At 71.6% G+C, this 895,325-nt stretch carries 796 protein-coding genes, 9 tRNA genes, 3 other RNA genes, 50 pseudogenes and 1 riboswitch (2 of these 859 running past the window's edge); of the genes and pseudogenes, 387 read left to right on the top strand and 471 right to left on the bottom strand.

Translation table 11 applies throughout. The features are described 5' to 3' along the window. Positions 1-233, bottom strand: the 5' portion of a protein-coding gene (locus LRS07_RS11845) for a hypothetical protein (protein WP_260498242.1). Its footprint begins 19 nt before the window's first position; 233 of the gene's 252 nt are visible here — the first part of the coding sequence; it begins with the start codon at positions 231-233; its stop codon lies beyond the left edge, outside the window. A 257-nt stretch (positions 234-490) separates the two neighbouring features. Here LRS07_RS11845 and LRS07_RS11840 point away from each other — a divergent pair, with 257 nt between their 5' ends. Next, positions 491-922 carry a hypothetical protein gene (locus LRS07_RS11840; protein WP_260498241.1) on the top strand — a complete coding sequence of 144 codons (432 nt, stop codon included), beginning with the start codon at positions 491-493 and terminating at the stop codon, positions 920-922. A gap of 205 nt (positions 923-1,127) precedes the next feature. Here the strand turns inward: LRS07_RS11840 and LRS07_RS11835 are convergent, their stop codons facing one another. Together LRS07_RS11835 and LRS07_RS11830 are read right to left on the bottom strand one after the other, a co-directional pair. Beyond that, positions 1,128-3,848, bottom strand: coding sequence for a hybrid sensor histidine kinase/response regulator (locus tag LRS07_RS11835; RefSeq protein ID WP_260498240.1), 2,721 nt, complete (start codon positions 3,846-3,848; stop codon positions 1,128-1,130). A 200-nt stretch (positions 3,849-4,048) separates the two neighbouring features. After that, on the bottom strand, positions 4,049-4,267 hold the full coding sequence (locus LRS07_RS11830) for a DUF3606 domain-containing protein (protein WP_260498239.1): 219 nt from the start codon (positions 4,265-4,267) through the stop codon (positions 4,049-4,051). 155 nt (positions 4,268-4,422) lie between these two features. On the opposite strand from LRS07_RS11830, the gene LRS07_RS11825 reads away from it, so the two are divergent. Both LRS07_RS11825 and LRS07_RS11820 read left to right on the top strand, forming a co-directional pair. Then, complete coding sequence (locus LRS07_RS11825) at positions 4,423-5,139, top strand: response regulator (protein WP_260498238.1); 717 nt, start codon at positions 4,423-4,425, stop codon at positions 5,137-5,139. After that, positions 5,136-6,968 carry an ATP-binding protein gene (locus LRS07_RS11820; protein WP_260498237.1) on the top strand — a complete coding sequence of 611 codons (1,833 nt, stop codon included), beginning with the start codon at positions 5,136-5,138 and terminating at the stop codon, positions 6,966-6,968. Before LRS07_RS11825 ends, LRS07_RS11820 begins: the two co-directional genes overlap by 4 nt. Positions 6,969-7,067: 99 nt before the next feature. Here LRS07_RS11820 and LRS07_RS11815 read toward each other — a convergent pair whose 3' ends face one another. Both LRS07_RS11815 and tsaE read right to left on the bottom strand, forming a co-directional pair. After that, positions 7,068-8,399, bottom strand: a complete 1,332-nt coding sequence (locus tag LRS07_RS11815; protein WP_260498236.1) for an N-acetylmuramoyl-L-alanine amidase — start codon at positions 8,397-8,399, stop codon at positions 7,068-7,070. After that, positions 8,396-8,893, bottom strand: a complete 498-nt coding sequence (gene tsaE, locus LRS07_RS11810; RefSeq protein ID WP_260498235.1) for a tRNA (adenosine(37)-N6)-threonylcarbamoyltransferase complex ATPase subunit type 1 TsaE — start codon at positions 8,891-8,893, stop codon at positions 8,396-8,398. The genes LRS07_RS11815 and tsaE overlap by 4 nt, the downstream gene beginning before the upstream one ends. Positions 8,894-8,935: 42 nt before the next feature. On the opposite strand from tsaE, the gene queG reads away from it, so the two are divergent. Next, on the top strand, positions 8,936-10,147 hold the full coding sequence (gene queG / locus LRS07_RS11805) for a tRNA epoxyqueuosine(34) reductase QueG (protein ID WP_260498234.1): 1,212 nt from the start codon (positions 8,936-8,938) through the stop codon (positions 10,145-10,147). Here the strand turns inward: queG and LRS07_RS11800 are convergent. Beyond that, a pseudogene (locus tag LRS07_RS11800) lies at positions 10,036-10,926 on the bottom strand (AEC family transporter); the annotation flags it as partial. The gene queG and the pseudogene LRS07_RS11800 sit on opposite strands and share 112 nt — an antisense overlap. A 119-nt stretch (positions 10,927-11,045) precedes the next feature. On the opposite strand from LRS07_RS11800, the gene LRS07_RS11795 reads away from it, so the two are divergent. Together LRS07_RS11795 and xerD are read left to right on the top strand one after the other, a co-directional pair. Then, a complete protein-coding gene (locus LRS07_RS11795) occupies positions 11,046-12,023 on the top strand; it encodes a tripartite tricarboxylate transporter substrate binding protein BugE (RefSeq protein WP_260498233.1) in 978 nt (325 codons plus the stop codon). Continuing rightward, positions 12,020-12,925: a site-specific tyrosine recombinase XerD gene (gene xerD / locus LRS07_RS11790; protein WP_260498232.1), complete on the top strand. Its 906-nt coding sequence runs from the start codon at positions 12,020-12,022 to the stop codon at positions 12,923-12,925. The genes LRS07_RS11795 and xerD overlap by 4 nt, the downstream gene beginning before the upstream one ends. Positions 12,926-12,931: 6 nt before the next feature. Here the strand turns inward: xerD and LRS07_RS11785 are convergent, their stop codons facing one another. The 7 genes from LRS07_RS11785 to aceE all read right to left on the bottom strand — a co-directional run bounded on the left by LRS07_RS11785 (position 12,932) and on the right by aceE (position 23,422). After that, positions 12,932-14,872 carry a bifunctional diguanylate cyclase/phosphodiesterase gene (locus LRS07_RS11785; RefSeq protein WP_260498231.1) on the bottom strand — a complete coding sequence of 647 codons (1,941 nt, stop codon included), beginning with the start codon at positions 14,870-14,872 and terminating at the stop codon, positions 12,932-12,934. A gap of 34 nt (positions 14,873-14,906) precedes the next feature. Next, entirely contained in the window at positions 14,907-15,530 is a 624-nt protein-coding gene (locus LRS07_RS11780; protein ID WP_260498230.1) for a transglutaminase-like cysteine peptidase, read from the bottom strand. Between the two features lie 153 nt (positions 15,531-15,683). Next, a complete protein-coding gene (locus LRS07_RS11775) occupies positions 15,684-16,364 on the bottom strand; it encodes a class I SAM-dependent methyltransferase (RefSeq protein ID WP_260498229.1) in 681 nt (226 codons plus the stop codon). A 151-nt stretch (positions 16,365-16,515) separates the two neighbouring features. Next, positions 16,516-18,336: a dihydrolipoyl dehydrogenase gene (gene lpdA, locus LRS07_RS11770; protein WP_260498228.1), complete on the bottom strand. Its 1,821-nt coding sequence runs from the start codon at positions 18,334-18,336 to the stop codon at positions 16,516-16,518. Between the two features lie 69 nt (positions 18,337-18,405). Further along, positions 18,406-18,990 (bottom strand): Ntn hydrolase family protein, encoded by a 585-nt coding sequence (locus tag LRS07_RS11765; RefSeq protein ID WP_260498227.1) that lies wholly within the window; start codon positions 18,988-18,990, stop codon positions 18,406-18,408. Between the two features lie 13 nt (positions 18,991-19,003). After that, a complete protein-coding gene (gene aceF / locus LRS07_RS11760) occupies positions 19,004-20,668 on the bottom strand; it encodes a dihydrolipoyllysine-residue acetyltransferase (RefSeq protein ID WP_260498226.1) in 1,665 nt (554 codons plus the stop codon). Between the two features lie 39 nt (positions 20,669-20,707). Continuing rightward, positions 20,708-23,422 carry a pyruvate dehydrogenase (acetyl-transferring), homodimeric type gene (aceE, locus tag LRS07_RS11755; protein ID WP_260498225.1) on the bottom strand — a complete coding sequence of 905 codons (2,715 nt, stop codon included), beginning with the start codon at positions 23,420-23,422 and terminating at the stop codon, positions 20,708-20,710. 191 nt (positions 23,423-23,613) lie between these two features. Here aceE and LRS07_RS22265 point away from each other — a divergent pair. The 5 genes and pseudogenes from LRS07_RS22265 to LRS07_RS11715 all read left to right on the top strand — a co-directional run bounded on the left by LRS07_RS22265 (position 23,614) and on the right by LRS07_RS11715 (position 30,545). Beyond that, a pseudogene (locus LRS07_RS22265) lies at positions 23,614-26,184 on the top strand (PAS domain-containing sensor histidine kinase). Next, positions 26,181-26,804: a response regulator transcription factor gene (locus tag LRS07_RS11730; protein WP_260502102.1), complete on the top strand. Its 624-nt coding sequence runs from the start codon at positions 26,181-26,183 to the stop codon at positions 26,802-26,804. The pseudogene LRS07_RS22265 and the gene LRS07_RS11730 overlap by 4 nt, the downstream one beginning before the upstream one ends. 64 nt (positions 26,805-26,868) lie before the next feature. Then, positions 26,869-27,729, top strand: coding sequence for a bifunctional methylenetetrahydrofolate dehydrogenase/methenyltetrahydrofolate cyclohydrolase FolD (folD, locus tag LRS07_RS11725; protein ID WP_260498222.1), 861 nt, complete (start codon positions 26,869-26,871; stop codon positions 27,727-27,729). A 148-nt stretch (positions 27,730-27,877) separates the two neighbouring features. Then, a pseudogene (locus LRS07_RS11720) lies at positions 27,878-29,919 on the top strand (M3 family metallopeptidase). Next, a complete protein-coding gene (locus LRS07_RS11715) occupies positions 29,919-30,545 on the top strand; it encodes a glutaredoxin family protein (RefSeq protein ID WP_260498221.1) in 627 nt (208 codons plus the stop codon). The pseudogene LRS07_RS11720 and the gene LRS07_RS11715 overlap by 1 nt, the downstream one beginning before the upstream one ends. A 71-nt stretch (positions 30,546-30,616) precedes the next feature. Here the strand turns inward: LRS07_RS11715 and LRS07_RS11710 are convergent, their stop codons facing one another. The 6 genes and pseudogenes from LRS07_RS11710 to imuA form a co-directional block, all read right to left on the bottom strand. Then, positions 30,617-31,120 (bottom strand): porin, encoded by a 504-nt coding sequence (locus tag LRS07_RS11710; RefSeq protein ID WP_260498220.1) that lies wholly within the window; start codon positions 31,118-31,120, stop codon positions 30,617-30,619. Positions 31,121-31,151: 31 nt separating this feature from the next. Next, positions 31,152-31,682 (bottom strand): annotated as a pseudogene (locus tag LRS07_RS22260) (porin); the annotation flags it as partial. A 328-nt stretch (positions 31,683-32,010) separates the two neighbouring features. Further along, the gene (locus LRS07_RS11705; RefSeq protein WP_260498219.1) at positions 32,011-35,220 is read right to left on the bottom strand and encodes an error-prone DNA polymerase; all 3,210 of its coding nucleotides are present in this window, start codon (positions 35,218-35,220) and stop codon (positions 32,011-32,013) included. A gap of 22 nt (positions 35,221-35,242) precedes the next feature. Then, positions 35,243-35,818: a hypothetical protein gene (locus LRS07_RS11700; RefSeq protein ID WP_260498218.1), complete on the bottom strand. Its 576-nt coding sequence runs from the start codon at positions 35,816-35,818 to the stop codon at positions 35,243-35,245. A 507-nt stretch (positions 35,819-36,325) separates the two neighbouring features. Next, complete coding sequence (locus LRS07_RS11695; RefSeq protein ID WP_260498217.1) at positions 36,326-36,853, bottom strand: DNA polymerase Y subunit UmuC family protein; 528 nt, start codon at positions 36,851-36,853, stop codon at positions 36,326-36,328. Between the two features lie 7 nt (positions 36,854-36,860). Then, complete coding sequence (gene imuA, locus LRS07_RS11690) at positions 36,861-37,610, bottom strand: translesion DNA synthesis-associated protein ImuA (protein ID WP_260498216.1); 750 nt, start codon at positions 37,608-37,610, stop codon at positions 36,861-36,863. A 327-nt stretch (positions 37,611-37,937) separates the two neighbouring features. On the opposite strand from imuA, the gene epsE reads away from it, so the two are divergent. Beyond that, positions 37,938-39,209 (top strand): exopolysaccharide biosynthesis GT4 family glycosyltransferase EpsE, encoded by a 1,272-nt coding sequence (gene epsE, locus LRS07_RS11685; protein WP_260498215.1) that lies wholly within the window; start codon positions 37,938-37,940, stop codon positions 39,207-39,209. A 31-nt stretch (positions 39,210-39,240) separates the two neighbouring features. Here epsE and LRS07_RS11680 read toward each other — a convergent pair whose 3' ends face one another. The 3 genes from LRS07_RS11680 to LRS07_RS11670 are packed head-to-tail and all read right to left on the bottom strand — an operon-like array spanning position 39,241 to position 42,227. Next, positions 39,241-40,992, bottom strand: a complete 1,752-nt coding sequence (locus LRS07_RS11680) for an acyl-CoA dehydrogenase family protein (RefSeq protein ID WP_260498214.1) — start codon at positions 40,990-40,992, stop codon at positions 39,241-39,243. 54 nt (positions 40,993-41,046) lie between these two features. Then, positions 41,047-41,460, bottom strand: coding sequence for an acyl-CoA thioesterase (locus LRS07_RS11675; protein ID WP_260498213.1), 414 nt, complete (start codon positions 41,458-41,460; stop codon positions 41,047-41,049). Positions 41,461-41,465: 5 nt separating this feature from the next. Next, positions 41,466-42,227, bottom strand: coding sequence for an SDR family NAD(P)-dependent oxidoreductase (locus LRS07_RS11670; RefSeq protein WP_260498212.1), 762 nt, complete (start codon positions 42,225-42,227; stop codon positions 41,466-41,468). Between the two features lie 109 nt (positions 42,228-42,336). Between LRS07_RS11670 and LRS07_RS11665 the strand changes: the two genes are divergently transcribed. Continuing rightward, positions 42,337-42,960 (top strand): TetR/AcrR family transcriptional regulator, encoded by a 624-nt coding sequence (locus LRS07_RS11665; protein WP_260498211.1) that lies wholly within the window; start codon positions 42,337-42,339, stop codon positions 42,958-42,960. A gap of 118 nt (positions 42,961-43,078) precedes the next feature. Continuing rightward, on the top strand, positions 43,079-43,933 hold the full coding sequence (locus LRS07_RS11660) for a peptidase associated/transthyretin-like domain-containing protein (protein ID WP_260498210.1): 855 nt from the start codon (positions 43,079-43,081) through the stop codon (positions 43,931-43,933). Positions 43,934-44,046: 113 nt separating this feature from the next. On the opposite strand, the gene LRS07_RS11655 is transcribed toward LRS07_RS11660, so the two are convergent. The 4 genes from LRS07_RS11655 to LRS07_RS22255 form a co-directional block, all read right to left on the bottom strand. Next, on the bottom strand, positions 44,047-45,111 hold the full coding sequence (locus tag LRS07_RS11655) for a tripartite tricarboxylate transporter substrate-binding protein (RefSeq protein WP_260498209.1): 1,065 nt from the start codon (positions 45,109-45,111) through the stop codon (positions 44,047-44,049). 34 nt (positions 45,112-45,145) lie between these two features. Continuing rightward, on the bottom strand, positions 45,146-46,138 hold the full coding sequence (locus LRS07_RS11650) for a ketopantoate reductase family protein (protein ID WP_260498208.1): 993 nt from the start codon (positions 46,136-46,138) through the stop codon (positions 45,146-45,148). Positions 46,139-46,140: 2 nt separating this feature from the next. Then, the gene (locus LRS07_RS11645) at positions 46,141-46,824 is read right to left on the bottom strand and encodes a GntR family transcriptional regulator (protein ID WP_260498207.1); all 684 of its coding nucleotides are present in this window, start codon (positions 46,822-46,824) and stop codon (positions 46,141-46,143) included. 222 nt (positions 46,825-47,046) lie between these two features. Then, on the bottom strand, positions 47,047-47,301 hold the full coding sequence (locus LRS07_RS22255) for a helix-turn-helix transcriptional regulator (RefSeq protein WP_409450642.1): 255 nt from the start codon (positions 47,299-47,301) through the stop codon (positions 47,047-47,049). Between the two features lie 911 nt (positions 47,302-48,212). On the opposite strand from LRS07_RS22255, the gene LRS07_RS11635 reads away from it, so the two are divergent. Next, positions 48,213-49,400, top strand: a complete 1,188-nt coding sequence (locus LRS07_RS11635; RefSeq protein WP_260498205.1) for an L-lactate dehydrogenase — start codon at positions 48,213-48,215, stop codon at positions 49,398-49,400. 78 nt (positions 49,401-49,478) lie between these two features. On the opposite strand, the gene LRS07_RS11630 is transcribed toward LRS07_RS11635, so the two are convergent. Beyond that, the gene (locus LRS07_RS11630) at positions 49,479-50,324 is read right to left on the bottom strand and encodes a tripartite tricarboxylate transporter substrate-binding protein (RefSeq protein WP_260498204.1); all 846 of its coding nucleotides are present in this window, start codon (positions 50,322-50,324) and stop codon (positions 49,479-49,481) included. 360 nt (positions 50,325-50,684) lie between these two features. Here LRS07_RS11630 and LRS07_RS11625 point away from each other — a divergent pair, with 360 nt between their 5' ends. From LRS07_RS11625 to LRS07_RS11615, 3 genes are all read left to right on the top strand, one after another. Beyond that, entirely contained in the window at positions 50,685-52,076 is a 1,392-nt protein-coding gene (locus LRS07_RS11625; protein WP_260498203.1) for an FAD-binding oxidoreductase, read from the top strand. Between the two features lie 29 nt (positions 52,077-52,105). After that, positions 52,106-52,966, top strand: coding sequence for a fumarylacetoacetate hydrolase family protein (locus LRS07_RS11620; RefSeq protein ID WP_260498202.1), 861 nt, complete (start codon positions 52,106-52,108; stop codon positions 52,964-52,966). 77 nt (positions 52,967-53,043) lie between these two features. Then, complete coding sequence (locus tag LRS07_RS11615; RefSeq protein WP_260498201.1) at positions 53,044-53,865, top strand: amidohydrolase family protein; 822 nt, start codon at positions 53,044-53,046, stop codon at positions 53,863-53,865. Between the two features lie 63 nt (positions 53,866-53,928). On the opposite strand, the gene LRS07_RS11610 is transcribed toward LRS07_RS11615, so the two are convergent. The 4 genes and pseudogenes from LRS07_RS11610 to LRS07_RS11595 form a co-directional block, all read right to left on the bottom strand. Beyond that, complete coding sequence (locus tag LRS07_RS11610) at positions 53,929-54,915, bottom strand: Bug family tripartite tricarboxylate transporter substrate binding protein (protein WP_260498200.1); 987 nt, start codon at positions 54,913-54,915, stop codon at positions 53,929-53,931. Positions 54,916-54,965: 50 nt separating this feature from the next. After that, positions 54,966-56,625: pseudogene (locus LRS07_RS11605) on the bottom strand (acyl-CoA dehydrogenase family protein). Positions 56,626-56,698: 73 nt separating this feature from the next. Continuing rightward, a complete protein-coding gene (locus LRS07_RS11600) occupies positions 56,699-57,106 on the bottom strand; it encodes a VOC family protein (protein ID WP_260498199.1) in 408 nt (135 codons plus the stop codon). 25 nt (positions 57,107-57,131) lie between these two features. After that, positions 57,132-58,271: a CaiB/BaiF CoA transferase family protein gene (locus LRS07_RS11595; protein ID WP_260502101.1), complete on the bottom strand. Its 1,140-nt coding sequence runs from the start codon at positions 58,269-58,271 to the stop codon at positions 57,132-57,134. A 124-nt stretch (positions 58,272-58,395) separates the two neighbouring features. Between LRS07_RS11595 and LRS07_RS11590 the strand changes: the two genes are divergently transcribed. Together LRS07_RS11590 and LRS07_RS11585 are read left to right on the top strand one after the other, a co-directional pair. Beyond that, positions 58,396-59,352, top strand: a complete 957-nt coding sequence (locus LRS07_RS11590) for a LysR family transcriptional regulator (RefSeq protein ID WP_260498198.1) — start codon at positions 58,396-58,398, stop codon at positions 59,350-59,352. Positions 59,353-59,480: 128 nt separating this feature from the next. After that, a pseudogene (locus tag LRS07_RS11585) lies at positions 59,481-59,636 on the top strand (antibiotic biosynthesis monooxygenase); the annotation flags it as partial. Positions 59,637-59,669: 33 nt separating this feature from the next. Here LRS07_RS11585 and LRS07_RS11580 read toward each other — a convergent pair. The 4 genes from LRS07_RS11580 to LRS07_RS11565 all read right to left on the bottom strand — a co-directional run bounded on the left by LRS07_RS11580 (position 59,670) and on the right by LRS07_RS11565 (position 64,410). Beyond that, a complete protein-coding gene (locus tag LRS07_RS11580) occupies positions 59,670-60,602 on the bottom strand; it encodes a LysR family transcriptional regulator (protein WP_260498197.1) in 933 nt (310 codons plus the stop codon). A gap of 24 nt (positions 60,603-60,626) precedes the next feature. Beyond that, positions 60,627-61,580 (bottom strand): Bug family tripartite tricarboxylate transporter substrate binding protein, encoded by a 954-nt coding sequence (locus LRS07_RS11575; RefSeq protein WP_260498196.1) that lies wholly within the window; start codon positions 61,578-61,580, stop codon positions 60,627-60,629. A gap of 58 nt (positions 61,581-61,638) precedes the next feature. After that, positions 61,639-63,318 (bottom strand): FAD-dependent oxidoreductase, encoded by a 1,680-nt coding sequence (locus tag LRS07_RS11570; protein ID WP_260498195.1) that lies wholly within the window; start codon positions 63,316-63,318, stop codon positions 61,639-61,641. 192 nt (positions 63,319-63,510) lie between these two features. Next, positions 63,511-64,410 carry a LysR family transcriptional regulator gene (locus LRS07_RS11565; RefSeq protein ID WP_260498194.1) on the bottom strand — a complete coding sequence of 300 codons (900 nt, stop codon included), beginning with the start codon at positions 64,408-64,410 and terminating at the stop codon, positions 63,511-63,513. Between the two features lie 111 nt (positions 64,411-64,521). Between LRS07_RS11565 and LRS07_RS11560 the strand changes: the two genes are divergently transcribed. The 8 genes from LRS07_RS11560 to LRS07_RS11525 are packed head-to-tail and all read left to right on the top strand — an operon-like array spanning position 64,522 to position 72,064. Then, positions 64,522-65,490 (top strand): Bug family tripartite tricarboxylate transporter substrate binding protein, encoded by a 969-nt coding sequence (locus LRS07_RS11560; RefSeq protein WP_260498193.1) that lies wholly within the window; start codon positions 64,522-64,524, stop codon positions 65,488-65,490. A 57-nt stretch (positions 65,491-65,547) separates the two neighbouring features. Then, complete coding sequence (locus LRS07_RS11555) at positions 65,548-66,246, top strand: RraA family protein (RefSeq protein ID WP_260498192.1); 699 nt, start codon at positions 65,548-65,550, stop codon at positions 66,244-66,246. A 17-nt stretch (positions 66,247-66,263) separates the two neighbouring features. Then, complete coding sequence (locus LRS07_RS11550) at positions 66,264-67,166, top strand: NAD(P)-dependent oxidoreductase (protein WP_260502100.1); 903 nt, start codon at positions 66,264-66,266, stop codon at positions 67,164-67,166. A gap of 21 nt (positions 67,167-67,187) precedes the next feature. Further along, positions 67,188-68,153: a Bug family tripartite tricarboxylate transporter substrate binding protein gene (locus tag LRS07_RS11545; RefSeq protein WP_260498191.1), complete on the top strand. Its 966-nt coding sequence runs from the start codon at positions 67,188-67,190 to the stop codon at positions 68,151-68,153. Beyond that, positions 68,153-69,094, top strand: coding sequence for an SMP-30/gluconolactonase/LRE family protein (locus LRS07_RS11540; RefSeq protein WP_260498190.1), 942 nt, complete (start codon positions 68,153-68,155; stop codon positions 69,092-69,094). Before LRS07_RS11545 ends, LRS07_RS11540 begins: the two co-directional genes overlap by 1 nt. 24 nt (positions 69,095-69,118) lie before the next feature. Beyond that, entirely contained in the window at positions 69,119-70,090 is a 972-nt protein-coding gene (locus LRS07_RS11535; RefSeq protein ID WP_260498189.1) for a Bug family tripartite tricarboxylate transporter substrate binding protein, read from the top strand. Positions 70,091-70,097: 7 nt separating this feature from the next. Continuing rightward, positions 70,098-70,991: an amidohydrolase family protein gene (locus LRS07_RS11530; protein WP_260498188.1), complete on the top strand. Its 894-nt coding sequence runs from the start codon at positions 70,098-70,100 to the stop codon at positions 70,989-70,991. Then, the gene (locus LRS07_RS11525; protein ID WP_260498187.1) at positions 70,988-72,064 is read left to right on the top strand and encodes a porin; all 1,077 of its coding nucleotides are present in this window, start codon (positions 70,988-70,990) and stop codon (positions 72,062-72,064) included. The genes LRS07_RS11530 and LRS07_RS11525 overlap by 4 nt, the downstream gene beginning before the upstream one ends. Before the next feature lie 73 nt (positions 72,065-72,137). Here the strand turns inward: LRS07_RS11525 and guaA are convergent, their stop codons facing one another. The 3 genes from guaA to guaB form a co-directional block, all read right to left on the bottom strand. Next, positions 72,138-73,721: a glutamine-hydrolyzing GMP synthase gene (gene guaA / locus LRS07_RS11520; protein WP_260498186.1), complete on the bottom strand. Its 1,584-nt coding sequence runs from the start codon at positions 73,719-73,721 to the stop codon at positions 72,138-72,140. A gap of 20 nt (positions 73,722-73,741) precedes the next feature. Beyond that, positions 73,742-74,965 carry an MFS transporter gene (locus LRS07_RS11515; RefSeq protein ID WP_260498185.1) on the bottom strand — a complete coding sequence of 408 codons (1,224 nt, stop codon included), beginning with the start codon at positions 74,963-74,965 and terminating at the stop codon, positions 73,742-73,744. 188 nt (positions 74,966-75,153) lie between these two features. Next, the gene (gene guaB, locus LRS07_RS11510) at positions 75,154-76,623 is read right to left on the bottom strand and encodes an IMP dehydrogenase (protein WP_260498184.1); all 1,470 of its coding nucleotides are present in this window, start codon (positions 76,621-76,623) and stop codon (positions 75,154-75,156) included. Positions 76,624-76,779: 156 nt separating this feature from the next. On the opposite strand from guaB, the gene LRS07_RS11505 reads away from it, so the two are divergent. Next, positions 76,780-77,319: a DUF4124 domain-containing protein gene (locus LRS07_RS11505; RefSeq protein WP_260498183.1), complete on the top strand. Its 540-nt coding sequence runs from the start codon at positions 76,780-76,782 to the stop codon at positions 77,317-77,319. A 23-nt stretch (positions 77,320-77,342) separates the two neighbouring features. Here LRS07_RS11505 and LRS07_RS11500 read toward each other — a convergent pair whose 3' ends face one another. Both LRS07_RS11500 and LRS07_RS11495 read right to left on the bottom strand, forming a co-directional pair. Continuing rightward, positions 77,343-77,675 carry an RnfH family protein gene (locus LRS07_RS11500; protein ID WP_260498182.1) on the bottom strand — a complete coding sequence of 111 codons (333 nt, stop codon included), beginning with the start codon at positions 77,673-77,675 and terminating at the stop codon, positions 77,343-77,345. Position 77,676: 1 nt separating this feature from the next. Next, the gene (locus LRS07_RS11495) at positions 77,677-78,129 is read right to left on the bottom strand and encodes a type II toxin-antitoxin system RatA family toxin (RefSeq protein ID WP_260498181.1); all 453 of its coding nucleotides are present in this window, start codon (positions 78,127-78,129) and stop codon (positions 77,677-77,679) included. A gap of 48 nt (positions 78,130-78,177) precedes the next feature. Between LRS07_RS11495 and smpB the strand changes: the two genes are divergently transcribed. Next, the gene (gene smpB / locus LRS07_RS11490) at positions 78,178-78,657 is read left to right on the top strand and encodes an SsrA-binding protein SmpB (protein WP_260498180.1); all 480 of its coding nucleotides are present in this window, start codon (positions 78,178-78,180) and stop codon (positions 78,655-78,657) included. A 30-nt stretch (positions 78,658-78,687) separates the two neighbouring features. On the opposite strand, the gene LRS07_RS11485 is transcribed toward smpB, so the two are convergent. From LRS07_RS11485 to LRS07_RS11460, 6 genes are all read right to left on the bottom strand, one after another. Beyond that, complete coding sequence (locus LRS07_RS11485) at positions 78,688-79,803, bottom strand: acyltransferase family protein (RefSeq protein WP_260498179.1); 1,116 nt, start codon at positions 79,801-79,803, stop codon at positions 78,688-78,690. After that, entirely contained in the window at positions 79,800-81,011 is a 1,212-nt protein-coding gene (locus tag LRS07_RS11480; protein ID WP_260502099.1) for a PLP-dependent transferase, read from the bottom strand. The genes LRS07_RS11485 and LRS07_RS11480 overlap by 4 nt, the downstream gene beginning before the upstream one ends. Then, complete coding sequence (locus tag LRS07_RS11475) at positions 81,008-81,907, bottom strand: NAD(P)-dependent oxidoreductase (RefSeq protein WP_260498178.1); 900 nt, start codon at positions 81,905-81,907, stop codon at positions 81,008-81,010. The genes LRS07_RS11480 and LRS07_RS11475 overlap by 4 nt, the downstream gene beginning before the upstream one ends. 7 nt (positions 81,908-81,914) lie before the next feature. Then, complete coding sequence (rimO, locus tag LRS07_RS11470; RefSeq protein WP_260498177.1) at positions 81,915-83,342, bottom strand: 30S ribosomal protein S12 methylthiotransferase RimO; 1,428 nt, start codon at positions 83,340-83,342, stop codon at positions 81,915-81,917. A 74-nt stretch (positions 83,343-83,416) separates the two neighbouring features. Then, positions 83,417-83,956 (bottom strand): polyhydroxyalkanoate synthesis repressor PhaR, encoded by a 540-nt coding sequence (gene phaR / locus LRS07_RS11465; protein ID WP_260498176.1) that lies wholly within the window; start codon positions 83,954-83,956, stop codon positions 83,417-83,419. A 133-nt stretch (positions 83,957-84,089) separates the two neighbouring features. Then, the gene (locus LRS07_RS11460; RefSeq protein WP_260498175.1) at positions 84,090-84,323 is read right to left on the bottom strand and encodes a DUF3606 domain-containing protein; all 234 of its coding nucleotides are present in this window, start codon (positions 84,321-84,323) and stop codon (positions 84,090-84,092) included. A gap of 167 nt (positions 84,324-84,490) precedes the next feature. Here LRS07_RS11460 and LRS07_RS11455 point away from each other — a divergent pair, with 167 nt between their 5' ends. From LRS07_RS11455 to LRS07_RS11445, 3 genes and pseudogenes are all read left to right on the top strand, one after another. Beyond that, entirely contained in the window at positions 84,491-85,255 is a 765-nt protein-coding gene (locus LRS07_RS11455; protein WP_260498174.1) for an SDR family oxidoreductase, read from the top strand. Between the two features lie 46 nt (positions 85,256-85,301). Continuing rightward, complete coding sequence (locus LRS07_RS11450) at positions 85,302-86,903, top strand: MFS transporter (RefSeq protein ID WP_260498173.1); 1,602 nt, start codon at positions 85,302-85,304, stop codon at positions 86,901-86,903. After that, positions 86,900-87,337, top strand: a pseudogene (locus LRS07_RS11445) (nucleotidyltransferase family protein); the annotation flags it as partial. The gene LRS07_RS11450 and the pseudogene LRS07_RS11445, both read left to right, overlap by 4 nt. A gap of 209 nt (positions 87,338-87,546) precedes the next feature. On the opposite strand, the gene LRS07_RS22005 reads toward LRS07_RS11445, so the two are convergent. After that, the gene (locus LRS07_RS22005) at positions 87,547-88,749 is read right to left on the bottom strand and encodes a glycosyltransferase (protein WP_312028293.1); all 1,203 of its coding nucleotides are present in this window, start codon (positions 88,747-88,749) and stop codon (positions 87,547-87,549) included. 96 nt (positions 88,750-88,845) lie between these two features. On the opposite strand from LRS07_RS22005, the gene LRS07_RS11430 reads away from it, so the two are divergent. Beyond that, positions 88,846-89,454, top strand: a complete 609-nt coding sequence (locus LRS07_RS11430; protein WP_260498172.1) for a peroxiredoxin — start codon at positions 88,846-88,848, stop codon at positions 89,452-89,454. Then, positions 89,451-90,098 (top strand): DUF938 domain-containing protein, encoded by a 648-nt coding sequence (locus LRS07_RS11425; RefSeq protein ID WP_260498171.1) that lies wholly within the window; start codon positions 89,451-89,453, stop codon positions 90,096-90,098. The genes LRS07_RS11430 and LRS07_RS11425 overlap by 4 nt, the downstream gene beginning before the upstream one ends. Before the next feature lie 10 nt (positions 90,099-90,108). On the opposite strand, the gene LRS07_RS11420 is transcribed toward LRS07_RS11425, so the two are convergent. Together LRS07_RS11420 and LRS07_RS11415 are read right to left on the bottom strand one after the other, a co-directional pair. Then, complete coding sequence (locus LRS07_RS11420) at positions 90,109-90,483, bottom strand: hypothetical protein (RefSeq protein ID WP_260498170.1); 375 nt, start codon at positions 90,481-90,483, stop codon at positions 90,109-90,111. A 64-nt stretch (positions 90,484-90,547) separates the two neighbouring features. Next, on the bottom strand, positions 90,548-91,351 hold the full coding sequence (locus LRS07_RS11415) for a DUF2520 domain-containing protein (RefSeq protein ID WP_260498169.1): 804 nt from the start codon (positions 91,349-91,351) through the stop codon (positions 90,548-90,550). 137 nt (positions 91,352-91,488) lie between these two features. On the opposite strand from LRS07_RS11415, the gene LRS07_RS11410 reads away from it, so the two are divergent. Together LRS07_RS11410 and LRS07_RS11405 are read left to right on the top strand one after the other, a co-directional pair. Continuing rightward, positions 91,489-91,758: an RNA-binding S4 domain-containing protein gene (locus tag LRS07_RS11410; protein WP_260498168.1), complete on the top strand. Its 270-nt coding sequence runs from the start codon at positions 91,489-91,491 to the stop codon at positions 91,756-91,758. A 133-nt stretch (positions 91,759-91,891) separates the two neighbouring features. After that, entirely contained in the window at positions 91,892-92,287 is a 396-nt protein-coding gene (locus tag LRS07_RS11405; RefSeq protein WP_260498167.1) for a hypothetical protein, read from the top strand. Positions 92,288-92,320: 33 nt separating this feature from the next. Here the strand turns inward: LRS07_RS11405 and LRS07_RS11400 are convergent, their stop codons facing one another. Beyond that, positions 92,321-94,570 (bottom strand): TonB-dependent receptor plug domain-containing protein, encoded by a 2,250-nt coding sequence (locus tag LRS07_RS11400; RefSeq protein WP_260498166.1) that lies wholly within the window; start codon positions 94,568-94,570, stop codon positions 92,321-92,323. Positions 94,571-94,726: 156 nt separating this feature from the next. On the opposite strand from LRS07_RS11400, the gene LRS07_RS11395 reads away from it, so the two are divergent. The 5 genes and pseudogenes from LRS07_RS11395 to LRS07_RS11380 all read left to right on the top strand — a co-directional run bounded on the left by LRS07_RS11395 (position 94,727) and on the right by LRS07_RS11380 (position 100,813). Then, positions 94,727-95,383, top strand: a complete 657-nt coding sequence (locus LRS07_RS11395) for an RluA family pseudouridine synthase (protein ID WP_260498165.1) — start codon at positions 94,727-94,729, stop codon at positions 95,381-95,383. Between the two features lie 503 nt (positions 95,384-95,886). Next, positions 95,887-97,920 carry a hypothetical protein gene (locus tag LRS07_RS11390; RefSeq protein ID WP_260498164.1) on the top strand — a complete coding sequence of 678 codons (2,034 nt, stop codon included), beginning with the start codon at positions 95,887-95,889 and terminating at the stop codon, positions 97,918-97,920. Between the two features lie 112 nt (positions 97,921-98,032). Continuing rightward, positions 98,033-99,109: a hypothetical protein gene (locus LRS07_RS11385; protein WP_260498163.1), complete on the top strand. Its 1,077-nt coding sequence runs from the start codon at positions 98,033-98,035 to the stop codon at positions 99,107-99,109. Positions 99,110-99,168: 59 nt separating this feature from the next. Beyond that, a pseudogene (locus LRS07_RS22250) lies at positions 99,169-99,846 on the top strand (serine/threonine protein kinase); the annotation flags it as partial. Between the two features lie 385 nt (positions 99,847-100,231). Beyond that, a complete protein-coding gene (locus LRS07_RS11380) occupies positions 100,232-100,813 on the top strand; it encodes a hypothetical protein (RefSeq protein ID WP_260498162.1) in 582 nt (193 codons plus the stop codon). Here the strand turns inward: LRS07_RS11380 and selD are convergent. Continuing rightward, positions 100,810-101,886, bottom strand: a complete 1,077-nt coding sequence (selD, locus tag LRS07_RS11375) for a selenide, water dikinase SelD (RefSeq protein ID WP_260498161.1) — start codon at positions 101,884-101,886, stop codon at positions 100,810-100,812. The genes LRS07_RS11380 and selD overlap by 4 nt on opposite strands. Positions 101,887-101,988: 102 nt before the next feature. On the opposite strand from selD, the gene mnmH (LRS07_RS11370) reads away from it, so the two are divergent. Continuing rightward, positions 101,989-103,035 (top strand): tRNA 2-selenouridine(34) synthase MnmH, encoded by a 1,047-nt coding sequence (mnmH, locus tag LRS07_RS11370; RefSeq protein WP_260498160.1) that lies wholly within the window; start codon positions 101,989-101,991, stop codon positions 103,033-103,035. 152 nt (positions 103,036-103,187) lie between these two features. After that, a complete protein-coding gene (locus LRS07_RS11365; protein ID WP_260498159.1) occupies positions 103,188-103,409 on the top strand; it encodes a glycine zipper 2TM domain-containing protein in 222 nt (73 codons plus the stop codon). A 19-nt stretch (positions 103,410-103,428) separates the two neighbouring features. On the opposite strand, the gene thpR is transcribed toward LRS07_RS11365, so the two are convergent. Continuing rightward, complete coding sequence (gene thpR, locus LRS07_RS11360) at positions 103,429-103,953, bottom strand: RNA 2',3'-cyclic phosphodiesterase (RefSeq protein WP_260498158.1); 525 nt, start codon at positions 103,951-103,953, stop codon at positions 103,429-103,431. A 93-nt stretch (positions 103,954-104,046) separates the two neighbouring features. Here thpR and LRS07_RS11355 point away from each other — a divergent pair, with 93 nt between their 5' ends. Next, a complete protein-coding gene (locus tag LRS07_RS11355) occupies positions 104,047-104,634 on the top strand; it encodes a lipocalin family protein (protein ID WP_260498157.1) in 588 nt (195 codons plus the stop codon). On the opposite strand, the pseudogene nadB reads toward LRS07_RS11355, so the two are convergent. From nadB to LRS07_RS11335, 4 genes and pseudogenes are all read right to left on the bottom strand, one after another. Further along, positions 104,612-106,244: pseudogene (gene nadB / locus LRS07_RS11350) on the bottom strand (L-aspartate oxidase). The gene LRS07_RS11355 and the pseudogene nadB sit on opposite strands and share 23 nt — an antisense overlap. 104 nt (positions 106,245-106,348) lie before the next feature. Then, positions 106,349-108,936, bottom strand: a pseudogene (clpB, locus tag LRS07_RS11345) (ATP-dependent chaperone ClpB). Positions 108,937-109,011: 75 nt separating this feature from the next. Next, positions 109,012-109,485: a flavin reductase family protein gene (locus LRS07_RS11340; RefSeq protein ID WP_260498156.1), complete on the bottom strand. Its 474-nt coding sequence runs from the start codon at positions 109,483-109,485 to the stop codon at positions 109,012-109,014. Positions 109,486-109,510: 25 nt separating this feature from the next. Further along, positions 109,511-110,014, bottom strand: a complete 504-nt coding sequence (locus LRS07_RS11335) for a molybdenum cofactor biosynthesis protein MoaE (RefSeq protein WP_260498155.1) — start codon at positions 110,012-110,014, stop codon at positions 109,511-109,513. A gap of 235 nt (positions 110,015-110,249) precedes the next feature. Here LRS07_RS11335 and LRS07_RS11330 point away from each other — a divergent pair, with 235 nt between their 5' ends. Continuing rightward, positions 110,250-111,101, top strand: a complete 852-nt coding sequence (locus LRS07_RS11330) for an alpha/beta hydrolase (protein WP_260498154.1) — start codon at positions 110,250-110,252, stop codon at positions 111,099-111,101. A 21-nt stretch (positions 111,102-111,122) separates the two neighbouring features. Here LRS07_RS11330 and moaD read toward each other — a convergent pair whose 3' ends face one another. From moaD to LRS07_RS11300, 6 genes are all read right to left on the bottom strand, one after another. Then, positions 111,123-111,377: a molybdopterin converting factor subunit 1 gene (gene moaD / locus LRS07_RS11325; protein WP_260498153.1), complete on the bottom strand. Its 255-nt coding sequence runs from the start codon at positions 111,375-111,377 to the stop codon at positions 111,123-111,125. Positions 111,378-111,466: 89 nt separating this feature from the next. Further along, positions 111,467-112,741 carry a molybdopterin molybdotransferase MoeA gene (locus LRS07_RS11320; RefSeq protein ID WP_260498152.1) on the bottom strand — a complete coding sequence of 425 codons (1,275 nt, stop codon included), beginning with the start codon at positions 112,739-112,741 and terminating at the stop codon, positions 111,467-111,469. After that, positions 112,741-113,268: a molybdopterin-guanine dinucleotide biosynthesis protein B gene (gene mobB, locus LRS07_RS11315; protein ID WP_260498151.1), complete on the bottom strand. Its 528-nt coding sequence runs from the start codon at positions 113,266-113,268 to the stop codon at positions 112,741-112,743. Before mobB ends, LRS07_RS11320 begins: the two co-directional genes overlap by 1 nt. A gap of 4 nt (positions 113,269-113,272) precedes the next feature. Further along, on the bottom strand, positions 113,273-114,721 hold the full coding sequence (gene thrC / locus LRS07_RS11310; protein ID WP_260498150.1) for a threonine synthase: 1,449 nt from the start codon (positions 114,719-114,721) through the stop codon (positions 113,273-113,275). Positions 114,722-114,734: 13 nt separating this feature from the next. Next, positions 114,735-116,063, bottom strand: coding sequence for a homoserine dehydrogenase (locus LRS07_RS11305; RefSeq protein ID WP_260498149.1), 1,329 nt, complete (start codon positions 116,061-116,063; stop codon positions 114,735-114,737). Between the two features lie 16 nt (positions 116,064-116,079). Continuing rightward, positions 116,080-117,306 carry a pyridoxal phosphate-dependent aminotransferase gene (locus LRS07_RS11300; RefSeq protein WP_260498148.1) on the bottom strand — a complete coding sequence of 409 codons (1,227 nt, stop codon included), beginning with the start codon at positions 117,304-117,306 and terminating at the stop codon, positions 116,080-116,082. A 94-nt stretch (positions 117,307-117,400) separates the two neighbouring features. Between LRS07_RS11300 and LRS07_RS11295 the strand changes: the two genes are divergently transcribed. The 3 genes from LRS07_RS11295 to LRS07_RS11285 all read left to right on the top strand — a co-directional run bounded on the left by LRS07_RS11295 (position 117,401) and on the right by LRS07_RS11285 (position 120,276). Beyond that, positions 117,401-117,790: an Mth938-like domain-containing protein gene (locus LRS07_RS11295; protein WP_260498147.1), complete on the top strand. Its 390-nt coding sequence runs from the start codon at positions 117,401-117,403 to the stop codon at positions 117,788-117,790. A gap of 138 nt (positions 117,791-117,928) precedes the next feature. Continuing rightward, complete coding sequence (locus LRS07_RS11290; RefSeq protein WP_260498146.1) at positions 117,929-118,405, top strand: peroxiredoxin; 477 nt, start codon at positions 117,929-117,931, stop codon at positions 118,403-118,405. A 197-nt stretch (positions 118,406-118,602) separates the two neighbouring features. After that, positions 118,603-120,276: a PhoH family protein gene (locus LRS07_RS11285; RefSeq protein WP_260498145.1), complete on the top strand. Its 1,674-nt coding sequence runs from the start codon at positions 118,603-118,605 to the stop codon at positions 120,274-120,276. Here the strand turns inward: LRS07_RS11285 and LRS07_RS11280 are convergent, their stop codons facing one another. Next, positions 120,277-122,184: a propionate--CoA ligase gene (locus LRS07_RS11280; RefSeq protein WP_260498144.1), complete on the bottom strand. Its 1,908-nt coding sequence runs from the start codon at positions 122,182-122,184 to the stop codon at positions 120,277-120,279. Positions 122,185-122,591: 407 nt separating this feature from the next. Between LRS07_RS11280 and LRS07_RS11275 the strand changes: the two genes are divergently transcribed. From LRS07_RS11275 to mobA, 3 genes are all read left to right on the top strand, one after another. Next, the gene (locus LRS07_RS11275; protein ID WP_409450536.1) at positions 122,592-122,993 is read left to right on the top strand and encodes a C40 family peptidase; all 402 of its coding nucleotides are present in this window, start codon (positions 122,592-122,594) and stop codon (positions 122,991-122,993) included. Positions 122,994-123,108: 115 nt separating this feature from the next. Then, on the top strand, positions 123,109-124,233 hold the full coding sequence (gene moaA, locus LRS07_RS11270; RefSeq protein WP_260498143.1) for a GTP 3',8-cyclase MoaA: 1,125 nt from the start codon (positions 123,109-123,111) through the stop codon (positions 124,231-124,233). A 70-nt stretch (positions 124,234-124,303) separates the two neighbouring features. Beyond that, positions 124,304-124,837, top strand: coding sequence for a molybdenum cofactor guanylyltransferase MobA (gene mobA / locus LRS07_RS11265; protein WP_260502097.1), 534 nt, complete (start codon positions 124,304-124,306; stop codon positions 124,835-124,837). Positions 124,838-124,853: 16 nt separating this feature from the next. Here the strand turns inward: mobA and LRS07_RS11260 are convergent, their stop codons facing one another. From LRS07_RS11260 to LRS07_RS11245, 4 genes are all read right to left on the bottom strand, one after another. Beyond that, positions 124,854-127,967: an efflux RND transporter permease subunit gene (locus LRS07_RS11260; protein WP_260501990.1), complete on the bottom strand. Its 3,114-nt coding sequence runs from the start codon at positions 127,965-127,967 to the stop codon at positions 124,854-124,856. Positions 127,968-128,011: 44 nt separating this feature from the next. After that, positions 128,012-129,274, bottom strand: a complete 1,263-nt coding sequence (locus LRS07_RS11255; protein ID WP_260501989.1) for an efflux RND transporter periplasmic adaptor subunit — start codon at positions 129,272-129,274, stop codon at positions 128,012-128,014. 126 nt (positions 129,275-129,400) lie between these two features. Next, on the bottom strand, positions 129,401-129,862 hold the full coding sequence (gene rnhA, locus LRS07_RS11250; protein WP_260501988.1) for a ribonuclease HI: 462 nt from the start codon (positions 129,860-129,862) through the stop codon (positions 129,401-129,403). Continuing rightward, complete coding sequence (locus LRS07_RS11245; protein ID WP_260501987.1) at positions 129,859-130,698, bottom strand: class I SAM-dependent methyltransferase; 840 nt, start codon at positions 130,696-130,698, stop codon at positions 129,859-129,861. Before LRS07_RS11245 ends, rnhA begins: the two co-directional genes overlap by 4 nt. A gap of 119 nt (positions 130,699-130,817) precedes the next feature. On the opposite strand from LRS07_RS11245, the pseudogene gloB reads away from it, so the two are divergent. After that, positions 130,818-131,590: pseudogene (gloB, locus tag LRS07_RS11240) on the top strand (hydroxyacylglutathione hydrolase). Then, positions 131,587-133,257, top strand: a complete 1,671-nt coding sequence (locus tag LRS07_RS11235; RefSeq protein WP_260501986.1) for a transglycosylase SLT domain-containing protein — start codon at positions 131,587-131,589, stop codon at positions 133,255-133,257. The pseudogene gloB and the gene LRS07_RS11235 overlap by 4 nt, the downstream one beginning before the upstream one ends. A 41-nt stretch (positions 133,258-133,298) precedes the next feature. On the opposite strand, the gene recR is transcribed toward LRS07_RS11235, so the two are convergent. The 3 genes and pseudogenes from recR to dnaX all read right to left on the bottom strand — a co-directional run bounded on the left by recR (position 133,299) and on the right by dnaX (position 136,208). Then, positions 133,299-133,892 carry a recombination mediator RecR gene (gene recR / locus LRS07_RS11230; RefSeq protein WP_260501985.1) on the bottom strand — a complete coding sequence of 198 codons (594 nt, stop codon included), beginning with the start codon at positions 133,890-133,892 and terminating at the stop codon, positions 133,299-133,301. A 14-nt stretch (positions 133,893-133,906) separates the two neighbouring features. Continuing rightward, a complete protein-coding gene (locus tag LRS07_RS11225) occupies positions 133,907-134,233 on the bottom strand; it encodes a YbaB/EbfC family nucleoid-associated protein (RefSeq protein ID WP_260501984.1) in 327 nt (108 codons plus the stop codon). A 27-nt stretch (positions 134,234-134,260) separates the two neighbouring features. Continuing rightward, a pseudogene (dnaX, locus tag LRS07_RS11220) lies at positions 134,261-136,208 on the bottom strand (DNA polymerase III subunit gamma/tau). A 102-nt stretch (positions 136,209-136,310) separates the two neighbouring features. Here dnaX and LRS07_RS11215 point away from each other — a divergent pair. Next, positions 136,311-137,450 (top strand): AIR synthase-related protein, encoded by a 1,140-nt coding sequence (locus LRS07_RS11215; protein ID WP_260501983.1) that lies wholly within the window; start codon positions 136,311-136,313, stop codon positions 137,448-137,450. 49 nt (positions 137,451-137,499) lie between these two features. After that, positions 137,500-137,596: signal recognition particle sRNA small type (gene ffs / locus LRS07_RS11210), an RNA gene on the top strand. Here the strand turns inward: ffs and LRS07_RS11205 are convergent. Together LRS07_RS11205 and LRS07_RS11200 are read right to left on the bottom strand one after the other, a co-directional pair. Beyond that, positions 137,592-140,033 carry a serine/threonine protein kinase gene (locus LRS07_RS11205; RefSeq protein ID WP_260501982.1) on the bottom strand — a complete coding sequence of 814 codons (2,442 nt, stop codon included), beginning with the start codon at positions 140,031-140,033 and terminating at the stop codon, positions 137,592-137,594. The two genes, ffs and LRS07_RS11205, sit on opposite strands and share 5 nt — an antisense overlap. Positions 140,034-140,090: 57 nt before the next feature. Beyond that, positions 140,091-141,359, bottom strand: coding sequence for an HDOD domain-containing protein (locus LRS07_RS11200; RefSeq protein ID WP_260501981.1), 1,269 nt, complete (start codon positions 141,357-141,359; stop codon positions 140,091-140,093). Here LRS07_RS11200 and LRS07_RS11195 point away from each other — a divergent pair. The 5 genes from LRS07_RS11195 to LRS07_RS11175 all read left to right on the top strand — a co-directional run bounded on the left by LRS07_RS11195 (position 141,358) and on the right by LRS07_RS11175 (position 146,189). Next, positions 141,358-141,996 carry a hypothetical protein gene (locus tag LRS07_RS11195; protein WP_260501980.1) on the top strand — a complete coding sequence of 213 codons (639 nt, stop codon included), beginning with the start codon at positions 141,358-141,360 and terminating at the stop codon, positions 141,994-141,996. The genes LRS07_RS11200 and LRS07_RS11195 overlap by 2 nt on opposite strands. Positions 141,997-142,158: 162 nt before the next feature. Beyond that, on the top strand, positions 142,159-142,488 hold the full coding sequence (gene trxA / locus LRS07_RS11190; RefSeq protein ID WP_260501979.1) for a thioredoxin TrxA: 330 nt from the start codon (positions 142,159-142,161) through the stop codon (positions 142,486-142,488). 289 nt (positions 142,489-142,777) lie between these two features. Further along, positions 142,778-144,043: a transcription termination factor Rho gene (gene rho, locus LRS07_RS11185; protein ID WP_260501978.1), complete on the top strand. Its 1,266-nt coding sequence runs from the start codon at positions 142,778-142,780 to the stop codon at positions 144,041-144,043. Between the two features lie 117 nt (positions 144,044-144,160). Then, positions 144,161-144,415, top strand: a complete 255-nt coding sequence (locus tag LRS07_RS11180) for a type B 50S ribosomal protein L31 (protein ID WP_260501977.1) — start codon at positions 144,161-144,163, stop codon at positions 144,413-144,415. Positions 144,416-144,512: 97 nt separating this feature from the next. Continuing rightward, the gene (locus tag LRS07_RS11175) at positions 144,513-146,189 is read left to right on the top strand and encodes a glycosyltransferase family protein (protein WP_260501976.1); all 1,677 of its coding nucleotides are present in this window, start codon (positions 144,513-144,515) and stop codon (positions 146,187-146,189) included. 22 nt (positions 146,190-146,211) lie between these two features. On the opposite strand, the gene phoR is transcribed toward LRS07_RS11175, so the two are convergent. The 7 genes from phoR to pstS all read right to left on the bottom strand — a co-directional run bounded on the left by phoR (position 146,212) and on the right by pstS (position 153,041). Next, positions 146,212-147,612: a phosphate regulon sensor histidine kinase PhoR gene (gene phoR, locus LRS07_RS11170; RefSeq protein WP_312028372.1), complete on the bottom strand. Its 1,401-nt coding sequence runs from the start codon at positions 147,610-147,612 to the stop codon at positions 146,212-146,214. A 111-nt stretch (positions 147,613-147,723) separates the two neighbouring features. Then, on the bottom strand, positions 147,724-148,425 hold the full coding sequence (gene phoB / locus LRS07_RS11165) for a phosphate regulon transcriptional regulator PhoB (protein WP_260501975.1): 702 nt from the start codon (positions 148,423-148,425) through the stop codon (positions 147,724-147,726). Positions 148,426-148,471: 46 nt separating this feature from the next. Beyond that, complete coding sequence (gene phoU / locus LRS07_RS11160) at positions 148,472-149,179, bottom strand: phosphate signaling complex protein PhoU (RefSeq protein WP_260501974.1); 708 nt, start codon at positions 149,177-149,179, stop codon at positions 148,472-148,474. 16 nt (positions 149,180-149,195) lie between these two features. Further along, a complete protein-coding gene (gene pstB, locus LRS07_RS11155) occupies positions 149,196-149,981 on the bottom strand; it encodes a phosphate ABC transporter ATP-binding protein PstB (protein WP_260501973.1) in 786 nt (261 codons plus the stop codon). Positions 149,982-150,007: 26 nt separating this feature from the next. Continuing rightward, positions 150,008-150,859 (bottom strand): phosphate ABC transporter permease PstA, encoded by an 852-nt coding sequence (gene pstA / locus LRS07_RS11150; protein ID WP_260502095.1) that lies wholly within the window; start codon positions 150,857-150,859, stop codon positions 150,008-150,010. Between the two features lie 38 nt (positions 150,860-150,897). Beyond that, the gene (pstC, locus tag LRS07_RS11145) at positions 150,898-151,875 is read right to left on the bottom strand and encodes a phosphate ABC transporter permease PstC (protein ID WP_260502094.1); all 978 of its coding nucleotides are present in this window, start codon (positions 151,873-151,875) and stop codon (positions 150,898-150,900) included. 125 nt (positions 151,876-152,000) lie between these two features. After that, a complete protein-coding gene (gene pstS, locus LRS07_RS11140) occupies positions 152,001-153,041 on the bottom strand; it encodes a phosphate ABC transporter substrate-binding protein PstS (RefSeq protein WP_260501972.1) in 1,041 nt (346 codons plus the stop codon). Between the two features lie 209 nt (positions 153,042-153,250). On the opposite strand from pstS, the gene LRS07_RS11135 reads away from it, so the two are divergent. Beyond that, entirely contained in the window at positions 153,251-153,730 is a 480-nt protein-coding gene (locus tag LRS07_RS11135) for a fasciclin domain-containing protein (RefSeq protein ID WP_260501971.1), read from the top strand. A 45-nt stretch (positions 153,731-153,775) separates the two neighbouring features. On the opposite strand, the gene glmM is transcribed toward LRS07_RS11135, so the two are convergent. From glmM to LRS07_RS11115, 4 genes are all read right to left on the bottom strand, one after another. Further along, the gene (gene glmM, locus LRS07_RS11130) at positions 153,776-155,107 is read right to left on the bottom strand and encodes a phosphoglucosamine mutase (protein ID WP_260501970.1); all 1,332 of its coding nucleotides are present in this window, start codon (positions 155,105-155,107) and stop codon (positions 153,776-153,778) included. Next, positions 155,104-155,919, bottom strand: a complete 816-nt coding sequence (gene folP / locus LRS07_RS11125; RefSeq protein ID WP_260501969.1) for a dihydropteroate synthase — start codon at positions 155,917-155,919, stop codon at positions 155,104-155,106. Before folP ends, glmM begins: the two co-directional genes overlap by 4 nt. A 137-nt stretch (positions 155,920-156,056) precedes the next feature. Then, positions 156,057-157,955: an ATP-dependent zinc metalloprotease FtsH gene (gene ftsH / locus LRS07_RS11120; RefSeq protein WP_260501968.1), complete on the bottom strand. Its 1,899-nt coding sequence runs from the start codon at positions 157,953-157,955 to the stop codon at positions 156,057-156,059. Between the two features lie 188 nt (positions 157,956-158,143). Next, positions 158,144-158,818 carry an RlmE family RNA methyltransferase gene (locus LRS07_RS11115; protein ID WP_260501967.1) on the bottom strand — a complete coding sequence of 225 codons (675 nt, stop codon included), beginning with the start codon at positions 158,816-158,818 and terminating at the stop codon, positions 158,144-158,146. Positions 158,819-158,917: 99 nt separating this feature from the next. Between LRS07_RS11115 and LRS07_RS11110 the strand changes: the two genes are divergently transcribed. Further along, entirely contained in the window at positions 158,918-159,394 is a 477-nt protein-coding gene (locus LRS07_RS11110) for a YhbY family RNA-binding protein (RefSeq protein WP_260501966.1), read from the top strand. On the opposite strand, the gene LRS07_RS11105 is transcribed toward LRS07_RS11110, so the two are convergent. The 5 genes and pseudogenes from LRS07_RS11105 to LRS07_RS11085 all read right to left on the bottom strand — a co-directional run bounded on the left by LRS07_RS11105 (position 159,372) and on the right by LRS07_RS11085 (position 165,583). Then, positions 159,372-159,860, bottom strand: a complete 489-nt coding sequence (locus LRS07_RS11105) for a DUF4149 domain-containing protein (RefSeq protein ID WP_260501965.1) — start codon at positions 159,858-159,860, stop codon at positions 159,372-159,374. The genes LRS07_RS11110 and LRS07_RS11105 overlap by 23 nt on opposite strands. A gap of 13 nt (positions 159,861-159,873) precedes the next feature. Next, complete coding sequence (gene greA / locus LRS07_RS11100) at positions 159,874-160,335, bottom strand: transcription elongation factor GreA (RefSeq protein ID WP_260502093.1); 462 nt, start codon at positions 160,333-160,335, stop codon at positions 159,874-159,876. A gap of 116 nt (positions 160,336-160,451) precedes the next feature. Then, positions 160,452-163,716 (bottom strand): annotated as a pseudogene (carB, locus tag LRS07_RS11095) (carbamoyl-phosphate synthase large subunit). Further along, positions 163,709-164,911, bottom strand: coding sequence for a glutamine-hydrolyzing carbamoyl-phosphate synthase small subunit (gene carA, locus LRS07_RS11090; protein WP_260501964.1), 1,203 nt, complete (start codon positions 164,909-164,911; stop codon positions 163,709-163,711). Before carA ends, carB begins: the two are co-directional and overlap by 8 nt. Positions 164,912-165,181: 270 nt before the next feature. Further along, on the bottom strand, positions 165,182-165,583 hold the full coding sequence (locus LRS07_RS11085) for a GlcG/HbpS family heme-binding protein (RefSeq protein WP_260501963.1): 402 nt from the start codon (positions 165,581-165,583) through the stop codon (positions 165,182-165,184). Positions 165,584-165,746: 163 nt separating this feature from the next. Between LRS07_RS11085 and LRS07_RS11080 the strand changes: the two genes are divergently transcribed. Continuing rightward, positions 165,747-166,445, top strand: coding sequence for a Bax inhibitor-1/YccA family protein (locus tag LRS07_RS11080; RefSeq protein ID WP_260501962.1), 699 nt, complete (start codon positions 165,747-165,749; stop codon positions 166,443-166,445). A 75-nt stretch (positions 166,446-166,520) separates the two neighbouring features. On the opposite strand, the gene rlmD is transcribed toward LRS07_RS11080, so the two are convergent. From rlmD to surE, 4 genes are all read right to left on the bottom strand, one after another. Then, positions 166,521-167,888 (bottom strand): 23S rRNA (uracil(1939)-C(5))-methyltransferase RlmD, encoded by a 1,368-nt coding sequence (gene rlmD / locus LRS07_RS11075; RefSeq protein ID WP_260501961.1) that lies wholly within the window; start codon positions 167,886-167,888, stop codon positions 166,521-166,523. Between the two features lies 1 nt (position 167,889). Next, on the bottom strand, positions 167,890-168,909 hold the full coding sequence (locus LRS07_RS11070) for a peptidoglycan DD-metalloendopeptidase family protein (protein WP_260501960.1): 1,020 nt from the start codon (positions 168,907-168,909) through the stop codon (positions 167,890-167,892). Between the two features lie 24 nt (positions 168,910-168,933). Then, positions 168,934-169,749: a protein-L-isoaspartate(D-aspartate) O-methyltransferase gene (locus LRS07_RS11065; RefSeq protein WP_409450622.1), complete on the bottom strand. Its 816-nt coding sequence runs from the start codon at positions 169,747-169,749 to the stop codon at positions 168,934-168,936. A 76-nt stretch (positions 169,750-169,825) separates the two neighbouring features. Beyond that, positions 169,826-170,578, bottom strand: coding sequence for a 5'/3'-nucleotidase SurE (gene surE / locus LRS07_RS11060; protein ID WP_260501959.1), 753 nt, complete (start codon positions 170,576-170,578; stop codon positions 169,826-169,828). 128 nt (positions 170,579-170,706) lie between these two features. On the opposite strand from surE, the gene LRS07_RS11055 reads away from it, so the two are divergent. The 3 genes from LRS07_RS11055 (at position 170,707) to LRS07_RS11045 (ending at position 174,811) form a co-directional block, all read left to right on the top strand. After that, entirely contained in the window at positions 170,707-171,684 is a 978-nt protein-coding gene (locus LRS07_RS11055; protein ID WP_260501958.1) for an NADPH:quinone oxidoreductase family protein, read from the top strand. Positions 171,685-171,804: 120 nt separating this feature from the next. Further along, complete coding sequence (locus LRS07_RS11050; protein ID WP_260501957.1) at positions 171,805-172,530, top strand: LuxR C-terminal-related transcriptional regulator; 726 nt, start codon at positions 171,805-171,807, stop codon at positions 172,528-172,530. Between the two features lie 43 nt (positions 172,531-172,573). After that, on the top strand, positions 172,574-174,811 hold the full coding sequence (locus tag LRS07_RS11045; RefSeq protein ID WP_260501956.1) for a sensor histidine kinase: 2,238 nt from the start codon (positions 172,574-172,576) through the stop codon (positions 174,809-174,811). Positions 174,812-174,829: 18 nt separating this feature from the next. On the opposite strand, the gene LRS07_RS11040 is transcribed toward LRS07_RS11045, so the two are convergent. Then, entirely contained in the window at positions 174,830-175,612 is a 783-nt protein-coding gene (locus tag LRS07_RS11040; RefSeq protein WP_260501955.1) for a ParA family protein, read from the bottom strand. 84 nt (positions 175,613-175,696) lie between these two features. On the opposite strand from LRS07_RS11040, the gene LRS07_RS11035 reads away from it, so the two are divergent. Further along, on the top strand, positions 175,697-177,757 hold the full coding sequence (locus LRS07_RS11035) for an NAD(+) synthase (protein ID WP_260501954.1): 2,061 nt from the start codon (positions 175,697-175,699) through the stop codon (positions 177,755-177,757). On the opposite strand, the gene LRS07_RS11030 is transcribed toward LRS07_RS11035, so the two are convergent. After that, a complete protein-coding gene (locus tag LRS07_RS11030; RefSeq protein ID WP_260501953.1) occupies positions 177,754-178,587 on the bottom strand; it encodes an exodeoxyribonuclease III in 834 nt (277 codons plus the stop codon). The genes LRS07_RS11035 and LRS07_RS11030 overlap by 4 nt on opposite strands. A gap of 643 nt (positions 178,588-179,230) precedes the next feature. Between LRS07_RS11030 and LRS07_RS11025 the strand changes: the two genes are divergently transcribed. Then, on the top strand, positions 179,231-179,464 hold the full coding sequence (locus LRS07_RS11025; protein WP_260501952.1) for a hypothetical protein: 234 nt from the start codon (positions 179,231-179,233) through the stop codon (positions 179,462-179,464). Positions 179,465-179,604: 140 nt separating this feature from the next. Here the strand turns inward: LRS07_RS11025 and LRS07_RS11020 are convergent, their stop codons facing one another. The 3 genes from LRS07_RS11020 to LRS07_RS11010 all read right to left on the bottom strand — a co-directional run bounded on the left by LRS07_RS11020 (position 179,605) and on the right by LRS07_RS11010 (position 182,768). Beyond that, entirely contained in the window at positions 179,605-180,039 is a 435-nt protein-coding gene (locus LRS07_RS11020) for a hypothetical protein (protein WP_260501951.1), read from the bottom strand. A gap of 124 nt (positions 180,040-180,163) precedes the next feature. Beyond that, a complete protein-coding gene (locus tag LRS07_RS11015) occupies positions 180,164-181,345 on the bottom strand; it encodes a helix-turn-helix transcriptional regulator (protein ID WP_260501949.1) in 1,182 nt (393 codons plus the stop codon). 439 nt (positions 181,346-181,784) lie between these two features. After that, a complete protein-coding gene (locus LRS07_RS11010; RefSeq protein WP_260501948.1) occupies positions 181,785-182,768 on the bottom strand; it encodes an NAD-dependent epimerase/dehydratase family protein in 984 nt (327 codons plus the stop codon). Between the two features lie 75 nt (positions 182,769-182,843). Between LRS07_RS11010 and LRS07_RS11005 the strand changes: the two genes are divergently transcribed. From LRS07_RS11005 to LRS07_RS10965, 9 genes are all read left to right on the top strand, one after another. After that, entirely contained in the window at positions 182,844-183,398 is a 555-nt protein-coding gene (locus LRS07_RS11005) for a TetR/AcrR family transcriptional regulator (RefSeq protein ID WP_260501947.1), read from the top strand. 86 nt (positions 183,399-183,484) lie between these two features. Next, positions 183,485-184,414: an EamA family transporter gene (locus LRS07_RS11000; RefSeq protein ID WP_260501946.1), complete on the top strand. Its 930-nt coding sequence runs from the start codon at positions 183,485-183,487 to the stop codon at positions 184,412-184,414. A gap of 79 nt (positions 184,415-184,493) precedes the next feature. Continuing rightward, positions 184,494-185,297 carry an SDR family NAD(P)-dependent oxidoreductase gene (locus LRS07_RS10995; protein WP_260501945.1) on the top strand — a complete coding sequence of 268 codons (804 nt, stop codon included), beginning with the start codon at positions 184,494-184,496 and terminating at the stop codon, positions 185,295-185,297. Between the two features lie 125 nt (positions 185,298-185,422). After that, the gene (locus LRS07_RS10990) at positions 185,423-185,728 is read left to right on the top strand and encodes a hypothetical protein (protein WP_260501944.1); all 306 of its coding nucleotides are present in this window, start codon (positions 185,423-185,425) and stop codon (positions 185,726-185,728) included. Positions 185,729-185,890: 162 nt separating this feature from the next. Then, entirely contained in the window at positions 185,891-186,811 is a 921-nt protein-coding gene (locus LRS07_RS10985; protein ID WP_260501943.1) for a TauD/TfdA dioxygenase family protein, read from the top strand. A 19-nt stretch (positions 186,812-186,830) separates the two neighbouring features. Further along, on the top strand, positions 186,831-187,847 hold the full coding sequence (locus LRS07_RS10980) for an ABC transporter substrate-binding protein (RefSeq protein ID WP_260501942.1): 1,017 nt from the start codon (positions 186,831-186,833) through the stop codon (positions 187,845-187,847). 80 nt (positions 187,848-187,927) lie between these two features. Beyond that, on the top strand, positions 187,928-188,710 hold the full coding sequence (locus tag LRS07_RS10975; RefSeq protein WP_260502091.1) for an ABC transporter ATP-binding protein: 783 nt from the start codon (positions 187,928-187,930) through the stop codon (positions 188,708-188,710). Positions 188,711-188,792: 82 nt separating this feature from the next. Then, the gene (locus LRS07_RS10970; protein WP_260501941.1) at positions 188,793-189,668 is read left to right on the top strand and encodes an ABC transporter permease; all 876 of its coding nucleotides are present in this window, start codon (positions 188,793-188,795) and stop codon (positions 189,666-189,668) included. A 16-nt stretch (positions 189,669-189,684) separates the two neighbouring features. After that, on the top strand, positions 189,685-190,551 hold the full coding sequence (locus tag LRS07_RS10965) for a class I SAM-dependent methyltransferase (RefSeq protein ID WP_260501940.1): 867 nt from the start codon (positions 189,685-189,687) through the stop codon (positions 190,549-190,551). 9 nt (positions 190,552-190,560) lie between these two features. Here LRS07_RS10965 and LRS07_RS10960 read toward each other — a convergent pair whose 3' ends face one another. Continuing rightward, positions 190,561-190,977 carry a DOPA 4,5-dioxygenase family protein gene (locus tag LRS07_RS10960; protein ID WP_260501939.1) on the bottom strand — a complete coding sequence of 139 codons (417 nt, stop codon included), beginning with the start codon at positions 190,975-190,977 and terminating at the stop codon, positions 190,561-190,563. A gap of 199 nt (positions 190,978-191,176) precedes the next feature. Between LRS07_RS10960 and LRS07_RS10955 the strand changes: the two genes are divergently transcribed. The 4 genes from LRS07_RS10955 to LRS07_RS10940 are packed head-to-tail and all read left to right on the top strand — an operon-like array spanning position 191,177 to position 195,331. Beyond that, on the top strand, positions 191,177-191,707 hold the full coding sequence (locus tag LRS07_RS10955; RefSeq protein WP_260501938.1) for a Csu type fimbrial protein: 531 nt from the start codon (positions 191,177-191,179) through the stop codon (positions 191,705-191,707). Between the two features lie 9 nt (positions 191,708-191,716). After that, positions 191,717-192,424, top strand: coding sequence for a fimbrial biogenesis chaperone (locus tag LRS07_RS10950; protein WP_260501937.1), 708 nt, complete (start codon positions 191,717-191,719; stop codon positions 192,422-192,424). Beyond that, the gene (locus LRS07_RS10945; RefSeq protein ID WP_260501936.1) at positions 192,396-194,786 is read left to right on the top strand and encodes a fimbria/pilus outer membrane usher protein; all 2,391 of its coding nucleotides are present in this window, start codon (positions 192,396-192,398) and stop codon (positions 194,784-194,786) included. The genes LRS07_RS10950 and LRS07_RS10945 overlap by 29 nt, the downstream gene beginning before the upstream one ends. Next, positions 194,783-195,331 (top strand): Csu type fimbrial protein, encoded by a 549-nt coding sequence (locus LRS07_RS10940; protein ID WP_260501935.1) that lies wholly within the window; start codon positions 194,783-194,785, stop codon positions 195,329-195,331. The genes LRS07_RS10945 and LRS07_RS10940 overlap by 4 nt, the downstream gene beginning before the upstream one ends. Positions 195,332-195,401: 70 nt before the next feature. On the opposite strand, the gene LRS07_RS10935 is transcribed toward LRS07_RS10940, so the two are convergent. The 5 genes from LRS07_RS10935 to LRS07_RS10915 all read right to left on the bottom strand — a co-directional run bounded on the left by LRS07_RS10935 (position 195,402) and on the right by LRS07_RS10915 (position 199,295). Then, positions 195,402-196,448, bottom strand: a complete 1,047-nt coding sequence (locus LRS07_RS10935; RefSeq protein WP_260501934.1) for an NADP(H)-dependent aldo-keto reductase — start codon at positions 196,446-196,448, stop codon at positions 195,402-195,404. A 149-nt stretch (positions 196,449-196,597) separates the two neighbouring features. Continuing rightward, positions 196,598-197,698 (bottom strand): amidohydrolase family protein, encoded by a 1,101-nt coding sequence (locus LRS07_RS10930; protein ID WP_260501933.1) that lies wholly within the window; start codon positions 197,696-197,698, stop codon positions 196,598-196,600. Between the two features lie 137 nt (positions 197,699-197,835). Then, positions 197,836-198,195 carry a glutaredoxin family protein gene (locus LRS07_RS10925; protein WP_260501932.1) on the bottom strand — a complete coding sequence of 120 codons (360 nt, stop codon included), beginning with the start codon at positions 198,193-198,195 and terminating at the stop codon, positions 197,836-197,838. Between the two features lie 5 nt (positions 198,196-198,200). Continuing rightward, positions 198,201-198,839, bottom strand: a complete 639-nt coding sequence (gene plsY / locus LRS07_RS10920; RefSeq protein ID WP_260501931.1) for a glycerol-3-phosphate 1-O-acyltransferase PlsY — start codon at positions 198,837-198,839, stop codon at positions 198,201-198,203. A gap of 87 nt (positions 198,840-198,926) precedes the next feature. Further along, entirely contained in the window at positions 198,927-199,295 is a 369-nt protein-coding gene (locus LRS07_RS10915) for a hypothetical protein (protein ID WP_260501930.1), read from the bottom strand. 201 nt (positions 199,296-199,496) lie between these two features. Between LRS07_RS10915 and LRS07_RS10910 the strand changes: the two genes are divergently transcribed. Further along, positions 199,497-200,336: a helix-turn-helix domain-containing protein gene (locus LRS07_RS10910; protein WP_260501929.1), complete on the top strand. Its 840-nt coding sequence runs from the start codon at positions 199,497-199,499 to the stop codon at positions 200,334-200,336. A gap of 29 nt (positions 200,337-200,365) precedes the next feature. Then, positions 200,366-202,609 (top strand): molybdopterin-dependent oxidoreductase, encoded by a 2,244-nt coding sequence (locus tag LRS07_RS10905; RefSeq protein WP_260501928.1) that lies wholly within the window; start codon positions 200,366-200,368, stop codon positions 202,607-202,609. 21 nt (positions 202,610-202,630) lie between these two features. On the opposite strand, the gene LRS07_RS10900 is transcribed toward LRS07_RS10905, so the two are convergent. Further along, positions 202,631-203,479 (bottom strand): GGDEF domain-containing protein, encoded by an 849-nt coding sequence (locus LRS07_RS10900; protein WP_260501927.1) that lies wholly within the window; start codon positions 203,477-203,479, stop codon positions 202,631-202,633. 332 nt (positions 203,480-203,811) lie between these two features. On the opposite strand from LRS07_RS10900, the gene LRS07_RS10895 reads away from it, so the two are divergent. Both LRS07_RS10895 and LRS07_RS10890 read left to right on the top strand, forming a co-directional pair. Then, on the top strand, positions 203,812-205,575 hold the full coding sequence (locus tag LRS07_RS10895) for an ABC transporter transmembrane domain-containing protein (RefSeq protein ID WP_260502090.1): 1,764 nt from the start codon (positions 203,812-203,814) through the stop codon (positions 205,573-205,575). Positions 205,576-205,709: 134 nt separating this feature from the next. Next, the gene (locus LRS07_RS10890) at positions 205,710-206,825 is read left to right on the top strand and encodes an MFS transporter (protein WP_260502089.1); all 1,116 of its coding nucleotides are present in this window, start codon (positions 205,710-205,712) and stop codon (positions 206,823-206,825) included. Here the strand turns inward: LRS07_RS10890 and LRS07_RS10885 are convergent. Continuing rightward, on the bottom strand, positions 206,795-207,334 hold the full coding sequence (locus tag LRS07_RS10885; RefSeq protein WP_260501926.1) for an MgtC/SapB family protein: 540 nt from the start codon (positions 207,332-207,334) through the stop codon (positions 206,795-206,797). The genes LRS07_RS10890 and LRS07_RS10885 overlap by 31 nt on opposite strands. A 100-nt stretch (positions 207,335-207,434) precedes the next feature. Between LRS07_RS10885 and thyA the strand changes: the two genes are divergently transcribed. Both thyA and LRS07_RS10875 read left to right on the top strand, forming a co-directional pair. After that, positions 207,435-208,331, top strand: a complete 897-nt coding sequence (gene thyA / locus LRS07_RS10880; protein ID WP_260501925.1) for a thymidylate synthase — start codon at positions 207,435-207,437, stop codon at positions 208,329-208,331. Next, on the top strand, positions 208,331-208,840 hold the full coding sequence (locus LRS07_RS10875) for a dihydrofolate reductase (protein ID WP_260501924.1): 510 nt from the start codon (positions 208,331-208,333) through the stop codon (positions 208,838-208,840). Before thyA ends, LRS07_RS10875 begins: the two co-directional genes overlap by 1 nt. An 85-nt stretch (positions 208,841-208,925) precedes the next feature. Here LRS07_RS10875 and LRS07_RS10870 read toward each other — a convergent pair whose 3' ends face one another. Next, positions 208,926-209,375, bottom strand: coding sequence for an acyl-CoA thioesterase (locus LRS07_RS10870; RefSeq protein ID WP_260501923.1), 450 nt, complete (start codon positions 209,373-209,375; stop codon positions 208,926-208,928). Continuing rightward, positions 209,372-210,523 (bottom strand): iron-containing alcohol dehydrogenase, encoded by a 1,152-nt coding sequence (locus LRS07_RS10865; protein WP_260501922.1) that lies wholly within the window; start codon positions 210,521-210,523, stop codon positions 209,372-209,374. Before LRS07_RS10865 ends, LRS07_RS10870 begins: the two co-directional genes overlap by 4 nt. Before the next feature lie 123 nt (positions 210,524-210,646). Here LRS07_RS10865 and LRS07_RS10860 point away from each other — a divergent pair, with 123 nt between their 5' ends. From LRS07_RS10860 to xth, 4 genes are all read left to right on the top strand, one after another. After that, positions 210,647-211,894: a TIGR03862 family flavoprotein gene (locus tag LRS07_RS10860; protein ID WP_260501921.1), complete on the top strand. Its 1,248-nt coding sequence runs from the start codon at positions 210,647-210,649 to the stop codon at positions 211,892-211,894. 71 nt (positions 211,895-211,965) lie between these two features. Then, positions 211,966-212,133, top strand: a complete 168-nt coding sequence (locus tag LRS07_RS10855) for a hypothetical protein (RefSeq protein WP_260501920.1) — start codon at positions 211,966-211,968, stop codon at positions 212,131-212,133. Positions 212,134-212,224: 91 nt separating this feature from the next. Continuing rightward, the gene (locus tag LRS07_RS10850) at positions 212,225-213,886 is read left to right on the top strand and encodes an NAD(P)/FAD-dependent oxidoreductase (RefSeq protein WP_260502088.1); all 1,662 of its coding nucleotides are present in this window, start codon (positions 212,225-212,227) and stop codon (positions 213,884-213,886) included. Then, on the top strand, positions 213,883-214,659 hold the full coding sequence (gene xth, locus LRS07_RS10845) for an exodeoxyribonuclease III (RefSeq protein WP_260501919.1): 777 nt from the start codon (positions 213,883-213,885) through the stop codon (positions 214,657-214,659). The genes LRS07_RS10850 and xth overlap by 4 nt, the downstream gene beginning before the upstream one ends. Before the next feature lie 10 nt (positions 214,660-214,669). On the opposite strand, the gene LRS07_RS10840 is transcribed toward xth, so the two are convergent. From LRS07_RS10840 to rpsP, 6 genes are all read right to left on the bottom strand, one after another. Beyond that, on the bottom strand, positions 214,670-215,656 hold the full coding sequence (locus LRS07_RS10840; RefSeq protein ID WP_260501918.1) for a CobD/CbiB family protein: 987 nt from the start codon (positions 215,654-215,656) through the stop codon (positions 214,670-214,672). A gap of 62 nt (positions 215,657-215,718) precedes the next feature. Beyond that, a complete protein-coding gene (locus LRS07_RS10835) occupies positions 215,719-216,396 on the bottom strand; it encodes a CoA pyrophosphatase (protein WP_260501917.1) in 678 nt (225 codons plus the stop codon). Between the two features lie 86 nt (positions 216,397-216,482). After that, positions 216,483-216,836: a 50S ribosomal protein L19 gene (gene rplS / locus LRS07_RS10830; RefSeq protein ID WP_260501916.1), complete on the bottom strand. Its 354-nt coding sequence runs from the start codon at positions 216,834-216,836 to the stop codon at positions 216,483-216,485. A 113-nt stretch (positions 216,837-216,949) separates the two neighbouring features. Then, a complete protein-coding gene (gene trmD, locus LRS07_RS10825) occupies positions 216,950-217,708 on the bottom strand; it encodes a tRNA (guanosine(37)-N1)-methyltransferase TrmD (protein WP_260501915.1) in 759 nt (252 codons plus the stop codon). Positions 217,709-217,731: 23 nt separating this feature from the next. Beyond that, positions 217,732-218,349: a ribosome maturation factor RimM gene (rimM, locus tag LRS07_RS10820; protein WP_260501914.1), complete on the bottom strand. Its 618-nt coding sequence runs from the start codon at positions 218,347-218,349 to the stop codon at positions 217,732-217,734. An 8-nt stretch (positions 218,350-218,357) separates the two neighbouring features. Continuing rightward, positions 218,358-218,624 (bottom strand): 30S ribosomal protein S16, encoded by a 267-nt coding sequence (gene rpsP / locus LRS07_RS10815; protein ID WP_260501913.1) that lies wholly within the window; start codon positions 218,622-218,624, stop codon positions 218,358-218,360. A gap of 253 nt (positions 218,625-218,877) precedes the next feature. Between rpsP and LRS07_RS10810 the strand changes: the two genes are divergently transcribed. The 3 genes and pseudogenes from LRS07_RS10810 to LRS07_RS22245 form a co-directional block, all read left to right on the top strand. Then, positions 218,878-219,420, top strand: a complete 543-nt coding sequence (locus LRS07_RS10810; protein WP_260501912.1) for a GNAT family N-acetyltransferase — start codon at positions 218,878-218,880, stop codon at positions 219,418-219,420. Beyond that, complete coding sequence (locus tag LRS07_RS10805) at positions 219,417-219,875, top strand: TM2 domain-containing protein (RefSeq protein ID WP_260501911.1); 459 nt, start codon at positions 219,417-219,419, stop codon at positions 219,873-219,875. The genes LRS07_RS10810 and LRS07_RS10805 overlap by 4 nt, the downstream gene beginning before the upstream one ends. 73 nt (positions 219,876-219,948) lie before the next feature. Then, positions 219,949-220,407 (top strand): annotated as a pseudogene (locus LRS07_RS22245) (glycosyltransferase); the annotation flags it as partial. A gap of 594 nt (positions 220,408-221,001) precedes the next feature. Here the strand turns inward: LRS07_RS22245 and LRS07_RS10795 are convergent. The 9 genes and pseudogenes from LRS07_RS10795 to murJ form a co-directional block, all read right to left on the bottom strand. Beyond that, entirely contained in the window at positions 221,002-222,018 is a 1,017-nt protein-coding gene (locus LRS07_RS10795) for an inorganic phosphate transporter (protein WP_260501909.1), read from the bottom strand. After that, the gene (locus tag LRS07_RS10790) at positions 222,018-222,665 is read right to left on the bottom strand and encodes a DUF47 domain-containing protein (RefSeq protein WP_260501908.1); all 648 of its coding nucleotides are present in this window, start codon (positions 222,663-222,665) and stop codon (positions 222,018-222,020) included. Before LRS07_RS10790 ends, LRS07_RS10795 begins: the two co-directional genes overlap by 1 nt. A gap of 120 nt (positions 222,666-222,785) precedes the next feature. Then, a complete protein-coding gene (locus LRS07_RS10785; RefSeq protein ID WP_260501907.1) occupies positions 222,786-223,139 on the bottom strand; it encodes a DMT family protein in 354 nt (117 codons plus the stop codon). Positions 223,140-223,280: 141 nt separating this feature from the next. Beyond that, positions 223,281-223,631: pseudogene (gene folK / locus LRS07_RS10780) on the bottom strand (2-amino-4-hydroxy-6-hydroxymethyldihydropteridine diphosphokinase); the annotation flags it as partial. Then, positions 223,628-225,226, bottom strand: a complete 1,599-nt coding sequence (gene pcnB / locus LRS07_RS10775; protein ID WP_260501906.1) for a polynucleotide adenylyltransferase PcnB — start codon at positions 225,224-225,226, stop codon at positions 223,628-223,630. The gene pcnB and the pseudogene folK, both read right to left, overlap by 4 nt. Further along, positions 225,223-225,891 (bottom strand): histidinol-phosphatase, encoded by a 669-nt coding sequence (locus LRS07_RS10770; protein ID WP_260501905.1) that lies wholly within the window; start codon positions 225,889-225,891, stop codon positions 225,223-225,225. Before LRS07_RS10770 ends, pcnB begins: the two co-directional genes overlap by 4 nt. Then, positions 225,888-226,556 carry a DnaA regulatory inactivator Hda gene (hda, locus tag LRS07_RS10765; protein WP_260501904.1) on the bottom strand — a complete coding sequence of 223 codons (669 nt, stop codon included), beginning with the start codon at positions 226,554-226,556 and terminating at the stop codon, positions 225,888-225,890. Before hda ends, LRS07_RS10770 begins: the two co-directional genes overlap by 4 nt. Before the next feature lie 74 nt (positions 226,557-226,630). Next, on the bottom strand, positions 226,631-227,500 hold the full coding sequence (locus LRS07_RS10760) for a SirB1 family protein (protein WP_260501903.1): 870 nt from the start codon (positions 227,498-227,500) through the stop codon (positions 226,631-226,633). A gap of 57 nt (positions 227,501-227,557) precedes the next feature. Then, positions 227,558-229,129, bottom strand: coding sequence for a murein biosynthesis integral membrane protein MurJ (murJ, locus tag LRS07_RS10755; protein ID WP_260501902.1), 1,572 nt, complete (start codon positions 229,127-229,129; stop codon positions 227,558-227,560). Positions 229,130-229,197: 68 nt separating this feature from the next. On the opposite strand from murJ, the gene rpsT reads away from it, so the two are divergent. Continuing rightward, positions 229,198-229,500, top strand: a complete 303-nt coding sequence (rpsT, locus tag LRS07_RS10750) for a 30S ribosomal protein S20 (RefSeq protein ID WP_260501901.1) — start codon at positions 229,198-229,200, stop codon at positions 229,498-229,500. Between the two features lie 109 nt (positions 229,501-229,609). Here the strand turns inward: rpsT and LRS07_RS10745 are convergent, their stop codons facing one another. Next, on the bottom strand, positions 229,610-229,957 hold the full coding sequence (locus tag LRS07_RS10745) for a DUF3579 domain-containing protein (protein WP_260501900.1): 348 nt from the start codon (positions 229,955-229,957) through the stop codon (positions 229,610-229,612). A gap of 140 nt (positions 229,958-230,097) precedes the next feature. On the opposite strand from LRS07_RS10745, the gene LRS07_RS10740 reads away from it, so the two are divergent. Both LRS07_RS10740 and argF read left to right on the top strand, forming a co-directional pair. Next, a complete protein-coding gene (locus LRS07_RS10740) occupies positions 230,098-231,300 on the top strand; it encodes an aspartate aminotransferase family protein (RefSeq protein WP_260501899.1) in 1,203 nt (400 codons plus the stop codon). Between the two features lie 19 nt (positions 231,301-231,319). Beyond that, positions 231,320-232,255: an ornithine carbamoyltransferase gene (gene argF / locus LRS07_RS10735; protein WP_260501898.1), complete on the top strand. Its 936-nt coding sequence runs from the start codon at positions 231,320-231,322 to the stop codon at positions 232,253-232,255. Between the two features lie 15 nt (positions 232,256-232,270). On the opposite strand, the gene fdx is transcribed toward argF, so the two are convergent. The 8 genes and pseudogenes from fdx to uvrB form a co-directional block, all read right to left on the bottom strand. Beyond that, a complete protein-coding gene (gene fdx, locus LRS07_RS10730) occupies positions 232,271-232,609 on the bottom strand; it encodes an ISC system 2Fe-2S type ferredoxin (RefSeq protein WP_260501897.1) in 339 nt (112 codons plus the stop codon). A 41-nt stretch (positions 232,610-232,650) separates the two neighbouring features. After that, positions 232,651-234,507: a Fe-S protein assembly chaperone HscA gene (hscA, locus tag LRS07_RS10725; RefSeq protein WP_260501896.1), complete on the bottom strand. Its 1,857-nt coding sequence runs from the start codon at positions 234,505-234,507 to the stop codon at positions 232,651-232,653. 6 nt (positions 234,508-234,513) lie between these two features. After that, positions 234,514-235,044 (bottom strand): Fe-S protein assembly co-chaperone HscB, encoded by a 531-nt coding sequence (gene hscB, locus LRS07_RS10720; protein WP_260501895.1) that lies wholly within the window; start codon positions 235,042-235,044, stop codon positions 234,514-234,516. 83 nt (positions 235,045-235,127) lie between these two features. Beyond that, positions 235,128-235,451: an iron-sulfur cluster assembly protein IscA gene (iscA, locus tag LRS07_RS10715; RefSeq protein WP_260501894.1), complete on the bottom strand. Its 324-nt coding sequence runs from the start codon at positions 235,449-235,451 to the stop codon at positions 235,128-235,130. Positions 235,452-235,456: 5 nt separating this feature from the next. Then, positions 235,457-235,864 carry a Fe-S cluster assembly scaffold IscU gene (iscU, locus tag LRS07_RS10710; RefSeq protein WP_260501893.1) on the bottom strand — a complete coding sequence of 136 codons (408 nt, stop codon included), beginning with the start codon at positions 235,862-235,864 and terminating at the stop codon, positions 235,457-235,459. Between the two features lie 30 nt (positions 235,865-235,894). Next, positions 235,895-237,116, bottom strand: a pseudogene (locus LRS07_RS10705) (IscS subfamily cysteine desulfurase). Between the two features lie 78 nt (positions 237,117-237,194). Then, positions 237,195-237,728 (bottom strand): Fe-S cluster assembly transcriptional regulator IscR, encoded by a 534-nt coding sequence (gene iscR, locus LRS07_RS10700; protein WP_260501892.1) that lies wholly within the window; start codon positions 237,726-237,728, stop codon positions 237,195-237,197. 190 nt (positions 237,729-237,918) lie between these two features. Beyond that, positions 237,919-240,042, bottom strand: a complete 2,124-nt coding sequence (gene uvrB / locus LRS07_RS10695; protein ID WP_260501891.1) for an excinuclease ABC subunit UvrB — start codon at positions 240,040-240,042, stop codon at positions 237,919-237,921. A gap of 151 nt (positions 240,043-240,193) precedes the next feature. On the opposite strand from uvrB, the gene LRS07_RS10690 reads away from it, so the two are divergent. The 7 genes from LRS07_RS10690 to ssrS all read left to right on the top strand — a co-directional run bounded on the left by LRS07_RS10690 (position 240,194) and on the right by ssrS (position 245,136). Beyond that, positions 240,194-241,390: an amino acid aminotransferase gene (locus LRS07_RS10690; RefSeq protein ID WP_260501890.1), complete on the top strand. Its 1,197-nt coding sequence runs from the start codon at positions 240,194-240,196 to the stop codon at positions 241,388-241,390. A 175-nt stretch (positions 241,391-241,565) separates the two neighbouring features. Beyond that, positions 241,566-242,876, top strand: a complete 1,311-nt coding sequence (locus LRS07_RS10685) for a polyhydroxyalkanoate depolymerase (protein WP_260501889.1) — start codon at positions 241,566-241,568, stop codon at positions 242,874-242,876. A gap of 25 nt (positions 242,877-242,901) precedes the next feature. Beyond that, on the top strand, positions 242,902-243,597 hold the full coding sequence (locus LRS07_RS10680) for an RnfABCDGE type electron transport complex subunit B (protein WP_260501888.1): 696 nt from the start codon (positions 242,902-242,904) through the stop codon (positions 243,595-243,597). Between the two features lie 25 nt (positions 243,598-243,622). Beyond that, positions 243,623-244,270 (top strand): endonuclease III, encoded by a 648-nt coding sequence (gene nth, locus LRS07_RS10675; protein ID WP_260501887.1) that lies wholly within the window; start codon positions 243,623-243,625, stop codon positions 244,268-244,270. A 70-nt stretch (positions 244,271-244,340) separates the two neighbouring features. Continuing rightward, positions 244,341-244,601, top strand: coding sequence for a DUF904 domain-containing protein (locus LRS07_RS10670; protein ID WP_260501886.1), 261 nt, complete (start codon positions 244,341-244,343; stop codon positions 244,599-244,601). Beyond that, positions 244,598-244,912: a cell division protein ZapA gene (locus LRS07_RS10665; protein ID WP_260501885.1), complete on the top strand. Its 315-nt coding sequence runs from the start codon at positions 244,598-244,600 to the stop codon at positions 244,910-244,912. Before LRS07_RS10670 ends, LRS07_RS10665 begins: the two co-directional genes overlap by 4 nt. Before the next feature lie 46 nt (positions 244,913-244,958). Then, positions 244,959-245,136, top strand: a non-coding RNA gene (gene ssrS / locus LRS07_RS10660) — 6S RNA. A 43-nt stretch (positions 245,137-245,179) separates the two neighbouring features. On the opposite strand, the gene LRS07_RS10655 is transcribed toward ssrS, so the two are convergent. Further along, the gene (locus tag LRS07_RS10655) at positions 245,180-246,136 is read right to left on the bottom strand and encodes a GGDEF domain-containing protein (RefSeq protein ID WP_260501884.1); all 957 of its coding nucleotides are present in this window, start codon (positions 246,134-246,136) and stop codon (positions 245,180-245,182) included. Between the two features lie 657 nt (positions 246,137-246,793). Here LRS07_RS10655 and nirB point away from each other — a divergent pair. From nirB to LRS07_RS10585, 14 genes are all read left to right on the top strand, one after another. Continuing rightward, a complete protein-coding gene (gene nirB / locus LRS07_RS10650) occupies positions 246,794-249,229 on the top strand; it encodes a nitrite reductase large subunit NirB (protein WP_260501883.1) in 2,436 nt (811 codons plus the stop codon). Positions 249,230-249,237: 8 nt separating this feature from the next. Next, positions 249,238-249,660, top strand: coding sequence for a nitrite reductase small subunit NirD (gene nirD / locus LRS07_RS10645; RefSeq protein ID WP_260501882.1), 423 nt, complete (start codon positions 249,238-249,240; stop codon positions 249,658-249,660). A 22-nt stretch (positions 249,661-249,682) separates the two neighbouring features. Continuing rightward, on the top strand, positions 249,683-252,487 hold the full coding sequence (locus tag LRS07_RS10640) for a nitrate reductase (protein ID WP_260501881.1): 2,805 nt from the start codon (positions 249,683-249,685) through the stop codon (positions 252,485-252,487). Between the two features lie 49 nt (positions 252,488-252,536). Continuing rightward, positions 252,537-253,493: a DNA-binding protein YbiB gene (gene ybiB, locus LRS07_RS10635; protein ID WP_260501880.1), complete on the top strand. Its 957-nt coding sequence runs from the start codon at positions 252,537-252,539 to the stop codon at positions 253,491-253,493. After that, on the top strand, positions 253,490-254,272 hold the full coding sequence (gene cobA / locus LRS07_RS10630) for a uroporphyrinogen-III C-methyltransferase (protein WP_260501879.1): 783 nt from the start codon (positions 253,490-253,492) through the stop codon (positions 254,270-254,272). The genes ybiB and cobA (LRS07_RS10630) overlap by 4 nt, the downstream gene beginning before the upstream one ends. Positions 254,273-254,303: 31 nt before the next feature. Next, the gene (locus LRS07_RS10625) at positions 254,304-255,524 is read left to right on the top strand and encodes a BaiN/RdsA family NAD(P)/FAD-dependent oxidoreductase (protein WP_260501878.1); all 1,221 of its coding nucleotides are present in this window, start codon (positions 254,304-254,306) and stop codon (positions 255,522-255,524) included. A 180-nt stretch (positions 255,525-255,704) separates the two neighbouring features. Further along, positions 255,705-255,917, top strand: coding sequence for a 30S ribosomal protein S21 (gene rpsU / locus LRS07_RS10620; RefSeq protein WP_104301834.1), 213 nt, complete (start codon positions 255,705-255,707; stop codon positions 255,915-255,917). Positions 255,918-256,002: 85 nt separating this feature from the next. Beyond that, the gene (locus LRS07_RS10615) at positions 256,003-256,464 is read left to right on the top strand and encodes a GatB/YqeY domain-containing protein (protein ID WP_260501877.1); all 462 of its coding nucleotides are present in this window, start codon (positions 256,003-256,005) and stop codon (positions 256,462-256,464) included. 90 nt (positions 256,465-256,554) lie between these two features. Continuing rightward, positions 256,555-256,905: a protein tyrosine phosphatase family protein gene (locus tag LRS07_RS10610; protein ID WP_260501876.1), complete on the top strand. Its 351-nt coding sequence runs from the start codon at positions 256,555-256,557 to the stop codon at positions 256,903-256,905. 37 nt (positions 256,906-256,942) lie between these two features. Then, complete coding sequence (locus LRS07_RS10605; protein WP_260501875.1) at positions 256,943-258,118, top strand: ABC transporter substrate-binding protein; 1,176 nt, start codon at positions 256,943-256,945, stop codon at positions 258,116-258,118. A 65-nt stretch (positions 258,119-258,183) separates the two neighbouring features. After that, the gene (locus LRS07_RS10600) at positions 258,184-259,065 is read left to right on the top strand and encodes a branched-chain amino acid ABC transporter permease (RefSeq protein WP_260501874.1); all 882 of its coding nucleotides are present in this window, start codon (positions 258,184-258,186) and stop codon (positions 259,063-259,065) included. Between the two features lie 2 nt (positions 259,066-259,067). Further along, positions 259,068-259,925 carry a branched-chain amino acid ABC transporter permease gene (locus tag LRS07_RS10595; RefSeq protein ID WP_260501873.1) on the top strand — a complete coding sequence of 286 codons (858 nt, stop codon included), beginning with the start codon at positions 259,068-259,070 and terminating at the stop codon, positions 259,923-259,925. Between the two features lie 13 nt (positions 259,926-259,938). Further along, the gene (locus LRS07_RS10590) at positions 259,939-260,718 is read left to right on the top strand and encodes an ABC transporter ATP-binding protein (protein ID WP_260501872.1); all 780 of its coding nucleotides are present in this window, start codon (positions 259,939-259,941) and stop codon (positions 260,716-260,718) included. After that, positions 260,715-261,434, top strand: a complete 720-nt coding sequence (locus LRS07_RS10585; RefSeq protein ID WP_260501871.1) for an ABC transporter ATP-binding protein — start codon at positions 260,715-260,717, stop codon at positions 261,432-261,434. Before LRS07_RS10590 ends, LRS07_RS10585 begins: the two co-directional genes overlap by 4 nt. 11 nt (positions 261,435-261,445) lie before the next feature. Here LRS07_RS10585 and pmbA read toward each other — a convergent pair whose 3' ends face one another. Then, on the bottom strand, positions 261,446-262,813 hold the full coding sequence (pmbA, locus tag LRS07_RS10580; protein WP_260501870.1) for a metalloprotease PmbA: 1,368 nt from the start codon (positions 262,811-262,813) through the stop codon (positions 261,446-261,448). A 116-nt stretch (positions 262,814-262,929) separates the two neighbouring features. On the opposite strand from pmbA, the gene yjgA reads away from it, so the two are divergent. Together yjgA and mog are read left to right on the top strand one after the other, a co-directional pair. After that, positions 262,930-263,532 carry a ribosome biogenesis factor YjgA gene (gene yjgA / locus LRS07_RS10575; RefSeq protein ID WP_260501869.1) on the top strand — a complete coding sequence of 201 codons (603 nt, stop codon included), beginning with the start codon at positions 262,930-262,932 and terminating at the stop codon, positions 263,530-263,532. Then, positions 263,501-264,153: pseudogene (mog, locus tag LRS07_RS10570) on the top strand (molybdopterin adenylyltransferase). Before yjgA ends, mog begins: the two are co-directional and overlap by 32 nt. Here mog and cysE read toward each other — a convergent pair. From cysE to LRS07_RS10555, 3 genes and pseudogenes are all read right to left on the bottom strand, one after another. Beyond that, the gene (cysE, locus tag LRS07_RS10565) at positions 264,146-264,925 is read right to left on the bottom strand and encodes a serine O-acetyltransferase (protein ID WP_260501868.1); all 780 of its coding nucleotides are present in this window, start codon (positions 264,923-264,925) and stop codon (positions 264,146-264,148) included. The pseudogene mog and the gene cysE overlap by 8 nt on opposite strands. A 180-nt stretch (positions 264,926-265,105) precedes the next feature. Continuing rightward, on the bottom strand, positions 265,106-265,762 hold the full coding sequence (locus tag LRS07_RS10560; RefSeq protein ID WP_260501867.1) for an Npun_F0296 family exosortase-dependent surface protein: 657 nt from the start codon (positions 265,760-265,762) through the stop codon (positions 265,106-265,108). A 123-nt stretch (positions 265,763-265,885) separates the two neighbouring features. After that, a pseudogene (locus LRS07_RS10555) lies at positions 265,886-266,576 on the bottom strand (RNA methyltransferase). A gap of 224 nt (positions 266,577-266,800) precedes the next feature. Between LRS07_RS10555 and LRS07_RS10550 the strand changes: the two are divergent. From LRS07_RS10550 to LRS07_RS10500, 11 genes and pseudogenes are all read left to right on the top strand, one after another. Further along, positions 266,801-267,838, top strand: a complete 1,038-nt coding sequence (locus tag LRS07_RS10550) for an inositol monophosphatase family protein (RefSeq protein WP_260501866.1) — start codon at positions 266,801-266,803, stop codon at positions 267,836-267,838. A gap of 118 nt (positions 267,839-267,956) precedes the next feature. Further along, a complete protein-coding gene (gene mutS / locus LRS07_RS10545; protein ID WP_260501865.1) occupies positions 267,957-270,509 on the top strand; it encodes a DNA mismatch repair protein MutS in 2,553 nt (850 codons plus the stop codon). Positions 270,510-270,537: 28 nt separating this feature from the next. Continuing rightward, positions 270,538-271,365: a proteasome-type protease gene (locus LRS07_RS10540; protein ID WP_260501864.1), complete on the top strand. Its 828-nt coding sequence runs from the start codon at positions 270,538-270,540 to the stop codon at positions 271,363-271,365. Positions 271,366-271,462: 97 nt separating this feature from the next. Then, positions 271,463-272,332: an alpha/beta fold hydrolase gene (locus tag LRS07_RS10535; RefSeq protein WP_260501863.1), complete on the top strand. Its 870-nt coding sequence runs from the start codon at positions 271,463-271,465 to the stop codon at positions 272,330-272,332. Positions 272,333-272,426: 94 nt separating this feature from the next. After that, positions 272,427-274,085, top strand: a complete 1,659-nt coding sequence (gene pyrG / locus LRS07_RS10530) for a CTP synthase (protein ID WP_260501862.1) — start codon at positions 272,427-272,429, stop codon at positions 274,083-274,085. Continuing rightward, positions 274,082-274,939, top strand: a complete 858-nt coding sequence (gene kdsA, locus LRS07_RS10525) for a 3-deoxy-8-phosphooctulonate synthase (protein ID WP_260501861.1) — start codon at positions 274,082-274,084, stop codon at positions 274,937-274,939. The genes pyrG and kdsA overlap by 4 nt, the downstream gene beginning before the upstream one ends. 1 nt (position 274,940) lies before the next feature. After that, positions 274,941-275,234, top strand: coding sequence for a DUF1330 domain-containing protein (locus LRS07_RS10520; RefSeq protein ID WP_260501860.1), 294 nt, complete (start codon positions 274,941-274,943; stop codon positions 275,232-275,234). 43 nt (positions 275,235-275,277) lie between these two features. Then, positions 275,278-276,564, top strand: a complete 1,287-nt coding sequence (eno, locus tag LRS07_RS10515; protein WP_260501859.1) for a phosphopyruvate hydratase — start codon at positions 275,278-275,280, stop codon at positions 276,562-276,564. 12 nt (positions 276,565-276,576) lie between these two features. Then, a complete protein-coding gene (gene ftsB / locus LRS07_RS10510) occupies positions 276,577-276,858 on the top strand; it encodes a cell division protein FtsB (protein WP_260501858.1) in 282 nt (93 codons plus the stop codon). Next, a complete protein-coding gene (pnuC, locus tag LRS07_RS10505; RefSeq protein WP_260501857.1) occupies positions 276,855-277,499 on the top strand; it encodes a nicotinamide riboside transporter PnuC in 645 nt (214 codons plus the stop codon). The genes ftsB and pnuC overlap by 4 nt, the downstream gene beginning before the upstream one ends. Next, positions 277,448-277,909, top strand: a pseudogene (locus tag LRS07_RS10500) (AAA family ATPase); the annotation flags it as partial. The gene pnuC and the pseudogene LRS07_RS10500, both read left to right, overlap by 52 nt. Before the next feature lie 263 nt (positions 277,910-278,172). Here the strand turns inward: LRS07_RS10500 and hslO are convergent. Next, positions 278,173-279,117: pseudogene (gene hslO, locus LRS07_RS10495) on the bottom strand (Hsp33 family molecular chaperone HslO); the annotation flags it as partial. Positions 279,118-279,133: 16 nt separating this feature from the next. Continuing rightward, on the bottom strand, positions 279,134-279,658 hold the full coding sequence (locus LRS07_RS10490) for a gamma carbonic anhydrase family protein (protein ID WP_260501856.1): 525 nt from the start codon (positions 279,656-279,658) through the stop codon (positions 279,134-279,136). 66 nt (positions 279,659-279,724) lie between these two features. Here LRS07_RS10490 and LRS07_RS10485 point away from each other — a divergent pair, with 66 nt between their 5' ends. Continuing rightward, positions 279,725-280,519 carry a ferritin-like domain-containing protein gene (locus LRS07_RS10485; protein WP_260501855.1) on the top strand — a complete coding sequence of 265 codons (795 nt, stop codon included), beginning with the start codon at positions 279,725-279,727 and terminating at the stop codon, positions 280,517-280,519. 148 nt (positions 280,520-280,667) lie between these two features. Here the strand turns inward: LRS07_RS10485 and phbB are convergent, their stop codons facing one another. From phbB to phaC, 3 genes are all read right to left on the bottom strand, one after another. Further along, positions 280,668-281,405, bottom strand: coding sequence for an acetoacetyl-CoA reductase (gene phbB, locus LRS07_RS10480; protein WP_260501854.1), 738 nt, complete (start codon positions 281,403-281,405; stop codon positions 280,668-280,670). A gap of 185 nt (positions 281,406-281,590) precedes the next feature. Next, positions 281,591-282,775, bottom strand: coding sequence for an acetyl-CoA C-acetyltransferase (locus LRS07_RS10475; protein WP_260501853.1), 1,185 nt, complete (start codon positions 282,773-282,775; stop codon positions 281,591-281,593). A gap of 59 nt (positions 282,776-282,834) precedes the next feature. Continuing rightward, positions 282,835-284,541, bottom strand: a complete 1,707-nt coding sequence (phaC, locus tag LRS07_RS10470; protein WP_409450621.1) for a class I poly(R)-hydroxyalkanoic acid synthase — start codon at positions 284,539-284,541, stop codon at positions 282,835-282,837. Positions 284,542-284,628: 87 nt separating this feature from the next. Here phaC and LRS07_RS10465 point away from each other — a divergent pair, with 87 nt between their 5' ends. Further along, positions 284,629-284,904, top strand: coding sequence for a hypothetical protein (locus LRS07_RS10465; protein WP_260501852.1), 276 nt, complete (start codon positions 284,629-284,631; stop codon positions 284,902-284,904). Here the strand turns inward: LRS07_RS10465 and pgeF are convergent. The 3 genes from pgeF to LRS07_RS10450 are packed head-to-tail and all read right to left on the bottom strand — an operon-like array spanning position 284,836 to position 286,986. Then, on the bottom strand, positions 284,836-285,642 hold the full coding sequence (pgeF, locus tag LRS07_RS10460; RefSeq protein WP_260501851.1) for a peptidoglycan editing factor PgeF: 807 nt from the start codon (positions 285,640-285,642) through the stop codon (positions 284,836-284,838). The two genes, LRS07_RS10465 and pgeF, sit on opposite strands and share 69 nt — an antisense overlap. Then, positions 285,632-286,267, bottom strand: a complete 636-nt coding sequence (gene maiA, locus LRS07_RS10455) for a maleylacetoacetate isomerase (protein WP_260501850.1) — start codon at positions 286,265-286,267, stop codon at positions 285,632-285,634. The genes pgeF and maiA overlap by 11 nt, the downstream gene beginning before the upstream one ends. Before the next feature lie 20 nt (positions 286,268-286,287). Continuing rightward, complete coding sequence (locus tag LRS07_RS10450; protein WP_260501849.1) at positions 286,288-286,986, bottom strand: fumarylacetoacetate hydrolase family protein; 699 nt, start codon at positions 286,984-286,986, stop codon at positions 286,288-286,290. Positions 286,987-287,087: 101 nt separating this feature from the next. On the opposite strand from LRS07_RS10450, the gene LRS07_RS10445 reads away from it, so the two are divergent. Then, a complete protein-coding gene (locus LRS07_RS10445; RefSeq protein ID WP_260501848.1) occupies positions 287,088-287,636 on the top strand; it encodes an NUDIX hydrolase in 549 nt (182 codons plus the stop codon). Between the two features lie 6 nt (positions 287,637-287,642). On the opposite strand, the gene LRS07_RS10440 is transcribed toward LRS07_RS10445, so the two are convergent. Further along, complete coding sequence (locus LRS07_RS10440) at positions 287,643-289,298, bottom strand: RecQ family ATP-dependent DNA helicase (protein WP_260501847.1); 1,656 nt, start codon at positions 289,296-289,298, stop codon at positions 287,643-287,645. Between the two features lie 130 nt (positions 289,299-289,428). On the opposite strand from LRS07_RS10440, the gene LRS07_RS10435 reads away from it, so the two are divergent. From LRS07_RS10435 to LRS07_RS10425, 3 genes are all read left to right on the top strand, one after another. Then, positions 289,429-289,941 carry a MarR family winged helix-turn-helix transcriptional regulator gene (locus LRS07_RS10435; protein WP_260501846.1) on the top strand — a complete coding sequence of 171 codons (513 nt, stop codon included), beginning with the start codon at positions 289,429-289,431 and terminating at the stop codon, positions 289,939-289,941. Between the two features lie 45 nt (positions 289,942-289,986). Then, the gene (locus LRS07_RS10430; RefSeq protein ID WP_260501845.1) at positions 289,987-290,412 is read left to right on the top strand and encodes an organic hydroperoxide resistance protein; all 426 of its coding nucleotides are present in this window, start codon (positions 289,987-289,989) and stop codon (positions 290,410-290,412) included. Positions 290,413-290,543: 131 nt separating this feature from the next. Next, the gene (locus LRS07_RS10425; RefSeq protein WP_260501844.1) at positions 290,544-292,082 is read left to right on the top strand and encodes a choice-of-anchor I family protein; all 1,539 of its coding nucleotides are present in this window, start codon (positions 290,544-290,546) and stop codon (positions 292,080-292,082) included. Here the strand turns inward: LRS07_RS10425 and LRS07_RS10415 are convergent. Further along, on the bottom strand, positions 292,016-292,981 hold the full coding sequence (locus tag LRS07_RS10415; RefSeq protein WP_312028371.1) for an asparaginase domain-containing protein: 966 nt from the start codon (positions 292,979-292,981) through the stop codon (positions 292,016-292,018). The two genes, LRS07_RS10425 and LRS07_RS10415, sit on opposite strands and share 67 nt — an antisense overlap. Before the next feature lie 72 nt (positions 292,982-293,053). Between LRS07_RS10415 and lexA the strand changes: the two genes are divergently transcribed. Further along, positions 293,054-293,809: a transcriptional repressor LexA gene (lexA, locus tag LRS07_RS10410; RefSeq protein WP_260501843.1), complete on the top strand. Its 756-nt coding sequence runs from the start codon at positions 293,054-293,056 to the stop codon at positions 293,807-293,809. A gap of 273 nt (positions 293,810-294,082) precedes the next feature. Continuing rightward, the gene (locus LRS07_RS10405) at positions 294,083-294,508 is read left to right on the top strand and encodes a hypothetical protein (RefSeq protein WP_260501842.1); all 426 of its coding nucleotides are present in this window, start codon (positions 294,083-294,085) and stop codon (positions 294,506-294,508) included. A 42-nt stretch (positions 294,509-294,550) separates the two neighbouring features. On the opposite strand, the gene LRS07_RS10400 is transcribed toward LRS07_RS10405, so the two are convergent. After that, positions 294,551-295,060 (bottom strand): DUF1993 domain-containing protein, encoded by a 510-nt coding sequence (locus LRS07_RS10400; RefSeq protein ID WP_260501841.1) that lies wholly within the window; start codon positions 295,058-295,060, stop codon positions 294,551-294,553. 97 nt (positions 295,061-295,157) lie between these two features. Between LRS07_RS10400 and LRS07_RS10395 the strand changes: the two genes are divergently transcribed. Genes LRS07_RS10395 through LRS07_RS10380 form a run of 4 tightly spaced genes read left to right on the top strand, consistent with a single transcriptional unit; the run spans position 295,158 to position 298,564 of the window. After that, on the top strand, positions 295,158-296,165 hold the full coding sequence (locus LRS07_RS10395; RefSeq protein ID WP_260501840.1) for a D-2-hydroxyacid dehydrogenase family protein: 1,008 nt from the start codon (positions 295,158-295,160) through the stop codon (positions 296,163-296,165). Then, a complete protein-coding gene (locus LRS07_RS10390; RefSeq protein ID WP_260501839.1) occupies positions 296,165-297,358 on the top strand; it encodes an MFS transporter in 1,194 nt (397 codons plus the stop codon). Before LRS07_RS10395 ends, LRS07_RS10390 begins: the two co-directional genes overlap by 1 nt. Positions 297,359-297,378: 20 nt before the next feature. Next, the gene (locus LRS07_RS10385) at positions 297,379-297,978 is read left to right on the top strand and encodes a chromate transporter (protein ID WP_260501838.1); all 600 of its coding nucleotides are present in this window, start codon (positions 297,379-297,381) and stop codon (positions 297,976-297,978) included. 58 nt (positions 297,979-298,036) lie between these two features. Continuing rightward, a complete protein-coding gene (locus tag LRS07_RS10380; RefSeq protein ID WP_260501837.1) occupies positions 298,037-298,564 on the top strand; it encodes a chromate transporter in 528 nt (175 codons plus the stop codon). Between the two features lies 1 nt (position 298,565). On the opposite strand, the gene LRS07_RS10375 is transcribed toward LRS07_RS10380, so the two are convergent. From LRS07_RS10375 to LRS07_RS10350, 6 genes and pseudogenes are all read right to left on the bottom strand, one after another. Continuing rightward, positions 298,566-300,023: an aldehyde dehydrogenase gene (locus LRS07_RS10375; RefSeq protein WP_260502086.1), complete on the bottom strand. Its 1,458-nt coding sequence runs from the start codon at positions 300,021-300,023 to the stop codon at positions 298,566-298,568. Between the two features lie 276 nt (positions 300,024-300,299). Further along, positions 300,300-300,809: pseudogene (locus LRS07_RS10370) on the bottom strand (ABC transporter ATP-binding protein); the annotation flags it as partial. Positions 300,810-300,823: 14 nt separating this feature from the next. Further along, positions 300,824-301,579, bottom strand: coding sequence for an ABC transporter ATP-binding protein (locus LRS07_RS10365; RefSeq protein WP_260501836.1), 756 nt, complete (start codon positions 301,577-301,579; stop codon positions 300,824-300,826). Further along, positions 301,576-302,538, bottom strand: a complete 963-nt coding sequence (locus tag LRS07_RS10360) for a branched-chain amino acid ABC transporter permease (protein ID WP_260501835.1) — start codon at positions 302,536-302,538, stop codon at positions 301,576-301,578. The genes LRS07_RS10365 and LRS07_RS10360 overlap by 4 nt, the downstream gene beginning before the upstream one ends. Before the next feature lie 13 nt (positions 302,539-302,551). After that, complete coding sequence (locus LRS07_RS10355) at positions 302,552-303,430, bottom strand: branched-chain amino acid ABC transporter permease (protein ID WP_260501834.1); 879 nt, start codon at positions 303,428-303,430, stop codon at positions 302,552-302,554. A 7-nt stretch (positions 303,431-303,437) separates the two neighbouring features. Further along, positions 303,438-304,632: pseudogene (locus LRS07_RS10350) on the bottom strand (amino acid ABC transporter substrate-binding protein). A 189-nt stretch (positions 304,633-304,821) separates the two neighbouring features. Between LRS07_RS10350 and LRS07_RS10345 the strand changes: the two are divergent. After that, the gene (locus LRS07_RS10345) at positions 304,822-305,778 is read left to right on the top strand and encodes a helix-turn-helix domain-containing protein (protein ID WP_260501833.1); all 957 of its coding nucleotides are present in this window, start codon (positions 304,822-304,824) and stop codon (positions 305,776-305,778) included. On the opposite strand, the gene LRS07_RS10340 is transcribed toward LRS07_RS10345, so the two are convergent. The 6 genes and pseudogenes from LRS07_RS10340 to LRS07_RS10315 form a co-directional block, all read right to left on the bottom strand. Then, a complete protein-coding gene (locus tag LRS07_RS10340) occupies positions 305,775-307,058 on the bottom strand; it encodes a chloride channel protein (RefSeq protein ID WP_260501832.1) in 1,284 nt (427 codons plus the stop codon). The genes LRS07_RS10345 and LRS07_RS10340 overlap by 4 nt on opposite strands. Positions 307,059-307,167: 109 nt before the next feature. Beyond that, positions 307,168-308,002 (bottom strand): annotated as a pseudogene (locus LRS07_RS10335) (SIR2 family NAD-dependent protein deacylase). A 7-nt stretch (positions 308,003-308,009) separates the two neighbouring features. After that, the gene (gene rlmB / locus LRS07_RS10330) at positions 308,010-308,741 is read right to left on the bottom strand and encodes a 23S rRNA (guanosine(2251)-2'-O)-methyltransferase RlmB (RefSeq protein WP_260501831.1); all 732 of its coding nucleotides are present in this window, start codon (positions 308,739-308,741) and stop codon (positions 308,010-308,012) included. Between the two features lie 178 nt (positions 308,742-308,919). Next, positions 308,920-309,576 carry an acetyltransferase domain-containing protein gene (locus LRS07_RS10325; protein WP_409450641.1) on the bottom strand — a complete coding sequence of 219 codons (657 nt, stop codon included), beginning with the start codon at positions 309,574-309,576 and terminating at the stop codon, positions 308,920-308,922. Between the two features lie 77 nt (positions 309,577-309,653). After that, positions 309,654-310,493, bottom strand: a complete 840-nt coding sequence (locus LRS07_RS10320; protein WP_260501829.1) for a metal-dependent hydrolase — start codon at positions 310,491-310,493, stop codon at positions 309,654-309,656. A gap of 17 nt (positions 310,494-310,510) precedes the next feature. Further along, the gene (locus LRS07_RS10315) at positions 310,511-311,746 is read right to left on the bottom strand and encodes a flavin-dependent oxidoreductase (protein WP_260501828.1); all 1,236 of its coding nucleotides are present in this window, start codon (positions 311,744-311,746) and stop codon (positions 310,511-310,513) included. Between the two features lie 104 nt (positions 311,747-311,850). Between LRS07_RS10315 and LRS07_RS10310 the strand changes: the two genes are divergently transcribed. After that, positions 311,851-312,858 (top strand): SDR family oxidoreductase, encoded by a 1,008-nt coding sequence (locus LRS07_RS10310; RefSeq protein ID WP_260501827.1) that lies wholly within the window; start codon positions 311,851-311,853, stop codon positions 312,856-312,858. Positions 312,859-312,862: 4 nt separating this feature from the next. On the opposite strand, the gene purL is transcribed toward LRS07_RS10310, so the two are convergent. After that, on the bottom strand, positions 312,863-316,867 hold the full coding sequence (purL, locus tag LRS07_RS10305; RefSeq protein ID WP_260501826.1) for a phosphoribosylformylglycinamidine synthase: 4,005 nt from the start codon (positions 316,865-316,867) through the stop codon (positions 312,863-312,865). A gap of 114 nt (positions 316,868-316,981) precedes the next feature. Here purL and map point away from each other — a divergent pair, with 114 nt between their 5' ends. Continuing rightward, complete coding sequence (gene map / locus LRS07_RS10300) at positions 316,982-317,800, top strand: type I methionyl aminopeptidase (protein ID WP_260501825.1); 819 nt, start codon at positions 316,982-316,984, stop codon at positions 317,798-317,800. Positions 317,801-317,820: 20 nt separating this feature from the next. Beyond that, positions 317,821-320,421 carry a [protein-PII] uridylyltransferase gene (locus LRS07_RS10295; protein ID WP_260501824.1) on the top strand — a complete coding sequence of 867 codons (2,601 nt, stop codon included), beginning with the start codon at positions 317,821-317,823 and terminating at the stop codon, positions 320,419-320,421. 21 nt (positions 320,422-320,442) lie between these two features. Here LRS07_RS10295 and LRS07_RS10290 read toward each other — a convergent pair whose 3' ends face one another. The 3 genes from LRS07_RS10290 to LRS07_RS10280 form a co-directional block, all read right to left on the bottom strand. Next, entirely contained in the window at positions 320,443-320,874 is a 432-nt protein-coding gene (locus LRS07_RS10290; RefSeq protein ID WP_260501823.1) for a hypothetical protein, read from the bottom strand. Between the two features lie 2 nt (positions 320,875-320,876). Beyond that, the gene (locus tag LRS07_RS10285) at positions 320,877-322,448 is read right to left on the bottom strand and encodes a hypothetical protein (RefSeq protein WP_260501822.1); all 1,572 of its coding nucleotides are present in this window, start codon (positions 322,446-322,448) and stop codon (positions 320,877-320,879) included. Between the two features lie 84 nt (positions 322,449-322,532). Then, entirely contained in the window at positions 322,533-323,846 is a 1,314-nt protein-coding gene (locus LRS07_RS10280; protein WP_260501821.1) for a hemolysin family protein, read from the bottom strand. 80 nt (positions 323,847-323,926) lie between these two features. Here LRS07_RS10280 and LRS07_RS10275 point away from each other — a divergent pair, with 80 nt between their 5' ends. Then, positions 323,927-324,808, top strand: coding sequence for a symmetrical bis(5'-nucleosyl)-tetraphosphatase (locus tag LRS07_RS10275; RefSeq protein WP_260501820.1), 882 nt, complete (start codon positions 323,927-323,929; stop codon positions 324,806-324,808). Then, positions 324,772-324,859: transfer RNA gene (locus LRS07_RS10270), tRNA-Ser, on the top strand. Before LRS07_RS10275 ends, LRS07_RS10270 begins: the two co-directional genes overlap by 37 nt. 11 nt (positions 324,860-324,870) lie before the next feature. On the opposite strand, the gene LRS07_RS10265 is transcribed toward LRS07_RS10270, so the two are convergent. The 5 genes from LRS07_RS10265 to LRS07_RS10245 all read right to left on the bottom strand — a co-directional run bounded on the left by LRS07_RS10265 (position 324,871) and on the right by LRS07_RS10245 (position 330,815). Further along, positions 324,871-325,428, bottom strand: a complete 558-nt coding sequence (locus LRS07_RS10265) for a sugar O-acetyltransferase (RefSeq protein WP_260501819.1) — start codon at positions 325,426-325,428, stop codon at positions 324,871-324,873. 78 nt (positions 325,429-325,506) lie between these two features. Beyond that, complete coding sequence (gene tesB, locus LRS07_RS10260) at positions 325,507-326,379, bottom strand: acyl-CoA thioesterase II (RefSeq protein WP_260501818.1); 873 nt, start codon at positions 326,377-326,379, stop codon at positions 325,507-325,509. Positions 326,380-326,401: 22 nt separating this feature from the next. Next, positions 326,402-328,006, bottom strand: a complete 1,605-nt coding sequence (locus tag LRS07_RS10255; RefSeq protein ID WP_260501817.1) for a GGDEF domain-containing protein — start codon at positions 328,004-328,006, stop codon at positions 326,402-326,404. A gap of 101 nt (positions 328,007-328,107) precedes the next feature. After that, positions 328,108-330,372 (bottom strand): putative bifunctional diguanylate cyclase/phosphodiesterase, encoded by a 2,265-nt coding sequence (locus LRS07_RS10250; protein WP_260501816.1) that lies wholly within the window; start codon positions 330,370-330,372, stop codon positions 328,108-328,110. After that, positions 330,369-330,815: an Hpt domain-containing protein gene (locus tag LRS07_RS10245; RefSeq protein ID WP_260501815.1), complete on the bottom strand. Its 447-nt coding sequence runs from the start codon at positions 330,813-330,815 to the stop codon at positions 330,369-330,371. The genes LRS07_RS10250 and LRS07_RS10245 overlap by 4 nt, the downstream gene beginning before the upstream one ends. Before the next feature lie 186 nt (positions 330,816-331,001). Between LRS07_RS10245 and LRS07_RS10240 the strand changes: the two genes are divergently transcribed. The 3 genes and pseudogenes from LRS07_RS10240 to LRS07_RS22240 form a co-directional block, all read left to right on the top strand. After that, positions 331,002-332,153, top strand: coding sequence for a PAS domain-containing protein (locus LRS07_RS10240; protein ID WP_260501814.1), 1,152 nt, complete (start codon positions 331,002-331,004; stop codon positions 332,151-332,153). Positions 332,154-332,158: 5 nt separating this feature from the next. After that, on the top strand, positions 332,159-332,719 hold the full coding sequence (locus tag LRS07_RS10235; RefSeq protein WP_260501813.1) for a sensor histidine kinase: 561 nt from the start codon (positions 332,159-332,161) through the stop codon (positions 332,717-332,719). Positions 332,720-333,659: 940 nt separating this feature from the next. After that, positions 333,660-333,788 (top strand): annotated as a pseudogene (locus tag LRS07_RS22240) (PEP-CTERM sorting domain-containing protein); the annotation flags it as partial. A gap of 27 nt (positions 333,789-333,815) precedes the next feature. Here the strand turns inward: LRS07_RS22240 and LRS07_RS10225 are convergent. The 10 genes from LRS07_RS10225 to LRS07_RS10180 form a co-directional block, all read right to left on the bottom strand. Continuing rightward, complete coding sequence (locus LRS07_RS10225) at positions 333,816-334,433, bottom strand: response regulator (RefSeq protein ID WP_260501811.1); 618 nt, start codon at positions 334,431-334,433, stop codon at positions 333,816-333,818. Further along, positions 334,433-337,426 (bottom strand): PAS domain S-box protein, encoded by a 2,994-nt coding sequence (locus tag LRS07_RS10220; protein ID WP_260501810.1) that lies wholly within the window; start codon positions 337,424-337,426, stop codon positions 334,433-334,435. Before LRS07_RS10220 ends, LRS07_RS10225 begins: the two co-directional genes overlap by 1 nt. Before the next feature lie 7 nt (positions 337,427-337,433). After that, on the bottom strand, positions 337,434-338,633 hold the full coding sequence (locus LRS07_RS10215; RefSeq protein WP_260501809.1) for an EAL and HDOD domain-containing protein: 1,200 nt from the start codon (positions 338,631-338,633) through the stop codon (positions 337,434-337,436). Positions 338,634-338,678: 45 nt separating this feature from the next. Further along, positions 338,679-339,875 (bottom strand): flagellar hook-associated protein FlgL, encoded by a 1,197-nt coding sequence (flgL, locus tag LRS07_RS10210; protein ID WP_260501808.1) that lies wholly within the window; start codon positions 339,873-339,875, stop codon positions 338,679-338,681. A 6-nt stretch (positions 339,876-339,881) separates the two neighbouring features. Then, positions 339,882-341,813 (bottom strand): flagellar hook-associated protein FlgK, encoded by a 1,932-nt coding sequence (gene flgK / locus LRS07_RS10205; protein ID WP_260501807.1) that lies wholly within the window; start codon positions 341,811-341,813, stop codon positions 339,882-339,884. A 10-nt stretch (positions 341,814-341,823) separates the two neighbouring features. Next, positions 341,824-342,723 carry a flagellar assembly peptidoglycan hydrolase FlgJ gene (gene flgJ, locus LRS07_RS10200; protein ID WP_260501806.1) on the bottom strand — a complete coding sequence of 300 codons (900 nt, stop codon included), beginning with the start codon at positions 342,721-342,723 and terminating at the stop codon, positions 341,824-341,826. 9 nt (positions 342,724-342,732) lie between these two features. Continuing rightward, entirely contained in the window at positions 342,733-343,881 is a 1,149-nt protein-coding gene (locus LRS07_RS10195; protein ID WP_260501805.1) for a flagellar basal body P-ring protein FlgI, read from the bottom strand. Between the two features lie 46 nt (positions 343,882-343,927). After that, on the bottom strand, positions 343,928-344,617 hold the full coding sequence (locus LRS07_RS10190) for a flagellar basal body L-ring protein FlgH (RefSeq protein WP_260501804.1): 690 nt from the start codon (positions 344,615-344,617) through the stop codon (positions 343,928-343,930). Positions 344,618-344,708: 91 nt separating this feature from the next. After that, a complete protein-coding gene (gene flgG / locus LRS07_RS10185; protein WP_260501803.1) occupies positions 344,709-345,488 on the bottom strand; it encodes a flagellar basal-body rod protein FlgG in 780 nt (259 codons plus the stop codon). A gap of 78 nt (positions 345,489-345,566) precedes the next feature. Beyond that, positions 345,567-346,508 (bottom strand): LysR family transcriptional regulator, encoded by a 942-nt coding sequence (locus LRS07_RS10180; RefSeq protein ID WP_260501802.1) that lies wholly within the window; start codon positions 346,506-346,508, stop codon positions 345,567-345,569. A 125-nt stretch (positions 346,509-346,633) separates the two neighbouring features. Here LRS07_RS10180 and LRS07_RS10175 point away from each other — a divergent pair, with 125 nt between their 5' ends. Both LRS07_RS10175 and LRS07_RS10170 read left to right on the top strand, forming a co-directional pair. Continuing rightward, positions 346,634-350,158: an indolepyruvate ferredoxin oxidoreductase family protein gene (locus LRS07_RS10175; protein ID WP_260501801.1), complete on the top strand. Its 3,525-nt coding sequence runs from the start codon at positions 346,634-346,636 to the stop codon at positions 350,156-350,158. A gap of 28 nt (positions 350,159-350,186) precedes the next feature. Next, positions 350,187-351,161, top strand: coding sequence for a tripartite tricarboxylate transporter substrate-binding protein (locus LRS07_RS10170; protein ID WP_260501800.1), 975 nt, complete (start codon positions 350,187-350,189; stop codon positions 351,159-351,161). Between the two features lie 21 nt (positions 351,162-351,182). Here the strand turns inward: LRS07_RS10170 and flgF are convergent, their stop codons facing one another. From flgF to flgB, 5 genes are read right to left on the bottom strand one after another with little or no spacing between them, the layout of a single operon-like run. After that, positions 351,183-351,917, bottom strand: coding sequence for a flagellar basal-body rod protein FlgF (flgF, locus tag LRS07_RS10165; RefSeq protein WP_260501799.1), 735 nt, complete (start codon positions 351,915-351,917; stop codon positions 351,183-351,185). A 53-nt stretch (positions 351,918-351,970) separates the two neighbouring features. Further along, positions 351,971-353,206, bottom strand: coding sequence for a flagellar hook protein FlgE (flgE, locus tag LRS07_RS10160; protein ID WP_260501798.1), 1,236 nt, complete (start codon positions 353,204-353,206; stop codon positions 351,971-351,973). A gap of 46 nt (positions 353,207-353,252) precedes the next feature. Then, a complete protein-coding gene (locus LRS07_RS10155) occupies positions 353,253-353,933 on the bottom strand; it encodes a flagellar hook assembly protein FlgD (RefSeq protein WP_260501797.1) in 681 nt (226 codons plus the stop codon). Between the two features lie 23 nt (positions 353,934-353,956). After that, a complete protein-coding gene (flgC, locus tag LRS07_RS10150) occupies positions 353,957-354,364 on the bottom strand; it encodes a flagellar basal body rod protein FlgC (RefSeq protein ID WP_260501796.1) in 408 nt (135 codons plus the stop codon). Further along, complete coding sequence (gene flgB / locus LRS07_RS10145) at positions 354,364-354,768, bottom strand: flagellar basal body rod protein FlgB (RefSeq protein WP_260501795.1); 405 nt, start codon at positions 354,766-354,768, stop codon at positions 354,364-354,366. The genes flgC and flgB overlap by 1 nt, the downstream gene beginning before the upstream one ends. A gap of 131 nt (positions 354,769-354,899) precedes the next feature. Here flgB and flgA point away from each other — a divergent pair, with 131 nt between their 5' ends. The 3 genes from flgA to LRS07_RS10130 all read left to right on the top strand — a co-directional run bounded on the left by flgA (position 354,900) and on the right by LRS07_RS10130 (position 356,581). Beyond that, positions 354,900-355,688, top strand: a complete 789-nt coding sequence (gene flgA / locus LRS07_RS10140; RefSeq protein WP_260501794.1) for a flagellar basal body P-ring formation chaperone FlgA — start codon at positions 354,900-354,902, stop codon at positions 355,686-355,688. A gap of 160 nt (positions 355,689-355,848) precedes the next feature. After that, a complete protein-coding gene (gene flgM, locus LRS07_RS10135) occupies positions 355,849-356,145 on the top strand; it encodes a flagellar biosynthesis anti-sigma factor FlgM (protein ID WP_260501793.1) in 297 nt (98 codons plus the stop codon). Between the two features lie 46 nt (positions 356,146-356,191). Beyond that, positions 356,192-356,581, top strand: coding sequence for a hypothetical protein (locus LRS07_RS10130; RefSeq protein ID WP_260501792.1), 390 nt, complete (start codon positions 356,192-356,194; stop codon positions 356,579-356,581). Between the two features lie 148 nt (positions 356,582-356,729). On the opposite strand, the gene LRS07_RS10125 is transcribed toward LRS07_RS10130, so the two are convergent. From LRS07_RS10125 to LRS07_RS10105, 5 genes are read right to left on the bottom strand one after another with little or no spacing between them, the layout of a single operon-like run. After that, positions 356,730-357,224, bottom strand: coding sequence for an aminoacyl-tRNA deacylase (locus tag LRS07_RS10125; protein ID WP_260501791.1), 495 nt, complete (start codon positions 357,222-357,224; stop codon positions 356,730-356,732). A gap of 37 nt (positions 357,225-357,261) precedes the next feature. Then, positions 357,262-358,341, bottom strand: a complete 1,080-nt coding sequence (locus LRS07_RS10120) for an aldose epimerase family protein (protein ID WP_260501790.1) — start codon at positions 358,339-358,341, stop codon at positions 357,262-357,264. 16 nt (positions 358,342-358,357) lie between these two features. Then, positions 358,358-359,491: a galactokinase gene (gene galK, locus LRS07_RS10115; protein WP_260501789.1), complete on the bottom strand. Its 1,134-nt coding sequence runs from the start codon at positions 359,489-359,491 to the stop codon at positions 358,358-358,360. Continuing rightward, positions 359,488-360,576, bottom strand: a complete 1,089-nt coding sequence (galT, locus tag LRS07_RS10110) for a galactose-1-phosphate uridylyltransferase (RefSeq protein WP_260501788.1) — start codon at positions 360,574-360,576, stop codon at positions 359,488-359,490. Before galT ends, galK begins: the two co-directional genes overlap by 4 nt. Positions 360,577-360,589: 13 nt before the next feature. Further along, complete coding sequence (locus tag LRS07_RS10105) at positions 360,590-362,371, bottom strand: glycoside hydrolase family 2 protein (protein ID WP_260501787.1); 1,782 nt, start codon at positions 362,369-362,371, stop codon at positions 360,590-360,592. A 342-nt stretch (positions 362,372-362,713) separates the two neighbouring features. On the opposite strand from LRS07_RS10105, the gene glf reads away from it, so the two are divergent. Continuing rightward, positions 362,714-363,904 (top strand): UDP-galactopyranose mutase, encoded by a 1,191-nt coding sequence (gene glf, locus LRS07_RS10100; RefSeq protein WP_260501786.1) that lies wholly within the window; start codon positions 362,714-362,716, stop codon positions 363,902-363,904. A 45-nt stretch (positions 363,905-363,949) separates the two neighbouring features. On the opposite strand, the gene ntrC is transcribed toward glf, so the two are convergent. The 12 genes and pseudogenes from ntrC to LRS07_RS10040 all read right to left on the bottom strand — a co-directional run bounded on the left by ntrC (position 363,950) and on the right by LRS07_RS10040 (position 376,321). Then, positions 363,950-365,488, bottom strand: a complete 1,539-nt coding sequence (gene ntrC / locus LRS07_RS10095) for a nitrogen regulation protein NR(I) (protein WP_260501785.1) — start codon at positions 365,486-365,488, stop codon at positions 363,950-363,952. Positions 365,489-365,534: 46 nt separating this feature from the next. Next, complete coding sequence (glnL, locus tag LRS07_RS10090) at positions 365,535-366,626, bottom strand: nitrogen regulation protein NR(II) (protein WP_260501784.1); 1,092 nt, start codon at positions 366,624-366,626, stop codon at positions 365,535-365,537. 44 nt (positions 366,627-366,670) lie between these two features. Next, positions 366,671-367,150 (bottom strand): hypothetical protein, encoded by a 480-nt coding sequence (locus LRS07_RS10085; protein WP_260501783.1) that lies wholly within the window; start codon positions 367,148-367,150, stop codon positions 366,671-366,673. 217 nt (positions 367,151-367,367) lie between these two features. Further along, on the bottom strand, positions 367,368-368,783 hold the full coding sequence (gene glnA, locus LRS07_RS10080; RefSeq protein ID WP_260501782.1) for a type I glutamate--ammonia ligase: 1,416 nt from the start codon (positions 368,781-368,783) through the stop codon (positions 367,368-367,370). A 250-nt stretch (positions 368,784-369,033) separates the two neighbouring features. After that, positions 369,034-369,843: a competence/damage-inducible protein A gene (locus LRS07_RS10075; protein WP_260501781.1), complete on the bottom strand. Its 810-nt coding sequence runs from the start codon at positions 369,841-369,843 to the stop codon at positions 369,034-369,036. After that, positions 369,840-370,700, bottom strand: a complete 861-nt coding sequence (locus LRS07_RS10070) for an EI24 domain-containing protein (protein ID WP_260501780.1) — start codon at positions 370,698-370,700, stop codon at positions 369,840-369,842. Before LRS07_RS10070 ends, LRS07_RS10075 begins: the two co-directional genes overlap by 4 nt. A gap of 87 nt (positions 370,701-370,787) precedes the next feature. After that, on the bottom strand, positions 370,788-371,765 hold the full coding sequence (locus LRS07_RS10065; protein ID WP_260501779.1) for a sterol desaturase family protein: 978 nt from the start codon (positions 371,763-371,765) through the stop codon (positions 370,788-370,790). Positions 371,766-371,775: 10 nt separating this feature from the next. Further along, positions 371,776-372,551: pseudogene (locus tag LRS07_RS10060) on the bottom strand (polysaccharide deacetylase family protein). Then, on the bottom strand, positions 372,535-373,545 hold the full coding sequence (locus LRS07_RS10055; protein ID WP_409450640.1) for a YVTN family beta-propeller repeat protein: 1,011 nt from the start codon (positions 373,543-373,545) through the stop codon (positions 372,535-372,537). The pseudogene LRS07_RS10060 and the gene LRS07_RS10055 overlap by 17 nt, the downstream one beginning before the upstream one ends. 130 nt (positions 373,546-373,675) lie before the next feature. Continuing rightward, positions 373,676-374,494, bottom strand: a complete 819-nt coding sequence (locus tag LRS07_RS10050) for a TIGR00266 family protein (protein ID WP_260501778.1) — start codon at positions 374,492-374,494, stop codon at positions 373,676-373,678. Positions 374,495-374,580: 86 nt separating this feature from the next. Beyond that, the gene (locus tag LRS07_RS10045) at positions 374,581-375,690 is read right to left on the bottom strand and encodes a glycosyltransferase family 9 protein (protein ID WP_260501777.1); all 1,110 of its coding nucleotides are present in this window, start codon (positions 375,688-375,690) and stop codon (positions 374,581-374,583) included. A gap of 43 nt (positions 375,691-375,733) precedes the next feature. Further along, entirely contained in the window at positions 375,734-376,321 is a 588-nt protein-coding gene (locus LRS07_RS10040) for a DNA-3-methyladenine glycosylase (RefSeq protein WP_260501776.1), read from the bottom strand. Between LRS07_RS10040 and acuI the strand changes: the two genes are divergently transcribed. Then, positions 376,320-377,315: an acrylyl-CoA reductase (NADPH) gene (gene acuI / locus LRS07_RS10035; protein WP_260501775.1), complete on the top strand. Its 996-nt coding sequence runs from the start codon at positions 376,320-376,322 to the stop codon at positions 377,313-377,315. The genes LRS07_RS10040 and acuI overlap by 2 nt on opposite strands. A 350-nt stretch (positions 377,316-377,665) precedes the next feature. On the opposite strand, the gene ssrA is transcribed toward acuI, so the two are convergent. The 4 genes and pseudogenes from ssrA to ompA all read right to left on the bottom strand — a co-directional run bounded on the left by ssrA (position 377,666) and on the right by ompA (position 380,218). Continuing rightward, positions 377,666-378,039, bottom strand: a transfer-messenger RNA (tmRNA) gene (gene ssrA / locus LRS07_RS10030). A gap of 17 nt (positions 378,040-378,056) precedes the next feature. Next, positions 378,057-378,731 (bottom strand): phosphoglycolate phosphatase, encoded by a 675-nt coding sequence (gene gph, locus LRS07_RS10025; RefSeq protein WP_260501774.1) that lies wholly within the window; start codon positions 378,729-378,731, stop codon positions 378,057-378,059. A 5-nt stretch (positions 378,732-378,736) separates the two neighbouring features. Further along, positions 378,737-379,444: a bifunctional 2-polyprenyl-6-hydroxyphenol methylase/3-demethylubiquinol 3-O-methyltransferase UbiG gene (gene ubiG / locus LRS07_RS10020; protein ID WP_260501773.1), complete on the bottom strand. Its 708-nt coding sequence runs from the start codon at positions 379,442-379,444 to the stop codon at positions 378,737-378,739. 112 nt (positions 379,445-379,556) lie between these two features. Beyond that, positions 379,557-380,218: pseudogene (gene ompA / locus LRS07_RS10015) on the bottom strand (outer membrane protein OmpA). A 281-nt stretch (positions 380,219-380,499) separates the two neighbouring features. Between ompA and gyrA the strand changes: the two are divergent. The 11 genes and pseudogenes from gyrA (at position 380,500) to LRS07_RS09955 (ending at position 394,096) form a co-directional block, all read left to right on the top strand. Beyond that, positions 380,500-383,136 carry a DNA gyrase subunit A gene (gyrA, locus tag LRS07_RS10005; protein WP_260501772.1) on the top strand — a complete coding sequence of 879 codons (2,637 nt, stop codon included), beginning with the start codon at positions 380,500-380,502 and terminating at the stop codon, positions 383,134-383,136. 11 nt (positions 383,137-383,147) lie between these two features. Next, a complete protein-coding gene (locus tag LRS07_RS10000) occupies positions 383,148-383,762 on the top strand; it encodes a DUF2059 domain-containing protein (RefSeq protein ID WP_260501771.1) in 615 nt (204 codons plus the stop codon). A gap of 4 nt (positions 383,763-383,766) precedes the next feature. Then, positions 383,767-384,876 carry a 3-phosphoserine/phosphohydroxythreonine transaminase gene (gene serC / locus LRS07_RS09995; protein ID WP_260501770.1) on the top strand — a complete coding sequence of 370 codons (1,110 nt, stop codon included), beginning with the start codon at positions 383,767-383,769 and terminating at the stop codon, positions 384,874-384,876. After that, positions 384,869-385,963, top strand: coding sequence for a prephenate dehydratase (gene pheA / locus LRS07_RS09990; protein ID WP_260501769.1), 1,095 nt, complete (start codon positions 384,869-384,871; stop codon positions 385,961-385,963). Before serC ends, pheA begins: the two co-directional genes overlap by 8 nt. Before the next feature lie 92 nt (positions 385,964-386,055). Then, a complete protein-coding gene (locus tag LRS07_RS09985; RefSeq protein ID WP_260501768.1) occupies positions 386,056-386,940 on the top strand; it encodes a prephenate dehydrogenase in 885 nt (294 codons plus the stop codon). 24 nt (positions 386,941-386,964) lie between these two features. Further along, positions 386,965-388,982, top strand: a pseudogene (locus tag LRS07_RS09980) (bifunctional 3-phosphoshikimate 1-carboxyvinyltransferase/cytidylate kinase). A 201-nt stretch (positions 388,983-389,183) separates the two neighbouring features. Beyond that, positions 389,184-390,893, top strand: a complete 1,710-nt coding sequence (rpsA, locus tag LRS07_RS09975) for a 30S ribosomal protein S1 (RefSeq protein ID WP_260501766.1) — start codon at positions 389,184-389,186, stop codon at positions 390,891-390,893. A gap of 173 nt (positions 390,894-391,066) precedes the next feature. After that, positions 391,067-391,346, top strand: a pseudogene (locus LRS07_RS09970) (integration host factor subunit beta); the annotation flags it as partial. A 172-nt stretch (positions 391,347-391,518) separates the two neighbouring features. Then, positions 391,519-391,848, top strand: coding sequence for a LapA family protein (locus LRS07_RS09965; protein WP_260501765.1), 330 nt, complete (start codon positions 391,519-391,521; stop codon positions 391,846-391,848). A gap of 3 nt (positions 391,849-391,851) precedes the next feature. Then, positions 391,852-393,000, top strand: coding sequence for a lipopolysaccharide assembly protein LapB (lapB, locus tag LRS07_RS09960; protein ID WP_260501764.1), 1,149 nt, complete (start codon positions 391,852-391,854; stop codon positions 392,998-393,000). Between the two features lie 148 nt (positions 393,001-393,148). Then, positions 393,149-394,096 carry a UDP-glucuronic acid decarboxylase family protein gene (locus LRS07_RS09955; RefSeq protein WP_260501763.1) on the top strand — a complete coding sequence of 316 codons (948 nt, stop codon included), beginning with the start codon at positions 393,149-393,151 and terminating at the stop codon, positions 394,094-394,096. Here LRS07_RS09955 and waaC read toward each other — a convergent pair. From waaC to LRS07_RS09930, 5 genes are read right to left on the bottom strand one after another with little or no spacing between them, the layout of a single operon-like run. After that, positions 394,046-394,834 carry a lipopolysaccharide heptosyltransferase I gene (gene waaC, locus LRS07_RS09950; protein WP_260501762.1) on the bottom strand — a complete coding sequence of 263 codons (789 nt, stop codon included), beginning with the start codon at positions 394,832-394,834 and terminating at the stop codon, positions 394,046-394,048. The two genes, LRS07_RS09955 and waaC, sit on opposite strands and share 51 nt — an antisense overlap. Next, positions 394,765-395,055 carry a hypothetical protein gene (locus LRS07_RS09945; RefSeq protein WP_260501761.1) on the bottom strand — a complete coding sequence of 97 codons (291 nt, stop codon included), beginning with the start codon at positions 395,053-395,055 and terminating at the stop codon, positions 394,765-394,767. Before LRS07_RS09945 ends, waaC begins: the two co-directional genes overlap by 70 nt. Next, the gene (locus LRS07_RS09940) at positions 395,052-395,714 is read right to left on the bottom strand and encodes a DUF4254 domain-containing protein (RefSeq protein ID WP_260501760.1); all 663 of its coding nucleotides are present in this window, start codon (positions 395,712-395,714) and stop codon (positions 395,052-395,054) included. The genes LRS07_RS09945 and LRS07_RS09940 overlap by 4 nt, the downstream gene beginning before the upstream one ends. Before the next feature lie 14 nt (positions 395,715-395,728). Beyond that, a complete protein-coding gene (gene waaF, locus LRS07_RS09935; RefSeq protein WP_260501759.1) occupies positions 395,729-396,772 on the bottom strand; it encodes a lipopolysaccharide heptosyltransferase II in 1,044 nt (347 codons plus the stop codon). Continuing rightward, positions 396,769-397,605, bottom strand: a complete 837-nt coding sequence (locus tag LRS07_RS09930) for a glycosyltransferase family 2 protein (protein WP_260501758.1) — start codon at positions 397,603-397,605, stop codon at positions 396,769-396,771. Before LRS07_RS09930 ends, waaF begins: the two co-directional genes overlap by 4 nt. Positions 397,606-397,650: 45 nt before the next feature. Here LRS07_RS09930 and LRS07_RS09925 point away from each other — a divergent pair, with 45 nt between their 5' ends. Then, positions 397,651-398,790: a glycosyltransferase family 9 protein gene (locus LRS07_RS09925; RefSeq protein ID WP_260501757.1), complete on the top strand. Its 1,140-nt coding sequence runs from the start codon at positions 397,651-397,653 to the stop codon at positions 398,788-398,790. Here the strand turns inward: LRS07_RS09925 and LRS07_RS09920 are convergent. From LRS07_RS09920 to LRS07_RS09890, 7 genes are all read right to left on the bottom strand, one after another. After that, the gene (locus LRS07_RS09920; RefSeq protein WP_260501756.1) at positions 398,771-399,730 is read right to left on the bottom strand and encodes a glycosyltransferase family 2 protein; all 960 of its coding nucleotides are present in this window, start codon (positions 399,728-399,730) and stop codon (positions 398,771-398,773) included. The two genes, LRS07_RS09925 and LRS07_RS09920, sit on opposite strands and share 20 nt — an antisense overlap. Before the next feature lie 5 nt (positions 399,731-399,735). After that, entirely contained in the window at positions 399,736-400,599 is an 864-nt protein-coding gene (locus tag LRS07_RS09915; protein WP_260501755.1) for a glycosyltransferase family 2 protein, read from the bottom strand. After that, the gene (locus tag LRS07_RS09910; RefSeq protein WP_260501754.1) at positions 400,596-401,363 is read right to left on the bottom strand and encodes an FkbM family methyltransferase; all 768 of its coding nucleotides are present in this window, start codon (positions 401,361-401,363) and stop codon (positions 400,596-400,598) included. Before LRS07_RS09910 ends, LRS07_RS09915 begins: the two co-directional genes overlap by 4 nt. A gap of 8 nt (positions 401,364-401,371) precedes the next feature. Further along, positions 401,372-402,286, bottom strand: coding sequence for a class I SAM-dependent methyltransferase (locus LRS07_RS09905; protein WP_260501753.1), 915 nt, complete (start codon positions 402,284-402,286; stop codon positions 401,372-401,374). Then, entirely contained in the window at positions 402,286-403,092 is an 807-nt protein-coding gene (locus LRS07_RS09900; protein WP_260501752.1) for a glycosyltransferase family 2 protein, read from the bottom strand. Before LRS07_RS09900 ends, LRS07_RS09905 begins: the two co-directional genes overlap by 1 nt. Positions 403,093-403,208: 116 nt before the next feature. Next, positions 403,209-404,099, bottom strand: a complete 891-nt coding sequence (locus LRS07_RS09895) for a glycosyltransferase family protein (protein WP_260501751.1) — start codon at positions 404,097-404,099, stop codon at positions 403,209-403,211. 68 nt (positions 404,100-404,167) lie between these two features. Further along, positions 404,168-405,913, bottom strand: coding sequence for an ATP-binding cassette domain-containing protein (locus LRS07_RS09890; RefSeq protein ID WP_260501750.1), 1,746 nt, complete (start codon positions 405,911-405,913; stop codon positions 404,168-404,170). A 114-nt stretch (positions 405,914-406,027) separates the two neighbouring features. Between LRS07_RS09890 and LRS07_RS09885 the strand changes: the two genes are divergently transcribed. Next, a complete protein-coding gene (locus tag LRS07_RS09885; protein WP_260501749.1) occupies positions 406,028-406,372 on the top strand; it encodes a ComEA family DNA-binding protein in 345 nt (114 codons plus the stop codon). Here the strand turns inward: LRS07_RS09885 and LRS07_RS09880 are convergent. The 3 genes from LRS07_RS09880 to dnaE all read right to left on the bottom strand — a co-directional run bounded on the left by LRS07_RS09880 (position 406,347) and on the right by dnaE (position 411,869). Beyond that, complete coding sequence (locus LRS07_RS09880) at positions 406,347-407,612, bottom strand: patatin-like phospholipase family protein (RefSeq protein WP_260501748.1); 1,266 nt, start codon at positions 407,610-407,612, stop codon at positions 406,347-406,349. The genes LRS07_RS09885 and LRS07_RS09880 overlap by 26 nt on opposite strands. Before the next feature lie 79 nt (positions 407,613-407,691). Beyond that, complete coding sequence (locus tag LRS07_RS09875; protein WP_260501747.1) at positions 407,692-408,183, bottom strand: hypothetical protein; 492 nt, start codon at positions 408,181-408,183, stop codon at positions 407,692-407,694. 125 nt (positions 408,184-408,308) lie between these two features. Then, the gene (gene dnaE / locus LRS07_RS09870) at positions 408,309-411,869 is read right to left on the bottom strand and encodes a DNA polymerase III subunit alpha (RefSeq protein WP_260501746.1); all 3,561 of its coding nucleotides are present in this window, start codon (positions 411,867-411,869) and stop codon (positions 408,309-408,311) included. A gap of 122 nt (positions 411,870-411,991) precedes the next feature. Between dnaE and LRS07_RS09865 the strand changes: the two genes are divergently transcribed. The 4 genes from LRS07_RS09865 to LRS07_RS09850 all read left to right on the top strand — a co-directional run bounded on the left by LRS07_RS09865 (position 411,992) and on the right by LRS07_RS09850 (position 416,201). Further along, on the top strand, positions 411,992-412,810 hold the full coding sequence (locus tag LRS07_RS09865; protein WP_260501745.1) for an endonuclease/exonuclease/phosphatase family protein: 819 nt from the start codon (positions 411,992-411,994) through the stop codon (positions 412,808-412,810). A 67-nt stretch (positions 412,811-412,877) separates the two neighbouring features. Continuing rightward, positions 412,878-414,185, top strand: a complete 1,308-nt coding sequence (clsB, locus tag LRS07_RS09860) for a cardiolipin synthase ClsB (RefSeq protein WP_260501744.1) — start codon at positions 412,878-412,880, stop codon at positions 414,183-414,185. After that, complete coding sequence (locus tag LRS07_RS09855; protein ID WP_260501743.1) at positions 414,182-415,171, top strand: lysylphosphatidylglycerol synthase domain-containing protein; 990 nt, start codon at positions 414,182-414,184, stop codon at positions 415,169-415,171. Before clsB ends, LRS07_RS09855 begins: the two co-directional genes overlap by 4 nt. Before the next feature lie 61 nt (positions 415,172-415,232). After that, positions 415,233-416,201, top strand: a complete 969-nt coding sequence (locus LRS07_RS09850; RefSeq protein ID WP_260501742.1) for an alpha/beta fold hydrolase — start codon at positions 415,233-415,235, stop codon at positions 416,199-416,201. 16 nt (positions 416,202-416,217) lie between these two features. On the opposite strand, the gene LRS07_RS09845 is transcribed toward LRS07_RS09850, so the two are convergent. Then, complete coding sequence (locus LRS07_RS09845) at positions 416,218-416,916, bottom strand: DUF599 domain-containing protein (RefSeq protein ID WP_260501741.1); 699 nt, start codon at positions 416,914-416,916, stop codon at positions 416,218-416,220. 44 nt (positions 416,917-416,960) lie between these two features. Here LRS07_RS09845 and gluQRS point away from each other — a divergent pair, with 44 nt between their 5' ends. Both gluQRS and LRS07_RS09835 read left to right on the top strand, forming a co-directional pair. Then, positions 416,961-417,893, top strand: a complete 933-nt coding sequence (gene gluQRS, locus LRS07_RS09840; RefSeq protein WP_260501740.1) for a tRNA glutamyl-Q(34) synthetase GluQRS — start codon at positions 416,961-416,963, stop codon at positions 417,891-417,893. Beyond that, entirely contained in the window at positions 417,890-418,255 is a 366-nt protein-coding gene (locus LRS07_RS09835; protein WP_260501739.1) for an FKBP-type peptidyl-prolyl cis-trans isomerase, read from the top strand. Before gluQRS ends, LRS07_RS09835 begins: the two co-directional genes overlap by 4 nt. A gap of 46 nt (positions 418,256-418,301) precedes the next feature. Here the strand turns inward: LRS07_RS09835 and LRS07_RS09830 are convergent, their stop codons facing one another. Then, positions 418,302-419,285: a quinone oxidoreductase family protein gene (locus LRS07_RS09830; RefSeq protein ID WP_260501738.1), complete on the bottom strand. Its 984-nt coding sequence runs from the start codon at positions 419,283-419,285 to the stop codon at positions 418,302-418,304. Between the two features lie 121 nt (positions 419,286-419,406). Between LRS07_RS09830 and LRS07_RS09825 the strand changes: the two genes are divergently transcribed. Next, complete coding sequence (locus LRS07_RS09825; protein ID WP_312028370.1) at positions 419,407-420,336, top strand: DMT family transporter; 930 nt, start codon at positions 419,407-419,409, stop codon at positions 420,334-420,336. 9 nt (positions 420,337-420,345) lie between these two features. Here the strand turns inward: LRS07_RS09825 and LRS07_RS09820 are convergent, their stop codons facing one another. The 7 genes from LRS07_RS09820 to LRS07_RS09790 all read right to left on the bottom strand — a co-directional run bounded on the left by LRS07_RS09820 (position 420,346) and on the right by LRS07_RS09790 (position 427,966). Next, entirely contained in the window at positions 420,346-421,128 is a 783-nt protein-coding gene (locus LRS07_RS09820; protein WP_260501737.1) for an SDR family NAD(P)-dependent oxidoreductase, read from the bottom strand. 38 nt (positions 421,129-421,166) lie between these two features. Continuing rightward, on the bottom strand, positions 421,167-422,051 hold the full coding sequence (locus LRS07_RS09815) for a DMT family transporter (RefSeq protein WP_260501736.1): 885 nt from the start codon (positions 422,049-422,051) through the stop codon (positions 421,167-421,169). Positions 422,052-422,069: 18 nt separating this feature from the next. Then, positions 422,070-423,692 carry a gamma-glutamyltransferase family protein gene (locus LRS07_RS09810; protein ID WP_260501735.1) on the bottom strand — a complete coding sequence of 541 codons (1,623 nt, stop codon included), beginning with the start codon at positions 423,690-423,692 and terminating at the stop codon, positions 422,070-422,072. 141 nt (positions 423,693-423,833) lie between these two features. Beyond that, positions 423,834-425,339 carry a tripartite tricarboxylate transporter permease gene (locus LRS07_RS09805; RefSeq protein WP_260501734.1) on the bottom strand — a complete coding sequence of 502 codons (1,506 nt, stop codon included), beginning with the start codon at positions 425,337-425,339 and terminating at the stop codon, positions 423,834-423,836. A gap of 13 nt (positions 425,340-425,352) precedes the next feature. Then, a complete protein-coding gene (locus LRS07_RS09800) occupies positions 425,353-425,823 on the bottom strand; it encodes a tripartite tricarboxylate transporter TctB family protein (RefSeq protein ID WP_260501733.1) in 471 nt (156 codons plus the stop codon). A gap of 166 nt (positions 425,824-425,989) precedes the next feature. Further along, positions 425,990-426,988, bottom strand: coding sequence for a 2-hydroxyacid dehydrogenase (locus tag LRS07_RS09795; protein WP_260501732.1), 999 nt, complete (start codon positions 426,986-426,988; stop codon positions 425,990-425,992). 21 nt (positions 426,989-427,009) lie between these two features. Further along, positions 427,010-427,966 (bottom strand): histone deacetylase family protein, encoded by a 957-nt coding sequence (locus LRS07_RS09790; protein ID WP_260501731.1) that lies wholly within the window; start codon positions 427,964-427,966, stop codon positions 427,010-427,012. Between the two features lie 235 nt (positions 427,967-428,201). On the opposite strand from LRS07_RS09790, the gene phaP reads away from it, so the two are divergent. Continuing rightward, positions 428,202-428,777 carry a TIGR01841 family phasin gene (phaP, locus tag LRS07_RS09785; RefSeq protein ID WP_260502083.1) on the top strand — a complete coding sequence of 192 codons (576 nt, stop codon included), beginning with the start codon at positions 428,202-428,204 and terminating at the stop codon, positions 428,775-428,777. A 181-nt stretch (positions 428,778-428,958) separates the two neighbouring features. On the opposite strand, the gene LRS07_RS09780 is transcribed toward phaP, so the two are convergent. Next, positions 428,959-429,879 carry a patatin-like phospholipase family protein gene (locus tag LRS07_RS09780; RefSeq protein ID WP_260501730.1) on the bottom strand — a complete coding sequence of 307 codons (921 nt, stop codon included), beginning with the start codon at positions 429,877-429,879 and terminating at the stop codon, positions 428,959-428,961. 213 nt (positions 429,880-430,092) lie between these two features. Here LRS07_RS09780 and LRS07_RS09775 point away from each other — a divergent pair, with 213 nt between their 5' ends. The 9 genes and pseudogenes from LRS07_RS09775 to LRS07_RS09735 all read left to right on the top strand — a co-directional run bounded on the left by LRS07_RS09775 (position 430,093) and on the right by LRS07_RS09735 (position 440,003). After that, positions 430,093-431,787, top strand: coding sequence for a nitrite/sulfite reductase (locus LRS07_RS09775; RefSeq protein WP_260501729.1), 1,695 nt, complete (start codon positions 430,093-430,095; stop codon positions 431,785-431,787). An 11-nt stretch (positions 431,788-431,798) separates the two neighbouring features. Next, on the top strand, positions 431,799-432,323 hold the full coding sequence (locus LRS07_RS09770; protein ID WP_260501728.1) for a DUF934 domain-containing protein: 525 nt from the start codon (positions 431,799-431,801) through the stop codon (positions 432,321-432,323). A gap of 80 nt (positions 432,324-432,403) precedes the next feature. Next, a complete protein-coding gene (locus tag LRS07_RS09765) occupies positions 432,404-433,162 on the top strand; it encodes a phosphoadenylyl-sulfate reductase (RefSeq protein WP_260501727.1) in 759 nt (252 codons plus the stop codon). Then, positions 433,159-434,118 carry a sulfate adenylyltransferase subunit CysD gene (gene cysD, locus LRS07_RS09760; RefSeq protein WP_260501726.1) on the top strand — a complete coding sequence of 320 codons (960 nt, stop codon included), beginning with the start codon at positions 433,159-433,161 and terminating at the stop codon, positions 434,116-434,118. The genes LRS07_RS09765 and cysD overlap by 4 nt, the downstream gene beginning before the upstream one ends. After that, positions 434,118-435,425, top strand: a complete 1,308-nt coding sequence (locus LRS07_RS09755; protein ID WP_260501725.1) for a sulfate adenylyltransferase subunit 1 — start codon at positions 434,118-434,120, stop codon at positions 435,423-435,425. The genes cysD and LRS07_RS09755 overlap by 1 nt, the downstream gene beginning before the upstream one ends. A gap of 16 nt (positions 435,426-435,441) precedes the next feature. Further along, positions 435,442-436,149: a uroporphyrinogen-III C-methyltransferase gene (gene cobA, locus LRS07_RS09750; RefSeq protein WP_260501724.1), complete on the top strand. Its 708-nt coding sequence runs from the start codon at positions 435,442-435,444 to the stop codon at positions 436,147-436,149. A 70-nt stretch (positions 436,150-436,219) separates the two neighbouring features. Then, the gene (fdxA, locus tag LRS07_RS09745) at positions 436,220-436,543 is read left to right on the top strand and encodes a ferredoxin FdxA (protein WP_260501723.1); all 324 of its coding nucleotides are present in this window, start codon (positions 436,220-436,222) and stop codon (positions 436,541-436,543) included. A gap of 6 nt (positions 436,544-436,549) precedes the next feature. Continuing rightward, positions 436,550-437,587, top strand: coding sequence for an NAD(P)/FAD-dependent oxidoreductase (locus LRS07_RS09740; RefSeq protein ID WP_260501722.1), 1,038 nt, complete (start codon positions 436,550-436,552; stop codon positions 437,585-437,587). Positions 437,588-437,672: 85 nt separating this feature from the next. Next, positions 437,673-437,778: riboswitch (TPP riboswitch) on the top strand. Next, a pseudogene (locus tag LRS07_RS09735) lies at positions 437,773-440,003 on the top strand (TonB-dependent siderophore receptor). Its footprint overlaps the riboswitch before it by 6 nt. Here LRS07_RS09735 and LRS07_RS09730 read toward each other — a convergent pair. From LRS07_RS09730 to LRS07_RS09675, 12 genes and pseudogenes are all read right to left on the bottom strand, one after another. Next, positions 439,946-440,842: a class III extradiol dioxygenase family protein gene (locus tag LRS07_RS09730; RefSeq protein ID WP_260501721.1), complete on the bottom strand. Its 897-nt coding sequence runs from the start codon at positions 440,840-440,842 to the stop codon at positions 439,946-439,948. The pseudogene LRS07_RS09735 and the gene LRS07_RS09730 sit on opposite strands and share 58 nt — an antisense overlap. A gap of 4 nt (positions 440,843-440,846) precedes the next feature. Then, positions 440,847-441,206: a protocatechuate 4,5-dioxygenase subunit alpha gene (locus tag LRS07_RS09725; RefSeq protein ID WP_260501720.1), complete on the bottom strand. Its 360-nt coding sequence runs from the start codon at positions 441,204-441,206 to the stop codon at positions 440,847-440,849. Between the two features lie 86 nt (positions 441,207-441,292). After that, on the bottom strand, positions 441,293-442,300 hold the full coding sequence (locus LRS07_RS09720) for a Bug family tripartite tricarboxylate transporter substrate binding protein (protein WP_260501719.1): 1,008 nt from the start codon (positions 442,298-442,300) through the stop codon (positions 441,293-441,295). Then, positions 442,297-443,301, bottom strand: a complete 1,005-nt coding sequence (locus tag LRS07_RS09715) for an aldo/keto reductase (RefSeq protein WP_260501718.1) — start codon at positions 443,299-443,301, stop codon at positions 442,297-442,299. Before LRS07_RS09715 ends, LRS07_RS09720 begins: the two co-directional genes overlap by 4 nt. A 73-nt stretch (positions 443,302-443,374) precedes the next feature. Next, positions 443,375-444,329: pseudogene (locus tag LRS07_RS09710) on the bottom strand (Gfo/Idh/MocA family oxidoreductase). Then, positions 444,326-445,183, bottom strand: coding sequence for a class III extradiol dioxygenase subunit beta (locus tag LRS07_RS09705; protein ID WP_260501717.1), 858 nt, complete (start codon positions 445,181-445,183; stop codon positions 444,326-444,328). Before LRS07_RS09705 ends, LRS07_RS09710 begins: the two are co-directional and overlap by 4 nt. A gap of 2 nt (positions 445,184-445,185) precedes the next feature. After that, complete coding sequence (gene ligA / locus LRS07_RS09700) at positions 445,186-445,629, bottom strand: protocatechuate 4,5-dioxygenase subunit alpha (protein WP_260501716.1); 444 nt, start codon at positions 445,627-445,629, stop codon at positions 445,186-445,188. Between the two features lies 1 nt (position 445,630). Next, on the bottom strand, positions 445,631-446,569 hold the full coding sequence (locus tag LRS07_RS09695) for an amidohydrolase family protein (RefSeq protein ID WP_260501715.1): 939 nt from the start codon (positions 446,567-446,569) through the stop codon (positions 445,631-445,633). Positions 446,570-446,575: 6 nt separating this feature from the next. Continuing rightward, complete coding sequence (locus tag LRS07_RS09690; RefSeq protein WP_260501714.1) at positions 446,576-447,499, bottom strand: NAD(P)-dependent oxidoreductase; 924 nt, start codon at positions 447,497-447,499, stop codon at positions 446,576-446,578. 7 nt (positions 447,500-447,506) lie between these two features. Continuing rightward, positions 447,507-448,190: a 4-carboxy-4-hydroxy-2-oxoadipate aldolase/oxaloacetate decarboxylase gene (ligK, locus tag LRS07_RS09685; protein WP_260501713.1), complete on the bottom strand. Its 684-nt coding sequence runs from the start codon at positions 448,188-448,190 to the stop codon at positions 447,507-447,509. Between the two features lie 15 nt (positions 448,191-448,205). Beyond that, positions 448,206-449,240, bottom strand: a complete 1,035-nt coding sequence (locus LRS07_RS09680; protein ID WP_260501712.1) for an amidohydrolase family protein — start codon at positions 449,238-449,240, stop codon at positions 448,206-448,208. Between the two features lie 114 nt (positions 449,241-449,354). Continuing rightward, positions 449,355-450,311, bottom strand: coding sequence for a LysR family transcriptional regulator (locus tag LRS07_RS09675; RefSeq protein WP_260501711.1), 957 nt, complete (start codon positions 450,309-450,311; stop codon positions 449,355-449,357). 149 nt (positions 450,312-450,460) lie between these two features. Between LRS07_RS09675 and LRS07_RS09670 the strand changes: the two genes are divergently transcribed. From LRS07_RS09670 to LRS07_RS09660, 3 genes are all read left to right on the top strand, one after another. Next, positions 450,461-450,536: transfer RNA gene (locus LRS07_RS09670), tRNA-Asn, on the top strand. Between the two features lie 91 nt (positions 450,537-450,627). Further along, entirely contained in the window at positions 450,628-451,203 is a 576-nt protein-coding gene (locus LRS07_RS09665) for a hypothetical protein (protein ID WP_260501710.1), read from the top strand. A 418-nt stretch (positions 451,204-451,621) separates the two neighbouring features. Further along, positions 451,622-452,161: a S1 family serine peptidase gene (locus LRS07_RS09660; protein ID WP_260501709.1), complete on the top strand. Its 540-nt coding sequence runs from the start codon at positions 451,622-451,624 to the stop codon at positions 452,159-452,161. Positions 452,162-452,269: 108 nt separating this feature from the next. Here the strand turns inward: LRS07_RS09660 and LRS07_RS09655 are convergent, their stop codons facing one another. The 3 genes from LRS07_RS09655 to LRS07_RS09645 all read right to left on the bottom strand — a co-directional run bounded on the left by LRS07_RS09655 (position 452,270) and on the right by LRS07_RS09645 (position 454,421). Then, complete coding sequence (locus LRS07_RS09655) at positions 452,270-452,545, bottom strand: ATP-dependent DNA ligase (RefSeq protein WP_260501708.1); 276 nt, start codon at positions 452,543-452,545, stop codon at positions 452,270-452,272. Continuing rightward, positions 452,523-452,864: an ATP-dependent DNA ligase gene (locus tag LRS07_RS09650; RefSeq protein WP_260501707.1), complete on the bottom strand. Its 342-nt coding sequence runs from the start codon at positions 452,862-452,864 to the stop codon at positions 452,523-452,525. The genes LRS07_RS09655 and LRS07_RS09650 overlap by 23 nt, the downstream gene beginning before the upstream one ends. Before the next feature lie 81 nt (positions 452,865-452,945). Beyond that, positions 452,946-454,421, bottom strand: coding sequence for an ATP-dependent nuclease (locus LRS07_RS09645; protein ID WP_260501706.1), 1,476 nt, complete (start codon positions 454,419-454,421; stop codon positions 452,946-452,948). Between the two features lie 93 nt (positions 454,422-454,514). Here LRS07_RS09645 and LRS07_RS09640 point away from each other — a divergent pair, with 93 nt between their 5' ends. The 3 genes from LRS07_RS09640 to putA all read left to right on the top strand — a co-directional run bounded on the left by LRS07_RS09640 (position 454,515) and on the right by putA (position 459,335). After that, positions 454,515-454,892 carry a site-specific integrase gene (locus tag LRS07_RS09640; protein ID WP_260501705.1) on the top strand — a complete coding sequence of 126 codons (378 nt, stop codon included), beginning with the start codon at positions 454,515-454,517 and terminating at the stop codon, positions 454,890-454,892. A gap of 259 nt (positions 454,893-455,151) precedes the next feature. Next, complete coding sequence (locus LRS07_RS09635; protein WP_260501704.1) at positions 455,152-455,508, top strand: hypothetical protein; 357 nt, start codon at positions 455,152-455,154, stop codon at positions 455,506-455,508. 71 nt (positions 455,509-455,579) lie between these two features. Next, positions 455,580-459,335 carry a trifunctional transcriptional regulator/proline dehydrogenase/L-glutamate gamma-semialdehyde dehydrogenase gene (putA, locus tag LRS07_RS09630; protein ID WP_260501703.1) on the top strand — a complete coding sequence of 1,252 codons (3,756 nt, stop codon included), beginning with the start codon at positions 455,580-455,582 and terminating at the stop codon, positions 459,333-459,335. A 12-nt stretch (positions 459,336-459,347) separates the two neighbouring features. Here the strand turns inward: putA and LRS07_RS09625 are convergent, their stop codons facing one another. The 5 genes from LRS07_RS09625 to LRS07_RS09605 form a co-directional block, all read right to left on the bottom strand. After that, positions 459,348-459,650 carry a hypothetical protein gene (locus LRS07_RS09625; protein WP_260501702.1) on the bottom strand — a complete coding sequence of 101 codons (303 nt, stop codon included), beginning with the start codon at positions 459,648-459,650 and terminating at the stop codon, positions 459,348-459,350. 127 nt (positions 459,651-459,777) lie between these two features. Next, the gene (locus tag LRS07_RS09620; protein WP_260501701.1) at positions 459,778-460,977 is read right to left on the bottom strand and encodes an acetyl-CoA C-acyltransferase; all 1,200 of its coding nucleotides are present in this window, start codon (positions 460,975-460,977) and stop codon (positions 459,778-459,780) included. Between the two features lie 79 nt (positions 460,978-461,056). Next, on the bottom strand, positions 461,057-461,341 hold the full coding sequence (locus LRS07_RS09615; protein WP_260501700.1) for a hypothetical protein: 285 nt from the start codon (positions 461,339-461,341) through the stop codon (positions 461,057-461,059). A gap of 107 nt (positions 461,342-461,448) precedes the next feature. Next, positions 461,449-462,828 carry a TolC family outer membrane protein gene (locus tag LRS07_RS09610; RefSeq protein WP_260501699.1) on the bottom strand — a complete coding sequence of 460 codons (1,380 nt, stop codon included), beginning with the start codon at positions 462,826-462,828 and terminating at the stop codon, positions 461,449-461,451. A 75-nt stretch (positions 462,829-462,903) separates the two neighbouring features. Then, entirely contained in the window at positions 462,904-463,290 is a 387-nt protein-coding gene (locus tag LRS07_RS09605; RefSeq protein WP_260501698.1) for a response regulator, read from the bottom strand. A gap of 151 nt (positions 463,291-463,441) precedes the next feature. Here LRS07_RS09605 and aat point away from each other — a divergent pair, with 151 nt between their 5' ends. Together aat and LRS07_RS09595 are read left to right on the top strand one after the other, a co-directional pair. Further along, on the top strand, positions 463,442-464,221 hold the full coding sequence (gene aat, locus LRS07_RS09600) for a leucyl/phenylalanyl-tRNA--protein transferase (RefSeq protein ID WP_260501697.1): 780 nt from the start codon (positions 463,442-463,444) through the stop codon (positions 464,219-464,221). Positions 464,222-464,259: 38 nt separating this feature from the next. Then, positions 464,260-465,000 carry an arginyltransferase gene (locus tag LRS07_RS09595; RefSeq protein WP_260501696.1) on the top strand — a complete coding sequence of 247 codons (741 nt, stop codon included), beginning with the start codon at positions 464,260-464,262 and terminating at the stop codon, positions 464,998-465,000. Positions 465,001-465,004: 4 nt separating this feature from the next. On the opposite strand, the gene LRS07_RS09590 is transcribed toward LRS07_RS09595, so the two are convergent. Continuing rightward, positions 465,005-465,373: a YbaN family protein gene (locus LRS07_RS09590; RefSeq protein ID WP_260501695.1), complete on the bottom strand. Its 369-nt coding sequence runs from the start codon at positions 465,371-465,373 to the stop codon at positions 465,005-465,007. A gap of 111 nt (positions 465,374-465,484) precedes the next feature. Between LRS07_RS09590 and fghA the strand changes: the two genes are divergently transcribed. Beyond that, positions 465,485-466,336 (top strand): S-formylglutathione hydrolase, encoded by an 852-nt coding sequence (gene fghA, locus LRS07_RS09585; protein ID WP_260501694.1) that lies wholly within the window; start codon positions 465,485-465,487, stop codon positions 466,334-466,336. Between the two features lie 33 nt (positions 466,337-466,369). Next, positions 466,370-466,945, top strand: coding sequence for a DUF2878 domain-containing protein (locus LRS07_RS09580; protein ID WP_260501693.1), 576 nt, complete (start codon positions 466,370-466,372; stop codon positions 466,943-466,945). Here the strand turns inward: LRS07_RS09580 and ppk2 are convergent. Next, positions 466,935-467,735 carry a polyphosphate kinase 2 gene (ppk2, locus tag LRS07_RS09575; protein ID WP_260501692.1) on the bottom strand — a complete coding sequence of 267 codons (801 nt, stop codon included), beginning with the start codon at positions 467,733-467,735 and terminating at the stop codon, positions 466,935-466,937. The genes LRS07_RS09580 and ppk2 overlap by 11 nt on opposite strands. A gap of 86 nt (positions 467,736-467,821) precedes the next feature. On the opposite strand from ppk2, the gene LRS07_RS09570 reads away from it, so the two are divergent. The 5 genes from LRS07_RS09570 to LRS07_RS09550 all read left to right on the top strand — a co-directional run bounded on the left by LRS07_RS09570 (position 467,822) and on the right by LRS07_RS09550 (position 472,975). Next, positions 467,822-468,961, top strand: a complete 1,140-nt coding sequence (locus LRS07_RS09570) for a metallophosphoesterase (protein WP_260501691.1) — start codon at positions 467,822-467,824, stop codon at positions 468,959-468,961. 54 nt (positions 468,962-469,015) lie between these two features. Then, a complete protein-coding gene (locus LRS07_RS09565; protein WP_260501690.1) occupies positions 469,016-469,906 on the top strand; it encodes an IclR family transcriptional regulator in 891 nt (296 codons plus the stop codon). Then, positions 469,903-470,892, top strand: coding sequence for a tripartite tricarboxylate transporter substrate binding protein (locus tag LRS07_RS09560; protein ID WP_260501689.1), 990 nt, complete (start codon positions 469,903-469,905; stop codon positions 470,890-470,892). Before LRS07_RS09565 ends, LRS07_RS09560 begins: the two co-directional genes overlap by 4 nt. 38 nt (positions 470,893-470,930) lie before the next feature. After that, on the top strand, positions 470,931-471,818 hold the full coding sequence (locus LRS07_RS09555) for a TauD/TfdA dioxygenase family protein (protein ID WP_260501688.1): 888 nt from the start codon (positions 470,931-470,933) through the stop codon (positions 471,816-471,818). 125 nt (positions 471,819-471,943) lie between these two features. After that, positions 471,944-472,975 carry an endonuclease/exonuclease/phosphatase family protein gene (locus LRS07_RS09550; protein WP_260501687.1) on the top strand — a complete coding sequence of 344 codons (1,032 nt, stop codon included), beginning with the start codon at positions 471,944-471,946 and terminating at the stop codon, positions 472,973-472,975. Positions 472,976-473,071: 96 nt separating this feature from the next. Here LRS07_RS09550 and zapE read toward each other — a convergent pair whose 3' ends face one another. From zapE to LRS07_RS09530, 4 genes are all read right to left on the bottom strand, one after another. After that, positions 473,072-474,169: a cell division protein ZapE gene (zapE, locus tag LRS07_RS09545; protein ID WP_260501686.1), complete on the bottom strand. Its 1,098-nt coding sequence runs from the start codon at positions 474,167-474,169 to the stop codon at positions 473,072-473,074. A gap of 88 nt (positions 474,170-474,257) precedes the next feature. Next, positions 474,258-475,691 (bottom strand): dihydrolipoyl dehydrogenase, encoded by a 1,434-nt coding sequence (gene lpdA, locus LRS07_RS09540; protein ID WP_260501685.1) that lies wholly within the window; start codon positions 475,689-475,691, stop codon positions 474,258-474,260. Between the two features lie 154 nt (positions 475,692-475,845). Then, on the bottom strand, positions 475,846-477,120 hold the full coding sequence (gene odhB / locus LRS07_RS09535; protein ID WP_260501684.1) for a 2-oxoglutarate dehydrogenase complex dihydrolipoyllysine-residue succinyltransferase: 1,275 nt from the start codon (positions 477,118-477,120) through the stop codon (positions 475,846-475,848). A 20-nt stretch (positions 477,121-477,140) separates the two neighbouring features. Further along, on the bottom strand, positions 477,141-479,999 hold the full coding sequence (locus LRS07_RS09530) for a 2-oxoglutarate dehydrogenase E1 component (protein ID WP_260501683.1): 2,859 nt from the start codon (positions 479,997-479,999) through the stop codon (positions 477,141-477,143). Positions 480,000-480,276: 277 nt separating this feature from the next. Between LRS07_RS09530 and LRS07_RS09525 the strand changes: the two genes are divergently transcribed. After that, a complete protein-coding gene (locus LRS07_RS09525; protein WP_260501682.1) occupies positions 480,277-480,591 on the top strand; it encodes a hypothetical protein in 315 nt (104 codons plus the stop codon). A 28-nt stretch (positions 480,592-480,619) separates the two neighbouring features. Here LRS07_RS09525 and LRS07_RS09520 read toward each other — a convergent pair whose 3' ends face one another. The 4 genes from LRS07_RS09520 to LRS07_RS09505 form a co-directional block, all read right to left on the bottom strand. Further along, entirely contained in the window at positions 480,620-481,573 is a 954-nt protein-coding gene (locus LRS07_RS09520) for an NAD(P)H-dependent flavin oxidoreductase (RefSeq protein ID WP_260501681.1), read from the bottom strand. 24 nt (positions 481,574-481,597) lie between these two features. Beyond that, complete coding sequence (locus LRS07_RS09515; RefSeq protein WP_260501680.1) at positions 481,598-483,388, bottom strand: acyl-CoA dehydrogenase family protein; 1,791 nt, start codon at positions 483,386-483,388, stop codon at positions 481,598-481,600. An 80-nt stretch (positions 483,389-483,468) separates the two neighbouring features. Beyond that, positions 483,469-484,401: an electron transfer flavoprotein subunit alpha/FixB family protein gene (locus tag LRS07_RS09510; RefSeq protein WP_260501679.1), complete on the bottom strand. Its 933-nt coding sequence runs from the start codon at positions 484,399-484,401 to the stop codon at positions 483,469-483,471. Between the two features lie 2 nt (positions 484,402-484,403). After that, complete coding sequence (locus LRS07_RS09505) at positions 484,404-485,153, bottom strand: electron transfer flavoprotein subunit beta/FixA family protein (protein WP_260501678.1); 750 nt, start codon at positions 485,151-485,153, stop codon at positions 484,404-484,406. Between the two features lie 182 nt (positions 485,154-485,335). On the opposite strand from LRS07_RS09505, the gene murI reads away from it, so the two are divergent. Continuing rightward, complete coding sequence (gene murI / locus LRS07_RS09500; protein WP_260501677.1) at positions 485,336-486,157, top strand: glutamate racemase; 822 nt, start codon at positions 485,336-485,338, stop codon at positions 486,155-486,157. Between the two features lie 23 nt (positions 486,158-486,180). After that, positions 486,181-486,271, top strand: a tRNA-Leu gene (locus LRS07_RS09495). 94 nt (positions 486,272-486,365) lie between these two features. On the opposite strand, the gene LRS07_RS09490 is transcribed toward LRS07_RS09495, so the two are convergent. The 9 genes and pseudogenes from LRS07_RS09490 to LRS07_RS09450 all read right to left on the bottom strand — a co-directional run bounded on the left by LRS07_RS09490 (position 486,366) and on the right by LRS07_RS09450 (position 497,165). Beyond that, positions 486,366-486,439, bottom strand: a tRNA-Cys gene (locus tag LRS07_RS09490). A 124-nt stretch (positions 486,440-486,563) separates the two neighbouring features. Continuing rightward, positions 486,564-486,639, bottom strand: a tRNA-Gly gene (locus LRS07_RS09485). Between the two features lie 113 nt (positions 486,640-486,752). Beyond that, on the bottom strand, positions 486,753-489,185 hold the full coding sequence (lon, locus tag LRS07_RS09480) for an endopeptidase La (protein ID WP_260501676.1): 2,433 nt from the start codon (positions 489,183-489,185) through the stop codon (positions 486,753-486,755). Positions 489,186-489,283: 98 nt separating this feature from the next. After that, positions 489,284-490,552 carry an ATP-dependent Clp protease ATP-binding subunit ClpX gene (gene clpX, locus LRS07_RS09475; RefSeq protein ID WP_260501675.1) on the bottom strand — a complete coding sequence of 423 codons (1,269 nt, stop codon included), beginning with the start codon at positions 490,550-490,552 and terminating at the stop codon, positions 489,284-489,286. Between the two features lie 194 nt (positions 490,553-490,746). Continuing rightward, positions 490,747-491,355 carry an ATP-dependent Clp endopeptidase proteolytic subunit ClpP gene (clpP, locus tag LRS07_RS09470; RefSeq protein ID WP_260501674.1) on the bottom strand — a complete coding sequence of 203 codons (609 nt, stop codon included), beginning with the start codon at positions 491,353-491,355 and terminating at the stop codon, positions 490,747-490,749. A 77-nt stretch (positions 491,356-491,432) separates the two neighbouring features. Beyond that, on the bottom strand, positions 491,433-492,740 hold the full coding sequence (tig, locus tag LRS07_RS09465; protein ID WP_260501673.1) for a trigger factor: 1,308 nt from the start codon (positions 492,738-492,740) through the stop codon (positions 491,433-491,435). 28 nt (positions 492,741-492,768) lie between these two features. Further along, positions 492,769-492,856 (bottom strand) — tRNA-Leu (locus tag LRS07_RS09460). Positions 492,857-492,883: 27 nt separating this feature from the next. After that, a pseudogene (locus LRS07_RS09455) lies at positions 492,884-496,037 on the bottom strand (efflux RND transporter permease subunit). Between the two features lie 33 nt (positions 496,038-496,070). Beyond that, entirely contained in the window at positions 496,071-497,165 is a 1,095-nt protein-coding gene (locus LRS07_RS09450) for an efflux RND transporter periplasmic adaptor subunit (RefSeq protein WP_260501672.1), read from the bottom strand. Between the two features lie 126 nt (positions 497,166-497,291). Between LRS07_RS09450 and hpnC the strand changes: the two genes are divergently transcribed. From hpnC to hpnE, 3 genes are read left to right on the top strand one after another with little or no spacing between them, the layout of a single operon-like run. After that, entirely contained in the window at positions 497,292-498,134 is an 843-nt protein-coding gene (hpnC, locus tag LRS07_RS09445; protein WP_260501671.1) for a squalene synthase HpnC, read from the top strand. Further along, the gene (hpnD, locus tag LRS07_RS09440; protein ID WP_260501670.1) at positions 498,131-498,979 is read left to right on the top strand and encodes a presqualene diphosphate synthase HpnD; all 849 of its coding nucleotides are present in this window, start codon (positions 498,131-498,133) and stop codon (positions 498,977-498,979) included. The genes hpnC and hpnD overlap by 4 nt, the downstream gene beginning before the upstream one ends. A gap of 13 nt (positions 498,980-498,992) precedes the next feature. Further along, positions 498,993-500,285: a hydroxysqualene dehydroxylase HpnE gene (hpnE, locus tag LRS07_RS09435; RefSeq protein ID WP_260501669.1), complete on the top strand. Its 1,293-nt coding sequence runs from the start codon at positions 498,993-498,995 to the stop codon at positions 500,283-500,285. A 16-nt stretch (positions 500,286-500,301) separates the two neighbouring features. Here hpnE and LRS07_RS09430 read toward each other — a convergent pair whose 3' ends face one another. Further along, complete coding sequence (locus tag LRS07_RS09430) at positions 500,302-501,462, bottom strand: TIGR03790 family protein (protein ID WP_260501668.1); 1,161 nt, start codon at positions 501,460-501,462, stop codon at positions 500,302-500,304. Between the two features lie 34 nt (positions 501,463-501,496). On the opposite strand from LRS07_RS09430, the gene LRS07_RS09425 reads away from it, so the two are divergent. Continuing rightward, positions 501,497-502,348 (top strand): IclR family transcriptional regulator, encoded by an 852-nt coding sequence (locus LRS07_RS09425; protein ID WP_260501667.1) that lies wholly within the window; start codon positions 501,497-501,499, stop codon positions 502,346-502,348. A gap of 18 nt (positions 502,349-502,366) precedes the next feature. Here LRS07_RS09425 and LRS07_RS09420 read toward each other — a convergent pair whose 3' ends face one another. The 7 genes from LRS07_RS09420 to LRS07_RS09390 all read right to left on the bottom strand — a co-directional run bounded on the left by LRS07_RS09420 (position 502,367) and on the right by LRS07_RS09390 (position 510,465). Continuing rightward, positions 502,367-503,365 carry a serine hydrolase gene (locus LRS07_RS09420; protein WP_260501666.1) on the bottom strand — a complete coding sequence of 333 codons (999 nt, stop codon included), beginning with the start codon at positions 503,363-503,365 and terminating at the stop codon, positions 502,367-502,369. Between the two features lie 149 nt (positions 503,366-503,514). Next, positions 503,515-505,062 carry a 2-isopropylmalate synthase gene (locus LRS07_RS09415; protein WP_260501665.1) on the bottom strand — a complete coding sequence of 516 codons (1,548 nt, stop codon included), beginning with the start codon at positions 505,060-505,062 and terminating at the stop codon, positions 503,515-503,517. Between the two features lie 200 nt (positions 505,063-505,262). Next, complete coding sequence (pssA, locus tag LRS07_RS09410) at positions 505,263-506,099, bottom strand: CDP-diacylglycerol--serine O-phosphatidyltransferase (RefSeq protein ID WP_409450639.1); 837 nt, start codon at positions 506,097-506,099, stop codon at positions 505,263-505,265. A 67-nt stretch (positions 506,100-506,166) separates the two neighbouring features. Continuing rightward, entirely contained in the window at positions 506,167-506,811 is a 645-nt protein-coding gene (locus tag LRS07_RS09405; protein WP_260501664.1) for a phosphatidylserine decarboxylase, read from the bottom strand. A gap of 75 nt (positions 506,812-506,886) precedes the next feature. Further along, positions 506,887-507,903, bottom strand: a complete 1,017-nt coding sequence (gene ilvC, locus LRS07_RS09400) for a ketol-acid reductoisomerase (RefSeq protein ID WP_260501663.1) — start codon at positions 507,901-507,903, stop codon at positions 506,887-506,889. Between the two features lie 105 nt (positions 507,904-508,008). Further along, on the bottom strand, positions 508,009-508,500 hold the full coding sequence (gene ilvN / locus LRS07_RS09395; protein ID WP_260501662.1) for an acetolactate synthase small subunit: 492 nt from the start codon (positions 508,498-508,500) through the stop codon (positions 508,009-508,011). A 168-nt stretch (positions 508,501-508,668) separates the two neighbouring features. Continuing rightward, a complete protein-coding gene (locus LRS07_RS09390) occupies positions 508,669-510,465 on the bottom strand; it encodes an acetolactate synthase 3 catalytic subunit (RefSeq protein WP_260501661.1) in 1,797 nt (598 codons plus the stop codon). 256 nt (positions 510,466-510,721) lie between these two features. On the opposite strand from LRS07_RS09390, the gene LRS07_RS09385 reads away from it, so the two are divergent. The 6 genes and pseudogenes from LRS07_RS09385 to LRS07_RS09360 all read left to right on the top strand — a co-directional run bounded on the left by LRS07_RS09385 (position 510,722) and on the right by LRS07_RS09360 (position 514,173). Then, complete coding sequence (locus tag LRS07_RS09385; RefSeq protein WP_260501660.1) at positions 510,722-511,288, top strand: RNA polymerase sigma factor; 567 nt, start codon at positions 510,722-510,724, stop codon at positions 511,286-511,288. After that, positions 511,285-511,734 (top strand): DUF3619 family protein, encoded by a 450-nt coding sequence (locus tag LRS07_RS09380; RefSeq protein ID WP_260501659.1) that lies wholly within the window; start codon positions 511,285-511,287, stop codon positions 511,732-511,734. The genes LRS07_RS09385 and LRS07_RS09380 overlap by 4 nt, the downstream gene beginning before the upstream one ends. A 14-nt stretch (positions 511,735-511,748) precedes the next feature. Beyond that, positions 511,749-512,570 (top strand): DUF3106 domain-containing protein, encoded by an 822-nt coding sequence (locus LRS07_RS09375; protein WP_260501658.1) that lies wholly within the window; start codon positions 511,749-511,751, stop codon positions 512,568-512,570. Next, positions 512,567-513,130, top strand: a complete 564-nt coding sequence (locus tag LRS07_RS09370) for an RDD family protein (protein WP_409450620.1) — start codon at positions 512,567-512,569, stop codon at positions 513,128-513,130. Before LRS07_RS09375 ends, LRS07_RS09370 begins: the two co-directional genes overlap by 4 nt. Positions 513,131-513,185: 55 nt before the next feature. Next, a complete protein-coding gene (locus LRS07_RS09365; RefSeq protein WP_260501656.1) occupies positions 513,186-513,566 on the top strand; it encodes a diacylglycerol kinase in 381 nt (126 codons plus the stop codon). Positions 513,567-513,575: 9 nt separating this feature from the next. Continuing rightward, positions 513,576-514,173 (top strand): annotated as a pseudogene (locus LRS07_RS09360) (LOG family protein). A 42-nt stretch (positions 514,174-514,215) separates the two neighbouring features. Here LRS07_RS09360 and LRS07_RS09355 read toward each other — a convergent pair. After that, a complete protein-coding gene (locus LRS07_RS09355) occupies positions 514,216-514,554 on the bottom strand; it encodes a P-II family nitrogen regulator (protein WP_260501655.1) in 339 nt (112 codons plus the stop codon). Positions 514,555-514,690: 136 nt separating this feature from the next. Between LRS07_RS09355 and LRS07_RS09350 the strand changes: the two genes are divergently transcribed. Further along, positions 514,691-515,893 (top strand): GNAT family N-acetyltransferase, encoded by a 1,203-nt coding sequence (locus LRS07_RS09350; RefSeq protein WP_260501654.1) that lies wholly within the window; start codon positions 514,691-514,693, stop codon positions 515,891-515,893. Between the two features lie 3 nt (positions 515,894-515,896). Here the strand turns inward: LRS07_RS09350 and LRS07_RS09345 are convergent, their stop codons facing one another. Further along, positions 515,897-518,599, bottom strand: a complete 2,703-nt coding sequence (locus tag LRS07_RS09345) for a M16 family metallopeptidase (protein WP_409450638.1) — start codon at positions 518,597-518,599, stop codon at positions 515,897-515,899. 231 nt (positions 518,600-518,830) lie between these two features. Then, positions 518,831-519,373: an inorganic diphosphatase gene (gene ppa, locus LRS07_RS09340; protein WP_260501652.1), complete on the bottom strand. Its 543-nt coding sequence runs from the start codon at positions 519,371-519,373 to the stop codon at positions 518,831-518,833. Between the two features lie 257 nt (positions 519,374-519,630). Here ppa and LRS07_RS09335 point away from each other — a divergent pair, with 257 nt between their 5' ends. Beyond that, entirely contained in the window at positions 519,631-521,823 is a 2,193-nt protein-coding gene (locus LRS07_RS09335) for a sodium-translocating pyrophosphatase (RefSeq protein WP_260502081.1), read from the top strand. A 59-nt stretch (positions 521,824-521,882) separates the two neighbouring features. Here the strand turns inward: LRS07_RS09335 and LRS07_RS09330 are convergent, their stop codons facing one another. Both LRS07_RS09330 and LRS07_RS09325 read right to left on the bottom strand, forming a co-directional pair. Next, positions 521,883-522,605 carry an extensin-like domain-containing protein gene (locus LRS07_RS09330; RefSeq protein ID WP_260501651.1) on the bottom strand — a complete coding sequence of 241 codons (723 nt, stop codon included), beginning with the start codon at positions 522,603-522,605 and terminating at the stop codon, positions 521,883-521,885. A 12-nt stretch (positions 522,606-522,617) separates the two neighbouring features. Continuing rightward, a complete protein-coding gene (locus LRS07_RS09325; RefSeq protein ID WP_260501650.1) occupies positions 522,618-522,899 on the bottom strand; it encodes a DUF427 domain-containing protein in 282 nt (93 codons plus the stop codon). A 118-nt stretch (positions 522,900-523,017) separates the two neighbouring features. On the opposite strand from LRS07_RS09325, the gene LRS07_RS09320 reads away from it, so the two are divergent. Together LRS07_RS09320 and LRS07_RS09315 are read left to right on the top strand one after the other, a co-directional pair. Further along, complete coding sequence (locus tag LRS07_RS09320) at positions 523,018-523,740, top strand: winged helix-turn-helix domain-containing protein (protein ID WP_260501649.1); 723 nt, start codon at positions 523,018-523,020, stop codon at positions 523,738-523,740. Between the two features lie 58 nt (positions 523,741-523,798). Next, entirely contained in the window at positions 523,799-525,910 is a 2,112-nt protein-coding gene (locus tag LRS07_RS09315) for a PAS domain S-box protein (RefSeq protein ID WP_260501648.1), read from the top strand. Between the two features lie 13 nt (positions 525,911-525,923). Here LRS07_RS09315 and LRS07_RS09310 read toward each other — a convergent pair whose 3' ends face one another. Beyond that, positions 525,924-526,664 carry a Crp/Fnr family transcriptional regulator gene (locus tag LRS07_RS09310; RefSeq protein WP_260501647.1) on the bottom strand — a complete coding sequence of 247 codons (741 nt, stop codon included), beginning with the start codon at positions 526,662-526,664 and terminating at the stop codon, positions 525,924-525,926. Positions 526,665-526,903: 239 nt separating this feature from the next. Here LRS07_RS09310 and LRS07_RS09305 point away from each other — a divergent pair, with 239 nt between their 5' ends. Continuing rightward, positions 526,904-527,677: a Rossmann-fold NAD(P)-binding domain-containing protein gene (locus LRS07_RS09305; protein WP_260501646.1), complete on the top strand. Its 774-nt coding sequence runs from the start codon at positions 526,904-526,906 to the stop codon at positions 527,675-527,677. Between the two features lie 42 nt (positions 527,678-527,719). On the opposite strand, the gene LRS07_RS09300 is transcribed toward LRS07_RS09305, so the two are convergent. The 5 genes from LRS07_RS09300 to LRS07_RS09280 all read right to left on the bottom strand — a co-directional run bounded on the left by LRS07_RS09300 (position 527,720) and on the right by LRS07_RS09280 (position 530,941). Then, positions 527,720-528,142, bottom strand: a complete 423-nt coding sequence (locus tag LRS07_RS09300; protein WP_260501645.1) for a universal stress protein — start codon at positions 528,140-528,142, stop codon at positions 527,720-527,722. A gap of 232 nt (positions 528,143-528,374) precedes the next feature. Further along, on the bottom strand, positions 528,375-528,569 hold the full coding sequence (locus LRS07_RS09295) for a hypothetical protein (RefSeq protein ID WP_260501644.1): 195 nt from the start codon (positions 528,567-528,569) through the stop codon (positions 528,375-528,377). 141 nt (positions 528,570-528,710) lie between these two features. Beyond that, the gene (locus tag LRS07_RS09290; protein WP_260501643.1) at positions 528,711-529,157 is read right to left on the bottom strand and encodes a cupin domain-containing protein; all 447 of its coding nucleotides are present in this window, start codon (positions 529,155-529,157) and stop codon (positions 528,711-528,713) included. 94 nt (positions 529,158-529,251) lie between these two features. After that, positions 529,252-530,370 carry a GMC oxidoreductase gene (locus LRS07_RS09285; RefSeq protein ID WP_260501642.1) on the bottom strand — a complete coding sequence of 373 codons (1,119 nt, stop codon included), beginning with the start codon at positions 530,368-530,370 and terminating at the stop codon, positions 529,252-529,254. Then, positions 530,273-530,941, bottom strand: coding sequence for a GMC family oxidoreductase (locus LRS07_RS09280; protein WP_260501641.1), 669 nt, complete (start codon positions 530,939-530,941; stop codon positions 530,273-530,275). Before LRS07_RS09280 ends, LRS07_RS09285 begins: the two co-directional genes overlap by 98 nt. 529 nt (positions 530,942-531,470) lie before the next feature. On the opposite strand from LRS07_RS09280, the pseudogene LRS07_RS09275 reads away from it, so the two are divergent. The 5 genes and pseudogenes from LRS07_RS09275 to LRS07_RS09255 all read left to right on the top strand — a co-directional run. Beyond that, positions 531,471-531,718: pseudogene (locus LRS07_RS09275) on the top strand (OB-fold nucleic acid binding domain-containing protein); the annotation flags it as partial. Between the two features lie 197 nt (positions 531,719-531,915). After that, positions 531,916-532,884 carry an AAA family ATPase gene (locus tag LRS07_RS09270; RefSeq protein ID WP_260501640.1) on the top strand — a complete coding sequence of 323 codons (969 nt, stop codon included), beginning with the start codon at positions 531,916-531,918 and terminating at the stop codon, positions 532,882-532,884. After that, the gene (locus LRS07_RS09265) at positions 532,868-534,241 is read left to right on the top strand and encodes a VWA domain-containing protein (protein ID WP_260501639.1); all 1,374 of its coding nucleotides are present in this window, start codon (positions 532,868-532,870) and stop codon (positions 534,239-534,241) included. The genes LRS07_RS09270 and LRS07_RS09265 overlap by 17 nt, the downstream gene beginning before the upstream one ends. A gap of 9 nt (positions 534,242-534,250) precedes the next feature. Then, a complete protein-coding gene (locus tag LRS07_RS09260; protein ID WP_260501638.1) occupies positions 534,251-535,438 on the top strand; it encodes an MFS transporter in 1,188 nt (395 codons plus the stop codon). Positions 535,439-535,547: 109 nt separating this feature from the next. After that, positions 535,548-536,493: pseudogene (locus tag LRS07_RS09255) on the top strand (IS481 family transposase). Here the strand turns inward: LRS07_RS09255 and LRS07_RS09250 are convergent. From LRS07_RS09250 to LRS07_RS09205, 10 genes are all read right to left on the bottom strand, one after another. After that, positions 536,490-537,452 carry an NAD(P)H-dependent flavin oxidoreductase gene (locus LRS07_RS09250; RefSeq protein WP_260501637.1) on the bottom strand — a complete coding sequence of 321 codons (963 nt, stop codon included), beginning with the start codon at positions 537,450-537,452 and terminating at the stop codon, positions 536,490-536,492. The pseudogene LRS07_RS09255 and the gene LRS07_RS09250 sit on opposite strands and share 4 nt — an antisense overlap. 43 nt (positions 537,453-537,495) lie before the next feature. Next, entirely contained in the window at positions 537,496-538,647 is a 1,152-nt protein-coding gene (locus tag LRS07_RS09245) for an acyl-CoA dehydrogenase family protein (RefSeq protein ID WP_260501636.1), read from the bottom strand. A 1-nt stretch (position 538,648) separates the two neighbouring features. Beyond that, positions 538,649-539,419, bottom strand: a complete 771-nt coding sequence (locus LRS07_RS09240) for an enoyl-CoA hydratase/isomerase family protein (protein WP_260501635.1) — start codon at positions 539,417-539,419, stop codon at positions 538,649-538,651. Positions 539,420-539,436: 17 nt separating this feature from the next. Further along, positions 539,437-540,588 carry an acyl-CoA dehydrogenase family protein gene (locus LRS07_RS09235; RefSeq protein WP_260501634.1) on the bottom strand — a complete coding sequence of 384 codons (1,152 nt, stop codon included), beginning with the start codon at positions 540,586-540,588 and terminating at the stop codon, positions 539,437-539,439. 32 nt (positions 540,589-540,620) lie between these two features. After that, positions 540,621-541,808 (bottom strand): acyl-CoA dehydrogenase family protein, encoded by a 1,188-nt coding sequence (locus LRS07_RS09230; protein WP_260501633.1) that lies wholly within the window; start codon positions 541,806-541,808, stop codon positions 540,621-540,623. 58 nt (positions 541,809-541,866) lie between these two features. Beyond that, positions 541,867-542,862 (bottom strand): tripartite tricarboxylate transporter substrate binding protein, encoded by a 996-nt coding sequence (locus LRS07_RS09225; protein WP_260501632.1) that lies wholly within the window; start codon positions 542,860-542,862, stop codon positions 541,867-541,869. 52 nt (positions 542,863-542,914) lie between these two features. Next, on the bottom strand, positions 542,915-543,685 hold the full coding sequence (locus LRS07_RS09220) for an enoyl-CoA hydratase/isomerase family protein (protein WP_260501631.1): 771 nt from the start codon (positions 543,683-543,685) through the stop codon (positions 542,915-542,917). 151 nt (positions 543,686-543,836) lie between these two features. Further along, positions 543,837-545,015, bottom strand: a complete 1,179-nt coding sequence (locus LRS07_RS09215; RefSeq protein WP_260501630.1) for a lipid-transfer protein — start codon at positions 545,013-545,015, stop codon at positions 543,837-543,839. A 17-nt stretch (positions 545,016-545,032) separates the two neighbouring features. Beyond that, positions 545,033-545,824, bottom strand: a complete 792-nt coding sequence (locus LRS07_RS09210; RefSeq protein WP_260501629.1) for an enoyl-CoA hydratase/isomerase family protein — start codon at positions 545,822-545,824, stop codon at positions 545,033-545,035. A gap of 14 nt (positions 545,825-545,838) precedes the next feature. Further along, entirely contained in the window at positions 545,839-547,002 is a 1,164-nt protein-coding gene (locus LRS07_RS09205) for an acyl-CoA dehydrogenase family protein (protein WP_260501628.1), read from the bottom strand. A 150-nt stretch (positions 547,003-547,152) separates the two neighbouring features. Between LRS07_RS09205 and LRS07_RS09200 the strand changes: the two genes are divergently transcribed. Then, positions 547,153-548,202 carry an MBL fold metallo-hydrolase gene (locus tag LRS07_RS09200; RefSeq protein ID WP_260501627.1) on the top strand — a complete coding sequence of 350 codons (1,050 nt, stop codon included), beginning with the start codon at positions 547,153-547,155 and terminating at the stop codon, positions 548,200-548,202. A gap of 50 nt (positions 548,203-548,252) precedes the next feature. Here the strand turns inward: LRS07_RS09200 and LRS07_RS09195 are convergent, their stop codons facing one another. Next, positions 548,253-548,777: a MarR family winged helix-turn-helix transcriptional regulator gene (locus tag LRS07_RS09195; RefSeq protein WP_260501626.1), complete on the bottom strand. Its 525-nt coding sequence runs from the start codon at positions 548,775-548,777 to the stop codon at positions 548,253-548,255. Between the two features lie 105 nt (positions 548,778-548,882). Between LRS07_RS09195 and badH the strand changes: the two genes are divergently transcribed. The 5 genes from badH to LRS07_RS09170 are packed head-to-tail and all read left to right on the top strand — an operon-like array spanning position 548,883 to position 554,533. Then, positions 548,883-549,650, top strand: coding sequence for a 2-hydroxycyclohexanecarboxyl-CoA dehydrogenase (badH, locus tag LRS07_RS09190; RefSeq protein WP_260501625.1), 768 nt, complete (start codon positions 548,883-548,885; stop codon positions 549,648-549,650). A gap of 30 nt (positions 549,651-549,680) precedes the next feature. Further along, a complete protein-coding gene (gene badI / locus LRS07_RS09185) occupies positions 549,681-550,463 on the top strand; it encodes a 2-ketocyclohexanecarboxyl-CoA hydrolase (RefSeq protein ID WP_260501624.1) in 783 nt (260 codons plus the stop codon). A 16-nt stretch (positions 550,464-550,479) separates the two neighbouring features. Then, on the top strand, positions 550,480-551,640 hold the full coding sequence (locus LRS07_RS09180; RefSeq protein WP_260501623.1) for an acyl-CoA dehydrogenase family protein: 1,161 nt from the start codon (positions 550,480-550,482) through the stop codon (positions 551,638-551,640). An 8-nt stretch (positions 551,641-551,648) separates the two neighbouring features. After that, on the top strand, positions 551,649-553,334 hold the full coding sequence (locus LRS07_RS09175) for an electron transfer flavoprotein-ubiquinone oxidoreductase (RefSeq protein WP_260501622.1): 1,686 nt from the start codon (positions 551,649-551,651) through the stop codon (positions 553,332-553,334). A 17-nt stretch (positions 553,335-553,351) separates the two neighbouring features. Then, on the top strand, positions 553,352-554,533 hold the full coding sequence (locus LRS07_RS09170; protein ID WP_260501621.1) for an acyl-CoA dehydrogenase: 1,182 nt from the start codon (positions 553,352-553,354) through the stop codon (positions 554,531-554,533). A 48-nt stretch (positions 554,534-554,581) separates the two neighbouring features. On the opposite strand, the gene LRS07_RS09165 is transcribed toward LRS07_RS09170, so the two are convergent. Genes LRS07_RS09165 through LRS07_RS09155 form a run of 3 tightly spaced genes read right to left on the bottom strand, consistent with a single transcriptional unit; the run spans position 554,582 to position 557,069 of the window. After that, a complete protein-coding gene (locus tag LRS07_RS09165; RefSeq protein WP_260501620.1) occupies positions 554,582-555,379 on the bottom strand; it encodes an enoyl-CoA hydratase/isomerase family protein in 798 nt (265 codons plus the stop codon). Beyond that, the gene (locus LRS07_RS09160; RefSeq protein WP_260501619.1) at positions 555,379-556,320 is read right to left on the bottom strand and encodes an electron transfer flavoprotein subunit alpha/FixB family protein; all 942 of its coding nucleotides are present in this window, start codon (positions 556,318-556,320) and stop codon (positions 555,379-555,381) included. Before LRS07_RS09160 ends, LRS07_RS09165 begins: the two co-directional genes overlap by 1 nt. Then, positions 556,317-557,069 carry an electron transfer flavoprotein subunit beta/FixA family protein gene (locus tag LRS07_RS09155; protein ID WP_260501618.1) on the bottom strand — a complete coding sequence of 251 codons (753 nt, stop codon included), beginning with the start codon at positions 557,067-557,069 and terminating at the stop codon, positions 556,317-556,319. Before LRS07_RS09155 ends, LRS07_RS09160 begins: the two co-directional genes overlap by 4 nt. 58 nt (positions 557,070-557,127) lie before the next feature. Here LRS07_RS09155 and LRS07_RS09150 point away from each other — a divergent pair, with 58 nt between their 5' ends. Then, complete coding sequence (locus tag LRS07_RS09150) at positions 557,128-558,279, top strand: acyl-CoA dehydrogenase family protein (RefSeq protein ID WP_260501617.1); 1,152 nt, start codon at positions 557,128-557,130, stop codon at positions 558,277-558,279. Positions 558,280-558,297: 18 nt separating this feature from the next. Further along, positions 558,298-559,919 (top strand): annotated as a pseudogene (locus tag LRS07_RS09145) (MBL fold metallo-hydrolase). Position 559,920: 1 nt separating this feature from the next. On the opposite strand, the gene LRS07_RS09140 reads toward LRS07_RS09145, so the two are convergent. Continuing rightward, on the bottom strand, positions 559,921-561,078 hold the full coding sequence (locus tag LRS07_RS09140) for a CaiB/BaiF CoA transferase family protein (RefSeq protein WP_260501616.1): 1,158 nt from the start codon (positions 561,076-561,078) through the stop codon (positions 559,921-559,923). Positions 561,079-561,102: 24 nt separating this feature from the next. Continuing rightward, positions 561,103-562,347, bottom strand: coding sequence for a CaiB/BaiF CoA transferase family protein (locus LRS07_RS09135; RefSeq protein ID WP_260501615.1), 1,245 nt, complete (start codon positions 562,345-562,347; stop codon positions 561,103-561,105). A 167-nt stretch (positions 562,348-562,514) separates the two neighbouring features. Between LRS07_RS09135 and LRS07_RS09130 the strand changes: the two genes are divergently transcribed. From LRS07_RS09130 to LRS07_RS09120, 3 genes are read left to right on the top strand one after another with little or no spacing between them, the layout of a single operon-like run. After that, positions 562,515-562,946 carry a helix-turn-helix domain-containing protein gene (locus LRS07_RS09130; RefSeq protein WP_260501614.1) on the top strand — a complete coding sequence of 144 codons (432 nt, stop codon included), beginning with the start codon at positions 562,515-562,517 and terminating at the stop codon, positions 562,944-562,946. Continuing rightward, a complete protein-coding gene (locus LRS07_RS09125) occupies positions 562,943-563,704 on the top strand; it encodes an enoyl-CoA hydratase-related protein (protein WP_260501613.1) in 762 nt (253 codons plus the stop codon). The genes LRS07_RS09130 and LRS07_RS09125 overlap by 4 nt, the downstream gene beginning before the upstream one ends. Before the next feature lie 15 nt (positions 563,705-563,719). Further along, entirely contained in the window at positions 563,720-564,583 is an 864-nt protein-coding gene (locus LRS07_RS09120; RefSeq protein ID WP_260501612.1) for an MmgE/PrpD family protein, read from the top strand. 37 nt (positions 564,584-564,620) lie between these two features. On the opposite strand, the gene LRS07_RS09115 is transcribed toward LRS07_RS09120, so the two are convergent. The 8 genes from LRS07_RS09115 to LRS07_RS09080 are packed head-to-tail and all read right to left on the bottom strand — an operon-like array spanning position 564,621 to position 572,272. Next, positions 564,621-565,853, bottom strand: coding sequence for an acyl-CoA dehydrogenase family protein (locus LRS07_RS09115; RefSeq protein WP_260501611.1), 1,233 nt, complete (start codon positions 565,851-565,853; stop codon positions 564,621-564,623). 4 nt (positions 565,854-565,857) lie between these two features. Further along, a complete protein-coding gene (locus LRS07_RS09110; RefSeq protein WP_260501610.1) occupies positions 565,858-567,051 on the bottom strand; it encodes an aminotransferase-like domain-containing protein in 1,194 nt (397 codons plus the stop codon). Positions 567,052-567,075: 24 nt separating this feature from the next. Further along, complete coding sequence (locus tag LRS07_RS09105; RefSeq protein WP_260501609.1) at positions 567,076-567,756, bottom strand: transglutaminase domain-containing protein; 681 nt, start codon at positions 567,754-567,756, stop codon at positions 567,076-567,078. Positions 567,757-567,760: 4 nt separating this feature from the next. Then, positions 567,761-568,195, bottom strand: coding sequence for a PaaI family thioesterase (locus LRS07_RS09100; RefSeq protein ID WP_260501608.1), 435 nt, complete (start codon positions 568,193-568,195; stop codon positions 567,761-567,763). Then, complete coding sequence (locus LRS07_RS09095; protein ID WP_260501607.1) at positions 568,192-568,644, bottom strand: PaaI family thioesterase; 453 nt, start codon at positions 568,642-568,644, stop codon at positions 568,192-568,194. The genes LRS07_RS09100 and LRS07_RS09095 overlap by 4 nt, the downstream gene beginning before the upstream one ends. Further along, positions 568,644-569,135, bottom strand: a complete 492-nt coding sequence (locus LRS07_RS09090) for an acyl-CoA carboxylase biotin carboxyl carrier protein subunit (protein WP_260501606.1) — start codon at positions 569,133-569,135, stop codon at positions 568,644-568,646. Before LRS07_RS09090 ends, LRS07_RS09095 begins: the two co-directional genes overlap by 1 nt. Continuing rightward, complete coding sequence (locus LRS07_RS09085; protein WP_260501605.1) at positions 569,129-570,652, bottom strand: acetyl-CoA carboxylase biotin carboxylase subunit; 1,524 nt, start codon at positions 570,650-570,652, stop codon at positions 569,129-569,131. Before LRS07_RS09085 ends, LRS07_RS09090 begins: the two co-directional genes overlap by 7 nt. Before the next feature lie 12 nt (positions 570,653-570,664). Beyond that, positions 570,665-572,272 carry an acyl-CoA carboxylase subunit beta gene (locus tag LRS07_RS09080; protein WP_260501604.1) on the bottom strand — a complete coding sequence of 536 codons (1,608 nt, stop codon included), beginning with the start codon at positions 572,270-572,272 and terminating at the stop codon, positions 570,665-570,667. A 162-nt stretch (positions 572,273-572,434) separates the two neighbouring features. On the opposite strand from LRS07_RS09080, the gene LRS07_RS09075 reads away from it, so the two are divergent. The 3 genes from LRS07_RS09075 to LRS07_RS09065 are packed head-to-tail and all read left to right on the top strand — an operon-like array spanning position 572,435 to position 575,049. Further along, entirely contained in the window at positions 572,435-573,340 is a 906-nt protein-coding gene (locus tag LRS07_RS09075; protein ID WP_260502080.1) for an SDR family NAD(P)-dependent oxidoreductase, read from the top strand. Between the two features lie 11 nt (positions 573,341-573,351). Next, positions 573,352-574,209, top strand: coding sequence for a MaoC/PaaZ C-terminal domain-containing protein (locus LRS07_RS09070; protein WP_260501603.1), 858 nt, complete (start codon positions 573,352-573,354; stop codon positions 574,207-574,209). Positions 574,210-574,245: 36 nt separating this feature from the next. Next, positions 574,246-575,049 (top strand): enoyl-CoA hydratase/isomerase family protein, encoded by an 804-nt coding sequence (locus LRS07_RS09065; protein ID WP_260501602.1) that lies wholly within the window; start codon positions 574,246-574,248, stop codon positions 575,047-575,049. Positions 575,050-575,147: 98 nt separating this feature from the next. Here the strand turns inward: LRS07_RS09065 and LRS07_RS09060 are convergent, their stop codons facing one another. From LRS07_RS09060 to LRS07_RS09050, 3 genes and pseudogenes are all read right to left on the bottom strand, one after another. Then, positions 575,148-576,290, bottom strand: a complete 1,143-nt coding sequence (locus LRS07_RS09060) for an acyl-CoA dehydrogenase family protein (RefSeq protein WP_260501601.1) — start codon at positions 576,288-576,290, stop codon at positions 575,148-575,150. 56 nt (positions 576,291-576,346) lie between these two features. Continuing rightward, positions 576,347-576,850, bottom strand: coding sequence for an MFS transporter (locus LRS07_RS09055; RefSeq protein WP_260501600.1), 504 nt, complete (start codon positions 576,848-576,850; stop codon positions 576,347-576,349). Positions 576,851-576,938: 88 nt separating this feature from the next. Continuing rightward, a pseudogene (locus LRS07_RS09050) lies at positions 576,939-577,916 on the bottom strand (MFS transporter); the annotation flags it as partial. A 299-nt stretch (positions 577,917-578,215) separates the two neighbouring features. Between LRS07_RS09050 and LRS07_RS09045 the strand changes: the two are divergent. From LRS07_RS09045 to LRS07_RS09035, 3 genes are all read left to right on the top strand, one after another. Continuing rightward, the gene (locus LRS07_RS09045) at positions 578,216-579,187 is read left to right on the top strand and encodes a Bug family tripartite tricarboxylate transporter substrate binding protein (protein ID WP_260501599.1); all 972 of its coding nucleotides are present in this window, start codon (positions 578,216-578,218) and stop codon (positions 579,185-579,187) included. Positions 579,188-579,248: 61 nt separating this feature from the next. Further along, positions 579,249-580,508: a CaiB/BaiF CoA transferase family protein gene (locus tag LRS07_RS09040; RefSeq protein WP_260501598.1), complete on the top strand. Its 1,260-nt coding sequence runs from the start codon at positions 579,249-579,251 to the stop codon at positions 580,506-580,508. Positions 580,509-580,565: 57 nt separating this feature from the next. Further along, positions 580,566-581,357 carry a class II aldolase/adducin family protein gene (locus LRS07_RS09035; RefSeq protein ID WP_260501597.1) on the top strand — a complete coding sequence of 264 codons (792 nt, stop codon included), beginning with the start codon at positions 580,566-580,568 and terminating at the stop codon, positions 581,355-581,357. An 18-nt stretch (positions 581,358-581,375) separates the two neighbouring features. Here LRS07_RS09035 and LRS07_RS09030 read toward each other — a convergent pair whose 3' ends face one another. Further along, positions 581,376-581,876: a MaoC family dehydratase gene (locus LRS07_RS09030; RefSeq protein ID WP_260501596.1), complete on the bottom strand. Its 501-nt coding sequence runs from the start codon at positions 581,874-581,876 to the stop codon at positions 581,376-581,378. A 75-nt stretch (positions 581,877-581,951) separates the two neighbouring features. Between LRS07_RS09030 and LRS07_RS09025 the strand changes: the two genes are divergently transcribed. The 8 genes and pseudogenes from LRS07_RS09025 (at position 581,952) to LRS07_RS08990 (ending at position 589,063) form a co-directional block, all read left to right on the top strand. Next, positions 581,952-583,178 carry a CaiB/BaiF CoA transferase family protein gene (locus LRS07_RS09025; protein WP_260501595.1) on the top strand — a complete coding sequence of 409 codons (1,227 nt, stop codon included), beginning with the start codon at positions 581,952-581,954 and terminating at the stop codon, positions 583,176-583,178. Positions 583,179-583,208: 30 nt separating this feature from the next. Further along, a pseudogene (locus LRS07_RS09020) lies at positions 583,209-583,844 on the top strand (Bug family tripartite tricarboxylate transporter substrate binding protein); the annotation flags it as partial. After that, on the top strand, positions 583,735-584,187 hold the full coding sequence (locus tag LRS07_RS09015) for a tripartite tricarboxylate transporter substrate-binding protein (protein WP_260502079.1): 453 nt from the start codon (positions 583,735-583,737) through the stop codon (positions 584,185-584,187). The pseudogene LRS07_RS09020 and the gene LRS07_RS09015, both read left to right, overlap by 110 nt. Positions 584,188-584,227: 40 nt before the next feature. After that, the gene (locus LRS07_RS09010; protein ID WP_260501594.1) at positions 584,228-585,097 is read left to right on the top strand and encodes a TauD/TfdA dioxygenase family protein; all 870 of its coding nucleotides are present in this window, start codon (positions 584,228-584,230) and stop codon (positions 585,095-585,097) included. A 35-nt stretch (positions 585,098-585,132) separates the two neighbouring features. Then, positions 585,133-586,107 carry a Bug family tripartite tricarboxylate transporter substrate binding protein gene (locus tag LRS07_RS09005; protein WP_260501593.1) on the top strand — a complete coding sequence of 325 codons (975 nt, stop codon included), beginning with the start codon at positions 585,133-585,135 and terminating at the stop codon, positions 586,105-586,107. 46 nt (positions 586,108-586,153) lie between these two features. Next, positions 586,154-587,125 (top strand): tripartite tricarboxylate transporter substrate binding protein, encoded by a 972-nt coding sequence (locus LRS07_RS09000; RefSeq protein ID WP_260501592.1) that lies wholly within the window; start codon positions 586,154-586,156, stop codon positions 587,123-587,125. Between the two features lie 13 nt (positions 587,126-587,138). Then, positions 587,139-588,104 carry a tripartite tricarboxylate transporter substrate binding protein gene (locus LRS07_RS08995; protein WP_409450619.1) on the top strand — a complete coding sequence of 322 codons (966 nt, stop codon included), beginning with the start codon at positions 587,139-587,141 and terminating at the stop codon, positions 588,102-588,104. Positions 588,105-588,106: 2 nt separating this feature from the next. Continuing rightward, positions 588,107-589,063: a Bug family tripartite tricarboxylate transporter substrate binding protein gene (locus LRS07_RS08990; RefSeq protein ID WP_260501590.1), complete on the top strand. Its 957-nt coding sequence runs from the start codon at positions 588,107-588,109 to the stop codon at positions 589,061-589,063. A gap of 50 nt (positions 589,064-589,113) precedes the next feature. Here LRS07_RS08990 and LRS07_RS08985 read toward each other — a convergent pair whose 3' ends face one another. The 7 genes from LRS07_RS08985 to fabG all read right to left on the bottom strand — a co-directional run bounded on the left by LRS07_RS08985 (position 589,114) and on the right by fabG (position 597,397). Further along, positions 589,114-591,396, bottom strand: a complete 2,283-nt coding sequence (locus LRS07_RS08985) for an acyl-CoA dehydrogenase family protein (protein ID WP_260501589.1) — start codon at positions 591,394-591,396, stop codon at positions 589,114-589,116. Between the two features lie 13 nt (positions 591,397-591,409). Further along, positions 591,410-591,802, bottom strand: a complete 393-nt coding sequence (locus LRS07_RS22000) for an enoyl-CoA hydratase/isomerase family protein (protein ID WP_312028369.1) — start codon at positions 591,800-591,802, stop codon at positions 591,410-591,412. Then, positions 591,736-592,227, bottom strand: a complete 492-nt coding sequence (locus LRS07_RS21995; protein WP_312028368.1) for an enoyl-CoA hydratase/isomerase family protein — start codon at positions 592,225-592,227, stop codon at positions 591,736-591,738. The genes LRS07_RS22000 and LRS07_RS21995 overlap by 67 nt, the downstream gene beginning before the upstream one ends. A 9-nt stretch (positions 592,228-592,236) precedes the next feature. After that, positions 592,237-593,406, bottom strand: coding sequence for an acyl-CoA dehydrogenase family protein (locus LRS07_RS08975; RefSeq protein WP_260501588.1), 1,170 nt, complete (start codon positions 593,404-593,406; stop codon positions 592,237-592,239). Between the two features lie 17 nt (positions 593,407-593,423). After that, on the bottom strand, positions 593,424-594,398 hold the full coding sequence (locus LRS07_RS08970) for a Bug family tripartite tricarboxylate transporter substrate binding protein (RefSeq protein WP_260501587.1): 975 nt from the start codon (positions 594,396-594,398) through the stop codon (positions 593,424-593,426). Further along, positions 594,395-596,536: an acetate--CoA ligase family protein gene (locus LRS07_RS08965; RefSeq protein ID WP_260501586.1), complete on the bottom strand. Its 2,142-nt coding sequence runs from the start codon at positions 596,534-596,536 to the stop codon at positions 594,395-594,397. The genes LRS07_RS08970 and LRS07_RS08965 overlap by 4 nt, the downstream gene beginning before the upstream one ends. A gap of 102 nt (positions 596,537-596,638) precedes the next feature. After that, complete coding sequence (fabG, locus tag LRS07_RS08960) at positions 596,639-597,397, bottom strand: 3-oxoacyl-ACP reductase FabG (protein WP_260501585.1); 759 nt, start codon at positions 597,395-597,397, stop codon at positions 596,639-596,641. Between the two features lie 145 nt (positions 597,398-597,542). Between fabG and LRS07_RS08955 the strand changes: the two genes are divergently transcribed. The 4 genes and pseudogenes from LRS07_RS08955 to LRS07_RS22235 all read left to right on the top strand — a co-directional run bounded on the left by LRS07_RS08955 (position 597,543) and on the right by LRS07_RS22235 (position 601,128). Further along, a complete protein-coding gene (locus tag LRS07_RS08955) occupies positions 597,543-598,472 on the top strand; it encodes an IclR family transcriptional regulator (RefSeq protein ID WP_260501584.1) in 930 nt (309 codons plus the stop codon). A 107-nt stretch (positions 598,473-598,579) separates the two neighbouring features. Continuing rightward, on the top strand, positions 598,580-599,746 hold the full coding sequence (locus LRS07_RS08950; protein ID WP_260501583.1) for a thiolase family protein: 1,167 nt from the start codon (positions 598,580-598,582) through the stop codon (positions 599,744-599,746). A gap of 200 nt (positions 599,747-599,946) precedes the next feature. Beyond that, positions 599,947-600,144 carry a Zn-ribbon domain-containing OB-fold protein gene (locus LRS07_RS21990; protein WP_312028367.1) on the top strand — a complete coding sequence of 66 codons (198 nt, stop codon included), beginning with the start codon at positions 599,947-599,949 and terminating at the stop codon, positions 600,142-600,144. 19 nt (positions 600,145-600,163) lie between these two features. Further along, positions 600,164-601,128 (top strand): annotated as a pseudogene (locus LRS07_RS22235) (Bug family tripartite tricarboxylate transporter substrate binding protein). Between the two features lie 47 nt (positions 601,129-601,175). Here LRS07_RS22235 and LRS07_RS08930 read toward each other — a convergent pair. The 8 genes from LRS07_RS08930 to LRS07_RS08895 all read right to left on the bottom strand — a co-directional run bounded on the left by LRS07_RS08930 (position 601,176) and on the right by LRS07_RS08895 (position 609,827). Beyond that, the gene (locus tag LRS07_RS08930; protein ID WP_260501580.1) at positions 601,176-601,568 is read right to left on the bottom strand and encodes a VOC family protein; all 393 of its coding nucleotides are present in this window, start codon (positions 601,566-601,568) and stop codon (positions 601,176-601,178) included. A gap of 50 nt (positions 601,569-601,618) precedes the next feature. Further along, positions 601,619-602,773, bottom strand: coding sequence for an acyl-CoA dehydrogenase family protein (locus tag LRS07_RS08925; RefSeq protein ID WP_260501579.1), 1,155 nt, complete (start codon positions 602,771-602,773; stop codon positions 601,619-601,621). 15 nt (positions 602,774-602,788) lie between these two features. Continuing rightward, complete coding sequence (locus LRS07_RS08920; protein WP_260501578.1) at positions 602,789-603,928, bottom strand: acyl-CoA dehydrogenase family protein; 1,140 nt, start codon at positions 603,926-603,928, stop codon at positions 602,789-602,791. Then, positions 603,928-605,181 (bottom strand): CaiB/BaiF CoA transferase family protein, encoded by a 1,254-nt coding sequence (locus LRS07_RS08915; RefSeq protein WP_260501577.1) that lies wholly within the window; start codon positions 605,179-605,181, stop codon positions 603,928-603,930. The genes LRS07_RS08920 and LRS07_RS08915 overlap by 1 nt, the downstream gene beginning before the upstream one ends. Before the next feature lie 22 nt (positions 605,182-605,203). Beyond that, the gene (locus tag LRS07_RS08910) at positions 605,204-607,180 is read right to left on the bottom strand and encodes an AMP-binding protein (protein ID WP_260501576.1); all 1,977 of its coding nucleotides are present in this window, start codon (positions 607,178-607,180) and stop codon (positions 605,204-605,206) included. 73 nt (positions 607,181-607,253) lie between these two features. After that, positions 607,254-607,733, bottom strand: a complete 480-nt coding sequence (locus LRS07_RS08905; RefSeq protein WP_260501575.1) for a MaoC family dehydratase — start codon at positions 607,731-607,733, stop codon at positions 607,254-607,256. Between the two features lie 36 nt (positions 607,734-607,769). Then, the gene (locus tag LRS07_RS08900) at positions 607,770-608,651 is read right to left on the bottom strand and encodes an HpcH/HpaI aldolase/citrate lyase family protein (protein ID WP_260501574.1); all 882 of its coding nucleotides are present in this window, start codon (positions 608,649-608,651) and stop codon (positions 607,770-607,772) included. 9 nt (positions 608,652-608,660) lie between these two features. Then, positions 608,661-609,827 carry an acyl-CoA dehydrogenase family protein gene (locus LRS07_RS08895; protein ID WP_260501573.1) on the bottom strand — a complete coding sequence of 389 codons (1,167 nt, stop codon included), beginning with the start codon at positions 609,825-609,827 and terminating at the stop codon, positions 608,661-608,663. 175 nt (positions 609,828-610,002) lie between these two features. Between LRS07_RS08895 and LRS07_RS08890 the strand changes: the two genes are divergently transcribed. Then, entirely contained in the window at positions 610,003-610,797 is a 795-nt protein-coding gene (locus LRS07_RS08890; RefSeq protein WP_260501572.1) for a class II aldolase/adducin family protein, read from the top strand. After that, complete coding sequence (locus LRS07_RS08885; RefSeq protein ID WP_260501571.1) at positions 610,794-611,807, top strand: ketopantoate reductase family protein; 1,014 nt, start codon at positions 610,794-610,796, stop codon at positions 611,805-611,807. The genes LRS07_RS08890 and LRS07_RS08885 overlap by 4 nt, the downstream gene beginning before the upstream one ends. Positions 611,808-611,849: 42 nt before the next feature. Here LRS07_RS08885 and LRS07_RS08880 read toward each other — a convergent pair whose 3' ends face one another. Next, complete coding sequence (locus LRS07_RS08880; RefSeq protein ID WP_260501570.1) at positions 611,850-612,740, bottom strand: TauD/TfdA dioxygenase family protein; 891 nt, start codon at positions 612,738-612,740, stop codon at positions 611,850-611,852. A gap of 143 nt (positions 612,741-612,883) precedes the next feature. Here LRS07_RS08880 and LRS07_RS08875 point away from each other — a divergent pair, with 143 nt between their 5' ends. Continuing rightward, positions 612,884-613,798, top strand: coding sequence for a cupin domain-containing protein (locus tag LRS07_RS08875; protein ID WP_260501569.1), 915 nt, complete (start codon positions 612,884-612,886; stop codon positions 613,796-613,798). A gap of 57 nt (positions 613,799-613,855) precedes the next feature. Here LRS07_RS08875 and LRS07_RS08870 read toward each other — a convergent pair whose 3' ends face one another. Then, positions 613,856-614,827, bottom strand: a complete 972-nt coding sequence (locus LRS07_RS08870) for a Bug family tripartite tricarboxylate transporter substrate binding protein (RefSeq protein ID WP_260501568.1) — start codon at positions 614,825-614,827, stop codon at positions 613,856-613,858. A gap of 229 nt (positions 614,828-615,056) precedes the next feature. On the opposite strand from LRS07_RS08870, the gene LRS07_RS08865 reads away from it, so the two are divergent. Then, complete coding sequence (locus LRS07_RS08865) at positions 615,057-615,686, top strand: TetR/AcrR family transcriptional regulator (protein ID WP_260501567.1); 630 nt, start codon at positions 615,057-615,059, stop codon at positions 615,684-615,686. A gap of 12 nt (positions 615,687-615,698) precedes the next feature. Here LRS07_RS08865 and LRS07_RS08860 read toward each other — a convergent pair whose 3' ends face one another. Then, entirely contained in the window at positions 615,699-616,916 is a 1,218-nt protein-coding gene (locus LRS07_RS08860; protein ID WP_260501566.1) for a CaiB/BaiF CoA transferase family protein, read from the bottom strand. Between the two features lie 94 nt (positions 616,917-617,010). Here LRS07_RS08860 and LRS07_RS08855 point away from each other — a divergent pair, with 94 nt between their 5' ends. Beyond that, positions 617,011-618,204, top strand: coding sequence for an acyl-CoA dehydrogenase family protein (locus LRS07_RS08855; RefSeq protein WP_260501565.1), 1,194 nt, complete (start codon positions 617,011-617,013; stop codon positions 618,202-618,204). Beyond that, the gene (locus tag LRS07_RS08850) at positions 618,201-618,677 is read left to right on the top strand and encodes a MaoC family dehydratase (protein ID WP_260501564.1); all 477 of its coding nucleotides are present in this window, start codon (positions 618,201-618,203) and stop codon (positions 618,675-618,677) included. The genes LRS07_RS08855 and LRS07_RS08850 overlap by 4 nt, the downstream gene beginning before the upstream one ends. Before the next feature lie 59 nt (positions 618,678-618,736). On the opposite strand, the gene LRS07_RS08845 is transcribed toward LRS07_RS08850, so the two are convergent. The 3 genes from LRS07_RS08845 to LRS07_RS08835 form a co-directional block, all read right to left on the bottom strand. Beyond that, positions 618,737-619,828, bottom strand: a complete 1,092-nt coding sequence (locus tag LRS07_RS08845; protein WP_260501563.1) for a porin — start codon at positions 619,826-619,828, stop codon at positions 618,737-618,739. 103 nt (positions 619,829-619,931) lie between these two features. After that, entirely contained in the window at positions 619,932-620,360 is a 429-nt protein-coding gene (locus LRS07_RS08840; RefSeq protein WP_260501562.1) for a Zn-ribbon domain-containing OB-fold protein, read from the bottom strand. After that, on the bottom strand, positions 620,357-621,559 hold the full coding sequence (locus tag LRS07_RS08835; RefSeq protein WP_260501561.1) for a thiolase C-terminal domain-containing protein: 1,203 nt from the start codon (positions 621,557-621,559) through the stop codon (positions 620,357-620,359). Before LRS07_RS08835 ends, LRS07_RS08840 begins: the two co-directional genes overlap by 4 nt. A 212-nt stretch (positions 621,560-621,771) precedes the next feature. Between LRS07_RS08835 and LRS07_RS22230 the strand changes: the two are divergent. From LRS07_RS22230 to LRS07_RS08820, 4 genes and pseudogenes are all read left to right on the top strand, one after another. Further along, a pseudogene (locus LRS07_RS22230) lies at positions 621,772-621,840 on the top strand (hypothetical protein); the annotation flags it as partial. A 115-nt stretch (positions 621,841-621,955) separates the two neighbouring features. Next, positions 621,956-623,596, top strand: a complete 1,641-nt coding sequence (locus LRS07_RS08830) for an acetate--CoA ligase (protein WP_260501560.1) — start codon at positions 621,956-621,958, stop codon at positions 623,594-623,596. A 444-nt stretch (positions 623,597-624,040) separates the two neighbouring features. Next, a pseudogene (gene tnpC, locus LRS07_RS08825) lies at positions 624,041-624,739 on the top strand (IS66 family transposase); the annotation flags it as partial. Between the two features lie 176 nt (positions 624,740-624,915). After that, positions 624,916-626,487 carry a tyrosine-type recombinase/integrase gene (locus tag LRS07_RS08820; protein WP_260501559.1) on the top strand — a complete coding sequence of 524 codons (1,572 nt, stop codon included), beginning with the start codon at positions 624,916-624,918 and terminating at the stop codon, positions 626,485-626,487. 45 nt (positions 626,488-626,532) lie between these two features. On the opposite strand, the gene LRS07_RS22450 is transcribed toward LRS07_RS08820, so the two are convergent. Next, the gene (locus LRS07_RS22450; RefSeq protein WP_509909132.1) at positions 626,533-626,868 is read right to left on the bottom strand and encodes a tyrosine-type recombinase/integrase; all 336 of its coding nucleotides are present in this window, start codon (positions 626,866-626,868) and stop codon (positions 626,533-626,535) included. Positions 626,869-627,122: 254 nt separating this feature from the next. Continuing rightward, complete coding sequence (locus tag LRS07_RS22445) at positions 627,123-627,575, bottom strand: phage integrase N-terminal SAM-like domain-containing protein (RefSeq protein WP_509909131.1); 453 nt, start codon at positions 627,573-627,575, stop codon at positions 627,123-627,125. Between the two features lie 515 nt (positions 627,576-628,090). On the opposite strand from LRS07_RS22445, the gene LRS07_RS08810 reads away from it, so the two are divergent. The 4 genes from LRS07_RS08810 (at position 628,091) to LRS07_RS08795 (ending at position 631,666) form a co-directional block, all read left to right on the top strand. After that, positions 628,091-629,026, top strand: a complete 936-nt coding sequence (locus LRS07_RS08810) for a hypothetical protein (protein WP_260501558.1) — start codon at positions 628,091-628,093, stop codon at positions 629,024-629,026. Positions 629,027-629,216: 190 nt separating this feature from the next. Further along, positions 629,217-630,386, top strand: coding sequence for a hypothetical protein (locus LRS07_RS08805; RefSeq protein ID WP_260501557.1), 1,170 nt, complete (start codon positions 629,217-629,219; stop codon positions 630,384-630,386). A 118-nt stretch (positions 630,387-630,504) separates the two neighbouring features. Next, a complete protein-coding gene (locus tag LRS07_RS08800; RefSeq protein ID WP_260501556.1) occupies positions 630,505-631,098 on the top strand; it encodes a DUF6988 family protein in 594 nt (197 codons plus the stop codon). 337 nt (positions 631,099-631,435) lie between these two features. Continuing rightward, entirely contained in the window at positions 631,436-631,666 is a 231-nt protein-coding gene (locus LRS07_RS08795) for a helix-turn-helix transcriptional regulator (protein ID WP_260501555.1), read from the top strand. 12 nt (positions 631,667-631,678) lie between these two features. Here LRS07_RS08795 and LRS07_RS08790 read toward each other — a convergent pair whose 3' ends face one another. Together LRS07_RS08790 and LRS07_RS08785 are read right to left on the bottom strand one after the other, a co-directional pair. Then, positions 631,679-631,984 carry a hypothetical protein gene (locus tag LRS07_RS08790; protein WP_260501554.1) on the bottom strand — a complete coding sequence of 102 codons (306 nt, stop codon included), beginning with the start codon at positions 631,982-631,984 and terminating at the stop codon, positions 631,679-631,681. Between the two features lie 69 nt (positions 631,985-632,053). Next, entirely contained in the window at positions 632,054-632,419 is a 366-nt protein-coding gene (locus LRS07_RS08785) for a hypothetical protein (protein WP_260501553.1), read from the bottom strand. 803 nt (positions 632,420-633,222) lie between these two features. On the opposite strand from LRS07_RS08785, the gene LRS07_RS08780 reads away from it, so the two are divergent. The 4 genes from LRS07_RS08780 to LRS07_RS08765 are packed head-to-tail and all read left to right on the top strand — an operon-like array spanning position 633,223 to position 635,622. Then, positions 633,223-633,516, top strand: a complete 294-nt coding sequence (locus LRS07_RS08780; RefSeq protein ID WP_260501552.1) for a hypothetical protein — start codon at positions 633,223-633,225, stop codon at positions 633,514-633,516. Continuing rightward, a complete protein-coding gene (locus LRS07_RS08775; protein ID WP_260501551.1) occupies positions 633,482-633,808 on the top strand; it encodes a hypothetical protein in 327 nt (108 codons plus the stop codon). The genes LRS07_RS08780 and LRS07_RS08775 overlap by 35 nt, the downstream gene beginning before the upstream one ends. Further along, entirely contained in the window at positions 633,765-634,529 is a 765-nt protein-coding gene (locus LRS07_RS08770) for a helix-turn-helix transcriptional regulator (protein ID WP_260501550.1), read from the top strand. The genes LRS07_RS08775 and LRS07_RS08770 overlap by 44 nt, the downstream gene beginning before the upstream one ends. Positions 634,530-634,575: 46 nt before the next feature. Further along, on the top strand, positions 634,576-635,622 hold the full coding sequence (locus tag LRS07_RS08765; RefSeq protein WP_260501549.1) for a fatty acid desaturase: 1,047 nt from the start codon (positions 634,576-634,578) through the stop codon (positions 635,620-635,622). Here LRS07_RS08765 and mnmH (LRS07_RS08760) read toward each other — a convergent pair. Further along, the gene (gene mnmH / locus LRS07_RS08760; protein ID WP_260501548.1) at positions 635,578-636,690 is read right to left on the bottom strand and encodes a tRNA 2-selenouridine(34) synthase MnmH; all 1,113 of its coding nucleotides are present in this window, start codon (positions 636,688-636,690) and stop codon (positions 635,578-635,580) included. The genes LRS07_RS08765 and mnmH (LRS07_RS08760) overlap by 45 nt on opposite strands. Positions 636,691-636,869: 179 nt before the next feature. Between mnmH (LRS07_RS08760) and LRS07_RS08755 the strand changes: the two genes are divergently transcribed. From LRS07_RS08755 to LRS07_RS08680, 16 genes are all read left to right on the top strand, one after another. Continuing rightward, positions 636,870-637,430, top strand: coding sequence for a hypothetical protein (locus LRS07_RS08755; RefSeq protein ID WP_260501547.1), 561 nt, complete (start codon positions 636,870-636,872; stop codon positions 637,428-637,430). Between the two features lie 12 nt (positions 637,431-637,442). After that, positions 637,443-637,943, top strand: a complete 501-nt coding sequence (locus tag LRS07_RS08750) for a lytic transglycosylase domain-containing protein (protein ID WP_260501546.1) — start codon at positions 637,443-637,445, stop codon at positions 637,941-637,943. Then, positions 637,940-638,218, top strand: a complete 279-nt coding sequence (locus LRS07_RS08745) for a TrbC/VirB2 family protein (protein WP_260501545.1) — start codon at positions 637,940-637,942, stop codon at positions 638,216-638,218. The genes LRS07_RS08750 and LRS07_RS08745 overlap by 4 nt, the downstream gene beginning before the upstream one ends. Before the next feature lie 13 nt (positions 638,219-638,231). Further along, positions 638,232-638,564: a VirB3 family type IV secretion system protein gene (locus LRS07_RS08740; RefSeq protein WP_260501544.1), complete on the top strand. Its 333-nt coding sequence runs from the start codon at positions 638,232-638,234 to the stop codon at positions 638,562-638,564. Next, the gene (locus LRS07_RS08735) at positions 638,548-641,040 is read left to right on the top strand and encodes a VirB4 family type IV secretion/conjugal transfer ATPase (protein ID WP_260501543.1); all 2,493 of its coding nucleotides are present in this window, start codon (positions 638,548-638,550) and stop codon (positions 641,038-641,040) included. Before LRS07_RS08740 ends, LRS07_RS08735 begins: the two co-directional genes overlap by 17 nt. Further along, positions 641,037-641,465, top strand: coding sequence for a hypothetical protein (locus LRS07_RS08730; RefSeq protein WP_260501542.1), 429 nt, complete (start codon positions 641,037-641,039; stop codon positions 641,463-641,465). The genes LRS07_RS08735 and LRS07_RS08730 overlap by 4 nt, the downstream gene beginning before the upstream one ends. Positions 641,466-641,477: 12 nt before the next feature. Continuing rightward, positions 641,478-642,578, top strand: a complete 1,101-nt coding sequence (locus LRS07_RS08725; protein ID WP_260501541.1) for a TrbL/VirB6 family protein — start codon at positions 641,478-641,480, stop codon at positions 642,576-642,578. A gap of 24 nt (positions 642,579-642,602) precedes the next feature. Then, the gene (gene virB5, locus LRS07_RS08720; RefSeq protein WP_260501540.1) at positions 642,603-643,310 is read left to right on the top strand and encodes a P-type DNA transfer protein VirB5; all 708 of its coding nucleotides are present in this window, start codon (positions 642,603-642,605) and stop codon (positions 643,308-643,310) included. Positions 643,311-643,321: 11 nt separating this feature from the next. Next, positions 643,322-644,110 carry a VirB8 family type IV secretion system protein gene (locus tag LRS07_RS08715; protein WP_260501539.1) on the top strand — a complete coding sequence of 263 codons (789 nt, stop codon included), beginning with the start codon at positions 643,322-643,324 and terminating at the stop codon, positions 644,108-644,110. Then, positions 644,107-645,066 carry a TrbG/VirB9 family P-type conjugative transfer protein gene (locus LRS07_RS08710; protein WP_260501538.1) on the top strand — a complete coding sequence of 320 codons (960 nt, stop codon included), beginning with the start codon at positions 644,107-644,109 and terminating at the stop codon, positions 645,064-645,066. The genes LRS07_RS08715 and LRS07_RS08710 overlap by 4 nt, the downstream gene beginning before the upstream one ends. Beyond that, positions 645,063-646,499, top strand: a complete 1,437-nt coding sequence (gene virB10, locus LRS07_RS08705) for a type IV secretion system protein VirB10 (protein WP_260501537.1) — start codon at positions 645,063-645,065, stop codon at positions 646,497-646,499. The genes LRS07_RS08710 and virB10 overlap by 4 nt, the downstream gene beginning before the upstream one ends. Continuing rightward, positions 646,496-647,593, top strand: a complete 1,098-nt coding sequence (virB11, locus tag LRS07_RS08700) for a P-type DNA transfer ATPase VirB11 (RefSeq protein WP_260501536.1) — start codon at positions 646,496-646,498, stop codon at positions 647,591-647,593. Before virB10 ends, virB11 begins: the two co-directional genes overlap by 4 nt. After that, positions 647,590-649,563, top strand: coding sequence for a type IV secretory system conjugative DNA transfer family protein (locus tag LRS07_RS08695; protein ID WP_260501535.1), 1,974 nt, complete (start codon positions 647,590-647,592; stop codon positions 649,561-649,563). The genes virB11 and LRS07_RS08695 overlap by 4 nt, the downstream gene beginning before the upstream one ends. 52 nt (positions 649,564-649,615) lie before the next feature. Further along, positions 649,616-650,290, top strand: coding sequence for an OmpA family protein (locus LRS07_RS08690; RefSeq protein ID WP_260501534.1), 675 nt, complete (start codon positions 649,616-649,618; stop codon positions 650,288-650,290). Between the two features lie 24 nt (positions 650,291-650,314). Next, positions 650,315-651,430, top strand: a complete 1,116-nt coding sequence (locus tag LRS07_RS08685) for an LPD7 domain-containing protein (RefSeq protein WP_260501533.1) — start codon at positions 650,315-650,317, stop codon at positions 651,428-651,430. 112 nt (positions 651,431-651,542) lie between these two features. Beyond that, entirely contained in the window at positions 651,543-652,778 is a 1,236-nt protein-coding gene (locus LRS07_RS08680; RefSeq protein WP_260501532.1) for a DUF1173 domain-containing protein, read from the top strand. A gap of 448 nt (positions 652,779-653,226) precedes the next feature. Here LRS07_RS08680 and LRS07_RS08675 read toward each other — a convergent pair whose 3' ends face one another. The 23 genes and pseudogenes from LRS07_RS08675 to thrS form a co-directional block, all read right to left on the bottom strand. Next, the gene (locus tag LRS07_RS08675) at positions 653,227-654,990 is read right to left on the bottom strand and encodes a UvrD-helicase domain-containing protein (RefSeq protein ID WP_260501531.1); all 1,764 of its coding nucleotides are present in this window, start codon (positions 654,988-654,990) and stop codon (positions 653,227-653,229) included. Positions 654,991-654,998: 8 nt separating this feature from the next. Then, entirely contained in the window at positions 654,999-656,822 is a 1,824-nt protein-coding gene (locus LRS07_RS08670; RefSeq protein ID WP_260502078.1) for an ATP-dependent nuclease, read from the bottom strand. Between the two features lie 270 nt (positions 656,823-657,092). Continuing rightward, positions 657,093-657,266, bottom strand: a pseudogene (locus LRS07_RS08665) (JAB domain-containing protein); the annotation flags it as partial. Positions 657,267-657,476: 210 nt separating this feature from the next. After that, positions 657,477-657,719 (bottom strand): GIY-YIG nuclease family protein, encoded by a 243-nt coding sequence (locus LRS07_RS08660; protein ID WP_260501530.1) that lies wholly within the window; start codon positions 657,717-657,719, stop codon positions 657,477-657,479. Positions 657,720-657,886: 167 nt separating this feature from the next. Further along, complete coding sequence (locus tag LRS07_RS08655) at positions 657,887-658,183, bottom strand: hypothetical protein (protein ID WP_260501529.1); 297 nt, start codon at positions 658,181-658,183, stop codon at positions 657,887-657,889. A gap of 14 nt (positions 658,184-658,197) precedes the next feature. Next, positions 658,198-658,377, bottom strand: a complete 180-nt coding sequence (locus tag LRS07_RS08650) for a hypothetical protein (RefSeq protein WP_260501528.1) — start codon at positions 658,375-658,377, stop codon at positions 658,198-658,200. A gap of 111 nt (positions 658,378-658,488) precedes the next feature. Further along, a complete protein-coding gene (locus LRS07_RS08645; RefSeq protein ID WP_312028366.1) occupies positions 658,489-659,409 on the bottom strand; it encodes a relaxase/mobilization nuclease domain-containing protein in 921 nt (306 codons plus the stop codon). A gap of 54 nt (positions 659,410-659,463) precedes the next feature. Beyond that, positions 659,464-660,045, bottom strand: a complete 582-nt coding sequence (locus LRS07_RS08640; RefSeq protein ID WP_260501527.1) for a hypothetical protein — start codon at positions 660,043-660,045, stop codon at positions 659,464-659,466. A gap of 239 nt (positions 660,046-660,284) precedes the next feature. Next, on the bottom strand, positions 660,285-661,223 hold the full coding sequence (locus LRS07_RS08635) for a ParB/RepB/Spo0J family partition protein (RefSeq protein ID WP_260501526.1): 939 nt from the start codon (positions 661,221-661,223) through the stop codon (positions 660,285-660,287). Continuing rightward, complete coding sequence (locus tag LRS07_RS08630; protein ID WP_260501525.1) at positions 661,207-662,046, bottom strand: ParA family protein; 840 nt, start codon at positions 662,044-662,046, stop codon at positions 661,207-661,209. Before LRS07_RS08630 ends, LRS07_RS08635 begins: the two co-directional genes overlap by 17 nt. 250 nt (positions 662,047-662,296) lie before the next feature. Further along, positions 662,297-662,652: pseudogene (locus LRS07_RS22440) on the bottom strand (DUF7673 family protein). A gap of 106 nt (positions 662,653-662,758) precedes the next feature. After that, positions 662,759-663,643: a DUF932 domain-containing protein gene (locus LRS07_RS08620; RefSeq protein ID WP_260501523.1), complete on the bottom strand. Its 885-nt coding sequence runs from the start codon at positions 663,641-663,643 to the stop codon at positions 662,759-662,761. A gap of 71 nt (positions 663,644-663,714) precedes the next feature. Continuing rightward, positions 663,715-664,221: a single-stranded DNA-binding protein gene (locus LRS07_RS08615; RefSeq protein WP_260501522.1), complete on the bottom strand. Its 507-nt coding sequence runs from the start codon at positions 664,219-664,221 to the stop codon at positions 663,715-663,717. 679 nt (positions 664,222-664,900) lie between these two features. After that, a complete protein-coding gene (locus LRS07_RS08610) occupies positions 664,901-665,365 on the bottom strand; it encodes a hypothetical protein (protein ID WP_260501521.1) in 465 nt (154 codons plus the stop codon). Positions 665,366-666,319: 954 nt separating this feature from the next. Beyond that, positions 666,320-666,396: transfer RNA gene (locus tag LRS07_RS08605), tRNA-Pro, on the bottom strand. Between the two features lie 43 nt (positions 666,397-666,439). Continuing rightward, a complete protein-coding gene (locus LRS07_RS08600) occupies positions 666,440-666,952 on the bottom strand; it encodes a MerR family transcriptional regulator (RefSeq protein WP_260501520.1) in 513 nt (170 codons plus the stop codon). A gap of 34 nt (positions 666,953-666,986) precedes the next feature. Further along, entirely contained in the window at positions 666,987-667,355 is a 369-nt protein-coding gene (locus LRS07_RS08595; RefSeq protein WP_260501519.1) for an integration host factor subunit alpha, read from the bottom strand. Between the two features lie 30 nt (positions 667,356-667,385). Beyond that, positions 667,386-669,815: a phenylalanine--tRNA ligase subunit beta gene (pheT, locus tag LRS07_RS08590; RefSeq protein ID WP_260501518.1), complete on the bottom strand. Its 2,430-nt coding sequence runs from the start codon at positions 669,813-669,815 to the stop codon at positions 667,386-667,388. A gap of 21 nt (positions 669,816-669,836) precedes the next feature. Beyond that, positions 669,837-670,880 (bottom strand): phenylalanine--tRNA ligase subunit alpha, encoded by a 1,044-nt coding sequence (gene pheS, locus LRS07_RS08585; protein WP_260501517.1) that lies wholly within the window; start codon positions 670,878-670,880, stop codon positions 669,837-669,839. 170 nt (positions 670,881-671,050) lie between these two features. Further along, complete coding sequence (rplT, locus tag LRS07_RS08580; RefSeq protein ID WP_260501516.1) at positions 671,051-671,410, bottom strand: 50S ribosomal protein L20; 360 nt, start codon at positions 671,408-671,410, stop codon at positions 671,051-671,053. Between the two features lie 29 nt (positions 671,411-671,439). After that, entirely contained in the window at positions 671,440-671,643 is a 204-nt protein-coding gene (gene rpmI / locus LRS07_RS08575; RefSeq protein ID WP_260501515.1) for a 50S ribosomal protein L35, read from the bottom strand. Between the two features lie 130 nt (positions 671,644-671,773). After that, positions 671,774-672,322, bottom strand: coding sequence for a translation initiation factor IF-3 (infC, locus tag LRS07_RS08570; RefSeq protein WP_260502077.1), 549 nt, complete (start codon positions 672,320-672,322; stop codon positions 671,774-671,776). Between the two features lie 72 nt (positions 672,323-672,394). After that, positions 672,395-674,314 (bottom strand): threonine--tRNA ligase, encoded by a 1,920-nt coding sequence (thrS, locus tag LRS07_RS08565; protein ID WP_260501514.1) that lies wholly within the window; start codon positions 674,312-674,314, stop codon positions 672,395-672,397. A 516-nt stretch (positions 674,315-674,830) separates the two neighbouring features. On the opposite strand from thrS, the gene mdoH reads away from it, so the two are divergent. After that, a complete protein-coding gene (gene mdoH / locus LRS07_RS08560) occupies positions 674,831-677,176 on the top strand; it encodes a glucans biosynthesis glucosyltransferase MdoH (protein ID WP_260501513.1) in 2,346 nt (781 codons plus the stop codon). 183 nt (positions 677,177-677,359) lie between these two features. Then, the gene (locus LRS07_RS08555) at positions 677,360-678,355 is read left to right on the top strand and encodes a Bug family tripartite tricarboxylate transporter substrate binding protein (RefSeq protein ID WP_260501512.1); all 996 of its coding nucleotides are present in this window, start codon (positions 677,360-677,362) and stop codon (positions 678,353-678,355) included. A 302-nt stretch (positions 678,356-678,657) separates the two neighbouring features. Here the strand turns inward: LRS07_RS08555 and LRS07_RS08550 are convergent, their stop codons facing one another. Then, positions 678,658-680,256: a winged helix-turn-helix domain-containing protein gene (locus LRS07_RS08550; RefSeq protein ID WP_260501511.1), complete on the bottom strand. Its 1,599-nt coding sequence runs from the start codon at positions 680,254-680,256 to the stop codon at positions 678,658-678,660. Positions 680,257-680,339: 83 nt separating this feature from the next. On the opposite strand from LRS07_RS08550, the gene LRS07_RS08545 reads away from it, so the two are divergent. Then, positions 680,340-680,708, top strand: coding sequence for a VOC family protein (locus LRS07_RS08545; protein ID WP_260501510.1), 369 nt, complete (start codon positions 680,340-680,342; stop codon positions 680,706-680,708). Between the two features lie 141 nt (positions 680,709-680,849). Then, complete coding sequence (locus LRS07_RS08540) at positions 680,850-681,680, top strand: Bug family tripartite tricarboxylate transporter substrate binding protein (protein WP_260501509.1); 831 nt, start codon at positions 680,850-680,852, stop codon at positions 681,678-681,680. A gap of 12 nt (positions 681,681-681,692) precedes the next feature. Here LRS07_RS08540 and LRS07_RS08535 read toward each other — a convergent pair whose 3' ends face one another. From LRS07_RS08535 to LRS07_RS08525, 3 genes are read right to left on the bottom strand one after another with little or no spacing between them, the layout of a single operon-like run. Continuing rightward, entirely contained in the window at positions 681,693-684,059 is a 2,367-nt protein-coding gene (locus LRS07_RS08535; protein WP_260501508.1) for a Tex family protein, read from the bottom strand. Between the two features lie 33 nt (positions 684,060-684,092). Next, positions 684,093-684,971 carry an ethanolamine ammonia-lyase subunit EutC gene (gene eutC, locus LRS07_RS08530; protein ID WP_260501507.1) on the bottom strand — a complete coding sequence of 293 codons (879 nt, stop codon included), beginning with the start codon at positions 684,969-684,971 and terminating at the stop codon, positions 684,093-684,095. Then, positions 684,968-686,362 (bottom strand): ethanolamine ammonia-lyase subunit EutB, encoded by a 1,395-nt coding sequence (locus LRS07_RS08525; RefSeq protein ID WP_260501506.1) that lies wholly within the window; start codon positions 686,360-686,362, stop codon positions 684,968-684,970. Before LRS07_RS08525 ends, eutC begins: the two co-directional genes overlap by 4 nt. Positions 686,363-686,467: 105 nt before the next feature. Between LRS07_RS08525 and LRS07_RS08520 the strand changes: the two genes are divergently transcribed. After that, the gene (locus LRS07_RS08520) at positions 686,468-686,998 is read left to right on the top strand and encodes a MarR family winged helix-turn-helix transcriptional regulator (RefSeq protein WP_260501505.1); all 531 of its coding nucleotides are present in this window, start codon (positions 686,468-686,470) and stop codon (positions 686,996-686,998) included. Between the two features lie 279 nt (positions 686,999-687,277). Next, on the top strand, positions 687,278-688,999 hold the full coding sequence (locus tag LRS07_RS08515) for a tannase/feruloyl esterase family alpha/beta hydrolase (protein WP_260501504.1): 1,722 nt from the start codon (positions 687,278-687,280) through the stop codon (positions 688,997-688,999). 70 nt (positions 689,000-689,069) lie between these two features. Here LRS07_RS08515 and LRS07_RS08510 read toward each other — a convergent pair whose 3' ends face one another. The 11 genes from LRS07_RS08510 to LRS07_RS08460 form a co-directional block, all read right to left on the bottom strand. Continuing rightward, a complete protein-coding gene (locus tag LRS07_RS08510) occupies positions 689,070-689,738 on the bottom strand; it encodes a PEP-CTERM sorting domain-containing protein (RefSeq protein WP_260501503.1) in 669 nt (222 codons plus the stop codon). A 345-nt stretch (positions 689,739-690,083) separates the two neighbouring features. Next, positions 690,084-690,992 (bottom strand): SDR family oxidoreductase, encoded by a 909-nt coding sequence (locus tag LRS07_RS08505; protein WP_260501502.1) that lies wholly within the window; start codon positions 690,990-690,992, stop codon positions 690,084-690,086. Continuing rightward, a complete protein-coding gene (locus LRS07_RS08500; protein ID WP_260501501.1) occupies positions 690,992-691,924 on the bottom strand; it encodes a glutathione S-transferase family protein in 933 nt (310 codons plus the stop codon). Before LRS07_RS08500 ends, LRS07_RS08505 begins: the two co-directional genes overlap by 1 nt. A 13-nt stretch (positions 691,925-691,937) precedes the next feature. Next, positions 691,938-692,960 carry an NADP-dependent oxidoreductase gene (locus tag LRS07_RS08495; protein ID WP_260501500.1) on the bottom strand — a complete coding sequence of 341 codons (1,023 nt, stop codon included), beginning with the start codon at positions 692,958-692,960 and terminating at the stop codon, positions 691,938-691,940. 27 nt (positions 692,961-692,987) lie between these two features. Continuing rightward, positions 692,988-693,425 (bottom strand): PaaI family thioesterase, encoded by a 438-nt coding sequence (locus LRS07_RS08490; RefSeq protein WP_260501499.1) that lies wholly within the window; start codon positions 693,423-693,425, stop codon positions 692,988-692,990. Between the two features lie 9 nt (positions 693,426-693,434). After that, positions 693,435-693,734 carry a Dabb family protein gene (locus LRS07_RS08485; RefSeq protein WP_260501498.1) on the bottom strand — a complete coding sequence of 100 codons (300 nt, stop codon included), beginning with the start codon at positions 693,732-693,734 and terminating at the stop codon, positions 693,435-693,437. A 50-nt stretch (positions 693,735-693,784) separates the two neighbouring features. Then, the gene (locus LRS07_RS08480) at positions 693,785-693,967 is read right to left on the bottom strand and encodes a hypothetical protein (protein WP_260501497.1); all 183 of its coding nucleotides are present in this window, start codon (positions 693,965-693,967) and stop codon (positions 693,785-693,787) included. Between the two features lie 106 nt (positions 693,968-694,073). After that, a complete protein-coding gene (locus LRS07_RS08475) occupies positions 694,074-695,933 on the bottom strand; it encodes an acyl-CoA dehydrogenase (RefSeq protein WP_260501496.1) in 1,860 nt (619 codons plus the stop codon). A gap of 12 nt (positions 695,934-695,945) precedes the next feature. After that, entirely contained in the window at positions 695,946-697,121 is a 1,176-nt protein-coding gene (locus LRS07_RS08470) for an acetyl-CoA C-acyltransferase (protein ID WP_260501495.1), read from the bottom strand. 10 nt (positions 697,122-697,131) lie between these two features. After that, on the bottom strand, positions 697,132-699,240 hold the full coding sequence (locus tag LRS07_RS08465; protein ID WP_260501494.1) for a 3-hydroxyacyl-CoA dehydrogenase NAD-binding domain-containing protein: 2,109 nt from the start codon (positions 699,238-699,240) through the stop codon (positions 697,132-697,134). A 124-nt stretch (positions 699,241-699,364) separates the two neighbouring features. Further along, on the bottom strand, positions 699,365-701,014 hold the full coding sequence (locus LRS07_RS08460) for a 3-(methylthio)propionyl-CoA ligase (RefSeq protein ID WP_260501493.1): 1,650 nt from the start codon (positions 701,012-701,014) through the stop codon (positions 699,365-699,367). 155 nt (positions 701,015-701,169) lie between these two features. On the opposite strand from LRS07_RS08460, the gene msrB reads away from it, so the two are divergent. The 4 genes from msrB to LRS07_RS08440 all read left to right on the top strand — a co-directional run bounded on the left by msrB (position 701,170) and on the right by LRS07_RS08440 (position 703,469). Then, positions 701,170-701,601 (top strand): peptide-methionine (R)-S-oxide reductase MsrB, encoded by a 432-nt coding sequence (msrB, locus tag LRS07_RS08455; protein WP_260501492.1) that lies wholly within the window; start codon positions 701,170-701,172, stop codon positions 701,599-701,601. A 109-nt stretch (positions 701,602-701,710) separates the two neighbouring features. Beyond that, positions 701,711-702,244, top strand: coding sequence for a septation protein A (locus tag LRS07_RS08450; protein WP_312028365.1), 534 nt, complete (start codon positions 701,711-701,713; stop codon positions 702,242-702,244). Continuing rightward, on the top strand, positions 702,241-702,522 hold the full coding sequence (locus tag LRS07_RS08445; protein WP_260501491.1) for a BolA family protein: 282 nt from the start codon (positions 702,241-702,243) through the stop codon (positions 702,520-702,522). The genes LRS07_RS08450 and LRS07_RS08445 overlap by 4 nt, the downstream gene beginning before the upstream one ends. A gap of 131 nt (positions 702,523-702,653) precedes the next feature. Beyond that, positions 702,654-703,469, top strand: coding sequence for a peptidylprolyl isomerase (locus LRS07_RS08440; RefSeq protein WP_260501490.1), 816 nt, complete (start codon positions 702,654-702,656; stop codon positions 703,467-703,469). A gap of 34 nt (positions 703,470-703,503) precedes the next feature. Here the strand turns inward: LRS07_RS08440 and LRS07_RS08435 are convergent, their stop codons facing one another. The 3 genes from LRS07_RS08435 to LRS07_RS08425 all read right to left on the bottom strand — a co-directional run bounded on the left by LRS07_RS08435 (position 703,504) and on the right by LRS07_RS08425 (position 705,963). Then, the gene (locus LRS07_RS08435; protein WP_260501489.1) at positions 703,504-704,064 is read right to left on the bottom strand and encodes a cupin domain-containing protein; all 561 of its coding nucleotides are present in this window, start codon (positions 704,062-704,064) and stop codon (positions 703,504-703,506) included. A gap of 76 nt (positions 704,065-704,140) precedes the next feature. Further along, positions 704,141-705,109, bottom strand: a complete 969-nt coding sequence (locus tag LRS07_RS08430) for a Bug family tripartite tricarboxylate transporter substrate binding protein (protein ID WP_260501488.1) — start codon at positions 705,107-705,109, stop codon at positions 704,141-704,143. Then, positions 705,106-705,963: a fumarylacetoacetate hydrolase family protein gene (locus LRS07_RS08425; RefSeq protein ID WP_260501487.1), complete on the bottom strand. Its 858-nt coding sequence runs from the start codon at positions 705,961-705,963 to the stop codon at positions 705,106-705,108. Before LRS07_RS08425 ends, LRS07_RS08430 begins: the two co-directional genes overlap by 4 nt. A 139-nt stretch (positions 705,964-706,102) precedes the next feature. Between LRS07_RS08425 and LRS07_RS08420 the strand changes: the two genes are divergently transcribed. Beyond that, positions 706,103-706,750 (top strand): GntR family transcriptional regulator, encoded by a 648-nt coding sequence (locus LRS07_RS08420; RefSeq protein WP_260501486.1) that lies wholly within the window; start codon positions 706,103-706,105, stop codon positions 706,748-706,750. Positions 706,751-706,804: 54 nt separating this feature from the next. Here LRS07_RS08420 and LRS07_RS08415 read toward each other — a convergent pair whose 3' ends face one another. Further along, positions 706,805-707,479, bottom strand: a complete 675-nt coding sequence (locus tag LRS07_RS08415) for an ABC transporter ATP-binding protein (RefSeq protein ID WP_260501485.1) — start codon at positions 707,477-707,479, stop codon at positions 706,805-706,807. On the opposite strand from LRS07_RS08415, the gene LRS07_RS08410 reads away from it, so the two are divergent. Together LRS07_RS08410 and LRS07_RS08405 are read left to right on the top strand one after the other, a co-directional pair. Next, a complete protein-coding gene (locus LRS07_RS08410; protein WP_260501484.1) occupies positions 707,478-708,164 on the top strand; it encodes an arylesterase in 687 nt (228 codons plus the stop codon). The genes LRS07_RS08415 and LRS07_RS08410 overlap by 2 nt on opposite strands. Before the next feature lie 19 nt (positions 708,165-708,183). Beyond that, on the top strand, positions 708,184-709,185 hold the full coding sequence (locus LRS07_RS08405) for a 2-oxoadipate dioxygenase/decarboxylase family protein (RefSeq protein WP_260501483.1): 1,002 nt from the start codon (positions 708,184-708,186) through the stop codon (positions 709,183-709,185). Positions 709,186-709,205: 20 nt separating this feature from the next. Here the strand turns inward: LRS07_RS08405 and LRS07_RS08400 are convergent, their stop codons facing one another. From LRS07_RS08400 to LRS07_RS08355, 10 genes are all read right to left on the bottom strand, one after another. Further along, on the bottom strand, positions 709,206-709,394 hold the full coding sequence (locus tag LRS07_RS08400) for a DUF3606 domain-containing protein (protein WP_260501482.1): 189 nt from the start codon (positions 709,392-709,394) through the stop codon (positions 709,206-709,208). Between the two features lie 61 nt (positions 709,395-709,455). Then, on the bottom strand, positions 709,456-709,998 hold the full coding sequence (gene def / locus LRS07_RS08395; RefSeq protein ID WP_260501481.1) for a peptide deformylase: 543 nt from the start codon (positions 709,996-709,998) through the stop codon (positions 709,456-709,458). After that, on the bottom strand, positions 709,995-712,085 hold the full coding sequence (gene ligA, locus LRS07_RS08390; protein ID WP_260501480.1) for an NAD-dependent DNA ligase LigA: 2,091 nt from the start codon (positions 712,083-712,085) through the stop codon (positions 709,995-709,997). The genes def and ligA (LRS07_RS08390) overlap by 4 nt, the downstream gene beginning before the upstream one ends. A 30-nt stretch (positions 712,086-712,115) precedes the next feature. Further along, positions 712,116-712,601: a VOC family protein gene (locus tag LRS07_RS08385; RefSeq protein WP_260501479.1), complete on the bottom strand. Its 486-nt coding sequence runs from the start codon at positions 712,599-712,601 to the stop codon at positions 712,116-712,118. 31 nt (positions 712,602-712,632) lie between these two features. Further along, a complete protein-coding gene (locus LRS07_RS08380) occupies positions 712,633-713,805 on the bottom strand; it encodes an alpha-hydroxy acid oxidase (RefSeq protein WP_260501478.1) in 1,173 nt (390 codons plus the stop codon). Between the two features lie 11 nt (positions 713,806-713,816). Further along, positions 713,817-714,776 carry a tripartite tricarboxylate transporter substrate-binding protein gene (locus tag LRS07_RS08375; RefSeq protein WP_260501477.1) on the bottom strand — a complete coding sequence of 320 codons (960 nt, stop codon included), beginning with the start codon at positions 714,774-714,776 and terminating at the stop codon, positions 713,817-713,819. 116 nt (positions 714,777-714,892) lie between these two features. Next, positions 714,893-715,558 (bottom strand): tRNA-uridine aminocarboxypropyltransferase, encoded by a 666-nt coding sequence (locus LRS07_RS08370; RefSeq protein WP_260501476.1) that lies wholly within the window; start codon positions 715,556-715,558, stop codon positions 714,893-714,895. Positions 715,559-715,622: 64 nt separating this feature from the next. Further along, positions 715,623-716,366: a type 1 glutamine amidotransferase domain-containing protein gene (locus LRS07_RS08365; RefSeq protein WP_260501475.1), complete on the bottom strand. Its 744-nt coding sequence runs from the start codon at positions 716,364-716,366 to the stop codon at positions 715,623-715,625. Between the two features lie 31 nt (positions 716,367-716,397). After that, on the bottom strand, positions 716,398-716,958 hold the full coding sequence (locus LRS07_RS08360; RefSeq protein WP_260501474.1) for a hypothetical protein: 561 nt from the start codon (positions 716,956-716,958) through the stop codon (positions 716,398-716,400). 9 nt (positions 716,959-716,967) lie between these two features. Beyond that, positions 716,968-718,122 (bottom strand): zinc-dependent alcohol dehydrogenase, encoded by a 1,155-nt coding sequence (locus tag LRS07_RS08355; RefSeq protein WP_260501473.1) that lies wholly within the window; start codon positions 718,120-718,122, stop codon positions 716,968-716,970. Between the two features lie 204 nt (positions 718,123-718,326). On the opposite strand from LRS07_RS08355, the gene LRS07_RS08350 reads away from it, so the two are divergent. After that, entirely contained in the window at positions 718,327-718,752 is a 426-nt protein-coding gene (locus LRS07_RS08350) for a hypothetical protein (RefSeq protein ID WP_260501472.1), read from the top strand. 23 nt (positions 718,753-718,775) lie between these two features. Here LRS07_RS08350 and LRS07_RS08345 read toward each other — a convergent pair whose 3' ends face one another. The 3 genes from LRS07_RS08345 to LRS07_RS08335 all read right to left on the bottom strand — a co-directional run bounded on the left by LRS07_RS08345 (position 718,776) and on the right by LRS07_RS08335 (position 721,934). Further along, positions 718,776-719,078 carry a response regulator gene (locus LRS07_RS08345; protein ID WP_260502076.1) on the bottom strand — a complete coding sequence of 101 codons (303 nt, stop codon included), beginning with the start codon at positions 719,076-719,078 and terminating at the stop codon, positions 718,776-718,778. Continuing rightward, the gene (locus LRS07_RS08340; protein WP_260501471.1) at positions 718,979-721,633 is read right to left on the bottom strand and encodes a PAS domain-containing protein; all 2,655 of its coding nucleotides are present in this window, start codon (positions 721,631-721,633) and stop codon (positions 718,979-718,981) included. The genes LRS07_RS08345 and LRS07_RS08340 overlap by 100 nt, the downstream gene beginning before the upstream one ends. 106 nt (positions 721,634-721,739) lie before the next feature. Next, on the bottom strand, positions 721,740-721,934 hold the full coding sequence (locus LRS07_RS08335) for a hypothetical protein (RefSeq protein ID WP_260501470.1): 195 nt from the start codon (positions 721,932-721,934) through the stop codon (positions 721,740-721,742). A gap of 134 nt (positions 721,935-722,068) precedes the next feature. Between LRS07_RS08335 and LRS07_RS08330 the strand changes: the two genes are divergently transcribed. After that, the gene (locus tag LRS07_RS08330) at positions 722,069-723,454 is read left to right on the top strand and encodes an FAD-dependent oxidoreductase (RefSeq protein ID WP_260501469.1); all 1,386 of its coding nucleotides are present in this window, start codon (positions 722,069-722,071) and stop codon (positions 723,452-723,454) included. Positions 723,455-723,535: 81 nt separating this feature from the next. On the opposite strand, the gene LRS07_RS08325 is transcribed toward LRS07_RS08330, so the two are convergent. Together LRS07_RS08325 and LRS07_RS08320 are read right to left on the bottom strand one after the other, a co-directional pair. Then, entirely contained in the window at positions 723,536-724,144 is a 609-nt protein-coding gene (locus tag LRS07_RS08325) for a phosphatase PAP2 family protein (protein WP_260501468.1), read from the bottom strand. After that, positions 724,123-725,766, bottom strand: a complete 1,644-nt coding sequence (locus LRS07_RS08320; protein ID WP_260501467.1) for a phosphoethanolamine transferase — start codon at positions 725,764-725,766, stop codon at positions 724,123-724,125. Before LRS07_RS08320 ends, LRS07_RS08325 begins: the two co-directional genes overlap by 22 nt. A gap of 85 nt (positions 725,767-725,851) precedes the next feature. Here LRS07_RS08320 and LRS07_RS08315 point away from each other — a divergent pair, with 85 nt between their 5' ends. Further along, positions 725,852-726,508 carry a response regulator transcription factor gene (locus LRS07_RS08315; RefSeq protein ID WP_260501466.1) on the top strand — a complete coding sequence of 219 codons (657 nt, stop codon included), beginning with the start codon at positions 725,852-725,854 and terminating at the stop codon, positions 726,506-726,508. Next, complete coding sequence (locus LRS07_RS08310) at positions 726,505-727,761, top strand: sensor histidine kinase (RefSeq protein ID WP_260501465.1); 1,257 nt, start codon at positions 726,505-726,507, stop codon at positions 727,759-727,761. The genes LRS07_RS08315 and LRS07_RS08310 overlap by 4 nt, the downstream gene beginning before the upstream one ends. Before the next feature lie 14 nt (positions 727,762-727,775). Here the strand turns inward: LRS07_RS08310 and LRS07_RS08305 are convergent, their stop codons facing one another. Together LRS07_RS08305 and LRS07_RS08300 are read right to left on the bottom strand one after the other, a co-directional pair. Further along, positions 727,776-729,137 carry a sensor histidine kinase gene (locus tag LRS07_RS08305; protein ID WP_260501464.1) on the bottom strand — a complete coding sequence of 454 codons (1,362 nt, stop codon included), beginning with the start codon at positions 729,135-729,137 and terminating at the stop codon, positions 727,776-727,778. A 27-nt stretch (positions 729,138-729,164) separates the two neighbouring features. Then, on the bottom strand, positions 729,165-729,854 hold the full coding sequence (locus LRS07_RS08300) for a response regulator (RefSeq protein ID WP_260501463.1): 690 nt from the start codon (positions 729,852-729,854) through the stop codon (positions 729,165-729,167). 166 nt (positions 729,855-730,020) lie between these two features. Between LRS07_RS08300 and LRS07_RS08295 the strand changes: the two genes are divergently transcribed. From LRS07_RS08295 to LRS07_RS08285, 3 genes are read left to right on the top strand one after another with little or no spacing between them, the layout of a single operon-like run. Beyond that, entirely contained in the window at positions 730,021-731,352 is a 1,332-nt protein-coding gene (locus LRS07_RS08295) for a TolC family protein (protein ID WP_260501462.1), read from the top strand. Positions 731,353-731,362: 10 nt separating this feature from the next. After that, positions 731,363-732,508, top strand: coding sequence for an efflux RND transporter periplasmic adaptor subunit (locus LRS07_RS08290; RefSeq protein WP_260501461.1), 1,146 nt, complete (start codon positions 731,363-731,365; stop codon positions 732,506-732,508). 9 nt (positions 732,509-732,517) lie between these two features. Next, positions 732,518-735,634, top strand: a complete 3,117-nt coding sequence (locus tag LRS07_RS08285; protein ID WP_260501460.1) for an efflux RND transporter permease subunit — start codon at positions 732,518-732,520, stop codon at positions 735,632-735,634. Positions 735,635-735,656: 22 nt separating this feature from the next. Here the strand turns inward: LRS07_RS08285 and LRS07_RS08280 are convergent, their stop codons facing one another. After that, positions 735,657-736,793, bottom strand: a complete 1,137-nt coding sequence (locus LRS07_RS08280; RefSeq protein WP_260501459.1) for an App1 family protein phosphatidate phosphatase — start codon at positions 736,791-736,793, stop codon at positions 735,657-735,659. Next, a complete protein-coding gene (locus tag LRS07_RS08275) occupies positions 736,790-737,716 on the bottom strand; it encodes an oxygenase MpaB family protein (RefSeq protein ID WP_260501458.1) in 927 nt (308 codons plus the stop codon). Before LRS07_RS08275 ends, LRS07_RS08280 begins: the two co-directional genes overlap by 4 nt. Positions 737,717-737,806: 90 nt before the next feature. On the opposite strand from LRS07_RS08275, the gene LRS07_RS08270 reads away from it, so the two are divergent. Further along, entirely contained in the window at positions 737,807-737,953 is a 147-nt protein-coding gene (locus LRS07_RS08270) for a hypothetical protein (protein ID WP_260501457.1), read from the top strand. Between the two features lie 16 nt (positions 737,954-737,969). Here LRS07_RS08270 and LRS07_RS08265 read toward each other — a convergent pair whose 3' ends face one another. Continuing rightward, a complete protein-coding gene (locus LRS07_RS08265; RefSeq protein WP_260501456.1) occupies positions 737,970-739,013 on the bottom strand; it encodes a GlxA family transcriptional regulator in 1,044 nt (347 codons plus the stop codon). 90 nt (positions 739,014-739,103) lie between these two features. Between LRS07_RS08265 and LRS07_RS08260 the strand changes: the two genes are divergently transcribed. Next, the gene (locus LRS07_RS08260) at positions 739,104-740,504 is read left to right on the top strand and encodes a tetratricopeptide repeat protein (RefSeq protein ID WP_260501455.1); all 1,401 of its coding nucleotides are present in this window, start codon (positions 739,104-739,106) and stop codon (positions 740,502-740,504) included. A 10-nt stretch (positions 740,505-740,514) separates the two neighbouring features. Here LRS07_RS08260 and LRS07_RS08255 read toward each other — a convergent pair whose 3' ends face one another. Genes LRS07_RS08255 through smc form a run of 4 tightly spaced genes read right to left on the bottom strand, consistent with a single transcriptional unit; the run spans position 740,515 to position 745,902 of the window. Then, positions 740,515-740,955 (bottom strand): TA system VapC family ribonuclease toxin, encoded by a 441-nt coding sequence (locus LRS07_RS08255; RefSeq protein ID WP_260501454.1) that lies wholly within the window; start codon positions 740,953-740,955, stop codon positions 740,515-740,517. 16 nt (positions 740,956-740,971) lie between these two features. Continuing rightward, positions 740,972-741,250: a CopG family transcriptional regulator gene (locus LRS07_RS08250; RefSeq protein ID WP_260501453.1), complete on the bottom strand. Its 279-nt coding sequence runs from the start codon at positions 741,248-741,250 to the stop codon at positions 740,972-740,974. 42 nt (positions 741,251-741,292) lie between these two features. Beyond that, positions 741,293-742,378 (bottom strand): cell division protein ZipA C-terminal FtsZ-binding domain-containing protein, encoded by a 1,086-nt coding sequence (locus LRS07_RS08245; RefSeq protein ID WP_260501452.1) that lies wholly within the window; start codon positions 742,376-742,378, stop codon positions 741,293-741,295. After that, positions 742,375-745,902, bottom strand: a complete 3,528-nt coding sequence (smc, locus tag LRS07_RS08240; protein WP_260501451.1) for a chromosome segregation protein SMC — start codon at positions 745,900-745,902, stop codon at positions 742,375-742,377. The genes LRS07_RS08245 and smc overlap by 4 nt, the downstream gene beginning before the upstream one ends. A gap of 208 nt (positions 745,903-746,110) precedes the next feature. Here smc and LRS07_RS08235 point away from each other — a divergent pair, with 208 nt between their 5' ends. After that, positions 746,111-746,842: an SGNH/GDSL hydrolase family protein gene (locus LRS07_RS08235; RefSeq protein ID WP_260501450.1), complete on the top strand. Its 732-nt coding sequence runs from the start codon at positions 746,111-746,113 to the stop codon at positions 746,840-746,842. Here the strand turns inward: LRS07_RS08235 and opgC are convergent. After that, positions 746,772-747,929 (bottom strand): OpgC domain-containing protein, encoded by a 1,158-nt coding sequence (gene opgC / locus LRS07_RS08230; protein WP_260501449.1) that lies wholly within the window; start codon positions 747,927-747,929, stop codon positions 746,772-746,774. The genes LRS07_RS08235 and opgC overlap by 71 nt on opposite strands. A gap of 155 nt (positions 747,930-748,084) precedes the next feature. On the opposite strand from opgC, the gene queF reads away from it, so the two are divergent. Together queF and LRS07_RS08220 are read left to right on the top strand one after the other, a co-directional pair. Continuing rightward, positions 748,085-748,480: a preQ(1) synthase gene (gene queF / locus LRS07_RS08225; protein ID WP_260502075.1), complete on the top strand. Its 396-nt coding sequence runs from the start codon at positions 748,085-748,087 to the stop codon at positions 748,478-748,480. Positions 748,481-748,497: 17 nt separating this feature from the next. Beyond that, the gene (locus tag LRS07_RS08220; protein ID WP_260501448.1) at positions 748,498-748,926 is read left to right on the top strand and encodes an SET domain-containing protein; all 429 of its coding nucleotides are present in this window, start codon (positions 748,498-748,500) and stop codon (positions 748,924-748,926) included. A gap of 1 nt (position 748,927) precedes the next feature. Here the strand turns inward: LRS07_RS08220 and LRS07_RS08215 are convergent, their stop codons facing one another. Further along, positions 748,928-750,628 carry a GMC family oxidoreductase gene (locus LRS07_RS08215; protein WP_260501447.1) on the bottom strand — a complete coding sequence of 567 codons (1,701 nt, stop codon included), beginning with the start codon at positions 750,626-750,628 and terminating at the stop codon, positions 748,928-748,930. Positions 750,629-750,743: 115 nt separating this feature from the next. On the opposite strand from LRS07_RS08215, the gene LRS07_RS08210 reads away from it, so the two are divergent. Then, on the top strand, positions 750,744-752,384 hold the full coding sequence (locus LRS07_RS08210) for a tannase/feruloyl esterase family alpha/beta hydrolase (RefSeq protein ID WP_260501446.1): 1,641 nt from the start codon (positions 750,744-750,746) through the stop codon (positions 752,382-752,384). A gap of 21 nt (positions 752,385-752,405) precedes the next feature. On the opposite strand, the gene LRS07_RS08205 is transcribed toward LRS07_RS08210, so the two are convergent. Next, complete coding sequence (locus tag LRS07_RS08205) at positions 752,406-754,733, bottom strand: lipase family protein (RefSeq protein WP_260501445.1); 2,328 nt, start codon at positions 754,731-754,733, stop codon at positions 752,406-752,408. A gap of 72 nt (positions 754,734-754,805) precedes the next feature. Here LRS07_RS08205 and LRS07_RS08200 point away from each other — a divergent pair, with 72 nt between their 5' ends. The 6 genes from LRS07_RS08200 to prmB are packed head-to-tail and all read left to right on the top strand — an operon-like array spanning position 754,806 to position 761,236. After that, positions 754,806-755,807: a DUF72 domain-containing protein gene (locus LRS07_RS08200; protein WP_260502074.1), complete on the top strand. Its 1,002-nt coding sequence runs from the start codon at positions 754,806-754,808 to the stop codon at positions 755,805-755,807. Positions 755,808-755,814: 7 nt separating this feature from the next. Then, positions 755,815-757,035: a succinyldiaminopimelate transaminase gene (gene dapC / locus LRS07_RS08195; RefSeq protein WP_260501444.1), complete on the top strand. Its 1,221-nt coding sequence runs from the start codon at positions 755,815-755,817 to the stop codon at positions 757,033-757,035. Positions 757,036-757,064: 29 nt separating this feature from the next. Beyond that, positions 757,065-757,919, top strand: coding sequence for a 2,3,4,5-tetrahydropyridine-2,6-dicarboxylate N-succinyltransferase (gene dapD, locus LRS07_RS08190; RefSeq protein ID WP_260501443.1), 855 nt, complete (start codon positions 757,065-757,067; stop codon positions 757,917-757,919). Between the two features lie 26 nt (positions 757,920-757,945). Beyond that, positions 757,946-759,172 carry a PilT/PilU family type 4a pilus ATPase gene (locus LRS07_RS08185; RefSeq protein ID WP_260501442.1) on the top strand — a complete coding sequence of 409 codons (1,227 nt, stop codon included), beginning with the start codon at positions 757,946-757,948 and terminating at the stop codon, positions 759,170-759,172. Between the two features lie 35 nt (positions 759,173-759,207). Next, positions 759,208-760,353 carry a succinyl-diaminopimelate desuccinylase gene (dapE, locus tag LRS07_RS08180; protein WP_260501441.1) on the top strand — a complete coding sequence of 382 codons (1,146 nt, stop codon included), beginning with the start codon at positions 759,208-759,210 and terminating at the stop codon, positions 760,351-760,353. A 7-nt stretch (positions 760,354-760,360) separates the two neighbouring features. Then, a complete protein-coding gene (gene prmB, locus LRS07_RS08175) occupies positions 760,361-761,236 on the top strand; it encodes a 50S ribosomal protein L3 N(5)-glutamine methyltransferase (RefSeq protein WP_260501440.1) in 876 nt (291 codons plus the stop codon). A 6-nt stretch (positions 761,237-761,242) separates the two neighbouring features. Here the strand turns inward: prmB and budC are convergent, their stop codons facing one another. Together budC and LRS07_RS22435 are read right to left on the bottom strand one after the other, a co-directional pair. After that, complete coding sequence (budC, locus tag LRS07_RS08170; protein ID WP_260501439.1) at positions 761,243-762,010, bottom strand: meso-2,3-butanediol dehydrogenase; 768 nt, start codon at positions 762,008-762,010, stop codon at positions 761,243-761,245. A gap of 45 nt (positions 762,011-762,055) precedes the next feature. Further along, positions 762,056-763,526: pseudogene (locus LRS07_RS22435) on the bottom strand (S8 family peptidase). Here LRS07_RS22435 and LRS07_RS08155 point away from each other — a divergent pair. Further along, positions 763,407-764,117, top strand: a complete 711-nt coding sequence (locus LRS07_RS08155) for a hypothetical protein (RefSeq protein ID WP_260501437.1) — start codon at positions 763,407-763,409, stop codon at positions 764,115-764,117. The pseudogene LRS07_RS22435 and the gene LRS07_RS08155 sit on opposite strands and share 120 nt — an antisense overlap. Here LRS07_RS08155 and LRS07_RS08150 read toward each other — a convergent pair. Continuing rightward, positions 764,114-765,265, bottom strand: coding sequence for a substrate-binding domain-containing protein (locus LRS07_RS08150; RefSeq protein ID WP_260501436.1), 1,152 nt, complete (start codon positions 765,263-765,265; stop codon positions 764,114-764,116). The two genes, LRS07_RS08155 and LRS07_RS08150, sit on opposite strands and share 4 nt — an antisense overlap. 105 nt (positions 765,266-765,370) lie before the next feature. On the opposite strand from LRS07_RS08150, the gene LRS07_RS08145 reads away from it, so the two are divergent. Genes LRS07_RS08145 through LRS07_RS08125 form a run of 5 tightly spaced genes read left to right on the top strand, consistent with a single transcriptional unit; the run spans position 765,371 to position 771,425 of the window. Beyond that, positions 765,371-765,907 carry an NAD(P)H-dependent oxidoreductase subunit E gene (locus LRS07_RS08145; protein WP_260501435.1) on the top strand — a complete coding sequence of 179 codons (537 nt, stop codon included), beginning with the start codon at positions 765,371-765,373 and terminating at the stop codon, positions 765,905-765,907. Then, a complete protein-coding gene (locus LRS07_RS08140) occupies positions 765,904-767,457 on the top strand; it encodes a formate dehydrogenase beta subunit (RefSeq protein WP_260501434.1) in 1,554 nt (517 codons plus the stop codon). The genes LRS07_RS08145 and LRS07_RS08140 overlap by 4 nt, the downstream gene beginning before the upstream one ends. Positions 767,458-767,467: 10 nt before the next feature. Then, a complete protein-coding gene (gene fdhF, locus LRS07_RS08135) occupies positions 767,468-770,341 on the top strand; it encodes a formate dehydrogenase subunit alpha (protein WP_260501433.1) in 2,874 nt (957 codons plus the stop codon). Next, positions 770,338-771,159, top strand: a complete 822-nt coding sequence (gene fdhD, locus LRS07_RS08130) for a formate dehydrogenase accessory sulfurtransferase FdhD (protein WP_409450618.1) — start codon at positions 770,338-770,340, stop codon at positions 771,157-771,159. The genes fdhF and fdhD overlap by 4 nt, the downstream gene beginning before the upstream one ends. Beyond that, the gene (locus LRS07_RS08125) at positions 771,156-771,425 is read left to right on the top strand and encodes a formate dehydrogenase subunit delta (RefSeq protein ID WP_260501432.1); all 270 of its coding nucleotides are present in this window, start codon (positions 771,156-771,158) and stop codon (positions 771,423-771,425) included. The genes fdhD and LRS07_RS08125 overlap by 4 nt, the downstream gene beginning before the upstream one ends. A gap of 53 nt (positions 771,426-771,478) precedes the next feature. Here LRS07_RS08125 and LRS07_RS08120 read toward each other — a convergent pair whose 3' ends face one another. From LRS07_RS08120 to LRS07_RS08085, 9 genes and pseudogenes are all read right to left on the bottom strand, one after another. Further along, complete coding sequence (locus LRS07_RS08120; protein WP_260501431.1) at positions 771,479-772,120, bottom strand: response regulator; 642 nt, start codon at positions 772,118-772,120, stop codon at positions 771,479-771,481. Next, positions 772,117-774,165 (bottom strand): MASE1 domain-containing protein, encoded by a 2,049-nt coding sequence (locus tag LRS07_RS08115; RefSeq protein ID WP_260501430.1) that lies wholly within the window; start codon positions 774,163-774,165, stop codon positions 772,117-772,119. Before LRS07_RS08115 ends, LRS07_RS08120 begins: the two co-directional genes overlap by 4 nt. Positions 774,166-774,204: 39 nt before the next feature. Further along, the gene (locus LRS07_RS08110) at positions 774,205-774,678 is read right to left on the bottom strand and encodes a RidA family protein (RefSeq protein WP_260501429.1); all 474 of its coding nucleotides are present in this window, start codon (positions 774,676-774,678) and stop codon (positions 774,205-774,207) included. Further along, positions 774,675-775,436: a cysteine hydrolase family protein gene (locus LRS07_RS08105; protein ID WP_260501428.1), complete on the bottom strand. Its 762-nt coding sequence runs from the start codon at positions 775,434-775,436 to the stop codon at positions 774,675-774,677. Before LRS07_RS08105 ends, LRS07_RS08110 begins: the two co-directional genes overlap by 4 nt. Positions 775,437-775,447: 11 nt before the next feature. Then, on the bottom strand, positions 775,448-776,509 hold the full coding sequence (locus tag LRS07_RS08100) for a BMP family ABC transporter substrate-binding protein (protein WP_260501427.1): 1,062 nt from the start codon (positions 776,507-776,509) through the stop codon (positions 775,448-775,450). A gap of 39 nt (positions 776,510-776,548) precedes the next feature. Then, entirely contained in the window at positions 776,549-776,749 is a 201-nt protein-coding gene (locus LRS07_RS08095) for a hypothetical protein (protein WP_260501426.1), read from the bottom strand. A 34-nt stretch (positions 776,750-776,783) separates the two neighbouring features. Beyond that, positions 776,784-777,359, bottom strand: a pseudogene (locus LRS07_RS22225) (ABC transporter permease subunit); the annotation flags it as partial. Next, positions 777,338-778,429 (bottom strand): ABC transporter permease, encoded by a 1,092-nt coding sequence (locus LRS07_RS08090; RefSeq protein WP_260501425.1) that lies wholly within the window; start codon positions 778,427-778,429, stop codon positions 777,338-777,340. The gene LRS07_RS08090 and the pseudogene LRS07_RS22225, both read right to left, overlap by 22 nt. Next, positions 778,426-779,982 carry an ABC transporter ATP-binding protein gene (locus LRS07_RS08085; RefSeq protein WP_260501424.1) on the bottom strand — a complete coding sequence of 519 codons (1,557 nt, stop codon included), beginning with the start codon at positions 779,980-779,982 and terminating at the stop codon, positions 778,426-778,428. Before LRS07_RS08085 ends, LRS07_RS08090 begins: the two co-directional genes overlap by 4 nt. Positions 779,983-780,161: 179 nt before the next feature. Here LRS07_RS08085 and LRS07_RS08080 point away from each other — a divergent pair, with 179 nt between their 5' ends. Further along, positions 780,162-781,766: an FAD-dependent oxidoreductase gene (locus tag LRS07_RS08080; RefSeq protein ID WP_260501423.1), complete on the top strand. Its 1,605-nt coding sequence runs from the start codon at positions 780,162-780,164 to the stop codon at positions 781,764-781,766. A gap of 34 nt (positions 781,767-781,800) precedes the next feature. Here LRS07_RS08080 and LRS07_RS08075 read toward each other — a convergent pair whose 3' ends face one another. From LRS07_RS08075 to LRS07_RS08060, 4 genes are all read right to left on the bottom strand, one after another. Continuing rightward, positions 781,801-782,373, bottom strand: coding sequence for a c-type cytochrome (locus tag LRS07_RS08075; RefSeq protein WP_260501422.1), 573 nt, complete (start codon positions 782,371-782,373; stop codon positions 781,801-781,803). Then, positions 782,363-783,610 carry a PQQ-dependent sugar dehydrogenase gene (locus LRS07_RS08070; RefSeq protein WP_260501421.1) on the bottom strand — a complete coding sequence of 416 codons (1,248 nt, stop codon included), beginning with the start codon at positions 783,608-783,610 and terminating at the stop codon, positions 782,363-782,365. The genes LRS07_RS08075 and LRS07_RS08070 overlap by 11 nt, the downstream gene beginning before the upstream one ends. 145 nt (positions 783,611-783,755) lie before the next feature. Further along, positions 783,756-784,553: an alpha/beta fold hydrolase gene (locus LRS07_RS08065; RefSeq protein ID WP_260501420.1), complete on the bottom strand. Its 798-nt coding sequence runs from the start codon at positions 784,551-784,553 to the stop codon at positions 783,756-783,758. A gap of 56 nt (positions 784,554-784,609) precedes the next feature. After that, complete coding sequence (locus LRS07_RS08060) at positions 784,610-785,860, bottom strand: cystathionine gamma-synthase family protein (RefSeq protein ID WP_260501419.1); 1,251 nt, start codon at positions 785,858-785,860, stop codon at positions 784,610-784,612. A 98-nt stretch (positions 785,861-785,958) separates the two neighbouring features. Here LRS07_RS08060 and LRS07_RS08055 point away from each other — a divergent pair, with 98 nt between their 5' ends. From LRS07_RS08055 to LRS07_RS22220, 4 genes and pseudogenes are all read left to right on the top strand, one after another. Further along, positions 785,959-787,056: an endonuclease/exonuclease/phosphatase family protein gene (locus tag LRS07_RS08055; RefSeq protein ID WP_260501418.1), complete on the top strand. Its 1,098-nt coding sequence runs from the start codon at positions 785,959-785,961 to the stop codon at positions 787,054-787,056. Between the two features lie 92 nt (positions 787,057-787,148). Then, positions 787,149-787,412 carry an antitoxin gene (locus LRS07_RS08050; protein ID WP_260501417.1) on the top strand — a complete coding sequence of 88 codons (264 nt, stop codon included), beginning with the start codon at positions 787,149-787,151 and terminating at the stop codon, positions 787,410-787,412. Further along, entirely contained in the window at positions 787,409-787,816 is a 408-nt protein-coding gene (locus LRS07_RS08045; RefSeq protein WP_260501416.1) for a type II toxin-antitoxin system VapC family toxin, read from the top strand. Before LRS07_RS08050 ends, LRS07_RS08045 begins: the two co-directional genes overlap by 4 nt. Positions 787,817-787,823: 7 nt before the next feature. Continuing rightward, positions 787,824-788,159 (top strand): annotated as a pseudogene (locus LRS07_RS22220) (response regulator); the annotation flags it as partial. An 81-nt stretch (positions 788,160-788,240) separates the two neighbouring features. On the opposite strand, the gene LRS07_RS08040 reads toward LRS07_RS22220, so the two are convergent. From LRS07_RS08040 to LRS07_RS08030, 3 genes are read right to left on the bottom strand one after another with little or no spacing between them, the layout of a single operon-like run. Continuing rightward, positions 788,241-788,405: a hypothetical protein gene (locus tag LRS07_RS08040; RefSeq protein WP_260501415.1), complete on the bottom strand. Its 165-nt coding sequence runs from the start codon at positions 788,403-788,405 to the stop codon at positions 788,241-788,243. Between the two features lie 57 nt (positions 788,406-788,462). Next, positions 788,463-790,661 (bottom strand): ATP-binding response regulator, encoded by a 2,199-nt coding sequence (locus tag LRS07_RS08035; RefSeq protein WP_260501414.1) that lies wholly within the window; start codon positions 790,659-790,661, stop codon positions 788,463-788,465. Next, positions 790,648-791,652, bottom strand: coding sequence for an ABC transporter substrate-binding protein (locus tag LRS07_RS08030; RefSeq protein ID WP_260501413.1), 1,005 nt, complete (start codon positions 791,650-791,652; stop codon positions 790,648-790,650). The genes LRS07_RS08035 and LRS07_RS08030 overlap by 14 nt, the downstream gene beginning before the upstream one ends. A 140-nt stretch (positions 791,653-791,792) precedes the next feature. On the opposite strand from LRS07_RS08030, the gene LRS07_RS08025 reads away from it, so the two are divergent. The 5 genes from LRS07_RS08025 to LRS07_RS08005 all read left to right on the top strand — a co-directional run bounded on the left by LRS07_RS08025 (position 791,793) and on the right by LRS07_RS08005 (position 795,680). Beyond that, positions 791,793-792,920, top strand: coding sequence for a helix-turn-helix transcriptional regulator (locus tag LRS07_RS08025; RefSeq protein ID WP_260501412.1), 1,128 nt, complete (start codon positions 791,793-791,795; stop codon positions 792,918-792,920). Between the two features lie 8 nt (positions 792,921-792,928). Then, entirely contained in the window at positions 792,929-794,053 is a 1,125-nt protein-coding gene (locus LRS07_RS08020; protein ID WP_260501411.1) for a LuxR C-terminal-related transcriptional regulator, read from the top strand. 134 nt (positions 794,054-794,187) lie between these two features. After that, on the top strand, positions 794,188-795,003 hold the full coding sequence (locus LRS07_RS08015; protein ID WP_260501410.1) for a PEP-CTERM sorting domain-containing protein: 816 nt from the start codon (positions 794,188-794,190) through the stop codon (positions 795,001-795,003). Next, positions 794,987-795,490, top strand: a complete 504-nt coding sequence (locus LRS07_RS08010) for a hypothetical protein (protein WP_260501409.1) — start codon at positions 794,987-794,989, stop codon at positions 795,488-795,490. The genes LRS07_RS08015 and LRS07_RS08010 overlap by 17 nt, the downstream gene beginning before the upstream one ends. Continuing rightward, positions 795,474-795,680 carry a hypothetical protein gene (locus tag LRS07_RS08005; protein ID WP_260501408.1) on the top strand — a complete coding sequence of 69 codons (207 nt, stop codon included), beginning with the start codon at positions 795,474-795,476 and terminating at the stop codon, positions 795,678-795,680. Before LRS07_RS08010 ends, LRS07_RS08005 begins: the two co-directional genes overlap by 17 nt. Positions 795,681-795,704: 24 nt before the next feature. On the opposite strand, the gene LRS07_RS08000 is transcribed toward LRS07_RS08005, so the two are convergent. Then, positions 795,705-796,442, bottom strand: a complete 738-nt coding sequence (locus tag LRS07_RS08000) for a hypothetical protein (protein WP_260501407.1) — start codon at positions 796,440-796,442, stop codon at positions 795,705-795,707. Positions 796,443-796,564: 122 nt separating this feature from the next. Here LRS07_RS08000 and LRS07_RS07995 point away from each other — a divergent pair, with 122 nt between their 5' ends. The 6 genes from LRS07_RS07995 (at position 796,565) to LRS07_RS07970 (ending at position 805,137) form a co-directional block, all read left to right on the top strand. After that, the gene (locus tag LRS07_RS07995; RefSeq protein ID WP_260501406.1) at positions 796,565-798,520 is read left to right on the top strand and encodes an ABC-F family ATP-binding cassette domain-containing protein; all 1,956 of its coding nucleotides are present in this window, start codon (positions 796,565-796,567) and stop codon (positions 798,518-798,520) included. Positions 798,521-798,751: 231 nt separating this feature from the next. Further along, a complete protein-coding gene (locus tag LRS07_RS07990) occupies positions 798,752-801,364 on the top strand; it encodes a chemotaxis protein CheW (RefSeq protein ID WP_260501405.1) in 2,613 nt (870 codons plus the stop codon). Between the two features lie 9 nt (positions 801,365-801,373). Beyond that, complete coding sequence (locus tag LRS07_RS07985; protein WP_260501404.1) at positions 801,374-802,687, top strand: EAL domain-containing protein; 1,314 nt, start codon at positions 801,374-801,376, stop codon at positions 802,685-802,687. Positions 802,688-802,754: 67 nt separating this feature from the next. Next, positions 802,755-803,063, top strand: coding sequence for an antibiotic biosynthesis monooxygenase family protein (locus LRS07_RS07980; RefSeq protein ID WP_260501403.1), 309 nt, complete (start codon positions 802,755-802,757; stop codon positions 803,061-803,063). A 24-nt stretch (positions 803,064-803,087) separates the two neighbouring features. Beyond that, a complete protein-coding gene (lhpI, locus tag LRS07_RS07975; RefSeq protein WP_260501402.1) occupies positions 803,088-804,032 on the top strand; it encodes a bifunctional Delta(1)-pyrroline-2-carboxylate/Delta(1)-piperideine-2-carboxylate reductase in 945 nt (314 codons plus the stop codon). An 85-nt stretch (positions 804,033-804,117) separates the two neighbouring features. After that, on the top strand, positions 804,118-805,137 hold the full coding sequence (locus LRS07_RS07970; RefSeq protein ID WP_260501401.1) for an extracellular catalytic domain type 1 short-chain-length polyhydroxyalkanoate depolymerase: 1,020 nt from the start codon (positions 804,118-804,120) through the stop codon (positions 805,135-805,137). 6 nt (positions 805,138-805,143) lie between these two features. Here LRS07_RS07970 and LRS07_RS07965 read toward each other — a convergent pair whose 3' ends face one another. After that, positions 805,144-806,097, bottom strand: coding sequence for a pirin family protein (locus LRS07_RS07965; RefSeq protein ID WP_260501400.1), 954 nt, complete (start codon positions 806,095-806,097; stop codon positions 805,144-805,146). 25 nt (positions 806,098-806,122) lie between these two features. Beyond that, positions 806,123-806,452: a divalent-cation tolerance protein CutA gene (cutA, locus tag LRS07_RS07960; protein ID WP_260501399.1), complete on the bottom strand. Its 330-nt coding sequence runs from the start codon at positions 806,450-806,452 to the stop codon at positions 806,123-806,125. An 85-nt stretch (positions 806,453-806,537) separates the two neighbouring features. On the opposite strand from cutA, the gene LRS07_RS07955 reads away from it, so the two are divergent. Genes LRS07_RS07955 through LRS07_RS07940 form a run of 4 tightly spaced genes read left to right on the top strand, consistent with a single transcriptional unit; the run spans position 806,538 to position 810,313 of the window. Next, positions 806,538-808,031, top strand: coding sequence for an Ada metal-binding domain-containing protein (locus LRS07_RS07955; protein ID WP_260501398.1), 1,494 nt, complete (start codon positions 806,538-806,540; stop codon positions 808,029-808,031). Next, entirely contained in the window at positions 808,028-808,570 is a 543-nt protein-coding gene (locus LRS07_RS07950; protein WP_260501397.1) for a methylated-DNA--[protein]-cysteine S-methyltransferase, read from the top strand. The genes LRS07_RS07955 and LRS07_RS07950 overlap by 4 nt, the downstream gene beginning before the upstream one ends. Next, positions 808,567-809,457, top strand: coding sequence for a DMT family transporter (locus tag LRS07_RS07945; protein WP_260501396.1), 891 nt, complete (start codon positions 808,567-808,569; stop codon positions 809,455-809,457). Before LRS07_RS07950 ends, LRS07_RS07945 begins: the two co-directional genes overlap by 4 nt. A 58-nt stretch (positions 809,458-809,515) precedes the next feature. After that, complete coding sequence (locus tag LRS07_RS07940; protein ID WP_260501395.1) at positions 809,516-810,313, top strand: ChaN family lipoprotein; 798 nt, start codon at positions 809,516-809,518, stop codon at positions 810,311-810,313. A gap of 8 nt (positions 810,314-810,321) precedes the next feature. Here LRS07_RS07940 and LRS07_RS07935 read toward each other — a convergent pair. Together LRS07_RS07935 and LRS07_RS07930 are read right to left on the bottom strand one after the other, a co-directional pair. Further along, positions 810,322-811,632 (bottom strand): annotated as a pseudogene (locus LRS07_RS07935) (MFS transporter); the annotation flags it as partial. A 157-nt stretch (positions 811,633-811,789) separates the two neighbouring features. Continuing rightward, positions 811,790-813,406, bottom strand: coding sequence for an ATP-binding protein (locus LRS07_RS07930; protein WP_260501394.1), 1,617 nt, complete (start codon positions 813,404-813,406; stop codon positions 811,790-811,792). Between the two features lie 320 nt (positions 813,407-813,726). Here LRS07_RS07930 and LRS07_RS07925 point away from each other — a divergent pair, with 320 nt between their 5' ends. Further along, positions 813,727-814,443 carry an N-acyl amino acid synthase FeeM domain-containing protein gene (locus LRS07_RS07925; protein WP_260501393.1) on the top strand — a complete coding sequence of 239 codons (717 nt, stop codon included), beginning with the start codon at positions 813,727-813,729 and terminating at the stop codon, positions 814,441-814,443. Positions 814,444-814,587: 144 nt separating this feature from the next. After that, positions 814,588-815,127, top strand: coding sequence for a hypothetical protein (locus tag LRS07_RS07920; RefSeq protein WP_260501392.1), 540 nt, complete (start codon positions 814,588-814,590; stop codon positions 815,125-815,127). A gap of 124 nt (positions 815,128-815,251) precedes the next feature. Here the strand turns inward: LRS07_RS07920 and LRS07_RS07915 are convergent, their stop codons facing one another. Beyond that, entirely contained in the window at positions 815,252-816,934 is a 1,683-nt protein-coding gene (locus LRS07_RS07915) for an MBL fold metallo-hydrolase (protein WP_260501391.1), read from the bottom strand. Positions 816,935-817,053: 119 nt separating this feature from the next. Here LRS07_RS07915 and LRS07_RS07910 point away from each other — a divergent pair, with 119 nt between their 5' ends. Continuing rightward, positions 817,054-818,814, top strand: a complete 1,761-nt coding sequence (locus LRS07_RS07910) for a SulP family inorganic anion transporter (protein WP_409450617.1) — start codon at positions 817,054-817,056, stop codon at positions 818,812-818,814. Between the two features lie 9 nt (positions 818,815-818,823). Here LRS07_RS07910 and LRS07_RS07905 read toward each other — a convergent pair whose 3' ends face one another. The 3 genes from LRS07_RS07905 to LRS07_RS07895 form a co-directional block, all read right to left on the bottom strand. Continuing rightward, positions 818,824-819,459, bottom strand: coding sequence for a response regulator (locus tag LRS07_RS07905; RefSeq protein WP_260501390.1), 636 nt, complete (start codon positions 819,457-819,459; stop codon positions 818,824-818,826). Between the two features lie 64 nt (positions 819,460-819,523). Further along, a complete protein-coding gene (locus tag LRS07_RS07900) occupies positions 819,524-821,740 on the bottom strand; it encodes a sensor histidine kinase (protein ID WP_260501389.1) in 2,217 nt (738 codons plus the stop codon). A gap of 109 nt (positions 821,741-821,849) precedes the next feature. Further along, positions 821,850-823,391: a CoA-acylating methylmalonate-semialdehyde dehydrogenase gene (locus LRS07_RS07895; protein ID WP_260501388.1), complete on the bottom strand. Its 1,542-nt coding sequence runs from the start codon at positions 823,389-823,391 to the stop codon at positions 821,850-821,852. Between the two features lie 101 nt (positions 823,392-823,492). Between LRS07_RS07895 and LRS07_RS07890 the strand changes: the two genes are divergently transcribed. Continuing rightward, positions 823,493-824,527, top strand: a complete 1,035-nt coding sequence (locus tag LRS07_RS07890; protein WP_260501387.1) for a LysR family transcriptional regulator — start codon at positions 823,493-823,495, stop codon at positions 824,525-824,527. Positions 824,528-825,177: 650 nt separating this feature from the next. Here the strand turns inward: LRS07_RS07890 and LRS07_RS07885 are convergent. The 7 genes and pseudogenes from LRS07_RS07885 to LRS07_RS07855 all read right to left on the bottom strand — a co-directional run bounded on the left by LRS07_RS07885 (position 825,178) and on the right by LRS07_RS07855 (position 834,504). Next, positions 825,178-828,861 (bottom strand): annotated as a pseudogene (locus LRS07_RS07885) (hydantoinase B/oxoprolinase family protein). Positions 828,862-828,885: 24 nt separating this feature from the next. After that, entirely contained in the window at positions 828,886-830,196 is a 1,311-nt protein-coding gene (locus LRS07_RS07880) for a TRAP transporter large permease (protein ID WP_260501386.1), read from the bottom strand. Between the two features lie 122 nt (positions 830,197-830,318). Further along, entirely contained in the window at positions 830,319-830,939 is a 621-nt protein-coding gene (locus LRS07_RS07875) for a TRAP transporter small permease (protein WP_260501385.1), read from the bottom strand. Then, a complete protein-coding gene (locus LRS07_RS07870) occupies positions 830,936-831,907 on the bottom strand; it encodes a TRAP transporter substrate-binding protein (RefSeq protein WP_260501384.1) in 972 nt (323 codons plus the stop codon). Before LRS07_RS07870 ends, LRS07_RS07875 begins: the two co-directional genes overlap by 4 nt. Before the next feature lie 48 nt (positions 831,908-831,955). Further along, entirely contained in the window at positions 831,956-832,759 is an 804-nt protein-coding gene (locus LRS07_RS07865; protein ID WP_260501383.1) for a putative hydro-lyase, read from the bottom strand. Positions 832,760-832,856: 97 nt separating this feature from the next. Beyond that, entirely contained in the window at positions 832,857-833,756 is a 900-nt protein-coding gene (locus LRS07_RS07860; RefSeq protein ID WP_260501382.1) for a LysR family transcriptional regulator, read from the bottom strand. A 28-nt stretch (positions 833,757-833,784) separates the two neighbouring features. Beyond that, the gene (locus tag LRS07_RS07855) at positions 833,785-834,504 is read right to left on the bottom strand and encodes a dienelactone hydrolase family protein (protein ID WP_260501381.1); all 720 of its coding nucleotides are present in this window, start codon (positions 834,502-834,504) and stop codon (positions 833,785-833,787) included. A gap of 235 nt (positions 834,505-834,739) precedes the next feature. Between LRS07_RS07855 and LRS07_RS07850 the strand changes: the two genes are divergently transcribed. From LRS07_RS07850 to LRS07_RS07810, 9 genes are all read left to right on the top strand, one after another. Beyond that, on the top strand, positions 834,740-836,650 hold the full coding sequence (locus LRS07_RS07850; protein WP_260501380.1) for a methyl-accepting chemotaxis protein: 1,911 nt from the start codon (positions 834,740-834,742) through the stop codon (positions 836,648-836,650). A gap of 218 nt (positions 836,651-836,868) precedes the next feature. Then, positions 836,869-837,600, top strand: coding sequence for a FadR/GntR family transcriptional regulator (locus tag LRS07_RS07845; protein ID WP_260501379.1), 732 nt, complete (start codon positions 836,869-836,871; stop codon positions 837,598-837,600). 177 nt (positions 837,601-837,777) lie between these two features. Next, positions 837,778-838,689: a 5-dehydro-4-deoxyglucarate dehydratase gene (gene kdgD, locus LRS07_RS07840; RefSeq protein WP_260501378.1), complete on the top strand. Its 912-nt coding sequence runs from the start codon at positions 837,778-837,780 to the stop codon at positions 838,687-838,689. Positions 838,690-838,721: 32 nt separating this feature from the next. Then, the gene (locus LRS07_RS07835) at positions 838,722-839,738 is read left to right on the top strand and encodes a Bug family tripartite tricarboxylate transporter substrate binding protein (protein ID WP_260501377.1); all 1,017 of its coding nucleotides are present in this window, start codon (positions 838,722-838,724) and stop codon (positions 839,736-839,738) included. Between the two features lie 7 nt (positions 839,739-839,745). Then, positions 839,746-841,074 (top strand): enolase C-terminal domain-like protein, encoded by a 1,329-nt coding sequence (locus tag LRS07_RS07830; protein WP_260501376.1) that lies wholly within the window; start codon positions 839,746-839,748, stop codon positions 841,072-841,074. An 82-nt stretch (positions 841,075-841,156) separates the two neighbouring features. Beyond that, complete coding sequence (locus tag LRS07_RS07825; RefSeq protein ID WP_260501375.1) at positions 841,157-842,098, top strand: Bug family tripartite tricarboxylate transporter substrate binding protein; 942 nt, start codon at positions 841,157-841,159, stop codon at positions 842,096-842,098. Between the two features lie 15 nt (positions 842,099-842,113). After that, positions 842,114-843,070, top strand: coding sequence for a 2-hydroxyacid dehydrogenase (locus tag LRS07_RS07820; RefSeq protein ID WP_260501374.1), 957 nt, complete (start codon positions 842,114-842,116; stop codon positions 843,068-843,070). 34 nt (positions 843,071-843,104) lie between these two features. Continuing rightward, positions 843,105-844,556, top strand: coding sequence for an aldehyde dehydrogenase family protein (locus tag LRS07_RS07815; protein WP_260501373.1), 1,452 nt, complete (start codon positions 843,105-843,107; stop codon positions 844,554-844,556). A 31-nt stretch (positions 844,557-844,587) separates the two neighbouring features. Continuing rightward, entirely contained in the window at positions 844,588-845,466 is an 879-nt protein-coding gene (locus LRS07_RS07810; protein ID WP_260501372.1) for a TOBE domain-containing protein, read from the top strand. 12 nt (positions 845,467-845,478) lie between these two features. Here LRS07_RS07810 and modC read toward each other — a convergent pair. The 3 genes and pseudogenes from modC to modA form a co-directional block, all read right to left on the bottom strand. Beyond that, positions 845,479-846,539, bottom strand: a pseudogene (gene modC, locus LRS07_RS07805) (molybdenum ABC transporter ATP-binding protein). Continuing rightward, a complete protein-coding gene (gene modB, locus LRS07_RS07800) occupies positions 846,536-847,219 on the bottom strand; it encodes a molybdate ABC transporter permease subunit (RefSeq protein ID WP_260501371.1) in 684 nt (227 codons plus the stop codon). The pseudogene modC and the gene modB overlap by 4 nt, the downstream one beginning before the upstream one ends. Positions 847,220-847,307: 88 nt before the next feature. Further along, positions 847,308-848,060 (bottom strand): molybdate ABC transporter substrate-binding protein, encoded by a 753-nt coding sequence (gene modA, locus LRS07_RS07795; protein ID WP_260501370.1) that lies wholly within the window; start codon positions 848,058-848,060, stop codon positions 847,308-847,310. Between the two features lie 146 nt (positions 848,061-848,206). Between modA and LRS07_RS07790 the strand changes: the two genes are divergently transcribed. Further along, positions 848,207-848,632: a DUF3597 domain-containing protein gene (locus tag LRS07_RS07790; protein WP_260501369.1), complete on the top strand. Its 426-nt coding sequence runs from the start codon at positions 848,207-848,209 to the stop codon at positions 848,630-848,632. Between the two features lie 36 nt (positions 848,633-848,668). On the opposite strand, the gene LRS07_RS07785 is transcribed toward LRS07_RS07790, so the two are convergent. After that, positions 848,669-849,787, bottom strand: a complete 1,119-nt coding sequence (locus LRS07_RS07785) for a Rieske 2Fe-2S domain-containing protein (protein ID WP_260501368.1) — start codon at positions 849,785-849,787, stop codon at positions 848,669-848,671. A gap of 109 nt (positions 849,788-849,896) precedes the next feature. On the opposite strand from LRS07_RS07785, the gene LRS07_RS07780 reads away from it, so the two are divergent. From LRS07_RS07780 to LRS07_RS07770, 3 genes are all read left to right on the top strand, one after another. Further along, complete coding sequence (locus LRS07_RS07780; RefSeq protein ID WP_260501367.1) at positions 849,897-850,808, top strand: LysR family transcriptional regulator; 912 nt, start codon at positions 849,897-849,899, stop codon at positions 850,806-850,808. A gap of 107 nt (positions 850,809-850,915) precedes the next feature. After that, positions 850,916-852,346 carry an MATE family efflux transporter gene (locus tag LRS07_RS07775; RefSeq protein WP_260501366.1) on the top strand — a complete coding sequence of 477 codons (1,431 nt, stop codon included), beginning with the start codon at positions 850,916-850,918 and terminating at the stop codon, positions 852,344-852,346. Between the two features lie 53 nt (positions 852,347-852,399). Then, the gene (locus LRS07_RS07770; protein ID WP_260501365.1) at positions 852,400-852,984 is read left to right on the top strand and encodes a YbhB/YbcL family Raf kinase inhibitor-like protein; all 585 of its coding nucleotides are present in this window, start codon (positions 852,400-852,402) and stop codon (positions 852,982-852,984) included. Here LRS07_RS07770 and LRS07_RS07765 read toward each other — a convergent pair. Continuing rightward, positions 852,902-854,185, bottom strand: coding sequence for a porin (locus LRS07_RS07765; protein WP_260501364.1), 1,284 nt, complete (start codon positions 854,183-854,185; stop codon positions 852,902-852,904). The two genes, LRS07_RS07770 and LRS07_RS07765, sit on opposite strands and share 83 nt — an antisense overlap. A 124-nt stretch (positions 854,186-854,309) precedes the next feature. After that, positions 854,310-855,236, bottom strand: a complete 927-nt coding sequence (locus tag LRS07_RS07760) for a LysR family transcriptional regulator (RefSeq protein ID WP_260501363.1) — start codon at positions 855,234-855,236, stop codon at positions 854,310-854,312. A 101-nt stretch (positions 855,237-855,337) separates the two neighbouring features. Here LRS07_RS07760 and LRS07_RS07755 point away from each other — a divergent pair, with 101 nt between their 5' ends. The 7 genes from LRS07_RS07755 to LRS07_RS07725 all read left to right on the top strand — a co-directional run bounded on the left by LRS07_RS07755 (position 855,338) and on the right by LRS07_RS07725 (position 864,428). After that, positions 855,338-857,398: a 4-oxalomesaconate tautomerase gene (locus LRS07_RS07755; protein WP_260501362.1), complete on the top strand. Its 2,061-nt coding sequence runs from the start codon at positions 855,338-855,340 to the stop codon at positions 857,396-857,398. 29 nt (positions 857,399-857,427) lie between these two features. Continuing rightward, a complete protein-coding gene (locus LRS07_RS07750) occupies positions 857,428-858,354 on the top strand; it encodes an HTD2 family dehydratase (protein ID WP_260501361.1) in 927 nt (308 codons plus the stop codon). A 20-nt stretch (positions 858,355-858,374) separates the two neighbouring features. Next, complete coding sequence (locus LRS07_RS07745; RefSeq protein ID WP_260501360.1) at positions 858,375-859,553, top strand: CaiB/BaiF CoA transferase family protein; 1,179 nt, start codon at positions 858,375-858,377, stop codon at positions 859,551-859,553. Positions 859,554-859,590: 37 nt separating this feature from the next. After that, the gene (locus tag LRS07_RS07740; protein ID WP_260501359.1) at positions 859,591-860,952 is read left to right on the top strand and encodes a class-II fumarase/aspartase family protein; all 1,362 of its coding nucleotides are present in this window, start codon (positions 859,591-859,593) and stop codon (positions 860,950-860,952) included. A gap of 153 nt (positions 860,953-861,105) precedes the next feature. Next, positions 861,106-862,047 (top strand): LysR family transcriptional regulator, encoded by a 942-nt coding sequence (locus tag LRS07_RS07735; RefSeq protein ID WP_260501358.1) that lies wholly within the window; start codon positions 861,106-861,108, stop codon positions 862,045-862,047. Positions 862,048-862,381: 334 nt separating this feature from the next. Continuing rightward, entirely contained in the window at positions 862,382-863,503 is a 1,122-nt protein-coding gene (locus LRS07_RS07730; RefSeq protein ID WP_260501357.1) for a porin, read from the top strand. A gap of 103 nt (positions 863,504-863,606) precedes the next feature. Next, positions 863,607-864,428 carry an intradiol ring-cleavage dioxygenase gene (locus LRS07_RS07725; protein WP_260501356.1) on the top strand — a complete coding sequence of 274 codons (822 nt, stop codon included), beginning with the start codon at positions 863,607-863,609 and terminating at the stop codon, positions 864,426-864,428. 21 nt (positions 864,429-864,449) lie between these two features. Here LRS07_RS07725 and LRS07_RS07720 read toward each other — a convergent pair whose 3' ends face one another. After that, entirely contained in the window at positions 864,450-865,364 is a 915-nt protein-coding gene (locus LRS07_RS07720) for a LysR family transcriptional regulator (RefSeq protein ID WP_260501355.1), read from the bottom strand. 94 nt (positions 865,365-865,458) lie between these two features. Here LRS07_RS07720 and LRS07_RS07715 point away from each other — a divergent pair, with 94 nt between their 5' ends. Beyond that, positions 865,459-866,538: a Rieske 2Fe-2S domain-containing protein gene (locus tag LRS07_RS07715; RefSeq protein WP_260501354.1), complete on the top strand. Its 1,080-nt coding sequence runs from the start codon at positions 865,459-865,461 to the stop codon at positions 866,536-866,538. 28 nt (positions 866,539-866,566) lie between these two features. Here LRS07_RS07715 and hpaR read toward each other — a convergent pair whose 3' ends face one another. Next, the gene (gene hpaR, locus LRS07_RS07710; protein WP_260501353.1) at positions 866,567-867,052 is read right to left on the bottom strand and encodes a homoprotocatechuate degradation operon regulator HpaR; all 486 of its coding nucleotides are present in this window, start codon (positions 867,050-867,052) and stop codon (positions 866,567-866,569) included. Positions 867,053-867,119: 67 nt separating this feature from the next. On the opposite strand from hpaR, the gene LRS07_RS07705 reads away from it, so the two are divergent. The 11 genes and pseudogenes from LRS07_RS07705 to LRS07_RS07655 all read left to right on the top strand — a co-directional run bounded on the left by LRS07_RS07705 (position 867,120) and on the right by LRS07_RS07655 (position 875,770). Then, positions 867,120-867,836: a fumarylacetoacetate hydrolase family protein gene (locus LRS07_RS07705; RefSeq protein WP_260501352.1), complete on the top strand. Its 717-nt coding sequence runs from the start codon at positions 867,120-867,122 to the stop codon at positions 867,834-867,836. Further along, positions 867,833-868,600 carry a fumarylacetoacetate hydrolase family protein gene (locus LRS07_RS07700; RefSeq protein WP_260501351.1) on the top strand — a complete coding sequence of 256 codons (768 nt, stop codon included), beginning with the start codon at positions 867,833-867,835 and terminating at the stop codon, positions 868,598-868,600. The genes LRS07_RS07705 and LRS07_RS07700 overlap by 4 nt, the downstream gene beginning before the upstream one ends. A 10-nt stretch (positions 868,601-868,610) precedes the next feature. Beyond that, positions 868,611-870,068 carry a 5-carboxymethyl-2-hydroxymuconate semialdehyde dehydrogenase gene (gene hpaE / locus LRS07_RS07695; RefSeq protein ID WP_260501350.1) on the top strand — a complete coding sequence of 486 codons (1,458 nt, stop codon included), beginning with the start codon at positions 868,611-868,613 and terminating at the stop codon, positions 870,066-870,068. A 2-nt stretch (positions 870,069-870,070) separates the two neighbouring features. Beyond that, positions 870,071-870,397, top strand: coding sequence for an aromatic ring-opening dioxygenase subunit LigA (locus tag LRS07_RS07690; RefSeq protein ID WP_260501349.1), 327 nt, complete (start codon positions 870,071-870,073; stop codon positions 870,395-870,397). Continuing rightward, the gene (locus tag LRS07_RS07685; protein ID WP_260501348.1) at positions 870,394-871,212 is read left to right on the top strand and encodes a DODA-type extradiol aromatic ring-opening family dioxygenase; all 819 of its coding nucleotides are present in this window, start codon (positions 870,394-870,396) and stop codon (positions 871,210-871,212) included. Before LRS07_RS07690 ends, LRS07_RS07685 begins: the two co-directional genes overlap by 4 nt. Beyond that, complete coding sequence (locus LRS07_RS07680) at positions 871,212-871,616, top strand: 5-carboxymethyl-2-hydroxymuconate Delta-isomerase (RefSeq protein WP_260501347.1); 405 nt, start codon at positions 871,212-871,214, stop codon at positions 871,614-871,616. The genes LRS07_RS07685 and LRS07_RS07680 overlap by 1 nt, the downstream gene beginning before the upstream one ends. A gap of 2 nt (positions 871,617-871,618) precedes the next feature. Next, positions 871,619-872,422, top strand: coding sequence for a 2-oxo-hept-4-ene-1,7-dioate hydratase (hpaH, locus tag LRS07_RS07675; RefSeq protein WP_260501346.1), 804 nt, complete (start codon positions 871,619-871,621; stop codon positions 872,420-872,422). Next, positions 872,367-873,407 (top strand): annotated as a pseudogene (locus LRS07_RS07670) (aldehyde dehydrogenase family protein); the annotation flags it as partial. The gene hpaH and the pseudogene LRS07_RS07670, both read left to right, overlap by 56 nt. 7 nt (positions 873,408-873,414) lie before the next feature. Next, the gene (locus LRS07_RS07665) at positions 873,415-873,933 is read left to right on the top strand and encodes an aldehyde dehydrogenase family protein (RefSeq protein WP_260501345.1); all 519 of its coding nucleotides are present in this window, start codon (positions 873,415-873,417) and stop codon (positions 873,931-873,933) included. 16 nt (positions 873,934-873,949) lie between these two features. Next, positions 873,950-874,756 carry a 4-hydroxy-2-oxoheptanedioate aldolase gene (hpaI, locus tag LRS07_RS07660; RefSeq protein WP_260501344.1) on the top strand — a complete coding sequence of 269 codons (807 nt, stop codon included), beginning with the start codon at positions 873,950-873,952 and terminating at the stop codon, positions 874,754-874,756. A gap of 150 nt (positions 874,757-874,906) precedes the next feature. Continuing rightward, a complete protein-coding gene (locus LRS07_RS07655; RefSeq protein ID WP_260501343.1) occupies positions 874,907-875,770 on the top strand; it encodes a MaoC family dehydratase in 864 nt (287 codons plus the stop codon). A gap of 106 nt (positions 875,771-875,876) precedes the next feature. Here LRS07_RS07655 and LRS07_RS07650 read toward each other — a convergent pair whose 3' ends face one another. Both LRS07_RS07650 and LRS07_RS07645 read right to left on the bottom strand, forming a co-directional pair. Then, complete coding sequence (locus LRS07_RS07650; protein ID WP_260501342.1) at positions 875,877-876,863, bottom strand: Bug family tripartite tricarboxylate transporter substrate binding protein; 987 nt, start codon at positions 876,861-876,863, stop codon at positions 875,877-875,879. 32 nt (positions 876,864-876,895) lie between these two features. Continuing rightward, entirely contained in the window at positions 876,896-877,933 is a 1,038-nt protein-coding gene (locus tag LRS07_RS07645; RefSeq protein ID WP_260501341.1) for a tripartite tricarboxylate transporter substrate binding protein, read from the bottom strand. 274 nt (positions 877,934-878,207) lie between these two features. On the opposite strand from LRS07_RS07645, the gene LRS07_RS07640 reads away from it, so the two are divergent. Together LRS07_RS07640 and LRS07_RS07635 are read left to right on the top strand one after the other, a co-directional pair. Further along, positions 878,208-879,452, top strand: a complete 1,245-nt coding sequence (locus LRS07_RS07640; protein WP_260501340.1) for a CaiB/BaiF CoA transferase family protein — start codon at positions 878,208-878,210, stop codon at positions 879,450-879,452. A gap of 27 nt (positions 879,453-879,479) precedes the next feature. Continuing rightward, complete coding sequence (locus tag LRS07_RS07635) at positions 879,480-880,256, top strand: enoyl-CoA hydratase (RefSeq protein ID WP_260501339.1); 777 nt, start codon at positions 879,480-879,482, stop codon at positions 880,254-880,256. Between the two features lie 49 nt (positions 880,257-880,305). On the opposite strand, the gene LRS07_RS07630 is transcribed toward LRS07_RS07635, so the two are convergent. The 16 genes and pseudogenes from LRS07_RS07630 to uvrC all read right to left on the bottom strand — a co-directional run. Then, a complete protein-coding gene (locus LRS07_RS07630) occupies positions 880,306-880,722 on the bottom strand; it encodes a PaaI family thioesterase (RefSeq protein WP_260501338.1) in 417 nt (138 codons plus the stop codon). Beyond that, positions 880,719-882,827, bottom strand: a complete 2,109-nt coding sequence (locus LRS07_RS07625; RefSeq protein WP_260501337.1) for a 3-hydroxyacyl-CoA dehydrogenase NAD-binding domain-containing protein — start codon at positions 882,825-882,827, stop codon at positions 880,719-880,721. Before LRS07_RS07625 ends, LRS07_RS07630 begins: the two co-directional genes overlap by 4 nt. A 38-nt stretch (positions 882,828-882,865) precedes the next feature. Next, positions 882,866-883,924: an acyl-CoA dehydrogenase family protein gene (locus LRS07_RS07620; RefSeq protein ID WP_260501336.1), complete on the bottom strand. Its 1,059-nt coding sequence runs from the start codon at positions 883,922-883,924 to the stop codon at positions 882,866-882,868. A gap of 2 nt (positions 883,925-883,926) precedes the next feature. Next, positions 883,927-885,117: an acyl-CoA dehydrogenase family protein gene (locus LRS07_RS07615; protein ID WP_409450616.1), complete on the bottom strand. Its 1,191-nt coding sequence runs from the start codon at positions 885,115-885,117 to the stop codon at positions 883,927-883,929. Between the two features lie 10 nt (positions 885,118-885,127). Continuing rightward, positions 885,128-885,763 (bottom strand): 3-oxoacid CoA-transferase subunit B, encoded by a 636-nt coding sequence (locus LRS07_RS07610; protein WP_260502071.1) that lies wholly within the window; start codon positions 885,761-885,763, stop codon positions 885,128-885,130. After that, positions 885,760-886,456, bottom strand: a pseudogene (locus tag LRS07_RS07605) (3-oxoacid CoA-transferase subunit A). Before LRS07_RS07605 ends, LRS07_RS07610 begins: the two are co-directional and overlap by 4 nt. 16 nt (positions 886,457-886,472) lie before the next feature. Further along, entirely contained in the window at positions 886,473-887,579 is a 1,107-nt protein-coding gene (locus LRS07_RS07600) for a thiolase family protein (protein WP_409450636.1), read from the bottom strand. Between the two features lie 53 nt (positions 887,580-887,632). Next, positions 887,633-887,953 (bottom strand): Zn-ribbon domain-containing OB-fold protein, encoded by a 321-nt coding sequence (locus LRS07_RS07595; RefSeq protein ID WP_409450615.1) that lies wholly within the window; start codon positions 887,951-887,953, stop codon positions 887,633-887,635. Between the two features lie 205 nt (positions 887,954-888,158). Next, positions 888,159-889,097, bottom strand: coding sequence for a LysR family transcriptional regulator (locus tag LRS07_RS07590; protein WP_260501333.1), 939 nt, complete (start codon positions 889,095-889,097; stop codon positions 888,159-888,161). 211 nt (positions 889,098-889,308) lie between these two features. Continuing rightward, positions 889,309-889,384 (bottom strand) — tRNA-His (locus LRS07_RS07585). Positions 889,385-889,442: 58 nt separating this feature from the next. Further along, the gene (locus LRS07_RS07580) at positions 889,443-891,359 is read right to left on the bottom strand and encodes a SurA N-terminal domain-containing protein (protein ID WP_260501332.1); all 1,917 of its coding nucleotides are present in this window, start codon (positions 891,357-891,359) and stop codon (positions 889,443-889,445) included. A 33-nt stretch (positions 891,360-891,392) separates the two neighbouring features. Continuing rightward, positions 891,393-891,468: transfer RNA gene (locus LRS07_RS07575), tRNA-Val, on the bottom strand. A gap of 49 nt (positions 891,469-891,517) precedes the next feature. Continuing rightward, on the bottom strand, positions 891,518-892,384 hold the full coding sequence (locus LRS07_RS07570; RefSeq protein WP_260502069.1) for a DMT family transporter: 867 nt from the start codon (positions 892,382-892,384) through the stop codon (positions 891,518-891,520). Positions 892,385-892,450: 66 nt separating this feature from the next. Beyond that, complete coding sequence (pgsA, locus tag LRS07_RS07565; RefSeq protein ID WP_260501331.1) at positions 892,451-893,017, bottom strand: CDP-diacylglycerol--glycerol-3-phosphate 3-phosphatidyltransferase; 567 nt, start codon at positions 893,015-893,017, stop codon at positions 892,451-892,453. Between the two features lie 41 nt (positions 893,018-893,058). Continuing rightward, entirely contained in the window at positions 893,059-893,550 is a 492-nt protein-coding gene (locus LRS07_RS07560; protein ID WP_260501330.1) for a hypothetical protein, read from the bottom strand. 151 nt (positions 893,551-893,701) lie between these two features. Continuing rightward, positions 893,702-895,325: the 3' portion of an excinuclease ABC subunit UvrC gene (gene uvrC, locus LRS07_RS07555; protein ID WP_260501329.1), read on the bottom strand. The gene runs 404 nt beyond the window's last position; only the last 1,624 of its 2,028 coding nucleotides appear in the window; its start codon lies off the right edge, out of view — the gene reads right to left on this strand; its stop codon occupies positions 893,702-893,704.

Raw genomic sequence — 895,325 nt, 5'->3', positions numbered from 1 at the left:
GTGCGGCTGCGGATCATCGACCGGGCCTGCTCCATCGCGTAGGACAGCGCCTCCTGCGGCGAATCCCAGCGGTGGCCGCCGGCCAGCGCGGTGTCGCGGTAGGCCTCGCGCGGGGACTCGCGCCCCTGCATGCGGCTGATGACCAGCGCCGCGATGTAGCCATGGCCGTTCGGCGCTTCCAGGGCGCCGGCGTAGATCCGGTAGTCACCTTCGGTGCGTTCATCGAAATGCACGATGATGTCCTCTCAACTGCTCAGCCGCCCCGAGCCCCTTGCACCGGGACAGCGGACCGCATGGTGAACAGCGTCCGGCGGCGGCGCGTCGCCCAAAAGGGGGGAAATCCCCCCTCAGGGGGAGGCCTGCGACGCGCCGCGTCGCCAGCCCGTGCAAGGCACCGCCTTGTCGGGCTTGCCCGGCATGCGGACGAGGCGGACGCTGCTGCTGTCGCGGCGGCCGGCGACGCGATGATCACCGCTTCAGGAGAACCGACATGCCACACCACCCCCTTTCGACACGAGTTCTGCTGGCATTCGGCGTCGCCGCCGCCGGCCTGCTGACCAGTGGCGCCGCGGCGGCGCAGTCGGACGTCCAGCAGCGCTACCAGGCCGAACGCGCCGCCTGCCTCGAGGGCCGAAGCCAGCAGGACCGCGCCACCTGCCTGCGCGAGGCGGGCGCCGCCGCACAGGCCGCCCGGCAAGGCCAGTTGGCCACCGACCCGGCCGCCGAACGCAACCGCACGGCCCGCTGCGAGCGGGTGCCGGCAGAGGAGCGCAGCGCCTGTCTGGCCCGGCTCGAACGCGGCACGGTGTCCGGCAGCGTGGCCGAAGGCGGCGTGCTGCGGGAGTACCGCGAGATCGTGCCCGCGGCGCCGTCCCCCTCGAGCACCGCGCCCGCGGCCACCGGCCCCTCGACGGCGCGCTGACCGCGATGGCCTGAACAGGCACCCGGCCGCAGGCCTGATCGTCATACCGCAGTCATGCGGGGCGATCACAATGTCGTCATTGCCGGCATGCAACCGACCGCAGCACTGGGCGGAACCGGGGAACCCGTGACCCCTTGCCGGCAGAACCCCGTCGGACGTCGCATTGGCGCCGTCCGTCCGGTGAAAGAGCCCGTGAACCTGTCGGTCACGGGCTTTTTTCTTGGCGTGCCGCGGACTCGCGCAGCAAGTCAAGCACCTGTTCCGCATCCGCCGGCTTGACCAGCCGGTGGTCGAAGCCCGCCTCGCGCATGCGGCGGTCCTCGTCGTCGCCTGCGCGCCCCGTCAGGGCGATCAGGCGCAGCGTCGGCCGGCGTGAGCGCAACTGCACCGCCAGCTCGCAGCCGTCGAGGTCCGGCAGACCGATGTCCAGCACCGCCACCTCGGGCTCGAAATCGTCGGCCAGCGCCAGCGCCGCGCTGCCGCTGTAGGCCACCCTCGCACGGTGGCCGGCCAGGCCGAGCAGTTCGGCCATGCTGTCGGCCCCGTCCTGGTTGTCGTCGACGACCAGGACACGGCGCCCGGTGCCGCCGTCGGTCGATGACGCTTCGGTGCTCGTGGCAGGGCCGCCCCCAGGCGGTTCGGCCCGCGGCAGCCAGACGCTCAGCGTGGTGCCCCGGCCCAGCCCTTCGCTGTGCGCCTCCACCTGCCCGCCGTGGAGTTCCACCAGACGCCGCACCACCGCCAGGCCGATGCCCAGGCCGCCTTCGGCCCGGTGCAGCGTGCCCCGCACCTGCGTGAACGGGTCGAACAACGTGGGCAGGGCCTCGCGTGGCAGGCCCGAGCCGTTGTCCTCCACCGTGATGACGGCCCGCGGCCCCTCGCGCGCCAGCGTCAGACGGATCTTGCCGCCCTCGTCGGTGTACTTGGCGGCGTTGCCCAGCAGGTTGGCCACCACCTGCAGCAGGCGGGTGGCGTCGCCGCGCACGTGCAGCGGCGCGCTCGGGCCCTGCAGCACCAGGCGGTGCCCGCGCGAGTCGATGAGCGGCCGCACCGCCTCCACCGCCTCGCGCAGCACATCGGCCAGGTCCACCGGTGCCAGCCGCAGTTCGATCTTTCCCTGCGTGATGCGGCCGATGTCCAGCAGGTCGTCGATCAGGCGGGTCAGGTGACCGGCCTGGCGCTGCACGCGCTCGGCCGCGCGGGCGATGTCACAGCGTTCGCCGGCCAGTCGGCACAGCAGGTCGGCGCTGGCGCGGATCGGCGCCAGCGGGTTGCGCAGCTCGTGGCCCAGCATGGCCAGGAAGCGGTTCTTCTCCTGGTCGGCACGTTCGAGCGCGCGGCTGCGCTCCTGCAGCGCCTCGCGCAGCAGCCGCTGCTCGGTCACGTCCAGGTCCACGCCGAGCAGGGCCGTCGGCGGGGCGCCTTCCACGGCGGGCGGCGGCGCGTCGGCCTCGCAATGCAGCCAGCGCACCTCGCCGTCGAGCAGGATGCGGAACTCCAGCCGAAGGTGCTCACCGGCCGCCGCCCGACGCTGCGCGTCGAAGAAGGCGGCCCGATCGTCCGGGTGCACGCGCGACGCCAGCACGTCGGCGGGCAGCCGGTCGGGGCGGCCCGGCAGGCCCCAGAGCTGACGGTGGGTGGCGTCCGACGTCAGCTCGCGGCGCATCAGGTCGAGCCGCCAGAAGCCCATGCGGCCGGCCTCCAGGGCCAGCCGCAGCTGGGTCTCGCGCTCGCGGGAATCCTCGGCCGCCCGGCGGGCCAGGCGTTCACGCTCACGCGCCAACACCAGCTGCAGCGACTCCTCCTGGCGCAGCTGCTCGCCGTCGTCGGCCCGCTGCAGCGCCTGCTGCAGGATGGCGATCTCGCGCACCTCCACCGGCCGCTGCTGCGCGTGGCGCTGCACCCGACGCGCCTGCAGCGGTTGCATGGCGCTGCGCGCAAGCCGCAGCAGGGGACGCGACAGCTGGGCCGCGCGGCGTGCCGCCACCCAGGCGGTCGCCGCCACCACGGCCACCGTCGCCAGCAGCCAGCCCACCAACAGGCGACGGGCGTCCGCATAGGCCGCATCGGCGGCGCTCTCGATCACCAGCAGCCAGCCGGTGAGCGGCGAGACCGCCGCCACCGCCACCCGCGACGCGACGACGCGGTCGACCGTCTGCGTGCCGGCCGGCAGGTGCAGCACGCCGTCGCCGTGGCCGCGCAGGCGCTCCAGCAGCGCCACCGGCATCGGCCGGCCCACCGACTCCAGGCCGACCACCGTCGAGGCGATCAGGTTGCCGGCACGGTCCGCCATCCACACCTGCAGCACCCCGGGCGGTCGGTCCGTCTGCAACAGTCGCGACAGGTCTTCGGGAGAGAACGAGCAGGTCAGCGCATAGGCCGGGCGACCGGCGCGCCGCACCGGCACCACCACCGCGAGCGCGGGACGCTGCACGACCAGCCCGAAGTACAGGTTGCTGTACACCGGACGGTCCGCGGCCAGCGCTTCATGCACCGACTGCGGAGGCGACCTCGGCAGCGCATGCCCGTGCCAGTCGACCGGCGGCTCGTGGGCCTGCGGGCCGGGGTCCGTCGGCGCGGCATCGGCCGGTTGGGCGGTGTTGAAGAGGTTGCGGCCCTGACCGTCCACCAGCGCGAACAGCATGCCGTCGCGTCGCTGGGCCACCTGCATCGCCATGCCCCGCAGACCCACCCAGTCGCCGCGGTCGATCAGCGGCGAGGTGGCCAGCGTCTCGGTCGCCACCTGGTCCAGCATCAGTTCGCGATCGACCGCGCGCATGAGGGTGAGCGCGCCCTGGCGCAGCCCCGCTTCGGCCTGCGCCGCCTGGCTCGACCAGTGGTTCCACGCGACCAGGGTGCCGGCCCCCGTGAGCAGCACCAGCGGCGGCAGGACCAGCACGAGCAGCGTGCCGCGAAGCGAGCGCAACGCCCGGCCATCCGGTCCGACCGGAGGTGCCAGCGGCATCGGCGCCGACGCGCCACCGCCCGAGGCCCAACCTGCGGCCATCCCACCCCCCTGTGCCTGTCTGGCACCCATCCTGCATCAACTACGAGACGCAGGACAACCACCCGTCGCCCCGGGTTCGCCGTGGGTCGGCCCGGCTGGCCGCCGGGGCCCGAAGGCCGTCAGCCGCCGGCGCCCGGGACGCCGCCGGCACCGGCCGGCCGGCCTTCGCCGCCCGGCGTCGGCGGGTGGTCCTCCAGGTAGCGGCGCACCGCCGCCGCCTGCGGCCCGACCTGCTGCACGGCATGGCGCAGGTCACCCGGGGCCACGTGGAAGACACCGCACCAGAAATCGATGTCCAGTTGGGAGGCGAGGTCGATGCGGTTGGCGTCGGTGGGCATGGGACGGTGTCGAAGAATGGAAGTGGGGCGCCGTCGGCGGAAGTGGCAAGGTCCGTACCCTTGGCGCGGGCTCAGCCAATCAGGGGATGGGCCGGTTCTGCCTCGACCCCCTAGCATCGCGGCCCCGGGCGGCGTGGACACGAGGAGAAACGACGATGAAGGTGCTGCTGGTCGACGATCACCCGCTCATCCTGCAGGCCCTGCAGGTGCTCATCCGCACCATGGGCGACGACGTCACCATGGTCACCGCCGGCAGCGCCCGCGAGGCGCGGGCGGTGCTGGCCGAGGACGATGCCTTCGACCTGCTGCTGCTGGACCTGCAGCTGGGCGACATCAACGGTTTCACCCTGCTGGCCGAGCTGCGCGCCGCCCACCCCGCGCTGCCGGTGGTCGTGGTGTCGGCCTCGGACCGCGCGGCCGACGTGATCCGCGCCATCGACATGGGCGCCATGGGCTTCGTGCCCAAGCGCTCGTCCACCGAGACGCTGACCGATGCCCTGCAGACGGTGATGTCCGGCGGGATCTACGTGCCGTCGATGGTGCTCAGCGGCGGTGGCACACGCACCGACGACCCCGCCGAGCAGGACACCGTGCCGGACGTCATGCGGCCCCACCCGCGCCCGCCCGCCGGCCCGCCCACGCTGAACGGGCTCGGCCTGACGCCCCGTCAGCAGGACGTCATGCAGGGGTTGCTGCAGGGCAAGCCCAACAAGACCATCGCCCGTGAGCTCAACCTGTCGGTGGAGACGATCAAGGACCACGTCGCCGCCGTGCTGCGCGCGCTCAACGTCAGCAGCCGCACGCAGGCCGTGCTGGCCGTCGGCCAGATGCTGCAGCAGCAGCGCGGCGGCTGGCCGCCCTCCCGCCAGTGAGCGTCGGCCTGCCCCTGGCCGCAGCCCCCAGTCCCGAGGAACTGCTGGCCGAGCCGGCGCGTGCGCCCAGCGGCCGGGCCGACCTGGTGCGCAGCTTGTTCACCTACACGCCGGTGTCGCTGGCCAGCCACCTGCTCGGCGCCGCGGTGGTGGTGGTGGTCATGCGCGGGGTGGTGCCCGACGAGCGGCTGTGGTGGTGGTGTGCGGTCTTCGGCGTGCTGTGGGTCGCGCGGCTGGCGCTGGCGTTCGCCTTCTCCCGGCGCCGCCACCCGACGCCGCTGGACGCGTGGCCTCGCTGGCAGGCCGCCTGGAACACCCTCACCCTGCTGGCCGCCGGGCTGTGGGGCCTGGCCGCCTGGTGGTTCTACGGCTGGGGCGACGCGCTGCAGAAGACGGCGCTGCTGATGGTCATCTTCAGCTACTGCGCCGGGGCGGTGCCCTTGCTGGTCGGCCAGCAGCGCATCTTCCTGGCCTTCGCCTCCCTGTGCTTCCTGCCCAGCGTGGCCGTGATGCTGCTGCAGCCGTCGACCAGCGACCGCGGCCTGGCGCTGGTGATGGTGCTGATCTTCGGCCTCACCCTGCTGCTGGGACGCAACTACCAGCGCGCCTTCCACCGCGTGATCGAGCTGAAGGCGCGCACCGACCACCTGCTGGTGCGCCTGCAGCAGGAGAAGGCCACGGCCGATGCCGCCCGGCGCGCGGCCGAGGTGGCCAACCGGGCGAAGACGCAGTTCTTCGCCGCGGCCAGCCACGACCTGCGCCAGCCTCTGCATGCGCTGGGCCTGTTCGCCGAGGCGCTTCGCGGCAAAAGCCAGGACGAGGAGGTGGTGCAGCTCGTGGCCAGCATCAACGACTCGGTGGACGCGCTGGAGGGCCTGTTTTCCGAGCTGCTCGACATCACCCGCCTCGACAGCGGCGGGGTGCAGGTGTCGCCGCGCCATGTCGCCATGCAGGAGGTGTTCCGGCGCCTGCGGCTGCACTTCGAGCCCACCGCCTTCGAGAAGGGCCTGTCGCTTCGCTTTCGCGGCGGCCGGCATGCGGCGCATGCCGACCCGGTGCTGGTCGAACGCATCCTGCGCAACCTGCTCGCCAACGCCATCCGCTACACCGACGACGGCGGCGTGCTGGTCGCCGCGCGACCCCGCGGTGACCGCCTGCTGCTGCAGGTGTGGGACAGCGGCCGTGGCATTGCCGCCGCCGACCAGGACCGCATCTTCGAGGAGTTCTTCCAGGTCGAGCCGCACGAGGTGCCGGCGGACCAGCGCAAGGGCCTGGGACTCGGCCTGGCCATCGTGCAGCGGCTGGCGCGGCTGATCGAGGCGCCGCTGTCGCTGCGGTCGGCACCGGGCCGCGGCTCGGTGTTCGGCGTCAGCGTGCCGCTGGGTCGCATGGCGGCCGTCGACCCGCCGGCGGCCGTCCCGGCCCGGCGTGGCGGCCCCACGCTGGCCGGCCGCTGCATCGTGATGGTCGAGGACGACCTCGCGGTGCGCAGCGGGCTGGAGGTGCTGCTCAAGGGCTGGGGCGCGCAGCTGCACAGCTTCGACGGCCTGCCCGCGCTGCGCGCCTGGCTGGCCGACCGGGCGCCCGATGCGCCCGCACCCGACCTGCTGATCGCCGACTACCGGCTGGGCCAGCAGGACAGCGGCATCGACGCCATCCGCCTGCTGCGTGCCGCCGTCGGTGCGGCGCTGCCCGCGGTGGTGGTCACCGGCAGCGTCATGAGCCACCTCGAGCAGGAGGCGCAGGCCGAGGACTTCCACCTGCTGATGAAGCCGGTGGCGCCGAACCGGCTGCGGGCGATGATCAACTTCAAGCTGGCGCGCGGCTGACGTGGGTGGCGGGCGGGCTCAGCCGGCGCCGGGCCGCCCCAAGCCGGCTGAGCACCCACGAGGGGGTGGCGGCCGGTACCCCGGACGCCGGGGGCACCCTTACAGCGCCCGATGCCGCGCCAACGGCGGGTTCTTTGCGAAGTAGCGCTGCACGCCGTTGGCCAGCGCCTCGACCAGCTCGGCCTGGTAGTCGGCGTCGCGCAGCTTGGCCTCTTCCTCCGGGTTGGAGATGAAGGCGGTCTCGACCAGGATGGAGGGGATGTCGGGCGCCTTCAGCACCGCGAAGCCCGCCTGCTCCACCCGCGGCTTGTGCAGCCGGCCGACGCGGCCGATCTGGCCCAGCACCTCGTGGCCCAGGCGCAGGCTGTCCTTGATCTGCGCGGTGGTGCTCATGTCGAGCATGGCCCGCAGCACCTCGCTGTCGGCCACCTTGAGGTTCACGCCGCCCACCACGTCGGCCGCGTTCTCCTTGTTGGCCAGCCAGCGCGCCGCGCTGGAGCTGGCGCCCGAGGTGGAGAGCGCGAACACCGACGCGCCGCGCGCCTGCGGCGTGGTGAAGGCATCGGCATGGACCGAGATGAAGAGGTCGGCCTGCACCCGCCGCGCCTTGCGCACCCGTTCGTGCAGCGGCACGAAGTAGTCGCCGTCGCGGGTCAGCATCGCGCGCACGCCGCGCTGGGCGTTCAGGCGGTCGCGCAGCTGCAGCGCGATCTGCAGCACCACGTCCTTCTCGCGCAGGCCGCTGGGGCCGATGGCGCCCGGGTCCTCGCCGCCGTGGCCGGGGTCGATGGCGACCACGATCAGCCGGTCGATGCGCTGCTGCAGGTCGGGCGGCGCCGCCGGCGGCTTCGGCGTCTGCAGCGGCGGCCTGGACGCCGCCGGCGACGAGGGCTCGCCGGCCAGCACCGGCGGACGCTCCATGCGCCGCATGAACTCGCCCAGCGCGTCGTCCACCGCCTTGGCCGCCTGCTGCTCGGCCTGCAGCTTGTCGCGCACCAGCGCCAGCAGCGGGTCGGGCGCCTCGGTCGGATAGAGGTCGAACACCAGCCGGTGCTGGTAGGCCGCCACCGGCGCCAGCGTGAACTGCTGCGGCCGCACCACCTGCTTCAGGTCGACCACCAGCCGCACCACCCGCGGCCGGTACTGCGCCACCCGCACGCCGGCGATGTGCGGGTCGTCGGGCTGCACCTTGCCGACCAGCTCGCGCAGCGTCGGGTTCAGCTCGATCCCGTCGAGGTCGATCACCAGCCGCGGCGGTCCGTCGACCAGCTGGTGCTGCGCGGCCAGCGGCTGGTCCGCCTCCAGCGTCAGGCGGCTGTACTCCTCGGCTGGCCACAGCCGCACGCCGAGCACCGAGGCGCCGAAGGCCAGCTGCGGCCGGCCCAGCGACAGCACCAGGCCGCCCGCCAGCAGCGCCTGCCGGCGCTTCACGCCAGCGCCTCCAGCAGCGCCAGGCCGCGTGGGCTGTGGGCGTCGGCGACGACGGTCCGGCGCTGCTCGTCCAGCGCGGTCAGGCGCAGCGCCAGGTCGGCGGTGGGCAGCAGCGCGCCGGCCTGCTCCGGCCATTCCACCAGCTTGAGCGCCGGGGCGGCGAAGAGGTCGCGCAGGCCGGCGTCCTCCCATTCGCGCGGGTCGCCGAAGCGGTAGAAGTCGCAGTGGGTGGCGCTGCCGCCGCCCGGCAGGTCGTAGGTCTCGACCAGGGCGTAGCTCGGGCTCTTGATGCGGCCGCCGACGCCGAGCGCTCGCAGCAGGTGGCGCACGAAGGTGGTCTTGCCGGCGCCCAGGTCGCCGTGCAGGTTGACCTGGGCCTGTCGCACCGACGGCACCGCGGCCAGCGCCGCCGCGGCCTCGGCGCAAGCCCTTTCGTCGGGCCAGCGCAGGGCGCGGCTTCCTAGAATCTCGGGATGAGTGGCGTGGTGGTTCATCGGCAGGGCAACGACCCAGGGCCAGGCGCCGAGGTGCCGGCCATGGGTTCCGCGCAGGCCGTCCTGGCCGACCTGCGCCACTGGGGACAGGCGCTCGGATTCTCCCAGATCGGGGTGTCGGGCATCGACCTCTCCAGCGCCGAACCGGGCCTAGTGGCGTGGCTGCACAACGGTTGGCACGGGACCATGGACTACATGGCGGCGCACGGCCTGAAGCGCGCGCGGCCGGCCGAGCTGGTGCCCGGCACGCTGTCGGTGATCACCGCCCGCATGGACTACCTGCCGCCGGACACGCCGGCCGACTGGCGCGAGCGCGAGGCCGCGCGGCTGCAGCAGCCGGACCGGGCGGTGGTCAGTCTCTACGCCCGGGGACGCGACTACCACAAGGTGCTGCGCCAGCGCCTGCAGCGGCTGGCCGACCGCCTGGCGGAATCGGTCGGCCCCTTCGGCCACCGCGTCTTCACCGACTCGGCCCCGGTGCTGGAGGTGGAACTGGCCGGGCGCTCGGGCCTGGGCTGGCGCGGCAAGCACACCCTGGCGCTGGACCGCGACGCCGGCTCGATGTTCTTCCTCGGCGAGATCTTCACCGACCTGCCGCTGCCGCCCACGGCGCCGGTGGAGCCCCACTGCGGCCAGTGCAGCGCCTGCCTCGACGCCTGCCCGACGCAGGCCATCGTCGCGCCGGGGCGGCTCGACGCCCGGCGCTGCATCTCCTACCTCACCATCGAGCACGACGGGCCCATTCCCGAGGCGCTGCGCCCGGCACTCGGCAACCGCATCTACGGCTGCGACGACTGCCAGCGCGTGTGCCCGTGGAACAAGTACGCCAAGGTCAGCGCCCTGCCCGACTTCGCCGTGCGCGCCCCCTTCGCCGACCCTACGCTGCTGGCGCTGTGGCGATGGGACGAGGCCGAGTTCCTGCGCCGCACCGAAGGCAGTGCCATCCGTCGCATCGGCCATCAACGCTGGCGGCGCAACCTGGCCGTGGCGCTGGGCAATGCGCTCGGGCAGCGCGACTGGCCGGAGGCGCGGGCGGCGCTCGAAGCCGCCCTGCCCACCGCCTCGGCGCTGGTGGCCCAGCACATCGCCTGGGCGCTGGCGCCGCCGGGTCAGCGCGCCAGCAGCACCGGTGTCCCCGTGGCCGCCAAGGCCAGCAGCGCGAGCGGCACGCTGGCCAGCCCCAGCAGCGTGGACAGCGTCACCAGCCCGGCGACGAAGCCGCCGTCGCCGCCCAGCCGCGCCGCCAGCACGTAGCAGCTGGACGCGGTGGGCAGCGCCGAGAAGGCGACCACCATCACCTGCTCCAACGCCGACAGGCTCATGGCCTGAGCCAGGACCAGGGCGAGCGCCGGCAGCGCCGCGTGCCGGATGGCGAGCAGCGCGGCGGCCAGCCGCGGCGACGCGCGCAGCGCGCCGAAGCGCAGTCCGGCGCCCACCGCCATCAGGCCCAGCGGCAGGGCCGCCGAGCCGATGCGCAGCACCGTCGTCTCGACCGCGCCGCCCAGGCGCAGCCCGGCCAGGTTGGCCAGCAGGCCGCCGGCGGTGGCCAGGATGAGCGGGTTGCGCAGCAGCTCCATGCCGGGCCGCAGGCCGCCATGGCGGGCCAGCGGCCACACCGCCGCCACGTTGGCCAGCGGCACGCACACCGCCACCAGGACCGCCACCGTCGCCACCCCGGCGGCGCCGCCCAGCCGCTCGGCCAGCGCCAGCGCCACGTACGAGTTGAAGCGGAAGGCGACCTGGGCGCCGGAGGCGTGCAGCCGGCCGTCGACCCCGTGCACGCGGCCGAGGGCGTAGGCCAGGGCCACGCCGGTCGCCGTCACCACGGTGCCGGCAAGCGCCACCTGCGCCACCGTCGCGAGCGTGAAGGGATTGCGCACGATGGAGCCGAACAGCAGCACCGGGAAAAGCAGGTAGTACACCAGCCGCTCGGCGCCGTCCCACACACTGCGGTCCAGCGACGTCCAGCGGCACACTGCGAAGCCCAGTGCGATGAGCAGGAAGTCGGGCAGCAGCAGCAGGGCGATGGACATCGAAGGGGCGCCGCGGCCGGTGCCGCGTAATTTCCACACCCAGTATGCCCACCGACCTGGGGCAACATCGGCGGACCCACCGGCCGCCGAGCCGGGCCCACCCCAAGGAGAGCGACACGATGACCGACCGACGTCACGCACTGCAGTTGCTGGCCGCGCTGGCCGCGGCCACCGGGATGACCGCGGTGCACGCCCAGGCCTATCCCGCCAAGCCGGTGAAGCTGGTGGTGCCCTTCGCCCCCGGCGGCACCACCGACATCATCGCCCGCGTGGTGGCCGAGAAGATCAACCCGGCGCTGGGCCAGACCCTGGTGGTCGAGAACCGCGGCGGCGGCGGCGGCTCGATCGGCGCGATCGAGGTCGTCAAGGCGCCGGCCGACGGCTACACCCTCGGCATGGCGACCGTCTCCACCACCGCCTCCAACCCGGCGATCAACAAGAAGATCGGCTACGACCCGGTGACCGACTTCGCGCCGATCATCAACATCGCGGCCACGCCCAACGTGATCGCGGTGCACCCCAGCTTCCCGGCCAAGGACTACAAGAGCTTCGTCGAACTGGTGAAGAAGAACCCGGGCAAGTTCAGCTACGCCAGCTCCGGCACCGGCGGCATCGGCCACCTGCAGATGGAGCTGTACAAGAGCCTGTCGGGCACCTTCGTCACCCACATCCCGTACCGCGGCGCGGGCCCGGCGCTGAACGACACCGTCGCCGGGCAGGTGCCCATCATCTTCGACAACCTGCCCTCCGCCCTGCCCTTCATCAAGGACGGCCGGCTGGTCCCCATCGTCGTCGCCGCGCCGCAGCGGCTGGCGGTGCTGCCCAACGTGCCGACGTTCAAGGAAGTCGGCCTGGAGCCGGTCAACCGCATGGCCTACTACGGCATCCTGGGCCCGAAGGGGCTGCCGAAGGAGGTGACCGACAAGGTGGCCGCGGCGGTGAAGACCACCATCGCGCTGCCCGACGTGCGCAAGCGCATCGAGGACACCGGCTCGCTGATCATCGCCAACACCCCGGAGGAATTCGCGCAGCAGATCCGCGCCGAGTTCGACGTCTACAAGCAGGTGGTGGCCAAGCAGAAGCTGAGCCTGGATTGACCGACCGCCTGGCCGCCAGCCGGGAGGGCATCGCCCGCTTTCTCGAATCGCTGTGGCTGGAGGACGGGCTGGCGGAGAACACCCGCAGCGCCTACGGCCGCGACCTGGCCGCCTTCGCCACTTGGCTGGCGGCGGTGCCGGGCCGCGTGCTGGACCAGGCGCGCACCGAGGACCTGCAGGCCTACACCGGCGCCCGCCACGCGGCCAGCAAGGCCAGCACCGCCAACCGGCGGCTGGCCGTGCTGCGGCGCTACTACCGCTGGGCGCTGCGCGAGCGCCGCATCGCCCACGACCCCACGCTGCCGCTGGAGCGCGCCCACCAGGGCCAGCGGCTGCCGCGCACGCTCAGCGAGGCCCAGGTGGAGGCGCTGCTGCAGGCCCCCGACGCCACCCAGCCGCTGGGCCTGCGCGACCGCGCCATGCTGGAGCTGATGTACGCCAGCGGCCTGCGGGTGAGCGAGCTGGTCGGCCTCAGGGCCGTCGCGCTGTCGATGGCCGACGGCGTGCTGCGCGTCACCGGCAAGGGCGACAAGGAGCGACTGGTGCCCTTCGGCCAGGAGGCGCGCGACTGGCTGCAGCGCTGGTGGGCCGACGGCCGGCCGGCCCTGCTGGCGGGCCGCCAGAGCGAGGACCTGTTCGTCACCGTGCGCGGCGAGGCGATGACGCGGCAGATGTTCTGGCAGATCGTGAAGAAGCACGCCCGCGTCGCGGGCATCGTGGCGCCGCTGTCGCCGCACACGCTGCGCCATGCCTTCGCCACCCACCTGCTGAACCACGGCGCCGACCTGCGGGCGGTGCAGCTGCTGCTGGGCCACGCCGACATCTCGACCACCACCATCTACACCCACGTGGCGCGCGAACGGCTGCGCCAGTTGCACGCCCGGCACCACCCGCGCGGCTGACGGGGCTCAGGCCTCCGCGCGTTGCGCCGCCTCCCGGCTGACCCAGGGCCCGGTCATCGCGTCGACGCCGCACTGGCGCAGCGCCTGGGCGTCCGCCGCCTGGGCCACGCCTTCGGCGATGACCTTCAGCGACAGGGTGTGCAGCAGCGTGACGGTGCCGCGCAGGAACTCCCGTGCCGGCTCGTGCGAGGCGATGCCGCCGCACACGGCGGCATCGAGCTTCACGTAGTCGAGGCCGAGCTCGAACAGGCGGTCGATGCGGTGCAGCCGCTGCCCCGCGTGTTCGAGGCCGAAGCGCACGCCCAGCGGACGCACCAGCTGACCGAAAGCCTGCACCCGCTCGAAGTGCTCCACCGCCAGCCGTTCGTCGACCTCCAGCCAGAGGCGGCCGGCCAGGTGCGGCGTCTCCTGCAGCCGGTGGCGCACGCGGGCGGCGAAGCGGCCGTCGGCCAGCGAGGCCAGCGCGAGGTTGAGCCCGCGCGGCTGGCCGTCGGCCTCGATGGCCTGCAGTGCCAGCTCGAGCGCGCGGCCATCGACCTCGGGCACCAGCCGGCTGCGCACCGCCAGCGGCAGCCAGCGCGCCGCCGGTTCCCAGTCGCCGCCTTCGATCAGCTGCAGGCGCAGCGGGCATTCGAGGTGCAGCAGCCGGCCGCGGTCGTCCAGCACCGGGAAGGCGGCCAGGCGGGCGCGACCGTGGTCCAGCGCGTCGGTGACCTGCAGCCGCCAGTGCGATTCGCCGCCGCGCGGGTCGAGCAGGCCTTCGGCCCCCTGCTCGTCGGTGGCCACGGCGAAGGGGCCACAGGCCTCGGCCGCCGCCAGCGCCCGGTCGGCCTGCGCCAGCAGCTGCGACAGCGCCATGCCGCGTCGCCACTCCACCGCGCCGAGGTGCACGCGCACGTTGTGCCCCAGCGGCCCGAGCGTGGCCTGCAACGCGGTGCCCAGCGACTGCGCCGTCTCCACCGCCAGACCGGCGGCGGGCAGCCAGAGCGCGAAGTCGGCGCCGTTGAGCCGGCCGCCGAAGCAGTCGTGCACCCGGTCGGGGTAGGTGTGCAGGGCCTGCGAGATGAGCAGCAGTGCCTGGTCGCAGCGCTCGCGGCCCATCTGCAGGTTCAGCGCCGCCATGTCGGCCAGCCGCAGCAGCACGAAGCCCCCGGCGGTGAGCCCGTCCTCGCGCTCCATGGTCGCGCCCAGGCGTTCGAGGAAGTGCGCCCGGTGCGGCAGGCCGGTCAGGCCGTCGCAGAAGGCGGCCCGGCGCAGCGCCTCGTTCTGCACCTGCTGGGTCTCGAACAGGTCGCGCACGCGGCCGACCATGCGGTTGCCGGCCGACGCCAGCCGGCGCAGCTCGGTGGTCCGCGGCTCGTCGACCTGCAGGTAGCGACCCTCGGCCAGCGCCTCGGACTGCGTCACCGCGGCGCCGAGCGCGCGGTGCAGCCGGCCCAGCCACCAGGACGCCAGCGCGCCGGCGGCCAGGCCGAGGGCGGTCATCCACGCCAGCACCTGCCAGGCGGCGCGCCACAGTTGCCGGTGCGCGCCGCCGGCGTGGCTGTCCACCGTGACCCGGCCCAGGGCGCGCCAGCCGTCGGAGATCTGCGCCACCCCGGGCTCGGCGCGCAGCGGCAGCAGCCGCTCGAACCAGGCCGGCGTGCCGGCGGCGGACGGCGCCGGCCCCTGCAGGTCCAGCGCCACCCCGCCGTCGGCCTGCTGCCAGACGATGCGGCGGTAGTGGCCGGTGTCCGCCTGCGCCCGCATCAGCAGGCCGATGCGGGTGCCGTCGCCCTGCTGCTGCGAGGCGGCCAGCGCCAGCACCTGTGCGGCGTCCTGGTTCTTCAGGTGCAGCTGCTGCTGCACCAGGCGGTGGGTGGACGCCAGGTGCACGGTGACGGCCACCGCCACCGCCAGCAGCAGCAGGCCGACCAGCCAGGCGGTGAGTTGACGGGTCAGCGACATGCGGCGCTCCCCGCGGCCGCGACGGCCATCGCGCTCATCGGACGAAGCCCTCGTCGCGCGCGCGTTCGGCCACCTCGCGCCAGCGCGACAGCCGCCGCAGCGGGTCCCCGGCCGGCGTGCTGCCCTGCCACAGGCCCTCGCTGTTGAAGCTGAAGACCGGTTGCAGGTCGGGTCGGCGGGAGGCGGGCAGCAGGGCGTCCATCAGGTTGTCGAGCACCAGGGGTTCGGCATGGGCTTCCGGGGGATGGTAGGCGAGCACCATGTGCGGCTGAGGCGTGGTCTGCCCGGGCAGCATCACCTTGACGTAGACCAGCCGCAGCCGGGGCGCCGGCAGGCCGGCGGCCAGCAGCGAGAAATACTTGCCGATGGCGTAGTCCTCGCAGTCGCCCTCGCCGCGGCCCAGCGCCTGGAACGGGCTCGCCCAGTGGTCGGGCAGACCCCAGACCTGCGCGTCCTCGCGGAAGCGGATCTGGTGGTTGAAGAAGCGGTTGACCGCCTCGAGCCGGTCGAGCACCTCGCCCGCGGCCATCGGCTGCAGCAGCGGTTCGAGCGCGCGCTGCGCCTGAGCGGCCCGCGGGCCCAACCGGGCCGCGGCCTGCGCGCGCACCGATTCCTGGGCCACGGTCGGCAACGCCCCGGCCAGGCCGAGCCATGCCACCACGAGCGCCGCGCAGCCCCGACCGCGCCAGCGGCGTTGCCGGGTGGCGGGCGGGGGCAACGGGCGTGACCGGGAACACGACGACACGGCGGGGCAAAGCGCAGCGCCGGCCCCGACGGGACCGCCTTCGCGCCACAACCGGTTTTCGGCGCGTCAAGCCGCGACTTGAGCCGTTGCGGCCGGCTTGCGCGCCGCGGCGGTCACCAGCAGCGGGTAGCGGTCGTCGTGGTGGTCGAGTTCCTCGAGCGTCAGGTCCTCGCAGGCCAGGCCGTGCAGGAAGGCGACCGCCGCCAGCACGTTGCCGTGGGCGCGCACCTCGACGCCCTCGGACGGGAAGGTGGTCGCCAGCAGCCGCTGCACGGACTGCGGCGTGAAGCGCCAGTGCTCGCCCCAGCGGTCGCGGTCGTAGGGGCTGATCTGGCTGATGCCGGGCACGCTGAGCAGCCAGGTGCCGCCCGGCCGAAGCAGCCGCCAGGCGCTGCGCACCGCCGCTTCCAGCGGGTAGACGTACTGCAGCGTCTGCGTGCAGATGAAGCCGTCGAAGGCGGCCTCGGGCAGGCCGTCCCCGGTCGCGAGGTCGGCCACCCAGTCGGCCCGCGGGTTGCTGCGGTCGGCGTGCAGCACCTCGGCCGAGGTCACCCGTTCGCCGCCGTAGCGCCGGGTGTAGTGGTCCTCGCCCACCTCCAGCATGCGGCCGCGCACGTCGGCCGCATGGCGCTGCAGGAAGCCCTCGATGTAGTGCCGGTCCACCGGCTTGCCGCGGCCGCCGCCGAACATCGGATCGATGGGCGTGAGGCGGCGCAGATCGCCGAACTGGATGGATGAGCGGTCCATGGGCGGCCGTGCTGCAAAGACCGCTCCCAGGACCCCGGCAGGGGACAGCCCGCCAAAGGCGGTCACGGGAGCGGGCCCTCCTGCATCGCGCCAAAACCGATCCGGGTCCCCGGTCGGTTCTGGCAGCCCCCGCCCCCCTACGGCCAGGGGCTCACTTCCGTGCCGGAGGGAGGTCGGTGCAGGAGCCGTGCGCCACCTCGGCCGCCATGCCGATCGACTCGCCCAGCGTCGGGTGCGGGTGGATGGTCGAGCCGATGTCCACCGCGTCGGCGCCCATCTCGATGGCCAGCGCGATCTCGCCGATCATGTCGCCGGCGTGCGTGCCGACGATGCCGCCGCCGACGATGCGATGGGTCTCGGCGTCGAACAGCAGTTTGGTGAAGCCCTCGTCGCGGCCGTTGGCGATGGCGCGGCCGGAGGCGGTCCAGGGGAACAGGCCCTTCTCCACCTTGACGCCCTTGGCCTTGGCCTCGTCCTCGGTCAGGCCGACCCAGGCCACCTCGGGATCGGTGTAGGCCACGCTGGGGATGACGCGCGCGTCGAAGGCCGCCGCGGCCAGCTTCTGGTCGCCCTTCAGCTCGCCGGCGATGACCTCGGCCGCCACATGGCCCTCGTGCACCGCCTTGTGGGCCAGCATGGGCTGGCCGACGATGTCGCCGATGGCGAAGATGTGCGGCACGTTGGTGCGCAGCTGGTGGTCGACCGGGATGTAGCCGCGCTCGTTGACCGCGACGCCGGCCTGCTCCGCTCCGATCTTCTTGCCGTTGGGCGTTCGGCCCACCGCCTGCAGCACCAGGTCGTAGGTGCCCTCGCTCCTGGCGCCGTCCAGGCCTTCGAACCGGACCTTGATGCCCTCGGGCGTGGCCTCGGCGCCCACCGTCTTGGTCTTGAGCATCACCTTGTCGAAGCGCGGCCCGTTGAGCTTCTGCCAGACCTTGACCAGGTCACGGTCGGCGCCCTGCATCAGGCCGTCGAGCATCTCGACCACGTCGAGCCGGGCGCCGAGCGTCGAATACACCGTGCCCATCTCCAGGCCGATGATGCCGCCGCCGATGATGAGCATCTTCTTCGGCGTCTGCCGCAGCTCCAGCGCGCCGGTGGAGTCGACGATGCGCGGGTCGTCGGGCAGGAATGGCAGCCGCACCGCCTGCGAGCCGGCGGCCACGATGCAGCGCTTGAACTTCAGCACCTGGGCGGCGCCGCTCTTGGCCTGCGCCTCGCCCTCCGTGGTCTCGATCTTCAGGTGGTTGGGGTCGGCGAAGCTGGCCAGCCCGCGCACCACCTGCACCTTGCGCATCTTGGCCATCGCGGCCAGGCCACCGGTGAGCTTGCCCACCACCTTCTGCTTGTGCGTGCGCAGCTTGGCGACGTCGATCTTGGGCGTGCCGAACTCGATGCCGAGGTCGGCGAAGTGCGCCGCCTCGTCCATCACCGCGGCCACGTGCAGCAGCGCCTTGCTGGGGATGCAGCCGACGTTCAGGCACACGCCGCCGAGCGTGGCGTAACGCTCGACGATCACCGTCTTCAGCCCCAGGTCCGCGGCCCGGAAGGCGGCCGAGTAACCGCCCGGACCGCCGCCGATGACCACGACATCGCAGTCGATGTCCACGTGGCCGCCGTGGCTGCCGGCCGGCTGTGGCGCCGACACCGGCGCGGGTGCCGGGGCGGGGGCCTGCGCCTCGGCCTTCGGCGCCGCCGGCGGGGTCGGAGCGGGCGCCGCCGCGGCCGCTTCCGCACCGGCCTCGAGCTCGAGCAGGACGCTGCCCTCGTTGACCGTGTCGCCCACCTTCACGCGCAGCGCCTTGACCACGCCGGCATGCGACGACGGGATCTCCATCGACGCCTTGTCGGACTCGACCGTGACCAGGCTCTGGTCCACCGCCACCGTGTCGCCGACGGCGACCAGCAGCTCGATCACCGCCACGTCCTTGAAGTCGCCGATGTCCGGGACCTTCACTTCCACCTGCGCCATGCGCTTCTCCTCGTGGGCCGCCGCCTCGGTGAGGCGCTTCGCGGCGTGTGTCTGTCTGTGGGTTCGCCGTCAGTCCGCCGTCGGCGCACCGAGCCTGAGCGTTACCACCTTCACCGGGCCGGCGGAGTTCTTGTCGAACTCGCAGCCCGCCGTCACGCCCAGCTGGGCCAGCTCGTGCGCCGAGCCCAGCCGCTCATAGGCGGCGTACATCGCGCCCAGCGCGAAGCTGCGGCCGGAGCCGATCGCCCAGAAGCGGTCGAACTCGAACACCTCGCGGTACGAGTACACGCCGTAGATGCCGCTGGCGTTGGCCACCAGCAGCGTGAACTGGCTCGACTCGTAGGGGTCGGCGTCCTCCTCCTTGGTGTTGAGGAAGAACTGGTCCTTCAGCTTCGGGTGCAGGCGCAGGAAGGTCTCGAACACCTCGTCGCGGCTGCCCAGCTTCAGGTCCTCCGCGGCCAGCGTGCCGAGCGCCCGGCGCAGCACCGGGAAGTGCGCCGTCGTGCCGGACATGCCGATCACCGAATCGGCGATGCGGAACAGCTTGTCGTTGGCCTCGTAGCCATGGGCCAGCCGGGTGTCGCCGAAGGTGACGAGGCTGTCCGCCGCGATGGCCACCTCGCCGCCCTTCTTCACCACCGTGACGGTCGTCATCGCGGCCGCGCCTTTACAGCATGGTGCGTCGGAAGTCCGCCAGCAGCTGGCCCAGGTAGGCGTTGAAGCGCGCCGCCGCCGCGCCGTCGATGACGCGGTGGTCGTAGGACAGCGACAGCGGCAGCATCAGGCGGGGCTGGAAGGCCTTGCCGTCCCACACCGGCTTCATCGCGCCCTTGGACAGGCCGAGGATGGCGACCTCCGGCGCGTTGACGATGGGGGTGAAGTGGGTGCCGCCGATGCCGCCGAGCGAGCTGATCGAGAAGCAGCCGCCGGTCATGTCGGCGGGCCCCAGCTTGCCGTCGCGCGCCTTCTTGGCCAGCTCGCCCATCTCCTGGCTGATCTGCAGCACGCCCTTCTTGTCGGCGTCCTTGAGCACCGGCACCACCAGGCCGTTGGGCGTGTCCGCCGCGAAGCCGATGTGGAAGTACTTCTTGTAGACCAGGGCGTCGCCGTCCAGGCTGGCGTTGAAGTCGGGGAACTTCTTCAGCGCCGCCACCACGGCCTTGATCACGAAGGCCAGCATGGTCACCTTGATGCCGCTCTTCTCGTTCTCCTTGTTGGTGGAGACGCGGAAGGCTTCGAGCTCGGTGATGTCGGCCTCGTCGTTGTTGGTGACGTGCGGGATCAGCACCCAGTTGCGGTGCAGGTTGGCGCCGCTGATCTTCTTGATGCGCGACAGGTCCTTGCGCTCGATGGGGCCGAACTTGGCGAAGTCCACCTTCGGCCACGGCAGCAGGCCGGGGATGCCGCCGCCCTCGGCCGCGGCCGGTGCGGCCGCCGCCGGCTTGGACCGGTCGGCCACCACGCCCTGCACCCAGCGCTGCACGTCTTCCTGCGTGATGCGGCCCTTGGCGCCGCTGCCCTTGACCTCGGCCAGCGGCACGCCGAGCTCGCGCGCGAAGCGGCGCACCGACGGCGACGCGTGCGGCACGGACGACGGCACGGCCGGCGGGGCCGGCGGCAGGCCGGCGGTGGGCGGCACACGGGCCGGGGCCGGGGCCGGGGCGGACGCAGCCGGTGCCGCGGGCGGCGTCGCGGCGGCGGCCGGCGGCGGCGCCGACGCGGCGGGCGCTGCGGCGCCGCCTGCCGGCACCAGCAGGCCGATCACCGAGCCCTCGCTGACCTTGTCCCCCACCTTGATCGACAGCGACTGCAGCACGCCGGCGGCCGGCGACGGGATCTCCATCGACGCCTTGTCCGACTCCACCGTGATCAGGCTCTGCTCGGCCTTCACCGTGTCGCCGGCCTTGACCAGCAGCTCGATGACGGCGACTTCGGCGAAGTCACCGATGTCCGGCACCTTGATCTCGACCGGGCCGGACGCGGCCGCCGCCGCGGGGGCGGCGGCCGGCGCAGGCGCCGCCGGTGCTGCGGCCGGTGCCGCGGGGGCTGCGGCCGGCGCGGGCGAGGGCGCTGCGGCCGGCGCGGCGGCACCGCCCTCACCTTCCAGCAACAGCACCACCGAGCCCTCGCTCACCTTGTCGCCGAGCTTGACCTTCAGCTCCTTGACCACCCCGCCCACCGAGGACGGGATCTCCATCGAGGCCTTGTCGGACTCCACGGTGAGCAGGCTCTGCTCCGGCTTGATGGTGTCGCCCGGCTGGACGAGCACCTCGATGATCTGCACGTCCTGGAAGTCGCCGATGTCCGGGACCTTCACTTCGATAAGGGCCATGTCGTCCTCGATGCTTTCTGGTTCTTCTTGACGCGGCGGTCAGGCGTACAGCGGGTTGACCTTGTCGACGGCGACGCCGTATTTGGCAATCGCTTCGGCGACCTTGGCCACCGGCAGCTTGCCGTCCTCGGCCAGCGCCTTCAGCGCAGCGACGACGATGTAGTGGCGGTTGACCTCGAAGTGCTCGCGCAGCTTGTAGCGGAAGTCGCTGCGGCCGAAGCCGTCGGTGCCCAGCACCTTGTAGCGGCGGCCCGCCGGGATGAACGGCCGGATCTGCTCGGCATAGCTCTTCATGTAGTCGGTGGAGGCCACCACCGGGCCGTCGTGCGGCTGCAGCTGCTGGGCGACGAAGGGCACCCGCGGCGTCTCGGTCGGGTGCAGCAGGTTCCAGCGCTCGCAGTCCTGGCCGTCGCGGCCGAGCTCGTTGAAGCTCGGTGCGCTCCACACGTTGGCCGCCACGCCCCACTCCGACTCCAGCAGCTGCTTGGCCGCGATCGACTCGCGCAGGATGGTGCCGCTGCCCATCAGGTTGACCTGCAGCGTGTGGCCGCCGGCCGCCGGCTCCAGCAGGTACAGGCCCTTGATGATCTGCTCCTCGGTGCCGGGTTTCAGGCCGGGCATCGGGTAGTTCTCGTTGAGCAGGGTGATGTAGTAGAAGACGTTCTCCTGCCGCTCGACCATGCGCTTCAGGCCGTGCTGCATGATCACCGCCACCTCGTGCGCAAAGGTGGGGTCGTAGCTCACGCAGTTGGGGATGGTGCCGGCCAGGATGTGGCTGTGGCCGTCCTCGTGCTGCAGGCCTTCGCCGTTCAGCGTGGTGCGGCCGCTGGTGCCGCCGAGCAGGAAGCCGCGGGCCTGCATGTCGCCGGCGGCCCACGCCAGGTCGCCGATGCGCTGGAAGCCGAACATCGAGTAGTAGACGTAGAACGGCACCATGATGCGGTTGTTGGTGCTGTAGCTCGTCGCGGCGGCGATCCAGCTGGCCATGCCGCCGGCCTCGTTGATGCCCTCCTGCAGGATCTGCCCGGCCTTGTCCTCGCGGTAGTACATGACCTGGTCCTTGTCGACCGGCGTGTACTGCTGCCCCGCAGGGTTGTAGATGCCGATCTGGCGGAACAGGCCCTCCATGCCGAAGGTGCGCGCCTCGTCGACCAGGATGGGCACCACCCGCGGGCCGACCTGCTTGTCGCGCAGCAGCTGGGTCAGGAAGCGCACGTAGGCCTGGGTGGTGGAGATCTCGCGGCCCTCGGCCGTCGGCTCCAGCACCGCCTTGAAGGTGTCGAGGTCGGGCACCGGCAGCGACTCCTCGGCCTTCGGCCGGCGCTGCGGCAGGTAGCCGCCCAGCGCCTTGCGCCGCTCGTGCAGGTAGCGCATCTCCGGCAGGTCGTCGCCCGGCTTGAAGAAGGGGATGTTGCCGTCCTTCAGCTGGTCGTCGCCGATGGGGATGTTGAAGCGGTCGCGCATGCCGCGGATGTCGTCGTCCGTCAGCTTCTTGGCCTGGTGCGCGGTGTTCTTCCCCTCCGCGGCCTTGCCCATGCCGAAGCCCTTGACGGTCTTGACCAGCAGCACGGTCGGCTGGCCCTTGTGGTTGACCGCGCGGTGGTAGGCGGCGTAGACCTTCTGCGGGTCGTGGCCGCCGCGGTTCAGGCGCCAGATGTCCTCGTCGCTCATCTTGGCGACCATCTCCAGCAGCGCCGGATGGCGGCCGAAGAAGTTCTTGCGGATGAAGGCGCCGTCGTTGGCGCGGAAGGCCTGGTAGTCGCCGTCCACCGTCTCCATCATCACCTTGCGCAGGATGCCCTCGCGGTCGCGCGCCAGCAGCGGATCCCAGTAGCCGCCCCACAGCAGCTTGATGACGTTCCAGCCCGAGCCGCGGAACTCGCCCTCCAGCTCCTGCACGATCTTGCCGTTGCCGCGCACCGGGCCGTCCAGACGCTGGAGGTTGCAGTTGACGACGAAGATCAGGTTGTCCAGCTTCTCGCGGGCGGCCAGGCCGATGGCGCCCAGGCTCTCCGGCTCGTCCATTTCGCCGTCGCCGCAGAACACCCACACCTTGCGCTTGCTGGTGTCGGCGATGCCGCGGGCGTGCAGGTACTTCAGGAACCGCGCCTGGTAGATCGCCATCAAGGGCCCCAGGCCCATCGAGACGGTGGGGAACTGCCAGAACTCCGGCATCAGCTTGGGATGCGGGTAGCTCGACAGGCCCTTGCCGTCGACCTCCTGGCGGAAGTTCAACAGCTGCTGCTCGCTGATGCGGCCTTCAAGGAAGGCGCGGGCGTAGATGCCGGGCGCCGAATGGCCCTGGATGTAGAGCAGGTCGCCGCCGTGGTCGGGCGTGTCGGCATGCCAGAAGTGGTTGAAGCCGGCGCCGAACATCGTCGCCACCGAGGCGAAGCTGGAGATGTGGCCGCCCAGGTCGCCGCCGTCGGCGGGGTCCAGGCGGTTGGCCTTGACCACCATCGCCATCGCGTTCCAGCGCATGTAGGCGCGCAGCCGCTCCTCGAACTCGAGGTTGCCGGGGCAGTGTTCCTCCTGGTCCGGCGGGATGGTGTTGACGTAGGCCGTGGTGGCCGAGAACGGCATGTCGATGCCCGCCTGCCTCGCCTGGTCGAGCAATTGCTCCAGCAGGAAGTGCGCGCGGTCGGGGCCCTCGGCCGCGATGAGGCCGGACAGCGCGTCCAGCCACTCACGGGTTTCCTGGGCGTCGGTGTCGTTCGCGGCGGCGCCGGCAAAGGACTGCGGAAGGGCGGACATCAGGTTGTCTCCTTTTGGCGGTCCCCGCCGCAGGGCCGGGCGGGGTGTTTCGGCGCGAAGTGTGTCACAGGCGGCCAGTTTTTCAAATAGCGGTTATCGATTTTGTAATGTGAAAACGTGTCCGGGCCGCCGGCCTGACCGCGCCCCTTCTACGCGCCTCCCCGCAGCGGCTCATCCGGATAATCACGTGCATGGCAGCACCCCACCCTTCAGCCGGTCCGCCGGGACCTCGCAAGCCACCGCCCGGTGGACGCCGGCTGTTCGGCCTCTGGTGGCGCCGGCAATCGCCGGCCCGGCAGGACCGCTTCATGACGCTGGCGCCGCTGGTCTCGGTGCTGCTCTTCCTGGCCGCCATCGTTTCGGCCTTCTGGTACCTGCGCAACGAGGAGGTCGAGCGCGAAACCGAAAGCGTCAAGCGCGACACCGAGGTGGCACAGCAACAGATTCGCCTGCGGCTGGCCGACAACCAGGAACTGGTGCTGCGCCTGGCGCGCGACCTGCGCGCCGGTGACGCCACCACCGACGGTTTCGAAAAAGGCGCGCCCGCCCTGTCCCGTCAGCGGCTGGAGCTCACGCACCTGAGCTGGGTCGACGCCGAGGGCCGGCTGCGCGCCAGCGCCATCGGGCCGGTGGTGCTGGTGCAGCACGACGGCCTCGGCGTTTCCTCGCCGGCCGACCCCCGCAACGGCCCCCCACCGAAACCTTCCGCGCCCTGCGCGAGCAGCGCCAGCCGGCCCACACCGCGGCCTTCCTCGACGACCGCGGGCTGCTGGTGTTCCAGCTGCAGGTGCCGCTGGTGGAGAACGGGCTCTTCGCCGGCGCGCTCATCGCCGAGTACTCGGTGGAGGCGCTGCTGCGCCACATCGTGCCGGTGGAGCTGACGCAGCGGCACGCCTTCAGCGTCATCGACCCGGCGCGTGCGCTGTCGGCCGGCGCCTCGACCGCGGCCGCACCGGGCCAGGAACTGCGCCAGGCGGCCATCGTCTACGAGGTGCCGCTGGCGCCGGCCTTCAACGGGCTGGTGCTGCGCGGTCAGGGCTGGCGCACCTCCATCGGCCTCATCAGCAACACGCTGTTCTGGATGGTGGTGGCGCTGTCGGGGCTGACGGTGTGGATGCTACTGGCCACCTCGCGCCACATGCGCCGGCGGGCCCAGATCCAGGCGGCGCTGGTGTCGGAGACCAACTTCCGGCGGGCGATGGAGAACTCCATGCTGACCGGCATGCGGGCCATGGACCTGGAGGGCCGCATCAGCTACGTCAACCCGGCCTTCTGCGCGATGACGGGATTCTCGGAGGCCGAGCTGATCGGCCGCCTGCCGCCCTACCCCCCACTGGCCGCGCGACCGCATGGAGGAGAACGCACGGCTGCTGCAGCAGGAGCTGCAGGGCCGCAGCCCGCCCGGCGGCATCGAGGTCCGGGTGCAGCGGCGCGACGGCTCGATGTTCGACGCGCGCATGTACGTCTCGCCGCTCATCGACGGCCGTGGCCGGCAGACCGGCTGGGTCACCTCGATGACCAACATCACCGAGGCCAAGCGCATCCGCGACCAGCTCACGGCCTCGCACGAGCGCTTCACCACCGTGCTCGAGGGGCTCGAGGCGGCGGTGTCGGTGCTGTCGGTGCAGCAGGGCGAGCTGCTGTTCGCCAACCGGTCGTACCGGCTGTGGTTCGGCGGCGACGCCAAGGGCCACGGCCTGCTGGCCGGCGGCGAGGACGCGCCCCCCGCGGACGGCGACGACGCGGTCGACGGCCTGGGCGGACTGCCGACGCAGGAGCTGACCGAAGCGGGCAGCGCCTCGCGCGAGGTCTACGTGGCGTCGGTGCAGCGCTGGTTCGACGTGCGCTCGCGCTACCTGCAGTGGACCGACGGCCGGCTGGCGCAGATGCTCATCGCCACCGACATCACCGCCCGTCGCCGCGCCGACGAGCTCGCCGCGCAGCAGGCCGAAAAGGCCCAGATGACCAGCCGGCTGGTGACCATGGGGGAAATGGCGTCCTCGGTGGCGCACGAGCTGAACCAGCCGCTGACCGCGATCAACAACTACTGCAACGGCATGGTGTCGCGGGTCAAGGCCGGCCAGATCGGCCGCGACGACCTCGTCGCCGCGCTGGAGAAGACCGCGCGCCAGGCCGAGCGTGCCGGACAGATCATCCACCGCATCCGCAACTTCGTGAAGCGGCGCGAGGCCCAGCGCCAGCCGGCGCATGCCGCCGCCATCGTCGAGGACGCGGTGGAGCTGGTGAACATCGAGCTGAAGCGCCGCGGGGTGACGCTGCACACCTACGTCGCGCAGCGCCTGCCCATGCTGATGGTCGACCCCATCATGATCGAGCAGGTGGTGCTCAACCTGCTGAAGAACGCGGCCGAGGCCATCGACGGCGCCGGCCTGCCGCCTTCGCGCCGGCACATCGAGCTGCGCGTGGTGCCGCGCTACACGCCCGACGAGGGCGGCGTGATCGAATTCAGCGTCATCGACACCGGGCCCGGCATCTCCGACGAGGTGAGCCGGCGGCTCTACGAAGCCTTCTTCTCCACCAAGCCGGAAGGACTGGGCATCGGCCTCGGCCTGTGCCGCTCCATCGTCGAGGCGCACCGGGGCCGTATGCGCACCGAGAACCTCTACAATGGTCCGAGCGTGGTGGGATGCCGTTTCTCCTTCACCTTGCCGGTGGAGAACCTCCACCGGCCGGACGGCAGCGGCGCCACGCTGGCGCTCGTCTCCAGCCCCTCGGAGACCGCTACGCAACCGACGCCATGAGCCTGATCCCCAAGAAAGGTACCGTCTACGTGGTCGACGACGACGAGGCGGTCCGCGACTCGTTGCAGTGGCTGCTGGAGGGCAAGGACTACCGGGTCAAGTGCTTCGATTCGGCGGAGGCCTTCCTGTCGCGCTTCGACCCGCGCGAAGTGGCCTGCCTGATCGCCGACATCCGCATGGACGGCATGAGCGGCCTGGAACTCCAGGACCGGCTGATGGAGCGCAAGAGCCCGCTGCCCATCGTCTTCATCACCGGCCACGGCGACGTGCCGATGGCCGTCACCACGATGAAGAAGGGCGCGATGGACTTCATCGAGAAGCCGTTCAAGGAAGAGGAGCTGGTCAGCCTGGTCGAGCGCATGCTGGACCAGGCCCGCCAGGCCTTCAGCCAGCACCAGGAAGCGGCCAGCCGCGACGCCCTGCTGTCCCGCTTGACCACGCGCGAGGCGCAGGTGCTGGAGCGCATCGTCGCCGGCCGCCTGAACAAGCAGATCGCCGACGACCTGGGCATCAGCATCAAGACGGTGGAGGCGCACCGCGCCAACATCATGGAAAAGCTCAACGCCAACACCGTGGCCGACCTCCTGAAGATCGCCTTGGGTGCCCACGGCAAGCACTGAACGCCCGCGTCGTCCCCCCCTTTGGAGGCCGCCGTGTGGCGGCCTCTTTCATGGCCCTCTGCACATGCCCGCACAACTGATCGACGGCAACGCCCTCGCCCGCCAGCTGCGTGAACGGGTCGCCGTCCGCGCCGCCGAACTGACCGCGCGCGGCACCCAGCCCGGCCTGACGGTGGTGCTGGTCGGCGACGACCCGGCCTCGCAGGTCTACGTCAGCCACAAGGTGAAGGACTGCCAGGAGGCGGGCTTCGCCTCGGTGCTGGAACGGCACCCGGCCGGCCTGCCGGAGGCTGCGTTGCTGGCGCGCATCGCGGCGCTCAACGCCGACCCGGCGGTGCACGGCATTCTGGTGCAGCTGCCGCTGCCCGGCCACATTGACGCCCAGCGGGTGATCGAGGCCATCTCGCCGGCCAAGGACGTCGACGGCTTCCACGTCGCCAACGCCGGCGCATTGGTCGTCGGCCGGCCCGGCTTCGTGCCCTGCACGCCGGCGGGCTGCATGGAGATGCTCAAGTCCATCGGCTGCGACCCGCGCGGCAAGACGGCGGTGGTCATCGGTCGCAGCAACATCGTCGGCAAGCCGATGGCGCTGCTGCTGCTGCAGGCGAGCGCCACGGTGACGGTCTGCCACAGCGCGACGCCCGACCTGGCACGCCACACCCGCGACGCCGACATCGTGGTCGTCGCCGTCGGCCGCCGCAACGTGCTGACCGCCGACATGGTCAAGCCCGGCGCGGTGGTGATCGACGTCGGCATGAACCGCAACGACGAGGGCAAGCTCTGCGGCGACGTCGACTTCGCCGGCGTGCGCGAAGTGGCCGGCTGGATCACCCCGGTGCCCGGCGGCGTCGGCCCGATGACGCGGGCGCTGCTGCTGGCCAACACCCTTCGCGCCGCCGAACGGTCCGCCGGCCTCGCCGATTGACGCCGCGTCGCGGCCGGGGTGGCGTGGCGCACTGCCGCGATAGCCCCGTGTCATGGCGCGGATAGGCCGCCGCCGGTTGACGGGCGCGGTACCTGCCCACATCCTCGACGCCATGCTCGACACCACGTCCTCTGCCACTGCCACGCCGATGTCCGACCCGAACCCGCTGCTGCGCTTCGACGACCTGCCCGCCTTCGCCGACATCCGGCCGGATCACGTCACGCCCGCGCTGGACCGGCTGCTCGCCGATGCGTCGGCGGCGCTGGAGCGGGCGGTCGGTGCGGACGTGCCGGCCGACTACGACGCGGTGTCCGCGGTGCTCGACGTCGCCACCGAACGGCTGTCGCGCGCCTGGGGGGCGGTCGGGCACCTCAAGGGCGTGGCCGACAGCCCCGCCCTGCGCGCCGCCTACAACGAGAACCTGCCCAAGGTCACCGACTTCCGCACCCGCCTGGGCAGCGACGAGCGGCTGTACGCCAAGTACAAGGCCATGGCCGCGGCGCCGGGCTTCGGCCGCCTGCCCGCCGCCAAGCAGCAGGCGGTGCACAACGCGCTGCGCGACTTCCGGCTGTCGGGCGCCGAGCTGCAGGGGAGGCCAAGCGACGCTTCGCCGACATCCAGGAGCGGCTGGCCGGCCTGTCGCAGGCGTTCTCCGAACACGTGCTCGACGCCACCGACGGCTTCGCCTACTTCGCCACCGAGGACGAACTCGCCGGTGTGCCGGACGATGCCAAGGCCGCGGCCCGCGCGGCGGCGGAAGCGGACGGCAAACCCGGGTACAAGCTCACGCTGCACTTCCCCAGCTACTTCCCGGTGCTGCAGTACGGCAGCCGGCGCGAACTTCGCGAGCGGCTGTACCGCGCCTACGCGACGCGGGCCAGCGACCTCGGCCCCGCCCCGCTCGACAACGGGCCGGTGATGCGCGAGCTGCTGTCGCTGAGGCAGGAAGAGGCCCGGCTGCTCGGCCAGCCGAGCTACGCCGCGTTGTCGCTGGTGCCGAAGATGGCCGACAACGCCGAGCAGGTGATGTTCTTCCTGCGCGACCTGGCGACACGCGCCCGGCCGAGCGCCGAGCGCGACCTGGACGAACTGCGCGACTTCGCCGCCGATGAACTGGACCTGCCGGACCTGCAGGCCTGGGACGTGGCCTATGCCAGCGAGAAGCTGAAGGAGGCGCGCTACGCCTTCAGCGACCAGGAGGTGAAGCAGTACTTCACCGAGCCCACCGTGCTCAAGGGCCTGTTCGGCATCATCGAGACGCTGTTCGAGGTGGGCATCCGCGAGGACCGGGCGCCCGTCTGGCACGACAGCGTGCGCTTCTACCGCATCGAGCGCGAGGGCCGCCTGATCGGCCAGTTCTACCTTGACCCCTATGCCCGGCCCGGCAAGCGCCCCGGCGCCTGGATGGACGACGTGCGCGGCCGCTGGACGCGCCCCGACAACGGCCGGCTGCAGACCCCGGTGGCGCACCTGGTGTGCAACTTCGCCCCGCCGGTGGGCGACAAGCCGGCCTTGCTGACGCACGACGACGTCATCACCCTCTTCCACGAGTTCGGCCATGGCCTGCACCACCTGCTGACCCAGGTCGACGACCTGCCGGTGGCCGGCATCTCCGGCGTCGAATGGGACGCCGTGGAACTGCCCAGCCAGTTCATGGAGAACTTCTGCTGGGAGTGGGAGGTGCTGCAGCAGCTCACCGCCCACGTCGAGACCGGCCAGCCGCTGCCGCGGCCGCTGTACGAGCGGATGCTGTCCGCGAAGAACTTCCAGAGCGGCCTGCAGATGCTGCGGCAGATCGAGTTCTCGCTGTTCGACATGCGCATCCACGCGGAGCCGGCGGCGGCCGACCATGTGCAGCGGGTGCTCGACGAGGTGCGGGCCGAGGTGTCGGTGATGCCGCCGCCCGGCTTCAACCGCTTCCAGCATTCGTTCTCGCACATCTTCGCGGGCGGTTATGCCGCGGGCTACTACAGCTACAAGTGGGCCGAGGTGCTGTCGGCCGACGCCTGGAGCGCGTTCGAGGAGCGCGGTGTGCTCGACCGCGACACCGGCCGGCGCTACCGGCGCGAGATCCTGGAGGCCGGTGGCAGCCGCCCCGCAATGGCGAGCTTCAAGGCCTTCCGCGGCCGCGAGCCCAGCATCGAGGCGCTGCTGCGGCACCAGGGCATCGTGGCGCCGGTGCCGGCGTGATGCGCCGGCAGTCCTCGGCCGGTCGCGCCGCCTGCGTGGTGGCGCTGGCCCTTGTCGGCGGGCCGGTCCAGGCCCAGTACAAGGTGGTGGGCCCCGACGGCAAGGTCACCTACACCGACCGGCCGGCTGCACCGTCGGTTCCCCCCGTGCGACGCGAGAGCGCCGCCGCACCGTCGTCCAGCACCGGCGCCGACCCGGCTCTGCCCCTGGCCTTGCGCCAGCCGGCGAGCCGCTTTCCCGTGGCGCTGTACACGACGAAGGATTGCGCGCCCTGCGACCACGGCCGCGCACTGCTGCGCGAGCGCGGCATTCCCTACCGCGAATGGCAGGCCACGGCGGAGACCGACCGCGCGGCCTGGGCGCGGGTGGTCGGCAGCGACCAGGTGCCGACCTTGAGGGTCGGTCAGCAGGTGCTGAGCGGCTTCAACTTCGAATCCTGGAACGAGTACCTGACGACCGCCGGCTACCCGACGCAGTCGGTGCTGCCGGCCAGCTTCCCGGTGCCGGTGCCGCAACCGCTGCAGGCCGCGACACGCCAGGAGCCGCCTCCGCCCGCCGAGCCGCCACGCCCGGCGCCGCCGCCCGCGGAACCGCCACCGCCGGCCCCGGGCGGCTTCCGCTTCTGAAGGGACCCGCGCCGCCATGAAAAACGGCTGCCCATGGGCAGCCGTTTTCATGACGGGCCGAGCAGGCCCGATCAGAACTTGTGGCGCACGCCGACCATGAAGGTGTTGCCCGTGGACAGGTTGGTGTACTTGTCGTTCATGTACACCGCGTAGGCATCGGTGCGCTTGGACAGGTTGTAGTCGTAGCCCACCGTGGCGATCTTGCTCGTCGGACCGTTGGCCAGATCGTCGCGCTTCTTGTGGCTGTACTGGGCCAGGATCTTGCCGCCGCCGAGCGGCACCGCCGCGCCGATGCTGGCGATCTTCCATTCCGGGTTGGGGCCGGTGACCTTGGTTTCGACGACGCCGTACTGCGCGAACAGCTTGGCGACACCGAAGTCGTAGGCGCCGCCGACCAGGTAGGAGCGCTGGCCGTCGAAGCCGGGCGAGAACAGGCCGACCGCCGGGGTGCTGCCGTCCCCGATCGCCGACTTGCCGAAGGCGTTGTTGTTGGTCTCCTGCGCCGCCAGGCTGAGGCGACAGCGGGCCGCCGAAGTACATGAGGTTGCCGCTGAAGTTCTTGCCCGGCTGGCCACCGCCTTCGCCCAGGTTGCCCGCGAGGCTCAACGAGAAGCCGCTGATGGTCGGGCTGCTGTAGGCGATGGAGTTGGTGAAGCCGCTGTCGCCGATCAGCACGCCCTGGTCGCCGAAGTAATGGCGGATGACGGGCGAGAAGCCGAACGAGTCACCGAAGGCATTGAACACCAGCGAGGAGACGAAGAACGGGTTGGTGTTGCGGCCGAGGGTCACGGTGCCCAACGACGCGCTGGACAGGCCGACGTAGGCGGCGCGGGTCCAGAAGCCGTCGGCGCCGAAGCGGCCGGAACCGCCGACGTCGGCGCGCAGGAAGGTTTCGATGGCGAACACACCACGCAGGCCGCCGCCCAGGTCTTCCGAGCCTTTGAAGCCGAGGTAGCTGGTGCTCATGTTGCCGCTGTCGGCACGCCACACCTTCTGGGCACCGGCCAGTTGGTACTGGCCCGCCGACATGTCGATCAGGCCGTAGATCGAGACGCTGGATTGCGCTTGCGCAAGCGGCGACGCAGTGATGGCGGAGAGCGCAGCAGCGGCGAGCAGCGACTTCTTCAGTTGGTTCATCGGGGGCTCCGAATGTATGTAGGTGGGTCTTGCCTCATGGCTTGACTCGCTTTAGCGAGCAAATAATTCTCGCTTTGCAATTCGGACTTGCCCTGTTTTTTGTGAGTGCCTGTTGCCGCATTGCGACAGGACCGTGACACCTCGAGACAGGACACGGCAAAGCGGCCTGTGCGGCACTGCGCCTGGCGGGGTCGGCGAGGAGTTCGCAAGTTCTCTGCCAGCGGGAAGACGCTGGAACGACCTGCAGAGCGCACCATCGGATGGCACCTGCGCTCAACGCGGGCGCCGATCGGTGCATGGGGTGCAAGGGTGGTGCGGTGCCTGCGCCTCAGCGGAAGTCACGGCTGCGGCCGTCCCAGCCCTGGATCAGCGCCGAGTGGTCGACCAGGCGGCCGGCCACCACGTGCTGCACGTCCTTCTCGTCCTGCCACAGCCCGTGCACCGTCAGCACCTTGGCGGCCAGCAACGGCCGGCGCTGCGCCTCCGCCACCTTGGGCCAGACGATGAGGTTGAGGGCGCCGGTCTCGTCCTCGATGGTCACGAAGAGGGTGCCGTTGGCGGTCTCCGGCCGCTGCCGGTGGGTGACCAGGCCGCTGGCGCACACCGGCTGTCCGTGGCGGGCCCGGGCCTTGAGGTCGGCCACCGTGCGGATGCGCAGGGCCTGCAGCCGATCGCGGATCAGCGCCATGGGGTGCGACTTCAGCGACAGGCCGATGGCGCGGTAGTCGGCCAGCGTGTCCTCGGCCAGCAGCGGCGCCTGCAGTTCGACCACGGCTTCCTGCGTGCGCGTCTGCCGCAGCAGCGCGGTCGGCCGCGCGTCCAGGCCGGCCACCGCCCAGGCCGCCTGGTGGCGGTGGCCGGCCAGGCCGCTCAACGCATCGGCCTCGGCCAGCAGCCGCATCTGGTGCGCGTCCAGCGACGCCCGGCGGGCCAGGTCCTCGGCGCTGTCGAAGGCCTGGACGGCACGGGCCGCGACGATGCGCTCGGCGGCCTCGCGGCTGAAGCCGTTGATGCGGTTCAAGCCCAGCCGCACCGGGCGCAGCGGCGCATGCACCGCCTTCGGAGTCACCACCGCCGGCGAACCCTCCAGCGTGCTGTCCCAGTCGCTGCGGCGCACGTCCACCGGCCGCACCTCGACGTCATGCTCGCGCGCGTCGCGCACCAGCTGCGCCGGCGCATAGAAGCCCATCGGCTGGCTGTTCAGCAACGCGGCCAGGAACACGTCCGGGTGGTGGCACTTGACCCACGCGCTGGCGTAGACCAGCAGCGCGAAGCTCGCCGCATGACTTTCGGGGAAGCCGTATTCGCCGAAGCCCTCGATCTGTTTGAAGATGCTCTCGGCGTAGTCGCGGTCGTAGCCCTTGTCGACCATGCGGCCGACCAGCCGCTGGTGGAAGGGTCCGAGCCCGCCCTTGCGCTTCCAGGCCGCCATCGCACGGCGCAGCCGGTCGGCCTCGCCGGGGGTGAAGTCGGCGGCGATCATGGCGATCTGCATCACCTGTTCCTGGAAGATGGGCACGCCGAAGGTGCGGCCCAGTGCGGCGTCCAGGGCCGGGTAGGGCTGGGGCACGGGCTTGCCCTGCCGACGCAGCTCGCGGTTCGTCAGGTAGGGATGCACCATGCCGCCCTGGATGGGGCCCGGCCGCACGATGGCCACCTGCACCACCAGGTCGTAGTACTCGCGCGGCTTCAGCCGCGGCAGCATGCTCATCTGGGCCCGGCTCTCGACCTGGAACACGCCCACGGTGTCGGCCTTGCACAGCATGTCGTAGGTGTCGCGGTCCTCCTCATGGGGCACATGGGCCATGCCGAAAGGCCGGCCGAGCTTCAGCGACAGCAGGTCGAAGGCACGCCGCAACGCGCTCAACATGCCCAGCGCCAGCACGTCGACCTTGAGCAGGCCCAGGCTCTCGAGGTCGTCCTTGTCCCATTGGATGACGGTGCGATCGGCCATCGCGCAGTTCTCGATCGGCACCAGGTGCGCCACCTGTTCCCGGGCGATGACGAAGCCGCCGGGGTGCTGCGAGAGGTGCCGCGGCATGCCGATGAGCTGCATCGTCAACGCCATCCACTGCCGCACGACGGGCGAGGCCGGGTCGAGGCCGGCCTCGCGCAGCCGCTCGTCGTCGACCCGCCGGCCGTCGAACCAGTGCTGGCCCTTGGCCACCACGGCGATGCGGTCCTCGTCCAGCCCCAGCGCCCGGCCGACGTCGCGCAGCGCCGAACGGGTGCGGTAGAAGATCACCACCGCCGCCAACGCGGTGCGGTGACGGCCGTACTTGCCGTAGAGGTACTGGATCACCTCCTCGCGCCGCTGGTGCTCGAAGTCGACGTCGATGTCCGGCGGCTCGTCGCGCTCGCGGCTGACGAAGCGCTCGAACAACAGCGAGGCCCGCGCCGGGTTGACCTCGGTGATGTGCAGGCAGTAGCAGACGGTGGAGTTGGCGGCGCTGCCGCGGCCCTGGCAGAGGATGCCCTGCCCGCGGGCCCAGCGCACGATGTCGGCCACGGTGAGGAAGAAGCGCTCGTAGGCCTTCTCGGCGATGAGCTGCAGTTCCTTCTCGATGCGCTGCTCGACATCCTCCGGCGGCGCTTGCGGCGATTCCTTGCGCCGCCGTGCCAGGCCTTCGTAGGTGAGCTGCCGCAGCCAGCTGGCCGGCGTGTGGCCTTCGGGCACCAGCTCCTCGGGGTACTCGTACTGCAGTTCGTCGAGCTTGAATTTGCAAGCCTTCGCCCAGGCCACCGTGTTGTCCAGCCACTCGCGCTGTTCGTACAGCTCGTTCAGCCGGTCCAGGCCGCGCAGGTGCTGCTCGGCGTTGGACTGCAGCGCGTGGCCGCAGTCGGTCAGCGGCCGCTTCAGCCGGATGGCGGTCATCGTGTCCTGCAGCGGCTTGCGTTCGCGCACGTGCATCAGCACGTCGCCGGCGGCGACGATGGGCAGCCCGGTGTCGCGGGCGACGCGGCGCACGCTGGCCGTGAGCAGGTCGTCGTGCGGGCCGCCCAGCAGTTCCAGCGCCAGGCCGGCCCGGTCGGGCCCGACCCAGGACACCAGCCAGCGCGCCTGTTCCAGCAGGCGGTCGAGCGGCTGCCCGGGCTCGGGCACCAGCAGCAACCGGCATCGCGGCAGCCCGGCCAGCATGGCGGCCCTGGGCGTGCGGCCCTCCAGGTCGGCGCGCCAGGCGCGGTACTCACCCTTGGGCGCACGACGCCGCGCCACGGTGATCCAGTAGGACAGGTTGCCGTAGCCCCGGCGGTCCATCGCCAGGGCCACCAGCCGCATGTCCGGCTGCGGCGAAGCGCCCGCTTCCCCGGACGGCAGGGTCAGGCGCATCTCGGCCCCGATGACCAGGTGCAGGCCGACCTCCTTGGCGGCCATGTGCGCCCGCACCACGCCGGCCAGCGAGCATTCGTCCGTCAGCGCCAGCGCGTGGTAGCCGAGCTGGTGCGCGCGCGCGACCAGTTCGTCCGGCTGGGAGGCGCCGGTGAGGAAGCTGTAGCTGCTGCGGCAGTGCAGCTCGGCATAGGCCAGCGGCGTCATGGCGGGGCAACGGCACCCGGCCTCATGCGAAGTGCCCGTGCAGGTACCAGCCGCCGCGGCCACCGCCCTGCCCCTCGGCTTTCGCAAGCAGGTCGAAGAAGATCCACAGCAGGCGTCCGTCCTCCCCCTCGGCGACGTGGTAGTCGCGGCGCACCGGCAGCCCATCCCACCAACCGGCCTCGATGCGCTCGGGTGCGGACAGCAGGCGCAGCGGCCGACCGTGCCACAACGGTGCCGGCCGGCCGCCCATGCCGCCGGTGGCCACACGGACGGTGGCCAGGGGCTCGGGCTGCGGCAGCAGCCAGGCAGGGCGGCTGGGCGGCAGCCGTTCGGCCGACCCCGGCGCCGCCCCCATCGGCGGTCGCTGCGGCGCCGCGGGCTGCACCGGCTGCTGTCGGGTCTCGCACTCCACGCGGTGGTCGGGCCTCAGCACCAGCTGCACCACCTGCTCGGGCCCCAGCCGGGCCTGCAGCCGCTCGACCAGCCGGGTCAGTCCCTCGCGCTCGTCGGTCGGTGTGGGAAAGAGCTCCGCATTGGGTGGCGCGCCGGGAAGCGCGTGGTCGCAGTGCAGGCTCAGCTCCAGCGTGGGCGCGGCCAAGGGGGGTGCGCGCCAGCCGTTCCTTGAGCAGGAGCTGCAGGTGGGCGGCATCGGCGGAGGGTTGTGCCAACACGATGTCCAACGCGCTGTGGGCGGGCACCGCCCGGCCCTCGCGGTGCCTTGGCTCGTGGTGCATGCGCAGGACGAAGGCCGCCACCCGGGCATGCCGCCCCTGGGCCCAGGCGACGAGACGCTGCAGCAGCACGGCCGCGCCCTGCAGCACCTGATCGCTGGTGTCGGCACGGTGGAAGAGCTCCAGCCGATCGTCGAACACCGGCGGCAGCCGCAGCCAGTCTTCGGTCGGCATGGGCGCGCGGCCGTAGGCCTGGTCCAGTGTCTGCAGGAGGCCGGCGCCGAAGCGGCGCGCCAGGCCGGCGCGCGGCACGCCCGTCAGGTGCCCGAGGGTGTGCAGGCCCATGCCATGGAGCGCGGCCACCGCCTCGACCTCCAGGTCCAGCAGGTCCACCGGCAGGGGGTCCAGCCGTGCCGCCAGCGGCGATCCTCCGGTCACCATGCCGCCGACCCGAGCGTCGGCATCGGCTTGGGCCCGGACCGACCTGGCACCGTTCGGCGCCCGTGCCAGCAACGCCGCAGCCTGCGCGGTGGGCGCCGTGGCCCAGCGCAGCGCATGCCCCAGCGGCCGCAGCGCCTCCCGAAGCCGCCGGGCGAGCCGGTGCAGGCCCCCCAGTAGCGCAGGCAGGACTGCACCTCCAGCAGCACCAGGTGCTGCCGCGGCCGCCACAGCACCGACGGTGTGAAGGCCAGCGCCACATGCGCCACCGCCTGCAACGCCAGGGCGTCGCGTGACGGATCGGCCTCGCCCCATGTCAGCGTCGGCGCCAGCGACAGCGCGGTGGCACGCCGGTGACCGAGGCGGATGCCGGCCTGCGCCGCGGCGGCGTTGAGCACCGCCACGCGGTGCGCGGTCAGCAGGACGATGGGCTGCCCGTCGGGGACGGCCCCCGCCATGCCGGCGGTGAAGGACTCCAGCGACAGCAGCGGCAGGTGGGCGGCGATCCATTGCATGGCGAGCATCCATCGCTCAGCGTCCGGCCGGGGCGTCGGCGCTCGCCAGCCGCTGCAGCCGGGTCGGCAGCGGGGCCGGTCCCGGCGGCACCCGTGCCGGCTGCGGCGCATCGGCCGGCGGCGATGCCAGCGGCCGGTCGTCCAGCACCGGCACCACCGGCGGCAAATCCAGGTGCAGCGGTGCGGGCAGTGCCGGCCCCCGCCGCTTGAGCAGGTGCACCCCGAGGCGGTCGGCGCCTTCGGCTTGCAGCAGCAGGCGCAGGGGCGCCGGGCTCGGCCGGCCGGCGGCCGCCGCCTCCCGCATCAGGAAGACCGGACCGTCGTGACGCTGCGCCGCCAGTTGCAGGCGCCGCAGCGCATCGGCACGGACACGGGTCGGCAACCACGCCAGCACCGCCCCCGCATGGCCGCTCTTGAGCACCTGCTCCAAGGCCCACAGGCGATCCGTCTCATGGGCCACGGCGGCGGCGGCCGACGGCAGCGGGTGCACCACCAGCAACGCCGCGAGCGCCAGGCCGAGCCGCTGCCAACCCGAGCCGCACAGCGGCCAGGGGGGCGCCACCACCAGCAGGCAGCGCCCGCGCTGCTGCACCGCGCGCAGGGCAGGTGCCAGCAACCGCAACTCCCCCGTGCCGGCCTGCGGCAGGAGCAATTCGGTCACGGCGGCATGCGGCCAGCCGCCGCCCGGCAGCTGGGCATCCAGGACGGCATGGCCGGTGGGCAGCACCGCGCTGCGCTGCTGCCCCAGTTGATGGGCCCGCCACAACGCGGGGTGGCAGCGCTCCGGTGCCGCCAGCAGGTCGGCCCGCCCCGCCGCGCCCCCCGGCGGAGGAAACCGGCGAGGGCCTGGCCCGGGAACGGTGGCGAAGGACATGGGAGCCGGCAGACAAGGCTGTACAAAAAACCAGTATTCCACATTCGGCCGACCGCAGCATCACGCCCCTCATCCACGTGGGCGATCCAGCGCGACAAAGGTCGCAGCCCGTTCGCCTGTGTGAAGTTGCACCGCGCCAATCTCACTGCGACACCCGGGCGACGGCATACACTCGTCAGACACATGTTGTTGCCGTGTCGGCAGTGGATCGGGTTGCACATGAACCGCATCGGTTATCTGGTTCCGGAGTTCCCTTCCCAGACCCACGCCTTCTTCTGGCGCGAGATCTCCACCCTTCGGTCCCTGGGCCTGACCGTCCGCCTGCTGTCCACCAAACGTCCGGCGGCCGACAGTTGCCGCCATCCGTTCGCCGACGAGGCCCGCGCTCAGACCCACTACAGCTTCCCGCCGTCGTGGCCAGCGGCATTGGGCACGCTCCTGTCGCGGCCGATGGGGTTGGCGCGCTGCCTCATGTACCTGCTGTCGCTGAAGGAGACGCCCTGGTCCCAGCGGGCACGCCTGCTCGGCCTGCTGCTGGTGGCCGCCGACGTGGCGGCCTTCGCGCGGCGGGAGGGCCTGGAGCACCTGCATGTGCACTCCTGTGCCGACGCGGCCCACCTGGCCGCCCTCACCCGCCTGCTGGGTGGACCGCGCTACAGCCTGACCCTGCACGGTGACCTGCCGGTCTACGGGGTCGACCACGCCGCGAAGATGCGGCACGCGGCCTTCGTCTCCTGCGTCACGCGACCGCTGCAGCAGCAGGTGCGTGACCAGGTCGGTCTGCCGGTGTCGCGCTGCCCGGTGTTGTGGATGGGCGTGGACACCGCCCGCTTCGGCGAGCGCGGCGAACGACGCCGCATCGACAACCAGCTGCACCTGCTCACGGTCGCCCGCCTGAACTACCTCAAAGGGCACCGCCATGCCCTGGCGGCCCTGCGGCGCCTGGTGGCGGCGGGTGTCGACGCCCGCTACACCATCATCGGCGAGGGCCCCCACCGCGCCGAGATCGAGGCCGACATCCGGCAGATGGGCCTGCAGGACCGGGTGCACATGACCGGGTCGCTGGGCGAGGACGAGGTGCTGGAGGCCCTTCAGGCCGCCGACGTGCTGGTGCTGCCCAGCTTCGGCCTCGGTGAAGCGGCGCCGGTGGCGGTGATGGAGGCCATGGCCTGCGGCCTGCCCGTCGTCTGCTCCATCATCGGCGGCACTCCGGACATGATCGAAGACGGCGTCGACGGTTTCCTCGTGCCGCAGAAGGACGAGGACGCCCTGTTCGACCGGCTGCAGCGCCTGGCAGGCGACGTGTCGCTGCGCCAGCGCATCGGCGAGGCCGCGCGCCGCAAGGCGGTCACGGCCTTCGACAGCGCGGCGCTGGGCCGTCGCCTCCTGGCCCTGATGACCGATGCCCCGCCGGCACGGGACGAGGTCCTCGTCGAGCAGCCGACTCCGCAGGCCGGTGCCGGCACCGGTCAGGGCGGCACGGCCGCCTGACCCCGACGGCCTGCTCCCAGGCCGGAACGGCCTAGTCCGAGGCCACCCACCCCAGCGGCTGGCGGCACTGCCGCACCCGCTGCCAGAACGGCGCGGCATCGGCCATCAGCCATTGCGCGGCATGCCGCAGCGGTGCCCAGCGCGCATCGTCCTCGGGCACCGCCAGGCGCAGCAGCGCGCGGGCGCTGGCACACCATGCCCAGGCCAGCATCAGGTGGCCGATGCCCGCCAGCACGTCGTCGGCCACGCGCAGCGGCGCTTCCGGGTCCTCGACCGCGGCGGCGCGCAAGGCCGCCACCCCGTCGCGGGCCTGCTGCAGTTGCGCCGTCAGCGCCTCGGCCCAGGGACGCAGTGCCGGCGGCGCCTCCTCGGCCACCTCGGCCATCTGGACGAGCAGCCGTTCGAACGCCCGGCCGCCATCGGGCAACAGCTTGCGTTGCACCAGGTCGATGGCCTGGATCTCGTTGGTGCCTTCGTAGATCAGCGCGATGCGGGCATCGCGCACGACCTGTTCGATGCCGCAGTCGTGGGTGTAGCCGTAACCGCCCCAGACCTGCAGCGCGGCGCTGGCGCCGTCGAAACCCTGCTGCGTGCAGAAGGCCTTGACCACCGGCGTCAGCAACGCGGCCAGCGCCTGCGCCTCGCGCCGGCGGTCGGCATCGGGGTGGTGTTCGGCCTCGTCGATGAGTTGCGCCGCGCGGTAGGCGACGACGCGCAGGCCTTCGGTGAGCGCCTGCAGCCTGAGCAGCGTGCGCCGCATGGCGGGGTGGTGGACGATGAGGTCGGGGCCCTCGGCGGCAACACCGTCGGGCCGCGTCGGCGCACGAAGCTGGCGCCGTTCGTGGGCATAGCGCACCGCGTTCTGCGTGGCCATCTCCAGGTGGCCCAGGCCCTGCAGCCCGACGTGCAGCCGGGCGGCGTTCATCATCAGGAACATCGCCGCCAGGCCGCGGTGCGGCTCGCCGATCAGCCAGCCGGTGGCGCCTTCGTAGCGCATCTGGCAGGTGGCGCTGCCCTTGATGCCCATCTTCTTCTCGAGGCCGTCGCAGACGACGGCGTTGCGCCCGCCGTCGGGCAGCACCTTGGGCACCAGCGCCAGCGACAGCCCCTTGCTGCCGGCCGGCGCGTCGGGCAGGCGGCACAGCACCAGGTGCACGATGTTGTCGGTCAGGTCGTGCTCGCCGCCGGAGATGAAGATCTTGCTGCCGCTGACCTTCAGGCTGCCGTCGGCCTGCGGCTCGGCCCGGGTGCGCAACAGGCCCAGGTCGCTGCCCGCGGCCGGTTCGGTCAGCGCCATGGCGGCCAGCCATTCGCCGCTGACGATCTTCGGCAGGTAGCGCTCGCGCAGCTCGGGCGAGCCGTGCGACTTCAGCGTCTCGTAGGCGCCGTGCAGCAGGCCGGGGTACATGCTCCAGCCGTGGTTGGCCGACACCAGCATCTCGAACAGCACGGCGTTGAGCAGCTGCGGCAGGCCCTGGCCGCCGACCTCGGGGTCGCAGGCCAGCGCCGGCCAGCCGCCGTCGACGAAAGCCTGGTAGGCCCCGCGGTAGCCGGCGGGGACGCGCACCTCGCCCTGCTCGAGCCGGCAGCCCTCCAGGTCGCCGGGGCCGTTGGTCGGCTGCAGCACCTCGGCGGCGAAGCGACCGGCCTCACCGACCACCTGGGCCGCCATGTCGGCATCCAGGTCCGCGAACGCCGGAATGCCGGCCCATTGCGCCGGGGCCTGCAGCACCTCCTCGATGACGAAACGGATGGACTGCAGCGGGGGGATGTACTGCCACATGGGGCACCTCAAGAGTCGGGATGGAAACGGGCCGGCGCGGCGCGGCGGCGGTGATCAGTCGCAGAGCGCGCGCAGGTCGTCGGGCAGCGCCACCGATTTCAGGCGGCCCTCGGCGTCGCGCATGACGAAGGTGCGGGTCTCGGTGCCTTCGCAGATCAGCGTGTCGCCGCGCAGCACACGGTGCCGGTGGACGAACACGCGGCCGCGCCATTCGTCGATGCCGGTGTGCACCTGCAGCCGCTCACCGTAGGTCGCGCTCTGCACGAAGCGGGTGTGGATCTCCAGCAGCGGCGTGCCGACGAGGCCGCGCGTCTTCTCCAGCTCACGCCAGGGCGGCAGGCCGCAGCCCATGAAGAAGTGCAGCGAGGCCGCGTCCATCCAGCGCAGGAAGTTGGGGAAGAAGACGATGCCGGCCGGGTCGCAGTCGCCGAACTGCACCTGCACCTCGAAGACGCTGGTCTTGGCCATCGCCGTCAGCGCGGCGGCATGCGCAGCGCACCGTCGATGCGGATGGTCTCGCCGTTGAGGTAGGCGTTGGTGACGAGCTGCAGCGCCAGCGCCGCGAACTCCGCCGGGTCGCCCAGCCGCTTCGGGTGCGGAATGGAGGCGGACAGCGAGTCCTGCGACTCCTGCGGCAGCGCCGCCAGCAGCGGCGTGAGGAAGATGCCCGGCGCGATGGTGTTGACGCGGATGAGGTGCTGCGCCAGGTCGCGCGCCAGCGGCAGGGTCATCGACACGATGCCGCCCTTGCTCGCCGAGTAGGCCTGCTGGCCGACCTGGCCGTCGAAGGCCGCCACCGACGCCGTCATCACCATCACGCCGCGCTCACCGTCCACCGGGTCGAGCTTGGCGATGCGGGCCGCCGACAGGCGCAGCATGTTGTAGGTGCCGACGAGGTTGACGCGGATCGTCCGCTCGAACTCGTCGAGCGAGGTGGCCTGCCCGTCGCGGCCCACCACCCGCTTGGCGGTCCCGATGCCGGCGATGTTCATCACGATGCGCGCCGGGCCGTGCGCCGCGGCCGCGGCGTCCAGCGCCGACTCGATCTGCGCGGTGTCGGTGATGTCGCACCGCTGTGCGAGGCCGCCGATCTCCTTCGCCACCGCCTGGGCGCCGTCGAGGTTGACGTCCAGCACCGCCACCCGCGCGCCCTGCGCGGCCAGCGCACGCGCCACCGCCGCGCCCAGGCCCGAGCCGCCGCCGGTCACCAGCGCCGGCTGTCCATCGATCTTCATGGGGTCTCCTTCTCAAGTGGAACGGCGCCCAGCGCCAGACAGAAGTGTATGGAGTATGCCGTCTGCCGCACAATCGCCCCCAGCCCTCCTCTTCCTTTCCCTGACCCGCGTGAAGGCCGGTGCCAAGCCCCCAACCGTTGTCGAGGCCGACGCGCCGCCCCGCGCCCCGCTGACGCCGCAGGACTGGGTCGACGCCGCGCTCGACCTGATGGTCGACCATGGCATCGACGCCGTGCGGGTGGACGTGCTGGCCAAGCGCATCGGCGTCACCCGCGGCAGCTTCTACTGGCATTTCCGCGACCGCGACGACCTGCTGGCGGCCGTGCTGCGCCACTGGCAGCAGGTGACCACCGACCGCCTGATCGACCGCTGGGCGGCGGCGCTGGCCGCCGGGCAGACCGACGCGCAACAGGTGCGGGAGCTGATGACGCTGCCGCGCCGAGGCCGCACCGCCGCCCGGGCCGCGCGCATCGAGCTCGCCATGCGCGCCTGGGCCCGCCGCGACAGCGCGGCGCGCAAGGCGCTGGACGAGATCGACGGCCGGCGCATCGACTGGGGCACCGAGCGCTTCCGCGCGCTGGGCTTCGACGACAGCGAGGCCCGCGCGCGCAGCTTCCTGCTTTATGCGTACCAGGTGACCGAATCGCTGGTGCCCCCGCGCACCGGCGCCGCCGAACGCGACGAACGCGCCCGGCGCATCGAGCGGCTGCTGCTGGCGGGTCCGGTCGGCTGACGCCGGCCCTCGCCCCGAACCGCTCCGAGGGATCCCGCCGCGGAGTGATGCGAGACGCATAGCAGGCTTGCGGTCTGGGTGCTGTCGAAGGCCACGGGTTGGGCGATAGGCTGCCCCCATGGACGCTGTCCTGCGCAGCGGCACGCACAGGGACATACACATGAAGCATGAGTTCGAGCAGCAGACATCCCGCGGTGTCGTCGACATGAGCCGGCGCGCCGGATTGGGCAAGGTCACCGCGTTGGCGGCCGCGCTGATGTCGCATGGCAGGGTGTTCGCGCCCGGCGCACTGGGCCTTGGCGGCGGCGGCGTGGCGTCGGCGGCGCTGGCGAACTCATGCGTCCTCAGCCCGAATGGACGCACAGGTCCCTTCTACACCGCGCTCAACCTGGTGCGCAGCGACTTGCGCGAGGACAAGACCGGCGTCGTCCTCGACCTCGAACTGACGATCCGAAACACGGCCTGCTCGCCGGTCGTGGGCGCCGCCGTGGCCGTCTGGAGTTGCGACAGCCGCGGCATGTACTCGGAGTACCCGAACGTGAACCCGGACGTGCCTGGCTACACGCAGGTTCCCCTCGGTCAGGTGCCGCCGGAGGCACCGCACTATCCGGAACAGACGCTCGCGCAGCACTTCCTGCGGGGTGTCCAGGTCACCGACGCAATGGGATGCGCCCGATTCAGGATGCTCTATCCGTCGTGGTACGCCACCCGCACGCCGCATGTGCACGTCAAGGTCTACCCCGGCGCGGCGGTGGGCGACACGGCGTCCTACACCGGGCAGTTGTATTTCCCCGAGGCCATCAACAGCGTGGTGCTGAGCAGTCCGCTCTACACCGGCCGGACCGCGGCGCGCGACACGATGAACAACACGGATCGGCACTACGTCGCGATGGGTGGGTTGCAGAACGAGTTGCACCTGACGAGCATGCCGACCGGGTTCCACTCCAGCAAGCAGTTGGTCATCCCCGTCTGAGAGGGTGCCTGGCCGGGATGTGCCAGGGCCCCACGCTGGCCTGATCGGCATCGCCAATTGCGGATGAGCGGCAGGGTGGCGCGTCGCCGCCGCCGGGGCGGCGGCATTCGCCATCAGGACTCGGGGACGTAGCCGATGGTCTTGATCGCGGTGGCCCAGCGCGCGTTGTCGGCGCGCGCCATCCGCACCGCTTCGGCCGGTGTCGAACCGACCGGCTCGATGTACGCCTTGGCGAAGGCCGCGACCAGCGCCGGCGCCGTGAGTGCCTTGCGCACGGCCGACGAGATGTGCTCCTGCAGCGCCGGCGGCGTTCGTCCGTTGACGAACACGGCGTAGCTGTCGCCGCTGGTGAGTTGCGGAAAGCCCTGCTCGGCATAGGTGCCGACCTGTGGGGTGAGCTTGTTGCGCTCGGCGCCGCTGCTGGCCAGGATGCGGACCTTTCCGCCCGCGGTCTGCTGAACCAGGTCGTGCAGAGGCGCCGACAGGGCGGGCACCGTGCCGCCCATCAGATCGGGAAGGGCGGCCGCCGTGCCGCGGTAGTGCACCGGGTTCATCTCGACTTGGATGTCACGGCCCAGGAGCATCGGCAGAAAGTGCAGCGGCGTGCCCGCGCCCGGTGTGGCGAAGCTGGCGTTGCGCGGGTCGAGCCTGACCCACGTCACGTAGTCCCTGAGGTTCCGCACCTCGGCCGGTACCACGGGGCCCACCGCGAAGCCGAACTCCAACCGGTTGGTCAGGCTCACCGGCGCGATGTCGACGAAGGGGTCGTAGCCCAGCTGTTTGAAGGTGAAGGGGTACAGGCTCTGGATGCCGCTGGCATGCACCATCAGCGTCAGCCCGTCGGCCGGTGCCTGGCGCAGGGTGTCGATGGCGATGCGGCCCGCGGCGCCCGATTTGTTGTCGACCACGATGGTGTCGGCCAGATCGCCGCGCATGTGTTCGGCCAGCAGGCGGGCGATCTGGTCGAAGGTGCCTCCGGCCGAGAAGGGCACCAGGATCTTGACCAACTCGGGCCGCCTGCCTTGCGCGCGCAGCCAGCCGCTGCCCAGGGCGGCGGCGGACAGAACCGACAACTGGCGGCGATTCATGATGAGCGTCATGGGAGTCTCCTGTGCTTGCTTTTGTCGAATCACGCTGCGAGCGCCGGCAGCCTCGTGCCGCGGCGCGATCGGGTGCATGGGTGACCGTGGGGGGGTCATCGGTGCCTTGCTGTCAGGGCTGGTAGAGGCCGTGCTTGGCGGCGCGGTGCGCAGCCAGCGCGGTGATGACCTCCAGCGCCGGCGCGTCGATGCCGGCCGCGCGCGCGAAGGCCAGCGGAGCCTTCAGGATGGCCTCGATCTCCATCGGTCGCCGGCGCTCGTAGTCCTGGAAGATCGATGGCTTGTGCTGCGGCGGAAACTCATGCGGCGCGCCCGGCGGCACCGTGCCTTCGGCCACGTCGACGCCATGGGCCGCGGCCACGGCCGTTCCCTCTGCGGTCAGGCGGGCAAACAGCTGGCGGATCGCCGGGTCGGCCCGCGACGGACCGACCGGCTGCTCGATGATCGAGCTCACCACCGAGCCGGCGATGTTCACCAGCAGTCGCCGCCACAGCGTGGCGCGAATGTCGTGCGTGGCGGGCGAGGCCACGTCGGCGGCGGCCAGCGCGGCGCGCAGTCGTTGGACGCGCTCGCTTTGCGCGTCATCGGGCTCGCCGACGATCAACGTGTTGGCGGTGGCCGAGTCGTTCTCGATCACGCCCGGCGCCACCACTTCGTTGGAGGTGTAGATGGTGGCGCCGATCACCCGCTCCGGGGCGATGGCATGGGCCAGCTTGCCGCCCGGATCGAGTCGCGACAGATCGGGTGGCGAAGGGCGCGCGCTCGACAGGCCGTTGGCGTACCACCAGGGAATGCCGTTCTGCACGAACACCACCATCGTGTCGGGGCCCAGCAAGGGGCCGACGGCATCGGCGAAGTCGGGCAGCGCCGTGGCCTTGACCGTGGCGATCACCACGTCTTGCGGGCCGAAGTCGGCGGCGTTCTGGCTGGCCGTCAGCGGACCGAACAGGCGGCGCTCGCCGATGCGCAGCGTCAGGCCCCCATGGGCCCGGATGGCCGCCAGGTGGGTACCGCGCACGATCACGGAGGTGTCGTGTCCGGCGGCCGCAAGCTTGGTGGCGAGGTGGCCGCCGATGGCGCCAGCACCATAGACGCAGATTCGCATGCTCAGTCCTTGCCGGCCAGGAAGTGCTCGGTCGAGGCGCGCGTCAAGGTCAGGTGCTTGCAGATGACGGCCACCGCCGCGTCGGCGTCGCGCGACAGCAGAACCTCCATCAGATGGCGGTGTTCGCGCAGCACTTCCTGCGGCAGCAGCGGCTCGCGGTGCAGCGTCTTCCGGTAGCGGAAGGCCTGGTCGAACAGGTTGGCCTGAAGGCTGGCCAGACGTGGCGACACCACGCCTTGGTACATGGCGGTGTGAAAGCCGCGATGCACCACCTCGAATTGCGCAATGCCGTCGTCGTCGGCGCTGCCGAAGCGGCCGATCTGGAGCTCCAGACGGTGGAAGGCGGCCACGATGCGCGCTTCCCAGGCATCACCGCCGCGCTCCAAGGCCTGCCGCACGGCGGCTTCTTCGACCAAGGTGCGCAACGCGATGAGGTCTTCCAGATCGTCCAGGCTCAACGCGGGGACGGTGAATCCGCGCTGCCCGACGGTGTGCACGAAGCCTTCGCCCACCAGCCGATGCAAGGCTTCGCGAACCGGACTCAGTCCCACCTGGTAGCGGGCCATCAGGTCCTTCATCGCCAGCTTGGCGCGCGGGGCGATGGCGCCGTTGACGATGTCCGCGCGCAGCCTGTCGAAGACGTAATCGGAGTAAGTCAGTGGGGTCGATCCGGCGCCGTTGTCCATGCGTGTCGATGCCGCATATTTCGAAATTCAAGCGTAATTCGAAATTCGTACGGCACGCTAGGGACTAACGCGGGGCTCGAATGCGGGAGCCCGGCGGGATCAGGAACAGGTGCTCTCTTGGGGTCCGGAGGCTCTGCACACGCTGCCCGCTTGGCCAGGGCAGCCCATCGCCTCAAGGTCGCCGGTCGGGTGATGAAGCGACCGTCCTGCGTGCCATGGCCACTAGGCGTTGCGCATCCGGTGTCGCCGCGCCCGCGTCGACAGATAAGCCGCGGGATTTGCACCGAAGTGCTTCTTGAAGCTGCGAGAGAAGTGCGACGGGTTCGGGAATCCCACCTCGAGGGCTATTTCCGTGACCTTCATCGAGGAATTCGCCATCAGTGCAAGGGCGCGCTCCATCCGCCGCTCCGTCACATGCTGCAGTGGCGTCTTGCCGGTGGCGAGCTTGAAGCACCGCGCGAAATGCCACACGCTCATGTGCAGCACGTCGGCCAGGTCCTTCAGCGTCAGGCGCGCCCCCCAGGTTCGCATCGGTGAACGCACACACGCGACGCACCTGCGACGGGTCCAGCGCCCGCTTGCTCGCGCGCGGCGACAGGAAGCCCGTGTAGGCCCCCAGCAGGCGCGCGGCGATGGTCTGGCCCAGCGTGTCGATGAACAACGCGTCCGCGCCCTCGGGATTGCGCAGCAGCTCCAGCACCAGCGAGCCGAGGATCCGCATCCGTTCGTCGCGCACCGGGACACGGCTGCCCAGGCGCAGCGTCTGCTCGGTGGCGGTGGCGTGGACCGCGGCATAGCGCGCCAGCAGGCCGGGTTCGACATTGATGTGCAGGTTGTCGCTGTCGACTTCCCGGGAGTAGTAGGCCGCCTCGCCTGCGGGCACGATGCAGATGTCGCCGACGCCCCAGTACGCACGCTGGCACACCTCCGTGCCGTCGGCCGCCACGCGCATCTGCAGCGACTCTCCGGGGCCGTTGAGTTTGATGATGACCGTGTGCAGCAGCGCGGGCGGCACGTAGAGTTCCCCGGCCGGCCCGTGCTGCACCCAGGCCATCAGCCCCGGCCACTGCAGGCTCTTGCTGGAGGTCCACACCTGTTCGGGAAAACACGTCAGAACGTCCTGGGTGGGTGTCTCCGCCAGCTTTCGAAGTCGGTCAGGGTCAAGCGTCATCGATGCGCGAGCCGTGGCGAGCGGCGGACTCATTAAATCCATCGATGGTACGGCCGGCCGTGCAGCGCCTCCCTGCGCGGCCATGAGCGGCCGGGGCGACCCCGAGCGCACGATTGTCGTAATCGCGCGCAACGGCGTGCCAGCTGACGCGCCGGCCAGCACCTAGAGTCCATGTCCCCCACGCGCGCCGTTGCACGCGAGCCAGACCGGACCGCCCATGACGCTGACCACCATCCATGACCACCGTGACCGGGCGCGCCGGCGCCTGCCCCGCTACCTGTTCGACTACATCGAAGGCGGGGCCCACGAGGAGCAGACCCTGGAGGCCAACGTCGTCGACCTCCGACGGATCAGGTTCCGGCAGCGGGTGATGCGCGATGTCTCGCAGATCTCGACACGCACGGAGCTGTTCGGCGTGCCGATGTCGATGCCGCTGGTGCTGTCGCCGGTCGGCCTCGCCGGCATGTATGCGCGCCGGGGCGAGGCCCAGGCGGCCCGCGCGGCGCAGGCGGCCGACGTGCCGTTCTGCCTGTCCAGCGTGTCGGTGTGCAGCATCGGCGAGGTCAGCCGTGCAGCCACGCCGCCCTGGTTCCAGCTCTACATGATCAAGGATCGTGCGTACATGCGCGAACTGCTGCAGCACGCCGACGCGCAGGGCTGCGCGGTGCTGGTGTTCACGGTCGACCTGCCGGTCCCCGCACCAAGGCATCGCGACGTGCGCTCCGGCTTTTCCGCCGCGCCCGGTCTGCGGCGCTTCCTGAAACTCGCGCGGGACAGCGCCGCGCATCCGGCCTGGATGTGGGACGTGCTGCTGCGGGGCAAGCCCCATTCGTTCGGCAATTTCGCGCCGGGCATCGCCGAGGCCAGCGCCATGAAGAACTTCGGCGCCTGGGTCGGCCGGAACTACGAGCAGGGCCTGAGCTGGGACGACATCGCCTGGATCCGTTCCTGCTGGAAGCGCCCCATCGTCATCAAAGGCATCCTCGACCCTGACGACGCGGAACTGGCGATCGACGCGGGCGCGGACGGGTTGGTCGTCTCCAACCACGGCGGGCGGCAGCTCGACGGAGGCCCGTCCACCATCTCGGTGCTGCCGTCGATCGCGGCGCGCGTGGCGGGCCGGGTTCCCGTGCTGGTCGATGGCGGCATCCGCAGCGGCCCGGACATGCTGAAGGCGCTCGCACTCGGTGCCCAGGCCTGCATGATCGGCAGGGCATGGGCCTATGGGCTGGCGGGCGGCGGCGGCGGCGGCGTCGCCCATGTGCTGGAGTTGCTGCGCAAGGAACTGCGCACGGCCATGGCGTTGACCGGCTGCACCGACGTGCGGGCCGCGGGCCCGGACCTCATCGCTTCGTTCGGCGGCGAGACCGGGCCGTCGGGCCCCGATCACGCCGGGGGCCGATGAACAGGCGGTCCTGACCCGGGGGCCGCAGGCGCCAGCCCGCGTGCCGGCGCCGATGGACCGGCCTCGGCCGGTCGACGCTCACTCCGGCTGGATGCCGAGCTCCTTGACCACGCGGCCCCAGCGCTGCAGGTCTGCCTTCACCAAGTCGGCCACCACCGGCACCGTCGCCGACTGCGGCTTCAGGCCGAGGTTGGCGAAGGCCTCCACCACCGGCTTGGCGGCCAGCGCCCTGCCGACCTGCTCGCTCAGCCGCTGCTGGACGGCAGGCGGGGTGCCGCCGCGCACGAAGATGCCGTACCAGTCCTCGACCATCAGCTGCGGGTACCCCTGCTCCGCATAGGTGCCGGCCTCCGGCGCGTAGGGCGAACGGGTGGCGCCCGAGGTGGCCAGCACGCGCAGCCTGCCGCTCTTGAGATGCGGGGTGAGGTCCGGCAGCGGCGAGGAGATCGCGGCAACCTGCCCACCCATGGTCTCCTGCATCGCCGGCACGGAACCACGGTAGGCCACCGAGCGCAGCGGCACGCCGACGGCACGGCCCAGCAGCAGACCGATGAACTCCATCGGCGCGGACGGCGCCGTGGTGGCGAAGCTGTCGTTCTCCGGATTCGCCTTCACCCAGGCGAAGTAGTCCTTCAGGTTCTTCACCGAGGCCGGGACCATGGGCCCGACGGCCCAGGCGTACTCGATCCGGTTCGTCGTGCTGATCGGCACGAGGTCCTTGACCGGGTCGTAGTTGAGCTGCTTGACCGTGTACGGGTACAGCGTGAGGAGGCCGCCGGGCGCGACCAACAAGGTCTGCCCATCCGGTGCCGACGCCTTGATGTCGTTGACGGCCAGCCGCCCGCCGGCACCCGGCTTGTTCTCGACCACCACCGTCTCCGCCAGCGTGCCGCGCAGCTGCTCGGCCAGGGAGCGCGCGATCATGTCGGTCGCGCCGCCGGGCGGGAACGGGGCAATGATCCGGGCGAGGCTGGGAGCCTGTGCGGATGCGATGGCAGGCAGCGCCGCGGTGGCAAGAGCCAGCGAGAAATCGCGGCGAGACATGAGATTCATCAGTTGCTCCTAGGGGCCGAAGGCGGGCAGTCAATGTGGCCGGCAATGCTAGGAGGCGCACCGCCCCGCGGCTTGCACCTTCCTGCTCGGGACTTGGCTAAAGTTGCTGGACGGGATCGGCGTTTTCCCGGGGCCGTCGAGCACACGAAAGTGCAGGTCCGGCGCAGCATGCGACAAGCAGCGCACGGGCGCGGCGCCTACGATCGGCAGCGCCCCCAGACACCCGCCCTCATGCCTTTGCCCCCTCAGCTGATCGACCGACTTCAAGGCATCGTGGGCCGAGAGGGCTTGCTCCTCGACGGCGACGTGCATGCACGCACCACCCAAGGGATGCGGCCGGAGCCGCTGAGGGCCGGTGTCCTCGTGCGCCCCAAGACCACCGCCGACGTCTCGGCCGTTCTCAAGCTGTGCCACCAGGCCCGTGTCGCGGTCGTGCCCCAGGGGGGACTGACCGGCCTGGTCCATGGCACCGACGCTGAGGAAGGCGACGTCATCCTCTCGCTCGAGCGCATGAACGCCGTCGAGAACATCTCCGCCAGCCAGCGGGTGGCCGTCGTGCAGGCCGGCGTCTCGCTGCAGCGGCTGCAGGAGGCCGCCGAAGACGCCGGGCTGTTCTTTCCGGTCGACCTGGGCGCGCGCGGCACCGCCACCGTCGGCGGCGCCGTGGCCACCAACGCCGGCGGCAATCGGGTCATCCGCTGGGGAACGATGCGCGACTCGGTGCTCGGCCTGGAGGCCGTCCTGGCCGACGGCGCCGTGCTGTCGTCGATGAACCAGGTGCTCAAGAACAACACGGGCTACGACCTCAAGCAGCTCTTCATCGGTGCCGAAGGCACATTGGGCGTGGTCACCCGCATCGCCGTTCGCCTGCGCGAGGCACCGGTCGGCCGCGCCATGGGCCTGGCCGCGCTGGACAGCTTCGAGCATGTGATCGCGCTGCTCAAGCACATGGACCGCGGCTTGAACGGCACCCTCTCGGCCTTCGAGGTGCTGTGGGACGACTTCTACGAGCTGGTGACCACGGCACCGGCGCTGTCGCGTCCGCCGCTGCCGCACGGCCACAGCCACTACGTGCTGCTGGAATGCCTGGGCGGCGACCCCACCCGTGACCAGGAGCGCTTCGAATCCGCCCTCGGCGAAGCCATGGAGGCCGGGCTGGTGGCCGACGCCAGCATCGCCCAGACCGAGCGCGACTGCGCGGCCCTGTGGGCCATGCGCGACGACGTTCAGCAGATGGGCCGCTTCGGCCACCCGTTCGCCTACGACGTGTCGTTGCCGCTGGCGAACACCGAGGCCTACACCCACGCCCTGCGTGCCGGACTGCACGCAGCCTTCGGCGAGCACCGCTGCTGGTTCTACGGGCACCTGGGCGACGGCAACCTGCACGTCGTGGTGCAGGTGCCGCATCCCGACGCCGCCGCGCATGCCGTGGTCGATGCCCTGGTCTACGAGCCGCTGGCCGCACAAGGCGGCGCCATCTCGGCCGAGCACGGCATCGGCCTCGACAAGAAGGCCTGGCTCCATGTCTCGCGCAATCCGGTCGAGCTGACCGTGATGCGACGCCTCAAACAGGCCCTCGATCCCCTGGGCATCCTCAACCCGGGCAAGCTGCTGCCCGACTGAACAGCCATTCGAATGACGGAGATGGACACATGAAACTGCTGCGACACGGCATCCAAGGCGCTGAAAAACCCGGCCTCCTGGCCGGCGACGGCACGCTACGCGACCTCTCCGGCCTGCTGGCGGACCTCGGGCCGGACCAACTCGCGCTCGGCGCGCTGGCGGCCCTGCGCGCCATCGACCCGATGCGCCTTCCCGTCGTGGAGGGCACGCCCCGCCTGGGTCCGCCCATCGCCGGCACGCGCAAGTTCATCGCCATCGGGCTCAACTACCACGACCACGCCGAGGAGTCCGGCCAGAGCGTTCCGAACGAACCGGTGGTCTTCAGCAAGTGGACCAGCTGCATCGGCGGGCCCAACGACGACATCGTTCCGCCGCCCGGCTCCACCATGCTCGACTGGGAGGTGGAACTGGGCATCGTGATCGGCAGCACGGCCCGATCCGTCGGCGAGGCCGATGCACTGGCCCACGTGGCGGGTTACTGCGTGGTCAACGACGTCTCCGAACGCCACTTCCAGCTCAAGCGCGACGGCGGCCAGTGGGACAAGGGCAAGGGCTTCGACAGCTTCGGCCCGGTGGGGCCCTGGCTCGTCACGAGCGACGAGGTCGGCGACCCGCAGTCGCTGGACCTCTGGCTGAAGGTCAATGGCAAGACGATGCAGAACGGCACCACGTCCAAGATGATCTTCTCCTGCGCCCGGCTGGTCAGCTACTGCAGCGGGCTGATGACGCTGGAGCCGGGCGACATCATCGCGACCGGCACGCCGGCCGGCGTCGGCCTGGGCATGAAGCCGCCGGTGTTCCTGCAGCCGGGAGACGTCGTGGAACTGGGCATCCGCGGCCTGGGGACACAGCGTCAGCAGGTTGCCCGCCGGTCCGCGCCGAACGCCTGACCGCGGCAGACCGGCTCCATGACCCCCGGCGACCGTCGGCGATCGGCGCCGAGCCGCCGACGCAGCGAGACCCATCGATGATCATCGACGCCTGGAGCCAGCATCCCACCCTGCGGCACACCCGAGACCCGATCTTCGACTCGCTGCGGCGCTGGACCAAGGCCGCGGTGCCGACCGAGGAGCTGCCCGTCGCCATGACGGTCGCCGCCATGGACCAGGGCAACGTCGACCGGTCGCTGATCTGCGCCTGGGTCGGGCCACGCAACGTGATGATCTCGAACGACGAGGTGGCGGGTTTCGTCGCGCAGGCGCCCGACCGGCTGGTCGGTGTGGGCTCGGTGGACATCGGCAAACCCATGGCCGCGGTGCGCGAGGTCCGACGCTGCGTCGAGGAACTGGGCTTCCGCGCCATCCGCGTGTTGCCTTGGTTGTGGGAGTTGCCGCCCACCGATCGGCGCTTCTACCCGGTCTACACCGCCTGCGCGGAGCTCGGCGTCCCGTTCTGCACGCAGATCGGCCACACCGGTCCGCTGATGCCCAGCGAGGTGGGCCGCCCGATCTACCTGGACCAGGTCGCGCTCGACTTCCCCGAGCTCACCATCGTCGGCGGGCACATCGGCTACCCCTGGACGGACGAGGCCATCGCCGTGGCGACCAAGCACGAGAACGTCCACATCGACACCTCGGCCTACACCGTCAAGCGCTACCCCGCGGCGCTGGTCGACTTCATGCGCGGCCACGGCCGGCGCAAGGTGCTGTTCGGGACCAACTACCCGATGATCCTGCCGGCCAAGGCGCTCGACGGCATCGACACGTTGGAACTGGACGACGAGGCGAGATCGCTCTTCCTCGGCGGCAACGCGTTGCGCGTGTTCAAGCTGCCACCGGCTGGCGCCTGAAGGCCGGGCGCCCTGAACGCAGCGGCAGGCGAACGGCGTGAACCGGCCGCCCCCGATCCCGGTTCAGTCCGCGCTGGCGCCGGTCGCCCGCACCACTTCGCGCCATGTCTCCACCTGCTCGCGAAAGTAGTCGGCGTACTTCTGCGGCGTGTCGATGGCGGACGTCTCGACACCCAGGCGGGCGAAGGCGCTCTGCATGTCCGGCGCGCGCAGCGCCGCCTGCGCTGCGGCGCTGAGCCTGTCGACGACGTCCCGGGGCAGGCCGGCAGGACCGACCAGCCCGAAGGCGACCCCCTGGTCCATCAAGGGCACCCCCAACTCCCGGAACGTCGGCACCTCGGGAAGCACCTTGGAGCGACCGCTCGCGGCCACCGCCAACGGACGAAGCTTGCCGCTCTTGATGTGCGGCGCGGCGGTCAGGACGTCCAGGTACATCATCGTCACCTGGTTGCCGAGGAGGTCGTTCAACGCCGGCGCGGTGCCCTTGTACGGGACGTGCATGAGCTTGGCGCCCACGTTGCGGTTGAACATCTCCCCGGCGAGGTGGTTCGTGCTGCCGTTGCCGGACGAGGCGTAGGACAGCCCCTCGCGGCCTTTGGCGTAGGCGACCAGTTCGGTCAGCGTGCGAATGGGCGAGGCCGCGTTCACGACCAGCACGTTCGGGATCTCGCCGACGTAGGCGATGGGCGTGAAATCCTTCAGCGGATCGAAACCCGGATTCTTGTAGAGACTGGTGTTGATGAGCAGCGGCCCCGAGCTTCCGAACAGCAGCGTGTAGCCGTCGGCCGCCGACTTGACGACGTGCACCGTGCCGATGTTGCCGCCGGCGCCCGGCTTGTTGTCGACCACCAGCGGCTGGCCCAGCGACTGGCGCATGCCCTGCGCCAGCGCGCGCGCCAAGCCGTCGGTGGGCCCCGCCGCCGTGAAGGGCACCACCACCGTGACCGGCCGCGCCGGATAGCGACCTTCGGTTTGCGCCACGGCCGCCAGCACCGTGGTGCAGAGGGCGACCGCCGCGAGGCCGCGCCAAACACTCAGAAAACCGCTCATCTCCGTCTCCTTTGATTCTGTGGGTTCACGCCGCAACCAGGCGGCCCTGTTCAAGCGCCGGCCAGCAGGCCCAGCCGTCTCAACCGCGGGTCCAGTCGGTGCACCAGCACCTGGCGCGCGAAGTCCGCCCGATGGCCCAGCCCGGGTTGACCGGCTTCCCAGGCGAAGATCACCGCGCTGCCGATGTGGTACAGGGCCGACGCCACTTCGCGCGCCTCCTCGTCGCTGGACGCCGCCGCCGCCCGCTCCGCGTGGCGCAGCACGGTGTCCAACCGGTCCGACAGAAGACCGGTCAGCGAGGTCGGCGTCGAGGTGAGCAGGCCCCGCAGGTGCCGGCCGTACGCGTCGAGGGCGTTCTCCCGCACGATGGCGCGGTAGACGTCGAGGGCCACGATGTTGCTCGTGCCCTCCCAGATCGATCCGAGGTGGGCTTCGCGCAGCAGCCGCGGCTCCGTCCACTCTTCGATGTACCCGCAGCCACCACGAACCTCCATCGCGTCACCGGTCACCTGCCGGGCGTCGCGGCAGGCGCGGAACTTGATCAGCGGCGTCATGATGCGCACCAGCCTGCGCGCCTGTTCGTCGCCTGCGTCGGCCCGCTGCAGCGCCTGCGCGGTCTGGAAGCCAAAGGAGCGCGCCTGCTCGGTCGGCAGGGCCATCTTCTCCAGTTGCCTTCGCATGAGCGGCAGATCGACCAGGCGCTTGCCGAAGGCATGGCGGTGGGTGGCGACGAAGCGCGCCTCGGTCAGGGCTCGGCGCATGAGCGCGCCGGAGCGCACGCCGTTCGACAGGCGCGAGCTGTTGACCATCTCGGCCATCTGCTGGAAGCCCTTCCCTTCCCGGCCGACGAGGTACGCCTCCGCGCCCTCCAGGCGGATCTCGCCGCTGGCCATCGAGCGCGTCCCCATCTTGTCCTTGAGCCGCACGATGCGGTACTGGTTGGCGGTGCCATCCGCCTTCACCCGCGGCATGAGGAACAGGCTCACCCCCCCCCATGCCGGCTGGTGCCCCCTCGGGCCGCGCCAGCACCATCGCCAGGTCGGCGCTCGCGTTGGAGCAGAACCACTTGTCGCCGTGGAGCGTCCAGTGCGCGCCGGCTCGGCGGGCGACCGTCGTGGTGCGCGCGATGTCGGAGCCGGCGCTCTGCTCCGTCATGAACATGGCCCCCTGGACGTAGTTGTCGATGTCGAGCGACGTCAGGCGCGCGAAGAAGCGCTCGACCAGTTCCGGATGACCGTACTTCTTCAGCGTGCGGGTGAGCGAATCCGTCATGTTCACCGGGCAGGTCAGGCCGAACTCGGCCTGCGAGAAGAGGTAGAACAGCGTGTACTTCGCGACGGCCGGCAGCGGTGCAGGCCAGCCGAGCACCCCGGGCACATGCGAGGCCGCCGCCAGGCCGAAGGTCGAGAACGCCCACTTCTCCAGTTCCACGTATGCGGGGTTCTTGACGACTTCGTTGCAGTCATGGCCCTGCCGGGTGCGCACGACCAGCTCCGGCGGCTTCTTGTCCGCGATGGACGCCAGCACCTCGAACCTGCCGCCCGCCAGCTCGCCCAGCCGGTGCAGGTGCGGCGTCAGGTGGGCCAGCAGCGGTGCCTCCAGGTACAGCGCGAGCAGCGCCGGCAGATCGGCATCGGCGACGTACAGGTTCTGGCCCATGCTGTCGGGTATGGGATCCAGGGCCGCGACGGCCTCTGCAGGATGTGACATGTGAACCCTTTGCAGTTGGTGAGGAGAGGTGGGGCTGATCGGCCGCCCGTGGCCGCCATCCGGTGCGGCGCCTTCAGACGTAGTAGCCCGGCAGCGCGTCCCTGCGTTCCGACGCCGGCTCGAAGAGCTCGAGCAGCACGCCGTCGGGCGCTTCCACCATCAGGTACGCCCCGTCGGCCGAGCGCTTGACGGGTTGGCGCAGCGGCACGCCGTCGTCGCGCATCCGCTCGTACAGTGCATCCAGCGCGTCGACCTGGATGCCCAGGTGATGGAAGGCGTTCCTGCCCTCGCCTCGCGGCGGCTGGTCATAAAAGTGCAGCCTGCCGACGCCGATCTGGACGAAGACGTTGCGCGAGCCGGCATACGGTGCGTCCCAGACCACGCGGGCGCCGAACCACCTGGCATAGAACGCCAGGCTGAGGTCCAGGTTGGACGCGAAGACATGGACATGGTGGAGGTTGAAGGACGGGCGGTCGGACATGCGGTGCGCCGTGCGATGCGTTGGGTCAAGGCGCCTGGCCGAAGCCGGCCGGTGCGATGCGGTAGGTGGCCGGCGTGCGGGACAGCTTGATCGGTGAACCGAGGCCGGTGTAGGTGTCGCCGATCGCCACGACCATGCCGCGCTCCGCGGTCTGCGCGTGCGCCAACGCCTGGTCGACCGTCAGCACCGGCCCGCACGGAACGCCGGCCGCCATGAGGCCGAGGGCCAGCCGATGCCCGTCGCCGGGCAGGATGAGCGCGGCCAGCACCTCGCGCAGGGCGTCACGGTGCCTGGACCGGTCGCTGTTGGACCGGAATCGCGCGTCGTTCGCCAGTTCGCCCTGTCCCAGATGGGCGCACAGGCGGGCGAACTGCACGTCGTTGCCCACCGCCAGATACAAGGCGACCGACTGCGTCGGGAAGACGTCGTAGGGGTAGATGTTGGAGTGCGCGTTGCCGACCCGGGCGGGGGTGCGGCCGGACAGGAAGTAGTTGGCGGCGTAGGGATGCAGCATCGAAAGGCCGCTGTCGTACAGCGCCGATTCGACGAACTGGCCCTTTCCGCTGCGCTCACGCTCCTGCAGCGCGAACATCACGCCCAGCGCGGCGTTGAGCCCCGTCACCATGTCGATCACGGGAAAGCCGACCCGGCAAGGCTCGCCGTCCGCCGGACCGTTGAGGCTCATCAGGCCGACCATCGCCTGCACGGCCGTGTCGTACGCCGGAAGCCCGCCGAGCGGACCGGTGTCGCCGAAGCCGGTGACGCGGCAGTACACCAGTCGCGGGAACCGGCGCTGCAGCGACGCCGGGTCCAACCCCCACCGCTCCATCGTTCCGGCGCGGAAGTTCTCCACCAGCACGTCGCACTGCGCGATGAGCGCGAGCACCTCGGAGCGCCCCTCGGCCGTGGCGAGGTTCACCACCCGGTTCCGCTTGTTGCGGTTGATGCCGATGTAGTACGACGCCGTCCCGTCCTTGAACGGCGGACCCCATGTGCGGGTTTCGTCGCCGCTGGGCGGCTCCACCTTGACGACATCGGCACCGTGGTCGCCAAGGATCTGTGTGCAGAAGGGCCCGCCGAGGACACGCGACAGGTCGAGCACCCGAATGCCCGCAAGCGCACCCGGCTGCGGCGTGCCGCGGGGCAGGAAGTCAGTGGTCGCCATGTCGTCTGCGTGACCGTCCAGCGGGCCCTCTCGGTGGTCTGGTGGGATGCACTGTAGGAAGGGCGACTGATCCCGTCCAATTGAATGTTCGTCTCCATTGATACTCACGGAATATCATCGGCGAATGGAACTCCGGCAGCTCAAGTACTTCGTCGCCCTGGCGGAAGAACTGCACTTCCGACGCGCCGCCGCGCGACTCTCGATGTCGCAGCCGCCCTTGAGCAGCGCCATCAAGCAGGTCGAGGAGGAGCTGGGCACGCGGCTGTTCGAGCGCAACACCAAGGTGGTGTCCCTGACGCCCGCCGGTGCCGCGTTCTATCCGGAGGCGCTCAAGGTCCTTGCGCAGCTGGAACAGGCCTGCGCCACCACACGCGACGTCGGCGCCGGCAAGCGGGGCCAGCTGCGCATCGGCTTCGTCGGCGGGATGCTGCTGCGCGGCATCCCGGAGGCGGTGTCCCGCCATGACCAAGAGGCGAGGAACGTCACCATCTCCCTGCGCGAGATGAGCTCGGCCGAACAGCTCTACGCCATCGCGCACGGGCAGCTCGCCGCGGGCTTCCTGCACGCGGGCGTCCTGCCCGCGGACCTGGACAGCCTGGTCATCCGCAGCGAGCGTTTCGTCGCCTGCCTGCCGGCTGACCATCCTTGCGCCGCTCAACCCCATCTCGACCTGAAGCAGCTGTCAGGCGAGGACATGGTGCTGTTCGCCCGTGACGCGTCGCCCAGCTACTACGACAGCGTGGTCGCCCTCTGCGCGGCGGCCGGCTTCTCGCCGCGCGTGCGGCATGAGGTGACGCACTGGTTGACCGCACTGGTGCTCGTTTCCCGAGGCGCGGGCGTGGCCGTCGTGCCGGACGCCTTCGTCAACGCCGGCCTGCAAGGCGTCCGGTACGTCGCGCTGCGGCCATCGCAGACCAGGTCCATCGCCTACCTGGTCTGGAAGCGCGGCGGCACCGACCCCGCGCTGCTCGAATTCGTCGCCTACATGCAAGGATGGTGCAGAAAGCCCGCGGACGCCCTGACCGACCGCCGTCCGGCGACGGGCGCTCGGCCGGGCAGGCCCCCTCGCAGGAGGACGTAGCCCCCGAGCCCTCCGCGCCGGCGGGCGGCCGGGTCACGACGGCCGGACGATGCCCAGCTTCTGAAGCTTGTACTGAAGCGACGTGCGCTTCACGCGCAGCCTGGCCGCCGCGCCGGTCGGGCCGGCGATTCGACGCCTTCCTGGACGCCGGCCGGCAGGCGCACCTGTCCGGCAAGGTGGCGGCGGCCCTGATGGCACAGGCCGGCGAGTTGTTCTCCGAACCGCCGTCGATCGAGAAGGCCGACGTGCTGGCGGCGAAGCTGCCCGGCGACGCCACCCGCTAGGCGCCGGACCGGGTCGATCCGAAGCGGTGAGCCTCAGGCAGCGGGGTCGACGACGGCCGCCCTTCCCTTGTCGCCGATCGACTGCCGCAGCGCCTGCATGAACGCTTCCGCCTGGGGCGAGCAGGAGCGCCCGCGTCGCTTCACCACGCAGACGTTGCGCCGCACCTGCGGGTGCACCAGCGGGATCGACACCAGGCCGAAACGCTGCAAGTCATCGGTCATGATCGACGGAAGGATGGCCGCGCCGATGTCGGAGGCCACCATCCACAGGGCGGAGGGCAGGTAGGCGACCTCGCCCGCCAGCTCGAGCACGATCCCGGCCTGTGCGGCCGCCGAATCGATCAGCCTGCGGGCGCGGTTCCCCAGCCTGACGCCGATGATGGGCAGGCCGGCCAGCTGGGCCCAGCGGATCTCGTCCTGGCCCGCCAAAGGATGCTCGCGGCGGCAGACGAACTGCAGTCGGTCCTGCATCAAGGTTTCGAACTCGAGCTCCACGTGCTCGCCATCGAATCGGCCGACGCCGAAATCGAGTTCCTCCGCGGCGATGCGGTCGACGAAGTTCTGCGGCGGGCAGTCTTCTATGGCCAGCCGCACGTGGGGATGGTCGGCCCGGTAGCGCGCGATGACGTCCGGCAGCAGCGCATGGCCCAAGGTCGGCGTCACCGCGAAGCGGACCACGCCACCGGCGAGCACGTCTTCGGCGAAGCAGCGGGTCAACCATTCCGCGTCGCGCAGCATCCTCTCGATCGTCGGCCGGATGGACACGGCCAGCGCCGTGGGCGACACGGCGCGCGTCGTGCGGTCGAACAGCCGTCCGCCGATCACACCCTCGAGGTCCCGGATGTGGATGCTCACCGCCGAGGGCGTGATGAACATGCGTTCGGCGGCCGCATTGAGTTTCCGAAGCTCATAGACATGGACGAAGGCCTGCAGTTGCCGCAGGCTCAAGGCGTTCGGGACCGGCATGGTTCCATCATAGAACTCGTGCCGCTACGCCTTGATGTTCAGTTCCTTGATGAGGTCGGCGCGCGCGGCGCGCTGCCGTTCGATCAGGGCGCCGAACTCGGCGGCCTCGCCGCCGGTCACCACGCCTGCGCCGGTCTCCATGAGCGATCTGGCGTTGGCCGGGTCGTGAAGCACCTTGTTGATTGCGGACCCGAGCCGCGCGATCACCTCCGGGGGCGTGCCTCTGGCCGTCATGAGCCCCAGCGCGGCGGGCTGGTCGAAGCCGGGATAGGTTTCCCCGACCGTCGGCACCTGGGGCAGCAGCGGATAGCGCCGCCTGGAGGTGACCGCGATGTAGACGACCTTGCCGTCGGCCTGCGGCTTCATCTGCGCCGTGCCGACCATGATGTCCACCTGCCCGCCGAGCAGTGCCAACAGCGCAGGACCGGAGCCACTGTAGGGAATGTGGCGGACGCGAATGCCGGCCTGCTTCTTCAGCGTCTCGAAGGCGATGAAGTGAGTGCTCGAGGTGTTGTTGGCGGCGAACGTCAGCTGCTCTGGACGCGCCTTGGCCAGCCTGACCAGCTCGGGCAGGTCCGCCACGCCGAGGTCGGGCCGCACGGCAATGATCAGCGGCGTTTCCATCAGGTGCGTCACCGGCGCCAGGTCCCTGATGTGGTCCTTGCCGCCTGGCGGCAGCATGTGCGGAAGGATCGAGTACATGCCGTCCGTGACGATCACCAGCGTGCTGCCGTCCGGCGGACTCTGGGCGGCGTCCCGCGCGCCGATGGCGCCGTTGGCTCCCGGCCTGTTGTCGACGACGGTCGAGACGCCCAGCACGTCGCCCAGCGGCTTGGCGATCAGGCGCGCCAGGAGGTCGGCGCTGCCGCCCGGCGGGTACGGGACGACGATCCTCAGCGGCTTGCCCTGGGACCGGCTCGTGCCGGACCAGGCCAGTCCCATGGCGGCGGTGCCGACGAACCAGTGTCTGCGTTTCACTTCATCGTCTCCTTGTGAATGATGTTCGAGCGGCTCGGCGGCCGCAGGCAGGCCGCCCTCAGCCTGGGGGTGGACCGGCCGCATCGCCCCTCAGCGTGGCCACGACCTTCGCTGCGTCGAGCCGGGCCGGGCCGGATCGCCAGGCCACATGCTGGTCGGGCCTGCAGATGAGCAGGTCCGACGTGTAGACGTCCGGCACGCCGTCGCGACCGATGTGGAGCCGCGTCATGGGCATCCCCTGCCGCTCGGCCTCCTGCAGCAGCGCCGCGGCGGCCGCATCGGCCCGGCGGTCCAGCTGGACCAGGGTGTAGCCGTCGCCGAGCGCGTCATACACGGACCGACCGTCGGGCAGCCAGAAGTGCGGCATCCGGCACCCCGGCACGATGGACGGGGTGAAGGTGTCCATTCCGTAGGGGGGCGGCGCCTCGCCGTCGTACACGATGACGGGAGAAGCGTCGTAGTAGTAGCCGAAGTTCAGGCCGGCACAGCAGAACTGCCGCACATTCAGGTCGTACACCCGGCTGCCGACCTCCGCCCGCGCCAACGCGCCGGCCGGAGAGTCTTCCTCCAACGCGGGCGGCAGCGAGTGGCGCATCTTGATCTTCTGCAGCCCGTGGTTCATCGCGAAATGCGACGCCTGGTTCGTGATGGGCAGGCGCTCAGCCTCGTAGGCGTCCAGCAGGTCCGGCGATGCCCACCCTTGGAGGGTCGCAGCGAGCATCCACGACAGGTCCAGGCAATCGGCGATGCCGGCATTCATGCCATAGCCGGCCTGCGGAATCCAGAGGTGCGCGGCGTCGCCGCAGATGAACGCCCGACCGTTGCGGAACCTGTCGGCCACCAGGCGGCGAGCGATCCAGTCCTCGTGGCTCAGCACCTCGTACTGGAAGTCCTCGTCGACCCCGAGGATGGCGCGGATGGAGGCATGCCGATCGACGTTCCCGGCTTCCGCCTCCTCGACGTCGAGGTGGTTGTGGACCAGCCACTCCTGCGTCCCATCGATCGCGAAGACCGTGCCGCATCGGCGCGAGTTGAGCGAGTAGTAGGCCCACGCGGGCCGCTCGCCCAGCCGCCCCAGCAACGCCGGCGCCTTGATCAAGGTCGACTGGACATGTTGTATGACGGCGGTCCCTTCCAGCACCGCCCCGATGGCCCTGCGCAGGGTCGAGCGTGCACCGTCGCACCCCACGATGTAGCTGCCGGAGATCTCCAGCGCCTGCCCGCTCCCGAGAAGGTGTGCCTGCGCCACGATGCCCTGCGAGTTCTCCGTGAAGCCTGTGAACTCGCAGGCGTTGATCAGGGTGACTTCAGGCAGGCTCGCCGCGTGCCGGGCCAGCAGCGGCTCCAGGAACCGCTGGTTGATGCGGTGCGGCGGCTCCGGCGTGGGCCACCAGCCATCCGGGCCCGTGGTGTCGGTGTACCGGTCTGCGCGGCCCGGAATGTGGACCCGCGACAGTTCAACACCCGTCGTGGTCAGGCGGAACGCGATGTCGTTGGAGTGGTCCGTCGGCAACCCGGTGGACCGAACCGTCTCAGCCAGCCCCAAGCGGCGGAGCTGCTCCATGGTGCGCGCGGAGACGTGGTTGCATTTGACGCTGGGCGGTTCCATGAAGCCGCGCAGCTCCATGACGACGGTCCGGATCCCTCGCTTGGCCAAATCCGTCGCCAGCAACAGCCCGACCGGCCCCGCGCCGACGATGACGACCTGCGTGCGCAGCTGCTTCGCGCCTGCTCCCATGCCTGTGTCTCCGACGTCCACTGCCACGCCAGCATTGGATTCGACGGCCCCCACCGCAACAAGCGCGAAATACTGGACGGCTCCTAAGCGAACGCTCAGCAATCGGCACGCATCGGCGGGCGGCAGCGCAGAGGGCGGTTCGGCCGCCGTCCACGGTCATGGAGCCGCGGGGCTGCACCGCCCGCGGCGTCGTCACCCATCGGCCTTCCGCCCGGCCGACGCCTCGAACAGCACCAGCAGCCGGCGCGCCGCGGGCGACAGGAAGCTGTTGGCGCGATGGGTCACCACCAGCCGCCGGCGCATCGCCGCGGCCTTGACCGGCACCTCCTTCAGCCCCGGGATGTGGGCCTTGCCCTGCAGGTGCTGCCGGGAGATGAAGCTCAGGAGTTCCGTCTGCACGATGAGCCCGGGCAGCATCAGCAGCATCGTCGTCTCGACCTGAACCCGGGGCCTCGGCAGGCCGTGGCGGTCGAAGGTGTGATCGAGCCAGTCGCGCGTCGGGGCCCCGGGCGGCTGCAGCGCCCAGGCGTGCGCGCTCAGGTCCTTCAGCGTCGCCCGCGTGCCGAAGACCGGGTGCCGCTCGCTGGCGGCCACCACGATCACGTCCTCCGACAGCGTCTTCGACACCCAGCCGGGCTCGGCGGCGCTTTCGGTGCCCACCATGAGGTCGAGTTCGCCCGCGCGCAGCAAGGGCTGCAGCGTGTCGATCAGGCCCACCACCGTGCGCAGCGTGACGCCAGGCGCTTCGCGCAGCAGCTGCCGGGCCACGCCGGGCAGCAGGAACTGCGCGGCCGTCGGGACGATGCCGAGCCGCACATGGCCGGTGAGCCCGGCGCCGATGGACTGCAGTTCGCGCCTGGCGTCCTCCACGTCGAAGCGCATGCGCTGCGCCCACTTCAGCAGCACCCGGCCCGCTTCCGTCAGGCGGATGCCGCGGCCGGCCTTCTCGAACAGCGCCGCGCCGCACGCGGCCTCCAGCCGCCGCACGCTGCTGGTCAACGCCGGCTGGGTGCGATGCAGCCGGGCCGAGGCGCGGCCCAGGTGCTCCAGCTCGGCGATGGTCTCGAAGTAGCGCAGGTCTCGCAGGTCCATTGCGAAAGCTCCGTCGATGGATCCGAAGAAAGTATCGATTGGACTGTACGACGCACCCTCCCAATACTGGCGCCCAGATCCGGAGCACCGGGCCTTCACGGAGACGACGACATGCCCTTCCTTCAACGCACCACCGCCATGCTGGCCTTCGCCGCCCTCGCCGGCAGCGCCTCGGCCCAGGCCTGGCCGACCAAGCCGATCCGCATCGTGGTGCCGTTCCCGCCTGGCGGCGGCACGGACATCATCGCCCGCGAGACCAGCCAGCACGTGGCCAAGGCGACCGGCTGGACCTTCGTCATCGACAACCGGCCCGGCGCCGGCGGCAACCTCGGCGTGGACGCGGCGGCGAAGTCGGCCGCCGACGGCTACACCCTGGTGCTGGGCCAGACCAGCAACCTGGCCATCAACCCCACGCTCTACGCGAAGCTGCCGTACGACCCGCAGAAGGACCTGGCGCCGATCGTGCTGCTCGCCAACGCGCCGCTGGTGCTGGTCACCGGCGTCAACACGCCCTACAAGACGCTGGCCGACGCGGTGCAGGCGGCCAAGGCCAAGCCCGGCCAGGTGAACTTCGCGTCGCCCGGCAACGGCACCGTCGCGCACCTGACCAGCGAGATGTTCCAGAAGGCTGCCGGCGTGAAGACGCAGCACGTCCCGTACAAGGGCGCGTCGCAGGCCATGACGGACGTCGTCAGCGGGACGGTGGACCTGTACATGTCCTCGGTGCCGACGCTGCTCGGCCAGATCAAGCAGGGCAAGCTGCGGGCGCTGGCCGTGACGTCGGCCCGCCGCGTCGACGACCTGCCCGACGTGCCCACCATCAACGAGTCCGGCTACAAGGGCTTCGACGCCGTCACCTGGTTCGGCCTGCTCGCGCCGGCCGGCACCCCGAAGGACGTGATCGCGAAGGTCAACGCCGAATTCAACAAGGCCCTCAGGCAGGCCGAGCTCAGCAAGCGCCTCGGCGACGAAGGGGCCGACACCGCCGGCGGCACGCCCGAGGAGTTCGCGGCGCTGATCCGCAGCGACATCCCCCGCTGGGGCAAGGTCGTCAAGGACTCCGGCACCAAGCTGGACTGACACCAGCCCCGGCCGGGCAGTGCCCGGCCTCCCACCCAGTTTCACCAGGAGATTCTCATGAGTCGAGCCGCTGCATTGCCCGATGTGATCCGCGAGGTCGAACGCGTCTCGCCCGGCGTCGTCGAACAGGCCGCGCAGTTCCCTTCCTCCATCCTGGCCGACGTGGCCGGCCGCCGCGGCGCGCTGCACGGCCGCATCGCGCCGCTCTCGCCGTCGATGCGGTTCGCGGGCCCGGCGCTGACGGTGGAAGTGCGCCCCGGCGACAACCTGATGATCCATGCCGCGCTGGCCCTGGCGAAGCCGGGCGACGTGCTCGTGATCGACGGCAAGGGCGACCTCACCAGCGCGCTGATGGGCGAGATCATGAGCCAGCAGGCGGTGGCGCTGGGCGTGGCGGCGGTGGTGATGGACGGCGCCGTGCGCGACAGCGAGGCCATCCGGGCGCTGGGCTTCCCGATGTTCGCCGCGGGCCTCAACCCCAACGGCCCGACGAAGAGCGTGGCCGGCCGGCTCAACCACCCCGTCTCGGTCGGCGGCGTCACCGTGCACCCGGGCGACCTGGTGGTGGGCGATGCCGACGGCGTGACCGTGATCGAGCGCGACAAGGCCGCCGCCATGCTGCCGCTGGCGGCCGAGAAGCTGGCCGCCGAGACGAAGCGCATCGCCGACATCAAGAGCCGCAAGGCCCTGCGCCCGGGCTGGCTGGACGCCGCACTGCGCACCGCGGGTGTCATCGGCGAGGGGGAGTCGTTGTGAGCCCCCGCAAGCCGGCCATGCTGATCACCGGCGCCGACCTCGCCGCGCCCGCGCTGGCGCTGCTGGACGACTACGAGGTCGTCTTCGCCGGCAAGGCGCCCAGCCCCGACGACATCGTGGCGCTGTGCCGCCGGCACGACCCGGTGGCCATCATCGTGCGCTACGGCAAGGTGGGCGCGGCGGCGATGGACGCTGCGCCCAGCCTGCGGGTGATCTCCAAGCACGGCAGCGGCACCGACACCATCGACAAGGCCGCCGCCGCCGCCCGCGGCATCCAGGTGGTGGCCGCCGCCGGCGCCAATGCCGCGGCCGTGGCCGAGCATGCGATGGCCCTGCTGCTGGCCTGTGCCAAGTCGGTGGCCGTGCTCAACGAGCGCATGCACGCGGGGCACTGGGACAAGGCGACGCACAAGAGCATGGAGCTCGAAGGCCGCACCGTGGGCCTGGTCGGCCTGGGCGCCATCGGCCTGAGGGTCGCCCGCATGGCCGATGCCATGGGCATGCGCGTGCTGGCGTTCGACCCCTACGCGAAGGACGTGCCGCCTTTCGTGCAGCGGGTGGAGCTGGACGCCATCTGGCGCGAGTCGGACGTGATCTCGCTGCACTGCCCGCTCACGGCCGACAACGCCGGCCTGCTGAGCGCGGCCACGCTGGCGGCCTGCAAGCCCGGCGTGATCGTCGTCAACACGGCGCGCGGCGGGCTGATCGACGAGCCGGCGCTGCTGGCGGCCATCCGCAGCGGACAGGTCGCCGGCGCCGGCCTGGACAGCTTCGCGGAGGAGCCGATGACGCCGGCGCACCCGTTCCACGGCGAACCGCGCATCACGCTCAGCCCGCACGTCGCGGGCGTGACGGCAGACGCCTACGTGAAGATGGGCGTCGGCGCCGCCCGCAATGCCCTGGCCGTGCTGCACGGCTGACCCCCGGACCGGAGACACGCCATGCGGACCCGCCGCCTTCTGCTCACCGCCGTCCTCGCGCTGGCGACCTCGGCCGCCGCGCATGCGCAGGCCTGGCCGGCCAGGCCGGTGAAGATCGTCGTGCCCTACCCGCCCGGGGGCTCGGTGGACGTCGTCACGCGGAAGATGGCCGCCAAGCTGCAGGAGCAGACCGGCCAGACCTTCTTCGTGGAGAACAAGGCCGGCGCCACCGGCACCATCGGCCTGGCCTCAGTGGTGCAATCGCCGCCCGACGGCTACACGCTGGCGGCGAACGACACCACCTACGCGCTGCTGCCGCACATCTTCAAGAAGCTGCCCTTCGACCACGAGAAGGACCTGCTGCCGGTGGGCGCCTACGTGTTCGCGCCGATGGGCGTGGTGGTCAGGGCGGACTCCCGGCACCGGACGCTGGCCGACCTGCTGGCCGCCGCCAAGGGCCAGCCCGACAAGGTGACCTACGGCACCGGCGGCGCCGGCACCACGCCGCATTTCGTGAGCGAGGCGCTGGGCATCGCCGCCGGCGTCAACTTCATGCACGTGCCCTACAAGGGCGCCGGCGAGGCCACCATGGCGATGCTGTCCGGCACGATCGACTTCCAGGTCGCGTCGACCCCCGGCGTCATGGGCAACGTGCAGGGCGGCAAGGCACGCCTGCTGGCGGTCAGCGGCGGCCGGCGGCTGGCCGCACTGCCCGACGTGCCCACCTTCGGCGAAGCCGGCCTGAAGAACTTCGGCCTCATCAACTTCACCGGCCTGTGGGCGCCCAAGGGCACGCCGCAGGCCGTGATCGACCGGCTGCAGAAGGAACTGGCCACCGCCATGGCCTCGGCCGACATGAAGGCGTTCTCGGAGTCGATCGCGTCGGAGCCCGGGTTCTGGGATGCGGCCACCTTCGCGAAGGACCTGCACGAGCGCACCGCCGCCTGGGGCAAGGTGGTGGCCCACACCGCCTTCGAGCGGCAATGATGTGGCTGCTGCAGCCCCCGCAGGTGCGTGACACCGAGGTGTTCACGCGGCTGCCCGAGCGGTTCCGCCGCCGCGGCGTGCGCTCGGCCTGGGCCGACGCCAACCGCAGCGGGCAGCCCACCGACTCCTTCCTCGAAGGGCCGGTGTTCGACGAGGCGGGCAACCTGTACGTCACGGACATCCCGTTCGGGCGCATCTTCCGCATCGACCCGCAGGGTGAGTGGGACCAGGTGGCGCAGTGGGACGGCGAACCCAACGGCGCCACGTTCCTGAACGAGCGGGAGCTGCTGGTCACCGACTACCGCAATGGCCTGATGGCGGTGGACGTGCGCAGCGGTGCGGTGCGGCGGTTCCTGGAACGCCGCAACAGCGAGCGCTTCAAGGGCGTGAACGACCTGGTCTTCGACAGCCGCGGCAACCTGTACTTCACCGACCAGGGCCAGACCGGGCTGCACGACCCCACCGGCCGGCTGTACCGCCTGCGACCGGATGGGCAGCTCGACCTGCTGCTGGCCAACGTGCCCAGCCCGAACGGCGTCGCGCTGTCGCCCGACGAGCGCGTGCTGTACCTGGCCGTGACCCGCGGCAACCAGGTGTGGCGGGTGCCGCTGCTGGACGACGGCAGCGTCGCCAAGGTGGGGGCCTTCTTCACGTCGTACGGGCCGAGCGGACCCGACGGGCTGGCGGTGGACCGCTCGGGCCGCCTGGTCGTGGCCAACCCCGGGCTCGGGGTGGCGTGGGTGCTCAATCACCGTGCCGAGCCCGAGCTGGTGCTGCGCAGCGGCGCGGGCTCGTCGCTCACCAACGTGGCGTTCGGCGGCCCGGACCGCCGGACGCTGTACTGCACCGAGTCGGTCACCGGCACGGTGCTGCGCGCCGTCCTGGACGAGCCCGGCCTGCCGCTGTACCGCCCGGGCCGCGCGGACCCGCGCGCGAACTGACCGACAGGCCCGAAGGAGACACCCATGCTGAACACCCCCCGCCGCCGGCTGCTGGCGGCGCTGGTCGCACTGCCGCTGTCCGTGCCGGCCCAAGGCACGCCGCCCACCAAGCCGGTCCGCCTGGTGGTGCCGTTCCCACCGGGCGGCAACGTTGACCTCAGCGCCCGCATCCTGGCACCGGAGCTGTCCCGCGAACTCGGCCAGCCGGTGGTCGTGGAGAACAAGGCCGGCGCCGGCGGCACGTTGGGCCTGGACGCCGTGGCCAAGTCGGCGCCCGACGGCAGCACGATCGGCATCGCGTCGCCCGTCAACCACCTCGCGGCGCCGTCGCTGTACCCCCGGCTGCCCTACGACTCGGTCAAGGACTTCACCCCCGTCGGCCTGATCGCCAGCGTGCCGATGGTGCTGGTGGTCGGGTCGTCGTCGCCGGCGAAGTCGGTCGCGGAACTGCTGGCGCTGGCCCGCAGCCGCAAGGGGACGATGACGATGGCGTCCGCCGGCAGCGGCAGCGGCAACCACATCGTCGGCGAGCTGTTCCAGGACGCCACCGGCACGCAGCTCGTGCACGTGCCCTACAAGGGCAGCGCGCCGGCCAACACGGACCTGGCCGGGGGCCACGTCGACCTCCACTTCGACCAGCTCTCGTCGGTGCTGCCGCTGCTGCAGGGCGGCAAGCTGCGCGCGCTGGCCGTCACCACCGCCGGCCGCTCGCCGCTGCTGCCGGAGGTGCCCACGCTCGCCGAGGCCGGCGTGGCCCGGTTCGACGCCGCCACCACGCTCGGCCTGGTGCTGCCGGGCAAGGCGGCACCCGACCTGGTGGCGCGCCTGAACCAGGCGCTCGACAGGGTGCTGCGGCAGCCGGCCGTGAAGGAGCAGTTCGCACGGCTGGGCGCCGAGGTCCGGCCGGGCACGCCCGCCGAGTACGCCGAGTTCATCCGCAGCGAGATCGCGCGCACGGCCAAGATCGTGAGGGACGCGCGGATCACGCTGGACTGAGGCGGCCATGGACCACGTGGACTGCCATTTCCATGTCATCGCGCCGGTGGACCGGTTCCCGATGCACCCCGCGCGCAGCTACACGCCGGCGGCGGCATCGCTGGCCGCCTGGCGGGCGACGCTCGGGCCGCTGGGCATCACGCACGGCGTGGTGGTGCAGCCCAGCGTCTACGGCACCGACCACCGCGTGCTGCTGGCGGCCCTGGCGGAGGGCCGCGGCCGCCTCGTCGGTGTGGCGGCCGTCGACGCCGGCGTGACCGACGCCGAGCTCGACCGCCTGGCGCAGGCCGGGGTGCGCGGGGTGCGCATGGCGCATTTCGAGCCCGGCGACCCGCGTGCACGGGGCGGCTTCGTCCCGCTCGGGGCCTTCGACGCCCTGGAGCCGCGCCTGGCCGAGCGCGGCCTGCACCTGCAGCTGTTCACCGACAGCCGGCTGCTGCCGCCGCTGGCCGGGCGGCTCGCGCGGTCCAGGGTGCCCGTGGTCATCGACCACATGGGGCGGACGCCCGCTCGCCTGGGCGCCGACCACGAGGGCCTGCGGACGCTGTGCCGGCTGCTGCACGACGCGCCGCTGTGGGTGAAGTTGTCCGGCGCGGCCAACGTCTCCGACGCCGGCCCGGACTACGCGGACGTGCGGCCCATCCATGAGGCGCTGGTGGATGCCGCGCCGGACCGGTTGCTCTGGGGATCGGACTGGCCACACACCAAGCCGGCCGGCCCGCGTCCCGACACCGCGTCCCTGTGGCGGCAGTTCATCGAGTGGACGCCGCCGCCCTTGCGTGACCCCATCGCGTCGGTCAACGCGATGGGGTTGTACCGCTTCCCGATCGCCATCGATCGAGGAAGCCCTGGGGCCCGGCCGGACCCGGACCCCGATCGAAACGAGGAGACCCGACCATGAAGAAGCCATTCGCCCTTGCCTGCCTGGCGGCCATGACGTCCGCCGCATCGGCCCAGAGTTCGGTCAACGTGACCGGGATCCTCGACAGCGCGGCACGCCAGGTGCGCAACACCGGCACCGGCTCGGTCGCGTCGCTGGTCAGCGGCTCCAACGCGACGAGCCGTCTGGCCTTCATCGGCAAGGAAGACCTGGGCGGTGGGCTGTCGGCCGGGTTCCATCTCGAGCACGGCGTGCTGGTGGACAGCGGCAGCCAGGTCGACGCCAACAAGTTCTGGGACCGCCGCAGCACGGTGTCGCTCGTGTCGACCGGCATGGGCGAACTGCGCCTGGGCCGCGACTTCGTGCCCAGCTACGTCAGCTGGTCGCGCTTCGACCCCTTCAGCTACGTCGGCGTGGCGCGCAGCGCCAGCTTCTTCAGCGCCGGCGTGGCGGGCGCACCCAACCCGGTCCGCTCGACCTTCGGCACCAACGGCAATACGCTGGTGCGCAGCGACAACGCCGTGCAGTACCTCCTGCCGTCCCTGGCAGGGCTGCCAGGGTTGGAGGGCGCGCTCATGGTCGCCGCCGGCGAAGGCGGCGCCGTGGCTTCGGGCAACGCCAAGCTGATGGGCGGGCGCCTCGGCTGGTCCAGCGGTCCGGTCAGCCTGTCGGCCGCCTACACGACGAGCGAGAACGCGCAGACCACCGCCGGCAAGTTCAAGGACGGCACCGTGGGCGGCAGCTACCAATGGCAGAACGTGCGGCTGGCCGCCGCATGGCGGCGCCTGGACCAGGCGGCAGCGCGTCAGACGCTGACCATGCTGGCCGCCAGCGCGGTGTTCGGGCCGCATGAGGTGAAGGGCTCCTGGGTGCGGAACGACCTGTCGGGCCGTGTCGGCGCCACGGCGATCGGCGCCAACGACGCGAGCCAGCTCGGCCTCGGCTACGTCTACAACCTGTCCCCCCGCACGGCGCTGTACGCCACGGCGGCGCGCATCACCAACGACGCGGCCGCGGCCTACGCCATCGCCGGGACGGTGACCGCCGGCGGCCGCTCCAGCGGCTACGAAGCGGGCCTGCGGCACCGCTTCTGACGGCACCGGCCCGGCGGACGATGATGGCGAGTGAACGGGGGCCGGCCCAGGACGACCATGGCGGGCGCCTCGCTCACTCCCACTCGATCGTCGCCGGCGGCTTGCTGCTCACGTCGTAGGTCACACGGTTGATGCCGCGCACCTCGTTGATGATCCGGCCCGACACCTTCTTCAGCAGCGCATAGGGCAGTTCGGCCCAGTCGGCGGTCATGAAGTCGCTGGTCTGCACGGCGCGCAGCGCGACCACGTAGTCGTAGGTGCGGCCGTCGCCCATCACCCCGACGCTCTTGACCGGCAGGAAGACGGCGAAGGCCTGGCTGGTCAGGTCGTACCAGGTCTTGGTGCCGGTCGAGTCGAGCGTCTTGCGCAGCTCCTCGATGAAAATGGCGTCGGCCTTGCGCAGCAGGTCGGCGTATTCCTTCTTCACCTCGCCGAGGATGCGCACGCCCAGGCCAGGGCCGGGGAAGGGGTGGCGGTAGACCATCTCGTGCGGCAGGCCGAGCGCCACGCCGAGTTCTCGCACCTCGTCCTTGAACAGCTCGCGCAGCGGCTCCAGCAGCTTCAGGCCGAGCGTCTCGGGCAGGCCGCCGACGTTGTGGTGGCTCTTGATGGTGGTGGCCTTCTTGGTCTTGCCGCCGGCGGACTCGATGACGTCGGGGTAGATGGTGCCCTGGGCCAGCCACTTGGCCGACTTCAGCTTCTTCGCCTCGGCCTGGAACACCTCGACGAACTCGCGGCCGATGACCTTGCGCTTGGCCTCGGGGTCGCTCACGCCCTTGAGGTGCCCCATGAACTGCTCGGTGGCGTCGACGTGGATCACCTTCACGCCCAGGTTGCGGCCGAACATCTCCATCACCAGCTCGGCCTCGTTCAGCCGCAGCAGGCCGTGGTCGACGAAGACGCAGGTGAGCTGGTCGCCGATGGCGCGGTGGATGAGCGCCGCCGCCACGCTGGAATCGACCCCGCCGGACAGGCCGAGGATGACCTCCTCGTCGCCCACCTGCTCGCGGATGCGCGCCACCGCCTCCTCGATGTAGTCGCCCATCACCCAGTCCGGCCGGGCGCCGCAGATCTGCAGCACGAAGCGGTTGAGCAGGTCGCGTCCGCGCAGGGTGTGCGTCACCTCGGGGTGGAACTGCACGCCGTAGAAGCGGCGCTGCTCGTCGGCCATGCCGGCGATCTCGCAGCTCGGCGTGCTGGCCATGAGCTTGAAGCCGGGCGGCAGGCCGGTGACCTTGTCGCCGTGGCTCATCCACACCTTCAGCATGCCGTGGCCCTCCACCGTCGAGTAGTCCTCGATGGCGTTGAGCAGCTGGGTGTGGCCGTGCGCCCTCACCTCGGCGTAGCCGAACTCGCGGTGGTCGCTCCACTCCACCTTGCCGCCCAGCTGCTGCGCCATGGTCTGCATGCCGTAGCAGATGCCGAGCACCGGCACGCCGAGGTCGAACACCGCCTGCGGCGCGCGCAGGTCGTGGTCCTCGTAGGCGCTGGCGTGGCTGCCCGACAGGATGACGCCCTTGGGCGCATACGCCCGGATGAAGTCGTCCGACACGTCGTTCGGATGGATCTCGCAGTAGACATGCGCCTCCCGCACCCGCCGGGCGATGAGCTGCGTGACCTGCGAGCCGAAGTCGAGGATGAGGATCTTGTCGTGCATGGTGGTCGAAGGTCTCGGGGTCAGGTCGGCCGGCCGGCGGCCAGGGGCAGCAGCCCCTCGCGGCGCATGCGGCGGAAATGGCGGGCGGCCAGCAGCGCCGCCAGCGCCATCAGCGTCGCGCAGAAGTAGTACGGCGCGCCTAGGCGCCAGTCGTCGGGCGGCAGGTGCGACACCGAGGACAGCAGCGCCGGTCCGAACACCGGGCCGAGCACGGCCATCAGGCTGTTCAGCGAGCCGACGGCGCCCATCGCCTCGCCCTGCTGGCGGGCGTCCGCCGCGTTGGAGACGATGCTCTGCATCGACGCCTGCGCGGCGAAGCCCAGCACGTTGACGACGATGATGGCGTACATCATCCAGCCCTCGGTGGCCAGGCCCCAGCCGACGTAGGCCAGGGCCGACGAGCACAGCCCCAGCACGGCCAGCCGCTGGGCGCTGAAGCGCTTGAGCAGCCAGCCCAGCAGCCCCGCCTGCACGAGCACGGACATGACCCCGACGGCGAAGAGCGACCAGCCGTTCTCGCGCGGGCCCCAGCCGAAGCGCTGCTGGCCGTACAGCACCCAGGCGGTGTGCATGGTGAACTGGGCCAGCCCCGCCAGGCCGATCACCGCCACCAGCGGGCCGATGCCCTGCAGCCGGGCCAGGCCGCGCAGCGAGGCGATCGGGTTGGCGCGGCGCCAGTCCACCGGGCGCCGGCGCTCGGGCGGCAGCGATTCCGGCAGCACCAGCCAGCCGTAGAGGGCGTTGGCGACCGCCAGCGTGCCGGCGGCGTAGAACGGCAGGTGGATGTCGATCGAGCCGAGCAGCCCGCCCATCACCGGCCCGAGGATGAAGCCGAGGCCGAACATCGCGCCGATGAGGCCGAAGCGCTTGGCGCGCAACGCCGGCGGCGTGATGTCGGCGACGTAGGCGTTGGCCACCGCCGCGTTGGCCTGCAGCGCGCCGGAGACCAGGCGCACGGCGATCAACATCCACAGCGCGGTCGCCATGGCGGTGACGAAGAAGCTCAGCGCCAGCCCGAAGAAGCCGAGCAGCAGCACCGGCCGCCGGCCATGGCGGTCGGACAGCGCGCCGAGGATGGGCGAGCCGATGAAGTTGGCGACGCCGAAGGCGAACGAGATGACGCCGAACCACACCGCCTGTTCGGCCGGCGACGCCACGAACGGCCCGACGATCAGCGGCAGCACCGGCACGATGAGGCCGATCGACACCATGTCGATCAGCACCGTCACCATGATGAACGGCATGGCCGCCTGTCGCGGGGCTGGAACGGCGGGGGTTGACTGGTTCGTCATCGAAGGGACAGGTCCCAGGGGACAGACCGCGCAGCGGTCAGGGGAGCGACGGTGACAGGACGAGCGAACGCTGTACGGGTCCCCCGGACAGCGTTCGAGCCCCCACGGCGGGCGGCCGCCCGACGGCCGGGGGCTCACATTCAATCGGCCCGGTAGTTCGGCGCTTCCTTGGTGATCTGCACGTCGTGCACGTGGCTCTCGCGGATGCCGGCGGTGGTGATCTCGACGAACTCGGCGCGGTCGCGCATGTCGTCGATCGAGGCGCAGCCGCAGTAGCCCATCGACGCCCGCAGGCCGCCGGCCATCTGGAAGATGATGGCCACCAGCGAGCCCTTGTACGGCACGCGGCCCTCGATGCCCTCGGGCACCAGCTTGTCGGCGTTCGGGTTGTCGCCGCCGGTGTCCTGGAAGTAGCGGTCGGCGCTGCCCTGCTGCATGGCCCCCAGCGAGCCCATGCCGCGGTAGCTCTTGTAGCTGCGGCCCTGGAACAGCACGATCTCGCCCGGCGCTTCTTCGGTGCCGGCGAACATGCCGCCCATCATCACCGTGCAGGCGCCGGCCGCGATGGCCTTGGCGATGTCGCCCGAGTAGCGGATGCCGCCGTCGGCGATCAGCGGCACGCCGGTGCCCCGCAGCGCGGTGGCCACGTTGTCGATGGCGGTGACCTGCGGCACGCCGACGCCGGCGACGATGCGGGTGGTGCAGATCGAGCCCGGGCCGATGCCCACCTTCACCGCGTCGGCCCCCGCCTCCACCAGCGCCAGCGCGGCGGCGCCGGTGGCGATGTTGCCGCCGATGACGTCGACACCGGGGAAGTTCTTCTTCACCCAGCGCACCCGCTCCAGCACCCCGGCGGAGTGCCCGTGCGCGGTGTCGACGACCAGCGCGTCGACGCCGGCCTTGACCAGCGCCTCCACCCGCTCCTCGGTGCCGTCGCCCACCCCCACCGCGGCCCCGACGCGCAGCTTGCCCTGCGAGTCGCGCGCCGCGTTGGGGAAGCTGGTCTGCTTGGTGATGTCCTTGACCGTCATCAGCCCGCGCAGCTCGAAGGCGTCGTTGACCACCAGCACGCGCTCCAGCTTGTGCTGGTGCATCAGCGCCTTGCCCTCGCTCAGCGAAGCGCGCTCGCTGACGGTGACGAGCCGCTCGCGCGGCGTCATGATCTCGCGCACCGGCGCGTCCATGCGGGTCTCGAAGCGCAGGTCGCGGCCGGTGACGATGCCGACCACCGTTTTGCCTTCCAGCACCGGGAAGCCCGAGACGCCGTGCTGCTGCGACAGCGCCACCACCGCTCGCACCGGCATGTCGGGCGTGACGGTGATCGGGTCGCGAAGCACGCCGGATTCGTAGCGCTTGACCCGCGCCACCTCGGCCGCCTGCTGCTTCGGCGTCATGTTCTTGTGCACGATGCCGATGCCGCCCTCCTGCGCGATGGCGATCGCCAGGCGCGCCTCGGTCACGGTGTCCATCGCGGCGGAGACCAGCGGCAGGTTCAGCCGGATGTTGCGCGACAGCGACGTGGCCAGGCTGGTGTCGCGCGGCAGCACCTGCGAAAAGGCCGGCACCAGCAGCACGTCGTCGAAGGTGAGCGCTTTGCCAAGAAGGCGCATGACGAAAGTCTCCGGACGCAAATTCGGATTATAGGAAGGCCGCCTCGCCGGGCCGATCCGCGGGTCTGTGGCGCGCCGCAGACCGTCGTTCGGCAACACGTCACGAACCGCCGGTTACGGTGCGATCGGCCGAGGTGCGCTGGCTACACTGGCACGGTGCACGCATCCGCCACCTCCCCGATGCGGCCGCTGGGCCGCGCCGCCCTCGCACTGGCGCTGGCGCTCGTGACCGTCGGCGCCCAGGCCCAGTGGACCTGGCGCGACCGCAACGGTCAGCTGCACGCCAGCGACCGCCCGCCGCCGGCCGAGGTGCCCGAGCGCGACATCGTGCGGCGCCCGCACCAGCAGCGCGCCGCCACGCCGGCACCGCGGCCGGCGCCCGCGGCCTCGGCCGCCGACCCCAACGTCGGCAGCGGCCGCGAACCGGCCGCCGCGCCGAAGGGCGATCCCGAGCTCGAGGCCCGGCTCAAGCGCGCCAACGAGGAGAAGCAGGCCCAGGCCGAGCGTGAGAAGGCGCGTGTGGCCGCCCTGCGTGCCGACAACTGCCAGCGCGCGCAGGAAGCGCTGCGCACCTACGAAAGCGGCATCCGCCTGACCCGCGTCAACGAACGCGGCGAGCGCGAGTTCATCGACGACAACGCCCGCGCCGAGCAGATCGCCCGCGCCCAGCAGGTGGTGCAGGCCGACTGCCGCTGACCGGCCGCGGGGCGGTGCCCCGCTCAGCCCGTCGCCGCGGGGCCGCCCTTGCGCGGCGGCCGGCCCTTGCCGGCGGCCTGCCGCTTCTGCCGCGCACGCCGGGCCTCCATGGGGTCGACCTGAAGGGGGCGGTAGAGCTCCACCCGGTCCCCGTCGTTGAGCCGGTGGTCGGATGCGCAGGGCCGGCCCCACACGCCCACCGCCACCGCGTCACGCCCCAGCACCCCGGCGAGGCCCGCGGCCTGCAGGGCATCGCCCACGGTGGCGCCGGCCGGAAGCTGCAGCGTCCTCACGACGGCCTCGCCGTCGGCCGGGCAGAACACCGCCTCGATGCGAAGCGCCGTGTCGCCGACCACGTCAGCGCGGCCCGTAGACCTGCTCGGCCCGTTTGACGAAGGCGTCGACGAAGGTGTTGGCGATGCGGTCGAACACCGGGCTCACCACCAGTTCCAGCGCGCGGCTGGCGAAGGCATAGGCCAGGTCGAAGCCGATCTTGCAGGCCTGGCCTTCGGCCGACGGGCTCTTCAGGGGCTCGAAGCGCCAGGTGCCGTCCAGCCGCGAGAAGGGGCCGTCGACCAGGCTGACGATGACGCGCCGGTCGGGGTCGTGCTCGTTGCGGGTGGTGAAGGCGTGGCGCACGCCGGCGTAGGCCAGCGTCAGGCGGGCGGTCATGCCGCTGGCGCTGCGCTCGATGACCTCGGCCTTCTCGCACCAGGGCAGGAACTTGGGGTAGTCGTCGACCCGGGTCACCAGCTCGTACATCTCATGCGGCGAATACCACAGCAGGACGGATCGCTGGACGTGCTTCATACAATGCCCGAATTGTAGGGGCCGGTCTCGGCCCCATTTCCTTTGCACATGTCCGCACCTTCGTCCGCCATCGCCGAGAACCGCCGTGCCCGCTTCGAGTACCACATCGAGGAGCAGCACGAGGCCGGTGTCGTGCTGTCGGGCTGGGAGATCAAGGCCATCCGCGCCGGCCAGGTGCAGCTGACCGACGGCTACGTCGTCATCCGCGACGGCGAGTTGCAGCTCATCGGCTGCCGCATCAACGCGCTGCGCAGCGCGTCCACGCACGTGCTGCCCGAGCCGGACCGGACCAAGAAGCTGCTGATGCACAAGGAGGAGATCCGGCGCCTCATCGGCAAGGTCGAGCAGCGCGGCTTCACGCTGGTACCGCTGGACCTGCACTGGAAGGGCGGCCGGGTGAAGGCGCAGATCGCACTGGCCAAGGGCAAGGCGTCGCACGACAAGCGCGAGACCGAGAAGAAACGCGACTGGGAGCGCGAGAAGGGCCGGCTCATGCGCCACAAGGTGAGCGGGCCCGCCAAGGACTGAACCGCACGGACGGCCCGAGGCGGCCAGCGCTCAGCCCATGCCGAGCGCGGGCGCCGCGGCACGATGGCGCCGTGCGGCCAGCCAGCGCGCGGCCGGCACCTCCAACCAGCGGTGCAGCGCCACGGCGGCGAGCAGGCTCAGCACCACCGCGACCAGCAGGCCCAGGGCCTGCAGCGCCGGCGCATGCGGCACGAAGCGCTCGAAGGCCGCGTTGACGAAGAGGCACACCGGGTAGTGCACGAGAAAGAGCGCGTAGCTCAGCGTCGACAGCCGCGTCACCCCTTGGCGCAGCCAGGCCGGGCAGGCCGCCGGCGCGGGGCGGTGGCCCAGCCACGCCAGGGCCAGCGCCACCGCCAGGGCCAGCGCGAGCCGGTCGCGCCAGGCCCAGTGCAGTGACAGCGCGGCCGCCGCCAGCGCCAGCGACCACCACACGACGGCCGGCCGGCCGCGCCGCGGCGCCCAGGCGGCGAGCACGCCCGCGCCGTAGGCCGCGAAGAAGTACGGCGCCGCGATGTCGCCACCCGGCTGCAGGTTGAAGTGCAGCGCGGAGGCCAGCGCCACCAGCGCGACGGTGACGGCGGCCCGCCGGGCCGACCGGTCCGCTGCCCTGCCCGACACCGGCGGCACGCGATCGCAGGCCCACAACAGCAGTGCCAGCAGTGCGAACAGCTGCAGGTCGATGGCCAGGTACCAGATGCCGGCCGACAACGCCTCCAGCCCGAGCAGGTCCTGCAGCATCAGCAGGTGGGCGAGCACCTGCGGCAGGTCCGGCGCCGTCGGCGTGGCCCGGTGGTCCATCCAGTGCCGGGCCACGGCGGCGCTCAGCAGCGCCAGCCCCAGCGTGGCGGCATACGCCGGCAGCAGCCGCAACCAGCGTTCGCGCAGCAGGACCAGGGGGTTCAGGCCCGGTGCGACACCACCGCCCGGCGCCAGCTGGCGCGCCGCGAGGAAGCCCGCCACCACCAGGAAGACCTGCACCGCCAACCGGGCGTTGGAGAACAGCCAGTCGATCAGTGCCGGCGCCAGCTCGCGGGCATGGTCGGACATCGGGCCGTAGAAGGCCAGGTGGTGCAGCAGGATCAGCGGTGCGGCCAGCGCCTTCAGCAGGTCGACCCACCAGAGCCGGTCGCGACCGGTCGTGGTCATCCAGCAAGCACCGCCAGCGCCTGTTCCAGGTCGGCGCGCAGGTCCTCGGTGTCCTCCAGCCCGATGGCCAGGCGCACCAGGTGGCCGCCCTGCGGCAGGCCGGCGCGCGGCTTCAACTCGTAGGGCACCGCCAGACTGACCGGGCCGCCCCAGGAATAGCCGATGCGGAAGCGCCGCAGCGCGTCGACGAAGGCACGGCCCCGTGCGGGCGTGATGCCGGCGGCGAAGGTGATCGAGAACAGCCCCGCCGCCTGCGTGCACAGCGACGCCCATTGCGCATGGCCCGGCGCGCCGGGCAGTGCGGGATGGCGCACCTCGGCCACCTCGGGCCGTGCCGCCAGCCACTGCGCCAGCACCCGCGCGCTGCGGTCCTGCTCGGCATAACGCAGCGGCAGCGTGGGCAGCGAGCGCAGCACCAGTTCCGTGTCGTTGCCGGCCACGTGCAGGCCCAGGCGCATGTGCGTCATCTTCAGCCGCAGGTGCAGCGCCCGGTCGCGGGTGACCAGCGAGCCCATCAGCACGTCGCCGCCGCCGGAGGGGTACTTCGTCAGCGCCTGCATGACGATGTCGGCGCCCAGGCCCTGCCCGTCCAGGTCGAAGCCGCAGAAGGCCAGGCCGGCCCCCCAGGTGTTGTCCAGCGCGGTGGTGATGCCGCGCGCGCGGCAGGTCCGCAGCAGGCCGGCCAGGTCGGGGAACTCCATGGTCACCGAGCCGGGCGCCTCCACCCAGACCAGCTTCGTCGCCGGCGAGAGCATCGCCTCGAACGCCGCCACGTCCATCGGGTCGTAGAGCCGGTGGGTGATGCCCCACTGCGCCAGTTCGTGCTCGGCCAGCTCGCGGCTGGGGCCGTAGACGTTGGCCGGCAGCAGCACCTCGTCACCGCCCTTCAGCAACGAGGCGTTCACCAGCGCGATCGCCGCCAGCCCGCTGCCCACCAGCAGGCAGTCGGTGCCGCCCTCGAGCGTGGCGATGCGTTCTTCCAGCGTGAAGGTGGTCGGCGTGCCGTGCAGGCCGTAGGTGTAGCCGCTCTTGTCCTTCCACTGCCGGTTGCGCAGCGCGGTGGTGTCGGGGAAGAAGACGGTGGACGCCTTGTAGACGGCCGGCTGCGGCGACTCGAAGCCGCCGGGCGGCCGGTACGGGTGGTCGATCAGCTCGGTGGACGGCTTGCGGGGGGCTTGCGGGCCATGCGGTGGTCGCCGTCCTGTCAGTAGCCGGCGGCGCGGTCCACCTGCCGCGGCAGCGGCCGGCCGGCCTGCAGCGCCGCCAGCCCTTCGGCGAACTGCCGTGCCACCGTCTGCGGCGTGGCCTCGCCGGCGATGTGCGGCGTGATGGTGATGCCGTCCACCGCCCACAGCGCATGGTCGGCCGGCAGCGGCTCGCTGGACTGCACGTCGAGCGCGGCGCCGGCGAGGTGCCCGGAGCGCACGGCGTCGATCAGGTCGGCCTCCACCACGTGGGCGCCGCGGGCGATGTTGACGAGGTAGGCGCCGGGCTTCATCTGCGCCAGGCGGCCGGCGTCGAAGAAGCGTTCGGTCTGCGCGGTCAGCGGCAGGGCGCAGACGACGATGTCGGCCGCGGCCAGCAGCGGCCCGGCCTCGCCGCCGCGGCGGCGGCTCCAGCCCTGCACCTCGAAGCCGACGGCGGACAGCATCTGCGCGATGGCCGAGCCGGTGGCGCCGGTGCCGAGCACCAGGACGCGGTGGCGGGCGGCGAACGACGGCTCGCGCCGCCACACCCGTTCACGTTGCAGACCCTCGTGCCGCGGCAGCCGCCGGGCATGGCGCAGCGCCATCAGGGTGACGTACTGCGCGATGGCGAAGGCCTGGCCGGGATCGACCGTGCGCGACACCGCCACCGCGGCCGGCAGGTCGGGCACGAGCAGCTTTTCCACGCCGGCGGCCACCGAGCAGACCCAGCGCAGCCGGGGCATGCGCGGCGCCAGCCCGACGGGCAGCCGCCAGGCCAGCAGCACCTCGACCTGGGCCAGCGCCTCGTCGTCCATCGCCTTGTCCCAGACGCGCAGGTCCAGCCCGGGCGCCGCCTGCGCCAGCGCGTCGGCGAACGGCACGGGCGACATCGGATGGGTCAGCAGCAGGACCTTCATGCCGGGCTCAGACCGGCAGCCCGACCAGGTCGTGGCCCTCCGCGGCGACGATGCGCGCCTTGGTGAACTCGCCGGCCTTCAGCGTCTTCGACGCCTTCTGCGGCGGCAGCAGCCGAACGGTGCCGTCGATCTCCGGCGCATCGGCATAACTGCGGCCCACGCCGCCCTTGCGGCCCAGGCCGGGGGCGGAATCGACCAGCACCTGCATGGTGGCGCCGACGCGCCGCTGCAGCCGCTGGGCCGACACCCGCTCGGCGACGGCCATGAAGCGGGCCCGCCGCTCCTCGCGCAGCGCGGCCGGCAGCATGCCGGGGATGTCGTTCGCCGCCGCACCGGTCACCGGGGAATAGGCGAAGCAGCCGGCGCGGTCGATCTGCGCGGCCTCGACGAAATCGAGCAGGTGCTGGAATTCGGCCTCGGTCTCGCCCGGGAAGCCGGCGATGAAGGTGCTGCGCACGATCAGCTCGGGGCAGGCTGCACGCCACTGCTGGATGCGTTCCAGGTGGCGCTCGCCGCTGGCCGGCCGCTTCATGCGCCGCAGCACGTCGGGGTGCGAATGCTGCAGCGGGATGTCGAGGTAGGGCAGCACGCGGCCGGCCTGCATCAGCGGGATCAGCTCGTCGACGTGCGGGTACGGGTAGACGTAGTGCAGCCGCACCCAGGCGCCGTGCGGCGCGGCCAGTTCGCCCAGCTGCTCGCACAGCTCGGTCATGCGCGTCCTCACCGGCCGGCCGTCGAAGAAGCCGGTGCGGTACTTCAGGTCGACGCCGTAGGCCGAGGTGTCCTGGCTGACGACCAGCAACTCCTTCACGCCGGCCTCGAACAGCGCACGCGCCTCGCCCAGCACGTCGCCCACCGGCCGCGACACCAGGTCGCCGCGCATCGACGGGATGATGCAGAAGGTGCAGCGGTGGTTGCAGCCCTCGCTGATCTTGAGGTAGGCGTAGTGCTTGGGCGTGAGCTTGACGCCGACCTTGGGGTCGAAGCCCGCTGGCACCAGGTCGACGAAGGGATCGTGAGGCTTGGGCGCGTGGCGGTGCACCGCGTCCATCACCTCCTGCGTGGCGTGCGGCCCGGTGACCGCCAGCACCTTGGGGTGCACCTCGCGCACCAGGTTGCCGCCGTCGGCCCCGGCCTTGGCGCCGAGGCAGCCGGTGACGATGACCCGGCCGTTCTCGGCCAACGCCTCGCCGATGGTGTCCAGGCTCTCCTTCACCGCGTCGTCGATGAAGCCGCAGGTGTTGACGATCACCAGGTCGGCGCCGGCGAAGCTCTTGCTCGTCGTGTAGCCCTCGGCGCTGAGCTGGGTGAGGATGAGTTCGGAATCGGTCAGCGCCTTCGGGCAGCCGAGCGAGACGAACCCCACCTTGGGCGCGCGCTGCGGCACCGTGGACGGCAGGGGGGCGGAAGGGTCTTGAACCAGCACTTCGGACATCCGCCGATTGTCCCCGGAATGCGCGGGCCCGGGTGTCGCGCGGCCGCCGGCCGCGCCCGGTGCGGGGGCCGGCGCTACGGCTTCTTGGCGCCGAAGCCGGAGAACAGCGTCTCCGCCTGCTTGTGCATCTGCTCCTGCATCTGCGCCACCACCGCCTTGCTCTGCTCGAGGTACTGGCTGAATGCCTGCCCGCCCATCAACTGGGCCCACGCCTCGGGGCTGTAGCGCTGCGGGTCGACCAGCCCCTTGGCCTGCTCGGCCATGCGGGCCTGCAGGTCCGCCATGGCCTGCAGGTTCTTCTCCAGGTAGCTGCCCATCACGCCCTGCATGGCGTGGCCGTAGAAGCGGATGATGTTGGCCAGCATTTCGGACGAGAACATCGGCACGCCGCCGCTCTCTTCCTCCAGGATGATCTGCAGCAGGATGCTGCGCGTCAGGTCCTCGCCGGTCTTCGCGTCCCGCACTTCGAATCGCTCGGCCCCGAGCACCATCTGCTTGACGTCGGCGATGGTGATGTAGCTGCTGGTCTGCGTGTCGTACAGACGCCGGTTGGGGTACTTCTTGAGGACGCGGGGACCGTCGGCATCGGCCGCGGTCCGGCGGTGGGAGGACATGCGGCAAGGGCTCCTGGATCGGCTGGCCGATTCTAGGAGCGGCTCTCCACACCGCCGAAAGGGGTTTCCCGGGCCGCACCCGGAGGGATGGCCCCCGAGGTCACCGGGGCGGCGCCGGCGCCACCCGTTCGATTCAACTGGCCGTCAGGCGCTCGCGCTTGGGCGGCACCGTCAACGGCGGCGGCGCCGACCTGAGCAAGTATTGCTGCACCGCTTGCGGGTCGGAGCCGACGGCGGCCACCGCGTCGCGCAGCCGATGCTTAGCCACGCCGAAACGGTCGCACCACTCGCGGATCCCGTAGTAGTCATCGATGTCGATGCGCGGAGCGGGCAGCGTGGCATCGACCGGTTCTTCGGTGAACTGCATGGTGACGACGTCCAGGAGAGAGAGGGGTGCCGGCCGCGGGGCAAGCGGCGCGCCCAGCGCGCACCGCATCCCACGAGTTGCCGCCCCGCCTTGACACCGACGCGACAGCCGGTGCCTGCCGCGCTGCCGATACTGGCCGCCCTCCACTCCTCCCGCAGGCGACGCACATGGACCTGTTCAACCTGGCCGGCAAGGTGGCCATCGTCACCGGCTCTTCCCGCGGCATCGGCAAGGCCATCGCCGAACGGCTGGCCGAGCACGGCGCGCAGGTGGTCATCTCCTCGCGCAAGGCACCGCCCTGCGAGGCCGTGGCCGCGGGAATCAACGCCCGCCACGGCGCCGGGCGCGCGATCGCCGTGCCGGCCAACATCTCGTCGAAGGACGACCTGCGGCAACTGGTGGAGACGACGCGCCGGCACTTCGGCCGCATCGACATCCTGGTCTGCAACGCCGCCAGCAACCCGCACTACGGCCCGATGTCGACGCTGGAGGACGACCAGTTCCGCAAGGTGCTGGAGAACAACGTCGTCGCCAACCACTGGCTGGCGCAGATGGTGGCGCCGGAGATGGTCGAGCGGCGCGAGGGCTCGATCGTCATCGTCTCGTCCATCGGCGGGCTGCGCGGCTCGCCGGTGATCGGCGCCTACAACATCTCCAAGGCGGCCGACTTCCAGCTGGCGCGCAACCTCGCCGTGGAACTGGGGCCGCACAACGTGCGCGTCAACTGCATCGCCCCGGGCCTGGTGCGCACCGACTTCGCCCGCGCGCTGTGGGAGAACCCGGACACGCTGGCCAAGGCCACCTCCGGCGCACCGCTGCGCCGCATCGGCGAGCCGGACGAGATCGCCGGCGCGGCGGTGTTCCTCGCCTCGCGCGCCTCGTCGTTCATGACCGGTCAGGCCATCGTGGTGGACGGCGGCGTCACGATCTGAAGGTGGCCACAATGGGCTGCATGAGCCTGTCGCTCGTGCACGCCCGATGACCGTTTCCGCCTCCACCCGCCCTGCCCCGCCCACCGTCTGGGGCGTGCTGCGGCATCCGGGCTTCAAGGGCCTGTGGAGCGGCGGCAGCGTCTACTTCATCGGCAACGCCATGCTCACCATGGCGGCGGCCTGGCGCATGGTCGAGGTCGACGGCTCGTCCTTCCTCGCCGCGCTGGTGCAGACGGCCTCCTTCCTGCCGATGTTCCTGCTGGTCCTGCCCGCCGGCGTGCTGGCCGACATCAGCGACCGCCGCCGGCTCATCCAGCGGGCGCTCGGCGTGCAGGCGGTGCTGGTGGCGTTGCTGTCCGTGCTGACGATGGTCGGTGCGGCCCCGGCCCTGCTCATCCTGCTGCTGATCTTCGTCTCCGGCTGCTGCACGGCGCTGATGTCGCCGGCCTGGAACTCCAGCATCGCCGAGTCGGTGCCGCGCGACGAGCTGCCGCAGGCCATCACGCTGGTCGGCATCGCGTTCAACGCCGCCCGCGCCGTGGGGCCGGCCCTGGCCGGCGCGGCCTTCCTCTGGATCGGCGCCGGCGGGATCTTCTCGCTCGCCGTGGCCGGCACGCTGTGGTTCATGCACATGGTGCGGCGGCACCCGCCGGCACCGCACCCGCCCACCCGCCTGCCGCCGGAGCGGCTGTGGGGCGGCACGATGAGCGCCATCCGCTTCGCCCGACATTCGGAGGTGGTGCTGGCCCAGCTGGTGCGCACCGTGGCCTTCGGCGCGGCGGGCTCGGCGCTGTGGGCGCTGCTGCCGGCGGTGGGCCAGCAGCAGCTGGGCCAGGGCGCGGCCGGCTACGGCCTGCTCATGGGCTGCATGGGCGGCGGCGCGGTGCTGACCGGGCTGTGGGTCGGCCGGGCGCGGACCCGCATCGGGCTGGAGCGGCTGGTCGGCGGCGCCTGCATCGTCTACGCCACGGTGACGGTGGTGGCGGCCTTCTCGCGCCAGCCCGCGCTCACCTACCCGGCGCTGGTGGCGGCCGGCGGCGCCTGGATGGCGGCGATGTCCACCTTCAACACCGCCACCCAGACCAGCGTGCCGCCCTGGGTGCGCGCCCGCGCCAACGCGCTGCACACGCTGAGCGCGCTCGGCCCCTTCGCCATCGGCTCGGCGTTCTGGGGGGCGCTGGCGGTGCCGCTGGGCCTGTCGAACGCGCTCAGCCTGTCGGCGCTGGCGATGCTGACCGGCCTGGTGCTGATGCGGCGCTTCCCGCTGCGCGTGGGCGCGCTGCGGGAGGTCACGCCGGCGTCGGTGTTCGACGACTTCCACATCAGCGAACAGCCGCACCCCGACGCCGGGCCGGTGGCGGTGGAGATCGCCTACCAGGTGGACCCGGCGCACACCGCCGCCTTCCTGGAAGCCGTGGCCCTGCTGCGTGCGCCGCGCCAGCGCGACGGCGCCACCTTCTGGCGGCTGTACCGCGACCTGGGCGGCAGCGGCGCCTACGTCGAGCGCTTCATCGTCGATTCGTGGGCCGACTACCTGCACCAGCGCTCGCGCGCCACCCAGGCCGACGAGGCGCTGGAAGCGCAGGTGCGGGCCTTCCTCGTCGACGGCAGCACGGTGCAGGTCCGCCACTACATCGCCGAGCAATGAACGCCCTGACGCGCCGGATCGGTGGCGTGGTGCTGGCTGCCGGCGCCGGCAGCCGCATGGGCCACCGGCCGAAGGGCGCCCTGCGGCGAGACGGCGAGCCGCTGCTGCGCCGCGCCTGCACGGCGCTGCTGGACAGCGGCGTGGCGCCGGTGGTGGTGGTGCTCGGCCACCATGCCGAGGTGCTCGGCCCGCTGCTGCGCGGGCTGCCAGTGCAGCCGGTGCTGAACCCCGACCCGGCGGCCGGCGCCCCGGGCTCGCAGCGCCTGGGCCTGGCGTCGCTGCCCGACGACCTGGACGCGGTGGTGATGGCGCTGGCCGACCAGCCGCTGCTGGAGGCCGCCGACGTCGGCCAGGTGCTGGCCGCGTGGTCGGCGCGCGGGCCCGGGGTTCGCTGGCTGCAGCCGGAGGTCGACGGGGTGCCCGGCCACCCGGTGGTCTTCGACGCGGGGGTGCGGCAGGAGGTGCTGGCCGTCGCGGACGCGGGAGCACGGGCCGCGGCGCTGGCGGCAGGCGCATGCGGCCGCGGCGGCGGCCTTCCTCAGCGACGACCGTCGCTACGTCACCGACCTCGACAGCGAGGACGACCTGCGGCGGCTGGCCCGAGAGACCGGCGTCGAGCTCCGCTGGACCTGAACCCGACCCGTCACGCCGCCAGCCTCGGCCGCCACCAGGCCGACGGACGCAGCACCGCCGGGGCGTTGGGCGGCCGCTGCGGCCAGCTGCCCGCCTGCAGCAGGTCGGCCAGGATCTCCGGCACCTCGTGGAGCGCGCGATTCTCCTGCCGCGCCACCGCCGCGGCGAAGCGCCGGCGGTCGTCGAGCACGCGGCGCACCGCCGGCGCCACCTCGCGGAAGTTGTCCACCACCACACCCACGCCCTGGTCCTGCACCCAGTCGGCGTTGTAGCGCTCCTGCGGCATGGTCCAGGCGTTGCGCTCCACCACCACCGGCAGGCCGCGCTGCAGCGCCTCGCTGATCGAGCCCGGGCCCGGCTTGCCGACGAAGACGTCGGCCAGGTCCATCCAGTACGGCACGTCCTGCGTGTAGCCCAGCACCCGGCGCGGGGCGGACGTGGCGGGCAGCGCCTGCAGCGCCTGCGCCAGGGCGGCGTTGTGGCCGCAGACCAGGACCTGCTGCAGCCCGGCCTCGCCGAGGCGGCGGGCGATGTCCAGCATGCGCCGCGAGCCGTGGCCGCCGAACAGCACCAGCACCGTCGGCCGGAACGGATCCAGCCCCTGGCGCAGGCGCTCGCCGGCGCGGTCGGCCACCGGCGGAGCGTAGAAGCCGGGGCGGATCACCATGCCCGAGGTGCTGTGCAGCCGCTCCGGCGGATGGTCCAGCGCCCGCGCCTGCTGCAGCGCCCGCGGGCTGCCGCAGACCAGGTGCTGGACGCCGCCCGGCTCCATCCAGAACGCGGGCGGGTGGTCGGCGAGGTCGGTCATCACCGTCACCAGCGGCGCCGGCGGGTGGACCTGCGCCAGCGCCTCGGCCATGCAGCGGTTGAAGTTGGGCACCAGCGACACCACCAGGTCCGGCCGGTCGTCGCACCAATGCGCCACCAGCCGCTTGACCAGCAGCGGATGCGCCAGCCGGATGGCCTGCTGCAGCACCCGCAACTCCTGCGACAGGCCGAGCGTCCAACCCCGCGCCAGCCGCAGGTTGTAGAAGCGCTCCCCGGTGGGCGCGTCGAGCACCTTCAGCAGGTGCAGGGTGCGGACCCGCCAGGGCCTGCGCTGCTGATGCAGCACCTGCTGCAGCGCCTGCGCCGTCGCCCGGTGGCCGCCGCCGGCGTCGAAGTAGACGAGGTCGAGGGTGGGGCGTGGCGGGGGCGTCGCGCGGGTGGTCATCGGCGGGGCAGCATGGCCGAGCGGCATGACAGGCCCATGACGGGGTCGGAGATGCCGGCCCGCTACGATCGACGAGCCTCAATTGACCGCCGCCAGATGCCCAGCCTCATCACCCCTAGACCCCGCAGCCGCCGCGGCAGGCACCTGGCCGTCGCCGCCCTGCTGTCGGCCCTCGTCACGCCGCCGGCCGTGCGGACCGCCCAGGCCGCCCTGCCCGTGGGCGCCGACGCGCCGAACTTCAGCGCCGAAGCCGCCGTCGGCGGGCAGGCCTTCCGGTTCAGCCTGGCCGACGCGCTGAAGCAGGGCCCGGTGGTGCTGTACTTCTTCCCCAAGGCGTTCACCAGCGGCTGCACGGTGGAGGCGCACCAGTTCGCCGAGGCCACCGACCGCTTCAAGGCGCTCGGCGCCAGCGTCATCGGCATGTCGAACGACGGCATCGAGACGCTGAAGAAGTTCTCGGTCGAGGCCTGTCGCAACCGCTTCCCGGTGGCGGCCGACGCGGGCGCCAAGGTGATGAAGCAGTACGACGCCGCCCTGCGCATGGTGCCGGGCATGGCCGACCGGGTGAGCTACGTCATCTCGCCGCAGGGCCGCATCCTGCACAGCCACGTCAGCATGAACCCCGACGGGCACGTCGACGCCACGCTGAAGGCGGTGGAAGCCTGGCGGGCGCAGCAGCCATCGCCGCAGCCGACCGCACGGTGAGCGACGGTCCCTGGCGCCCGGCCGACGCGCCCCGGGTGCCGGGCGGTGCCCGCCTCGTCAGCCCGGCGGCCGAGCGCAACGGCCCCCCGCTGCAGGCGGCACTGTCCGAACGGCTCGGCGCCACCGGCCGCGCCCTGGAAATCGCCAGCGGCAGCGGGCAGCACAGTGCCCGCTTCGCGGCCGCCTTCGCCGGCTGGTGGTGGCAGCCCACCGACGTCAGCGACGAGGCGCTGGCCTCGATCGCGGCCTGGTGCGACGGCTTGCCCAACGTGGCGCCGCCGCAGCGGCTGGACCTGCTGGCGCCGGACGGCGCCGCCCCGCCGGCGTCGCCGGTGGACCTGGTGTTCTGCGCCAACCTGCTGCACATCGCGCCGTGGCCGGTGGTGCCGGCGCTGATGCGGCTGGCCGCGGCGGCGCTCACGCCCGGGGGGCGGCTGATGGTCTATGGCCCGTTCGAGGTCGACGGCGAGGCGCTGGCGCCGAGCAACGTCGCCTTCGACGCCTCGCTGCGGTCACGGGACGAGCGCTGGGGCCTGCGCCAGCTGGGCGCGGTGCAGGCCGAGGCGACGGCCGCCGGCCTGCGCTGGGTCGAGCGGGTGCCGATGCCCGCCCACAACCAGCTGCTGGTCTTCGACCGGTTCTGAGGGCGGCCGGTCAGCGGCCCGCGCGCTGCGCCCGGCCGATGACCTCGACGGCCTTCAGCTCGGCGTTCAGCGACGCTTCCAGCGGCGAGCGGCAGAGGCCCGCGTGCCGGTACTGCAGGTTTTCGTACAGCTCGGCGGTGGCCGGGTGGGCGTTGAGCAGCGCCTGCAAGGCGGCGTCCATCGGCTGATCGGCGAGGGCGGCCTCCAGCCGCTGCACCAGGTCGCGGTACTGGTCGGCGGACGCCGGACCCGCCGGCCGCGGCGTGCGCTCCAGGCGCTCCAGCAGGTGCGCCATCGCGGCCAGCGGCACCAGGCGCTCGGGCAGGCGCAGCGGGGCGGGCGTGCCGGGGTCGGACGGGGTGGTCGAAGGGGTCGAGGGGGTCATCGAGCGGTTCCTCTGCCGGCACGACACCGGCCTGCACCAGACGTGGGGACGCCCGGGTTCCGCTTCAAGGCCCGCGACCTGGCCCGTCCAGCACGGCGGCCAGGGCCGCCAGCGTCGCCGGGTCGAGCCGCCCGGCGTCGTGGGCCAGCCGCAGCTGCCGCCGGGCGAGCACACGGTAGAAGTCGCCATGGTCGCCGCCGAGGGCGTGCAGCGCCTGCAGGTGGCGCCGCACGACGCCGGCGTCGCCACGCGACAGCGGCCCGGACAAGGCGCCGGCCGGCCCGGCCGCGGCCGCCGCGTCCAGCGTGCCGCGGGCCAGGGGCAGCAGCGCGGCCAGGGCCGCCTGCGGGCCGACACCGAAGCGCGCCCACAGGTCGAGCGACTCCTGCAGCAGCGAGAGCAGGAAGCTGGCCGAATGGCTTGCCGCCGCGTGGTACAGGGCTCGGGCGCCCGCCGGCACGGTGATGACCTCCAGGCCCAGGTCCTGTGCCAGCGCGCCGAGCCAGTCCGCGGCCGACGGCGGACCGCCCCCGCCCACTTCAATGGCCACGCTGCTGCCGCGCAGGCGGGCCAGGCCGCGCCCGGGGTCGGAGAAGATCTGCAGCGGGTGGAAGCCGGCGACGCCGGCGCCGGCCGCACGGGCGGCGTCCAGCGCCGTCAGCTCGGTGGCGCCGCTGCAGTGCACCGCCAGCTGGCCGGGCCGCCAGGGCAGCGCCGCGCAGGCGGCGGCCAGCGCGTCGTCCGGCACGGTGAGGAAGACGATGTCGGCGGCCGCGCAGGCCGCCGCGGGCGCGACGGCCGGCGTGCCCGGAAGCCGCGCGGCCAGCGCGGCGGCCGCGTCTGCCGAGCGGCTCGCCACGGCCGTCACGGTGCGGCCCGCCTCCCCCAGCCGGTGGCGAGCACCCGCGCGACGCGGCCGGCGCCGATGAAGGCCAGGCGGGGGACGTGGGTGGGCGGCATGCGCGGGCGATCGGGGATGGGACGGCGGCACGGCATGATGCCGCGATGACCCGTCCCGCCGACACCACCGAGCCGATGGACTTCCCGCTGCGCGGCGACCACATCGCCCTCGACGCCCTGCTCAAGGCCACCGGCGCGGTGCCCAGCGGCGGCGCGGCCAAGCAGCTGATCGCCGACGGCGGGGTCAGCGTCGACGGCCGCCCGGAGCTGCGCCGCAGCGCCAAGCTGCGCGCCGGTCAGGTGGTGACGCTGGCCGGCTGGCGCATCCGGCTGACGCTCCCGGCCGCCGGCGGCCCCGCCCCGGCGCCGGCCTGACGCCGCACAGTTCGTCGCCCCCCGCCGCCCCAGGGCCGCGAGCAGTGCGGGCACGGCCGCTGCCATGGAAAGGGGCACATCCCCGGCACCACCGGCGCCGGGCCTCCCCCGACATCGCTGAAGGAGCCACGACATGAACCGATCGACTTCGCTGAGCCTGAAAACCCTGGCCGTCGCCCTGACCACCGCCCTGGCGCTGAGCGCCTGCGGACGCCCGGACAACAGCAGCGGCAGCACCACCGGCGGCACGGCGGCAACGCCGAGCAGCACCGACACGACCAGCGGCACCACGGGCGGCACCACCGGCACGACCCCGGGCGCCACCGGCGACACCACCACCGGCACCGGCAGCACCGGCAGCGCGGGCAGCACCGCCTCCACCACCGGCAGCACGGGCGCGGCCGGCAGCACCAGTGGCGACGTCAACAACAACAACGCCGCCGCGTCCGCGCCGATGGGCACCGGCGGCTCGATGGGTTCGGGGTCGACCGGCGGCACCACGGGTGGCACCACCGGCACCAGCCGCTGAAGCCGATGAAGCCGGCCGGCCCGGCAGGGCCGGCTAGAGCTTCATCTCCAGCCGCAGCTGCCAGCTCAGGTAGCTGCGCGAACTGGCGTCGACCGAGTCCCGCGTGGTCGCCGTGACGAAGCCGGTCTGCCCGGTGGCGTCCAGCGGCGACAGGTTGCTGGCGGTCAACCTCAGCTGGGTGGTGGGGTCCACCGTCCACAGCGCGTAGGCGTCGATCACCCGCTTGCGACCCGTGACCGCGTCCTGGTTGGCCGCCACCTGCACCCGGTAGCCCGGCACCACGCCGAGGTTGCCGCCCACGGTCAACGGCAGACCGCCGCGCAGCCGGTAGTCACCGCCGACGTTGAGGCTGGCCTTGGGCTGGCGGTCGAGCCGGTTGTCCGGCCCCGGCACGCCGTCCACCACCGAGCGGAAGACGCTGGCGTTGAAGCGCAGGTCCACCGCCGGGGCCGCCGTCCACCACTGGTCGAGGCGGAAACGGCTGTCGAACTCGACGCCCTGCACGGTCGCGTCGCCGACGTTCTGCGGCCGGGCGACGTAGCGCGGCACCGTGCTCCACGGCACGTTCTCCAGGCTGACCTGGGAGCGGATGACGTTGCTGATGCGGCGGTGGAAGACACCGGCACTGAGCACCCCGCCGGCCGCCGGGTAGCGCTCGAACGCCAGGTCCAGCCCGGTCGCGAGTTCCGGCTGCAGCGTGGCGTTGCCGATGCGGTCGGGGTCGGTGGGCGCGTTGGTCACGTCGGCGCCGCTGTTGCCGGCCAGCCGCGGCACGCCGATCAATTCGCGCAGCGTCGGCGACTTGTAGCTGCGCGTCAGGCTCAGGCGCACCTGGTCGCGGCCCTTGGGGTCCGGCTTCCACAGCGCATGCAGCAGCGGCGACCACACCGTGCTGCGGTTGCTCTGCGCGACACCGCTCGGCAGGTCGCCCCGCGTGAGGATGGTCTCGCCGCGCAGACCCGCGTGCAGCGCCCACTGCGGCGACAGGGACCACTCGTCCTGCAGGTACAGCGCCCAGCGCTGGTTCTGTGCGCCGAGGTCGTCGGCGATCGGCGACGGCTGCGTCGACGCGTTGGGGAAGGTGGTCTGCACGCGCCGGTTCTCGTCGCGCCAGTTCCATTCGGTCTCGACGCCGCCGACCAGGCTGTGGTCGTTGTCCAGCAGCTTGCTGCCCTTGACCGACAGGTTCAGGCCGCGCTCGCGGGTGCGCGAGCGGTCGTCCACCGTGCGCTGCAGGGCGCCGCCGCCGAAGTCTTGCCGCAGGCTGTCGTTGCGCGCCTGCCAGCTGTTGGCGCTGCCGCGGGTCTCCAGTCGCGTGCCGTCGGCCAGCCGGTGGCGCCACAGGCCCTGCAGCCGCGCCACGCTGAAGCGGCTCTCGTCGTCGCTGCGCACCCGGTCGAAGGTGCTGCCGTTGTAGCTGCCGGTGCTGGTGGTGTCGCGGTGGCCGCTGCCGCCGAGGGTGAACAGCGACGGCGTCAGCATCAGCGAGCGGCCCTCGCCCAGCCGCCACTGCAGGCGCGAGCTGGCCGACAGGCCGGTGCGCTCGTCCAGGCCCTGGTAGCGGTCGAACCGCTGCTGGGTGACGGCGCCGCTGGCCAGGTCGCGGCGGGTGGACGTGAAGCTGCCATCGGCCTCCTTGGCCGTCTGCCAGAGCGACACGGTGGTGTTGTGGCTGAAGTCGCCGAGGCTGCCGTTGCGCGACCAGGTGGCGCCCGGGCGCAGGTGCTGGTTCTCGCCGCCCAGGCCCAGCTTGAGGTCGTTGAGCCGGCGGGTGAATCCTTCGCGGGTGACGATGTTGATGGTGCCGGCGATGGCGCGGGCACCGGTCTCCGCGGTCGGCGCGCGCAGCACCTCGATGCGCTCCACCTGCTCCGGGCTCAACTGATCGAAGGAAAAGCCCGGCGGCACCCGTTCGCCGTCGATCAGCAGCTGGGTGTAGCCGCCGCCCAGGCCACGCATGCGCACCGCGCCGCCGCGGCCCGGGGCGCCGTCCAGCGTCACGCCCGGCAGGCGGCGCAGCGTCTCGCCGAGCGACTGGTCGCCGAAGCGCTCGATGTCCTCGCGGCCGATGACGATCTTGGCGGCGGTCGAATTGCGGCGCAGGTCGATGTCGGCGCTCTGCCGGGTGCCCCGGATCTCGACCTGCTGCGACGGCAGCGGCGCCGGCTCGCCGCCACCGGGCTGCGGCTGTGCGACCGCGGAGCCGAGCCCCACCAGACCGCAGGCGGCCAGCGGCCATGGCATGGGCAGGGCGAGGCGGAGACGGCGGGCGGGCATGCTCATCCAGCGATTGTCGTCGCCGGTCCTCGGCGACCCGGCGACGGCGTGTGGCGTCTGCTACGGTCTGCCGCCGCATGACGTCGCCGCCCCACCTGTCGCCGCCACCCCCGCCCGCACCGGGGCCGTCCGGGCGCCCCCCGCGCGACGCCCACCCCGACCGTGCCGCCGCCGGTCGTGCTCTGGCGCGACGCCCACCTGCTGGTGGCCGTCAAGCCGGCCGGCCTGCTGTCGGTGGCCGGCCGCGGGCCGGAGGGCCAGGACTGCCTGCACCACCGGCTGCTGCCCCGCTGGCCCGACGCGCGCGTGGTGCACCGGCTCGACATGGGCACCTCCGGGCTGATGCTCTTCGCCTGCAGCGACGCCGCGCAGCGTCGGCTGTCGATGGCCTTCGAACGGCGGCAGGTGGACAAGCGGTATGTGGCCGTGGCCGACGGCCACCTGGCCCCGGCGGACGGCGACGGCGGCTGGGGGCGCATCGAGCTGCCGCTGGGCGCCGACTGGCCGGCCCGGCCACGGCAGCGGGTCGACCACGCGCACGGCAAGCCCAGCCTCACCCGCTGGAAGGTGCTGGCACACGGCCACCTGCCCGACGGCCGGCCCGTCACCCGACTGCTGCTGGCGCCGGTGACCGGCCGCTCGCACCAGTTGCGGGTGCACCTGGCCGCCATCGGCCATCCGCTGCTGGGCGATCCGCTGTACGCCAGCCCGGCGGTCGAGGCGGCGGCGCCGCGGCTGATGCTGCACGCCAGCGCGCTGGCGCTGCCGCACCCGGCCGTCGCCCTGCGGCTGGCGCTCGACAGCCGGCCACCCTTCTAGGCCTTGTGGCGTCGCGAAGCGGCGGGACGGAAGCCGGAATAAGTACACGAAATGCAAGCCGTTTGACCGCTTCGGTGGTGGCACCGATGAAGAGAATTCGCGCACCCATTTAGGGCATGACGATTCACTTCGAGGGGGAACTGAAGCATGACGAAGAACATTCCGCTCGCCTGGGCCGCCATGGCGGCGGCCAGCCTGCTGACCGCCTGCGGCGGCGGCGGCGACGGTGCGGCGGTCGGCCAGGCCAGCAGCGTCAGCCTGAGCGGCACCGCGGCCAAGGGCCTGATGGCCAACGCGGACGTCGGTGTCTACGCCGTCAACCCCGACGGGACGCTGTCGACGACCGCGTTGAAGACCACCACCACCGACGCCCTCGGCCGGTACAGCCTGAGCTTCGACGGCACGGCCGGCCAGCCCTACGTGGTGCGGGTGACCGCCAACGCCGGCACCACGCACCTCGACGAGGCCGACGGCCAGTCAAGCCGCTGCCGGCGGGCTTCTCCATGCGGTCGGTGGTCGTGCCGGCCGCCTCCGGCACCGTCAGCACCAATGCCGCGATCACGCCCTTCAGCGAGATGGCGGTGGCCGCGGCCGCCAAGGCCAGCGGCGGCCTGTCCGCCGCCAACGTGAGCCAGGCCAAGGCCACGGTGCAGACGCTGCTGGGCTTCGACCCGATCGCGGTCGACGTCAAGCCGCTGGCCAACGCCACCACGCCGGAGCAGAAGCAGATGGCCGTGCTGCTGGGCAGCGTGGCCCAGCTGGCGGCCGCCGGCAGCCTGGGCTGCAACGCCGGCGCCGTCGACTGCGTGGTCAGCACCCTGGCCGCCGCCACCAGCACCACCACCCTCAAGCTGAGCACCGGCAGCACCGACGTGTCGGCCGCGCTGCAGGGCGCCGTCGCCACCGTGCTGGCCAAGCCCGAGGTGCAGGCCGTCGTGTCCAGCGCCGAACTGGGCGTGGCCGTCGCCAACCTGGGTTGCAGCGGCACCACCTGCGCCGCGCCCGCCGCGGTGGAAAGCGGCACCGCCACCGCCATCGCGTCGGCCAAGTCACTGTTCAACAACCTGCGCTCCGACTGGCTCGCGCTGTTCAGCGGCGGCGGGGCGACCGCCTCGGCCACCGGCGCGGTGAACCAGCAGGCGTTCAAGTTCCGCACGGCAATGCGCGACGTGCAGGTGCCGCTGGACGTGCTGGCCAAGGACACCAGCGCCATCATCGTCGGCATCGACCTGTACAACGACTACAAGGCCGGTCGGACGACCACCCCGAACCGGGGCAAGGGCTTCGGCGTCACGCCAAGCCAGTTGATCGCCGACCCGGACGCCATCAGCGCCGTCGGCTGCACGCTGTACCAGGACTCGGCGCTGACCACCCAGGCCAGCAACGCCGGCAACGCCAACTTCATCGGCTGCCGTGCGACCTACTTCGTCAGCCTGGCCGGCAACACGACGCAGCACTGGCGCCACGGCTTCACGCTGAACCCCGGCAGCGAGGCCGGCAGCTTCACCTACGCCACCCGGGCCCGTCGCACCGACTTCGTCAACGGCGCCCAGGTGGCCAACGTCGCCCTGCAGGCCGACGGCTACTCGGGCACGGTGACCAGCACGACGAACGGCGACGGCCACGTCACCGCCGTCACCATCAAGGGCGGCCTGCCCGGCGCCTTCGAGCAGGGCGGCTCGGCACTGGTCAACACGCGGCACACCATCGACATCAGCGGCACCCGCACCATCAGCGCGCCGAAGACGGAGGCGGTGACGATCAACGGCAGCCTGATCGCCTACAAGGCGGACGGCAACGTCGAAGGCACGCTGGAGGTGAAGTCGCTGACCGCCAACGAGTTCCCGGTGTCCCGCGACGCCAATGGCAACTTCGTGGCCCCGCAGTCGCCCAGCGCCGTGGCCCCGGCCGGCGGTGACCTGTTCACCGGTGGCGGGCAGATCGTCTGGACCACGCCGGGCGCGAAGTTCGACGGCTCGCTGCAGCTCACCGAGTCGGCCTGGGACAAGAGCCTGCGCTCGCACCTGCCGACCAAGCTGGTGGCCAGCGGTCGCTTCAGCACCCTCGACGGCAGCAACGTCACCGAGTTCCTGACCGGCACGCTCGAGCTGACCGTGACCGGCTACGGCAACTACGACGCGGGGCTGGCCGACAGCGCGTCCAACACCTTCACCACCGCCATGAGCTTCAAGGGCACGGTCACCGCGCCGCAGCGGCCGACGCTGGAGCTGACCCTCGGCACGTCGATCGGCAGCCACCAGGACAACGTGGCCTCGGTGAACGCGCAGTACCGCAGCTTCGCGGCCGGTGCCACGGCGCCGACCCGGGTGGTGACGCTCACCGGTTCCGCGCTCGACACCGCCTCGCCGGTGTACACGCTGACCGAGGCGGCCTCCGAGCTCACCCTGACCTGGGACGGCAGCGCGGCGACCATCCCGCTGCGCAAGGGCGGCACCACCATCGGCAGCCTGAACCGCGGCAACGGCCTGCTCACCTTCACCGACCAGACCTTCGTCTCGCTGGACCTGGGCTTCTGACGCTCGGACACCCTTCGACGGCCCCGGGGCCCGGTTCGCCGGGCCCCTTTTGCTCCAGGACGACCATGTTGTTCCCGCCCTTCCTCCGACGTCCCGCCGCCCGCGGCGCGCCGTGGCCGCCGTCGGGGTCGCCGCCTGGACCGCGCTCGCCGCTTGCATCGCCACGCCGGCCAGCGCGCAGACCTGGCAGCTGGAGCTCCATTCGGACCGCCACAGCGACGCGCTGCCGCTGGCCGACCTGGCCGACGAGGACCACCGGCGCCTGCGGCCGCGCGACGGCCGCAACCTGGCCTACCTCGACGAGGAGGTGCGCCTGGCCCGGTCCTCCGGGGCCTGGACCTTCGGCCTGCTCGCGCGCAGCCGGGCCACGCTGGTGCTCAACCGCGACGCGGTGGAACTGCTGGCGCAGGTCAACAAGGCCGCGCCCGCCGACGTCGACCGCCAGTGGCAGGTCGACGCCCGCCTGCGCGGCTTCGCCGGCGTCGGGGCGGACGCCGAGCGCCGCTTCGCGCTCGGCCCGTCGTGGACGCTGCGTCTGGGCGCCCAGGGCCTGCTGCTGACCCGCTGGCGCGAACGCCGCATCGACGGGCCGGTGGGCTACACCGCCGCCACCCGCGGCTACGCCTTCGACCTGCGCTCGGTGGAAACCTACGACCGCCTCGACGCGCCCTTCCTGCAGGGGTTCGAGGCGCATGGCATGGGCCTGCTGCTCAACGGCGAAGTGGCGTGGGCCGACCGCGGCTGGGACGCGGCGCTCGCCGTGCGCGACCTCGGCTGGCTGCACTGGCGCGGCATCCCGCAGCAGTCGGCCAGCCTGTCGACCAGCACCCAGTCCTACGACGCCGACGGCTTCCTGCTCTACCGGCCGCTGGTGCAGGGCCGCAACTCGCAGACGGGCCACACCGCGGCGGCGCCCCAGCGCTGGACCGCCCGGCTGGGCTGGGCGGTGCAACCCGCCCACCGGCTGGAACTGGCCACCGACTGGCTGACCGACTTCGGCCTGCTGCCCCGCCTGACCTGGGAGCACCGGGCCGGCGACCGGTTCAGCGCCATCGGCTGGCGCTTCCACGAGCGGCGCCTGGGCGTCGGCGTGGGCTGGCGCGGCTGGCGGCTGCACGCCGCCACCGACCGCCTGGGCAGCGGCGCCCACTCGAGGTCGCTGACGCTGGCCTGGCACGGCGGCTTCTAGGCCGACCGGCCGGCCGAACTTGCTATAACCCCACCCCGACGCCCTCGCCGACCCGACCCATGCACCAACGCCCTCCCCTGCCCGGCCGCGCGCCGTTCATGCCCGGCGAGGTGCTGGGCGGCTGCCGGCTGGAGCGGGTGGTCAGCGAGGGCGGCTGGGGCCATGTCTACTTCGGCACCGACCTGGCCTCGGGCGCCCGCGTCACGGTCAAGCACTTCCGGCCGCTGCCGGGTCCGCATGCCTCGCTGGTGCGCGCGCTGGAGGCCTTCGTCCACGGCGCCCGGCTGCTGGCACGGCTGGACCACCCCTGCCTGCTGCGCGTGGAGCGCTGGTGGGTGGGCGACGACGAGGGCGGCTGGGTCAGCGCCCGGCTCGAGGGCGAAAGCCTGGCCGCCTGGCGCGAGCGCCAGTCGCAGCCGCCGAGCGAGGACTGGCTGCGCGACGGGCTGCTGAAACCGCTGCTCGGCGCCGTGCAGTCGCTGCACGAGGCCGGCCGCCTGCACGGCGACATCGCCCCCGACAACGTGCTGCTGCGGCCCGACGGCCGGCCGCTGCTGCTGGACTTCGGCGCCTCGCGCCGGCTGCTGCAGCCTCGCGAGGCACCGCTGGAGCGGGTGGTCAACCCCGGTTATGCGCCGCTGGAACAGCACCGGCCCAGCCGGGCCAGCGGCTCGCCCGGCCCCTGGACCGACCTGCACGCGCTGGCGGCGCTGGCGCGCTTCGCCCTCACCGGCCGCACACCGCCGTCGGCGGTGCTGCGCGACGAGGACGAAGAGGCCTTCCTGCCGCTGGCCAGCCTGCCGCTGATCGAGACCGGCGGCTGCGACGAGCGCCTGCTGGCCGAGATCGACCGCGCGATGTCGCTGCACCCGGCCGGCCGGCCGGGCAGCGTCGAGGAATGGCGCCGTGCCCTGCGCGCGATCACCGCCGGCCATGGCGAGCCCCGGGTGGACGCGCTGATCCGCATGACGATGGGCGCCAAACCGGCCGACACTCCGGCCGCCCGCCCGGCCACCGTCGTGCCGCTGCACCCCGGCGTGCCGGCCGGCGGCGAGGCGCCGGCCGTGCCGCGCTGGGCGGGCGGCGGCCCCGGGGGGCGAGCCGCCGCCGGAGCTGCAGCCCGTGCCCCGCCGCGAGCCGCCGCGGCTGACCCCGGCCGAGGGCGCGCCCGCGGCCACGGCCGCCGCCACTGCCGCCGGCGGGCCGGCGTCTCGGCCGCCGCCCCCCGCCGCCGTCGCGTTCGCCGGTGTCGGCGCCCGCATCCCCCCGCCGAGCACCACCTTGCCGCCCTCGCGCTTCGAGGCGCTGCTCGACGACCCCGCCGACTCGCAGCCGGACGACGGCCTGGACGGGGCGGCGCCGCGCGCCGCGGTCGGCGTGCGCGGGCTGCTGCAACGCGCCGGGCTGGTCGCGGTGCTGGGCGCGCTGGCGCTGGCCGCCGGCGGCTACGTGCTCTACCAGCGCGACACCGCGCTGGCGCTGGAGGGTGTGTCCCGCATGCTGCCCGGCCAGGCGCTGGAGGCCGGCATCACGCCGGGCGCGGCCTGCGGCGCGCTCGAAGGCGAGGAACTGCGGCGCTGCCTGCGCGAGACCTGCACCGCGCCCGAACAGGCGGACCACCCGCTGTGCGTGCGGGCGAAGGCGGTGGCGGCGGCCGCCTCGGCGCCAGTCGCTGCCCCGCCGGCGTCGCCCGCCTCCCGCTAGACGAAGCCCAGCCGCGGCGCGCCGTCGGCCAGCGCGCCGATCTCCGCCGCCTCGGCGAAGCCGGCCGAACGAAAGCGCCCCAGCACCGCGTCGACCGCGTCGGCCGCGCACGCCACCAGGAGGCCGCCGCTGGTCTGCGGGTCGGTCACCAGCGTGCGCTGCCAGTCGGCCGCACCGGCCGGCCAGTCCACCTCGGCGCCGTAGCCGGCCCAGTTGCGCGCGGAGGCGCCCGTGGCCAGGCCATCGCGGGCGAAGTCAGCGGCGCGCTGGATCAGGGGCAGCGCGGACAGCCGCACCTGCGCCGCCAGGCGCGCCCCACGCGCCATCTCCAGCGCATGGCCGGCCAGGCCGAAGCCGGTGACGTCGGTCAGCGCGTGCACGCCCTCGAGCGCGGCCAGGTCGGCGCCGACGCGGTTGAGCCGTGTGGTGTGCTCGATCATCTCGGCATACCCCGCGGCGTCCAGCCGGCCCTTCTTCAAGGCCGCCGACAGCACGCCCACGCCCAGCGGCTTGCCCAGCACCAGCCGGTCGCCGGCCCGCGCGCCGGCGTTGCGCTTGATCCGGTCGGGGTGCACCAGGCCGATGGCGACCAGGCCGTAGATCGGCTCCAGCACGTCGATCGAATGGCCACCGGCGATCGGGATGCCGGCGTCGCGGCAGACCGAGGCGCCGCCGTCGAGGATGCGGCCGATCACCGCCAGCGGCAGCTTGTCCAGCGGCATGCCGACGATGGCCAGCGCCAGGATGGGTGTGCCGCCCATGGCGTAGACGTCGGACAGCGCGTTGGTCGCGGCGATGCGGCCGAAGTCGTGCGGGTCGTCGACAATCGGCGTGAAGAAGTCGGTCGTGGCGACCAGCGCCTGCTGGTCGTTGAGGCGGTAGACCGCCGCGTCGTCGGCGGTCTCGATGCCGACCAGCAGTTCGGGCGGCAGCACGCCGGCGGGCGTGCGCGACAGGATGTCGGCCAGCACCCCCGGCGCGATCTTGCAGCCGCAGCCGCCGCCGTGCGAGAAGGCGGTCAGACGAATGTCATCAGCAGTGGTCACTTCAATCCTTCTTGGCAAGGCCCGCATTGTCGCGAGCGGGACGCGGGCCCGGCGCCGGGCCGCCCCGAGCCGCCCCGCGATGCCCTCGGGGGATCGGCCGACGTCCCCGGCGGCCGAGGGGCCGACATCATGAGCGGCCGCCCGGTCGGCGTCGAGGAACGCCACGCCTTCGACGACATCATCGACGCCCGTTCGCCGTCCGAATTCGCGGAGGACCGCATCCCCGGCGCCCTCAGCTGCCCGGTGCTCGACGACGACCAGCGGCGCATCGTCGGCACCGTCTACAAGCAGCAGGGTGCGTTCGAGGCGCGGCGCATCGGCGGCGCGATGGTGGCGGCCAACCTGGCGCGCCACCTGGCCGAACGCTTCGCCGACAAGCCCAAGGGCTGGCGCCCGCTGGTCTACTGCTGGCGCGGCGGCCTGCGGTCGGGCTCGATGGTGCAGTGGCTGCGGCTGGTGGGCTGGGACGCGCAGCAGCTGGCCGGGGGCTACAAGAGCTGGCGCCGGCACGTCATCGCCCTGGTCGAGCAGCGGGCCCCGCGGCTGCAGTACCGGGTGCTGAGCGGCCCCACCGGCAGCGCCAAGACGGCGCTGCTGAAGGCGCTGGCCGAGCGCGGCGAACAGGTGCTGGACCTCGAAGGCGAGGCCCGGCACAAGGGCTCGGTGCTGGGCGCCCTGCCCGGCACGCCGCAGCCCTCGCAGAAGGCCTTCGAGACCGCGCTGGCCACGGTGCTGGAGCGGGCCGATCCGGCGCGGCCGCTGTACGTCGAGGCCGAGAGCAACCGCATCGGCCGGCTCAACGTGCCGCTGCCGCTGCTCGACGCGCTGCGCGCCAGCCCGTGCATCGAGATCGCGGCCACGGCCGAGGCCCGGCTGGCCTACCTGCTGCGCGACTACGCCTACCTCGGCGACGACGGCGAACGGCTGGCCGGCCAGATCGGCCTGCTGCGCGAACTGCACGCCCGCGAGACGCTGGACCGCTGGCAGGGCTGGGCCCGCGAAGGCGCCCTGGCGCCGCTGTTCGAGGCGCTGATGCGCGAGCACTACGACCCGCTGTACGCCCGCTCCCAACGCGCCCACTTGCAGCGGCTGGACCAGGCGCGGCGCGTGGTGGCGGAGGACCTCGGCGAGGCCGGCATCGCCGACCTGGCCGGACGCATCGCCGCGCTGCGCTGACCGGCCCGCCTGCCGTCGGCCTCGCCTGACACGGTGGGTGCAGGACGCGGACAGGACGACGGACGCGGGCCCGATGGCGCCCTCTTCCGGGCCGCACCAAAGTGACGGTACCGGGCCCGCCGCAGGCGGCCCTTCACACCCAGGAGATCGTCATGAACCTCACCCGCTCCCTCGTCGTGGCCGCCACCCTGGTCGGCGCCATCGCCACCACCGGCTGCAGCATGACCCCGCGCGAGCGCAACACCGCCATCGGCGCCGGTGTCGGCGGCGTGGCCGGCTCCGTCATCACCGGCGGCAGCACGTTGGGCACGGTCGGCGGCGCCATCGCCGGCGGTGTGGTCGGCAACGAAGTGTCCAAGCGCAAGGGCCAGTGAGGCCCGCGGCCGGCCCGGCTCAACCGGCGCGCCGGCCCCTCGCGTCCCACGCGGCGACCGGGCGATAGCCCCGCGCGCCCTCGGACGCGACCAGCACGAAGCCGTCGATCGGCCAGGCGATGCAGGGCGGTGACGCCGGCATCGCCGCACCGTCGGCCTGGCGGGCGAGCGTGACGTGCGGCCGGTAGCGCCGCGCCTGCGTGGGCAGGCCGACCGACGCCGCCGCCGTCTTCAGCCGCTCATGCAGCGCCTGCAGCGGCGCACACCGACGACCGGCTTCCAGCACTGCGAGGCCGCCGTGCCACAGCGCGCAGTTGTCGAGCGCCAGTTCCCCGTGCGCGAGGACGCCGCCGCGGTCGACGGCGTGCAGCAGCGGGTCGAACCGTTCCGCCGGCACCATGCCGAGGAACAGCAGCGTGACGTGAAGCCGTTCGCGGCGCGTGGGACGCGCGGTGGCGGGCCAGCGCCACGCCGCCTGCACCGCCAGGAGGGCGTCCCGCACCGGCGGCACAGGCCACAGCGCGAAGAACAGCCGCATGCCCATGCTGTCAGCCCCCGCCCTCAGCCTGACGCGCGACCGCCCGGCAGTGGCCCGCCGAACCGGCGCCTAGAGTCGGGGGCAACACTGGAGCACGCCATGGTCCGCCTGAGCACCGCCCTCATCCTGTCGTTGTGGCTGCCGCTGTTGCCCTTGGCCTGGGCGGCGCGGCAGGGCAGCGAGGTGCCACCGGTGCGCAGCGTGCCGGCAGTGGACCTCAAGCGCTACGCCGGCACCTGGTACGAACTCGCCCGGCTGCCGAACCGCTTCCAGTCCGACTGTGCCCGCGACGTGACGGCGCGCTACGAGCCGCTGGCCGACGGCGGCGTCCGGGTGACCAACCGCTGCCGCACGCTGGAGGGCGAGGTGAAGACGGCCGAGGGCCTGGCCGTGCCGACGGACCGCAGCAACGCCCGGCTGAAGGTGAGCTTCCTGCCGGGATGGCTGAAGCGCCTGCCCGGCGCCCGCGGCGACTACTGGGTGGTGCTGCTCGACCCGCAGTACCGCTGGGCGGTGGTGAGCGAGCCGCGACGCGAGAACCTGTGGGTGCTGGCCCGCTCGCCCGCCTTGCCGCCGCAGGAGCTGGCCCGCATCGTCGACACGCTGGCCGGCCGCGGTTACCCCACCGACCGGCTGCTGCTGACGCCGCACGACGCCGCCGACCTCAGCCACGCCGCTGGGTATTGATCAGCACCGTCGGGAAGCTGGCGGGCAGCGTGCCCGGGTAGTCGCGGCTGAAGTGCAGCCCGCGGCTTTCGTGCCGCAGCAGGGCCGAACGCACGATGAGCTCGGCGCAGTCGACCAAGTTGCGCAGCTCGAGCAGGTCGCGGTTGACGCGGAAGTTGGCGTAGTACTCGCCGATCTCGCGCTTGAGCAGGTCGATGCGGTGCAGCGCACGCTCCAGCCGCTTGGTCGTGCGCACGATGCCGACGTAGTTCCACATCATCAGCCGCAGCTCGTCCCAGTTGTGGGCGATGACCACCTGCTCGTCGGCGTCGTGCACCTGGCTCTCGTCCCAGGCGGGCAGCGGCGGCACGTCCGACGGCGCGATGGCGTCGATGGCCCGGGCGCAGGTGCGGCCCAGCACCACGCATTCCAGCAGCGAGTTGCTGGCCAGCCGGTTGGCGCCGTGCAGCCCGGTGTAGGTGGTCTCGCCCACCGCGTAGAGCCCGGGCAGGTCGCTGCGGCCGTGCAGGTCGGTGACCACGCCGCCGCAGGTGTAGTGCGCCGCCGGCACCACCGGGATGCAGTCCTTCGTGATGTCGATGCCCAGCCCGAGGCACCGTTCGTAGATGGTCGGGAAGTGCTCCTTGAGGAAGCCGGCGCCCAGGTGCGTGGCGTCCAGCCACACATGGTCCAGGCCGTGGCGCTTCATCTCGAAGTCGATGGCGCGGGCGACGATGTCGCGCGGCGCCAGCTCGCCGCGGTCGTCGTGCGCCGGCATGAAGCGCAGGCCGCCCGGGTCCGAAGGGCCGGTGGAGGGCAGCTTCAGCGTCGCGCCCTCGCCGCGCAGCGCCTCGGTGATGAGGAAGCTGCGCTCCTGCGGGTGGTAGAGGCAGGTCGGGTGGAACTGGATGAACTCCATGTTCCCCACCCGGCAGCCGGCCCGCCAGGCCATGGCGATGCCGTCGCCGGTGGCGGTGTCGGGGTTGCTGGTGTAGCGGTAGACCTTGCCCACGCCTCCGGTGGCCAGCACCACCGCGGCGGCGGGCAGCGTCTCCACCCGCTGGCGTTCGATGTCCAGCGCGTAGACGCCGTAGCAGCGCGCCGGCTCCTGCCGCTTCAGGTGGCGCGAGGTGATGACGTCCACCGCCATCCAGCGCTCGCGCAGCGTGATGTTGGGGTGCTCCTTCACCCGCGCCAGCAGCGCCTGGTGGATGGCGCGGCCGGTGGCGTCGGCGGCATGGGCGATGCGGCGCACCGCATGGCCGCCTTCGCGCGTCAGGTGCAGGCCCAGCGGGCCGGCGGGGTCGGGCGAGAAAGGCACGCCCTGCTCGACCAGCCAGGCCACCGCCTCGGCGCTGTGTTCGGCGATGAAGCGCGCGGTGTCCTCGTCGACCAGGCCGGCGCCGGCCTCCTGGGTGTCGCGCACATGGGATTCGACGCTGTCGTCGTCGCCCAGCACGCCGACGATGCCGCCCTGCGCCCAGGCGGTGGCGCCCTCGTCCAGCCCCCCGCTTGGCCAGCACCACCACCGGCCGGCTGGCCGCCAGGTGCAGCGCCACCGCCAGCCCCGCCAGGCCGGCACCGACGATGACGACGGGCGCGGCGGAGGATCGGGCGGGCTTGGCGGTCATGCGGCACGGGCCCTGAGCGGGCCGCTGCGGGACGGGAAGGCGCGGATTCTAGGAGCGGCTCCGGAGGACCCGGGGGGCGTGGTTTCCTGCGCGGCGCCGCGTCCTCAATGGACCACCCGCGAGAAGCTGAACGTCCCGCCCTCCACGTCCACCGGGATCACGTCCTTCGGCCCGAACCGGCCTTCCAGGATGAGCTTGGCCACCGGGTTCTCGATGCGCTGCTGGATGGCGCGCTTCAGCGGCCGGGCGCCGAACACCGGGTCGAAGCCGACCTTGGCCAGCTCGGCCAGCGCGGCGGGGCTGACGTCCAGCTTCATCTCCATCTTCTCCAGCCGCTGCTCCAGGCCCTTGAGCTGGATCTTCGCGATCGATTCGATGTGGCGCTGGTCCAGCGCATGGAACACCACCGTCTCGTCGATGCGGTTGAGGAACTCCGGCCGGAAGTGCGAGCGCACCTCGGCCCACACCGCGTCCTTGACCAGCTCGTACGGTTCGCCGGCCATGGCCATGATCTGGTGCGAGCCCAGGTTGCTGGTCATGACGATGACGGTGTTCTTGAAGTCGACCGTGCGGCCCTGGCCGTCGGTGAGCCGGCCGTCGTCGAGCACCTGCAGCAGCACGTTGAACACGTCGGGGTGGGCCTTCTCCACCTCGTCCAGCAGCACCACGCTGTAGGGCTTGCGGCGCACCGCCTCGGTCAGCGTGCCGCCCTCGTCGTAGCCGACGTAGCCGGGCGGCGCGCCGATCATGCGGCTGACCGAGTGCTTCTCCATGAACTCGCTCATGTCGATGCGGATGAGGTGGTCCTCGCTGTCGAACAGGAAGCCGGCCAGCGCCTTGCACAGCTCGGTCTTGCCCACGCCGGTGGGGCCGAGGAAGAGGAAGGAGCCGTACGGCCGGTTCGGGTCCGACAGCCCGGCGCGCGAACGGCGGATGGCGTCGCTCACCGCGGTGATGGCCTCGTCCTGGCTGACCACCCGCTCGTGCAGGCGCGCCTCCATCTGCAGCAGCTTGTCGCGCTCGCCCTGCATCAGCTTGGACACCGGGATGCCGGTGGCCCGCGCCACCACCTCGGCGATCTCCTCGGCGCCGACCAGCGTGCGCAGCAGCTGCGGCCGGCCCGCATCCTTCTTGCCGGCCTCGTCGGCCTGCGCCTCCTTCAGCCGCTTCTCCAGCTCGGGCAGCTTGCCGTACTGCAGCTCGGCGACCTTGTCAAAGTTGCCCTTGCGCTTGAACTCCTCGATCTGGAAGCGGATGCGGTCGATCTCCTCCTTGACGTGCGCCGAGCCCAGGGCCTGCGCCTTCTCGGCGGTCCAGATCTCCTCCAGGTCGTCGTACTCGCGCTGCAGGCGCGTCAGCTCGTCCTCGATCAGGCCAAGCCGGCGCTGCGAGGCCTCGTCCTTCTCCTTCTTCACCGCCTCGCGCTCGATCTTGAGCTGGATCATGCGGCGGTCGAGCCGGTCCATCGCCTCGGGCTTGGAGTCGATCTCGATCTTGATCTTGGCCGCGGCCTCGTCGATCAGGTCGATCGCCTTGTCGGGCAGGAAGCGGTCGGTGATGTAGCGGTGGCTCAGCTCGGCCGCGGCGACGATGGCCGGGTCGGTGATCTCCACGCCGTGGTGAACCTCGTACTTCTCCTGCAGGCCGCGCAGGATGGCGATGGTGGCCTCGACGCTGGGCTCGTCGACCAGCACCTTCTGGAAGCGGCGCTCCAGCGCGGCGTCCTTCTCGACGTGCTTGCGGTACTCGTCCAGCGTGGTGGCGCCGATGCAGTGCAGCTCGCCGCGCGCCAGCGCGGGCTTGAGCATGTTGCCGGCGTCGATGGCGCCCTCGGCCTTGCCGGCGCCGACCATGGTGTGCAGCTCGTCGATGAACAGGATGATGCGGCCCTCGTCCTGCGAGACCTCCTTCAGCACGGCCTTCAGCCGCTCCTCGAATTCGCCGCGGAACTTGGCGCCGGCCAGCAGGCCCGCCATGTCCAGCACCAGCACGCGCTTGTCCTTCAGCGTCTCCGGCACCTCGCCGTTGACGATGCGCTGCGCCAGCCCTTCGACGATGGCGGTCTTGCCGACGCCGGGCTCGCCGATCAGCACCGGGTTGTTCTTGCTGCGCCGCTGCAGCACCTGGATGGCGCGGCGGATCTCCTCGTCGCGGCCGATCACCGGGTCGAGCTTGCCCTGGCGGGCGCGCTCGGTGAGGTCGAGCGTGTACTTCTTCAGCGCCTCGCGCTGGCCCTCGGCGTCGGCCGAGTCGACCGGCGCGCCGCCGCGCACGGCCGTGATGGCGGCCTCCAGCGACTTGCGGTTCAGGCCATGGCCGCGCACCACGCCGCCGAGGTCGGTCTTCGCGTCGGCCAGGGCGAGCAGGAACATCTCGCTGGCGATGAACTGGTCGCCGCGCTTGCCGGCCTCCTTGTCGGCGGCCTGCAGCAGCTGCACCAGGTCGCGCCCGGGCTGCACCGGGCCGCCCCCTGCACCGTGGGCAGCGCCTGGATCGACGTCTCCATCGCCGTCTTCAGCGCCGCGGTGTTGGCACCGGCGCGGTCGAGCAGCGCCTTCGGGCCGTCCGGCTGCTGCAGCATGGCCAGCAGCACGTGCGCCGGCTCGATGTACGGGTTGTCGCGCGCGACCGCCAGGCTCTGGGCGTCGGCGAGGGCCTGCTGGAAGGCCGTGGTCAGCTTGTCGATGCGCATGGGAACTCCAGATCTACTGACGCGGAGTTGTGGGGCACCGGGCCCATTTCAAGGGCGGCGCCGGCCGACCGGCGGTCAGAGCGGCGGCCCCAGCGCGTGGTAGCGGCTGCCGTGGAAGACCAGCGGGGCGACCGCCTGCTGCTCGAAGTGCAGCACCTCGCCGATGAAGAGCAGGTGGTCGCCCGCCGGCTGGCAGGAGCGGGTCTCGCACTCGAAGGTCGCCGCCGCGCCGTTGAGCAGCGGCAGCCCTTCGTGGCCCAGGCGCCAGTGGCCCTCGGCGAAGCGGTCCAGGCCGGCGCCGGCAAACTGGCGCGACAGGTCCACCTGCGCCTCCGCCAGCACGTTGACCGCGAAGTGCGCGGCGCCCTGGAAGGCGGCCAGCAGCGTGCTCGCCCGGCGCAGCGACCACAACACCAGCGGCGGCTGCAGCGACAGCGCGGCGAAGGAGTTGACCGTCAACCCGGCGGCCTGGCCGTCGGCCGAACGGCAGCTGACGATGGCGACCCCGGTGGCGAAGCGGCCCAGCGCATGCCGCAACTCGACGTTCACGTCGGCGCCTCGCTCGGCCCGCGCTTCATCGACCCGCCACGCCGGCGTTGGGCGCCGGCGCCAGCCCCCAACGCGCCAGCGCCGCGTCGTCTTCCACCCGGGCATCGACCCAGCGGGCGCAGCCGTCGGCCGTCTCTTCCTTCTTCCAGAACGGGGCCTGGGTCTTCAGGTAGTCCATCAGGAACTCGCAGCCCTGGAAGGCGGCACGGCGGTGCGGCGCACTGACGGCCACGAGCACGATCTGCGCGCCCGGCGCCAGCCGGCCGACGCGGTGCACCACCCGCGCCGCGCGCAGGCCGAAGCGCCGCACCGCGTCGTCGACCATCGCCTCGATGGCCCGCTCGGTCATGCCGGGGTAGTGCTCGAGCTCGAGCGCGGCGAGCGCCGGCCCGCTCGCCGGCTGGCGCACCACGCCGACGAAGCTGGCGACGGCACCGGTGCCGCCATCGTCGACATGCAGGGCCGCCACCTCGGCGCCCAGGTCGAAATCCTCAGGGGTGATGTGCACCCGTTTCGGCGCCCGATTCATGACACGAATTGTGGCATCGGGCGTCCTGTCCAGCCGGTGCTTCCCCCCAGGCGCCTTTTCCGGCCGCGACTATCCAGAATCGCCCCCGTGTTGATATTCCGCATACGGCATGAATACCTCCCTCCGGTCACACGCTCGCTTTCTCGCCCTGGCCGTCGCGCTCGCGCTCGCAGGCTGCGCGTCGTCGCCCGGCCCTACCGGGGACGGCGCCCTTCTGTCGCAGGTGCCGCCGGCCATGGAGCAGGCGTTGCGCGTCATCGGCCCGGTCGTCGCGCCGCCAGCCACCGCGCCGCTCTATGCGCCGCTGCAAAAGAAGGAACCGTATGCCGGCGTGCGCGTGAGCCGTGGCATCGCCTACGGTCCGCAAGCTCGCCACCTGCTGGACCTGTTCGCGCCCGCCGCGGCCGGCGGCGCACCGCGGCCGGTGCTGGTCTTTGTGCATGGCGGCGCCTTCGTCGGCGGTGACCGACGCACGGGCGACAGCCCTTTCTACGACAACATCGCACTGTGGGCGCTGGGCCAGGGCATGGTGGCGGTGAACATCACCTACCGCCTGGCGCCGCACACGCAGTGGCCGGGCGCGCAGGAGGACCTGGCCGCCGCACTGCGATGGGTGAAGGCCAACGTCGCAGCGCAGGGCGGCGACCCGTCGCGCATCTGGCTGATGGGGCACTCGGCCGGGGCGGCGCATGTGGCGCAGTACGTCGGTCATCCGCGCTTCTGGGTGGCGCCCGACACCGGACTGGCCGGCGCCATCCTGCTGTCAGGGCTGTTCGACACCACGACCGCGGAGGTCAACCCGCCATTGAGGGCGTACTTCGGCGACGACCCGGCGCGTCATGCCGAGCGCTCGGCCCTGCCCGGCATGCTAAAGGCACCGGTACCGATGTTCATCGCCTTCGCCGAACTCGACCCGATGGACTTCCAGCGCCAGGCTGCGCAGGCGCGCCAGACCCTGTGCGCAGCCGGCCGGTGCCCGACCTTTGCCAAGCTGCTGGGCCACAGCCACATGTCGGAGGTCTACGCGATCAACACCGACGACCGGGCCCTGACCGACGCGCTGCGCCGGTTCATGGGTCTGCGCTGACGCAGGCTGCCGGCGGCCGGCTCAGCCGCCGGTCACCGGCGGGAAGAACGCGACTTCGGCGCCGTCGTGCAGCGGCGCGTCCTCGGCCACCATCGTCTGGTCGAGCGCACAGCGCAGCGCGCGGCCGGGGGCCAGCACGTCGGCATGGCGGGCGTCGCGCCCGGCGAGCCAGCGCCGCAGCGCGCCGACCGTGGCCACCTCGTCGGGCGGGATGACCGTCTCGCCGCGGCCGAGGGCCTCGCGCAGCGAGGCGAAGTAGCGCAGGTGGATCTGCATGACAGGAGCTCAGTCCGGCGCAGGGCCGCCCCAGGCGGCCTGAGCACCCCTCGGGGGTCGTGAGCGGAAGCGGGCGGGGGTCGACATGCCTAGCCGAGCAGTTGCGACAGCGGCAGGTAGACCACCGTGTCGCCACGTCGCACCGCGGTGCCGGCCGGCAGGTCGACCAGGCCGTCGGCCCAGACGGTGGAGGTGAGCACGCCGGAGCCCTGGCGGCCGAACAGGTCGAGCCCACCCGCGGCGTTCAGGCTGACGCGCAGGAACTCGCGCCGCTTGGGGTCCGGCTTCGGCCAGTCGAAGTCGGCGCGCAGCGGCAGGCCGCGCGGCAGCGCCGGGTCCATGCCCTGCAGCGCGTGCAGCAGCACCCGGCCGGCGAGCACGAAGGTGATGAAGCTGGACACCGGGTTGCCCGGCAGGCCGAGGAACAGCGCCTGGCCGCCGGCCCCTCCCGCCCCCTCCCCGCGGCGCACGCGGCCGAAGGCCAGCGGCTTGCCCGGCTTGATGGCGATCGACCACAGCGACAATTCGCCCTCGGCCTGCACCGCCGGCTTGAGGTGGTCTTCCTCGCCCACCGACACCCCGCCGGAGCTGACGATGAGGTCGTTGCCCGCGGCCGCCTCGCGCAGCGCGGCGCGGGTGGCGCCGAGGTCGTCGGGCACGATGCCCAGGTCCTGCACCTCGCAGCCGGCGGCCTGCAGCAGGCCGCGCAACAGGAAGCGGTTGGAGTTGTAGATGGCACCCGGCGGCAGCGGCTGGCCCGGCATCACCAGTTCGTCGCCGGTGGAGAACAGCGCCACGCGCGGGCGCCGCAGCACGGTCAACCGCGCGGTGCCCACCGCCGCGGCCACGCCCAGCGCCTGCGGGTTGAGGCGCCGGCCGGCGGCCAGCACCTCCGCGCCGCGCGGCACGTCCTCGCCGGCTCGGCGCACGGCCAGCCCCGCCGTCGGGACGGTGTCGATGCGCACCTGGCCGCCGTCCAGCGCGGTGCACTGCTCCTGCATGACCACCGCGTCGGCGCCCGCCGGCAGCGGTGCGCCGGTGAAGATGCGCGCCGCCGTGCCGGGCTGCAGCGTGGCGCCGACGCCGCCGGCCGCGATGCGCTGGCTCACCGGCAGCACGGTGCCGGCCACCGGCACGTCGGCCGCGCGCAGGGCGTAGCCGTCCATCGCGCTGTTGTCGTGCTGCGGCACGTCGATGGTCGAGGTGACCGGCGCCGCCAGCACCCGGCCGAGGGCGTCGAAGGTGCTGAGCGTCTCGGTCTCGGCGAGGCGGGCGGCCGCGGCGCCGGCGGCCAGCTGCGCCAGGGCGTCGTCCAGCGTCAGCAGCGGCGGCCGGGCGGCCTTGGGGTCGGCGGCAGAAGGCATCACCGGTTCTCCGGGTTCCAGCGCAGGTGGGGCGCCTGGTCGAGCAGCCAGGCGGCGATCGCCGGTGGGTCGTTGAGCGGCAGCACCGGCTGGCGCGGGCGCTGCGGCAGCGCCGCGGGGTCGTCGGTGGCCACCGCGATCACGGCCGCATCGTCGGGGTACAGCGGCGGTTCGCCCGGCGCCGTCCGCCAGACCTCCACCTTCGGCAGGTCGGACTGGCGGAAGCCCTCGGCCAGCACCCAGTCGCAGGGCGACAGTTCGGCGATCAGGTCGGCCGGCCGGTGCTCCAGCGGCTCGCGGTACTCGCGCAGCAGCGCCAGCCGGTGGCGCGAGGCGACGAGCACCTCGCCGGCGCCGGCCTGGCGGTGGCGCCACGAGTCCTTGCCCGGGTGGTCCATGTCGAAGCGGTGGTGGGCGTGCTTGATCACCGACACCGACCGCCCCTGCGCCCGCAGCGCCGCGATCACGCCTTCGAGCACGGTGGTCTTGCCCGAGCCCGACCAGCCGCAGAAGGCGACGACGTGCATCGCCTCAGCCGCCCGACGCGGCGGCCACGCCGGCCGACAGCTCGGGACAGTGGCGGGCGATGTGGTCCTTCACCGCCTGCACGTCGGCGGGCACGACCGTGAAGCGCTTGGGCGCCGCCTCGATGCCGTCCAGCGCCGCAGGCCGGTCCGGTTCACGACCCAGCGCCTCGCGGATCGTGGCCGCGAACTTCACCGGCAGCGCCGTCTCCAGCACGATCATCGGCACCTGCGGGTCGCGCCGCTCGAGCGCCACCTTCAAGCCGTCGGCGGTGTGGGTGTCGATCATCACGCCGTACCGATCGAAGCAGTGGCGGATGGTGGCCAGCCGGTCGGCATGGGTGCTGCGGCCGGAGACGAAACCGAAGTCGCGCGGCACGCGGGCGAAGTCCTCCGGCGCGAGCGTGAAGCGGCCGTCGCCCTCCACCGCGTCGCGGAACAGCGCGGCCGTGCGCTGGCCGTCGCGGCCGAGCAGGTCGTAGACGAAGCGCTCGAAGTTGGACGCCTTGGAGATGTCCATCGACGGGCTGGAGGTCTCGTGCGTCTCGGCGCTGGCGCGCACGCGGTAGGTGCCGGTGCGGAAGAACTCGTCGAGCACGTCGTTCTCGTTGGTGGCGCAGACCAGCCTGGCGATCGGCAGGCCCATCATGCGCGCCACGTGGCCGGCGCAGATGTTGCCGAAGTTGCCCGACGGCACGGTGAAGCTCACCGGCTGGCCGTCCTCTTCGGTGGCCTGGAAGTAGCCGGCGAAGTAGTAGACGACCTGGGCCAGCAACCGTGCCCAGTTGATCGAGTTGACGGTGCCGATGCGGTAGCGGCGCTTGAAGGCGAGGTCGTTGGACACCGCCTTCACGATGTCCTGGCAGTCGTCGAAGACGCCCTGCACCACCAGGTTGTGGATGTTCTCGTCCTGCAGGGAGAACATCTGCGCCTGCTGGAAGGGGCTCATGCGGCCGTGCGGCGACAGCATGAAGACGCGCACGCCACGTTTGCCGCGCATGGCGTACTCGGCGGCGCTGCCGGTGTCGCCCGAGGTGGCGCCGAGGATGTTCAGCGTCTGCCCGCGCCGGCCCAGCTCGTACTCGAAGAGCTGGCCGAGCAGCTGCATGGCCATGTCCTTGAAGGCCAGCGTCGGGCCGTTGGACAACGCCTCCAGGTGCAGCTTCGGCTGCAGCGTCTTCAACGGCACGATCTGCGGCGTGCCGAAGACGGCCTCGGTGTAGGTGCGGCGGCAGATGCCGTGCAGGTCGTCGGCCGGGATGTCGTCGATGTACAGCGACAGGATCTGGAAGGCCAGGTCGGCGTACGACAGCCGGCGCCAGGCCTTCAGGGTCGCGGTGTCGACCTGCGGATAGCGTTCCGGCAGGTACAGCCCGCCGTCGGGCGCCAGGCCCTCGAGCAGGATCTCGGAGAAGCCGCGGCGCTCGGCCGCGCCACGGGTGGAGATGTACTTCATGCGCTTGCGGCGGTCAGGCCAGCTCTTCCTTGCGCAGGCTGACCACCGGCGCCAGCACGGTCGCCAGCGCCTGCAGTTCGGCGATCGCCTCGCGCATGCGGCCTTCCATGGTGTCGTGGGTCAGGATGACGAGGTCGGTCTGCCGCGCGTCGTCGACGCCCTCGGGCTGGTTGGGCCGCTGCAGCACGGCGCTGATGGAGATGCCGCGGCCGGCCAGGATGCCGGTGACGCTGGCCAGCACGCCGGCCTCGTCGGCCACCGACAGCCGCAGGTAGAACGAGGTCACCACCTGCTCCACCGGCAGGATGGGCGTGTCGGCCATGTGGTCGGGCTGGAAGGCCAGGTGCGGCACGCGGTGGTCGGGGTCGGCGGTGTGCAGCCGGGTGATGTCGACCAGGTCGGCGATCACCGCGGAGGCGGTGGGCTCGCTGCCCGCGCCCTTGCCGTAGTACAGCGTCGTGCCCACCGCGTCGCCCTGCACCACCACCGCGTTCATCGCGCCCTCGACGTTGGCGATCAGCCGCTTGGCGGGCACCAGGGTCGGGTGCACGCGCAACTCGATGCCGCCGGCGTCGTCGCGCCGCTTGGTGATGCCCAGCAGCTTGATGCGGTAGCCGAGCTGCTCGGCGTAGCGCAGGTCGGCCGCCTGCAGGCCGGTGATGCCCTCGACATGGGCCTTGTCGAACTGCACCGGCACGCCGAAGGCGATGGCGCTCATCAGCGTCACCTTGTGCGCCGCGTCCACGCCTTCGATGTCGAAGGTGGGGTCGGCCTCGGCATAGCCCAGCGCCTGGGCCTGCTTCAGCACGGTGGCGAAGTCCAGGCCCTTGTCGCGCATCTCCGACAGGATGAAGTTGGTGGTGCCGTTGATGATGCCGGCGATCCACTGGATGCGGTTGGCCGTCAGGCCCTCGCGCAGCGCCTTGATGATGGGGATGCCGCCGGCCACCGCGGCCTCGAAGGCCACCATCACGCCCTTCTCGCGGGCGGCGGCGAAGATCTCGGTGCCGTGCACCGCCAGCAGCGCCTTGTTCGCGGTGACCACGTGCTTGCCGGCGGCGATGGCCTCCATCACCAGCGCCTTGGCGATGCCGTAGCCGCCGATCAGCTCGACCACGATGTCGATCGCCGGGTTGGCGATGACCTGGCGGGCGTCGCCCACCACCTCGGCCGCGTCGCCGACGACGGCACGGGCGCGGGCGGTGTCCAGGTCCGCCACCATGGTGATGCGGATCTCGCGGCCGGCGCGGCGGCGGATCTCCTCCTGGTTGCGGCGCAGCACCTCGAAGGTGCCGGAGCCGACGGTGCCGATGCCGAGAAGTCCGACTTGGATGGGTTTCATGGGGCGGTGGTCGTGGTCAGACGGCGTGGCGCTTGCGGTAGCCGTCGAGGAAGCGCGCGATGCGGCCGATGGCGTCGCGCAGGTCGTCGACGTTGGGCAGGAAGACCAGGCGGAAATGGTCCGGCCGCGGCCAGTTGAAGCCGGTGCCCTGCACGATCAGCACCTTCTCCTCGGCCAGCAGCTCGTAGGCGAACTGCTGGTCGTCGGCGATGGGGTACAGCTTGGGGTCGAGCCGGGGGAACATGTAGAGCGCGCCGGTGGGCTTGACCACGCTCACGCCGGGGATCTGGCTCAGCAGTTCGTGCGCCAGGTCGCGCTGGCGGGCCAGCCGGCCGCCGGGCATCACCAGGTCCTTGATGCTCTGGTAGCCGCCCAGCGCGGTCTGGATGGCCAGCTGGCCCGGCGTGTTGGCGCACAGCCGCATCGAGGCCAGCATGTTCAGCCCCTCGATGTAGTCGCGGGCGGCGCGCTTGTCGCCCGACACCACCATCCAGCCGGCGCGGTAGCCGCAAGAGCGGTAGTTCTTCGACAGGCCGTTGAAGGTCAGGAACAGCACGTCGTCGGCCAGCGAGGCGATGCTGGTGTGCTCGGCGCCGTCGTACAGCGTCTTGTCGTAGATCTCGTCGGCGAACACGATGAGCTGGTGCTGGCGGGCGATCTCCACCAGGCCCTTCAGCAGCTCCACCGGGTACAGGGCGCCAGTGGGGTTGTTCGGGTTGATCACCACCAGCGCCTTGGTGCGCGGCGTGATCTTGCGGCGCAGGTCGTCGAGGTCGGGCAGCCAGCCGGAAGGCTCGTCGCAGAGGTAGTGCACCGGCGTGCCGCCCGACAGCGCCACCACCGCGGTGTAGAGCGGGTAGTCGGGCGCGGGGATCAGCACCTCGTCGCCGTCGTCCAGCAGCGCGTTCATGCTGAACGAGATCAGCTCGGAGGCGCCATTGCCCAGGTAGACGTCGTCCACCGTCACGCCGGCGATGCCCTTCTCCTGGGTGTAGTGCACCACCGCCTTGCGCGGCGCGAACAGGCCCTTGGAGTCGGTGTAGCCGGCCGCCGACGACAGGTTGCGGATCATGTCCTGCACGATCTCGTCCGGCGGCTCGAGCCCGAACACGGCGAGGTTGCCGATGTTGAGCTTGATGATCTTGTGGCCGTCCTCTTCCATCTGCCGCGCCTTCTCCAGCACAGGGCCGCGGATGTCGTAGCAGACGTTGGCGAGCTTGCTGGATTTGGCGATGGGCTTCACGGCGGTCTCCGGCGCTGGGCAAAGGGCCCGCGCCGTCCGGGGACTGCAGGGCCGGGAGCGAGGTTTGCCGCCGCGCAAAACCTAGAATTTAACCATGAAGATCCAGCCAGACCGCCTTGAGGGCGTCAATGCGGTGAACCGCTTCGAGGCCGGCCGCGTCTGGGTCAACGGCCAGCCCCATGCGGCCAGCGTGCTGGTGCCGTGGCGCGGCGAGGTGCAGGCCTGGCCGGTGGGCGGCCTGCAGGCGCTGACAGCCGCCCACTTCGAGCAGGTACTGTCGCTGCGGCCCGAACTGGTGGTCTTCGGCAGCGGCGCGCGGCTGCGCTTCGTGGCACCGGCGCTGCTCAAGCCGCTGATCCAGGCGGGGGTCGGCGTCGAGACGATGGACACGCTGGCCGCCTGCCGCACCTACAACGTGCTGGCCATGGAAGGGCGCTCGGTGGTGGCGGCGCTGCTGCTGGAGGCGGACGCGCCGACGGGCTGAGGCACGGCCGCCCAACCGGGGCAGGAGGCCGCAACGCCTATAATCCGAGGGCTGAGCTGCAACCCGCAGCACGGCCTCAGCTTCGACGGTGCGGTCGCTCGGCGCTTTCGGGTCCGGGCGTCCAGCCTACAACACCTCATGACGCCTGCCCTCAACAAACCCCTGCCGGAATTCGAAGCCCTCGCCACCGGCGGCGTGAAGTTCACGCCGCACAGCTTCGCCGGCAAGGCCGTGGTCCTCTACTTCTACCCGAAGGACAACACACCCGGTTGTACCACCGAGGCGATGCAGTTCCGCGACCGTCACGATGACTTTCTCAAGGCCGGCGCGGTGGTGTTCGGCGTCTCGCGCGACAACATGGCGTCGCACGAGAAGTTCAAGGACAGCCTCGGCCTGCCGTTCGAGCTGATCGCCGACACGGAAGAGAAGCTCTGCCACATGTTCGGCGTGGTGAAGAACAAGATCATGTACGGCAAGAAGGTCAAGGGCATCGAGCGCAGCACCTTCCTGATCGACGGCAACGGCGTGCTGCGCGGCGAGTGGCGCGGCATCAAGGTCGCCGGCCACGTCGACGAGGTGCTGGAGGCGGTGAAGACGCTGAAGGCCCCCGCCTGATGCCGCGCTCCGGGCCATGCCCGGGGGCCGCCGTCGCCGGCGGTTCGCCGCCTCCGCTGTGCATAATGGGCGCATGCCCGTGAGTTGTCGTCTCGACGCGCATCACCCCACGCAAAAGCCGCCCGGTTCGCAGCCGGCGGCTTTTTTGCTTCCGGGGTGCTGAAACCCCTCACCGCCTCAACCAGGAACCACCGTCCATGCCGCTGCCCAAGCCGCCGTCCAAGCGCGCCGCCCTGCTGTCCACCGAGGACTACGAGAACCAGGCGCAGCCCAAACCGGCGCGGCGGATGACCAAGGCGCAAGCGCCGGCGGAAGCCGCGCTGCCCGCGGTGATGGAAACCTTCGACCCGCCCTCTCCCGGCGCCGCCGTGGCCGAACTGGCACCGCCGGCACCGGCGGGGGCGCGGCCCGCCGCGCCGACCGTCGCCACAGCGCCAGCGGCCCCGCAGGCGCGGCGGCGCGCCCGGCCGGCCGGTGACGGCCGACCCAAGCTCTTCGTGCTCGACACCAACGTGCTGATGCACGACCCGACGTCCCTCTTCCGCTTCGAGGAGCAGGACGTCTACCTGCCGATGATCACGCTCGAGGAGCTGGACAACCACAAGCGCGGCATGAGCGAGGTGTCGCGCAACGCGCGCCAGGTCAGCCGCGACCTCGATGCGCTGGTCGCCACCGAGAGCACCTTCAGCCCGAAGGAAGGCATCGCGCTGTCGGCCACCGGCCACAAGGGCGCTGGCGGCAAGCTGTTCTTCCAGACCGAGCTGATGGACGTGCAGCTGCCGGCCGGCCTGCCGGAGGGCAAGGCGGACAACCAGATCCTGGGCGTGGTGCGCGCGCTGCGCGACCAGCGGCAGGACCGCGAGGTGGTGCTGGTGTCCAAGGACATCAACATGCGCATCAAGGCCCGTGCGCTGGGCCTGCCCGCCGAGGACTACCAGAACGACAAGACGCTCGACGACGCCGACCTGCTCTACACCGGCGTGCTGCCCCTGCCGGCGGACTTCTGGGACCGCCACGGCAAGACGATGGAGAGCTGGCAGCAGGGCGGCCATACCTTCTACCGCATCAGCGGGCCGATGGTGCCGGCGCTGCTGATCAACCAGTTCGTCTACCTCGAGATCCCCGGCGCCGCCTCGCTGTACGCCCGCGTGACCGAGATCACCGGCCGCCACGCGGTGCTGAAGACGCTGCGCGAGTACACCCACCAGAAGAACGCGGTGTGGGGCGTGACCGCCCGCAACCGCGAGCAGAACTTCGCCCTCAACCTGCTGATGGACCCGGAGTGCGACTTCATCACGCTGACCGGCACCGCGGGCACCGGCAAGACGCTGATGACGCTGGCCGCCGGCCTGGCCCAGGTGATGGACGAGCGCCGCTACAGCGAGATCATCGTGACGCGGGTGACGGTGCCGGTGGGCGAGGACATCGGCTTCCTGCCCGGCACCGAGGAGGAAAAGATGAGCCCGTGGATGGGCGCGCTGGACGACAACCTGGAGGTGCTGGCGCGCAGCGACAACGCCGCCGGTGAATGGGGCCGCGCCGCCACCAACGACCTGGTGCGCTCGAAGATCAAGATCAAGAGCCTGAACTTCATGCGCGGGCGCACCTTCCTGAACAAGTACGTGATCATCGACGAGGCGCAGAACCTGACGCCCAAGCAGATGAAGACGCTGATCACCCGCGCCGGCCCGGGCACCAAGATCGTCTGCCTCGGCAACCTGGCGCAGATCGACACGCCCTACCTGACCGAGGGCTCGTCCGGCCTGACCTACGCCGTCGACCGCTTCAAGGGCTGGCCGCATTCGGGCCATGTGACGCTGGCGCGCGGCGAACGCTCCCGGCTCGCCGACTTCGCCAGCGACGTGCTGTAGTCAGCGGCTCAGCGCCGCCTGCACCTGCTGCAGCGCCGAAGGGTCCTCGATGGTGGTGAGGTCGCCCGGGTCGCGGCCTTCGCACACCGCCTGGATGGCCCGGCGCAGCAGCTTGCCCGACCGGGTCTTCGGCAGCGCGACGACGAAGCGCACGCGCGCCGGCCGCGCCACCGCGCCGAGCTGCCGGTCGACGCGCGCCATGACCTCGGCCTCCAGCCGGGCGCTGTCCGCGTCGGCCACCGCCGCCCTGGCGACGACGAAGGCCACCGCCACCTGCCCCTTCACCGCGTCGGCGATGCCGACCACCGCCACCTCGGCCACCGCCGGGTGGCCGCTGATGCACTCCTCCAGCTCGCGGGTGCCCAGCCGGTGGCCGGCGACGTTGATGACGTCGTCGGTGCGGCCCAGGATGAAGTAGTCGCCATCGGCGTCGCGCGTCGCGAAGTCGAAGGTGTTGTAGAGCAGGCGGTTGCCGGGCAGGCTTTTCCAGTAGGTGTCGACGAATCGCCGGTCGTCGCCCCAGACCGTCTGCATGCAGCCCGGCGGCAGCGGGCCGGCGATGGCCAGCACGCCCTTCTGCCCCGCCTGGGTCAGCGGTTCGCCGCTGACCTCGTCGAGCAGCTGCACGTCGTAGCCGGCCATGGGCACCCCGGGGCTGCCCGGCTTCGACGGCCGCGGCTCGACGCCGTTGGCGATGGACAGGATGGGCCAGCCCGTCTCGGTCTGCCAGTAGTTGTCGACCACCGGCTTGCCCAACGTCTGCGCCACCCAGGACGCGGTCGGCTCGTCCAGCGGCTCGCCGGCCAGGAACAGCCGCTGCAGCGAGGTCAGGTCGCGCGAGGGGATCAACGCCGGGTCGTGCTTCTTGAGCACCCGCACCGCCGTCGGCGAGCTGAACATCACCGAGACCTTGTGTTCCTCGACCAGCCGCCACCAGACGCCCGCATCGGGCCGCACCGGCAGCCCCTCGTACAGCAGCGTCGTCATGCCGTGGATCAGCGGGCCGTAGACGATGTAGCTGTGGCCCACCACCCAGCCGATGTCGCTGGTGCAGAAGAAGGTGCCGCCCGGCTCGCCGCAGAAGACGTCGCGCATGCTGGCCGCCAGCGCCACCGCATAACCGCCGGTGTCGCGCTGCACGCCCTTGGGCCGGCCGGTGGTGCCGCTGGTGTAGAGGATGTAGCTGGGGTGGGTGGCGTCCACCCACTCGCAGGGCACGTCCGCCTCGGCGTGGCGCTCACGCAGCGCCGCATGGTCCACGTCGCGACCGGCGACCCGCTGCATCGGGCTCAGACCGCGGTCCACCAGCAGCACATGGGCCGGCGCATGCGAGGACAGCCGCAGCGCCTCGTCCAGGAGCGGCTTGTACGGCACCACCTTGCCGCCGCGGCTGCCGGCGTCGGCGCTGACGATCACCGTGGGTTTCGCGTCGTCGATGCGGCTGGCCAGGCTGGCGCTGGCGAAACCGCCGAAGACCACCGAATGCAGCGCGCCGATGCGCACCGCGGCCAGCATGGCGAACACCGCCTCCGGCACCATCGGCATGTAGATCAGCACCCGGTCGCCCCGGCCCACGCCGAGCGACCGCAGCACCGCCGCCATCGACCGCACCTCGCGGTGCAGCTCGGCGTAGGTGCAGGAACGGGTCTGGTCGACCTCGGTCGACACCCAGACCAGCGCCGGCTGGTCCGCCCGCGCCGGCAGGTGGCGGTCGATGGCGTTGTGGCACAGGTTGGTCAACCCGCCGGGAAACCAGCGGGCGAAGGGCGGATGGCTGTGGTCGCAGACCGCGTCGAAGGACCGCTGCCAGTGGACGAGCGCGGCCTGCTCGCGCCAGAAGGCGTCGCGGTGTTCGATCGAGCGGCGGTGGTGCGCGGCGTAGCCGGCGCGGGCATCGGGCTGGGCCATGTCGTCTCCTCTTCGTCCGTCTTCGTCGTTGCGAAGGCGATGGTGGACCATCCTCTCCTCGAACCCAAACGGGAGGCTGACGACCCGGTCCGCCAACTTCGACCGGCACGGCAGATCCCGCGGGTAAGGGCTTGTTTCTGCTGGCTGATTTCGGGTTGACCCTGAAATTCACGCTGCTATCCTGCCGCCCGTGCGAACGTCCCCCGCCCTGCGGTGCGCGGCCGCCGGCCTGCTGATCGGCATGGCGCTGGGTCTCCCCCCTCGCCGCCCGGGCCGCGCCCGACACCGCCCCCACCACCGCCGCCGACCCCGTCTCCCGCCTGCTGGCGGAGCGGGGCCTGCTCGGCGCGGGCACGGACGGCAAGCCCAGCCTGGCCCAGCAGATCAGCGACAGCGCCACCGACCTGGTGCTGTCGGCCATGAACTTCCTGGGCGTGCCCTACCGCCGCGGCGGCGACTCGGAGCGCGAGGGCTTCGACTGCAGCGGCTTCACCCGCTACGTGTTCGAGCACAGCCTCGGCCTGGTGCTGCCCCGCCGCGCCGACGAACAGGCGCGCGCGCAGAACCTGGCGCCGATCGAGAAGACCGAGCTCAAGCCCGGCGACCTGGTGTTCTTCAACACCCTGCGCCGCACCTTCTCGCACGTGGGCATCTACATCGGCGAGGGCAAGTTCATCCACGCGCCGAAGCCCGGCGCGCAGGTGCGCATCGACGACATGCGCGCCGCCTACTGGGACAAGCGCTTCACCGGCGCCCGCCGGACGGCGCCGCTCAACGCGGCCGACCTGCCCGCGCCCACCGCCCGCTGACGCCGGCCGCGAGGCCGGACATCGCCTCACACGGCCGACCGCGCACGGCCCCGGGGTAGCACCCGATGCCCCCAGCCGGCACCCATGCCGCGGGCGGAACGACAATCGGTGCACCATGGCAGAACGCAGCATCCCCCTTGTCGACCTGCGCAAGCCGGGCGCCCGACCGCTGGTCTTGCCGCAGCAGCCGCAGGCGCCCGAGGGCCGGCTGCTCGACGCCCGCGGCCGTCCGCTGCGCGACCTGCGCATCTCGGTCACCGACCGGTGCAACTTCCGCTGCAGCTACTGCATGCCGAAGGAGGTGTTCGACCGCGACCACCGCTTCCTGCCGCAGAGCGAGCTGCTGAGCTTCGAGGAGATCACCCGCCTGGCCCGGCTGTTCGTCGCCCATGGCGTCACCAAGCTGCGGTTGACCGGCGGCGAGCCGCTGCTGCGCAAGGGCGTCGAGCGGCTGGTGGAGATGCTGGCGGCGCTGCGCACGCCGGACGGCCGGCCGCTGGACCTGACGCTGACCACCAACGCCTCGCTGCTCGCCCGCAAGGCGCGGGCGCTGAAGGACGCCGGGCTGCAGCGGGTGACCGTCAGCCTCGACGCCCTGGACGACGCGGTCTTCCGCCGCATGAACGACGTCGACTTTCCGGTCGCCGACGTGATGGACGGGCTGGCCGCCGCGCAGGCGGTGGGCCTGGGGCCGATCAAGGTCAACATGGTGGTCAAGCGCGGCGTCAACGACGGCGAGGTGGTGCCGATGGCCCGGCACTTCCGAGGCAGCGGCATGGTGCTGCGCTTCATCGAGTACATGGACGTCGGCGCCACCAACGGCTGGCGCATGGACGAGGTGCTGCCCTCGGCCCAGCTGCTGCAGCGCCTGCGCGGCGAGGTGGGCCCGCTGGTGCCGCTGCAGGCCGCGCAGCCGGGCGAGACCGCGGAGCGCTGGGCCTGGGCCGACGGCGCCGGCGAGATCGGCCTCATCAGCAGCGTCACCCAGGCCTTCTGCGGCGACTGCAACCGCGCCCGGCTGTCGACCTCGGGCCAGCTCTACCTGTGCCTCTTCGGGCACCAGGGCCACGACCTGCGCGGCCCGCTGCGCGCCGGGGTGGACGACGCCACGCTCAGCACCGCCATCGGCCAGGTGTGGCGCGGCCGGCAGGACCGCTACTCCGAGCTGCGCGGCCGTGCCCCGGCCGACGCGGGCGCGCCGGCCGCGCCGCGCGTCGAGATGCACTACATCGGTGGCTGAGCCGGTGACCGCCGGCCTCCTGCCGGCCGAGATCACCGGCCTGGTGCTGGCCGGCGGCGAGGGCCGGCGCATGGGCGGTCAGGACAAGGGCCTGCTGCCTTGGGGCACCACCACCCTCGCCGGCCATGCGCTGGCGCGGCTCGCGCCGCAGGTGGGGCGCTGCCTGCTCAGCGCCAACCGCCACCTCGACCGGCATGCGGCGCTCGGCGTGCCGGTGCTGGTGGACCTGCGGCCCGGCTTCGAGGGTCCGCTGGCCGGGCTGGAAGCGGCGCTGCACCACGGCACCACGCCCTGGCTGGCCTGCGTGCCCTGCGATGTGCCGGACTTCCCGCCCGACCTGGTGGCGCGGCTGACCGAAGCGGCCGTCGCCGAGGGTGTGGCCACCGCCTTCGCCGTCAGCGGCCCGCAGCGGCGCCCCCAGCCGCTGTGCTGCCTGGTCCACCGCGACCGGCTGGACGACCTGCGCGCCTGGCTGGACGCCGGTCAGCGCAAGGTGATGGCCTGGCTGCAGCAGCGGCCGCACGCGGCGGTGGCCTTCGACGACGCGGCCGCCTTCGCCAACGCCAACACCGCGGACGACCTGAGGTCGCTGGCCCGCGGCTGAGCGCGGGCGGGCCGCCTCAGGCCGTGCCGTGCGCCGGGGCCGGCGCTGCGCCGTGCGCCGGCGCGTCGTCCTCGGGCGTGGCGATCTCGCCCGGCACCTTGCGGCGGGCCAGCAGCGAATACACCGTCGGCACGACGAAGATGGTCAGCAGCGTGCCCAGGCTCATCCCGCCGACGATGACCCAGCCGATCTGCCGGCGGCTCTCGGCACCGGCACCCTCGGCCAGCGCCAGCGGCAGCGCGCCCAGCACCATGGCGCCGGTGGTCATCAGGATCGGCCGCAGCCGCAGCGACGACGCCTCCACCACCGCCTCCACCACGCTGCGGCCCTGCTGGCGCAGCTGGTTGGAGAACTCGACGATCAGGATGCCGTGCTTGGTGATCAGCCCCACCAGCGTGATGAGGCCGATCTGCGAGTAGACGTTGAGCGTGCCGCCCGACCACTGCAGCGCCGCCAGCGCGCCGACCATCGACAGCGGCACCGACAGCAGGATGATCAGCGGGTCGACGAAGCTTTCGAACTGCGCCGACAGCACCAGGAAGATGAACAGCAGCGCCAGCACGAACACCACGCCCAGCGCGCCGCTGGAGGCGCGGTACTCGCGCGACACGCCGTTCAGCTCCGACGCATAACCCGCCGGCATCACCTTGCGCGCCGTCGCATCCATGAATTCCAGCGCCTCGCCCAGCGCGTAGCCGGGTGCCAGGTTGGCGGTGATGGTGACCGACCGCCGCTGGTTGAAGTGGTTCAGCTCGCGCGGGCTCACCGATTCGCGCACCTTGACCAGCGAGGACAGCGGCACCATCGCCTCGCCGCGGCCGCGCACGAAGAGCTTGTCGATGTCCTCCGGCGTGGTGCGGCCGCGGTCGGCCGTCTGCACGATGACGTCGTACTGCTCGGCGTCGCGCTTGTAGCGGGTGACCTGCCGGCCGCCCAGCATGGTCTCCACGGTGCGCGCCACCGCGTCGACGCCGATGCCGGCATCGGCCGCCCGGTCGCGGTCGACCTCGATGAACAGTTCCGGCTTGTTCAGCCGCAGGTCGGTGTCCACCGAGACCAGGCCGGGGTTCTTCGCCATCTCCGCCTGCATGGCCTGCGCCACCCGGCCCAGCTTCTCGTAGCTGTCGTTGCTGACGATGACGAAGTTCACCGGCCGCTCGCGGAAGCCCTGGCCCAGGCTGGGCGGCGTGATGAGGAAGGCCTGCACGCCGGGCAGGCCCTGCACCTTGCCCTGCAGCTCACGCGCCATCTCCAGCGTGCTGCGGCTGCGGTCGTCCCAGTCCACCGTGCGCAGCACCGCCGAGCCCTGCGCCACCGACGGGTTGCCGGCCACCATGAAGAGCCGGTCGAACTCGGGGTACTGGCCGGCGATGCGTTCGATGGCCCGCAGGTAGCGCTGGGTGTAGTCCAGCGTCGAGCCGTCCGGTGCGTTGACCGTGGTGATGATGACCCCGCGGTCCTCCATCGGCGACAGCTCCGACTTCGCGCCCTTGAACAGCCACCAGCTCGCCGCGCCCGAGGCCAGCATCACCAGCACGATGAGCCAGCGGTGCACCAGGCAGAAGCGCAGCGCGCCGGTGTAGCGGTCGGTGACCCAGACCAGCCCGGCCTCCATCCCGCGGTCGAAGCGGTTGGGCTTCGGGTTGTGCTTGAGCAGCAGGCTGCACATCATCGGGCTCAGCGTCAGCGCGACGAAGCCCGAGACGATGACCGCGCCGGCCAGCGTCAGCGCGAACTCGACGAAGAGCCGCCCGGTGCGGCCGGGGGTGAACGCCAGCGGCGCGTAGACCGCCGCCAGCGTCAGCGTCATCGCCACCACCGCGAAGCCGATCTCCTTGGCGCCCTTCAACGCCGCCTGGAACGGCGCCATGCCGTCCTCGATGTGGCGGTAGATGTTCTCCAGCACGACGATGGCGTCGTCCACCACCAGGCCGATGGCCAGCACCAGCGCCAGCAGCGTCAGCGTGTTGACGGTGAAGCCCGCCGCCGCCATCAGCCCGAAGGCACCGATCAGGCTGACCGGGATGGTGACCAGCGGGATGATCGAAGCGCGGAACGTGCGCAGGAAGACGAACACCACCAGCGCCACCAGCACCACGGCCTCGGCCACCGTGCGGTAGACCGACTTCACCGACCGGTCGATGAACACCGCGTTGTCGTTGGCCACCTGCACCGTCACGCCGGGCGGCAGTTCCTCCTGCACGCGGGGCATGAGCTTGCGCACGCCGGCCGACACCTCCAGCGGGTTCGCCGTGGCCTGGCGGATGACACCCGCCGACACCGCCGGCACGCCGTTCAGCCGCACGCTGGAGCGCTCGCTCGCCGCCGCCTGCTCGATGCGGGCGACGTCCTTCAGCCGCACGGTGAAGGGACCGGTGCCGTTGTTCACCACCTTCACCGCCACCTCGGCGAACTGGCGCTCGGTGTTGAGGTCGGTGCGGGCGGTGACGTTGAACTCGCGCTGGCGGCTCTCGATGCGGCCGGCCGGCACCTCCAGGTTCTGCCGGCGCAGCGCGTCCTCGACGTCCTGCGTCGTCAGGCGGAAGGCGGCCAGCTTGTCCGGGTCCAGCCAGATGCGCATGGAGAACTTGCGCTCGCCGTTGATCTGCACGTCGGCCACGCCGGGCACGGTCTGCAGGCGCGGCTTGACCACCCGGTTGATGAGGTCGGTCACCTGCAGCGGCGTCAGCGTCTCGCTGCTGAAGGCCAGCCACACCGTCGGCGTGGCATCGGCCTCGACCTTGGCGATCACCGGCTCGTCGATGGCGTCGGGCAGCCGCGCGCGCACCCGCGACACCCGGTCCCGCACGTCGGCCGCCGCATCGTCGGGATCCTTCTCCAGCTTGAAGCGCACCGTGATCTGGCTCTGCTCGGTGCGCGAGATCGAGGTCAGCACGTCCACGCCGTCGATGCCGGCGATGGAGTCCTCCAACGGCTTACTGACCTGCGACTCGATCACCTCCGACGACGCGCCGACCAGCCGGGTGTTGACGGTGACCACCGGCTCGTCGATGCGCGGGTACTCGCGCACCTGCAGCCGGGTGAACGACACCGCGCCGATGAGCAGCAGCAGCAGCGACAGCACGGTGGCGAACACCGGCCGGCGGATGGAGGTCTCGGACAAGCGCATGGCGCCTCCTGGTCAGGACTGCAGCAGGGGTCGGGGCCTGTTCACTACACCGGTCGGCCGGCGCCCCTGTCGCCGCCGGGCGGGCCGTTGCCGCCGCCACCCGAGGCCGGCGCCGACGCCCCCGGCGCCCGGCCGGGCGCACCGCCGCGCGGGCCGGCGGACAGGTCGACCACCCGCACCGGCTGGCTGTCGCCGCGCAACAGCCGCTGGTGGCCGGCGGTGACCACCAGGTCGCCGGGCTTCAGGCCGTCGACGATCTCGACCTTGCCGGGCTGGCGCAGCCCCAGCCGCGCCTCCAGCCGCTGCGCCCGCTTGCCGTCGCCGGCATCGACCACGCGGAAGACGAACTGCTTGCCGGCCAGCGGCACCAGCGCCTCCTCCGGCACCATCGTCGCGTCGTCGCGCACGTTGAACACCACCCGCACCCGGGCGAACATGCCGGTGCGCAATGCGCCGCCGGGGTTGGTGACCTGCGCGCGCACGAGCAGCGACCGGCCGTTGGCGTCGACCTGCGAGTCCAGCGCCTCCACCTTGCCGGCCAGCCTGCGCCCCGGCAGCGCGTCCAGCGACAGCTCCACCGGCTGCGACTTGGCCAGCTTGGCCGCGTAGCGCTCGGGCAGCCGGAAGTCGACCCACACCGACGACAGGTCCTCGACGCCGACCAGGTCGGCGCCGTCCTTGACGTAGTCGCCGAGGTTGACGCTGCGGATGCCGGCCACGCCGTCGAACGGCGCGACGATGCGCATGCGCTGCACCTGCGCGCGGGCCAGGGCCACCTGGGCTTCGGCCACCTTCAGGGCGGCCTCGGTCTGGTCGACCGCACTCTGGCTGACGAAGTTCTGCCCGGCGAGCTCGCGGTTGCGCTGCAGGTTGGTCCGCGCGATGGCGGCCTGGGCCTCGGCCTGCTGCAGCTGCGCGGCCTGCAGCGCGTCGTCGAGCTGCACCACCACCTGGCCGCGGCGAACCGGCTGACCGTCGGTGAAGTTGAGGCGCTCGATGCGCCCGCTCACCTCGGGCCGCAGCATCACGCCCTGGCGGGCGCGCACCGAGCCGACGGCCTGCACGTCGTCCTCCAGGCGGACCGCCTCGACGCGCCCCACTTCCACCGGCACCGGCCCGGACGGCGCGGCGCCATTCGGGCCGCCTGGCGCCCCCGGCCCTGCGCCGGCGCCGGCGGGACGAGCCTCGGGGACGGCCGCCGCGACGGCGGCGGAGGACGCCGGCCGCTGCTGCCACCACCAGGCCGCCGCGCCCGCGACCACGATGCCCAGCACGGCCACCGTCAGATGAAGCTTTTTGAACGCCATGCTGGATCCCACGGACGAAGCCGGGACTGTAACGGTTGGTCGTTGGCCCTGCCGGTGACGCCACCGTCGTAATTGCACGTACAACCCCGCCGGCCGGGGGTGTGCGGCCCGACCCGGTGGGGCGGTTCAGCGCGGCACCGAAGCCGCGCCCCGGTTGGCGAGCGCATCGGCGCGCTCGTTGCCGGGATCGCCGGCATGGCCACGCACCCAGCGCCACTCGACCCGGTGGCGCTGCGCCAGCAGGTCCAGCTCGCGCCACAGCGCTTCGTTCTTGACCGGCTTCTTGTCCGCGGTCTTCCAGCCCCGCTGCTTCCAGCCGTGAATCCAGGTGGTGATGCCGTTGCGCACGTACTCGCTGTCGGTGAAGAGCTGCACGACGCATGGCCGCTTCAGCGCCGACAGCGCCTGGATCACCGCGGTCAGCTCCATGCGGTTGTTGGTGGTCTGCGCCTCGCCGCCCCACAGCTCGCGCTCGTGCCCGCCCCAGCGCAACCAGGCGCCCCAGCCGCCAGGGCCCGGGTTGCCCTTGCAGGCGCCGTCGGTGTAGATGACGACGGTCTCGCCCGGTGCCGGTGTGTCTTCGCTCATTCGATGTGTGCTTCTTGTCGGTCCATGTCGGGGGAGGTCCCCGGGGTCAATCGGTGGTGCCGGTGCGCCGCGACCGCCGGCGCCACCGCGGGCGCCCGCTTCTCGCGCTTGGCCAGGCCGACCAGCCGCATCGCCCGCACGCGCTTGACCGCGACCAGCAGGAAGGCGGCGCCGAACACCGGCCACCAGCGGTCGCCGGCCGGCTCCATCCAGCCGAAGCGCTGCAGCCAGCGCTGCGAATGCACCGGCGGCCGGTAACAGCCGAAGCGGCCGCCCTCCACCTCGAAGCCGAGCAGGCGCAGCCAGTCGCGCACGCGGCGGTAGCCCATGGTCTCGCTCGGCGGGCGGAACGGCGGCTGGCGCGCACCGAGCCGCAGGCGCAGCAGCCCGGCGCGCTGGCGCAGGCCCCACAGGCTGGCCGGGTTGAAGCCGAGTACCAGCACCCGGCCTTCCGGCACCAGCACGCGCTCGACCTCGCGCAACGTCTGGTGCGGGTCGGCCGCCAGTTCCAGCGCATGCGGCAGCACCACCAGGTCGACGCTGGCCGACGGAAAGGGCAGCGCCTCGAAGTCGCAGCACAGCGAGACGGTGCGGTGCGCGGCCTCCACCCCATCGTCCGGCGGTGAAGTGGACGGGCCGTCCTGCAGCGCCGCCGTCGCGGCCAGCCAGCGGTGCGGCATGCGGTTGTGGCGCAGCGCCTGCAGCGCCGGCAGGCCCAGCTGCAGCGCATGGAAGCCGAAGAGATCGGCCACCGCCCGGTCGAGTTGGGCCTGCTCCCACTCGAGCAGGTAGCGGCCGGCCGGCGTGGCGAGCCAGTCGTCGAAGGGGGCGGGCATCCGGTGGACCGAGGGCTCAGACAAGGGCGGCGCGACCGGACATCGACAATGTGTGGGAGTGCGTCGGAACGGGGTCGGCGGACAGGGGCCTTCCTATAATTGCGCCCGCCGTCGCCATGATGCAGCTCACGCCCCTTCCCGCCTTCGACGACAACTACATCTGGATGCTGGACGACGGGCGCGAGGCGCTGGTCGTCGATCCCGGTGACGCCGGGCCCGTGGTGGAGGCGCTGACGGCGCGGGGCCTGACGCTGGCGGGCATTCTAGTGACCCACCACCACGGCGATCACGTCGGCGGCCTGGCGGAACTGCTGCCCCGGTTGCGCGGCTCGCTCTTCGCCACCGCGCACGAACGCATGCCCGTGCCGGTGCAGGGGTGGCCGGTGGCGACCACGCCCGGCTGATGGGCCTGGACTTCGAGGTCCTGGACGTGCCCGGCCACACCGCCGGCCACGTGGCCTTCTACCTGCCCGCGCGCGGCGGCCAGCCGCCACTGCTGTTCTGCGGCGACACGCTGTTCTCCGCCGGCTGCGGCCGGCTGTTCGAAGGCACGCCGGCACAGATGCACGCCTCGCTGTCCACGCTGGCCGCGCTGCCGGGCGAGACCCGGGTCTGCTGCGCCCACGAGTACACCCTGTCGAACCTGAAGTTCGCCGCGGCGGTGGAGCCGGCCAACGCCGACGTCGCCGCCCGCACCGACTGGGGCCGGGCGCAGCGCGCCGAGGGCCGCCCCACCCTGCCCTCCACCCTGGCGGTGGAACGCCTCATCAACCCCTTCCTGCGCTGCGAGGCGCCGGCCGTCGTCGACGCCGCCGTCGCCCAAGGCGCGCAGGACCGCGGCCCGGTGGCCGTGCTGGCCGCGCTGCGCGAATGGAAGAACCGCTACCGATGACCGCTGCTGCCCGACTGCCCTCCCTTCGCCGCGGCGCCGCGCTGCTTGCAGCCGGCGCCGCTGTGCTGTGGCTCGGTGGCTGCGCCACCCCCGGCCTCACGACGCCGGCCGACGGCTCGGCGCAGGCCGGCGCCCGCACCGCGGCGGCGGCCACCGAGACCGCCGCGCCCCAGCCGGCACCTCCCCTGGTGCCGCTGCCCGCCACGCCGCCCGCACCGCCGCCCGCCGGTGCCCTCGACCCGTTGCAGGCCGACCTGCCGGTGGACCTGCAGGCCGAGGCCGCCAAGGCGGACCTCTGGGACCGGGTGCGCAAGGGGTTCGCCATGCCGGACCTCGACAGCGACCTGGTCCGCAACCGCGAGCAGTGGTACGTCACCAAGCCGGACTACGTTCGCCGCATGACCGAGCGCGGCAGCCGCTACCTGTTCCACATCGTCGAGGAACTCGAGCGCCGGCAGATGCCCACCGAGCTGGCGCTGCTGCCCTTCATCGAGAGCGCCTTCAACCCGCAGGCGCTGTCGTCGGCCAAGGCGTCCGGCATGTGGCAGTTCATGCCGGCCACCGGCCGCGACTACGAACTGAAGCAGAACCTCTTCCGCGACGACCGGCGCGACGTGCTGGAGTCCACCCGCGCCGCGCTGGACTACCTGCAGCGGCTGCACGGCCTGTTCGGCGACTGGCACCTGGCGCTGGCGGCCTACAACTGGGGCGAGGGCAGCGTGCAGCGCGCCATCGACCGCAACCAGCGCCAAGGCCTGCCCACCGACTACCAGAGCCTGCGCATGCCCGAGGAGACGCGCTGGTACGTGCCCAAGCTGCAGGCGGTGAAGAACATCGTGGCGCGGCCCGACACCTTCGGCGTCACCCTGGCGCCGCTGGCCAACCACCCGTACTTCGTCACCGTGCCGATCGAGCGCGACATCGACGTGGCGCTGGCCGCCCGGCTGGCCGGGCTGACGGCGGAGGAGTTCAAGCAGCTCAACCCGCAGATGAACAAGCCGCTGATCCTGGCCGCCGGGTCGGCCCGGCTGCTGCTGCCCTTCGACAACGCCGAGACCTTCCAGCGCAACCTGGCCCGCCACCGCGGGCCGCTGGCCAGCTGGACGGCCTGGGTGGCCACCCGCACGCTCAAGCCCGCCGACGCCGCCCGCGAACTGGGCGTGGCCGAGACCGAGCTGCGCGAGGTCAACCGCATCCCGCCGCGCATGCTGGTCAAGGCCGGCTCGACCCTGCTGGTGCCGCGCAAGGCGGCGGTGGCGGAGGACGTGGCCAGCCACATCGCCGACAACGCCGCCATCGCGCTGGCGCCCGACGTGCCGCCGTTCCGCCGGGTGACGGTCAAGGTCGGCCGCAAGGGCGAGAGCGTGGCCGCGCTCGCCCGCCGTCACCGGCTGGACGCGGCGCTGGTGGCGCAGTGGAACGGCGTGGGCGAGCGCTCGACGTTCAAGCCGGGCCAGTCGGTGGTGCTGCAGCTGCCGCTGTCCTCGCGCACCGCCGCCCGCCCCGCGGCCCGCACGACCGCGGCCACGGGCGGCCGGCGTGCGGTCACCGTCCAGGCGGCCAAGCCGGTGCGCAGCACCGTGGCCCGCGGTGGCGCCGGCCGCGGCGACAAGGCCCGTCCCGCCACCCCGGTGCGGGTGGCCCGCGGCAAGCCCCCGCTGAGCTGATCCGGCCGGCTCCCTCCCGCCAGTCGCTCAACGCCCGTCGTTCAGCGCCGGTCGTTCAATGCGTGGGCGATGGTGCCCAGGTCGACGTACTCCAGCTCGCTGCCCACCGGCACGCCGCGCGCCAGCCGCGTCACCCGCAGACCGCGTTCGCGCAGGCCCTCGCCCAGCACGTGCGCGGTGGCCTCGCCTTCGGCGGTGAAGCTGGTGGCGAGGATCACCTCCTCGACCGCGCTGTCGTCCTCGCCCAGCCGGGCCAGCAGCGGTCGCACGCCGATGTCGGACGCGCCGACGCCGTCGAGCGGGCTCAGCCGGCCCATCAGCACGAAGTACAGCCCGCGGTAGCTGCCGGTGCGCTCGAGCGCGGCCTGGTCGGCCGGCGTCTCGACCACGCACAGCAGCCGCGCATCACGTTCGCCGTCGGCGCAGATGTCGCACAGCGGCGACTCGCTGAAGGTGTGGCAGCGCCGGCAATGTCCCACCCGCTCCTGGGCGGCGTCCAGGGCCCGCGCCAGCTGCAGCGCCCCCTCGCGGTCGTGCTGCAGCAGGTGGAAGGCCATGCGCTGGGCCGACTTCTGCCCCACGCCGGGCAAGCGGCGCAGGGCGTCGATCAGGGCATCGAGCGCGCCGGCGGACATTCGCCAGCCGGTGTTCAGAACGGGAACTTCATGCCCGGCGGCAAGGGCATGCCGGCGGTCAGCTTGGACATCTTCTCCTGGCTCACCTGCTCGGCCCGGCGCACCGCGTCGTTGAAGGCGGCGGCCACCAGGTCCTCGAGCATGTCCTTGTCGTCGGCCAGCAGGCTGGGGTCGATGGCCACGCGCTTGACGTCGTGCTTGCAGGTCATGGTCACCTTCACCAGGCCGGCACCCGACTGGCCTTCGACCTCGACGGTGGCCAGTTCGTCCTGCGCGCGCTTCAGGTTGTCCTGCATGGCCTGCGCCTGCTTCATCAGGCCGGCCAGCTGGTTCTTCATCATGGTGATTTCCTTCGCTGTCGCCGCCCGTCAGGGCAGCGGTTTGATCGATCCCGGCACGATGCGCGCCGTGGCGAACTGCGCCATCAATTCGCGCACCACCGGGTCCTCCTGCACCGCCTGCTCGGCGGCGCGTTGGCGGCGCTGGCGGGCCTCGGCGTCGCGCCGTGCCGGCGTGTCCTGCGCCGGGCCGGCGTCGACCTGCAGTTGCACCGGCTGGTCGAGCAGGGCCTGCACCGCGGCCTGCAGCTTGTCGCGGTGGCCGGCCTGGCGCAGGCTCTCGCGCTCCACCTGCAGCCGCCACAGCGGCCGGCCCTCGGCATCGGCCTCGATGGCCGTCAGCTGCGACTGCAGCGCCAGCTCGCGCACCAGCGCCGCGACGGCGCCGCGCGCCTGCAGCTGGATCGTCACGTCCGCCCAGCGGTCGCCGAGGGGCGTCCGCTCGACGGCGAGCGCAATCGGCGCGGCCGGCCGTGCGACCGCCACCGGCACCGCCTCCGACGGCGGTTCAGCTGGCCGCGCGGCCGCGGCCGCCGGCACGTCGTCCTCGGCATCGAAGGGCGGCGCATCGAGCCACGGCGGCACGTCGTCGGCCGGGGCGGCCCTGGCGACCGGCGCCGGGGCGGGTGGCGTCTGCGGTCGCACCGGCGCAGCGGGGCGAGACACCGACGGCTCGCCGCGCGGTGGCGGCACCAGCCGGGCGCTGGCCACGGGCACCGGCGCACGCAGCGGCACGGGCGGCGTGGCCGGCTCACGGGCGGCGGGGCGGGACATGGGCGGCGACGGCGGCTCGGCGGCGACCGGCGCCGCCGACGCGCCCGACGCGCGAGCCGGACCCGACGCCGGGGCCGCGGGCCGCGACGCCGATCCACCACCGGCCGGCGCAAAGGCCAGGAAGCGCAGCAGCACCATGGTCAGCGTGCCGTGCTCGTCGCTCATCAGGCCGATCTCGCCACGGCCGTGCAGCACCATGCTGTAGAGCAGCTGCGTCTCGTCGGGGGGCCAGCGATGCGGCCAGCTCACCGACCGCGTCGGCGTCGTCCAGCCCCGCGGCCTGCGCGCTGCCCGGCACCGCCTGCTCCACCGCCATCTGCTGCAGCCGCCGGGCCATGGCGTCCAGCGTGCCGGTGGCCGACTGCCCGGCCTGGCGCAGTTCGTCGATGCGTTGCAGCAGCCCGGCGCCGTCGCGGGCCGCCAGCGCGGCGATCAGTCGGTCGGCCTGGCGGTCGTCGACGGCGCCCAGCATGCCGCGCACCACTGCCTCGTCGAAGCGGCCGCCGCCGTAGGCGATGGCCTGGTCGGTGAGCGACAGCGCGTCGCGCATCGAGCCGCGCGCCGCGCGCGACAGCAGGCGCAGTCCGGCTGCATCGTGTCCGACGCCCTCGGCCTGCAGCACCTGCTGCAGGTGCTCCTGCACCACCTCCGGCGCCATCGGCCGCAGGTTGAACTGCAGGCAGCGGCTGAGCACCGTCGGCAGCATCTTCTCCGGGTCGGTCGTGGCCAGCACGAACTTCAGGTACTCCGGCGGCTCCTCCAGCGTCTTCAGCAGCGCGTTGAACGACTCCTTGGTGAGCTGGTGCGCCTCGTCGATCATGAAGACCTTGAAGCGGCCGACGCTGGGCTTGTAGGCCGCCCGCTCCAGCAGGTCGCGGATCTCGTCGATGCCGCGGTTGCTGGCGGCGTCGAGCTCGATGTAGTCGATGTAGCGGTCGGCGTCGATTTCCGTGCAGGCGGTGCAGACGCCGCACGGCTCGGCGGTGATGCCGCCGGTGCCGGCGGGGCCGGTGCAGTTCAGGCTCTTGGCGAGGATGCGCGAGACGGTGGTCTTGCCGATGCCGCGGGTGCCGGTGAACAGGTAGGCGTGGTGCAGCCGGCCCTGCTGCAGGGCGTTGGTCAGCGCCTGCACCACATGCGCCTGGCCCACCATCTCGCCGAAGCGGCGGGGCCGGTACTTGCGCGCCAGGACGGTGGTGCTCATCGATCGAATTATGAGCCGGCCGGTGGCGGCCCCCCGGCCGTCGGGTGCGCCGGCCGATCCCCCAGGGCAGGCCAGGGCTCGGCAACGATAATCGGCCTCCACATGAGCGCCACTTCCCCCTCCTCCGCCGGCGGACCCGACGCCCCGCCGCTGACCTACGACCAGGCCGGCGTGCAGTACGACCTGATCGACCCGCTGAAGGTGGCCGCACAACGCGCCGCCGCGGCCACCGCGGTGCAGCTGCAGCGGCACGGCTTCAGCGAGGTGGCCGCGTCGCGCGGCGAGTCGGCCTACGTGATCGACGTCGGCCCGTTCTATCTGGCGTCCATCGTCGAGTGCCTGGGCTCGAAGGCGCTGGTCGCCGACGAGATGCAGCGGCTGACCGGCCGCAGCTTCTACGACGCCATCGCGCAGGACACCATCGCGATGGCCGTCAACGACCTCATCACCGTCGGCGCCACGCCGCTGGCCGTGCAGGCCTACTGGGCGGCCGGCGGCTCGGACTGGTTCTCCGACGGGCAGCGCGCGCAGGCGCTGGTGCAGGGCTGGCAGCGGGCCTGCGAGGCCTGCGGCGTGGCCTGGGGCGGCGGCGAGACGCCGGCGCTGGCCGGCATCGTCGAGGCCGGCCGCATCGACCTCGCCGCGTCCTGCACCGGCATCGTCAGCCCCAAGCAACGGCTGTCGCTGGGCGATGCGCTGGCCGCGGGCGACGCCATCGTGCTGCTGGCCTCCAGCGGCATCCACGCCAACGGCCTGAGCCTGGCGCGCAAGCTGGTCGAGCGGCTGCCGGCCGGCTACCTGACACCGCTGGCCGACGGCCTGTCGTACGGCGAAGGCCTGCTGGCGCCGACGCTGCTCTATTCGCCGGTGACCGAGGCACTGGCCGCCGCCGGCGTGTCGGTGCGCTACAGCGCCAACATCACCGGCCACGGCTGGCGCAAGCTGCTGCGCCATCCGGCGTCGTTCACCTACCGCATCACCGAGGTGCCCCCGGTGCCGCCGGTGCTGGCCTTCATCCAGCAGCACGCCGGGCTGGACGACCGCGAGGCCTACGGCACGCTGAACATGGGGGCGGGCTTTGCGCTCTTCGTGCCCGCGGCACAGGCGGACCAGGCGGTGCAGGTCGCCCGGGCCCAGGGCGTGGGCGCCTGGGTCGCCGGGCGGGTGGAGGCCGGCGACAAGCGGCTGGTCGTCGAACCGCTGGGCCTGACCTTCGGCGGCGAGGAACTCGCGCTGCGCTGAAGCACGTCCTGCGGCAGGGACATGGAGCCCGGCCCGTACAATGATCGGCGACGGGCCTCCTCGCATGGAAGCGCGGCCAACCGGGTCAGGTCGGGAACGAAGCAGCCCTAACCGTTGTGACCAGTGCCGAGATCAGGCTCGTCACCTTCTTTCAGCGAACGACCGGCCATGGGCCGGTCGCTTCGTTTTCAGCTGGCCTGCCGGAAGGCCATCACGGCCTGGTTGCGCAGGGTGCGCAGCAGCGACAGTTCCTTCTCGCCCACCGCCACACCGCCCGGGCTGGCCTTGTCGGCGTAGATGAGGCCCATCGGTGCGGACTTGATCTGCAGCGGCAGCAGGAGGAAGGACGGCGCCGCCAGCGGTGGCTGGTACCAGGCCGGCAGGCGCTGGGCGATGGCGGGCACCGAGGCGTCCGAGATCAGCGTGTCGACGTTCTTCAGGCACACCGCGGCGAAGAGGTCCGGGGGTGCGACCGGCGGTCGGGCGCAGGTCGATGCAGAAGGCCTTCGCCATCTCGGCCGCGCCGTCGCCCAGGCCGATGCGGCCCTGCAGCGCCTGGCCCTTGGCGTCGCGCAGGCAGAAGACGACACGACGGAACTGCAGCGCGCGGTAGATCGTCTCCAGGATCATGCGCAGCACCTCGTTGAGCCGGAAGTTCTCGGCCACCATGGTGTTGGTGATGTCCTGGATGCCGGCCGCCAGCACGGCGGCCACGTGCTGCGGGTCGAGCGCCGCGGCGGCGGCGGGCGCCAGGTCGGCGGTGGCCGCTTCTTCGCCCTGCCCCGGCAGCGGCAGCGTGGCCTGCAGGGCGTGGCCGGCCAGGGTGTCGGCCTCGGGCCGGGGCTGCACCACGGTCGCGTCGGGCAGCAGCCGGCGCGCCGGGGACTGCGTGCCGAACTGCAGCGAGAGGTTGAGCGCCAGCTCGCCCATGCGCTGTCGGCCCTTGTCCAGCGCTTCGAGGATCTGCTTGGTCGGCAGGCCGAGCACGCGGCCGTGGCGCTGCGCGAGTGCCGCCATCGCCTCGGGGGTGGCGTTGTCCAGCAGCGCGGCGGTCAGTTCGTTGGCCGCCAGCGCGGTCCAGCGCAGACGGTCGGCGGGCTTCAACGTGCCGCCCGCGGGCGGCGCATCGGTGGGCGGCCGCCGCAGCGCCTGCTGCAGCGCCTCCGGCAGGCCCCAGGTGCGGGTCACGCCGAGGGCCAGCTCCTCGTAGCCCAGACCGAGCACCTGGCGCGCGGCGCGCTCTTCGTCGGCCGCCGGCGCCGTGACCTTGCCCGGCTCCCGCGGCAGCCGCTGGACGATCTGCTGGGCCTCTTCCGGGAAGTAGTAGCCGGCCAGCAGCCGGCCGAGGTTCTGCAGCAGCGCGGCCAGGAAGGCCTCCTCGGCCTCGCGTGGGGTCGGGCTCAGCGAATCGGCCAGCGTGCCGGCCATCAGCGCCCGCAGGAACTCCTCCCGCAGCCGGCTGGCATGGGCCTTGTCCTGCATGTGCTCCAGCAGCACCAGCGACAGCGCCATGTTGCGGATGCCGGCGAAGCCGACCAGCGCGATGGCGCGCGACACCGTGCTCACGCCGTCGCCCACCTGCCGGTAGTGCGCGCTGTTGACCAGCCGCAGCAGCTTGTGGGTGAGCGCCACGTCCTTGAGGATCTCGTGCGACAGGCTGGCCACCGATTCGCTGTCGGAGGCGGCCACGCGCTGGATGCGCATCACCGCGTCGCTGAGCGCCGGGAAGTCGGTGCGGTGCTTCATGCGCCGCAGCAGGAACTCCAGCGTGCCGTTGCCGGCGTTGCCCGGCGCCGCGTCGTGCAGCGGCAGCGTGGCCGGTTCCAGCCACTGCTGCAGCGCCTGCCGCAGTTCGGCGGCGCTGGCGTGCCGCTGCTGCGGGTCGCGGGCGATGGCGCGCTGCACGATGGCGCGAAGCGCATCGTCCACCGGCACGCCGTCGGGACCGGGCAGCGACGGCAGCAGCAGGTCCTCCTGCTGGACGCGCTGGATGGCGCGGCGGATGTCGGGCTCGCTCAGCAGCCGGCGGCCGGTGAGCAGTTCGCCCAGCACCACGCCGGCGGAGAACACGTCCATCTGCGGCAGCGGCGCCATGCCACGCGCGGCCTCGGGCGACAGGTAACCCGGCGTGCCGACGATGCTGCCGTCGTTCAGGTCGGTGGTGCGGCCGGCGATGCCGAAGTCCATCACCCGCGGCCGGCCCTTGGCGTCGAGCAGGATGTTGGACGGCTTCAGGTCGCGGTGCACGACGCCGGCGTCGTGCGCGGCCTGCAGGCCCTCCAGCACGGCGAGCATCAGCGCCACCGCGTCGCGGGCGGGCAGCGCGCCCTGTCGCCGCAGGCGCTCCGACAGGGTGCCGCCGCTGACGTATTCGAAGACCAGGCAGGGCTGGCCGTCCAGGCTGTCGGCCTCGAACAGCGGCACGATGGCCGGATGGCTGAGGCCGCTGACGGCCCGCGCCTCGTGCAGCCAGTCGTCCCCCGCGGCTTCCTGGATCAGGCGCTTGAGCGCCACCTCGCGGTGCAGGCGCTCGTCCAGCGCCAGCCACACCACCGCCTGCGCCCCCTGCCCGAGCGGGCGCAACAGGCGGAAGCGGCCGAGCCGCCGTGGCGCGGCGGCGGCGGGCCTGCGGCACGGCGCTCATCGAGGCTCCGATCGGCGGAGGGTGTCGTCGGCGGCGCCGGGCGACCCGGGCGCCGACGCGCCCACCGTGATGTCCTCGCCGCCCGGCGTGGCGGCCAGTTGCAGCGCCTGCTGCAGGTCCTTCAACGTCAGGCCGAGGGCGCGGCCATAACGCTGCACCACCCGCTGCAGCGCGGGCACCACCTGCGCGGCGGGCAGCGCGCTGGCGTCCACCGTCTCGTTGGCGGCGCTGGCCAGGGCGCGCAGCAGGTCGTCGTCGCCGTCGGCCGCGCGTGCCGGCGCGCCGAGCGGCAGGCGCCGCACCATGTGCAGCACGCTGTCGTCCAGGCCCCACTGCCGCGCCACCGCCAGGCCCATGGCCTGCACGTCGGCGCCCAGCACGGCGAAGCTGGCCTGCTCTTCCGTCATCCCGGGTTCGTCCGGTTCGCCGGGCTTGTCGGACGGCGCGCTCTGCATCAGCTTGCGCAGCTGTACCGCCTCCTCCGGGAAATGGGCCTGCACGACGAGGCGGCCGAGGTTCTGCAGCAGGGTCACCAGGTGGACCACCTCCCGGTCGTAGCCCGGCGGCCGCAGTGCCTGCGCCACGCGGCCGGCGCGCTGCACGGTGGCGATGAGCGAGGCCAGCGCCTGCGCGGCCTCGGGCTGCAGGCTGCCGGGCCAGGGCCGCAGCGCCTGCGCGGCCCGCTGCACGCCCTGGAGGCCCAGCAGCGCGATGGCGCGGCGCAACGTCAGCACCGCGCCGCCGTTGGCCGACAGCTGCGCGTCGGCGGTGTTGACCAGCCGCAGCAGCTCGAAGGACAGGGCCAGGTCGCGCAGCACGATCTCGGCCAGTTCGTTGGTGCGTTCGCGCTCCATGCGCATCAGCTGCGAGACGCGCACCGAGCCGCCGGGTGCCGACGGCAGGGCCCCCTGCGCGCGCACCCGGTCGAGCAGCAGCGACAGCGCACCGCCGGCGTTGCTGGCCTCGGCGTCGAGCCAGCCCTGCAGCGCGCGCGACAGCGTGCGGGCGTTGCGGTACCGATGGCGTTCCTGGCGGTCGGTGCAGCGGTTGGCGATGGCGCGCAGCGCCTCGGGCACCGGCCGCGGCAGGCTCCACGGCAGCCGCACCAGTTCCGGCCCGGCGGGCGGCATGCGGGCGATCACACGGCCCAGGTCCTCTTCGTCGAGCGCCGGCTGATGGGCCAGCTGGCGGTGCAGGACGAGGCCCATGGCCAGCACGTCGCGCTCGGCCGACTGGCGCTGCGCCTGCAGCTCGATCGGGTCCATGGACAGGTTGCGCGCGGCGGCCGCGCCGTCGGCGGCGGGGGGCGGCGTCGGCGAGGGCGACCTCGAAGCCGAGCAGGCGCACCTGGCCGCTGTCGGCCACCAGCAGGTGAAAGGGCTGCAGGTCGCCATGGGCAACGCCCGCCTCGTGCGCGAAGGCCAGGCCGTCGAGCGCCTGCACGAGCTGACGCGCGACGTCGACCGGGGCCGGGGCATCGCGCCCGGCGCGCTCCACCAGCGTCGTGCCGAGGGCACGGTCGTAGGCCACGTAGGGCCAGCGCTCCTGCTCGCCGACCTCGACCACGGGCGCCAGGTGCGGGTGGCTCAGCCGTGCCGCCTTGCGCACCGCCTGCTGCCAGCGGTCCAGGGCCGACGCCTGGGCCGGCTGGACCCGCGGCAGCGCCAGCAGCAGTTCCTGCCCGGCGCGCGGGTCGTGCACCCGCCACAGCATGGTGCGCTCGCTCTTGCCCAGCAGTTGCAGCAGTTCGAAGCGACCCAGCCGTCGCACGGCGGGGCGGACGGGCGAGGCGGCGGCAGGGGCGGCGGCGGAGGTGGCCATGGAATGCGGGCGAATGCCGCCATTGGACCCGTGCCCGGTGCGGCCGGAAGCCTGGAACAAACGCCGAATCCGGCGGCATAACGTGGTCCGGCCGGCATTCATGCACAGCCGAAGGGGAGCCCTTCCGCGTCCAGGGCCAGCCGCCGCCCACCCCGTCGAAAAGGCGCTTTATGTCAGAATCTTTGTGACATGCCGCGATGGCAAGGCGAGCGTCGACCGGTGTGGCCGACGAGAGGACACCCGATGAGCAGCGAGCTGATCAAACACATTTCCGACGCGTCCTTCGAGAGCGACGTCCTGCAGTCCAACAAGCCGGTGCTGGTGGACTACTGGGCCGAGTGGTGCGGTCCCTGCAAGATGATTGCGCCCATCCTCGACGAGGTGGCCAAGGACTACGGCGGCCGGCTCCAGATCGCCAAGATGAACGTCGACGAGAACCGTGACGTGCCGGCCAAGTTCGGCATCCGCGGCATCCCGACGCTGATGCTGTTCAAGGACGGCCAGCACGCGGCGACCAAGGTCGGCGCGCTGTCGAAGGCGCAGTTGACCAGCTTCATCGACGCTCACCTATAATCTCGTCCCATCCGCGGGTGGCGTGATGGCCGCCCGGCCCTCGGCACCCGCGAGCGGACCTGCCGCCACGCCCAGTACGGCGCGTGGTTCCGGCCCCGAATCCAGCGTTTTCCTGTCGCGTTAACCACGCGTTTTCCGTTTGTGCGCGCCCGTTGTGGGCGTGCCGCGGTGAACGGCCGCAGCCAGCTGCAGCCCGTCGCCGCCCGCCTCGGCATGCACCTCGTTGGCTGCATGGCCGGCGGCCCGGCGCCCGCCCGATGGCGGCGCCCTTCCCTACCAGGACGTCCCAATGCACCTGTCCGAACTCAAAGCCCAGCACGTCTCCGAACTCATCAAGATGGGCGAGGCGCTGGAGATCGACAACGTCGCCCGCCTGCGCAAGCAGGAGCTGATGTTCGCGATCATGAAGAAGCGCGCCAAGGCCGGCGAGCAGGTCTTCGGCGACGGCGTGCTGGAAGTGCTGCCCGACGGCTTCGGCTTCCTGCGCTCGCCGGACACCAGCTACATGGCGAGCACCGACGACATCTACCTGTCGCCGAGCCAGATCCGGCGCTTCAACCTGCACACCGGCGACATGGTCGAGGGCGAGGTTCGGGTGCCCAAGGACGGCGAGCGCTACTTCGCGCTGGTCAAGGTCGATCGCGTGAACGGGCTCACCCCGGAGGAGAGCAAGCACAAGATCATGTTCGAGAACCTGACGCCCTTGTTCCCCAAGGAGCAGTTCAAGCTCGAACGCGAGCTCGTCAAGGGGGACGAGAACATCACCAGCCGCATCATCGACCTCATCTCGCCGATCGGCAAAGGCCAGCGCGCCCTGCTGGTGGCGCCGCCCAAGAGCGGCAAGACGGTGATGATGCAGCACCTCGCGCACGCCATCGTCGCCAACCACCCCGACATCTACCTCATCGTGCTGCTGGTCGACGAGCGGCCGGAGGAAGTGACGGAGATGCAGCGCACCGTGCGCGGCGAGGTCATCAGTTCCACCTTCGACGAGCCGGCGCAGCGCCACGTGCAGGTGGCCGAGATGGTGATCGAACGTGCCAAGCGCCTGGTCGAGCTGAAGAAGGACGTGGTCATCCTGCTCGACTCGATCACCCGCCTGGCCCGCGCCTACAACAACGTGCTGCCGAGCTCGGGCAAGGTGCTCACCGGCGGTGTCGACGCCAACGCCCTGCAGCGGCCGAAGCGCTTCTTCGGTGCGGCGCGCAACATCGAGGAAGGCGGCTCGCTGACCATCATCGGCACCGCCCTGGTGGACACCGGCTCGCGCATGGACGAGGTGATCTACGAGGAGTTCAAGGGCACCGGCAACTGCGAGATCCACCTCGACCGCCGCATGTCCGAGAAGCGCGTCTACCCGTCGATCCTGCTCAACAAGAGCGGCACCCGGCGCGAGGAACTGCTGCTCAAGCCGGAGATCCTGCAGAAGAGCTGGATCCTGCGCAAGCTGCTCTACCCGATGGACGAGATCGAGGCGATGGAGTTCATCCTCGACAAGATGAAGGCGACGAAGACCAACATCGACTTCTTCGACATGATGCGTCGAGGGGGCTGATCTATAATCCGCGGTTTTCCGCTTTGCGCAAGTGCGCCGTCAGGCCCCGAGATCAACTCGACCTTCCAGTTGACCGGGCGACGGGCGTGGCTGCCAACCACTCCAGCGAGGTTTCCCATGAAAGACGGCATCCACCCGAACTACCGCGACGTCTGCTTCGTCGACCTGTCCAACGGCTTCAAGTTCGTCACCCGGTCCTGCGCGCAGACCCGCGAGACCATCAAGCTGGACGACGGCCGCGAACTGCCGCTGATGAAGCTGGAGACCACCAGCGAGTCGCACCCCTTCTACACCGGCACGCAGAAGAGCGTGGACAACCTGGGCGGTCGGGTCGAGAAGTTCCGCAACAAGTTTGCGCACCTGAAGAAGTGATCGGTCGGTCCTCGCACCGTCTCCAGACGAAGGCAGCTCACGGGCTGCCTTTTTCTTTGTCGCCGCCGCCGCGACGGACCGCCTGGTCGCCCTGCGCGTGAACTCACCCAACCCCGCCCTCGTCAGCCAGCGCGCCGTCCAGCGGCTGCCGCGCCTGGCGCTGCTGGCCTTCTGCGCGGCCTACGTGCTGCCGGGGCTGTTCGGGCGCGACCCCTGGAAGGCAGCGGACCTCACCGCCTTCGGCTACATGGTGGAGATGGCGGCCGGCCGCACCGGCTGGCTGTCGCCGACGCTGGGCGGCCTGCCGGTGGACACCGCGGTGCTGCCGCACTGGCTGGGCGCGCTGGCCATCGCGCTGCTCTCGCCCTGGGTCGACCCGGCGCTGGCCGCGCGGCTGCCCTTCGGCCTGCTGCTGGTCGGCGTGCTGGCCCTGACCTGGTACAGCTGCTTCCACTTCGGCCGCACGCCCGCGGCGCAGCCGCTGCCCTTCGCCTTCGGCGGCGAGGCCCATCCCGTCGACTACGCGAGGGCGGTGGCCGACGGCGCCGTGCTGGCCTTGATCGCCTCGCTCGGTCTGCTGCAGCTCGGCCACGAGACGACGCCGGAGCTGGTGCAGCTGTTCGCGGTCGCCCTGCTGCTGTGGTCGCTGGCGGTGGACGGCGCCCGGCGCTGGCGGGCCCGGCTGGCGGTGCTGGTGGCGCTGCCGCTGCTGGCGACCAGCGGCGCGCCGAGCATGGCGCTGGCGATGGGCGCGCTCGCCACCGCGCTGTGCCTGAACCACCGGGCCGGTCCGACCCGACGCGCCTTCGCGCCCTGGGTCGGCGCTGCGACGCTGCTGGCGCTGGCCGCGGCCGCGCAGCTGCACACCTGGCAGCTCCGGTTGGCGTTGCCCGGTTCGGCCGACGACTGGCTGCGCACCGGCCGTCTGTTGCTGTGGTTCCTCTGGCCGCTGTGGCTGCTGGCGCTGTGGACGCTGTGGCAGTGGCGCCGCCGGCTGGGCGAACCCCACCTGGGGCTGCCGCTGGCCACGACCGGGGTCGGCCTGGTGTCCACCATCGCCATGGGCGGCAGCGACCGTGCCCTGATGCTCGCCCTGCCCGGCATGGCCGTGCTGGCCGCCTTCGCGCTGCCCACGCTCCGACGCAGCACGGCGGCGGCGATGGACTGGTTCTCGGTCTTCTTCTTCACCGCCTGCGCCATCACCATCTGGGTGATCTACGTGGCGCTGATGACCGGGGTGCCGGCCAAGCCGGCGGCCAACGTCGCCCGGCTGGCGCCCGACTTCGTCGCCCGCTTCTCGCCGCTGGAGCTGCTGGTGGCCCTGGTGGGAACGGCGGCCTGGCTGGCACTGGTGCGCTGGCGCACCGGCCGCCACCGCCAGGCGCTGTGGAAGAGCCTGGTGCTGCCGGCCGGCGGCGTGGGCCTGTGCTGGCTGCTGCTGCTGACGCTGTGGCTGCCGCTGCTGGACCATGCGCGCAGCCTGCGGCCCTGGGTGCAACGGCTGCAGCTGCACTGGCCTGCCGACGGCTGCCTCGCGGCGCCGGGGCTGGGCCGCCCGACCGTGGCCGCCCTGGTGCATTTCGGCCGGCGCGAGGTCGATGCCGTCACCCCGGCCGAGCGCACCGCCTGCCCGGTGCTGCTGCTGGCCCCCGGCCGGGCCGCGCCGCCAGGCTGGCGCCGGGTCGCTCAGGAACGACGGCCGACCGATCGCAACGACGTGCTGGTGGTGTACCGCCGCGCCGACGATCGCCGGCGCGCCGGCCCGGCGCGTTGAAGCACGGCGCTGCGCGGCGGCCCTAGGCCCGCTGCGACGCCGACGGCTGCGGCAGCGCCTTCGCCTCGGCGGCCATGTCCACCGCAGGCAGGCGGCGAAGTCGCGATGCCGGCAGCACCAGGCGGAAGCGCGAGCCCTTGCCCGGCTCGCTTTGGATGTCCAGCTCGCCTCCATGGCGCTGCACCGCGTGCTTGACGATGGACAGGCCCAGGCCGGTGCCGCCGGTGTCGCGGGAGCGGCTGCCGTCCACCCGGTAGAAGCGTTCGGTCAGCCGCGGCAGGTGCTCGCGGGCGATGCCGATGCCGGTGTCGGCCACGTCGATCTCGCCGCAGCCGTCGGGCCGCAGCCGCCACATCAGCTCCACCGTGCCGCCCGGCGGCGTGTAGCGCACGGCGTTGCTGACGAGGTTGGAGATCGCGCTGTACAGCTCGCTCTCGACGCCGGCGATCTCCCAGCCGCGCAGGCCCGTCAGCGACTCCTCGCTGCCGCCCGCCAGCCGCAGCAGGTGCCGGCCCGCCGACAGCGACGCCGCGTCGGCCGCCACCCGCTGCAGCACCGGCGCCAGCGCCACCCAACGATCGGCGGCGGGACGCGGGCTGCCTTCCAGCTGGGCCAGCGTCAGCAGGTCCGCCACCAGCGTCTGCATGCGGTCGGTCTGCTGCCGCATGAGGACCAGCACGCGGCGCCGTTCGCTCTCGGTCAACGGCAGGTCGGCCAGCGTCTCGACGAAGCCGGCCAGCACGGTGAGCGGCGTGCGGATCTCGTGCGAGACGTTGGCGACGAACTCGCGGCGCATGGCGTCGTGGCGCTCGCGCTCGGTGACGTCCTGCGTCAGCACGAAGGTCATGCCGGCGCCATAGCGCCGCACCAGCACCGACACCGTGCCGGCCCCGCCGGGACGCGGGAACTGCACGCCCTCCCCGTCCCGCGACGACTGCAGCAGCGCGACGAAGGACGGCGCGCGCACGAGGTTGGTCACGTGCTGCTGGCGGTCGCGCAGCGGGTCGAGCCCGAGGTGGTCGGCGGCCACGCTGCTGCACCATTCGATGCGGTCGTCGGCGCCCAGCAGCAGCACGCCGTTGGGAGAGGCCTCGATGCCCTGCAGGAACTGCTGCAGCCGGTGCTGCTCCTGCAGCAGGGCGCGCTCGCGCTGGCGCAGCGCGCGCTCGACCCGGTAGCCGGTCTCGCCCCAGAAGCCGCGGTCACGCGGCGCGGCGGCCTCCATGTCGCCGCGCAGCCAGCGCATCAGCTTGTGGGCGCGGGCCGCGTCGAAGACCACCACCGCCAGCACGCCGAGGCTGCCGCCCGCCAGGCTGCCGAGCACCGGCGCGTGCGCCAGGTCGCCGAACAGCCAACCGATGGCCGCCCCCAGCCAGAGGCACAGCATGGCGGCGGCGAGCCGCGGCAGCATCCAGAACCACACGTCGGGGCGTCCTTTGACGGCCGAAGGCGGTCAGCCCAGCGGCGGGCCGCCGCAAGCGGGCCGACCCTCCCGCGGGGGTCGTGAGCGCGGGCGAGCGGGCGAGGACATCGGTCAGGCCTGCGTGGCGCTGGCCTGCTGCGTGAGGCGGTAACCGGCGCCGCGCACGGTCTCGATCATCGAGGCGCACTGCACCGGCGTCAGCGCCTCGCGCAGCCGCTTGACGTGCACGTCCACCGTGCGCTCCTCGATGAAGACGTGGTCGCCCCACACCCGGTCGAGCAGCTGCGCCCGGCTGTGCACCCGTTCCGGATGGGTCATGAAGAAGTGCAGGAGCCGGAACTCGGTGGGGCCGATCTTGACCTCGCGGCCCTCGCAGCTCACCCGCCGGGTGGACGGGTCCAGGCGCAGGCCGGCCACCTGCACCGCCTCGTCCAGCGCCTCCGGCGCCTTGCGCCGCAGCACCGCCCGCATGCGGGCCAGCAGCTCCTGCGTCGAGAAGGGCTTGGCCAGGTAGTCGTCGGCACCGGCGTCCAGGCCGCTCACCTTGTCGGCCTCCTCCGACCGGGCCGTCAGCATGATGATGGGCAACTCTCGGGTGCGCGCTTCACCGCGCCAGCGGCGGGCGAGCGACAGGCCCGACTGGCCCGGCAGCATCCAGTCGAGGATCACCAGGTCGGGCAGCATGCGGTCCACCTCGCGCTGCGCCTGCTCGGCCGAGGGCGCGATCGTCACCTCGTAGCCCGCGTGGCGCAGGTTGATCGACACCAGCTCGGCGATCGCCGACTCGTCTTCCACCACCAGGACACGGCTCATCGCCTTGCTGCTCCCACTGCCTGAATTGCGTTGTCGGGCGCCGGTCTCAGCGCACCATCGACTCGACCGCCGCCACCGGGTTGTGGCGCACGTCGGTGCCCTTGACCACGTAGATGATCACCTCGGCCAGGTTCTTCGCGTGGTCGCCGATGCGCTCGATCGCCTTGGCGACGAAGACCAGGTCGATCGACGCCGAGATGGTGCGCGGGTCTTCCATCATGTAGGTGATGAGCTTGCGCATCAGGCCGTCGAACTCCTGGTCGATCTGGTCGTCCTGCTTGAGCACCTCCAGCGCGCGGTCGGTGTCGAGGCGGGCGAAGGCGTCGAGCGCCTTGCGCAGCTGGGCGGTGGCCAGTTCGGCCTCGAAGGCCAGGTCGCCCACCGGCAGGCGCAGTCGGCTGGACATGCCGCTGTTGAGCAGCCGCTGCACGGTGCGCGCCACGCGGGCCGCCTCGTCGCCCACCCGCTCCAGGTTGGCGATCGTCTTCGAGACGGCGATCAGCAGGCGCAGGTCGCGGGCGGTGGGCTGGCGGCGGGCGATGATGGTCGACAGGTCGCGGTCGATGTCGATCTCCATCTGGTTGACCCGCTCCTCCTGTACCAACACCTGGCTGGCGATCTCGCCGCTGAACTGGCTGAGCGCATAGACCGCCTGCGCGACCTGCGACTCGACCAGGCCGCCCATCTCCAGCACGCGGGTGGAGATGCCGCTCAGTTCGGCATCGAATTGGGTCGAGAGGTGCTTGTCGGTCATGGGAGCCCCTTGTCGATCAGCCGAAGCGGCCGGTGATGTAGTCCTCGGTCTCCTTCTTCCTCGGCTTCATGAAGAGGTCCGAAGTGGGGCCGAACTCGATCAGGTCGCCCAGGTACATGTAGGCGGTGTAGTCGGAGCAGCGGGCCGCCTGCTGCATGTTGTGCGTCACGATGACGACGGTGTAGTCGTTCTTCAGCTCGTGGATCAGCTCTTCGATCTTGCCGGTGGAGATCGGGTCGAGCGCCGAGCAAGGCTCGTCGAGCAGCAGCACCTCGGGTTTAATGGCGATGCCGCGGGCGATGCACAGCCGCTGCTGCTGGCCGCCGGACAGGCCCGAACCGCTCTGGTCCAGCTTGTCCTTGACCTCGTTCCACAGCGCCGCCTTGCGCAGCGCCCATTCCACCCGCTCGTCCATCTCCACCCGCGGCAGGTTCTCGAACAGCCGCACGCCGAAGGCGATGTTGTCGTAGATGGACATCGGGAACGGCGTCGGCTTCTGGAACACCATGCCGACCTTGGCCCGGATCAGGCTCACGTCCAGCTTCTTGTCCAGGATGTTGCTGCCGTCGAGCAGGATCTCGCCTTCGGCCCGCTGTTCGGGGTAGAGCTCGAACATGCGGTTGAAGGTGCGCAGCAGCGTGCTCTTGCCGCAGCCCGATGGACCGATGAACGCGGTGACCTTGCGCTCGGGAATCTGCAGGTTGATGTGCTTCAGCGCGTGAAAGCTGCCGTAATAGAAGTTGAGCCCGTTGACGGCGAGCTTCGCCTTCTCGGTGACCGGGATGTCGACTTTGGCGTCCATGGAATGGGGCTCCGGGCGGAAGGCGTTCAGTGCTTGTTGCGGAACAGCACGCGGGCGAGGATGTTCAGCAGCAGCACGCCGAGCGTGATCAGGAAGACGCCGGCCCAGGCCAGCTTCTGCCAGTTTTCGTAGGGGCTCATCGCGAACTTGAAGATGGTCACCGGCAGGCTGGCCATCGGCTGGGTCAGGTCGGCGGTCCAGAACTGGTTGGACAGCGCGGTGAACAGCAGTGGCGCCGTCTCGCCGGCGATGCGCGCCAGCGCCAGCAGGATGCCGGTGATGACGCCGGCCCGTGCCGACTTCAGCGTCACCGACGCGATGACCTTCCACTTCGGCGTGCCCAGCGCGTACGCCGCCTCGCGCAGCGCGTTGGGGATCAGCGTGAGCATGTTCTCGGTGGTCCGGATGACCACCGGAATGACGATGAGCGCCAACGCCAGCACCCCCGCGATGGCCGAGAAGCGGCGGAACTGCGCCACCACCACCGCGTAGATGAACAGGCCGATGACGATGGACGGTGCCGACAGCAGGATGTCGTTGATGAAGCGCGTGGCGCTGCCGAGCCAGGTCTTCTGGCCGTACTCGGCCAGGTAGACACCGGCCATGACGCCGATCGGCGTGCCGATGAAGGTGGCGAGCAGCACCATGATGGCCGAGCCGAAGATGGCGTTGGCCAGCCCCCCTACCTCGGCCTGCGGCGGCGGCGTCATCTCCGTGAACACCATCAGCGACATGCCACCCAGGCCCAGCCGCACCGTCTCGATGAGGATCCAGATCAGCCAGAACACACCGAAGGCCATGGCGGCAAGCGACAGCGTGAGCGCCAGCACGTTGACGCGCTTCCGAGACCGGTGCTTGGCCAGCTTCTGGTCGTCCATCAGCGGGCGCTGGCCCGCGGAATTGCCGATGACAGCGCTCATGACCGCGTCCCTTCGTTCTTCTTCAACTGCGCCAGCAGCACCTTGGAGAACGACAGCACGACGAAGGTGATGAAGAACAGCACCAGGCCGAGGTAGATCAGCGAGGCCTGGTGCAGTCCTTCACTCGCTTCGGCGAACTCGTTGGCCAGCGCCGAGGTGATGCTGTTGGCCGCCTCGAACAGCGACAGCGAGTCGAGCTGGTTGAAGTTGCCGATGACGAAGGTCACGGCCATCGTCTCGCCCAGCGCGCGACCGAGACCAAGCATGATGCCGCCGACGACGCCGGTCTTGGTGTAGGGCAGCACCACCTTCCACACGACCTCCCAGGTGGTGGAGCCGAGGCCGTAGGCAGATTCCTTCAGCAGCGGCGGAGTGACCTCGAAGACGTCCCGCATCACCGAAGCGATGAAGGGGATGATCATGATGGCCAGGATGATGCCGGCCGACAGGATGCCGATGCCCACCGGCGGGCCCGACACCAGGCCCTGCAGCACCGGCACGCCGGAGAAGGCGGCCTGCAGCGGCTGCTGGACGTAGGTGGCCAGGATGGGACCGAACACCAGCAGGCCCCACATGCCGTAGACGATGGACGGCACCGCGGCCAGCAGTTCGATGGCGGTACCCAGCGGGCGCTTGAGCCAACCAGGCGACATCTCGGTGAGGAACAGCGCGATGCCGAAGCTCACCGGCACGGCGATCAGCAGCGCGATGAACGAGGTCATCAGCGTGCCGTAGATCATCACCAGGCCGCCGAACCGTTCCTGCACCGGGTCCCATTCGCTGGTCCACAGGAAGGCGAGGCCGAAGCGCTCGATGGCCGGGGCGGCACCGACGATCAGCGAGCCGATGATGCCGGCCAGCAGGGCGAGGGTGAGCCAGGCCGCGCCATGCGCCAGCCAGGAAAAGATGGTGTCGGCCCAGGGCGCCACGGCCCGACGCTCGGGCGGCCGCCCGGCAGGAACAGATCGCTCCATGCTGCGGTCGGAGGGGTCGGGAAGGGCAGACAGTGTAGCGGTCAAGGAAGGCTCCCCAGGGCGGCCGAATGCGCGGCGCCACCCCGCTCCCCGGAGCAGCGCCGCGCCGCCATCGACGTTGAAGATCAGCGATAGGCCAGGGCCTTACCCGACCCGTCCTTGATCTGGTCTGCCCACTGCTTGCGGACCAGATCCTTCACCGCGGACGGAAGCGGCACATAGTCGAGGTCGTCCGCAGCCGCATCACCATTGGCATACACCCAATCGAAGAACTTCAGTGCCGCGGCCGCACCAGCGGCGCGATCCGGCTGCTTGTACATGAGGATGTAGGTCGGGTTGGTGATCGGCCACGCGTCCTTGCCGGGCTGATCGGTGGTGATCTGGTAGAACGTCTTGTTCCAGTCGGCCCCGGCGGCGGCGGCCTTGAACGCGGCGTCGCTGGGCGGCACGAACACGCCGTCCCGGTTCCTCAGCAGCGTGTACGTCATCTTGTTCTGCTTGACGTACGCGTATTCGACGTAACCGATCGAATTGGGCAGGCGCTGCACGAACGCGGCGACGCCCTCGTTGCCCTTGCCGCCGGCACCGGTCGGCCAGTTCACCGCGGTCCCGTCACCCACCTTCGCCTTCCATTCCTCGTTCACCTTGGACAGGTAGTTGGTGAAGATGAACGTGGTGCCCGAGCCGTCGGCACGCCGGACCACCGAGATGGCGGCGTCCGGCAGCGAGACGCCGGGGTTCAGGCTGGCGATCGCCGGGTCGTTCCACTTCGTGACCTTGCCGAGATAGATGTCACCGAGGACCTGCCCCGTGAGGCGCATCTGGCCCGGCGCCACGCCACGAATGTTGACCACGGGCACCACGCCGCCGATCACGGTGGGGAACTGCACCATGCCGTCCTTGGCGAGTTCGTCGTCCTTCAGCGGCATGTCGCTCGCACCGAAGTCGACCGTCTTGGCCTTGATCTGCCGGATGCCGGCACCGGACCCCACGGACTGGTAGTTGATGCGCACGCCGGTGGCCTTGTTGTAGGCGTCGGCCCATTTGGCATACAGCGGCGCCGGGAACGTGGCACCGGCGCCGGTGACGTCCTGCGCAAGGGCACCCGTGGCGCCCGCCAGCAGGGCCGAACCGAAGGCAAGGGAGCGAAGCAGTGACGAGGTCATGGACAGCCTTTCGGAAAGATTTGGCACTGCCGGCACTCTAGGGTGGGTTTGTGACAGCGCCATGAACACCCGGGACGGCGCCCGGGACGGCGATGAGCCCCGTCACCCGCATTTCACGCGCCTGTCATGGAGCCGTTCTAGCCTTCCCGGCGCCCATTCGGCCGGACCGCCCGCGTCCGACCCCGATCTCGCCACCACAAGGACACCCCATGCAACGACGCCCCTGGCTCCTGTCGATCTGCGCCGCCGGCGCCCTGGCCCTGGCCGGCTGCGCCACCTCCCCCGCCCCGGTCACCGACACGGCGGCGCGCACCGGGTCGCTGTCGACGCTCACCAAGCTGATCAACGACGCCGGACTGGCCGACACGCTGCGCGGCCCGGGCCCGGTGACCGTGTTCGCGCCGAACGACGAGGCCTTCAAGGCGGTGCCGCGGAAGACGCTGGACGAGCTGGCCGCCAACAAGGAGCTGCTGCGCAGCGTGCTGCAGTACCACGTCGTGGCCGGCAGCTTGCCGTCGGCGCAGGTGCCCAACGGCAAGCTGAAGTCGGTGCAGGGCGCCGACCTGGCGGTGTCCCGCGCCGGCACCTTCGTCACCGTCGAGGACGCGGTGGTGGTGCAGCCCGACGTGGCCGCCAGCAACGGCGTGGTCCACGTCATCGACCGGGTGCTGATGCCGCCGCGCCGCTGAGCCCGCGGCACCCGGGCGGACGACCCGGGCCGGCCGCCGTCGCCGTCAGCCGCGGGCGGCGGCGGCCAGCCGTTCGGCGGTGCTGCGGGCCAGGGCCTCGTCCTCGGCCTCGACCATGACGCGCAGCACCGGCTCGGTGCCGGACGGCCGGATCAGCAGTCGGCCGTGCTGGCCGAGCGCCGCCTCGGCGGCCTCGCGCTCGGCCGCCAGCGCGGCGTTGCGCGTCCAGTCCGCGCCGGCGGCGAGCCGCACGTTCAGCAGCACCTGCGGGTACAGCGGCGCGTCGTGCACCGCCTGCGCCAGGCTGACGCCGCGGCGCTGCAGCGCCTGCAGCACCTGCAGCGCGCTGACGATGCCGTCGCCGGTGGTGTGACGGTCCAGCACCAGCAGGTGGCCGGAGCCCTCACCGCCGAGCTGCCAGCCGCGCGCCTGCAGTTCCTCCAGCACGTAGCGGTCGCCCACCTTGGCGCGCACCAGCGGCACGCCGCGCCGCTGCAGCGCCAGTTCCACCGCCAGGTTGGTCATGAGCGTGCCGACCACGCCGGGCAGGTCCAGCCCGGCGTCCAGCCGGTCGCAGGCCATGAGGTAGAGCAGCTCGTCGCCGTTGTAGAGCCGCCCCTCGGCGTCGACCATCTGCAGCCGGTCGGCGTCGCCGTCGAGCGCGATGCCGTAATCGGCGCCCTGCTCGGCCACCGCCCGCACCAGCGCCTGCGGCGCGGTGGCACCGACGCCGGCGTTGATGTTGGTGCCGTCGGGCGAGCAGCCGATGCGCACCACCTCGGCACCGAGCTCGTGGAAGACGTCGGCGGCCACGTGGTAGGCCGCGCCGTGGGCGCCGTCGACCACCAGCTTCAGCCCGCGCAGCGACAGCTCGCCGCCCACCGTGCCCTTGCAGAACTCGATGTAGCGGCCGCTGGCGTCGTCGATGCGGCGGGCGCGGCCGAGGCCGGTGGAATCGGCCCATTGCGGCGGCTCCTCGAGCGCCGCCTCCACCGCCTGTTCCCACTCGTCGGGCAGCTTCTCGCCGCGGGCGGAGAAGAACTTGACGCCGTTGTCCTGGAAGGGGTTGTGCGAGGCGCTGATGACGACGCCCAGGTCCAGCCGCAGGGCCCGCGTCAGGTAGGCGACGCCGGGGGTGGGCAGCGGGCCGGTGAGGCGCACGTCGACCCCTGCCGATTCGAAGCCGGACTGCAGCGCCGACTCGATCATGTAGCCGGAGATGCGGGTGTCCTTGCCGATCAGCACCACCGGCCGTTCGCGGCCCCGGCGCAGCACCCGCCCCACCGCATGGCCCAGCCGGAGCATGAAGTCGGCGGTGATCGGCGCCTGCCCCACCGTGCCACGGATGCCGTCGGTGCCGAAGAAGCGTCTGCTCATGAATCCATCGTCCTCGTGTCGTTCGCCCCGCCGGGCAGCAGCCCCGCCGCCTGCCAGACCTTGATCGCGTCCACCGTGGGCGCCACGTCGTGCACCCGCACCACCGCCGCGCCCTGCTGCAAGGCGGCCAGCGCGGCCGCCACGCTGGCCACCTGGCGTTCGCCCACCGGCCGGCCGGTGACCACGCCGAGCGTCGACTTGCGGGACCAGCCCACCAGCAGCGGCCGGCCCAGTGCCGCGTGGAGCTCGCGCTGCCGCGCCAGCAGCGCCAGGTTGTGGGCCGGTGTCTTCGCGAAGCCGATGCCCGGGTCCGGCAGGATGCGCTCCGCGGCGATGCCCAGCGCAAGGGCGGCGGCCATGCGCGCCCTCAGGAAACCCGCCACCTCGCCGACGACGTCCTGGTACTCGGCTTGGGCCTGCATGCTGCCCGGCTCGCCGCGCATGTGCATCAGGCACAGCCCGGCGGTGGGATGGTCCGCCACCGCCGACAGCGCCCCCGGCCGGCGCAGCGCCCGCACGTCGTTGACGATGTCGACGCCGAGCTCCAGGGCGCGGCGGATGACCACCGGCTCGCTGGTGTCCACCGACACCGGCAGGCCCAGCCCGACCGCATGGCGCAGCACCGGCTCGACGCGGGCCAGTTCCTCCGCCGGCGACGGCGTCGCGGCGCCCGGCCGGGTGGATTCGCCGCCGATGTCGAGCAGGTCGGCCCCCTCGGCCCGCAACGCCTCGCAATGCGCGATCGCGTCGTCGGTGGCGGCGAACCGACCGCCGTCCGAGAACGAGTCGGGCGTCACGTTGACGATGCCCATCACCCACGGGCGGTCGAGCGACAGGCGAAAGCGGGTGGTCTGCCAGACCGGCGGGGGTTGCCGGCACCGTTCATGCGACCCTCGCCCAAAGGAAAGCGGGGCCGAAGCCCCGCTGCTCAATGCCCACCGGTTGCCGATCAGGCGGCCGCGGGGGCGCCGTCGGTCGTGACCGGCGGCGTGGGACCGCCGCTGCGCGGCACGCTGCCCAGGTCCTTCGGCGGACGCGGCGGACGGCCGGACATGATGTCGTCGATCTGATCGGCGTCGATGGTCTCCCATTCGAGCAGCGCCTTGGCCATGGCGTGCATCTTGTCCTGGTTGTCCTCGATCAACTTGCGCGCCGCGGCGTACTGCTCGTCGATGATGCGGCGGATCTGCTTGTCCACCTTCTGCATCGTCTCTTCCGAGACATTGACCTGCTTGGTGATCGAGCGGCCGAGGAAGACCTCGCCCTCGTTCTCGGCGTAGACCATCGGGCCGAGTTCGTCGGTCATGCCGTAGCGGGTGACCATGTCGCGGGCGATCTGGGTCGCACGCTCGAAGTCGTTGCTGGCGCCGGTGGTCATCTGGTTCATGAACACCTCTTCGGCGATGCGCCCGCCGAACAGCACCGAGATGGTCGAGAGCATGCGCTCCTTGTCCATGCTGTAGCGGTCGCCCTCGGGCAGCTGCATCGTCACGCCCAGCGCACGGCCGCGCGGGATGATGGTCACCTTGTGCACCGGGTCGGTCTTGGGCAGCAGCCGCGCCACCAGCGCATGGCCGGCCTCGTGGTAGGCGGTGTTGCGGCGCTCCTCCTCGGGCATGACCATGGACTTGCGCTCCGGCCCCATCATGATCTTGTCCTTGGCGCGCTCGAAGTCCTGCATCTCCACCACCCGGCCGTTGCGGCGGGCGGCGAAGAGCGCGGCCTCGTTGACCAGGTTGGCCAGGTCGGCGCCGGAGAAACCCGGCGTGCCGCGCGCGAGGATGTCGGCCCGGATGTCCTGGCCGATCGGCACCTTGCGCATGTGCACGTTGAGGATCTGCTCGCGGCCGCGCACGTCGGGCAGCGTCACGTAGACCTGGCGGTCGAAGCGGCCGGGGCGCAGCAGCGCGGGGTCGAGGATGTCGGGCCGGTTGGTGGCCGCCATCACGATGACGCCGAGGTTGGTCTCGAAGCCGTCCATCTCGACCAGCATCTGGTTCAGCGTCTGCTCGCGCTCGTCGTTGCCGCCGCCCAGGCCGGCACCACGGTGGCGGCCGACGGCGTCGATCTCGTCGACGAAGATGATGCAGGGCGCGCTCTTCTTCGCCTGCTCGAACATGTCGCGCACGCGGGCCGCGCCCACGCCGACGAACATCTCGACGAAGTCGGAGCCGGAGATGCTGAAGAACGGCACCTTGGCCTCGCCGGCGATGGCCTTGGCCAGCAGCGTCTTGCCGGTGCCCGGAGGGCCGACCATCAGCACGCCGCGCGGGATGCGCCCGCCCAGCTTCTGGAACTTCTGCGGGTCCTTGAGGAAGTCGACCAGTTCCTTGACCTCCTCCTTGGCCTCGTCGCAGCCGGCCACGTCGGCGAAGGTGATGGCGTTGTTGCTCTCGTCGAGCATGCGCGCCCGGCTCTTGCCGAAGCTGAACGCCCCGCCCTTGCCCCCGCCCTGCATCTGGCGCATGAAATAGACCCACACGCCGATGAGCAGCAGCATCGGGCCCCAGCTCACCAGGATGCTCATCAGCACCGACGGCTCCTCGCGGGGCCGCACGTCGAACTTGACGTTGTTGCTGATCAGGTCGCCGACCAGGCCCCGGTCGAGGTAGGTGGCGGTGGAGCGGATGCGCTTGTCGTCCGTCGTGACGGCCAGGATCTCGGTGCCGCCATTGCCTTCCTGCAGGGTGACGGACTTGATGCGCTTGGCGCGCACCTCTTCGAGGAAGTCCGAGTAGCCGATCTGGCTGCCCTGGGTGGCCCCGCGGTCGAACTGCTTGAACACGGTGAACAGCACGAGGGCGATCACCAGCCAGACAGCGACCTTGGAAAACCATTGATTGTTCACCGCGGCTCCTTCTTCATTTCCTACGGCACAGCACCTTCAACACCGGCCGAAACCTGCCTCTCGAACGCGCTGCCACGGTAAGTGGGGCCGATTCTAGAGCAAGCAAGATCGGCGCCCGCCGGGCCCGCCGGGCCCGGCGGGCAACCCATGACGCTGGGAGGCCCGCGCGCCACGTCGATTTCGTCGCATCACGACGACTTCTTGAGTCCCATTCCCACCAGGAAAGTTTCCGACGACCGGTCCCGGGACGCTTTCGGCTTGATCGGCTTGACCACCCGGAAGGTTTTTTTGAACAGTTCGACGAGCTGGCTGTAGCCCGGGCCGTGGAACACCTTGCACACCAGGGCGCCGTCGGGCCTGAGGTGGGTCTGCGCAAATTCCACCGACAGTTCCACCAGGTGCGCGATGCGGGCGGAATCGGCGCTTTCGATGCCCGACAGGTTGGGCGCCATGTCGGACACCACCAGGTCCGCCGGCTGTCCCTGCAGGGCCTCGGCCACCTGCGACGCCACCGCCTCCTCGCGGAAGTCGCCCTGGAGGAACAGCACGCCCTCGATCGGCTCCATCGGCAGCAGGTCGAGGGCGACGATGCGGCCGTTGAGTTCACCGCTGGCGGCGCCGCCGACGCCCGCCTCCTTCGGCGCGAAGCGGCGGCGCAGGTACTGGCTCCAGGCGCCGGGCGCGCTGCCGAGGTCGACCACCGTCTGGCCCGGGCGCACCAACTTCAGCGCCTCGTCGATCTCCTTGAGCTTGTAGGCGGCCCGGGCGCGGTAGCCCTCCTTCTGCGCCAGCTTGACGTAGGGGTCGTTCAGGTGATCGTGCAGCCACGCGCGGTTGACCTTCTTGCTCTTGACCTTGGTCATGGCCTCTTCTTCGGTTGGGACACCGCCCGGCGCGCGGCGGCGGACCGCAGCGGCCGCGTGCGGCCGGAAGACCGGGGGGCGGCGGCCATAATACGAACGATGCCCGCCATCGAACTGACCCCCGCCCAGCGCAAGGTGCACCGCGCCGAGGCGCACCACCTGCACCCCGTCGTCGCCATCGGCGCCGACGGCCTGACCCCGGCGGTGCTCAAGGAGGCCGACGCGGCCCTTGCCGCCCACGGGCTGATCAAGGTCCGCGTCTTCTCCGACGACCGCCTGGCCCGTGGCGCCTTGCTGGAGCAACTCGCCGAGCAGCTCGACGCCGCGCCCATCCAGCACATCGGCAAGCTGCTGGTGCTGTGGCGCCCGCTCACGGACAAGCCCAAGGCCGAGCGGGAGGAGCGCGGCGCCGGGCCACGGGTGGTCAAGCTGGTCAAGTTCTCGAAGAGCGGCAACCACCGGCCGACGGTGCAGAAGGTCAAGGTCTACGGCAACGAGCGGGTGACCGCCGGCGGCACCATCAAGCGCGCCAAGAAGCGCGTGGGCACCAGCATCAAGCGAAAGGTGGCGGAGTGACGTCGTGTCGCGCCGGCGGCCAGCCGGCACCGGTGCGGCGCCAGGCCAGCGCCAGCACCAGCAGGCCCTTCAGGCCGAACAGCGCGAACGACACGGCGTGCAACGCGCCGAAGGACCAGCGGCCCTGACCCACCCGTGCCGCCGCCATCATCGGCTGCAGCGCGAAATACCCCAGCACGGTGCAGAACAGCGCGCCGAGCACCAGCACCAGGTCGGCGCTGAACGCCGAGCCCTCCCCCACCGACGCGCGGCGGCGCGCCGCGGCCCGCTCGAGCAGGAAGAGCACCAGCGCGAGCGCCAGGCTGACATAGGCCTCCACCGCGAAGATGCGGCCCACCACCCGGCCGGCATCGGCCGTGGCCAGGGTGGCGAACGGCGCCGGCGTGGCGATGGTGGCGATGCACAGCAGCAGCCCGGCCCACAGGCCGGCCAGCAGCGCGGTCAGCCGGGTCGCCACCGGGGGCATGGCGTGCGACGGCTCAGACGTAGCGGACCTCGACAATCTCGTAGTGCTTGATGCCGCCGGGGGCCTGCACCTCGGCCACGTCGCCGGCTTCCTTCCCGATCAGCGCGCGGGCGATCGGCGAGCTGATGGAGATCAGGCCCTGCTTCAGGTCGGCTTCGTCGTCGCCCACCAGCTGGTAGGTGACCTGCGCGCCGCTGTCCTCCTCCTCCAGGTCGACGGTGGCACCGAAGACCACCTTGCCGCCGGCGTCCAGCGCCGACGGGTCGATCACCTGGGCGGCGGCCAGCTTGCCCTCCAGCTCCAGGATGCGGCCCTCGATGAAGCCCTGCTTGTCCTTGGCGGCGTCGTACTCGGCGTTCTCCGACAGGTCGCCCTGCGCGCGCGCCTCCGCAATCGCCTGGATCACCGCATGGCGCTCGACGGTCTTCAGACGGTGCAGCTCTTCCTTGAGCTTCTCGGCACCGCGCTTGGTCAGGGGGAATGGTCGCCATGGCGAAATCCGGTTCTCTTGGGGGTTCTCTTCCAGAAACGAAGCCGCCGCCGGACACCCGTGAGAACGGGCACAGCGGCGGCGGATGGAGTGCGGCCAGTTTAGTGCAGTTCCCGGTGCAGCTCCTGCAGGGAAAGCACCTGAAGTGCGTCCTGGTGCTTCAGCGCCTCGGTCGCCGCCTCGCAGCCGGCCATCGTGGTGTAGTAGGTGACCCGGTTGGCCAGCGCCGCGGTGCGGATGTAGCGCGAATCGGCGATCGCGGTGCGGGTCTCGTCCACGGTGATGAACACCAGCTGGATCTCGCCGCCCTTGACCATGTCCGCGATGTGCGGCCGGCCGTCCTTGACCTTGTTCACCACCCGCACCGGCACGCCCCCCGGCCGCCAGCGCGGCCGCCGTGCCCTTGGTCGCCACCACCGTGAAGCCGAGCTGCACCAGGTCGCGGCCGACCTGCACCGCGCGGTCCTTGTCGGCGTTCTTCACCGAGATCACCACCGTGCCCTTGGTCGGCAGGCGGGAGCCGGCGCCGAGCTGGCTCTTCAGCATCGCTTCGCCGAAGGTGTAGGCCACGCCCATCACCTCGCCGGTGGAGCGCATCTCGGGGCCGAGGATGGGGTCCACGCCGGGGAACTTGTTGAAGGGGAACACCGCCTCCTTCACGCTGAAGTACGGCGGCACCACCTCGCGCGGCGCCCGGCCCTGGATGCGCTGGTCGCCGAGGCCGCTGCCGGCCATGCAGCGCGCCGCGATCTTGGCCAGCGGCTGGCCGGTGGCCTTGCTGACGAAGGGCACCGTGCGCGAGGCGCGCGGGTTGACCTCCAGCACGTAGACCGTGGCCTTCGAGCCGTCGCCCGAGGTGTCGCCCTGGATGGCGAACTGCACGTTCATCAGGCCGATGACCTTCAGCGCCTTGGCCATCTGCGCGGTCTGCCGGCGCAGTTCGTCCTGCAGCGCGGCGGGCAGGGTGTAGGGCGGCAGCGAGCAGGCCGAGTCGCCGGAGTGCACCCCCGCCTGCTCGATGTGCTCCATGATGCCGCCGATCATCACCTCGCGGCCGTCGCTGATGCAGTCGACGTCGACCTCGATCGCGTCGTCGAGGAAGCGGTCGAGCAGCACCGGCGACTTCTCGCTGACCTTGACCGCCTCGCGCATGTAGCGCTCGAGGTCCTTGTCGCCGTGAACGATCTCCATCGCCCGGCCGCCCAGCACGTAGCTCGGCCGCACCACCAGCGGATAGCCGATCTCCTGCGCCAGCGCCAGCGCCTGGTCCTCGGTGCGGGCGGTGCGGTTGGGCGGCTGCTTCAGGCCGAGGTCCTTGAGCAGTTGCTGGAAGCGCTCGCGGTCCTCGGCGATGTCGATGGAGTCGGGGCTGGTGCCGATGATGGGGACGCCGTTGGCCTCCAGGTCGAGCGCCAGCTTCAGCGGCGTCTGCCCGCCGTACTGCACGATGACGCCGACCGGCTTTTCCTTGTCGACGATCTCCAGCACGTCCTCCAGCGTCACCGGTTCGAAGTACAGGCGGTCGCTGGTGTCGTAGTCGGTGGACACCGTCTCCGGGTTGCAGTTGACCATGATGGTCTCGTAGCCGTCCTCGCGCATGGCGAGGGCCGCGTGGACGCAGCAGTAGTCGAACTCGATGCCCTGGCCGATGCGGTTCGGGCCGCCGCCGAGCACCATGATCTTCTTCCGGTCGGTGGGCTCCGCCTCGCACTCCTCGTCGTAGCTGGAGTACATGTAGGCCGTCTGCGTCGCGAACTCCGCCGCGCAGGTGTCCACCCGCTTGTAGACCGGTCGGATGCCCTGGGCATGGCGCGCCTTGCGAACCGCGTGCTGGTCGGTCTTCAGCAGCTTGGCGAGGCGGCGGTCGGAGAAGCCCTTCTTCTTCAGGTAGCGCAGCTCGGGCGCCGACAGGCTGGCCAGCGTGCGGCCGGCCAGCTGCTGCTCTACCTGCACCAGCTGCTCGATCTGCGCCAGGAACCACAGGTCGATCGCCGTCTCCTCGTGCACCTCCTGCAGCGACATGCCGATGCGGAAGGCATCGCCGACGTAGAGGATCCGCTCCGGACCGGCGTTGCCGATCTCGTCGATGATCTCGTCGCGGTCGGTCGAGCGCTCGGACAGGCCGTCGATGCCGGTCTCCAGCCCGCGCAGCGCCTTCTGGAAGCTTTCCTGGAAGGTGCGGCCCATGGCCATCACCTCGCCCACCGACTTCATCTGCGTCGTCAGGTGCGGGTCGGCGGCCGGGAACTTCTCGAAGGCGAAGCGCGGGATCTTGGTGACGACGTAGTCGATCGACGGCTCGAACGAGGCCGGTGTGGCGCCGCCGGTGATGTCGTTGCGCAGTTCGTCCAGCGTGTAGCCCACGGCCAGCTTGGCCGCCACCTTGGCGATCGGGAAGCCGGTGGCCTTGGACGCCAGGGCCGACGAACGCGACACCCGAGGGTTCATCTCGATGACGATCATCCGGCCGGTCTGCGGGTTGATCGAGAACTGCACGTTGGAGCCGCCGGTGTCGACGCCGATCTCGCGCAGGATGGCGATCGAGGCGTTGCGCATCAGCTGGTATTCCTTGTCGGTCAGCGTCTGCGCCGGCGCCACCGTGATCGAGTCGCCGGTGTGGATGCCCATCGGGTCGAGGTTCTCGATCGAGCAGACGATGATGCAGTTGTCCGCCTTGTCGCGGACCACCTCCATCTCGTACTCCTTCCAGCCGATCAGCGACTCCTCGATCAGCAGCTCGTTGGTCGGCGACAGGTCGAGGCCGCGCTTGCAGATCTCCTCGAACTCCTCCGGGTTGTAGGCGATGCCGCCGCCGGTGCCGCCGAGCGTGAAGCTGGGCCGGATGACCATGGGGAAGCCGGAGCCGCCGATCTCGGCCTGGATGCGCTTCTGCACGCCCCAGGCCTCTTCCATCGAATGCGCGATGCCGGACTTGGCCGAGCCGAGCCCGATCTTGGTCATCGCGTCCTTGAACTTCAGCCGGTCCTCGGCCTTCTCGATGGCGTGCTCGTTGGCGCCGATCATCTCCACGCCGTACTTCGCCAGCACGCCGTGCTTGTGCAGGTCGAGCGCGCAGTTCAGCGCGGTCTGTCCGCCCATGGTGGGCAGCACCGCGTCCGGCCGCTCCTTGGCGATGATCTTCTCCACCACCTGCCAGGTGATGGGTTCGATGTAGGTCGCGTCCGCCATCTCCGGGTCGGTCATGATGGTCGCCGGGTTGCTGTTGACCAGGACGACGCGGTAGCCCTCCTCGCGCAGCGCCTTGCAGGCCTGGGCGCCGGAGTAGTCGAACTCGCAGGCCTGGCCGATGACGATCGGGCCGGCGCCGATGATGAGGATGCTCTTCAGGTCGTCGCGCTTAGGCATTGCGCTGCTCCTTCTTGTTGTTGTTCTGCTGGCTGTCCATCAGCGCGACGAAACGGTCGAACAGGTAGCTCACGTCGTGCGGGCCGGGTGAGGCCTCCGGGTGGCCCTGGAAGCAGAAGGCGGGCTTGTCGGTGCGCGCCAGGCCCTGCAGCGTGCCGTCGAAGAGGCTCACGTGCGTGGGCTTCAGGTTGGCCGGCAGCGTCTTCTCGTCCACCGCGAAGCCGTGGTTCTGGCTGGTGATGCAGACCCGGCCGGAGTCGAGGTCCTTCACCGGGTGGTTGGCGCCGTGGTGGCCGAACTTCATCTTGTAGGTCTTCGCGCCCGAGGCCAGCGCCATGATCTGGTGGCCCAGGCAGATGCCGAAGGTCGGCACGCCCGCGTCGATCACCTGCTGCGTGGCCTCGATGGCGTAGTCGCAGGGCTCCGGGTCGCCCGGACCGTTGGCGAGGAACACGCCGTCGGGACGGTGCTTCAGCACCTCCGCGGCCGGCGTCTTCGCCGGCACCACGGTGATGCGGCAGCCGCGCTCGGCCAGCATGCGCAGGATGTTGCGCTTGACGCCGTAGTCGAAGGCGACCACGTGGTACTTCGCATCCTGCAGCTGCGCGTAGCCGGGCTTGCCGTCGCCGTCGCGGGCCAGGCGCCACTCGGCCTCGGTCCAGTCGTAGGGCTCGGTCACCGTCACCTTCTGCGCCAGGTCGAGGCCGGCCATGTTCGGCGCCGAGCGGGCCTGGGCCACCGCCTCGGCGATGTCGTCCTCGCTCACCGCGGTGCCGGCCGGGAAGGCGACGATGCAGCCGTTCTGCGCCCCCTTGGACCGCAGCAGGCGGGTGAGCTTGCGGGTGTCGATGTCGGCGATGCCGACGGTGCCTTCGCGCTGCAGGTACTCGGACAGCGTCAGCGTCTGACGGAAGTTGCTGGTGAGGACCGGCAGGTCCTTGATCACCAGGCCGGCGGCATGGACGTTCGAGGCTTCGACGTCCTCACCGTTGACGCCGTAGTTGCCGATGTGCGGGTACGTCAGGGTGACGATCTGCCGCGCATAGCTGGGGTCGGTGAGGATCTCCTGGTAGCCGGTGAGCGCGGTGTTGAACACCACTTCGCCGACCGTTCGACCGGCGGCGCCGATCGAGGTGCCTTGAAAGACCGTGCCGTCTGCAAGGGCGAGGATGGCGGGGGGCAGAACGGGCAGCAAGGCGGACTCCGGTGGGTGCCCGCCCCAGCGGCGCGGGCGAAAGCCACGCGGCGATCGGGACGCCCGCGGGCCGCACCGAAGGTCACTGCACGGGTGCCGCAAGGCGGCGGTGCAGGCTCGGGGCCACGGGGGAAACGAAGCTCGTTTCGCTAGGACGGGATGTTGGCGGGTAAACCGCGGGATTATAGCCGCCGGTGCACCACCCGGGGGCCCTCCCCGCGGCGCCTAGGCGGCCGTCCGGGCCGCCCGTGCCGACCGCCGCGCCCGCAGCTACAGGGCCGCGATGCCGGCGCGGGCGATCTGCGCGTCCTCGTTCGACTTCACCCCGCTGACGCCCACCGCGCCGATGCACTGGCCCTCGACCAGGATGGGCACGCCGCCTTCGAGCAGACCGGCGACGCCCGGGGCGCTGAGGAACGAAGTGCGCCCGCCGTTGATCACGTCTTCGTAGACCTTCGACTCCCGCCGTCCGAGGGCGGCCGTGTGCGCCTTGGCGGGGGCGATCTGGGCCGAGATCGGCGGCGCGCCGTCCAGGCGCTGCAGCCACAGCAGGTGACCGCCGTCGTCCACGACCGCGATGGTCACCGGCCACTGGTGGGCCAGCGCTTCCGCCTCGGCGGCCTGGGCGATGCGGCGCACGTCGTCGGCGCCGAGCACGGGTTTGGTGTTCATGAGCGTTGGGTCAGGAGGTTGCAGACGCCGCACTGTAATGAAGACGGCGGAGGCGGCCCGCCGGCGCCGGGTTTGCGCGTGGCCGGAGGCGGCGTGTCGCGGAACTAGAATCGTCCGGTGGGGTCTATGGCCCTGGATGACCCATTTCAGGTACGGAGGACACATGGAAGACCGTCTGCAGACCCAATACGCCGGCTATGCCGGGGGCGGCGCGCTGGCCAGTCAGCGCAACAAGGTGCTGCGCAACACCTACTGGCTGCTCGCCCTGTCGCTGGTGCCCACCGTGCTGGGCGCCTGGATCGGCGTCAGCACCGGCATCATGGCCGCCATGGGCACCGGCATGAGCCTGGTGGTGTTCCTGGTCGGCGCCTTCGGCCTGATGTTCGCCGTCGAGAAGACCAAGCATTCGTCCACCGGCGTGGTCATGCTGCTGGCCTTCACCTTCTTCATGGGGCTGATGCTGTCCCGGCTGCTGGCCACCATCCTCGGCTTCTCCAACGGCGCGCAGCTCATCATGACCGCCTTCGGCGGCACCGCGGTGGTGTTCTTCGGCATGGCGTCGCTCGCCACGGTGGTCAAGCGCGACCTGAGCGGCATGGGCAAGTTCCTGTTCGTCGGCGTGCTGCTGCTGCTGGTCGCCGGCATCGTGAACGTGTTCCTGCAGTCGTCGGCGCTGATGATGACGCTGTCCGTGGTCGCCATCGCCATCTTCTCGGCCTTCATGCTGTACGACATCAAGCGCGTGATCGACGGCGGCGAGACGAACTACATCAGCGCCACGCTGGCGATCTACCTGGACATCTACAACGTGTTCCAGTCGTTGCTGGCCCTGCTGGGCATCTTCGGCGGCGAGCGCGACTGACGCCGCGACGTTGCCATCGACGAAGGGCCCCGCGAGGGGCCCTTCTTCTTTTCGTTGCGCGGCCGGCGTGGGGGGTCAGCCCGGCCGGTCGAACACCGCGATGCTCTCCACGTGCGCGGTGTGGGGGAACATGTTCACCACCCCGGCCGCGGTGCAGCGGTAGCCCGCCTGGTGCACCAGCAGGCCGGCGTCGCGGGCGAGCGTCGCCGGGTTGCAGCTGACGTAGACGATGCGGCCGGGCGCCACCCAGCCGGGGGCCGCCAGCCCGGGCGTCTGGGCCAGTTCGCCGAGCGCCTTGGCCAGGGCGAAGGCCCCCTCGCGCGGCGGGTCGACCAGCCAGCGGTCGGCCCGGCCGTCCGCGCACAGCTGCTGCGGCGTCATCTCGAAGAGGTTGCGGGCGACGAAGGCGGTCCTGGCCGCCAGGCCGTTGAGGCGCGCGTTGTCGCGGGCCCGCTCGACCAGCGTCTCGCTGCCCTCGATGCCCAGCACCTCGCCGGCCCGGGTGGCGATCGGCAGGGTGAAGTTGCCCAGCCCGCAGAACCAGTCGATCACCCGTTCGCCCGGCCGCGCGTCGAGCAGGCCGAGTGCCCGGGCCACGAGCACCGCGTTGATCTGCGGATTGACCTGGGTGAAGTCGGTGGGCCGGAAGGGCATGGTCACGCCGAATTCCGGCAGCGCGTAGGCCAGCGGCGCGGTGCCGTCGTCTTCGTCCAGCCGGTGCACCGTGTCCGGCCCCTTGGGCTGCAGCCACCACTGGAAGCCGTGCCGTCGCCCGAAGTCGCGCAGCCGTTCCAGGTCGGCGGCGGACAGCGGCTCCAGGTGGCGCAGCACCAGCGCCAGCGTCGCGTCGCCCATGGCCAGCTCGATCTGCGGCAGGCGGTCGCGCTGGTCCATGCCGCCGACCAGGTCGCGCAGCGGCAGCAGCAGCGCGCTCACCGCGGGCGGCACGACATGGCACTCGCGAATGTCGGCCACGTAGCGGGACTTGCGCTCGTGGAAGCCGACCAGCACGGTGCCCTTCTTGACCACGTGGCGCACCGAAAAGCGGGCGCGCTGCCGGTAGCCCCAGGCCGGGCCCTCGATCGGCCGCAGCAGCCGCTCGGGCCGGACCTTGCCCAGGTGCCACAGGCTGTCCTCCAGCGCGCGTTGCTTGACCGCCACCTGCGCCGCGGCGTCCAGGTGCTGCACCTTGCAGCCGCCGCAGGCGCCGTCGTGCAGGCCGAAGTGCGGGCAGCGCGGGCGCACCCGCTGCGCGCTCTCGCGGCCCAGCGACGTCAGGCTGGCCTGTTCCCACTGGTTCTTGCGGCGGTGCACCTGCACCTGCACCCGCTCGGTCGGCAGTGCACCGTCGATGAAGACGACCTTGCCTTCGGCATTGCGGGCAACGCCCTGCCCGTCGAGGTCGAGGGACTCGACCTCCAGCCACTCGCCGGCGCCGGTCACGTCAGCGCGGCGGCAGCAGGCGGACCGGGTCCACCGGCCGGCCCTGGCGGCGGATCTCGAAGTGCAGTTGCACCTTCTCCGCGTCGCTGGACCCCATCTCGGCGATCTTCTGCCCGCGGCGGACCGGCTGGTCTTCCTTGACCAGCAGCGTCTGGTTGTGGGCGTACGCGGTCAGGTAGCTGGCGTTGTGCTTGACGATCACCAGGTTGCCGTAGCCGCGCAGGCCGGAACCGGCGTAGATGACCCGCCCGTCGGCGGCCGCGACCACCGGGTCGCCCGCCTTGCCGGCGATGCCCACGCCCTTGGTGCGCGCTTCGTCGAAGCTGCTGGCCACCGGTCCGTTGGCCGGCCAGATCCACTGCGGCTCGTCCTCGTCGCGCGCCGGCGCGGCCACCATCGGCGCCGGCGCCGGTGCGGGGGCCGACGACGGCGACGGGGTGGTGGCCACCGGCGGGGTGGCCGGCGCCGACGGGGCTGCGCCAGGGGCCGATGCAGCGGCCGCGCTGGCACCCCCGGCGGCCGGCGGCGCCGCCGGCAGCGGCGCCGAGGCGCCCAGCGGCCGCGGCTCCACCCGGGCCACGGTGACCGGGCGGGTGATCGGCTGGGTCGGGTCCACGCCCGGTGGCACCACGCGCAGCACCTGGCCCACCTCGATCAGGTTCGGGTTGTCGAGGTTGTTCCAGCGGGCGATGTCACGCCAGCCCTGGCCGTTCTCCAGCGCGATGCGGATCAGGGTGTCGCCCTGGCGGACCTGGTAGTGCCCGGGCTTGCCCAGGTTCTCGATGCCGGGCGGCGGCGGCTTGGCGGGGTCGGTGCCCGGGGCGGGCGTCGCCGGCAAGGGCGTCGTGACAGGCGCCGCGGCGACCGGTGACGTGGCGGCCGGCCTGGGCGCCGACACCGGCCGGTCCTCCACCGGCGCACGATGGCGTGGCGATGCACAGCCCGCCAGCACGGCCACGATGGCGCCGGCCGACAGCCAGCGCCGCAGGCCGGAACCCGGTCCCGGCACCCTCGAACTCATCCACGCTCCCTGCGCATGCGCGCTTCAATCGGTACCGGATTTTAGAGGGACGAAATGCACCGCCTCGTGGCGCTGCTCGCGCAGGCCCTGCTCGTCGCGGTCGACCACCAGCAGCACCTGGCCGCCGCGTGGGCCGCCGGCCATCGGCGCCACCAGGCGGCCGCCGACGGCCAACTGGTCCAGCCAGGCCGGCGGCAGGTCCTCGCCGCCGGCGGCGGCGATGATGCTGTCGTACGGGGCCTGAGGCGCGTGGCCGAGCCGCCCGTCGCCGTAGACCAGCCGCAGGTTGTGGCGGCGCAGCGGCGCCAGCCGTTCGCGCGCCAGTTCGTGCAGGGCCTGCAGCCGCTCGATGCTCACCACGCTGCGGCCGAGTTCGCCCAGCAGCGCGGCCTGGTAACCGCAGCCGGTGCCGATCTCCAGCACCCGGCCCAGGTCGCGCCGGCCCACCGCCTCGGCGCGCTGCTGCAGCAGCGCCAGCATGCGGCCGACCACCGACGGCTTGGAGATGGTCTGGCCGAGCCCGATCGGCAGGCTGGTGTCCTCGTAGGCCTGGGCGACCAGCCCGCTGTCGACGAAGCAGTGGCGCGGCACCCGGGCCAACGCGGCGAGCACCGGTTCGCTGGTCAGGCCGTCGGTGCGCAGGCGCTCGACCATGCGCCGGCGCACCGCATCGCTGTCCAGGCCATGGCCGGTGGGCGGCCGCAGCCGCTGGGCGTCGGTGACGGCCGACTGCACCAGCCGCTGCGGCCTCAGCGTGCGGTCCGCAGGCCGAGCCGAGCCGCGGGCCACGCGGTCGAGCGCGAGCGGAAACTTCGGCGGGCGGCGGCTGTCGTCGGTCACTCTCGCACCCCGTCGCCCCGCGCTGCCCCGCCAGGCGGGGCGCAGCACGCCCTTCGAAGCGGCCGGGCGGACGCGCTCAAGCCGTGCCCTGGAGCCGGCGCCGCCAGTCGGCGAGCCTGGCGTGGTCGGTCAGGTCCACCTGCAGCGGGGTGATCGACACACAACCGCTGGCGGTGGCGTGGAAGTCGGTGCCCTCGCCGGCCTCGCGCGCGTCGCCGGCGGCGCCGATCCAGTAGATCGGGTCGCCGCGCGGGTTGGTCTGCTGGATCACCGGCTCACTGGCATGGCGGCGGCCGAGCCGGGTCACCACCCGGGGCAACAGGTGCGCATCCGGCCGGTTGGGGATGTTGACGTTGAGCAGGAAGGGCGCCGCCGGCAGCCCCTGCTCGATCAGGCCGCGCACGATGTCGCGGGCGGTGCGGCCGGCCGCCCCCACTTCGCCCCAGCCGCGCTCGACCTGCGAGAAGGCCACCGCCGGGATGCCGAACAGGAAGCCCTCCATCGCCGCGGCGACGGTGCCCGAGTACAGCGTGTCGTCGCCCATGTTCTGGCCGTTGTTGATGCCCGAGACCACCAGGTCCGGCCGCCACGGCAGCAGCCCGGTCAGGGCCAGGTGCACGCAGTCCGACGGCGTGCCGTTCACGTATCGGAAGCCGCTGGCCGAACGCCACACCGACAGCGGCCGGTGCAGCGTCAGCGAGTTGGAGGTGCCGCTGGCGTTCTGCTCCGGCGCGATGACCTCGAGCTCGCCGAGGCCCTCCATCGCCTGCGCCAGCGTCGCCAGTCCCGGGGCCAGGTAGCCGTCGTCGTTGGCGATGAGGATGCGCATCGGCGAATTGTAGGCAGACCGGTCTGCCGCACTTCCTGCGTCCCGACGGCGACAGAGCCGCCACCGGTCGGCGACCTATGATCGTTCGCAGACCCGTTCCACCCACACAGAACCGCAAGGAGACAAGCATGCAGGCCTGGTTGTGCGAGGACCCCACCGGTGTCGAATCGCTGCGCTGGACCGACCTGCCCGACCCAGAGCCGGGCCCGGGCGAGGTGCGCATCCGCGTGCAGGCGGCCAGCCTCAACTTCCCCGACCTGCTGATCGTGCAGAACAAGTACCAGGTCAAGCCGCCGCTTCCCTTCGTGCCCGGCGCGGAGTACTCGGGCATCGTCGACCACGTGGGTGCCGAGGTGCACCACCTGAAGCCGGGCGACCGCGTGGCCGCCCTGGGCAGCACCGGCGGCTTCGCCACGGTGGCCTGCGCGGACGCCCGCCGCGTGCTGGCGCTGCCGGACCACCTGCCGTTCGACCAGGCGGCCGCGTTCGCCTTCACCTACGGCACCTCGCACCATGCGCTGATGGACCGCGGCGCGCTGCAGCCGGGCGAGACGGTGCTGGTGCTCGGTGCCGCAGGCGGCGTCGGCAGCGCGGCGGTGCAGATCGCCAAGGCCGCCGGGGCCAGGGTCATCGCCGGTGCCTCCACCGATGAGAAGTGCGCCTTCTGCCGCGAGATCGGCGCCGACGCCACGATCAACTACGGCCGGGAGGACCTGCGCGAGGCGCTGAAGGCGCTGACCGACGGTCGCGGGCCCGATGTCGTGTACGACGCGGTGGGCGGCGACCTCGCGGAGCCGGCCTTCCGCTCCATCGCCTGGCGCGGCCGCTACCTGATGGTTGGCTTCGCCGCCGGCGGCATCCCCTCCCTGCCGCTGAACCTGCCGCTGCTCAAGGGCGCCGCCATCCTCGGCGTGTTCTGGGGCAGCTTCACGCAGCGCGAGCCGAAGGCCTTCGCGCGGTCGATCGCCGACCTCCTGCGCTGGCAGGCCGAGGGCAAGGTGCAGCCGCTGATCGACCGCCGGCTGCCGATGCGCGAGCTGCCGGCCGCCTACGCCCACATGGGTTCGCGCCAGGTGCGCGGCAAGGTGGTGCTGGTCAACGAGTGACATTCCGTTGCCGACGGCCGCCCCGTCTGGGGGATGCAAAAGGCGGGGCCGGCCCGCCGGCCTGCGCTAGCATTCCGCGGTGTCGCACCACCCGCCCACCCGCAGCGCTGAGGAACCGTCATGGCCGTGAAGGTGCTGATCCTCGAAGACAACCCGGTGGCGCGCAGTTTCCTCTGCCGCGTGGTGCGCGAGAGCTTCAGCGACGCCATCGCCATCACCGAGGCCGGTGACCTGGAAAGCGCCCGCCGCCAGGTCGACCAGGCCGGCGGCCGTCGCGGCAACGCCGGGGCCGAGCCGTTCAAGCTCATCCTCGTCGACCTCGAACTGCCCGACGGCAACGGCATGGAGCTGCTGTCCGACCTGGCCCAGTACCCGGCGCTGAAGATCGTCACCACCCTGTACTCGGACGACGACCACCTCTTCCCGGCCTTGCAGCGCGGCGCCGACGGCTACCTGCTCAAGGAAGACCGCTACGAGGTGCTGGTCGAGGAGCTGCAGAAGATCGTGCGCGGCCAGCCGCCGCTGTCGCCGGCCATCGCACGCCGGCTGCTCGGCCACTTCCGCGGCAGCGAGGGGGGCCAGGACTCGGGCTTCATGCCGATCACCGGCTTTTCCAGCAGCCGCCCGGTGGCCCTGGAGAAGCCGCTCGACCACGAGCGCCTGACGCCGCGCGAGAACGAGGTGCTGACCTACCTCAGCAAGGGCTTCACGATCAAGGAGATCGCGGCGCTGATGGGCATCAAGTGGTTCACCGTGAACGACCACATCAAGTCCATCTACAAGAAGCTCAACGTCTCCAGCCGCGCCGAGGCCGCGGTGCTGGCGAGCAAGCAGGGCCTGGTCTGACGGGCCTGCCGGGCGGCGCCGATCCAGGCCCTCCCGCCCGGCCATGAGCAGTGCCTTCCCATCGACGGCCGACGCGCTCGGCGACGACGGCGCCCCGTCCGCCGGCCGCGCCTCGCTCCAGCCCGTTCCGCCGCGTGCCGTCGGCCGGCGGCTGCAGGGCCTGCTGGCGGCCGCGCTGCTGGCCTGCCTGGGCCTCTTCCTGCTGACCCACTGGCTGGCTGGCCTGCCACGCCTGGACGCCGCCTGGCGCACCAAGAGCAGCGGACAGATCGAGCTGGTCGCCAGCCCGCTGCCGGCGCTGCAGCCCCATGTCGGCGACACGCTGCTGTCGCTGCACGACGGCATCGCCCATCGGGCCGCAGAGCCGCTGCTGCTGCTCACCTCGTCGCGCTGGCTGATCGGCGCCGACGAGCGCCGGCGCCAGACCGAGCAGCAGGCGCTGCTCGACCGCGCCTTCGCCTCGCCCCAGGTGACGCTGCTGCTGAGCGGCGGCACGGTCACGGTGGCGCCGCAGCCGCGTGGCTTCGCCGGGCTGGGCTCGCTGTACTGGCTGCTCTCCGCCCTGGCGCTGCTGGTGCTGCTGGCGGGGCTCACGGTGCCGATGGCGATGCCGGCGCCGGGCCACTGGATGTACGCGGTCATGGCCGCCTGCGTGGGCGGCAACCTGCTGCTCATCGCCATCGAATCGCTGCCCGGCCTGGGGCGGCCGGCGCTGCCACCGACGCTCGCCGTGCCGCTGAACGGGACGCTGGACCTGGCGACGACGGCCGCGGGCCTCACCGGCGCCAGCCTGCACCCGGTGCGGCTGGCCAGCGCCGGCCGGCTGGCGCTGGTCACCTGGTCGCTGGTGGCCCTGCTGTCGCTGGCGGTGCTGCGCTGGACGCTGCAGGCCTGGCCCGTTGCCGAGGTGGTGGCCATCGCCTTCGGCGCCGCCTCGCTGGTGCTGCTCGGGCGATCGTACCGGCGGCGGCCGCACCCGATCGCGCTGGTGTTGAGCCGGCTCGGCCTGGTGCTGCTGGCCACGCTGCTGCTGCTCGTCGTGGCGGTGATCGCCAGCGCCGAGGCGCCGTCCGGGCTGCGCCACACCATCGGCGCGGTCGGCACCGCGCTGTGGTTCGTGTTCTTCGCCTCGCTGCTGCTGCTCGTGCCCTTCCTGCTGCGTTCGCAGCGGCTGCTGCGCGAGTTCGCGCTGCTGGCCGGCATCAGCACCATCGCCACTTCGCTCGACCTGCTGTTCATCACCCTGTTCTCGGCCACCCCGCTGACCTCGCTGACGGTGGCGGTGTTCGCCTCGCTCGGCCTGTACGCCGGCGCCCGGCGCTGGCTGGTCAGCCACCTGCTGGGCCAGCACCTGCCCACCGCCGAGCGGGTGTTCGACCAGCTCTACCGCGTCGCGCGCCGGGTGGAGGCGCAGCCGCAACTGGCCACGGAGCTGTGCACCCGGCTGCTGCGCGAACTGTTCGAGCCGCTGGAATGGGAGCGCCGGGCCGAGGCGCCGGCGCGCAGCACCGTGCTCGACGACGGCTCGGCCCTGCTGGTGCCGCTGCCCGACCTGCAGCCCGACGCCCCCTTCGCCCACCAGGGCGCGCTGCTGCTGCGCTTCGCCCGCCACGGCCGTCGGCTCTTCACGCTGGAGGAAGCCCGCCTGGCCGACCGCGTCGTCGACCAGCTGCGCCAGGCGGTGGCCCACGACCGCGCGGTCGAGCAGGGCCGGCGCGAGGAGCGCATCCGCATCGCGCAGGACCTGCACGACGACATCGGCGCCCGCCTGCTGACCCTGATGTACAAGGCGCCGACGCCGGAGGTCGAGGACTACCTGCGCCACACCCTGCAGGACCTGAAGACGCTGACCCGCGGCCTGGCCGCCGAGGGCCACGGCCTGCACGAGGCGGCCGCCGACTGGAAGGCCGATGCGCTGGTGCGCCTGTCCGCCGCGCGCTGCGAGCTGCACTGGCGCTTCCAGGCCGACCGCGAGGTGCAGCTGACGGTGGTGCAGTGGTCCGCGCTGACCCGCCTGCTGCGCGAGCTGCTGACCAACGTGCTCAGCCACGCCCGTGCCAGCCAGGTGCTGGTGGAGGTGGTCTACCAGCAGGACGCGCTGACGGTCACCGTCGCCGACGACGGCATCGGCCGCGACCCGCAGGCCTGGGCCCATGGGCTCGGCCTGGGCGGCGTGCGCAAGCGCGCCCGCCTGCTCGGCGGCCAGGTGCGCTGGGAGGAACGGCCCGCCCGCGGCATCGTCTGCCGGGTGCACGTGCCGAAGCTGAGCGCCGCGGGCTGAACGGGGCGCCGCCGAGGCTCAAGCCGGCATCAGCGCTTGGTGCAGCGCCAGGTACTCCAGCGTCAGCTTGTGCTTCGGCTCCAGGTGGATCAGCGGCACCGCCCGCTGGTGCGACTCCTTCACCTTGACCGAGGCGCTGAGGTAGGGCTCCAGCACCGGCAGGCCTTCGTCGCGCAGCTCCTGCACCAGCCGTTGCGGCAGGCTGGCGCGCGGCTGGAACTGGTTGACCACGATGCCGCTGATGGCCAGCGTGCGGTTGTGGTCGGCGCGGATCTCCTGCACGTTCTCCAGCAGGGTGTAGAGCGCCCGCCGCGAGAAGTCGTCGCAGTCGAACGGGATGAGGCAGCCCTCGGCCGCGATCAGCGCCGAGCGGGTGTAGAAGTTCAACGCCGGCGGCGTGTCGATCACCACGTGGTCGTACTGCGCGGCCACCTCGTCCAGCGCCTCGCGCAGCTTGAAGATCTTGTGCCGGCTTTCCAGCTTGGTGTGCAGGTCGTCCAGCGACGGATGCGAGGGCATCAGGTGCAGCCCGTCCCAGGCGGTGGCGACGAGGAAGTCGGTGGTCTGCGGCGCCCGCATGCTGAACTTCAGCGTCGAGTCGAAGAAGCCGGCCACGCCCAGCGTCGCCTGCTCCTGGCCGGCCTCCAGGTCGTCGCCCATCAGGTAGCGGCTGGCGTTGCCCTGCACGTCCAGGTCGACCAGCAGCGTGCGCAGGCCCTGCGCGGCGCTGATGGCGGCCAGGTTGCAGGCGATGGTGGACTTGCCCACCCCGCCCTTCTGGTTGAAGACCACGTGTCGCATGAACGACCTTCCTCCTCGGTTGCCGGACCGGCACGTCGCACGCGCCTTGCCCTGTCGATTCTGCATTGCGCGATCATCCGGCCCATGACCGTTCCGCCGCCCGCCCACTTCCACAACCTGTACCGCCATGGCTATGCCCGGCTGGCGGTGGCGGTGCCGCACATCCGCGTGGCCGACCCGCTGCACAACGCGAAGCAGACCGCCGCCCTGCTGGTCGAGGCCGATGACGCCGGCGCGGCGCTGGTCGCCTTTCCCGAACTCGGCCTGGCCGCCTACACCTGCGACGACCTGTTCCACCAGCACGCGCTGCTGGCCGCGTGCGAGCAGGCGCTGGCCGAGCTGCTCGTGGCCAGCCAGGGCCGGCGCGCGGTGGCCGTCGTCGGCCTGCCGCTGGTGGTGGACCAGCGCCTCTTCAACTGCGCCGCGCTGCTGCAGGACGGCCGGCTGCTCGGCGTGGTGCCCAAGACCTACCTGCCCAACTACGGCGAGTTCTACGAGGCCCGGCAGTTCAACCCGGCCGACGCCGCGGTGTCGACCGAGACGGTGCTCTGCGGCCAGCGGGTGCCCTTCGGCGCCGACCTGCTGTTCGAGGCCGAGGACCTCGACCACTTCAAGGTGCACGTCGAGATCTGCGAGGACCTGTGGGTGCCCATCCCGCCGTCGTCCTACGCGGCGATGGCCGGCGCCACCGTGCTGGTGAACCTGTCGGCGTCCAACATCACCGTCGGCAAGTCGGGCTACCGGCACCAGCTGGTGGCCAACCAGTCGGCGCGCTGCCTGGCGGCCTACCTCTACTCGTCGGCGGGGCTGGGCGAGTCGACCACCGACCTGGCCTGGGACGGCCAGGGCCTGATCGCCGAGAACGGCGACATGCTCGTCGAGAGCGAGCGCTTCCGCGACGACTCGCACTGGGTCCAGGCCGACGCCGACCTCGAGCGGCTGGCCCACGAGCGCATGCGGCAGACGAGCTTCGGCCAGTCGGCGATGCGCCACCGCGAGGCCGCCGGCCGCTTCCGCACCGTCCGCTTCCGGCTGGACCGCGACCTGTCGGCCCCGCTGGCGCTGGAGCGCCGCGTCGAGCGCTTCCCCTACGTGCCGTCCGACCCGCGGCGGCGCGACGAGCGCTGCTCGGAGGTCTACAACATCCAGGTGCAGGCGCTGCTGCAGCGGCTGGCGGCCACCGGCATCGGCAAGCTGGTGATCGGCATCTCCGGCGGGCTGGACTCCACCCAGGCGCTGCTGGTCTGCGCCAAGGCGATGGACCGGCTGGGCCGGCCGCGCAGCGACATCCTGGCCTACACCATGCCCGGCTTCGCCACCGGCGAACGCACCAAGGACCAGGCCTGGCGGCTGATGAAGGCGATCGGCTGCACCGCGCAGGAGATCGACATCCGGCCGAGCTGCCTGCAGATGCTGAAGGACCTCGGCCACCCGGCCGCCGAGGGCGCGCCGCAGTACGACATCACCTTCGAGAACGTGCAGGCCGGCGAGCGCACCAGCCACCTCTTCCGCCTGGCCAACCACCACGGCGGCATCGTCGTCGGCACCGGCGACCTGTCCGAGCTGGCGCTGGGCTGGTGCACCTACGGCGTGGGCGACCACATGTCGCACTACAACGTCAACGCCAGCGTGCCCAAGACGCTGATCAAGCACCTGGTGCGCTGGGTGGCCGAGACCGGCCAGGTCGGCGCCGCCGGCAGCCAGGTGCTGATGGACATCCTCGGCACCGAGATCAGCCCCGAACTCGTGCCCGGGCAGGACGGCAGCCAGCCGGCGCAGAGCACCGAAAGCGCGGTCGGTCCCTACGAACTGCAGGACTTCCACCTCTTCCACATCCTGCGCCAGGGCATGCGGCCGTCGAAGCTGGCCTTCCTGGCGCTGCACGCCTGGGGCGACGCCCAGCGCGGCCGCTGGCCCGAAGGCCTGGACGAGCACAACGCCTACACCCTGCCCGACATCAAGCGGCACCTGCGCAACTTCCTGCACCGCTTCTTCCAGACCAGCCAGTTCAAGCGCAGCTGCGTTCCCAACTCGCCGAAGGTCGGCTCCGGCGGCTCGCTGTCGCCGCGCGGCGACTGGCGGGCGCCCAGCGATTCGGTGGCCACCGCCTGGCTGGCGGACCTGGACTCGGTGCCGGACGCCTAGCCGAGCTTCGCCAGGTCCAGCGTGATGCTCACCGGGCAGTGGTCGCTGCCCAGCACGTCGGCGTGGATGTCGGCGGCGATGACGGCGTCCTTCAGCGCGGGCGAGACCATCACGTAGTCGATCCTCCAGCCGATGTTCCTCGCCCGCGAATTGGCGAAGTGGCTCCACCAGGTGTAGTGGCCGTTGCCCTGCTTGAACAGCCGCAGCGTGTCGACGAAGCCGGCGTCGACGAAGTTCTGGAAGCCCTCCCGCTCCTCGGTGGTGAAGCCCTTCTTGCCGCGGTTGGGCTTGGGGTTGGCGAGGTCGAGCTCGGTGTGCGCCACGTTCAGGTCGCCGCAGAAGATCACCGGCTTCGTCTGCTGCAGGTGCAGGCACCACGCGAGGAAGGCCGGGTCCCAGTGGCGGTGGCGCAGGGCCAGCCGGCTCAGGTCGTCCTTGGCGTTGGGCGTGTAGACGGTGACGACGTAGAAGCGCTCGAACTCGGCGGTGATGACGCGGCCCTCGTCGGCGGCGTCGCGTTCCAACTCGTCGGCGAAGGTGAAGCGCTTGGCGAAGTCGTCGGGAAAGCCCAGCACCACCGACCGCGGCTCGGTGCGCGAGAAGATGGCCGTGCCCGAGTAGCCCTTCTTCGCCGCCGAGTTCCAGTGCTCGTGGTACCCCGGCACGTCGATCTCCACCTGGCCGCGCTCGGCCTTGGTCTCCTGCAGGCACAGCACGTCCGGCCGGTGCGCCGCCAGGAAGGGCTGGAACAGGTTCTTCTTGATCACGGCGCGGATGCCGTTGACGTTCCAGGAATAGACGGTGAACGTGCGGGGGTCGTGGGCGGGCATGGCGGAGGTCCTTCGCAGGCCGGCATTCTGGGCCCGGCGCACGATCGCCCTGGGTGCGCGATTTGCCCCGGGTGGGGCAGCACCTCCACCACGCACACCGCCATGACCGACCCCATCGCCGCCGTTGCCGATGCCCTCGTCACCGCCCGCCGCACCGGCCAGCCGGCGCCGTCGGCCGCGCATGCCGGGGCGATCACGTCGCCGGAGCAGGCGCTGCAGGTGCAGCGGCGGGTGGCCGAGGCGATGAACTGGTCGCTGCCGCCCGGCCGGCCCGGCCTGTGGAAGACCGGCGCCTCGTCGACCGAGGGGCCTTTCCTGCACGGCGAGCTGCCGCTGGCCGGCCTGCTCGAGAACCGCGCCACGCTGCCCATCCCGCCCGGCCAGCACTGGGCCGTCGAAGCGGAGATCGCCTTCCGCCTGCGCGACGACGTGCGCGCCGCGCAGGTCGCCGGGCTCACCGCACCGTCCGAGGCGGCCGACCTCTTCGCCGACCTGGCGCCGGCCATCGAGGTCGTCGGCTCACGCTGGGACGAGGGCCTGAAGGCGCCCGACCTGCTGCGCCTGGCCGACCTGCAATCGCACCAGGCGCTGCTGCTCGGCCACTGGTACCCCCTTCCGCAGCCTGGACTGGCAGCACATGGGCGTGACGGTGCAGATCGGCGACCGGCCGCTGGTCGAGGCCCGCGGCTCGCACCCGCTGCGCCATCCCACCATCGCCCTGCTGCACTGGCTCAAGGACAACACCGCCAATGGCCGGGTGCTGCCGGCGGGCACCATCGTCACCACCGGCAGCTGGGTGGGCGCCATCCCGGTGACCGCCGGCGAACGCGTGCGCGTGCACTTCGACGCCATCGGCGAGGTGGCGCTGGACCTGTAGGCCAGCGCGGTCCTCCACGCGGCATCGCCCGCGGCGAGGTGGGCCGCCATGCCGCCGACGGCCGGCGCCCACTCACGACATCAGGACGTCGCCGACCTCGGTCCGGCAGGTGGGCGAACAGGGCGGCGTGCCGTTGTGCTTCATCGCGGTGCGGAGGTCTGCGAAACCCCGGTTTCCGTGTTCACCAGTTGGATGCGGCCGTCATTCACATCGGCGGTGACGCGCAAGGCGATCGGCGTCGCCGTCGTGAACGGCAACACTGGGTCCGTCGTCTGGAAGGTCAAGACCAGTTGATCGCCCGCCAGCGTGGCGGTGCCCGACGAGGTGGCGGCGCGGGCGGTCAACGCGAAGGGCAGACGCCACTCGGCGTCGGCCGCCGTCGGGCCCAGGAAGGCCAGCCGTGTCGGCGTGCTGGACAGGGAGGCGTCGAAGACTGCGCCATAGCTGAAGTCGCGGAACTCGAAGGTCTGGTTCGCCAGATCGGTCGCGGTGGCGGGGCGCGGCTGGAACTCGTCCCAATGGTCAGCATCGCCTCCGCCGCAGGCGGACAGCGTCGTCAATGCGACCACGCTCATCACAACAGCGAGCAGCCCCAGTCGTCGGGAACACGTCATCTCGAACACTCCGTCTCGGCACCTCACATGAGGCGGACGGATGCTCGGCGCGGCGAAGCCCGGCGTCTGGCCGAAAGCCCGCCTTCTATGGTGCGGCCGACCTTTTGGCCAGCAGATTGGAGGTTTCGGCCAGCCTTTCGCCGCCGGGCGGGTCATCGCCGCGCCGAAACTCCGTCGGCGTGACGCCATAGGCCTCGCGGAAGGCCCGGTTGAACGGGCCGATGCTGCCGAACCCGGCCTCCAGCGCCAGCGTCAGGATCGGAAGGTGGGCATCCCGCGGGTCGCGCAGACGAGACGCGACTTCGGCCAGCCGGAACTGATTGACGAAGGCGTTGAAGTGCCGGAACCCGAGTTGTTCGTGGATGACCAGGCGCAGCCGGGCCTGCGGCATGCGCAGGTGCCCGGCCACGTCGGCCACGCTGAGGCGGGTGCGCCGGTAAAGGTGCTCGCCGGTCATGGCTGCGCAAATCAGTTCGGCCTGCCGGCGCCGCAGTGCTTGCGAAGGCGTTCCGGCCGCCGCCGGCTCGGCATCGGCATCTCCTGCTGTGGCCGGCCGGACCGTCGCGAGCAGATCGCCTCGGTGTGCCACGCCGGCGACAGACACCGCCGACCTGGGCGACAGGCTCAGCATCGCCAGCGGGCTGGGATGACCCGAGGCCATCGTCAACCAGGCGACCTTGATCGCAATCTGTCCAGAAACCTGCGCGACGCCATGCGCCGCCGTCCCGGCCCCGTCCCAGGGCAGGTTGTGGACGATCAGGACGGCAACGACATACAGGCCGGCCACCACCACCCACCACAGTCGAAGCCGGCGCCGCCCTTCGTCGAGATCCCCGGCGCGGCCGCGAAGCAGCATCCAGAACGTGTGCAACGCCAGGGCGCCCGCCACCACCGTGACACCGAGCGCCATGCCGCCGGGTCGCTTCAGCCACAGCGGGTTCGCCAGCACCGCGGCGGATGCGACGGCGGCTGCGATCGCGGGCGTCCGCCAGCCGCGCTCGTCGTTGAACAACACGCGCACCAGCTGCCACAAGGCCACCATGCCCAGCATGGCCGCCCAACGCAGCCCGATGCGGACGCCACCGCCCCAACCGGCCCAAGCGTCCGCCGTCGTGAGGCTGTAGGCCGCGCCGCCAAAAGCCAAGGCCGCAACGAGACCGCGCACCCGGGTCGGGAGTTGCCGGTCACGCACCACCGTCATCAGGATGCCCAGCGACAGGCCCAGCGACGTTCCGGTCAACATCAGATGAAGGTGCTCGAGCGTCATCGAACGGGTTTGGAGGTCGATCCACCTGGCGTCTGGCGCCCTCGGGGCTTTCGTCCGGCGACCCCTTGCGCCCCCGCGATCCTCGGCAGTCGCCCGAACCGGGTCCAGACGACGGGCGTCCGCACAGCGCGGCCAAGCCGTTGGCGATCCGGTCAGGCCGTGCGGCGCTCCGACCTGCCGTGGCCGGCAGCCGCATCCGGAGACCTCGAGAAGGCGCTTCTCCAGGCGCGGTCCCGTCTGGACAGGTTCGACGTCGGGGACCGGAGACGGCGTTGGTCCGGACTCCGCTTCGCTGCGGCGGTGGCGGTGCCGTTGCCCAGGCGCCACTGTACCAACGGCGGCATGGCGTCCCACGGATCCCGGCCATCGACTGCGAGCCTCGCTGCGCGCTCGGGCGGCGCCGGCCGACCGGTCGGGGGCTGCGCGTCGGCGTCGCGCGTCAACCGTTGCGCATCGCCGCCAGCCCCTGTTCCCATGACACGACCGGGCGATAGCCGAGTTCGCGCTCGGCCTTCGTGATGTCGAGGGTGAACGGCTGCCCGATGAGGCGCAGCATCTGCCGTGTGATCGGCGGCTCGCCGGCGCGGCCGAAGGTGCGCCAGACCCACTCCATCGCACGGGCCAGCGTCCACGCCACCGGCAACGGCGCCGAGCGCTTCGGCGGCGCGATGCCGCGCGTGGCCAGCAGGGCGGAGAAGACCTCGCGCAGGGTCCCGTCCCGGCCGTCGCTCACGAAGTAGGTCTCGCCGGGGCGTCCGCGCTCGAGCGCCAGGCCGGTGGCGTGGCACACGTTGTCGACGTGGGCCGTGGACATCGCCTGCGAGCCGTCGCCCACCCAGCGGAACTGCCCGCTGCGCACGGTCTGCGCCACGTGGTCCAGCGTCGGCATGCCGGCGCCCCAGACCATGGGCGGCCGGACCACCACCGTCTCGAACCTGCCCGGCACGTTGGCCGCGAGCACCAACGCTTCGCTTCGCGCCTTGGAGGCGCTGTAGGGCGCCCAGCGGCGCTCCTGTCGCGGCAGCCCTTCGCTCGCGCGTAGCATCGGCGCCATGTCACCCATGACGACCGCCGCGGCACCGACCTGCACGAAGCGACGCACCGTTCCCGCGGCACGGGCGGCCTCGAGCAGGCGGCGGGTGCCTTGCACGTTGGCCTGCTCGAACTCTCGGCGCTCGCCCCACAGCTTGAACAGCGCCGCCACGTGCACCACGGCGTCGCAGCCCCGTGCCGCGCGCTCCAGCGACGCCGCGTCGTCCAGATCGCCGGCGACGGCCTCGGCGCTCAGTCCTTCCACCCGGGCGAGGGCCTGCGCGGAGCGGCCCAGCGCGCGCACCATCCAGCCGTCGGCACGCAGCCGTTCGATGAGCCGGGCGCCGACGAAGCCGGAACCGCCGGTGACCAGCACTGTCTTTCCCGTCATGACCGCTCCTATATCAACGATATATTTTCAATGTATCGTCGATATAGATGCATGTCAACGTCCGATCGGGCCCCGGTGAGCAACGACACGGAGGAGGCCATCCTGGCCGCCGCGGCCGAGCTGCTGGAGCGCGGCGGTCCCGCGGCGTTGACCACCCGCGCCGTGTGCGATGCGGCCGGTGTGAAGTCGCCGACCCTCTACCACCACTTCGGCGACAAGGACGGCCTGGCGGCCGCGCTGGTGCGCCGCGGCCTGGCGCAGTTCATGGCGCGCAAGCGCTCGGTGCCGCAGACCGACGACCCCCTGCAGCAGCTGCGGGCGGGCTGGGACGAGGCCGTCGAGTTCGCCCTCAAGCGCCCGGCGCTGCACGCGCTGTACGTGGAGCAGCTGCGAAGCAGCCCGGACCTGGCCGCCGACGGCTACGCACTGATGCGCGCGCGCGTGCAGCGCCTGGTCGACCGCGGCGTGTTCCGCCTGGGCGTCGACGAGGCCGCGCGGGCCGTCTGGGCCGGCTGCAACGGCGTGCTGTCGCTCACCGCGCAGGGTGCGGGCCGGCGCGAGGTCGAGGCGACCAGCGACCTGATGTTCGACGCGGTGGTCTCCCGGCTGCAGCGCGGCGAGCCGGGCTGAAGGTTCCGTCCGGTCGGCACCTGGCTGCTGGACGCCGACAGCCGCCAGCACCGGCCCTGCCCGCAGTCGCCCCACGCAGGCCGACAATGCCGGCCTGCGCCACGGCCGACCGTCCGCCCCTGACCCCGTTCGTCCTCGCCCTCATCCTGTTGGCCGCGCTGGTCCACGCGGGTTGGAACCTGGTCGCCAAGACCACCGGCGGCGACCTGCGCTTCGCGCTGCTCACCGCGGCGGCGGTGGCGCTGGTCTGGTCGCCGGCCGGGGCCTGGGTCACCTGGCGCGAGGCCGGCGGCTACGGTCCGCTGCAATGGGGCCTGATCGTCGCCAGCGGGGCGGTTCACGTCCTCTACTACGGCGCGCTGCTCACCGGCTACCGTCGCGGCGACCTGTCGGTGGTCTACCCGCTGGCGAGGGGCACCGGGCCGCTGATCACCGCCATGGTCGCCACCACCTGGCTGGGCGAACGGCTGGGCCCGCACGGCTGGGCCGGGGTGGCCGGCATCGTCGCGGGCATCGTGCTGCTGGCCGGCGGGCCGGCGCTGTGGCAGCGGCTGCGCCATGGCCAGGCGGCCGACCCGCGCCTGCGCGCCGGCCTGCGCTGGGGCGCGCTGACCGGTCTCTTCATCGCCGGCTACAGCGTGGTCGACGGATACGCGGTCAAGCACGCCGGCGTGTCGCCGATCGCGGTCGACTACCTCGGCAACCTGGTGCGACTGCCGCTGACGCTGGCGCTGCTGTGGGCCTGGCCGCGGCGCGGGCCGATGGACCTGGCCGGCTGCCTGCGCCGCTGGTGGCGGCCGGCGCTGCTCATCGGCGCGCTGTCGCCGGTGAGCTACGTGCTGGTGCTGTACGCCGCCACGCTGGCCCCGCTGTCGCAGGTGGCGCCGGCACGCGAGGTGTCCATGCTCGTCGCCGCCTTCCTCGGCGGCCAGCTGCTGGGCGAGCGCGACCGCGGCTGGCGGCTGCTCGGCGCGGCCTGCATCGGCTTGGGGGTGGTGGTGCTGGCGACGGCCTGAGGGCCGAGCCCCGCCGGCGGGAAGGGCCTGCGGCGGCTGACTACAGTGGCCGCCCCCGCAACCCCCACACGAGGCCTGCATGGACCTTCAACTGAACGGCCGGCGCGCGCTGGTCACCGGCGGCAGCCGCGGCATCGGCAAGGCCATCGCGCGTGCGCTGGCCCGCGAAGGCGTGGACGTCGCGCTGCTCGCGCGTGGCGAGGCGGCCTTGCGCGCCGCCGCCGAGGAACTGGCGGCCGACACCGGCCGCCGCGTGGTGCCGGTGGTGGCCGACACCACCGACGGCGATGCCGTGCAGGCGGCCGCGGCACGGGCCGCGCAGGCCCTGGGCGGGCCGATCCACCTCCTGGTCAACGCGGCGGCCGAACCGGCCGGCGGCAACGCGCCGCCGACGCTGGCCGAAATCACCGCCGGCCATTTCCACGGCGAGATGGACACCAAGGTGATGGGCTACATCCGCACGGCGCAAGCCCTCGTCCCAGGCATGAAGGCCGAAGGCTTCGGCCGCATCGTGAACATCAGCGGCATGGCCGCGAGGACCACGGGCAACGCGGTCGGCAGCATCCGCAACGTGTCGGTGGTGGCGTTGACGAAGAACCTGGCCGAGGAACTGGGGCCGCACGGCATCCATGTGCACGTGGTGCACCCCGGCATGACGAACACCGAGCGCATGCCGGGCCTCATCGAACGCCGCGCCGCGGCACGCGGCGTGGCCCCCGACGTGATCGGCGCCGAGCTGGCGAACGCCAACACCATCCGCCACCTGGTCGACGCCGTCGAGGTGGCCGACGTGGTGGCCTTCCTCTGCTCGCCGCGCTCGCGGGCGCTCAATGGCGACGTCATCGCGGCCAACGGCGGCAGCCGCGGCTCGATCCACTACTGAAGGCGCGGGGTCACCGGCCGCATCCGTCGGCCCCCACCCAGGGAGAAGCCCCGGGTTGACCCGCAGGGGTACGGGGATTGCAGAACTTCTCCACCGGCATGCACGCCGGGCCTCAGGAGAAACAGATGGAACAGAACCGGAACCAGCAGAACCCGAACAACAACCAGCAACAGCAGGACAACCAGCGCGGCCAGGCCAACCAAGGTCAACAGGGCCAGCAGGACCGCGGCCTCAACCAGGCCGACCCGCAAGGCCAGCGCGGCCAGGCGCAGCAGGACCAGAGCGGCCAGCGCAGCCCGAACCAGAACCCGGGCCAGGGCTCGAACCAGCAGCACAGCCAGGCGCAGCCGGGCCAGGGCCGCACCGGCCAGCAGCCATCGCCGACGGACCGCAGCAGCGGCCAGAACCGAGACGACAACCAGCGCGGCTGATCGCGCGGGCCTGGGCGACTCGCGCGGCCCAGTCCGGCCGCCGCGGGCCGCCCAGGTGCCGCCCGCACGGCACCACAGTCACCGTTGTCACATGACGGCAGCGAGGATGCATGTGCGTTCTTCGTGCTTCCTCGGCATGAGCATGCTGCCTAGAGTGCCGGCATGCCCAACGCCGCTGCTGTTCAGGCGCCCGCTCGCGCGACCCCCACCCCAGACGTCACCGCGGACGCCGCACCCTTCCACATCCGCCCGCTGCCCGGCAGCTTCGCCGCCGAGGTGGTGGGGCTGGACCTGTCGCGCCCGCTGTCCGACGCCGACTTCCAGCGCCTTCACGCCGCCCACCTGCAGCACCATGTGCTGGTCTTCCGCGACCTGCGCATCACGCCGCAGCAGCAGATCGCCTTCAGCCGCCGCTTCGGGCCGCTGCAGATCCACGTGCTGCGCCAGTTCCAGCTGCCCGGCCACCCGGAGATCCTGGTCGTCTCCAACATCGTCGAGAACGGCCAGCCGATCGGCCTGGGCGACGCCGGCCACTACTGGCACTCCGACCTGTCCTACAAGGACAAGCCCAGCCTGGGCTCGATGCTGCACGCGCAGGAGCTGCCCAGCGAAGGCGGCGACACGCTGTTCGCAGACCAGCACGCCGCCTACGACGCGCTGCCCGACGACCTGAAGCAGCGGCTGCAGGGCCTGAGGGCCGAGCACTCCTACCTCGCCAAGTACGAGGAACTGCGCGCGCGCAGCCCCTGGCGGCCCCGACTCACCCAGGCGCAGATCGACGAGGTGCCGCCCGCCGTGCAGCCGGTGGTGCGCACGCACCCCGAGACCGGCCGCAAGGCGCTGTTCGTCAGCGAGCACTTCACCACCCGCATCGTCGGCCTGCCCGACGACCAAAGCCAGGCGCTGCTGCAGCGGCTGTTCGCGCACAGCACCCGGCCCGAGTTCGTCTACCGCCATCAATGGCAGCCGCACGACATGGTGTTCTGGGACAACCGCTCGGTGCTGCACCTGGCCGCCGGCTGCCCCGACCACCTGCGCCGCCGGCTCAACCGCACCACCATCGAAGGCGACGTGCCCTTCTGAGCGCTTGAAAAAGAAGACCATGACCCTGTTCTCTCGCCGCCGCCTCGCGGCGCTCGGCCTCGCCCTGTCCGCACCGCTCGCCCTGCACGGCACCGCCCACGCCGAAGGCCAGCTGCGCATCGCGCAGCAGTTCGGCATCGTCTACCTTCTGCTCGATGTGGCGGAGGACCAGCGCCTCATCGAGAAGCACGGCAAGGCTCAAGGGCTCGACGTGAAGGTGGAGTACGTGCAGCTCTCGGGCGGCGCCGCCGTCAACGACGCGCTGCTGTCCGGCGGCATCGACATCGCCGGGGCCGGCGTCGGCCCGCTGCTCACGCTGTGGGACCGCACCGTCGGCCGGCAGAACGTGAAGGGCGTGGCTTCGCTGGGCAACTTCCCCTACTACCTGACGACGAACAACCCGGCGGTGAAGACCATCGCCGACTTCACCGACAAGGACCGCATCGCCCTGCCCGCGGTGGGCGTGTCGGTGCAGTCGCGCATCCTGCAGATGGCCTCGGCCAAGCGGTGGGGCGACGCCCAGGCCACGCGGCTGGACAAGCTGCAGGTGGCGCTGCCGCACCCCGAGGCGACGGCCGCCATCATCAAGGGCGGCACCGAGATCACCGCCCACTTCGGCAACCCGCCCTTCCAGGAACAGGGCCTGGCCGGCAACCCGAACGCGCGCATCGTGCTCAAGAGCTACGACGTGCTGGGCGGCCCGTCGTCGGCCACCGTGCTGTACGCCACCGAGCGCTTCCGCCGCGACAACCCGAAGACCTATAAGGCCTTCGTCGACGGCCTGGCCGAGGCGGCGCAGTTCATCAAGGCGAACCCGGAGAAAGCGGCCGACATCTTTCTCAAGCAGAACAAGTCCGGCATCGACCGCGACCTGCTGCTGAAGATCATCAGGAGCCCCGAGGTCGACTTCAAGGTCACGCCGCAGAACACCCTGCCGCTGGCCGACTTCATGCACCGCACCGGCGCCATCAAGAACAAGCCGGCCTCGGTGAAGGACTACTTCTTCGACGACCCGCACAACGCCAGCGGAAGCTGATGGCCATGCTCGCCACCGCGCAAGCCACCGCCCGCGTTGCCCGCGGCTTCCCACCCGTGTCGGTGCCCCGCGCCGACGAGATGCCGGCGGCCACCACGGCCGAGGCCCTGCTGCAGGTCCGCGGCCTGACGCTGGAGTACGCGACCCCGCAGCGCACCGTGCGCGCCACCCACCGGGTGGACTTCGACGTGCACCGCGGCGACCGCTTCGTGCTGCTGGGGGCGTCGGGCTGCGGCAAGTCGTCGCTGCTGAAGGCGGTGGCGGGTTTCCTGCCGCCGCGCGACGGCGAGGTCCGGCTCGACGGCCAGGCGGTGCGGGGCCCGGGTCCCGACCGGATCGTCGTCTTCCAGGAGTTCGACCAGCTACCGCCGTGGAAGACGGTCCAAGCCAACGTCGCCTTCCCGCTGCTGGCGTCCAAGCGCTTCCCGAAAGCCGAGGCGCTGGACCGGGCCGCCGACGCGCTGCGCAAGGTGGGCCTGACGAAATTCGCCGACGCCTATCCGCACCAGCTGTCCGGCGGCATGAAGCAGCGCGTGGCCATCGCCCGCGCGCTGGCCATGGCGCCCAAGATGCTGCTGATGGACGAGCCCTTCGCCGCGCTCGACGCCCTGACCCGCCGTCGCATGCAGGAGGAGCTGCTGGCGCTGTGGGAGGAGCTGCGCTTCACGCTGCTGTTCGTCACCCACTCCATCGAGGAGGCGCTGATCGTCGGCAACCGCATCCTGGTGCTGTCGCCGCACCCGGGGCGGGTGCGCGCCGAACTCAACGCGCATCAGCACGGCCTGCACAGCACCGGCGGCGCCGAGTTCCAGGCGCAGGCGCAGCGCATCCACCGGTTGCTGTTCGAGGAGGCGTCGGCGTGAGGGCCGAGCGCCGGGCCGCTCCCAAGCCGGCCCTCATCCCCTCGGGGGATCGGACGGCGTACTCGACGGCCGAGGGGCTCACATGAGCGCCGTGCTGCCACCGATCCGCCCCGAGTTCGAACGCGCGCCGGTGTCCCTGGATGTCGGCGCTGTCGAGGCCTCACGTCCCCTGCCGCTGGCCCGACGGCTGTGGCAGCTCGCCCCGCTGCGCCAGGGCCTGCTGCTGGTGCTGCTGGCGCTGGTCTGGGAAGCCGCGGCCCGCTGGGCCGACAACGACCTGCTGCTGCCCACCTTCGTGCAGACCACGCAGGCCTTCGTCAAGGACTTCGCCAGCGGCGAGCTGCTGGACAAGACGCTCATCTCGCTGTCGCTGCTGCTGCAGGGCTACGCGCTGGGCGCAGCCGGCGCCCTGGCGTTGACGGCGCTGGCCGTGTCCACCCAGCTCGGCCGCGACCTGCTGGCCACGCTGACGGCCATGCTCAACCCGCTGCCGGCGATCGCGCTGCTGCCGCTGGCGCTGCTGTGGTTCGGCCTCGGCAAGGCCAGCCTGCTGTTCGTGCTGGTGCACTCGGTGATGTGGCCGCTGGCGCTGGCCACCTTCTCCGGCTTCCAGTCGGTGCCGGAGACGCTGCGCATGGCCGGGCGCAACTACGGCCTGTCGGGCCTGCGCTACGTGGCGCAGATCCTGGTGCCGTCGGCGCTGCCGGCCATCCTGTCCGGCCTGCGCATCGGCTGGGCCTTCGCCTGGCGCACGTTGATCGCGGCCGAGCTGTTCTTCGGCGCCTCCTCGGGCCGCGGCGGTCTCGGCTGGTTCATCTACCAGAACCGCAACGAGCTCTACACCGACCGCGTCTTCGCCGGCCTGGCCACCGTCATCCTGATCGGCCTGCTGGTCGAGCGGCTGGGCTTCGACACGCTGGAGCGCGTCACGGTGCGGCGCTGGGGCATGCAGCGCTGAGGTAACGTCCTTCGCCATGGACACCGCTGCCCGCCCCCGCCCTGTCACCCGCCGCCACCTGCTGACCACCGCCGCGCTGGCGCTCGGCCCCGGCGTGATGCGACGGGCGCAGGCCGACGAGCCCGACGCCGACGGCGCCCGGCTGCGCGAGGTGCTCGCGTCGCCCCACCGCAGCGCCGCCAACCGTGCGCGCGACGCGGCGCGCCGTCCCTTCGAGACGCTGCGCTTCTTCGGCCTCGAGCCGACACAGACCGTGGTCGAGGTGGCCCCCGGCGGCGGCTGGTACACCGAGATCCTGGCGCCCTACCTGCGCGAGCGCGGCACCCTGGTCGCGGCGCACCACCCGCGCGATGCAGCGAGCGAGTACGAACGCAACGGCCGCCTGCGCTTCGAGGACAAGCTGGCCGGCGCGCCGCAGCTCTACGACCGCACCCGGGTCGTCACCCAGCCCGGCCCTGGCCGCGGCTTCGTCGGCGACCTGCCGCCGGCCAGCGCCGATCGGGTGCTGACCTTCCGCAACCTGCACAACTGGCTGGAGGCCGGCCACCTCGACGGCAGCCTGCGCGCCTTCTTCGCGGTGCTCAAGCCGGGCGGCGTGCTCGGCGTCGAAGAGCACCGTGCGCCGGAGGGCGCCAGCGTCGAGCAGATGGTGCGCACCGGCTACGTGGCCCAGGGCTGGTTCGTCGAGCGCGCCAGGGCCGCGGGTTTCCGGCTCGACGCGGCCAGCGAGGTCAACGCCAACCCGCGCGACACCAAGGACCACCCGCACGGCGTGTGGTCGCTGCCGCCGACGCTGCGCGGCGGCGATGCCGACCGCGACCGCTTCCTCGCCATCGGCGAGTCCGACCGCATGACGCTGCGGCTGGTGAAACCGCCGGCGTGAGGGCCCTCTTCAGGGCGCCAGCGTCGGCCGGGTGTTCGGCACCACCGGCGAGATCGGGTCGGGACCGTCGTCCAGTTCGCCCAGCACCTCGCCCCGGATCGGCAACGCCGGACCGAGCCACAGGCCGTGCACCAGGTGGTCGTCGCGCGGGCGGCCGGTGTTGGGGTGCACCAGAACGCTCAAGCCCTGGCGGTTGAGCATCAGCCAGGGCACGAAGGTGGCGAAGGTCTCGACCGCGAAGGCCACCTGGTACATCGCGCTGGTGTGCGGTCCGACGAGCACGTCGTGCCAGCGGCCGAGCTGCACCGGGAAGCGCTCGCCGATCTGCTCTCGCAGCCGCTCGGCCACGGGCCGTGTCGTCGCCGGGTCGTAGTAGATGTGGGCGTGGTGGCTGGTGATGCGGCGGAGGGCGATGCTGTCGGTCACGTGGCGGGCCTTCCAACGACGGCTTCCAGGGTGCCACAGACCGTGTCGATTCGTTCGGGGTGTGCACCATTGCATGCCCACCCCGGGGTTTCCCCTTCTTCCTACAACCCGGGTCGAGAACCCCCTACGCGGTGCATCTCTCGCACCGGCCGATGTGGCCGAAAGTTGCGCCAGGTCAACCGATCGCGAGACGTTCCCGATGTCCCCCCACTTGTCGTCGTCCTGCCGCGGGCCATTGCAGCGCATCGTTCTCGCGGCATTGGCCGTGCTGCCGTGCATGCTGGCGCACGGCGGCACCACCAGCAGCACCTTCCAGGCCTCGGCCACGGTCATCAGCGCCTGCACGGTCACCGGCACCAACCTGAGCTTCGGCACCGCGCTGGACCCGCTGTCCTCGCCGGTGCCGGTGGACGCGTCGGCCACGCTGTCGGTCGTCTGCACCAACACGACACCGTACGCGGTGGCGCTGAGCGCCGGCGCCAATGCCGGCGGCCCCAGCACCTTCGGTGCGCGCGCCATGAAGAGCGGCTCGCAATTGCTGCCCTACCAGCTCTACACCGACGCGGCGCGTTCGGTGGTCTGGGGCGATGGCACCTCGGGCAGCAGCACGCAGAGCGGCGTGGGCACCGGCAGCAACCAGTCGATCACGGTGTACGGCCGCCTGCCGTCGCTGTCCGGCGTGGTGCCCGGCACCTACACCGACACCGTCACCGTCACCATCACGTACTGAGGCACGGTCATGCTGCGCGCGCTCCTGATGCTGACGTTGGCGCTGGCCGCCGGCGTGTCGACCGCGGCCGACGTCGGCCTGATGCCGGTGTCCGTCCACCTCGACGCCCTGCGGCCTCGCGCCACGGTGCAGGTGATGAACAACGGCGCGCAGCCGGTGGTCATGCAGGTCGACACCGTCGCCTGGCAGCGCGAGAACCAGCAGGACAGCGACGCGGCGACGACGGACCTGGTGGTCAACCCGCCGGTCTTCACGCTGGCGCCGGGCCGCACGCAGATCGTGCGGGTCGGCCTGCGTCGCGCGGCGCAGGGCGAACGGGAAGGCACCTACCGCATGGTGCTGCGCGAGGTGCCCGGTGCGGCCGACCTGCAGGGCCTGGTGTCGGGCCAGGTGCGGGTGCTGGTGGCGATGCGGGTGCCGGTGTACGTGGCGCCGAGCCGGGTGGTGCAGCAGGAGCGCTGGCAGGTCGAGCGCGACCCGGCGGGCCGCACGGTGGCCACCGTGCACAACGACGGCAACGTGCACCTCAAGGTGGGCCGCCTGAGCCTGCACCGCGGCGACACCGAGCCGCCGCTGGCCGAGCAGACGGTGGCCTCGCTGCTCTTCCCCGGCGAGTCCCAGCGCTTCGTGCTGCCGGCCGCGAGCCAGGCCCGTCGGATGGAAGTGGTGACCAACCGCGGCGTGCAGCATGTCGCCCTGGACGACACGCGCCGCTGACCGGCTGCGCCGCATCCTGCTGCTGTCCTGCCTGCTGGTCCACCCCCCCGTCGCGCTGGGCGCGCTGGGCCCGGGGCCGTCCGTGCCGGGCACCCCACCGGACGCCGCGCCGCAGCGGCACTGGCTGGCGTTGCGGCTCAACGGCGTGGCCCAGCCCGACGACGCCTCCGTGCTGCACTGGCGCGATCGGCTGTGGCTGCAGGCGTCGCGCTGGTCCGAGCTGCGCCTCAAGGCACCGACGGCCGACTGCGTGGACGACGACGGTGACCGCTACTGCGCGCTGGACACCGTCCCGGGCCTGGACGCCAGCCTCGAGGACGCGACGCAGACCCTCGTGCTGCAGGCCGGCGCCGGCGCCTTCACCGGCCAGCAGCTGTCCCTCGACCGCCGGCCCGCGCGGCTGGACGACGGCGCCGAGCGCGGCGGCTTCCTGAACTACGACGCCTTCGTGCAGCGCACCAGCCTGCACGGCGCCGGCAGCCGCCAGGTGGCCAGCCTGCTGGCGCAGGCCGGCACCTTCGCCGGTGCCAGCCGCCTGGAAGCCTCGAGCCTGGTGCGTGCGGACGACCGCGACGCCCGTGCGCTGCGGCTGGACACCACCTGGTCGATGGACCTGCCCGAGCGGATGCAGACCGTGCGGGTGGGCGACGCCATCGGGCACCCCGGCGGCTGGGGCCGGGCGGTGCGTTTCGGCGGCGTGCAATGGGGCACCAACCTGGCCACCGCGCCGCGCTTCCTCACCATCCCGCTGCCGGCGGTGCGTGGGGAAGCGGTGCTGCCGTCGTCGCTGGAGGTGTTCGTCAACGACGGCCGCCGCCTGCAGGGCCGCGTCGAGCCCGGCGCCTTCGAGCTGCAGAACGTGCCGCTGGTCACCGGCCGCGGCGAGATCCGCGTGGTCACCCGTGACCTGCTCGGCCGCGAACAGGTGGTGGTGCAGCCCTACTACGTCAGCCCGTCGCTGCTGCGGTCGGGCCTGCACACCCACAGCGTCGAGGTGGGCCTGCTGCGGCGCGACTACGGGCTGCGCAGCGATGCGTATGGCGAGGGCTTCGTCACCGGCACCGACCGCTGGGGCGTGAACGACCGGCTCACCGCCGAATGGCGCGGCGAGGTCCGGCGCGACACCGCCACCGCCGGCGCCTCGGCCACCTGGCTGTTGCCGGCGCTGGGCACCGTGTCGGGCACCGTGGCGGGCAGCCGCTCGCCGGCGGGCACCGGCGGGCTGGTCGGCGTGGCGGCCGAGCACCAGTCGCGCGACTGGAGCGGCAACGTCCAGTGGCGCCAGCGCAGCGCCGGCTTCGACCAGCTGGGCGCCGACCCGGGCTCGGCCGCCCGCCGCTTGCTGGGGGTCGGCTTCGGCACGCAGGTGGGCATCGCCTCGCTGAACCTGCTGCTGTCGCGGCAGGACTCGCCGCTGATGGGCCGGCAGCGGCTGTGGACCGCCTCCGCCGCCCTGCCGCTGACCGGCACCGGGCTGCTCGCCTTCACGCTGCTGGGCAGCGATGGCGACCGCGGCCGCCGCACCCTGTCGGCCGGCATCAGCCTGTCGTGGGCGCTGGACGACGGGACCACGCTGAGCGCCGGCTCCACCCGCTGGCGCGGCGACGACGGCCGCCACGGCCAGCACCTGGTGCAGGCACAGCGCAACGCGCCGATGGGCGACGGCACCGGCTGGCGGCTGGCGGCCGACGCCACCGACGGCCGGTCGCGCGCCGTGGCCGAAGGTGTGTGGCAGCACGCCGCGGCCAGCCTGCGCGCCGGCGTCGCCCGCAACGACCGCAGCGACGAGGCCCGAGCCGCGGCCACCGGCAGCGTGGCCTGGCTGGGCCGCGATGTCTTCTTCAGCCGCTGGCTGGACGGCAGCTTCGCCGTGGTCGACGTCGGCGACTACGAGGGCGTGCAGGTGCTGCTCGACCACCACCCCGTGGCCCGCACCGATGCACGGGGCCGCGCCATCGTGCCGGGCCTGCGCGCCTACGACGACAACCGACTCGGCCTGGAACTGAAGGACCTGCCGTTCGACGCCGAACTGGACGCCGCCGAGCTGCAGGCCCGGCCTCGCGCGCGGGCCGGCGTGCGGGTGCAGTTCCCGGTGCGCCGGGTGCGCGCCGCCAGCTTCCGCCTGGTGCAGGCGGATGGCAGCGCCGTGCCGCCGGGCAGCCGCGTGCGGGTGGTCGGCGACCACAGCGGCACCGAGTTCCCGGTCGGCCTGGACGGCCGGTCCTTCGTCTCCGGCGTGTCGTCGCACACGGTGCTGCAGGTGCAGTCGCCCGGCCGCCGCTGCGAGGTCACCATCGACCGACTGGCCGAACGCACGAACGCAGACGAACCCCCCGAACTGGGCACCCTGACATGTCGATGACGCCCTCCGCCCCGACCCGATGGCCGGCCGACGGCGCCGGTGTCCGCCGCCGCTTCGCCACCGCCGCCCGCGCCCTGCTCGCGGTCCTGGCCCTGTGGTGGTCGTTGCCGGCCGCTGCGGTGTGCCTGCCGGCGGTGTGCACCTGCAGCGTGTCGACCCAGGCGCTGTCGTTCGGCACCGTCAACCCGTTGGGCGGCGCGGTGGACAGCACCGGCAAGGTCACCGTGAACTGCGGCGGCGTGGTCGGACTGCTCATCCCGCTGGACGTGCAGTTCGGCGCCGGCTCCGGCAGCTTCGGCACCCGCATGATGAAGAGCGGTGCGCACCAGCTGGCCTACAACCTGTATGGCGACCCGGCCCGCACGGCCATCGTCGGCGACGGTACCGCCGGCACGCTGAAGATGACCAGCAGCATCCTGCTGGACGTGCTCAGGCTGGCGCCGCCGCTGGTGATGACGGTGTACGGGCGGATGCCGGGACCGCAGCCGCTGGTGGCGCCCGGTGTCTACACCGACACGCTGTCGGTCATGGTCACCTACTACTGAAGGCCGGGCGCCGTCGGCCGAGAAGGTTCAGCGGATCGTCACCCAAGATCGCGGCCGCGACACCGCCGCCTCACGGCGCCGGATCGCCGTAACGCCGGCGCAGCGCCTCGATGCCCTCGACCACCTCCGCCGGCAGCACCAGGTCGACGCTGGCGATGTCGGCCTTCAGTTGCTCCAGCGTCGTCGCGCCGATCAGGTTGCTGGCGACGAAGTCGCGGCCGTTGACCCAGGCCAGCGCGCCCTGCGCCGGGTCGATGCCGTGGCGGCGGAACAGGGCGACGTACTGCGCCGCGGCCTCGGTCGCCTCCGGCTTGGTGTAGCGGTCGAAGCGATCGAACCGCGTCAGCCGCGCGCCGGCCGGCCGCGCGCCGTCCAGGTACTTGCCCGACAGCACGCCCATGGCCAGCGGGGAGTAGGCCAGCAGCGGCACCCGCTCGCGCAGCGAGAACTCGGCCAGGCCGACCTCGAAGCTGCGGTTGAGCAGGTTGTACGGGTTCTGGATGCTGGCGATGCGCGGGCCCAGGCCGCGGTCGGCGCCGTGCAGGTAGCGGTGCAGGCCCCACGGCGTCTCGTTGGACACGCCGACCTGCCGCACCTTGCCCGACTGCACCAGCGCGGCCAGCGCCTCCAGCGTCTCTTCGATCGGCGTGTCCTGCGGGGCCGGTGCATGGCGGTAGGGCTGGCCGAAGGTGCTCGTCCGGCGGTCGGGCCAGTGCAGCTGGTACAGGTCGATGTGGTCGGTCTGCAGGCGCTGCAGGCTGTCGTCGACCGCTTCGAAGAGGTTGGCCTTGGTGAAATGGGTGCGCCCGCCGCGCACGTGCTGCGGGCGCTTCGGGTCGCTGGCCGGGCCGGCGGCCTTGGTCGCCAGCACGATGTCGTGGCGGCGGCCGGTCTTCTTCAGCCAGCTGCCGATGAAGGACTCGGTGCGGCCGCAGGTCTCCGCGCGCGGCGGCACCGGGTACATCTCGGCGGCGTCGACCAGGTTGACGCCGAGCGACAGCGCCAGGTCGAGCTGGGCATGGGCATCGGCTTCGCTGTTCTGCTCGCCCCAGGTCATGGTGCCCAGGCCGATCAGGCTCACCTTCAGGCCGGTGCGGCCGAGTTCGCGGTAGTGCATGCGGCGCAGGGTAGCGCGTCGCGTCGATGTCCACAGGGCCGGTCGACGAAGCGTCGTCTGGCCCGGTGCGCCCGAAAGTTCCGGCCGGAGACACGTGCCTGCGCGACGCCTTGCACGCCGCGCAAGCGTTGCTGAGGGTTCCGGTCGCGTCAGCCGCGCTGCGGCAGCAGCGACAGCGGCGTGGTGCGCTCGATCATCGCCAGGCTGGCCTCGTCGAACACCCCGGCCTTGCGCAGCCCCTCCACATGATCGAGGGAGGTGCGGAAGGGGTAGTCGGTGCCGAAGACGACCTGCTGCACCGGGACCACCTTCAGCAACGCCGACAGCGCCGCCGAGTTCGCCACCTGTGCGGTGTCGTAGTAGAAGCGGCTCAGTTCGGCCTGCACCCCTTGCGGGAACAGCGGTGCCGAGCTGGGCACCAGCGTCGGATGCCGCACGAAGCGCTCGATGAGGAAGGGCATGGTCCCGCCGGCATGCGAGAAGATCCACCGGATGTCGCGGAAGCGCCGTGCGTTGCCGTTGAACAGGATGGACGCGATGGTGCGCGTGGTGTCGGTGCCGAACTCGACCATCACCGGCGGCACGTTGGCCTGCAGGTTGACGCAGCAATTGGCCGCGGTGGGATGGGTGTAGACCACCGCGCGGCGCCGGTTCAGCTCCTCCATGATGGGCAGGAAGGCGGGATCGCCCAGCCACTTGTCGCCGTAGCTGGTGAGCAGGCCGATGCCGTCGGCCTTCAGCGTGTCCAGCGCGTAGGCCAGCTCCTGCAGCGCACCGTCGGTGTCGAGCATCGGTAGGGCGGCGAAGAAGCCGAACCGGCCGCGCTGGTCGGCCACCAGCCTGGCCTGCCACTCGTTGCACTCCCGCGCCAGACGGCGGCCGGCCGCCTGGTCCAGGTGCGGGAAGACGACCCCTGGCGTGGTGATCGAGGAGATGGCGGTCTGCACGCCGGCGCGGTCCATGTCGGCCAGCGACTTCTCCAAGGTCCAGCCAGCGGCCAGGCCGTCCGCGCCGCGGCCTCGGGCCACCGCCAGCCAGGCCGGCGGCGTGGTGTGGTGGTGCACGTCGATGCGGCGGGCGAGCGTCGTCGCCACCGTCCCGCCGGCGGAGGGCGGCGCAGGCGTCGAGCAGGCGGCGAGCGCCGCGCTGCCGAGCGCGCCCAGCAGCAGGCCGCGTCGGCGCGGTCCGGTGGCGGGCGCGCAGTCGGCGCAGCAGCGCCAGCGGGATGAGAGCCCGGTCGATAGGTCCATGGTGTCTCCTGGCATCGCGGGCCCACGGCCCGCTGTCTGCGACTCTAGAGGCCTGTCAGTCCGGCGCCGGACGCTGGAAGGGCCGGCCCTGACAGCGTTAACCCCAAGCCTCTCGCGTCGTTGCAGGATGTCGAGGCTCAGCCGCCCAGGGCACGCGCCACGCGCTCGGCGCTGAAGCCGCGCTGCGGCTGGCCGCGCACCAGCACCACCGGCGTGCCGGGCGCGCCACGGGCCTGGTACTCGGCCTCGCAGCGGGCGTCGCGTTCGATGAAGCACTCCTCGAACGGCACGCCATGCGCCGTCAGCCAGCGGCTGGCCTGCAGGCAGAAGACGCAGGTGTCGGACGAGATGAGCCGGATGTCGCCCGGCGCGGCCACCGCGGCCAGGCGCTGCGCCAGCGACCGCTCGCCCCAGCGCTGCCACAGCGTGCTGCCGCCGGCCACCGCGGCGACCAGCAGCACCAGGCCGGCGATGGCACGGGGCGAGGCGGCGGCCATGGGCGTCAGCGTCCCGGCCGGGCGCCGGGCGCGGCGGCCTTCTGGCCGATGCGCGATTCGGTGCCGGCCATCAGCTTCTGGATGTTGCCGGCGTGCCGCCACAGCAGCAGCAGGCTCATCACCGCCACCGCCAGCGCCGTCTCGCTGCCGCCCCAGATCAGCAGCTGGTAGAACGGCGCGAACAGCGCGGCCACGATGGAGGCCAGCGAGGAGTAGCGGAAGAAGAAGGCGATGATCAGCCAGGTCAGCAGCGTGGCGGCGCCCAGCCAGGGGTTCAGCGCCAGCAGCGCGCCGGCGGCGGTGGCCACGCCCTTGCCGCCCTGGAAACGGAAGAACACCGGCCACAGGTGGCCGAGGAAGGCGGCCAGCGCCACCGCCGCGGCGGTGCCTTCGCCCAACCCGACGCGCGGGCCCCAGACCACCACCGCCAGCACCGGCACGTAGCCCTTCAGCGCATCGAGCACCAGCGTGGCCAGCGCCGCGCCCCGCTTGCCCGAACGCAGCACATTGGTCGCGCCCGGGTTCTTCGAGCCGTAGCTGCGCGGATCGGACAGGCCCATCGCGCGGCTGACGATGACGGCGAAGGACAGCGAGCCGATCAGGTAGGCCGCCAGGACCGCCGCCACGCTCCACGCCAGGTTCATCGTCGTCCGTCCACGTTTGTCAGAGTGGTCAGTTTAAGGGCGGCCCCCGGCGTGCCAGGGCCGGGGCCTTCGAGGGCGACGGCCTGGTCAGGCCACGGCGGCACGGCGCGATCGCCGCAGGCCGATCACCTGCAGCTCGGCGAAGGCCAGCACGGTCAGCGCCTGCAGGCCGAGGAAGGCCAGCCCCGGCGGGGTCGGCTGGAAGCGGCCGCCGAAGGCGACCCAGGCGCAGTCCAACGCCCACACCAGGTTCACCGCCGCCAGCGCCCACAGCCCGGCCGCCGGCAGCCGTGGCTGGCGCGACAGCCAGGCCAGCAGCACCGCGTAGGGCAGCAGCGCCAGGCCGGCGGCGACGAGCAACGCGGGCGGCAGGCCGGTGAGCGGTGCCAGCGGCGTGGCCCCGGCGGCCATCAGCGCGCCGCAGGCGGCGCTGGTCGCGGCGTCGGCCTGCAGCACGCGGCGCAGGAAGGCGGTGGGGGGTGACGAGGGTCATGGTGATCTCCAGCAAAGGGGGTGAGGAACGCCGGCCGAGGCCGGCGGAGGGGCCCGCCGCGCGGACCACGACAGGCCCTGGCGATCGTGGTCGGCCGCACGACGGCGGTCGATGACCTCTCAGGTCATGGCCGTGCGGCGGGTCCGCCGGCTATCGTCCGCCCCATGCTTGACAGCCCTGCCCTCGCCCCGACCCGCCCTGCCGCCCTGCGCGAAGGCGCCGGCGACCTGCTGCGCCATTGGCGCGAACAGCGACGGCTGTCGCAGCTGTCGCTGGCGCTGAAGGCCGAGGTCTCGCCGCGCCACCTCAGCTGCCTGGAGACCGGCCGCGCCGCGCCCAGCCGCGCCATGCTGATGCGCTTGGCCACGGTGCTGGAGATGCCGCTGCGCGAACGCAACCGGTTGCTGGTGGCGGCCGGCTTCGCCCCGCTGTACCGCGAACGGCCGCTCGACGACCCCTCGCTGCACGCCGCGCGCGACGCGGTGCAGCGGCTGCTTGCCGCGCACGAGCCCTGCCCGGCGCTGGCGATCGACCGCCACTGGCAGCTGCTGGCGGCCAACGCCGCGGTGGCGCCGCTGCTGCAGGGCGTCGCCCCGGCGCTGCTGGCGCCGCCGGTCAACGTGCTGCGGCTGAGCCTGCACCCCGACGGCCTGGCGCCGCGCATCCTCAACCTCGGCACCTGGCGCGCCCACCTGCTGCACCGGCTGTCGCAGCAGATCGACGCCAGCGGCGACCCGGTGCTGATCGACCTGCTGCAGGAACTGCGCTCCCTGCCCGGGCCGACGGCGGACGACGATCCCCCCGGCCACGACGGCATCGCCGTCCTGCTGCGGCTGCAGGGCCCGGACGGGCCCTTGGCCTTCCTCAGCACCACCACCGTCTTCGGCACGCCGGTGGACATCACGCTGTCGGAGTTGGCGCTGGAGACCTTCTTCCCCGCCGACGACGCCACCGCCCGGGCGCTGCGTCACGCGAGCGACAGGGCCGCGGCCGTCGGCGGCTGACACTGCCGCCACCACAGCAGGAGACGGCCATGAACGGCGCCACCCCCACCCCCGACGCGGTCCGCAGCGTGCCGCGCATCTGCCCGCTGTGCGAGGCGGGCTGCGGCCTGATGGTGCAGGTGCAGGCCCACCGGGTGATCGGCATCCGAGGCGACGAGGCCGACCCCTTCAGCCGCGGCTACCTCTGCCCCAAGGCCGCCGCCCTGAAGGACCTGCACGACGACCCCGACCGCCTGCGCCAGCCGCTGGTGCGGCGCGACGGCCGGCTGCAGCCCGCCAGCTGGGAGGAGGCGCTGGCCGAGGTCCACCGCCGGCTGCCGCCGCTGATCGCCGCGCACGGCCGCGACGCGGTGGCCATCACGCTGGGCAACCCGATCGTGCACAAGCCGGCGCTGGCGCTGTCCGTCCCGGCGCTGGTCAAGGCGCTGGGCTCGCACAACGTGTTCAGCGCGTCGACGCTGGACCAGATGCCCAAGCAGCTGGCCAGCGGGTTGATGTTCGGCCACTGGCTGACGGTGGCGGTGCCCGACATCGACCGCACCGACCACCTGCTGATCCTGGGCGGCAACCCGGCGGTGAGCAACGGCAGCCTGTGGACGGTGCCCGACTTCCGCGGCCGGGCGAAGGCACTGCGCGAGCGCGGCGGCCGGCTGGTGGTGGTCGACCCGCGGCGCACCGAGACCGCCGCGCTGGCCGACCGACACCACTTCATCCGCCCCGGCGGCGACGTCTTCCTGCTGCTGGGCATGGTGCACACGCTGTTCGCCGAGGACCGCGTGCGCTTGGGCCGGCTGGCCGAACACGTCGAAGGGCTGGACGCGCTGCGCGACGCGGTGCGGCCCTTCGCGCCGGAACGCATGGCGGCGCACTGCGGGCTGGACGCCCCCACCGTGCGCCAGCTCGCCCGCGAACTGGCCGAGGCGCGCAGCGGCTGCGTCTACGGCCGCATGGGCACCTCGGTGCAGGCCTTCGGCACGCTGTGCGCCTGGCTGATCGACGTGCTCAACGTGCTCACCGGCCACCTCGACGCGCCCGGCGGCGCGATGTTCAACCGGGCCGCCGCCTTCGCCGCCAACACCCGCGGCAAGCCCGGCACCGGCAGGGGCGTGACCACCGGCCGCTGGGCCAGCCGCGTGAGCGGCGCGCCGGAGGTGATGGGCGAGCTGCCGATCACCTGCCTGGCCGAGGAGATCGAGACCCCCGGCGACCGCCAGGTGCGCGCGCTCGTCACCGTCGCCAGCAACCCGGTGCTGTCGGCCCCCGACGGCCCGCGGCTGGCGGGGGCGCTCGACGGGCTCGACTTCATGGTCAGCGTCGACCTCTACCTCAACGAGACCAGCCGCCACGCCGACGTGGTGCTGCCCGGCCGCTCGCCGCTGGAGGAGCCGCACTACGACGTGGCGCTGTCGCAGCTGGCGGTGCGGCGCCACGCGCGGTACAGCGCGCCGGTGCTGCCCACCGAGCAGCCGTCGGAATGGACGCTGCTGCTGCAACTGGGCGCCATCGCCCGCGGCGACCACGCCTGGCAGGACCCGGACACGTTGGACGACGCGCAGCTGCGCGACGAATTGCGCCGCAGCGCCGGCGACCATGCTGAGGCGGTGTTCCAGGCCCTGGCCGGCCGCCGCGGGCCCGACCGGCTGCTCGACCTGGCGCTGCGCACCGGGCCCGAGGGCGACGGCTTCGGTGCCCGCGCCGGCGGGCTGACGCTGGACCGGGTTTCCGCCGCGGCCCATGGCCTCGACCTCGGCCCGCTGACGCCGCGCATCCCCGAGGTGCTGCGCACGCCGTCCGGCCGCATCGAACTGGCGCCGCCCGCCCTGCTCGCCGACCTGCCCCGGGTTCAGGCGGTGCTCGACGCCCCGGCCGCCGCCGCCGACGACCGGCCGCTGCTCATCGGCCGCCGCGACGTGCGCTCCAACAACAGCTGGATGCACAACCTGCCGGTGCTGGCCAAGGGCCGCGACCGCTGCACCCTGCTGCTGCACCCGCAGGACGCGGCGCGCTGGGGGCTGGCCGACGGCGGCCTCGCCCGGCTGACCGGCGACACCGGCCATGCGGTGTTGGCGGTCGTCGAATGCAGCGACGCGATGATGCGGGGCGTGGTCAGCCTGCCCCATGGCTGGGGGCACGACCTGGCGGGCGCGGCGCTGTCGGTGGCCGCCGCGCGGCCGGGGGCCAACGTCAACGCGCTGGTGCCGGCGGGGGTGCGGGACCCGCTGTCGGGCAACGCGGTGCTGAACGGGGTCCGGGTGACGGTGGCGCCGGCCTAGGAGCGGTGCACCGGGCCGCCCTCAGCGCCAGGCGAACGTCCGGCTCTCGCCGCTGCGCCGCGGCTGGATCGGCGACGCGCGCACGCAGTTGCGCCCCGCCTCCTTGGCGGCGTACAGCGCCAGGTCGGCGTCGTGCACCAGCGCCTCGAGCGCCGGATGTTCACCCAGCGACGCGACGCCGATGCTCACCGTGGTCTGCACCTCGCGGCCCTGCCAGGCCAGCCGCAGCTCGCTCACCCGCTCGCGGATGCGCTCGGCCACGTCCAACGCGCCCAGCGGGTCGGTGTGGGGCAGGAAGACGATGAGCTCCTCGCCGCCGAAGCGGGCCAGCAGGTCGCCCGCGCGCAGCGAGGCGCCGGCGATGCGGGTCAGCTCGCGCAGCATCTGGTCGCCGCAGAGGTGGCCGTGCCGGTCGTTGATGTCCTTGAAGCGGTCGGCGTCGATGAGCAGCACCGCGGCCGGGATGTCGTAGCGGCGGCAGCGCGACCATTCGCGCTCGGCCAGGCCCATGAAGTGGCGGCGGTTGTGCACGCCGGTCAGGTCGTCCTGGGTGGCGAGCACGGCCAGCTGCTGCCGCGTGGCGTCGAGCTGGAAGAGCAGGCCGATCATGGTGCCGACGATGAAGGGCGCCGCCATCAGCGTGCTGGCGGCCGCGATGGCGGCGGCCAGCCACGGGTCGCCCCGGCCGACCAGCAGCACCAGCGCCACGGTGGTGAGCACCGCCGTGGCGACCACCACGGCGCTGACGACGGCCACCGCCCGCGCGCGCCCGAGGCGCAACAGCCAGCGGATCAGCCGGTCGCGCCAGGGCTCGGGGTCGCCGGGGGCCGGCGGCAGGGGGGTGGTGGGCGGCTCGTGCAGCACGGGCATGTCGGGCGGCACCGCGAAGGCGCGTCGGCGAAAAGGGCGGTCGGACGGCCACCGCCGGTGACCGTCGCCAAGGCATTCGACCACAAGCACCCGCCGCTGGCATCACCCTATGCACGGCGAAGTCGGGCTTTGTGGCGAATGCGCCGCGACCGCCGCGCCGGCCCCGCGGACAGAGGGTGCCGTCGAGGCGCCGTAGACTGCGGCCATGCCCCCCCGACGCCCCGGACCGGGCCGGCACGTCCACGCCGGCCGCGGCCCTCGCCTGGCCCGCCGATCCGACGACGAGCCCGGCCCCCCACCCTCCCCGACCCGACGACACCAACGCACCGGCCCTGCCGCGCGCACGGTCGCCGAAGGCCCTGGCCGCGCTGGCGCCCTTCGTCGCGCCCTACCGCGGCCGGGTCGTGCTGGCGCTGCTGTTCCTCGTGTGCGCGGCGCTGGCCACGCTGGCGCTGCCGGTGGCGCTGCGCAGCCTGATCGACCAGGGCCTGGCCCAGGGCGGCCCGGGCGAGCGGCTGATGGCGCTGCGAGAGCACTTCGGCGCGCTGTTCGCCGTCGGCGCCGCCATCGGCGTCTTCTCGGGCCTGCGCTTCTACAGCGTGAGCTGGCTGGGCGAGCGCATCACCGCCGACCTGCGCAGCGCGGTCTATGCCCATGTGCTGCGCATGAGCCCGGCCTTCTTCGAGACCACGCGGACCGGCGAGGTGCTGTCGCGGCTGACCGCTGACACGACGCTGGTGCAGACCGTCGTCGGCTCCAGCCTGTCGCTGGGGCTGCGCAACGCGCTGATGGGCGGCGGCGCGCTGGTCATGCTGGTGGCCACCAACCCGTGGGTGATGGCCCAGGTGCTGGCCATCCTGGTGGTCGTCGTGGCGCCGGCGCTGGTGTTCGGCCGGCGGGTGCGCAAGCTGTCGCGGGCCAGCCAGGACCGGGTGGCCGACGCCAGCGCCATCGCCGCCGAGGTGCTCAACGCCATCCCGGTGGTGCAGTCGTACGTCCAGGAGGGGCGCGAGGCGGCCCGCTTCCGCGCCGCCGCCGAGGACGCCTTCCGCACCGCGCAGCGGCGCACCCGGGTGCGGGCGGTGCTGGTGGCCTTCATCATCAGCGCCACCTTCGGCGCCCTGCTGTGGGGGCTTTACCTGGGCACGCAGGCGGTGCTGCGCGGTGAGATCTCGGCCGGCCACCTGGGGCAGACGGTGGTCTACGTCGCGCTGTTCGTCGGCTCGGTGGCGGCGCTGTCCGAGGTGTGGAGCGAGGTGCTGCGCGCCGCCGGCGCTATGGAGCGGCTGATGGAGCTGCTGGCCAGCAGCTCGCCGGTGGCCGCGCCGGCGGACCCGCTGCCCCTGCCCGCGGTGCACGGCGGCTCGTCGGTGGTGCTGGACCGGGTCACCTTCTGCTACCCGTCGCGGCCCGGGCAGCCGGCGCTGCAGGACGTCAGCCTCGAGGTGCGCCCGGGCGAGACGGTGGCCCTGGTCGGTCCCAGCGGCGCCGGCAAGAGCACGGTGTTCCAGCTGCTGCTGCGCTTCTACGACGCGCAGGCGGGCCGGGTGCTGCTGGACGGCGTGCCGGTCGACCGGCTGGCGCCCGACACCCTGCGCGAGCGCATCGGCCTGGTGCCGCAGGACAGCGTCATCTTCTCGGCCAGCGCGCTCGACAACATCCGCTACGGCCGGCCGGACGCCACCGATGCCGAGGTGCAGGCGGCCGCGGTCGCCGCGCACGCCGACGGCTTCGTCGCCGCGCTGCCCGAGGGCTGGGCCAGCCACCTGGGCGAGCGTGGCGTGCGGCTGTCCGGCGGACAGCGGCAGCGGCTGGCCATCGCCCGCGCCATGCTGAAGAACCCGCCGCTGCTGCTGCTCGACGAGGCCACCAGCGCGCTCGACGCCGAGAGCGAGCGCCATGTGCAGGCCGCGCTGGAGCAGGCGATGCAGGGTCGCACGACGCTGGTCATCGCCCACCGGCTGGCGACCGTGCAGCGTGCCGACCGCATCGTCGTGATGGACGGCGGTTGCATCGTCGACCAGGGCACGCATGCCGAACTGCTGGCCCGCGGCGGCCTGTACGCCCGGCTGGCGTCGCTGCAGTTCAGCGCCTGAGCCTTCCCCTCCCCTCTTTCTCGAAGCGGTTCCCTTGATCTCCCTCAGCGAAGGCCGCCGGCGCGCGGTGCTCGCCGGCGTGGCCGCCGGCGGCTTCCTCGGTCCCTTCACCCAGACCGTCTACACCCCCCAGCCTGGTCGAGATCGGCCAGGCCTTCGGCGTCGACGCGCTGTGGATCAACCTCACCCTGTCGGGCTTCGTCGCGATGCTGGCGGTGTGCGGGCTGTTCGTCGGCGGGCTGGCCGACCGGCTCGGCCGCCGGCGGGTGCTGCTGCCGGCGCTGCTGATCTTCACGCTCGGCTCGCTGATGTGCGGGCTGGCCCAGGGCTACGGGCTGTTCCTCGCCGGACGATTGGTGCAGGCGGTGGGCGTCAGCGCCGGCATCGCGATGTCGATGATCGTCATCGCCGACCTCTACCCGCCCGAGCGCCGGGCGCAGGCGATGAGCGTGGCGCAGACGCTCAGCTTCATGGGCCCGGTGGCGGGGCCGGTGGTCGGCGGGCTCATCGCCGGCCACGTGGCCTGGCAGTGGAGCTTCGCGCTGCTGGTGGTCGCCGGGCTGGCGGTGCTGGCCTACAACGCGGTGCTGATGCCCGAGACCCTGCCGCCGCGCACGCCCGGCGCGGCGAAGGCCGCCGGCGGGTCGCTGTCGCGCATCGTCGGCGAGCCCTCGGCCCGGGCGCTGATGGTGCTCGGCTTCAGCCAGTTCTACGGCTACTACAGCGTGCTGGTGCACCTGCCGGTGCTGCTGGACGAGCGCTACGGCCTGCCGGTGGCGCAGCGCGGCTTCGTCTTCGTGCCGCTGACGGTGGGGCTGCTGCTGGGCGTGGCCGGCGTCAAGCGCCTGCTCGGCCGCTGGACCCGCACCGGGCTGGTCAAGGCCGCGGGCTGGGGCTCGGCCGTGGTGCTGGCGCTGCTGGCGGCGGCGCTGGCGCTGGATGCGCTGCCGCTGTCGCTGCTGGTGGCGCTGCTCGCGGCCTACGGCCTGCTGCAGGGCCTGAGCCTGCCGCCGCAGACGGCCATCCTCACCAACCTCTTCGCCGCCGACAAGGGCCTGGCCATCGGCATCTACAACAGCGTGCGCTTCGCCGGCGCGGCCGCGGGGCCGCTGGTGGCGGCGGTGCTGGCCGGCCATGGCGGCACGCGGGCCGTGCTGGCCGGCATGGCGCTGCTGCTGACGGTGGGCGCCTGGCGGGTGGGCGCGCGCCTGCAGGACCCCTACGAACGGCGGTCGTCGGCGGGCGGCTGACCCCGTCGCTGGCGCAGCCCGCGCTGCCGGGCGTTGATGTACCGCTCCACCGGCATCAGGCCGCGCAGCACCGCCATGACCATCACCGCCGCCGCGATCGCCGTGGTGTGCAGCCCCATGCCCACCGTGATGCCGATGGCCGCCGAGGCCCAGATGCTGGCCGCCGTCGTCAGCCCGCGCACCTGGCCCAGGTTGTCGTGCTTGAGGATGGCGCCCGCGCCGAGAAAGCCGACCCCGGCGACGATGCCCTGGACCACCCGGCTCAGGCTGTCGTGGTCGGCGCCGCTCATCGCCGGCGCCAGCACCACGATGGCGGCGCCCAGGCCGACCAGGATGTGCGTGCGCAGCCCGGCCGTCTTGTCGCCGCGCTCGCGTTCCCAGCCGATGAGGCCGCACAGCAGCACCGCCATCAGCAGCCGGGCCAGCGCCCGGGTGGCATGCTCCACGTCGGCCAGGTCGGAGAATTCCGCCGCCAGCGTGGCGACCAATCGGGCGTGCACGTCGTCCATCGGGACGAGAAGTGCAACCCGGGTGCCTGGGGTCAGGGCGTCCGAGGCCGCCGCTTAGACTGCGCCCTCCGCCGCCTCCAGCCGCCTTTCTTCCCGCGCCATGCCCCATCCCGACGCCCAGTACCTGAGCCTGCTGTCGCAGATCCTGGAGGGCGGCGACCGCCGCATCGACCGCACCGGCGTGGGCACGCTGTCGGTGTTCGGCGCCATGGCGCGCTTCGACCTGGCCAAGGGCGAACTGCCGCTGCTGACGACCAAGCGCGTCTACTGGAAGACGGCGGTCAAGGAGATGCTCTGGTTCCTCACCGGCCAGACCAACATCCGCTCGCTGCTGCAGCAGAACGTGCGCATCTGGAGCGACTGGCCGCTGGCCCGCTATCGGCGCGAGACCGGCGAGGCGATCGCGCAGGCCGACTTCGAACGCCGCATCGTCGGCGACGAGGCCTTCGCCGCGCGCTGGGGCGAACTGGGCCCGGTGTACGGCAAGCAGTGGCGGCGCTGGCTGGGGGCCGACGGCCGGGAGCACGACCAGATCGCCACCCTGATCGAGACGCTGAAGGCCAACCCGAGCAGCCGCCGCATGCTCTTCCACGCCTGGAACGTGCCCGAGTTGGGCGACATGGCGCTGCCGCCCTGCCACCTGCTCTACCAGTACCACGTCAGCAGCGAGGGCCGGCTGAACTGCCTGATGTTCCAGCGCAGCGCCGACCTGCTGCTGGGCGTGCCCTTCAACTGGATCGGCACGGTGGCGCTGCAGCACATGCTGGCGCAGCAGGCCGGGCTGGAGGTCGGGCAGTTCGTCTGGATGGGCGGCGACGTGCACCTGTACCTCAACCACCTCGACCAGGCGCGGGAGCAGCTGCGGCGCGAGCCGCGGCCCACCGCGGCGCTGCGGCTGCTGCGCCGGCCGGCGACCATCGAGGGCTACACCATCGACGACTTCGAGGTGCAGGGCTACGAGCCGCACCCGCCGATCGCGGCCGAGGTCGCCGTCTGATGGTCAGGCCACAGCGCCTCTCCCTCATCGCCGCCGTGGCGCGCAACGGCGTCATCGGCCGCGACAACGCGCTGCCCTGGACCAAGGCGCAGCTGCCGCAGGACCTGCCCTTCTTCAAGCGCACCACGCTGGGCGCGCCGGTCATCATGGGCCGGCGCACCTGGGACTCGATCGGCCGCCCGCTGCCGGGCCGGCGCAACCTGGTGGTGACGCGGCAGCCCGGCTGGTCGGCCGCCGGCGCCGAGCGCTGCGGCTCGCTGGACGAGGCGCTGCAGGCGGCCGGCGACGTGCCGGAGGCCTTCGTCATCGGCGGCGTGGCGCTGTTCGAGGCCGTGCTGCCCATCGCCCAGCGGCTGGTGCTGACCGAGATCGACCACGACTTCGACGGCGACGTGCGCTTTCCCGCCTGGGACCGCGCGCGCTTCGTCGAGGCGGGCCGCGAGACGCACGCCAGCCCCGAGGGCTGGCGCTACGACTTCGTCGACTACCGGGTCGCGGACGGGCGCTGAACAGGCGGCCGCTGACCGAGGCCGCGCCGCACCTGGCAGCCCGGCCGCCCATCCGCAAGCAGTTCGCCGCCGGGGCTCGATAACCTCAACGCCGCTGCAGCGTCTGCAGCAGCGCGCGCACCGGCTCGGGCAGCGGCACCGGCCGCTGGCTGGCCCGGTCGACGTAGACGTGGACGAACTGCCCCACCGCCGCGGCGGTGTCGACGTCGTTGCGGAACAGGCCGATCTCGTAGCGCACGCTGCTGCGGCCGAGGTGGGTGACCTTCAGCCCGGCGTGCACCGTGTCGGGAAAGGCGATCGACGAGAAGAAGCGGCAGCGGGTCTCGACCACCAGGCCGATGACCGGGCTGCGCACCACGTCGAGCACGCCGTGCTCGATCAGGTGGCGGTTGACCGCGGTGTCGAAGAAGGCGTAGTAGACGACGTTGTTGACATGGCCGTAGGCGTCGTTGTCGCCCCAGCGGGTGTCCAGCGGCCGCAGGTGCGGGTAGTCGGCCCGGCGGGTCGGGGCCGCCTTGGCGTCGGCCTCGCTCACCACGCCTCCCGGTACAGCGCCAGTGCGTCGGCCTGGGTCACCTCGCGCGGGTTGTTGACCAGCAGCCGCGTCTGCAGCATGGCGTCGGCCGCCAGCTGCGGCAGGTCGGCGTCGCCGATGCCCACCTCGCGCAGCCGGCCGGGCAGGCCGACGCCGGCCGACAGGCCGCCCATCCACCGCACGAAGGCCTCGGCCCTGGCCGCCGTGTCGCCGCCGGTGCCCGGCTGCACGATGTCGCACAGCTCGGCGTAGCGGTCGGCGGCCTGCGGCAGGTTGAAGCGCAGCACCGGCCCGAGCATCAGCGCGTTGGACAGCCCGTGCGGCACGTGGAAGCGCGCGCCCACCGGGTAGGCCAGCGCGTGCACCGCCGCCACCGGCGCGTTCGCGAAGGCCATGCCGGCCAGGCTGGCGCCGAGCAGCATGTCCTCCCGCGCCGCCCTGTCGCGGCCGTCCCGGCAGGCGCGGTGCAGCGCGCCGGCGAGCAGGCGCAGCGCCTCGCGGGCCAGGCAGTCGGACAGCGGATTCTTCAGCCGCCGGGTGGTGTAGGCCTCGACCGCATGGACCATGGCGTCGATGCCGGTGGCGGCCGTGACGGGCGCGGGCAGGCCGACCGTGAGTTCGGCGTCCAGCAGCGCCAGGTCGGGCAGCAGCAGCGGCGAGACCACGCCCTTCTTCTCCCCGGGGCCGGTGGTGACGATGGCGATCGGCGTCACCTCCGACCCGGTGCCGGCGGTGGTGGGCACCAGCACCAGCGGCAGGCGCGGGCCGCGCGCCTGGCCGATGCCGTAGGCACCCGCCAGCGGCTCCCGGCTGCCCGCCAGCAGGGCGACCAGCTTGGCCACGTCCATCGCGCTGCCGCCGCCGAAGCCGAGCACCAGGTCGGCGCCGGCGCCGAGGGCGGCCTGCACCGCGGCTTCGATCACGTGCTCGGGCGGGTCGGCCTCGACCTCCGAGAAGACCCGGTGCGCCAGGCCCGCGGCCTGCAGCCCGGCCAACGGGGCCTGCAGCAGGCCGGCCGCCAGCACCCCGGGGTCGGTGATGACCAGCACGCGCGTGGCGCCCAGCGCCGCCAGCCGGTCGCCCAGCCGGCCCGCGCCGCCGCGCTGCACGCTCAGGCTGCGGGTGGTGTTGAAGTCGAAGTCGTTCATCGTGGTCTCCCTGGGTCGCCAGTGTCCGTCCGGCACGCCGCCGGGCCGTCACCCAGGCGACAGCGCGCCGGCATGAAGGTCGGCCGCAGCGCCATCCCGGCGCGACTAGACTGCGCCGCCGCCATGCCCGCCGACGCCCCGTCCCCCGCCCGCAGCGCCGCCGTGATCGGCGGCGGACCCGCCGGTCTGATGGCCGCCGAAGTGCTCGCCGCCGGCGGCATGCCGGTGGACCTGTTCGACGCCATGCCGTCGGTCGGACGCAAGTTCCTGCTGGCCGGGCGCGGCGGGCTCAACCTCACGCATTCGGAACCCACCGAGCGCCTGCTGTCGCGCTACGCCGAGCGCGAGGCGGCCCTGGCGCCGCACGTGGCCGCCTTCGACGGCGCGGCGCTGCGCGAGTGGGCGCAGGCGCTCGGCATCACCACCTTCGTCGGCAGCTCGGGCCGGGTGTTCCCCGCGGACCTGAAGGCGGCGCCGCTGCTGCGCGCCTGGCTGCACCGGCTGCGCGCGGCCGGCGTGCGGCTGCACGCGCGGCACCGCTGGACGGGGTGGCAGGCCGACGGCGCGCTGGCCTTCCAATCGCCCGCCGGCCCGGTGACCCATCGTGCCGACGCCACCGTGCTGGCGCTGGGCGGCGCAAGCTGGCCGCACCTGGGGTCGGACGGCGCCTGGGTCGACCTGCTGGCGGGCCGCGGCGCGGCGGTGGCGCCGCTGCGGCCGTCGAACTGCGGCTTCGACGTCGCCGGCTGGAGCGACCACCTGCGCCAGCGCTTCGCCGGCCAGCCGGTCAAGCCGGTGGCGGCGTTCATGGCCGACGGGCCGACCGCCGGCCAGCGTCAGCAGGGCGAATTCGTGCTCACCGACAGCGGCGTGGAGGGCAGCCTGGTCTATGCCTTCAGCGCGCGGCTGCGCGAGGCCATCGCGGCCCGCGGCCGGGCGACGTGGTGCCTCGACCTGCTGCCCGGCCACCGCTTCGAGCAGGTGCTGGCCGAGACACTGCGCCCGCGCGGCCCGCGCAGCCTTGCCACCCACCTGAAGAGCCGGCTCGGCCTGCACGGCGTGAAGACGGCGCTGCTGCACGAGGTGCTGGACCCGGCGCAACTGGCCGACCCGCACCGGCTGGCGCAGGCGATCAAGGCGCTGCCGCTGGTGCTGGTCGCGCCGCGTCCGCTGGACGAGGCCATCAGCACCGCCGGCGGCGTGCGCTTCGAATCGCTGGACGCGCAGCTGATGCTGCGCGCGGCGCCGGGCGTGTTCTGCGCCGGCGAGATGCTGGACTGGGAGGCGCCCACCGGGGGCTACCTGCTGACCGCCTGCTTCGCCACCGGCCGCGCGGCGGGCGACGGCGCATTGCGCTGGCTGCACCGTTGAGCCGGCCGGCCCAGCGACCGGCGTTTGTGGCCTAATCGCGGGTTCGCTCCACACCTCCCAACGAGCCAGCCATGGGCAACAAGATCGTCACCGAAGCGGACCGCCGCGCCACCCCGAGACCCGCCGCCCCCGGTGGCGTCACCTTCACCACCGGCAAGGGCCAGAAGCGCAGCCTGGAGCGCGGCTCCCACACCCGCAGCAAGAAGAACCCGGGCAAGCGGCCGCACAAGGGTGGCTGACCGGCGCGGCTGACCCCGGCCGCAGCCTTCTTCGTCGAAGGCTCCATCACACCGCCGCCTCCGGGCGGCGGTTTGCATGGCAGACCCCACCATGCTGCGCATCACCGAACTGCGACTGCCGCTGGACCACGCCGAACCCGCCCTGCGCGCGGCCATCGTGGCGCGACTGGGCGTGCGCGACGCCGACCTGTTCGGCTTCACCGTCTTCCGCCGGGCCTACGACGCCCGCCGCAAGAGCGCCATCGAGCTGGTCTACACCGTGGACTGCACCCTGGCCGACGAGGCCGGCGTGCTGCAGCGCCTGGCCGGCGATGCCAAGGTGGGCCCGTCGCCCGACACCGCCTACCGCTTCGTCGGCCACGCCCCGGCCGACGTCCGGGCCGACGACCGGCCGCGGCCGGTGGTGGTGGGCTTCGGTCCCTGCGGGCTGTTCGCCGCGCTGCTGCTGGCCCAGATGGGCCTCAAGCCGCTGGTGCTGGAGCGCGGCAAGCCGGTGCGCGAACGCACCAAGGACACCTGGGGCCTGTGGCGCCAGGGCGTGCTGCAGCCGGAATCGAACGTGCAGTTCGGCGAGGGTGGCGCCGGCACCTTCAGCGACGGCAAGCTGTGGAGCCAGATCAGCGACCCGCGGCACCTCACGCGCAAGGTGCTGACCGAGTTCGTCAAGGCCGGCGCGCCGGAGGAGATCCTCTACGTCAGCAAGCCGCACATCGGCACCTTCCGGCTGGTCAGCATGATCGAGAAGATGCGCGCCGAGATCGAGGCGCTGGGCGGCGAGATCCGCTTCCAGCAGAAGGTCGTCGACCTGGTGATCGAGGACGGTCATGTGCGCGGTCTCGTCCTGGCCTCCGGCGAGCAGCTGCGCGCCGACCAGGTGGTGCTGGCGCTGGGCCACAGCGCGCGAGACACCTTCCAGGTGCTGCACGCGCGCGGGGTCCACATGGAGGCCAAGCCGTTCTCCATCGGCTTTCGCGTCGAGCACCCGCAGGGTGTCATCGACCGGGCGCGCTTCGGTCCCAGTGCCGGCCATCCCATCCTCGGCGCGGCCGACTACAAGCTGGTGCACCACGCGCGCAACGGCCGCTCGGTCTACAGCTTCTGCATGTGCCCGGGCGGCACGGTGGTGGCGGCGACGTCGGAGCCCGAGCGCGTGGTGACCAACGGCATGAGCCAGTACTCGCGCAACGAACGCAACGCCAACGCCGGCATCGTGGTGGGCATCGCGCCGCAGGACTACCGGCAGGACGGCCGCGCCGACGGGCCGGTGAACCCGCTCGACGGCATGGCCTTCCAGCGCCTGTGGGAGTCGCGCGCCTACGAGCTCGGCGGCGGCGGCTACCGCGCACCCGGTCAGCTGGTGGGCGACTTCCTCAAGCGCCAGCGCAGCCGCGAGGTCGGCGACGTGCTGCCGTCGTACACCCCGGGCGTGACGATGACCGACCTGGCCGCGCCGGGGCGCGGCAGCCTGCCCGAGTACGCGCTGGACGCCATCCGCGAGGCGCTGCCGGCCTTCGAGCAGAAGATCCGCGGCTTCGCCATGCCCGACGCGGTGCTCACCGGCGTCGAGACCCGGACCTCGTCGCCGCTGCGCATCCCCCGCGGCCGCGACTTCCAGAGCCTCAACGTCCGCGGCCTGTACCCGGCCGGCGAGGGGGCGGGTTACGCCGGCGGCATCATGTCCGCCGGCGTCGACGGCATCGAGGTGGCGGAGGCGCTGGCCCGAGAACTCCTGCACCCGCCGCGCGCCTCATGAAACTCGCCACCTGGAACATCAACTCGCTGGGCGTGCGCCTGCCGCAGCTGCTGGACTGGCTGGCCGGCGCGCAGCCGGATGCGCTGGTGCTGCAGGAAACCAAGCTCACCGACGACAAGTTCCCCGCCGACGCGCTGCGCGAGGCCGGCTGGCAGGCGGTCTTCCACGGCCAGCGCACCTACAACGGCGTCGCGCTGCTGTCGCGCACCGGGGCGCAGGACGTGGTGCGCAACATCCCCGGCTTCGACGACGAGCAGGCGCGGGTGATCGCCGGCACCGTGGCCGGCCTGCGCATCGTCGGCGGCTACTTCCCCAACGGCCAGGCGCCGGGCAGCGACAAGTTCGCCTACAAGATGCGCTGGCTCGACGCGCTGCGCGAATGGCTGCGCGGCGAGCTGCAGCGCCATCCCGCGCTGGTGCTGATGGGCGACTACAACATCGCCCCCGAGGACCGCGACGTCTGCGACCCGGTGGCCTGGGCCGGGCAGATCCACTGCACCGACGAGGAACGCACGCACTTCAAGGCGCTGCAGGGGCTGGGGCTGGTGGACGCCTTCCGGCTCTTCGAGCAGCCGCCCAAGGTCTACAGCTGGTGGGACTACCGCATGCTAGCCTTCCGCCGCAACCAGGGGCTGCGCATCGACCACATCCTGGTCAGCGACGCCCTGAAGGGCGCCGTGAAGGGCTGCAGCGTGGACCGGGCGCCGCGCAAGAACGAGCGGCCCAGCGACCACGCGCCGGTGATCGCCGAGCTGGACTGGCCGCCGGCCTGACGCCCGGCGTTCAGCCGAGCAGGTTGGCCAGCACCAGCAGCGCCAGCAGCAGCATCCACAGCACCACCGAGCGCCAGACCAGCGCCACGATGTTCTGCAGGTGCGAGGGCAGCGGCGGCACGCCGGGGGTGGAGCCGTCGCTGGCCGGGTTGGCGCCCGCGCCGCCGACGAAGGTGCGCGAGCGGTCCGGCGTGATGCCCGGCGCCGCGATGCCGCCCAGCTGCAGGCCGACCGCGCCGGCCGCCGACGCCAGGATGATCCCCTCGTTGGCGTGGCGCCACAGCAGCGCATGCTGACGCCAGCCGTTGATCGCCTCCTCGAAGTTGCCGACCACCGCGAAGCCGAAGGCGGTCAGCCGGGCGGGCACGTGGTCGATCAGCGAGAACAGCCGCTGCGACAGCTGCATCGAGCGTTCGTTGGCCGGCGCCTGCAGCGCCTTGCTCTTGAACGACCAGTAGCGGCCGCAGAACTCGGCCATGCGGTAGAGGATGGCGCCGGCCGGGCCGAGCCCCACCGCCTGCAGCGCGACGAACCAGAAGAAGACGCCGAAGACGTGGCGGTGCGCCGCCAGCAGCGAGTGCTCGATGACGTGGCGCAGCAGCTCGTTGCGCGGCAGCTCGCTGGCGTCGAGGTGGCGCCATTCGGACAGCAGCCGCCGCGCTTCCGCCTCGTCGGCCCGGTCCAGCGCGTCGCGGATGTCGGTGAAGTAGTGGCTGAACTGCCGGAAGCCGAGCGTGAGGTAGAGCACCAGCACGTTGAAGGCCAGCGCCAGCGCCGTGCTGTAGGCGTTGATGGCCAGGTAGGCGGCGGCGACGATGACCGTGGGCACCAGCACCGAGACGCCCCAGACCACCCAGGCATGGTGCTCGCGGCCGGCGTCGAAGTTGCGACCGGCCCAGCCGGTCCAGCCGACCAGGGCGTCGTGGACCCGGTTGTCGCGCGGCAGGGGTTTGACCTGCTCGATCAACAGGGCCAGCAGGACGGCGAAAAAACTCACAGGTGCACCCTATCGCTTCGCTCCGCGGAAGCGCTCATCGGCCGCGATGATAGGGCCGCTGGTCAGGCGCTCAGGAAGCGGTAGAGGTTGCGCAGCATCGACGCGGTGGCGCCCCAGATGAAGTAGCGCCTGGCATGCTCGCCCTCCGGCGTCCACGGCATGGAGAGGAAACGGCGCTGCCGGCCCTCGAACTCGATGGCATGCCAGCGGTGGTGCGCCGGGTTCATCAGGAAGGCCAGCGGCACCTCGAAGACCTCGGCCACCTCGAAGGGGTCGGGCTTGAGCGGCAGGTCCGGCGCCACCAGGCCGACCACCGGCGTGACGACGAAGCCGGTGCCGGTGCGGTAGGGCGGCAGCTGGCCGATGACCTCCACCGCGGTCGGCGGCAGGCCCACCTCCTCCTCGGCCTCGCGCAGCGCGGTGGCCACCGCGTCCGCGTCGCCCGGGTCCACCTTGCCGCCGGGGAAGGCGATCTGGCCCGGATGGTCGTAGAGGTGCGGCGTGCGCTCGGTCAGCAGCACGGACAGTGATGCCCGCTGCACCAGCGGCACCAGCACGCTGGCCGGCGTGGGCCCGCGGTCGTTGAAGCGCGGTTCGCCTTCGATCTCCGGCTGCCAGGCGGGCGGCAGGCGGAAGCGCCGGCGCAGCGCCTCCGGCTGGAGCCGGTCCGGCGGCGGCGGCGCCAGGTGGCCGTCCGCCGACAGCACCGGCAGCGTCAGCGGGTCGAAGCTCAGGGCCATGGGGGTGCAGGGGCGATGGCAGCGGAAATGAAAAAGCCGCCCGGGGCGCTCGACCTCGGACGGCTCGTTCGGAGCAGCAAAGCCGCTTAGGCCAGCTTCTCCTTGATGCGCGCCGACTTGCCGCTGCGCTGGCGCAGGTAGTACAGCTTGGCGCGGCGCACGTCGCCGCGGCGCTTCACGTCGATGGAGGCGATCAGCGGGCTGTAGAGCTGGAAGGTGCGCTCGACGCCTTCGCCGCTGGAGATCTTGCGCACGATGAAGCTGCTGTTCAGCCCGCGGTTGCGCTTGGCGATGACCACGCCTTCGTAGGCCTGCACGCGCTTGCGGGTGCCTTCGACGACGTTGACGTTGACGATGACGGTGTCGCCGGGCGCGAAGGCCGGGATCGTCTTGTTCAGCCGAGCAATCTCTTCCTGCTCGAGGGTGCGGATCAGGTCCATGGTTTCTCCAGGTGATCGTGCCGGCGCGCCCGCGGATCGGGCCTGGGGGCGGTCTGCCCCGCTGGATGCGAAGGGTCAGCTGCCCGCCCGGCAGAGGATCGAAAAGCCCATGATTATAGCCCGAGGGATGCGAGGTACCGCTCGTCGGCGGGGCTCAGCCGGCCGGCGGCGCGCGCGGCGTCGATCAGGTCCGGCCGGCGGCGGGCGGTGCGCGCCAGCGCCTGCTCGCGCCGCCAGCGCTCAATCTGGGCGTGGTGGCCGGACAGCAGCACCGGCGGCACCGGCTGCGCGCCCTGCACGGTGTCGAGCACCTCGGGACGGCTGTAGTGGGGGCCTTCGAGCAGGCCGTCGGAAAAGCTGTCCTGCTGGTGCGACTGCTGGTCGTTCAGCACGCCGGGCTGCAGCCGGGCGACGGCGTCCAGCAGCGCCAGCGCCGGCAGTTCGCCGCCGGACAGCACAAAATCGCCCAGGCTCAGTTCCAGGTCCACCTGGTCGTCGATGAAGCGCTGGTCGACGCCCTCGTAGCGCCCGCACAGCAGCAGCGCCCCGGGACCGGCGGCGAGCCGCTCGACGAGCGCCTGGTCGAGGCGCCGGCCGGTGGGCGTGAAGTGGACGAGCGGCGCGCCGGCACGGTCCTGCCCCCGGTCGGCGCGGATGGCGGCCACCGCCCTCTGCAGCGGCTGCGCCAGCATCACCATGCCGGGACCGCCGCCGTAGGGGCGGTCGTCGACACGGCGGTAGGCGTCCTCGGCGAAGTCGCGCAGCGGCCACAGCCGCACCTGCACCGGGCCGTCGAAGGCGCGGCGTGTCACGCCGACCGCCAGGTGCGGCGCGAACAGTTCCGGGAACAGGGTGATGACGTCGAAGCGCATGGGCGCGCCGGGCGGTTGGCCGCTCAGTAGTCCGGCGACCAGTCGACGGTGATGCGCCGGCCCGGCAGGTCCACCGCGTCGACGTACGCGGCGACGAAGGGGATCAGCCGTTCGTCCGCGTCTTGCTCGGAGGGCTGGACCCGCAGCACCGCATGGGGACCGGTGTCCAGCAGGCCGGCGACCCTGCCGAGGGCGGCGCCGTCGCGGTTCACGACGTCGAGCCCGATCAGGTCGACCCAGTAGAACTCGCCGTCGTCCGGCGCCGGAAAGGTGGCACGGGAGACGAGCACGCGGGCGCCCTTCAGCGCCTCGGCCGCCGTGCGGTCGCGCACCTGGCTGGCGGTGGCCACCACGTTCTCGCCATGGCGGCGCGCCTGGACGATGTCCAGCACCGGCGGCAGCGGTGTTGACGCCACCGCGCCGGGCGGCGGCGCCGGGCGGTCTTCAGGCGGCAGGAGGAACCAATGGCCCGCCGTGAGCAGGGCCTGCGGCTGGTCGGCGTGCGGCGCGACCTTGAGCGCACCGCGCACCCCCCAGGCACCCGCGATGCGGCCGACCTCGACCGCATCGTCGGGACGGCTGGCGACCGCCGGGCCCGCCTGCGGCAGGGCCGCGGGCCGGCGTTCGGGCGCGGCCGCCATCGTGGACGTCAGGCCGCGGCGGCCGGCGCCGGCTGGGCCTTGGCCTGCTCGACCAGGCGTTCGACGGTGGGCGACAGCTGGGCGCCCACGCCCTTCCAGTAGGTCACGCGGTCCAGCGACATGCGCAGCCCTTCGGCGCTGCCGGCAGCCACCGGGTTGTAGAAGCCGACGCGTTCGATGAAGCGGCCGTCACGGCGCTCACGGGAATCGGCGACGACGACGTTGAAGAAGGGACGCTTCTTGGAGCCACCACGGGCCAGGCGAATCACGACCATGGAAATACCTCGGAACTCTTGCTTGGGGTGAACGCCGCACCAGGAGACACCGCAGGTGGACAGGCTGTTCTGACATTCGGTGGTGCTTGGCGAGCCTTGCTCACGGCCACGCCACCGATTCGGTCGGCCCCGTAGATACGCCGGCTCGCCCCCTGCACCTTGCACCGGCCGACCCGCCCTCCCGGGTGGTCGAGCCGAAGCCGCTCGAGGCGTCCGGCCGAGGCCGAAAACCGGGCATTATAGACCGTTGACCATGAGCCATGACCGCCTCGTCCTGCGCCCTGCCCACGCCGCCGATGGCGCCGCGATGGCCGAGGTGTACCGCCACCATGTCGAGCACGGGACCGGCACCTTCGAGACCGTCGCGCCGAGCGCCGACGAGATGGCCGCGCGGCTGGCCGACGTGCAGGCCCGGCGGGGCGTGTGGTGGGTGGCCGAACGCGACGGCGGGCTGCTCGGCTACGCCTATGCCCAGCCCTTCCGCCCGCGCCAGGCCTACGCCTGGTGCTTCGAGGACTCGGTCTACCTGGCGCCGGCGGCCTGTGGCCAGGGGCTCGGCCGCCTGCTGCTGGCCGAACTGATCGGCCAGTGCCGGGCGCGCGGCGTGCGCCAGTTGGTCGCCGTGATCGGCGACGCCGCGAACGCCCCCTCCATCGGGCTGCACCGTGCCCTGGGATTCGCCCCGGCCGGCGTGCTGACGGCGGCCGGCTGGAAGCACGGCCGCTGGCTGGACGTCGTGCTGATGCAGCGTTCGCTCGGGGCCGGCGCCGCCGCCGCGCCAGGGAGCGCCGCATGACCGCGGCGCCGCACCGTGCGCCGCGCCGCAAGGCGGTGGCGACCTGGCTGGCCGTGCTGGCCGGCGTCTTCGGCGCCCACCGGTTCTACCTGCACGGCTGGCGCGACGCCTGGGCCTGGGCCCACATCCCGGCCACCCTGCTGGGGCTGCAGGGCCTGGTGCGCATGCAGACGCTCGGACAGGACGACCGCCTGTCGTGGCTGCTGCTGCCGCTGCTCGGGCTGATGGTGGCGCAGGCCATGCTGACCGCCATCGTGCACGGCCTGACGGCCGACGAACGCTGGAACGCGCGGCACAACCCCGACCGGCCCGCGCCGCCCGCAGGGTGGCTGGCGGTGCTCGGCGTCATCCTCGCGCTGATGGTCGGCGCCACCGCGCTGCTGAGCACCATCGCGTTCTCGGGGCAGCGCTTCTTCGAATGGCAGATCGAGGAGGCACGGCGGATCAGCCAGTGAGGCGTGCACAAAACCCGGATGCGCGGACGGCCGCAACGGCAGAATTCGTCGGACCCAGCCGGCACCGCCTCCCATGACCGACATCCGATCCCCCCGTTGCTCCGTGGCGATGGCCACCTACAACGGTGCACGGCATCTGCAGGCGCAACTGGACAGCATCGCCGCGCAGACGGTGCTGCCCACCGAACTGGTGGTGTCGGACGACGGGTCCGGCGACGCCACGCTGGACATCGTCCGCCAGTTCGCGAGGACGGCACCGTTCCCCGTCGTCGTCCTGGAACGCGAGGGGGCCAACCTCGGCATCCTGCGCAACTTCATGCGCGCGTTCTCGGCCTGCGGCGGCGAGGTGATCGCCTATTGCGACCAGGACGACGTCTGGGATGCCCGCAAGCTCGAACTCTGCCTCGACCGGCTTCGCCAGCCGACCACGGCGCTGGTGATGCACTGCAGCCTCGTGGTCGATGCGGACCTCCATCCCACGGGGGCCACCATCCCGCCGCGCGACGGCGTGCAGCACCACCGGTTCCCGACCTTCCCCATCGTCTTCAACGGCTACGGACACCAGATGGTGTTCCGCCGCGAAGTGGCGCAGGCGATGGCCTGGGCCGTCGAGCACAAGTCGAACGAGCTCAGGCTGGCGTCCAACCTGGACGGCCTGATCTCCGCCGTGGCGGGCCTGCACGGCGACGTCGTCTGCCTGCCGGACCCGTTGATCCGCTTTCGCCGCCATGCCGCCGCCACCTCGCCGGTGGCCCGCGAAGCCGGAAAGTCCGGCATCCGCTCGCGCAGCAGCGCCAAGCTGAAGAACCTGCTGCTGGTGGCCGACCTGCTGCGGTCCGTCCGGCTGGGCTTCGCGGACTACGCGGCACAGCAGCCGCCGCTGCAGTCGCGCTGGGAGCGCTACAGCGCCTGGAGCGTCGCGACGGAGTTGTTCATGCGCTCGCGGGCCGGCCTGTACCAGCCGCCCTCGATGGCACGGCGGCTGACCCGTCTGGTCCTGCGGACCCCCGGCTGGCGCTGCTGCCGCAGGGCTACCGGGTGTACGGCGCGAAGGAGTGGCTGCACGACGCGGCCGGTTCGGTTCTGGGCGCCGACGCCGCCCGGGACACGACGGACCGCAGCGCGGCTACCTGAACAGGTAGAGGCTGACGCGGTAGCCGGCCCAGGCGATCAACGCCGACGCCGGGATGGTGAAGATCCACGCCCAGACGATGTTGCCGGCCACGCCCCAGCGCACGGCCGAGGCACGCTGCACCGACCCGACGCCGACGATGGCGCCGGTGATGGTGTGCGTGGTGGACACCGGGATGCCCAGCCCGGTGGCGAGGAACAGCGTGATGGCGCCGCCGGTCTCGGCGCAGAAGCCGCCCACCGGCTTGAGCTTGGTGATCTTCTGGCCCATGGTCTTGACGATGCGCCAGCCGCCGAACAGCGTGCCGAGCGCGATGGCGATGTAGCAGACCCAGATCGTCCACGCCGGCGGCATGCTGGCACCGGCGGCGACGTGGCCGGAGGCGATGAGCAGCATCCAGATGATGCCGATGGTCTTCTGCGCGTCGTTGCCGCCATGGCCCAGCGAATACAGGCCCGCCGACACGAGCTGCAGGCGCCGGAACCAGCGGTCGATGCGCAGCGGCGAGCGGCGGCGCATGACCCACGCCACCAGCACCATCAGCAGCGAGCCGAAGATGAAACCGAGCAGCGGCGACACCAGGATGAAGGCCACCGCCTTCCAGATGCCGGAGGCGATCAGCGGCTCGGTCCCCGCCTTGGCCACCACCGCACCGACGATGCCGCCGATCAGCGCGTGGGAGGAGCTCGACGGGATGCCGTAGAGCCAGGTGACGACGTTCCAGGCGATGGCCCCGACCAGGGCGCCGAAGATGACATGGTGGTCGACGACGCCGGGCTCGACGATGCCCTTGCCCACCGTGGCGGCCACCTTGAGGTGGAAGATGAAGATGGCCACGAAGTTGAACGCGGCGGCGAACACCACGGCCTGCTGGGGCCGCAGCACGCCGGTGGACACGACGGTGGCGATGGAGTTGGCCGCGTCGTGGAAGCCGTTCATGAAGTCGAACAGCACCGCCAGCACCACCAGCAGCACGACCACCCAGAAGCCGATCTGGACAGTGGCCGCCATCACGAGTTCTCGAGCACGATGCCTTCGATCAGGTTGGCCACGTCCTCGCAGCGGTCGGTGATCGACTCCAGTTGCTCGTAGATGGTCTTCAGCTTGATCAGTTCGCGGACGTCGGCCTGTTCCCTGAACAGGCGGGACATCGCCGAGCGCATGACCCGGTCCGCGTCCGACTCCAGGCGGTCGATCTCCTCGCAGGCCTTGAGCGCGCCTTCGGTCACCTCCTGGTGGTTCAGGCGCGACAGCAGCGACACCGCGTGCTGCACCCGTTCGCAGCACTTGGACGACAGCTCGGCCAGGCGCACCACCTCTTCGTCGATGCGCTTGACGTCGTACAGCGACATCGTCTCGCTGGTGTCCTGCAGCAGGTCGAGGATGTCGTCCATCGCGTTGATCAGGCCGTGGATCTGCTCGCGGTCGATCGGCGTGATGAAGGTCTTGTGCAGGAGGCGGTTGACCTCGGCGGTCACCTTGTCGGCCTGGCGCTCGGCGTCGTCGACGGTGGCGGCGTGCTGCTCGCGCGCGGCGACGTCGTCGTACTGCCGCACCATCTGCATGAACGCCCGGGCACCGCGGACGATCTGGTCTCCGTGCTGGTTGAACAGCTCGAAGAAATTGCCTTCGCGCGGCAACAGCTTGCCGAAGAGCATGGCGGTCTCCCCATCAGCCATGGCGGTTCCGGGAAGGCAACCGGCCACCATGTCATCGAATTGTCATCAACCCGACATTCTAGGGGGCGCACCGTGGGCCCCACCACCCGCGGGCCGCGGCTAGCTGCGGAAGATGAAGTACACCGCCCCGAGCAGGCAGAGGCCGGCCCACAGGTAGTCCCACTTCAGCGGCTGCTGCATGACGAACACGCTGAAGGGCACGAACACCGCCAGCGTGATGACCTCCTGGCCGATCTTCAGCTGGGCGAGGTTGATGCCACCCTCGAAGCCGATGCGGTTGGCCGGCACCTGCAGCAGGTACTCGAACAGCGCCACGCCCCAACTCAGCAGTGCGGCGATCCACCAGGGCCGGTCGCCCAGGGTCTTCAGGTGGCCGTACCAGGCCCAGGTCATGAAGACATTGGACAGCGTCAGCAGGCCGAAGGTCTGCACGGCCACGGGCAAGGAATTCATGGTGCAAGGCGCTCCAGGGGTTGATCGGTCACGGCGGGCAGCCAGGCGGCGAGCGGTCCGAGGCCCGGCAGCGACAGGTGGGGGGGCGAGTTCCAGCAGCGGCCGCAGCACGAAGGCGCGGCGGTGCAGCCGCGGGTGCGGCAACCGCAGGGGCTCGGTGTCGACGACCGACTCGCCGTGGGCCAGCAGGTCCAGGTCCAACGTGCGCGGCGCGTTGGGATAGGGCCGCTCGCGGCCGTGGCGCCGCTCGATGGCCTGCAGCGCCCGCAGCAGCGCCATCGGCTCGAGCGTGGTGTGCAATTCGGCCACCGCGTTGACGAAGTCGGGGCCGCTGGCCTCGACCGGTGCGCTGCGCCAGAGCGACGAGGCGCGGCTGGCGTCCACGCCGGGCAGCGCCGCCAACTCGGCCAGCGCCTGCCGCAAGGTGCCGCGCGCGTCGCCCAGGTTCGCGCCCAGGCCGACGTAGGCCGCACGGGCCGCCGGCACCGTCATTCGCCGCCCGCGGCCCCCGCCTCGGCGGGCGCGCCGGCGCCGGCCGGCTTGCGGCGGCGCCGGCGGCGCTTGCGCGCGGGGCCGGCGCCGCCCTCGCCCACGTCCCCGCCCTCGGCGCCGTCGTCCGATGCGGCGATGGCCATCGCCGGCTCGGTCGGCACGGCACCGTCTTCACGCGGGGCCCGGTGCACCCGTCCGCCGCCGCGCGCCGGCTTGCGGGACTGGGCCTGCGCCTCGCGGGCGGCCTGCACCAGGCCCTCCCGCTCCTCCGGCGTGCCGAGGGCGAAGTCCTCCCACCAGTCGGCCAGTTCGGTCGGCGCCTCGCCGGCGTCCGCGCGCAGCCGCAGGAAGTCGAAGCCGGCACGGAAGCGCGGCTGCTCGACCAGGCTGAACGGCGTCGCGCCGACGCGGCGCTCGAAGCGCGGCTGCATCATCCAGATCTCGCGCATGTCGGCGCCGAGCTTGCCGCGGCCGGAGATGTCGCCGATGCGGGCATCGAACACCTGGTCGATGGCCTGGGCCAGCGCCGGGGTCACCGATTCGCCGTCGGCCTTGAGCCGGTTCCAGCGTTCGAGCACCTCGTGCCACAGCAGGCAGGCGAGCAGGAAGCTCGGTGCCACCGGCCGGTCCTCCTCCACCCGCTTGTCGGTGTCGGTCAACGCCAGCCGCACGAAGTGGTCGCGCTGCGGGTTGGGCTTGCGATCGTCGAGCACCGCGTCGAGCACCGGGAAGACGCCGCGGTGCAGGCCATGCGCCTTGATCTGCTCCAGCGAGGCCAGCGCATGGCCGGTCTGCAGCAGCTTGACCATCTCGTCGAACAGCCGCGAGGCCGGCACGTTGGCCAGCAGCGGCAGCGTCTCGGCGATCGGCGCGCGGGTCTTCGGCTCGATGGAGAAGCCCAGCTTGGCGGCGAAGCGCACCACGCGCAGGATGCGTACCGGGTCTTCGCGGTAGCGGGTGGCGGGATCGCCGATCATGCGCAGCAGCTTGGCCTTCGCGTCCTTCAGCCCGCCGTGGTAGTCCACCACCGCCTGCGTGGTGGGGTCGTAGTACATGGCGTTGACGGTGAAGTCGCGCCGTGCGGCGTCCTCCACCTGCGGGCCCCAGACGTTGTCGCGCAGCACCCGGCCGCTGGCGTCGACGACGTGGCTCTTGCCGGCCAGTTCGGCCTTGCTGGTCTTCTCGTTGCCCTCCACCTGGTCGGCTGCGGTGGCGTCCAGGTAGGCGCGGAAGGTGGACACCTCGATCACCTCGTGATCGCGGCCGCGGCCATGCACCACGTGGACGATGCGGAAGCGCCGGCCGATGATGAAGGCGCGGCGGAACAGCGCCTTTACCTGCTCCGGCGTGGCGTCGGTGGCGACGTCGAAGTCCTTCGGCCGGCGACCGCAGAGCAGGTCGCGCACCGCGCCGCCGACGATGTAGGCCTGGTGCCCCGCCTCCTGCAGCGTGCGCACCACCTTCACCGCACGTTCGTCGACGAGGCCGGGGTCGATGCCGTGCTCCGCGGCCGCGACCTCGCGGCGCTTGCCCAGCGGCGGCTTCGGCGGGCCGGACGGCTTGCCGAGCAGGCGGTCGATGAATTTCTTGATCATGCAAAGAGCCTCAGGACGGGCCAGCCGCGCTCGCGCGCGATGGCCTCCAGTGCGGGCGTGGGGTTGGTGGCCACGGGTCGGTCGACGCGTTCCAGCAACGGCAGGTCGTTGGTGGAGTCGCTGTAGAACACGGTGTCGTCGAAGTCGTCCCAGCGCCGGCCCAGCGCGGCCAGCCACTGCTCGACGCGCACGATCTTGCCGGCCTGGTAACTGGGCACGCCGTCAATGGCGCCGGTGACCCGGCCATGGTGGTCGCGGGCGAGCTTCAGCGCGATCAGGTGCTCGACGCCGAAGGCGTCGGCGATCGGCCGCGTCACCACCTCGTTGGTGGCGGTGACGATGGCCACCAGGTCGCCGTCGTCCTGGTGGCGTCGGACCAGGTCACGTGCCGGCGGCAGCAGCTGCGGACCGATGGCCTCGCGGATGAAGTCGGCCTGCAGGGCCTGCAGCTCGGCCGCCGGGCGGTCGCGCCAGGCGGTGGTGCAGAAGGCGATGTAGGCGGGCACGTCGAGCCGCCCGGCCAGGTACTGGGCGTAGAACGCGTCGTTGCCGCGCTTGAAGTGCTCTGCATCGGCCCAGCCGCGCTGCACCAGGTAGTCGCCGAACGCATGGTCGGAGTCGATGGGCAGCAGCGTGCCGTCGAGGTCGAACAGCGCCAGCCTCACAGGCCCTCCTCGGCCAGCATGCGGCGCAGCAGCGGCACGGTGAGCGGCCGCTGCTGGGAGAGGGCGAAACGGTCCATCCGGTCGAGCAGCAGCATCAGGTGTTTCAGGTCGCGCGAGAAGCGCGTCAGCAGGTAGTCGATCACTTCGTCGGCCAGCAGGACGCCGCGGCGGTCGGCCTCGCGGCGCAGCGCCGCGCGGGCCTCGTCCTCCGCCAGCGGCGCCAGCGCGAAGACATGGCCCCAGCCGAGGCGGGTGCGCAGGTCGTCGCGCACCGGCAGGTCCACGGGCGGCAGCCGGCCCGCCGCCGCGATCAGCACCCCGGCCGGATGGGCCTGCACGAAGAGGCTGAACGCCGCCTGCTGCCGGTCGGCGTCGAAGGCGTCGCAGTCGTCCAGCAGCAAAGCCGCCCAGCCCTCGTCCAAGGTCCACGGCAAGGGCGTCCGGGCGTCGAAACTGCCGACCTGCGCACCGCGTCGGCGCTGCTCGGCGGCCAGCGCGTGCAGCAGGTGGGTCTTGCCGCTGCCCTCGGGCCCCCACAGGTAGACCGGCGCCGCGCCGGGCTGGAGCGCCAGCAGGTGCTGCAGCGCGGCGGCATTGGCGCCGACCAGGAAGTGGTCGAAGTCCGGCTGGGCCGGCTCCACGATGGCCAGGGGGATCTGCTTCATCCGGCGGCGGTCGCTCGGGCGGACCGCACAAAAGCGGCGATTCTAGGAGAGCGCCCCGGCGCGACGCCGGCCGGTCAATGCAGGCGCGGCCGGCCGAGCTGCCGCAGCGCCGCCAGCCGCTCGCGCAGCGCGCGCGCGTCCTCGGCGGCGGGCCGCTGCTCGAGGTAGTGCGCCAGGTCCTCCGCGGCCTCGGGGAACTCGCCCAGTTCGGCATGCGCCAGGCCGCGGTCGCGCCGCTCCTCGGGCGCATTGGGCAGCAGGATGACCAGCCGCCGCTGCACCGCCAAGAGCCGCGGCCAGTCGCCGGCCTGTCGGTGGATCTCCTTCAGGTTGCGCAGCAGCCGGGCGACGATGTCGCGGCCGCCGGCGGCCTGCAGGAAGAGGCCGAGCGGCACCTCGAAGTCGCCGGTGAGGCCGTGCCGCCGGCGGTAGGGCGCCAGGCGCTCGTCGAGCTGTTCGGACGACAGCGACTGGCCGCAGAACGGGTCCATCACCACCTCGCCGGCGCCGTCGCCCTGCCCCACCCGCAGCTTGACCAGGAAGTGCCCGGGGAAGGCCACGCCGCGGGCCGACAGGCCGACCTGCTGCGCCAGTTCCATGTACAGCAGCGCCAGCGTGATCGGGATGCCGCGGCGCCGGCGCAGGACCTCATGGAGGTAGCTGTTCGCCGGGTCGTAGTAGTCGTTGACGTTGCCGGCGAAGCCCAGCTCGTGGAAGAAGTAGCGGTTGAGCAGCCGCAGCCGGTGCAGCGCGGACGCGTCGGCCGGCAGGCGGCGTTTCAGGCGCAGCGCCAGGCCGTCGATCTCCTGCAGCACGGCCTGGGGGTCGAGATCCGGCGCCTCGTCCTGGGCCACCGCGATGGCCGCCTCCAGCACCGCGAGGCCCTCGTCCTGCGCGACCAGCAGCTCGAAGTACTGCAGCCGGCTCATCCTTGCGAAGCGCATGCGCCGAGTGTAGGCCGCGCCGGCATGCCGGTGCCGATCCCACCGGCGGCACCGTCGTCATTGGCGTCGCAGCAGCGCCGTCGCCCGAAGTCCGAGCAGCCACAGGCTGCCGAAGTAGATCACCGCCGCCGCGGCCAGCACCGCGGCCATCCAGCCGGCGCGCAGCAGCTCCTGCCGGCCGAGGCCCAGCCAGTCGATGTGCTGTGCGGCCCACCACAGCCCGGCGCCCATCACCGCGCTGCCGGCGGTGATGCGCGCGAGGAAGGCCGGCCAGCCCGGCGCCGGCCGCCATACCCCGCGCCGCCACAGCAGGTACAGCAGCAGGCCGGCGTTGACCAGGCCGCCGAGCCCGGTAGACAGCGCAAGCCCCGCGATGCCCCACTGCAGCCACAGCACGAAGACGGCGTTGAAGCACTGCGTCAGCACCAGCGCGGCGATGCCCACGCGCACCGGCGTGCGCGTGTCGCGCTGCGCGAAGTAGCCCGGCGCCAGGATGCGGATCGAGACGATGCCGATCAGGCCGACGCCATAACCCGCCACCGCCCAGGCCGCCGCCTGGGCCTGCTCGGCACCGAAGGCGCCGCGCTGGAACAGCGTGGCCACCAGCGGCAACGGGAACACCAGCAGCGCCACCGCGCACGGCACCGCCAGCAGCAGCAGCTGCCGCAGGCCCCATTCGATGAGCCCGGAATAGGCCTGGGCGTCGCCCCGGGCATTGGCGGCCGACAGCTGCGGCGTCAGCACCACGCCGAGCGCCACGCCGAGCAACGCGGACGGGAACTCCATCAGGCGGTCGGCATAGGTCAGCAGCGACACCGCACCGGCGCCGAGGTGGCTGGCGATCTGCGTGTTGATCAGCTGGGAGATCTGCGCCACCGACACCCCGATCAGCGCGGGCGCCATCTTGCGCAGCACCTCGTGCACGCCGGCGTGGGCCCAGGCCTCGCGGAAGGCGCGCCAGCGCAGGCCGAAGCGCGGCAGCGCGCCCACGCGCTTCAAGGCCGGCACCTGCACCGCCAGCTGCAGCACGCCACCGAGCATCACCCCGACGGCCAGGCTGTAGACCGGCTCGATGCCCCAGCGTGCGAACCACGGCGTGAGGAACAGCATGGCGCCGATCCACGCCAGGTTGAGCAGCACCGGCGTGGCCGCCGGCACCACGAAGCGCCGCCAGGTGTTCAGGATGCCGGCCGACAGCGCCACCAGCGACATGCAGGCGATGTAGGGGAACATCCAGCGCGTCATCACCACCGCGGGGTCGAACCCGCCGCTGCGCTCCAGGCCGCTGCCGATGAGCCAGACCAGCAGGGGTGCGCCGACGATGCCGGTCACGCACAGCCCCACCAGCACCCACAGCAGCACGGTGGCCACCGCGTCGATCAGGTGCCGGGTGGCGTCCTCGCCGTCGCGCTCGCGCGAGGCGGCCAGCAGCGGAACGAAGGCCTGCGAAAAGGCACCCTCGCCTACCAGCCGACGCAGCAGGTTGGGGATGCGGAAGGCGACCGTGAAGGCGTCGGTCAGCGCGTTGGCGCCGAAGATCGAGGCCTGCAGCATGTCCCGCAGCAACCCGGTGATCCGGGAGGCCAGCGTGAGCAGGGAGACGGTGGAAGCGGCCTTGAAGAGGTTCATGCGAGGGCGCGATGCTATACTCGCGGGCTTTTCCACCGGAACTCCATCAGCGGAGCGCCCATTCCAGCATGGCCACCTCGTCCAAAGCCAAGAAGAAGACCGTCCGCCTGGCGTCGGGCCGCAAGCGCGCCCGCCAGGACGTCAAGCTGAACGCCGCCAACAGCGCGCTGCGTTCTAAGTTCCGCACCGTCGTCAAGAACGTGCAGAAGGCCGTCGCCGCCGGCGACAAGGACCGCGCCGCGGACCTGTTCAAGACCGCCCAGAGCGTCATCGACTCGGTGGCCGACAAGGGCATCTTCCACAAGAACAAGGCCGCCCGTCACAAGAGCCGCCTGGCCGCCAAGGTCAAGGCGCTGCAAGCGGCCGCCTGACGGCGCCGCCCTCGCCGCACGACCGGGCCGGTCCCGGTGGAAAAGCAAAGAGCCCGCCGATGTGCGGGCTCTTCTGCTTGCGACCGCCCGGTGCGGCATCACGGGACGGCTAGGGCTTCCCGTCGCCCTGCGGCTCGAAGCGACAGGCTTCGCCCACCTGCAGACCGTTGTCCCTGGCGAAGTTCATGACGAAGTCCCAGGCCATGGGCTCGATCTCGCGCAGCGCCTCGCTCACGATCACGCACTTCACGCCGGCCACGGTGCTGGGGAAGCAGTAAGGGGAGTAGCCGATGTGGGCACCGTGTCCGCCGACATTGCCGCCGGGGCGGAAACTCGACATCGCGCCGGCCAGCCGCTCGGCCCAGTCGCTGGGGCGAAAAGGACGGCCCTCCTTCGTGATGCCCTGGATGAAGACTTCGCGCGGCGCTGCTGATGTCACCCTGAGATTGTGCCTCACGGCACCATGCAGGAACGCATTGCGGATGGTGCAACGGCAGTCTTCCGGTCCGTTGACCGACGCATAGAATCCGTGCCACGGGGCCGGTGCCCGCTTTGCACAGCGGGCCGGCCCTTCGCCTTTGCACCGGAGCCATGTCGATGAGCACGCCCACGTCCACCGCCGCGCCGAGCCACCTGATGAAGACCTACGGCCGGCTGCCTTTCGCCCTGTCGCATGGCCAGGGCTGCTGGGTGTGGGACACCGCCGGCAAGCGCTACCTCGACGGCCTGGGCGGCATCGCGGTGAACACGCTGGGCCACGCCCACCCGAAGCTGGTGCCGGCGCTGCAGGAGCAGGTCGCCAAGCTCATCCACTGCTCCAACTACTACCAGGTGCCGTTGCAGGAACAGCTGGCGGCCAAGCTGTGCGAGCTGTCCGGGCTGACCGCGGCCTTCTTCTGTTCCACAGGCCTCGAGGCCAACGAGGCGGCGATCAAGATCGCGCGCAAGTACGGCCACGACAAGGGCATCGACCGGCCGGAGATCATCGTCTACGAGAAGGCCTTCCACGGCCGATCGATCGCCACGCTGTCGGCCACCGGCAACCCCAAGGTGCAGGCAGGCTTCGGGCCGCTGGTGGAGGGTTTTGTCCGCGTGCCGCTGAACGACCTGGCCGCGCTGCAGGCCGAGGTGCAGGCGCGGCCCAACGTGGTCGCCGTCTTCCTCGAGACCATCCAGGGCGAAGGCGGCATCAACCCCACGCGCCTGGACTACCTGCAGAGCCTGCGCGCGCTGTGCGATCGCCACGGCCTGCTGCTGATGCTGGACGAAGTGCAGTGCGGCATCGGCCGCACCGGCAAGTGGTTCGCGCACCAGTGGGCCGGCATCGTGCCGGACGTGATGCCGCTGGCCAAGGGACTGGGCTCCGGCGTGCCCATCGGCGCGGTGGTCTGCGGGCCGAAGGCGGCCGATGTGTTCCAGCCCGGCAACCATGGCACCACCTTCGGCGGCAACCCGCTGTCGATGCGGGCCGGCGTGGAGACGCTGCGCATCATGGAAGAGGACGGGCTGCTCGCCCACGCGGCGAAGGTCGGCGAGGTGCTGCGCGGGGAACTGCAGCGCCAGCTCGGCAGCCTGCCCGGCGTGAAGGAGATCCGAGGCCAGGGCCTGATGCTGGGCATCGAGCTCGACCGGCCCTGCGGCGAGATCCTCAACCTGGCGGCCGACGCCGGCCTGCTGCTGAGCGTCACCGCCGACACCGTCATCCGGCTGGTGCCGCCGCTCATCCTCAGCGAGGACGAGGCCCGCCAGATCGTCGCCCTGCTGGCGCCGGTGGTGCGCCGCTTCCTCGGCGTGGCATGACGCGCCCGCCCGCTCTGCCATGAAGCCGGGACCCCGCCTCATGAAGCACTACCTGCAGTTCAAGGACCTGCGCGCGGAGGAGTACGCCTACCTGTTCGAGCGCGCGTCCATCATCAAGACGCGGTTCAAGAACTACGAGAAGTACCAGCCGCTGGCCGACCGCACGCTGGCCATGATCTTCGAGAAGGCCAGCACCCGCACGCGGGTGAGCTTCGAGGCCGGCATGTACCAGATGGGTGGCTCGGTGGTGCACCTGACCACCGGCGACAGCCAGCTCGGCCGCTCGGAGCCCATCGCCGACACGGCGCGGGTCATCAGCCGGATGGTCGACCTCGTCATGATCCGCACCTTCGAGCAGTCGCGCATCGAGCAGTTCGCCGCGCATTCGCGGGTGCCGGTGATCAACGGCCTGACCAACGAGTACCACCCCTGCCAGATCCTGGCCGACGTCTTCACCTACATCGAGCGGCGGGGCGCCATCGCCGGCCGCACGGTGGCCTGGGTGGGCGACGGCAACAACATGGCCAACACCTGGCTGCAGGCGGCCGAGGTGCTCGGCTTCACCGTGCACCTGAGCACGCCCAGCGGCTACGAGGTGGACCCGTCGGTGGTCGGCCTGCGCGGCGACGGCAGCTGCTACAAGGTCTTCGCCGACCCGATGGACGCCTGCCGCGGCGCCGACCTGGTGACCACCGACGTGTGGACCAGCATGGGCTTCGAGGCCGAGAACGAGCAGCGGCGCGCCGCCTTCGCCGACTGGTGCGTCGACGCCGAGATGATGGCCGTGGCCAAGCCCGACGCCCTCTTCATGCACTGCCTGCCCGCCCACCGCGGCGAGGAGGTCGCCGCCGAGGTCATCGACGGTCCGCAGTCGGTGGTCTGGGACGAGGCCGAGAACCGCATGCACGTGCAGAAGGCGCTGATGGAGTACCTGCTGCTCGGACGGATCGGCTGATCCGTCCGGCCACGCTCAGTGGTTTTCTCGAGCGTGGTTGATGGTGTACTTGGGGATCTCGATCGTCACGTCCTGCTGCGACAGGATGGCCTGGCACGACAGCCGCGAGTCCGGCTCCAGGCCCCAGGCCTTGTCCAGCAGGTCCTCTTCCGCCTCGTCGGGCTCGCCCAGCGACCGGTAACCCTCGCGCACCACCACATGGCAGGTGGTGCAGGCGCAGCTCATCTCGCAGGCGTGCTCGATCTCGATGCCGTGGTCGAGCAGCGCTTCGCAGATCGACGTGCCGGCGGGCGCCTCGACGGTGGTGCCCTCCGGGCAGTACTGGGCGTGGGGCAGGATCTTGATGACGGGCACGGGCGGTTCGCTCGGTTCTCGTTGTTCGTCGGCCTGGGGCCTCAGACGTCTTCGACGCTGCGGCCGGTCAGGGCCCGGCGGATGCCGCGGTTCATGCGCAGCGCGGCGAAGGCCTCGGTGCCGGCGGCCAGCGCCTTGGTGGCCGCCTCGATGGCAGCGGCGTCCCGCCCTTCCGCGGCCGACGCCGTCGCCGACAGCAGGGCCTCGACGTCGCGGCGCTGGCCGTCGGCGAGCAGGTCGCCGTCGGCCTGCAGCGCCGACCGGGTGGCCAGCACCAGGCGCTCGGCGTCGACCTGAGCCTCGCGCAGCGCGCGGGCCTGCAGGTCGTCCTCCGCGCGGGCGAAGCCGTCCTGCAGCATGCGGGCGATGTCCTCGTCGGCCAGGCCGTAGCTCGGCTTGATGGTGATGGCCGCCTCGACGCCCGAGCCCTGCTCGCGCGCGCGCACGTTGAGCAGCCCGTCGGCGTCGACCTCGAAGGTGACGCGGATGCGTGCGGCACCGGCGGCCATCGGTGGGATGCCGCGCAGCTCGAAGCGCGCCAGCGAGCGGCAGTCGCTGACCAGCTCGCGCTCGCCCTGCACCACGTGCAGCGCCATCGCCGTCTGGCCGTCCTTGAAGGTGGTGAAGTCCTGCGCCTTGGCGGTGGGGATGGTGGCGTTGCGCTCGATGATGCGTTCGACCAGCCCGCCCATCGTCTCCAGGCCCAGCGACAGCGGGATCACGTCCAGGAGCAGCAGGTCGTCGCCGTCGCCATGGCCAGCCAGCTGGTGGGCCTGCCGGGCGGCGCCGAGGGCCACCACCTGGTCGGGGTCGAGGTCGACCAACGGCGGCCGGCCGAAGAACTCGCCTACCGCGGTGCGCACGGCCGGCATGCGGGTGGCGCCGCCGACCAGCACCACGCCTTGAACGTCGTCACGGCCCACCCTGGCGTCGCGCAGCACGCGCTTGACGCTGGCCAGCGTGCGGTCGACCAGCGGCTTGGTGAGGGCATTGAAGCGCGCGCGGTCCACCGGCACCTGCAAGCTGCCGGCGGCCAGGTCGGCGGTCAGCACCACCCGCTCGGTGTCGGTCAGCGCCTCCTTGGCGGCGCGGGCCGCGACCAGCACGGCGCGCTTGTCGTGCGCGGCGTCGGCCCGCAGGCCGGCCTGGTCGAGCGCCCAGTCGGCCAGCGCCCGGTCGAAGTCGTCGCCGCCGAGCGCGGCATCCCCGCCGGTGGCGACCACCTCGAAGACACCGCGCGACAGGCGCAGCAGCGAGATGTCGAAGGTGCCGCCGCCCAGGTCGAAGATGGCGTACAGCCCCTCGCTGCCGTGGTCGAGGCCGTAGGCCACCGCCGCGGCCGTCGGCTCGTTGAGCAGCCGCAGCACCTTCAGCCCGGCCAGCTGCGCCGCGTCCTTGGTCGCCTGGCGCTGCGCGTCGTCAAAGTAGGCGGGCACGGTGATGACGGCACCGAACAGTTCGTCGTCGAAGCTGTCCTCGGCCCGCTGGCGCAGCGAGGCCAAGATCTCCGCCGACACCTCCACCGGGGACTTCTCGCCCTCGCGGGTGTGCAGGGCCAGCATGCCCGGCTTGTCGATGAAGCGGTACGGCAGCTTGCCGGCCTCGGCCACGTCGCCCAGGCCGCGGCCCATGAAGCGCTTGACCGAGACGATGGTGTTCTCGGGGTCGGCGGCCTGCTCGGCCTGGGCATCGAAGCCGATCTGCCGGCGACCGCCCTCCAGGTAGCGCACCACCGACGGCAGCAGCACCCGGCCCTCGGCGTCGGGCAGGCAGTCGGCCACGCCATGGCGCACCGCCGCCACCAGCGAATGCGTGGTGCCGAGGTCGATGCCGACCGCGATGCGGCGCTGGTGCGGGTCCGGCGCCTGGCCGGGCTCTGAAATCTGGAGTAGCGCCATGGGTCTCTATTGTCCCAGGGCGTCGAGGCGCTTCTCGACATCGGACCGAAAGCGCGCAACGAACATGAGGGCTCTGACCCGCTCGGCCGCCGCCCGCGCATCGCCCTGTTGGTCGAGCAGGCGGGCGATGTTGGCCTGCACCTCGCGCTCGAAGGCGGCCACCTGGTCGTCCAGCGCCTCCACCGCCGGGACGTCAGCGGCCTCCTCCAGCGCCTCACGCCAGGCCATCTGCTGCACCAGGAACTCGGCCGGCATGGCGGTGTTGCGTTCGGCGTCGATCGGCACGCCGGCCAGCTCGCACAGCAGCGCGGCGCGGGCCACCGGATCCTTCAGCCGCCGGTGCGCCTCGTTCACCCGCACGGCCCACTGCATGGCCACGCGTTGCGCCGCGGCGCCCTGCGAGGCGAAGCGGTCCGGGTGCGTCGCCGCCTGCAGCACGCGCCGCCGTTCTTCGAGCTGCGCCGGGTCCAGCGTGAAGCGCCGGGGCAGGCCGAACAGCGTGAAGTCGTCGTCGTCGAGCTTGAGGTCGTCGGTCATGGCCACCATGAAAAAGGCGCGGCCCCGGAAAGAGGCCGCGCCCGGTGATGAGGAGAAGGCCGTCGACGCGGTGTCGAACGCCTTCAGACCCGGAACGACTCGCCGCAGCCGCAGCGGTCCTTCTCACGGGGGTTGTGGAACTTGAAGCCCTCGTTCAGGCCTTCGCGCACGAAGTCGAGCTCGGTGCCGTCGATGTACGGCAGGCTCTTCGGGTCGACCAGGATCTTCACGCCATGCCCCTCGAACACATGGTCCTCGGGCGCGATCTCGTCGGCGTACTCCAGCTTGTAGGCCAGGCCCGAGCAGCCGGTGGTCTTCACGCCCAGCCGCACGCCGACGCCCTTGCCGCGCCGGGCGATGTAGCGGCTGACGTGGCGGGCGGCGGCTTCCGACAGGGTGACGGCCATCGCGCTCACTTGGCCGCGACCGCGGCGGCCACGCCGCTCTTCGCCTTGTAGTCGTCGACGGCGGCCTTGATCGCATCCTCGGCAAGGATGGAGCAGTGGATCTTCACCGGCGGCAGCGCCAGCTCTTCGGCGATGTGGGTGTTCTTGATGGTCAGCGCCTCGTCCAGGCTCTTGCCCTTGACCCATTCGGTCACCAGCGAGCTGGAGGCGATGGCCGAGCCGCAGCCGTAGGTCTTGAACTTGGCGTCCTCGATCAGGCCGGTGGTCGGGTTCACCTTGATCTGCAGTTTCATCACGTCGCCGCAGGCCGGCGCACCGACCATGCCGGTGCCCACCGTGTCGTCACCCTTGTCGAACGAGCCGACGTTGCGCGGGTTCTCGTAGTGGTCGATGACCTTGTCGCTGTAAGCCATGGTGTCTCTCCAAATCTTGTCGTGGTCCGGTCAGTGGGCCGACCACTGGATCGTGCTGATGTCGATGCCGTCCTTGTACATCTCCCACAGCGGCGACAGTTCGCGCAGCTTGGCGACGTTCTGGCGGATGGTGCTCACCGCGTAGTCGATCTCTTCCTCGCTGGTGAAGCGGCCGATGGTGATGCGCAGGCTGCTGTGGGCCAGTTCGTCGCTGCGGCCCAACGCCCGCAGCACGTAGCTCGGCTCCAGGCTGGCGGAGGTGCACGCCGAGCCCGATGAAACCGCCAGGCCCTTGATGCCCATGATCAGCGACTCGCCCTCGACGAAGTTGAACGACACGTTGAGGTTGTGCGGCACCCGGCGCTCGAGGTCGCCGTTGACGAAGACCTGCTCGATGTCCGACAGGCCGCGCAGCGAGGCGCTGCTGCAGCATGCGGATGCGCTCGCCCTCGGTGCCCATCTCGGCCTTGGCGATGCGGAAGGCCTCGCCCATGCCGACGATCTGGTGCGTGGGCAGCGTGCCGGAGCGCATGCCGCGCTCGTGGCCGCCGCCGTGCATCTGCGCCTCCAGCCGGACCCGGGGCTTGCGGCGGACGTACAGCGCGCCGATGCCCTTGGGACCGTAGGTCTTGTGCGAGGCCAGGCTCATCAGGTCGACCGGCAGCGTCTGCAGGTCGATGGCCACCTTGCCGGTGGCCTGGGCCGCGTCGACGTGGAAGACGACGCCGCGCTCCCGGCACAGCGCGCCGAGGGCGGGGATGTCCTGGATCACGCCGATCTCGTTGTTGACCAGCATCACCGACGCCAGGATGGTGTCCGGCCGCAGCGCGTCCTTGAAGCGGTCCAGGTCGAGCAGGCCGTTCTCCTGCACGTCGAGGTAGGTCACCTCGAAGCCCTGGCGCTCCAGTTCGCGCATCGGGTCGAGCACCGCCTTGTGCTCGGTCTTGACGGTGATCAGGTGCTTGCCGCGGCCCTTGTAGAACTGCGCCGCCCCCTTGATCGCCAGGTTGTTGGACTCGGTGGCGCCGGAGGTCCACACGATCTCGCGCGGGTCCGCGCCGATCAGGTCGGCGACATGGCGGCGGGCCGCTTCCACCGCCTCTTCCGCCTCCCAGCCCCAGGCGTGGCTGCGCGACGCCGGGTTGCCGAAGTGCTCCCGCAGCCAGGGCACCATCGCATCGACCACCCGCGGATCACAGGGCGTGGTCGCGCCGTAGTCCATGTAGATGGGGAAGTGCGGGGTCATGTCCATGATGGGGTGCTGGCAGAAGCTGGCGAGTTCGACGTGGGGAACGGGTCGGCACCCGGCGCGCGCAGGCGCCGGGCAGCCCTACTTCGAGAACGCGTTGCCGAGGGCGAAGACCGAGTTGGGCGCGGTCACCTTGATCGGCTTGACCACCGGCTGGCTGGAGATGGCGCGCTTGACCGGCGCCTCCTCCACCGAGATGCCTTTGGCCAACTGGTCGTCCACCAGCTTCTTCAGCGAGATGGAATCCAGGTACTCGATCATCTTGTTGTTCAGGCTGGTCCACAGGTCGTGCGTCATGCAGCGGCCGGCGTCGTCGCCCATGCAGTTTTCCTTGCCGCCGCAACCGGTGGCGTCCAGCGCCTCGTCCACGGCGACGATGATGTCAGCGACGGTGATGTCCTCCGCCTTGCGGCCTAGCGAGTAACCGCCGCCCGGCCCGCGGGTGCTTTCGACCAGCTCATGCCGGCGCAGCTTGCCGAACAGCTGCTCCAGGTAGGACAGCGAGATCTGCTGGCGCTGGCTGATGGCGGCAAGCGCCACGGGGCCGTTGTGCGACCTCAGCGCCAAATCGATCATCGCGGTGACCGCAAAGCGGCCTTTGGTGGTGAGACGCATCTCTTCTCCTTTGCCTCGCGGCGTGCCGAAACATGACGACCTCTGGTGATACGGCTGTCATTCCGGCTTGGATCCGGCGGTAACCGGGGAAAACCCTCGAATAATCCCGAGTGTTTCGCTCGATTATAGATGAAGCCGACTGATTCGGTCGGTCATCTGCGGAGAAGTTCCCCCGTGGCAGCGAGGGATTTCAAGCGGCCTTGCCTGACAGCGGCACCACGTTGTCATGGACCGCCGCGCCGAACGCTTGTTCCCGCAACAGCGCCAATTGGTCGCGCGTGCGCGCCGCCTTCTCGAATTCCAGGTTCTTGGCGTGCTCGAGCATCTGCCGCTCGAGCTGCTTGATGCGCTTGCCCAGGTCCTTCTCGGACAGCGCCTCCCCGGCCTCCGGCTCGTTCGAGCGCAGCTTGGCCCGGTCGTCCTGCTGGCTGACCACGCCATCGATCATCTCCCGGACCTGCTTCTTCACGCTGCGCGGCGTGATGCCTTCGGCCAGGTTGTGCGCGATCTGCTTGGCGCGCCGCCGCTCCGTCTCGTCGATGGCACGACGCATCGAGTCGGTCACCCTGTCGCCGTACAGGATGGCCTTGCCGTTGACGTTGCGGGCCGCCCGGCCGATGGTCTGCACCAGGCTGCGCTCGGCACGCAGGAAGCCCTCCTTGTCGGCGTCGAGGATGGCGACCAACGACACCTCCGGGATGTCGAGCCCCTCGCGCAGCAGGTTGATGCCCACCAGCACGTCGAACTGGCCCAGCCGGAGGTCGCGGATGATTTCCACCCGCTCCACGGTGTCGATGTCCGAGTGCAGGTAGCGCACCTTGACGCCGTTGTCGCTGAGGTAGTCGGTGAGCTGCTCGGCCATGCGCTTGGTCAGCGTGGTGATCAGCACCCGCTCGCCGACGTCCACCCGCTCGCGGATCTCCTGCAGCACGTCGTCCACCTGGTGGGCGGCGGGCCGCACCTCCACCTGCGGGTCGACCAGGCCGGTGGGCCGCACCACCTGCTCCACCACCTGGCCGGCGTGCTGCTTCTCGTAGTCGGCCGGCGTGGCGGTGACGAAGACGGCCTGCCGCATCTTGCGCTCGAACTCCTCGAACTTCAGCGGCCGGTTGTCCAGCGCCGACGGCAGGCGGAACCCGTACTCCACCAGCACCGTCTTGCGGGCGCGGTCGCCGTTGAACATGCCGCCCAACTGGCCGATGAGCACATGGCTCTCGTCCAGGAACATCAGCGCGTCGGCCGGCAGGTAGTCGACCAGCGTCGGCGGCGGATCGCCCGGCGCCGCGCCGGACAGGTGCCGGGTGTAGTTCTCGATGCCCTTGCAGTGGCCCACCTCCTGCAGCATCTCCAGGTCGAAGCGGGTGCGCTGCTCCAAGCGCTGGGCCTCGACCAGCTTGCCGGCCTTGACCAGTTCGTCCAGCCGCTCGCGCAGCTCGGTCTTGATGCCGTCGATGGCGCGCAGCACCTGCTCGCGCGGCGTCACGTAGTGGCTGGAAGGGTAGACCACGAACCGAGGCACCTTCTGCCGCACCCGGCCCGTCAGCGGGTCGAGCAGCGACAGGCTCTCGATCTCGTCGTCGAACAACTCAATGCGCAGCGCGAGTTCGGAGTGCTCGGCCGGAAAGACGTCGATGGTGTCGCCGCGCACGCGGAAACTGCCGCGGCCGAAGTCCACCTCGTTGCGGGTGTATTGCATGCGGACCAACTGCGCGATGAGGTCGCGCTGGCTCAGCTTGTCGCCGACGCGCACGATCAGCCGCATCTGGGTGTAGTCCTCCGGCTTGCCGATGCCGTAGATCGCGCTGACCGAAGCGACGATCACGACGTCGCGCCGCTCGAGGATGCTCTTGGTGGCCGACAGCCGCATCTGCTCGATGTGCTCGTTGATCGAGCTGTCCTTCTCGATGAACAGGTCTCGCTGCGGGACGTAGGCCTCGGGCTGGTAGTAGTCGTAGTAGCTGACGAAGTACTCGACCGCGTTCTTGGGGAAGAACTCGCGGAACTCGCTGTAGAGCTGCGCCGCCAGCGTCTTGTTCGGCGCGAAGACGATGGCCGGGCGGCCCAGCCGGGCGATGACGTTGGCCATGGTGAAGGTCTTGCCGGAGCCGGTGACGCCGAGCAGCGTCTGGTAGCTCAGGCCGTCCTGCACGCCCTCGACCAGCTGGTCGATCGCGGCGGGCTGGTCGCCCGCCGGCGGATAGGGCTGGAAAAGCTGGAACGGCGACCCGGGGAAGCCGACGAAGCTGCCCTCGACCGGTGTCGCGGCGCCCGCCTCTGCGGCAGGTGGGGAGATGGGGACGGGGTTCGACGACATGCCAGGGGTTGTGAAGTGACCACTTAGAATCCCGGCCCGGCCGGGTGCCGCCGTCGCGTCGCGATCGCGGCCAACCCTGCAGCGTACCCGAGCGCTGCCCGGTGCCTCGGACCGTTCCCCGGCCGCCCTCCCCGACTTCCCGGAAATGCCCATGTCGCTGTTCGACACCGTCCAACTCGCCCCGCGTGACCCCATCCTCGGCCTCAACGAGCAGTTCGCGGCCGACACCAACCCCAAGAAGGTCAACCTCGGCGTCGGCGTCTACTACGACGAGCAGGGTCGCCTGCCGCTGTTGAAGTGCGTGGCGACGGCCGAGCGTCAGTTGATGGAGGCGCCGAAGGCCCGTGGCTACCTGCCGATTGACGGCATCGCGGCCTATGACAAGGCGGTGCAGCGCCTGGTGTTCGGCGACGGCAGCGCCGTGTTGAAGGAAGGCCGAGTCGCCACCGTGCAGGCCATCGGCGGCACCGGCGGGCTGAAGATCGGCGCCGATTTCCTGAAGAAGCTGAACCCGGCCGCCAAGGTGCTGATCAGCGACCCGAGTTGGGAGAACCACCGGGCGCTGTTCACCAACGCCGGCTTCGAGGTGGGCACGTACCCCTACTACGACGCCGAGTCGAAGGGCATCCACTTCGACGGCCTGCTGGCCGCGCTGCGGGCGGCCCCTGCCGGCACCGTCGTCGTGCTGCACGCCTGCTGCCACAACCCCACGGGTTACGACCTGACGCCGGCCCAATGGACGGAGGTGGTGGCGGCGGTGACGTCGGGCCGCCTGGTGCCCTTCCTTGACATGGCCTACCAGGGCTTCGGTGTGGGGCTGGCCGAGGACGGCGCCGCGGTGCAGCAGTTCCTGGCGGCCGGCATCGACTTCTTCGTCTCCACCTCGTTCTCGAAGAGCTTCTCGCTGTACGGCGAACGCGTCGGCGCGCTGAGCGTCGTCTGCGCCAGCGCGGAAGAAGCCCAGCGCGTGCTGAGCCAGCTCAAGATCGTCATCCGCACCAACTACAGCAACCCGCCGACGCACGGGGCCCAAGTGGTGGCGACCGTGCTGGACACGCCGGCCCTGCGGGCGATGTGGGAGGAGGAACTGGCCGGGATGCGGCAGCGCATCCGCGCCATGCGGCAGGCGTTCGTCGCCAAGCTGACCGACGCGGGCGTCCCCGGCGATTTCGGCTTCATCACCCGGCAGCAGGGCATGTTCAGCTATTCAGGCCTGAGCGCCGCGCAGATGCAGCGCCTGCGCAGCGAGTTCGGTGTCTATGGGGTGGACTCCGGCCGCATCTGCGTGGCGGCGCTCAACGACCACAACATCGACCACGTGGTTCAGTCGATCGCCAAGGTCGTGTGACGTCCACACTGTCGCCAACGTGACAGATCGGCGACAGATCTGCATTTTTTCTGTGGTTTTTGCGGGTTGCTGGCGGGCACGCCCAGTGCACCATTGAGGATGTTGCGCCGCACCATGGGTGCGGCTTCACACGCCGGCTCGGCTGGCGTGTTCATCGCATTCCGAGGGCATGGCCATGCTTTACCAGATCTACGAGACCCAGCGTGCATTGACGGCCCCGTTCGCCGAGTTCGCCCGCGCCTCCGCCAAGCTGTACAGCCACCCCCTGTCGCCCTTCGCCCAAGCGCCGCTGGCCGACCGGATGTCGGCCGGCTTCGACCTGGTGCACCGGCTGGCGAAGGAATACGAGAAGCCGGAGTTCGGCATCCAGACCGCGCAATGCGGCGGCGTCGAGGTCGCGGTGCAGGAACAGGTGGCGCTGGAGAAGCCGTTCTGCCGCTTGTTGCGCTTCAAGCGCTTCACCGACGACCTGGACGCGCTGTCGCGCATGAAGCAGCAGCCCACCGTGCTGGTGGTGGCGCCGCTGTCCGGCCACCACGCCACGCTGCTGCGCGACACCGTGCGCAGCCTGCTGCAGGACCACAAGGTCTACATCACCGACTGGACCGATGCCCGCATGGTGCCGGTGAGCGCAGGGCCCTTCCACCTCAACGACTACGTGCGTTACGTGCAGGAGTTCATCCGCCACATCGGGCCCGATGTGCACGTCATGTCGGTGTGCCAGCCGACCGTGCCGGTGCTGGCCGCGGTCTCGCTGATGGCCAGTGCAGGCGAACCGCTGCCGCGCACGATGACCATGATGGGCGGCCCGATCGACGCCCGCCGGTCGCCCACCGCGGTCAACAACCTGGCGATGAACAAGAGCTACGAGTGGTTCGAGAACAACGTCATCTACCGCGTGCCGCAGAACTACCCGGGCTCCGGTCGCGCGGTGTACCCCGGCTTCCTGCAGCACACCGGTTTCGTGGCGATGAACCCCGACCGGCACCTCAGCTCGCACTACGACTACTTCCTCGACCTGGTGAGGGGTGACGAAGAAAGCGTCGAAGCCCACCGTCAGTTCTACGACGAGTACAACGCGGTGCTCGACATGCCGGCCGAGTACTACCTGGACACCATCAAGACCGTCTTCCAGGACTTCGCGCTGGTCAACGGCACCTGGCAGGTCGACGGCCAGCTGGTGCGGCCACAGGACATCCGCCAGACGGCGCTGCTGACCATCGAAGGCGAACTGGACGACATCTCGGGCGCCGGCCAGACGAAGGCCGCGCACGGCCTGTGCACCGGCATCCCGCCGGAGCGTCAGTTCCACTACGACGTCGAGGGCGCCGGCCACTACGGGATCTTCTCCGGCCGCCGCTGGCGCGAGAAGGTCTACCCCGAGGTGCGCCAGTTCATCGCCCGTTTCGACGGTACCGTCGCCGAGCGCCACGGCCGGGCCACCGGCGCCAGCGCGGAAGCGGTGGCGGCGCGGCCGGCACGCTGACGCGCCACGCCAGCCGCAGGGTCGGATGCCACCGCCGCTCGCCGATTCGCTCGCCGACGCGCTCGACGCCAGCCTGCCGCAGACGCAGTGCACGCGCTGCGGCTACCCGGACTGCCGCCGTTATGCCGAGGCCATGGCGCACGGCTCGGCGGCGATCAACCGCTGTCCTCCCGGGGGCGCGGAAGGCGTCGCGCGGCTGGCAGCCCTGACCGGCCGCTCCGTGCTGCCGCTTGACCCCGACTGCGGGGACGAGGGCCCGCTGCGCGTCGCCCGCATCGCCGAGGCCGACTGCATCGGCTGCACGCTGTGCCTTGACGCCTGTCCGGTGGACGCCATCGTCGGCGCGCCGAAGCGCATGCACCAGGTCGTCGCCGCCCATTGCACCGGCTGCGCGCTGTGCCTGCCGCCGTGCCCGGTGGACTGCATCCGGCTCGACACCACCGAACCCGCGCGCACCGGCTGGGCCGCCTGGCAACCCTGGCAGGCGGAACAGGCCCGGCAGCGCTACCGCGCGCACCAGGCCCGGCGGGAGGGGATCGCCGGCATGGCGGCCACAGCGGGTGACGCGCCGCCCGACGCGGCCACGCCGGCGGATGCCGCCTCGGGCGTGCCAACGGTCACCCCCTCGCCGGCACCGGCCGGCGGCGCCGACCATCGCCCGCAGCGCCTGCTGGCCCAGGCGCTGGCGAACGCCCGCGCCCGGCGGACGCAGGCCGTCTGAGCCCGCCCCGGGCCCACCTCCGCCGGTGCGCGACCAGGACGTCGACCCCTTTTTCGCCGCGCTTCGGGCGGCCAACCCCGAGCCACGGGCCGAGCTCGAGTACAGCAGCGTCTTCGAGCTGCTGGTCGCGGTGCTGCTGTCGGCGCAGGCCACCGATGCCGGGGTGAACAAGGCAACCCGCCGGCTGTTCCCCGTGGCCAACACGCCGGCCGGGCTGATCGCCCTCGGCGAGGCCGCGATCGCCGAACACATCCGCACCATCGGGCTGTACCGCACCAAGGCGAAGAACCTGCTCGCCACCTGCCGCCTCCTGCTCGAGCAGCACGGCGGCGAGGTGCCGCGCCATCGCGAGGCGCTGGAAGCGCTGCCCGGCGTCGGCCGCAAGACGGCCAACGTGGTGCTCAACGTCGCGTTCGGCGAGCCGACGATGGCGGTGGACACGCACATCTTCCGCGTCGCCAACCGCACCGGCCTGGCGCCCGGCCGCACGCCGCTGGCGGTGGAACTGCGCCTGCTCGACCGCGTGCCGCAGGCCTACCGGCAGGACGCCCACCACTGGCTCATCCTGCACGGCCGCTACGTCTGCCAGGCCCGCCGACCGCGTTGCCTGGACTGCGCCGTCAGCCGCTGGTGCGACAGCTTTCCGCTGGTGGAAGCGCCGCCGACGCCCTGAGCCGCCACGGCGGCCGCCGCAGGACCGCGGCCTACAATCCGCCGACCTCGTCGGACGACCGCCACCCAGCATGTCGAAGATCGAAGACCTTGCCGAGCGGGTGGAGCGGCTGCTGCTGCGCCATGCCGAATTGCGGCGCACCAACGTCCTGCTGGCCCAGCAGTTGGAGAGCGTGAGCGCCGAACGCGAAAGCCTGCGCTCCCGGCTGGCCGCCGCCCGCGCCCGCATCGACGCGCTGCTCGAGCGGCTGCCCCCCGATGCCGAACCGCGCATCGCGGCCGCGCTGCAGACGCCGCCCACGCCGACGCCCGACGACGAGGCCCGCCGATGAAGCAGATCGAAGTGACCATCATGGGCCAGAGCTACCTGCTCGGCTGCCCGGATGGCGGCGAGACTTCGCTGCAGGCCGCCGTGGCGTCGGTGGACCGCGAGATGTGCGCCATCCGCGATGCCGGCCGGGTCAAAGCCCGCGAGCGCATCGCCGTGCTGGCCGCGCTCAACCTCGCGTTCCAACTGGCGGAGAAGGGGCGCGAAACCACCCAGCGCGCCCCGGCGCTCGGCGGCGAGGCGGGCGAGGCCAGGCTGGCCCAGCTGGTTCAGCGCCTCGACGAGGCGTTGAACGACGACGGCCGCCTGTTGTGACCTTTGCAAGCACAAGGATGTGCAGGCCCGGCCTTAAAATCACATCCGTTCGCCGCGTTCGCGCGGGTTTTTATTTCCTTGAACCGATGCTCTTTGAGCAAGGGCTTGGAACATTGCCGGGCTGGTGCGATCGTCTCGCGTCAGATGAACCCGATGCCCGGCTGACCTCGCCCACCTGAATCCACCTGGGTTCAGGAATGCGGCCCGCGGCTCGCGGCGAACACCTTCTTCAAGCGGCCTGCCCCTCTCCGGGTCCAGGCCGCTTCTTCATTCCGCGTCGAAGCGGATGCTGGCCAGCGTCACCTGGTTCCCACCCCGGCGGCGGGCTTCGGTCAGCGCGGTCTCGCAGGCGTCGACCAGGTCGGCCTGGGACACGGCGGTGTGCGGGAAGCTGGCCACGCCCATCGACACGGTGAAGCCGAGGTCCTCGCCGTCGAGCACGACGATCTGTGTGGCGCACTGCCGGCGCAGGCCTTCCATGCGGGCATGCGCGGTGGCCAGCCCGACACCCGACAGCAGCACCGCGAAGCGCTGCTCGTCGATGCGGCTGGACGCGTCCATCGCCCGGGTGTTGCTGCGCAGGAGCCGGCCCACCGCCTCGAGCACACGCTCCTGGGCCTGTTCGCCGCGGTCGCGCACCCGGTCGGTGGGCGGGTCCAGGCCGATCAGCACCATCGAGAACTCGCGGTGCTCGCGGGTCGAAAGGTCGACCTCCCGGCGCAGCTGGTCGTCGAAATGGCCGCGCGAGTACAGCCCGGTGACGCGGTCGCGCACCGACTGCTCCTGCAGCTCCCGCCGCAGCTGTTCGTTGGCGCGCTGCTGCTGCTCGAGCTGCTCGAGCGCCGTGCGCAACTGCGCCTCGCGGCCGCGGTGGGCGCGCTGGTCGGTCCACAGGCTGCACAGCCAGCGCCGACCGTCCTCGCCCCGGGTCACCGCACGCAGCACCGACAGCTCCTGCCGCACCCCGTGCCAGTCGAACTTGTGCTCGCTGGCGAACACGCCTTCGCCGTGCGACAGCGCCGTCTGGTCGGCGGCGCGCAGGCTGGCGGCCACCGCACCTTCGAAGATCTCGACGTCGGTGCGGCCGCGCACCTGATCGGCGGGCAGGCCGAGCCAGGCGACCATGGCCGGGCTCACCCAGACGTAACGACCGCTGCCCACGTCCTTCAGCAGCAGCATCGCCCCCTGGCGCTCGAGCAGCGCCGGGAGCAAGGCGCCCAGCACGCCCTGGCTGGCATCGGCGTCGGCGGGGGAGAAAGCGAATCGGGCATCCGAGAAGGCGTCAGCGGAGGCGGGGCCGGCGCCGCGCGTCGGTCTCCGCGCATGGTCGGCGGGTGGTCGGTGCGAGGCAAGTGCAGGCCCGCGCACATTCAAAGCGATCCCTAGCTTGAACTTGGGAAAGCATCGTATCAGCCCCCTGTTTCGGCCAACGCCACCGCAAGTGGACCCCCTGGTCTCGGGGGCTTGCGCCGTCGGCCAACGCGGGCGTCACGTGTCGCGCTGGTGCAGTCCGCGCACCGGATGACAGCGGCCGCACCACCGCCGCGCATTCGCCACAGCGGCCCCGTCGCCCTTGCCGAGGCAAGGCCGGGTGGCATGGATGCTGCATTGCAATGCGCGGGCGCAGCGTCGCGCCCGGATTGGGCACCGCAACGCCGGTCCTGCGCACACCGCAGTGCGCAGCCGATGTGCCTCCTTGAACCGCCATGCGGCCTCTGGCCCCGGCGGGTTTCGTGCAAGCGAAACGGAGCGCCACGTGAGCCCGACTGTCCCCCTCCCTGTTCCCTCCCACTGCCGGTCGCCATGGACCGGGCCGCACCGTTGCGCGTGCGCCCGTCCTGCCGTGCAGCGCCCCTGGTGTGACCCGAAGCGAGCGACGCCATGAAGAAGATGAAGCTGGTGATGGTGGGCAACGGCATGGCCGGTGTCCGCACGATCGAGGAGCTGTTGAAGATCGCGCCCGATCTGTACGAGGTGACGATCTTCGGTGCCGAGCCGCACCCGAACTACAACCGCATCCTGCTGTCGCCGGTGCTCGCCGGTGAGCAGACGATCGACGAGATCATCCTCAACCCGCTGGCGTGGTACGAGGAGCACGGCATCACCCTGCACCGCGGCAAGAAGGTGGTGCAGATCGACCGCCGGCGCCGCGTCGTGCGGGCGGAGGACGGCACCGAGGCGGAGTACGACCGCCTGCTGCTGGCCACCGGCTCCAACCCCTTCATCCTGCCGGTGCCGGGCAAGGACCTGCCGGGCGTCATCGCGTACCGCGACATCGCCGACACCGACACAATGATCGAGACGGCGAAGACGCACCGGCACGCGGTGGTCATCGGCGGCGGCCTGCTCGGCCTGGAGGCGGCCAACGGCCTGATGTTGCGCGGCATGGACGTGACGGTGGTCCACATCTCGCCCTGGCTGATGGAACGGCAGCTCGACGAGACCGCCGGACGCCTGCTGCAGAAGTCGCTGGAAGCGCGCGGGCTCAAGTTCCGCCTCTCGGCCCACACCGAAGCGCTGCTGCCCGCCGAGGACGGGCGCGTCGGCTCCGTCCGCTTCAAGGACGGCAGCGCCATCCCGGCCGACCTGGTGGTGATGGCCGCGGGCATCCGGCCGAACACCGAGCTGGCCGAAAAGAGCGGCCTGCACTGCAACCGCGGCATCGTCGTCACCGACACCCTGCAGACCGTGACCGACGCGCGCATCTATGCGGTGGGCGAATGCGCCGCCCACCGGGGCATCGCCTACGGCCTGGTGGCGCCGCTGTTCGAGCAGGGCCGGGTCTGCGCCACCCACCTGGCCGAGTTCGGCATCGGCCTGTACACCGGCAGCCAGGTCTCGACCAAGCTCAAGGTCACCGGCATCGACCTGTTCTCGGCCGGCAACTTTACCGGCGGCCCCGACTGCGAGGAGGTGGTGCTGAGCGACGCCGCCGGCGGCGTCTACAAGAAGCTGGTGCTGAAGGACGACAAGCTCATCGGCGCCTGCCTGTACGGCGACACGGTGGACGGCTCCTGGTACTTCAAGCTGCTGCGCGAGGGCCGCGCGGTGCACGACATCCGCGACAAGCTGATGTTCGGCGAATCCAACATCGGCGACGTCGGCCACGAAGGCCACAGCAAGGCCGCGGCGATGGCCGACACCGACGAGGTCTGCGGCTGCAACGGCGTCAACAAGGGCGCCATCTGCAAGGCCATCAAGGAGAAGGGCCTGTTCACGCTGGATGAGGTGCGCAAGCACACCAAGGCCAGCGCCAGCTGCGGCTCCTGCACCGGCCTGGTCGAGCAGCTGCTGATGTTCACCGCCGGCGGCGACTACTCCAAGCCGCCGACCAAGAAGGCGATGTGCGGCTGCACCGACGCCAGCCACCAGGACGCCCGCGAGGCCATCCGCGCCGACCACCTGCTGACCATCGCCGAGGTGCACAAGCGCCTGGGCTGGCGCACGCCCAACGGCTGCGCCACCTGCCGTCCGGCGCTGAACTACTACCTGATCAGCACCTGGCCGAAGGAAGCGCAGGACGACCCGCAGAGCCGCTTCATCAACGAGCGCAGCCACGCCAACATCCAGAAGGACGGCACCTACAGCGTGGTGCCGCGCATGTGGGGCGGCGAGACCACCGCCGACGAACTGCGCCGCATCGCCGACGCGGTGGACAAGTACAAGATCCCCACCGTCAAGGTGACCGGCGGCCAGCGCATCGACCTGCTGGGCGTGAAGAAGGAGGACCTGGTCAACGTCTGGAAGGACATCGGCATGGCCTCGGGGCACGCCTACGCCAAGGCGCTGCGCACGGTGAAGACCTGCGTGGGCAGCGAGTGGTGCCGCTTCGGCACCCAGGACTCCACCCAGATGGGCAAGGACCTGGAGCGTGCGCTGTGGCGCATGTACGCGCCGCACAAGGTCAAGCTCGCCGTCAGCGGCTGCCCGCGCAACTGCGCGGAGTCCGGCATCAAGGACGTCGGCGTGATCGGCGTCGATTCGGGCTGGGAGATCTACGTCGGCGGCAACGGCGGCATCAAGACCGAGGTGGCGCACTTCTTCGTCAAGCTGAAGACGCCGGCGGAGGTGCTGGAGTACTCCGGCGCCTTCCTCCAGCTCTACCGCGAGGAGGGCTGGTACCTGGAGCGCACCTGCCACTACATCAACCGCGTCGGCCTGGACTACGTGAAGAAGAAGATCCTCGAGGACGACGACCTGCGCCGCCAGCTCTGGGCCAAGCTGCAGTTCTCGCTCGACGGCGAACCCGACCCCTGGTTCGAGTTCGACAAGGCCGCGGTGGACACCCGCCAGTTCATCCCCCTGCAACCCGCCTGAAGCCCACCATGAGCGACTGGAAGACCATCTGCCGCGTCGAGGACATCCCCGTGCTCGGGGCGCGCCGCGTGGCGCGGCCCCGAGGCATGGCCGTGGCCGTGTTCCGCAACGCCGAGGACAAGGTGTTCGCCCTGCTCGACCGCTGCCCGCACAGGGGCGGGCCGCTGAGCCAGGGCATCGTCTTCGGCGAATCGGTGGCCTGCCCGCTGCACAACTGGAGCATCGGGCTGGACAGCGGCTGCGCCGCGGCGCCGGACGAGGGCTGCACGCCGCGCTTCGCCGTCAAGGTCGAGGCCGGCCAGGTGATGCTGGACGGCCACGAGCTGGCCACCCACGCGCTGGACCTGCCGGCGCCGGTGGCCGGCCCGGGCGCCACCACCGGCGCGGTGGGCGACCAGACCTTCGACGTGCAGGCGCCGCATTCGGCGTGATCGCGGCCTGAGCACTGCGGCCATGCGCGAGACGAAGTCCACCTGCCCTTACTGTGGCGTCGGCTGCGGCGTCGTCATCGAGAGCGACGGCGACGCCATCACCGGCGTGCGCGGCGACCCCGACCATCCGGCCAACTTCGGCCGCCTGTGCACCAAGGGCAGCACGCTGCACCTGACCGCGTCGCCGGTGCTGGTGCAGGGCCACCGGCTGCTGGCGCCGCAGCACCGGCCGCAACGCGGCGGGCCGCTGCAGCCCCTCGGCTGGGACGCCGCGATGGACCTTGCCGCACAGCGCCTGGCCGGCATCGTCGAACGCGACGGGCCCGACGCGGTGGGCCTGTACCTCTCCGGCCAGCTGCTGACCGAGGACTACTACGTCTTCAACAAGCTGGCCAAGGGGCTGCTGGGCACCAACAACGTCGACACCAACTCGCGGCTGTGCATGAGCTCGGCGGTGGCCGGCTACAAGGCCACGCTGGGCGCCGACGCGCCGCCGGCCTGCTACGACGACGTGCGCCACGCCGCCACGGTGTTCATCACCGGCAGCAACACCGCCTGGGCACACCCGGTGCTCTTCCGCCGCATCGAGGACGCCAAGCGCGACAACCCCGGCCTGAAGATCGTCGTCGCCGACCCGCGGCGCACCGAGACGGCCGAGATGGCCGACCTGCACCTGCCGCTGCTGCCCGGCAGCGACGTGGCGCTGTACCACGGCCTGCTGCACCTGATGCTGTGGGAGGGCTGGGTCGACGCCGCCTTCATCGAGGCCCACACCACCGGCTTCGACGCGCTGAAGGCGCGCGTGCGCAACGCCACGCCGGCGCTCACGGCGCAGCTCACCGGGCTGGACGAGGCGGCGCTGGTGCAGGCGGCGCGCTGGTTCGCCGGCGTCGAGCCCGGGGTGGCGGGGCGCCGGCCGACGCTGTCGCTCTACTGCCAGGGCCTTAACCAGAGCGCCGACGGCACCGCCAAGAACGCCGCGCTGATCAACCTGCACCTGGCCTGCGGCCAGATCGGCAGGCCGGGTGCCGGTCCCTTCTCGCTCACCGGCCAGCCCAACGCCATGGGCGGGCGCGAGGTCGGCGGCCTGGCCAACCTGCTGTCGGCCCACCGCGACCTGGCGAACCCGGCCCACCGCGCAGAAGTGGCCGGGCTGTGGGGCGTCGATGACGTGCCGGCCACGCCCGGCAAGACCGCCGTCGAGCTGTTCCAGGCCGCCGCCGACGGCGAGGTGAAGGCGCTGTGGATCGCCTGCACCAACCCCGCCCAGTCGATGCCCGACCAGGCCACCGTGCGCCGCGCCCTGCAGCGCGCCGAGTTCGTGATCCTGCAGGAGGCCTACGCCACCACCGCCACCGCGCCCTACGCCGACCTGCTGCTGCCGGCCAGCAGCTGGGGCGAGAAGGACGGCACGGTGACCAACAGCGAGCGCCGCATCAGCCGCGTGCGCGCCGCGGTGCCGCCGCCCGGCGAGGCACGCGACGACTGGCGCATCGCCCGCGACATCGCGCGCCGGCTGGAGCTGCGGCTGCGCCCCGGCCGGCCGACGCTGTTCCCCTACGACAGCGCGCAGGCGGTGTGGCGCGAGCACCGCGAATCGACCCGGGGCCGCGACCTCGACATCACCGGCCTCGACTGGCTGGTGCTGGAGCGCCAGGGGCCGCAGTGCTGGCCCATGCCGCAGGGCGCCGAACAGGGCGCCGAACGGCTCTACACCGACTTCCACTTCGCCACCGACGACGGCCGCGCCAAGTTCTTCGACGCGCCCTTCGTGCCGCTGGCCGAGCCGCGCGACGCCCGCTTCCCGTTCAGCCTGACCACCGGCCGCCTGCGCGACCAGTGGCACGGCATGAGCCGCACCGGCACGCTGGGCCGCCTCTTCGGCCATGTGCCGGAACCCACGGTCGAGCTGCACCCGTCGGACGCCGCCCGCCTCGGCCTGGCGGACGGCGCGCTGGCGCAGGTCACCTCGCGCCGCGGCACGCTGCTGCTGCCCGTGCAGACCACCACGGCGGTGGCACCGGCCCAGGCCTTCATCGCGATGCACTGGGGCGAGGAGTTCGTCAGCGGCCAGAACGGCCACGGCGATCCGCTGCCGGGCGTCAACGCGCTGACCACCGGGGCCTTCTGCCCCACGTCGAAGCAGCCGGAACTGAAGCACGCTGCGGTGAAGGTGGTGCGCGCCGAGCTGCCGTGGCGGCTGGTCGCCGCCGCCTGGTTGCCCGATGACCGTGCGCCCCAGGCGCTGACCGCGTTGCGCGCGCTGCTGCCGCGCTTCGGCTTCGCCACCTGCGTGCCGTTCGGCCGCGACCGCAGCGGCGTGCTGTTCCGGGCCGCGGCCTACGAGCCGCCGCCGGCCGCGCTGCTCGACGCCGTGCAGGCGGCGCTCGACCTCACCGACGGCGAGCGCCTGCTGCGCTACGACGACCCGCGCCGAGGCCAGCGCCGGCGCCTGCGGCTGGTGCCCGACGGCGCCGGCGACTGGCGGCTGACCGGCCTGCTCCTGGCCGGCGACACCAGCGCCGAGGCCTGGATCCGCGGCCTGCTCGACGAGGGAAGCCCGGCCGGCCGCTTCGGCCGCCAGCTGCTGCAGGCGGGCGCCACGCCGCCGGTGGCGGTGGTCGACCGCGGGCGGCAGGTCTGCGCCTGCCTGGACGTGCGGGAGCCGCAGATCCTCGAGGCCCTGGCGGCCATGGACGAACGCGGCGAGGCCGCCCGCGTCGCCGCGCTGCAGCAGCGGCTGCGCTGCGGCACGCAATGCGGGTCCTGCCTGCCGACGCTCAAGCGCATGGCCGCGCAGCCGGTGGGCCTGCCCGCCGCCGCATGAGGGTCTCCCCAAAGGCCTGAAACTTGCGAATCCGGCGCAGGGGTTTCGAATGAGCATTGCCCACCACATCAGGGAGATCGGCCGCGGCGCCGCCGGCGCCAGGTCGCTGGACCGCGAACAGGCGCTGGACCTGATGCGCCAGGTGCTGGACCGGCAGGTCACGGACCTGGAGATCGGCGCCTTCGCGCTGGCCATGCGGGTCAAGGGCGAATCGCTGGACGAGCTGATCGGCTTCCTCGACGCCACCCACGAACGCTGCGCGCCGCTGCCCGAGGCCGGTGCGCCGGTGGTGCTGCTGCCGTCCTACAACGGCGCCCGCCGCCTGCCCAACCTCACGCCCCTGCTGGCGCTGCGGCTGGCGCAGGAAGGGCTGAAGGTGGTGGTGCACGGCCCGCTGCAGGACCCGGCGCGGGTCACCACCGCCGACGTCTTCCACAGCCTCGGCCTCGCCATCGCCCGGCAGGTGGAGGAGGCCGAGCAGGCCTGGTCGCGCCAGGAGCCGGCCTTCGTGCGCACCGACCTGATGTGCCCGCCGCTGGCCGCCCTGCTCGACGTGCGCCGCGTGGTCGGCGTGCGCAACTCGGGCCACACCGTGGCCAAGATGCTCAAGCCGCTGGCCGGCCGCGCGCTGCGGGTGGTCAACCACACCCACCCCGAGTTCGGCGAACTGATGCGGCAGTACGCCGCGGCGACGCACGCCGACATGCTGCTGCTGCGCGGCACCGAGGGCGAGCCGGTCGCCGATCCGCGCCGGCAGCCCCGCATGGACGTGGTCATCGGCGGCCTGCGGCGCGAGGACCTCAGCCTGGCGCCGCAGGAGGGCGTGCTGGCCGAATTGCCGGTGCTGCCCCGCCAGCACGACGCCACCACCACCGCGCTGTACATCCAGTCGGTGCTGAGCGGCGAGAAGCCGGCCCCGGGCCCGCTGGAGCAGCAGGTGCAGGCCATCGTGGCGGCGGTGCGGGCGATCGAGCGCGGCGAGGCGCTCAAGGAGAGGACGGCGTGAGCCGGCCCTGGTGCGCCCTGGTCGGCGCCGGGCCCGGCGACCCCGAACTGCTGACGCTGAAGGCGGTGAAGACGATCCGCCGCGCCACGGTGCTGCTGGTCGACGACCTGGTCGGACCCGACGTGCTGGCCACCGCGCTGGCCGGCGTCGACGCGCCGCCGCGCATCGTCCACGTCGGCAAACGCGGCGGCTGTGCCAGCACGCCGCAGGCCTTCATCGAGCGGCTGATGGTGGCCGAGGCGCTGGCCGGCGAGCGCGTGGTGCGGCTCAAGGGCGGCGACCCCTTCGTCTTCGGCCGCGGCGGGGAGGAGGCCGAGGTGCTGCGCGCGGCGGGCATCGAGGTCGAGGTGGTGAACGGCATCACCGCGGGGCTGGCCGCCGGCACCTCGCTCGGCGTGCCGCTGACCCACCGCGACCATGCGCGGGGGGTCATCCTGGTCACCGGCCATGCCCGCGAGGGCGGCCAGCCGCCGGACTGGGCGGCGCTCGGGCACGCGGCGGCGCAGGGGCTGACGCTGGTCGTCTACATGGGCATCGCGCAGCTGCCCGCGCTGTCGGCCGGGCTGCTGCAGGCACTGCCCGGCGACACGCCGGCCGCCGCCGTGCAGCACGCGACGCTGCCGCAGCAACGCCAGGTGGTCGCCACGCTCGGCACGCTGCCGGCGGCGGTGACCGCGGCCGGGCTCGGCAGCCCGGCGGTGTTGATCGTCGGCGACGTGCTGCTCGGGCTGGCGCGAGCGGGCGAGGCGCCGGCCGACCCGGTCCGCCTCACGGCCTGACGGGCCGGCCCGGCCGGGATAATCCGGCCGCATGCCCCCTGTCTTCGACGCCGTCGTCATCGGCGCCGGCGCCGCCGGGCTGTTCTGCGCGGGCATCGCAGGGCAGCGCGGTCTGACGGTGCTGCTGCTCGACCACTCGCCCAAGGTGGCGGAAAAGGTCCGCATCTCCGGCGGCGGCCGCTGCAACTTCACCAACCGCGACGCCGGGCCGGCGCACTTCCTGTCCGAGAACCCGCGCTTCGCCCGCTCGGCGCTGGCGCGCTACTCCGCGGCCGACTTCATCGCGCTGGTGCAACGCCACCGCATCCCCTTCCACGAGAAGCACAAGGGGCAGCTGTTCTGCGACGACAGCAGCCAGCAGGTCATCGACCTGCTGCTGCGCGAATGCGACGCCGGCGGCGTGGTGCGCCGCCAGCCGTGCGCCGTGGGCGAGGTCCGGCCGTCCGACCGCGGCTTCGAAGTCGACACGGCGGCCGGCCCGGTGCGCGCTGCCCAGGTGGTGGTCGCCACCGGCGGCCTGCCGGTGCCCGCCATCGGCGCCACCGACTTCGGCCTGCGCCTGGCACGGCGCTTCGGCCATGCGGTGGTCGAGCCGCGGCCGGCGCTGGTGCCGCTGACCTTCGACGCCGCGGCGTGGGCGCCATTCGCCGGCCTGGCCGGGGTGGCGCTGCCGGTGCACATCCGCGCCGGCGACCGGCCGGCGCCCACCTTCGACGAGGACCTGCTGTTCACCCACCGGGGCCTGAGCGGCCCGGGCGTCCTGCAGGCGTCCAGCCACTGGCGAGCCGGCCAGCCGCTGGACATCGACCTCCTGGCAGGACGGCCGCTGGCCGACGAACTGCTCGCCGACAAGGCGGCCGGCGCGCGACGCCAGCTCGGCAACCGCCTGGCGCAGGTGCTGCCGCAGCGGCTGGCCGAGCAGTGGCTGGCGGCGCACGACCTCGAGGCGCACAAGCCCGTGGCCGAGTTGCGCGACCGCGACATCGCCCGCCTCGCGGAGGGCCTGCGGCGCTGGCAACCGCGGCCCAGCGGCACCGAGGGCTGGAAGAAGGCCGAAGTGATGGCCGGCGGCGTCGACACCCGGGAGCTCAGCTCGCAAAGCCTGGAAAGCCGCCGCGTGCCGGGCCTGCATTTCATCGGCGAGGTGGTCGACGTCACCGGCTGGCTGGGCGGCTACAACTTCCAGTGGGCCTGGGCCAGTGCGGCGGCCTGTGGGCGGGCCTTGCGGACGTACAGCGTCGCCGGGCTATAATCGTCGTCTTTGCTAGCAAGAACCGCGTGTTCGATCGGCCGGGCGCCGAGGGCAGCCCAGGCGACGAGTCTGGCGCCGCTGGTGGCCTGGGTGGGGATTCCGGAACCTTCCGCACCCCTGGCCGCCGCTTGAGGCCCGCCGCCGACACCGAGCGCACCTCCCCCAAGGACTTTCCGTTACATGACCACCATTCGCGTCAAAGAAAACGAGCCGTTCGACGTGGCCCTGCGCCGCTTCAAGCGCACGATCGAGAAGCTGGGCCTGCTGACCGAACTGCGCGCACGCGAGTTCTACGAGAAGCCCACGGCCGAGCGCAAGCGCAAGAAGGCTGCGGCGGTGAAGCGCCACTTCAAGCGCGTGCGCAGCATGCAGCTGCCGAAGAAGCTGTACTGAGCACCCGGCGCCTCGGCCACCAGGAAGCCCGCGCGGGACGCCGCCGCGGGCTTCTTTGTTTTTCCGACCTCCACCGCCCCGCACCATGAGCTTGAAAGAACGCATCCAGGACGACATGAAGGCCGCCATGCGCGCCAAGGACAGCGACCGGCTGTCCACCGTGCGCCTGCTGCTGGCCGCCATCAAGCAGCGCGAGGTCGACGAACGCATCACGCTGGACGACGCGGCCGTCGTCGGCGTGGTCGACAAGATGGTCAAGCAGCGCCGCGACTCGGTGGCCGCCTACCAGGCCGGCGGCCGGCAGGACCTGGCGGACAAGGAAGCGGCCGAGATCACCGTGCTGCAGGCCTACCTGCCGCAGCGCCTGGGCGAGGCCGAGCTGGCCACCGCCGTGGCCGCCCTGGTGCAGCAGGTGGCCGCCGAACTCGGCCGCCCGCCAGCCGCGGGCGACATGGGCAAGCTGATGGCGCTGGCGAAGGCCGAGCTGTCGGGAAAGGCGGAGATGTCCGCAGTCTCCGCAGCGGTCAAGCGCGCGCTGCAGGGTTAAGCTCGCGCCCCTGCAAACCGCTTGTTGCAGTCCACGGACCGCTTCCCTGCCCGGGCCGTCCGTGTCCGTTCCGCCCCGCCAGGAGTCGAGATGAGCAGCCTTCCCCTGCAGCGCATCGCCCCCGATGTCTGCGTCGCCCCGCAGCTGGAGCCGGCCGCCATGGCCGTGGCCGCCGCGCAGGGCTTCAAGAGCGTGGTCAACAACCGGCCCGACTTCGAGGGCGGCCCGGACCAGCCCACCAGCGCGGCCATCGAGGCCGCGGCCAACGAGGCGGGCCTGGTCTATGCGCACCTGCCGGTGCAGGGCGGCTGGCAGTCGCCGGACGAGATCGCGCGCTTCGCCGAACTGCTGGCGGAGCTGCCGCGGCCGCTGCTGGCCTTCTGCCGCTCGGGCGCCCGTTCGACGCGGCTGTACCAGCAGGCGATCGCGATGGACCGGTGACGTCCCTTTCCCCACACAACGACGAGAGACAGACGACATGACCCAGCCCCGTTTCCACCGCCGGCACCTGATCGCCGGTGTCGCGCTGGCCGCCGCGGCCGGCCTGCCCACCCTGACCTTGGCCCAGGCGCAGGACCTCAAGATCGGCGTGGCCGAAGCCCTGTCCGGCGGCGCCGCGCAGTACGGCGTGGCCATCCGCAACGGCTTCCAGCTGGCCGTCGACGAGATCAACGCCGCCGGTGGCGTCAATGGCCGCAAGATCAGCCTGGTCGTCGAGGACGAGCAGGGCAAGAAGGAAGAGGCGATCAACGTCTTCAAGAAGCTGATCTTCCAGGACCAGGTGCTGATGGTGTTCGGCCCGACGCTGTCGAATTCCGCGCAGGCGGCGGACCCGATCGCCCAGGCCGCCAAGACGGTGGCCTTCGGCACGTCGAACACCGCCGACGGCATCACCTCGATCGGCGACTACGTCTTCCGCAACTCGGTCACCGAGGCCGACGTGCTGCCCGAGACGCTGAAGATGGCGGTGAAGAAGGCCGGCGTGAAGAAGGTGGCCGTGCTCTACGGCAACGACGACGTCTTCACCAAGAGCGGCTACGACAACTTCAAGAGGGCGCTCGACGACCTGAAGATCCCGGTCACCACCACCGAGACCTTCGCCAAGGGCGACGTCGACTTCAAGGCCCAGCTCACCAAGATCAAGGCCACCAACCCCGACGCGCTGGTGCTGTCGGCGCTCATCGCCGAAGGCGCCCCGATCATGGTGCAGGCGCGCCAGCTCGGCCTGAACGTGCCGGTCATCGGCGGCAACGGCATGAACTCGGTGCGGGTCTTCGACCTCGCCAAGGAGCGCGCCGACAACCTGTGGGTGGGCAGCCCCTGGTCGATCGAGAACCAGACCGACGCCAACCGCAAGTTCATCGTCGCCTACACCAGCAAGTACAAGTCGGCGCCGGACCAGTTCGCGGCCCAGGCCTACGACGCGATGTACATCGCCACCCAGGCGATGAAGAAGGTGAAGTTCAGCGGCAACCTGGCCGCCGACCGGACCGCGTTGCGTGACGCCCTGCCGACGGTGAAGTGGACCGGCGCCACCGGTGCCTTCGAGTTCACCCGCGCCAGCGACCGCTCGGGCAAGCCCGCCGGCTACGACGCCAAGCAGACCGCCATCGTCAGCGTGACGAAGAACGGCAAGTTCGTCCTCGAGAAGTAAGCCGCGCGCCAGCGCAACCGGGGCGTCGGTGACGACGCCCCGTTTTTTTGACCGGGATCACCACCGTGCTGGAACAACAGCTGATCAACGGCCTGTCGCTGGGCTGCGTCTACGCGCTCTTCGCGCTGGGCTTCACGCTCATCTTCGGCGTGCTGGGCGTCATCAACCTCTCGCACGGCGCGGTGTTCATGGTCGGCGCCTACGCCGCCCTGCAGGCGGTGCTGCTGTGGTCGCTGCCGTGGTGGGCGGCGCTGGTCGTCGGCTTCGTCGTCAGCGGCCTGCTCGGCGTGGCGATCGACGTGCTGGTGCTGCGGCCGCTGCGCAAGCGCAATGCGCCGCACCTGATCCCGATGATCGCCACCATCGGCGTCGGCATCGCGCTGAACAGCACGGTGCAGGGCCTCTTCGGCGCCGAGAACCTGCGCTTCCCGCCCGAGGTGCTGTCCGACCAGTCGCTGGACATCGGCGAACTGCACCTCACCTCGCTGGAGCTGGGCATCATCCTCGGCTCCTTCGCGCTGATGGCGGCGCTGCTGCTGGTCATCCGCCGCACGCAGACGGGCCGCGCCCTGCGGGCCATCGCCGAATCACCGAAGGCCGCCTACCTGCTCGGCATCCACGTCGAGAAGCTGTTCATCCTCACCTCCTTCATCGCCGCCGGCCTGGGCGGCGTGGCCGGGGTGCTGATCGGGCTGTACTCCAACGCCGTCTTCCCGCTGATGGGCCAGCCGATGCTGCACAAGGGCATCGCGGTGATCATCCTCGGCGGCATGGGCGACATCCGCGGCGCCATGCTGGGCGGCCTCTTCCTCGGCTTCGCCGAGGTGCTGTCGGTGGCCTACGTCGGCTCGACCATGCGCGACGCCGTGGCCTTCGGCCTGCTGTTCCTCATCCTGCTGGTCAAGCCGACGGGGCTGTTCGGCCGGCAGCAAGAGCGCAAGGTTTGATCGTGGGCAGCTTCGAGAACTTCTGGGCCATCTACAGCAACCTGGTGCTCACGCTGGGCACCAACGCGCTGCTGGCGCTGTCGATCTACCTCACGCTGTCCTGCGGGCTGCTGGCCATGGCCAACGCCGCCTTCATGGGCATCGGCGCCTACACCTCGGCGCTGCTGACCATGCTGGTCGGTGCGCCCTTCCCCGTCGCGCTGGCGGGCGGCATGGCGGCACCGGCGCTGATGGCGCTGGTCATCGGCACGCCGACGCTGCGCCTGTCGGGCGTCTACCTGGCGATGGCGACGCTGGGCTTCGGCGAGGTGGTGCGGGTGACCATCCTCAACACCGATCAGTGGACCGGCGGCGCGCTGGGCCTGAACGGCATCCCGCCGCTGACCCAGTGGTGGCATGTGGCGCTGGCCGTCGCGATCACGCTCTTCGTGCTGTGGCGGCTGCGCCGCTCGAAGGTGGGCCGCGCTTTCGAGGCCATCAAGGAGGACGAGACCGCCGCCGGCCTGATGGGCGTGGACGTCAACCGCTTCAAGCTGCTGGCCTTCGTGCTGGGCGCGGTCATCGCCGGGCTGGCCGGCGCGCTGAACGCGCACCTGACCTTCTTCATCGGCCCCAACGAGTACGGCTTCGACCGCGGGGTGGAGATCCTGACCATGGCCATCCTCGGCGGCATCGGCGGGCTGACCGGTCCGGTGCTGGGCAGCACCATCCTCACCCTGCTGCCCGAACTGCTGCGCGGCCTGAAGGACTTCCGGCTGGTGGTCAACGGCCTGATCCTGGTCGTGATCACCCTCTTCCTGCCCAAGGGGCTGTGGGACCCGCTGCGCTTCAAGCGCTGGTTCGGCCGGCGCGCGGCCTGAGGGGGGACGGGACATGCTCAAGCTCTCCCACCTGTCGAAGAACTTCGGCGGCCTGCAGGTGCTGCAGGACGTCAGCTTCGAGGTGCCCGCCGGCACCATCTTCGGCCTCATCGGCCCCAACGGCGCCGGCAAGACCACCGTCTTCAACCTCATCACCGGCCTGCAGCAGCCGTCGGGCGGCGACATCCTGTTCGAAGGCCGTTCGCTGCCCGGTCACAAGCCGCACCAGGTCACCCAGCTCGGCATCGCGCGCACCTTCCAGAACATCCGCGTCTTCAAGGAGATGACGCTGCTGCAGAACGTCACCGTCGGCGCGCACCGCCACCTCGGCTACGGCACCGCCGGCCTGCTGTTCTCGCTGAAGGCGTTCCGCGAGCAGGAGCAGCGCGCGCGCGACCATGCGATGGAACTGCTGTCCTGGGTCAAGCTGGACCACAAGCACGGCGAGCTGGCCGACAACCTGTCCTACGGCGACCAGCGCAAGCTGGAGCTGGCGCGGGCGCTGGCCACGCAGCCGAAGCTGCTGATGCTGGACGAGCCGGTGGCCGGCATGAACAGCGCGGAGAAGACCGAGCTGATGCGCGTCATCGAGGGCATCAAGGCCCGGGGCTTCACCATCTTCCTGATCGAGCACGACATGCGCTTCGTCATGGGCCTGTGCGAACGCATCGCGGTGCTCAACTTCGGCCGCATCATCAGCGAGGGCGGCCCCGAGCAGGTGCGCCACGACCCGCAGGTGATCGAGGCCTACCTGGGCCGCGACGACGAGCCGGTGGCGGAGGCGACCCGATGAGCCGGCCGATGCTGGAAGTGCAGGACCTGCAGGTCGCCTACGGCCACATCCAGGCGGTCAAGGGCATCAGCCTGGACCTGCAGCCGGGCGAGATCACCACGCTGGTCGGTGCCAACGGCGCCGGCAAGTCGACCACCCTGATGGCGCTGTCGGGCCTGGTGAAGAAGGCCGCCGGCCAGGTGCTGTTCGAGGGCGAAGACATCGGCCGCTGGTCGCCGCACCGCATCGTCGAACGCGGCATGGTGCAGGTGGCCGAGGGCCGGGCCACGCTGACCACGCTGACCGTGCGCGAGAACCTGGAGCTCGGCGGCTACACCCGCCGCGACGGCAAGGCCGAGCGCGAGGCCGACCTGGACCGTGTCTTCGCCCTCTTCCCGCGCCTGAAGGAGCGGCTGGACGGCCTGGCCGGCAACCTGTCCGGCGGCGAGCAGCAGATGCTGGCCATCGGCCGCGCGCTGATGGCCCGGCCGCGGCTGCTGCTGCTGGACGAGCCGTCGATGGGGCTGGCGCCCATCATCGTGCAGGACATCTTCCGCACGCTGCGGGAGATCAACGCCCAGGGCCTGACCATCTTCCTGGTCGAGCAGAACGTGCGCCAGGCGCTGAAGATCGCCCACCGGGCCTACGTGCTGGAGACGGGGAGGATCGTCGTCAGCGGCCGCGGCCGCGACCTGCTGGACGACCCGAAGGTGCAGGAAGCCTACCTGGGCGGCTGAGGCCGAGGGGCTCAGGCCCCCGCCACCTTCATCTTCTCGATCAGCACCGAGCCGGTGGTCTTGGTGCCCAGCGTGTAGCGGTCGGCACCGACGGCGACGACGTCGCGCAGCATCTGCTTCAGGTTGCCGGCGATGGTGACTTCCTCCACCGGGTGCACGATGCGGCCGTTCTCCACCCAGAAGCCGGCGGCGCCGCGCGAGTAGTCGCCGGTCACGCCGTTGACGCCCTGGCCCATCAGCTCGATGACGAACAGGCCCCGGTGCAGCTTGCGCAGCATGGCGTCGAGGTCGTCGCCCGGCTGGGTCAGGCGGCTGGTCAGCGTCATGTTGTGCGCCCCGCCGGCATGGCCGGTGGTGGCCATGCCCAGCTTGCGCGCCGAGTAGCTGGACAGGAAGTAGCCCTGCAGCACGCCGGCGTCGACCACCCGGCGCGGGCGCACCCGCACGCCCTCGTCGTCGAAGGGCGAACTGCCCTTGCCGCGCGGCACCAGCGGGTCCTCGTCCAGGTCCAGGTGATCCGCCAGCACCGGCCGGCCCAGGCTGTCGTGCAGGAAGGTGGCCTTGCGGTACAGCGCGCCGCCGCTGACGGCGCCGACCAGCGAACCGATCAGCCCGGTGGCCAGCGTCGACTCGAACAGCACCGGCACCTCGCAGGTGGCGATCTTGCGGCTGCCCAGGCGGGACAGCGCGCGTTCGGCGGCATAACGCCCCACCGCCTCCGGCGCGGCCAGGTCGTCGGCGGCGCGCATGCTGCTGTACCAGGCGTCGCGCTGCATCTTCGCGCCCCGGCCTGCGATCGGCGCCACCGACAGCGAATGCCGCGAGCTGGCGTATCCGCCGCCGAAGCCCCGGCTGTTGGCCATCCAGAAGTGCGACTGCTGGGCCGAGACACCCGCGCCTTCGGAGTTGGTGATGCGCTTGTCGGTGCCCAGCGCGGCGGCTTCGCAGCGGCGGGCGATCGCCGCCGCGCCCTCGGCGTCGATGGCCCAGGGGTGGAACAGGTCGAGGTCGCGACCGGCCTCGTCGGGGCCGGCCAGGTCGTCGGCGTCGGGCAGCCCGGCCGCCGGGTCTTCGGCGGTGAAGCGGGCGATGTCGTAGGCCGCCTGCACCGTGGCCTTCAAGGCCGCGGCCGAGAAGTCGCTGCTGCTGGCGTTGCCGCGCCGCCGGCCCAGGTAGACGGTGACGCCGAGCGACTTGTCGCGGTTGCGCTCGACGTTCTCCACCGCGCCCTTGCGCACCGACACCGACAGCCCCACCCCTTCGGACACCTCCACCCCGGCGTCGCTGGCCCCCAGGTGTCGGGCCAGCAGCAGCGCGTCGCGCGCGATCTGCTGGAACTGGTCGGGGGTGTGGGCGAAACCGGTGGTCGAGGAGCTCATCAGGCGGGTCGTGGCGCGGGCGAAACGACGTTGGGCAGGCGAGAACTATGATAGCCGCCACCCCTTTCCAGGCCCTTCCTCCAAGCCCTGCCCGCGCGCACGGCCCGCGGCGTCGAATGCCCCCTTCCCTGCCCCCCTCCACCGAACCGAACGAGCCGGCGTCGCGCGACGACCGCCCCAGCAAGACGCGCCGCAAGCAGCAGTCGCACGACCTGCAGTCGCTGGGCGAAGCGCTGGCGTCCCTCGGCGACGACCGGCTGACGCGGCTGGTCGCCGACGGCACGATGACCGAGTCGCTGTTCGACGCGCTGCACGAGTACAAGCGCACCCGCTCCTTCGAGGGCCGGCGCCGGCAGATGCAGTACGTCGGCAAGCTGATGCGCCAGCTCGACCCCGAGCCCCTGCGCGAGGCGGTGGCCGAGCAGCGCCTGCCCGGCGCCCGCGCCACGCTGCGCCTGCACCTGGCCGAGCGCTGGCGCGACGAACTGATTGCCGACGATGCGGCCTTGACGCGCTGGATCGCCGAGTTCCCCGACAGCGACGCCCAGGTGCTGCGCAGCCTGCTGCGCGCCGCCCGCAAGGACGGTGTGCGGCCGCTGGGCGAACGCCAGGGCCGGCACCACCGCGATGTCTTCCGCTTCGTGCAGCAGGCGCTGGACGGGGCCGGTGACCCCTCACAACGAGACGATGAGCGAGACGACGAATCCCAAGACGACTGACGGCGCCGCCGGCTTCGAGCCGGTGCGCATCGGCCTGGTGTCGGTCAGCGACCGGGCCTCGGCCGGGGTCTACCCGGACGAGGGCCTGCCCGCCCTGCGCGAATGGCTCGGCCGTGCCCTGCGCAACCCGGTGGACTGGCGCGAGCGCCTGATCGCCGACGACCAGCCCACCATCGAGCGCACGCTGGCCGAACTGGTCGACACCGACGGCTGCCACCTGGTGCTCACCACCGGCGGCACCGGCCCGGCACCACGCGACGTCACGCCCGAAGCGACCCTGGCGGTGGCCGACAAGGTGATGCCGGGCTTCGGCGAGCAGATGCGCCAGATCAGCCTGCGCTTCGTGCCCACCGCCATCCTGTCGCGGCAGGTGGCCGTCATCCGCAAGGGCGCGTTGATCGTCAACCTGCCCGGCCAGCCCAAGTCGATCGCCGAGACGCTGCAGGGGCTGCCGACCGCCGGGCCGCCGGTGCCCGGCATCTTCGCCGCGGTGCCCTACTGCATCGACCTCATCGGGGGCCATACCTGGAAACCGACGCGGCGGTGTGCGATGCCTTCCGGCCGAAGTCGGCCCGTCGGCCTGCTTCACCCGCCGGTGGACCGGGAACGCCGGCTACTTGACGAGCCGGCTGAGCGCCCCCGCGTCGAAGCGCTCGGTGGTGTGCGCGTCCTGCGGCACGCAGTCGCCGTCGGGCAGTTCGCGGGCGCCGGCCGACAACTTCTCGATGGCCTGCCACAGCAGGGCGATCTGGTGCTCATGGCCGGAGGCGTTGTCGATCAGGCCGCGCAGCGCCTGCGCCACCGGGTCGTCGCCCTGCGTCACGCCATAGGCCGAGAAGCCCAGCTTGTTGGCCGCCGCCTCGCGCGCCACGTCGCCGTCCTTGACGACGATGCGCGCCGGGATGCCGACCGCCGTCGCGCCGGGCGGCACCGGTTGCAGCAGCACGGCGTTGGAGCCGATGCGCGCGCCGTCGCCGACGGTGAAGCCGCCCAGCACCTTGGCGCCCGCGCTGACGATCACCCCGCGGCCCAGCGTCGGGTGCCGTTTGGCTCCCTTCGTCAGCGACGTGCCGCCCAGCGTCACGCCCTGGTAGATGGTGCAGTCGTCGCCGACCTCGGCGGTCTCGCCGATCACGACGCCCATGCCATGGTCGATGAACACCCGGCGGCCGATGGTGGCGCCCGGGTGGATCTCGATGCCGGTCAGCGTGCGGGCGACGTTGGAGATGAAACGGCCCAACCACTTGAAGCCCGCGCGCCAGCAGGCCTGCGCCCAGCGGTGCAGCACCAGGGCGTGCAGTCCGGGGTAGCAGGTGAGCACCTCCCATGCCGAGCGCGCGGCGGGGTCGCGCTCTCGGATGCAGGCGATGTCGTCACGCAGGCGGTCGAACACGGGGCGGGTCGGTCGGTGGAGGATCGTCGGGAAGTGTATGCGCCGGCCCCTCGGGGTGCGGGCGGCCCGCCCGGTGGCCGGAAAGACAACAGGGACCTGGCGGTCCCTGCTGCCCCCCCTCCTCCTCGTGGCGTGTCGGGCGGTGGGGAGCCGCCCTCGCCCTGTGCCGTTGTTCGATGCTCAGCGCAGGTCGTCGCTGCGGCGGCGACGGGCGACGAAGGCCATCGCGCCCAGGCCGGCCAGCAGCAGCGCGTAGCTCTCGGGCTCGGGCACCGCGGTCACGCTGGCCAGGTTGTCGATCTCGAAGGCGTTGCCGCCGGACTGGAAGCGCACCGAGGTGATCGCGTCGGCAAAGAAGTTGAAGTACTGCGCCGTGCCCTGGTGGCCGTTGCCGGTGGGCACGTTGGGCAGGCCGCCGGTGCCGCCGACGTAGCTGCCCAGCACGCTGCTGCCGTTGTAGAAGGTGACGCGGTTGTAGGTGTCCACCGAGCCCCAGAGGAAGCCGACGTACGACTGCGCGCTGGCGAAGCTGAAGGTCGCGTCGCCGCCGCCGGCCACCGAGAACCACTGGTCCTTCACCAAGGCAGCGCCGTGCTTCGGCTGGGCCGAGATGCCGCTGATCAGGTAGATGTTGTCGCCGGTGAGCGCCGCACCGGGCGAGTTCCAGGCGTACACCTTGCCGCCGTTCAGGTTGCTGCCGGCGGCGTAGGACTCGAAGGTCTCGACGTTGGCACCCGCCACCGCCGTGCTGGGGCCGGCGGTCAGCGTCACCGTGACGGCGTGGGCCTGGACCGAGGCCAGCAGGGCGGCGGCGGCGATGAAGGCGGTGCGGGTCATGGACGTCCTGAACACGTGGTTACGTTGAAGAGGACTTTAGGAACCCCGACCCGCTGGCAACACCCCCCGCACCCCCGCGTCTGCAGGAGCAACAACACTCGCAGCAGGGCGTCCTGCCAACTCCTACCGGCGCGATGTAACAGCGCGTGCGATGCCCCGCAGGATGTGCACTTCCTCGACCGTGAGTTGTGCACGGTTGAGCAACTGGTTCAGCCGCGGCAGCAGCTTCTTCGGCGCCGCCGGGTCCAGGTAGCCGATGGCCTCCAGCACCTGCGCCCAATGCGACAGCGCACCCTGCACCGCGGCGGCATCGGCGGTCGCCGCCGGTGTGGTGCGGGCGGCCACCGCATAGCCCCCCCAGGGCCTGCCGCCATTCATAGGCCACCAGCTGCACCGCCTGCGCCAGGTTGAGCGAGCCGTAGCCCGGCGCCGTGGGGATGGAGATCACCGCATGGCAGCGGTAGACGTCCTCGTTGGCCAGGCCATAGCGCTCGCTGCCGAAGAGCAGGCCCAGGCGCTGGTCCGTCGTCGCCAGCACCGGCAGGTGGTCGCGCGGCGCGAAGGCCGGCGGTCCGAAGTCGCGCGGCGTCATCGCGGTGGCCAGCAGGTGGGTCACGCCCTCCAGCGCATCGTCCAGGCGCTCGACGACGCGCGCATGGGCCAGCACGTCGGCCGCACCGCTGGCCATGGCCACCGTCTCCTCGCGGCTCAGCACGTCGGCGAAGCGCGGCCGCACCAGCACCAGGTCGGTGAAGCCCATCACCTTCATGGCCCGCGCCGCAGCACCGACGTTGCCGGCGTGGCTGGTCTCCATCAGGATGAAGCGGGTGGCATCGCCGTGCCGCCAGCGCGGCGATGCCGGCAGGGGGGCGGCGGGGGTCGGATCGCGAGGGTCGGCCATGCCCCCAGCATAGAATGCGCGGGCCCGAACCGCCGGGGCCGACTCAGGCCTCGGACCGCCACCGCCCTGGTCATGGCGCCGGTGACGCGGCCGTTCTTTCCCCCCGTCGCCGCCCTTCCCTCCCCGCCTGGACACCGATGTCGCAAGCCGCCCTGCACCCCATGCTCAACACCGCGGTCAAGGCCGCGCGCGCCGCGGGGTCCATCATCAACCGGGCGTCGCTGGACCTCGACATCCTGCGCATCAACACCAAGTCGCCCAACGACTTCGTGACCGAGGTGGACCAGGCGGCCGAGGCGGCCATCATCGACATCCTGCTGCAGGCCTACCCGGGCCACGGCATCCTGGCCGAGGAGTCGGGCCGCGAACACGGCGCCAAGCACAGCGAGTTCCTGTGGATCATCGATCCCCTGGACGGCACCACCAACTTCATCCACGGCTTCCCGTTCTACGCGGTGTCGATCGCGCTCGCCCACCGCGGCGTGGTGCAGCAGGCCGTCGTCTACGACCCGTCGCGCAACGACCTGTTCTACGCCTCGCGCGGGCGCGGCGCCTTCCTCAACGACCGGCGGCTGCGGGTGTCCAAGCGCACCCGCATGTCGGACGCGCTCATCGGCACCGGCTTCCCCTTCCGCAAGGGCGACAACTTCAAGCGCTACGTCAAGATGTTCGAGGCGCTGATGCCGCTGTGCGCCGGCCTGCGCCGGCCGGGCGCCGCCGCGCTGGACCTGTGCCATGTGGCGGCCGGCCACTACGACGGCTTCTTCGAGACCGGCCTCAACCCCTGGGACATCGCCGCCGGCTCGCTGATGGTCACCGAGGCCGGCGGGCTGATCGGCAACTTCACCGGCGAGGCCGACTACCTGTTCCAGCGCGAGGTGGTGGCCGGTTCGCCGAAGATCTACGGCCAGCTGGTGCAGCTGCTGTCGCCCTTCTCGCGGGTGATCAAGCCCGACGACGCCGGTGCCGACGACGCCACCCCCGCGGTGGCGCAGCCCACGCCCGAAGAGGCGCTGGCCGCCAGCCTGGGCACCATCGCCACGCCGGGTGAGGTCGACGACGGCGACCCCGCACCGGCGGTTCCCGAGCGCAAGGCGGTGCGCATCCGCAAGGCCGACATGCCGGCGCCCGCGCCGGAGCGTGCGGCGCCGAAGCGGCGGCCGCCCCGCGCCTGACCCACCGGTGGTGACGACGCGGCCGCCGCGATGAAACGCGACCTCGACCCGCCGGCGCTGCCCGCGGCCGGCGGCACCACGCCGGACGACCCGGCCCTCGCCGGCCAGCACCCCGGTGATGGCGCAGTACCTGCGCCTGAAGGCCCAGCACCCCGACGCCCTGCTGCTGTTCCGCATGGGCGACTTCTACGAGACCTTCTACGACGACGCGCGGCGCGCGCACCGGCTGCTCGACATCACGCTGACCACGCGCGGCAGCAGTGCCGGCGAGCCGGTGGTGATGGCCGGCGTGCCGGTGCATGCGCTGGAAAGCTACCTCGGCAAGCTGATCCGCCAGGGCGAGGCCGTGGCCATCGCCGAGCAGGTGGGCGACGTGGCCACCGCCAAGGGGCCGGTCGAGCGCCAGGTGGTGCGCATCGTCACGCCGGGCACGGTGGTCGACGGCGCCCTGCTGGCCGAGCGGGTGGACGCCAAGCTGGTGGCGCTGCACCGCGCGCGCGGCCGCTGCGGGCTGGCCTGGCTGAGCCTGGCCGCCGGCGAACTGGGCCTGACCGAATGCAGCGAGGCCGAGCTGCCCGGCTGGCTGACCCGGCTCGATGCCGCCGAGCTGCTGGTCGACCGCGAGGCCTTGGGTGGCCTGCCCGCCCTCGGCGTCGCCACCGACGGCCGCCTGCCGCTGACGCCGCGCCCGGCCTGGCAGTTCGAGCCGGCGCTGGGCGAGCGCAAGCTGTGCGAGCAGCTCAAGGTCGCCGGCCTGGCCGGCCTCACCGCGCAGGGGCTGCCGCTGGCCCACGCGGCCGCCGGCGCCCTGCTGGCCTACGCCGAGCACACGCAGGCGCGCACGCTGGCCCACGTCGCCGCGCTGCGGGTGGAGCGCGGCGGCGAACTGCTGGACCTGCCGCCGGCCACCGTGCGCAACCTGGAGCTGCTGCGCACCCTGCGCGGCGAGGAGGCGCCGACGCTGCTGTCGCTGCTCGACAGCTGCCGAAGCGGCATGGGCAGCCGGGCGCTGCGCCACTGGCTGGTGCACCCGCGGCGCGACCGTGCCGAGGCCGTCGCCCGCCACGGCGCCATCGACACCCTGCTGGCGCGTGGCGTCGAGCCGCTTCGCGAGGCGCTGCGCGCCGTCAGCGACGTCGAGCGCATCGCCTCGCGCATCGCGCTGCGCCAGGTGCGCCCGCGTGAGCTGTCGGGCCTGCGCGCCACGCTGCGGCTGCTGCCCGTGCTGCGCGCCACCGTGCCCGACGGCGACGCCCTGCTCGACGCCCTGCACGCCGCCCTGCAGCCGCCGCCGGAGGCGGAAGCGCTGCTGCAGGCCGCGGTGGCCGAGGAGCCGGCGGTGCTGCTGCGCGACGGTGGCGTCATCGCCACCGGCTTCGACGCCGAGCTGGACGAGCTGCGCGCCATCGGCCAGAACTGCGACGACTTCCTGCTCGCGCTGGAAGCCCGCGAGCGCGCCCGCACCGGCATCAACAACCTGCGGGTGCAGTTCAACAAGGTGCACGGCTTCTACATCGAGGTCACCGCCGGCCAGCTCGACCGGGTGCCGGCCGACTACCAGCGCCGGCAGACGCTGAAGAACTGCGAGCGCTTCATCACGCCGGAGCTGAAGGCCTTCGAGGACAAGGCGCTGTCGGCGCAGGACCGCGCGCTGGCGCGCGAGAAATGGCTGTGGGAGCAGCTGCTGGACGCCCTGCTGCCGCACCTGCCCGCGCTGCAGGCGGCGGCGCGGGCGCTGGCCACGCTGGACGCGCTGGCGGCGCTGGCCGAGCGGGCGCGCACGCTGGGCTGGTGCCGGCCCGACTTCGTCGCCCACCCCTGCCTGGAGATCGAGGCCGGCCGCCACCCGGTGGTCGAGGCTCGGCTGCGCGAGGCCGGCCGCGGCGACTTCATCGCCAACGACTGCCGGCTCGACGCGCGCACCCGGCTGCTGGTCATCACCGGCCCCAACATGGGCGGCAAGAGCACCTTCATGCGGCAGGTGGCGCTGATCGCGCTGCTGGCGGCGATCGGCTCCTACGTGCCGGCGAAGGCCTGCCGGCTGGGGCCGATGGACGCCATCCACACCCGCATCGGCGCCTCCGACGACCTGGCCAATGCCCAGTCCACCTTCATGCTGGAGATGACCGAGGCCGCCGCCATCCTGCACGGCGCCACCGAGCAGAGCCTGGTGCTGATGGACGAGATCGGGCGCGGGACCTCCACCTTCGACGGCCTGGCGCTGGCCGGCGCCATCGCCAGCCACCTGCACGACCGCAACCGCGCGTTCACGCTGTTCGCCACCCATTACTTCGAGCTCACCGCCTTCCCGGTGAAGCACGAGCGGGCGCTGAACCTGCACGTCTCGGCCGCCGAAAGCGGCGACGACATCGTCTTCCTGCACGAGATCCGGCCCGGGCCCGCCAGCCGCAGCTACGGCGTGCAGGTGGCGCGGCTGGCCGGCATGCCGGGGCCAGTGCTGCGCCAGGCGCGCGCGGCGCTGGAGACACTGGAAGCCGCCGGCCGGCGCGACGACCCGCAGGTGGACCTGTTCGCCGCGCCGGCCGAGCCCGCCGTGACCGAGCCCGCCGTTCCGTCCAGGCTGCTGCAGGAACTGGCGGCGCTGAACCCCGACGCGATGAGCCCGCGCGAGGCGCTCGACGCCCTCTACCGACTGAAAGCCCTGACGTGAACACCACCCCCTTCGGAGACCCGCCACCATGACCTACTGCGTGGGCATCAAGCTCGATGCCGGGATGGTCTTCTTGTCCGACTCGCGCACCAACGCCGGCATGGACCAGATCAGCACCTTCCGCAAGATGATGATCTACGAGCGGCCGGGCGACCGCTTCATGGTGCTGCTGTCGGCGGGCAACCTGTCGATCAGCCAGTCGGTGCGGGAGATCTTGCAGGTCGAGAAGGTGGCCGCCGGCGACGACGCGCCGCCCACCACCATCTGGAACGCGACCAGCATGTTCGACGCCGCGCGGGTGCTGGGCAGCGCGGTGCGCCGCGTCTACGAGCAGGACGGCAAGGCGCTGAAGGCCACCGGCGTCGACTTCAACGCCAGCTTCATCTTCGGCGGCCAGATCGCCGGCGAGGCGATGCGCATGTTCCTCGTCTACTCGGCCGGCAACTTCATCGAGGCCACCCGCGAGACCTGCTTCTTCCAGGTCGGCGAGAGCAAGTACGGCAAGCCGGTGCTGGACCGCATGATCACGCCCGCCACCGGGCTGGACGAGGCGGCCAAGTGCGCGCTGGTGTCGATGGACTCGACGCTGAAGTCCAACCTCTCGGTCGGCCTGCCGCTGGACCTGCTGGTCTACCGGGCCGGCGAGCTGAGGAGCGACCACGTCGTCTGCATCGACGAGCAGAACCCGTACTTCCGCATGATCCGCGGCACCTGGGGCGAGCAGCTGCGCCAGGTGTTCAAGAGCATCGAGGACCCGCACTGGGACGGCGCCGGCGTGGCCAACGCGCTGTGCGTGCCCTCGGCCCGCCACGAGCCGATGCGCAAGATCACGCAGCCCGACGAAAAAATCGTTTGATGTCGGCCCCTCGGCCGCCGGGTACGCCGGCCGATCCCCCACGGGGTTGGCGGGCCGGGCCCTCGGCCCGCGCCGGCAGGTCACCTTCGGTCGTTCGATGACCCTTCCGCCCATCGTCTTCTCGCACGGCAACAGCTTTCCCGCCGGCACCTACCGCCTGCTGTTCGAACGCTGGCGCGGGGCCGGCCACACGGTGCACGCGGTGGAGAAGTTCGGCCACGACCCGGCCTACCCGGTGACGAGCAACTGGCCGCACCTGCGCCACCAGCTCATCCACTTCATCGAACGCGAGGTGACGGGGCCGGCGGTGCTGGTCGGGCACTCGCTGGGCGGCATCCTCAGCCTGCTGGCGGCCTGCCGGCGACCGGATCTGGCGCTCGGCCTGGTGCTGCTGGACTCGCCCCTCGTCGGCGGCTGGCGTGCCGGCGCCCTGAAGCTGGTCAAGCACAGCGGGCTGATGCGGCGGGTGTCCCCCGGCAGGGTGGCCCGCGCCCGGCGCGACCGCTTCGCCAGCCGGCCGGAGGCGCTGGCCCACTACGCCCGCAAGCCCCTCTTCCAGCGCTGGGACCCGCGGGTGCTGCAGGACTACGTCGACTGCGGCACCGTGCAGGCCGACGGTGGCCTGGTGCTGGCCTTCGACCGCGAGGTCGAAGGCCGCATCTACGACACGCTGCCCGACCACCTCGACCGCGTGCTGCGGCTGCACCCGCCGCAGTGCCCGGTGGGCTTCATCGCCGGCACCGAATCGGTGGAGATGCGCCAGGGCGGCAGTGCCGGCGCCCGGGCGCTGGCCAAGGAACGCTTCCAGACCATCGAGGGCGGCCACCTCTACCCGATGGAGAGGCCCGACGAGACGGCCGAGCGGGTGCTGCGGCTGATCGCCGGCTTCCCCCGCCTCGCGGGGCCGGGGCGACGGGACCCCCTCGATATAATGCCGCTTTACCACCTCAGCGTTCGCAGGCCATAGGCGAACGCGACGTTATGACCCCCCCCACGCTCGCGTTCTCTCGCTGCCCCCCGAGGGGGCGCTCAGTGCCTTCGGCCGGCCGCGCGGCACTGACATGACCAAGTTCGTCTTCGTCACCGGCGGCGTGGTGTCGTCCCTGGGCAAGGGCATCGCGGCCGCCTCGCTGGCCGCCATCCTCGAGTCCCGCGGGCTCAAGGTCACCCTCATCAAGCTCGACCCGTACATCAACGTCGACCCGGGGACGATGTCGCCGTTCCAGCACGGCGAGGTGTTCGTCACCGACGACGGTGCCGAGACCGACCTCGACCTCGGCCACTACGAGCGCTTCATCACCACCCGGATGAAGCGCAGCAACAACTTCACCACCGGCCAGATCTACAAGTCGGTGCTGGAGAAGGAGCGCCGCGGCGACTACCTGGGCAAGACGGTCCAGGTGATCCCGCACATCACCAACGAGATCCAGGACTACGTGCGCCGCGGCGCCGGGGTCGGCACGCCGGACGCGGCCCAGGTCGCCATCGTCGAGATCGGCGGCACGGTGGGCGACATCGAGTCGCTGCCCTTCCTCGAGGCCGTGCGCCAGATGAGCCTGAAGCTCGGGCCGCTGAACACCGCCTTCGTCCACCTCACCTACGTGCCGTGGATCGCCGCCGCCGGCGAGCTGAAGACCAAGCCCACCCAGCACACCGTGCAGAAGCTGCGCGAGATCGGCATCCAGCCCGACGCGCTGCTGTGCCGCGCCGACCGCCGCATCCCGGAGGACGAGCGCGAGAAGATCAGCCTGTTCACCAACGTGGTGGAGCACGGCGTCATCTCGATGTGGGACGTCGACACCATCTACAAGGTGCCGCGCATGCTGCACGAGCAGGGCCTGGACGAGCTGATCTGCATGAAGCTGCAGCTGCTCACCCGGCCCGCCGACCTGAAGCGCTGGGACCGGCTGGTGCACGAGGTGGAGCATCCGCAGGCCGAGGTGACCATCGCCATGTGCGGCAAGTACACCGACCTGTCGGACTCGTACAAGTCGCTCAACGAGGCGCTCCGGCACGCCGGCATCCACAACCACGCCCGCGTCAACATCGAGTACGTCGACAGCGAGACGCTGGACGACGAAAGCGTGGCCCAGCTGTCGGCCTACGACGCCATCCTGGTGCCCGGTGGCTTCGGCAAGCGCGGGGTGGAGGGCAAGATCGCCGCCGCCCGCTACGCCCGCGAGCACCAGATCCCGTACCTGGGCATCTGCCTGGGCATGCAGGTCGCGACCATCGAGTACGCCCGCCACAAGGCCGGACTGAAGGACGCCAACTCCACCGAGTTCGACGAGCACACCGAGCACCCGGTGATCGCGCTCATCGACGAATGGCAGGACCGTGACGGCTCGGTGCAGAAGCGGGACGCCAATTCCGACCTCGGCGGCACGATGCGCCTGGGCGCGCAGAGCTCCGACGTCAAGCCCGGCACGCTGGCGCACCAGATCTACGGCAACGTGGTGACGGAGCGGCACCGCCACCGCTACGAGGCCAACGAGCACTACCTGCAGCGGCTGCAGGACGCCGGCCTCGTCATCAGCGCCATCACCCAGCGCGAGAAGCTGACCGAGATGGTCGAACTGCCGCAGAACGTGCACCCCTGGTACGTCGGCGTGCAGTTCCACCCCGAGTTCAAGTCGACGCCGTGGGACGGCCACCCGCTGTTCACCAGCTTCGTGCGCGCCGCGCTGGCGCGCCAGGCGAAGAAGGACAACACCCGATGAAGCTGTGCGGCTTCGAGGTCGGCCTGGACCGGCCCTTCTTCCTGATCGCCGGCCCCTGCGTGGTCGAGAGCCTGGAACTGCAGGTGGAGGTGGCGGGCCGGCTGAAGGAGATCACCGGGCGCCTGGGCATCCCCTTCATCTTCAAGTCCAGCTTCGACAAGGCCAACCGGTCGTCGGGCACGTCCTTCCGCGGTCCCGGCCTGGACGGCGGGTTGAAGATCCTCGCCGAGGTCAGGCGCCAGCTCGGCGTGCCGGTGCTGACGGACATCCACAGCGAAGACCAGGTGCCCGACGTGTCGGCGGTGGTCGACGTGCTGCAGACGCCGGCCTTCCTCTGCCGGCAGACCGACTTCATCCGCGCCGTGGCGCAGAGCGGCAAGCCGGTGAACATCAAGAAGGGCCAGTTCCTCGCGCCGCACGACATGAAGAACGTGATCGACAAGGCCCGTGCCGCCGCGCGCGAGAAGGGCCTGCCGGACGACGTGTTCATGGCCTGCGAGCGCGGCGCCAGCTTCGGCTACAACAACCTGGTCTCCGACATGCGCAGCCTTGCGATCATGCGCGAGACCGGCGCGCCGGTGGTCTTCGACGCCACGCACAGCGTGCAGCTGCCCGGCGGCCAGGGCACCTCCAGCGGCGGCCAGCGCGAGTTCGTGCCGGTGCTGTCGCGCGCCGCGGTGGCCGTCGGCATCGCGGGCCTGTTCATGGAGACGCACCCGGACCCGGCCAAGGCGTTGAGCGACGGCCCCAACGCCGTGCCGCTGAAGCACATGCAGGCGCTGCTCGAACAGCTGGTGGCGCTGGACCGGGTGGTCAAGCAGCAGCCGCTGCTCGAGAACGATTTCAGCTGCTGACATGCCCGCTGCGTACATCATCGCCAACGTAACCGTCACCGACGAGCAGCAGATCCTCGAGTACCGCCGGCTGTCGACGCTGGCGATGCAGGCGCATGGCGCCGAGGTGCTGGTGCGCGGCGGCGAGATCACCGTGCTGGAAGGCGACTGGCAGCCCGACCGCGTGGTGGTGCTGCGCTTCCCCAGCGCCGAGCAGGCGCGTGCGTTCAATGACTCGGCCGAGTACGCCCTCGCCCGCCGCGCCCGCGACGGCGCCGCGGTGATGCGCATGGTGCTCGTCGAGGGCGTCGCCTGAGGGCGGCCGACCGGAATCCAAACCCAGAGGAAAGGTAACGCTGATGAGTGCGATCGTCGACATCGTCGGACGCGAGGTGCTGGACAGCCGGGGCAACCCGACGGTCGAGTGCGACGTGCTGCTGGAAAGCGGCACCATGGGCCGGGCGGCCGTGCCCTCGGGCGCGTCCACCGGCAGCCGCGAGGCCATCGAGCTGCGCGACGGCGACAAGGGGCGCTACCTGGGCAAGGGCGTGCTCAAGGCGGTGGAGCACGTCAACACCGAGATCAGCGAGGCGGTGCTGGGCCTTGACGCCAGCGAGCAGGCCTTCCTCGACAAGACGCTGATCGACCTCGACGGCACCGACAACAAGAGCCGGCTCGGCGCCAACGCCATGCTGGCCGTGTCGATGGCGGTGGCCCGCGCCGCGGCCGAGGAGAGCGGCCTGCCGCTGTACCGCTACTTCGGCGGCATGGGCGGCGTGCAGCTGCCGGTGCCGATGATGAACGTCATCAACGGCGGCGCCCACGCCAACAACAGCCTGGACCTGCAGGAGCTGATGATCATCCCCGTGGGCGCGCCCAGCTTCCGCGAGGCGGTGCGCTACGGCGCCGAGGTCTTCCACGCGCTGAAGAAGATCATCGACGGCAAGGGCATGAGCACCGCGGTCGGCGACGAGGGCGGTTTCGCACCCAGCGTGGCCAGCCACGAGGCCGCCATCCAGCTCATCCTGGAGGCCATCGACAAGGCCGGCTACGCTGCCGGCGAGCAGATCGCCATCGGCCTGGACTGCGCGGCCAGCGAGTTCTACAAGGACGGCCAGTACGTGCTCGAAGGCGAAGGCGGCCTGCAGCTGTCGGCCGCCAGCTGGACCGACATGCTGGCCACCTGGTGCGACAAGTACCCGATCATCAGCATCGAGGACGGCATGGCCGAGGGCGACTGGGACGGCTGGAAGCACCTGACCGAACGCCTGGGCCAGAAGGTGCAGCTGGTGGGCGACGACCTGTTCGTCACCAACACCAAGATCCTGAAGGAAGGCATCGACAAGCGCATCGCCAACTCGATCCTGATCAAGATCAACCAGATCGGCACGCTCACCGAGACCTTCGCCGCCATCGAGATGGCCAAGCGGGCGAACTACACCGCGGTCATCAGCCACCGCTCGGGCGAGACCGAGGACTCGACCATCGCCGACATCGCGGTGGGCACCAACGCCGGCCAGATCAAGACCGGCTCGATGAGCCGCAGCGACCGCATGGCCAAGTACAACCAGCTGCTGCGCATTGAGGAGGACCTCGGCGACGTGGCCCAGTACCCCGGCCGGGCGGCGTTCTACAACCTTCGCTGACGCTTCCAGGCCATGCGGCTCGTCACCGTGCTGCTCGTCGCCCTGCTCGCGCTCGTCCACCTCGAGCTGTGGTGGGGCAAGGGCGGCGTGGTGCGGGTGCAGGCGCTGCAGGGCCAGCTCGACGAGCAGCGCCAGAAGAACGACCAGGCGCGCCAGGCCAACGATCAGCTGGCCGCCGAGGTGAGCGACCTGAAGACCGGCCTGGAGATGGTCGAGGAGAAGGCCCGCGCCGAGTTGGGCATGGTCAAGCCCGACGAGGTGCTGGTGCACGTCAGCACGCCGCGGGCCAAGTGACCGCGACTGCGTCGCCGCTGCTGCAGCCGCTGCTGACGCTGGGCGGCGTGCCGGTGTCGGCGGCCGAGGCGCTGGCCATCGTGCTGGCGCTGTGGATGGTGGGCTGCAACCTTCGGGTGCACCCGCTGGCCTGGCCGCTGGCCATGGCGTCTTCCGCGCTCTATGCCTGGGTCTTCGCGGCCGGCCGGCTGTACGGCCAGGTGGCGTTGCAGGCGGTGTTCATCGCGGTGGCGGCCTGGGGCTGGTGGCAGTGGCGCCACGGCCGCCAGGCCGACGGCGCACCGCTGGCGGTGCGCTGGCTGTCGTGGCGCGGCCGGCTGGCGGTGCTGGCCGCGGTGCTGGTGGCCTGGCCGCTGCTGGGCGGGTTGCTGCAGTGGGCCACCGACCATCCCTCGCCCTGGCAGGACGCGCTGCCCACCGCCGGCGGACTGGCCGGGCAGTGGCTGCTCGGCCGCCAGTACGTCGAGAACTGGATGGCCTGGGTGGCGGTCAACGCGCTCAGCATCGTGCTGTTCCTCGGCCAGGGCCTGGTCGCCACCGCCGGCCTGTACATGGTGTTCCTGGCGCTGGCCGCGGTCGGCTGGCACCGATGGGCCCGGCTGGCCGGCGGCGCCCGGCCGGCGGCGGCCGCGGTCGCATGATCGTCGCCCTGCTCGGCGCCGAGAGCACCGGCAAGACGCGGCTCTCGCAGGCGCTGGCGTCGGCCCTGCCCGACCTCACCGGCTGGCGCTGCGCGGCGGTGCCGGAGGTGCTGCGCGAGTGGTGCGACCGCGAAGGCCGCACGCCGCAAGCCCACGAGCAGCGCCCCATCGCCGAGGCCCAGGCGGCCCGGCTGCTGGCGGCCGCGGCCCGGCACGACCTGGTGATCGCCGACACCACGCCGCTGACGACGGCGCTCTACAGCGAGCTGCTGTTCGGCGACCGCTCGCTGTGGCCGATGGCCATGCAGTTCCACCACGACCACGTGGCGGCGGTGCTGCTCACCGCGCTCGACCTGCCGTGGGTCGCCGACGGCCTGCAGCGCGACGGGCCGCAGGTGCAGCGGGGGGTCGACGCCGGGCTCCGGCGCGCGCTGGCGGACGCCGGCCTCGGCTGGAGCGTGGTGGTCGGCGAGGGCAGCGCGCGGCTGGACAGCGCGCTGGACGCCCTGACGCCGCTGCTGCTGGCGCACCGCCCCCCGGCCGACGGTCTGCAGCGGCGCCGCGAGCGGCAGGATGCGGCGCGGCCGCGCTGGCGGCGCCTGTGCGAGGACTGCGACGACCCCGACTGCGAGCACGCCGCCCGGCGTGCCGTCAGTGCAGGCTGGACCCGGTGGGGGGGCTGGTCGCGGGCCGGCGTGAACAGCTCGCCGACGTCGACCGGGTCGAAGTGGTACTGGCGGCCGCAGAACTCGCAGCCGATCTCGACGTCACCCCGCTCGGCGAGGATGCCGTCCACCTCCTCGCGGCCCAGGCCGCGCAGCATCTGGCCCACCCGCTCGCGCGAGCAGGTGCAGGCAAAGCGCGGCTGCAGCGGCTCAAACCGGGTGACCGTCTCCTCCCAGAACAGCCGCCGCAGCACGGTGTCGGCGTCCAGCGTCAGCAGTTCCTCCGGCGTCAGCGTGGCGGCCAGGTGGGCGATGCGGTTGAAGTGCTCGTTGAGGCCGATGTCGTCCTCGTTCCTGGCGCCGCCCTGCCCTTCGAGGTTGCCCTCGCCCTCCACCGGCAGGCGCTGGATCAGCAGCCCGGCGGCGATGTCGTCGTTGGCGGCCAGCACCAGCCGGGTGTCCAACTGCTCGGACTGCAGCATGTAGTGCTCCAGCACCTCGGACAGCCGCTGCAGCGGCTCGCGGCGATCGCCGTGCAGCGGCACGATGCCCTGGTAGGGCTGCTGCCCGGGCAACCGGTCCTTGGGGTCGAGCGTGATGGCGCAACGGCCCTGGCCGTGAACGTTGAGCAGCGCCTCCAGCCGCGCGGCCTCGGGCACCTCGCCCTGCACCGTCGCGGTGGCGCGCACGGCCAGGTCGGGCTGCACCTCGGCCACCGCCAGCCGCACCGGGCCGTCGCCCTGCATCTGCAGCACCAGCGCGCCGTTGAACTTGATGTTGGCCTGCATCAGCACGCCGGCGGCGGCCATCTCGCCGAGCAGCGCCCGCACCGGCGCGGGGTAGGCGCGCTCGCCTTCGCGGCGCGACAGCAGCTCGCGCCAGGCGTCGGTCAGGCGCACCAGCATGCCGCGCACCGGCAGGCCGTCGAACAGGAACTTGTGCAATTCGCTCAAAACGGGCTCGCCTTCTTCAGCCGATGCGCTTCAGCCCGCGGCGCATGCGGCGGGCGGCGTCCACATAGTGCTGTGCGGAATAGGCGAGGCGCGCCAGTTGCTCTGCCGTCAGCGGCCGCACCGCCCGCGCCGGGGCGCCGAGGATGAGCCAGCCGTCCTCGAACGCCTTGTCCTCGGTCACCACCGCACCGGCGCCGACCAGGCAGTTCCGGCCGATCCGGGCACCGTTCAGCACCACCGCCTGGATGCCGATGAGGGCGCCGTCGCCGATGGTGCAGCCGTGCAGCATCACCTGGTGGCCGACGGTCACGTTGTCGCCGATCACCAGCTCGACGCCGGCGTCGGTGTGCAGCACCGCGCCGTCCTGCACGTTGCTGCGCGCACCGACACGGATCCAGTCGGTGTCGCCGCGCAGCACCGCGCCGGGCCAGACGCTGGCGTCCTCGCCCAGCGCCACCTGGCCGATCACGTCGGCCGATTCGGCCACCCAGGCCGAGGCCGGGACACGGGGAATGATGTCGTCCAGCGAGTACAGGGCCATGGCGGTGGAAGTGGGGGTGGGCGGCGGCACCGCAAGGGGCACGGGCCGGGTGCGATCATTGTAGGAATGGAGCTCAGACGACGCGCGCTGGAGGTCTTGCGCCTGGCCGACCCCGAGGACAAGGCCGTGGCGGCGCGGGCGCTGGGCAATGCCGTGCGCGCGCCCGACGCGGTGCTCGCGCCCGACGCCGTGCTGGCCTGCGACGCGCCGCTGCCCGGCCGGCCGGCGCGTCCCCGGCTCGTCGATCCGGCGGCGGTGCCGAGGCGCAGCCCCTTCACCGTCGAGGGCCGGGCGGCGCTGCTGCACGCGGTGGCGCACATCGAGTTCAACGCCATCAACCTGGCGCTGGACGCGGTGTGGCGCTTCGCCGGCCTGCCGCCCGCCTACTACCGCGACTGGCTGCAGGTGGCGTCGGAAGAGGCGCTGCACTTCGGCCTGCTGGCCGGGCACCTGGCCACGCTCGGCTGCCGCTACGGCGACTTCGACGCCCACGACGGCCTGTGGACCATGTGCGAGCGCACCGCCGCCGACCCGCTGGCCCGCATGGCGCTGGTGCCGCGCACGCTGGAGGCGCGCGGGCTGGACGCCACGCCGCCGATGCAGCAGCGCCTGCGCCGCGCCGGCGACGTGCGGGCGGTGGAGATCCTCGACGTCATCCTGCGCGACGAGGTGGGCCATGTGGCCATCGGCAACCGCTGGTACGGCTGGCTGTGCGCGCGCGACGGGCTGGACCCGGTGGCGCACTACCCGGTGCTGGCGCGGCGCCACGGCGCGCCGCGGCTGAAGCCGCCGTTCAACCTGGAGGCGCGGCGGCGGGCGGGGTTCAGCGAGGAAGAGCTGGGGGCGCTGGTGAGGCCCTAGGCTCAGCGCCGCTCGCCGGCCTGCATGCCGGCGAGTGGTCCGAGGCGACAGGGCCTGCGCAGGCAGGCCCTGACGTCCTTACCCCAGCCGGGCGCAAGCCGGTCGTTCGCCAGGCACAGAAGGTCCGCTGGACCTTCCGCGTCCGGGCTCACCCCATGTGCAGGCCGCCGTTGCAGCTGAAGTCGGCGCCGGTGGTGAAGCCGGACTCGTCGCCGGCCAGCCAGGAGACGATGGAGGCGATCTCCTCCGGGTTGCCGAGTCGGCGCACCGGGATCTGGGCGACGATCTTGTCCAGCACGTCCTGGCGCACCGCCTTGACCATCTCGGTGGCGATGTAGCCCGGGCTCACGGTGTTCACCGTCACGCCCTTGCTCGCCACCTCCTGCGCCAGCGCCATGGTGAAGCCGTGCATGCCGGCCTTGGCCGCCGAATAGTTGGTCTGGCCGAACTGGCCCTTCTCGCCGTTGACCGAGCTGATGTTGATGATGCGGCCCCAGCCGCGGTCCAGCATGTCGTCGATGACCTGCTTGGTCACGTTGAACATGCTGTTGAGGTTGGTGTCGATCACCGCGTCCCAGTCGGCACGGCTCATCTTGCGGAAGGTGCCGTCGCGGGTGATGCCGGCGTTGTTCACCAGCACGTCCACCGGCCCGTGCTCGGCCTTGACCTTGGCGAAGGCCTGCACCGTCGATTCCCAGTCCGCGACGTTGCCCACCGACGCATAGAAGGTGAAGCCGAGGGCCTTCTGCTCGCCCAGCCACTTGTCGTAGTCGCGGCTGGGACCGCAGCCGGCGATGACCCTGAATCCGTCGCGGTGCAGGCGCTGGCACATGGAAGTGCCGATGCCGCCCATGCCGCCGGTGACGTAGGCAATGCGTTGAGCCATGGGGAACGTTCTCCTGAAGGGTGGGTTGAGCCTAGCGGCGCTGGATGACAGGTTGCGGGCCGCCGCGCGGCGGGGCAAGCCCGGGCTTGCCCTGTAACGCGAGCCCGCCCGGGCCGGCGGCGGACCGACCCGAGCGGCCCGACCGCCGCTCGAAGCCGGTGCGACAGCGAGCGGGGGCCGGAAACTCAGCGCTCGACGGTCAACGCAACGCCCATGCCACCGCCGATGCACAGCGAGGCGATGCCCTTCTTCGCATCGCGCTTCTGCATCTCGTGCAGCAGTGTCACCAGGATGCGGCAGCCGGAGGCACCGATCGGATGGCCGATGGCGATGGCGCCGCCGTTGACGTTCACCTTGCTGGTGTCCCAGCCCATCTCCTGGTGCACGGCGCAGGCCTGCGCGGCGAACGCCTCGTTGATTTCCAGCAGGTCCAGGTCGGCCGGCTTCCAGCCCGCCCGCTCCAGCGCCTTGCGCGCCGCGGGCACCGGCCCCATGCCCATGATGGCCGGGTCGAGGCCGGCGCTGGCATAGCTGGCGATGCGCGCCAGCGGCTTCAGGCCCAGCGCCTGCGCCTTCTTCGCGCTCATCACCACCACGCCGGCGGCGCCGTCGTTCAGGCCGGAGGCGTTGCCCGCGGTCACGCTGCCCGCCTTGTCGAAGGCCGGGCGCAGGCCGGCCAGCGCCTCGGCGCTGGTCTTCTTGTTGATGAACTCGTCGGCGGCGAAGACGATCGGGTCGCCCTTCTTCTGGGGAATCAACACCGGCACGATCTCGTCCTTGAAGCGGCCGGCCTCCTGGGCGGCGGCAGCCTTCTGCTGGCTGGCCAGCGCCAGCGCGTCCTGCGCCTCGCGGCCGATGCCGTACTTCTTGGCCACGTTCTCGGCGGTGATGCCCATGTGGTACTGGTTGTACACGTCCCACAGGCCGTCGGTGATCATCGAGTCGACCATCTTCCAGTCGCCCATGCGCTGGCCGTCGCGGCTGCCCTGCAGCACGTGCGGCGACAGGCTCATGCTCTCCTGGCCGCCGGCGATGACGATCTCGCTGTCGCCGTCGCGGATGGCCTGGGCGGCCAGCATCACCGCCTTCAGGCCCGAGCCGCAGACCTTGTTGATGGTCATCGCCGGCACCGCCTGCGGCAGGCCCGACTTGATGACCGCCTGGCGCGCCGGGTTCTGGCCGGTGCCGGCCTGCAGCACCTGGCCGAGGATGACCTCGCCGATCTGCTCCCCGGCGAGACCGCTGCGCTCCAGCAGTGCCTTGATGACGGTGGCGCCCAACTCGGCCGCCGGCGTCTTGGCCAGCGTGCCGCCGAACTTGCCCACCGCGGTGCGGGCGGCGGCGACGATGACGATGTCTTCTTGGCTCATGAGGGTCTCCTGCGTGGGGGAACGGAAGAAGGTCGGGGACGGAACGGCGGTCGGGTCGGTCAGGCCCGCTGCCGGACGTAGCGGCCGGGCGCCGGCTCGATCGGCTTGTACACCCGGCTGCCGAAGGACGTCGGCGCCTTGACCCGGCCCCCCGCCCGGCGGGCCAGCCAGGCCGACCAGTCGGGCCACCAGCTGCCGGGCCGTTCCTCGGCGCCGGCCAGCCATTCGGACGGGCTGGACGGCAGGGCGGCGTCACCGGGCCGCAGCCAATGGCTGCGCTTGCCCTTGGCCGGCGGGTTGATCACGCCGGCGATGTGTCCGGAGGCGCCGAGCACGAAGCGGCAGTCGGCGTCCTTCAGCACGCCGGTGCTGCGGTAGGCCGAGGGCCACGGCACGATGTGGTCCTCGCGCGAGGCGTAGACGTAGGTCGGCAGGGCCAGCCGGCCGAGGTCCAGCGGCACCCCGCAGACCTGCAGCGCGCCCGGCACCTTCAGCCGGTCCTCCAGGTAGGTGTGCCGCAGGTACCAGCAGAACATCGGGCCCGGCAGGTTGGTGGCGTCGGAGTTCCAGAACAGCAGGTCGAAGGGCGGCGGCGTCTCGCCCTTCAGGTAGTTGCCCACCACGTAGTTCCAGACCAGCTCGTTCGGGCGCAGGAAGCTGAAGGTGCTGGCCAGCTCCTGGCCCCGCAGCAGCGCGGGGCCGGTGGGCGCCTGCGCACCGATGGTCAGCTCGCGCAGCTTCACCGCCGTCTCGTCGATGAAGACGTCGATGACGCCGGTGTCCGAGAAGTCGAGGAAGGTGGTCAGCAGCGTCAGGCTCTCGGCCGGCCGCTCGCCGCGCGCCTCCAGCACCGCCAGCGCGGTGGCCAGCAGGGTGCCGCCGACGCAGAAGCCGAGCGTGTTGATGCGCTCCTGCCGCGAGATGCTCTGCACCACCTGGATGGCGCGCAGCACACCGTCCTCGATGTAGTCGTCCCAGCCCTTGTCGGACAGCGATTCGTCGGGGTTGCGCCAGCTGATGACGAAGGTCCGGTGGCCCTCGGCCACGGTGTAGCGGATGAGCGAGTTCTCCGGCTGCAGGTCGAGGATGTAGTACTTGTTGATGCAGGGCGGCACGAACAGGATGGGCCGCTCGTGCACCGTCTCGGTCAGCGGCCGGTACTCGATGAGCTGCAGCAGCTCGTTCTCGAACACCACCTGGCCCTCGGTGGTGGCGACGTTGCGGCCGACCTCGAACACCGTCTCGTCGGTCTGCGAGACATGGCCCTGGCGCACGTCGTGCAGCAGGTGTTGAAGGCCGGCCATCAGGCTCTGGCCCTGGGTCTCGACGGCCTTCTGCAGCGCCTCCGGGTTCAGCGGCAGGTAGTTGCTGGGGCTGGTCGCGTCGACGAACTGGCGCACCGCGAAGCGGATGCGCTCGCGGGTCTTCTGGTCGCCGTCCAGCAGGTCGGCCATGCGCGCCAGGGTGCGGGCGTTGAGCAGGTACAGGCTGGCGGCGAAGCGGGCATGGGCCTGCTCCTGCCAGACCGGCGCGGCGAAGCGGCGGTCCTTCAGCGGTGCCGGGGCGGCCTGCGGCGCCAGCGCCTCGTCCCACAGGGCCCGCGCCTGCTCGACGTACTCGGCCTGCAGCCGGGCCATCGCGTCGGCCGGCAATTGCACCTTGCCGAAGCGCTGCAGCAGGTCGCCGAAGGCCACACCCAGGTCGGCAACGGGTGGGAAGCTCGCGGCAGCGGCGGGCCGCGGGTGCATGGATTCAGGCGCGTTCATCGTTGTTCTCCTCGGCGCCCCGGGGTCCGCGGCCCGGGGAGGCGGTGACATCATCGCCGAAATTGAAGTCGGCAAAAGGCGGGGTCGATGCTGATCGTGGCGGTGGCCTGGGGCTACGTGGTGCTGATGATGGCGGTGGCGGAAGCGACGGCGCCGAACGGGACGCTGCTCGGCGCCTTCTTCACCCTGCTGCTGTACGGGCTGCTGCCGATGGGCGTGGTGCTCTACCTCATGGCCACGCCGGCCCGGCGCCGGCTGAAGCGGCGGCGCGACGCGGACGCGGCCGGGCCGGCCTCAACGGCGCCAGACCAGCGCGGCCATGCGGCCGGTGACGCCGTCGCGCCGGAACGAAAAGAAACGTAAGCCGCCCTGCACCGGGTCCTGCACGGTGCAGCGGCCGCAGGCGCTGACGTCGTGCACGCCGCAGGCGCGCAGCCGGTCGTGGGCCAGTCCGGCCAGGTCGGCGGTCCAGCGGGCGCGGCCGTCGCGCCGGCCCTGCGGCGTGAAACGCCCGGCCGACGACCCGTCGCCGGCGGCGCCGAAGGCCTGCAGCACGTCCTCGCCGACCTCGAAGGCCGCCGGGCCGATGCAGGGACCGAGCCAGGCGCGCAGTTGCGACGCCGTCCCGCCGGTGAGGCCGCACAGCGCCTGCACGGTGGCCTCCAGCACGCCGCCGGCCAGCCCGCGCCAGCCGGCATGCGCCGCGCCCACCGCCCGGCCGTGCACGTCGGCGAACAGCACCGGCAGGCAGTCGGCCACGAGGATGGCGCAGGCCAGGCCGCGTTCGGCGGTCACCGCGGCGTCGGCGAGGGGCGCCGGCGCACCGGCCTCGGCGTCGGCGTGCGCCAGCCGCAGCACGTCTCGCCCGTGCACCTGGCGCAGCCAGACCGGCCGCACGCCGAGGTGCCGCTGCAGCGCGTCGCGGTTCGCAGCGACCGCGGCGGGCGCGTCGCCGACGTGGTCGCCGAGGTTGAAGCCGGACCAGGGGCCGGTGCTGGCACCGCCCCGCCGGTCGGTCATCGCGGCGCCGACGCCGGGCAGCGCCGGCCAGCCCTCGAGCAGGTCGGCGGCGTCCCAGGCCGGCGCCGGATCAGGCGGCATCCGGGCAGTGAGCCGGCTGCGTCGCCTCGAAGGCCGGCAGCGCCATGCAGGCCTCGACCACGCGCACCACGTTCGGCAGGTGGTCCTCGCGGCAGTTCATGCGGCGGGCGTTGAAGACCTGCGGCACGAGCACGCAGTCCGCGAGCGTCGGCGTGTCGCCGTGGCAGAAGCGCGACGGCGCGGCGGCCAGCTGGCGCTCGACCACCGCCAAGCCCTCCTCCACCCAGTGGCGGTACCAGCGGTCCTTGGCCTCGTCGGCGACGCCGAGGTCGCGCACCAGGTAGCGCAGCACGCGCAGGTTGTTCAGCGGGTGGATCTCGCAGGCGATGTCCTGCGCCATCGCGCGCACGCGGGCGCGGCCGGCCGGGTCGCGCGGCAGCAGCGGCGGCTCGGGGTGGGTCTCGTCCAGGTACTCGATGATGGCCATCGACTGGTGCAGCCGGCTGCCGTCGTCGTCGACCAGCAGCGGCACCAGCGGCGTGGCCGACAGCGCCTGGTAGGCGTCGGCGAACTGCTCGCCCTTGACGATCTGCACCGGGCGGTAGTCGGCCTGCAGGCCCTTCAGGGCGAGCGCGATGCGCACCCGGTAGGACGCCGACGAACGGAAGTAGTTGTAGAGCTGCACGGCGGTGCGCGGTCCAGGCTTCAGCGCGGCGCGATGCGCAGGGACAGCGACGGCAGGCCGTCGATGCGCGCTTCCAGCAGGTCGCCCGGCACCACCGCCGCCACGCCCTCGGGGGTGCCGGTGTAGATCAGGTCGCCCGGCGCCAGCGTCCACGCCGCGGACGCGTGGGCGATGACCTCCGGGATGCCCCAGATCAGCTTGCCGATGCGGCTGGCCTGCCGCGGCTGGCCGTTGACCGTGAGCGCGATGGCGGTGTCGGCGTTCACCGAGGCGTCGGCCGCGCGCACCAGCTCGCCGATCGGCGCGCTCTCCTCGAAGGCCTTGCCGATCTCCCACGGCCGGCCCTGCTTCTTCATGTCGTTCTGCAGGTCGCGGCGGGTCATGTCGAGGCCGACCGCGTAGCCCCAGACGTGGCGCATCGCCTGCTCGACCGGGATGTCGCTGCCGCCCTCGCCGATGGCCACCACCAGCTCCAGCTCGTGGTGCAGGCTCTGGGTCAGCGTCGGGTAGCGCATGGTGCCGGTCTCGCCCTCGCGCACCGGCAGGACGTTGTCCGCCGGCTTGAGGAAGAAGAACGGCGGCTCGCGGCCGGTGTGGCCCATCTCGATCGCATGCTCGACGTAGTTGCGGCCGACGCAGTAGACGCGGCGGACCGGGAATTCGCCGCCGCCACGCACCGGCACGGTGATGGCCGGCGGCGCGGCAAGGACCAGGCTCATGACATCTCCTCGACAGCGGCCCGGGCGGGCCTGTGCGATCGATGATGCCATGCAGGCCCTGCGGCCGTGGCCCGCGACACCCGTTGGCTACACTGCGCCGCATGCTCTTCCAGGCCGCCCGCATCCAGCACTGCCGCGCCTGCGGCAGCGCGGTCGAGTACCGGGTGCCGGAGGACGACAACCGCGAACGCGCGGTGTGCCCGGCCTGCGCCACCATCCACTACCAGAACCCGTTGAACGTGGTCGGCACGCTGCCGGTGTGGGGCGACCAGGTGCTGCTGTGCAAGCGCAACATCGAGCCGCGGCGCGGCTTCTGGACGCTGCCGGCCGGCTTCATGGAACTCGGCGAGACCACCGCCGGCGGCGCCGAACGCGAGACCGAGGAAGAGGCCGGCGCCCGCATCGAGATCGGCGCGCTGTTCACGCTGCTCAACGTGGTCCGCGTCGGCCAGGTCCACCTGTTCTACCTGGCGACGCTGAAGGACACCGACTTCGCGCCGGGCCCGGAGAGCATGGAGGCCCGCCTCTTCCGCGAGGACGAGATCCCGTGGGAGGACCTGGCCTTCCGCACCACCCGGCGCACGCTGGAGCACTTCTTCGAGGACCGGCGGCTGGGCCGCTTCGAACTGCACTGCGGCGACATCGCCTGACCGCCGCTACGCGCTCCGCCTGACGTAGTCGGCGACGAAGCGGCGGGCCTGCCCGTCGGGGAAGACCACCTCCACCTCGTCGCCGGCCACCGAAAGCACCCGGCCGTCGCCATGGCGCGGCACCACCACGCTGTCGCCGGCGGCGAAGCGCGGCACCGCCGGCGCCTCGGTGGCGGGCCTGTCGGTGTCGCCGGGCTCGGCGGGCACCACCGGCGGCCGCAGGCAGTTGTCGCAGTGCCCGCAGTGCTGCTCGAAGGGCGGCGCCTCGCCGAACCAGTCGAGCAGCACCCGCCAGCGGCACCAGCCGGTCTGGGCGTAGAACACCATGCGCTCCAGCGCCTCGCGGTCGTGCTCGTCCTGTTCCTGCTGCTCGACCACCAGGGCTTGCAGGGCCGGCGCGTCCAGCGGCTCGCGGCCCACGCTGCGCCAACGCCGCTGCCGGTCGGTGCGCACCCGGCCGGCGTCGCGCAGCCGCGTCAGCACCGACTGCAGCCGGCCCGGGGTGAAGCCGGGCAGCGCCTCGGCCAGCGCGGCCAGCGTCAGCGGACCGCCGGCGGTCGTCAGCGCCCCGTGCACCGCGGCCAGGTCCGCCTCGCCGGGGTGCGCATGCGCCAGGAAGAACTGCTGCACCTGGCGGTCCTTGCGGTGGAACAGCAGCAGGCAGTCGGCCTTGTCGCCGTCGCGCCCGGCACGACCGGCCTCCTGCAGGTAGGCCTCCAGCTTGCCGGGCATCTGGTAGTGCAGCACGAAGCGGATGTCGGGCTTGTCGATGCCCATGCCGAAGGCGTTGGTCGCGACCATCAGCCGCACCTCGCCGTTCATGAAGCGGTCCTGCGCGGCATGGCGCTCGGCCGCGCGCAGCTTGCCGTGGTACAGCGCGACCGACTCCCCCGCGGCCAGCAGCCGGGCGTGCACCGCCTGCGCCGCCTTCACCGTGGCGGTGTAGACGATGCCGCTGCCCTCGGCGCGCGACAGCGCCTCGTCCAGCCGCCGGTCCTTCTCGTCCTCGCTGGTGGCCTGCACCACCTGCATGACCAGGTTCGGCCGGTAGACGCCGGTGTTCACCACCTCCAGCCGCGGCCGGCGCAACTGACGGCGGATGTCCTCGATGACCTGCGGGGTGGCGGTGGCGGTCAGCGCCAGCACCGGCGGCGAGCCCAGCGCCTTGGCCGCCTCGCCGATCTGCAGGAACGCGGGCCGGAAGTCGTGGCCCCACTGCGAGATGCAGTGCGCCTCGTCGACCACCAGCAGCCCCACCTTGGCGGACTGCAGCGTGGCGAGGAAGTCGGCGTCGGCCAGCCGCTCCGGCGTGGTGAAGACGATGCCCTGCTCGTCCTCGGCCAGGCGCTGCAGCGCGGCGCGTTCCTCGCCCGCCGGCAACGCGCTGTGCAGCGCCTCGGCGGCCACGCCGGCCTCGTCCAGCTTGTCGGCCTGGTCCTTCATCAGCGCGATCAGCGGTGACACCACCACCGTGCGGCCGTCCAGGTGCAGCGCCGGCAACTGGTAGCACAGCGACTTGCCGGCACCGGTGGGCATCACGGCCAGGGTGTCCCGGCCCTCCAGCACGCGGGCGATGACCTCGGCCTGGCCGCCACGCAGCCGTCGGATGCCGAAGGTCTTCTCGAGCGAACGGCGCACCGCCTGCGGCAAGGCGGTGGTCATGAACGGCAGGCTGGGTGTCGGACCATGGCCCGCCAGTGCAAGCGGTGTTCCCACGCCGCGGCGCCAACGACCCTGCACGCGACGCGGGAACCAACAGCACACGATTCAATTGTGTGCAATACTTCAGCCCATGCCCAGCAAGCGCACCCCACCCTCCGACCGCGGCCGACGGCCCGCGACGGTCGATGCCGATGCGCTGCTGCGCCTGGACCACCAGCTGTGCTTCGCGCTCTATTCGGCCTCGCTGGCGATGACGCGGACCTACAAGCCGCTGCTCGAACCGCTCGGCCTGACCTACCCGCAGTACCTGGTGATGCTGTCGCTGTGGGAGGCCGACGGCCTGTCGGTCGGCGCGGTGGGCGAGCGGCTGGGGCTGGACAGCGGCACCCTCACGCCCCTGCTCAAGCGGCTGGAAGCGGCCGGCCTGGTGCAGCGCCTGCGCGACGCCGCCGACGAACGCCGCGTGCTGCTGCAGCTCACGCCCGCCGGGCGGCAGCTCAAGGGCCGGGCCGCCTCGGTGCCGCTGTCACTGGCGGAGGCCACCGGCTGCAGCCTGGACGAGGTGGCCCGCCTGACCAGCCGGCTCAAGCGCCTGCGCGACGACCTGCTGCCCAAGACCCCGCTTTCCCACGACGCCGCCTGAGGCGGCGTTCCCTTCCCTCCCCCACCGACCCCCAAGGACATCGCCATGGCGCTCGAAAAAGTTCTCTACACCGCCCACGCCACCGCCACCGGCGGACGCGAAGGCAAGGCCGAATCCTCCGACGGCGCCCTGAAGGTGCAGCTGTCCACGCCGAAGGAACTCGGCGGCGCGGGCGGTCCCGGTACCAACCCCGAGCAGCTGTTCGCCGCCGGCTACTCGGCCTGCTTCATCGGCGCGATGAAGGCGGTGGGCGCGCAGAAGAAGATCAAGGTGCCGGCCGACGTGTCGATCGCGGCCGACGTCGGCATCGGCCCCATCCCGGGCGGCTTCGGCATCCAGGCCACGCTGAACATCTCGCTGCCGGGCATGGACAAGGACGAGGCCCGCGCGCTGGTCGACGCGGCCCACCAGGTGTGCCCCTACTCCAACGCCACCCGGGGCAACATCGACGTGACGTTGAACATCGTCTGATCGTTGCAGGAAGGGCGCCCTGCCCTTCCCCTCCCCTCCGTCCGGGGGCTGCCGGTGTCACGGTGCTGTCATCCGACCGCCATAGCGTTACAGGGTTTTGCCAACTCTCCACGCCTCCTGCGTGCAACGCCATGACGGCCCGCCACCCCCTGTCCTTCCTCCAGCCGACCCGGCTCGCCGCCGCCGCAACGCTGACGCTGGCCGCATCGGTCGCCGTCGCGGGCCCGCTCGACCAGGCGCAACTGGTGTGGACCCAGACGCATTCGGCGGTGTCGGGCTTCCTGTCCGAGATCGTCAGCTTCGACGCGGGCACGAAGACGCTGTGGGTCTCCGGTCCCAGCGGCGTGCACGTGCTCGACGCCAAGACCGGCACGCCGGTGAGCTTCATCAACACCGCCGCCTTCGGCTCGGTGAACAGCGTCGCCATCCACAACGGCATCGCGGCACTGGCCGTGGAGGCCTCGGGCGACCGCCGCAACAACGGCCAGGTGCTGCTCTACAGCACCGCCACGCGGCAACTGCTGCCCGGCACCAACGCCATCACCGTCGGCGCCCTGCCCGACATGCTCACCTTCACCCCCGACGGCAGCAAGCTGCTGGTGGCCAACGAGGGCACGCCGAACGCCGTCGCCGACACGCCCTACGTGCTCAACACCGACCCGGTGGGCAGCGTCAGCATCATCGACATGGCCAGCCGCACCGTGGCCGCCAACGTCACCTTCGGCGGCTTGCCGCAGACCGGCACCAACCAGGGCAACGTGGTGCGCAACCCGGGCATGAACGTGGAGCCCGAATACATCGCGGTCAGCAAGGACGGCAGCAAGGCCTATGTCTCGCTGCAGGAGCACAACAACGTCGCGGTGATCAACCTGTCGAACAACGCCGCGACGACGGTGTTCAGCCTCGGCACCAAGGACTTCAACCTGCCGGGCAACGAGATCGACACCCGCGACAACAACAACGCCGTGCAGTTCGTCAACGTGCCGCTCAAGGGGCTGTACATGCCCGACGCGCTCGGCACCCACACCGACGCCAGCGGCAAGCACTACTTCATCACCGTCAACGAAGGCGACTTCCGCGAGGACAACGTGGACCGCACCACCGTCAATGCGGTGTCCGGCAACACGGTGCCGAACAACAACTACGGCCGGGTGCGCATCACCACCGATTCCACCCTCGGCAACTACTACGCCGCCGGGGCGCGGTCCTTCTCGATCCGCGACGAGAACGGCGACCTGGTCTACGACAGCGGCTCCATCCTCGACCGCGAGGCCAACAAGCTGGGCCTCTACGACGACGAGCGCAGCCGCGACAAGGGCGTCGAGCCCGAGGGGCTGGCGCTGCTGACCATCGGCGGCCGCACCTACGCCTTCATCGGCCTGGAGCGCACCAAGCAGGGCTCGGTGGCGGTGTTCGACATCACCGACCCCGCCGACACCAGCTTCGTGCGCCTGCTGGTCAACGACGGCCTGCTGCGACCCGAAGGCCTGACTGGCTTCGAGATGGACGGCTTCTACTACCTGGCGGTGGCCAACGAAGGCGCCGACGGCGTCAACCCCGGCACCGCGCTGTTCGCGCTGGCGCCCATCCCCGAACCCGAGACCTACGCGCTGATGCTCGGCGGGCTGGGCGTGGTCGGCTGGGCCGCCCGCCGTCGCAAGGCGAGCTGAAGCACCAGCTCCAGCCGCAGCAGCGGCGCCGCCAGGCCCAGCAGGCCGGGCGGACGCGGCGGCCCCGACAGGCGGCCGCCGTCGGGGCGTCCCTCGGCCAGGCCGCCGAAGGCGCAGCGCGAGGTCCACCAGACGGCCACGCCCTGCGCGGCCGCCGCCTCCAAGGCCGCCAGCAGCCGCGCGTGCACCGTGCCGTTGCCGGTGCCGGCGACGACGAGGCCCTGCACGCCGGCGTCGACCAGCGCCTGCACCCCCGCCGGCCCGCGCATCGCCGTGGCTGGTGACGATCTCGACCCAGGGCCAGGCATCACCCTCGTCGGGCAGGGCCGGCCATCCGAGCGGCGCCGGCAGCGGCACCGGCTCCGGGCTGTCGAAGGCGTCCAGCCGCCAGCCGTGCAGCTTGCGCAGGCCCCCCGGCCGGTGCAGCCGGCCTCCCAGGCCACCCAGACACCGGACGGCGAGCCCGAGGCGGCCACCGCGACGGCATGGGCCAGGTGGCGCGGCCCGTCGGCCTCAGCCGCGTCCGCCGGCCGCATGGCGCCGGTCAGCACCACCGGCACCCGCGGGTCGGCCAGCCGGGCCAGCAGGTAGGCGGTTTCCTCCAGCGTGTCGGTGCCGTGGGCGACGACGACACCGGCCCACGGCTCGCCCAACGCGGCGGCCAACCGACGCGCCAGCCGGGCCCAGGTGGCACCGTCCATGTCCTTGCTGTCGATGGCGGCCACCGTCTCCGGCCGCACCGCCGCGCCCGGTGGCAACGCCAGCCCGGCGACCAAGGCCTGCGCGGGCAGCACGCCGGCGACGTACGGCTGGCCCGCCGCCGGCGACACGCCGGCGATGGTGCCGCCGGTGCCGAGCAGCAGCACCGCGGGCGCGACGGACGACGAAGTGCTTGGCATGTGACAGTGTCTGGATGAAAATACAGGTCTGTACAGACCGACAGCCGGCCGCAAGGCCGCAGGAGCCAGCGCATGAACCCGCCCGGCCGCCCCAAGGGCGCATCCCCGACCGCCCGGCACGGTACCGCAACCGGCGAGCCGTCCGCGGCGGAGTCCGAGGAGCGGCCCAAGCTCACCGAGCGCCAGCAGCAGGTGCTCGACCTGGTGCGCAGCGCCATCGAGCGCACCGGCGCCCCGCCGACCCGGGCCGAGATCGCCGGCGAGCTCGGCTTCCGCTCGGCCAACGCCGCCGAGGAGCACCTGCAGGCGCTGGCCCGCAAGGGCGTGATCGAGCTGGTGGGCAACACCTCGCGCGGCATCCGGCTCAAGTCCGAGGTGCTGCGCGCGCTCAACCAGGCGCGCGGCCGGCAGTTCTCGCTGCCGCTGCCCGGCATGGCGCAGCTGGCGCTGCCGCTGGTCGGCCGGGTGGCCGCGGGCAGCCCCATCCTCGCCCAGGAGCACATCGACCGCACCTACAACGTCGAGGCCACGCTCTTCGCGCGCAAGCCCGACTTCCTGCTCAAGGTGCGCGGCATGAGCATGCGCGACGCCGGCATCCTCGACGGCGACCTGCTGGCCGTGCAGAAGACCACCGAGGCGCAGAACGGCCAGATCGTCGTCGCCCGGCTGGGCGACGAGGTGACCGTCAAGCGGCTCAAGCGCAGCAAGGGCGCGATCGAGCTGCTGCCCGAGAACCCGGACTTCGAGGTCATCAAGGTGGCGCCGGGCGAGCCCTTCGAGCTCGAAGGCGTGGCCGTCGGCCTGATCCGCAACACCTTGTTGATGTAGGCCCCTCGCTCGACGGGTACGTCGACCGATCCCCCGAGGGGATGCGGGCCGTCTTGGTGAACCGAGGCCGGACGTGGACAGTCCCTGCGGACTGTCCGCGCCTGCTGAGGCCACCGGCCTCTGGTCGGTGGCGGGCCCGGCGCTTGGCCCGCTGGTGAGCCATCGCAGGCGATGAACTGCACGGTCCGCGCCCGCTTGTTCGGCGCTTCGTGACTTCCCGCACGGACGGAAGATTCTTCTCAAGCGCCGGCGCCGCCGGCCGAGAAGATGTTCATGCTCGCCGCCCTCACCCGCCTGTCCGCCCGCCACCTGCCGCCCCCCGCGCCGGTCACCTCGCGGCTCGAGGTCTGCCCGCCGTCGCTGCTCCCGGAGGCCGCCCCGCGCTGGTCGAGGGCGCTGCGGCGGGCATTGGTCGGTGAGGCCGCCACCCGTCCGGAGACGGTCGGCGAGGCCCTGCAGCGGGCGCGCGACGACTTCGCCGCCGGCCTCGACGGGCTGACCGGCCAGCCGGCCGACTTCCTGCGGTCGCGCGCATCGCGCGCCCGCTCGCTGCTGGAGCTGTGGCACCTGCGCGCCGAGCTGTTCCAGCTGGTGGCCATGCAGCACGGCGAGGCCCGGGCGCACCAGCGCCTGGCCGGCCTGAACCGGCACTTCCCGACGCGGCTGCCGCGATCGGCGGGCGCGGCGGTCCGCGCCTGAGCCACGGGCGGCCGCCCGAACCCCGCGGCCGCGCGGCGGTCGTCAGCCGCCCAGGAAGTCGCCCTTGCCCAGGGGCACGCCGGCATGGCGCAGCAGCGCGTAGGTCGTCGTCGCGTGGAAGTAGAAGTTGGGCAGCGCGAAGCCGGTCAGGTAGGCGCGGCCGTCGAAGCGCAGCGGCTCCCGGTTGCGCATCGGCAGCACGATCTCGCGGGTGGCAGCGCCCTCGAAGCGCTCGGCCGGCACCGAGGTGACGAACTGGCGCGTGCGCTCCAGCCGCGCCTTCAGCTGGTCCAGGCTGGCCTCCTGGTCCTCGAAGCTCGGCACGTCGATGCCGGCCAGCCGGGCCACGCAGCCCTTGGCGTTGTCGCTGGCGATCTGGATCTGCTTGGTGAACGGCAGCATGTCCGGCGCCAGCCGCAGGGTCAGGTAGACCCCGGGGTCGAAGCCCTTGGCCTGGGCGTGCTCGGCGGCCTTGTCCAGCCAGCGCGTCATGTTGACCAGCATGCGACCCAGCACGGGCACGCTGGCGTCGTAGAGGGAGAGGGTGTCCATGGCGGTCTCCTGAGGTTCGAGGGCGGCGCATCCTAACGGCGCCGCGCGGCGGCCGGCCGCCGGTGCCACCGCGGCATGCCGTGCACAATGAGCCGGGATGAACGTCATCATCCTCGACGACTACCAGGACGCGGTGCGCAAGCTGCGCTGCGCCAGCCGGCTGGAGCAGCTCAACGCCAAGGTGTTCACCAACACCGTCAAGGGCATCGGCCAGCTGTCGGTGCGGCTGCGGGACGCCGACGTGCTGGTGCTCATCCGCGAGCGCACCCACTTCCCCAGGCAGCTGCTGGAAAAGCTGCCCAAGCTCAAGCTCATCTCCCAGACCGGGCGCATCGGCTCGCACATCGACATCGAGGCCTGCACGCGGCTGGGCATCGCGGTGGCCGAGGGCGGCGGCTCGCCCACCGCGCCGGCGGAGCTCACCTGGGCGCTGATCATGGCCGCCATGCGCCGGCTGCCGCAGTACATCGGCAACCTGAAGCACGGCGCCTGGCAGCAGTCGGGGCTGAAGGCGGCGTCGATGCCGCCCAACTTCGGCCTCGGCATGGTGCTCAAGGGCAAGACGCTGGGGGTCTGGGGCTTCGGCAAGATCGGCTCGCTGGTGGCCGGCTACGGCCGCGCCTTCGGCATGGACGTGGTGGTCTGGGGCAGCGAGGGCTCGCGCAGCGCCGCACGCGACGCCGGCTACCGCAGCGCCGATTCCCGCGAGCAGCTGTTCGAGACCTCGGACGTGCTGAGCCTGCACCTGCGCCTGTCCGACGCCACCCGGGGCATCGTCGGGCTGGAGGACCTGTCGCGCATGAAGCCGACGGCGCTGCTGGTCAACACCTCGCGCGCCGAGCTGCTGGAGGACAACGCGCTGGTCTCGGCGCTGAACCGCGGCCGGCCCGGCATGGCGGCGGTGGACGTCTTCGAGAGCGAGCCCATCCTGCAAGGGCACCCGCTGCTGCGGCTGGAGAACGCAGTGTGCACGCCGCACATCGGCTACGTCGAACAGGACAGCTACGAGCTGTACTTCGGCGCCGCCTTCGAGAACGTCGTCAACTTCGTCAACAACCGGCCGACGAACATCGTCAACCCCGACGCGCTGAAGGTGCTGCGCTGATGCCGGTCGGCGTCGGTGCGGCGGCCGCGCCCGGCGTGCCGGCGGCCGGCGCCGGCATGCGCTGGGCGCTGATGGCCGGCAACGTGGCCATCGGCTGCGGCGTGATGGCGGTGCCCGGCGTGCTCAACGACCTGGCGCGCTCGCTGCAGGTCAGCGTGGCGGTGGGCGGGCAGCTGTTCGCCATCGGCGCGGCGGTCACCTGCGTGTCGGCGCCGCTGGCCGCCGCGGTGGTCTCCGGCTGGGACCGGCGCCGGCTGCTGGTCGGCGCGCTGCTGCTGTACGCGGTGGGCCACGCCCTCTCCTTCTTCGCCGGCGGCTATGGCGAGCTGGCGCTGCTGCGGGCGGTGTCGGTGCTGGCGGCCGCGGTGTTCACGCCGCAGGCGGCCGCCGCGATCGGCCACCTCAGCGCCCCGTCCGAGCGCGGCCGCCACATCACCTTCGTCTTCCTCGGCTGGTCGATCGCGTCGGTGATCGGCACCCCGCTGGCCAGCCTGACCGGCGAGCTGTTCGGCTGGCGCTGGGCCTTCGCCCTGGTGGCCTTGATGTCGGCCGGGGTGGCGCTGTGGTTGTGGCGCGCCATGCCGGCGGGCGTGCAGCCGCCGGCGCTGTCGGCCCGCGCCTGGCGCGGGGTGCTGGTCGACCGCCGGCTGATGGCCACCATCGCCGTCACCGCCTGCGGCAGCGCCGGGCAGTTCACGCTGTTCGCCTACTTCGCCCCCTATGCGCGCGAGGTGCTGGGCGCCGGGCCGGCGCAGGTGGGGCTGCTGTTCTTCTGGTTCGGCCTCTTCGCCTTCCTCGGCAACGTGCTGCTGTCGCGGCACATCGACCGCATCGGCCCGGGCCGCGCGGTGACCGCCGTGATGGTGGTGATGGTGGTCGGCCAGGCGCTGTGGCCGCTGGCCGGCGACGTGCCGACCGCGCTGGCCGCGGCGGTGCTGCTGGCGCTCGGCAGCTTCGCCTACAACTCGGGCCAGCAGGCGCGGCTGAGCCATGCCGCACCGCTGCTGGCGCCGGCGCTGATGGCGCTCAACACCTCGGCGCTGTACCTCGGGCAGGCGGTGGGCACCGCCAGCGGCGGGCTGATCCTCGGCCGCTTCGGCTACGCCGCGCTGTCGCCGGCGGCGCTGGTCTGGCTGGTGGCCGGGCTGACCCTGAGCGCGGCGCTCGTCGCCCGTGGCCGGGCGCATCGCTGACCCGCTCACGCAGGACCGTCATGCCCACGCCCGCCCCCGAGGACGACGCCCTGCCGCTGGCCGCCCCAGCTTCGCCGTGGGCGCTGTTCGCCGCCTTCACCGTGCTGGCGCTGCAGGGGTTCGGCGGCGTGCTGGTCGTCGCCCAGCACCACCTGGTGGAGCGGCAACGCTGGCTCACGCGGGCGCAGTTCCTGGAGCTGCTGTCGCTGTCGCAGGTGCTGCCGGGGCCGAACATCGTCAACCTCGGGCTGATCTACGGCGACCGCTGCTTCGGCTGGCGCGGCGCGCTGGCCAGCGTGGCGGGCCTGCTGCTGGCGCCGTGCGCGGTGGTGCTGGGGCTGGCGGTGCTGTACGCCCGCTACGCCGAGCTGCCGCAGGTCAGCGGCGCGCTGCGTGGCATGGGCATCGTCGCCGCCGGCCTCATCGCCGCCACCGCGGTGCGGCTCGGCGCCTCGCTGCGCGGCCATGCGCTCGGCACGCCCGGCGTGGTGCTGGCCGCCGCCGCCGGCTTCGGCGCCGTCGCGCTGCTGCGCTGGCCGCTGCTGGCGGTGCTGCCCGCCGTCGGCGGGGTGTCGGTGCTGGCCACCGCCTGGCGGCTGCGGCGGCGGGGCCGGCCATGAAGACGCCGGGCCGCGCCCAAGTGCATATCCCGCAGCGCCTTGCGCGGAGGGCCCTGCCATGAGCGCCGGCGACCTGCTCTACCTCTTCGGCCACTTCCTGGTGCTGTCGCTGCTGTCGGTCGGCGGCGCCATCGCCACCGCGCCCGACATGCACCGCCTGCTGGTGCACGAGCACGGCTGGCTCTCCGACGTCCAGTTCAACGAGTCGATCGCGCTGGCGCAGGCCGCCCCCGGGCCGAACCTGCTGTTCGTCGCCCTGCTCGGCTGGAACGCCGCCGGCTGGGGCGGCGTGGCGGCGCTGATGAGCGGGATCATGCTGCCGTCCAGCCTGCTGGCCGTCGGCGCCGCCCGGCTCGGCCGCCGGCACCAGGACCACCTGGCGGTGCGCGCCTTCTCCGCCGGCATGGCGCCGTTGACGGTGGCCCTGCTGCTGGCCACGGCCTGGCTCATCGGCGAGCCGTGGCACCAGCAGCCGGCGGCCTGGGCGCTGGCCGCCGGCACGGCCGCCGTGCTGTGGCGCTGGCGACCCAACCCGCTGTGGCTGATCGCCGTCGGCGCCGTCGCCGGCGCGCTGGGGTACGTGTGAGTCAGAACGGGTAGTGCCGCTTGCCGCCGGTCTGCACGGTGATCCAGCGCAGCTCGGTGAACTCGTGCACCCCGGCCTTGCCGCCGAAGCGGCCCAGGCCCGAGCCCTTGACGCCGCCGAAGGGCATCTGCGCCTCGTCGTGCACCGTCGGGCCGTTGACGTGGCAGATGCCGGACTCGATGCGCTTGGCCACTTCCATCGCCCGCGCGACGTCGCGGCCGAAGACCGCGGCCGACAGGCCGTACTCGTTGTCGTTGGCACAGTCGACGGCGGCGTCGACCCCGTCCACCCGCACGATGCACTTCACCGGGCCGAAGGTCTCCTCGTGGTAGATGCGCATGGCCGGCGTCACGTGGTCGAGCAGCGTGGCCGGCATCAGCGTGTTCTCGGCCTTGCCGCCGCAGACCAGCTTGGCGCCCTTGGCCAGCGCGTCGTCGATCAGCGCGTTGCAGTGCTCCACCGTGCCCATGCCGATCACCGAGCCCAGCACCACCGGCTCGGGCTTGCGCGGGTCGCCCAGTGGCAGCGCGCGCGCCTTGGCGGCGAAGCGGGCGACGAAGTCGTCGGCGATCTTCCTGTCGACGATGATGCGTTCGGTCGACATGCAGATCTGGCCGCTGTTGGCGAAGGCGCCGAAGGCGGCGCCGTTGACCGCGTCGTCCAGGTCGGCGTCGTCCAGCACCAGCAGCGGCGCCTTGCCGCCCAGCTCCAGCACCACCGGCTTGAGGTGCTTGGCGCAGGTCACGGCGATGAGCTTGCCCACCCGCGTGCTGCCGGTGAAGTTGACGCGCCGCACCGCCGGGTGCGCCACCATCGCCTCGACCACCGTGCCGGCGTCGGCCGGCGCGTTGGTCAGGTAGTTCACCACGCCGGCGGGGAAGCCCGCGTCCTGCAGCGCCTCGATGATGAGCTGGTGGGTGCGCGGGCAGTTCTCGCTGCCCTTGAGGATGACGGTGTTGCCGCAGGCCAGCGGCGTGGCGATGGCGCGCACGGCCAGGATGATCGGCGCGTTCCACGGCGCGACGCCCAGCACCACGCCGGCCGGCTGGCGCACGCCCATGGCCAGCGAGCCGGGGACGTCCGACGGGATGATCTCGCCGCTGATCTGGGTGGTGAGGCCCGCGGCCTCGCGCAGCATCTCGGCGGCCAGGTGCACGTTGAAGCCGGCCCACATGGCGGTGCCGCCGGTCTCGGCGCCGACGGCCTGCACGAACTGCGGCGTCTTCGCCTCCAGCGCATCGGCGGCCTTGAGCAGCAGGCGGCGGCGTTCGCCGGGACCGGTCTTGCTCCAGGTGGTGAAGGCCTCGGCCGCGGCTTCCACCGCGGCCACCGCGTCGGCCGTGCTCGCCGCCGGCGCGCGGGTGGCGACGCTGCCGTCCAGCGGGTTGCGGCGCTCGAAGGTGGCGCCCTTCTCGGCGCTCACGGCCAGGCCGTTGATGAGCATGGACAGGTCGGACATGGGCTCTCTCTCCTTGGGATTCGAAGACGAAGGGGATGGGGAGGCGCCGGCGCCCAGGTAGGCCTGGCGCACGACGCTGGAGCGGGCGAGCAGGAAGGCCGGCCCGCTGGCGACCAGGCGGCCGCGCTCGAGCACGTAGCCGCGGTCGGCCACGGCCAGCGCCTTCTTCACGTTCTGCTCGACCATCAGCACGGTGGTGCCGGCGTCGGCGATGCGGCGCGCGATGGCGAGCAGCTCGTCGACCATCTTCGGCGCCAGGCCGAGCGACGGCTCGTCGAGCATCAGCAGCCGCGGCGCGCTCATCATGGCGCGGGCCACGGCCACCATCTGCTGCTCGCCGCCGCTCATCGTGCCGGCGAGCTGCTTCGCGCGCTGGCGCAGCTTGGGGAAGTCGGCGAAGGCCTGCTCCAGCCGCGCGGCGCGGTCGGCCGGGGGCAACAGCCAGCCGCCCAGCTCCAGGTTCTCGGTCACCGTCATCTGGGCGAAGAGCTGGCGGCCCTCGGGCACCAGCGCCAGGCCGCGGCGCACGATGTCGGAGGTCTTGGCGTCGGGCTCGATCGGCTCGCCGTCCAGCAGCAGGCGGCCGCGGCGCGGGATCAGCCCGGCGATGGCCTTGAGCAGCGTGGTCTTGCCCGCGCCGTTGGGGCCGAGGATGGCGGTCAGGCCCGGACGCGCCTCCAGCGACAGCTCGCGCAGCACGAGGAAGGCGCCGTAGCCGGCGGACAGGCCGTCGACCTTGAGATGGGCGAGCCGGCGGTCCAGCGCGGCTTCGATGTCGTTCTTCATGGCGGGTGGCGTCCTCAGGCGGCCTCGGCCATGTCGGCCATCTCGTCACCCAGGTAGGCCTCGATCACTTCCGGGTTGCGCACCACCTGCGACGGCAGGCCGTCGGCGATCTTGCGGCCCTGGTGCAGCACCAGCACCCGCTCGACATGGCGCAGCAGCGTGGTCACCGCGTGTTCGATCCAGATCACGGTGAGGTCGAGTTCGTCGCGCAGCCGCCGGATGAGCTGGGCCATGGCCTCCACCTCGGCCTCAGTCAGGCCGGCGGCCACCTCGTCGAGCAGCAGCAGCCGGGGCCGGGTGGCCAGCGCCATGCCGATCTCCAGCAGCCGCTGCTGGCTGGGCGTGATGGCGGCGGCCGGCAGCGCCGACTGCGCCGCGAGGCCGATGAGCTGCAGGATGCTGGCCTCGTCCTTGAGCAGCCAGCTGGACTGGCGGCGGCGGCCGGCGAACTGCAGCCCGAAGCCGACGTTGTGCGCCACGCTCAGGTCGGCGAACACCCGCGGCGTCTGGAAGGTGCGGGCCACGCCCTGGCGGGCGAAGCGCTCGGGCCGCGCGCCGGTCAGGCGCACGCCGCCGGCGTGGAGCTCGCCCGAGGTCGGCGCGACCACGCCGGACAGCGCGTTGAAGAAGGTGGTCTTGCCCGCGCCGTTGGGGCCGATGATGCCGACCAGCTCGCCGGGCGCGAAGGCGGCGCTGACCGCGTCGACCGCGGTGAGGCCGCCGAAACGGACCGTGACCTCGCGGGCTTCGAGCAGCGGGTGCGCGGTCATGCGGTCACCGCCTTCTTGCGCTGGCGCAGGCCGCGCCAGCCGGTGCGCAGGTCGTCGCGCCAGCCGCCGAAGGTGCTGCCGCGCAGCGAGGCCAGCCCACCCGGCAGGTACAGCACGCACAGGATGAGCAGCAGGCCCAGCGTCATCATGTAGACCTGCGGCGCCTGCAGGCGCAGCGTCTCCGCCAGGACGCTGAAGACCACCGCGGCGATCAAGGGCCCCCACAGCGTCGCGGCGCCGCCGATGAGCGCGATCAGCACCGTCTGGAAGCCGATGAAGGGGTTGAAGACGGTGGCCGGGTCGATGTAGGTCCAGCGCACGCTCATCGCCGCGCCAGTGGCGCCTGCGAAGGCGGCGATCAACGCGAAGCCGGCGACCTTCACCGCCCGGGTGTTGACGCCCAGCGTCTGCGCCCGCTGCTCGTCGGCGCCGATGCCGGTCAGCGCCAGGCCGAAGCGGTGGCGCCGCACGGCGATGGACACCGCCACCGACAGCACGGCCAGGCCCAGCACCGTGAGGTAGACGGTGTCGCCCTCGGGCACGAAGGTCAGCACCCGGCCGACGGTGCCGGTGACCTGCTTCTCCCAGTAGGTGATGGCGTGGCGGATCAGCTCGGTCATGCCGAAGGTCAGCACCGCGAAGTAGGTGCCGCGCAGGTGCAGCACCGCCGCGCCCATGACGATGGCGACGAGGGCGGCCAGCCCGGCGCCGATGGCCAGCGCCGACCACCAGCCCAGCGTCTCCAGCGCCAGCGCGCTGGCGTAGGCGCCGATGCCGAAGAAGGCGCTGGTGGCCAGCGACAGGTAGCGGGTGGTGCCGCAGAACAGGCTCCAGCTGGTGGCCAGCGCGGTGTACATCAGGCAGGTCAGCGCCAGCGAGATGGCGAACTCGCTGGCGTAGTGCGGCACCGCCAGCGCCCAGCCGGCCAGCGCCACGAGGATGAGGAGGTCGCGTTTCATCGGGGCTTGCCGATCACTTGCGGGTGAAGAGGCCGTTGGGCTTCCACAGCAGCACCGCGATGAAGATGCCGTACGACAGCAGCGACTTCAGCGACGGGCTGGTGAAGTGCATGCCCACCGCCTCGATGACGCCCAGCGCCAGCCCGCCGGCCAGCGCGCCGGCCATGCTGCCGAAGCCGCCCAGCGTGATGACGATGAGCGCGGTCACCGTGTAGGGCTCGCCCATCGACGGCGAGATGGTGTAGGTCATGCTGAGCAGGCAGCCGGCGACACCCGACAGGCCGAGGCCGACGCCGAACATCAGCGGGTGCAGCCGCTGGGTGTCGATGCCCACCAGCTGCGCCCCGGTGGGCGACTGCATCAGCGCGCGCACGCCCTTGCCGTAGAGCGTGCGGCCGAGCGTCACGATGAGCGCGGCGCTGATGCCCAGCGCCAGCGCCAGCAGCAGCAGCTTGTTGGCGGCGAACTGGGCGCCGCCGAAGGCCACCGGCTCCGTCAGGTAGTCGTAGCCGCGCAGGTCGCCGCCCCACAGCGACTGCGCCAGGTTCTGCACCAGGAACATCAGTCCGAAGCTGACCATCAGGCCGCGGGCCTCGAAGACGTCGAGGTTGGGGCTGGTGCGCGTCAGCTGGCGGAAGCTCAGCCGGTGCACGACCAGGCCCAGCGCCATCAGCAGCACGAACGAGATCGGCACCATCAACAGCGGCGACAGCCCCAGGTGCTGCTGCGCGGTCCAGGTGAGGAAGGCGCCCAGCATCAGGAACTCGCCGTGGGCGATGTTGAGGATGCGCATCAGCCCGTACTGCAGGTTCAGGCCGAGCGCGACCAGGGCGTAGACGCCGCCGGTGATGAGGCCGGAGGCGATCAGTTCCAGCCAGGCGCCAAGACTCATGTCGCCGTCACGCCCACGCCGGCTTGGCCGGCACCAGCGGCGCGGTGGCATTGGCCTTCGGCCACACCACCTCGAACTCGCCCTTCTGCCACTGCCCCACGGTGCCGGGGGGTGCCGACGTTCTCGCTGCCGGCGAAGCGGACCTTGCCGAGGATGGTGCTGTGCTCGTTGCCGGCGACGTGCTCGCGGATGGCCTTGCGGTCCAGGCCGACCTTGGCCACCGCGGCGGTCAGGATCTCCAGCCCGGCCCAGGTGGCGCCGCTGGCCCAGCGGTCGGGCTCCTTCTGCGCGCCGAACTTCTTCACGTGGGCGTCGAAGTAGGCCTTGGCGCCGGGACTGGTCTTGGCGTTCCAGCTGCCCATGCCGAGCACGCCCTCGGCGCCCGCGCCCATCACGTTGCGGTAGAGCTGGAAGGCGGTGCCCACCGAGGCGTAGAAGAACTTCGGGTTGAAGCCGATCTCCTTGGCCTGGCGGCTGGCCAGGATGGTGTCCGGCGGGTAGGTCAGGCCGACGAAGGCATCCGGGTTCTTGTCCTTCATCGAGCGCAGCACCGGGCTCAGGTCCTTCACGCCCAGCGGGTAGCTCTTGTCCTCCACCAGCGTGATGCCGCTGCCCTGCAGCGCCACCTTCAGCGCGGCGTAGTTCTCGAGCCCGAACAGGTCGTCGACGTAGACGACGGCCATGGTCCTGGCGCCGCTGGCCTTCAGCATGTCGACCAGCGCGTCCATCATCGGCTTCGGCTGCTGCAGCAGCAGGAAGAAGTACGGCAGCTTCATCTCCACCAGCCGCCGGCTCAGCGCCGTGGGCGCGAGAAAGGGGTACTGGAAGCGGTTGGCCAGCGGCGCGACGGCGAAGTTGGCGTTGCTGCCCCAGGGCGGCAGGATGAGGTCCACCTTGTCGCTGCCCATCAGCTTCTCGTAGGTGCGCACGCAGGTCTCGATGTCGCTGCGGTCGTCGCTGCTGATCAGCTCGATCGGGCGCCTGGTGCCCTTGACGTTCAGGCCGCCGGCGGCGTTCTGCTGCTCGGCCCAGAGCAGGTAGTTCGGTTCCTGGCTGACCTGGGCGCCGGTGGTCCACGGGCCGGTGCGGGCCATCGCGTAGCCGACGCGCACCGGCGCGCCCTGGGCGCGGGCAAGGCCGGGCAGGGCCAGCGCGGCGGCGCCGGCGCCGGCACCCTGGAGGACAGTGCGGCGAGTGGTCATGCGGGTCTCCTCGTGGTCGGTGGGGCGGGCCGGTCTGCGCGGCTTGGCGGGCAGTGTGGGCGCCGGGGGCGCCGCCGCTTGCCCGGCGGTGCACGGCACTTGACCGGCCGTGCACGGCGGCTCGGGACTTTCCCGTCCCCTCGCGGCCGGTGCCTGGAGCCGACGCGGCCGGCGCGGTAACCTGCCGCCATGGCGCCCTCCAACACCGCCTTCGACACCTCGCAGGTGCCCCTGCGCGAGCGGGTGGGCTTCTGGTCGGACTGCGTCGGCCGGCTGTTCCCGGGCCTGCGCTCCGACGCCTACGGCGACACCGAGGTCGACGGCCGTGCCACCACCGTGCTGGCCGGCGACGTGCGGCTGACGCGGCTGGAGGCCACGCGCCACCACGTGACCCGGTCGGCCCAGCGCCTGCGCGACAGCGAGCGCGGTTACCTGAAGATCGTCGCGCCCTGGGTGGGCTGCGCCGGCGTGCAGCAGAAGGGCCGCGAGGCCTGGGTGACGCCGGACCAGTGGAGCCTGTACGACACCACCGAGTCGTACGCGGTGGCCAACCCGGCGCGGGTGGAGCACCTCATCGTCATGGTGCCCAAGGACCGGCTGGCCGAGCGCGGCCTGGCGCTGGACCCGCTGATGGCGCGCCGGCTGGGCGGCAGCGGCGGCATCGCCCGGGTGGCGCTGGACACCATGCGCACCGCCTACCGCGAGCTGCCCGGCATGCACCCGCAGGCCGCACTGGCGGTGGGCGACGCCATCACCCAGTTCGTCCACCTGGCCATGCTGGACCTGGCCGGCATCGGCACCGCGGTGACGCAGCGCGAGGCGCTGCGCGAGCGCATCAAGCAGCACGTGACCGAGCACCTGGGCGATGCGCACCTGACGGTGGACGCCATCGCGCTGGCGATGAACTGCAGCCGCCGGCAGCTCTACAACGCCTTCGCCGAGGAGCCCGACGGCGTGGCGGGCTATGTGCTGCGCCGCCGGCTGGACGCCTGCCGGCAGACGCTGGCCGACCGGGGCCAGGCCCACCGCTCGATCACCGACATCGCCGTCGCGTTCGGCTTCTCCAACATGGCGCACTTCAGCCGCGCCTTCCGCGCCCACCTGGGCGCGGCGCCGAGCGATTACCGGCGGTCGGCGCTCGCCTAGCGCCCGCGGGCCAGCAGCGCCTGCGCCACGCTGGCGTACAGCGGCGGCGACAGCGAGCGCGACATGCCGCCGGCCACCAGCGCCGCGGCCATCAGGCTGAGCACCATGGCATGGCCGTCGACCATCTCCATGACGACGATGAAGGCCGTCACCGGCGCCTGCGTCACCGCCGCCAGGAAGGCGGCCATGCCCATGGCGATGAGCGCCGGGCGCAGCGCCGGCTCGGCCCACAGGCTGGCCAGGTCGTGGCCCAGGCCGGCCCCCAGCGCCAGCGCCGGCGAGAACACCCCGCCCGGCGCACCCGACCAGACCGACAGCCAGGTGGAAACCGCGCGCAGCAGCAGCATCAGCCCGGGGGACTCCCCCTCCCCGGCCAGCAGCGCGCGGGTGTACCCGTGGCCGCTGCCGAAGGCGGCGCCGCCGCTGGCCAGCCCGACCAGCGCCACACCCAGCCCGCAGGCCGCGGCGAAGCGCACCGGCGCCTGGCGCCGCCAGCGACCGAAGCGGCCGAGGCCGCCGCACAGCGACGCCACCAGCAGCCGGGCGAACAGCCCGCCGGCCAGGCCGCAGGCCAGGGTGACGGCCAGGCCGGGTCCGACCAGCGCCATCGACAGCGGCGGCACGCTGATGACGCCGAAGTGGTGGCCGTTGCCGAAGACCGACACCGCCATCAGGCCGCCGAGCACGATGGCCGCCACCAGCAGCCCGCTGCCCTCCTCCAGCCGGCGGCTGAGCTGCTCGATGGCGAACAGCACGCCGGCCAGCGGCGCGTTGAAGGCCGCCGCCACGCCCACCGCGCCGCCGGCCACGAGCAGCCCGTGCGGCGTGATGGCCGCGCCGCGCGGCAGCCAGCGCGCGGCGTGCTGCATCACCCCGGCGGCGATCTGCACCGCCGGGCCTTCGCGGCCGACGGCCAGCCCGCCGGCCATGGCCAGCGAGGTGAGCAGCGCCTTGGCGGCGCTCAGCGGCAGCGAGGCCCAGCGGCGGGCGGTGGCCGCCGCTTCCGGCGCGAGTGCCACCATCACCTGCGGGATGCCCGAGCCGCCGACCGCCGGCCACCAGCGGCTGGTGACGGCGACCACCGCGGCGGTGAGCAGCGGCGTCAGCAGCAGCGGCAGCCAGGGCCAGGCGGCACGCCAGCGGTCGAACTGGGCGGCGGCGGCCTCGCTGAGCAGCACGAAGCCGACGACGGCCAGCCCGGCCGCGGCGGCGCCGGCCAGCACCACCGCGCGGGCGGCCCAGGCGCGCCAATCGGACCAGTCGCGCCACAGCGCGGACACCGGTGCCGGACCGCGGGGGTCGGGTCGGACGCGTCGTTGAGGGGGTCGTCCGGTGGCAAGGCGGTTCTCGGGGCGGGGGCCGTTCAGCAGGTGCGGGTCCGAGGCGGGGTCAACCCGGCGATGTTGCGGCCAGCAACGCCGGCAGCGCGCCCGCGGCGGTGCCGCGCAGCACCGCGTGGGCGACGTCGTCCAGCTCGCTGGGCTGCGGGTTGACCACCACGACGAAGGCCCCGGCCCGCCGCGCCTGCACCGCCAGCCCGGCCGCCGGCCACACCGCGCCCGAGGTGCCGACCACCAGCATCAACGCGCAGGCGGCGGCCACGGCTTCCGGCGCGCCGCAGCACGTCGGCGGAGAGCGCCTCGCCGAACCACACCACGCCGGGCCGGCGCGGGTTGCCGCAGCCGCCGCAGCGGGGCGGGCGGCCGTCGACCGGCGCGGCGCCGCGGCAGCAGGCGCGCGGCGGGTCCAGCCAGCGGTCGGCCAGGATGTCGCCGTGCAGGCGCAGCGCGTCGGCATGGCCCGCGCGCTGGTGCAGGTCGTCGACGTTCTGCGTGATCACGGTGAGCCGGCCGGGGTGGCGGCGGGCAAAGTCGGCCAGGGCAAGGTGACCGGCGTTCGGCTGCGCCCGGCGCACGCCGTCGCGGCGCTGGGCGTACCAGTCCCACACAAGTTGCGGGTCGGCGCGGAAGCCGTCCTCGCTGGCCAGCTGCATCGGGTCGAAGCGGGACCACAGGCCAGGTCCCTCGCCGGGCCGCCCCAAGAGGGACGCGCCCCCTTGGGGGGCCGGGGCCGCAGGCACCTTGGGGGCTCGATCCAAGGCGTCGCGGAAGGTCGGGATGCCGCTTTCGGCCGACATGCCGGCGCCGGTGAAGGCGACCACCTGGTGTGCCGCGTCCAGCCGCGGCCTCAGTGCGTCGATCGCCTGCCGCAGCGACGCGTCCATGGCCCGCTCAGCCGCCGCGCTGCCGCAGCGCCTCGTACAGGCAGATGCCGCTGGCCACCGAGACGTTGAGGCTTTCCACCGCGCCCTTCATCGGCAGCCGCACCAGCACGTCGCAGGTCTTGCGGGTGAGCTGGCGCATGCCCGGGCCCTCGGCGCCGAGCACCAGCGCGACGGGACCGGCGAGGTCGGCCTCGTACAGGGTGATCGGCGCGTCCTCCGCCGTGCCGACGATGACGATGTCGCGCTCCTTCAGCTCGGTGAGCGAGCGGGCGAGGTTGGTCACCATCAGGTAGGGCACGGTCTCGGCGGCGCCGCTGGCCACCTTGGCCACCGTGGCGTTCACGCCCACCGCATGGTCCTTGGGCGCGAGGACGGCGTGCACGCCGGCGCCGTCGGCCACCCGCAGGCAGGCGCCCAGGTTGTGCGGGTCGGTCACGCCGTCCAGCGCCAGCAGCAGCGGCGGGCCCTCGACCTGGTCGAGCAGGTCGTCCAGCGAATGCTGCGCCTTCAGCGCCTGCACCCGCGCCACCACGCCCTGGTGCCGCGGCGTGCCGGCCAGGCCGGTCAAGCGGCCGTCGTCGGCCTCGATGACGCGCACGCCGGCCTCCTTCGCGCGGGCCAGCAGGTCGCGCATGCGCTGGTCGCGCCGGCCGGCGTCGACGTGCAGCTCGGTGACGGAGGACGCGGCGGTCTTCAACCGCACGGTGACGGCATGGAAGCCGAAGAGAACCCGCGTCATGTCCGCCCCTCGCCCGTCGAGTACGCCGGTCGATCCCCCGAGGGGATCGCGGGCCGGCTTGGTGAACCGAGGCCGGACGTGGACAGTCCCTGCGGACTGTCCATGCCTGCCGAGGCCATCGGCCTCTGGCCGATGGCGGGCCCGGCGCTCGGCCCGCGGAAGTCGCCCGTTGTGGACATCATGACGTCAGAGACAGGTAGGCCATGACCAAGCCTATCAGCACCGGCTGGTGCAGCAGGTAGAACGACAGGCTCCAGCGGCCGAGCACGGCCAGCGGTCGCACGGCCGGCGCCAGGGCGGCGTCCAGCCAGTGCCGTCGCCGGGCGAGCAGCCACTGGCCGGCCGCCAGCCCCCAGGCCATGACGCCGATCCAGGGCAGCAGCGGCACGTAGTCCTCGGTCACCGGCTTGCGGGTGACCAGGCCGGTCCAGTTCAGCCAGCGGCCGTCGAAGGCCGGGTGCTGCACGACCCAGGGCAGCAGCAGCGCCAGCAGGCCCAGCGGCCACAGCCAGCGGCCGAGCGGCGCCGCCAGGCGCAGCAGCACCAGCATGACCGCGATGCCGTGCAGCACGCCGAAGCTGATCCAGCTCCTGGGGAACATGAGCGCCGAGCCGGCCGACACCAGCAGCGCCGCACCCGCCACCTGCGCCCAGCGGCGCCAGAAGCGGTGCCAGGGCTGGCCCTGGTGGCGGGCCACCGCCAGGCTCAGGCCGGCGACGAAGAGGAACAGCGAGACGATGGCCGTGCGCTGCACCGTCCACAGCGGGTCGCGGTAGAAGTCCTGCCGCCAGAGGCCGAAGTGGGCCAGGTCGAAGCCGAGGTGGAAGGCCGCCATCCAGACGATGGCCGCGCCGCGCAGCGCGTCGAGGCGGTCGAAACGCGCCGCGCCGGCGCGCTGGCGCGGGCTCGTCGTCAAGCCGCGGTGGCGCCGACGGCCCGGCCGATGACCATCAGCGACGCGCCGTGGGCGGCCAGCCAGTCGTCGGCCCGGCGGCTGTCGTGCTGCGTCGGATGGAAGTCGGGCCGCAGGTAGTCCTTCCAGCCGGCGGCGATGCCGGGCAGCAGGCCCGTGCGGCCGAAGAGGAAGCGCCAGGCGCCGCGCCAGGTGGCCGGCTTGAACAGCGACCGGTCGTGCCACAGGTTGCGCAGCGTCTGCTGCAGCAGGTCCATGACGAAGTAGGCGGTCACGATGAAGAACCAGCGCCGCCGCCAGTGCTCGCTGCCGGCGTTGGCGCGGTACAGGTCGAAGGCGGTGGACTTGTGCTCCGACTCCTCCGCCGCGTGCCACAGCCACAGCAGCTGCAGCCGCGGCTCGGCGCCGGCCAGCTGCTCGGGGTGCGTCAGCAGGTGCTCGGCCAGGAGGGCGGTGAAGTGCTCGTAGGCGGCGGTGGCGGCCAGCCAGTGGCGCGGCTCCCGGCCCTCGAACGTCGCCACCCGCCGGCGCGCCTGCCCTTCCACCCAGTTGGTGAAGCCCTGCCGTTCGAGCTGCGCGTTGAACAGCGCGTGCAGCCGGCGGTGGCTGGCTTCCTGGCCGACGAAGCCCTGCACCTCGGCCTCGCGCAGCGCCCGTTCGTGCAACGGCAGGCCGTTGAGGCCGCGCCGCACGGCATCGATGAAGAACTGCTCGCCCACCGGGAAGCTCATCGACAGCGCGTTGAAGAAGGCGCTGCTGAAGGCGTCGCCGCCGTTCCACCGGCGCGCGAACGGCGGCGCCAGGTCGACCAGCAGGCGACGCACGGTCAGGTCGGTCATCGCGGGGGCGGCGCCGGTCAGGCGCCGCGCTTCAGCTGCGAGCGGTCGAAGCCGGCCACCTGCTTGTAGCGGGCGGCGATGCCCTCCAGCTCGCCGGGCGCGAAGACCTCGGCCACGTCGGCGAAGCCGCCGGGGGCGCGTTCCTCGGCCAGCTGCATGACCTGCTCCGGGCCGTTCTGGCGGTTGGCCAGCACGATGGCGGCGGTCTTGGGCAGGCGTTCGGCCTGGTAGTCCTCCAGCGCCGCCGGCAGCGGCCGGCCCGCGACCAGCCGGTCGGCCAGGGCCCTGACGTCGAGGATGGCCTGCGAGGCGCCGTTGGAGCCGATGGGGTACATCGGGTGCGCCGCGTCGCCGAGCAGCACCACGCGGCCTTCGGCCCAGTGCGGCAGCGGGTCGCGGTCGGCCAGCGGGAACTCGTAGATCGGGCCGCCGCCGGCGATCAGCGCCGGGATGTCGATCCAGTCCCAGCGCCAGGACTGGAACGGCCCGTCGAAGACGGCGGCCTCGACCCGGCGGTTCCAGTCGGTGGCCGGCGGGGCGTCGCCGGGCACCGTCAGCTCGGCGATCCAGTTGGTGCGCGAGCGGCCCTCGCGGCGCAGGGCCTCGCTGATCGGGTAGGCGACGAACTTCACGTCCTGGCAGCCGGCCATGAACATCGAGCGGCCGTCGCCGAAGGGCTCGCCCTCGGTGATGGCGCGCCAGAGGATGCGCTGGCCATAGCGAAGCCCGGGTTCGGCCGGGTGCATCTGCCGGCGCACGGCGGAGTGGATGCCGTCGGCGGCCACCAGCGCATCGGCCTCCATCAGCGTGTTCGTGCCGTCGGCGCGCTGCAGCCGCACCTGCACCCGGCCGCCCTCCTGCGCATAACCCTGCACGGTGTGGCCGGTGAGCACCGCGCCGGCACCCAGCCGCTCGCGCACGGCGTCGAGCAGCAGCAGCTGCAGCTCGCCGCGGTGGATGGAGAACTGCGGCCAGTCGTAGCCGGCGGCCCGGCCACGGGGCTCCGACCAGATGCGCTGGCCGTGCCGGTTGTAGTAGCTGAGGGAGGCGGTCTCGATGGCCGTCTCGGCCAGCCGCTCCTGCAGGCCGAGCTCGGTCAGCTCCTTGACCGAGTGCGGCAGCAGGTTGATGCCCACGCCCAGCGGGCGCAGCGTGGTGACGGCCTCGGCCACGGTGCAGGCGATGCCGCGCTGGTGCAGCGCCAGCGCGAGGGTGAGGCCACCGATGCCGCCACCGGCGATGAGGATGTGCATGGCAAGAAGCCCGGGTCGAACAGCAGAACGGGCGATTTTCCCCCACCGGCGGCTGGGCACGGCGGCTGCCGGACTTCGGGTCCCCGACAGTCGCAGGAGACCCCATGACAGACGACAAACCCGGCCACGCCGGCGACCCGCGCGCCACCGAGGCGCGGCAGCGCGAGATCCAGCAGCGGCAGGACGACAAGGACCGCGCCCAGGCCAAGGGGGAACGGAAGCCGCCGGCCGGTCCGCAGGCGGTGCAGGCCGGTGCGCGGGAGCAGCCGTCGGACCTGCCGGCGCAGCACATCACCAAGCCCGGCCTGGAAGCCGAGCTGCAGCTCCAGCCGCAGTACCAGGCGCCGGACTACCTGGGCAGCCGCAAGCTGCAGGACATGGCCGCGCTGATCACCGGCGGCGACTCCGGCATCGGCCGCGCGGTGGCGGTGCTGTACGCCCGCGAAGGCGCCGACGTGGCCATCGTCTACCTGTCGTCGCACCAGGACGCCGAGGACACGAAGCGCGCGGTGGAGGCCGAGGGCCGGCGCTGCCTGCTCATCGCCGGCGACGTGCGCGACCCCGCGTTCTGCCAGCAGGCGGTGGCGCAGACGGTGCAGCAGTTCGGCAAGCTCGACATCCTGGTCAACAACGCCGCCTTCCAGGAGCACGCCAGCTCGCTGGAGGACATCGACGAGCAGCGGCTGGACGAGACCTTCCGCACCAACATCTACGGCTACTTCCACATGGCCAAGGCGGCGCTGCCGCACCTGAAGCAGGGCAGCTCCATCATCAACACCGGCTCGGTGGTCGGCCTGAAGGGCAGCGCCAGACTGCTCGACTACTCGGCCACCAAGGGCGCCATCCACGCCTTCACCAAGTCGCTGGCCCAGAACGTGATCGAGCAGGGCATCCGCGTCAACGCGGTGGCGCCGGGCCCGGTGTGGACGCCGCTGAACCCGGCCGACTCGCCGGCCGAGCAGGTGGCGGAGTTCGGCAAGCAGACCGACTTCAAGCGCGCCGCCCAGCCGGAGGAGCTGTCCCCCGCCTACGTCTTCCTCGCCGCCCCGGTGTGCGCCGGCTACATCACCGGCATCGTGCTGCCGGTGACGGGCAGCGTGGGGGCGATCTGAGCGGTCACCCCACCCACACCCGCGCGTTGCGGAAGAGGCGCATCCAGGGGCTGTACGCGCCGACGTCGCCGCCCGTCCAGCTCATCTGGAGGTTGCGGAAGACGCGCTCGGGGTGGGGCATCAGCGCGGTGAAGCGGCCGTCCGGCGTGGTCACGCCGGTCAGGCCGTGCGCGCCGCCGTTGGGGTTGGCCGGGTAGGCCTCGGCCGGCTCGCCGTTGGCGGTGACGAAGCGCATGGCGGCGTGCACCGCGCCCGCATCGCCGCGCTGCGAGAAGTCGGGCCGGCCTTCGCCGTGCGCCACCGCGATCGGCAGCCGCGAACCCGCCATGCCCCGGAAGAGGATGGACGGGCTGTCCAGCACCTCGACCAGCGACAGCCGGGCCTCGAACTGCTCGCTGCGGTTGCGCACGAACTTGGGCCAGGCCTCGGCACCGGGGATGAGCGCCGCCAGCGCGGCGAACATCTGGCAGCCGTTGCACACGCCCAGCGCGAAGGTGTCGCGGCGCGCGAAGAAGGCGCCGACCGCGTCCTTCAACCTGGGATTGAAGAGGATGGAACGCGCCCAGCCCTCGCCGGCCCCCAGGGTGTCACCGTAGCTGAAGCCGCCGGCCGCGACCAGGCCCTTGAACCGGGCCAGGTCGACCCCGGCCTGCAGGTCGCTCATGTGCAGGTCGTGCACGTCGAAGCCGGCGAGGTCGAAGGCGCGGGCGATCTCGACGTGCGAGTTCACGCCCTGCTCGCGCAGCACCGCCAGCGCCGGCCGGGCGCCGGTGGCGATGAAGGGCGCGGCCACGTCGACGCCGGCATCGAAGCCGGGCGACCAGACCAGCCGGTGCGCGTCCGACGCATCGGTGGCGGCGGCGTGCTCCTCGTCCGCGCCCTGCGGCTCGTCGCGCAGCCGGGCGATGCGCCAGCTCACCTCGTCCCAGGCGGCGAGCAGTTCGCCCAGCGGTGCGCTGAACTGCGACTGCGTGTCGCGCCAGACCTCCACCGTGCCGCGGTCGTTGGGCTTGCCGATGACATGGCTGTGGCGGTACAGCCCGGCCTCGCGCAGCACCGCGAACACCGCGTCGCGCTGCTCGGCCGGCACCTGGATCACGACACCCGGCTCCTCGCTGAAGAGCGCGCGCAGCGTCAGCTCGTTGCGGCGCTCGCCCACCTGCTTGGCCCAGTTCTTCGAGTCGCCGTATTCGGCCCGGCTGTCGGCGATGCCGTCGCTGTCGGTGACCAGGATGTCGACGTTGAGGCTGACGCCCCGGCGGCCGGCGAAGGCCATCTCGCAGACCGTGGCCCACAGGCCGCCGTCGCTGCGGTCGTGGTAGGCCAGCAGGCGGCCCTCGGCGCGCAGCCGGTTGATGGCGCCGACCAGGGCCTTCAGCATCGCCGCATCGTCCAGGTCGGGCACGCCGTCGGCCTCGCGGCAGCCGTACTGGCCCAGCACCTGCGCCATCACCGAGCCGGCGAGGCGCCGCCGGCCCTGGCCGAGGTCGACGAGGATGAGGGTGGAGTCCACCGGCTGCAGCGCCGGCGTCAGCGTGCCGCGCACGTCGTCCACGGTGGCGAAGGCGGTGACCACCAGCGACACCGGCGCGGTGACGTTCCGGACCTCGCCGTCGTCCGTCCAGCGGGTGCGCATGGACAAGGAGTCCTTGCCCACCGGCACGCCGATGCCGAGCGCGGGACACAGCTCGAGGCCCACCGCCTTGACGGTGTCGTACAGCGCCGCGTCCTCGCCCGGCTCGCCGCAGGCGGCCATCCAGTTGCAGCTGAGCTTGACGCGTTTCAGGTCGATCGGCGCGGCCAGCAGGTTGGTGATGGCCTCGGCCACCGCCAGACGGCCGGAGGCCGGCGCGTCCACCGCCGCCACCGGCGAGCGCTCGCCCATGGCCATCGCCTCGCCGCGGAAGCCGACGTGGTCGGCCAGCGTGACCGCGCAGTCGGCCACCGGCACCTGCCAGGGACCGACCATCTGGTCGCGGTGCGTCAGCCCGCCCACCGTGCGGTCACCGATGGTGATCAGGAAGCGCTTGCTGGCGACCGTCGGGTGGCGCAGCACGTCCAGCGCCACCGGCCCCAGCGCCACGCCGGTGAGCTGCAGCGGCGCGTCGTTGCGCTCGACGCGCAGCACGTCGCGCTGCATCTTCGGCGGCTTGCCGAGCAGCACTTCCATCGGCATGTCGATGACGCGCTCGCCACCCTCGCCGTCCTGCAGGACCAACTCGCCGTCGTCGGTGGCGGTGCCGACCACCGCGTACGGGCAGCGCTCGCGCCGGCACATGGCGTCGAAGGCGTCGAGCCTGGCCGCGTCCAGCGCGATGACGTAACGCTCCTGGCTCTCGTTGCACCACGCCTCGCGCGGCGACAGGCCGGTCTCCTCCAGCGGCACCTTGCGCAGGTCGAACACCGCGCCCTTGCCCGCGCCGTCGACCAGCTCCGGGAAGGCGTTGCTGATGCCGCCCGCGCCCACGTCGTGGATGGCCAGGATGGGGTTGGCCTCGCCCAGCGCCGCGCAGTGGTTGATCACCTCCTGCGCGCGGCGCTGGATCTCGGGGTTGCCGCGCTGCACCGAATCGAAGTCCAGCGCGGTGGCGTTGGTGCCCGCGGCCATCGAGCTGGCCGCGCCGCCGCCCAGGCCGATGCGCATGCCGGGGCCGCCGAGCTGGATCAGCAGCGTGCCGGCGGGGAACGGGATCTTGGTGGTCTGCCCCTGGCGGATGGCGCCCAGGCCGCCGGCGATCATGATGGGCTTGTGGAAGCCGCGGCGCAGGCCGGCCACCGTCTGCTCCCAGCTGCGGAAGTAGCCGCCCAGGTTGGGCCGGCCGAACTCGTTGTTGAAGGCCGCGCCGCCCAGCGGGCCGTCGACCATGATCTGCAGCGGGCTGGCGATGTGGCCCGGGCGGCCGTGGCCGTCCCGCTCCCACGGCATGGCGGCGTCGGGCAGCTGCAGGTGACCGACCGAGAAGCCGGTCAGGCCCGCCTTCGGCTTCGCGCCGCGGCCGGTGGCGCCCTCGTCGCGGATCTCGCCGCCGGCGCCGGTGGCCGCGCCGGGAAAGGGCGAGATGGCGGTCGGGTGGTTGTGCGTCTCCACCTTCATCAGCACGTGCGCGGTCTCGGCGATGGACGCGTAGCGCGGCGCATCGGCGAAGCCCTGCGGCGCGAACCGTTCCACCGGCCCGCCTTCCATCACCGCCGCGTTGTCCGAATAGGCGATCACCGTGTGCTGCGGCGACGTCTTCTCGGTGTGCCGGATCATGCCGAACATCGACAGCGGCTGGCGCTGGCCGTCGATGACGAACTCGGCGTTGAAGATCTTGTGCCGGCAGTGCTCGCTGTTGGCCTGCGCGAACATCATGAGCTCGACGTCGCTGGGGTTGCGCTGCAGCGCCTTGAAGGCGTCGACCAGGTAATCGATCTCGTCGGCCGACAGCGCCAGGCCGAACTCGGTGTTGGCCTGCTCCAGCGCCGCCCGGCCGCTGCCCAGCACGTCGACATGGGCCGCCGGCTTGGGGTCGAGCGCGTCGAACAGGTGCACCGCCGCCTCGCGCTCGAAGGCCACGCTCTCGGTCATGCGGTCGTGCAGCAGCGCGGCGACGGCCTGGAGCTCCTCGGCCGCCAGCGCCTTGCGGCCGCCCAGCAGGCCGCTCTTGAGCTGCAGGCGGAACTCGGTCACCCGCTCCACCCGGCGCACCGGCAGGCCGCAGTTGTGCGCGATGTCGGTGGCCTTGGACGCCCAGGGGGAGACGGTGCCCAGGCGCGGCATCACCACCACCAGCAGGCTGTCCGGCGTCGTGGCCGGCGCCGGGTCGCCGTAGTCGAGCAGCGCCGCCAGCCGCCGCTGCTGGTCGTCGGACAGCGGCGCGTCGGCCACCACCCAGTGCACGTGCCGCGCGAGCACGCCGGTGACGCGCGGGCTCACCGCCTGAAGCCGGGGCAGCAGCGCCTGCGCGCGGAAGGCGGACAGGGCGTTGCCGCCCTCGAAATGCGACAGGAACGGCAGGGTGGCGGGCATGGCGGGTGGACACGCGCCCCGGCGGCGGGCGCGGCGTCAAGCCAATGCGCCCGCCGGGGGTGGGAAGGAGGCGGGAGAACCGGCGATTTTACGGGGATGGATAATCCGGGCGACATGAGCATCACGCTGAAGACACCCCAGGACATCGAGGCCATGCGCGTGGCCGGCCGACTGGCCGCCGAGGTGCTGGACATGCTGACGCCGCACGTCAAGCCCGGCGTGACCACCCTCGAGCTCGACCGCCTGGCGCTCGACTACATCCAGAACGTCCAGCACACCACGTCGGCGACGGTGGGTTACCAGCCGCCGGGCTACCCGCCCTTCCCCGCCGCGCTGTGCACCTCGGTCAACCACCAGGTGTGCCACGGCATCCCGAACGAGCGGCCGCTGAAGAACGGGGACATCGTCAACATCGACGTCACCGTCATCAAGGACGGCTGGCACGGCGACACCAGCCGCATGTTCATCGTCGGCGAGGGCTCGATCGCCGCCAAGCGGCTGTGCGCGGTCACCTACGAGGCGATGTGGCGCGGCATCGTCAAGGTCAAGCCCGGCGCGCGGCTGGGGGACATCGGCCACGCCATCCAGACCTTCGCCGAGAACCAGGGCTTCTCGGTGGTGCGCGAGTTCTGCGGCCACGGCGTGGGCCGCAAGTTCCACGAGGAGCCGCAGGTGCTGCACTACGGCCGGCCCGGCACGCTGGAAGAGCTGGTGCCCGGCATGGTGTTCACCATCGAACCGATGATCAACGCCGGCCGGCGCGAGATCAAGGAGCTGGGCGACGGCTGGACCATCGTCACCAAGGACCGCTCGCTGTCGGCGCAGTGGGAGCACATGATCGCCGTCACCGAGACCGGCTACGAGGTGCTCACGCTGTCGGCCGGCAGCCCGCCGCCGCCGGCCTTCGTGCCGGCCGTCGCCGCCGCGGCCTGACCGGCGCCCGCCCCGCGCCCGTGTCCGCCGTCGCCGACGCCGTCGCGCCCGACATCGACCGCCTGCGGCGGCAGTTCCGCGACGGCAAGGCGGCGCTGATCGGCGCCTTCCGCGACAGCGCCCCTACCGCCCGCGCCGGCAGCACGCTGACGCGCGGCCTGGCCCGGCACGTCGACACCACGCTGGCCGAGCTGTGGCGCCAGCACGGCCTGCCCGACGACGCCGCCCTGGCGGCGGTGGGCGGCTACGGTCGGGGCGAGCTCTACCCCCATTCCGACATCGACGTGCTGGTGCTGCTGCCGCCCGGGCAGGCCTCGCCCGACGACCGGCTGAGGTCGCGGCTGGAAGCCTTCATCACCGCCTGCTGGGACATCGGCCTGGAGATCGGCTCCTCGGTGCGCAGCGTGGCCGACTGCGTGGCCGAGGCGCGGGCCGACGTCACCGTGCAGACCGCGCTGCTGGAGTCGCGGCTGCTCACCGGCTCGCGCCGGCTGTTCGAGGCCTTCCAGCGCGACACCTTCGCCGCGCTCGACCCCAAGGCCTTCCTGCGCGCCAAGCAGCTGGAGATGCGCCAGCGCCACCAGAAGTACGAGGACACGCCCTACGCGCTGGAGCCCAACTGCAAGGAAAGCCCGGGCGGGCTGCGCGACCTGCAGGTGCTGCTGTGGGTGGCGCAGGCGGCCGGCCTGGGCCGCAGCTGGGCCGAACTGGCCGGCCGCGGCCTGGCCACCCGCTTCGAGCTGAGCCAGCTGCAGCGCAACGAGGGCGTGCTGCGGCTGATCCGCGCGCGGCTGCACATGGTGGCCGGCCGGCGCGAGGACCGGCTGGTCTTCGACCTGCAGACGGCGGTGGCCGAGAGCTTCGACCTGAAGGCCACCCGCCACCACCGCGCCAGCGAGCTGCTGATGCGCCGCTACTACTGGGCGGCCAAGGCGGTGACGCAGCTCAACCAGATCCTGCTGCTGAACATCGAGGAGCGCATCAACGGCTCGGCCGACGCGCCGATGCGGCCGATCAACGCCCGCTTCCTCGACCGCGGCGGCACGCTGGAGGTGGTCAGCGACGACCTGTACCAGCGCAACCCGCACGCCATCCTGGAGACCTTCCTGGTCCACCAGCAGACGCCGGGCATCAACGGGCTGTCGGCGCGCACCCTGCGGGCGCTGTACAACGCGCGCCGGCTGATGGACGCCGGCTTCCGCCGCGACCCGCTGAACCGCGAGCTGTTCATGGACATCCTGCGCCAGCCGCGCGGGCAGACCAAGGCGCTGCGGCTGATGAACCAGACCTCGGTGCTGGGCCGCTACCTGTGGGTGTTCCGCCGCATCGTCGGCCAGATGCAGCACGACCTGTTCCACGTCTACACGGTGGACCAGCACATCCTGATGGTGCTGCGCAACGTGCGGCGGTTCTTCATCGTGGAGCACGCGCACGAGTACCCGCTGTGCTCGCAGATCGCCTCGCAGTTCGAGCGACCCTGGGTGCTGTACGTCGCCGCGCTGTTCCACGACGTGGCCAAGGGCCGCGGGGGCGACCACTCCGAGCTCGGCGCCCGCGAGGTGCGCCGCTTCTGCGCCGACCACGGGCTGGACGCCGAGGACACGGTGCTGCTGGAGTTCCTGGTGCGTGAGCACCTGACGATGTCGCGGGTGGCGCAGAAGGAGGACCTGAGCGATCCGCAGGTCATCGCCGCCTTCGCCGCGCAGATGGGCAACGCGCGCACGCTCAACGCCCTCTACCTGCTGACGGTGGCCGACATCCGCGGCACCAGCCCGAAGGTGTGGAACGCCTGGAAGGGCAAGCTGCTGGAGGACCTGTACCGGCTGACCCTGCGCGCGCTCGGCGCCGGCGGGGTCAACGCCGACGCCGAGATCGAGTTCCGCAAGACCGAGGCGCGCCAGCTGCTCGCGCTGCACTCGCAACTGCCGGGCACCGAGCAGCCGCTGTGGCAGACGCTGGACGTGCGCTACTTCGCGCGGCACGACGCCAGCGAGCTGGCCTGGCATGCGCGGGTGCTGTGGCGCCATGTCACCACCGACGCACCGGTGGTCCGCGCCCGGATGTCGCCGCTGGGCGAGGGGCTGCAGGTGCTGGTGTACTCGCCGGACCGGGCCGACCTCTTCGCCAGGGTCTGCGGCTACTTCGACTCGGCCGGCTTCAACATCCAGGACGCCAAGGTGCACACCACGCGCACCGGCTACGCGCTGGACACCTTCCAGATCGTCAGCCCGCACCTGGACGCCGGTGCCGCCCACCGCGACATGATCTCGCTGGTGGAGACGCAGGCGGCGCAGGCCATCGCCTCCAGCGGCCCGCTGCCCGAGCCGGGCCGCGGCCGCGTGTCGCGCCGGGTGCGCAGCTTCCCGGTGCACCCGCGGGTGACGCTGACCCCGGACGAACGCGGCCAGCGCTGGCTGTTGTCGATCAGCGCCAGCGACCGCTCGGGCCTGCTCTACGCCATCTCGCGCGTGCTGGCCCGCCACCGCATCAACCTGCAGCTGGCGAAGATCACCACGCTGGGCGAGCGGGTGGAAGACACCTTCCTGGTCGACGGGCCGGAACTGTCGCAGCCCAAGGCGCAGCTGCAGATCGAGACCGAGCTGCTGGACGCGGTCAGCTGAAGCCTTCGGCCCATTGCAGCCTCAGTCGACGGCGCACCTCAAATGGGCCTCGTACGAAAAGAGCGTCTCCCCTGGTTTGGCGACGAAGTTGCGACGCAAGGGGCCGCAGCCCAGGACGTCGTAGCGCAGGCTGTTGGACGCACTCTGCTCGGCGGACTGACGCACCCACAGCGGTTGCGAGGGCGTGCGAACGCAGAAGGCATCGTCCACATGCACCTCCTCAGCTCCTGCGGGGTGCACCCGTTCACGCCAGGGCAACGAGCAGAACAGCCGCTTCGCCAGCTTGTCGACGACGGTTCGTCGCCGGGTGTTCGCGGACACCGCCAACGGCGTGCCGCCGGCCAAGCGGTAGAGGCGCCGCTCGTCATTGAAGATGTCGTTGACCACGGCGAGGTTCAGGCCGAAGGCCTCCTTGATCCACATCTTTCGCAGCGCCTTTGCCGATGATTTCACCGTCAAGGCGTTGCTATCGGCGTCTGCCGTGATGCTGATGCGTTGTTCGATGGCGTTGACGTCTCCTTGTCGATACAGGACCACCCCCTCCAGCCTGAAGCCCAACGCGCCGACAGGCATGAGCGACAACACGCGCAGATTGGACGCGTCCCGCCGCGGGAACTCGACGTGGCCGCAGAGGTTTCCCGGCATCCATTCAACGACATCGTCATGGCCGGCAGGCGCGAACAGGGCGAGCGGCTTTCCGCTTTGCAGCGCTTGCGGACTGAAGCTGGCAAAAAGGCTTCCGTCCTGGTCCACGCGACCTGCGTTTCATAGCCCAGGTGGACGGCTACCGGGCGGACGACACGGTCAGCGGGACCCTCCGACGTCGCAGGCTCCAGGTCCAGAAGCAGACGTGCCAAAGCCAAATGCGCAAAACAATCCGTCTCGTACTTCGCCGCCTGTCCCTGGTAGAGACGCCGGGTGACACGGCGGGAAAAAAACGAGCCGTCGCCATTGCGTCGCTGCTCCAGCCTCAGCATCTTCACCCGCTGCGCGGCGACATGTTGGGCGAAACGATCGTCAAGACTGGCCGCGATGGAGACCGCCGCTGGAACGATGAAGTACTCCCCGTAGGTGTATCGCGCCCAGTCCTGACCACCCACATAGGCAAATCGGCGGTCCAGGAACAGGCTCTTGTGCTTGTTCCAGAAGGCCGCCTTGTTGAACGACAACGATTCGGGCGCTGGTCGCCCCGACAGCAGGAACGAAGCACGCGCCCACGTCAACGAAGCAAGCGGGCTGGCAACGTAGCAAAAGTGACAGGATCCGTGATTCTCGATGGTGAAGTCATGGAACAGGTTGGCCGAGGTCAACCAGTCGGCAACGGGTTTGCCTTCGACGAGGTCGAGGCGCTCATGGTCCACCGCTCGACTGAGCGTGTTCATTGCAAAAGCATTGAGCTTCTCGGCCCAGGCACCGCGGTCAGGGTGTTCGGGCATCAGCAACAACGCCGATGCCAGCACTTCCGTGTCCCAGGCGTTTTCTTCCGCCTTGGTGTCCAGTGCCAGCCCGGTGGGCACCGCTCGCAGAAGCAGCGCGCCTGCTTCGCTGGCAACCACCCGCGCTACGGCCTCACGCCGCTGCCGACTCAACTCGGCCCAGATCAGATGAGCCCCCAGGGCCATCTTTCCGCACCACCAGCTGCTTTGCCACGCATGGCCCCAGCGTTGCCCGTCCGCACAGGCGCCTTCGCCCGTACGATGGCCCGCCAGCAGGTAGTCCAGCCCCCGCCTGGCCCAATCGAGGCCGAGTTGGTTGCCATATTGCTTCCAACGAAAGGCACTGGCGAACACGAAGTTGGCAGCCGAACGGATGCCGTTCTCGCCGGACCCCGCGTCGCCAAAATGCCAGTCGGCGCCGGTGGTGATGCCGGGCGTCGCATAGCGCTCCCACTCCATCAGCGCATCGTCCAGCAGCCCCAGCAATGTCGGCGCCCCCTGCCCGACATGGAACTCCTCGTCCTGCCCCGTAGAGCGGAACGCCCCGGAGCTGTGCTGGGGCGGGACCGGAGTGGCATGGGATGCGGTCATGGCGGACACCAGGTGACGTGCATCCAAGCGTAACGCATCGCGAACCCGCGTCGCGGTCAGTCTGCGTCGTCGACAGGCACCCGCTCAGCCGCCATCGGTCTCCTCGGCCACCTCCGGCAGCCGTTGCACCAGCACCTTGTCGACCCGCTTGCCGTCGAGGTCGATGACCTCGAAGCGCCAGCCCTCCCATTCCACCGCATCGGTGGTCTCGGGCAGGCGGCCGAGCAGCAGCATGACCATGCCGGCCAGCGTGTTGTAGCGGCCGCGGTCCTCCTCGGGCAGCGCCTTCAGGTCGAGCCGGTCCTTGAGCTCGGGCACCGGGATCAGGCCGTCCATCAGCCAGCTGCCGTCGTCGCGCTGCACCGCCCAGCCGTCGTCGCCGGTGGGCGTGGTGAACTCGCCGGTGATGGCCTCCAGCACGTCGCGCACGCTGATGACACCCTGCACCACGCCGTACTCGTCGACCACGAAGACGAGCTCGCTGGACGAGACGCGGAAATGGTCCAGCAGCTCCATGCCCGACAGCGTCTCCGGCACGAAGACGGCCGGCCCCAGCAGGTCCTTCAGCGCCGGCCGCTCGCCACGCGCCAGCGCCGCCAGCAGCACCTGCGCCGAGACCACGCCCAGCACTTCGTCCAGCCCGCCCCGGCAGACCGGGTAGCGCGCCCGGCCGTGCTGGGCGATGGCGGCCATCACGGCGTCGAAGGGCGCGTCGGCGTCGAGCCAGTCGACGTCGCCGCGCGGGATCATCATCGAGCCCACCTGCCGCTCGTCGAGGCGGAAGACGTTGCGCACCATCTGGTGCTCCTGCTCCTCGATGACGCCCATCTCCAGGCCTTCTTCCAGGCTGGCGGCGATCTCCTCCTCGGTCACGCTGCGGCCGACGCCTTCGTCGCGGATGCCGAACAGGCGCAGCGTGGCCTCGGTGGTCACCGTCAGCAGCTTGACGAAGGGCCGGACCACCATCGACAGCAGTTCCATCGGCCGCGCGACGCGGCGGGCCACCTGCTCGGGGTACAGCTGGCCCAGCCGCTTGGGCACCAGCTCGCCGAAGATGATGGTGAGGAAGGTGATGACGATCACCACCAGCGCGGTGCCGGCGAGGTCGGCGGTGCGGGTCGACAGCGACAGCGTGGCCTCCAGCCAGCGCGCGGTGGGGCGGGAGAAGGCGGCCTCGCCGACGATGCCGTTGAGCACGCCGATGGAGGTGATGCCGATCTGCACCACCGACAGGAACTTGGTCGGGTTGTCGTGCAGCGCCAGCGCCGCCGCGGCACCGGCCTCCTTGGCCTCCGCCATCACCGCCAGCCGCGCCTTGCGCGCGGCGGTGAGCGCCATCTCCGACATGGCGAAGGCACCGTTGATCAGGATGAGCAGCAGCAGAAGGACGATGTCCATGGGCGCGCGGCGTGCAGGCCCGTCAGGGCGGCCGCGAAGGCAGGGCGAAGGGCCCGCGGCAGCGTAGCAGAATCGCCCGCATGGACTTGCTCATCGGCGACGTGCAGGGCTGCTGCGACGCGCTGGACCGGCTGCTCGAGGTGAGCGGCTTCTCGCCCTCGCGCGACCGGCTGGTCGTGCTCGGCGACCTGATCAACCGCGGGCCGCAGTCGCTGCCCACGCTGCAGCGGCTGCGTTCGCTCGGCGCCTCGGCCACCTGCCTGCTCGGCAACCACGACCTGCACTTCCTCGCCGTCGCCGCCGGCGTGCGGCGCGAGCACCGCAGCGACACGCTGGCGCCCATCCTGGCCTCGGCCGAACGCGCGGCCTGGGTCGACTGGGTGCGGCAGCGCCCGCTGGCCGTCGAGCACGCCGGCTGGCTGTGCTTGCACGCCGGCGTGGTGCCGCAGTGGGACGCGGCACAGACGCTGGCGCTGGCGGCCGAGGTCCAACACCTGCTGCGCGGGCCCGACCTCTGCGGTTTCCTGCAGGTGATGTACGGCAACGACCCGGACCGGTGGGACGACGCGCTGGCCGGCGCCGACCGCTGGCGCTTCGTGGTCAACACCCTCACCCGCATCCGCTTCTGCAGCGCCGACGGCCGGCTCGAGCTGAAGGTCAAGGAAGCCGCCGACCGGGCGCCCGAGGGGCTGATGCCCTGGTTCGACGTGCCCGGCCGCAGGAGCGCCGGCACGCCCATCGCCTTCGGCCACTGGTCGACGCTCGGCCTGCTGCAGCGGCCCGACCTGCTGGCGCTGGACACCGGCTGCGTGTGGGGCGGACAGCTCAGCGCCATGCGCGTCGACGGCGGCCGGCGCGAGCTCATCCAGGTCGCGTGCGCACAGGCGCAGGCGCCGGGACGACCTGAGACAATCGACGCCGCAGCGGAGGCTTGGGGGAGCGGTTTAACCCAGCAGTCTTGAAAACTGCCGGCCCGCAAGGGCCCGTGAGTTCGAATCTCACAGCCTCCGCCAGCGCCCCCAGCTCACCCCTCCAACTCGCGCACCACCCGGCACGGGTTGCCGGCCGCGAACACGCCGTCCGGCACGTCGCGGGTGACGACGCTGCCGGCCCCGATGACGGCCCGTGAGCCGATGCGGACGCCGGGCAGGACGATCGCGCCACCGCCGACCCAGACATCGCTGCCGATGTCGACCGGCCGGCCGAACTCCTCGCGGCGGCGCCGTGCGGCGTCCATGGGGTGCAGCGCGGTGTAGACCTGCACCGCCGGCCCGAACAGCGTGAAGTCGCCGATGCGGACCCGGCAGACGTCGAGCACCACGCAGTTGACGTTGAAGAACACCCGCTCGCCGAGCTCGATGTTGGCGCCGTAGTCGCAGAAGAACGGCGGCTGCAGCCAGACCGAATCGCCGCCGCGGCCGAACAGCGACTGGGCCAGCCGCCGACGCTCGTCGGTGTCGGCCTCGGCACCGGTGTTCAACGCCTGGCACAGCTGCCGGGCCCGTTGGCGGCGCGCCACCAGGTCAGGGTCCAGCGGCTGGTAGGGCTCGCCGGCCAGCATCTTCTCGAGTTCGGTCTTCATGGGCGTCGCGGCCGACTCGCTGCTGTCCCGTGCCTCTGCGCGCGTTCGATTCGGCGAAGCCGGTGCGCGGCGACCGAGTCAGGCCGCCGCCGGCGGGGGCACGCGGCGCACCAGCCCTTCCTGCGCCATCGACGCCACCAGTCGGCCGTCGCGCGTGAAGGCCTGGCCGCGGCAGAAGCCGCGGGCGCCGCCGGCGCGCGGCGACTCGGTGGCGTAGAGCAGCCAGTCGTCGAGCCGGAAGTCGCCGTGGAACCACATGGCGTGGTCCAGGCTGGCCACGCGCAGGCCCTTGTCCATGAAGCTCAGGCCGTGCGGCAGCATGGCCGTTCGCAGCAGGCCCCAGTCCGACGCATAGGCCAGCAGCGCCTGGTGCAGCAGCGGCTCGTCGGGCAGCGGTTCGCGGCAGCGCATCCAGCTCTCGAAGCGAGGCGGCATCGGGGTGGGCTGCAGCGGGTGGAAGGTCTGCACCGGCCGGATCTCCAGCGCGGTCGGCTCGAAGAAGCGGCGCAGCGCCGCCGGCGCGCGGGGGGCGAACTCGCGGCGCAGGTCGTCCTCGCTGCGCAACGACTCGGGAGGCGGCACCTCGGGCATCGCGTCGGCGTGTTCGACGCCGGGTTCGGGCGTGTGGAAGGACGCCGCGAAGTTGAAGATGCGCTGGCCGTGCTGGATGGCCACCACCCGTCGGGTGGTGAAGCTGCCGCCGTCGCGGATGCGCTCGACCTCGTAGACGATGGGCGCGCGCTTGTCACCCGGCAGCAGGAAGTAGGCGTGCAGCGAATGCACCGAGCGGTCCCCCGGCACGGTGCGGCCGGCGGCCATCAGCGCCTGGCCCAGCACCTGGCCGCCGAAGACCTGCGGGCTGCCGATGTCGGCGCTCTGCCCGCGGAAGAGGTTGTGCTCGAGCGGCTCGACCCGCAGCAGCGCGATCAGGTCCTGCGGCGACATCTGCATCGGTGGCTCCTCGTCGGTGGGGTCAGGCGGCGCACGTGCGGTTCTTGCCGGTGCGCTTGGCTTCGTACAGGGCCTCGTCCGACCGCTCCAGCGCCACCTCCAGCGATTCACCGGGCCGCCACTGCGTGATGCCGGCGGAGAAGGTGACGAACACCGGCTGCGCGTCGTGCAGGAAGAGGCTGCCCGACAGGCCGCGCTGCAGCCGGGTGAGGATCTGCCGGCCTTCGTCGACGTCGGTGCCGGGCAGCAGCACGACGAACTCCTCGCCGCCGTAGCGGGCGATCAGGTCCTGCGGCCGCAGCGACGCCTTCACCTGCTCGGCCAGCGCCTTGAGCGCGGTGTCGCCGGCGGCATGGCCCAGGCTGTCGTTGAGCTTCTTGAAGTTGTCGACGTCGAGCAGGCCGATGGCCAGCGGCGCCGGCTCGCGCTCGATCTGCGCGCGCTGCTGCTCGAAGGCCTGCACCAGGCCGCGCCGGTTGGCGATCTGGGTCAGCGTGTCGGTGGACACCTCGTCGGACAGCCGGCGCAATTCGCCCTCGAGGTCGCGCACGCGCTGCTCCAGCTCGGCGGCGCGGTCGTGCTCGGCCTGCAGGCGCGAACGGGTGTCGCCGACGCGCTGCTGCACGGCCCGGCTTTCCTCGACCATCTCGCGCACGGTGCCGGCCAGGCTGTCGAGCGAATCGGCCCGCTCGATCACTTCCGCATAGCGGCCCAGGCTGTCGGAGAAGCGGCCGGTGTGCCGGTCCAGCGTTCCCAGCTCGGCGAGCAGCCGTTGCAGCAGCGCCTTCAGCGCCTCGCGCGCGCGGTCGCGTTCGCCCTTGAGCTGCTGCTGGCGAGCGCGCGTCTGCGCCAGCAGGTCGACCGCCGAGCGCACGCCGCGGGTGCTGAGCCGCTCGTCGCCCAGGCGCAGCTGCAGCGCCTGCGCCTGGCCCTGCGCCCAGCTGTCGTCCTCCGCCAGCTCGACGATGCCGCCGGCCATCTCGCGGCACAGCGTGGCGAGTTCCTCGACCAGGTGGTGGCGGTGCTGCAGCAGCCGGCGGGCGCGTTCGCAGGCGTCGTCCAGCGCCGCCAGCAGGTCGGCCGTCGGGCCCTGCGCGGCCAGGCCGTCGGCGAGGCCGGCCAGTTCGTCGGCCAGCGCCAGCGCCCGCGGGTCGTCGGTCGGCAGCGCGGCCGCCACGGTGCGCTGCAGCGGCGGCACCACCCGCGGCCACTGGTCGGCGCCGGCCGACGCGGCGGGCTGCGGCGCCGCCACGGCCGGCTGGAGGACGGCGCCCTCCCCGGTGCCGGGGCCGGCCTCGACCTCGATGCCGCTGTCGTCCTGGTCCGATTCCCAGCCGGCGAGCAGCTGGCGCAGCCGCTGGGCCAGCCGCTGGTCGTCGCGGCGGGCACCGTCCAGCACCCGCTGCAGGCTGTCCTTCTTGCGCGCCGCGGTCCACTGGCGGCCGCCCCGTTCCAGGCCGCGGGCGATGCGCTCGATGAGCGGCGCCCAGTCGGCCGTGGGCGCGGGCTCGGCGGGCGGGGTCACGGGCGCGGCGGTCGCCGGCGGCGGCAGGCCGGCCTCCTCGGCATAGGCGCGGGCGTAGTGCTCGGGGGTGGGCTCCAGCCGCGCGGCGGCCAGGCGGCGCAACGCGCCCTTGGCGATGGCGGCCGGCGACAGCGCCGGCTCGGCAGACGGGGGGCGCGCCGCGCTCGGTGGACCGGTTCATCGCAACCACGGCGGGCGCCGGCTCAGGCGCCACTGACCAGCCGCGGCCCCTCGCTGGCCAGCTCGCCGGCACGCAGCTCGTCGGCGCGGCCGATCCACGGCGCCTTGCGCGGCAGCACGGTCTGCTTCAGCCACTGCTCCAGGTCGTCCGGCGGGATGGGCCGGCTGAAGAGGAAGCCCTGCATCACCGTGCAGCCCAGGCGGTGCAGCACGTCCATCTGGCGCAGGTTCTCCACGCCCTCGGCGACGACGCGGATGCCCAGCGAACGGGCCAGCGCGATGATGGCGGTGACCACCGCCGAGCTCTGCGGCGTGATGCCGAGGTCGCGCACGAAGCTGCGGTCGATCTTCAGCTCCGAGATGGGCAGCGTGGTGAGGTAGGCCAGCGACGAATAGCCGGTGCCGAAGTCGTCGATCGAGATCTCGACGCCGATCTCGTTCAGCCGGTGCAGCGACGGGATGACGTTCTGCAGGTCCTTCATCAGGCCCGTCTCGGTGATCTCGAGCTGGATCGCGCGGTGCGGCACGCCGTAGGCGGTCACCGCGTCGTGGATGGTCTCGACCAGGTCGGAGCGCTCGAACAGGCGGTTGGGCAGGTTGACCGCGATCGAATCGGCGAAGCCGAAGTTCACCTGCCACAGCCGCGCCTGGCGCGCCGCCTCGCGCAGCGCCCATTCGGACAGCGGCACGATGAGGCCGGTCTCCTCGGCCAGCGGGATGAAGTCGCCGGGCGGCACCAGCGTGCCGCCGCGCTGCCAGCGCATCAGGGCCTCGGCGCCGACCATGCGGGCCGCGCGCACGTCGATCTTCGGCTGGTAGTGCAGCACCAGCTCGTCGCGCTCGATGGCCTTGTGCAGCGCGCTTTCCAGCTCGAGCTTCTCGCGGCCCTGGCCGGCGAGCATGGGGCTGTACAGCGTGGCCGAGTTGCGGCCCTGCGACTTGACCGAGTACATCGCCACGTCGGAATTGCGCAGCAGGTCGGCCACCGTGGCGCCGTCGCGCGGGAACATGGCGATGCCGACGCTGGCGGTGACGAAGCACTCCTGGCCGCCGACGAAGATCGGCTCGCGCATGACCTCCAACACGCGGTTGGCCACCCGCTCGGCGTCGCGCTCGTCGGCCACCTCGGGCAGCAGGGCGACGAACTCGTCGCCGCCCAGCCGGCCCACCGCCTCCAGGCTGCGGTGCGACCGCGCGCCCATGGCCTCCAGCGTGCCGTCCATCACCTGGTCGCTGTGGCGCACGCAGCCGCGCAGCCGGCGCGACACCTCGACCAGCAGCTCGTCGCCGGCGGCATGGCCGAGGGTGTCGTTGATGATCTTGAAGCGGTCGAGGTCGATCAGCAGCAGCGCGGCCGGGTGGCCCAGCCGCCGCGCCAGCTCCAGCGCGCGCTCGGTGCGGTAGATCAGCTGGCGCCGGTTGGGCAGGCCGGTCAGCGCGTCGAAGTTGGCCAGGTGGCGGATGCGGTCCTCCGCCAGCCGGCGGTCGGTCACGTCCTGCACGATGCCGGTGTAGCCGATGCTCTGGCCGTGCTCGTTGAACTCGGGCTCGGCCTCGACGTGGACGATGCGCTGGCGGCCGTCGAGCAGCGTCACCGGCACGTCGGTGGCCAGCACCGACGCGTTGCTGATGGCGTCGTGCAGCACGCGCAGGAGCAGCCGTCGCTCCACCGGCGGCACCAGCCGCAGCACCTCGCGCAGGCTCAGGCGCTCGTGCGGCCCGAGGCCGAACACCCGCAGGCCCTCGGGCGACATCGACAGCCCGCCGGCGTGCGGATGTGCATGGGAGGTGTCGGCGCGGCGCCAGTCGAAGCTGCCCATGCGGGCCAGGTCCTGGGCGCGGGCGAGCTTGGCCTTGCTGCGCTCCAGCTCCTGCCGGGTGCGCGACGACCGCAGCAGGTAGTGCAGACGGCCGGCCAGCAGGCTCCACTGGGTCGACTTGACGAAGAAGTCGGTGGCGCCCGCCCGGTAGGCGCGCTGGATGGAGGCGTCGTCGTCCAGGCCGGTGAGCATGAGCACCGGCATGTTCTCGAAGCCGGGCAGCTCGCGCAGCCGGCGGCAGGTCTCGAAGCCGTCCATCCCGGGCATCAGCGCGTCGAGCACGATGATGTCGGGCGGCTCGGCCAGCAGGCCCAGCGCACGCTCGCCGCTGGCCGCCTCGGTGATGACGAACCCCCGCTCGCGCAGCGCGATGCCGGTGAGCATCAGGTTCACCTCGTCGTCGTCGACCAGCAGCACGCGGGGCTGCTCGCGCAGGTCCTCGTCGGCGAAGGCGGTGGGCAGGTTCATGTTCTACCGGCAAGCGCAGGGCCCAGCAGGGCCAGCAGTCGCTCGCTCTCGACGACCATACCATCGAGCCACGGTGTGAGTCCGTCGACTTGTTCCTGTCGGATGCGCGCTTCGATCTCCGCGCAGCTGCGCGACAGCTCGAGGGCGCCGACGCTGGCCGACGACGACTTCAGCGTGTGCGTCACATGGCGCACCTTCGACCAGTCGCCCGAGCTGCGCGCCTCGTGCAGGTCGACGAGCAGCCGCTGCAACGATCCCTCGAAGGCCTTGAGCACCCGCGGCAACAGGCCGGCCGCCCCGGTGGGGTCGAGCTGCCGCAGCCGCTGCACGGCGTCCGCGTCGAGCGTCGCCAGCAGCCGGTCGAGCGGCGTGGCGCCGCCGGCGCCGGACGGGTCGGCGACCGGCGCGTGGGCGATCGGGAAGGGCAGGCGGCACAGCAGCATGGTGGAAGGCGGAGAAGCGGTGGCAGTGGACGCCGCCGACAACTGCCGGCCGCAGACCACAGCGTAGCGCGAGCCGGCCGCTGCCGGGGCGCGTCGCCTGCACAGGACGCCACCGGTGCATCGGCCGGCGGCGGGCGAACTTGAGCGGCGCGGCAGGGCCGCGAGGGGCCTCCCTACAATCGCCCGATGCCTGCCGAGCGCGATCCCGCCCTGCCGCCCATGGCCGTCGGTGGCAGCGGGCGGGGCCGTGGTCCCGGCTGGGCCTGGCCCGCCGCCGCCCTGGCGGTGTTCGGCGTCGCCGGCCTGCTGGCGCTGCTGCTGTCCGACGGCAACGGCACCGAGGGCGGTGCGGTGGTGCTGTCGTCGGTGCTCGCGCTGACGGCGGTGCCGGCCGTCGCCGGCCTGGCCGCCGTCGCCGCCCACCAGTGGACCGCCCGCCGCTACGCCGCCGCGCTGCGCGAGGCGCGGCTGACGCTGCAGCTGCAGCCGCAGTTGCTGGACCAGTGGCAGTGGCGCACCGACGTGGCCCACCGGCTGCAGGCCTGGACGCCGGCGGTGGGGGCGCCGGCGGTGCACTGGTCGGCCATCGGCCGCACCGGCCAGCCGCTGTGGGACGGCTTCGAGACCGAGGACGGCCAGGACGCGCTGCGCCAGCGGCTGCAGGCCCAGCAGCCGCTGCTCGACGTCGAGGTGCGTCAGCGCGGCGGCCCGGGCGCGGTGTCCACCTGGCGGCTGCGCGGCGTGCCGCGCTACGACGCCGAGGGTCGCTTCGCCGGCTACCTGGGCACGGCCCGGCCGATCGACGTCGAGCGCGCGCAGCAGGGCGACCACGCCGCCCTGCTGCTGCTGCTCAAGGCCTGGCCGGGTCCGGTCTGGCTGCTCGAACAGCCGCATGCGGGCGCACGCTGGACGCTGGTCCACAGCAACGACGCGGCGGCGCAGCTGCTGCCGCGGCGCCCCACGCCCGAGACCACCGACCTGGAGGCCCTGACGGCCGCCCTGCCCGACGGCCTGGGCCCGGCCCTGGCGCCGCTGGTGGCCAGCGGCGGCAGCGCCACCGTCGGCGACTGGGAGGCCCGGCTGGAGCACAGCGCCGACCGCGGCGACGGCGCGCCCGCCCTGCTGCTGCTCGGCCTGCTGCCCCGGGCGACCGCGGCCGCCGGCGCCGAGCCGGCCGAGCAGGCGTCGTTCATCTACACCATCTCGCACGACCTGCGCGCGCCGATCCGCGTGGTGGAAGGCTTCACCCGCATCCTCAAGGAGGACTACGGCCGCCTGCTGGACCGCATCGGCAACGACCACTTCGACCGGGTGCTGGGGGCGGCCGCGCGCGCATGAACACGATGATCGACGCACTGCTGTCGCTGAGCGCGCTGTCGACCCAGCCGCTGCAGCGCCAACCGGTCAACCTGTCGCAGCTGGCGCGCTTCATCGTCGACGACCTGCGTCGCCAGTCGCCGCAGCGCACGGTGCAGGTGGACATCGCCGACGGGCTGGGCGCCACCGGCGACCCCACCCTGCTGCGGCTGGTGCTGGAAAACCTGCTCGGCAACGCCTGGAAGTACAGCACCAAGCGCGAAGCCGCTCAGATCGCCTTCGAGGCGACCGAGCACGACGGCCGCGCCGCCTTCGTCGTGCGCGACAACGGCGCCGGCTTCGACATGCGCTTCGCCGACCGCCTGTTCGGCGTCTTCCAGCGGCTGCACAGCGCCAACGACTTCGCCGGCACCGGCGTGGGCCTGGCCTCGGTGCGTCGCATCGTGCGCCGCCATGGCGGCGACGTCTGGGCCGAGAGCGAGGTCGGCCAGGGCGCCCGCTTCTACTTCACGCTGCCGGGGGCGACCGCCAGCGCGCCGAGCCGGCCGGTGTCCCTCGTCGGGACTGGTACGTACACGGAACGTTAATTGCCCCCTGTGCCGCGCTCGCCTCGCGGGCGAGCGTCCAAGAAACGCACAGGAGACATCCGTGACCCCTTCCCATCAAGCCGTTCCGGCCGCACGCGGCTGGCTGGCCGCCGCCGGCGTGGTGCTGGCGTTCGGCGCCACACCGGCCGCCGCCGTCGAGACCATCGTCTTCATCGGCAACAGCTTCACCTACGCCCAGGGTTCGGCGGTGCAGACGTACCGACCGTCCACCGTCACCGACCTCAACGGCACCAACATCGGCGGCATCCCGGCGCTGTTCAAGTCCTTCACCGCGCAGGCGGGCCTGGACTACGCCGTCAGCCTGGAGACGGTGGGCGGCAGCGGCCTGGACCTGCACTACAACACCAAGCGGTCCCTGCTCGACCGGCCCTGGGACCACGTGGTGATGCACACCTTCTCGACGCTGGACGCGGCGCGGCCCGGCAACCCGGCGACGCTGCTGCAGTACAGCGCGCTGTTCGTCGGCCTGTTCGAGCGGCAGAACCCGAACGTCGACATCAACCTGATGGCCACCTGGTCGCGCGCCGACCAGACCTACCCGCGCACCGGCGCCTGGTTCGGCCAGGACATCTACGCCATGTCGCGCGACGTGCGGGCGGGCTACGAGCTGGCCGCGGCCACCGTGCCGGGCATCGACGGCGTCATCCCCGTCGGGGCGGCCTGGGACCTGGCGTGGCGCACCGGCTACGCCGACCCCAACCCCTACGACGGCATCACCGCCGGCCAGCGCAACCTGTGGGCCAGCGACAGCTACCACGCCAGCCTGTACGGCAGCTACCTGGAGGCGCTCACCGTCTTCGGCAGCGTCACCGGCCTCGACCCGCTGAGCCTGGGCGCCGACGAGCAGGCCGCGCGCGACCTCGGCATCGCGCCGGCCGACGTGCTGCGCATGCAGCAGCTGGCCTCGACCACCCTGCAGGTGGCCGCGATCCCGGAGCCGGAGACCTATGCGCTGATGGCGCTGGGGCTGGGTGCGATCGGCCTGGTGGCGCGGCGCCGTCGGCAGGCCGCCGTGGCGACCCCGGTGGCCGAACCGGCGCTGGCGTAGTCGGGCCCGGCGGCCGGGCGGGACCGCTCAGGCCCCGCCGGCCGCGGCCAGCAGTTCCACCGCGTCGACCAGCTTCTCGGCCTGCGCCTGCAGCGACCGGCCCTCCTGGTCGGCCTGGCGGCGCAGGCGTTCGAGCGCCTCGGCGCGGGCCAGCGAGTAGCGGTGCATCAGCACGCCGACGGCGATCGGCACCGCGTCCGTCAGCACCCCGGGCGCGGGCACCGGCGGCGCGGCCGGCCGCGCCCGCTCGGCGGCGGCGCGGCCCAGCGCGGCCTCCACCGTCGGCACGATCTGCGACACGTCCAGCGGCTTGACCAGGTAGGCCAGCGCGCCCAGCGCCTTCACCTGCTGCAGCGTCTGCGCATCGGAGAAAGCCGACAGGAAGACGAAGGGCACCTGCAGGTACTCGCGCAGGTAGGCCGCGACGTCGAAGCCGGTCTTGCCCTCCATGCGGATGTCCAGCAGCGCCAGGTCCGGCCGGTGCTCGCGGGCGAGCAGGATGGCGTCGTCGCCGTTGTCGGCGTCGATCACCTCGTAGCCGGCCTGCCGCAGGCCGTGCACCACCGTGGCCAGCACCAGGCGGTCGTCGTCGACGACGAGGATGCGCCCCCGGGCCTCGCCCGGCACCTGCCCTGTCGTCGCCATCAGCCCTCCCGCCGTCGTTCGTCGATGGCGGAATTGTCCGTGAGGCGGCCGGCCGGCGGCGTCGGGAGTTCTTGCGTCCGACCGGGCGCGGCGCGCCGCACCGAGGGCGGCAGCAGCACCACCCGGGCGCAGACGTCGCCGCCGTCGGCCTCCAGGCTGAGCGTGGCGTGGCGCCGCGGCAGCAGCGCGCGCACCAGGCCCAGGCCCGAGACGCCGCCGCGCAGCACGCCGATGGCGAAACCGTCGGGCAGCGTGCCGGGGTTGCGCACCTCCAGCGTCAGCCGCTGCGGCTCGCTGAGCAGGCGGCAGCGCACCGGGGCGGTCCCCGGGCCGTGCTTGATGGCGTTGGTCAGCAGCTCGTTGAGCGTCAGCGCGACGGGGATGGCCTCGGCCTCGGGCAGCGACCAGTCGGCCGGCGCCTCGCCCTCGATCACCACCACCACCTCGCGGCCGAACACCCGCTGCACCGAACGGCTGACCGCCTGCAGCAGCTCGGTGGCCTGCAGCGGTCCGGCAGCGCCCACCTGCAGCCCGTAGACCTGGGCGATGGCCTGCACCTGGCCCACCGCCTCGGTGATCACCGGGGCCACCGCCGGCTGGCGGTGCGCCAGCTGCTGCATCAGCCCGGCCACGCCCTGCAGGTTGTTCTTGATGCGGTGGTGCACTTCCTTGACCAGCATGTCGCGCTGGGCGACGGCGGCCTCCAGCCGCGCCTGCTCGGCCGCCCGCTGCTCGGTGACGTCGCTGGCGACGAACAGCAGCTGCTCGGCGCGGCCGTCGGCCGCGGTCAGCGCCACGTAGCGCGACTCGAAGATCCGGGTGCGGCCGCCGCTGGTGCGCGGGTACTCGCGCACCAGCGCGCCGCCGCGCAGCGGTGCCTGCTCCAGCGCCTGCTCCAGGTCCTGCCGCACCTGTTCGAAGAAGCCCGGCTCCAGCAGCCGCTGCAGCGGCTGGCCGACCGCCCGGCCCACCGGCGTGCCGAGGAAGGCGCCGGCCTGCTGGTTGATCTGCTGCACCCGCCAGCTGTGCGCCTCCAGCAGGCCGATGGCCAGCGGCGCGGTCTCCAGGATGCGCTGCAGCGACGCCTGCGTCTGCGCGATGCTCACCTCGGCCTGGCGGCGGCGTTCGATGTCCAGCAGGGCGAAGGTGAGCTGCTGGCCGGCGGCGTCGCGCGTCAGCACCGCGTTGCCGACCACCCAGAAGGTGCGGCCGTCGCGGCCCTGCAGCCGGCATTCGAAGCTTTCGCTGCGGCCCTCGCCCAGGCGCAGGAAGCGGTCGGTGCGGCGCAGCGGGTGGTTGGGCTCCGGCGTGGCGACGGTGGCGATCGGCTCGCCGACGAAGTCGGCCAGCTCGCCGCCGAACATGCGCCGGGCCGAGCGGTTCATCCACTCGATGCCGTGCTCGCCCACCGTGACGATGCCCACCAGCACCGAATCGAGCAGCGCCCGGTTGCGCTCGGCCTGCAGCGCCAGCGCCTCGCGGGCGCGCTGGCGCTCGTCGATGTCGACGAAGGAGCAGATGACGCCGGCCGCCGGGTCGTTCTCGTCGACCAGGCGCTCGCTGACCTGCACCCACAGCAGGCTGCCGTCGCGCCGGCGCAGCCGCCGCTCCTCGACCAGCCGGCCGGTGCGCGCCAGCACAGGCTCCTGCTGCTCGCGGTAGCGGGCGAAGGCGGCGAGGCTGTCGAACAGCTCGGCCATGTCCAGCCCGGCCAGCTCCGCCGGCGCGTAGCCGGTGAGCGCGGCCAGCGCGGGGTTGGCCCGCTCGATGCGCCCGCTGCGCAGGTAGGCGATGCCGGCGGCCGAGCCGTCGAGCAGCGTCGACAGCTCGCGCAGCAGCTGCTCGTTGCGGGCGTCGGCCTGCTCCTGCTCGGTGACGTCCAGCGTCACCACCGACCGCGTGCGCCGGCCGGAGGCCAGCTGCCCCGGCTCGACCCGCGTCAGCAGCCAGCGCAGGCCGGCCTGGGGGTGGCGCACGGCGTAGCGGACCTCGGCCCGCTCGCCGCTCTTCAGCGCCTGCTGCAGCCGCTCGTACTCGGGCAGCGAGGCCGGCTCCACCAGCTCGCGGCTGATGGCCTGCAGCCCGCTGGCGCCGCCGCGCCCGGGCGCCTGCCGGGCCGACGCCCCGGCCTGCGAGGTGACCCAGCCGTGCGACTCCTCGAAGGTGGCGACGCCGATCGCCGCGGTGTCCATCAGGGCGCCGATCTCGAGGGCCGCCAGCTCGCGGTCCTCCTCGGCGCTGCGGTCCTCGACGACCGCCATGAAGCGACGGCGCGAGCCGCCGGCGGCGAAGGGGCGCACCAGCGCGCGCAGGCGCAGGCGACGGCCGTCGGGCAGGTGCAGCGAGGCGCTGCGTTCGCGCGGCGCGGCATCGGCCGCGTCGTGTGCCGACGGCGGCCAGCCCAGCAGCTCGCGCAGCGCCGGCGGCGCGGCCTGCAGCACCGTGGGCGCCTCGCCCACCAGCGCCTGGAAGGCGGGGTTGCAGCGCAGCACCAGGCCCTCCTCGTCGAAGACCACCAGGCCCAGCGGGCTCAGGTCGAACCACTGCGCCAGCTCGGCGCCGCTGCGGTCGGCCTGCTCGCGCGCCACCCGCTCGGCGGTGCAGTCCTGCAGCACCACGAGCACCAGCGCCTCGCCCTTCAGGCCCGTCATCGCCAGCTCGGTGCCGCGGCACCAGCGCTCCTGGCCGTGGGCGTCGACCAGCGCCCGCTCCTCGTTGCGCGTGGCCGGCGGCCGGTCCAGCGGCGGGCGCGGCGGCGCGGCGGCGAGGGCCTCGACGTCGTAACCGCTCCAGTCGGTGAAGGCGGTGTTGGCCGCCAGGCAGCGGCGCTGCGCGGCATCGAGCAGCACCGCGAGGAACGGCGACTGCCAGAGCAGCCGCGCCAGTTCGCGGCCGGCGCCCTCGGCCAGGCTGGGCGGCGGCTCGGTGTCGCCGCCGGGGGCAGTGGCGGTGGCGGCGCCCGGGCGGCTGCCCTTCAGCGGACCGAAACGCACCGCGCGGTCAGTCCAGCTGGGCCGCGGCGGCGAGGGCCCGCAGCAGCGCCCGGTTGACCTCCTGCACGCTCATCATCAGCTGGTCGGCGGCGGCCCGGATGTCGAACAGCGACTCCTGCTCCACCGCGCGGACCACGTCCAGGTAGGGCTGGAAGGGCCCCTGGCCCTGCACCAGCGCCTGGTGCACCCGCTCGGGCACCGGGATCGACTTCAGCAGCTCGGCGAAGGGCTGGCGCATCATCTTGTCGAGCAGCGAGAAGACGCCGCAGATGAAGGCCTCGCTGCGCAGCTCGTCGTCGCCGCCGGCGGCGCGCGACAGCTCCTCCATCAGCAGGCCGCGGCGCACGGCGGCGAACATCACCGGCCGCATGTCCGGCTCCTGGCTGGCCGAGGCCAGCAGCAGCGCCAGCCAGCGCTTGAGCCGCTGGTAGCCCAGCATCATCAGGGCATGGCGGAAGGAGCTGATCTCCACCGACAGGCCGAAGGCCGGCGAGTTGATGTAGCGCATCAGCTTGAAGGCGAGCGTGGGGTCGCGCTTGAGCGTGGCCTCCATGCGCTCGCCGGGCTCGCCCTTGTCCACCCGCTGCATCAGCTCGACCACGGTCTGCATGTCGGAGCGGGTGCCGCCCTTGTCGGCGCCGGCCTGCAGCACGTCGTCGACCGGCCAGCCGAGCACGGCGACGACGTCGGGGCGCTGCAGGCACTGGCCCATCTCGCCGACGGTGCGGATGCCGGACTGCACCACCGGGATGGCCCGCGGCGCGCCCTGCAGGGCACCGGCCTGGGCGCGGCGGTCCTCCGACAGGTCGACGATGGCGTAGCGGAAGCAGGCCAGCAGCGCCTGCGGCAGCGGCTTCAGCGGCACGCCCTTGATCAGCAGCGTGTTGCCGCGGCCGTAGAGCTGCCGCAGCGCCTCGGTGTGGCCCTCGTCGCCGGCCATGAAGGCGGGCACCTCGACCATCAGGTTGGGCGCCGGTGCGGCGCCGAGCAGCTGGGCCAGCAGCTGTTCGCCGGCGATGTTGAGCACCACCTTGCCGCCGGCCTCGGGCCAGGTGGCGGCCACCGCGGCGAGCAGCTCGGCCGCGTCGACCTGCAGGTCCGGGCGCACCGGGAACACCGTCAGCCGGGTGGCCATGACGCTGCGGGCGCGGTCGATCATCGGCGAATAGCCGAGCACCACCTGTCCGAGGATGGGATGGTCGTTCATGGAAGGTCCGGGTGGGGGCGCGGCGACGGTGTCGCCGGCCGGGCGTCAGATGTACTGGAACAGCGAGAGCTTCTGCACCGCCGCGTAGGCCTTGAGCGCGGCATCGTAGCCGGTCTGCTTGTTGGTGAACTCGGAGATCGCCTCCACCATGTCCAGGTCCTGTGCCTGCGACTGCTCGCCCTGGGCGAAGACCTTCATCTGGCCGTTGCGGTCGGTGGCCAGGTCGGCGCGGTTGAGCACCTGGCCCACCTCGCTGCGCAGCGCCATCAGCGAGCCGGCGGCGGCGTCCAGGTCGCGCAGGCTGGTCTGCACGGTCTGCGCCCGCTGGCCGGCGGTCTGGCTGGTGTCGGACAGCTGGGCGATGGCGTTGTCGAAGACGGCGAACACGCTCAGGTCCGGCGTCGACGGCTGGACGTCGAAGCGGTCGCCGTCCTTTGGCTGGCCGCTGACGGTGAAGCGCAGGCCGGCGCCCGCCAGCACCACCGGCTGGCCGGTCTGGTAGGCGGCGCCGCTGACCGGCACGCTGCCGTCGCTGCCGGTGATGTCGTAGGTGGTGGTGCCGTCGGCGGCCACGGTGAAGGTCATCGACCAGGTGGTCTGGCCGTCGTACAGCCGCGGGTCGTCGACGCGGCCGGCGTCGATCCAGGCGTCGCCGGTGTTGGTCGCCGCGCGGGCGGTCTCGAAGACGCCGTTGCCGCTCATCACCTGCGAGAAGGCGCGCCGGCCGTTGACCGTCAGCGGCATGCCGTCGGCCGAACCGCTGCGCAGCGTGCCGTCGACCGCGGTCGGGTTGCCGGCGGCGTCGAAGGGCGGCTGGTCGGGCGACAGGCCGCCGAAGAGGTAGGTGCCGGAGCCGTCGGTGCTGTTGGCCACCGCCAGCAGCTGGCCGCGCAGCTGCTGCAGCTGCTGCACCAGGGCCTTGCGCTCGCCGGCGCTGTAGCTGGCGTTGCCGGCGGCGACCAGCGCCTCGCGCGTCTGCTGCAGCAGCTCGCCGGCATTGCCCAGCGCCGACTCGGCCAGCGTCATCGCGTTCTGCCCGGCGGACAGCGCCCGCTGGTCGGCGTCGAGGTTGCCGACGGTGGCCAGCGCCCGTTCCACACGGGCCGCGGCGGCGGGGTCGTCGCTGGCGCGCTCCACCCGCTTGCCGCTGGTCAGCTTCATCTGCAGCTCGGCCAGCTCGCGCTGGCGCTTCTGCAGGGTGTCGACGGCGTTGTCGTAGGCGCTGGAGGTGGCGACTCGCATGGTGGATTAGGTTCTGGCGGTCTCGAGCAGGGTCTCGAAGACGGACTGCGCGACCTGCAGGATCTTGGCCGCGGCCTGGTAGCTCTGCTGGAAGCGCATCAGCTTGGCGGCCTCCTCGTCGACGTTGACGCCGGTGCGCGACTTGACGGCCTCCTCCGCGGACGCGGCGAGCTGGCCCGAGGTCTGCACGGCGGCGTCGGCGCTGCGCACGCGCACGCCGACGTCGGCCAGCGCCGCGGCGTAGGCGTCGGTGAAGGTCACGCCGTCGACCAGCCGCTGGTCGCGCAGCGCCAGCAGGCCGAGGGCGTTGCCGTTGTCGCCGGCGAAGGCGGTGTTGGCGGCGAGGCCGAAGCTGTCGTTCTGCTTCGGAGTGCCGGACAGCGTGAGCCGGATGCCGTTGCTCTCGATCACCGGGTTGCCGGCGGTCCACTGCCCGCTGCCCAGGACGTTGGCGCCGCTGTCCCGCAGCTCCCAGTTGCCGAGGTTGTCGGTGAAGACGACGCTGGCCCCCTGCAGCGGCGCGCTGGCCGTGGTGAGCACCTGCAGCGAACCGACCACCGCGCTGCCGCTGTTGCCGCCGGCCCCGGTGGCCACCAGCGCCGAGGCCGCCGCGATCTGCCGCGGGTCGGTGATCTGGGCACTCATGCCGCTGCCGGCGCGGGCCACCGGCTGCAGCACGAAGGCCTCGCCGGCACCGAAGCCACCGCCGGCGATGCCGACCTGCATGCCGTCGACCAGGCCGTCGCTGGTGTTGGCGACACCGCTGTCCGAGAGCGTGAAGACCTCGCCATCGGTCAGCCGCACGACGCGGTAGGCGTCCGACGCGCCGGTGGTGTTGGGGTTGACCTCGAGCCGGTAGTCGCTGGCCTGCAGCTGGCGCCAGTCGGCCACCGTCATGGTCACGTTGGCGTTGCTGGCGGCGCTGTTGCCCTTTTCCGGCAGCACGCGGGCCGCACCGACGGCGAACACCGGGGCGCCGGCGTTGCCCTGCAGGTCCAGGCCGTAGGACTGCTGGTCGTTGACCGCACCGGCCACCGACGCCGCGAGCTGGCCGAGCAGGTTGCGCGCGTCGCGCAGGTCGGTGTCCTGCACCGTCAGCAGGCCGGCGATCGAGCCGCCGCCCAGCGCCTCGGTGTGCAGGATGGCGCCGGTGCCCTTCATGCTGACGCGGCTCTGCGCGCCGTCGAAGCGGTCGGGCACCAGCTCCAACTGCTCGTGGCGGCTGCCCAGCACCAGCGGCTGGCCGCCGCCGATGAACACCGAGACGGTGCCGTCGGCCACCGGCTGGGTGGTCACCTGCACGTACTGGCTGATCTCCGAGATGAGGCGGTCGCGCTGGTCGAGCAGGTCGTTGGGCGGCTGGCCCTGGCCCTGCACGCGCGCGATCTGGTCGTTGACGTCGGCGATCTGCTTGGCCAGGCCGTTGACGGCCGTCACCGCCACGCCGAGGTCGGAGCCGATGCCCTGCTGGAAGCTGTCGAGCTGCGCGGACGCGGCGGCGAAGCGGCCGGCGACGTTGCGCGCCTCGGACAGGACGACCTGCCGCGAGGAGCTGTCCTGCGGCTTGGACGCCAGGTCCGACATCGAGTTGAGGAAGCGGTTGACCGCGAAGCCGATGCCCGCCTCGCCGGTGGGGAACACCGTCTCCAGCCGGCGCAGCTGCGCCTCGCGCGCGCTGTCGAAGGCCGCCATCGCCTTGGTGGTGGCCGCCTCGCGGGTCAGGAACTCGTCGTAGTCGCGGGTGACGGTGGTCACCTCCACGCCCTTGCCGAAGAAACCGGCGCCGGTGAACTGGCCCTGCGACGTCGTCAGCACCGCGGTCTGCCGCGAATAGCCGTCGACGTTGGCGTTGGAGATGTTGTGGCCGGTGGTTTCCAGCGAGGCCTGGGCCGCGAACATCGCGCGGATGCCCAAATTCATCAAGGCGCCGGTACCCATGTCCTCAGCCTCAGGCGGTCAGGGTGCGCTGCAGCCGCAGCGTGGTGTTGATGACGCGGGTCAGCTTGTCGGCGTAGGCCGGGTCGGTGGCGTAGCCGGCCTTCTGCAGGCCCTGGGCGAAGCCCTGGGCGGTGCCGGCGTTGGCCAGCACGCGCTCGTAGCGCGGGTTGTCCTTCATCAGCTTCGCGTAGTCGGCGAAGGACTCCTCGACGCTGGCGTAGGCGCGGAACTTGGCCTTGACCTTGGTCGGCTGGCCGTTGACGTACTCGGTGGTCGTCACCTCGGCGACGGCGCCCTTCCAGTTGGCGCCGGCCTTGATGCCGAACAGGTTGTTGGCGGAACTGCCGTCGGCGTTCTTGATTTCCTTCTTGCCCCAGCCCGTCTCGTGCGCCGCCTGGGCGATGAGGAAGCCGGCGGGGATGCCGGTCTGCTTCTCCACCTCGCGCGCGGCGTCCTGGTTGCGGGCGACGAAGTCGCTGGCCTTGCCGAGGGCGCCCTGCGCCTGGGCGGTGGTCGCCGTCGTGCCGCTGCGCAGCGCGGCGGCGGCGGCCGTGCCCTTGGAGACATCGGTGCCCGCCGGCACGCCCATCTGGCGCTCCAGCTGGCGGGCGATGATGTCGGCCAGCCCGCCGGGCTGGCCGCTCATCTTGGTGGCGAACTGGGTGTCGAGCAGGTCGGTGGCCAGCTTGCCGCCCTCGCCGCCGTCGGTCAGGCCGCCCGGCATGGTGGACTGGCGCATGCCCTTCATCAGCTCCTGCATGAAGAGCGACTCGAACTGCACCGCCGCCTGGCGGATGGCGCCCTTCGGGTCCTGGCCGGCCTTGGACTTGATGGCGTCCAGGCCGCGGCCGTCGGCGGCCAGGCCGCCGATCACGGCGTTGGGCAACTGGGTGGTGGGGATCGCGGACATCAACTCACCTCAAATCACTTCGATCTCGGCGTTGAGCGCGCCGGCGCTCTTCATCGCCTGCAGGATGGCGAGCAGGTCCTGCGGCGTGGCGCCGAGCGCGTTCAAGGCGCGCACCACGTCGGCCAGCTTGGCGCCGGCCGGCATGTTGACCAGCGCGCCGGCGTCCTGCTTCATCGTGATGTCGGCCTTCTCGCCGACCACCGTCTGCCCCTGCGAGAACGGCGCCGGCTGGCTGACCACCGGCTGCGAGCTGATGGTCACCGACAGGTTGCCGTGCGCCACCGCGCAGGCCTCCAGCGTGACGGCCTGGTTCATCACCACCGAGCCGGTGCGGGCGTTGATCACCACCTTGGCGGCGGGTGCGGCCAGGTTCAGCGGCAGGTTCTCGATGTCGGCAAGGAAGGCGACGCGCTCACCCGGCGTCATCGGCGCGCGCACGGCGACCGTGCGGCCGTCCATGGCCTGCGCCACGCCGGCGCCCTTGGCGGCGTTGATGGCGTTGGCCACCGCGCGGGCGGTGTTGAAGTCGGCCGCCATCAGGTCCAGCTGCAGGGTGTCGCCCTGCACCAGCGGCGTGGCCACCGCACGCTCGACCGTCGCGCCCTGCGGCACCCGGCCGGCCGAAAGGTGGTTGACCTGCACCTTGGAGCCGCCGGCCGAGGCGCCCGCGCCGCCGACGACGACGTTGCCCTGCGCCAGCGCATAGACCTGGCCGTCGGCGCCGCGCAGCGGCGTGGCGATCAGCGTGCCGCCGCGCAGGCTGCGCGCATTGCCCAGCGAGGAGACGGTGATGTCGATGGCCTGGCCCGGCTGGGCGAAGGCCGGCAGCTGCGCCGTCACCATCACCGCGGCCACGTTGCGCAGCTGCATGGCGGTGCCGGCGGGCACCGTCACACCCAGCTGCTGCAGCATGGCGTTCAGGCTCTGCGTGGTGAAGGGGGTCTGCGTGGTCTGGTCGCCGGTGCCGTCCAGGCCGACCACCAGGCCGTAGCCGGTGAGCTGGTTGGTGCGCACGCCCTGCACCGCGGCCACCTCCTTGATGCGGGTGGCGGCCTGGGCGCGGTGCGGCGCCAGCAGCAGCGCGCCGAAGGCGGCCGCCGCGATGATCAGCACGGCCTGGCCGCAGACACGGAGCAGCTTGCGAACGGAGGGGGGCATGGTGGGACGGACGGGTACGGCAGCCATGCCTGGATCTTGAGCGGCCTCAGATCGGCAGAAGGTTCAAGAAGAAGCGGCTGAGCCAGCCTATTCCCTGCGCGTCGGCCTGCTGCCCGCGGCCGCGGTGCTCGATGCGCACGTTGGCGATCTGCGTGCTCTGCACCTGGTTGCCCGGCTGGATGCTGCGCGGGTCGATCTGGCCGGAAAAGCGCAGCACGTCGACGTTGTGGTTGACGCCGATCTGCTTCTCGCCGGCCACCAGCAGGTGGCCGTTGGGCAGCACGCCGGTGACGGTGGCGGTGATGGTGCCGGAGAAGTCGTTGGTGTTCTCGGTCGAGCCCTTGCCCTCGAAGCTGTTGCTGGAGCTGCCCGAGGCCGAGCTGCGCGTCAGCGAGCTGTTGCGCAGGAAGGGCACGGCCGACAGGCCGGCCTCGACCTTGCCCGACTTGTCGACGCTGCTGGTCGAGCGCTGGCTGGCCGACACCTTCTCGACGATCTGCACGACGATGGTGTCGCCGACCAGCCGCGCGCGGTGGCTTTCGAACAGCGGCCGGTAGGCCGCCGGCTGGAAGATGGCGCCGTTGGGCTGCGCGGCCACCGGCAGCGGCTGCGGCAGCGCGCTGGTGGGCGTGGCCACCTCCACCGGTGGCGGCGGGGTGAGCGACGGGATGCTGGTGCAGGCGACGAACAGGACGCCCGACATTGAGACGATGGAGGAACGAAGAAGTGCGTGCATGTCTCGGTCTCGTCAAGCGGCCACCACGGATCTGGCTCCGCCAGGCCGTCGGTTGCGGCCCCCTCGAGGGCGCCGCCGGGCGGTACGGGGGCTACAGCTGGGCCAGGCGTTGCAGCATCTGGTCGCTGGTCTGGATCGCCTTCGAGTTCATCTCGTAGGCCCGCTGCGTCTGGATCATGCCGACCAGCTCCTCCACCACGTTGACGTTGGAAGTCTCGACGTAACCCTGCTGCAGCGCGCCCATGCCGTTGGCACCCGGGGCGCCGGTCTGCGCCGCGCCGGAGGCCGGCGTCTCGGCGTACAGGTTGCCGCCGCGTGCCTCCAGGCCGCCCGGGTTGACGAAGCCGGCGAGCTGCAGCTGGCCGAGGTTCTGCTGCGTGTTGCCCGGCAGCGTGGCGGTGACCGTGCCGTCAGCGGCGATGGCCACCGCCTGCGCGGTGGCCGGGATGGTGATGCCCGGCTGCACGACGAAGCCGGCGTTGGTCACCAGCTGGCCGTTGGCGTCGACCTGGAAGGCACCGTCGCGGGTGTAGCCGGTGCTGCCGTCCGGCAGCTGGATCTGGAAGAAGCCCTGCCCCTTGATCGCCAGGTCCAGGTTGTTGTTGGTCTGCTGCAGGTTGCCCTGCCCGAAGTTGCGGCTGGTGCCCACGGCACGGGTGCCGAGGCCGAGCTGCAGGCCGGTGGGCGCCTGCGTCTGCTCGCTGGTGTTGGCGCCGGCGGCCCGCAGGTTCTGGTAGATCAGGTCCTCGAAGACCGCATGCGACCGCTTGTAGCCGTTGGTGGCCACGTTGGCGAGGTTGTGCGAGATGGTGTCCAGCTGGGTCTGCTGGGCCTCCATGCCGGTCTTGGCGATGGCGAGCGAACGGATCATCGGGGGCTCCTGCGATGGCCACCGATGGTGTGCCGGCGGCGTGCCGGCCAAGCCGCCATAAGCGCCGCGGATGCCGCCCTATTCCGGCGTGTCGGCCACGGCGGGCGCGGGCGGGGCGTGCAGCACCTCGAAGATCAGCTCGCGCAGCCAGCGGTGCCCCGGGTCGGTGTGCGACCGCGGGTGCCAGTAGGTGTTGATCGACAGCGGCGGCACCGCGAACGGCAGCGGATGGGCCTTCAGCGGCAGCCGCCCGCGCACCAGCTCGCCCACCACGCTCGGCACGGTGGCCAGCAGCTCGGTGCCGCACAGCATCCACGGCAGCGACATCGTGCCGCCGGCGACGAGCGCGATCCGCCGCCGCACGCCCAGCGGCGACAGGCCGCTGTTGTGCAGGTGGTCGTCCGCCCCGCTGGGCACCACCACATGCGACTCCGACTCGTACTGCTGGCGGCTGAGGCGGCCGCGCAGCCGCGGATGACCGGCCGCCGCCAGCACCACGAAGCCGCTGTGGAACAAGGTCTGCTGGTACATGCTGGAGGCCGGCCCGGACACGTTGCCGAAGGCCAGTTCCACCTCGCCCACCTCCAGCGCCTGCATCAGGTCGGTGTTGCGCACATGGCGGTTGCGCAGCGTGCAGCCGGGCGCGTCGCGGCGCAGCGCCGCCAGCATCGGCGGCAGCGCGTACACCTCCGAGATGTCGGACATGGCGGTGAGGAACTCCCGCTGCGCCCGCGCCGGCTCGAAGCCGGCCACCGGCAGCACCCGCTGCTCCAGCAGCGCCAGCACGTCGCGCACCGCCTGCGTCAGCTCCAGGCCGCGCGGCGTCGCCACCATCGCCGCGCCCGAGCGCACCAGCAGGTCGTCGCGAAACACCTTGCGCATGCGGGCCAGCGCCCGGCTCAGCCCCGACTGCGTCATGCCCAGGGCGTCGGCGGCGCGGCTCACGCTGCGCTCCGACATGACGACCAGGAAGGCACGAAGCAGGTCGAGGTCGATCTGGCGGAGTGCACTGTTGCGCATGGCGTGTATGACTGCGGGGACATTCACGAGGCCCGCGATCGTACTTATCTTGCGGGCCTTGCCGGAGACCACCGGTCCGCCGCCGCCGTCGCGGCCGACCGGAAAAGAAGGATGAAGACCCCCCGATGAACGCTGCCCTGCCGACTGCCGCCGCCCGGGCGCCGCAGGACGTCACCCTCGACGACAAGTACGCGGCGCCGTCCGGCCTGGCCTTCATGAGCGGGGTGCAGGCCCTGGTGAAGCTGCCCTTGCTGCAGCAGCAGCGCGACGCGCTGGCGGGCCGGCGCACCGCCGGCTTCGTGTCCGGCTACCGCGGCTCGCCGCTGGGCGGCTACGACCAGGAGCTGTGGCGCGCCAAGGCGCACCTGGCGCGCCACGACGTGGTGTTCCAGCCGGGCGTCAACGAGGACCTGGCCGCCACCGCGGTGTGGGGCACGCAGCAGCTGGGCTTCGCGCCGCCGGACCGCCGCCGCTTCGACGGCGTGTTCGGCCTCTGGTACGGCAAGGGGCCGGGGGTGGACCGCTCGGTGGACGTGCTCAAGCACGCCAACATGGCCGGCACCACGCCCTGGGGCGGGGTGGTGGCGGTGGCCGGCGACGACCACATCGCCAAGAGCTCCACCGTGGCGCACCAGAGCGACCCGGTGCTGCAGGCCTGCGGCATACCCGTCTTCTTCCCGGCCGGCCCGCAGGACATCCTGGACCTGGGGCTGCACGCGTATGCGCTCAGCCGCTACGCCGGCGTCTGGTCGGGGCTGAAGGTGATCCAGGAGGTGGTGGAGTCCAGCGCCTCGTTGGACGTGGACCCGGCCCGCGTGGCGCTGCACCTGCCGCAGGACTTCGTGCTGCCGGCCGCCGGGGTGCACATCCGCTGGCCCGACGCGCCGCTGGAGCAGGAGGCGCGGCTGTACGAGGTCAAGCTGCCCGCGGTGGCGGCCTACCTGCGCGCCAACCGGCTCAACCGCGACGTCATCGCCTCGCCGCAGGACCGCTTCGGCCTCATCGCCAGCGGCAAGGCCTACAACGAGACGCGGCAGGCGCTGGTGGCCCTCGGCCTGGACGCGGCCGAATGCCGCCGGCTGGGCATCCGCCTGCACAAGGTGGCGGTGGTGTGGCCGCTGGAGCCCGACAGCGCCGCCGCCTTCGCCCGCGGGCTGCAGCAGGTGCTGGTGGTCGAGGAGAAGCGCCCGCTGATCGAGCAGCAGCTGAAGGACCTGCTGTTCCACTGGCCGACCGCGGTGCGGCCGCAGGTCGCCGGCAAGGCCGACGAACACGGCGAGCCCGGCGCGCCGCTGCTGCGCCAGCACGCCGACCTGTCCACGCCGCTGATCGCCGCGGCGATCATGCAGCGGCTGGCGCGGCTCGGTCTGGACGCCGACACCACCGCCCGCCTCCAGGAGCGCCTGGCCCGCCTGCAGGCGCGCGACGCGGCGCTGCGCGTGCTGCCGCCGCAGGCGCAGCGCACGCCCTGGTTCTGCTCCGGCTGCCCGCACAACACCTCCACCGTGGTGCCGGAGGGCTCGCGCACCATGGGCGGCATCGGCTGCCACCTGATGGCCATGGGCATGGAGCGCAACCTGGTCGGCTTCACGCAGATGGGCGGCGAAGGCGTGCCCTGGGTCGGCCAGCAGCCGTTCACCACCGAGCCGCACGTCTTCGCCAACCTCGGCGACGGCACCTACTTCCACTCCGGCCTGATCGCCATCCGCCAGGCCATCGCCGCCGGCGTCAACATCACCTACAAAATCCTCTACAACGACGCGGTGGCCATGACCGGCGGCCAGCCCATCGGCGAGCGGCCGGAAGGCCACACCCCGCTGCAGATCCTGCGCAGCCTGCAGGCCGAGGGCGTGCGGCGGCTGGTGGTGGTGACCGACGAGCCCGCGCGCTACGACGGCGTGGCGGTGCCCGACGGCGTGACGGTGCACCCGCGCACCGAGCTGGACCGCCTGCAGCGGGAGTTCCGTGAGCTGCCCGGCGTCACCGCCATCGTCTACGACCAGACCTGCGCCACCGAGAAGCGCCGCCGCCGCAAGCGCGGCACCCTGCCCGACCCGGCGCTGCGGGTGATGATCAACGACCTGGTGTGCGAGGGCTGCGGCGACTGCGGCGTGCAGTCCAACTGCCTGTCGGTGGAACCGCTGGAGACGGAGTTCGGCCGCAAGCGCACCATCAACCAGAGCAGCTGCAACAAGGACACCCGCTGCCTGGACGGCTTCTGCCCCAGCTTCGTCACCGTCGAAGGCGGCCGGCTGAAGAAGAAGGCCGGCGCGGCGCCGGCACCGGCCGCCGACCTCCTGCCCGAGCCGCCGGAGCCGGCGCCGACACCGCTGGCGGGGCCCTACGGCATCCTGGTCGCCGGCGTCGGCGGCACCGGCGTCGTCACCATCGGCCAGGTGCTGGGCATGGCCGCGCACCTGGAAGGCCGCGGCGTGGTGACGCAGGACGCCACCGGCCTGGCACAGAAGGGCGGCGCCACCTGGAGCCATGTGCTGTTGGCGCCGCGGCAGGACGACATCCTCACCACCCGCATCGACGTCGCCGGCGCCGACCTGCTGCTCGGCTGCGATCCGGTGGTCGCTGCCAGCCGCGAGACGCTGCTGCGGCTGGACCCGCAGCGCACCCGGGTGGCGCTGAACGCGCACGCCGTGCCCACCGCCGCCTTCGTCCGCAACGCCGACTGGACCGACCCGTCGCAGGCCTGCCTGCAGGCGGTGACCGGCCAGCTGGCCGACGGTGCCGTGGCCGCGGTGGACGCGGAGGCGGCCGCGGTGCGGCTGCTGGGCGACAGCCTGTATGCCAACGCCTTCCTGCTCGGCTTCGGCTGGCAGCGCGGCTGGGTGCCGCTGGCGCGGGCGTCGCTGCGGCGGGCGATCGAGCTCAACGGCGTGGCGGTGGCCGCCAACCTGGCGGCCTTCGAGTGGGGCCGCCGCGCCGCCCATGCGCCGCAGGCCTTCCGCGACGCCATCACGCCGGCGCAGGTGGTGACGCTGCAGCCGCGCGAGTCGCTGTCCGCGCTGGTGGCCCGGCGCGAGCAGTTCCTCACTGCCTACCAGGACGCCCGCTACGCGGCGCGCTACCGCGCCGTCGTCGAGCGGGTGGCGGCGGCGGAGCGCCCGCTCGGCCGCAGCGAGCTGGCGCGGGCGGTGGCGCACGGGCTGTTCAAGCTGATGGCCTACAAGGACGAGTACGAGGTGGCGCGGCTGCACGCCGACAGCGGCTTCCGCGAGCGCGTCGCCGAGCAGTTCGAGGGTGACTTCCGCATCGCCTACCACCTGGCGCCCCCCCTGCTGTCGCGGCGCAATGCACGCGGCGAGCTGCGCAAGCGCCGCTTCGGGCCGGCCACCATCGTCGTGCTGCGGCTGCTGGCGCGGCTGCGCCGGCTGCGCGGCACCGCGCTCGACCCCTTCGGCCACACCGCCGAGCGGCGCGAGGAACGCGCGCTGATCGACGAGTACCGCGACGACATCGAGTCGCTGCTGCCGCACCTCACCGCCGACAACCACGCCCTGGCGGTGGACCTCGCCCGCGTGCCCGAGCAGATCCGCGGCTACGGGCATGTGAAGGCGCGCCACCTGGCCGCGGCGCGCCAGCGCTGGGCGGCGCTGCGACAGGCCTGGCACGGCGGCGCGGCCCGGCGCGCCGCGTGACGACCCACAACGACCACAGGAGACGAACATGACCACACGACGCACCTTCCTCCAGGCCTGCGGCGCCGCCGGCGCCGCGGCGGCCCTTCCGGCGCGGGGGGCCGACGCGCCGCTGGAGCTGGCGCGCATCTTCGTCGGCTTCCCGCCCGGCACCGCGGCCGACGTCGCGGCACGCAAGGTGAGCGAGCGCCTCCACAAGGGCTACGCCAAGACGGTGGTGATCGAGAACCGGCCCGGCGCCGGCGGCCAGCTGGCCATCGCGGCGATGCGCGGCGCGCCCATCGACGGCTCGCACCTGCTGTCGGTGCCGATCTCCACGCTCGGCACCTACCCGCACACCTACAAGAAGCTGCTGTACGACACCTTCGCCGACCTGACCCCGGTGAGCAACGGCTCGCGCTTCGACTACGGCCTGGGCGTCGGCCCGGCGGTGCCGGAGAGCGTGAAGACCGTGCCCGAGCTGATGGCCTGGTTCAAGGCCAACCCGAGCCGGGCGGCGATCGGTTCGCCGGGCGCGGGCTCGGCGCTGCACTTCATCGTCATCATGCTGGGCCGGGCGGCCGGCGTCGAGGTGAACCACGTGGCCTACCGCGGCTCGCCGCCGGCCATCCAGGACATGATGGGCGGCAACCTCGCCGCGCTGTGCACGCCGCTGGGCGCCTTCCTCAACCAGCCGCGGCTGCGCCTGCTCGCCAGCTGCGGGCCGACGCGCAGCCGCTTCACGCCCAACGTGCCGACGCTGGCCGAGCAGGGCTACAAGGACCAGGTCTACGAGGACGGCTTCGCGTTCTTCCTGCCCGGTCGCACGCCGCCGGAGGTGGTGCGGCGCCTCAACACCGCGCTGCGCGAGACGCTGTCCGACCCGGCGATGGCCGAGGCGATGGCCGGCTTCGGCCTCGAGCCGGCGCCGACCAGCCCGGAGCAGCTGGCCGCGACGCTGCAGTCCGAGCTGCAGCGCTGGGGCCCGATCGTGAAGTCCATCGGCTTCAGCGCCGACAACTAGGCCGGGTGGCGGCGCCGGCCGTCAGCCCTGGTTGCCCAGCAGCTTGGCGCCGGTCTGGCCGTTGGCCTCGGCGGTCTGCAGGATCTTCATCTGCGCCTCGAACTGGCGCGCCGCGGCGATCATGGCGACCATGGTCTCCACCGGGCTGACGTTGGAGCCCTCCAGCGCGCCCTCCTGCAGCCGGGCCGCCGGATCGGCCGGCAGTTCGTCGCCGGCGGCGCTGCGGAACAGGCCGTCGCCGCCACGCTGCAGCGGTGCCTCCGGCGTCACCAGCTTCAACTTGCCCACCGGCTGCGGCCGCTGGTTGCCCACCTTGGCGCTGACCGTGCCGTCGGCGCCGATGGCCACCTCGGCGTTGGCGGGCACCGTGATCGGGCCGCCGTCGCCCAGCACCGTCAGGCCCGAGCCGCGGGTGACCAGCTGGCCCTCGGCGTTGACGTCCAGCGCGCCGGCGCGGCTGTAGGCCTCGGTGCCGTCCAGGCCCTGCACCGCCAGCCAGGCGTTGCCGCGCATGGCGACGTCGAGGTTGCGGCCGGTGGCGGTGACGGTGCCCGGCTGCGCGTTGTAGCCGACGGTGGTCTCCAGCGCGTAGACCCGGGTGCTGGCGCCGTCGCCGCGCACCGGCACCGCGCGGAAGGCCTGCAGCTCGGCGCGGAAGCCCGTGGTCGAGACGTTGGCCAGGTTGTTGGACAGCACCTCCTGGCGCTGCATGGTGGCCTTCGCGCCCGCCATGGAGAGGTAGATCATGCGGTCCACTTCGAACCTGCCTTTCTCTTGTCAGCGCGGGAGCCCGGGCGCCGGGGGCGTCATTACCTCAGGTTCACCAGCGTCTGCATGACCTGGTCCTCGGTCTTGATCGTCTGCGCGTTGGCCTGGTAGATGCGCTGCGCCATGATCATGCCGACCAGTTCGCCGGTGAGGTCGACGTTCGACTCCTCCAGCGCACCGGACTGCAGCGAGCCCATGTTGCCCTCGCCCGGCATGTTGGGGATGGGCTGGCCGGAGGCGAAGGTCTGCGTCCACAGGTTGCCGCCGATGGCCTGCAGGCCCTGCGGGTTGCGGAAGGTGGCCAGCTGCACCTGCCCCGCCGGCTGCTGCTTGCCGTTGGAGTAGCGGGCCATGATGATGCCGGTCGACTCCACCGCGATGTTGACCAGCTGGCCGGAGGTGAAGCCGGTCTGCGTCAGGTCGCTGACGCCGAAGGACGAGCCGTACTGCGTGGCCTTGCTGAAGTCGATGCTGGTGGTGATGTCGAGCCGGCTGCCGTCGGCCGCGCCGGGGATGGTCAGCGGGATCGAGCCGGTGGGCGCCGAGGCCAGGCCGCTGCCGTCGGGGTTGAAGGTGAGCTGGATCTGCGCCGGGCTGCCGCCGTCCATCACCTGCGTGCCGTCGATGCTGAAGAACACGCTCCACTGGTCGGTGCCGCTCTTCTGGAAGTAGTAGGTCAGCGCCGCGTCGCGGCCCTGCGCGTCGTAGACGGTGACCGAGGTGGCGTTGTTGAAGTTGTTGGGGCTGGCCATCACGTCGCCGGTCTTCACCGCGGCGCGCGAGTCGAGGTTCATGTCGATGGCCATCTCGTCGGTGGCCTGCGGCGGCATGCGCGCGGTGCTGGACAGCTGCAGCGCCACCGGCCGGCCGCCCTGCGGGATGTTGCCCTGCGCGTCGGCCATGAAGCCCTGCAGCTGCAGGCCCTCGGAGTTGACGATGTAGCCCTCGCGGTCGACCTTGAACTGGCCGTTGCGGGTGTACAGCGTGCTCGCGCCGTCGGTGACCTGGAAGAAGCCCGAGCCGTTGATGGCCAGGTCCATCGGGTTCTCGGTGGTGGTCACGTTGCCCTGCGTGAACTGCTGCGACACCGACGCCAGCCGGGTGCCGATGCCCACCGAGTTGGTGCCCGCGCCGCTGAGCGAGGCGGCGTAGACGTCCGAGAACTCGCCGCGCGAGGCCTTGGCGCCGAAGGTGTTGGCATTGGCGATGTTGTTGCCGATGACCTCGAGGTTCTTGGCGGTGGCGTTGAGCCCGGAGAGGCCTTGCTGGAAACCCATGGTGGTCGGTCCTTGAAGTGGATCGGGTGCGGAAAGGGAAGCCGCCTTACAGCACGGCCTTGAGGCTGGTGTAGGCGGTCGCGCCGCCGGTCTGCAGCTGCAGGGTCAGGCTGTCGCCCGACAGCGAGACGGACTGCACCTTGTCGCGCGACAGGGGGGTGGCGTCGACGGCGGTGCCGGCGGCGCTGGCGGTGACGCGGAAGGTGTAGCGGGCATCGGCCTTGGCGGACGACGGCGGCGTCCAGGCCAGGTCCTGCCGGCCGCTGGCCTGCGCGCCCATCTGCAGGGTGTCGACCACCGCGCCGCTGGCGTCCAGCACCTCCACCTTCACCTTGTCGGCCTTGCCGTCCAGCTGGTAGGCGCCCAGCGCCTTGCCGTCGACCATCTGCAGGCGGTTGCCTTCGACCAGCACGTCGCGGCCGACCAGCGAGGCGCCCTGCAGCGCCTGCATCTGCGCGAACTGGGTGTTCAGGCCGGCGACGGTCCCGTTGAGCTTGTCGATGCCGGTGACCGTGCTGATCTGCGCCATCTGGCTGGTGACCTGCGCGTTGTCCAGCGGGTTCATCGGGTCCTGGTTCTGCATCTGCGCCACCAGCAGCTTGAGGAAGCGGTCCTGCTGGTCGGCGCTCTCGCTGGCCGCAGCGGCCTTCTTGTTCTTCGCCGCGGTGGCGGCCTGCAGCGCGGTCTGGCTCTCGGACAGCGTGCCGGTGATGGTGGAGAAGTCCATGCGTCAGCCTTTGGTGTTCGGGTTCAGCCCTGGCCGAGCTGCAGCGTCTTCATCAGCAGCGACTTGGCGGTGTTCATCACCTCGACGTTGTTCTGGTACGAGCGCGAGGCCGAGATCATGTTGACCATCTCCTCCACCGCGTTGACGTTGCTGTAGGTGACGTAGCCGTCGGCGTCGGCCTGCGGGTGCTTCGGGTCGTGCACCCGGCGTCCGGGGGTGGTGTCCTCGCTGACGGTGCTGACCGTCACGCCGGCGGCGCCGGCGGCGCCCATCAGCGCGGTCTGGAACACGACCTGCCGCGCCTTGTAGGCCTGCCCGTCGGGCCCGGCCACGGTGTCGGCGTTGGCCAGGTTGGAAGCGACGATGTTCAGCCGCTGGCTTTGCGCCGACACCGCGCTGCCGGCGACGTTGAAGATTCCAAACATGCTCATCACTGCCCCTTGATCGCGTCCATGAGGGTGCGCACGCTGCCGTTGAGGAAGCGCAGCGTGGCCTCGTACTTGACGGAGTTGTCGGCGAAGGCCGCGCGCTCGCGGTCCATGTCGACGGTGTTGCTGTCCAGGCTGGTCTGCGCCGGGCGGGCGTAGAGCAGTTCGGCCTCGCTGCGCGCGCCGGCCGGCGGCTGCAGGTGGCCGGCGGTGGCGGCCGCCATCTGGCGGGCCGGGGTGGCCGCGCCGGTGGCCTCCTTCAGCGCGCGGGCGAAGTCCATCTCGCGCGCCTGGTAGCCCGGCGTGTCGGCGTTGGCGATGTTGCTGGCAATCAGCCGCTGGCGCTCGGCGCGCAGCGTCAGGGCTTGGGCCTGGAAGCTCAGCGTGTCGGTCAGTCGGTTGATCATGGCGTCGGGATGCGGGGCCGGATGGCGGTCGATTCTCGGCAGCGCCCCGTCGCGACAGGCCTCGAACAACGGCCGCAACCCCCGCCAATTCCGGCCTGTGCCGGCGGGCGCCGCGCCCTAGAGTGCACAGCGTGAAACTCCGCCCTGTCCCGACCCTGCACCGGCCGCTGCCGCGCCGCGCGGGACGCCGCCTGGCCGAGCTGCTGCTGGCCCTCGGCGCGCTGGCCACGCTCGGCCTGCTGGCGCCGGCGCTGGCGCTGGCGCGGGAGGCGACCACCGGCGGCCCCGACGCGACGCTGGACGCGTCGCTGCAGCGCCTGCGCCACGACGCCACCCGCCAGCTGCAGGCCGACTGGCCCGGCGCCCGCGTGGAGGTCGTGGTCGGCGCGCTGGACCCGCGGTTGACGCTCGCGCCCTGCGCCCGGGTCTCGCCGTACCTGCCGGCCGGCAGCCGCGCCTGGGGCCGGACCCGCGTCGGCCTGCGCTGCGACGAGGGCCCGGTGCGCTGGAATGTGTACCTGCCGGTGACGGTGAGGGTGTGGGCCCGCGCGCTGGTCGCCGCGAATCCCCTGCCCGCCCACCAGCCGCTCACCGAGTCCGACCTGCGGGAGGCCGAGGTGGACCTGGCGGCCGCGCCCTCCCCTGCGCTGCGCCACCGTGCCGCGCTGCTCGGCCGCAGCCTGCAGCGGCCGCTGGCCGCCGGCGACACGCTGCGCCAGGCCGATTTGAAGGCGCGCCAGTGGTTCGCCGCCGGCGACACCGTCTCGGTGCTCGCCGTCGGCGGCGGCTACACCGTGCGCGGCGAAGGCCAGGCGCTGTCCGCCGGCTGGGAAGGCCAGCCGGTGCGGGTGCGCACCGAGGGCGGCCGGGTGATCAACGGCCGGGCCGTCGCCGAGCGCCAGGTCGAGGTGGCCCTGTGAGCCCGGCGCGCCATGCCCGGAACAGCGCCGAGGTCCCCCCTCGACTGCGGGGATCGACAGGTCCGGTTTCAAAAACGCCTAAAGTCAACCCCAGGCGGTCCGATACAGCCACCATGTTGACCGGGCCGAAGGATGTCGTCTCGGCCTTTTGGAGCACACCATGAAGATCGGCCACCTCGAGAACAAGCCCGCCGTCACCCCGGTCGGCACCGAGCGCAAGGGTGCGGCGGGCGACGCCACCGGCACCACCGCCACCGGCACCGAACCCAGCGCCAAGGTCGAGCTGTCGTCGGCGGCGCTGCTGGGCCCGGAGGGCGCGACCCCCGAATTCGACGCCGAGAAGGTGCAGCGCATTGCCCAGGCCATCCGCGACGGCAAGTTCCAGGTGAACGCCGACGCCATCGCCGACAAGTTGATCTCGAACGCGCAGGAAGTGCTGAGTCGCAGTTCGCACTGATCCTGCTTCCCGACCGCCGCCCCCAGGGCGGCCCACCCCCTGCGACATGACGCCTTCCGCGCCCCGCCCCGCCGACGCCCCACCCCTTGAGTCGCTGCTCGACGATGTCGAACAGCGGCTGGCCGCGCTGGGCGTCGCCCTGCGCGAGCGCGACGTGCACGCCATCGACCAGCAGGCCGGCGCGCTGCACCGGGCGCTGGCGCAGGCGGTGCACGGCTTCGGCCGCGCCGCCCGCGCCGGTGGCGTGCCGCCGCCGCTGCGCCGGCGCCTGGCCGATGCCAGCGGCCAGGTCGCCGCCCAGCGCGAGTCGCTGGCCCGCGCCACCGCGGCGCTGGACCGCGCCATCGACGTGCTGCTGCCGCGCTCGGCGGCTGGTCTGTATGGCGCCCATGGCGGTGCCGAGCGGGTGACGCACAGCGGGAGCCTGCAGGCCTGATTGACGATCGACCGGTTCGTCTTCGAACCGGGGAGAGCGTTGATGGGGCAGCCCCGGGGGCTCTTCGCGCTGCGGTCCGAGCTTCTTTGCGGGGCAGCCCGTGGGCCTGCGCGGCCCACGGGCTGCAACGCAAACAACAACAACAACCTCACCCCACCAACGCACACCTCACCAACCGTGCCCCCAGCACCCCCGTCAACACCAACGACGGCAGCCCCACCAGGAAGCCCCGGCGCCCGCCGTTGATGAGGATGCGCGGCAGCGCCAGCACGCTGGCCTCCACGAACACCGGCATTGCCTTCTTCAACCCGAACGGCGAGGTGCCGCCGACCAGGTAGCCGCTGTGCCGCTGCGCCACCTCGGGCGCGCACGGCGTCACCGACTTGACGCCGATCTCGCGCGCCAGCGCCTTGGTGCTGACCTGCCGGTCGCCGTGCATCAACACCACCAGCGGCGTCCCCCGGTCGTCCTGCATCACCAGCGTCTTCACCACCTCGTGCTCGGGCACACCGAGCTGGCGCGACGACTCCGCGGTGCCGCCATGCTCGACGTAGTCGTAGACGTGCTCGGTGTAGTCGATGCCGTGCGCCTTCAGCCACTGCGTGGCCGGCGTCTCGCTGACGTGCCTGTCCTTCTTCGCCATGGCGCCATGCTGCCATGGCCCCCGGGGCGCCGGCCGACTACACCGTGTCGAAGCAGTAGACCGCACGGTGCAGCCAGCGCTCGCCGGGGCGCAGCCACACCGAGGGGAAGTCCGGACGGTGCACGCTGTCCGGGAAGTGCTGCGGCTCCAGGCACAGGCCGGCATGGCGCTGCAGCGGCCGGCCGCCGCGTCCCTTCAAGCGGCCGTCGAGGAAGTTGCCGCTGTAGAACTGCAGCCCCGGCTGGCTGGTGGACAGCGTGAGCCGGCGGCCGCTGCGCGGCGCGGTCAGCACCGCGGCCAGGTGCAGCCCGGGCTGCTGCAGGTCGGGCACCCCGTCCAGCACCCAGTTGTGGTCGTAGCCGCCGGCATGGCGCAGCTGCTCGTCGGCCGCCCCGAGGTCCTGCCCGATCGGCTTGGCCGTGCGGAAGTCGAAGGGCGTGCCGTCCACCGGCCGGTGCTCGCCGGTCGGGATCAGTCCGGCATCCACCGGCGTGACGCGGGCCGCCGGCAGCTGAAGGCGGTGGTCGAGCACCGTGCCGCCGTCGCCCTCCAGGTTGAAGTAGGCGTGCTGCGTCAGGTTGACCGGGGTGGTGCGGTCGGTGGTGGCGCTCCACTGCAGGTGCAGCGCGTCCTCGGTCAGCGTGTAGACCACCTCCACCGACAGGTGCCCCGGGTAGCCCTCCTCCCCGTCCGGGCTGATGCGGCGGAAGCGCACCGACGGGCCCTCGGGCAGCAGCCGCACCTCGCCCTGCCAGGCGCGCTGGTCGAAGCCGCGCGCGCCGCCGTGCAGCGAGTGGGCGCCGTCGTTGGCGGCCAGCCGGTGCTCCGCGCCGTCGACGGCGAAGCGGGCGCCGGCCACGCGGTTGGCGACACGGCCGATGGTGCCGCCGAGGTAGGGCTGGCGGGGCGGTCGCCACCAGCCCGACGGCTCCTCGAAGCCCAGCAGCACCTCGCCGCCGACGCCGTGGCGGTCGGGCGCGCGCAGCGACAGCAGCGTGGCGCCCCAGTTCATCAGGGCGGCGCGCAGCCGGCCCATGACGAGGGTGTAGCAGCGCAGCGGCCCGCCCTCGGGGTCGCGCCCGCAGGCGGTCTCGTGCACGGCGCCGCCCTGCCCCATCACAACCTCCCGCCCTTCATGGCACCAGCTGCCGCCCCTGCTCGCCCTCGGCGGCGTAGTCGGCCAGCACCGGTTCGGCGATCGCGGCCAGCCGGTCGGCCGCGCACAGCGCGACGCAGGCGCCGCCGAACCCCGCGCCGGTGAGCCGGGCGCCGAAGACGCCGGGCTCGCGCTGCAGCCGCGCGACCAGCCAGTCCAGCGGCGGCACCGACACCTCGTAGTCGCCGCGCAGGCTGGCGTGCGAGGCGTTCATCAGCGCGCCGAACGTCTCGGCGTCGACACCGGCCGCGGCCTGCAGCACGCGGGCGTTCTCGGTGATGACGTGGCGCGCCCGGCGGTCCAGCGGCGCCGGCAGCGCGGCGGCCCGTGCCGGGTCGTCCACGTCCCGCAGCGCGGCGACACCGAGCGCCTGCGCGGCGGCCTCGCACTCGGCCCGCCGCTCGTTGTAGCCGCTGGTCGCCAGGCTGCGGCTGATGCCCGAATCGAGCACCAGGATGGCCGCGCCTGACGGCAACGGCACCAGCCGGCGCTCCAGGCTGCGGGTGTCGAGGAACAGCGCCTGGAACGGGTCGGCCAGGCTGCTCGCCATCTGGTCGAGGATGCCGCAGCGCACGCCGGCGTGTTCGATCTCGGCCCGCTGGGCCATGCGGGCGATCTGCACGTCGTCCCAGCCGGTGGCGAAGCGCGCCCGCAGCGCGCGCAGCACCGCCACCTCCAGCGCCGCGCTGGACGACAGGCCGACGCCCAGCGGCACGTCGGAAGCGATGCAGATGTCCAGCGGCGGCAGGGCCAGCCCGGCCTCCTCGGCCAGTCGCAGGCAGCCGTAGACGTAGCGGGCGAAGGGCTCGGTGGGCGGCTGGTCGTGGCTGAAGTGCGCGGTCGTGCCGAGCACCTGGGCCTGCACGCGCGTCAACGGACCGCTGGCCTGCCCCAGCGCCACCCGCGTGCGCTGGGGAATGGCCACCGGCAGCACGAAGCCGTCGTTGTAGTCGGTGTGCTCGCCGAGCAGGTTGACCCGGCCGGGGGCGGAGGACAGCGCCTCCGGCGGCCGGCCGAAGGCCTGCAGGAAGGCGGCCGAGACCAGCGGAAACGGGGCCTCGTCGACGACCGCCTCCACCGCCTGCGCCAGCGACGGATCGGCCTCGTTCATCGGTCCAGCTCCACCGGCACGGCCTGCAGCTCGGCGGCCTTGTCCTCGGGCAGGGCGTCGACCGCGAACCAGCCGGCCGCCAGCTCGGTGCCGGCCAGCACCTTGAGTTTGTCCGGCGTGCGGTACGGCGGCCACAGCTGCGCGTGCAGGTGCCAGCCGGGGTGGTCGCCCTGGCTGGGTGCGCTGTACCAGGCCATCAGGTACGGCATCGGCCGCTGCCACAGGCCGTCGTACTTCAGCAGCACCGTCTTCAGCGCGCGCGCCAGGTCCAGCCGGTCGGCGTCGCACAGCTGCTCGAAGCGCGCCACCGGGCGCCGGGTGGCGACCCACACCTCGTAGGGGTAGCGGGCGCAGGCCGGCACCCAGGCCACGGCGAGCTCGCCCAGGTAGAGCAGGCGTCGCGCGTGGTCGGCGATCTCGCGCTCGATCATCGTCTCCAGCAGGCCACGGCCGTGCTCGGCCAGGTGGGCCGCCTGCTGCTCGCCCATGCGCCGTGGCACCGGCGGCACCTCCGGGTAGGCGTAGATCTGGCCATGCGGGTGGTGCAGCGTGACGCCCACCTCCTTGCCGCGGTTCTCGAACGGCAGCACGTAGGCGATGTCGTGCTGCTGGCCGAGGTGGCGGCAACGGTCGCCCCAGACCTCGATCAGCAGGGCGAGGTGCTCCACCGGCAGCCGGCCGAGCGACGACGACGGGTCCTGCGTGAACACCACCACCTCGCAATGGCCGTTGCCGATGGCGGTCGGCACGGTCGACAGCGGCGCGTCGTGCGCGGCGGCGGTGAGCGAGGGAAAGCGGTTGTCGAACACCGCGACGTCCCAGTCGCCCGCCGGCAGCTCCGTCGGATGTTCGGGATCGCTCGTCACCGCGAGCGGGTTGTATTCCGGCGGCGGCAGGAAGGTCCGGTCCTGCCGGTGCGCCGCATAGGCCACCCATTCGCCGCGAAGCGGGTGCCAGCGCAGGTGCGGGTTGGGGTGCAGCGGCTCGGCGAAGGGGCTGGGCGCCTGCAGGCCGGTGTCGATCGGACGGCGGCTGTACAGCGTCAGCCGGCGGCCGTCGGGTTTGGTCAGTTGGAGCTGGTGCATCGCGGTCGTTCCATCAAACCCCGCCCGGAATGTGCGTCCTCGACTGGCTGGTCACCTTGCGGATCTCCTCGATCGGGATCTTCGGCGTGCGGTCCGCGTTGAGCAGGCCGTTCGCCTCCTGGAAGGTGTCGGCGAACTGGGTGTAGCAGAAGCCGGAGAACAGCGGCGTGTGGATGACCACGTCGAGCAGGCCCTTGTAGAGGTCGCGGAACTCGGCCTGCGTCTTGGCCACGGTGTAGCCCCAGGTCTGCTTGACGCCCTCCGGCGGCGACTGCACGAAGGCCACGCCGCCGAACTCGGTGAGCATGATGGGCTGGCCGCGGTGCGGGTAGCCGTCCAGCGTCAGCACCCGGCCGCCCGGGCGCCGGCGGTCGAACAGCTGCTCGGCCTTGGCTTCCTGGCCGTAGCGCTGGCGCAGGTGCTCGAAGTTGGCGTCGTAGTCGTGGATGCCGATGATGTCGGTGGCGCTCGACTCCCAGCCGTCGTTGCCGATCACCGGCCGCGTCGAATCCAGCGTCTTCGTCAGGTGGTACAGCGCCTCCACCGCATGGCGCTGCTCGCGCACGCTGGTCAGTTCCGGCACGCCCCAGCTTTCGTTGAAGGGCACCCAGGTGATGATGCAGGGGTGGCTGTAGTCGCGCTCGATGGCCTCGGTCCACTCGCGGATGGTGCGGCGGATGGCACTGCGGGTGAAGCGGTAGGCGCTGGGCATCTCCTCCCACACCAGCAGGCCGAGCTTGTCCGCCCAGTACAGGTAGCGCGGGTCCTCGATCTTCTGGTGCTTGCGCACGCCGTTGAAGCCCATGGCCTTGGCCAGTTCGACGTCCTTCTTCAGCGCGTCGTCGTCGGGCGCGGTCAGCAGCGTGTCGGACCAGTAGCCCTGGTCGAGCACCAGCCGCAGCGTGTAGGGCCGGCCGTTGAGCATGAAGCGGTCGCGCAGGATGCTCACGGAGCGCAGTGCGGCGTAGCTCCTGAAGCGGTCGAGCACCGTGTCGCCGCTGCGCAGGATGATCTCGGCGTCGAGCAGCGTCGGCCGCTCGGGGCTCCACAGCAGCTCGTTGCGGTAGTCGTCGATGCCGGGGTCGGACAGGATGATGGTGCGGTCGGCCTCGCCGTCGATGACGCCGTAGCGGTCGCGCGCCAGCACCCGCTCGCCGTGGCACAGCGCCACCTCCAAGGTCAGGTCGGCGGCCTTGTCGCCGACCACGCGGGCTTCGAAGGTGAGCGCGAAGCCGTGCACATGCGGCGTCCAGCGGATCTTGTCGATGTAGGTGCGGCCCACCCGCTCCAGCCACACCGTCTGCCAGATGCCGGTGGTGCGCGGGTACCAGATGCTGTGCGGCTCGAGCTGCCAGTCCTGCTTGCCGCGCGGCTTGGTCAGCTCGTGCGGGTCGTCTTCGGCGCGCACCGTCACCACCTGCGGGCCCTGCGGCCTCAACGCCCGGGTGATGTCGGCCATGAAGGGCGTGTGGCCGCCCTCGTGGGTGGCGACCAGGCTGCCGTTGACCCAGACCTGCGCGCGGTAGTCCACCGCGCCAAAGCGCAGCAGGACGCGGCCACCCTCGGCCGCGATGTCGAACTCGCGCTGGTACCAGGCCACCGCGTGGAAGCCGCGGTCGCCCAGGCCGCTGGCCTTCGACTCCGGCGGGAACGGCACGGTGATGGTGTGGCTCCAGCCCTCGATGTCGTCGGGGTGGCGGAAGCGCTGGGCGTCGTCCCAGCAAAAGCGCCAGGGGCCGTTCAGGCACTCCCAGTGATCACGGACGAGCTGGGGACGTGGGTAGGCGCTGGACAACGCGGCATCTCCTCGGCGCAGGCGGTCGATGCCGATGCGGGGCAACCGACAGGCCCGGACCCCTTGGGTTGCGGCCGGGCCCACCCGGGCACCACGACCAAGGTCCGCCGTTTGCCGAGGAGGGGTCTCCCCGGATGGAACCAGGAGACCGCCGCCGACGCGACTCCCCACGTCCCCGTCATTCTTTTCCCACGCCGGCTGCTCGCGTCGTCCGCGGCCGGTCCAAAGAGGAGCCGCCTTGAGCCTCATCGACCGCACCCCCTCCCCCAGCGCGTCAGCGGCGACGCCTCCGGCGCCGGGCTGAACGGCCACTCCCGCGCGGCGTCCGGCTTCGACTACCTGGTGGTCGGTGCCGGCTTTGCCGGTGCCGTGGTCGCCGAGCGGCTGGCCAGCCAGCTCAACCAGCGGGTGCTGGTGGTGGACAAGCGGCCGCACATCGGCGGCAATGCCTATGACCGCTTCGACGACGCCGGGGTGCTCATCCACCCCTATGGCCCGCACATCTTCCACACCAACTCGAAGGACGTCTTCGACCACCTGTCGCAGTTCACCGCCTGGCGCCCCTACCAGCACCGGGTGCTGGCCAGCGTCGACGGTCAGCTGGTGCCGATCCCGATCAACCTGGACACGGTGAACAAGCTCTACGGGCTGAACCTGACGGCGATGGAGCTCGACGACTGGTTCGCCTCGGTGGCCGAGAAGTGCGACCGCGTCGAGACGTCGGAGGACGTGGTGGTCGGCAAGGTCGGCCGCGACCTCTACAACAAGCTCTTCCGCGGCTACACGCGCAAGCAGTGGGGCCTGGACCCGTCGGAGCTGGACGCCAGCGTCACGGCGCGCGTGCCCACCCGCACCAACCGCGACGACCGCTACTTCACCGACACCTACCAGGCCATGCCGCTGCACGGCTACACCCGGATGTTCGAGCGCCTGCTGGCGCATCCGAACATCAAGGTGATGCTGAACACCGACTACCGCGAGATCGAGCAGTTCATCCCGTGGCGCCACATGGTCTACACCGGCCCGGTGGACGCCTTCTTCGACTTCAAGTACGGCAAGCTGCCCTACCGCAGCCTGCAGTTCGAGCACTCCACCCTGCCGACCGAGCAGTTCCAGTCGGTGGGCACGGTCAACCACCCCAACGACTACGCCTACACCCGCGTCAGCGAGTTCAAGCACATCACCGGCCAGCAGCACAGCCAGACCTCGGTGGTGTACGAGTACCCCTGCGCCGAGGGCGATCCCTATTACCCGGTGCCGCGCAAGGAGAACGCGGAGCTGTACCGCCGCTACGAGGCCGAGGCCGAGAAGCTGGAGCGGGTGAGCTTCGTCGGCCGCCTGGCGACCTACAAGTACTACAACATGGACCAGGTGGTGGCGCAGTCGCTGACGCTGTTCAAGCGGCTGCGCGAGCAGCACCTGGCCGGCCAGCAGGCCATCGAGATCGGCCCGCGCGTCGCCGCCGCGGTGGCCAACGGCGCACGACGGCCCGCCGCCAGCGTGGTGGCCAACGGCGCGGCCGGCGCGGCCTGATCCAAACGCATGGCGACGGCGCAAGACGCCGTCGCGAGACGGGGTTCAGTCGTCGAGCCCCAGCTCCTGGATCTTGCGGGTGATGGTGTTGCGGCCGATGCCCAGCTTGTGCGCAGCCTCGATGCGGCGTCCCCGCGTCAGGTCCAGCGCGGTGTGGATGAGCTGGCCCTCGAACTGACGGGTCAGCCGCTCCCACACCTCCGGGGTGCCGGACTCCAGCAGAGACCGGGCCTCGCGCTCCAGGTCGACCAGCCAGCGTGGCGGCGCGTCGGGGGCGGCCGGTGTGCCCGCCGGCATGGCGGACGCGATGACCGCCTCGGCCGACATCGGCGCACCGAGGGCGACCGGCGCCGTCGCCGTGGCGCCGAACGCCGGCGGCGACACGGTCTCGGCCGCCGGGCTGGCCGCCGCCGGTGCCGCGCCACCGCCGGCCGACGGCCAGAACTCGGGCGGCAGGTCCTTCGGCTCGATCACCTGCGCCGGCGCCATCACCGTCAGCCAGTGGCAGACGTTCTCCAGCTGGCGCACGTTGCCGGGAAAGTCGAAGCCCAGCAGCCGCTCCACCGCCGCGTCGGTGATGCGCTTGGTCTCGACGCCGAGTTCCTTGGCGCTCTTCTGCAGGAAGAAGCGGGCCAGCATCGGGATGTCCTCGCGGCGCTCGCGCAGGGCGGGCAGGCGCAGGCGGATCACGTTGAGGCGGTGGAACAGGTCCTCGCGGAAGGCGCCCTGCCGCACCCGGTCTTCCAGGTTCTGGTGGGTGGCGGCGATGACCCGCACGTTGCTCTTCAGCGGCTGGTGGCCGCCGACGCGGTAGAAGTGGCCGTCCGACAGCACCCGCAGCAACCGGGTCTGCAGGTCGAAGGGCATGTCGCCGATCTCATCGAGGAACAGCGTGCCGCCGTCGGCCTGCTCGAAGCGGCCGCGGCGCATGGTCTGCGCGCCGGTGAAGGCGCCCCGCTCGTGGCCGAAGAGCTCGCTCTCCAGCAGGTCCTTCGGGATGGCGGCGGTGTTGATGGCGACGAAGGGGCCGTTGCCGCGCGGGCTGTGCTTGTGCAGCGCCTGCGCCACCAGTTCCTTGCCGGAGCCGCTCTCGCCGGTGATGAGCACGGTCACGTTGCTCTGGCTGAGCCGGCCGATGGCGCGGAACACGTCCTGCATCGCCGGCGCCTGGCCCAGCATCTCGGGCATCTCGGCGCTGCGCTCGTCGCGCACCGCCTCGCGCAGGCTTTCCTCCACCGCGCGGCGGATCAGCTCCACCGCCTTGGTGACGTCGAAGGGCTTGGGCAGGTACTCGAAGGCGCCGCCCTGGAAGGCGGAGACCGCGCTGTCCAGGTCGGAGTAGGCGGTCATGATGATGACCGGCAGGCCGGGCAGCCTCGCCTTCACCTTGCCCAGCAGGTCCAGGCCCGAGCCGCCCGGCATGCGGATGTCGCTGACCAGCACCTGCGGCTGGTCGTCGTCCAGCGCGGCGAGGGCGTCGCGCGGGTTGGAGAAGCTGCGCACGGCGAACTGCTCGCGTGCCAGTGCCTTCTCCAGCACGAAGCGGATGGATTGGTCGTCGTCAACGATCCAGATGGGTTTCATGCGGCGGGCTTCGTGGTCCGCGGCCCCATCGGGGACGCTTCGCAAATCAAGGCAGGGGGATGACGATCTTGAACACCGTGCGGCCGGGCTGGCTGTCGCATTCGATCGTGCCCTGGTGCTGTTGCACGAAGGTCTGCGCCAGCGTCAGGCCGAGACCCGACCCGCCATCGCGCCCCGACACCAGCGGGTAGAAGATGCGATCGCGGATCGACTCGGGAATGCCCGGACCGTTGTCCTCAATATGCAATTCCAGTGCCAAACGCCAGCGGCGTTTGCCGATGGTGACCTGCCGTGCGATGCGCGTCCGCAGCCACAGCACCGCATCGCCCTCGGCCGTGCGCTCGGCCAGCGCCTGCGCGGCGTTGTGGGCGATGTTGAGCACCGCCTGGATGAGCTGCTCGCGGTCGCCGCGGAACTCGGGGATGGAGATGTCGTAGTCGCGTTCGACGGCCAGGCCGCGCGGGAACTCGGCCATGATCAACGCGCGCACCCGCTCGCAGACCTCGTGGATGTTGACGTCGCCGACCACGTGCGGCCGGCGATGCGGGGCCAGCAGCCGGTCGACCAGCGCCTGCAGGCGGTCGGCCTCCTGCACGATGACCTGGGTGTATTCGGTCAGTTCCCGTGAATCGAGCTCCATCGCCAGCAGCTGCGCCGCGCCGCGGATGCCGCCCAGCGGGTTCTTGATCTCGTGCGCCAGGTTGCGGATCAGTTCCTTGGTCGCCTGCACCTGGCCGAAGGTGCGCTCCTCCCGGTCGAGCCGGGTCTGCTGCTCGATCTCGACCAGTTCCACCACCATGCGCTCCGGCGAGTCGGTCTGGTTGACGATGACCTGCACCGGCAGGCTGTCCGGGTGCGAGCCGGCCGGCCGGCGCAGCACCGCGTCGAAACGGGCGGTGGCGTATTCGTTGCGCGACACCGCCTCCAGCGTCTCGGCCAGTTGCTGCGATTCCACCAGCCAGTCGGTCAGCCGTGCCTTCAGCAGCGCCTTGCGCGACAGGCCCAGCACCGTCTCGAAGCTGCCGTTGGCGAACAGGCAGTCGCCGCGCGGGCCGACGATGGCGACCATGGTGGCCAGCAGGTCCAGCCCCTCGTGGCCGGGGGGCAGGCGGGCGGCGGAGCGCAGCAGGGTGATCATGGACGCGAAAGGGACCCGGCGCGGGCAGCCCCGCGCCGGTGGGGTCAGGGCGCGTTGGCCGGCAGCTTGCCGATCTCGCGCCGGATGGCGGCCAGGTCGGCCTCCTTGCGGGCGATCTGCAGCTTCAGCTGCTCCACCCGGTCGAGGTAGCGCTGGTAGTTGCGCTCGTTGCCCTGGCGCTCGGGCTCGCCGTTGTTGTACTCCTGCAGCAGCGCGGCCAGTTGCTCCTCGCCGCGGCGCAGTTCGTCCTGCAGGATGCGGCGGGCCTCGGCGTCGCGGGCGCGCTGCTCGTTGGCGTTGATGCGGGCGGTGGCCTGCGCGGTGGCCGGCATGACGCCCGAGGCCGCCACCGCCGGCGCGCGGCCTGCCGCCGCCGGCGGCGTGCGCATGACGGTGACCGGCGCGCCTTCGACGGTGCGGCAGCCGCGGTCACGCGCCTCGTTGGCCGACAGGCTGTCGGTGTAGAGCACCGGCGGCCCCGGGCAGCGGTAGACCGCGCCCTGCGCCAGCGCCGGGGCCTGCACCCCCCACCAGCACGGCGAAGGCGGCGGCCACCGGCCACCGGCGGCGGGCGCGACGGCACGCCGTCATGCCCATGGCCTGGTCCATCGCTGGGTCATCACCTTCCTCCCCGGAGAGCACGGGACATCGCATCGCCGTCGATTGTGGACCAGCCAACAAAAAGGGACGGCGCCTGCCGTCCCTTCTCCGTGACGACGGCCGCACCGGCGGCCGCCTTCATCACAGGCTGTAGTACATGTCGAATTCCAGCGGGTGGGTCGTCATGCGGAAGCGCTGCACCTCCTGCATCTTCAGCTCGATGTAGGCGTCGATGTAGGAGTCGGTGAAGACGCCGCCCTTGGTCAGGAAGGCGCGGCCCTTGTCCAGGTACTCCAGCGCCTGCTCCAGGCTGGAGCACACGGTCGGGATCTTCGCGTCCTCTTCCGGCGGCAGGTGGTAGAGGTCCTTGGTGGCGGCCTCGCCCGGGTGGATCTTGTTCTCCACGCCGTCCAGGCCGGCCATCAGCAGCGCCGAGAAGCCGAGGTACGGGTTGCACAGCGGGTCCGGGAAGCGGGCCTCGACGCGCCGGCCCTTCGGGTTGGCGACGTACGGGATGCGGATGGAGGCCGAGCGGTTCTTCGCCGAGTAGGCCAGCTTGACCGGCGCCTCGAAGCCGGGCACCAGGCGCTTGTAGCTGTTGGTGCCGGGGTTGGTGATGGCGTTGAGCGCGCGGGCGTGCTTGATGATGCCGCCGATGTAGTACAGCGCGAACTCCGACAGGCCCGCGTAACCGTCGCCGGCGAACAGGTTCTTGCCGTCCTTCCACACCGACTGGTGCACGTGCATGCCGCTGCCGTTGTCGCCGACGATGGGCTTGGGCATGAAGGTCGCGGTCTTGCCGTAGGCGTGGGCGACGTTGTGGATGACGTACTTCTGCAGCTGCAGCCAGTCGGCGCGCTGCACCAGCGTCGAGAACTTGGTGCCCAGCTCGTTCTGGCCGGGGGCCGCGACCTCGTGGTGGTGGACCTCGACGGGGATGCCCAGCGATTCGAGGATCAGGCACATCTCCGAGCGCATGTCCTGGAAGCTGTCCACCGGCGGCACCGGGAAGTAGCCGCCCTTGACCGCCGGACGGTGGCCCATGTTGCCGCCTTCGATGGTGGCGCCGGTGCTCCACGGCGCCTCTTCGGAGGTCACCTTGACGAAGCAGCCGGACATGTCGACCTGCCACTGCACCTGGTCGAAGATGAAGAACTCGGGCTCGGGGCCGAAGTAGGCCGCGTCACCGATGCCGGAGGCCTTCAGGTACGCCTCGGCACGCTTGGCCAGCGAACGCGGATCGCGCTCGTAGGGCTTGCCGTCGGTGGGGTCGAGCACGTCGCAGGACAGGATCAGCGTCGGCTCTTCGAAGAAGGGGTCGATGTTGGCCGTGTTGGGGTCCGGCATCAGCAGCATGTCGGAGGCCTCGATGCCCTTCCAGCCGGCGATGGACGACCCGTCGAAGGCATGGCCCGACGTGAACTTGTCTTCGTCGAAAGCGGAGATCGGCACGCTGACGTGCTGCTCCTTGCCGCGGGTGTCGGTGAAGCGGAAGTCGACGAACTTGACTTCGTGCTCCTTCACCAGGTTCAGCACGTCGGCGACGGTCTTGGCCATCAAAGAATCTCCTGAGGGGGACGCTGGGGGATGGAAAACGGGGGACGAAACAGGCAGTGAAAAGGGGCCCCCTTCACTCGGGAAGCCCCTCTAAAAAACGCACTGGAATGTAGCAGAACCCATGCCAGTGACCGGGCGTTTTCCGAGGCGGCTCCGGGCCGTCGGCAGGGCCCGCGGCGACTGGGCGGCACGGTGTTGCAAGACCTGCCTGGACAGCACCAAGAATGTGCGACTACGCGGGACGCACGCGTCAGTTAGGTGCATCTGCACGCACCATCTCGGCGCTGATTTGACCGCCCTCGGCCAGCACGCCGGCGCGCAGCACGTCATAGGCCTCGGCCAGCGATGCCGCCGCGCCCTTGACGCCCAATTCGATGTGCCGTCCCCACCGGGGGTGGTCCACGCTCGGCAGGCTGAAGACCTTGACGCCGGGAAAGCGCGCCTCGACCGCCTCCATCAGCGGCGTCAGCGCCGCCTCCATCGCGCCCTGCACGATCAACGACCGCTCGCCCTGACGCTCGCTGCCGTGCCGGTCGGCCAGGCGGGTGTCCAGCACCCATTCGATCATCGGCCAGGCCATGACGGGGAAGCCCGGCACGAAGAACACGTTGCCCACCGAGAAGCCCGGGATCTTGTTGTACGGGTTGGGGATGATGGCGGCGCCTTCGGGGAACACGCCCATGTTGAGGCGGTGCCGGTTGTCCTCGCGGTCGGGGTCGAAGGTCTGGCCCTGCTCGGCCGCCATGTCGCGCATGCGCTGCTCGATCAGCGCCTTGGCCTCGGGGTGCAGCGCCAGCGGCACGCCCAGCGCGGCGGCCGCGCACTGGCGGGTGTGGTCGTCCGGCGTGGCGCCGATGCCGCCGCAGCTGAAGACCACGTCGCCGCCCGCGAAGGCGTCCTTCAGCGCCGCGGTGATCGACGGCCGGTCGTCGCCGACGTAGCGGGCCCAGCCCAGCGACAGCCCGCGGGCGGTGAGCAGCTCGATCACCTTCTTCAGGTGCTTGTCCTCGCGCTTGCCGGACAGGATCTCGTCGCCGACGATGATGAGGCCGATGGTCATGGGGTGGGCAGTTGCTCGAGTGGTGTGGGGACGGCGGGGGGCGCTGCGGCGGGGCTGGCGGCGGCCGCCGCGCGGCGGCGTGCCAGTGCGGCCAGCGCATAGTGCGCGAACCACAGCGCCGAAAACGCGAAGACCAGGGTGTACAGCCAGACCGACACCACGATGAGCAGCGGCGCGAAGACCAGGGCCAGCGCGCTGGCCGCCCACAGCAGCGAGGGTGCCGCGCCGAGCAGGCCGGTGGCGATGCCGATGCCCCACAGCGGCCAGCGGTGCTCGGCCACCAGCGCGCGGCGTTCGGCGGCGTCGGCGTGGTCGGCCAGCACCTCGAAGCTGAAGCAGCGGTAGCCCAGCCAGCCCCAGATCAGCGGCGGCAGCACCAGGGCCAGCGGCGGCACCAGCCACAGCGGCAGGGTGGCGATGAGCGCCAGCAGGGCCAGCAGCGTGCAGCCCAGCGACACCGCCAGCCCCTGCCACAGGCCCGCGCCGTGGCGGCGTTCCAGCGTGGGAAAGCGGCGCGCGGCCACCAGCCGGGTCAGCGCCGGCGTCATCAGCGTGGCGACCAGCAGCAGCGTGACCAGCACGATCACCGGCACCGACAACGCCACCACCACCAGCGGCGCCAGCACGCTGCGGAAGCCGCCAGCACCGACGGCGTCCAGCCAGCCGAGCACGGCGGCGACCAGCGACCACGACGCCAGCGCGTCGCGCACCGCATCGAGACCCGGCTCCCAGAAGAACCAGCCCAGCAGCCCGGCACCGCCGGCCGCGATCAGCAGCGGCAGCAGCGACAGCAGCACCACCCGCGGGTGCAGGCAGTACAGCGTGGCGCGCCAGAACGAATCGACGAGGAGGGTCATGTCAGCCCCTCGTCCGACGGGCGCGCCGGCCGATCCGCCGCAGGGATACGGGCCGGCTCGGGAGCGGCCCGGCGCCCGGCCCGCGGGTCATGAGAACAACCGCTTCAGCCCCAGCCACTGCTGGGCCCAGAAGCCGCGGCCGTAGTCGCGGGCGCCGTGCTCGGGCAGCTGGTCGCGGATGCCGGTGGGGCCGACGCGGTCGGAGAAGTCGCCGCTGCGGAACAGCGTGTCCCAGAACGAGAACAGCACGCCGAAGTTGCGGCCGCCCAGGCTGCCCGGCCCGCGCGATTCGTGGCCGTCCCCGATGCTGTGGTGCAGGCGGTGGAAGCGCGGGCTGACCAGCACGCGCGACAGCAGCGGACCGAAGCTCAGCCGGGTGTTGGCATGCGACAGGCTCTCCAGCAGCTGCGTCACCGCGATCACGCCGACGAACTGCCCGGGCCCGATGCCCACCCCCAGCGCCGCCACCACGAAGACGACATCGCGCAGCAGGTCGTCGAGCAGGTGGTTGCGGTTGTCGCTCCACATCGTCATCTGCCGCTGGCTGTGGTGCAGCGCGTGCAGCTGCCACCACCAGCGCCAGCCGTGCTGCGCCCGGTGCAGCCAGTAGTCGATGAAGTCGAACAGCAGCAGGTAGATCAGGAAGCTGACCAGCGCGCCGTCGGTGACGCCGGGCCACAGCGCGTCCACGTGCAGCGTCGGCAGCCCGGCGGTGCGCAGCCGGCCGAGCAGGCCGTCGAGCAGCGGGTCGATGGTGAAGAACAGCACCAGCCGGAACAGGCCCAGCCGGTGCAGCAGGGTGTAGGCCATGTCCACCCGCACGGCCTGGCGGTCCTGCAGCGGCTCGGCCGGCCAGCGCCGCTCCAGCCAGCCCATGAGCAGCACCATCAGGCCGATCTGGATCAGGCCGACCAGCAGCCAGCCGGTGCCGGCGTAGGCGTCCTCCATCGCGCTGGCCTCGCCGAGGGCGAAGAGCAGCGGCTGCACCACGCCTTCGTACAGCGCCTGTTGCGCCTGGCCGAAGGCGTCGGCCAGCGCGTCGAGGGGGGCGGACAGCAGGTTCATGCCGAACAGGTCAACGCGGCGCGGGCGCGGCGGTGGACATCGGATGCTCGGCCAGCGTGGCGAAGCAGAAGCCGCGCGACTTCAGTCCCTGCAGCAGCGGCCGCAGCACCGCCGGCGCCCACGGATCCTGCCGCGACCAGATGCCCAGGTGGGCGACGAGGATGTCGCCGGCGCGGACGTCGCGCAGCGCCCTGGCCAGCAGCGCGTCGTTGGGATGGCGGTCGCTGGGCAGCTCGTCGCCGAGGAAACCGGCCGGCGACCAGCCGACGTGGGCGAAGCCGCACGCCTTGGCCGCCTTCAGCAGTGCGGGCGAGGTGCGGCCGGCCGGGGCGCGGTACAGCGGCAGCGCGGCCTGGCCGGTCATGGCGCGCAGGCGTTCGACCGGTCGGCGCAGCTGCTCGCAGTAGGCCGCGGCGTCCAACGTCTGGACCGTCGGCGGGCGCAGCGCGGTGGCCTTGAAGCGGAAGCGGCCGTCGGGAGCGTCGGCCTGCCAGACCAGGTGGTCCCAGGTGTGGGAGCCGAAGGCATGGCCTTCGGCCGCGCGCTCGCGCCACCACGGCGCCCAGCGGTCGTCCAGGCTGTGGCCGCCGTCCTGCGTCGGCTCGGCGGCGAGGAAGAAGGTGACCTTGACCTGCTCGCGCTTCAGCACGTCGGCGATCAGGGGGCGACGCCCATGTGGCCGGTGTCGAAGGTGAGGTAGACCGGCTTCCGGCACGCCGCGGCGGCCGCGGGCCCCAGGGCGCCGGCCAGCAGCAGCCCGACCAGGACCCTAGACGCGCCCGGCATGCGCAAGCGTCCACACCCCGTGCGGCGAGCGGCCCACCGGCACCTGCCGCACCACCTGGCGCGTCTCGGTGTCGATGACGGTGAGCTTGCGCGCCCAGCGCGAGGTGACCAGCAGCGTGCGGTTGTCGGACATGAAGTCCATGCAGTCCGGGCCGCCCGGGGCCGGGTAGGTCGCGACCACCTCGAAGCGCTGGATGTCGACCAGGCCGATGGTGTTGGCCACCCGGTTGCTGACGAAGACGTGGCGGCGGTCGCCGCGGGCGCGGAAGGCGTGCGCGCCGGCGCCGGTCTTCAGCCGCTTGACCAGCGCCGGCGTGGTGCCGGACACGTCGTAGACCTCGACCACCTCGTCGCCGGTCATGCCGATCAGCAGGTGGCGGTCGTCGGGCGTGAGGTACAGGTCCGCCGGCATCTTGCCCACCGGCACCTTCCAGCGCGGCGCCTGCGTGGCCAGGTCGATGGCGATCAGCTCGTCACTGTCCTGCATCGTCGAATAGACCACCGTGCTGCGGCTGTCGATCGCCAGGTGGCTGGGCGTGCGCGCGGTGGCGATGCGCCTGGCCAGCAGCAGCGGCTCGGCCGCCTGCGGTTGCCAGCGGTAGATGTCGACGTGGTTGAGCCGGTTCGCCGCGGTGACGAACCACTTCATGTCCGCCGAGAAGCGCAGGTGGTAGGGGTCGAGGATGCCGGTGACGGTGCGCTGCACCGCCGCCGTCACCGGGTCGATGAAGGTCAGCGAATCACTGAGCGCGTTGGCCACCAGCAGCGACTTCTCGTCCGGCGTGAGGTAGAGGTGGTGCGGTTCCTTGCCGGTGGGGATGCGCCGGGTCTCGGTCCAGGTCGCCGGATCGATCACGCTGACGCTGGCGTCCAGCGAATTGAGCACGAAGACCGGCGGCCGCGCAGTGGCCGTGGCAGCCCCGGGAGCCGACGCCCCGCCGGCGACCGGCTGGGCGCGGGCGCCGAACCCCGCCCCACCGAGACCGGCGGCCAGGGCCAGGGCACGGCGGTGGAAGAGGCGGCGCAGGGGGGATGCAACGGTCACGGACGAACTTCCAGCAGGCGAAGCTGCGATTGTCGCCGGGCGGCCCCCTTCCAAAGGCCAGGGCTGCCTCGCAAAACCCTCAGTCGTCGTCGCCTCCGCCGAGGATGCCGCCCAGCAGGCCGCCGCCGGCCAGGCCGCCGATCACCGAGCCCTCCTCGCGCGAGCCGCCGGTCTGCGGTGCGGCGGCGAACACCCGCGAGGCCAGCCGCGAGAACGGCAGGCTCTGCAGCCACACCGTGCCCGGCCCGGTCAGCTTGGCGAAGAACAGGCCCTCGCCGCCGAACAGCGCCGTCTTGATCTTGCCGACGTACTGGATCTCGAAGTTGACGTTGGGCGTGAAGGCGACCACGCAGCCGGTGTCGACCATCAGCGTCTGGCCCGGCTGCAGCTCGCGCTTGAGCACGCTGCCGCCGGCGTGCACGAAGGCCAGGCCGTCACCCTCGAGCTTCTGCATGATGAAGCCCTCGCCGCCGAAGAAGCCCACCGACAGCTTCTGCTGGAAGTAGATGCCCAGCGACACGCCGCGCGCGGCGCAGAGGAACGAGTCCTTCTGGCAGATCAGCATGCCGCCCAGGCGGGCCAGGTCCATCGGCAGGATCTTGCCGGGGTACGGCGCGGCGAAGGCGATGCGCTGCTTGGCGGTCGCCTGGTTGCTGTAGACGGTGGTGAACAGCGACTCGCCGGTGAGCAGCCGCTTGCCGGCACCCAGCAGCTTGCCGAACAGGCCGCCGCCGGCGCCCTGCCGGCCGTCGCCGAACACGGTGTCCATGGCGATGCCGGCGTCCATGAACATCATGCTGCCGGCCTCGCCGACCGCCGCCTCGCCGGGGTCGAGCTCGACCTCGACGAACTGCATCTCGCTGCCCTTGATCTCGTAGTCCACCACGTCCATGGCCATGTCGCGCTCCTGCTCCCGTGCGGGGTCTCTTGGAAAACGGCGCGGATGCTACGGCATCGCACCGGCACGGCGGCCGACCGAGGGCGTCAGTGGGGGCTTGCGCCGGACTCGGCCAGCAGCGCGTCGACCAGCCGCTGCACGTGGTCGACCGTGACGTCGGCGACGAAGGAGTCGTCGTGGCGGCAGCGCTGGGAGACGTTCTCCAACCCGCAGGACGGGCAGTGCAGCCGCCACGACACCGCCACGCGGTGCCGGCCGACCGCGGTCGGCCCCCAGCTGCGCAGGTTGCCGATCCAGAACACGCTGACCGTGGGCGTGCCCACCGCCTGCGCCAGGTGCACCGGTCCGGTGTCGTTGGACAGCAGCAGCCGGGCGCGGGCGAGCAGCGCCGTCAGGCCGCCCACCGACAGCCGTCCGGCCAGGTCCCGGGTGCCGGCGGGCAGCCGGGCGGTGAGCTGCGCCGTCAGCGCCGCCTCGTCCGGGCCACCGTTGACGGCGAGCGCCAGGCCGCGCGCGGCCAGCGCGTGGCCCACCTCCGCGAACGCGGCCAGCGGCCAGCGCCGGCGCACGTCGGTGGCGCCGGGATTGAGCACGGCGAGGGGTCGGCCGTCGGGCGGCACCACGGCCGTGGCTTCGTCGAGGTCGCAGGCGCGCAGGGCCAGCCGCGGCAGCAGGCCGGCCGGCGGCGCCCCGGCCAGCGCCGCGCATTCCAGCAGCCGGAGCGCCTCCGGGTGGGGCTCGTCGTCATGGTGCAGCCAGCGCTCGAGCGGTACGGCGTCCGCGCTGCGCAGGCCCACCGTGTGGCGCGCGCCCCACCGCAGCACAAAGGGGTTGCTGTGGCGGCCGCCGCCGTGCAGCTGCAGCGCGAGGTCGAGGCGGCGGGACTGCAGCGCGGCCACCACGGCGTCGGCGGCACACCCGTCCGCGTCCGGCGCCGCCGTGACGCCCGGCACGGCCGGCAGCACCAGCACCTCGTCCACCGGCCCGGGCCGGCCGCGCAGGAAGTCGTGCGCCCAGGGCCTGGCCAGCAGCAGCAGGTGCGCGTCGGGGTAGGCGTCGCGCAGCGACTGCAGCGCCGGCAGGGCGACCACCACGTCGCCGACGGCACCCGCGCGCAGCACGGCGATGCGCCGCACGCCGTCGAAGCGGGGCAGCACGTCGAAGTGGGTGGCGGCGGGCTCGGGGGCGGGTGGCACGAGCGGGCTCAAGGCAGCGCCCGTGCCCGCAGCACCGACGGCCTCAGATGCGCCGGCTGAGGTGCCGCGAGCCGGCGAGCGCGAAACGCCAGGGCTGGTCCACCGCCGTGCGGATGCCGATGCGCGGACCGCAGGCGACCTCGGCCGGCCGCTCCGGCGGCTCGAGGGTGAAGGGCGGCGCATGCAGCGGCAGGCCGTCCAGCGCGCGCGTCACGCCGAGCGCCTGGCCCAGGCGGCCCGGGCCGGCGCACAGCAGGCGCTCGTCGTCCAGGCCGCGGCGCTCGCGCATGCGGCCCAGCCCGGCGGTGGGCTGCAGCGCGCGCAGCAGCACCCCGGCGCCCTCGCCCGCCGGCCGGCAGACGAAGTTGAGACACCAGTGCAGGCCATAGGAGCGGTAGACGTAGGCATGACCCGGCGGACCGAACATCGCCGCGTTGCGCGCCGTGCGGCCGGCGTAGGAATGCGACGCCGGGTCGTCCTCGTGGTAGGCCTCGGTCTCGACGATGACGCCGCCGACGCCGTCGATGAAGAAGCGCCAGCCGACGAGCGTGCGCGCCACGTCCACAGGCGACAGCGCGAAGTCCGGTGCGTGGCTAGGATCGACCGGCTGCAGAACCAAAGGAGACGGCATGTTCCAGGCGTTGCTGATCGAGAAGGCCGGCGAGAAGGCGGGCGAGGCCCAGACGGTGCGGCTGGCCGCGCTGGAGGACGACGCCCTGCCCGAGGGCGAGGTGACGGTGCAGGTGGCGTATTCCACCCTCAACTTCAAGGACGCGCTGGCGCTGACCGGGCGCAGCCCCATCGTGCGGCAGTACCCGATGGTGCCGGGCATCGACTTCGCCGGCACCGTGCTCGACAGCCGGTCGCCGCGCTTCAAGCCGGGCGACGAGGTGCTGCTCAACGGCTGGGGCGTCGGCGAGGGCCACTGGGGCGGTCTGGCGCAGCGGGCGCGGGTGAAGGCCGACTGGCTGCAGCACCGGCCACCGGGCATGAGCGCCCGCGACGCCATGGCCATCGGCACCGCGGGTTACACCGCGATGCTGTGCCTGATGGCGCTGGAGGAGGCGGGCATGACGCCGGCGCAGGGCGAGGCACTGGTCACCGGCGCCTCGGGGGGCGTGGGCAGCATTGCCATCGCCCTGCTGTCGCGCCACGGCTGGCAGGTCACCGCCGCCACCGGCAAGCCCGCCGAGGCCGATGGCCTGAAGCGGCTGGGGGCGACCGGGCTGCTCGACCGCGCCACCCTGTCCGCGCCGTCGGCCAAGCCGCTGCAGAAGGAACGCTGGGCGGTGGCGGTCGACAGCGTGGGGTCGCACACGCTGGTCAACGTGCTGGCGCAAATGAAGCAGAACGGCGCGGTGGCCGCCTGCGGCCTGGCGCAGGGCATGGACCTGCCCGGCAGCGTGGCGCCCTTCATCCTGCGCGGGGTGCGGCTGCTCGGCGTGAACTCAGTGCTGTGCCCGCTGGGGCGCCGGGAGCGCGCCTGGCAGCGGCTGTCGACCGACCTCGACCTCGGCCTGCTGGCGCCCTGGGTCGAGGAGATCGGCCTGGACCAGGCGCCGGCCACCGCCGAGCGCTTCATGACCGGCAGCGTGCGGGGCCGCATCGTGGTGCGGGTGGGGTGACCTGTCCGACCCCCCGGTGGAGCGCCCTCCGGCGAGGGCACCCGCCGCCTCCCCCGAAACACCCGCCGCGGGGCGATGGGCGACGGGCGGTGCCGTGGCCACCATGGCGGCCATCGACAGGAGGAACGCCATGACCAGCCCCAACGCCAGCACCACCGACGGCCCCGCCGCCGACCCGGCCCTCCTCGAGGATGCCGAGGACCGCTACCGCGGCTGCGGCTGGTTCGAATCGAGCGCCGAACTGGCGCAGGGCCTGCTGGTGGTGGAAAGCCGGGAGCCCGAACTGGTGCTGGAGATCTACTTCCCCAGCGTGGTCAGGGGATCGGCTGCCCCTGGCAGCCGATCGAGAGTGGTGGAGCCGGCGGGAATCGAACCCGCGTCCGCAAGCCATCACCGGACAGTTCTACATGCTTAGTGCTCTGGTTTGAGTCTCGCCCCACCGCCGCGCAGGCACACGCTGCGGGAGGGGCCAGTCACCTAGGTCTCACGCTGCACCAAGTGACCCGATGCAGCGCCAGCCGATGTGAATGACTTCTCAGCCTAGGATCTTGCGATCTTCGGCCCGGCCCATCGGCCTGCCGTTGAGAAGCTCACCGGTGTTAAGCGGCGAGGGCGAAACGTTCGTCGTTCGCAGTTACTTTGTTTCCAGATGGATTTACGAGCGAACTGGTGCTCGGCATGCCCTGCGCCGGATCCGTACCCACGTCGAAACCAGGTCGGCCCCAGGAGGAACCGCTGAGTTTAGGGCATGCGCAGCCATTGCAAGAGCGCGTGGGGACGTTCGAGCACCGCGTCGGCACCCCAGGCGCCGATCGGCTCGGCCTCGCCCAGGTAGCCCCAGGCGGCGGCGAGGGTCGCCATGCCGGCGGCGCGACCCGCCTGGACGTCGCGCAGGTCGTCGCCCACGTAGACACAGGCCGCCGGCGGCACGCCCAGGCGGCGAGCGGCCTCCAGCAGCGGGTCGGGATGCGGCTTCGCCCGCGGCATGGTGTCGCCGCAGACCAGCACCGCGGCGCGGTCGTCCAGTCCCAGACCGGCGACGATCGGGCGGGTGAAACGCTCCACCTTGTTGGTGACGATGCCCCACGGCAGGCCGCGCTCGTCCAGGGCCTGCAACACCGGCCGCATGTCGGCGAACACGCCGGTGGCCTGCAGCAGCCCGTCGGCATAGGTCGCCAGGAACTCGTCCTTCAGCGCGTCGAAGTGCTCGTCGCCGGGCGCGAGCCCGAAGGCGGCGCCCACCATGCCGCGGGCGCCGGTGCCGACCATGGGCCGCAGGCGCGGGTAGGGCAAGGGCGGCAGGCCGCGCCGGGTCCGCATCGCGTTGGCGGCGGCGGCCAGGTCGGGCGCGCTGTCGATGAGGGTGCCGTCGAGGTCGAACAGGACCGCCTGGATCGGCGACGGACCGGGTCCCATCGCGGTCATGCGGCTCGCTGGCAGGCCACCAGGTAGTTCACTCGCGTGTTGCCGCTGAGCCGGTAGCGCTGCGTCAGCGGGTTGTACTCCAGCCCCCGGGTCTCCTGCAGCGCCAGGCCGGCCGCGCGGCACCACTGCGCCAGCTCGCTCGGCCGGATGAAGCGGTCGTACTCGTGGGTGCCCTTGGGCAGCAGGCGCAGCAGGTGTTCGGCGCCGACGATGGCGTACAGGAAGGCCTGCGCGTTGCGGTTGATCGTCGAGAAGAAGACCCAGCCACCCGGCTTCACCAGGTCGGCGCAGGCCTGCACCACGGCGGCCGGCTGCGGCACGTGCTCCAGCATCTCCATGCAGGTGACGACGTCGAAGGACGCCGGCGCCTCCGCGGCCAGCGCCTCGGCGGCCACCTCCCGGTAGCTCACCCGGTCGGCCCCGGCCTCCATCGCATGGAGCATCGCCACCTTCAACGGCTTGCTGGCCAGGTCGATGCCGAGCACCTCGACGGCCCGCCGCGACATCGCCTCGGCGAGCAACCCGCCGCCGCAGCCCACGTCCAGCACCCGCTTGCCGGCCAGCGTCGCCAGGCGGTCAATCCACTCCAGCCGAAGCGGGTTGATCATGTGCAGCGGCTTGAATTCGCTGTCGGCGTCCCACCATCGGTGGGCCAGATCGCTGAACTTCGCGAGTTCCTGCGGGTCGACGTTGGAGGGGGTCATGGCGGCATCGTAAAGCGACGGGACAGGCGCCGCGCCGGCGGGTCCGCAAAAAAAAAAAACCCCGCCGAGGCGGGGTTTGCCGGCAGCCCGCGCGGGCGGGCTGCACGAGGCGTCAGCGCTTGGTGCGGGTGCCGACGACCTCGATTTCCACCCGGCGGTTCTGGGCACGGCCCTGGGTGGTCTTGTTGTCGGCCACCGGCTGCTTCTCACCCTTGCCTTCGGTGTAGACGCGGTTGGCTTCGATGCCCTTGCTGGTCAGGTAGGCCTTGACCGCTTCGGCACGGCGCACCGACAGGCGCTGGTTGTACGCGTCGGTGCCCACCGAGTCGGTGTGGCCGACGGCGATGATCACTTCCAGCGCCAGGCCCTGGGTCTTGCTGACCAGGTCGTCCAGCTTGGCGCGGCCTTCCGGCTTGAGGGTGGCCTTGTCGAAGTCGAAGAAGGTGTCGGCGGCGAAGGTGACCTTCTCGCTCACCGGCGCGGCGGGCACGACGGCGGCCGGCGCGGGGGCGGGCGCGGGCGCCGGGGCGGCGGCACGGGGGGGCCGGCGCGGGGGCGGGGGGCCGGCGCCGGCGGGCGGATGGCGCCGTCGCAGCGCTGGTCGGCGGTGGCGGGGGTCCAGGACCCGTTGCGCCAGCACAGTTCGTTCGTGCCGTTCTTCCACACCGTGCCGTCGCCCGCGCGCCAGTTGTCGTTGGACTGCGCAAAGGCAGCCAGCGGGGCGACGAGGGCCGCCGATGCGAACAGCACGGCTACTTTGTTCAGATTCTTCATGATTCTCCTCTCAAGGAAAGCCGCAGATGCCTGCGAAACGTCCAAATCGAAAAGCGGCAATAGCTTGGCAAAACCCTGTCAAGGGCATCACCGCGGACGGGGCATTGTGCCATCGGGCCGTCAAGTGCAAGGGTTTTTGACGGAGAGGGCTGGTGGCACCCGAATCGGTGTTGCTCAGGAGCTACAGGACTCGACCTTTAGAATCACAGCTTCACGCCCCCGCCCGTGCTGGCAGCGGCCGTGCCGAGTCCGCACGGCGCGCCACACCCTCCCCGCTCTCGATGAACCCCTTCGCCAAGGAAACCCTCCCCGTCAGCCTCGAGGAGGAGATGCGCCGGTCCTACCTGGACTACGCGATGAGCGTGATCGTCGGCCGGGCGCTGCCCGACGCCCGCGACGGGCTGAAGCCGGTGCACCGCCGCGTCCTGTTCGCGATGCACGAGCTGAACAACGACTGGAACCGGCCGTACAAGAAGTCGGCGCGCATCGTCGGCGACGTCATCGGTAAATACCACCCGCACGGTGACCAGTCGGTGTACGACGCCATCGTGCGCATGGCGCAGGACTTCTCGCTGCGCCACATGCTGGTCGACGGCCAGGGCAATTTCGGCTCGGTGGACGGCGACAACGCCGCCGCCATGCGCTACACCGAGATCCGCCTGGCCAAGGTGGCGCACGAGATGCTGGCCGACATCGACAAGGAGACGGTCGATTTCGGGCCCAACTACGACGGCTCCGAGAAGGAGCCGCTGGTCCTGCCCAGCCGCCTGCCCAACCTGCTGATCAACGGCTCGGGCGGCATCGCGGTCGGCATGGCCACCAACATCCCGCCGCACAACCTGAACGAGGTGGTTGACGCCTGCCTGCACCTGCAGAAGCACCCGCAGGCCACGCTCGACGAGCTGATGGAGATCGTGCCGGCGCCGGATTTCCCGACCGCCGGCATCGTCTACGGCCTGGCCGGCGTGCGCGAGGGCTACCGCACCGGCCGCGGCAAGGTGGTGATGCGGGCCAAGTGCCACTTCGAGGACATCGACCGCGGCAACCGCCAGGCGATCATCGTCGACGAGATCCCGTACCAGGTGAACAAGAAGACGCTGCTCGAGCGCATCGCCGAGCTCGTCAACGAGAAGAAGATCGAGGGGATCAGCCACATCCAGGACGAGTCGGACAAGTCCGGCATGCGGGTGGTGATCGAGCTCAAGCGCGGCGAAGTGCCCGAGGTGGTGCTCAACAACCTGTACAAGCAGACGCAGCTGCAGGACACCTTCGGCATGAACATGGTGGCGCTGGTCGACGGCCAGCCCAAGCTGTGCAACCTCAAGCAGCTGCTGGAGATCTTCCTCGAGCACCGCCGCGAGGTGGTCACCCGCCGCACCGTGTTCGAGCTGCGCAAGGCGCGCGAGCGCGGCCACGTGCTCGAAGGCCTGGCGGTGGCGCTGGCCAACATCGACGAGTTCATCCGCATCATCCGCGAGTCGCCGACGCCGCCGGTGGCCAAGCAGGCGCTGATGAACCAGGCGTGGGACTCCTCGCTGGTGCGCGAGATGCTGTCCCGCGCCGAGGGCCAGACCGCCGGCGGCCGCCAGGCCTTCCGGCCCGAGGGGCTGCCGCTGCACTATGGCCTGCAGGCAGACGGCCTGTACCGGCTGTCGGACGACCAGGCGGGCGAAATCCTGCAGATGCGCCTGCAGCGCCTGACCGGCCTGGAGCAGGACAAGATCATCGGCGAGTACAAGGAGGTGATGACCCAGATCGCCGACCTGCTCGACATCCTCGCCCGGCCGGAGCGCGTCACCGCCATCATCGGCGACGAACTCACCACGCTGCGCACCGAGTTCGGCCAGACCAAGGTGGGCGCCCGCCGCACGCACATCGAGCACAACGCGCAGGAGCTCGGCACCGAGGACCTGATCACCCCCACCGACATGGTGGTGACGCTGTCGCACACCGGCTACATCAAGAGCCAGCCGCTGGCCGAGTACCGGGCCCAGCGCCGCGGCGGCCGCGGCAAGCAGGCGACGGTGACGAAGGAAGACGACTGGGTCGACCAGCTCTTCATCGCCAACACCCACGACTGGATCCTCTGCTTCAGCAACCGGGGCCGTGTCTACTGGCTCAAGGTGTGGGAGGTGCCGCAGGGCGGCCGCGCCTCGCGCGGCAAGCCCATCGTCAACATGTTCCCGCTGCAGCCCGACGAGAAGATTACCGTCGTGCTGCCGCTGACCGGCGAGTTCCGCACCTTCCCGGCCGACCACTACGTGTTCATGTGCACCGGGCTGGGCACGGTGAAGAAGACGGCGCTGGACGAGTTCAGCAACCCGCGCAAGGCCGGCATCATCGCCGTCGACCTGGACGAGGGCGATCACCTGATCGGCGCCGCCCTGACCGACGGCCACCACGACGTGATGCTGTTCTCCGATGGCGGCAAGGCGGTGCGCTTCGACGAGAACGACGTGCGGGCGATGGGCCGGGGCGCGCGCGGCGTGCGCGGCATGGCGCTGGAAGAGGGCCAGCGGGTGATCGCCATGCTGGTGGCGGAGGACGAGCTGCAGAGCGTGCTCACCGCCACCGAGAACGGTTATGGCAAGCGCACCCCGATTGCCGAGTACACCCGGCACGGCCGGGGCACCAAGGGGATGATCGCCATCCAGCAGAGCGAGCGCAACGGCCGCGTCGTCGCCGCCACCCTGGTGCGGCCGACCGACGAGATCATGCTCATCACCGACCGCGGCGTGCTGGTCCGCACCCGCGTCGCCGAGATCCGCGAGTTGGGCCGTGCCACCCAGGGCGTGACGCTGATCGCCCTGGACGACGGGTCCAAGCTCACCGGGCTGCAGCGCATCGTGGAGAACGACGCCGCGGCCGACACCGATGCGCCGGCCGATCCCGAGGCGGACGCCGGCAGCACCGAATGAAGGAGTACCTCTTGAAGATCCATCCCGTGTCGCGCGCCGTCTGGCGTGGCGTGGCCCTCGCCGGCCTGCTGACCCTGCCCCTGGCCGCCGCGGCCCAGTCCGCTCCCGCCGAGGGCGGTGCCAAGAAGGAGCTGGCGCAGCGGGTGGTCAAGGGCCAGTTGCCGGCGATCGAGGCGCTGGGCCAGAGCCTGGCCGAGCAGCCGGCCGCGCAGCTCGGCCAGCGTGCCGGCCAGGTGCTGCAGGCGGTGCCGCCGGACAAGCGCGAGGCGCTGGCGCGCGAGATGCAGGCCGACATCCGCAAGTACGTCGAGGAGACGGCGCCGCAGGTGCGCGAGCGTGCGGCGAAGCTGGCTCCTGGCATCCTCGGCCCGCTGCTGGAGGAGCGCTTCAGCGAGGACGAGCTGAAGCAGCTCGCCACCTGGCTGGAGTCGCCCATCTTCCGCAAGTACCAGCAGATGCTGCCCGAGGCCCAGCGGTCGTTGACGGAGAAGCTGGTGGCCGAGGCGCGCCCGGTGGTCGAGCCCAAGGTGCGCGCGCTGGAGCAGTCGCTGGACAAGCGGCTGCGGGCGGCGGTGCCGGCGTCCGGCGCGGCCTCTTCCCCGGCCCAGGCCCCGGCCAAGAAGTGAGGTCATGACCCGGCCGTACAACTTTTCGCCCGGGCCGGCCGCGCTGCCGGAAGCCGTGCTGCAGCGCTGCGCGGCCGAGATGCTCGATTGGCGGGGCAGCGGCATGGGCGTGATGGAAATGAGCCATCGCGGCAAGGAGTTCCTCGCCATCCACGCGGCGGCCAAGCAGCACATCCGCGACCTGCTGCAGGTGCCGGACGACGTCCACATCCTGTTCCTGCAGGGTGGCGCGTTGGCCGAGAACGCCATCGTGCCGATGAACCTGTCGCAGGGCGGCGAGGTCGACGTGGTGGTCACCGGCTCCTGGTCGGTGAAGTCGCGCGCCGAGGCCCGCTGCTACGCCGACGTGCACACCGCCGCCAGCAACGAGGCCGACGGGCACACCACCCTGCCGCCCGCCGCGACCTGGCGGCTGCGCGAGGGCGCGGCGTACGTGCACGTCTGCAGCAACGAGACCATCCACGGCGTGGAGATGCACGAACTGCCCGACCTGAAGGCGCTGGGCTGCGACGCGCCGCTGGTGGCCGACATCTCCTCGCACATGGCGTCCCGGCCGATCGATTGGTCGCGGCTCGGGCTGGCCTTCGGCGGCGCGCAGAAGAACGTCGGGCCGGCCGGTGTCACGCTGGTCTTCGTGCGCGACCACCTGCTCGGCCGTGCGCTGGACATCTGCCCCTCGGCCTTCGACTTCAAGACCGTGGCGGCCAACGACTCGATGTTCAACACGCCGCCGACCTGGGCCATCTACGTCACCGGGCTGGTGTTCGAGTGGCTGCACGGCGTCGAGTACGCCGGCCTGCGCGGCCTGGCCGCCGTCGAGCGGCGCAACGCCGACAAGGCAGCGCTGCTCTACCGCTTCATCGACGGCTCCGGCGGCTTCTACCGCAACCCGGTGGCGGCCGACGCCCGCTCGCGCATGAACGTGCCCTTCTTCCTGCAGGACGAACGGCTGAACGAACCGTTCCTGGCCGAGGCCAAGTCACGCGGCCTGCTGCAGCTGAAGGGCCACAAGTCGGTGGGCGGCATGCGCGCCTCCCTCTACAACGCCATGCCGCTGGAAGGCGTGCAGGCCCTGGTCGACCACATGAAGGACTTCGCCGCCCGCCATGGCTGACACGCCGCCTCCCCTGGCCGCCCTGCGCGAACAGATCGACGCCGTCGACCGCGAGGTGCTCGCGCTGCTCAACCGCCGCGCCGGACTGGCGCAGGCGGTGGGCGAGATCAAGAAGCAGGAGGGCTCGGTGGTCTTCCGGCCCGAGCGCGAAGCCCAGGTCATCGACGGGCTGAAGGCGGCCAACGGCGGTCCGCTGAAGACCGAGAGCGTGGCGCCGATCTGGCGCGAGATCATGTCCGCCTGCCGGGCGCTGGAGACGCCCACCCGCGTCGCCTACCTGGGCCCGGCCGGCACCTTCAGCGAGCAGGCGGCGCTGGGCTACTTCGGCTCGTCGATCGCCAAGGTGCCCTGCGTCAGCATCGACGAGGTGTTCCGCAGCACCAGCGCCGGCGCGGCGGACTTCGGCGTGGTGCCGGTGGAAAACTCGACCGAAGGCGTCATCGCCCGCTCGCTCGACCTCTTCCTCACCGAGCCGCTGTTCATCATCGGCGAGACCAGCCTGGCGGTGCGCCACAACCTGCTGCGCACCGAGACCTCGCTGCACGGCATCCAGGCGGTGTGCGCGCATCCGCAGGCGCTGGCGCAGTGCCACGGCTGGCTGTCCAACCACCTGCCCGCGGTCGAGCGCCGGCCGGTGTCGAGCAATGCCGAAGGCGCGCGGCTGGCCTCGCTGGACCCGTCGCTGGCGGCCATCGCCAGCGAACGCGCCGGCGCGGAGTTCGGCCTGCACATCGTCGCGCCCGCCATCCAGGACGACGCGCACAACCGAACCCGCTTCGTCATCGTCACCCACCCCGACCGGCACCCGCGGCCGGGGGCCTCCGGCCACGACTGCACCAGCCTCGTGGTCTCGGTGACCAACCGTCCCGGCGCGGTGCACGACATGCTGGTGCCGCTGAAGGCGCACGGCGTGTCGATGTCGCGCTTCGAGTCGCGGCCGGCCCGTTCCGGCCAGTGGGAGTACTACTTCTACATCGACCTGCAGGGCCACCCGGACCAGCCGCACGTGGCCGCCGCGCTGAAGGAACTGCGCGCCGTCTGCGCCTTCTTCAAGCTGCTCGGCACCTATCCCCTGGACGTGCACTGATGTCGGCCCCCACGCTCACTCCGTTCGCTGCCCCCCAAAGGGAGCTGGCCGGCCTTGGGGCGGCCCGGCGACCGGCCGGTCGCGTTGGCCTGATGTTCAATCAACTCGGGTTGATCGGCTGCGGCCTCATGGGCGGCTCCTTCGCGCTGGCCTTGAAGCGCGCCGGGCTGGTCAAGCGCGTGGTCGGCTACAGCAAGTCGCCGTCCACCACCGAGCGGGCGCGCAAGCTGGGCGTGATCGACGTCGTCGCCGAGTCCGCGCTGCTGGCGGTCGCCGGCTCGGACATCGTGCTCATCGCCGTGCCGGTGGCGGCCAGCGAGTCCACCTTCAAGGCCATCCGCCACCTCGTCGAGCCGGGCGTGCTGTTCATGGACGTGGGCAGCACCAAGCGCGAGGTGGTCGACGCCGCCCGCCGGGTGCTGAAGGACCGGGTCACCAGCTTCGTGCCGGCGCACCCGATCGCCGGCAAGGAGGTGGCCGGCATCGACCACGCCGACGCGCAGCTCTACCAGGGCCGGCAGGTCATCCTGACGCCGCTGCCGCAGACCGACGCCGCGCTGGTGCAGAAGGCCACCGACGCCTGGTCCGCCGTCGGCTCCCAGGTGCTGAAGATGACGCCGGAGAACCACGACGCCGCGTTCGCCGCCGTCAGCCACCTGCCGCACCTGCTGGCCTTCGCCTTCTTCGGCGCGGTGGCGCGGCAGCCGGCGGGCCGCGACTTCCTGTCGCTGGCCGGCCCCGGCTTCCGCGACTTCACCCGCATCGCCGCCAGCGAGCCGACGGTGTGGCGCGACATCCTGCTGTCCAACCGGGAGGAGGTGCTGAAGCAGTCGCAGCGCTTCCGCCACGCGCTGGACGCGCTGGAGCACGTCATGCGCTCGGGCAATGCCGAGGCGCTGGAGGAGATGATCCGTCAGGCGTCGCAGGACCGCGCCGACTGGCAGATGAACGCGCCGCGCCATGGCGGGCCGCGCTGACCGCCCCTGTCGACGGTTGACCCGATGTATTCGATTCCCTTCCTCGACCTGCCGCCGCTGCGCGCGCCGGCGGCACGGTGCAGCTGCCGGGCAGCAAGAGCATCTCCAACCGCGCGCTGCTGCTGGCGGCCTTCGCCGACGGCCGCACCCGGCTGCACGACCTGCTGGAGTCCGACGACACCCAGGTGATGCTCGACGCGCTGCGCACCCTGGGCTGCGAGGTGGTGCGCGAAGCCGGCGGCACGGTCGCCGTCAGCGGCCTCGGCGGCCGGCTGGCGGTGCGCGAGGGGCGCATCTTCCTCGGCAACTCCGGCACCTCGGCGCGCTCGCTCACCGCCGCGCTGGCGCTGCTGGCCAGCGCGCAGGGCGGCCGCTTCGAGCTCTACGGCGTGCCACGCATGCACGAGCGGCCGATCGGCGACCTGGTCAATGCGCTGCGGCCACTGGGCTGCGCCATCCGCGACCTCGGCCAGCCGGGCTTCCCGCCGCTGGAACTGGGCGACGGCCGGCCGCATTCGCTGTCGCTGCGCGCGCCGATCCGCGTGCGCGGCGACGTCTCCAGCCAGTTCCTCACCGGCCTGCTGCTGTCGCTGCCGCTGGTCAGCACCGACCACGACATCGTCGTCGAGGTGGACGGCGAGCTCATCTCCAAACCCTACATTGCCATCACGCTCGACTTCCTGCGCCGCTTCGGCGTCGAAGTGCGCGAAGAAGGCTGGCAGCGCTTCACCCTCCCCGCCGGCAGCCGGCTGCGCTCGCCCGGCGAGGTGCACGTGGAGGGCGACGCCTCGTCGGCCTCCTACTTCGTCGCGCTCGGCGCGCTGGCGGCCGACGCACACGACCCGGTGGTCATCCGCGGCATCGGACGGCGCAGCATCCAGGGCGACGTGCGCTTCCTCGACGCCGCCGCCGCCATGGGCGCGGCCGTCGGCCTGCACGACCACCACGTCGAGGTGCACCGCGGCGCCTGGCCGCTGAAGGCGGTGACGCTGGACTGCAACCACATCCCCGACGCCGCCATGACGCTGGCGGTGATGGCGCTGTACGCCGACGGCACGACGCGGCTGACCAACATCGGCAGCTGGCGGGTGAAGGAAACCGACCGCATCGCCGCCATGGCCACCGAACTGCGCAAGCTCGGCGCCGCGGTGGACGAAGGCGCGGACTGGATCGCCGTCACCCCGCCGGCGCAGTGGCGCCGCGCCGCCATCCACACCTACGACGACCACCGCGTGGCGATGTGCCTGTCGCTGGCCGCCTTCAACGGCCTCGGCGGCCGTTCGCCCGGACTGCCGGTGCGCATCCTCGACCCACGCTGCGTGGCGAAGACCTTCCCCGACTACTTCGAGACGCTGTTCGGCCTTGCGCGGGCCAACACCGCCGACATCCCGGTGATCACCATCGACGGGCCCACCGCGTCCGGCAAGGGCACGCTGGCCAGCGCGGTGGCGGCGGCGCTGGGCTGGCACACGCTGGATTCCGGATCGCTCTACCGGGTGACCGCGCTGGCCGCGCTGCGCGCCGGCGTGGCGGCGGACGACCCGTCCGGCCTGGCGGCGGTGGCCCGCGGGCTGTCGCTGCGCTTCGCCGGCACCCGGCTGTGGCTGGACGGCGAGGACGTCACCGACCGGCTGCGCGACGAGGCGGTGGGCAGCCTCGCCTCTCGCATCTCCGCCTACCCGCCGGTGCGGCAGGCGCTGAACGACCTGCAGCTCGGGCACCGGCGCCTGCCGGGGCTCGTCGCCGACGGCCGCGACATGGGCACCGTCATCTTCCCGGACGCGCCGCTGAAGGTGTTCCTCACCGCCAGCGCGGCGCAACGGGCCGAGCGGCGGCACCGCCAATTGCTGGACAAGGGGCAGGCTGCTAGAATCGCCGACCTCCGTGCCGACCTGGAGGCGCGCGACGAGCGGGACCGCAACCGCACCGTCGCCCCCTTGAAGCCGGCCGAGGACGCGGTGCTGCTCGACAACTCCGCCCAGACCATCGAGGAATCGGTGGCCACGGTGCTGGGTTGGTGGGCGCAGCGCAACCCTTTCTGAACTTGCCCGTGCGCCCGGCAGCGCGCGGAGCGGGTCCGGCAAGGGCGGGCCCGGCCGGGCGCTCGACGAGGCCACTCACGAGCCCGGCGCCTTGGGCGTCGACCGTCGGTTGACGTCGCATTCGGCCGGTTCTGACCAACCAACCGCAGCCGCCCGGCTGCATGCCCCGCCGGCCGCCAACCGGCACCAGGAAACCCCTCCATGCCCGATACCCAAACCGCCACCCAGGGCGGCGAATCCTTTGCCGCCCTGTTCGAAGACAGCTTGAAGCGCAACGACATGCGCGCCGGCGAGGTCATCTCCGCCGAAGTCGTCCGCGTCGAGCACAGCTTCGTGGTGGTCAACGCCGGCCTGAAGAGCGAGGCCTACATCCCGATCGACGAGTTCAAGAACGACCAGGGCGAACTCGAGGTCCAGGTCGGCGACTTCGTCTCGGTGGCCATCGACGCCTTCGAGAACGGCTACGGCGACACCATCCTGTCGCGCGACAAGGCCAAGCGCCTGGCCTCCTGGCTGAGCCTGGAGAACGCGCTAGAGTCCGGCGAATTCGTCACCGGCACCGTCTCCGGCAAGGTCAAGGGCGGCCTGACCGTCCTCGTCAACGGCATCCGCGCCTTCCTCCCCGGCTCGCTGATCGATACCCGTCCGGTCAAGGACCTGACGCCGTACGAAGGCAAGACGATGGAGTTCAAGGTCATCAAGCTCGACCGCAAGCGCAACAACGTCGTGTTGTCGCGCCGCGCGGTGGTCGAGGCCTCGATGGGCGAAGAGCGCGCCAAGCTGCTGGAGACGCTGACCGAAGGCGCCATCGTGCACGGCGTGGTGAAGAACATCACCGAGTACGGCGCCTTCGTCGACCTCGGCGGCATCGACGGCCTGCTGCACATCACCGACATGGCCTGGCGCCGCGTGCGCCACCCGACGGAGGTGGTGCAGGTGGGCCAGGAACTGAGCGCCAAGGTGCTGAAGTTCGACGCCGAGAAGAACCGCGTCTCGCTGGGCATCAAGCAGTTGGGCGACGACCCGTGGCACGGCGTGTCGCGCCGCTACCCCAACGGCACGCGCCTGTTCGGCAAGATCACCAACATCGCCGACTACGGCGCGTTCGTCGAGATCGAGCCCGGCATCGAAGGCCTGGTCCACGTCTCCGAGATGGACTGGACCAACAAAAACGTCGCGCCCGCCAAGGTGGTCTCCCTCGGCGAGGAAGTCGAGGTCATGGTGCTGGAGATCGACGAGGACAAGCGCCGCATCTCGCTGGGCATGAAGCAGTGCAAGCCGAACCCCTGGGAGGAGTTCGCGGCCAACGTGCACCGCGGCGACCGCGTCAAGGGCCCGGTCAAGTCGATCACCGACTTCGGCGTCTTCGTCGGCCTGTCGGCCGGCATCGACGGCCTGGTGCACCTGTCCGACCTGTCCTGGCACGAGCCGGGCGAGCAGGCCGTGCGCAACTACAAGAAGGGCCAGGAAGTCGAGGCCCTGGTGCTGGCCATCGACGTCGAGCGCGAGCGCATCAGCCTGGGCATCAAGCAGCTGGACGGTGACCCGTTCGCCACCTTCACCACCTTGAACGACCGTGGCGCCCTCGTCAACGGCACCGTCAAGTCGGTGGACCCGCGCGGCGCCGAGATCCAGCTCACGCCGGACGTGACCGGCTACCTGCGGGCGTCCGAGATCAGCCGCGACCGCGTGGAAGACGCGCGCAACGTGCTGAAGGAAGGCGACGAGGTCAACGCCATGATCATCAACGTCGACCGCAAGCTGCGCTCGATCCAGCTGTCGATCAAGGCCAAGGACAACGTCGAGCAGCAGGAAGCCATGCAGCGCCTGTCGCAGAGCAACGAGCGCGAGAACGCGGGCACCACTTCGCTGGGCGCCCTGCTCCGCGCCAAGCTCGACAACAAGGAGTGAGTGGGGCCCCCGGCCGCCTAGCGGCCGCCCCCCGAGGGGGCCACCCAACGCGACCGGGAGCCCCGGATCGCGTCGGGCCCCTCGGTCAGCACCGCGCTCCCCTGACCGCCTGCGGCGGTCTGTCCCCCCGGGGATGGAGCGCTGTTCGTTGCTCTGTGTTCTAGGCGTCGCTCATGACCCGCTCCGATCTGGTGGACAAGCTGGCCGAGCGCTTCGGCCAGCTCACGCACCGCGACACCGAGTTCGCGGTCAAGACCATCCTGGACGCGATGTCGGACGCGCTGGCGCGCGGCCACCGCATCGAGATCCGCGGCTTCGGCAGCTTCTCGATCAACCGGCGGCCGCCACGCGTGGGCCGCAACCCGCGCTCGGGCCACCAGGTGGTGATCCCGGAGAAGCTCGTGCCCCACTTCAAGCCCGGCAAGGCGCTGCGCGAAGAGGTGGACGCCCGGGTGCCGGCCGACCCGCCGGTGGACCAGCCGGCCCCCCGAAGCCGACGACACGGCGGTGGCGGCCTGACGTCACCGCGCCCTCCGACACCCTTCCAGCGGCCGCCCATGCGGCCGCTTTTTCATGCCCGCCACGCCGCAGGGCCACCTCTAGAATGGCGCGGCCCCACCCTCCCATGCGCTTCTTCGTCTGGCTCTTCCGGGCCTTCATCTTCTTCGCCCTGTTCGCCTTCGCGCTGAACAACCAGCAGCCGGCGGCGGTGAGCTGGTTCTTCGGTTACGAATGGCGTGCGCCGATGGTGATCATCGTGCTGGTCGCGTTCGGCGCCGGTTGCGCCTTCGGCGTGCTCGCCATGGTGCCCAGCTGGTGGCGGCACCGGCGCGTCGCGCGTCGCCACACGCCGGTGGAGCTGCCGCCCGGCAAGGCCGTGCCGGCGGCCGCCAACAGCGCCGCGCCGTCCGACTTCGGGCCCGAGCTGCCGCACCCGCCGCGCGACGGGCTCTGACCGGTGGATTTCGATCTTCAGTGGCTGCTGTGGGGCCTGCCGGTGGCCTTCGGCCTCGGCTGGCTGGCCTCGCGCCTGGACATCCGCCAGTGGAAGCGCGAGCAGCAGGAATCGCCGCGCGCCTACTTCAAGGGGCTGAACCTGCTGCTCAACGAGCAGCAGGACAAGGCCATCGACGCCTTCATCGAGGCGGTGCAGCACGACCCCGGCAGCTCCGACCTGCACTTCGCGCTCGGCAACCTCTTCCGCCGTCGCGGCGAGTTCGAACGCGCGGTGCGTGTGCACGAGCACCTGCTGCAGCGCGCCGACCTGGGCGCCGCCGAGCGACAGCGCGCGCAGTACGCGCTGGCGCAGGACTTCATGAAGGCCGGCCTCTTCGACCGGGCGCAGGCGGCCTTCGAATCGCTGGACGGCACGCCCTTCGAGACCGAAGCCCGGCTGGCGCTGCTCGGGCTGCACGAGCGCGCCCGCGACTGGCATGCGGCGGCCGACGTGGCGGCACGGCTGGAACGCAGCGGCACCGGTTCGTTCGCGCAGCGCATCGCGCACCACCACTGCGAGATGGCGCTGCAGGCCGATGACCAGGGCCGTGCCGACGAGGCCGAGGCGGCGCTGGCCAAGGCACGCGAGATCGCCCCCGCGGCGCCCCGCCCCTGGCTGCAGACCGGCCAGCGGGCCTTCGCCGCCGGCCGGCACGCCGAGGCGCTGCGGGCCTGGAACGAACTGCGGCGCCGCGCCCCCCATGCCTTCGCGCTGGTGGCGCAGGACCATGCGCGCGCGGCCCTGGCGGCCGACCAGGTCGACGCGGCGCGGCAGACGCTACAGCAGGCCTACCAGGAGCAGCCGTCGACCGACCTGCTGCGGGCGATCGCGCTGCTCGACCCGGCCCCGGCCGAGCGCCGCCAGCGCCTGGCCGTCCACCTGCAGCAGCACCCGACGCTGGGCGCCGCGGCCGAACTGCTGGCCGAGCCGCCGCAGGACTGGGCCGAAGGCGCCGTGGTCGGCCTCAAGCAGGCGGTGACGCGCGCCGCCCGGCCGCTGCAGCGCTACCGCTGCGCCGCCTGCGGCTTCGAGGCACAGCACCACTTCTGGCAGTGCCCCGGCTGCCTGAGCTGGGACAGCTACCCGCCGCAGCGGGTCGAGGAGCAATAGCGAGAAGACGGCGCGCCATTTGCCATCGGCGTGTGATGAACACCGATGTGTCGATGCACTGGCGCGGGCCGAGCGCCGGGCCGCTCCCAAGCCGGCCCGCGATCCCCTCGGGGGATCGGTCGGCGTACTCGACGACCGAGGGGCTCCCATGATCGAACGGCTCCTGGTCACCGGCGGCGCCGGCTTCCTCGGCTCGCACCTGTGCGACCGCCTCGTCGACGCCGGCCACGACGTGCTGTGCGTCGACAACTTCTTCACCGGCAGCCGGCGCAACGTGGCCCACCTGCTGCGGCGGTCCAACTTCGAGCTGATGCGGCACGACGTGACCTTCCCGCTGTACGTGGAGGTCGACCGCATCTTCAACCTGGCCTGCCCGGCCAGCCCGGTGCACTACCAGCACGACCCGGTGCAGACCACCAAGACCAGCGTGCACGGCGCCATCAACATGCTCGGCCTGGCCAAGCGGGTGAAGGCGCGCATCCTGCAGGCGTCGACCAGCGAGGTCTACGGCGACCCCGAGCAGCACCCGCAGACCGAGGCCTACTGGGGTCGCGTCAACCCGATCGGCCTGCGCTCCTGCTACGACGAGGGCAAGCGCTGCGCCGAGACGCTGTTCTTCGACTACCACCGCCAGCACCGGCTGGACGTGAAGGTGGCGCGCATCTTCAACACCTACGGCCCGCGCATGCAGCCCGACGACGGCCGGGTGGTGAGCAACTTCATCATGCAGGCGCTGAAGGGCGAGGACATCACCATCTACGGCGACGGCCGGCAGACGCGCAGCTTCTGCTACGTCGACGACCTGATCGGCGGCCTGCTGGCGCTGATGGACTCGCCCGACGGCTTAACCGGCCCGGTGAACCTGGGCAACCCCGGCGAGTTCACCATGCTCGAACTGGCCGAGAAGGTGCTGAACCTGGTCGGCGGCCGCTCGCGCATCGCCTTCCACCCCCTGCCGCAGGACGACCCGCGGCAGCGGCGACCGGACATCACGCTCGCCCGCGCAGAGTTGAACTGGGCACCCAGGGTGGGGCTGGACGACGGACTACGCGAGACGGTCGACTACTTCCGCCGCACCTGGCTCGACGCCGCCTGAGGCCACGTCACCGCGCCGCCACAGGTCCTGCACCGCGGCCATCACCGCCTCCACCGTCGGCGGCTGGCCTTTGCCGCCGAGGCTGATCGTCGGGCCCTCGCCGGTCAGGCCGTTCTTCCAGACGTGCTGGTCGCCGTAGATGCCCACCGTCGGCCGGCCCAGCGCCACCGCCAGGTGGGCCAGCCCGGTGTCCAGCGAGACCACCAGGCGCGCGCCGGCCAGCGTGGCCGCCACCCGGTCCAGCGGCTGCAGCGGCGGCAGCAGGCCGTTGCAGGCGGCGACCAGCCGCTCGGCCATCTCGCGCTCGGCCGCGTTGCCCCAGAACACCCACGGCTGCACGCCCTGGGACGACAGCCAGCGCGCCACCGCGATCCAGCCGTCCATCGGCCACAGCGCCTGCGGGCGGCTGGAGGCGGGCATCAGCACGGCGTAGGGCCGGTCAGGCGCCGCCGTCGGCGCGGGCGGCTGCAGGCCGAAGCGCGGCGGCCCGGCGGGCACCGGGTACCCGACCAGCGCCGCCGTCAGGGCTCGGTAGCGCGCCACCGACCGCAGCCGCTGCGGCACGGCCGCGGTGTGGCGGTAGGCCAGCGCGGCCAGCGGCTCGCGCACGCTGGCGCGGTCGAAGCCGCCCACCGGCGCGCCGGCCTGCCGCGCCCACAGCGCGCTCTTCACCAGCCCCTGCAGGTCGATCGCCAGGTCGAAGCGCTGGGCCTGCAGGTCCCGCCGCAGCGCGGCCATGGCCTGCCAGGTGGCGCGCTGGTGCAGCGTGCGGCGCCACTGCCGCCAGGCCAGGGGTGCACCCGGGCGACGCCAGGGTGCAGCCGCACGATGGGCGCGAAGGGCGCTTCCACCAGCCAGTGCACCTCGACGCCCGGCCGCGCCACGTGAAGGTCGGCGACCACCGGCAGCGCGTGCACCACGTCGCCCATCGAGCTGGTCTTGACCAGCAACAGCTTCATGTCCGGGGCCGCTCAGCCGCCAGCACCGGGTTGAACGCCGGGTCGTTGTACATCTTGAACTGCCGGTAGACCTTGAAGCCGGCGCGGCCGGCACGGCAGTCGGCGAGCAGTTCGTCGAAGCAGCCGCCGAGGTCGGCGCGCTGCTCCTCCAGCCGGGCCAGGCGCGTGCGGCTGAGCCGGCGGTGCGCCTCGTCGACATCGCCGCGTTCGCACTGCCGGCGCATCGCCCGGCACTTCAGCGCCAGGATGGAAAGGCGGTCGACGATGCTGCCCGCGGTCTCGCTGTTCAGCCGGGCACCGGGCGGCAGGCGGGCCGTCGGCGCATCGCTGCGCGCCGAGGCCGCGTCGACCAGGCCCAGCGCCAGCAGCAGCCATTCGTCCACCCGCTCGGTGGCGTCGTTGCGCGCCTGGTTGTGGCGGTCGATGGCGCGCTTGTTGGCGGCGATCTCCCGGTCGTCGACGGTGGTGCGGCGCGACAGGTCTTCCTCGTCCCACAGCAGCGCGTTGTGCCGGTGGTTCAGGGCGATCCAGTGCCAGACGCCGTCCTCGCCCGCTTCGTCCTCCCCGGCCGGCCAGCCGGGACGCGACAGCCGCGCGTCGTGCAGCGCGATCACCGCCGCGGCGACGGGCAACAGGGACGGGTCGGTCGCGACGCTCATGGGGAGAGTGCAGCTCAGGCCGCGCGGGCGGCGGGGTCCTGCAGCAGCGGCCAGAAGCGTTCCCAGGCCATGTCGACGCCCAGCGTGCGCAGGCAGTCGTGGTGGCCCAGCGGGCACACCCGCTGTTGGCAGGGCGCGCACGGCAGGTGAAGCCACAGCACCTGCGCCCGTGGCGACGCCGGCGGCGTGTGCCGCGGGTCGGTGGGCCCGTAGAAGGCCACCAGCGGCCGGCCGAGCGCCGCGGCCACGTGCATCAGGCCGGAGTCGTTGCTGGCCACCGCCTGCGCGCCGGCGATGAACAGCAGCGCGTCGTCCAGCGTGGTGGCGCCGGCCAGGTTGAGCGCCTGCGGCGCCAGCGCCACGATCTCGTCGGCCGTCGCGCGGTCCTTGGGCGAGCCGAGCAGCAGCACCTGCAGGCCGGGCCGCTCGCGCTGCGCCCGCTGCGCCAGCGCGGCGAAGTGCTCCGGCGGCCAGCGCTTGGCCGGGCCGAACTCGGCCCCCGGCGCGAAGGCCACCCACGGCCGGTCGACGGCGATGCCGTGCGCCGCGCACAGCGCGGGCAGCTTGGCGAGGTCGACCTTGAGGCGCGGTTCGGGCAACCGCTGCGCCGGCAGCCGGCGCACCGGTGCGTCCGCCAGCGCGGTGTAGAACTCGGCCATCGGCCGCGGGGCCTTCGGGTCGTCGTGGTGGACGACGTTGACCAGCCCATAGCGCCATTCCCCGCGGTAGCCGATGCGCCGCGGGATGCCGGCCAGGAACGGCACCAGCGCCGACTTCAGCGAATTGGGCAGCACGTAGGCGGCGTCGTACCCGCGCCCGCGCAGCCGCCGCGCCAGCGCCCGACGCTCGCGCCACTGCAGGCGGCCGTGGCCGAGGTGGGCCTCGACCACTTCGGCCACCTCCTCCGCGGCGCGCCACACCGGCGCCACCCAGGGCGGCGCCAGCACGTCGATGCGGGCCTGCGGCATCTGCCGGCGCAGCAGCTGCAGCAGCGGCTGCGCCATCACGGCATCGCCGATCCAGTTGGGCGAGACGACGAGCAGCCGCGGCGGGTTCATCGGCGCTCCACGGCCGGCGGCACCGGCGGCAGGCGGTCGCCCTCGCCCAGCCACAGCTTCAGGTAGCGGTAGTAGGTCGTCTCGGCGTTGTGCACCGCCAGCACGAAGCCGAGGCGGCCGTCGCGGAAGCCGCGCCGCAGCACGAAGGTGCGCAGGAAGGCCCAGAGGCCATGGGCCACCGCGCGGCCCAGCCCGCCCTGGCGCCCTCGTGCCGCGAGGTCGCGCGCGCGGCCGCTGGAGTAGCGGTTCATCTTGTCGATGGCGTCTTCGAGGCTGGCCATGGTGTCGTGCAGCAGTTCGCCGCCGGACAGGCGTTCGACCGGCCCGTCGACGGTCAGGCGCTCGTGGACGAGGTCGGCGGTGAAGCGGGCACGGTCGCGCCTGACCAGTCGCAGCACGAGGTCGGGGTACCAGCCGCTGGCGCGCATCCATTGGCCGCAGAAGGCGGACAGCCGCGACAACTCGTAGCCCGCGGGACCGGCCCCGTCGGCGGGCGCCTGCACCACCCGTCGCACCGCCTCGGCCAACCCGTCGTCCAGCCATTCGTCGGCGTCCAGGCTGAGCACCCAGCGGCCGTGCGCGGCGTCCAGGGCGCGCTGCTTCTGCGGACCGAAGCCCGGCCAGTCGGTGGTCTCGACGACGGTGGCGCCGTGCGCGCGGGCGATGTCGGGGGTGCCGTCGGTGCTGCCCGAATCGACGACGATCACCTCGTCGGCCAACGCCACCGACTGCAGGCAGCGGCCCAGCCGCGGCGCCTCGTTGCGGGTGATGACGATGACCGAGAGCAGGACGGGCGACCGGGGTTCGGGGGCGGGCGGCCGGGGGTCGCGCATGAGGCGGATTCTAGGTGCCGCTAGCATCGCGAACCCCTGCCCACCATGCCCACCCCACCCTCGCCACCGCCGGCCGACCCCCGCCGGGTCCTGGTCATCGTCACCCGCCAGATCGGCGACGTGCTGCTCACCACGCCGCTGATCCGCCAGGCCAAGCGGCTGTGGCCGGCGGCCCAGCTCGACGTGCTCGGTTTCGCCGGCACCCTCGGCATGCTGGAAGGCAACCCCGACGTGCACCACCGCATCGAGGTGCGTGAGGGCAGCGGCTGGCGGCAGTCGTGGCCGCTGATCCGGCGGCTGTGGCGGCGCTACGACCTGGCGCTGGTGGCGCAGCACACCGACCGGGCGCACCTCTACGGCCTGATCGCGGCGCGGGCGCGCGTGGGGCAGGTCACCAGGTCGCGCCAGGACTGGTGGAAGCGGCCGGGGCTGGCGCATGCGGTGGAACTGGGGCACGACCCCCAGCACATCCTGCTCGACAAGCTGCGCCTGCTCGAGCCCTGGTCCCACCGGCTGGCCGGCGCCGGCACGTCGGTGACGCCGCCGGCGCCGCAGCCGCTGCCACCCGAGCTGCTGCAACGACTGGGTGGCGGCCACGTGGTGCTGCACCCGCCGTCGCTGGTGGCCTACAAGCAGTGGCCGCCGGCGCATTACGCGGCGGTGGCACAGGCGATGGTGCGGCGCGGGCTGGCGGTGGTGCTCACCGGCGGGCCGGGCGGCAACGACAAGGCGGTGGTGGACGAGGTGGCGGCCCTGGCCGGCTCGCCGCACGTCATCCCCTGTGCCGGCCGGCTCAGCCTGGGCCAGCTGACCACGCTGCTCTCCGGTGCCCGCGCCTACGTCGGGCCGGACACCTCGATCACGCACCTGGCGGCCAGCTGCGGCACGCCGACGGTGGCGGTGTACGGGCCGATCGACCCGCGGCTGTGGGGCCCCTGGCCGGCGGACGGTCCGGCGGCGCAGCCCTACCAGCCCCGTGCGCTGCGGCAGCCGCGCGGCAACGTGGTGCTGATGCAGGGGCCGCAACCCTGCGTGCCCTGCAACGGCGAGGGCTGCGACAAGCACCGCGGCAGCCTCAGCGCCTGCCTGCAGACCATGGCGCCGGAACGGGTCATCGCGGAACTGGAGGCGGTGCTGAACCGCACGCCGTCCCCGCCCGCGACCGTCACCGCCGCCGGCGCTTGAGGCGCAGCGCCAGCGACGGCGCCGCTTCGGCCAGCAGCTTGCGCAGCCGCCAGCCCAGCGGCAGCGGCGACGCCTCGCGCAGCGCCTGCCAGCGCACCGGCCAGGGCGGGCGATCGAGCAGCACCCGCAGGTAGCGGTCGCGACGCAGCGCCGGGTCCATCGCCGCCCGCATGCGGTCGCCGAGGCCCAGCCGTTCGGCATCGGCGATGAGCTGCAGCGCCTCGGCACGCCAGCGGTCGAGGCGACCGCGGGTCCAGGCCGTCATCGCCTCGACGCTGTCGACGGCGGGCCGGCCGGAGACGCCGCCGCGGCGGTAGTGCACCAGCGGCGCGTCCACCGTCAGGCCGCCGCCCATCATCAAGGCCCGGAAGGCCATGGCCTGGTCCTCGTAGGCCAGGTCGGCGCGCAGCGGACCGAAGCGCTCCATCATGCGGCGGGTGAAGGCATGGCCGGCGCCGACGACGTGCGGGCGCTGCCGCCACCAGTCGCGCTCGCCGCGCCAGCGTGACAGGTCGTCGACGCGGATGACGCCGTGCAGGCCGCCCTGCGCGTCCATGTCGACCAGGTGGCTGGCGACGAGGTCGGCGCGGCGGCCATCGGCCTGCCAGGCCTCGACCAGCCGGCGCACCCGGTCCGGCCGCGAGACGTCGTCCGCCGCGGCGGTGACCAGCAGCTCGCCGCTGGCGAAGGCCATGAGGGCGTTGTAGTGGCCGCCGATGCCCAGCCGCGGACCGGCGGGCCGCACGCGCACCGCATGGGGCCCGCGGTACTGCGCCGCCAGCTCGAGCAGGCGCGCATGGCTGCCGTCCTCGGAGCCGTCGTCCGACAGCACGACCTCGATCGGCCCGCCTTCCTGCGCGAACGCCGCCTGCACCGCCTGGTCCAGCAGGTGGCGCTGGCGATGGGCCAGCACCAGCAACGAGACGGCCGGCGTCGCCATGGCGATCAGCGTGGCCGGCGGCGTGCGCCGACCCGCACCGGCAGCCGGCGCGCCAGCAGGTGGAAGTAGCTGCGGACATAGGCCCTGGCCTCGGCCCATCTGCGCTGGCGGCGGTAGCGGTTGGCACAGCGCAGCAGGTGGTCCTGCAACGGCCACGACGCCGGGTCGTCGGCGCGCTCGACCAGGCGGTCGCGGATGAAACCCGGCAGCGCCTCCAGGAACACCGGGTCCGAGGCCGAACCGCTCATGCCGGTGGTGGCGTAGTCGGCGACCACCAGGTCGATCCAGCGGGTGGGGCCGGAGAAGGCCGCGCGCAGGTTGAAGTCCCAGTCGGCGTAGAGCCGGAAGCGCAGGTCGAAGCCGCCGAGCGCGTCGAACACATCCCGCCGGTAGAACAGCGACTGCTGGCACAGCGGCAGGGTGAACATGCGCTTGAGCGTCAGCGGGCCGGCGTAGCGCTCGACCCGCCCGTCGGTGTGCAGCATGTTCACATCGCCGTAGACGAACACCGCACCGCCGTCGCGCTGGAGTTCGGCCGCCACCCGCGACAACGTCGTCGTCGCGTGCAGCCGGTCGTCGCTGCCCAGCACCAGGAACCAGCGTCCGCGCGACCGCCGCACGCCGCGGTTGATGGCGTCGTAGACGCCGCCGTCGGGGCGCGAATCGATGTGCAGCGCCGGCAGCCGCCCGGCGAAGCGCTCGGCGATGGCCAGCGTGCCGTCGTCCGACGCGCCGTCGCTGACGATCACCTCGAAGCCGCGCCAGTCCTGCGTGGCCAGCGACGACAGCGCGCCCTCCAGCACCGCGGCGCTGCGGAAGGTGGGCACGACGATGGAGATCAGCGGCGCATCGGCCGCGGCGCGGCTCATCGCCCGCGCAGGCGCCGCCTCAGCCGGTGGAAGGCCCGGCGCAACCGCTCGGGCAGCGACAGCGACACCACGGCCGGCACGTCGTCCTGCGCGACGAAGACGGCGTTGCCGTGCACCGGCACGCCGGGCCGGATGGCGGCGAAACCGACGTTGACGAAGCGCGGCACCAGCAGCGCCTCGACGTCCTTCATCAGGCCCGCGGATTCGTAGACCGCCTCGGTGCTGACCTCGGTGTAGATGAGCCGGACGCCCTGCAGCAGCGATGGCGGCAGCGACTTCAGCACCAGGTGCTCGGCGCCCTGCACGTCGATCAGCAGCAGGTCCGGCGCCGGCAGCTGGTGCTCGCGGAGGACCGAATCGAGGCGGCGTGTCGGCACCTCGACCACGCGGTCGATGGTCACCTCGGGGAAGAGCTCGCGGTGCGAGCCGAGCGCGAGCAGCGAACTCGACTCGCCGCTGTTGCTGGCGACGTGGAAGCGGGCCGTGCCGTCCGCGTCCGACACCGCCACCGGGAAGACGGTGATGCGCGCGTCCCGCGCCGCCAGGTCGCGCAGCACCTGCAGCGGCGCGGGCTGGGGCTCGAAGAGGTAGATGCGGCGCAGCGACGGGAAGATGCGGTCGATCAGCGGCAGCTCGTCGAAGCGGTGCGCACCGATGACGCACAGCACCTGCAGCTGCCGGGCCAGGCGCGTGCCGAGCAGCGACTTCAACAGTTCGGTGTCGTAGACCGTGCGGTCGGTGGGCAGGATGGAGGGCCTGGACACGGCGGCTTTCAGCGTGGCGCCGGCCGAAAGGCCAGCAGGAGATGGTCGTCGAACAGGCCCGGGCGGCCCACAGGCCGCAACTCAGCCCCACCGGCGCCGAGCAGCGGGCGCAGGCGCGCACGCCATCGCGCCCACGCCAGCTGGCGCTGGAAGCGCCGGCGGCGGCGCGGCAGCGCCCGCGGGTCCAGCGCCTCGTAGGCGAAGGGCGCGGCACCGGCCAGCGTCAGCGCGCAGGCCGGCGCCGCGGCCTGCGCCCAGCGCGTGCAGACGAAGGACAGGTGCTCCGGGAAGCTGCAGTACCAGTAGCGCCCGCCCGCTGCGCGCCAGGCCGGGGCGTCGGCGTCGCCGGTGGAGACCAGCAGCAGCCCGCCCGGTGCCACCAGCCCGGACAGCAGCGACAGGAAGTCCTTCGGCGAGACCATGTGCTCGATGACGTCGATGGCGCAGACGACGTCGAAGCGGCGGTCGATCGACCGGATGTCGCCGATGCGCTCCGCAAGCACCGTCACCCCCCGCTGGCGGGCGGCCCGGGCGGCGGCGCGCGACGCCTCGATGCCGAAGCGCTCCAGGCCGGGCGGCAGGCCGGCGAGCAGCGCGCCGTCGTAGCAGCCGACGTCAAGCACGCTGCGCGCATGGGGCTCCTCGGCGATGCGCTGGCGGACCAGCCGGTGGTCCACCCGCGCCGCCCCGGCGTCCCACACCGTGTCGGGCGCCGCGGCGTAGAGGCGCTCGTATTCGGCCTCCTCGCGCACCGGGTGGCGGAAGGTGAGCTGGCAGCGGCCGCAGCGGTGCAGCCGGCCGCCCGGCCAGGGCGGCTGCAGCGGCTGGCCGGCGAACAGGTCGGCGTCGGGGATGGGGCCGAGGTCCTCGACAGGCGCGGCGCCGCACTGGCGGCAGGCGGGCGCCGCGGTCGGTGCCGCCATCACAGGTGCTCCACGTCCACCCAGCGGCCCTGCTGGCGCTGCATGTGCAGCGTGAAGCCTCGCGTGCCGCGTTCATCGGCCACCCATTGCCGGGCCTTCCTCAAGCGCTCGCGCTTGAAGCGCTTGCGCGCCCACCAGCCCATGCCGACCCGCTGGTAGAAGTGCAGCCGGTCGCCCAGCTCGGCCTGGCCGGTCTCCAGCTTCAGCGCCTTCTGCGTGATGGAGCCGAAGTGGTGGAACAGCGCGTCGCCCACGGTGCCGACCGGGACGCCTTCGCGCAGGCAGCGGACCAGGAACTCGACGTCCTCGCGGCCGCCGAGCCGGCGGTCGGTGTCGGGAAAGCCGATGCGCTCGAAGACGCTGCGCCGCACCGCGAAGCACACGCCATGGAACCAGCCGCGCCGCACCACCCCCGACATCCGGTCGCAGAACGCCTGGGCGTGCGCCGCGAAGTCGTAGTCCAGCGGGCCCTCGACCAGCGCCGGGCTGGCCACGTCCAGCCCCTGCCGCTCCGCCGCCTCGATCAGCCGCGGGATCGCCTGCGGCCCGCTCAGCACGTCGTTGTTGAGCAGCACCACCCAGTCGCTGTCGCTGAGCACGCAGCCCTGGGTCCAGGCGCCGCCGCAGCCCAGGTTGACCGGGTTGCGCAGCCGGCGCAGCCGGGGCTGTTGGGCCAGCCACTGCGGCGTGTCGTCGGTGCTGCCGTTGTCGATGACCAGGATGGCCTCGGGCGGCACGCCCTCCGCCTGCAGGCTCTCGACGCACTGGCGGGTGTAGGCCAGCTGGTCGAGCACGGGAATGACCACCGTGAATGTCGGCCCCTCGGTCGTCGGGTACGCCGGCCGATCCCCCGAGGGGAGGGCGGGCCGGCTTGGGAGCGGCCCGGCGCTCGGTCCGCCGGCGGTGTCGGACGCGACGTTGGTCATGCCACCAATGCGTAGTGCTTGCGGCTCAGGTCCACGCCCAGCCAGCGTTCCAGCTTCATCGACCAGCGGTGCTTGCGCTCGCGCCGCGTCGGCACATGGCTGGGGTCGGGCGTGTAGTCGGCCTCGGCGTGGTCGCGCAGCCAGTCGGCGACCACCTCCGGGTGGGTGCCCTCGAAGCGGCGCAGCGCCTGCGGGTCGATCTGGTAGCGCATGGCCGGCGGCTCGTGCGACCAGTACTTGCTCACCTGGTCCATCTTGGCCTGCAGGTAGTGCAGCCGCCGGACATGGCCGTAGTGGTAGACGTGCGCGCCGGCCAGCGCCGCACGCGGCGGGCGGCCGCGGCGGTGGCGGTCCATCACCACCCAGTACTGGCCGTCGGGGGCGTAGCTGCGGATGGTGTTGCGGATGAGCCGGCATTCGCGCCGGTACCAGGCCGGGCTGACGGCGATCCACTGCGGACTGCCGTAGAAGTGGAAGTAGTCGAAGGCCAGCGCCTCGACGCGGGCGTCGCCGTGGTGGCGGTCCACCGCGGCGCGGATGGCGGGCAGCTCGGCCTCGTGCAGCACCTCGTCGCCTTCGAGGTAGAAGGCCCAGTCGCCGGTGCAGGCGTACTGGGCGATCATCTTCTGCTGGGCGTAGACGAAGCCGCGCTCCTGCATGCGCTCGTTCCACACCGTGGGCAGCAGCCGCAGCTTCGGGTCGCCGATGGCCTGCAGCCGCTGCAGCGTGCCGTCCTCGCCCTGCCCCACCGCGATGACGAACTCGTCGACCAGCGGCAGCAGCGAGCGGATGGACGCCTCGAAGGGGAAGCCGCCCTTCAGCCCGTTGCGCAGGAAGGTGAACCCGCTGATGGACGGCCGGGCGGCGGAAGACAAGGGGGCGGACAAGGGATGCGGTGGGCGTCGAGCGACAGCGCGGGATTATCGCGTCGGGGGTGGGGCGGACCGGTCCGGCCTCAGCCCGCGTGCTGCGCGGCCACCATGCCCGCATAGCGCCCGCCGCGCGCCATCAGTTCGGCGTGGCTGCCGCATTCGATGGCGCGGCCCTGCTCCAGCACGCAGATGGTGTCGGCGCCGCGGATGGTGCTCAGCCGGTGGGCGATGACGACCATGGTCTTGCGGCCGTGCCACTGGTCGAGGGCCTGCTGGATGGCGCGTTCCGAGTCGGTGTCCAGCGCCGAGGTGGCCTCGTCGAGGATCCACACCGGCGCGTCCTTGTACAGCGCGCGGGCGATGGCCAGGCGCTGGCGCTGGCCGCCGGACAGGCGGCTGCCGTTGACGCCGATCGGCGTGTTGACACCCTCCGGCAGGCTGGCGACGTGGTCCCACAGGGCGGCGGCGCGCAGGCAGTCCTCCACCCGCTTGGCGTCGAAGGGCTGGGCGTAGACCACGTTGTCGGCCACCGAGGCGTCGAACAGCACGATGTCCTGCGAGACGACGGCGAACTGCCGGCGCAGGTCGGACTTGCGCAGGTCGGTCAGGTCGATGCCGTCCAGCGTCAGGCGGCCGTGGTCGGGCAGCGCGAAGCCCAGCAGCGCGTTGACCACGGTCGACTTGCCGGCGCCGGAGGTGCCCACCAGCGCCACCGTGCTGCCGGCCGGCACGTCCAGCGTCAGCCGGTCCAGCGCCGGCCGGTCGGCGCCCGGGTAGGTGATGGTCACGTCCTGCAGGTGGATGTGGCCCTGCGCGCGGTCCAAGCGGCGGGTGCCGGTGTCGGGCTCGGGCGGCAGGTCGAGCACCTCGAAGCAGCCGCGCGCCACCACCAGCGCGCTGAGGATGGGCTGCGACACATCGGTCAGGTGGCGGGTGCGCGAGACCAGCAGCAGCAGCGCGGCCACGTAGGCCGCGAAGGCACCCACCGTGCCGCCGCCGACCCGGGCCTGGTACATCGCCAGGGTGACGATGGTGGCCACGCCGATGCTGGCCACCAGCTGCGACACCGGCGTCATCATCGCCCCCGCCGCGGCCCCCTTCAGCGTCTGACGCTGCACCTCGCGGCCCTGCTCGACGAAGCGCCGGCGCTCGAACTCCGCCGCGTCGAAGGTGCGGATGACGCGCCAGGCCCGCGCCAGGTCGTCCACCGTCTGCGTCAGCCGCAGCTGCGCGCGGTAGGCCGCGGTGCCCACCTTCTTGATGCGCAGGTGGACCTGGCGCACGCCGAAGGCCAGCAGCGGCACCGTCACCAGCGACAGCGCGGTGAGCTGCCAGTTCATCCAGAACAGGTAGGCCAGCAGCGCGATGGCGGTGGTGCCGTCGCGCAGCAGGGTGACGGCGGCGCCGCCGATCTGGCCGGCCACGACGTTTGGGTCGTTGATCACCTTGGCCACCATCACGCCGGGCGTCATGCGGCTGAAGACGCTGGCGTCGGCGCGCAGCACGGCGGCCGCCAGATCGACGCGCAGCGCCAGCACCGCGCGCGTGGTGGCGCGGTTGAGCAGGTAGGTGCCGACGAAGCTGAGCAGCCCGCGCAGCACGAACAGGCCGATCAGGCTGACCGGCACCATCCAGAGCGGGAAGGTCGGCTGCTCCAGGAAGCCCTGGTCCAGCGCCACCTGCAGCAGCTTCGGAATCAGCGGCTCGGTGACCGACCCGAGCACGAAGACCAGCACCGCGGCCAGCAGCGTTCCGGCCTGGGGCCGGAAGTAGCCGACCAGCCGCCGGCCAACGTCGCCGTTGCGGGGTTGTTCTTCAGCAGCGGGCATGCGAGGGCGTGGGCGGTGCGCTGCCGGGCGATGCAAGCGGCATGGGCGTTCGGGTGGTGGTGGGGCGCCGACAGGGGATGCGGCCGGGCCGGGCAGCCGGCTATGGTAGCGGCCATGACCTGCCCGCCCCGGTGCCCCGCCCTCCAGCCGCTGCTGCGACGGCGGCCGCGGCCGGTGCCGGCCCTGCTGAGCCTGCTGGTCCTGGCGAGCCAGGCGGCGGCGCTGGACCTGAACCGGGCCACGCAGGCCGAACTGGAGTCGCTGCGGGGCGTCGGGCCGGGTCTGTCGGCGGCAGTGCTGCAGGCCCGCGCCGAGCGGCCCTTCGCCGACTGGCGCGACCTCGAGGCCCGCGTGCCCGGCCTGGGCGAGCGCAGCGCGCGTCGGCTGTCCGACCAGGGCGGGCGGGTGCAGGGCCAGCCGCACCCGGCGGCGCTCAGGCCGGCTGCGTCTGCGCCGTGAGGTCGGCGTCGGCCATCACCTCGCGGCGCCAGCCGAAGAAGGCGACCACCTCGTCGCGGCGGGCCTCGGTGTCGGCCTCGCCGAGGGCGATCAGTTCGCGGGTGAAGGGCGGCTCGAACAGCAGGTAGCTGGCAAAGGCGGCCCCGGCGGCGGCGCCCTTCCCCGCCGACGACACGCCGACCGCCCGCAGCAGGCCGCGCACGGCGGCGGGCAGCGCGTCGAGGTGGCGCCCGGCGATGTCGTCCAGCCGCTGGCTGGGCGCGATCACCAGCACGTCGATGGGCTTGAGCGGCGTCTGCGCCCGGGCCTCGCGCGTCAGCAGGGACAGCGTGTGGTTGACCCGCTGCAGGCGCTCGATGTCCACCGCCAGCGCGTCGAGGAAGATGCTCGACAGCGCATGGCCGGCGATCTGCGCCAGCGGCGGCGGCCCCTGGTGGCGCACCACCGGCGCGCCGGGTTCATGCAGCCGGCCGGCGCCGATCACCAGCACCCGGTCGGCGCCGAGGTGCACCGCCGGCGAGATGGGCGCGGCCTGGCGCATGGAGCCGTCGCCGCACCATTCGCGCTGGCCGTCCACCGACAGCGGCACCGCCGGGAAGACGAAGGGGATGGCGGACGACGCCAGCAGGTGGCGGCGGCGGATCTGGCAGGGCACGGCCAGCCGCTGCGACCGTGTCCACGGCCGCAGGGGGTTGACCGACTGGTAGAAGGTGAGGTGCCGGCCGGTGCTGTAGCTGGAGGCGGTGATCGCCAGCGCCTGCAGGTGGCCGTCGGCCAGCACCTGCGGCAACCGCTCCAGCCGCACCAGCCGGTGCAGCAACCCGGCCAGCGGGTGGTTGTCGAGCAGCGAGCGCGGCTTCAGCCGCTTGAAGCGGGCCAGCATCCAGCCCAGCGACAGCATCGTCAGCCAGCCGGCGCCGCTGCGGATGACGCCGATCGAATCCGTGCGGTAGACCTGTTCGGCGGTCAGCCCCGACCAGGTGTCGGCGAGGTCGCCCACGGCCTGGTCCCAGTGGTCGGCCTGGCAGGCCAGTGCGGCCGCGTTGATGGCGCCGGCGGAGGTGCCGGCGATGATGGGAAACGGATTGCCCGGGCGCTGGCCGGACTCGCGCCGCATGCGCGACAGCGCCCGCAGCACGCCCACCTGGTAGGCCGCCCGCGCACCGCCGCCGGTGAGGATCAGCCCGGTTCTCGGGTCGCGGCGGGGGTCGTGATCGGCGAGGGTCGGGACCGGCGACATGCCGCGCAGTGTGGGCCTGGCGCCGGCGCGGGCAGCGCGCGGAAAACCCGGGCGATTCCGGCCCTGACGGCCCGGTGTCTCAGTCGCGGTCCTTGTCGCGGCCCTTGCCCTTGCCCTCGCCATGCCCCTTGCCGTGGCCCTTGTGGCCATGCCCGTGGTCGTCGCCGTGGCGCCCGCCGTGCGGGTGGGCGTACTGGGCGTGCTGCGGGGCGTAGTGCTGCTGGTAGTAGGTTTCCTGCACGAAGTACACCGGCCGGGCGCAGGCGTTGTACTTGTGGCAGTGCTTGCTCCACTTCTTGGCGTGGCCGGGCGGCACGTGCAGGTACATCGGCGCGGCCACCACCGGCTGCTGGGCGATGAGCACCGGCTGCGGGTAGATCAGCGCCACCGGCGGCGGCGGGGCGTTGCCGATGTTGATCTGGCCGTAGAAGCCCGGCTGGCTGACGCCCACCGACACGCCCACCTGCTGGGCGGCGGCCGGGCCGCTGGCCACCAGGCCGGCCAGGGCCAGCAGCGACGCGGCAGGCAGGGCCGACAGGCGGCGAAGGACGGGGCGGTGCGGCAGGTTCATGGTCGGGTTCGGAAGGGAGATCCACCGTTAACGGCGCTGCGGTGCCCGCGGTTCACCGCGGCTGACGTTCGGTAACGTTCACGCCCCGCGGAGCGTGCCGGACCTCACGGGCGCTGGCTCGCCGCTCAACCGGGCACCGCCGCGTCGTAGACCACGTCGGCCCGGCCGCCGTGGGCCACCGCCTTCCAGCGCGCCAGTGCCTCGTCGCAGGGCCAGAAGCGGCCGTCGTCGCCGAGGTCGACCTGGGCGGTCACCGATTCCCGCTCCAGCGTCAGCCGCACCGGCAGGCCGAGGGTGGACACGCCCTCCTCCGTCTCCAGCCGGCGCGAGGGCCAGGTGCGCACCAGCTCGGCCACCGGCGGCGCCTTGCCGTTGACCGCCACCGACAGGAAACGGCCGAAGCGGGCGCGCGCGGCTGCCAGGTCCCAGGCCGCCGCCACGTTCAGCCGCAGCCCGCCGGAGAAGCGGTCGTTCTGCACCTTGCCCTGCAGCACCACCAGTTCGTCGTCCTTGATCAGCTCGCGGGTGCGCTCCAGCAGCGCCTCGCCCTGCACCACCGCCTCGATGGCCTCGCTCTTGTCGTCGAGCTTGAAGATGACCACCCGGCCGCGCTGGCCGTTGACGACGCGCAGGTCGCTCACGATGCCGGCCAGCAGCTGCGGCTCGCGGCTGTCGACCAGGTCGGCGATGCGGCGGCGCGCGAAGCGGCGCACCTCGGCCTCGTTCTGGTCGAACAGGTGGCCGGAGAGGTAGAAGCCGATCGCCGTCTTCTCGTGCGCCAGCCGCTCGCGGATGCTCCAGGGCTCGGCGGCCACCAGCGGCGGCTCCTGCGTGGACGCGCCGTGCAGCACCCCGTCGTCGGCGCCGAAGTCGAACAGCCCGCCCTGGTCGGCATGCGCGGCCTGGGTGTCGGCCCAGTCGAAGGCCAGGCCGATGCTGGCCAGCAGCGACGACCGCCCCTCCAGCCCCTGCGGGTGCAGGCCGTCGAAGGCGCCGCCCTTGACCAGCGCCTCGACCACCCGCTTGTTGATGCGCTGCCGGTCGACCCGGGCGCAGAAGTCGAACAGGCTGCGGAAGGGGCCGCCGCCGGCGCCGTCGGCGCCTTCGCGCGCGGCGACGATGGCGTCGATGGCGCTGGACCCGGTGCCCTTGACCGCACCCAGCCCGTAGCGGATGCGCCGGTGCTCGACGGGCTCGAAGCGCCACGTGCCGGCGTTGACGTCGGGCGCGTCGAAGCGGATGCCGAACTGCTTGGCGTCGTTGAGCAGGACCTTGAGCTTGTCGGTGTCGTCCAGCTCGATGGTCATGTTGGCCGCGAAGAACTCGGCCGTGTGGTGCACCTTCAGCCAGGCGGTGTGGTAGGCCAGCAGCGAATAGGCGGCGGCGTGCGACTTGTTGAAGCCGTAGCCGGCGAACTTCTCCATCAGGTCGAAGACCTCGTCGGCCTTGGCCTGGTCGATGCCCTTCTCCGCCGCACCCTTGCGGAAGATCTCGCGGTGCTGCGCCATCTCCTCGGGCTTCTTCTTGCCCATGGCCCGGCGCAGCATGTCGGCGCCGCCGAGCGAGTAGCCGCCCAGCACCTGCGCGGTCTGCATCACCTGTTCCTGGTAGACCATGATCCCGTAGGTCTCGGCCAGCACCGCCTCCGTCAGCGGGTGCGGGTACTCGACCTTTTCGCGGCCGTGCTTGCGCGCGACGAAGGTGGGGATCAGGTCCATCGGCCCCGGCCGGTACAGCGCGTTCAGCGCGATCAGGTCCTCCAGCCGGCTCGGGCGGGCATCGCGCAGCATGCCCTGCATGCCGCGCGATTCGAACTGGAACACCGCCTCGGTCAGGCCGTCGCTGAACAGCTTGTAGACCTTCGGGTCGTCGAGCGGGATCGTCTCGAAGGCGAAGTCCCGGCGGTGCGGATGCCGCGCGACGATGAAGTCCTTGGCCAGTTCGAGGATGGTCAGCGTGGCCAGGCCGAGGAAGTCGAACTTCACCAGGCCGATGGCCTCGACGTCGTCCTTGTCGTACTGGCTGACGGCCGAGTCGCTGCCCGGCTGCTGGTAGAGCGGGCAGAAGTCGGTGATCTTGCCCGGCGCGATGAGCACGCCGCCGGCGTGCATGCCGATGTTGCGCACCAGGCCCTCGACGCGCGCGGCCAGCTCGAGCAGCGCGGCGACCTCCTCCTCGGCGGCCTCGCGCTGCTCCAGCTCGGGCGCTTCCTTGCGGGCGTAGATGACGCCGGGGTCGGGCTGCTCGGGCACCTTGGCCAGCGTCACCGTCTTGCCCGGCGGCGCCGGGATCAGCTTGGCGATGGAGTCGACGTGGCCGTAGCCCATGCCCAGCACGCGGCCGACGTCGCGCAGCGCGGCCTTGGCCGCCATGGTGCCGAAGGTGGCGATCTGGCTCACCGCGTCGCGGCCGTACTTGTCCTTGACGTACTCGATGACCCGGTCGCGGTTGGCCTGGCAGAAGTCGACGTCGAAGTCGGGCATCGACACCCGCTCCGGGTTGAGGAAGCGCTCGAACAGCAGCTGGTACTGCAGCGGGTCGAGGTCGGTGATCTTCAGCGCGTAGGCCACCAGCGAGCCGGCGCCGGAGCCGCGGCCCGGGCCCACCGGGCAGCCGTTCTGCTTGGCCCAGAGGATGAAGTCCGAGACGATGAGGAAGTAGCCTGGGAAGCCCATCTTGAGGATGGTCCCGATCTCGAACTCCAGCCGCTGCACGTACTCGGGGCGGCGGCGCTCGCGCTCGGCGGCGTCGGGGTAGAGCAGGCGCAGCCGGTCCTCCAGCCCGTCGAACGACGCCTGCCGGAAGTACGCCTCGATCGGCATGCGGCTGCCGTCGGCCTGCACCGGCGTCGGGAAGTCGGGCAGCCGCGGCTTGCCGAGCACCAGCGACAGGTTGCAGCGCTTGGCGATCTCCACGCTGTTGGCCAGCGCCGACGGCAGGTCGGCGAACAGCGCCTCCATCTGCGCCTGCGTCTTGAAGTACTGCTCGCGGCTGAAGCGCTTGGCGCGGCGCGGGTTGCCCAGGGTCTCGCCCTCGGCGATGCAGACCCGGGCCTCGTGCGCCTCGAAGTCGTCCGGCTCGGCGAACTGGACGGGGTGCGTGGCCACCACCGGCAGCTGCAGGCGCGCCGCCAGCGGCACCACCGCGCGCAGGTGCGCCTCCTGCGCCGGCTGCCCGGCGCGCTGCACCTCGAGGTAGAAGCGCTGCGGGAACAGCGCGGCCAGCCGCCGTGCCTGCGCCTCGGCGCGCGCCGGGTCGCCCGCCGACAGCGCCTGGCCGACCACGCCGGCGTCGGCGCCGGACAGGGCGATCAGCCCGCCGCCCAGTTCCTCCAGCCACTCCCACCTCACCCAGGCCTGGGTGCGCTGCGCGTTGCGGGTCCAGCCGCGGGCCAGCAGTTCGCTCAGGTGCAGGTAGCCCTGCGTGTCCTGCACCAGCAGCAGCAGCCGGCTGGGCAGCTTGTCGCCGGGCAGCGGCTCCATCCAGACGTCGGCGCCGATCAGCGGCTTGACGCCCTTCTTCCGGCAGGCGTTGTAGAACTTGACCGCGCCGAACAGGTTGTTCAGGTCGGTAATGGCCAGGGCCGGCTGGCCGTCACGGGCCGCCAGCGCGGTGGCGTCGTCCACCCGCAGCGTGCCGTCCACGACGGAGAATTCGGTGTGGGTGCGCAGGTGGACGAAGGGCATCGGCGGATTGTAGGAAGGCCGCCTTCCGGCCCCGCGGCGTCAGCGAAGGCTGACGTCATTTCGGGGCGCCGGGGGACAGGCGACCCCCGGCCCGGGAACGCACCGTGCTGGACACTGCGCCGATGGACCTCGCGACCCCGCCGCCGGCCGTGGAGCCGGGCTTCGCCCGCTTCACCGTGCTCACCGTCAACACCCACAAGGGCTTCGGCGCCTTCAACCGCCGCTTCGTGCTGCACGAACTGCGCGAGGCGGTGCGCAGCGTGGGCGCGGACCTGGTCTTCCTGCAGGAGGTGATGGGCAGCCACGAGCTGCACCGGGCGCGCATCGGCGGCTGGCCGGCCACGCCGCACTACGAGTTCATGGCCGACGAGATCTGGTCGTCCCACGCCTACGGCCGCAACGCCGTCTACCCGCACGGCCACCACGGCAACGCGGTGCTGTCCAAGTTCCCGATCGCGCGCCACGTCAACCACGACGCCAGCGTCGGCAAGAGCGAGAAGCGCGGACTGCTGCACTGCGTGCTGTCGCTGCCGCAGTCCGAGCGGCCGCTGCACGCGGTGTGCGTGCACCTGGGGCTGGACGAATCGCACCGCCGGGCGCAGGTGCTGCAGCTGTGCCGCCTCGTCAACGACGGCATTCCGCCCGACGAACCGGTGGTGGTCGCCGGCGACTTCAACGACTGGCGCTGCCGCGTGGACGGCGCGCTGGAAGGCTGCGCCGGGCTGCAGGAGGTCTTCCGCCTGGCCACCGGGCGGCCGGCCAAGACCTTTCCCGCCCGCTGGCCGGTGCTGCGGCTGGACCGCATCTACGTGCGCGGCCTGCAGCTGCTGCGCCCGCTGGTGCTGGGCCGCCGTCCGTGGTCGCACCTGTCGGACCATGCGCCGCTGGCGGCCGAGCTGGCGCTGCCGGTGGGGCAGGCGGTGGTGCGGAGGGCGGCATGAACCCGCCGGGCCGTCCCACGGGCGAATTCCTCCTCGAGGGGGCGGCGCGCAGCGCCAAGGGGACCGCATGAGACGTGATCGGGGCTGGATCGAGGGCAACCGGCTGCAGCTGCTGGAGAACGGCGAGGCCTACTACCCCAGCGTGTTCGACGCCATCGCCAAGGCCGAGCACGAGATCCTCATCGAGACCTTCATCCTGTTCGACGACAAGGTGGGGCAGGCGCTGCGCGAGCTGCTGATCGAGGCCGGGCAGCGCGGCGTGTCGGTGGACCTGACGGTGGACAGCTACGGCTCGCCCGACCTGTCGGACGAGTTCATCGGCGGCCTGACCGCGGCCGGCGTGCGGGTGCACGTGTTCGACCACGCCGGCAAGCTGTTCGGCCGCTGGCGAACCAACCTGCTGCGCCGGCTGCACCGCAAGCTGGTGGTGATCGACGGCCGCATCGGCTACGTCGGCGGCATCAATTTCTCCGCCGACCACCTGGGCGACTACGGCCCCGAGGCCAAGCAGGACTACGCGGTGCGGGTCGAGGGGCCGGTGGTCGAGCACATCCACCGCTTCCTGCTCGAGCAGCTGCCGCCGGCGCAGCCGCGGCCGCGCTTCTGGCGCGCTGCGCGCATCGTCCGCCAGGCCACGCAATGGCCGGGCTGGCGCCCCTGGCGGCAGTGGCAGGAGGAGGCGCCCGACCTGCCCGCGGTGGGCGGCGCGAGGGCGCTCTTCGTCACCCGGGACAACCACCAGCACCGCACCGACATCGAACGCCACTACCGCATCGCCATCCGAGCGGCGCGGCGCCAGATCACCATCGCCAACGCCTACTTCTTCCCCGGCTACCGGCTGCTGCGCGAGATGCGCCGGGCCGCCAAGCGCGGCGTCGACGTGCGGCTGATCCTGCAGGGCAACCCGGACATGGCCATCGTGCCGGTGGCGGCCCGCATGCTCTACGGCTACCTGGTGCCGGCCGGGGTCTCGGTGCACGAGTACTGCCGCCGGCCGCTGCACGGCAAGGTGGCCGTGGTCGACGACGAATGGGCGACGGTGGGCTCCAGCAACCTCGACCCGCTGAGCCTGTCGCTCAACCTGGAGTCCAACCTCTTCATCCGCGACCGCGAGTTCGCGCGCCTGCTGCGCGAGCGGCTGGACCTCCTGGTGCAGCACCACTGCCAGGCGGTGGCGGTGGACCACATCCCCAAGCGCACGGCGTGGCGGGCGCTGCTGGGCGCGGTGGTCTTCCACGTCGTGCGGCACTTCCCCGACTGGGCCGGCTGGCTGCCGCGGCACGCGCCCCGGCTGACCTCGCTCGGCGAGGCGCCCCCGCCCGCGCCGCCGGCCACCACCACGCCGCCGTCGCCCGGCGCGCAGGTCACGCGGTGAACCGCGCCGCCGTGGCCGCCGCGCCGCAGGGGCGTTCGCCGGTGCCGGCGCCGGCGTGGCGTCGCCGGCTGCTGCGCGCCGTCGGCCTGGCCTTCATGGCCGGCGTGCTGTGGCTGCTGTGGCGGCTTGGACGCGCCGTGCCGTGGGACGAGGTGTGGCAGGCGCTGCGCGGCCTGCACGCCACCACGCTGCTGGCCGCCGCGGCGGTCGCCCTGGCCAGCTACGCCGTTTACGCCGGCTACGAACTGCTGGCTCGGCGGGCGCTGAAGCACCGGCTGGGCCTCGGCACCACCGCGGCCATCGCCTACGCCACCTATTCGCTCAACCTGAACCTCGGCGCCTGGGTCGGCGGGCTGGGCCTGCGGCTGCGGCTGTACACCCGGCTCGGCCTGTCGCTGGAGCGGGCGGTGGCGGTGTACGGCCTGGTCGCACTGACCAACTGGTCGGGCTACTTCCTGCTGGCCGGCACCGCCTTCGCGCTGCGCGCGCTCGAGCTGCCCGAGAGCTGGCGCCTCGGCGAGGACGGCCTGCAGTGGATCGGCTTCGGCCTGTTGGCGCTGCTGGGCACCTACCTGGGCGCGTGCGCCTTCGCCCGCCAGCGGGCCTGGACGCTGCGCGGCCGGCGGCTGGAGCTGCCGGCCCTCGGCATCGCGCTGCAGGGGCTGGTGCTGTCCACCGTCAACTGGATGCTGATGGCCGGGGTGATCTGGGTGCTGCTGCGGCCCACCGGGGTGGCCTACCCGCCGGTGCTGGCCGGGCTGCTGATGGCGGCCATCGCCGGCGCGGCCACCCACATCCCCGGCGGGCTGGGCGTGGTGGAGGCGGTGTTCGTCGCCCTGCTCGGCCACAAGCTGCCCGAGGCCACGCTGCTGGGCGCGCTGCTCGGCTACCGGGCGCTGTACTACCTGCTGCCGCTGCCCGGGGCGGTGCTCAGCCTGGCCGCCCTGGAGGCGCAGGCGCGCCGGCGGCAACGCGCTGCAGCCTAGGCAGAATCCGGCGGGTGCCGCCGGCCTCTTTCCCTTCCCTCTGCCCCGCGCCGCGCCCGCCATGGCCGAGCGGCTGCTGAAGCTGGCCGGCCTGGCGCTGATGCTCATGGCCCTGTCCGTCAGCCTGATGCGCGCGCCCGAGCGGCCGGTGCACAGCCTCGTCGCCCGCTGGGCGCCGCCGCCGTCGGATTTCATGGAGCTCGAGGGCCCGGTCTGGCAGGGCCAGCTGGTGCACCTGCGCGACACCGGCCCGCGCGAGGACCGGCTGCCGCTGGTGCTGCTGCACGGCACCGGCTCCAGCCTGCACACCTGGGAGGGCTGGACCGCCGCGCTGGAACGCGAGCGCCGCGTGATCAGCCTCGACCTGCCGGGCTTCGGGCTCACCGGGCCGTCGCTGCGCGACGACTACTCGGCGGACGCCGACGTCGACTTCGTGCTCGCGGTGCTCGACCGGCTGGGCGTGCGCCGCTTCGTCGCCGCCGGCAACTCGCTCGGCGGCGAGGTGGCCTGGCGGCTGGCGCTGCAGGCGCCCGAGCGGGTGCGCGGGCTGGTGCTGGTCGACGCCGCCGGCCTGCCGCTGCCGGAAGGGCTGCCCTGGTTCACCCGCCTCGGCCACCTGCCGGGCGTGCTGCCGGCGGTGGGACAGCTCACCGAATGGCTGCTGCCGAGGGCACTGGTGGAGCAGGCGCTGCAGCGCCTGTGGGGCGACCCGCATGCGGTGGGCAGCGCGCTGGTCGATCGCCACTTCGAACTGCTGCTGCGCGAGGGCAACCGCCGCGCGCTGGCGCACCGGCTGCAGCAATGGCGGCCGGGCAGCGCCGCGGCCCGGCTGGGCGAGATCGGCGTGCCGACGCTGGTGCTCTGGGGCGGTCGCGACCCGCTGATCCCGATCGAGCAGGGCCGCCAGCTGGCCGCCGCCATCCCGGGCAGCGAGTTCGTCGCCTTCCCGGCGCTGGGCCACCTGCCGCAGGAGGAAGCGCCGGCGCTGACGGTGGCGCCGGTGCGGCGCTTCCTGGCCGAGCGGCGCTGAGCCCGGCCGACGCGCGTCAGCCCAGCGCGTCCAGCACCTCGGAGCGGAATTCGCGCAGGTAGAGCACGGTGATCACCGCGGCGGTGCCGGCGACCAGCGCCCAGGGCGACAGGAACCAGCCCAGGGTGGCGAAGGCCATGTAGTAGGCGCGCAGCCCATGGTTGAAGGCCTCGGCCGCCAGGCCCATGACCCGGCCCGCGCGGTCCGCGAAGCGCTCTCGCTCGGCCTCGTCGGCGAACTGCGCGCTGTCCGGGCAGGCGCCGATCAGCAGCGCGCCGAAGGTGTACTGCCGGATGCTCCAGGTGAAGCGGAAGAAGGCGTAGATGAAGATGCCGCCGAGCAGCAGCAGCTTGAGCTCCATGACGAGGGCGGAGCTGCGCACGGCGAAGGGCAGTTCGCCCACCAGTTCGCCGGCCTTGTCCGACGCGCCGAGCAGCGCCAGCAGCCCGCCCAGGATGAGGATGGTGGTGGAGGCGAAGAAGCTGGGGCTGCCGGTCAGGCTGTTCAGCACGGCGCCGTCGACGATGCGGGTGTCGCGGCGGGTGGCCTGCAGCATCCACTGCCGGCGGATGCGGTTGGTCGCCGCCAGCACCGAGGGCCGCACCGCCGCCCGCCGGCGGGCGAAGCGCGCGTAGCCGGCCCAGCCGGCGAAGAACAGCGCCAGCGCCAGCCAGTCGGCCGCGGGCAGCAGGGACAACGCATTCCAGGCGGTCATGAACCGCGACTGTAGGCCCGCCGCGGCGCTGGCAGGATGGCGCCATGTCCGCTGCCCTGCGTTACCGCGGCCGCTTCGCGCCCTCGCCCACCGGCCCGCTGCATGCCGGCTCGCTGGTGGCCGCCCTCGGCAGCTGGCTCGACGCGCGCGCCCATGGCGGCGACTGGCTGGTGCGCATCGAGGACGTGGACGGGCCGCGCTGCGCGCCGGGCGCCGACGCGGAGATCCTGCGCCAGCTGGCGGCGCTGGGACTGGCGCCCGACGAGCCGCCGCAATGGCAGTCGCACCGCGGCGCGCGGTACGGGCAGGCGCTGGCCCGGTTGCAGGCGCAGGGCGACGTCTACCCCTGCGGCTGCTCGCGGCGCGACATCGCGCTGGCGCTGGCGGCACAGCAGCGGCCGCACACCCGGCACGCCGAATGGGTCTACCCCGGCACCTGCCGCGACGGCCTTCACGGCACGCCGGCCCGTGTCGCCTGGCGGTTGCGCTGCGGCGAGCCGGGCCAGCCGGTGGTGGTCCACTGGCAGGACCGGCGGCTGGGGCCGCAGCGGCAGGACGTGACGGCCGAGGTCGGCGACTTCGTGCTCCAGCGCGCCGACGGGCTGTGGGCCTACCAGCTGGCGGTGGTGGTGGACGACGCCGAGCAGGGCATCACCCATGTCGTGCGCGGCGAGGACCTGGCCGACAACACCGCCCGCCAGATCCACCTGCAACGGCGGCTCGGGCTGCCCACGCCGCGGCACCTGCACCTGCCGCTGGTGCGCGACGCCCGCGGCGAGAAGCTGTCCAAGCAGCACGGCGCGCCGGCGCTGGACACCTCGCAGCCGCCGGAGGTGCTCAACCCGGCGCTGCAGGTGCTCGGCCTGGCGCCCATCGACGCCCCGACGCTGCCGGAGTGGCAGGCCCGGGCGGTGAAGGCCTGGCGAGACGGCTGGCAAGATGGGCGGTTTTCGCGACCCGAACAGGAGACGACATGAGCCAGACCACCACCACCGCCAGCGGCCTGCAGTACGAGGACACCAACGTCGGCGACGGCACCGAAGCCCAGGCCGGCCGGCCGGTGCGGGTGCACTACACCGGCTGGCTGAGCGACCCGGCCAAGCCGAACGGCCGCGGCGCCAAGTTCGACTCCAGCCGCGACCGCAACGACCCCTTCGAATTCCACCTCGGCGCGGGCATGGTGATCCGCGGCTGGGACGAGGGCGTGCAGGGCATGAAGGTGGGCGGCACCCGGGTGCTGACCATCCCGCCCGCGCTGGGCTACGGCGCCCGCGGCGCCGGCGGCGTCATCCCGCCGAACGCGACGCTCGTGTTCGAGGTCGAGTTGCTCGAAGCCTGAGGACGGTGGAGGGGCGGCAAAGCCGCCCCCTCGCCTTGTCGCCCCGTCAGGGGATCAAGATCGTGCTGCCGGTGGTCCGGCGGCCTTCGAGCGCGCGGTGCGCCTCGGCGACGTCGGCCAGCGCGAAGCGCTGGTCGATGCGGATCTTCACCTCGCCGCTGCCGACCACCTCGAACAGGTCGTCGGCCATGGCCTGGGTGCCCTCGCGGGTGGCGATGTGGGTGAACAGGGTCTGCCGGGTCAGGTAGAGCGAGCCCTTGGCGGCCAGCACGCCGGGCGCGAACGGCGGCACCGGGCCCGAGGCATTGCCGAAGGCGGCCATCAGGCCGAAGGGACGCAGGCAGTTGAGGCTGCCCTCGAAGGTGTCCTTGCCCACCGAGTCGTAGACCACCTTGACGCCGCGCCCGCCGGTGATGGCCTTGACCCGTTCGACGAAGTCCTCGCGGGTGTAGTCGATGGCGTGCGCGGCACCGTGTTCCAGCGCCAGCGCGCACTTGGCGGCGCTGCCGGCGGTGGCGATGAGCTGCAGGCCGAGCGCCCGCGCCCACTGGCAGGCGATGAGGCCGACACCGCCGGCGGCGGCATGGAAGAGCACGAAGTCGCCCGGCTCCAGCCCTTCCACCGGCCGCGCCTTCTTCAGCAGGTACTGCGCGGTCAGGCCCTTGAGCATCATCGCCGCGCCGGTCTCGAAATCGATGGCGTCGGGCAGTTGCACCACCTGCGCGGCCTTCATCACGCGCTGCTCGGCGTAGGCACCGGGCTGGCCGGCGGCATAGGCGGCGCGGTCGCCCGGCTGGAGGTGGGTGACGCCCTCGCCCACCGCCTCGACGACGCCGGCGCCTTCCATGCCGAGCACCAGCGGCAGCGGGTTCGGGTACAGGCCGGTGCGCTGGTAGACGTCGATGAAGTTGAGGCCGCAGGCGTGGTGGCGGATGCGCAGTTCGCCGGGGCCGGGCTCACCCACCGGCACCTCGGCGATCTCCATCACCTCGGGCCCGCCGAAGCGGCGGATCTGGACGGCTCGTGGCATGTCGTGTCTCCTGCAGCTGACGTTGGTGCAAGGGTATGCCAAGCCCGCGCCGCCTGCAGCGCGGGCACGGGCGGTGGGCCAGAATCGCCGCCCCCCGCCGCCTCGCCCCATCACCGTTCCCGTGAGCACCGCCCGCCTGTCGCCCCGCCTGGTCCTGCTGATGACGACCGCCCCGCTGCTGTGGTCGGGCAACGCCATCGCCGGTCGGCTGGCGGTGGGCAGCGTGCCGCCGCTGCTGCTCAACTGCCTGCGCTGGGCGGTGGCGCTGCTGCTGCTGCTGCCGCTGGCACGGTCGGTGTTCCGATCGCCGGGCGAGGTGGTCCGGCGCTGGCGCTACCTGGCGGTGCTCGGGCTGCTCAGCGTGGCGACGTTCAACGCGCTGCAGTACCTGGCCCTGGTCAGCTCGACGCCGATCAACGTGACGCTGATCGCCTCCAGCCTGCCGCTGTGGGTCCTGGCGGTGGGCGCCCTGTGCTTCGGGGAGCAGGTCGGCGTCCGGCAGGGGGTGGGCGCCGCGCTGTCGCTGGCCGGGGTGCTCTGCGTGATCTCGCGCGGCGACCCGTCGGCGCTGGCCGAGGTGCGCTTCGTTCGCGGCGACCTCTACGTCGTGCTGTCCGTCGTCGCATGGGCCTTCTACACCTGGATGCTGGTGCGGCCGCCGGCGCACATGCGGGCGCCCCAGCGGCCGGACTGGGACTGGGCGGCCTTCCTGGCGCTGCAGATCGCCTTCGGCCTGGTCGGCGCGGCCGCCGCGGCCGGGGCGGAAGCGCTGGTGACCGACACCCCGGTGCAGTGGGACGCCCGGCTGCTGGTGCTGCTGCTGTACGTGGCGATCGGCCCGTCCATCCTGGCGTTTCGCTGCTGGGGCCTGGGCGTGGCGGAAGGCGGCCCGGCGCTGGCCGCCTTCTTCAACAACCTGACGCCGCTGTTCACCGCGCTGCTGTCGGCCGCGGTGCTCGGCGAGCCGCCGCACGGCTACCACGCGCTGGCCTTCGCGCTGATCGTCGGCGGCATCGCCGTCAGCGCCGGCGCGCCGACAAGCCGCCGCTAGCCACCGCCCCTAGAAGGTGCCGCCGTAGGCGCCGCCGTCGATCAGCAGGTTCTGCCCGGTGAGGTAACCGGCCTGCGCGCTGCAGACGAAGGCGCACAGCGCGCCGAACTCCGCGGCGTCGCCGAAACGGCCCGCGGGGATGGTCTTCAGGCGCTGCTGGGCCGCCTGTTCGACGGACAGGCCGCTGCCCGCCTGCGCCTGCAGCGTCTTGCGAAGCCGGTCGGTGTCGAAGGCGCCGGGCAGCAGGTTGTTGAGGGTGACGTTGCGGCCGGCCAGCCGGGGCTGGCGGGACAGCCCGGCGACGAAGCCGGTGAGCCCGCTGCGCGCGCCGTTGGACAGCCCCAGCGAAGCGATCGGCGCCTTCACCGCGCCCGAGGTGATGTTGACGATGCGGCCGAAACCGCGGTCGGCCATGCCGTCCACCGTGGCCTTGATCAGCTCGATGGGGGTGAGCATGTTGGCGTCGAGCGCCGCGATCCAGGCTGCGCGGTCCCAGTCCCGGAAGTCGCCGGTGGGCGGGCCGCCGGCGTTGGTGACCAGGATGTCGACCTGCGGACAGGCGGCCAGCGCCGAGGCGCGGCCTTCGGCGGTGGTGATGTCGCCGGCCACGGTGCGGACCTCGCCGCGGCCCAGGGCGCGCAGTTCGTCGGCGGCCTGCGCCAGCGCGTCGGCGCCCCGGGCAGTGATGACGAGGTTGACGCCGGCCTCGGCCAGCGCCGCGGCGCTGGCCTTGCCCAGTCCCTTGCTGGCGGCGCACACCAGCGCCCACTTGCCGTCGATGCCCAGATCCATGAGTTGCTCCTGTCGAGGGGTTGAAGGGGTGGCAACGGTCAGCGGCCGCCGGCCAGCCAGGCGACACCGGCCAGCACCAGCACCGTGCCGGCCGCGATCCACACGGTGAACGGCTCGCCGAGGATGACCACGCCCATGACGAGCGTGGCCACCGGCCCGACCATGCCGGCCTGCGCCGTCAACGACGCGCCCAGCCGTTCGATGGCCATCATCACCATCAGCACCGGCGCGAAGGTGCACAGCACCGCGTTGAGCACCGACAGCCCGACCACCGGCGCGGCGACGACGGCCGCCTGCAGCGGCCGCAGCAGCAGGAACTGCAGGATGCACAGCACGCAGGCGACGGAGGTGGCCAGGCCGGTCAGCCGCAGCGAGCCGAGGCGGCCCACCACCTCGCCGCTGTACAGCAGGTAGACGGCGTAGCTGAGCGCGCTGCCGAAGACCAGCAGCGCGCCGAGCGCGGCGTCGGGACCGGCCAGCGTGGCCTCGTGGCCGAAGACGACGAGCACGCCGGCGTAGCTCAGCGCCAGCGCGCCCCACTGCCGCGCCGTCGGCCGGCGCTTGAGCACGACCAGGCCGAGCAGCAGCACCAGCGTCGGGTTGAGGTAGAGGATCAGCCGCTCCAGGCTGGCGCTGACGTACTGCAGGCCGGCGAAATCGAGGAAGCTGGACAGGTAGTAGCCGCTGAAGCCGAGACCCGCCACCGCCATCCAGTCCCGCCGGGCCAGCGGGGGCCGGCCCCGGCCCGCCCACCAGGCCAGCGCCAGAAACAGCGGCAGCGCGAAGAGCATGCGGTACATGATCAGCGTCACCGCATCGACGCCGTGCCGGTAGGCCAGCTTGACGATGATGGCCTTGCCGGAGAACGCGACCGCGCCGAGCAGCGCGAGCGCGGCACCGGTGGCCCGCGGCCGGTCGAGCACGCGACCCGCCAACCGCGGCTACCAGGCGGCGACGAGGCCGTCGCGGCGCGGGTCGCTGGCGGCGGCGTAGCCGTCGACCGCGGGGTCGCCCAGGCGCCAGATGAACTGGCCGGCGCCGAAGTCCTGGTAGCTGTCGAGGATGGTCTCCAGCCGGTGGCCGCGGTCGCGCAGGCCCTGCACGAGGGCCGGGTCCATCGCCGCTTCGACGTTGAGCTCCAGGCCCTCGTTGACCCGCCAGCGCGGGGCGTCGCAGGCCGCCTGGGGCTGCTGGCCCCAGGCCAGCATGCGCACCACCGTCTGCAGGTGGCCCTGCGGCTGCATGTTGGCGCCCATGACGCCGAAGCTCATCACCGGGGCGCCGTCCCGCGTCAGGAAGGCCGGGATGATGGTGTGGAAGGGCCGCTTGCCCGGCGCCACGACGTTGGGGCTGTCGGGGTCGAGGCTGAAGGCATGGCCGCGGTTCTGCAGCGAGACCCCGACCTCCGGCACCACCACGCCGGAGCCGAAGCCCATGTAGTTGCTCTGGATGAAGCTGACCATGCGGCCTTCGTCGTCGGCCGCGGTGAGGTAGATGGTGCCGCCCTTGACCGGGTTGCCATGGCCGAAGTCCTGCGCCCGCCGGGGGTCGATCAGGCGCGCGCGCTCGGCCAGGTAGCCCTCGTCGAGCAGGTGCTCGGCGGTGCAGCGCATGCTGGTGCCTTCGGCCACGTGGTGGTAGACGTCGGCGAAGGCCAGCTTCATCGCCTCGATCAGCAGGTGGTGGGCCTCGGCGCTGTCCGGCTTCATCGAGGGCAGGTCGAAGCGGGCGGCCATGCCGAGGGCCATCAGCGCCGCGATGCCCTGGCCGTTGGGCGGGATCTCGTGCAGCGTGTGGCCCAGGTAGTCCTGCGCGATGGGCGTGACCCACTCCGGCTGGTAGCCGGCCAGGTCGGCGCGGGTCAGCGCCCCGCCGTGGGCGGCGGCATGGCGGGCGATGGCCTCGGCCACCTCACCTTCGTAGAACGCACGGCCCGCGCTGGCACCGATGGCGCGCAGCGTGCGGGCGGCGCCCGGCATGGTGACGCGCTCACCCACCTGCGGCGCGCGGCCACGCGGCAGGAAGGTCTCGCCAAAGCCCGGCTGGCGCACGAGGTCCGGCACCTCCGACGCCGCCTGCCACTTCTGCTGTACCACCACCGGCACCGCGAAGCCACGCTCGGCGACCTCGGCGGCCGGCGCCATCAGCCCTTCGAACGGCAGCCGGCCGAAGCGCTGGTGCAGCGCCGCCCAGGCGGCGACGGCACCCGGCACGGTGACCGAATCCCAGCCCCGCACCGGCGGATGCCGCGCGGCGTCGCCGTATCGGCCGCGGAAGTAAGCCGGTGTCCACGCCGCCGGCGCGCGGCCGGAGGCGTTGAGCCCATGCAGTTGGGCACCGTCCCACAGGATGCAGAAGGCATCGGAACCCAGGCCGTTGCTGCACGGTTCGACGATGGTCATGACCGCCGCGGCGGCAATGGCCGCGTCGATGGCGTTGCCGCCCTGGCGCATCACCGCCAGGCCCGCCTGCGCGGCCAGCGGATGCGAGGTGGCCACGGCCTGGCGGCCGAAGACCGGCAGGCGGATGGACGGGTAGGCGGCGGACCAGTCGAAGGCGTGCATGGCGATGGGACCCGGAAGGCGGTTGCGCCATTCTGTGCCGGTGCGGACCGGCCAAGGACCGGGCCATGAAAAAGGCCCGCGCACCGGTGGTGGCGGGCCTATCGGATCGGTGTCAGGCGTCCGCAGGACGCCCGTCCGTCCTCAGTCGGCGTCCTTGAACGCGACCTCGCGCTTCTTCTTGATCGACGGCAGCGACACCACCACCACCATCAGCGCGGCGGCGATCAGCAGGCCGGCCGACAGCGGGCGGGTGCCGAAGGTGGTCCAGTCGCCGCGCGACAACAGCAGCGCCCGGCGCAGGTTCTCTTCCATCATCGGCCCGAGGATGAAGCCGAGCAGCAGCGGCGCCGGCTCGCAACCGAGCTTGTAGAAGAGGTAGCCGACGACCGCGAACAGCGCGCCGATGTACACGTCGAAGGTGTTGTTGTTGAGCGTGTACAGGCCGATGCAGCAGAACACCATGATGGCCGGGTACAGGAAGCGGTAGGGCACCGTCAGCAGCTTGATCCAGATGCCGATCAGCGGCAGGTTCAGGATCACCAGCATCAGGTTGCCGATCCACATCGACGCGATCAGGCCCCAGAACAGCTCCGGGTTGCTCGTCATCACCTGCGGGCCCGGCTGGATGCCCTTGATGGTCATCGCACCGACCATCAGCGCCATCACCGGGTTGGGCGGAATGCCCAGCGTCAGCATCGGGATGAAGCTGGTCTGCGCGCCGGCGTTGTTGGCCGACTCCGGACCCGCCACGCCGCGGATGTCGCCACGACCGAACTTGCTGGCATCGCTCGCCAGCTTCTTCTCCATCGTGTAGGCGGCGAAGGAGGCGAGCAGTGCCCCCCCGGGCAGGATGCCGAGGATGGAGCCCAGCGCGGTGCCGCGCAGCACCGCGGGCGCCGCCAGTCGGAAGTCCTCCCGCGTCGGCCACAGCCCCTTCACCTCCCGCGTGAAGACCTCGCGCTTCTCGGCGGGCATGCCGAGGTTGGCGATGATCTCGCCGAAGCCGAACACGCCCATGGCGATGGCGACGAAGCCGATGCCGTCGGTGAGCTCCGGGATGTCGAAGCTGTAGCGCGGCGTGCCGGAGATGACGTCGGTGTTGATCTGGCCCAGCAGCAGGCCGAGCAGGATCATCGCGATCGCCTTGACCAGCGAGCCCGACGCCAGCACGACGGCGCCGATCAGGCCCAGCACCATCAGCGAGAAGTACTCGGCCGGGCCGAACTTGAAGGCCACCTCGGTCAGCGGCGGCGCGAACGCCGCGATGATCATCGTGCCGACGGTGCCCGCGAAGAACGAGCCGAGGCCGGCGGCGGCCAAGGCCGCACCGGCACGGCCCTGGCGGGCCATCTGGTAACCGTCGATCGCGGTGACCACCGAGGACGACTCGCCCGGCACGTTGATCAGGATGGCGGTGGTGGAGCCGCCGTACTGCGCGCCGTAGTAGATGCCGGCCAGCATGATCAGCGCCGGCGTGGCGTCCAGCGCGTAGATGGACGGCAGCAGCATCGCGATCGTGGTCACCGGGCCGAGGCCCGGCAGCACGCCGATCAGGGTGCCCAGCACCGCGCCGCCGAAGGCGTACAGCAGGTTCTGGAAAGTGAAGGCGACGCCGAAGCCGATCGCCAGGTTGTTCAGCAGTTCCATGGTGGCGGTTCCCTCAGCCCGCGGCCGCGGTGAACGCGGGCCACAGCGGAATGGTCAGGGACAGGCCCCAGATGAAGACCACCCAAGAAAAGGCGGTGAGCACGATCGCGTTGATGAGGGCATCGCGCCAGTGGAACTCGTGACTGGCGGTGGCCGTGGCCAGGACCAGCAGCGGCAGGGAGACGATCATGCCCAGCTTCGGCAGCAGGAAACCGAAGAGGACGATGGACACCACGAGGACGACCAACGGCCGCCAGGCGATCCCCCCGATGGGCTCCCCGTCCTCGGTTTCGATGGTCAGCGAATTGAACAGCACCACCAGACCGAGGACGGCCAACAGAGCGCCGAGCCCAAAGGGAAAGTAGCCTGGCCCGGGACGGGCCGAAGAGCCGAAGCTGTAGTTCAACGCGCCCGCAGAAAAGCCTGCGCCAACGGCGATGAACATCAGCCCCGACCAGAAGTCTTTCTGGCTCTTGATCTTCACGTGGGGAACCTCGAGGCGGTATTGGAATCGGCGTGGATTCTAGGCATGGCCCTCCAGGCACCCGCTGTGGTTTACACGTAACGGGGGGACGCCGCCGATCGACCGCCATGCAGCGCTGTATGGCCGAGTTCCAGAACGCACCGGTCCGTGCGGACCGGTCCACCGGTCAACGGGCGGCCGCCAGCACCTCGGGGTTGATGGGCGTCGGCGGGCGGCCCGCGTTGGGACCGCAGCCCAGCGCGGCGAGCAGGTTGTCGACGGCCAGGCCGAACATCGCGCGCCGGGTGGCGATGCTGGCGCTGGCGATGTGCGGCGTGAGCACGACGTTGTCCAGCGCCAGCAGGTCGGGGTGCACGGTCGGCTCGCCTTCGAAGACGTCCAGGCCGGCGGCCGCGATGCGCCGCGCGGCCAGCGCCTCGGCCAGCGCGGCGTCGTCCACCACGCCTCCCCGCGCGATGTTGGTGAGCGTCGCCGTCGGCTTCATCGAAGCCAGTTCGGCCGCACCGATCAGGTGATGCGACTCGGCGCTGTACGGCACCACGATGACGAGGTGGTCGGCGTCGCGCAGCAGCGTGGTCTTGTCGACCCAGCGTGCGCCCACCGCCGCCTCCTCCTCCGCCGGAAGGTGCGAGCGGTTGTGGTAGATCACCTGCATGCCGAAGCCATGGTGGCCACGGCGGGCGATCGCCTTGCCGATGCGGCCCATGCCGAGGATGGCCAGGGTGCTGCCGTGCACGTCCTGTCCGGCCAGCAGGTCGTAGGACCACTTCGTCCACCGGCCGGCGCGCAGGAAGTGTTCGGACTCGGTGAGCCGGCGCGCCGCCGCCATCATCAGCGCGAAGCCGAAGTCGGCGGTGGTCTCGGTCAACACGTCGGGCGTGTTGGTGCACAGCACGCCGCGCGCGGTGCAGGCGGCGACGTCAAAGTTGTTGTAGCCCACGGCCATGTTGCACACCGCGCGCAACTGCGGGTTGGCATCGAGCACGGCCGCGTCGATGCGTTCGCTGCCGGTGGTGATGGCGCCCTGCTTGCCCTGCAGCCGGCGGCTGAGTTCATCGGGCGTGAAGACGCGGTCGTCGTCGTTGGTCTCCACGTCGAAGTGCGCGCGCAGGCGGTCGACGAGGTCGGGAAAGGCGGCCCGGGCCACCAGCACGCTGTGCCGCATGCAATCTCCTGTGGTTGTTCTTCAGTTGCGATTCTGCGCTGCGTTCAGTCCACGTTCACGCCAACGACGCCAGCTCGCGAGGCCCTGCAGCAGGGTGCGGTGCTGCAGCGCCACCATGGCCTCCAGGTCGCGGCCGTAGCCGCCCGCCATGGTGATCACCAGCGGGATGCCGCGCCGCTCGCAGGCCTCGAACACCCGCCGGTCTCGTTCGGCCAGGCCGTCGGCGGTCAGCTTGAGCCGGCCGAGGCGGTCGTCCTCGTGCGGATCGGCCCCCGCCAGGAAAAACACCAGCCCCGGCGGCCGGTCCGCGTGGTGGTGCCACAGCCGCTGCAGGGCGTCGTCCAGCGCCGACAGGTAGCGCGCGTCGTCGCAGCCGTCCGGCAGTTCCACGTCGAGGTCGCTGCGTGCCTTGCGGAAGGGGAAGTTGCGCTCGCCGTGCAGCGACAGGGTGAACACGGTGGGGTCGTCCCCGAAGATCTCGGCCGTGCCGTTGCCCTGGTGCACGTCGAGGTCGATCACCGCCACCCTCAGCAGCCCGCGGCGCGCCCGGTGCGATTCGGCCTGCATCAGCCGGGCGGCGACGGCCACGTCGTTGAACACGCAGTAGCCGCTGCCGGCACCGGCCTTGGCATGGTGGGTGCCGCCCGCCAGGTTGGCCGCCACGCCCTCGTCGCGCGCGGCCCGCGCCGCCGACACCGTGGCGCCCACCGAACGCCGGGCCCGCTCTGCCATCGCCGGCGACCAGGGGAAACCGATCTCGCGCTGCTCCACGGCGCTGAGGCGGCCCTCCAGCACCGACGTCACGTAGTGCGGGGTGTGCACCAGCGCCAGTTCACCTTCGCTGGCCGGCAGCGCCTCGCGCAGTCGGAAGCCCGGCTCGCCCTGCAGCCGGGCGCGCAGCAGGGCGTACTTCGGCATCGGGAAGCGGTGCCCCTCCGGCAGGGGCAGGACGAACTGGTCGGCGTAGAAGACCTGCATCCGGCGATTCTGGCCAGTCGCCCCCAACCCGCGCTGCGGGTCGGACCCCCGGCCGCCACGCGGTGGAGCCGTCCCCCTAGAGGCAGACCCCTAAAGATTGCTGCAACGCAACAAACCGCTTGCGGCACGGGTCGACCCTCCCCATAATTCGACGCATGCTGCAGCGCAACAAAGTCTGCAGTGCCTCGATCCCGACGGCCGGGCCATCGGCCGAACCACCTCAAAGGAGCTTTCCATGCTGACCCCCGACCAAGTCATCGCCACCCACAAGACCAACGTCGAGACCTTCTTCGGTCTCACCCACAAGGCCTTCGAAGGCGTCGAGAAGGTGATCGAGCTCAACCTCCAGGCCGCCAAGACCGCCCTGAGCGAAGTCGCCGAGACCACCCAAGCCGCCCTGTCGGTCAAGGACGCCCAGGAACTGGTGGCGCTGAACGCCGGCCTGCTGCAGCCCTCCGCCGAGAAGGTCGCCGCCTACGGCCGTCACCTGTACGAGATCACCAGCGCCACCAACGCGGAAGTCGTGAAGGTCGCCGAATCGAAGATGGCCGAGCTGCAGGCCAAGTTCGCCGCGCTGGTGGACAGCGCCTCGAAGAACGCGCCCGCCGGCACCGAGAACGCCGTCGCGCTGATGAAGTCGGCCATCGCCGCTGCCAACAACGCATTCGAGACCGCCCAGAAGGCCGCCAAGCAAGCCGTCGACGTCGCCGAAGCCAACCTTCAGGCCGTGACCACCAGCGCGGTCAAGGCCTCCCAGCAGGTCGCCCAGGTGGCGCCGAAGTCGGTCAAGCGCACGGTCGCCGCCGCCTGAGGCCGCGCCCTGGCCACGCCGGCGGTTGAACTTTCCGGCGGCGGCCACGATCTATGCGATTCACCGCGGCGGTGCCGCGGTGGTTCTCTGTAGGTTGTCTCCTCGGTACCTCCGAAATGCAGATTTCCAGGTACCTTCGGCCCGGGCCCTCCCGGGCCGTTCTTTTGGGTGACGCCGCTGTTCAAGGCGCTGGTGGTGCTGCGCGGTCGGGCACTCCGGTGGCCAGCCGCTGCCGCAGCGCCGGCAGCACGGACTGGGCGGCGTCACGGCCGGCTGCCAGCGCCCGCCGACGGGCGGTGAAATCGGTGCCGGCCACGCCCGGCAGCCGCGGGCGCAGCACGAAGTCCGCTTCCTGCAGTTCGAAGCGGTTGATGCTGCGGGCCATGATGGCGAAGGTCTGCAGCAGCAGTCGCACCGCGTCGCCGGTGGCCGCGCCCTCGGGCGGCTGCGAGATGTCCACCGCCAGCACCACCTCGGCGCCCATCTGGCGCGCGTGCCGCACCGGCACCGGCGAGGCCAGCCCGCCGTCGACGTACTCGCGCCCTGCGATGCGCACCGGTTGGAACACCGCCGGCACGGCGCTCGAGGCACGCACGGCCAGGCCGGTGTCGCCCCGCCGGAAGAGCACCCCCTCGCCGCTGTCCAGGTCGGTGGCGACGATGCCCAGCGGCAGCGGCAGCTGTTCGATCGTCCGCCCGCCGGTGTGCTCGCGAACGAAGCGCGCCAACGCCTCGCCGCGGATCAGGCCACGGCCCGGGTACGCCCAGTCGGCGAACACGCCCTCGTCGAGCGACTCGGCCAGCCGGCCCAGTTCGGCCGCGCTGTGGCCCGAGGCGTACAGCGCGGCGACCAGGCTGCCGGCGGAGGTGCCGGCCAGCAGCGCCGGCCGCAGGCCGTTCTCCTCCAGCACCTGCAGCACGCCGATGTGGGCGAAGCCGCGCGCGGCGCCACCGCCCAGCGCCAGTCCGAACCGGGGTGGACGCGTCGGCGGAGCGACCGGCGGGACGGGCGGTGGCACGGCGACCACCGGCGGCGGGTTCGGCGCGGTGGTGCAGCCGGCGGCCAGCACCAGGAGGCCGGCGGCCGCGGTTCGGCGCGACATCGGGGTCGCAACCCTGGCAGCGCCAGCGGCGCTCGCCCCGGTCGAAGCGGCATCCTTCATTGCCTCGGATAATAAATAAGCAACTACTCTGTTGTTCTCAACCATAAGGCCGGCGCCTACAGTGCTGGCCTCGGCCCCGGTGGGCCAGGCGCGGTGTGCCTGCTCCCAGGCTGCGCGTCCAGGCGCCGGGGCCGGCCGTTTCCACACCGCCGCATGTACCAGTACACCGAGTTCGACCGTCAGTTCGTCCAGGCCCGCGCGGCGCAGTTTCGCGATCAGCTCGACCGCCACCTCGCCGGCCGGCTGCCCGACGAGGAGTTCCGCGCGCTACGCCTGCAGAACGGCTGGTACATCCAGCGCCATGCGCCGATGCTGCGCATCGCCGTGCCGTACGGCGAGCTGTCCAGCCGGCAGCTGCGCCAGCTGGCGCGCATTGCGCGCGAGTTCGACCGTGGCTACGGCCACTTCACCACGCGCCAGAACTGCCAGTTCAACTGGATCCCGCTGCCCAAGGCGGCCGACGTGATGGACCTGCTCGCCCAGGTCGACATGCACGGCATCCAGACCAGCGGCAACTGCATCCGCAACATCACCAGCGACGCCCTGGCCGGCGTCGCACCCGACGAGATCGTCGACCCGCGCCCCTACTGCGAGATCCTGCGCCAGTGGAGCACGCTGCACCCGGAGTTCGCCTTCCTGCCGCGCAAGTTCAAGATCGCGGTGACCGGTGCCAAGGAAGACCGTGCCGCCATCGGCTGGCACGACATCGGCCTGGCGCTCAAGCGCAACGAGGCCGGCGAGGTCGGCTTCGAGGTCTTCGTCGGCGGCGGCATGGGCCGCACGCCGGTGATCGCCGCCAAGATCGCCGACTTCGTGCCGTGGCAGCAGATCCTCGTCTACCTCGAGGCCATCGTGCGCGTCTACAACCGCTACGGCCGGCGCGACAACATGTACAAGGCGCGCATCAAGATCCTGGTCAAGGCCGAGGGGCAGAAGTTCTTCGACGCGGTGGACGCGGAGTTCCGCAGCATCCTCGACCGTGACGCCCACGGTCGCGACCACCTGATCCCCCAGGCCGAACTGGACCGCGTGGCCGCCTGCTTCCAACGGCCCGCCGGCGTGCACGAGGAGCCGCATGCCGCCTCGCCGCTGCCGGTGGCCGATGCACCCGCCGCGTTCACCCGCTGGCTGGAGCGCAACGTGCATGGCCATGCCCTGTCGGGCTACAAGGCGGTGACGCTGTCGCTGAAGCGCGCCGGCCAGGCGCCCGGCGACGCCACCGATGCGCAGATGGATGCGGCCGCCGACCTCGCCGACCGCTTCAGCCACGGCGAGCTGCGCGTCACGCACGACCAGAACCTGCTGCTGCCCTGGGTGCGCGAGGCCGACCTCTTCGCCTTGTGGGAAGCCGCGCGCGACAACAGCTTCGCCACGCCCAACATCGGCTTCCTCACCGACATGATCGCGTGCCCCGGCGGCGACTTTTGCGCGCTGGCCAACGCCCGGTCCATCCCCATCGCCGAGGCCATCACCGAGCGCTTCGACGACCTGGACGAGCTCTACGACATCGGCGACATCGACCTGCACATCAGCGGCTGCATCAACAGCTGCGGCCACCACCACAGCGGCCACATCGGCATCCTCGGCGTCGACAAGGACGGCAGCGAGTGGTACCAGATCACGCTGGCCGGCTCGGACGGCTCCGCGCTCAGCGGCAAGGCCGTCGCCGGCAAGGTGATCGGCCCGTCCTTCGCGGCCGAGGAAGTGCCCGACGTCATCGAGGCGCTGATCGACACCTACCGCCACGAGCGCCACCACGGCGAGCGCTTCATCGACACCGTGCGCCGGGCCGGCATCGCCCCCTTCAAGCAGGCCGCCGACGCCCAGCGTCACGCCACCGCGGCTTGAGGATCCCTTCCATGAAGTTCATCGACAAAGCCCAGGACCCCTGGCACATGCCCCTGGGCGAAGACGGGCCGACCCCGCACCCGGTGGCCGCGTCGCACCGCCTGCTGACGCTCGAACAGTGGCACGCGGTGCGCGCCACCTGGCCGGCGAGCCTGCCCACCGGCGTGGCGGTGCCCAACGACGCCGACATCGAGCAACTCGAGCCCGACCTGCCGCGGCTGCAGCTGGTCGCGCTGCAGTTCCCCAAGTGGGTGGACGGCCGGGCCTACAGCCAGGCGCACCTCCTGCGCGAGCGCTTCGGCTACACCGGCGAGGTGCGCGCCACCGGCGAGGTGCTGGTGGACATGCTGCCGCTGATGCAGCGCACCGGCTTCGACACCGCCGTGCTGCGCGGCGACCAGTCGCGCGAGGCGGCCGAGCGTGCGCTGGCCTTCTTCCCCGGCCACTACCAGGGCGACGTGCGCGAGCCGCGGCCGTGGTTCGCGCGGCCGGCGGGCGAGGAGCGCGAGTTCGTGCAGACAGGGGCCGCGATATGAACGGCCCCCCACGCTCACATTCGTTCGCTGCCCCCCGAGGGGGCGTCCGACCTGCTTGAGGCGGCTCTGCGGAGGTCGGCATGAGCGCGATTGCCCTCTACGCCCGCGAGACCGCGGGTTTCGCCGACCGCGTCGCCCACGCGGTGGAAGTGCTGCGCGACGCCGCGGCCGGCCACCCGGGCGGCATCGTGCAGTCGACCAGCCTGGGCGTGGAGGACATGGTCGTGACCGACCTGCTCGCCCGCCACGGCCTGCCCATCGCCATCGCCACGCTGGACACCGGCAAGCTGCACCCGCAGACGCTGGCGCTGATCCCCGCCATCGAGCAGCGCTACGGTCGCACGGTGGAGGTGTTCAAGCCGGTGGCCGAGGCCGTGATCCAGTTCGTCGCCCGCAATGGCGAGGACGCGATGTACCAGAGCATCGAGCTGCGCAAGGCCTGCTGCGGCATCCGCAAGCTGGAGCCGCTGGCCCGCATGCTGGCCGGCCGCAGCGCCTGGGTCACCGGCCTGCGGCGCGAGCAGTCCGGCGCCCGCGCCGACGTGCCCTTCACCGAGCCCGACGACCAGGGCCGCAGCAAGGTCAACCCGCTGGCCGACTGGAGCTGGGCGGACGTCTGGCACTACGTTCGCACCCACGACGTGCCCTACAACCCGCTGCACGACGAGTTCATGCCCAGCATCGGCTGCGCGCCCTGCACGCGCGCCATCGCCGTGGGCGAGGACTTCCGCGCCGGCCGCTGGTGGTGGGAGGAGTCCAGCAAGGAGTGCGGCCTGCACGTCAAGCATGAGGAAGAAGAAGACGACCCCGTCGTCTCGATGATCGGAGCCCGACCGTGAACGCCGCCACCAGCGTTGAGCAGCTGCTGCCGCAGCTCGACCATTCGCACCTCGACTGGCTGGAAGAGGAAGCCATCTTCATCCTGCGCGAGGTGGCCGCCAGCTTCGAGCGCCCCGCCCTGCTGTTCTCCGGCGGCAAGGACTCGTGCGTCGTCCTGCGCCTGGCCGAGAAGGCCTTCAAGACCAGGATCTCGGGCAACGACTTCAAGGGCCGGCTGCCCTTCCCGCTGGTGCACGTGGACACCGGCCACAACTTCCCCGAGGTCATCGAGTTCCGCGACCGCCGCGTGGCCGAGATGGGCGAGCGGCTGGTCGTCGGCCACCTCGAGGACTCGATCAAGAAGGGCACCATCCGCCTGGCCCATCCGCTGGAATCGCGCAACGGCCACCAGACGGTGACCCTGCTGGAGACCATCGAGGAGCACCGCTTCGACTGCCTGATCGGCGGCGCCCGCCGCGACGAGGAGAAGGCGCGCGCCAAGGAGCGCATCTTCAGCCACCGCGACAGCTTCGGCCAATGGCAGCCGAAGGAGCAGCGGCCCGAGCTGTGGACGCTGTTCAACACCCGCATCCGCCCCGGCGAGCACTTCCGCGCCTTCCCGATCAGCAACTGGACCGAGCTCGACGTCTGGCTGTACATCGCCCGCGAGAACATCCCGCTGCCCAGCCTCTACTTCAAGCACGAGCGCGAGGTGGTGCGGCGCAAGGGCTTGCTGGTGCCGGTGACCGAGGTCACGCCGCCCGAGGCCGGCGAGACCGTCGAACGGGTGCCGGTGCGCTTTCGCACCGTCGGCGACATGACCTGCACCTGCCCGGTGGAAAGCGACGCCGACAGCGCCGCCGCCATCGTGGCCGAGACGCTGACCGTGACGGTGAGCGAGCGCGGCGCCACCCGCATGGACGACCGCACGTCCGACGCGTCGATGGAACGCCGCAAGAAGGAAGGTTATTTCTGATGTCCGCCGTGCCGAAGAACCACGAGACCATCACCGGCGCCGTCGACGACCACCGCGCCCTGCGCTTCCTCACCTGCGGCAGCGTCGACGACGGCAAGAGCACGCTCATCGGACGCCTGCTGTTCGAGAGCCAGGCCATCCTGGCCGACCAGCTCGACACGCTGGCCAAGCGCGCCGCCGGCGAGCCGATCGACCTGTCGCTGCTGACCGACGGCCTGGAGGCCGAGCGCGAGCAGGGCATCACCATCGACGTGGCGTACCGCTACTTCGCCACCAAGACGCGCAAGTTCATCATCGCCGACGCCCCCGGCCATGAGCAGTACACCCGCAACATGGTGACCGCAGCCGCCGGCAGCGACGCCGCGGTGGTGCTGGTCGACATCACCAAGATCGACTGGCGGGCGGCCGAGGTGCAACTGCTGCCCCAGACCCGGCGCCATGCGCTGCTGGCGCAGCTGCTGCGCGTGCCGAGCATCCTCTTCGCCATCAACAAGATCGACGCGGTGGACGACGCCGGCGCAGCCTACGAGGCGGTGGGCCAGGCGCTGCGCACCTTCGCCGCCGCCGCCGGCATCCAGGTGGCGGGCATCGTGCCGGTCTCCGCCCTGCGCGGCGACAACGTCACCCAGCCGCTGGACGCGCCCTGGTACCACGGCCCCTCGCTGCTGCAGCTGCTGCACACCCTGCCCGCCACGCAGGAGCGCACTCAGGGCGACCTGCTGCTGCCGGTGCAGTACGTCGCCCGTGAAGGCGAAGGCACCGGCAACCAGCCGCGCACGCTGTGGGGCCGCATCGCGCATGGGCAGGTGAAGGCCGGCGATGCGGTGCAGCTCTTCCCCAGCGGCCAGCGGGCGGTGGTGGCCGAGGTGCGCCGTGCGGGCGAAGTGGTGGCGAAGGCCGAGGCCGGCCAGTCCGCCGGCCTGGTGCTGGACCGCCAGCTCGACGTGTCGCGCGGCGACTGGATCGGCACCCCCGAGGCGCTGAAGAGCACACAGCGCTTCACCGCCACGCTGGCCTGGCTGGACACCGAGCCCGCGGTGGTCGGCCGCAAGTACTGGGTGCGCCATGGCAACCGCTGGGTGCAGGCGCGCATCGCCAGCATCGACCACCGCCTGGACATCCACACCCTGGACGAGACCGACGCGCACGAACTGGCGGTCAACGACATCGGCCATGTCACGGTGGAGGTGCAGCAGCCCCTGCCGGTGGAAGCCTATGCGGACAACCGCATCGGCGGCGCCCTGATCGTCGTCGACCCGACCAGCAACCGCACCAGCGGCGCGCTGCTGGTCTCGCAGCCGCAGTAGGCCCCGGGCGGCGCCGATGACCGGCCGCGTGGTGTTCGTCGGCGCCGGCCCGGGCGCGGCCGACCTCATCACCCTGCGCGGCCTGCAGCGGCTGCAGCAGGCGGAGGTGGTGCTGCACGATGCCCTCATCGACCTGCCGGCGCTGCAGGCGCTGGCGCCGCAGGCCGACTGGCAGCCGGTGGGCAAGCGCGGCTTCGCCGACGACAGCACACCGCAGGTCCAGATCAACCGGCGGCTGGTCGCACTGGCGGCCCGCCACCGCACCGTGGTGCGCCTGAAGGGCGGCGACCCCAGCATCTTCGGTCGGCTGGAAGAGGAGCTGGCCGCGCTGGCGCAGGCCGGCATCGCCTGCGAGGTGGTGCCCGGCGTCACCGCCGCCAGCGCCGCCGCCGCCCACGGCCTGCGCCCGCTGACCCGGCGCGGCAGCGGCCGCAGCGTCACCCTGGCCACCGCGATGACGCGCGAGGGCGAGCTGCACGCCGTGCGCCACGCGGACAGCGAGGTGTTCTACATGGCCGGACGCCAGCTGGCGTCGCTGTCCGAGCGCCTGCGCGGCGAAGGCTGGGGCGGCGGCACGGCGGTGCACGTCGTCTCGCGCGCCGGCTGGCCCGACGCCCGGGCCAGCGACCACACCGTCGCCACCCTCGCCCAGGCCCAGCCGCTGCACGAAGGCCGTCCCACCGTGGTGGTCGTGGGCGCCGGCGGGCAGCCGGTGCCGACTTAAAATCCTTCGTTTGCCGCGCGGCGCCATCGCCCTCGGCTGCCCTTCGCCTTCGACGTCCCCAGAGATCGACATGACCCACGTTGTCACCGAAGCCTGCATCCGCTGCAAATACACCGACTGCGTCGATGTCTGCCCGGTGGACTGCTTCCGCGAAGGCCCCAACTTCCTGGCCATCGACCCCGACGAGTGCATCGACTGCGCCGTCTGCATCCCCGAGTGCCCGGTCAACGCCATCCTCCCGGAGGAGGACGTGCCGTCGGACCAGCTGGCCTTCATCAAGCTCAACGCCGACCTGGCCAAGCAGTGGCCCAGCATCACCAAGCGCAAGGCGCCGCTGCCCGACGCCGACGACTGGAAGGACCGCAAGGACAAGGTGTCCGAGCTGATCAAGTAGCGCCCCATGACCGTGGACGCGCTGGTCATCGGCGCGGGCCCGGTGGGCCTGTGGCAGGCCTTCCAGCTCGGCCTGCAGGGCCTGCGCTGCGCCGTCGTCGACGCCCTGCCCTTCGTCGGCGGGCAATGCGCCGAGCTGTACCCCGACAAGCCGATCTACGACATCCCCGGGCTGCCCCGCTGCTCGGGCGGTGAACTGGTCGAGCGGCTGCAGCAGCAGCTGGCGCCCTTCGCCGTGGAACGGCACCTGGGCCAGGAGGTGACCTCACTGCAGCGGCGCGCGGACGGTCGCTTCGACGTCGCCACCGAGGCCGGCACCCGCCTCGACGCCGGCGTGGTGGTCATCGCCGGCGGCCTGGGCGCCTTCACCCCGAAGCGGCTGCGGGTCGAGGGCCTGCGCGCCTTCGAGGGCCGGCAGGTCTTCCACCACCGTCCGGACGATGCGGTGACGCGCGGCCGCCATGTGGTCGTCGCCGGCGACACCGAGTCGACGCTGTCGTGGGCGCTGGCGCTGGCCGAGGGCCGCGCCGCCGCCCGCATCACCGTCGTGCACCGCCGCGACCACTGGCGCGCCGAGCCGGCCACGGTGTCGCGCTTCCACCAGGCCCTGGCCGCGGGCGACGTGCACCTCTCGCTCGGCCAGCCGGTGGGCCTGGCCGAACGGGAGGGCCGGCTGGTCGCGCTGACCCTGGCCACCGCCGAGGGCGCCGAGGTCCAGCAGCCGCTGGACCTGCTGCTCGTCGGCCTGGGCCTGTCCCCCCAGCTCGGCCCCGTCGCGCACTGGGGCCTGGCGATGGAGCGCCGGCTGCTCACGGTGGACACCGAGCGCTTCCAGACCAGCGAGCCGGGCATCTTCGCGGTGGGCGACATCAACCACTACCCCGGCAAGCGAAAGCTCATCGTCTGCGGCTTCCACGAGGCCACGCTCGCCGCCTTCGCCGCGGCCGAGCACCTCCATCCCGGCGAGCGCGTGCCGCTGCAGTACACCACCACCAGCCCGGCCTTGCAGCAGCGGCTCGGGGTGGCGGGCGACACGCCGATCTGAGCCTCTGCCCGCTGGCTCATCCTCTGAGCCACGGGCCGCCCTACGCTTTCGTTATCATCCGGCCCGCGACGGCGTCCTGCGCCGTCGCATCCGCTAGGGGTGTTGGCCCGCCTGACCGGCGAGCCGACTGAGAGAGTCCCTTTGAACCTGATTGAGGTAATCCTCGCGCAGGGAAGCTCGCATCGATGGAGGGCCGCCGTGCCGTCCGGTGTTCGCGCCCTGCTCGTCGCCCGGACACCATGATGACGAGCCCTTCTTCCTTTTCCCCTCCTTCGCCCAGCGTCCGCCCCGCGCGCATCGCGCTGGCCGCCGCGCTGGTGGCCGGCGCCCTGCCCTCGGCCATGGCCCAGGCCGGCGGCACCGGCCTGGACGTCACCGTCACCGCGCCGCGCAGCCCGGGCCTGGCCATCGGCGGCTTCGCCGACGTGCCGCTCAACCGGCTGCCGGTGCAGGCCACCAGCATCCCGGCCGAGGTGCTGAAGGACAGCGGCAGCGGCCGGCTGGCCGACCTCACCCGCTTCGACGCCGGCGTGTCCGACGCCTACAACTCGGTGAACTACTGGGACATCCTGTCGGTGCGCGGCTATGCCCTGGACAACAAGTACAACGTCCGACGCGACGGCCTGCCGATCAGCGCCGAGACGCGGCTGCCGCTGGACAACAAGGCTGCGGTCGAGATCCTCAAGGGCACCAGCGGCATCCAGGCGGGCACCAGCGCACCGGGCGGGCTGCTGAACCTGGTCGTCAAGCGACCGGAGGGGCGCATCCGCAGCGGCACGGTGGGCGTCGCCTCGCGCGGCGGCGTGCTGACCTCGGTGGACCTGGGCGACCGCTTCGGCGCGGACGGCGCGGTGGGCCTGCGCCTCAACGCCGCGGCCGAGCGCATCGCCCCGCCGCTGCGCGACGCCCGGGGCGAGCGGCACCTGTTCGCGCTGGCCACCGACTGGCGGCTGTCGGCCGACACGCTGCTGGAGGCCGAGTTCGAGACCAGCCGCTTCGCCGCGCCCAGCCAGCCGGGCTTCAGCCTGTTGGGCAACGCGTTGCCGGCGCCGGTGGACCCGCGCATCAACCTCAACAACCAGCCCTGGTCGCAACCGGTGGTGATGCGCGGCGACACCGGCTCGCTGCGCTGGACCCAGCGGCTGAACGCCGACTGGCGCTTCACCGCGCACGGCGGCGTGCAGCGGTTGAAGACGGACGACCGGCTGGCGTTTCCGTTCGGCTGCAGCGCCGAGAACAACTACGACCGCTACTGCAGCGACGGCACGTACGACCTGTACGCCTTCCGCAGCGACAACGAACGCCGCCGGACCACCGCGGCACAGTTCAGCCTGGACGGCCGCATGACCACGGGCGGGCTGGAACACCGGCTCAGCACCGGCGTGCTGCTGTCGCGCTTCACGCAGCGCATGGAGCCGCGGCTGGACGACGGCACGGTCGTCGGCAGCGGCAACGTGTCGGGCACCGCCATCGTGCCCGTGCTGCCGGCGCTCGGCCTGGTGCCCAACACGGAGCGCACAGAGAAGAGCACCGAGCTCTTCCTGCGTGACGCGTTGAAGGTGAACGACCAATGGACGGCGTGGCTCGGCCTGCGCCACACCCGGCTGGACCGCAGCAGCGTGCGCACGGACGGCACACGGGCCACCGACTACGCACAGTCCTTCACCACCCCTGGCTGGCGCTGGGCTGGCAGGCGACGACGCGTCATCTGGTGTACGCCAGTTGGGGCGAAGGCGTCGAATCCCAGGTCGCGCCCAACCGCGCCGGTTACGTCAACGCCGGTCAGCCGCTGGCCGCGCTGAAAAGCCGCCAGGCCGAGGTCGGCGTCAAGGGCACGGGCGACGTGCTGGACTGGCAACTCAGTGCCTTCCGCATCAACCGGCCGCAAAGTGCCGTGCTGACGGTGACCTGCACCGACGGCACGCCGGGCTGCAGCCAGCAGGCGATCGACGGCAGCGCCCGTCACCAGGGCCTGGAGGCGGCGACGCAGTGGCGCCACGGCCCCTGGCAGCTGGCCGCCAGCGCGCTGCTGCTGGACGCGCAGCGCGAGGGCAGCGTGAACCCCGCGGTCAACGGCCAGCGCCCGCCCAACGTGCCCGAGCGCCTGTTCCGGCTGAACGCCCGCTACCGCGTGGCGGCGGTGCCCGGCCTGTCGCTGCTCGGCGGCCTGGTGCACGAGGGCGACCGCACGCTGCTGCCGTCCATCGGAAGCCCGACCATCCCCTCATGGACCCGGCTCGACATCGGCCTGGTCCATGTCCAGCGCGTCGGCGCCACCTCGCTCACCTGGCGCGCCGGCATCGAGAACCTGGCCGACAAGCGCGCCTGGCGCGAAAGCCCGTACCAGTACGACCACGTCTACCTGTACCCGATGGCGCCGCGCACCTTCCGGGCGTCGCTGCAGGTCGACCTCTGAGCGGCCGCCGGCTCCATCAGCATCATGCCGGCCGCGGTGTTGGAGATGGGGATGTGGTACAGGCGCTCGCGCTGGACCACCGCCTCGCCCAGTGCCGCGCGGGCGGCCAGCCACATCAGCAGCTCGATGCCCTGCGTGCCGGTCTGCCGCACCAGCTCGACGTTGTCGAACTGGGTGGCCCACGTCGGGTCGTGGACCAGGCTTTCCATGAAGCGCAGGTCGAAGTCCTTGTGGATGAAGCCGGCGCGCTGGCCGTCGAGCTGGTGCGACAGCCCGCCGGTGCCCACCACCAGCACCTTCAGGTCGTCGGGCAGCGCGGCGATCGCGCGGCCCACCGCCTCGCCCAACGCCCAGCAGCGCCGGGCGGTGGGGATGGGGTGCTGCACGGTGTTGATGCACACCGGGATCACGCGCACCGGCCAGCGCTGGTCGGGCCACAGCAGCGCCATCGGCAGCGTGAAGGCGTGGTCGACGGTCATCGCCTGGCAGGTGGTGAGGTCGAAGTCGGCGGCCGCCAGCGACTCGATCAACCGCCACGACAGCGCCGGATCACCGGCGAAGGGCCGCACGGGCGGCAGGCCCCAGCCCTCGTCGGCGTTGCGGTACTCGGCCGCCGCGCCGACGGCGAAGGCCGGCATCTTGTCGAGGAAGAAGTTCAGCCCGTGATCGTTGTAGAAGACGATGGCCACGTCGGGCCGCTGCTCGGCCAGCCAGCGCCGCACCGGCGGGAAGGCGTCGAAGAACGGCTTCCAGTACGGGTCGCCCTGCAGGCCGCGGGCGATGGCGCCGCCGATGGCGGGCACGTGCGAGGTGGTGATGCCGCCGACGATCCGGGCCATGGCCTCAGCCCCCCTGGGCGACGAGCATCGCCTTGAACGCGTCCTTGCTCATGCCCGTCTGCAGGGCGCCGAGGTCCTGCACGTCCAGGCCGAAGATGCCGGCCAGCTTGGCGAGGTAGTACACGTTGCCGCCGGCCTGCAGCAGCGCCGGCACGTCGCGCCGGCGCACCGCCTCGCGCTGCTCCACGGTCAGGCCGTAGCGCGCGCAGTAGGCGTCCTCGTCCTCCACGAAGGCACGCCGGTTGGCGGCGTCGTTGAAGGAGAAGCACATGCTGTTGAGCGCATAGCCCTTGGCGGCCATGGCGCCGTCGAACAGCACGGTGCCGGGGATGGGCGCGGGGCCTGGGGTCTGGCGGGGCTTCATGCCCGCCAGTGAACCGCCAACCCCGCGCCGGGCCCTTGCGCTGGGTCAAGCCGCCGCCATCGTGGCGGCGGCCGGCGCACCGCGCGTCACTCCGGCTCGATCTTGGCCGCCTTGATCACCGCGCCCCAGCGGCTGATCTCGTTGTTCAGCAGCGTCTGCAGTTCGGCCGGCGAGCCGGCCCTGGGCAGCACGCCCAGTTCCTTGAACCGCTGCTGCACGCCGGCACTGCTGACCGCCTCGTTGGTGGCGGCCTGCAGCCGGTCGATGATGGGCTTCGGCGTGCCGGCCGGCGCGGCCAGGGCGTTCCACGACGCCACCACGTAGTCGGACACCCCCTGCTCCTGCACGGTGGGCACGTCGGGCAGGCGGGCGTAGCGCTGGGCGCCGGTGGTGGCCACCGCGCGGATCACCTTGGCGTCGAGCTGGCCCATGATGGGGCCGAGGATCTCGAAGCCGACGTCGATCTCGCCGGTGCGCAGCGCGTTGACCACCGCCGGCGTGCCCTTGTAGGGCACGGTGACGGCGTCGATGCCGGCGCGGGTCTTGAACAGCTCGGCCGACAGGTGCTGCGTGCTGCCGACGGCGATGGTGCCGACGGTCAGCTTGCCGGGGTTGGCCTTGGCGAAGGCCACCACGTCGCGCAGCGTCTTGAAGCGCGAGTTCTCCGGCACCAGCACGCCCAGCTCGAAGAAGGCCATGGTGCTGATGAAGGCGAAATCCTTGTGGATGTCGTAGGGCAGCTTCTTGAACAGCCCCTGGCTGACGGCGTTGCCGTTGCTCACCACCAGCAGCGTCAGGCCGTCGGGCGCGGCCTTGGCCGCCGCCTGCGAGGCGACGATGCTGCCGGCGCTGGGCCGGTTGTCGACCACGATGCTGGTCTTGAGGATCTGGCCCATGGCCTGCGTCACCGTGCGCGCGGTGAGGTCGGCGATGCCGCCCGGCGCGAACGGCACCAGCACGGTGATCGGCTTGCCGTCGGGGAAGGCGCCCTGGGCGGCGAGCGGCCCGGCGACGCCCGCCAGGCCGGCGGCCCCGCCGGCGGCCAGGAGATGGCGGCGCGTCAGGCCGGCGGTCGGGTGGTCTTCGTGCTTCATGCGTCGAACTCCTCGGTGTCGATCTCGGTCTGGGTGGCCGCGTTGTAGCGCGGGCCGGCCACGGTGCCCTGGTGGATCAGCTCGCCGGCACGGCGCAGCACGTCGTCCGGCAGCCGCAGGTCGGCCGCCGCGACGTCCTCTTCCAGGTGGGCGACGGACGTGGTGCCCGGGATGGGGATGACGTGCTCGCCCTGCGCCAGCAGCCAGGCCAGCGCGAGCTGGGTCGGTGTGCAGCCGACCTCGGCGGCCAGTGCCTGCAGCGGCGGCAGCAGCGCCAGGTTCTTCTGCAGGTTCTCGCCCTGGAAGCGCGGCATGGCACGGCGGATGTCCTTGGCGTCGAGCTGCGCCGCATCCCGCACCGCGCCGGCGAAGAAGCCGCGGGCCACCGGGCTGAAGGCGACCAGCGCGACGCCGAGCTCGCGGCAGGCCTGCAGCACGCCCAGCTCCACGTTGCGCGACCACAGCGAGTACTCGTTCTGCACGGCGGCGATCGGGTGCTCGGCGTGGGCCCGGCGCAGGGTCGCGGCGGACACCTCGGACAGGCCGATCGCCCGCACCTTGCCGGCACGCACCAGGTCGCCCAGCGCGCCGACGCTCTCCTCGATCGGCACCCGCTTGTCGTACCGGTGCAGGTAGTACAGGTCGATGACGTCAGTGCGCAGGCGCTTCAGCGCCGCCTCGCAGGTGGCGCGCAGCTTGTCCGGCCGGTTGTCGATGACGCGCTTGACGCCGTCGGGGAAGGTCTCGCCCTGCATGCCGCACTTGCTGGCCAGGGTGAACCTCGATCGGTGGGGCCCGAGCACCTCGCCCACCAGCGTCTCGTTGGCGCCGAAGCCGTACAGCGCGGCGGTGTCGAACAGCGTGACGCCCAGGTCGAGCGCGCGCAGCAGCAGGCGGGCGGCGTCTTCCTTCGACGGCGGCACGCCGTAGGCGTGGCTCAGGTTCATGCAGCCCAGGCCGATGGCGGAGACCTGGAAGGGGCCGAGCGGACGTTGGTGCATCGGGACGGGACTCCTCAGCGGAAACACAAACGGCCCCGGTGGAGGGGCCGCAGGCGACGGGACAGCGGGCCGGTCAGGCGGCGTCGAACTGCTGCTCCAGGTCGTGCAGCACCTGGTAGCAGGGCAGCACCTTGGCGACACTGGCGTTGGGCTCGCGGCCTTCGCGGATGGCGGCGAAGAACTCGCGGTCCTGCAGCTCGATGCCGTTCATCGACACGTCGACCTTGGAGACGTCGATCTTCTCTTCCTTGCCGGTGTACAGGTCGTCGTAGCGGGCGATGTAGGTCGCGGTGTCGCCGATGTAGCGGAAGAAGGTGCCGAGCGGGCCGTCGTTGTTGAACGACAGGCTCAGCGTGCAGATGGCGCCGTTGGCGGCCTTGAGCTGGATGCTCATGTCCATCGCGATGCCGAGCGTCGGATGGATCGGCCCCTGCACCCCGTTGGCCTTCACGATGGGGCTGCCGCACTGGTAGGCGAACAGGTCCACCGTGTGCGCCGCGTGGTGCCACAGCAGGTGGTCGGTCCAGCTGCGCGGCTGGCCCAGCGCGTTCATGTTGGTGCGGCGGAAGAAGTAGGTCTGCACGTCCATCTGCTGGATGTGGAACTCGCCGGCGGCGATCTTCTTGTGCACGTACTGGTGGCTCGGGTTGAAGCGGCGGGTGTGGCCGCACATGGCCACCTTGCCCGTCTGCTTCTGCGTCGCCACCACCGCCTGGGCGTCCTTCAGGCTGTCGGCCATCGGGATCTCCACCTGCACGTGCTTGCCGGCCTCCAGGCAGGCGATGGCCTGGCTGGCGTGCATCTGCGTCGGGGGTGCAGAGGATGACGGCGTCGACCTCCTTGATCGCCAGCGAATCGGCCAGGTCGGTGGTGACGTGGCCGATGCCGTACTTGTCGGCGACTTCCTTCGTCTTGTCCAGCTCGCGGCCGACCAGCGAGATCACCTCGACGTCGGGAATGTTCTTGATGCCGTCGAGGTGCTTCATGCCGAAGGCACCGGCGCCGGCGAGGGCGACTTTGATGGTCATGCGTTGTTCTCCAGTACCAGGTGGCCCACCGCGGTGTTGGACGCGGGGACGTGGAAGAAGCGGTGCTTGACGGTGGGCTTCGGCCCGCCCGCCACATCGGCCATCGCGCCGCGGGCGATCAGCCACATCACCAGTTCGATGCCCTCGGAGCCGGCCTCGCGCACGTACTCGATGTGCGGCACCTTGGCCAGCTCGGCCGGTTCGGCGATCAGTCGGTCGAGGAAGCGGTTGTCCCAGTCCTTGTTGATCAGGCCGGCGCGCGGACCCTGCAGCTGGTGGCTCATGCCGCCGGTGCCCCAGATCTGCACGTTCAGCGGCTCGTCGTAGCTGTCGATCGCCTTGCGGATGGCCTTGCCCAGGTTGAAGCAGCGCTGGCCCGACGGCACCGGGTACTGCACCACGTTGACCGCGAAGGGGATGACCTTGCAGGGCCAGGCGTCGGGCTGGCCGAACAGCAGCGACAGCGGCACCGTCAGGCCGTGGTCGACGTCCATCTTGTTGACGATGGTGAGGTCGAAGTCGTCCTGGATCACCGACTGGGCGATGTGCGACGCCAGCTCGGGATGGCCGTACACCTTGGGCACCGGCCGCGGTCCCCAGCCCTCGTCGGCGGGTTGGAACTCGGCCGCCGTGCCGATGGCGAAGGTCGGGATGAAGTCCAGGCTGAAGGCGGTGGCGTGGTCGTTGAAGACCAGGAACACCACGTCGGGCGGGTTCTCCTTGATCCAGCGCTTGGACGGCTCGTAGCCGGCGAACAGCGGCTGCCAGTACGGCTCGCCGGTCTTGCCGAGGTCGAGCGCCGCGCCGATGGCCGGCACGTGCGAGGTGAAGACGGAGGCGGTGATCTTGGCCATGGTCAAGCCTGTTCCTTCCGGCCGGCGAGGCCCTGTGGCTGGCGGTGCGGCTGGGCGTCGCCGTCCTCGCCGAGCACCCGGTTGCCGTTCGCGGAACGGCCACCCTTGATCATCATGTCGCGGTACTCCTCTTCGGTCATGCCGGTCATCGAGCCCGCCATCTGCTGGAAGCTCCGGCCGTCGGTGGCACCGATCTTGGCGAGGAAGTAGATGTTGCCGCCGAGCTCGATGCAGCGGTTGAGGTCGCGGTCGAGCACGGCCTGCTTCTGCGCCTCGGTCATCTGCCACTCGTCGAGGTAGGCGCGCTCGTTCGCCTTGAAGCGGGCGCGGTTCTCCGCCGTCATCAGCGACATGCAGAACTGGTTCAACCAGTAGCCCTTGCGGGACTGCTCCGCGTCGAAGATGGTGGTGCCGGGAACGTCGAGATAGTCTTTCTTCAGGGACATGTCAGACCTCCTCTGGCCAGTACAGGCGCATCGGGTTGTCGACCAGCAGCTTCTTCTGCAGCTCGGGGGTGGTGGCGATGTGGGGGATGAAGTCGACCAGCAGCCCGTCGTCGGGCATGTGATCCTTCAGGTTCGGATGCGGCCAATCGGTTCCCCACAGCACACGATCGGGGAAGGTGTCGACGATGCGGCGGGCGAAGGGCACGACGTCCCGGTAGGCGTTGCGCTCGCCGTTCAGCGCCGGCGGACCGGCCACCGACAGCCGTTCGGGGCAGCTGACCTTGCTCCACACGTTGCCATGCTCGCGCATGAACTTCAGGAAGAGTTCGAACTCCGGCCCGTCCACCGGCTTGCTCACGTCCGGCCGGCCCATGTGGTCGACCACGACGGTGGTGGGCAGCGCGGTGAAGAAGTCCCACAGCTCGGGCAGGTCCACCGCCTCGAAGTAGATGACCACGTGCCAGCCGAGCTTGGAGATGCGCCCGGCGATCTCCATCAGCTCGTCCTTCGGCGTGAAGTCGACCAGCCGCTTGACGAAGTTGAAGCGCACGCCGCGCACACCGGCGGCGTGCAGGGCCTGCAGTTCGTCGTCGCCGACCGAGCGCTTCACCGTGGCCACGCCGCGCGCCTTGCCGCCCGACGCCTGGCAGGCATCGATCAGCGCCCGGTTGTCGGCGCCGTGGCAGGTGGCCTGCACGATGACGTTGCGGGAGAAGCCGAGGTGGTCGCGCAGGGCGAACAGCTGCTCCTTGCTGGCGTCGCAGGGGGTGTACTTGCGCTCCGGCGCATAGGGGAACTGGGCGCCAGGCCCGAAGACGTGGCAATGGGCGTCCACCGCGCCCGCGGGCAGTTGGAAGGCCGGCTTGCTCGGGCCGGTGTACCAGTCCAACCAGCCGGCGGTCTTGGTGTGGTTGCCCGTCGCGGGCTTGCCGTTGCTCATGGGAGGTCAGTCCTTGTGCTTCACAAACGAGAGGATGCGGTCGGCCTCGGTGCGCCAGTCGGCGCTGCGGGCGAATGAAGGCGTTCCCTTGACGCCGAACAAACCGCCGTCGGCCAGGTCGGCGACCCAGGCCTGGCGCTCGGCGGTGCCGGCGGCGGACCAGGGCTCCAGCCCCGCCTCGCGCACCGTCTGCGCCACCTCGCGCACCTCCTCGCTGCGGCGCCGGCCATGCTCGATCACGCGCTGGAAGAAGTAGGCCGCCTGCTTCTCCCAGTCGATGCCGGGGAAGGTCTCGTGCAGCGAGGCGATCACAGCGTCCTCGACGCCATAGTGCCGGGCGGTGGTGAAGCTCTCGATGACCATCGCCTCCAGGCCCTTGATCATCACGCTGCGGCACATTTTGGTGGCCGAGGCGACCCCCAGCCGGTCGCTGCTGACCTTGGCGGCGAAGCCGAGGGCGTTGACCAGCGGCTCCAGCGCCGCCGCGTCGGGCCCGCCCAGCAGCAGCGGCACCTTGATGCGGTAGGGCGGGATCGAGGTCATCACCGCGCCCTCGACGTAACGACCGCCGGCCGCGTTGACCGCGGCCGCCGCGCGCTGCTTGGCGCCGGGCGAGGCGGAGTTGAAGTCGAGTAAGAAGGCGCCGCGTTTCACGGCGGGCGCGCAGGCCTCGGCCACGGTCACCGCCTGGCTGGCGGTGACGGCGGAGACGATGAGGTCGCAGCCCTCGGCCAGTTCGCGATGGGACGCGGCCAGCACCACGCCATGCGCCGCCGCATGGTCGCGCAGGGGCGGCGCGCGGTCGTCGAGCAGCTTCAGGTCGAAGGCGCGCACCGCCACGGCCTGCGCCCGCAGGTCCTCGGCCAGGATGCGCCCCACCTCGCCGTAGCCGACGAGACCGACCTGCCATTGCTGCGGGGTCGCGCTCATGGCGATGTCAGTCGATGTACTTGAGGCCCGCCTTGGCCAGCGGCTCGCGCATCTTGTACATGTCCAGGCCCAGCGTGCCGGCGGCGAGCTGTTCGCGCTTGGCGCCTTCGTTGGCCTCGCGCGCCAGTGCGGCCTCCAGCGTCTTCTCGGCCATGGCGCGCGGCACGCAGACCACGCCGTCGTCGTCGGCGACGATGACGTCGCCCGGCGTCACCCACATGCCGGCACACACCACCGGAATGTTCACCGAGCCCAGCGTCGCCTTGATGGTGCCCTTGCTGCTGATGGCCTTGGACCAGACCGGGAACTGCATCTCGGTCAGCGTCTTCACGTCGCGCACGCCGGCGTCGATGACCAGCGCGCGCGCGCCGCGGGCCTGGAAGCTGGTGGCCAGCAGGTCGCCGAAGTAGCCGTCGGTGCACTCGGCGGTGATGGCCGCCACGACGATGTCGCCCGGTTGGATCTGCTCGGCGACGACGTGCATCATCCAGTTGTCCCCCGGGTGCAGCAGCACGGTGACCGCGGTGCCGGAGACCTGCGCGCCGGTGTAGATCGGCCGCATGTAGGGCTTGAGCAGGCCGACGCGGCCCATGGCCTCGTGCACGGTGGCGGAGCCGAGGGCGGCCAGCCGGTCGGTGGTCGCGCGGTCGGCGCGGGTGATGTTGCGGTAGACGACGCCCAGTTCGTACATGTGCTGGCTCCTTGGTTACTTGCCCTTGGCCTTGAGGGCGGCATCCAGACGCGGGTAGACGCGGCGCGCGTTGGCCTCGTAGACCTTGTGCTTGTCCTCGGCCGAGAGGATCTTCGAGGCCTCGATGTAGCGCTTGGTGTCGTCGTAGTAGGCGCCCGTCTCCGGGTCGATGCCGCGCACCGCGCCGATCATCTCGCTGGCGAAGAGGATGTTGTCCACCGGGATCACCGTGGTCAGCAGGTCGATGCCCGGCTGGTGGTAGACGCAGGTGTCGAAGAACACGTTCTTCAGCAGGTGCTCGGTCAGCAGCGGCTTCTTCAGCTCCTGCGCCAGCCCGCGGTAGCGGCCCCAGTGGTAGGGCGCGGCGCCGCCGCCGTGCGGGATGATGAACTTCAGCGTCGGGAAGTCCTTGAACAGCTCGCCCTGGATCAGCTGCATCACCGCGGTGGTGTCGGCGTTGATGTAGTGCGCGCCGGTGGTGTGGAAGCAGGCGTTGCAGCTGGTGCTGACGTGCACCATCGCCGGGATGTCGTACTCGACCATCTTTTCGTAGATGGGGTACCAGTGACGGTCGGTCAGCGGCGGGCTGGTCCAGTGGCCGCCGGACGGGTCGGGGTTCAGGTTGATGGCCACGTTGCCGTACTGCTCCACGCACTTCACCAGCTCGGGGATGCAGGTCTTCGGGTCGACGCCGGGCGACTGCGGCAGCATGGCCGCCGGGATGAAGTGGTCGGGGAAGAGCTGGCTGACGCGGAAGCACAGCTCGTTGCAGATGGCGGCCCAGGTCGAGCTGACCTCGAAGTCGCCGATGTGGTGGGCCATGAAGCTGGCGCGCGGGCTGAAGATGGTGATGTCGCTGCCGCGCTCCTTCATCTTCGCCAGCTGGTTGAGCTCGATCGACTCCCGCAGCTCGTCGTCGCTGATCTTCAGGTCGGCCACCTTGGGCTTGGCCGCCGGGTCCTGGATGCCCGCGATCTGCTGGTTGCGCCAGTTCTCCAGCGCCTTGGGCGCGGTGGTGTAGTGGCCGTGGATGTCGATGATCAGGCTCATGCGGGGTCCTTCGCAGATCGGGCAGCCGCGGCGGGACCGGATCCCGCCACCAGGGTCAGCCGCCGATTATGGGTGTTAGTGCCATGCCGCAAAAGCAGCGCCGACCACTAGCAGCTATCTCGCCTTGGCATGAGGCCCGCGGCTGGCGCCCGGCAGGCGACCGTCGTCCGCCGGCAGCGCCGCCACCAGTTCGGTCAGCAGCTGCGCCGCCTGGCGCTGCAGCGGGGTCGCCCGCCTCGTCGCCGAGGCGGCCAGGCACAGCACGCTGGTCAGGCGCGGCTCGACCAGCGGCCGCACGGCCAGCTCGGCGGCCCGGCCCGAGGCGTTGACCGCGCTGGCCGACAGCACCGCGTTGCCGTAGCCGGCGCAGACCAGGTCGATGATCGACGGGATGCTCGACACCTCCCACGCCACCTCGAGCTTGATGCCGGCCAGCGCCGCCTGCGCCTCCAGCAGCTTGCGCATGGTGTGGCTGCGCTCGGGCACGATGAGCGGCCGCCCCGGCAGCTCGCGCAGCTTGAGCGGGCGGCGCCGGGCGTGGCGCTCGACCTCGTCCTCCCGCCGGGTGATGAGGCACAGGTCCTCGGCCAGCACCGGCGTCGTCTCCAGCGCCGGCTCCGGCCCGGGGTTGTGCACCAGGCCCAGGTCGACCCGGCCGGTCAGGATCCACTCGGTGATGTGCGCCGACAGGCCTTCGACCACCGACAGGCGCGCCCTCGGCAGCCGGCGTCGCACGGCGTCGATCAGCGGCAGCGTGAGCTGGCGGCCGATGCTGGGCGGCAGGCCGATGACGATGGCGCCGGCCGGCTCGTCGCGGCCGCTGACAATGTCCTCCCGCGCCCGCGCCATCTGCTGCAGGATCGCCACGCCGTGCTCCAGCAGGCGGCGGCCGGGCTCGGTCAGCTCCACCCCGCGGCCGTTGCGCAGCAGCAGCGTCTCGCGCAGGTCCACCTCCAGCGCCCGCACCTGCCGCGACAGCGCCGGCTGCGCGATGCCCAGCACCAGCGCCGCCTTGCTGAAGCTGCCGAGCTCGGCGACGTGGACGAAGTACTCCAGCTGCTTGAGGTTCATGCGTGGCCGCGAGGGTAGCGCCTGCGCGGCGCTTCGCGGGCGTGGTAGAGTCGCGGCTTTTCGAAAATTGGTTGGGCAGGGCAATGCGGTCTTCGCGAGCCTCGTCACCGCGCCTTCACCGCGAGGAACAGGGCGCCGCCAGTTTCGATTCCCCGATAGCTCAGTCGGTAGAGCGACGGACTGTTAATCCGCAGGTCCCTGGTTCGAGCCCAGGTCGGGGAGCCATATAAATCAAGGGGTTAGGCCACAAGCCTAGCCCCTTGGTCCGTTCTGGACCGGGGAATATCAGACAGGTGTCTGATGTCGGGGTGGGTAGATGCAGCCCTCAAACAAGCCAAAGGAGCACCTTGCCCGCGCCAAGGCCCACGTCGAGGCCTTCGCCACCGCGCCGACGCTCGAGGATGCAGAGCACCACTGGAAGAGCTTCTTGCAGGATCTGGAGCGCTGTTGGTTCAAGGCAGAGGCGCACTACGGCCGGAGCCCGAAGTGGAACGGTTGGGCCGCCAAGTACCGCAAAGCGCGGGAGACCGACCCACTTCTTGCATATCTCCGCCGGGCGCGAGACGCCCAAGAACACACCATTGCTGACATCACGTCGCGCGTGCCAGGCAGCATCACCATGGCGGCGGCTGACCCGCAGAAGCCCGCCTACATGAGCGAGGTGATCGTGCACAAGGATGGCACCGTCAGCGGTGTAGCCGAGAACTTGAAGGTGGAGGTGACCAGCCCCTCGCTGGGCCTGCTTCCCGTGACCAACCGAGGAAAGTCTTACCCGATTCCTACTAGTCACCTAGGGCAACCGTTCCATGGTAGACCGGTGGCGCTGGCTGAATGCGGACTGGCCTACTACGCCGAGTTGCTGGACGCGGCTGACGCCTTCCTACTCAAGTAGGTCCGCGGCAGCGCTCGAACCGCTCAGCCAGCACCGCCTCCGCCCACATCTTTTAGTCGAAGCAGGTAGGTTTAGGATCGAAGGCGCAGTGGCAAAAGCCCGACTACTGGATACCCGTTAACCTCGAGGCAATTTTGGCGCAACAAAAAGGTCGAAATCCACTCAGTTTTAGTGGCGTGCCGTACGGGGTCATTCGACTCGCCTTGGTGCTAGATGGGGGCGGCTCTACAATTCCTGCCACAGGTTTCTTTTTACGCGATAGAGGAACTCTTTATATCTACACCGCTTGGCACGTCCTATCGGGATTTGCGTGGCCAACACCAGAATTCCCCCCGACCCGAAAAAGAGATTGGCTGTCAGAGCGGAATATTTAAAAGCATCCGGTCGGCCAGGATCCAGTCTATATCACATGAAGGGGATGACCTCATTCACCCTCCCCCTGTACGATGAAAGCGGAATGCCGCTGTGGGAACAACAGGCGGGCGGTGAATTAATTGTGGATACGGACAACTGGAAGGTGCGCAAGCCAGATAATTTCGACATTGCGCGCATCCCAGTCCCGAAGGAACACGAGCCCATATACCCGCTTATTTGCGGCTCGGACAACATCATTGACGCAAGGTTCTTTAACATCGGGACCAACCTCTCAGTTGCCGGCTACCCCTATGGGTATAGCATTAACGGTGACGAAGAGCCTGTGCCGGTTGTGCTAACCCGTACCGTCGCAGCAAGCCGCACGATGACGCACATCGTAACTGATGGGGTTTGCGCGAAAGGAATGTCCGGCTCTCCTGTTTTTTTGCTTTTACCGAGTCAGCAAGCATGGTTAGTGGGAATCTATACTGGTGGAGATTTTCCGGCTGCCAACAATGATAGAGCTCATCACCGTAATGAGGGCGCGATTGGCTTCGTTCATTACCTAGCGCATCCCATGAGAAACTTGACGTTCTCAAGATGAAGCCATAAATGCGGAATTAGGAAGGCAGCTTCCGGCCGATGCAGTAGATCAACATGGTCCAAGCCGCACATAGGCGTGGAAGCCCGGAACTAGGGCAGAGTCTGCGGCTCAGCTGCGTTTGAACCGCTCTGGCGGCACCGCGCCCGGCCGCTTAATCTTGAGCCAGTCCAGCGACCGGCCTCCGGCGTAGGGCGACGCCAGACGCTTGGCGACGATGCCCTCCAACTCCAGCGCCTTGGCCTGCTCGAAGAGCCAGACGCCCTGCCCCACAAACCCGGTCACTCGCATCACCGACAGCCGCGGCGCCTCGAGCAGCGCGGCGAGGGCGGCCTGGCGCTCGACCAGCGGCGCCGTCCGCACGTCACGGCCGTTGTGCACCAGCACGTCGAAGGCAGCAGAAGACGACCGGGTCGAAGCCGGGCTTCCAGCCGCGGCGGCGCGCGCGGTCCTGCAGTCGATCGAAGTCCGATCGCCCCAGGTCGTCCAACACGCACACCTCACCGTCGAGGACGTGCGGGCCGCCCGCCAAGCCGGCCAGGTTCGTGGCCACCTCCGGGAACCAGCGGGTGGCGCTCGCCCCGTTGCGAGTACGTAGCTCCACCTGATCACCGGCAACCGCCGCCAGCAGGCGCCAGCCGTCGAACTTCAGCTCGAATGTCCAGGCCGGGTCGTCGAAGGGCTCGCGCACCTCCGACAGCAGCATCGGTTCGATGCCGGCCAGCAGGTCAGCGGGGCTTCTGCTCGCACTGGCTAAGCGTTTGGTGCGATCGCCCCGAAGCCATTGCTAGGGCGAGCCAGACAACGCTTCACGTACAGGGTCAGTGATTCGAGCCAGAGCTTCTGGGGAAGCAGTTGTGCACCACGTCGCACAAAGTGCTTGCCACAAGATGTCGCCACCGACATAAAGCTTACTCGCGGCCGCCTTTACCCAATCATGATGATTTGCAAGCGTCATCGCGGCATTCAACTCATCAATGGTCATAGAGACATCCCGACCGATTCGCTCTGCAACCCCCGACCAATTTAGTGGTCTTAGTGCTTCAAAGATAACCACTTCAGGCGCATCATTGCCCGGCAAGACGTCACACCCATGCGCGGAGTCTTGATCTCCATCCAAGAACACTACGGAAGGGCGAGGGAAACGGTTTTGATGCCGCATCATGCCTAATGCAATACCGACCTGCGCGCTCCCATAAGGAATTATTTGCACTCGGTCGAGCAAGTCCTTATCAACTTTGATGAGCGCCTCTCTCACCAGTAGTCCCGCCCGAGGATCCTCCACATACAAATCGCACTCGGGGTGCTGCTCTTCATCCATGCGTGTCATGGCGAAATCCGGACTGACGCCAGTAACTACGCTCTTCCCAGCATGCCCCTCCATCAAATAGATTCGGCCCTCGGGCGGCAGCTCTTCTAGAACATAGGGAGAGTGAGTCGTCAGAACAATCTGGAGCTCATTCTCTCGGGCAATTCGAGCCAAATCTCTAACAAGACGCCGCTGCGCACGAGGATGGAGCGACGTCTCGATCTCGTCTATGAGAACAAGGCTGTACTTCGGGAAGGGCTGAGCGAGCAATTCCGCGGCAGCAATTTCTCCAGCTCCTTGATGGAATCCGGAGTACCGTGAATCACCGAGAGTCAGCACTGGCACACGGCGCTTCTCGTCGACGTTTGTGCTCGAAATGCCAGCGTTCGCATATTTTTTTCCAACAATATAGGATAATCGTTGAAGACGATCTGGATCGAAGGGATCGTGAGAGTGCTCTGTAACGCCGGCCTTCAGCAATTTCAAGAATCCAACTCGGGCGCCTACAGGTTGAATGCGGCTTAGGTCGACGTAAATTACCGGCCGTTCCGGGCGCTCCGGATTTCCGCGCCATCGATCGGATGGCTTTCGAATTGTTTTCGTCTGTGAGTTCGCGCCCTCCCTGTAAGAAAACCGGAGCGTTACTCCTGAAATGGTCTCAAAAGGCGTGTCCGGAAAGAAGTCTGAAGCAAAAGATTCACTTAATTTGGTGTTCGACTTATAGACAGACGCTGACGATTGCAAAACCGTACTCTTTCCAGAACCGTTCTCTCCAACGAGGGCCACGATAGGGAAGCCAAAGTCGACCCGCTGCCCAACCCAGCCTCGAACTCCAGATAGTTCTATCCACTCCAGCCTCTTTGGCCATCCCTGACCGGTCGCCCACTTGTTTTGCAATCGGCGCATTTCGTTCGAGAGGGCCATCTCTGCTCCGCTTTCCTTGGTGGTCGTCAAGCTAGTGTAGCGCCGGGCAGCCGCGGTTGAGCGCGCGCTGTAGAGCCGGGTTGGGGCGGCGCTTCGACCCCGCCATTGCCAATACAGTGGCTCATGCCCTACCGCAACGACAGCCTGAGCCCCGACGAGATCGTCGCCCGCATCGCGCGGGCCAACGTCACCGGCCTGACGCTGGTACACCGCCGCGACGGCAAGGCCTACAGCTACGACGGGCTGTGCGCGATGCTGAAGCGCCGCCAGGCCGACGTGCGGCGCGAGCACACGGCCGCAGGCGGGCCGCTTGCCGCGATGGCGCCATGGGGCTTCTACGACATGAAGGGCAAGGGCGCCATCGACATGTGGCAGTCGGGCGTGCCGCTGGAGGAGATCCAGGTGCTGTGCGGCCACGAGTCGGTGCGCACCACGGAGATCTACGTCAAGAGCCGCTGGCGCGGCGCGGTGGCCCCGAATTGGGTCGCCTCGGCTGTCTGAAATACGAGCCGCAGGCCATACCAATCAAGGGGTTAGCCACGCACCAACGACCGGAAATATCAGACGGCGTCGGCTAGAATTGCGAGCAGCGACAATGCTTTATCCCTCGGCCGGCCACCGGACTGTTAATCCGCAGTCCCTGGTTCGAGCCCAGGTCGGGGAGCCAACACACGAGATGCCCTGGTTGCTGACGCAGCCGGGGCATTTTCTTTCACGGTCGCCCGGCCCGGGAGACCGACATGCGCCACAGGACTGCACCGTGAACCTCACCGTCCCCATCACCCTGACCGACGAGCTGGACGACGAGATCGTCAGCTCGACCGGCTCGCTGGACCTGGCCAGCGGCGAGATCCGCGACGTGCGCTACGTCGACTACGACGTGGCCGCGCAGGGCCTGCCGGCCAGCCGCGAGGACTACGCCTTCACCAGCGGCACCCTGAGCAACGACGGCAAGGACGTCGAGTTCTCGGTGCAGGTCGAGCGCTTCTCGGGCAAGTACAGCGTGACGCCGAACGAGCTGCTCGACATCAAGGTGCGCGCGGCGCGGCTGTTCGCCGGCGTGGAGGGCAAGGACCTGGCCGGCGGGCAGGCGGGCCGCGGCCGCAAGCTGCACTGAGCCGGGGGGCCGCCAGGGGCCGACCCTGGCCCGGCGACGGCGGCACACGGCTTGCGGCATCCTCGTCCGCGATGCACCCCTCCTCCCCCGCTCAGGAGCCGCCGGCCGACCCCTTCAGCGCCTTTGCAGGCCGCTCCGAGGCGCCGCACGACGACACCCGCGAGGCCATCGATGACGCGGCCCGGCTGACCGAGCCCGAGGCGGTGGCCGCGCTGCTCGACGCCGCCCGCCTGCCCGAGGCCGCCTCGCGCGAGGCGCAGGCGCTGGCCCTGCGGCTGGCCGCCGCCCTGCGCGAGCGCCCGACCGGCTTCGGCCGCGCCGCCTGGGTGCAGGGCCTGCTGCAGCGGTACTCGCTGTCCTCCGACGAGGGCGTGGCCCTGATGTGCCTGGCCGAGGCGCTGCTGCGCATCCCCGACGCGGCCACCCGCGACGCGCTGATCCGCGACAAGCTCGGCGCCGGCCGCTGGGAGGACCACCTCCAGCGCAGCCCCTCGCCCTTCGTCAACGCCGCCGCCTGGGGGCTGCTGTTCACCGGCAAGCTGCTCGGGCCCCGCGAAGGTGGCCTGGCGGCGGTCGCCGGTCGGCTGCTGGCGCGCGGCGGCGAGCCGCTGGTGCGCGCGGGGGTGGACATGGCCGTGCGGCTGATGGGCGAGCAGTTCGTCGCCGGCCGCACCATCCACGAGGCGCTGGCACGGGCGCGGGCGCTGGAGGCCCGCGGCTTCCGCCATTCCTACGACATGCTGGGCGAGGCCGCCGTGACCCACGCCGACGCCGAGCGCTACGGCCGCGCCTACGCGCAGGCCATCGCCGCCATCGGCGCCTCGGCGCATGGCCGCGGCGTGCGGGACGGCCCGGGCATCTCGATCAAGCTGTCGGCGCTGCACCCGCGCTACCGCAGGGCCCAGCGCGAACGGGTGATGGACGAGCTCTACCCCCGGCTGCTCGGCCTGGTGCTGCAGGCGCGGCAGCAGGACATCGGGCTCAACCTCGACGCCGAGGAAGCCGACCGCCTGCTGCTGTCGCTGGACCTGCTGCAGCGGCTGTGCGCCGAGCCGGCGCTGGCCGGCTGGCAGGGCCTGGGCGTCGTGGTGCAGGCCTACCAGCTGCGGGCGCCCTTCGTCGTCGACCACCTGGTGGCGCTGGCGCGCCGCAGCGGCCGGCGGCTGATGGTCCGGCTGGTCAAGGGCGCCTACTGGGACAGCGAGGTCAAGCGCGCGCAGGTCGACGGGCTGGACGGCTACCCGGTGTACACGCGCAAGGCCCACACCGACGTGGCCTACCTCGCCTGCGCCCGTCGCCTGCTGGCCGCGCCGGACGCGGTCTACCCGCAGTTCGCCACCCACAACGCGCAGACGCTGGCGGCCGTCCACCAGATGGCCGACCCGGCCGCCTGGACGCCGGGGCAGTACGAGTTCCAGTGCCTGCACGGCATGGGCGAGCCGCTGTACGAGCGGGTGGTGCCGCCGGTGTCGAGGGGCGGCCTCGGCCGGCCCTGCCGCATCTACGCCCCGGTGGGCCCGCACGAGACGCTGCTCGCCTACCTGGTGCGGCGGCTGCTGGAGAACGGCGCCAACACCTCCTTCGTGCACCAGGTCGCCGACCACGGGCGGCCGCTGGCGGCGCTGGTGCGCGACCCGGTGGCCGAGGTGGTGGCGCGGGCCCGCGACGAGGGCGGCGAGGCCGGCCGCCCGCACCCGTCGATCCCCTTGCCGGCGCGGCTGTACGGGCCGGCGCGGCGCAACGCCCGCGGGCTGGACCTGGCCAGCGACGCGGTGCTGCGCACGCTGCAGGCCGAACTGCAGGAAGCGGCGTCCACGCCCTCCAGTGCCGGGCCGCTGCTGGCGGACAACGCACCGACAGCGGACACGGCGCCACGACCGGTGCACAACCCGGCCGACACCCGCGACGTCGTCGGCCAGGTGCAGGACGCGACCCCTGCCGACGTGGACGCCGCGGTGCGCGCCGCGCAGCAGGCCTGGCCGGCCTGGCGCGCGCTGCCGCCGACCGAGCGCGCAGCCCGGCTGGAGACCGCGGCCGACCTGTTCGAGGCCGAGCGACCGCGCCTCATGGCGCTGCTGGTGCGCGAGGCCGGCAAGACCGTGCCCAATGCGCTGGCCGAGGTGCGCGAGGCGGTGGACTTCCTGCGCCACGACGCCGCCGAGCTGCGCGCGCATTTCGACAACCACAGCCACCGGCCGCTGGGCGCGCTGGCCTGCATCAGCCCCTGGAACTTCCCGCTCGCCATCTTCACCGGCCAGGTGGCCGCGGCGCTGGCGGCGGGCAACACCGTGCTCGCCAAGCCGGCCGAGCAGACCCCGCTGGTGGCCGCCGAGGCGGTGCGCCTGCTGCACTGCGCCGGTGTGCCGCAGGGCGCCCTGCAACTGCTGCCGGGCGATGGTGACGGCGTGGGGCGGGCGCTGGTCGCCCATGAAGGCGTGCGCGGCGTGCTGTTCACCGGCTCCACCGCGGTGGCCAAGGGCATCGCCCGCCAACTGGCCGACCGGCTGGACGACGAGGGCCGGCCGCTGCCGCTGATCGCCGAGACCGGTGGGCAGAACGCCATGATCGTCGACGCCTCCGCGCTGCCCGAGCAGGTGGTGGCCGACGCGCTGGCCTCGGCCTTCGACAGCGCCGGCCAGCGCTGCTCGGCGCTGCGGGTGCTGTGCCTGCAGGCGGACATCGCGCAGCCGGTGCTGGACCTGCTCAAGGGCGCCATGGCCGAGCTGCAGGTCGGCCCGCCGGACCGCCTGTCGTGCGACGTCGGCCCGGTCATCGACACCGAGGCCCTGGACCGGCTGCAGCGCCACGTCGAGGCGATGCGGTCGCGCGGTCGACCGGTGCACCAGCCGGCGCCGCGGGGAGCCGACGACGCACGCGCCCACGGCACCTTCATGCCGCCCACGCTGATCGAGCTGCAGCGGCTGGACGAACTGACGGAAGAGGTGTTCGGCCCGGTGCTGCACGTGCTGCGCTGGCGCCGCGGGGAGCTTCCGGCATTGCTCGCTTCTCTGCACGCCACCGGCCACGGCCTCACCCTCGGCCTGCACACCCGCATCGACGAGACCGTGCGGCAGGTGGTGGACAACGCCCGGGTGGGCAATGTCTACGTCAACCGCACGATGGTGGGCGCGGTGGTCGGGGTGCAGCCCTTCGGCGGCGAGGGCCTGTCGGGCACCGGGCCGAAGGCCGGCGGGCCGCTGTACATGACGCGGCTGCTCGCGGCCCGGCCCGCGCTGGGCCTGGCCCGCGCACTGCGCGGCGACCGACCTGCCCCACCCGCACCGCCGCCGCTGCTGGCGTTGCGGGGCTGGGCCACGGCGCAGGGACGCGCGGCGTTGGCGGACGCCTGCGAACGCTTCGCCGCCGAGTCCTGCGCCGGGTTGAAGCGGGTCCTGCCCGGCCCCACGGGTGAGCACAACGAGCTTCGGCTGCTGCCGCGGCGGGCGGTGCTCTGCCATGCCGAGGCCGACGCGGACCGGCTGCTGCAGCTGGCGGCGGTGCTGGCGGTGGGCAGCACCGCGCTGTGGCCGTCGTCGGCCCGGCCGCTGCGCGACCGGCTGCCGGCGCCGGTGCGGACCCAGATCCGCCTGCACGGAGCGCCCGACATGCTCGGCGCCAACGTCGACGCCGCGATGCACCACGGCGAGCGCGCCGAGCTGCTCGCGCTCCAACGGCAGCTGGCCGAACGCCCCGGCCCGATCGCCGGCCTGCAAGGCCTGCGATCGGGCGATGGGGCCATCGCGCTGGAACGGCTGCTGGTGGAGCGCGCCGTGAGCATCAACACCGCCGCGGCGGGCGGCAACGCCAGCCTGACGGCGGTGGGTTGAGGGGCCGGACGATCAGCGGTTGCCTTCCGCGGCCTTCTCCTGCCCGGTCTTGATGTCGACCTTCGGCACGGTGATGGTTTCCTTCTCGGTGGTCACCTTCGGCACCGTGACCTCCTTCTGGGTCTTCTCGACGGTCACATCCGGCGCGGTGACGTCGTACTTGGGCAGGTTGACATTGCCCTCCTGCGTCTTCTGGACGTCGTACTTCGGCAGCTGCACGCTGCCCTCCTGCGTCTTCTGCACGTCGCAGCCGGCGAGGACGAAGGCGGCCGAGGCGACCAGACCGAGAACCAGGGTGTTCGAACGCTTGTGCATGGAAGTCTCCTGAGGGTGGGACATGGGCACATTGTTCGAATCCGACCGTGCCCTGGCTGTCGGGCGGGCGTCGAACGCGCTGTAGGGCGATGGCACTTCGCCCGTGCGTCGCGCCTTTCCCCGAGGCCTACAGGCGCTCGATGGCGATGGCGGTGGCTTCGCCGCCGCCGATGCACAGCGTCGCCACGCCGCGGCGCAGCCCGCGCCGGCGCAGGGCCCCGAGCAGCGTGACCACGATGCGGGCGCCGGAGGCGCCGATCGGGTGGCCGAGGGCGCAGGCGCCGCCGTGCACGTTGACGATGTCGTGCGGCAGGCCGAAGTCGGCCATCGCGGCGAGCGCCACCGCGGCGAAGGCCTCGTTGACCTCCCACAGCGCCACGTCGCCGGCCGACCAGCCGCAGCGCTGCAGCAGCGTGCGAACCGCCCCCGCCGGCGCGGTGCTGAACCAGGCCGGCGCCTGCGCATGCACCGCATGGCCGACGATGCGCGCCAGCGGCGGGATGCCCTGCCGTTCGGCGTCCGACCGGCGCATCAACACCAGCGCCGCCGCACCGTCGGAAATGCTGGACGAGGTGGCCGCGGTGATGGTGCCGTCGGCCTTGAACGCCGGCTTCAGGCCGTGGATGCGGTCCGGCCGGGCCTTCGCCGGCTGCTCGTCGCGGGCCACCACCGCCGGCGCCGCGCCGCGTTCGGCCGGCAACGACACCGGGGCCATCTCCCAGTCGAAGGCACCGTCCGCCTGCGCCTGCCGTGCGCGTTCGGTGGACGCGACGGCGTAGCGGTCCATCGCCTCGCGGGTGAAGCCGTAGCGGGCCGCGCAGTCCTCCGCGAAGAGGCCCATCGACTTGCCGCGGCCGTCGGGCAGCCGGTCGTAGGCGTCTTCCAGGCCGTCGTGCGCCATGTGGTCCAGCAGCGCGGTGGCACCGTAGCGCACGCCGCGCCGCAGCGCGCTCAGGTGCGGCGCGTTGCTCATGCTCTCCATCCCGCCGGCGACCACCACGTCGGCCGAGCCGGCGGACAGCATGTCGTGGCCGAACATCAGAGCGCGCATGCCGGAGCCGCACATCTTGCTCAGCGTGACGGCGCCGGCCGAGTCGGGCAGCCCGGCGCGCCGCAGCGCCTGACGGGCCGGCGCCTGGCCCTGCCCGGCCATCAGGCAGTTGCCCATCAGCACTTCGTCGACCCGTTCGCCCGGCAGGCCGGCGCGGCGCACGGCGGCCTCGATGGCCACCGCGCCCAGCTCCCAGGCCTGCAGGCCGGACAGCTCGCCGAGCAGGCCGCCCATCGGGGTGCGGGCGGCGGCGACGATCACGATCGGGTCGGGCATGGACGGCTCCTGGTCGCGGCGCGGCAGGGGGCCGCCCGCCGATCATGCCTCGCGCGGTCCGCCGGCGGCGCCGCCCGTCCTACAGCCGGCCCTCGCAGAGGTCGCCCACCAGTTGGATCAGCCAGGGCACGTCGTCGGCGACGAGGAACAACCGCGGTTCGCCGCACGGCAGGCGGCGCACGCTGAGCACCCGCTCGGGTTGGCTCATCGGGCCGAGGTGGGCCGACGGGAAGAGCCGCAGCTCGAAATCCTCGGCTGGCAGGCCCATCAGCCGCAGGGCGGCCCGCACCGCCGCCACCACGTCCTCATGCGCCGTCGCCGACCGTGTCGGTTCCCGTTCCTCGGTCTTTGCCGCGTCGTTCATCTGCACTCCTGGTCACAGGCGGCACAGTGTCCTGAAAGGCATGGCCGGACGGCTACCCTCCTCGGGGGGCTTCCGACCTTTGGGGGAGGCGGGCGACCGACCGGGCGTCAGCGTCGCTGGCGGTCGTCCTCGCGCGCGCGGCCGGGCGCGGCGGCGGGCAGCGGCCGCTCGACGAGCAGCCCGTCGAGCTGGGCCAGGTCGGTGTCGTCCAGCCGGCCGGCCAGCACCTTCAGCCGCACCAGGCCGAGCCAGGCGTCGTAGCGCGAACGCGTCATCTCGCGCTGCGACTCGAAGAGCTTGGACTGGGCGTCGAGCACCTCGGCCGCCACCCGCACGCCGACCTCGTAGCCGCGCCGGTTGGCCTGCAGCGACAGCTCGCCCGAGCGCACCGCGGTGGCGTAGCCCTGCGCCTGCGCCATCGCCGACAGCGCGGCCGACCACTGCTGCCGCACGCCGAGGGTGACGCCGCGACGCGCCGCGTCCAGCTCGCCCTGGGCCTTGTCGCGCAGGGCGAGGGCCTCCTGCACCTTGGACTGCGTGGCCCCGCTGGCGAAGAGCGGCAGGTTGAAGTTCACCCCCACCTGCGTGGCGTCGTAGCGGCGCGGCGTGAGGATGTTGATGCTGCCGGTGTCGCGGTTGCGGGTGTGGCTGGCGGTCAGGTCCAGCGTCGGCGCATGGCCCAGCGACGCCCGGTCGACCTCGGCCAGCGCGGCGTCCAGCGCCAGGCGCGCCTGCGCCACCTGGGGACTCGCGGCCAGCGCGTCGTCCAGCCAGCGCGCCGCCGCCGCGGGCTCCAGCGACGGCAGCCGGTCGTCCTGCAGGCTGCGGACAAGCAGCCCGTCCACCGGGCGGCCGACCAGCTCGGCCAGCACCTGCTGGCGCATCTGGACCTCATGCTCGGCGGCGGCCAGCTGCGCGGCGACGACGTCGGCCTTGGCCTCGGCCTCGCGCACGTCGGTCACCGGCGCGGTGCCCACCCGGTACTTGCGCTGCGCGGCGGCCATCTGCTCGCCGGTCGACAGCTGCTGGGCGCGGGCGAAGCGCAGGGTGTCGCGCGCCTTCAGCAGGTCGAAGCAGGCCTCCATGAAACGCTGCAGCGAGGCCAGCCGGGCCTGCTCGTGCTGCGCCCTCGCCTGCTCGTACTGCGCCTCGGCGCTGCGCAGCCCGGAGAACAGCGCCGGCCGCAGCACCGGCTGGGTCAGCTGCAGCACCAGTTGCTTGCCGCGGAAGGGCCGGTTGTCGAACGCCGGCGCTTCCTTGTAGTCGGTCTCGGACTGGTTGGCGGTCAGGTTGAGCGTGGGACCGAAGGCGGCCCGGGCCTGCACCAGGCGCTGCTCGGCGGCGCGCGCCTGCGCCTCGGCGCCGGCCACCGCGGGGTCGGCGGCCAGCGCCAGCCGGGCCAGTTCGGGCAGGGGCTGGGCGGCCGCGGCGCCGGCCCAGGCGGCGGCGCACAGCAGCAGGCGGCGAAGGTGGGGGGCGGGCGACATGGACGGCGAGCGTAGCCGCCCGGGGACGGCCGCCGCCGCCCGCCCCCATGACCCGGGGAAGGTCCGGTCGCTCCGTCAGCGCAGCACGTCGATCAGGCGGTCGAGCTCGACCGGCTTGACCAGGTGGGCCTGGAAGCCGGCCTCGCGGATGCGGGCCCTGTCGCGCTCGGTGTCGAGGGCGGTGAGGGCGACCAGCCGCGGCTCCCGGCCGTTGGCGCTGAACAGCCGCTGCAGCAGCCGGGCGGCCTCGGTGCCGTCGACCATCGGCATCGAGATGTCCATGATGACCACGTCCGGCCGCAGCTCGGCCGCCTTGTCGAGCGCCTCGGCGCCGTCGTAGGCGGTGTGGACATCACAGGCCAGTTCGAGGTGCAGCAGGTGGGCCAGGGCGTCGGCGGCACCGGGGTCGTCGTCGACGACGAGGATGCGGCGGGCCGCACGGGGGATGGGAAGGGCGCTCATGGGATGTTCTTCGTATGCACCGCATTGAAGCAAGCGGTGCGCCCGGTGCGCCACGGCGGGGCCCATCCCCGGTGCCGCAGCCGGAGCGGGCGGCTGCGCGACACTCGGTGTTCCGCCCGGTTTCCGCGGGCGCCTCCTCCCTGTCCGCTGCATGCAGCCCGCGCAAATCGCCTGGATCGTCCATGAGCGACAACCCCTGCCGCCGAGCGAGCAGGCCCTCGGCCCGGGCTCGGAAGCGCCCGGGCTGCTGGCCGCCGGCGGCGAGCTGAGCCTGGCCCGGCTCACCGAGGCCTACGGCCGCGGCGTCTTCCCCTGGTACGGCCCCGGCCAGCCAGTGCTGTGGTGGGCGCCCGACCCGCGCATGGTGCTGCCGGTGGCCGACTTCAAGCTGTCGCGCTCGCTGCGCAAGACGCTGCAGAAGTTCGTCCGCACGCCGGGCTGCGGGCTGCGCATCGACAGCGCCTTCGACCGGGTGATCGCCGCCTGCGCCGCCATGCCGCGCGAGGGCCAGGACGGCACCTGGATCGTGCCCGAAATGATGGCCGCGTACGTCGCCTGGCACCGCGCCGGGGCGGTGCACAGCTTCGAGACCTGGATCGACGGGCAACTCGTCGGCGGGCTGTACGGGGTGTCGCTGGGCCGGATGTTCTTCGGCGAATCGATGTTCTCGCTGCGCACCGACGCCTCGAAGATCGCGCTGGCCGGGCTGGTCGCCTTCTGCCGGGTGCACGGCATCGCGCTCGTCGACTGCCAGCAGAACACCCGGCACCTGGCCTCGCTGGGCGCGCGCGAGACGTCCCGCGCCGACTTCGAGCGCCATGTGGCCCTGACCCGTGGGGCGCCCGGGGTGACGGACTGGACCTATCATCGATCGCACTGGGCCGCGCTCGGCTTGTCGCTTGCCGATGGAGGCCACACCACCGCCGCCTGACCGGCCGACCCCGGTTCCACCACCCGCCGCCCGCCGACGTGACGCACCCGAAGGAACTACCGCTCGCCTCGCTGCAGTTCTACGCGACGGCGCCCTACCCCTGCAGCTACCTGCCGGGGCGGCTGGCGCGGTCGCAGGTGGCGACCCCCAGCCACCTGATCCACGCCGACGCCTATTCCGGCCTGGTGGCCAACGGCTTCCGCCGCAGCGGCCTGTTCACCTACCGGCCGTACTGCGACGGCTGCCGCGCCTGCGTGCCGCTGCGGGTCCCGGTGGCCACGTTCCAGCCGTCGCGCAGCCAGCGGCGCTCGCTGAAGGCGCACGGTCACCTGCAGACCCGGGTGCTGCGCCTGGGCTTCGCGCCGGAGCACTACCAGCTCTACCTGCGCTACCAGGCGGGCCGCCATGCCGGCGGCGGCATGGACCACGACAGCGTCGACCAGTACACCCAGTTCCTGCTGCAGAGCCGGGTCAACTCGCGGCTGGTGGAGTTCCGCGAACCGACGGCCGACGGCAGCCCGGGCGCGCTGCGCATGGTGTCCATCGTCGACGTGCTGAACGACGGCATCTCGGCGGTCTACACCTTCTACGACACCGAGGACCGCCAGGCCAGCTACGGCACCTACAGCGTGCTGTGGCAGATCGAGCAGACACGTTCGCTCGGGCTGCCGCACGTCTACCTCGGCTACTGGATCGCCGACAGCGCGAAGATGGCCTACAAGGCCCGCTTCCGTCCGAACCAGCGGCTGGTCGACGGGCAGTGGGTGGCCGGCGCCTAGACGGTCACGCCTCCGGCCGGCACCAGATCCAGGCGCCGACCACGACCATGACCGCCGGCACCGCGACCTGGAGCCACAGCGGCAGCGGCAGGAACTGAAGCATCACCGCGCTGCCGGTCATGGCCAGGGTCGCGGCCCACTTGGCCTTGCGCGGCACCGCCCCGCGCTCCCGCCAGCGGCGCAGCGGCGGCCCAAGGTGCGCATGGTCGAGCAGCCAGCGCTCCAGCGCCGGCCAGCCCTTGCCGCCGGCCCAGGCCGCCACCAGCACGAAGGGCACGGTGGGCAGCACCGGCAGCACGACGCCCGCCAAGGCCAGCAGCAGGGCCAGCAGCGCCAGCGCCCGCCACAGCAAGGTCACCGTGCTGCGCAGCATCAGGACAGTGGTGGCGCCGGGACCGACAAAGGCATTGAGCCACCTTAACATGGGGCCCGGCGGCTGGCCGCAGGGCCGGCCTTTCCACCGCATCTCGCCGTCACCCCCCTCATGGACCTGATATCCGAGCACGGCTGCTTCGGCGGCCGGCAGCAGTTCTGGCGCCATGCGTCGCAGGCCATCGGCCTGCCGATGCGCTTCTCGCTGTACCTCCCGCCGCAGGCCGCCGACGGCCGGCAGCGGGTGCCGCTGCTGGTCTACCTGGCCGGCCTGACGTGCACCGAGGAGACCTTCCCGGTCAAGGCCGGCGCCCAACGCCTGGCGGCCGAACTCGGCCTGGCGCTGCTGGCGCCGGACACCAGCCCGCGCGGCGCCAACCTGCCGGGCGAGGCGGAGACCTGGGACTTCGGCGTCGGCGCCGGCTTCTACCTCGACGCGGTGCGCGAGCCGTGGTCGCGCCACTGGCGCATGGAGAGCTGGCTGATGCGCGAGCTGCTGCCGCTGGTCGAGGCCCGCTTCCCGGTCGACGGCCAGCGCTGCGGCCTCTTCGGCCACTCGATGGGCGGGCATGGCGCGCTGGTGCTGGCCCAGCGCCACCCGGGGCGCTTCAAGTCGCTGTCGGCCTTCGCGCCGATCGCCGCGCCGTCCGACTGCCCGTGGGGCCACAAGGCCTTCAGCGGCTACCTGGGCGACGACCGCGCCGCCTGGGCGATGCACGACGCCAGCGCGCTGATGGCGGCGCAGGCCGCGCCGCCCTACCCCGCCGGCATCCTCATCGACCAGGGGCTGGACGACAAGTTCATGGTCGAGCAATTGAAGCCCGAGCGCTTCGAAGCCGCCTGCGCCGCGGTCGACCAGCCGCTGACGCTGCGCCGCCACCCGGGCTACGACCACGGCTACTACTTCATCGCCACCTTCATGGCCGATCACCTGCAGCACCACGCGCGGCAGCTCGCCGGCTGATCCACCCGGCCGGGACCGGCGTAACACCCGGCGATGACCCCCGGCCCCACCACCGCCGCGCTGACCACCACCACCGGGCCGGGCTGGCGCGCCACGCTGGCCAACGCGGTCGGCTTCCAGTTCGGCTGGTTCGGCGTCATCGGCCTGGTCGCCGCCGGCGAGGCCGGCTGGGCGCTGGCGCTGCTGGCCGCGGTGCTCGCCGCCCACCTCGCCGTCGTGCCGGCGCCACGGGCCGAGGCCCGCCTGCTGCTGGCCTGCAGCGGGCTCGGCCTGGCGTGGGAGACCGTGTTCAACGCGCTCGGCCTGGTGGCCTATCCGCATGGGCAGTGGGCCGCCTGGCTGCCGCCGCTGTGGCTGGTCGGCATGTGGACGCTGTTCGCGGCCACCCTCAACCACTCGCTGGCCTGGCTGCACGGGCGGCCCTGGCTTCAGGCGGTGCTCGGTGCCATCGCCGGGCCGATGTCCTATGCCGGCGGCGTGGCGCTGGGCGCCGCCGATTGGCAGCAGCGCACGCCAGCGCTGGTGGTGCTGGCGCTCGCCTGGGCGCTGCTGCTGCCGTTGACGATGGCGCTGGCCGACCGGGGCCGGCGCGCCGCGGTCAATCGCTGAACGAATCGATCGGTTTCAGCGGCCCGTCGAAGCGCTCGCGCTGCGGCGCGTCGGGCAGCGGCGGCAGCGCCAGCGGCGCCTCCGGCACCTCGTGCTCCGGCAGGCTGTCCAGCAGGTGGCGGATCAGCGTCAGCCGGCCGCGCCGCTGGTCGTTGAAGTCGACCAGCGTCCACGGCGCTCGGGCCGTGTGGGTGGCGGCCAGCATCGCGTCGCGCGCCCGGCCGTACTCGGCGTACTTCAAGCGTGCCTCGAGGTCGATCGGCGACAGCTTCCAGCGCTTGAGCGGATCGGCGGCGCGCTCTGCGAAGCGCGCCTCCTGCTCGGCCTGGTCCACCGTCAGCCAGTACTTGCGCAGCAGCAGCCCGTCCTCGACCAGCAGGTCCTCGAAGCGTGGGCACTGCCCCAGGAAGCGCTGCACCTGCGCCTCGTCGGCATAACCCATCACCCGCTCGACGCCGGCGCGGTTGTACCAGCTGCGGTCGAACAGCACGATCTCCCCGGCCGACGGCAGGTGCGGCACGTAGCGCTGGAAGTACCACTGCGTGCGCTCGCGTTCGGTCGGCGCGGGCAGCGCCACCACCCGGCACTGGCGCGGGTTCATCACCTTGGCGATGGCGGAGATGACGCCGCTCTTGCCGGCGGTGTCGCGGCCCTCGAGCAGCACCGCCACCCGGGCGCCGACATGGCGCGCCCAGCGCGCCAGGCGGTCGAGCTCGACCTCCATCGGCTCCAGCGCACGTTCGTAGTCCTTGCGGGACAGCCGGGAAGGGGCGGTGTCGTTCGAGGTCATGTGGGACGGGCCGGCGGCCGGCAGGTGGGTGTGCGATGGTGGCGCAATCCGCATGCGCGGCCCTAGCACGGGCCCACCGTCTTCGAATGCCGCTGCTCCTGCTCGTCCTCCTCCACCTCTGGCTGGGACTGCGCCTGCTCGCGCCCTGGCCGCCCGTCGGCCAGGCCGTCGGCGCGGCGCTGCTGGTGCTGCTCTTCGCCGGCGTGCTGTCGTCCATCCTGCCCATCGTGCGGCGACGGGCCGCCACGCGCGGCATCTGGGCCTGGGCCGGCTTCATCGCGATGGGCCTGTTCTCCGACGTCTTCGTGCTGACCGTGCTGCGCGACGTCGGCCTGATCGGGTGGCATGCGCTGCACGCGCTCGGGGCGCTGCCGCCGGTGGACGACGCGGCACGGCAGGCGTCGTCGCTGGCGGTGCCGGCGCTGGCGCTGGCCGGCAGCGCCGTCGGCCTGTGGAACGCCCGCCGCACGCCGCCGCTGCGCCGGGTGCAGGTGCCGATCGACGGCCTGCCGCCGGCGCTGCACGGCCTGGTCATCGTGCAGATCACCGACCTGCACGTCGGGCCGACCATCGGCGCGCGGTTCGTGCAGCGCGTGGTGCGGCGGGCCAACGCCGCCGGCGCCGACCTCATCGTGCTGACCGGCGACCTGGCCGACGGCCACCCGTCGGCGCTGGCACCCGGCTTCGCGCCGCTGGCCGACCTGCGCGCGCCGCTGGGCGTCTTCGGCGTCACCGGCAACCACGAGTACTACTCCGGCGTGCACGGCTGGCTGGCGGCGTGGCGGGCGCACGGCATCACGCCGCTGCTCAACGAGCACCGGGTGCTGCGACGCGGCGACGCCTCGTTCGTGCTGGCCGGCGTGCCGGACTGGAGCGCCGCCCACTTCGACCCGGCGCATGCGCCGCAGCCCGAGGCGGCGCTGCTGGGCGCGCCGGCCGGGGTGCCGCGCATCCTGCTCGCGCACCAGCCGCGCAGCGCGGCGGCGGCGGACGCCGCCGGCTTCCACCTGCAGCTGAGCGGCCACACCCACGGCGGCCAGTTCCTGCCCTGGCGCTGGTTCGTGCCGCTGCAGCAGCCGTACGTGGCCGGGCTGCACCGGCACGGCGGGCTGTGGGTATGGGTCAGCCGCGGCACCGGCTACTGGGGACCGCCGAAGCGGCTCGGGGCGCCGTCGGAGATCAGCCGGCTCGAACTGGTGCCGTCGCCCGGCACCGGGAAAAAATGAAATACGTTTCCGATTCCGATTGATGCGCCGCGTCGTCGGCGGGAGCATGGCGGCATGCCGCGCAAGGCCGCCCTCACCACCAGCGTCAGCGCCCTGGAGCGCGGCTTCGCGGTGCTCGACTGCTTCGCGCAGGCGGCCGGCCCGCTGGGCAACGGCGAGGTGGCCGCCGCCACCGGCCTGCCCAAGCCCACCGTCTACCGGCTGATCTCCACGCTGGTCGGGCTGGGCCAGCTCAAGCCGGTGCCGAACGCCGACCGCTACGAGCTGGCGGCCGGCGTGGTGCACCTGGCCCAGGCCTTCCTCGGCGGGCTCGACGTGCGCCGCCACGCCCGGCCGCACCTGCTGGCGGTGGCCGAGGCGTGCAAGGCCTCGGCCTTCCTCGGCGTGCGCGACGGCGACCAGATGCTGGTGGTCGAGGCCGGCCGCTCGCGGTCCGCGGTGGCGGTGCTGGGCAGCGACATCGGCACCCGCATGGCGCTCGGCACGTCGGCCCTCGGCCGTGCCTGGCTGGCCGGCCTCGACGAGCCGGCGCGGGCGACGGTGCTGGCCGAGCTGCGACAGCGCCGGGCGCCCGGCAGCGGTCCCGCGCTGGACGGCGCCATCCGCGACGCGCAGCGGCTGGGCCATGCGCTGTCGCTGGGCGAATGGCATCCCGACATCCACGCGGTGGCGGTGCCGGTGCGCACGCCCAGCGGCGAGGTGGTCAGCCTGAACTGCGGCGGGCCGGCGTTCGTGCTGACGCACGACCGGCTGCGCGAGACCGTGGTGCCGGCGCTGACCGAGGCCGCGCGCCGCCTGGCCGCCGACATCGGCGGGCTGGCCGGCCTGGCGCTGACGCAGCCGAGGCCACGGCGCGACCCGGCCGAGGCCGGCCCCACCCCCGCATCCCCACCCGACACCCCACACCACAAGACGCCCCGACGGGCCAAGGAGACGACACGATGACCCGCCACCCCTCGACCACCCGCCGCCTGCTGCTCGCGCTGGCGGCGGCCGCCTGCGCGCCGGCCGCCACCGCGCAATCCGAACCGGCGTCGGCCTTCCCCAGCAAGCCGGTGAAGCTGATCGTGCCCTTCGCCCCCGGCGGCCCCACCGACACCGCCGCACGGCTGATCGCCGAGCGCCTGCAGGCGAACTGGAAGCAGCCGGTGGTGATCGACTACAAGCCGGGCGGCGGCACCACCGTGGGCACCAGCACGCTGGCCAAGTCGCCGGCCGACGGCTACACGCTGGGCATGGCGATCAGCGCCTTCATGATCAACGCCTCGCTGCAGCCCAGCCTGCCGTACGACACGCTGAAGGATTTGACCGCCGTCTCGCAGATCGCGCAGGCGCACTACGGCGTGTTCGCCCACCCTTCGGCCCCCTTCAACACCGTGGCCGAGCTGGTGGCCTACACGAAGAAGAACCCCGATGCGGTGAGCTATGCCACCCCCGGCATCGGCACCGGCACGCACCTGGCCGGTGAACTGCTGAACAGCACGGCCGGCATCCGCATGGTCCACGTGCCCTACAAGGGCAGCGCCCCGGCGCAGCAGGACGTGCTGGGCGGCCGGGTGCCGCTGCTGTTCGACGTCGCCTACTCGGCCATGCCCTTCGTGCGCGACAAGCGGCTGAAGGTCATCGCCCTGGCCAGCCCGAAACGGTCGGGCAGCCTGCCCGAGGTGCCGACCATCGCCGAGACGCTGCCCGGCGTCGCCGGCATGAGCGTGATCGGCGTCATCGCACCGGCCGGCGTGCCGCGCGACCTGCTGCGCCGCATCGGCGCCGACATCGCGGCCGCCGTGAAGTCGCCGGAGGTGGTCGAGCGCATGGCCCAGCTGGGCATGGAGCCGGTGGGCTCCACCCCCGACGAGTACAACGCGCTGATCCGCAGCGAGATCGACAAGTGGCAGCAGGTGGTCAAGGCCGCCGGCATCAAGCCCGAGTGACGACAAGGAACGGCCCCGCACCGCGAAGGAGCAACGACATGACCCTGCAGACCCGCCCCCTGACCCCGCACATCGGCGCCGAGGCCATCGGCATCGACATCCGCCAGCCGCTCACGCCCGAGCAGGTGCACGAGATCGAGGCCGCGATGGACCGCCATGCGGTGCTGGTGTTCAAGCGCCAGCCGCTGGACCAGGACCAGCAGATCCGCTTCGCGCAGAGCTTCGGCCCGCTGGACCTGGGCTTCCGCCGGGTGCGCGGCGGCCCGCACCGCTTCAAGCACGCCGAGCTGGCCGACATCTCCAACGTCACCGTCGACGGCGACATCGCGGCGCGCGAGCACGCCAAGATCGTCGGCAACCTGGGCAACCAGCTCTGGCACAGCGACAGCTCGTTCCAGCGGCCGCGGGCCAAGTACTCGATGCTGTCGGCGGTGGTGGTGCCGGCCAAGGGCGGCGACACCGAGTTCACCGACCTGCGCGCCGCCTACGACGCGCTGGACGAGGACACCAAGGCCCGCATCGACGGCCTGACGGCGGTGCACTACGCGCTGCACTCGCGCTTCATGCTGGGCGACACCGGCTACGACGAGGCGCAGCGCAACGTGATGCCGCCGGTGGAATGGCCGCTGGTGCAGACGGACCCGCGCTCGGGCCGGCGCATCCTGTGGGTGGGCGCGCACTGCGAGCGCATCGTCGGCATGACCGTGCCCGAAGGCCGCATGCTGCTGTGGGACCTGCTGGAGCACGCCACCCAGCGCGAGTTCGTCTACCGGCACCAGTGGGAGGTGGGCGACCTGGTGATGTGGGACAACACCGCCACCCTGCACCGCGGCCGGCACTTCGACTTCGCCGAGCGGCGCGAGCTGCGCCGCGCGACCACCGAGGAGGTGGTGACCTCGCCGGAGGCGCAGCGGCTGGCGGCCTGAGCCTCGCGGCGTCCTGGTGCGGCTCACCACGGGTTAGGGAGGCCGGCGCCCGCGTTCCGCGTCAGGCTGCGGCGTCATCCACCTGCCACGCGGCGCGACGACGCTGCGGGCCTGCCGAGGACGCCATGAAGCTCGAGACCCTGTCGATCGCCACCTTCAACCTGCTCAACCTGAACGAGCCCGGCCTGCCGCTGTACACCCGGCCCGGCTGGAGCGAGGCCGCACTGCAGCGCAAGGTCGACTGGACCGCCGGCCAGCTGGCGCTGCTGGACGCCGACGTGGTCGGCCTGCAGGAGCTGTGGCATGACAGCGCGCTGCAGCGGGTGCTGGCGCAGGGCGACCTGGCCCAGCGCTACGACGCCCTGGTGCCGGCCGACGCCAAGGGCAAGCGCATCGTCTGCGCGGCGCTGGTGCGCAAGGGGCTGCTGGCCGGCACGCCCGAATGGATCGCCGATTTCCCGACCGGCTTTCGCCTGCAGTCCGGCGGCGACGACCCGCAGACGCCCGGCATCCGGGTGACGATCAAGGGCTTCTCGCGACCGGTGCTGCGCCTGGCCATCCGGCCGCGGCAGGACGAGGCCGAGGTGCAGGTCTACGTCTGCCACCTCAAGTCCAAGGCGCCGACGCAGGTCGGCCGCGAGGCCTGGTTCAAGGCCGACCGCGACACCTACGCGCCGCATGCCGAGGCGCTCGGCGCGGCGATCTCCACCGTGCGGCGCACCGCCGAGGCGGCCGCGCTGCGCTGGCTGCTGACAGAACGGATGAAAGGCAACGACGCGCCGGTGATCGTGATCGGCGACATCAACGACGGGCAGAGCAGCAACACCGGCAACATCCTGACCGGCCAGCCGATCTACCTGGTGGGCGACTCGCTTGGCGGGCGCGACGCGGCGCTCTACACCACGCAGACGCTGCAGGAGTACCGCGACACCCGCGACGTCTACTACACCCATGTGCACCAGGGGCTGCGCGAGTCGCTGGACCACATCCTGGTCAGCGAGCAGTTCTACGACCACAGCCGCAAGCGGCGCTGGCTGTTCGACGGGCTGGTCATCAACAACGATCACCTCAACTTCGAGGACCACGAGCGCCACGGCACCAACGACCACGGCATCGTGCGCGCGGTGTTCACGCACAAGCCGGCCAAGAAGGTTTAGGTCGTCGACGGCGCGGCTCAGCCAAGTGCCGGGCCGCCCCAAGCCGGCTGCGCACCCCCGCGGGGGTGGCCCTTCGCACACGGAGGGCGGGGGGGCCTACGTCAAGGAGGTGTCCACGTCGCGCCGCTCCAGTGCCAGGAACTCGGCCGACTGCATTTCCTGCAGCCGCGACACCGTGCGCGGGAACTCGTGGGCCAGCGGGCCTTCGGTGTAGAGCTGTTCCGCAGGCACCTCGGCCGACAGGATCAGCTTGACCCGGCGGTCGTACAGCACGTCGACCAGCAGCGTGAAGCGCCGCGCCTCGCTGGCCAGCCGCGGCGGCATCTGCGGCACGTTGGACAGCAGCAGGGTGTGGAACTGGGTGGCCAGCTCCAGGTAGTCGTTCTGCGAGCGCGGGCCGCCGCACAGCGACTTGAAGTCGAACCAGACCACGCCGCCCGCACGGCGCAGCGCGCGGATCTCGCGGTGCTCGATGCGCAGCAGCGGGTCCTCGTCGCGGGCCTCGGCCAGTTCGTCGAAGGCCGCCGACATCGCCGCGTCGGCCTGCGGGCCCAGCGGCGTGTGGTAGAGCTGGAGGTGGTTGAGCGTGCGCTGCCGGTAGTCGGTGCCGTGGTCGACGTTGACCACCTCCATCTTCGACTTCAGCAGCGCGATGGCCGGCAGGATGCGGTCGCGGTGCAGGCCGTGCGGGTAGAGCCCGTCGGGGTGGAAGTTCGACGTGGTGACGATGCTCACCCGGTTGTCGAACATCGCCTGCAGCAGCCGGTGCAGGATCATCGCGTCGGTCACGTCGGCGACGTGGAACTCGTCGAAGCAGATCAGCCTGAAGCGGCGCGCGATGCGCCGGCCCAGTTCGTCCAGCGGGTCGGCGGTGCCCTTCAGCTCCTGCAGCTCGCGGTGCACCTCGCGCATGAACTCGTGGAAGTGCAGCCGGGTCTTGCGCGTCAGCGGCACGGCCTGGAAGAAGCAGTCCATCAGGAAGCTCTTGCCACGGCCGACGCCTCCGTACATGTACACGCCCTTGGGCAGCGGCGGGCGGCGCAGCAGCTTGCTGATCGGGTTGCCGCGCCGCGCCTTGTAGTCGGCCCATTCGCGCTCGCAGCGCTCGAGCGCGTCGATGGCGCGCAGCTGCGCCGGGTCGGCGCTGTAGCCGCGTTCCTGCAGCGTGCGCTGATAGATCTCCCGAACTTGCAAAGGTCTGCCTCTTAAGTCTGCGCGGATCCGGCTCCGCCGGTCCGCTGCAGAACCCCGCGGGGGCAGCGACGGAAGGCGCGTGGGGGGATTAGAAGTTCAGGGTGCGCTTGTCGACCGCGAGCGCCGCTTCCTTGGTCGCCTCGGACAGCGACGGATGCGCGTGGCAGATGCGGGCGATGTCCTCGGCGCTGGCCTTGAACTCCATCGCCACCACCGCCTCGGCGATCAGCTCGCTGGCGAAGGGGCCGACGATGTGCACGCCGAGGATCTCGTCGGTCTTGGCGTCGGCGATGAACTTGACGAAGCCGGTGGTGTCGCCCAGCGCCCGCGCCCGGCCGTTGGCCATGAAGGGGAAGCTGCCGGCCTTGTAGGCGCGGCCGGAGGCCTTGAGCTGTTCCTCGGTCTGGCCGACCCAGGCGATCTCGGGGCTGGTGTAGATGACCCAGGGGATGGTGTTGAAGTTGACATGGCCGTGCTGGCCGGCGATGCGCTCGGCCACCGCCACGCCCTCTTCCTCGGCCTTGTGCGCCAGCATCGGGCCGCGCACCACGTCGCCGATGGCCCAGACGTTGGGCAGGTTGGTGCGGCATTCGTCGTCCACCGCGATGGCGCCGCGCTCGTCCAGCTTCAGCCCCACCGCCTCGGCGTTGAGGCCGTTGGTGTTGGGCACCCGGCCGATGGAGACGATCAGCCGTTCGCACTCGAGCACCTGCGCGCCGCCCTTGGCGTCGGTGTAGCTCACGCTGACGCCGGTCTTGTCGGTCTTCACCTCGGCGATCTTGACGCCGAGCTCGATCTTGAGGCCCTGCTTGGTGAAGGCCTTGTGCGCCTCCTTGGCGACGGCCTGGTCGACCGCGCCGAGGAAGGTCGGCAGGCCTTCCAGGATGGTGACCTCGGCGCCCAGGCGCCGCCACACCGAGCCCATCTCCAGCCCGATGACGCCGGAGCCGATCACGCCCAGCGTCTTCGGCACCGACGGGATGCGCAGCGCGCCGTCGTTGCTGAGGATGCGGTCCTCGTCGAAGGCCGCGCCCGGCAGCGCGCGGGCGTTGGAGCCGGTGGCGACGATGACGTGCTTGGCGGTCAGCGTCTGCGGCTTGTCGCCGGCGACGGCGATCTCGTAGGCGCCGCCCTCGGCCGCCTTGGCGAAGCTGCCGCGGCCGTGGAAGAAGGTGACCTTGTTCTTCTTGAACAGGTAGAGGATGCCGTCGTTGTTCTGCTTCACGACGGTGTCCTTGCGGCCCAGCATCTTGGCCACGTCGATGGACAGGTCCTTCAGGCCGATGCCGTGGTCGGCGAAGTGGTGGCCGGCCTGCTCGAAGTGCTCCGACGACTGCAGCAGCGCCTTCGACGGGATGCAGCCGACGTTGGTGCAGGTGCCGCCCGGCGCGGGGCCGCCCTTGCCGTTCTTCCACTCGTCGATGCAGGCGGTGTTGAAGCCCAATTGGGCGGCGCGGATGGCCGCGATGTAGCCGCCGGGGCCGCCGCCGATGACGACGACGTCGAAGTTGGTTGCACTCATGTCAAGAACCAGTTGAGGCCCAAGTTCCCCGGCAGGGGACAGGCCGGCGCAGCCGGCCAGGGGCGCGGGATGCGGGCCGAGGAGCCCGGCCCGATCCGGGTCTCCCGGTCGGGTCGGGTGCCCCCTCGGGGGGCGGCCGCAAGGCGGCCGGGGGTCAAATATCGAACAGCAGGCGCGACGGGTCTTCCAGCGCTTCCTTCATCGACACCAGCCCCAGCACCGCCTCGCGGCCGTCGATGATGCGATGGTCGTAGCTCATCGCCAGGTAGTTGATCGGGCGCACCACGACCTGGCCGTTCTCCACCACCGCGCGGTCCTTGGTGGCGTGCACGCCGAGGATGGCCGACTGCGGCGGGTTGATGATGGGCGTGGACAGCATCGAGCCGAAGACACCGCCGTTGGAGATGGAGAAGGTGCCGCCCGACAGCTCCTCGATGGACAGCTTGCCGTCCTTGGCCTTGGTGCCGAACTCGGCGATCTTCTTCTCGATGTCGGCGAAGCTCATCTGGTCGACGTTGCGCAGGATGGGCACCACCAGGCCGCGCGGCGAACCCACCGCGATGCCGATGTCGAAGTAGCCGTGGTACAGGATGTCGTTGCCGTCGACGCTGGCGTTGAGGATGGGGTACTTCTTCAGCGCGTGCACCGCGGCCTTGACGAAGAAGCTCATGAAGCCGAGCTTGACGCCGTGCTCCTTCTCGAACTTCTCCTGGAAGCGCTTGCGCATCTCCATCACCGGGGCCATGTTGACCTCGTTGAAGGTGGTCAGGATGGCGTTGGTCGACTGGCTCTGCAGCAGCCGCTCGGCGATGCGCGCGCGCAGGCGGCTCATCGGCACGCGCTGCTCGGGCCGGTCGCCCAGGCTCATGGCCGGCGCCGCCACCGGCGGCAGCGGCGCGCGGGCGGGCGCCGCCGGCGCGGCCGGGGCCGGCGCGGGGGCCGCCTTGGCGCCGCCGCCTTCCAGCGCGCCGAGCACGTCGCCCTTGGTCACGCGGCCGTCCTTGCCGGTGCCGGCGACCTGCGAGGCGCTCAGGTTGTTGTCGGCCAGCAGCTTGGCCGCGGCCGGCATGGCGACATCGGACTTGGCGCCACCGGCGGCAGGCGCCGGGGCCGGGGCGGCGGCGCTCACCGGCGCCGGCGCCGCCGCGGGGGCGGACGCCGGAGCGGGCGCGCCGGCGGCGGCCTTGCCCTCGGTGTCGATCTTGGCGATGAGCTGGTCGCTGGTGACGGTGCCGCCGTCGGCGACGACGATCTCGCTCAGCACGCCGGCCGACGGCGCCGGCACTTCCAGCACGACCTTGTCGGTCTCGATCTCGATGAGGATCTCGTCGACGGCGACGGCGTCGCCGGCCTTCTTCTTCCACTGCAGCAGCGTCGCTTCGGACACCGACTCCGACAGCTGCGGAACCTTGACTTCGATGAGGGACATGGGGTTGTTCTCTTGTGTTCTTACTTGCTCAGCAGGAAGCCCTTGAGCTTGCCGAAGGCCTGGTCCAGCAGCGTCTTCTGCTGCTCCTGGTGCAGGTGGGCGTATCCCACCGCCGGCGAGGCGGACGCCGGGCGGCCGGCGTAACCCAGCTTCTGGCCGTCGAGCATGTTCTCGTGGATGTAGTGCTGCACGAAGAACCAGGCGCCCTGGTTCTGCGGCTCGTCCTGGCACCACACCACTTCGGTGGCGTTGGGGTACTTCTTGACCTCGGCGGCGAAGGCCTTGTGCGGGAACGGATAGAGCTGTTCGACTCGGATGACGGCCACGTCCAGCGACTTCTTCTCCTCGCGCTTCTTCACCAGGTCGTAGTAGACCTTGCCCGAGCAGGCGATGACCCGCTTGACCTTGGCCGGATCGACCGCCGCGTTCTGCTCGCCGATGACGGTCTTGAACTCGCCCTTGGTGAAGTCGACCAGCGGGGAGGTGGCGTCCTTGTTGCGCAGCAGCGACTTCGGGCTCATCACCACCAGCGGCTTGCGGAACAGGCGCACCATCTGGCGACGCAGCAGGTGGAAGATCTGCGCCGCATTGGTCGGCTGCACGACCTGCATGTTGTTGTCGGCCGCCAGCTGCATGAAGCGCTCCAGCCGCGCCGAGCTGTGCTCCGGTCCCTGGCCTTCGTAGCCGTGCGGCAGCAGCATCGTCAGCCCGTTGACGCGGCCCCACTTCACCTCGCCGGAGGCGATGAACTGGTCGATCACCACCTGCGCGCCGTTGACGAAGTCGCCGAACTGCGCCTCCCAGATGGTCAGCGTGTTCGGGTCGGCGGAGGCGTAGCCGTACTCGAAGCCGAGCACCGCCTCCTCCGACAGGATGGAGTCGATGACGACGAACGGCGCCTGGTTCTCCGCCACGTTCTGCAGCGGCACGTAGGCGCCGACGTCCCACTTCTCGCGGTTCTGGTCGTGCAGCACGGCGTGGCGGTGCACGAAGGTGCCGCGGCCGACATCCTCGCCCGACAGGCGAACCGGGTAGCCGCTGGCCACCAGCGAGGCGTAGGCCAGCGTCTCGCCCATGCCCCAGTCGACGTTGATCTCGCCGCGGCCCATGGCCGCGCGGTCGGCGATCACCTTCTCGACCAGCGGGTGCAGCTTGAAGTTGGCCGGGATGGTGGTGACCCGCTCGGCCAGGCGCTTGATCTCCGCCAGCGGCAACGCGGTGTCGGCCGCGTCCGTCCACTTCTTGCCCAGGTACGGGCTCCAGTCGACGGCGTACTTGCCCTTGAAGTTGGTCAGCACCGGGTCGACGGTGTGGCGGCCGGCGTCCATCGCGGCGCGGAAGGCCTTGACCATCTCGTCGGGACCCTCCGGCGGCAGGGTGCCCTGGGCCACCAGCTTGTCGCCGTAGAGCTTGCGGGTGCCGGGGTGGGCGGCGATCTTCTTGTACATCAGCGGCTGGGTGAGCGAGGGGGTGTCCTGCTCGTTGTGGCCCAGCTTGCGGAAGCAGACGATGTCGACGACCACGTCCTTCTTGAACTGCTGGCGGTACTCCAGCGCGAGCTGGGTGCACAGCACCACCGCCTCGGGGTCGTCGCCGTTCACGTGCAGCACCGGCGCCTCGATCATCTTGACGACGTCGGTGCAGTACAGCGTCGAGCGGCTGTCGCGCGGGTCGCTGGTGGTGAAGCCGATCTGGTTGTTGATCACCAGGTGCAGCGTGCCGCCGGTGAAGTAGCCGCGGGTCTGCGCCAGCGCCAGCGTCTCCATCACCACGCCCTGGCCGGCGAACGCGGCGTCGCCGTGCACCAGCACCGGCAGCACCTGGTCGCCGGTCTTGTCGCCGCGGCGGTCCATGCGGGCCTTGACGCTGCCCTCCACCACCGGGTTCACGATCTCCAGGTGCGAGGGGTTGAAGGCCAGGCTCAGGTGCACCGGGCCGCCGGGGGTGGACACGTCGCTGGAGAAGCCCTGGTGGTACTTGACGTCGCCCGAGGGCAGGTTCTCCGGCGCGGTGTGCTCGAACTCGGAGAACAGGTCCTTCGGCGCCTTGCCCAGCGTGTTGACCAGCACGTTCAGCCGGCCGCGGTGGGCCATGCCGATGACGATCTCCTGCACGCCGCGTTCGCCCGCGCGCTGCACCACCTCGTCCATCGAGGCGATGAAGCTCTCGCCGCCTTCGAGCGAGAAACGCTTCTGGCCGACGTACTTGGTGTGCAGGAAGCGCTCCAGGCCTTCGGCGGCGGTCAGCCGGTCGAGGATGTGCTTCTTCTTGTCGGCGCTGTAGTTGGGCTTGCTGCGGATGGACTCGAGCCGCTCCTGCCACCAGCGCTTCTCCGCCGGCTCGGTGATGTGCATGAACTCCGCACCGATGGAGCCGCAGTAGGTCTCGCGCAGCGCCTGCACGATCTCGCGCAGGCTCTGCTGGTCGGCCTTGGTGAAGTAGGTGTTCGTCGCACTGAAAGTGATGTCCATGTCACTTTCGGTGAGGTCGTAGAACGCCGGCTCCAGCTCGGGGATGCGCGGGCGCTCGGTGCGCTTCAGCGGGTCGAGGTCGGCCCAGCGTGCGCCGAGCGACCGGTAGGCCGCGATGAGCGACTGCACGTGCACCTGCTTGCGCGCCACCGACAGTTCGGCGTCGCTGGCGCGGGCCTGCAGCACGTTGGCCTTGGCGCGTTGCGCGAAGGACTCGACGATGGGGGCGTGGGGGATGTCGCGGGACCCGGAGCCGTCGACCGCCGGCACGTTCTGCATGGCGTCGAAATAGGCGCGCCAGTTGTCGGGCACCGAGCCGGGGTTGTCGAGGTAGGCCTCGTAGAGCTCCTCGACGTAGGGGGCGTTGCCCCCGAACAGGTACGAGTTCGCCCTGTACTGCTGCATCATGTCTCGCTCACCTTTCGCCCTGGTTTCCAGGGCTCCGATGGGTTTCACACCTTCCGCGACCCGGCTCGACCGGTTGGCGGATTGCGACCCGCCTTGCTGAACAACACCAGCAAGGGGACGGGGAAGGACCAAAGAAGCGTTCGTGCACCGCGCATGTGCGGCACGACGGGAGGGCACTCTATCACCCTTGCCCTGGCCCCATCGGCGGAAACTGCATTGGAAAGCGGCCGTCTTCGCCGGGCCGTCGCCCCGGCGCCACGGGCAGACTCGGCCACCCATGCCCGCCGAACCGCTGGTCATCCACCTTCAGCCGCTGGCGCCGCCCAAGCCGGCGCCCGGCGCCGCCTGCAACGGCTGCGGGGTGTGCTGCAGCGTGGAGCCTTGCCCGGTGGGCGTGCTGCTCAGCGGCCGCCGCCGCGGCGCATGCCGGCTGCTGCGCTGGGACGCGCTCGGCGGCCTGTACCGCTGTGGGCTGCTGGCCGTGTCGCCCAGGACTGGCCTGCTGCGGCGCGCCGCCCGGGCCTACGCCCGCCGGCTGATCGCCGCCGGCCGCGGCTGCGATTCGGACTGCACGGTCGACGTCGCCGGCTGACCCGCCGATGGCGCTCTCCGGCGCCGGCTCAGCCCAGCAAGCGCGCCCGCGCCTCGGCGTACTCGCGCTTGAGCCGGGCCACCAGCTCGGCCGCCGGCACGACGCCGTCGACGACGCCGATGCCCTGGCCGGAGCCCCAGATGTCCTTCCAGGCCTTCTTGGCGCCGGCGCCGCCGAAGTCCATCTTGCTCGGGTCGCTCTGCGGCAACCGGTCGGGGTCCAGCCCGGCGTTGACGATGGAGCCGCGCAGGTAGTTGCCGTGCACGCCGGTGAAGAGGTTGGAGTAGACGATGTCCCCTGCCCGGCTGTCGACGATCATCTGCTTGTAGGCCTCGGTGGCCCGGGCCTCGTGCGTGGCGATGAAGGCCGAGCCGATGTAGGCCAGGTCCGCCCCCATGGCCTGCGCGGCGAGGATGGCGCCACCGGTGGCGATGGCGCCGGACAGCGCCACCGGCCCGTCGAACCAGCGCCGGATCTCCTGCACCAGGGCGAAGGGCGACAGCGTGCCGGCATGGCCGCCCGCGCCGGCCGCCACCGCGATCAGGCCGTCGGCGCCCTTGTCCACCGCCTTGCGGGCGAAGGTGTCGTTGATGATGTCGTGCAGCACGATGCCGCCCCAGCGGTGCACCGCGTCGTTGACCTCGGTGCGCGCGCCCAGCGACGTGATCACCACCGGCACCTTGTACTTCTCGCACAGCGCCATGTCGTGTTCGAGCCGGTCGTTGCTCTTGTGCACGATCTGGTTGATGGCGAAGGGCGCGGACGGCGACTGCGGGTGCGCCCGGTCCCACGCCGCCAGCGTCTCGGTGATCTCGGCCAGCCATTCGTCGAGCTGCTCGGCGGGTCGGGCGTTGAGCGCCGGCATCGAGCCGACGACACCGCTGGTGCACTGGGCGATCACCAGCTTCGGGTTGCTGATGATGAACAGCGGCGAGCCGATGGCGGGCAGTTGCAGGCGCTGCAGGGAGGCGGGCAGGGTCAAGGCGGTCTCCGGAGGTTTCTTCGGTCAGAAGGCGTCGAGCGGCATGGCGGCGATGGCCTCGGCGCCGTCGACGATGGCGTCGCGCCAGGCGCCGCAGCGGGGCAGCAGGTGGTCGCCGTAGAAGCGGGCGGTGGCCACCTTCGCCCGCATGAACTCGACGTCCCGACCTTCGCCCAGCCGCCGTTCGGCGACCAGCAGCGCCCGGCCCATCTGCCAGCCGGCGACCAGGTTGCCGGCGAGCAGCAGGTAGGGCACCGAGCCGGCGTAGGCGGCGTTGGGATCGTCCTTGGCGTTGCGAAGCATGAAGTCCACCACCTGTTCGAAGGCCTGCCGGGCCTGCGACAGGCGCCGCCCGAAGGCGACCGCGTGGCCGCTGCCGCCGTCGCGCAGCGCAGCTTCAGTCTCGGCGATGCGCGCGGCAATCGCCTTGGCGACACGGCCGCCGTCGCGCACCGTCTTGCGGCCGACCAGGTCGTTGGCCTGGATGGCGGTGGTGCCCTCGTAGATGGTGAGGATCTTGGCGTCGCGGTAGTGCTGCGCCACGCCGGTCTCCTCGATGAAGCCCATGCCGCCGTGCACCTGCACGGCCAGGCTGGTGGCTTCCAGGCCCATCTCGGTGGAGAAGCCCTTGACCAGCGGCACGAGGAACTCGTAGACGGCCTGCTGTTTGCGGCGCACCGCCTCGTCGGGGTGGGCGTGCGCGACGTCGTGCGCCGCGGCCGCCACCAGCGCCATGGCCCGGGTGCCCTCGGCCAGGGCGCGCTGGGTGAGCAGCATGCGCCGCACGTCGGGGTGGTGGACGATGGGCGCCGGCCCGGCCACCGAGCCGTCCACCGGCCGCGACTGCACCCGCTCGCGCGCATAGGCGGCCGCCTGCTGGTAGGCCCGCTCGGTGATGCCGATGCCCTGCACGCCCACGCTGAAGCGGGCTGCGTTCATCATGATGAACATGGCCTCCAGGCCGCGGTTCTCCTGGCCCACCAGCCAGCCGAGGGCGCCCTCACGGTCGCCGTACTGCAGCACCGCCGTCGGGCTGGCCTTGATGCCCAGCTTGTGCTCCAGGCTGACGCACTGCACGTCGTTGCGTTGGCCGAGCGAGCCGTCGGCATTGACGAGGAACTTGGGCACCAGGAACAGCGAGATGCCCTTCACCCCTTCCGGCGCGCCGGGGATGCGGGCCAGCACCATGTGCACGATGTTCTCGGCCAGGTCGTGCTCGCCGTAGGTGATGTAGATCTTGGTGCCGAAGAGGCGGTAGCTGCCGTCGGGCTGCGGCTCGGCGCGGGTGCGCACCTGGGCGAGGTCCGAGCCGGCCTGCGGCTCGGTGAGGTTCATCGTGCCGGTCCAGGTGCCGTCGATCAGCCGGGGGATGTAGAGCGCCTGCTGCTCGGCGCTGCCGGCCACCATCAGCGCCTCGATGGCGCCGTCGGTGAGCAGCGGGCACAGCGCGAAGCTCAGGTTGGCGGCGTTCACGATCTCGGTGCAGGCGGCGTGCAGCAGCTTGGGCAGGCCCTGGCCACCGTGCGCCACCGGGTGCTGCACGCCCTGCCAGCCGCCTTCGACGTACTGGCGGAAGGCCTGCTTGAAACCCGGCGTGGTGCTGACCTGGCCGTCGTGCCAGCGGCTGGGCTGCTGGTCGCCGAGGCGGTTGAGCGGCGCCAGCACCTCTTCGCTGAAGCGCGCGCATTCCTCGACCACGGCCTGGGCCGTGTCGAGGCCGGCGTCCTCGTGGCCGGGCAGCGCGGCGATGGCGGCGATGTCGGCCAGCTCGGCGATGCCGAACAGCAGGTCCCGGACGGGTGCGCGATAGGTCATGAGCGCTCCTTCATGGCAAACGGCGGGGAGACGAAAAAGGGCGCCGTGAACGGGCGCCCTTCCACAGCCGAGGCGACGCCTTACAGCGCCTTGATCAGCTCCGGCACCGCGGTGAACAGGTCCGCCTCGAGGCCGTAGTCGGCGACGCTGAAGATCGGCGCCTCCGCGTCCTTGTTGATCGCCACGATGACCTTGGAGTCCTTCATGCCGGCCAGGTGCTGGATGGCGCCGCTGATGCCCACGGCCACGTACAGCTGCGGCGCGACGATCTTGCCTGTCTGCCCCACCTGCCAATCGTTGGGTGCGTAGCCGGCGTCCACCGCGGCACGGCTGGCGCCGAGCGCCGCGCCCAGCTTGTCGGCCAGCGGGGTCAGCACCTCGTTGAACTTGTCGCTGGAGCCCAGCGCCCGGCCGCCGGAGACGATGACCTTGGCCGCCGTCAGCTCGGGGCGATCGCTCTTGGCGATCTCGCTGCCGACGAAGGTGGCGCTGTCGCTGGCCGCCGGGGCGTCGGCGGACGCCACCGCGGCGCTGCCGCCGCTGGCCGGCGCCGGGTCGAAGCCGGTGGTGCGCACGGTGATCACCTTCACCGCGTCGGTGGCCTGCACCGTGGCGATGGCGTTGCCGGCGTAGATCGGCCGCTCGAAGGTGTCGGGGCTGACGACCTTGGTGATGTCGCTGACCTGGCCCACGTCCAGCGCCGCGGCCACCCGCGGGGCGATGTTCTTGCCGCTGGCGGTGGCGGGGAAGACGAGGTGGCTGTAGCCGCCCGCCAGCTTCAGCACCTGCGCGGCGACGTTCTCGGCCAGGCCGTGCTCGAAGCCCGCGCCCTCGGCGTGGAGGACCTTGGCGACACCGGCCACCGCGGCCGCCGCCTGCGCGGCGCCCTGCGCGTTGTGGCCGGCGATGAGCACGTGCACCTCGCCGCCCATCTGCGCGGCGGCGGTGACGGTGTTGAGGGTCGCGCCCTTGAGGGACGCGTTGTCGTGTTCGGCAATGACGAGGACGGCCATGGTCAGATCACCTTCGCTTCGGTCTTGAGTTTCGCGACGAGCGCGGCGACATCGGGCACCTTGACGCCGGCCGAGCGCTTGGGCGGCTCGCTGACCTTCAGGGTCTTGATGCGCGGCGCGACGTCGACGCCGAGGTCGGCCGGCTTGACCACCTCCAGCGGCTTCTTCTTGGCCTTCATGATGTTGGGCAGGGTGACGTAGCGCGGCTCGTTCAGCCGCAGGTCGGTGGTGACGACGGCGGGCAGCTTGAGCTGCACCGTCTCCAGGCCGCCGTCGACCTCGCGCGTGACCTTGGCCTGCCCGTCGGCCACCTCGACCTTGCTGGCGAAGGTGCCTTGCGGCCAGCCGGCCAGCGCGGCCAGCATCTGCCCGGTCTGGTTGCAGTCGTCGTCGATGGCCTGCTTGCCGAGGATGACGAGCTGCGGCTGCTCCTTGTCGGCCAACGCCTTGAGCAGCTTGGCCACCGCCAGCGGCTGCAGCTCCTCGGTGGTCTCGACCAGGATGGCGCGGTCGGCGCCGATGGCCATGGCGGTGCGCAGGGTCTCCTGGCACTGGGTGACGCCACAGGAGACGGCGACGATCTCGGTTACCACGCCCTTCTCCTTCAGGCGCACCGCCTCTTCGACGGCGATCTCGTCGAACGGGTTCATGCTCATCTTGACGTTGGCGATGTCGACGCCGCTGCCATCGCTCTTGACCCGGACTTTGACGTTGTAGTCGACCACCCGCTTGACGGGGACGAGAACCTTCATGGCGCCTAGCTCCTGTGTTGTCTGGAAAGGAATCGCGGTCATTCTAGAGAGCCGACTGTGCGCTCCCACCGCCTGCGTGGGACGCCGGCGCCCGCCCCATACCGAAGCGAAATGAAACGAACGATCGTGCTATTTTAAGCACAGCCATCGCCTGCGGATCAAGCCACTAGACTGCCGGCCCCATGGACGCACGACCCCCGGCCTGCATCGGTGTCTTCGACTCGGGCGTCGGCGGCCTGTCGGTGCTGCGGGCGCTGAAACGGCGACTGCCCGACGCGCCGCTGTGCTACCTCGCCGACTCGGCCCATGCGCCCTACGGTGAACTGCCGCCGTCCCGGATCGTCGAGCGCAGCGACCACCTGACGCGCGTGCTCCGGCAGCAGGGCGCGCGCCTCATCGTCGTGGCCTGCAACACCGCCACCGCGGTCGCCATCGACGAACTCCGACGGCGCTTTCCATCGGTGCCCTTCGTCGGTGTCGAACCTGGCGTGAAGCCGGCCACGCTTCTCAGCGCGCGTCGGCGCATTGTGGTGCTTGCGACGCCGGCCACGGTGGCCAGCCTGCGGCTGCGTGCGCTTGTCGCACGCCACGGCAGCGATTGCCGGGTGGACCTGGTGGCCTGCCCCGGCCTGGCCGATCTGGTGGAGCAAGGGCTGGACGATGCGCGCGCGCTGGGCGACGTCATGGCGACCATCGTGCAGGCCGTGCGGCACGCCGAGGCGGACACCGTGGTCCTGGGCTGCACGCACTACCCCTTCGTGGCCACGGAGCTGACGTCAGCGCTGGGGCCCGACGTTCGGTTGGTCGACACCGCGGACGCCGTGGCCGAGCAGGCCGCGCGTCTGTGGTCGGAGCTGGCGGTGCCTGGCGCCTCGCCGGCTTGCGTGCCTCGCGAAGCGCCGCTCCGGCTGTACAGCAGCGGCGACGGCACCACGCTGCGCCGCATGGTGTCGCAGTGGCTGGGGCAGGCGCTGGAGGTGAGCGCGCCGCCGGCCCTCCTGTAGCGGCCACCATAATCCGACGGCCCGCCCGGGTGGCGAAACAGGCAGACGCAGCGGACTTAAACTCCGCCGCCTTCGAAAGGGGGCATACCGGTTCGAACCCGGTCCCGGGCACCAGTGCGCGAAGGCATCGCTCCTTCGAGCCAGCGCCGACACCACCGGGAGGTGAGCGGCCCGTGCGGCCTCAGCGGAAGCAGGAGGGGGAAGGGACTGGAGGCGCGGGCCGGAGTCGAACCGACCTAGGAGGATTTGCAATCCACTGCATAACCGCTTTGCTACCGCGCCTGGGGTGCGACCACCCGGGCCACATGGCAGCCCGGCCGGGCCATTGTGCGCAACGGCGCATTGTCCGTCGCAACGCAGGCCCTTGCGAAAAAGGGAAGCTGGCGCTTCCCTTTTTCATCAATCCTGGAGCGGGAAACGAGGCTCGAACTCGCGACCTCAACCTTGGCAAGGTTGCGCTCTACCAACTGAGCTATTCCCGCAGGTCGCTTCGTTGACCGTTCACCACGCGTTGATGCGCGTTGTGTGCCGTTCAGCGAAGCTCGCACTATACACCGAACGATGAGGGCCCTGCAAGCCGCAGGGCCCTCTGTCGTCAATGCTTGACCGCTTCGCCGGCCGGTGCCTCGCCCGACTCGGGCTTGGCAGCCGCGGCCGGGGTGGCCACCACCGGTGCATCGTCTTCCGGCAGCGGCGTAGGCTGCGACACCAGCGCCACTTCCAGCACCCGATCGATCCAGCGCACGGGCACGATCTCGAGCTGGTTCTTGACGTTCTCCGGGATGTCCTGCAGGTCCTTGACGTTCTCCTCCGGGATCAGCACCGTCTTGATGCCGCCCCGGTGGGCCGCCAGCAGCTTCTCCTTCAAGCCGCCGATGGCCGTCACCTCGCCCCGCAGGGTGATCTCGCCGGTCATCGCCACGTCGGCGCGCACGGGGATGCCGGTCAGGGCCGAGACGAAGGCCGTGGTCATCGCGATGCCGGCACTCGGGCCGTCCTTCGGCGTGGCGCCGTCGGGCACGTGGATGTGGATGTCGCGCTTCTCGAAGAGGTCTTCCTTGATGCCCAGCCGACGGCCGCGCGAGCGCACCACCGAACGGGCCGCCTCGACCGACTCCTTCATCACGTCGCCGAGCGAGCCGGTGCGGATGATGTTGCCCTTGCCGTTCATCACGGCCGCCTCGATGGTCAGCAGGTCGCCGCCCACCTCGGTCCAGGCGAGGCCGACCACCTGGCCGACCTGGTCCTGCTTCTCCGCACGGCCGAAGTCGTAGCGGCGCACGCCGAGATAGTCGTTGAGGTTGTCCTCGTCGACGACCACCTTGCCGTCGTACTGGTTGAGCTGCAGGCCCTTGACCACCTTGCGGCAGATCTTCGAGATCTCGCGCTCCAGCGAGCGCACGCCGGCCTCGCGGGTGTAGTAGCGGATGATCCCGCGGATGGCGCCCTCGGTGACGTCGAGCTCGGTCTCCGCCACGCCGTTGTTCTTCGCCTGCTTGGGCAGAAGGTAGCGTTGCGCGATATTGAGCTTCTCGTCCTCGGTGTAGCCGGACAGCCGGATCACCTCCATCCGGTCGAGCAGCGCCGGCGGGATGTTCAGCGAGTTCGACGTGGCCACGAACATCACGTCGCTCAGGTCGAAGTCGACCTCGATGTAGTGGTCGCTGAAGGTGTGGTTCTGCTCGGGATCGAGCACCTCCAGCAGCGCCGACGACGGGTCACCGCGGAAGTCCATGCCCAGCTTGTCGATCTCGTCGAGCAGGAACAGCGGGTTGCGCGTGCCGACCTTGGTCAGGCTCTGCAGCACCTTGCCCGGCATCGAGCCGATGTAGGTGCGGCGGTGGCCGCGGATCTCCGCCTCGTCGCGCACGCCGCCCAGCGCCATGCGGACGAACTTGCGGCCGGTGGCACGCGCCACCGACTGGCCGAGCGAGGTCTTGCCGACACCCGGGGGCCCGACCAGGCAGAGGATGGGCGCCTTGACCTTCTCGACCCGCTGCTGCACCGCGAGGTACTCGAGGATGCGGTCCTTGACCTTCTCCAGGCCGTAGTGGTCCTCGTTGAGGACTTCTTCGGCGAAGCGAAGGTCGTGCTTGATCTTGGTCTTCTTGCTCCAGGGCAGGTTGACCAGCGTGTCGATGTAGTTGCGCACCACCGTGGCCTCGGCCGACATGGGCGACATCAGCTTGAGCTTCTTCAGCTCGCCTTCGGCCTTCTTGCGCGCTTCCTGCGGCATGCGCGCGGCCTTGATCTTCTTCTCCAGCTCCTCGAGGTCGGCGCCCTCTTCACCGTCGCCGAGTTCCTTCTGGATGGCCTTGACCTGCTCGTTCAGGTAGTACTCGCGCTGGCTCTTCTCCATCTGGCGCTTGACGCGGCCGCGGATTCGCTTTTCCACCTGCAGGATGTCGACCTCGTGCTCGAGCAGCTCGAGCAGCTTCTCCAGCCGCTTCTCCAGCTCGAACAGGTCCAGCACCGACTGCTTGGCCTCCAGCTTCAGCGGCAGGTGGGCAGCGATGGTGTCGGCCAGCCGGCCGGCGTCGTCGATGCCGGCGATGGAGGTCAGGATCTCCGGCGGGATCTTCTTGTTCAGCTTGACGTACTGGTCGAACTGCTGGGTGACCGCGCGGCGCAGCGCCTCGATCTCGGGCTTGGCCTCGCCCACCGGCGGCACCGGCACCGCCTCGGCGACGAAGTGCTCGCCGTTGTCGGCGATGTGCCGGGTGTTGGCGCGCTGCAGCCCTTCGACCAGCACCTTCACCGTGCCGTCGGGCAGCTTAAGCATCTGCAGGATGGTCGAGACGCAGCCGACCTCGAACATGTCGTCGGCCTTGGGCTCGTCCTTGCCGGCGGCCTTCTGCGCCACCAGCAGGATCTGGCGACCGGCCTCCATCGCGGCTTCCAGGGCCTTGATCGACTTCGGGCGGCCCACGAACAGCGGGATCACCATGTGCGGGAACACCACCACGTCGCGCAGCGGCAGCAGCGGCAGGGTGATGGGTTCGGCGGGCAGTACGGGATGGCCTGACATTCAAACCTCTCTTTCTCTCGCCCCAGGTAAGGACGGGAGCAATCTTTGCAAGTGCGGCCAGACGGCGTCCCCGTGGGGTCTTGCCGCCGGGACGAGCATCAGGCGCTCTGCTTGGCCTGCTCTCGGTAGACGAGCAGCGGCTTGGCGTTCTCCTCGATGTTGTGCTCGTCGAGCACCACCTTGGCAACGCCGTCGAAGGTCGGCAGTTCGAACATCGTGTCGATGAGCGCACCTTCCATGATGGAGCGCAGGCCGCGGGCGCCGGTCTTGCGCGCCAGCGCCTTGCGGGCGATGGCGGCCAGTGCCGAGGGCCGGATCTCCAGTTCAACGCCGTCCATGTCGAACAGCTTCTGGTACTGCTTGACCAGCGCGTTCTTCGGCTCGGTGAGGATCTGCACCAGCGCGTCCTCGGTCAACTCGCCGAGGGTCGCCACCACCGGCAGCCGGCCGACCAGTTCGGGGATGAGGCCGAACTTGATCAGGTCCTCGGGCTCGGCCTCGCGGAAGAGGTCGGCGGCGCGCTTCTCGTTCTTGCTGTGCACGCTGGCGGCGAAGCCGATGCCCGACTTCTCCGTGCGGTTCTGGATGACCTTCTCCAGCCCGTCGAAGGCACCGCCGCAGATGAACAGGATGTTGGTCGTGTCGATCTGCAGGAAGTCCTGGTTCGGGTGCTTGCGCCCGCCCTGCGGCGGCACGCTGGCCATGGTGCCCTCGACCAGCTTCAGCAGCGCCTGCTGCACGCCCTCGCCCGACACGTCACGGGTGATGCTCGGGTTGTCGGCCTTGCGCGAGATCTTGTCGATCTCGTCGATGTAGACGATGCCGCGCTGCGCCCGCTCGACGTCGTAGTTGCAGTTCTGCAGCAGCTTCTGGATGATGTTCTCGACGTCCTCGCCGACGTAGCCCGCCTCGGTCAGCGTGGTGGCGTCGGCGATCACGAAGGGAACGTTGAGCAGCCGAGCCAGCGTCTGCGCCAGCAGCGTCTTGCCGGAGCCGGTGGGGCCGATGAGCAGGATGTTGCTCTTCGACAGTTCCACCTCGTCCTTGGCGCCCGCCATGTGCTTCAGGCGCTTGTAGTGGTTGTAGACCGCCACCGACAGCGTGCGCTTGGCCGCGTCCTGGCCGATCACGTACTGGTCGAGGCTGCCCTTGATCTCACTGGGCGACGGCAGGTCGGACTTCGTCGCCCGAGGGCCGCTGCCCTCCGCCGGCACCTCGTCGCGGATGATGTCGTTGCACAGCTCGATGCATTCGTCGCAGATGAACACCGACGGGCCGGCGATCAACTTCTTGACCTCGTGCTGGCTCTTTCCGCAGAAGGAGCAGTAGAGGACCTTCTCGCTCGAGGCGCCTTTCTTGTCGGCCATGGGTCTCGGGAAGTGGCGGGAAGTGGGCGCGGAAAACCCGGCGCGGATGGAGAAACGCAGTACCCGCGTGGGACGGCTCGGAGCGATGATAGTTCAAGTGCTCCGGGCGCCCTGGGGCGGAAAAAGGCCCTGATCGGCGTGCTGCAAATGGCACGCCGACGCCCCGGGCGCCGCCGAGGCGCCCGGCACGGCAGTTACTGCCGCTTCTCCAGGACCTGGTCGATCAGGCCATAGTCCCGGGCGTCGGGCGCGGACATGAAGTAGTCGCGCTCCGTGTCCGCCTGGATCTTGGCCAGCGGCTGGCCGGTGCGCTCGGCCAGGATGCGGTTGAGCTGCTCGCGGGTCTTGAGGATCTCGCGGGCGTGGATCTCGATGTCCGTCGCCTGGCCCTGCGCGCCGCCGAGCGGCTGGTGGATCATGATCTTGCTGTTGGGCAGGGCGAAGCGCTTGCCCTTGGTGCCCGCGGCGAGCAGGAAGGCGCCCATGCTGGCGGCCATGCCCATGCACAGCGTCGACACGTCGGGCTTGATGAACTGCATGGTGTCGAAGATCGACATGCCCGCGCTCACCGAGCCGCCCGGCGAGTTGATGTAGAGCGAGATGTCCTTGTCCGGGTTCTCGCTCTCCAGGAACAGCAGCTGCGCCACCACCAGGTTGGCGGTGCCGTCGTTGACCGGGCCGACGAGGAAGATCACCCGCTCGCGCAGCAGGCGGCTGTAGATGTCGTAAGCCCGTTCGCCCCGACCCGACTGCTCGATGACGATGGGCACCATGCCCAGGTTCTGCGTTTCCAGCGCGCTCATGCGGTGTGTGTCCTATGTCGACCGAACCGAGGTGGTGGCCGATTATCGCTTCTCAAGCCCCCCGCCCCGGTGTGCGGTCAGGACTGCATCAGCTCGTCGAAGGGCAATGCCTTCTCGGTGACCTGGGCCTTGCCCAGCACGAAGTCGGCGACGTTGTTCTCGATCACCACCGCCTCGACCTCGGCCATGCGCTGGCGGTCGCTCAGGTACCAGCGCACCACCTCGGCCGGCTTCTCGTAGCTTTGCGCCAGCTCCTCGATGTGGGCCTGCAGCTGGTCCGGCTTGGCCTGCAGGTTGTTGGCGCGCACCAGCTCGGCCACGGTCAGGCCCAGGCGAACGCGGCGCTCGGCCTGCGGCTGGAAGACCTCGGCCGGGATCGGCGCGCTGTCGGCATCCTTGATGCCGCGCTGCTTCAGCTCGGCGCGGGCGCCTTCGGTCATGCGCTCGACCTCGGCGGTGACCAGCGCCTTGGGCACCTCCAGCTCGGCCGCGCCGAGCAGGGCCTCCATCGCCGCCTGCTTGTTGCGGGCGCGCACGCGGAACTTCACCTCGCGCTCCAGGTTGCGCTTGACGTCGGCGCGCAGCGATTCCACCGTGCCGTCGGCGATGCCCAGCGACTGGATGAAGGCCTCGTCGAGCACCGGCAGCTGCTGCTGCTCGATCTTCTTCATGGTGACCATGAAGTCGGCTTCCTTGCCGGCGACGTCCTTGCCCTGGTAGTCCTCGGGGAACTGCAGCGGGAAGGTCTTGCTCTCGCCGACCTTCATGCCGCGCACGGCCTTGTCGAACTGCTCCAGCATCTGGCCTTCGCCGATCAGGAACTGGAAGCCGTCGGCCTTGCCGCCCTGGAACGGCTCGCCGTCGATCTTGCCCTCGAAGTCGATGGTCACCCGGTCGCCCTCGGCGGCGCCGTCGTCGGCCGGGCGCTGGGCGAAGGTGCGGCGCTGCTTGCGCAGGATCTCGACGGTGCGGTCGATCGCCTCCTCGCTCACCTCCGCGGTGACGCGCTCCACGCTGACGGCGCCCAGGTCACCGATCTTCACCTCGGGGTAGACCTCGAAGACCGCGTCAAAGGCCAGCTGGCCGTCGCCGGCCTCGTCCTTCTGGGTGATCGTGGGCTGGCCGGCCACGCGCAGCTGCGCCTGCGTGGCGGCGTCGGAAAAGGCACGGCCGACCTTGTCGTTGACCACCTCGTATTGCACCGAGTAGCCGTAGCGCTGGCTGACCACGCTCATCGGCACCTTGCCGGGACGGAAGCCGTCGGCCTTGACGGTGCGCGACAGACGCTTCAGGCGCGACTCGATTTCCTTGTTGATGTCCTCGGACGAGAGGGTGAGCGTGATCTTGCGCTCCAGCTTGTCCAGGGTTTCCACATTGACCGTCATGACAGGGCTCTTCGAAGTTGACTGCTGCTGGTGCGCGGGGGGGGGACTCGAACCCCCACACCATCGCTGGCGTCAGGACCTAAACCTGGTGCGTCTACCAATTTCGCCACCCGCGCGGCTTGCGTCCAGGGCAGCCGGCGATTCTATCGCGCGGCCATCGGCGGCCTCGGCACCCGGAACCAGGCGGCGTACATCGCCGGCAGCGCCAGCAGCGTGAGCGCCGTGGCCACCACCAGCCCGCCCATGATGGCCACCGCCATCGGGCCCCAGAACACGCTGCGCGACAGCGGGATCATGGCCAGCACGGCGGCGGCGGCGGTCAGCACAATGGGCCGGAAGCGCCGCACCGCCGATTCGACGATGGCCTCCCACGCCGGCACGCCGCGCGCGCGGTCCTGCTCGATCTGGTCGATGAGGATCACCGAGTTGCGCATGATCATGCCGATGAGCGCGATGACGCCGAGCAGCGCCACGAAACCGAACGGCCGGTTCAGCAGCAGCAGCGCGCCGGCCACCCCGGCCATGCCCAGCGGCCCGGTGAGGAAGACCAGCATCGCCCGCGAGAAGCTCTGTAGCTGCAGCATCAGCAGCGTGAAGATGAGGAACAGCATCACCGGCACGCCGGCGGCGATGGAGCCCTGGCCCTTGCTGCTCTCCTCCACCGCGCCGGCGATCTCGATGCGGTAGCCCACCGGAAGGCCGGCCGCCAGTTCGGCCATCGTCGGCGCCAGCTCGGCGGTCACCGTGGCGCCCTGCAGGCCCTCGACCACGTCGCCCTGCACCGTCACCGCGTAGTCCCGCCCCTCGCGCCACATCACGCCGGGCTCCCAGCGCAGTGTCGGGGTGGCGACCTGGGCCAGCGGCACCGCGCGGCCGCTGCTGGTGGGCACGTAGGCGTTGTTGATGTCGTCCAGCGCGCGCCGCTCGTCCGCCGGCTGGCGCAGCACGATGTCGACCAGCTTGTCGCCCTCCCGGTACTGCCCGATGGTGATGCCGCTGACCTGGGTGCGCAGAGTCTGCGCGATGGACTGGCTGCTCACGCCCAGCGCCCGCGCCTTGGCCTGGTCGATGTCCAGCCGCACCGACAGCACCTTCTCGTTCCAGTTGTCGTTGACGCCGCGCATGTTGGCGTTGGCCATCATCAGCGCCTTGGCCCGGTCGGCGTAGGTGCGGACCTGGACCGGGTCCGGCCCGCTGACGCGGAACTGCACCGGGTAGGCCACCGGCGGCCCGTTGGGCAGCAGCTTCACCCGCGAGCGCACCTCCGGGAACTCCTCGGCCAGCAGCGCGGGCAGCCGTTTGCGCAGTGCCTCGCGGGTGGCCAGGTCCTTCGGCAGCACGATGGCCTCGGTGACGTTGGACTGCGGGAACACCTGGTCCAGCGGCAGGTAGAAGCGCGGCACGCCGCTGCCCACCCAGAGGCTCACCGACTGCACGCCCGGCTCCTTCAGCAGCCGGGCCTCGAAGCGGCGCGCCACCGCGTCGCTCTGACGGATGGTGCTGCCCTCGGGCAGCCAGAGGTCGACGATGATCTCCGGCCGGCTGGAGTCGGGGAAGAACTGCTGCTGCACCGACCCCATGCCGACCAGCCCGAGCACGAACAGCCCGGCGGTGGCCCCGATGGTGGTCCAGCGGTGCTGCACGCACCAGCCCACCAGCGCGCGGAAGCGACTGTAGAACGGTGTGTCGAACAGCTCGTGGGGCTGGCCGTCGACGCTGTGCCGCGGTGCCTTGAGCAGCCAGGCGCCGAGGTACGGCACGAAGTACACCGACACCAGCCACGACACCAGCAAGGCGGCGGTCGTCACCGCGAAGATGGCGAAGGTGTACTCGCCCACCGTCGACTTCGCCATGCCGATGGGCAGGAAGCCGGCGGCGGTGATCAGCGTGCCGGTGAGCATCGGCATCGCGGTCAGCTCGTAGGCGAAGGTGGCCGCGCGCATCTTGTCGTAGCCCTCCTCCATCTTCCGCACCATCATCTCCACCGCGATGATGGCGTCGTCGACCAGCAGGCCGAGGGCGATGATCAGCGAGCCCAGCGAGATCTTGTGCAGGCCGATGCCGGCGTAGTACATGATCACGAAGGTGATGGCCAGCACCAGCGGGATGGTGATGGCCACCACCAGACCGGGCCGCACGTCGATGCGCAGCGGCCGGGTGTGCAGGCCCAGGCTGATGAAGCTCACCGCCAGCACCACCGCCACCGCCTCGATCAGCACCTGCACGAACTCGCCGACCGAGGTCGACACCACCGAAGGCTGGTCCTGCATCTGGTCGAGCGTGATGCCGGCCGGCAGCTCCGCCTGCAGCCGCGCCCGCTCGCGCTTCAGCGCCTCGCCCAGCCCGATGATGTCGCCGCCCTTGGTCATCGACACGCCCAGCGCGATCACCTGCTGGCCCTGGTGCCGCACCATCACCGTCGGCGGATCGGCGTAGGCGCGCCGCACCTCGGCGATGTCGCCCAGGCGCAGCGTCGACGACTGCCCGGTGGTCGCGTTCACCGCGCGGATGGGCAGCTGCTGCAGCGCCTCCACCGAGTTGAACGCGCCGCCCACCCGCAGCTGCACGTTGCGGGTCTGGGCGTCCAGCACGCCGGCCGATTCCACCGCGTTCTGCGCGCCGATCTGCGCGATGACGCCCTGCAGGTCGAGGCCGAGCTGCGCCAGCCGGCGCTGCGACACCTCGACGAACAGCTTCTCGGCCTGCACGCCGAAGGTCTCCACCTTCGCCACGTCGGGCAGGCGCAGCAGCGCCTGGCGCACGCGGTCGGCCTGCACCCGAAGTTCCTCCGGCGAGAAGCCGTCGGCGGCCAGCGTGAAGATGGAGCCGTAGACGTCGCCGAACTCGTCGTTGTAGACCGGGCCGATGACGCCCTGCGGCAGGTTGGCGCGGGCGTCGCCCAGCTTCTTGCGCACCTGGTACCAGGTGCCGCTCACCTCGGCCGGCGGCGTGCTCTCCTTGAGCTGGAAGATGGTCAGCGACTCGCCCGGCTTGGTGTAGCTGCGGATCTTGTCGGCGTGCGGCACCTCCTGCAGCGTCTTCTCGATGCGGTCGGTGACCTGGTCGGCCATCTGCTGCGCGGTGGCCCCCGGCCAGAAGGCCTGCACCACCATCGCCCGGAAGGTGAAGGGGGGGGTCCTCGTCCTGCCCGAGCTGGAAGTAGGCGGCCAGGCCCAGCACCAGCAGCACCACCGTCAGGTAGCGTGTCAGCGCGGGGTGCTGCAGCGCCCAGCGGGAGATGTTGAAGCGGGCCGGGCCGTCGGCGGCCTGCCCGGGCGTCGGGGCGGGGTGGTGCATGGCGGCGGTGTTCCAGTGGCGAGGATCGGCCGTTCAGCCACCCGCCGAGACCGCGCGCGGCTCGACGTAGCGCTTGACCTGCTGTCCCGGCGTCAGCGTGTGGACGCCCGCCGTCACCACCTCCTGGCCGGGCTGCAGCCCGCCCTTGACGAGCACCCGGTCGCCCTGCGGCGGGCCGATCTCGATTGGCTGCGGCCGCACCGTCATGCTGGCCGCGTCAAGCAGCCACACCGAGGTGCGCCCCTGCTGCTCGACCAGCGCCGACAGCGGCAGGCGGATGCCGGCCTCCGCCTGGGGCCATTCGACCAGCACGGTGGCCGTCTGGCCCAGCCGCACCGGCGCATTGCCGATGTCCGCCTTGACCAGGAAGGTGCGCGTCGCCGGGTCGGCCGACGCCGCCACCTCGCGCACCGTGGCCGGCAGCGGCGGCTGCGCCGAGTCCCACAGCCGCACCTGCAGCCTGCCCTGTCGGGCGGCGAGCTGGCGCAGCGCGTCGACCTGGCCCTCCGGCACCGAGAAGACCACGTCGCGCGGCCCGTCCGGCGCCAGCCGCACGATGGGCGCGCCGGCGGCCACCACCGCACCGGGCTCGGCCTCGACCGCCGTCACCACACCGGCCACGTCGGCGGTCAGCACCGAGTAGCCGCGCTGGTTGCTCTGTACGCCGGCCTGCGCGCGCGCCTGTTCGAACTGCGCACGGGCGGACTTCAGCGCCGTCTCGCGGCGTTCCAGTTCGGCGGCGCTGATGTAGTTCTGCTCGCGCAGCTCGCGGTAGCGGCGGAAGTCGGCCTCGGCCAGCTCCAGGTTCACCCGGGCCGCGTTCAAGCCGGCCTGCGCCGATTCCTGGCCCAGTTGCAGGTCCCGCGCGTCCAGCTGGGCCAGCGTCTGGCCGGGCTTGACCACGTCGCCCAGGTCGACCAGCCGCCGCACCAGCTTGCCCCCGACCCGGAACCCGAGGCGCGACTCGGTCCGCGGCCGGACCTCGCCGGCGTACTCCTGCACCAGCACGGCGGACTCCGGCGCCACGGCGAGCGTGCGGACCGCGCGCACCGGCTCGGGCGGCGGCGCCTCGCGGGAGCAGGACGACAGCAGGGCGGCGGCGAGCAGGGCCACAGCGGACAGGCGCATGGGAACCTCGTGAGGCGCAGGGGCGCTAGGCGCCGGGAGGAGGTCATCGCTACTGACTGACCGGTCAGTAATGTAGGGGGCTGTCTCGGCGGCTGTCAATTGACCGGCCGGCACAATGCGCCCCCTATGTCGGTCGAGCACTACGAGAACTTCCCGGTCGCGTCGTGGCTCTGCCCACCGGCGCTGCGCCCGCCGATCACCGCCATCTACTGGTTCGCACGCACCGCCGACGACATCGCCGACGAAGGCGATGCGCCCACGGACGAGCGGCTGCGCCTGCTCGGCGACTACCGGCGGTCGCTGGACCGGGCGTTGGCCGGCGAGGCGGAATCCGGCGCCTGGCCCGAGGTGTTCGGCCCGCTGCGCCGGGCCCTCGCCGTGCACCGCCTGCCCGCCGCCCCGCTGCACGCGCTGCTCGACGCCTTCGAGCAGGACGTGCGCAATCCGCCCTACCCTGACCGCGCGGCGCTGCTCGACTACTGCCGGCGCTCGGCCGACCCGGTCGGCCGGCTGCTGCTCCACCTGTACGGGCTCGACCGACCGGCGCTGCTCGCCCAGTCGGACGCCATCTGCAGCGCGCTGCAGCTGATCAATTTCTGGCAGGACCTGGGGCGCGACCTGGCGAGGGGCCGCTGCTACCTGCCGCTGGCGGACTGTCGGCGCCACGGCATCGAGGATCCGCGGCGCCTGCCCGCCGAAGGCGACGGCCCGCGCAGCCAGGCCCTGCTGCGCGAGCTGTGCGACTGGGCCGAAGCGCTCATGCACCAGGGCGCCCCGCTGGCGCTGCAGGTGCCGGGGCGTGCCGGCTGGGAACTGCGGCTGGTGGTGCAGGGTGGCTTGAGGGTTTTGGCGAGAATCCGCCGCATGGACCACCGCTGCCTCGGCCACCGGCCGACCCTCGGCCCGCGCGACGCGCTGCCCGTCCTCGCCGGGGCATTGCGCATGGGCACCGCACGGCCGGCGCGGTGACGCCGGAACAGTACGTTCAGGAAAAGGCGGCCGCCAGCGGCTCGTCGTTCTACTACGCCTTCCTCTTCCTGCCGCCGCCCCGGCGCGCAGCCATCACCGCCTTCTACGCCTTCTGCCGCGAGGTCGACGACGTGGTCGACGAGACCTCCGACCCCGGCGTTGCGGCGACCAAGCTGGCCTGGTGGCGGCAGCAGGTGGGCGAGCTCTTCGCCGGCCGGCCGACGCACCCGGCGATGCAGGCGCTGAAGCCGCACCTCGCGGCCTACGGCATCGAACCGCGCCACCTGACCGAGGTGATCGACGGCTGCGAGATGGACCTGACGCAGACGCGCTACCTCGATTTCCCCGGCCTGAAGCGCTACTGCCACCTGGTGGCCGGCGTCGTCGGCGAGGTGGCCAGCGCCATCTTCGGCCGCACGCAGCCGCAGACCCTGGCCTATGCGCACACGCTGGGCCTGGCCATGCAGCTGACCAACATCATCCGGGACGTCGGTGACGACGCGCGGCGCGGCCGCATCTACCTGCCGGTGGACGAACTGCAGCGCTTCGACGTCAAGGCCCACGAGCTGCTCAAGCGCGACGCGCCGTGGGGCTACAGCGAGCGGTTCACCGCGCTGATGCAGTTCCAGGCCGAGCGGGCGCACGCGCTGTACGACCAGGCCATCACCCTGCTGCCGGCCGAGGACCGCCGTGCCCAGCGGCCGGGCCTGATGATGGGCGAGATCTACCGCACGCTGCTGCGCGAGATCGAGGCCGAGCGCTTCCAGGTGCTGCACCAGCGCATCGCGCTGACGCCGCTGCGCAAGGCCTGGATCGCGATGAAGACGAATTGGCGGGCGCGGTGAGCGGCCCCCGGCGATGACCGACGCCCCACGCGTGGCCGTCGTCGGTGCCGGCTGGGCCGGCCTGGCCTGCGCCGTCGACCTCACCCGCCGCGGTCTGCGCCCCACGGTGTTCGAAATGGCCGCCGCGGCCGGCGGCCGTGCGCGCAGCGTCGGCGAGGGCCCGCAGGTGCTGGACAACGGCCAGCACATCCTCATCGGCGCCTACCGGGACACGCTGGCGCTGATGCGCGAGGTGGGCGTGGACACCGAGGCCGCGCTGCTGCGCCTGCCGATGCATTGGGTCTACCCGCAGGGCGATGGGCTTCGCCTGCCGGGCGGGCCGGCCGCCCTCGCCTTCGCCCGCGGCGCCCTTGGCGCCCGCGGCTGGTCGGCCGCAGACCGGGCCGGCCTGCTGGCCGCCGCCGCGGGCTGGATGGCGCGCGGCTTCCGCTGCCCGGCGGACTGGACGGTGGCGCGCCTGGTGCGCGGCCTGCGCCCCCGCGTGCAGCGGGACCTGATCGAGCCGCTGTGCGTGGCCGCGCTCAACACCCCGGCGCGGGACGCGAGCGCCGCGGTCTTCCTGCGCGTGCTGCGCGACGCGCTGTTCAGCGGCCGCGGCGGGGCCGACCTGCTGCTGCCCCGGCAGCCGCTGGGCCGCCTGTTGCCCGAGCCGGCGCTGCGGTGGCTGGCGCAGCGCGGGGTGCCGGTGCGCTTCGGCCGGCGGGTGCAGGCGCTGCAACCGGTGGACGGCGGCTGGTCCGTCGACGGCGAGCGCTTCGACCGGGTGGTGCTCGCCTGCCCCCCCGGCGAGGCGGCCCGGCTGGCGGCCCCCCACGCTGCGCACTGGGCCGCCACGGCCGCCGCGCTGGCCTTCGAACCCATCGTCACCGTCTACGCCGACAGCCCGGGCAGCCGCCTGCCGCTGCCGCTGATCGCCCTGCGCGCCGACGACCGCTCGCCGGCGCAGTTCGTCTTCGACCATGGCCACCTCGGCGGCCCGGCCGGCCGCTTCGCCTTCGTCATCAGCGGGGCGGCGCCGTGGGTGGGACGGGGCCTCGACGCGACCACCGTGGCGGTGCTCGAGCAGGCGCAGCGCTGCTTTCCCGCCGGCACCTGGCGCCAGCCGCTGACAGCGCTGCGCACGCTGGCCGAGAAGCGCGCCACCTTCGCCTGCCGGCCGTCGCTGCAACGGCCGCCCGCGCGGATCGCCGAAGGCCTGTGGGCCGCCGGCGACCATGTGGCCGGGCCCTATCCGGCGACGCTGGAAGGTGCGGTGCGCAGCGCCCTGGCGGTGGCCGACGAGGTCGCGGGCATGGCCCACCGCTGAGCCCGGCCTGCGGCGCTCAGCGCGCGAACGGGGCGGCCAGCGGTTCGCCGACGAACACGCCCTGCTGCGGCCACGCCACGCTGCGCCAGTAGGCCTCGATGGCGGTGGCGCCCTGCAGGTAATGCATCAGCAGCACCTGGGGATGGGGGAACTTCTGCGGGTGGTTGCACGGTTCGCTGACCGTGCCGTAGCTGGCGGTGGCGCCCGACTCGATCCACGCCAGCGCCGACATCTGGCCGGAGGTGGCGTCGAGCAGGCCGCCGTACGAGGTCATGTGGTCGGCCAGCGCGCCGTTCAACCAGCGCAGCGAGTCGAGGTCGGGCACGTTGCCGCGGCCGGTGAGGTGCAGGATCAGCCGGTCCCGGTCCTTGATGGCCGGCGCCTTCTCCACCTGCACCTGCACGTTGAAGGGCCGCAGCCAGCCCGGCGGCGGGAAGTAGCGCGCCCGCACGCTGCGCAGTGGGTCGTCGGTCTCCAGCAGCACCGCGCGCGCGGGAGGCTGGCCGCGCCGGCCCAGGCTGCGGTCGGCGGCAACGCCGCGGTCGATCAACGCCTTGCCCTGCGCCACCGTCCGCGCGGCGATCAGCATCGACGGTCGCAGGTGCAGGTCCTGCCAGGGCCGCAGCACCGGCGAGTTGAAGTAGGTTGAGGCCTTGCTCACGCGGCAGCCGTTGGCGCACAGCGACAGGTCCAGCCCCAGCGCCAGGGCGCCCGGCAGCGAGTGGCATTCCACCGCGTACGGCATGACCCAGGCGAAGGCGATGGCCTGGATGTCCTCGCCGAAGGCGACGTCGATGCGGCGGCGCAGGTCGTAGAACTCCTGGGCGTTCAGCCGCGCCTTGACCGGCAGCTCCACCCGCAGCACCTGCTCGGGCTTCAGGCCGCGGCGCAGGGCGTAGTAGTCGCCGATCTCCACCGAGTACGGGTCGGCGGTGTTGATCACCAGCCCGATGTCGCCGGCGTCGAGCCGGCCGACGAGGCGGGGCACCGACATCCAGCGCGGCGCCGGCGGCGCGACGGCGCTGGCCGAGGGCGGCGGCGGCTCGGCCCTCGACGGGGCGCTGGCCGGGCGCTCGTCGGACGGCGCCACGGGCGGCTCGGCGTCGGCCGCCGCGGCCCGCCACGGCGTGAGCAGGCCGGCCAGCGCCAGGCCGGCGGCCAGCCCGGCTTTCGCCATCCAATACCACCGGATTGAGCCCACAATCGCCCGCATGAGAAAGAAAGAGGGGAACACGCCGACCATTCAGGTGCTTGAACGCACCTTCGCCCTGCTCGACGTGCTGGCAGCGCACCAGGACCCGGTGTCGCTGAAGGAGATCAGCGACCGAACGGGCCTGCACCCGTCGACCGCCCACCGCATTCTGAACGACCTGGCCGCCGGCCGGCTGGTCGACCGGCCGGAAGCGGGCAGCTACCGGCTCGGCATGCGGCTGCTGGAACTGGGCAACCTGGTCAAGGCCCGGCTCGACGTGCGCGACGCCGCCCTCGGCCCGATGCGCGAGCTGCACAAGCTGACGCACCAGCCGGTCAACCTGTCGGTGCGCCAGGGCGACGAGATCGTCTACATCGAGCGCACCTACAGCGAACGCTCGGGCATGCAGGTGGTGCGGGCCGTCGGCGGCCGCGCGCCGCTGCACCTGACCTCGGTGGGCAAGCTGTTCCTCGCCCACGACGACCCGCAGCGCGTGCGCGCCTACGCCACCCGCACCGGCCTGGCCGGCCACACGCGCAACAGCATCACCGACGTGCAGGTGCTGGAACGCGAACTGCAGCAGGTGCGCCAGGCCACCGTGGCCCGCGACAACGAGGAGCTGGAGCTCGGCGTGCGCTGCATGGCCGCCGGCATCTACGACGACCAGGACAAGCTGGTGGCGGGCCTGTCGATCTCCGCCCCCGCCGACCGGCTGGAGGACAGCTGGATGGACCGGCTGAAGGCCACCGCGCTGGACATCTCCACCTCGCTGGGGCACCGGCCGGCGCCCAACGGCACGCGGGGCCTCGGCGCCGGCGGTTCGACGGTGCCCGAAACGCAGAAGGCGCCCCCGAGGGCGCCTTCGCACTGAGTCAGCGGCCGGACCGCGTCAGGACGCCACCTTGGGCACGAGGCCGGCCCCGCCCAGCGGCAACACCGGCGGGACGCCCGCGCTCGGCACGCCACCCTCGACCCATTTGCGGATGCGCTCGGCGTCGCCGATGCGCGAGTACTTCCCGGCCGAATCGAGCAGCACCATGATGAGCTTGCGGCCGGCCAGCTGGGTCTGCATGACCACGCAGCGGCCGGCTTCGGAGATGTAGCCGGTCTTCTGCAGGCCGATGTCCCAGCTGCGGCTGCGCACCAGGCCGTTGGTGTTGCGGAACTGCAGCTGGCGCGAGCCGACCGCCACCTGGTGCTCCGGCGACACCGACAGCTCGCGGATCAGCTGGTGCTGGTAGGCCGACTTGACCAGCAGCGCCAGGTCGTGGGCGCTGGCCTGGTTGCGGCTGGACAGGCCGGTGGGCTCGACGTAGTGGGTGTCGCGCATGCCCAGCTCCATCGCCTTGCGGTTCATCGCGGCGACGAAGACCGGCAGGCCACCGGGATGGTGACGGCCGAGCGCATTGGCCGCCCGGTTCTCCGACGCCATCAGCGCCAGGTGCAGCATCTCGCCGCGGGTGAGCTGTGCGCCGACCACCAGCCGCGAGCGGCTGTGCTTCTCGGTGTCGACGTCGTCCTGCGTGATGGTCAGCACCTCGTCCAGCGACTGCCCGGCTTCGACCACCACGAGTGCGGTCATCAGCTTGGTGATCGAGGCGATGGGCAGCACCGCCCCGCTGTTCTTGGCCAGCAGCACCTCGTTGGTGTCCTGGTCCATCACCAGCGCGACGGAGGACTTGAGGTCCAGCGGGTCGGCGGTGCCGTGCAGGCCGGCCAGCTGGCCGAAGGAGGGGCGGGCGGCTTCGACGATGACGGCGCGGCGGGCGGTGGGCGGGGCCACCGCGCGGGCGACCGCCGCGGCCTTCGACAGCTTGCGTCCCTTGCTGCTGCCCTTCTTGGCGGCGTCGGCGTCCATCGGCAAGGCGATGGCGGCCGCCAGCGCCATGCAGCTCGCCACCCAACGCAGACCGGACCTTTTGATTCGCATCGTCACACCACCTTACCGGCCAAGGGCACGAAGTGTAGGTGAAGGAAAAAACACTCGCAAGATCAAAAGCTTGGGGCGATTTCCTCAAGTGATGACGATGCTTGTCGTCAACCCTGAGCCGCCACCCGCTCGGTCTTGCTGTGCAGCTTGTTCAGCGCGGCCAGGTAGGCCTTGGCCGAAGCGACGACGATGTCCGGGTCGGCGCCGACCCCGTTCACCACCCGGCCGCCCAGCTGCAGCCGCACCGTCACCTCGCCTTGTGATTCTGTCGACCCGCTGGTGATGGCATTGACCGAATAGAGCTGCAGTTCTGCGCCACTTTGCACGCGGGACTCGATTGCCTTGAGGCTGGCGTCCACCGGTCCGTTGCCGGCGCTCTCGGCATGGAACTCCTGCTCGCCGCAGGCGAAGGCGACGCGGGCGTGCGGCCGCTCCCCGGTTTCCGAGCGCTGCGACAGCGACAGCAGCCGGTAGTGCTCCTGCTCGGCGGTGACGCTCTCGTCGCCGACCAGCGCGATGATGTCCTCGTCGAAGATGTCGCTCTTGCGGTCGGCCAGGTCCTTGAACTTTGCGAAGGCGGCGTTGACCTCGCCTTCGGACTCCAGTTCGACGCCGAGCTCCTGCAGCCGCTGCTTGAACGCGTTGCGGCCTGACAGCTTGCCCAGCACGATCTTGTTGGCGCTCCAGCCCACGTCCTCGGCGCGCATGATCTCGTAGGTGTCCCGGGCCTTGAGGACACCGTCCTGGTGGATGCCGCTGGCGTGGGCGAACGCGTTGGCCCCCACCACCGCCTTGTTCGGCTGCACCACGAAGCCGGTGGTCTGGCTGACCATGCGCGACGCCGGCACGATCTGGCTGGTGTCCACGCCGACGGCCAGCCCGAAGTAGTCGCGCCGCGTCTTCACCGCCATCACCACCTCTTCCAGCGAGCAGTTGCCGGCGCGCTCGCCCAGCCCGTTGATGGTGCACTCGACCTGGCGTGCGCCGCCGAGCTTGACGCCGGCCAGCGAGTTGGCCACCGCCATGCCGAGGTCGTTGTGGCAATGCACCGACCAGATCGCCTTGTCCGAGTTGGGCACGCGCTCGCGCAGGGTGCGGATGAAGTGGCCGTACAACTCGGGCACCGCGTAGCCCACGGTGTCCGGGATGTTGATGGTGGTGGCGCCCTCGGCGATCACGCTCTCCAGCACCCGGCACAGGAAGTCGACGTCGGACCGGTAGCCGTCCTCCGGCGAGAACTCGATGTCGTCGCACAGGTTGCGGGCGAAGCGCACGGCCTGCTTCGCCTGCTCGTGCACCTGGTCCGGCGTCATGCGCAGCTTCTTCTCCATGTGCAGCGCGCTGGTGGCGATGAAGGTGTGGATGCGGGCCGACCGCGCACCCCTCAACGCCTCCGCCGCGCGTGCGATGTCGCGGTCGTTGGCGCGGGCCAGCGAGCAGACGGTCGACTCCTTGATGGCGTCGGCGATCGACTTGACCGCCTCGAAGTCGCCGTTGGACGACGCGGCGAAGCCTGCCTCGATCACGTCCACGCGCAGCCGCTCCAGCTGGCGGGCGATGCGCAGCTTCTCCTCGCGCGTCATCGAGGCGCCGGGCGACTGCTCGCCGTCGCGCAACGTGGTGTCGAAGATGACCAACTTGTCGGGGGTGCTCATTTCACGAAGCTCCGGGATCGGGAGGGAAGGCAACGCCGCGCACAAAGAAAACGGCCCGCTGCGTTGCGTGACAGGCGGGCCGTTGACCAGGGAAGAGGGACGAATGCGATCAGCGCGCCTGTGGGACTCCTAGGCGCAGTAGCAAGGCGAGGGCGAAACGCATCGTCATGGTCGTTTCAATATAGCACGGCATCGCCGTCTCAACGGTGCAGGCCGGCTTCGTCGGGCTCGTCGGTCGAGGTGGCGATCACGCTCACCGGCCGGCCCTTCATGCGCTTGTACAAGTAGACGCCGTACCCCGAAAAGCCGTAGACGACGAACAGCGCGAACAGCACCGTCGGCGGGTGGTAGGCGATGAGCGCGAAGGCCAGCGCGATGGCGACGATGACGATGAAGGGCACCGTGCGCTTGAAGCTGACGTCCTTGAAGCTGTAGAACGGGACGTTGGTGACCATGGTCAGCCCGGCGTACAGCGTCAGCGCGAAGGCCGTCCAGGCCAGCCAGTTGACGCGGAACACGTCCTTCCACTGCGCGTCGTCGAGCAGCCAGATGAAACCGACGATCAGCGCCGCGGCCGCCGGGCTGGGCAGGCCCTGGAAGAAGCGCTTGTCCACCACCGCGATGTTGGTGTTGAAGCGGGCCAGCCGCAGCGCCGCGCCGGCGCAGTAGACGAAGGCGGCCAGCCAGCCCAGCTTGCCCAGGCCCTTCAACGCCCATTCGTACATGATCAACGCCGGCGCGGCGCCGAAGCTCACCATGTCGGACAGGCTGTCCATCTGCTCGCCGAACGCGCTCTGTGTGTTCGTCATGCGCGCCACGCGGCCGTCGAGGCTGTCCAGCACCGCCGCGCAGAAGATGCCGATGGCCGCCAGTTCGAACTGGCCGTTCATCGCCATCACGATGGCGTAGAAGCCGCCGAACAGGGCCGCCAGCGTGAACAGGTTGGGCAGGATGTAGATGCCCTTGCGCCGCGGCCGGTGCGGCGCTTCGGCGGCGTCGTGCTCGTCGTCGTGCGACTCGGCCGGCCGGTCGTGGATCGCCGTCACAGGACCACCTTGCGCGCAAAGCGCTCCGGGATTCGCACTTGGGGGCGGCCCGGCGCGCTCATGCCGGGAAGCGGGCCAGCACCGTGCTGGTGGCGCTGACCTTGTCGCCGATCGCCACCTGCGGCTGGGCTTCCAGCGGCAGGTAGACGTCCACCCGCGAGCCGAAGCGGATGAAGCCGTAGCGCTGGCCCCGGCTCAACACATCGCCCACCTTGACGTAGCACAGGATGCGGCGGGCGATGAGTCCCGCCACCTGCACCAGCGTGACGGTGCGGCCTTCGGGCGTGGACAGCACCACCGCGTTCCGCTCGTTCTCGGTCGACGCCTTGTCCAGGTCGGCGTTGACGAAGGACCCGGGCGAGTACTGCACCTGGCGCACGGTACCGTCCACCGACACCCGGTTGCTGTGCACATTGAACACGTTCATGAAGACGCTGATGAGCAGCGCCTCACGGCCGGCATAGGGGTCCTGCACCTTCTCCACCTTGACGATGCGCCCGTCGGCCGGCGACAGCACGGCCAGCGGATCGGCCGGGATGGGCCGCGGCGGATCGCGGAAGAACTGCACCACGAAGGCCAGCACCAGCCACAGCAGGATCGCCAGGAAGCCCGGCAGGAAGAAGGAGCCGAGCACCGCGACAACGAAGGCGATGGCGATGAATGGCCAGCCTTCGCGCGCAAGGATCGGGTGGGGATAGTTCATTCGGGGAGGATACCGCAGCGGTTTCAAGAAGAAGGGCCGCACGAGGCGGCCCTTCGGGGTTGGCAAGCAGCGCGCTCAGTTGCGGCTCTTGTCGACCAGCTTGTTGGCCTTGATCCACGGCATCATGGCCCGCAGCTTCTCGCCCACCTGCTCGATCTGGTGCTCGGACGTCAGGCGGCGGCGCGAGATCAGCGTCGGCGCGCCGGCCTTGTTCTCGAGGATGAAGCTCTTCGCGTACTCGCCGGTCTGGATGTCGCGCAGCACCTGCTTCATCGTCGCCTTGGTCTGGTCGTTGACCACGCGCGGCCCGGTGACGTACTCGCCGTACTCCGCGTTGTTGGAGATCGAGTAGTTCATGTTGGCGATGCCGCCCTCGTAGATCAGGTCCACGATCAGCTTCAGCTCGTGCAGGCACTCGAAGTAGGCCATCTCGGGCGCGTAGCCGGCTTCGACCAGCGTCTCGAAGCCGGCCTTGATCAGCTCCACCGTGCCGCCGCACAGCACCGCCTGCTCGCCGAACAGGTCGGTCTCGGTCTCCTCGCGGAAGTTGGTCTCGATGATGCCGGCCTTGCCGCCGCCGTTGGCCGCCGCGTAGGACAGCGCCAGGTCGCGCGCCTTGCCGGTCTTGTCCTGGTGCACCGCGATCAGGTGCGGCACCCCGCCGCCCTGGGTGTAGGTGTTGCGCACGGTGTGGCCGGGCGCCTTGGGCGCGACCATCCACACGTCGAGGTCCGCGCGCGGCTGCACCTGGCCGTAGTGCACGTTGAAGCCGTGGGCGAAGGCCAGCGAGGCGCCCTCGCGGATGTGGGGCTCGACGTCGTTGGCGTACACGGTGGCGATCTGCTCGTCCGGCAGCAGGATCATCACCACGTCGGCCGACTTGACCGCGTCGGCCACCTCGGCCACCTTGAGGCCGGCCTTCTCGGCCTTGGACCAGGACGCGCCGTTGCGGCGCAGGCCCACCGTCACCTTCACGCCGCTGTCGTTCAGGTTCTGGGCATGGGCATGGCCCTGCGAGCCGTAGCCGATGATGGTGACGTTCTTGCCCTTGATCAGGCTCAGGTCGGCGTCCTTGTCGTAGTAGACCTTCATGGTTGTCCTCTTTCGGATCTCTCGGGGGTGTTGTCTGCGGGGGTGACGAAGGCAGCCTCACCGCGGGGAATGACGCCGGCCAGGCCGGCGCCGGTGGGGCGCGGGTCAGACCCGCAGGATTCGCTCGCCGCGGCCGATGCCGCTGGCGCCGGTGCGCACGGTTTCCAGGATGCAGGCGCGGTCGATCGCCTCGATGAAGGCGTCCAGCTTGGCGCCGTCGCCGGTCAGCTCGATGGTGTAGGTCTTCTCGGTGACGTCGATGATGCGCCCGCGGAAGATGTCGGACATGCGTTTCATCTCCTCGCGCTCCTTGCCGACGGCCCGCACCTTGAGCAGCAGCAGTTCGCGCTCGGTGTACAGGCCTTCGGTGAGGTCCACCACCTTCACCACCTCGATCAGCCGGTTCAGGTGCTTGGTGATCTGCTCGATCACGTCGTCCGAGCCGGAGGTGACGATGGTCATGCGCGACAGCGATGCGTCCTCGGTCGGCGCGACCACCAGGCTCTCGATGTTGTAGCCGCGGGCGGAAAAGAGGCCGACCACGCGAGACAGCGCACCGGGCTCGTTCTCCAGCAGCAGGGCAATGATGTGTTTCATGTTCGTCCTTCGCGCTCTTCAGGCCGGCGGCGGTAACCGACGGCCCTTGGCCACGGGTTCGAAATCAGGGAATAAAAGAAGTGGGTGAGGACGACGCTTCGCGGCCGGTCCGGTGACGCGGCGGATGGCGCGGTAACGCCGCCCGCCCTCGCCGGCCGGCTCAGAAGGTCACAGGTCCTCGGACCCCAGCAGCATCTCCGAAATGCCCTTGCCGGCCTGCACCATCGGCCAGACGTTCTCGGTGGGATCGGTGCGGATGTCGAGGAACACCGAGCGGTCCTTGATGGCGATGGCCTCCCGCAGCGCCGCCTCCACCTCGGATGGCTTCTCGATCTTGATGCCGACGTGGCCGTAGGCCTCGGCCAGCTTCACGAAGTCGGGCAGCGCGTCCATGTAGCTGTGCGAGTAGCGGCCGCCGTAGTCCAGCTGCTGCCATTGCCGCACCATGCCGAGGTAGCGGTTGTTCAGCGACAGGATCTTCACCGGCGTGCGGTACTGCAGGCAGGTGGACAGCTCCTGGATGCACATCTGGATCGAGCCCTCGCCGGTGATGCAGAACACCTCGCTGTCGGGCTTCGCCAGCTTGATGCCCATGGCGTAGGGCAGGCCGACGCCCATCGTGCCCAGGCCACCGGAGTTGATCCAGCGCCGCGGCTCCTCGAAGCCGTAGAACTGCGCGGCCCACATCTGGTGCTGGCCGACGTCGCTGGTGACGTAGGTGTCCAGCCCGCGGGTCAGCCGGCACAGGGTCTCCACCACGTGCTGCGGCTTGATCACCTCGTCGCTCTTGCGGTAGCTCAGGCACTCGCGCTTGCGCCAGTCGTTGATCTGCGACCACCAGGCGTTCAGCGCGGCGGCATCGGGCCGGGCCTGCGCCTCCTTGATCTGCGCGATCAGTTCGACCAGGACCTCCTTCACGTCGCCGACGATCGGAATGTCGACCTTCACCCGCTTGGAGATCGACGACGGGTCGATGTCGACGTGGACGATCTTGCGCTCCACCGAGGCGAAGTGCTTCGGGTTGCCGATCACCCGGTCGTCGAAGCGCGCGCCGACCGCCAGCAGCACGTCGCAGTGCTGCATGGTCATGTTGGCCTCGTAGGTGCCGTGCATGCCCAGCATGCCGAGGAACTGCGGGTCGCTGGCGGCAGTGGCGCCCAGGCCCATCAGGGTGTTGGTCACGGGCGCGCCGAGCAGCCTGGTCAACTCCCGCAGCTCGGCCGAGGCGTTGCCCAGCACGACGCCGCCGCCGGCGTAGACGTAGGGCCGCTTGGCCTGCATCAGCAGCTGCACCGCCTTGCGGATCTGGCCGCCATGCCCCTTGCGCACCGGGTTGTAGGACCGCATCTCCACCTTCTCGGGGTAGGCGAAGGCGGTGGTCTTCAGCGACACGTCCTTGGGGATGTCGACCACCACCGGGCCGGGCCGGCCGCTGCGGGCGATGTGGAACGCCTTCTTCAGCGTGGCCGCCAGTTCGCGCACGTCCTTGACCAGGAAGTTGTGCTTGACGATCGGCCGGGTGATGCCGACGGTGTCGCACTCCTGGAAGGCGTCCAGCCCGATCGCCGCCGTCGGCACCTGCCCGGTGATGATCACCATCGGGATGGAGTCCATGTAGGCGGTGGCGATGCCGGTGACCGCGTTGGTCACGCCGGGGCCGGAGGTGACCAGCGCCACGCCGACCTCGCCGGTGGCGCGCGCATAGCCGTCGGCGGCGTGCACCGCCGCCTGCTCGTGGCGCACCAGCACGTGCTGGATGCTCTCCTGCTTGTACAGCGCGTCGTAGATGTAGAGCACCGCGCCGCCGGGGTAGCCCCAGAGGTGCTTGACACCCTCGGCCTGCAGGCAGCGCACGAGGATCTCCGAGCCGTTGAGCTCGTCGGTGGCGGAAGACGGGGAGGAAGAGGAGTTTTGCGGGGCGGCAGCCGAGGCGGCCCGCTTGATCTCCGCGGCAGACATGTCCATTTCGAACCTCTGTGAATTTCTCTGACGAAAATCCATCGGTGCCCCTCCTCGCGCCCTTGTGAGGCGGAATCAGGACCTGCGCGGTCAGCAACTGGACCGCCCGGGGTCGGGCGGCCGCTTGAGACCCAATGTGTGTAGCCGGGCGATTATGGCATTGCCGCGGCCGCCCGCCGGGCGACCCCACCCCCGCTGACATAATCGCGGGCTTCGCACCTCCTGCGGCGCCGGCATCCCGAAGGCGCTCCACAGCCGCAACTTGGCCTCCGACAAAGAACTCGCCGACTTCCTCAAGGGGGTGGAGAAGCGGGCCTTCAAGCGCACCGTCTACGCGGTCCGCAGCGACGACGCGGCGCTGGACATCGTCCAGGACGCCATGATCAAGCTGGCCGAGAAGTACGCCGACCGTCCGGCGGCGGAACTGCCGCTGCTGTTCCAGCGCATCCTGTCCAACGCCACGATGGACTGGTTCCGTCGGCAGAAGGTGCGCAACGCCGTGATGCTGAACCTGTCGGACTTCGAGCCGGCGGACGACGACGGCAGCTTCGACCTGCTGGAGACGCTCGAGGCGGCGTCGCACATGCCTGGATCGGAGAGCGCGGCGGACACGGTGGCCCGGGCGCAAATCCTGCTAACGATTGATACCGAAGTGCAGCAGTTGCCGGCCCGTCAACGCGAAGCGTTCCTGCTGCGTTACTGGGAGGAACTGGATGTTGCCGAGACGGCGGCCGTGATGGGCTGCTCGGAAGGCAGCGTCAAAACCCATTGTTCGCGCGCGGTGCACGCCCTGGCCAAGGCGCTGCGCGCCAAGGGTATCGCGCCATGACGACCACCAATACCCACCTGCCCCGCCACGACCTGGACACCCTGCAGAACCGCTTCGCGCTGCGCGTGGCGGCGCGGCTGGACGAGGCCGCGGCCGACCTGCCGCCGGACGTGGAGACGCGACTGCGCTTCGCCCGCGAGCAGGCGCTGGCCCGGGCCATGGCGGCCCGAGCGCCGGCGACGAATGCCGAGCCCGCGACCTCGCTGCTGGCCGCGGGTCGGGCGGCGGTGCTCGGCGGGGGCGGCGTGCCGTGGTGGATGAAGCTGGCGTCGTTCATGCCGCTGGTGGTGCTGCTGGTCGGGCTGTCGCTCATCCAGCAGTGGCACCAGAGCAACCAGGTCAGCGCCGCGGCCGAGATCGACGCCGAACTGCTGTCCGACGTCGTGCCGCCGGATGCCTATTCCGACGCCGGGTTCGTCGAGTTCCTGAAGTCGCCGCACGACTGAGGCGGCCCCGAAGGATGCTGTTCCGCCTGCTTGCCGCCGCCCTGCTGCTGACCACCGTCCTGCCGGCGCCGCTGCTCGCGGCCGGCGGCAACGGGCTGCCGGCGCTGTCCAGCGCCGGCACGCTGCAGTGGCGCCAGTTGACGCCGGCGCAGCGCGAGGTGCTCGCGCCGCTGGAAAGCGAGTGGCCCGCGATCGACCCCACCCGCCGCGAGAAATGGCTCGAGCTCGCCGCCCGCTTCCCGGCCATGCCGCTGGAGGAGCGCGAGCGTGTGCAGGCCCGCATGCGCAGCTGGGTCCAGCTGTCGCCGCAGGCGCGCAGCGCGGCGCGGCTCCATTTCCAGGAGTTCCGGCAGATGAGCCCGGACGAGCGCCGCACCCGCTGGGAGCAGTACCGGGAGCTGCCGGAAGACCAGCGTCGCTCGCTCGCCGAACGGGCGGCGCCGCCGGCCACCAAGGCATCGGCGCCCGTTCGCACGCCGAGCGCGCAACCGGTGGCCAAGTCCAACACCGTGCCGGCGGCGCCGGCAGGCACCCAGCTGCGGCCGCTGCCCTCGCCCACCGTGCTGTTGCAGGCCAAGCCGGGCGCCACCACGACGCTGGTGAACCGCACGCCGGCACCGCCCCAGCATTTGTCCCCCGGGCAGCCCAAGATCGCCGCCACCCGGGAGGACGTCGACCCGCGCACGCTGCTGCCCCGCGCGGCGAAGCCGGCGGCCGCCAAGCCGGCCGCCGCTGCAGCGCCCGCGGCCTCGGCCGGCACGGCGCCTGCGGCGCCGCTGCCCGCACCGCCCCTGCCCGACGGCGAGAACGCCAACGCCACCCCTGCGGCCCAATGACGGGCCCGGGGTCGGACGCGGGCGCTGCGGTGGCGCCCCCTGAAAACGTCGTGGCAACACGCCCGGTCCCCGGCCTCTGGCGCCGGCTGGCGTGCTTCCTCTACGAGGGCGTGCTGCTGTTCGGCGTCGTGATGATCGCCGGCTACCTCTACTCCAGCCTCACCCAGCAGCGCCATGCCTTGCAGGGCCAGACCGGGCTGCGGGTGTTCCTCTTTGCCGTGCTCGGCCTGTACTTCACCTGGTTCTGGTCGCACGGCGGGCAGACGGTGGCGATGAAGACCTGGCACCTGCGCCTGCAGCGCCGCGGCGGCGGCCCGGTGACGCCGGCCCGGGCGGCGGCCCGCTACCTGCTGTGCTGGGCCTGGTTCCTGCCGGCGCTGGCGGTGCTGGGCTGGCGCGGCGCGGCCTCCGGCGCGAGCATCGCCATGGCCCTGATCCTCGGCGTGCTTGGGTACGCGCTGCTGGCGCTGTTCCATCCCGAGCGGCAGTTCTGGCACGACGCGGCCTGCGGCACGCGGCTGGTGCACGCCCCGCCACCGCCCCGCCGCAAGCGGGCCTGACAACGCGGCCGCCGGCGTGCGGAGCGGCGTCATCCACCGTGCGCACAATCGCCGGATGACCAACCCTTACAAGGGCCGCACCGGCCTGGACCGCCTGGTGCGCGCCAGCGGCTATTCGATGCAGGGCCTGGCGTCGGCCTACCGGGGCGAACATGCCTTCCGCCAGGAGGTGTGGCTGGCGGCGGTGCTGCTGCCGCTGTCGTTCTGGCTGGCCGCCACCTGGGTGGAATGGGCGCTGCTGGCCGGCTCGGTGATGGCCGTGATGGTGGTCGAACTGCTCAACACCGGCATCGAGTCGGTGGTCGACCGGGTGTCGTACGAGACGCACGCGCTGTCCAAGCGCGCGAAGGACATCGCCAGTGCCGCGGTGCTGCTGTCCGTCCTGACCTGCGCGGGCATCTGGATCGCCGCGCTGTGGCACCGCTTCCTGACCTGAGAGCACGACATGAACCGACCGTCCCGTCCGACGTCCGTCTGCGTCTACTGCGGCTCCCGCGAGGGCCGCGACCCGGCCTTCGCGGCCGCCGCCCGGGCGCTCGGCACGGCGCTGGGCGCCGGCGGCCACCGGCTGGTCTACGGCGGTGGCCGGGCCGGCCTGATGGGGGTGGTCGCCGACGCCACGCTGGCGGCCGGCGGCGAGGTGATCGGCGTCATCCCGCGCAGCCTGGTGGACCGCGAGCTGGGCCACCGCGGGCTGACCGAACTGCACGTGGTGGACACCATGCACCAGCGCAAGCAGATGATGGCCGAGCGGGCGGACGCCTTTGTCGCCCTGCCGGGCGGCATCGGCACCTTCGAGGAGATCTTCGAGGTGTGGACCTGGCGCCACCTGGGCTACCACGACCAGCCGCTGGGTCTGGTCAACGTCGGGGGGCTACTACGACGCGCTGCTCGGTTTCCTGCAGCGCGCGGTGGAGGACGGTTTCATGAGCCCGGGCCAGACCGCCATGCTGATGGTGGAGGCCGATCCACTGCGGCTGCTGGACCGCCTGCTGCAGGCGGTGCCGGCCGCCGGCGGGCCGGACGACTACTCGCGGATCTGAGCCGGGCCGTCGCCGGTCAGGCGGCGGCGTCGGTCTCGCGCGTCAGACGGCGGCTTCGTCGGTCTCGCCGGTGCGGATGCGGACCACCTGCTCGATGGGGGTCACGAAGATCTTCCCGTCGCCGATCTTGCCGGTCTTGGCCGCCTTGACGATGGACTCGATGCAGCGCTCGACGTCCGCGTCCTTCACCACCACCTCGACCTTCACCTTGGGCAGGAAGTCGACCACGTACTCGGCGCCGCGGTAGAGCTCGGTGTGGCCCTTCTGCCGGCCGAAGCCCTTGACCTCGGTCACGGTGAGGCCGGACACGCCCACCTCGGCCAGCGCCTCGCGGACTTCCTCGAGCTTGAACGGCTTGATGATGGCGGTGATCTGCTTCATGGCGGGGCTCCAGGAGAAACGCGTTTGCCGCCGATTTGACCATGACGGGGCGGTGGCCGCCGGCGGGCGCGCCTCGTGTCGGGGCATGGGCGGTGGTCGCCCTGTCGCAATCAAGCCCCGTGCCAGACTTGGCCGCATGCCCGGTTCGCGCCCCGCCCCGCCCCCCACGTCGACGGATGCACCGTCGCTGGAACTGCTCGACGACCTGGCCGCCCTCCCGGCCGCCGAGTGGAACGGCCTGCTGGACCGGCAGGCGGCGCCGACGCCCTTCATGCGGCACGAATGGCTGTGCGCGCTGGTCGACTCGGGCAGTGCGACGCAGGCCACCGGCTGGGGCCCGCGCGTGCTGGCGCTGCGCGACGAGCGCGGTGGGTTGCGCGCCGCGTGCCCGCTCTACCTGAAGGCCCATTCCTGGGGCGAGTACGTCTTCGACTGGGCCTGGGCCGATGCCTACCAGCGCCATGGCCTGGCCTACTACCCCAAGCTGCTGTGCGCCGTGCCCTTCACCCCGGTGCCCGGCAGCCGCCTGCTGGCGGCCACCGACGACGACCGCCGCCTGCTGCTGCGCGGCCTGGTCGCCGTGGCGCAGCGGCTGCGGCTGTCGTCGGTGCACCTGCTGTTCGCCGATGAGGCCGAGCAGGCCGCCGCCGAGGCGGAGGGCTGGCTGATGCGACGCGGCGTGCAGTTCCACTGGACCCAGCGGCGACCGCAGCCGTATGCGGATTTCGCAGACTTCCTGGCCGGGCTGCAGCGCGAAAAGCGCAAGAAGATCGCCCAGGAGCGCCGGCGCGTGGCCGAGGCCGGTGTCACGTTCACGGTGCACGAGGGCGCGGCGATCGACGAGCGGCTGTGGGACTTCTTCTACCGCTGCCACACGCTGACGTATCGGGCGCACGGCTCGCGCCAGCCGTACCTCAGCCGCGACTTCTTCGCCCGCCTGGCCGCCACGCTGCCCGAGCACTGGCTGCTCTTCGTGGCCCACCGTGGCGGCCGCCCCGTCGCCTGCTCGCTGGTGGCCATCGACCGCGAGCGCCGCACGGCGTGGGGCCGCTACTGGGGCGCGGTGGAGCATGTGCCGCTGCTGCACTTCGAGGCCTGCTACTACCAGCCGCTGCAGTGGTGCGTCGAGCAGGGCTTCGACCGCTTCGAAGGCGGCGCACAGGGCGAGCACAAGATGGCGCGCGGCCTGCTGCCGGTGGCCACCGCCTCGGCGCACTGGCTGGCCCATCCGCAGTTCTCGGCGGCGGTCGCCGACTTCCTCGAACGCGAGGCCGGCGGCATCGACGCCTACCTGGACGAGTTGAACGAGCGCAGCCCGTTCAAGGCCGCGCCCGCGTGAGCCTCACTTGTCCTTGAAGTCGCCGGCCACGCCGCTGGCGAACTGGTCGGGCTTGAGGTGCTTGCGCAAGGCCGCGTTGACCTTGTCGACGGTCAGCGCGGCCAGCGCCTCGTCCACCTGCTGGGAATAGGCGAAGGTGCGGTTCAGGTAGAGGTTGCTCGCCAGCGTGCTGGCCAGCGTCTCGTCCTGCGCCCGCGACAGCCGGCGGAAACTGAGCAGCGCACGCTTGGCGGCCTCCACCTCCTGCGGGGTGACACCGTCCTTCAGCACCCGGGCGATCTCCTCGCGCACCGCCTGTTCCACCTTGTCGCGGTTCTGCGGCGCGTAGATGGCGCTGCCCTCGAAGGGCGAGTTGGGCTCGAAGCTGTTCCAGCCGATGTCGGTGCGAACGTCGTACGACAGGCCTTCCTTCTCTCGAATGCGCTTCCACAGCCGCGAGTCGCCGCCGCGGCCGAGGATGAAGTTGCCCAGCGTCAGGGACGCGTAGTCCGCGTCGGTGTCGTTGACCGGCAGGCGCGAGCGCATCGCGAACACGGCGTTCTGCTTGTCGGGCGTCTGGAACACCAGCCGCGTCGGCGGCAGCGGCGTCAGCGGCCGCGGCACGCGGACGAAGGCCGACGGGCTGCGCCACTGGCCGATGGCGCTGTCCAGCGCCTGCTTCACCGCGTTGGCGTCGAAGTCGCCCACCGCCGAGAACTGGGCGTTCGAGGCGCCGTAGAAACGCTTGTGGAAGGCGCGCAGCTGCTCCACGTCGACCGCCTTCACGTCGGCCAGGATCTCGTCGAAGGTGCGGGCATGGCGGACGTCGCCGCGCGGGTACGGGTTGCCGTGGCGCGCCAGCGCGTTGTCAAGGATGGCCTGCGGGTCGTCGCGCCGCTGCTGCACGCTGGAAGCGGTCTGCCGCTGCAGTTCTTCCAGCACCGCGGGCGGGAAGCTGGGCTCCTTGAGCAACTGCCCGACCAGGGCGATGGCCTCGGGCAGCTGCTCGCGCCGCGAGCTGATGCCCACCGTCACGCTGCCAGGCCCGCCGCCGATGGCCACCTCCGTGCGCAGCGCATCGAGCCGGTCCTGGATCTGCTGCCGGCCGAGCTGCGTGGTGCCCTTGTCCAGCATGGCGGCGACGAACGACGCCACCTGCGTGGTGCCGACCAGGCTCTTCTCGTCGCCGAAACGCAGCGTCAGCGTGGCCTTGACCACGCCCCCGCGGGTGGGCTTGGGCAGCAGCGCACCCTGCAGCCCGCTGGGCAGCGTGAAGCGCTGGGTGAGCTTGTCGATGTTGGCCGGGCTGGCATCGAAGGCCGCCACCGTGGCCTGGCCCGCCTGCGGCTTGAAGGTCTTCAGCTCCGCCGCCACGTCGACGCGGGTCGGAACCGGCGGGCGCTGCGGCTTCTCGGTGGGCAGGTAGGCGCCGAGCGTGCGGTTCGTCGGGATCAGGCGCTCGGCGGCCACCCGCTGCACGTCGGCCAGCTTCGCCGCCTTGACCCGGTCGCGCACCAGGAAGAAGAGCCGCCAGTCGCCCTGCGCGATGGAATCCGACAGCGCGACGCCCACCTGCTCGGGGTTGCTGAACTGCAGGTCCCAGGCCTTGAGCCACTTCGCCTGCGCGCGCTGCAGCTCGTCGGCCGTGATGGGCTGCTGGGCCATGCCCTCCACCACCGCGACCAGTTCGCCGCGGGCGCGTTCGAAGTCCTGCCCCGGCGCCAGCTGCGCGCCGAGCAGCATGGCGCCCGGGTCGTGCAGGCCGAGCGTGTCGCCGAACACCGAGGCGGCGACGTTGCGCTCCACCAGCCGCGCATGCAGCCGGCCCGACGGCGAGTCGCCGAGGACGATGGCCAGCAGCTCGGTGGCGGCGTAGTCGGGATGCGCCGCCGGCGGGATGTGGTAGCCGGCCATGAGCAGCGGCGAGCCGCCGACCCGCCGCAGCGTGACCGCCCGCTCGCCGTCCTGCGGCGGCTCCAGGGTGTAGAGCGACGGCAGCTCGCGCTTGGGCTTGGCAATGGCGCCGAAGAACTTGCGCACCCACTGCAGCGTCTTGGCGGTGTCGAAGCGGCCGGAGACGATCAGCGTCGCGTTGTCCGGCTGGTAGTACAGCCGGTAGAAGGCCTGCAGCCGCGGGATGTCGACGTTCTCCACGTCGGCGCGGGCACCGATCGTCGACTTGCCGTAGTTGTGCCACTGGTACATCGTGGCCATGGTCTTCTCGTAGAGGATGCGGCTGGGGCTGTTCTCGCCCATCTCCATCTCGTTGCGCACCACCGTCATCTCGCTGTCGAGGTCCTTGCGCGCGATGAAGCTGTTGACCATGGCGTCGGCCAGCCATGACAGGTACCACTGCAGGTTGTCCTCGTTGGCGGCGAAGCTGGCGAAGTAGTTGGTGCGGTCCAGCCAGGTCGTGCCGTTGGCGCGGAAGCCGCGCTTGGTGAACTCGGCCCAGACGTTGGGCGTGGTCGGCGTGCCCTTGAACAGCAGGTGCTCCAGCAGGTGCGCCATGCCGGTCTCGCCGTAGTTCTCCATTCGCGAGCCGACGCGGTAGGTGACGTTGACCGTCGTCGTCGGCTTGGAGTCGTCGGGCACCAGCAGCACCTGCAGGCCGTTGGGCAGGCGGTACTCGCTGATCCCCTCCACCGTCTGCACGGGCTGCACCGTCGCCGAGGGGGTCGGCGTGGCATGCGGCTGCGCGGCCACCAGCCCTGGCAGGCCGCCCATGAACAACAGCGTGAGAACGGCGAGCGTGCGCGACAACGGCATGGGGTCGGGATCCTCGTGTCCAGGGGGCGGCGGCAGTGTAGGCGGGTGCGGGGTCCGGGACCGCCCGGGCGGCCCTTCAAGCAGGAAGGGGAGCCGAAGCCCCCCTTCAAAGTTCCGTCGGCGCCCGGGCGCTCAGCGGACCACCCTACCGCAGCCAGCGCCGCGATTGGCGCGGCAGCGGTCCGGCGTTCAGGCCTTGTCCTGGTCCTTCTTCCAGGCGGCCAGGCCGCTGGTGATTTCGGCACGGGCGGCCTCCGGGCCTTCCCAGCCCTTGACCTTGACCCACTTGCCCTTCTCCAGGTCCTTGTAGTGCTCGAAGAAGTGCTGGATCGCCTTCAGCCGCATCGGGTTGATGTCCTCCGGCTTCTGCCAGTGGTCGTAGATGGGCAGGATCTTGGTCGTGGGCACCGCCAGCAGCTTGGCATCGCCGCCGGCCTCGTCCTCCATCTGCAGCACGCCCAGGGGCCGGCAGGTCACCACCACCCCGGGCGTGAGCGGATAGGGCGTGATCACCAGCACGTCCACCGGGTCGCCGTCGTCGGCCAGCGTCTGCGGCACGTAGCCGTAGTTGCACGGGTAGTGCATCGCCGTGGTCATGAAGCGGTCCACGAAGATGGCGCCCGTCTCCTTGTCGACCTCGTACTTGATCGGGTCGGCGTTCATCGGGATCTCGATGATCACGTTGAACTCGTCGGGCGCCTTCGCGCCGGGGGTCACGTTGTGCAGGCTCATGGCGTGTGGTTGGCAGGCTGGGTCAGGTAAACCCGAAGATTCTACGGGTCACCCCATGACGCGCCGCCGCCCGATCCAGGGCCGCAGGCGCGGCGCGAGACCAGCATCGACCGGCTGGGCGCGCGGATGTCAGCGGCACGTCAGTTCGGATTGCCAGCCCATGCCCCTTCACTTAGCATGGTCCAACGACCCCCTCCGGCGAGCACATGAGAAGGCGGGCGATTCGAGGCGTTCCAACCCGAGAAGGAGACCACTTGATCTCGACGACCTTCGCGCTCACCCTGGCGCTGGCCTGCGGCCTCGCGGCCGTGCTCTACGGCTTCGTGCAACGAAGCTGGATCTTGAAGCAGGACCCGGGCAACGCCCGCATGCAGGAGATCGCGGGGGCCATCCAACAGGGCGCTGCGGCCTACCTGGCTCGCCAGTACCGCACCATCGCCATCGTCGGCGTGGTGCTCTTCCTGCTGATCCTGTTCGCACCCGGCCTGGGCTGGAAGACGGCCCTGGGCTTCCTGCTCGGCGCCGTGCTGTCCGGCGCCTGCGGCTTCATCGGCATGAACATCTCGGTGCGCGCCAACGTGCGCACCGCGCAGGCCGCGACCCGCGGCATCGGCCCGGCCCTCGACGTCGCCTTCAAGGGCGGCGCCATCACCGGCATGCTGGTGGTGGGCCTCGGCCTGATCGGCGTGGTGCTGTTCTTCTGGTGGGTGACGGGCGGCCAGGCCCCCGGCGGCGACACCACGCTGTCGGCGCTGCTCAAGCCGCTGCTCGGGGTGGCCTTCGGCTCCAGCCTGATCTCGATCTTCGCGCGGCTGGGCGGCGGCATCTTCACCAAGGGCGCCGACGTCGGCGCCGACCTGGTGGGCAAGGTGGAGGCCGGCATCCCCGAGGACGACCCGCGCAACCCGGCGGTGATCGCCGACAACGTGGGCGACAACGTGGGCGACTGCGCCGGCATGGCGGCCGACCTGTTCGAGACCTATGTCGTGACGCTGATCGCGACGATGGCGCTCGGCGCCATCGTCATCGGCGGCAGCGCGGCGATGGCCGGCGTGACCTACCCGCTGGTGCTGGGCGGCGTGTCGATCATCGCCTCGATCATCGGCTGCTTCTTCGTCAAGGCCCGGCCCGGCATGACCAACGTGATGCCGGCGCTGTACAAGGGGCTGGCGGTGTCGGGCGTGCTCAGCCTGATCGCCTTCTGGTTCGCCACCACGGCCATGTTCCCGCAGGCCATCCAGATCGGCGAGCGGTCGGTCGGCGCGACGGGCCTGTGGCTGAGCTGCCTGGTGGGCATGGTGCTGACGGCGGCGCTGGTCTGGATCACCGAGTACTACACCGGCACGCAGTACGGCCCGGTCAAGCACATCGCGCAGGCGTCCACCACCGGCCACGGCACCAACATCATCGCCGGCCTGGGCGTCAGCATGAAGAGCACGGCCTGGCCGGTGCTGCTGATCTGCGCCTCGATCTACGCCGCCTACGCGCTGGCCGGGCTGTACGGCATCGCGGTGGCGGCGACCTCGATGCTCAGCATGGCCGGCATCGTGGTGGCGCTTGACGCCTACGGTCCGATCACCGACAACGCCGGCGGCATCGCGGAGATGTCCGAGCTGCCCAGCAGCGTGCGCGACATCACCGACCCGCTGGACGCCGTCGGCAACACCACCAAGGCGGTGACCAAGGGTTATGCGATCGGCTCCGCCGGCCTGGCCGCGCTGGTGCTGTTCGCCGACTACACCCACGCGCTGGAAGCGCGCGGCATGAGCGTGTTCTTCGACCTGTCGAACCATGAGGTGATCGTCGGCCTGTTCATCGGCGGCCTGATCCCCTACCTGTTCGGCGCGATGGCGATGGAGGCGGTGGGCCGCGCCGCGGGCTCGGTGGTCGTCGAGGTGCGACGCCAGTTCCGCGACATCAAGGGCATCATGGAAGGCACCGGCAAGCCCGAGTACGGCAAGGCGGTGGACATGCTCACCACCGCGGCGATCAAGGAGATGATGATCCCGTCGCTGCTGCCCGTGGTGGTGCCCATCCTGGTCGGCATGCTGCTCGGCCCGGCCGCGCTCGGCGGCCTGCTGATGGGCACCATCGTCACCGGCCTGTTCGTCGCCATCAGCATGTGCACCGGCGGCGGCGCCTGGGACAACGCCAAGAAGCTGATCGAAGAGGGCTTCACCGACGCCGCCGGCGTGCTGCACAAGAAGGGCGGCGACACGCACAAGGCCGCGGTCACCGGCGACACCGTGGGCGACCCCTACAAGGACACCGCCGGTCCCGCGGTGAACCCGCTGATCAAGATCATCAACCTGGTGGCGCTGCTGATCGTGCCGCTGCTGCCGATGACGGCCGACACCAGCCGTGCCAAGGCACCCGCGCCCGTCGTGGCCAGCGCACCGGCACCGGCACCGGCTGCGGCACCGGCCGCCCTGCCCGCCGTCAAGCCCTGAGGGCGCAAAGCGGACCACCACCGCGCCTTCGGGCGCGGTTTCCTTTCGGGCACGGGCCGTCAGCGGCAGGCGCGCCAGCCGCCCTGCTCCAGGTGCAGGTGGTCGCGGTGGGCGGCGTTGTGGTCCGGGCTCAGCACCTGGTCGACGCTGGCGCAGGCGCCGTCGCGCAGCGCCCGCAGGAACGCCGCCGCATCGGGCGGGCCGTCCCAGTGCGACGAGACGGTGATGCGGCGGCCGTCGGCCAGCACCACGCCCGCCACGTCCAGGGCCCGCGCGCGGGCGTGGCCGCTGCGCCGCCCGGTGCCGGCGACGTCACGGCAGGCGTAGCTGCCGAAGTGTTCCAGTCGCTGCACCGGCTGGCCGAAGGCGGCGCGGGCCTGCGGCTGCAGCACCCGGTGCTGCCACAGCGCCAGCGCCGCGGCGGAGTGGCAGGTGAGCGGCACCGGGGACCAGCGCAGCCCGGGACCGCCGCCGACCCTCACCGCGTCGCGCCAGCCGCAGCCGGCCTCGACCGCACGATCGGGCAGCGGCTCGAAGCGCTGGCCGGCGGACTCGAGGAAGGCGTGGCAGGCCGCCGGCCGGTCGCCGAGCCGGCGCAGCTTGGCCCGGTCCAGCGGCCCTGCGGGCTGCCGCACGTCCAGCGGCATGAACGGGTTCCACGGCAGCGGCAGGTGCCAGGCGGCCGCGACCACCAACACCAGCGGGCCGGCGTGGCCGAGCAGGGCCAGCGCCTCGCGCCGCAGACGCCGCCGCCATCCCCGGCCCGCGACGGGCGCCGGCACGTCGCCCGTGGGCTACTCCACCACCCGCACGCCCTTCCAGAAGGCCATGCGGCCCTTGATCTCGGCCGCGGCCTCCTTCGGCTCGGCGTAGTACCAGACCGCATCGGGGTTCACGTCGCCGTCGACGAAGAGGTTGTGGTACTGCGCCGTGCCCTTCCACGAGCAGGTGGTCTTGGTGTTGCTCGGCAACAGGAACTCCTGCTTCACGGCGGCCGCGGGGAAGTAGTGGTTGCCTTCGACCAGCACCGTGTCGTCGCTTTCGGCGATGACCGCGCCTTTCCAGATCGCCTTCATGGGCGCCGCTCCTCGGATTCGGTGGACCACCGATGCTAGCGAGCGGCATGCCGTCCGCTGGCGTGGGGACATCATTTGCTACCCTCCTCCCGAGAGCCCATCCCGCCCGCGCCCCACGGTGACCCAAGCCCAGCACCTGGCCGTCCTCGACGACGAGACCGACATCACCCAGCTGCTTGCCCACTACCTGGCGGCGCAGGGCTTCCGGGTGAGCCAGGCCCACAACGGGCCCGCGCTGATGAGCCTGATGGCCAGCGACCCGCCAGTGCTGGTGCTGCTGGACCTGGGCCTGCCCGGCGAGGACGGCTTCGCGATCGCCCGCCAGCTGCGGGAGCACCACCGCTGCGGCCTGGTCATCGTCTCCGGCCGCGGCGATGCGGTCGACAAGGTGGTGGGCCTGGAGGTCGGCGCCGACGACTACGTGACCAAGCCCTTCGACCTGCGTGAACTGCTGGCGCGCATCAAGGCCGTGCTGCGCCGCATGGCGCCGGCCGACACCGCCGGGCCGGCGGCGCCACCCGCGGCCAGCCGCCTGGCCTTCGCCGGCTGGGCGCTCGACACCGCGGCCCGCCGCCTCACCGGCCCGCAGGGCGAGGTGACGCTCACCGCGGGCGAGTTCGACCTGCTCGTCGCCTTCGCCCGCCACCCGGGCCGCGTGCTGTCGCGCGACTTCCTGCTCGAGCTGACCCGCGGCCGCGAGGCCGGGCCCTTCGACCGCACCATCGACGTCCAGGTCGGCCGCCTGCGCAGGAAGATGGAGGCCGACCCGGAGGACCCGCAGCTCATCAAGTCGGTGCGCGGCGCGGGCTACATCCTCGTGCCGCCGGTGACGGTCACATGAACACGCCGGCCCGCCGCTCAGTGCGACTGCCGGAGCGCATCGCGCGCAAGGTGGCCCCGTGACCGCCGCGCCCGGCCACGGCCCCGAGGGCGCGCTGCCCGACGGCGCGCCGGCGGCCGTGCCCGGCGTCGACCTGGACACCGTCTTCCGCTCGCTGTTCGGCGCCTACCCCGACGCGCTGCTGGTGGTGGACCCCGCCGGCACCATCGTGCTGGCCAACCCGGCCGCCGCCGGGCTGCTGGGCTACGGTCCGGCGGAGCTGGCCGGCCTGCCGGTGGACGCCCTGGTGCCCGACGCCATCCGACCGCGCCACGCCGCCTACCGCGACGCTTATGGCCACAAGCCGCGCCCGCGGCCGATGGGCAACGCGATGGACCTGGTCGCCAAGCGGCGCGACGGCAGCGAGGTGATGGTCGAGATCGCCCTCAGCCCGCTGCAGAACCAGGGCCTGCCGTACGTGGTCGCGGCCATCCGCGGCATCGGCGCCTACCCGCGCGTGCGGCAGGCGCTGCAGCGCGCCCGCTACAGCGAGCAGTTGGCGCGCGTCGGGCGCACGGCCGTCGACAGCCGGGACCTGGCGCACCTGCTCGCCCAGGTGCCTCAGGCCATGGTCGACGCCCTGCAGGTGGAGGCCGCGGCGCTGTGCCTGCTGCAGCCCGGCCGCCCGGGCGGCCGGGTGCTGGCCGCCGGCGCCGCCGCGCAGGGCCTGTCGGCCGGCCTCGGCGACGGCCACCCCGCCGGCCTCGACCCGCAGGGCCTCGGGGCCCGCGCGATCGCGGCCGGGCATGCGGTCATCGTCGACGACCTGCGGGCGGAGCCGCCCGGCGCCTGGACCGCGCTGGCGTTGGCCGAGGGACACCGCAGCGCGCTGGCCGTGCCGCTGTTCGACCACGGCGCGGCCAGCGGCGCGTTGGTGGCGGTGGCCTCGCAGCGCCAGCGCTTCGGCGCCGACGAGGCACGGTTCCTCGACTCGTTGTCCAGCCTGGTCTCGACCAGCCTGCAGCGCGCGCACAGCGAGGAACAGCTGCTGCACGCCCAGCGGCTGGAGAGCGTGGGCCAGCTCACCGGCGGCATCGCCCACGACTTCAACAACCTGCTCACCGTCATCCAGGGCAACCTGCAGGTGCTGGAGGACCTGCCCGCGGTGGCCGGCGACCCGGTGGCGCCGCAGCTGCTGGGCGCGGCCATGCGCGCCAGCCGGCGCGGCGCCGAGCTGACGGGCAAGCTGCTCGCCTTCTCGCGCCGGCAGCGGCTGCAGCCGACGCAGGTCCGGGTGGCGCCGCTGCTGGAATCGCTGGCCGACATGCTGCGCCGCACGCTGGACCAGCGCATCCTCATCGACGTGCAGGTGGACGCCGGCTGCCCCGACGTGCTGGCCGACGCCGGGCAGCTCGAATCCTCGCTGCTCAACATCGCGATCAACGCCCGCGACGCCATGCCCGACGGCGGGCGGCTGTCCTTCGGCGGCCGCTGGTGCGCGGCGCTGCCCCCCGGGGTCGACGGCCCGGCCGAGGCCGAGCAGGGCTACGTCGCGCTGAGCGTGGCCGACAGCGGCAGCGGCATGACGGAGGCGGTGCGCGAGCGGGTGTTCGAGCCCTTCTTCACCACCAAGGAGGCCGGGCGCGGCACCGGCCTGGGACTGTCGAGCGTCTACGGCTTCGTCAAGCAGTCGCGCGGGGCGGTGGCGCTGGACAGCGTCCCCGGTCGTGGCACCACCGTGGCGCTGTACCTGCCGGCGGTGGCCGCGCCCGAGCGCGAGGCGGCGCCGGCAGAGGACGGTGCGCCGCGCGCCCTGCCGCCCGGGCTGAAGGTGCTGCTGGTGGAGGACGACGCCGAAGTGCGCCAGGTGGTGCAGGCCTTCCTGCGCCAGCTCGGCGCCGAGGTGACCGCCTGCGTCAGCGGCGAGCAGGCGCTGGCCGCGCTGGCCGGCGAACGGCCGCAGGACCTGCTGCTCAGCGACATCGCCCTCGGCGCCGGCATGCGCGGCACCGAGCTGGCGGTGCGCGCGGTGCAGCAGCGCCCCGGCCTTCGGGTGCTGCTGATGTCCGGCTTCTCGCACGAACTGCTCGAAGGCGACGGCGAGGCGACGCTCGGCCACCGCCTGCTGCCCAAGCCCTTCGACCGCGAGGCGCTGGCGCAGGCCGTGGCCGCCACGCTGGCGGCGCGCTGAGCGGGCGGCGGGGTCAGGCCTCGGCCGGCGCGGACGAGAAGCTGCGCTGCACGAAAGCGACCAGCGCGCCGACCTCCGGGATGCAGATGTCGCGGCGCCCACGCTCGGTGAAGCCGATCAGCCCGGCCTTGGCCAGCCGCGACAGCGCGCGGCTCACCGTCTCCAGCGTCATGCCGAGGTAGTTGCCGATCTCGGCCCGGGTCATGCGCAGGGTGATCTGGTCGCTGCGCAGGCCGCGCTGGCCGAGCGCCTCGGCCCAGTGGCGCAGGAAGTCGGCCACCCGTGCGTCGGCCGGCAGCGTGCACAGCGACAGCAGCGACTCGCGGTCGCGTGCGATCTCGCGGCTCATCGCCTCGTGCAGCACGGTCAGCAGCGGCGGGTGCTCGGCGCAGGCCTGCAGCAGCAGGTCATAGCGCACCGACCACACCTCGCCGGTGTCCATGGCGATGGCGTCGCAGCCGTGCTGGCCGTCGGCGATGCCGTCGAAGCCCAGCCAGTCGCCCTTGAAGTGGAAGCGCACCACCTGCTCGCGGCCGTCGGGCGCCCGGTCGATGATCTTGAAGAAGCCCGCGTGCAGGATGTGCAGGCTGTCGAAGCGGGCGCCGGCACGGTAGACCGCCTCGCCCGCGCGCAGCACCCGCCGCCGCAGGACCACCCGCTCCTGCAGCAGCGAGAGCACCTGCGCGATGCGCTCGGCCACGCTGCGCTCGGCCTGCAGCGGCACGGCGTGCGGCACCGCTGTGTCGGCAGGCATGGCGCTGGGGCGGTGGGTGGTCAACATGCCGGCTCCTTGTCCTGGGTCAATGCCGACCAGTGTGGGCAGGCCGCGCCAACCGCATGCCAACCGTGCGCACCGCTTCGTAACGTTGGGTGAAGGGGGCGTGAACGGCGGGTATACGGCGCGCATCGGCACGGACGGCACCCTGCAGGCTTGATGGCCGTCAACCCCGCGCGAGACGGGGTGCCTACGCTGACGGTCCTTCGATCGCCGCCATGCACCACACCCTGCACCATCGCCGACTCTGGTCGCTGGACGACCTCACCGGGGCGGACGTCCTCGCCCTGCTGCAGGCGCTGCGCCAACTCAAGGCCACCGCGTCGCGGGAGACCGGTCAACGGCCCCTGCGCGGCCGCAACCTCGCGCTGCTCAGCGACGGCGACGCGGCCACCCGCGAGGGCGCCGACGACCCGCTGCAGCAGGCCGCGCGAGCGCTCGGCGCGCAGGTGTCGCGGGTGCACAGCCAGGGCCGGCCCGCCACCCTCGGCGACACCGCCCGGCTGCTGGGGCGGCTGTACGACGCGGTGGACTGCCGCGGCCTGGACGGAGAAGCGGTGCGGCAGCTCGATCGCGACGCCGGCATCCCCGTCTTCAACGACCTGGCGCACGGCGACCACCCGCTGGGCGCCCTGGCCGAACTGGCGACGCTGCAGGAGCTGGCAGGACAGCGGCCGCTGTCCGCGCTGCGGCTGTGTTATGTCGGCGACGGCCGCAGCGCCGCCGGCGACGCCCTGCTGCACGCGGCCGCGCTGGCCGGCGCCCACCTGACGGTCGTCGCCGACCCGGGCGCCGAACCGACGACACCGCGCTGGACCCGTCTGTGCACGCTGGCCCGCGCCCACGGCGGCACGCTGGCCGCCGCGCCCGGGCTTGACCGGCTGTCGGCGCCACCGGACCTGGTCTTCGGCAACGGACCGCAGGGAGCGTGGCGGCGACGCGAGAACCAGGCCTACCTGCTGCAGGCGGTGCTGGTCAGCACCCTGGCGTGACCGCCGGCGCCGGGGCGCCGTCCACGTGGCGCCCGGCGAGGTTCACCGCACCAGCAGCACCGGCACCTTGACCCGCGCGATGACGCCGGTGGTCACCGAGCCGAGCACCATGTTGCCCAGCGCCCCGTGGCCGTGCGTGCCCATCACCAGCAGGTCGGTCGGGTGGCTGGCCGCGTAGTCGGCGATCTGGTCGGCCGCGCTGCCGACGGCGTGTGCCGTCTGCAGCCGCCAACCGTTCTGCGTGGCCTGTTCGCGCAGCGGCGCGAGCACCGCCTCGGCCTGCTCGGCGTAGTAGTCGTTGAGCGACGCGCTGCCGAGGTACCGGGTGGCGTGCGGCGGGATCGGCGTCACCACGGTGAGGGCGGTGTACTCGTGCTGCTTGCCGAGCAGCTCGGCGTTCTGGCCGATCTGGGCCAGCATGCGCTGGGTGTAGGGACTGCCGTCCACCGGCAACAAGATCTTCATGTCGCGCTCCACAGGTGTTGTTCTGGGTGCGCCAGCGCCCGCGGGGCAACTGGCTGCCGGCCGATTGTGGCCAATGCCGTGCCGTGCCGGCCTTGCGCGCGGTCAATGGGCACCGCTCGGGCCGGCGGGGCCCGGAAAGACCAAGAGCCGACGGGGCCGGCTCTTGTCTTGAAGCGGACGCACGGGCGCTGCCCACGGTCCGGTGGCGGACGCCGGCGAGCCGGCTCGCTGCTCAGTGGCGCAGCGCCTGGGGCGGCACCCCCTGCAGCGCCGACGGAGGCGGCATCAGTTCGTCCGCCGCGGCGCTGGCCCGGTCGGCGTGGTAGCGCATGACGCGCGCGGCGGCTTCGAACAGCGCCCGGAACTGCTCTTCGGCCGGACGGACGGCGCTGCGGGTGGTGATGACTTCATTCATGTTCGACGACATGTGACCTCCTGTTGGGGACAGTGTGCCGCCGCCCGTCTCCCGGGCGGCACCCCGCGATCGGGAGGGCGGCGGCTGCGATGCGCGCACGACAGTGGCAAATATCACGCCCAACCCCAGGGTTTCCCCCATATGAGGGGTCGGTCAGACCGCGGCCGGCGTCGCCGAGGACGGCCAGGCGCCGGGCTCGGGCACCGCACACGGTCCCTCGCAGTCGATGGTGCTGAAGTTGGCCGGGCCGACCACCTCGAGGTACTCCATGTCGGGCGAGTAATCGAAGAGAAAGTGCACGATGCCGGGGCGCTGGTGCACGACGTCGCCGGCGGACACCAGCGTCTCCCGGTCCTCGTACATGAAGCGCGCCCAGCCCTTGAGCATGTAGACGATGTGGAACTCGGCCTCGTGGCGGTGCCAGCCGGTGCCGGTCTCCGGCGCCTCGTTGGCCTTGACCAGGTGCGCGACGACCCGTCCCTGGGTGGCCTCGGCGATGCCGAGGTCGCGGTAGAGGAAGAAGTCCCGCAGCCCCTCGCCCTTGAACTGCGTGTCGCCGGGCTTGACATGGGAGAAGCGGGTGGCGTTGGTCTCGGGCATCGGCGCCTCGCATCGGGGCGTGTCGGATTGACACGCGCGGCGCTTTGCATGAAGCGTTCCACGAGAAGCACGGCCGCACCGGCGCACCCGCGCGCTAGACGCCCTGTGCCGCCGGCTGGGCCGGCGCGTGGCGCGGTTCCCGGTCGGCGGCCACGGCGGAGCCTCGCTCCTCGTGCAGCGCCGCGGCAACGCGCAGGGCGTTGGCCGCGATGGTGAGCGCGGGGTTGGTGCCACCGCTGCTGGGAAAGAAGGCAGCGTCGACGACGTACAGGTTGTCCAGCCCGTGCGCCCGGTTGTTGCGGTCGAGCACCGACTGCCGCGGGTCGTCACCGAAGCGGCAGGTGCCGCAGGCATGGGGGAAATTCAGGTTGTTCGGGCCGGACAGGCACCACAGCCAATGGTCCGCCCCCAGCGCCTTGCGCAGCCGACCGCGCATGAGCCCGCAGCGCCGCCTCAGTTCGACCGGGTAGCGGTAGTGGAAGCGCAGGCCGCCCGGCGCTGCGGGGTCCAGCCACACCCGGTTGTCGGCGTGCGGGAAGTCCTCGACGATGGAAGCGAGCACCGTACCGCCGCGCAGCGCGGGCAGCGGCAGCCCGGCGCCGACCCGCAAGGCCGGCCCCATCGCCCGGCGCAGCGGGGCCGGCCAGGCCAGGGACCGGGCGCGCAGGAAGTGCCAGGCCAGGCCGGGGCCGGGCGCCAGACCGGTGGATTGCCAGGTGCCGAAACTCCGGCCGTCCACACGGTAGAAGTCGTTGAAGGACAGCGCCTTGTCGAGGCTGCCCTCGGCGGCCCGTCCGGCCGTGCCCCGGCGGCGAGGCCGCAGCGCGACGAAGTCGCTGGCGTGGAACATCAAGTGGCGCCCGACCAGCCCGCTGTCGTTGGCCAGGCCCTGCGGCCAGTCCGGGCTGGCCGAGGCGAGCAGCAGACGCGGAGACATGAACGCCCCTGCCGCCAGCACGATCAGCCCCGCTGACAGGCGGATCTGCTCGCCATGCCGGCGCACGAGCACCGACTCCACCCGCCGTCGATTGGCGGCCAGCGACAGCACTTCGCACTCGGTGGCCAAGGCGGCTCCGTGTTGCTGCACGGCCGGCAGCACGCACACGGTCCCGGCGTCACGGCGGGTGCCGTGGGTGGCACGGTCGCCCGAGACAGTGGGGACACGGTGCCGCACCACCGGCGGCCAGATGGGCGCGGTAGGGGTGCAGCCCATGCACCTGAAGGTGCGCCATCAAGGCGGTGTCGGCGACGGCCAGCGGCGGCGGCGGCCGCAAGGGCTGAAGGGGGTCCACGGGCCCGAGCGGGTCCGGCGTGCCGGTGACGCCGAACAGCGCCTCGGCCTCCCGGTAATGCGGCAGCAGGTCCTGGTAGGTGATCGGCCAGTCGGGTCGTGGCGGTGCGCCGTCGCCCGCCGAGGTCCGGAAATCCTCCGGCCGGAAGCGCTCGAGTTGACCGCCATAGCGCAGCGAACTTCCGCCGACCCCGCAGCCGAGGTCGATCGGTTGCCGGCCGAAGCTGGTGCGCCCCTGCAGCACCAGGGGCCACAGCCCCTGCACGAGCCGCTCGTCGTCGGTCCCGTCCGCCGGCACGTCGAAGAGCCGGCCACGCTCGAGGAACAACACACGCCAGCCGCGACTCGCCAGGCCCCAGCCCACGACGGCCCCGCCCATGCCGGTGCCCACCACGATCGCGTCCCAGCGGCCGCGCCGAAGGCCGTCGTTGTCCAGCGGGGACGCGCGCGCCCTGTGGGGTGCGGCCACTCCGGCCCGGTCCGGCTCGTCCATCCCGCCCCCTGTGACTGCTCGGTCAAACCCCAACAGCCCCGGGTCCGGCCCACAACCCGCGGTGAGGCGGTCGCGGGGCCCAAAACACGACAGCCCGCCCGGTGTCCCGGGCGGGCTGCGTGGCAAAACCGAATGGAAGGTAAGCCGAATAAATGGTCGGGGGTGGCGGGATTCGAACTCGCGACCCCTTGCACCCCATGCTTGTTTTCTGGGACAAACAGGGATGAAGCGGGACAGCGTTGGACAGCCATTTCCCTTGTAGATCAACGGTTGCGATCGACAATCGGTTCCACACGATCCCGACGCCCCTCGCTCGATTCCACTCACGGTTTACCCCTCGGTTTACCCCTGGACCCCGCGCGCCGCAGCGCGAGCAGAAGCCCTCGCGGCTTTGGTCGCGCCGCGTGCCAAGGGCACCAGCTCAATGTCCACCGAGTCCCCGCGCGATATGGCTGCGTCACCGCTCGCGGGCGGAGGCGCAGGGATCAGATAGGCCACGGGGTGCCCGTGGCGTGTGATTGCAAGGGACTTGCGCCAGCAGCCCGACACCGCCAGCGGGACGATCTTCGTGTCGCTGGAGGACGAGACCGGGGTGATCCAGGTCATCGTCTGGAAGTCGGTGCGCGAGCGCCAGCGCAGCGAGCTGCTGCAGGCGCGCCTGCTCGCGGTGCACGGGACATGGCAGCGCGAGGGCGAGCTGCGCAGCCTGATTACCGGACGGCTCGAGGATTTGACGTGCTGCTCGGACGGCTGGCGACGGGCAGCCGGGATTTTCAGGTAGGGGTCGGGGGGCAGCGAAGCGACGGCGCGGCGACCGCCGGTAGACGAGCAAGGACCGCTGAGTGGCTTGGCCTGCAGCGCAGTGCATGCGGGAAACAAGCACGAGCCTGAACCACCGATGCCCGCTCCGCATCGCGCGGGCGATATACTGGCCTACCTATCATTCGTTCGAGGTAGTGCGTGCGGCAAAAGCGATGAAATCACTGCACGACGCCCATTTCGACTCGGTCGACGGCGTGGCCGCCCGCTTGGCCGGCGTCGACTACATCGCCGACCGTCAGACCGCCACCGCGCTCTACCTCGCCTACCAGCTCGAGAAGCCGGTTCTTGTCGAAGGGCCCGCCGGGGTCGGCAAGACGGAGCTGGCGAAGTCCATGGCGCGCATCCTCGACGTGCCGCTGATCCGCCTGCAGTGCTACGAAGGCCTGGACGAGTCGAAGGCGCTGTACGAATGGAAGTACGGCAAGCAGCTGCTGTACACGCAGCTACTCAAAGAAAAGCTCGCCGAGATGATGCAGGGCGCGGTGGGCCTCGCCGCTTCGATCGAACGCCTGCATGCGCACGACGATCTTTTCTTCTCCGAGCACTTCCTGGAGCCGCGCCCGCTTTACCAGGCCCTGCACCAAGAGCGTGGCTGCGTGCTGCTGATTGACGAGATCGACAAGGCCGACCCCGAGTTCGAGGCCTTCCTGCTCGAGGTGCTGTCGGACTTCCAGATCTCGGTGCCCGAGCTCGGCACCGTGCAGGCGCGGGTCAAGCCGCTGGTCTTTCTCACCAGCAACAACACCCGCGAGATGAGCGACGCGCTCAAGCGTCGCTGCCTGCACCTGCACATCCCCTTCCCCGACCCGGCCACCGAGCGGCGCATTCTCGAGCGCCGGGTGCCGGGGCTGTCGGCGGCGCTGAACCGGGAGCTGGTCGCTTTCGTTCAGGCCGTGCGCCGCATGGACCTGAAGAAGCAGACCTCGGTCAGCGAGACGATCGACTGGGCGAAGACGCTTCTGCTGCTGCACGCCGAGCACCTCAGCCTCGACATGGTCCGCGACACGCTGAACGTGTTCCTCAAGTTCGAGCAGGACATCGCCGTCGCCAACGAGCAGCTCCCTGCCCTGCTGGCCCAGGCGCGCAAGGACGCCGAGGTGCCGGTTGCAGTCCACGATTGAGGACTTCTTCAAGGCGCTGCGCGGCAGCGAGCTGGAGGTCAGCCTCAGTGCGCAGATGGACGCCTCGCGCGCCATCGCGCTGGTCGGCTGGCGCGACCGCGCGCTGCTGAAGAGCGCGCTCGGCGCGACGCTCGCCAAGACGATCGGCGAACGCGCGGTCTTCGACACGACCTTCGAGCGATTCTTCAGCGGCGCCGACAGCCTCGATGCAGCCGTCGCGCCGCGGCCGGCGATCCGCGGCGTCGGCGGGCAGGGCGGCGGCAGCTCGGGCGGACGCGGGCCCGGCAGCGGCCTCGGCCTGGGTGGCGAGCCGCTGTCCGAGCTGCTGCTCGACGGCGACGCCGCGGCGCTGACCCGCCGGATGCGGCAGGCCGCGCGCGACACCGGCCTGACCGACATCTGGCTCTTCACGCAGAAGGGCCACTACACTCAGAAGATCCTGCGCGCGATGGGCGCCGACGCGCTCGACGACGAGCTCGCCACCCTACGGCGCCAAGCCCCGGCCGCGCCGCGCCTCGCCGAGCTGGAGCGCGCCCGCAAGCGGCTGTCGCACGAGGTGCGCGGCTTCGTGGAGCGCCAGGTCGCCCTGTACGGCACGGCGCCGACGCGCGCGCTGCACGGCGACTTCCTGCTGACGCAGAGGCTGTCGGCGATCGAGCAGCGCGACTTCGGCCGCATGCAAGAGATCGTGCGCAAGATGGCGCGCCGGCTGGCCGAGCGCCATTCGCGGCGCAAGCGGCGCCAGCTGCGCGGCCAGCTCGACTTCCGCCGCACCCTGCGCGCCAACGCCGCCTACGACGGGGTGCTGTTCGAGACGCACTGGCGCAGCAAGGTGGTCGAGCGGCCGCGCATCGTCGCGATCTGCGACGTCAGCGGCTCGGTGCGGTACTACGCGCGCTTCCTGCTGCTGTTCCTGTACTGCCTGGGCGACGCGGTCTCCGAGCTGCACAGCTACGCCTTCACCAACCGGCTGGTCGATGTCAGCGGCAGCTTCGAGACGCTGCCGGTGGAGCAGGCGGTCGACAAGGTGCTGCGCGCGGTGGGCGGCAGCGGCACGGACTACGGCCGCGTGCTGCAGGACATCGACGAGCAGTTGATGGACGACATCGACCGCCGGACCACCGTGATGATCCTGGGCGATGCGCGCAACAACCGCGGCGAGGCCCACGCCGAGGTCATGCAGGCGCTGTACCAGCGCGCGCGCCGCGTCATCTGGCTCAACCCGGAGCCGGTCTCGTTCTGGGGCGCAGGCGATTCGGAGATGAAGCGCTACGCGCCCTACTGCCACGTGGCGCGCGAATGCAACTCGGTGCGCCACCTGGAGCGCACGTTGGACGCGCTGCTGCGCGCATCGTGAGCTGACGCGATGCACGCCTGGTTGCCCCCCGTCGCCGCCACGCTCGCCATCCAGGCGCTGATGTCGATGTCCACCGTCACGCTGCCGGTGCTCGCGCCCGCCGCCGTGCGCGAGATCGGCGTGCCGGTGGCCCACGTCGGGCTCTACGTCGCGCTCATCTACGGCAGCGGCATGGTGTGCGGGCTGGTCAGCGGCGCGGTGGTGCGCCGGCTGGGCGCGCTGCGGCTCAGCCAGCTGTGCCTGCTGAGCGCCGCCGCGGGGCTGTGCCTGAGCGTCACCGCCCGGCTGCCGCTGATGGTGCTGGGCGCGATGCTGATCGGCGCCGGCTACGGGCCGGTGACGCCGGCCAGCTCGCACATCCTGAGCCGCACCGCGCCGGCGCGCCACCTGTCGGCGATCTTTTCGCTGAAGCAGACCGGGGTGCCCCTGGGCGGCGTGCTGGCCGGCGCGCTGCTGCCCTCGGTCGTGCTGTGGGCCGGGTGGCGGCCGGCGGCCCTGCTGGTGGCCCTGGCCTGCACCGTGCTCGCGCTGGTGGTGCAGCCGCTGCGCGCGCCGCTGGACGCCGATCGCAGCGCCGGCGCGCCCATCGGCTTCGGCGACGTGCGCGAGCCGCTGCGCATGATCGTCGCCAACCGTGCCGGGCGGGCGCTGGCGCTGAGCTCCTTCGTCTTCGCCTCGCTCCAGCTGTGCCTGGTCACCTACCTCGTCGCCTATTTCACCCACGACCTCGGCTTCGACCTGCTGCAGGCCGGCCTGATGCTGGCCGTCGCACAGGGCGCGGGCGTGCTCGGGCGCCTGGCCGCCGGCGCGCTGGCCGACCGGATCGGCCGGCCCCGGCTGGTGCTGGGCGTGATGGGCTGCCTGATGGGCTTGCTGGGCGTGGCCGCCGCTTCCTTCACCGGCGCATGGCCGCAGGCGGCGATGCTGGCCGTGTGCGCCGCCTTCGGCGCCAGCGCCATCGGCTGGAACGGCGTGTACCTGGCCGAAGTCGCGCGGCAGGCACTCCCCGGCGCCGTGAGCGCCGCCACCGGCAGCGCGCTGTTCGTCACCTACTTCGGCGTGCTCACCGGCCCGCCGGCCTTCGCGCTCATGATCGGCGTCGGCCTGTCCTACGGCACGGCGCTCGCGGCGATGGCGCTGCCGGCCTTGGGCTGCGGGCTGTACCTGCTTCGAGTCCGTCCGCGGGCGCCGTGCTGAACGCGGCCGCGCTCGCCCGCTAGGTGTGGAGTTCTAAGAGGTTGTTCATCCATCTCTGATTTCGGAAGCTGGGGTTGTCGAGACTCCACCAACAAAATCGGGAGAACGGATGAACAGCTATAAGCATGCGAGGTTGACGGCCAAAGGTCGAGCCCTGCTGGTCAAAAGGGGTGCTCGAAGCGGGCTGGACGGTGGCCGCAGCGAGCGAGGCTGCGGGTGTCAGCCAGCGCACCGGCTACAAGTGGCTGGCTCGCTTCAAGCAAGAGGGACTGGCTGGACTGGCCGACCGCAGCTGTCGGCCCCGAACAAGCCCGAAGGCGGTCCCCGCACAAGAGCAAGGCCGGCTCGAGCCACTGCGGCGTCAGCGCTGGCCGTTGTGGCGCATTGCGCAGCGAGCCGGCCGCAGCATCGGCACGGTCAGTAGGTGCATGAAGCGGCTGGGCCTGTCAAGGCTGAAGGCCTTGGAGCCCGTAGAGCCGGTGGTACGTTACGAGCGAGCCGCGCCAGGCGAACTGCTGCACATCGACATCAAGAAGCTCGGTCGTATCGACGGCATCGGCCACCGCATCACGGGCAACCGCCGCGACACCAAGCGAGGCATCGGCTGGGACACGGTGCACTTGGCCATCGACGATCACTCGCGCGTGTCGTTCGCACGCCAGCTGCCCGACGAGACGGCGGCGAGCTGCATCCAGTTCCTGCGCGAGGCCGTGACCTATTACGCCAGGCTGGGCGTGCGCATCGAGCGGGTGATGACCGACAACGGCGCCGGCTACAAGAACCAGTTTAAGGCGGCCTGCGACGCGCTGGGCATCCACCACATCAAGACCAGGCCCTACACACCCAAGACCAACGGCAAGGCCGAGCGCTTCGTGCAGACCAGCCCGAGGGAGTGGGCGTATGCCGGGCCCTACACCACCTCAGCAGAGCGCGAGGCCGCGCTGCAGCCCTTCTTGCACCGCTACAACTGGCATCGGCCACACCGCGCCCTCGACCGCCAGCCGCCCATGACCCGGATCCCGGCTATGAGCAAACTCCTCGAACTCAACAGCTAGGCGCGCACGTACGAACGCATCAGCTGGTCCTTGGCCGCGTGGTACTCGGCTTCCATGCGCGTGACCAGGGTCGCGACGTCGGGGATGTCGCCGATGGAGCCTATGCCCTGCCCCACGCCCCAGACGTCCTTCCAGGTGCTGGTACGCAGCAGCGGTCGCGGCTGACCGGGTGAGGTCGGCAGGTTTTCCGGGTCGTAACCCGAGGCGACGATGCTGGCACGCAGGTAGTTTGCGTGCACGCCAGAGAAGTAGTCGGTGTAGACCACGTCATCCGCGTTGCCCTGCAGCACGCCCTGCTTGTACGGCTCGCTGGCGTTCGATTCGACGGTGGCGATGAAGCGGGTGCCGATGTAGGCGTAGTCCGCGCCCATCGCCTGCGCCCCGAGGATGCCGGCGCCGTTCGAGATGGTGCCCGACAGCGCGATCGGGCCGTCGAAGTGCTTGCGCACCTCGTTGACGAATGCGATCGGATTGAGCCGCCCCGCGTGGCCGCCGGCGCCGTTCGCGACCAGGATCAGCCCGTCGACGCCACCTTCCAGCGCCTTCATCGCGTGCCGCAGGTTGATCACGTCGTGCATGATCACGCCGCCGTAGCGGTGGATCTCCTGCACCAGCTCGTTGGGCGCACGCAGGCTGGTGATGGTGATCGGCACCTGGTGCTTGGCGCACACCTCCAGGTCGTGCTCGAGCCGCGTGTTGTCCTTCTTGATGATCTGGTTGACGGCGAACGGCGCCACCTTCTTGTCCGGGTTGGCGGCGGCGTAGGCGGCCAGCTCGGCCTTGAGCTCGGTGAGCCAGCGGCCCAGCTCGGGCTCGGGGCGCGCGTTGAGCGCCGGGAACGAGCCGACCAGGCCCGCCTTGCACTGCGCGGCGACCAGCGCCGGGTACGACACCGTGAACATCGGCGAACAGATCACCGGCAGCCGCAGCTTGCCGTCGAGAATTTTCAACGTGGCCATCTTCGGTCGGGTTCCTCGTGTTCTTGCGCGTGCCGGGGCGGCGTCAGCGCGGAAAGATGTGGTTGGCGATTGCGTTCTTCTGGGTCTGCGTGGTGCCGCCGGTGATGGTCAGCATGCGCACGTCGCGCACCATGCGCTCCAGCGGCAGCAGGCCGAAGTAGCCGTAGCCGCCGAACATCTGCTGGCATTCCAGCGTCACCTTCTGCGCCATCTCGGTGGCATGCACCTTGGCGACGGACGACAGGCAGACGTCGGGCTTGCCGGCGTCGATGGCGGCCAGCGCGCGAAAGCACAGCGAGCGCGCGGCCTCGATCTCGATCCACATGTCGGCCATCATCCAGCGCAGGCCCTGCATCTCGGCCAGCGGCTTGCCGAACTGCTTGCGCACCAACATGTAGTCGCGCGCCAGCTCGAAGGCGCCTTCGGCCACGCCGAGTGCCAGCACGCCCATGCCGACGCGGGTCGAGTTGTAGATCGTCAGCGCCGAGACGAAGCCCTTGGAGTTGGCCGGGTCGCCTAGCGTCACCACGTTGGCCGCCGGCACCCGCACCTGGTCGAAGAACAGCTCGTTCTCGCTCGCGCCGCGCACGCCCATCTTGTAGGGGATTTTGTGCACCGTGAGGCCCGGGCTGTCCTTGGGGACCAGGATGGTGCCAATGCCGCGCGCGCCCTTGGAGGGGCCGAAGCGCGCATAGACCAGGTGCAGGTCGGCGCGATCGCCGTAGGTGGTGAAGACCTTGTGGCCGTCGACGACGAACTCGTCGCCGTCGCGCGTCGCGCTGGTGGTGATGGCCGCGCCGTCGGAGCCGGCCTGCGGCTCCGTCCACGCGATGCTGCACTCCACTTCGCCGCTGATGATCTTCGGGATCAGCCGTTGCCGCATCTCCTCGGGACCGCAGGTGGCGATGATGCGAGGCGACACGTTCTGCTCGTGCACGATGAGCGCGGTGGCGAGGTCGACCTTGGCGATCTCCTCGATCACTAGGTAGGTCTCGACCAGCCCCAGGCCGGAGCCGCCGTACTTCTCGTCGATGCTGAGGCCCAGGTAGCCCAGCTCGCACAGCAGCTTCTTGTTCTCTTCGGGGAACCGCTCTTCGCGGTCCCACTGCACCGCCTTGTCCTTGAAGACGTTTTCGGCGAGCTTGCGCGCGGCGTCGCGCAACACCGTCTGCTCCTGGGTCAGTTCGAAGTTCAAATCAGTGACCCTTGAATTCGGGGGAAGTCTTGTTGCGGAAGGCTTCCACCGCCGCCACGTGGTCGGCGGTCTGCATCACGATCGCCTCGGCCGAAGCCTCGAGCTCGAGGAACTCTTCCATCGTCATCGCCAGGCCGCGCGTCAGCAGCGCCTTGTCGAGGCCGAAGGCGCGGGTCGGGCCGGCCGCCAGCCGCTCGGCCATGCGCATCGCCTCGGCCATCAGCTCTCCGGGCGGGTGCACGCTGCGCACGATGCCGAGAGCCTTCGCCTCGGCGGCGTCAATCACGTCGGCCAGCAGCACCATCTCCTTGGCCTTCTGGGTGCCGACCACGCGCGCGAGCAGATACAGGCCGCCGCCGTCGGGGATCATCCCGACCTTGCTGTAGCTCTGGCAGAAGCGCGCGCCCTCGGCGGCCAGGATCACATCGGCCAGCAGAGCGAGGTTAAAACCGACGCCGTAGGCCAGCCCGTTCACCGCGGCGATGACCGGCTTCTCCAGCGTGTACAGCCCCATCGTAACGCGGTGCTGCTGGCGCATGCGGTCGCGCACCGGGATCACGTCGGTCTTCGCGAAGGTGCCGATGTCGCCGCCCGAGCAGAAGGCTCGGCCCTCGCCGGTGATCAGAAGCGCGCGGATCGCCGGGTCGTCGCGGACCTCGATGACGATGCGCTCCATCTCGATCCGCATCGCCGGCGTCAGCGCGTTCAGTTGCTCCGGCCGGTTCAGCTTCATCACGCCGACGGCGCCGTGTCGTTCCAGCACGATGGACATGGCGTTGTGCTCCGTGCTCACTTCGCGTTCAGGCCCATCAGCTTAGCGATGATGTTGCGCTGCATCTGCGAGGTGCCCGCCGTGATGGTCGTCGAGCGTGCATCGCGGTAGTGGCGCTGCATATCGAACTCCATGATGTAGCCGTAGCCGCCCATGATCTGCATGCCGGTGTTGGCCGCCTTCGCATAGGTCTCGGAGCCGAACAGCTTGGCCATCGACAGCGCCCTGAGCGCGTCCTTGCCGCTGGCGAGCTGCCAGGCGGCATGCCACAGGAGCAGCCGGCTGGCCTCGACCTCGGTCGCCATGTCGGCGAGCATGTGGGCGATCGACTGGAAGCTGCCGATCGCCTTGCCGAACTGCTTGCGCTCGCTGGCGTAAGCGACGGCCTGTTCGAGCACGTTCTGCGCCGCGCCGCTGTAGCCGGCGGTGGTCATCAGACGCTCGAGCTGCAGGCCCGACAACATGTAGTGCCAGCCGCGGTTGGGCTCGCCGACCAGGCAGTCGGCCGGCACCCGCACGTTGTCGAAGAAGATCTCGTAGGTGCCCAGCGAGCGGCGGCCCAGCGTGTCGAGCTTGCGCAGCTTCAGCCCGGGCAGCGTGTTGGCGACCAGGAACAGCGAGATGCCGTCCTTATAGTGCACGCTGTTGTCGGTCTTGACGTAGGCACAGATGAGGTTGTCCTTGGCGCCGGCCGCCGTGGCGAACACCTTCTGGCCGTTGATGACCCACTCGTCGCCTTCGCGCCGCGCCGTGGTGCGCATCGCGCCGGCATCGGAGCCGGCGTCGGGCTCGGTCATCGAGATCGACATGCGGATCTCGCCCGACATCAGCTTGGGCAGGTAGTGGCGCTTCTGCGCCTCGGTGCCGTTGTGCAGCAAGTTCAGGCCGTTGAACACCGAGGTGCCGTAGGCCCCCAGCATGTCGTAGCTCTTGCGGCCCAGCTCCTCGCTGATGATGGTGAAGTCCATCACGTTGCCGCCCAGGCCGCCGTATTCCTCGGGGAACACCATCGAGATCAGGCCCATCTCGAGGAAGGCGTCGTACACCTCGTAGGGGTAGCGCGCGTTGGCGTCGGTGTCCTTGATGTACGCGGGCGTGGCGATGCGGTCGAGCATCTTGCGCACGCTGTCGCGCAGCATGTTCTGCTCTTCGGTGAATTCGAAATCCACGGCGGTTTCCTTGGCTGTGCCGGTTGTGCGCGTCAGCCGCGACGCTGGTTGAAGCTGCGGCCGTACACCAGCGAGGCGATGGTGTTGCGCAGGATTTCCACGGTGCCCCCGCCCAGCGCGAAGCCGCGCGAGTCGCGCACCATGCGTTCGAGCGGGAAATCGCGCGTGTAGCCGTAGTGGCCGTGCACCTGCAGCGCCTCGTTGGTCACGCGCTGCACCATCTCGTTGGCGTACAGCTTGGCGTGCGCGGCGGCCAGCGGGTTCGGGAAGCCGTTTTCCAGGTGCGTGGCGGCGTGATGGATCATCAGCCGCGCCGCGTGGATCTGCGTCGACATGTCGGCGATCTTCCACTGGATGCCCTGGAACTCGCAGATCGGCCGGCCGAACTGCGGCCGCTGCTGCGTGTACGACACCGCCTGCTCTAAGGCCGCCTGGGCCACGCCCAGGCACATCGCCGCGTTGCCCACCCGCTCGGGCCCGAACGAGTTCATCAGCAGCCGGAAGCTCTTGGTCGACTTCTCGTCGCCGACCACCAGCAGGTCCTCCTTGGGCACGCGGCAGTTGTCGAAGAACAGCTCGACCTCGGCTACGCCGCGCCCGCCCATCTTGCGGTCGGGCTTGCTGACCTCGAAGCCCGGCGTTCCCTTCTCCACCAGCAGCGCGCCGATGCCGTTGGCGCCGCTGGTCTTGCCGAAGCGCGCGAACACCAGCACGTGGGTCGCCCAATGCCCGCCGGTACAGAACACCTTTTGCCCGTTGAGCACGAAGTGGTCGCCGTCGGGCACCGCGGAGGTCACCAGGTCGGTGACGGCCGAGCCTGCTCCGGGCTCGCTGATGCCGATGCCGAACATGTATTCGCCGCTTGCGCACTTGGGCAAGAAGCGCTGCTTCTGCTCCTCCGAGCCGAGGATCTCGATCGCGCGCGACGGGCCGTTGACGGCGAGCTGGCAGATCAGCGCGGTGTTGAAGCACACGCGCGCCACTTCCTCCAGGAACACCGTGGCGTGCAGGATGGACAGGCCCGAGCCGCCGTACTGCTCTGGGATGACCAGGCCCAGGTAGCCGAGCCGGGCCAGCAGCGCGCGGTTCTCCTGCGGAAACTCTTCCTTCTCGTCCCAGTGCGCTGCCTTGGCCGCGAACGCGTCGGTGACGAACTTGCGCAGCGTGGCGCGGAACTCGTCGAGCTCGGCCGCGGAGACTGCCTGTTGATCCATCTTCATCTGCCTTTCGTCGCAGCAAGGGGCCGGCCGTACGCGCGGTGCCGGCGCCGCCGCGGGGTCAATCGATCTTGATCTTGGCGTTCCTAACGATGGCGCCGAAGCGCTCGTAGTCCTGGCGCATCTGGGCGCCGAACTCTTCCGGCGTGCTGCCGACTATCTCGAAGCCCAACTCGACCAAGCGCTGCGTCATCGCGGGCTCGCGCACGATCGCGACGATCTCGCGGTTTAGCCTGCGCACGATGTCCGGCGGCGTCCCGGCCGCGGCCAGCACGCCGATCCAGACCGAGTTCTCCAGCCCGGGCAGGCCGGCCTCGCCGAAGGTCGGAACGTCGGGCATCGCCGCCACGCGCGTCTTCGAGGTCACCGCCAGCGCGCGCAGCGCGCCGCTCTTGACGTGCGGCGCCGCGAGCGGAGCGTCGGCCATGGCCACCGGCACCTGGCCGCCGACCACGTCGGCGATCGCCGGCGCGCTGCCGCGGTAGGGCACGTGGACCATCTTCGTGCCCGACTGCAGCATGAACATCTCGCCGAAGAGATGGGTGGCGCCGCCGTTGCCCGAGGACGTGAAGCTCAGCGCGCCCGGCTGGGCCTTGGCTGTCGCAATGAACTCGGCCAGCGTCCTGGCCGGGAACGACGAGTTCACGTACAGGCCCAACGGCAGCGAGGTCATCCACACCACCGGGGTGAAGTCCTTCATCGCGTCGAAGGGCAGCTTCGAATAGACGTGCGGGTTGATGACATGCGCGGTATTCACCAGTAGGATGGTGTGGCCGTCGGCCGGCCCGCGCGCCACCGGGGCCGAGCCGATGCTGCCCGCCCCGCCCGGCTTGTTCTCGACGATCACCGGCTGGCCGAGGCGCTCCTGCAGGCGGCGCGCGACGTCGCGCGCCAGCACGTCGGTGCTGCCGCCGGGCGGGATCGGCGCCACGAAGGTGATGGGCTTCGAAGGGTAGGCCGCGGCCTGTGCCAGGGCGGCCTGCGGAAGCGCCGCCAGCGACGCGGCGCCCAGCAGCCAGGCGGCCGCGGCCGCGAACATCCGTTGCAGTCGATTCACTGTCGTCTCCTCGGGGGAAGTGGACGGGTCGGCACGCGGCGCGTGCTGGCTCTCAGCGACCTTCGAACCTGGGCGCGCGCTTTTCAACGAAGGCGGCCGCGCCTTCCTTGTGGTCGTGGGTGGCGAGCAGCTGGTTCTGCACGTGCGACTCGAGCTCGAGGAAGGCGTCGATGCCCAGGCCCGCGCCACCGACGAACAGGCGCTTGGCCATGCCCAGGGCGAGGCCGGCCGACGCCGCGAGCTCGGTCGCGATCTCCATCGCGCGCTGGTCGAGCTTGTCGTCGTCGACCAGCTCGGTCAGCAGGTTCAGGCGCATCGCCTCTTCGCCGGACACGATGCGTGCGGACATCACCAGCTCCTTGGCGCGCAGCACGCCGACGTACTGCGCCAGCAGGAAGGCAGCGCCGCCGTCCGGCGCGAGGCCGACCTTCTTGAAGAGCTGCCCGAACTTCGCGGTGGGCGTGGCGAGGATGTAGTCGCTGGCGAGCGCGAGGCTCCAGCCGATGCCGACGGCCGGCCCGCGCACCGCCGCGATGATGGGCTTCTCGAGGTGGACCATCGCGCGGATCAGCGCGTGGGCGGTGGCCAGCCGGCGCCGCCCGCTGCGGATGTCCGACTTGCCCATCGACGTGACGTCGGCGCCCGAGCAGAAGGCCTTGTTGGCGCCGGTAAGGATGACGGCCCGCACGGCGTCGTCCTCCGCGAAGCCCTGGAAGGTGGCTATCAGCCGGTCCTTCATCTCGGCGCTCAGCGCATTGAGGCGCGCGGGGGCGTCCAGGGTCACCCGGGCGATGCCTGCATCGACTTCCACTCGAACCGTCACAGTGTCTCCTTCCGTCCGGGAGAGGGGCTGCCCCGGACAGGGACCGGCGGCGGCATGCCGCGCTTGGCGCCTCGTCAACCTAACAACCGATAGGTTGAGCGTACTACACATCCTTTGCCGCCGCCATGGCGGCAAGTATCGGAACGCCGGATCAGACGGCCTGGTACATCGTGACGACGCAGGCGCCGCCGAGGCCGAGGTTGTGCTGCAGCGCCAAACGGGCACCTTCCACCTGGCGCTTGTCGGCGCGGCCGCGCAGCTGCTGCACAAGCTCGGTGCACTGCGCCAGGCCGGTGGCGCCCAGCGGGTGGCCCTTGCAGAGCAGCCCGCCCGACGGGTTGGTGACCACGCGCCCGCCGTAGGTGTTGTCGCCGTCCATCACGAACTGCTCGCCGCCGCCCTCGGGTGCCAGGCCGAGCGCCTCGTAGGTGATCAGCTCGTTGGTGGCGAAGCAGTCGTGCAGCTCGACCACGTCCACGTCCTGCGGCCCGTGGCCCGACTGCTCGTAGACGCGGCGCGCGGCCTCGCGCGTCATGTCGGCGCCGACCAGCTTCATCATGTCGCCGCTGTCGAACGTGCTCGGGCCGTCGGTGGTCATCGCCTGCGCGACGATGCGCACGCGCGCGTCCAGGCCGTGCCGCTTCGCGAACTCCTCCGAGCAGACGATGGCCGCCGCAGCGCCGCAGGTCGGAGGGCAGGCCATCAGGCGCGTCATCGGCCCGATGAGCGCCGGCGCGGCCATCACCTCCTCGGTGCTGACCTCCTTGCGGAACAGTGCCATCGGGTTATGGACCGCGTGCCGGCTGGCCTTGGCGCGGATGCGCGCGAAGGTCTCGGGCTTGGTGCCGTACTTGGCCATGTGGGCCATCCCGGCACCGCCGAAATAGCGGATCGCCAGCGGCACCTCGGGCTCGTTGACGAGCGTGTTGCAGATCGCGTCGAAGCGGTCGAAGCTGGACGGCCGGTCCTTGAAGTAGGTGTCGATCGCGCCGCCCTTCATCTGCTCGAAGCCGAGCGCCAGCACGCAGTCGGCGCCGCCCAGCACGGCCTGGCGCGCCAGGTACAGCGCGGTCGAGCCGGTCGAGCAGTTGTTGTTCACGTTGACGATGGGAATGCCCGACAGGCCCACCTCGTACAGCGCGCGCTGGCCGCAGGTGGAGTCGCCGTAGACGTAGCCGACGAAGGCCTGCTGCACCTGGGCGTAGTCCAGCCCGGCATCGGCGAGCGCGGCCCGTGCGGCGGACGCGCCCATCGCGAAATAGGGCTCGCTGGCGGCCGGCTTGGTGAAGGGAATCATGCCGACGCCTGCGACCACGACTGTGTTGCTCATGACGGACTCCTGTTGAACTAGCTCGATCGGGTGTTAGGTGACGGCGAGAACTGCGGCGTGCGGCGTTGCTCGAACGCCGCGAGGCCCTCGCCCACGTCGTCGCCGAGCAGCGCCGGGACGGCCAGCTCCTGCTCCAGCGCGAGGCCCTCGGCGAGCGGCAGCTCCAGGCCCCGGCGCGCGAGGCGCTTCATCGTCGCCAGGCCCTGCCGGCTGCGCGTCGCGAGCTTGGCGCAGTAGTCGAGGCTGGCATCGGCCAGCGCGCCGGCCTCGACCACCTGGTTCACCAGCCCCCATTGCAGGGCGGCTGGCGCGTCGATCCAGCGTGCGCTGAGGAACAGGTCCAGCGCACGGCGCAGGCCGACGATGCGCGGCAGGCGCTGGCTGCCGCCCCAGCCCGGGATGAGTCCGTACTGCGCGTGCTGGTCGCCGATGCGGAAATCGCTGGCGGCCAGGACCACGTCACAGGCCATCATCAGCTCGCTGCCGCCCGCCAGCACGAGGCCCTGGCAGGCGGCGACCACCGGCAGGTCGCTGCCTTCGAGGCGCTGCAGCACGCGGTGGCCTAAAGCGATGAACTCCGCCATCTGCCGCGCGTCCTCGCGCAGCGCCTTCACCTCGTCGAGGTCGGCCCCGGTGCAGAAGTGCTTGCCCTGGGCGCGGATCAACAGCGCGCGTACACCGGAGTCGGCGGGCTCGAATTCGTCGAGCGCCGCGCCGATCGCGCGGTAGGCGGCCATCGAGAGGCAGTTGAACTTGTCGGGCCGCGCGAGTTCGATGACGCCCACGGCGTCCACGCGGCTCACTTGCACGGGCGATGCGGCGCTCACTTCCGCTTCTCCGCGTACTGCACCGCGATGCGGCCGGCACGCTCCCGCGCGACGATGAGTTTCATGATCTGCGCCGTGCCGTCGCCGATCTCGAGGCCCATCACGTCGCGCAGTCGCTGCTGGTGCGGCAGGTCCATCGACCAGCCGTAGTGGCCCGCGGTCAGGATGCACTGGTGGATCGCGTCGAAGGCGGTCTTGGGACCCATCCACTTCACCATCGCCGACTCCACCGTGTGCAGCTGGCCGGCGTCGCGCAGTGCGAGGCCGTGGTAGCACAGCTCGCGGCAGGCCGCGACGAGCGTCTCGAACTCGACGATCGGAAACGACACGCCCTGGTACTGCGCCAGCGGCGCGCCCATTGCGTTGCGCTCCTTCACGTAGTCCCAGGTCTCGTCGATCGAGGCCTGCGCCGCGGCGAGGCATTGCAACGCGATCAGGATGCGGCTGAAGTCGAATCCCTGCATCACCTCGGTGAAGCCCTTGCCCTCCTGCCCGAGCAGGTTCTCGGCCGGCACGCGCACCTCGTCGAAGAACACCGAGCCGCGGCCGACGATCTTGCTGCCGACGTCGTTGAAATGCGTGCACGACACGCCCGGCTGGTCCAACGGCACCAGGAAGGCGCTGATGCCGCGCGCGCCCTCTTGCGGCTGGCCGGTGCGGGCGAACAGCACGATCGCGTCGGCCTGGTCGGCGAAGCTGATCGAGGTCTTCTCGCCCGACACGATGTATTCGTTGCCGACGCGCCGCGCCTTCAGCATCAGGTTCGCGGCGTCCGAGCCGCCGCGCGGTTCGGTGAGGCCCAGCGCCATGATGGCCTCGCCCGCCACCATCCGCGTGATCCAGTGGCGCGCCAGCTCGGGGTTGGCCGCGCGGTGGATGATGGCGCCCATCAGCGAGCACAGCAGCTGCACGTAGGCGACGTTGAAGTCGCCGTACGCGATCTCCTCCATGATGAGGCCGGCGGTGACGCTGCTCTCGCCGAGCCCGCCGTACTCCTCCGGCAGGTCGACGCCGATCAGGCCCAGCGAGCCCATTTCCTTCATCAGCGCGCGATCGATCGCTGTGGCGGCCTCGCGCTTCTGGTAGTCGGGCCGCAGCTTCTCGCGCGCGTAGCGGCGTGCCACGTCGCGCAGGGCTGCCTGGTCGTCGTTGAAAAGCATCGTTGAGGTTCCTTGGCGCACAAAGGCCATGTTGGGAGAGCGACGAGGGACCACCGCTCACGGGGGATCAGGACGGCGCGAAGCTATAGTACCAAACAGCTGTTAGGTAGAGACTCGGAGAATGGCTTGGATGGACTGGACGATCTGCCGGTGAGCAGGCCCACGCTGGAGTACCCCTTCGCCGAGCCGCCGCCGCGGGGCCGCACGACCGAGGTGGTGCCGGGCGTGCACTGGATACGCATGCCGCTGCCCTTCGCGCTCAACCACATCAACCTGTGGGCGATCGACGACGGCGCCGGCTGGGCCGTGGTCGACGCCGGCGTGCGGACCGACGACGCGGTGGCGGTGTGGCGCGAACTGTTCAGCAACTCGCCCGACCACCGCTCGCTGACCCGCGTGTTCGTCACGCACATGCACCCCGACCACGTGGGCCTGGCCGGCTGGCTGACGCGCAAGTTCAACGTGCGGCTGTGGATGACCCGGCTGGAGTACCTGAGCTGCCGCGCCGCGGTCTCGGACAGCGGCCGCGAAGCGCCGCCCGACGCGATTCGCTTCTACCGCCGCGCCGGCTGGGGCGATGCGGTGATCGAGGCCTACCGGGCGCGCTTCGGCAATTTCGGCAAGAACATCCACGCGCTGCCCGACAGCTTCCGCCGCCTGTCCGACGGCGAGGAGCTGCGCATCGGTGCGCACGCCTGGCAGGTCATCGTCGGCAACGGCCACTCGCCCGAGCACGCGTGTCTCTACTGCCCCGAACTCAAGGTGCTCATCTCGGGCGACCAGGTGCTGCCGCGCATCTCGTCGAACGTGTCCGTATACCCCATCGAGCCCGACGCCGACCCGATGGCCGACTGGCTCGCCTCGCTCGACAAGCTGCAGCGGCTGGTGCCGGACGACGTGCTCGTGCTGCCGTCGCACAACGAGTGCTTTCGCGGCCTGCACGCCCGCATCAATTCACTGCGCGAGGGACAGCAGCGCGCGCTGCAGCGGCTGCGGCGCACGCTGAAGGAACCCAAGCGCGCGATCGACGTCTTCGGCGCGCTGTTCGCCCGCAGCATCGTCGAGTCGGACGTGGCGCTGCTCGGCCTGGCGACCGGCGAGAGCCTGGCCTGCCTGAACCACCTGCTGCGCCGTGGCGAGCTGACCCGCGAGGATGACCCGGACGGCGTGGCGTGGTATCGCCTCACGCCCGCGACGTGAGCCCGCAGCCGCGCCGGCGAAGCGGGCGCACCGCGGCTTCGGCCCGCGCCCTACTCCGCCGCCTCTTCGCCCGGCACTCCCACCGCCCCGCCCTCGCCGCCGTCCAGGCGTCGCATGTTCTCGAGCAACTTGAGCATGTAATGCAGCGTGTGCGTCACATCGTCGGTCGAGAACCCGTCCAGGGCCTCGCGGTAATAGGCATCGATCTTGGGGCGCGCCTCGTTCGTCCACACGCGTCGACCCGACTTCGTCATCGTCACCAGCCGCGAGCGGCGGTCCTTGCCGTCGGGCACGGTCTTCACGCGCCCGTCGCGCTCCATCCGGCTGATGAGGCCGGCCAGGTTCTGGCGGCTCACCATCAGGTAGTGCGCCAAGTTGCCCACGCTCATGCCGCCTTCGGCCTGCGGGCGCGACAGCGCGCCCAGCACCGCCCATTGCTGCGTCGTCAGCCCCTCGGCCTCCACCGCACGCGTGCCCGTCTTGTGCAGCATGTTGGCGCACTGGTACAGGCGGAAGAACAACCTGTTGGCCAATTCGCTTCGAGCCGTCGTGCTCGTGTCGTCGTGCTTCGGCATGGGATTTCCTCAGGATCTCGATCTTGCGTCGTCGGCCTTGGCAGTTTAACCTCCGACAATCTATTGTCATAAATCGCTGAGCACCCGCGCGAAGAAGGAGACTCCATGCAAAGACTCGATGGCAAGACGGCGATCGTCACCGGCGGCGGTGGCGGCATCGGCGGGGCCACCTGCCGGCGCCTGGCGTCCGAAGGCGCGCAAGTGGCGGTGTTCGACGTGCGGCTCGAAGCCGCCGAGAAAGTGGCCGCGGCCGTCCGCGAGTCCGGCGGCCGCGCCCAGGCCTTCGCCTGCGACATCACGCAGCGCGCCAGCGTGGACGCGTCCATCGCGCAGGTCGGCAGCGCCCTGGGCCCCATCGACGTGCTGGTCAACAACGCCGGCTGGGACGTCTTCAAGCCCTTCACCAAGACCGAGCTGTCGGACTGGGAACGGCTGATCTCCGTCAACCTCGTCGGCGCGCTGCACATGCACCACGCGGTGCTGCCCGGCATGGTCGAGCGCCGCCGCGGCCGCATCGTCAACGTGTCGTCCGACGCGGCGCGGGTGGGCTCTTCGGGCGAGGCGGTGTACGCGGCGTGCAAGGGCGGCCTGGTGTCGTTCTCGAAGACGCTGGCGCGAGAGCACGCGCGCCACGGCATCACGGTGAACGTGGTGTGCCCCGGCCCCACCGACACCGCGCTGTTCGCCGACTTCAAGAATGCCGCCTCCAACCCGGAGAAGCTCATGCAGGCCTTCGAGCGCTCGATTCCGCTGGGCCGCATCGGCCAGCCCGACGACCTGCCCGGCGCCATCGCCTTCTTCGCCAGCGACGACGCGGCCTTCGTCACCGGCCAGGTGCTGAGCGTTTCCGGCGGCCTGACGATGGCCGGCTGACCCCCTTTTCCTTTCCCCCAAGGACTCCCCATGCAATACGAAGACATCCTGTTCGAGGTGCGCAACGGCGCCGCCTGGATCACCATCAACCGGCCGGACAAGATGAACGCGTTCCGCGGCCGCACCTGCGACGAGCTGATCCACGCGGTCAACCGCGCCGGCTACGACAAGTCGATCGGGGTCATCGTGCTCGCCGGCGCGGGCGACAAGGCCTTCTGCACCGGCGGCGACCAGTCCGCCCACGACGGCCAGTACGACGGCCGCGGCACCATCGGCCTGCCGGTCGAAGAGCTGCACAACGCCATCCGCGACGTGCCTAAGCCCGTCATCGCCCGCGTGCAGGGCTACGCGATCGGCGGCGGCAACGTGCTGTGCACCATCTCCGACTTCACCATCGCCTCCGAGAAGGCGCAGTTCGGTCAGGTCGGCCCCAAGGTCGGCTCCGTCGATCCGGGCTACGGCACCGCCTTCCTCGCCCACGTGGTCGGCGAGAAGAAGGCGCGCGAGATGTGGTACCTGTGCCGCCGCTACAAGGCGAGCGAGGCACTGGCCATGGGCCTGGTCAACGCCGTGGTGCCGCACGACCAGCTCGACGCCGAAGTGCAGAAGTGGTGCGACGAGATCATGGAGCGCAGCCCGACCGCGCTGGCCATCGCCAAGCGCTCGTTCAACATGGACACGGCGCACCAGGCGGGCATCGCCGGCATGGGCATGTACGCGCTGAAGATGTACTACGACACCGAGGAGTCGCGCGAGGGCGTCAAGGCCTTCCTCGAGAAGCGCAAGCCCGATTTCCGCAAGTACGCGAAGTAGCCGCGCGCCCCGACCCATGGCTTTGGACAACGAATCCTTCGACCTGCTGCTGGCCACCGTGCAGCGGTTCATCCGCGACCGCCTTGTTCCCGCAGAGAACGCGGTCGAGGAACTCGACGACGTGCCGGCCGACATCGTGGCCGACATGAAGGAGATGGGCCTGTTCGGCCTGTCCATCCCCGAGCAGTACGGCGGCATCGGACTGTCGATGAGCCAGGAGTGCCGGGTCGCGTACGAGTTCGGGCAGACCGCGCTGGCCTTCCGCTCGGTGTTCGGCACCAACGTCGGCATCGGCTCGCAGGGCATCCTGATCGACGGCACCGAGGCGCAGAAGGCCGACTACCTGCCGCGCGTGGCGAGCGGCGAGCTGATGATGTCGTTCGCACTGACCGAGCCCGACGCAGGTTCGGATGCGGCCGCCATCAAGACGCGGGGCGAGCGCGACGGCGACTTCTACGTGCTCAACGGCGGCAAGCGCTTCATCACCAACGCGCCGCGCGCCGGCGCGTTCACGCTGATGGCACGCACCGACGGGCCGGGCGCGGGCGGCATCAGCTCGTTCATCGTGCCGGCCGACCTGCCGGGCCTCTCGCTGGGCAAGCCCGACAAGAAGATGGGGCAGCGCGGCACCAAGACCTGCGACGTCATCCTCGAGAACGTGCGCGTCCCGGCGGCCAACATCATCGGCGGCGTCCCGGGCAAGGGCTTCAAGACCGCGATGAAGGTGCTGGACCGCGGGCGCCTGCACATCTCGGCGGTGGCCTGCGGCATGGCGCAGCGCATCCTCAACGAGGCCGTGGGCTACGCGCGCGAACGCAAGCAGTTCGGCCAGGCGATCGGCGAGTTCCAGCTGGTGCAGGCCATGCTCGCCGACAGCCAGGCCGAGCTGTACGCCGGCTGGGCGATGGTGCAGGACTGCGCCGCCCGCTACGACGCCAAGCCGGCCGGCAAGAGCGACCCGGACGTGAGCATGCGCGCGGCCTGCACCAAGATGTTCTGCACCGAGATGGTCGGCCGCGTGGCCGACCGCGGCGTGCAGGTGCACGGCGGCGCCGGCTACATCAACGAGTACAAGGTCGAGCGCTTCTACCGCGACGTGCGGCTGCTGCGGCTCTACGAGGGCACGACGCAGATCCAGCAGCTCATCATCGGTCGCGCGCTGATGCGCGGCGACTGACCAGCGACATGACACCCTCTGAAATCCTCGCGCAGCACGGGCCGCGCGAATCGATGGACTACGACGTGGTCGTGGTCGGCGCCGGCCCCGCCGGCCTCTCCACCGCCATCCGCCTCAAGCAGCTGGCCGCCGAGCGCGGCGGCGAGGTGTCGGTGGTGGTGCTCGAAAAAGGCTCCGAACCCGGCGCGCACATCCTGAGCGGCGCGGTGATGGACCCGCGTGCCCTCACCGAGCTGATCCCCGACTGGCAGCAGCGCGAGGCGCCGCTGAACCAGCCGGTGACCGGCGACGAGGTGCTGTTCCTCAGCGAGACCGGCGCACGCAAGACGCCCGGCTGGCTGGTGCCCGACTGCCTGCACAACGAAGGCAACTACGTCATCAGCCTCGGCGCGGTGACGCGGTGGCTGGCGGAGCAGGCCGAGGCGCTGGGCGTCGAGATCTTTCCCGGCTTTCCCGCGGCGGAGGTGCTCTACGACGACGCCGGCGCGGTGCGCGGCGTCGCCACCGGCAACCTGGGCATCGGGCGCGACGGCCAGCCCAACGAGGGCTTCCAGCTCGGCATGGAGTTGCTCGGCAGGTACACGGTGTTCGCCGAAGGTTCGCGCGGGCAGCTCGGCAAGCAGCTGATCGCGAAGTACGCGCTGGACGCGGGCCGCGATCCGCAGAGCTACGCCCTGGGCATCAAGGAGCTGTGGGAAGTGCCCGAGGCGCAGACCCGCCCCGGCCTGGTGGTGCACACCGCCGGCTGGCCCATGGACCCCGACACCTACGGCGGCGGCTTTCTCTACCACCTTGAAGGCGGCAAGGTCGCGCTCGGCTTCGTCACCGGGCTGGACTACAAGAACCCGTGGCTGAGCCCCTTCGAGGAGATGCAGCGCTGGAAGACGCATCCGTCCATCCGCGCGCACATCGAAGGCGGCAAGCGCATCGGCTACGGCGCGCGCGCCATCACCGCGGGCGGGCTGCTGAGCCTGCCCAAGCTGGTGTTCCCTGGCGGTGCGCTGGTCGGCTGCGAGGCTGGCACGCTGAACGCGTCGCGCATCAAGGGCAGCCACGCGGCCATCAAGACCGGCATGCTGGCCGCGGAGGCCGCGTTCGAGGCGCTGGCCGCGGGCCGCGCACGCGACGAGCTGACGGCCTACCCCAGCGCATTCGAGCAGAGCTGGCTGCACGACGAGCTGCAGCGCGCCAAGAACTTCAAGCAGTGGTTCAAGAAGGGCTCGACGGTCGGCACGCTGATGACCGGCATCGAGCAGTGGCTGCTGCCGCGGCTGGGCATCAAGCGCCCGCCGTGGACGGTGCACCGCAAGGTGGCCGACCACGCCGCGCTGCGGCCGGCCGAGGCCTCCAAGCCCATCGCCTACCCCAAGCCCGACGGCAAGCTGAGCTTCGATCGCCTGAGTTCGGTGTTCGTCAGCAACACCAATCACCAGGAAGACCAGCCCCCGCACCTCACGCTTAAGGACCAAAGCGTGCCGGTGGCCGTGAACCTCGCGCGCTACGCCGGACCCGAAAGCCGCTATTGCCCGGCCGGGGTGTACGAGTTCGTCAAGACCGACGACGGCGACGACCGGCTGCAGATCAACGCGCAGAACTGCGTGCACTGCAAGACCTGCGACATCAAGGACCCGACACAGAACATCGTCTGGGTGGCGCCCGAGGGCGGCGGCGGACCCAACTACGCGGGCATGTGACCCGCTCGAAAGACCCCATGACTTCACACCGCACCGAGTTCCACTGGGACGACCCGCTGCTGCTCGAGCAGCAGCTCACCGACGACGAGCGCGCGGTGCGCGACGCCGCGCGCGCGTACTGCCAGGACCGGCTCGCGCCGCGCGTGCTCGAAGCGTTCCGGCACGAGCGAACCGACCCGGCCATCTTCCGCGAGATGGGCGAGCTGGGCCTGCTCGGGCCCACCATCGCCGAGACCTACGGCGGCGCGGGCCTGAACTACGTCTGCTACGGCCTGATCGCGCGCGAGGTCGAACGGGTCGACTCCGGCTACCGATCGATGATGAGCGTGCAGAGCTCGCTGGTGATGGTGCCGATCAGCGAGTTCGGCAACGAGGCGACGCGGCAGAAGTACCTGCCCCGGCTGGCGCGCGGCGAGCTGATAGGTTGCTTCGGACTCACCGAGCCCGACCACGGCTCCGACCCGGGCAGCATTGTCACGCGCGCGCGTAAGGTGCCCGGCGGCTACAGCCTGAGCGGCGCCAAGATGTGGATCAGCAACGCGCCCATCGCCGACGTGTTCCTCGTGTGGGCCAAGGACGACGAGGGCGCCATCCGCGGCTTCGTGCTGGAAAAGGGCTGGAAGGGCCTGCGTGCCCCGGCCATCCACGGCAAGGTCGGCTTGCGCGCCAGCATCACCGGCGAGATCGTGATGGACGGCGTGTTCTGCCCCGAGGAGAACGCCTTCCCCGATGTGCGCGGGCTGAAGGGCCCGTTCACCTGCCTCAACAGCGCGCGCTACGGGATCGCCTGGGGTGCGCTGGGCGCGGCCGAGGACTGCTGGCACCGCGCGCGGCAGTACGTGCTCGACCGCAAGCAGTTCGGCAAGCCGCTGGCGGCCAACCAGCTGATCCAGAAGAAGCTGGCCGACATGCAGACCGAGATCACGCTGGGCCTGCAGGGCTGCCTGCGCCTGGGCCGCATGAAGGACGAAGGCGGCGCAGCGGTGGAGGTCACCTCGATCATGAAGCGCAACTCCTGCGGCAAGGCGCTGGACATCGCCCGGGTGGCGCGCGACATGATGGGCGGCAACGGCATCAGCGACGAGTTCGGCGTCGCACGCCACCTGGTCAACCTCGAGGTGGTGAACACCTACGAGGGCACGCACGACATCCACGCGCTGGTGCTCGGGCGCGCGATGACCGGCATCGCCGCGTTCTGACGACGCCGGCCGCGGCCACGCGCGCTCACCGCGCGCGCCCGGCGGCGGCTAGGTCGGCTTCTTGGCCCTGGCGGCGCGCTGCCGGCTGCGGAAGGCCTCGATGCCGGCCCTGTGCTCCGGGGTGTCCTCCATCACCGCCATGTGCGAGGACACCATGTCGAGGTGGGTGGCCAGCGCCATCGTCTGGCTCTGGTAGACCGTGCGGCGGAAGAAGCGCACCGCCTGCTGCGGCTTGGACGCGATGGTGCGCGCGAGTTCGTAGGTGGCGGCCATCAGCTCGTCGTCGGGCACCACGCGGTTGACCATGCCGATGCGCTCGGCCTCGTCTGCGCGCACCACGCGGCCGGTCCAGAACAGCTCCAGCGCGCGCGCCGTGCCGATCAGGCGAGGCAGGTACCAGGCGCCGGCGTCGCCGGCGATCAGGCCGATCTCGATGTAGCTCTCGGCCAGCGTGGCCGACTGCGCCATGACGCGCAGGTCGCACATCAGCGCCATGTCGCAGCCGGCGCCGCGTGCCGCACCGTTGATCGCGGCGATCAGCGGCTTGTCCATTCGCTCGATGGTGAGCGCGACGCGATGAACGTGCTTGAACAGGAAGTTCTTGCGGCCCAGGCTGTCGAGCTCGCTGAACTTGGCCATCTCGTCGAAGTCGCCGCCGGCGCAGAAGGCCCGCCCCGCGCCGGTGAGCACGACGACCTTGACGCTGTCGTCGGCCTCCGCGCGTTCGAGCGTGGCCTGCCACTCATCCACCATCGCGAGGTCGAACGCGTTCAGCCTGTCCGGGCGGTTCAGGGTCAGCGTGCCGATGCCGTCGGCGTCGACCTCGAAGCGGATGTCGCCGCTCATCAGAGCGCTGCCACGAGTTCGGGCACGGCGGTGAACAGATCCGCCGCGAGGCCGTAATCCGCCACCTGGAAAATCGGCGCCTCGGGATCCTTGTTGATCGCGACGATGACCTTGCTGTCCTTCATGCCGGCCAGGTGCTGGATCGCGCCCGAGATGCCGACCGCGACGTACAGCGTGGGCGCGACGATCTTGCCGGTCTGGCCGACCTGCAGGTCGTTCGGCGCGTAGCCGGCGTCGACGGCCGCCCGCGACGCGCCGAGCCCGGCCCCGAGCTTGTCGGCCAGCGGCTCGAGCACCGCATTGAACTTCTCCGCCGAGCCCATGCCGCGTCCGCCGGACACGACGATCGAGGCCGCCGTGAGTTCCGGCCGCTCCGACTTGACGAGCTCGCGCCGGACCAGGCGCGAACTCGGCTGGGCCGGCGCCGTCGACGCGAGGTTCTCGATGCTCGCGCTGCCGCCGGTCGCCGCGGCGTCGAAGGCCGTGGTGCGGATGCTCAGCACCTTGACCCGGTCGCTGGACTGCACGCGCGCCAGGGCGTTGCCCGCGTAGAAGGGACGCACGAAGGTGTCGGCCGATTCGACGGCCACCACGTCGGAGACCTGCGACGAGTCGAGCAGCGCGGCGATACGCGGCAGCACGTTCTTGCCGAAGGCCGTGCTGGGCGCCAGCACGTGGGTGCAGCCGCCATCGGCGCGCACCACGCCGACCACCAGTTCCGTCAGCGTCTCGGCGAGCTGGGCCTGGTGGTGTTCGGCGTCGGCCAGCAGCACCTTGGACACGCCGGCGATGCCGGCCGCGGCCTGCGCGACCGCGCCGCAGCCGCTGCCGGCCACCAGCACGCGGACGTCGCCGCCCAGGCGCGCGGCCGCCGTCAGCGTGTTCAGGGTCGACGGATTGAGCGCCGCGTTGTCGTGTTCCGCAATGACCAGGACGCTCATGCGATCACCTTCGCTTCTTCCTTCAGCTTCTTCACCAGTTCCGCCACGTCGGCGACCTGCACGCCGGCCTTGCGGGCGGCCGGCTCCATCACCTTCTGCGTCTTCAGCCGCGGCGCGATGTCGATGTCCAGCGTGTCGGCCTTGATGACTTCCATCGGCTTCTTCTTCGCCTTCATGATGCTGGGCAGCGTGATGAAGCGCGGCTCGTTGAGACGCAGGTCGGTCGTCACCACCGCCGGCAGCGTGAGCTGCAGCGTCTCGAGGCCGCCGTCGATCTCACGGGTGACGGTGAGTCCGCCGTCGGCGGCCTGCACCTTGGAGGCGAAGGTGGCCTGCGGCCATCCCATCAGCGCGGCGAACATCTGGCCGGTCTGTCCGGCGTCGTCGTCGATCGCCTGCTTGCCGAAGATGGCCAGCGTCACGCCTTCCTTCTGCGCCACGTGGCGCATCAGCTTGGCCACCGCCAGCGGCTCCAGCGCCTCGGCGGTCTCGACCAGCACGGCGCGGTCGGCGCCGATCGCCATCGCGCTGCGCAAGGTCTCCTGGCAGGCCGCAGGGCCGCAGGAGACGACGATGACCTCGGTCGCGACGCCGGCTTCCTTGAGCCGCGCCCCCTCCTCGCAGGCGATCTCGTCGAAGGGGTTCATCGACATCTTCTGGTTCGCGATGTCGACGCCGGAACCGTCGGACTTCACGCGGGCCTTGACGTTGTAGTCGAGCACCCGCTTCACGGCGACCAATACCTTCACTGCTTCTCCAACGAATTTCAAGTGGGCTAGACTCTAACAAGCGTTCGATAGCTTGTCCATGAACATGACCGCTGACACGATGGGCCCGCCGCGCTCGCCCCTGGCGCAGGCGCTGAGCGAGGCGCTGCGCGACGCGTCACCGGCCGGCGCGGCCCGCGGCCTGGCGCGCGCCTGGTGGCGCCACCTCGGCGAGCGCGGCCTGCTGGCGCTGGGCTACGACGCCACCGGTGCGGTGCCGCCGGCCGACGCCTGGGAGCTGTCGTCGCTCGCCGCGCTGATCGCCCGCAAGAGCGCGAGCCTGGCCGCCGCGATGGTGTGGCTGTCGAACCAGCTCATCGGCGCCGTCGTGCTGGCGCCGCATGCCCGCAGCGAGGCACACCATGCCCTGCTGTGCGCGATGCCGCGCGGTGACACGCTGGTCGCGCTGGCGTTCTGCGAAGCCGGCATGCACCCCGCCACTCCCTCGTGCCGCGCGGTCCGCGACGGCGACGGCTGGACGCTGGACGGCCACGAGGTCTTCGTGCACCACGGCGCCTCGGCCGACGCCTTCGTGGTGCTCGCCACCGCCGTCGACGGCCATGGCCGCCCGGGCGTCGACGCCTTCGTCGTCGCAGCCGACGCGCCGGGGCTGTCGCGCGCGCCGGCCGTCTGGATCCCGGGGCTGGACTCGCAGGCCCTCTGCGGCCTGCACCTGGGGGGCGTGCGCGTCGACGAGGCGCAGCGCCTGGGCGTGCCCGGCCGCGCGATGGCCGACATCGCGCGGCCGCTGCGCGCCATCGAGGAGGCGCTGCGGATCGGGCCGATGCTGGGCGCGATGCAGGCCGAACTCGACGCGATCGCGGTGTGGCTGCGCACGGTGCCCCCGGCGCGCCGGCCGACCCGTCAGCTGGGCGCGCTGCAGATCGAGCTGGAAGCGCTCGCGCCGCTGGCCGAGCATGCGGCGCACCACCTCGACCTGCACGGCCCCGACGAGCGGCTGGGCGCGCTCTGCGCCGGCGTCCACGAGGCGCTGGCGCGCTGGCAGTCGGCCTTCGAGTCGCTCGCCGCGCCGCTGGACGACCATGCCCCGGCGCTGCCCGGCCTGGTGCGCGACCTGCGCCACATGCTAGGCCTGTGGCGGCGCGGGACCGATGCGCGGCAACGGCGCGCCGGCGAGGCGATGATCGGCATACCGGGGCCGCATTCACTCCCCGCACTCGCCGCGCCCTGACCGCGACGGCTTCACACCATGGTTCGAAGCAGTTTCCAGCTCTACCCTCCCCTCGAGGCGGCGACGCCGCGCCCGGCCGCGACGCTGCTCCTGCTGCGCGACGGCGCGCAGGGCATTGAGGTGCTCATGTCCAAGCGCTCGCCGACCGCGAGCTTCCTGCCCGGCGCCTTCGTGTTTCCCGGCGGCGGCCTGGAGCCGGCCGACCACGAGGACGGGATTCCGCCGCAGACGGGCGGGGGCGCCAGCGCGGCCGAAGTGCGGGCCGCGCTGCGCGAGACCTTCGAGGAGCTCGGCGTGCTGCTGGCCGTGCGCGCGGACGGCGGCAACGCCTCGCCCCGCGAACTGGCCGCGGTGCAGCGCACCGAGCCGCTGTACCTGCAGCTCGCCGCGCTGGGCCTGCGGCTCGCCACTGAGCAGGTGCGGCTGCTGGCACGCTGGCTCACGCCGCAGCCCCAGAGAAAGCGCTTCGACACCGCCTTCTTCGTCGCGCGCATGCCGCAAGGTCAACAGCCCCTGGCCGACAGCGCCGAGCAGTTCGAGGCAGTGTGGGTGCGGCCCAGCGACGCGCTGGACGGCCGCTTGCCGATCGTCTTCCCGACCGTGCGCACGCTGCGCTGGCTGGAATGCCACGACACCGTGGACGCGGTGCTGCAAGCCTGCGCGCAGGGCCAGCCCTTGTGGAACTCGTGCCCGCGCGGGGGCTGGTGGCGGGCGAGGTCCAGCGCTTCATGGAAGACGAGCCGGCCTTCGGCGAGCTGACGATGGTGTGCCCAGGGGGCCAGCTCGACCACGCGCTCGACTGGCAGCACGAGAAGGCGGTGCCGCTGCTGCGCCACCTGCAGCGCCTGACCGCGCCCAACGGCGGCCGCATGACGGGGCCGGGCACCAACAGCTACGTGGTCGGCACGCTGGCCAGCGGCCACATCGTGATCGACCCCGGCCCCCCACATGCCGAGCACGTGCAGCGCCTGTTGGAGCTGACCGGGGGACGCGTCGAGGCGATCGTCTGCACCCATTCGCATGCCGACCATTCGCCGGCCGCGCGGCCGCTGGCCGATGCCTGCGAGGCGCTCGCCGGCCAACGCCCGCCGGTGCTGGGGCTTTCGTCGGCGCCCACGGCGCGGCCGAACGCCGAGTTCGCGCCCGACCGCGAGCTGGCCGACGGCGAGCGCTTGCGGCTGAATGACGGCGAACACGCGATCACCCTGCGCGTGGTGCACACGCCGGGGCATGCCGCCAACCACCTGTGCCTGGTGCTCGAGGAGGACGGCCTGCTGTTCTCCGGCGACCACGTGCTGAACGGCAGCACCACCATCGTCGACCCGCCCGACGGCGACATGAACGACTACCTTGGTTCGCTGGACCGCCTGGCCGCCGCCTGCGCGGACGAAGGCATCGAGTTCATCCTGCCGGCGCACGGCCACGTCATCGGCTTCGCCGCGCAGGCGATCGCGCGGCTGAAGGCGCACCGCCTGGCACGCGAAGCGAAAGTGCTGGCCGCCATGCGCGCCGCACCGGACGGCGGCCTGCAAGCCTGGGTCGCGCACGCCTACGACGACACCCCGCCCGCGCTGTGGCCGCTGGCGCTGCGCTCGCTGGCGGCGCACGTGGAGCGCATCCGCGCGCTCGGGATGGCGTGAGCTAGGCGGCGCTCGCCGCCGCCGCGATGAAGGCATCGACGCGCGCGGGCGCCAGCCAGCCGTCCAGCGCGGCGCGGGCGTTGTCCGGCGTCGCGGGCTCGCCCGGCGTCGGCGTCGCCAGCGTGCTGCGCGAGAAGCGCGGGGCCGGCGCGGGCTGCACCACGCCGTCGATCTCGACGAAAGTCCCGCGCGCCTGCAGGTGCGGATGCCGCGGTGCCTCGTCGGCGTCGAGCACGGGTGCGAAGCAGGCGTCGCTGCCTTCGAGCAGCGCGCACCATTCGTCGCGCGTCTTCTCGCGAAAGCGCGCGGCCAGCACGCGGCGCGATGCCGGCCAGGTCGAACGATCCCACGGCGGGCCGATCTCCGCCGGGTCGATCTCCATCAGCTCGAGCAGGCGGCGCTGGAAGCGGCCTTCGATCGGGCCGATGGACACCCAGCGGCCGTCGGCGCATTCGAAGACGTCATAGAACCAGGCGCCGCCGTCGATCAGGTTGTGCCCACGCTCGGGCTTCAGCATGCCGGCCGCATGCATGCCGTACCAGGCGGTCATCAGCGAGGCGGTGCCGTCGACGATGGCGGCGTCGACCACCTGCCCCTGCCCGGATCGCTGTGCCTCGTGCAGCGCCGCCAGCAGCCCGACCACGAGGTACAGCGAGCCGCCGCCGTAGTCGCCGACGAGGTTGAGCGGCGGCGTCGGCGGCTGGTCGGCACGGCCGATGGCCGACAGCGCGCCGGTCAGGGCGACGTAGTTGATGTCGTGGCCGGCCGCCTGCGCGAGCGGACCCGACTGGCCCCAGCCCGTCATGCGGCCGTACACCAGGCTCGGGTTGCGCTGCAGGCAGGTGCCGGGGCCCAGGCCCACCCGCTCCATCGCGCCGGGGCGGAAACCCTCGATCAGCGCGTCGGCTTCGGCGATGAGTTCCAGCGCGAGCGCCGCGTGCGCGGGGCGCTTGAGATCCAGCGCGATCGCCTTGCGGCTGCGCAGCACGAGGTCGAAGCGCGGCGGCCGGCGGATGCCCAGCTCGGCCGGCTCGACGCGGTCGATGCGCAAGACGGTGGCGCCGAGATCGGCCAGCAGCATCGCGGCCATGGGCGCAGGCCCGATGCCGGCGATCTCGACCACCTTGACGCCGGCGAGCGGCCCCGCGCGCGCGTTCACTGGACTAGCCTCCGCACTGCCCGCTCATGCCCCGCCCTGCCGCACCGCGCCGGCCGCCAGCAGCTGCTGGATGCGCTCGGTCGACAGGCCCGCCTCGCGCAGCACCTCGACGCTGTGCTCGCCCAGCGCCGGCGCCTGGCGCCGCACCCGCGTCGGCGTTTCGGACCAGCGCGTGGGCACCGCCATCGTGCGGATCCGGCCCTCGGTCGGGTGATCGGCGCATTCGAAGAACCCGACCTCGGCGAGGTGCGGGTCCTCGAGCAGCGAGTCCAGCGTGTGCAAGGGCATCGCGGGGATGTCGGCCGCCTCGAGCAGCGGCATCCACTCGGCGGTGGTGCGCGCGGCGAAGGCCTCGGCGGCCATCGCGTACAGCGGCCCGACGTGGCGGCCGCGCTCGGTGACGCTCGCGAAGCGCGGGTCGTCCCGCAGCTCGGGCCGGCCGATCAGCTCGAAGAAGCGGCGCCACTGCAGGTCGGTGTAGAGCAGCATGCAAATGAAGCCGTCGGCCGTCGCGAAGGGCCGCCGCTCGGGCGCCAGGTGGCGCTGGAAACCGCTGGCGCCCAGCGGCGGATCGAAGGTGGCGCCGCCGGTGTGCAAGGTCAACACGAACTGCGCCATGTTCTCGAACATCGGCACGTCGACCGCCTGGCCGCGACCGGTGCGCTGGCGCGCGAGCAGCCCGCCCATGACCGCGTAGACGCCCACCAACCCCACGGCCTGGTCAGCGATCGCCATCGGCACGTAGCGCGGCGGTCCCCCGCCCGCCTGCGCGAACAGCGAAGGAAGCGCCGACAGCCCCTGGATCATGTCGTCGTAGGCGGGCTTGTCGCCGTAGGGGCCGTCCTGGCCGAAGCCGTAGAGGCCGCAGTAGACCAGCCGCGGGTTGATCGCCGCGACGTTGTCGTAGTCGAGGCCGAGGCGCGCCATCGCCGCCGGCCGCACGTTGTAGACCAGCACGTCGGCGGTCTTCAGCAGTTCGACGAACGCGGCCAGGCCGTCCGGCTGCTTCAGGTCCAGCACCGCACTGCGCTTGTTGCGGTTGAGGGTGAGGAAGCCCGCTCCCATGCCGGGGTGGCGCATGGGGCCGACGCGGCGCACCGCGTCGCCGTCGGGCGACTCGACCTTGATCACGTCGGCGCCCAGATCGGCGAGGATCTGGGTCGCGTACGGACCCATTCCCATCGACGTCAGGTCGATGATGCGCACGCCGTGCAGCGGCCCCGCCCCACCCTCTTCGCCGTCACCGCCGTTCGCATTCGCGAATGTCATTCGAAGAATGTAATGCTCGGCGTTCCGCGATGTCAACGCGCATCGCCCGGGTGTCTAGCCGCTTCGCCCGCTGAGGGAAACCCTGTGTGACGAGGGCGGGGACGAGGGCTATTCTATAAATCAACTCACCGTTCGTATTTTCGAACGCGTCACCCAACGCAACCGGCATGAACATCGACAGTGGCACCAGGCCCCCGTGCGGGCTCGTCGCGTTGGGCGAGGACCGCGCGCCCATGGCGCTGACACGCGTATTGCACCTGCTTCGCCTTCTGGCGGAACGGCCGGGGGGCCTCTCGCTGGCGCCGCTCAGTGCCGCGCTGGACGCGCCCAAGACCAGCGTGCTGTCGCTGCTGCGCGGCCTCACCGCGCGCGGCTACCTGCAGCGCAGCGACGGCGTGTACCGGCTTGGCCCCGAATCGCTCTCGCTGGGCGCGCTGCTGGTGTCCGCGCGCCAGCCCGCAGCGCCGGCACGCCGCGCGCCGCGCGCGCCGCAGTCCAGCGCCAGCGCCTGCTTCGACGCGATGCGTCAGCAGGTCCTTCAGGGCGGTCCTCGCCGCGCCGCCCGCCGGAATTCAGACATGGACGCCACCAGCCAATGACCGACGATCTCCTCTACGCGGTGAACAAAGGCATCGCCGTCATCACCATCAACCGCCCGCAAAGGCGCAACGCTTTGACGCGCGCCGTGCGCGAGGGCCTGGCCGAGGCGTTCAAGCGCTTCGAGGCGGACCCGCAGGCCCAGGTCGCCATCCTCACCGGCGCCGGCGACACCTTCTGCGCCGGCATGGACCTGCTCGAAGCCGCCGACACCGAGCTGCGCATTCCGCCGCCCGGCTTCATGCCGGTGCTGGGCGACAACATCGAGGTCACCAAGCCGGTGATCGCCGCCGTGCAGGGCTATGCCTATGCGGGCGGCTTCCTGCTCGCGCAGATGTGCGACCTGTGCGTGGCCGACGAGACCGCGCGCTTCGCCATCACCGAGGGCAAGGTCGGCCGCGGCATGCCGTGGGCGGCGCCGCTGATCCACATGCTGCCGCAGCGCGTCGTGATGGAGATCGCGCTGACTGGCGACCCGCTCACCGCTCAGCGCGCCTACGAGCTGGGTTACGTCAACCGCGTGGTGCCCAAGGGCCAGGCACTGGAAAGCGCGCTGGAGCTGGCGGGCCGCGTGACAGTGAACGCGCCGCTGACCGTGCGCGCAGCCAAGGAGATGGTGCGCCTGTCGACCGAGATGGGCCGCAGCGCGGCGCTGCGCGCGTCGTATCGCGCCTTCGACTCGGTGTACCTCAGCGAGGACGCACTCGAAGGCCCGCGCTCGTTCCGCGAGAAGCGCAAGCCGGTGTGGAAGGGACGTTGACATGAGGAGTGCGTGATGCAAGGCAGTGCCGTGACGTTCGCGCTCGCGCAGCACAGCGCCGCCTGGCGCTTCAGCGACCTCACCCCCGCCCGCCGCGCGCAGCTGCGCCAGGGCCTGCTCGCGTGGATGACGGTGACACTGCCCGGCGCGCAGGAACCGCTGGTGCACCTGCTCGCGGAGGACGCGCTGGAGCAAGGCGGCCACGAGCAGGCCACCGTGGTGGGCCACGGCTTCGCCACCTCGACGCGGCAGGCGGCGCTGGTCAACGCCGCCGCCTCGCAAGGAGGAACCGGCGATGACGCGCTGCCCATGGGGTCGGCGGTACTGCTGGCGGCCCTGCTCGCCCTGGCCGAGGCGCGCGGCGACAGCGGACGCGCCTTCATGACCGCGTTCGCCGCCGGCCAGGACCTGCTCGACCGCATCGGCGCCGGCAGCCCCGGCGCCCCCGCGCTGGCGGCGGCCGTGGGCGGCGCCCACCTGCTGCAGCTCGACGCGGCCGACACAGCCGTCGCGCTCGCGATGGCCGGCGCGACGGCGCGGTCGGCCACCGACCTGTGCCGGCCCATGCAGGCCGGCAAGGCGGCGGCCGACGGCCTGCTCGCCGCCCATCTCGCCGCCCGCGGCTGCAGCCACGGCGCCGAGACGCTGACCGCGCCGATGCGCGCCTCCTTGCCCCGGCAGGACGAACCGGAGCGCATGCCGCAGGACCTCGCCGCACAGCAGCGGCACCTGGAGGCGCGTTTCCGCGACCTGACGCGCCCCGTCCTCGACGAGGCCGACGCGCGGGCCCTGCTGCGGATGATCGACCAGCTCGACGAGTTGCCCGACCTGTCGCCGCTGGCCGGCGTGCTGGCGGCGCGACCGGTCTGCCGGCACTGAGGCGGGGCGGGACCTGCCACGCCGGTCTGCGGCGCGGCTAGAGGCCCGCCGAGCCGGCGAGCAGCTGGCGCGCGATGGTGCGGCGCTGGATCTCGCCGGTGCCGTCCGGGATGCGCATCACGCGCGCGAAACGGAAGCCCTCTTCCAGCCGCAGCTCGTTGGTCAGGCCCATGCCGCCGTGCACCTGGATGCAGCGGTCCAGCACCCGCCCGACCATCTCGGTCGAGAAGGCCTTCACCATGCTGACCTGCGCCGTTGCCGCCTCGCCCTGGTCGACGCGCCAGGCGCAGTTCTGGATCATGGACTTCGCCGCATAGATGTCCATCGCGCTGTCGGCGAGCATCAGCTGGATCGCCTGGTGCTCGGCGATCGGCACGCCGAAGGTCTTGCGCAGCTTGGCGTACGCCACGGCCTGGTCCAGGCCCCAGCGCGCGAGGCCCAGACAGGAGGCCGCCATGCCGAGCCGCCCGGCGTTGACGCCGTCGAGCGCAACCGACAGGCCGCGGTCGACCGGGCCGATGCGGTGGTCGTCGGCCACGCGCACGTGGTCCAGCGTCACCACGCCGGTGTCGCCGCCCAGGTGGCCCATGGTCGTGATGATGCGCGGCACGGCGAACCCGGGGGCGCGCGTGTCGACGAAGAAGCCGGTGATGCCGCCGCGGCCCGCGGCCGCCTTGTCGGGGTCGGTCACGGCGAACAGCATCGCGTGGTCGGCGTACGGCGAATTGGTGATCCACTGTTTGGTGCCCGTGATCACCCAGTCCCCGCCCTCGCGCACGGCCCGGGTCTTGATGCCGAACACGTCGGAGCCGGCGTCGGGCTCGCTGAGCGCGAAGCACAGCGTCTTGTCGCCGCTCGCGATGCCGTCGCGGTAGCGCGCGAAGACCTCGGGCGCCAGGTGGCGCAGCACCGGCGACAGCCCGTTGGTGAAGGGCGACGGCAGCACCACGCCATGGATCAGCGGATGGCCCGGGCCGTAGCGCTGGTGCACCGCCTCCTGCACGTGCGCCATCGCCTGCGCGCCGAGGCCGCCGCCGCCCAGGCTCTCGGCGCCGAACAGCGTGTAGTAGCCGAGCTCGGCCGAGCGCATGCGCACCTGGCGCCGCAGCGCCAGCGCCAGCGGCACGTAGCGCCCGTCGGTTTCGAACAAGGTGCGCTCGCTGCCCAGGATGTTGCGGTGGGCTTCCTGAAGCGGCAGCACCTCGCGGTCGATGAAGCGGACGATGCCCTCGGTCAAGGCGACGAGGTCACTGTCGATCGTGAAGTCCATGCGCTCAGGCCGTGAGATGGGGCGTGGTGGACAGCGCGCGCTGCAGCACGCCGGCGAGCAGCGCGATGCCGGTCGCTATGCGCTCCGGCGTCACGGTGACGAAGCTCAGCCGCAGCGTGTGGTGCCGCGGCGTGCCGCTGTAGAAGGCCGCGCCGGGCACGAAGGCGACGCCGGCCTCGACGGCCTGCGGCAGCAGCGCCATCGCATCAATCCCCGCAGGCAGCTCGACCCAGAAGAACATGCCGCCGCTGGGGACCACCCAGCGGCAGCCCAGCCCCGCGAGGTAGCGCTGCAGCGACTCGCGCATCGCGTCGCGCTGGCGCTTGTAGCGCGCGCGGATGGTCGGCACGTGCTCGCGCAGGAAGCCGTTGCGCACGATCTCGTGCACCACGCGCTGGTTGAAGCCGGGCGTGTGCAGGTCGGCCGCCTGCTTGGCCTGAAGCAGCTTGGGGAACAGCGGCTCGGGCGCGACCGCGTAGCCCAGCCGCAAGCCGGGCGCGAGCACCTTGGAGAACGAGCCGAGGTAGAGCACCTGCCCGGGGCAGCGCGCGGCCAGTGGCCGCGGCGGCGGCGCGTCGTACCAGAGCTCGCCGTAGGGGTCGTCCTCGATCAGCGGCAGCGCAAGGCGCCGCGCGGCCGCCACCAGCGCCTCGCGGCGCGCTTCGCCGATGCAGTGGCCGCTGGGGTTCTGGAAGTTGGGCAGCACGTAGAGCGCGCGTGCGCCGGCGGCGGCGTCCAGGGCCGCGGGCACCGGCCCCTCGGCGTCGCACTCCAGCGCGACGAACTCGGGCTCGCAGGGCGCGAAGGCCTGCAGCGCGCCGAGGTAGGTGGGCGACTCCACCGCGACGCGGCTGCCGGGGTCGAGCAACAGCTTGCCGGCGAGGTCCAGCCCCTGCTGCGAGCCGTTGGTGATCAGCACCTGCGACGAATCGACGTCCATGCCCTGCGCGCCGAGGTGGGCGGCGATCCATTCGCGCAGCGGTCCGAAGCCTTCGCTGGGCGCGTACTGCAGCGCCTCGCGCGGCGTGTCGGCCAGCACGCGGGCGGTCGCCTCGCGCATCGCCTCCACCGGGAAGGTCTCGGCCGCGGGCAGCCCGCCGGCCAGCGACAGGATGCCCGGCCGCTCGGTGATCTTCAGGATCTCGCGGATGATCGAGGGGTTCATCCGTTCGGCCCGGCGCGCCATCGTCCAGCTCATTCGACTACCCTCGGCGCTGCGCGCTCATGCGGCGCGTCCCCCGACCTCGCGTTCGAAGTCGGCCTGGCGATCGAACGCGCGCCGCCGGTCGACCACCGCCGGGTAGTGCTGCATCCACGCCGTCACCAGCTGCTCGTGCGGCACGTCGGCGAAGCTGCCGCGCTCGCGCACGTACTCCATGTGGCGCCGGCCGCTGGCGTCGAAGGGGTGGAACACCGAATCGTTGTAGCCGTCGAAGGTCAGCGGCAGGATGCCGGCCCTCTCGCACAGCGAGCGGTTGAAGGCCGGCGTCGCCTTGACCCAGCGGCCGTCCAGCCACAGCTCCGTGTAGCCGTGGAACACGAACAGGTCGGAGCCCATCATCTCGCGCAGCCGCGGGCTGCTGAGGTGGTTGCGCACGTCGGCGAAGCCCAGGCGCGCCGGCACCCTCAGCGCGCGGGCCGCGGCGGCGAGCAGCGCGGCCTTGGTGATGCAGAAGCCGCGGCCGCCCTCGACGACGGCGCTCGCCTTGAAGCCGGCCAGCGTGGTGTCGATGCGGTAGGGGTCGTAGGGGAAGCGGTCGCGCACGGCCTCGTACAAGCGCACCGCGATCTCGCGCGCGGGCAGCGACGCCGCCGCGACCTCCTGCGCAAACGCGGTCACGGCGGGATGGTCGCTGTCGATGCAGCGACCCGGCGAGATGCAAGCCGCAAGATCGTCGTTCATGCGTTCACTCGTTCAGGTGAAAGTGCAGTTGGGCGAGCGCGATGGGTTCGTCGCGGTGCGTCTGCCAGGCCTCGACGCGCAGGTTGACCAGGCGCCGGCCCTGCTTCACGACCACCACGCCGGCGTGCGTGTCGCGCGGCTGGCCGGAGCGCAGGTAGTCGACGTGCAGGTCGATGGTTGTGGCCCAGCTCGCGCCGCCGCGCGCCCAGGCGATGTAGAGCAGGCCGGCGCACTCCAGGAAGCCGCCGGTGGCGCCGCCATGCAGCGCGGGCAGCCGCGGGTTGCCGATGAGCTGCGGGTCGAAGGGCAGCGTGCAGACGAATTCGTCACGCTCGACCGCCACGCGCAGGTCGAGGAAGCGCGCGAAGGGCATGGCCTGCACCAGCACGCTCCAGTCGTTGGCGAACCTGGCGCGGACGAGCGTGGCGGCGAGCGTCATCGCGGCTTCCCCGCGGCCTTGTCGGTGAACATGAACAGGCCCACGCCGGTCGCCACCGGATCTTCCGGGCTGTCGTGGTAGGCCGCGCCGCGCACGAAGGCGAATTCGTCGGTCATCGAATAACAGACAGCGCCGCCCAGGAGGTCGCGCCGCGGCGTGGGACGCTTGAGGTGGTCGACGCGCAGGTCCACGGTCACCATCGGCTGCAGGCGGCCCAGCTTCACGTTGATCGAGAAGCCGAACAGCGTGTCGAGCATGCCGGTGATGACGGCGCCATGCATCACGCCGGTCGACGTGTCGAGCACCCAGCGCTCGTCGTACGGGAGACGGGCCACGCACCACGCGGGGCTGACGTCGACCGCGCCCAGGCCGAGCGCGCGGGCATAGGCCGACACGTGGGCGAACGGAACCCAGCGCGTCGCGAGTTCTTCGGGCGAACCCAGCTCCATCAGGCCACCGCGACCTCGGCCAGCACCTGGTGGCGCTCGACCATGTCGCCGACCTTGCAGCGCAGGCTGGTCAGCGTGCCGTCGAAGGGCGCCTGCAGATGCAGTTCCATCTTCATCGACTCGAGTACCACCACGGTCTGCCCGCCGACGACATTGCTGCCGGCCTCGGCCTTGACCGCGACCACCCGGCCCATCATGGGCGCCCCCAGCTGCCCGCTGGCCGCCGCATCGCCTGCGGCGCCGCTGAGATAGGGCGAGCAGCTGAACACGTCGCTGCCGAGCGTGCTCGCCACCTCGGCGTGCTGCACGTCGCCGACGATGATGAGCTCCAGCGCGCGGCCGCGGCATTCGAACAGATGGCGCGCGCCGCCCAGCGGCGTGAGCGTCGCGCGTTCGTTCTGGTCGCCGATGGCCAGCATCAGGCTACCGTCGACCGCGCGTTGCGAGAAGCGCACTGGCCATTCGCCGCCCCGGCCGGGCGTCTTCAGCACCAGCGCCGGCTGCGGCGCGGGCTGCCCGCGCCCGGTCGGCAGGCGCCAGCCGGTGAAGCCATCCCACTCGGACCAGCAGCCCAGCGCCGGGGTCTCGACGCGCCGCTGTGCGAGCCAGTGCAAGGCGACGCCGCACAGGTGCTCGATGGGCACTTCGGTCGCCGCCGCGGCGCCCCCCGGGCGTGCCGTTCGTCGATCAGCCGCGTGTGGAAGCTCGCGTCGCGCGTCTGCGGCCAGTCGAGCAGCGCCTGCAGGAAGGCACGGTTGGTCGCGAGCCCGACCACGGCGCTGCGGCCCAGCCCAGCCACCAGCGCGCCACGCGCGGCCTCGCGGTCGGCGCCGTGCGAGATCAGCTTGGCGATCATCGAGTCGTAGTGCGGCGAGATCTCGTCGCCGCTGTCGACGCCCGATTCGACGCGCAGCCCGCACCGCGAGAAGTCGACCAGTTTGAGTCGGCCGGTCGCCGGCAGGAAGCCGGCCGCGGGGTCCTCGGCGCACAGCCGTGCCTCGAAGGAATGGCCGTCGCAGCGCACCGCGTCCTGCACGAGGGACAGCCGTCCGCTGTCTGCGATGCGCAGTTGCAGCTCGACCAGGTCGAGGCCGGTCACCGCCTCGGTCACCGGGTGCTCGACCTGCAGCCGCGGGTTCACTTCGAGGAAATAGTGCTGATCGCCGGCGACGACGAACTCCACCGTGCCCAGCCCGCGGTAGCCAACGCCGCGCGCCAGCTTCACCGCGTCGGCGAGGACGGCTTCGCGCAGCGCCGGCGGCAGTCCCGCCGAGGGCGCTTCCTCGATGACCTTCTGGTGGCGCCGCTGCAGCGTGCACTCGCGCTCGAACAGGTGGATGGCGTTGCCGTGGCCGTCGCCGGCCACCTGGACTTCGAGGTGGCGCACGAGGGGCAGGTAGCGCTCGACGATCAGCTCGCCGTTGCCGAAGGCCTTCTGCGACTCGCGCATCGCGCTCTCGATGCGCAGCTCGAGCCCTTGGAGGCTGTCGATCACCGCCATGCCCCGACCGCCGCCGCCGGCCACCGCTTTCAGCAGCACCGGCAGCTTCATGCCGCGCACCAGCCGCGCGACGGCCGCGGGGTCGCTCATCCCGCCGTCGCTGCCAGGAATCACCGGTACGCCCAGGCGCGCGGCCTCGAGCTTGGCGTTGGCCTTGCCGCCCACCCGCTCCATGGTCTCGGCGGTGGGGCCGATGAAGCACAGACCGGCGGCGTCCAGGGCACGCACGAAGTCGGGGTTCTCCGAGACGAAGCCGTAGCCGGGATGGACCGCATCGGCGCCGACCCTTTGCGCCGCGGCGACGAGGGCGTCGATGCGCAGGTAGCTGTCGGCCGGCGCGGCACCGCCCAGCTCGACCGATTCGCCGATCTCGCGCACGTGGCGGGCGCGGCGGTCGGCCGCGGAGTGCACGGTGGCCACGGCGACGCCGAGGCGCCGGCAGGTGCGCGCGATGCGGCAGGCGATCTCGCCGCGGTTCGCGATCAGGACTTTGTGGATCCGCTGCATGCGATTCCCGGACTAGAACCGGAAGACGCCGAAGGACGTGGGCTTGGCCGCGGTGCGCGACGCGAGGTCGAGCAGCAGCCCCATCACGTCGCGCGTCTCGACGGGGTCGATGACGTCGTCGGCCCACAGGTTGGACGAGAAGTTGTAGGCCGGCTGGAAGTCCTCGTACATCTTGCGCACGGGGGCCTTGAAGGCCTCTTCCTCCTCGGGCGACCACTCGCGGCCCTCGGCCTTGTTGATCTGGCGGCGCACCAGCGCCATCACGGTCGCCGCCTGCTCCGGTCCCATGATCGCGGAGCGTCCGCTGGGCCAGCAGAACATGGCGTGCGGGTTGAAGGGCCGGCCGCACATCGCGAGGTAGCCGGCGCCGTAGGACGCGCCGATGATGATGGTGTACTTCGGCACGTTGGCCGAGGCCATGGCGGTGATCATCTTGGCGCCGGCCTTGGCGATGCCGGCCTGCTCGGCGGCGCGGCCCACCATGAAGCCGGTCACGTCGGCCATGAACAGCAGCGGAATGTCGCGCTGGCAGCACAGGTCGATGAAGTGGGCCGCCTTGTCGGCGCTCTCGGGGAACAGCACGCCCTGGTTGGCGAGGATGCCGATCTCGTGGCCGTGGATGCGCGCGAAGCCGGTGAGCAGCGTGTCGCCGAACAGCGGCTTGAACTCCTGAAAGCGGCTGTCGTCGACGAAGCGCGCGAGGATCTCGCGCGTGTCGGTCGGGATCTTCGGGTCGCGGCTGATGATGCCGTGGATCTCGTGCGGGTCGAAGCGCGGCGGCAGCGAGGGGCTGCGCGTCCAGCGCGGCTTGGGCGGCTCGCCGAGGTTGCGCACGATCTCGCGGGTGATCGCCAGCGCATGGCGGTCGTTCTCGGCGATGTGGTCTGTGACGCCGCTCACGCTGCTGTGCATCAGCGCGCCGCCCAGCGATTCGGCGTCGACCGTCTCGCCGGTGGCGGCGAAGGTCAGCTCGGGGCCGCCCAGGTACATGTAGCCCTGCCCCCGCACGATGACGACCTCGTCGCACAGCGCGGGGATGTAGGCGCCGCCGGCCGTGCACGGCCCCATCACGACCGCGATCTGCTGGATGCCCTCGGCGGACATGCGGACCTGGTTGTTGAAGATGGTCCCGAACTGCCCGACGTCGGGAAAGATGTTCGCCATGTCGGGCAGGAAGGCGCCACCGCTGTCGACGAGCGTGATGCAGGGCAGCCGGTGCTGCCACGCCACCTGCTGGGCGCGCACGTGCTTCTTGCACGTCATGCCGTAGTAGGTGCCGCCCTTCACGGTGGCGTCGTTCGCGATCACCATGCAGGGCCGGCCGTGTATCAGGCCGATGCCGGTGATGATGCTGGCGCCCGGCGGCACGCCCTCGTACAGCCCGTCGCCGGCCAGCGTGGCGATCTCGAGGAAGGGCGAGCCGGGGTCGAGCAAGGCCTCGACGCGGTCCCGCGGCAGGATCTTGTTGCGCGCCAGGTGCTTCTCGCGCGCCTTCGGCGGGCCGCCGGCCAGTGCGCGCTGCCGCCGTGCATGCAGGTCGGCGATGAGCGCCTGGTAGGCGCTGCGGTTGCTTTCGAACTCCGGCTCCGAGGTCGACACGTGCGTGGCAAGAATCGTCACCGACGGCTTCCCTTTTTCAACAACATCCCTGTACTCCCGTACGCGGTGTATCAATCGGCCCGGTCGAATTGCCAGGGCCACCCGGCGAGGTTACCATAGCATCTAACACTTGTTAGTTAGATTGGAAAAACGAAGGAGCTTCCTCGGATGAGCAAGAGCAGCATGCTGCGTGACAAGGTTGCGGTGGTCACGGGCGCGGGACGCGGCATCGGACGCGACATCGCGCTGCTGATGGCCGCCGAGGGCGCCAAGGTGGTGGTCAACGACGTCGGCGCCTCGGTGAACGGCGAAGGCATGGACCGCGGGCCGGCGCAGCAGGTGGTCGACGAGATCAAGGCCGCAGGCGGCCAGGCGGTGGCGAACACCGACAGCGTGTCGGACCGTGCGTCCGCGGCGCGCATCATCGAGTGCGCCGCCGACACCTTCGGCAGCATCGACGTGGTGGTCAACAACGCCGGCATCCTGCGCGACCGCCTGATCTTCAACATGTCGCCGGAGGAATGGCACGCGGTGATCGACGTGCACCTGCACGGAAGCTTCTACGTCTCGCGCGCCGCGGCCCCGCACTTCAAGACGCAGCAGTCGGGCGCCTTCGTTAACATGACCTCGACCTCGGGCCTGATCGGCAACGTGGGCCAGGGCAACTACGCCGCTGCCAAGCTCGGCATCGCCGGGCTGTCGCGCTCGATCGCGCTGGACATGCAGCGCTACAAGGTGCGCTCCAACTGCATCGCGCCCTTCGCCTGGAGCCGCATGATCGGCTCCATCCCCACCGAGACGCCGGAGCAGAAGGCGCGGGTCGAGAAGCTCAAGCTGATGGAGACCGCCAAGATCGCGCCCATGGCCGCCTTCCTGGCGAGCGACGCCGCCCACGAGGTGACGGGACAGATCTTCGCGGTGCGCGCCAACGAGATCTTCCTGATGAGCCAGCCGCGCCCGATACGCGGCATGCACGCCGGCGAAGGCTGGACTCCGCAGAGCATCGCCGAGCGCGTGCTGCCCGCGATGCGGCCCGACTTCATTCCGCTCGAAAGCACCGCCGCCGTGTTCTCGTGGGACCCGATTTGAGGAGCGACGAGATGGCAATCGACTACGACAAGCTGATGGCATGGCCGTTCGAGGACGTGCACCAGCGCTACACCGAACGCGACACGATGCTGTATGCGCTCGGCATCGGCCTGGGCACCGACCCGCTGGACGAGACCGAGCTGCGCTTCGTCTACGAGAAGAACCTGCGCGTGCTGCCGACGATGGCGGTCGTGCTGGGCCACCCCGGCATGTGGATGAAGGACCCGCGCAGCGGCATCGACTGGGTGCGTCTGGTGCACGGCGAGCAGGGGCTGACGCTGCACAAGCCGCTACCGCCGGCGGGCGAGATCATTGGCCGCACGCGCATCACCGGCATCGTCGACAAGGGCGCCGGCAAGGGCATGCTCGTCTACTCCGAGCGCACGGTGCTGGACAGCGCCACCCAGGAGCCGCTCGCGACGATGACGGCGACCACCTTCTGCCGCGCCGACGGCGGCTTCGGCGGACCGACGGGCCCGGTGAAGGCGGTGCACGAACTGCCGACGCGCGCGCCGGACCGCAGCGTGGACTTCGCGACGAAGCCGCGTGCCGCGCTGATCTACCGCCTGTCGGGCGACTACAACCCGCTGCACGCCGAGCCGGCCATCGGCCGCGCGGCCGGCTTCGAGCGGCCCATCCTGCAAGGGCTCGCCACCTATGGCGTCGCCGGCTGGGCGGTGACCCGCGCGGTGTGCGACGGCGACCCGCAGGGCATCGCCAGCTTCGACGTGCGCTTCTCATCGCCGGTGTACCCGGGCGAGACCATCCGCACCCAGATGTGGGTCGACGGCAAGGTGGTGTCCTTCCGCGCCCGCGTGGTCGAACGCGACGTCGTCGTGCTCAACAACGGCCGCGCAACGCTGCGCTGAACCGCCCTCCCCCTTCCCATTCACGAAGAAATTGCGATGACCTACGACGAGTTCCAGTTCCTGAAGTTCGAGCACCGGGCCAACGGCGTCCTGCTCATCACCATCAACCGCCCCGAGGTGCTGAACGCGACCAACGCCCGCCTGCACTGGGAGCTGACCAAGGTGTGGGGCGTCGTTGCCGAGGACCCCAAGACGAAGGTCGCGATCATCACCGGCGCCGGCGACAAGGGCTTCTCGGCCGGGGGCGACCTCGACTGGGTGGCGAGCATGGTGCACGACGCCGGCGTGGTCGCCAACGTGCTGCAGGAAGCGGGCGACGTCGTCTACAACATGCTGGCCTGCGACAAGCCGATCATCTCGGCGATCAACGGCGTGGCCGTCGGCGCCGGCCTGGCGGTGGCGATGCTTGCCGACATCAGCATCATGGCCGAGGAGGCGCGCATCACCGACGGTCACGTGAAGCTCGGCGTCGCCGCAGGGGACCACGCGGCGATCTGCTGGCCGATGCTGTGCGGCATGGCCAAGGCCAAGTACTATCTGCTCACGGCGGAGTTCATCTCCGGCAAGGAAGCAGAGCGCATCGGGCTGGTGAGCCTGTGCGCGCCGCGCGCCGAGCTGATGGACAAGGCCTTCGCGGTGGCCGACAAGCTCGCCGCCGGCAGCCAGCAGGCGATCCGGCTGACTAAGCGCTCGCTCAACGGGTGGTTCAACCAGGCACGGCCTGTGTTCGAGAGCTCGCTCGCGATGGAGATGCTGTGCTTCATGGGCGAGGACGTGGCCGAGGGCGTGGCCGCGGTACGCGAGAAGCGCGCCCCCAAGTTCCCGTCGGCCAACCGCTGAGTCGGGGCACGCTGCCCCGCACCGGGGCAGCGTCGGGCGGCGGCCGCAGCGCCGCTCGGAGAATCACCGCGCGAGCGGCCCAAGGGGCCGCCCTCCGGTCAGCCGCGCATTTCCTGCGCGATGACCGTGCGCTGGATCTGCGAGGTGCCGGCGCCGATGGTCGACTGCATGCCTTCGCGGAAATAGCGCTCCATGTCGGACTCGGGCAGCGTGCCGTGCCCGCCCATGATCTGCATGCCCATGCGCGAGACGTTCTGCAGCGTCTCCGAGGCGAACAGCTTGGCCATGGAGACTTCCTTGCGGCAGTGCTGGCCCTTGGCCGCCATCTCGGCTGCGCGGTAGACCAGCAGGCGCGCGGCGTCGGTCTGCGTCTGCATGTCCGCGAGCATGTGCCGGATGACCTGGAACTCGAAGATCGGCTGCTTGAACTGCACCCGGTCCTTGGCATAGCGCAGCGCGTCGTCGACCGCGCCCTGGGCGTTGCCGGCGTAGCTGGCGGCCACCGCGATGCGCTCGAGCTGCAGGTGCTCGCCGGCGATGATGTTCCAGCCGTCGCCTTCCTTGCCGAGCAGTTGGTCGGCGGGGATCTTCACGTTGTCGAGGAAGATCTCGGTCGTCACCACCGAGCGCCGCGCCAGGGTCTTCAGCGGACGGATCGTCAGGCCCGGCGTGGTGTTCGGGATGATGAAGGCCGACAGCCCGTCCTTGCGCGCACCCTCCTTGGAGGTGCGCACCAGCATCAGGATCACCGCCCCGTCGTTGCCGGCGCCGCTGCACCACAGCTTCTGGCCGTTGAGCACATAGTGGTCGCCCTGGCGCTCAGCACGCGTCTGCACGTTAGCGACGTCGGAACCGGCGCCCGGCTCCGACATCGAGATCGGGAACTGGATCTCGCCGCGCATGAAGGGCGGCAGGTAGTTCTTCTTCTGCTCGGGCGTGCCGTGCAGCGCGAGGTTCATCGCGGTGTAGGTCGAGCCGGCGATGGCGACCGAGAAGTCCACGCCGTAACGCGACAGGCTCTCGCACATCAGCGCATACGAGAAGATGTCGCCGCCGTCGCCGCCGTCCGCTTCCGGGATCATCAGGCGATGCAGGCCGAGAGTGGCCGCCTTCTTGTACGCCTCGTACGGAAAGACGCGGTCCATGTCGCACTGCCGGATGTATTCGCGGCCGATCTCCTTGTCGACCCAGCGGTCGATGGAGGACTTCCACATCATCTGCTCTTCGCTGAGGAAATTCATTGGCTTGTGCCTCGCGGGACGTTGGTGATTCGTCGGGTTACCTAACGGTCGTTAGTCTACCACCATGGACGCGCCAATGGCGCCTCATCGACCTCTTCCATCGCCTCGGGGATCCAGCGCATGACGACAGGCGGCTCCGTGCCCACGTGGAAGGCCAGGCGGCGCTGGCGCAGCGATTCGTCGGCGACGGTGACGCGGTCGAAGCGCCGCAGGTGCGCCGCCCACGAGCCGTCGACCACCACCTCGAGGTAGCGGCCGGGCACACCGGCGTCGCGCAGCAGGGACCACGAGACGGCGCCCTGGCGCAATCGGCTGTGCCGGCTCTCACGCATCACCGCCCGGAAGGCTGCGGCCTGCGCCGGGTCGATGAGGTATTCGATGGTCAGCTTGACCGGGCCCTCGTCCATGCCGATGCGAGCCGCGGACGACGGCGGTGTCCACAGGCTCGAGGGCGTGAGGTCCTCGACGGCGGTGCCGTCGACCTTGAAGCGCAGCAGGAGCATCACCGACACCAGGCCGAAGGCCGCGGCGACCGACAGGCTGGTCTCGACGCCCGCCATGCCGGCGATCTGCCCCCCACACCACCCCGCCCGCTGCGCAACCGGCCATGATGACGACCTGGAAGATCGACATGCCGCGGGCGCGCACCCAGTCGGGCAGCGAGAACTGCGCGGCGATCATCAGCGGGTTGCTGACCGAGATCCAGCCCAGCCCGGCCGCCGCCATGGCCGGCGCGGCCACCCATGGGTTGGGCGCGAAAGCGACCACGAGCATGGCCGCGGACAGCAGCAGCGTGCCGTTGCGCACCATCTCATCCAGCGTCATCCAGCGGCGCAGCCGCGGGTTGGCCGCCACGCCGACGACGGCGCCCAGGCCCATGGTGGCGAGCAGCGCCGTGAAGGTGCCCGCGCCTCCGCCGTGCATGTGCTTGGCCACCAGCGGCAGCAGCGCGATCAGCGCCGTCGACTGGAAGAAGAACACGCACACACGCAGCAGCACCGTGCGCATGCGCTGCGAGTGCCCCACGTACTGCATCCCGGTACGCATCGCGCCCCACATCTGCTCGCCGGGCAGCGAGCGTGGCTTCGCGACGCGCTTCCAGCGCAGGATGAGCAGTGACGCTGCCAGCGACAGCGCCGCATTGAGCGCGAATACCCATGCGCTGCCCGCCGCGGCGATCACCGCACCGGCCACGGCGGGGCCGACGATGCGCGACACGTTCATCGCGATGCCGTTGAGCGCGAGCGCGGCTGGCAGCCTGGTGCGCGGCACCAGCTCGGGAATGATGGCGGCGAACACCGGCCAGCGCATAGCGAGGCCGACCCCGCTGGCGAACATCAGCGCCAGCAGCACCGGCGCCGTCATCCCGCCGGCCAAGGCCAGCGCGGCGGCGGTGGCCGCGACTGCCGCGAGCCACAGCTGCGTGACGATGAAATAGCGGCGCCTGTCGACGGTGTCGGCCAGGGCGCCGCTGGGCAGGCCCAGCAGGAACACCGGCAGCGTGGCGGCCGTCTGCACCAACGCCACCATCACCGGCGAGGTGGTCAGCGAGGTCATCATCCAAGCGCCGGCCACGTCGTGCATCCACATGCAAAGGTTCGACAGCAGCCAGGCCGTCCACAGCATGCGGAACACCGGGTGACGGAACGGCGCCCACGCCGATTCGTGCCCGGCTTGCGGGTCCGCTGCGGGCGGCTCGGCGGACAAGGGTCTCAGAACGGCTCTCCTGTAGGGCGGGTGATTGTCCGATGCGCGCCGAGCGGGGGCCCGGCGGTGTGCGAGCTGTCGCTAGGTAATACCCGCGGTTCATGTTCAGCTGTTCCCAACCTAACGGTTGTACGATAGGCTAACACTTTCATGCGCTAGCGCACACACGTCGACGGGTCCGGCGACCGTCGATCACCCCGGCCAAGGAGATCATGGACATGCGTGCCCTCAACCCCTTGTTCAGCTTGCTGTTCGCAGGCCTCGCCGCGGCGATCTCGCCCCCTGCCGCGGCGCAGGCCTATCCCTCCAAGCCCTTGCGCATGATCGTGCCGCAAGGTGCCGGAGGCAGCACCGACTCGCTCGCCCGCTCGCTGGCGAAGGCGATGAGCGACGCGCTCGGCCAGCAGGTGATCGTCGAGAACCGCGCGGGAGCCGGCGGCGTCCTGGGTGTCGACGCGGTGGCCAAGGCGCCAGCCGACGGCTACACGCTGCTGTTCGGCTCGAACACGACGATGGCGGCGAACACCTTCCTGTACAAGAACGTGCCCTTCGACCCGCTGAAGGACTTCGCCCCGATCTCGGCGGTCGCGAACGTGCAGTTCGCGCTGCTCGTCTCCTCCGCGGTGCCCGCCACCAGCGTGCCCGAGCTGGTGGCGCTGGCCAAGTCGCGGCCGGGGCGGCTCAACTACGGCTCCGGCACCGGCTCCGCCCTGCTGTGCATGGAGATTTTCAAGAGTGCCGCCGCGGTGGACATCACCAAGGTCCCGTACCGCAGCACGGCTCAGGCCCTGACCGACCTGCTCGGCGGGCAGATCCAGGTGGTGTGCGAACCGCTCACCACCTCGGTGCAGCACGTGAAGAGCGGCACGCTGCGCGCACTCGGCGTGATGAGCGCCAAGCGCTCCACGTTCCTGCCCGACTGGCCGACCGTCACCGAGGCCGGCGTGCGCGGCGCGGAATACGACGCGTGGACGGCGCTGTACCTGCCGGCCGGCACGCCCAAGGACATCCAGGCCAAGCTGGTCAGCGTGGTCAGCGAGATCCTGCGCAACCTCGCCTTCCAGGACAAGATCAAGGCCGACGCCTGGGAACTAATGCCGATCGGACCCGAACCCCTCGACCACCGCATGCGCACCGAAATGGATCGCCTGGCCAGGACGGTGAAGGCCGCGAACATCACGCCCGAATGACCCGCGCTTCCGATCTCCGGCGAACCCGGTTCGGCGTCCCCAGCAGCAAACCACCTTTTCGATGAGCGGCGCACTTTCCCACCTCCGGGTCCTCGACCTGTCCCGCATCCTGGCCGGCCCCTGGTGCACCCAGATGCTGGCCGACCTCGGTGCGGACGTCATCAAGATCGAGCGGCCCGCCGAGGGCGACGACTCGCGCCACTGGGGCCCGCCCTGGGTCGCCGACGACAGCGGCGACCCGACGCACGACTCCAGCTACTTCACCTCGGCCAACCGCAACAAGCGCTCGCTGGCGATCGACGTCGCGACGCCGGCCGGCCAGCAGCTGGTGCTTGACCTGGCCCGCCAGTGCGACGTGCTGGTCGAGAACTTCAAGGTCGGCGACCTCGACCGCTACGGGCTGAGCTACGACGACATCCGCGCGATCAACCCGGGCATCGTCTACTGCTCGATCACCGGCTACGGCCTCGACGGCCCCTACGCCAAGCGCCCCGGCTATGACTTCATGGCGCAGGGCGAAGGCGGCCTGATGAGCATCAACGGCCACCCCGACGACCAGCCGGGCGGCGGGCCGGTGAAGGTCGCGATCGCGGTGACGGACGTGCTGACCGGCCTGAACGCCACGGTGGCGATCCTGGCCGCGCTGGAGCACCGCCACCTCGACGGCAAGGGGCAGCGCATCGACATCGCGCTGCTCGACAGCATCGTGCACTTCGGCTCCAACCAGATCGTCGGCATGTTCGCCGACGGCAAGGTGCCTCGCCGCTGGGGCAACGAGCACCCAAACCTCGCGCCGTACCAGGTGTTCCGCTCGTCCGACGGCCACTTCATCGTCGGCACCGGCAACGACGCGCAGTACCGCCGCCTGTGCGCGGTGCTAGGCCGCGAGGAGCTGGGCACGGACCCGCGCTTTCGCACCGTCGCCGACCGCAACCGCAACCGCCCGATCCTGATCGAGCAGCTGCAGGCCGTGATGCAGACGAAGACGACCAAGCACTGGGTCGACCGGCTCGGTGAGGTCAACGTGCCGAGCGCGCCCATCAACGACTACCGGCAGGTGTTCGAGCACCCGCAGGTCCAGCACCGCAAGCTGCGCGTCGACCAACCGCACGGCGCGGGAGGCACCGCGTCGACGGTGGCCAACCCGATTCGCCTGTCGCAGACCCCGGTCGAGTACCGGCTGGCGCCGCCGCTGCTCGGCGAGCACAGCGCCGCCGTGTTGTCCGAGCTGCTGGGCAAGAGCCGCGCGGAGATCGAGGCGCTGGCACGCGACGGCGTCATCGGGCAGCCGCCGGGCAGCACCCGCGACAACGACCGCTGAGCGCGGCGGCTGCGACGTCGCCCGCTCCCCCGCACCGCTGCAGGAGTCAAGAAAACGATGGTCACCGCTTCATTGCGTCCCCCGAGTTCGGCCACGCCGCCGATCTCGGACGCGGAGCGCGAGGCGCGCCGCGAACTGGCGGCTTGCTACCGGCTGGCCGACCGCATGGGCTGGTCGGACCTGATCTCGGCCCACATCTCGCACCGCGTGCCGGGCCAGCCGGACCACTACCTGATCAACCCCTACGGCATGCTGTTCGACGAGATCACCGCCTCGTCGCTCATCAAGACCGACGCCCGCGGCACGCTGCTCAGCGAAAGCGACTACCCGCTGAACCCCGCGGTGCTGGTGATCCACGCGGCGATCCTCCAGGCGCGGCCTGACCTCAACTGCGTGATGCACCTGCACACGCGCGACGGCACCGCGGTGTCGATGCAGGAGCACGGGCTGCTGCCCGCCTCGCAGCACGCGCTCGTGGTGTGGGACAAGCTCTGCTATCACGAGTTCGAGGGCATCGCGCTGGACGACGAGGAGAAGCGCAGCCTGGTGCGTGACCTCGGCCCCGAGAAGAAGCTGATGCTGTTGCGCAACCACGGCACCCTCAGCTGCGGCCAGACGATGGGGGAGACCTTCATGCTGATGTACCAGCTGGAGCGCGCCTGCCGGATGCAGGTGGCGGCGCTCGCCGGCGACTCGCGCCTCCATCCGATTCCGGAGGCGGTGATCGCGAAGAGCGCCGAGCAGGGCAGGCAGATCTTCGGCAAGGACGGCTTCGTGCCGCTGGGCCGCAAGGAATGGGCGGCGCTGTTGCGCAAGCTGGACCGGGAAGATCCGAGTTACCGCGACTGACGGCGCCGCGTTCTGTCTCTAGACCAGATGCTCCACCGAACCCCGCCGCATCATCAGCTTCTCGGTGAATTCCAGGGCGACTTCGTCGCGCTGATTGAACACCCGCACACGCCCGAACATGATGCCGCGCTTGCCGTCCGACAGATTGGTCTTGTCCTCGACGGTGATCTCGGTGCGCAGCGTGTCGCCCGGGCGCACCGGCACCTTGAACAGGAAGTTGTTCAGCTCCAGCGCCGCAATGGTGGCCGGCCCGAGGATCTCTTCCATCATGCCCGCGGCGATCGCCGCGGTCAGCAGACCCGGGCAGATGCGGCCGCCGAACGGCGTGTGCTTCCGCGCGAATTCCTCGTTGATGAAGATCGGCAGCTTGAGGCCCGCCAAGCACGTGAAATTGACGATGTCGGTTTCCGTGACGGTGCGGCCGTAGCTCTTGTAGACATCCCCGACGGAAAGATCGTCGAGTGATCGATTGGACATACGTGTCTCCTTGCGCACAGCAAAAGTGATGAGGGGTCCCATCGTAGCAACGTGTTGTCATTTCGTCGCCAGTGAATGCGATGAATCGGCCTCCTCACTTGTAGGCAGTGCAAACCGATGAGCAAGGACTTGTTGAGCGGGCTTCGCGTGATCGACATGACGCGCATCCTGGCAGGGCCGCTGGCCTGCCAGACGCTGGCCGACTATGGCGCCGAGGTGATCAAGATCGAGCGCCCGGGCAGCGGCGACGACACGCGCACCATGGGCGGTCCGTGCCTGAAGGACGCGAACGGCGAAGCGACCCTGGAGTCGGTCACCTACCTCGCGTTCAACCGCAACAAGAAGTCCGTCACGCTGGACATCTCGCGCCCCGAAGCGCAGGAGATCGTGCGCAGGCTGGCGGCCACCGCCGACGTGCTGGTCGAGAACTACAAGGTCGGCACGCTGACGCGCTACGGCCTCGCCTACGAGGATCTCAAGCGGGTCAATCCGCGGCTGGTGTACTGCTCGATCACCGGCTTCGGCCAGACCGGCCCCTACAGCGCACGCGCCGGATACGACCCCATCTTCCAGGCGATGGGCGGCCTGATGAGCGTCACCGGCGAACGCGACGACCGCCCGGGCGGCGGCCCGATGCGCGTCGGTCTGCCGGTGGTCGACCTGGCCACCGCGATGCACGCGAGCTCGGCCATCCTCGCTGCGCTCCACCACCGCGACCGGATCTCGGGCGAGGGCCAGTACATCGACGCGTCTCTGCTCGACGTCGAGACCGCGATGATGTCGCACCTGCACATGACATACCTGCTCAGCGGTAAGGTGCCTCGCCGCTGGGGCAACGAGAGCCCTTTCCTCGCCCCCTACGAGGTGCTGTCGTGCCGGGGCGGTCAGATCATGGTCTCGGTAGGCAATGACGCGCAGTTTGCCAAGTTCTGCCAGGTGCTCGGCGCGCTGGAACTGGCGGCGGATCCGCGCTTCGCCGCCAACGCGCAGCGGGTGGCGAACCGAAAGCAGCTGGTCGCGGCGCTCGAGGAGCTTCTCGCCGCCCACGACAGTGCTCACTGGAGCGAGGCGCTGGAGAACGTGGGCGTCGGCTGCGGCCCGATCAACGACGCCGCGCAGGCGCTTGCCGATCCGCAGGTCAGGCACCGCGGCATGCAGATCGAGGTGCCGCATCCGGTGGCCGGGCGCATGCCGATGATCGCCAACCCGATGCGCTTTTCCGGCGTGGAGCTGGCGCACGTCGCGCCGCCCACGCTGGGCCAGCACAACCGCGAGGTCCTGCAGGGCCTGCTCGGTCTCGATGACGACGAACTCGCCGGCCTGGCCGCGCGCCAGATCGTCTAGCCCCTCCCAAAGCCGGCCTTGGAGAAGACCATGTACCCGTTCCGTCGGCTCGTCGCGCTGCCGCTGGCCCTGCTGATGCTCGCGATGCCGCCGATCGCCAGCGCGCAGGCCTACCCCAACAAGCCGATCCGCCTGATCGTGCCCTACCCGGCCGGCGGCGCCACCGACGTGATGGCGCGCGCCATCGCGACGAAGATGACCGCCGCGCTGTCGGTGCAGATGGTGGTGGAGAACCGCACCGGCGCGGGCGGCAACATCGCCGCCGCGGCGGCGGCCAAGTCGGCGCCCGACGGCTACACGCTGTTGTTCGGCGCCACCGGGCCGCTGGCCGTCAACCCGGCGCTCTACGACAAGCTGCCCTTCGACCCGATCAAGGACTTCACACCGATCAGTATGGTCGGCCTGATGCCGCTGTTCGTCACGGTCCCCGTGACGCTGCAGGCGAATTCACTCAAGGAGCTGGTGGCCCTGGCGAAGGCCAGGCCGGGCGCGCTGAGCTACGCCTCATCGGGGGTCGGCGGCACGACCCACCTGGCAATGGAGTTGCTGAAGACCCATGCCGGCGCGGAGATCACGCACGTGCCGTACAAGGGCACGGCGGCCGGCGTGGCCGACATGCTCGGCGGCAACATCCACGCGATGTTCGACGCGTGGCCCACCACCGGGCCGCACGTGCAGAGCGGCAAGCTGCGCTTTCTGGCGATCAGCACCGCGCAGCGCCTCGGCGCTCGAGCCTCAGGTGCCGACGGTGGCCGAATCGGGCTTCCCCGGCTTCGACCTCAGCGTGTGGTACGGGCTGCTCGCGCCAGCGGGCACGCCTGCCGAGATCATCGCCAAGCTCTCCGCCGAGACGGCGAGGGTCATGGCCTCGCCCGAACTGAAGGAACGCTTCGCCGCCCTCGGGATGGAGCCGCGCAGCAGCACCCCCGAGCAATTCGCAAGCCACATCCACAGCGAGACGGCCAAGTGGGCCAAGGTCGTGCGCGACTCCGGCGCCAAGGCCGAGTAGGCGCGTGCGCCCACCGCATCAGACAAAGAGAAGGAACACCATGAGCATCAGCGTCAGACGACTTTCGTACGGGATTGGCGCCGAGGTCCTCGGTGTCGACCTCAGGCGGCCGCTGCCCGGCGAGGACATCGCAACGATCCGCCGCGCGTGGGTCGACAACGGCATCCTGCTGCTGCGCGACCAGAACATCACGCCCGAGCAGCACATCGCGTTCAGCGCGCGCTTCGGCAAGCTCGACGACCACTCGGCGCTGTTCAAGTACCGCCATCCCCAGCACCCCGAGATCTTCATCGTCAGCACGAAGCCGAATGCCGACGGCAGCCCGTCGGACACGCGCGAGACCGGCGTCAACTGGCATTCCGACCTGTCGTACACGCTGCGCCCCGCGATGGGCTCGCTGCTGTATTGCCGCGAGATTCCCGACGTGGGCGGCGACACGCAGTTCGCGAACATGTTCCTCGCCTACCAGACGCTGTCCGAGGGCATGAAGAAGATGATCGAACCGCTGCAGGCGGTGCACGACTATGCCTGGGCGATACACGACACCGAGAAGGGCCGCGACTCGGCCAAGGCCGAGGCGCACAAGAAGGTCAACCCGCCGGTGAAGCAGCCGATGGTGCGCGTGCACCCCGAGACCGGCCGCAAGGCGCTGTACGTCAGCGAAGGCATCACCACTCACATCGCCGGCATGAACCACGACGAAAGCCGCGCGATCCTGAGCTACCTGTTCGAGCATTCAGTGCGGCCCGAAAACACCTACCGCCACCACTGGCGCCCGCAGGACCTGATCCTGTGGGACAACCGCTCGGTCATGCACAAGGCGCTGCGCGACCGGGTGCCGGGCACGCACCGCCACATGCACCGCACCACGGTGCTCGGCGAGCCCTCGGGCGAGCTGTACAAGGCCTAACACTGAACGGCACCGCGACAACAACGGAGACAAGCATGCGATCGATCCTCAAGACCCTGCTGGCCTGCGTGGCCGCCACCGCCGCCTCCCTCGCCTCGGCGCAGGCCGAGAACTATCCGGCCAAGCCCATCCGCTTCATCGTGCCCTACAGCCCCGGCGGCAGCACCAGCATGGTGGCCCGCCTGATCGGCGAGAAAATCACCGAGAACTGGCAGCAGCAGGTGCTGGTCGAGAACCGGCCCGGCGGCAGCACCATCATCGGCACGCAGGCCCTGGCCAAGTCGGTACCCGACGGCTACACGATCATGCTGGTTGTCAACTCGCACGCCGCGAACGGGCACCTGCTGAAGAACCTGCCCTACGACACGATGAACGACTTCGTGCCGGTGGCGACGCTGGTCAAGACCGAGCTGCTGCTGGACGTCACCCCGTCCGTGCCGGCGTCGACGCTGCCCGAGTTCATCTCGCTGATGAAGTCCAAGCCGGGGCAGTTCAACGTCGCCACCATCGGCGGCGGCGGCGTGACGCGGCTGATGACCGAGCTGTTCCTGATGGAGACGGGCACCAAGGCGGTCCACATCTCGTATCAGGGCACGCCGCCGATGCTGACCGACCTGATGAGCGGCCAGGTGCAGTTCATCTTCGACACGCCGGTGACCACGCTGCCCTTCGCCAAGGACAAGCGCGTGAGGCCGCTGGCGGTGACCGGGCCCAAGCGGCTCGCGGCCTTCCCCGACGTGCCGACCTTCACCGAGATGGGCATGCCGCAGATCGACATGAACGTGTGGTTCATGGTGATCGCGCCGGCCGGCACGCCGAAGCCGATCATCAACAAGCTCAACGCGGAGATCAACCGTGTCCTCTCGCTGCCCGACGTGAAGAACGTGCTGGCGCAGCAGATCATGGAGCCCTTCGTTTCGACGCCTGAAGAGTCGGACAAGATGCTGCGCGCCGTGTACGACCAGTACGGCAGGATCATCGCCAAGGCCGGCATCAAGCTCGAGCAGTGAGCGTCAGCCCAGTCCGCAACACCTCCAACAAGACCGGAGACCGTTCATGTTTGGCATTCGAACCCTCGCCCGTTTCGCGGCACTGCTCACGCTCGCCGCAACGGCACTGTCCGCGTCCGCGCAGACCTACCCCGACAAGCCGATCAAGCTCATCGTCCCCTACGCCACCGGCGGCTTCTCCGACGCGCTGGCCCGCCTGCTGGCGCAGAAGTTCACCGAGAGCCTGGGGCAGTCGGTGATCGTCGAGAACAGGCCAGGCGCGAGCACCATCCTCGGCGTCGGCGCGGCCGCGAAGGCACCGCCCGACGGCTACACGCTGCTGCTGGCGACCGGCGCGCTCACCATCAACCCGCACCTGTTCGCCAAGCTGCCCTACGACGCGGAGCGCGACTTCACGCCGATCGGCCGCGTCGTCGACCTGCCCTACGTGCTGGTGTCGCACCCGTCGCTGCCGGTCAACTCGTTCAAGGAGTTCGTCGCCTACGCCAAGTCGAACCCGGACAAGGTGAACTTCGGCACGCCGGGCAACGGCACCTCGCCGCACCTCGCAATGAAACTGCTCGAAGACGCGGCCGGCATCTCGGTTCAGAACGTCCATTACAAGGGCAACGGCCCGGCGCTGACTGACCTGGTCGGCGGGCAGATCCACCTGCTGCTCGACGGCCTGCAGCAGCCGCTGCCGTTCGTCACCGGCGGCAAGCTCAAGCTGCTGGCCACGGCGTCGCCGAAGCGCATGCCGAACCTGCCGGACGTGCCGGCCATCGCCGAAACGATCCCCGGCTTCGAGGCCTCGACCTGGTACCAGCTGCTGGCGCCCGCGGGCACGCCGGCGCCCATCATCGCCCGGCTCAACGCCGAGATCCAGAAGTTCACCCGGGACCCGGCGATGCGCGACAGGCTGTTCGCGCAAGGCGCGCTGATGCACCACAGCTCGCCGCAGGAACTCGCCGCCTACTCCAAGGCCGAGACCAAGCGCTGGGGCGAGATCATCTCGAAGGCCGGCATCAAGCTGGAGTGAGGCGCCGACCCCGATGCACCGCCGCCGCCTCGTCCTGCTCGCCGGCGCAAACGCCGCCGCCGCGCTCTCTCCTCTGCCTGCCTGGAGCGATACCTGGCCCAGCAAGCCCATCCGCATGATCGTGCCCTTCGCGCCCGGCGGCGCCACCGACGTGGTGGCGCGCCTGGTGGCCGAGCGCCTGTCCGTGGCCCTCGGCCAACCGGTGGCGCTCGACAACCGCGCCGGCGCCAACGGCATCATCGGCACCGATGCGGTGGCCAAGTCCGCTCCCGACGGCTACACGCTGCTGATGACCACCGGCGGGGCGCAGACCGTCTCGCCCAGCCTCTACCCGCTGCCCTACGACTCGATCAAGGACCTGGCGCCGATCAGCATGGTGGCCACGCTCGGCACGATGATCGTGGTGCACCCGTCGGTGCCGGCGAAGACGCTGCAGGAGTTCATCGCGCTGGCCAAGGCGAACCCCGGCAAGTACAACTACGCGACCGGCTCGAGCCTGATCAACCTGGTCGGCGAGACATTCAAGCTCGCCACCGGCACCGACATCGTGGCCATCCCGTACAAGGGCACGGCACCGCAGCTGTCGGCGGTGCTGGCCGGCGAGGCGGCCATGACCATCGACCCGTTCACCGCGGTGCAGCACGTGAAGAGCGGCAAGCTGCGTGCTTTGGCGGTGCTGTCGCCCAAGCGCTCGTCGCTGCTGCCGGAAGTGCCCACGCTGCAGGAGGCCGGCGTGTCCGGCGTCGAGCTCGACGCTTGGGCCGGCATGCTGGCGCCGGCCGGCACGCCCGCGCCGGTGATCAGGCGCCTGCATGCCGAGATCACCAAGATCGTCGCGACGCCCGACTTCCGCGAACGGCTTGCCGCGCTGAACTACGAGCCGGCGGGCACCACGCCGGAGCAGTTCATGCAGCTGATCGTCGCCGACACCGCCAAGTGGGCGAAGGCGGTAAAGGCGACCAACTTCAAGGTGCAATGACGATGTCGAAACGACGCGAGGCCCTGCTGGGTGGCGCCTGCATGCTGGCGGGCGTAGCGGCCCGGGCCGACACCTGGCCCTCCAAGCCGATCCGGCTGGTGATTCCGTTCGCGCCCGCCGGCGCGTCGGACGTGCTCGCGCGCATCGTCGCGCAGAAGCTGACCCAGTCACTGGGCCAGAGCGTGGTGCCCGACAACAAGGCCGGCGCCAACGGCATCCTCGGCACCGACGTGGTGGCCAAGTCGCCGCCCGACGGCTACACGCTGCTGATGACGGTCGGCAGCGCGCAGACGCTGGCGCCCAACCTCTACAAGCTGCCCTACGACGCGGAGAAGGACCTGGTGGCGATCAGCAACTTCGCGGCGCTGAACACGATGATCGTGGTGCACCCGTCGGTGCCGGCGAAGACGATCCAGGAGTTCATCGGGCTGGCCCAGGCCAACCCCGGCAAGTACGACTTCGCCGCCGGCACCAGCCTGATCCAGCTCGTCGGCGAGAGCTTCAAGAAGGCCACCGGCACCCACATCGTCGCGATCCCCTACAAGGGCACCGGACCCCAGCTCGCGGCGGTGCTCGCCGGCGAGGTGGCGATGACGATCGATCCGTTCACGGCCGTGCAGCAGGTCAAGGCCGGCAAGCTGCGCGCGCTGGCCGTGCTGTCGAACACGCGCTCGACCGTGCTGCCCGAAGTGCCGACGCTGGTCGAGGCCGGCGTGCGCGGCGTCGAGCTGAGCTCCTGGGTCGGCCTGATGGCGCCTGCCGGGACGCCGCGTCCGATCATCGACCGCCTGCATGCGGAGATGGTGAAGATCGTCGCGATGCCGGACGTGAAGGAGCGCCTGGCCGCGCTGAACTACGAGCCGGTCGGCGACACGCCCGAGCAATTCGCCGCGGCGATTGCCGCGGAGACGGCGCGCTGGGCGAGGATCGTCAAGGAGACCGGCTTCAAGGCGCAGTGAACGTCCGCGGCGACCCGCGCGCGCCATGCGCGCCGGTGCGGGTGCAGCATTCAGCCCGGCAGTTCCAGCATCGCCTTGGCGAGGATGTTGCGCTGGATCTCACTGGAACCGCCGTAGACGGTGGCCGGGCGCGATGCGAAGTACTGGTTCGCGGTGTGCATCTGCGTGCCGTCGGCCAGTACCGTCGGCACATCCAGCGTTGCACCCTCGGCGCCCACCTCGAGCAGCAGGTCGGTCACGCGCTGCATCGCCTCGGTGATCCAGATCTTCAGCATCGACACCTCGGCGCCCAGCTCGTCGCCGCGGCGCAGCACCTCGGCCATGCGCACGAACGACGCGCCCAGGTCCTCGACGTCGAGCCGCAGCTCGTCGTAGCGCGCGCGCATCGCCGGCTGCTCCAGCAGGCCGCGCGACTTCATCAGGCGGTGCAGCAGCTGCAGCGGGTACTTCGCGAGCCGCGGGTTGCCGATCATGATGCGCTCGCTGCCGAGCAGCGACTTGGCCATCGTCCAGCCGCGGTTGAGGCCGCCCACCAGGTTCTGCTTGGGCACCCGCACGTTGTCGAAGAAGACCTCGCAGAACTCCGAGCTGCCGGTGAGGTTGCGGATGCGCCGCACCGTGATGCCAGGGCTCTTCATGTCGGCGAGCAAGAAGCTGATGCCCTCCTGCTTCTTCGCCTGCGGGTCGGTGCGCACCAGCATGAAGATCATGTCGGCCTCGTGCGCGAACGAGGTCCAGATCTTGTGGCCGTTGACGACGAACTCGTCGCCGTCGAGCACGGCCTTGGTCCGCAGGCCCGCGAGGTCGGAGCCCGCCCCCGGTTCGGAATAGCCCTGGCACCAGCGCAGGTCGCCGGCCAGGATGCGCGGCAGGTAGTTGCGCTTCTGGTCCTCGGAGCCGTAGCGGATCAGCAGCGGCCCGAGCATCGTGATGCCCATGTTGGTGGCGATCGAGACGCCGTGGCGGTCGAACTCCTCGGCCATCGCGAGCTGGTCATAGGCCGACAGGCCCATGCCGCCGTGCTCGGTGGGCCAGCCCGGCGCGGCCCAGCCCTTCTCGGCCAGCTTGCGCTGCCACGACAGGGTGTCCTTGATGCCCATGCGCGTGGCCGGGAAGCGCCACTCGGGCGGGAAGTTCGCCGTCAGGAAGCTGCGCACCTCGCGGCGCAGCGGATCGCTGGACTCGACCTCCTCGCTTGGGTCGCCGGCACGCTCGCCGTAGCGGCGGCGGTGCGTCGACGCGTCGCCCAGCCAGGCGGCGAGCACCATCGCCCGCTTGAGGAACAGCCCGATGTTGCACTCGTCGGTGTAGCCGATGCCGCCTTGCAGCTGCACGCAGCCCTTGGCGACCTTCAATGCGGCGTCGGAGCAGCGCGCCTTGGCCTGGCTGGCGGCGAGCGCACGCTCGCCGGGGTCCTCGGCGGCGTCGAAGCGCTGCGCGCTCTGGCGCAACACGGCCCGCGACAGCTCCACCAGCACAAACATGTCGACCGCACGGTGCTGCAAGGCCTGGAAGCTGCCGATCGGCTTGCCGAACTGCTCACGCACCTTGATGTAGTCGACGGTGATCTCCAGCGCCCGCCCCATCACGCCGAGCAACTCGGCGCTGGCGGCGAGTCGGCCTTCGTCGAGCACCCGCTCGAGCGCAGCCGCCGCCACCTTCGCGCTCGCGACCACGGCACGCGCGGGCACCGCCTTCAGCGTCAGCTCGCTCCAGGTGCCGCCGTCGACGCGCGTCTGCGTGCTGATGGCCAGGCCCGGCGCATCGCGGTCCACCAGGTACAGCGCGCAGCCGTCGGCCGCAGCGGCCGACACGATGAAGGCGTCGGCGGTCTCGCCGATCGGCACGAAGCACTTGCGGCCGTCGAGCACGGCGCGGCCCTCGCGCTGCGTCGCCCGCGTGGCACTAGGTTGCACCGACTGGCTGCCGGCGGCTTCCTGCCAGGCGAGCGTCGGTGTCCAGTCGCCGGCGGCCAGGCGGGGCAGCCACTCCTGCTTCAGCGGCTCGTTGTCGCCGGCCAGCAGCGCGCCGCCGGCCAACAGCGCCGCCGCGGTCAGCGGCTCGGACGCGAGCGCGCGGCCGTGCTGCTCGAGCAGCAGCGCGAGCTGCGCGAAGCCGAGCTGCATCCCGCCGACGCTCTCGGGCAGCCGGCAGCCGGTCCAGCCCATCTCGGCCAGTTCGCGCCACGCGGCACGGTCGTAGCTCGGCGACTGGCCGCGCAGGTCGCGCACGCGGCGGTACTCGGGGTCGCGCGAGGAATAGGCAGCCGCGGCGTCGCGCACCATGCGCTCGTCGTCGCTCAGCGCGTCGATACGGGAACTCAGGTCGATCATCGAATCAACTCCATCAACGGGTCATGTCTTCGCCGGCCAGCCGGTCCCAGTCGAAGCGCGGCGGCTGCTTGGCCAGGAAGCGCTCGACGGCTTCCTGGTGGTAAGGCAGCGTCTTCACGGTCGAGGAGGCGAAGCCCTCCAACTCGCCCATCAGCCGCTCGTCGCTCTGGAACGACTGGTTGAGCAGCGTCTTCGTGACGCCGATGGTCTCTGTCGGCGCCTCGCGGAAACGGCCGGCGATCGCCATCGCGGCCGACATCAGCGATTCGGGTTCGTGGATCTCGAACACGATGCCCAGCGACTTCGCCTCGTCGGCATCGACCACGCGGCCGGTGAACATCAGCTCCTTGGCCTTGTGCAGCCCGACGGTGCGCGGCAGCAGGTAGATGGCGCTGAAGTCGGGCACCAGGCCGACGCGCACGAAGGCCTGGCAGAAGCGCGCGCGGGCGTGCAGACGATGAAGTCCGCCGCCAGCGCGAGGCTGAAGCCGGCGCCGTAGCAGACGCCGTCGACCGCCGCGATCACCGGCTTCTCCAGGCCGACGAACTGCGGCAGCCACGCCTGCACGTCGCGGATGGTGTTGCGCCCCTCGGACGGCGTGCGCGCAGTCACCGGCTTGCGCATGCCGGAGATGTCGCCGCCGCCGCAGAAGTTGTCGCCGGCGCCGGTGACGATCAGCGCCTTCAGCGACGCGTCGTGCGCGAGCTCCGGCATCAGCGAGGCCAGTTCGTCGCGCATCTGCACGCTGAGCGGGTTGCGCTGCCGCGGGCGGTTGAGCGTGAGCACGCCGATGCCGTCGCGCAGCTCGTACTGGATGGTTTCGTAGGTCATGCGGCCTCCTCAGGCAGGGTGGCGATCGATCTTCTTCCAGCCCAGCTCGTCCATGCCGAGCAGGTTCTTCTGGATGTTGGCGGAGCCTTCGCCGGTGCGCATCACGCGCGCGCAGGTGAAGTAGCGGAACACCGGGAACTCGCGCGCGAAGCCGAAGCCGCCGTGGATCTCGAGGCACTTCTCGGTGACGTTCATCACCGCCTCGCCGGCGAAGTACTTGGCGATCGACGCCTCGCGGCCGAAGGTCTCGCCCAGCTCGGCCTTGGCGGCCGCGCGGTAGATCAGCAGCCGCGCCGCCTCGGTTTGCGCCAGCATCTCGGCGATGGTGTGCTGCACCGCCTGGAACTCGCCGATCTTCTTGCCGAAGGCGACGCGGTCGTTGGCGTACTGCACCGCCATGTCCAGGCAGGCCTGCGCGATGCCGAGGCCGCGCGCCGGCACGCACACGCGGCCGTAGTGCAGCGTGCTCATCGCGAGCTTGAAGCCCTGGCCTTCCTCGCCGAGCAGGCTGTCGGCCGGGATCTCCACGTCCTGGAACGAGAGCTCGGCCGTGGGAATGCAGCGGGTGCCGATGTCGGCCTCGATCGCCTTGGCGCCGAAGCCGGCGAGGTCCTTGGTCTCGACCAGGAAGGCCGACACGCCGGCGTGCCCCTTGTCCGGATCGGTCTTGGCGAACAGCAGGATCAGGTCGGCCACCGAGCCCAGGGTGATCCACATCTTGCTGCCGTTCAGCACATAGCGGTCGCCCTTGCGCACCGCGCGCGTCCTCATGGCCGCGGCGTCGGAGCCGCCGCCGGGCTCGGTCAGCGCGAAGCAGCCGATGGTCTTGCCCGAAAGCAGCGCCGGCACGTACTTGCGCTTCTGCGCCTCGGTGCCGAAGCGGTAGATCGCCATCGGCACGTTGACGCCCTGGTTGTTGAAGGGCATGCCGCTCTCGATCGAGGCGCGCATCATCTCTTCCATGATGAGCACCTGGGCGACGAAGCCCATGCCGTTGCCGCCGTACTCCTCGGGAAACAGGCAGCCGAACATGCCGGCGGCCGCCATCTTCTCGATCAGGTCGCGGTGGAACACGCCCTCGGCCTCCCGCCGTCGCCAGTTCGGGGCGATCTCCTTGCGCGCGAAGTCCATGGCCATCTCGCGGGCGGCGGCCTGGTCGGGCGTGAGTCGGAAGTCCATGCGATCTCCTTCGGGTGTCAGTCGATCTTGAAGCCGGTGTCCTTCACGACCTTGGCCCACTTGGCGGTCTCCTCGACCGACAGGCGCATCAGCTGCTCAGGCGTGCCGCCCACCGGGACGTAGTTCAGCGAGAGCAGCCGCTCGCGCACGTCGGGCATGGCGACGATCTTCACGATCGCCTCGTGCAGCGTCTTGATGATCGGCTTGGGCGTCGCCCCCGGCGCGTACAGCGCGAGCCACGAGTTGAGCTCGACGCCGGGGTAGCCGGCCTCGGTGATGCTGGGCACGTCGGGCAGGCTGGGGAAGCGGTTGGCCGACATCACGGCGAGCGGGCGCAGCCTGCCGGTCTTGATGTGCGGGATGGCGGTGAATGGGTCCATCGTCATCGCGACCTCGCCGCTCAGCACGGCCGACAGCTGCGGCGCGGTGCCCTTGTACGGCACCGCAACGATGTCCGTACCGGTGGCCGCCTTGAAGGTCTCCACGAACAGCTGCAATCCGCTGGTGCCGTAGGCGTAGTTCAGCTTGCCCGGCTGCGCCTTGGCGAGCTCGACGAACTCCTGCACCGTCTTGACCGGCACCGAGGAGTTGACCACCATCAGCACCGTCGCGTTGATCACCTGGCTGATGGGCGCGAGGTCCTTCAGCGGGTCGTACGGCATCTTGTAGAGGCTGGGGTTCAGCGTCTGGGCGCTCGCCACCGTCAGCAGGATGGTGTAGCCGTCCGGCGCGGCCTTGGCCACCGTGTCGCCGCCGAGCATGCCGTTGGCACCAGGCTTGGAATCGACGACGACCGGCTGCTTCAGCACCTGCTGCAGCTTCTCCGCGACGATGCGCGCCAGCACGTCGGTCGTGCCGCCGGGCGCGAAGGGCACCACCATGCGGATCGGCTTCGCCGGGTAGTCCTGGGCACCGGCGCCCGACGGCAGCAGCGCGGCGCCCAGCGCCAGCAGCGCGATGCGCCGGCGCACGAGGGTTGTGAAACGCGTCATGAGGGCTCCTTCGGTAGGGGGTCAGTGGCGCGTGGCACGATCAGCGCGTCGAGCGCGATCCCGCCCTCGCCCGCCGGCAGCACGACGAACGGATTGATGTCGATGCTGTCGATGTGCTCGGCGTTGTGGGCGGCGAACACCGAGACGCGCGCGATCGCCTCGCCGAGCGCGGTCTCGTCGGCCGGCGGCTGGCCGCGCAGCCCGGTCAGCAGCACCCGGCCGCGCACCTCGTCGATCATCGCGCGCGCCTCGGACACGCCGAAGGGCGCGACGCGGAACGCGACGTCCTTGAAGGCCTCGACGAACACGCCGCCGAGGCCGAACATCACGACCGGCCCGAACACCGGGTCACGGTTGACGCCGATGATCGTCTCGACGCCCCGCTTGACCATCGGCGCGACCACCGCACCGTCGAGCCTCGCCCCGGGAGCGCGCTCGGCCATGCGCTTCATCAGCGTGCGCCAGCCCTCGCGCAGTTGCGCCTCGTCGGCCAGGCCCAGCAGCACGCCGCCGATGTCCGACTTGTGCTGGATTTCGACCGAGGCGATCTTCAGCGCCACCGGATAGCCGAGCCGGGCGGCCGCCTTCGCCGCCGCGTCCTGCGTGGCGGCCAGCACCTCGCGCACGACCGGGATGCCGGCGCTCGCGAGTACGGCCTTGGCCTCGACTTCGTTGAGCGCCTTCGCCGGTACCGACAGCACGCCGGCGGGAAGGGCCGGCGGCGCGTCGGCGGCCTGTGCGCGCGCCGACTCGCGGGCGAAGCGCACCAGCGCGCTGGCAGCGCGCACCGCGCGGGTCGGCTCGTCGAAGACCATCACGCCGGCGGCCTCGTAGAGCTTGCGCACCTCCGGCGTGGCGAGCATCGAGATGATGATGGTGCGCTCCGGAAAGCGCGCCAGCACCTTCTTCAGCTGCTGCAGCAGCTCGTCGCTCAGGCTCGGCACCTGGCCGACGCTGGAGAGGAAGGCCACGACGATGTCGTAGCCGCCCTCCTCCAGCATGATGTTGAAGTTCTTCTCGAACAGCGTGACGTCGTTGACCAGCTGCGCCGTCATGTCGACCGGGTTGCGAGGACCGGCGAAGGGCAGGATCTCCTTGAGCCGCCGCTGCGCGTCGTCGGGCATCGGCGCGACGTCCATCCCGTGGTCGGCCGCCGCGTCGGCCATCAGCGCGCCGACGCCGCCCGACACCGTGAGCAGGCCCAGCCTGTTGCCCTGCGGCGGCTTGCGCGCGAGCGAGCAGGCATAGGCCACGTCGAACAGCTCGTCGATGGTGCGCGCGCGGTAGACGCCGTACTGCCTGAACAGGCCGTCGTAGACCTGGTCCGATCCGGCCAGCGAGGCGGTGTGGGAGGCAGCGGCATGGGCGCCGGCCTCGGAGCTGCCGACCTTCATGATGACGATGCGCTTGCCTCGCTCGCGGGCGATGCTCAGTGCATCGACCAGCCGCGCCTTGTCGGTCACTGCCTCAACGTAGCCGACGATCACGTCGGTGTCCTCGTCGTCGGCATAGAAGCGCACGCAGTCGGCGAAGTCGACGTCGCTCTGGTTGCCGGTGGTGACCCACAGGTTCAGCCCGAGGCCGCGCTGGCGGATCAGCGACAGGCAGTAGCCGCCGAAGGCGCCGCTCTGGCTCACCAGGCTGATGCGTCCCGGCACCAACCCGAAACCGGCCGCGCTCGGCGTGAAGGTGCCCAGCATTCCGCGCCGCACGTTGATCAGGCCCATGCAGTTGGGCCCGACGACGCGCATGCCGGTGCGCCGCGTCAGCTCGGTGATCTGGCGCTGCCAGTCCAGCCCCTGCCCGCCGACCTCCGCGAAGCCGGCGCTCAGCACCACGGCGCCGCCGACCTTCTTGCGCGCGCAATCCTCCAGCGCCGCGACGACGTGCGGCGCCGGCACGGCGACGATCGCCATGTCGACCGGGCCCTCGATGGCCTCGGCCGTCGGGTAGGCCCTCAGCCCTTGGATCTCCCGGTGCTGAGGGTTGATCGGGTACAGCGCGCCGTCGAAGTGCGTCGACTTGATGAAGTCCAGCGGCCGGCCGCCGATCTTGCGGGGATCCGACGAGGCGCCGTAGACGGCGACCGAGCGCGGATGGAACAGGCGGTGCATGGCGCTATCGCGGATGTCGGGCATGGCGTGCGAGTAAATGGTGGCCTGACGGAGGAGCGCTCGCGCGGGCACGGGCGAGCGCCACCCCGACGAGGGCCGGGGTGACGTGCGGGTGCTGCGCGCAGCTCAGTGGATCGACAGGCCGCCGTCGACGCCGATCAGCTGGCCAGTGACGTAGCTCGCGCCGGGCGAGGCGAGGAACACGAACACCGGCGCCAGCTCGGCCGGCTCGGCCCAGCGGCCGAGCGGCACGCGCTGCAGGTACGCGTCCTTGAAGCGCGGGTCGGTGCGGATGGTCTCGGTCATCGGCGTGGCGGCGCCCGGGGCGACGGCGTTGACGACGATGTTGTAGCGGGCCAGTTCCTTCGCCGCCGACTTGGTGAAGCCCAGCAGGCCGGCCTTGGCCGAGCCGTAGTTGATCTGGCCCAGCGTGCCGAGGATGCCGGCCGTCGACGTCACGTTGATGATCCAGCCCTGCTCGCGCTCCATCATGCCGTTGACCACCGCCTGCAGGCAGTTGAAGCTGCCGGTGAGGTGCACCGCGATCACCTCGTCCCACTGCGGGGCGGTCATGCGGTGCAGCATCGCCGTGCGGGTGATGCCGGCGTTGTTCACCAGGATCTCGACCGGGCCGAAGGCCTCGTTGACCTGCTGCACGGCGGCGTCGACCTGCTGGCGGTCGGACACATCGCAGGCGAAGGCCTGGGCGCGGCCGCCGCGCTCACGGATACCGGCAGCGACCTTCTCCGCATTGGCGATGCGCAGGTCGACGACGGCGACCTTGGCGCCCTGCGCGCCGAACGCCTCGGCCACGGCCGCGCCGATGCCCTGTCCGGCGCCGGTCACGAAGGCCACGCGGTCCTGCAATGCCTGTCCACTGAACATGTCTCGCTCCTGATCTCTGATGGGGGTCCGAAGATTCTAGGGAGGCGTGCGGATTACAGAATGCCGTTCGTATTTAGGAACCTTTGGCCTCGGGCCGCGCAACCGGCGTACGATGAGCACCGTCCGCTGCACGCTGCCACGCCCCATGCCCACCCAACGAAAGCAGAGCAAGCCCCAGCGGGAAACCGACGAGCCGCTGGCCGACGGCCCCGTTGCGCTCGACACCGGACCGCGCTCGCTGATCCGGACCCTGCGCATTCTTGAGCAGCTCGCAGCAGTGCCGCAGGGCGCGACGCTGGCGATGCTGAGCGTCGAGCTGCAGTCGCCCAAGAGCAGCCTGCTGGGCCTGCTGCGCCCGCTGTGCAGCTACGGCTACATCGTCAACACCGAGGGCCGCTACGTGCTCGGCCCGGCCGCCTACCGGCTGGGCCTGTCCATCATGCCCACCGTGTCGATCTCGCGCATCGCGACGCCCATCATGCGCGAACTGGTCGACCGCTGCGGCGAGACGGTGCTGGTCGCGGTGATGGACCGCGAGGCGGGCACCGCCGTCTACGTCGAGAAGATCGAGAGCACGCAGTCCATCCGCTACTCGGTGGCGATCGGCACGGCGCGGCCGCTCTATTGCTCGGCGGCAGGCCGCGTGCTGCTGGCCCACTCCGACGAGGAATACATCGAGCGCTACCTGCGGCGCGCCCCGTTCACGCCGTTGACGCCGCAGACGCTCACACGCGCCGCCGACCTGCGTCGGCTGCTGCCGCAAGTGCGCGAGCAGGGCCTGTCGATCACCATCGGCGAGGTGTCCAGCGACGTTGCCGGCTTCGCCGCGCCGATCTTCGATCACCAGGGCCGCGTGATCGCGGCGCTCGCCATGGCGGCGCCCGTCAGCCGCACGCGCGCCGACCCGCAGCACTTCGCGCACCACATGCGCGAGGCGGCCGACAGCATTTCGTTCGGCTTCGGCCATGCGGGCGCGGCCCTCACGATGGCGCCCGGCTCCGAGGTGCGCACAGCGGAGCCCGCGGCCACCGCCGCACCCGAGAAGCGCCGCCGAATGCCCGCCGCTACCGGCTGAGCGCCCGGCTCCGCCGGCGCTCCATTCACTGCCTGCCGAACCCGGTCGCCGTCGCGACCGACCGTCGCGCTCGCGCCCGCTTTCAACCGACAGGAGACCAGCAAGACATGACGATCAAAGGCAAGGCCTGCATTGCGGGGGTGTTCGAGCACCCGACGCGCAAGGCCGTCGACAAGTCGGTGGTGCAGCTGCACGCCGAAGTGGCCAAGGGCGCGCTCGAAGACGCCGGCCTGAGCAAGCAGGACGTCGACGCCTACTACTGCGCTGGCGACGCCCCGGGCCTGGGCCCGCTCAGCATGGTCGACTACCTCGGTCTCAAGGTGCGGCACGTCGACTCGACCGACGTCGGCGGCTCGTCGTACCTGGTGCACGTGAGCCACGCCGCGCAGGCCATCGCCGCCGGCAAGTGCAACGTCGCGCTGATCACGCTGGCCGGCCGGCCGCGCGCCGAGGGCATGGCCACCGGCACCGCGCCGCGCAACTTCGGCGCCACCGCCGACACGCCCTTCGAGTTTCCGTTCGGCCCGGCCACCGCCAACATGTACGCGATGGCGGCGATGCGCCACATGCACGAGTACGGCACGACCAGCGAGCAGCTCGCGTGGATTCGCGTGGCCGCGTCGCATCACGCGCAGCACAACCCCAACGCGATGCTGCGCGAGGTGGTGACGGTGGAGGACGTCGTCAACTCGCCGCTGATCGCCGACCCGCTGCACCGGCTCGACTGCTGCGTGGTCAGCGACGGCGGCGGTGCGCTCATCGTCACGCGGCCCGAGATCGCGCGCAGCCTGAAGCGCCCGGTCGTCAAGATCCTCGGCGCCGGCGAGGCGGTCAAGGGCCAGCTGGGCGGCAAGGTCGACCTCACCTACTCGGGCGCGGCCTGGTCGGGCCCGATCGCCTTCGAAGAGGCCGGCGTGAAGCCGTCCGACATCCAGTACGCGTCGATCTACGACAGCTTCACGATCACGGTGCTGATGCAGCTCGAGGACCTGGGCTTTTGCAAGAAGGGCGAAGGCGGCAGGTTCGTCTCCGACGGCAACCTCATCTCGGGCGTCGGCAAGCTGCCGTTCAACACCGACGGGGGCGGGCTGTGCAACAACCACCCGTCCAATCGCGGCGGCATGACCAAGGTGATCGAGGCGGTGCGCCAGCTGCGCGGCGAAGCCCATCCGGCGGTGCAGGTGCGCGACTGCGGCCTGGCGCTGGCGCACGGCACCGGCGGCTCGCTCGGAACGCGGCACGGCAGTGCCACCCTCATCATGGCCAAGGAGTGACGCGATGACCGTCAAGGAAAGAAAGATCCCCGCCCCCCACCGTCTACCCAGAGGCCGAGCCCTTCTGGAAGGCGGCCGGCGAAGGCCGGCTGCTGGTCAAGCACTGCAAGGGCTGCGGCGAGAACCACCACTTCCCGCGCTCGCTGTGCCCCTTCTGCTTCAGCGACAAGACCGAGTGGCGCGACGCCTCCGGCCAGGGTGTGATCTACAGCTACAGCGTGATGCGCCGGGTCGAGGTGCCCTACGTCATCGCCTACGTGACGCTCGACGAAGGCGTGACGGTGATGACCAACATCGTCGACTGCGATCCCGATGCGGTGCGCATCGGGCAGCGCGTGAAGGTGACGTTCCAGCCGAGCGACGGCGGCCCGCCGGTGGCGATGTTCACCCCCGCCTGATCGCGCAGAAGGGCAGCCGATGAAATCCCGTCTTCTTCGGCTGCTGCTCGTCGCAGCCGGCCTGTTCGCCGTCCCGCTCTCACAGGCGCAGGACTACCCCAACCGGCCGATCCGCTTCATCCTGTCGCAGGGCCCCGGCGGCACGACCGACGCGGTCGCTCGCACCATCGCGCAGAAGCTCGGCGAGCGCCTCGGCACGCAGGTGGTGGTGGAGAACCGTGCCGGCGCAAACGGGATCCTCGCCGCCGAGGCGGTGGCGCGCGCCGCGCCCGACGGCTACACGATCACGCTGGGGTCAAGCTCCACCAACGCGATCAACCCCAGCCTCTACAGGCAGCTGCCCTATGACGCGCTGCGCGACTTCACGCCGATCTCCATGGCCGGCAAGGCCTACTACGTGGTCGTCGTGCACCCGTCGGTGCCGGCGAACTCGCTGAAGGCGCTGATCGCGCTGGCGAAGTCCAAGCCGGGGGGCTCAACTATGGCTCGGGCGGCAGCTCGGCGCGGATCGGCAGCGAGATGTTCAACCTGGCGGCCGGCATGCAGATCAACCACATCCCGTACAAGACTTCGCCGCAGGCGCTGAACGACCTGCTGTCCGGCCAGCTCGACGTGATGGTCGAGCCGGTGCTGAGCGCGGCCCCGCACATCAAGTCGGGCAAGCTGCGCGCACTGGCGGTCACGACCCCGAAGCGGCTGGCGCAACTGCCCGACGTGCCCACCACCGCCGAAGCCGGCTTGCCGGCCTACGACTTCTCGGCATGGCTGGCGCTGTACGCGCCGGCCGGCGTGCCCGCCCCCATCGTGCAGAAGCTCAACGCCGAGCTGGTTCGCATCCTCTCGCTGCCCGAGGTCATCGAGCGCTTCAACAGCGTTGGCTTCGAACCGCAGGCCAGCACGCCGCAGCAGCTGGCGGAGTTCACACAGTCGGAACTCGCGGCCTACGTGAAGGTGGTGAAGGACGCAGGGATTCCGAAGGAATAGCGGGAGATACGGCAGGGTGAGCTTCAGCTGGCGCTGCCGCTGTCCACCTACTTTGGCCTGTGAAGTGCACAGAGCTTGTTGCCGTCCGGGTCGCGAACGTAGGCCAGATACAGGGCGCCGAGTTTTCCCTCGCGCAGGCCAGGCGGCTGTTCGATCGAAGTGCCGCCATGAGCAACCGCGGTGTCGTGGAACTGCTGTACCTGCGCCGGCGAACTGCACTTGAAACCGATGGTTCCGCCGTTGGCGGACGTTGCAGGTTCACCGTTGATCGGCTCACTGACGCAAAACATGCCGCCATCGTGCCGGTAGAACAGGCGGTCCTGTCCAGTGGCGTTGTGGTTTCGAAGCGGCTCGCCCCCTCCGAGAACGGCCAGCACGGCGTCATAGAAGCGCTTTGAGCGCTCGATGTGGTTGGACCCGACCATCACATGACTGAACATGTTCTCTCCTGTTACTCGCTTGTCCCGCCGAACAGCACCCCGCCGCGCCCTCAGCCCGGCAGGTTCAGCACGCTCTTCGCGATGATGTTGCGCTGGATCTCGTTGGAGCCGCCGTAGATCGTCGACGGCCGCGCGTTGTAGAACGGCGAGAGGATGTCGATCGCCGCGTCGCCGAAGCTCACCTCGCCCTCGATCGCGCCGGCGTCGCCGCCCGCTTCCAGCGTCAGCTCGGTGATGCGCTGGAAGGTCTCCGACGCGAAGATCTTCAGCAGCGAGACGTCGGGGCCCAGCGTGCCGCCGCGCTTGACGATGTCGGCGAAGCGGCCGTAGACCGACGTGAGGTCCGCCACGTTCAGCTTGAGCTGCGTGAAGCGGTCCATGAAGGCCGCGTCATCGCTCAGGCCGCGCGCCTGCACGATGCGCTCCAGCCGCTGCAGCCCGGTTTGCGAGAGCTTGGGGCTGCCGATCGAGATGCGCTCGAAGCCGAGCAGCGCCTTCGCGATGGTCCAGCCCTGGTTGGGCTGGCCCACCAGCCAGCGCGCCGGCGTGCGCACCTTGTCGAGGAAGACCTCGGCGAAGTGCTCCGCGCCGTTGAGGTTGCGGATGGGCCGCACGGTGATGCCGGGCGACTTCATGTCGACCAGCATGAAGCTGATGCCCTCCTGCTTCTTCGCCTGCTTGTCGGTGCGCACGAGCACGAACATGTGCGTCGCGTCCATGGCGAAGCTGGTCCAGATCTTGGAGCCGGTGATCACGTACTCGTCGCCGTCGAGCACGGCTTCGGTGCGCAGGCTGGCGAGGTCGGAGCCGGCGTTCGGCTCCGAGTAGCCCTGGCACCAGATGTACTCGCCGCGCAGGGTCGGCGGCAGGAACTCGCGCTTCTGCTCCTCGGTGCCGAAGCGGATCAGCAACGGACCCAGCATCGTGATGCCCATGTCGGGCGTTCGCGCGATGCCGTGCTTTTCCTGCTCCTCGATGAAGGCGAGCAGCTTGCCGGGCGACAAGCCCATGCCGCCCCACTCTCGCGGCCATGCCGGCGCCGCAAAGCCCTTTGCATACAGCTTGCGGTACCAGTCCTCGCATTGCGCCCAGCGAAGAAAGTGCGGCGGGAAGCGGATCTCCTCGGGGTACTCGGTGCGGAAGAAATGCGCCACCTCGCGGCGGAAGGTGTCGTCGTCGAGGGCGTCCCAATCGATGTCGGCCATGTCGTGTGGTCCTTGTCAGGTGGCGTCGTGCGCCGGTGCGAGCGCGGCATAGCGGCGGCGATGCATTGCGCCGTTGCCCAGCCAGGCAGAGAGCACCATCGCCCGCTTCAGGTACAGGCCGATGTCGCATTCGTCGGCATAGCCAATGCCGCCGTGGATCTGGATGGATTCGCGGCCGATGCGCAGGCCGCCGTCGGCGCAACGCGACTTGACGCGGCTGGACCACAGCGGGAGTTGCTCGTCGTCACCGTCGAGGTGGCGCAGCGCATCGGCGAGCACCGACACCGCCAGCTCCTTCTCGATGAACAGGTCCACCGCGCGGTGCTGCAGCGCCTGGTAGCTGCCGATGGGCTTGCCGAACTGCACGCGGGTGCGCATGTACTCCAGCGTGATGTCGAGCGCGCGGCGCATCACGCCGACCAGCTCGGCGCCCGCCATCACGGTCGCGGTGTCGACGGCGCTCTGCAGCGCCGCCGCCGCCACCGCGGGCGAGGCGATGCGCTGCGCGTCGGAGACCTCGACGCCGTCGAGCACCAGGCGGGCGCTGCGCGTGCCGTCGGCGCGCAGCTCGAACGCGCACTGCAGGCCGGGCGCGCCCTGCTCCACCCAGTACACCGCCGGGCCCTCCGCGCCCTGTGCGCTGACCAGGTAGCCGTCGGCCTGCGCCGGCACGACGAAGCGCTTCTCGCCGCGCAGCACGCCGCCCTCGACGCGGGTCGCCATGTCCAGCGGCTCGATGCCGCCGTTCGATTCCTGCCAGGCCAGCGCCGGCAGCACGCGCCCGAGCGCGACCCCGGGCAGCAGATCGGCCTTGAGCGCGTCGTTGTCGCCGCGGACCAGCACGCCGGCAGCCAGCACGGCGACCGCGTTCAGCGGCTCCGGCGACAGCGTCTTCGCGAATTCCTCCAGCACGGTCGCCATCTCGCCCAGCCCCAGGCCCAGGCCGCCGTGCAGCTCGGGAATCAGGATGCCGGTCCAGCCCATGTCGGCGAGGCTGCGCCACACCGCACGGTCGTGGCCGGGGTCGGTGCCGCGCAGCGCCCGCACGCGGGCGATGCTGGTCTGGCGGGCGGCGAAGCTCAGCGCCGCGTCGCGCAGCATGCGGTGGGTGTCTTCGCCGGTGTCCGCCGCGCCACCTCGGGTCGGCGCGTCCATCATGCGGCCTTGGTCGCGGTGGCGCCCGCCGGCGTGCCGTGCGTGCGCACCACGCCGTCGCGGCGCAGCTGCTCGATCGCGGCGGCGTCGTAGCCGGCGGCCGCGAGGATCTCGGCGGTGTGCTCGCCGAGCATGGGCGGCGCCCGCTCGACGGTGCGCTGCTCGCCGTCGAAGGTGACCGGCATCGCCACCGTCTTCATCGCGCCCGTGGCGGGATGCTCGTAGTCCATCACGATGCCGCGCTCGGCGGTGTGCGGCATCGCGAGCACGCGGTCCAGCGAATGGATGGGTGAGTTCGGCACGCCGGCTTCGTCGAGCAGCTTCGCCCACTCGTCGACCGTCTTCTGGCGGGTGCGCTCGCTGACCCGCGCCACCGTCTCGTCGAAATGCTTGACGCGGTCGGCGTTGGTCCTGAACTTCGGGTCGTCGGCCATCTCCGGCATGCCGGCGGCGCGGCAGTAGCTGCGGAACAGGGTGTCGTTGCCGACGGCGATCAGGATCTCGCCGTCCTGGGCCGGGAACACCTGGTAGGGGCACAGCGACTCGTGGCTGGTGCCGCAGCGGGCCGGCGTGCGGCCGGTCTCCCAGTAGATCTGCGAGGTGTAGCCGAGGAAGGCCATCGCCGTCTCGTACAGCGACACCTCGAGGAAGCGGCCCACACCGGTGGCGTCGCGCTCGCGCAGCGCGGCGAGGATGCCGAAGGCAGCCCAGATGCCGGTGGTCTGGTCCAGCGGCGAGAAGGCCGCGCGCACCGGGCCGCCGTTCTTCTCGCCGGTCACGCTCATGATGCCGCTGAAGGCCTGCACCATCAGGTCGTAACCCGGCAGGTGCGACAGCGGACCGGTGCGGCCGAAGCCGGAAATGCTCGCGTAGATGAGGCGCGGATGGCGCTTGCGCACTGCCTCGTGGCCGAGGCCCAGGCGGTCCATGGCGCCCTTGCGGTAGCTCTCGATCATCACGTCGCTGTCTTCCAGCAAGCGCATCACCACCTCGCGGCCGGCGGCGGTCTTCAGGTCGACCGCGATGCTCTGCTTGTTGCGGTTGGCGCTGAGGAACACCGCGCCGTCCTCGCCGATGATGGGCGGCCAGCGGCGCGTGTCGTCGCCGCCTTCGCAGGGTTCCACCTTGATCACGGTGGCGCCGAGGTCGGCGAGGTACTGGCCGCACATCGGGCCGGCCAGGACCTTGCTCAGGTCGAGCACGCGGATGCCGGCCAGGGGCGCGAAAGGCTTGAAAGCTTGTGGGGTGGTCATCGAGTGTGGATCGGGGTGGACTTCAGGGACGGTGGCCGGCCTGCTCGAGTTCGAGCCTCAACGCGGCCACGGCCTCGGGATTGACCAGCGAAGAGAGGTCGCCGGCGTCCTCGCCGAGGCAAGCGGCGCGCACCACGCGCCGCATGATCTTCATGTTGCGGGTCTTGGGCAGCTCGGCCACGGCGACGATGAACTTGGGCCGGAACGGCGTGCCCAGCCCGTCGACGACCGCCTTGGACAAGGCCGCGCGCACGTCGGCGCTCAGCGTCGTGCCGGGCATCAGCGTGACGACGCAGCACACCGCCTGCCCCTTCACCGCGTCGGGCAGGCCGACCACGGCCGACTCCACGACGTGGCCGGTGGCCGCGAGCAAGGCCTCGATCTCCGACGGGCCGGTGCGCTTGCCGGCGATCTTCAGCGTGTCGTCGGAGCGGCCGAGGATGCTCCAGTAGCCGTCGGCATCGATCACCGCCCAGTCGCCGTGGCGCCACAGGCCCGGCATCGCCGACCAGTAGCTGTCGAGGTAGCGCTCGTCGTCGTGCCACAGGCTGCGCGTGAGGCCGATCGAGGGGTGGCGCAGCACCAGCTCGCCGACCACGCCGCGCGGCACGTCGCGGCCCTGGTCGTCGACCACCGCGGCGCCCATGCCGGGCAGCGCTCGGCTGAGCGTGCAGGGCTTGATGGGGTGCAGCACCGTGCCGCAGAGGATGCCGCCCCCGACCTCGGTGCCGCCCGAGTAGTTGAGGATGGGCACCTGCCGGCGGCACACCTTGTCGAAGGTCCAGTGCCAGGCCTCGGGGGTCCAGACCTCGCCCGTGGAGGCGCAGATGCGCAGCGACGAGAGATCGTGGCGCTCGATGTCGCCGCCGCCGCTGCCGATGAAGCTGCGGGCGGTGGTCGGCGCGAGGCCGAGAAAACTGACCTCGAACTGCTCGATGAGCCGCCACATGCGGCCGCGGTCCGGGTAGTCGGGGCTGCCGGCCGCGAGCACCAGCGTGGCGCCGGCCAGCGGCACGCCGACCGCCACCATCGGCCCGACCAGCCAGCCCATGTCGCTCATCCACAGCAGGCGGTCGCTGGCCTTCAGGTCCATCACGATGCCGAGGTCGAGCAGCATCTTGGCGGCGAAGCCGATGTGGGTGTGCACCGTACCCTTGGGCTTGCCGGTGGTGCCCGAGGTGTACATCAGCATCAGCGGCGCGTCGGCGGGCAGCTCGAGCGTGGGCAGCTCGTCGCTGCGGCCGGCCACCAGCTCGTCGTAGGCATGGTCGCGCCCCGGCTGCCAAGCGAGCTCGATGCCGAGGTGGCGTACGACCACGACGTGGCGCAGCGCGGGCAGCGACTGCAGCGCTTCGTCGGCCACCGCCTTCATGGGCGCGACCGTGCCGCGTCGTGTGCTGGCATCGGCGGTGACCAGCGCGACGGCGCGCGCCGCGGCCAGGCGGTCGCGCAGCGCGGCCACGCCGAAGCCGGAGAACAGCGGCAGCGCGACCAGCCCGATCTTGGCGCAGGCCAGGAAGGCGGCCACCGCCTGCGGGATGTTGGGCAGGAACAGGCCCACCACGTCGCCCTGCTGCAGGCCGAGCGAGGCCAGCCCGCCGGCCAGGCGGCTCACTTCCGCCGCCAGGTCGGCGTAGGTCCAGCGCACGATGTTGCCGCCCTCGCCTTCCCACACCAGCGCCTCGCGCTGCCAGGTGGGCGTGCCGCGGTGGCGGTCGATGCAGTTGAGCACCAGGTTGGTGGTGCCGCCGACGCACCAGCGCGCGAAGGGCTTGCCGCGCGATTCGTCGACCAGCTGCTCGTAGGGGCGGTAGAACTGCAGGCGGCGCAGCACCGCGGCCCAGAACCACGCGGGGTCGGCATCGGCGCGCGCCAGCAGCGCCTCGTAGTCGGCGACGCCCAGGTCGTCGAGAAACGCCTTGATGTTGCTCGCCTGCACGAGCTCAGCGCCGGGATGCCAGACGTAGCCGGTGTCGGTTGGAACCGCTCCCGCGCTCATCAGCACACCCCGCGCGCGACGCCCGGGCGAGGCGATAGCCGGCAAGCCCGTGCTCGGGCAGGCGACGCGCGCCTCACGCTGCCGCCGTGCCCGGCGTCTTGCGCATCATCAGCGCCTTGCGCCGCACCGTCGCGACGAGCTCGTTGCGCTGGTTGTAGCCGCGCGTCTCGAATTCGACGATCCCCGAATCGGGCCGCGAGCGCGATTCGCGGCGATCGACGACATGAGTCTCGGCGCGGATGGTGTCGCCGATGCGCACCGGGTTCGGGAAGGTGATCTCGCCGAAGCCGAGGTTGCCGAGGGTGGTGCCCAGCGTGAGTTCGGTGACGCCGACGCCGACCACCAAGCCCAGCGTGTAGATGCTGTTGACCACGCGCGTGCCGTAGATCGAGTTCTTGCCGAATTCCTCGTCGAGGTGCAGCGGCTGCGTGTTGTGGGTGAGCGCGCAGAACAGGAGGTTGTCGGTCTCGGTGACGGTACGGGTCACGGCATGCGGGTAGGCATTGCCGACCTCGAGCTCTTCGAAATACTTGCCGGAAGGGGCAGCGGCCATTGGCGGGCTCCGGTTGCGGTGGGTTGGGTGGCGGGCTCAGCGGCCGGCGCGGAACTGCGCCGCCTGCTCGACGATCTCGCGGGCGGTCTTCACGTGGGCGTAGTCGATGTGCTCGCCGTCGTAGATCACCGCGGCCCGACCCGCGGCCTGCGCGGCGGCGAACGCGTCGATCATTCCCTGGTAGTAGGCAACGTCCTCGTCCGAAGGGCTGTAGGCCGCGTTGACCGGCGCCACGTTGGACGGATGCAGCAGCATCTCGCCGACGAAGCCCATGCGGCGGTGCGCGGCGGCCGCAACCTTCAGCCCTTCGAGGTCGTGCACCTCCTGCCACAGGCCAGTCAGCGGCAGCTTGCCGGCCGCGCGCGCGGCGATCACCGTGGCCGACTTGAACGGCAGGCTCTCCAGCCCATCGCGGGTCCACTGGAAGCCGACCGAGCGCGCCACGTCGCCGTTCTTGGCCGCCGCGCAGACGATGGCGGTGACACGCGGCGCGAGCGCGATGTCGTGCGCGAACTGGATGGAGCGCGCGGTCTCCAGCGTCGGCACCAGGCCGACGGTGCCGGCCGCGATGCCGTTGCGCAGTTCGGCCTCGGACACCATCATCGAGGCCATGTGGATGTCTTCCGGGCCGTTCGGCTTGGACAGCACGATGCCCTCGAGCCCGGGCACCACCACCGCGAGCAGGTCCTCCATGCTGTACATGAACGGGCTGCGGTTGATGCGCACGTAGACGCGCTGGCCGGCCGCGGCCAGGCCGGCGATCTTGCGCGCCACCACCTCGCGCGCCTGCGCCTTGGCGTCGATGGGCACGCTGTCCTCGAGGTCGAGGATCAGCGCGTCGGCGCCGGCGTTGACCACCTTGTCGATCCACGACTCGCGCACGCCCGGCACGAACAGGAAGGAACGGATGGGCTTCATGGGCTTTCCTCAGTAGGACTTGGGCAGGCCGAGCACCTTCTCGGCGATGTTGCTGAGCACCAGGTGCGGGCTCACCGGCGCGATGCGCAGGATCATCACCTCGCGCAGGTAGCGCTCGACGTGGTACTCCTTGGCGTAGCCGAATCCGCCGTGGGTCAGGATCGCGGTCTCGCAGCACTTCACCGCCGCCTCGGCCGCAAGGTACTTGGCGGCGTTGGCCTGCGGGCCGCAGGGCAGGTCACGGTCGTACAGGCTGGCGGCGCGGAAGGCCATCAGGTGCGCCGCCTCGAGCTCGGCCCACGAAACCGCCAGCGGGTGCTGGATGCCCTGGTTCTGGCCGATCGGGCGGTCGAACACGACCCGCTCCTTGGCGTAGCGGGTGGCCCGCGCCAGCGCGGCACGGCCGATGCCGATGGCCTCGGCCGAGACCAGCACCCGCTCGGGGTTCATGCCGTGCAGGATGTAGTGGAAGCCCTTGCCTTCCTCGCCGATGCGGTCGGCCACCGGCACCGGCAGGCCGTCGATGAACAGCTCGTTGGAATCGACCGCCTTGCGGCCCATCTTGTCGATCTCGCGCACGTCGACGTAGTTGCGGTCGAGCTTGGTGTAGAACAGGCTCAGACCATCGGTCGGGCGCTTCACTTCCTCGGCCGGCGTGGTGCGCGCGAGGATCAGCATGTTGTCGGCAACCTGCGCGGTGGAGATCCACACCTTGCGGCCGGAGATCAGGTAGCGGTCGCCGTCGCGCACGGCGCGCGTCTTCAGCTTGGTCGTGTTGAGGCCGGCGTCGGGCTCGGTCACCGCGAAGCAGGCCTTCTGCTCGCCGCGGATCAGCGGCGGCAGCGCGCGCCGCTTCTGCTCGTCGGTGCCGAACACCACCACCGGGTTGAGGCCAAAGATGTTCATGTGCACCGACGACGCGGCCGACAGACCGCCGCCCGATTCGGCGATAGCCTGCATCATCACCGCCGCCTCGGTGATCCCGAGGCCGGCGCCGCCGTATTCCTCCGGCATCGCGATGCCCAGCCAGCCGGCGTCGGCCACCGCGCGATAGAACTCCTCGGGGAAGCCGCCCTCGCGGTCCTTGCGCAACCAGTAGGCATCGTCGAAGCGGCTGCACAGCGCCAGGATCGCCTCGCGCAACTGCGTCTGTTCGGGGCTGAATTCGAAGTCCATCGGGTCGGCGCCATGGGCTGATTGGGGTTGGCGGAATTCTAGGTGCCGTGTGCGGAAATCAGAATACTGTTCGGATTTTGGAACGTGTACCGATGAGGGATAACCTAACGATTGTTCGGTCGTTGCGCTAGACTGCCGTCGCACAAGCCCCGGCCATCCCTCCCAAGGAGAGCGCATGAACGCACCCGAAACCAGCGCCCTGATCCACAGCGCGCCCCCCAGAGGCATATCGGACGCCGAGTGGCGCGCGCGCTGCGACCTCGCCGCGCTGTACCGCGTGGCGGCCATGCAAGGCTGGGGCGACCTGCTGGCCACGCACATCTCGGCCCGAGTGCCGGACCAGCGCGACCATTTCCTGATCAATCCCTACGGCCTGCTGTTCGAGGAGATCACGGCGTCCAATCTCGTCAAGGTGGACGAGCACGGCAACATCCGCAGCGAGACCGAGCACATCATCAACCCGGCCGGTTTCGTGATCCACAGCTGCATCCACGTGGCGCGCCAGGACGTCGACTGCGTGATGCACCTGCACACCCGCGACGGCAACGCGGTGGCGACGCAGAAGCGCGGGCTGCTGCCGATCACACAGCATGCGCTCATCATCTACAGCCAGATCGCCTACCACGACTTCGAGGGCCCGGCGCTGGACCCGGACGAACAGCAGCGGCTGGTGGCCGACCTGGGCGAACGCAACATCATGATCCTGCGCAACCACGGCACGCTGACCGCCGGCCGCACGGTCGGCGAGGCCTTCGTGCTGATGTATCGCATCGAGCGCGCCTGCCGCATGCAGATCGCCGCGCAGTCGGGCGGCGAGGAGCTCAATCCGCTGCCGCAGGAGGTGATCGACAAGAGCATCGCTTGCGGCCGCGAGATCTTCTCGCGCGCCGGTTTCGGCGGCGAGGGCCAGCGCGAATGGGAGGCGATGCTGCGCAAGCTGGCGCGCGACGGCAGCGACCACGCCCGATGAGGATCGCCGTCGTCGGGGCCGGCGCGATCGGCGGCTACCTGGCGGCCAAGCTCGCCCTCGCCGGGCACGACACCTCGCTGCTGGCGCGCGGCGCCCAGCTGGAGGCAATCCGGCGAGACGGCCTGACGCTGGTCGACCACGACGGCGGCGCGCAGCACGTGCGCGGCCTGCGGGCGAGCGACCGCCTCGCCGATCTGGGGCCGCAGGATCTGGTGCTGCTGGCACTGAAGGCGCACCAGATCGCCACGGTGGCGCCCGGTCTGGCCGCCTTGGGCGCTGATACGCCGGTCGTCGCGATGCAGAACGGCATCCCGTGGTGGTACTTCCAGCGCTGCGGCGGGCCGCATGAAGGCCACGTGCTGCAGTCGGCCGATCCTGGCGGCCTGATCGCGGCCCACCTGCCACCGGAGCGGGTGATCGGCTGCGTCGCCTTCAAGGCTGCCGAGGTGCTGCGGCCGGGCGTGGTCCGCCACACGGTGACGGCCAACGACAAGTTCCCGCTGGGCGAGCTCGACGGCCGTTCTACGGCGCGCGTGCTCGCCGCGTCGCAGGCGCTGCAGGAGGCCGGCGTCGCCGCGCCGGTGGTGCCCGACATTCGCGCCGAGAAGTGGTTCAAGCTGCTGGGCAACCTGGCCTGGAACCCGATCTGCGCGCTGACGCAGGCGACGGTGAGCGAGGTCGGCGCGATCCCCGAAGGGCGCGAGCTGTGCCTGGCGATGATGCGCGAAGGCATCGCGGTCGCGGCGAGCCTGGGCGTGACGGTGCGCGGCAGCCCGGAGACCCGGATGAAGCGCGCGGACGAGGTGGGCGCGGTGCGCCCGTCGATGCTGCAGGACACGCAGGCCGGCCGGCCGCTCGAGGTCGACGCACTGGTCGGCGCCGTCGTCGAGCTCGCGCGGCTGACCCGCACGCCGGTGCCGGTCACCGAGGCGGTCCACGCCTGCGCCCGCTTGCTGAGCTCGGTGATCGAGCAACGCGGCGTTCGCATCGCGCCGCAGCCGCTGGGCTGAGCCGGCACCAGGGGCCGGCCCGCCGCGGCGTCGACCTGCGCCTCAGGCCGCCGCCAGTTCCTCGGCGTTGAGCAGCCGGCCGCATGGCGCGCCCAGCACCGTCAGGCGGTGCATGTGGCGCGGGTGCTCGTGGCTGTAGTCGGCGAGCGCCAGGTGCATGGTGCACCGGTTGTCCCACATCAGCAGGTCGTTGACCGACCAGGCGTGGCGGTAGGTGAATTCAGGCTTCACCGAATGGTCGAACAGGTACTGCAGCAGGCCGCGGCTCTCCTCGCGCGACATGCCGACGAAATGAGAGGTCTGCCCCTCACTGATGTACAGCGCCTTGCGCCCGGTTTCCGGGTGGGTGCGCACCACCGGCTGGGCCACCGGCGGTGACAGCTTGTGCATCTTCGCGATCTGATCGGGATCACGCTGCCTGAAGAACGGGTTGCTGGAGGTGTAGTGCTCCAGGCTGTGCACCGCCTCGAGCTTGTCGAGCACCTTCCTCAGACCCGGAGAGAGCGTCTCGTAGGCGAGGTACATGTTCGCGAACATGGTGTTGCCGCCGACCGGGGGGATCTCGCAGCAATAGAGCATCGTCGCGGTGGTCGGGTGCGTCGTGAACGAATGGTCCGAATGCCACAGGCGCCCGGTGTCCTTCGTCTGCGACTCCTTGCCACCGATCTTGCGGTTCGTGATCAGGTAGATCTCATCGTGCTCGGGGTGGCGGTAGAACGGCACCGCCTTGTGGTCGTCGAGCTCGCCGAACAGCTTTCCGAAGGCGATCTGCCGCTCGGGCAAGAGTTCCTGGTCCGGGAAGACGATCACCGAATGCGCGAGCCAGGCTTGCTGGATCTCGGCCCGGGTCGCCGCGTCCAGCGGCTTCGTCAGGTCCACGCCGGTGACGGCGGCTCCTAGCGCGTATGACAGGGGGCGCACTTTGATAGACATCGCTTGACTCCTCTACATGCTGGTGCGGACGACGGATGCGACTCGAGGCGGCGGCTTCGGAAGGACGTCCTAAAGCCTATGATATCTCGGCTACCAAACGAGCGTTAGATTTCGTCCGTGCCAACGACTGATGGAGAACCCCGATGCAGACATCCCGGCGCCAACCCGACGGCCCTGCGGCCCGAGCCCGCTTTGTCAACCGGGACGGCTACTACGTGCAAGGGCAGCCCCCGTATGCCGCGCGCGCCTTCGTCGAGGAACGCGATGCGGCCTTGGCCCCCTACGCGCCGACCGGCTTCGTCCTGCTCGACAACCGCCAAGCACTCGGTACGGAATGGCCGGCGACCACGCCCTTGATGCTCGCGCGCTATGCGCGCGTGCGGCGCGGCGAGTGGCTGCGCGGCAGCTTTCGCGCGAGCGGCGAGATCTACCACGTGCTCGCCGGGAGCGGCACCAGCCGCAACGGCCCGTGCCAGGTCGATTGGCGCGCGGGTGACGTCTTCTGCTTCGACGGCGGCGAGGAGACGGTGCATTTGGCAGGCCACGAGGACGCCCTCCTGTGGTCGGTCACCGACGAGCCCCTGCTGTCCTTCCTCGGCCTCGCGCCCGCCCGGGCCTTCGCGCGCGCGGCCGCGCCGCTGCATTTCGGCGCCGGGCCGATCGCCGAGGCGCTGGCGGCGGCCCAGCACAAGGAGGACGCGAAGGGCGACGCGAGCAACGGGAACGCGGCATTCATCTTCTCGAGCGAGGACGGCACCGCGCGGCGCTGCCTCCCGCTGCCCTCGCTGATGCTGGCGCTCAACTCCCTCGCGCCCGGCAAGGCGCAGCGTCCGCACCGCCACAACGCGGCGGCACTGACCCTGGTGCTGGACGGCGAGCGCTGCCACAGCGTCATCGACGGCGTGCGCCACGAGTGGGAGCCGCACACCGCCATCATCACGCCGGCGGGACAGATGCACACGCACTGCAACGAGGGCGAGCGGCTGGCGCGGGTCCTGATCGCCCAGGACTCTGGCATGCACTACTACCTGCGCAGCAGCGGCTTCAGCTACGACTGATGCGGCCCGCGACCCCGCGCGCCGGGGGCGGCAGGCCGGCCCGGGCCGCGATGCGCCTTATTCGACCGGGATCTTGGCGTCGCGCACGACGCGGCCCCAGGTCTCGACCTCGGCCTTGATCATCGCGGTGGTCCGCTCAGGCGTGCCGTCGATGACATCGAGACCCAGGGCCGCGAACTTCTCGCGCAGGTCCGGCATGCGGACCGCCCGCGCGATGTCGGCGCTCAGCTTGTCGACGATCTCCTTCGGCGTGCCGGTCGGCACCGAGACGCCGAACCACAGGTTCACGTCGTAGCCTGGCACCACCTCGGCCACGATGGGCAGTTCGGGAAAGGCGGCCGAGCGGTGCGCGCTGGTGACCGCGAGCGCGCGCAGCTTGCCGGACTTGAGGTACGGCATGGAGGCGTTCACCGTCTCGAACATGACGCTCGCCTCGCCCGACAGCACCGCGTTCATGGCGGGCGCGTTGCCCTTGTAGTTGACGTTGAGCATGTCGATGCCGGCCATCGACTTGAAGAGCTCGCTCGACAGCTGCCCGGCCGCACCGCCCACCGCCACGTTGATGGTGCCGGGCGCGCTCTTGGCCAGCGCGATCAGCTCATTCAGCGTGCTCGCCGGCAGCTTCGGATTGACCACCACCACGAAGGGCGAGGCCACCATCACGCCGACGTGGGCGAAGTCCTTCATCACGTCGTAGGGCAGCTTGCGGATGATGTTCGGGTTGATCGCCATGTTGCCGTTGTAGGCGAACGTCAGCGTGTAGCCGTCGGCGGGCGCCTTGGCACCGGCCTGGGTGCCGATCACGGCGTTGGCCCCCGGCCGGTTGTCGATGACCACCGGCTGGCCCCACATCTCTGACAGCTTCTGGCCGACGATGCGCGCAATGACGTCGGTCGTGCCCCCGGCCTGGAACGGCACGATCCAGCGCACCGGCTTCACCGGGTAGGCGGTCGTGCCTTGGGCGGCCGCGCCGTTCACGGCCAGCAGGGCGGCCACCAGCGCGGCGGCGGGGAACAAGCGTCTTAGCATCGGTGCCCCTTGTCCTAAACCTTACGGTTGTTAGGAGCGTAAACATGCATCACCCGTATTTCTGTGGTGGGATACCCGAAGTAGGCCAAGATTCGTCTAACCTGCGTTAGTCTGCGTACCTTGACGTGCCAATGCGGGTCGGTCCGGTTTCCGGAGCGGCGTCGGGGCAGGCACCCGTGATGCCCCTGTTAGCATCGGGCCAACCGCTATCACCTAACTAGCGAGCGAAATGGCCACCAAGACCCCCTCTCCTCCCGCGCTCAACGAAGGTGAATCGGCCACTCGCGAGCGGATCCTGCTGGAGGCCGCGCGGCTGTTCCGCCATCACGGCTACACCGCGACCACGCTGCGCGAGATCGCGGATGCGGCGAACATCAAGGCGGGAAGCATCTACTACCACTTCGCCTCGAAGGAGGAGATCCTCGGCGACGTGCTCGACAAGGGCATCCAGGCGGTGTCGGATGCGGTGCGCGAGCGCATCGAGGCCCTGCCCCCGAATGCCAGCTTCCGCGACCGCATCGCGGCGGGCATCGAGGGCCACCTGTGGGGGCTGCTGCATCATGGCGACTTCACCTCGGCCAACATCCGCATCTACGGCCAGATCCCGGCCAGCGCGAAGAACCGCCATCGCGTCGTGCGGCGTGCCTACGCCGACCTCTGGGACCGGCTGTTCGAGGGCGCGATGGCGAGCGGCGAGCTGCGCAGCGACAGCAGCACGGCGGTGATCCGCCTGTTCGTCATCGGCGCGCTGAACTGGACGGTCGAGTGGTACAACCCGCAGCGCGGTTCGTTCCAAGACTTCTCCCGCCAGCTTACCGAAATCGTCTTCGACGGCGTGCTGGCGCGCAAGACGGCCTAGTGTCGCGCGTTCTCAGCGCTTCATGCGCTCGTGCAGCCCGCCTGCCGCCCGCAGGGCATCGATCTGCGCGTCGTCGAAGCCGGCTTCCCGCAGCACCTCGCGCCCGTGCTCCCCGAAGCGTGGCGCCCGGCCACCGGGCTGCCCCGGCGTCGCCGACAGCTTGATCGGCAGCCCGATGCCGCGCAGGCCGTCGCGCTCCACCAGCATCTGCCGGTGCGTGGCGTGGGGCTGCTCGAAGGCCTGCGGTACGGTGTTGACCGGCCCGGCCGGCACGCCGTTGCGCATCAGCTGCTCGCACAGCGCATCGAGCGGCATGCGGGCGAGCGTGGCCGCGATCTCCGCGCGCAGCGCCTCGCGGTGCTGCACCCGCAACGGGTTGGTTGCGAAGCGCGGGTCGGCCAGCAGGTCGCCACGGTCCACCGTCTCGCAGAAGCGCCGGAACTGACCTTCGTTGACGATGGCGAGGAACAGCGGGCCGCCGCCGGCCTCGAACTTGTCGTAGGGCGAGACGTTGGCATGCGCGCTGCCCTGCAGGCCGGGCGTGCGGCCCGAGACCAGCCAGTTGGCGGCATACGGGACCAGCAGCGTCAGCGCGGCGTCGAACAGCGCCGCCTCGACGTGCTGGCCGCGGCCGGTGCGCTCGCGCACGTGCAGCGCCATCAGCACGCCGCTCAAAGCGACGTGCGCGGTGAGCAGGTCCACCACGGGCGCGCCGATGCGCATCGGACCGGTGGACGCTTCACCGTTGACGCTCATCAACCCGCAGATCGCCTGCAGCACCGCGTCGTAGCCCGGCAGGCCGCCCAGCGGTCCGTCGGCGCCGAACCCGTTCACGCTGCACAGGATGAGACGCGGATGGCGCTGCGACAGCGCCTCGTAGCCCAGGCCCCAGCGCTCCAGGGTGCCGGGCACGTAGTTCTCCACCAGCACGTCGGTGCGCTCCAGCAGCCGGTGCAGCGCGTCGCGTCCTTCGGGTCGCGAGAGGTCCACGCTGAGCGAACGCTTGCCGCGGTTGGCTGCGCCGAAGTAGGCCGCGTCGCCGAGCTCGTCGAAGGGCGGTCCGAAGAAGCGCAGGTCGTCGCCGGCGGGCGGTTCGATCTTGATCACCTCGGCGCCGTGGTCGCCCAGCATCTGCGCGCACAGCGGGCCGGCAAGCACCCGCCCGAGGTCAATCACGCGGAGACCCGACAAGGCCCCCGCAGCGGCGGCGGGCGAGGCGTGTTCTTTCATCGATGTAGGGTAGCAAACTAACGATTGACCGCCTAATGACGCGCCGGTTAGTCTTGCCCGCCCTATCGACGGCATTGGCGAAAGGACAGCCCGGTTGAGCTACGAATTGAACGAAGAGCAGCGTCAGGTGCGCGACCTGGTGCGTCGAGTCGCGCAAGAGAAGGTGGCACCGCGTGCTGCCGACATCGACCGCACCGCGGAATACCCTCAGGACATTTTCGACCTGCTGAAGGGCCTGGGCCTTTTCACGCTGCCCTTCCCGGTCGAGTACGGCGGCACCGGCAGCCTGCTGTCGGCCTGCGTCGCGGTCGAGGAGTTCGGGCGCGTCTGCTACAACACCGGCTACCTGCTGGTCGTGCAGTGGGTACCCTTCGGTGCCATCCTGGCCGGGGGCACGCCCGAGCAGCGCGAGCGCTGGCTGCCGCGGCTCGCCGCGGGCGAGGTGCGCGGCGCGATCTCGCTGACCGAATCGCAAAGCGGCTCCGACGTCTCCGGCGTGCGCACCACCGCGCGACGCACCGGCGACGGCTACGTGATCAACGGCGCGAAGATCTGGTGCACCAACTCGCACGTCGCCGACTTCGTCCTCGTCGCAGCCCGCACGCTCGACGCCGACGGCACCGCCCGCGGCATCAACCTCTTCATCGTCGAGCGCGGCACGCCCGGCTTCACCGTCGGACGCAAGGAAGACAAGATGGGCGCGCGCGGCGTGCCGTCGTGCCCCTTGTTCTTCGACGACGTCCATGTGCGCGAGGATGCGCGGCTCGGCGCCGAAGGCGGTGAAGGCTTCAAGGTGGCGATGGAGGCGCTCAACACCAGCCGGCCGATCATCGCCGCGCGCGCCGTCGGGCTCGCGCAGGGCGCCATCGACCACGCGGTGGAGTTCATGCAGGGCCGCAGCGCCTTCGGGCAGTCCATCGCCGAGTTCCAGGGCCTGCGCTGGATGCTCGCCGACATGGTCATGAAGACCGAAGCCGCGCGGCAGATGGTCTACCGCACCGCGGCCCAGGTGGACGCCGGCGTGTCGGGCGCGGAGCTGGCGCCGATGGCGGCCATGGCCAAGTGCTTCGCCTCCGACGTGGCGATGCAGGTGGCCACCGACGCGGTGCAGATCTTCGGTGCCGCTGGCATCTCCTCGGAGTACCCCATCAACCGCTACTTCCGCGATGCCAAGGTGGTGCAAATCATCGAGGGCACCAACCAGATCCAGCGCAACATCATCGCCGACAGCGTGCTCGGCCGCGCGCCACGCCGTGCGCGCCACGACAAGACGAAAGCCACACCATGAGCGACATCGAGACCGTGGGGCTCGGCTTCTACTGGGAAGACCTCCCGGTGGGCCGCAAGTTCAAGACCGTCGGCCGCACCGTGACCGAGGCCGACGTCGTCGCCTTTGTCTCCTGCACGGGCATGCTCGAGGTGCTTTTCATCAACACCGAGTTCCAGAAGCACGAGTCGGCGATCCAGGGGCGCGTGGCACCGGGCGCGCTCGCCTACACCTTCGCCGAAGGGCTGCTGGTGCAGGCGACGATGCAGGGCACGGGCTTCGCGTTCCTGCACATGGAGATGGACATCAAGGGGCCCACGCACGTGGGCGACACCGTGCACGTCGAATGCGAGGTCATCGAGTGCCGCGAGAGCAAGAGCCGCCCCGGATTCGGGCTGGTGCGCACGCGCAACCGGGTCGTCAACCAGAACGGCGACGTGGTGCTCGTATACACGCCCTTGCGCATGGTCAAGGGCCGCGGCGGCGCGCACTGAGCGCGCCGCACTGCACACGCTGAGAGAACGGCGCCCCGTCGTCGGGGCGCCGCGACGTCTCAGAAGGTGTGAAGGAGGCCAGCGGTCAAGCCCTGGTTGACCGCGTTGCGCACCGTGGTCTGGGCGTTGGCCGCAGCGCCCCAGATCGGCGTGACGCCGATCGTGCCGGAATCGGCGTGCCCGTACACCGCGTACAGCGAGGTCCGCTTGGACAGCGCGTAGGCCAGGTTCACGACGGTCAGCGTGGTCTTGGTGCCGCCGGCGCGCTTGTCGTCCAGGCCGAAGTAGTGGCCCGATAAAGACAGTTGCGGCGTGAAGTCGTAGCGCGCGCCGACGGTCCACTGGGTCGAATCGAACCAGCCAGCGATGTTGCGGTCGTTGTTGACGTCGATGTAGCCCACGCTGGCACGGAAGGGCCCCTTGATGTACGTGCCGGACAGCCAATACCAGCTGACGTGCGCACCGGTCGGGCGCCAGTCTTCGTCGCGCTGGTAGGCGGCGGTGAAGACCAGCGGCTGCATGCTGTAGCGCGCGGTCACGCCGGCGTTCGAGCCGCTGCGCAGGCTGCCCGCGGTCTCGCCGAAGGAGATGTTGCCAGCGAAGTCGAAGTTGCCGAACTTCGGGCTGTCGTAGCGGATCTGGTTGTTGTTCCAGAAGTCGTTGCCGATGCCCACCGCCGCCAGCGTGGCGCCCAGGCCGGAGTTGAAGCCGGTGGTGATCATGTTGTTGTTCGCCACCGAGATGCCGACGCCCGGCACGCCGAAGCGGCCGATGGTCACCGCGCCCAGCGTCGTGCTGCGCAGGCCGACGTACGCGCCGCGCCGCCAGAACGATGCCGGTGCCGCGGCACCGTTGATGGTGCCGGAGCTCGCCGTGCCCTGCGCATTGCCGTTGCGCGGGTCCAGGCCCGACTCCATACCGAAGAAGGCCGACAGCCCCTTACCGAGGTCCTCAGTGCCGCGCAAGCCGAAACGGGAAGAGGTCGATGCGTCAGCATTCGTGCGATACAGGCGGTCGTTGGAGGTGGCGGTCTTGGTGACCGCGCCAACGCCGGCGTCGATGATGCCGTAGACCTGGACACTGGACTGCGCCTGCGCGGACGCGCCGAACGCGCCCAGCACGCCCAGCGCGAGCATTGATTTTCGTGCCATGAAAGCTCCGGTATGGGCGCTGCGCGGTGGTTGCGGCAGCGTGTCCCAAGGGGTTGGACTTGGTGTTCTTCGAAGGTGGCCTGGGATCGTCGCTGCGAGCGGTTCACCTCCTTCCGGTCAGGCGAAAGCGCGGCAAGGTGATGCGCGCGTCCACCGAATCGCACACGAGTTCGACATGCATGTCGAAGTCGACCGCGAGCGGGTCGCCGTCGATCAGCGAGCTGATCATCCGGGGCCCCTCCTCCAATTCCACGAGCAGCACGGCGTAGGGCGTGTCCTGCTTGAACGCCGGGCCGGGCGCGCGGTACACCACGCTGTACGAGTGCACGCGGCCGCGCCCGCTGGCGGCCCGGTGCTCCAGGCGCTCGCTGCCGCACACGCGGCAGCGCGTCTGCTGGTACAGCTGCACGTGGCTGCATTGCAGGCAGTGCTGCAACAGCAGCCGGCCGTCCTTCAGTCCGGCCCAGAATGCTTCGGTGTCCGCGTCGGGTTGCGGCAGCGGCTTGACGTGCGCGTCCTTGGGATTGATCACCGCGTCGCCTCCGTCCCGAGGATCGTGGTCGCGTTCGTCGCGAAGCCGGCACCCAGGCTGTGCACGAGGCCCAGCTCGGCGCCCGGCACCTGGCGATCGCCGCAGCGGCCTCGCAGCTGGTTCACGACCTCGTAAAAGTGGAACAGCGAACCCGGCATGCCCGAGTGCGCAAAGGACAGCAGGCCGCCGTGCGTGTTGCACGGGATGCTTCCGCCGTAGGTGATCTGCCCGTCCTCAACGAAGCGGCCGCCCTCGCCCTTGGGGCAGAAGCCCAGGTCCTCCAGCATCATGATCACGGTGCCGGTGAAGCAGTCGTAGACGCCGGCGACGTCGATGTCCTCGGGGCTGCAGCCCGCCATCGCATAGGCGCGCTGGCTGGACTGCACGGCGCCCGTGGTGGTCAGCGACGGCATCAGGAAGATGTGCTCGTGCGTGTAGCACTCGCCGCCGCCGAGGATGTAGACCGGCTTCTCGATGCCGAGCGACTTCGCCCGCTCGGCGGAGGTGACGATGAAGGCCGCACCGCCGTCGGAGATTAGCGAGCAGTCGAGCTTGTGATACGGAGTCGTGACCCAGCCGGAGTCCAGCACCTGCTGCACGGTCAGCGGCTCGGTCATCTGCGCGCCCGGCGTGCGCCGCGCATGCTCGCGATGCACCACCGCCACCTGCGCGAGCTGTTCCGCCGTGGTGCCGTACTCCTTCATGTGACGGTGAGCCGTCATCGCGAAGGTGTTGGCCACCGGAATGCCGAATGGCATCTCGTACTGCTGGTCGCGGCTTTCGGTCATCGACCGCAACGCGAGGTCGGGCGACAGGCCGGTCAGCAGGCTGTCGCCGCCGACCACCAGCACCGTCTCGGCCAGCCCGCCGTGGATGGCCGCGGCAGCGGTGTTGAACATGGTCGCGGCGGTCGCGCCGGAAACCTGCAGCGTGTTGGAGAAGGTCGGCTGGATGCCGAGGTATTCGCTCAGCGCGACGCTGAAGCGGTGGAACGGCGCGGAGAACGCATGGCTGGCGAGCACGCCGTCGATCTGCGACTTCTGCAGGCCGGCGTCGGCGATGGCTTGGTAAGCGGCGTCGGCGGCCAAGCCCAGCGCGCTCTTGCCCGGCACACGGCCTACGGCCGACAAGCCGGCGCCGACGATGGCCGTCTTGCCGCGCAGGCTGTCGCGCCGGGTGGAAGCGTTGGAAAGGGACATCGGCTTTGGCTCTCGGGTTGGCCGGGACGGCACTGGACGCACCCCCCGGCCTCGGTTACTCTCGATTCTATGTCTACCAAACGTCCGTTCGGCTGGGTACCAACCCGAGACGTCATCGCCCAGTCCAACCTAACGGCATTCCTGCAACGGGTGGGGAGGAGCCGGCCTACGAAGCGCTGGCCGCTCGCGCCGATGCCGACCCGGCGTGGCTGATGGAAGAGGTGTTCGGCTTCTGCGACTTCCGCTTCTTCAAGCCGCCCGAGCGCATGCTCGACACCTCGCGCGGCATCGAATGGGCCCAGTGGTGCGTGGGCGGCACCACGAACATCGTCCTGAACTGCCTGGACCGGCACCGCGGCACCCCGACCTGGGACCAGCCCTTCCTGCTGTGGGAGGGTGAGGACCCCCTCACAGCAGAGGCGCTACACCTACCGCGAGTTCGACGCCGAGGTGTGCCGGCTGGCCGCCGGCCTGCGCGCGCTGGGCATCGGCCCCGGCGACCGGGTGGCGCTGTACCTGCCCAACCTGCCGGAGACCTTCTTCGCGTTCTTCGCGGTGCTCAAGCTGGGCGCCGTGCTGCTGCCGCTGTTCTCCGGCTTCGGCCCCCAGCCCATCGTCGCGCGGCTCAACGACGGCGGCGCCAAGGCGGTGCTGACGGTCGACGGCACCTGGCGCCGCGGCAGCGCGTCCGCGATGAAGTGCGTGCTCGACGAGGCGCTCGACGAGGCCCCCACTGTCCAGCACGTCGTCGTGCTGCGCCATGTCGGCACTGGCGTCGACTGCCCGATGACCGCGGGGCGCGACCGCGACTGGGCCGAGCTGGTGACCGGCCAGCCCACCGAGTTGCCGACCGCCGAGATGGCGGCCGAGGCGCCGGCGGTGCTGCTCTACACCTCCGGCACGACCGGCAAGCCCAAGGGCTGCGTGTGGACGCACGTGGGCTTCCTCGGCTCGATGGTCACGCGCGACATGCACATCTGCGGCGACTTCAAGCGCAGCGACCGCTTCTTCTTCATGAGCGACATGGGCTGGATGGTGGGCGCCATGTGCGCCTGCATCCCGAGCTACTTCGGCGCCAGCCTGCTCACCGTCGAGGGCACGCCCGACTACCCCGACACCGGCCGCTTCTGGCGCCTGGTGCAGGACCACCGCGTGACCTACCTGGGTGTCGCGCCCACGCTGATCCGCGGGCTGATGCGGTATGGCGAGCAGGAGGTGGCGCGCTATGACCTGTCGTCGCTGCGCGTTGCGTGCTCGGGCGGCGAGGCCTGGAACGAGGCGGCCTGGCGCTGGCTGTTCAAGCACGTCTGCAAGGAGCGGCTGCCGATCGTCAACATCGTCGGCGGCACCGAGGTCGGCGGCTGCAACCTCACCGGCACGCTGCACCACCCGATGCGGCCCGGTTCCTTCGGCGGCCGCGGGCTGGGAGCCGGCACCGACATCGTCGACGAGCAGGGGCGCCCCTGCCCCCGCGGGCAGGTCGGGGAGCTGGTGCTGCGCAACCCGAACATTGGCATGACCAAGAGCCTGTGGGGCAGCGACGAGCGCTACCTTGACACCTATTGGCGCACGCTGCCCGGCATCTGGGTGCACGGCGACTTCGCGCTGCAGGACGAGGACGGTCTGTACTACATCGTCGGCCGCAGCGACGACACGATCAAGGTGTCGGGCAAGCGCACCGGCCCGGCGGAGATCGAAACGCTGCTCACCGGCACCGGCAAGGTGTCGGAGGCGGCCGTTGTCGGCGTGGCGGACGGGGTCAAGGGCTCGGTGATCGTCTGCGTCTGCGTGCCGATGCCCGGCGTGCAGGCCGACGAGGCGCTGGAAAGGGAGCTTGTCAAGGCCGTCGTCGACGGCATGGGCTCCTCGTACCGGCCGCGTGAGGTGCTGCTGGTCGGCGACCTACCGAAGACGCGCAACATGAAGGTGATGCGCCGCGTGGTGCGCGCGGTCTGCGAGGGCAACAGCCCCGGCGACCTGTCGTCGCTTGTCAACCCGGAAGCGGTGGCCGAGCTTCGATCCAAACTCGGGCGCTGACCATTGCCCCTGCCGGGCCTTGGTCGTCAGCGGACCGGCGGCAGGCTGTCGCCCCGGTGCCGATAGGACCGCCATCCGAGCGCGGCCGGCGACAGGGCGCGTGCTCCTGACTTGTCCGGATAGCAAACGGTGTAAACCGATTTCCTGCACAGGCAGGAAAAGCGTGTACGGCGATTGCGCGTACGCCTCGCAGCGTGAGGCGATCCAAGCCAAGGCCGTCACTCCGTTCGAGTTGTCTACCCTGTATGTCCCCTCATGGTTTTTTTGGGCCGGGAAGCCCTTGGCTACTTGTTGAGGCAGTGCCGTGCGTCCCATCACCTACATGGCAAGGCTACCAACGCCAAGTGCGAGAAGCTCATGTAGGCGCCGGTGGCCGCGCACATCATCGACAAGGGCATCCCGGCGACGGGGCTGCTGGCGCAGGTCCTGGTGGCCAAGTTCCTCGACCATCTGCCGCTGTACCGCCAGGAGCGCATCTTTGAGCACGCCGGCATGGCGATCGCACGCTCGACGCTGGCGCAGCGGTCGGCGAGTGCGGGGTGCAACTGCAGCCGCTGGTCGATGCGCTCATCGCCGAGATGCTGAAGAGCGGCGTGCTGCCCGTCGACGAGACGCCAGTGGCGATGCTCGATCCGAAAGCCAAGACCGGCAAGATGCACAAGGCGTACGTGTGGAGCTACTGCACCACGCAGTTCAACCCGATGAAGGCTGTCGTGTTCGACTTCGCCGACAGCCGCGGCGGCCACCACGTGCGCGCGTTCCTCGGGCAGGCAGACGCCCCAGACAGCGGCTGGAAGGGCAGCCTCGTGGTCGACGACTTCAGCGGCTGCAAGGCGTGCTTTGAGCGCGGCGTCAAGGACGTGGGCTGCATCGCGCACGCCAGACGCAAGTTCCATGAACTGTGGGCCACCCATGCGAGCCAGGTCGGCGAGCAAGCGCTGAATTTCTTCCAGGAGCCATACAAGATCGAACGCGAAGTTGAGCACTGCTCGGCCGAGCAACGCCAGGCGGGCCCGCAAGGAGCGCTCAGCGAAGATCGCCAAGGCGCAGCATGAGTGGCTGTTTGAGCAGCGGCAGAAGGTGCCGAACGGCTCGGCCACCGCCAAAGCCATCGACTACAGCCTCAGGCGCTGGACTGCGCTGCACCCCGTGCTCGTTTTGTGGGACGAACAGGGATGAAGCGGGACAGCGTGGGACAGTCGTTTCCCTTGTAGATTAATGGCTTGCGATCGAGAATCGGTTCCACACGATCCAGTCGATCTTCGCTCGATCCGATTCACGGTTTACCCCTCGGTGTACCCCTGGGCCCCGCAACACCCATGACCCGCTACCCAAAATCCGGCCGCGGCCGCAAGTGGACAGTAGCCGAGCTCAAGGCTGTCGGCGCCGCGTGGCGCGGCGACACTCTGGCAGACGGCGATGGCCTGTCCGGCACGGTCCGCGTCAGCGACGGGGGGGTGGTCACACTGCACTGGCGGTATGCGTTCAAGCGCGCCGGCCGAGTCGCATGGCACTACTGCGGGACCTGGCCGCTCGTCTCGCTCGAGACTGTCCGCGCGGCGCGCGATGCGGCCCGAGACGCGCTGAAACGCGGCGCCGACCCCAACGAGAAGCGGCAAGCCGATCGAATCGACGAGCGCCAACGGGTCCAGGCGACGATCGCGGCCGACGTGAAGCGCCGCGCGGAGGACGCGACGGTCGAGCAGCTGGCCCGAGAGTGGTTCAGGAGCGGCGTCCTGCGCAAGGACGGCAACGCCGACCTGCAACGTTCGTTCGAGAAGGACCTGTTCCCGCGTGCCGGAAGCCGGCCGGTTCGCGCGACCACCGAGCAGCACCTGCGCGAGGTGCTGACCGCAGTCGTGGCGCGTGGCGCCAACCGGATGGCGGTGCGGCTGTGGCGCGACCTGCGCCAGATGTTCGCCTGGGCAGAGAAGCGACAGCCTTGGCGCAAGCTGCTGATCGACGGCAACCCGGCGGAGCTGGTTGGGATCGAGACGATCGTGCCGGTGGACTACGACATGTCCAACGTGCGCGAGCGGACGTTGACCGCTGGCGAGATCAGGGAACTGCGCGACATATTCGCCCGCATGGACCAGGACTACGAGCAGGCCGCGGACAGGCGCCGGGCCACGCGGCCTCTGCAGCCGGAGAGTCGACTCGCGCTGTGGATCTGCCTGAGCACGCTGTGTCGGATCGGCGAACTCCTGATGGCCCAGTGGAAGCACGTCGACCTCGAGGCGAACACTTGGTTCATCCCGAAAGAGAATGCCAAGGGTGCCCGCGGCAAGAAGCAGGATCAACTCGTCTTCCTGTCAGCCTTCGCCGCGCGGCAGTTCGAGGCCGTGCATGCATTGACGGGCAACACCGACTGGTGCTTTCCCGCCCGGCGCGCCGAGTCTCACGTCGATGTGAAGACGGTGAGCAAGCAGGTCGGCGACCGCCAGCACAGGTTCAAGGAGCGCAAGGCACTGAAGGGACGGAGGAACGACGACAGCCTCGTCCTTGCTCGAGGCGCCAACGGCGACTGGACGCCCCACGATCTGCGACGCACTGGCGCCACGATGATGCAAGCCCTCGGCATCACGCCGGAGGTGGTGGATCGATGCCAGAACCACGTTCTCAAGGGCAGCCGTGTTCGCCGGCATTACCTCACCCATCCGTACAACGTGGAGAAGCGCGATGCCTGGGAGCGGCTGGGCGCTGAGCTTGAAGCGATTCTCAACGCATGCTCGTCTGCAGCGAGCGCTCGCGAACGACCGGTTCGTTCAGCCGGAACCGCTGTACAAGGCGAGGCGGCGCCACCGTTAATGAGGGCAACCGCTTGTCCTGACGCGGTTGGCGGTGCCAGACCTGCGGCGACAACAGACATCGCCACGTTTCGCGTCGCCTGACGGCTGCCGGCCAGAAGCGGTCATCGGCCAACGGCTGCTAGCGGGCTAGCCGCGCATCGCATCCAGTGTGCTGCGAACACCGTGACCGGTGACCTTCAACACGTCGGTGTAGATGATCGTCGTGGCGACGTCCGCGTGCCTCAGAAGATCCTGAACCGTGCGGATGTCGGCGCCTGATTGCAGCAGGTGTGTCGCAAACGCGTGGCGCACGGCGTGCGGCGATGCGGGCTTGGCGATGCCCGCCGTATGTACGGGGCGCTTGAAGGCGCGCTGGAACGTGTGGTGGTACATGTGGTGTCGCCGCACGACACCGCTGATCGGATCCGTGGAGTACGCTGCTTGGGGAAATACCCAGAACCAGGCCACGACGAGCCGGCGCACGGGTACTTTCGCCCCAGTGCAGCCGGCATTCCGCGCCAGCGCCACCGTGCGCCAGGTCCTCGGACCACACCTGGTGCGCCATCGTGAGCTGGATGCGAAGACCGGCCCGCAGACTGGCCGGCAGCATCGAGTCCCGATCCTTGCCGCCCTTTCCGTGTCGAACGATCACGGCCTAGTGCTCGAAGTCCAGGTCCTTCCCGCGCAGTTCCAGACCTTCGGACAAGCGCAAACCGAGCGCCATACAACAGCAGGTGCTAGCCGGACATCTGGGCCAAGATGGCCGCGACCTCGTCGCGTGTCAGCACCACCGGCAGTTTGCGAGATCGCCGCGGCCGTCCGATCTCCTGTAGCCAAGGCAACTGCTGGCCAAGCACCTTGGCATAGAGGAAGAGTAGAGCGGACAGTGCCTGCGTATGCGTCGAGGCCGACGCTTGCCGCTCGCTGGCAAGGAAGCTCAAGAAGCTCTCCACCTCCTCCTGACCCATCTGTGCGGGGTGACGAAGGCCATGGAAGCGAATGTAGGCCTTGCGCCAATGGACGTAGGCCTGCTCAGTGCGACGGCTGTAGGGGAGGTACCGAAACCGTCCACGCAACTGGTCCAGCAGCCGAGCCGCCCTAAGAGGAGGCAAGACGAGAGCAGGCTGCGGCCGGTAGCCGGCCGCGCGAAACCGTTGGAGCAGCCATCGGATGACTCCCGCGCACACCATCGCCGAGGGCTTGTGAAGCCGCCGCGCTAACGGCAAAGTCCCGAGTTCGCTTTTATCGGCACGATATCACTGGATGAAAGTACAGTAAGCGCCGACTGCCTAGGCGTGACAAGCGTAGTACCGCACACGTGTCATGCGGACAGGCACGTGCTTACGGCAACAGGTGTCCATCTAGAACATAGTAGCCGTCCCCGCTCGAACCACTGTGAATCACTACCCGCCTCTGATTGGAAGTTTTTCCCGAAGAACGCGGCGGGGCTTGTCGGTGCGCTCGTGTTTCTGCACTGGGTTCCAGGCGCATCCTGTACGTCGCCTATGCGATGTGCGGAGTCGCACCCTCCATCCATTGCTCCGGCCTGCAATGGGCGGCTGGGCACAACCGAGGTCGTCGGTGAGTCTCGTCCACGGTCCAACCCCTCGCTGCAGCGGACGGCTTTGCCGCCCGCTGAGCTAGAGCGTTATACCTCTCAGACTGCCGCGCTATGACGAACAGTTCTGAAGATACCGTCGCAGCGTTGGACCGCATCACGAACCTCGAGGGTGCCGTTCGCGACTTCATTAACACGGGACGACATCAAGGTGATCTTCTCAAGTCGAGGGAGAGTTGGAACCAGATTTGCAGTTCGTTAGACGTCATCGGCGATACCGTCCTTTGTATTCGGGACTATGTTGCCTCTCCATACCCGTCGAGTGACGGTCTGAAGTACATCTACACGTATGGAATTTTGCAGGCGCTCTTTCTTCAGCAGGATGCCGTTCGCCACCTCTCGGAAGCTTTCGCTGTCAGCCACCCGGAGAGTCCGACACTTATGCGAATTCGGGATATTCGCAACGCTGCGATCGGCCACCCGACCAAGCAGAACATTAAGAAGGTCAACCACTACAACTACATCTCACGCGTCTCGCTCTCAAAGACCGGGTTCACCCTACTTCGGTCTTCACCGGACGACGACACGAAATTTGTAGACGTGGATTTGACAGGGATCGTCGAGGAGCAGCTGAGAGACATCGAAGTGGCCTTGTCGTCGGTCGCCGACAAGCTGAAAGCGGCAGATCGACTCCATCGGGAGAAGTTTGGAGGCAGATTGATTTCCGACGTGTTTCACTCCTCGACGGGCTACATGTTTGAGAAGGTGGGGCAGGGCGTCCACTCTTCGTCGCAGGGCGATCGTTCTTTCGGCCTGTCAATGCTCGAGTCAATTGAGAAGATGTACTCGCAGTTCAAAGCCGCGCTCGAAGAGCGGCGCGAGTTGAGCGAATACACGCGCTTTGACCTCGACGAGTACAAGCATGCGATCTCCGTGCTAAAGGAATATCTGTCGGGTAATCCAAAGGAGATAAGTGAAAGCGACGCGCGGATCTATCTGTTCTATCTGCGGGAGCAACACGAACACAAGTTCGTGAAGATCGCTGAGGAAGTGGACGATGAGTACGAGGGCGGAGAGGTATAACAGTTCGGTCGAATCGGACACCTTGGGGCAAGGGGTCGCACAGTGCCGTTGGAAACTGCACCGTGCGGCCCCTGCCTCAACGTGCCGGTCACCTTCACGTTAGACGTCAAAGGAGGAGCTTGTGGCTCGGGAAGACTATCTGTTCATGGGGCCTGACTGGCATTCAGTTGACCGGCACCAGCGCGAGCAAATGGCCGCAGAGATCGAGAAGGTCGATCCTGATCGCCTACTGAATACCTCTGTGGACGATTTGGCGCTCTACTTCTCCGAAAATTACAAGATTGACGTTCCGGTTCTTGACGAAGACAACCTGGTGGTGGATCAGCGAGAGAAGCAGATTGACGTAAGCAGGGATCAGAACAGGTACATCACAGACCGGAGCAGGCCCTTCTACATCACAGGGTCGGAGATCGAAGTGGAGATCCCGTTCACCGGCGAGGCAGAGGCCTTCAAGATCCAGCCCAATCCGTACACCCTAAGCCCGCCTCGGGCAAGCGTACGCAGCAACCTACTGACGTTCGCGATCGTCGGAACGAACCTCGAGGCCGCGCAAGTTCGGGGAGAGATCGAACGGACTGTCCGCGAGGTCCAATCGTACTTGACGAATCTTCGTGCCAATGTAGCTGGACTAAACGGGCAGCTTCTGGGCGAGGCTCGCAGGGCGATTGAGGCCCGACGGAATAAGCTACTTGCGAACCGCAATACAGTTGCGTCGCTCGGCTTCAAGATGAAGGAACGGCAGAATGCTCCGAAGACGTATGTTCCGCCGGACGTGCGCAAGAAGATCTCCCCAGTTATGCCTCCCGCGAGTTCTGCGCCGTACAAGCCGGAGCCTGCGCTGGGCCAGAGCGACTACGAGCATATTCTTGGTGTCATGCAGGGCATGACACAAGTCATGGAGCTCAGCCCCTCCGCTTTCCATGACGTCGACGAAGTGGCTTTGCGCTCGCACTTCCTTGTCCAACTGAACGGGCACTATCAGGGTCAAGCGACTGGAGAGACGTTCAACTACGAGGGCAAGACTGACATTCTTATTCGTTCGGAAGGCCGAAACATCTTCATTGCAGAGTGCAAATTTTGGTCCGGACCGAAGAAGCTTGCGGAGACTATCGACCAGCTCCTTGGCTACAGCTCATGGAGAGACACAAAGACAGCTGTGGTGGTGTTCAACCGGAACCGGGACTTCTCCAAAGTACTGGCGGCAATTCCTGACGCGGTCCGTGCGCACCCGCAGTTCAAGAAGGACTTGCCTGGCTCGACGGAGACGATTTTCCGGTACCTGTTTGCCAATCGAGATGACAGAAATCGAGAGCTGTACCTGACTGTCATGGCCTTTGACGTGCCAACGCCGCGGCCATGACGCCTAACAGGTCGGTCGACTCAGACACGATGCAGCAAGGGGCCGCACGGAGACGCTGGAAATCTTGCACCGCGCGGCCCCTTGCGGCAACGTGCCGGTCACCTTCACCTTAGACCCCATGCTGTCAGAAGCCCGCAAACAAGCCGCCGGTAAGTACGTCGAGTGGCTACGCTTGGCCGTTCATGAGAAGGCATTACCTGCTTCCACTCGAGTGCGCGCAGGCGCGGCCTGCTTGGCCATCGCGCAGGAGCACCACCACTCGATCGCCCTACTTATCGAACACAGCCTGTATGCGTCCAGCTTCTCGCTTCTGCGCGTTGCCTTCGAGGCGTACGTTCGTGGCATGTGGTTGGTCCTCTGCGCTACCGAGCCTCAAGTCGACGGGTTTCTCAATGCGCAAGAGCCGCCAAAGCTCGGTGTTTTTCTTGGTCAGCTTGAGCAGACTCCGGGTTTCTCGGAGGGCGTGCTTTCAGTCCTCAAGCAGAGGCACTGGGCAGCCATGTGCGCCTACACACACACCGGTGGCCTACACGTTCAACGCTGGAACACGGATGAGGCGGTCGAGCCTCACTACGACCTCGAAGAGGTTGAACAGGTCCTCTTCTTTGCGGAGCTGATTGGCTCGCTCTCCGTGCTCGGGATTGCAGAGATCGCGAATGACGAAGAGCTCGCTTTGCAGGTGTTGGAGCAAGTGAAGGCTCGTGCGGCATGAGGTCTAACCCCACCATCGAGCGGACGTCGCAAAGGCCGCTTCGCGCCCTTTGCGCCGCCGCTCATGTCGAACGTTGATCGACCGGTTTTGACCACTTCTCCCGGACGGCTCCTGAGACCGCTAAGGGTCCGGAATCAGTCACTCGCCGCGGTGCGCCGAACGACCGCTTCCAGCTTGAAGGTCACATCCGGTCGGACTGGTGTCGGCGTCCGCTGCTACCGGCCCTCTGGCCTCGAGGTCTGGCCCAGTACCGATGCCTTTCCGCCTGAAGTCATCGCTCCTCCGCATCGCTGTTGGGACTAAATTCATCGCAGGCAAGCTCCCTTAGAGTCCAGCGATGACCAACGACGCCATCGATCGCCCGCGCACGGATGTCGAGCGCGCGCGCCTTCCCTACCTTCGCATCGGCCTGGTCATGAGCCTGACCGGGCTTGGGCGTTCGACGATCTACCGTCTGATGGCCGACGACCAGTTTCCGCCGCCGGTGCGGCTCACGAAGCGGATCGTTGTCTGGCGCCGCGCCGACGTTGAACAGTGGTTCGAGACCCGTCCCGTCGTCACGCATTGACCGGACTCAGCGTCAGGCCGGTAGCGCCACCTTCAACACCAGGCCAATCGACAGGAGGATCAGCGCCCAACGGCCCGATCGCCACGTGGTGAAGTGGTACCGATGGTTGAACCAGATGGCGCGATGCGCGCGGCCGATAGCGCTGAGTGCCGCGAGCGCCGTGATCATCGGGCCGACGATACCGGCGGGGTGCGGCAGGTTGGCGGCCAGCGCCATCCAGACTGCAGGCCAGGCCACCGCGTCGACAAGCGCGAGCAACCGCCGGCCGGGCCAATGCGGCGCGTCAGGCAGCGGTGCGCGAGTGAGAACGAGCCACATGATCGCTTTCGACTGCGCGGCAGCAGGTTGGTTCGACCCACCCTGCCGCCACGTGCCGAACCCGGCGCGCTACGCAGACGGTCGTCGAAGCGGCGTCGGGAGCCAGCGCTTTCCGGCGAGCCTCGTCGACGCCGTGTTCACGAGCACGCGCTTCTTCATGCTCTCGACGCCGTCGGCCGTCAGGCCCGGCGCGGCCTCCTTCACGGCCTGAACGATCTGCGCCTTCGAGACATGGTTGAGGAAGCCTTCGGCGGTCGGCGTCCACCAGTCGGCCATGTCGATCCCTACCACGACTAGGTTGTGCAGCAGCCCTTGCGCGTCGATCAGTGCAGCCAGTTCTTCGGCCCGCCCGCTCGAATAGCGCCCCACATTGAGCGGCGACACAACCAGCGCCGCTAGCGGAGCCGAAACCAGCTCCTTGATGTGTTCCATCATGATGAACTCCGGTTGACAATCCCTAAATCGGCTGTGCGCGCCACGCTGTGCCCAAGCTGAACCGCCCGGGCGAGACGCCGCAGTCAGGGCGGGACTCCGGGCCACGGGATGGCACCGGTTCCGGCTCAGCCCCGTGCCCGCGGTCCGTGGCGGTGCCTGATCGATACACATGCCTTCCAAGCCCTCGTGAACGGCCCACCCCTGCTCCAATATCCGAGGGAGCCGTTCGTGGCTGTTGATGTCCCTCGGCGTTGGCTCGGGTGCGCTGGTTCCTGCCCCGCATTCGTCGGTCGCCACCCGTGCGACACCGAGAGCGGCGCGACGGCGCACCGGTGCAAGGGCTCCGTGGAATAAATGGAAGGGGCCTGCGCGGGCCGCAGCGCCAGCGAAGGCCGGCGGGGGAAGGCCGCCGTTTATGCCGCGAAAGGCCCTTGCGCCAGGGCGCGCGCCGCTACGGTTCGCACGGGTGGCGGCCGACGAAGACGGGGTAGCGACGCCGGGCCGACGAGGGAAGCGGCGGTGCGCGGCAGTGCGCGGCAGTACGCGGCCGACGTGCCGCGCCCTTGGGGCGCGCCGATCAAAGGACGCCGACAGGACACTGCCACATCTGGGACGACATGCGCGTCCACGGGACGCCTCGAAACGTCTGGAAAAACCATGGGCTGGACAATTCCAAAGCCGACGCGTTCAACTCGATTTATATGCAGAACCAGCGCATAACCTGTCGACAGCCTGTGGATCAATATGGGAAGCCGGCTGGCCACGTGCCTACTGGCGTGAAGGCGAACCATGAGAGGTAAGCCATGGACCCTTCCGACGACTGCGGCGCTCTGCAGTTCGAGTGCCCGCGTTGCGGGCATACCGAGACGGATGACTACGAGGTCATCGAATCCGGCACAGCGATGGACTGGCGCTGCGGGTCCTGCCTGCGCCTGTTCAGCGTGTTGCTCACGGAGTGTGAGCACTGCGGCTGCGAGAGCGTGCACCCCGCGTTGACTGGCGCGGAGCAGGCCAACCTCAACGACGTTCGCTGCCAGCACTGTGGCAAACCGAGCCTGCGTCATGAAGAGCTCACGGAATCGAGCGAAGTTCTCTGAGGCCGAAGGCCCGATCGTCGTACGGAGCGACGACGGCACGGTGAGCTACAGGCTTCAGCCCACCCGGCATGGCCTGTGCGTGGAGCGGGAGCGCAAGCAGGTGTGCGGTCGTGCACGGCTCGTTCACACCGCGATCTTCAGGGACAGCGCCTGCTTTCTGCGTTGGTGCGAAGCGGACTCAGTGCGCTTCGACTATCCCATCGTGTTCTCCGACATCAGGCGCAAGGGCGGCGCCCTGCTCGAGAATCATGAGCGAACCGCGCACGCTGACCGCGATCACGCAGGACGGTGAGTTCTTCCGGCGCACCGCCGACCTCGCAATGCGGGTCACGAGTGAACTCGACTCCAGCGAAGTGTCCGCGGTGCTCGCCGAGGCCAGTGATCTGTGCGGCGCAGACGCCGCAGCCTTCGCCAGTTTCGTCAAGGACGACGAGGCCTACGTGTCGTACCGATTCATCCTGGCATGCGACCCGACCTGGTGCCTCGAGTACGAGAGCAACGCGTGCTACATGCATGACCCCTGGTGGGATTACACGAGGCACCACTCAGAGGCGACGCTGGCAAAGCACATTCCTGTTCGCACGGCTCAGCAAAACGAAGTCGTGGCCCTGGCGCGTCGCTTCGGCTTCGCATCGGCGATCCTGATTCCTGCACAGAGCCCGCAGGGTTTGACCCGCCTCGGCGCACTGTGCCTCGGCTCGGCGAAGCCGGAGTACCTCGATGAGCAGACGCTTACTGCTGTGTCGGTCGCGGTCACCGGCCTCGTGGTCCGGCTGCACGCGTGGCAGATCGCGAAGCTGAGAGACGAACTGGTGACGCGAACCAAATTGTCCCAAGACGACCTGGCGCTGCTGGCCCAGCAACGTCAGGGACGAAGCTCGAAGGAGATCGCATCGCTGATGAACATGACATCGCAGGGTGTCGACTCCCGGTGGCAGCGCCTGAACGCCAAGCTGGGCGTCTCGTCGCGCACCACGGCGGCGCAGCTGGCGGCAGAGTACGGCCTGATCTGACGGCTTGGCTGTCGTGTTGGGCCAGCTCACATCGGCAGCAGGCTACATGGCGATCTTCATCGCCCCTGCGCTGCTGGCGGTCAGTGCTGTGATCGCCCAGCCCCTGCTGACGTTTGGTGTCGCGTTTCTGCTGTTTCCACTGGCGCGCCTGGTATTCGGCGTGCATCGACCGGGTGAGCCTCCCGTGTGGGGCGGGCGACTCGCATTCGTGCTTGAGCGGCTGCCGATGGTCTACGCCTTCGCGCTTGTCGGCGCGTTGGGGACCGTGCTCGTCCGCTGGCTCACCTTCGCACCCTCATCGTTCGAGGGCCTCAAGTGGGCGCTGAGTCTCTGGGTGACGCTAATCTTCGCCACCTGTGTGGCCCACGAATTGGTGCACCGCTCAAGCAGCGGGGATCGGTTGATGGGACACGTGCTCGCCGGGCTGGCTGGCTACCCGTTGCTTGGATACGAGCACCTTCGACATCACCGTCTTGCGGGCAACACGGCAGCCGCGGAATGGCCGAGGCGCGAAGAGTCGGTATGGCGGTTTGCAGGGCGGCGGCTCTCGCGCATCACCGCCGAGACTGTGGGGAGGTGCGGCCTCGCGTGGCATGGAGAGGCGCGGTTGCCCACCGTACGCGGGCTCCGGTTGGCGCTGGTTGCCATGGCAGCAAACTGGGCGATCTTCGGCGCCGCGGCCGGCTGGGTTGGCATTGCGATCTTCGGGTTCGTGGTCGTCCTCGTTGCGTTCGCCATCCAGACCGTCACATACATCCAGCACTGGGGCCTCGGCGACGACTGCTTCTCAAGCGCGCGCAAACACGAGTGGGGCTGGGAAGACGACTGCCGCTTCCAGTCCTGGGTCACCCTGAACCTGAGCCTGCATCAGGCCCACCACGACACGCCTGGCGTGCCGTACTTCCGCGTCATGCTGGCCGCGGCATCGCCCCGCCTTCCTACCGGCTACCCTCTGCTCATGTTCGCCGCCTTGGTACCGCCACTGTGGCGCCGGGTGATGGAACCAGCCCGAACGTACTGGATGGCCCACCCCGCACAGCCACTCTCATCAGGGCGGCGCGTCACCTGTGCCGCGGTCTATCGGCGCGTCTGACTCTCGGATGCGGTCACCGATGTGCGCGAGCGTCGCGAGCTCGCGCGCTGCATCAGCAAGTGCCTGCGGTCCGAGCCCTTGAAGTGGAAACCGCCGATGTACCTCTGTGCGTCGGTAGTTGGAGCGGGTTGATCGCAGGTAGCAAGGGTCGTAGTGCCCCTCCATGACGCTCTCGAACAGAGCATCGGTCGCGCCCTGCTCTGCCAAATTCTGCCAGGCCGAGAGCAACTGTCCTCCAACCAGCGGCTTCAGCGGCACCAGCTTCCGGACCATTCCAACCGGATCGGCGGCGAAGTGCGGATAGTCCTCGCGCCAAAGCTGCACACGCTCAGTCATCGGGGCATCGAGATGAATCACCTCCGACCGGTGCATGCAGTCGAACAGGCTCTCGGGCAACTGCAGGTTGCCGATCTTCTTGCTTTCAGCCTCGATCCAGACCGGCCTTGATGCATCGAAGCGTCGCAGCTCGTGGAGCAACAGGCTGTCGAACGACTTCTGAGTCGGTTGAGGCACGCCGGGCAGATCTCCAAGCAACGAGCCGCGATGCGCGGCCAGCGCCTCCAGGTCCAGCACCTGCTCACCCTGCGCTGCCAGCGCACTGAGCAGGCGGGTCTTGCCGCAGCCGGTGGGGCCCGCAAGCACACGGTACTTGAATCGGGGCGGTAGCGCTTCGAGCGACTCGCGCGCCCATTGCCGGTACCGCTTCCAGCCTCCGGCCAGAACATCGACCTGGAAGCCGATCGTCCGGAGGTTGTCGGCCCACAGGCGGCTGCGCTTGCCGCCGCGAAAGCAATAGACAAGGAAGCGGTCGGTTTTACCGTACTTGGAGATGAGCGGCTTGATCTGGTCGGCGATGTTGCGCAACGAGTACTCCACGCCGATAAGGTAGGCGCCGTGCTTGTCGGACTTGTGACGCGTGCCGACCTCGGCGTACTGGGCATCATTGACCACGGGCAGATTGACGGCCCCGGGAAGGTGATCCTCGGCGTATTCGTGCGGTGAACGTGCGTCGATGACGAGGGAGTAGTCCTCGAATTCGCGGACCCCGATCTGTTCAGGCGACACCATGCCGCTGGATGCAACAGGGCTCATGCACATCCCGCGGGACTGTGCCCGTGCGCTGAAAAATCGATTCGATCCATCGCGTCTTCGCGCATCGTCGCCTCCTACATTGACTCCCACGGTGCCAAGCATCAGAGGACTGCCAAGCGGCATCCGGTGTGCGGCGCGTCGCCAAGGAGTCGAGCATGGACCACTCGTCAAGGGTCGCGCGCCACGGCGCGGCCAACAACGGACAGCGTACTTCATCGTGGCTCGGCGCCGTCGCCGCTATGGTCTTCGCGACGGCCTTCGCGTTCCCCACTTCCGCTCGCGCCGTCGATGGATGCCTCGTGCTGCTGTGCCTCACTGCACCGAGCTGGCGCGCGATCCCGCAGTGCGTCCCGCCGGTGCATCAGGTCTTCCGGGATCTCGCGAAGGGCAAGCCCTTCCCGACCTGCAACATGTCCGGCGCCGGGAACAGCGCGAACCACACTTGGTCGAGTGCTCCGGCGTTTTGCCCGCCGCAGTACACACGCGTCATCGACGGTGAGAGCGCGCCGATCTACCAGTGCGACTACTCAGGGGCCATCTCGATCTCGATCAACGGCGCACCCTTCTCTAGGACTTGGTGGAGCTTCGGCGGTGACTCGGTGACCGAGTTCAGCCCTGCGGCCAAAACCCAGCTCCGCACCTGGGACACGCGCTTCGACGACGACTACGCGAAGTGGTTCGCGTCCCTGCCGCCGCCGGCACCCGACACACCGTGAGCGAGGCTCAAAGTGGACGACGCCACCTTCCTCGCCCTCGCGCTGGTCTGCGCGCCGCAGATCCATCCGGACACGGCTCGTGCCATCGCCCGCGTCGAGAGCAGCTTCAACCCGTACGCGATCGGCGTGGTCGGCGGCGCTCTGCAACGCCAGCCGCGCACTCGAGCCGAAGCGCTGGCCACGATCGAGGCGCTGCAGGCTGACGGCTGGAACTACAGCGTGGGCTTGGGCCAGATTAACGTCGGCAACTTCGCGCGCCTTGGCCTGACACCGCGGACCGCGCTCGATCCCTGCGCCAGCCTTGCGGCGATGCAGGCCGTGCTCGGCGAGTGCTACGCGCGGGCCGCCTCGGCCCACGCGGCGCAGCACGCCCTGCGCTTTTCACTGTCCTGCTACTACAGCGGCAACTTCAGCACCGGCCTGCGCCACGGTTACGTCCGCAAGGTCGTACGGGCCTCAGCCTCACTTCCGGCCGCTGGCTCTGCTCTCCCCAACCGCAAGGAGCGCTCGTGAACCAAGAACTTCGCTCGAACCGCTCCGCCGTCCTCATCGGCGCCTTGGCCCCTGTCCTTGCCCACGCGCAGGGCTTCGACAAGATCAACACGACGGTCACCAACGTCAACGCAATCCTAGTCACGATCTCGATCGCGGTGGTGACCATCGCGATCATCTGGGCCGGCTTCAAGATGATCTTCCAGGGCGCGCGCCTGGCCGACGTGGCGAACGTGCTGATCGGCGGCACGCTGGTCGGCGGTGCCGCGGCCTTTGCCAGCTACATCGTTAACTGACGGAATCGCAGCGATGCTCGGCGAAGCCATCTACAAGGGCGCGACCCGTCCGGCCATGAAGCTGGGCATTCCGCTGGTGCCGCTGGTGATCCTGTTCGGCACAGGGATGCTGCTGGTCATGTGGGGCGGCATCCTCGTGAGCTGGTGGGTTGCGCTCGCGGTGCTGCTGGCCGTCGTACCGGCGCTCGGCTGGATGCGCCACGTCACCAGCAAGGACGACCAGCGCTTCCGGCAGATCTTCATCGCGGTCAAGCTGCGCCTGCACGACCGCAACCGGCGCTTCTGGAAGTCGCGCAGCTACGCGCCGAACCTGTACCGCGGGGCACGCGATGCTTGGCACGTCTAGGCGCGCCGCCTCGGCGGGCGTGGCCGGCGTCTTTGCACGCCCCCGTCCGTCGCCTCGGTACTGGAAGCAGGCAGCTGCTGAGAACCCGCTCGCCCGCTTCGTGCCGTTCTCGTCGCTGGTCAGTCCGCACGACGTGATCACGCGCGGTGGCGACTACCTGCGAGTCTGGCGGATCGACGGCGTGCCTTTCGAGTGCGCGGACGAGCACCTGATCGCCGAGCGGCACGAGGCGCTGTGTAGCCTGCTGCGCAACCTCGCCGGCGGCCAGTGGGCCGTCTGGACGCACCGGCTTCACCGGGTCGTGCGTGACCAGCTCGAACACCCCGCCGAGCCGGGCTTCGCACGCGACCTGTCGGTGGCGTACCAGGCTCGGCTGAGCCAGCACCGCATGATGAGCAACGAGCTGTACCTCACGCTCGTCTATCGGCCGAACGTGTCGCGCGTCGGCCGTGCCCTGCAGTCGCGCCAGCGTTCGCGCGAAGCCATCGCGTCGGCGCAGGCCGAGGCGCTGCGCGTCATGGAAGAACGGTCGGCGTTCGTCGCCCGCGTGCTGCGAGGCTTTCGGCCGGAGCTACTGGGCGTTCGCGAGGACCGCGGCCGCCGGCACTCGGAAGTCGCGGAGTTCCTGGGCTACCTCGTCAACGGGCGCTGGCGCCCGGTGCCCGCCGCCGCCGCCCCGCTGTACCGGACCCTGCCGACCACCCGCCTGTCCTTCGGCGGCGACAAGCTCGAACTGCGCCAGGGCGGCGGCACGCGCTACGCGGCCCTCGTGGACATCAAGGAGTACGCCGACGCGGTGCAACCCGGCATCCTGAACGCGCTGCTCTACGAGCCAAGCGAGTTCATCGAGACGCAGAGCTACTCGATCCTGCCGCGGCGTGAGGCGATGCGGGCTTTGGAACTCCAGCGCGACCAGCTCATCGCCAGCGACGACGTGGTGGCCAGCCAGGTGGCCGAGATGGACGTGGCGCTCAACGAACTCGGCGACGGCCAGTTCTGCATGGGGGAGTACCACTACAGCCTCGTCGTGTTCGGCGAGGACGTGGCCGACGCCGGCCGCGGCGCGGCGCAGGCCATCGGTGCCGTCGGCGAGGCATCGAGCCTGCAGATGTCGCCGGTCGATCTGGTCGCCGACGCCGCCTGGTTCGCGCAGATGCCCGGCAACTGGCAATGGCGACCGCGGGACGCGAAGCTGTCGTCGCGCGCCTTCGCGGCACTCGCCGCCGGCCACAACTTTGCGCGCGGCAAGCGCGATGGCAATCCGTGGGGCGAAGCCTTGGCGCTGATGCGCACGCCCTCGGGTCAACCGTTCTACCTGAACCTGCACGCCAGCCCCGATGGTGAGGACTCTGCCGACAAGAAGCTGCCCGGCAACACGCTGATCATCGGCTCGACCGGCGTCGGCAAGACCACGCTCGAAATGTTCCTGCTGACGCTGACGCGTAAGTGGGAGCCAGCACCGCGGCTGGTGCTTTTCGATCTGGACCGCGGATGCGAGATCGCGCTGCGCGCGCTCGGCGGTCGCTACCTGACGCTCGAAGCCGGCAAGCCCACCGGCTGCAACCCGCTACAGCGTGAGCCCACGCCGGCACGACTGCAGTTCTGGGAGCAGCTCATCCGCACCTGCATCGAGACCCCGGCGCTGCCGCTGATGCCTTCGGACGAGCGTGCCGTCTCCGATGCCATCAAGGCCGTGGCGATGATGCCGCCGGCCCTGCGCCGCTTCTCAACCGTACGGCAGAACCTGCCGAAGACCGGCGAGAACAGCCTCTACGAGCGGCTTGGCCGCTGGTGCCAGGGCGGCGCGTTGGGTTGGGTCTTCGACATGGCAGACGATCGGCTCGGTGAGTTGTACGACGCCGGGGTGATCGGCTTCGACACCACCGAATTCCTCGACCTGCCCGAGGTCCGCACGCCGGTGATGCTGTACCTGCTGCAGGTGATGGAAGAGCTGATCAACGGCGAGCGGCTGATCTACGTGATCTCCGAATTCTGGAAGGCGCTCGACCACCCCATCTTCAGTGACTTCGCGAAGCAGAAGCAGAAGACGATCCGCAAGCAGAATGGCCTGGGCATCTTCGATACGCAGAGCCCGTCGGACGTGCTGCGGCACCCCATCGGCCGGACGATGGTCGAGCAGAGCGTGACCAAGATCTTCCTCGCCAACTCCGAGGCGGTGCGCGAGGAGTACGTCGAGGGCTTCGGCTTGAGCGAGGCCGAGTACGACATCGTGCGCAGCCTCGGCGCCCAGGGCGGGCGGCGCTTCCTGGTCAAGCAAGGCCACGCCAGCGCGATCTGCGAGCTCGACCTGTCGGGACTCGACGACTTCATCACCGTGCTCTCGGCGACGACCGACAACGTGGCCCTGCTCGACGACATCCGTGGACGGCACGGCAACGACCCGTTTCAGTGGCTTCCCGTGCTGCTCCGTGAGGTTCAGGATCGCAAGTCCAGGAACTCGAGGAGTGCCGCATGAGCTTCGTTCGTTCAGCCGTGGTCGCCGCGGTGCTGGTCTTCGTGACCGGCACCGCATCCGCCCAGTTCGTCAAGGGCAACGAGGCGGTCAAGGTCATGCCTGATGGGACCAAGAAGGTCGAGACCGCGCCGCTGCCGGCTACCGGGCCTATTCGCTCCGCGAAACCCTGCGCAGCGGCGGACAAGTGCCATGGCGGAGCGTGGCTCATGGTCGAGACCAAGGATGGCCTGGTGGAGTGCACCGAGGCGTATGCGCGCCCAGGAACTTGCCGCGCATCGAGCTATGGCAACACGAAGCTGATGCGCGTCTGGGTCGTGAAGTGTGGCGACACGTGGGTGCAATGCCAGCTTCCTGACCTTGGGAGCAAGTGCGTGAATATGTTCGCTCGTCCGCCTGGGAACCTGCCATTCCCCGCGGCTCAGTAGGACCGAACCAACATGTTCAACTGGGTCGGTGGACAGCTCGACGGCATCCTGAGCACTTACGTGCTCGGAGTCGTCTCGACGCTGATGACGGCGCTCGCGCCGATTGCGCTGACCGCAATGACCCTGTGGGTTGCACTCTATGGCTGGGCCGTGCTTCGCAACGAGGTGTCCGAGACTCTGCCAGTATTCATGTGGAAGGTCTTCAAGATCTTGCTGGTCCTGGCCTTCGCACTTCAATCGGGCCTCTACATCGCCAACGTCTCAGACACCGCCAACGCTTTGGCCATGGGAGTAGCCTCGACGTTCCTACCGGCTGGCGTTGACCCCGCAACGGTGACCACACCGTACGCCCTGCTCGACAAGTTCAACGACGATGCGAGCGCGCAGGTGTCGGACATCATGAAGGAAGCCAGCATGTTCCGGGTGGACCTCTTCTTGGCGGCTGCCATCTTCTCGATCGGCTCGGTCGTGTTTCTCTGCATCGCGCTGTTCGTGGTCACGTTGTCGAAGTTGTTCCTGACCTTCGTGATCGCGGTCGGACCGCTGTTTGTGCTGTGCCTGGCGTGGCGACCTACGGCGCGTTTCTTCGACAGCTGGCTTTCGATGGTGCTCAACGCGGTGGTGTTGACCTGGTTCGCGTTCTTCGCGCTGGGCCTGAGTACCTTCATGGGCGTGTCCATGTTCAAGGCGATTCAGGATGGGGGCGGCTTCCTCGGTGGCACGTTCAACGTGCTCGGCGAAGCAACGCGCTACTGCGTTCTGATGATCCTCATGGCCATCATCTGCTTCCAGGCCCCGAGCCTCGCGTCAGCCCTCACCGGTGGTGCCGCCGTACAGCAAGGGATTCAGATGATCCAGAACGCGATGATGGTCTCGGGCCTGCGTTCGGCATCCGCTGCGCGCGGTTCAGGCGCCGGCGCGGCGGCTGGCGGCGTCGTCCAAGCCGGCACCGGGCTCCCATACGCGGCCGGCCGAGCTACAGCCGCCGCTGCATTGACCGGCAGCCGCTTCGCCGGAACGATGGCCACCGGTGCCGCAGCCTTCGCCCGCCAGGGATTCACCGCGGCTCGCACTGCCGCCTACCGGCTGGCCGCCCTGCGCGGCCGGAGCTGAACCTCAACCGTCAAGGAGTACGCCATGCGCCTTCGTCTCCACAAGCTCGCCGCCGCTGCCTGCCTCGCGGCCGCCGCGCTCGGCACCACGCCCGCGCGCGCCAGCGGCATCCCGGTGATCGACATCGCGAACCTGATCCAGACCATCCAGCAGGTTCTTAACGACATCACCGAAATCCAGAACCAGGTGCAGCAGATCACCCAGCTGCAGGACCAGCTGAACAGCATCAACGGCTTCCGCAACCTGGGCCAGGTGTTCAACAACCCGATGCTGCGCAACTACGTGCCGGCTGAGGCCTACACCTTCGTCAATGCGGTAAACACCGGCGGCTATTCCGGCCTGACTGGTACCTCGAAGGCGCTGCGCGACGCAGGTATGGTCTACAACTGCATGGACCTGGCCGGCGCCGAGCGCACGCGCTGCCAGGCCGCGCTCGCCGCGCCGTACCAGACCAAGGGCCTGCTGCAGGACGCGATGAAGTCCGCCGCGGGGCGCCTCGCGCAGATCAACTCGCTGATGAGCCAGATCAACGCCACCGCCGACCAGAAGGCGGTGCAGGAGATCCAGGCCCGCATCGGCGCTGAGAACGCGCTGCTCGCGCACGAGGTCTCGCAGCTGCAGATGCTGCAAGGCATCGCCGACAGCGAAGAGCGCATCGCCCGCTCGCGCGACCGCGAGCGCCAGTACCAGATGCTCGGCCGCACCGGGAAGGTCGCCGACTACCTGCCGTAGCTGAGTAGCTCATGAGTGCCGTCCTGACGGCCGGCGGCAAGCCGGCCGGAGCCGCTGCATTGCCCGGTGCCGTTCATCGTGAAGTCGCGCGGGGCGATGAGTCCGATGCCGAGTTCGCAGCTAACCGCTCTTGGGAGCTCGACCGCGCGCTGATGATCGAACGCTCGGAGCGCCGCGCCTGGTGGGTCGCCATCGCCGGCATGGTGCTCGGGCTGATCGGCATCGCCGCCGTGTTTGTGCAGGGTCCATTGCGGCGCGTGGTCGAGATTCCGATCGTCGTCGACCGGGTCACCGGCGAAGCCACGATCCAGCAGCGCCTGAGCGTCGAGACGATCCCGCCGATGGAGGCGCTCGACAAGCACAACCTCGCGACCTTCGTCCGGGCCCGCGAGGGCTACAGCTGGATGTTCCTGCAACGCGACTTCGATCAGGTCGCGCGGATGGCCGTGCCGGCGGTCTTCGGTGACTACAACCGCCAGTTCGAGGGCGACGCGGCGCTGCAGAAGAAGCTCGGCGCCAGCGAGGACTGGCGCATCCAGATCGTCGGTGTACGCCTGTCCGCGACCGGCCGCGCGGGCAACAAGGGCGAAGCGCAGGTCACCTACGACAAGGTCGTTCGGCTGGTGGACCGCAACCTGCCCGAGGTCACGACGCGCCATGTCGCCAGCGTCGTCTACCAGTACCAGCCCAGGGTGCTGGCAAAGGAGAAGGACCGGCTGGAGAACCCGTTCGGTTTCGTCGTGGTCGCGTACCGCTCTGACCCCGAGATCAACACGACCGGTCCAGGAGCGAAGCCATGAAACTCGCCGGCGCAGTTGCAGTGCTCTGCGCGTTCTCCACCCTCGCGGTGGCGCAGGCACCGAACGGCACTCAGGCTGGCCCCGCCGGCGATCCACGCCTTCGCGAGGTCGTCTACGACGCGAAGGCTGTGGTCACGGTCCCGGTCAAGCGCGGCGTGGTCACGCTGGTGATGCTCGATTCCGACGAGGTCATCGCGGAGGTTGCTTCGGGCCTCGGTGGCGACTGCGCGAAGGCTGAGGCGGCCTGGTGCATCGCAGCCCAGGCTGGAGGACGCAACCTCTTCGTCAAGCCGAAAAGCACGGCCAGAGCCGCGAACACGGTCGCCGTGGTCACCGATCGTCGCTCGCACGCTTTCCGCTTCGTCGTGCTCGCCGACGGCGACCCGAAGCCGCCGGTGTACCGCCTGGTCGTCAAGGCGCCGGTGACGCGGGCCGCAGCGCCGGCTCGGCACGCCTTGAGCGACGGGTTGCCGCCCGCGCTTCTGGCCCCGCTTGCCGCGCTCCCGCCCCCTCCGGCGACTCCCACGCCGCAGCAGGTCGTCGCCGAGCGACTGCAAGGCAAGCCGCAGGTGCTCAACAGCAGCTATTCCATCGCCGAGGGCGACGCGTCGGATGACATCGTGCCGGCGCTGGTCTTCGACGATGGCCGCTTCACCTACCTGCGCTTCCCGGGCAACCGCGAGGTGCCGGCGGTCTTCCACGTTCTGGGCAACGGCAGCGAGACGCTCGTCAACGCGCGCATGGAAGACGATCTGCTCGTCGTCGACCGCGTCAGCCGGCGCCTGATGCTGCGCGCCGGCTCGGCCGTTGTGGCGGTCTGGAACGACGCCTTCGACCTCGACGGCGTGCCGCCGGAGCGCGGCACCACGGTGCCAGGCGTGCGGCGCACGCTGAAGGCCGACAGCACGTCGGCTCGCCAACAGGCCGGCGATCAACGCAGTGAGGTGGCGCCATGACAGATCCCGTGCGTCCTGAAGAACGTTTCGACAAGGGTCCTGTCGAAGACCCGAACAGCATCGCGCCGCTCCCAGGCGAAGCCGGCATCCCGAACGTCGCCGAGCGCCAGCGCCTGGCCGTCTCGAAGAAGGGCCTGCTGGCACTTGGCCTGTTCGTACTGACCCTGATCGTCATCGCCGCCTTCACGATCCAGAAGTTCGCCGCCAGCGGCAAGAAGCTCGATGATGAGTCCAAGCGCGTCAGCGACCGGCCGACCGCGGCGACGGCCGAGCCTCGACGGCCCGAGATGCCGGTGATCGCCACCGCTTCCGCCAGCACGCCAGCAGTGGGCGGGCCTCGCATCCCGGCGATCGTTCCGATCACCGATGAGCTGGCCGAGCCGATAGGGGTACGGCGCACCGGAGCGGGTGCCCCCGGCGGGGGTAACACCAAGGTGGTTGCTCCGGATGACGCCCCCGTGCTGCTGGTGACTTCGCGGCCGACGCCACCCAGCGCCGCCCCTGCACTGCCCGCGCGGCACACCGAGCCGGTCGCAGCCACAGGTGGAGAGCCGCGCGACGTCGGCCCGAACGATCCGATCGCCAACACCGCGCGCAACCTGCAGGGCTACCAGCGGCAGCTGCACGCGCTGCTCGACACGCTGACCCGCAGCACGGCGCTCGCGACCGGACAGGTCACCGGGCCGGTTCCGACGGGGGCACTCCTTGGAGGGCCCCCGTCTGGGATCACCCCGCCCGGTGTGCAACCCGGCGGTGCCACCCTCCCCGGCGCTGGCCTGTTCGGCGGCCAGCTTCAAGGCTCGGCTACACCCCGGGTCGCGTCAAGCATGTTGGGCAACCGCAGCCTGACGCTGCCCAAGGGCACCGCCTTCACCTGCGCCCTCAAGACCAAGGTCGTCAGCGCCGTCTCCGGCCTCGTGGGCTGCCAGGTGCAGCGCAACGTCTACAGCGACGACGGCCGGGTGCTGCTGATCGAGCGCGGCTCGCACCTCGACGGCGAGTACCGCATCGCTTCGTTGCGGCCCGGCACTGTGCGTATCCCGGTGCTCTGGACGCGAATCCGCACGCACAATGGCGTCACCGTCGACATCGAGTCGCCCGGCACCGACCAGCTCGGCGAGTCCGGCATCGACGGCTACGTGGACAACCGCTGGGCCGAGCGCATCGGCGCGGCGATGCTGCTGTCGCTGATCGACGACTCGGTCAAGCTGATCATCCAGAACCAGGCCAACGAGACGAATGCGACAGGGGCCGACACGATCGTCCTGCCCTCAACGACGTCCAACTCCAGCAAGCTGGCCGAGAAGGTGCTGGAGAGCACCATCAACATCCCGCCGCTGATCTATCGGAACCAGGGCGGCATCGTCGGCATCTATGTCGCCCGCGACGTGGACTTCTCGTCGGTCTACGAACTGCAGCCGGTGCCGCGATGAGTACCGTGCTGGACGCCCACCGCGACGCGGGCAACCTGTCCGACGCCTGGCAAGGCGACGCCACGTCGGTCATCGAGTTCCTCCGTCCGCTGCGCGAGCAGCTCGACGCCGACGGCGTGCTCGAGGTCTGCGTCAACCGCCCGGGCGAACTGCTGGTCGAGACCGTCAAGGGCTGGCGGGTCGTGCCGGCGCCCAAGATGACGCAGGAGCGCTGCCTGTCGCTCGCCACGGCGGTTGCCACATACTGTGATCAGCAGGTCAACCAGGAGCGCCCGCTGCTGTCGGCCACGCTGCCGAGCGGCGAGCGCATCCAGTTCGTCATCCCGCCGGCGGTCACACGCGGCACCGTCTCGATCACGGTCCGCAAGCCGTCGCACCTGATCAAGCGGCTCGACGACTTCGAGCGCGATGGTCTCTTCGAGCGCACAGCCACCATGACGCGCACCGCATCGAGCAAACTGCTGCCCTTCCAGCAGGAACTGGTGGCGCTGAAAGAAGCCCGGCGCTACGCCGAGTTCCTGCGTCTGGCGGTACGCCGGCACCAGACGATTGTCGTTAGCGGCAAGACCGGCTCGGGCAAGACCACCTTCATGAAGGGCCTGGTCGAGGAGGTGCCCAAGCACGAGCGCCTCATCACGATCCAGGACACCGCTGAGCTAATGCTGCCGAACTACCCGAACGTCGTCCACCTCTTCTACAGCAAGGATGCCCAGGGCACGGCCCGCGTGACGGCCAAGTCGCTGCTCGAAGCCTGCCTGCGAATGAAGCCCGACCGCATCTTCCTCGCGGAGGTGCGCGGCGACGAGTGCTTCTACTTTGTCCGCCTCGCCGCTTCCGGCCACCCGGGCAGCATCACCAGCGTCCACGCCGGCAGCTGCGCCCTGGCGCTGGAGCAGATGTCGCTGATGATCCGCGAGAGCGGCGGCGGCCACGGCTTGCGCATGAACGAGATCAAGTGGCTGCTCGGCATCGTGATCGACGTGATCGTGCAGTTCGATCGCGACGAGCGCGGGCGCTTCATCTCCGAGCTGTTCTACGAGCCTCGGCGACAGCGGCTCGGTCGTTGGGACGATGCGATGGGAGAGCGGGCGTGAGCAGCATCGCCGCGCTGTCGATGGCCTCCTGGCCAATGCCGCGCAAGGTGGCCGCGGCGCTGTTTGGCATCGTCTGCATCGTCGGGCTGGCCTGCGCCGCGATCTACCTGTCGGCCGTGCTGTTCCTGCTGCTGAACAAAGCCGACCCGAGTCAGGCGCGCTTCGGCAGCATCACGCACTACTGGGTGCTCTACGCCGACGATGCTCGGCTGCGGAAGTCGCTCGTCGCGTCGATGGTCGTGAGCGGCGTCGGGCTGCTGATCCCGCTGCCAGCGGCCTTGATCGCTGCGGCACGCCCGCGCCGGGCGCTGCACGGCGATGCCCGCTTCGCGTCGGCCACGGAAGTCGAGCGCGCGGGACTCACTGGCAACGTCGGCGGCTCACCCAGCATCCTGCTCGGCCGATACGGCAAGCGTTTCCTGGCGCTGCCGGGTCAACTCTCGGTGATGCTGTCGGCGCCGACCCGCAGCGGCAAGGGCGTCGGCATCGTCATCCCCAACCTGCTCAACTGGCCCGATTCGGTCGTGGTGCTCGACATCAAGGGAGAGAACTTCGACGTGACGGCTGGCTTTCGCGCGGCGCACGGCCAGGCGGTGTACGCCTTCTCGCCTTTCGACGACAGCGCGCGCAGCCACCGTTGGAACCCGCTGAGCACGATGCGCACGAGCCTGCTGCACCGCGTCGGCGACCTGCTCGCCATCGGCCAGGTGTTCTTCCCCAACGATGGCGGCAGCACGTCGTCCGAAGCCTTCTTCAACGACCAGGCGCGCAACCTCTTTCTCGGCATCGGGCTGTACCTGCTAGAGACGCCGGAGCTGCCGCGCACGATCGGCGAGATGCTGCGGCAGTCGTCCGGCAAAGGGCAGCCGCTGAAGGACCACTTCACGGCCGCGATCAAGCAGCGGGCCGAGGATGGCAAGGCTCTATCCGATGAGTGCGTCGATGCGCTGCAGCGCCTGCTGTCGAACTCCGAGAACACGCTGTCGAGCATCGTCTCGACCTTCAACGCGCCACTGGTGATCTTTGCGGACGCGGTGGTCGATGCAGCGACCTCCGCCGACGACTTCCGGCTTGAGGACGTGCGGCGCCGACGCATGTCGATCTATGTGCGCATCCCGCCGAACCGCCTGGCCAACGCCCGGCCGCTGCTGAACCTGTTCCTCTCCCAGCTGGTCAGCCTGAACACGCGCACGCTGCCGGTACAGGACAAGGCGCTGTCGGTGCAGTGCCTCCTCGTCAACGATGAATTCGCCGCGATGGGCCGAGTCGGCATCATCAGCTCAGCCGCCGCCTTCCTCGCCGGCTACAACCTGCGCCTGCTGACCGTCGTCCAGGCGATGTCGCAGCTCGACGCGGTCTATGGCGAGAAGGAAGCCCGCACCTTCGTCACCAACCACGGGCTGCAGATCCTCTACGCGCCGCGCGAGCAGCGCGACGCCGACGAGTACAGCGCCATGCTCGGGCACTTCACCGAGCGGGCCACGTCGCGCGGGCGCAGCCGCTCGTTCAGCGGACACGGCCATACGACCGTCAGCCGCAACGAGTCGGAGCAGCGACGCGCGCTGCTGCTGCCTCAGGAGTTCAAGGAGCTGGGCTCCGAGCGACTCGTGATCGTGATGGAGAACTGCAAGCCGATCCTCGGCGAGAAGATCCGCTACCACCGCGAGAAGGTATTCAAGGCCCGGCTGCTGCCGCCGCCCGAAGTGCGGGCGATCGACATGGACCTGCACTTCGCCAAGGTGCAGCGCCGATGGACCTGGGCGCCCGACGAGATCGGTGCCGGTCAGGGCCTGCGGCTCGAACAGCTCGCGCTGGACATGCCGAACCTGCCGGACTTCGCGGCGGCGGAGAGCGACCTCGACGTCAAGGCGGTGGTCGATCAGTTCTTCGGCGGCACGCTCGTTTCCGGACCGGCTGTCGGTGTCATCGAGGGGTGCGCGTCGAGGCGCTCGATGAGCCGGCCGAAGTGACGCTGGGCGGCGAGCCCGGCCAAGAGCCTCGTTCAACCGAAGAGGTGATTCCATGACCCGACCCATCACGCTGCTGGCTTGGCTTCCGTGGCTCCTGCTCGTCACGTCGTGCAGCTCGCCGCCGAAGCCGCCCACGGTGGACGAATCGCGCCGGCGGCCGGTGAACGCCGCGATGGCGGTCGATCTGCAGTCGTGCCGCAGCGACCTGGAGAACACGCGCATACTCGCCAAGGAGAGCGTCCGCAGCGCCGAAGCCAGCAGCCAGGCGATGGCACGCATGGTCCATCACCAGCAACTGCTGGTCCGCGGCATCGCGACGAACGCTCCCGCCCAGCGGAACCTGCTCGTGCCGGTGCTCTTCGCCTTCGGCAGTACGCAAGTCAACGTGCCGGACGCGGATGCCACTCGCATCGTCGACGAAGCGCGCACCGCGCCGCTGGTTGTGCTGCGCGGTCGTACCGATGGCACGGCGGAGTCTCCTTCAGAGAGCGCTATCGCCCGCCAGCGTGCCGCGGCCGTCGAATCCTGGCTGGTGCAGTCCGGTGTCGATCGCGCGCGCATCCGCACGACCTGGCAGCCGGTCGGCGACCACGCCGCCGACAACTCGACACCCGGCGGCCGCGCGCTGAATCGCCGCGTCGAAATCGAGATCTACCGCGCGGCACCCATCGTGACGGCCGCGGGCGCTCCCGACACGACGCTCGCCCACCGCTTGGCGAGTGATTGACCGGGCCACGAAACGGAGGCAACGATGGACGACTATCGCGAAGCGCGTCACTGGCCCGCCAAGGGGGGCACCGTCGAGCCTGGTGACCGCGCGGCGGTGGCCAAGGCGACCTTCCAGGCACCTGACCCCTCGGAAGGCCCGCGCTTTGAGCTGCGCGACGCGACCACCGACCTGATTTACCACGCGAAGATTTTCGACGACATGATCGTCAAGGCCGATCGGGTGGGCGCGCTTCGCTTCACCGCCATCGACACCGAGGGCCAGCGCAGCTTCGTGCACAAGGCCGACGGCGCCTGGCAGCGTCCGCCGTGGCTCGAGCCCGCGACGCCAGCGCGGGGTCCCGAAGCACCGGCGGCGCGGGACAAGGAGTCGAGCCGGGGAACAGCGAATGTCGTGCCGCTGACGCCTGCCGCGCCGGCACCGCAGGTCGAAGCGATCGTGGCCCGCATGGACGCCGAGGCCGAGCGAGGCGCCCTGGTGGCCCAGCTGGAGGCTGCTCTGAACGAGCGCTACGTGATCAAACGCGCGATGGTCTCGATCGGTGACAAGCCGGTAGGTCAGACCGAGTACCGCTTCCGCGGTGACACCACGCGCGTGGCGTTCACCGAGTCCACCCTCCGCCTCGCCACCGACACCAACAGCCCCTCAGTCGCCCGATCGATGGTCGACGTCGCCGAGGCGCGCGACTGGAAGGCGCTGCGGGTCTCCGGCCACGAGGAGTTCCGGCGCATGGTGTGGTTCGAGGCCTCGCTACGCGGTGTGAAGACGATCGGCTACGAGCCGATGCTGAGCGACATGGCCTGGCTGCGCAGCGAGCGCGAGGGGCGGCAGGTCAATCGCATCGAACCCGCGGCGCGAACGGATGCGCCGGCAGCGGCCGGCAAGGCATCGGCCCGCGGCAGCGGCAGCCGCAAGACGGTGCTCGCGGCCATCGAGGCCGTGCTCGTTGCCCAGCGCGTGCCGGAGAATCGGCGCGAAGCGATCATGGCTGCGGCGGCCGACAACCTGGCCAAGCGCCTGGCCGCCGGCGAGGTGCACAAGGTCAAGGTGTACGACAAGGCCGCGCCGCAGCAGCAGCCGGTGGTTCGCCCAGCGCCGGAACAGCAGCGTGCGCGTGAGCGCACGGCGCATGTCCGGTAGCCAGACCTCAGGGCAGCGTACCGTGGGCGCGTACCTCTTCGGTAGCGCGCCCTCAGGGCAGCGTACCGTGGGCGCGTACCTCTTCGGTAGCGCGCCCTCAGGGCAGCGTACCGTGGGCGCGTACCTCTTCGGTAGCGCGCGGGTGACGTCCGAGGACGAGGGCTTCGCGGACGCGCTGGCCGCCGCGCATGCCGACCGCCTGCGGCCGAAGTGCCTGTGCCTGGTGCATGGCATCGAGATGTACGTCGCCCGCCTCGCGGGCACGGATGCTGGTTTCATCGTCAAGCGCATGCCCGGCACCGGCAGCCGGCACGCGCCGGACTGCGCCTCGTATGAGCCGCCTCCCGAGGCCTCTGGCCTCGGCCAGGTGCTCGGCACGGCGATCAAGGAAGACCCGGCCACCGGCGAGACGGCGCTGAAGCTCGGGTTCTCGATGTCGAAGCTCGGAAACCGGGCGACCATGCCAGCGCCCGGCACCCCATCGGACAGCGTGGCCTCAGACGGCAGCAAGCTGTCTCTGCGCGGGCTCCTGCACTACCTCTGGGACCAGGCCGAGCTGACCCGTTGGCAGCCGGGCTTCGTCGGCAAGCGCAGCTGGGGCACGGTGCGCAAGCACCTGCTGCTGGCGGCTGAGAACAAGGTGGCGCGCGGCGAGGCACTGCGCAGCCGGCTCTACATCCCGGAGCCGTTCTCCATCGAGCAGCGCGACGCGCTCAACGCCCGCCGCATCGCGCAGTGGAGTCACGCTGTCGCGGCGCCGGGCAAGCCACAGCACCTAATGCTGCTGATCGGCGAGGTGAAGGAAATCGTGCCCGCGCGCTATGGCTACAAGGCGGTGATCAAGCACGTGCCTGACCAGGCCTTCGCGCTCGACGATCCGCTCTACCGGCGCCTGGGCCGGCGCTTGGGCTCGGAGCTGGCGCTTTGGGCGTCTGCCGACACCGTGCACATGGTCGTGATCGCGACCTTCGGAGTCAGCGAGGCCGGCATACCAACGATCGGCGAGATGTCGCTGATGCCGGTCACGCCGCAGTGGCTGCCGGTCGAGGATTCGTTCGAGCGTCAGCTCGTCGAACGCCTCGTCGTCGACGGGCGAGTCTTCATCAAGGGGCTTCGCTACAACTTGCACCGCGGCCAGTGCCTCGCGACCGCCACGCTGACGGACACAGGCGGCGCCGGGTCGCTGATGTTCGTCGTGCCGCCTGGGCTCGAGGAGACGGCCGTGGCCGATGGCGTCACCGGCGTAAACCCTCGCGGCGACGCGCCGGTTTGGGTGTGGCGGCGGTCAAGCGAAGCGATGCCTCAGCTACCAGCTCCCGTGAAGCCGATATCGAGGTCGCGCGGATAGGCCGACTCCGGCTACCGTCCGATAAACATAGAGAAGTTGCTTCCTCGAGGCAGTCGGGTCAACTTCTCTGCTATGGCAAAGGCAAGCTTTAGACTGGTTGCAGGTGTTCGGCGACGTGTAGCTGGACGACCGCCTTTGGCCGGAAGCGGACGGGCACGATGCTGTGGATGCGAGTCAGGGAGGCGCGGACTTCGACGAGGAGATCGCCAAGCTCCGCCGGTTGGGCGCGCAGCTGTGCGAGAAGCATCTAGACCGCGCCGGCGGCGCGCGAACGGCGCTCTTCGCGCCGAGCTCGAGTCGAGTTGAACGTCCTCCGCTTCGATGATGATCGCCTGCGCTCCTGTATTGGGTCCTAGGAGCAGTTGCTCGTCGCTCGCAGGCGCCGCGCGCGGCGCGTCGCCCCGCGAGCGGCCCGTGCTCGCGCGTGGCGAACTCGAAGCTATCCCTTCTAAAGGATGTGGCCCTTGAGCAGAGGGCAAGCGGGCCAGTTGGGGTTCAAGACGATCAGGAGGTGGCGAGCTCGGGTGGCGGCGACGCGAACAAGCCTGCGGCTCTTCGGGTAAGGCGGCTGGTCGCCCCGCCAGATAAAGCTCGATTCGAGCCCCCCGTCGCCGAATCGGGGCTCCCGCAGCAGGATCACGGCGTCGAACTGCTTGCCTTTGGCCTTGTGCCAGTTCATCACCTGAACTCCACGCGGCGGCTCGGCTCCGTCGAGGATTTGCTCCTGCGCGAGCGCGCTGTCCAGAGCGGCCCGCGCGCGCGTGTAGGCGCCGTCGCGGAGCCACTCCGCGGAAAGGGCCGCGGAGATTCGGTGTCCGCGCTGAAAGGCCACCATGAAGTCGAGCTGTCGTGCCGCGCGCTGCAGCGCGGCTTCGCCGGACTCGCGCAGCGCGCGCTTCGCCATGAGCCAGTCCGCGGGCGGGTCTCCGGTGAATGGCGAGCTCCGAAGCGCCGCGAGCGCCGCGCGGAAGGCTTTGACGATGTTCACCTTCGGAGGCTTCCCCGCCCTGATCTGCTGCGCGCGCAGCAGATAGTTCGCGACCTCTGCCTTGCCGGTGCCGGTGGCGCGCCTCGCGTTGGCGAGCAGCTCAATGCACGTGGCCACGTCGTCGTCTTCCCGCGCTGGGTCCTTGGGCTCGAGCAGAAACGCCGCGAGCCTGGCGGTGAGCAGAGCCTCGGCCTCGTCGAAATGCAGCTTGTGCGGGACGCGCTTTCCGTCCGGCGCGTCGACGGCGTTGAGCGCGTTGGAGGCTTTCAAGGCGTTGCGAGTGGTGTCGGCGAGAACCGCGATCGTGTTGGGCCGCGCGCCGCTGGAAGACTCGGCCGCCTTGATCGCCGCGCCGATGGCCCGGCGCAGCAACGCGTTCCAGTTGACGCTCTTCGGCTCGTATCCGATCTGCGCCACTCCCTTGTAAGGCTTCCCTCGCGGGCGCGCGGTGAGGATGTCGTTGGCGAAGGCCAAGATCTCGGTGTCAGGGCTGCGGCCGTTGTCGCTCCCGAGATCGACTTCGAACGGATCGAGCGCGGCACGGATCTCGACCACGCGCTCGGGGCCGACGCCCGGCAGGAAGTCGGCGTAGATCTGCTGCTCGAGGTCCGCCAGGCACAGGATCTGCGCGTTGGGAGCGAGCAGCTCGACGCAGCGCCAGGCGTCGCTCCCCGTGTCCTGCGCTTCGTCGACGATAATGAGCGGATGGGCGGCGCCGATCAGGCCGGGAAGGTGCCGGCAGCGCGCCAGAAGCTCCGCGGCGTTGGGCGCGAAGAGGTCGAACGCCACGCGGCCCTCCTCGCGGAACATCCGCTCCCTCTCGGCCACCCACTCGTTCCATCCCTCGTCGCCGCGCTTGATGCCGCCGCACATCGCCTTCTCGTCCTGCGGCAACAGGAGGTCCAGCCACTTGGGCGCGCCCAGCAGGTATCCGTGGGTTTTGAGCACGCTCCAGAAGAACGCATGGAAGGTCTGCACAGAGAGCAGGGACAGATGCTTCTTGGGCACTTCCAGCCGCGCGGCGTCGAGCACGCGCGTCACCGCCGCCCGCGAGAAGCTCAGGAACAGCACCTTCTGCCCCGGCCGCATGCCGATTTGGATCCGCGCCAGGGCCTTCCGCAAGGCGACGGTCGTCTTGCCGCTGCCCGGCCCTCCCAGCACGAGGCCGTGACCAGGGCACGCGACCACGCTCGCGCGCTTGGGGCAGTTCGGATCGATGGCCACCGCCTCCCCTAGGCCGGGTCGCTCGCGTCCGCCGCGGTCGCCGCTTCGTCGTCGGGATCCGGCGTTTCCTTGATCTTGGGCATGGCGGAAAACACTTGGGACAGGAACTTCATGACCGACGGCGGCAAGTCCGCGTAGTCGCATTCCTCGAAGAGCCGCGCCGCCCAACCGGCGCCTTTCCCGCTGCGCAGCGCCACGGCCGCGAGCTTGCGCACGGCCGCCTCGTCGGCCGGCTTCGCCGCCGGGATGCCAAGCTCCACGCCCTCGCCGCCGTCACGCAGCTGCTCGAGAAAACTCCACAGCGTGCCGGCGGGCATCTCCTGGGCGACTAGGTTCTCGAAGCCCTTGTGTTCGGTCTCGAAGTCAACGTCGTAGCTTGCGGCGAGCGCGGCCTTCGTCTTCTCCGAACGCTTCTTGTCCAGATCGTAGAAGCCGAACGTTTTGAGCCCCAGCGTCTTGAAGAACTTGCCGAACTTGGGCATGTTCGACTCGCCACCGGCGTGGAAAAACGTGGCGCCCAGGATGTCGAGAGGCTGGCCGCCGGTGGCGGCGGGGTCTTCGGCCTCCATGCGTGCGGCGGCCACCGGCAGCGCGTGGAACTCGGTGAGCCCTTCGACGACGATGGCGCCCTTGCCGAGCATGCATTCGCATAGGCCCCAGCGGGCGAACTGCTTGAACTCCTTGTCGGTGAGCCCGGAGGCGTCTGACACCTTCTGCGACGACACGACGCCCGCTTGTCGCGACAGCAGCAGCGTGTGCGAGGGCTCGAAGCGTTCGATCACGAAGGGCGAATGCGAGGTGACGAAGGCCTGGCTCGTTTTGGTGAGCAGGTAGTGCGCGATGCGCCGCTGGGTGGGCGGGGGCACGGCGATCTCCGGCTCCTCCATCGCGAAGATCACGCTGTCGGGTTTGAGCTCCGCGATGACCGACAGCAGCGCGAGAACGAGCGTGTTCAGGGTGCCCGTTCCGGCGTGCGCGAACGGGACGTGGTCCTGGTCGGCCGACAGCGCCAGGAAGAACGACATCGTCTTGCGCAGGTGGTCGCGCGTGAGCTCGGAGACGTGCAGCTTCGTGGCGTTGCCCGGCGCTTCGAGGGGGATGTAGCGCGCCAGGCGCTGCTCGATGTCGCGCAGCACGGGCGCTATCTCGGTGGCGTCGGACTCGACGTCGAGCTCGCGCAGGCGCCGGATGGACCTCTCCCAGAGCGTCGTCCGGATGCCTTTGGTGCGCAGGATGATGTCGAGAAGCGTCCCGCGCTCGAGGCTCAGCGCGCGCGAGCCGGTGCGCAGCGCGCGAAGGTAGAGAAACCCGAACTCCCGCTTGATCTTGCGCGAGACCGGCGTGAGCTCGCCCTCGTCGGCGTCGGGGCTGCGCGAGAAATAGGTTTTTGCCTCGAACTCGTCCTCCTCCGGGTTGTAGGCGCCGATCGTCTCCAGGCGCAGGCACGGGATCGACGTCGGCGGGTTGGCGAGGTCGGCCTCGGCCTCCCCGAGCACCCGCCGCTCCTCCACGTGCCAGAACTCCAGGTGCCCGCCGCACAGGTTCAGCACAGCCTCGCTGGGCTCGACCAACACGACCTCGATCCGGAGCGCGATGGGTTTGGGCTCTTCTCCGTCCGCCGCCGGCTCGAGGTATTGGGCGTTGTAGAAGTCGAACTCGTCGATCGCCGGAGTGCGGTTCAGCCTGTCCGGGCCCAGCGCCAAGTCGAGCGCTTCGCAGATGGTGCTCTTGCCGACGTTGTTGGATCCGACGAACAGCGTGTGCCCGTCAAACAGGAGATCGGCGGATTGGACACCGCGGAAATTGGTGATCGAAAGCTTTACGACCTTCACGCGTCCTCCCCCTGGGTATGGGCGCTCGCCGCGTTGTTTTGTGCGCCCAGCGGACATTCTGCCCCGATGGGTTCGCGGCCCTCGGGGAGCCGCCAAGAGGCGGGCTGAAGCCCGCGCCTTCACAGAAAGCCTCGCTCCGCGAAGGACTAGACGCTGCCTCCGGCGACGACATGTGGTCGAGAACGCTGACATCCACCAGCACGAGCGCGGCTTTAGCTTCTTCGTGAGGGCCTCGTCCGCCCTGCTCGGCTCGGCGACTCCCGAGGGGTGGTTGTGAGCCAATAGCAAGGAGGTCGCATTGAGCGTCAGGGCCCGCTTGACCACCTCGCGCGGATAGACGGAAGTCTGTGTGAGCGTGCCTTGGAACATCTCTCGGCACTCGATGACGCGGTTCTGCGGACCTAGGAAGATGACGGTGAACACCTCCGGTTCGTGGTCGCCCATTTTCACCGGCAGGTAGTCCTTGGCGCATTCGGGGCTCCTGACGACGTCTTTGGGCCCGACGCGCTTGTCGAGGATCGGCTTGGCGGCGAAGACGATTTCGCCCTTCGTGGAGGGCTGGTATTCGCCGAGAGGGGACATCCCGCGACTTGCCGCGAACGACCGCTCCCGCTGCACTGCTGACCCTCGCTGCGGCCCCGCACACCCGCCACGTCACCCTATTCGAGCCAGTCCGGCAGTCCGTGCGTCGTACACAAACTGCGTGATCGACCCGTCCCGAATGCGCTCAACCGCCTCGCCGATCACCTGCTGCGGCACGACGAACCACTCCCTCGGCTTCACTGGCCTGCCGAAACGATCCTCGATCGTCAGGTCAAGCTGTACGGAGCCGAACAACCGATGGAAGATGTTCTCCATTCGGGATCGGTTGAGGTTGTGCAGCTTGTACTTGGCCACGATCTCGACCGGGGCCAGCAGGTAAGTCGCTTTGGTTCTCCGCGTCGGCGATGCGCGTCGCGACCTTGCCGCCTGTGACACCGATTTTGTGGATCAGCATGCGGTGCTCGGACACGAATGGATGCTTCGATAGGCTGCGAAGCACATAAATTGTGTCAGTCTCAATGTCATCCCGGCTCGGCGGTGTCGCCGAACTGCGGATCAAACAGCGGCCCTGCATCAGGTTCGCTCAGGCGCCGCCCGTTGCCGTCCTTCGTCAGCGCCTTCTGCAGCGATCGCATCAGCAGATTGCTCTCGGTCCCATTGCCGTAGATGAGGTGCAGCCGCGCATTGGGCTGGCCGCCGCTGGTCTGGAACTCATCGCCCGTCTCTGCCACGTAGGCGAACTGCCCTCCGACGATGAAGAAATTCCCCTGCTCGACGCTGGCGGAGCACCGTGATGTCCGACTGGCTGGATGGATCACTGCCGACGCCCAACTTAAGCCTCCGCGGCGCGCAGCTCAGCCATCGACGCCACGCGTGCGCCGTTGACGAAGGCCACGTCGTCGCGTACCTCGATCAACATCGCGCCGAAAGCGCTGTTCCACACATAGCGCTGCCCACCCTCGCTGGCGAGTTCGAGGTTGGGCTGATCGGCGGGCTGTGGGCCGAGTTGCACCTCGGGAACTAGTGGCAGGTTCGGGGCGTTGATTGGAGTCGGGTGCCGAGCGGTGGTGTGCTTCAGTGGCTCGGCTCACAACTGTACGTCCATCCAGTATGATGCGCTAGCCTACCGCGCCGGGCTTGTCCTCGTCGGGGCCTGCGTGCGTGCGGGCTGCTCCGGCACATGGGTGACGGCTCGCGCCGCATTTCCGGCCGCGAACGCCTCGATCGAGCGGGCAAGCTGCTTGTCTTCCTGGCGGCCGGTAGCGGCTAGCGCGGCTGCAAGCTCGCGCCAGGCAGCGTGGGCGGCATCCTGGCTGGCCCGCGCGCCAGCGCCCTTGCTCGCGGCCGGTTCAGGCTTCAGGAGCCTGCCATCGGCGCGCGCGTTCACTTGCCAAAGCGCCGGATAGTCACGCGACGCACCTCGCGTTGCTTGACGCGTCGCCTCAGCCTCTATGCCCCGCTCGCGCAGCTTCGCCGCGAACGTCTCGCGCCAGCGGTGCAGGTCCGCCTTACGCGGATTCAGGCGCCGGCCATGCTTCGACTCGGCGCGAACGCTGATGTGCACGTGCGGGTTGGCCTGGTGGTCGTGCAGGACCATCACGAACTTGTGGTCTGCCAGCTCGGACTTGGCGAACTCGCGCGCTGCCCAGAGCACGCTCGCCGGGTCGGTGCCGCGCGGCATAGACAGCATGATGTTGAAGGCCTCTCGCCGGGGACTCGTGTCTTCGATCAGGCTGCCGCCGTAGCGCCAGTCGTCGGCCAGCTCGGCCAGCGTGCCCTTGCCGCGCATCGTCTGGCTACGCTCGTCCTCGATTTCGAGCCGGCCGTTCTTGCTGATGTAGCGGAAGTGCGCCGCGATGGCCTTCATGCCGCGCCCGCCGCCCGTCACCTTGACCATCACCTGCGGTGCGCGGCGCACGACGGTCGCCGCGATGCGCTCGCGGATCGCGGCGGCGCGCTGCCGTGCAACGAGGGCGCTGAGTTTCGGCTGCGGATTGGTCTTGACAACCCGATTGCCCGGATAGAACAGGCGGTCCCCCCCCACTGGATCAGGACGCCATCGATGTCGTGCGGCTCGGCCATGGCGATCTCCTTCAGGTCATGCAGCAGCGCGTGGCTCCCGTTGGGCGCCGACGCGGATCGGCCCTGGCGGCCGCAGTTCGGCCAGCAGGCCAGCGGCCATTGCCAGGTGCTCCCGTACATCGCTGCCGAGCGTGTCGAGCATCTCGCGGTACTCCATCGCGGCTCGCACTTGGCCCTGGCGCAACAGAGTCGTCAGGTGGTGCAGGTTCCGGGTCAGCGTCGAGAGCTCGGCGCAGGACGCGTTGAGTGCCGCGAGGAGGTCCGGGCGGGCTGCTAAGCCGCCCACCAGCAGCGGTACCTCGGCCAGCAAGCCGGCGACATAGGAACTGCGCGACAAGCCGGCTCGCGCCGCGCCCGCTGCAAGCTGCGCTGCCCCCGCACTTGTCAATCGGATTGACAGCTTCACCGAGCCGCCTGCGGCAGGCGGGCTGATGGGCTCGCCGGCGGGGTCAGTGGTCGCGATCACGCCCAGCTCGCGCTCGACCGCACGCCGCACCACGACTGACACGTGGACTCGCTCGGCCGCAGCACGCGCCACCAGCGCGGCCTTCAGGCCGTGCAGGTCAACGCTGATGCGATCACGTGCCGAGGGCGCCAACCCGAGACTCCTGACAAGCGGAGCGTGTCAGACATCGGCGCCACCGCGCCTATCCTGCACTCACCTTCGCATCTAGTCTCGGCTCGACTCGAGGTCGAAAGACCGACGAATTTGGCCGGAGATTCGTCGGTCTCGACGAGACCCGGCGCGCCTGTCAAACCGTTTGACAGCGTCGACGACGCGCACGGCAAATGAGAGGGGCGCCACGTGAGCGCCCCTGTCGTAGGGGTTCGACACCGTTAACGACTGACGAACCCGCGCAACTTGAGTGCCGTGGCCGGCGCCAGCCGGCGTGGGCCACCGGTCAAGGGCCGTACGTACAGATGGCCCTCCTTGCCAGGGGCAACCGAGACCACCAGTTGGAAGTCCTGGCCGTCCATCTCCACGTGCAGCCGCTTGTTTGTCTTCGGCTGCGGTCGCGCTCGTTGTGCAGGGTGTTTGGCCGCTTCGCCTGGTTCACTGTCGACTCGCGCTGCATCGACGGTCTGCATCATTGCGCAAGCCCCGGGCCGGGCCGAACCCGGCACGACACCGGTCAGCTCCGCCTTCATCGCCGCCACGCTGTCCCGGGTGATCGACTCGCGGTCCGAGACCCACGCTTCGATGTACTGCGGATGCTCGCCGTGCAGTCGCCGCAGTTCGTACAGCTCCATCATCCCGCGGCAGCGCCCTTCCCTGTACGCCTGCAGCAACCAGCCGGGCGCCTCGATCAGCGCGGTCGCCAAGGTCACCCACTGCCGGCTCTTGCCGAGGTTCTTGGCGATGTCGGCCTGCTTGTCGCCGAGCGCCAGGCGCTTCTGCACGAACAGCGCCAGTTCGAGCGGCTTCAGGCCCTCGCGCTGCTCGTTCTCGATGACCTGGTCGTAGCTGTCGGCCGTGGTGTCGATGAAGGCCGGGATGGTCTCCAGGCCCGCAAGCTTCGATGCCCGCAGGCGCCGCGCGCCGAAGTTCAGCAGCCAGCGACCGGCGTGCTGCAGGCTTGGCCGCACCGAGATCGGCTGCCGCACCCCACGCTCCCGGATCGTCTCGGCCAGCTCCTGCAGGCCGTTGGCGTCGAACTCGTGGCGCGGTTGATCGGGGTCTTCGTCGATGGCTTCCACCGGCAGCAGCAGCGGCTGCCCGGACGACGTGGGGCTGGGCGCATCGAGCGCAGCCAGGTCATCAAGTTGCAGCGGCATCGGCGGCCTCTGTGCGCTTCGTGGCAGTGGCGACATCGGTCAGGATGTCGGCGATTCGCGAGAGGCTCGGTTCGATCTCGCGCCAGGCGTCGCGCGCGGCGGTCTTCTTCATCTCCCACAGCACGGCGCCTTCGGCCTGGGCTTCAGCGACGCACGAACGGCGCGGGATCGACGCGAACGCGCCAGGCCCATCGCCGATGCGGATCATCAGGGCGTGGTACTGCCGCACGACCTGGGTGAAGTTCGCCCGCTGGAACGGTGTCGGCTCCACCATCGTCGGCAGCAGCCCGATCAGCGCGAGCTTGGGGTTCAGTACCGCCTTGATCTTGCGCAGGCCGACGCGGTCGTGGTTCAGCAGGCCGCTGACGCCATCCATTGCCTCCTGGTTGAGCTGGATCGGCGACAGCACGAAGTCGGCCGAAGCCACCGCGGCGATGACACGGATGTCGGGATTCGGGTTCGTGTCGATGACGCACACGTCGAAGCGTGCGTCCACGGCCGCGAGGACGGCACGGACGTTTCGGGCGAACGGCGTGTGCAGCGCGGGCTGGCGCTCCAGACCGAGCAGTGCGCGGTCCCCGGGAACCAGCACAAACGGCTTGTCGGGAATGGCGGGCGGTGTTCCGGTGAGCAGTGCCTCGGCCGTGCACGCGCTCGGCGTCGGCTTCCCCGACAGGCGTAGCGGCTTGGTGAAGTTGGCCTGGTGATCGAGGTCGATCGCGAGCACTCGGCGGCCGCGATGGACAAGGTGGTGCGCCAGCAGCGTGGCGACGGCGCTCTTGCCGACGCCACCCTTCTGGTTGCACAGGACGAGGGTCTTCATGGGCTGGCGCTCCTTCGCGAACGGATCGCGGACCACCGACCCGGGAGGTGGGCGCGGTGCGTGCGATGGAGCCCTGTCCGGCGCCGCGTCCTCGATGGGCCGGAGCCGGATCCCCCGAGCCGGCCGAGGCGGCAGCGGAGGCCGGCGAACGTTTTGCAGCCCGCAGCGGGAGCACCGCGCGCGATCAATGATCGGCGTGGGATTGCGGTGTGGTGGCGATGACTTTCAGAGGAAAGTCATCGGTACCGGATCAGTCGCCCACGGGCCAGCGCAAGCCCCAGCGCGCGATGACGGCCTGCAGGCGACGGTCGCCATCAGGGACCAGCGTGTGCAGGTCGGCGCGGCCCCAGCGCAGCGCGTCGAGGCAGCGCAGCATGTCGTCGCTGATCGCGACGTCGACCGCGCGCAGCTCGAACACGTTGAGCGGAAGGCCCGCCCGTTGTAGGTGGCCGCCAGGAAGCGCGCGACGCGGACGATCTGCACGGAGTCGCGCTCCTCGGCCAGGCGCAGCAGGCGGGCAAAGGCCTGCGCGCCGGTGGCGGTGGCGGCGCGCGACCGGCTCTGAAACTCGTCGCGCGCAGCTTCGATCTCTTCATGTGGACTCATGGCGCAGCTCCGCAGCATTCGTTGAGGACCGGCCCGATCGTCGGGCCGGTTTCGACAAGATCGAGCGATGACTTCAGCCTCGAAGTCATCGTCCTGAGTCACGTCATCACGACGCCGCCTTGATCTGCCGCATCTCCTCGGCCAGCATCCACAGCGCCCGGTTCAGGCTCACGCCACGGTCGATGCTGCCGACCGGTCGGGTCTGGAGCCTGCGGCCCTGCACGCTGCGGCCCGGCTGCCCGCCGCGCATCACGTTCTCCTGCACGCGCTGGAACGTGGTCCAGAGGTTGTGCCCGATGTCCTCGACGCGGCGCGCCTCGTTGAGTTGCTCGGCCGTCACCGGCGCCGGCCGATGGCCGCCCGTCTCGTCGACCGGTCGCTCACCGAAGCGCAGCGCCAGCGCGGCGGTGCCGAATGCGATTTCCTCGCGCGGCTCAAGCGGCAGCGCCTTCATTGCCTCGGTGTGCTGCTCCACGGCCTCGAACTTGTCGAGCACGCGGAACGCGCCTTCGATCACGTCGCCCTGGATGTTGCCCTTGTGCGGAATGCGGATGTCCTCCACCACCTCGCCCACCACCAGGCCGTTGCAGCAGACGAAGCGGAACATGCCGGCGAGCATCTGGTAGCTGCTGGCCCCGTCGTGGCTGTTGATCAGGATGATCTCGTTCGCCTCGGGCCGGGTCTGCACCTGCCCCGCGTGGCGCATGCGGATCATGTGCTTGGTGAACTCGGCCTTGCCCTCGATGCGGCTGGCACCCTGCGCGACCATGTAGGGCTCGAACCCCTCCTTGCGCAACCCGCGCAGGACTTCGATGGTCGGGATGTAGGTGTAGCGCTCGGAACGGCTCGCGTGCTTGCCTTCGGCGAAGACCGAGGGGGCTGCGGCGCGCATCTGCTCCTCGCTCAGCGGGACGTCGCCGCGCAGAACGCGAGTATTGCGCGCGAAACGCGTTGCGAGGTTGCCCCTCGATTCGGTATGCGTTGAGTACATGTCGGTTCCTTCAATCGTTAGGATGGATGAAGGGACGAAGCGCGAGAGAGCACGGCTTCGCCCCGGGTCGTTCAGAACGGGATCGGGTCGCCGTGCTCGTCGAGGTCGGCCTGTGCGGTCTTGGCGGGAGCCTTGCGGCCCTTCGTGCCCTTCGCGGCCTTGGCGGTCGCGGGCTCGGCGTCCGCCGCAGGCTGGTCCTCGTCCGGCCCGTTGCCCTGCTTCGCGCGCAGGGCGTCGCCCGCGGCCTTGGTGTCGAGGTAGTCGAGTTCCTCGGCCGTGAAGGCCATCGAATAGACGGTCTCGCCGTCGCGCTCGTAGTTGTTGTTCTGCACCCGGCCGACCACGTTTACGTGGCTGCCCTTGGCCAAGTACTGCGCCGCGTTGTCGGCCTGTTTGCCCCACAGCGTCCACAGGATCGCGGTCGCCTCATCGCCCCGGTTGTCGCCCGAACCGCGCCGGGTGTTGCTGATCGCGGTCAGCGTCGCCTTGCTGATCGGGCCGTCGCGCCCCTCGACGGAAACGAGCCGGACGTTGCCGGCCAGATGTGCATTGCGCTGCTCTACACGAACGAAAGCCATGATGAACTCCTCATCGAAGGACCAGCCGCATCCCGCCTCGGGCTACTGAAAACTGATCCTTCGCTCGGACTCCTCGCTCCCGCCCTGGGGCGGGCGGGGGGTGGGGTGGCTGTTCAGGCGGTCGCCAGCACGAGAAACAGTGAGCCGGTTTCCCGGCCCACCGCATTGAAGATCCCCCAGCAAGTCCCCCTCACCCAGGACGGGGGCGCGGTCTGGGGGATCGCGGTGGGCTGAACCGGCTCATCGCGCAGCGACCGCGCACCACAGGGCCCGAGCAACCGCGGCCGGCGTGACGGCGCAGCAGGCGCGACTGCTGCCCGCGAGCGGCCCGCCCATGTTCATGAGGGCCGCGGCTCTGCGACTTACGTGCCACCAAGCGAATCGACTCGCGCGGGGGTCGAGCCGGCCCGAGCACTCTTTGCGTTCTGGCGGCCCGGCTTTGGGGCGTGGCGGGTGGCCAGGGTGACGATCTGGCACGAGCGCAGCTCACGGGAGCGGAGCGCAACGCAGTGGAGCGCAGCGCAGTGCGCGAGCAGCGGGCCAGTTCGTCAAGCGGGACCGTCGGTCGCGTGCCCGCGACGGACATCAGGGCCCGCGATCCCCGCCCACGGGAAGGGCCGCCCTCGTCACCCGCCCAGCGCAGCGGGCCGAAACGTGTTGCGCGAGGGATGGAAGCCCGTCAAGGGCGAGACGCGCAGTGGCGGGATGCGTAGCACGACAGCCCAGCCGTGCGAAGCAGGGACCGCCCAAGCTCGGCGTTGCGCTCGAGGCAACAAGACAGACCGATGCTGGAGGTGCTGAGCGCGATGTTGGTGATGGCCTTGAGGTTGGCCTCGACGAAACCCGTGCCCCGATTCGCGACATAGAGGCAGCCATGGCCATCGTCGGAATCAAGGACCACCGCGATCTCGCCATCACTCCGAGACGCATCGTGCGCGTCGTGGGCGTTCTGGATGAGCTCGATCAGGAAGCGATTGCCGTAGTCGTCGGAAACAAACTGCGACATGTTTCGAACGCTCTGGTAGATGCTCGGATCGCTGCGGCCTGCGACGTAGTGGTCGATCCGGTGGCGCATGAGTTGCTCGATGCGCTGCGCACATGAAAGCTCCGCGACATCGATGGTCGCCTCGTCCGAATTAGTCACAACCCTCTCTCCCCCGGCCGCATTTCGCCTTCTGAACGACGAGCCGTTCTTGCCCGCCGAGGGTCACCCCGCAGCCGGGCACGCACGCCGCCAGCCAGGACCGCGTCCCGGCAACAACTGGGAGTGCAAGCGTTCTCTCAGTTGGCTGCGCCGGACAGGCCGCCACGACCCCACCGCCCGAGGACGTGGCAACACTCGAGGGCTAGACTGGCATCGCTTGTCCCCCTGTCCACACCCACGCCACGCTGCTTGCACTAGCGATGCATCGTTGCTACGCGACGCGCAGGCTCCCATCCCGCCGGCACGTCAGGCTGCTTCTGCCCCGTGAATCCTGAATCACCTCGGTCGGCGTCTTGAGGTGGACGACGGCCACGGCGCGTAGCGCGTGGCCAGGGTCTTCCTCACACCTGCCGCGGTCATCACCACCTCAGGCTCGACTCGCCGACTCAACCACTGGAACGACTCTCGAGCGTGACCAAACCCATTGCATCTCCGGCCACAACTGAGGCGCCCGACCGCTCTCGCCCATGGCGTCCATCAGGCTTGATGAACGAATGCCTGCTTTCACTCTCCAACGCCACCCGACGGGCTACGCGCCAAAGGTCCGGTCTGGGTCGTTTGCACGCGTGCGACACGGACGCTTCGAGGTTCGCGATGTGTGTGAAGCGGCCCTCTGTAGGTCAAGCCAACGTACCACAGCGTTGTGCGGCAGCAGCGCGATCATGGCACAGCGGCGAAGCTTCCGATTCTGGTCATGCGACCCTGCCGACCGACCCGTGCTTCGGCTCGATCGCTGCGCTGTGTGTTCCAGCTGCATCGTCGCACCTAGACCACACCGGCTGGTTCCAGAAGTTGCCCGGGCAACCGCCACGCGGTTTACCCCGCGGTTTACCCCTGGGGCCCTACGAAGCAAAACGGGTTAGCCCCTCGTGAGGACTAACCCGTTGATTTAAATGGTCGGGGTGGCGGGATTCGAACTCGCGACCCCTTGCACCCCATGCAAGTGCGCTACCAGGCTGCGCTACACCCCGACGAAGCCGTGCAGTATAGCCAACTTGCGCTGCCGGCCGCGGCTCAGCCCGAGAGCAGCCCGCGGATGGAGAGCAGTTCGCTGCGCACCTGGTCCATCGACCAGGGCTCGGTGCGCGGCCGCACGCTGAGCTCGGCCACGCCGCCATCGACGCCGGCCGCCATGGCGGGCATGGCATGCCCGCCGTGGGCTGCCCGCAGCGGCAGGCCGGCAGGCACCGGCGCCGCGGCCTCTTCCGCCGAGGAGATCCGGTCGGCACCCTCCTCCACCGCAGCAACGTCGGCGTCGCGCGTCGTGGCGGCCAGGACGTCGCCCAGCCGGTTGCGCGCGCCGCTGATGGTGAAGCCCTGCTCGTACAGCAGCTCGCGGATGCGGCGGATGAGCAGCACCTCGTGGTGCTGGTAGTAGCGCCGGTTGCCCCGGCGCTTCATCGGGCGCAGCTGGCCGAACTCCTGCTCCCAGTAGCGCAGCACATAGGGCTTCACGCCGCAGAGCTCGCTCACCTCACCGATGGTGAAGTAGCGTTTCGGCGGGATGGCCGGGAGCGGTTTCTCCATTGAAATCAAGGCGTTTCAGGAGGGCGTTGGAACTCTACTCGAACTGATCATCGGCCGCCGGGTCGCCCTGCACCAGGGCCTTGAGCTTGTGGCTGGCGTGAAATGTCACGACGTTGCGCGCCTTGATGGGAATGGCCTCGCCGGTGCGCGGGTTGCGGCCCGGCCGCGGCGCCTTGCGGCGGATGTTGAAGTTGCCGAAGCCCGACAGCTTCACGTCCTCGCCGGACGCGAGGCTGCCGTGCAGCAGCTCGAAGAAGGCCTCGACCATGTCCTTGGACTCGCGCTTGTTCAGGCCCAGCCGCTCGAAGAGCAACTCGGCCAGCTCGGCCTTGGTCAGCGTCGGCGTCTCCAGCGTGGGCAGCAGCAGCGGTGCGGCGGGCGCGGCGGCGTCGTCTTGGCTCATGGCACGGTGTGGTGGAGGTTCCCGGGCATGCTAGCCGCGCGGCCGCGCGCCCAGGCCACTCAGTTGCGTGATGACGCGACGAACGACCGCTTCGATGCGATCGTCGGTCAGCGTGGCGTCGTCGTCGCGCAACTCGAGCCGCAGCGCCAGGCTGTGCTCGCCGGGCCCGATGTCGGCGGTGGGCTGCGCCGGCTGCCAGACGTCGAACAACCGCACCGAGCGCAGCAGCGGGTCCGCGTCGGCGATGGCCTGCACCACGGCATCGTGCGGCAGCGACTGCGGCGCCACGACGGCGAGGTCGCGCCAGGTCGACAGCTGCTTGGGCAGCGGCTGGAAGGCCGGCAGCGGCCGCTGCAGCAGCGCGTCGAGGTCCAGTTCGAACACCACCGGGGCGGAGGGCAGCTCGTAGGCCAGACGCCAGCGCGGGTGCAACTCGCCCACGAAGCCGACGCGGCGGCCGTCCAGTTCCACCCACGCGGCGCGGCCGGGATGGAGCGCCGGATGCGCCGCGTCGCCGGCGGTCGGAACGAACCGGGCCGTCGCCGGCACCAGCAGCGCCTCCACGTCGCCCTTGACGTCGAAGAAGTCGACGTGCCGCTCCTTCGTCGCCCACTGCAGTTGCTCGGCCGGCCCCCAGGCCAGCCCGCCGACACGCATCGGCTGGCGCACACCGGCCACCGAGAACGGCCCGTCGACGGCGTCGGCATCGCGGTGGAAGACCCGACCGACCTCGAACAGCCGCACCCGCTCCGCCCGCCGTGCCAGGTTGTGGCGCAGCGCCTGGACCAGGCTGCCGACGAGGTTGGACCGCATCACCGCCAGCGGCGCGGCGATCGGGTTCAAGACGCGGATTGGCTGGTCGTTGCCGGCCAGCTCACGCTCCCAGCGCTCCTCGACGAAGCTGAAGGAGATCGTCTCCTGGTAGTCGCGGGCGGCGATGGCATGGCGCAACGCATGGCGTGACCGCCGGCGCTCGTCCTGCGGCAGGGCCGTCACCGGCGCCAACGGCGGTGTCGCCGGCAGGCGGTCGTAGCCCAGCACCCGGATCACTTCCTCGATCAGGTCTTCCTCGATCCGCAGGTCGAAGCGGCGGCTGGGCGGCGTCACCCGCAGCACGCCGTCGCCTTCTTCGAAGGCCAGTCCCAGCTTGCGCATCACGCCGGCGCAGTCGGCCTGGCTGACCGGCATGCCGATGACCTTGGCGGCCCGCGCGACCCGCAGGGTGACCGGCACGGGCCGTGGCATGGCCGGCTGCTGGTCGTCGATCGGGCCGGCCTCCCCGCCGCAGATCTGCAGGATCAGCGCGGTGATGCGCTCGATGGCCCGCACGCAGCCCTCGGGGTCCACGCCGCGTTCGAAGCGGTGGCCGGCGTCGGTCGAGAAGCCGTAGCGCCGCCCGCGGCCGGCCACGGCTTCCGGCCACCAGAAGGCGGCCTCGACGTAGATGTCGCGGGTGTCGTCCGACACCGCGGTCGCGTCGCCGCCCATGATGCCGGCCAGCGACTCGACGCCGCGTTCGTCGGCTATGACGCCCACCTGTTCATCCAGCTCGACGGTGTTGCCGTTGAGCAGCTTGAGCGACTCGCCCGGGCGGCCCCAGCGCACCGTCAGCCCGCCGTGGATCTTCGCCAGGTCGAAGATGTGCGAGGGCTGGCCGCACTCGAACATCACGTAGTTGGAGATGTCGACCAGCGGCGACACCGACCGTTGGCCACAGCGCGCCAGGCGCTCGACCATCCAGGCCGGCGTCGCGGCCCTGGGGTTCACGCCGCGGACGATGCGGCCGGCGAAGCGGCCGCACAGGTCGGTGGCCTCGACGGTCACCGGCAGCCGGGCGTCGTGGCGCGGCGGGACCGGTGGCACCACCGGCAGCGTGAGCGGTGCGCCGGTCAGCGCCGACACTTCGCGCGCGACGCCCTGCACCGACAGCGCATGGCCGAGGTTGGGCGTGAGCTTGAGCGTGAACACCGCGTCGTCGAGCGTCAGCCAGTCGCGCAGGTCCTGGCCCACAGGGGCGGACGGGTCCAGTTCGAGCAGGCCGGCGTGGTCGTCCGTCAACTTCAGCTCGCGCGCCGAGCACAGCATGCCCTGGCTCTCGACGCCGCGCAGCGTGCCCTGCTTGATCCTGAACGGCTGGCCGTCCTCGCCGGGCGGCAGCTCCGCGCCCACCAGCGCCAGCGGCACCTTGAGGCCGGCACGGGCGTTGGGCGCGCCGCAGACGATCTGCAGCGGACCGTCCTTGGAATGCGGGCCGGCCTCGACCTGGCACACCCGCAGGCGGTCGGCGTCGGGGTGGGGCTCGGCGGTCAGGATCTCGGCCACCACCACGCGGGAGAACGGGGGCGCGGCGCGCTCGAGTGCTTCCACTTCCAGGCCGGCCATGGTCAGCGTGTCGGCCAGCGCCTCGGTGGTCAGCGGCGGGTTGCAGTACTCGCGCAGCCAGCTTTCGGGGAATTGCATGCGGGTCTCGCGGAGGAAGGGTCAGCGGAACTGCGACAGGAAGCGCAGGTCGCCGTCGAAGAACAGGCGCAGGTCGTTGACACCGTAGCGCAGCATGGTCAGCCGGTCCGGGCCCATGCCGAAGGCAAAGCCGATGTGGCGCTCGGGGTCGAGCCCGAAATTGCGCACCACGTTCGGGTGCACCTGGCCGGAACCGGCCACCTCCAGCCAGCGACCCTTCAGCGGGCCCGAGTCGAAGGCGATGTCCACCTCCGCCGACGGCTCGGTGAAGGGGAAGAACGACGGCCGGAAGCGCAGCTGCAGCGCCTCGGTCTCGAAGAAGCGGCGGAAGAAGTCGAGGAACACCGACTTCAGGTCCTTGAAGCTGACGTTCTCGCCGATCCACAGGCCCTCGCACTGGTGGAACATCGGCGAATGGGTGGCGTCGCTGTCCACACGGTAGGTGCGGCCGGGCGCGATGACGCGGATCTCGGGCATCGGGTCCACCCCGGCGTACCGGGCCGCGTGGGCGCGCGCATGACGCACCTGCATCGGGCTGGTGTGCGGCCGCAGGTTGAGCCACCGGCCCTCGGCGTCCTTCAGGTCCACGTAGAACGTGTCCTGCATCGAGCGCGCCGGGTGGTTCTCGGGGTTGTTCAGGGCGGTGAAGCTGTACCAGTCGGTCTCGATCTCCGGGCCGTCGGCGACCTCGAAGCCCATCGACCCGAAGATGGCCTCGATGCGCTCCATCGTGCGCGAGACCGGGTGCAGGCCGCCCGTGCCGCGCTGGCGGCCGGGCAGCGTGACGTCGAGCGACTCGGCCTGCAGCTGGGCTTCCAGCTCGGCGTCGGCCAGTGCCTGGCGCCGCGCCTGCAGCGCCGCTTCGACCTGCTGCTTGGCCGCGTTGATCTGCGCCCCGCGGGTCTTCTTCGCCTCGTGCGGCAGTGCGGCCAGGCCCTTGAGCAGTTCGGTCAGGCGGCCGGCCTTGCCCAGGTAGCGGGCCTTCGCGTTCTCCAGGTCGGCGGGCGTCGTCGCCGCCTGGAAGTCGGCCTGCGCATCGGCGAGCAGTTGGTCGAGGTCGTTCATCGTCGGTGATCAGTCGGTTGCCTGATCGGCTCAAGGACGCGCGGGCAGCCCCGCGCGGGCAGACATGAAAAAGGCCGGTCCCTTGCGGTGCCGGCCTTGAGGGACGCACCGGGCCGAGGCCCGACGACGTCGCGTGCCGCCCGGCGAACCGGGTGGCACGCATGGCGGACTCAGGCCGCGAGCTGGGCCTTCACCTTGTCGACGATGCTGCCGAAAGCGGCCGGATCGTGCACGGCCATGTCGGCCAGGACCTTGCGGTCAAGGTCGATCTGGGCCTTCTTCAGCCCGGCCATGAACTTGCTGTACGTCACACCGAGCTCACGGGACGCCGCGTTGATGCGGGCGATCCAGAGCTGGCGGAAGACGCGCTTCTTGGTGCGGCGGTCACGGTAGGCGTACTGGCCCGCCTTCATCACCGCCTGCTTGGCGATGCGGAAGACGTTCTTGCGACGGCCACGGTAACCCTTGGCCAGGGCCAGCACCTTCTTGTGACGGGCGCGTGCGGTGACACCACGTTTGACGCGAGGCATGCTTTCTCTCCTTGTGTCTCAGGTGGGGATCAAAGGCCAGCGAAGGGCAGCATCGCGGCGATGTGGCCCAGGTCGGTCTCGTGCACGTTGGCCGCGCCGCGAAGCTGGCGCTTGTTCTTGGTCGTCTTCTTGGTGAGGATGTGGCGCTTGAAGGCGTGACCACGCTTCACCGTGCCACCCGGGCGCACCCGGAAGCGCTTGGCAGCGCTCTTCTTGGTCTTCATCTTGGGCATCACTGCTCCTTTTTTTGCTGCTCGAGACAGGCGTCCGCGGGTGTCCGCGTCCTTGTCGGCCTGCAAGAGCTTCTGTGCGATGCCCAGGGGTGACCACCCCTGGGCATCGTTTCCTGTTGGCGCGAAGGCGTTACCGCTTCTTCGGCGCCAGCACCATGATCATCTGCCGGCCTTCCAGCTTGGGCATGTTCTCCACCACCGCCACGTCGGCCAGGTCGTCGCGGATGCGCTCCAGCAGCCGCATGCCGATCTCCTGGTGCGTGATCTCGCGGCCGCGGTAACGCAACGTCACCTTGCCCTTGTCGCCGTCTTCCGCGATGAAGCGGCGCAGGTTGCGCAGCTTGATCTGGTAGTCGCCTTCGTCGGTGCCGGGCCGGAACTTGACTTCCTTGACCTCGATGATCTTCTGCTTGGCCTTGGCCTCGGCGGCCTTCTTCTGCTCCAGGTACTTGAACTTGCCGTAGTCCATCAGCCGGCACACCGGCGGATCGGCCTGCGCCACGATCTCCACCAGGTCGACGTCGTACTCGCCTGCGAGCCGCAATGCCTCTTGGATCGGCACCACGCCCAGCGGCTCGTTCTCGGGCCCGTTCAGGCGCACCTGCGGCGCCATGATCTCGCGGTTGAGCCGGTGCTTGCGCTCCGCGTTGGGCGTACGACGGTCAAGGAAGGTAGCGATGGTGAGGACCTCTCAGCGAGACGAAGGCACCGCCCCTGACACAAATGAAAACGACAACGCGCCAGGGACGTTTCAGCTCTTGGCGGCGATGTCGCTGGACAGCTTCTCGATGAACTGGTCCAGCGGCATCACACCGAGATCCTGATTGCCCCGGGCGCGCACCGCGACGGCCCCGCTTGCCTTCTCCTTGTCGCCGACGACCAGGATGAACGGAACCTTCTGCATGGAATGCTCGCGGATTTTATACGTGATTTTCTCATTGCGCAGGTCGGCCGTTGCTCTAACACCTTGTTTTAGAAGCGTTTTCAGCACGTCCGCCACATAGTCCGCCTGCGCGTCGGTGATGCCGGCCACCACCACCTGCACCGGCGCCAGCCACGTCGGCAGCGCGCCGGCGTGCTGCTCGATGAGGATGCCGATGAAGCGCTCCATCGAGCCCACGATCGCCCGGTGCAGCATCACCGGCACCTGGCGTTCCCCGCTCTCGGCCACGTACTCGGCGCCCAGGCGGCCCGGCATCGAGAAGTCGACCTGGATCGTCCCGACCTGCCACTGGCGGCCGATCGCGTCCTTCAACGTGTACTCGATCTTCGGCCCGTAGAAGGCACCGTCGCCGGGCGCGATCGAGAACTCGACGCCGGAGCGCCGGAGGCTCTCCATCAGGGCGCCCTCGGCCTTGTCCCAGCTCTCATCCGAGCCGATGCGCGCCTCGGGCCTCGTGGCGACCTTGTAGATGACGTCGGTGAAGCCGAAGTCCAGGTAGACCTTCTGCAGCAGGGCGGTGAAGGCGGTGCACTCGTCGAGGATCTGGTCCTCGGTGCAGAAGATGTGGCCGTCGTCCTGGGTGAAGCCGCGCACCCGCATGATGCCGTGCAGCCCGCCGGTGGGCTCGTTGCGGTGGCACTGGCCGAATTCGCCGTAGCGCAGCGGCAGGTCGCGGTAGCTCTTGATGCCCTGCTTGTAGATGAGCAGGTGCCCCGGGCAGTTCATCGGCTTGAGCGCGTAGTCCCGCTTCTCGCTCTCGGTGACGAACATGTTCTCGCGGTACTTGTCCCAGTGGCCGGTCTTCTCCCACAGGCCCTTGTCCAGGATCTGCGGACCCTTGACCTCCTGGTAGCCGTTGTCGCGGTAGACGGCGCGCATGTACTGCTCCACCTGCTGCCACAGCGCCCAGCCCTTGGGGTGCCAGAACACCGTGCCCGGCGAGTGTTCGTCGAGGTGGAACAGGTCGAGCTCGCGGCCGAGGCGCCGGTGGTCGCGCTTCTCGGCCTCCTCCAGCATGTGCAGGTACTGCTGCAGCTCGTCCTTGGTCGCCCAGGCGGTGCCGTAGATGCGCTGCAGTTGCTCGTTGCGGTGGTCGCCGCGCCAGTAGGCGCCGGCCACCTTCATCAGCTTGAAGTGCCGCAGGCGGCCGGTGGACGGCACGTGCGGACCGCGGCACAGGTCCTCGAAGGCACCCTCGCGGTAGAGCGACACCTCCTCGCCGGGCGGGATGGCGGCGATGAGTTCGGCCTTGTAGTGCTCCCCGAGCGACTTGAAGTACGCCACCGCCTCGTCGCGCGGCAGCACGCGGCGGCGGACCGGCTCGTCCTTCTTCGCGAGCTCGGCCATCTTCTTCTCGATGGCCGCAAGGTCCTCGGGCGTGAAGGGCCGCTTGTAGGCGAAGTCGTAATAGAAGCCGTTCTCCACCGTCGGGCCGATGGTCACCTGCGCCTCGGGGAAGAGCTCCTTGACGGCGTACGCGAGCAGGTGGGCCGTGGAGTGGCGGATCAGCTCCAGCCCGTCGGGGTCCTTCTCGGTGACGATGGCGAGCGTCGCGTCCTGCTCGATGCGGTGGCTGGTGTCGACCAGCCTGGCGGACTCGCCGGTGCCGACGCGGCCGCCGAGGGCGGCCTTGGCCAAGCCGGGGCCGATCGACGCGGCGACGTCGGCCACCGTCGGTGGCTGCTCGAAGCTGCGCTGGGAACCGTCGGGCAACTGGATGTGGATCATGGTCGAAGGCAGGACAACAAAAAAGCGCGGTGGGTGACCGCGCTTTTCGTCAGGGGCCCGCGCAGGGTGCGACAGGCGGAAGGGCGAACGAAGGCAACGCGGCGGCTAGACCTCGGCGACGACGGGAGTCGTAGTTCGCGGTGTCATAACCAGGCTGCCTTTCTCGTCCTTGTGGGTGAAGGAAAGCCGCGATTGTAGCGAGGGCCGGGCCCGCCCGGCGGGCCCTGGCGGCGGTGGCCGACGCCGGGCTCGCCGCTTGCTATGAGGCCGCTGTTGCCTGGGACTCCCGGGAAACTGCGGTTGCCTTCCGGCGCCGAGCTCCCTCTTGAAATTCACAAGGCCCGACCCCATGACGCGTGACGATCCGGCCCGCCGTTGCCATTGCTTGCACCATGGTGACCGGCGTGACGTCGTCCGGCAAGGCCGGCGCCGCGTTGTCGGGGCTTGTCCGGATCTGGTCGTTCCTTCGTCCGGCGCCGAACCGTCGTTCGGCACTGATTCGTGATGTACACCGCCATGGCCTCGTCCCCTCTGCCCCACTCAGCCCCGCAACCCCTGCCCGCCGCCGCGGAGGCCGAGACCCCGCTCGCCCCGCCGCTTCAGCGCGGCCACATGACGCCGGCGCCCTGGTTCGGCTTCTGGCGCGGGCTGGCCTTGGGGCTGCTCGGTCCCTTGCTCGGCAGCCGCTACCGGCCGGCCACCACCAGCGGCCCACGCCCGGCATGGCAACGGGCCGCCGAGCGACGCCGGCTGGCGCTGCTCGCCCTGGTCGCCATCAGCGCCGGCGGCGCGCTCTGGGCCCTCGGTCCGCTGCCCGAGGAGGCAGGGGCCGGCGCCTATGTGGAGCGCACGCTGTTCACGCTGCTCTTCGCCTGGGTCTCGGCCGGCTGCGTCACCGCGGTGATGGGCTTCGTGGTGATGCTGCGCGGCGACCGCCACGGCCTGTACGCCGCCGGCCTGCCCCGCACGCCGCTGCCGGTGGACGCCCGCACCGCGCTGCTGATGCCCATCTGCAACGAGGACGTCGCGACCGTCTTTGGCGGCCTGCGCGCGACCTGCGAGTCGCTGCACGCCACCGGCCAGTCGCACGCCTTCGACGTGTTCGTGCTGTCCGACACCCGCGACCCGGCATTGCAGGCGGCCGAGCTGCGCGCGGTGGCGGCCCTGCGCGACGCCATGGCGTCGCTCGGCGACACCGCACCGCACGTTCACTACCGCCACCGCCGGCTGCGCACCAAGCGCAAGGCCGGCAACGTGGCCGACTGGTGCCGCCGCTGGGGCCGCGCCTACCGCTACATGGTGGTCATGGACGCCGACAGCGTGATGACCGGCGACAGCCTGGTCACGCTGGTGCGCGCGATGGAATCGCGCCCCACCGCCGGCATCCTGCAGACCGCGCCGCAGCCCTGCGGCACCGACACCCTTCACGCCCGCGCCCAGGCCTTCGTCAGCCGCGTGACGGGCCGGCTGTTCACCGCCGGCCTGGCCTACTGGCAGCTGGGCGAGAGCCACTACTGGGGCCACAACGCCATCCTGCGCGTCGCCCCGTTCATGCAGCACTGCGCGCTGGCCAAGCTGCCCGGCCGGGGCGGCCTGGCCGGCGAGATCCTGTCGCACGACTTCGTCGAGGCGGCGCTGATCCGCCGTGCCGGCTACGAGGTCTGGCTGGTGCCGGACATCGACGGCAGCTACGAGCAGCTGCCGCCCAACCTGGCCGACGAGCTGCAGCGCGACCGCCGCTGGTGCCAGGGGAACCTGCAGAACGCCCGGCTGATCGCCGAGCCCGGTTTCGCCCGCGTGCACCGCACGATGTTCGTCACCGGTGCGCTGTCGTACCTCGCGTCGCCGCTGTGGCTGGGCTTCGTGCTGCTCGGCCTGGCCGGCCTGGGCGGCGGCGAGGCGTCCGGCGACACCCTTCGGGTCGGCCCCGCCGGGGCGCCCTGGATCCTCTGGGCGCTGACGCTCGGCCTGCTCGTGCTGCCGCGGCTGCTCGGGCTGCTGACCGTCATCGGCCGCGGCGAAGCCGCCCGCTTCGGCGGCGTGGGCGCGCTGGCCCGCGGCGCGCTGTTCGAACTCGGCCTGTCGGCCCTGCAGGCGCCGGTGCGCATGGTGGCGCACAGCCTGTTCGTGCTGGGCGCGCTGACCGGGCTCAAGCTGGAATGGAAGTCGCCCCCGCGCGATGCCGCGGCGCTCGGCTGGCGCGACGCGTTCTCGCGCTTCGGACTGCCCACGCTCGCCGTGGTCGGCACCGCCGCGGCCGCCAGCCAGCTCGGCCAAGGCGACCCGCTGCAGGCGCTGCCGCTGGCCGTGCCGCTGCTGCTGGCGGTGCCGCTGGCCGTCTGGTCCAGCCGCGCCGCCGTCGGCCTGGGACTGCGCCGCCAGGGCCTGCTGCTGGTGCCCGAGGAATCGGCGCCCGCGCTGCCGCTGCAGCACGCCCGCCACTATGCCGCGCTGCCGTGGGCGGAAGGCAGCGCCGCGGTCCGCCGCGCGCGCACGCCGTTGCCCCTGTCCGGCGGCGCTGCGGGAATGGCCATGGCGACGGCGTCCCGCCGATGGGCCGACGCCGCCCGCCGCAGCCCGGTGTGGGCGCGCGCGCTGGTCGCCTGTGCGGTGGTGCTGGCCCCCACACAGTTGCTGACGCCGCAGCTCTTCGTCGTGCCCGGCGTGCCGCCGATCGCCAACGCCGACGCCTGGCGCCAGCTGCAGCTGGAGCGGTTCGAGCGCCTGCAGGCCGAGTCGTCGACCTCGCCGCGCCTGCAGCGCGCGAGTTACGGCAACGCGCGCGAGACCTCGGCCGCCACCCGCGCCGCCGGCCGCGGCGGCAAGGCGACCACGCGCCGCGACAGCCCGCTGCGCACCTGAAGGCACCCGCCCTTCACCCCGAACGCCCGGCATCGCCGGGCGTTCGTCCTTCTGTCCAGCGGGCTGGCCGGGCCCCGCACCTTGAGAAATGGTTGAACGGCCCCTGAAGACAGGCGCGGGGCAGCGGCCGAACACTTCCGTCCATGCCGGCATCGCCGTCCGGATCGACGACAAGGAGTTCCCATGTCCCGCCTGCGTGTCCACCACCGTGTCCACCTTCCTGCCCCGCTGCGGGTTCTGGTCGTTGCGCTCCTGCTGGCGCTGACCGCCCCATTCGCCACCGCGGCCTACCCGGATCGGCCCATCCAGCTGGTGGTGCCGTTCGCGGCCGGTTCCCCACCCGACGTCCTGGCCCGGGTGCTGGCGGAGGGGTGGCGGCGCTCGGGCTTCGCCGAGGTGGTGGTCGTCAACCAGCCCGGCGCGGGCGGCAGCCTGGCGGTGTCCCGCGTCGCCAAGGCGCCGCCCGACGGCCACACGCTCGTGGTGGCCGGCGATGCGGCGCTGGTGGTCAACCCGGCGCTGTCCCCCGAGCCGGCCCTGTCGCCGCTGCAGGACCTGACGCCGATCTCGCAGCTCGTGGTCACGCCCACCCTGCTGGTGGTGGGCAAGGACCATCCCGCCCGCAGCGTCGCGGAGCTCGTCGCCGCCGCGCGTGCGCAGCCCGGCACCGTCAGCTTCGCGTCGGCCGGCGCCGGCACCTCGTCCCGCCGCAACGGTGAGCTGCTGCAGCGCGCGGCGGGCCTGACCCTCACCCACGTGCCATACAAGACCAGCCCGTTGACGGACGTGGCCGAGGGCCGCGTCACGCTGTTCTTCGCCAACCCGGCCACCGCCGCACCGCTGGTGGCCGCGGACCGCCTGCGCGTGCTGGCGGTGGCGGCCCGCGAGCGGCTGGCCGCCTGGCCGCAGGTTCCGACCATGGCCGAAGCCGGCTGGCCGCAGGTGGACTCGCTGGCCTGGTTCGGCCTGGTCGGGCCGGCCGGACTGCCACCGGAAATCGCCGTCCGCCTGCGCGACGAAGCCGCCCGCGTGCTGGCCGACCCGCCATCGCTGCAACGGCTGGAAGGCCTCGGCGGCCGGGCGGTGGCGTCGACGCCGGCGGAGTTCCGCTCGCTGCTCGAGGCCGAGGTGCCGCGCTGGCGGGCGTTCGTCAGAGAGGTGGGCCTGCAGGCGGATTGAGGTCGCGCCATGGACCTCGACGCACTCGACCTCTCGCTGGCGGCCTTCGCCGTCTGCAACGGCCTGCGCCTGGCGGCCTACGTGCCGCAGATGGCGAAGCTGGTCTGCCAGCCGCAGGCGGCCGCCGGCTTCTCGTACGCCACCTGGGCGTTGTTCACCGCGGCCAACAGCTCCACCGCGCTCTACGCCGCCCTGACCCTGCACGATTCGGCGCTGGCCTGGGTTCACGGCGCCAGTGCGCTGTGCTGCCTGGTGCTGCTGGGGCTGGCGGCGTGGCGCGCCCGGCGAGCGCCGACGCCCGCTCAGCGCGCCGGCACGCCCGCCGCTTCCAGGTCCTCGAGGAAACGCGACGCCCAGGGCTCCACCCGCATCGGCGGCAGCATGGCGCGCAGGCGCGCGATGCTGTGGAACGCCCCGCCGCGCAGGACGGTGGCGTAGCGGGCCGCCTCGTCCGACTTGCCCAGGCGGCGCGCCGCCACGGCGGCCACCAGGTAGCACGCCGGATAGTCCGGGTTGGCGGCGATGCCCAAGCAGGCGCGCTCGAAGGCCTCCGCATCGCGGCCCAGCATCGACAGCGCGCAGGCCTCGGTCCAGTGCCAGGTGGCACGCAGCGGCTCGCGGGGGCTGAGGGCGAAGGCGCGACGGCACAGCTCGGCGGTCTCTTCGGGATGCCCCTGCACCGCCCGCACCAGGCCCAGCATGCCGTGCGCCGGCGCGTACGACGCGCTGATGTCCAGGCAGTGCCGCAGGTTGGCCGCACCGCGCTCGAGCTCCCCGCGGGTGTAGGTGACCAGGCCCAGGGTGTAGCAGGCGTCGGGGTCCGACGGTGCCAGTACGGTGGCCTGCTGCGCATGCGCCACGGCGTCGTCCAGCAGTGCGCCGCGGTCGCGTTCCGACCAGCCGTACTGCGCCGCCCGCCACTCGCAGTAGCCCAGGGCGTTCCAGGCGGCCCCCACCGAGCCGTCCCGCTGCACCGCCTCCAGCGCCCAGCGCCACGCCCGGTCGTTGGTCTGGCGCGTCTGCGGCCGGCAGTACAGCTCGACCCAGGCCCGCCTCGACAGCTGCAGGGCGCTCACGCCGTCGGCCGGCGACGCGTCCACCGTGCTCGACGCATGGTCCGACAGCTGCAGGCGGGCGGCGCGCGCGAGCCGGCCGACGACGTGCTGGGTGAGCGCCGGCCATTCGCCCACCGGCAGGCGCATGGCCTCGCTGGCGACCACGGCCTCGGACCGCGCATCGACCAGTTCGCAGCCGATGTGCAGCTCGTCGCCCAGCTGCGCCATCGTGCCGTCCAGCACGTAGCGGACGCCCAGGTCGGCGGCCACCTGGCGCGGGGGCACCGGCCGGTCGGCATACGACAGCATCGTGCCGCGGGCGATGGGCGCCAGGTTGGGTTGGCGCGACAGCTCGAGAACCAGCCCGGCCAGCAGCGTCTCGCGCAGGAAACCCAACGCCGCCGACAGCCCGAGGTCGCGGAACGGCAGCACGGCGATCGTCTGCCGGGCGTCGAGCGGTGGAGGCGCCGGCGTGGCGGACGCCACCGCGTCCGGCAGGCGCGCCACCGGGGCCACCAGCCGGTAGCCCTTGCGCGGCACGTTGGCGATGAACTCGCCCGTGGCGGCATCGGCCTTGAGCATCGACCGCAGTTCGCCCACCGCCTGGTACAGCGACTGGCCTGTCACCACCACCCCCGGCCACACCGCATCGAGCAGTTCGTCGCTGCGCAGCACGTCGCCCGGCCGGGCCGCCAGCACGAGCAGCAGGCGCATGGTCCGCGGCTCCAGCTTGCAGGTGCGCCCGTCCAGCGCGATCGAGTCGGTGGCCGGATCGACGCGCCAGCGACCGACCCGCAGCGGCGTCGGATCGACGCTGGCGCGGGAAGCGTCCTTGTCGCGGGCCATCGGCATGTCGAGGTCGCCGGATTGCGAGAACCTTCAGCTTACCTTGAGGACCGTGGCGGGCGAACGGCCGCACGATCCGCGCCATGCTGCACGCGCTCGACCACTTCACCATCCGCTCCGGCGACCTGGACCGCACGCAGGCCTTCTACGGCAGCCTGCTCGGCCTGCACGCCGGCCCCCGCCCACCCTTCGCCGTGCCCGGGCGATGGCTGTACGCCCAGGGCCGGCCGCTGGTCCACGTGCTGGACGCCAGCGGCAGCGCGCCGGCCGGCCGGATCGACCATGTGGCGCTGCGGGCGCGCGGACGGGCGGCGCTGGAGGAGCGGCTGCGCCGCAGCGGCGTGCCCCACCGGCTGCGCGCCCTGCCCGACGGCTCGGCCCTCCAGCTCTTCGTCGAGGACCCCGACGGTGCCCTGCTGGAGCTTGTCTTTCACGCCCGGGTGGACCGCTGATGACCCGACGTCGCCACCTCGTCGCCCTGCTGGCGGCGCCGGCACTGTGGACCCCGGCTCGGGCCGAGCCGCAGCGGCCGCGTCCGTCCACCAGCACCATCGTCATCCCCCTTCGCGCCGGGAGGCGCGTCGGACATCGCCGTGCGCGCGATCGCCGAGGGCCTGGCCGGCGAGCTGGGCCGCACCATCGTGGTGGAGAACCGTGGCGGTGCCGGCGGGCTGACCGCGGCGTCGCACGTCGGCCGCTCACCGGCCGACGACGGCTCGCTGCTGCTCTACGGCAACCAGGGCCAGGTGCTGATCGCGCGCCACCTGCTGCCCGGCAACGACACCGATCCGCAGGCGCTGTTGGTGCCGGTCGCGCTCACCGTGCGCACCCAGTTCCTCCTCGTGGTGCCGGCCGACTCGCCGTTCAAGAGCGTGGCCGACGTCGCCGCCGCTGCACGGGCCCGCCCGCTGCAGTTCGGCGTCCCCGGCATCGGCACGCCGCCGCACCTGGCCACGCTGCTGCTCGGCGAGGCCACCGGGTCGAAGCCCCAGGTGGTGCCGTACCAGGGCTCCGCTCCGGCGCTGGTCGACCTGATCGCCGGCCGGCTGGACGCGTCGTTCGACAACGTGGCCTCCAGCCTGGAGCATGTGCGCGCCGGCCGCCTGCGGGCGCTCGGCATCTCGTCGCGGACACGCTCGCCCGCGGTGCCCGAGGTGCCGCCCATCGCCGACGGGGGTGTCGAGGGTTACGCCTTCCAGGCGTGGCAAGGGCTGTTCGCGCCCAAGGCCACCACCGAGCGAACACTGCAGGCTCTCGAAGACGCCACGCTGCGCAGCCTGCGGTCGCACACCGTCCGGCAGCGGCTGGAGGGGCTCGGCCTGGAGGTCGCCGCCCAGGGCCGTGCCGAGTTCCAGGCGTTGATCGCGCAGGAGTCGCGGTTCTGGGAGGCGATGGTGCGCAAGGGCCTGTTCAAGACCGGCTGACGCCGGGGCGTCTCAGCGCCGCCCTTGCAGCTTGGCGAAGGCCGCCGCCATGGCGCTCTGGCCGGCGGGCTGCGCGGCGGCGCGCGAAGGCGCCCGTTCCTGCCGGCCGGCGGGCCTGAAGCCGTTGGCGTCCCGTGCACCGCCGCCGGGGCGGCCGGCCGGCGCGTCGAGCTTCATCGTCAGCGCGATGCGCTTGCGCTGCAGGTCCACCTCCAGCACCCGCACCTTGACGATGTCGCCCGCCTTGACCACCTCGCGCGCGTCGTTGACGAACTTGTTGGCGAGCTGGCTGACGTGCACCAGCCCGTCCTGGTGCACGCCCAGGTCGACGAAGGCGCCGAACTGGGCGACGTTGCTCACCGTGCCCTCGAGCACCATGCCCTCCCGGAGGTCGGCGATGTCCTCCACGCCGTCGTTGAAGCGCGCCACCTTGAAGTCCGGCCGCGGGTCGCGGCCCGGCTTCTCCAGCTCGGCGAGGATGTCCCTCACCGTGATGGCGCCGAAGCGCTCGTCGGCGAAGGCCTCGGGCTTCAACGTGCGCAGCACGTCGGCGGCGCCGATCAGCTCGCCGATCGGGCGGCCGGCGGCGGCGATGATCTTCTCCACCACCGGGTAGGTCTCGGGGTGCACGCCGCTCATGTCGAGCGGGTTCTCGCCGTCGCGGATGCGCAGGAAGCCCGCGGCCTGCTCGAAGGTCTTCGGCCCCAGCCCCGGCACCTTCAGCAGTTGCTGGCGGCTGCGGAAGGCGCCGTTGGCGTCGCGCCAGCGCACGATGCTGGCCGCCACCGTGCCCGACAGCCCCGACACCCGCGACAGCAGCGGCGCCGACGCGGTGTTCAGGTCCACGCCCACGCCGTTGACGCAGTCCTCGACCACCGCGTCCAGCGTGCGCGCCAGCGCGCCCTGGTTGACGTCGTGCTGGTACTGGCCGACGCCGATGCTCTTCGGGTCGATCTTCACCAGCTCGGCCAGCGGGTCCTGCAGCCGGCGCGCGATCGACACCGCGCCGCGCAGGCTGACGTCGAGCTCCGGCAGTTCCTGGCTGGCGAACTCGCTGGCGGAGTAGACCGACGCGCCGGCCTCGCTGACCACCACCTTCTGCACGGTGGCGCCGGGGGCCAGCGACTCGAGGCGCTTGATGAGGTCCGCCGCCAGCTTGTCGGTCTCGCGGCTGGCGGTGCCGTTGCCGATGGCGATCAGGTTCACGCCATGCTGCGCGCACAGCTGGGCCAGGGTGTGGATGGAGCCTTCCCAGTCGCGCCGCGGCTCGTGCGGGTAGACGGTGGACGTGCCCAGCACCTTGCCGGTGTCGCTGACCACCGCCACCTTCACGCCGGTGCGGATGCCGGGGTCCAGGCCCATGACCACGCGCTTGCCGGCCGGCGCGGCCAGCAGCAGGTCGCGCAGGTTCTCGGCGAAGACCTTGATGGCCACCTTCTCGGCCTCTTCACGAAGGCGTGAGAACAGGTCGCGCTCCAGGCTCAGCGAGAGCTTGACCTTCCACGTCCAGGCGATGGCCTTGCGGATCAGCTCGTCGCCGGGGCGCTGCTGGTGGCGCCAGCCCAGGTGGTGGGCGATGCGGCCTTCGGCCACCGACACCGAAGGGGTCGCCTTCGCGCCCGTGGGTTGCCCGGCCGCGACCTCCTCGCCGACCACCAGCCTGGCGTCCAGCACCTCCTGCGTGCGGCCGCGGAAGACCGCCAGCGCCCGGTGCGACGGCACGCGGGCGATCGGCTCGTCGTAGTCGAAGTAGTCGCGGTACTTGGCCACGTCGGGCACCTGCTCGTCCTTGCCCTCGGCCTTCCTCGACGTCAGCCGACCCTCGGCCCACAGCCATTCGCGCAGGCCGCCGACCAGCGCCGCATCCTCCGCCCAGCGCTCGGACAGCAGGTCGCGCACGCCGTCCAGCACGGCCAGCGCGTCGGCGAAGCCGCCTTCGGCGTTGACGAACGCCGCGGCCTCGGCCTGCGGGTCCAGCGACGGGTCGGCGAAGAGCTTGTCGGCCAGCGGCTCCAGCCCCGCCTCGCGGGCGATCATGCCCTTGGTGCGGCGCCTGGGCTTGTAGGGCAGGTACAGGTCTTCGAGTTCCTGCTTGGTCGGCGCGGCGTCCAGCGCGGCACGCAGTTCCGGCGTCAGCTTGCCCTGGTCGGCGACGCTCTGGATCACCGCGGCGCGGCGCTCCTCCAGCTCGCGCAGGTACCCCAGGCGGGCTTCCAGCTCGCGCAGCTGGACGTCGTCCAGGCCCTCGGTGGCCTCCTTGCGGTAACGGGCGATGAAGGGGACGGTGGCCCCACCGTCGAGCAGCTCGACGGCGGTCTTGACTTGGCGCGGCGCGACCTTCAGCTCGTCCGCGATCTGCAACAGGATCTTCTGGTCCAACTTCGACGTCCGGGATGGCAAAGGCGCGGCAGTTTAGCGATCGCTGCCGGCGGCCCCGGCGCCCGGTGGGGAAGGGCCGCGCTCGTCCTTCAGCACCACGCCGGTGGCCTGCAGGCGCGCCGCCGCCTGCGCCAGCCACCACAGCGCGTCGGCCGCGTGCGCGGAGCTCAGGCCCTGCGGCCGGACGTTGGAGATGCAGTTGCGTTCGGCGTCGCTGCGGCCGCGGCGCGGCGCCCAGGTGAGGTAGACGCCGAGGCTGTCCGGCGAGCTCAGGCCGGGCCGCTCGCCGATGAGCACCGCCACCAGCCGGGCCCCCAGCGCCTGGCCGATGTCGTCGCCCAGCGCGACGCGGGCCTGGGTGGCGATGACGACCGGGCCCAGCGTCCAGCCGGCCGGCGTGCGCTCGCGCACCGCACGGGCCAGCGGCAGCGCGTGGCGCTGCACCGCCAGCGCGGACAGGCCGTCACCCGCCACCAGCAGCAGGTCGCACGGCGGCGCACCGGCGGACTGCAGGCGCTCGATCTCGGCTTCGTCGAGCCGTCGACCGAGGTCGGGCCGCAGCAGGTAGGTCGCCCGGTCGGGTGCGGCGCTGCGGGTCGTCAGCACCTCGAAGCCCGCGCCGCGGAAGTCGCGTTCCAGCGCCGCCGCGTCCAGCGGTTGCAGCACCGCGTCGCGGGCCTGCGCATGCGCCAGGCCGAAGCGCAGCAGCTCGCCCGTCGGCACGCTGACCCCGCTGCGGCCGAGCGCGATGCGCGCCGGCGTGTGGCGGCGCAGTGCCTGCCAGGGATCGGCGGTGACGGCCGACCCGTCGCCCGCCGGGAGCGCCGGCCGATCGCCCGAGGGGATGCCGGGCCGGCTCGGGGGCGGCCGGCCGCCCGGCCCGCCAGGGTGCCGTGAGCTCGAACCCTTCATGACCCGTCCCCCAGCGTCTCCATCGCCAGCAGCAGCGGATGCGACGCCGGCAGCGCGCGCAGCTCGCCGGCCGCGTCGGTGATGTCCATGCGCTGCAGCCAGGCCTCGAACTCCGGGGCCCGCTTCAGGCCCAGCAGCCGGCGCAGGACCAGCGCGTCGTGGAAGGAGGTGCTCTGGTAGTTGAGCATCACGTCGTCGGCGCCGGGCACGCCCATCAGGAAGGACAGGCCGGCGGTCGCCAGCAGCGTCATCAGGGCGTCCATGTCGTCGCCGTCGGCCTCGGCATGGTTGGTGTAGCAGACGTCGCAGCCCAGCGGCACGCCGAGCAGCTTGCCGCAGAAGTGGTCCTCCAGCCCGGCGCGCACGATCTGCTTGCCGTCGTAGAGGTACTCCGGCCCGATGAAGCCGACCACGGTGTTGGTCAGCAGCGGGTCGAAGGCTCGGGCCACCGCGTAGGCCCGCGCCTCCAGCGTCTGCTGGTCCACGCCGTGGTGCGCGTCGGCCGACAGCGCGCTGCCCTGTCCCGTCTCGAAGTACATGCACTGGGTGCCGACGGTGCCGCGCTTGAGCGACAGCGCCGCGTCGTGCGCCTCCTTCAGCAGCGACAACGAGACGCCGAAGCCGGCGTTGGCCTTCTGCGTGCCGGCGATGGACTGGAACACCAGGTCCACCGGTGCGCCGCGCTCGACGGCCCGCAGCGTGTTGGTCACGTGCGTGAGCACGCAGCTCTGCGTCGGGATGTCGAAGCGCCGGATCAGCGCGTCCAGCCGCTGCAGCAGGTCCACCAGCTGCGGCACGCTGTCGCCGACCGGGTTGATGCCGATCACCGCATCGCCCGCGCCGTACAGCAGCCCGTCGAGCAGCGAGGCGGCGATGCCGGCCGCATCGTCGGTGGGGTGGTTCGGCTGCAGCCGCACCGCCAGGTGGCCGGGCAGGCCGATGGTGTCGCGGAAGGCGGTCACCACCCGGCACTTGCGGGCGACGAGCATCAGGTCCTGCAGCCGCATCAGCTTGCACACCGCGGCCGCCATCTCCGGCGTCAGGCCGGGGCGGATGCGCGCCAACGCCGCCTCGTCGGCCAGGTCCGACAGCAGCCAGTCGCGGAAGCCGCCCACCGTCAGGTGGCCGACCTCGGCGAAGGCCGCGGCGTCGTGGCCGTCGAGGATCAGCCGCGTCACCTCGTCGTCTTCGTAGGGGACCAGCGCCTCGTGGAGGAACACCGTGAGCGGCAGCTCGGCCAGGCACAGGCGCGCCGCCATGCGCTCCACCGACGACGCGGCCGCGATGCCGGCCAGCACGTCGCCCGAGCGCAGCGGCGTGGCCTTGGCCATGACCTGCCGCAGGTCGGCGAAGGCGTGGCGCTGACCGGCGACGACGTGCGAATACGGCATGGGGGAGCACCGAGTCGAGGTCATGGCCACCATGCACGCAGCGTGCCGCCTCCGGCAAGCGGCCCGTCGGCGCAGGTACATTGCGCGCGCCCCACGCCGCACACCATGGCCACCCTCCCGCCGAAACCTCAACGCCCGCGTGTCCAGCTGCCCGGCGAGACGCCGGCCGGCCACCTGGACGAGGACGGGCTGCGTCAGCTGCTGGGCTACCAGGTGGCGCAGGCGTCGGTGGTGACGCTGGACGTCTTCCACGATGCGGTGGGCAAGCCCTTCGGCCTGCGCACGGTGGAGTTCACCGTGCTGTCGCTGATCCGCGCCAACGGTGCCGTGTCGCCCGCCCAGCTGGCCAAGGCCCTGGCGCTCAGCCCGTCCTACATCACCGGTGCGCTCGACCAGTTGCAGCAGCGCGGCCTGGTGCTGCGCGAGGCGAACGAGCAGGACCGCCGAGGCCAGCACCTGCACGCCACCGTGCAGGGGGCCGCGCTGGCGGACGAGGCGCTGCAACGGTTGCTGCAGGCCGAGCGCGACGCCTGCGCCACCCTCACCACGGCCGAGCAGCTGATGCTGGCCGAGCTGCTGCACAAGCTCGCCCGCGGACGCACGCGCACCTCGCTGCGGCGCGTCACGCCGGCCTGAGCCCCGGACCGCCGCACCGCCGCGCGAGGGCGGTGGGGCGGCGTCACGGCGCACGCTGAGCGACTGCGGCGCCGGGCCCCAGGGAACTGCACGTCGGATCCGATTTGCCGGAGCCGGTGATTCGCCACTTGCCGACTTCCCCCGGTGTTTCGCCGACAGACCGGTTCGCCGCGGCCTGCGTCGAGGGTATGCACCAACTCGACCGGATCCAATTCGTTCACCAAGATAAACACTTCCCGGGCGTTCCGGGTGCTGCAGCACCCCCCAACGAGGACCACCATGCGAACCCATTTGTCCCTGACCGGGAGCGCCGCCGCCTGCGCGCTCCTGCTCGCCGGCTGCGGCGGCGGCGACGACCCCGCGCCCCTGCCCCAGCTCTCGGCCGCCACCGGCGCCACGCTGTCGTCGTGCGCCGACCTGGGCGCACGCTTCACCGCCGCGGGCCTGACCATCACCTCCGCCGCCGCGCAAGCGGCCGGCGCGCTGACGGTCGCCGGCACGCCGATCGCGGCCCATTGCCTCGTGCGCGGTGAGTTGAACCGGCGCACCAGCCCGCAGGATGGCCAGACCTACGCCATCAACTTCGAGATGCGGCTGCCCAACGCCTGGAACGGCCGCTTCTTCCACCAGGGCAACGGCGGCACCGACGGCGCCGTGAGCCAGGCCGTGGGCGCCTTCGGCGGCGGCCCGCTGACCAACGCGCTGCACCAGGGCTTCGCGGTCATCAGCTCCGACGCCGGCCACAACGGGGCGCAGAACGCCAACGGCGCCTTCGGCGTCGACGCGCAGGCGCGGCTGGACTACGGCTACCAGGCGGCGATGAAGCTGACGCCCATCGCCAAGGGCCTGATCGCCGCCGCCTACGGCAAGGGGCCGGACCGCTCGTACTTCGGCGGCTGCTCCAACGGCGGACGCCACACCTTCGTCGCGATGACGCGCATGCCCGAGCAGTACGACGGCTATCTGGCCGGCGCGCCGGGTTACCGGCTGCCGCTGGCGGCGATCGCCAACATCTACGGCGCCAAGCGGTATGCGACGGTGGTCGACAGCGGGGCCAACGCTGCCACGCAGGCCGGCCTGAGCACCGCCTTCACCGCGGCCGAACGGGCCACCGTGGCGGCGGCGGTGGTGGCCAAGTGCGATGCGTTGGACGGCGCCAGCGACGGCCTGGTGCAGGACACCACCGCCTGCCAGGCCGCCTTCAACCTGAACACCGACGTGGCCACGTGCGGCGGTGGCACCACCACCAACTGCCTGTCGGCGGCGAAGAAGACGGCCATCGCGCCGATCTTCTCCGGCGCGGTGGACGGCCAGGGCCGGAAGTTCTACGCCAGCTTCCCGTACGACAGCGGACTGGGCAGCGGCGGCATCCCGTTCTGGGAGTTCGGTGCGTCGCTCAACCTGGACACCGGCGGCGTCGGCGTGATCTGGGGCGTGCCGCCGGCCAACCCGGCCACCTTCAACGGCCCGAACCTGGCGCTCAACGGCTTGATCGACGACATGCTGGCGGCGGTGCAGGCAACCAACGCCACCTACACCGAGTCGGCCCTGTCCTTCATGCAGCCGGTCAACCCGACCAACCTGGCGACGCTGAAGAACCGGGGCGCCAAGGTGCTGGTCTACCACGGCGTCAGCGACCCGATCTTCTCGGTGGACGACACGGCGGTCTGGTACGACGGGTTGCGCGCGGCCAATGGCGGCGATGCCAGCAACTTCGCCCGCTTCTTCCGCGTGCCGGGCATGGGGCACTGCTCCGGCGGTCCGGCCACCGACCAGTTCGATGCGCTGACCCCGCTGGTCAACTGGGTCGAGAAGGGCGAGGCACCGGCCAGCCTGGTGGCCACCGCCCGGGGCGCCGGCAATGCCGGCGGCGTCAACGCCGAGGTGCCGGCCGGCTGGGCGGCCAACCGCAGCCGGCCGCTGTGCCCGTACCCCCAGGTGGCACGGCTGCGCACCGGCGCGACCAACCTGGAGTCGGCCGACAGCTTCTCCTGCCAGTAGCGACCGCGTCGGCGTCGTGACGACAAAGGCCGCCCGAGGGCGGCCTTTGTCTTGGCGCGCGGCGAGCCGATCAGTGGCGACGCCGCCGGACCACGGTCGCCATCGCCGCCAGGCCGAGCGCCATCAGCGCGTAGGTCTCGGGCTCCGGGATGGCGTTCACCGGCGGGATGCGGTCGGGGATGTCCGGCGCCTGCAGCGACTCGTTGCTCAGCGCCGTGTAGTCGAAGCCGTAGAAGTCACCCGATGCGTTGCGGTTCACGGTCACCACCAGCGCCCCGGTGGCGTTGATCGAGGCGATCACATCGGGCGCCAGGTCGAAGACCCGGATGCGGGTGCTCGGGAACCCGTCGTTGAAGGCCCAGTTCTGCGCGATGCCGTTGTAGGTGGTGGCGACCGCACCGAAGGTGGTGGCCTGGAAGTCCGCCATGTCGAAGATCATGGTGCCCTGGGTCCAGCCGCTGCCCAGACCCGAGAAGGTGAAGGTAGCGACCGTGCCGGGCTGCGGCCCATAGCCGGGATGGGTGGTGCTGTAGGTGTCGGTGTATTGGGCGCCGTCGGTGGCCGCCGTTTCCGCCGCCGACCGGCCGTCGTAGTTGGCGCTGAACCCGTTGAAGCTGTGGTTCGCGTTGTCGGCGATGCCCGCGCCGTAACCGTCGTTGTCGCCGATGACCCAGACGGCCGCATGGACCGGCGCCGCCACGGCCAGCACCGCCGCGCAAAGAGCAAGTTGTTTCTTCATGGAGGACTCCCAAGGTTGCACATCACCGCGGCCGCCCGCGGACGGTGGCAGCAGCGATGCGGACCTTGGCACATCGGGTAGGAAGGAGCAGCCCCTCCCCTTGGGAGGTCACCCGGCGGCATCGGCAAACGATGCAGGTGTCGAGATGTGTGGCGGGTTCGCGCAACGAGCGCTGTAAGCCTGTAAGCGTTCGGTTACGCCGTACCGGCGTCAAACGAAGTGCCTGCGCATCTCCCTAAAACAAAAGGCGATCGGCGGGTTGCCGATCGCCCTGTGGCGCAGGGGCTAGGCGCTCCCGTGATCAGAGCCAGCTTCGGTCAGCACAGGGAACCCATGCACGTTCGTTCATGGGCCGCGCAGCGCATCGCGCAGTTGCCGGCCCACCTCCGGCCGGTCGGCGAAGGGGTCGCTCGGGTTGCGCAGCTGGACGATGTCCTCCAGCCGCGTCTGCACACCCTTCAATGCCTTGGGGTGGCTGACGATGTAGAAGCGGTCCTCGCGGACCGCCTCGAACGTCAGGCGGGCGATGTCGGCGGCGGTGAGCTTGCCGTGGGTCACCGCCTTCTCCGCCATGGCGCGCGCCACCTGCTGGCTGCGGGTGGGCGGGGCTTCTCGGGCCAGCGCAGCGGGCCGGTGCCGTTCGCTCTGGTGGATGCCGGTGGGCACGAAGAACGGGCACAGCACCGAGCAGCGCACGCGGTCGGTGACGAGCGACAGGTCCTGGTACAGCGTCTCGGTCAGCGCCACCACGCCATGCTTGGTGACGTTGTAGACCGCCATGTTGGGCGGGCTCACCAGCCCGGCCATGGAGGCGGTGTTGACGATGTGGCCCTCGTAGGCCGGGTCGGCCTCGGCCGCGGCCAGCATCATCGGCGTGAACGTGTGCACCCCGTGCACCACGCCCATCAGGTTCACGCCCAGGGTCCACTGCCAGTCGCGCAGGCTGGCTTCCCAGGCCAGTCCGCCGACGCCACCGACGCCCGCGTTGTTGAAGACGAAGTGCGGCGTGCCGAAACGGGCCCGCGTGGCCTCGGCCAGGGCCTGCACGCGGTCGGCCTGCGACACGTCCAGCGCGAAGGGCAGCACCTCGGCCCCCAGCGAGCGCACCTCGGCCGCCGCGCGCTCCAGCGCCTCGGCCTGCAGGTCGGCCATCACCACGCGCATGCCCTCACGCGCGGCCAGCCGGCTGGCCTCCAGCCCGAAGCCGCTGGCCGCGCCGGTGATCACCGCCACCCGGTCCTTGAACTGCCGCATCACACCGTCTCCTCAGGTTTGATCTGGTAGCCCAGGCGCGGCAGGTGCACGTGTACCGTGCCGGCCTGCGGGTCCTCGCGTTCGATCACCGCCTCGTCCGCGTCCAGGCCGACCAGCGTGCCGACGATGGGATCGGCGCCATAGTCGGTGGCCGCCGCCCGCACGCGCTGCCCGGCGGCGAAGCCCAGGCCCTCGGCCACCGCGCAGGGCACGAAGCGGCCGCCGGCCGCACGCGCCACGGCCAGCGCTTCGTCGCTGCCCATCGGCGTGGGCTGCCCATGGCCGAGCGCCCGCATGCGTTCCAGCCAGGCGCCCAGCCGCGCGTGCGGTGCCAGGATGTGCGCCACCGGCGGCAACCGCTGCACGAACCACAGGCAGTGCGCCACCGAGAAGTCCGCGATCGTCGGCCGCGGACCGAACAGAAATCCCGGGCCGTCGGCCAACTGGCCATCGAGGGCGGCCAGGTACTGCGGCAGCAGCACGGACGCCTCGGCGGTGGACAGCCGCTTCATGCCGGCCGTCATCGCTGCGCGGTCGGCACCGAAGGCCTTGGCGGCCTCCGGCGGCGCGCCGGCGAACATGGCCGCCACGCCGGCCGGCTGCATCACCCATGGCACCACGGTCCAGAACAGGGTGGCGTCGGCCCACTGCGCCAGCAGCGGCGACAGCGGCGCCGAGGGCGGGTACAGCGGCGGCTCGGGCCGCCGGCGGTCCAGCACCCGGGCGACCAGCGCCGTGTCCAGCCAGACGTCGGCGCCGGTCTGCAGGAAGGGCGTGCGACGGTAGCCGCCGGTGAGGGCCACGACATCGGGCTTGGGCAGGATGCGCGGCACCGTCACCGAGCGCCAGGCCAGCCCCTTGAAGCCGAGGATGAGGCGCACCTTCTCCGAGAAAGGGCTGCCGTCGTAGTGGTGGAGGATGAGCTCGTCCATCGCCGTCCCGCGTTCAGACCAGCTTGACCAGTTGCTTGCCGAAATTGCGGCCCTTGAGCAGCCCGATGAAGGCCTCGGGTGCGGACTCCAGGCCCTGGGCGATCGACTCGCGGTACTTCAGCTTGCCCTGCGCCACCAGCGTGCCCAGCTCCTTCAGCGCTTCGGGCCAGACCTGCATGTGCTCGCTGACGATGAAGCCCTCGATCCTCATGCGGTTGACCAGGATGAGCTGCGGCGCGGCCATCGGGATCGGCTGGCCGTTGTAGCCGGCGATCATTCCGCACATGGCGATGCGCGAGAAGGCGTTGGCCCGCAGCATCACCGCGTCGAGCACCATGCCGCCGACGTTCTCGAAGTAGCCGTCGATGCCGTCCGGGCAGTGTTCGCGCAGCGCCTTGGCCAGCGACCTCGCATCGGCGTGCTGCTTGTAGTCGATGCAGCCGTCGAAGCCGAGCTCCTCGACCACGTAGCGGCACTTGTCGGCGCCGCCGGCGATGCCCACCGCGCGCGCGCCGCGCACCTTGGCCAGCTGGCCCACCACGCCGCCGACGGCGCCGCTGGCGGCGCTGACCACCACCGTCTCGCCGGCCTTGGGCGCGATGACCTTCACCAGGCCGTACCAGGCGGTCACGCCCGGCATGCCGACCGCGCCCAGGTAGGCCGACAGCGGCACGTGCGTGGTGTCCACCTTCTGCAGCACGCCGCGCTGGTCGGCGCCCACCAGCAGGTACTCCTGCCAGCCGCCCATGCCGACGACGTGGTCGCCGACCTTGAAGTGGTCGTTCTTCGAAGCCACCACCTCGCCCACCGTGCCGCCGATCATCACCTGGTCCAGCGGCTGCGGATCGGCGTAGCTCTTGCCCTCGCTCATGCGTCCGCGCATGTACGGGTCCAGGCTCAGGTAGTGGTGGCGCACCAGCACCTGGCCGTCACCGACCTCGGGCAGCGGCTGCTCCACCAGGCGGAAGTTGGCCGGGCTCGGCTCGCCCTCTGGGCGCGAGGCAAGGACGAACTGACGGTTGACCGAAGTGGACATGGGGATTCCTCGAAAGGGCGTGGCAGCTCAGTCGCCGCCGACGGGTGGGTCGATGCGGCGGCCACCGACGGTGGCCGTCTTCATGTACTTGAAGGTGCCGGTGGCGTGCGCCACCAGGCGGCCGTGGTCGTCGCGCACGGCGGCCTCGCAGAAGGCCATCGACGCGGTGCGGTGCAGGCGCCGGCCCTCGGCGACGAGCCGTCCGGTGCCGGGGCGCATGAAGGTGGTCTTCATCTCGATGGTGACCACCGCCGGTGTGCGCTCGCCGCCCTCGGTGGTCGGGCTGCGCGCGGCGTGGGCCATGGCCACGTCGAGCAGCGTCATGGTCACGCCGCCGTGCGCCATGCCCAGCGAGTTGCCCAGTTCGTCGCGCAGCGTCAAGGCCAGCCGGGCGGTGTCGACCTCGAAGTGCTCCAGCGACAGGCCGAGCAGTTCGACGAAGGGGATGCGGGTGGGGAAGTCCATCGGCCGCCCTCAACCCGCCACGGCGTCGACCGGGTAGTCGATCACCCGGCGCTCCTTGCGCATGCCGGCCACCGCCCGGCCCACCGCCTGGTGCTGCGGGTGCTGCTGGTAGGCCGCCAGCGCCCCGGCGTCGGCGAAGGTCGAGACCAGCACCACGTCGGCGTTGGCCTCGAAGCCGTCCCGCCGCACGCCGACGTCGAATTCGAGGATGCCGGGCACCAGCTGGCGGCAGTCCTCCAGCAGGGCCTGGAAGCGGGGGATGTCGGCGCTGTCGTGCAGCGTCCAGACGACGACGTGTCGGATCGGCATGGGCGAAGGCGAAAAGGGGTGAGGGGGGCGAAGGGGATCGGGGGCGGGCGTCAGGAACGCCGGCTGCGCAGCACCCACAGCAGCACGCCCAGCGCGCAGGCCACCGCGCCGGCGCCCTGCACCCAATGGGCGAGCAGCAGGTCGCGGTCGACGATGAACCAGCCGAGGCTGAGGGCGATCAGCCCGCCGTAGAGCAGCACCCAGATCCAGGTGTCGAGGGTGGCCGTCTTCATGGCGCGGCCGACGGTGCTTGTCCGGGCCGAGCGCCGGGCCGCTCCCAAGCCGGCCCGCATCCCCTCGGGGGATCGGACGACGTACCCGTCGAACGAGGGGCGAACACTAGAGCCACGCGTCCTGCACCTCCCGCGTGGTGGCGTCGCGCGCGGCGACCACCTGCAGCCACGGCTCGCACTTGGGCAGCTCATGCCGGAAGAAGTAGTCCTTGGCGGCCAGCTTGCCACGCAGGAAGTCGGCGTCGCCGCCGGTGGCCCCGCCATCGAGCGCGGCCTGCGCCGTCAGCGCCAGCTCCAGCCAGATCCACGCCAGCACCGTGTGGCCGAAGGCCTGCAGGTACGGCACCGCGTTGCCCAGCGCCTCGGCCGGCACGCCGGTGGACCAGGCGGCCTTGGTGACCGCGCCCAGGCGCTGAAGCGCGGCGGCGAGGCGGTTCGCATCGTCGGCCAGCGGCGCGCACTGGCCCGCGCGCGCCAGCGTCTGCGACACCCGGTGGGCCAGCACCGACAGGCCTTCGCCGCCGTTCATCACCACCTTGCGGCCCAGCAGGTCCAGCGCCTGGATGCCGTGCGTGCCTTCGTGGATCATGTTGAGCCGGTTGTCGCGCCAGTGCTGCTCCACCGGAAAGTCCCGGGTGTAGCCGTAGCCGCCCAGCACCTGGATGGCCAGGCTGTTCGCCTCCAGGCACCACTCGCTGGGCCAGCTCTTGGCGATGGGCGTCAGCACCTCCAGCAGCAGGCCCGCTTCGGCCTTGGCGCCGGCGTCACCGGTGTCCTGCTCGTCGACCAGGCGCGCGCAGTAGAGCTCCAGCGCAACCGCCCCTTCGACATACGCCTTCTGCGCGAGCAGCATGCGGCGCACGTCGGCATGCTGCACGATGGGCACCTGCGGCTGCGTCGGGTCCTTGCCGGCGGGCGTCGCCGGCCGGCCCTGCGGCCGCTGCCGCGCATAGTCGAGGCTCGCGTCGTAGCCGGCATAACCCAGCATCGTCGCGCCGAGGCCGACGCCGATGCGCGCCTCGTTCATCATGTGGAACATGGCCTTCAGGCCCTCGCCCGGCCGGCCGACGAGGTAGGCCACCGCGCCCGCCTTGCCACCGGGGCGGAAGCGGCCCTCGCCGAAATTGAGCAGCGTGTTGGTGGTGCCGCGGTAGCCCAGCTTGTGGTTCAGGCCGGCCAGCGCCACGTCGTTGCGTTCGCCGGTCAGCGCGCCCTGGTCGTCGACCAGCCACTTCGGGCAGATGAACAGCGAGATGCCGCGCACGCCCGGCACCAGCCTGCCGTCGGCGCCCGGGATCTTGGCCAGCACCAGGTGCACGATGTTCTCGGTGATCTCGTGCTCGCCGGCCGAGATCCACATCTTGTGGCCGCGCAGCCGGTGGCGCGGGCCGAGCGGGTCGCGCTCGGCGCCCTCGCCATCCGGCTCGGCCCGGGTGGTGATGTCCGACAGGCTGGAGCCGGCCTGCGGCTCGGACAGGCACATGGTGCCGAACCAGCGGCCGGCGAATTCATTGGCCGCGAACACCCGTTGCTGCGCCGGCGTGCCGTGCGCCATCAGCAGGCCCGCGTTGCCGCGGGTGAGCATGGCGTAGCCGCCCATGCCGACGCTGGCGTGCGAGATGAAGGCGTTGGCCGCCATCGCCACCGTGCAGGGCAGCTGCAGGCCGCCGAGGGCCTCGTCCTCCATCGCCGCCAGCAGGCCGCTCGCGGCATAGGCCCGCATCGCCTCCACCGTCGGCTGCGGCAGGTGCACCCGCTCGCCGTCGAACGTGGGCTCCTCGGTGTCGGCCAGGCGGTTGAACGGCGCGAACCTCTCGCGCGCCAGCCGCTGCGCCAGGTCGAGCACCGCCGAGAAGGTCTCGCGCGAGTGCTCGGCGAAGCGCGGCCGCTCGGCCAGGCGCTCGACCTGCAGCCAGTCGTGCAGCACGAACTCGGCGTGCCGCCGGTAGTGCTCGGCGAAGCCCACGTCGCGCCCCGGTCAGAGGACTTCGAAGACGCCCGCCGCGCCCATGCCGCCGCCGATGCACATGGTCACGCACACCCGCTTGGCGCCGCGCCGCTTGCCCTCGATGAGCGCATGACCGGTGAGCCGCTGGCCGCTGACGCCGTACGGGTGCCCGAGCGCGATGGCGCCGCCGTTGACGTTGAGCCGGTCCATCGGGATGCCGAGGGTGTCGGCGCAGTACAGCACCTGCACCGCGAAGGCCTCGTTGAGCTCCCACAGGTCGATGTCCTCGACGCTGAGGCCCAGGCGCTTGAGCACCTTGGGCACCGCGAACACCGGGCCGATGCCCATCTCGTCCGGCTCGCAGCCGGCCACCGCGAAGCCGAGGAAACGGCCCAGCGGCTTCAGGTTCTTCTGCTGGGCGTAGGTGTCGCTGACCAGCGCACAGGCGCCGGCGCCGTCGGAGAACTGGCTGGCGTTGCCGGCCGCGATGACCCCGCCCGGCAGCGCCGGCCGGATGCCGGCCACCGCCTCGACGGTGGTGCCGGGGCGCAGGCCCTCGTCCACCGCGACGGTGACCTGCCTGCTGCGCAGGCCCATCACCTTGTCCACCACCCCGGCCGTCACCGTGATCGGTGCGATCTCGTCCCGGAAGCGGCCGGCCTCCTGTGCCGCGCAGGCCTTCTGCTGGCTGGCCGCGCCGTACTCGTCCATGCGGCGGCGATCGATCTTGTAGCGCTTGGCCACCTGCTCGGCGGTCTGCAGCATCGACCAGTAGATCTCGGGCTTGTGCTCGTTCAGCCAGGGGTCGTGGCCGAAGTGGCGGTTGGCCTCGTTCTGCACGCAGGAGATCGATTCCACGCCGCCGGCGACGTAGACATCGCCCTCGCCGGCGACGATGCGCTGCGCCGCCATGGCGATGGTCTGCAGGCCGCTGGAGCAGAAGCGGTTGACGGTGACGCCGCTGGTGGTGACCGGCAGGCCGGCGCGCAGCGCGATCTGCCGCGCGATGTTGCCGCCGGTGGCGCCTTCGGGCGTGGCGCAGCCCATCAGCACGTCGTCGACGCTGGCCGGGTCCAGCCCGGCGCGCTCGACGGCGGCCTTGACCGCGTGGCCGCCCAGCGTGGCGCCGTGCGTCATGTTGAAGCTGCCCTTCCAGCTCTTGGCGAGCGGGGTGCGGGCGGTGGAGACGATGAGGGCGCTGGTCATGTGATGTCCTTCAATTGAAGGTCTTGCCTTCTTCGGCCAGTCGGGCCAGCAAGGGGGCGGGCTGCCAGAAGGCGCCGTCGTCGTGCGGGTTGCGCGCCAGGCGCTTCATCGTCTGCACCACGTTCCACAGGCCCTGGCGGTCGGCGTAGTGCATCGGGCCGCCGCGCCACAGCGGGAAGCCGTAGCCGGTGAGGTAGACCATGTCGATGTCGCCGGCCTTGCTGGCGATGCCCTCCTCCAGGATCTTCGCGCCCTCGTTGACCAGCGAATAGACCAGCCGCTGCACGATCTCTTCGTCCGAGATCTGGCGCGGCACGATGCCCAAGGTCTTGCGGTGCTGTTCGATCATCTCCACCACGGCCTGCGACGGGATGGCGTCGCGCTTGCCGGGCTGGTAGTCGTACCAGCCGGCGCCGGTCTTCTGGCCGAAGCGGCCCATCTCGCACAGCAGGTCGGCGGTCTTGCTGTAGCGCAGGCCGGGCTGCTCCACGTAGCGCCGCTTGCGGATGGCCCAGCCGATGTCGTTGCCCGCCAGGTCGCCCATGCGGAAGGGGCCCATGGCGAAGCCGAACCGCTCGATGGCCTCGTCCACCTGCTGCGGCGTGGCGCCCTCTTCGAGCAGGAAGCCGGCCTGCCGCGAGTACTGCTCGATCATCCGGTTGCCGATGAAGCCGTCGCAGACGCCCGACACCACCGCCGTCTTGCGGATCTTCTTGGCCACCTGCATCACCGTGGCCAGCACGTCGTGCCCGGTCTTCGCGCCGCGCACCACCTCCAGCAGCTTCATCACGTTCGCCGGGCTGAAGAAGTGCAGGCCCACCACGTCCTGCGGCCGCTTGGTGAAGCCGGCGATCCGGTCCACGTCCAGCGTCGAGGTGTTGCTGGCCAGGATGGCGCCGGTTTTCATCACCTCGTCCAGCGTCCTGAACACCTGCTCCTTGACGCCCATCTCCTCGAACACCGCCTCGATCACCAGATCGGCGTCCTTGATGTCGTCGTAGCGCAGCGTCGGGGTGAGCAGGGCCATGCGCTGCTCCAGCTTCTCGGCCGTCAGCTTGCCCTTCTTGACCTGGCCCTCGTAGTTGCGTCGGATGGTGGCCAGGCCGCGGTCCAGCGCCTCCTGCTTCGTCTCCAGGATCTGCACCGGGATGCCGGCGTTGAGGAAGTTCATCGAGATGCCGCCACCCATGGTGCCGGCCCCGATGACCGCCACGCGGCGGACCTCCCGCACCGGGGTGCCCTCGGGCACGTCGGGGATCTTGCTGGCCGCCCGCTCGGCGAAGAAGGCGTGCCGCAGCGCCGCGCTTTCCGGCGTCAGCATCAGCGCCTGGAAGAGGGCCAGCTCGTCGTCCATCGCGGCGTCGAAGGGCTTGCGCACCGCACCCTCGATGGCGTCGATCGCCTTCAGCGGGGCGGGGAAGTGCTTGGACTGCGCCGCCACCATGTTGCGGGCGAACTGCAGGAAGGCATCCGGTGCCTCGTGCCGCACCGGGAGGTCGCGCACCCGGGGCAGCGCCGCACCGCCGGCGGCGTGGCGGGCCGCCGCGTCACGGGCGAAGGCGACGGCGCCGGCCAGCAGGTCGCCCTCGACCACCTGGTCGAAGAGCCTCTGGCCGGGCAGCGCGGCCAGCTGTTCGCTCTTCACCGTCTCGCCGCTGACGATGAGGTTGAGCGCCGTCTCCAGCCCCAGCACCCGCGGCAGCCGCTGGGTGCCGCCGGCGCCGGGGATGAGGCCGATCTTCACCTCCGGCAGCGCGATCTGGGCGCCGGGCGCCACCACCCGGTAGTGGCAGGCCAGCGCCAGCTCCAGCCCGCCGCCCATGGCCACGCTGTGCACCGCGGCGACCACCGGCTTGCTGGCCGATTCCACCGCCTTCAGCGTGTCGAGCAGCGACGGCGCGGCGAAGGACTTGGGGCTGCCGAACTCGCGGATGTCGGCGCCGCCGGAGAACGCACGGCCGGCGCCGGTGATGACGATGGCCTTCACCGCGGGGTCGTCGACCGCGCGCTGCACGCCCTCGACGATGCCGCGCCGGGTGGCATGGCTCAGGCCGTTGACCGGCGGGTTGGCGAGCGAGACGACGGCAACGTCGCCCTGCAGCTGGTAGTCGGCACTCATGGTCGTTCCCCTGATGACGGCGCCGCGTCGGGCCGCGGCGCCGTTCACATTAGCACGGTCGTTCGATTCTCATCGGCACCGTGCGGCCGGTCTGTCCCGGCAGCGACAGGCGGCGGGCGACCCCTCAGGCCGTGGGCAGCCGGTGGTCCCTGAACTGCTCGCGCAGCCGCAGCTTCTGCACCTTGCCGGTGGCGGTGTGCGGCAGCTCGTCGACGAAGACCACGTCGTCGGGCACCTGCCATTTGGCGATGCGGCCCTCGAAGAAGGCCAGCAGGTCCTCGCGGGTGGCGGACTGGCCGGGCTTGCGCACCACCACCAGCAGCGGGCGCTCGTCCCACTTGGGATGGGCGACCGCCACCACCGCGGCCTCGTGCACCGCCGGGTGCGCCATGGCGATGTTCTCCAGCTCGATGGAGCTGATCCATTCGCCGCCGGACTTGATGACGTCCTTGCTGCGGTCGGTGACCTGCATGAAGCCGTCGGCGTCGATGGTGGCCACGTCGCCGGTGGGGAACCAGTCGCCGCGGCCGGGGATGGTGAGCAGCGGCGAGGCGTCCTGCCCGAAGTAACGCTCGATCACCCACGGCCCGCGCACCACCAGGTTGCCGGACGCCTGGCCGTCCCACGGCAGCGGCGCGCCGTCGTCGCCGACGATCTCCATGTCGATGCCGTAGATCACCTTGCCCTGCTTCTCCAGCAGGCGCTGCTTCGCCTCGGCCGGCAGCACCTCGTGCTTGGCCTTGAGCTTGGCCAGCGTGCCCAGCGGCGACAGCTCGGTCATGCCCCAGGCGTGGATCACCTCCAGGCCGAAGTCGCGCTCCAGCGTGTGCATCATCGCCGGCGGGCAGGCGGAGCCGCCGATCACCGTGCGCTTGAAGCTGCTGAACTTCAGCCCGTTCTGCTGCACGTGGGTGAGCAGCCCCAGCCACACCGTCGGCACCCCGGCGGAGAAGGTGACCTGCTCGGATTCGAAGAGCTCGTACAGCGACTTGCCGTCCAGGTGCGGCCCCGGCATCACCAGCTTGCAGCCGGTGAGCGCGGCGGTGTAGGGGATGCCCCAGGCGTTGACGTGGAACATCGGCACCACCGGCAGCACCACGTCGCGTGCCGACAGGCACATGGCGTCGGGCAGCGCGGCGGCATAGGCGTGCAGCACCGTCGAGCGGTGGCTGTACACCGCGCCCTTCGGATGCCCGGTGGTGCCCGAGGTGTAGCAGAGGCTGGACGCCGTGTTCTCGTCGAAGGTCGGCCATTCGTAGGCGCCGTCCTCGGCGTCGACCAGTTCGTCGAAGCACTTCAGCCCCGGGATCCGGCTGTCGGCCGGCATGTGCGCCCGGTCCGTCATGGCGATGAAGTGGCGCACCGACGTCATCGCCGGGGCGAGTTTCTCCACCAGCGGCAGGAAGGTCAGGTCGAAGCACAGCGCCGCGTCGGCGGCGTCGCCGACGATCCAGGCGAGCTGCTCCGGGAACAACCTCGGGTTCAGCGTGTGGCAGACCAGGCCGGAACCCGAGGTGCCGTAGTAGATCTCCAGGTGCCGGTGGCCGTTCCAGGCCAGCGTGGCCACTCGGTCGCCGGCCTGCAGGCCGAGGCGGGCCAGCGCCTGCGCCACCCGGCGGGCGCGCCGCTCGACCTCGGCCCAGGTGGTGCGGTGCAGGTCGCCCTCGACACGTTTGGAGACGATCTCGACGTCGCCGCTGTGCCGCGCCGCGTGCTGCACGAGCGAGGAGATCAGGAGCGGCATCTGCATCATCCGGCCGGCGAGTGCGGGCATGGGCGGTCCTTTGGAGGGGGTCGTCGATCGGTCGATGATCGGCCGGCCGCGGGCGCCCGTCGCCCCTGCCTTTCCCGTAAGCCCTGTCGCGAACAGGACAGGCCCTTACCCCCCGGCCTGCCCGGCCAAGGCGCCCTCACTACACTGCCCGGACCATGAAGCCCGACGCCCCGCCCCACCCCCAGGACGACGACCGCTACCCGGTGAAGAAGACCGACGCCGAGTGGCGGGCGCAGCTCGACCCGATGCAGTACCAGGTGGCGCGGCACGCCGCCACCGAGCGCGCCTTCACCGGCAAGTACTGGGACCACTGGGACGACGGCCGCTACAAGTGCGTCGGCTGCGGCACCCCGCTGTTCGAGTCGGCCACCAAGTTCGACGCCGGCTGCGGCTGGCCCAGCTACTGGGAGCCGGTGAACGCCGACGTGGTCGAGCGCGTCGTCGACAAGAGCCACGGCATGGTGCGCGTCGAGGTGCGCTGCCGCAACTGCGGCTCGCACCTCGGCCATGTCTTCCCCGACGGCCCGGCGCCCACCGGCGAACGCTTCTGCATCAACTCCGCGGCCATCGACTTCTCGCGCGAATGAAGCTCCTCCTCGACTTCCTGCCCATCCTGCTGTTCTTCGGCGTCTTCAAGGTCGCCGAAGGCCGGCCGACGCGGCGGCGGCCTTCGCCAACGAGCACTTCTCCTCGCTGGTGGCCGGCGGGGTCATCGCGCCCGGGCAGGCGCCGGTGCTGCTGGCCACCATCACCGTCATCCTGGCCACGCTGGCGCAGGTGGGCCTGCTCGCCCTGCGGCGGCAGCGGATCGAGCCCATGCTGTGGATCAGCCTCGGGCTGGTGGTGCTGTTCGGCGGCGCCACCGTCTGGTTCAACAACGACACCTTCATCAAGTGGAAGCCGACGGTGCTGTACTGGCTGATGGCCGGTGCGCTGGCGGTGGGCCAGTGGGTGATGGGTCGCAACGTGCTCAAGCTGCTGCTGGGCGCGCAGCTGAAGCTGCCCGAGCGCGTGTGGGCGCGGCTGAGCGTGGCGTGGACGCTGTTCTTCGCCGGGCTGGGGGTGGTCAACCTCTGGGTGGCCTACCACTTCTCCACCGACGTCTGGGTCAGCTTCAAGGCCTTCGGCGCGCTGGGGTTGATGATCGCGTTCATGGTGGCGCAGGGGGTGTACCTGAGCCGCCATGTCGTCGAGGACGAACCGGCCGCCACCGGTCCCGGACGGCCGTGACCGCGGGCGCCGCCTTTCCCTCGGCCGCCGAGATCGAGGTCCGGCTGCGCGCCACGCTGCAGCCGTCGGACCTGCAGGTGCAGGACGACAGCGCCGCGCACGCCGGCCATGCCGGCGCGGCCAGCGGCAGCCACTTCACCGTGCGCCTGACCAGCGAGCGTTTCACCGGGTTGTCCCGGCTGGCGCGGCATCGCCTTGTGTATGATGCCTTGAGCGACCTGATGGCCCGCGGCATCCATGCCCTGGCGATCGAGGCGCGCAGTCCGGCAGACCGCTAGAGCCCCCCGCTTCGATGACGAACGAACAGGCTCGCGTCGTGCCGGCCGGCCCACCGGGCCGCACCGGGCGCCCTCCTCGGCTCGTCCATCCGGGCTCCCTTTTCACTCCCTGGCTGAAAGGTCTTCCCTTCATGAACCCGACGTCCCTTGGCCTGCGGGCCGCCGTGTGTGCCGCCGCCATCGCCCTGCTTGCGCCGGTGGCGGTCCAGGCGCAGAACATCGCCGTCGTGAATGGCAAGAGCGTGCCCAAGGCACGGGTCGACGCGCTGATGAAGCAGGCGGCCCAGGCCGGCCAGCCGATCCCGCCCGAGATGGAGAGCCGCGCGCGCGACGTGGTCGTGATGCAGGAGATCTTCGCCCAGGAGGCGGAGCGCCGCGGTCTGGCCGCCACGCCCGAGTACAAGCAGCAGATGGAGCTGGCGCGCACCCGCGTGCTGATCGACCAGCTGCGCAGCGACTTCATGAAGAACAACCAGCCCAGCGAGGCGGACATGAAGGCCGAGTACGACAAGGTCAAGGCCGAGGCCGGCGGCGGCACCGAGTACAAGGCGCGTCACATCCTGGTCGAGAAGGAAGAGGACGCCAAGGCGCTGATTGCGCAGCTGAAGTCGGGCGCCAAGTTCGAGGACCTGGCCAAGAAGAGCTCGAAGGACCCGGGCTCGGCGCAGAACGGCGGTGACCTGGACTGGGCCAGCCCGGGCAACTACGTCGCCGAGTTCAGCAGCGCGATGACCAAGCTGAAGAAGGGCGAGGTCACCGAGCAGCCGGTGAAGAGCCAGTTCGGCTGGCACGTGATCCGGCTCGACGACACCCGCGAGCAGTCGTTCCCGGCGTTCGAGGAGGTCAAGCCGCAGCTGCAGCAGCGCCTCACCCAGGTCCGCCTGCAGAAGTTCCAGGAAGACCTGCGGGCCAAGGCCCGCACGGACTACAAGTTCTCCTCGCAGTGAACCTGGCGCCGGCCTGGCGGCCGGCGCCCAGCGTTCAGAAGTGGCGCGCGATCTCCGGGTCGAACCGGCCGTCGATCAGCACGAAGAGGATCCGGCACGGCCGGCCCGAGCGGTTGGCCCAGGCGTGGTTGGTGCCGCGTTCGACCAGGAAGTCGCCCGCCTTCATCTGCACCTCCTGCTCATCGAGCACGAGGGTGATCTCGCCGTCCAGCACCAGCGCGTAGTCGATGGACTCGGTGCGGTGCATGAAGGGGTGCTTGGCCCGGCCGTCACGGTTGGTCGACGCCTGGTCGGTGCCGAGCGCGCCCCAGGCCACCTTGGCGCCTTCGGCATCGATCTTCTGCAGCCAGTCCCCCTCCGGCCCGAACTCGATGATGCGCACCGAGGTGCCGTTGGGCGGCGGTTCCAGCTTGAGCTTGCGCTGCACCGTCGGGTCGGGATCGTTACCGACGTACGCCGGCGTGCTGTCGGTGTTCCACAGTTCGGTCAGGCAGTAACCCACCCGCTTCGGGTTGGTGTTCACCGACGGGGCGGGACCGTCGCTGCTGACGATGGAGCGGCCCTGGTCGTCGTGGCCGGTCACGATGCGGCGCACGTGGCCCTGCGGGCGGGGGAGACGGGTTCGGTCATGGGGGCGGTTGCGGAAGAGGTGGATGCGATCGGGCTGAGTGTCATTGCGCGGAGATGCCGGTCTCCTTGACGATGCGGCCCCACTTGGCCACCTCGCGTTGCAGGTAGGCCGCGAACTCCGCCGGCGTGCCGCCGGTGCGTTCCAGGCCCGCGGCGGCGAGCTTCTCGCTCAGGTCGGGCTGACGCAGCACCTCGTTGGCCGCCGCATTGAGCGTGGCCACGATCTCGGCCGGCAGGCCGGCCGGGCCGAACAGGCCGGTCCAGGTGTAGTCCTCGAAGTCGGGGAAGCCGGACTCGGCCACCGTGGGCACCTGCGGCATCGACGGGATGCGCTGCAGGCTGGTCACGGCCAGCGCCCGCACCCGGCCGGCCTTGACCAGCGGCACCGCCGGCGGCAGCGCCACGCTGGCCACCGGCACCTGGTTCGCCATGGCCGCATTGAGCGCCGGCGCGGCGCCCTGGAAGGGCACGTGCACCGCATCGAGCTTGCCCAGCACCCGCAGCACATGGTCGGCCGTGAGGTGCGGCGTGCTGCCCACGCCCGCGCTGCCATACGACACCGGCTTGCCCTTGTTCTGCGCCAGGAAGGTCTTCAGGTCGGGGGCGGGATCGCTGGGGTGGACCACCAGGATGTTCGGGCTCGCGGCCAGGTTGACGATGGGCGTGAAGTCGCGCAGCGCGTTGTAGCCGGGGTCCTTGTACAGCGTCTGGTTGACGGCCATCGAACTGGTCGTGACCAGCAGGGTGTAGCCGTCGGCGGGCACGCCGGCCACGTACTTGGCCGCCAGGTTGCCGCCGGCACCGGTGCGGTTCTCGATGACCACGGACTGCTTGAGCCGCTCCTGCAGCGCCTGGCCGACCAGCCGCCCGACGATGTCCGCCGGACCGCCGGGGGCGAACGACACCACCAGCCGCAGCGGCCGTTGCGGCCATGCCTGGGCCTGGGCCGGCCGCCACACCGAGGACAGCAGCGGTCCGAGCACCGCCGCCAGCGCATTGCGTCGTTTCATGTCTCGTCCTCGACCGTGTTGGCCAGCACACCGAGGCCTTCGATCTCCACCTCGATGCGGTCGCCGGCCTTCATGAAGACGGGCGGCGTGCGGGCATAGCCCACGCCGGCCGGCGTGCCCATGGCGATCACGTCGCCGGGTTCCAGGGTGAACACCTCGCTCAGCAGCACCAGCGCCTGCGTGACGCTCACCATCATGTGCCCGGTGTTGTCGCGTTGCATGACCTGGCCGTTCAGCCGCGACTCGATCGACAGGCCGGTGGCGCCCGGCGGCAGGTCGGCCGCGGGCACCAGCCAGGGCCCGAAGGCGCCGGTGCCGTCGAAGTTCTTGCCCACCGTCCACTGCGAGGTGCGGCGCTGGTAGTCGCGCAGCGTGCCGTCGTTGAAGCAGGCATAACCGGCCACCGCCGACAGCGCCTGCGCCGCGTCGAGGTGGCGCGCGCGCCGGCCGATCACCACGGCCAGTTCGGCCTCGAAGTCGAGCCGGTCCGAGGCACGCGGCCGGATGAGCGGCGCGTCGTGCGCGATCAACGACGTGGCGGCGCGCAGGAAGAGGGCGGGGTACTCCGGCGGTGCGTTGCCACCCTCCGCCGCATGGGCGGCGTAGTTCAAGCCCAGGCAGATCACCTTGCCCGGCCGCGGCACGGGCACCTGCCATTCGACCCGCGCCGGATCGACCTGGACCGCCCCACCGGGCGGCGCCCATGTCACGTCCGTGTCGGCCAGGTGGCGCAGCAGCGCCGGCACGTCGTCGCCGTCGACGGCCGACTGAAGGTCGAGCAGGTGGTCCCCGCGGTCAAGGAACCAACGGCTTTGGCCGCCCAGGCGGGCGCGGCAGTATCGGCGAGGGGCCATGTTGTCGATCAAGTCTGGTTGCGAAGGGAGATTGTCGACAACAATAGCCGATAGACTGCAGTGCCGATATCCCCGTACTAACCCGGTGACCCCGAGCAAAGCCGTCCCACCGCCCACCGCCACGGTTCCCGAGGCCGCCGTGCCGACCCTGGTCCGCACCACCTATGAACGTCTGCGCGCGGACGTGCTGAGCGGGCGGCTGGAGCCGGGCCGACGGCTGCTGACGCACGAGCTGCGGCAGCGCTACCAGGTGGGCGCCAGTCCGCTGCGCGAGGCGCTGAACCGGCTCGCCAGCGAGGCCTGGGTGGTGCACAGCGACCAGCGCGGCTTCAGCGTCGCGGGTGTCAGCGCCGAGGCGTTGACCGACCTGGTGAACACGCGGATCGCCGTCGAGTCGCTGGCGCTCGAACAGGCCTTCGCGCATCACAGCGCCGAATGGGAGGAGGCGCTGCTGATCGCCTTCCACCGGCTCATGCGCAGCCCGCGGTCCACCGACCCCGACAGCTTCGAGGAGAACGCCGAGTGGGAGGCTCTGCACCGCGGCTTCCACCGCACGCTGTTGTCCGGTTGCGGATCGCCGCTGCTGCTCGGCATCTGCGAGCAGCTCTACGACCAGGCCTATCGCTACCGCAAGCTGGTCGCGCCCAAGGCCTACAAGCAGCGCAACGAGGGCGACGAGCACCGCGCGGTGTTCAACGCCGTCATGGCCCGCCGGCTCGACGACGCCAAGCGGCTGCTGGGCGACCACTACCGCACGACGGCCGACCTGTTCCTGCGGCGCGGCTGACGCGCCGTCGCCGGGGCCGGGCCGCTGAAGGGCCCGGACCCACCCCGTCGCCGCCTAGACGCCGACCAGCCGCCCTGCGTCGATGACCAGCTGGCGCTCGCACTTGAGCGCGATGCCCCGGTCGTGCGTGACCAGCAGCAGCGTGGTGCCCGCCTCGCGGTTGAGCTCGAACATCAGCGACATCACCTGCGCGCCGGTGGCATGGTCCAGGCTGCCGGTGGGCTCGTCGGCCAGCAGCACGGCCGGCCGCACGACGAAGGCCCGGGCCAGCGCCACCCGCTGCTGCTCGCCGCCCGACAGCAGGCGCGGCGTGTGCCGAAGCCGGCCCGCGAGGCCGACGCGCGCCAGCATCTCGCCGGCCAGTGCGCGCGCGTCCGGCCGGCCGAGCAGCTCCAGCGGCAGCATCACGTTCTCCAGCGCGGTCAGGTGGGTGAGCAGCTGGAAGCTCTGGAAGACGAAGCCCAGCTGCGTGGCGCGCACCGCGGCGCGGGCGTCCTCGTCGAGCGCGAACAGGTCGTGACCGGCCAGCAGCACCCGCCCGTCGCTGGGTGTGTCCAGGCCGGCGATCAGCGACAGCAGCGTGCTCTTGCCCGAGCCCGACGCGCCGACGATGGCCACCGTCTGGCCGGAATCGATGCGGAACTCGACGTCGTCGAGAATCGTCAACACCCCGGTCGCGTCGGCCACACGTTTGCTCAGGCGCTCGACGACGATGATGGGATCGGACATGGACACGTTGCCTTCTTGTTTGCCGCACCCCGCCGCCGGTTGGACCCGGCGGCGTTGGCTGGCGCACTGTAGCGTCGCGGGCCTGGCCCTCGCCGGCGCTCGGCCGCAGGCCGCCGCCGGCCCGGCGCGCATCCTCGTCGTCGGCGACAGCCTGTCGGCCGAATACGGCCTGGCCCGCGGCAGCGGCTGGGTGGCGCTGCTCGAACAGCGGCTGGCGCAGACCAAGACGCCCGCCAGCGTGGTCAACGCCAGCATCAGCGGCGACACCACCGCCGGAGGACGGGCCCGGCTGCCGGCGCTGCTCAAGCAGCACCAGCCCACCCACGTCGTGATCGAGCTCGGCGGCAACGACGCGCTGCGCGGCCTGCCGCTGGCCGGCACCGAGGACAACCTCGCCGCCATGGCCCGCGCCGCGCGCGAGGCCGGCGCCCGCGTGCTGCTGCTGGGCATGCAGCTGCCGCCCAACTACGGCCGCCGCTACGGCGAGGACTTCGCCGCGCTCTACGCCAAGGTGGCGAAGTCGCAGCAGGCGGCGCTGGTGCCCTTCTTCCTCAAGGGCGTGGCCGACGTGGCCGACGCCGAGCGCTACTTCCAGCCCGACCGCATCCACCCTCGCGAGATCGCGCAGGCGAAGATGCTGGACAACGTCTGGCCCGCGCTGCAGGCGCTGCTCGGCCGCACCTGACACCGACGCCCCAACCGCCATGACCGCCCTGCACCGCCTCGTCGGCGCCCACCTCGGCGACGCCGAGGCCGACCGCCTGTTCGACCGCGTCGAGATCGACCCCGCCCTGCAGCGACCGCCGGCCGCCACGGTGCCGCGGGCCGAACTGGCGCAGGCGTTGACCCTGCTGCTGTTCCACGACCTGGTGCAGCGGGTGCCGAGCGCCCGCGCGCACCTCGACGACCTGGCGCGCGAGAACCGGCGGCTGGTCTTCGACCATGGCGCGCTGCGCACCGTGAAGGCGGCCTGCGGCCGGCTGCCGCCCGGTGAGGCGGCGTTCGCCCGCGTGTTGCGGCCGCTGGGCTGGCGCGTTGCCGGGGAGTACCCGCTGCCGCGGCTGCGCATGACCGGCCGCGCCTGGTGCCATGCCGACCACCCGGAGACCATCGCGCAGTTCTTCGTCTCCGAGCTGCACCCCGAGCGCTTCTCGCCCGAGTTCCAGCTCGCGGTGTCGCGGGTCATCGGCGGCTCGCGCGACCCGCTGGAACCGCAGGACCTGGCCCTGCTGCAGGACCTGGCGCGCGACGCCGCCCTGCCCTGGCCCGCCGCCCTGCGGCTGCTGCCGCGGCTGGCCGCCTGCTTCGACCGCCACCACGGGCTGTTCGACCTCGCCGACTACCAGCGGCTGCGCGCCGAGTCGGCCGAGATGGCCTGGATCGCCACCGAGGGCAATGCCTTCAACCACGCCACCGACCGCGTCGCCGACCTGCAGGCGGTGGTCGCCGCCGAGCGCGCGGCGGGCCGCGACGTGAAGGACACCATCGAGGTGTCGCGCTCCGGCCGGGTCAAGCAGACGGCCTACCGCGCCGCACCGGTGCGCCGCGCCTTCATCGACGGCGACCGCGTGGTGTGGCAGGCCGTGCCGGGCTCGTTCTACGAGTTCATCGAACGCGGCGTGCACACCGGCGCCGACGGCCGCCAGCGGCTGGACCTGGCGTTCGACGCGGCCAACGCCACCGGCATCTTCGCGATGACGGGCTGAGCCCGCACCCGGCCGGGCGGTCAGCCGGCCCCCGCGCTGCCGCCCTGGTTCAGCAGGTGCTCGCGCACCCGGTCGGGCTGTTGGCCGGCGGCGGCGACCGCCTCCTCGAGCTGCTCGACCGTGACGCCGAAGTGCTGGGCCCACCAGGCGGCGTTGGCCTGGTCGGCAGGGTCGACCTGCGACGGGGCGGTGGACTGCGGGTCGTTCATGGCGGGGCTCCTTGGCTGCCCTGCCCCGGGCAAACGGCGTGCGTCCTGCGCCGGGCCGGCCTCAGTCGTCCGCCGCCGGGTCCAGGCCGGGGAACAGCACCTCGGTGAAGCCCAGCTTCGTCAGGTCGGTCATGCGCGTCGGGTAGAGGCGGCCGATCAGGTGGTCGCACTCGTGCTGCACCACGCGGGCATGGAAGCCCTCGGCCACGCGGTCGATCGGCGTGCCGTGCTCGTCGGTGCCGGTGTAGCGGATGCGGGTGAAGCGCGGCACCTCGCCGCGCAGGCCCGGCACCGACAGGCAGCCCTCCCAGCCGGCCTCCATGGCGTCGCCCAGCGGCGTGATCACCGGGTTGACCAGCACCGTGCGCGGCACCGCCGGTGCCCCGGGGTAGCGCTCGCTGCGTTCGAAGCCGAACAGCACCAGCTGCCAGTCCTCGCCGATCTGCGGCGCCGCCAGGCCGACGCCGTGCGCCGCGTGCATCGTCTCCTCCATGTCGGCGATCAGCGCCTTCAGCCAGGGCGAGCCCAGCCGGTCGGCGGGCACCGGCTGCGCCACGCGCAGCAGGCGCGGGTCGCCCATCTTCAGGATCTCGCGGACGGTCATGTGGTGCTCTCTTCCTGCGCGTCGACCGGGGCCGTCAGCAGCGCCTGCAACCCCGCCTCGTCCAGCACCGGCACGCCGAGTTCACGGGCCTTGTCCAGCTTGCTGCCGGCCTCTTCGCCGGCGACGACGTAGTGGGTCTTCTTCGACACCGAGCCGGCCACCTTGCCGCCGGCGGCCTCGATCAGCGCCTTGGCGTCGTCGCGGGTCAGCGTGGGCAGGGTGCCGGTCAGCACCAGCGTCTTGCCGGCCAGCGGCTTCGGGCGCAGGTCGGCCTCGCCGTCGTGCTCGGGCCAGTGCAGGCCCACCGCGCGCAGCTGCTCGACCACCTCGCGGTTGTGCGGCTGGTCGAAGAAGGTGCGCACGCTCTGCGCCACCGCGGGGCCGACGTCGGGCACCTCGAGCAACTGCAGCTCGGTGGCGTCCATCACCCGTTCCAGCGTGCCGAAGTGGCGCGCCAGGTCGCGCGCGGTGCTCTCGCCGACATGGCGGATGCCCAGGCCGTAGAGGAAGCGCTGCAGCGTGGTCGCCTTGCTCTTCTCCAGCGCGGCCACCAGGTTCATGGCGCTCTTGTCGGCCATGCGGTCCAGCGCGGCCAGCGTGGCCACGCCCAGGCGGTAGAGGTCGGGCAGCGTGCGCACGATGCCGCCTTCGACCAGCTGCTCGACCAGCTTGTCGCCCAGGCCTTCGATGTCCAGCGCGCGGCGCTGGGCGAAGTGCAGGATGGCCTGCTGGCGCTGCGCCGGGCAGTACAGGCCGCCGGAGCAGCGGTGCTCCACGCTGCCGCGCTCGCGCAGCACCGCGCTGCCGCAGCGCGGGCACTGCGACGGCATGCGGAAGTTGGGCACGTAGGGGCGCCGCGGGGGCGGCGGCGAAGCCGCCTGGGGGTCGACGTTCATGCGGCCCACCACCTCGGGGATCACGTCGCCCGCGCGGCGCACGACGACGCGGTCGCCGAGGCGCACGCCCTTGCGCCGCAGCTCGAAGAGGTTGTGCAGCGTGGCGTTGCTCACCGTGGTGCCGCCGACGAACACCGGTTCCAGCTTGGCCACCGGCGTCAGCTTGCCGGTGCGGCCCACCTGCACCTCGATGCCGTTGAGCCGCGTCACCTGCTCCTGCGCCGGGTACTTGTGCGCCACCGCCCAGCGCGGCTCGCGCGACTTGAAGCCCAGCTGCTGCTGCAGCGCGCGGTCGTCCACCTTGTAGACCACGCCGTCGATGTCGAACGGCAGCGCGTCGCGCTGCGCCGCGATGCGGGCGTGGAAGGCGGCCAGCCCCTCGCCGCCCTCGGCCACCGCATGGTGCGCGTCGACCGGGAAGCCCAGCCCGGCCAGCGCCGCCAGCAGGCCCGACTGCGTGGCCGGCACGTCCCAGCCCTGCACGTCGCCCAGGCCGTAGGCGAAGAAACTCAGCGGCCGCTGCCGCGCGATGCTGGCGTCGAGCTGCCGCACGATGCCGGCGGCGGCGTTGCGCGGGTTGACGAAGGTCTTGAGGCCGACCGCCCGCTGGCGCTCGTTCAGCGCCTCGAAGTGATCGCGGCGCATGAAGACCTCGCCGCGCACCTCGAGCACCGCGGCGTGCGCGCCCTTCAGCCACTTGGGCACCGCCTCGATGGTGCCGACGGTGTGGGTCACGTCCTCGCCGGTCTCGCCGTCGCCGCGGGTGGCCGCCTGCACCAGCCGGCCGCGCTCGTAGCGCAGGTTGATGGCCAGGCCGTCGAACTTGAGCTCGGCGGCATAGGCCAGCGGCGGTGCGTCGGCCGGCAGCTTGAGGGTGTTGCGCACCGAGGTGTCGAAACTCAGCGCGCCGGCCGGCGTAGTGTCGGTCTCGGTGCGGATGGACAGCATGGGCACGGCGTGGCGCACCGGCTTCAAACCCTCAAGCACCGCGCCGATCACCCGCTGCGTCGGCGAGTCCGGCGTGATCAGGTCCGGGTGCTCGGCCTCCAGCGCCTGCAGTGCCTGGAACAGGCGGTCGTACTCGGCATCGGGGATCTCCGGCGCGTCATGGACGTAGTAGCGCTCGGCGTGGTGCTGCAGCAGCCGGCGCAGCGCCAGCGCGCGCTCGGACGGGGAGGCGGCATCGCTCATGGAGGAAGGATGCCATGGGCGCCGGCCCGCTCAGGCCCGGCCGCGCCACGCCGCCTCGATGGCGGCGACGTCGATCTTGCGCATGGTCATCATGGCCTCGAAGGCCCGCCTGGCCGCCGCGCGGTCGGGATCGGTGAAGGCCGCGGTCAGCACCCGCGGGGTGATCTGCCAGGAGATGCCCCAGCGGTCCCGGCACCAGCCGCATTCGCTCTCCTGCCCGCCGTTGCCGACGATGGCGTTCCACAACCGGTCGGTCTCGGCCTGGTCGTCGGTCGCCACCTGGAACGAGAAGGCGATGTTGTGCTGCACGCCCGGCCCGCCGTTCAGGCCGAGGCAGGGGATGCCCATGACGGTGAACTCCACCGTCAGCACGTCGCCTTCCTTGCCGGAGGGGAAGTCGCTCGGCGCCCGGTGCACGGCGCCGACGGCGCTGTCGGGGAAGGTGGCGGCGTAGAACCGGGCCGCGTCCAGGGCGGTGCCGTCGTACCAGAGGCAGATGGTGTTCTTGGCAAGCATGGGCAGGGTCTCCAAGCGGTGGCCCGCCATGCTACGAGCCTCGTCGCGGACCGAGCAGTTCGGCCGTGACCGCCTCGGCACGGGAGACCCCCGCCAGGATCATGGCCTGCACCAGCTCGGCCTGCAGCAGTGCCATCACCGCCGCGGCGCCGGCCTCGCCGCCGGCGGCGAGGCCGTACAGCGGCGCGCGGCCGACGAAGACCGCGCGGGCGCCGCAGGCCAGCGCCTTGAGCACGTCGGCGCCACGGCGGAAGCCGCCGTCGACGAACACCGGCACCCGCCCCGCCACCGCGTCGACGATGGCGGGCAGCATGGCGATGCTGGACGGCGCCGCATCGAGCTGCCGGCCGCCGTGGTTCGACACCACGACGCCGTCGAAGCCCTCGTGCACCGCCCGCGCCGCGTCGTCCGGGTGCAGCAGGCCCTTGACCACCAGCGGGCCGTCCCAGTGCCGGCGCAGCCACTGCAGGTCGGACCACAGCAGCTTGCGGCTCATGGCGCGCGACAGCATCACCGCCTGCGCCTGCGCGGAAGCCTGCGCGTCCTCGGTCTCGCTCAAGTTGGCGAAGTTCGGCGCCCCGCCGCGGGCCAGCCGCCACAGCCAGCCGGGCCGGCGCGCCATGTCGAGCGCCATGCGCAGCGTGGGCCGGAAGGGCAGGCTGAAGTCGTTGCGCAGGTCGCGTTCGCGGTTGCCGCCGACGGGCACGTCGACGGTGAGCACCAGCACCCGGAAGCCCGCCGACCGCGCCCGCCGCATGATGTGCTCGGCCACCGCGCGGTCGTGCATGACGTACAGCTGCATCCACTGCTCGGCCTCGGGGGTCACGTCGCGCGCGGCCTGGCGCACGGCTTCGAGCCGGCTGTTGGACGCGGTCGACAGCGTGTGCACCCAGCCGCTGCGCGCGGCAGCGCGTGCCATCAGCACATCGCCGCCGGGGCGGATCAGGCCCGTCAGCCCGAGCGGGGCGACCGCCATCGGCACCGGCCAGCGGCGGCCCAGCACCTCGACCGACGGGTCGATCTTCTCGATGTCCAGCAGCGTGCGCGGCAGCAGCGTCAGGCGCCGCAGGTCGTCGAGGTTGCTGGCCAGGCAGACCTCGTCGCCGGCCGCGCCGTCGACGTACTCGTAGGCGAGCCGGGGCAGGGCCCGCCGGGCGGCCTGTCGCCAGTCCTCGACGTTGACGCGGTGTCGGCGGGCGCTCACCCTGGACGCGGTCAGGACTCCGGCGTGTAGCCGGAGGCGGCGACCACCGGGCCCCAGCGGGCGCTGTCGGCCTTGACGATGGCGGTCAGTTCCTCGGGCGTCGACGCCGGGCCTTCCATGAACAGCTTGTTCAGCGTCTCGCGCACCTCGGGCGCGCTGTAGGCCTGCTTGACCGCGGCCTGCAGCGCCTGCACCACACGGTCCGGCGTGCGCGCAGGCGCGAACATGCCGAACCAGGCGCCGAAGTCGGTGTCCTTCATGCCCTGTTCGAGGAACGTCGGCACGTCGGGCAGGAAGCGCGATCGGCTGCTGCCGGTGACCCCCAACAGGCGCACCTTGCCGCTGGGCACCAGGGCGGCGAGCTCGCCCAGGACGTTGACGCTGCTGGCGATCTGGCCGGCGGCCACGTCCTGCGACGCCAGGATGCCGCCCTTGAACGGCACGTGCGTGAAGGCGAAACCATTGGTGCGCCCGATCAGCGCGCCCAGGAAGTGCAGCGGGCTGCCGGTGCCGGCGGTGCCGTACGACGCCTTGTCGGGGTTGGCCTTGCACCAGGCAGCGAAATCGTTCAAGTTGCGGACCGAGGCCGGCACCATCGGCCCGACCGCCAGCGCCATCGCCGAGGTGACCATCTGGCTGACCGCGCGGAAGTCCTGCATCGGGTCGTAGGCCAGCTTCCTGAAGACGTGGGGGTACAGCGTGATCACCGGGTCGGGCGTGACCAGCAGCGTGCGGCCGTCGGCGGGGGCGGCGCGGACCACCTCCGCCGCCAGGCGCCCGCCGGCGCCGGGGCGGTTCTCGACCACGGTGTTGGTCGCCTTGTTGGCGTACAGCCGCGCCGTGTTGTCGGCGCCGCCGCCGGGGGCGAAGCCGACCACGATGCGCGTCGCATCGCCCTGCGCCCAGGCCGTGCCGGCGAGGCCCGCCGCCGTGAGTCCCGCCAGCGTGCCGAGCAGCTCGCGTCGTTGCATGGGTCGTCTCCTTGTGGGTGCCATGGATATTCAGGATCCATTGGAGCCGGGAGTCTAGAAGCCAACTCCCATGATCACCAGGCTGCCAGGGCGGGACTTTCCCTGGTCTGGCAACACTAACCGGATCCGACTGATGGATCGGAGGGCGGTGCAAAGCCCCTGTGGGCGCCACCCCGCTGCCGGGCCGCCACCCCGCTGACGAAGGCCTCGAACGCGTCCAGCAACGGCGCACCGTCGAAGGCCGGTTCGAGCACCGAGAGGGCCTGCACCGTGGCCTCCAGCGTGGACACCTGGTCCGGCCGCCGCGCCGCCCGGATGGCGCGGTAGCGGGTCGGCGGGGGCGCCGGCAACGACAGCCGGGGCAGCGCCGCCAGGGCGGGGTGTTCGAGCAACAGGCGCAGGCTCTTGCGCCAGGTGGCGTCGACCACCACCAGCCGCGGGGCTGCCTCGGCCGGGCGGTCTGCCTCCACGACCGCCGGTGCCGGCGCGGCCGGCACGTCGGGGTACAGCAGCCACGTCTGCCGCCCCGGGCGGTGCAGCAGCCCTTGCAGCACCTCGGGCGCGAAGCGCTCGCCCACCACCACCTCGCAGCGCGCCAGCGACAGGCGCAGCAGGGCCACGCTGTTCTTCGCCTGGCGCTGTTCCTGCGGGTGCTGCAGCACCAGCACCTCGGTGCGGTGCGGGGTGGGCCGCGCCAGCGCGCACAGGCAGGTGGCCTGCGGGCGCCGGCAGCGCCCGCAGGTCGCGCGGCGGACGGTCGGCGGATGGTCGGGGACGGTCACGCGGGCATGGTGGCATGCACGCCCGGCCCCTCGGCCGATGCCCGCCGAACGGGCGTGGCCGCCGTCAGCGACGGACCGCCGCCTGCCGCCCGCGCCCCGTTGCCGCGTAGAACGCGAGCGCGGCGCCGAGGATCGCCACGGTGCGGAACGACGGCCGCGGCAGCCACCTCATTGCGTTCAGCACCAGCGCCGGCGGGGCGTTGCGCTGCGGCGCGGAGGTCGCCCCGTCGTCCCCGTCGTCGCCCGCGCTGCGCGCCACCTCGCGTCCGGCGAAGTGTTCGATCAGCGCCTTGACGAAGGGCACCATGTCCTGCGGCCCGCGGCTGGTGAGCCAGTTGCGGTCCTGCACCACCGGGCGGTCGAGCCAGGTGGCGCCGGCGTTGACCAGGTCGTCGCGCACGCCCGGCCAGGACGTCATGGTGCGCCCCTCGGTCAGGCCGGCGGACGACAGCAGCCACGGCCCGTGGCACAGCGTGGCGATGGGCTTGCCGTCGGCGTCGAAGTCGCGCACGAAGCGGCGTGCGGCCTCGGACTGGCGCAGCAGGTCGGGGTTGATGAAGCCGCCCGGCACGAGCAGCGCGTCGTAGTCGGCGACGCTGGCCTCGCGCAGCGTGCGGTCGACGCCCACGCGCGCCGCCGGCTCGTGCAGGTTGACGCCGCGGATGCGGCCCGGGCGCAGCGACACGATCTCCACCCGCGCGCCCTGGGCCCGCAGGGCGGCGACGGGCACGGACAGCTCGACGCGCTCGAAGCCATCGGCCGCCAGCACCGCGACGCGCCGGCCCTTCAGTTCTTGACCACCTGTCATGGTTGACTCCTTGGAGGTTCGGTGGCGGGGCCTACCGGCGGCGCGAACGCCGCAGTGCCATCACCGCGACGACGCACAGGCCGGCGATGGCGGCCTTCCTGACGACGCCGGCGCGGTCGTGGCGCCACCGCGCCGTCAGGCCGAGTTCCTTCGGCAGGTTGGGCAGCCGCAGGCACATCAGGTCGCCGGCGAGGTCCTCGACCACGTTGACCCGGTCGGCCAGCAGCAGCGTCAGCCAGTGCGGCAGGCGGCCTTCGCTGTACCGGTAGGCGCGGTCGCGCAGGGCGCCGCTCAGGCCGCGTGGCGGGCACGAGGTGCCGAACACCGGCGTCAGCTTGCCGTGCTCGGTCGACTTGTGGATCTTGATGCGCGCCGGCTGCTGGGGCAGCGGCGGGTAGAGCGACTCGACACCGATCTCCGGCGCCTTGTCGCGCGGCACGCCGGGGCGCCGCGCCGGGTCGAGGTCCGAGCCCCAGCCGTCGATCTCGCCGGCGAGGTCCAGCGTGCGGCGCTGCTCGGTGGTGGGCGAATGGCCGCCGGGCACCGGCCGTTGCAGGATGTCCCGGGAGGAAGAACCGACTCTCTGGTCCATGACGCGCTCCTAGCAGGCGGTGGAGGGAATGACCATCGGCTTGATGCACTCGTCGAGCTTGCCGGCGAAGACGGCATAGCCCTCGCTGATGTCCTCGAGCGCGAAGCGGTGGGTGATCACGTCCTTCGGGTTGATGTGCCCCGCCTCGATGTGCTCGATGCAGCGCGGCAGGTTGCGCTTGACGCTGGCCTGGTTGGTGCGGATGGTCAGGCCCTTGTTCATCGCGTCGCCGATGGCCACCAGGTTGAACGGTGGCCCGTAGGCGCCGATGATCGACACCACGCCGCCCTTCCGCACCGAGTCGATGGCCCAGTTGACGACGTTGGCCGTGCCGGCCTGCAGCTTGAAGGGCCGGATGCCGAGGAAGCGGTGCAGCGCGTCGCCGCTGGCATCGCAGCCGACGGCGTCGATGGCGGCGTCCCAGCCCAGCCAGTCGGTCTCCTTCTTGAGCGTCCAGACGGGGTCGCGGACGTCGCGGAAGTTGAGCGTCTCGCACTGCGCGAACCTCCTCGCGAAGTCGAGCCGGTAGTCGTACTGGTCGACCACCATCACCCGTCCGGCGCCCATGAACCAGGCCGACTTGGCGGCGAACAGGCCGACCGGCCCGGCGCCGAACACGACCACCGTGTCGCCGCGCTTGATCTCGGCCATCTCGGCGGCCTGGTAGCCGGTGGGGTAGGCGTCGGTGCACAACGCCGCGTTGTCGTCGTCGATGGTGTCCGGGATCTTCATCGGCCCGGCGTCGGCGAAGGGCACGCGCACGTACTCGGCCTGGCCGCCGTCGTAGCCGCCGGTGGTGTGCGAGTAGCCGTAGATGCCGCCGACCGCGGTGGCGTTCGGGTTGACGTTGTGGCAGTTGCTGAAGAGCTGCTTCTGGCAGAAGTAGCACTCGCCGCAGAAGATGTTGAACGGCACCAGCACGCGGTCGCCGGGCTTCAAGGTACGGACCTCCCGGCCCACCTCCTCCACCACGCCGACGAACTCGTGGCCGAAGGTCTGGCCGACCCGGGTGTCCGGCATCATGCCGTGGTAGAGGTGGATGTCCGAGCCGCAGATGCAGGCCCGCGTCACGCGCACGATGGCGTCGCGTGGATGCTCGATTTCGGGGATGGGCTTGTCGATGACGCGGATCCGGTAAGGACCGCGGTAGGTCATGGCGCGCATGGGGAACTCCGGGGCGGCTGGGGGAACCGTCGGTGCGGCAACACGGGGGCCCAAGAACCGGTCCGCGTGCCGGACGCGGGTTTGATCCGGAGTGCGGCACGGGCAAGGCCCGGGCACCGCGTCCGCCCGCCGCCGGTGCTGCCACGCCCTTGTCACCGCGGGCCGGCAGCATGACGGCCCTTCGCCCGCCGGACGCCCCGCCCCATGCACGCCTGCCATCCTCACCGTCGCCGCCTGCCGCCGTGGGGGCTCGTCGCCCTGGCCTGGGCCGGCCTGTCGGCGCTGCCGCCGGCCGCGGCCCAGGCCCCGGCCTGCCAGGCCCTGCCCCGCGGCACCAAGAGCCTCGTCGCCACCTGCACCCTGCCGGCCGGCACCGCGCGGCCATGGCGCTTCAGGGCGCATTTCGAAGGCAGCCACGACGACAGCGAGGTGACCATCGACTCGGCCGTGCTGGACGGACGGCCGCTGGCCTGCGCCGACGGCAGCAAGACCGCCTCGCGCTTCGAGGACGGCGACGTGACGCTGGACTGCGGCTTCACCGCCCCAGCGGGCGCCGCCGCCCGGCGCCTGGTGGTGACGCTGTCGCTGCACCACCTGCAGCTCGACCGGACCGAACTGCAGGCCGACTGACCGCCCCGCGCGGCGCGGGCGGCTCAGCCCGCCGCGGTTGCCGACCGCAGCGCGTCGGCCAGCACGCGCGCCAGGTCGTCCACCGCGTAGGGCTTGGGCAGCAGCGTGAAGCCGTGGTCCGGCGTCTGCGCCAGCACCGCGCTGTAGCCGCTGGACAGGATGACCGGCAGGCCCCGCCAGCGGCGCCGCACGTGGTGGCCCAGTTCGATGCCGCTCATGCCGGACATCACCACGTCGGAGAACACCGCGCGGAAGCGGCCGGGCTCGCGCTCCAGCGCCTGCAGCGCCTGCTCGGCGCTGTGGGTGACCAGCGGTGCATAACCCAGCGCCTGCAGCGTCTGCTGCACCGATTCCGAGACCTCGACGTTGTCCTCGACGACGAGGATGCAGGCGCCCTCGCCCATCGCCAGCGCGTGGCGCTCGGGGGCGCCTCACCGGCCAGGGCCGGCGGCTCGGCGCGCGGCAGGTAGAGGGTGAAGGTGGCGCCGCGGCCCAACTCGCTGTGCACGTCGATGTCGCCGCCCGACTGCTTGGCGAAGCCGAACACCTGCGACAGCCCGAGCCCGGTGCCATGGCCGTCGGTCTTGGTGGTGAAGAAGGGCTCGAAGATGCGCTTCAGGTGCTCCGGCGCGATGCCGCAACCGGTGTCGGACATCGAGATGGCCACCAGCCCGCCCTGCCCGCCGCCGTCTGCCGGCACGACCCGGATGGTCAGCCGGCCCTGGCCGTCCATCGCGTCGCGCGCGTTGACCGCCAGGTTGACCAGCGCGGTGTCGAACTGGCTGGGGTCGGCGTAGACGAAGCACTGGTGCGGCGGCAGGTCGAAGGCGATGTCGATGCGCGCGCCGGCCAGGCTGGCGATCATGTCGCCGACGGCGCGGGTGTTCTGCGCGGCGTCGAAGACCACCGGCTGCAGCGCCTGCCGGCGGGCGAAGGCCAGCAGCTGGCCGGTGAGCTTGGTGGCGCGCGTCACCGAATTCGAGATCGACTCCATCAGCCGGCCCCGCCGGTCCTGGGGCAGGTCGACCCGGCGCAGCAGGTCGATCGACGTGCGGATGACGGCCAGCACGTTGTTGAAGTCGTGCGCCACGCCGCCGGTGAGCTGGCCGATGGCTTCGAGCTTCTGCGACTGGCGCAGCGCGTCCTCGGTGGCACGTTCGCGGGTCACGTCGCGGGCCACGGCGTGGATGTAGCCGCCCTCGGGCACGGCGGTCCAGCTCAGCAGTCGGTGCTCGCCGTCGTGCGTGCGCCAGCGGTTCTCGAAGGCCAGCGTCGGGTGCCCGCCGGAGAGCTTGTCCACCTCCCCCGCGGTGGTGGCCTGGTCGTCGGGGTGGAGGAAGTCGGACAGCGGGCGCCCGACCATGACCCCGGCCGGCCAGCCGAGGATGCGCGTGGCCGCCGGGTTCACCGCGGTGATGGTGCCGGCGACGTCGCAGACCAGCATCAGCTCCTGCGACAGCGCCCAGATGCGGTCCCGGTCGCGGGCGGTGGCCACGTGCTGCAGGCGGCTTTCGTGCACGTCGGTGTTGGTGCCGATCCAGCGCAGCGCCTGGCCGTCCGCCGAACGCAGCGGCAGCGCGCGCACCAGGTGCCAGCGGTACTCGCCGTCGGCGCGGCGGATTCGGAACTCGGTCTCGAAGTCGGCACCGGTGCGCAGGCTGTGGGCCCAGCGCTCGGCCGCCGCGGGCCGGTCGTCGGGGTGCACGGTGCGGGCCCAGCCGTCGCCGTCCAGCGAGCCGCGCGCGGCGCCGCTGTATTCATAGACCCGGTCGTTGAACCAGTCCAGCTTGCCGGACGCCGGCGAGGTCCACACATGGTTGGGCAGCGACTGCGCGAACAGCCGGAACTGCTCGGCGCTCTGCGCCTCGGCCTGCTGCGCGGCGCGGCGCTCGTTGGCGTCGCGCAGGCGTTCCAGCACCTCCCAGCAGCGGTCGACCACGGTGGCGACCAGCTCCACCTCGTCCTGGGTCCAGCGCCGTGGCGTCGACTGGTGCACCGCCATGCCGGCGACGAAGCGGCCCTCCTTCTGCAGCGGCACGCAGATCACCGCCTGGATGCCGGTGGCGCGGTAGGCGGCGAGGTCGGTGCCGCGTGTGGCCGGGTCGTGGTCGACGTCGTGGTTGACGAAGGGCTCGCCGCGCAGCATGAGCTGGTGCACGGCCCGGCCGAAGTCGGTGAAGCGGTAGCGGCCGACCATGGAGGCCACGCCGTCGCTGTAGTCGCCGATGACATCGAAGGTGTTGCCGTCCTCCAGCACATGCGCATAGGCGCAGCGGTTGGCGCCGAGGTGGCGGCCGAGCGCTTCCGCGGTGACGCGCATCACCTCGGCCGGGTCGGACAGGCTGCGGGTGGCCTGCGACAGGTCGTCGAGGAAGGTCAGCCGCCGCTCGCTGCGCACGCGGGCGGTGGTCTCGGCGAAGGTGACGAGCACGCCCTCGATGTCGCCGCCGTCGCCCAGCACCGGGCTGTAGGAGAAGTTGAAGTGGCAGTCCTCGGGATACCCGTAGCGCTCGATGGTCAGCTGGAAGTCGTCGAAGCCGATCGGCTGCCCCTGCAGCACCCGCTGCCACATCGGGCCGACGGTGGGCCAGATCTCCTGCCAGGTGGTGCGGGCCGAAGCGCCCAGCGCGGCGGGGTGCTTGTCGCCCAGGATGGGCCGGTAGGCGTCGTTGTAGACCTGCAGCAGCTGCGGCCCCCAGGCCAGGTACATCGGCAGCTGGCAGTTGAGCAGCAGCGACACCGCGTTGCGCAGGCTGGCCGGCCAGCGCGACGGCGGCCCCAGCGCGGTGCCGGCCCAGTCGTGGCGGCGCACCCGTTCGCCCATCTCGCCACCGCCGCGGAGGAAGGGATCCGTGGCCGAGGAAGGGTCCGGCGGCTGCATCGCCGGACAGGATAGCCGATGGCCTGGCGGCCACCCGGGACAGGCCGGCCTCGTGGCCGACGGGGACCCGCCGGGCCCGTGCGGACGGGCCGGCGGCCCCGGGGCGTCAGCGGTTCAGCATCAGCCGCTGGACCCACAGCGTGGAATGCGACACCTCCTGCGTGTGCACCGGCCGTTCGTGGCGCAGGCCGATGGCGATGCGGCCGGTCCAGTAGATCGGCCGGCCGGTGCCCGGCAGCACCATCGGGCCGACGTGGCCCGGCGGGATGGACAGCGCGGTGGCATGGTTCGGACGGATCATTTTTTTCCCCTGACATCGGTAAAGCCAAGGCCCTCACTATCCGGCGGCACGCGTTGTTGTTCCTTCCCGCAACCCCGGGGGCCGGCCCCGCGTAAGCTGGTGCCCGCCTGCCCGCCCTTCGAGACATATCGCACATGACGGACTTCGATCTGGTAACGCTCGGCGCCGGCTCCGGCGGCATCGCGGCCGCGCGCCGCGCCGCGCTGCATGGCGCCAAGGTGGCCATCGTGGAGGGTCGCCGCGTCGGCGGCACCTGCGTGCTGCGCGGCTGCGTGCCGAAGAAGCTGCTGGTGTACGCCGCGCAGCACGCCGACGACCTGGCCGAGGCCCGCGGCTACGGCTGGGAGCTCGGTCCAACGCCCACCTTCTCGATGGCGCGCTGGCAGCAGGCCAAGGCGGCCGAGACCGCGCGGCTCGAAGGCGTGTACCGGCAGTTGCTCGCGGCCTCCGGCGTCGAGCTGATCGAGGGCTGGGCGCACCTGCAGCCGGGCCGCGACGGTGCGCCGCACGCCGTGCGCGTGGGCGAGCGCCGCCTCACCGCGCGACACGTCATCGTGGCCACCGGCTCGCGGCCGTCGGGCGACACCCTGCCCGGCATCGAGCTGTGCGCCAGCAGCGACGACCTGCTCGACCTGGCCGAGCTGCCCGCCAGCGCCGCCTTCATCGGCGGCGGCTACATCGCGGTGGAGTTCGCGAGCCTGTTCGCCCGCCTCGGCGTGCCGGTGTGCCTGTACTTCCGCGACAGCCTGCCGCTGCGCGGCTTCGACCCCATGCTGCGCGCCGCGGCCGCCGCCGCGCTGCAGGCCGCCGGTGTCGAGCTGCACCCCGGCGTGGTGCCGCAGCGGGTGATGAAGGGCGACGGCACGCTGCTGCTGGCCTTCGGCGACGACCGGGTGCGCGAGTTTCCCTGGGTGCTCAACGCCACCGGCCGCAAGCCCAACGCCGCCGGCCTCGGCCTGGCCTGCGACGGCCGCGGCGCCATCCCGGTGGACGACCGGCTGCAGACCGAGGTGCCCGGCGTCTACGCCATCGGCGACGTCACCGCCCGCAAGCCGCTGACCCCGGTGGCCATCGCCGAAGGCCGCGCGGTGGCGGACATGCTCTTCGCCGGCAGCGACCGCACGGTGGACCTGCGCCGCGTGGCCAGCGCCACCTTCATGCTGCCGCCGATCGGCACCGTCGGCCCCACCGAGCCCGAGGCCCTGGCCGCCGGCCACGACCTCAAGGTCTACGAGACCGACTTCCGCCCGATGCGCAGCGCCTTCGTCGGCAGCGACGCGCGCAGCCGCATGAAGCTGCTGGTCGATGCGCACGACGACACCGTGCTGGCCGTGCACATGATCGGCCCCGACGCACCGGAGATCGTGCAGAGCCTGGCGGTGGCGCTCACCGCGGGCGCGACCAAGGCCGACTTCGACCGCACCATCGCCGTCCACCCGACGGCGGCGGAGGAATTCGTGCTGATGCGCGAGCCGATGCGCACGGTGAAGGCCTCGTCCGGCGGACCGGCCACCGGCTGACGCGTCCCTCGGCCCACCGTTCCACCGGTGCGGCCAGCACGCAGACCGTCCAGCAGGCCCAGGCCGACCAGGCGATGTGGCTCACGAAGTGAGCCCCCGCACCACCTGCACCAGCGACCCCGCCGTGCCCAGCACCAGCAGCGCGGCGAGGAAACGTCGCGCCCACCGCGGCGCATGCCGGCGCCGGAGGAAGTACACCGGCAGGAAGGCGAAGAACGACACCGCATGGCCGGAGGGGAAACAATGCCCCGGGCCGCCGTCGCGCAGCACTGCCCAGTGCGGCACGTACGGCACCGTGCCGCCGAAGGGCTGCAGGTCCCAGGGGCAGCTGGTGTGGCTGATGCGCTTGGCCGACGGCACCGCGAGCAGGCAGACCAGCACCACCGCCCACCAGAAGCGCCGCGCGCCGGCCGAGGGGCCGGCACGGTGGCCGCCGGCGGGCCGCCAGGCGTCCCAGGTCAGCGACGCCAGCGCGGCGCCGGCCAGCCAGCGCGCGCCGTCGTGCAGCCCGCGCTCGGCCCAGGCGGCATGGCGCCAGGCGAAGCCGGCCGCCGAGCCGAACCCGCCGCTGACCACCAGGTCGCCGGGGCCGGCGTCCCACAGCAGGATCGCCGCCAGCGCCAGCAGGCAGGACCGGGCGTCCCGCCGCCCGCGCGACGGCGCCGCGCTCAACCCGCCGGCACGCGGCATGGCGCGGTCAGGTCGAGCGCCGGCTCGTGCAGCGCCGTCCGCAGGTCGAGCAGGCCGAGCAGGCTGTGGAAGAGCTGGTCGTGCGACAGCGGCCGCGCCGCCGCGGCCTGCAGCGCGGGCCGCAGGCAGCCGTCGCGCAGGCCGGCTGCGCGTTCCAGCCCGGGGCTGGTCCACCAGACCATCGGCACGCGCTTCTGCACCTCGGGCGCGATGGCGTAGGGCAGGCCGTGCAGGAAGAGGTTGTGCTCGCCCAGCGACTCGCCGTGGTCGGAGACGTAGACCAGCACCGAATCGACCCGGCCGGCGTGCGCGCGCAACGTGGCGACGGCCGACGCCAGCACGTGGTCGGTGTAGCGCAGGCTGTTGTCGTAGGCGTTGACCACCTCCTGCACCGAGCACCGGCGCAGGTCGTCGTGCCGGCATTCGGGCTGGTACGGCGCGACGTTCTCCGGGTGCCGCGCGAAGTAGGCCGGGCCGTGGCTGCCCAGCATGTGCAGCACCCACAGGTGGGTGCCGGCCGCGTGCGACAGCCGGGCCCCGAGGTCGTGCACCAGGCCCTCGTCCAGGCAGCGGCCCTCGGGGCACAGGCCGGGGGCCAGCGCCGCGGCCACGGTCTGCGTCGGCAGGCTGTCGCACACACCCTTGCAGCCGCTCTGGTTGTCGCGCCACTGCACCTGCGCGCCGGCGCGGGCGACGACGTGCAGCAGCGACTCCTCGCGGCGGATGCGCGCCTCGTCGTAGCGCCGCCGCCCCACCGGGGCGAACAGGCAGGGCAACGAGGTCTCGGTGTTGGTGCCGCAGGCGGTGACGTCGGGGAAGTTCACCACGTCCAGGCGGGCCAGCTCCGGCGTGGTCTGGCGGCCGTGTCCGTTGAGGCCCCAGCTGGCCGCGCGGGCGGTCTCGCCGACGACCAGCAGCACCACCAGCGGCCGATCACGGCCGGACCAGGACGGGCCCCGGCGCACGTCCAGCCCGATGGGCTGGCGCGGCTGGCGCGCGGCCTTGGCGTCGGTGAGCAGCACCGCACCGGAGGACCACAGCAGGTTGGCCGGCGTGATGCGCCAGCGCACCTCGCGCTGGTTGCGCAACAGCGACGACAGCGGCTGGAAGCCGGCCCAGGCCAGCGCCACGGCGGCGATGGCCGCGCCGGCCACCAGCAGCGCCCGCTGCCGCAGGGCGCTCGGCCAGGGCCGGCGCAGCACCTGCACCCGCCACAGCAGCACCATCGGCAGCGCCGCGAAGAGCAGCAGGTGCAGCGCGAGGTCGAGCGAGAGCAGCTCTCGGGCTTCGGCGACGTCGGTGCGCAGCACGTTGCGCAGCATGGTGGGGTCCAGCACCACGCCGTAGCGCCGGCCGAAGTAGGACGCCGCCGCCGCGGCCGGCAGCAGCAGCGTCAGCAGCGGCCGCACCGTGCGGCGTGTGGCGACCAGCCCCAGCAGCAGCACGTGCAGCGCGAACAGCAGCAGCAGCAGGTCGGCGGTGAAGGCCCAGCCGCCCGGGTGCAGCGGCCCGCGCTCGTCGAGGCCGGCCTGCAGCACGGCGGCGTTGGCCGACAGCGTCCAGAACGCCGACGCCGCCAGCACGAGCCGGTCGGAGGTGGCGTGCAGGCGTGGCAGCGGCATCGGCGCCATTTCGCCCGCGGCCGCTGAAGCCAGGCTGAAGCCGGTGCTGCTACCGTGCGCGCTGGACCGACGGACCCGCGAACCCGTGCGACTGCTGCTGGTGGAGGACGACGAACTGCTGGGCGACGGCCTGCGCGACTTCCTGCGCGGCGAGGGCCACGTGGTCGACTGGTGCCGCAGCGTGGCCGAGGCGCGGGCCCTGGCCGACGAGCCCTTCGACGCCTGGCTGCTCGACTGGCAACTGCCGGACGGCAGCGGCCTGGACCTGCTGAGGTCGCTGCGCGCCGCGGGCCTGGCCACGCCGGCCTTGATGCTGACCGCCCGCGACCGGCTGGCCGAGCGGCTGCAGGGGCTGGACGGTGGTGCCGACGACTACCTGGTCAAGCCCTTCGCGCCGGAGGAGCTGGCCGCCCGGCTGCGCGCGGTGCGGCGGCGGGTCGAGGGCCGCGAGGACGTGCTGGCCATGGCGGGCGACGTGCGCATCGACTTCGCCCGGCGCAGCGTCACCTCGGCCGGCCGTCGGGTGGAGCTGACCGCCCGCGAATGGCGCGTGCTGGAAGCGCTCGGCCGGCGCGCCGGCCGCATCGTCACCAAGGGCGAGCTCGAACGCCTGGTGCTCGGCAACGAGACCGACCTGATGAGCAACGCCCTGGAGGTGCACGTGTCGGCGCTGCGCCGCAAGCTGGGCCGCGGGCTGATCGAGACCGTGCGCGGCCTGGGCTACCGGGTCGACGGGACATGACGGGCCGGAAGCTGCCGTCCATCGGCGCCCGCCTGTCCCGGGCGCTGGCGCTGTGGTCGCTGGCCTGGGGCCTGGCAGTGGGTGCCGCCGTGTGGACGGCGGCGTCGACCGAGGTCGACGAGCTGCTCGACGAGGCGCTGCAGTCGACCGCCGGGCTGATGGCCGCGGTGGCCGACGGCGACGAACCCGCCGACCCGGCGCCGGGCGGCACCGTGGCCCACTTCGCCTGGCAGGTGATCGATGGTCAGGGCCGGCTGCACCGGCGCTCCGACCTCGCGCCCACCGTCCCCTGGCAGGCCGCCCCACGGCCGGGCTTCAGCGACGCGCCGCAGTTCCGGCTCTTCGGTGTGGCCCTCGGCACCGACGGCCGGATGCTGTACGTGGCCCAGACCCGCGAGGAGCGCCTGGAGGCGCAGGCCGAGGTGGCGCTGGCGGCCGTGCTGGCGGCGCTGTCGGTGGGGCTGGTCGGCCATGTCTGGCTGCGCTCGCGCGTGAAGGCCGAGCTGATGCCGCTGGACAGCCTGGCCTCGGCGCTGGGCCGGTGGGACCCGACGGCGCCGGTCGCCGACGGGTCGCCGGGCCACGCCGAACGGCGCGAGCTGCGGCCGGTGCACGACGCGCTGGACGGCCTGGCGTCGCGGCTGCGCATGCGGCTGGCACACGAGAAGGCGTTCGCCGCGCACGCCGCGCACGCGCTGCGCACGCCGCTGGCCGGCATCGACGCGCAGCTGGCCGTCGCGGTGCGCGAGGCGCCGCCCGAGCTGCGCGACCGCCTGCTGCGCATCCGCGAGGGCGCCGCACGCCTGCGCTCGGTGGTCGGGGCGGTGGTCGAGCTGTTCCGCAGCGGCGCCGAACCGCTGCGGCGCACCACCGACCTCGCCCCGCTGCTGCAGCAGCTGGCCGTGCCGGGCGTGCTGGTGCAGGCGCCGCCCTCGCTGGCCTTGAAAGCCGACCCCGACCTGGTGGCGGCCGCGCTGCTGAACCTGCTCGACAACGCCAAGCGCCACGGCGCCACCGAGGTGCGGGTGACCGTGGTCGAGGGAACGCGGCTGCGGGTGGCCGACAACGGTCCCGGCGTGCCGGTCGAGCGCCGCCGGCAGATGCAGGCGGCGCTCGACACCCAGGCCTACGACGACGGCCTCGGCCTCGGCCTGACCCTGGCCGACCGCGTGGCCCGGGCCCACGGCGGGCGGCTGCGGCTGCTCGACGGGGACGACGGCTTCGTGGTCGAGCTCGGCCTGGCGCCGGCCTGACGCTCGACGGCGTCTCAGCCCTCGGCGAAGCGCAGCGTCACGCAGGCCCCGCCGGCGGGCGACGCGCCGAGGGCTACGCCGGCGCCGTGCAGGGCGGCGATCTCGCGCACGATGGCCAGGCCGAGGCCGGTGCCGTCGCCGCGGGCCTCGCGCCCGCGCACGAAGCGCTCGAACACCGCCTCGCGCTCGGCCTCGGGCACGCCGGGTCCGGAGTCGCAGACCTTCAGCGCCGGCGGCGCGGCCTCCACCTCCACCCACACCCGGCCGCCGCGCGGCGTGTAGCGCAGCGCGTTGTCCAGCAGGTTGCCCACGGCCTCGGCGATCAGCTCCGGCTGCGCCGCCACGTGCACCGGCGTCGGCGGGCCGATGAGCTCCAGCTCCACGCCCTGGTCGAGCGCCCGGTCGAGGAAGCCCTGACCGACATCGCGCACCAGCGCCTCGAGGTCGGTGGACTCGGGCCGCAGGTCGCCACGGGTCTCGGGGTCGAGCCGGCCCAGCGACAGCAACTGCTGCACCATGCGCGCGCTGCGCTGGGTGCTGGCGTCCAGCTCGCGCAGCACGCGGCGGGTGGCGGCCAAGTCGGGCGCCTCGGCGGCCCGGGCCAGGCCCAGCTGCAGGCCGGTGAGCGGCGTGCGCAGCTGGTGGGCGACGGTGGCGGCGAACTGCCGCTCGCGCGTGAGCATGGCGCGGATGCGCTCCAGCAGGTCGTTCAAGGCGCTGCCGAAGGGCAGCAGCTCGCGCGGCAGGTCGACGGCCGGGATGGGCGCCAGCGAGGCGTGCGAGCGCTCGTTCCAGCGCGCGGCGATGGCGGCCAGCTGCGTCAACGAACGCCGCACCGCGAGCACGATGGCGCCGGCGGCGGCGGCCATCAGCAGCACTGTCGGCAGCAGCATGAGCAGGATGTCGTCGCGGGCGCGGTGGCGCTTCTTCTGCGTCTCGGCCACCAGCGCCAGCACGCTGTGGCCGTCGCCGTCGTCGACCACCACCTGCGCCACGCTGATCGGCAGGCCCTCCATCACCGTGTCGTAGGCCAGCGCGCCGTTGGGGTAGTGCCGCACCCGCTCGCCGCGCAGCGGGATGCCGGGCCGGCCGGCGAGGTGGCGGCCCGAGTGCACCACCGCATAGGCGGTGCGGTCGATCTCGTCGTAGGCGAGGATGGACTCGGCCTGCGGCGTCAGGTCCACCCGCGGCCGCCCTTCCTCGAAGCGCACCTGACGCGACAGCGAGTGCGCGGCGTCGAGCAGCCAGCGGTCGAAGACCCGGTCGGTGAGCCGCTGCGCGGTGAAGCTGCCCAGCGCCGCGGTGGCCGCCACGATGGCCAGCAGCGGCACCATCAGCCGCCGCAGCAGGTCCCGCGTCAACCCGAGGCGGTTCATGTCAGTGGCGACGCGAGCCTGGGGGTTTCATTTCAGGCCGGGTCCGTCCTGCTCGTCCAGCGCCAGCCGGTAGCCGAAGCCGCGCACGGTGAGGATCTGCAGGCCGGCCGGCGCGATGCGGCGGCGCAGGCGCGAGACATAGACCTCGGCCGCGCTGTCGCCGACGTCGAGGTTGCGTTCGGCCAGGGCGTCGATCAACACCCGCCGCGGCACCACGTGCGGGGCGCGCCGCATCAGCAGGCCCAGCACCTCGAACTCGCGCGGCGACAGCTCCAGCCGCCGGCCGTCGACCAGCACCTGGCCCTCGGCACCGCGCCAGCTCAGGCGGCCGTACTGCAGCAGCTCGCCGCGGGCCGCCGCGGCGCGGCGGGTCAGCACCTCGACCCGGGCGTCCAGCTCCTCCGCCGCGAAGGGCTTGACCAGGTAGTCGTCGGCCCCCGCGTGCAGGCCCTGCACCCGGTCCGCCACACGGTCGCGCGCGGTCAGCACGAGCACCGGCGTGAGACGGTCGCGCTGGCGCAGCCGGGCCAGCCAGTCGAGGCCGTCGCCGTCGGGCAGCCCGCGGTCCAGCACCACCAGGTCGAAGCCGCCGTCGCGCACCGCCTCGTCCGCGGCGGCCAGCGAGGTGCAGCCCAGCACGGCCCAGTCGCGGGCATGCCAGCGCAACGCCAGTTCGCGGGCGATGACCGCGTCGTCCTCGATCAGCAGCAGTCGCATGGGCGCAGCGTGACGAAAACCGCAGGGCCGCGCACGCCGCGCGCAGGGCGGCGGCGGTGGCGGTGGGGCGATAGGTGACTGCAAGGTTGTCTTCCTAGCATCGCGGCCTTTCCTTGGGCTCCCGCCCGGCGGGCGGCGTCGTCCGACGCCTGTGTGCCATTGTCCGATGCGCCTTGTCCTCGTCCCCGTCCTGCTGTGGTGCTGCGCGTCGGCCATGGCGCAGGCCTGCCCGCCGCTGTCGGCCGACGAGGCCGGCCGGCTGACCGCGGCGCAGGTCGTCCAGCGGGTGCCGGCGTGCCATCCCGACGTGCTGGCCGCGCGGCGCGCACTCGACGCCAGCGCCGCCGACGTGCAGGTGGCGGGGCAGCGGCCCAACCCCCAGCTCACGCTCGGTGCCGCGTCGGTGGGCCGCGACCTGGGGCGCAGCAGCCTGTGGAACAAGCCCTTCGACCACCAGGTCCGCATCGACCAGCTGATCGAGCGCGGCCGCAAGCCGGCGCTGCGCGTGGCCGGCGCCGAGGCGCAGCGCGAGGCGGTGCGCGCCGACGTGGCCGAGGTGGGCCGCCTGGCGCTGCTGGCCACGCTCGGCCTGTACCACGACTGGGTGGCCGCCACCGCGCGGCGTGACGGGCTGGAGGCCGCGGCCAAGCTGGTCGAGGAATCGCAGCAGGCGCTGGACCGCCGCGTGCGTGCCGGCGATGCGGCCCCGTTGGACGCCAGCCGCTTCCGCGTCGACGCGCTGCGCGTGCAGGCCGACCGCGTGCAGGCCGAGGCCGACCTGCGCCGTCTGCGCCAGCCGCTGGCGCTGGCCCTGGGCGCGCCCGAACAGGCCGACCGCCTGGCACCCGCGGCCATGGCCGACGGGCCCGATGGCGAACCGCCCACGCCGGCGCCGCTGGCGCAGCGGCCGGCGGTGGTGGCGGCTCGCGCGCGGCTGGAAGCGGCGCGGCGCTCCCGCGAGCTGGCGCTGGCGCAGCGCACGCGCGACGTGGCCGTCGGCCTGCAGGCCGACCGCTACCCGACCACGCCGACCAACAACAGCGGCAACGGCAACACCGTGTCGGTGTTCGTCAGCGTGCCGCTCTTCCTGCGCCACGCCTACGAAGGCGACATCGCCCGTGGCGAGGCCGACGTGGCCGCGGCCGAACAGGCGCTGCAGCGCACGCAGGTCGAAGCGGCCGACGAAGCGGTGCGCGCGCAACTGGCTTGGCAGGCCGCGAGCCAGCGCCGTCGACTGGTGCTGGACGAGCTGCTGCCCGCGGCCGAACGGGTCGCGGCCGGTGCCGAGCTGGCCTACCGCCGCGGTGCGAGCGGCGTGCTGGAGGTGCTGGACGCGCGACGCAACCTGCGCGCCGCGCAGCAGGAGCGGGTCGGCGCCGAGGCCGAGGCGGCCAAGGCCTGGGCCGCGCTGCAGGCGCTGACCGTCACCGCGCCGCCGCCTGTCACGGCCACCGACCCCATGACCGGCGCGGCGCCCTCGCCCGCCCCTGCCCGTTGAGAGCCCTGCCATGAGCGCTTCGACCTCTCCGCTGCGCCCGCTGGCCGCGGCCCTTTCGTTGGCCCTGGCGGCCGCGCTGGCCGGCTGCAGCGGCGCACGCCCGCAGGACGACCCACCGCCGCAGGCCGAGCCGGCGGTGTCCGAGACCGTGGTCAGCTTCCCCGGCCAGAAGGACCCGCCGGGCATCCGCATCGCGACGGTGAGCACCGACCGCGTCCAGCCCCTGCAGGTGCCGGCGCGCCTGACCTGGGACGAGGACCGCACCGCGCGCCTCTGGCCGCCCTTCGGCGGTCGCCTCGACCGCGTGCTGGTGCAGCCCGGCCAGGCGGTGCGCCGCGGCGACCGGCTGGCCGAGCTGGCCTCGGGCGACGTCGGGCAGGTGCAGGCCGACGGGCAGAAGGCCGAGACCGACCTGCGGCTGGCGCAGGCCGCGGCCGAACGCGCGCGCGAACTGGCGGCCGGCGGCGTCATCGCGGGCAAGGAGCTGCAGCAGGCCGAGGCCGACCTCGCCCGCGCCCGCGCCGAGCGCGACCGCAGCCGTGCGCGCCTGAGCCAGTACGGCGTGGCCGCCGGCCAGGTCAACCAGTCGCTGGCCATCGCCGCGCCGCTGGCCGGCACGGTGGTCGAGCGCAACGCCAGCCCGGGCACCGAGGTGCGGCCCGACCAGGCCCGGCCGCTGTTCGTCGTCAGCGACACCACGCGGCTGTGGGTGTCGATCGACGTCAACGAGACGCAGCTGGCGGCCTTCCAGCCCGGCCGGCCGGTGACGCTGCGTGCCGCGGCCTGGCCCGACGAGCGCTTCACCGCCACCATCACCTCGGTGGCCGACGCGGTGGACCCGGCCTCGCGAACGGTCAAGGTGCTGGGCCGCATCGACAACCCGGACCGGCGGCTGAAGGCCGAGATGTACGTCACCGCGACGGTGGAGCAGGCGGTGAGCGCGCCGCTGGTGCCGGCCGACGCGGTGTTCCTGCGCGGCGACCGCAGCGCGGCCTTCGTCCAGCTGGCCCCCGGCCGCTACGAGCGCCGCGACCTGGTCGTGCGGCCGGCCGGCCCGACCGCGTGGGCGGTGCAGAGCGGCCTGCAGCCGGGCGAGAAGGTGGTGCTGGGCGGCGGGCTGTACCTGGACCAGCTGATGACCTCGGTCCGGCGCTGAAGGCCGGCGATGAACAAGTTCATCGAGTTCGCGCTCAAGCAGCCGCTGTTCATCTGGCTGGGGCTGGCGCTGTTCGTCGGCGGCGGCGTGCTGGCCTTCAACAACCTGCCGGTGGAGGCCTTCCCCGACGTCAGCGACACGCAGGTCAACGTCATCGCGCTCTACCCCGGCCGCGCGGCCGAGGAGGTGGAGAAGCAGGTCACCATCCCGATCGAGATCGCGCTGACCGGCATCCCGAACACGGTGCGCGTGTTCACGCACACCCAGTACGGGCTGTGCTTCATGATGGTCACGTTCGACGACAAGCCGACCGACCAGCTGGCGCGCCAGCAGATCCTGGAGCGGCTGCGTTCGGTGGACCTGCCGGAGGGCGTGCAGACCACGGTGCCGCCGCCGTCCACCGCCATCGGCGAGATCATGCGCTTCCGCCTGCACGGCGACGGCTACACCACCCGCGAACTGCGCGAGACCCAGGACTGGGTGGTGGAGAAGGCGCTGCGCCAGGTGCCCGGCGTGGCCGACCTGGTGACCATGGGCGGCGCGATCAAGCAGTACGAGGTCAACCCCGACCTGCAGCGGCTGCGCGACCGCAAGCTGACGCTGGCCCAGCTCTTCACCGCGCTGCAGCGCGCCAACGGCAACGCCGGCGGCGGCGCGATGAGCCAGGGGCGGCAGCAGTTCCTGGTGCGCTCGCTGGGCAGCTTCCGCAGCTCGGCCGACATCGAGCGGGTGGTGGTGGCCGAGGTCGACGGCACGCCGGTGCTGGTGCGCGACGTGGCGCAGGTGCGCGTCGGCCAGTACCCGCCGCAGGGGCTGGTCGGGCAGGACGATGCCGACGACATCGTCAACGGCGTGGTCGTGATGCGAAAGGGCGAGAACCCGTCGAAGGTGCTCGACGCGCTGCACGCCCGCATCGACCAGCTGAACGCCCGCGGGCTGCCGGCCGGCGTGCAGATCGTGCCGTACTACGACCGCTCGTGGCTCATCGGCAAGACGCTGCACACGGTGTTCCAGAACCTCACCGAAGGCGCGCTGCTGGTGATGTTCGTGCTTTTCCTGTTCCTGCAGAACCTGCGCGCGGCGGCCATCGTGGCGGCGGTGATCCCGCTGTCGCTGCTGGCCACCTTCCTCGGCCTGACGGTGGTCGGCATCCCGGCCAACCTGCTGTCGCTGGGCGCGATGGACTTCGGCATCATCGTCGACGGGGCGGTCATCGTGGTCGAGAACATCTTCCGCCGGCTGGGCGAGCTGGACGCGCGGCAGATGAAGAGCAAGACCCAGCGCATGCGCGCGGTGCTGAAGGCCACCGTGGAGGTGGGCCGGCCGACGCTGTTCTCGATGATCATCATCATCGCGGCGCACCTGCCCATCTTCACCCTGCAGCGCCACGAGGGCCGCATCTTCTCGCCGATGGCCTGGAGCGTGACCTCGGCGCTGGTCGGCTCGCTCATCCTCGCGCTGTCGCTGGTGCCGCTGCTGTGCCTGCTGCTGCTGAGGAAGCAGGTGCCGCACGGCGACAACCGGCTGGTGCGCGCCTGCAAGCGGGTGTACACGCCGGCGCTGCACTGGGCGCTGTCCCGGCCGATGCCGGTGCTGGCGGCGGCGGTGGGCGCGCTGGCGCTGGCCGGCGGCCTCGCCGCCACGCTGGGCTCGGAGTTCCTGCCGGAGCTGGACGAGGGCACGGTGTGGGTCAACACCAAGCTGCCGCCGTCGGTGTCGCCGCAGGAGGCGCAGGCCATGGCGCGGCGTGTGCGCGAGCTGCTGCACCGGGTGCCCGAGGTGGCCACGGTGGTGACCAAGGTCGGCCGGCCGGACGACGGCACCGACCCCAAGATCTTCAACGGCCTGGAGGCCTTCGTCGGCTTCAAGCCCGAGCGCGAGTGGCGCCACGGCATGAACAAGGAGCGGCTGATCGAGGCGATGGACCAGGAGCTCGACGACCTGCTCGGCCTGGAGACGTCGTTCTCGCAGCCCATCCGCGACAACGTGCTGGAAAGCATCTCGCAGATCGACGGCCAGGTGGTGATCAAGATCAAGGGCGACGACCTGCAGCAGCTGGGCGCGCTGGCCAGCCGCATGGTCGGGCTGGCGCGGCAGGTGCCGGGCATCTCCCGCGCCTTCGTCGACCGCGAGGGCACGCTGCCGCAGATGCGCATCGACATCGACCGCGACGCCGCGGCGCGCCACGGCGTCAACGTCGGCGACGTGCAGGACGCCATCGAGACCGCGCTGGCGGGGCGGGTGAGCTCCGAGCTGTGGGAGGGCGAGCGCCACTTCTCGGTGGTGGTGCGGCTCAACCCCGGCGCGCGCACGCTGGACCAGCTGCCCGGCCTGCTGGTGGCCACGCCCGGTGGCGCGCAGGTGCCGCTGTCGCAGCTGGCGCACATCGGCATGGTCAGCGGCGCGATGAACATCGCCCGCGAGAACGGCCAGCGGGTGGCGGCGGTGGGCCTGTTCATCCGCGGCCGCGACATGGGCTCGGTGGTGGCCGACCTGCAGGCGCTGACGGCCAAGGAGCTGAAGCTGCCCGCGGGCTACGAGCTGGTGTGGTCGGGCGAGTTCGAGAACCAGCAGCGGGCGATGAAGCGGCTGTCGTGGGTGGTGCCGCTGTCCATCCTGGTCATCTTCCTGCTGCTGTTCGACGCCTTCAAGTCGTTCCGCAACGCGCTGCTCATCGTCGCCAACATCCCGTTCGCGATGATCGGCGGCATCGTGGCGCTGGCGCTGACCGGCATCCCGCTGTCGGTGTCGGCCGCCATCGGCTTCATCGCGCTGTTCGGCCAGGCGGTGCTCAACGGCGTGGTGATGGTCACCTACTTCGAGCAGCTGCGCGGCGAGGGCCTGCCCATCGACCGCGCGGCCATCGAGGGCAGCCTGACGCGGCTGCGCACGGTGCTGATGACGGCGCTGCTGGCCATGCTGGGCCTGCTGCCGATGGCGCTGTCGCGCGCCATCGGCGCCGAGACGCAGCGCCCGCTGGCGGTGGTGGTCATCGGCGGGCTGGTGTCGGCCACGCTGCTGACGCTGCTGGTGCTGCCCACGCTGTGGGCCTGGGCGGCGCGGCGCGAGCCGGCGCCCGCCCCGGCCGAGCCGGTGTGGCCGGACCAGGCGCCGGCAGAGCGTTGAACCGACGCTTGGGTCCGGCGCCCTAGCCCGGCGACGCCAGGTCGCGGCGCCGGTCCGCCTGCACCGCGGCCACGGCCGCCTCGTCGATCAGGCCCAGCGCCAGCGCATGCCGCGCCGCCGCCACGCTGTCGGCCACGCCGAGCATCGGCACGCCGGCGTCCTGCACCCGGTCGGCCAGGCGGTCCACCGCGGCCTGCCGCCGCGCATTCACCCGCGGGCTGCGGATGTAGACGGCGCGGATGCGCTGCGGCCGCTGCAGCGCGATGTCGGCGTAGATCTCCGGGTCCTGCTCGCTGCTGTCGCCGATCAGCACGAAGGGCAGCGCGGGGTAGGTGCCCAGCACCCGCTCGATGGCCGCCTGCTTGTGGCCGTGGTGGTCGTGCAGGCTGGCCAGGCTGTGGTCGCCGTAGTCCTTGAGCAGCAGCGGGCCGAGCGGGATGTCCTGCGCCTGCAGGTACTCGACCAGCGGCGTGTACAGGTTCCACGGGCTGCTCGAGACATAGAACAGCGGGTTGCCCTCGTCGCCGCCGGCGCCGGCCTGCAGGGCCCGGTACAGCGCGGCCACGCCCTCGAACGGCTGGCGGGTGTGGGCGTTGGTGCGCGCCAGCGTGAGCAGCATGCGCAGGCGGCTGTGCACATGGGTGCGCACCACGGTGTCGTCGATGTCGCTGATGACGCCGAAGCGGGCCCGCGGCGAGGGCAGCATGACCAGCGCCTGCGTGGCGTCGGCGCCGCCGGCGGCCGGGTGGTCGGACTGCAGCCGCAGTTCCACCTCGTGCAGCCCGCCCTCGTCGGGCAGCGGCGGCACCGGCCGCAGGTCGACCTGGAAGTAGCCCTCGTCGTCGGCCACCACCTGCTGCTGCAGCTCGCCGTGGCGCACGCTCAGGCGCGCCCCCGGCACCTCGCTGGAGGCCATGCGGCGGACGAACTGCAGCGCGTTGCGCAGCGCGCTGTCGCCCGGCTGCGCCGGCGGCGGCGGCTGGCCGTGCAGCACGCGGCCGGCCAGCTGCAGGCGCGCCGTCGTGCCGAAGCCCAGGTAGGGCTGCACATGCGCCGGCCGTGGCACCGTGCGCCCCGCCGCCCGCCGCTGCCGCCAGCGGTCGCCCCAGGTGTCGGCATGGCGCGCCGCCATGGCGAGCAGTCGCGACCAGTCGCTCACGGCTCGCTCCCTCGCACGCCGGGATAGAGGTGCGTCGCCGGCAGGCCGAGCCGGCGGCAGGCCTGCACCGGCGGGCTGGACGGCAGGCACAGCCGATCGGCCGTGCGCGCCAGCCCGCGCAGGAGGCGCTCGGCGCCGCGGCCCATCGCCGGCGCCTGGAGCCCGGTGCGCCGCCGGACCTCGGCCGGCACCTGCTGCAGCGCCCCCTGGATCAGCAGCGACTGCAGGGGCTTCAGCGGCGCCGGCAGCAGCGGCGCGGCGCGCAGGATGGCGAGGAACTCGTGCAGCACCGGCGAGGGCCGCAGCCGCGGCAGCATGCGGTCGAGCAGCGCCGGCCAGTCGGCCTCGCACGACAGCACCGCCGTGGCGCCGTACAACCGCGCCGCGGGTGCGCCTTCGGCCAGGTAGCGGTCGCGCTCGGCGGCCGACAGCGGCCGCACCCAGCGTTGCCAGGCGTCGACGAAGCCGATGGCCGCGGTGGCCTGCACCCAGTCGAGCAGTTCGGGCTCGCGGGCGTCGTAGGCGATGCCGTCGGGGGTGATGCCGCGCACCGTCGCATGGGCGCGGTGCACGGCGTCGACCAGGCGCAGCGCCCGCGAGCGCGGCCCGTACACCGTGACCAGCGTGGCCAGGCCGGTGCGCTGCAGCCGCCGCACCGGCGCGTCGCGGAAATTGCTGTGGCCCCACACGCCGCTGCGCACCCGCGGCTCGGCCAGCTCCAGCAGCACGGCCGCGATGCCGCCGACCGTCAGCGTCACCGGGTTCTTGCAGACCCGCCAGCTGACGCCGTCGGCCGGGCACAGCGCCGGCTCGCCCCGCGGCTCGGCGAAGTCGACCGTGGGCGTGCCGGCCGGCTGCAGGAAGCGGGCGTAGGCGCGGTCGATGGGAAGGAGCAGCGGGCGGGCGAGCACGGAGGACGACACGCAACCCACGTTCCCGTGCCCGCCCCGGCGCCGGGGCGGGCCCGGGGGCGCGGGCAGGCGCTACAGTGCCTTCACCACGAGGAGCATCCCATGGCAAAAGGCGAACAGCGCAGCAACAAGATGGTGAAGAAGCCGAAGAAGGACAGCGGCCCGGTGAAGGAAGCCGGCGGCGCCGACCGGCCGATGCCGCCGGTCACGACGGTGCTGCCCAAGGGCAAGCTGAAGCACAAGGCCTGAGCGCGGCGCCGCCGCGTCAGGCGGGTTCCGCCACCCGCCGCAACTGCTGGCTCAACGCACCGAAGCGGCGCCGGTACTGTGCCGGCGTCAGCGCCACCTTGCGGCGGAACAGCCGGCCGAAGAAGCTGGCGTCCTGGTAGCCCACCTCGACGGCGATGGCCTCCACCGGCAGGTCGGTGGATTCGAGCAGCTGTTTCGCCTCTTCCAGCCGCACGGTGTGCAGGTACTCCATCGGGCTCATGCCGGTGGCCAGCGTGAAGCGCCGCTTGAAGGTGCGTTCCGGCAGCCCGGACAGCTCGACCATGCGGCGCACCGGGTTCTCGGCCGCATAACCCGACGCCGCCCACACCTGGCAGCGGGCGACCACCGGGTCGTCGGGTCGCTGGCCGTGGGTCAGCGAGGCGTAGGCCGTCGCGTTGGCGTCGGCGCCGCCGAGCAGGTTGACCCGCGCCACCTGCATGGCCTCCTGCGGCGAGGCGAAGCGGGCGATGACGGCCAGCGCCAGCAGGTGCCAGGCGGCGCCGCTGCCGGCCATCAGCAAGCGCTGCCCCGGCCCGGCCGCCACCAGGCCGCGCTCGGCCTGCCAACGGGTGCGCGGGTGCTCGCGCGCCAGCGCATCGCAGTAGGCCCAGTGCGAGGTGGCGTCGTAGCCTTCGAGCAGGCCGGTGCGGGCCAGCAGCAGGGCGCCGGAACAGGCCGAGCACAGCGTGGCGCCGGCCTCCCAGGCGGCGCGCAGCCAGCGCACCTCGTCGTCGTAGCGGTCGCCCACCGCGGCGCCGGGGGCGATCATCAGGTCGGTGACGATGGCGATGTCCGGCGCCGGGCAGTCGCGCAGCGCGGCGTCCGGCGCGATGCGCACGCCGTTGCCGGCGGCGAAGGGCTGGCCGTCGCGGCTGACGACCAGCGGCCGGAACGGCGACGCCACCGGCTCGCGGCCGTGCAGCACCTCCCAGTCGCGCCGGGTGCCGGCCAGCACGTCGTAGAAGCCGAACAGCGTGGCGGCCGACACCTCCGGCGTGGCCAGCAGGGCGACGGTGATGGGCTCCGGTCGTTTTGGCACGATCGTCCGCTCCCTTGCATGAACGGCCCTGGCGACGCCGCGGGCGTGGCGGGACATTGGCGACCCCGAACGATTATGAAGAGGAACGCCATGGACGCCGCCGTCGACGACGACACCACCAGCACCACCAGCAGGACCAGCAGGACCGCGAGACCCTGCCGCACCGACGCCCGCGGCCTGGCCGTCGGCACCCGGTCGCAGGCCGCCGTCGACCACCTCGAGGCGGCGCTGCAGGCCATGCTGTCCTACTTCGGCGACCCGCTCGCCGCCCTGGACGCCGCCACCGCCGAGGACCCCGGCTGGGCCCTGCCCACCACGCTGAAGGCGGGCCTGCTGCTGACGATGGGCGAACACGGCCCGACCCTGCAGGCGCGCCAACTCCTGCGCGGCGGCGCCGAGGCGGCGGCACGGGGCACCGAACGCGAGCGCGCGCACGCCCACGCCGCCGCCGCCGCGGCCGCCGGCGACTGGGAGGCCGCGTGCGACGCCTGGGAGGCCATCCTCGTGCGCTGGCCGCTGGACGTGGCCGCCCTGCTCTTCGCCCACCTGTTCGACTTCTACCGCGGCGATGCGCTGAACCTGAAGCGGCGGCCGCAGCGGGTGCTGCCGCACTGGGCCGACGGCCTGCCGCTGCGGGGCTTCGTGCTCGGCATGCTGGCCTTCGGCCTGGAGGAAAGCGGGCACCACGCGCAGGCCGAGGACGCCGGCCGTGCCGCGCTGGCGGTGAACCCCCGCGACCCCTGGGCGGTGCATGCGGTGACCCATGTCTTCGAGATGCAGGGCCGGCACCACGACGGCGCGCGATGGCTGCGCTCGCGCCACGCCGACTGGGCGGTGGACAACGGCTTCGCCTTCCACCAGTGGTTCCATGCCGCCCTGTTCCAGATGGAAGCGCTGGACACCGAGGGCGCCCTGGCCACCTACGACGCACACCTCGCCCCCGCCACCGACATGGCGCTGCAGCGGGTCGACGGCACCGCGGTCCTCTGGCGGCTGAAGCTGCTGGGGGTGGACGTCGCCAGCCGCTTCGACGCGCTGCGGCGCACCTGGTCCACGCAGGCGCCGGACGCCGGCTTCTACGCCTTCAACGACCTGCACGCGCTCATCGCGCTGGCCGGCGCCGGGGACGTGGCCGCGCTGCAATCGGCCGGCGACTCGCTCCTCGACGCGCTTCGTTCACCGGCCAGCGGCGGCCCGACCAACCGGCGCATGTCGGCCGAGGTCGGACTGCCGCTGGCGCTGGCCTTCACCGACCACGCCAGCGGCCGCTGGTCCGACGCGGCGCGAGGGCTGCTGCGGTGCCGCGACCGGGCCCACGGCTTCGGCGGCAGCCACGCGCAGCGCGACCTGCTCACGCTGACGCTGCTCGACGCGGCGGTGCGCGCCGGTGACCGCGCGCTGGCGCGGCACGTGCTGCACGAGCGCTTCCCGGCCAAGGCCGGCACGCCGCTGACGGCGCTCTGGCTGCAGCGCATCGGGCGGTTGGCCTGAGCCGTCTGCTTCACAGCGCCGGCAGGTGCCGCTTGGCCGCGCCATGCACGGCGGACAGCGGCACCCCGGCGTCAAAGGAGGCAAGCGCCCCCTCGTGGCGCACCGCCAGGGCCAGCAGGTAGGCGTCCGTGATCTGCCGGTGGCCGTGCAGGCGGCCGACGTCGATCACCGACTCATCCAGCAGCGAGACGTCGTCGGGCCAGAACTCGTGGTCCACGGCCTGCGTCAGCGCCTTCAGTCCGTCAGCCACTTGCGCCGGGGTGGCGCGGTGCGTCGTCGAGTAGGCGGGCGAACTCATGATGCGCACCACGCCGTTCTCGACGATGGGGCAGGTGGCGATGCGCCGCGGGGCCGCTTCCAGCCATTGGTTGGCTCGACGCGAGAAGACGTGGGCGTCGTCAAGCAGCGCGATCAGCACGTTGACATCGAGCAGCGTGCGCACGCCGGCCACCGGTCGACGCCTGTCGTCAGACGCCCTCGGCGTCCTGCAGGTTGCGCACGTGCTCGACGGTGACGACTTCGTCCCGCTGCGGCAGCACCGCGAAGCGGCCGCCCTTGCGCGAAGCCGAACGCCGGGCCGGTGCGACGGGGCGCTGCAGCGACTCGCGCGCGAGGGACGAGATCACCGCGCCGACCGAGCGACGCTCCAACGCCGCATGCGCCTTGGCTGCCAGCAGAACGTCCTCGTCGATGTCCAGTGTGGTGCGCATGGTATCGGCAAAAATGATGCGTTGATGCGACCGCATCATAGCAGCCGGCCGGGGGATGCTCCGTGCGCCGACGCCCGCTCAGCTGAACACCCGCCTCGCCGTCACCGAGCCCGCCGCCAGGTCGCGTTCGGCGAGCCGGGCGTACAGGCCCTGCAGTTCGCGGCCGATGGCGGCGAAGGCGCCGAGGGTGATCGGCTGGCCCTGGTCGTCGACGAGCAGGGCGTCCATGTCGGCGGCCAGGTGGCGGGCGGCGTCCTGCCAGGCAGTGAAGGGCTCGGCGGCCTCGGCGGTCTGCGGCACGTCCAGCGACAGCGTGAGCGTGCGCAGGGCGGCCTCGTTGGGGTCCTCGGCCAGGGCGGCCTGGGCGTCGAAGGACAGCACCAGCACCGGCGGCGCGCCCTCCTCCGCCCCCGGCAGCACCAGCCGGCCCGGCACCGAGCCGGGCACGAAGCCCCGCTGCAGCGCGCACTGCTGGATGTAGCCCACCGACCAGGCGGCCGACCGCGCCTTCAGGTGCACCGCCAGCTGCGCGTCGTGCGTGTTGGCGAAGGCGTCGAGCTCGCGGGCGCGGGCCACCTCGTCGAGCATGTCGGGGAACTGGACGAAGGCGCCGATGGCCTCGGCGAAGCCCTGCACCTTCTGCACGAACTCGGAGAACTCGATCTCGTTGAGCGCGCCGTGCCGGTTGGCCAGCTGCACGCCGGCCTGGAACTCGGCGTAGCGCTGGCCGGGCGCGGGCGGCTCCCAGGCCTGCGTGTCCACGTTCAGGCCCTCGATGGCGTAGGGCTTGGTGCCGGCGCGGCGGCTGGCGGGCAGGTGCATCAGCGCCAGCTCGCCGGTGACCGGCTGCTCCACCGTCAGCGGCGCCAGCGCGTCGATCAGCGGGTCGAGCCGTGCCGGCCGGCGCGGGGCCGGGGCGGCGGGCAGGGCGGCGGCGGCGTCACCGACGCTGTCCGGCACGACCGCCTCGTCGCCGACCGGTGCCGCCTCGGCGAGCGGTGCGCCGACGCCGGGCGGTGGCCCACCGAGGGAGGGCTCGACCCGCGCCGCATCGGCGGCCCGCTTCGGCTGCGCGCGCCGCGAGGCGACCACCCCCTGCACCGCCAGCACCATGATCACCGCGGCCGCCACCACCGCCAGCCAGAGCGTCAGGTCACCGTTCATGCGGCTTCCGCCATGCTCAGGGCCGCGTCCATGTCCACCGCCACGATGCGGCTGACGCCCTGCTCCTGCATGGTCACGCCGATGAGCTGGCGCGCCATCTCCATGGCGATCTTGTTGTGGCTGATGAAGAGGAACTGCGTGCTGGCGCTCATCTCGGTGACCAGGCGGGCGTAGCGCTCGGTGTTGGCGTCGTCCAGCGGCGCGTCCACCTCGTCGAGCAGGCAGAACGGCGCCGGGTTGAGCTGGAAGATGGCGAACACCAGCGCGATGGCGGTGAGCGCCTTCTCGCCGCCGGACAGCAGGTGGATGGTCGAGTTCTTCTTGCCCGGCGGCTGCGCCATCACCTGCACGCCGGCGTCGAGGATCTCGTCGCCGGTCATCACCAGCTTGGCCTGCCCGCCGCCGAACAGGCTGGGGAACATGCGGCCGAAGTGCTCGTTGACCTGGTTGAAGGTGCTGCCCAGCAGGTCGCGCGTCTCCAGGTCGATCTTGTGGATGGCGCCTTCCAGCGTGGTGATGGCCTCCAGCAGGTCGGCGTTCTGCGCGTCGAGGAAGGTCTTGCGCTCGCGCGAGGTCGTCAGCTCGTCGAGCGCGGCCAGGTTCACCGCGCCGAGCGCCGCGATCTCGCGGTTGATGCGGTCGATCTCGCTCTGCAGGCCGTGCAGCCGCACGTGGCCGTCCTCGATCGACTGCGCCAGCGCGGCGAGGTCGACCTCGGCCGTCGTCAGCTGCTCCAGGTACTGCGCGCCGCCCAGCGACGCCGCCTGCTGCTCCAGCTGCAGCTGGGTGATGCGGTCGCGCAGCGGCTGCAGCGCGCGCTCCTCGGTCATGCGCTGCTCGTCGGCGGCGCGCAGCTTGGTGCTGAGGTCCTCGTACTCGTTGCGCACGGCGGCCAGCGCGGCCTCGCGCTCGGCCTTCAGCGCCAGCGCCTCCTGCAGGCCGGTGCCCACCGTCGCCTCGTCGAAGGTGGCCAGCTCGGCCTGCAGCTGCTCGCGCTGGCGGCCGGCGTCGGCGCGCTGCTGCTCGGCGGTCTCGATCGCCCGCTGCAGTTCGCCGCGGCGGGCGGCCAGCGCGCGGGCGCCGAACTGCGCCTCCTGCGCCTGGCGCTCCAGCGCGCGCAGCTGCTCGCGGGCGTCGGCGAGCCGGCGTTCGGCGGCGATGACGTCCTCCTCCAGCTCGGCGTGGCGCTCCTGGGTGGTGGCCAGCGCCAGGTCCAGCTCTTCGAAGCGGGCCTCGCCGGTGGCGCGGCGCTCCTGGATCGCCTCGAGCTGCGCGTCGATCTCGGCCAGTTCCTCGTCCAGCCGGGCGCGCTGGCCGGTGGCGGCCTCGGCCTGCTGGGTCAGGCGCAGCAGTTCGACGTGCAGCTGGTGGGCGCGGGTCTGCGCCTCGGCGGCCTCGCGGCGCAGGCCGGTCAGGCGGCCGCTGGCCTCGGTGTAGGCGGCCTCGGCGCGGATGGCCGCGGCTCGCGCCTCGTCGGCGATCAGCGCCTGGCCGCGCTGCTGCAGCACGAGGTTCTCGATCTCCTGCGCGCGCTGCAGCAGGCCGTCCTGCTCGCTGTCGGGCGCGTGGAAGCTCACCGCATAGGCGCTGACCGCATGGCCCTCGCGGGTCATCAGCAGCTCGCCGTGGGCCAGGCCGGCGCGGGCGGCCAGCGCGGCGTCCAGGCTGTCGGCGGTGTAGACGCCTTCCAGCCAGTCGTTGAGCAGCGCCTTCAGGCCGGCCACGTCGGCCGGGTGTTCCAGCCGCAGCAGGTCGGCCAGCTTGGGGTGCTTGGCCGGCGCCGGCGGCTGGCCGGCCGCCGGGGGCGTGTAGAAGGCCAGCTTGGCCGGCGGCGCGTCGGCAGCGAAGGCCTTCACCGTCTCCAGCCGGCCGACCTGAAGAGCGCCCAGCCGCTCGCGCAGCGCGGCCTCCAGCGCCGTCTCCCAGCCGGGCTGGATGTGCAGCTGCGTCCACAGCGCCGACAGACCGTCCAGGCCGTGGCGCTGCAGCCAGGGCTTGAGCTTGCCCTCGGTTTGCACCTTGGCCTGCAGCGCGCGCAGCGCCTCCAGGCGGGCCGTGATGTCGCTGGCCTTGGCGGCTTCGCGCTGGGCCTCGTCCTGCTTCGCCCGGCGCTGTTCGTCCAGCTGGGGCAGCTGCTCGCTCAGCTCGTGCAGCCGTTCGTCGGCGACGGCGCGGGCCTCGTCGGCCTCGGCGCTCTGGTGCTTCAGCTCGGCCAGGCGGTGTTCGTCGGGCAGCGCCAGGCCCTTGCGTTCGGCGCTCAGCCGGTCGTGGCGCTGGTTCAGCGCGCGGGCCTGCTCGTCGAGGTTGCGCGACTCGGCGGCCAGCAGCTGGATCTGCTGCTGCACCTGGCCGACGGCGCCGCGCTGCTCGTTGGCGCGGCCCTGCGCGGCGCGCAGCGCGTCCTCCAGCGCCGGCCCTTGGCCGGCCTGCTCCTCGGCCTGCGCGGCCAGCACCTCGGACTGGGCCTCGGCCTCCGCCATGCCGGCGGCCAGCTGTTCCAGTTCGTCGGCGGCCTGCGCGTGGCGGTCGTCCCACTGGGCGACCTGGCGCTCCAGGTCGGCCAGCCGCTGTTGCGCGCGCTGCCGGCCCTCGACCACGTAGCGGATGCGCTCCTCCAGCCGGCTGACCTCCAGCGCCGCCTCGCCCAGCGCGCCCTGCGCCGCGTGCAGCCCGTCGCTGGCGGCGTAGTGGGCCTGGCGGATGGTCTCCAGCTCGGCCTCGACATGGCGCAGCGCGGCGGTGCGCTCCTCCAGCGCGGTCTGCGCTTCCAGCACGGCCTGCTTGACGCGCTGCTCCTCCGTCGCCGCGTCGCGGTGCTTGAGGAACCACAGCTGGTGCAGCCTGGTGGTGCCCTGCGCCTGCAGGGCGTGGAAGCGGCTGGCCACCTCGGCCTGCTTCTCCAGCTTCTCGAGGTTGGCGTTGAGCTCGCGCAGGATGTCCTCGACGCGGGTCAGGTTCTCGCGCGTGTCCTTCAGCCGGTGCTCGGTCTCGCGGCGCCGCTCCTTGTACTTGGAGACGCCGGCGGCCTCTTCGAGGAACAGCCGCAGCTCCTCCGGCCGCGACTCGATGATGCGGCTGATGGTGCCCTGGCCGATGATGGCGTAGGCCCGCGGACCCAGGCCGGTGCCGAGGAACACGTCCTGCACGTCGCGGCGGCGCACCGGCTGGTTGTTGATGTAGTAGCTGCTGGTGCCGTCGCGGGTCAGCACCCGCTTCACCGCGATCTCGGTGAACTGGTTCCACTGGCCGCCGGCGCGGGCGGCGGTGTTGTCGAAGACCAGCTCCACGCTGGCGCGGCCGGCCGGCTTGCGGTTGCCGCTGCCGTTGAAGATGACGTCCTGCATCGACTCGCCGCGCAGCTCGCTGGCCTTGCTCTCGCCCAGCACCCAGCGCACCGCGTCCATGATGTTGGACTTGCCGCAGCCGTTGGGGCCCACCACGCCGACCAGTTGGCCGGGCAGCTGGAAGGTGGTCGGCTCCGCGAAGGACTTGAAGCCGGACAGCTTGATCTGGTTCAGGCGCATGGGCCGGCGGGGCGCGGTGGCGCCCGGCGATGGCCGCCGGGCCTGGCGCTGGTGGATTCGGGACGAAAAAAGGCGCCCCGACGAGGGGCGCAGCGCCGGCGCAGTTTAGCAGCCGCCCCCCACCGGCCGGCCGCCGCGGCGCCGGGCGGGAACCGCGTTTGCGGCAGGCCCTGGACCGGGTGCGACGACCCTTGCCATGATGCCTGCCATGCGCCTTCATCGCCTGCTGCCCACCGCCCTCGCCGCGCTGCTGGCGCTGGCCGCCACGCTGGCCCACGCCCAGACCGTCGCCCCCGCGCCGCGCGGGCCCTGGCAGGACACGCTCGACGCCTTCGCCGCCGCCGACCGCGCCAGCCAGCCCAAGCCCGGCGGCGTGCTGTTCGTCGGCAGTTCGTCGATCCGGCTGTGGGACGGGCTGGAGCAGCAGTTCGACGCCTCGCACCAGGTGCTCAAGCGCGGCTTCGGCGGCTCCCGGCTGGCCGACTGTGCCGACCTGCTCGACAAGCTGGTGCTGCCCTATGCGCCGCGGCTGGTGGTGGTCTACGCCGGAGACAACGACATCGCCGCCGGCGCGAAACCCGAGGACGTGCTGGTCAGCTTCCAGCGCTTCGTCACCGGGGTGCGGTCCGCGCTGCCGGCCACCGACATCGCCTTCCTGTCGATCAAGCCCAGCCCCGCTCGCGAGGCGCTGCTGCCCACCATGCACGCCGCCAACGCGCTGATCGAGCGCTGGGCCGCCACGCAGCAGCGGGTGGCCTACCTCGACGTCTACTCGCGCATGCTCGACGCCCAGGGCCGGCCGCGGCGCGAGCTGTTCGCCGCCGACCGACTGCACCTGAACCGCGACGGCTACGCGCTGTGGCGCGAGGTCATCGCGGCGCACTTGAGCGCAGCGGCGGCCGGGCCGCCCGCCACGCCGACACGCGCGCTTTCGCCCTAGCCGCCCGGCGGTCGACCTCGGCGCTGGCGAAGGCCACGCCATAGAGCAGGCCGAAGCTGAGGACCAGGATGGCGGCGTCGGCCGCCCAGCCGTGCTCGCCGGGCGGGCCGAACAGCGCCAGCGCCAGCAGCGCGGCGACCAGGTGGGCGCAGAACACCGGCAGCGAGGCGCGGCCGAGCAGTTCCAGCGCCGGCACGCCGCGCGGCAGCCACGCCACCAGCGCCGGCCCCCAGCGCAGCACGATGAGCAGCAGCGCCAGCAGGTTGAGCAGCCGCAGCGGCGCCACCTGCCACTTGTCGAACAGCAGCGCCACCGTGGGGTCGGCCGGCACCTGGCCGAGCCCGTGCCGCACCGCCAGCCCGACCGCCGCCCAGGCCACGGCCGCGCGCAGCAGCCAGGCCGGGATGCGCGGCGCCAGCGGCCGCCCGGCGGCGTGCTGCGCGCCCATCCACAGCCCCAGCACCCAGACGAACTGCCAGGCCAGCGGCTTGAAGGAGCCGGTCTCGGTCAGCGGCACCGTCACCGGCAGGCCCGCGTACAGCCAGCCGCCGAGGCCGAACTGCTCGGCCAGCCACAGCGCCAGGCTGAGGGCCAGGATCACCGGCCAGCCGCGCGGCCCGGCATGCAGCAGCAGCAGCGGGCTGCCGATCATGAACACCACGTACAGTGGCAGGATGTCCAGCATCGGCGGGTTGTAGAGCAGCGCCAGGCTGGCGGCCAGCGCATGCCACGGCCGGTCGAGGTAGTAGTTGAGCAGGTTGGTGACCGCCGGCTCGTGCAGCCAGACGCCCACGGCGGCGACCACGCTGAACAGGAACACCAGCAGCGCCACCTGGCACAGGTAGAGTTTCCAGGCCCGGCGCCACAGCGCCGTCGCCATCGCCTCCTCGCCGCGCTGCAGTTGCCGGCGGTGGTAGACCAGCCCGGCCATGTAGCCCGACAGCAGCACGAAGCCCTCGGCCGCCGACACCATGCCGAACGGCTGCCCCAGCGGCGACGACACCGCCGTCGGCAGGTGGGTGACGGTCATCAGCACGAGCATCAGCCCGCGCAGCGCGTCGATCTCCCAGCGCCGTTCCGTGGCCATGGGCTTCAAGGCCGACGCCTAAAATCCGCGGCTTTGCGCGGCGCTGCCATGGCTTCCAGGAAATCCAAACGTTCCGACACAGACACCCCCCGGAAAGCCCCCGGGGCAAACAGCGCGCCGCCCCCGCCACGCCGCCCTCGCAGCCGTCGAAGGAACTGCACGTGTTCCCCAACCCGGCGCCGGAACGCGACTACGTGATCCAGTTCCAGGTGCCCGAGTTCACCTGCCACTGCCCGCTGACCGGCCAGCCCGACTTCGCGCACTTCACCATCGACATGGTGTGCGACCGGCTCTGCATCGAGCTGAAGAGCCTGAAGATGTACTTCTGGAGCTACCGCAACGAGGGCGCGTTCCACGAGAAGGTGACCAACACCATCCTGGACGACATCGTGCGGGCCACCGACCCGCGCTTCGTGCGCATCACCGCCAAGTGGTACGTGCGCGGCGGCATCTACACCAACGTCGTGGCCGAGCACCGCAAGAAGGGCTGGATGCCGCAGCCGGTGGTGGAACTGCCGAAGCACGCCAACGAGACCGGGCTGCTGGGCTGACGGCCCGAGGCCGACCCATGGGCCAACTTGCCGACCGGCCGCCGTACCAGAAGTACGCCGTGCGCGTGGCGCGCAGCCGCATCGACGGCTACGGCGTCTTCGCCGACGAGCCCATCCCGCCGCGGCTGAAGATCGGCGAGATCCGCGGCGAGACGATCCCCGTGGCGGAGGCGCGCCGCCGGGCGGCCGGCCAGCAGCGCATCATGATCGTCGAGGTGTCCGCGCGCACCGCCGTCGACGCCTCGCAGTCGCGCGACCCGATGCGCTTCACCAACCATTCGTGCGCGCCCAACGCCCGGCTGCAGATCCGCGACGGCCGCATCGAGTTCTACGCGCTCAAGGCCATCGCCGTCGGCGAGGAGGTCACCGTGGACTACGGCGAGACGCACCACGAGGGCCGGCTGGCCTGCCGCTGCGGCGCGCCGGGGTGCGTCGGCCGGCTGTAGCTCAGCCCCCGTCGGCCACGATCCAGCGCGCCGCCTTCTCCGCGATCATCAGCGTCGGCGCGTTGGTGTTGCCGCTGGTGATGGTGGGCATGGCGCTGGCGTCGACCACCCGCAGGCCGTGCACGCCGCGCACGCGCAGGCGCGAATCGAGCACCGCCATCGGATCGCCGTCGCGGCCCATCGCGGCGGTGCCCACCGGATGGAAGATGGTGGTGGCGATGTCGCCGGCCAGCCGTGCCAGGTCGTCGTCCGACCGGTACTGCACGCCGGGCTTCCACTCCTGAGGTGCGAAGCGGGCCAGCGCCGGCTGCGCCGCGATGCGCCGCGCCACGCGCAGCGAATCGGCGGCGACGCGGCGGTCCTCCTCGGTGGCCAGGTAGCCCGGCGCGATCGCCGGCGCTTCGCCGGCGGTGCGGCTGCGGATGAGCACCGTGCCGCGGCTGGTGGGGTTGAGGTTGCACACGCTCGCCGTGAAGGCGGGGAACGGGTGCAGCGGCTCGCCGAAGGCGTCCAGGCTCAGCGGCTGCACGTGGAACTGCAGGTTGGGGTGCGGCCGCGACGGGTCGCTGCGGGTGAAGGCGCCGAGCTGCGACGGCGCCATGCTCATCGGCCCGCGGCGCAGCAGCGCGTACTCCAGCCCGATCGCCGCCCGGCCCCACCAGCGGGCCGCCAGCGTGTTCAGCGTCTTCGCGCCCTGCACCTTGAACACCGCCCGGATCTGCAGGTGGTCCTGCAGGTTGGCGCCGACGCCCGGCAGGTCGCGCACCACCTCGATGGCGTGCCGCTGCAGCAGGCCGCCCGGGCCGATGCCCGACAGCTGCAGCAGCTGCGGCGAGCCGATCGCCCCGGCACTGAGCACCACCTCGCGCGCCGCCCGCACGACGACCCGCCGGCCCTCGTGCAGCAGCGACACCCCGGTGCAGCGCAGCCGGCCGTCGGCCTCGCGCTCGACGAGCAGGCGGCGGGCATGGGCGTTCGTCCACACCGTGAGGTTGGGCCGCTTCAGCACCGGCCGCAGGAAGGCCTTCGCCGTGTTCCACCGCCAGCCGCCCTTCTGGTTGACCTCGAAGTAGCCGACGCCCTCGTTGTCGCCCTGGTTGAAGTCGTCGCTGACCGGGATGCCGGCCTGCACCGCCGCGGCGGCGAAGGCGTCGAGGATCTCCCAGCGCAGGCGCTGCTTCTCGATGCGCCACTCGCCGCCGTTGAAGTGGTGCTCGGCGAAGGCCTCGGCCCGCTCGGCGGCGGCCAGCGCCCGGCGTGCCGCGGGGTGGTCGTCGAGCCGGTGGTGGCCCTCGTGGGCGCGGAAGTCGGGCAGGCAGTTCGACCAGCGCCAGGCGTCGTCGCCGGTGATCGCGGCCCAGCCGTCGTAGTCGCGCGCCTGGCCGCGCATGTAGATCATGCCGTTGATGCTGGAGCAGCCGCCGAGCGTGCGGCCGCGCGGGTAGCGCAGCCGACGGCCGTTGAGGCCGGGCTCGGCCTCGGTGCTGAAGCACCAGTCCACCTTCGGGTTGCCGATGCAGTAGAGGTAGCCCACCGGCACGTGGATCCACGGGTGGCGGTCGCGGTCGCCGGCCTCCACCAGCAGCACCCGGCGCCACGGGTCGCGGCTCAGCCGGTTGGCCAGCAGGCAGCCGGCGGTGCCGCCGCCGACGACGACCCAGTCGAAGGTGGTCGCGGTGTCATCGGTGCTGCGGTCGTGCATGGGGGGCGCCTCCTCGCCGGCCGTTACTGTAGGCCGCGCCTGTCCTCGGCTGGGAGGACAGACGACACGGCCACCGTGGTCTACCGTGGCTTTCTCACCCTCAGGAGAACACGACATGGAGACACGACGGACGGGACGCGCCGCGCAGGCGGCGGCCCTGGCATTGCCCTTGGTGCTCGCGGCCTGCGGTGGCGGCGGCGACGACGCCGGCACCGCCACCGCGACCCAGGCCTGCGAGCGCATGGCGGCGCAGGCGTTGCCCGCCACCCGCATCACCCAGGCCACGCTGGTGGAGGCCGAGACCACCCGGCCGGCCGGCGTCACCAGCGGGCCCTTCCTGCCGCAGCACTGCATCGTGCAGGGCCTGGTCAACGAGCGCACCGGCGTCGACGGCAAGTCCTACGCCATCGGCTTCCAGCTGCGGCTGCCCACGGACTGGAACGGCCGCTTCTTCTACCAGGGCGGCGGCGGCAACGACGGCGTGGTCGCGCCCGCGATGGGCAACAACACCGGCGCCACCGGCGCGCAGGACAACGCGCTGCTGCGCGGCTTCGCGGTGGTGACCACCGACGCCGGCCACCAGGGCGCCAACCCGCTGTTCGGCCTCGACCCGCTGGCGCGGATCGACCATGCCTACAACGCCTACGACGTGACCACCCGCACCGCCAAGGCGCTGATCAACGCCCGCTACGGCCGCGCGCCGGACCGCAGCTACTTCATCGGCTGCTCGGGCGGCGGCAACCAGGGCCTGACGCTGGCGCAGCGGTTCCCGCAGCACTTCGACGGCATCATCGCCACCGCGCCGGCGATGAGCGTGGCCAAGGGCGCGTCGATCTCGGTGGCCTGGATGACGCAGCAGTTCCACGCCATCGCGCCGAAGGACGCCAACAACCTGCCCATCGTCAGCCAGGCCTTCAGCAACGCCGACCTGACGCTGGTGGCGGACACCATCAAGGCACAGTGCGACGCGCAGGACGGCCTGGCCGACGGCCTGGTGTCCCACCCCGCGGCCTGCAGCTTCGACCCCGCCGTGCTGCAGTGCGCCGGCGCCAAGACCGCCACCTGCCTGAGCGCGCCGCAGGTCACCGCGCTGAAGGCCGCCTTCGCCGGCCCGAAGAACAGCGCCAACCAGCCGCTGTACCACCCGTGGCCCTGGGACCCGGGCATCGCGGCCGGCGGCTGGCGCGCCTGGACGCTGGGCACCTCCAGCACCTCGACGTCGAACGCGCTGTACACGCTGCTGATGGAGCCGACCATCGGCTACGAGTTCGTCACCCCGCCCGACACGACGATCCGGCTGTCGACCTTCAACTTCGACACCGACCCGCCGCGCATGGACGCCTACGACTCGATCTACGGCAACTGGCGCGACACCACCCTGGCGGGCTACCGCCAGCGCGGCGGCAAGCTGATGATCTTCCACGGCATGGCCGACCCCATCTTCTCCGCCACCGAGTCGCAGCGCTGGTACGAGCAGCTCACCACCAACAACGGCGGCGCGGCCAACACCCAGGCCTTCGCGCGGCTGTTCCAGATCCCCGGCATGACGCACTGCTCGGGCGGCCCGGCCACCGACGCCTGGGACGGCCTGACCGCCCTGGTCGACTGGGTGGAGAAAGGCCAGGCGCCGGCGCGGGTGCTGGCGCGCGGCACCACCGCGCTGCCCAACGTCAGCCGGCCGCTGTGCCCGTACCCGCAGCACGCGCGCTACACCGGCACCAGTCCGAACGACGCGGCCAGCTTCACCTGCCAGTGAGGCCCGGGGGGCCCGACGGCCTCACGCCACGGCGGCTGCACGGGCGCCGTGCAGCCGCCAGCGCCGCCAACTCGCCCAGGCCAGCGCCGCGGCGCCGGCCAGCGTCCAGGCCATCCATGCCGGCCAGCCCGAACGGTCCGGCCAGGTCAGCCAGGCCACCAGGGCGAACACCGCCGGCACCGACAGCCGATCCGTCCAGCCGAAGCCGGAGCGGCGGTCGAACAGCGCCGCCAGCGCCACGGCCAGCCCGCCGGCGGCGGCGAACGCGGCCAGGCCGGCGGGCGAGCCGGCCGCGCCATCGCCCACGCGCCACATCCACAGGCCGAACACCGCATACACCGCGCCGCCGACCGACATCGTCGGCGGCAGCCAGGCGTCGGTGTCGTCGTCGGCCTCCTTGGCGTCGCGGCGGATGACGCTGTAGAACGGCCCCGCCAGCACGCCGAAGGCGGCGAAGAACCACAACATCCCGGCCACCAGCAGCGCCATCGCGCGGCCCAGCGCCGGCAGCGTGAGCACGGGCACCAGGCGGTGCGCGAGCAGCACCGCCAGCAGCGGCAGCATGGCCAGGGCGCACCACAGCAGCAGGCCCGCGGCACCGCCGACCACGCGCATCAAGCGCGACTCGTCCAGACTGGACCGGCCCTGCGCGCAGCGCCGCCAGAGCTGGTCGCAGGCCAGCCGCCACAGCGCATGGATGGCCAGCCACCAGCCGAGCAGCGCCAGCACCAGCACCGCCAGGCCGAGCAACAGCGGCACCAGCGTGCGCGCCTGCACGCCGCTCAGGCCGGGCAGCAGCGACAGCCCGGTCGCCAGCCCCCCGGCCAGCCAGGACAGCACCGCCTCCAGCCAGCGCCAGTCGGCCTGCGCCAGCAGGCCGCGCAGCCACTCCCCGGTGCTGCGCAGCAGGTCGGACTCCAGCCACAGCGCCACCGCCAGCGCCACCGGGTTGAGCAGCTGCCCGGCGGCCAGCGCGAGCGCCCGCCGGCGGTGCCAGCGCTGCAGCCGCTGCAGCAGTTCGATCGCCAGCGGGTCGAACAGCGACAGCCGCGAGAACGCCGCCGCCAGGGTCGGCCAGCACCAGGCGGCGAAGCCGCAGCGGGTGTCGAAATAGCGCACGTGGTCGTGGACCAGCGAGCATTCATTGGTCACCTCCACCTGCTGCACGAAGGGCAGGTCGGCCAGCTGCGACTGCCGGCCCATCGGCACCAGGTCCAGCGTGGCGTGCACGTCCCACCAGGTCACCTGAGCGCCAGCGGCGCCGGAGAGCGCGAAGCCCTGCAGCCGCTGGTCCAGCGCCTCGCGGTACTGGCGCAGGGCCATCAGCAGCGCGCCTTGCGCCCAACCGGCCAGCAGCAGCAGGCCGATGACCAGGCCCACCCACCAGCGACCACCGTCCGGCACCCAGTGCAGCCAGGGCTGCGCCGCCGCCAGCGCCGCGGCCAGCCACAGCGGCGTGGCCCAGCCGGCGGCGGCGAGGCCCTCGCGGCGCTCGCGCACCAGGCGCAGCAGCTCCAGCTTCTCCAGCCCGGAGCCGACGCTGACGAAACCGCGCACCTTGGGCTGCGGCCAGGCCTGCAGCGCCGCATGGGCGATGGCGCCGCCCTGCGAATGGGCCAGCACCACCACGGTGTCGCAGCGGTCGGCCAGCCATTGCAGCGAGCGCGCCACCCGCTGCACCAGCGCCGCGCGCTGGATGTCCTGCTCCAGCAGCACGAAGCTGTCGCCGAGCGTCAGCGTCATCGCCCGCACGGTGGCCAGCAGGGCCTGTCGCCAGGGGCCGAAGGGAATCAGCCACAGCAGCATGGCCAGCGCGATGGCGAGCTGCATGGCCAGGGCCACCGGACCGCTGACGATCCAGCGCAGCAGGATCTGCAGCGAGCGCCAGGCGCCGGGCGCCTCGTCCTCCGGCGCGGCACGGCCGCCGTGGAAGTGCCAGAACACCAGCAGCGGCACCCGCGACAGCATCCAGGCCAGCAGGCGCAGCGTCTGCGGCACCTGCACGCTGTCGCCCCACCACGCCTCGGCGAAGACCCAGCGCTCGCGGCCCGGCGTGCCGTCCGCTCGTCGGGGGGCGTCGACCTCGACCTGCGCGAAGGCGGGCGACTCGGCCTCGTTGCGCAGCGCCCGCATGCGCGCGCTGCGCACCCGCACCTGGCCGCGCGGCCGGTCCGGCCGCGGCCCGGACAGCCAGTCGCGCAGCCAGTCGATCAGCGGCTCGCCGAAGCCGAGCAGCGCATCGGCCTCGGCATGGTCGCCGATGCCGTGGACCAGCAGCACGCCGATGTCGCCGGCGCCCTCCAGCGCATCGGGGTCCGGTTCCGGCAGGTCGCTGTGGGGGATGGGCATGCGGCACTGTCCCGACGACCGGCGCCGGCTGTCAATCCTGCGTCGGCACCGCGCTTGCCCGTGCCGGGCACCATGGCCCGCAACCCCGGCAGCCTGCGCATCGGCATCTCCGGCTGGCGCTACGAGCCCTGGCGCGGCGTCTTCTATCCCGAGGGCCTGGTGCAGCGGCGCGAGCTGGCCTACGCCTCGCGCATGGTCAACAGCATCGAGCTCAACGGCTCCTTCTACTCGCTGCAGGACCCGGCGTCCTACCGCGAGTGGCACGACGACACGCCCGACGACTTCGTCTTCGCGGTCAAGGGGCCGAAGTACATCACCCACCTGCGGCGGCTGAAGGACGTGGCGACCCCGCTGGCCAACTTCCTCGCCAACGGGCTGTTCGAGCTCAAGGCCAAGCTGGGGCCCATCCTCTGGCAGTTCCCGCCGATGCTGCCGTTCAAGGCCGACCGCTTCGAGGCCTTCTTCGAGCTGCTGCCGCACGACACCCGGGCCGCGCTGGACCTGGCGCAGCGGCACGATGGACGGGTCGCCGACCGCCTGAGCCTGGCCATCGACAGAAAGCGGCCGCTGCGCCATGCGGTGGAGATCCGCCACCCCAGCTTCGTCGACCCGGCCTTCGTCACGCTGCTGCGGCGCCACCGCATCGCGCTGGTGGTGGCCGACACCGCCGGCAAGTGGCCGCTGCTGGAGGACCTGACCGCCGACTTCGTCTACCTGCGGCTGCACGGCGACCAGGCGCTCTACACGAGCGGCTACTCGCCCGAGGCGCTGGACCGCTGGGCCCGGCGCATCGGCGCCTGGCGCGAGGGGCGGCAGGTGGACGACGCGCACGTGGCCGCGCCGGCGACGAGGCACCGCGCCGGCCCGCGCGACGTCTACGCCTATTTCGACAACGACGTGAAGGTGCATGCACCGTACGACGCAGCCTCGCTGGCGCGCCGGCTGGGCCTGCCGTCGCCGCTGGGCGACATGGGCCGGCCGGTGTGGCCGCAGGGCTGGCAGGCGCCGGCGCCGCGGGCGCGTGCGCCGGGCTTCCGCCGCCGCCCGGCCCGGGCCCCCGATGCGCCGGGATAATCCGGCCATGAACCCGCTGCTCCAGCGCCTGCAGCCCTACCCCTTCGAGCGGCTGCGCGGCCTGTTCGAGGGCGTCGTGCCCTCGCCCGCCCACCGACCGATCAGCCTGGGCATCGGCGAGCCGAAACACCCGGCGCCGGCCTTCATCCGCGAGGCGCTCGACCGCCACTTCGACCTCACCGCCAGCTACCCGGCCACCGGCGGGCTGCCGGCCCTGAAGGCCGCCTGCGCCGGCTGGGTGCAGCGGCGCTACGGCGTGGCGCTCGACCCCGCCACGCAGGTGCTGCCGGTGAACGGCTCGCGCGAGGCGCTGTTCTCGCTGGCGCAGACCGTCATCGATCCCACCCGCGATGCCGGCCGCGGCGGCGCGGTGGTGGTCTGCCCCAACCCGTTCTACCAGATCTACGAAGGCGCGGCCTACCTGGCCGGGGCCACGCCGGTGTTCGCCAACAGCGACCCGGCGCGCAACTTCGCCGCCGACTGGTCGCAGGTGGACGACGCCACCTGGGCGCGCTGCCAGCTGCTGTACGTCTGCTCGCCGGGCAACCCGGCCGGCGCGGTGGTGCCGCTGGACGAATGGCGCCTGCTCTTCGAGCTGTCCGACCGCCACGGCTTCGTCATCGCGTCGGACGAGTGCTACTCGGAGATCTACTTCCGCGACGAGCCGCCGCTGGGCGCGCTGCAGGCCGCACGGGCGCTGGGCCGCGGCTTCGAGCGGCTGGTGGTGCTGACCAGCCTGTCCAAGCGCAGCAACGTGCCGGGCCTGCGCTCGGGCTTCGTCGCCGGCGACGCGGCGGTGCTGAAGGACTTCCTGCTCTACCGCACCTACCACGGCAGCGCGATGAACCCATCGGTGCAGATGGCCAGCGTGGCGGCCTGGAACGACGAGCAGCACGTGGTCGAGAACCGCGCGCAGTACCGCGCCAAGTTCGCCGAGGTGACGCCGCTGCTGCAGCAGGCGCTGGAGGTGGCCCTGCCCGATGCCGCGTTCTACCTGTGGGCGAAGGTGCCGGACGACGTCTGCGGCGGCTCCGACACCGCCTTCGCCCGCGAACTGCTCGCTCAATACAATGTGACCGTGCTGCCGGGCAGCTACCTCGCCCGCGAGGCGCACGGCCACAACCCCGGCGCCGGCCGCGTGCGCATGGCGCTGGTGGCCGAGACCGCCGAATGCCGCGAGGCCGCCGAACGCATCGTCGCCTTCTGCCGCGAACGCGCCGCCCGCTGACCCCCTTCGCCTTTTTCCCCGACATCGCCATGACCACCGTCAACGTGCAGCAGCTCCAGTCCACCATCGACCTCGCGTGGGAGAGCCGCGCGCAGATCACCGCCGCCAGCGCGCCCGACGTGGCCCGCGCGGTGGAGGAAGCGGTCTCCGCGCTGAACAACGGCAACCTGCGGGTGGCCGAGAAGGTCGGTGGCCAGTGGACCACCCACCAGTGGCTGAAGAAGGCGGTGCTGCTGTACTTCCGCCTGCACGACAACCAGCTCATGCGCGCGCTGCCCGACGGCATGGCCGGCGGCGCCTACCCGCAGTTCTTCGACAAGGTGCCGGTGAAGTTCAGCCACCTGACGGAAGACCAGGTGCGCGAGGCCGGGGTGCGCATCGTGCCGCCGGCGGTGGCCCGCCACGGCAGCTTCATCGCCCGCGGCGCGGTGCTGATGCCCAGCTACGTGAACATCGGCGCCTACGTCGGCGAGAACACCATGGTCGACACCTGGGCCACCGTCGGCTCGTGCGCGCAGATCGGCAAGAACGTGCACCTGTCCGGCGGCGTCGGCATCGGCGGCGTGCTGGAGCCGCTGCAGGCCAACCCGACCATCATCGAGGACAACTGCTTCGTCGGCGCCCGCTCCGAGATCGTCGAGGGCGTGATCGTCGAGGAGAACTCGGTCATCTCGATGGGCGTGTACATCGGCCAGAGCACGCCAATCTACGACCGGGCCACCGGCGAGACGACCTACGGCCGCGTGCCGGCCGGCAGCGTGGTCATCAGCGGCACGCTGCCGCGAGACGGCGGCAAGTACAACCTGTACGCCGCCATCATCGTCAAGCGGGTGGACGCGCAGACCCGCGCCAAGACCAGCCTGAACGAGCTGCTGCGCGCCTGACCGGCGCCGGCGCCGAGGACACGCCCATGGACACCGCCGCCCGCACCGCACCACCGCAGCCCGCACCGCCGGGCAACATGGAGAAGGTGCTGCGGCTGATGGCGGAAAAGGGCGCGTCCGACGTGTACCTGTCGGCCAACACGCCCATCCTGATCAAGATCAGCGGCCAGATCCTGCAGCTCACCGACCAGCCGCTGACGCACCAGCAGCCGCGCCAGCTGCTGGCCGAGCTGCTGACGCCGACCCAGCTGGAGGAGCTGGAGGACACCGGCGAGCTCAACGTCGGCATCGGCCTGACGAAGGTGGGCAGCTTCCGCCTGTCGGCCTTCAAGCAGCGCGGCAGCGTGGCGGCGGTGTTCCGCTGCATCCCGGTCGTCATCCCGTCGCTGGACTCGCTGGGCGTGCCCGCCACGCTGAGCCAGCTGGTGCTGCAGAAGCACGGCCTGATCCTGATGGTGGGCGCCACCGGCACCGGCAAGAGCACCACGCTGGCGGCCATGCTGGAGCAGCGCAACCAGCAGATGCCGGGGCACATCCTCACCATCGAGGACCCGATCGAGTTCCTCTTCACCAACAAGCGCTCGGTGGTCAACCAGCGCGAGGTGGGCCGCGACACCGAGAGCCTGCAGGTGGCGCTGAAGAACGCGCTGCGCCAGGCGCCGGACTGCATCCTCATCGGCGAGATCCGCGACCGCGAGACGATGAGCTCGGCCATCTCCTACGCGCTGTCCGGCCACCTGGTGCTGGCCACGCTGCACGCCAACAACAGCCACCATGCGCTGGGCCGCATCCTGTCGTTCTACGCGCCGGAGGCGCGGCCGGCGCTGCTGGGCGACCTGGCCTCGGGGCTGAAGGCCATCGTCTCGCAGCGGCTGCTGCGCGCGGTGGCCGGCGGCCGGGTGGTGGCGGCGGAGGTGCTGCTCAACACCAAGCTGATCGCCGAGCTGATCGAGAAGGGCGACCTGGCGGGCCTGAAGGAAGCGATGGAGAAGTCCACCGCCGAGGGTTCGCAGACCTTCGAGGCCGACATCGCCCGCCTGATCAACGGCGGCGCGGTGACGCGCGACGAGGGCCTGGCCTTCGCCGATTCGCCGACCAACCTGATGTGGCGGCTGGAGAACGAGTCGACGCCGGCCGCGCGCACCCCGCCCAAGGCGGAGGAGCCGGAGGCGGCCAGCTTCACCGAGATCGTGCTCGACGTGCCGGGCGACCGCACGACGACGCGCGCCGCCGCGCTGAACACGCGCCTGTGACCCCTCGGCCCCCGGCCCCGGGGCCTGCACCGCCGATGTCCGACACCCTGCTCCTGCTCGAGGCGCTGATCGCCCGTCCCTCCATCACGCCGGACGACGCCGGCTGCCAGGCGCTGATCGGCGATCGGCTGCGCGCCGTCGGCTTCGACTGCACCTCGCTGCCCTTCGGCCCCGACGGCGCGCGCGTCAGCAACCTGTGGGCGGTGCGCAAAGGCACCGCGGCCGGCCCGCTGCTGGCCTTCGCCGGCCACACCGACGTGGTGCCCACCGGCCCGCTGGCCCAGTGGCGCAGCGACCCCTTCGTGCCCACCCACCGCGACGGCCGGCTGCACGGCCGCGGCGCCGCCGACATGAAGGCCTCGCTGGCGGCGATGGTGGTCGCCACCGAGCGCTTCGTCGCCGCGCGGCCCCACCACGCCGGCGCCATCGCCTTCCTGCTCACCAGCGACGAGGAAGGCCCGTCGGTCGACGGCACGGTGAAGGTGGTCGACTGGCTGCAGCAGCAGGGCCTGCGGCTCGACGCCTGCATCGTCGGCGAACCGACCTCGGTCGACCGGCTCGGCGACACGGTCAAGAACGGCCGCCGCGGTTCGCTGTCCGGCCGGCTGACGGTCAAGGGCATCCAGGGCCACGTCGCCTACCCGCAGCTGGCGCGCAACCCGCTGCACCAGCTGGCGCCGGCGCTGGCCGAACTCGTCGCCATCGACTGGGACCGCGGCAACGCCCACTTCCCGCCGACCACCTTCCAGGTCTCCAACGTGCACGCCGGCACCGGCGCCGGCAACGTCATCCCCGGCGAGGCGGTGGTCGACTTCAACTTCCGTTTCTCCACCGAATCGACCGCCGACGGGCTGAAGGCGCGGGTGACCGACCTGCTGCAGCGCCACGGCCTGGAGTTCGACATCGCCTGGACCCTGTCCGGCCAGCCCTTCCTGACCACGCCGGGGTCGTTGAGCCGGGCGCTGGTGGCGTCCATCGAACAGGCGACCGGCGTCCAGGCCGAGCTGTCGACCACCGGCGGCACGTCGGACGGCCGCTTCATCGCCCGCCTGTGCGACCAGGTGGTGGAGTTCGGGCCGCTCAACGACAGCATCCACAAGGTGGACGAGCACGTGCGGGTGGCCGACCTGGAACCGCTGACGGCGGTCTACCAGGGCGTGCTCGAGCGGCTGCTGGCCTGACCACCGCATGACCCGGCTGATCGACGTCATCGAGGCCCAGGCCCAGCGCCTGAAGGCCGCTGGCGTCGCCTTCGGCCATGGCACCACCAACGCCTTCGACGAGGCGGTCTGGCTGGCGCTCTGGCGGCTGCAGCTGCCGCTGGACGACCTCGACGGGGTGGCCGACCGGGCCCTGGACGAGGGCGAACGGCAGGCCATCGAAACGCTGGTGGGCGAACGCATCGCCAGCCGCCGGCCCGCCGCCTACCTCACCGGCGAGGCCTGGCTGCAGGGCGTGCCCTTCACCGTCGACGAACGCGCCATCGTGCCGCGCTCGCTGATCGCAGAACCCTTGGTCGACGGCACGCTGGACGCCTGGCTGAGCGACCGCACCCAGCGTGTGCTCGACCTGTGCACCGGCAACGGCAGTCTGGCGGTGCTGGCCGCCATGGCCTGGCCCGAGGTGCAGGTCGACGCCGCCGACCTCAGCGCCGACGCGCTGGCCGTGGCGCGGCTCAACGTCGCGCGCCACGGACTGCAGGACCGCATCGCCCTGCTGCAGGGCGACGGCCTGGCCGCCGTCGCCGGCCGCGGGCCGTACGACCTGGTCCTCTGCAACCCGCCCTACGTCAACGCGGCCTCGATGGCCGCGCTGCCGCCCGAGTTCCAGGCCGAGCCCGGCCTGGCCCTGGCCGGCGGCCCCGACGGCATGGACTTCGTCCGCCGCCTGCTCGCCGACCTGCCCGCGGTGTTGAGCGCGCACGGCGTGCTGGTGCTCGAGATCGGCCACGAGCGCCAGCACTTCGAACGCGCCTTCCCCCGCCTGCAGCCGGTGTGGCTGGAGACCAGCGCGGGGGAGGACCAGGTGCTGCTGCTGGAGCGCGACGCGCTGTCGGCGGCGTGAGCCGCCTCACATCCTCGGCTGCCCGTTCGACGCCGTCACGCCGCCGTCCACCGGCAGGTTGACGCCGTTGACGAAGCGGGCGTCGTCGCTGGCGAGGAAGGCGACGACGCCGGCGATGTCGGCGGGCTCGGCCGGGCGCTTCAGCGGCAGGCGGTCCATGAAGCGGGCCATCAGCGCCTCGTCCTTCAGCATGTCCTCGGTCATGTTCGACCGCGTCAGCGACGGGCACACCGCGTTGACGCGCACGCCCCGTTCGCCGAAGTCCATGGCCAGCGACCGGGTCAGGTTGACCACCCCGCCCTTGGCGGCGTTGTAGGCCGCCATCGCCCAGTCGCCGCCGAGGCCGCTGACCGAGGCCATGTTGACGATGCAGCCGCCGCGCTCGAGCAGTTCGGGCAGCGCCGCGCGGCAGCCGTGGAAGACGCCGGTGAGGTCGATCTGCAGCGCCTGGTCCCAGTCGTCGAGGCTGACGTCGAGCGCGTCGCCCTCGGGTGCGACGCCGGCGTTGTTGACCATCACGTCCAGCCCGCCGAAGCGCTCGACCGCCGCCCGCACCAGCGCCTGCACCTGGCCCCAGTCGGCCACGTCGCAGGGCTGCACCAGCAGCCGGGTTTCGTCGCCCAGCCGGTCGGCGACGGCCTGCAGCTTGTCGCGCCCGCGGCCGGCCAGCACGACGCTTGCGCCCTCGGCGAAGAAGCGCTCGGCCACGCCCTCGCCGATGCCCGAGCCGGCGCCGGTGACGATGACGACCCGTTGGTTGAACCGCTGCTGCATGACCCGTCTCCTGAGCTGAGGCCCGGTCACAGCAGCCGGCGTGCCCTACCCCAGCACCTCGCAGCGCTTGACGACGCCCGGCGCCGGATCGGTGCCGAACCCCTCGTTGGTGCAGGCGGCGTGGCCGGCGACGTTGCGCACCACCCAGCGGCCGTCGATGCCGTAGCGCACGCTGCGGGTGCCGCTGACGTTGAAGCCCTGCCATTCCTGCGCCACGGTGGTCCAGTTGGCGGCGGTGGCCAGCGGCATGGCCTCGCAGACCTTGGCCCAGCCGTACGCCGGGTCGTTGCCGAAGAAGGCGTTGCTGCACTGGCCGGCGCCGGCCACGGTGAGCTGGGTCCAGGCGCCGTTGACGCCGTAGCGCACGGTGTGCGGCGTGGTGCCGAGGTCGAAGCTGCCGTACTCGCTGGCGATGCGCGTCCAGCTGGCCGCAGGGCTGCCGCTGCTGCCCGAGGCCAGCTCGCACTGCTTGGTGGTGCCGTAGGCCGGGTCGTTGCCGAACCAGTCGTTGGTGCACTGGGCGGCGCCGTTGACGCTGCGCACGACCCAGTGGTTGCCGGTGCCGTAGCGCACCGTGCCGCTGGCGCTGAAGGCCTGGCCCTCGCGCACCAGCAGGGTCCAGGTGGTGGCCGGTGCGGGCGCGGCCACCGCCGCCGCCAGCAACGCGCCGGCATCGAGCAGGCCGGCCCCGCACTGGCCGCTGCCGCAGTCCGACCCGGTCCCGCTGGGGAAGCGCCGGGCGCTGGCCTGCAGCCGCTGCAGCACCTCGGCCGGCGACAGCGTCGGCTGCACCGACAGCAGCAGCGACACCGCGCCCGTCACATGCGGCGCCGCCATGCTGGTGCCCTGGTAGAGCGCGTAGCTGTCGGCCAGCGGCGTGGTGCTGCCGCTGTTCAGCGTGGACAGGATGCCGCTGCCGTCGCCCCCCGCCGGGCGCGGCGATGCTGACCTTCGCGCCATAGTTGCTGTAGCTGGCGCGGCCGCCGCGCCGGTTGACGGCCGCCACCGCGACCACGCCGTTGCAGTTCGCCGGCTGGGTGTTGGCCACGTCGGCGTTGTCGTTGCCGGCCGACACCACCAGCACGGCGCCGCGGGCCACGATGTCGTTGACCGCGCTCTGGAAGGCATAGGAGCAGGCGCCCGGGCCGCCGGCGCTGAGGTTGATCACGCGCGCCGCATACGGGTTGGCCGGCGCGCCGGCCACCGGGATGCCGGCGGCCCAGCGCAGGCCGTCGATGATGTCCGACGAATAGCCGCCGCAGCGGCCGAGCACCCGCACCGGCAGCAGCGGCGAGGCCCAGTTCAGGCCGGCGACGCCGCTGCCGTTGTTCGCCGCCGCGCCGACGGTGCCGGCCACGTGCGTGCCGTGCCAGCTGCTGGCGCTGCCGTTGCAGCCGTGGTCGCCCGGGTCGGCGGCGTCGCCGTCGCGGCCGCCGCCGTCGTTCGCGGTGGCCGGGTCGGTGACGAAGTCCCAGCCCGGCAGCAGCCGGCCGGCCAGCTCGGCGTGCGGCCGCACGCCGCTGTCGACGATGGCCACCGACAGGCCGGGCGCGCCGGTGGTCACGTCCCAGGCCGCCGGCGCGTTGACGCCGGCGGCGGCCTCGAACAGGTCCCACTGCTGGCCGTACATCACGTCGTTCGGCCCCCGGTGCGCCTGCAGGAGGACGTCGGGCTCGGCGTAGAGCACGTCGGGGTCCTGCGCCAGGCGGCGGGCGATGGCCCGCGCCTCGGCCAGCGGCACCCGGCGGCCCAGGCGCGCCACGTCGGCCTGGCCGGACATGCCGCGCAGCGTGGTCAGCCGCTCGCCCAGCACGCCGCCCAGCCGCTGCAACCGCGCCGCGCGGCCGGCGGCATCGGGGTCGCGCAGGCGCACGATGAGGCGGTCGACCGTGGGCGGCTCGGCAGCGGCCTGTGCCGTGCGGCCGGCGGGGTCTTCACGGCCGCCGGCCAGCACGGGCAGGACGGCAAGGGCGAGGCTGGCGCCAATGACGGCGCGCCAGTGCAGAGGGCTCACGGGGAACTTCCTTGCGCCGCGGTGCGGACCGCGGTCGCATTCACAGGGGGATGGCGACGGCACCCGGGGGACCGGACGCGGCGCGGATGCTAGAGACCTGCCCGCCGGGAGGGGCAAGTGTTGGTAACGCTGGGGTCTTTCTTCAGCCGCGCGGCCGGCGCTCGCGCCCGCGCGGCGGCCGGGGCGGCGTGCAGCGGGCGCACCTCGCCGGCGGGCCCCGCCTCGTAGCCGGGCAGCGCGTCGATGGCGGCCCGCACCTCGGGCCGCTGCAGCACCGCCCGCACCGCCTGCACCTTCGGCGTGTCCAGCGCCTCGGTGGCGCAGAGCAGGCCGTAACGTTCGCTCGCCAACGGCAGGAACTCGAGCTTGAAGCGCCGTGCCGGCGTCTCCACGCCCAGCCCGGCGTCGGCCATGCCGCTGGCCACGTAGGCGGCCACCGCGGCGTGGGTGTATTCGCACTGGCCGTAGCCTTGCACGGCAGCGGGCTCGAGGCCCTCGCGCGCCAGCATCAGGTCCAGCAGCAGCCGGGTGCCGCTGCCGGGCTGTCGGTTGACGAAGCGCACGCCGGGCCGCGCCAGGTCGCGCACGCCATACAGGCGCTTAGGGTTGCCCGGCGCCAGCATCAGGCCCTGGCGCCGGGTGGCGAGGTGGATCAGGCTGACCTCGCGGCCGGACAGGCTGGCGCGGTGGCGCGCCGCCACCTCGGCCTCGAACTCGCCCTCGGGCAGCGCCACGCCGCAGAGGTCGCACTGGTCGTCGCGCAGCGCCGCCAGCGCCTCGGGCACCGCCAGGTAGCGCAGCTCCACCGGCTGGCCCTCGCGCAGCAGGGTGTCGTGCAGCTGCTCCACCGCGAAGCCGTGGCTGGCGAAGAGCCGCAGCGGGGTGTCGCCGGCCGACAGCACCTTGCCGATCTCCAACTCCAGCTCGCTGGCCAGGCTGTCCAGCAGCGGCGACAGCCGGGCGGCGATGCGCCGGTCGGCCCAGACCAGCGTCTGGCCGAGCGGCGTCAGCGTCGAGCCCTTGCCGCGCGCCATCACCAGCAGGGGCGCGCCGAACAGCGCCTCGCCCTGGCGCACCAGGCCCCAGGCGTGGCGGTAGGACACCCCGGCGCGCTGGCAGGCGGCGAGCAGGCTGCCGTCCTCGTGCACCTGCACCAGCAGGTCGATCAGGCGCGGCACGAGCGTGGTGCCGCGCTCGTCGCGCAGCGTCCATGCCGGGCGGATCTGCACCTGGGGTCGCATGTCCGGAGTTTATGTGCACGGCAGCACATGACATCGGCTGCGCGGTGCCTATTGAGCCGGTGCCGCGCAACGGCTAGATTGCGCGGACCCACCCGCCGAGCCGTTATGCCAAGCACCGCATATGACCACCCGGGCCCCCTGGCGCCGGACGAACTGCTGCCGCAGGCCGGCGCGCGGTCCACGCCGCCCGCCACCCTGCCGCCGGCCTGGGCCGATGCGGTGGCCGCCGTGATTGCCGAGCGCCGCCACCTGGACGGCGCGCTGCTGCCCATCCTGCACGGCGTGCAGGACGCGCTGGGCCATGTGCCCGCCGACGCGGTGCCGATGATCGCCAAGGCGGTGAACCGCTCGCGCGCCGAGGTGCACGGCGTCATCACCTACTACCACCACTTCCGGCAGACGCCGGCCCGGGCGCACGTGCTGCAGGTGTGCCGCGCCGAGAGCTGCCGCACGATGGGCGGCGAGGCGCTGCTGGCACAGGCCGAGGCGCTGGGCCGCGAACACGGCTGCACGGTGGAGCCCATCTACTGCCTGGGCCTGTGCGCCCAGTCGCCGGCGGTGCTGCTGGACGACCGGCCGCAGGCGCGGGTGACGCCGGCCAAGCTGGCGCGGCTGATGGCGTCGTTGAAGGAAGCGACATGAGCGGCACCAGGGTCTACGTGCCGCGCGACAGCGCGGCCCTCGCGGTGGGCGCCGATGCGGTCGCCGCGGCCATCGAAGCGGAAGCGGCGAGCCGCGGCCTGGCCGTGCAGGTGGTGCGCAACGGCTCGCGCGGCCTGCTGTGGCTGGAGACGATGGTCGAGGTGGCGACGGCCCAGGGCCGCGTGGCCTACGGCCCGGTGGAGGCCGAGGACGTGGCCTCGCTGTTCGAGGCCGGCTTCCTCGACGGCCGGCCGCATGCGCTGGCGCTCGGCCCCACCGACGACATCACCTGGCTGAAGCGCCAGCAGCGCCTGACCTTCGCCCGCTGCGGCCTCACCGACCCGCTGTCGCTGGCCGACTACGAGGCGCAGGGCGGGCTGAAGGGCCTGCGCGCGGCGCTGGCGCTCCAGCCGGCGGCCATCGTGCAGCAGGTGCTCGACGCCGGCCTGCGCGGCCGCGGCGGCGCGGCCTTTCCCACCGGCATCAAGTGGCGCACCGTGGCCGCGGCGAGTGCCGAGCAGAAGTACGTCGTCTGCAACGCGGACGAGGGCGACAGCGGCACCTTCGCCGACCGGATGCTGATGGAGGGCGACCCCTTCATGCTCATCGAGGGCATGGCCATCGCCGGCCTGGCGGTGGGCGCGACCAAGGGCTTCGTCTACATCCGCTCGGAGTACCCGGACGCGATCCGCACCTTCGACGAGGCCGTGCGACGCGCGCGGGCCGCGGGGGTGCTCGGCGCGTCGGTGCTCGGCTCCGGACGCGCCTTCGACCTCGAATGGCGCAAGGGCGCCGGCTCCTACGTCTGCGGCGAGGAGACGGCGATGCTGGAGAGCCTGGAGGGCGAGCGCGGCATCGTGCGCGCCAAGCCGCCGCTGCCGGCGATCGAGGGCCTGTTCGGCCGGCCGACGGTGATCAACAACGTGCTCACCTTCGCCGCGGTGCCGACCGTCCTGGCCGAGGGCCCGGCGCACTACGCCGGCTTCGGTGCCGGCCGCTCGCGCGGCACCCTGCCCTTCCAGCTGGCCGGCAACATCCGGCACGGCGGCCTGTTCGAACTGCCCTTCGGCCGCACCCTGCGCGAGCTGGTGTTCGACTTCGGCGGCGGCACCGCCAGCGGCCGGCCGGTCAAGGCCATCCAGGTCGGCGGGCCGCTGGGCGCCTACGTGCCCGAGTCGCAGTGGGACCTGCCGCTGGACTACGAGGCCTACGCCGCGGTAGGCGCGGTGCTGGGCCACGGCGGCGTGGTGGTGCACGACGACAGCGCCGACCTGGCGCAGCTGGCGCGCTACGCGATGGAGTTCTGCGCCATCGAGAGCTGCGGCAAGTGCACGCCCTGCCGCATCGGCTCCACCCGTGGGGTCGAGGTCATCGACCGCATCACCGCCGGCCGTGAACGAGAGCAGCAGGTCATCCTGCTCAAGGAACTCTGCGACACCATGCTGCACGGCAGCCTGTGCGCCATGGGCGGCATGACACCGTACCCGGTGCTCTCCGCCCTCACCCATTACCCGCGCGACTTCGGCCTGACCCAAGCCGACGCCGCCTGAAGGAGCCGCCATGCGCATCCACGAGATCGACCTCGGCACGCCGAAGCGCGAATCCACCGCCCTGGTCACGCTGACCATCGACGGCCAGCCGGTGACGGTGCCGGCGGGCACCTCCGTCATGCGGGCCGCCGCCGAGGCCGGCACCAACATCCCCAAGCTCTGCGCCACCGACAGCCTGGAGGCCTGGGGCTCCTGCCGCATGTGCCTGGTCGAGATCGAGGGCCGCAAGGGCTACCCGGCCTCCTGCACCACGCCGGTGGAGAACGGCATGGTGGTGCGCACCCAGAGCGCCAAGCTGCAGGACCTGCGGCGCAACGTGATGGAGCTGTACATCAGCGACCACCCGCTGGACTGCCTGACCTGCAGCGCCAACGGCGACTGCGAATTGCAGGACATGGCCGGCGAGGTCGGCCTGCGCAACGTCCGCTACGGCGTGGGCGAGGCGGCCGGCGCGCACCACCTGAACGACACGAAGGACGAGTCCAACCCGTACTTCACCTATGACCCGAGCAAGTGCATCGTCTGCAACCGCTGCGTGCGCGCCTGCGAGGAGACCCAGGGCACCTTCGCGCTGACGATCTCGGGCCGCGGCTTCGACTCGCGGGTGTCGGCTGGCCAGGACCAGCCCTTCATGGACAGCGAGTGCGTGAGCTGCGGCGCCTGCGTGCAGGCCTGCCCCACCGCCACGCTGCAGGAGAAGTCGGTCATCTCGCTCGGCATGCCGACCAAGAGCGTCATCACCACCTGCGCCTACTGCGGCGTGGGCTGCGGCTTCAAGGCCGAGGTGCGCGGCGAGGAGGTCATCCGCATGACGCCGTGGAAGGACGGCCAGGCCAACGAGGGCCACTCCTGCGTCAAGGGCCGCTTCGCCTGGGGCTACGCCACCCACAAGGACCGCATCACCAAGCCGATGATCCGCAAGAAGATCACCGACCCCTGGACCGAGGTGTCGTGGGAGGAGGCGATCGGCTACGCCGCCAGCGAGTTCAAGCGCATCCAGGCCCAGCACGGCCGCGACTCGATCGGCGGCATCACCTCCAGCCGCTGCACCAATGAAGAGACGTACCTGGTGCAGAAGCTGGTGCGCGCGGCCTTCGGCAACAACAACGTCGACACCTGCGCCCGCGTCTGCCATTCGCCCACCGGCTACGGCCTGGGCCAGACCTTCGGCACCTCGGCCGGCACGCAGACCTTCAAGTCGGTCGAGCAGTCCGACGTGATCATGGTCATCGGCGCCAACCCGAGCGACGCGCACCCGGTGTTCGCCTCGCGCATGAAGAAGCGGCTGCGCGAGGGCGCCAAGCTCATCGTGGTCGACCCGCGCCGCATCGACCTGGTCGACGCGCCGCACGTCAAGGCCGACGTCCACCTGCAGCTGCGGCCGGGCACCAACGTCGCCGTCATCACCGCGCTGGCGCACGTGGTGGTCACCGAGGGCCTGCTCGACGAGGCCTACATCGCGCAGCGCTGCGACGACAAGAGCTTCGCGCAGTGGCGCGAGTTCGTGGCACGGCCCGAGAACTCGCCCGAGGCGATGGCCGAGGTGACCGGCGTGCCGGCCGAGGCCATGCGGCGCGCGGCGCGCCTGTACGCGACGAAGGGCAAGAACGCCGCCATCTACTACGGCCTGGGCGTGACCGAGCATGCGCAGGGCTCGACCATGGTGATGGGCATCGCCAACCTGGCCATGGCCACCGGCAACGTCGGCCGCGAGGGCGTGGGCGTGAACCCGCTGCGCGGCCAGAACAACGTACAGGGCAGCTGCGACATGGGCAGCTTCCCGCATGAGCTGCCGGGCTACCGGCATGTCAGCGACACCACCGTGCGCGCCGAGTTCGAGGCGGCCTGGGGCGTGCCCATCCAGGCCGAGCCGGGCCTGCGCATCCCGAACATGTTCGACGCCGCGCTGGACGGCAGCTTCATGGGGCTGTACTGCGAGGGCGAGGACATCGTGCAGTCCGACCCCAACACGCAGCACGTCACCGCCGCGCTGTCGGCGATGGAGTGCCTGGTGGTGCAGGACATCTTCCTCAACGAGACCGCCAAGTACGCCCACGTCTTCCTGCCCGGGGCGTCGTTCCTGGAGAAGGACGGCACCTTCACCAACGCCGAGCGCCGCATCTCGCGCGTGACCAAGGTGATGAAGCCGCTGGCCGGCTACGCCGACTGGGAGGTGACGCAACTGCTGGCCAATGCGCTGGGCTACCCGATGCACTACGAGCACCCGTCGCAGATCATGGACGAGATCGCGGCGCTGACGCCCACCTTCCGCGGCGTCAGCTACGACAAGATCAAGCGCCTGGGCAGCGTGCAGTGGCCCTGCAACGAGGACACGGACGAAGCCGGCACGGCCATCATGCACGTCGACCACTTCGTGCGCGGCAAGGGCCGCTTCATCATCACGCAGTACGTGCCCACCGACGAGAAGGTCACCCGCCGCTACCCGCTGCTGCTGACCACCGGCCGCATCCTCAGCCAGTACAACGTCGGCGCGCAGACCCGGCGCACCGCCAACAACCTGTGGCACCACGAGGACCGGCTGGAGATCCACCCGCACGACGCCGAGGAGCGCGGCATCCGGGAAGGCGACTGGGTCGGCATCCAGAGCCGCGCCGGCGAGACGGTGCTGCGCGCGCAGTTGAGCGAGCGCATGCAGCCCGGCGTGGTCTACACCACCTTCCACTTCCCCGAGAGCGGCGCCAACGTCATCACCACCGACAACTCCGACTGGGCCACCAACTGCCCCGAGTACAAGGTGACGGCGGTGCAGGTGATGCCGGTGGCCCAGCCCTCGCAGTGGCAGCAGGAGTACGGACGCTTCAACCGCACGCAGCTGGACCTGCTGGCGTCGGCCAAGCCGGCCGAGGCGGTGCCGGCCAAGTGAGCCTGGACGACGTCCCCGGCGCCCGCCGCGTGCAGGCCCTCGCCCGCCGCGACGGCGCGGTGCGCGCGGTCGGCGACTGGGTGGCCGACGAGGTGCCGGTGGCGCTGCAGTACAACGGCGTGAGCCATGCGGTGATGCTGTGCACCCCGCTCGACCTGGAGGACTTCGCCGTCGGCTTCTCGCTCAGCGAGGGGCTGGTCGACGGCGCCGCCGACGTGTTCGGCGTCGAGGCGGCCGAGGCCGCCGAGGGCTGGGTGCTCGACCTGGAGATCGCCAGCCGCTGCATGGTGCGGCTGAAGGAACGCCGCCGCACGATGGCCGGCCGCACCGGCTGCGGCCTGTGCGGCACCGACAGCCTGGCCACCGCGCTGCCCGGCGTGGGCGGCGGCGTGGCGCAGCCGGCGCGCTTCGACGCCGCGGCGGTGGCCCGCGGGTTGCGCCAGCTCAAGGAGCACCAGTCGCTGGCCCGGGCCACCGGCGCCACCCATGCCGCCGGCTGGTGCCGCGCCGACGGCCGCATCGACCTCGTGCGCGAGGACGTCGGCCGCCACAACGCGCTCGACAAGCTGGTCGGCGCCCTGGCCCGCCAGGCGCTGCCGGCCGCCGAGGGCTTCGTCGTCGTCACCAGCCGTGCCAGCTACGAGATGGTGCAGAAGACCGCGCGCGCCGGCGTCTCGCTGATGGCCGCCATCTCCGCGCCCACCGCACTGGCGGTGCACACGGCCGACGACGCCGGCCTCACCCTGCTCGGCTTCGCCCGCGGCGACGACTGGGTGGCGTACAGCCATGCCGAACGACTGATCTTTCCGGCCCCATGAGCAACGACTCGACCCAGCATTTGGTCCGCATGGCCAACAGCATCGGCGACTTCTTCGTCGCCATGCCCGACCCGCAGGAAGTGGACGACGGGATCGCCGGTCACATCCGGAAGTTCTGGGAGCCGCGCATGCGCCGGCAGCTCTTCGCGCACCTGGACGCCGGCGGCGAAGGCCTCAGCCCGGCCGTGCTGCAGTCGCTGCGGGCCCACCGCGAAGCGCTGTGCCCCTCCCCGCCCGACGAGGTGCCGCCGCCGACGGGCGGCTGACGATCCGCGGCCCGGCATGCCCGGTGGCACACCACCCGTGTCGCCGGCATCCCTCAACGCGCCTCGTCGTCCAGTGCATACGCGGCCCGTGACAGCTCGGCGGCGGTCTTCAGCCCCAGCTTGCGCTTGATGCTGGCGCGGTGGGTTTCGATGGTGTGGACGCTGCGGTGCAGGGCGCGGGCGATTTCGCCGGTCTTCAGCCCGCGGCCGATGAGGCGCAGCACCTCGGCCTCGCGTTCGCTCAACCCCTTCAGGCCGCCGGGGCTCGCCTCGGCCGCGCCAGTGAGGCGCTCCAGCAGGTCGCTGGCGATGGCCTCGCTGACGTAGACCTGCCCCTCGCGCACCGCCCGCAGCGCGGCGACGATCTTGCGCGTGGCCTCCTGCTTCATCACGTAGCCGCGGGCACCGGCGCGCAGCGCGCGCTCGGCCTGCAGCCGCTCGTCGTGCATGGACAGCACCAGGCTGCGCACCTGCGGGTGCCGGGACCTGGCCAGCCGGATCAGCTCCAGCCCCGACCGCTGTTCGAGCGACAGGTCGACCACCATCAGCTCGACGTGCCGCGTGGCCAACACCGTCAGCGCCTCGTCGACGCTGCCCGCCTCGCCGCAGACCGTGAAGTCGCTCTCGCGGCCGACCAGCTGGCCGATGCCATGCCGCAGGATGGGGTGGTCGTCGACGATCAAGACCGGCGTCATGCGCGCTCCCCGTCGTGGCGCTCGTTCCCCGGCCACGCCAGCACGACGCGCCAGCCACCCTCGCCGTCCGGCCCGGCCTGGAGCGCGGCACCGATGAGCTGGGCACGGTGCCGCATCAACCGCAGGCCGATGCCGCCGGTGGCCGCGGCCGCGCCACCGCCGGCGCCGTTGCGGACGTGCAGCGCCGGCATCGGCCCGTCCTGCATGAGTTCGATCTCGATGGCCGCGCCGGGTGCATGCTTCAGCGCATTGGCGAGCGCCTCCTGGGCGATGCGGTAGACGTGAATGGCCATCGCGTGGTCTGGCAGGTCCACCGCACCCGACACCCGCAGGGTGCAGCGCCGACGCGTCTGCCGCTCGGTGCTGTCGGCAAGGGTGCGCAGCGCGGCGGTCAGGCCGTCGTCGTCCATCGCCACCGGGAACAGGCCATGCGCCAGGCGGCGCGCCTGCGCCACCGCGTCGCTGACCATGGCCTCGATCTGCTCGGCGCTGCGCTGGGCCTGCGCCGCGCCGGCAGCCTCCAGGTCGCGCGCCAGCAGCTCGGCCTGGATGGCGGTGGCGGTCAGGTGCTGGCCCAGCCCGTCGTGCAGCTCGCGGCCGAAGTGCTGCTGCGACTGCTCGGCCAACTGCAGCAGCTCCTGCTCCAGTCGCGCGCGCTCGGCCATCTGCACCTGCAGGGCGTCGTTCGCCTGCGCCAGGTCGCGGGTGCGTTCGGCCACGCGCTGCTCCAGCACGCGCCGGGCATGGCGCAACGCCTCGGCCGCGGCCACGCGGGCGCTGACGTCGACGCCGGACACGATGGCGTGGGTCATGCGGCCGTCGCGGTCGCGCAGCGCGCTGGCGGTCCACGACACCGTGATCGGCGGACCCTGGCGGCAGCGCAGGCCGCTGTCCAGCCGTGCCCGGTCGCTCACCCGCAGGCGCAGCAGCTCGGCATGGCCGGCCACCTTGTCGTGTTGCGCCTCGGGGATGAGCGCGTCCTCGAACAGCCGACCCACCACGTCGTGCGCGGCAAAGCCGGTGGCCTGCTCCAGGCTGCGGTTGATGCGCAGGATGCGGCCCTGGGCATCCAGCACGACGACCAGCGCGCCCTCGGCATCGAGGATGGCATCGCCGAAGTCGCGGTCGCGGATGGCCTGGGCGCGGGCCGCGTCGCGCTCGCCCTGCGCGGCGGCCAGCAGCAGGCTGGTGACGGTGATGACGTTGGCGAACACCCACCAGCGCACCAGGCTGCTGGTGAGGTCGCCGTCGACGAAGGGGCCCGTGCCGCGCACCGTGCCCCACACCGCCGCCACCGTGACGGCCAGCGTCAGCAGCGTGGCCCCGCGCAGACCGAACCGCAGCGCGGCCCACACCGCCATCGGAAACAGCGCCAGCGACGCCGGGTAGTAGCCGGCCCGCACCAAGGGCCCGAACACCAGCACGCACAAGGCGAGCAGCACCAGCGCCAGCAGCACCGCCTGCGCCAACGCGCGGGGCGCCAGCCGGCGCGGCCGCTGCCACCAGGCCAGCAGCCAGGGCGTGAGCACCACCACGCCCGCCGCATCGCCCATCCACCACTGCAGCGCCACGTCGCGCAGCGCCTCGGTGGGCAGCGTCCCGTCCAGCCACAGCGCGGTGGGGCCGATGGCCGCGCTCAACGCCGCACCGGCGGTGCCCAGGGCCAGCAGCGCCACCACGTCGCGCACGCGGCCGAGGGCGTTGTCGAAGCCCACCCGGCGCAACGCCCACCAGCCGAAGAAGGTCTGCACCAGGTTGCCCAGCGAGATGCCGAGGATGGCCGCCACCGACGCCCCCGTGCCGGCATTGGCGATGAGGTCGCCCAGCACGATGCCCCAGGCCGGGCGCGGCCCCCAGCGCAACAGCACGAACAGGCTCAGGCCGGTGGGCGCCCAGACCAACGTGACGTTGGGCGCCAGGCTGGAGTAGGCCAGCCCGAGGCGCGCCGCCGCGCCGTAGGCCAGCGCCAGCAGCAGGCCCTGCGTCAACGCGCGGGGCAGTGCCCCGGGCAGGGACGGTGTCAGCGGCACGGGCAGCGTGGTCATGGCCGGCAGCGTCGAAGCAGCAAGCGGGCCAGTGCGGGCTTACCCCAGCGCGTCGACGGCGAACACCGCGTTCACCTCCACGGCGGCGCGCCGCGGCAGGCTGGCCACGCCCACCGCGGTGCGGGCATGCCGGCCGGCCTCGCCCCAGAGCGCGACGAACAGGTCGGAGGCGCCGTTGACCACCGCCGGCACGAACTCGAACGCCGGCGCGCAGTTGACGAAACCGCCGACGTTCACGCAGCCGCGCACCCGCTGGAGGTCGCCACCGCAGGCCAGCTTCAGGCAGGCCAGCAGGTTCAAGGCGCACAGCCGCGCCGCCTGCTGGCCCTGCGCCAGGTCGAACTCGCGGCCGACCTTGCCGACGAAGGGCACCGTGCCGTTCCATTCGTTGACCTGGCCGGCCAGCCAGACCAGGCCGCCGTGCAGCCGCCAAGGCACGAAGTTGGCGATGGGGGTGGGTGGCACCGGCAGCTCAAGCCCCAGTTCGGCCAACCGGTCTTCCACAACACTCATGCCGCCAACCCCTTCATCAGCGCTGCCGAGTCCGTCATGAAGCCGTACAGCAGCTGGACGTTGAACTCGGTGGCCTGCATGCAGAACGGCGGCGAGGTGGTGCCCACGCAGTCGCGCAGCATCAGCACGTCGTAGCCCAGGAAGCTGGCGTCCTCCAGCGTGGTCATCACGCACTGGTCGGCGTTGACGCCGGCGAAGAACAGCGTGCAGACGCCCATGTTGCGCAGGATGCTGTCCAGCGGCGTGTCCCAGAAGCCGCTGAAGCGGTGCTTGGTGACGTGGATGTCGCGCTCGCCGGGGTTCAGCTCGTCGACGATGGCCGCGCCCCAGGAGCCCTCGCGCAGGATGACGTCGCCGCCCGGGATGCGCTCGCCCAGGCCGGGCGGCGTGCCGTCGTGGGTGTGGGCGTGCAGCAGCGACGGGTGGATGTTGAGCAGGTCGCGCCGCACGCCCCAGTTCAGCCAGACGATGGGCACGCCCTGGGACCGCAGCACCGGCACCAGCACCTGCAGCGGCGCGATGGGCGCACGGTCGGGCGTGATGTCGATGCCGCGGTGGTGCAGGTAGCCGCCTTCGCTGCAGAAGTCGTTCTGCATGTCGACGATCACCAGCGCGCTGCGGTGGGCGTCGATCACCACGTGCTGCGGCTGGGCGTCCAGCGCCACCGGGCGCACCGGCAGGCGCTCGGCGCGCGAGAGGTCGCAGCGGGTGGCGTCCACCCGCCAGCGGTTGGCGGCATGGGCGCCGAGGACGTGCATCGCGGCCACCGTCACTTCACCGTGCCGATGACGCCACGCACGAAGAAGTTCATGCTTTCCAGCTGCTCCATCGGCATCGGCTTGCCGGCGGGCAGGATCTCGTGGCCCTCCTGGCCGGCCAGCGGCCCGGACCAGACGACGAACTTGCCGTCGAGGATGTCCTGCTTCTTCGCCAGCACGGTGGCGCGCGCCGCCTGCGGCACGGCCGCGCCGAAGGGGTCGAGCACCACGGTGCCGTCCTTCAGGTCGCCGCGCACATGGCTGGGCTTCCAGGTCCCGGCCTGGATCTCCTTCGTCAGCTTCAGCATGGTCGGGCCCCAGTTCCAGGAGGCGCCGGTGAGCACCGCCTTCGGCGCCAGCTTCGACACGTCCACGTCCTTGCCGACGACGTGGATGCCGCGCTTCTCGGCGGTCTGCGCGATGGTGATCGGGCTGTCCACCTGCTCGCCGATGACATCGATGCCGGCGTCGACCAGCGAGTTGGTGGCCTCGGCCTCCTTGGCGGGCAGCAGCCAGCCGCCGGTCCACACCACGCTGGTGGTGGCCTTGGGGTTCATGGCCTGCGCACCGAGCGTGAACGCGTTGATCGAGCGCACCACCTGCGGGATCGGGAAGGCGGCGATGAAGCCCAGCTTGCCGCTCTTGCTCACCGCGCCGGCCGCCATGCCGGCGAGGTACATCGCGTCGTCGGAATTGGCCCAGTAGGTGCCGACGTTGTCGCCCAGCTTCAACCCGCCGGCGTGCAGGAAGGCCACCTTGGGGTACTTCTTGCCGAGCGAGACGGCGTAGTCCAGGTAGCCGTAGCTGGTGGCGAAGATGATGCTGGCGCCGGAACGGATCATGCGCTCCATCACCTTCTCCACCTCGGCGGTCTCGGGCACGTTCTCCACGTGCAGGGTCTTGGTGCCCGGCAGGTTCTTGGCCACGTACTGGCGGCCGATGTCCATCGAGGTGTTGTAGCCGTAGTCCTTCTCGGGACCGACGTAGATGTAGCCGAGGGTGGCGGCCGCCACCGGCGCTGCCAGCGCGGCGGACAGGGAGAACAGCACGGCGAGCGAACGGAAGGTCTTCATCGGAGGCTCCTTGGGGTGATCGAGGGACTGGAACGCGGGTCAACGTTCGAGCACGGAGCGCAAGCCGGCCGGGGCGCCGCCGCCATCCTTCATGCGCAGGCAGGTGACGGTGAAGACGGCCAGGCTGACGAGGTAGGGCAGCGTGTGCAGCAGGTGGGCGCTGACCGCGGCATCGGCGGCCTGCAGGCGCAGCGACAGCGCCTCGGCCAAGCCGAACAGCAGCGCCGCCGGCAGCGTCAACCAGGGGGTTCCAGCGGGCGACGATGACCAGCCCGACGGCGACGATGCCGCGGCCCGCCGTCATGCCCTCGGCCCAGGTGCGGGTGTGGTCCACCGACAGCGCGGCCCCGCCCAGGCCGGACAGCAGGCCACCCACCGCGACGCCGGCGGTCATCACCCGCCACGGCACGATGCCCGCGGCGCGCGCCACGTCCGGGCTTTCGCCCACCGCACGCCAGCGCAGGCCGGTTCGGCTGCGGTACAGCCACAGTGCGACGAGCGGGACCGCCGCCAGCGCGATCACCATCGTGGGCGTGACGCCGCCAGGCCCGGCATCGAAGCCGGCCATCGGCCGGCCGACCCATCTGGCGCCGGCGTAGGCGCTGATGCCAGAACCGAGCAGCCACACCGCCAACCCGCTGGCGAAGGGGTCGGCCTTCACCGCCACCGTGAGCGCGGCGTACACCGACGACAACAGGGCGCCGGCCAGCGCACCCGCGCACAGTCCCAGCCACGGGTTGCCGCTGGCCGACGCGGCGCCGAAGCCGGCCACCGCGCCGACCAGCATCTGCCCTTCGACGCCGAGGTTGATGCGCCCCACCCGCTGCGTCAGGCATTCGCCCAGCAGCACCAGCAGCAGCGGCGTGGCGCTGCGCACGGTGGAGACCGCCAGGCCGTTGAGCAGCGCGTCGGCGGCCTCAGCCACGGCCGGCCCTCCAGCCGCCCACCGCCAGCAGCGAGACGAACAGCAGGCCCTGCACCACCAGCGTGGCCGACGACGGCACCTGCGTGGTCATCTGCAGGCCATCCCCCCGCCGCCAGCAGCGCACCGACCAGCAGCGACAGAACGACCACCGGCCCGATGCGCCGGCCCGCCAGCCAGGCGACGAGGAAACCGCTCAGGCCCGCCCCCTGGGCCAGGTCGGGCTGCAGGCGGCCCTGCACCGCGCCGGTCTCGGCGATGCCGGCCAGGCCGGCCAGCGCACCGCCCAGGCCCATGGTCAGCAGCACCTGGCGATCGAAGTTCAGCCCGGCCAGCGGCGCCAGCCGCGGGTTGCTGCGCAGCACATCGAGCACCAGCCCCCAGCGCGTGCGGGTGAACAGCGCGTGCAGCGCGATCGCCAGCGCCAGCGCGATGAACAGCCCGGCGTGCACCCGTGAATCGCCCAGGCTGGGCAGGCGAACGGCGTCGGGGAACTCGATGCTGGCCGGCCAGCCCTGGCTGTGCGGGCTCTTCCACGGGCCGTAGACCAGCCAGGTGATCGCCAGTGCCGCCACGTAGTTGAGCATCAGCGTGGCGATCGTCTCGTTGACCCGCGCGCCCACCCGCAGCAGCGCTGGCAGCAGCGACCACAGTGCCCCCCGAGGGCGCCGCGAGGCCAGCACGATGGTCAGCGACGAGCAGCCCACCAGCACCGCGCCAGTGCCGGCGATGGCGCCGGCGCACAGCTGCCCCTCCGCGCCCACCGAGATCAGCCCCAGCCGGGCCGGCACCACGGTGGCCAGCGCGCACAGCAGGATGGGCGTGGCGCGCACCAGCGATTCGCCCGCGGCATAACCGCTGCCGGCGGCCGCCTCCGCGATCTCGCGCAGCAAGTGCAGCGGCTCGCGGCCGATGGCCACGAAGAACAGCATCGACAGCAGGATGAACAGCGCGCCGACGCTCAGCGCGTGCAGCCCCGGGGCAAGGTCCCGCCTCATGCCGCGACCTTCATCGACACCGGCGTCGACGCCGGCTGTCCGCTCATCCATGCCCCCAGCGCCTGCGCGCTGGTGCGCGAGGCGTCGGCCACCGTCACCAGCCGGCCGTCGAACATCACCGCGATGCGGTGCGCATGGCGCAGCAGGTCGTCCAGGTCCTCGCTGACCCAGAGCACCGCGCAGCCCTGCGTTGCCAAGCCGAACAGCGTGTCGTAGACCTGCGCGCTGGCGGCCACGTCCAGGCCCATGGTCGGGTAGCAGGCGACCACCGCCACCGGCGCGTCGTGCAGCTCGCGGGCGATGACCAGCTTCTGCAGGTTGCCGCCGGACAGCGCCCGCGCCGACGCCCGCGCATCGGCCGGGCGCACGCCGAAGCGCGCGATCAGCGCGTCGGCATCGTGCAGCAGCGCCGACCGGCGCGGCATGAAGGGCAGCGTGCGCAACCGCTTGAGCGCCAGGTTGACCGCCAGCGACAACTCGGGCGCCACCGCGTTGCGCGCCGGCTCGCTCGGGATGACGCCGAGCTGCGGCGTCGGCCGCGACGGCAGGCGTGGCGCCCGCAGCAGCGTGCCGTCGAGGATCACCTCGCCGGCCTGCAACGGGCGCAGACCGGCCACCGCCTCGGCCAGGTCGGTCTGACCACTGCCCGACACGCCGGCGACGCCGACGATCTCGCCGGCCCGCACCTCGAGGGTGGCCTGCCGCGCCCGGCCGGCGCAGACGCCGGCCAGGGCCAGCCGCACCGGCGCCCGGTCGTCCGGCGCCCGCGGCGCCCGCACCGGCGGCGGCGCCTCGCCCACCATCCAGTTGACGATGCGTGCATCAGTGGCGTCCTCGGCCGCCACCTGGGCCACCACCCGACCGGCACGCATCACCGCCACCCGGTCGGCGCAGGCCCGCACGTCGGCCAGCTTGTGCGTGATGAGCACGACGGCCACGCCGCGCGCGGTCAGGCCGCGGATAAGCGCCCACAGCCGCTCGGCCTCGGCCGGGGTGAGCACCGCGCTGGGCTCGTCGAGGATGACGCAGCGCGCCTGGCGCGCCCCGCCCTGCGGCGAACCGATCGACAACAGCACCTTGGCGAGCTCGACCAGCTGCAACTGGCCCACCGCCAACGAGGACGCCGACGCCTCGGCGTCGAGTCCCGGTGCCAACGTGTGCAAGTGGTCATCGAGCGCCCGCAGCCGCCGGCCACGGCGTCCCAGCCACCATGGCGAAGACGGCACCGCCAGCGCCAGGTTCTCGCGCACCGACAGCGCCGGGACGAGGCTGAACTGCTGGAACACCATGCCGATGCCGAGTGCCATCGCCTCCCGCGGCGACGCGATGCGCACCTCGGCGCCGTCGACGTGGATGCTGCCGGCGTCCGGCGTCAGCACGCCGTAGAGCAGCTTCATCAGCGTGCTCTTGCCGGCGCCGTTCTCGCCCAGCAGGGCCAGCACCTCGCCGCCGCGGACGTGCAGGTCCGCGGCGGCCACCGCGGTGACGGCGCCGAAGCGCTTGTCGAGGCGCTGCAGGCGGAGATCGATGGGGGCGGCGGGCACCGACGTCATGGCCCGCCAAGGCTAGGTCCGGCCCGGCCGCCGGTCGATCGCGCGCCGCGGGGTTCGCGGGTCGCGGTTCGGCTCAGGCGGGGTGGTGGGTTCCACCAGGCCGGGCTTCCCAATCAACCGCGATCGAGCACACTGCCACCCGATCCTGCGCCCGCGGCGCACTTCGTCGGGACACTGCCATGGAAAGCTCCGCCGTCGACCTCAACACCCATGTGCGAACGCCGCTGTCGGCCGCCCATGTGCAGCGGCTGCGCGAGGTCGGCGAGGTGGTGCGCTTCGAGGCGGGCGAGACGATCGTCGCCTTCGGCTCGCCCAACGAGGCGTTCTTCTACCTGCTGGAAGGCGAGGCGGCGGCCTGGGACGAGGTCACCGGCCAGCGCTACGGCAACGCCACGATGGGCCCGTCGCAGTTCACCGGCGAGATGAGTTTCCTCACCGGCGGCACGGCGCAGCTGACCATCCGGGCGGTGACGCCGGTCACCGCCCTGCGCGTGCCGCGCGCCGCCATGCTGCAGGCCCTGGCCGACCTGCCGGAGATGAGCGACATCGTGATCACGGTGCTGGCCGGGCGGCGGCGTCGCCTGATCGAGAGCGGCCAGGCCGGCCTGACGCTCATCGGGCCCGAGGTGGACCGCGCGGTGCGCCGGATCGAGGCCTTCGCGGCGCAGAACCGCATCGCCTACCGGGCCCTCGCGCTGGGCAGCGCCGAGGCCCTGCAGCTGGCGCAGCGCTGCGGCGTGCCGTCGGACCGCGGCGCGGTGGTGCTGGGCGAACGCAGCGTGCTGCCCGATCCCACCCCGCACAGCCTGGCGCGGCGCCTGGGGCTGGACCTGGCCGTGGAGGACGGCGCGACGTTCGACACGGTGATCGTCGGCGCCGGCCCCGCCGGGCTGGCGGCGGCGGTGTACGCCGGCGCCGAAGGCCTGTGCGCGCTGGTGGTCGACGAGACCGCCGTCGGCGGGCAGGCCGCCACCTCGTCGCGGATCGAGAACTACATGGGCTTCCCCACCGGCATCTCCGGCGCCGACCTGTGCGCGCGCGGCGAGATCCAGTCGCTGAAGTTCGGCACGCGCTTCGCGGTGCCGCGGCGGGTGACGGCGCTGCACCGCGAGGGTCACGCCTTCGCCGTCACGCTCGACGACGGCGTGGTGGTGCGGGCGCGTTCGCTGGTGGTGGCCACCGGGGTGCAGTACCGGCGCCTGCCGCTGGACCGGCTGGCGCAGTTCGAGGGCGCGGGCGTGTCCTACGCCGCCACCGAGCTGGAGGCGCGGCACGTCGCGGGCCGCACCGCGGTGGTCATCGGCGGCGGCAACTCCGCCGGCCAGGCCGCGATGTTCCTCAGCCGCCGGGCGCAGCGCGTGCACCTGGTGGTGCGTGGCGCCTCGCTGGCGGCGTCGATGTCGGACTACCTGATCGAACGGATCCGCAGGAACGACGCCATCACCCTGCACCACCATGCCGAGGTGACGGCGCTGCACGGGTCGCAGACGCTGGAGGCGGTGACGCTGCGCGAGGCCGGCGTCGAGACCCGCGTGGAGACCGCGGGCCTGTTCGTCATGGTCGGCGCGCAGCCCAACACCGGCTGGCTGTCCGGCCTGGTCGAGCTGGACGCCAAGGGCTTCGTCGTCACCGGCGAGGGCTACGCCACCTCCTGCCCCGGCATCTTCGCGGTGGGCGACGTGCGGGCCGGGTCGGTCAAGCGCGTGGCGGCGGCCGTGGGGGAAGGATCGGTGGTCATCTCCAAGGTCTGGGCGCACGCCGCGCAGGGCGGGCGGCACGCCTGACCGACGCGGCGGGCGACGTGGCGCGGCCTGGCGATCAGGGCTGCTTCGTCGCCAGGTAGTGGGCCAGCGCCCCCAGGTCCGCGTCGGTCATGCCGGCCAGGGTGGCGGCCATGATGGTGTCGCGGCCCGGGCCCGGGTGGTCGCGGAACTCCTTCATCGACTGCAGCAGGTAGGCCTCGTTCTGCGCCGACAGGCGCGGCACCTGGTTCTGGCCGCGGTAGTCCGGCAGGTGGCAGGAGCCGCAGTTGGCGCGCTGCGACAGCGCCGCACCGCGCTGCTGCAGCGCCGGCTGCGCCACCACGCCGGCCGCCACCCGCGGGCGCTGGGCGGCGAAGTGGCGGGCCAGGGCGGCGATCTCGTCGTCGGTCATGCCCTCCAGCACCGGCTTCATCGCCGGCACGTCGCGCAGGCCCTCGCGCATCATCAGCAGCTGGTTGTCGATGAACAGCCGCGGCTGGCCGGCGATGGACGGGAAGCCGGGCACCGGCGCGTTGCCGTCCTCGCCGTGGCAGGCGGTGCACGTGGCGGCGCGCGGGGGCGCCTGTGCCACGGCCTGAGCCGCCACCAGCGAAGCGGCCAGCGCCAGCCCGGCCGCCTCAGCGCGCATAGGTGATGCGGTAGATGGCCCCCAGCTGTTCGTCCGTCACCAGCAGCGAGCCGTCGGGCTGCTGCAGCAGGTAGGTCGGGCGGCCGCTGAAGCTGTCGTCGGCGCTGTTGAGGAAGCCGGTCATGAAGGGCTGCACCTGCGCGCCCCGGCCGTCGGCGCCCACGCGCACGGTCACCACGTCGTAGCCCGACTTGCGCTCGCGGTTCCAGGAGCCGCGCCGCGCCACGAAGGCCACGTTGCGGTACTCGGCCGGGAACATGTTGCCGGTGTAGAAGTGGATGCCCATCACCGCGGTGTGCGGGCCCAGCGTCGTCACCGGCAACTGCACGCCGGCGCAGGCGTTGTCGCGCGGGAACTCGCGGTCGCGCACGCCGTTGGCGTGGCAGTAGGGGAAGCCGAAGTTCAGGCCGCTGCGCGGCATGCGGTTCAGCTCGTCCTCGGGCGAGTCGTCGCCCATCCAGTCGCGGCCATGGTCGGTGAACCACAGATCGCCGGTCGTCGGGTGCCAGGTGAAGCCGACGGTGTTGCGCACGCCGCGGGCGATCACCTCCATGCCCGAGCCGTCGGCGTTGTAGCGGCGGATCTGGGCGTACTCCTCGGTGGGCTCGCAGATGTTGCACGGCGCGCCGAAGGGCACGTACAGCTTGCCGTCGGGGCCGAAGGCGATGTACTTCCACTGGTGGTGGCGGGCGCTGGGCAACTTGAAGGCCGCCGTCATGTCCACCGGCTGGGCGTTCGGATTGCGCTCGATGCCGTCGAAGCGCAGCACCTTGTCCAGCGCCATCACGTACAGCGAGCCGTTGCGGAAGGCCACGCCGGCCGGCTGCGACAGCCGGTCGACCACCACCCGCGAGGTGCGCTGGCCGCCCTGGTCGGTGACCTCGTAGACGCGGCCGATGGTCCGGGTGCCGATGTAGATCTTGCCGTCGTCGCCGCGGGCCATGGCACGCGCGCCCGGCATGCCATGCGCCCACAGCTCGGCCTTGAAGCCCGGCGGCAGGCGGAAGCTGGCCATCGGGATCTCCGACGGCGGGGTGACGCGCAGCGGCGTCGGGATTGGCGCCAGGCGGGAGCCGGCCTGCGACGGCAGCCGGCCTTCGCTGCCGGGCGCGCCGCCGGTGGCGGGCGCGGCGGGCGTGGGCGCGGGCGCGGTGGCGACAGGGGCGGCGGGCGGCGGCATGGACTGGCAGGCCGCCAGCGACAGCACCAGGGCGGCGAGCGCGAACCGGATCGGCATTCTTGGGATCTCCCTTCGAGTGGCAGCGGGCGGAGGGCGGCCTACGCCCTCCGCGGCGCGCCCACTGTAGGCCCGGGATCCGTACACATACTCAGTAATGCCCCGGGGGCACCTCGGGGTGGGCCAGGGCCGGCCGCCGCCGCGATCAGACGCTGGTGAGGAACGCGCGGATCGCCTCGTTCACTGGCTCGGGGTGCGTGACCGGGCCCATGTGGCCGAGTTCGGCGAAGGTGCGGACGGTGACCCGCGGCAGCGCACCGGCCAGCCGGCGCGCCACGCCGTGCGCCGCCGTGGTGGAGCGGCCGCCGGTCATCAGCAGCACCGGCAGGTCGAGCGCGCGGAAGGCGGCCAGCGGCGTCGGCTCCGTCATCAGCGCATGGGCCCAGCGACGCACCTGCGTCACCGACTGGGCGATCGCCGGCCGGCGGTGGGCCGGTGTGGCGGCCCAGGCGCCGGGCGCCATCCAGTAGTCGATGAAGGCGGCGGCCGCAGCGTCGCGGTCGCCGGCGTCGAGGGCGGCCGCGGCGGCGGCGATGGCGGCGCGGATGCCGTCGGCCTCGTTGGGCGGCGCGCCGTCGGCCTCGATGAGGCCGAACAGCGTCGGCTCGTACACCGCCAGCGCCCGCACCGCGCCGGGCCGGGTCAGCGCAACCTTGAACGCCACCGCGGCGCCGTAGGAATGGCCGACCAGCACCACCGGCGTGGACAGCGCGTCGAGCACGGGGGCGAGCAGGTCGGCCTCGTCCTGCAGCGAGATGACGCGGTCCGACGGCCACGCCGGGCTCTGCCCCGCGCCCCAGCCGTCCACCGCCAGCACCCGGTGGGTGGGCGCCAGCAGCCTCATCAGCCCGCGCCACTGGCTGGACGTGCTGGCGTTGGCGTGCAGGCAGACCACCGCCGGGCCCTCGCCCTCCTCGCGGACGAAGGGGCGCGGCCCGGTCACGAGACGACCCCCTGCGCCGCGCGCTTCGGGGTTCGCGCTCGGGAGCGGGCCAGCGCTCATGACACCCGTGCCAGCGCCTGTTCGAAGTCGGCCTTCAGGTCGTCGGCGTCCTCGATGCCCACCGACAGCCGGACCAGGCCGTCGGCGATGCCCATCGCCGCCCGGCGCTCGGCGCCCATCTCGTAGAAGATGGTGTGGGCCACCGGGATGGCCAGCGTGCGGTTGTCGGCGAGGTGGCTGGAGACGATGACCAGCTGCAGCGCGTCGAGGAAGTCGAAGCAGTCGAGGCCGGCCTTGAGCTCGAAGCTCAGCAGCCCGCCGAAGCCGCCCTTGAACAGCGCCGCGGCGCGCTCGTGCTCGGCATGCGAGGACAGCCCGGGGTAGTGCACCCGGTCGATCTGCGGCTGCCCGTCGAGCCAGCGCGCCAGCTGCAGCGCGTTGTCGCAGACGCGGGCCATGCGCAGGGCCAGCGTCTCGGCGCCGGCGGCGATGCGGTGCGCGTCCTCCGGCCGCAGCGTGGCGCCGAAGTCGCGCAGGCCCTTCTTGCGCAGCTGCAGCATGCCCCAGCCGGCGGCGTCGCCCTTCCGGTAGGGCGGCAGGATGTTGGGGTAGCGGGCCCAGTCGAAGAGGCCGGTGTCCACCACCGCACCGCCCATGGCGTCGCCGTGGCCGCCGATGGCCTTGGTCAGCGAATGCACGACGAAGCCGGCCTGCACGTCCTTCGGCTTGAACAGCACCGGCGTGGTCAACGTGCTGTCGACCACGTAGAGCAGGCCGCGGGCGGCGCACAGCTCGCCGATGCCGGCCAGGTCGGCCACCTGGGTGCGCGGGTTGGCGATGGTCTCGGTGAAGACGATGCGGGTGGTGGGCCGCAACGCAGCCTCCACCTTCGCCACGTCGGTGGCGTCGACGAAGCTGACCTCGATGCCGAGGCCCTGCAGCGTCTGCATCAGGCTGTTGGTGTTGCCGAACAGGAACTGGCTGGTGACCACGTGGTCGCCGGCCTTCAGCAGCGCCGCCGCGATGGCGCCGATGGCCGCCATGCCGGTGGAGAACACCGCGGTGGCGCGCGCCTCCTCCAGCAGCGTGACCTTCTGCTCCAGCGCGGCGCCGGTGGGGTTGCCCTGGCGGGCGTAGACATAACCCGGCTTGTCGCCCTGGAACACCGCGGCCAGGTCGCGCGACGACGGGTAGCTGTAGGCCGCGGCCAGGTGCAGCGGCTTGTGCACCGCGCCGTGCTCGATGGGCTGCAGCCGGTCGGCGTGCAGCAGGCGGGTGGTCAGGCCCTGGTGGCGCTTGGTGGACATCGCGGATCGCTCTTCAACGGGGTGCACGGCATTATCGGCCTGGCCCTGCCATGGGGTCCCGTATGCTCGCGGCCCACACGACACAGGGAGCATGGCCGATGGCGGCAGGCACGGCAGCGGGCGCGGCGCAGGTCGCGCTGACGGTCCTCGGATGGGCGCTGGTGGCGGCCAGCCTGGTGCCGCTGTCGCGGGCGCAGCACTGGTGGGTGCGCGCACTCGACTTCCCGCGCCTGCAGATCGCGATCCTGCTCATCGCCGTCGGCCTCGCGCACGTCGCCTGGGTGCCGCACGGAGCCGGCGCCCTTGTCCTGCGCGCGCTGATGGTGGTGAGCCTGGGGGTGCAGGCGCGGCGCATGCACCGCTACACGCCGCTGGTGCGCCGGCAGGTGCAGGACTGCGAGGTGCGCGACCCGCGACGTGAGCTGCGGCTGCTGTTCGCCAACGTCTTGCAGACCAACCGCTGCTTCGAGGGCCTGCTGGCCGAGATCCGCCGCACCGACCCCGACGTCGTCCTCGCGCTGGAGACCGACGGCTGGTGGCAGCAGCAGCTGGACGTGCTGCGCGCGACCCACCCTCACGTGGTGCTGCAGCCGCAGGACAACACCTACGGCATGCTGCTGTATTCGCGGCTGCCGCTGATCAAGCCGGAGGTGCGGTTCCTCGTCGAGCCGGACATCCCGTCCATCCACCTGCACGTGCGACTGGGCAGCGGCACCGAGGTGCGGCTGCACTGCCTGCACCCGCGTCCGCCGGCACCGCAGGAAAGCGACAGCTCGGTGCCGCGCGACGCCGAGCTGCTGGTGGTGGGCAAGGCCATCCGAGACCAGCCGGGCCCGGTGGTGGTGATGGGCGACATGAACGACGTCGCCTGGTCCCACACCAGCAGCCTGTTCCGCAAGGTCAGCGGCCTGCTCGACCCGCGCATCGGCCGCGGCTTCTTCAACAGTTTCCACGCCGACCACTGGTTCCTGCGCTACCCGCTGGACCACTTCTTCCATTCCAACGACTTCCGGCTGGTCGAGTTCTGCCGGCTGGCGCGCTACGGTTCCGACCACTTCCCGGTCTACATCCACCTGCTGCACAAGCCCGCGGCCCAGGCCGACCAGCCGGAGCCGCAGGCCCCCGCCGAGGACCGGGCCGAGGCGCGCGAGAAGATCGACGAGGCCGGCGCGCAGGGGGTGCGCGTGCCGGACTGAGCGGGTCGGTGCCGTGTTGCGGGACGGCATTGCACGGCCGCCCGGCTTCCCGCAAAATACACACACCGTCGTACACACAAGAAGGTGGTGCCATGGACTCTTTGACGACCCGCGTCTTCAACAACGGCAACAGCCAGGCGGTCCGAATTCCGGCCGAGTTCAGGCTCGATACGGACCGGGTGCGCATCTCTCGCAACGAGCAGGGCGACCTGCTCATCCAGCCGCTGCGCGCCGAACGGGGGACCGCCCTGCTCCAGGCCTTGCAGACCTTGAACGAGGCGGACAGCACGTTCGTCGCTGCCCTCGAGTCGGAACAGGCGTTGGCGCTGCCCGTGCAGGACCGCGAAGCGCTGTGATCTACCTGCTCGACACCAACATCCTCATCTACCTGATCAAGCAGCAGCCGCCCGCCATCGCCGAACGGGTGAATGCACTGGGCGATGACGACCGGCTGTTGATGTCGTTCATCACCTGGGCCGAACTGCTCAAGGGCGCCGAGCGCAGCACGCGCAAGGCGGAGGTGCTGCGACGGCTCGACGCGCTGGCCCGGCAGGTGCCAGTGGCCTACCCCACCAGCCCTGCCATCTGCCGCCACTACGCCGAGCAGTCGACCCGCTTGAAGGACGCCGGCACGCCCATTGGCGCTAACGACCTCTGGATCGCCTGCCATGCGCTGGCCGAAGGGGCCGTCTTGGTGACCCACAACCTGCGTGAATTCCAGCGTGTGGCCGGCTTGAGGACGGAAGACTGGGTGGCCTGAGCCTGCCATGCATGTCCTTCTGATCGACGACCACCCACTGTTCCGTGAAGGCCTGGCGCGACTGTTGCGGGACATTGAATCCGGGACGCAGGTGTCGCAGGCAGGCGACTGCGACGAAGGCTTCCGCCTGCTGACCTCGGCGCCCAACCCGGTGTCGCTGGTGCTGCTGGACCTGGCCCTTCCCGGCCGCCATGGACTGGACGCGCTCAAGGACCTCCGGGCCCACTCGCCTGAGGTGCCGGTGGTGGTGCTGTCGGCCGTCGACGAGCAGTCGGTGGTGCTGCAGTGCCTGGACCGAGGGGCTGTCGGCTACGTGCAGAAGTCGGCCACACCGGAGGTGCTCGCGCAGGCGCTGCGCGATGCGCTTGCCGGCCGCATCCACCTGCCACCGCTGACGGCGGCGCCGACAGCCCAGCCCGACCTGTCACGCCTCACCCCTCGGCAGCGAACGGTCTTGAAACTGCTGCTGCAGGGCCAGCCCAACAAGCGCATCGAGCAGGCGCTCGGCCTGGCCGCCCCCCACGGTGAAGGCGCATGTGAGCGGCGTGCTGCGCGCCCTCGGCGTCACCACGCGGACCCAGGCCGTCATCGTCGCCGGCCGGCTCGGCTTGACCTGGACGGCCGACGATGGTCAGCCGTCTTCTGGCTAGGCAGACCGCACCCGGCCGAGCACCTCGACGAGCTGGCGCAGCCGCAAGGGTTTGTGCAGCAGCGGGAGGCCGGCCGCATGGATGGCGCGCAGGTCTTCTTCGGCCAGGTCGCCCGACAGCACGGCGGCCGGCAGTTCCGGGTCGCCCAACGCGGTCCGCAACTCGGCGATGGCCGACACCCCGTCCCGGCCCTTGCCCAGCCGGTGGTCGGAAATCACCAGGTCGGGAAGCCGCTGGTGCTGCTCCAGCTGATGCAGCGCCTCGTCGGCACTGGCGGCGACGATGCGCGGGCAGCCCACCGCGTCCAGCGCCAAGCCCAACGCCTGGCGAACCGCGGCATCGTCGTCGATGACGATCACGAAGGCGCCGCGGGCGTGGTCGGGCAGTTGGGCGTCGAGGGCGTGCGCTGCACCGTCAGGGCCGGCCGCGGGCGCTGCGGGTGCATCGGCCATGGGCAAAGCCAACGTGAAGCGACTGCCGCGTCCCGGTAACGAACACACCGTCACCCGGTGGCCGAGCAGCGCGGACAGCCGGCTCACCACCGCCAGGCCCAACCCCAATCCCCGCTCGCGCTCTGGCGCCACCACCGCGGCTCCCAGTTGCGTGAACTCCTCGAAGATGCGCTCGCGGTCGGCGTCGGCGATGCCGATGCCGGTGTCCCACACTTCGATCTTCAGCGTGCCGCCCCGCGGCCGGCATCCGATCAGCACCCGCCCACCGGCCGGCGTGTAGCGCACGGCGTTGCCGACCAGGTTCAGCACGATGCGCTCCAACAGCAGCGCATCGGTGTCGCCGTAGCGAACGTTGGGCGACCGGTGCCAGTGCAGCGCGACCCGGTTTCGCGCGGCCTGGGGGCGGGTCTGCGCTACCACCCGCGAAAGCACCTCGTCGATCGAGGTCCGGCCGCGCCGCACCGCCACGGCGCCGGCCTCCAACCGCGACATGTCGAGGATGCCCTGGAACAGCTGGCCCATCGCGCCCGCGGCGTCCTGCAGTTGCTGGACGAGCAGCGGGTCGGGCTTTTCGTCGACATGGCGCGACAAGACGTCGGCCAGCAGCGCGATGGCCTGCATCGGCTGGTGCAGGTCGTGGCTGGCGGCGACGATGAAGCGGGTCTTGGCCAGGTTGGCCCGCTCGGCTTCCAGCGTGCGCCGGTCCAGCGCGACGTTCAGGTCCTGTAGCGCCAGGGCCTGCGCACGGATGCGCTCGTGCGCCCCGGCCAGCCGGCTCACCAGCGACGTCATGCGACGCGCCGGCACCATGACCACCAGCAGCGTGGCCGCCAGCACGAACACAGTGGCGACGATGCTGCGCTGGATGGAAGTGCGCACCGGCCGCCAGGCTTCGTCCCACGGCTGCTCCAGCACCAGGGTGGCCTGCAGCGGCGGGAAGGAGGCAGTGGTGATCACGCCATCTCCGCTGCCACCGCGATTCAGCCGTAGCAGGTCGACCTGCTGAGTGGGCGCGGCCACACCCGGGTGCAGGTCGTTCCAGCCGACTGCCGCGAAGGTCTGCTGCTGCTCGCTGTGGACGACGATGCGGCCATCGCGATCGACGAGGTACAGCGCGCTGCGCGGGCTGGGCAGCAGTCGGCGCAGCTCCGCCGACAACGGGTGCAGCGCCGTCTCCACGCCGAGGTACAGGTTGGGCCGGCCGGAGACGGCAGAGCGCCCGCCGAGGACGATGCGCACCCTCGGCGCCGAGCCGTTGTGACGGAATACCGGACCGAAGCTCGGCGCGTCGACTCGATCCGGCTCGGGCCAGTCCGGCGCATCGGTGTCGGCATGCACCAGTCCATCGTTGACCACGCGACCGGCCTGCAGCAGCAGGTCCTGCGCAGGGGCATGCAGACGCGCAGCAGTGAAGGCGTTGTCGCTCTTCAGCAGCCGGTAGACCTCCTGCTCGCGCAGCGCGCCGTCAAGCCGCGACCAGCCTTCGAGCTGGCGCAGCGAGCCGCGCAACTGCCCGACCTGCCGGTCCAGCGCCGCGCCGAGTTGCTGTGTGGCCGACCACACCACCAGCCGGTGTCGCTGCTGCAGCGCCGCTTCGGTGTCGCGCCAGACGGCATGGGCCTGGTAAGTGCCCAGCGCTGCCATCATCGCCAGCACCAGCAAGGCCGCGGCCAGCAGGTAGCGGCGGAACAGGACGGCCAGGTCCGACGCCCGCGGCCGGGCGGCTCCATCACTCGATGACACGGTCCGCGCGCAGCAGGAAGGCCGGCGCGAACGTGACGCCCAGCCGCCGAGCAGCCTGCAGGTTGACCGTCAGGCGGTAGTCCTGCACCTCCTCGACCGGCACGTCGCCCGGGCGTCGGCCGGCCAACAGCTGTTGCACATGGTGAGCCGCGCGGCTGCAGCCCTCACCCCCGACGATGGTGAAGTGCATCAGCCCCCCGGCATCGGCAAAGCTGCCCGCGAAGCCGATCGTCGCAATGCCCAACTTCGACGCTACGGCGGCGTGCACCCGTGCGTTGGGCAGCCAGTCCGGCAGATACACCGCATGCCGGATGCCCTGCTGCGCCAGGCGCTGGTAGGCCGCTTCCACCCCCTTGTCGCCGTCCACCCAGACATAGCGAGCCTGCACCCGTCGCGGCTTGACCCGGTCGTGCACCAACTGCTGCCGCAGCACATGCCCTGGGTGGTGCTGGTTGGCGACGATGCCCACCTGCTCGATGCCCGGGAAGGCCTGCAGCAGCAGTTCGATCAACTTGAACACATGTTCCTCGCCGCCATTCGAGATGCCGGTGAGCAGGCCGCCAGGCCGGGCATGGCTGCGCACCAGCCCCAGGTCCAGCAGGCTGCCACTGCCCACCGTCACCAGCGGCGTGTTCGGTGCCGCTCGGGCCAGCGCCAGCATCGGGTTGACCCCGCCGGACACCATCAGCGCCGGCTTGGCGGCCGCCAACTGACGCGCCGCTTCCTGAAGCCCCGGCTCGGTGCCGTTGGCGTACGCCACCTGCATGCGGTAGTCGCGCCCCTCCAGCACGCCGCGCTCGGCCAGCGCACTCTTGAGCAGCTTGCCGCAGGTAAATGGGTTGCCGGGCGAGAGGAAGGAGAGGTAGCCGATGAGCGGGACGTCGGCGGCCAGCGCCGGTGCAGGACACACGGCGCATGCAAGCCACATCACCCGCCCCATCAGTGAGCTGATGGCCAACGGAGCGGCCGCGACCTGTTGTTTCGAGCCCATGGCTGGATTGTTGCCCCGGCCTGGATGCTCAGCTTGGGGGGTCACCGATACCTTTGAATCATTGATCTTGTGGAGGCGGTACCGCGACAGTGGCCCTGCCCTTGCGAGAACGCCAGGCGTCCACCTCAACGCCGATTCAGATGCTCGACCACGACCGACTGCTGGACCTGCAACGCACGCTCTTGGAAGGCGAAGGCCAGGACGGCGCACTGGAACGTTTTCTCGAGAAGGCCAGGCACGCCTTCGACGCCAACGCTGCGGCGTTGTTCTCACCACAGCCGGTGGGGGCGCAGGACGTGCAGTTCATGTCGCAAGGCCTGGCCGCCGAACAACTGTCGTCCATCGCGCAATGGACGCACCACGATCCTTGGATCAAGCGCCGCCAGGCGCTCGGGCTGCGCATGGACATCGGCTTGATCGCCATGGGCTCCAGCTACCTGGCGCCGCAGGAACTGCGGCGCACCGAGTTCTATGGCGAATGCGGACGACAGGCCGGTGTATTCCACATCGGCACGGCGGTCATCGACGACGGCACCCGGCCCGGGGGCCTGCCGCGGGTGCACTTCACCCTCGTCCGCCCTGAGGACCGCCACGACTTCGACACCGACACCACCGCCAAGGCACTGCAGTTGTTGGCGCCGGCGGTCCGCGCCAGCCTGCTGGTGCGGCGGAACCGGGCGTGGCAGGCGGAAAGCAAGGCCGGCGTCATCACAGCCCTGGACGCCCACCCGGTGCCCACCTTCGTGCTGGCTGCGGATGGCGAGGTGCTGTTCGCCAACGCCGCGGCCCGGGAGCTGATGCGGCGGACCAACTGGCTCACCGTGGCCGCGGGGCGGCTTCGTCGTGTCTTCCAGCTAAATGCACACGCCTTGTCGGCGGCGTTCACATCCTGCGCCGCCAACGGCACTGCGCGCATCGGCCTGTGGGCGCTCGACGGGCAGGCGATCGCCACCGGCGAACTGCTGATGACGCACAGCACCGACGACCGGCTGCGCACCCTCTGGCCTGCCCTGTCGCATGTGGTGTCGGTGGCGGTGGACCAGCCGGCCCAGGCCGAGGACCGGCTGCTGGCGGTGGCCCAAGCCTATGGTCTGTCGAAGGCGGAGCAGGCCGTGCTGCGGTTGCTGCGCGACGGCCACCCGCCCGACCAGGTGGCCATCCGACTGGGCGTCAAGGTCTCGACCGTGCGAACCCACATCAGCCAGTTGCTCGCCAAGTCGGGCGTTCACCGCGTGCAGGACGTGCTGGCGCTCTGTTCGCGCCGATGAGCGTCGGCGTGGACTTCGACACGGTGCTGGACCTGCACCGCAGCCTGCTGGAAGGCGAAGGTCAGGACGGTGCCCTCACGGCCTTTCTCGCCAAGGCGCGCCGAGCGTTCAATGCCAACGCGATCGCGCTGTTCTCGCCGGATGCGGTGGGATCGACGGACGTGCAGTTCCTGTCCCAGGGATTGGCCGCCGAGCAGTTGGCCACCGTCGCGCAGTGGACGCATGACGATCCCTGGATCAATCGCCGCCTTGCCATGCGGCTGCCCATGGACACCGGCATGGTCACCTTGGGTTCCAGCTACCTGGCACCCCATGAATTGCGCCGCACCGCCTATTACAGCGACTGCGCACGCCAGGCCGGCATCTTCCACATCGGCTGTGTGCTGGTCGACAACGGCAACCAGCCCGGCGGCCTGCCCCGCATGCACTTCTCGCTGGTGAGGCCGGAAGACGCTGACGACTTCGACGCGCAAACCACCACCAAGGCCCTGCAACTGCTGGCCCCGGCGCTGCGCGCCAGCCTGCTGGTGCGCCGCAGCCGGGCCTGGCAGTCGCAGGCGAAGGCCAGCGTCATCGCGGCGCTGGATGGCCATCCGGTGCCGACGTTCGTGCTTGGCGTGGATGGGGAGGTGCTGTTCGCCAACCACGCCGCACAGGCGTTGATGCGGCGGAGTCAGCACGTGCGCATCACGGGCGGGCGGCTGCGGGGCGTCTTCCAGCTCAACGCCCATGGGTTCGCTGCCGTGCTCGCGTCCTGCGCGGCCAACGGCGCCTCTCGCGTGGGCCTGTGGGCGGGAGATGGTGAGGCCGTGGCTACCGGCGAGTTGCTTCTGACCCAGAGCCAGGACATTCGGCTGCGGTCCGTGTGGCCAGGGATGGCGCAGGTGATGTCGGTGACGGTGGACTCGCTGGCGTCCGTGAAGGACCGTCTGCAGGCCGTGGCCGACTTCTACGCATTCTCCAAAGCCGAACAGGCCGTGTTGACGCTGTGCAGCCAAGGCCTGTCGCCCGACCAGGTGGCCGTGCACCAAGGCGTCAAGGTGTCCACCGTGCGCACGCACATTCGCAGCCTGCTGGAGAAGACCGGCGAGCGGCGATTGGCGGATGTGGTGGGGCGCCTGACACGCAAATAGGGGGTGGTCGGCGATAGCCGCACCGCTCTCGGTCGTGCGGCTTGAGGAGGCGTGCCGCACGACTTCCGACGATGCTGGTATATCGACAACGATTCTGGAGGAATCACGTGCACCGGCCATCACAGCGCATCAAATTGATCCTGGCCTTCGTGCGCCGCATGGCGCTGCAGGGCTTGGCCGCCCTGACGCTGCAGGCTGGCCTGCTGACGTCGGCGTTGGCAGTGCCGCTGCTGTACCAGTACGCCGGCACGGTCACGCAAGTGCGGTCGACCTACGAAGGCCTCGTCATCTCGCTGCCGAGCTTGCCCATCGAAGTGGGCCATGCCGTGTGGGGGACGATAACCTTCGATCCATCGGATCCGCCCATCTCGCCGCACGGTGACAGTTACGTCGTCTACGGGCCACAGGCGGTCAAGTTCACCTTGAACGTTGCGGGTCTGGCCTATGCCACGTCGGAGAACCTGTCGTACGTCTTTCCTTACGCTCACCTGCTGTCAATCCTCGGCAACGCGGCAGGACCTGAGATGGATGGCGTCCCGCCCATCGTCGCCAACCTGCTAGTGGATGGCTCACCGGCCGTCTCGCCTTCAGGCATCACCGATAGTGGCCTTCTGGCATTGAACCGCGGAACCCTCAACTTCGCCGAGCTCGTCGACCCGCTCACCAGCACGCTGCGTCGAGTGCACGAAGTGAACTTCCGCATCAGTTCGGTCGCGCCCGTCAGTCCCATACCGGAGCCGGCGTCCTTGGCCTCGTTGTTGGCAGGTCTCGCCGCCCTGATCCTTCGCCGCCGCTTCAAGCACTGCCTGCGCGCCGCCGCTTGGCCTGCCATCCCGGGCCTGCTGCTGGCCCGTCAACGCCAACGCGGTGCCGATCACCGGTTCCTTCAGCGGGCAGGTCACGAGCCTCAGTGCGTCTTCCTATTCCGTCTTTTTGGGCCAGTCCTTTAGCTATCCCGCCCCCGATGGCTGGGTTTCGGTAGGCGATGGCGTCGCCGGCACCTTCAGTTTCGACCCCCAAGCCGTGCCATCGGCGTTGGACGTTTATGGAGCCACCTACAACGCACCCGCCGCGCTTTTCCAGATCACGGTCAACGGCAACACCTTCACCCCGGTGGCGCCGACGACACGGATTTCTCGACTTCCTCCGACGCATTTGGAACTTGGGCGGGGTGACAGCAACGCGGTCACCGGACCGTCATGGGATGGCATGCAGCCTTACTCCGCATGGATTTCCGCTCTCAACCTTTCCCTCTTGGCGTCTCTCCCCCAGCTCGACGCAGAGCTGTTCGGTGCACTCGACCGCGGCGTGGTTTCTTTCCTCCAGTTCAGCCCCTATGGGTATGACCAACGTCAGCTTGACTTCGCCATTGACCATGTGCGTTTCGACATCCCACCGCACCGATTCCCGAGCCCTCCACATGGGCAAGTCTTCTGAGTGGCTTCATGATCCTGGGAATGGCAATAGACCTTCGCAGGTGGAAGGCCGGCAGGGCATGCCGGACACAACGGGGAGCAACGTCCTCGCCCTGAAACGAGTGGAGGGCCTGGTCACCTTCGACGACCGCAAGTTCGACCGGCGCGCACGGGCGCTGGAACTGGCGCCAGGAGTCATGGTCTTGTCGTGACGCCGCGGCGAGCGGCCGCCGTGTTCACACCCGCCCCCACCCCCGCTTCACCGCGGCCTTCACCCGCTCCCATGCGCTGCCGGGGTGGTCGCGCTCCCAGGCCGAGCGGGCGTGCGGCTCCACCTCGTCCCACGACCGACCGTGGTGCTGCGGGTCGGAGCCCCAGGTGCTGCCGTGGCGGTAGGCCGGCTCGTAGTCCTCCCAGCGCCCGCCGCTGCCGGCGTAGTTCGATTCGAAGTCCTCGCGGAAGAGCAGCGCCTCGTCGGTGTGCACCACCGCGCCGGGCGTGGCAGCGGTCACGGTGTCGGCGGACGTGGGCGCGGACGGGGCGGTCGACGGGCCGCTCGCGCGGGGATAGACCCGCACGCCGCCGTCTGCCACGCCGGTGTCGCTCATCGGCCCGGCGATGCGTTCGTCGTCGTCCTCGTCGTCGATGTCCACCGCCCCGGCCTGCTGCAGGGCCTGCTGGACGACCGTGGCCTGCGCCGCTTCGTCCACCTCCACGCGCACCACCGCGCCGCCGCGCTGGACGGCCCTGGCGTAATGGCCCACCTGCGTCACCTCGTCCGGCCCGAACAGCTCGGCGAAGAAGCTGCGCACGTGGGCCATCACGCCGTCGTCGTCGACCGGCTCGAAGGCCTTGTCGCCCGCCGGGCGGGTCAGGTGCACGTGGTCCTCCTGGATGCCGCGGGCGGCGAGGCTGCGCGCCGCCTGCTCGGCCGCGGCGTAACGGTCGAAAACGCCAACGACGGTGTGTCGCATGTCGGTCTCCTTGCTGGGGAACGTGGATGGACCGGTGGGTGCAAGGCAGGTGCCCGGGCGCGCGGCGGCGGCGCCGATAATCTGCCCCTTTTCATGTCGGCCTCGGCCGACAACCGAGACCCATGATCCAGCTCAAGCAGCTCACCCTGCGCCGCGGCGTCAAGGTGGTGCTGCAGGACGCCACCGTCACCCTCAACCCCGGCGAGAAGGCCAGCCTGGTCGGCCGCAACGGTGCCGGCAAATCCAGCCTGTTCTCGCTGCTCGCCGGGCGCCTTTCGCCCGACGCCGGCGACGCCGAGATCCCGCCGCACTGGCGCATCGGCGAGGTGGCCCAGCACATGCCGGAGACCGAGGACGGCGCCACCGACTTCGTGCTGCAGGGCGACGTGACGCTGATGGCCGCGCAGGCCGCGCTGGCCGAGGCCGAGGCCGGCGGCGATGGCCATGCCATCGGCGACGCGCACGCCGCGCTGGCCGACGCCGGCGCCTTCGACGCCCGCCCGCGCGCGCAGGCGCTGCTGCTCGGCCTGGGCTTCAAGGCCGACCAGCTGGACGCGCCGGTGAACAGCTTCTCCGGCGGCTGGCGCATGCGGCTGCAGCTGGCCCGCGCGCTGATGTGCCCGGCCGAGCTGCTGCTGCTGGACGAGCCGACCAACCACCTGGACCTGGACGCGCTGGTCTGGCTGGAGGGCTGGCTGCAGCGCTTCGCCGGCACGCTGCTGGTGATCAGCCACGACCGCGAGTTCCTCGACGCCATCACCACCGTGACGCTGCACCTGGAAGACGCAAGGCTGACACGCTGGGGCGGCAACTACAGCGCCTTCGAAGGCATGCGCGCCGAGCGGCTGATGCAGCAGCAGGCGGCCTACGAACGCCAGCAGGACCGCATCGCCCACCTGCAGCGCTTCATCGACCGCTTCAAGGCCAAGGCCACCAAGGCCAAGCAGGCGCAGAGCCGGGTCAAGGCGCTGGAGCGCATGGAGCGCATCAGCGCCGTGCTGACCGCCGCCGACTTCGCCTTCGAGTTCCGCGAGCCGCCCAGCCTGCCCAACCCGATGCTCAGCCTGAAGGACCTGTCCTGCGGCTACGGCACGACGACCATCGTCAAGGACATCAACCGCAGCGTGCTCGCCGGCCAGCGCATCGGCATCCTCGGCGCCAACGGGCAGGGCAAGTCGACGCTGGTGAAGACCATCGCCCACGAACTTCCGCCGCTGGCCGGCGGCATGACCGAGGGCAAGGGCCTGGCGCTGGGTTACTTCGCGCAGCAGGAACTCGACCTGCTGAAGGAGGACGACACGCCGCTGCAGCACATGACGCGGCTGGCGCGCGACCGCGGGCCGGCCGGCACCGAGCAGGCGCTGCGCAACTTCCTCGGCCAGTTCCAGTTCGCCGGCGACATGGTGCACCAGGCCGTCGGCACGCTGTCCGGCGGCGAACGGGCGCGGCTGGTGCTGGCCAGCATCGTCTGGCAGCGGCCCAACCTGCTGCTGCTCGACGAGCCGACCAACCACCTCGACCTCACCACCCGCGAGGCGCTGTCGATGGCGCTCAACGAGTTCGAGGGCACGGTGCTGCTGGTCAGCCACGACCGTGCGCTGCTGCGCGAGGTGTGCGACGAGTTCTGGCTGGTCACCGGCGGCGGCGTGCAGCCCTTCGACGGCGACCTCGACGACTACCAGCGCTGGCTGCAGGACAACGCGCGCGAGGCGGTGAAGGCCGCGCGCCTGGAGCGCAACCAGGAGCGCGCCGGGCGCGCCAGCGCGCCGGCGCCCGCGGCCGCCGTGGCCGCCCCGCCGGCACCGCCGGCCCGCGACGCCCGCCGCCAGCAGGCCGCCGACCGCCAGCGCCGGCAGGACGAGGCCCGGCCGCTGAAGGCCGAGCTGAAGCAGGTCGAGGCCCGCATGGCCGCCTGCAGCCGCGACCGCGAGGCCGCGCTGGCCCTGCTGGCCGCCGGCGCCCGGTCGCCGGCCGAGCGGGCCGACGCGGGCCGGCGGCTGAAGTCGCTGGACGACGAACTGGCGGCGCTCGAAGGCCGCTGGCTCGAATTGGGCGAGGCGCTGGAGCAGCTCGGCTGACGCAGGCGCCTCCCGGCCGGACGCCGGGCGCGGGGTCGATCCGGAGGCTGACCGTGTGCGCAATCTGCACGCCGTGACCGGTCTTTCGTGATCGGTGTCACGCCGCGCGCGGTCCCCAACGAGAGCTTCTTACAGCACCACCAAGGGTTGACGATAGGTTGATTGCTGCAGTGCAGAACTGCAGCCCCGCACGGTGCGTGCGGGCCCGTTCACCTGCCGGAGCCCCTGAGCATGGCCCACGCCGCCCTCAACCCCGACGACTTCCTGTCCCACATGCGGGACGTCCAGCGCTGCGAGGCGTCGCTGCGCGAGCTCAACCTGATGTGGCGCGTCATCGAGGCCGGCGCCAAGATGAACTGCCCGGAGGAGGCGCGCAGCATCCTGCCGATGATGGCCGCCACCCGCCAGGGCTTCCAGCGGTTGGAGCGCGACCTGGTGGCCAGCCTGGTGCAGGAGAAGGTGGCCAACGTCATGGGCGAGGTGGGCACCCGCGCGCGCCATGTCATCGACCTGCTGGTGCGCAACCTGTACGAGCGCACGGCGGACGTCGGCTTCCTGGCCAGCAACCGCGTGCTGGCCGAGCACCTGGCGGGCCTCACCGACGACCGCGAGCGGGTCGAGCGACGGCTGCGGTCGTACCGCGAGAAGTACACCGTGTACGACGAAGTGCTGCTGCTCAGCCCCGACGGCGAGGTGATGGCGCAGATGGACGACACCGGCGAGCGGCTGTCGCACAGCGCGGACCCGGTGCTGGCGGCGGCGCTGGCCAGCGACCGCCATGTCGAGCGCTTCGGCATCACCGACCTGCGCCCGGGCCGCGGCGAGGCCCTGGTCTACGCGCAGCGGGTGTGCCACCCGCAGCACGGCGGCGCGGTCGGCGTGCTGTGCCTGGTGTTCGGCTTCGACACCGAGATGGCGGGCATCTTCGCCAGCCGCGGCGACGCCGAAGGCCGCTCCATCCTGCTGCTGCTCGACGGCGACGACCGCGTGATCGCCAGCGCCGACGAGGCATGGATCGCCCGCGGCACCCGCGTGCCGGTGAACCGCGACCGCCAGCCGCGGCTGTGCCTGCACGGCGGCCGCGAGTACCTGGTCACCACCTGCGCGGCGCAGCCCTACCAGGGCTACCCGGGGCCGGCCGGCTGGCAGGGCCAGGTGATGATCCCGGTGGACGTGGCCTTCCATGGCGAACTGGGCGGTGTCCTGAAGACGCTGGCCCCGCACGTGGCCGACGGGCTGCTGTCGCATGCGCGCAGCTTCTGCCCGCCGCTGTACGAGGTGGTGACCGAGGCCGACGCGGTGCGCCGCGTCGTCTGGAACGGCCAGGTGATGACCGCCGGGCGCGGGCGCGACCTGCACAAGCTGAAGTGCGTGCTCGACCAGATCAGCGAGACCGGTGCGCGCACCGACGAGCTCTTCGACGCCGCCATCCGCGACCTCTACGACACGGTGCTGGCCTCGCGGCTGTCCGCCGCGCGGTCGCTGTCGCACCTGCTGGTCGACCTGCTCGACCGCAACCTCTACGAGCGCGCCAACGACTGCCGCTGGTGGGCCCGCACACCGGAGCTGCGCCAGGCACTGGCCGACCGGGCGCCGTTGGCCGACGACACCGGGGGCGGGGTGGCGGCCATCCTCGAGAACATCAACGCGCTCTACACCGTCTACAGCCGGCTGGTGGTGTACGACGCCGAGGGCCGCATCGTCGCGGCCAGCCGGCCGCGGCTGGCCGACGGCAGCAGCGTCGTCGGTCGCCGCATCGACGCCGAGGACCTGGCCGCGGTGCTGCGCCTGGCCGATGCCCAGCACTACCACGTCAGCCGCTTCGGCCCGTGCCCGCTGGACGACGGCCGCAGCACCGCCGTGTACCACGCCGCCATCCGGGCGCTGGACGACGAACGCCGCGTGCTCGGCGGCATCGGCATCGTCTTCAACGCGACCGTCGAGCTGGACGCCATGCTGCGCAGCATCGAGTCCGCGGCGCCGGGCATCCAGGCCAGCTACGTCGACCGCCAGGGCCGGGTGCTGGCCAGCACCTCGCCCCGCAACCCGCCCGGCAGCCGGGTGGACATCGGCGCGGTGGGCCAGCTGCCGCGCGGCGCCAGCGACCGTTCGATCATCGAGCGAGACGGTTGTTATGCGCTGGTCAGCGCGACGGTGAACGCCGGCTACCGCGAGTTCAAGACCCGCGACGGCAACGCCGACGACGTCATCGCCCTCACCTTCCAGCCACTGGGCGCGCTGCGCGACGCGGGTGGTGTGCGCCGCCGCGCCGACACCGCCATCGCCGACGACCCGCTGAACGGCGGCGAGGAGTTCGCCACCTTCTTCGTCGGCCAGGTCCTGATGGCACTGCCGGCGGCGGCGGTGCGCGAGGCGCTGCCCGCCCGCCAGCTGCTGCCGGTGTCGCTGGGTCAGCAGCCGCCACGGGTGGGCCTGCTGCCGCGGCGCCGCGACGGCCAGGTCGAGGGCCATGTCTGGGTCTACGACCTGCATGCCCTGCTGGGCGGCGATGCGGCGACCGGCGACGACGGCCAGGTCATCGTGCTGGAACACGCGGGCCTCCACTTCGGCCTGACGGTGGACGAACTGCACGGCGTGCCGGCGTTCGATCCCGCTGCCGTCATCCCCGCGCCCCGGGTGCAGGGCGGCGCCCTGGTGCAGCGACTGGTCAAGGCCAACCGCGGGGCCCTCCTGATCCAGGTGCTGGACGTGGCGGCCATCGCCGGCGCGCTGCGCCTGGACAGCGGTCCGCACGACGGCCCGACCGGGCCGGGCGCGACGGCGCCGGCCGAAACGGCGATTCGTCACGCGTCTCGGTCCCCGACCGGCCTGGCCCTTGCGTAACGTGCCGTGATGACCGCCGTCGCCGCCTCCCCCGTCCACCGTGCGCTGCCCGTCGACGCCGGCGACCTGCTGTCGCAGCTGCGGCGCGAGGGCGGGGTCTTCGTCGCCGACCATGCCGGCCTGCGGCTGGCCAGCCACTTCCAGCCGATCTACAGCCTGTCCCACGGCCGGGTGGTGGGCCACGAGGCGCTGCTGCGCGCCAGCGATGCGCAGGGCCGGCCGGTGCCGCCGCCGCAGGTGTTTGACCTCGGCGACGACCTCGACGAGCTGTGGCGCCGCGACTGGCTGGCCCGTGCGGTGCACCTGGCCAACCACGCGGTCGCGCCACCGGCCGACCAGTGGCTGTTCCTCAACGCCCACCCGGCCCTGTTCGGCGGCTGGCGCGAAGGCGAGGTGCGGTCGTTCACCGACACCGTCATGCACCGCTTCGGCATCCCGCCGCAGCGGCTGGTGATCGAGGTGCTGGAAAGCGCGCTGGCGACGCAGCCGCAGCAGGTGGAGGCCTCGATCCGGAACGCCCGCGAGCACGGCTGCCTCATCGCGCTGGACGACTTCGGCGCCGGCCATTCCAACTTCGACCGCGTCTGGCGGCTCAAGCCCGAGATCGTCAAGCTCGACCGCAGCCTGGTCGCCCGCGCGGCGGGCGACCGCGCCGTGCGGCGGATGATCGTGCAGCTGGTGTCGCTGCTGCACGAATGCGGCGCGCTGGTGCTGATGGAAGGCATCGAGACCACGGAGGAAGCGTTCGTCGCGCTGGAGTCCGACGCCGACCTGGTGCAGGGTTACCTCTTCGGCCGTCCGCAGGCGGCGCTGGCCGCGGCCGAACGCGCGCCGAACGCGCTGGAAGCGGTGTGGCGCGACTTCGAGGGCCGCTGGCGGGACGACCAGCTGGCCGGGGCCGACCGGCTGCAGCCCTACCGCGAGGCCCTGCAGTCCGCCGCGCTGCACATGATGGCCGGCGTGCCGCTGCCGACCGCCTGCGCCGCCTTCCTCGACCTGCCTGGCGCGGAGCTGTGCTACATGCTGGGCGCCGACGGCCGGCAGATCGGCGACAACTGCTGGGCCGAGCGCGTCCGGCAGGCCACGCTGGGCCGCCCGGCCAGCCTGGCCTTCGCCCCGCTGCGCGATGCGCGCGGCGCCCGCTGGAGCCGCCGGCCCTACTTCCGGCGGGCGGTGCAGCAGCCGGCGCAGGTGCAGACCACACGGCCCTACCGCACCCTGCACGGCGGCCACCTCAGCGTGACGGTCTCCATCGCCTTCGCACCGGCCGCCACCGCCGCGCTGCAGGTGCTGTGCGGCGACGTGGCCTGGGACACGCTCTGACCGCCACCGGCCGGCGGTGGCCGGACTGGGCCATCATCAGGGCCCCACAGCCCCGGCCCGCCGCACCATGATCCTCGAAGTCGCCGACATCCGAATCCGCCCGGGCGAGCAGACCGCCTTCGACGCCGCGATCGAACGCGGCCTGACCACGGTCATCGCCAAGGCCGCCGGCTACCGCGGCCACCGCGTGCTCAAGGGCATCGAGAGCCCCGAGCGCTACCTGCTCACCATCTGGTGGGACAGCGTCGACGCCCACAACGTCGGTTTCCGCCAGAGCCCGGCCTTCGCCGAATGGCGCGCCATCGTCGGCCCCTTCTTCGCCCACGCGCCGCAGGTGGAGCACTTCGACCGGTTGACCGAGTCGGGCGAGCGCTAGCGACGCCGCGCGCCGGTTCCGGCCGTGCACCTCCTTGACGCCGCCGCCACCGAGGCGGCCCTGCCCTTTCACCGCCTGATCCCCGCGCTGCGCGAGGCCTTCGCGGCGGGCGACACGGTGGTGCCGCCGCGGCAGGTGCTGGCCCTGCCCGGCCTGGTCGGCGCCCCCGGGGTGACCTCGCTGGTCATGCCCGCGTGGCAAGGCCGGCACTACGCGGTCAAGACGGTGAACATCGCGCCCGGCAACGCGGCGTCGGGCCTGCCCGGGCTGCATGCCGTGGTGACGCTGTTCGACGCGCAGACCGGCGTGCCGCTGGCGGTGCTGGACGGCGGCGTGGTGACGGCCCGGCGCACCGCGGCGGCCTCGGCGCTGGCCGGGTCGTGGCTGGCGCCACGGGGCCGGCCGCTGCACCTGCTGGTCGTCGGCGCGGGGGCGGTGGCCCGCCTGCTGCCAATGGCTTGGCGCGAAGTGCGGCCGCTCGCGACGGTCAGCGTCTGGGCGCGCCGGACCGAGCAGGCGCGGGCGCTGGCCATGCACTGGCGGTCGCTGGGCCTCATCGCCGAGGCGGCGGACCGACTCGACGACGCGGTGGCCGAGGCCGATGTGGTCAGCACCGCCACCCTGGCCGCGGAGCCGCTGATCGAAGGCCGCCGGCTGAAGCCCGGCGCGCACCTGGACCTCATCGGCGGCTTTACGCCCGCCATGCGCGAGGCCGACGACGACTGCTTCCGCGGCGCCGGCCTGTGGATCGACCAGCCCGAGGCGCTGGCCAAGAGCGGCGACCTGCTGGGGCCGATGGCGCGTGGGGTGTTCGGCGCCGGCGACGTGCGGGGAACGCTCTCATCGCTGGCCCGCGGCGAGGCCCCGGGGCGTCGGTCGGACGAGGAGCGCACCGTCTTCAAGTCGGTGGGCACCGCGCTGGAGGACCTGACGGCGGCGCGCCTGGCGATCGAGCGGCCAGCGGGCTGACGGGCGCGGGCCGGCTGTCGGCCGCCGATCCGGCCGGCGCGTTGCCACCCTGATACGGCCCGCCGCCGCGACCCCGGAGCCTGCCATGCGCCGCCGTCCTGCCCTGCTGGGCCTGATCGCCCTGCTGCCACCGCTGCTGATGCTGGCGCCCGCGACAGCGCAAGACGGCGGCCTGCGCGAACGGCTGAGGGAACGCCGCGAGCAGCGGCGCGAGCAGGCGACGCACCCCGGGCCGCTGGCCGCCGGCACGCACACGCTGCAGGTCGAGCACGGCGGCGAGCGGCGCGAGGTGATCCTGCACGTGCCCGCCCGCGTCGACGCCGCCCGCCCGGCACCGCTGGTCCTCGCCTTCCACGGCGGCGGCGGCCATGCCGCGTACATGGCCGACGACGGCCGCTACGGGTGGGTCTCGAAGGCCGAGCGCGAGGGCTTCGTCGTCGCCTTCCCCAACGGCCACAGCCGGCGTCGCAGCGGCCGCTTCGCCACCTGGAACGCCGGCGGCTGCTGCGGCGAGGCGCGGGATCGGAACGTCGACGACGTCGGCTTCTCGCGCGCGGTGGTGGCGGCCGTGGCCGCCCGGGTGGCCGTCGACCGGGGCCGGGTGTTCGCCACCGGCATGTCCAACGGCGGCATGCTGGCGCATCGGCTGGCCTGCGACGCGGCGGACCTGTTCCGCGCCGTCGCCGCGGTGGCCGGCACCGACGGCACCACCGAGTGCCGCCCGTCGCGTCCGGTGTCGGTGCTGCACGTGCACGCCCGTGACGACACCCACGTGCTGTTCGACGGAGGCGCGGGCGCCGACGCCTTCCGCGATCCGAGCCAGGTCATGGCCTTCACCTCGGTGGCCGACACGATGGCGCGCTGGGTGCAGCGCAACCGCTGCGCGCCGACGCCGCAGCGGGTGCTGTCGCGGCCGGGCGCGTTCTGCGAGGCCTACAGCGGCTGTGCCGGCGGCAGCCGGGTGCAGTTGTGCGTCACCGAGGACGGCGGCCACTCCTGGCCCGGCGCGCCGAGCGTGCGCCGCGGCAAGGCGCCGGCGTCCAGCGCGCTCGACGCCAACGAGGTGATCTGGGACTTCTTCGTCACCTCGGCCGCGGTCCGCTGAACGGGCTCAGGGGTAGTCCACCGGGCGCGGCTGCTGCGCCGGCGGCGCGGGCTGCGCCGCCACCTTCTCCGGCAGCGGGATGAACTCGGTCTCGCCGGGCACGGCGGCGAAGCGGCCGGCCTGCCAGTCGGCCTTGGCCTGCTCGATGCGCTCCTTGCGGCTGCTGACGAAGTTCCACCAGACGAAGCGCGGGCCCTCCAGCGGCTCGCCGCCGAAGGCGATGAGGCGGGCGCCCTGGTCGCCGGCGCGCAGCACCACGGGCACGCCGCGCGTGAAGACGGCGAGGCGGCCGGCCTCGAGCGGATGCCCCTCGACCTCGAGCGAGCCTTCGAAGAGGTGGGCCGCGCGCTCCACGTGCTCGGCGGGCAGCTCGAAGCGCGCCCCGGGCGCCAGCCGCAGGTCGAGCTGGAACATCGGCGAGGACACCGCCACCGGCGAGCGCAGGCCCTGCAGGTCGCCGAGCACCAGCCGGCCCTGCACGCCGGCACCATCGTCGAAGGCGGGCAGCGTGTCGGCGGGGTGGTGGTGGAAGGCGGGCTCGACCTCTTCCCGGTCCGCCGGCAGCGCCACCCACACCTGCGCGCCGTGGTACGGCAGGCCGTCGGGCGCGCCGCGCAGTTCCATCGGCGTGCGCTCCGAATGCACGATGCCGCGGCCGGCCGTCATCCAGTTCACCGCGCCGGGCTTGATCGGCTGCACGCAGCCCAGGCTGTCGCGGTGCAGGATCTCGCCCTCGAACAGGTAGGTCACGGTGGCCAGGCCGATGTGCGGGTGCGGCCGCACGTCCATCGCGCGGCCGGGCGCCAGCCGCGACGGCCCGATGGCGTCGAAGAAGACGAAGGGGCCGACGGTGCGCCGCTGCACATGGGGCAGCGAGCGGTGCACCACCATGCCCTCGCCGAGGTCGGCACTGCGCGGGACGATGACGGTGTCCAGCGACGGCGGCAGCAGGTCGGACATGGCGGGCTCCTGGCAGGTGATGGGTTCAGGGCCGGCGTGGCGGGGCGGTCTCGTCGGCGACCCAGCCGGCGTAGCGCGGCTCGGCGTCGACGGGCTGCCACCACAGCGCCGGCAGGTCGTAGGGATGGGCCTCGCGCCAGGCCGTCAGCGCGGCGTCACGGCAGGCCTCGGGGGTCTTGGCCAGCAGCCGCCACTCCCGGTCCTGCTGCACGGCGCCCTGCCAGCGGTAGACGCTCTCGATGGCGCTGACCTGCACGCAGGCGGCCAGCCGCCGCTCGACCAGCAGCGCGGCCAGTCGGCGGGCATCGACCTCGCTGCCGACGGTGGTGAAGAGGGCGACGAGCGGCTCGGGCATGGCGGGGGCCAGTATGCGGCGAAGACCGAGGCACAGGTCCGCAAAGCGCCGGCCAGGGACATCGACCCTCGCCACAATGGCCCGCATGCCGTACGCCCCGACCGCCGACGACAGCGCCGCCTACCAGGCCCTGTGCGCCCGCGACGCGCGCTTCGACGGCCGGCTGTTCGTCGGCGTCACCTCCACCGGCGTGTACTGCCGGCCGGTGTGCCGGGTGCGCACCCCACGGCTGACCCATTGCCGCTTCTTCGGCCATGCCGCGGCGGCCGAGGCGGCCGGCTTCCGCCCCTGCCTGCGCTGCCGGCCGGAACGCGCGCCGGGCCGCACCTGGTCGACCGCCGACGCCACGCAGGCGCTGGCCGCGCAGGCCGCGCCGCTGCTGCAGGCGGCGGCGCACGACGGCGAGCCGCAGCCGGTGGCGCGGGTGGCGCGGCGGCTGGGCGTGACCGACCGGCACCTGCGCCGGCTCTTCACCGCCGCGCACGGCGTGACGCCGATCGACTACCTGCTCACCACCCGGCTGCTGATGGCGAAACAGTTGCTGGCCGACACCGACCTCGGCGTGGCCCAGGTGGCGCTGGCCGCCGGCTTTGGCGACGGCCGCCGGCTGCACGAGGCGCTGGCCCGGCGCTACCGCCTGTCGCCCAGCGACCTGCGGCGAGGGCATGGCGGCGCGGGGCCGGCCGGCGGTACGGCGCTCACGCTGCGCCTGGGCTTCCGCCCGCCGCTGGACGCCGCGGGCCTGCTGCGCTTCCTCGGCGCCCGCGCGCTGCCCGGCGTCGAGGGGGTGACGGCCGACGGCCAGTGGCGCCGCACGCTGCGCCTGCCCGCGCCCGATGGACAGGGCGCCATCGACGGCTGGCTGTCCGCGCGCTTCGACGTCGAACGCCATGAGCTGGTGCTGGACGCCGCGCCCGCCTTCGCGCCGGTGCTGGGCCGGCTGGTGCGCCGGGTGCGCCAGGCGCTGGACCTGGACGCCGACCCGGAGCCGATCGACGTCGCCCTGGCCGCCCTGCCCTTCGCGCCGGTGCCCGGCCTGCGCCTGCCCGGCAGCGCGGACGGCTTCGAGACGGCGGTGCGCATCGTGCTCGGCCAGCAGATCAGCGTGGCTGCCGCACGCACGCTGGCGCTGCGGCTGGTCGCGCGCTTCGGCACGCCGGTGGCCACGCCCTTCGCGGAGCTCGACCGTGCCTTCCCCACGCCCGCGGTGCTGGCCGCCGCCGACGCCGACGACCTCGGCCGCCTGGGCATCGTGCGCCAGCGGGTGGCCGCGCTGCAGGCCCTGGCACGGGCCGTGGCCGACGGGTCGCTGGTGCTCGACGCCGGGGGCGCCGACCTGGACACCACCCTGGCCGCGCTGCTCGCGCTGCCCGGCATCGGCCCGTGGACGGCCCAGCTGATTGCGCTGCGCGTGCTGGGCTGGCCCGACGCCTGGCCGGCCTCGGACCTCGGCCTGCTGCGCGCCTTCGGCGTCACCACCGCGGCGGCGGCCACCGAGGCCGTGCAGGCCTGCCGGCCCTGGCGCAGCTACGCCGTCATCCGCGCCTGGCAGGCGCTGGACCACAGGACCGCCACATGACCGCTTCGCTGAACACGCACCTGATCGCTTGGTGCCAGGTTGACACCCCCTTGGGGCCGATGACCCTCGCCGCCGCGCGGCACGGCCTGGCTGGCGCCTGGTTCGACGGCCAGCGCCACCACCCCGGGCCGCTGCGCGCCCCCGAGGTGCCGGACCACCCGCTGCTGGTCGAGGCGGCCCGCCAGATCACCGACCACTTCGCCGGCCGGCGCCGCCGCTTCGAGCTGCCGCTGGACCTGCACGGCACCGCCTTCCAGCAGTCGGTGTGGCAGGCGCTGCTGGCCCTGCCCTGCGGCGCGACCGCCGGCTACGGCGCGATCGCCCGCGCCATCGGCCGGCCGTCGGCGGTGCGTGCGGTGGGCGCCGCGGTCGGCCGCAACCCGGTGTCCATCGTCGTGCCCTGCCACCGGGTGCTGGGCCACGACGGCGGCCTCACCGGCTACGCCGGCGGGCTGGACCGCAAGCAGGCGCTGCTGCTGCTCGAAGGCGTGGGCGCAGCGCTGCCGCCGGCGCACCGGCGCGCGCTGGCCCCGGCATGAAGCGGGTCGACGTCATCGAACTGCTCGCGCTGGCCTCGCTGTGGGGCGGGTCCTTCCTGTTCACCCGCATCGCGGTGCCGGAGTTCGGCCCGCTGCCGCTGGCCACGCTGCGCATCGTCGGCGGCGCGCTGTGCCTGCTGCCGCTGCTGCTGTGGCAGGGCCAAGCGCCGGCGTTGTTGACGCACTGGCGGGCGCTGCTGGCCGTCGGCTTCTTCAACTCGGCGCTGCCGTTCACGCTGTTCAACGTCGCGGCGCTGTCGCTGCCGGCCGGCATGCTGGGTGTGTTCAACGCCACCACGCCGCTGTGGGGCGCGCTCATCGCCTGGGCCTGGCTGGGCGAACGGCCCGGCGGCTGGAAGGCGTTGGGCCTTGCCATCGGGTTCGCCGGCGCCGCCGGCCTGGCGCTGACCAAGGCGGGCGCCGGTGGCGGGCAGGCCGGCCCGTGGGCGGTGCTGGCCTGCCTGGCCGCCACCGCGGCCTACGGCCTGGCGGCCAGCATGACCCGGCGCTGGACGAACAGCGTGCCGGTGATCGTGCTGGCCACCGGCAGCCTGCTCGCCAGCGCCATCGTGCTGGCGCCGGCCGCGGCGCTCACCTGGCCGGCCCGCCTGCCCGGCGCGCTGGCCTGGGGCTCGGTGGCCGCGCTGGCGCTGCTGTCCACCGGCGTGGCCTACGTCCTCTACTTCCGGCTGCTCGCCCGCAGCGGGCCGGCGACGGCGCTGTCGGTGACCTACCTCGTCCCCGTCTTCGCCACGCTGTGGGGCGGACTGCTGCTGGACGAGCCGGTGACCGCCGCCATGCTGACGGGCGGTGCGGTCATCCTCGCCGGCACGGCGCTGGTCACCGGGCTGGTGGTGCCGGGACGGCGCCGGGCCAAGGCGGCATGAGCACGCCGGGCCGCTCCCAAGTGCGAATCCCGGAGCGCGTGACGCGGAGGGTCGTCCAGTGAGGTCGTCGCGGCGCGGTCTGCTGAAGTGTGCGGCGGCGCTGCCGCTGCCCGGCTGCGCCGCCCTGGCCGGACCGCCGGCACTGCCCGGGGTGGCCCGCGAGCGCCGCTTCGTGCTGCTCGGTGAGTTGCACGACCGCGCGGCCCACCACCGGCTGCGAGCGGCCTGGATCGCGCAGCTCGCGGCGGCCACGCCGACGCGGCTGCGCATCGTCTTCGAGCAGATGGACCGCGGCCGCGACGCCGCGATCGCACAGGCGCAGGCGCGCGGCGCCGACGCCGACGCCATCGCCGACGCCGCCGCGCTGGACCGTGCCGGCTGGCGCTGGCCGCTGCACCGGCCGCTGGTGGAGGCGGCGCTGGCCGCACGGGCCGAGATCGTCGGCGGCAACCTGTCGCGCGAGGCGGCGCGGGCGGTGGTGCGCGACGCCGCGGCCGTGCCCGACGACCTGGCACCGGCGCTGCGCGACCCCGGCTGGACCGATGCCCTGGCGCAGCGGCTGGTCGGCGAGATCGCCGACGCCCACGGCGACGCCCTGCCCGCGGCGCTGGTCCCCGGCCTCGTGCGCGCGCAGCGGCTGCGCGACGCCGCGCTGGCTCAGGCCATGAGCCAGGGGCTGGCGCCCGGCCGCCGCGCGGTGCTGATCGCCGGCAACGGCCATGTGCGCGACGACCTCGGCGTGCCGCACCAGCTGCGGCGGCTGGGCGTGGCGCGGTCGGACATCGCCAGCGTGCTGCTGCTCGACGAGGGCGTGCCCGCCATGCCGGCGGATGCCGTGCTGCGGCTGCCGGCCTAGGCGCCGGCCCAGGCGCGCAGGCGGCGCAGGTAGTCCGGCACCAGCCAGAAAATCACGCCGGTGACCACCGCGTTGGCCAGGCCGACCGCGAGGAACACCTCCGCCAGCCCGAGGCCCGTGGCCAGCAGGGCGCCGGCGATGACCGCGCTGGCCACCATGAACAGCGCGTTGAGGATGTTGTTCGCCGCGATGATGCGCGCCCGGTGCGAGGCCGGCGTGCGCAGCTGCACCATGGCGTACATCGGCACGCTGTAGACGCCCACCGACATCGACAGCAGCAGCAGGTCCACCACCACCCGCCAGTGCGCCGTCACCGCCATGAAGGCGGCGATGTCCATCAGCGGCCCCTGGCCCAGGCCGCGGGTGGCGAAGTACAGGTCGATGGCGAACAGGCTCATGCCGGCGGCGCCCAGCGGCACCATGCCGATCTCCACCTGCCCGCGCGACAGTCGCTCGCACAGCAGCGCGCCGGCGCCCACCCCGACCGAGAACACGACCACCAGCAGCGAGGCCACGTGCTCGTCGCCCCGCAGCACCTCCTTCGCGAAGGCCGGGAACTGGGCCAGGAACACCGCGCCGAAGAACCACATCCAGGAGATGCCGAGCAGCGAGCGGAAGACCACCGGGTCGCGCCGGGCGAGCCTGAGGTTGGCCCAGGTCTCGGTGATCGGGTTCCAGTGGATGACCAGCCCGGGCGACGGCGCCGGGGAGGCCGGCACGAACTGCACCGCCAGCCGGCCCAGCAGCGCCAGCGCCAGACCGCCCGCGGCGGCGGCCTGCGGCCCGATCCCCGGCAGCGCGACCAGCACGCCGCCGGCGACGTTGCCGAGCAGGATGGCGACGAAGGTGCCCATCTGCACCATGCCGTTGCCGCCGGTCAGTTCGGCCGGCGCCAGGTGCTGCGGCAGGTAGGCGTACTTGACCGGGCCGAACAGCGCCGAATGCACGCCCATCAGGAAGATGCAGGCCAGCAGCACCACCACGCCCTGGGTCCACAGGCCCCACGCCGCCAGCGCCATGATGGCGATCTCCAGCGTCTTCACCGCCCGCATCACCGCCGCCTTGTCGTGGCGATCGGCGATCTGGCCGCTGGTGGCGGAGAAGAGCAGGAAGGGCAGGATGAACAGCGCCCCGATCACCAGCCCGGCCATCGCCGGCGGCAGCCACGCCACCTGCAGCTGGTAGGTCAGCAGCACGGTGACGGCGAACTTGAACAGGTTGTCGTTGGCCGCGCCCAGGAACTGCGTGCAGAAGAACGGCGCGAAGCGCCGCTGGCGCAGCAGCGCGAACTGGTCGGGGCGGGGGCTCGGGGCGGTCATGGCGGCGAGGGGGTGGCCTCGCCATTCTCCCCGTCCCAGGGGGACAGCTTGCCAAAGGCAGGCAGGGGCGGGCTCTCGCTTAGCGCGCCAAAGCGGATCCGGGTCCCCGGTCCGTGCTGGTGGCCCCGCGCGGGGCGGGCCCCTGGGCCCGGGGGGCTCAATGAATCGCGTTCGACCAGGGGTTGTCGCGGTCGAAGGAAGCGAGGTCGATGTCCACCGCCGTGGTGCCGGCGATGCCCCGCGGCCCTTCGATCAGCTGGCGCAGCACCGCCTCGCCGGTCTCGGGGTCGAGCGGCTTGCTCAGGTAGTGGTCCATGCCGCTGGCCAGGCAGGCCTCGCGCACCAGCTCCAGCGCATGCGCCGTCAGCGCGATCACCGGCGTGCGCCGGCGGCCGCTCACCTCCTCCAGCGCGCGGATCTCGCGGGTGGCGCGGTAGCCGTCCATGCCGGGCATCTCGCAGTCCATCAACACGGCGTCGAAGGCCCGGCTGCGGTACAGCTCCACCGCCTGCGGGCCGTTGCCCGCGTGCACCACCAGCAGCCCCATGCGCTTGAGGATGGCCTCGGAGATGTACGCGTTGACGTCGTTGTCCTCGACCAGCAGCACGGTGCCGGCCAGCGGCGCCCGACCGACCGGTCGCTCCAGCGACTGCAGCGGCATCGGCGAGCTGTTGGTCAGCGCCGCCTTGGGCAAGGCGAGTGCGACCGTGAACACGGTGCCCGCGCCCGGCTCGCTGGCCAGCGTGATGGCACCGCCCATCGCCTCGACCAGCTGCCGCGAGATGGCCAGGCCGAGGCCGGTGCCGCCGTAGGACCGGTTGCTGCCCGTCTCCACCTGGTAGAACGGCTGGAACAGCTCGTGCATCTTGTCGGCCGAGATGCCGATGCCGGTGTCGCGCACCTGCACCTCGACGCGCACCTCTTCGCCCAGGTCCTCGGCGACCAGACGCACGTCGACCACTCCGTGGTGGGTGAACTTGATGGCATTGCTGACCAGGTTCATCAGCACCCGGCGCAGCTTCTCCTGGTCGCCGACCACCTGGGCGGTGCCGCGGTCGACCTCCGCCACCCGCACCCGCAGCAGCAGGCCCTTGGCTTCGGCGGTGGCCTTGAACACCTCGCAGGCCTCCAGCACGCAGGCCCGGACGTCGAACGGCCGCGGCCGCAGGGCCACCTTCTTGGCATCGATCTTGGCGAAGTCGAGCAGGTCGTTGAGCACGCCCATCAACGTGTCGGCCGACAGCCGGGCCAGGTCGATCAGGTGCTGCTGGTCCTGCGGCAGCTTGGCGCGGTCCAGCAGCGCCAGGGTGCCGATGATCCCGTTCATCGGTGTACGGATTTCATGACTCATGTTGGCGAGAAAGCTCGATTTCGCCCGGTCGGCGGCCTCGGCCTTTTCCTTCGCCTTGCGCAATTCAGTAATGCTGCGCCGGCGCTTGACATGCCAAAACAATTTGCGTTCACGCCAGCTGACCAGCCGGTTCAGCGTGTAGCAGGCGACGTTGGCCGCCAGCAGGTGCACCGCCATGCGGCTGTACAGCCGGGCGTCCACCGGCGCCAGCAGGGCGATGCCGCAGAACACGCCGAGGTTGAACAGCCCCAGCACCAGCGTCTGCCAGGCGCTGAGCCGGGTGAAGCCGTAGATGACGATGGTCAGCAGCACACCAGAGGCGGTGAGGCTCCAGTACTGCATGTTGGCCGCCTCGCCCTGGCGGCTGGTGAAGGCGATGTAGGCGGTGAGCGCCGACGTCGCCAGCAACACGCCCATCTTCATCGGCGCGTAGTTGCGCAGGAACCACAGGCGGTAGCGCAGGGACGAGACGGTCAGGGGCCGTCAGGCCGGCGATGAGGAAAAGGCGCAGCGGCTGCGGGAAATCCAGGAGGGATTTGCCCGCCACCAGATCCCCGACGAAGAAGACGACAAACGCAAAAGCGGCGAGTCCGGCGCTGATGGTCATGAATCTGACCCCAACGCTGCGGTAAAGCCTGCTGTATTCTTGTTCGAGTACGGGATTTTCGAACGCTCCGCGGCCACGCAAAGCCGAACGAAGCCATCCCGTCAGGGAGTTCATGGTTGTAGAAGTGGGAGGAGCTGTGGAGCTTGATTCAACACTGACGCTCGCGCGTCCGTACCGTCGTCCCTATTCGGTACCTGCGCTGCGCCAGGACACGCTTCCCTTCGTGGTCCGGCTGGCAGAGTCCCGCGACGACATTCTGAAAGCGGTGCATCTGCGTGCGCAGGCCTATGGCCGACACCTGCCTGAGGTCGGCCAACTGCTGATGCAGCCGGAAGCCGACGACTGGCGCGACGACGTGCTGTTGCTCATCGCCGAGTCGAAGCTGGATCGCAGCGTCCTGGGCTCGATACGGCTGCACCCGAACTGGCTGCATCCGCTGCGCATCCAGGGCGAATTCGAGATGCCCGCGCACCTGCGGGGCCGGCGACTTCTCGAATTGATGCGGCTGACCGTGCGCAACGGATTGGCCGGAAAGCTCGTCATGGGCGCGCTGGCCAAGGCCAGCTTCGAGATCTGCGCCTGGGCCGGCATCGACGCGATGCTGGTGGCCGGCCGTTTCCCGGTGAGCGCGATGTACGAGGCCATGCAGTTCGACGACCTGCTCCACGGCGCCACCGTCCCGCTGTCCTACGCGGCCGGCGTGCCGCACGGCATCTATGCGCTGCCCATCGCGGAGGTCGAGACGCGGCTGCGCAAGGTCGGTCATTGGCTCTACCCGTTCATCGCCCATACCGAGCATCGCGATATCCAGTTGGACTACCGCTCGGAGGCGCTTCAAAAGTGGTGCCGCTGAAGGCCCCATCGATCTCGATCCGGGTCCCGCCGCTGACGTAGTCCAGCCCCATCTGCGCCAGCCACTCGGTGTCGCCCACCGTCTGGGGGCGATGCCGATCAGGCCGAGGTCGGCGCCGAGCGTGGCCACCGCCTGAAGCAGCGTGTGGGCACGCAAGTCCTGCCGCGCCCGCTCGACGAAGCTGCCGTCCAGCAGCAGGGCGCAGGCCGGGCTGAGGCCGATCTCGGCGAAACGGGTCTCGGCATCGACGTCGGCCAGGGCGCCGCGCAGGCCGGCCTGGTGCAGCGAGTTCAGCAGTTCGGACGCGTCCGGGTGGTGCCGCGAGACGGCGATGCACAGGCTGTCGTCCAGGCCGACGCCGGTGGCCAGGCGGATGGCCTGCGGCACGTCGGCCAGGCCGAGGGTGAGCGGCGCCCGCAGCAGGACGAAGGACTCTCCGCCGCCCACCAGGCCGGGCGCCCGGCGCAGGGCGCCGAAGAAGGCCTCGCGGGTGGCGACCGGGCCCGCCAACAACTCCAGACCGTCGGCCACCGCGGCACCGCGCAGCGAATGCAGCGGCCGGCCGAAGCGCGCCGCGCGGCGCAGCACGGCGGGCAGGGTGTTGACGGGGAGGTGGTCGGCGCTGCGCGTCGACTTGCTGTGGTCCATGAAAATCCTGCAACCGAGGGTGTCCGCGCAGGTTAGAGGCACCGCGGCCGATCGGCCGGATGACGCCGCAGGGCGACGTGACATTGTCCCGGATTCACCCCGGCGCAGGGGCTTACCCGGGGCAGTCGGCGGGCCTGGGTGGCCGACCGCGCGCGCCGGCTCACGCCACCCGCCACCCGACGGTGCCGGCGTCCAGCGCACGACCTTCCGACTGCAGCTTGAGCAGGTGCGCCAGCAGGGACCGCTGCGCCAGGCCGTAGCGGTCGGCCGGCACGTCGTCGTAGACCTGCGCCACCAGCCCGGCCAGCGGCTGCGGGAGCGGGCCGAGCGCCGCCAGCACCTTGGCCTCGCGGCGCAGCCGGTGCCCGATCAGCGCGTCGATCACTTCGGCCGGCCGGCCGATGAGGAAGCCGTGCCCTGGCGCCAGCCAGTCCAGCGGTTCCTGCCGCAACGCCTGCAGCGACGCCAGGTACGCCGCCATGTCGCCGTCGGGCGGGTTGATGACCACCGTCGAGCCCTGCATCACATGGTCACCGGTGAAGAGGGTGCGTTCTTCCTCCAGCAGCACGCACAGGTGGTTGGAGGCGTGGCCGGGCGTGTGCCGCAGCACCAGCGTCGTGCCGGGCCCCGGCCGCAGCCGCTCGCCGTCCGCCGGCTCGCGGTCGGGCGCGAAGTCGATGTCCTGCCCGTCGGGGTGCCCCGGCCGACGGCCCAGCACGGGCACCCCGGCGGCGCGGGCGATGGCCGCCGCCGCCGGCGAATGGTCGCGGTGGGTGTGGGTGGCCAGGACGGCGATCAGCGGGCCCGGCGCATGGCGCTGCAGCGCCTCCACATGCGCGGGGTCGGCCGGCCCGGGGTCGACCAGCAGCCAGCGGTTGGCGCCGGGGTCGCCGACGAAGTAGCTGTTGGTGCCCGGCCCGGTCATCAGGCCGGGGTTGGGCGCCGTCAGCCGCAGGATGCGCGGCGACAGCCACACCGGCTCGCCCGGCCGGATGCGCGCCGAGGCGGTGCCGCGACCCAACGGGTCCAGCCGCGCCACCTCGGCATAGGCGGGCTCGTGCGGCATCACCGGTCGCGGCCCGCCGTCGTCGAGGCCGATGAACGGCTGGATCAGCGCCACCCGCGGCTGGGCATGGGCGGCGTCCACCGCGGCCTGGGCGTCGGGCCAGCGGGCCAGCGCGCGCAGCGTGTGGCGCGTCGGGTTGGCCAGCTGCAGCGCCTCGGCCTCCCGCAGCGCCTGGGCGATGGGCATCCAGCGGTGGGCCACCGTCTCGCCGTCGTCGTGCAGGGCGGACTGGCCGGGTGGGGCGACGGTGACGAAGAAACGGGTGTCGAATCGCTTGGGCAGGCCGGTCGGGGTGAGCCAGTGGGCCTGGTAGCCCAGGCGGTCGGGCGCCAGCCGCAGGCCCAGGCGCCGGCAGGCGGCGGCCAGCCCCTGCGCACCCTGCGCTGCGGCGCGCCGCAGCGCGCCCAGACCGTCCGGCCCCAGCGCCTCGGCCTGCAGCAGGCGGCCGTCGGCGTCGCGGGCGATGAGCAGTCCGGCCTCCTCGAAACACTCCCGGATGGCGGCGACGTAGGCGTCCAGGCCATGGCCCGGCACGCCGAGGCGCCGGCTGGCCTCGGCATCGTCCAGGCCGTCGCACAACCCGTGCAGCGCGCGGTCGCCGGGTTCCACCGTGCCGCCCGGGAAGACAAAGGCGCCGGCATGGCGGTCGCCCGCCCGTTCCGCACGGCGCACCAGCAGCACCTCGGTGCCTTGCGGCCCGTCGCGCAGCACCGCGACCGTGGCCGCCAGGCGGGAAACGGCCGGTGCGGCGGCCTCGAAGACAGGTTCGGACGGCATGGCGGGCGAGCTTACCCGCCGCGGCCCGGGCCTGCCGCCGCGGGCCCTCCCGGCGCGACGGCCCGGACGCCAGGCGGCCGCCGATACCATCGCCGCGTGAGCGCCTCCTCCCACCGCCCGTGCCGCCGCTGAACGGGTCCGTCCCGGGCTGGCGGTCGTGGCCGCGCCGGCTGGGCGACTGGACCGGCGAGCTGTCGGCCGCCACGCTGCGCGCCGACGGCCTGGCCGGCCTGCTCGGCGCGGTGCTGGCCCTGCCGCAGGCCATCGCCTTCGCCCGGCTGGCCGGATTGCCGCCGCAGGTCGGCCTGGCGACGGCCATCGTGCCGTGCGCGGTGGCGGCGCTGGCGGGCGCCAGCCGGCACGTGGTGTCGGGCCCGACCAACGCGCTGTCGCTGGCGCTGCTGGCCACGCTGGCGCCGCTGGCGCTTTCCAGCGGACAGCCCTACCTGCAGCTGGTGCTGGCCGTCACCGTGATGGTCGGCCTCGTGCAGCTGGCGGTGGCGCTGCTGCGCCTCGGCACGGTGGCGCACTTCATCTCGCCGGCGGTGCTGCTGGGCTTCACCAGCGGCGCCGCCCTGCTGATCGCCTGGCACGCCGGCCCGGACCTGCTCGGCATGGCGGACGGCGGCGGGCCGCGACCGGCGGCGCTGGCCGTCGGCGGTCTCACGCTCGGGGTGTCGCTGCTGGCGCGGCGGTACGCGGCGCGCTCGCCCTTCCTGCTGATCGGCCTGCTCGCCGGCACGGCGCTGGCGGCGCTGCTGGCGGCGCTGGCGCCGGGCCTGGCGCCGGCACCCACCGTCGGGCCGCTGCCCGCGGGCGGCCTGTCGTGGCAGTGGCCGCAGGTGCCCTGGTCGGCGCTGCGCGAGCTGGTGCCGGTGGCGCTGGCGCTGACCATCGTCGCCCTCGGCCAATCGGTCTCCATCGCCAAGGCGGTGGCCGAGCGGTCGGGCCAGGCGGTGGACACCAACCGCGAGTTCTTCGGCCAGGGCCTGTCCAACGTCGTCGGCGGGCTGTGCGGCTGCTATGTGTCGTGCGGCTCGCTCAACCGGTCGATGCCCAACCTGGAGGCCGGCGCCCGCACGCCGCTGGCGGCGGTGTTCTCGGCGGCGCTGCTGCTCCTGCTGCTGCTGGTGGCGGCGGACGCGCTGGCCTGGCTGCCGCTGGCCGGCGTGGCCGCGGTGCTGCTGCTCACCGCCTGGTCGCTGCTGGACGCGGCCGGCTGGCGCCGCCTGCGGGCGCTGTCGCGCGGCGACTTCGCGGTCGCCCTGGCCACCGCGGCGGCGACGCTCGCGCTGCGCATGGAGATCGCCATCCTGCTCGGCACCGGGCTGTCGCTGGTGGCCTACCTGCACCGCACGTCACGGCCGGCGATGCGCCTGATGGGCTTCGACCGCATGACGGCCGACCGCCGCTTCGTCGTGCGCGACGACGTGCCGGCGCCGCTGCCCGAATGCCCGCAGATGACGCTGCTGCGCATGGAGGGTTCGGTCTACTTCGGCGCCGCGCCGCACGTGGCCGAACGGCTGCGCAGCCTGCGGCTGCGGCCCGACGCGGCGCCCCACCTGCTGGTGATGGCCAAGAGCATGAACTTCATCGACCCGGCCGGCGATGCGGTCTGGCAGGCGGAGCTGAAGGCCCGCCGGGCGATGGGCGGCGACCTGTACTTCCATGCGCCGCGGCCGCAGGTGCTGCAGGCCTGGCAGCGCAGCGGCTTCCTGCAGGCACTGGGCCCGGACCATGTCTTCACCGACAAGCGCAGCGCCATCGCCGCCATCTACCGGCGCATCCCGGACGAGGCCTGCCGCCGCTGCCCCGCACGCTCGACCTGGGAGTGCGCCACGCGCGCCGGCAGCGCGGAAGGCCCCTACGGCGACCTCTGACCCGGGGCGCTACGCCTCGCTGTCGATGAGCCCCGCGCGGATGGCCCAGCGCACCAGCGCCGGCAGGTCGGACAGGCCGAGCTTGGCCATCAGCCGGCTGCGGTAGGTGTCCACCGTCTTCGGCGACAGGTGCAGCTGCTCGCCGATGGAGGCGCTGGAGTGCCCCTTGACGACCAGCAGCGCGATCTGCCGCTCGCGCGCGGACAGCGGCGCCAGCGGGTCGTCGGGGTCCTCGGTCAACGCGCGCATCGCCAGGTCGGTGACCTCGGGCGACAGGTAGCGGCGGCCCTCGCACACCGCCTGGATGGCGCGCAGCAGTTCGGCCGACGAGGAGCCCTTGAGCACGTACCCCGCCGCGCCCAGCCGCACCGCCTCGCCGACGTGACGCGGCGCCGCCGACATCGACAGCACGATGCAGGGCGTGCGGGCGTCGCGCCGCTTCAACTCGGCCAGCACCTCCAGCCCGTTGCGCTCGCCCAGGTGCACGTCGAGCAGCACCGCGTCCGGCTCGCCGCGCACGATGGCGGCCACCGCCTCGGTGGGCTCGGCGGCCTCGCCGACGACGGTGTGACCGGCCGCCTGCAGCACCGAGCGCAGGCCTTCGCGCACCACCACATGGTCCTCGACCAGGAAGAGTCGGCTCATGTGCGTCCCTCGTCAGTCCAGTGCGCCCGCCGACGCCCGAGGGGACGACTTGACTTGACACCGCTCATGTTGATCCTTCCTCATGCCAGCTCACGCGGACGATGGTGCCACCACCGATCGCGTGCCGAACCTCGAAGCGCCCGCCGATGGCGGCGGCTCGTTCTCGCATGCCCACCATGCCGAGGTGGCCGGGCCGCACCGGCGGCGCGCCGTCGCCGGACAGCGGCACGCCCATGCCGTCGTCGACCACCTCCAGCTGCAGGCCCTGCGCGTCGCCGTTCAGCACCACCCGCACCAGGCTGGCCTGGGCATGGCGCAGCGCATTGGCCACCGCCTCGCGGGCGATCATGAACACCGACTGCTCCACCGGTGCCGGCCAGCGGTGCCCGTCGAGCGCGGTGTCCGCCTCCACCAGCACGTCGACCGACCCGGGCCGGGTGGCCACCGGCCCGCGGTAGAACTCGTTCTCCAGCGCGGCGAGCAGGCCCTGCTCCTCGAGCAGGGGCGGGCGCAGCTCGGTCAGCACCTGCCGCACCTCGCCGACCGCGTGCTCGATCAGGCCGCCGATGTGGCGCGCCAGCTCCGCCGTCCGGTCGTCCGCCTGCGGCGGCCGGGCCCGCTCCAGGGCCTCCCACGACAGCCGCAGCGCGGCCAGCGTCTGGCCGAGCTGGTCGTGCAGCGCCTGCGCCAGCCGGCGGGTGGTCAGGGTGTCCTGGTCCATCAACCGGCGGGCCAGGGCCGACAGTTCCTCGCGGTGCCGCTGCTGCGCCTGCTCGGCGCGCACCCGCTCGGTGACGTCGCGCGCCTGGCCCAGCACGTTGCGCGCGCGGCCGTCGCGGCCCCGCAGCGGGGCCAGCCGCCATTCGGCGGTGACGCGCCGGCCGTCGCGGGCCTGCACCTCGAGCTCGAAATCGAGCGGCTGCTCCCGATGGCGCGCCGCCGCCACGCGGGCCCCCCACTCCGGGCCGCCGCCGGCATGGGCGCCGGGCAGCAGCGTCTGCAGGCCCTTGCCCTCGACCTGCGCCGCGGTCCAGCCGAACGCCGCCTCGCAGGCCGGGTTCCAGTACAGCACCTCGGCGTCCTCGCCGAGCACGAACACCGGCGACGGCAGGCTCTCCACCAGTTGCTGCAGCCGGTCGGCGTCGCGCACGAGGCGGGTCAGCACGTCCTGCCCGGTGAGCGCCGCCCCGGGGCGGGCGTCGGCGTCCAGGCCGTCGAACTGCTGCACCAGGGCGTCGAGCAGTGCGGCTTCGCCCATGGCCGAGCGCTTGCCGCGGCCCAGTCGCTCCGCGGCGCGCTCCAGCGCCACCTGGTAGGGCTGGCTCAGGCGGCGCGACAGCAGCAGGCCGAGCAGCGCGAAGGCGGCCACGCTCACCACCGTCCACCCGAGCAGCGGGCGCAGGGTGCGCCGGGTGCCGGCGGCGACCGCGTCCAGGTCGTGCGCCACCAGCACCTGCCAGCCCAGGGTGGACGCCGCGGTGCGCGGCGACAGGGTCCGCACGGCGACCAGCCAGTCGTGGCCGCCCTCGGCCCTCACCCGCTGCAGCGTGGGCTCGCCGGGCCGGACCGCGGTGGCGACGCCGGCGGTGAGCGCCGGCCAGGGCACGCCCGGCCCGCCCGGCAACTGGCGGCCGGTGGGCGACCGCACGGTGGCGTGCAGCGTGCGCTCGGCCCCGAGGTCGCCCTGCACCTCGTCGCGCAGCCGCTGGAACCAGTCCCACAGCAGGTGGGCGGTGACGACGCCCGCCAGCCGGCCCTGCGCGTCGCGGACCGGCACGCCGATGTCGGCCAGCACCGGCGGTCCGCCGTCGCCGGGCGGCAGGTAGCGGGCCAAGGCCACGGCGGGATGCAGGTCGCCGACGAACACCGACTCGCGGCCGCGCAGGTACACGGGCCGGCCGGCGATGCTCTGGCCCTGCAGGATGCCGCCGGTGGCGGCCAGCACCCGTCCCTCGGCGTCGGTGACGCCGATCCAGGCGTAGCCCTCGATGCGCAGGGCCACCGCTTCCACGCGGGCACGCAGGTCGGCCGCGTCCGCCAGCGGCTGGCGGCCGAGCTGGTCGGCCAGCACCTCCATGTCGGCCACCCGCCGGTCCAGCGCCCGCTCGACCAGAGCGGCCAGGGCACGGGCGCTGCGCTGCGACAGCGCCTCGGCGTCGGCCACCGCCTGCCGGCGCAGCGCCCATTCGGCCGCGGTCAGGCCGATCAGCGCGAAGACCAGGGCCAGCAGACCGGGCAGCAGGGCCAGTCGCCAGCGCAGGGTGAGGAGGGCAGGCCGCATGAATCGAGCGGATCAGTGTAGTGAGCCCGGCCCCGGCGCGCCCTCGCCGAAAGTCCCGAGGAACCGCGGTGGCGCCCGCCGTCCTCCCCCGTCCTCGCCGTCGCCGCCGTCAGCGGCTGGTCGGCATGGCGAACTGCGCGCCGCCGGGCAGGCCACCGCCCTCCGGCCAACGCTGCATCACCGACTTCTGCCGGGTGTAGAAGCGCACGCCCTCCTCGCCGTAGGCGTGCTGGTCGCCGAAGAGGCTGCGCTTCCAGCCGCCGAAGCCGTGCCAGGCCATCGGCACCGGGATGGGGACGTTGATGCCCACCATGCCGACCTCGATGCGGCGGGCGAACTCGCGCGCCGCCCGGCCGTCGCGGGTGAAGCAGGACACGCCGTTGCCGAACTCGTGGGCGTTGATCAGCGCGACCGCCGACGCGAGGTCGGGCACCCGCACGCAGCACAGCACCGGGCCGAAGATCTCCTCGCGGTAGATGCGCATGGCCGGCGTCACGTGGTCGAACAGCGTGCCGCCGGTGAAGAACCCGGCCTCGCGTCCCGGCACCGCCAGGCCCCGGCCGTCGACGACCAGCGTGGCGCCCTCCTCCACGCCCAGGCCGACGTAGCCTTCGATGCGTTCCAGCGCCTGGCGGCTGACGATGGGGCCCATCTGCACGCCGGGCGTCATGCCGTCGCCCACCTTCAGCGACCGGGCCCGCTCGGCCAGCCGCTCGACCACCGCATCGGCCACGTCGCCGACCAGCACCGCCACCGAGATCGCCATGCAGCGCTCGCCGGCCGAGCCGTAGGCCGCGCCGACCAGCGCGTCGACCGCGCCGTCCAGGTCGGCGTCCGGCATCACGACCAGGTGGTTCTTCGCGCCGCCCAGCGCCTGCACCCGCTTGCCGGCGGCCGCGCCGCGCTGGTACAGCGCATGGGCGATGGGCGTGGAGCCGACGAAGCTCAACGCCTTCACGTCCGGGTGGTCGAGCAGCGCCTCCACCGCCACGCGGTCGCCCTGCACGACGTTGAACACGCCGTCGGGCAGGCCGGCCTCCTTCAGCCAGCGCGCCATCAGCAGCGCGGCCGAGGGGTCGCGTTCGCTGGGCTTGAGGACGAAGGTGTTGCCGCAGGCGATGGCCAGCGGGAACATCCAGCACGGCACCATGCAGGGGAAGTTGAACGGCGTGACGCCGGCCACCACGCCCAGCGGCTGGCGCAGCGTCCAGTTGTCGATGCCGGTGGAGACCTGCTCGGTGTGGCCGCCCTTGAGCAGCTGCGGGATGCCGCAGGCGAACTCCACCACCTCGATGCCGCGCATCACCTCGCCCTGCGCGTCGTCGAAGACCTTGCCGTGCTCGGCGGTGATGACGGCGGCCAGTTCGTCCTGGCGCGCGTTGAGCAGCCCGAGGAAGCGCTGCAGCACCCGCGCCCGGCGCACCGGCGGCGTGTCGGCCCAGGCGGGGAACGCCGCCAAGGCAGCCTGCACCGCCCGGTCCACCTCGTCCACCTCGGCCATCAGCACCTCGCGCGCCACCGCGCCGGTGGCCGGGTTGAACACCGGCAGCCGGCGGGCGTCGTCGCGGGCCGGCTGCAGCGCGCCGCCGATCCAGTGGCCGACCGGGCTGTGCAGCGTGCGAAGGACTTCGGCGGTGTCGGGTGCGCCCATGACGGTCTCCTGTGGTGTGGACGCGCAGTCTAGGCAGCGGACCCCTCGCGGCGGAAGCCGTTCGCAGCGGCTTCACCGTTCAGAAAGATGAACAATGGGCGATGACCCAGACCGCCGCGCCCCTGTCCGACCTGCACCTGCTGACCGTGCTGGCGCAGACCCGCAGCTTCACCCAGGCCGCCCGGCGGCTGGGCATGTCGAAGGCCTCGGTCAGCCAGCGGGTGGTGGCGCTGGAGCAGGCGGCCGGGCTGCCGCTGGTGCGCCGGAGCACCCGGTCGGTGGCGCTGACCGAAGCCGGCCTGCGGCTGGTGGAGGAGACGCAGGCGCCCTTCGCGCGCATCGAGCAGGCCTTCGGCGCGGTCCGCGACAGCGCCGGCGCCGTGCGCGGGCTGGTGCGCCTGTCGGCGCCGGTGGCGCTGGGCCGGCAGTGGATCGCGCCGGTGCTGCCCGGCTTCCTGGCCGCACAGCCGGAGGTGCGGGTCGAGATGGCGCTGAGCGACCGCCTGGTCAACCTGGTGCACGACGGGTTCGACCTTGCGGTGCGGCACAGCAGCCATGTGCCCGACAGCCACGTCGCCTGGCGGCTGGCCGACAGCCGGTCGCGGCTGGTCGCCAGCCCGGCCTGGCTGGCGCGCGAGGGCGCCCTCGCCGCCCCCGCCGACCTGGCCACCCGCACCTGCCTGCTCTACCTGCGCGAAGGCGGCGTGCCGACCTGGTTCTTCGAGCGCCGCAGCGGCCGCCGCAGCGAACGGCTCGGTGTGCCGGTGGCCGGCCGCTTCAAGGCCGACAACAGCGAGGTGCTGCGCGAGGCCGCGCTGCAGGGCCTCGGCGTCGCGCTGCTGCCCGACTTCAGCGCCGACGCGCACCTGGCCCGTGGCGAGCTGGTCGAGCTGCTGCCGGACTGGACGCCGGTGGGCTTCTTCGGCGACGCGGTGCACCTCATCCGGCCCTACGGCGCGCAGGTGCCGCGGGCGGTCAGCGCGCTGGTGGCGCACCTGCGGCAGGCGCTGGCCGGCGGGTTCGGCGCCACCGCGTCGGCCGGCCGAACGGCGACGACGCCCACGCCAGCAGCACCGCCGCCGACCACACCACGGCCGGCGGCGCGTGCCCGAGGCCGAGCGCCATCACGAGCATGAAGACGGCGAAGCCCCGCAGCCCGCGGGCGAAGCCGTGCAGCAGCCGCTGCGCCGCCGCCGGGCCATGCAGGGCGAGCGCGAAGCAGGGCAGCACCGCGCCGGCGATCGGCAGCGCCACCAGCGCACCGCTGACCGCGGTCGGCAGCCGCCCGGCGCCGCCCATCACCGCCGCGGCCAGGGCCACCGCGGCCAGCACCCGCCAGGCGATCTCGCGCGCCGGCAGCAGCGGCGCCGCGGCCGCGGGCAGGTCGCGCCCCGGCATGGCGTGGGGCGCCGCCCACGGCGCCAGCAGCGCCAGCGCGGCCGCCGCCACGCCGGGCAGCGCCGCCTGTTGCAGCACCCAGGCGGCCAGGGCATAGGCGGCGGTCGCCAGCGCCAGGCACATCGGCCAGGCCAGGCGCGACGCCAGCCAGGCGAAGCAGACGCCGTGCAGCAGCGTGGCCGGCAGGCAGGCCAGCGTCGCCCAGGCGATGGCCTGCACCCGCGCCGGCGGCTGGTCCAGCAGCAGCAGCGCCATCAGCGGCGCGACGATCACCGGCAGGCCGGTGATCATCCCCGCGACGGCATGGCCGCCGCGCCGCGAGGCCCAGGACGCCAGGGCCACCGCCAGGGCGACCAGGGCCACCTTCAGCGCCAGCACCGCCCGTCGCTCAGTCCGGCGTGCCGCAGCCGCCGCCGCCCGGCGTCTCGATGACGAACACGTCGCCCGGCTGCATGCGGGTCTCGCCGAGGTGGCCGAGCGCCTCGACGCGGCCGTCGGCGCGCTGCACCCAGTTGCGGCCCACCGCGCCGGGCCGCCCGCCGGCCAGGCCGAAGGCGCCGTGCTCGCGGCCGTTGCTGAGGATGGAGGCCGTCATCGGCTTCAGGAAGCGCACCCGGCGCACGCCACCATCGCCCCCTGCCATCGGCCGGCGCCGCCCGAGCCGGGGCGGATCTCGTAGCTGTCCAGGCGCACCGGGTAGCGGAACTCCAGCACCTCGGGGTCGGTGAGGCGCGAGTTGGTCATGTGCGTCTGCACGACCGAGGTGCCGTCAAAGCCGCCGACGGTGCGGCCCGCCGCGTCCTGCACGAGCCCGGCGCCGGAGCCGCCCGAGATGGTCTCGTAATACTGCACGCGCTCGTCGCCGAAGGTGAAGTTGTTCATGGTGCACTGGCTGGCGGCCATGACACCGAGCGCGCCGTACAGCGCGTTGGTCACGCAGCTTGAGGTCTCGACGTTGCCGGCGACCACCGCCGCCGGCGGCCGCGGGTTGAGCATGCAGCCCTCGGGCACGATGACCTCGATCGGCTTCAAACAGCCGGCGTTGAGCGGGATCTCGTCGTCCACCAGCGTGCGGAAGACGTACAGCACCGCCGCCATGGTGATGGCCTTGGGCGCGTTGAAGTTGTTCGGCAGCTGCGCGCTGGTGCCGGTGAAGTCGACCACGGCGCTGCGGCTCGCGGCGTTCACCGTCACCCGCACCTGGATGCGCGCGCCGTTGTCCAGCGGCAGGGTGAACGCGCCGTCGCGCAGGGCGGTGATCACGCGCCGCACGGACTCCTCCGCGTTGTCCTGCACATGGCGCATGTAGGCCACCACCGTGTCGCGGCCGTGGTGCGCCACCATGGCCTGCAGCTCCTCCACGCCCTTCTGGTTGGCGGCGATCTGCGCCCGCAGGTCGGCCAGGTTCTGCACCGGGTTGCGCGCGGGGTGCGGGCCGGACGCCAGCAGCTCGACGATCGCCCCGTCGCGCAGGCGGCCGCCGTCGACCAGCTTGACGTTGTCGAGCAGCACGCCCTCCTCCTCGATGCGGCGGGAGAACGGCGGCATCGAGCCCGGCGTGATGCCGCCGACGTCGGCATGGTGGCCGCGCGAGGCGACGTAGAAGCTGGGCCGGGCATCGCCGTCCTGGAGGTAGACGGGGGTGACCACCGTGATGTCCGGCAGGTGCGTGCCGCCGTGGTACGGGTCGTTCAGCACGTAGACGTCGCCGGGCCCCATCCCGGGGTTGCGGTCGATCACCGTGCGGATGGACTCGCTCATCGAGCCCAGGTGCACCGGCATGTGCGGCGCATTGGCGATGAGCTGGCCTTCGCCGTCGAACAGCGCGCAGGAGAAGTCCAGCCGCTCCTTGATGTTGACCGAGTGCGCCGTGTTGGACAGCCGCAGGCCCATCTGCTCGGCGATGTTCATGAAGAGGTTGTTGAACACCTCCAGCATCACCGGGTCGGCGGCGGTGCCCGCGGCATGGCGCTGCGCGCGGGCGCCGACGCGCTGCAGCTCGACGCTGCCGTCGGCCTGCACGGTGGCCTGCCAGCCCGGGTCGACCACGGTGGTGGCGTTGCGCTCGGCCAGCACCGCCGGGCCGGTGATGCGGGCGCCGGGGCGCAGCGCCTCGCGGCGGTACAGGCCGGCCTCGCGCCAGCCTGCGGGCCGGTCGTCGGCGGCGCAGTGCATGCGGATGGCGTCGGCCGGTGCCGGCCGGTGCGGGGTCGGCTCGGCGCCGCCGGCGGGGGCGGGCCACCGCCTCGCCGGGTGCCACCGCCTCCACCGTCGCCGATTCGATGACCAGGCCGCGGTCGGGCATGAGGAAGGCGAAGCGCCGCCGGTAGGCCGTCTCGAACTGCTGGCGCAGCGCGGCCAGCGCGTCGTCGGCCGGCGCATCGGCCGGCAGGTCGCAGGGCAGCGCGGTGTCGGTGCCGTCGTAGCGCAGGTTCAGCCGGCGGGTGCAGCGCACCTGCGCCGCCGCCACGCCCTGCGCCTGCAGTTCCTGCGACGCGCGCTCCGCCAGCGCGTCGGCCTCGGCCGCGGCACGGGCCAGGCCGTCGGCATCGAGCGGCCACTCGAGCGACCGCTCGCGCATCGCGATGCGGTCGGCCAGCCCCATGCCGTAGGCCGACAGCACGCCGGCCAGCGGATGCGCCAGCACCCGCGTCATGCCCAGCGCGTCGGCCACCAGGCAGGCGTGCTGGCCACCGGCGCCGCCGAAACACTGCAGCGTGTAGTCGGTGACGTCGTAGCCCCGCGCCACCGAGATGCGCTTGATGGCGTTGGCCATGCCGGCCACCGCGATCTGCAGCGCGCCGCTGGCCACGTCCTCGGCGGTCACCGGCTGGCCGGTGGCCTGGCCCATCGTCTTTGCCAGCGCGTCGAAGCCGCGCTGCGCCGCCTCGCGGTCCAGCGGCTGGTCGGCCTGCGGGCCGAACACCGCCGGGAAGTGCGCGGGCTGGATGCGGCCGAGCAGCACGTTGGCATCGGTCACCGCCAGCGGACCGCCGCGGCGGTAGCTGGCGGGGCCGGGGTTGGCGCCGGCCGACGCCGGCCCGACGCGCAGCCGCGCGCCGTCGAAGCGGACGATCGAGCCGCCGCCGGCGGCCACCGTGTGGATGCTCATCATCGGCGCGCGCATGCGCACGCCGGCGACCTCGGTCTCGAACGCCCGCTCGAACTCGCCGGCGTAGTGGCTGACGTCGGTGGAGGTGCCGCCCATGTCGAAGCCGATGACCTTGCCGTGGCCCGCCTGGCATGCGGTCCTCACCATGCCGACGATGCCGCCGGCCGGCCCGGAGAGGATGGCGTCCTTGCCCTGGAAGCGCGCCGCCTCGGTCAGGCCGCCGGAGCTCTGCATGAAGTACAGCCGCACGCCGGGCATCTGCTGGGCCACCTGCTCGACGTAGCGGCGCAGGATGGGGCTGAGGTAGGCGTCGACCACCGTGGTGTCGCCGCGCGAGACCAGCTTCATCAGCGGGCTCACCTCGTGCGAGGCCGACACCTGGGTGAAGCCGATGTGGCGGGCGATGGCGGCGGCCGCGGCCTCATGGGCGGTGTGGCGCCAGCCGTGCAGGAAGACGATGGCGCAGGCGCGGATGCCGGCGTCGAAGGCGGGCTGCAGCGCCGCCCGCAGCGCCGCCTCGTCCAGCGGCTGCACCAGCTCGCCCTGCGCGCCGACCCGCTCCTGTGCCTCCACCACCCGCTCGTACAGCAGTTCGGGCAGCACGATGCGGCGGTCGAACAGCCGCGGCCGCGCCTGGTAGGCGATGCGCAGCGCGTCGCGGAAGCCGCGTGTGGTGACCAGCACCGTGCGGTCGCCCTGGCGCTCGAGCAGCGCGTTGGTGGCCACCGTGGTGCCCATCTTCACGCACTCGACCCGCTCGGGCGTGATCGGCTCGCCCGCCGTCAGGTCCAGCAGCCGGCGGATGCCCTCGACGGCCGCGTCACGGTACTGCTCGGGGTTCTCGCTCAGCAGCTTCAGCGTGTGCAGCGCGCCGTCCGGTGCGCGGCCGACCAGGTCGGTGAAGGTGCCGCCGCGGTCGATCCAGAACTGCCAGCGTCGGTTGGTGGATGGGGTCGGCATGGGGATTGGGAGGAAAGGGTGCGGTCAGCGCGCGGGGCCCATCAGCCAGTCCGGCACGACGGTCACGATCGCGGGGAAGGCGGTGATGAGCGCGATGCACACCACCAGGCAGCCGAAGAAGGGGATGGCGGCACGGGCGATGACGTTGCTGTCCCGGCCCGTCATGTTCTGCAGCACGAAGAGGTTGAAGCCGACCGGCGGCGTGACCTCGGCGATCTCCACCAGCAGGATGACGAAGATGCCGAACCACACCAGGTCGAAGCCGGCCTGCTGGACCATCGGCATCACCACCGCAGCGGTGAGCACGATCATCGAGATGCCGTCCAGCGCGGTGCCCAGCACCAGGTACACCACCACCAGCACCGCGATCAGCGCATAGCCCGGCAGGTGCAGGCTGCCCACCCATTCGGCGAGCTCGCGCGGGATGCCGGTGAAGGCCATGGTCTTCGTCAGGAAGGCCGCGCCGGCGAGGATGAACATGATCATGCAGCTGGTGCGGGCCGCGCCCAGCAGGCCGGCGCGGAAGCTGGCCCAGTTGAGCGAGCGGCTCCACAGCGCCAGCACCAGCGAACCCAGCACGCCGAAGGCCGCGCATTCGGTGGCCGTCGCCACGCCGGACACCAGCGCCCACAGGATGAAGACGATGAGCGCCGCGCAGGGGATGAGCTGGCGCGAGCGGCGCAGCTTCTCGGCCAGCGTGGTGGGCGGCTCGGCCGCCGGCATGCGCTGCGGGTGGCGCAGGCTCCACCAGGCGATGTAGCCGGAGAACAGCCCCATCAGCAGCAGCCCGGGCAGGAAGCCGGCCAGGAAGACGCGGATGATCGAGGCGTCGGCCGCCACGGCGTAGACCACCATGGTGATCGAGGGTGGGATGAGGATGCCCAGCGTGCCGGCGGTGGCCAGCGAGCCGAGCGCGATGCGCTCGTCGTAGCCGCGGCGGCGCAGCTCGGGCAGCGCCACCTTCGAGATGGTGGCGCAGGTGGCGGCCGACGAGCCCGACACCGAGCCGAAGATGCCGCAGCCCAGCACCGTGGTGTGGAACAGCCGGCCGGGGATGCGGTTGAGCCACGGCGCCAGGCCCTCGAACATCTCCTCGCTCAAGCGGGAGCGGAAGAGGATCTCGCCCATCCAGATGAACAGCGGCAGCGCCGCCAGCTCCCAGCTGGCGTTCGATTCCCAGAACGCCGAGAACAGGTTCATGCCGGGCTGGGTGCTGGTGAAGAAGGCCTGGCCGACCCAGCCGACGATGGCCAGCGTCATGGCGATCCACACCCCGCCGCCCAGCAGCAGGCACATCATCAGCAGCAGGCTGCCCCCGACCGTCAGCATGGTCATGTCCGCCCCCCGCCCGACGGGGACGTCGCTCGATCCCCCGCGGGGACGGCGGGCCGGCTTGGGAGCGGCCGGGCGCTCGGCCCGCCGGCGATGGTCGACACAGCGCGTCTCATGACTGTCCTTCAGAGGTCGGAGGAGAAGTCGCCGGCGGCGTGCCGCTCGGCCGTCAGCCGTTCGTAGGTGGGCATCGACCCGCGCGCCACCCCCACCCATTCGTCGATCACGGCGACCAGCAGCAGCAGCGAGCCGGCGGCGAAGCTGGACTGCGGTATCCAGATGGGGATGGGCAGCAGGCCCTGCGCCATCTCCTTGAAGCGCCAGCTGTCGAACGTGAAGCGACAGGCCCACCAGGCCAGGTAGGCCACCGACACCGCGGCGATGCCGAGCGTCGCCAGTTCGGCCCGGCGCCGCGCCGGCGGCGACAACGTTTCCAGCAGCAGGGACACGCGGACGAAGTCGCCATGGCGGAAGGCGCCGGCCATGGTCAGGAAGCCGGCCGCGGCGCACAGCCAGGCGACGAGGTCGTTGACCGCGCCGGTGCCGATGCCGAGCTGCCGGCCCACGCTCTGCCAGACCATCAGCAGCGCGATGAGCGCGATGCACACCGCCCCGGCCACCGCGCCGGCGGCGTACAGCCCGTCGAGGCCGCGGCGGAGCCGTCCGGCCCGCCGGGCCGACGTCGCCGCCGGCGACGACAGGGTGCTGGCATCGGCGGCCATGGCGGCGGCGGCGGCGGCGCTCACTTGCGGGCCGCGGCGGAGAAGGCCGACAGCACGCGCTGGCCGTCTTCGCCGGCGGTCTGCAGCCATTCGGCGCTCATGCGCTGGCCGATGGTCTTCAGCTCGCGCTTCAGGCCCTCGCTGGTCAGGTCCACCGTCATGCCCTTGGCCGCCAGCTCCTTCATGTACTCGGCGTCCTTCTGCTCGCTGAGCTGCCAGCCGCGCCTGGCGGCGTCGGCGGCCACCTTCAGCACGGCGTCCTGGGTCGCCTTGTCCAGCCCGTCGAAGGCGCGCTGGTTGACCACCACCGCGTTGCGCGGCAGCCAGGCGTTGACGTCGTAGAAATACTTGACGTGCTCGTACAGCTTGCTGTCCACGCCCGACGCGCTGGAGGTGAGGAAGTTCTGCACCGTGCCGGTGGCCAGGCCCTGCGGCAGCTCGGCCAGCTGGATGGTCACCGGCTGCGCGCCGACGATCTCGGCGATGCGCGCGGTGGCCGGGTTGTAGGCCCGCATCTTGGTGCCCTTGAGGTCGCTCATCGACGCCACCGGCTTGGCGGTGTACAGGCCCTGCGGCGGCCACGGCACGGTGTAGAGCAGCTTCAGCCCCTGCTCGCGCAGCACCTTCTCCAGCCCCGGGCGCGAGACCTCGTCCAGCCGCCGCGACTCGTCGTAGCTGGTGGCCAGGAACGGGATGGAATCGACGCCGAACAGCGGGTTCTCGTTGGCCGCGCTGGACAGGATGAACTCGCCGATGGCGGTCTGCCCCGACTGCACCGCGCGTTTGATCTCGTTGGCCTTGAACAGCGAGGCGCCGGGGTGGACCTGGATCTTCAGCTTGCCGGCGCTGGCCTTCTCGGCCTCGGCGGCGAACCATTGCAGGTTCTGCACCTGGAAGGTGTTGGCGTTGTAGCCGGAGGGCAGGTCCCACCGGGTCTGGGCCAGGGCGGTGGTCGCGGCCAGGGCCAGGGCAGCGCACAAGAGCTTCTTCATCGCGGACTCCTTTCGGAAGGTGGACAGGGCGGGAGACGGCGGCGGTGGTCAGGCGCTGCCGAGCCGGCGGTTGAGCAGGTCGGTGACCAGCATGGCGCCCGGCGCATGGGTGATGCAGAAGGCCGGCCGGGCGGCGGCCACCGCGGCCTGCGGCGTGACGCCGCAGGCCCAGAACACCGGTAGCTCGTCGGCCATCACCTCGACCGCGTCGCCGTAGTCGGGCCGCGACAGGTCGGCGATGCCGATCAGCGCCGGGTCGCCGAGGTGCACCGGCGCGCCGTGCACCTCCGGCGTGCGGCCGGTGATCTGCACTGCGCGGATGGCGTCGGCCGCCTTGAGCGGGCGCATGCTGACCACCATCGGGCCGAAGAAGGCGCCGGCACGCTGCGTGGCGACGTGGGTGCGGTACATGGCCACGTTGCGGCCCTGCTGCACATGGCGCAGCGGGATGCCGGCGGCCAGCAGCGCGTGCTCGAAGCTGAAGGAGCAGCCGATGACGAAGCTGACCAGGTCGTCGCGCCACAGCGCGCGCAGGTCGGTCGGTTCCGCCACCAGTTCGCCGTGGCGCCAGACGCGGTAGCGCGGCACGTCGGTGCGGAGGTCGAGGTCGGCGCCGAGCGTCGGCAGCGTGGGGTCGCCGGGCTCGGACACCGCCAGCAGCGGACAGGGCTTCGGGTTGCGCTGGCAGTAGCGCAGGAAGTCGCCGGCGTCGGCGGCCGCCAGCACCACCAGGTTGCCCTGCACCTGCTCGCGCGCCAGGCCGCTGGTGTGGCCGGTGAGCCGGCCCTGCCGGGCCGCGTGCCGCACGGCCAGGCCGCTGGACGCTTCATCGAGGACGGGGGTCTGGGACAAGCCGCTTCCTTGCTCGAACCGGTGGAGGAGCGGTCCGTGGCGGCATTGTGGAAAGTCGGTCCGGCCGGGCCAAACGCGAAATTTCTTGCTCAGCTCATCACTTTTTCGATGGCTTCCGGTCCGTGCCGACATAGGCCACGGCGGCGTCCAGCACCGACTGCACCACCACCGAGCCGGGGTCGTCGCGGAAGCTGGCGTAGATGGTCAGCGGCGTCAGCCCGGTGTCGCAGCGCAGGGTCTTCAGCGGCAGGTGGCGGGCCAGCCGCTCGGCCGCCGCGCGCGGCAGCGTGGCGATGCCGAAGCCGCCCTCGACCAGCTGCGACATGGCCGAGATGGAGGAGATGGAATGCACCCGCGGCAGCGCGGTGCCGGCGCGACGGAACAGCTCCAGCAGCGCCACGTGCGGCTGCGAGCCGCGCTGGAAGGTCATCAGGTCGAAGCCGGCCAGTTCGTCCAGCGTGTAGCGACGCCGGGTGTGCAGGGCCCGGTGGCCGACGAAGCTCATCTCCATGTCCGGCAGCGGGCGCACCCGCATGCCGGCGCCGCCGGCCGGCAGCGCGGCGAAGACCAGGTCCAGCGAGCCGCGCGCCACCTGGTCGGTCAGCACCGGCGTCATCTCCACCGTCAGGTCGAGCTGGAAGTCGGGGTGGCTGCGGCGCATCTGCTGCAGCCAGCCGGTGAGCCAGCTGTGCACCACCGACTCGATGGCGCCGATGCGCAGCTGCACCGGCGCCGCCGGCGCGTCACCGCCCATCTCGGACTTGATCTGCCGCTGCAGCGTCAGCAGCTGCTGCGCGAAGGCATGGAAGCGCAGCCCGGCGGCGGTGACGCGGAACTGCCGCGACCGCCGGTCGAGCAGCGCCGCGCCGAGTTCGGCCTCCAGCCCGGCGATGCGGCTGGACAGCGCGGACTGGGTGATGTGCAGCTTCTCCGCCGCCCGCGTGACGCTGTTGAGCGAGACCGCCCAGTAGTACGCCTCGACGAAGCGCAGGTTCATCGCCGCAGGCGCACCCGGGCCGCCGGCATCAGAACAGCCGCTCGGCCAGGAAGGCCAGGCTGCGGCCGTGCGCCAGGGCGGCGCTGGCCGGGTGGTAGCTGCCGCGCGCCCAGCAGTTGAAGCCGTGGTGCGCGCCGGGGTAGACGAAGACCTCGGCGGGCTTGCCGGCGAACGCCTGCCGCACCTTCTCCACCGCGGACAGCGGGATGTTGTCGTCCTGCTCGGCGTAGTGGAACTGCATCGGCGCGGTGATGCCCGCGGCCTTGTCCAGCTGGTCGTGGATGCCGCCGCCGTAGTAGGCCACCGCGGCGTCGACGTCGGTGGTGGCCGCGGCGCCGAAGGCCAGCCGGCCGCCCAGGCAGTAACCGATGGCGCCCACCTTGCGCCCGGCCGCCTCGGGCCGTGCGCGCAGCGCGGCGACGCTGTCGCGCACGTCGGCCATCAGCTGTTGCGGCTGCAGCGCCTTCATCATCGACATCGCCCGGTTGCGGTCTTCGCCGTCGTAGCCCAGTTCGACCCGCGGCTGCTGGCGCCAGAAGATGTCCGGCGCCAGCACGACGAAACCGTCCAGCGCGTACTGCTCGGCCACCGCGCGGATGTGCTCGTTGACGCCGAAGATCTCCTGGAACAGCACCAGGCCCGGGCCGGTGCCGGCCGGCGGCAAGGCGAGGTAGGCGTCGAAGGCACCGCCGTCGGACGACGGCAGGCGGATCCATTCGGCGGCGCGGGTCGGGCGGGTCGGGCTCATCGGGCGGTGCTCCTGCTGTGTTGACAAAGCGCAAGCCTAGCCGACGACACGGGCGCGATCGTTGCAGAGGGCGGCCACCGGCGAGGGTGGGCGAGCCTCTCGCGTCGAGATCTCCCCACACCGGCGCGTTCAAGCCGGGCAAGGCGTTGCCGATAGGCGCTTCATACCAACACCCCCTGGACGACGCATGCACCCGACGGCCCGCCCCACCGCCACGCGACCCAGCAGCAGCGCCATGCTGCCCTTCTTTCGCCACCACGGCGTCTGGGCGCCGGGGGTCCGGCTGTTCCGCAAGCTCGGCTTCCGGGCCAAGGCGCTGCTGGTGTCGCTGGCGTTCCTGTTGCCACTGCTGTTCCTGCTCAAGGCCTACCTCGACAACGTTGCCGCGGCGGTGGACTTCGCGCGCAAGGAGCGGGCCGGCGTCGAGACGCTGCGCCTGCTGGAGCCCTGGCTGATCGAGGCGCAACGGCAGCGCCGCCTGCTCCTGGGCGGCTCGTCGACCGGCCCGGACCTGGCGGCCATCCGGGCGCGCAAGGCCGCGGTGCTGCAGTTGGTCGAGCAGCGCCCCGCCGGGCTCGACTTCCGGCCGGCCCTGGTCCCGGCCCTGAAGGCGGACGAGGCGCTCGGCACCGGCGCGTCCACCGCGGCCGCGATGCAGGCCTACGTCGACGGCCTGCGCGACGCCCGCACCTCGGTGCTCGACGCCTCTCTGCTGTCGCTGGACCCGGAGCAGACCACCTACTACCTGATGTCGGTGTCGGCCATCGTCACCTTCGACGTCGTCGAGGCCATCTCCCATGCACGCGGCCTGGCCGGGTCGATGGGCCAGGGCGAGCCCGACCCGGCGCAGCTGCGGCGCCTGTATGCCCTGTGGAACCAGGCACGGGTGCAACTGGGTGACATCGAGGGGCAGCTGCGGCGTGCCGCGGACGGCCATCCGGAGGTGGCCAGGCTGCCGATGGCCGCCGCGCTCGACGCCAGCCGGCGCTTCCTCGACGCGGCGGAACGCGCCTGGTTCGGTGACCGCTTCGACGCCCAGACCGCCATGCTGGACGTGCCGGGGCAGGCCGCCGTCGACGCGCTGCGCGCGCTCTCCTCGGACGGCATGACGCTGCTGGACTCGCTGCTGGCCGACCGCATCGGCCACGACCTGCAGCGCCGCGATGCCACCTTGATCCTCACCGGCGTCTGCCTGCTCACCGCCGCCTACCTGTTCTACAGCTTCTACCTGGTGATGAACGGCGGGCTGGCCGAGGTGCGGCGCCACCTGGAAGCGATGACCAAGGGCGACCTCACCATGGCGCCCCGCCCCTGGGGCCGCGACGAGGCGGCCGACCTGATGAACAGCATGAAGGACATGCAGAGCTCGCTGCGCGGCATCGTGCTGGAGGTCCGGGCGGCCTCCGACGGCCTGGTCCACGCCAGCGGCGAGATCGCCGGCGCCTCGACGGACCTGAGCCGCCGCAGCGAGCAGGCCGCGGCCAGTCTGGAAGAGTCGGCATCGGCCATGCACCAGATCGCGTCCACGGTGGCGAGCACCGCCGACACCAGCCAGTCGGCCGCCGCCATCGCCAGCGCCAATGCGTCGGCCGCCACGGCGGGCAGCGAGACCATCGGCGAGGTCGTGCGCACCATGCACGGCGTGCAGGAGTCGTCGACCCGCATCGCCGACATCATCTCGGTGATCGACGGCATCGCCTTCCAGACCAACATCCTGGCGCTGAACGCCGCCGTGGAGGCGGCACGCGCGGGCGAGCACGGCCGCGGCTTCGCCGTCGTCGCCGCCGAGGTGCGCGCCCTGGCACAGCGATCGGCGCAGTCGGCGCGGGAGATCAAGACGCTCATCACCGACAGCGTGGGGCGGGTGGACGCCGGCGCCCGCGTGGTCGGCTCGGCCGGTGACCAGATGCGGTCGCTGCGCGACAACGCCGAGCAGCTGAAGGCGCTGATGTCCACCGTCTTCGAAGCGACCAAGGAACAGAGCGGCGGCGTGCACTTGGTGAGCGATTCGCTGGGGACGCTGGACCGGCAGACGCAGCAGAACGCGGCGCTGGTGGAAGAGACCGCAGCGGCGGCCGACAGCCTGCGCGAGCAGGCCCTGGCGCTGGCCGCACGGGTGGCGCGCTTCCGGGTCGACCCGGCCTGACGCGGCGCGGGCACGCCGTGCCCGCCGGCAGACCCGCCCTCGTTGGCGACAATGGCGCCGTCGTCGGCCGGGGCGTGCGGCAGGTGCCGCGGCCGCCCGGCCGAGCACCGGGCAGGACGCGTCGAACCCTCCGTGACTTGCGCCGTCCGGTCAGTCGTCATACAACACTGAACGGAAACCGCCCTGGCTGTCACGGCGGCGCCAACCGGAAGCAGCCCATGTCCAGCGTGATCCCGCCACCCCGACGCCGCCCCCGAACGCTGGCGCTCGACCTCGTCGACACCCTGGGCGAGCGCATCCGCGACGGCCGCTGGACGGAGGGCACCAAGCTGCCCACCGAGGCGGCCATCATGGCCGAGTTCGGTGTCAGCCGGACGGTGGTGCGCGAGGCCATCTCCAAGCTGCAGGCCAGCGGCATGGTGCAGACGCACCATGGCATCGGCACCTTCGTGCTCGGCCCGGGCGACACGCCCGGCTTCCGCATCGATGCCGACCAGATGGCCACGCTGCGCGACGTCATCGCCGTGCTCGAGCTGCGCATCGGGCTGGAGACCGAGGCCGCCGCGCTGGCCGCCGTGCGCCGCACCGACGCCAACCTCGCGGCCATGCGCGCCGCCCTCGCCGAACTGGAGTCGGCCATCGCGGCCGGCGCCGACGCGGTGGCCGCCGACTTCCAGTTCCACGTCGAGATCGCGCGGGCGACCCAGAACGCCCATTTCGCCGACCTGATGGCCACGCTCGGCCGCGACATCATCCCGCGCGCCCGCCTTCAGCAGGGGGCGTCGAAGGAGGTGCGCGGCCAGTACCTGCGCCGGGTCAACGCCGAGCACGACAGCATCCTCGTCGCCATCGTGGCGCAGGACCCGGAGGCCGCCCGCGCGGCCATGCGCACCCACCTGGCCAACAGCCGCGAGCGGCGCCGCCGCGCCCACGAGGCCGGCCCGGGCTGACGGCCGGCGACTTTTCTCACCGCCGGGACGGGCCGCCCCCGGCCGCCCGGCCATGGCGCCCATGCCGGGAACCGGACCCGGACACCGGGTTATCCCTTGTTCGTTGCGGGCCGGTCCAAGTTGTACGATGACATATGACGTTGCGGCCATACCGGCCCGCAAGCCCGGAGAACCGCCATGTCCCCCCAAGAGCTCCAGCGCGTGCTGCAGGCTGGCCTGCTGTCCTTTCCCCTCACCGACTTCGACGCCGATCTGCGCTTCGCGCCGACGCCCTATGCGGAGCGGCTCGAGTGGCTGCAGCCCTACGGCGCCTCGGCGCTGTTCGCCGCCGGTGGCACGGGTGAGTTCTTCTCGCTGGAGCCTGCCGAGTTCTCGCAGGTGGTCCAGGTGGCGCTGGACACCTGCCGCGGCCGCACCCCCATCCTGGCCGGCGCCGGCGCCGGCACCACGCTGGCCATCCGCTATGCGCAGGAGGCCGAGCGCCTGGGCGCCCAGGGGCTGCTGCTGCTGCCGCACTACCTGACCGAGGCCAGCCAGGAGGGCCTGGTCGCCCACGTCGAGGCGGTGTGCCGCAGCGTCAGGTTCGGCGTCGTCGTCTACAACCGCGGCGCCTGCCGGCTGACCCCGGCCAGCCTGCTGCAGCTGGCCGACCGCTGCCCCAACCTCATCGGCTTCAAGGACGGCGTCGGCGACATCGAGAAGTTCGTCGCCATCCGCCAGACGCTGGGCGACCGCTTCGCCTACCTCGGCGGCCTGCCGACGGCGGAGGTCTTCGCCGGCGCCTACAAGGCCATGGGCTGCCCGGTCTACTCCTCGGCGGTCTTCAACTTCATCCCGAAGACGGCGATGGACTTCTACAACGCCCATGCCGCCGGCGACGACGAGACCTGCAACCGCCTGATCCGCGACTTCTTCCTGCCCTACATCGCGCTGCGCAACCAGGGCGAGGGCTATGCGGTGTCCATCGTCAAGGCCGGGGCCACGATCGCCGGCCATTCCGCCGGCCCGGTGCGCCCGCCGCTGTCCGACCTCACCGCGGCCGAGGTCGAGCAGTTGCGCGCGCTGGTGGCCAAGCTCGGGCCGCAGTGAACGAGCCCGGTGACAAGACAGGAGACGACGAGATGACTTCGCCCTTCACGCCCGTTGCGCGCCCTGCGTCGACCGCCACCCGGCGACGCCTGCTGGGCGGCTTCTCTGCGGCCCTGCTGGCCGCCGCCCCGCTGTTCGCCGCCGCGCAGTCGTGGCCCGACAGGCCGGTGACCCTGGTGGTGCCCTTCCCCGCGGGCGGCTCCACCGACATGATCGCCCGCAGCCTGCCCGCCAAGCTGCAGGAGCGCTTCGGCCAGACCTTCGTCGTGGACAACCGCCCGGGGGCCACCGGCACCCTGGGCGCCGGGCAGGTCAAGCGCGCGCCGGCCGACGGCCACACGCTGCTGGTCGCGTCGCTCGGTCCCTACGTCATCGCGCCGCACCTGATCAAGAGCGTGCCGTACGACGCGCTGAAGGACTTCGACTACCTGACCGTCGCGGTGCAGGCGCCCAACGTGCTGGTGGTGCCGGCCGCGTCGCCGCAGCGCACGGTGGCCGACCTGCTGGCGGCCTTGAAGAAGCAGCCCGAGAAGCTGACCTTCGCCTCGTCGGGCAACGGTTCGTCCGACCACCTGACGGCGGAGCTGTTCTGGCTGCAGAGCGGCACCTCGGGCCTGCACGTGCCCTACAAGGGCGGCGCGCCGGCCATCAACGACCTGCTCGGCGGCGTGGTCGACGCGTCGTTCCAGAACATCAACGTCGTCACGCAACACGTGGCCTCGGGCAGGCTGCGCGCGCTGGCCATCACCGGCGACAAGCGCAGCCCGCTGCTGCCGCAGGTGCCCACGCTGGCCGAAGCCGGCGTGGCCGACGTCGACGTCTACTCCTGGCAGGCGGTGGCCGCACCTCGGGGCCTGCCGGCCGACGTCAAGCAGAAGCTGCACGCGGCGATGGTGGCGGCGTTGAACGACCCGGTGGTGAAGACGCGGCTGACCGACCTCGGCTTCGAGATCGTCGCCAACACGCCGGAGCAGTTCACCGCCTTCCAGCAGCGCGAGTTCGCGCGCTGGAAGCAGGTGATCGAGACGCGCAGGATCAGCGCGGATTGAGCCCGAGGTGAACAACACCCCCCGCATCCAATCCGTCCGCGCCGTGCCGGTGGCCGGGCGCGACAGCCTGCTGCTCAACCTGTCCGGCGGGCATGCGCCGTTCTTCACCCGCAACCTGCTGGTCGTCACCGATTCCGCCGGCCGCACCGGCGTCGGCGAGGTCCCCGGCGGCGAGGCCATCCGGCAGACGCTGGAGGACGCCGCGCCACTGCTCGAAGGCCAGAAGGTGGGCGACTGGCAGCGGCTGCTCAACGCCATGCGCCAGCGCTTCGCCGACCGCGACGCCGGCGGCCGGGGGCTGCAGACCTTCGACCTGCGCACCACCATCCATGCGGTGACGGCGGTGGAGTCGGCGCTGCTCGACCTGCTCGGCCAGCACCTGGAGGTGCCGGTGTGCGCGCTGCTCGGCGAAGGGCAGCAGCGCGACCGCGTGCCCATGCTGGGCTACCTGTTCTACGTCGGCGACCGGCAGAAGACAGGCCTGCCCTACGCCAGCGACCCCGACGCCGAGGATCCCTGGTGTCGCCTGCGTCACGAGGAAGCGATGACCCCGGCGGCCATCGTCGCCCTCGCCGAGGCCGCGCAGGCGCGCTACGGCTTCCAGGACTTCAAGCTGAAGGGCGGGGTGCTGCGCGGCGAGGAGGAGGTGGAGGCGGTCAAGGCCCTGAAGACGCGCTTCCCGCAGGCGCGCATCACGCTCGACCCGAACGGCGGCTGGTGGCTGAAGGACGCGGTGCGGCTGATGCGGGACCTGCACGGCACCCTCGCCTATGCCGAGGACCCCTGCGGCGCCGAAGGCGGCTTCTCCGGCCGCGAGGTGATGGCCGAGTTCCGCCGCGCCACCGGACTGCCCACCGCCACCAACATGGTGGCCACCGACTGGCGGCAGATGGTGCATTCGCTGTCGCTTCAGAGCGTGGACATCCCGCTCGCCGACCCGCACTTCTGGACGATGCAGGGCGCGGTGCGGGTGGCGCAGACCTGCCGCGACTTCGGCCTGACCTGGGGCTCGCATTCGAACAACCACTTCGACGTCTCGCTGGCCATGTTCACCCATGCCGCCGCCGCGGCGCCGGGCCGCATCACCGCCATCGACACGCACTGGATCTGGCAGGACGGCCAAGGCCTGACCGTCGAGCCGCTGCGCATCGTCGGCGGCGAGGTGGCGGTGCCCGCCGCGCCCGGCCTCGGCGTCACGCTCGACATGGCCCGGGTCGAGGCCGCGCACCGGCTCTACCAGGCGCACGGCCTGGGCGCGCGCGACGACGCCGTCGCCATGCAGCACGTCATCCCTGGCTGGACCTTCGACCCCAAGCGGCCCTGCATGGTGCGCTGACCACGACCACCACCGGAGCGGACGACAACGTGACGAACCCCAACGACCTGACCTCCCCCCGCGACGCGCGGCCCTCGGCCTGATGGCCGGGGCCGCCGCCGGCCTGTTCTCGCCCGCGACGTCGCGGGCGCAGGCCTGGCCCGGCCAGCCGCTGCGCATCGTCGTGCCGTACCCGCCGGGCGGTTCGTCGGACATCATCGCCCGCGCCATCGGCCAGCCGCTGGCCGAGGCGCTGAAGACCACGGTGGTGGTCGACAACAAGCCGGGCGCCAACGGCAACACCGGCACCGACTTCGTCGCCAAGTCGAAGGACGGGCACACGCTGCTGCTGTGCGACGTCGGCGCGCTGGCCATCAGCCCGTCGGTCTACACCCGGCTGCCCTTCGACCCGGCGAAGGACCTGCGCGGCGTCACCATGCTGGCCTACTCGCCCCACCTGCTGGTGGTGCACCCGTCGGTGCCGGCGAACAGCCTGGCCGAGCTGGTGGCCCTGTCGCACAGGCAGCCGCTGAACATGGCGGTGACGGCCATCGGCAGCGCGCCGCACCTGGCCGGCGTGGCGGTGGAACAGGCCACCGGCGCCAAGTGGACCTACATCCCCTACAAGGGCGGCGCGCAGGCCATCGGCGACACGGTGGCCGGCCAGACGCAGGTGCTGATGAACGGCATGCTGGCCACGCTGCCGCACGTGCAGGCGGGCAAGCTCAAGGTGCTGGCGGTGTCCAAGGGCAGCCGGGTGCCGCTGCTGGCGCAGGTGCCCACCGTCGCCGAGCAGGGCGTCGCGGGCTTCGAGTCCGGCACCTGGCAGGGCGTGCTGGTGCCGGCCTCGATGCCGGCGCCCCAGCTGGCGCGGCTGCAGGCCGAGCTGACCCGCATCATCCGCTCGCCGGAGGTGCGCGAGAAGCTGGTCAGCCAGGGCGCGGAGGTGCACACCATGACCCCGGCCGAGTTCGCCGCCTTCTTCGACCGCGAGCGCCGCCACTGGGCGCAGGTGGTCGCCAAGGCGGGCGTGAAGCTCGACTGAGCGACCATCCACCCCATGACCACCCCCACCGACCGCCCCCGCCTGCTGCAGCTCGGCCGCCTGCCGCCCTTCCTCGAGGGGCCGCTGGCCGAGGGCTACGACCTGCACCGCCTGGCCGACGAGGCCGACCCCGCCGCCTTCCTCGCCCGACACGGCGCGTCCTTCACCGGCGCCGTGACCTCGGCCGGCGTGGGGCTGGACGCGCCGACGCTGGCGGCCCTGCCGGCGCTGCGCGTCGTCTCCAGCATGGGCGTCGGCCTGGACCGGCTGGACCTGCCGTCGCTGGCCGCGCGCGGGGTGGCGGTGGGCTACACGCCCGACGTGCTGAACGACTGCGTGGCCGACACCGCGATGGCGCTGGTGCTGGCCGTCGCGCGCCGCGTCGTCGAGGCCGACCGCTTCGTGCGCGCAGGCCGCTGGGCGGCCGGCGACGGCTTCGGCCTCGGCCGCCGGGTCAGCGGCGCGAAGCTGGGCATCGTCGGCCTCGGCCGCATCGGCCGCACCATCGCCCGCCGCGCCGGCGGCTTCGACATGGCCATCCGCTACCACAGCCGCCGACCGGTGGCGGGCGTCGACTGGCCGCACGAGCCCTCGCTGGCCGCGCTGGCGGACTGGTGCGACTTCCTGGTGGTCATCACCGCCGGCGGTGCCGAGACCCGCCACCTGGTGAACGCCGAGGTGCTGGACGCGCTGGGCCCACGCGGCTTCCTCGTCAACGTCGCCCGCGGCTCGGTGGTCGACGAGGCGGCGCTGGTGCGTGCGCTGGCCGAACGCCGCATCGCCGGCGCCGGGCTCGACGTCTTCGAGGACGAGCCGCGGGTGCCGGAAGCGCTGTTCTCGCTCGACAACGTGGTGCTGCTGCCGCACGTCGCCAGCGCCACCGACGAGACGCGGCGCGCGATGGCGCAGCGCGTGCTCGACAACCTGGCCGGCTTCTACCGCGACGGCCGGCTGGTCTCCGCCGCCAGCTGACGCCGCTTCCTCCGAACCCTGCAACCGGACCCGCATGAACGCCAACTACATCGCCGGCGCCTGGACCGAGGGCGTGCGCGCCTACCGCAACATCAACCCGTCGGACACCCGCGACGTGATCGGCGAGTACGCCGTGGCCGACCGGGCGCAGGCGCTGCAGGCCGTGGCCGCCGCGCGCGCCGCGGCGCCGGCCTGGGGCCTGTCCACGCCGCAGCAGCGCTTCGACCTGCTCGACACCGTGGGCAGCGAGATCCTCGCCCGCAAGGCCGAACTGGGCGACCTGCTGGCGCGCGAGGAGGGCAAGACCCTGCCCGAGGCCATCGGCGAGGTGGCGCGCGCCGGCTCCATCTTCAAGTTCTTCGCCGGCGAGGCGCTGCGCCCGGGCGGCGAGGCGGTGGCCTCGGTGCGGCCGGGCGTCGGCGTCGAGGTGACGCGCGAGCCGGTGGGCGTGGTCGGCCTCATCACGCCGTGGAACTTTCCCATCGCCATCCCGGCGTGGAAGATCGCGCCGGCATTGGCCTGGGGCAACTGCGTGGTCTTCAAGCCGGCCGAGGTGGTGCCCGGCTGCGCCTGGGCGCTGGCGGAGATCCTCAGCCGGGCCCTGGCGCAGGCCGGTGCGCCGGCCGGCGTGTTCAACCTCGTCATGGGCCGCGGCTCGGAGGTGGGCGCGGTGCTGCTGGAGGACGGGCGCGTCGACGCCGTCAGCTTCACCGGCAGCGTGGCCACCGGCCAGCGCGTGGCGCAGGCCTGCGTCTCGCGCGGCGCCAAGGTGCAGCTGGAGATGGGCGGCAAGAACCCGTTCGTCGTGCTCGACGACGCCGACCTCGGCGTGGCGGTGGCCGCCGCGGTCAACAGCGGCTTCTTCTCCACCGGCCAGCGCTGCACCGCGTCGTCGCGGCTCATCGTCACCGACGGCATCCACGACCGCTTCGTGCAGGCCGTGGCCGAGCGGATGAAGACGCTGCGGGTGGACGACGCGCGCAAGCCCGGCACCGACATCGGCCCGGTGGTCGACGAGCACCAGCTGGCGCAGGACGTGAAGTACATCGGCATCGGCCGCGACGAGGGCGCGCGGCTGCTGGCCGGCGGCGAGGTGATCGAGCGCAACCCAGACGGCGCGCCCGGCTTCTACCTGCGCCCGGCGCTGTTCACCGACACCACCGCCGCCATGCGCATCAACCGAGAGGAGATCTTCGGCCCGGTGGTGAGCGTCCTGCGCGCGAAGGACTACGACGAGGCGCTGGCGCTGGCCAACGACACGCCGTTCGGCCTGGCCAGCGGCATCGCCACCACCAGCCTGAAGCACGCCACGCACTTCAAGCGCCACGCGCAGGCCGGCATGGTGATGGTCAACCTGCCCACCGCGGGCGTGGACTACCACGTGCCCTTCGGCGGCCGCAAGGGATCGAGCTACGGCCCGCGCGAGCAGGGCCGCCACGCCGCCGAGTTCTACACCACGGTGAAGACGGCCTACACCCAGGCCTGAGGACAACGCGGGCGGGCCCTAGACTGCGGCCATGCCCGCCGCCCGCCGCGACCCCGCCACCGCCGGTGCCGCGGCGGACGGCCGCCTCACCGGCCGGCTGTCGCTGCAGACGGCGCTGGGCGCGGTGCTGGACGAGCGCGGCGTGCGGCTGCTGGAGGCGATCGCCGAACACGGCGCGTTGAACCGCGCGGCGCGCACCGTGCCGCTGTCGTACAAGGCCGCGTGGGACATGCTGCAGGCGATGGACGCGCTGTCGCCGCAGCCGCTGGTCGAGCGCCACACCGGCGGCGCCGGCGGCGGCGGCATGCGGCTCACCGCCCAGGCGCGCCAGCTGGTGGCGCTGTACCGCGCCATGCAGAGCAGCCAGCAGGACGTGCTCGACCGGCTGCCGCCGTCGGTGCTGGACGAGGCGGCGGGCGGCGACGCCGCCTCGCCCGATGCCGCCACGCTGCGCGCGCTGCTGCGCCGGCTGCCGGTGAAGAGCAGCGCGCGCAACCAGCTGCCGGTGCAGGTGCAGGCGCTGCGGCCGCGCGGCGGCCTGGTCGACGTGGTGCTGCACTGGTCGGCGGGCGACGGCGACGCGGGCGACACACTGGTCGCCACCATCACCCCGGACGCCGCCACCGACATGGCGCTGGCGCCCGGCGCCACCGTGTTCCTGCTCGTCAAGGCGCCGTTGGTGCGGGTGCTGTCGCGCCGGCCGCCGGCCCGGCCCGGGCGCAACGTGCTGCCGGTGCAGGTGCGGTCGATCCAGCCGGGGTCGCAGCACTGCGCGCTGAGGCTGGGGGCCGGGCCCCGCCGGACACTGAGCGCGGTGCTGCCGCGTGACGAGGCCCGCGGCCTGGCGGTGGGCGATGCCGCGTGGGCGACGTTCGACGGCGGGCAGGCGGTGCTGCTGAGCTTTGCCTGAGCGGGGCGGCGCTCACATCAGCGCCACGCCCTTCACCTGCGCGACCAGTTCGTCACCGGCCCGCAGCGCCAGGCCGTCGGCGCTGCGGCGGGTGATGCGGGCCAGCAGGGGCTGCGAGCCGACGGCCAGTTCGACCAGCACGGTGTGCGGCCCCGCCTGCAGCGACCGCACGACCGCCGGCAGCAGGTTGAGGATGCTGGTCTGCCGCGGCCGTTCGCGCGCCAGGCTGACGTCGCGCGCCAGCACCCGCGCCCGCACCCGGTCGCCGACGTCCGCCCCGCCGTGCTGCCCGACCCACAGGTCGCCGCCGTCTAAGGCCAGCCGCAGCAAGCCGTAGGCCGCGTCGTGTTCGGCCACCACGGCCTCGATCACCACGCCGGCCTCGTCGGCCTGCGCCAGCGGCAGGTCGGGCCGGGCCAGCAGGGCGGTCACCGGGCCGGCGGCGCGCACCCGCCCCGCCTCCAGCAGGACCAGGTGGTCGGCCAGCCGCGCCACCTCGTCCAGCGCATGGGTGACGTAGACGATGGGCAGCGACAGGTCGCGGTGCAGGCGCTCCAGGTACGGCAGGATCTCCGCCTTGCGCGCGGCGTCGAGCGCGGCCAGCGGCTCGTCCATCAGCAGCAGGCGCGGCGCGGTGGCCAGCGCGCGGGCGATGGCCACCCGCTGGCGCTCGCCGCCCGACAGGGTGGCCGGCCGGCGGTCGAGCAGGGGGCCGATGCCGAGCAGTTCGACCAGCGGCGGCACGCCCCGCGCGGCGCGCCGCTGCGTCGCCGCCCGTATTCGATGTTGGCGCGCACGTCCAGATGCGGGAACAGCGCGGCCTCCTGGATCACGTAGCCCAACGGCCGGCGGTGGGTGGGCACGAAGGCGCCGGTGGCATCGTCCTGCCAGGTCTGGCCCTGCACCCGCACCCTGCCGGCGGCGCGCTCCAGCCCGGCCAGGGCCCGCAGCACCGTGGTCTTGCCGCAGCCCGACGGGCCGAACAGCGCGCTGACGCCGCGGCCGGGCAGCGCCAGGTCGACGTCCAGCGTGAAGCCCGTGCCGCGGGGCAGGGCCAGCGTCGCCTCGATCATGTCGCGGCGGCCTCGCGCGGCGGCCGGTTGACGCGGTACAGCAGCGCCAGCACGGCGACGGCGAACACCACCAGCCCGGCCGAGAGCCGGTGCGCGTCGGCGAATTCCAGCGCCTCCACATGGTCGTAGATGGCCACCGACAGCACCCGCGTCGCGCCCGGGATGTTGCCGCCCATCATCAGCACCACGCCGAACTCGCCCACCGTGTGCGCGAAGCCCAGCACCGCGGCGGTGACGAAGCCCGGCCGCGCCAGCGGCAGCACCACGCTGGCGAAGCGGTCCCAGGGCCCGGCGCGCAGCGTGGCCGCGGCCTCCAGCGTGCCGCGGGGCACGGCCTCGAAGGCCTGCTGCAGCGGCTGCACGACGAAGGGCAGCGAGTACACCGCCGAGGCCACCACCAGCCCGGTGAAGGTGAAGGGCAGCCGGCCCAGCCCGAGCGCCTGCGTGAGCTGCCCGACGGCGCCCTGCGGCCCGGTGAGCAGCAGCAGGTAGAAGCCGATCACCGTCGGCGGCAGCACCAGCGGCACCGCCACCAGCGACGACCACAGCGGCTTCCACCGCGAGGGCGTGCGCGCCAGCCACCACGCCAGCGGCGTGCCGATGGCCAGCAGCACGGCCGTGGTCGTCAAGGCCAGCCGTGCGGTGAGCCGCACCGCCAGCCAGTCGGCGTCCGTCAGCATGTGGACCCCTCGGCCGACGAATACGTCGCCCGGTCCCCCACGGGGACGTGGGCCGGCTTGGGAGCGGCCCGGCGCTCGGCCCACGCGCTCATCGGTACCCGTAGGCGCTGATCAGCGCCTTGGCCGGCGCCGTCTTCAGGAAGTCCAGCAGCGCGCGGGCGGCGGGGTTGCGTTCGCCGGCCTTGAGCAGCACCGCGTCCTGGCGGATCTCGGTGTGCAGGGTCGGCGGCACGCGCCACATCGAGCCGTCGACCGGCCTGCCCGGCAACGCGACCTGGGACAGCGCGACGAAGCCCAGCTCGGCGTTGCCGGTGGCGACGAACTGGAAGGCCTGGCCGATGCTCTCGGCGGTGACCAGCTTCGGCGTCAGCGGCGCGGCCAGCCCGCGGGCCTTGAGCACCTCCATCGCCGCCGCGCCATAGGGCGCGACCTTGGGGTTGGCGATGGCCAGGTGGCGGAAGCGGCCGCTCGCCAGCACCGCGCCCTGGTCGTCGACCAGCCCGGGCTGCGCGCTCCACAGCACGAGCTGGCCGACGGCGTAGGTGAAGGTGCTGCCGGCCACGCCATGGCCCTCGGCGACCAGCCGACGCGGCGTCTCGTCGTCGGCGGACAGCAGCACCTCGAAGGGGGCGCCGCCACCGGCGATCTGCGCATGGAACTTCCCCGTCGAACCGGCGGACAGCTTCAGCGTGTGGCCGGTGGCGGCCTTGAAGTCCTCGGCCAGCCGGGCCATCGGGCCGGCGAAGTTGGCGGCCACCGCGACGATGGCCTCGCCGGCCCGGGCCCCCAGCGTGGCGCAGGACAGCAGCACGGCGGCCAGCAGCCGCGGCGGGAGGGGCATCGGGACGCTCCGGCGAGTCGTTCTGTGGCGTTATATAGCGCGCAATATAGCGTAGGCCGTGCCGAGCCTCTGGCCCACCGCTGCCCCCGCCGCCCGGGGCGGCATGCCGAATGCCGCGCCGTGGTTCCATTCCCAGGAGTCCGCGCATGAGCATCTTCGGCAGCATCCTCAGCAAGATCCTTCCCGGCCGTCGCCAGGAGGCCGCGGCCGGCACGCCGGCGGCCACCGCCGGGGCCACGCCCGCCGGCGGCAGCGGTGGCACCACCGCCCCGGCGCCCACCGCCGCGCCCGTCACCCCCTCGCCGGCGGCGGCGCCGGTGGACGTGGAGGCGCTGCTCAACGACATGGCCGCCCGCAACGGCCAGAAGCTGAACTGGCGCACCTCCATCGTCGACCTGATGAAGCTGCTCGACCTGGACAGCAGCCTGGCCGCGCGCAAGTCGCTGGCGCAGGAGCTGCAGTACAGCGGCGACATGAACGACTCGGCCAGCATGAACATCTGGCTGCACAAGCAGGTGATGCGCAAGCTGGCCGAGAACGGCGGCAAGGTGCCGGCGGACCTGCGCGACTAGGGCCCGCCCAGCCGGCACCCGGCGGGGAGTCCTCCCTCAGCCGGCGCGGCCGGCGCCCTCGGCGTCGGCCAGGCGCTTCAGGATGCGGCGCATCAGCAGGCCGGGGCGGTCGGGGCCGAAGCTCAGCTCCGGCGGCACGCCGTCCAGCCGGTCGTAGGTCTGCTGGATCCAGGTCAGCGCGTCGACGTCCTCCCGGTAGGCCTTGGTCGAGGCCTCCTGCAGGTAGCGGCTGGCCTCGTCGTCGTCGAGCCCGAAGTCGCGGCTGTTGAACCACCAGTAGTGGATGCTGTTCTGCCGCTCGGGCGTGAAGACGTGGGTGATGTTCACGCGGTAGACCTCGCGCTCGCCCGGCCGCGGCTCGCGGTTGACGATGCTGGCGTGGGCGATGTGCCCCGCCGGCGAGAAGAAGCGGCTGTCCGAGTGTCGGTCCACCGGCCGGCCCATCAGCTTCATCGGCACGCCGTAGATCGGCGGCGGCGGCGAGTCGATCAGGGCGCGCGTCAGGTGCACCTGGTCACCCTCCTCCTCGACCTGCAGCTCGGAGCGGGCGTAGGCCGGCGTGCCGACGCTGTCGGCGTGCAGCACCGAGAAATGCGTCTGGTCGAGCAGGTTCTCGTGCATGGCCACGTAGTTGGCGGCCATCGGCAGCTCGCCGGTCACGGTGGCCCAGTCGGGCGCGGCCAGCCACGGCATCGCGGGCACCAGCGCCGGGTCGGCCAGCGCCCGGTCGCCCATCCACACCCACACCAGCGGGCCCTGCTCGACCACCGGGTAGCTGGTCACCCGCGCATGCGAGGGCGCCCGCGCCAGCGAGGGCATGCCCACGCACTGGCCGCTGGGGTCGTAACGCATGCCGTGGTAGCCGCAGACCACCACGTCGCCGTCCAGCCGGCCGCGCGACAGCGGGAAGGAGCGGTGCACGCAGCGGTTGTCCAGCACCACCGGCGTGCCGTCCTCGCGGCGGTACAGCACCACCGTCGTGTCCAGCAGCACCCGCTCGCGCAGCGTGCGGCCGAAGTCGCTGCTGCGGCCGGCGACGTACCAGCAGTTGCGGACCAGCGGCGTGCGGTGGTCGGCCATCGCAGGGCGGGCGGACGGTGCTGTGGCGGGCGCGGTGGCGTGGGCGGTGGCTTCGACGGTGGGAATGGCGGCCATGGGGTGCTCCTGACGGGTCGGACGGCCCTCACTTTATTGAGCCGATGTCGTGGGCAGTGACGCTATTTCGCGCGATCATCTTTCTCGTTCTGGAACAGAAGACTTCCGCATGGACCTCGTCACCAACCTGCGCGCCTTCGCCGAGGTGGTGCGCAGCGGCAGCTTCTCGCAGGCGGCGCGGCAGCTGAACGTCGTGCCCTCGGTGGTGGCCAAGCGCATCGCGCAGCTGGAGAAGACCACCGGGGCGCGGTTGTTCGACCGCACCACCCGCTCGGTGCGGCTGACCGAGGCCGGCGAGCAGCTGCTGCGCAAGGTGTCGCCGCTGCTGACCGAGTTCGACGAGGTGGTGACCAGCCTGCAGCGCGAGGACGGCGCGCTGGAGGGGCACCTGCGGCTGATGGCGCCGACCACGCTGACGATGGTGCACCTGGGCGCGCTGCTGGACCAATTCCTCGCGCTGCACCCGCGGCTGACGATGGAGGTGTCGCTGGTCGACCGCGCCACCAACCCGCGCGACGGCGAGTACGACCTGGCCATCAGCGGCCGGGCCGCCAGCTACGACGGGGTGGAGGAGGTCCCGCTGTGGCCGGCGCGGGTGCTGCTGTGCGCAGCGCCCGCCTACCTGGCCGCGGCCGGCACGCCGACCCACCCGCGCGAGCTGCTGCAGCACGCCTGCCTGGTCTTCAAGCCCTACGGCAGCGCCTGGACCTTCCGCGGCCCGCGCGGGCAGACGCAGACGCTGGAGGTGCAGCCGCGCTTCACGGTGGACGACAACCGCACGCTGCTGCTGTCCTGCGCCGCCGGCCGCGGGCTGGCGGTGCTGCCGCGCTACGTCTGCGCCGGCGCCATCGCCGCCGGCCGGCTGGTGCCGGTGCTGCCCGACTGGCCCATCCCCGACGGCTGGTTCAAGGCCTACGTGCCGCGACGGCGGCTGAAGGTGGCCCGCGTGAACGCGCTGCTGCAGTGGCTCAAGCCCGCGCTCGACCTCGACGCGGTGGAGGCGGAACCCGACCTGCGCTGACCCCCGACGCCGGCTCGCCTGCAGCCGATCGCGGATCGGCCTATCATCGCGTTCAAACTTGCATATGCAAGCGTTCAGCGACGGCCTCCCGGCCCCGGAGAGCGACCATGCCACCCAGCGCCGAAGCGCCACCCCGACAGGACCTGGACCCGCGCACCCGCCGCCTGCTGGAAGGGCCGATCGCGCCGACGCTGCTGCGGCTGGGGGCGCCCAACGTGCTGGTGATGGGGGCGCAGGCGGCCACCGGCCTGATCGAGACCTGGTTCATCGGCCGCCTGGGCGCCGATGCGCTGACCGGGGTGGCGCTGGTCTTCCCGCTGGTGATGCTGATGCAGATGATGTCCGCCGGCGCCGTGGGCGGCGGCATCGCCTCGGCCATCGCCCGCGCGCTGGGCGCGCGGCGGCGCGACGACGCCGACGCGCTGGCGCTGCACGCGGTCGTGCTGTCGCTGGGCTTCGGCCTGGCCTTCACCCTCGCCGCCTGGGCCTTCGGGCAGGTGCTCTACAGCCGCATGGGCGGCGTGGGCGGCTCGCTGGCGGCGGCACTGACGTATTCGCACTGGATCTTCGGCGGCGCCATGCTGGTCTGGCTGTTCAACGCGCTGGCCTCGGTGCTGCGCGGCGCCGGCAACATGCTGACGCCGGCGGTCGTGACCGTGGCCGGCACGGTGCTGCTGACCGGCCTGGCGCCGGCGCTCATCTTCGGCATCGGGCCGATCCCGGCGATGGGCATCGCCGGCGGCGCGCTGTCCTTCCTGCTGTACTACCTCGGCGGCACGCTGTGGCTCGGCGCCCACCTGCTGGCGGGACGCAGCGTGGTGCGGCCACGCTGGCGCGGCGCACGCTGGCGGCCGGACCTGGCGCGCGACATCCTGCGCGTGGGCATGGCCGGCGCCATCTCCACCGTGGCCACCAACGTCGCCATCGGCCTGGCCACCGCGCTGACCGGCGGCTTCGGCCCGCTGGCCGTGGCCGGCTACGGCACGGCGGCGCGCCTGGAGTACCTGCTGGTGCCGCTGGTCTTCGGCCTCGGCGGACCGCTGGTGGCCATGGTCGGCACCTGCATCGGCGCCGGCCAGCGCCGACGCGCGCTGCAGGCCACCTGGATCGCGACCGGGCTGGTGCTGGTCATGACCGAGGCCATCGGCCTGGCGGCCGCCGCGTTCCCCCACCTGTGGCTGGGCCTGTTCAGCCAGGAGCCGCAGGTCCTCGACGCCGGCAGCCGCTACCTGCGCATCGTCGGCCCGACCTACGGCCTGTTCGGCGTCGGCCTGCTGCTGTACTTCGCCTCCCAGGGCGCCGGCCGGCTGAAGTGGCCGGTGATCGGCAACCTGGTGCGGGTGGCGGTCGCCGGCGTCGGCGGCTGGCTGGCGCTGCGCGCCGGCTGGGGCCTGACGGGCGTCTTCGCGGCGCAGGCGGCGGCGCTGGTGGTCTACGGGTTGATCAACGCGGCGGCCATCGCCGGCGGCGCCTGGTTCGGCGCGCTCGGTTGGCCGGCGACCCCCGCGCGGCTGGCGCACCGGCTGAAGCTGGGCTGAGCCGCCGCTGTCTAGACTGTGCGGCGACAACCGAACAGGACGGCACAGACGACATGAGGCACATCCCCCTGCCCGGGCGGGTCGGCGCGCTGGCCGCCCTCGCCCTCCTCCTCGCAGGCTGCGCCCTGCGGCCCCCGGTCCCGCCGCCCACCGGCTTCACGCTGACGTCGCCCGGGCGGGCGGACAACGAACTGGCGACCCGGCCCTACGGCGGCCGCAACCCCGCCAACCCGAACTGCGCCGGCGACAACGTCTCACCGGCGCTGGCCTGGGAGCGACCGCCGGCCGGCACCCGCAGCTTCGCGGTGCTGATGGACGACCAGGCGGGCCGCGCCGGGCTGGGCGTCAACCACTGGGTGGCCTACGGCATCCCGGCCGGCGTGCGGGGCCTGCCCGAAGGCGCGGCCACCGCGTCGGGCAGCGGCTTCATGCACGGGCGCAACACGCTGGGGCTGTCCTACCTCGGCCCCTGCCCGCCCCGCGGCAACGCGCCGCAGCACTACGTCTTCACGCTGATCGCCACCAGCCTGGAGCCCGACGCCCTGGGCCCCGGCCTCAGCAAGGGCGAACTGCTGCAGGCCCTGCAGGGCGGCAAGGCGCTGGGGGCCGCGAGCTTCGTGATGCGCTACGCGCATTGAAGCCGCCGGCCCCTGGGGCCGGGTCGCACCACGCGCCTGGTCGCGTTCTGCGCACGTTCGGCGCAGCGATGGACCGACCGGCGCGAGCGGCGGCGCACGGGCGATCCGCGGCCGCCGGCTGAACGCCTGGCGTTTCAGAACCGGTGCCGGATGCCGGCTTCGTAGCCGGTCGACGTGCGGCCGCCGGCCAGGCCGCCAGGCCCCCGGCGATGGTGAAGGTCGACGCGCCGTCGTTGTCGATGCGCGCGGCCGTGGTGTACAGCGCGGTGCGCTTGGACAGGTTGTAGACATAGCCCAGCCCGAGCTGCCTCGCGCCGTTGGCGCCGATGTTGGCGGCACCGACGCGGCCGTCCATGTCGACCTTGATGAAGGAGCCCTTCACTTCGTGCGGGCCGAAGGTGCCGACGGCCGAAAGCATCCACATCGTCTGCTCGGCGGTGCCGTACTTGAACTGCCGCCAGGCCGCGCCGAGGCGCACGTTGGCGATGTCGTAGCTGGCGCCGACGGTGGCGTCCTTGAACTTGCCGGCCACGGTGTTGGCGTTCTCCGAGGTGGTGTACGCGGCGGAGGCGTTGACCGGGCCGCTCGCGTAGCCCACGCGGCCGGCGTACAGCTTGGCGTTGCCGCTGGCCACCGCCCCGCCCTCGCCGGCCGCCACCATCAGGCCGACGTCGAAGCCGGCGACGGCGGGCGACAGGTACTGCACCGCGTTGTCGCTGCGCACCGTGGTGTTGGGGTTGCTGCCGAAGGTGGCGCCGATCGGGCCCGTCTGGCCGCCGGTCACGACGTTCGCGCTGCGCGCCACGCCGACGTAGGAGAACGGGTCGAAGCGGGTCCAACTGGTGTAGCTGGGGATGAAGTCGCGCCCGAGGCGGACCTCGCCCCATTGCCGGCCCAACAGGCTCACGGTGCTGCGGCGGTCCCAGAACTTCGTGGCTTCGTTGACAGCGCCCGAGTCGACGGACAGGCCGTGCTCCAACCAGAAGGCGGCAGTGAGGCCGCCACCGAGGTCCTCGCGGCCGCTGAAGATCAGGCGGCTGGTGTTGTTGGAACCGCTCACCAGCGAGCTGATCGAGCCGCGGCCCTCGTTGCTGACATGGCGGGCGGCGGCGTCCAGGATGCCGGACACGGTGACGGAACTCTGCGCGGCGGCGGGGGCGCCGACCAGTGCGCAGCAGGTGGCGATCAACAGCGGCTTCATCGGTATCTCCTCGGTGTGGACATGGCGCCGGCACCCGGCCAGCGGGTGAAAACGGCCGCGATCATCCGAGGAGGGCCGGGCTGCGTGAATTGCGCAATGCAGATCGATTGATCCGCTTGGCGCATCAACCGTCGCGGGTCGTGCGGCCCCTGCGCGACGGCGGCTTGACCGCCGAGAACAGGTCGTAGAGCTGCTGCGCCGCCGGCGACAGCGCATGGCGGCGGCGGCGGATCAGGCCCATCTTGCGCGTCACCGCGGGCTCCACCAGCGGCACGCTGACCAGCGTCGGGTGATCGGGCCCCGGCATGGCCATCGACGGCACCGCCGCCACGCCCAGCCCGGCTTCGACCAGGCCCAGCATGGTGGTGACGTGCTGCGTCTCGTAGGTGGCCTGCGGGCGTCCCGGCACGCCGGCCAGCGCCTGGTCGAGCAGCACCCGGTTGCCGGAAGTGCGGCTGACGGCGATGTAGTCGTGCTCGGCCAGTTGGCCCCAGCTGATGCTGCGCAGGCGGGCCACCGGGTGGTCGCGCCGGCAGGCGGCGACGAAACGGTCCTGCGCGAGCGGCTTGAACTCGATGTCGCCCTCCTGCGCGCCGATGAAGTTGAGCCCGAAGTCGGCCTCGCCGCGCGAGACCGCACCCAGCACCTCGTTGGCGCCGGCGTCCAGCACCTTCACCCGCACGCGCGGGCATTGCTGGTGGTAGCGGCGGACGACCTCCGAGAGGTAGTAGTAGACGGTGGACGGCACGCAGGCCACCGTCACCTCGCCCATGCGGGTGGCCGCCGCGCCGCGCAGGGTGAGCAGCGTGCTGTCCAGCTCGTCGAGCAGCTCGCGCACCTTGCGCTCGAACTCGCGGCCCACCGACGTCAGGCTCACCCGCCGGGTGGTGCGCTCCAGCAGCCGCACGCCCAGCGCCTGCTCCAGCTTGTCCACCCGCCGGCTGAACGCCGGCTGCGACAGGTGCACCGACTCGGCCGCCTTGCGGAAGCTGTTCAGCTCGGCCACGGCGCGGAAGGCCACCAGGTCGTTGAGGTCGAAGTTCAGGGCCATCGCGTGCTCCGTCGTCGTGCCGTGGATTGATGTGAAGCGTAGATCAATCGATCCCCAATGCGCAATTCACAAGCAACAGCGACGCGCCCACAGTCGAGTCCATGAACCGCACCGTCCCCTGCGTCCTGATGCGAGCCGGCACCTCCCGCGGCCCCTTCTTCCTCAAGGAATGGCTGCCGGCCGACGGTGCTGCGCGCGACGAGGCGCTGGTCGGCGCCATCGGCGCGTCCGACCTGCTCCAGGTCGACGGCGTCGGCGGCGGCAGCACGCTCACCAGCAAGGTGGCCATCGTCTCCCGCTCGGCGCAGCCGGGCTGCCAGCTCGACTACCTGTTCGCGCAGGTCGGCGTCGGCCAGCGGTCGGTGGACACCCGGCCCAACTGCGGGAACATGCTGTCCGGCGTCGTGCCGTTCGCCATCGAGCAGGGGCTGGTGCAGCCCCACGGCGACGAGACGACGGTGCGGGTCTTCAACGTCAACACCCGCTCGCGCATCGACGTCACGGTGCAGACGCCGGGTGGCCGGCTCACCTACCAGGGGCCGACCAGCATCGACGGCGTGGCCGGGACCGCGGCGCCCATCCTGCTGAACTTCCTCGACGCGTGGGGCGCGGTCACCGGATCGCTGTTCCCCACCGGTCGGCGCACCGACCGCATCGACGGCGTGGACGTGACCTGCATCGACGCCGGCATGCAGCTGGTGATGGTGCGTGCGTCATCGCTGGGCCTGAGCGGGCGCGAGTCGCCGGCCGAGCTCGATGCCGACATCGCCCTGCTGGCGCGGCTGGAAAGCCTGCGCCTGTCCGCCGGCGAGGCGATGGGCCTGGGCGACGTCTCGGGCGCCGTCGTGCCCAAGCCGGTGATCGTCAGCGACGGCGACGACGCCGACAGCATCACCTCGCGCTACTTCACCCCGCGCCGCTGCCACGCCTCGCACGCGGTCACCGGCGCGATCGGCGTGGCCACCGCCTTCGCGCTGCCCGGCACCGTGGCCAGCGGCCCGACGCGGTCCGGCCGCCGCCGCATCGACGTGCTGCATCCGCAGGGCCGCATCGCGGTCGAGGTGGATGTGGACGGCAACGGCGACGACGCGCGCATCCGGCGCGCGTCGCTGGTGCGCACCGCCCGAAAGATCTTCGAAGGAACGCTGCACCTGCCCGAGTACGTGTTCTCGACGCCCGACACCATTGAAGGAGACCCGCCCGTGAAAGCGCTCATCGCCCCCGCCCTGGCCCTTGCGGCCGCCGTCGCCGCGCCCGCCGCCCAGGCCTGGCCGGACAAGGTCATCACCATCGTCGTGCCCACCGCCGCCGGCGGCGGCAACGACGCGATGGCCCGCACCATCGCCCAGAAGCTGGGCCCGCTGCTGGGCCAGCAGATCATCATCGACAACCGCGCCGGCGCCACCGGCTCGATCGCCAGCGAGTACGTCGCCCGTGCCCAGCCGGACGGCCACACGCTGATGTTCGGCTACATCGCCACCCATGCGATGAACCCGGCGCTGCAGAAGCTGCGCTACGACCCGGTGGCCGACTTCCAGCCGGTCGGCCTGGTCGGCTATTCGCCCACGCTGATGGTGGCCAACCCGGCGACCCCGATCAAGGACGTGAAGGACCTCATCGCGCAGCTCAAGGCCAAGCCGGACAAGTTCGCCTACGCCTCGGCCGGCAGCGGCACGGCGCCGCACTTCGCGGCCGAGCTGTTCAAGCTGAACGCCGGCGTGGCGATGGTGGGCGTGCCGTACAAGGGCTCGGCGCCGGCGGTGTCCGACACCCTGGCCGGGCAGACGCAGGTCATGTTCCCCAGCATCTTCACCGCCATGCCGTACGTGAAGTCCGGCAAGCTGAAGCCGCTGGCGGTGGCCGGGCCCAAGCGCTCGCCGCAGCTGCCCGACGTGCCGACGCTGCAGGAGGCCGGCGTGCCCGGCGTCGACGTGCAGCAGTGGTACGGCTTCTTCGCGCCGGCCAAGACGCCCAAGCCCGTCGTCGATCAGCTCAACGCGGCGCTGAACAAGGTGCTGTCCGACCCGGAGGTGATCAAGCGCATCGAGGACCACGGCGCCGACGTCGAGACCAGCACGCCGGAGCAGTTCGGCAAGCTGGTGCGCGACGACCTGGCCAAGTGGAAGGGCGTCGTGCAGAAGGCCAGGCTGACCGCCGATTGACCGGCCACCCCCTGGCGAGAGGAGACACCATGAGCGAACCCGACCTGCGGGCCTGGATCGGCCGCAGCGAATCGGTCCACGACCTGATCACGCCGGCACCGGTCAAGGCGCTGCACGCCACGCTGGACTGGCCGATCCCGGAGGTCGCCGAAGGCCCGCTGCCCCCGCTGTGGCACTGGCTCTACTTCCTGCCGGTGCACCGGCAGAGCGAGATCGGCGCCGACGGACACGCCAAGCGCGGCGGCTTCCTGCCGCCGGTGGCGCAGCCGCGGCGCATGTGGGCCGGCGGCCAGTTCGAGTTCCGCAGCCCGGTGCGGGTGGGCGACCGGGTGGAGCGCACCTCCACCATCGCCGACGTGACCGTCAAGGACGGCCGCACCGGCCGGCTGGTCTTCGTGAAGGTGCGCCACGAGGTGCGTTGCAACGGCGCCGCCGAGCCGGCCATCGTCGAGTTCCACGACATCGTCTACCGCGACGCGAAGAAGCCGTCCGACGTCGAGCCGCCGCCGGTGAAGGCGCCCTTGGTGATGGACACCGACCAGGTTCCCGGATCCGGGTCTCCCGGGCCGGAAACGCGCCCCCTCGGCAGGCAGCGACCGCAGGAAGCGTGGGGGCGCACGATCGTGCCGGACGACGTGCTGCTGTTCCGCTACTCCGCGCTGACCTTCAACGGCCACCGCATCCACTACGACCGCCGGTACGTCACCCAGGTCGAAGGCTATCCCGGCCTGATCGTGCACGGGCCGCTCATCGCCACGCTGCTGATGGACCTGCTGCGCCGCCAGCGGCCGGACGCCGACGTCGCGACCTTCCGCTTCAGGGCCGTGCGGCCGACCTTCGACCTGAACCCGTTCAAGGTCTGCGGCCAGCCGCAGGCCGACGGCCGGACCGTCACGCTGTGGGCGCAGGACCACGAGGGCTGGCTGACGATGGACGCCGAAGCCACGCTGCGCTGAACCGACCGGGAGACATCACCATGCAACCGCTCAAGGGCCTGACCGTCGTCACGCTGGAGCACGCCATCGCGGCGCCCTTCGCCACCCGCCAGCTCGCCGACCTCGGCGCCCGCGTCATCAAGGTCGAGCGGCCGGGCAGCGGCGACTTCGCCCGCGGCTACGACGAGCGGGTGCGCGGCATGGCCTCGCACTTCGTCTGGACCAACCGCAGCAAGGAAAGCCTGACGCTGGACGTCAAGCACCCGCAGGCCAACGCCCTGCTGCAGCGGCTGGTGCTGGAGAAGGCCGACGTGCTGGTGCAGAACCTGGCCCCCGGCGCCAGCCAGCGCCTGGGCCTGGGCCACGACGTGCTGTCGGCTAAGAAGCCGGGGCTCGTCGTCTGCGACATCTCCGGCTACGGCGGCGACGGGCCCTACCGCGACAAGAAGGCCTACGACCTGCTGATCCAGAGCGAGGCGGGCTTCGTCTCCGTCACCGGCACGCCGGACGAACCCTGCAAGGCCGGGCCGTCGATCGCCGACATCGCCGCCGGCATGTACGCCTACAGCAACATCCTGGCCGCGCTGCTGCAGCGCCAGCAGACCGGCCGCGGCCGCCACATCGACATCTCGATGCTCGAGTCGCTGGCCGAGTGGACCAGCTACCCGCTGTACTACGCCTTCGAGGGCCAGGCGCCGCCGCCGCGCACCGGCGCCGCGCACGCCACCATCTACCCCTACGGCCCCTTCCCGGCCGGCGACGGCGGCACGGTGATGCTGGGCCTGCAGAACGAGCGCGAATGGGCGGCCTTCTGCGAGAAGGTGCTGCAGCAGCCCGCACTGACCCAGGACCCGCGCTTCACCGGCAACAGCAAGCGCGTGGCCGCACGGGACGCACTGCGCGCCCTCATCGTCGAGGCCTTCGCGCCGCTGAGCGCCGCGCAGGTGGTCGAACGGCTGGAGGCCGCGCAGATCGCCAACGCCCAGGTGAACACCATGGCCGAGGTCTGGGCCCATCCGCAGCTCCAGGCCCGTGGCCGCTGGCGCGAGGTGGACTCGCCGGTGGGCCCGCTGCCCGCGCTGCTGCCGCCCGGCAGCTGGCCCGAGCCGCCGCGCATGGACGCGGTGCCCGCGCTGGGCCAGCACACCGACGCCATCCTCGCCGAACTCGGGGTGCCGCCGCACGAGGTCGCGGCGCTGCGCGCGGCCGAGGCGATCTGATCCACCCCCCTACCGCAACCTCCTTCGAAAGACCGCCATGGCCGCTTCCATCATCGACTCCAGCATCTTCCAGGGCATCTTCAGCAGCGATGCGATGCGGCACGTGTGGTCCGACGAGAACCGCACCGCCAAGTACGTGGAGATCGAACGCGCGCTGGCCATCGTGCAGGCCCGCCTCGGCATCATTCCGCAGGAGGCGGCCGACGAGATCGTCAGCCACTGCCACCTCGACCAGATCGACATGGCGCGCCTGCGCCAGCAGACCGAACGCATCGGCTACCCCATCCTCGGCGTCGTGACGCAGATCAACCAGCGCTGCCGCGACAAGCTGGGCGAGTTCGTGCATTGGGGCGCGACCACGCAGGACATCACCGACACCGCCACCGTGCTGCAGATCCGCGAGGGCCTGGCGCTGGTCGATGCGGACCTGAAGGGCATCGCCGACGCGCTCGCCAGGCTGGCCGAGGCGCACCGGCTGACGCCGATGATCGGCCGCAGCAACCTGCAGCAGGCCATCCCGGTGACCTTCGGCTACAAGATGGCCGGCCTCCTGTCGGCCGTGCTGCGCCACCGCGAGCGCATCGCCCAGCTGAAGGAACGGGTGCTGGTGGGCGAGTTCGCCGGCGCCGCCGGCACGCTGGCCTCGATCGAGAAGGGCGCGATGGACACCCAGGCCGGCCTGTGCGCCGAGCTGGGCCTGAAGCAGCCCGTCATCGCCTGGCACACCATCCGCGACAACATCGCCGAGGTGGGCACCGTGCTCGGCCTGATCGGCGGCACGCTGGGCAAGCTCAGCATGGACGTCAAGCTGATGATGCAGACCGAGGTGGGCGAGGTCTACGAGCCCTACCACCACGGCCGCGGCTCCAGCAGCACCATGCCGCAGAAGCGCAACCCGATCAGCAGCTGCTACATCCACGCCGCCATCAGCGTGGTGCGCCAGCACACCGCCGCGCTGCTGGACGCCATGGTGGCCGACCACGAACGCTCCACCGGCCCGTGGGAGATCGAGTGGATCTCGCTGCCCGAGACCTTCTGCCTCATCGCCGGCGCGCTGAAGCAGTCGCGCTTCGTCGTCGAAGGCCTGCAGGTCGATGCCGAGGCGATGAGGCGCAACATCGAGATGACCGGCGGCCTGGTGATGAGCGAGGCGGTGATGATGGGCCTGGGGCCCTACATCGGCCGCGAGTACGCCCACGACCTCGTCTACGACCTGTGCCGCCAGTCGCTGGCCGACCGCACGCCGCTGATCGAGCTGCTGGCGGCGCACCCGGAGATCCGGCGCCACGTCGACCGCGCGGCGCTGGAGGCCATGCTGGACCCGGCCAACTACCTCGGCCAGTCCGGCGTGTTCGTCGACCGGGTGCTGGACGCGCACCGCCGGCAGGCCGGCGCCTGAGCCGCGGCGACCCGGCCAGCGATGGGCTCGGCCGCGTCGTTCTGCCCAATGAATCTGCTGCCGGAGGGGACCCGGCCCGCTAGGGCGAAACACAGTTTCGATTGATGATCCGAAACGACGAGATCAATTCCAGGGGCAACCCGGGTCATCACCATGCGACTGGACCGCTTCGACCTGAACCTGTTGGTCACGCTGGAGGCGCTGCTGGAAGAGCGCAACGTGACCCGGGCGGCCGAGCGGCTGCACATCGGCCAGTCGGCGGCCAGTTCGGCGCTGGCCCGCCTGCGTGAGCACTTCAACGACCTCCTGCTCGTCCCGGCCGGCCGCGAGCTGATGCCGACGCCGCTGGCGCGCAGCCTGGTCGCACCGGTGCGCGACACGCTGTTGAGCGCCCGCGCCACCATCCGCCGACGGCCGTCGTTCGACCCGGCGACCGCCTCGCTGAAGTTCACGCTGCGCGCGTCCGACTACGTCACCACGGTGCTGCTGGCCGACGCCGTGCGGCGCATCTCCAGGGAAGCGCCGGGCATCACGCTGAACCTGCTCGGCCTGTCGCACGACCTCTTCGACAGCATCGAGCGCGGCCACACGGACGTGCTCGTCATGCCGCAGACCTATGCGGAGCGCCTGGACCACCCGCAGACCCGGGTCTTCGACGAGGACCACGTGTGCATCGCATGGCGAGACCACCCCGACCTCGGCGACAGCCTCAGCGTCGAGCAGTACCTGGCCATGGGGCATGTCTCGGCGCGCTTCAACTTGCCGGGCGGCGGTGCCTTCGAGGATTGGCTGTTCCCCCGCTACCGCCACCGGCGCCGGGTGGAGACCAGCGTCAGCAGCTTCAGCCTGCTGCCGCAGCTGGTGGTGGGCACGCGGCGCCTGGCGGTGGTGCAGCGGCGGCTGGCCGTGCTGGCCGCGCGCACGCTGCCGCTGAAGCTGTACGAGGTGCCCATCGAAGTGCCGACGCTGGTGGAGATGCTGATCTGGCCGCGGCACCTGCAGGACGACCCCGCGCACCGGTGGCTGCGCGAAGCGCTGCTGGCCTGCGCCCGGGACATGGCCGCGGACCCACAGCCCGGTCATCAGAAGGACTGACCTCCCGGGTTCTTCATGCAGTTTGCTGAGCGTGAGCCGCAGGCCGGCGGCCGTTGCAACACGGTCACACGGAGTAACCCCTGCGCCATGGGCTGACGCACCACACGGTGCGTGTACTGCCAATTTGGCCGGCTCGTGATGGCCATGCCGCCTTACCTCTGAAGCGGCGTTGGACGCGTCTTCATCGGGCCGAACGTATCAATGTCATCGATACGTTGCATGACTCTTATCGATTTCTGACGCTGCTGGGCGCTGCCTATCGTCGCGACCTGTGTCGGCACCGTCCCCCCGGCGGCTGCCGCACAACTCGCCCACAACATCCATGGAGACTCCCATGCAGCGTTCACTCCGGCTTGCGGCCAGTGCAGTCGCCCTCTCGCCCATCGTGTTGGCCATCGGCGCCGCACATGCGCAAAGCCAGGTCCAGGTCTATGGCGTCATCGACGTCGCCGCCGGCCAGTACGGCAGCGTCGGCCCCGGCCCGGCCATCTCGACGGCGACGGGCGCGACCGTCGCCGTGACCGAGGTCAAGGGCGTGCACAACGGCGGCGTCACCACCAGCTTCCTCGGCTTTCGCGGCACCGAGGACCTCGGCGGTGGCCTGAGCGCCAAGTTCACGCTGGAGAGCTTCCTGCTGGCCGACACCGGCACCAGCGGGCGCAGCGCGACCGACAGCTTCTGGGCCCGCGAGGCGACGGTCGGCCTGGCCGGCGGCTTCGGCGAGGTGCGACTGGGCACCAACGGCAACCCGATGTGGCTGGCCACCCTGCCGGTCAGCGCCATGGGCGGCAACTCGCGCTTCTCGCCGATCTTCCGGTACATGTTCAATGGCGGCGTGCGCGGCCTGTCGATCATCGACACGGCGATGACCAACTCGATCCGGTACACCACGCCCAACCTCAGCGGCTTCACCGGCAACGTCGCGCTGCAGGCCGGCGAAGGTCGGGGCTCGCGCTACAACTACGCCGCCAGCCTCGCCTACATGGGCGGCCCGCTGGTGGTGACCGCCGGCCTGCAGAGCGCCCGTCATCAGCCGCCGCCCGCTGCCTCCACCGCGGCCTTCGACCAGGACATGTGGGTGCTGGGTGCGGCCTACAACTTCGGCATCGTGCGACTGAGCGCGGCCTACGCCACGGTCGACAACTCGGCCGCCGCGGGCCTGACGCCCGGGGTGCCGAACAAGAGCCGCATCCCGCAGGTCGGCCTGACCGCGCGGCTGGGCCCGGGCCAGCTGCAACTGACCGCCGGCCGCGACACCAACGAGATCAAGGCGTCGGGCGCCACCAACTACAAGCGCGAGACGGTGAGTGCGGGCTACCTCTACTCGCTGTCCAAGCGCACCGACATCTACGCCATGCTGATGAACGAGAAGTTCTCCAGCGTGCCGGCCACCACGCCGGCCTCCGCGAAGAAGAGCGGCGACAGCTACATGGTGGGCATTCGCCACGCCTTCTGATGCTCGTTCCGACCGCGGGCCGGCCCGGTCGTGTGACGCCCGCCGGGTCCGTGAGGATGCGGCGGGCGTTTATCCTTCCGACGAGTCCCGTGGAGCCGATGCCGTGAACGAGATCCCGCGCCCCGACCTGCTGCGGCGCCGCCTGCTGGCCACCGGCGGTGCGGTGTTGGCACCGGTCGCCGCCGTCGCGCAGGCGCCGGCCGCTGCGACGACGGCCGCGCGCCTGCCGCTGACCGCCCAGACCACCGAGGGCCCGTACTACCTGGACGGCATGCCGCTGCGCAGCGACATCACCGAGGGCCTGCCCGGCGTGCCGCTGGAGATCGTCTTCACCGTGCGCGATGCCGACGGCCGGCCGCTGAAGGGATGCCGGGTCGACGTGTGGCAGTGCGACGCTGCAGGGCGGTACTCGGGCTATGCGGGCCAGGGCGACGACAGGACGGTCGACCTGGTGGGCAAGACCTTCCTGCGCGGCGGCCAGGTCAGCGACGACGGCGGCGAGGTGCGCTTCCGCTCCGTCTACCCCGGCTGGTACCCCGGGCGCACCACGCACGTCCACATGAAGGTGCTGAACGACGGCGCCGCGCTGCTGACCTCGCAGTTCTTCCTGCCCGATGGGCTCAACGAGTTCCTCTACACGCAGACGCCGCAGTACCGGCGGCGCGGCGTCCGCGACGTGGTCAACCGCACCGACGGCATCGCCCTGCGCGCCGGTGAAAGCGTGATCGGCGCGGTGCAGGAACTGCCCGACCGCTACGTGGCGCGGTTGACGCTGGTGGTCGATCCGCAGGGCCGCCCCTCCGACCAGCGCCCGGGCATGCCGATGCCGCCGGCGCTGCGCACCGGCAGCGGCCGGCGCGCGCTGCCGCCGGCGGAGGGCGCCGGCCGGGTCGGCATGCTGGTCCCCGGTCCGACCAAGCCCTGACGCCCGGGTGGCGGCGGGCGCTCACGCCGCCTGGAACAGCTGGCAGACGAGCTGGCGCAGCCAGGCGTTGGCCGGGTCGTGGTGGAAGCGCGCGTGCCAGGTCTGCCGCAACGCCAGCGGCGCCACCGGCACCGGCATCGGCCAGGCGTGCACCGCGCCGTAACCGACGAAGGTGTCGGCCAGCCGCTGCGGCACGGTGGCCAGCAGGTCGCCCTGCGCCAGCAGCATGGGCAGCACCATGAAGCTGGGCGTGAACATCACGAAGCGGCGGGTCACCGCATGCTCCTGCAGGGCCCATTCGAAGATGTCCTCCTCCGCTCCCGGCGTGGTGACGCCGATGTGGCCGGCCGACCGGTAGTCGGCCAGGCCCAGCGGGCCTGCGGCGGCCGGGTGGCGCGGCGAGGCGATGCAGGCCAGCGGATGGCGGAACAGCTGCTGCTGGAAGAGCCCCTCGCGGGCCAGCCGCGCGCTGCCCAGCGCCAGGTCGACGTTGCGCTGCTCCAGCGCCGCGTCCAGCTCGCGCGGGGGCACCCGCACCACGCGCAGCGTGACCTGCGGCGCCAGCGCCTGCAGCCGCGGCAGCAGCGTGGGCAGGAAGACCAGCTCGGCGACGTCGCTCATGCTGAGCGTGAAGACGCGCTGGCTGGTCGCCGGGTCGAAGCCCGCGCCGGGCACCAGGCGGGCGCGCGCGGTCTCCATCACCTGCGCCACGGCCGGGGCCAGCTCCATCGCCTTGGGCGTCGGCGCCATGCCGCGGCCGGTGCGCACGAACAGCGGGTCGCCGAAGTACAGGCGCAGCCGCCGCAGCGCCTTGCTCACCGCGGGCTGTGCCAGCCCCAGGTGCTCGGCGGCGGCCGAGACGCTGCCCCGCCGCAGCAGCGCGTCGAGCACCGGCAGGAGGTTGAGGTCGAAGTCCTTCCAATGCATCGCGGGCATATCGCAGCTGCTTCAGCGGGAATGTACCGACGGCCGGCCGTTGCCTAGACTGGCCGTCACCGCCCGATCCGAGAGGCGGCCCCGGAGACATCCCATGACCCTGCCACCGACCGCCGTCCTCCGCGGCGCCCAGGCCGCCGCGGCCCGCATGGCCGACCGCGACACGCCCTTCGTCTTCGACGACTGGTACGTCGCCGCCTTCGCCGAGGAGGTGGGCCCGCACCTGCTCGCGCGCCGCCTGCTCGGCCGCCGTGTCGTGCTCTACCGTGACACGGCGGGGGCGGTGGTGGCCCTGGACGACCGCTGCCCGCACCGCAGCATGCCGCTGTCGGCCGGACGCCTGGACGGCGACACCGTGGTCTGCGGCTACCACGGCATGCGCTTCAACGCCCAGGGCGACTGCATCGACGTGCCGTCGCAGCCCCAGTGCCCGAAGCACGTCGGGGTCAGGGCCTACCCGGTGGTCGAGCGCGGCCCGGTGGTGTGGATCTGGATGGGCGACCCGGCGGCCGCCGACCTGTCGCGGCTGCCGCCGCAGCCCTGGCTCGAATCGCCGGACTGGGAGACCTCGCAGGGTTTCCTGACGCTGCACGGCAGCTACGTGCGGCTGCACGAGAACCTGCTCGACCTCACCCACCTCACCTTCCTGCACGAGAAGAGCATCGGCACGCCGGACTACGCCAAGGCGCCGTTCGAATCGGTGATCGGCGACGGCCGCTTCGCGCTGCTGCGCGACGTGGTGCCGACCACCCTGCCCCCGGTGTGGGCCGACCCCACCGGCCTGAAGGGCCAGGGCCAGGCGGCGCGCATCGTGCGGTCGGAGTTCCTCGGGCCCGGGCTGCACGAGGTGTCGGTGGCGTTCTACGACTGCCACCTGCCGGCCGACCAGCGCCGCACCTTCCACATCCGCACCGCCCACATGCCGACGCCGGAGACGGCGACGACGACGCACTACTTCATCGTGCACGGCCGCGACTTCGCGCAGCACGACGCGGCGATGACGCGCACCATGCACGACCAGCTGTTCCAGGCCTTCCACGAGGACGTGGTCGGCCTGGCCCTGCAGGAAGAGGCGCTGGCCGGCACGCCGCCGGACGAGCTGTACGAGTTCTCGATCGCCGCCGACGCCCCGGCCGTGGCCATGCGGCGCTACCTGAAGGACCGCGCCCGTTGAACCCCTCGCGCCGGGCGATGGCGCACCGTCATTCCTCGGGCGCCGGCGCCACCCCGTCGAGCAGCCCGATCAGCTCGTCCAGCGTGGCATAGAAGCGCTGGATGAAGTCGCTGCCGACGTGCGCCTCGATCGCCTCGTACACCGCCTCGATCTGCGGCGCCATCGCCGCCGCCAGGGCGCGGCCCTTCGCCGTCGGCGTCACCAGCAGCCGCCGCTGGTCCGATGCCACCCGCTCGCGGGTGACGTAGCCGAGGTCGTCCATGCGCGCCAGCACGCCGGCCAGGCTGGGGCTGGAGATGCGGCAGGCCTCGCCGATCTGCCGCGGCTCCAGGGGCCCCGTCTCGAGCAGCGCGCGCAGGATGCGCCACTGCTGTTCGGTCACGCCGTGGGCGTTGAGGATGGGCCGGAAGTGCGCGATCACGCCCTCGCGCGCCTGCAGCAGCAGCAACGGCAGGTTGCGGTGGGCAAACCCCGATGACCGCAGGGAACCGGTGCGTGCTCGGCGGGTTGACATGGGTCGATCTTAGTGGCTACATTGCTAACATGTTAGCGAATTGACGCCAACGCCCGGACGCCTGCCCATGCCGCTGTCTTCCCTGCAGATCGACGTGCCGCCGTACCGCCTCAGCGGCACGGTCATCGCGGCGCTGCTCAACGACCCGGCCCAGCTCGACGCGCTGGGCAAGGCCGCCCACGAACCGCCCTACAAGGCGCCGCCGAAGGGCCCGGTGCTGGCCGTGCGCCCGCGCCACACGCTGGCCGCCGACGGCGACGACCTCGTCGTGCCCGACGGCGAGGAGGCGCTCACCGTCGGCGCCTCGCTGGGCGTCGTCGTCGGGCGGACCGTCTGCCGCGCGGACGACGCCGCGGCGATGGGCTGCGTGGCCGGTTATGTGATGGCGGCCGAGGTCGCCGTGCCGTTGGCGAGCCACTACCGGCCGGCGGTGCGCTTCATCGCGCGCGACGGTTATTGCCCGCTCGGCACGCGCGTGGTGCCGGCCGAAGCGCTGCCGCAGCCCGAATCGCTGGCGGTGCGCATCGAGGTCGACGGCACGCCGGTCCTGACCGGCACCACGGGCGGCCGCCTGCGCGGCATCGCCCGGCTGATCGCCGACGTCAGCGACTTCATGACGCTGCGGCCCGGCGACGTGCTGCTGCTCGGCGCCGGACACGGTGCGCCGAGGGTGCGCGCCGGGCAGACGGTGACGCTGCACATCGACGGCGTCGGCCGGCTGCACCACCGCGTGGTGGCCGAGTCGGTGGCCGGGTCGGCGGGGGCCAGCGGGGTGCCGGCATGAAGACCGCCCGCGTCGCCCATGCCGGCGCCCTCCACACCGCGGTGCCCCACGTCGACGGCGTGCAGCTCGCCGACGGCCGGGTGCTGCCGGAGGACGCCGTGGTCTGGCTGCCGCCCTTCGAGGTGGGCACGGTCATCGCGCTGGGCCTCAACTACGCCGACCACGTCAAGGAGCTGTCCAAGGAGCTGACGGTCACCACGAAGGACGAGCCGCTGGTCTTCTTCAAGAGCGCCAGCTCGCTGATCGGCCACCGCGGCCAGACCCGCCGGCCCGCCGGCGTGGCCTTCATGCACTACGAATGCGAGCTGGCGGTGGTCATCGGCCGCACGGCGCGCAAGGTCGAGCGCACGCAGGCGATGGCCCATGTGGCCGGCTACACCGTCTGCAACGACTACGCGGTGCGCGACCACCTGGAGAACTGGTACCGGCCCAACCTGCGGGTGAAGAACCGCGACGGCGGCACGGTGCTGGGGCCCTGGCTGGTGGACGCGGCCGACGTGCCCGACCCGCATGCCCTGACCCTGCGCACCTCGGTCAATGGCCGCGTCACCCAGCAGGGCAATACCGCGGACCTGATCAACGACATCCCGGCGCTGATCGAATACCTGAGCGGCTTCATGACCCTGCAGGCCGGCGACGTCATCCTCACCGGCACCCCCGACGGCGTGGTCAACGTCGATGTCGGCGACGAAGTGATCACCGAGATCGTCGGCATCGGCCGGCTGGTCAACACCATCGTCGGCGACGAGCCGTTCGGACGATAAGGAGTTCCCCATGCGCATCCAGCACCTGATCGGCGGCAAGGCCGTCGAGGGCCGCGACTACTTCGAGACCCTCAACCCGGCCACGCAAGACGTGCTGGCCGAGGTGGCCGCCGGCGGCGAGGCCGAGGTCAACGCCGCGGTCGAGTCCGCCAAGGCGGCCTTCCCCAAGTGGGCCGGCCTGCCGGCCACCGAGCGCGCCAAGCTCGTGCGCAAGCTGGGCGACCTGATCGCCCAGCACGTGCCCGAGATCGCGCGCACCGAGACCCTGGACTGCGGCCAGGTCATCGCCCAGACCGGCAAGCAGCTGGTGCCGCGCGCGGCCGACAACTTCTACTACTTCGCCGAGATGTGCGTGCGCGTCGACGGCCACACCTACCCCACGCCCACGCACCTGAACTACACGCTGTTCCACCCGGTGGGCGTGTGCGCGCTGATCAGCCCGTGGAACGTGCCCTTCATGACGGCAACCTGGAAGGTGGCGCCGGCGCTGGCCTTCGGCAACACCGCGGTGCTGAAGATGAGCGAACTGTCGCCGCTGACCGCGGCCCGGCTGGGCGAGCTGGCGCTGGAGGCCGGCATCCCGGCCGGCGTGCTCAACCTCGTCCACGGCACCGGCAAGGACGCCGGCGAGCCGCTGTGCCGGCACCCGGACGTGCGCGCCGTCTCCTTCACCGGCTCCACCGCCACCGGCAACCGCATCGTGCAGGCGGCCGGCCTGAAGAAGTTCAGCATGGAGCTCGGCGGCAAGAGCCCGTTCGTGATCTTCGACGACGCCGACTTCGAGCGCGCGCTCGACGCGGCGGTCTTCATGATCTTCAGCAACAACGGCGAGCGCTGCACCGCGGGCAGCCGCATCCTGGTGCAGAAGGGGATCTACGCCAGGTTCGTCGACCGCTTCGTCGAACGCGCCCGGCGCATCACCGTCGGCGACCCGCTGGACGAAAAGACCATCGTCGGCCCGATGATCAGCCCGGCCCACCTGGCCAAGGTGCGCCGCTACATCGAGCTGGGGCCCAAGGAGGGCGCCACGCTGCTGTGCGGCGGGCTCGACGCGCCCGACGTGCCGGCGGCGGTGCGCAAGGGCAACTTCGTCCAGCCGACGGTGTTCGCCGACGTCGACAACCGCATGCGCATCGCCCAGGAGGAGATCTTCGGCCCGGTGGCCTGCCTGATCCCTTTCATCGACGAAGCCGACGCCATCGCCAAGGCCAACGACATCGACTACGGCCTGTCGAGCTACGTCTGGACCGAGAACATCGGCCGCGCGCACCGCGTGGCCGCGGCCATCGAGGCCGGCATGTGCTTCGTCAACAGCCAGAACGTGCGCGACCTGCGCCAGCCCTTCGGCGGCACCAAGGCCAGCGGCACCGGCCGCGAAGGCGGCACCTGGAGCTACGAGGTGTTCCTGGAGCCGAAGAACATCGCGGTGTCGATGGGCAGCCACCACATCCCGCACTGGGGAGTGTGACCGTGAGCCTCTACGGCCTGCAGAAGTTCCTCTACGCGCTCAACCGCGAGCCGCAGGTGCAGCAGCGTTTCAAGGACGAGCCGGCGGCGGTGCTCGACGGCTACCCGCTGAACGAGGAGGAGCGGGGTGCGCTGCTCGCGGGCGACGTCGGGCTGATCTACGTGCTCGGCGCCAACGGCCAGCTGCTCATGCACTACGCCGCCTTCCTCGGCATGCCGTGGGCCGACTACATCCAGGCCATGCGCGACGGCGTGGCGAAGTACGGGCCGGTGCGCGACGGCATCTACGCCATGACCACTGGCATGGACGAAAAGGTGGCCGGGGTATGAGTCTTGTCTTCGCCGGCGTGTGCAGCCACGCCCCCGGCATCACCGGCCGCGCCAAGCTGGCCGACCCCGCGCTGTGCGAGCCCTTCCACGCGGCCTTCAGGGCCTTCGGCGAGGAGATGCGCGCCACCCGGCCCGACGCGCTGGTGCTGGTCGGCGCCGAGCACTTCGGCAACTTCTTCATGAACAACATGCCCGCCTACGCGATGGGCATGGGCGAGTCCTACGAAGGCCCAATCGAGGACCCGGCCTGGCTGGGCATCGAGCGCACCCGCATCCCCGGCAACCCGGGCCTGAGCAAGCGCCTCATCACCGAGGTGATGCAGACGGTGGACGTCGCCTTCGCCGAGGAGTGGAAGTTCGACCATGGCCTGATGGTGCCCACGCACTTCCTGACGCCGACCTACGACCTCGACATCGTGCCGGTGAACATCAACTGCCAGGGCCCGCCGCTGACGCCGCTGCACCGGGCCTGGGCCTTCGGCGAGGCGCTGCGCCGCGCGGCCGACAGCGTGCCCGAGCGCATCGCCGTCGTCGGCACCGGCGGCATCAGCCACTGGCCGTGCACGCCCGACTCCGGCAAGATCAACGAGGCCTGGGACCGCGACTTCATGCAGCGCTGGGCGCGCAACGACCGTGACGCGCTGCTGGACTACACCGACGCCCAGGTCTACCGCGACGCCGGCCAGGGCGGCTTCGAGATCCGCACCTTCATCAGCATCGCCGCCGCCGCGCGCGGGGCCGGCACCATCCGCCACTTCCAGCCCATCCCGATCTTCTCGGTGACCTGCACCGTCGGCGTGATGGAGGTGGCCTGATGCCGCATGTGGTGATCCTCTACACGCCGCAGCTCGATGCCGAGACCGACGTGGGCGCGCTGTGCCGGTCGCTGGCCGGCGCGCTGCAGACGGTGCACGACGAGGCCGGCCAGCGTGTCTTTCCCACCGCCGGCATCCGCGTGCTGGCCTACCCGGCGGCGCACCACGCGGTGGCCGACGGCTCGGGCGACCACGCCTTCTGCTGGTTGAACCTGCGCATGGGCCGTGGCCGCAGCGCCGCCGTGCAGCAGGCCGCCGGCCAGGCGCTGGCCGAGGCGGCGAAGGCCCACTTCGCCCCGCTGCTGGCGCGCCGGCCGTTGGGGCTGACGCTGCAGGTGGACGAAGGCCCGGAGGTTTTCGACGCCAAGTTCGGCAACCTGCACTCGATCTTCCAGAAGAGGTGAGCATGCTCGAAGCAACGACCACCCAGGCCCTGGCTCGCCGCCTCTACGACGCGCGCAAGACCCGCACCGCGCTGCGGCACTTCTCGGCCGAGCATCCGCAGATGACCATCGAGGACGGCTACGCCATCCAGCGCGAATGGGTGAAGCTGGAGCTGGCCGACGGCCGCCGCATCAAGGGCCGCAAGATCGGCCTCACCTCGCGCGCCATGCAGCTGTCCAGCCAGATCAGCGAGCCCGACTATGCGCCGCTGATGGACGACATGTTCTTCGAGCAGGGCGGCGACATCCCGATCGGCCGCTTCATCGCGCCGCGGGTGGAGGTGGAGCTGGCCTTCGTGCTCGGCCGGCCGCTGTCCGGGCCCGGCGCCACGCTGTTCGACGTGCTGGCCGCCACCGACTACGTCTGCCCGGCGCTGGAGATCATCGACGCCCGCATCGAGCAGTTCGACCGCGAGACCAAGGCGCCGCGGAAGGTGTTCGACACCATCAGCGACTTCGCCGCCAACGCCGGCATCGTGCTGGGTGGCCGGCCGGTGAGGCCCGACGCCGTGGACCTGCGCTGGGTGGGCGCCATGCTGTTCAAGAACGGCGTGGTCGAGGAGACCGGCCTGGCCGCCGGGGTGCTCAACCACCCGGCCACCGGCGTCGCCTGGCTGGCCAACAAGATCGCGCCCTACGACGAGCGGCTCGACGCCGGCGACGTCGTGCTGGCCGGCTCCTTCACCCGCCCGACGACGGCGGTGGCGGGCGATGGCCTGCACGCCGACTACGGCCCGTTGGGCACCGTCTCGTTCCGCTTCGTCTGAGCGAACGCCAGCGCCTGCCGCCACACCCGGAGTTCCACCATGCCGTCCCCCCTCCCTCCCCCTGCAGGACCCCGGCCTGCTGCGCGACGCCTGTCTGGTCGACGGCACCTGGTGCGCCGCCGACGAAGGGGCCACGCTGGCCGTGCACAACCCGGCGACCGGCGCGCTGATCGGCCATGTGCCGGACATGACCGAGGTCGAGACCGAGCGCGCCATCGCCGCCGCGGCACGCGCCTTCGACGGCTGGCGCGCCCGCACCGCCGACGACCGCTCGCGCCTGCTGCGCCGCTGGTTCGACCTCATCGTGCAGCACCAGGAGGACCTGGCGGTGCTGATGACCGCCGAGCAGGGCAAGCCGCTGGCCGAGTCGCGCGGCGAGATCGTCTACGCCGCCTCCTACATCGAGTGGTTCGCCGAGGAGGCCAAGCGGCTGTATGGGGAGGTGATCCCCTCGCCCTGGCCGGACAAGCGCATCGTCGTGGTCCGCGAGCCGGTGGGCGTGTGCGCCGCCATCACGCCCTGGAACTTCCCCGCCGCGATGATCACGCGCAAGGTGGCGCCGGCGCTGGCCGCCGGCTGCACCATGATCGTCAAGCCGGCGTCGCAGACGCCGCTGTCGGCGCTGGCCCTGGCCGAACTGGCGCAGCGCGCCGGCCTGCCGGCCGGCGTGCTGTCGGTGGTCACCGGTGGCGCGCGCGCCATCGGCGGCGCGCTGACGGCCAGCCCGGTGGTGGCCAAGCTCAGCTTCACCGGCTCGACCGAAGTCGGCCGGGTGCTGGCCGCGCAGTGCGCGCCGACCCTGAAGAAGCTGTCGCTCGAACTCGGCGGCAACGCGCCCTTCATCGTCTTCGACGACGCCGACCTGGACGCCGCGGTGGAGGGCGCCATCGCCTCCAAGTTCCGCAACACCGGGCAGACCTGCGTCTGCAGCAACCGCCTGCTCGTGCAGGCGTCGGTGCACGACGCCTTCGCGGGAGAAGCTGGCCACCGCCATGGCCGCCCTGAAGGTGGGCCCGGGCGACGAGCCCGGTGTCCTGCAGGGCCCGCTGATCGACACCGCCGCGCTGGACAAGGTGGAAGAACTGGTGAGCGACGCGACGACCCAGGGCGCGCGCGTGGTCACCGGCGGGCGGCGCCATGCGCTGGGCGGCACCTTCTACCAGCCGACGCTGATCGCCGGCGTGACCCCGGCCATGCGCATCGCCCGCGAGGAGGTGTTCGGCCCGGTGGCACCGCTGTTCCGCTTCACCACCGACGACGAGGCGGTGGCCATGGCCAACGACACCGAATTCGGCCTGGCGGCCTACTTCTACTCGCGCGACCTGAAGCGCGGCTGGCGCATCTCCGAGCGGCTGGCCTACGGCATGGTGGGTGTCAACACCGGTATCATCAGCACGGCGGTGGCGCCCTTCGGCGGCATCAAGCAGTCGGGCATGGGACGCGAAGGCTCCCGCCACGGCATCGAGGACTACCTGCACCTGAAGTACCTCTGCATGGGCGGCCTCGCCTGAGCTGAAGAACAAGACCATGCGCATGCCGCTCAACGCCTTCAAGCAGGCCCTGCGCGAAGGCCGCCCGCAGATCGGCCTCTGGGTCGGCCTGGCCGATCCCTACGTCGCCGAACTGCTGGCCACCACCGGCTACGACTGGCTGCTGATCGACGGCGAACACGCGCCCAATGACCTGCGCAGCGTGCTGGCCCAGCTGCAGGCGGTGGCGCCCTACGGCTCGCACCCCATCGTGCGGCCGCCGATCGGCGACACCGCGCTCATCAAGCAGATCCTCGACACCGGCGCACAGACGCTGCTCGTGCCGATGGTGGAATCGGCCCAGCAGGCGGCGCAGGTGGTGGCCGCCACCCGCTACCCGCCGCGCGGGGTGCGCGGCGTGGGCAGCGCGCTGGCCCGCTCGTCGCGCTGGAACCGGATCGACGGGTACCTGCACGCCGCCGACGACCAGATGTGCGTGCTGGTGCAGGTCGAATCCGCGCAGGCGCTGTCGCAGGTCTCGGCGATCGCCGCGGTGGACGGCGTGGACGGGGTGTTCTTCGGGCCGGCCGACCTGTCGGCGTCGATGGGCCTGCTCGGGCAGCCCGGCCATCCCGACGTGCAGCAGGCCATCACCGGCGGCATCGCCGCGGTGCGCCAGGCCGGCAAGGCCGCCGGCATCCTGACCGCCGACGCGCCGCTGGCCAAGCACTACCTCTCGCTCGGCGCGCTGTTCGTCGCCGTCGGTGTCGACACCATGCTGCTCGCGCGCGCCGCCTCGGCGCAACTGGCGCTGTTCAAGGGCCAGGACGAACCGCCTCCGCCGGCGAAGGGCAGCGTCTACTGAGCGCGACCCGCCCCTGGCCGGCCCGGGCGTCGGCCCGCAACGGCGGCGCCGCCGCGAAGGACCGCCGGATGACCGGCGCCGCCCCCGTCATGCCGGTTTGCCGGCCGCGGTGCAACCAGCGCCTGGCGCCACAACGGTTTGAACGTCCCCATGCCACACATCCGCGACCTGCCGCAGCGCGAGTTCCCGGCGATCGAACAGCGCTACGACGAGCGCGACACGCTGCTCTACGGGCTGGGCCTCGGCCTGGGCCAGGACCCCACCGACCCGGGCCAGCTGCGCCATGTCTACGAAGAGGGCCTGGCCGCGCTGCCCACGCAGGCCGCGGTGCTGGCCAGCCCCGGCTTCTGGATGCAGGAGCCCGACACCGGCATCCAGTGGCAGCACCTGGTGGCCGCCGGTCACGAGGTGGAGCTGACCGCGCCGCTGCCGGTGCGCGGCCATGTCGTCTCGCGCGCCCGGGTGACGCAGGTCTTCGACCGCGGCGCCGGCAAGGGCGCCCTCATCCTCTGGGAGCGCGCGCTCACCGAGGTGCCCGGCGGCCGCGTGCTGGCGCACATCCGCTGCAGCGCCATCGCGCGGGCGGACGGCGGCTTCGGCGGTCCGACCGCGCCGCGACCGGCGGGCCCCGCAATGCCCGAGCGGCCAGCCGACCATCGGCTGGACTGGCAGACGCTGCCCGGCCAGGCCCTGCTGTACCGGCTGACCGGCGACATGAACCCGCTGCACGCCAGCCCGGCGGTGGCGCGCAGCGCGGGCTTCGAGCGGCCCATCCTCCACGGCCTGTGCACGCTGGGCATCGCGGCCTACCTGCTCGGCCGGCACTGCGCCGGGCCGCAGGGGCTGCAGCGCATCGGCGCGCGCTACACCGGCGTGGTCTACCCCGGCGACCTGCTGCGCACCGAGGTGTGGAAGGACGGCGACGCGCTGGCCTTCCGCGTGGTCTGCGTGGACCGCGACAAGGTGGTGCTGGACGGCGGCACGGCCCTGCCCTTCCGCGGCGACGCCGCCTGACGCTCCGGCCCGACCGCCGGACGTGACACGACGGCGCAGCGTTCGTTCGCTGCGCCGTCGGGGTCACGGTGGCGTCAGGCGGACCGGCCGGGCGGCCGGCGCGGCATCACTCGGTCTTGACGCCGGTGACCTCCACCGTCTGCCGCCATTTGGCCACCTCGGTCTCGACGAAGCGGCGCATCTGCGTCGGGTTCATCGTGCCGGCGGCCTCCGCGTTCTGCGCCTTGAGCTTGGCCACCGTGTCGGGGGCGGTCATGATGCGGTTGACCTCCTCGCTCAGCCGCTCGACGACGTCGCGCGGCGTGCCGGCCGGCGCGTACAGCCCGAGCCAGGTGTAGACGTCGAAGTTCTTGAAGCCCAGTTCGGTCAGCGTCGGCAGCTCCGGGAAGAGCTTGCTGCGCTCGGCCGTCGTCACGGCCAGCGCGCGCAGCTTGCCGGCGGCGATGAACGAAGCGGCGCTCATCGAGTCCTGGAACGCCACCGGCACCTCGCCGGCCAACACCGCCTGCGTGCCGGGGGCCGCGCCGCGGTAGGGCACATGGTTCAGCGGCAGACCCGACAGGTGGCGCAGCAGCTCACCGGCGAGGTGCGTCGAGCCGCCCGCGCCGGCCGTGCTGTACGGGATGCCCTGCTGCGTCTTGCCCCACGCCTGCAGCTCGGCGAAGCTCTTCGCCGGCACGACGGTGGGGTTGACGACGAAGAGGTTCGGCGCACGGGCCAGCACCGCGACCGGCTCGAAGCTCTTGACCGGGTCGTAGCGCACCTTCTGCAGGGCGGGCCCGATGACATGGCCGGTGGCGCTGATCAGCAGCGTGTAGCCGTCGGCCGGCCGGCCCGCCACGTACTCGGTGCCCACCTGGCCCGCCGCGCCGGCGCGGTTCTCGACGATGAAGGTCTGCTTGAACTTTTGGCTCAGCTGCTCGCCGACCAGGCGGCCCACGATGTCCGTCATGCCGCCCGGCGGGAACGCGACGACGATGGTCACCGGCTTGGTCGGGTAGGCGCCTTGCGCCACGGCTGCCGAGCTGGCGGCCATGCCGGCGAGCGCGACCAGCGCGGCGCGTCGGGTCCAGGTGTAAAGGGTGTTGGCCATGCTGTTGGGGCTCCTGTGCGTCATACCGTCGTTCACTCGTCGACCTTCACGCCGGTGACCTGCACCGTGCGTTGCCACTTCACCAGCTCGCTGTCCACGTGCTTGCGGAACTGCGCGGGCGTCATGGCGCCGCCGGCCTCGGCGTTCTGCTCGCGCAGCCGGGCGGCCACCTCGGGCGAGCGCAGGATCTGGTTGATGTCCCGGTTCAGCCGGTCGACCACCGCCTGCGGCGTGCCGGCCGGCGCGTACAGGCCCAGCCAGGTGTACGAGTCGAAGTCGCGGAAACCGGACTCGGCCAGCGTGGGCAGGTTGGGGAACAGCGCGCTGCGCTGCGCGGTGGTGACGGCCAGCGCGCGCAGCTTGCCGCTGGCCACCAGCGCGGCACCGCTCACCGCGTCGAGCACCGACACCGGCACCTCGCCGGCCAGCACCGCCTGCGCCGCCGGCGCGGCGCCCTTGTAGGGCACGTGGTTCAGCGGTGCGCCGCTCAGGTGGCGCAGCAGTTCGCCGGTGAGGTGGGTGGCGCCGCCGGCACCCGAGGTGGAGAACGGCACGCTGGGCTGCGCCTTCGCCCAGGCGATGAACTCGGCCACCGTCCGGGCCGGTACCGAGGGGTTCACCACCAGCAGGTTGGGCGTGGTCGCCAGCAGGGCGATGGGGGCGAAGTCTTTCGCCGGGTCGTAGCGGATCTTCTTCTGCAATGCCGGCGCGATGACATAACCCACCGAGCTTTCCAGCAGCGTGTAGCCGTCGCCGGGCTTGCCGGCCACGTACTCCGTGGCCAGCTGCCCGGCCGCGCCGGCGCGGTTCTCGACGATCACCGTCTGGCCCAGGCTCTTGGTCAGGCCGTTGGCCAGCAGGCGGCCGACGATGTCGGTCATGCCGCCGGGCGGAAACGCCACCACCAGCGTCACCGGCTTGCTGGGGTAGTTGTCGGCGCGCGCCGGCGCCGCAAGGGCCAGCGGCAGGACCAGGCCGGCGGCGGCCGCGCAAAGCGCGCGGCGGCTCGGCACGGACACGCCACGGCAAGGGTCGCGGACGTCGCGCGGGCGGCGATCGGCAGTCGTCACGTCTTGTCTCCTGAGGCCCGACTCATGCGGGCCGGTTGGTGGATGTCGGCGGCTCCCATGGAGCACCACCGCGAGCCAGTCTAGTTTTCGCCCGGCGCCAAGGCGATCGCAAAGATTCGAAGCGGCGCTTCGAATCGGACGAACGCCGATGGCGGCGGCGCGTGCCGCACCGCGGGCCTTCGAGCCAGCCTCAGACGCGCTTCGAATTTCTCGACTGGCCCGGGCGGACGGGCGTTCCTACACTGGAACGATTCGATGTGCTGGAGACGACGGCATGCTGCACACCGCCCTTCGCGGCACCAAGATCCTGGACCTGTCGCGCATCCTCGCCGGCCCCTGGTGCACCCAGAACCTGGCCGACCTCGGTGCCGAGGTCATCAAGGTCGAGAGCGTCGGCGCGGGCGACGACACACGCGGCTGGGGTCCGCCCTATCTCGACGGCAGCGATCCGGCCGACGGCTTCTCCGCCTACTACCTGTGCTGCAACCGCGGCAAGCGTTCCATCGCCATCAACTTCGCCAGCCCGCAGGGCGGCGAACTCGTGCGCCGGCTGGCGCGCGAGGCCGACGTGGTCGTGGAGAACTACAAGGCCGGCACGCTGGCCCGCTACGGCCTGGGCTACGACGACCTGCGGCGCCTCAACCCGGCGCTGATCTACCTGTCCATCTCCGGCTTCGGGCAGAGCGGGCCGATGGCCGGTCAGCCCGGCTACGACTACGTCTTCCAGGGCATGGGCGGGCTGATGAGCTACACCGGCCCGGCCGACGGCATGGCCGGCGCGGGCCCGCTGCGCAGCGGGGTGGCCGTCATCGACCTGATGTCGGGCATGTACGCCACCACCGCCGTGCTGGCGGCCCTTGTTCAGCGGCAGGCCACCGGCCAGGGCGAGTACATCGACCTGGCGCTGCTGGACGTGGCGGTGGCGTTGAACGCCAACCAGGCATCGAACTACCTGGTGTCGCAGCAGGTGCCGCAGCGCAGCGGCAACGCGCACCCCAACTGCGCGCCGTACGAGGTGTTCGCCTGCTCGGACGGTCACCTCATCCTCGCCATCGGCAACGACGAGCAGTTCCGCCGCTTCTGCGAGGTGGCCGGCCTGCAGGCATTGGCCACCGACGCACGCTTCGCCGCCAACGCCGGGCGCATCCGCCACCTGGCCGAGCTGCGGCCGCTGCTCACCGAGGTGCTGGCCACGCGCACCCGTGGCGACTGGGCCGACGCGCTGACCGCCGCCGGCGTGCCGTGGGGGCCGATCAACACGCTGGCCGATGTCTTCGCCGACGCGCAGGTGCACCACCGCGGCCTGCGCATCGAGTGCGAGCACCCCACCCTGGGCACCATCCCCATGGTGCGCAACCCGCTGCTGTCGCAGCCGGGCGCAACGGTGCCGAAGGCGCCTCCGCTGCGCGGCGAGGACACCGTCGCCGTGCTGGCCGAGCTGGGCCTGCCGGACGATGAGATCGAACGCCTGCTGCGCGATCGCGTCGTCGCCCGTCCCGCCGAGCGCCCCGCGCGCTGACCCCCGAACACCCCCGCAGAGGCCGCCTTGACCACCACCCCCGCCGCACCCGTGCACGCCCAGCTGTCGATGGACCAGGGCGTCGCCACGCTCACCATCGCCAACGCCAAGTCGATGAACATCCTCAGCACGCCGGTGATCGAGGAGCTGACCGGCGCGCTGTCCCGCCTGCGCGAGGACCCGGCGCTGCGCGTGCTCGTGCTGCGCGGCACCGGCGACAAGGCCTTCATCGGCGGAGCGGACATCCACGAGATGGCCGACCTCACGCCGGCCACCGGCGAGCGCTTCATCTCCCGCCTGAAGACCTTCTGCGAGGCGCTGCGCCGGCTGCCGGTGCCGGTGATCGCGCGGCTGCCCGGCTGGTGTCTGGGCGGCGGCCTGGAGGTGGCCATGGCCTGCGACCTGCGCATCGGCAGCAGCGACGCGCACTACGGCATGCCCGAGGTGAAGGTGGGCATCCCCTCGGTGATCCACGCCGCGCTGATGCCGCGCCTGATCGGCCAGTCGGCCGCCACCTGGATGCTGCTCACCGGCGAGATCGTCGACGCGGACACCGCGCAGTCGTGGGGCCTGGTGCACCGCACGGTGCCGCTGGCCGCGCTGGACGAGGCGGTGAGCCACTGCGCCCGCCAGCTCGCCGGCCTGGGCCCGCAGGTGCTGCGCCAGCAGAAGGCGCTGCTGCGCTCATGGGAGGAGTCGACACTGGACGACGCCATCGCCGCCAGCGTGAGCGAGTTCGGCCGTGCCTTCGCCACCGGCGAGCCGCAGGCCTTCATGGCCGAGTTCAAGAACCGCAGGCGCTGACGGCCGCAGGGGCCCGATGCGGCCCGGTCGACGCGGCGCCGGGTGTCGCTCAGCCCTGCCCGCGCGCCGACGCCAGCACGCCGGTGGCGCGCGCGACCAGCACGCCGCCGGCGTGCAGCAGGGCGTCGCCGAAGGCCAACCGGCCACCGAGCCTTCGGTATTCGACGCGCGCTTCCAGCCAGGTCCCCACCGGCGCCGGGGCGAGGAAGTCCAGCGACAGGTTCACCGTCACCACCGATCCCTTCAGCAGCGCCAGGTTGTAGCCCAGCGCGTTGTCGGCCACCGCCGCCAGCATGCCGCCGTGCGCGACGCCGTGCAGGTTGGCGTGCTGCTCGCGCAGCCAGAGTCCGAGGGTGCGGCGACCGTCGGGCTCGGGGCGCAGGAACATCGGCCCCATCAGGCGCATGTAGGGGCTGGGCGCGTGGTACGCCTCGAAGCCCGCCGGCGGGGCCGGGTCGTCCGTCATGCGTCGAAGCGCACCTGGCCTTCGGCCACCCGCCGCACCAGCAGCGGTGCCGGCACCCAGTGCCCGCCGTGCACGCGCTCCAGCGCGCGGATCTTGTCCAGCGTCCGCTCCAGGCCCAGCGTCTCGGCCCAGAACATCGGCCCGCCGCGCGACGCCGGGAAGCCGTAGCCGTTGACGTACACGACGTCGATGTCGGAGGCGCGCTGGGCGATGCCCTCCTCCAGGAGGCGCGCGCCTTCGTTGACCAGCGCGAGCATGCAGCGCTCGACGATCTCCTGGTCGGCGATGGGGCGCCGGGTGATGCCGGCCTCGGCCGCGCACTGCTCCACGATCGCGTCCACCGCCGGGTCGGGCAGGGGCGTGCGGCTGCCGGGCTCGTAGCGGTACCAGCCTGCGCCGGTCTTCTGGCCGAAGCGGCCGGCCTCGCAGATGCGGTCGGCCACCTTCGAATAACGCAGGTGGGCCGGGCGCGTCGGCGCCAGCCGCTTGCGCGCCGCCCAGTTGATGTCCAGGCCGGCCAGGTCGCCCATCGCCAGCGGCCCCATGGCCATGCCGAAGTCGGTGAGCGCACGGTCGACCTGCTGCGGCGAGGCGCCCTCCTCCACCAGGAACCAGGCCTCGCGCCAGTAGCCGGTGAGCATGCGGTTGCCGACGAAGCCCTCGCACACCCGCACCAGCACCGGCACCTTGCCGATGTCCTGCGCCATGCGCATGCAGCTGGCGATGACCTCCTGCGAGGTCGCCTCGCCGCGCACCACCTCCAGCAGCTTCATCACGTTGGCCGGGCTGAAGAAGTGCAGGCCGACGACGTCCTGCGGCCGCGTGGTGGCGCGGGCGATCTCGTCGATGTCCAGCCGCGAGGTGTTGGTGGCCAGGATGGCGCCCGGCTTGCACACCGCGTCCAGGCGGGCGAAGACCTCGCGCTTGACCGCCATGTCCTCGAACACCGCTTCGATGACGAGGTCGGCCGCGGCGATGTCGGCGTACGACAGGGTGGGCCGGATCAGCGCCATCCGGCGCGCCATGTCGGCCTCGCTCAGCTTGCCCTTGGCCACCGTCACGCCGTAGTTGCGCCGGATCAGGTCCATGCCGCGGTCCAGCGCGGCATGCTCCCGCTCGAGCAGCACGACCGGGATGCCGGCGTTGGCGTAGGCCATGGCGATGCCGCCGCCCATGGTGCCCGCGCCGAGCACGGCCACCTCGCGGAGGTCGCGCCGCGCGGTGCCCGCCGGCAGGCCGGCCACCTTGGGCGCCTCGCGCTCGGCGAAGAACAGGTGGCGCAGCGCGCGCGACTCCGGCGCTCCGACCAGCCGCTCGAACACCGCGCGCTCGAAGGTCAGGCCGTCCTCGAACGACAGCCGCGTGGCGGCTTCGACGCAGTCGACCACGGCCTGCTGCGCCAGCGCGTTGCGCAGCTTGGGCGCGACGGCCGCGCGGCGCGCCGCGAAGTCGATGCCGGCGTCGGGCAGCGCGCGCGTGGCGGCCAGCGGCAGGTCCCCGCGCGCCGCCGCCTGCGCCGCGAACTCGACCGCCGCCGGCAGCAGGTCGCCTTCGACGAGGCGGTCGACGAGGCCGATCTCGAGCGCGCGACGGGCGTTCACCGCCGCGCCGCTCTGCACCATGTCGAGCGCCCGCTCGACGCCGATCAGCCGCGGCAGCCGCTGGGTGCCGCCGCCGCCGGGCACCAGGCCCAGCGTCACCTCGGGCAGCCCAAGCTTGGCCGACGGCGTCGCCAGCCGGTGGTGGCAGGCCAGCGCGAACTCCAGCCCGCCGCCGAAGGCCACCCCGTGGATGGCCGCCACCACCGGCTTGCGGCCGGCGGCGATGGCCGCGGCGATGTCGCGCGACAGCGGCCGCTCGAACATCGCCGGGGTGTTGAACTGGCGGATGTCGGCGCCGCCGCTGAACGCGCTGCCGCGGCCCAGCACCACCACCGCGTCGACGTCGGCGCTGCCCATGGCCCAGGCGATGCCGTCGTGCAGGCCGCGGCGCACGGTGTTGCCCAGGCCGTTGACCGGCGGGCTGTCCAGCCACAGCACGGCGACGCGGCCGTGTGTTTCCAGCCGCACGGTGTCGGACAGCTCGGGCAGGGGGGCGGGGGTCATGGTGGGTCGCTTTCGATGGTGTTCGGGTCGGCGGCGGCTCAGGCCAGCGCGGCCAGCCGTGCCAGGTGGTGGCGCTGGTCGCCCAGCGTGTGCTCGATGGCCAGCAGGCGCTTGACGTGGCGGCCCACCGGCAGTTCGTCGGTCATGCCCATGCCGCCGTGCAGCTGGATGGCCTGCAGGCCGATGAAGCGCCCGCTCTCCACGCAGCGCACCTTGGCCGCCGAGGCCAGGCGGCGGCGCGTGGTGTCGTCGCCCTGGTCGGCCTGCACCGCCGCCGCCCAGGCCAGCGAGCGGGCCTGCTCCAGCGCCACCAGCATGTCGGCCAGCCGGTGCTGCACGACCTGGAAGCTGCCGATGGGCGCACCGAACTGGCGCCGCGTCTTCACGTGGTCCAGCGTGGCGGCCAGCAGCGCGGCCTGCAGGCCGACCGATTCGGCGCACTGGCCGACGAGGGTCCAGTCGTTGGCCGCCTCGGTCGCGCGCTCGGTCTCGGCGCCGGGCTCGCCCAGGCGAGCGTCGTCGGCGCAGCGCGCACCGTCGAACCACAGGTCGCAGCCCTGGCTGCCGTCGAGCAGCGGGCAGCGCTCGACGCGCAGGCCGGGCGTGGCCTCGTCGAGCAGGAACAGCGCCGCGCCGTCCTCGGTGCGCGCGGACACGATCCACGCCTGCACGCGGCCGCCGTGCGGCACCACGGCGTGGCGGCCGTCGAGCCGCCAGCCGCCGGCCTCGCGCCGTGCATGGGGGCCGGCGCCGCGCGGGTCGTGCGCCAGCGCCAGCGCCGCGCCGCCGGCCAGCGCGTCCAGCCACCGCCGTTGCACGGCCGGCGCGGCACGGCGCAGCAGCAGTTGCGTGCAGCCCATGGCCGAGCCGAGGAAGGGCACGTTGACGCCATGGCGCCCCAGCACCTCCATCACCGCATGGAAGCTGCGGCCGTCGGCCTCGGCCCCGCCGTGGGCCTCGGGCAGGCCCAACGCGGGCAGGCCCATGGCCACCAGCGCGGTCCAGGCGGCGTCGGCATCGCCGGCGTCCCGCACCTGGCGCGCCACGGCGTCGGACAGCAGCCGCAGGTCGTCGTCGTAGTGGGCGAAGGCGTCCATGCTCACAGCCCCAGCGCCGCCTTGGCGATGATGTTCTTCTGCACTTCGTCGGTGCCGCCGTAGATGGAGATCTTGCGCAGGTTGAGGTGGTAGCCGGCCAGGGGGGCGGCCCAGCCGTCCTCGTCCTCGGGCTCGCCGTCGCGGCAGGGCGCGAACTGCCCGGCGCGGAACCGCAGCGCCAGCGCGCCGGCCGCCTCCACCGACTTCTCGGCGATGGCCTGCGCGGCGCGGCCGCCGAGCAGCTTCAGGATGGACGCCTCGGCGCCATGACCGCCGCCGCCGGCGCTGGCCTGCAGCAGGCGCAGCGCGGTGTGCTCCAGCGCCAGCACCTCCACCTCCAGCCGCTGCAGGTCGTGCGCGAACACCGGGTCGTCGCGCAGCGCGCGGCCGTCGACGCGGTGCGCCGCGGCCACCTCGCGCAGGAAGGCCAGCTCGCGCTTGGCACGGCCCACGCGCGCGGCACCGGTGCGCTCGTGCGTGAGCAGGTACTTGGCGCAGGACCAGCCGTCGTGCAGCGTGCCGACCAGGTTGTCGCGCGGCACGCGCACGCGGTCGAGGAAGACCTCGTTGATCTCCACGTCGCCGTCCAGCGTGCGGATGGGCCGCACGCCGACGCCCGGCGAGCGCATGTCGATCAGCAGGAAGGAGATGCCGCGCTGCGCCTTGGCCGCCGGGTCGGTGCGCACCAGGCAGAACATCCAGTCGGCGTACTGCGCGTAGGTGGTCCAGGTCTTCTGGCCGTCGACCACGAAGTGGTCGCCATCGAGCACCGCGCGGGTCTTCAACGAGGCCAGGTCGGAGCCCGCGCCCGGCTCGGAGTAGCCCTGGCACCACCAGTCGTCGCCGCGCAGGATGCGCGGCAGGAAGCGCGACACCTGCGCCGGCGTGCCGAAGCGCATCAGCACCGGGCCGAGCATGCGCGTGCCGAAGGGCGGCACGTCGGGCGCGCCGGCCACCGCGCATTCCTCGTCGAAGACATGCCGCTGCAGCACCGACCAGCCCGGCCCGCCGTGCTCGACCGGCCATGCCGGTGCCGCCCAGCCGCGTGCATGCAGGATGCGGTGCCAGCGCAGGAATTCCTCCTTGCCCAGGCGACGGTGCTGCAACACCGAGCGGCGCAGGTCCTGCGGCAGCTCGGCGGCGAGGAAGGCACGGACCTCCCGGCGGAAGGCGTCGATGTCCTGGCCGGCCACGGACACCTCCTCAGGCGAAGGTCAGCGGCGCGCCGGTGGCCGCCTGCAGCGCCTCGCGGTCGAGCCCGGGGACGACGTCCAGCACCTTGAAGCCCTCGGGCGTGACCTCCAGCGTGGCCAGGTCGGTGTAGATGCGACGCACGCAGCGCAGGCCGGTCAGCGGCAGCGAGCACTCGGACACCAGCCGGGGCTGGCCGTCGCGGGTGGTGTGCTCCATCAGCACCCACACCTGCTTGGCGCCGACCACCAGGTCCATCGCCCCGCCCACCGCCGCCGCCACGCCGGGCTGGCCCAGCGACCAGTTGGCCAGGTCGCCGCGCTGCGAGACCTGGTAGCCGCCCAGGATGCAGTAGTCGAGGTGACCGCCGCGCATCATGGCGAACGAGTCGGCATGGTGGAAGTACGAGCCGCCGCGCAGCAGCGCCACCGGCAGCTTGGCCGCGTTCATCATGTCCGGGTCCACCGACTCGCCGGGTTCGAGCTCGCGCATGCCCAGGATGCCGTTCTCGCTGTGGACCAGGATCTCCTGCTCGGCGCGCCAGTACTTGAGCACGGCCACCGGCATGCCGATGCCCAGGTTGACGGTGGCGCCGTCGGGGATGTCGCGCGCCAGCGCCTCGGCCATCTGTTCTCGGGTTCGCTTCATGCTGCGTCCTTCTGCGAGGGATGGCCGGGCAGGTGCACCACGCGCTTGACGAAGATGCCGGGGGGTGACGATGTGCTCGGGGTCGAGGTCGCCGAGCGGCACGCATTCGCTGACCTGCACGATGGCCGTGCGCGCGGCCATGCACATCAGCGGGCCGAAGTTGCGGCCCGCCTTGCGGTAGACCAGGTTGCCCCAGCGGTCCGCCGCGCGGGCCTTGACGAGCGCGAAGTCGCCGCGCAGCGGCGCCTCCATGACGTAGCCGATGCCGTCGATGACGCGGGTCTCCTTGCCGCGGGCCAGCTCGGTGCCGTAGCCGGTCGGCGTGAGGAAGCCGCCCAGCCCCGAGCCGCCGGCGCGCAGCCGCTCGGCCAGGGTGCCCTGGGGCACGCATTCGTACTCGATGCGGCCTTCGCGGTAGGCGTCTTCGAAGGCGCCCATCTCGGCACCGCGCGGGTACGAGGCGATGAGCTTCTTCACCCGGCCGCGGCGGATCAGCCGGGCGAGTCCGCTGTCGTTGCTGCCGGCGTTGTTGCACACCACCGTGAGGTCGCGGGCGCCCTGCTCGGCCAACGCGTCGAGCAGCTCGACGGCCTGGCCGGCCAGGCCGAAGCCGCTGACCAGGACGGTGCTGCCGTCGCGGACATCGGCCAGCGCCTCGGCGACGCCGGGCACGAACTTGTTGATGCCTGCCATGGGAACCTTTCGCTTGTCAGAGCGCGTTGGCCAGGATGGCGGTGGCCTGGCTGGACAGCACGCCGCCATTGCCGTGCACAAGCGCCACGTCCACGCCCGGCACCTGGCGCTCGCCGCCTTCGGCGCGCAGCTGGGCGACGGCCTCGACGATGAGGAAGATGCTGTACATGCCCGGGTGGGTGCACGACAGCCCCCCGCCGTTGGTGTTCATCGGGAAGTCGCCGCCGGGCGCGATGCGCCCGCCCGAGACGAAGTGACCGCCCTCGCCCTTGGCGCAGAAGCCCAGGTCTTCCAGGAAGAGGATGGGGTTGATGGTGAAGGCGTCGTACAGCTCGACCACGTCGATGTCCGCCGGCGTGAGGCCGGCCTCGGCGAAGGCCTTGCGGCCGGACTCCAGCGCCGGGGTCACGGTCAGGTCGGGCATGCAGGAGATCTGCCGGTGCCAGTGCGCATGGCCGCTGCCCAGCACGTACACCGGCTTGGGGTGCAGCGCGCGGGCGCGGTCGGCGCGGGTGAGGACGAAGGCGCCGGCGCCGTCGGTGACCAGGCAGCAGTCGCGCACGGTGAGCGGGTCGGAGATCATCTTGGCGCCCAGCACGTCGTCGATGGACAGCGGGCCGCGCGAGAAGGCGTCGGGATTGCGCTGCGCCCACTGGCGCGCGGCCACCGCCACCTCGGCCAGCTGGCGGCGCGTGGTGCCGTACTCGTGCATGTGGCGCGCCGCCGCCATCGCATAGGCCGACACCGGGTTGAACGGCTTGTACGGGTGCTCGTAGGGCTGCGGGTCGAGCGCCGCGCGCATGGCGTTGATCTGCGAGCTGCTGGGCGCGCTGCGCGGCGTGCTGCCGTAGCACACCAGCACGTTGTCGCACTCGCCGGCCTCGATGGCCAGCGCGGCCACGCGCAGGTCGGCGATGAAGGACGAGCCGCCGAACATGGTGGTGTCGGTGAAGCGCGGGCGCAGCCCCAGGTACTCGGCCATGCGCATGGCCCACCACGGCGAGGTCAGGCTGCTGGTGATCAGGCCGTCGATCTGCGGCAGGCGCAGCCCGCTGGCCGCGACGGCCTTGTGCGCCGCCTGCGCGATGATGTCCTGCTCGCTGCGCCCGCCGGCGTCGCCCATGCCGGCCAGACCGGTGCCCAGGATGGCCACCGCCCCTCGCAACGACCCCCGGCTCACGACGCGGACTCCGGCACGAAGACCAGCAGCGGCGCGCCGTCCTGCTGAACCACCCGTGCACGCACCGGCAGGCCGATGACCACCGCCTCCGGGGCGATGTCCTCGACCCGCGTCATCAGGCGCGGGCCCTCGGCCAGGTCGACCAACGCGACGTTGTAGTCGCCGCCGTTCGGGCGTCGCACCACGGTGGTGGAATAGACCACGCCGTGCCCGCTGGCCGGTTGCCACTGCAGCGTGTCGGCGCCGCAATGCGGGCACACCAGCCGGGGGTAGAAGTGGTGGCGTTCGCACGCCGTGCACTTGGGCAGCTCGAACACGCCGGCGGCCAGCGCCGCGAAATAGCGGGTGTCGGCGCCGACCTGCGGGGGGCAGGCCGAACGGGGTCGTCATGGGTTGTCTCCTCGAAGGGCGTCGCGGCACCTGGCGTCGACGACAGCCAGGCCGGCACCTTCGGGAGTCAGTGTATTTTTCCGACCCCGGCCAACGCGATCGCAATCTTTCGAAGCGGCGCTTCGATGCTGTCTAACGAGCGTCGTCGCCGGCGGCCTCGATCCCGGCGCGGGTGGCCGCCACCAGCGGATCCTCGAGCAGGAAGTCGGTGAAGGCCTTGGTGAAGGCCGGCAGCTCGCCCTTGTTGCGCACGACGAGGTGCAGCAGCCGCACCGCCCACGGCTCTTCCAGGCTCACGGCGGCCACGCGGCTGAGCGACAGCGCGGCCGCGGCGACGCTGCGCGGCACCAGCGCCACGCCCACCCCGGCCTGCACCAGGGCCAGCACGGCGTCGAAGCCGTGCGCATGCAGCCGCACGTTCAACGGCCGCCCGGTGCGCTGCGCCACTTCCTGCAGGAAGACGAAGTTGCTGCTGGCGCGGCCCATGCAGACGAAGTCGAAGTCCAGCGCCGCGGCGAAGCGGATCCTGCCCTGGCCGGCCAGCGGATGGTCCAGCGGCGCCGCGACGATCAGCTCGTCCACCGCGTAGCGGTGCACGCGCACGAGGTCGTTGTCCACCTCGCCGGCGAGGATGCCGACGTCGGCCTCCTGCGCCGCGATGGCCCCTGCGATCGCCGGGCTGGGCCGCTCTTCGAGGTCGATGTTGACGCTGGGATGGCTGACCAGGAAGCGGCTCACGCTGGGCACGATGAAGCCGTTGAGCGAGCTGCTGTTGGCCAGCAGCCGGATATGGCCCTTCAGGCCGGCGGAGAAGCGCCCCACCTCGTCGTGCATCAGCTCGATGCCGGACAGCAGCTCTCGCACGTGCCGGTGCAGCGCCTCGCCGGCCGGCGTCAGCTCCATGCCCTTGGCGGTGCGCAGGAACAGCGCGGTGCCCATGGCCTGCTCGAGGTTCTTCAGCCGGTAGCTGGCCGACGAGGCGGTGATGTGCACCGTGCTGGCGCCGCTGGACAAGCTCTGGGCCTGGGCGATGGCATGGAACAGGCGCAGGTCGGTCAGCTCGTAACGCATGCTTCTGCGATGCCTCCACAGGGTTGTCGAGAGGCGTCCGCCTCAGCGCTGGTCGCCACCCCGGTCCAGTGTCCAGTGGCGCCGCCGCACCGTCGTCGGCACCAGCGCCGTCGGCAGGCCTGACGCGAGCGGCGATGGCCCCGCTGCGCCTACCGCGGGAAGCTGCTTCCCGAAAACCCGCCTTGCACGGGCTTCTTGCAAGGAGAAACAGTGGGGTGGCTGATGGGACTCGAACCCACGACGACCAGAATCACAATCTGGGACTCTACCAACTGAGCTACAGCCACCGTAGAGAGGCGCGGATTATAGACACAGCACCGCCGCGGCGCCGGCGGGCCGGGGCGCTCAGCGACTGCCGTCGGACGGGGCGTCCGCCACCGGCGCGCGCACCTTGACCTCCGCCTTGTAGCGGCTGCGCAGCTGCTGGTAGTAGGCCTGGCCCTCGGCCTCGGCCAGGGTCTGCAGGTAGCGGTCCTGCAGCGCCTTCAGCTGCTCGGGCTGCACCTGCGGCGGCAGGCTCTGCAGCACCCGCAGGACCGCGAAGCCCTGGCCGCCGGGCAGCGGCGTGCCGAGCAGCGCCGGCCCCTGCGTCAGCGGTGCGCGCATGACGGCGTCGATGACCTCGCGCGGCTGGTTCTGCGGCTGCAGCCGCGACAGCGTCACCGCCGTCGGCAGCCGGTCCACGCCCTCGCCCTTCTTCAGCTCGGCCAGCCGGGCCTCGCCGGCCTCGCGCGCCAGCTTCAGCGCCTCGGCCTGCACCACCGCCTCGCGCACCTGGTCGCGCACCTCGGCCAGCGGCAGCAGCCGCGCCGGCTGGTGCTGCACCACCCGGCCGACGACCATCTGGTTGCGGCCGAACTCGATCGCCGCGGTGTTGCGCTTGTCCTTGACCGCCTCGTCGTCGAACAGCGCCTGCACGAACTTGGCGTTGCCCAGCGGGCCGTCGCCGGTGGGCTGCGCCTCGCGGCGCACCGTCGCGGTCCGCTTCTGCAGCTTCAGCTTGTCCAGCGCCGGCTGCAGCGTGTCGGGCTGCTCCTCGGCCAGGTTGCTGAACTGCTCGGCCGCCTCGGCGTAGCGGCGCTGCGCCAGCTGCTGGCCGACCTCGTCCTGCAGCGCCGGGCGCACCGCCTCGAAGGCCTTGCGCTCGCCGCCGCGGGCTTCCTTGAGCTGGATGATGTGGAAGCCGAAGTCGGTCTCGACGACGTTGCTGATCTCGCCCGGCTTCATCGAGAAGGCGGTGTCGGCGAAGGGCTTGACCATGGCCTCGCGGTTGAAGAAACCGAGGTCGCCGCCCTGCTCCTTCGAGCCGGGGTCGTCGGAGTTCTTGCGGGCCAGGTCGGCGAAGGACGAGGGGTTCGCGCGCACCTGCGCCAGCAGCGCCTCGGCCTTGGCCTTGGCCTTGGCGCGCTCGTCGGCCGGCCTGTCCTTGTCGGCGGCGACGAGGATGTGGGCGGCGCGGCGTTCCTCGGCGACGGTGTAGCGCGCCAGGTTCTGCTCGTAGTACTTGCGCAGCTCGTCTTCCGGGACGGTCACGCCCTTCTTCACCGTGTCGATGTCGAGCACCGCGTACTCGATGGTCGCCTGCTCGGGCGCGCGGAAGCTCGCCTCGTTGGCCTTGTGGTAGGCCTGCAGCTGCTCGTCGGTGGGCTGGACCTTGCCGCGGAAGTCGGCCGTGTCGAAACGCTGCACCTGCACCTCGCGCCGCTGCAGCAGGGCGTCGAGCGCGGTCTTCGGCGCGGTGGTGCCGGCCACCGGCGCGCCGGCCAGGCCCTGCATCACCTGGCGGATGCTCAGGTCCTGGCGCAGCTGCTGGGCGAACATCTGCGAGCTCATGCCCTGGGTGGCCAGCAGCGCGGTGTTGACGGTGTTGTCCGGGTTGCGCAGCGGCGCGAACTGCGGGTCGCTGACAAACACCCGCTGCAGCCGCTCGTCGGTGACGGCCACGTTGAGCTTGCGCGCCGCCGTCAGCAGCACGCGCTGGCGCAGCAGGCCCTCCAGCGTCTGCTGCTTGAACTCGGGCGCATCGAGCAGCTTGGGGTCAACCCCGGGCATCTGCGCACGCATGCGCTCGATCTGGCGCTGGTGCGCCTGGTCCCATTCGGCCTGGGTGATGGACTGGCCGTCCACCTTGGCCACGGTGGCGTTGGCACCTTCGGTGAAGCCGCTGTACCCCTGCACGCCGAAGAAGACGAACGAGGGAAAGATCACCAGCAGGAGCAGCAGCTGCAGCAGCCGGGTGTGCGTGCGCACGAAGTCGAACATGGGGACAAGCCTCTCGCCCGCCGGGCGGATGGATGGTGGGTGCTGACGGGTTCGAACCGCCGACCTACGCCTTGTAAGGGCGCCGCTCTACCGGCTGAGCTAAGCACCCCGGCCGAGCCCGCGATTCTAGAGGACCGACCCCGGACGGACCGCAGGGTTCAACCGGCGGCCGGCGGGACGGCCGCCGCCGCCGGCCGCACCACCAGCGCCACGCCGACGGCGGCCATCGCCAGCCCGGCCAGCATGGCCGGCGTCAGCGTCTCGCCGAAGAGCAGCCAGGCCTCCACGGCCACGCAGGGCGGCACCAGGTAGAGCAGGCTGGTCACCTCGGTGGCCGCGCCCCGCTGGATGAGCAGGAAGAGCAGCGAACTGCCGCCCAGCGTCAGCCCGAGCACCGACCAGACCAGCGCGCCGACCATCTCCGGATGCCAGTCCATGCCGCCGGACTCCAGCAGCGCCAGCGGCGCGGTCACGGCCAGTGCCGCCACCATCTGCAGCAGGCCGGCGCTGCGCACGTCGGTGGGCCCGACGAAGTGCTTCTGGTACAGCGTGCCGACGGTGATCGAGGCCAGCGCCAGCACCGCCAGCGAGAGGTTGAGCGCGTGCAGCCGGCCGCCGTCGAGCTGCCGCCCCACCACCAGCGCCAGCCCGGCGAAGCCGAGCACCAGGCCCAGCCACTGGCGCGGCGACACCCGGCCGGTGCCGCGGCCGCTGACCCAGACCGCGGTCAGCACCGGCTGCAGGCCGACGATGAGCGCGATGGTGCCCGCCGGCATGCCGTGCTTGACCGCCGCCCACACCCCGCCCAGGTAGCCGGCCTGCATCAGCACGCCGGTGACGGCCAGGTGCCACCAGGCCGCGCGGCCCGACGGCAGCGGCGCCCGGCTGGCCACCACCCACAGCAGCAGGCAGACCGCCGACAGCCCGTAGCGCAGGGACAGGAAACCCAGCGGCGGCGCATGCGGCATGCCGTAGCGCGCGACGATGAAGCCCGTGCTCCAGATGAGCACGAACACCGCGGGCATGGACGTCAACAGCAGGGGGAACGCAAGGCGCAATGCAGCGGGGGGTCGCGTCGTCGGTCGTCTTCCTCAGCGCACCTTGGCCCGGATCTCGGGCAGCGCCTTCTGCAGGTAGTAGACCATCGACCAGATGGTCAGCACCGCGGCCAGGATCATCAGCCAGCGGCCCCACAGCAGCGTGTCGATCACGCCGAAGAGGCGGCCGTCGTAGAGCAGGAACGGAATGGCCACCATCTGCACGGTGGTCTTGACCTTGCCGAGCATGTGCACCGCCACGCTGCGCGAGGCGCCGATCTGCGCCATCCATTCGCGCAGCGCCGAGATGGCGATCTCGCGGCCCACGATGACCAGCGCGATGATGGCGTCCACCCGCTGCAGCTGCACCAGCACCAGCAGCGCCGAGCAGACGAGGAACTTGTCGGCCACCGGGTCGAGGAAGGCGCCGAAGGCCGAGGTCTGGTTCAGCCGGCGCGCCAGCCAGCCGTCCAGCCAGTCGGTCAGCGCGAAGGCGATGAAGAGCACCGTCGCCGTCAGGTTGCGCACCTCCGCCGCCAGCGGCAGCTCGAACACCCCGGCGATGAGCGGGATGCAGGCGATGCGCGCCCAGGTCAGCAGCGTGGGGACGGTGAAGAACATGGCGGCGGATTGTGCCCCCCGGGGCGGCTGCCGCCCCAGGGCTAAGGGTCCTGCAGCGTGCGCGGCTTGAAGCGGCGGTCGTCGTCGAAGAGGAAGACCTCGGCGAACTTCCACGGCCGCGGCAGGTGGCGCATGTCGCCGTAGGGCGCCGCGCGGCGCACCGCGTCGATGGCCATCTGCGTCGTGTCCTTGGCCTGGCGCGGGTGGCGCATCACCTCGATGCGGCGCACGCTGCCGTCGGCGTTCAGCTCCACCTCCAGCACCGGGATGGCCAGCAGCGGGTCGGGCGGCGCGCCGGTGTAGGTGATGTTCGGGTTGGCCTGCACCAGCCGCAGCGCGGCCTGGCGCCGGAAGTCCTTCCAGGTGCGGGCGGCCACCGGCGCCGGCATCGCCGCCGGCGCGGGCGCCACGGGCGCCGGCGGCACCACCGCCGGCGCGCCCGGCGTCGGCGCGGTGATGACCACCGGCCGGTCCTGGACCGGCCGATCCTGCACCTGCGTGCCGCCGCAGGCCGTCAAGCTGCCAGCCGCCATCAACAACAACCGCCGCAGCCAGACCCCGGCAGGGGACAGGCCGCGGAGCGGCCAGGGGAGCGGGCTGGCGTTCGAAGCGCCCGGCGCGATCCGGGTCTCCCGGTCGTGTCGGGTTGCCCCCTCGGGGGGCCGCCGCCAGACGGCGGGGGGCTCAATGCAAAGCACGGTAGATGTCCTCCGCCAGTTCCTTCGAGATGCCTTCGACCTGCGACAGGTCGTCGACGCTCGCGTTCGTCACGCCGCGCACGCCGCCGAAGCGCTGCAGCAGGCGGGCCCGCTTCTTCGGGCCGACGCCCGGGATGTCCTCCAGCCGGCTGCCGCCGGTGCGCAGCTTGGCGCGGCGCGCCCGCATGCCGGTGATGGCGAAGCGGTGGGCCTCGTCGCGGATCTGCGCCACCAGCATCAGCGCGGCCGAGTCATGGCCCAGCGCCACCTTCGGCCGGCCGTCGGCGAAGACCAGTTCCTCCAGCCCCACCTTGCGGCCCTCGCCCTTCTCCACCCCGACGATGAGCGAGATGTCCAGCCCCAGCTCCTCGAACACCTCGCGCGCCACGCCCACCTGCCCGCGCCCGCCGTCGATCAGCACGACGTCGGGCATGCGGGCGGCGCCGGTGGCCACGCCCTCGGCCAGCTTGGCGTAGCGGCGGGTCAGCACCTGGCGCATGGCGGCGTAGTCGTCGCCGCCGGTCACGCCCTCGATGTTGAAGCGGCGGTACTGCGCGCTCTGCATCTGGTGGTTCTCGAACACCACGCAGGAGGCCTGGGTCGCCTCGCCCGCGGTGTGGCTGACGTCGAAGCACTCGATGCGCAGCGTGTCGAGGTCGTGCACCTGCAGGTCCAGCGCCTCGGCCAGCGCGCGGGTGCGCTCGCGCTGCGAGCCCTCCTCGGCCAGCAGCCGGGCCAGCGCCAGCTCGGCGCCCTTGATGGCCATGTCGAGCCAGATGCGGCGCTGCTCCCGCGGCTGGTGCTGCACCGCCAGCCGGCTGCCGGACTGCTGCGAAAGCGCCGCCACCAGCGCCGGGTCGATGCGGTGGCTGGTGACCAGCAGCGAGGGCAGCGCGCTGTCCAGGTAGTGCTGCGCGATGAAGGCCTCCAGCACCAGCACCTCGGGATCGCGTCGTCCGGCGTCGGCGGGCGCAGCGCCCTGGCCGGTCTCGGCGGCCGCATCGGCGGCCTCCGCCGCGGCTTCCGCCGCGCCCAGGGCGGTGGCCTCCTCGACGTGCGTGGGGAAGTAGGCCCGGTCGCCCAGGTGGCGGCCGCCGCGCACCATCGCCAGGTTGACGCAGGCGCGGCCGCCCTGCAGCCGCACCGCCAGGATGTCGACGTCGCCCTCGCCGGAGGACAGCGAGCTGGTCTCCACCGACTGCTGGTGCAGCACCCGCGACAGCGCGGCGATCTGGTTGCGCGCCTCGGCGGCGCGCTCGAACTCCAGCGCGTCGGAGAACGCCATCATCTGCGCCTGCAGCTGGTCCAGCACCTCCTGCGTCTGGCCGAGCAGGAAGGCCTCGGCATGGGCCACGTCCTGGGCGTAGTCGGCCGTGCCGATCAACCCCACGCAGGGGCCGGAGCAGCGGCGGATCTGGTAGAGCAGGCAGGGCCGGCTGCGGTTGGCGAACACCGTGTCCTCGCAGGTGCGCAGCTTGAACACCTTCTGCAGCAGCTGGATGGTCTCCTTCACCGCCCAGGCGCCGGGATAGGGGCCGAAGTAGCGGTGCTTGCGGTCGACCGAGCCGCGGTAGTAGGCCAGCCGCGGGTAGCGGGTCGACGGGCCGCCC

Origin of the sequence: Aquabacterium sp. J223 (assembly GCF_024666615.1) — a bacterium.
Lineage (GTDB): Bacteria > Pseudomonadota > Gammaproteobacteria > Burkholderiales > Burkholderiaceae_C > J223.
The sequence above is the reverse complement of the archived record's forward strand: the minus strand, read 5'-3'. Positions and strand labels throughout refer to the sequence as shown.

Bases quoted from the DNA above. Each gene is read 5' to 3' on its own strand.
- mobA (WP_260502097.1), top strand. From the start codon at position 124,304: ATGGGCGGTCAGGACAAGGGCCTGCTGCCTTGGGGCACCACCACCCTC.
- LRS07_RS11660 (WP_260498210.1), top strand. From the start codon at position 43,079: ATGGACGCTGTCCTGCGCAGCGGCACGCACAGGGACATACACATGAAG.
- flgM (WP_260501793.1), top strand. From the start codon at position 355,849: ATGAAGATCGGCCACCTCGAGAACAAGCCCGCCGTCACCCCGGTCGGC.
- LRS07_RS08290 (WP_260501461.1), top strand. From the start codon at position 731,363: ATGAGCGCTTCGACCTCTCCGCTGCGCCCGCTGGCCGCGGCCCTTTCG.
- LRS07_RS11600 (WP_260498199.1), bottom strand. From the start codon at position 57,106: ATGTCCGACCGCCCGTCCTTCAACCTCCACCATGTCCATGTCTTCGCG.
- LRS07_RS11225 (WP_260501984.1), bottom strand. From the start codon at position 134,233: ATGATGAAGAACCAGCTGGCCGGCCTGATGAAGCAGGCGCAGGCCATG.
- LRS07_RS11595 (WP_260502101.1), bottom strand. From the start codon at position 58,271: ATGGCGACCACTGACTTCCTGCCCCGCGGCACGCCGCAGCCGGGTGCG.
- LRS07_RS11680 (WP_260498214.1), bottom strand. From the start codon at position 40,992: ATGTGGCAGTACATCCCCCCGCTGCAGTCCATCCGTTTCGTCATCGAG.
- LRS07_RS08335 (WP_260501470.1), bottom strand. From the start codon at position 721,934: ATGATCCGTCCGAACCATGCCACCGCGCTGTCCATCCCGCCGGGCCAC.
- lpdA (WP_260501685.1), bottom strand. From the start codon at position 475,691: ATGAGTGCAACCAACTTCGACGTCGTCGTCATCGGCGGCGGCCCCGGC.
- LRS07_RS09450 (WP_260501672.1), bottom strand. From the start codon at position 497,165: ATGCGCCTGTCCGCTGTGGCCCTGCTCGCCGCCGCCCTGCTGTCGTCC.
- LRS07_RS09555 (WP_260501688.1), top strand. From the start codon at position 470,931: ATGACCCTGCAGACCCGCCCCCTGACCCCGCACATCGGCGCCGAGGCC.
- rnhA (WP_260501988.1), bottom strand. From the start codon at position 129,862: ATGAGCGAAGACACACCGGCACCGGGCGAGACCGTCGTCATCTACACC.
- LRS07_RS09515 (WP_260501680.1), bottom strand. From the start codon at position 483,388: ATGACCTATCGCGCACCCGTCCGGGACCTGCTGTTCGGCATCGCCGAG.
- LRS07_RS11050 (WP_260501957.1), top strand. From the start codon at position 171,805: ATGGCCGTGAAGGTGCTGATCCTCGAAGACAACCCGGTGGCGCGCAGT.
- LRS07_RS09035 (WP_260501597.1), top strand. From the start codon at position 580,566: ATGGTCACCGCTTCATTGCGTCCCCCGAGTTCGGCCACGCCGCCGATC.
- LRS07_RS10875 (WP_260501924.1), top strand. From the start codon at position 208,331: ATGGTCAGGCCACAGCGCCTCTCCCTCATCGCCGCCGTGGCGCGCAAC.
- LRS07_RS08630 (WP_260501525.1), bottom strand. From the start codon at position 662,046: ATGAAGACCCTCGTCCTGTGCAACCAGAAGGGTGGCGTCGGCAAGAGC.
- odhB (WP_260501684.1), bottom strand. From the start codon at position 477,120: ATGTCCCTCATCGAAGTCAAGGTTCCGCAGCTGTCGGAGTCGGTGTCC.
- LRS07_RS09015 (WP_260502079.1), top strand. From the start codon at position 583,735: ATGCCGGCGCGGAGATCACGCACGTGCCGTACAAGGGCACGGCGGCCG.
- msrB (WP_260501492.1), top strand. From the start codon at position 701,170: ATGAAGCCCGACGCCCCGCCCCACCCCCAGGACGACGACCGCTACCCG.
- LRS07_RS08790 (WP_260501554.1), bottom strand. From the start codon at position 631,984: ATGTGGCTCGTTCTCACTCGCGCACCGCTGCCTGACGCGCCGCATTGG.
- LRS07_RS10520 (WP_260501860.1), top strand. From the start codon at position 274,941: ATGCCCGCTGCGTACATCATCGCCAACGTAACCGTCACCGACGAGCAG.
- LRS07_RS08150 (WP_260501436.1), bottom strand. From the start codon at position 765,265: ATGCGACCCCAGGTGCAGATCCGCCCGGCATGGACGCTGCGCGACGAG.
- LRS07_RS11560 (WP_260498193.1), top strand. From the start codon at position 64,522: ATGCCCTTCCTTCAACGCACCACCGCCATGCTGGCCTTCGCCGCCCTC.
- LRS07_RS11610 (WP_260498200.1), bottom strand. From the start codon at position 54,915: ATGAGCGGTTTTCTGAGTGTTTGGCGCGGCCTCGCGGCGGTCGCCCTC.
- LRS07_RS10320 (WP_260501829.1), bottom strand. From the start codon at position 310,493: ATGACCGACCTGACCGTGCGTCGCCTGCTGGTCGACCTGGCGCCGCCG.
- ligA (WP_260501716.1), bottom strand. From the start codon at position 445,629: ATGTCCCTGAAGAAAGACTATCTCGACGTTCCCGGCACCACCATCTTC.
- LRS07_RS09590 (WP_260501695.1), bottom strand. From the start codon at position 465,373: ATGCTGCGCAGCACGGTGACCTTGCTGTGGCGGGCGCTGGCGCTGCTG.
- pgeF (WP_260501851.1), bottom strand. From the start codon at position 285,642: ATGCCGCCTGATCCGGCGCCGGCCTGGGACGCCGCCGACCTGCTCGAG.
- LRS07_RS09695 (WP_260501715.1), bottom strand. From the start codon at position 446,569: ATGAGCAACGGCAAGCCCGCGACGGGCAACCACACCAAGACCGCCGGC.
- LRS07_RS10130 (WP_260501792.1), top strand. From the start codon at position 356,192: ATGACGCCTTCCGCGCCCCGCCCCGCCGACGCCCCACCCCTTGAGTCG.
- LRS07_RS10625 (WP_260501878.1), top strand. From the start codon at position 254,304: ATGCCCCCTGTCTTCGACGCCGTCGTCATCGGCGCCGGCGCCGCCGGG.
- LRS07_RS10855 (WP_260501920.1), top strand. From the start codon at position 211,966: ATGGGCAACAAGATCGTCACCGAAGCGGACCGCCGCGCCACCCCGAGA.
- pstA (WP_260502095.1), bottom strand. From the start codon at position 150,859: ATGGACGACCAGAAGCTGGCCAAGCACCGGTCTCGGAAGCGCGTCAAC.
- LRS07_RS10760 (WP_260501903.1), bottom strand. From the start codon at position 227,500: ATGCGCTTCGCAAGGATGAGCCGGCTGCAGTACTTCGAGCTGCTGGTC.
- LRS07_RS10905 (WP_260501928.1), top strand. From the start codon at position 200,366: ATGAACGGCGCCACCCCCACCCCCGACGCGGTCCGCAGCGTGCCGCGC.
- LRS07_RS08330 (WP_260501469.1), top strand. From the start codon at position 722,069: ATGACGGACTTCGATCTGGTAACGCTCGGCGCCGGCTCCGGCGGCATC.
- LRS07_RS08470 (WP_260501495.1), bottom strand. From the start codon at position 697,121: ATGACCAGCGCCCTCATCGTCTCCACCGCCCGCACCCCGCTCGCCAAG.
- LRS07_RS09675 (WP_260501711.1), bottom strand. From the start codon at position 450,311: ATGAACCTCAAGCAGCTGGAGTACTTCGTCCACGTCGCCGAGCTCGGC.
- LRS07_RS10805 (WP_260501911.1), top strand. From the start codon at position 219,417: ATGACCGCGGCGCCGCACCGTGCGCCGCGCCGCAAGGCGGTGGCGACC.
- LRS07_RS07750 (WP_260501361.1), top strand. From the start codon at position 857,428: ATGAGCGAACCCGACCTGCGGGCCTGGATCGGCCGCAGCGAATCGGTC.
- virB11 (WP_260501536.1), top strand. From the start codon at position 646,496: ATGAGTACCGTGCTGGACGCCCACCGCGACGCGGGCAACCTGTCCGAC.
- LRS07_RS08465 (WP_260501494.1), bottom strand. From the start codon at position 699,240: ATGAGTGCCGACTACCAGCTGCAGGGCGACGTTGCCGTCGTCTCGCTC.
- LRS07_RS10425 (WP_260501844.1), top strand. From the start codon at position 290,544: ATGACGGCCCGCCACCCCCTGTCCTTCCTCCAGCCGACCCGGCTCGCC.
- LRS07_RS09375 (WP_260501658.1), top strand. From the start codon at position 511,749: ATGCTGTTCCGCCTGCTTGCCGCCGCCCTGCTGCTGACCACCGTCCTG.
- LRS07_RS08835 (WP_260501561.1), bottom strand. From the start codon at position 621,559: ATGTCCCTTTCCAACGCTTCCACCCGGCGCGACAGCCTGCGCGGCAAG.
- LRS07_RS10790 (WP_260501908.1), bottom strand. From the start codon at position 222,665: ATGCTCTTCGGCAAGCTGTTGCCGCGCGAAGGCAATTTCTTCGAGCTG.
- LRS07_RS11430 (WP_260498172.1), top strand. From the start codon at position 88,846: ATGCCCAGCCTCATCACCCCTAGACCCCGCAGCCGCCGCGGCAGGCAC.
- LRS07_RS09955 (WP_260501763.1), top strand. From the start codon at position 393,149: ATGATCGAACGGCTCCTGGTCACCGGCGGCGCCGGCTTCCTCGGCTCG.
- LRS07_RS10180 (WP_260501802.1), bottom strand. From the start codon at position 346,508: ATGCGCAACAGTGCACTCCGCCAGATCGACCTCGACCTGCTTCGTGCC.
- LRS07_RS09740 (WP_260501722.1), top strand. From the start codon at position 436,550: ATGACCGTGGACGCGCTGGTCATCGGCGCGGGCCCGGTGGGCCTGTGG.
- thpR (WP_260498158.1), bottom strand. From the start codon at position 103,953: ATGGGCATGCGGCTGTTCTTCGCGCTGTGGCCTGTGCCGCCGGTGCGG.
- glnA (WP_260501782.1), bottom strand. From the start codon at position 368,783: ATGGCCAAGACCGTCGCCGACGTGCTGAACCTGGTGAAGGAGCACGAA.
- acuI (WP_260501775.1), top strand. From the start codon at position 376,320: ATGTTCCAGGCGTTGCTGATCGAGAAGGCCGGCGAGAAGGCGGGCGAG.
- LRS07_RS11535 (WP_260498189.1), top strand. From the start codon at position 69,119: ATGCTGAACACCCCCCGCCGCCGGCTGCTGGCGGCGCTGGTCGCACTG.
- purL (WP_260501826.1), bottom strand. From the start codon at position 316,867: ATGCCCGCCACCCTGCCGTTCCTGTCGCATTTCGAGGGCGGCAACGCC.
- LRS07_RS10240 (WP_260501814.1), top strand. From the start codon at position 331,002: ATGCCTGCCGAGCGCGATCCCGCCCTGCCGCCCATGGCCGTCGGTGGC.
- LRS07_RS10640 (WP_260501881.1), top strand. From the start codon at position 249,683: ATGCGCGAGACGAAGTCCACCTGCCCTTACTGTGGCGTCGGCTGCGGC.
- LRS07_RS09025 (WP_260501595.1), top strand. From the start codon at position 581,952: ATGAGCAAGGACTTGTTGAGCGGGCTTCGCGTGATCGACATGACGCGC.
- LRS07_RS09580 (WP_260501693.1), top strand. From the start codon at position 466,370: ATGACCCCCGGCCCCACCACCGCCGCGCTGACCACCACCACCGGGCCG.
- pheT (WP_260501518.1), bottom strand. From the start codon at position 669,815: ATGCAATTCCCCGAAAGCTGGCTGCGCGAGTACTGCAACCCGCCGCTG.
- LRS07_RS07915 (WP_260501391.1), bottom strand. From the start codon at position 816,934: ATGCCGTCCGAACCTGTCTTCGAGGCCGCCGCACCGGCCGTTTCCCGC.
- rimM (WP_260501914.1), bottom strand. From the start codon at position 218,349: ATGGCGGCCGCGCCCGAACGCCGGCCCGCGGCCCTGCCGCAGGCGGGC.
- LRS07_RS11180 (WP_260501977.1), top strand. From the start codon at position 144,161: ATGAAAGACGGCATCCACCCGAACTACCGCGACGTCTGCTTCGTCGAC.
- LRS07_RS10475 (WP_260501853.1), bottom strand. From the start codon at position 282,775: ATGAGCCAAGAAGACATCGTCATCGTCGCCGCCGCCCGCACCGCGGTG.
- waaC (WP_260501762.1), bottom strand. From the start codon at position 394,834: ATGGCCGCGCTGCGGCGGGACCTGCAGGCCCAGCGCTTCGACCTGGCG.
- LRS07_RS09805 (WP_260501734.1), bottom strand. From the start codon at position 425,339: ATGGAACTGCTGAACAACCTGGCGATCGGCTTCGGCGTCGCCTTCACT.
- LRS07_RS08125 (WP_260501432.1), top strand. From the start codon at position 771,156: ATGAGCAACGACTCGACCCAGCATTTGGTCCGCATGGCCAACAGCATC.
- mnmH (WP_260501548.1), bottom strand. From the start codon at position 636,690: ATGGTGTCGCCTGAACAGATCGGGGTCCGCGAATTCGAGGACTACTCC.
- LRS07_RS10400 (WP_260501841.1), bottom strand. From the start codon at position 295,060: ATGGACACCCTCTCCCTCTACGACGCCAGCGTGCCCGTGCTGGGTCGC.
- LRS07_RS09550 (WP_260501687.1), top strand. From the start codon at position 471,944: ATGAAGCTCGAGACCCTGTCGATCGCCACCTTCAACCTGCTCAACCTG.
- LRS07_RS10585 (WP_260501871.1), top strand. From the start codon at position 260,715: ATGAGCCGGCCGATGCTGGAAGTGCAGGACCTGCAGGTCGCCTACGGC.
- ligK (WP_260501713.1), bottom strand. From the start codon at position 448,190: ATGTACGAACTGGGCGTCGTCTACCGCAACATCACCCGCGCCGACCGC.
- LRS07_RS08385 (WP_260501479.1), bottom strand. From the start codon at position 712,601: ATGCTTGCCAAGAACACCATCTGCCTCTGGTACGACGGCACCGCCCTG.
- LRS07_RS10285 (WP_260501822.1), bottom strand. From the start codon at position 322,448: ATGACCGCATCCCATGCCACTCCGGTCCCGCCCCAGCACAGCTCCGGG.
- LRS07_RS11625 (WP_260498203.1), top strand. From the start codon at position 50,685: ATGCCTTTGCCCCCTCAGCTGATCGACCGACTTCAAGGCATCGTGGGC.
- badI (WP_260501624.1), top strand. From the start codon at position 549,681: ATGCAATACGAAGACATCCTGTTCGAGGTGCGCAACGGCGCCGCCTGG.
- LRS07_RS08635 (WP_260501526.1), bottom strand. From the start codon at position 661,223: ATGCCGCTGCAACTTGATGACCTGGCTGCGCTCGATGCGCCCAGCCCC.
- LRS07_RS10785 (WP_260501907.1), bottom strand. From the start codon at position 223,139: ATGAATTCCTTGCCCGTGGCCGTGCAGACCTTCGGCCTGCTGACGCTG.
- LRS07_RS09615 (WP_260501700.1), bottom strand. From the start codon at position 461,341: ATGAACGACGCGGCAAAGACCGAGGAACGGGAACCGACACGGTCGGCG.
- LRS07_RS07655 (WP_260501343.1), top strand. From the start codon at position 874,907: ATGCCACACATCCGCGACCTGCCGCAGCGCGAGTTCCCGGCGATCGAA.
- hscA (WP_260501896.1), bottom strand. From the start codon at position 234,507: ATGGCGCTACTCCAGATTTCAGAGCCCGGCCAGGCGCCGGACCCGCAC.
- mobB (WP_260498151.1), bottom strand. From the start codon at position 113,268: ATGCACGTCGTCGCCTTCTGCGGCTGGTCGGGCTCGGGCAAGACCACC.
- LRS07_RS10190 (WP_260501804.1), bottom strand. From the start codon at position 344,617: ATGCACGCACTTCTTCGTTCCTCCATCGTCTCAATGTCGGGCGTCCTG.
- LRS07_RS09810 (WP_260501735.1), bottom strand. From the start codon at position 423,692: ATGCACGCCTTCGACTGGTCCGCCGCCTACCCGTCCATCCGCCTGCCG.
- LRS07_RS10075 (WP_260501781.1), bottom strand. From the start codon at position 369,843: ATGACCATCGGCCTCATCATCGTCGGCGACGAGATCCTGTCCGGCAAG.
- LRS07_RS10955 (WP_260501938.1), top strand. From the start codon at position 191,177: ATGTCCCCCCACTTGTCGTCGTCCTGCCGCGGGCCATTGCAGCGCATC.
- kdgD (WP_260501378.1), top strand. From the start codon at position 837,778: ATGTCCCCCCAAGAGCTCCAGCGCGTGCTGCAGGCTGGCCTGCTGTCC.
- LRS07_RS08250 (WP_260501453.1), bottom strand. From the start codon at position 741,250: ATGCGGTCGCATCAACGCATCATTTTTGCCGATACCATGCGCACCACA.
- LRS07_RS09100 (WP_260501608.1), bottom strand. From the start codon at position 568,195: ATGACGCTCGCCGCCACGCTCGTCCGCGCCAGGTTCGCCAACGACTGG.
- LRS07_RS08905 (WP_260501575.1), bottom strand. From the start codon at position 607,733: ATGGCCGCTGCCCCTTCCGGCAAGTATTTCGAAGAGCTCGAGGTCGGC.
- LRS07_RS10590 (WP_260501872.1), top strand. From the start codon at position 259,939: ATGCTCAAGCTCTCCCACCTGTCGAAGAACTTCGGCGGCCTGCAGGTG.
- LRS07_RS09285 (WP_260501642.1), bottom strand. From the start codon at position 530,370: ATGGGCTGCACCCCTACCGCGCCCATCTGGCCGCCGGTGGTGCGGCAC.
- LRS07_RS08515 (WP_260501504.1), top strand. From the start codon at position 687,278: ATGCGAACCCATTTGTCCCTGACCGGGAGCGCCGCCGCCTGCGCGCTC.
- LRS07_RS09765 (WP_260501727.1), top strand. From the start codon at position 432,404: ATGAGCGCGATTGCCCTCTACGCCCGCGAGACCGCGGGTTTCGCCGAC.
- ilvC (WP_260501663.1), bottom strand. From the start codon at position 507,903: ATGAAGGTCTACTACGACAAGGACGCCGACCTGAGCCTGATCAAGGGC.
- LRS07_RS08220 (WP_260501448.1), top strand. From the start codon at position 748,498: ATGGGCCAACTTGCCGACCGGCCGCCGTACCAGAAGTACGCCGTGCGC.
- LRS07_RS09325 (WP_260501650.1), bottom strand. From the start codon at position 522,899: ATGAAGGCGATCTGGAAAGGCGCGGTCATCGCCGAAAGCGACGACACG.
- LRS07_RS08145 (WP_260501435.1), top strand. From the start codon at position 765,371: ATGCCAAGCACCGCATATGACCACCCGGGCCCCCTGGCGCCGGACGAA.
- LRS07_RS09820 (WP_260501737.1), bottom strand. From the start codon at position 421,128: ATGGATCTGGGCATCGACGGCAAGTGGGCGCTGGTGTGCGCCGCCAGC.
- LRS07_RS11525 (WP_260498187.1), top strand. From the start codon at position 70,988: ATGAAGAAGCCATTCGCCCTTGCCTGCCTGGCGGCCATGACGTCCGCC.
- mnmH (WP_260498160.1), top strand. From the start codon at position 101,989: ATGAGCGGCCGCCCGGTCGGCGTCGAGGAACGCCACGCCTTCGACGAC.
- LRS07_RS10280 (WP_260501821.1), bottom strand. From the start codon at position 323,846: ATGGACATCGTCCTTCTGCTGCTGCTCATCCTGATCAACGGTGCCTTC.
- LRS07_RS10065 (WP_260501779.1), bottom strand. From the start codon at position 371,765: ATGAACCTGCTGTCCGCCCCCCTCGACGCGCTGGCCGACGCCTTCGGC.
- LRS07_RS09085 (WP_260501605.1), bottom strand. From the start codon at position 570,652: ATGCAGCGGATCCACAAAGTCCTGATCGCGAACCGCGGCGAGATCGCC.
- LRS07_RS07730 (WP_260501357.1), top strand. From the start codon at position 862,382: ATGCAGCGTTCACTCCGGCTTGCGGCCAGTGCAGTCGCCCTCTCGCCC.
- LRS07_RS08415 (WP_260501485.1), bottom strand. From the start codon at position 707,479: ATGTCCGATCCCATCATCGTCGTCGAGCGCCTGAGCAAACGTGTGGCC.
- LRS07_RS09180 (WP_260501623.1), top strand. From the start codon at position 550,480: ATGGCTTTGGACAACGAATCCTTCGACCTGCTGCTGGCCACCGTGCAG.
- LRS07_RS11590 (WP_260498198.1), top strand. From the start codon at position 58,396: ATGGAACTCCGGCAGCTCAAGTACTTCGTCGCCCTGGCGGAAGAACTG.
- LRS07_RS09565 (WP_260501690.1), top strand. From the start codon at position 469,016: ATGCCGCGCAAGGCCGCCCTCACCACCAGCGTCAGCGCCCTGGAGCGC.
- modB (WP_260501371.1), bottom strand. From the start codon at position 847,219: ATGCTGACGGACGCCGACTGGCTGGCGGTGCGGCTCACCGCACGGCTG.
- LRS07_RS11290 (WP_260498146.1), top strand. From the start codon at position 117,929: ATGACGCCTGCCCTCAACAAACCCCTGCCGGAATTCGAAGCCCTCGCC.
- dapD (WP_260501443.1), top strand. From the start codon at position 757,065: ATGACCACCGTCAACGTGCAGCAGCTCCAGTCCACCATCGACCTCGCG.
- LRS07_RS09620 (WP_260501701.1), bottom strand. From the start codon at position 460,977: ATGCCCGACCCGATCGTGATCGTCGCCGCCGCCCGCACCCCGATGGGC.
- LRS07_RS07850 (WP_260501380.1), top strand. From the start codon at position 834,740: ATGCTGCCCTTCTTTCGCCACCACGGCGTCTGGGCGCCGGGGGTCCGG.
- LRS07_RS07930 (WP_260501394.1), bottom strand. From the start codon at position 813,406: ATGAAGATGGGCGTGTTGCTGGCGACGTCGGCGCTCACCGCCTACATC.
- LRS07_RS09965 (WP_260501765.1), top strand. From the start codon at position 391,519: ATGCGCTTCTTCGTCTGGCTCTTCCGGGCCTTCATCTTCTTCGCCCTG.
- LRS07_RS11330 (WP_260498154.1), top strand. From the start codon at position 110,250: ATGGAGCAGGCGTTGCGCGTCATCGGCCCGGTCGTCGCGCCGCCAGCC.
- lpdA (WP_260498228.1), bottom strand. From the start codon at position 18,336: ATGGCGCAGGTGGAAGTGAAGGTCCCGGACATCGGCGACTTCAAGGAC.
- LRS07_RS08425 (WP_260501487.1), bottom strand. From the start codon at position 705,963: ATGGCCCCTCGCCGATACTGCCGCGCCCGCCTGGGCGGCCAAAGCCGT.
- fdxA (WP_260501723.1), top strand. From the start codon at position 436,220: ATGACCCACGTTGTCACCGAAGCCTGCATCCGCTGCAAATACACCGAC.
- LRS07_RS08205 (WP_260501445.1), bottom strand. From the start codon at position 754,733: ATGCCCATCCCCCACAGCGACCTGCCGGAACCGGACCCCGATGCGCTG.
- LRS07_RS08090 (WP_260501425.1), bottom strand. From the start codon at position 778,429: ATGAGGCGGGACCTTGCCCCGGGGCTGCACGCGCTGAGCGTCGGCGCG.
- LRS07_RS08755 (WP_260501547.1), top strand. From the start codon at position 636,870: ATGGACCACTCGTCAAGGGTCGCGCGCCACGGCGCGGCCAACAACGGA.
- def (WP_260501481.1), bottom strand. From the start codon at position 709,998: ATGACCGTCCGCGAGATCCTGAAGATGGGCGACCCGCGCCTGCTGCGC.
- LRS07_RS10395 (WP_260501840.1), top strand. From the start codon at position 295,158: ATGAACGTCATCATCCTCGACGACTACCAGGACGCGGTGCGCAAGCTG.
- LRS07_RS11285 (WP_260498145.1), top strand. From the start codon at position 118,603: ATGCCGCTGCCCAAGCCGCCGTCCAAGCGCGCCGCCCTGCTGTCCACC.
- LRS07_RS10275 (WP_260501820.1), top strand. From the start codon at position 323,927: ATGGACTTGCTCATCGGCGACGTGCAGGGCTGCTGCGACGCGCTGGAC.
- LRS07_RS07880 (WP_260501386.1), bottom strand. From the start codon at position 830,196: ATGACCATGCTGACGGTCGGGGGCAGCCTGCTGCTGATGATGTGCCTG.
- rpsP (WP_260501913.1), bottom strand. From the start codon at position 218,624: ATGGTCGTGATTCGCCTGGCCCGTGGTGGCTCCAAGAAGCGTCCCTTC.
- LRS07_RS08440 (WP_260501490.1), top strand. From the start codon at position 702,654: ATGAACCCGACGTCCCTTGGCCTGCGGGCCGCCGTGTGTGCCGCCGCC.
- LRS07_RS11085 (WP_260501963.1), bottom strand. From the start codon at position 165,583: ATGAACACCAAACCCGTGCTCGGCGCCGACGACGTGCGCCGCATCGCC.
- LRS07_RS08915 (WP_260501577.1), bottom strand. From the start codon at position 605,181: ATGACCACCCCACAAGCTTTCAAGCCTTTCGCGCCCCTGGCCGGCATC.
- LRS07_RS07665 (WP_260501345.1), top strand. From the start codon at position 873,415: ATGGCCGCCCTGAAGGTGGGCCCGGGCGACGAGCCCGGTGTCCTGCAG.
- LRS07_RS09560 (WP_260501689.1), top strand. From the start codon at position 469,903: ATGACCCGCCACCCCTCGACCACCCGCCGCCTGCTGCTCGCGCTGGCG.
- argF (WP_260501898.1), top strand. From the start codon at position 231,320: ATGAAGCCGGGACCCCGCCTCATGAAGCACTACCTGCAGTTCAAGGAC.
- LRS07_RS10440 (WP_260501847.1), bottom strand. From the start codon at position 289,298: ATGACCACCGCCTTGCCGCAGGCGGTGCGCCGTTCGCTCGAGAAGACC.
- LRS07_RS08765 (WP_260501549.1), top strand. From the start codon at position 634,576: ATGGCGATCTTCATCGCCCCTGCGCTGCTGGCGGTCAGTGCTGTGATC.
- serC (WP_260501770.1), top strand. From the start codon at position 383,767: ATGACCCGGCCGTACAACTTTTCGCCCGGGCCGGCCGCGCTGCCGGAA.
- LRS07_RS08870 (WP_260501568.1), bottom strand. From the start codon at position 614,827: ATGCTAAGACGCTTGTTCCCCGCCGCCGCGCTGGTGGCCGCCCTGCTG.
- LRS07_RS08865 (WP_260501567.1), top strand. From the start codon at position 615,057: ATGGCCACCAAGACCCCCTCTCCTCCCGCGCTCAACGAAGGTGAATCG.
- LRS07_RS09105 (WP_260501609.1), bottom strand. From the start codon at position 567,756: ATGAACGACGATCTTGCGGCTTGCATCTCGCCGGGTCGCTGCATCGAC.
- LRS07_RS08460 (WP_260501493.1), bottom strand. From the start codon at position 701,014: ATGCCCGCACTCGCCGGCCGGATGATGCAGATGCCGCTCCTGATCTCC.
- LRS07_RS10170 (WP_260501800.1), top strand. From the start codon at position 350,187: ATGACCACACGACGCACCTTCCTCCAGGCCTGCGGCGCCGCCGGCGCC.
- LRS07_RS07625 (WP_260501337.1), bottom strand. From the start codon at position 882,827: ATGACCCCCGCCCCCCTGCCCGAGCTGTCCGACACCGTGCGGCTGGAA.
- iscA (WP_260501894.1), bottom strand. From the start codon at position 235,451: ATGGCCGTCACCCTGTCGGAAGCCGCCGCCCGCCACGTCAGCCGCTAC.
- LRS07_RS11305 (WP_260498149.1), bottom strand. From the start codon at position 116,063: ATGAAACCCATCCAAGTCGGACTTCTCGGCATCGGCACCGTCGGCTCC.
- LRS07_RS08025 (WP_260501412.1), top strand. From the start codon at position 791,793: ATGCTCGACCACGACCGACTGCTGGACCTGCAACGCACGCTCTTGGAA.
- LRS07_RS09260 (WP_260501638.1), top strand. From the start codon at position 534,251: ATGCACGCCTGGTTGCCCCCCGTCGCCGCCACGCTCGCCATCCAGGCG.
- LRS07_RS11390 (WP_260498164.1), top strand. From the start codon at position 95,887: ATGCGGTCGGTGGTCGTGCCGGCCGCCTCCGGCACCGTCAGCACCAAT.
- LRS07_RS08820 (WP_260501559.1), top strand. From the start codon at position 624,916: ATGACCCGCTACCCAAAATCCGGCCGCGGCCGCAAGTGGACAGTAGCC.
- flgL (WP_260501808.1), bottom strand. From the start codon at position 339,875: ATGCGAGTCGCCACCTCCAGCGCCTACGACAACGCCGTCGACACCCTG.
- phaC (WP_409450621.1), bottom strand. From the start codon at position 284,541: ATGAACGCGCCTGAATCCATGCACCCGCGGCCCGCCGCTGCCGCGAGC.
- surE (WP_260501959.1), bottom strand. From the start codon at position 170,578: ATGCGCATCCTCATCGCCAACGACGACGGCTACCTGGCCCCGGGACTG.
- LRS07_RS08995 (WP_409450619.1), top strand. From the start codon at position 587,139: ATGCACCGCCGCCGCCTCGTCCTGCTCGCCGGCGCAAACGCCGCCGCC.
- LRS07_RS07570 (WP_260502069.1), bottom strand. From the start codon at position 892,384: ATGCCCGCGGTGTTCGTGCTCATCTGGAGCACGGGCTTCATCGTCGCG.
- dnaE (WP_260501746.1), bottom strand. From the start codon at position 411,869: ATGCCCTTCGTCCACCTGCGCACCCACACCGAATTCTCCGTCGTGGAC.
- LRS07_RS11080 (WP_260501962.1), top strand. From the start codon at position 165,747: ATGGAAGACCGTCTGCAGACCCAATACGCCGGCTATGCCGGGGGCGGC.
- rlmB (WP_260501831.1), bottom strand. From the start codon at position 308,741: ATGACGCGGGTTCTCTTCGGCTTCCATGCCGTCACCGTGCGGTTGAAG.
- badH (WP_260501625.1), top strand. From the start codon at position 548,883: ATGCAAAGACTCGATGGCAAGACGGCGATCGTCACCGGCGGCGGTGGC.
- folP (WP_260501969.1), bottom strand. From the start codon at position 155,919: ATGGGCATCGTCAACGTGACGCCCGACTCGTTCTCGGACGGCGGTCGG.
- LRS07_RS22445 (WP_509909131.1), bottom strand. From the start codon at position 627,575: ATGGTGTGCGCGGGAGTCATCCGATGGCTGCTCCAACGGTTTCGCGCG.
- LRS07_RS08970 (WP_260501587.1), bottom strand. From the start codon at position 594,398: ATGACGCGTTTCACAACCCTCGTGCGCCGGCGCATCGCGCTGCTGGCG.
- putA (WP_260501703.1), top strand. From the start codon at position 455,580: ATGCACCCCTCCTCCCCCGCTCAGGAGCCGCCGGCCGACCCCTTCAGC.
- LRS07_RS09505 (WP_260501678.1), bottom strand. From the start codon at position 485,153: ATGAAGGTTCTCGTCCCCGTCAAGCGGGTGGTCGACTACAACGTCAAA.
- LRS07_RS09055 (WP_260501600.1), bottom strand. From the start codon at position 576,850: ATGGCGGGCGTCGAGACCAGCCTGTCGGTCGCCGCGGCCTTCGGCCTG.
- LRS07_RS07715 (WP_260501354.1), top strand. From the start codon at position 865,459: ATGACCCTGCCACCGACCGCCGTCCTCCGCGGCGCCCAGGCCGCCGCG.
- fghA (WP_260501694.1), top strand. From the start codon at position 465,485: ATGGACCTGATATCCGAGCACGGCTGCTTCGGCGGCCGGCAGCAGTTC.
- LRS07_RS08990 (WP_260501590.1), top strand. From the start codon at position 588,107: ATGTCGAAACGACGCGAGGCCCTGCTGGGTGGCGCCTGCATGCTGGCG.
- fabG (WP_260501585.1), bottom strand. From the start codon at position 597,397: ATGTTCAGTGGACAGGCATTGCAGGACCGCGTGGCCTTCGTGACCGGC.
- LRS07_RS10925 (WP_260501932.1), bottom strand. From the start codon at position 198,195: ATGGCCGCCGCCTCGCCCCGTGCCATCGCCGGCCTGGTGCTGCTGGTC.
- plsY (WP_260501931.1), bottom strand. From the start codon at position 198,839: ATGAACCTGGCGTGGAGCGTGGCGGCGGTCCTGGCGGCCTACCTGATC.
- LRS07_RS09705 (WP_260501717.1), bottom strand. From the start codon at position 445,183: ATGGCCAAGATCACCGCCTCCGTCTTCACCTCGCACGTGCCGGCCATC.
- LRS07_RS10560 (WP_260501867.1), bottom strand. From the start codon at position 265,762: ATGACCCGCACCGCCTTCATCGCCGCCGCCGCCCTGCTGGCCTCGGTC.
- clsB (WP_260501744.1), top strand. From the start codon at position 412,878: ATGAGACGTGATCGGGGCTGGATCGAGGGCAACCGGCTGCAGCTGCTG.
- LRS07_RS08215 (WP_260501447.1), bottom strand. From the start codon at position 750,628: ATGCACGACCGCAGCACCGATGACACCGCGACCACCTTCGACTGGGTC.
- LRS07_RS10450 (WP_260501849.1), bottom strand. From the start codon at position 286,986: ATGAGCCTGGTCCTTGCCGCGCCGCCGGCCATCACCGTGCCGGTGCGT.
- LRS07_RS09715 (WP_260501718.1), bottom strand. From the start codon at position 443,301: ATGCACCAACGTCCGCTCGGCCCCTTCCAGGTCTCCGCCATCGGCCTG.
- LRS07_RS09110 (WP_260501610.1), bottom strand. From the start codon at position 567,051: ATGAGCTGGACGATGGCGCGCCGGGCCGAACGGATGAACCCCTCGATC.
- LRS07_RS08260 (WP_260501455.1), top strand. From the start codon at position 739,104: ATGGACGCCGCCGTCGACGACGACACCACCAGCACCACCAGCAGGACC.
- LRS07_RS08000 (WP_260501407.1), bottom strand. From the start codon at position 796,442: ATGCGACACACCGTCGTTGGCGTTTTCGACCGTTACGCCGCGGCCGAG.
- LRS07_RS11775 (WP_260498229.1), bottom strand. From the start codon at position 16,364: ATGGACCGCTCATCCATCCAGTTCGGCGATCTGCGCCGCCTCACGCCC.
- LRS07_RS08525 (WP_260501506.1), bottom strand. From the start codon at position 686,362: ATGCCGTATTCGCACGTCGTCGCCGGTCAGCGCCACGCCTTCGCCGAC.
- LRS07_RS11420 (WP_260498170.1), bottom strand. From the start codon at position 90,483: ATGACCCCCTCGACCCCTTCGACCACCCCGTCCGACCCCGGCACGCCC.
- LRS07_RS08920 (WP_260501578.1), bottom strand. From the start codon at position 603,928: ATGGACGCGCCGACCCGAGGTGGCGCGGCGGACACCGGCGAAGACACC.
- fdhF (WP_260501433.1), top strand. From the start codon at position 767,468: ATGCGCATCCACGAGATCGACCTCGGCACGCCGAAGCGCGAATCCACC.
- LRS07_RS07905 (WP_260501390.1), bottom strand. From the start codon at position 819,459: ATGAGCCGACTCTTCCTGGTCGAGGACCATGTGGTGGTGCGCGAAGGC.
- LRS07_RS10365 (WP_260501836.1), bottom strand. From the start codon at position 301,579: ATGACCGCGCACCCGCTGCTCGAAGCCCGCGAGGTCACGGTCCGTTTC.
- LRS07_RS08510 (WP_260501503.1), bottom strand. From the start codon at position 689,738: ATGAAGAAACAACTTGCTCTTTGCGCGGCGGTGCTGGCCGTGGCGGCG.
- LRS07_RS08975 (WP_260501588.1), bottom strand. From the start codon at position 593,406: ATGGACTTCCGACTCACGCCCGACCAGGCCGCCGCCCGCGAGATGGCC.
- LRS07_RS09845 (WP_260501741.1), bottom strand. From the start codon at position 416,916: ATGACCGCCTGGAATGCGTTGTCCCTGCTGCCCGCGGCCGACTGGCTG.
- LRS07_RS08730 (WP_260501542.1), top strand. From the start codon at position 641,037: ATGAGCTTCGTTCGTTCAGCCGTGGTCGCCGCGGTGCTGGTCTTCGTG.
- LRS07_RS09355 (WP_260501655.1), bottom strand. From the start codon at position 514,554: ATGAAGCAGATCACCGCCATCATCAAGCCGTTCAAGCTCGAGGAAGTC.
- LRS07_RS11045 (WP_260501956.1), top strand. From the start codon at position 172,574: ATGAGCAGTGCCTTCCCATCGACGGCCGACGCGCTCGGCGACGACGGC.
- LRS07_RS08325 (WP_260501468.1), bottom strand. From the start codon at position 724,144: ATGCCGCGTGCCGGCGGGTTGAGCGCGGCGCCGTCGCGCGGGCGGCGG.
- mdoH (WP_260501513.1), top strand. From the start codon at position 674,831: ATGGCCTCGTCCCCTCTGCCCCACTCAGCCCCGCAACCCCTGCCCGCC.
- LRS07_RS09830 (WP_260501738.1), bottom strand. From the start codon at position 419,285: ATGCCACGAGCCGTCCAGATCCGCCGCTTCGGCGGGCCCGAGGTGATG.
- LRS07_RS09915 (WP_260501755.1), bottom strand. From the start codon at position 400,599: ATGAGCCGCGCCGCGGCCGATGCGCCGCTGATCTCCATCGTCGTGCCC.
- LRS07_RS09930 (WP_260501758.1), bottom strand. From the start codon at position 397,605: ATGCGCGACCCCCGGCCGCCCGCCCCCGAACCCCGGTCGCCCGTCCTG.
- LRS07_RS10315 (WP_260501828.1), bottom strand. From the start codon at position 311,746: ATGCACATCCTCATCGCCGGTGGCGGCATCGGTGGCCTCACCCTCGCG.
- LRS07_RS07720 (WP_260501355.1), bottom strand. From the start codon at position 865,364: ATGCCCGCGATGCATTGGAAGGACTTCGACCTCAACCTCCTGCCGGTG.
- LRS07_RS10225 (WP_260501811.1), bottom strand. From the start codon at position 334,433: ATGGCGACGACAGGGCAGGTGCCGGGCGAGGCCCGGGGGCGCATCCTC.
- aat (WP_260501697.1), top strand. From the start codon at position 463,442: ATGCAGCCCGCGCAAATCGCCTGGATCGTCCATGAGCGACAACCCCTG.
- LRS07_RS10245 (WP_260501815.1), bottom strand. From the start codon at position 330,815: ATGCTGCTGTGCCGCCTGCCCTTCCCGATCGCCCACGCGCCGGTCGCC.
- ligA (WP_260501480.1), bottom strand. From the start codon at position 712,085: ATGAGCGATGCCGCCTCCCCGTCCGAGCGCGCGCTGGCGCTGCGCCGG.
- LRS07_RS11830 (WP_260498239.1), bottom strand. From the start codon at position 4,267: ATGCCCACCGACGCCAACCGCATCGACCTCGCCTCCCAACTGGACATC.
- LRS07_RS07810 (WP_260501372.1), top strand. From the start codon at position 844,588: ATGCCCGCCGCCCGCCGCGACCCCGCCACCGCCGGTGCCGCGGCGGAC.
- LRS07_RS09270 (WP_260501640.1), top strand. From the start codon at position 531,916: ATGAAATCACTGCACGACGCCCATTTCGACTCGGTCGACGGCGTGGCC.
- hpaI (WP_260501344.1), top strand. From the start codon at position 873,950: ATGCGCATGCCGCTCAACGCCTTCAAGCAGGCCCTGCGCGAAGGCCGC.
- LRS07_RS10120 (WP_260501790.1), bottom strand. From the start codon at position 358,341: ATGGGGCAGGGCGGCGCCGTGCACGAGACCGCCTGCGGGCGCGACCCC.
- flgB (WP_260501795.1), bottom strand. From the start codon at position 354,768: ATGATCAACCGACTGACCGACACGCTGAGCTTCCAGGCCCAAGCCCTG.
- pyrG (WP_260501862.1), top strand. From the start codon at position 272,427: ATGACCAAGTTCGTCTTCGTCACCGGCGGCGTGGTGTCGTCCCTGGGC.
- LRS07_RS09390 (WP_260501661.1), bottom strand. From the start codon at position 510,465: ATGGACATGTCTGCCGCGGAGATCAAGCGGGCCGCCTCGGCTGCCGCC.
- LRS07_RS08880 (WP_260501570.1), bottom strand. From the start codon at position 612,740: ATGTCTATCAAAGTGCGCCCCCTGTCATACGCGCTAGGAGCCGCCGTC.
- LRS07_RS09045 (WP_260501599.1), top strand. From the start codon at position 578,216: ATGCGTGCCCTCAACCCCTTGTTCAGCTTGCTGTTCGCAGGCCTCGCC.
- LRS07_RS09215 (WP_260501630.1), bottom strand. From the start codon at position 545,015: ATGAGCAACACAGTCGTGGTCGCAGGCGTCGGCATGATTCCCTTCACC.
- clpX (WP_260501675.1), bottom strand. From the start codon at position 490,552: ATGGCCGACAAGAAAGGCGCCTCGAGCGAGAAGGTCCTCTACTGCTCC.
- modA (WP_260501370.1), bottom strand. From the start codon at position 848,060: ATGCCCCTCCCGCCGCGGCTGCTGGCCGCCGTGCTGCTGTCCTGCGCC.
- LRS07_RS11245 (WP_260501987.1), bottom strand. From the start codon at position 130,698: ATGCCCGCCCCCTTCGACGACTGGCTCGCCACGCCGGCCGGCCGCTAC.
- flgC (WP_260501796.1), bottom strand. From the start codon at position 354,364: ATGAGCATGTTTGGAATCTTCAACGTCGCCGGCAGCGCGGTGTCGGCG.
- phaR (WP_260498176.1), bottom strand. From the start codon at position 83,956: ATGTCCTCCCACCGCCGGACCGCGGCCGATGCCGACGGTCCCCGCGTC.
- LRS07_RS10215 (WP_260501809.1), bottom strand. From the start codon at position 338,633: ATGAACGACCATCCCATCCTCGGACAGGTGGTGCTCGGCTATTCGCCG.
- LRS07_RS09120 (WP_260501612.1), top strand. From the start codon at position 563,720: ATGCAAGGCAGTGCCGTGACGTTCGCGCTCGCGCAGCACAGCGCCGCC.
- LRS07_RS11530 (WP_260498188.1), top strand. From the start codon at position 70,098: ATGGACCACGTGGACTGCCATTTCCATGTCATCGCGCCGGTGGACCGG.
- LRS07_RS07980 (WP_260501403.1), top strand. From the start codon at position 802,755: ATGATCCTCGAAGTCGCCGACATCCGAATCCGCCCGGGCGAGCAGACC.
- pcnB (WP_260501906.1), bottom strand. From the start codon at position 225,226: ATGATCAAGAAATTCATCGACCGCCTGCTCGGCAAGCCGTCCGGCCCG.
- pgsA (WP_260501331.1), bottom strand. From the start codon at position 893,017: ATGTTCTTCACCGTCCCCACGCTGCTGACCTGGGCGCGCATCGCCTGC.
- LRS07_RS11495 (WP_260498181.1), bottom strand. From the start codon at position 78,129: ATGAAGCACGTCCAGCGATCCGTCCTGCTGTGGTATTCGCCGCATGAG.
- LRS07_RS11580 (WP_260498197.1), bottom strand. From the start codon at position 60,602: ATGCCGGTCCCGAACGCCTTGAGCCTGCGGCAACTGCAGGCCTTCGTC.
- LRS07_RS07600 (WP_409450636.1), bottom strand. From the start codon at position 887,579: ATGGGCGACGCCGGCGGGCGCAGCGAGCAGGACATCATCGCGCAGGCG.
- LRS07_RS07900 (WP_260501389.1), bottom strand. From the start codon at position 821,740: ATGCGGCCTGCCCTCCTCACCCTGCGCTGGCGACTGGCCCTGCTGCCC.
- hda (WP_260501904.1), bottom strand. From the start codon at position 226,556: ATGAAGCAGATCCCCCTGGCCATCGTGGAGCCGGCCCAGCCGGACTTC.
- LRS07_RS09170 (WP_260501621.1), top strand. From the start codon at position 553,352: ATGACTTCACACCGCACCGAGTTCCACTGGGACGACCCGCTGCTGCTC.
- LRS07_RS09430 (WP_260501668.1), bottom strand. From the start codon at position 501,462: ATGGCGAAAGCCGGGCTGGCCGCCGGCCTGGCGCTGGCCGGCCTGCTC.
- LRS07_RS11295 (WP_260498147.1), top strand. From the start codon at position 117,401: ATGAAGATCCAGCCAGACCGCCTTGAGGGCGTCAATGCGGTGAACCGC.
- trmD (WP_260501915.1), bottom strand. From the start codon at position 217,708: ATGCGCTTCGACGTCATCACCCTGTTCCCGGAACTGTTCGCGCCGCAC.
- LRS07_RS10155 (WP_260501797.1), bottom strand. From the start codon at position 353,933: ATGGACTTCTCCACCATCACCGGCACGCTGTCCGAGAGCCAGACCGCG.
- hpaH (WP_260501346.1), top strand. From the start codon at position 871,619: ATGCTCGAAGCAACGACCACCCAGGCCCTGGCTCGCCGCCTCTACGAC.
- LRS07_RS08100 (WP_260501427.1), bottom strand. From the start codon at position 776,509: ATGAAGACCTTCCGTTCGCTCGCCGTGCTGTTCTCCCTGTCCGCCGCG.
- LRS07_RS09850 (WP_260501742.1), top strand. From the start codon at position 415,233: ATGGCCGAGCGGCTGCTGAAGCTGGCCGGCCTGGCGCTGATGCTCATG.
- LRS07_RS09755 (WP_260501725.1), top strand. From the start codon at position 434,118: ATGTCCGCCGTGCCGAAGAACCACGAGACCATCACCGGCGCCGTCGAC.
- LRS07_RS07735 (WP_260501358.1), top strand. From the start codon at position 861,106: ATGCGACTGGACCGCTTCGACCTGAACCTGTTGGTCACGCTGGAGGCG.
- gyrA (WP_260501772.1), top strand. From the start codon at position 380,500: ATGAACCCCTTCGCCAAGGAAACCCTCCCCGTCAGCCTCGAGGAGGAG.
- LRS07_RS11365 (WP_260498159.1), top strand. From the start codon at position 103,188: ATGAACCTCACCCGCTCCCTCGTCGTGGCCGCCACCCTGGTCGGCGCC.
- phoB (WP_260501975.1), bottom strand. From the start codon at position 148,425: ATGAGCCGTGTCCTGGTGGTGGAAGACGAGTCGGCGATCGCCGAGCTG.
- LRS07_RS11115 (WP_260501967.1), bottom strand. From the start codon at position 158,818: ATGACCAAGGTCAAGAGCAAGAAGGTCAACCGCGCGTGGCTGCACGAT.
- virB5 (WP_260501540.1), top strand. From the start codon at position 642,603: ATGCGCCTTCGTCTCCACAAGCTCGCCGCCGCTGCCTGCCTCGCGGCC.
- hscB (WP_260501895.1), bottom strand. From the start codon at position 235,044: ATGACCGACGACCTCAAGCTCGACGACGACGACTTCACGCTGTTCGGC.
- LRS07_RS09075 (WP_260502080.1), top strand. From the start codon at position 572,435: ATGCTGCGTGACAAGGTTGCGGTGGTCACGGGCGCGGGACGCGGCATC.
- LRS07_RS10975 (WP_260502091.1), top strand. From the start codon at position 187,928: ATGCCGGCGGCCACCACGGCCGAGGCCCTGCTGCAGGTCCGCGGCCTG.
- LRS07_RS09875 (WP_260501747.1), bottom strand. From the start codon at position 408,183: ATGAACCTGCCGCACCGCCCCGTCCTTCGCCGCCTGTCGGCCCTGCCT.
- LRS07_RS10865 (WP_260501922.1), bottom strand. From the start codon at position 210,523: ATGAACGACTTCGACTTCAACACCACCCGCAGCCTGAGCGTGCAGCGC.
- iscR (WP_260501892.1), bottom strand. From the start codon at position 237,728: ATGCGTCTCACCACCAAAGGCCGCTTTGCGGTCACCGCGATGATCGAT.
- murI (WP_260501677.1), top strand. From the start codon at position 485,336: ATGGACGCACGACCCCCGGCCTGCATCGGTGTCTTCGACTCGGGCGTC.
- LRS07_RS08350 (WP_260501472.1), top strand. From the start codon at position 718,327: ATGCACGCCTGCCATCCTCACCGTCGCCGCCTGCCGCCGTGGGGGCTC.
- rpsA (WP_260501766.1), top strand. From the start codon at position 389,184: ATGCCCGATACCCAAACCGCCACCCAGGGCGGCGAATCCTTTGCCGCC.
- LRS07_RS07705 (WP_260501352.1), top strand. From the start codon at position 867,120: ATGCCGCTGTCTTCCCTGCAGATCGACGTGCCGCCGTACCGCCTCAGC.
- ybiB (WP_260501880.1), top strand. From the start codon at position 252,537: ATGAGCATTGCCCACCACATCAGGGAGATCGGCCGCGGCGCCGCCGGC.
- kdsA (WP_260501861.1), top strand. From the start codon at position 274,082: ATGAAGCTGTGCGGCTTCGAGGTCGGCCTGGACCGGCCCTTCTTCCTG.
- epsE (WP_260498215.1), top strand. From the start codon at position 37,938: ATGAACCGCATCGGTTATCTGGTTCCGGAGTTCCCTTCCCAGACCCAC.
- LRS07_RS11070 (WP_260501960.1), bottom strand. From the start codon at position 168,909: ATGAGTTCGAGGGTGCCGGGACCGGGTTCCGGCCTGCGGCGCTGGCTG.
- LRS07_RS07650 (WP_260501342.1), bottom strand. From the start codon at position 876,863: ATGGCCAACACCCTTTACACCTGGACCCGACGCGCCGCGCTGGTCGCG.
- LRS07_RS07680 (WP_260501347.1), top strand. From the start codon at position 871,212: ATGCCGCATGTGGTGATCCTCTACACGCCGCAGCTCGATGCCGAGACC.
- clpP (WP_260501674.1), bottom strand. From the start codon at position 491,355: ATGAGCGCGCTGGAAACGCAGAACCTGGGCATGGTGCCCATCGTCATC.
- LRS07_RS08805 (WP_260501557.1), top strand. From the start codon at position 629,217: ATGGCCGCAGAGATCGAGAAGGTCGATCCTGATCGCCTACTGAATACC.
- LRS07_RS09230 (WP_260501633.1), bottom strand. From the start codon at position 541,808: ATGAAGATGGATCAACAGGCAGTCTCCGCGGCCGAGCTCGACGAGTTC.
- LRS07_RS08270 (WP_260501457.1), top strand. From the start codon at position 737,807: ATGGCAAAAGGCGAACAGCGCAGCAACAAGATGGTGAAGAAGCCGAAG.
- LRS07_RS08285 (WP_260501460.1), top strand. From the start codon at position 732,518: ATGAACAAGTTCATCGAGTTCGCGCTCAAGCAGCCGCTGTTCATCTGG.
- LRS07_RS09280 (WP_260501641.1), bottom strand. From the start codon at position 530,941: ATGGACGAGCCGGACCGGGCCGGAGTGGCCGCACCCCACAGGGCGCGC.
- moaA (WP_260498143.1), top strand. From the start codon at position 123,109: ATGGCAGAACGCAGCATCCCCCTTGTCGACCTGCGCAAGCCGGGCGCC.
- LRS07_RS09775 (WP_260501729.1), top strand. From the start codon at position 430,093: ATGTACCAGTACACCGAGTTCGACCGTCAGTTCGTCCAGGCCCGCGCG.
- LRS07_RS08055 (WP_260501418.1), top strand. From the start codon at position 785,959: ATGGCGGCAGGCACGGCAGCGGGCGCGGCGCAGGTCGCGCTGACGGTC.
- LRS07_RS11110 (WP_260501966.1), top strand. From the start codon at position 158,918: ATGCCCGCCATCGAACTGACCCCCGCCCAGCGCAAGGTGCACCGCGCC.
- LRS07_RS10435 (WP_260501846.1), top strand. From the start codon at position 289,429: ATGCCCAGCAAGCGCACCCCACCCTCCGACCGCGGCCGACGGCCCGCG.
- LRS07_RS10385 (WP_260501838.1), top strand. From the start codon at position 297,379: ATGCCCACGCCCGCCCCCGAGGACGACGCCCTGCCGCTGGCCGCCCCA.
- LRS07_RS10795 (WP_260501909.1), bottom strand. From the start codon at position 222,018: ATGGCGGCCACTGTCCAGATCGGCTTCTGGGTGGTCGTGCTGCTGGTG.
- LRS07_RS08070 (WP_260501421.1), bottom strand. From the start codon at position 783,610: ATGCCGATCCGGTTCGCGCTCGCCGCCCTGGTGCTGTCGCTGGCGGCC.
- uvrB (WP_260501891.1), bottom strand. From the start codon at position 240,042: ATGTCGTCGAACCCCGTCCCCATCTCCCCACCTGCCGCAGAGGCGGGC.
- LRS07_RS08105 (WP_260501428.1), bottom strand. From the start codon at position 775,436: ATGCACGTCCTCGGCGCCCATGCCGCCAACCGCTGGCGGGTGGACGCC.
- budC (WP_260501439.1), bottom strand. From the start codon at position 762,010: ATGCAGCAGCGGTTCAACCAACGGGTCGTCATCGTCACCGGCGCCGGC.
- flgG (WP_260501803.1), bottom strand. From the start codon at position 345,488: ATGATCCGTTCGCTCGCCATCGCCAAGACCGGCATGGAGGCCCAGCAG.
- rpsT (WP_260501901.1), top strand. From the start codon at position 229,198: ATGGCCACCTCGTCCAAAGCCAAGAAGAAGACCGTCCGCCTGGCGTCG.
- LRS07_RS08985 (WP_260501589.1), bottom strand. From the start codon at position 591,396: ATGATCGACCTGAGTTCCCGTATCGACGCGCTGAGCGACGACGAGCGC.
- LRS07_RS11650 (WP_260498208.1), bottom strand. From the start codon at position 46,138: ATGCGAATCTGCGTCTATGGTGCTGGCGCCATCGGCGGCCACCTCGCC.
- LRS07_RS11200 (WP_260501981.1), bottom strand. From the start codon at position 141,359: ATGGACCCGATCGAGCTGCAGGCGCAGCGCCAGTCGGCCGAGCGCGAC.
- LRS07_RS08050 (WP_260501417.1), top strand. From the start codon at position 787,149: ATGGACTCTTTGACGACCCGCGTCTTCAACAACGGCAACAGCCAGGCG.
- LRS07_RS09160 (WP_260501619.1), bottom strand. From the start codon at position 556,320: ATGAGCGTCCTGGTCATTGCGGAACACGACAACGCGGCGCTCAATCCG.
- LRS07_RS10345 (WP_260501833.1), top strand. From the start codon at position 304,822: ATGGCGCCCTCCAACACCGCCTTCGACACCTCGCAGGTGCCCCTGCGC.
- LRS07_RS09115 (WP_260501611.1), bottom strand. From the start codon at position 565,853: ATGGACTTCACGATCGACAGTGACCTCGTCGCCTTGACCGAGGGCATC.
- LRS07_RS09885 (WP_260501749.1), top strand. From the start codon at position 406,028: ATGACCTGCCCGCCCCGGTGCCCCGCCCTCCAGCCGCTGCTGCGACGG.
- LRS07_RS08245 (WP_260501452.1), bottom strand. From the start codon at position 742,378: ATGAACGGTGACCTGACGCTCTGGCTGGCGGTGGTGGCGGCCGCGGTG.
- dapC (WP_260501444.1), top strand. From the start codon at position 755,815: ATGAACCCGCTGCTCCAGCGCCTGCAGCCCTACCCCTTCGAGCGGCTG.
- LRS07_RS07855 (WP_260501381.1), bottom strand. From the start codon at position 834,504: ATGAGCCCGACCCGCCCGACCCGCGCCGCCGAATGGATCCGCCTGCCG.
- nirB (WP_260501883.1), top strand. From the start codon at position 246,794: ATGAAGAAGATGAAGCTGGTGATGGTGGGCAACGGCATGGCCGGTGTC.
- LRS07_RS11460 (WP_260498175.1), bottom strand. From the start codon at position 84,323: ATGCAGTTCACCGAAGAACCGGTCGATGCCACGCTGCCCGCTCCGCGC.
- LRS07_RS10610 (WP_260501876.1), top strand. From the start codon at position 256,555: ATGAGCAGCCTTCCCCTGCAGCGCATCGCCCCCGATGTCTGCGTCGCC.
- LRS07_RS09940 (WP_260501760.1), bottom strand. From the start codon at position 395,714: ATGAGCGTCGCGACCGACCCGTCCCTGTTGCCCGTCGCCGCGGCGGTG.
- LRS07_RS08400 (WP_260501482.1), bottom strand. From the start codon at position 709,394: ATGAACGACCCGCAGTCCACCGCCCCGTCGCAGGTCGACCCTGCCGAC.
- LRS07_RS09250 (WP_260501637.1), bottom strand. From the start codon at position 537,452: ATGGCCACGTTGAAAATTCTCGACGGCAAGCTGCGGCTGCCGGTGATC.
- LRS07_RS11280 (WP_260498144.1), bottom strand. From the start codon at position 122,184: ATGGCCCAGCCCGATGCCCGCGCCGGCTACGCCGCGCACCACCGCCGC.
- LRS07_RS09420 (WP_260501666.1), bottom strand. From the start codon at position 503,365: ATGGCGCTGGCGGCCGCCATCGCCTTGCCGATGGACGCCGACGCCGCC.
- LRS07_RS09345 (WP_409450638.1), bottom strand. From the start codon at position 518,599: ATGGGCGGCCTGCCAGGGCTGGTGGCCGCGCAGCCGCATGCCACGCCG.
- lexA (WP_260501843.1), top strand. From the start codon at position 293,054: ATGAACCCGCCCGGCCGCCCCAAGGGCGCATCCCCGACCGCCCGGCAC.
- LRS07_RS07990 (WP_260501405.1), top strand. From the start codon at position 798,752: ATGGCCCACGCCGCCCTCAACCCCGACGACTTCCTGTCCCACATGCGG.
- LRS07_RS07745 (WP_260501360.1), top strand. From the start codon at position 858,375: ATGCAACCGCTCAAGGGCCTGACCGTCGTCACGCTGGAGCACGCCATC.
- dapE (WP_260501441.1), top strand. From the start codon at position 759,208: ATGTCCGACACCCTGCTCCTGCTCGAGGCGCTGATCGCCCGTCCCTCC.
- LRS07_RS08785 (WP_260501553.1), bottom strand. From the start codon at position 632,419: ATGATGGAACACATCAAGGAGCTGGTTTCGGCTCCGCTAGCGGCGCTG.
- LRS07_RS08375 (WP_260501477.1), bottom strand. From the start codon at position 714,776: ATGCAACGACGCGAGCTGCTCGGCACGCTGGCGGGACTCACGGCGGCG.
- LRS07_RS08320 (WP_260501467.1), bottom strand. From the start codon at position 725,766: ATGCCGCTGCCACGCCTGCACGCCACCTCCGACCGGCTCGTGCTGGCG.
- LRS07_RS08545 (WP_260501510.1), top strand. From the start codon at position 680,340: ATGCTGCACGCGCTCGACCACTTCACCATCCGCTCCGGCGACCTGGAC.
- LRS07_RS09405 (WP_260501664.1), bottom strand. From the start codon at position 506,811: ATGAACTATCCCCACCCGATCCTTGCGCGCGAAGGCTGGCCATTCATC.
- LRS07_RS11555 (WP_260498192.1), top strand. From the start codon at position 65,548: ATGAGTCGAGCCGCTGCATTGCCCGATGTGATCCGCGAGGTCGAACGC.
- LRS07_RS10485 (WP_260501855.1), top strand. From the start codon at position 279,725: ATGGAGCTCAGACGACGCGCGCTGGAGGTCTTGCGCCTGGCCGACCCC.
- LRS07_RS11335 (WP_260498155.1), bottom strand. From the start codon at position 110,014: ATGAATCGGGCGCCGAAACGGGTGCACATCACCCCTGAGGATTTCGAC.
- LRS07_RS09000 (WP_260501592.1), top strand. From the start codon at position 586,154: ATGTTTGGCATTCGAACCCTCGCCCGTTTCGCGGCACTGCTCACGCTC.
- pstC (WP_260502094.1), bottom strand. From the start codon at position 151,875: ATGGAGCGATCTGTTCCTGCCGGGCGGCCGCCCGAGCGTCGGGCCGTG.
- LRS07_RS08740 (WP_260501544.1), top strand. From the start codon at position 638,232: ATGCTCGGCGAAGCCATCTACAAGGGCGCGACCCGTCCGGCCATGAAG.
- LRS07_RS10810 (WP_260501912.1), top strand. From the start codon at position 218,878: ATGAGCCATGACCGCCTCGTCCTGCGCCCTGCCCACGCCGCCGATGGC.
- ftsB (WP_260501858.1), top strand. From the start codon at position 276,577: ATGCGGCTCGTCACCGTGCTGCTCGTCGCCCTGCTCGCGCTCGTCCAC.
- LRS07_RS08735 (WP_260501543.1), top strand. From the start codon at position 638,548: ATGCTTGGCACGTCTAGGCGCGCCGCCTCGGCGGGCGTGGCCGGCGTC.
- LRS07_RS11615 (WP_260498201.1), top strand. From the start codon at position 53,044: ATGATCATCGACGCCTGGAGCCAGCATCCCACCCTGCGGCACACCCGA.
- LRS07_RS07580 (WP_260501332.1), bottom strand. From the start codon at position 891,359: ATGTTCGACTTCGTGCGCACGCACACCCGGCTGCTGCAGCTGCTGCTC.
- LRS07_RS11515 (WP_260498185.1), bottom strand. From the start codon at position 74,965: ATGCCGTTCATCATGGTGACGGTGCTGATCGACATGGTGTCGATCGGC.
- LRS07_RS10175 (WP_260501801.1), top strand. From the start codon at position 346,634: ATGAACGCTGCCCTGCCGACTGCCGCCGCCCGGGCGCCGCAGGACGTC.
- LRS07_RS07835 (WP_260501377.1), top strand. From the start codon at position 838,722: ATGACTTCGCCCTTCACGCCCGTTGCGCGCCCTGCGTCGACCGCCACC.
- thyA (WP_260501925.1), top strand. From the start codon at position 207,435: ATGCCCCATCCCGACGCCCAGTACCTGAGCCTGCTGTCGCAGATCCTG.
- LRS07_RS08005 (WP_260501408.1), top strand. From the start codon at position 795,474: ATGGGCAAGTCTTCTGAGTGGCTTCATGATCCTGGGAATGGCAATAGA.
- LRS07_RS07895 (WP_260501388.1), bottom strand. From the start codon at position 823,391: ATGGGCGCACCCGACACCGCCGAAGTCCTTCGCACGCTGCACAGCCCG.
- rpsU (WP_104301834.1), top strand. From the start codon at position 255,705: ATGACCACCATTCGCGTCAAAGAAAACGAGCCGTTCGACGTGGCCCTG.
- LRS07_RS10835 (WP_260501917.1), bottom strand. From the start codon at position 216,396: ATGGCCCTGAGCTTCGACCCGCTGACGCTGCCGGTGCTGTCGGCGGAC.
- LRS07_RS11015 (WP_260501949.1), bottom strand. From the start codon at position 181,345: ATGACGCTCGAGCACCTTCATCTGATGTTGACCGGAACGTCGCTGGGC.
- phbB (WP_260501854.1), bottom strand. From the start codon at position 281,405: ATGGCTCAACGCATTGCCTACGTCACCGGCGGCATGGGCGGCATCGGC.
- LRS07_RS08795 (WP_260501555.1), top strand. From the start codon at position 631,436: ATGACCAACGACGCCATCGATCGCCCGCGCACGGATGTCGAGCGCGCG.
- phoU (WP_260501974.1), bottom strand. From the start codon at position 149,179: ATGACCGACAAGCACCTCTCGACCCAATTCGATGCCGAACTGAGCGGC.
- LRS07_RS09770 (WP_260501728.1), top strand. From the start codon at position 431,799: ATGAAGTTCATCGACAAAGCCCAGGACCCCTGGCACATGCCCCTGGGC.
- LRS07_RS11765 (WP_260498227.1), bottom strand. From the start codon at position 18,990: ATGACGACCGTCACGGTGGTGAAGAAGGGCGGCGAGGTGGCCATCGCG.
- hpaE (WP_260501350.1), top strand. From the start codon at position 868,611: ATGCGCATCCAGCACCTGATCGGCGGCAAGGCCGTCGAGGGCCGCGAC.
- LRS07_RS11055 (WP_260501958.1), top strand. From the start codon at position 170,707: ATGCAGGCCTGGTTGTGCGAGGACCCCACCGGTGTCGAATCGCTGCGC.
- LRS07_RS07860 (WP_260501382.1), bottom strand. From the start codon at position 833,756: ATGAACCTGCGCTTCGTCGAGGCGTACTACTGGGCGGTCTCGCTCAAC.
- mutS (WP_260501865.1), top strand. From the start codon at position 267,957: ATGGCGCAGTACCTGCGCCTGAAGGCCCAGCACCCCGACGCCCTGCTG.
- galT (WP_260501788.1), bottom strand. From the start codon at position 360,576: ATGCACCAGCTCCAACTGACCAAACCCGACGGCCGCCGGCTGACGCTG.
- pheS (WP_260501517.1), bottom strand. From the start codon at position 670,880: ATGAACGACCTCGACCAACTGCTCGCCGATGCGCAGGCCGACTTCCAG.
- LRS07_RS08075 (WP_260501422.1), bottom strand. From the start codon at position 782,373: ATGCGCGCTGAGGCGGCCGGGCTGGCGCTGGCCGCTTCGCTGGTGGCG.
- LRS07_RS08850 (WP_260501564.1), top strand. From the start codon at position 618,201: ATGAGCGACATCGAGACCGTGGGGCTCGGCTTCTACTGGGAAGACCTC.
- LRS07_RS11040 (WP_260501955.1), bottom strand. From the start codon at position 175,612: ATGCGACACGTGGTCTTCAACCAGAAGGGCGGGGTGGGCAAGTCCACC.
- LRS07_RS08365 (WP_260501475.1), bottom strand. From the start codon at position 716,366: ATGACAGGTGGTCAAGAACTGAAGGGCCGGCGCGTCGCGGTGCTGGCG.
- LRS07_RS11020 (WP_260501951.1), bottom strand. From the start codon at position 180,039: ATGAGCGTGGTCGCATTGACGACGCTGTCCGCCTGCGGCGGAGGCGAT.
- LRS07_RS11545 (WP_260498191.1), top strand. From the start codon at position 67,188: ATGCGGACCCGCCGCCTTCTGCTCACCGCCGTCCTCGCGCTGGCGACC.
- LRS07_RS09415 (WP_260501665.1), bottom strand. From the start codon at position 505,062: ATGAGCACCCCCGACAAGTTGGTCATCTTCGACACCACGTTGCGCGAC.
- LRS07_RS07685 (WP_260501348.1), top strand. From the start codon at position 870,394: ATGAGTCTTGTCTTCGCCGGCGTGTGCAGCCACGCCCCCGGCATCACC.
- LRS07_RS07825 (WP_260501375.1), top strand. From the start codon at position 841,157: ATGGCCGGGGCCGCCGCCGGCCTGTTCTCGCCCGCGACGTCGCGGGCG.
- LRS07_RS09095 (WP_260501607.1), bottom strand. From the start codon at position 568,644: ATGGAGCTGGGTTCGCCCGAAGAACTCGCGACGCGCTGGGTTCCGTTC.
- LRS07_RS10360 (WP_260501835.1), bottom strand. From the start codon at position 302,538: ATGAAACGCGACCTCCTCATCCTCGTGGCGCTGGCCGGCTGGGCGCTG.
- LRS07_RS11485 (WP_260498179.1), bottom strand. From the start codon at position 79,803: ATGACCACGACCGGTCGCGACCGGCTCTGGTGGGTCGACCTGCTGAAG.
- LRS07_RS10405 (WP_260501842.1), top strand. From the start codon at position 294,083: ATGCTCGCCGCCCTCACCCGCCTGTCCGCCCGCCACCTGCCGCCCCCC.
- LRS07_RS09640 (WP_260501705.1), top strand. From the start codon at position 454,515: ATGCCCTACCGCAACGACAGCCTGAGCCCCGACGAGATCGTCGCCCGC.
- LRS07_RS11695 (WP_260498217.1), bottom strand. From the start codon at position 36,853: ATGCTCGCCATGCAATGGATCGCCGCCCACCTGCCGCTGCTGTCGCTG.
- LRS07_RS10685 (WP_260501889.1), top strand. From the start codon at position 241,566: ATGCTTTACCAGATCTACGAGACCCAGCGTGCATTGACGGCCCCGTTC.
- LRS07_RS10490 (WP_260501856.1), bottom strand. From the start codon at position 279,658: ATGGCCCTGTACTCGCTGGACGACATCATTCCCCGTGTCCCGGCCTCG.
- LRS07_RS08110 (WP_260501429.1), bottom strand. From the start codon at position 774,678: ATGAGTGTTGTGGAAGACCGGTTGGCCGAACTGGGGCTTGAGCTGCCG.
- LRS07_RS09665 (WP_260501710.1), top strand. From the start codon at position 450,628: ATGCAGCCCTCAAACAAGCCAAAGGAGCACCTTGCCCGCGCCAAGGCC.
- LRS07_RS10950 (WP_260501937.1), top strand. From the start codon at position 191,717: ATGCTGCGCGCGCTCCTGATGCTGACGTTGGCGCTGGCCGCCGGCGTG.
- LRS07_RS08520 (WP_260501505.1), top strand. From the start codon at position 686,468: ATGGCCACCCTCCCGCCGAAACCTCAACGCCCGCGTGTCCAGCTGCCC.
- LRS07_RS10195 (WP_260501805.1), bottom strand. From the start codon at position 343,881: ATGCCCCCCTCCGTTCGCAAGCTGCTCCGTGTCTGCGGCCAGGCCGTG.
- LRS07_RS07970 (WP_260501401.1), top strand. From the start codon at position 804,118: ATGCGCCGCCGTCCTGCCCTGCTGGGCCTGATCGCCCTGCTGCCACCG.
- LRS07_RS11260 (WP_260501990.1), bottom strand. From the start codon at position 127,967: ATGCGCTTGTCCGAGACCTCCATCCGCCGGCCGGTGTTCGCCACCGTG.
- LRS07_RS10310 (WP_260501827.1), top strand. From the start codon at position 311,851: ATGACAGACGACAAACCCGGCCACGCCGGCGACCCGCGCGCCACCGAG.
- LRS07_RS10885 (WP_260501926.1), bottom strand. From the start codon at position 207,334: ATGGACGACGTGCACGCCCGATTGGTCGCCACGCTGGCGGCGGAATTC.
- LRS07_RS09610 (WP_260501699.1), bottom strand. From the start codon at position 462,828: ATGTCGCCCGCCCCCCACCTTCGCCGCCTGCTGCTGTGCGCCGCCGCC.
- LRS07_RS09290 (WP_260501643.1), bottom strand. From the start codon at position 529,157: ATGCCCGAGACCAACGCCACCCGCTTCTCCCATGTCAAGCCCGGCGAC.
- LRS07_RS08895 (WP_260501573.1), bottom strand. From the start codon at position 609,827: ATGGACTTCGAATTCAGCCCCGAACAGACGCAGTTGCGCGAGGCGATC.
- LRS07_RS11235 (WP_260501986.1), top strand. From the start codon at position 131,587: ATGACCGCTGCTGCCCGACTGCCCTCCCTTCGCCGCGGCGCCGCGCTG.
- selD (WP_260498161.1), bottom strand. From the start codon at position 101,886: ATGCGGGCCTTGCCAAGAAGGATTGAAGTGACCACTGCTGATGACATT.
- LRS07_RS10355 (WP_260501834.1), bottom strand. From the start codon at position 303,430: ATGAGTCTTGGCGCCTGGCTGGAACTGATCGCCTCCGGCCTCATCACC.
- galK (WP_260501789.1), bottom strand. From the start codon at position 359,491: ATGAACGAGGCCGATCCGTCGCTGGCGCAGGCGGTGGAGGCGGTCGTC.
- LRS07_RS11450 (WP_260498173.1), top strand. From the start codon at position 85,302: ATGACCGTTTCCGCCTCCACCCGCCCTGCCCCGCCCACCGTCTGGGGC.
- LRS07_RS22255 (WP_409450642.1), bottom strand. From the start codon at position 47,301: ATGAGCGTGTGGCATTTCGCGCGGTGCTTCAAGCTCGCCACCGGCAAG.
- LRS07_RS07870 (WP_260501384.1), bottom strand. From the start codon at position 831,907: ATGAAGAAGCTCTTGTGCGCTGCCCTGGCCCTGGCCGCGACCACCGCC.
- ilvN (WP_260501662.1), bottom strand. From the start codon at position 508,500: ATGAAACACATCATTGCCCTGCTGCTGGAGAACGAGCCCGGTGCGCTG.
- LRS07_RS08485 (WP_260501498.1), bottom strand. From the start codon at position 693,734: ATGCCGATCCGACACGTCGTCGTCTGGACGCTGCACGACAGCGCCGAC.
- LRS07_RS10740 (WP_260501899.1), top strand. From the start codon at position 230,098: ATGAGCACGCCCACGTCCACCGCCGCGCCGAGCCACCTGATGAAGACC.
- LRS07_RS10930 (WP_260501933.1), bottom strand. From the start codon at position 197,698: ATGGACCTATCGACCGGGCTCTCATCCCGCTGGCGCTGCTGCGCCGAC.
- LRS07_RS07785 (WP_260501368.1), bottom strand. From the start codon at position 849,787: ATGGCCGCCATTCCCACCGTCGAAGCCACCGCCCACGCCACCGCGCCC.
- LRS07_RS10970 (WP_260501941.1), top strand. From the start codon at position 188,793: ATGAGCGCCGTGCTGCCACCGATCCGCCCCGAGTTCGAACGCGCGCCG.
- LRS07_RS10235 (WP_260501813.1), top strand. From the start codon at position 332,159: ATGATCGACGCACTGCTGTCGCTGAGCGCGCTGTCGACCCAGCCGCTG.
- LRS07_RS11715 (WP_260498221.1), top strand. From the start codon at position 29,919: ATGCGCCGGCAGTCCTCGGCCGGTCGCGCCGCCTGCGTGGTGGCGCTG.
- LRS07_RS10945 (WP_260501936.1), top strand. From the start codon at position 192,396: ATGTCGCCCTGGACGACACGCGCCGCTGACCGGCTGCGCCGCATCCTG.
- LRS07_RS07755 (WP_260501362.1), top strand. From the start codon at position 855,338: ATGAACCGCACCGTCCCCTGCGTCCTGATGCGAGCCGGCACCTCCCGC.
- LRS07_RS07780 (WP_260501367.1), top strand. From the start codon at position 849,897: ATGGACCTCGTCACCAACCTGCGCGCCTTCGCCGAGGTGGTGCGCAGC.
- LRS07_RS07965 (WP_260501400.1), bottom strand. From the start codon at position 806,097: ATGTCCGACCTGCTGCCGCCGTCGCTGGACACCGTCATCGTCCCGCGC.
- LRS07_RS10690 (WP_260501890.1), top strand. From the start codon at position 240,194: ATGTCGCTGTTCGACACCGTCCAACTCGCCCCGCGTGACCCCATCCTC.
- LRS07_RS10325 (WP_409450641.1), bottom strand. From the start codon at position 309,576: ATGGCGGCCTTCCACCTCGGCTTCGACCTGGCCCACTTCGGCCTCTGG.
- flgE (WP_260501798.1), bottom strand. From the start codon at position 353,206: ATGGGTTTCCAGCAAGGCCTCTCCGGGCTCAACGCCACCGCCAAGAAC.
- tesB (WP_260501818.1), bottom strand. From the start codon at position 326,379: ATGCAGATGTCGCCGCAGGACCTGATCGCGCTGCTGCGGGTCGAGCCG.
- LRS07_RS08305 (WP_260501464.1), bottom strand. From the start codon at position 729,137: ATGAACCGCCTCGGGTTGACGCGGGACCTGCTGCGGCGGCTGATGGTG.
- LRS07_RS07610 (WP_260502071.1), bottom strand. From the start codon at position 885,763: ATGAAGCGAACCCGAGAACAGATGGCCGAGGCGCTGGCGCGCGACATC.
- LRS07_RS10910 (WP_260501929.1), top strand. From the start codon at position 199,497: ATGCTTGACAGCCCTGCCCTCGCCCCGACCCGCCCTGCCGCCCTGCGC.
- LRS07_RS08600 (WP_260501520.1), bottom strand. From the start codon at position 666,952: ATGGAGAAACCGCTCCCGGCCATCCCGCCGAAACGCTACTTCACCATC.
- LRS07_RS08480 (WP_260501497.1), bottom strand. From the start codon at position 693,967: ATGAAGACGGCCACCCTCGACACCTGGATCTGGGTGCTGCTCTACGGC.
- LRS07_RS08500 (WP_260501501.1), bottom strand. From the start codon at position 691,924: ATGGACGAGCTCATCCTCCACCACTACGACGGCAGCCCTTTCTCGGAG.
- LRS07_RS08725 (WP_260501541.1), top strand. From the start codon at position 641,478: ATGTTCAACTGGGTCGGTGGACAGCTCGACGGCATCCTGAGCACTTAC.
- rplS (WP_260501916.1), bottom strand. From the start codon at position 216,836: ATGGACCTGATCCGCACCCTCGAGCAGGAAGAGATTGCTCGGCTGAAC.
- LRS07_RS09835 (WP_260501739.1), top strand. From the start codon at position 417,890: ATGAGCCAGACCACCACCACCGCCAGCGGCCTGCAGTACGAGGACACC.
- LRS07_RS08965 (WP_260501586.1), bottom strand. From the start codon at position 596,536: ATGCCCGACATCCGCGATAGCGCCATGCACCGCCTGTTCCATCCGCGC.
- LRS07_RS07620 (WP_260501336.1), bottom strand. From the start codon at position 883,924: ATGGACGCCTTCGCCCACTACGACGACGACCTGCGGCTGCTGTCCGAC.
- LRS07_RS07790 (WP_260501369.1), top strand. From the start codon at position 848,207: ATGAGCATCTTCGGCAGCATCCTCAGCAAGATCCTTCCCGGCCGTCGC.
- LRS07_RS10680 (WP_260501888.1), top strand. From the start codon at position 242,902: ATGCCACCGCCGCTCGCCGATTCGCTCGCCGACGCGCTCGACGCCAGC.
- thrS (WP_260501514.1), bottom strand. From the start codon at position 674,314: ATGATCCACATCCAGTTGCCCGACGGTTCCCAGCGCAGCTTCGAGCAG.
- LRS07_RS11565 (WP_260498194.1), bottom strand. From the start codon at position 64,410: ATGGACCTGCGAGACCTGCGCTACTTCGAGACCATCGCCGAGCTGGAG.
- eno (WP_260501859.1), top strand. From the start codon at position 275,278: ATGAGTGCGATCGTCGACATCGTCGGACGCGAGGTGCTGGACAGCCGG.
- opgC (WP_260501449.1), bottom strand. From the start codon at position 747,929: ATGGCCACGGAACGGCGCTGGGAGATCGACGCGCTGCGCGGGCTGATG.
- LRS07_RS10540 (WP_260501864.1), top strand. From the start codon at position 270,538: ATGACCTACTGCGTGGGCATCAAGCTCGATGCCGGGATGGTCTTCTTG.
- folD (WP_260498222.1), top strand. From the start codon at position 26,869: ATGCCCGCACAACTGATCGACGGCAACGCCCTCGCCCGCCAGCTGCGT.
- recR (WP_260501985.1), bottom strand. From the start codon at position 133,892: ATGTCCGCCGGCGCGCTCGATGCCCTGATCGACGCCCTGCGCCGCTTG.
- LRS07_RS10935 (WP_260501934.1), bottom strand. From the start codon at position 196,448: ATGCACTACCGCGAACTCGGCCGCACCGGCCTGAAGGTGAGCCTGATC.
- LRS07_RS07630 (WP_260501338.1), bottom strand. From the start codon at position 880,722: ATGACGGACGACCCGGCCCCGCCGGCGGGCTTCGAGGCGTACCACGCG.
- LRS07_RS10375 (WP_260502086.1), bottom strand. From the start codon at position 300,023: ATGTCCGACCTGTCCATGCTCATCAACGGCCTGGCCGTGAGCGCCGAG.
- LRS07_RS10465 (WP_260501852.1), top strand. From the start codon at position 284,629: ATGCTGATCGTGGCGGTGGCCTGGGGCTACGTGGTGCTGATGATGGCG.
- LRS07_RS11355 (WP_260498157.1), top strand. From the start codon at position 104,047: ATGGTCCGCCTGAGCACCGCCCTCATCCTGTCGTTGTGGCTGCCGCTG.
- flgK (WP_260501807.1), bottom strand. From the start codon at position 341,813: ATGGGTACCGGCGCCTTGATGAATTTGGGCATCCGCGCGATGTTCGCG.
- LRS07_RS09205 (WP_260501628.1), bottom strand. From the start codon at position 547,002: ATGCTTTTCAACGACGACCAGGCAGCCCTGCGCGACGTGGCACGCCGC.
- LRS07_RS07995 (WP_260501406.1), top strand. From the start codon at position 796,565: ATGATCCAGCTCAAGCAGCTCACCCTGCGCCGCGGCGTCAAGGTGGTG.
- LRS07_RS08910 (WP_260501576.1), bottom strand. From the start codon at position 607,180: ATGAGCGCGGGAGCGGTTCCAACCGACACCGGCTACGTCTGGCATCCC.
- LRS07_RS07765 (WP_260501364.1), bottom strand. From the start codon at position 854,185: ATGAAGCCGCTGTTGATCGCCACCTGCTGCGCACTGGTCGGCGCCCCC.
- LRS07_RS09890 (WP_260501750.1), bottom strand. From the start codon at position 405,913: ATGCCCGCTGCTGAAGAACAACCCCGCAACGGCGACGTTGGCCGGCGG.
- LRS07_RS08505 (WP_260501502.1), bottom strand. From the start codon at position 690,992: ATGCGGCAGTTCAAGGACCGGGTGGCGGTGATCACCGGCGCGGCCAGC.
- LRS07_RS09040 (WP_260501598.1), top strand. From the start codon at position 579,249: ATGAGCGGCGCACTTTCCCACCTCCGGGTCCTCGACCTGTCCCGCATC.
- LRS07_RS09065 (WP_260501602.1), top strand. From the start codon at position 574,246: ATGACCTACGACGAGTTCCAGTTCCTGAAGTTCGAGCACCGGGCCAAC.
- LRS07_RS10040 (WP_260501776.1), bottom strand. From the start codon at position 376,321: ATGCCGTCTCCTTTGGTTCTGCAGCCGGTCGATCCTAGCCACGCACCG.
- LRS07_RS07775 (WP_260501366.1), top strand. From the start codon at position 850,916: ATGCCACCCAGCGCCGAAGCGCCACCCCGACAGGACCTGGACCCGCGC.
- LRS07_RS08140 (WP_260501434.1), top strand. From the start codon at position 765,904: ATGAGCGGCACCAGGGTCTACGTGCCGCGCGACAGCGCGGCCCTCGCG.
- LRS07_RS07740 (WP_260501359.1), top strand. From the start codon at position 859,591: ATGGCCGCTTCCATCATCGACTCCAGCATCTTCCAGGGCATCTTCAGC.
- nirD (WP_260501882.1), top strand. From the start codon at position 249,238: ATGAGCGACTGGAAGACCATCTGCCGCGTCGAGGACATCCCCGTGCTC.
- aceE (WP_260498225.1), bottom strand. From the start codon at position 23,422: ATGTCCGCCCTTCCGCAGTCCTTTGCCGGCGCCGCCGCGAACGACACC.
- LRS07_RS08925 (WP_260501579.1), bottom strand. From the start codon at position 602,773: ATGGCCGACATCGATTGGGACGCCCTCGACGACGACACCTTCCGCCGC.
- LRS07_RS08040 (WP_260501415.1), bottom strand. From the start codon at position 788,405: ATGACGGCCTGGGTCCGCGTGGTGACGCCGAGGGCGCGCAGCACGCCG.
- aceF (WP_260498226.1), bottom strand. From the start codon at position 20,668: ATGGCCCTTATCGAAGTGAAGGTCCCGGACATCGGCGACTTCCAGGAC.
- LRS07_RS09570 (WP_260501691.1), top strand. From the start codon at position 467,822: ATGCCGCTGCTCCTGCTCGTCCTCCTCCACCTCTGGCTGGGACTGCGC.
- LRS07_RS08690 (WP_260501534.1), top strand. From the start codon at position 649,616: ATGACCCGACCCATCACGCTGCTGGCTTGGCTTCCGTGGCTCCTGCTC.
- LRS07_RS09790 (WP_260501731.1), bottom strand. From the start codon at position 427,966: ATGCAGGTCTTCTACGCCGACCAGTTCGTCCTGCCCCTGCCGGAGGGG.
- moaD (WP_260498153.1), bottom strand. From the start codon at position 111,377: ATGCAGATCCACCTGCGCTACTTCGCCTCGCTGCGCGAGGCCCTCGGC.
- LRS07_RS08930 (WP_260501580.1), bottom strand. From the start codon at position 601,568: ATGTTCAGTCATGTGATGGTCGGGTCCAACCACATCGAGCGCTCAAAG.
- LRS07_RS09370 (WP_409450620.1), top strand. From the start codon at position 512,567: ATGACGGGCCCGGGGTCGGACGCGGGCGCTGCGGTGGCGCCCCCTGAA.
- LRS07_RS09130 (WP_260501614.1), top strand. From the start codon at position 562,515: ATGAACATCGACAGTGGCACCAGGCCCCCGTGCGGGCTCGTCGCGTTG.
- LRS07_RS10665 (WP_260501885.1), top strand. From the start codon at position 244,598: ATGAAGCAGATCGAAGTGACCATCATGGGCCAGAGCTACCTGCTCGGC.
- LRS07_RS11670 (WP_260498212.1), bottom strand. From the start codon at position 42,227: ATGAAGATCGATGGACAGCCGGCGCTGGTGACCGGCGGCGGCTCGGGC.
- tsaE (WP_260498235.1), bottom strand. From the start codon at position 8,893: ATGAACCACCACGCCACTCATCCCGAGATTCTAGGAAGCCGCGCCCTG.
- LRS07_RS08405 (WP_260501483.1), top strand. From the start codon at position 708,184: ATGACCGCCCTGCACCGCCTCGTCGGCGCCCACCTCGGCGACGCCGAG.
- flgJ (WP_260501806.1), bottom strand. From the start codon at position 342,723: ATGTCCGCGATCCCCACCACCCAGTTGCCCAACGCCGTGATCGGCGGC.
- LRS07_RS10250 (WP_260501816.1), bottom strand. From the start codon at position 330,372: ATGAACCTGCCCACCGCCTTCGCCGACGAGGACCTGCGCGAGCAGCCC.
- LRS07_RS09730 (WP_260501721.1), bottom strand. From the start codon at position 440,842: ATGGCCCGGATCGTCGGCGGCATCACCACCTCGCACGTGCCCGCCATC.
- LRS07_RS08955 (WP_260501584.1), top strand. From the start codon at position 597,543: ATGCCCACCCAACGAAAGCAGAGCAAGCCCCAGCGGGAAACCGACGAG.
- ubiG (WP_260501773.1), bottom strand. From the start codon at position 379,444: ATGACCCCCTCCAACGTCGACCCGCAGGAACTCGCGAAGTTCAGCGAT.
- LRS07_RS08115 (WP_260501430.1), bottom strand. From the start codon at position 774,165: ATGACCACGCTGCCCGTGCCGCTGACACCGTCCCTGCCCGGGGCACTG.
- ppk2 (WP_260501692.1), bottom strand. From the start codon at position 467,735: ATGACCTCGAACGACACCGCCCCTTCCCGGCTGTCCCGCAAGGACTAC.
- LRS07_RS08950 (WP_260501583.1), top strand. From the start codon at position 598,580: ATGACGATCAAAGGCAAGGCCTGCATTGCGGGGGTGTTCGAGCACCCG.
- LRS07_RS10980 (WP_260501942.1), top strand. From the start codon at position 186,831: ATGACCCTGTTCTCTCGCCGCCGCCTCGCGGCGCTCGGCCTCGCCCTG.
- LRS07_RS10965 (WP_260501940.1), top strand. From the start codon at position 189,685: ATGGACACCGCTGCCCGCCCCCGCCCTGTCACCCGCCGCCACCTGCTG.
- LRS07_RS09175 (WP_260501622.1), top strand. From the start codon at position 551,649: ATGACACCCTCTGAAATCCTCGCGCAGCACGGGCCGCGCGAATCGATG.
- thrC (WP_260498150.1), bottom strand. From the start codon at position 114,721: ATGAAGTACATCTCCACCCGTGGCGCGGCCGAGCGCCGCGGCTTCTCC.
- ppa (WP_260501652.1), bottom strand. From the start codon at position 519,373: ATGAGCCTGCACAACGTGACCCCCGGCGCGAAGGCGCCCGACGAGTTC.
- LRS07_RS11705 (WP_260498219.1), bottom strand. From the start codon at position 35,220: ATGACGCCGCTGGCCTATGCCGAGCTGCACTGCCGCAGCAGCTACAGC.
- LRS07_RS09625 (WP_260501702.1), bottom strand. From the start codon at position 459,650: ATGCACAAGCGTTCGAACACCCTGGTTCTCGGTCTGGTCGCCTCGGCC.
- LRS07_RS09305 (WP_260501646.1), top strand. From the start codon at position 526,904: ATGCACCACACCCTGCACCATCGCCGACTCTGGTCGCTGGACGACCTC.
- LRS07_RS08860 (WP_260501566.1), bottom strand. From the start codon at position 616,916: ATGAAAGAACACGCCTCGCCCGCCGCCGCTGCGGGGGCCTTGTCGGGT.
- LRS07_RS10940 (WP_260501935.1), top strand. From the start codon at position 194,783: ATGACGCCCTCCGCCCCGACCCGATGGCCGGCCGACGGCGCCGGTGTC.
- LRS07_RS11825 (WP_260498238.1), top strand. From the start codon at position 4,423: ATGAAGGTGCTGCTGGTCGACGATCACCCGCTCATCCTGCAGGCCCTG.
- phaP (WP_260502083.1), top strand. From the start codon at position 428,202: ATGCTGACCCCCGACCAAGTCATCGCCACCCACAAGACCAACGTCGAG.
- LRS07_RS10605 (WP_260501875.1), top strand. From the start codon at position 256,943: ATGACCCAGCCCCGTTTCCACCGCCGGCACCTGATCGCCGGTGTCGCG.
- LRS07_RS07945 (WP_260501396.1), top strand. From the start codon at position 808,567: ATGAAGCGGGTCGACGTCATCGAACTGCTCGCGCTGGCCTCGCTGTGG.
- LRS07_RS08060 (WP_260501419.1), bottom strand. From the start codon at position 785,860: ATGTCCACCAAGCGCCACCAGGGCCTGACCACCCGCCTGCTGCACGCC.
- LRS07_RS09525 (WP_260501682.1), top strand. From the start codon at position 480,277: ATGCCCGCCGAACCGCTGGTCATCCACCTTCAGCCGCTGGCGCCGCCC.
- LRS07_RS09680 (WP_260501712.1), bottom strand. From the start codon at position 449,240: ATGAGCCTGATCATCGACATCCACGGCCACTACACCACCGCGCCCAAG.
- LRS07_RS09425 (WP_260501667.1), top strand. From the start codon at position 501,497: ATGAGAAAGAAAGAGGGGAACACGCCGACCATTCAGGTGCTTGAACGC.
- LRS07_RS07845 (WP_260501379.1), top strand. From the start codon at position 836,869: ATGTCCAGCGTGATCCCGCCACCCCGACGCCGCCCCCGAACGCTGGCG.
- rimO (WP_260498177.1), bottom strand. From the start codon at position 83,342: ATGTCCGAAGTGCTGGTTCAAGACCCTTCCGCCCCCCTGCCGTCCACG.
- xth (WP_260501919.1), top strand. From the start codon at position 213,883: ATGAAACTCGCCACCTGGAACATCAACTCGCTGGGCGTGCGCCTGCCG.
- queG (WP_260498234.1), top strand. From the start codon at position 8,936: ATGGGTTCCGCGCAGGCCGTCCTGGCCGACCTGCGCCACTGGGGACAG.
- LRS07_RS08340 (WP_260501471.1), bottom strand. From the start codon at position 721,633: ATGCAGCCGCCGGACCCTTCCTCGGCCACGGATCCCTTCCTCCGCGGC.
- guaB (WP_260498184.1), bottom strand. From the start codon at position 76,623: ATGCGCCTTCTTGGCAAAGCGCTCACCTTCGACGACGTGCTGCTGGTG.
- LRS07_RS11635 (WP_260498205.1), top strand. From the start codon at position 48,213: ATGACGCTGACCACCATCCATGACCACCGTGACCGGGCGCGCCGGCGC.
- LRS07_RS11010 (WP_260501948.1), bottom strand. From the start codon at position 182,768: ATGACGGGAAAGACAGTGCTGGTCACCGGCGGTTCCGGCTTCGTCGGC.
- glnL (WP_260501784.1), bottom strand. From the start codon at position 366,626: ATGATCACCCTGCTGCGCTCCGCCGCCCGCCTGCCCCCCGGCCACGAG.
- LRS07_RS11255 (WP_260501989.1), bottom strand. From the start codon at position 129,274: ATGGCGTTCAAAAAGCTTCATCTGACGGTGGCCGTGCTGGGCATCGTG.
- LRS07_RS11195 (WP_260501980.1), top strand. From the start codon at position 141,358: ATGGACAGGTTGCGCGCGGCGGCCGCGCCGTCGGCGGCGGGGGGCGGC.
- LRS07_RS09295 (WP_260501644.1), bottom strand. From the start codon at position 528,569: ATGTCGTCGAACATGAATGAAGTCATCACCACCCGCAGCGCCGTCCGT.
- LRS07_RS11030 (WP_260501953.1), bottom strand. From the start codon at position 178,587: ATGCCCGCCCACGACCCCCGCACGTTCACCGTCTATTCCTGGAACGTC.
- rpmI (WP_260501515.1), bottom strand. From the start codon at position 671,643: ATGCCCAAGATGAAGACCAAGAAGAGCGCTGCCAAGCGCTTCCGGGTG.
- tig (WP_260501673.1), bottom strand. From the start codon at position 492,740: ATGACGGTCAATGTGGAAACCCTGGACAAGCTGGAGCGCAAGATCACG.
- LRS07_RS08310 (WP_260501465.1), top strand. From the start codon at position 726,505: ATGACGGGCCGGAAGCTGCCGTCCATCGGCGCCCGCCTGTCCCGGGCG.
- rplT (WP_260501516.1), bottom strand. From the start codon at position 671,410: ATGCCTCGCGTCAAACGTGGTGTCACCGCACGCGCCCGTCACAAGAAG.
- LRS07_RS08885 (WP_260501571.1), top strand. From the start codon at position 610,794: ATGAGGATCGCCGTCGTCGGGGCCGGCGCGATCGGCGGCTACCTGGCG.
- gluQRS (WP_260501740.1), top strand. From the start codon at position 416,961: ATGTCCGCTGCCCTGCGTTACCGCGGCCGCTTCGCGCCCTCGCCCACC.
- cutA (WP_260501399.1), bottom strand. From the start codon at position 806,452: ATGCCCGAGCCGCTCGTCGCCCTCTTCACCACCGTCGGCAGCGAGGTC.
- LRS07_RS09010 (WP_260501594.1), top strand. From the start codon at position 584,228: ATGAGCATCAGCGTCAGACGACTTTCGTACGGGATTGGCGCCGAGGTC.
- LRS07_RS11785 (WP_260498231.1), bottom strand. From the start codon at position 14,872: ATGTCGCTGACCCGTCAACTCACCGCCTGGCTGGTCGGCCTGCTGCTG.
- LRS07_RS08300 (WP_260501463.1), bottom strand. From the start codon at position 729,854: ATGCGACTGCTGCTGATCGAGGACGACGCGGTCATCGCCCGCGAACTG.
- LRS07_RS10550 (WP_260501866.1), top strand. From the start codon at position 266,801: ATGTCGCAAGCCGCCCTGCACCCCATGCTCAACACCGCGGTCAAGGCC.
- eutC (WP_260501507.1), bottom strand. From the start codon at position 684,971: ATGAAGGGTTCGAGCTCACGGCACCCTGGCGGGCCGGGCGGCCGGCCG.
- LRS07_RS07955 (WP_260501398.1), top strand. From the start codon at position 806,538: ATGCCGTACGCCCCGACCGCCGACGACAGCGCCGCCTACCAGGCCCTG.
- LRS07_RS09240 (WP_260501635.1), bottom strand. From the start codon at position 539,419: ATGTCCATCGTGCTGGAACGACACGGCGCCGTCGGCGTGATGAAGCTG.
- LRS07_RS09070 (WP_260501603.1), top strand. From the start codon at position 573,352: ATGGCAATCGACTACGACAAGCTGATGGCATGGCCGTTCGAGGACGTG.
- LRS07_RS08355 (WP_260501473.1), bottom strand. From the start codon at position 718,122: ATGCGCGCCATGACCTACCGCGGTCCTTACCGGATCCGCGTCATCGAC.
- LRS07_RS10125 (WP_260501791.1), bottom strand. From the start codon at position 357,224: ATGGCGAAGAAGGACAGGCACGTCAGCGAGACGCCGGCCACGCAGTGG.
- LRS07_RS09690 (WP_260501714.1), bottom strand. From the start codon at position 447,499: ATGAGCGCGACCCCGCAGCAATGGCAGGTCGGTCTCGTCGGCTACGGC.
- LRS07_RS08120 (WP_260501431.1), bottom strand. From the start codon at position 772,120: ATGACGCCGGTCTTGATCGTCGACGACCACCCCATCCTGCGGCATGGC.
- LRS07_RS08595 (WP_260501519.1), bottom strand. From the start codon at position 667,355: ATGAGCCAAGACGACGCCGCCGCGCCCGCCGCACCGCTGCTGCTGCCC.
- LRS07_RS11455 (WP_260498174.1), top strand. From the start codon at position 84,491: ATGGACCTGTTCAACCTGGCCGGCAAGGTGGCCATCGTCACCGGCTCT.
- pheA (WP_260501769.1), top strand. From the start codon at position 384,869: ATGGCTGACACGCCGCCTCCCCTGGCCGCCCTGCGCGAACAGATCGAC.
- LRS07_RS08845 (WP_260501563.1), bottom strand. From the start codon at position 619,828: ATGGCACGAAAATCAATGCTCGCGCTGGGCGTGCTGGGCGCGTTCGGC.
- LRS07_RS09530 (WP_260501683.1), bottom strand. From the start codon at position 479,999: ATGATGCAGCAGTACAGGGCGAACTCGTACCTGTTCGGGGGCAACGCC.
- LRS07_RS09660 (WP_260501709.1), top strand. From the start codon at position 451,622: ATGACCTCATTCACCCTCCCCCTGTACGATGAAAGCGGAATGCCGCTG.
- LRS07_RS08890 (WP_260501572.1), top strand. From the start codon at position 610,003: ATGAACGCACCCGAAACCAGCGCCCTGATCCACAGCGCGCCCCCCAGA.
- LRS07_RS08185 (WP_260501442.1), top strand. From the start codon at position 757,946: ATGGACACCGCCGCCCGCACCGCACCACCGCAGCCCGCACCGCCGGGC.
- LRS07_RS09195 (WP_260501626.1), bottom strand. From the start codon at position 548,777: ATGCCGAAGCACGACGACACGAGCACGACGGCTCGAAGCGAATTGGCC.
- LRS07_RS11215 (WP_260501983.1), top strand. From the start codon at position 136,311: ATGAGCGCCACTTCCCCCTCCTCCGCCGGCGGACCCGACGCCCCGCCG.
- LRS07_RS10050 (WP_260501778.1), bottom strand. From the start codon at position 374,494: ATGGCCATGGACGTGGTGGACTACGAGATCAAGGGCAGCGAGATGCAG.
- smc (WP_260501451.1), bottom strand. From the start codon at position 745,902: ATGCGCCTGAACCAGATCAAGCTGTCCGGCTTCAAGTCCTTCGCGGAG.
- smpB (WP_260498180.1), top strand. From the start codon at position 78,178: ATGTCCGCACCTTCGTCCGCCATCGCCGAGAACCGCCGTGCCCGCTTC.
- gph (WP_260501774.1), bottom strand. From the start codon at position 378,731: ATGGGACCCGGTCCGTCGCCGATCCAGGCGGTCCTGTTCGACCTCGAC.
- LRS07_RS10380 (WP_260501837.1), top strand. From the start codon at position 298,037: ATGAGCGCCGGCGACCTGCTCTACCTCTTCGGCCACTTCCTGGTGCTG.
- glmM (WP_260501970.1), bottom strand. From the start codon at position 155,107: ATGAGCAGACGCTTCTTCGGCACCGACGGCATCCGTGGCACGGTGGGG.
- LRS07_RS08410 (WP_260501484.1), top strand. From the start codon at position 707,478: ATGGACACGTTGCCTTCTTGTTTGCCGCACCCCGCCGCCGGTTGGACC.
- LRS07_RS11645 (WP_260498207.1), bottom strand. From the start codon at position 46,824: ATGGACAACGGCGCCGGATCGACCCCACTGACTTACTCCGATTACGTC.
- LRS07_RS08550 (WP_260501511.1), bottom strand. From the start codon at position 680,256: ATGGCCCGCGACAAGGACGCTTCCCGCGCCAGCGTCGATCCGACGCCG.
- LRS07_RS11655 (WP_260498209.1), bottom strand. From the start codon at position 45,111: ATGCACCCGATCGCGCCGCGGCACGAGGCTGCCGGCGCTCGCAGCGTG.
- LRS07_RS08210 (WP_260501446.1), top strand. From the start codon at position 750,744: ATGGAGACACGACGGACGGGACGCGCCGCGCAGGCGGCGGCCCTGGCA.
- LRS07_RS10265 (WP_260501819.1), bottom strand. From the start codon at position 325,428: ATGAAGACCGAACTCGAGAAGATGCTGGCCGGCGAGCCCTACCAGCCG.
- LRS07_RS08360 (WP_260501474.1), bottom strand. From the start codon at position 716,958: ATGGACCAGAGAGTCGGTTCTTCCTCCCGGGACATCCTGCAACGGCCG.
- LRS07_RS11405 (WP_260498167.1), top strand. From the start codon at position 91,892: ATGAACCGATCGACTTCGCTGAGCCTGAAAACCCTGGCCGTCGCCCTG.
- LRS07_RS07700 (WP_260501351.1), top strand. From the start codon at position 867,833: ATGAAGACCGCCCGCGTCGCCCATGCCGGCGCCCTCCACACCGCGGTG.
- LRS07_RS10415 (WP_312028371.1), bottom strand. From the start codon at position 292,981: ATGCCAAGCACTTCGTCGTCCGTCGCGCCCGCGGTGCTGCTGCTCGGC.
- LRS07_RS09380 (WP_260501659.1), top strand. From the start codon at position 511,285: ATGACGACCACCAATACCCACCTGCCCCGCCACGACCTGGACACCCTG.
- LRS07_RS07890 (WP_260501387.1), top strand. From the start codon at position 823,493: ATGACCCAGACCGCCGCGCCCCTGTCCGACCTGCACCTGCTGACCGTG.
- LRS07_RS08780 (WP_260501552.1), top strand. From the start codon at position 633,223: ATGGACCCTTCCGACGACTGCGGCGCTCTGCAGTTCGAGTGCCCGCGT.
- LRS07_RS11035 (WP_260501954.1), top strand. From the start codon at position 175,697: ATGACCGTTCCGCCGCCCGCCCACTTCCACAACCTGTACCGCCATGGC.
- LRS07_RS08235 (WP_260501450.1), top strand. From the start codon at position 746,111: ATGCGCCTTCATCGCCTGCTGCCCACCGCCCTCGCCGCGCTGCTGGCG.
- LRS07_RS09510 (WP_260501679.1), bottom strand. From the start codon at position 484,401: ATGGCCGTCCTCGTCATTGCCGAACACGACAACGCGTCCCTCAAGGGC.
- LRS07_RS09905 (WP_260501753.1), bottom strand. From the start codon at position 402,286: ATGGCGGCACCGACCGCGGCGCCCGCCTGCCGCCAGTGCGGCGCCGCG.
- LRS07_RS09365 (WP_260501656.1), top strand. From the start codon at position 513,186: ATGACCAACCCTTACAAGGGCCGCACCGGCCTGGACCGCCTGGTGCGC.
- LRS07_RS08080 (WP_260501423.1), top strand. From the start codon at position 780,162: ATGGAAAGCTCCGCCGTCGACCTCAACACCCATGTGCGAACGCCGCTG.
- LRS07_RS07640 (WP_260501340.1), top strand. From the start codon at position 878,208: ATGCTGCACACCGCCCTTCGCGGCACCAAGATCCTGGACCTGTCGCGC.
- LRS07_RS11135 (WP_260501971.1), top strand. From the start codon at position 153,251: ATGCAACGACGCCCCTGGCTCCTGTCGATCTGCGCCGCCGGCGCCCTG.
- virB10 (WP_260501537.1), top strand. From the start codon at position 645,063: ATGACAGATCCCGTGCGTCCTGAAGAACGTTTCGACAAGGGTCCTGTC.
- LRS07_RS07820 (WP_260501374.1), top strand. From the start codon at position 842,114: ATGACCACCCCCACCGACCGCCCCCGCCTGCTGCAGCTCGGCCGCCTG.
- LRS07_RS10985 (WP_260501943.1), top strand. From the start codon at position 185,891: ATGCCCAACGCCGCTGCTGTTCAGGCGCCCGCTCGCGCGACCCCCACC.
- LRS07_RS10070 (WP_260501780.1), bottom strand. From the start codon at position 370,700: ATGACCCTCCTCGTCGATTCGTTCTGGCGCGCCACGCTGTACTGCCTG.
- LRS07_RS10900 (WP_260501927.1), bottom strand. From the start codon at position 203,479: ATGCCCGTGCTGCACGAGCCGCCCACCACCCCCCTGCCGCCGGCCCCC.
- LRS07_RS10390 (WP_260501839.1), top strand. From the start codon at position 296,165: ATGCCGGTCGGCGTCGGTGCGGCGGCCGCGCCCGGCGTGCCGGCGGCC.
- LRS07_RS09945 (WP_260501761.1), bottom strand. From the start codon at position 395,055: ATGAAGCTGTTGCTGGTCAAGACCAGCTCGATGGGCGACGTGGTGCAC.
- LRS07_RS10995 (WP_260501945.1), top strand. From the start codon at position 184,494: ATGGACCTTCAACTGAACGGCCGGCGCGCGCTGGTCACCGGCGGCAGC.
- pstB (WP_260501973.1), bottom strand. From the start codon at position 149,981: ATGGACGCCAAAGTCGACATCCCGGTCACCGAGAAGGCGAAGCTCGCC.
- lon (WP_260501676.1), bottom strand. From the start codon at position 489,185: ATGTCAGGCCATCCCGTACTGCCCGCCGAACCCATCACCCTGCCGCTG.
- LRS07_RS09880 (WP_260501748.1), bottom strand. From the start codon at position 407,612: ATGTCGCCGGTCCCGACCCTCGCCGATCACGACCCCCGCCGCGACCCG.
- LRS07_RS09780 (WP_260501730.1), bottom strand. From the start codon at position 429,879: ATGTCGCGCCGAACCGCGGCCGCCGGCCTCCTGGTGCTGGCCGCCGGC.
- LRS07_RS08555 (WP_260501512.1), top strand. From the start codon at position 677,360: ATGTCCCGCCTGCGTGTCCACCACCGTGTCCACCTTCCTGCCCCGCTG.
- LRS07_RS11540 (WP_260498190.1), top strand. From the start codon at position 68,153: ATGTGGCTGCTGCAGCCCCCGCAGGTGCGTGACACCGAGGTGTTCACG.
- LRS07_RS10670 (WP_260501886.1), top strand. From the start codon at position 244,341: ATGTCGAAGATCGAAGACCTTGCCGAGCGGGTGGAGCGGCTGCTGCTG.
- LRS07_RS10850 (WP_260502088.1), top strand. From the start codon at position 212,225: ATGCTGCGCATCACCGAACTGCGACTGCCGCTGGACCACGCCGAACCC.
- LRS07_RS07590 (WP_260501333.1), bottom strand. From the start codon at position 889,097: ATGCGTTACGAGCTGACCGACCTGCGCCTGTTCCATGCCATCGCCCAG.
- LRS07_RS08770 (WP_260501550.1), top strand. From the start codon at position 633,765: ATGAGCGAACCGCGCACGCTGACCGCGATCACGCAGGACGGTGAGTTC.
- LRS07_RS11795 (WP_260498233.1), top strand. From the start codon at position 11,046: ATGACCGACCGACGTCACGCACTGCAGTTGCTGGCCGCGCTGGCCGCG.
- LRS07_RS09060 (WP_260501601.1), bottom strand. From the start codon at position 576,290: ATGAATTTCCTCAGCGAAGAGCAGATGATGTGGAAGTCCTCCATCGAC.
- LRS07_RS08710 (WP_260501538.1), top strand. From the start codon at position 644,107: ATGAAACTCGCCGGCGCAGTTGCAGTGCTCTGCGCGTTCTCCACCCTC.
- LRS07_RS08490 (WP_260501499.1), bottom strand. From the start codon at position 693,425: ATGGACTTCCCCACCCGCATCCCCTTCGTCGAACTGCTCGGCCTGTCG.
- LRS07_RS08875 (WP_260501569.1), top strand. From the start codon at position 612,884: ATGCAGACATCCCGGCGCCAACCCGACGGCCCTGCGGCCCGAGCCCGC.
- murJ (WP_260501902.1), bottom strand. From the start codon at position 229,129: ATGAACCTCTTCAAGGCCGCTTCCACCGTCTCCCTGCTCACGCTGGCC.
- LRS07_RS09920 (WP_260501756.1), bottom strand. From the start codon at position 399,730: ATGGCGACGCCGGCCGTCTCGTTGCTGGTGCTGGCCCATCGCCAGCGC.
- LRS07_RS08085 (WP_260501424.1), bottom strand. From the start codon at position 779,982: ATGACGTCGGTGCCCGCCGCCCCCATCGATCTCCGCCTGCAGCGCCTC.
- prmB (WP_260501440.1), top strand. From the start codon at position 760,361: ATGACCCGGCTGATCGACGTCATCGAGGCCCAGGCCCAGCGCCTGAAG.
- yjgA (WP_260501869.1), top strand. From the start codon at position 262,930: ATGCCCCCTTCCCTGCCCCCCTCCACCGAACCGAACGAGCCGGCGTCG.
- LRS07_RS07560 (WP_260501330.1), bottom strand. From the start codon at position 893,550: ATGGCGGCTGGCAGCTTGACGGCCTGCGGCGGCACGCAGGTGCAGGAT.
- trxA (WP_260501979.1), top strand. From the start codon at position 142,159: ATGAGCAGCGAGCTGATCAAACACATTTCCGACGCGTCCTTCGAGAGC.
- LRS07_RS09350 (WP_260501654.1), top strand. From the start codon at position 514,691: ATGCCCGGTTCGCGCCCCGCCCCGCCCCCCACGTCGACGGATGCACCG.
- LRS07_RS08775 (WP_260501551.1), top strand. From the start codon at position 633,482: ATGAAGAGCTCACGGAATCGAGCGAAGTTCTCTGAGGCCGAAGGCCCG.
- iscU (WP_260501893.1), bottom strand. From the start codon at position 235,864: ATGGCTTACAGCGACAAGGTCATCGACCACTACGAGAACCCGCGCAAC.
- hpaR (WP_260501353.1), bottom strand. From the start codon at position 867,052: ATGTCAACCCGCCGAGCACGCACCGGTTCCCTGCGGTCATCGGGGTTT.
- LRS07_RS08200 (WP_260502074.1), top strand. From the start codon at position 754,806: ATGGCCCGCAACCCCGGCAGCCTGCGCATCGGCATCTCCGGCTGGCGC.
- LRS07_RS11675 (WP_260498213.1), bottom strand. From the start codon at position 41,460: ATGGCCAAGACCAGCGTCTTCGAGGTGCAGGTGCAGTTCGGCGACTGC.
- LRS07_RS08430 (WP_260501488.1), bottom strand. From the start codon at position 705,109: ATGAAACGACGCAATGCGCTGGCGGCGGTGCTCGGACCGCTGCTGTCC.
- LRS07_RS09795 (WP_260501732.1), bottom strand. From the start codon at position 426,988: ATGCGGCACAGCGTGCTGGTGGCCCGGGCCGCCTTTCCCGACCTCGTC.
- LRS07_RS11840 (WP_260498241.1), top strand. From the start codon at position 491: ATGCCACACCACCCCCTTTCGACACGAGTTCTGCTGGCATTCGGCGTC.
- LRS07_RS09030 (WP_260501596.1), bottom strand. From the start codon at position 581,876: ATGGGACCCCTCATCACTTTTGCTGTGCGCAAGGAGACACGTATGTCC.
- map (WP_260501825.1), top strand. From the start codon at position 316,982: ATGAGCATCACGCTGAAGACACCCCAGGACATCGAGGCCATGCGCGTG.
- LRS07_RS08295 (WP_260501462.1), top strand. From the start codon at position 730,021: ATGCGCCTTGTCCTCGTCCCCGTCCTGCTGTGGTGCTGCGCGTCGGCC.
- LRS07_RS11630 (WP_260498204.1), bottom strand. From the start codon at position 50,324: ATGATCGCGCGCTCCCTGGCCGAGCAGCTGCGCGGCACGCTGGCGGAG.
- LRS07_RS07760 (WP_260501363.1), bottom strand. From the start codon at position 855,236: ATGGCCCTGAACTTCGACCTCAACGACCTGGTGGCCTTCCGCGCCGTG.
- LRS07_RS08620 (WP_260501523.1), bottom strand. From the start codon at position 663,643: ATGTACTCAACGCATACCGAATCGAGGGGCAACCTCGCAACGCGTTTC.
- LRS07_RS11620 (WP_260498202.1), top strand. From the start codon at position 52,106: ATGAAACTGCTGCGACACGGCATCCAAGGCGCTGAAAAACCCGGCCTC.
- LRS07_RS09165 (WP_260501620.1), bottom strand. From the start codon at position 555,379: ATGAGCGGCGACATCCGCTTCGAGGTCGACGCCGACGGCATCGGCACG.
- LRS07_RS10860 (WP_260501921.1), top strand. From the start codon at position 210,647: ATGCCCGCCGACGCCCCGTCCCCCGCCCGCAGCGCCGCCGTGATCGGC.
- LRS07_RS11730 (WP_260502102.1), top strand. From the start codon at position 26,181: ATGAGCCTGATCCCCAAGAAAGGTACCGTCTACGTGGTCGACGACGAC.
- LRS07_RS09925 (WP_260501757.1), top strand. From the start codon at position 397,651: ATGCCCACCCCACCCTCGCCACCGCCGGCCGACCCCCGCCGGGTCCTG.
- LRS07_RS09985 (WP_260501768.1), top strand. From the start codon at position 386,056: ATGTTCAATCAACTCGGGTTGATCGGCTGCGGCCTCATGGGCGGCTCC.
- LRS07_RS07985 (WP_260501404.1), top strand. From the start codon at position 801,374: ATGACCGCCGTCGCCGCCTCCCCCGTCCACCGTGCGCTGCCCGTCGAC.
- LRS07_RS10445 (WP_260501848.1), top strand. From the start codon at position 287,088: ATGCTCTTCCAGGCCGCCCGCATCCAGCACTGCCGCGCCTGCGGCAGC.
- LRS07_RS10990 (WP_260501944.1), top strand. From the start codon at position 185,423: ATGGAACAGAACCGGAACCAGCAGAACCCGAACAACAACCAGCAACAG.
- LRS07_RS08685 (WP_260501533.1), top strand. From the start codon at position 650,315: ATGGACGACTATCGCGAAGCGCGTCACTGGCCCGCCAAGGGGGGCACC.
- LRS07_RS09725 (WP_260501720.1), bottom strand. From the start codon at position 441,206: ATGAAGCCCCGCCAGACCCCAGGCCCCGCGCCCATCCCCGGCACCGTG.
- pstS (WP_260501972.1), bottom strand. From the start codon at position 153,041: ATGACCTCGTCACTGCTTCGCTCCCTTGCCTTCGGTTCGGCCCTGCTG.
- LRS07_RS11105 (WP_260501965.1), bottom strand. From the start codon at position 159,860: ATGCCCCCGGTGGCGACCCGGCTGACCGCGCTGCTGGCCGGCCTGTGG.
- LRS07_RS08030 (WP_260501413.1), bottom strand. From the start codon at position 791,652: ATGGGCTCGAAACAACAGGTCGCGGCCGCTCCGTTGGCCATCAGCTCA.
- LRS07_RS11570 (WP_260498195.1), bottom strand. From the start codon at position 63,318: ATGGGAGCAGGCGCGAAGCAGCTGCGCACGCAGGTCGTCATCGTCGGC.
- LRS07_RS09720 (WP_260501719.1), bottom strand. From the start codon at position 442,300: ATGAAGCACGAAGACCACCCGACCGCCGGCCTGACGCGCCGCCATCTC.
- LRS07_RS10535 (WP_260501863.1), top strand. From the start codon at position 271,463: ATGACCCTTCCGCCCATCGTCTTCTCGCACGGCAACAGCTTTCCCGCC.
- LRS07_RS07950 (WP_260501397.1), top strand. From the start codon at position 808,028: ATGACCGCTTCGCTGAACACGCACCTGATCGCTTGGTGCCAGGTTGAC.
- LRS07_RS09300 (WP_260501645.1), bottom strand. From the start codon at position 528,142: ATGAAGATCTTGTTGCCGGTGGACGGCAGTCCCTACACCCAGCGCATG.
- LRS07_RS08615 (WP_260501522.1), bottom strand. From the start codon at position 664,221: ATGGCTTTCGTTCGTGTAGAGCAGCGCAATGCACATCTGGCCGGCAAC.
- rho (WP_260501978.1), top strand. From the start codon at position 142,778: ATGCACCTGTCCGAACTCAAAGCCCAGCACGTCTCCGAACTCATCAAG.
- LRS07_RS09605 (WP_260501698.1), bottom strand. From the start codon at position 463,290: ATGAGCGCCCTTCCCATCCCCCGTGCGGCCCGCCGCATCCTCGTCGTC.
- LRS07_RS10430 (WP_260501845.1), top strand. From the start codon at position 289,987: ATGGCGCTCGAAAAAGTTCTCTACACCGCCCACGCCACCGCCACCGGC.
- pmbA (WP_260501870.1), bottom strand. From the start codon at position 262,813: ATGAGCTCCTCGACCACCGGTTTCGCCCACACCCCCGACCAGTTCCAG.
- LRS07_RS11410 (WP_260498168.1), top strand. From the start codon at position 91,489: ATGACCCGTCCCGCCGACACCACCGAGCCGATGGACTTCCCGCTGCGC.
- LRS07_RS09135 (WP_260501615.1), bottom strand. From the start codon at position 562,347: ATGACATTCGCGAATGCGAACGGCGGTGACGGCGAAGAGGGTGGGGCG.
- LRS07_RS08715 (WP_260501539.1), top strand. From the start codon at position 643,322: ATGAGTGCCGTCCTGACGGCCGGCGGCAAGCCGGCCGGAGCCGCTGCA.
- LRS07_RS08495 (WP_260501500.1), bottom strand. From the start codon at position 692,960: ATGTCCACTTCGGTCAACCGTCAGTTCGTCCTTGCCTCGCGCCCAGAG.
- LRS07_RS09650 (WP_260501707.1), bottom strand. From the start codon at position 452,864: ATGCTGCTGTCGGAGGTGCGCGAGCCCTTCGACGACCCGGCCTGGACA.
- LRS07_RS07815 (WP_260501373.1), top strand. From the start codon at position 843,105: ATGAACGCCAACTACATCGCCGGCGCCTGGACCGAGGGCGTGCGCGCC.
- LRS07_RS11320 (WP_260498152.1), bottom strand. From the start codon at position 112,741: ATGCCTTCTGCCGCCGACCCCAAGGCCGCCCGGCCGCCGCTGCTGACG.
- LRS07_RS11400 (WP_260498166.1), bottom strand. From the start codon at position 94,570: ATGAGCATGCCCGCCCGCCGTCTCCGCCTCGCCCTGCCCATGCCATGG.
- LRS07_RS09310 (WP_260501647.1), bottom strand. From the start codon at position 526,664: ATGCCTGCCGACACAGCGGTGCCGCACGCCGTGCCGCTGCAGGCCGAG.
- LRS07_RS11550 (WP_260502100.1), top strand. From the start codon at position 66,264: ATGCTGATCACCGGCGCCGACCTCGCCGCGCCCGCGCTGGCGCTGCTG.
- cobA (WP_260501724.1), top strand. From the start codon at position 435,442: ATGACCGGCCGCGTGGTGTTCGTCGGCGCCGGCCCGGGCGCGGCCGAC.
- LRS07_RS21995 (WP_312028368.1), bottom strand. From the start codon at position 592,227: ATGACCTACGAAACCATCCAGTACGAGCTGCGCGACGGCATCGGCGTG.
- waaF (WP_260501759.1), bottom strand. From the start codon at position 396,772: ATGAACCCGCCGCGGCTGCTCGTCGTCTCGCCCAACTGGATCGGCGAT.
- LRS07_RS08800 (WP_260501556.1), top strand. From the start codon at position 630,505: ATGCTGTCAGAAGCCCGCAAACAAGCCGCCGGTAAGTACGTCGAGTGG.
- LRS07_RS09005 (WP_260501593.1), top strand. From the start codon at position 585,133: ATGCGATCGATCCTCAAGACCCTGCTGGCCTGCGTGGCCGCCACCGCC.
- LRS07_RS09865 (WP_260501745.1), top strand. From the start codon at position 411,992: ATGGACCTCGCGACCCCGCCGCCGGCCGTGGAGCCGGGCTTCGCCCGC.
- LRS07_RS09125 (WP_260501613.1), top strand. From the start codon at position 562,943: ATGACCGACGATCTCCTCTACGCGGTGAACAAAGGCATCGCCGTCATC.
- LRS07_RS07770 (WP_260501365.1), top strand. From the start codon at position 852,400: ATGAGGCACATCCCCCTGCCCGGGCGGGTCGGCGCGCTGGCCGCCCTC.
- LRS07_RS11475 (WP_260498178.1), bottom strand. From the start codon at position 81,907: ATGAAGGTCCTGCTGCTGACCCATCCGATGTCGCCCGTGCCGTTCGCC.
- guaA (WP_260498186.1), bottom strand. From the start codon at position 73,721: ATGCACGACAAGATCCTCATCCTCGACTTCGGCTCGCAGGTCACGCAG.
- LRS07_RS09150 (WP_260501617.1), top strand. From the start codon at position 557,128: ATGAACATGACCGCTGACACGATGGGCCCGCCGCGCTCGCCCCTGGCG.
- LRS07_RS10615 (WP_260501877.1), top strand. From the start codon at position 256,003: ATGAGCTTGAAAGAACGCATCCAGGACGACATGAAGGCCGCCATGCGC.
- LRS07_RS22005 (WP_312028293.1), bottom strand. From the start codon at position 88,749: ATGACCACCCGCGCGACGCCCCCGCCACGCCCCACCCTCGACCTCGTC.
- hpnE (WP_260501669.1), top strand. From the start codon at position 498,993: ATGACCGACGCCCCACGCGTGGCCGTCGTCGGTGCCGGCTGGGCCGGC.
- ntrC (WP_260501785.1), bottom strand. From the start codon at position 365,488: ATGAAACCCATCTGGATCGTTGACGACGACCAATCCATCCGCTTCGTG.
- LRS07_RS11000 (WP_260501946.1), top strand. From the start codon at position 183,485: ATGCCGGCCTGCGCCACGGCCGACCGTCCGCCCCTGACCCCGTTCGTC.
- hpnC (WP_260501671.1), top strand. From the start codon at position 497,292: ATGTCGGTCGAGCACTACGAGAACTTCCCGGTCGCGTCGTGGCTCTGC.
- LRS07_RS08900 (WP_260501574.1), bottom strand. From the start codon at position 608,651: ATGAAGCCCATCCGTTCCTTCCTGTTCGTGCCGGGCGTGCGCGAGTCG.